This is a genomic window from Nonomuraea sp. NPDC048901, assembly GCF_040649695.1.
Lineage (GTDB): Bacteria > Actinomycetota > Actinomycetes > Streptosporangiales > Streptosporangiaceae > Nonomuraea.
In genome coordinates this window covers 113,057-785,672 of sequence record NZ_JBEZFW010000005.1, presented here as the reverse complement: position 1 = coordinate 785,672, position 672,616 = coordinate 113,057, and the positions used below count along the sequence as shown (strand labels likewise).

Genomic DNA, 672,616 nt, shown 5'->3' with positions numbered 1-672,616 from the left:
CGCGCCTGCGTAAAGTGGGGTTTCCACACAGGTAGGTGGTCCCTAAGTGCAGGTTAAGCCGGTGATCAGAACTGTATGAGAGGGTTGACGGCAGCCTTATCACAGCTGGTCACGGCCCGGTTATCCGTATGAACCTGGTCGGAAATTTACCTTGGGCGGCAACCACACAGGTCAGGGACGGTTTAATCGGCCCTCGTCCGCTTGAGCGGGTCGGCTCCTCGCGCGAGTACCAGGTCGGGGAGCTGGGCGAGGATCGGGTCAGGGCCCAGTGTACGGATGGGGATGTGGTGGGCGGTGGCGGCCAGGGCGCGCAGGTGCGGCGGGGTGAGCGGCCGGACCGCCCAGCACACCAGTTGCGCCGCGCGTTCTTCGGTGCTGGGGGTGCGGGCGGGCTGCTCATCGGTCGCCGGGGCCGGTGGATCCACGGCCAGGAAGGCGACCGGTGCCATCCGGGGATCTTCGCCGAGCGGACGCACCCGCGCCCACGCCTGACCGTCGCGCATGCCGAGCCGGACGTACGGTTGCGGGCACAGCTGCCAGCCACTGCGGCGCAGCCGGGAGGACTTCCTGGCCATCGGCGACAGCCAGTGATTGGGGATGAGCACGGCCCCGTGGGCGGGATGCCACAGCACCCCGCAGTCGACGTCGGCCTCGTCCTCGGCGGCGCCGGCGTGGTCCGCGTAGCCGGCCAGCATGGTCTGCAGGCAGGCGATGGTGTCGGCCGGCGTTCTGTGCCGGGCGATCATCGCGCCGCCCCGATACACCAGGTACAGGTTTCTGGGCCGTTCGACGGTGAGGGTGGCCGGCGCGTACGCGGCGTCGGCGGTGTGCGCCGACAGCCAGCCGTCGAGTTCGCCGGTGACCGCACCCCGGGTGGCGATCCCCACGACGCGGTCGCCGGCGCGGACCGGCCGCACCGAGGTGCCCTCGCCGGAGGTGACGTTCACCGAGCAGGAACTGGGGGTTTCCATCACCACTCGGTCGGGTTCGTCCCCGAGCATCGACACGATCGCGGCGCTCACCTGGTGGTAGCCCTCCAGGATCCGCGGGGGCGCGCCTGGGCGGAGCAGCACGCCGCTGGGGGTGCCCAGGGGCGCGGCCGCTCGGGCCATCTCGGCCAGCTCGGGCAGATCGGCCAGCTCGGCCAGCTCGGCCAGGTCGGGCAAGTCGGGCAAGTCGGTCGACTCGCCCGTCTCGGGCAGGCTGGCCGGGTCGGGCAGGTCGGCCAGCCGATCGAGTCCGGTGCCGGAAAAGGCTCCGAACAGCCGAATCCGATCGTCGCCGGACACCACCACACCGCCGTCCCGCAAGGGCGCGTTGGCGGCCAGGTCGGTCAGGAGCTGGTCGCAGTAGGCGCAGTCACGGCCCACCCCGACCGCCAGGATCGGCGTGCCGACTCGCGGGAACAGGGCGGCCCGCTGAAGCAGGTCACGCCGCAGTGCCCGCCCGCGCTCCTCGTACTCCTCGATCTCGGGATCACCGACCAGAATCGCGGCCTGGTCGTCCAGCGTGATGAGGCCCGCGCTCGCCCACACCCGCAAGCAGCTCAGGGCCGCCTGCCCGGGCGATCCATCCAGCTCGATCGCGACGATCCACCGCAGCCAGCAAGCCGCCGGGGCGTTGAGATACGCGCCGATCGCGGTATCGGTGCGCACCAGCACCGCCCCACCGGACGCCAGCCCGGCCAGGACCGTCTGCGGCCCCCAGCCGATCTTCATCGACAGCGGCGCCTGCACACGGAGAGGTCGGGGGCAAGCGAGCAGCAGACCAGCCCCGGGCAGCATCGGCCGACCGGCCCAGCGATGCCGCTACACAGGTCGCCTTCGGGTATGCATGCTTGGCTGGCCGTGTAGACCTGGGTGAAGAATTCTGGCGAGTCCATGCGATGTGCTCCTTGACGTACTGGCGGCCATTGCGTTGTGCGAGGCCACAACCAGCGTCAATCACTGTAAGCATCCAGTCAATTGCATAAAGTGATGCAGGTCGGGCGTATCGGCCGACCCGCTACACACTTCTCCCCGAAAGGGTCAGGCCCCGGGAAGCTCCGGCCACTGAGCCTGCTGCGCATCTCGCCTCATAGAGTGCAGGGATGGGGACCAACGGTCGGCTCCGTAGCCTCGTCGTCGGTGATGCGACCTGGCTGTGGTCGGTACATCACAAACATGCCGAATGCCGCGAGATCCTCTCTCTTCACCGCGAGGGCGCCGGTGTGACCCTGCGCATCGTCTTTCGCGCGGGTCCCGGCCGCTACGTCGCCGAGGGGCACTGGTACGCGGGCTCGATCACCAATGGTCGCGGAGATCTGCTCAACCTCCACGAGCCGGGGGTCGTCCGGCGACTCCTCGACGAGACAGCGGCGCGCGATGCCCTGCCCACAATCCCTGGTGAGTCGGAACTGGACGGCTGGCCTCTCTTCGACGCACTCGTCAGCCGGGGCGACCGTCCTTGAACGTGGGCCGATACGAGCACGTTTGATCCCGCGCGCCGCTAGTCTGCCTCCGATGGCGATCAGATCCGCTGCACGCGAAGCCGGAGCCGCCGAAGAACCCGACCGATGGGGAGAACAGGGGATCCCGGTGCCGCCCACAAACGAGCGAGTGGTCAACCACGCATTTCTCAGAGGCATGTACGACGACAGGTATTTTCCCGATCACGTTGTCGACAAGGGGAAAGCGATCCTGCTGAGGCTGTGCGAGCGGATCGAGGCCGAGCGGCCTTCGGATCTGGCGGCGTTGTATCTGCTCACGGAGGTCGCGACGGAGGAGTTCAACGCGCTGGAGGCTGAGTTCGAGGCGGCCGACAGTGAGATCGAGACCGTCGCGCGAGAAGTGATCGCCGAGGACTTTTGGTTCGTGGCGTCGGCATACGGTTTCGCGGACGTGGATATGGAAGCTTTGATCGGCGCCCGCGAGTGGTGATGTTGTCGATACCACGATGAACTGAGGGGCCGACGCAGTGCTCGGGCTGGGTGCGCGACCCGCGTAAGGGCCTTTACAGCGCTTCGCCGCGTTGCCCTGCCCGACAAAACTCTCCTCACAGACTCGAACTTTCTGCGGGAACCCCAGAGAAGCCATTGCCCGTAGAACACTGTTACGGGCCCCTCCTCCGTCTCGCGATCCATCAATCTGGATCGTCGCTCGGGACGGGCAGGATTCATAAAAAGCTCCCTAAACCCGTATGCGCGGTGACCCGTCCCGAGCTCGTCGCGCGGAGAAAATGATCGCGGTCACGCCACGATCGTTCAGTCGGGGAAGGCGGCGCCGGAGCGCTGCCCACGTCCGCTGAAAGCCACGCTTAACCGCCGCCGCTCGCCCATGACCGGCAAATCGACCGGCTCGCCAGTGGGAAAGGGGTCGTGTTCGCGACCGCGAATTCAGGCCGCGCTGTTTGCACGGTCACCGCCAACAGAACCATGGGAGCTCGGTATGTCGAAGCCGGATGTCGTTCCGCTTCGACCGGATCTCTGACAGATCGCCTGCCGGCACGTCAACTGAAAGGCGGCAGAGCACACGCTGCTGGAGTCCCACTTCTGTATGGAACCCGTCCACCACTTCCTCTAAGGAGTCAAGGTGAAGATGCCTCTCGGCCGCCTCAGCGGCATCGTGGCCATCGCAACTCTCGCGCTCACCCTTCCCCTTACCGGCACGGGCCTCGCCCAAGCCGCCCAAACCATCCCAATGGCGTGCAACGCTGTCCAAAACAGCAGCGACCCCGCAATCAGCACTTTGTTGGGGCTCCTTGGGATCGTCGCCCCGCCGAATACTCCTGTGGGAGTCCAGTGCAGGCCGATGCCGAACGGTGACCCGAGCGTAAACTTCTGCGCCCAGAACAACTCGTTCAACGGCGTTGTCGCGTTCGGGCAGGTGCCCAAAAGCCACACCTGTCCGTGAACCGTGAGCTCGCCGTCCAGCGCCGCTCCCTTGTGCACAGCTGGTTCCGGGAGTGGCAGGCCGGGTCGCCGTTCGCCGGGCTCATGCAGGAGCGGATCGTCACGGCAGCTGGGAGCCGTTGAGCCTCACGAAGGGTACGCCGATCGCGGTGCCGGAAGGCGGCCAGCACGCGGGACTCGGCGTGACCCACCGGATGGCGGCGATCGGCATCCAGGTCGACACCTGGGACGAGGAAGTGTGGGCGCGGCCGGCCGCACGGGAGGAGGCGCGGACGCTCGGCATCAGCGCCGGCAGCATCGTGATGGTCGTCGAACGCAGCTACTTCGCGGGCGAGCTGGTGGTCGAAGTGGCCGACATCATCGTGCCCGCGGAGTCTACGAAGCTCGTCTACAACGGGCCGGTCGGCGACAGCTGAGGCGATCTACAACCGCGGCACCACGTGGGCGGCTATCGAGGGCGGGTCCCAAGCTGCTGAGAGACGCGCAGTAGATAGCCGTCCGGGTCCTGCACCGCGAACTGGCGCACGCCCACGGCATCGACGCTGCGGTCGTACCAGCGCTCTTCCAACGGCAGCCACATCTCGTAACCGCCGGCAAGCAGCGTGGTGTGAATCTGCTCCACGTCATCCACCTCAACCGTCAGGTTGATCCCACGCCCGTACGGGTGGTCCAGCTCCGCGCGTGGGTAGAGACGGTCCTGACTCCACGGCTGCTCCAACATCAAGTCCGCCGCCCCGTCACGTTCAAGGTAAGCGAATCGCTCCTGGGGGCGCTCGTAGCGAATCTCGAAGCCCAGCAGGCGATAGAAGGCCAGACTGGCCTGGATGTCGGAGCAGATCAGTTCAGGAACGAGTCGCGACATTTCGTCACTCTGGCAGTTCCCGAATGCTCCAGCAAATCTCACTATCGCCGTCCTCAGCGCCGGAGCCTGTAGCCGGTCAGCCTGGCCGCCTCATCACTTGCGGCGGTTGGCGACCATCACCACGAAAACGAACGTCGCGATGGCCAGGATCGCGGCTAACGCGATGATGAGCTCGATAACGCCGATGCCGAACATGGCCCTCCAAGCCGAGCGGGAGGTTACTCGTGGGGGCAGCGTACATCGACGCGCTCGGCTCGTACGGTCTCAAGTCAGCGCGGCTACTACGCCACGTAGCGACCCGGCGATCAACGGCTCGTCACCTCCCGTACTCGTCGCGCAGCTCACGGCGCAGCAGCTTGCCCGCCGCCGAGCGTGGGAAGTCGGAGCGGAACTCGTAACGGCGCGGACGCTTGTACGAGGCCAGCCCGTCCTTGCAGTACGCCGCTAGCTCGTCCGCGAGGTCCTCGCCGACCATGGCGGGGTCAGCGGGCTGGACCATGGCCAGTACGCTCTGCCCCCACTCGGGGTCCGGCACGCCGATCACGGCGACGTCGGACACCGACGGGTGCGTGATCAGGTGCTGCTCGATCTCCGCCGAGTAGATGTTCACGCCGCCGGACAGGATGAGGTCGGTGCGCCGGTCCAGCAGGTAGAGGTAGCCGTCCTCGTCGAAGCGGCCGATGTCCCCGACCGTGGGCAGGCCGTGGGCGCGGCCGGCGCGCGTCTTGTCGGGGTCGTTGTGGTACTCGAACGTGCCGGAGCCGCCGAAGTAGATCGTGCCCGCCTCCCCCACCGGCACCTCGGCGCCGGTGTCGTCGAGCAGCTTCACCACGAAGCCGGGGAAGGGCCGCCCCACCGTGCCGGGCCTGGCCAGCCATTCCGGCGAGCCGACCGTGCTGACCATCCCCTCGGTGGCGCCGAGGTACTCCCACAGGATCGGGCCGACCCATTCGATCATCTGACGCTTGACCTCAACCGGACAGGGTGCGCCCGCGTGCACCAGCGTGCGCAGGCTCGACAGGTCGTAGCGCTCCCGTACGGCCGCGGGCAGGCGCAGCATGCGGTGGAAGTGGGTCGGCACCATGTGGCTGGAGGTCACGCGGTAGCGCTCGATGTCGCGCAGCGTCGCCTCAGCGTCGAACCTCTCGTGGACGACCACGGTATGCCCGAGATGCAGGGCCGACATCGCGTACGAGCCGGGGGCGGCGTGGTACAGCGGCGACGTGACCAGGTGCGTCCCTTCCCCACTGACCAGGCCGGACATGCGGCTCAATCCGGTCGTCATCGCGGCCAGCCGCTCGGGGGTGAGGTCGGGCAAGGGACGCTTAACGCCTCGGGGCCGTCCGGTGGTGCCCGAGGTGTAGCCCATGATCACACCGGAGCTGCGGTCCGCGGGGTCCTCCGCCGAGCCCCCGAAGCCCTCGTACGAGGACCACCCCGGCGCCTCGCCGGCCACGGCGAAGCGGTGCTGGACGAGCGGGCCGAGCTCGGCGGCAAGGTCGGCGTGCGCGACGAGGACCTTGGCGTCGCTGTCGCGGACGATGTACGCCGCCTCCGCCGGCGCGAGGTGGGTGTTGATCGGCACCAGGTAAAGGCCGATCTGGCCGGTGGCCAGGACGAGCTCGAAGTACGTCGAGTCGTTCCTGACCATCGCGGCCACCACGTCACCGCGGACGAGGCCCAGGTCACGGAGCCCGTTGGAGACCTGATTGGCTCTCGCGCGGAGCTCACCGAAGGTGACCCGCCGCCGTTCTCCGAAGCCCAGCTCTCCAGGGCCGATCAGGGCCGGGCGGTCGGGATGGGCGAGGACCGCGGTGAAGAATCCGTCGGCGGCGACTTCGGTCGATGTCACGTGTCCTGGGTCCTTTCGCGAACACTGGCCCAACTGTGGTGACGCCCAACGGTGGTCAAGGTGCCCAACAGTGGTGAAGCTGCCCAACTGTGGTGAAGGTCAACCGGCGACCGGTCGGCCGCTCATGTCGACGTTTGGCGCGGCCTTGGCGACCAGGTCCGGGATCACGCTGCCGAGGTCCGCGGCGTCCCAAAGATCCTGCTTGGTCACTTCCGGGCCGAGCCGCCACGCCTCGGCGACACCGATCCGCCCGCCGCCGACGTCGAACACCCGCCCGGTGACAGCGTCGCTCTCCGTACTGGCCAGCCAGGCCACCAGCGGCGAGACCTGCTCGGGCCCGAGACCGGCGGCGTAATCGACCGGCATGACGGCCTCGGTGAGCCGGGTGAACGCGGCGGGCGCGACGGCGTTCGCGGTCACACCGTAGCGGCCGAGTTCCGTGGCCGCGATGAGGGTGAACGCGGCGATGCCGGCCTTGGCCGCACCATAGTTGGATTGGCCGAAGTTGCCGTAGATGCCCGAGGCCGAAGTGGTGTTGATGAGCCTTGCGCGCAGTGGCTGCCCGCTCTCCTTGGCCCGCGCGCGCCAGTATCCCGCGGCGAAATGGGTCGGCCCTGCGGTGCCACGCAGGTGGACCCGGATCACCGCGTCCCAGTTCTCCTGCGTCATGGACGCGATGGTCTGGTCGCGCAGGATGCCGGCGTTGTTCACCAGGACGTCCAGGCCGCCGAACTCGCCGATCGCCTGGTCGATGAGCCGCTTCGCGCCCTGCCAGTCGGCGACGTCGTCGGTGTTGGCGACGGCATTGCCGCCCGCCGCCACGATCTCGTCCACCACCAGTTGCGCCGCGCCGGCGTCGGACCCGGTGCCGTCCGTGGCGCCGCCGAGGTCGTTGACCACCACGTGGGCCCCCTGCCGCGCCAGTTCCAGCGCGTGCGTACGGCCGAGACCGCGGCCCGCGCCGGTCACGATCGCCACCCGGCCTTCACAGATACCGCTCATATGGGCTTTTACCTCCTAATGTCGTGTAGTTCCGGGTCAGGGTCTGCGGTTGGACAGCACCAGGCTCCCCGAGGCCGCGAAGAACATCCCCACGCCCTGCACGAACCCGATCTCCACATCCGGCACCTGCGCGTCCGCCTCGCCCCTGAGCTGGCGGACGGACTCCTGGATGGCGAACATCCCGTACATCCCGGTGTGGGTGTAACTGAGCCCGCCGCCGTTGGTGTTCATGGGCAGCGAGCCGCCCGGCCGGGTGTGGCCGTCGGCGATGAAGGCGCCCGACTCGCCGCGGCCGACGAAGCCGAGGTCCTCGAGCATGTACAGCGGTACGTGGGCGAAGGCGTCGTAGCACATCAGGTGGTCGATGTCCCCGTGGCTCACCCCGGCCGTGGCGAACGCCTCCGCGCTGGAGCGCCGGAAGGCCAGGCTGGAGCCTGGATCCTCCATCTGGGAGACCAGCGCGCCTTCGGCCGACTCGCCCGAGCCCAGTAGGTACACCGGGCGCCCGGGCAGATCGGCCGCCCGCTCGGCGCTGGTCAGCACCAGGGCGCCGCCGCCGTCGGTGACCACGCAGCACATGTCCTTGGTGAACGGGTAGGCGATCACCGGCCCGGCCAGCACCTCGTCCACGGTCACGATGTCGCGACGCATGGCGCGCGGGTTCTTGGCCGCCCACTCCCGCTGGGCCACCACCACCTGGGCCAGGTCCTCACGGCCCATGTCGCGCTCGTGCAGGAAGCGCAGGGCGGGCAGGGTGAAGGTGGCGTACGGCAGCACCGCCCCGTACGGCATCTCGAACTGGCCTCCGGCGGAGGCCGCGTTCATGCCGTACTGCGGCACGCCTACGCGTGATCTGCCCGACTCGCCGTGCGTGATGAGCACCACGTCGGCGGCCCCGGCCGCGATCGCGGCGGCGGCGTGCCGGACGTGCAGCATGAAGCTGCAGCCGCCGACCATGGTGCCGTCCAGCCAGCGGGGCGTGATGCCCAGGTGGTGGGAGACCTCCATGGCCAGCGGGCCGGCGGTGGCGATGCCGTCCACGTCCGCCGGCGTCAGGCCGGCGTCCTTGAGGGCGCGGCGCGCCGCCCGCGCGTGCAGCTCGATCATGGAGACGTCGGGCAGTACGCCGACCTGCTCGGTCTCCGCCGCTCCGACGATCGCGACATCGCCTCCGTGCATGCTCATGCCGTCACTCCCTCCGGCTGGAAGACCGGCACGTCATCCTGAAAGCAGACCTGTAGCCGCAGGTCCAGCGGCAGGTTCTCCGGTGTGGGCTCGACGCCCACGATGTTGGTCATGAGGCGTGGTCCTTCGTCCAGTTCGACCAGCGCGATCACCGGCGACAGTCCCTCCAGGCCCTTCATCGGCCGCTGGTTGATGACGTAGGACACGAGGCGCGCCCGGCCGGACACGGTCACCCAATGCACCTCCTGCGAGAAGCAGTAGCGGCAGGAGGGGCGCGGGTAGAAGTAGTGACGGTCGCAGGCGCCGCAGCGCTGCACCCGCAGCTCGCCTTGGCGGGCGCCTTCCCAGTAAGGCGCCGTCTCCGGCGTGGGCTGCGGCTTCACCGCGACGCCCCGGTGAACACGCCGCGGTCGAGCACCACGGTGTCTCCCACCTTGGTGATGAACCGGCCGTCGTCCCAGATGTGCACGGCGAGCTCCTGTCCGGGCACCACCGGAGCGGCGAAGCGGGCCGACATCCCGCCGAACGCCGCCGGGTCCGAGCCGCACAGCGTGTGCAGCAGGGCCCGGCCGGTGAACCCGTACGTGCACAGCCCGTGCAGGATGGGGCGTTCGAAGCCGGCGCGGGCGGCCAGCCACGGGTCGGAGTGCAAGGGGTTGCGGTCCCCGCTCAGCCGGTACAGAAGCGCCTGATCGATGCGGGTCGGGTAGACGACGACGTGGTCGGCCGGGCGGTCGGGCCGCTCCCACGGGGCCGACTCCCCCCGCTCTCCGCCGAAACCGCCCTCGCCACGGACGAAGATCCCGGTTCTGACCTCCACGACCGGCGCGCCCGTGTCGGCGTCGACGATCGTGGACTCCATGATGGCCAGCGCGCCGCTGCCCTTGTCGTAGATGCCCGCCACGTGGGAGGTCGAGCGCACCCGGCCGTCCACGGGCAGCGGACCGGCCAGCCGGATCGACTGCTCGGCGTGCAGGATCTGCGCGAAGTCGAAGTCACCCAGCTTGGGGCCGCCTCCGCCGCCGCCGAGCATCACGGCGAAGGTGGGCAGCACCTGCTGGGCGATCCCGTGTGAGTTCTCGGTGGTGAAGGGCAACTCGGCCAGTGGATCCTGCGCTCCGGCGCCGACCCCCAGGGCGTACAGGATGGCGTCCTTCGAGGTCCACGTGTGCTCGCCCGACTCCCAGGTCTGTCCGACGGCATCGAGGTTCATCGACATGTTCACTCCTTTCGCCCCCGAAATGTATATAGACGAAAGCCGTCTGTAAAGACGTTCCAGATCTTTATTCGAGACGGGGCTGGGCTGAGTCAGTCGACCAGGCCGGCGCGGTAGGCGGCGATGGCCACCTGTACGCGGTTCGTGACGGCGAGCTTGTCGAACAGATGGGAGATGTGGCTCTTGACCGTGGCCTCGCTCATGTTCAGGCGGGCCGCGATCTCGGTGTTGGAGCGGCCGAACCCGACCTCGGTGAGCACCTCGCGCTCGCGGGCGGTCAGGGCCTCCAGCCGGGCGAGCGCGTCACGGCGGCGCCGAATGGGCTGGTCAGTGGTGAGCCGGTGGATCAGCCGCCGGGTGACCCGCGGGGACAGCATCGAGTCGCCGCCGTGCGCGAGGCGGATCGCCCGGATCAGGTCGTGCGGCGAGGTGTCCTTGAGCAGGAACCCGCAGGCCCCGGCCTCCAGGGCGGCGAAGACGTGCTCGTCGCTGTCGAACGTGGTCAGGATGATCACCGCGGGTGCCCGGTCGAGCCGGCGGATGGCCCCGGTGGCGGCCAGGCCGTCGTACCGGGGCATCCTGATGTCCATCAGGACGACGTCGGGCCCGAGGCGGCGGACCGCCTCGACGGCCTGGTTGCCGTCCTCGGCCTCGCCCACGATCTCCACGTCGGGTGCGGACTCGATGATGAACCGCAGCCCCGCGCGGATCAGCGACTCGTCGTCAACCAGCAGCGTCCTGATCATGTGATTCCCCCGGCGATGTGTCCGCGGCGTGCCACGGCAGCCGGCCCTCAAGACGCCAGCCTCCCGCATCGTCGGGCCCGCCGCGCACCCTTCCGCCGATCAGCCGGAAACGCTCCGCCAGGCCCACCAGACCGACCCCGGCGCCGGTCTCCAGACTTGGCTGAAGCGATCGTCCGTTGACCACCGCGATCGTGACACCGTCTTCCCTGCTCCCGGTCGCCGTGACCGTGATCGGGGCTCCGTGGGCGTGCTTGTGCGCGTTGGTCAGGCCCTCCTGGACGAGGCGATGGGCGGCCCTGGCCGTCTCCGGCGGCCACGTGCCGATATCGCCGTGCAGGGTGACGGTGCCGCCGATCGATACCCAGGAGTCGACCAGCCGCCGCAGGTCGGGGAAGCCGTCGTCGTCATCGTCGGGCCCGGCGCGCAGCACGCCGAGGATCTTGCGCAGCTCTTCGAGCGCCTCCTGCGCGCTGACCCGGATCAGCGCCGCCTCCCGCTCGACGCGCTCCGGCCCGGCGCTCGCGTTCACCTCCAGGCCGCCGGCGTGCAGCGAGATGAGCGTGACCTTGTGCGCGAGCACGTCGTGCATCTCCCGGGCGATCCGGCCGCGCTCGGCGGACCTCGCCTGCTCGTTGCGCAGCCGCTGCTCGGTCTCGGCGCGTTCGGCGCGCTCGCGCAGTGATCGGGTCAGCTCGCGGCGGGTGGCGGCGTACGCCCCTGCCGCCAGCGTGACCCCGGTGGCGGTCACCGCCGAGATCAGCGCGTCCGTGCCCAACCGGCCGCCGTCCACCCACTGCTGGGCCAGGAACCCCGCCATGCCGATCGCCGCCAGCGCCAGGAAACGCGTGCCCGCGCCGGAGAACAGGCTGATCAGCAGCGGCCCCGGGTTGCCCGACAGCACGTACGCGCCCGCCCCGACGACGGCCACCGCGACCGGCCACCGGCCCCGGAACCACACCGCACCCGTGCCTGCCAGCCCGGCGGCGGCGATGACCGGTCGCGGCAGCGGCGCCCACGGCGTCTTGACCGCCAGGACGGTGAGGAACAGGCAGAGCGCCACGGAGGCCGCGCTGATCGCGTGTGGCCCGAGCGCGGCCGACCGCCGCGACGCCGCGCGGTACAACAGCATCGGTCCAGCGTAGCCAGGGCGGCGGCGCGCCACCTCATACCAGCGTCGGTGCCGGACGCCGGGCCGTCTCCCACTTTCGTCGGAGACGGCTATGGCCGCGATGGCGATGCGGCCGCCCCCTCGCCGGCCGCACCGTGGATGGCCTCGACAGGGTGAGGAGTCGTCCCGTGTATGTCTTCCGTTCGATGCTCGTCGCGGTGTGCGCGGCGCTGACGATCCTCGTGCCGCGTCCCGCCGCGGCAGCTACCGATATTCCGGACGAACGTGCTCTGGCAGCCTTCTTCGACGCCGCGGTGGCGGACGTGCTGGCGGCCAACCACGTGCCGGGCGCGGTCGTCTCGGTCGTGGGCGGCGGGAAGATCCTCTTCAGCAAGGGGTACGGACTGGCCGACGTCGAGAACCGCAGGCCCTTCGACCCCGGCACCTCAATGGTCCGGATCGCCTCGATCACCAAGCTGTTCACCTGGACCGCGGTGATGCAGCAGGTCCAGCGCGGCAGGCTGGACCTGAAGGCGGACGTGAACCGCTACCTCACCGCGTTCCGGATCCCCGCGACCTACCCCCGGCCGATCACACTGCAGGACCTGATGGACCACACGGCCGGATTCGAGGACCGCACGATCGGCGTGGGGGCGCGGAGCAAGGACGACGTGCCACCCTTGGGGGACTATCTCGCCGACAACATGCCCGCGCGGGTGCGCCCGCCCGGCGAGGTGTCGGCGTACTCGAACTATGGGGCGGCGCTGGCCGGATACATCGTGTCGCGGGTGAGCGGGCAGCCGTACGACGAGTACATACGCGACCACATCCTCGACCCGCTCGCGATGCGGCACAGCACGGCCGCCGAGCCCGTCCCCGCCCCCTTGGCCGCGGATCTGGCGCGCAGCTACGACTACGAGGGCGGGGCGTACCGGCGCAAGCCGTTCGTCTTCGACAACCTCGCCCCCGACGGGTCGATCAGCGCCACCGCGAACGACATGGCCCACTTCATGATCGCCCACCTGCGGGACGGACGCTTCGGCGACCAGCGCATCCTCGACGAGCCCACGGGCCGGCTCATGCACCGGCGGACGTTCGCGGCCGATCCGCGCATCGACGGGTACGCCCACGGGTTCAAGGAGCAGACGCTCGACGGGCATCGCGTGATCATGCACGACGGCGGCTGGGAGCGCTTCGAGAGCGCGTTGCTGCTGGTGCCCGACGCCGACCTCGGCCTGTTCATCTCCACCAACAGTCCGGGCGGGACCGACGCCGCCACCAAGATCATTCCTGCCTTCTTCGACCGCTTCCTGCCCGGAAAGCGCGCCGTGCCCGACGGCGGCGCTCCCGTCATGCCTGTCGAAGGCTTCTACAAGCCCACCCGGTCCGCCGAGTCCAGCATCGAGAAGGTGGTCGCCCTGACCAGTTCCACCCGGCTGCGGGTGGAGGGCGGGAAGCTCGTCTTCGGGGGCTCGACGTGGAGCCCGCTGGGGCCCGGGCTTTATCAGCAGGACGGCGGCACGCGGCGGCTGGCGCTGGTGACCGGTGGAAGCGGTGTCGCGTACGTGGCCACGGACGGCCCCGCCTACCAACGCGTCCCCTGGTGGGACACCCCGCCGGTCAACGTCGTCATCGTCCTGTTGTTCGCCGTCACCGCCCTGACCGCCGTGCTCGGCCTGCCGGTGGCCGCTGTGGTCCGCCTGGTCAAGAAGCGTCCCGTTCCGCGTGCCTGGCGCACCGGGCGTGTCCTGGCCGGGCTCGCCGCCGCCGTCGGGCTGGTGTTCGTGGTGCTGTTCACGCTGGTCCTGACCGGCGACACGAGCATCCTGTACGGCGTGCCGGCCACCGTCCAGGTCCTCCTGGTGCTGCCGCTGCTGGTCCTCGCACTCACCGTCGCCGGGGTCGCCACCACCGTGAGGGCCTGGCGGCGCGCGGGCGTCCTGGCCCGCGGCCACCAGGTGGTCGTGCTGGCGGGACTGCTCGCCCTCCTCTGGTTCTGCCAGCACTGGAACCTGCTCGGCTGGCACCTGTGATCACTCGACCGCCTGGCTCAGCGGCTGCTGGACCGCCGTCAGGACCGCCGCTAGCGCGCGAGCCGGGCCGCCTCCACCTTGGCCGCGTCGCGCTCGGGGTTCACCACCAGGGCGAACAGCAGCCCGCCCACGATGGCGATGCCGCCCATCAGCGCGAAGACCGTGGTGTAGCCCTCGGCGAGCGCACCCGTCGCCCGCGCGCTGTCCAGCACGCGGCCCGTGAGCAACGGCCCGCCGGCCGCCACGATGCCGGTCACGGCCAGTCCGATCGACAGGATGCTCCTCTGCTGGCCCACCGGCGCTATCTGCACGAGAGCCGGGTTGGTCATGGCGTTGACGGTCATGGCCAGCCCGTAGCCCAGCATCAGCAGGCCCATCGGGAACGCCACTCCGGAGGCGAGGGGCAGAGCCGCGAGGAAGACCCCGCCCAGCCCCAGCACCGCGCCGCCCATCAACCCTCGGGCGCGACGGGCCGTCGTCCCCCGCTTGAGCAGCCGGTCGCTCCAGGCGCCGCACCCGTACAGGAACACCATGGCGGCGATGCTCGGCACGCCGAACAGCGAGCCCGCCGTCACCGCGGAGAACCCCAGGCCCAGCTGGAAGTAGGAGGGCAGCCAGGTGAGGACCACGATCGCGATCATCGCGGCGGCGCTGTTGGCGATCACGAACCCGGCGAAGGTGCCGGTCAGCAGGATGGCGCGGACGGGCGCGCGCGGTCCGGACGCCGCCGGAGCCTCCGGCCGCGCTTTGGTGGTGACCGCCTGGCTGTAGGGCCCTTCCCGCCCGATGAACAGCCAGCCCACGGCCCAGAGCAGGCCGAGGATCGCGACGGCGAGGAACCCCGCCTCCCAGCTGAAGGCGGCGATGATGAGCGCCAGCGGCGGGGCGAAGAGCAGCTTGCCGAACGAGGCCCCGGTCGTCAGCAGCGCCGTGGGCAGGCCACGCCGTTCGTTCGGCCACCAGCTGTACGCGGTCGCGTACGCCGTCGGCGTCGCGGGCCCCTCGGCCAGGCCGAGCAGGAACCGCGTCGCCAGGAGCAGTCCTCCTGACGCGGCGAAGAAGACGGGCAGCTGGAGCAGGCACCAGATGAGGACGACGGTGAAGAGGGTCGTCTTGACGGGCAGCCTGTCGGCCACCAGCGCGTACAGGAACACCGAGAGCGGGCCGAGCAGGCCCGCGGCGCTGCTGATGGCCCCGAACTCGGCCGCCGTGAGCCCCAGGTCGGCCATGGCCGGCTGGGCGACGAGCCCGAGGATCGCCTTGTCGAGGTAGGCGATCAGCATGACGCCGACCAGCATCACCGTCATGCCCCAGGCCACGACTGGACGGGTTTTGCCCGCCGTGGCCGGTGCGGTGATCGGTTCGGGCTGCAAGGGGACGCTCTCGCTCACCATGATGGGTTCCTTCCGGGGGCGAAGGAGAAATGGGGGAAGTGAACCGGGCCATCCGCTCTCGAGAATGCGGAAGTCCGATGTGGCGACTTGGTACGTGAGGGGGGGTCGGGCTGCTTCGGCAGCCGAGCTGCGGCTTCGGGGGAGCTCCGCGATGGGGCTGCTCTCGGAAGCGGCGTGGGGAGAGATAGGTGGAGCCGCGGTTAATTTAGACGAAACACGTCTGCAATAAGCAAGCTAGGTCGTCTCCCCAGCGGTGTCAATGGCGCGGCAGCGCCCGTTCGGCGGCGGGCGCGCGGTCGATCTTTAGCCGGACCTTGACAGAAAGTGGCCGGTCAGAGGTCAACTACGCGCGCTCGGCGCGGGCGCGGGGCCTACGCGCCGGTGGGCCAGTACTCGTCCTTCAGCAACCGCTTGTAGAGCTTGCCCGTGGGGTGGCGCGGAAGCTCCACGCGGAAGTCCACCGACTTGGGACACTTGTAGTGGGCCAGTCGCGCCCGGCAATACTCGATCAGCTCCGCCTCCAGCTCCGGCCCCGCCTCGGCCATCGACGCCGGCTGCACCACGGCCTTGACCTGCTCGCCCATCTCCTCGTCCGGCACTCCGAAGACGGCCACGTCGGCGACCTTCGGGTGCAGGCACAGGATGTTCTCCGCCTCCTGCGGGTAGATGTTCACGCCGCCCGAGATGATCATGTACGAGCGGCGGTCCGTGAGGTAGAGGAAGCCGTCGGCGTCCAGGTAGCCGATGTCGCCGAGCGTGGTCCAGCCCCTCCCCTGCGGGTCCTGGACGGAGCGGGTCTTGTCCGGGTCGCCGTGGTATTCGAAGCGGGTGGAGCTGTCGAAGTAGATCGTGCCGTGCTCGCCGGCCGGCAGTTCATTGCCGTCCTCATCGCAGACGCGCACGGTGCCGAGCAGCGAGCGGCCGACGGTGCCCCGGTGCTCCAGCCAGTCCTGCGAGCCGGTGTAGAGGAAGCCGTTGCCCTCGGTACCCGCGTAGTACTCGTGGATGATCGGGCCCCACCAGGCGATCATCTGCTCCTTGACGGGGATGGGGCAGGGGGCGGCCGCGTGGATGGCGCACTGCAGGGACGACAGGTCGTACTTTTTCCGGATCTCGGCGGGCAGTTTGAGCATCTTGATGAACATGGTCGGGACGAGCTGCGAATGCGTCACCCCGTACTTCTCGACCAGCTCCAGATAGCGTTCGGGATCGAAGCGCTCCATCACCACGATCGTCGCGCCGAGCCGCTGGAAGCTCAGGCAGTAGCGCAGCGGCGCGGCGTGGTAGAGCGGCGCGGGCGACAGATAGACGCTGTCGGCCGTCGGCGCGAACAGGCCCTGGATGAGCTGGAGCAGCATGTTCGGCTCCGTCAGCGGTGTACGCGGCAGAGGGGGCTTGACGCCCTTGGGCCTGCCGGTGGTGCCGGAGGAGTAGAGCATGTCGGAGCCCTGGCACTCGTCGGCGATCGGCGTGGCCGGCTGACCCGCCACCGCCTGCTCGTAGGAGTCGTAGCCCTCGGCGGCGCCGTCCAGCATGAGGCGCAGCTCGACACCGGGCGTCACGGCGGTGATCGAAGTGGCGACCTCCGCCAGGCTGGCGTCCGAGATGAACACCCGGGCGCCGCAGTTGTTCACGATGTACGCGAGCTCGTCGGTGCCCAGCCGGGAGCTGATCGCCGTGTAGTACAGGCCCGACCGCTGCGCCGCCCAGGCGATGGCCAGGAAGAGGGGATGGTTGGGGAGCATGAAGGCGACGTGGTCACCCGGCCGTAGCCCGGCGGCGCGGAACAGGTGGGCCAGCCGGTTCGACTCCTCGTCCAGCTGCCGGTAGGTGACGACCTGGCCGGAGCCGGCCATGATCACAGCGGGCTTGTCGGGGGTGACGGCCGCGATGGCTCCCGGGTACATGACCGAACACTATTCGGGAACGTGCGCGCAATGCCAGCGATCCCGGAAGGCCCGGTGAATACGGCGAAGCCGCGATCTCAGCGTCGAGATCGCGGCTCCGCGTTCTGCTCAGGCGGCGTGATACACGTCCTGCCACCCGGAGTGGAACCCTGTCGGTCCGTGCCGGTTGCCCCTGCTCACGTCCACAAAGATATGGGCGGCGTCCTTACCCGAGAAGGAGAACTCCTCGGGGTGCCTGCCGCACGTGGAGAAGGACTTGAACGACGCGTGACCGTCGCTGCCGACGACCTTGAAGGTCTCCCACGCGCACTTGTTGTGGCCCCACCACTTGTAGTTGGTGAGAGTGCTGTCGACGGTGAAGAAGTAGCTGAACCGCCACTCCCACACGCGCTTCTTGATCTTCTTGACGACGAACTCGCAGTGCTTCTTGTGCGTCTTCTTGTCGAAGGTGCACACCTTCGACTTGACGAAGAACGTCTTCCAGTGCCAGAACTTGAACCGCTTCTTGTCCACGCTCACGTGGCCTTCCGCCTTGGCCTTGTGATCGCTGGAGAAGTAGGGTCCCCAGCTCGCGTCGTAGAAGCTCGACGAGGTCGTGGCTGGAGTGGCGGTGGTGACGGTGGTGGCAGTGGCCGCTGCCGGTGCGCCGATGGCCACCACGGTGGTGGCTGCGACGCCGATCAGGATTCGCGAAACGAATCGCACGAGGGCCTCCTCGGGAGAGGTATTGCTGACCCAGCCTTCGTACGCCTGACCGATTGCCACGCACTTTCAACCGACTTAACACCAAAGGTGGCTGGATAAGAGGATTTTCCCGATCTTCCGGATTTATCGGCTATTATCCGGCAGCGATCACGGAACCGGCGTACTTCTGCTTGATGAATTCCTTGACCTTCGGGTCCTGAAGGAGCTTGCCCAAGGTCACGATATTCGCGTCCTTTTCATGCCCAGCGGCCACAACCAGCCCATTGACGTACGGGTTCCCCTCGGCCTTCTCCAGCACCAGGGCTTGCGAAGCGGGCTTGAGTCCGGCCTCGATGGCGTAGTTGCCGTTGATGACCGCGGCGTCGACGTCGTCGAGCGAGCGGGGCAGCTGCGCGGCCTCCAGCGGCTTGAACACCAGCTTCTTCGGGTTGTCGGTCACGTCACGCTCGGTCGCCGCGGTGCCGGCGCCGTCCTTGAGCTTGACCACGCCGTTGTCGGCGAGCAGCTTGAGCGCGCGGCCCAGGTTCGTGGCGTCGTTGGGCACGGCCACGGTGGCGCCCTGCGGCAGGGCGGCCAAGGCGGTCACCTTCTTGGAGTACAGCCCCAGCGGCTCAAGGTGCACCGGCGCCACGAAGCTCAGCTTGGTGCCCTTGGAGGCGTTGAAGTCGTCCAGGTAGGGCTTGTGCTGGAAGAAGTTCGCGTCCAGCTGGCCCTCACTGAGCTGTACGTTCGGCTGCACGTAGTCCGTGAACTCCACGATGTCCAGCTTCAGCCCGGCCGCCGGAGCCAGGTTCTGCTTGACGAAGTTCAGGATCTCGGCGTGCGGGACCGGGCTGGCGCCCACCTTCAGCACTGTGTCGGCCGACTCGGCGGTCTTGCTGGTCGCTCCCTGCGACGTTCCGCATGCGGCGAGCAACAGGGCAAGGGCAATAGCGCCCACAATGGTCCGAAATTTCATTGTTTTTCCTTACTTATGCGATAGCCGGCGGGCGACCAGGTCGCCCAGGCTCTGGATCAGCTGCACCAGCACGACGAGCAGCACGACAGTGACGATCATGAGCAGGGTCTCGAACCGCTGGTACCCGTACCTGACGGCGAGGTCCCCCAGCCCGCCCCCGCCGATGGTCCCGGCCATGGCGGAGTAGCCGATGAGCGCGACGACGGTGACGGTCACCGCGGCGACGAGGCCGGGCAGCGCCTCGGGCAGCAGCACCTTGCGCACGATCGTCGTACGACCGGCGCCCATCGCTTGAGCCGCCTGCACCACGTCGGCGCCCACCTCGCGCAGCGCCGTCTCCACCAGCCTGGCGAAGAACGGCACCGCCCCCACGGTGAGCGGCACGACCACGGCCGCGGTGCCGATGGTGGTGCCCACGACGAGCCGGGTGAAGGGAATGATGGCGATCATCAGCACGATGAACGGCAGCGACCGCCCCACATTCACCACGACGCCCAGCACCGACTTCAACGCCGGCACCGGCCGCAGCCCCCCGCGATCGAACACCACGAGCGCCACGCCCAGCGGCAGCCCGAACAGCACCGTGAAGAGGGCCGACCAGCCGACCATCTGCGCGGTCTGCCCGGCCGCCTCCCAGAGCAACGGCCCCATCTCATCCCAGGTCATGCCGACTCCTCCCCCGAAAACTCACGGACCGGGTCCTCCCCCGAAGACCCACGGGTCGGGTCCTCCCCCGAAGACCCACGAACCGGGTCCTCCTCCGAAAGCCAGGGATCGGGGCCTTTCCCGGAAAACCACGGACCGGGGCCAAGAAGGCGCACGTCACGGCGCTCAGCCACCTCCGCCGGAGGAGCGTGTCCCTGGACAGACGCCCGCCCCGGACGGCGGGTGGGGCCCACCGTGCTGTGCCGTACAAGAAGAATGTTGGTTTTCATCACGACACCAGCACCCCCCGCGAGCGCAGGAAGTCCAGCGCGCCGGCCTCCTCGCCCCCCGAGAAGGACACCCGCAGGCGGCCGACGGCGCCACCCGCGAGGTCCTCGATCGAGCCGCCCAGGATGTTCACGTCCACGTCGAACTTGCGCACCACCTCCGACACCACCGCCTGTCGCGGGTCGCCGGTGAAGGTGAGCGTGACCGAGCCCGCGGGCGCCGGTTCGGGCAGCGGGAAGATCTCGCGCGTCAGTCGCGATCCCGGCGTCCTGATCAGGTCGGCGATCGTGCCCGATTCCTCGACGCGGCCGTCCGACATGATGGCGACCGAGTCGCAGATGCTCTTGACGACGTTCATCTCGTGGGTGATCAGCAGGATCGTCAGGCCCAGCTCGGTGTTGAGCCGCTTGAGCAGGGCCAGGATCGACTGCGTGGTGGCCGGGTCGAGCGCCGACGTGGCCTCGTCCGACAGCAGGACCGACGGGTTGCCCGCGAGTGCCCTGGCGATGCCGACGCGCTGCTTCTGCCCGCCTGAGAGCTGGTTCGGGCGGTCGCCGCCCCGCCCGCCGAGGCCGACCAGGTCGAGGAGTTCGGCGACGCGGCGTTCCCGCTCGGCCCTGGGCACGCCCATGACCTCCAGCGGGAAGGCGACGTTTCCGGCGACCGTGCGCGAGGAGAGCAGCGCGAAGTGCTGGTGGATCATGCCGATGCGCTGCCTGGCGCGGTTGAGCTCGCCGCTGCGCAGCGCGGTCAGGTCCTGTCCGGCGACGGTGACGGTGCCCGCGGTGGGGCGTTCGAGCAGGTTGACGCAGCGCAGGAGGGTGCTCTTGCCCGCACCGCTCTGACCGAGCACGCCGTAGATCTCACCTTCGCGTACGTGTATGTCGACGCCGTCGAGAGCGACGGTGTTCCCGTACACCTTGCGCAGGCCGGACGCCTGAATCACGAAAAATCCCCACCACTAAGAGCGGCAGCACGCCGCTGAAATCGACATCAACATCGTTGGAGGGCCCGCGGGCGGGCGGTCTAACGGGTGCCGGGGTGGAAGGGCAGGTGGCTCAACCTGCGCAGCACGAAACTGGGAGTAAGCATGGGTGACCTTCGAGGAGGGACGGCTGGTTAGCGGACCTGGCAGCCCATAGCGGACATTCGCCCCATACAGCAACATCCGGCGCCGCTGCGGGCGCTCTGGTCTGTCACGTATGCCTCGTTCACGCCATTGTTAACGGCCTGACTGCTTCCCGCTATTCCCTACTTCCTCGGTGACCTGCGTCACGACACTCCAGCTGTGCGCCGGGACGACGGCCGGATCGATCACGCCGTGCCGCGGCTCGGCCGGGTCGGCCCGGCCGATCGGGAAGTGGTGCGGCTGGTCGCCGAGGTTCAGCAGCGTGACGATCTCCGTCCCGTCGCCGCCGCCGTCGCGCGGGCGGGAGCGAAGGGCCACGGCCGTGTTGGTCAGGTGCTCGGCGGTGGTACGGGCTCTGACCAGCCACGGGTGGCGCCTGCGCAGGCCGATGAGCCGCTGGTGCAACCGGTAGACCTCGATCCCGTCCGGGGCGAGGCCGCCGGGCTCCGCCGGGAACTCCGGCCTGATCGCGTCGTCACCACCCGCCCGCTCCTCCTTCAGTCCCTGGAACGCCTGCTCGTCGCCGTAGTAGACGCTCGGCAGGCCGCCGACGGTGAAGAGCACGGCCAGGGCGTGGCCGAGGTGGAGGGGATTCTCGAGGCGGGTGGCGAGCCTGGTGACGTCGTGGTTCCCGACGAAGGTGAGGGGGACGAAGCTGTCCAGCAATCCGTCGTGGCGGTCGAGGGCCCAGGCCAGCTCGAAGAGGTTCCGGTCGTTCAGGGAGCTCCAGATGGCCTTCCACAGCTCGTACTGGGTGACGGAGTCGAGCCCCGACTCGGCGACATATCCGGCATAGTCGCCGTGGATCACCTCGCCGCCGAACCACGCCTCCGGGTGCCGCGCCCGCACCTCGGGCAGCACCTCCCGCCAGAACGACGCCGGCACGGCATAGGCCGCGTCGAGCCGCCAGCCCGCCGCGCCGCGGTCGAGCCAGTGGTTCAGTACGGCGGCGACGTGGTCTCGCACGGCCGGTTCGGCGTGGTCGAGCGCGATAAGCCCCGGATGCCCTTCGAACACCTCGTAGCCGTCGGGCCCCCTCCTGAACCATCGCTCGTCCGCCTGGAACGACCGGCCGACGTGGTTGAACACGCCGTCGAGGATGATCCGGAGCCCGCGCCGCCGCGCCTCGGCGACGAGGGAGTCGAAGTCGGCGTCGTCACCGAGGCGCGGGTCGATCCTGAAGTGATCGACGGTGTCGTAGCCGTGGGTCTCGGCGGCGAAGATCGGCCCGAGCTGCAGCCCCGAGCAGCCGAGCTCCACGACATAGTCCAGCCACGCCTCCAGGTGGCGCAGCCGGTGCCGCACACCCTCCTGGGCGGTGGCCGGCGCTCCGGTGAAGCCGAGCGGGTAGACCTGCCACCAGATCGCATGGTCAGTCCACGATGGCACGTACGCTCCTCTCCCGGCGTACTGTCCAGGGTAGATAGCCGATCCCCAGAGCCAGCACGCAGCCTATGGCCGTGTCCGCCAGCCGGTACCCGATCGTGGCGGGGGCCACTCTTCCGCCGCCCTCCATGAGCAGCAGGACGAGCGGCGTCATGACGGTCGCGTACAGGGTGTACTGGCGATCCTTGAGCACCGGGCGGACCGCGGCCAGTACTGAGACGAGCAGCACGAACAGCCACGACGGCGGCACCCACAGCAGCACGGCGGACCCGGCCAGCACTCCGGCGGCGGTGCCCGCGGCCCGCTCGATCGCCCGCCGCAGCGCGCCGTCCAGCTGTCGCCTGACCACGATCACGACGGTGACGGCGATCCAGGAGGCGTTCGGCTGCGGCCACACCAGGCCGATGACCTCCGCGGCGGCCAGGCAGGTGGTCAGGCGGATGGCGTACTGCCAGCCGCGCACGGTCCCGAGCGTCCGCCACCAGCGCTTCAGAAGCGCTCTGCTCGAGGATGTGCGTTCCCTTTGGGGTGGTCGTCGCGTTCGGGCGCCCACCGCGGTGGGCGGTGTGGTGGGCGGTGCAGCGGGAGGTGCAGTGGCTGGCGCGGTGGGCAGTGCCGTGGGCAGTGCCGTGACGAGGGCCGTGACCAGTAGGCCCCAGATCGCCCCTTCGGCGAGCAGTACGGCGGCGGCGACGGGAGCGGCGCCCTGGGCGCCCAGGCCGGTCGTGATGACCATGAAGACGATGAAGCGCGTGGTGTGCTCGGCCATGGGGCGGCTCATCCCGCCCACCACCGCCACCACAGCAGCGACGAGCACGACGGTCACCGCCGTGATCCAGCCGTGCCCGCCAGCGATGACACCGACGAGCCCCGCCCCGGTCGTGGCCACCAGTGCGTAACCTCCGCGCACCAGCCCCTCAGCCAAAGAGGCGCCCCTGGTGGGTGCGGCGACGCCGTCGGCGCGTGTCATGCCCGCCAAGCCTCCGCCCACGGAGACTCCGCTCACCACCGCCCGGCCTCCGCTCAGGGAAACTCCGCTCACGGCGAGGGCGCCGATGGCGGCCAGCGCGCCCAGGTCGGGATGTCCGGCGGCGACACCCCACGCGACCGGCCCGCCGAGCCCCAGCGCGGCGGCGATCATACGTCGCGTCTCGATCCCCACGTCGACACCTCCCGACGCGGGAGCCTAGCACCATCTATACGCATTGCGTAGTAAATATCACGTGAACACCAAGTGCAGACGGACATTTAGTAAGTGCTACCGTAATAATCATGGACGATGCGGAACTACGAGCCACGGCCGTGTCACTCCGCCGCGCAGCCGTCGGCCTGGCGCGGCGCCTGCGCGAGGAGCGCCCCGCACACGGCCTCGGCGCCCTGGCCCTCTCGCTGCTCGGCCACCTGCACCGGCGCGGCGCCATGACCGCCGGAGAGCTGGCATCGGCCGAACATCTGCAACCCCAGTCCGTCACCCGCGTCCTGGCCGCGCTGGACGAACAGGGCCTGATCCGCCGCTCCCGCGACGAGGACGACCGCCGCCGGCACCAGATCGTCCTCACCGAACGCGGCACCGCGATCCTCACCGAGCAGGCCGGCACCACGGACGTGTGGCTGGCCGAGGCGATGGCCCAGCGGCTCACCCCGGCGGAGTGCCGCATCCTGGCCGTCGCCGCCGAACTACTCGACCAGCTGCACGCCTCTACCTCCCGATAAGACCAGCCGCCCGCCTCCACCTCCCGATAAGACCAGCCGCCCGCCTCCACCGCCCGCTCAGACCAACCGCCCGACTAGACCAACCGCGCGCCACTACCTCCCGGTCAGGGGAGAGGACTCTTGGCGGACGTGAGGATCAGGTGTATAGCCTCTGAGCCGGGCGTAGGCCGCGGGTGGCATGCCGACCGCGGCGGTGAAGTCTCGGGTCAGGTGCGCCTGGTCGGTGTAGCCGAGTTCGGTGGCCAGTGTGGCGAGATCGAGGCCCTGGTAGACGCGTTCCGCGGCCTCGTGCAGCCGGAAACGGCGGATCACCCACTTGGGGCCGATACCGACATAGTCCCGGAACAACCGCTGCAGCGAGCGCACCGACCGCCCCGAGTTGGCGGCCAGCTCGTCGACCCTGGTCATGGACACGTCGTCCTCCACCATCGCCACCAGCGCCGCGACCTCCTCGGCCAGCGGATCCGGTTCCGGCTCCTTACTCAGCAGGAACGTCTCGATTAGCGCTATAGCGGCCCGGGGGTCGGGTTCTGCCAGGACCCGCTCGACCAAGGTCGTGCCCGCCGCACCGAACATCTCGCCGATCTCCACGAAGCGGCTGGTCAGCTCGGAGACCGGGCCGCCGAGGAACGGCCGGAAGCCGCCGGGGCGGAAGCGCGTGCCGATCACTCGGCCGCTGCCCCGCATCGTGTACGAGAACCCGCCCCTGATCACTCCCGCGATCCGGTGGAAGTCCTGGGTGATGGTCATGTTCACGGTGGGATGGGAGACGATGCGCTGTTCGTACGGCTCGGGGAGGTCGGTCCAGGTGACGACCCAGAAGTGCTCCACATACGCCGAAATTTCGGGCAATGGCGCCTGGCGGGAGAAATTGAAGGCGTTGAGTCCCGCGTACGGGTCGACCCAGCCGCGCTGTCGCGTTTCTACAAGCCGCGCCTGCGGTGGGCGGGGCACCATGGCTGCCATGGACGACATGATGCCGCTGATGACGCGTGCCACCGAACGTGCCTCGGGATTGGTGGCCGCGGTGCGAGAGGAACAGTTCGGGTCACCGACGCCATGCGCGAAGTTCGACGTCAAAGAGTTGATCAACCACCTGGAGTGGGTGGCGGAGATGTTCGAGTCGCTGGCGGGCAAGGGGCCGCGCCTGGAGCAGGGGCCCTACGCGGGCGACTTCCCCGAGCGAGCGGAACGCACGCTCGCCGCCTGGTCACGGCGCGAGGCGTGGGAGGGGACCAGCCCCGACATGGGTATGCCGATGACCGCGCTGGCCCACATGTATCTCATCGACCTGGTCGTGCACGGCTGGGACCTGGCCAAGGCCACCGGTCAGGAGTACGAGCCGGAGCCCGAGGCCGTCACGCGGGCGCTGGACTTCACCGACCGGATGGTGGAGATGGGCAGGCAGCGCGGCGTCTTCGGGCCGCCGGCGGCGGTACCGGACGACGCCCCGGCGTTCGACCGCCTGCTGGGCCTCATCGGCCGGGATCCGGCCTGGACACCGTGATCTTCGGTTAGCCGGGGGTCTGCGGTCGGTCGGGGGTCTGCGGTCGGTCGGGGGCCCGCGATTGGTCGGCGGTCTGCGGGTGATGGGTCGGCCACGCTACGCGTTCGCGTCAGTCATCCGGCGGTAGGGGTCGCGCAGCGGGGTGACGCGTTCGGCGAAGTCGGCCTTGATCCTGGCCATCCGCGGACCGGGGGCGTAGAAGCGGCCCTTGGTCTCGCCGTACGGCTGGAGCCAGCCCTTGGCGGCAAGGTCGCGCAGGTCGCGGGCGGCCTGGCCCTGACTGAGCCCTTCGTCGGCCTGGTAGCGACTCCGGCGCAGACGCCTGTTGACGAACACCTCGTAGAGGGCGGAGACGCTCCGGCTGTTGAGACCGTCGGCGTCGACCTGCTCCTCCAGCAGCATCCAGATCTCCCCGGCCTCGCCGAGACGCTGGAGGACCCGCTGGGCCTGCATGTGATGCGCCTTTAGGCAGAAGCGCACCCACGGCAACGTGCTCCCGTGAGGGCTCCATCGCCGCCCGCCGACCTGGCCGAGCACGTCGTAGTAGTCGATGGTGGTGCGCTGCTGGCCGAGCCACTCCTCGATGGAGGAGAACTCCGGCAGCGTGATCTGGTCCCGGCCCAGGACGAGCGTCTGCAGCGCGCGGGACATCCGGCCGTTGCCGTCACGCCAGGGGTGGATCTTGACCAGGTTGAAGTGGGCCATGGCCGCCCGGACATAACTAGGGCAGTCCTGGTCACCGTCATTGAGCCACGCGACCAAGTCGTCCATCGCCCCCGGGACAAGGTCGGCGTCGGGGCCTTCGTAGACCACCTCGCCCGACTCGGAATCCCGGATGTAGATCCCACCCGGTCGGATCACGCCTGGTGTCTTGTTGCGATGGTGGCCGATCATCATGAAGTTGAGCGCGTTGAGCACGCCCACGTCGAATCGGAAGACCGGCGCCCGCGACAACGCCTGGATATAGGTCAGCGCCTGCTGGTAACCCGCGATCTCCCGTGTCACCGACGCCGACGTCTCCAGCGGCTCCTCCCCCGCCATGATCGACTCGATGTCCTCGACGCTGGCCCGGTAGCCCTCGATCGAGTTGGACCCTTGAATCGCCCGCGCCTGCAGTTGCCGGCGGAGCTGTCCGTCCCAACGGTGCGTCTCGGCCAGGCGATATTTCAAGTCTCGCCGCATATCTTCGATCTCCGCGAGCACGCCCTTGTCGGCGGCCTCCAATGCGGGTGTGCCGTACAGCATGAAGCCAGGAAAGCATGCACGAATCATTCAGTCAAACGAACGGATAATTCGTCCAAAAAGCCATCTGCCCCGCCGTACCGAAGTACGACGGGGCAGATGGGTGACAGGTCAGGCCGCGACCGTGGAGGCGACCTGAGCCGGCGTCAGGGCGATGTCGAGGACCTCGCGCACGTCGCTGACCGGGTGGATCGTCAGCTCGTTACGCACCTCCTCGGGCACGTCGTCCAGGTCCGGCTCGTTGCGGGCCGGGATGAGGACCGTGGTGATGCCCGCCCGGTGCGCCGCCAGCAGCTTCTGCTTGACGCCGCCGATCGGCAGCACCCGGCCGGTGAGGGAGATCTCACCGGTCATGGCCACGTCACTGCGTACCGTACGACCGGACAGTAGCGAGGCCAGCGCGGTCGTCAGCGTCACGCCCGCCGAAGGGCCGTCCTTGGGCACGGCGCCCGCGGGGAAGTGGACGTGGACCGAGCGGTCCTTGAACGCGGTGACCGGCAGCTCCAGCTCCGCGCCGTGCGAGCGCAGGTAGGAGAGCGCGATCCGGGCCGACTCCTTCATCACGTCGCCGAGCTGGCCGGTGAGCGTGAGCCCGGTCTCGCCGGTCTCCGGCTCGGCCAGCGACGCCTCGACGTAGAGGACGTCGCCGCCCGCTCCGGTGACCGCCAGGCCGGTCGCCACGCCGGGCACCGAGGTGCGCTGGGTGGCCTCCGGCAGCGACGACTCCGGCACGAACCTGGGGCGGCCGATGTAGCCGACCAGGTCGTCCTCGCCGACCGTGACGGGCAGCTCGTTCTTGGCCGCGACCTTGCGCAGGATGCGGGCGACCGAGCGCTCCAGGGACCGTACGCCGGCCTCCCGGGTGTATTCGGCGGCCAGCCTGCGCAGTGCCGCGTCCTCGACGCCCACCTCGTCGGCGGTCAGGCCGGCGAGGTCGAGCTGGCGGGGCAGCAGGTGGTCACGGGCGATCGCCACCTTCTCGTCCTCGGTATAGCCGTCGAGCGTGACGACCTCCATGCGGTCGAGCAGCGGCCCGGGGATGGCCTCCAGGACGTTGGCCGTCGCCAGGAACAGCACGTCGGACAGGTCCAGCTCGACCTCGAGGTAGTGGTCGCGGAACGTGTGGTTCTGCGCCGGGTCGAGCACTTCGAGCAGGGCCGCCGTCGGGTCGCCACGGTAGTCGGAGCCGACCTTGTCGACCTCGTCGAGCAGGACGACCGGGTTCATCGAACCGGCCTCGCGGATGGCGCGGACGATGCGGCCGGGCAGCGCGCCGACGTAGGTGCGCCGGTGACCGCGGATCTCCGCCTCGTCACGGACGCCGCCGAGCGCGACTCGGACGAACTTGCGGCCCATCGCCCGCGCGACGGACTCGCCCAGCGAGGTCTTGCCCACTCCGGGAGGCCCGGCGAGCGCGAGTACGGCGCCGCTGCGACGGCCGCCCACCACGCCGAAGCCCTTGTCCTGGCGGCGCTTGCGCACGGCCAGGTGCTCGATGACGCGGTCCTTCACGTCGGCGAGGCCGGTGTGGTCGGCGTCCAGCACCGCACGGGCGCCGGTGATGTCGTAGTTGTCCTCGGTCCGCTCGTTCCAGGGCAGGTCGAGAACGGTGTCGAGCCAGGTACGGATCCAGCCGGTCTCGGGAGACTGGTCGGACGTACGCTCCAGCTTGTCGACCTCCTTGAGCGCGGCCTCGCGCACCTTCTCCGGCAGGTCGGCGGCCTCGACGCGGGCCCGGTAGTCCTCTTCCTCGGTCTCGGTGGAGTCGCCGTTGAGCTCCTTGAGCTCCTTGCGGACCGCGGCGAGCTGCTGGCGCAGCAGGAACTCACGCTGCTGCTTGTCCATGCCCTCCTGGACGTCCTTGCGGATCGTCTCGGCGACATCGAGCTCGGCCAGGTGCTCGCGCGACCATTCGACCAGCCGGGCCAGCCGCTCGGCCGGGTCGGCGGCCTCAAGCAGCTCGACCTTCTGAGCCGTCGTCAGCCAAGGCGTGTAGCCGGAGCTGTCGGCCAGCACCGACGGGTCGTCGATCTGGTTGACCTGGTCGACCACCTGCCAGGCGCCGCGCTTCTGCAGGATCGTGGTGGCCAGGGCCTTGTACTCCTTGGCCAGCTCCTGGGCGCGCTCACCGGCGGCGACGGTGTCGATCGTGATGGCCTCCACCCAAAGGGCGGCGCCGGGGCCGGTCGTGCCGGTGCCGACGCGCACGCGGTCGACGCCGCGCACCACGGCGGCGGGCTCGCCACCGGGCAGCCTCCCGACCTGCTCGACAACAGCCTGCACGCCGACCGCGCCATAACGGCCATCGATCCGGGGAACGAGGAGGACCCGCGGCTTGTTGCCACCAGATGCCTGGGCCGCGTCTATGGCAGCCCGCACCTCGGAGTCGGACAGGTCCAGCGGAACCACCATGCCCGGCAGGACGACCTCGTCGTCCAGCGGCAGGACCGGGAGGATCAAGCTCTCACTCATACGAACTCCAAAGGGTTGAGTTATACCGACTCAAGTCATTAGAGCCTCTGATTGTTCCCAGGGTTGCCGATGTTCGCTCACGGCGATCGTAATCATGTAAGCCAGTCATACCTGAGGATGACGACCCAGGGTTGATGCCCGCCCGGCCACGCCCCCGTAGGGTGATCGCGTGTTCTCGGCAGTGGTGCGGCCCTTCGCGCTGGCGCTGTTCCAGGGCGACGCGGACCCGCCGCCGCCCCGATCGCGCTGGCTGCGTTTCCGGCTGCCCCGCTGGCAGCCACTGGCCGGCCACGTCGACCTGGTCCAGGTGGCGGACATCCTGGTGGCCTATATCCTGTTCGCCACCACGTTCTCCCAGCTCGTCAACTGGAACGACGGCGCCAAGCCGCCAGTCGACGACTCGCTACTCTCTCTCGCCTCCGCTGCTCTCTCCCTGCCCGTGGCGCTGCGCGATCGGTGGCCGCTGGGCGCCTGGCGGGTGGCCATGGTCCAGCTGCCGTTCGCGTTCTGGGTGACGCAGACAGTCGGCACCAGCTATCCGCCCTACACGGTCGGGCTGGCGGTGATGTACCTGTTGGTAACCTACTCGGTTGCCGTGCGCGGCGACCGTCGGATCACCGTCGCCGTGTGGGTGATCAGCGTCTTGACCGCGTGGATCGTCCATCCCGACTCGATGGTCCTCGTCACGATCATGGTGACGGTCTCCCTGCTGTTCGGCTACAACGTGCGCGTACGCCGTAACGCCACGACCAGGCTCGCGGAGGAGGAGCGGCGCTCGCGGCTGGCCGAGGGCGCGCAGGCCGTGCTCGAAGAGCGCGCCAGGATCGCGCGGGAGCTGCACGACGTGGTCGCCCACCACATGTCGGTGATCGCCATCCAGGCCGAGGCGGTGCCGCTCAAGGCCGCCGGTGATCCCGCGCGGCTGGAGGCGGGCCTGGCCGAGATCCGCAGCCTGTCCCTGGAGGCCATCGCCGAGCTGCGCCAAGTGCTCGGTGTGCTGCGCGACCAGGACGGCCGCACCGACACCGCGCCGCAGCCCGGCCTCGACCGGCTGGACGAGCTCGTGTCCAACGCCCGCGCCGCCGGGCTCACCGTGGGGGTCGAGCTGCCGAAGCAGCCGCTCGGGGCGCTGCCGCCCGCCGTCGGGCTTTCCGCGTACCGGATCGTGCAGGAGTCCCTGAGCAACGCGATGCGCCACGCGCCCGGCGCCACGGTCGCGGTCGTCGTCGCATGCGACGACGACGCCTTACGGCTCCACGTCACCAACGGCGCCGGCGCCACGGCGGGCGGCCCGGAAGGGACTGGACAGGGGCTGGTGGGCATGCGGGAAAGGGCGGCGCTGCTCGGCGGCACGTTACAGGCGGGACCCATCGAAGGGGGCGGTTTCCAGGTGACCGCGACGTTACCGATCGCCGGGGCGGAGGAGACGGCGTGATCCGGGTGCTGATCGCGGACGACCAGGGAATGGTGCGCACCGGGTTCACGGTGTTCCTGAGCGCGCAGTCCGACATCGAGGTGGTGGGCGAGGCCGCCAACGGCGAGGAGGCGGTGCGACGGGCGGCCGAGCTGCGGCCCGATGTGGTGCTCATGGACGTACGCATGCCGGTCATGGACGGGCTGACGGCGACCAGGCGGCTCCTGTCGTCGGGCGACGGCCCGAAGGTCCTCATCCTGACCACCTTCGACCTCGACGACTACGTCTATGAGGCGCTGCGGGCGGGAGCGAGCGGGTTCCTGCTCAAGGACGCCTCGGCCGTCCAGCTGGCCGAGGCGGTGCGGGTCGTCGCGGCGGGCGACGCCCTCATCGCCCCGGCGGTCACCAAGCGGCTGATCCACGAGTTCGCCCGGCTGGGCGCGCCCCGAGCGCCGACGGTCCGGCGGCTGGCGGAGCTGACGGAGCGCGAGACGGAGGTGCTCGCGCTGGTCGCGCAGGCGATGTCCAACCAGGAGATCGCGGAGAAGCTGGTGGTGGCGGAGCAGACCGTCAAGACGCATGTGGGACGGGTGCTGATGAAACTGGGGCTGCGCGACAGGGCGCAGGCGATCGTGTACGCGTACGAGACGGGACTGGTACGACCAGGCGATTGACCGCGTACGCGACGAACGAAGTGACCCGTGAGCTCTGCGGGACTGGGTACGGAGCAACGCGGGGTTCCCTGAGGAAGGTGACGCGCTCTGGCGGCTTTTGTGGCATTCCCACATCGGGCATGCGCCGATCCGGAAACCAGAGCCTAAACCCGCGTTAACTCACACGCATATCAAAGAAATGCGTTTCACCTGTTAGAAGTTCCAACACCGACCCGCCTCCGAAGAGTTGTTTGTCCAGCACGCCGTACGCGCGCTGGACAATTTCGGGACGGCTAGACCAGGGGATACGGCTTACCGAGTCACCCGACGAAGGGAATCGACATGGAACGACAGTCGCGCAGGAAGCTCGCGAGCGGTCTGGGCCTTGTGACGGCAGCCATGTTCGCCACCGCTGTCATCGCCTCCGTACCCGGCCTGTCGTACGCTTCGACCGCGAGCACCTCGTCGAGCAGCGAGGCCTCCACGCTCCTCGCCCCAAACCGCTGCCACCTCAGGACAGAGGCCAATCCGAACAGCGTGTGGGTGCCCCCGAACTACGAAAGCTGCTACGACTGCTTGAGCAGAGCGTCCTACCTGCACTCGCAAACCGGCATCGACTACTACTGCACCTACAACCCAAGCAATGGCAAGACCGACCTGCACTACGACCTGTAAGGCCGGATCCAGCCCAGCCCTAGGCTGTCGCCGGCATTACCGGGCGTAAGTCGCGTTGGAGCCGCCCGTCTTCCACGGGGGCGGGACGGGCGGTTCATCGCGTAATCAACTCCCGATGGCTATAGTCGATTCCGGTTGTCAAGCGCCGAACTTCGCAGTTCGACAACCGGCGATCGTACGGCCATGGGGGCGGGTTCATGGGACGACCGGAACGACCGCTCGACCCTGACGCAGGCCCGTTACAGCGGTTCGCGCACGAGCTGAGGCAGTTACGCGCCGGGGCCCCTCGGTCCAGCTACCGCGAATTGTCCAGGCGCGCGCACTACTCGGTGACCGCACTGTCCGAGGCAGCAGGTGGGGGGATCTTTCCCACGCTGGCGGTCACCTTGGCCTATGTCGAGGCCTGCGGCGGCGACACCAAGACCTGGGAGAAACTCTGGCGAGAGGTCGCCGCGGAGCTGGCCGTCGCCGACGCCGGTGCGGAGGACCAGATGGACCAGGACGCGCCGTACCTCGGCCTGGTCACCTTCGATCCTGACGACGCGGACCGGTTCTTCGGCCGGCGCGAGCTGGTGAACGAACTCTCCGCGCGATTACGCGACACATCCCTGCTCGCGGTGTTCGGCGCCTCAGGAAGCGGCAAGTCCTCCCTGCTTCGAGCCGGCCTGCTTCCGGCGTTGCGGAACAGCGCCGCCTCGGAAGGCCTCCACCGGCCGACGCTCCTTCTCACGCCAGGCGCGCACCCCTTGGACGAACTCGCGGTGGGCCTGGCCAACCTCAGCGGAACCACCGCTCCCTCCCTGTACGCCGACCTGGTGGCCGCCCCTTCGAACGTCCGGCTGGCGATCGGACAGATACTGGCGGGCAGGCCGAAGAGCGTGCGCATCGTGATCGTCGTCGACCAGTTCGAGGAGGTCTTCAGCCTCTGCGACGACCAGAAGGAGAGATCCCTCTTTTTGGACTCGCTGCTCGCCGCGGCGGAGGAGACCAACGATCGAGCCCGCGTCGTCCTGGGAATCCGCGCGGACTTCTACGCCCGGTGCGCTGAACACCCGCCGCTGGTGGCCATGCTGCGCGACCGGCACCTGCTGATCGGTCCCATGGAGGACGACGACCTCCGACAGGTGATCATCGGCCCGGCGCTCCGGGCAGAGCTCAAGGTCGAGCGGGCGCTCGTCGAGACCATCCTCAGCGACGCGAGAGGCGAGCCCGGCGCGCTGCCACTGATCTCCCACGCCCTGCTGGAGACGTGGAAGCGCCGCAAAGGCGGCACGTTGACGCTCGCGGGGTACCGGGAAGCAGGAGGCATCCAGGGCGCCATCGCGCAGACCGCCGAGCAGATCTACGACGGGCTCGACGTCGGTGAGCGAAATCTGGCCAGGAACGCGTTCCTCCGCCTGACGGCGCTGGGGCAGGGAACCGAGGACACGCGCAGGCGCGTCCCGCCGGCGGAGCTGCTGGCGGGGCCGGACGGGGCGGCGATGGCGGCCGTACTGTCCCGGCTGACGGCGGCGCGGCTGATCACCGTCGACGAGGACAGCGTCCAGGTGGCTCACGAGGCGGTGATCCGTTCCTGGCCGAGGCTGCGGGGCTGGCTCGCCGAAGACCGGGAACTCGTCCGGCTCCAGCGGCGGCTCACCGACGCCGCCGCCGAGTGGGAGCAGCACGGGCGCGAGAACGAGTTGCTGTACCGGGGAACGCGACTGGCGGCCTGGGAGGACCGCGCGCTCGACCGGCTCAACGACCTGGAACACGCGTTCCTGGCGGCCAGCAGGGCACGCGCGCGCCGGGAGCGGGCGGCGGCGGGCCGTCGTGTGCGCGCGGCTCTGATCAGCCTGGTGGTGGTGGCGACCGTGGTCGGAGCGCTGGCCGTGATAGCGCTGGGGAACGCGAGCCGGGCGGAGGAGGAGCGAGATCTCGCGTACTCTCGCCAGTTGGCGGCGGACGCGCGTGGCCAGCTCCAGCTGGACCCGCAGCTCGGGCTGCTGCTGGCCCGGCGGGCATACGCGGTCAGCCCGACGGAGGAGGCCACGGCGGTACTCCGGCAGGCCACCGTCGACTCGCGGATCCGGCTCATCGTGCCCATCGCCGCGGGCAAGGTCTGCGGCGTCGCATTCAGCCCGGACGGGCGGCATCTGGCCGCCGGCAGCGGAGACGGCACCGTACGGGTCTGGCAGGTGTCCGTACGAGGGCTGCCCACGGGAGATCCGGTGGTGCTGCACAGCCATGCCGGTGAGGCGTGGAACCCCGTGTTCAGCCCGGACGGACGCTACCTGGCGACAGGCGGCATCGACGGAACGGTCAGCGTGTCTGACTGGGCCGGCGGTGGCGATCCGCTGGTGCTGCGCGGCCATCGTGGTCCGGTGTGGGGCGTCTCGTTCAACCCCGACGGGCAACGCCTGGCAAGTGCCGGGGACGACGGCACGGTGCGGATCTGGAAAGCACCGGATGGCGGCAGGTGGACCGGCAGTTCATCTGCGGGAAGCGGTGCTCCCAAGGTGCTGCGCGGCCACGATGGGCGGGCTCTGCAGGTCGTGTTCAGCCCGGACGGGCGGAGACTGGCCAGCAGCGGCGGCGACGGCACCGTCCGGATCTGGGACCCGGCCGGTAAGGCGAAAACGGTCGTGCTGCGCGGCCACGAGAATTCTGTGGAAGGACTGCAGTACAGCCCGGACGGGCGGAACCTGGTCAGCGCCAGTACCGATGGCACGGTGCGGGTGTGGGACGTGACCGGACAGAATGCACCAGCGGTGCTGCGCGGGCACGACGGCACGGTGGAGGGTGCGGCGGTCAGCCGCGACAGCCGGAGGATCGCCAGCGTGGGCAACGACGGCACGGTCCGGATTTGGAACATGGCCAGCAACATCGACCCGCTCATTCTGCGCGGCCATCGTGGTACGACGTGGAACGCGTCGTTCAGCCCAGACGGGCGTACGCTCGCGAGCGCGAGCGATGACGGGACGATGCGACTGTGGGACGTGGCGTACACCGGTGACGCGATGATCCTGCGAGGTCATACCGGGGCCGTGTACGACGCCGTGTTCAGCCCGGACGGGCGACGCGTCGCCAGTGCCGGTATCGACGGCACGATCCGCGTCCAGAACATCGACGGCAGCGGTGACGCGCTGGTGCTGCGCGGCCACAAGGCGGACGTCCTCGGGGTCGCCTTCAGCCCGGACGGGCGGCGACTGGCGAGCACAGGTGCTGACAGCACGGTACGGATATGGCACGCCGACGGGACCGGCCAGGCTGTCGTGCTGCGCGGCCACAGTGGAAACGTGTGGAACGCCGCCTTCAGCCCGGACGGCACGCGGGTGGTCAGCGGAGGTGACGACGGCACTGTACGCGTCTGGCACACTGACGGGACCGGAGCGCCGGTCATCATGAAAAGCCCTCAGAGCCAGGTCCGGTATGTCGTGTTCAGCCCCGACGGGCGGCGGGTGGCGAGCGCAGGCGTGGACGGCACGATCCTGATCCAGAACGCCGACGGGACCGGTCAACCTGTCATGCTGCGCGGCCACCAAGGCCTGGTGTGGTGCCTCGCCCTCAGCTCGGACGGGCGGCGGCTGGTCAGCGGGGGCAACGACGGCACGATCCGCATCTGGAACACCGGCGGGACCGGAGACCCGATCGTCCTGCGCGGCCATCAGGGCGTGGTGTGGAGCGTCGGCTTCAGCCCGGACGGGCAGCAGGTCATCAGCAGTGGCAATGACAACACCGTGCGGATCTGGATGCCGGCCGAGGGGCGCGAGCCAGTGGTCTTCAGCGGCTCCGGCACTACGGTCAACTCCGTGAAGTTCAGTCCGGACGGGTTGCGGCTACTGTCGACCTACGACGACGCCACGGTACGGATCTGGCGTTGCGCGGTATGCGGTCCCATGCACCAGGTCCAGGCACTCGCCGCCAAGCGCACCATCCGCGAACTGACCCCCGAAGAACGCAAGATCTACCTCGAACCATCCCCTTGACCTCGGCTGTTCAGCGATGAAGGTGCCTGGAGATCGGCCGAGCGAAGCGCTCCCTGGAGGCAGGCGGGATGACCGCGTGCGTCAACGGCAAACAGGATCTACCGTCTGAGAAATGGACCCGCTTGCGCTATTCCATCAGGTGTCCGCGTCGGTGCCCGCATATAGGGAGTTCCTCGCCGAGCAGGGTGTCAGTCCGGACCAGGTGTCGAGCATGGCCGACTTCGCGCGGTTGCCGCTGCTCACCAAGGACGGCTACCTCAACCGCCACCCACTCCCCCGGCTCTGCCGCGACGGCGTGATCGGCGACATGATCGCGGTCTCGTCCGGTTCGACGGGTACGCCGTCGTTCTGGCCGCGTTCCGTGTCCGACGAGCGGGTGATCGCCGCGCGGTTCGAGGAGGTGTTCCGGGACTCCTTCGAGGCCCGGGAGCGCAGAACGCTGGCCGTCGTCTGCTTCGCGCTCGGCACCTGGGTGGGCGGGCTGTTCACCGTGGCCTGCTGCCGCCACCTGGCAGAGCGCGGCTACCCGATCACTGTGGTCGCCCCCGGGAGCGACAAGCGGGAGATCCTTCGCGTACTCCCGCAACTGGCCCCGTACTTCGACCAGGTCGTACTCCTCGGCTATCCGCCCTTCCTCAAGGACGTCATCGACGCGGGACTGCCCTGGTCCAGGTGGAACGTCAAGCTCGTCACGGCCGGGGAGGTGTTCAGCGAGGAGTGGCGCACGCTCGTGGCGGACAGGGCGGGCATCGCGGACCCGGTGCGCGGTATCGCCTCCCTGTACGGCACGGCCGACGCGGGCGTACTGGGCAACGAGACGCCTCTCTCTGTGGAGATCCGCCGGTTCCTGGCCGGCCGTCCCGGGGCCGCGAGGGAGCTGTTCGGGGAGTCGCGGCTGCCGACGCTCGTCCAGTACGACCCCGAGGTCCGCTTCTTCGAGGAGCACGAGGGCACGCTGGTGTTCTCGGGCGACAATGGCATCCCCCTGATCCGCTATCACATCGCTGACGAGGGCGGAATCGTGCCGTTCGAACGGATGTCACGTTTCGTACGGCACCTCGGCTTCGAGCCTTCGGCGACCGGCCCGTCCCGGCCCTTCGTCTACGTGTTCGGGCGCAGCCACTTCACCGTCTCCTACTACGGCGCGAACGTGTACCCGGAGAACATCTCCGTAGGGCTGCAGCAGCCGGCGGTCAGCTCGCTGGTGACCGGAAAGTTCGTCCTGGAGGCGGTCGAGGACGACCGGCGTGACCGGCACCTGACGGTGACAGTAGAGCTCATGCCCGGCGAGAAGCCATCGGAGGAGACGGCGAGGCTGGTGGGCGAGTCGATCCTCGAACAGCTGCTCCGGCTCAACAGCGAGTTCGCGGCCTATGTACCGATGGCCCAGCAGGCGCCGTTCATCCGGCTACGTGAGCTGGGCGACCCCGAGTACTTCCCGCCCGGCACCAAACACCGCTACACCCGAGCGTGACGACCGTCCCGGCAGGCTGATCCCAGACCGGTCGATCATGTCCACCGGAACACCGGTGACAAGATCCGCTGGAAGCTCCAATGGCAGTTGGGTCCGCTCAGGTGAGGAGTTTCGCGAGCTGGGCTATCTCGATGGGTGGGTCGATGACCGGCTGGATGAGCAGTTCGTCGACGCCGGCCTGTTCCAGGGTGGCGATGCGGGCGCGGAGGTCGTCGCGGGTGCCGACCAGGGCCAGGGTGTTCATCAGTGAGGGCAGGATCAGGTCCCGGTCCTCCGGTGCGATGCGTCCGAGGTAGTTGGGGTAGAGCTTGGTGTGCCGGTCGGGTGCGGTGGCGGTGGTACCGCGCCGGTCGAGGAGGCGCCACACCGCCTCGCGTTCCTCGGGGCCGAGTTGCTCGGCGAAAGCGCGTGCGTCGGCGGCGGTGTCGGCGGCGAAGGCCAGCAGCGACAGGACGATGTGGCCGGTTGCGTCCCGGACCGTGTCGCCGCTGGGGTCCTCGTCCTCCTCGAGGATGTGCAGCGCGGTGACCAGGTAGGAGTCCACGCGGGAGTCGGGGCCGTGTGGTGTGTCGTGAGCGGCGTGGCGGCGGGTGTCATGCAGTGCTTGCCAGGCGGTGGGGTCCGGCAGGCCGAAGGAGATCAGGCCGGTGCCGCGGCGGCCGGCGACGGCGGCGGCCTTCGGTCCTAGCGCGGCCACGACGAACTCGATCGGGTCGGCCGTGTTCGCGTGCGCCCCGGTGTGCAGGAACCGGACGTTGCGGACTCGGTCACCTTCGCGGTACTCGATGGTGCCTCCGGCGCACAGGTCCTGCAGTGCGGCGGTGAAGTTCTCCATCATGGCTGTAGTGGTCGGCCGCATGCCCAGTGTGCGCCGGGCGGTGTTTCCGGTGCCGATCCCGCAGATGATCCGGCCTGGCGCCAGGGCGTTGAGGCTGGCGAACGCGCTCGCGGCGGCCGGGGCCGAGCGCAGCGCCGGTGAGGTCACGCCGATGCCGAGCCTGATGCGGCTGGTGGCCTTCGCACACAGTCCCAGGGCGACGAAGGGGTCGCCGTGGACCATCGGGGTGTCGTTGAGCCAGAAACTGTGCAGGCCCAACTCCTCGGCCTGTACGGCGAGCTCCTCCACACCGGGGTGTGCGGTGACCACGACGCCTGCACGCATCAAAACCTCCAAGGCGCGGAAAATCGAGCGCACTCAGCCTGACACCAGACGGCGGATCGAGCACGTCGAGGTCGATGGGACAGTCGGCGCCGAGCGGTTGCGGATGTCGTACGGCGACATCGAAGGCGGAACCCGACAACTCACCCTGAACACCGACAGGTTCCACCGCAACCGTCACTCCGCCTCACCGCGACCGACGCCGACAAACGGCCGCGCGACATGCTCGGCGACACCCGGTGCCGACCTCAACCCCGAGGTAGGCAGCCACCCCTCGTCACGAACGCCCATTCGTCCTTGGCGATCCGGTAACTCCACCCGGAGTCTTCGATCACCCGGGGTTGTCGCCGTTCACACCCGTGAGCCGGGCACACAAGATGGGTCTGGCTGCCGTACGGTGTCGCGGCATCAACGCATCTTGTAGCCCGAGAACACGTTCGCGAGGGCGACGGCGTTGACGGTGATCCCGCGCGCGCGGGCGGGCTGGGCCAGGGAGCGGCTGAGCACCTCGATGGCGGCCTTCGTCAACCTCATCGCACACGACCACTCTGTGGATGTCTCGGCTCGGCTAGATCGGGAAGTGGCCGCGGCGGATGCGCCAGTGGCGGCCGGCCTTCAGGTGGTCGACGATCGCGCGCTGGAGCACGGTGCGGCGCGGTAGCCGGTCGAGCGGCGTGGTCAGGGTGCGGAACACGAACCGCAGCACCTCGACGTCGGCGTCCTGCCCCTCCGGCTCCTCGTAGGGTTCCAGCTCGAACCTTCGCTGAAACCGGACGATGTTGGAGTCCTCAGGCAGGTACTCCAGTAGCTGCGGGTCGAGCAGCCACGAGCCGCAGGAGAACGTCGTGTAGCGCTCGTCGGGAAAGTGGCGTGGGAAGAACGCGCGGGCCTCGTCGAGCGACGCCGCGACCGCCTCCGGGGTCATCGATCCCGACTCGGGGATGTGCAGGCCGATGGTGGTGCCGCCGCGTTGGTGCTGCAGCCGGCCCAGCTCGTAGATGCCGCCGCGCGCGTGCAGCGTCAGCCAGCTCTGCATGACCGGCCAGCCCTCACGCCGCATTCGCCGGTCGATCGCGAGGTTGCGGCCCAGATCCGCGAGGGTCGCCCACGAGACGGCATCGGCGATGCCGTGGTCGCGGTGGTACGCCGTGACGACGTCGACCAGGGCCAGGTACGCGTACACGTAGAGATGCCGCCAGGCGGGGCCCCGTTCGCGCGGCAGCTCCGGACCGGGCGGCAGCCAGCCGTGGCCCCCGAGATCGGCGCGGACCAGGGCGATCGAGCGGTCGAGCAGCCAGCGCAGCTCCGCAGTCCACAAGGGAGAGTCGGGGTCGGGCCAGCCCGCCATGATCTCGGCGGCGTCGTCCGGCCGCACCGCGAGCCGGTCGAGGATCGCGGGCGCGTCGGCCTTGGCGGGCAGCGGAGCCGACGGCCGGTCGCCGGCGAGCCGGTGTACGCGGTCGACGTCCTCGACGGGTACCCCGAGCCGGGCGGCGACGTCGTCCAGATCCACGCGGACGATCCTACGATCACCGGCAACGCTACGGAGGAAAGTCAAGGGATCTACCTCTTGTCCTGTTTTGCTGATCTCCTTCTCTCCTCGACGCGAGAGGACTGCGAGCAGGGTCACCAACTGCCTTCAGCCGGTAGACAGGGCGACGAACGTGTCCTCAGGAGAGGGCAGCTGTCCCGACACCGCCGTTCGAGCCGAGCAACCTCTGGCCCGAAAGCTGTACGGCCGGCGCCGGCCGTACAGCTCACGCACTCACAACCAGGAACCGGGAGGTGCCCCTATTGAGCACCAGCCACCAGCCGGGGGCGTACATCGAGCCGAGAAGGACGACGCGGCTCAGACCTGGAAGGCTCAAACCGCGGCCTGCTGGTCGGTCTTGCCCTGCGCCTCCAACGAAAGGTCTTGCCAGTCGGCCCACATCTTGAGCCGGTCGGCGTAGGCCTGCTGGATCATCGGGTGGAAGCCCTGGCCGAAGAGAATCCGCAGCGGTGGGTTGTCGGAGTCCACCAGCTTGAGCAGCGTCTGGGCCGCCGCGGCCGGGTCGCCGGCGGGCTGCTTGCCGGCGATCGCGCCGAGGCGCCGGCGGAGGCCGGCGTAGGCCGGGTCGGGCTCGGCCATGTGGCCGTTGTCGAGCGGGTCGGGGTTCTTGCCGGAACGGGTGGCGAAGCCGCCGGGCTCGATGATGGTCACCTTGACACCGAAGTCGGCGACCTCACCGGCGAGAGCCTCGTTCAAGCCCTCCAGGGCCCACTTGGAGGCGTGGTAGGCGCCGCCGAGCGGCATGGCGATGAGGCCGGCGGCCGAGGACAGCTGGATGATGCGTCCCGAGCGCTGCTCGCGCAGGTAGGGCAGCGCGGCCTGGACCACCCACACCGCGCCGAACAGGTTGGTCTCCAGCTGGTCGCGCAGCTCCCGCTCGGTCAGCTCCTCGACCGCGCCGACCTGGGCGTAGCCGGCGTTGTTCACGATGACGTCCAGGCGGCCGAAGTGCTCGGCGGCCCGCGTCACGTTCTCGAAGACAGCGACCTTGTCGGTCACGTCCATCGCAAGCGGGAGCACCGCGTCGCCGTAGGCGGCGACCAGGTCGTCAAGGCTCTCCGTCTTGCGGGCGGTCGCGGCCACCTTGTCGCCACGAGACAGCGCCGCCTCGACAAAGCTGCGGCCCAGGCCGCGGGACGAACCAGTGACGAACCAGACCTTGCTCATGATGACCTTCCATTCTTCCGTTGCTTGCTGCCGGACACGAGACGCCGACGACCTGATCCCTGTGACAGGTGCGGCTATGTGATCTGCGCCATAGAATCCGCCAGGTCCCGCCCTACCCCAGCACCCCGGCCAGCCCGCCGACCCGTCCTCGTGGCTCCCGCCTGATGACCTATCGCGAGGACAAGCCATGACGCGCCAGCCCTCCCCGGCAGCCCCGGCCGTCGGACGATCAGCCCGCCGCGGCGTCGCCTTCATCGCTACCAAGCAGCACCGCCGCTTCCGTTCGTACAACGGGAGGACACGACCCAGATCGCCCACCATGTGCTTGCCGACGGCCTTGTCACCCCCAGGTACTACAAGAGAGTTCAGCCCCAGCGGTGACGCGGTCGACGGCCTCTCTTTCGTAGCTTTCCGAGCATGCTCAGAATCCTCACGCTCGCCGGAAGTCTCGCGTTCGGCGCGGTCCTGGCGCTGCCCGGCCAGCACAGTGGCCGGCTTGTGAAGGTCTACGGCGACCTGGCCACCGCCGATCGGGTCGCCATCGTGGTGCCGGGGGCCGACACCACGGTTGCCACCTTCGAAGCGAGTACGAAGCGGCCCGGAGGCGCGGCGCGGGCGCTGCTGGCCGAGGCCGCCAAGGTGGGCCACGGCGAGCGGCTGGCTGTGATCGCCTGGCTCGGTTATGACGCGCCGCCTACGTGGAGCCTGGGCGCCATCACCGACACGGCGGCCGTCGAGGGGGCTAAGGCGCTGCGCCGTACCGTCATGGAGCTGCACGCGCGGACGTCCGCGCCGATCGCGTTACTGTGCCACAGCTACGGCTCGGTGGTGTGCGCCAAGGCCGGGACGGACCTGCCCGTCGCGGATGTGGCGCTGTTCGGAAGCCCCGGCATCGGGGCACCGTCCGATGGAGCACCGTCCGACCACCATTTGTCCGACGCGTCGTATCGCCCGCCGTCCAACCACGGGGTGTCCGGCCCGGCGCCGTCTGTCACCAGAGTGTGGGCGGGTGTGGGTGGTAGTGATTGGATCAGGTTCGTGCCGAAGGTGAAGCTCGGGCCGCTTGGTTTCGGGGCCGACGCGCTGAGTCCCGGGTACGGGGCGCGGGTGTTTGAGGTGGGTCCCGGCGGGCACAGTGACTACTTCACACCAGGCACGCCGTCGTTGCGCAATCTCACACTGATCGCCCTCGGCCGCCCCGGCGATGTGACGGCTGCGGCGCCAGCATGACAGGGTCGGGTTTAATGACAGAGTGTCGTCATCAACTTGACGGGCCCGTCCAGGGTTTGTGACACTTTGTCATGAAAGACCTGGCAACACATTGGGGTGAAGCGTGACGTCGTTCTCCGAGACCTTGAAGAACGCCACTTGGAGCGACCACGAGTCGGCCGAGGATGAGAGCTACCTCAAAGAGCTGATGGGCGGCCGACTGAGCGAGCACGACTACGGCGAGCTGGTCGCCCAGCACTACTTCGCCTATCTCGCCCTCGACGGCGCCGCCAAGGCCCTGGCCGATCACCCGGTTGCCGGCCGGTTCGTCTTCCCGGAGCTCTATCGGGAGCAGGCGCTGGAGCGTGACCTGCAGACCGTCTACGGTGCCGGCTGGCGCGACCGGATCGTACCCTCGAAGGCGACCCGGACCCTGGTGGCGCGGATCGAGCAGGTGGCCGACTGGCCGGGCGGCTATATCGCCCACCACTACACCCGCTACATGGGCGACCTGTCGGGCGGGCAGTTCATCCGGATGGAGCTGCAGAAGATCTACGGCTACCAGAAGGGCGGCGGGGTCGACTTCTACCTGTTCGACGAGGTCGGCAGCCTGCCCCGATTCAAGAGCGAATATCGCGCCCGCCTCGACGCGCTGCCCTTCGGCGAGCGGGAGCAGCATCGCGTGATCCGTGAGGTCAAGCTGGCCTACCAGCTCAACACCGAGGTACTCGGCGAGCTGCTCCACGTGGTCAAGGCCGCCGCGTAGGGCACACCACCGCACCTCTCGCTCCCCGCGTAGCAAGGCACACGGACACCACCTGCAGCAAGGACACCATGGGTGGCAGGGCACAACCCCTACCACATCGACCCGTATCACCCAGATCCGTACCACCGGCACCACCCGTACCGGGTACCACCGGCACCACGCGTACCACCGGTACCAACGCATGCGGCACACCACCGCATTCGCCACACTGCACAACTGCCGGTGAAATGCCAGTGACAATGCGAGGGGGCGCGGGGCGAAGAATGCGAGAGGACGCGGGGTGCCGAGCGGGTCTCAGCGTCCGCCGCTGGCGGGGCTGACCTCGCTGCCTTCGAGGGGCCGGTCCGCCGCCCACGGTATGTGACCGCGCCGCCTTCCAGAGGCTGGTCCATCCCCCGCCTCTCGTGCGCGAAGTCCGGCCTATAGAAGTCGGCTTATAGCTGGATGGGCACCGGCCTACCATGGACGCATGCCCCGCATCTCCGCAGCCACCATCGGTGAGCACCGAGCCCAGACGCGTGATCGCATCCTCGAGGCCGTCGCCCGCCTGTCGAGGGTGCAGGGGATCGACGCCATCTCCATGACGGACGTGGCGAACGAGGCCGGGATCACCCGGACCGTCCTCTACAACTACTACCCGGACAAGGCCGCCCTGCTGCTGGCCTTCACCGAGCGGGTCACCAGCTACTTCATCGAAAGCTACGAGCAGGAACTGCCGGCCGTCGCCTCCCCCGCCGACCGGCTACGGGTGTTCGTCCGGCTGCAGCTGACCGGCCTGCTGGCGCACCCGCACCCGGGAGCGGCGGATCTCAGCGCCGCCCTCGGCCCTGACGCCTACCAGCAGCTCGCCGAGCACGTGGCGCCCATGCAGCGCATCCTGGTGGGGATCTTGGAGAGCGGGATCGAGTCGGCCGATTTCCAGGTGGTCGACGTCGAGGCGACGGCCCGGATGATCATCGCGGTGATCGGCGCCGAGCGGGTGCCCCTGATCAGCGGCGCGGTCACCGTCGAGGCGGCGGAGGCATTGGTGACGGGCTTCGTGCTGAGGGCCCTGGGCAGCACCTCTCCGTGAAGGGGCTGGGGCTCTCCCTCGCCCTCGGCGGACGACCGCTGAGGGTTCCGGGCAACGCTGAGGGTCCCGGGTCGCGCCTCTCCGGGGAGGGGCTGACCGCTATGCACCGAAAGAGGTGACAGGATTGCCCTCATGCAGGACGACCACGTAGCGCTCAAATCCGCCCGAGGGCGCTGGATCCTGGCGGCCACCGTGCTGGGCTCCGGGATGGCCATGCTCGACAGCACCGTGGTGAACGTCGCGCTGCCCTTCCTCGGCGACGACCTCGACGCGGACATGGCCGGCCTGCAGTGGACGATCAACGCCTACACGCTCACCCTGGCCGGGCTGATCCTGCTGGGCGGCTCGCTCGGTGACCGCTACGGCAGGCGCAAGGTGTTCCTGATCGGCACGGTCTGGTTCGCGCTGGCCTCGGCGCTGTGCGGGCTCTCGCCGAACGTCGAGTTCCTGGTGGCCGCCCGCGCGCTGCAAGGCGTCGGCGGCGCGCTGCTCACCCCGGGGTCGCTGGCGATCATCCAGGCGTCGTTCGTCAGGGACGACCGGCCGCGCGCGGTCGGCGCCTGGTCAGGGCTGGGTGGGGTGGCCGCCGCGATCGGTCCGCTGCTGGGCGGGGTGCTGGTGCAGACGGCGGGCTGGCGGTGGGCGTTCCTGCTCAACCTGCCCGTCGCGGCGCTGGTCGTGCTGGTCACGGTGCGGCACGTGCCCGAGAGCAGGGACGAGCAGGCCGCGGGCCGGTTCGACGTGCTGGGGGCGGTGCTGGCGGCGCTGGCCCTGGCATTCCTCACCTACGGCCTGATCGAGAAGGGGGCGACGATCCCGCTGATCGCGGGGGTGGCGCTGGGCGTGGCGTTCGTGGTGCTGGAGAAGCGCAGGTCCCCCGACGCGCTGGTGCCGGTGAGCATCTTCCGGGACCGGGTGTTCACGGCCGTGAACGTGGTGACGCTGATCATGTACGCGGCCATGGGCGTGGTGTTCTTCCTGCTCGTCGTGCAGTTGCAGGTGGTGTCCGGGTTCGCGGCGACCCCGGCCGGGCTGTCGCTGCTGCCGACGACCATCCTGATGCTGCTGCTGTCGGCGCGCGCCGGTGAGGTGGCCAAGCGCTACGGCCCGCGCTGGCCCATGACGATCGGCATCCTGGTGGCCGGGCTCGGTTTCCTCCTGATGAGCACGATCGGTTTCGGCGCCTCGTACGTTCTTCAGGTCATCCCCGCGGTCACGGTGTTCGGGCTCGGTCTGTCGGCGGCGGTGGCGCCGCTGACCGCGACCGTGCTGGCCACCGTCGAAGAGCGCCACGCCGGTACGGCCAGCGGCGTCAACAACGCGGTGGCCCGTACCGGCAGCCTGCTCGCGGTGGCCGCCGTGCCGCCCCTGGTCGGCCTGGTCGGCGACGCCTTCAAGAACCCGCCCGTCTTCAACGCGGGCTTCCACACCGCGATGCTGATCAGCGCCGCGATGATGGTCGTCGCGGCACTGATCACCTTCCTGACGATCAGAAGGAACGTCCTGGCCCCGGAAGAGCAGCTCAGAACGTGAACCCCTGACTGCGGACGCTGTTGTCGAAGTTGGACAGCAGCAGCTCCGGCTCGCCGACCGCGCGGATCTCCGGCAACCTGGTCAGCAGCACGCGGAACATCGTCCGCATCTCCTGCCTGGCCAGGTTGGCGCCCAGGCAGAAGTGCGGGCCCGGCCCGCCGAAGCCGACGTGCGGCTTGGTCTCGCGGGTGATGTCGAAACTGTCGGGATCGGGGAAGACCGTCTCATCACGGTTGGCCGAGCCGTAGAAGAGGACCACCTTGTCGCCCTTCTTCAGCTCCAGGCCGCGCAGGGAGTAGTCCTGGGTCAGCGTGCGCCGGAACTGCATGATCGGCGACACATAGCGGACCATCTCCTCGATCGCGTTGCCGATGCGGCCGTCGAAGTCCTCCATCAGCAGGTCGCGCTGCGCGGGGTTGTCGGTGAGCAGCTTGATGCCGTGGGCCATCGTGTTGCGCGCGGTCTCGTTGCCCGCCACCAGGAGCAGGGCGAAGAAGGAGCCGAGCTCGCGGTCGGTGAGCTTCTCGCCGTCGGGGTTGGCGGTGACCAGCAGGGACACCAGGTCGCCTTGTGGATCGGCGGCCCGCTCGTGCCCCAGCTTGATCACCATGCGCTGGAGGGCGAGCAGGGCCAGCATGTTCTGGCCGGCCAGCTGAACGCTGCGGGCCAGGCTGGGGCGTACGCCGGTGTAGGCGGTGGAGACGTCGACGTGTTCGTGGACCTTCGCCCGCAGGTCGTCGGGGATGCCCATCATGTCGCAGATGACGTGAATGGGGAGCCGGGCCGCGACCTGGCCGACGAAGTCGCGCGGGCCCTGCTCGATGACGTCGTCGACGATCCGCTCGCACGCGGCCTCGATGTCGTCCTGCAGACCGGAGAGCATGCGCGGGCTGAACGAGCGGGTGACGATGCGCCGCAACCGGGCGTGGCGCGGGTCGTCCATGTTGACCATCGACTCGCCGAACACCTGCTTGACCCAGCCGGGCGGCTCCGGGTTGGTGACGGCGGGCTCGCTGGAGAAGACCTTGGCGTCGCGGCTGGCCTCGACCACGTCCGCATGCCTGACCAGGGCGTAGAAGCCGCTGCCTGACCGGAGGAAGGGCACCTTCTTCTCTGGGAAGAACACGGGGTGCTCTAACTGCCGGAGTCTGGCGAACGCCTCATGCCGGGCCTTGGGGGACTGGCGCCAGAAACCCAGATCCGCGAGGTCGATGTCCACCCGCCTATCCTGGCACGTTCCCGTAGCGTTAAGACCTGGTTCGGTCGGGGCGGAAATACCTACCTGTATGAACGCACTGCTAGCCGCCTGCCTGGTTCTTCCCCTCGTTTCGGGTACGAGTCACGCCGCGGCTCCGTCGTGTGGCGGATCCCCTTCCGACTTCGACGGCGACGGCCGTCCCGATCTGGCGGTGGCCGCCCCCTACGACAACCGGCGGGCCGGCTCCGTGACGGTCGTCTACGGCAGCGGGCGCAAGGAGAAGCTGACCCAGGAGGGCGCCGAGCCGGGTGACTCGTTCGGCTCGGCTCTGGCGGTGGGCGACTTCAACGCGGACGGATGCGCCGACCTGGCGGTGGGCGTGTCAGAGGAGTTCGTGGGCGAGCGCGTGCCGGGGGCCGACGGCAACGGCGTCGTCGAGCTGTTCCACGGCTCGCCCACGGGCCTGCGGCCGGGCAAGGAGCTGGCGCCGGCGAAGCCGTCGAGCGACCGGTTCGGGGCATCGCTGGCCGCCGGTGACTTCGACGGTGACGGACGCGACGAGCTCGCGGTGGGCGCCCCTGGCCACCGTACGGGAGGGGGCGTCACGATCTACTGGATGAAGGACCGCAAGCCGTACCAGATCACTCAGAAGACCCCCTGGGTACGGCAGGCGGCAAGCGTGACGGACCAGTGGGGCGCGGCCCTCGCGACCGGCGACTTCAACGGCGACGGGCGGGCCGAGCTGGCCGTGGGCGCGCCCGCCGACAGCGTCACCCAGGACGGCCAGGGCTCCGTCACCGTCATCGACGTGCGGGGCCGGCGGGCCGGGCTCCTCACCCAGAGCAGCCCCGGGATCAAGGGCTCGGCGGAGAAGTGGGACGCCTTCGGGGCGGCGCTGACGACCGGCGACTTCGACGCCGACGGGCACGACGACCTGGCCGTCGGCGTACCCGGTGAAGGGTTGAGCGCCAACCAGCGGGCGATGGACTACGGCGACGGGGCCGTGCACGTCCTGTACGGGAGCGGGAGCGCGCTGCTGCGCGGCGCCCGGTCGGAGATGTGGACGCAACGGCTGCTCAAGGGCACGCCCCGCTACTACGACCGGTTCGGCGCCGCGCTGGCGGCCGGGGACTTCAACGGCGACGGCGACGACGAGCTGGCCGTCGGCGTACCCGGAGAGAAGGGGGTCCAAGTGCTGGCCGGGGCCAGGAAGGGCGGGCTGACGAAGGACGGCAACCTGCTCATCAAGGGCAAGGGGCGCGATTTCGGCGCGTCCCTGGCCGCGCTGCCCGCGCTCGGCGGGCGCTACCGGCAGCTCACCAAGGAACGTCCGCTGTACGGGCTGGTGGTGGCGGCGCCGGACCAGGGCAAGGTGCTGTACGTGCCCGGCTCGCGTCAGACGGGCCTGCGTCCCGGACTGCTCCCGAGAAAGGTCCGCGAGCTGAGCAGCGGCCCCGGCCTGTACGGCTACGCGTTCGGCTGATCCCAGTCTGAGAGGCGAGGCGATACACACTTGTCGCCGATGGGAAGACCCGCGGGACTCCCCACGGGCCAGTCGCCGCCGGCGGGTTGGACGTGGGCGGTCACGGTCGCTACTCCCGGTTGAGGTCGGCCGCCGACACACCGGACAGTGCCTTGCCCAGAGTCGGAACGGCGGCGATGAGCCTGCGTGTGTAGGAATGTTGCGGTTCCTCGTACACCTGCTCCGTGGACCCGATCTCCACGATCTCCCCGGCATGCATGACCGCGACCCGGTCGCACACATGACGTACCACGGACAGGTCGTGGGAGACGAAGACCAGCGTGAGGGACAACTCGTCGACGAGGTCGGCGATGAGGTTGAGCACTTGGGCCCGGACGGACACGTCCAGGGCGCTCACCGGCTCGTCCGCCACGATGATCTTCGGGCGGGGGGCGAGAGCGCGCGCGATCGAGATGCGCTGCCGCTGGCCGCCGGAGAACTGGTGTGGATACCGGTCCGCCGCGTCGGCTCGCAGGCCGACGGCCTCGAGCAACTCGGCCACCCGCTCCTTGCGGTTCCGGTGCCCCTGCGCGACGAGCGGCTCGGCCACGATGTCGCCAACGCGCATGCGCGGGTCCAGCGAACTCATCGGGTCCTGGAACACGAGTTGGAGCCGCTCGCGGACGAACCGGAGCCGGCTCTCCCGGAGCCCGGTGATGTCCCGGCCGTCGATCGCGACGCTGCCGCGGGTGGGGCGGTCGAGCCCGGCCAGAATGCGCAGCAGGGTCGACTTGCCGCACCCCGACTCGCCCACGATGCCGAACCGCTGCCCCTGGGGGACGGCGAAGCTGACGCCGCGCAGGGCGTGCACCGGCGGGCTGGGGTGGCGCAGCGAGGTACGAGGCCGTCGGTAGTCGCGCGTGACGTCACGGACGCTGATGGCGTCCGCGGGGCCGGTCTGCGACCCGGGTGCGAGGGGGGCGCTGGTCGGCTGCTCAGCCACGGCCGGCCTCCTGGTTCATGGGTGTGCCGGTCCCGCGTGCGCCGCTCTCGGATACCGGGTGGAAGCAGGCGTAGCCGGAGTCCGGCCCGGTAGGGACCCATTCCGGCCTGGTGGCGCAGACGTCGGTCGCCTGAGCGCACCTGTTTCTGAAGACGCATCCGGCGGGGAAGCGGCCCGCCGGCGGAACCGACCCGCCGATCGTGGCCAGCCGACCGCGGTCGTCGACCACGGTCAGGTCCGACGCGCCGATCAGGCCCTGGGTGTAGCGGTGCCGGGGGCGCGTGAACACCTCCCGGACCGGGCCGGACTCGATCAACCGCCCGCCGTACATGACCATGACCCGCTCGCAGACGGTGGCCACCACGGCCAGGTCGTGGGTGATGAAGAGCATGGCCGACCTGCGTTCCTGGACACCCCGCACGATCAGGTCGAGCACCCGCGCCTGCACCGTGACGTCGAGCGCGGTGGTGGGTTCGTCGCAGACCAGGAGCGCGGGGTCGTTCGCGAGCGCGATGGCCAGCACCACCCGCTGCCGCTGGCCTCCGGAGAACTGGTGCGGGTAGGCGGTCGCGGCGGCCGCGGGATCGGGCAGCCCCACCTGGGCGAGCAGTTCCACGGCGGCGGCTTGGGCGGACGCGCGGTCGGGCCTGGTCCGGTGGATCAGCAGCACCTCGGCGATCTGCCGCCCGACCCTCATGGTGGGGTTCAGAGCGGTCATGGGCTCCTGGAAGACCATGGCGATCTCCTTGCCCCGCACCCGGGACATCCGCGCCTCGTCGGCACCCACCAGATCGTGGTCGACTCCGGCGAGCCGCACCGAACCCGTGGCCCGGAGTCCCTCAGGCAGCAGCCCCATGACGCTCAGTGCGGTCAGCGACTTGCCCGACCCCGATTCACCGATCAGACCGACCCGCTCGCCGGCCCGGATGGTGAAGTCGACATCTTCGAGGAGCTTGAGGTCGCCCACCGCGACGTCGAGATTCCGCACGGCCAGGACGTCGTCCGGCCCGGCGGCCGGCGTCGTGTCAGGTGCCGGGGTCATCGGCGGTCCTCCAGCTTGGGGTCGAAACGGTCGCGCAGGCCGTCACCGAGCAGGTTGAAGCCGAGCACCGCCACCGCGATCGCGATGCCCGGGAACACGGCGAGCCGGGGAGCGGACCACAGCATCTCCTGGCTCTCCTGCAGCATCCGGCCCCAGGACGGTACCGGGGGCGGGGTGCCGAAGCCCAGGAAGGACAGCGCGGCTTCGGCGAGTACGGCGATGGCGAACCCGACCGACGACTGGACGATGACGAGACTGCTGACGTTGGGCAGGACATGCCGCAGGCCGATCGAGAACGGCCTGCGGCCCGCCGCGCGCGCCGCGATGACGTACTCGGTCTTCATGACCTGCAGCGTGCCGCTGCGGGTCAGCCGGGCGAAATGGGGGATGGACGCGATGCCGATGGCGACCATCGCGACCAGCGTGCTGGCGCCGTACACGGCGGCGAACATGATGGTCAGCAGGAGCGCCGGGAAGGCGAGAAGCAGGTCGTTACCGCGCATCAGGAGCTCGCCGAACCAGCGGGGCGCCATCCCGGCGACGATGCCAAGGGGCACTCCGACCAGGGCGGCGACTCCCACCGCCACGAAGCCGACGAACAGCGTGGTGCGCGAGCCCACCAGGATCTGGCTGAACACGTCGCGGCCGAACTTGTCCGTGCCGAACCAGTACTCCAGCGACGGCTTCCGCAGCCGCGCCATGGCGTTCACCAGGGTCGGGTCGTGCGGGGTCCACACGAAGGACAGCAGCGCCATGCCGAGCACGACCGAGACGATGAGACCGCCCACCAGAAGGCTGCCTGTTATCGGGCGGCGCCGCCGACGGCCGTCGGGCACCGTGGACGCGGCAGCGGCTTCCGTGTCCAGAGCACTCATGACGCACCCGCCCTGAGCCGTGGGTCGATCATCAGGTAGATCACGTCCACCAGGAAGTTCACCAGCAGCACCGCCATTGCGATGATCATGACCACGTCCTGCACCATGATGAGGTCCCGGTTGGAGACGCTGTCCAGCAGCAGGCTGCCGAGCCCGGGGATGACGAAGACCCGTTCGATGACGACCGCGCCCACCAGCAGCGTGGCGAGCTGCAACGCCATGACGGTGACCACGGGCACCGCCGCGTTCCGCAGGCCGTGCCGCAGCAGTGCCCGCGTCGGGCGAAGTCCTTTGGCCCGAGCGGTGCGCAGATAGTCCTCCCGGAGGACGTCGAGCACGGCGCTGCGGACGTAGCGGGTGAGCACCGCCCCCTGCACCAGGCCGAGGGACAGCGCGGGCAGCACCAGCTGCTTGAGGAACAGGACCGGATCCTGCGCCGGGGGTGTCCAGCCGTTCGCCGGCAGCCACCCGAGCCCCACCGCGAACACGGTGATCAGGAGGATGCCCGCGAGGAAGGCCGGGACGGCCACGCCGACTTGGGACAGGGCCGAGAGAATGAGCCCGGACGGCCTGCGGTGCCGCATGGCCATGAGCGTGGCCATGGGGACCGCCAGGACACAGGCGAGCACCATCGCGGTGCCGACGAGCCACAGGGTGACCAGAAGGCGGTCGGCGATCTGCGGGCCGATCGGCGTGTGTGAGATGTAGGAGTTCCCCGGGTCGAAGGTCACCAGTCCGTGTACCCAGCTGAGGTACTGGGCCGCGAGCGGCCGGTTGAGCCCGAACTCCTCGCGCAGCTGCGCCACCGCCGTGTCCGACGCGTTGACGCCGAGGGCGACACGGGCCGGATCCCCTGGCAGCACCGCCATGAACGCGAACACCATCACGGAGCTCACGACAAGGCTGGCCAGGAGGATCGCGACCCGCTGCACCAGACGGACGATCATCGGTTGACGCCGCCTTTCACGAGCGGCCCAGACCGGTGAGATCCAGTGACTCGGAGACGGAGTTCACGGGCAGGCCGGTGATGTCCTTGTCCGCCACCATCAGGTTCGGCAGCAGGAACAGCCAGTCGGCCGCGGCGTCCTTGGACAGCAGCCGGGCGGCCTCCCGCATATGGGCGATCTCCTGCTCCTGAGTGCCCTCGTCCGCCTTCTTCAGCAACGCGCGGAATTCAGGGTTGTCGTAGCGGGTGTAGTAGGTCTTGTTCCCGAACACCGTATAGATGTCGCGGGGCTCCACATGGGAGATGATGGACATGTCATAGTCGGCGTTCTTGAACACGGTGGTCAGCCAGGCGGCGGGAAACTCCAGCTGGTCGAGCTCGACCTTGAACCCGGCCTGTTCGAGCTGGCTCTTGACCACGGTGCCGCACGCGGTGGCGTAAGGCAGCGTCGGAAGCCGCAGCCGCAGCGTGGTGCCGGCTTCGCCGGACTCCTCGAGGAGCTTCTTGGCCTTGCCGATGTCGTACGGATACTCGTTCGCGAGGTCCTCGTACCACGGGTCGGTCGGCGGGACCATGCTGCCGATGAGCTTGCCGCGGCCTGCCCAGCAGGTGTCCACCAGGGCTTTGTGGTCGATGGCGTAGCGGACTGCCTGGCGGGCCTTCAGATTCTTCAGCGGGCCCGAGCCGTTGTTGAAGGAGAGGACCACCTCGCCGTTGGTCGAGCCTTCGATGATCTGGTACTTCGGGTTGTTCTGGAACCGGTCCAGAGCATCCGGGGGCTGCATCGTGCCGATCACGTTGATGGTGCCCGTGAGCAGCGCGTTGTGCATGGCCGTCGGGTCCTTGAAGTACTTGAGGGTGACCGACGCGAAGTGCGGTTTGGGCCCCCAGTAGCCATCATTGCGGGCCAGCGTGATCGAGTCGCCGCGGGTCCACGACTTCAGCGCGTATGGGCCGGTGCCCACCGGCTCGGTGGCCAGCTTGCTCACGCCGGTCCGGCTGAACATCGCGCCTACGCGGGTGGTCATCCAGTACAGCCAGTTGTTGCTCGGCTCTTTCAGGGTGACCTTCAGTTCGGTGGGCGACACCGCCTGCACCGTGTCGACGACGTCCATCCGGGACTTCAGCGCTATCGTCCAGCCGGACGTGACGCGTTCGATGGAGAACTTGGCGTCCTCGGCCGTGAACGGCGCGCCATTGCTGAACTTGGCGTCCTTCACCAACTGGAACGTGTATGTCTTGCGGTCCTTGGACAGGGTCCACGACGTGGCCAGATCGGGCTCTATCTTCCCGGACTGGTCCGCCTTCACCAGGTTCTCGTAGACGTTGTACAGCAGTGCCTGCGGAATGGCCGCACCTTCGGTTTTGGTGAAGTCGAGGTTGGCCGGCTCGGCGACGAGGCCGATCTTCAGGGTGTCGCCCGCAGGGCCGCCGGTGCTGTTTCCCGCTGTCGTGGACCCGGCCGAGCAGGCTGTCAGCAGCAGCGATGCGAGCGCGGCCGCGACCGTCCCGAGGTGCCGCGTCCGCTGCTTGTTGGGTTTCATAGGTTCCACCCCTGGCTTTCCATCGTGTTCAGGAGGTCGAACGAGGTCACGTCGAGCCGGTGGCCGTCAACCTCCAGCGCGCTCTGGAGCGCGGGCACGGTCGCCGCGACGACCTCAGGGCCGATTCCGTCGCCCGGTATGAGGGCGAGCCGCACGACCTTGGTGTCCCTCGTCATAGACGCCACCTTCCGCATGACTGGCCTGACCAGTAAGCTCACTTGCAGGTACCGTGGCGACTGAAGCTGCACTTGTCAAGGGTTCCAATGCCCCACGCATCGCGACCGAAGGAGAGCGGGTGCTCACGGAACACGGTCTGGCCGCCATGTCGGCCGTCGAGATGGTGGCCGGATTCGCTGACCGCACCTTGTCGCCGGTCGAAGTCCACGACGCCGTCCAGTCGGTGATCGAGGCGCGTGAGAGCGTGCTCAACGCGTTCTGGGTGCGGGATCCAGCCGAGTCCCGCAAGGCGGCCCTGGCCAGCCAGGCCCGATGGGCGGCGGGGGAACCGCTCGGGCCGATCGACGGCGTGCCTGTGACGCTGAAGGAGAACATCGCCCGCAGGGGCGTCCCCATGCCCTCGGGCAACGCGGGGGTCGAGCCGGTCAACCCCGAGGTGGACGCGCCCATCACCGCGCGGGTCGTCGAATCCGGTGGGGTGATACTCGGGTCGACCGTGATGCCGGACTGGGGCATGCTCTCCTCGGGGGTCTCCAGCCGGCACGGCATTGCGCGCAGCCCCTGGAACGCCGCCTGGACCACGGGCGGTTCCAGTTCCGGCGCGGGGGCCGCGGCCGCCGGAGGATACGGCCCGCTCCACGTCGGCACCGACATCGGGGGATCGATCCGGCTGCCGGGCACCTGGCTGGGCCTCGCCACGCTCAAGCCCAGCTACGGGAGGATCCCGCTGGACACCCCGTACCTGGGGCGCACCGCCGGCCCCATGACGCGCACCGTGGCGGACGCGGCCCTGTTCATGCGTGTCCTGAGCAGACCGGATCCCCGGGACTGGTCAAGCCTGCCACCGCAGGACATCGACTGGTCGGCGCTGGACGGCGATGTACGCGGGCTGCGGGTGGGCGTGCACCTGGACGCCGGTTGCGGGGAGCCATGCGACGCCGAGATCCTCGCCGCGGTGAACCGCGCCGCCGCGGTCTTCGAGGCGGCGGGAGCCGTCGTGGAGCCGGTCGAGCCGTTCATGAGCCAAGATCTCCTCGACGACCTGGATCTGTTCTGGCGGGTGCGGTCCTGGAACGACTTCCGCGAACTGGCGCCCGAGGCCGGGCTGCGCGTCCACCCCTACGTCATCCAATGGTGCCAGAGGGGTGCGGACATATCGGGCACAAGGCTACTCCAGTGCTACCAGCAGATCATGCGCATCCAGGCGCGGACCGTGGCGGCGACGCTTCCCTACGACCTCGTGCTCTCACCGGTCGCTCCGGTGGCGGCGTTTCCCGCTGAGCAGCCAATGCCGTTCATGGGGGACGGGAAGACCATGTCCCACATCGGCTTCACCGCGCCGTACAACATGTCGGGGCAACCCGCGGCGACCGTCAACTGCGGCTTTACGGCGGACCGCCGGCCCATCGGGGTGCAGATCGCGGGCCGTCGCTTCGACGATCTCGGCGTCTTGAGGGCGGCGGCGTGGTACGAACGGAACCGACCTGCCGATGCGGTCCCGCGCTGGCCGGACAGCGTCCCCGGGGCGCCCACCGGGGAGAAGACGACATGGACCACGCTCGAGGGGAAGAAGCCATGAGTGACGGGGCACAGTTCCGGCAGGTTTCGCCGGTACGGCTCTACCAGCGCATCGTCGAGCAGATCGAGCAAGCGATCGTTCGAGGTGACCTGAAGCCCGGTCAACGGCTGCCGAGCGAGCGAGAGCTGGTGACGCAGTTCGGGGCGAGCCGGCCCACAGTGCGAGAGGCCTTGCGCGTGCTGGAGAGCAACGGGCTCGTCCGCTCGCGTCCGGGTGACCCGAACGGCCCAGAGATCCTGCCGTTCTCGTCGGCCGGTCTGACCAAGGAGATGACCCGGCTCGTCCAGTTCGACAACATGTCGATGGCCGAGTTGATCTCGTTCCGCATGATCCTCGACGGGTCGGCGAGCTTGCTGGCGGCTCGGCTGCGGTCCGAGGAGGAGCTGTCCTCCATGGAACGGACGATTGCCGTCATGTCGGACGCGATCGAGGCAGGGTACGAGGAGTTCAGCAAGGCGGACGTCGCATTCCATGAGGCGGTGGCCCGGGCCGGCCGCAACTCCCTCATCGAGGTCTGCAACCAGGTGGTCCGGGACGCTGTCCTCTCGCTGATCTCGGACAAGGTCGCCCACGCGCTCAACAGCACGGCGCTCATGCGGGAGTCGCTCCACCACCACCAGGAGGTGCTGGAGGCGATCAGGGAACGGGACGGCTTGGCGGCGGCACGCATCTCGCGGCGCAATCTCTACGACTACTACGCCGGCTACGTCACCGAGAACGAGCAAGGGCTGCTGCTCGCGCTCGTGGACGAAGAGCCCTGAACCTTCCTCGGAACCTCCAGGGGCTGCCGACCGCGCCAAGCCTTCGAATCCCACCTGTCCGATCGCCGCGCCGCTCAGCAGATGTGATGAGTGCGGACCCCGCTGCGGTCACATGTTCACGCAAAGGAGCGTCCTGGATGACCAACGCCTCTCCGCATCCGCCGGCCGCGAGCGGTACCTTCCACGGCAAGATCGGCATGACCTACGAGGAGTCGACTCCGTGGTGGCCCGAACCGCAGGCACTTCCCGAGGACACACCCAATGTCGTGATAATCGTGCTCGACGACGTCGGCTTCTCCGACCTCGGGTGCTTCGGCTCTGACATCGACACCCCGGCCATGGACGCCCTGGCCGCCGGCGGCCTTCGCTACACGAACTTCCACACCACCACGCTGTGTTCGCCGACCCGGGCCGCCCTGCTGACCGGCCGGAACCACCACTCCGTCGGTATGCGCATGCTGTCCAACTTCGACACCGGCTTCCCCAGCGGTCGCGGACGGATCACCAGGGCCGCCGCGACGCTGTCCGAGGTGCTGCGCGACAGCGGCTTCAACACCATGGCCGTGGGCAAGTGGCACCTGGCGCCGATGGAACAGACCACCGCGTCCGGGCCGTACACCCAGTGGCCGCTGTCTCGCGGGTTCGAGCGCTACTACGGATTTCTGGAAGCGGAGACGGACAGCTTCTATCCGGAACTGTTCTACGACAACCACGCCGTGGCTCCGCCGAAGAGCCCGGAAGAGGGCTACCACCTCAGTGAGGACCTGGTCGACCGGGCCATCGAATTCATCACCGACCAGACTTCGGTCACTCCGGACAAGCCCTTCTTCCTCTACCTGGGTTTCGGCGCGGCGCACGCCCCGCACCAGGCTCCCCGGGAATACCTGGAGAAGTACCGGGGCCGGTTCGACCACGGCTGGGACGCCGAGCGCGCCACCCGGCACGCCCGCCAGATCGAACGGGGCATCCTGCCGCCCGGCACCGAATTGGCGCCGCGCAACCCCGGGGTCGTTCCCTTCGACGAACTGTCGGACGACGAGAAGAAGCTGTCCGTACGCCTTCAGGAGGCCTACGCGGCGATGGTCGACCATACCGACCACCACATCGGCCGGCTGATGGAGTTCCTGGAGCGGATGGGCCGGATGGAGAACACCATCACCATCCTGCTCTCGGACAACGGGGCCAGCCAGGAAGGCGGTCAGAAGGGTTCGCTCAACCCCACGGCATTTCAGAACGGCGTCCCCGAGGACCTCGAGGAGATGGTCGCGCGGATCGATGAGATCGGCACCACACGAGCTCACTCCAACTACCCCTGGGGCTGGGCGCAGGCGGGCAACACGCCGTTCAAGCGCTACAAGCAGAACACCCACGAAGGTGGCGTCCGCTGCCCGCTCATCGTGCGGTGGCCCCGGGGGCTGCCGCGCACCGACGAGATCAGGCAGCAGTTCCACCATGTCACCGACATCGTCCCGACCCTCTTCGAACTGCTCGGTCTGCGGGCTCCCGCGGTCTACAACGGCATCCCGCAACTGCCTATACACGGTGTCAGCATGGCCTATACCTTCGACTCGCCGACCGAGCCGACGCGCAAGGAAGCCCAGTACTTCGAAATGTTCGGGCATCGCGCGGTCTGGCACGACGGCTGGAAAGCCGTCGCCTTCCACCAACGCGGAACGCCCTTCGACGCGGACCGATGGGAGCTCTACCACCACGACACCGACTTCTCGGAATGCAACGACCTGGCGCAGGCGCGGCCCGAGCAACTGGAGAAGATGGTCTCCCGCTTCTGGGCGGAAGCCGGGAAATACGATGTGCTGCCGCTGGACGATCAGGGATTCGCCTACCGGGCGAAGATTCCGCGTCCCGGCTCTCCACGCATGCGCACCACCTTCACCTACTACCCCGGCATGGCTCATCTGCCCGGCGCCGCAGTGCCGCCAGTGATGAACCGCGGGCACCGCATCACCGCGTTCGTCGACCGGACCACCGCGGCAGACGAGGGTGTCCTGGTGTCCCTGGGCAACATCAGCAGCGGATACGTCCTGTATGTCAAGGACAACCGGCTGGTCTACGAGTACAACTTCCTCGGCACCCGGTACGCGGTGACCTCGGCGGAAGACCTCCCGATCGGCCCGGCGGAGCTGACCTTCGAATTCGTCAAGACCGGTGACATGCGGGGCGTCGGACATCTGTACGTGTCAGGAAAGCCGGTCGGCACCGAGGCCATTGCGCGGGTCCTCCCGCACTTCCTGGGATGGCAGGGCCTCGACATCGGCCGGGACACCCTGTCGCCCTCCTCACCCAACTATGACGGCGAATTCGCGTTCACCGGAAAGTTGGAGAAGGTCGTCTTCACGGTCGCGCCGGACGAAGAAAGCAAGGAACCCTTCGAGCGAATCGACTGAAAAGTGGGCTAAAGACCGTGCGGTTGAGACGTGGCCTGCCCGCTCGGCTGACGCTGAGGGCGGGTGGCCTGGGACGACGGGGCGAGCGGAAGCGTGACGCGGAAGGTGGCGCCCTTGCCCGGCTCGCTCGACGCGGACACGCTGCCCCCGTGCGCCTCCACGAGCGTGGCCGCGATCGACAGCCCCAGCCCGGCACCGCCGGAGCTGCGCGCCGGATCGGCCCGGTAGAACCGCTCGAACACCCGCTCGGCCACCTCCGGTGAGAACCCGGACCCCTCGTCGGCCACCTCGACGACGGCCTGCCCGTCACGCGCGCCGACCCCGACGGTGAAGGCCGTGCCCGGCGGCGTGTGGCTGAGCGCGTTGCCCACCAGGTTGCCCAGCACCTGCCCCAGCCGCGGCTCGTCACCGGTCACGAACACCGGCCCCTCGCTCCCGTACAGCATGACCAGCTCGATCTTCCGGTCCGGCGCGAGCGTCTGGGCGTCGATCACCGCGGTGGCGGCGAGGCTGAGCACGTCGACGGGCTGTTCGCCGAGCTCGCGGCGCTGGTCGAGCCTGGCCAGCAGCAGCATGTCCTCGACCAGCAGGCCCATCCGCGCGGCCTGCCCCTCGATCCGGCTCAGCAGCCGGGTCGCCTCCGCCAGGTCCTTGTCCGCGCCGAGCCGGAACAGCTCGGCGAATCCTCTGATCGAGGTGAGCGGGGTACGCAGCTCGTGCGAGGCGTCGGCCATGAACCTGCGGGTCAGCTCCTCCGAGCGCTGGGCCGACCGGGCCGACTCGCGGGCCGACTCGGCCGCCGCCTCGCGCTCGCGCACGGCCACCTCGATGCGGGCGAGCATGCCGTTCAGGGCCCGGCCCAGCTTGCCGACCTCGGTGGTGGCCGACCAGAGCGGCACGCGGCGGGACAGGTCGCCGTCCGCGATGTGGCGGGCGGTCCGCTCGATCTCCCCCAAAGGGCGCAGGCTCCGCCGTACGAGCCAGTAACAGGCGAAACCGAGCACCACGAGGGTCCCGCCACCGCCGACCGCCACGATGAGCAGCAGCTGGGAGACCGTGTCGTCCAGGTCGCCCAGGCTGATCGCGATGATCCTGCTGTCGCCGTCGCGGCCCGGCATGGCCACGGCCCGCCAGGAGGGTCCCTGCGGGTCCTGCGACTCGACGGTGAACGGCTGCCCGGCCATGAGCGCGACGTCGGTGCTGGTGAGCCTGGGCAGCTTGGGGATGTGCGTCTCGGTCGACTCGGTCATGGTCCGGATCTTGACGCCGGTGGAGTCCACGAGCACCGAGTGGAACAGGCCGAAGAAGCGCTGCGGGCGTGGGCCCGGCTGCGGCTCAGGAGGCGGCGGCGCGCCCCGCCACGGCACGCTGGCGGCACGCAACTGCTGGTCGACGCGCTCGACGAGATAGCCGCGCAGCAGCCGTACGGCGAACAGCCCGGTCAGCGTGATGGCCAGCGTGACCATCAGCAAGGTCGCCGAGACGAGCCGCAGCCACAGCGGCGTCCGCGCGAGATACCTCCTCAGTCCTGCCATTCGGGGCCGGGGTCAATCCTTGGGCGGGCGCAGGATGTAGCCGACGCCACGCAGGGTGTGCAGGTATCTCCGCTCGCCGGTGTCGATCTTGCGGCGCAGATAGGAGACGTACGACTCGACGAGCCCCACGTCGGTGCGCCAGTCGCCGTTCCAGACGTGGTCGAGGATCTGCGTCTTGGACAGCACCCGGCCCGCGTTGAGCATGAAGTAGAGCAGCAGCCGGTATTCGGTGGGCGACAGCCGCACCTGGACGCCGTCGCGCCACACCTCGTGCGTCTCCTCGTCCAGCTCCAGGTCGGCGATGCGCAGCCGGTTCGGCGGCGGCGCGCCCCGCCGGGTCCGGCGCAGCACCGCGCGGATGCGGGCGATGACCTCCTCCAGGCTGAACGGCTTGGTCACGTAGTCCTCGCCGAGCCCCAGCCCGGCGAGCCGGTCCTCCGGCGTGTCCTTGGCCGTCACGAACAGCACCGGGACCCGGCGGCCGCGGGACCGCAGCCTGCCCGCGACCGCCAGGCCGTCCAGGTCGGGCAGCATGACGTCCAGCATGACCAGGTCGGGCGTGCTCTGCTCGGCCACCCGCAGGGCCTCCTTGCCGTCGGCCGCCGTCAGCACCTCGAACCCGGCCATCCGCAGGCTGGCGGAGAACAGCTCCCTGATGTTGGGCTCGTCGTCCACCACCAGCAGCCTGGCCTCCGGCTCGGTCATCTGCCGACTCCCCCCTGGCTGATCGAGGTGGCGGCCACCGAGCCGTCCCCGCCCTTCTCGCCGCGGACCACGACGTTGGTGCCGGTCCGCAGGTCGGCCAGCTTGCCCGGCTTGGTCACCTGGACCGTGGTCGCGTCGGTGGTGGTGACCGTGACCGTGGAGCCGTCCATGGTCTTGACGTAGATCTTGCCGCCTTCGACCTTCTCGACCGTGCCCACGGTGCCGCCGCCCGCGCCGCCCATCCTCTGACCGTACCCGCCCGGCTGCCTGCCCTGCTGGCCGTACCCGCCGGGCTGTCTGCCCTGCTGGCCGTACCCGCCGGGCAGCTGCCGGCCGCCCGGCTGCATGGCGGCGGTCGTGTCGGGGGCGCCCAGCGCCTTCTGCGCCTGGATGCCGATCACCACCCCGGCCACCAGCACCACGCCCGCGATCAGTCCGAGCGTCACCTTCGACATCGGCTTGCGCGACTGGACGGCCAGCTCGCTGTCCAGATCGTCCGGATACGGCGAGCCGTCGAGTTTGGCCATTTCTGTCTCCTTCGGGGGTCCGTCACTCATGGCGCAGGGCCTGGATCGGCCTCAACTTGGCCGCCCTGTTGGCGGGATAGCTGCCGAAGAACAATCCGATGCCGACGGAGACGCCCAGCGCGAGCGCGACCGACGACGGTACGAGCACCGGCTGGATGCCCGCGACGGTGAAGCGGGTGCCCAGGAAGGCCACCAGCACCCCGGAGAGCCCGCCGACCAGACTGAGCAGCGTGGCCTCCATCAGGAACTGGCCCAGGATCGCGCTCCTGGGCGCGCCGATGGCTTTGCGGATGCCGATCTCCCTGGTCCGCTCCGTGACGGTCACCAGCATGATGTTGGTGATGCCGATGCCGCCGACCAGCAGCGAGATCGCCGCGACCGCGCCGAGCAGCACGGTGAACGTGCCGGTCGCCGCGCTGACGGTCTCCTGCAGGGTGGCCTGGTTGAGGATCCGGAAGTCGGCCGAGGCGGTGCCGGTGATGCCGTGCCGCTGGTTGAGGATGGCCGTGACCTCCGACTGCGCCGACTCCGTCGCCGTCGAGCCGCCGGCCTGCACGACGATCGAGTTGAGCGAGCCGAACCCGGTCAGGCTCTGCTGTACGGCCGGCAGCGGCGCGATGGCCACGTCGTCGGCGTCCTGACCGCCCGTCGACCCGGTCTCCTTCAGCACGCCGACCACCGTGAACGGCACCCCGGAGACCGTCACCTGCTTGCCGATCGGGTCGAGCGTGCCGAACAGCTCCTCGACCACGGTCTGCCCGAGCACAACGACCTTCCTGGCGGCCAGGACGTCGTCGTTGAAGAAGTACGTGCCCTTGGTCACCGGCTTGTTCGTGGCCTCGAAGTAGCTCGGGTAGGTGCCGACGAGCTGGGCGATCGAGTGGCTGGCCGCCCCGTAGGTGGTGACGGCCGAGGAGGCGGTCACGACCGGCGAGACCGACTTGACCGACGGGGCCACCGTCTTGTCGGTCAGGGCCTTGGCGTCGGCGAGGGTGAGCGGCCTGGCCTGGGTACGCGGGCCGGTGTTCTGCTGCCCGCCGCCGGGTCCGCCACCGCCGGCCCGCCCGAAACCGCCGCCACCACCGCCACCGCCCGCGAAGGACTGGGAGATCGTCAGCGTGTTGGCGCCGAGCCGCTGAATGTTCTTCTGGATGCTCTGCGAGGAGCCCTCGCCGACGGCGACCAGCATGATGACCGCGGCGACGCCGATGAGGATGCCGAGCGTGGTCAGCGAGCTGCGCATCTTGTTGGCCAGCAGCCCGCGCAGGGCGAAGCGCAGGACCTCGAACTGGTTCATCGAGCGACCTCCGCCATCCGCGGCGGTGGCCCGTCGATGGGGCCCTGCCGGACGTCTTCCACGATCTCGCCGTCCACCAGCCTGATCACCCGCTTGGCGTGCGCGGCCACGTCGTTCTCGTGCGTGATGAGCACGATGGTGCGGCCCGAGTCGCTGAGCCTGTCCATGATCTCCAGTACGTCCTGCGTGGACGCGGTGTCGAGGTTGCCGGTGGGCTCGTCGGCCAGCAGCAGGGCGGGAGCGGTGATGAGCGCCCTGGCCACGGCCACGCGTTGCTGCTGACCGCCGGACAGCTGGTTGGGCTCGTGGTGGACGCGGTCCGACAGGCCGACCTGCTCCAGCGCGGCCAGCGCGCGCCTGCGCCGCTCGGCCTGGCCGATGCCGCCGTAGACCAGCGGCAGCTCGACGTTGGCCAGCGCGCTCATGCGCGGGATCAGGTTGAAGGACTGGAAGACGAAGCCGACCCGGCGGTTGCGCAGCTTGGCCAGCTGGTGTTCGTCGAGCTGCCCGACGTCGGCGCCGTCGATCAGATAGCGGCCGGTGGTGGGCACGTCCAGGCAGCCGAGGATGTTCATCAGCGTCGACTTGCCGGAGCCGGAGGCGCCCATGATGGCGACGTAGTCTCCCTGCTCGACGTCGAGGTTCACCCCGCGCAGCGCCCGTACCCTGGCGTCGCCCTCGCCGTACTCCTTGACCAGGTTCTGCACGCGCAGGACGGGAGCGGTCATCGCCCGCCTCCCGGCACGCCGCCGCCACCGGGGAAGCCGCCGCCGAAGCCGCCCTGCCGCTGGTTGTTGCCGGTGCCCGTGGTCGTGGTGGCCGGCGGGACGATCTGGTCGCCTTCGGAGACGCCGGACTTGATCTCGGTCAGCGAGGCGCCCTGTACGCCCACCTCTACCGGGGTTCTGATCTGCTGGCCGTTCTTGAGCAGGGTGACCGTGTTCTGTCCGCCGCTGGTGGAGATCGCGGTGGAAGGTACGGAGATGACGTTCTCCGCCTCGCCGGTCACCACCTCCACGGTGGTGGTCTGCCCGAGTCGCACCTGTTTGGGAACCTTGGTGAAGGAGATCGTCACCGGATACTGCACGACGTTGTTGCTGGTGGCGGCGACCGGCTCGATCTGGGTGACCTTGCCGGTGGCCGTGACGCCCGGCAGCGCGTCGAACGTGACGGTGGCCGCCTGGCCGACCTTGAGCTTGCTGACGTCCGACTCGGTGAAGGTACCGACCAGCTGGAGTTTTCCGGTGTCGGCCAGATCGATGAACCCGGATCCCGATCCGCTGCCCGACTGGCTGCCGCCCTGCCCGCTCTGGCCGGTGCTTTGACCGGTGCTTTGGCCGGTGCTCTGAGTGGTGGACGTGCCGGACCCGTTGGAGGAACCGCCGACGGTGCCGTTGACGGCCGTGACCGTGCCGCCGAACGGCGCTCGCAGCACCGTCGCCACGGCCGTCCGCTGAGCCTCGCGGTAGGCGTTGCGCGCCTTGATGTAGGCGGCGTAGAGCTGGGCGGTCGAGGTCCCGTCGTCGACGGCGCTGTTGTATGTGGCGCGGGCGGCCGACAGGCTCTCCTGCGCCGCCGCGTCGTCGAGCCTGGCCAGGATGTCGTCCTTGCGAACCTTGTCACCGGCCTTGACGTAGATGCGCTCGACCGTGCCGCTCGTGCCGAACGCGAGCGCTCTGCTCTTGGAGCTCTCCACCGCCCCCGAGGCGGACACCGAGGCGGTCACGGTGCCGCGCCCGGCGGTCACCGTGCGAGTGACCGTCTCACTCGCCACCTCGCCCGTGCCGAGCTGGGCGTACGCGAACGCGACCCCGCCCAGCAGGAGCACGCTCAGGGCTCCGTTGGTCATCAGCGCTCTGCGCCTTGTCGACACCTTCACAGGCGGTGACCCTTGCACACCAGTCTGCGCTGGAGCCGGGAGCTAGCTGAAGGTTCGCTGACAAAACCGGAGCATACGGAGACACACAGACAACTCTGAGCCCGCTCGCAGCCTCGTACCCACCTGTTCACGCCATGATGGGCCTTCATGAGATCGACTATCCCGCCGAAGGCGCTCAAACTCGGCGGGCTCGCCCTGGCCGTCCTGGTGGCCGGCTCCGGCCTGGTGCTGGCGCTCCGTGACGATTCGGAGCCCGCCGCCCAGGTACGGCTGGCGGCGGCCAAGCGGGGCGTCGTCACCGCCTCGGTCACGGCCGCGGGCAACACCGTGGACGGCTCGCGGCGTGACCTGGGCTTCGGCGGCTCCGGAACGGTGACCAAGGTCTACGTCAAGGTCGGCGCCAAGGTCAAGAAGGGGCAGGTGCTGGCCCGGGTGGACAGCCGGGCGGCCCGCGAGGGCTACACGGCCGCCACCGCCGACCTGGCCGCCGCCGAGGAAGCCCTCGACACCGCCTCGGCCGCCGCCACCAGCACGGCCTCGTGCGCGCCGAGCAGCGGCGGCACGTCCGCCTCCGTCGCCGGGGCGGTCGCCGCCAAGGGCGCCTTCGGACCTTCTACGGGCACCGGCGGGGGTGCCTTCGGGCCTTCGACAGGCACCGGCGGGGGTGCCTTCGGGCCTTCGACAGGCACCGGGAGGGGCGCCTTCGGGCCTTCCGCGGTTCCTGTCGTGGACGCCGGCCCCACCACCACGCTCACTCCGGGCACGACGCCGACCCCGCGGCCCACATGGACGCCGACGCCGGAGCCCACGCCGAGCGGCCCCGAGCCGCAGCCCACCGTCACGGTGACCGTCACGGCCACGGCGACCGTCACCGCGACCGTCACGGCCACGCCGGAGGGCGGCCGGCCGTCAGCCTCGCCGACCGGCACCTCCACCGGCAAGCCGTCCGCCAAACCCACGGGGAAACCCACGGGCAAGGCCACCGGCAAGCCCACAGGTAAGGCCACCGGGAGGCCCACGGGAAAGCCGTCGACCGGCGCCTCGGGCCGGCCGACCGGGAAGGCCACGCCCGGAACCCGCCAGTCCCAGGGCGGCAGCCCCTGCGCCAGCACGAACGGCAAGGGCGGCATCAGCGAAGACCAGGCCAGCGCGAACGTCGACCGCGCCCAGGCCGCCCTTGAACAGGCCGCCGACGCGGTGCGCGGCACCCGGATCGTGGCCCCCGCGTCCGGCACGGTTCTGTCGGTGGCGGGATCGGTCGGCGACACGGCGGGCACCAGTACGTTCATCAGCCTCGGCGACCTGAACGAGCTCCAGGTCGACGCGCTGGTCACCGAGTCCGACGTGAACAAGCTCAAGCTCGGCCAGCAGGCGAGCATCACCCTGGCCACGCGGGGCGCGCAGAAGTACCCGGGCACGGTCACCCGCATCGCGCCGACCGCGACCGTGAGCGACCAGCTCGTCCGCTACTCGGTGACGCTCGCCTTCGACCAGCCGCCGCGCGGGCTGATGCTCGGGCAGACCGCCTCGGTGTCGGTGACGACGGGCACGGCCAATGACGGGATCTACGTACCCGCCGAGGCGGTGAAGAGCCGGGCCGACGGTACGAGCGTGGTCACCGTACGCTCGGGCGGACGCGACGCGGTACGGGCGGTGCGCACCGGGGTGCGCGGGGACCAATATGTGGAGATCACCTCGGGCCTGAGCGAGAGCGACCAGGTGGTCATGGCGGACAGCAGCACGGGCGAGTTCCCGGACGACAGCTGGCCGGAGAGCTGACCACCCACCGGCCGGGCCACATGGGGTGGCTCGGCCGCGTTTCCGTTGAGCGAACCCTCAGCCGTTTGACAGCGAACGTTCAGGTACGAACGCGCGGACGGGCTCAGGCTCGGGCTCGGGTGGTGGCCGGGATGGTGAGGCTGTGGGCGGTCTTGGCCGGGGCGCCCTTGCGCGAGATGTAATCCAACGTCCGGAAATCTACCGAAATATCGTCACGAGTGACCTTGGCCATCAGGTAGCCCCGCCGCTGGTCGATGTAGGAGATGTGCGGGTTCTCCTGCAGCGACTCGGCGATCCACGTCCGGTCCCGGTACCCGTCCCCGTCGCTGGCGATCGACGACGTCACCAGCTCCTTGGCCACCCCGGGCGAGTCGGGGTCGTCGAAGTCGGTCTTGAGGTCGGCCAGGTGGTGCATGTGGGCGTCGCCGGTCAGCACGACCGGGTTCGAGGTGCCGGACAGCGAGCCCAGCAGCCGGGTCCGCTCGGCGGCGTACCCGTCCCACGCGTCGAGGTTCACCTCGCGGCCCGGCCCGACCTTGTAGTCGCGCTGCGCCATCAGGATCTGCTGCCCGAGGAGGTTCCACCGGGTGCCGGAGCCGCGCAGGCCGTCCTCCAGCCAGCGCCACTGGTCGGCGCCCAGCAGCGTACGCCCGGCCGACAGCCGCTCGTCGCACCCCGCGCGTACCCCGTCCAGGCACGCCTGGTCGTCACGGAACTGCCGTGTGTCGAGCAGGTGGAAGCGGGCCAGCGACCCCCAGGAGACGCGCCGGTTCACCCGCAGCACCGCGCCCTGCAGGCTCGCCCGGCGCAGCGGCATGTTCTCGTAGTACGCCCGGAAGGCGTCCGCCCGGCGCCGGGTGAAGTGGGGAGCGTCGGTGCTGGAGACGGACCCGGCCCAGTTGTTCTCCACCTCGTGGTCGTCGAAGGCCACCAGCCACGGCGCCACCGCGTGCGCCCGCTGGAGGTCGTGGTCGCTCTTGTACTGGGCGTGCCGCAGCCGGTAGTCGGCCAGCGTCTCGCACTTGCCCGGCGTGTGCGTACGCACCCGGCCGGCCAGCGCGGTGTAGCCGCTGGGGCCGTACTCGTACATGTAGTCCCCGAGGAAGACCACCAGCTCGGGCTCCTGCTCGGCCAGCCGCCGGTAGGCGGTGTAGTAGCCGTGCTCGTAGTGTGCGCACGCGGCGACCGCGAACGTGAGCGGCACCTCTCCCGTGGGCGTGGTCCTGGTCCGGCCGGCGGGCGAGAGCCTGCCCTCGCTCTTGAACCGGTAGAAGTAGTCGCGCCCCGGCTCCAGGCCGGCGACCTCGACGTGGACGCTGTGAGCGGCGCCCGGCCGGGCCTCGGCCGTACCGGACTTGACGATCTTCGAGAAGCGCTCGTCGGTGGAGACCTGCCAGTCGACGTCCACATCACGGGAGGGCATGCCGCCGCGACCGTCTCCGGCGAGGGGGTTCGGGGCGAGGCGGGTCCAGAGGACGAAGCCGTCGGTGGACGGATCTCCGGAGGCGACGCCTAGGTTGAACGGGTCGGATTTGAGGGTTCTGGTCTGCTGGAAAGAGGCTGCTGCTGCCTGCTGGGATGGCGCGAGGAACGTCACTGCCGCCGCGGCGAGGAAGGATCTGCGGTCCACGGTCCAGGTATGTCCACCTCGACTGACAGGGTTGTGACAATGGAGTCAAGGCTGGATGAACAGCGTCAGTCCTCCTGCTCCGTCTCTTGTCGCAGTCCTTCCAGAAGTTCGCGGGCTCGCATGGCGCCGATCTGATCGTCGAGGGCCAGATAGGCGTCGAGGGCTTCCTGGCAGCGTTCGGCCGCGGCCTCGTGGCACTTGGCCCACTCGAGGGCGACGGCCTCGTCGTAGCCGAGCCCGGCGAGCTCCCAGACCGCCTCCCGCCGTCGCCCTGCGTCCGACTGCCCCGTGTCCGACTGCCCCGTGTCCGACGGTCCTGTGCCCGGCTCCCCCGCGTCCCGCTCCCCCGCCTCCGACGCCGCGGTCAGGGCGGCTCTGGCTTGGGCGTACGCCTCGCTGATCTCGGCGAAGTCGTCGCTGGCGAAGTAGACGCACTTCGCGCGCTGCCTCATGGCGCAGCCTGCGGCGAGGAGCTCGCCGGCGTTCCGGTAGAGGTCCGCCGCCGCCGCGTACGCCTGTGCCGCCTCCACGTCCAGATCGAGGTCGGCCAGCTCCTTGGCCGTCTCCATGGCCGCGGCCGGGTCGCCCGCCGCGCGCAGGGCGGCCAGCCCGGCGTCGTGTTCGCCCAGCTCGAACAGCTCGCGGATCGCCGTACGGCTGTCGGTGTCCGCCGGGTTGATCCGTCCGGCCGACTCGCCGCGGCGGGCGGGCGAGACGAGCGGGAGGTGGGCGACCAGCGGCTCGGCCGCCAGGGTGGCCGCCACGCGACGCGTGTGGACGTCGTCGCCGTTTCGGACGTCGAAGCGGGCGGCGATCTCCCGCGCCCCGGCCGCCAGCTCCGCGTGCAGCTCCGGCACCGGCACGTCACGGCCGGCCCGCCGTACGGTGAGACCGTCGTGGCCCGTCTCCATCAGGCGGCGCAGCACCAGCGCGGCGCCCGTCATGAACGAGCGGGCCTGCGCCGGCGACGGCGGCCGCTCCAGCAGCGGCAGCTCCCGCTCCAGGATCTCCAGCCCGCGCGTCTCGTTTCCGGTCAGCGCGCAGAATTCCAGGTGGTCGCCGATGTCGTCCAGATATCCGAGCTGTCCCTGCACGATGCGGTACGCCCGGCGGTGCGCCTCCGCGGCCTCGTCCAGATGCCCGGTCTTGAGGTACGGCGTGAGCAGGGTGCACAGGATGCTCTGCGGCTGCACTCCGCAGGAGAACTCGCCCGCGACGACGGGCCCGCCGACGGCCACGGCCTCCTCGTACCGGCCCAGCGACGCCAGCACGTACGCCCGGCCGCCCAGGTCGCAGGCGCGGCAGTCGGACAGGTCGTCGCGCGGCGCGGTCTCCCAGCGGTGCAGCCACTCCTCGACACCCGGCTCGTCGCCGAGGTGGAGCGCGACGCGGCAGCGCTGCGCGTACACGGCCTGGGGCGCCCCGGCCTCGCGGTAGCGCCGCTCCATGTCGTCCAGCGCGTCCAGCGCCCGCCGCAGCGGGATCTCCGGGAACCTGCGCATGTCGCTCATGATCCACTTGAACTGCCAGAGCACCCTGCGCGCCTGCCACTCGGTGAACCGGCCGGGCTCGGCGTCGTAGGCGGCCACGGTCCGGGAGAAGGTGGCGAACGACTTCGCGGGCTCGCCGCCGTACTGGTAGGCCTGGGTGAGCGCGAGCCGCGCCGCGATCGCCGGCTCCGGCTCGCGCAGCGCCTCGGCCTCGCGCAGCGCCCGCTCGGCCAGCACGGTCCTGGCCTCCCCGTACGGCAGGCGCGCCGCCTCCGCCAGCAGCGTCTCGACCTGGTCAGCCATGCGTGCCCCCTTGCACGGCCCAGTCGAGCAGGCCGAGGAACGAACGGTTGAGCGCCGCGGTGTCGGCGGGCCGCAGCGGGTGATGCCCGTGGAGCAGCGCCATGCCGTACAGCGCCTCGACGGCGGTGGCGGCCAGCGTCAGGTCCGGCAGCCCGGTGACGCGGCGGACCAGCGGGTTGCGGTGATTGAGCACCAGCCTCGGCCGGTCCACCGCCAGCGTGCGCTCCATCGCGCCGAGCACGTCGGCCCAGAGCTCGTCCCCCAGGTCGCGGGCCTCGCGCAGCTCCGCGTGGTGCTGGGCCGCGCGGCTGGTCAGGTAGAGGGCGGGCAGCGAGGCCGGGTCGAAGTCGCGCAGCACCACCTCGCAGCCGAGCGGGTCGAGCACCCGCGCGGCGGCGCCGAGGAAGGGGCGGGCGCGTAGTTCCGCCTCGAGGTCCGCCGGGCCCAGGTGCGTGACCAGCTCGCCGGGGTCGAGGCGGGCCAGCCGGGCGTCCGGGTCGATGCGGGTGAGGCGGGGCAGGATCTCGCTGTCGTAGACGTAGCCGCCGTTGACCAGGCCGACGCCCTGCGCGCCGGAAACGGCCGCGAGCTGGCGGAACTCGTCGACGCTGGTGGTGTAGCGGCCGTTCGGGTGCCTCGACCTGAACTGGGCGAGCGTCATCCGCCCGGCGCTGGTCTCATACTCCAGCCATTGATCGACCAGCCTGAGCATCTCGTCGTCGTGCAGGGCCAGGGCCTTGACGCCCAGGTGGTGCAGGCCCAGGAAGGCGCGCAGGCCGTCGGGGTCGGTCTCGGCCAGCCGGACCAGCCAGGCACGCAGCTGGCGGCCGAGCTCCAGGCGGGTGTGTTCGAGGAGGTCGTCCTCGTAGAGCGCCTCGCGGCTGGCGGTGGGCCGCAGCTCGGCCGCGTCGACGACGCCGCGGGCGAAGAACGCCCAGTCGGGCAGCAGGCCGTCGGCGCTCTCGGTGAGGAGCATGCGCTTGAGGTAGACGCGGTGGCCACCGCGGATGGCCGGGTTCGCCGGAGTGGGCAGGATGTAGGCCACGCCGGTGAGCCCGGCTTCGGGGACGTGGAGGTCGACGACGTCGAGCGGCGTGAACCCGAACAGCTCCGCGCAATGCTTTTGCAGGAAATTCCGTCTTATCGCGGGAGAAGCGTGCTTTGTCTGCCAGGGCGGGGCACCGACGGTGGTGCGGCGGCCGTTCACGGTGACGTCGATCGGCAGGAGCGAGCCGTACAGCTCCGCCAGTTCGGTGATCGTCCGCTCCGTCACCCACTCGGCGGCGTCCGGCCGCGCCGCGAGGGTGACCGTGGTGCCCGGCTCGTCCCGCTCCTCCCCCGCCGGCGCCACTTCGTAGCGGCCGTCGGAGCGTCCGGTCCAGAGCACGGTCGGGCCGCCCGTCGCCGACCTGGTCCGCACGCTGATCTCATCGGCCACCAGGAAGCCGGACAGCAGGCCGATGCCGAACTGGCCGAGGAACTCGTGCCGGGCGAAACCGAGCTCGTCGCGCTTGGAAGAGCGGCCGATGGTGGCCAGGAGCACGTGGACCTCGTCCTCGGTGAGGCCGATGCCGGTGTCGTGTACGCTGAGCCGCCCATCGGCCACCTCGATGGTCACCGTGGCGGGCGCCTCCGGGTCGGCCGCCCGGCGTGCGGTGATCGCGTCGGCCGCGTTCTGGAGGAGCTCGCGTACGTACACGCGGGGGCTCGAGTACAGGTGGCGGCTGAGCAGGTCGACCACGCCGCGCAGATCGACATTAAACGCGCTCTCCATTTGAAACACCATAAATCACACAAGACATGATCCGCCGCTCGATTAACGCTCCTCACACCTTGAGCGCCTTGAACGCCTCACGCCTTGAGCGCCTTGAGCGCCTCACGCCTTGAGCGCCTCCCGCAGCGCCTCGGCGGAGGTGAAGTGGACGCCCGTCATGCCCGCGCGCTCGGCCCCGGCCACGTTCTCCGCCCGGTCGTCGATGAACACGATCTCGGCCGGGTCGGCGTCGAGGTCGGCCGCCATCCGGTCGAAGATCTCCCGGTCCGGCTTCACCAGGCCCATCCGGCCGCTGTAGAAGCGGTGCTTGATGTTCGCGATCCACGGCAGCCCGTCCAGGCCGTCGGCCAGGCAGGCGGGCGCGTTGGACAGCAGGGCCACGTTGCCGCCGTCGTCCAGGAGATCGTTCAGGATGGCGACCGTCCCCTCGTCCGGGTAGGCCCAGCTGGCCACGTCCATCGCGACCAGCCGGGCGATCTCGGCGATGGAGGCGGGCCGGCCGAGCACCGCCGACCAGTAGGCGGCCGGAGACAGCGCCGCCCGGTCGAACTCCAGGCGGTGCTCCCAGTAGGCCCGCTTGAACGCCTCGGGATCGGCGTTCACCGCCTGGGCCATCTCGTCGGCGTCGGACTCGGACTGGGGCAGGGACAGCACGTTGCCGTAGTCGAAGACAATCCACGTCATGGCAGGAATGGTCGCAGATGCGGGTCGAGTGCCGGGCAACCCAGGTATTTCTCGGCGGTGTGGAAGTCGATCCAGTCGAGATTGACGAGCTCTTCGACGTCCACTCCGGTGAAGCTGCCACACAGATCGGGTGGGATGGCCGCGATGTCGTCTTTGTCGGCGATGTTCACCCAGCGCTTGACGCCGGCGGGCCGGGAGCCGAGGCCGTTGATCGGGGCGGGCAGGAGGCGCTCGAAGACCACGTTGCGCATGCCCAGCGGGCTGCCGAGAGTGATGAGCAGGTCGACCTCGAGGTCGGGGTTGGCCCAGAGCGTCTCGTAGGCCACGACGCTGCCCAGCGAATGGGCGATCACCACCCGGGGGCTGTGCTTCCTGATCGTGTCGCGGACGGCCTCCTGGCACCTCTCACGCCGGGCCGGGTCGGTCAGGTAGGCCGCCACCTCCGGCGCGAACAGCGACGCGAACGCCGCCGACCTGCTGTCGAGCCGGGCCAGCAGCCACCCGGTGAACAACTTGAGCGCTCCGGTGAAGCGCTCCCCCAGGCCCATGTTCCTGGCCCAGTCGACGAGCACCTGGTGGGCGGAGCCCTGCATGGCCGCGAACGCCTGCGGGCCCTCCTTGGGCCGGCCGTCGTGCAGCAGGTGGGAGAAGTAGGCCACCTCGCTGAAGTACGCCCGGTGCTCTCCCCCGAGCGCCGCCTGTAGGTAGCGGTCCCATTTGCGGCGCATCGCCTCGGCCGCCCCGGTCGCGGAGTTGCCCGCCGCTACGTAGTAGTTGTACTTGCCGATCCCGTGCACGCCGACGATGCCCGCCACAGCGCCCTCCCTGTTTCCCCGTGATTCCCGGAGATGGTGACACACCTCACTTGCAGATCGTTTGCCGGTTTAGTCTTGCCTAAAGGTTTAGGTAGAGCTAAAGTTGAGTCACCAGGAACCGACCGCTGAGAGCGAGACCGAGATGGCCTTTCGCCGGAGCATGCCTGACGAGGTGAGCCCGGGCGGTCTCGCCCAGGACGCCGTCGACGAGATCACGTGGTATATGCGTGAACACAAGGTCTCGCGGGCCGATCTGGCCGCCTCGATGGGCGTGTCGCCGGGCCGGGTGAGCCAGATCCTGTCGGGGGACGAGAACCTCACGCTCCGCACTCTCGGCGCCGTGGTCAAGGCGCTCGGCGCCCGCATCGAGTTCACGCTGAGCGAGGCCGAGGAGGAGTCCATCCTGCTCGTCGAGGAGACTCGCGGCTCTCGTGGGTGAAGCCTGAGCGGCCTGAGCGGCGCGTCTCATGGGTGAGGCGTGAGCGGCCCGTCTCATAGGGGCGGCGTGAGCAGCGCGTCTCATGGGTGCGGTCTGAGCGGCGTGGCGATTCGCGACCGCGTCGGCGGTACGAACCTGGGCAGCGACCGATACCCGCTCCGATAGGCCGAGGCCAGCAGCCGCAGCACGTCGTTCTCGGCGTCATGCCGAAGGATGCCGTGTAACCGGGTCAGATCATTGATGTAGCGCTCATACCTGGCCAGCCGCGTGTGCCGGGAGCCGCGCAGCGCGGTGATCACCTTGGACCGCGACGCCCCGTCCTCGACCAGCGCGGCCACGTCCAGCCGCCGCTCGATCGCGTCGAGCCTGGCGTGCACCCGCTCCTTCCTGCGCTCCTCCACCGAGAGCCGCTCGCCGATGCGCTCGTGGTAGCGGTTGGCGGCCAGGCTCAGCTCGTAGACGCTCCACGAGTCGTCGACCCGCTTCTCGCACCAGACCCGCTGGTCCTCTGCCATCGCCTGGTCGAGCTTGGCCAGCAACGACACCAGCCAGAACGTCGCCGCCTCCTTGGCCAGCGAGCGCCGGTCGTCCTCGCGGGAGCGCACCTGACTCAGCCACAGGCCGCCCGGCGCGACCGCGCCCAGCACCGTGGACAGGTAGTTGTTCAGCAGCTCGCCGCCCACCAGCGCCACGGCCGAGGAGACCAGCCCGGTAAGCAGGATGATGACGATCGCCAGCCACCAGCCGCCGGGCCCGAACGGCCGGCCCTTGCCCTGGCAGCGGAGTAAGAGGAATCCGGTGGCGGAGGCGATGGCCAAGGGCACTGTCAAGGCTATCTGCGTCGCCGTCACGTGCACCAGGGCCAGCTGCACCGCCGTCACGTGCACCACGGAATCGGCCTCCCCCACAGATCGTTCATTCCATAGTCGCAGCGGCGTCTGTGATTGGAAATCCCATTGCTTTGGGCATATGTCGCTCAGGTACGGTGACATTCCACTTCGGAGAACAGGAGCACCCCGCCATGCCCGGCCCGCTGGTCGTCAACGACTCGGTCGTCATCCCCGACGCCGAGCTCGTCTGGCGTTTCTCCCGCTCTTCAGGCCCGGGCGGCCAAGGTGTCAACACCACGGACAGCCGGGTGGAGCTCGTCTTCGACGTGTCGGCCACCACGGCGTTGCCGCCGGAGCTCAAGGCCCGCGCCCTCGACCGGCTCGGCTCCCCCACGATCACCATCGCCGCCTCTGAATACCGCTCCCAGCTGCGCAACCGCGAGGCCGCCGAACAGCGCCTGGCCCAGCGCATCCGCGAGGCCATCGCGCCCCCGCCCAAGCGCCGCCGCGCCACCAAGCCCAGTCGGGGCTCGGTCGAGCGCCGCATCGCCACCAAGAAGCTCCGCTCCGACGTGAAACGCCTGCGCCGCAGCCCCTGACCCGTAGCCGGGACTATGCCGAAGGGCCCGCCAGGACGAGCCGGGGCGTGAACACGGGCCGCGTCCTGTGCGGAACGGGGCAGAGCTGGCCGACCAGTTCCCGTACCTGGTCGCGCAGGTAGAGTGCCGTCAGACGGCCCTGGTCGTCGAAGTGCGGGCAGGTGGGCGAGAGCACCAGCTCCGTGCCCATCACGACCGCGCCGGCGCCGGTGAGCTCCTTGAACAGCTCGGCCTGCGCCCACATGGCGCCGCAGGCGCGCACGCTGGCGCTCATCACGGCGACATGCTTGCCCGCCAGGCGCCCGCCGGTCGACATCCAGCGCAGCGCGTGGCCCAGCTCAGCCGGGAGCAGGCTGTGCTCGGGCGCGGTGATCAGCACCGCGTCGGACTCGTCCAGCTTGCGCAGCAGGCCCGCGACCTGCTCCGGTACGGGACCGAGGGAGTGGGGCGGGACCGTGCCGAGCCCCCGCCAGCACTCCAGGCGCGCCCCCCGGGGCAGCTCACCCTCCATTGCCTCCAGCAACCTGGTGATGAACGATCCCGCCTGGAGGCTCGCGGCGATCCCGAAGATTCTCACCCTTCACTCCCAGGGATGTTGATGTGTGGCCCGTAGTCCTGAACCTTCCCGATGTCGCGGATGTCCAAGACCATCTCCGGGTCAAGAGGGGGCACGGGCTTACCCGATGATGGGCCGATGGAATACGTACGCGTGGGAACGTCGGGCCTGAAGGTGTCGCGGATCGGCCTGGGCATGATGAGCTACGGCGACCCGGCGGACTCGCCCTGGTTCCTGCCCGAGGCGGCCGCCGAGCCGATCGTGCGCCGGGCGGTGGAGGGCGGGGTGACCTTCTTCGACACCGCCGACATGTACTCCGGCGGCGTCAGCGAGGAGATCACCGGCAGCCTGCTGCGCCGGCTCTTCGACCGCCGCGAGGACTACGTACTGGCGACCAAGGTCGGTTACCCCATGGGCAAGGGGGTCAACGATCGCGGGTTGTCGCGCAAGCACATCCTGGACTCGATCGACGCGTCACTGCGGCGGCTCGGCACCGATCACGTGGATCTTTACCAGATCCACCGCTGGGACGACGAGACACCCGTCGAGGAGACCATGCGGGCGCTGGATGACGTGGTCAGGGCGGGCAAGGCCCGCTACATCGGGGCTTCACTCATGTACGGCTGGCAGCTGGCCAAGGCGCAGCACGTGGCGAAGGCGGCGGGGCTGACCAGGTTCGTGGCGATGCAGACCCGCTACAACCTCGCCTACCGGGAGGAGGAGCGCGAGGTGCTTCCCTACTGTGCCGACCAGGGGCTGGGCGTGCTGCCGTACAGTCCGCTCGCCCGCGGCCTGCTGGCCGGCGGGGAAGGGCGGGCCACCACCAGGGCGGCCCACGAGGACCGTGCGCCCGAGAACGACGGCGTCGTGGCGGCGCTGCGGGCCGTCGCCGGGGAGCGCGGCGTGCCGCCCGCGCGGGTGGCCCTGGCCTGGCTGCTCGGCAAGAAGCCCGGCAACGGCACGGCGGTCGGGCACGCGGCGAGCGCCGTCGCCGCGCCGATCGTGGGGGCGACGCGCCCCGGCCACCTCGACGACGCGCTCGCCGCCGTGGACCTCGTCCTCACCCCTGACGAGGTCGCCCGCCTGGAGGCCCCTTACCGGCCGCGCGAACCCTTCGGATACGGCTGGTGATCGGCAAAGGGCCCGGACTCTCGATCAGCGCTGGGCGGCGCGAGCCTTGCGTTCGGCCCGGCGCTCGACGAACCTGGCCGCCGTCGCCTCGGTCTTGGCCAGGAACTCGGCCAGCTCCTCCCGGGCCTGCTCCCCGCCCGCGTCGAGGCCGGTCTTGTCGAACACCGACCACTGCTTCAGCACCGGCATGAGCACGTCGTCGAGGTGCAGGCGCAGGTCGTAGATGCCCTCGTGGGCGATGATCATCGCCTTGCGGGTGAAGCCCTCGATGCTGGAGCCGGGCATCTGGAAGGTCTTCACGACGTCGGTCACGGCGCGCATGGTCTGGTTGGGGTCCAGCTCGAAGGCGGCCTTGAGCAGGTTGCGGTAGAAGAGCATGTGCAGGTTCTCGTCGGCGGCGATCCTGGCCAGCAGCCGCTCGCAGCCTTCGTCGCCGGAGGCCCGGCCGGTGTTGCGGTGGGCGATGCGGGTGGCCAGCTCCTGGAAGGAGACGTAGGCCAGCTGCTCCAGCATGGTGCCGTACTCGGTGGCGAAGCCCGCCTCCATGTGCGTCATGCGGGCGCGCTCCAGCGCGACCGGGTCGACCGCGCGCGTCACCGTGAGGTAGTCGCGGATCGCGACGCCGTGCCGGCCCTCCTCGGCGGTCCAGCGCTGCACCCAGGTGCCCCACGCGCCGTCACGGCCGAACGTCGTGGCGATCTCGTGGTGGTAGCTGGGCAGGTTGTCCTCGGTGAGGAGGTTGACGATGAGCGAGACCCGGGCGGCCTCGGGAAGTTTCGAGTCGCTGTCCTGCCAGGCCTCGCCGCCGTAGACGCCGTCGAAATCGCGGCCTTCGCTCCACGGAATGTACTCGTGCGGGAACCACTCTTTCGCCATCGCGTTATGGCGGTCGAGCTCCCCGGCGACCACGGGCTCCAGCTCGTGCAGAAGTTGCGTCTGCGTCATCGCCTTCAAGATCGTCTCCCTGTAGGTTACGGTACCGTAAGTTAGGCTACCCGAAGGTCATACCGGCCAAATAGGGTGGTCGTATGCGACCGAGTGTCCGTGGCGTCCTCCTTGACCATGACGAGCAATTAGTGATCTTCCGCCGGACGGTCCCGGGCCGCCAGGTCTACTGGTCCGTGCCCGGCGGCCATGTCGAGCCCGAGGACGCGACCCTGGAGCACACGCTGCACCGGGAGCTGCTGGAGGAGCTGGGCGCGACGGTCTCGGGCGTGACCCCGCTGACCACGGTCACCTATCCGTGGCAGGGCGAGGTCAAGACTCAGCACGTATATGGCTGCCGCCTGGTCGACATGGACCCGGCCCTGCGGCACGGGCCCGAGTTCGAGGACCCGTCGCGCGGCGTCTACGAGGTCGTACGGCTGCCGCTGCGGGAGGCGGAGATCACCTCCCGGCACGTCGTCCCCGAGGCCGTGGCCGCCTACCTGTCGCGCAACATCAGCGCGCTGCCGCGTCTCATCGGCGGTCCTCGATCTCCCACAGATGGTCGATGACGTGCCAGGCGGTCCGCCGCACGGCGTAGGCGGGCGGCCAGCCGGTGGTCTGCGGCGGCTGCCAGGGGCGTGACAGCACCTCGGCCAGTTCCTCGCGCATGGCGTCGCGGTCCGCCGGGCTCTTGTAGGGCTTGTGCCGTACGTCCACCTTCCGGGCGTAGGCACGCTCCGCCTCCGCGACGTGCGCCATGACCTTCGACAGGTCGCGCCCGCCGCCCCGCGGCCCCTTGCGCAGCTCCTCCGGCGACTCGGCGGCGACCTCGTCGAACAGCTCCCAGGCGGCGCGCAGCAGCGCCACCCGGCGGCCCGCGGTCTCGGCGTCGATCGGCTCCTGGTCGAGCTCGGGGATCGCGAACGGCGCGCCGAAGTCGGTCATCTCGCTGCCCGGCTCGCGGGCGACCACCACGGGATCGCCCGGCTCGAACGGCAGCCCGGCCCGCTCGGCGATCACCCGGTAACGCGGCGCGTAGTCCACGAGCAGGTCGATGGCCGCCTCCTCGCCCTTGGCCACGCGGCACCAGCCGGGCCACTCCAGCGAGCAGGCGAAGACCTTCTTGGGGCCGACATCCAGGTAGATATGCGTCATACGGGGCACCTTGCCAGGCTTACCTGCCAACCAGTGTCAGGTTCAGATCAGGTCGATGAGATCCGCCACCGAGTCGACGACCAGCGACGGCCGGAAGGGGAAGCGGTCGATCTGCTCGCGCTGGGTGACGCCGGTGAGCACCAGGATCGTGTAGAGCCCGGCCTCCATCCCGCACACGATGTCGGTGTCCATCCGGTCGCCGATCATCGCGGTGGTCTCGCTGTGCGCCTCGATCTCGTTGAGCGCGCTGCGCATCATCCGCGGGTTGGGCTTGCCGACGAAGTAGGGCTCGACGTCGGTGGCCTTGGTGATCATGGCGGCGACCGCGCCGCAGGCGGGCAGCGAGCCCTCGGTGGACGGGCCGACCGGGTCCGGGTTCGTGGCGATGAAGCGGGCGCCGCCCTCGATGAGGCGGATCGCCCGGGTGATCTGCGTGAAGCTGTACGTACGCGTCTCGCCGAGCACCACGTAATCGGGGTCGAGGTCGGTCAGCACGTAGCCGACCTCATGCAGCGCGGTGGTCAGCCCGGCCTCGCCGATCACGTAGGCGGAGCCGCCCGGCCGCTGGTCGTCGAGGAACTGGGCGGTGGCCAGCGCCGAGGTCCAGATCGACTCGGCGGGCACCTCCAGACCGGCATTCGCCAGGCGTACCGAAAGATCCCGCTGGGTGTAGATGGAGTTGTTCGTCAGCACCCGGAATTTCTTGCCGGACTCGCTGAGCCGCTTGATGAACACATCCGCACCCGGGACGGGCCGGCCCTCGTGTACGAGAACGCCGTCCATGTCGGAAAGCCAGGAGTTGATCCGCTTACGCTGAGTCACGCGGCCCATCGTACAGAGTGTCCCTTATCGACTTCCCGACCAGCACATGAAGAATGTTGTTCATGTCGTTCATTGAATCCGCGCGGGACCTGCGGGACGAGCTCGTCCGGCTGCGTCAGTCACTGCACACCACTCCCGAGATCGGCCTCGCGCTGCCGCGTACCCAGGAGAAAGTCCTGACGGCGCTCGACGGGCTGCCCCTGGAGATCACCACCGGGAAGGCGCTCAGCTCGATCACCGCCGTGCTCAGGGGCGGCCGGCCGGGTCCGGCGGTGCTGCTGCGCGGCGACATGGACGCGCTGCCGGTCACCGAGCGCAATGATCTGCCCTACCGGTCGCAGATCGACGGGCAGATGCACGCGTGCGGCCACGACCTGCACACCGCCATGCTCGCCGGCGCCGCGCACCTGCTCAGCGCGCGGCGGGCGGAGCTGGCCGGGGACGTCATCTTCATGTTCCAGCCGGGCGAGGAGGGTCATGAGGGCGCCAAGCACATGATCGAGGAGGGCGTGCTGGACGCGGCGGGCGCGCGGCCCGTCGCCGCGTACGGGATGCACGTCGTCTCCTCGATGCTGCCCCCGGGCCTGTTCGCCTCCCGGCCCGGGCCGCTCATGGCCGCGGCCGACGTGTTCGAGGTGACGGTGAAGGGGCGCGGCGGGCACGGCTCCAGCCCGCACCGCGCGCTCGACCCCATCCAGGCGGGCTGCGAGATGGTGACGTCGCTGCAGGCGATGGTGACCAGGACGTTCGACGTGTTCGACCCGGTCGTGGTCACGGTCGGGTCCTTCCACGGGGGCACGGCCGACAACGTGATCCCGGACGAGGCGCGCTTCGAGGCGACGGTGCGCACGTTCTCGCCGGGCAACCGGGAGCTGGTGAAGCGGCGGCTGGTGGAGGTGGTCGAGGGCGTCGCGGCCGCGCACGGGCTGTCGGTCGAGGCGTCGTTCGGGATGGGCTACCCGGTCACCGTGAACGATCCCACCGAGGCGGACTTCGTCTCCAGGACGGCCGAGGAGCTGTTCGGGCCCGGGCGCTACTTCGTCTCGCCGCAGCCGGTCATGGGCTCGGAGGACTTCTCGTACGTGCTGCAGGCCATCCCCGGGGCATTCGTCTTCCTGGGGGCGTGCCCGCCCGACCGCGATCCGGCCACGGCGCCGTACAACCACTCCCCCGAGGCGCAATTCGACGACTCCGTGCTGCCGGACGGCGCCGCCCTGTACGCCTCCCTGGCGCTGTCCCGGCTGGCGTCCTGAGCTGAAGGGGGCCCGATGAAGGCATGGATTCCGGATCCGGACCGACTGCTGGTCATGGTGGACAAGCCCATGCCGGAGCCGGGCGTCGGGGAGGTGCTGGTCCAGGTCGAGGCCTGCGGCGTGTGCCGGACCGACCTGCACCTGGTCGAAGGGGACCTGCCGCCCCGTCACCCCGCGATCTCGCCCGGCCACCAGGTCGTCGGGCACGTGATCGGCGGGGACGGGGACGTCGGGCAGCGGGTCGGGGTCGCCTGGCTCCGATGGACCTGCGGGGCCTGTCGCTACTGCCTGGACGGTAAAGAAAATCTTTGCCTTTCGTCCGCTTATACCGGGTGGGATGCCGACGGCGGTTACGCGGAGTATCTGACGGTGCCCGCCGCCTACGTCTACGCCCTGCCCGAGGGGGCACCCGCCGAGAAGCTGGCGCCCCTGCTGTGCGCCGGGATCGTGGGCTATCGGGCGCTGCTCCGAGCCGACCTGCCGGAAGGCGGCCGGCTCGGGGTCTACGGGTTCGGCGCGTCCGCCCACCTGACCGCGCAGGCGGCCATCGCCCATGGGGCCGTCGTCCACGTGGTCACCAGGTCAAGCGCCGCCAGGGAGCTGGCCCTGGAGCTGGGCGCCGCCTCCGCCGGAGACCGGCCGCCCGAGCCGCTGGACGCGGCCATCCTGTTCGCGCCCGTGGGCGATCTGGTGCCCGTGGCGCTGGCGGCGCTCGACCGGGGCGGCACGCTCGCCGTGGCCGGGATCCACCTCACCGACATCCCCACGCTGAACTACGAGCGCCACCTCTTCCAGGAACGGACGCTACGGAGCGTGACCGCCAACACCAGGGCCGACGGACGGGCCTATCTCGACCTGTCACTCGGGCGTCCGCCGCACGTGACGACGACGCCCTATCCCTTCGACAGGGCCGCCTCCGCGCTCCGCGATCTGGCAGACGGGCAGGTCAACGGGGCTGCGGTGCTTATGCTGGGCTAATGGCGCCGAGCGCCATCGACATGGGGCATGAAGGAAAGTTACATTAGCCTCACAACACCTGGAGATTATTGACGTGACCTGTGCGTGACCGTAGGGTCCGGCTAATCCCACGCGATCCTCAAGCAGGTCCGACACTCCCCGGAGCGGTACATGAAGCGACTAGCAGCGGTAGTAGCGTTGCTGGGCCTGGCCACTGCCACAGCGTGCAGCAGTGGCTCCACCAACAAGTCCAGCTCGGGCGGTGGTGGCGGGCTCTTCACCACGATCGACGTCAACCGGCCCGGCCTCGACGCCTCGGCGCCGGCCAACCCGTACAACCCCAAGGGCAACTCCTTCTCGGGCTTCAACGCGATGCGGATCGCGTGGGTCAAGAACCACCTGACGGACCCGAACCAGGCTCTGCCCGGCATCGCGGCGAGCTGGGAGATCGCGCCGGACAACTCCGCGATCACGCTGAAGCTCCAGCCGAACGCCAAGTGGTCCGACGGCAAGCCGGTCACCGCCGAGGACGTCAAGATGTCCATCGGCATCGCCTACACGCAGGGGAGCACCGCCTTCTCGGTCACCCCGGGCGCGGCGGGCACCGCCGCGGAGGTCACGGTCGTCGACCCCCAGACCTTGAAGATCACGCAGGACATGGCGAACCCCAGTCCGAAGTTCGCTCGCGGCGTGCTCGACACGGCCGTCCTGCCCGCCCACGTGTGGAGCAGCGTTCTTCCCGCGGACTTCTGGGACAAGCTCAAGGCCGCCCGGGGTGACGGCGCGGCGGCGGAGGCGGCTCGCACGGAGATCACCGCCATCGGCCAGAAGGTGATCGCCTTCGCCCCGCCCAAGGACGTCTCCGCCGGTCCGTTCGTGCTGGAGCGGGTCAACCCCGGAGAAGCCCTGCTGGTCAAGAACAAGAACTTCTACAACGCCGCCAACGTGGCTCCGGCGCAGGTGAAGTTCCTCAACTACACCGGCAACGAGCAGATCTGGAACTACCTCACCGCCGGCAAGCTCGACCAGTCCGGGTTCGTCGCCGCTCCCACGGACGTGATGAACCGGATCAAGCAGGGCCCGGGCAACGAGGTCATCAAGGGCTACTCGCCGGTGGCCGTGAGCATGGCCTTCAACCAGTCCAAGAAGCCCTATGACAACGTGCACGTGCGCAGGGGCCTCGCCTACCTCATCGACCGCGACCAGGTCACCAAGGTCGCCTCGCCCGAGGGCGGCACGCCGGCCGTCACGACCAGCGGCATCCACCAGAAGGCCGCGCAGGCCTGGATCCCCGACACGCTGCCGAAGCTCGACCCGTACAAGCCCGACGCGGCGAAGGCCGAGGCGGAGTTCAAGTCGGCCGGGCTGACGAAGAAGGACGGCAAGTGGACGCTGGCCGACGGCAAGCCGTGGAAGGTGTCCATGCACGCGCCGGCCGGCTTCTCCGACTGGCTGTCGGCGCAGGAGAACATCAAGAGCCAGCTGATCAAGGCCGGCATCGACGCGGAGATCCAGACCACCCCCGACTACCCCGTCTACCTTGAGGAGCTGTCGGCCGGCAAGTACGACGTGGGCTTCTGGCTCATGGCGCTCGGCCCGGCGCCGTACGACATCTTCCAGCGCCTCTACGGTGCCTCCAACGGCTGGACCAACGTCGCGGGCAAGATCGAGCACTCCCCGGCGGGCAAGAACGGCAACTGGATGGGCGGCCCCGAGCAGATCGACGTCAACGGCACCAAGATCGACCCGGGTGAGCTGACCGGCAAGCTGAACTCGGCCAACGAGGAGGCGGCCAAGCCGATCATGGCGCAGCTGGCGACGGCGGCCAACCAGGACCTGCCGGTCATCCAGCTGTGGGACTACGTCAACAACCAGTTCGTCAACAACAGCCGATTCACCGGCTGGCCCCACGACGACGAGATCCTTCGTCTCGGCACCGGCGTGCTCGCCTCCGGTGTGTGGATCCAGCTCGGCATGGTCAAGTCGAAGCAGTAACTTATGACGCTTATCGCACGGCGACTCGCGGGCCACCTGGCCCGCGGTTTCGTCATGATCATCGTGGTAGCCACGATCAGCTTCTTCATCATCAACAACATCCCGGGCGACCCCATGGCGGCCCAGTACGACAAGCTGCTTCAGAGCGGCATGTCTCCGGAGGCGGCCACGCAGGCCGTCAAGGTGCTGTACGGGTTCCAGCCGACGGGCTCGCTGTGGCAGCAGTACACCGACTACATCGGCGGGCTGCTCCACTTCGATCTCGGCACCTCGGTCAGCCGTCCGGGCCAGCCCGTGCTCGGCGTGCTCGGCGAGGCGGCCAAGTGGACCATCCTGCCGGTGCTGGGGGGCACGCTGCTCAGCTTCCTCGTCGGCGTCATCCTCGGCGTCTACGCGGCCATCAAGCGCAAGAGCAAGCTGGGCGACGCCCTGGCCATCTCCGGCTCGCTGCTGCACGGCATCCCGCAGTATGTGCTGGCGATGCTGCTCGTGGTCATCTTCGCCACGCTCATCCCCATCCTGCCCGCCGACGGGCCGGTGGACATCATGTTCGAGCCGGGCTTCAACGCCGGCTACCTCGGCTCGCTGGCCGAGCACGCGGTGCTGCCGATCGCCACCTACGCGCTGTCGGCCTACGGCGGCTGGGTGCTGGCGATGAAGTCGAGCGTGGTCACCGTGCTCGGCGACGACTTCATCCTGGCCGCCGAGCTGCGCGGCATGAAGCGCTCGATCATCTTCCGCTACATCGCGCGTAACGCGATCCTGCCGCTGTTCACGATCCTCGCCCTGTCTCTCGGGCTGCTCCTCGGCGGCGCGGTCTTCATCGAGAAGATCTTCAACTATCCGGGACTCGGGTGGCTGCTCATCGAGAGCATCAACACCCGCGACTACGCGCTGATGGGCGGGGCGTTCCTGCTGATCACCGCCGCCGTCATCGTGGCGAACATCGTGGCCGACCTGTTCTACACAGTGATCGACCCGCGGGTGCGCAGCGGAGAGGACTCGACATGAGCACCGTGCTGATCCCTGAGACGGCGTCCGCCGCCGCGACCATGCGCCGTAACTTCTGGCTCGGCGTCTGGCGCGTGATGAAGCGCAAGCCCAGCCGGCTGGCCGGGGTGATCATCATCGCCGGCTTCGCGTTCATGGGCGCCTTCGGGCCGATGTTCTATCCGGACCAGCTGCCGGGCGACACCAACGCCATCACCCAGGCGCCGAGCTGGGCGCACTGGTTCGGCACCGATCCCCAGGGCAGGGACGTGCTCGCGCTGGTCATCACCGGCTCCCGCTACGTCCTGCTCAGCGCCGCGGTGACCGCGGTCATCACAGTGGTCTTCGGCACCACGCTCGGCCTGTTCTCCGGGTTCAAGCGGGGCCGCTGGGACAGCGTGCTCATGCGGATCACCGACATGAAGCTCACCATCCCCGGCCTGCCGCTGCTGCTGGTCCTGGCGATGGTCTGGAAGTTCGGCAGCCCGATCCAGATGGGCCTGGTGCTCGGCCTGCTCGGCTGGGGCGGGGTGGCGCGGGCCGTCCGCGCCCAGACGCTCTCCCTGCGCGAACGCGGCTTCATCGAGGCCGCGCGCGGGCTGGGCCTGTCCACGAGGCACATCATCAGCAAGGAACTGCTGCCCAGCATGGCTCCGTACATCGCGATGAACATGCTCATCGCGGTCACCGGCGCCGTCTACGCGCAGGTGGGCCTGTTCTTCCTGGGCGTGCTGCCGTACGAGGCGAACAACTGGGGCGTGATGCTCAACCTGGCCGTGTTCCAGGCGGGCGCCATGATCACGCCCAACGCGCTCGGTTACCTGCTGGGGCCGCTGCTGGCGATCCTGCTGCTCACCCTTGGCATCGTGCTCGTGGTCGACGCCATGGACGAGATCTTCAACCCCCGGCTGCGTGAGGAGTAGCAGTGGCGGACCAAGCGCCGGGAGTGCGCATCGACGGCCTCACGGTCGTCTACAAGACGCCGGCGGGCGAGTTGCCCGCCGTACGCGGCATCAGCCTGACCCTGGAGCCCGGCACGATCACCGGCATCGTCGGCGAGTCAGGGTCCGGCAAGTCGACGCTGGCCCTGTCGCTGCTCAACGCGGTGCAGCCGCCGGGCAGGATCGCGGCGGGCAGCGTGGAGATCGACGGGCTCGGCGACGTGGTCGGGCTCGCGGGCGAGGAGCTGCGCAAGGCCAGGGGCGCCCACATCGGGTACGTCTTCCAGGCCGCCCAGAACTCCCTCAACCCGCTCAAGACGGTCGGCAAGCAGCTCCTCGACCTGGGCCGCTCGCACGGCGTCCAGGATCTGCCCGGCCTGGTCCGCGAGGCCAGGGAACTGCTGGGCCGGATGGGCCTCGACGGGGCCAGGGTGCTAGACTCGCACCAGCACGAGCTGTCCGGCGGCATGCGGCAGCGGGTCGGCATCATGCTGGCGCTGGTGCTCAACGCGCACCTGGTGGTGCTGGACGAGCCGACGACCGCGCTGGACATGATCACCCAGGCGAACATCCTGAAGATCGTCCGCGAGGTGCACGCCGAGCGCGGCCTGACCACCCTGGTGATCACGCACGACATCGGCGTGGTGGCCGAGGTGGCCGACCGGCTCGCGGTCATGTACGGCGGACGCCTGGTGGAGCAGGGGCCCACCAGGGAGGTGCTGGGCGCGCCCCGCCATCCCTACACCAGGGGCCTGATCAACGCGATCCCCCGGCTGGTCGGCGACATCGACGAGGCCCGCGCACTGCCGGGACGGCCGCCGACGCTGGCGACGGTGCCCAAGGAGGGCTGCGTGTTCAGGGAGCGCTGCGCGCTGCGGATGGACGTGTGCGACACCGTCGATCCCTCGGTGGTGGCGGACGGGGCGAGGTTCGTGGCCTGCCACGCGGTGACGGTGAAGGAGCACGCTTCGTGATTACCGGGACGGGCATCACCAAGACGTTCAAGCAGCGCGGCAACATGCTCGGCAAGCGGGAGGTCCCGGCGCTGCGCGGCGTGGACTTCGCGATCGCCAAGGGCGGGTCCGCCTCGTTCATCGGCGAGTCGGGCTGCGGCAAGACCACGCTCGGGCGCATCATCGCCGGGCTGGAGTCCTACGACGCGGGCGAGATCGCGATCGACGGGACGCCCATGTCGCCGCTGAAGGTCAAGCAGCGGCAGCCGCACTTCCGCAAGATCCAGATGATCCACCAGGACCCCTACTCGGCGCTGAACCCGACCCGGACGATCTACCAGACCCTCCAGGCGCCGCTGGCGCTGCGGGCCGGGCAGACCGGCCGGCCCAAGGGCTGGATCGACGAGCGGGCCGCCGAGGTGCTGTCGCTGGTCGGCCTCGACCCCGGAACGGTCCTGTCGCGCTACCCGCACCAGCTCTCGGGCGGCATGCGGCAGCGCGTGGTGATCGCCCGCGCGCTGACCGTCGACCCCGAGATGCTCGTCGCCGACGAGGCGGTCTCGATGATCGACGTGTCGCTGCGGCTCGGCATCCTGGCGCTGCTGAAGGACCTGCGCGAGCGGCTGGGCGTCAGCGTGCTGTTCATCACGCACGACGTGGCCACCGCGCGCTACATCGGCGGCGACGGCGAGCTGTACGTGATCTACCGCGGCCAGGTCGTGGAGCGCGGGCCGGTGGACACGATCATCGCCGACCCGGTGCATCCGTACACGCAGTCGCTGCTGTCGGCCATCCCCGTCCTGCACGGGCTGGAGCGGCCCGGTGAGGAGCCGGTGGTGCCGCTGGAGCCGCTCGCCGCCGACCAGTCCGACAGCGGGTGCCTGTTCGCGCCCCGCTGCCCGTTCCGGGGCGACGGGTGCACGAGCGAGCGGCCGCTGCTCCAGGTGACGGACGGTGTACCTCAGGAGCACGCCTGCTACTACCCGCGGCGGCGCAGCGTCATCGCGCGCCCGATGAGCGAGGTGTGACCCGGTGACCGGGCAGGCCGACTCCGCCGACCTCGCGGGCGCCGCGGAGGTGATCCGGCACGCCGACGCAGCCGACCTCGCGGTCGCCGCGCAGGTGGCGCGGGCGGCGCTCACGCTGGACGGCGGCGAAGGGGCGGCCCTGGTCGAGCGGCTGGCCCGTCCTCCCGCCGATCGGCGCTGGACCGCCCTGGTGATGGACGGCGGGGTCGTCATGGCCTCGGTGTCCGCCAAGGATCCGGCCGTCGGGCACCTCGATCTGCTGGCCGTACACCCTGACGCGCGGGGCCGGGGGCACGGCCGGGCGCTGGTCGGCGCGGCCGAGGAGTGGCTGCGGTCGGAGGGGGCGACGCAGGCGCGCTTCGCCGGGAACCCGCCCTGCTACGCCTGGCCGGGCATCGACGTGCGCTACACCGCCGCCGCGTGCCTGGCGGAGCGCCTCGGCTACGAGCGCTATCACGTGGCCTGGAACATGACCGCCGACCTCGGCGCGGACCTGTCCGTCGAAGAGGAGCCGGCACGGCTGGCCGAGGCCGGAGTGAGCGTGCACGCGGCCGTGACGGATCGGGAGCGCGTCGCCGCCTTTGTGCGTGAGCACTGGAACGAGAACTGGGCCTGGGAGGCCGCCAACGCCGCCGGGCTGCACTACGCCGAGCGCGATGGGCGGATCCTGGGGTTCGCCGCCTGGGGGGCGCGGCCCGCGTGGTTCGGGCCGATGGGGACGGCGCCCGAGGCGCGCGGGCTCGGCGTGGGCGGCGTGCTGCTGCGCCGCTGCCTGGCCGAGATGCGCGCCGCCGGACTGTCCAGCGCGCAGATCGGCTGGGTCGGGCCGCTGCGGTTCTACTCGCACGCCGTGGGCGCGCGGGCCGAACGCGTCTTCTGGCTCTACCGACGCGATCTGGCGTGATGTCACACGCCGGTACGGTTTCCGCCACCTTCGGTGCGCCGCTTCACGCGGCCACCGTAGGTGCGCACTCCGCAACCTGCGGTGCGCCGCTAGTAGAGGAGCCGTCCTTCGGGGTGGACGGGGTCTGGGCAGAGGGCGCGTGGGTCCTCCCCGGCGTCCAGGCACCTCGTGAGCGTGTCGGAGCCCCACAGGTGGTCCATGAACAGCTCGGGCCCCCACCAGGCCAGCTCGCCCGGGTAGAGCGTGCGGGCCACGTGCAGCATCGACAGACCGGTCAGCACCGGCCGGTACGCCTCCCGGTCGTGCACGTGCAGCTGGACTCCGTGCACGGTCGTGCCCGCGTGCTTGTGGAACGTCGGCGTGAACCAGGTCTCCCTGAAGCGCACCCCCGGCAGGCCGAGCGCGTTGAGCGCGGGCGCGAACCGGTCGTCGACGTACGGGGCGCCGACCAGCTCGAACGGCCGGGTGGTGCCACGTCCCTCGGAGAAGTTCGTGCCCTCGAACAGCCCGGTGGCCGGGTAGGCGTACGCGGTCTCGACGGTTGGCATGTTGACCGACGGCATCACCCAGGGCAGCCCGGTCTCGGCGAAGCTCATGCCGCGCCGCCACCCGTCCATGGTGACCACGCGCAGGTCCAGGTCGAAGCCGAACAGCGTGGCCAGCTCCCCGGCGGTCCTGCCGTGGCGTACCGGCAGCGGGAATCTGCCGACGAAGCTGGCGAACTCCGGGTCGAGCAGCGGTCCCTCCTCAAGGGTCCCGCCGAGCGGGTTGGGCCGGTCCAGCACCACGAACCGCAGGCCCAGCCTGCTCGCCGCGGCCATCAGGTCGTACATGGTCCAGATGTAGGTGTAGAAGCGCGTGCCGACGTCGGCGATGTCGAACACCAGCGTGTCGACCCCGGAGCCGGCCACCACCTCGTCCAGCGCCGCGCCGGAGACCTTGTGCGTGTCGAAGACGGGCAGGCCGGTTCTGGGGTCGATCGTGTCGGACTCGCTGCCGTTCGCCTGAGCGGTGCCCCGCATGCCGTGCTCCGGACCGAACAGCGCCGTCAGCGGCACCCCGGCCGCGATGAGGGCGTCCGTCGTGGGGGTCAGATCAGGCAGGACTCCTGTGGGGTTGGTGATCAGGCCGAGCCGGTCGCCGCCCGCCAGGGTGGGATCCGTGGCCAGCCGTTCAGCGCCAGTGCGTACGTACGTCATGAACCCATTGTCTGAAAGATATTTACAAGAGAGAAGTAGAGGGTGGAAATTAGCGTCATGATTGATCCGCTCCCCGAGCTGCCCACCGAACAGAGCGATCCCCGCTACAGCCAGATCGACCGGCTGCCGACAGAGCAGGTCGCCCGGCTGATGAACCAGGCCGACGCCGCCGTGCCCGCCGCGGTCGCCGTCGCGATCCCGGTCATCTCCGCCGCCATCGACGCGATCGCCGCGCGCATGGCGGAGGGCGGGCGGCTGCTGTACGTCGGCGCCGGTACGTCGGGGCGGCTGGCCGTGCTCGACGCCTCCGAGTGCCCGCCGACGTTCGGCACCGATCCGTCGCTCGTCCAGGGCATCATCGCGGGCGGTCCGGACGCGCTCACCCGCTCGGTCGAGGGTGCGGAGGACGACGCCGAAGCGGGCGCCGCCTCGCTCGCGGAGCTGGAGGTGGGCCCGCTCGACTCGGTGGTGGGCGTGTCGGCCAGCGGACGGGCGCCTTTCGTGCTCGGCGCACTGGCGGAGGCGTCCCGGCGGGACGCGCTGACCGTCAGCCTTTCGTGCAACGACGGCGCGCCCCTGTCGGCCGCCGCCGAGCACGCGATCGAGGTGGTGGTGGGTCCCGAGGTGGTGACCGGCTCCACCCGGCTCAAGGCGGGCACGGCTCAGAAGCTGGTGCTCAACATGATCTCCACCATCTCCATGGTCCGGCTCGGCCGTACGTACGGCAACAAGATGATCGAGATGTCGGCGATGAACAGCAAGCTGGCCGACCGGGCGCTCCGCATGGTGCGCGACATCACCGGCGCCGACAACGACACGGCGGGCAAGGCGCTGGACGCGGCGGGCGGACAGGCGAAGATAGCGGTGCTGATGATCCAGCACGGGCTCGACGCCGGAGGGGCCCGCGCCCTGCTGGAATCGCACGGCGAGCGGCTCAGCGACGCGCTGAGCAGCTGAGAGCGACGCGCTGAGCGACTGAGCGACGTGCTGAGCGACTGACGGGACGGGCTGTATCACGGGCCGGACTGCTTGACGGACCGGATTCCTGTACGGCCCGGAACTGCTCGTGGGCGCGGTGAACCCACGAGCCGGCGGACTTACGGGGAGGCTGAACGATGTCCGATCGGCTGGACGCGATCCTGGCGGACGGAGTGCCGCGCGTGTGCTCGGCGGCGGTGGCGGTGATCTCCGTGGACGGCTCGGTGGCGGCCTCGGCCGTCGCCGGGGAGCTCGTCCGCTATGCCGACCTCGAGGGCACCCTGATGGCCGACCGGCCGGCGGCGGCCCGCGACTCGCTCTTCGATCTGGCCTCGATCAGCAAGCTGTTCACCACGGCCGTGGTGCTGTCGCTGGCCGAGGAGGGCCGCCTGGACCTCGACGAGCCGGTGGCGGCCTGGCTGCCGGGCGCCGACCCCCGGGTCACCCTGCGACGCCTGCTCACGCACACGGCCGGCCTGCGGCCCACGCGCCGCATAGACCTCGAACTACCCGACGCCGATCCGGCCGCGCGCATGGCGGCGATGGTCGGCACCCCGGTCACCGGCCCGGTCGGCGGGCCGTACCTCTACAGCGACGTGGGCATGGTCATGGTGGGCCGCGTCGCCGAACTGGCGGGCGGCGCGCCACTGGACGCACTGGTCGGCGAACGGGTCACCGGCGTGCTCGGCCTGACCGACACCGGCTACCGCCCGGGCCCGGCGACGCTCCCGCGCATCGCCGCCACCGAGTGGAAGCCCGAGCGACAGGAACCCGGCTGCGTGCGCGGCGAGGTGCACGACGAGACCGCGTACGGCCTGGGCGGCGTGGCTGGACACGCGGGCGTGTTCGCGACGGCCGACGACCTGCTGACATTCGGCGAGACACTGCGGCTGGGCGGTGGCGCGCTGCTGCGCCCGGAGACCGTGGCCGAGATGGTCCGCGACCAGGGAGCGGAGGGCGCGGCGTTCCGCCACGGCCTCGGCGTACGGATCGGCGATCCGGCCATCGTGGGACCGCTGGACGCCGCCTTCGGCCATTCCGGGTTCACCGGCACCTCGCTGGTCGTCGACTCGGCCCGCCGGTTGACCGTGGTGCTGCTGACGAACGCCGTACACCCGGTGCGGGGCCGCGACGGCATCCGCGGCCTGCGTCACGCGGTCGCCGGAGAGGCGCTCCGGCTCGCGGCGTCCTGACACCGGACCCCATCGCTCCTGGTCAAAGCGCTGGTGTGGCATCATCCCGAGCGGTATACCGACTATGAAAGCAGAGGCGCCGAGATGCGTGATGAGCTGACTGTGCGGCCGATGGGGCGGAGCGGGTTGCCGGTCACGCCGGTGGGGATCGGGCTGGCCGCGCTGGGCCGACCGGCGTACATCACGCTCGGCCGGGAGGAGGATCTCGGCGATGATCGCAGCGTCGCCGCGATGCGGGCGCGGACCTGGGCGGTGCTGGATGCGGCGCTGGCGGCCGGCGTACGGTACTTCGACGTGGCCCGCTCCTACGGCAGAGCCGAGGAGTTCCTCGGCGGCTGGCTACATGAGCGCGCCATCGCGCCCGGGGCCGTGACCGTGGGGTCGAAATGGGGATACGCCTACGTCGGCGACTGGCGGATGGACGCCGACCGGCACGAGGTGAAGGAACTGTCCGCCGACCGGCTGCGCCACCAACTGGACCAGACCCGAGCGCTATTGGGCGAGCACCTTTCGCTCTACCAGATCCACTCGGCCACCGTCGAAAGCGGCGTGCTCGGCGACGAAGACATCCTGGCCGAACTGCGCGAGTTGCGCGCCGGGGGTGTCTCGGTCGGCCTGTCCACGACCGGCCCGCACCAGGCGGACACCATCGACCGGGCGATCGAGATCGGCCTGTTCGACACGATCCAGGCCACCTGGAACCTGCTGGAGCGATCCGCCGGCCCCGCCTTGGCCCGGGCGCACCGGTCCGGCCTGGGCGTGATCGTCAAGGAGGGCGTGGCGAACGGCCGCCTGACCTCCCACGCCGCCCCTCCGGCGCTGGCCGGCGCCGCCCGGGAACGCGGTGTCACACCGGACGCGCTGGCCTTGGCCGCCGTCCTCGCGCAACCGTGGACCGGCGTGGTGCTCAGCGGGGCCGCCTCGGTGGACCAGTTCCACAGCAATCTGACCGCGACCCGGGTCGGCTGGGATACGGAACTGGACGAGCGCCTGGCCATGCTGACCGAGGACCCCCAGACCTACTGGACGACCCGAAGCTCGCTGAAGTGGCAGTGATCGCTCGGGTCAGCCGCGAAGCAGATCAAGGATGTGCGGCCAGGCGGCCGCTCCAAGCTCGGCGTCGGCGGCGGCGTCACCCCCGTAAAGAAAGCGCGGCGATTCAGGGGCCGGGCCTTCACCTGGAAGACGCGGGCGATGACCGGCGTCGGCCCGGCTGATCAGACGAGCGGTGCCGCGACGGGCCAGGAGTCGCTCGGCGAACGGGAGGGACGGCCACATCGCATCGTCCCCTCCCGCCACCAGCAGCACGTCAGCCCTGCTCTCCTCGATGGGGATCTCGGCGGCGGGGAGCAGGCCGGCGAAGGTCCGCTCACTGCGCTCGTACCAGCCGCGAATGGCCACCGGACCGTCCGCCGGTTCAGGAGCAGTCCAGTTGTCGTCGTACGGGATGAAAGACAGCGGTTGCCCCTTCCACGTCCAGGACGACCGGTAAGGGCGGTCCCGTCCGTCTTGCCCTGAGCCGACATTGCCCCACACCACGGAGGTAGGCGACATCGCCACAACGCCGTCGACACGCGGGTCATGGACGGAGGTGAGCAGGGCGGCTTCCGCCCCTTTGGAGGAGCCCAGCAGGCAGATGCGGTGTACGCCGGTGGATTCGAGCAGGTCGATGGCGGACACGAAAGTCTCCAAGGGGATCTCGCAGATGCCCGGTGATTGTCCGGGACCGCCGAACCATCGGATCGACATCGCGGTCATGCCCTCCTGGGCGAGGATACGAGCCCGCTCCCGGTCGATGCGTCCGCTCGACCCCGCCAGAACAAGAACGCCCGTGTGGCCGATGACGTCAGGAGTGATCAGGACGCCTTCCCACGGCTCGGCCACTTCCCGCTCATCCATGATGATCCTTACCTCTCGGCACTCGGCGGCATCGCACTCTACTGAAGACGGCAATCCGATCCTGTCCGTTGCGGCAGGCTGGACCCATGACCGACCAGACCTGGAACACCCTGCTCCGAGATCAGACCCACTGGCACTGGACCCATCAGGTGCGCGAACGCCTCGACGGGCTCACCGACGACGAGTACTTCTGGGAGCCCGCGCCCGGCAGCTGGAGCGTGCGCCCGCGCGGCACCGGCGACGCGCCGGTGCGGGCCGGGTCCGGCGCGATGACCATCGACTTCGCGATGCCGATGCCCGATCCGCCACCGTTCACGACGATCGCCTGGCGGCTCGGGCACGTGATCGTCGGCGTGCTCGCGATGCGCAACGCCTCCCATTTCGGTCGCGCGCCCATCGACTACCAGTCGTTCGAGTACGCCGCGAGCGCGGACGCGGCGCTGGCCCAGCTCGACGCGGAGTACGCCACGTGGCTGGCCGGGGTCGAGTCCCTCGGTGAAGCCGGCCTCGCCCGCCCGTGTGGGAAGGCGGAGGGACCGTATGCCAAGTATCCGCTGTCCGCGCTGGTGCTGCACATCAACCGCGAGCTGATCCACCATCTGGCCGAGGTATGCCTGCTCCGCGACCTCCACCTGCACACCCGGCCGCGCGCCTAGGCGGAGGGTGCCAGGGCTTCCAGGGCCTCCTCCGCGCGGCGCATCGCCTCCTTGGCGTCGCAGGTGACGATCTCCGGATCGAAGTTCAGGTCGTGGAAGACCTCCGTCACGCCCTGCGCCGCCAGTTCGCCGACGTCCGCCCCGATCTGCTCGGCGCCGGCTTGGGATCGATGTGCGAGCGCGGCACCTGATAGAACTCCCCATGGTGCTCCACCACCTCGTCCTGCCACGCCTTGCGCAAGACCTGAACGAACTCCTCATCCCTGCGCCCCCGATGCTCGAAACCGACCCCCGCCGCCTCGAACTCCTCCCGCAGCCGCCCCAGCCCGAGCCCGGCCGTCAGCCTGCCCACGGAGACGCTCTGACCGCCGGGCGAAGCTCCTGAACAGGCAAATTATTCGCTCAGTACAGCATCTGGAATGCCGATCCTCTCATGGGGCGATGAACAGCCACGATGCGGTCCAGCCTCCCTGTCAGATGATTGAGCCGCTTAATCACAGCTGCTTTTCCCTTGGTGGCGCCGACCCCGGTGGAGAGTCATCATCACCCGCTTCTTTTCCTACCCCACGCGAACTGTCCCGGACACTTCTGAGAACATTTTGCCCCTGCTCATCCACCAGTCCTGTGATAATTTGCTGCGCGGCTCCGAAAACCGCCGCCCAGGCGATGATCTGCGCACTGGTGTCGAGATTGCTTAGTCCCGGGATAAAGCGTCCTTGAATCAGCATCAGACCGATGACCGCGGACACGGCTCCGGCCGGAAGCTTCAGGAGTGACAACACGATTGGAAGCATATAAGGCGCCGAAGTCCCGTAAATTCGACGAAGCCCGAAAGCGCCCACCAGCGATGCCGAGGCCAGCCCGATGAGCTCCACGACGGGCACGTCCCACTTGCTCGGATTGGGGCCGATCGGGCACGCGGGCCCGGTCGACGAATCATTGAAGCAGAGCTTTATCACCGCCGGATATATGAGACCCACTACGGCCAGGACCACGGCGATGACCGCCATGATGACGGTGGACGCCAATATCGTGTTACGAAAGCTGCGGAGCCGTGCCCTCTCCTGCTGGGCGGATATGTTGGCCGCCTGCATGGTGATCACCGCCAATGTTCGATCCTCCGGAGCCAGCTTTCCGTCCTGATGACGGAGAAGTTGTTCCAGCTTGGCCCTTCGCGGGTCCTGCTTCCCCAGGTGCTGCAGTGCGCGCGCGAGGACATCACTGCCCCACCACGGGAGTTCTTCAGGCGGCATCAGTCTCAAAAGAGCGACTTCAGCCTCGTTGATATTCGCCCAGGTGCGATCCACGGCGAATCCCGACCAGGCTCCAGCCAGACTCGGCTTGCGCGCCGCAGCCTCTTCAGCCGCTTTGAGGTGCCTTTGTGCACCAAGAGCGACCGGAGATTCTCCGTCCAGCCCGTCAAGCTGGCTCCGCAACTCGGTGATGTGCGCCAGGGCGCGCTGCCGCCATGAGCCCGCGTCCTCTCCCGGCATATCCATTATGGGTTTCATCGCTATGAAGCCTTCCAGGCCGCCCAGCAAAAACAGGCTTTAGATGCCCGGCTTACAATGGCGAAAAACATCGCGCGATTAAAGAGTGAATCGATTTTCCATCTCGATTAACAAGCTGGTGGCCGAACTGGCGATCGAAGATGTGACCGGCTATAACCTCAAGCCGGACCCGCAAGACCCCGACCTTCATCCGCATCGTGGGCGGGCTCATGGTCGGACTCACGGCCTGGGGCATCTGGGCTTCAGAGCCTGGGTCCGCGCGAACCCCGTCGATCGCAGGCGCTGCGCACCAGGGGACCGTACTACCAGTTCCGGCGCATCGATCTGCAGCAGCATCTCGCGGACTGGCGGCACACGGCGTCCAGAAAGGAGGAGCGGCCCGTTCATTGACCTCATTTCATCCTGGCTTGGGGGCGAGCCGAGACACGCATGGGCATCGTTCCGTGGGAGCCGGCCCATCCGGGGCGGTGGAGATCAGGAGTGCTGCCATGGGTGAGAGATACAGCGTGCTGCGAGATCTGAGCGGCGCGCGTACGGCGAGTCCGTTCGAGATGGCGCTGCCGGCGGAGCTCGGGGCGGCCCGAGGGTTCGCCGTCGGTGCGGAGCCGCACGTGGAGGCCGTCGAGCTCAGCAAACGCGAGGTACGCGACATGGTCCGCGATCCCGAGGTGCGGGGGGTGGCGCGCGTGATGCCGACGTCGCTCATCCGTCCGATCGAGGACGGCACCGGTGAGCAGGCGGAGGCTGAGGCGCGTGCGGCAGCGGCCACGTGGGGTGTCAAGGCGGTGGGGGCCGACGTCTCGACGCGTACGGGGGCGGACGTGATCGTGGCGGTGTTGGACACTGGCATTGACGCCACTCATCCCGCTTTCGCCGGGGTGACGCTCATTCAGGAGGACTTCAGCGGCTCGGGCCTCGGCGACAAGGCCGGCCACGGTACCCATTGCGCGGGCACGATCTTCGGCCGTCCGATCGACGGCACGCGGATCGGTGTCGCGCCTGGTGTGACGCGGGCCCTGATCGGCAAGGTCCTGGCCGACGACGGGAGCGGCGACACCGAAGGGCTGCTGCGAGGGCTTGAGTGGGCGCTGCAGCAGGGCGCCCAGGTGATCTCGATGTCCCTGGGGTTCGACTTCCCCGGCATGGTCCAGCGGCTGGTCGACCAGGGACGGCAGCCGAATTTCGCCACCTCGCTCGCCCTCGAGGCGTACCGGGCCAACCTGCGGCTCTTTGACGCTCTCATGCAGATGGTCGCCGCCCGCCAGGCCATCGGCACCGGCACGATCGTCGTCGCCGCCGCGGGGAACGAGAGCCAGCGCGAGACCGGCCCCGACTTCGAGATCGCCGTGTCGCTGCCCGGCGCCGCGCAGGGCGTCATCGCGGTCGGTGCGCTGGCTCAGTCGACTGTCACCGGCAACGGCCTGGTCATCGCGCCCTTCTCCAACACCTTCCCGCAGATCAGCGCTCCTGGTGTCGGCGTGGTCTCTGCCCGGGCCGGCGGCGGCCTCCGCACTCTGAGCGGCACCAGCATGGCCACGCCGCACGTCGCCGGTGTGGCGGCGCTGTGGTGGGAGGAGGTGCTGAAGTCGCCGCTGCCCGCGACGGCCTCCACCGTCACCGCACGCTTGCTCGCGGAGGCCGTCGTCAGCCCGCTGGCCGCGGGAGTGGACGTCGCCGACCGCGGCGTGGGCTTGGTACGCGCCCCGTAGCTCGCAGAGGCGCCGAGCCCGGAGGCGGTCAGGGCGGGCAGCAGTTCATCCAACGCACCCGAAACGGGCCGAACAAGCGGATCGTCGACGAAAGCGACCGATGGAATGGCGGGCAGGCGGATGCGCAGTGGACAGCCTTGCTGCTCGGTCTTGATCGCTGAGGAGACGGGGGGCGAATGTGTCGCCTCTCGTCTTCGAGGCACGTACCAGAAAGCTGCGTTCAGGCACGGCCTCGGTGTACATGTCGATACTCGCCACTCTGTCGGTGGCGCACGGCGGCCTCTCCGAGCAGGCCCACCTGATCGTCAAACACCGCGGGCCGACTTGGAGGAAGAGGGGGACGATGTCCGCGTCGTGTTCCATCTCCTTGGCGAACGGCTGCCCGTAGCGTGCCCCTGTTGGACGGCTCCCCGAACCTCATGTCGGGAGAACGGATGAAACGGGCCCACCAGACGCGGCCGAGCCGGGCGTGCTCGGCAAAGGTCAGCGGGGGCCGGTGAGGCGGACGTCGCCCTGCGCGGACAGGACGAAGACCTGCCAGTTGTAGTACGCGTAGAAGCTGCGCGAGTCGCGCTTGATCTGGCGTGCGTGCGCGAGGACGGCATCCACGTACCGGGCGTCGTGGTTGTAGGCGAACACCGCACGCCGGTAATCTCGCGGCGCCCCCGACGCCTTGAGGTAGTTGGCCGCGGCAAGCACCGCGTCATGCGCGTCCTGGACGTTCCCGCCCAGCCCGTACTGCCGCCACGTACCCGGCATGAACTGCATGGGCCCCTGCGCCCCGGTGGAGCTCGCCGACCTGACCCGTCCGAACTTCGTCTCGACGAGCATGATCGCCGCGAGAACCTCCCACTCGACGCCGAACCGCTTCTCGGCCCGCACCATGTAGCCACGCAAACGCTCGGCGGGCTGCGGCTCCACCAGACGCATCCGCTTGCGCTGCGCCGCGCTGATCGGACGGGCCAGGGACAGCAGCTTCCCGATGGCCGTGGCGTTGTCGCGCGCCTCAGCGGCCAGCCCCTTGGGCAGACGCCTGACGACCCCCTGGGTCAGCGTCGTACTGCGGGCCATCACCCGGTAGATGCGCTGCTGATGAAGAGAGAGCAACACGACGTCCTGCGGCGGCCGCTCCTGCGACCCCTTGGTCCAGCTGTCGATCGCCTCGTTCAGCGCGGCGGTCGTCTTCTTCAGAGCATCGGCCAGCTTGACGGCGTCGCTGGGAATGCGGACATCAGGCGCAGGCACCCCCATGGCTCCCGCCTCCGGAGAGGGCGTCTGGGTGGCACTCGGAGCGGTGGCCTGGGCGGGCCGATCCGGTGCCGCCGATCCGTCCGCCGCACCGCCACATCCCGCGAGGACGGCTACGAGGGACGCCGCGATCATGACGTGGACCGATCTCATGACGCCCTACCGTATCGCCCGGATCACCTGCCGGAGGTGCGGCATCGCCCACTTCCCGGCCGGCCCCGACTGTCATGACGGCTCTTCGAAGTCAAGCGGGGTCGAGGCAGCCGCGCTTGACGGCGAAGAGCCCATATCAGGTGCATATCTCTGTTACGAGGCGATGATTTCCGTGGATGGCTTGCGGCCCACCCACGAGGCGCCGAAGAGCCCGCACAAGGCGGGCTGTTCGGGGTGGGATATTTCCGAGTTAAGACATCGTTTCCAGTTCGGCACGCGTCAGCTTAAGGGTGTTGTCCGGCAGCGACTCGGGGTTGCTGGAGGTGTCCAGCGGATACTTGGCCTGGACGGGGTTGAGCAATGCGGCGGGCGAGTCAGGGTAGGTTTCCAGGAACAGGACGTAGCCGCTGTCCTGGTTCATCGGAGTGGTGTGCTCCTCCTCATAGGTCACCCCTTCGAAGTTTCCCCCGAGCTCCTTGACCTCGATGGACTGCCCCACCTGGGCCTGACCTTTGAAGACCTTTATCACCTGGGCGGTGTAGACGGTGATGACCGTCGGCGGGGCCTCGGGCTGAGCAGCCACCCCTGCCGGGGCTCCCGCGTTGGGATTCAGGTTCGGATCTGTCTCTGCGGGATCGGGCGCTTCCTCTTGTTCCTGGAGATAACGCGGCTCTCCGACGATGCGGGCTTCGACGACGAGGGTCGCCTTCTCGAAGAGCGCGTCGGCGCTTTGGTACTGGGGATAGTCGGCTCGATAGAGGACAGGTTCCTCATGCGCCGAGCATGCGGTCACGAACACCGCGGCGAAGACAAGTGCGCCAAGACGCCGTAGCACGGGCCGGCCTCCTTTAGTAGTAGGCATTGACGTCGGCGACATCGTGCGACTGGGGCTTGGTCATCGAGTTGCGGTTCCTGCTCGAATTCATGATCGAGGTGCCCGAGTTGTGCGCGAGGTTCAACGCGTGCCCGAGCTCGTGAACCAACGTGCTCGTGACGAAGTTCGAGAAGTTCGACGCGTCCCTGTTGATCGTCCGGGAGTTCAGCCGGACGTACATGCACATCCCGCCGCACCTCTGATAGTGCCCGTAATAGGTGTTGCTGTAGGACTTCACCGTGATCGTTGAACCTGAATTTGAGTTCTTGTAGAAATTGGCGGGGCTCGCGGTCGCGTTCCAATTGGACAGCGCCTTGTTCATCGGCGTCTGCCAGGTGCCGTTATAGCTGTAGGGGTAGATATGAATACTGGCGATGTCCTGACCGGTGCCGTTCCAGTGGGCGAATGCCGGCGAGACGCCCACCGTTCCCACCAGCATGACGGCGAGGACCATGAACAATCCTCGCCGTGCGTTACGTCCTAACGTTCCCGAATGCATTGTCGAGCCATCACTCCTTGCGTTCTGGGGGGGTGTTGTGCGTGCACACAAAAGGGAGCTGACCGCCGAGATGAAAGTCAAGGCCCGGCTATCGAATGGGAGGCGTCGAAAGCTGATCGAAGCGCTTTGAACGGAGTATGAACGCGAGGATGATCACGTGTCAAGGATTGGCTGAGCAGGGTGTCGACGACATGGTCACTCCTACCGAGCAAGGAGGGAGATACAGCGCGGACGCGGCCCCACCCGCCCGCTCCGCGGGGACCAGGGGCCAGAGTCCAGCGCTGGTCGTCGGCGAACCCGTGCGCCAACAACTCACGGGTCGGTTCGGCTTCCAGCCGCGGCCACTGTGCGGCGGTCGGCTTCTCCCGCGAGACGGGCCCCTGCGACCGCAGCGCCCCGCTGCCCAGCCGCATGCCAGTGACCGGCCGACCGACCGCTCACTGACCCGTTAGTCCCGCGAAACCAAACAGTCACGGCTGATGTCTCTACGAATTCGCCCCGCGCATGTCCGGGAAATCCCGGGCTGGAAATCGGGGTGGTCGCCCGCCGACGGCGTAGGGTTTGGCCCGTTGTGGTCCTTTGTCAGGCGGACGCCAGAGCCGCGTCACGAGCCCGTCACTGTGCTTCGAGCACGTGTCAGTGTTCCTCGGCCGCGGGCTCCAGAACGAAGACGGGGATCTCACGGTCCGTCTTCTTCTGGTAGTCGGCATAGTCCGGGTACGCCTCGACGGCTCGAGCCCACCACACGGCCTTCTCGTCCCTGGTCACCTCACGTGCCAGCATGTCCTGGCGCACCGGGCCGTCCTGAAGCTCCACCCGGGGTTCGGCCACCACGTTGTGGTACCAGACCGGGTGCTTGGGGGCTCCTCCCAAGGAGGCGACCACGGCGTAGGAGCCGTCGTGTTCCACCCGCATCAGCGGGGACTTGCGGATCTTGCCGCTCTTCACGCCCAGGGTGGTCAGGATGACGACAGGCAGGTCCCGCCGGTTCGCGTCTTCCGACCCGATCAGACTGCCCAGCGTGGTTCCTTCCGTACCGCCGGAGCTTTCGTACAGCTCCACATGGTCACGTACCAACTGCGTCGTGCTCGGCTCGTACTCGCCTTTGAGTGGCGTGTTGCGTATCTTCAAGCTGTCGAGAATGTCCGATCCGCGCAACGCGAAAGGCGGACGCGATCATTCCCGGTGCTGTTGACCGGCGGGCTCGCTTCGCCACGATCACACGACAGCCCGCGGCCGGGCGGTCTCACGGGCCGGCGCCCGGACCCCGTTCGCGGACGTGCCGGCTCCCCGCGAGTCCAGCTCGCTTTTCCGGTCGTGTGATTGCCGCGCACACCTGTACGGCAACGCGGCCGACCGGCCCGAGCGGGCGCGGGCCTGTCCCTCCGACATGACGGATGCGGAGTGGGTGGTGCGCGATCAGCTGCCCGTGCTGGCGTGGCTGGACGACACCGCCGTGGCCCAGCCGGTTCATTCGAGGCGGATCGCGGTAAAACGCTGCCCCACCTCGACGGCGATCGCCGCCGCGCCCGGCTCTAGTGCCTTCTCGACGGCTGATGGCGGCATGTAGACCCTGAGCGCCGAGTTGCGTTCACGTGCCGCCGAAAGCTGGTCGAGGTCCATATGGTCAGGGTGCTCGTGGGTCACCAGCACCTCGTCGGCCCCGTCGAGGGCCTCGCTCTTGGAGAACGTGCCCGGTCGATGACGAGCACCCGGCCATCGACCTCCAAACGCATACAGGCATGACCGTATTTGATCAAGCGCATGCGCCCACCATGCCAGGAACAGCCAAGCGCTAAGCCGAGGGTGCCAGGGCTTCCAGGGCCTCCTCCGCGCGGCGCATCGCCTCCTTGGCATCGCAGGTGACGATCTCCGGATCGAAGTTCAGGTCGTGGAAGACCTCCGTCACGCCCTGCGCCGCCAGTTTGCCGACGTCCGCCCTGATCTGCTCGTAGGTGCCCGTCAGTGGCTGCCGATCCGCAGCGCCTTCCGGGCGTACGCGGGTCACGCCACGGCAGACGAAGCGGAGCGCGTCGGCGTCGCGGCGGCCCGCCTCCGCGGCCGCCGACTTGATCAGCTCGATCCGCCCGGCGACCGCCGCCAGGTCCTCCCGGCTCGAACTGATCCAGCCGTCAGCGAGCCGCCCGGCCCGCCGTAGCGCGACGTCGGCGGTGCCGCCGAGCAGGATGGGCGGCACCGGCGACGGCTTGGGATCGATGTGGGAGCGCGGCACCTGGTAGAACTCCCCGTGGTGCTCGACCACCTCGTCCTGCCACGCCTTGCGCAGGACCTGGACGAACTCCTCGCCCCTGCGCCCCCGGCGCTCGAAGCCGACCCCCGCCGCCTCGAACTCCTCCCGCAGCCACCCCAGCCCGAGCCCGGCCGTCAGCCTGCCCATGGAGACGCTCTGCAGCGTCGCGAGCTGCTTGGCCAGCGGCACCGGCTGGACGAAGGCGTTGACGATCGCCACACCCAGCCGGATCGTGCTGGTCACCCCCGCCAGGTAGGCGAGCGTGACGAGCGGGTCGTGCACGCTGCGATATGTCGGTCCCATCGGATGCCCCACCGGATAGAGCACCCGCTGGAAGGTCCAGAGCTCGTGATATCCCAGCTCCTCGGCGCGGGCGGCGACGCGACGCATGTTGCCCGGCGTGGCCCACGGCCCGGATTGGGGCACGGCGAAACCTATTCTCATGACCTCTAGTCTGTACGAGTGGCTCTGGAGGAGGAGCTGGCGGGGATCGCCGGCGCTTATGGCGGCACGGGCGACATCGTGCGCCATCCGACACGTACGGACGTGGTGGTCCTGCGCCGGGGCGAGGTGGTGGTGAAGGCGCACTCGGCGCGCGACGAGGTGGAGTCGCTGCGGCCGAGGCTGCGCGCGGCCGCGTCGGCGGCGCTCAGCGGCCTGATGCTGGCGCCGCTGGATCCCGAGGTGCTTACGGTGGCGGGCCGGGCCGTCACGGTGTGGCCGGCGGGACGCCCGGTCTCCCAGGACGCCCCCGACGCCGCGCCCTGGGAGGAGGGGGCCAGGCTGCTCGCCCGGTTACACGCCGTACCCCTGACGCTGTTACCGCCGCTGCCCGCGGCCGGCGGACCGGCTCGGGCTGCCCGCGCGGTGCGGCGGATGCCCGGCGACGGTCCCGTCGAGCAGCTCGTACGCCGGGCGTTCAGCGAGCTCCCCGAGCCCGAGCCGGGCCCCGGGCTGCTCACCCACGGCGACTGGCACCTGGGCCAGCTCGTCTGCCGCGACCGCTGGCTGCTCATCGACGTCGACGACCTGGGCGTCGGCGACCCCGCCTGGGACCTGGCCAGACCGGCCGCCTGGTACGCCGCGGGGCTGCTCGACCCGGTCGTCTGGGACCGGTTCCTCGGCGCCTACCTCGCCTCCGGCGGGCCCGCGCTCGGCCGGGGCGACGACCCGTGGCAACAGCTGGACCTTCCCGCCCGGGCGCTGACCGTGCAACTGGCCGCCGTGGCGGTGCTCAACGCCTTCCGGGAGCGTCGGGAACTGGACGAGGTGGAGCATTCGTTGGTCGAGTCGTGCAACAGAATCGTCCGAGCGTGACGGTGTTTCGCGCGGTAGGTTCTTCCCTAAACTCCAAGCCGAGGAGAGCGTGAAATGCAGTGCCCGAAGTGCCGCGGCAATATGCGGACATATGAGCGTAATGGCGTCCACATCGAGCAGTGCGACAACTGCCGGGGGATCTTCCTCGACTATGGCGAGCTCGAGACGCTGACCCGGATGGAGTCGCAGTACCACGCCGCTCCGCCGCCCGCGCCGGGCCCGGCGTGGGGCGCCCCGCACCACGGTGGCGGCCACCACTACGGCCACCACCGTGGCCAGCGCAGCTGGGTGGGCATGCTGTTCTCGACCTGATCCAGTCTCGGCCCGATCAGGCCTGCTCCCCCGATCCAGCGGGCCGCGTACTCCAACTCCAAGTACGCGGCCCCGGCCCGTCAGTGCGGGAACTGCTCCGGATCCACGTCGGAGGTGCGGGCGTTGCCGCCGGAGATGGCGTGCAGCGTGACCCGCCAGTCGTGCCAGCGGATCTGCGTCGCGGTGAACGTGGTCTTGAACTTCACCGTCTTCTGGAACCGCTCGAAACTGCACTCACGGGTGAACGACTTGCTCTTGCCGTCCCAGTCCACCCCGTGCGTGAAGAAGATCTTGTAGCTGCCGTCGCGCACGCCCCTGACCTTGAACTTCGCCTTCTTGCGCACGTACACGCTGAACGCCGTGGACTTGCCCTTCAGGACGGTCACGACCGCGTCACGGGTGCCGCCGTTGTCGATCTGCAGCGAGCTGCGGCCCGACATGCTGGTCTTGCGGAGATAGTGGCCGTTGCCGAGCCGCCTCGACTGCTTGCCCTTGGCCTTCACGGTGACCACGTCGGCCGGATAGCCGCCGGCGCCCTGCAGCGCCTCGCCCGCCTGGTCGAGCGAGTCGAGCCGGTCGCCCAGGTCGGTCAGCACGGCCGACGAGGTGCACAGGTTGCCGCTGCGGACCTTGCCCGCCGTGGTGCCGAGCTGGGTGGCGAATTCGCGCAGGCTGGCCACGTACGCGTCGTGCTGGGCGCGCACCTCCTGCGGCGGCGCGATGGCGGTCAGCTCGTTGGCGGCGCCCAGCAGTTGCTCCTGGGCGCTCTGCACGCGCTGGTTGAGCGTCTTGACGGTACGGGCGCCGGCCATGGCGTTGATCGCGTCGAGCATGGCCTTGTGCTTGGTGCCCAGCTCGCTCTTGTACGCCTCGGCGGTCAGCGCGGCCGGGCCGGTCGGGCCGCTGCTCTGTGGGGTGGCCGGACCGGAGTTCGCGACGATCGAGCCGGTGCCGCCACCGACGCCGCTCACACTGGCCTCGCCGCCGCTCGGCCGCTGGGGCGTGGCGGAGCACGCGGCCAGTGTGAGGCTCGCGAGCGCGAGCGTGGAACAGATCAAGCGAGGGGGAGCCACGTGCCACACTATCGCCGGATTGATCCCCACCCGTCAATTACGATTCGGTCAGTCCCTCCTCGCGGTCCTGCCGCAGCCACCTGGTCAAACCGAGCATCTCCAGGAAGGGCAGATCGTGGCTGGCCACGATCAGCGCCCCCCGGTAGGCGGCGAGCGCCTGCGCCAGCTGGCGGACGCTGGGCATGTCGAGATTGTTGGTCGGCTCGTCGAGCAGGAGCAGTTGCGGCGGCGGCTCCGCCGACAGCAACGCCGCCAGGGTCGCGCGGAACCGCTCGCCGCCCGACAGTGTGCCCACCGGCCGCGCCACCCGATCGCCCCGGAACAGGAACCGCGCCAAGCGGGCGCGTACGTCGTTCACCGGCGCGGACGGCGCCAGCGCGCGGACGTTGTCGAGCACGCTCAGCGAGTCGTCGAGCAGGTCGAGCCGCTGGGCCAGGTAGCGGACCGGGACGTTCGCCCCGTGTTCGGTGATGCGCCGCAGCAGGGTGGTCTTGCCGGACCCGTTGGGGCCGAGCAGCGCGATCCGCTCGGGTCCGCGCACGACCAGCTGCTTCAGCGCCTGATCGGACTCACGCGCCGTACGGGACAGCGGGAATTCCAGGACCACGCGGCCGGCGGGCACCGCGGTGCCCGGTAGCTGGATGCGGATCTCCGCGTCGTCGCGGACCGCCTGCTCGGCCTCGGTCAGCCGGTCACGGGCCTCCTCCAGCTTCTCGGCGTGCATGTTGCGGTGCTTGCCCGCCGACACCTGGGCCTGGCGCTTGCGCGCCTGCATGATGATCTTCGGTTCGCGCTTGCTGGCGTACATCTTCGCGCCGTAGCGCTGGCGCCGGTCGAGCTTGGTGCCGGCCTCGACCAGCTCGCGCTGCTGCCGCTTCACGTCGGCCTCGGCGACCCGGACGCCGCGTTCCGCGGCCTCCTGCTCGGCGGCAAGGATCTCCTCGTACGCGCTCAGGTTGCCGCCGTAGCGGCGGACGGTGCCCTCGCGCAGGTCGGCGATGCGGTCGACGAGCTCGAGCAACGCCCGGTCGTGACTGACGACCACCATCACGCCCGGCCACGCGGCGACCGCGGCGTAGAGCCGCCGCCGCGCGTCGAGGTCGAGGTTGTTGGTGGGCTCGTCGAGCAGCAGGACATCGGGCTGCTTGAGGAACTGGGCGGCCAGCGCGACCATGACGGTCTCGCCGCCCGACAACGTGGCGACCGTACGGTCGAGCCCCACGTGGCCGAGGCCGAGCGGGTCCAGCTCGGCCCGCGCGCGCTCCTCCACGTCCCAGTCGTCGCCGACGGCCGTGAAGTGCTCCTCGGCGACGTCGCCGGCCTCGATGGCGTGCAGCGCCTTGCGGGCCGCGCTGATGCCGAGCAGGTCGGAGACGGTACGGGCGGCATGCAGGGGAAGGTTCTGCGGCAGGTAGCCCACCTCTCCCATGACCGAGACGGATCCGGTGGAGGGGACCAGCTCGCCGGCGATGATCCTGAGCAGGGTGGTCTTGCCGGAGCCGTTGGCCCCGATCAGGCCGGTGCGCCCGGCCGGGAAGGCGGCGTCGAGGCCGTCGAGCACAGGGGTGCCGTCGGACCAGGCGAAGGACACGCCGTCGACGACGATGGAGAATGACATGAGGTGGCTCCCGTCACAAAGATCGAAATTTCGTGACTTGGCGGGAAACACCGCTGAATACGACGCCTGATGACGACAGCTGGATGCGACAAAGGATCGTACGCCGAAGGAATCGGCCAGGTGCGGTGCCCGCGACCTCAGACCCTCACGTCAACTGCCCCCAGGGCTCGGCGATACGTCGCAGAGGACTGTACCCGGCCGGAAATCATCCGGCAAGCATTATCCGGCAAGGCCCCTGGCCCGATGGGCCGCCACGTTCACCCGGTTGGCGCAGGCCAGCGAGCAGAACCGGCGCCGACCGTTGCGCGAGGTGTCGACGTAGACCGTCTCGCACCCCGGCCGGTCGCACCGGCCGAGCCGGCGCCCGTCGGAGAACGAGATGGCCATGGCCAGCCCGCCCGCCGTGGTGTCCTTCGCCCTGCTGACGATGTCGGCGTCCACGGAGAAGAAGTGCAGGTGCGGCTCGCGGCCGTCGTGCGCGCTCACATAGGGCTTGGACGCGGTGATGTCGAGCAGGTCGTTGATCAGCTTGATCTGGGTGTCCTGGTCCTGCTCCCCGAAGAGCGGGGCGAGGCGGTGCCGCCACTCCGCCAGCTCGGCCGCCTGCTCGGGCGTGACCTGGGGACGGAGCATGGCGTGCTCCGCGAGCATCGCCTCGACCGCCTCCGGCCGGAAGTCGGTGCCGTTGACCAGGGCGGCCGCCAGAGCGGCGCCGTTGCCTCCGTAAGCATTGAAATGCATAAGACCATTACATCAGGCTGGAGTCATGCACTCCAGAGACCTCCACGATCCGCTGGCTCTCGCCGTCGTCTCCTCCCACATGACCTCCGAGGGCGTCGTGTCCTACCTGCGCTGCGCCTGCGGCGCGTGGGAGGTACGGACCGCGCGCCTGGTCGGCACCGCCCGCCCGCGCGGGGGCGTACGGCAGCACGTCTGACGCTCGGGCATCGACTGGCATGGGGGGCGGCACCTAGAGTCGGCAGCAACGTCCCCACCAGGAGGCCAGGCATGTCCAGCATCCCCGCCCTGCTGCGCGACCGGATCGCGGCCACCCCCGACGCGGCCGCCTATCTGGTGCCGTCGGACGACGGCTGGACCTCACTGTCCTGGCGGGAGGTCGGCGAACGCGTACGCGGGCTCACGCTCGGCCTGGCCGCCCTGGGCGCCGGTCCGGGCACCCGCGTGTCGATCCTCTGCTCCACCCGGCTCGAATGGGTGCTGACCGACCTGGCCGTGCTGTCCACCGGGGCCGCGACCACCACGATCTACCCGTCCAACACCGCCGCCGAGTCGGCCTTCGTCATCACCGACTCCGGCAGCACGATCGTCGTCGCCGAGAACGACGACCAGGTGGCCAAGCTGAGGTCCGTACAGAAGGAACTGCCGGACGTCACGCAGGTGGTCGTCATCGACGGCGCGCCCGCCGACGACGGCTGGGTGGTCACGCTCGACTCGCTGAGCACGCACGACGCCGCTCACCTTGACTATGACGCGATGGTCGACGCCATCGGCGAGCACGATCCGGCCACGCTCATCTACACCTCCGGCACGACCGGCCGCCCCAAGGGCGTGGAGCTGACCCACGACAACTGGCTGTACGCCGCCGACGCGGTCCGCAAGATCGAGCTGATCTCCGAAGACGACCTGCACTTCCTCTGGCTGCCGCTGTCGCACTCGTTCGGCAAGCTGCTGGAGGTGGTGATGATCGACATCGGCGTGGCCACCGCGATCGACGGCCGCCTCGACCGCATCGCCGACAATCTCGGCGCGCTCAAGCCGACCATCATGGCCGCCGCGCCGCGCATCTTCGAGAAGATCCACAACACCGTGGCGTCCACGGTGGCGCGCGAGGGCGGCGTCAAGGCGCGCATCTTCGCCTGGGCCAGGAAGACGGGCATCCGGGTCAGCAAGGCGCGCCGGCGCGGCGCCGCGATCCCGCTCAGCGTCCGCCTGGAGTACGGGCTGGCCGACCGGCTGGTGTTCGCCAAGCTGCGGGAGCGGTTCGGCGGCCGGATCCGCTACTTCATCTCCGGCTCGGCGCCGCTCAACCAGGACATCGCCGAGTTCTTCGACGCGGCCGGGCTGACGATCCTCGAAGGCTACGGGCTGACCGAGTCGTCGGCCGGCAGCTTCCTCAACCGGCCGGACTCGGTGAAGTACGGCACGGTCGGGCCGCCGCTCCCTGGCACCCGGGTGCGGATCGCCGAGGACGGGGAGATCCTGATCGGCGGGCGCGGCATCATGCGCGGCTATCACAACCTGCCGGAGGAGACGGCTGAGACGCTGTCGGACGGCTGGCTGCACACCGGCGACATCGGCGAGCTCGACCAGGCCGGGCGGCTGGTCATCACCGATCGCAAGAAGGAGCTGATCAAGACCTCGGGCGGCAAGTACGTGGCCCCCACCTACCTGGAGGGCCGCATCAAGGCCACCTGCCCGTACCTGTCGCACGTCTTCGTCCACGGCGACCGGCGCAACTACGTCACGGCGCTGGTGACGCTCGACATGGAGGTCGTCAAGCCCTGGGCCGAGGCCGAGGGACTGCCCCTCGACCCCGAGCGGCTGCGCGAGCATCCCCGCATGCGCGCGGAGGTCGAGAGCGCGGTCAAGCAGGTGAACGCCGACCAGGCCAGCTACGCGACGGTCAAGAAGTTCGCGATCCTGGCGGCGGACTTCACGGTGGAGACGGGCGAGCTCACGCCGAGCCTGAAGGTCAAGCGCAAGGCCGTCGAGGAGCGCTACGGCGACACCCTCGACTCCTTCTACGCGTGATCTTCAGACATCACAGCACCCGTTTGGCGCCCGGCAGCGATCGTACGAGGTAGGCCAGCCCCCAGCAGACCGGCAGCGCGATGACGGCCGCGACGGCGAACTTGACGATCGCGATCGCGTGCAGCCCGCTCAGCGCGTAGCCGATCGCGACCAGGACGAGCGGGTGGATGATGTACACGGTGAACGCCTGGGCCGACAGCCACTTGCCGCGCGGCCCCTGGTGGTTGAAGCGCTCCCTGAAGACCACGGTGAGCCCGATGATCACGCTGACCGCGAAGGCCGACTCCCAGGTGGCGGTCACGGCGGTCGACAGCGCACCCGTGGTGACCTGCGAGAGCGGCAGGAGCACGGCGCTCACCAGGGCCGCGATGCCGAACCCGAGCGGCCCCGCCTTGGTGGGCAGGGTCATGAACCAGCCGCGCCTGAAGGCGATGAGGCCGACCACGAACATGGCCGCGTACTGCGGCAGGAAGTACGGCGTCGGCAGCCCGAGCACCGGCACGTAGGAGCCGACGGGCACCGGGATGCGCCACAAGGTGGTGGCCACCGACAGGCCGACGGTGAACAGCACGATCCAGCGCGCCCGCAACACCGCGTGTGGCGCCCCGAACGGGGTCTCGACCGGCGCGCTGAAGCGCCGCCACAGCGCGTAGAGGGCGGCGAACACGATCAGCACCTCGACGAACCACATCGGTCCCGGATCCCACGACCCGATGTAGTACTGCCAGTACGGCAACGAGGCGTAGTCGGACCGGTAGGAGCCGATCGTCACCAGCGGACGCAGCACGAGCAGGAAGACCAGCAGCGGGACGCCCAGCCGGATCAGGCGGTCTCGCAGAAATGGCTGCCTGCCCTTGCGGTCGTAGGAGCCGGGCGTGAAGAAGCCGGAGATCAGGAAGAAGAAGCCCATGAAGAACGCCTGGTCGAACACCACGAGGATGTCCAGCGCGACCCCCGAAGGGTCCTGGGCGGGCTCGGTGTAGAACCAGAGCGGGATGTTTCCGTACGTGACCGCGACATGGTGGACGACGACCAGCGCGGTCAGGACGATGCGCAGGTTGTCGATGGCGAAGAGCCGCGTGGCAGTCCTCGGCTCGGTCTTCATTATTTGACAGCCCTCTCGAATAGGTCGGCCAGCTCTCTGGCGTGAGCGTCGAGGTCGTGGTCGGGATAGGTCACCCAGTAGCCGAACATGTTGTCGATGGCCGACGACATCGTGACGGCCATCACGCGTACGTCGAACGTCCTGAACTCCCCGGCGGCCTGGCCGGCGCGATAGATCCGCTCCAGCGCCGCGTAGGTCTCCTCGTTGGCCTTGAAGCCGTAGCGCGGCTGGCCGTCGGCGGTGCGCAGGTTGTAGAAGATCTGGCCGAGCGCCCTGAGTTGCGTCCGGTGCGCCCTCATGTGCTCGGCGACCGCCAGGATGTACGTCCTGAGCAGGCCCGTGGCCGATTCCTGCCCCTCCATCCGGGCCCGGACGTGCTCGTCGATCGCGCTGTAGACCTGGTTGACCACCTCCTCCATCAACTCGTCCTTGCCGGCGAAGTGATAGGAGATGACGCCCTTGCTGATGCCGGCGTGCTGGGCGATCCGGGCCAGCGACGCCCCGGCGAACCCGGACTCGGCGATCACCTCGATCGCGGACGCGACGATCTGGGCCCGCCGCGCCTCTTCGATGAACGAACGCGCCTTCTGGCCGCTCGGTTCATTTTCTGACCGCATGGCCAAAATTTAACACATGCGGTCATTATTCGCGCATCGCGCTGGTCAGAGCCTCAGCCAGCCCGCCTGGCCGTACCATCCGCCGCCCGCGGCGAGGTGGTCGGCGATGGCCCGCTCCAGCCGCGTACGGCGGGGCCACTCGGCGGGGGCCTCCGATCCGAAGACGAAGTCGAGCACGGCACTGGTGTCGCCCCGGTGCAGCAGGTGGAAGCGGCGCTGGAAGGCGACGATGTTGGAGCCCTCGGGCAGGTATCGGGCGAGCTGCTCGTCGAGCAGCCACGAGTGGCACGTCGCGACGAGGAACCGCTCCTCCGGGAAGCAGCGCGGGAAGAACTCCCTGGCCCGCTCGAACGACGCGTCGCAGGCGGCGGGCGTCATAGGGCCCTTGAAGTCGGGGATGTGCACGCCCAGCGCCAGATCCCCCGGCCCGGCGGGCAGCCCAGCCGCTCTGACGCCCTCGCCGGTCCTGGTTCCCATCCTGACCCGCTCGAACTGCAGCCTGCCCAGCTCGTACAGGATGCCGCGAGCGTGCCGCATGAACCACCTGGGGTACTGCAGGCCGGCGGTGCCGTGCCGCTTGCGGTGCACGGCCATGTTGCGGCCCAGGTCGGCGAGCGTGGCCCGGGAGACCGCGTCCGGGACGCCGTGTTCGCGGTGATACCGCCTGGTGTACGGCAGGGCGGCGACGAACACGTGCACGAAAAAGTACGGGCCCAGCTCGGGCAGGTCGGGAAAGGCAGGGGGCGGGTCGAGGCTGCCCATGGCCGTCACCAGCGAGCCGACACACCGTTCGGCCAGCCACCACAGCGGGCTGCCCGGCTCCGGCAGCGTGGCCAGGACGGCGCCGATGTCCTCGTGCGGCACGGCGAGCCTGACCAGCTCGTCCGCGAGGTCGTCGGGGAAGGCGATCTTGGCGGGACCGCCGGATTCGAGGTGGCCGAACCAGTCGGGGTGGCCGCGGAGCAGCGTCTCGATGTCCATCGCCTTCAGCGTAGACGCGACTGGTAAACCGCTCTGGCCTGTCGCAGCACGGCCAGGTGGTCGACGAGCTGGTCGCGGTCGGCCAGCCTGGCGTGCTGTTTGATGAGGTCCTCCAGCAGGTCGAGCCAGTCGAGGCACCACCGCACGTCGGCGGGCGTGGCCACCGGCCTGCCGTCGACGTCCACGTACACGGGGCTGGTCAGGGCGTAGCCGGTGTGGTTGAGCGTGCGCGGGTGCGGGTCGCACAGGGCCTCGGCGATCACGTACGTGGGGCGGTCGGTCTCCAGCTCGACCGTCACGCTCAGCACCTCCTCCTCGCCGCGCCAGTGGACCGCGGGCGGGCGCCCACCGGCCTCGGCCCACTCGCCGGGGCTGGTCGCGGGCTCCAGGCCGCGTACCTCGCCACCCCACCGCTCGCCGGCCGGCAGGCGCTCCGCCCCGGCGCGGACGCCCTCCGCCGTACGGACGCGGACCGCCGTGACCTCCGGGCCGATGGCGGTGGCGGTGACCGTCAGCCGGTCGCCGCGGCACGTGTCGATCGTGTCGCCCGGCCCGTACCCGTCGACCGAGAGCTCCAGCCAGGGTCCGGTGGTGGCGAACGTACGGCCGGCCCGTACCGCCTCGGCGAACGACGCGGCGGTCAGCGCGCCCTCCACCTGGGCGTAGACGCGGGCCCAGCCCGGCGGGTTCGACTGGTTGCCGGCCCGGGTGAAGGAGAACATCGAGTCGGTGCCCGCCGTGACGGCCAGCCGGTTGCCCGCCCCGATCAGCCGCCGGTACACGGCCGCGCTCGCCGTGATCGACGAGTGGGTCAGCACGTCGAGGCTGTCGACGAGCCCGAGCGCGGCGTCGGCGACCAGCTCCCTGGCGGCGCAGTTGCGCGGCGCTGGCCAGACGATGGACTTGGGCGAGTCGCAGTCGCCGATCGGCTGGTGGAACGGGTGGCTGTAGCCGACGAGCGCCCCCAGGCCACGCAGCTCGCGCAGGCCCTCGGCGTTGGGCGGCCAGTCGGCGTCCCCGTCGAACCCGGTGTGGAAGCGCTCCGGCGCCGCCCGCGGCGCGAAGGCGTAGACGTGGCCGAGCAGATCGTTGCGGTATTCGGTGCCCATCCTGGCCAGGTGGGTCGCGTCGGACCAGGGCAGGTCGGCGCCGCTCCAGTGGTCGAGCGCCGCCCGGTCGTAGACGCGGCTGCCCGAGACGTTGCCGGCCACCAGGTTGAGCACGTGCAGGTCCTCGCCGTGCTGCGCCGCCGCCGCGTCGGCCGGCAGGCCGACCACGTCACCGGCCCAGTTGAGGTGTACGTGCATGTCGCCGCCGTACCAGCCGAGGGCCGCGGCGTCGTAGATCCTGCGCGGGGCCAGCCGTACCAGGTGCTCCTCGCCCGGCTCCGGAGTGATCTCCGCGGTCGCCGCGCCGTACTCCATGCCCCTGGTCACCGTGACCGTCAGCGGTTCGGCCGGGACGCGCAGGACGAGGTCGTCGCCGTGGAAGTACGGGCGGCCGTGGAAGTCGTGGCGGTGCGGGGTCGCCTCGGGGAACCAGCCCTGTCCGTCGGCGCCGGCGACGCTCCACCGGCAGGGGAACCCGGCGCTCAGCCGTAACGTGGCCGCCGGGGCCGTCCTGGTCAGCCCGTCGATCGGCACGGGTGCTCCGTCGACGGTGACCGTGCTGTCGCCGTCGATCTCGACCAGCCAGGCGCCTCTCGGCGCGACGACCTGTTCGGCGCCGTCCACGACGACGGCACTGGCGACGTCGCGCCGCGAATCGACCAGCATCGCGAACCGCGGCGGTCCGGTGCGATCCGCACGGTCCGGCGGCCCGCCTGTCGCGGGGTCCGGCTGCGCACCAGCCGTGGGGTCCCGCTGCGTGCCCGTCGTGGGGTCCGGCACAGTGTGCGGTACGCGATCCAGCAGCGCGCGTGGCGTGCAGTCCAGTACGGCGCCGCCGGACGTCAGGCGCAGGACGGCCAGGTGGGCGGGCAGTTCGCCGTCGAGCGCGTCGCGCAGGAGCTCGTCGAAGTCCAGCTCCGCCAGGCGGGTGGCGAGCAGGTCCTGGGTCTCGCCGGGGTGACGGTCGGCGAGGCGGCCGTAGGCCAGCCGCCAGAACAGCTCCATCTGGGCGGGAAGCAGGACCCTGCGCCTGGCGAAGAGCTTGACGTAGTGGATCTCCGGCTCGCCCCAGGTGATGCCGTGCTCGCCGAGCAGCCGCCCGTACTCCGCCAATGCCCCTGTGACCGACTCCGGCAGCCCCGACTCCGCACCCATATGCCCCTCCAGGCGTTGATGGGGGCAATAGTGACATGAATCACGTCACTGAGTGATTACGGGGCGTAGAAGCGGATGGGATATACCACCCAGCGGAGGAGGAATCTCAACCCGAGACGCACTCACCTAGGCCGATCACCGGCGTGGGCGCTCGAAAGCGGACAGGAGACGGTCGGCGGCGAGGGCCGGGGTGAGGGTCCCCGCGAGGACGTCCCGCTCGACCTCCTCCGCGATCGCCGCCACCTCCGGCGCGTCCCGGAGCTCGGTCAGCAGCCGGTCGCGCACCAGCGTCCACGTCCACTGCACCTGCTGGCGGCGGCGCTTGGCGGCCAGGTCCAGCGACTTCTGGTGGGCCAGCACCTTGCGCCACAGCTCGTCGAGCCCCGCGCCCGTGAGGCCGCTGCAGGTGAGGACCGGCGGCGGCACGCTGTCGGAACGCAGCATGCGCAGCGCCCCCGCGAGCTCCCGCGCCGCCTTGCGCGCCGCGGGCTCGTGCTCGCCGTCCGCCTTGTTGACCGCGATGACGTCGGCCAGTTCGAGCACGCCCTTCTTGATGCCCTGCAGCTGGTCCCCGGTACGCGCCAGGCTGAGCAGCAGGAACGTGTCGACCATGTCGGCCACCGCCGTCTCCGACTGACCGACGCCCACGGTCTCGACGAGCACGACGTCGAACCCGCCCGCCTCCACCACGACCATGGCCTCCCTGGTCGCCTTGGCCACGCCGCCCAGGGTGCCCGAGGTGGGCGAGGGCCGGATGAAGGCGGCGGGGTCCATCGACAGGCGGGCCATGCGGGTCTTGTCGCCCAGGATGCTCCCGCCGGTCCTGGTGGAGGAGGGGTCCACGGCCAGTACGGCGACCTTGTGGCCCTGGCCGGTCAGCATGGTGCCGAGGGCGTCGATGAAGGTGGACTTGCCCACGCCGGGCACCCCTGAGACGCCCACCCGCGTGGCCCCGCCGGACAGCGGGGTGAGCTCGACCAGCAGCCGCTGGGCGAGCGCGATGTGGTCCGCCCTGGTCGACTCCACGAGCGTGATCGCCCGGGCGATCCAGGTACGCGAGCCTTCGCGCACCCCACGGGCATAGTCCTCCAGCGAGCGCACTCGCCCTCCTTTCTCAGGCTTGGTCAGCTTAACTTCCGACAGATCCTGACTTTTGGCGCTAAGGTGCTGGACGTCTATTCTCAGCTGTCACAGGAGTCACTCCCCTTATGCCCAATGTCGAACCCCTACGAGCGGGCGACCCGGCGGCGGTGGGGCGTTATCGGCTCGTCGGACGGCTGGGCGCGGGCGGCCAGGGCGTGGTCTACCTCGGCCAGGCGCGCAACGGGGCGCCGGTCGCGATCAAAGTGCTCCGCGAGGACATCGCGGGCGACGACCGCTTCGCCAAGGAGATCGCCGCCGCGCGGCGGGTGGAGCCGTTCTGCATCGCGCAGGTGCTCGACGCGTCGACCTCTGGCCGGCCGTACATCGTGACCGAGTACGTGGACGGCCCGTCCCTCCAGAACGCGGGCCGGCACAGCGGGGCGCGGCTGCAACGGCTCGCGGTCGCGACGGCGACCGCGCTGGCCGCCATCCACCAGGCGGGCGTCGTGCACCGCGACTTCACGCCGTCGAACGTCCTGCTCGGGCGGGACGGCCCGCGCGTCATCGACTTCGGCATCGCCCGCGCGCTGGTCTCCGGGGTGACCTCGACGAGCAGCATCGTCGGCACGCCCGCCTACATGGCTCCGGAGCAGCTGGCGGGGCAGGTGGTGGGGGCTCAGGCGGACGTGTTCGCGTGGGCGTCGGTGATCGTGTACGCGGCGTCGGGGGTGCCGCCGTTCGGCGACGATTCGCTGCCCGCGGTGATCAACCGCATCGTGCACAGCGAACCGCAGGTGGGTGAGCTGCCGGAGCCGCTGCGTTCGGTGGTGCTGAGCTGCCTGGCCAAGGATCCGGCCCGCCGCCCGTCCATGCAGGACGTGCTGCTGCACCTGCTCGGCGGACAGTCCCGGCCTCCGACGCCGCCGGAACAGCCTGGATACGGCGCGGACCAGTCCGGGTACGGCGACTCTGGGTACGGTGGCGCGCCCGAGCAGCCTGGCTACGGTGCGGACCGCTCTGGGTACAGTGGCGCGCCCGAGCAGCCTGGCTACGCTCCCGCGCCGGACCAGGCCGGGTATGACGCCGTGCCGGACCAGGGCGGATATGGTCGCGCGCCCGATCAGGACGCCACTCAGGTGAGCCCACAGGCGGCCGGGGGCGACGGCAAGGCGCGGCCCCGGCGGCGGCGTGTGAAGACCGTCGCCATCGCGGGCGCTTCCGGCATCTCGGTACTGGCGCTGGGCGCGGCGATCGTGTGGCTGACCCCTTCGACACCGCAACCGAAGACCAAGAACCTGTCCGGCGTCTCCACGCCGACCCCATCGGCCTCCCCCACGCGTACACCCCGTCCGAAGAAGACCCGCACGTCCCAGCCGACCCCGGACCCCGCGAGCCAGAACGGCACCCCCAGCACGGACCCGACGGCCACTTCGGTCGCGGGCGGGCAGCTCAAGGTCCGGTACGTCCGCGCCGGCGGCGCGCTCGACAACGGGTGCTACTCCGGTGGCCAGGTGACGCTCAGGGGGCTGGTCCAGCGCCAGGGTAATCCGCTGAACTTCAGCTTCGCCTGGGTCATCGACGGCAGGACGGTGTCGCGGTCGACGGCCACCATCCCGCAGGACGGCGAGCTGTACCTGACCTCGCCCCGCAACATCAAGGGCGCCGGAAGCACCCACCTCGCGACCCTGCGGATCACCTCGCCCGTGGCCAGGCAGCGGAGCGTCTCCGTCACGCTGTGCCCGGGTGAGACGAACTGACGATGGCCGCGGAACCGCTCCTGCCGGAGGACCCCGGCGCTGTCGGCCCGTACCGGCTGGTCGGCCGGCTGGGCGAGGGCGGCCAGGGCGTGGTCTACCTGGCGCAGGCGCCGAACGGTGGGCCGGTCGCGGTCAAGGTGCTGCTGGACGGGCTGGTCGGGGACGACCGCTTCGCCAAGGAGGTCGCGGCGGCGCGGCGGGTGGAGCCGTTCTGCATCGCGCAGGTGCTGGACGCCTCGCTGGGCGCCCGGCCGTACATCGTGACCGAGTACGTCGAAGGCCCCTCGCTCCAGCAGGCGGGCCGGCACAGCGGCGGCGACCTGCAGCGACTGGCCGTGGCGACCGCCACGGCGCTGGCGGCCATCCACGCGGCCGGCATCGTGCACCGCGACTTCAAACCGGCGAACGTGCTGCTCGGACGGGACGGCCCGCGCGTCATCGACTTCGGCATCGCCCGCGCGACGGACTCCGCGCTCACGGTCACCAGCGGCATTGTCGGCACGCCCGCCTACATGGCGCCGGAACAGCTGGCCGGGGCGCCCGCCGGGCCGGCGGCGGACGTGTTCGCGTGGGGGTCGGTGATCGTGTACGCGGCCGGCGGGGAGCCGCCGTTCGGGCAGGACTCGCTGCCCGCCGTCATCAGCCGCATCCTCAACAACGAACCCCAGCTGGGGGACCTGCCGCGGTCGCTGCAGGCGATCGTGTACGCGTGCCTGTCCAAGGACCCGGCCCGCCGCCCGACCATGCAGGACGTCCTGCTGCGGCTCCTCGGCGGCCAGTCGTCCGGTACGCCGGTCGCCGGGCCCGGCTTCCCAGCGATGGGGGCCCACGGGACCGTGCCCGGCGCGCACGGCTCGATGGGCGCCGGGCACGGCCCGCAGCCCACGGGACCGATCGGGCCCGGCCAAGGCATGGAGCAGGGGCAGGCGGCGGGGCGTGGGCGGGTGCTCATCCCGCTGTTAGCCGGGGGCGGGAGTGTGGCGATCATGGCGTCCATCGCCACCGCCGTGACGCTCGCGTTCCCGCCGGGCACGGAGACCCAGCCGCCCGCGGCCGCCTCCTCGCCCAAGACAGGCGTCCAAACCGCGGACACCACCCCGTCGAAGAGTCCCCGGCCGCGCAAGACCACCACCCGCAAGCCCACGCGAAAACCCAGCGTGGGCCCCACCGTGAAACCCACGACCAAGCTCACCACGGAGCCCACGACCAAGCCCGCGTCCTCCCCCGAGCGCTCGACGCCCGCCCCCACCCGCACCACGAAGAAGCCCGCCGTCACCAAGGGCAACCTCTCGATCCTCGCCATCCGCGCCATGGGCGCCCACCCCACGAACGGCTGCCTCATGCCGCCGGTCAACTTCGACACCAACGTGGAGACGGACAAGACCCCGCCGGGCGAGTACGACGTGCTGAAGTACAACTTCGCCTGGCTCATCGACGGCAAGACCGTCATGCGGCGCGGGGGCCTGATCGGCCATGGGGAGTACACCGGCTGGGAAGGGTCGCTGGGCTACATGGTGAAGGAAGGCACACACACGGTCACGTTCAAGTTGACCTCGCCGGTCGTCAAGAGCAGATCCACGACGTTCTCCGTCTGCTCCATCGAAGACTGATGACGGAGCGGGACCCTACCGAGATCGGCCCGTACCGGCTGACCAGGCGGCTGGGCGCGGGCGGTCAGGGCGTGGTCTACCTGGGGTACGCCCCGGACGGCACGCAGGTCGCCGTCAAGGTGCTGGACCGGCTGGACTGAGCCCGGGTCAGTGCCCCAGGCGGGACGCGAGCTCCTCCAGCAGGTCCAGGGCGGCGTCGGCGATCACCGTACCGGGCGGGAAGATCGCCGAGGCGCCGGCCGCGCGCAGTTCGTCGAAGTCGCCCGGCGGGACGACGCCGCCGACCACGATCATCACGTCGTCCGCGCCCAGCGCCGCCAGTGCCTGCCTGAGCGCGGGCACCAGGGTCAGGTGCCCGGCCGCCAGCGAGGACACGCCGACGATGTGCACGTCCGCCTCGACGGCCTGCCGCGCCACCTCCTCCGGCGTCTGGAACAGCGGGCCGACGTCCACGTCGAACCCCAGGTCGGCGAACGCGGTGGCGATCACCTTCTGGCCGCGGTCGTGGCCGTCCTGGCCCATCTTCGCCACCAGGATGCGCGGGCGACGGCCTTCGGCGCGCTCGAAGTCGGCGCTCGCCCGGCGTACCCGCTCGATGTTGGCGGCCGGGCCCGCCTCGTCGCGATACACGCCGGAGATGGTACGGACCTGCTCCGCGTGGCGCCCGAAGACCCGCTCCAGCGCGTCGGAGATCTCGCCCACGGTCGCCTTGGCGCGGGCGGCGTCGACCGCCAGTTTGAGCAGGTTGTGCTCGAGACCGGGAGTGGGCTCGCCGGCGGCCTTCGTCAAGGCGTCGAGCGCGCGGGCCACGGCGCCGCCGTCGCGTTCGGCCCGCAACCTGCGCAGCTTGTCGAGCTGCTGCGCCCGCACAGCGCTGTTGTCGACCTTGAGCACCTCGATCGGTTCGTCGGCGTCGGTGCGGTACTTGTTCACGCCGATCACGGGCTGGCGGCCCGAGTCGATGCGGGCCTGGGCGCGGGCCGCGGCCTCCTCGATGCGGAGCTTGGGCAGCCCGGCCTCGATGGCGCGGGCCATGCCACCGGCGGCCTCGACCTCCTGGATGTGGGCCCAGGCGCGTTCGGCGAGATCGTGGGTGAGGCGTTCGACGTAGTAGGAGCCGCCCCACGGGTCGATCACCTTGGTGGTGCCCGACTCCTGCTGGAGGAGGAGCTGGGTGTTGCGGGCGATGCGGGCGGAGAAGTCGGTGGGCAGCGCGAGCGCCTCGTCGAGGGCGTTGGTGTGCAGGGACTGGGTGTGGCCCTGGGTGGCGGCCATGGCCTCGACGCACGTACGGGCGACGTTGTTGAACGGGTCCTGCGCGGTGAGGGACCAGCCGGAGGTCTGGGAGTGGGTACGGAGGCTCAGCGATTTCGGATTTTTCGCATTAAATCCGGAAACGAGGTTCGCCCACAGGAGGCGGGCGGCCCGGAGTTTGGCGACCTCCATGAAGAAGTTCATGCCGATGCACCAGAAGAACGACAGCCTGGGCGCGAACCTGTCGACGTCCATCCCGGCGGCGACGCCTGCCCGCAGGTATTCGACCCCGTCGGCCAGCGTGTAGGCGAGTTCGAGGTCACAGGTGGCCCCGGCCTCCTGGATGTGATAGCCGGAGATACTGATGGAATTAAACTTCGGCATCTTTTCACTGGTAAACGCGAAAATATCCGAAATTATGCGCATCGATGGGCCTGGGGGATAAATGTAGGTGTTGCGGACCATGAACTCTTTGAGGATGTCGTTCTGGATGGTCCCGGCCAGCTGCTCGGGCGCCACCCCCTGCTCCTCGGCCGCCACGATGTAGAGCGCCAGTACGGGCAGGACCGCGCCGTTCATGGTCATCGACACCGACATCCGGTCGAGCGGGATCCCGTCGAACAACTGCCGCATGTCATAGATCGAGTCGATCGCCACCCCGGCCATGCCCACGTCACCGGCCACCCGCGGATGGTCGGAGTCGTAGCCCCGGTGCGTGGCCAGGTCGAACGCCACCGACAGACCTTTCTGCCCGGCGGCCAGGTTGCGGCGGTAGAAGGCGTTGGAGTCCTCGGCCGTGGAGAAGCCCGCGTACTGGCGGATCGTCCAGGGCTGGTTGACGTACATGGTCGGATAGGGGCCGCGCAGGTACGGCGCGGCACCCGGATAGGTCCGCAGGAAGTCGAGCCCGTCGAGGTCGTCGGCCGTGTAGACCGGCTTGACCCCGATCCCCTCGGGCGTCTCCCAGACCTCGGCGGCATCTACGGCGGGCTGAGCGGGCTCGGTGGGGGTCGGGTCGGTCAGTGGGATGGCCGAGAAGTCCGGGATCATCGCGTCACCTCCAGGTCGTCGAAGGTCGTGCGGAGCACGGCGAGCGCGTCGCACCCGGCGTAGAGGCGGCCGTCGACGCCTTCGTAGCTCCCCTTCCCCGCCAGCCAGATCTTTTTCGCGCCCGCCCGTCTCAGCGCGGCGGCGACCGCCTCGGCGTGCAGGCCGTACATCTTGTCGCTGGAGCACAGGCAGGCCACGTCGCTGCCGCTGACGGCGAAGGCGGTGGCGATCTGGTCGGGGTCGGTCCCCGGCCCGGCGGTCTGGGTGGCCAGGCCGCCCGCCTGGAACAGGTTCGCGGCGAACGCGGCGCGGGCCGTGTGGGCGGCGACGGGTCCGAAGGTGGCCAGGAACACCACGGGCCGCTCCGGCTGCGCGTCGGCGAGATCCCGCAGCTCCTCGAACTCCCGCGCGTACCGGATCCGCGGCAACCCCTCCCCCGCGAGTGCGCCCCCGTCACCGGGGCTCCGGCGGACCGGTTTCTCGTCGAGGTGGGGGAATTCGCTCACGCCGGTGATCGGGAAGCGCCGGTGGGCGATGTCGTCGGCACGGCGTTCCCTGGTCTCCGCGATCCGCTCGGCGACCAGGCCGGAGGCCGCCGTGATCCCCCCTGCGGCCTCGATCTCCTGGAACCAGGCCCAGGCGCGGTCGGCCAGGTCGGCGGTGCGGCGCTCGACGTACCAGGAGCCGGCCGCCGGGTCGGCCACCCGGCCCGCCCCGGCCTCCTCCAGCAGCAGCGCCTGCGTGTTGCGCGCCATCCGCCGGGCGAACGCGTCCGGCACCCCCAGGCACGCGTCGAACGGCTGCACGGTCACCGCGTCCGCGCCCCCCACTCCGGCGGCGAAGCAGGCGATGGTGGTGCGGAGCAGGTTCACCCAGGGGTCGCGGGCGGTCATCATGGCGGAACTCGTCACCGCGTGCTGCAGCTGCCCGCCGTCCGGCGCCCCGCACACCTCGGCCACCCGCGCCCAGAGCGTACGGGCGGCCCGTAGCTTGGCGACGGCGGCGAACTGGTCGTCGGTGACGGCGTAACGGAACTCCAGCTGCCCGAACGCCTGCTCGACCGTGAGCCCCGCACCGGTGAGCGCACGCAGGTGCTCGACGCCCAGCGCGATCGAGCAGCCGAGCTCGTCGGCGTCGCTCCCGCCCGCCTCGTGGTACGGCGTGGCGTCCAGCAGGACGGCCCGCATCCCCGGGAAGCCTTCCGCGCACCGCGCCGCCAGCTCGGCCGTCGTGTCCCGGCCGGCCGTACCGATCGAGGCGCCCAGGTTGCCCGTCGGCGAGACGCCGCGCTCCGCCGCCAGCCCGAACAGGGTCTCGGCGGCCTCCCGTACCTCGGGCCCGGCCTCCAGGACGATCGGCGCGAGGTCCAGAAGGACCTCCCGCAGCAGGTCGGCGAGCCGCTCGACCGGGATCGCGCCGGCACCCAGGACCAGCCAGAGCGAGGTGACACCGTGCTCCAGATCGGCCAGTACGGCCTCCGCGTCGGCCACGGCGTGCCGCTGCCGCACATCCCACCCGGCGCGCGCCCCAGGGGCGCCCTTCCTCAGGGTCTTGGGGAGATCGGCGGCGTCGTAGAGCGGCGCGAGCGTCACCCCGTCGTACGTGATGCTGGACAGCGCCTCTTCGGGCGACTCCGCTTCGACACCCGTCTTACGCAGGACCTCAAGCGCCAGCGCCCGCCAGTCATCCCGATTGGTGGGGGGAAAACCCGCTACCAGATGCATGTTCGGATAGTAGGCGTTGCCCTGTTAGGCGAGGAACCCCGGGTTCGCCCCTGACCGACCCCACTGTCAGGGCAGCGGTGCCTCCCAGCTCAGCCGCCAGGTGGTCGGACCGACGATGCCGTCGTCCTCGATGCTCACGCTGCGCTGGAAACGACGGCACACGTCGCGCGAGCCGCTGCCGTAGGCGCCGTCGACCTCGATCTCCCAGCCGCGTACCTTCATCTGCTGCTGCCACGTACGCACGTCCTCGCCCTGCATCACGGGCGGGTACTTGAGCAGCCGCCCGGGGAACGGCGGCGCCGTCGGCACCTCGGGCCCACCGCCGCCGCCACCCGGCCGGGGCGCGCCGCGCTTGACCCACGCGTAGAGGGGCTCGCCCGGGCAGTCGGTCGAGTAGCCGTCCCGGTGCCCCTTGATCTCCTTGCCCGCCTTGCCGCGTTCCCGGACGTACTCGACCGCGTCCAGGATGCCGTTGAGCAGTCCGTCGGGCGGCTCCACCAGCCCGGCGTTGCCGACCAGGCCGAGTATGGCGTAATGGCCCGAGTTGAGCCCGGCCCCGTTGGCCGCCGGTAAGTGGTGCAGCCCTCGCCCCTCGAACACCTTCCGATGCGGACAGGCGACGAACGAATAACCGATGTCGATCCAGCCGTTGCCGTCCATGTGGTAGCCCTGAACGGACTGCACCAGCGACACACAGCCCGCGTGGTCGGCGAGGATGCCCGGTTCGACCCGGCCGCCCGTGTAGTGGACCTTTACTCCTTTGGTGGAGTCGAGCTGTGTGTAGTCACCGTGCGGGGCACGGGCGTGCCAGTCACGCCGTAACACGAGGTCGATGGCCACCTTGTGTCTCCGGGGGTAGGGGAATGTGACCACTGAGCGTAGCCCGGAGTGCGCGGAAAGGTCGGTAGATCTGGATTTTTTATGGTTCTTACGGTCTGATCACCCTTTTGTCGGTGACGATCGCGGTGATGAGGTCGTGCGGGGTCACGTCGAACGCCGGGTTCAGCGCCCGCGTGCCCTCGGGCGCCACCCGCATGCCCCTGATGGAGACGATCTCGTCGGCGCCTCTGTCCTCGATCTCGATCTGCCGGCCCGAGGGGGTGGCCTGGTCGATGGTGGTCTCGGGCGCGACGACGATGAACGGCACCCCGGCCCGTTCCGCGCCGAGCGCCAGCGCGTACGAGCCGATCTTGTTGGCGGTGTCGCCGTTGGCGGCGATGCGGTCGGCGCCGATGAGCACCGCGTCGATGTCCCCCTTGGCCAGCAGGTACGGCCCGGCGGAGTCGGCGACGAGCCGGTGCGGCGCGCCCATCCTGCCGAGCTCCCACGTGGTGAGCCGGGCCCCCTGCAGCAGCGGACGGGTCTCCAGGGCGAGCACTTCGGCCAGCCGGCCGCGCTCGTGCAGCGTCTGGACGACGCCGAGCGCGGTGCCCCGTTCGACGGCCGCCAGACCGCCGGTGTTGCACACGGTCATGATGCGCAGCCGGTCGCCTTCGAGCAGGTCGGCACCGCGCCGGCCCATCGCCTCGCACGCGGCGATGTCGTCGTCGCGGATCCGCAGCGCGGCCTTGAGCACGGCCTGCGGCCCCTTGGGCAGGTGCGTGGCGACCTGGTCGACGCCCCAGGCGAGGTTCACGGCGGTGGGCCGGGCCGCGCGCAGCCTGGCTATGGCGTCCTGGTCGCCGGCCGCCAGCACGACGCCGAGCGCCCCGGCCACGCCGAGCGCGGGCGCCCCGCGTACGGCCAGCCGCCGGATGGCGTCGATCAGGTCCGCGACGGTCTCGATCCGCACCATGACGCACTCGTCCGGCAGGCGCGTCTGATCCACCAGCTCGACCGCGCCGTCTACCCAGTCAATCGTCCTCACGCCCAAACCGTAGCCTTCCGGGCAAGTCTGCGCCGTCACCCGGGTTCAGCGCTCGGCCAGGACGATCACCGCGTCCTGCCGGTTCAGCACGATGGGCTGGGACTTCGGTGGGTTGAGGACGATGCCGTAGTGCGGCGGGACGTTGAGCGCCGAGCTGTCGCGGTAGCCGATGGCCGTCTCGCCTCTGCGGCGCGCCGCCTCTATGACCGTCGAAAAGGTGAACTGCGTACCTGAGGCCACGTACGAGCCGGCGGGGCGCGGGTAGATCTCCGAACCGCGCGAGTCGAACAGGTAGCCGAACACGTCCGCCAGGTGGCGGTTCTCCGCCAGCTGGGCCAGCAGGAGGCCGATCACCGTGTCGCTGATCACGATGTCGTCGGCCTCGGTCACCTCCGCGAGCGCGCGGTTGTTCTCGTCGTGCATCTCGCTGACGATCGAGTAGTGCTCGCCCATCGCGCTCTGCATGTCGCGCAGCTGCAGCAGCGTCATGAGCGTGCGGGTGTCGGCGTGGTGCGGCTTGAAGCGGTCGTCCGACAGGACGATGACGTGCTGGAAGAGGCCGACGCCGAGGGATTCGAGCGCGTACCGGTCCGTGGTGTCGCATTCCTTGACGTTCACGGTGAGGTTGACCAGGTCCGCCAGGCCGGTCCCGGCCTTGGGGTGGTCGGCGGCGATCTCCAGGACGGAGCCGGGGGCGACGTAGGCGTCGAGGTAGTGGACGATCTGGTCGGCCCGGCCGTTCCAGTTGAGCAGGAGCGTGCGTTCGGGTTCGAGCGGGGAGCCGCCGGCGACGGCGATCGCGCTCTCCTCGAGGGCGGGCGCGCCGGTGGCGAGCCGGATCGCGGAGTCGTCGTGGGCGATGACGATGATCTGGTCGGCGGCCTCGATGACGGTGTCCATGGGCGGGTTCAGGATGACTCCGGCAGGTCGGCGCAGGCCGATGACCGTGGCCGTCTCGTAGGCGTGCAGCGCGTCGCCGTACGTGCTGCCCGCCAGCTCCGTCCCGGCGCGCAGGTAGATCTCGCCGCCGTCGAAGTTCAGCAGGTCCATGCAGACGACGGACATGCCCGACTGCCGCGAGGACTGGACGATGAGCCGGGCGGCGGTGTCGTCGGAGTCGACCAGGTGCACGTCCTTGCCGCCGGCCAGGCGGGCCGCGGCGATGTTGCGGCTGGCGGCGATGGCGGCGACCACCGGCGGGCGGGTGCCCTGGCGCTTGGCCAGGGCGAGCAGGATCTTGATGACATGCGCGTCGGGGTCCTCGCCGTCGGGTGAGAGCACGACGACGGACCGGGCGGCGGCCAGGTTCATCAGGTTGAGGTCACGCGACTCGGTGGGCCGTCCCGTACGGCAGACCAGGCGGGTCCTGCCCAGGTCGCCGATGTTCTCGCGGATGTCCTCCTCCATGGCCAGCTTGTCGCGTTCGGCCAGTACGGCGATGACCGAGCCCGGCTGGCTGGCATGCGCCTTGGCCAGCTCGGCGACGATCGTGAACACCTGGTCCGACCAGCCGAGCACCACCGTGTGCCCGGACTCGACGATGCGGGAGCGGCCCCTGCGCAGCCGGTCGACCTTCTGCTTGAGGCCGTTGGACAGCAGGCCGACGAGCATGCTGACGACGAAGATGCCGCCGAGCGACCCGGCGAACATCACCGCCATATAGGCGACCGACCCCTTGTCGCTGGCGACCTTGCTCGGGGTGAGCGCGTGCATGAGCGCGATCCACATCACGTGGCCGGCGCCGCCGACGCCCTCGGGCTCCTCTGGAGCCAGCCAGAGAGTGAGCCCGGCGACCACCACGATGAGCCCGACCGACACCACGGCCAGCCAGCCGATCAGTGAGGCCGTGCCCTTCGACATGGTGTTGTCGAACCAGTACCGCGCCCGCTCGCGGAACGTCACCCTCGCCACCCCAGAAACCCCCACGTACGCAGTGATTCGATCAAGGACACTTTCGATCGAGGACACAAGGTACCGGGCTATCTCTACGGATGCATGGCGAGCGGTAACGTATCCGCCATGGCGACCCCCCTGACCCCGGACGACCCGGCGTCGCTGGGCGCGTACCGGCTGGCCGGGCGGCTCGGCAAGGGCGGGCAGGGCGTCGTCTACCTGGCGCACTCCCGCGACGGCGAGGCGGTCGCGATCAAGCTGCTCAGCACCGGCGACGAGGAGACCCGCGCGCGGCTGGCGCGGGAACTCGACGCGCTGGAGAGCATCGCCTCCTTCTGCACGGCGCGCGTGCTGGACGCCTCGATCGACGGGCCGCGGCCCTACGTCGTGAGCGAATTCGTGGAGGGGTTGTCGCTGGCCGAGCGCGCCCGCGAACGCGGCCCGCTGCGCGGCGGCGAGCTGGAACGCCTGGTGGTCGGCACGGCCACGGCCCTGGCCGCCATCCACGCGGCGGGCATCGTGCACCGCGACTTCAAGCCGGCCAACGTCCTGCTCGGCCCGGACGGGCCCCGCGTGGTGGACTTCGGCATCGCCAGGGCGGAGGGCGCGGCGACGCTGACCTCGGGACTGATCGGGACGCCCGCCTACCTGTCGCCCGAGCAGATCGCCGGCTCGCCCGCCTCCCCGGCGTCGGACGTGTTCGCGTGGGCGGCGACGATGGTGTTCGCGGCGACCGGTCGCAGCCCGTTCGGCGCGGACACGGTGCCCGCGGTGCTGCACCGGGTCCTGCACGCCGACCCGGACCTGTCGGAGTTGCCGCCCCGGCTGCGCGGGCTGATGGCGTCGTGCCTGGCGAAGGACCCCGCGCACCGGCCCACGGCCCGCGACCTGATGGTCTCTCTGGTCAGCCCCGCATCGACCCCACTCGCCCCCGCGCCGGGCGTCCCCGATAGGTCGGGTGTCGCCGCCACGGGACGTCAGGGGCAGGCCACCGGGAGGCCGGGTGCCACCGGTTTTCCGGGTCAGGTCGCCGGGAGGCCGGGCGTCCCCGCCGGATCCCCCGATTCGGGCGCGGGGGAACGTACGGGACCGCGAGTTGCGGCGCTCACCACAGACGTCTCCAAGCGGAACCGCTCGCATGGCCTGCTGCTCGGCGTAGTGGCGGCCGTGCTCGCCCTGGGGGCGGCGGGCGGCACCCTGCTGTGGATCAACCACGCCCCGACCGGCACCACGACCCAGACGTCCTCGACCCCCGCACCGAGCCAGAGCACCACCGCCCAGGAACCCACGAGCACCGCTCAGGCGACCGCCACCGAGAAGCCGACTCAAAGCGGCTCGCCGAAGATCCCCGCCGCATTCGCCGGCAAGTGGTCCGGCCGCACCACCTCCACGAACCCGATCGACTCCGACGGCGCCACCGTCACGATCGACCTGAAGACCGGGCAGTCCACCGCCGGGTGGGCCGAGAAGGACAGCGCCACCAGCTGCACCGGCAAGATCACCCTGACGCAGACAGCCGGGACGAAGCTCACCTTCTCCCTCCAGCCCGACACCATCGACTGCATCGCCGGCACGGTCTGGCTCACGCTCGACGGCGGCAAGCTCACCTACATGTGGCGCGACGTACCGGGGCCCGGCATCGTCGAGGAGACCGGGGACCTGAGCAAGGGCTGACACCCGGAACGCCAGCAATACCTCTGGAATTGCGCAAATGCCGTCGACAGACCGGGCCGCGAACCTGGATCATTACTGTTATGTCTGTGATTAAGGAGGTGCCGTTCCCCAGCCCGGACTCCCCTGAGCTCCCGATGAACATCTGGATCGACGACGCCGACTCCGCCATCGACGTCATCGACGCTCTGGCCCTGTCGCCGTTCGCGACCGGCGTCCAGCCCTGGTCCCGCCTGGCCAACCTGGAGCGCGTACGCCCCGACGCCGCGCTCCGCCCCGAGCAGGGCAGGACCGTACGCACCGCGCAGGTACAGGACGGCTCCGTGTCGAGCCTGATCTGCGGCGACGGCTGGACCCTACGGGTCATCCGGCACCGCAACCGCACCGCGACCGTCAGCGTCACGGCGGTCAGCGATGAGCTGGCCCGCTCCGTGCTGAAGGAGTGCACCGAGGGCGCCGAGGAGCCGGAGCCCGACACCGACCACGTCGAGATGGGCTTCTGGTGGCGTGGCGCGCACGGCGGCACCCGCTCCGAGAAGCCGATCACCGCTTCGCCCTGGGACGAGATCAGCGGCAACTACTCCGCCCGCGTACGCGGCTCGCTCGACGGCCTGATGGCGGTCACCCCGGCCGACATCGGCGGCCGCCTCGTCCTGCTGCACGGGCCGCCGGGCACGGGCAAGACCACGCTGCTGCGCTCGCTGGCCAAGCAGTGGCAGGACTGGTGCCAGGTGGACTGCGTACTCGATCCGGAGCGCCTGTTCAACGAGCCGGGCTACCTGATGGAGGTGGCGGTCGGCTACGACACCGACGAGGAGGCGCAGCGGTGGCGGCTGCTCGTGCTGGAGGACTGCGACGAGCTGATCAGCTCCTCCGCCAAGGCCCAGACGGGCCAGGGGCTGTCGCGGCTGCTGAACCTCACCGACGGCCTGCTGGGACAGGGCCGTGACGTGCTGGTGGCGATCACCACGAACGAGGACCTGACCCGGCTGCACCCCGCCGTCGTACGTCCGGGCCGGTGCCTGGCCCAGATCGAGATCGGCCCGCTGACCAGGAACGAGGCGGTCGGCTGGCTCGGCTCGTCCGAGGGCGTCGGCCCGTCGGGCGCGACGCTGGCGGAGCTGTACGCGCTCCGCTCGGGCCGCGCGATCTCCCCACCCACCGAGGGCGAATCCACCGGTCTGTACCTCTGACCACCCACCCGCGCCACCGGCCGAGGCGACATGCCCCGGCCGGGCAGGCGGGCGGCCGGATCAGGCGAGCCCGACGTCGAGCCGATTCTGGCGAGCCGGTTCAGGTGAGCCGGTTCAGGTGAGCCGGGCGTGGAGGCGGCGTGCTTCGCGGACGAAGCCGCTGCTCCCCTTGCGTCGGGCGATCTCCGCGACACACGGCAGCTCACCCCGCGCCCCCGCCCACGACGCGGCCCGTACGGCGAAGCCGAGCGCCTGCGTGTGGGCGGTGCGCGCCCGCTCCCCGGGCCCGGGCAGATAGACCGTCAGAAACGCGGCCACCACCTCCCAGACCTCCCGATGCGCCCCATACCGAGCCGCGCTCTCCAGCGACTCGACCACCGCGCTCAGCTTGTACCAGGCCCTGCGCAACAGCAGCGCGAGCTGCCGCCCCACCTCGGCGGCGGGAAGATCCCCTCGTCCGGCCATCTCGACCAGCACCCGGACCCCCTCATTGGGCTGCTTCCCGCCCGCCCAGGAGTCCCGTTCGACCAGGAAGTACGCCAGGAGCAGCGCGACCCCCTCACCCGCCGGCCCACCAGCTCGGGCCAGCGCCCACAGCATGTCGGGCTCCACCCCGGGCGCGTTCCAGTGGTAGAGCAGGAACGGCAGGCAGTGCACCGCCACCGCCTCCCGGTCCGACGGCAGAACGGCGGGCCACCACGACAGGTAGACGCCGTGACCGTCCCGGCGCGACGCGTCCGGATCGTCGAACAGATCACGGAGCGGCCCGAACCCGCCGTACGAGGAAGGGAGCGGACCGGACTCGCCGTGCGCGAGATCGGGCAGACCCGACTCACCACGTGAGAGACCAAGCGGCCCCGACTCGCCGCACGGGAGGGCGATCCTGGGCACGAGGTCGGGATGCTTCCCGCCGGCGGGCTCGTGGTCGCCCGTGTAGGTGGTGGAGCCGCGGGTCCACTCGACGGCGGTCACCGGCACGGGCCGGCCGCCGCTCATCCAGCGTGCGGCCGTGACGCCCGCCGCGGACGTCAGCCCGCCCGCCCGCGCCGCCACCTCGGGCGGGACCGAGCGGGGCAGCCGCAGGAGCGCCTGCCACAGGTCGGCGTCCATGACCTTGGCACCAGTACGTTCGTAGCCTTCCAGCCGGTCGACCAGCACGCCGGGACCCAGGTGCCCGGTGCCGCTCGTGGGGGTCGCCAGCAGGTACGGCGGCAGCGTGCCCGCCCGCAGCGCGGCGTGGACCTCGGCCCAGCGCCGCAGCAGGAACAGGTGCGGCGGCGACACCCGTACGGGCGACGGCAGCAGCGACGACGACCGGCCGAGCCAGGTCTCGGGCGTGACGATCTGCCTGGCCATCGCCTCGGACCACTGGTCCAGGTAGCGCCACTCCGGCTGCACGTCCAGGCGCGTCGGCCAGCTCGTCCAGCGGGCCAGGACTGAGCGGAGCAGGTCACGGTCGTCAGTGCAGAACCGGACGAACCCCTCCAGCCACCGCTCGGCGCCCTGCCAGTCCTCGCGCTCGGGGAAGGCGCCCAGTTCCCGGATGTCACCGATCAGCGGGAAACCGGCGTCCTCCTGGGGAGACGCGGGCAGCGGCACGGGCATGAAGCAGGCGTCGTCCTCGTCGGCCGCCACCTCACCGCCGAACACCGTCACGAGTTGTTCGCCGAGGTCCGGCGGCAGCAGCCCAAGCGCGTCACGGATCACCTCGGCGCCCGCGGAGGTGAATCGGGCGGCGTGCTTGAGCGCCAGCCGTACGGCCCGCTCCTGGAGGTCGGGGGCGTCGCACGCGAAGGCGTACGCCAGGGCCGGCGCGTAGTCGTCGGCATCGTCAGCGGCGTCGCGGGCGGCCTGGTCGAGCCAGCTCAGCCCGATCGACACCAGCTTGCGCTCGGGCCTGAACAGCAGCGCCTGCAGGGCCTCGGCCACGTCGGCGGGGTCGAGCGTGTCGAGGCGGCGCAGGTGCCGCAGCGCCAGCTCCGCGACCACAGGTGGCGCGGCGGGCAGCAACCGCAGGTAGTCGTGGGCCCGCGCCGCGACCTCGGCGGGGGCGGGCTCGACGAGCTCGTGCAGCCGGGCGAAGAAGCGCAGGTCAGCGGCCTGGCCGCCACGCAGGAAGCGGCGGACGCAGCCGTCGAACAGCAGCTCCCGGTCGATCACGCCCGCGCGCACGGTCTCCGCGATCTCCGCGATCTTGACCGCGTCACGGGTGGCGATGGCCTCCTCGACGACCTCCCAACCGCTCACGCCCTGTCCTCGAACCTGAGCCGGCCGCTGAAGATTCCGGGATCGGTCCGGGAGCCGGATAACGCCGTCCCACCGGAGGTCGAGAGAGCGGGTCTGCCATCGGTGAGCAGGGAGGGTCCGGCGTAGGAATACGCCTGCACTGCTTGAGTCATGGCCGGAACATTAGAGATCACCACCGACAAGATCACCGCAGTACGTAAACCTTCCGATGCGCGACAACCGGTGCGAAACCACAATGGGTCCGGTGCTCACCGTGGACCCGGCCCGCGTCGCCTTCGCCCGCTTCGCCGTGCCCGCCACCTCGTTGACCTCGTGGACCAGCCCGGAACACCCGATCGGCTTCACCGCGACCCAGCTCGTCCCCTCGTGGACCGCGCGGACCCCGCCGGGCACGTGGATCGAGGTGGAGCTGCAGGTCAGGCTCGCGACGGGCGAGCAGTCGAAGTGGTACGTCATGGGCCACTGGGCCGAGCACGACGAGATCCGCACCTCCTTTCCCGGTCAGGGTGACGAGGACGGCGACGTGGCCGTCGACACGTTCGTGGCGCGCCGGCCGGTCACGGCCTACCGGGTGCGGGTCACGCCGCACGGCGCGGGCGCGCGTGTGGACTGCCTGGGCGTGATGGCCTCCGCGCTCCCCCAGGGTCCCCCTGTCCCGAGCCTTCCGGGTACGGCCGGAGCCGTCGAGCTGGTGGTGCCCCGGCACTCTCAGTACACGCACACCGGTCACCATCCGGAGCTGGACGGCGGCGGCGCCAACTGGTGCAGCCCCGCCTCGGTGGCGATGGTCCTCGGGTTCTGGGGTCGCGGTCCCGGTCCCGAGGAGCTGGCCTGGGTGGTGGCCGGCGACCCGAGTCCCGTGGTCGATCACGCGGCGCGCGGCACGTTCGACCACAGTTACCAGGGGACCGGCAACTGGCCGTTCAACGTGGCCTACGCGGGCCGTTTCGGGCTGGCCGGGTTCGTGACCCGTCTGCGGTCGGCCGCCGAGCTGGACCTGTTCGTGCGGGCGGGGATCCCGGTGATCGTGTCGCTGTCGTTCAAGGCGCACGAGCTGCCGGGGTCCGGATACTCCTCGGGCGGGCACATCATGGTCGTCACCGGTTTCACCGCCGAGGGCGACGTCGTCGTCAACGACCCGGCCGCGCCGAGCGACGCCGACGTGCGCCGGGTCTATCCGCGGGCCGCGTTCGAGAACGTCTGGCTCCGGAGCTCGGGCAGCGGCGGCATCGTGTACGTCCTCCACCCGCCCGAGCGTTCCTTGCCCCCTTCCGATGGCAATTGGTGAGATATGAGCAGCATTCGACCGATCGACGTGGCCCGTACCGATGGCGGCCCCCAGTGGGTGGAGGCCGTCGCCACGCCCGCCGGACTGGAGGTCTGGTGGGACGAGCCACGCCCGCACGAGGGCGGCCGGCGCTGCGTGGTGCGCCGCCTGCCGGACGGCTCCCTGGTCGACGCTCTGCCCGAGGGGTGGAACGCGCGCAACCGCGTGGTCGAGTACGGCGGGCGATCCTGGCGCCCGCTGCCCGGCGGCGGCCTGGTCTTCACCAACTGGTCCGACCAGTGCGTCTACCGCCTGGACGGCCCACCAACGACCGGCGAACCCGCGACCGGCGAACCCGCGGCCGGGGAGCCCGTAGTCGGGGAGCCCGTGGCGCTCACGCCTGAGGGGACGGCGCGCTACGCCGACCTCTACCTGCCGCCCGGCCGGGACGAGGTGTGGGCCGTACGCGAGCAGGACAATGTGCGCGACCTGGTCGCGGTGCCACTCGGCGGCGGCCCGCTCAGAGTGATCACTAAAGCACAACATTTCCTGATGAACCCCCGTATTTCCCCCGGCGGCGGATATGTCACCTGGATCGGCTGGGACCACCCGAACATGCCCTGGGACGGCACCGAGCTCTGCGTAGCCCCCCTCGACGAGGACGGAACCGCCGGGCCGTACCAGGTGATCGCGGGCGGCCCGGCGGAGTCCGTGATCCAGGCGGAGTGGCGCGACGAGCGCACCCTGTACGCGGTCGCCGACCCGACCGGCTGGTGGAACATCCACCTCGTCGCCCGCGACGGCTCCGGCGCCCGCAACCTCACCCCGATGGCCTCCGAGGTCGGCATCGCGCCCTGGAAGCCGGGCAGCACCTACTTCGCGATCGCCGGCAACTGCCTGGTGCTCGTGCACGGCACCCCCGACCGCCGCCTGCTGAGCGTCCTGGATCTGGAGAGCGGCGACCTGCGCGAGATCGGCGGCGCGGCGACGTACTGGGCGCCGACGATCTCGGCGGCAGAGGGCAAGGCGGTGGCGGTGTCCGCCACTCCGTACACGCCCACCCGCGTGACCGTGGTCGACCTCGACGGCGGCGCGCACGAGGCGGTGTCGGCGCCGAAGCCGCTGCCCGACCGGGCGCTGCTGCCGACGCCCGAGACGGTGACGATCGAGGGCGTGCACGCGCACCTCTACCACCCGACCGGGGTTCAGGGTCCCGCGCCGTACGTCGTCTTCGCGCACGGCGGGCCCACCGGCAACTTCACGATGACCCTCGACCTGGAGGTCTCCTACTTCACCAGCCGGGGCCTCGGCGTCGCCGAGGTGAACTACGGCGGCTCCACCGGCTACGGCCGGGCCTACCGCGAGCGGCTGCGGCACCAGTGGGGCGTGGTCGACGTGGCCGACTGCGCGAAGGTGGCGCGCGGGCTGGTCGAGCTGGGCCGGGCCGACGCCGCCAAGATCGCGATTCGCGGCGGCAGCGCCGGTGGCTGGACCACGGTCGCTGCACTGGTGCACAGTGACGTGTTCGCGGGCGGCGTCGCGCACTACGCGATCACCGACCCGGAGAGCTGGGCGGCCGAGACACACGACTTCGAGTCGCGCTATCTCGACGGCCTGATCGGGCCGCTGCCCGAGACCCGCCAGCGCTACACCGACCGCTCGCCGCTGCTGCATGCCGCGCGGGCGTCCGGACCGTGCCTGATGCTGCACGGCCTGGAGGACGCGATCGTGGACGTGGGCCAGGCCGAGCGGTTCGTCGCCGAGCTGGACCGGCATGGCAAACAGTGGGCCCTGCTCACCTTCGCCGGCGAGCAGCACGGCTGGCGCCGGGAGGAGACCATCGTCGCGGTGCTGGAGGCCGAACTGGCCTTCTATGGACTGATCTTCGGGTTCGAGACGCCCGAGGTGGCACCGCTCAAGCTGAAGGGACGGTCGTGAAGAGCGTCGGCGAGATCTGCTCGGACCTGATCAGGTTCGACACCTCCAACCCGGGGTCGGGCGAACGCCCGGCGGCCGAGTACGTGGCCACGCTGCTGGCCGACGCCGGGCTGGAGCCGGTGGTGTTCGAGTCGGCGCCGAAGCGGACGACCGTGGTCGCCAGGATCGACGGCGACTCTCGCGACGCGCTGCTCGTCCACGGCCACCTCGACGTGGTGCCCGCCGACCCGGCCGAGTGGCGGATGCACCCGTTCTCGGGCGAGATCGTCGACGGCTGCGTCTACGGCAGGGGCGCGGTCGACATGAAGGGGTCATGCGCGATGACGCTCTCGGCCGTGCTCGGTATGGCGGCGCGCGGCCTGCGTCCCAAGCGCGACCTGGTGCTGGCGTTCCTGGCCGACGAGGAGGCGACGGGCGACTACGGCTCGCGGCACGCCGTCACCGAGCACCGGGAGCTGTTCGACGGCGTGACGGAGGCGATCAGCGAGTCCGGCGGCTTCAGCGTCGCCGCCGGCGACCACCGCGTCTACCCGATCGCCGTAGGCGAGCGCGGCACCGCCTGGATGAAGCTCACCGCCCACGGCGTGGCCGGCCACGGCTCCCGGCCCGCGGTGGACAACCCGGTCGCGACGCTGGTGCACGCCCTGTCGCGGGTGGCCGCCCACCAGTGGCCGGTACGCCTGACGCCGTCGGTCTCGGCGCTGCTCCAGAGCCTGTCGGAGATCACCGGCCAGCCGATCGACCTCGACCGCCTCGACGAGGAGGCGACCCGGCTGGGCGCGCTCGGCCACCTGTTCAGGGCACAGATCCGCAACTCGGCCAACCCGACGATGCTCGACGCGGGCTACAAGGTGAACGTCGTGCCGTCCACGGCCCACGCGCACGTGGACGGCCGCTACCTGCCCGGCCTCCAGGAGGAGTTCCTGGCGACCATGGACGACCTGCTCGGGCCGAAGATCACCAGGGAGTTCGTCAATCTGGAGGACGCGCCGGACGCGCCGTACCCCTCGTCGTTCTTCGACTCGCTCGCGGGCTCGCTCGTGGCCGAGGACCCGCTCGCCCGGCCGGTGCCGTACGTGATGAGCGGCGGCACCGACGCCAAGTCGTTCGCCACGATCGGCATCAAGGGGTACGGTTTCGCGCCGCTCATGCTGCGGCCCGATCTGGACTACTTCGGGATGTTCCACGGGAAGGACGAGCGGGTGCCGGTGGAGGGGCTGGAGTTCGGCACCCGTGTGCTGACCCGGCTGCTGACCTAACCGACCCCGAACCAGGCGTCGAGGGCCTCGGCGAGACCGGCTTCGCCGGAACCGGCCCAGGCGACATAACCGTCAGGGCGTACCAGCACGGCGGCCGCGTCGGCTTGATCCACGGTTCCGCCCACCACGCGGACGCGGTCGTCGCGGCCTTTCGCGGCCGCGCGGGTCTCCGGTGCGCCCGCCAGGTCCAGCAGCAGGCCGCGGCCGTCCCCCAGCGACTCCCTGACCCACCCCACGCCCTCGATCTCCCAATCCGGTACGAACCGCCCGACCAGCGACCGCGACGCGTCCGGCGCGTAGTCGATGTCCGTACCGTTGGCCATGGCGATGAAGTGCCCCCTGGTCTCGGGGAGCTCCAGCGCCTCGGAGATCACCTCACGCAGCGCGTCGACCTGCGGTCCCGGCCGCATCAGCGCGACCTGGGCCCTGGTGTTGCGCAGGACGCGGGCCGCCACCGGGTGCCGCTCGGCGGTGTAGGTGTCCAGGAGCCGTTCGGGCGCCTGTCCGCGGACCACCAGGGCGAGCTTCCAGCCCAGGTTGGCCGCGTCCTGGAGGCCGAGGTTGAGCCCCTGGCCGCCGATCGGCGAGTGGACGTGCGCCGCGTCCCCGGCGAGCAGGATGCGCCCCTGGCGGTATGTCTCGGCGTGGCGGGTGTTGTCGCTGTAGCGGATGCCGGCCTCCAGGCTGAGGACGACCGCGTCGGTGCCGCTCGCCCGCCGGATGCTCGCCTGCATCTCCTCGGCGGTGACCGGCGCGTCCCGCTCGGTGGGACCGCCGTCGAACTCGATGGTGGCGACCTCCCCCGGCACCAGCGACAGGTTCACCAGGCCGCCGGGGGCGCGCAGGGACGAGGTGAGCGCGCCGGGGTCGGCCAGCTCGGCCACGGCGGTGCGCCCCGTCATGGTCGCGGACGTGCCGGTGAACGGGATGCCGGACTGCTTGCGCACGAGGCTCCGGCCGCCGTCACACCCCACCAGGTACCCGGCCCGTACGACCCGGCCGTCCGCGAGTGTGGCGACCACGCCGTCGCCCTCGTCGGCGATCTCGGTGACCCGGCACCCGGACCGGACCTCGACGCCGAGCCCGGCCGCGTGCTCGGCCAGAACCCGCTCCAACTGGTGCTGCTTGAGCATGAGCATCTCGGGAACCCGGTTACCGGCCTCGCCGATCAGCGGCAGGCCGCTGAAGTGGCCGCCGCTCATGCCCTCCCTGAGCATGTACACCAGCCCGTCGACGATGTCCCCCTCGGCGGGCTCGCGACCGGCTCTCAGTTCGTCGAACAGCGCCCACTGCGCCTCGGCCAGCGGCTCCACCAGCCCGCGCAGGCCCAGCGTGTGGAGGGTGCGCGCGTTGAGCGAGCGCATCCCGAGGCTGCGCGTGATCCGTTCCTGGCCGGTGGCCGCCTCCAGCACCAGCGGGTCCACCCCCGCCAGCTTCAGCTCGCAGGCCAGCAGCAGGCCGACCGGCCCGCCACCGACGATCAGTACGTCCGCGTTCACGGAATCTCCCTACTTACGGTGTATGCTTACGCCGTAAGTACATACATACACCGTAAGCTCTGTCAACCGGAGTTCTACGGCAGGAGGAGTGGCGAATGGCCCGGCGCGAGCCGCTGAACAGGGAGAAGGTTCTGGACGCGGCCCTGGAATTGGCCATGGAAGAGGGCCTCGAAGGGCTGTCCATGCGGCGGCTGGCGAAGTCGCTCGGCGTCGAGGCGATGTCGCTCTACAACCATGTCTCCAACAAGGCCGACATCCTGGACGGCCTGGCGGAGCGGGCCTTCGACCAGGTCGAGCTACCCGACCCGGCGCTGCCCTGGCCGCAACGGCTCCGGGCGGTGGCGCTGAGCATGTACGAGGTGTTCGCCCGCTCTCCGGTGGTGCCGATGGCATTGCTGACCGACCAGTCCAACCCGACCTCCGTGCGGGCGCTGGCTCCGATCGACAGCGTGGTCGGCGCCCTGTACGAGGCCGGCTTCGACGACGCGGCCGTGTGGCGCGCGCTCGGCGCGGTGAACAGCCTGATCTTCGGGTCACTGCTGCTGTCCACCGGAGGGTTCAACGTCGACACCGGCGAGCACGCGGGACGAAAGCAGGTCGGCGTCTACATCCAGGAGATGGACCCGGCCCAGCTCCCGCATTTCAGCAGGCTGCTACGGAACATCCCGCCGACCGACCCCGCCACCGACTTCGAGCGCGCGCTGGATATGCTCATCCTTGGACTGGAACAAAGCATTCCGTTCTGATAGTGTGGAGACACAGCGGAACGAACGGAAGGAACCCCCCATGAGCGACAACATGCCGACCGGCTGGGACGTACTCGACGACGCGCACCAGGCGCTCCGCCAGGCCGTGGCCGGCGTCCCCGCCGACGGCTGGAAATTCCCCACCCCCTGCGCGAAGTGGAACGTCACTCAGGTGCTCCAGCACGCCGCGGGCGACCAGGTGGGCTTCGCCGCCTTCCTGACCGGCGAGCCGGGTCCCGCCGAGAACCCGTTCGAGCCGACGGGCGAGCTGGCCGAGGACCCCCGGACGTACGCGGAGGCCGCGATGGAGCGCTCGGCCAGGGCCTGGGCCGGCGTCGACAAGAACGCCGAGCAGGTGCCCGTCCCGGTGCCGCCGAACACGATGGCACCGGCGCTCGGCGCGGGCGCCTGCGCGCTCGACGCGGCGGTGCACGCCTGGGACATCGCCGTGGCCACCGGACAGTCCTCGCCGCTGACCCCGGAGCTGGCCGGGGAGCTGCTGCCGGTGGCGAAGGCCATCGTCGAGCCGCTGCGCCAGTGGGGCGCCTACGCCGCGGTGGTGCCCGCCGAGCCGGGCGACGACCAGGTCGCGGATCTCCTCCGCTACCTGGGCCGCAACCCGGCCTGGACCGCCTGAGCGACCGGCCCGAAGTCCGGAGCGGGCTCAGCCGAAGTCGCGGTGGCGGAGGGCGAATAGGCCGCCACCGAGCAGCAGCGCCGACAGCGCGACCATGGTGAGGGCGGGCACCGGGTCGAAGGGGGCTCCGGCGACGGTGTTGGGGATGTAGTGGAACGGCTCGAAGGGGGTCCCGCCCCAGAGTCCGTACAGTGGGCCGGCGGCCCGTCCCATGACCGCCACCGCGACCCAGGTGATCCAGCCGATCGTCACGGAGGCTCTCGGGACCAGGCCGTAGGCGAGCATGCAGACCGCCCCGACCAGCCAGGCGCCGGGAATGGTGCCCAGGGTGCCGGTGAGGATGCGGACGATGTCCGAGGCGGGATCGCCGACGAGGAAGGCGTAGAACGTACCGAAGACGACTCCGGCGACGGCGAGCAGGGCCGCCGTGCCAAGACCGGCCACCACCAGTTGCCCGGCGGCCCAGCGCAGCCGGGTCATCGGGGTGGCCTGTACGGCTTCCGCGCGCCCGGTGGTCTCGTCGGCGCGCAGCCGCTGGACCATGAGGACCGGGTAGAGCGCGATGACGTGGGCGAAGATCAGGATGATGGCCCACAGCGCGAAGTCGACCGCCCCGCCCCCCGAACTGCCGCCGAAAGCCTTCAGCAGGTTGTCGACGGTGACGCCGGGCGCCTCGGTGAACTGGTACGCCAGGGTGCTGACGCCCCCGGCCGCCGCCGCGAAGGACGCGATTCCGGCGGCCCAGCTGATCAGCAGACCGCGGTGGAGCCGCCAGGACAGGCTGATCGGGCCACGCAGGCCGGGGGCGGTCACGGGCCCGCGACGCTCCTGGATCACTCCGGCGCCGAGGTCACGACGGCCGGCCAGACGGTAGGCGATGGCCGTCAGGGCCGCGGTCACCGCCGCCGGAATCGCCAGCAGCCACCACCGATTACTCCAGTACGGCTCGACCAGATGGCTCCAGCCGATCGGGGAGATGTACTTCATCCAGTACTGCCCGGAGGCGTCGCCGGCGTAGCGCAGGATGTAGGCGATGCCGAGCACCGACAGGGCGATGGCTCTGGCCATACGGGCGGTCTGCGCGAGCTGGGCGGCCACGGCGGCGATGGCGCCGAACACCCACCCGGCCATGGTGATGGCCGCGCCGTAGTCGATCGACCCGGCCGGATCCAGCCCGATCCCGATCAGCGCGATCGTGGTCACCGCGCCACCGGCGAAGCTGACCCCGCCCGCCACCAGCAGGGCCCCGGTCAGGGGAGCCTTGCGGCCGAGCACACCCGCGCGCAGCAGCTCGATCCGGCCGGCCTCCTCGTCGGCGCGGGTGTAGCGGACGACGGCCATCAGGGCGGCCAGCCCGTTCAGCACGTAGAGGAACCCGCCGCTGCGCCAGGCCTGCATATAGCCCAGGTCAGGCACGACGAAGCCGCCGCCGAGCGCCCGGAAGAAGCTGTTGCGGTTGATCATCGTGGTGTAGGTCGCCATCACCTCGGGGGTGGGCATGTTCCGGTTGATGTAGGAGACCAGTGCCAGGGCCAAGGCGACGAGCAGAATGATCCACCACGGCGCGATGCGTCTTTCGCGGCGCAGCGCCAGCCGTGCCGACCGAGCCGTCCCGGTGAGCGCGTTCATCGGCCCGCCTCCGCGCGCGTCCTGTCGTAGTACCGCAGGAACATCTGCTCGAGCGTGGGCGGTTGGCTGACGAGACCACGGACGCCGAGCGAGGCGAGGCACCGCAGCACCGGGCCGAGCTCGTCGGCCTCGACGTCGAAGCGCACCAGACCGTTCTCCGTCCGCAGGTCGTGCACTCCGGGCAGCTCGGCGAGCTCACCGGGAGAGGCGGAGAGCTCGGCCTGGATGGAGGTGCGGGTCAGGTGCCGCAGGTCGGGCAGGCTGCCGGTGTCGATCGTCCGGCCGTCGCGGATGATGGTGACCCGGTCACACAGCTCCTCGACCTCGGTGAGGATGTGGCTGGACAGCAGTACGGTACGGTCGCCGCGCCGCCGCGTCTCGCGAATGACGTCGCGGAACACCTCCTCCATCAACGGGTCCAGGCCCGCGGTGGGCTCGTCGAGGATCAGCAGTTCGGCGTCGGAGGCGAGCGCGGCGATCAGCGCCACCTTCTGCCGGTTGCCCTTGGAGTAGGCGCGGGCCTTGACCCCGGGGTCCAGGTCGAAGCGTTCGATCAGCTCTTGACGCCGGGCACGGTCGGCGCCGCCACGCGACTGCATGAGCAGGTCGATGACCTCGCCGCCGGACAGGCCAGGCCAGAGCGTGACGTCTCCGGGCACGTAGGCCAGCCGGGAATGCAGTCTGGTCGCGTCGTCCCACGGATCGCCGCCGAGCAGCCGGGCAGTGCCCGCGTCGGCGCGCAGTAAGCCGAGCAGGATCCGGATCGTGGTGCTCTTGCCGGCACCGTTCGGTCCGAGAAAACCGTGCACCTCGCCGGTGTTCACGGTCAGGTCGAGCCCGTCCAGCGCCCTGGTGCGGCCGAACGTCTTGACCAGACCGCTCATTGAGATGGGGGCAGTCATCATGAGCCTTTCTCGTGGGCGCCGACCCTTTGTTCGCGGCGCCGCGTCCCGGATCCGAGCGTCTGCGGCCCGATCAAGACCGAGCTCCGACGCCTATCCGCGCGTATATATGACTACGCGATGAGAAAGCCTACTACACGCACGTGTAGTCGCTCAGACAGCCCTCCTGGCAGGCTTGGTGACAAATGCCGATCCCCGGCGCGTCAGGCGAACTTGCTCTTCGGCCGCTCCTGGAGCTCGCCGTCGAGATAGATGTCGAGCTTCTCGTTGTAGAACGCGATCAGCCCCGCGACCCGCTGGCTCTCCGGCAGCGGCGTCCGGTACGACCAGGCGAGGTCCTTGACGCCGTTGACCGTCCAGTACTCCGCCGTCCCCTTGTACGGGCAGTTGGTAGCGGTGTCGGTGTGTTCGAGCAGGTCGAGCCGTACATCCGTCTTGGGCAGGTAGTAGCGGGCGGGCAGCCCCGTCTCGAACAGGATGCGGGGGCTGTGCGAGTCGGCCACCGTCACACCGTCGACCTCGACGCGTACGTGCCGCGAGCTCGGCAGGATGTCGACCCTGGTGTACGGATCGCGCGGGTGGAAGAAGACCTCCTCGTCCTCCTCGAACCAGGATTCCATGGCGTCCCACTCGAAGCGGATGTGCCCGCGGATGTCCGCCAGCGGCGACTCCGGGTAGGCCAGCCCCGCCTCCGGAGCCTCAGCACCTCCCGAGGTGACGGTGTAGACGACGCCGTCTCCCCTGCTGGGCGAGTGCTTCGTGGTGCCCGTCCGCTTGAGCGCCGACTCGTCGACGTCCGAGAGCGGGAAGTAGTACGTCGGGTAATAGGGGATCTCCCACACCAGGAGGGCCTGGGTGGTGTCGGCCACCGCCCGGCCGCCGAGGTAGGTCCTGACACGCTTGGCGGAGCGCTCGACACGCACCCGGCCGCGGTTCGTGGCTTCCATGGTCGCGGCAACCCCTACGAAGCCACCACTATTCCCCACTTTTCGGCAGTCCCCTCTTATCGGATGCCGAACGCCGCCAGGGTCACCCACGTCGACGCCACGCCCACCAGCGCCCCGGCCACCACCTGCGCCCACGTGTGGTGCGCCAGCCGTACCCGGGCCCAGCACACCAGCGCCACCACGGCCGCCCCCACCAGGCCGGTCGGCACGGCGGGCAGGACGTGGGCGAGCACCACCACGGTGCCCGCGCAGACGGCGGCGTGGAAGGAGATCTTCCAGCGCATCGTGACCGGCACGGTGACGGCCAGCGCGACGAGCATCGCGGTCACCGTGGCCACCAGCAGCGTCGGCGCGCCCAGCGCGACGAGCAGCACCAGGGCGACCAGCACGGCGGCGACGGCGGCCAGCAGGGGCCCGGTGCGGCGGGTCCGGTCGACGATGTGGTGGGAGTCCAGCCGCCCCGAGCGGACGCCCAGCGCGATCACCCCGGCGGGCACACCGCCGCACAGCGCCGAGGCCGCCAGGCCCCACGCGGCGCCGCTCCAGCCGTGGGCGATCAGCCCCACGGCCGGTGGCATGGTGATCACCAGCACCTGCGGGGCCAGCAGGTCCGTCACCCGCTTGGCTACCAGATCGACCGTCATGCCAGCAAAGCCTACGCGATCTTGAAAGGGCGGCCATCCATGACTACCCGATCTTGAAAAGACCGGCCCGCCAAAGGGGTCAGCCCTTGCCCGCCGCGTTGACGATCCTGGTGGTCGAGCGATTGGGGATGGCCTCCAGCTCCCAGCATTCGGCGCCCAGCAGCGCGGCCGCCGCGCATCGGCCGCCCGCGTGCGGGTCGCCCGCGGTGTGCGCCAGCGCGCCGGGCCGCATGGGGGCGAGCAGGTCGATGTAGTCCTCGGGGCCGTGCGCCGCCGAGGGCCCGGTCACGATGAACACGCCACTCACGAAGCGGAGCGCGGCCAGCACCTCGGCGCGCTCCGCCGCCGGGTTGAACGGGCGCGTCGGCCCCTTCCACGCGCGCACGCGCGGGTCGTCCTCCACGCCGACGACCAGCGGCAGCCCGCGCCCGGCGACGGCACCCAGGTAACGCACGTGTCCGACGTGCAGGATGTCGAAGACTCCGGTCACGAACACTGCCCCCGGGTGATCGTACGGCTGCACCCAGACGGCCTCCAGGCTGCTCACGCAGGCACCCCTCCTAGTCGACTCGTCGATCGCAGCGTACTCGGTCCGCCCGGACGATCGCGCGGGCGGCCATGGGAAAGGGCATTCCTACCTTTTAGCGATAATCTCCCGCACCCCTCTGACGCGTCTCATGACGTCGCCGTAATCGGGGAGGTCGCCGTGGCACCGCCGGACTTTCACCAGTTGGAGCAAGGGGGCGAGGAGCCCGGCAACGATGCTCTCGTCGTACGGTTCCCGGGGACTCCGTCCCAGGTGGCCAGGGCCAGGGGGCTGGTGACGGCGGCGCTCGGGCGTGATCATCCGCTGTACGACGACTGTGTACTGCTCACCAGTGAGCTGGCCACGAACGCGATCCTGCACTCCCGTTCGGGTGAGGGCGGCTCGTTCACGGTGTCGGTGCTCGCCGCGGGGTCCCTGGTGCGGGTGCTCGTCAGGGACGGGGGTTCGAGCGGGCCGCCGTGCGCGTGCCGTACCGAGACGCAGGCGACCAGCGGACGCGGCCTGCCGTTGATCGAGACGCTCAGCCACCGGTGGGGGTTCGTCCGCGAGAACGGCGCGACGTCCGTGTGGTTCGAGTTGCGGCAGGTGATGATCCCCGCGCAACGGTCGGCGGAGGCCGTCTGACCTGCGATCATTTGTCAGCCGATATAGATCCCTTCTCCATATCGATATTGGACACCATCTGATCCGATCTGCTGTGCTCCTCTCCTCTGACGGACGAGAGCAAGGACATGGCATGCGACACCCTCGCCGCCTCACGGCCGCACTGCAAGCGACCGCGCTGACGGTCTCCCTCCTGGCGGGCGGCGCCTATGGAGCGGGCACCGCCTCGGCCGCGACCGCACCGTCTCAGGTGGTGAGCGACGGTCAGGCAGCCGTGAAGAAGGAGTTGCGCGCGCTGGAGGCGTCCTACAAGGGCCGCATCGGCGCGTACGCCCTGGACACGGCCACGGGGAAGACGATCGCCTACCGGGCGGACGAGCGTTTCCCGCTGCTGTCCACCTTCAAGGCGATGGTCTCCGCCGCCGCGCTGCACAAGGCCCGCACCTCCGACCCGGGGCTGATGGAGCGGGTCGTCCACTGGACGGCCGACGACCTGAAGCCGAACTCGCCGGTCACCGAGAAGCATGTCAAGGACGGGCTGACCGTCGCCGAGCTGTGCAAGGCGGCGATCACCTACAGCGACAACACCGCCGGCAACATGGTGCTGAAGCAGATCGGCGGACCGGCGGGCCTGACCCGCTACTTCCGTACGCTGAAGGACCCGATCTCCCGCCTGGACCGCTGGGAGACCGAGCTCAACGACTGGACTCCCAAGGACAAGCGGGACACCACCACGCCCGCCTCAGTGGCCCGCGACCTCGGTAAGGTCACGACCGGCGACGCGCTCACCGCCAAGGACCGGGAGACGCTCAACGGCTGGCTGATCGCCAACACGACCGGTGACGCCCGCATCCGCGCCGGCCTGCCCAAGACCTGGACGGTCGGCGACAAGACCGGCACCGGCCCGTCGTACGGGACGGCCAATGACATCGCCATCGCCTGGCCCAAGAAGGGTGCCGCCCCCATCATCCTGGCGATCTACACCAACCGCCCGGCCGCCGATGCCGCCAACGACGAGAAGGTCATCGCCGATACCGCCACCGTCCTCGCCCGCGGTTTGGGCAAGATCTCCTAGCAGGCTAGACGTCGAGGCGGCATAGCCCCTCGGCGAGCGCCTTGGTGGTGAGGCGGGTGCGGCTGTCGCAGCCCAGCTTGGCGAAGATGTGCTCCAGGTGGGTCGTCACGGTGCGGACGCTGAGCACCAGGGCGGCGGCGATCTGCGGGTTGGAGTCGCCGGCGGCCACCCGGGTGAGCACGTCCACCTCCCTGCCGGTCAGCTCGTACGGCAGGGAGCACGGGCGTTCGGCCACCACCGCGCCCTGGAGCGAGCCCTGGAACCCGACGCCGGCCCGCAGCACCCGCACCTCGTGCCAGCGGCCGTCGCGGTCGAGCCACAGACCGCGGCGGCTCAGCTCGCGCGAGTCGATGAAGGCGCGGGCGAGCCCCGCGATGGCCGGTTCGTCCCACAAGGCCGCGGATCTGGCGACGCCGGGGACCTCACGGCGGACGCCCAGCCGGTCGAAGGCGGCCGCGAGAAACCCGGCCGGTAAGCCCACAGGGTCGATCACGCATCGGGTCAGGTCCGTGACATGCGCCAGCATGGGCGCCACGGCCGCGACCAGCGAGCCGGTGAGCTCGGGGAAGGCCTCTCTGGCCGCCAGGTGCAGCAGGCCCGTGTAGCGGCCCTCGGCCAGGAACAGCGGCGCGGTCAGCCCGGCGCGCCACCCGTAAGGGGCGAGATGGCGGCGGAAATAGCGCTCGGTGCCCGGCTCGGGCATCGGCACCGGCGCCCGCGTGGCCATCGCCGTGCGGTAGGCCTCCAGCCCGATGTATTCCTCTGCGGCGTCGCCGTCGATGCGCCGGTGGCCGTCGGAGACGACGCTGTGATGCCGCCCGCTGGCCGGGTCGAACGCGACGAACTCGTAGGCGTCGACCGGGACCACCCGGCGCAGCGCGGCCATCGCACCGCGCGCGCCACCACCCCCGCCGCCCGCCGCCTGGTAGCCGATTTCGGCGAACGCCTGCAGCTGGCGGACGTTCAGGGTGATCTCGGCCACGGTTCTTTATATCAGTGCGTGCGTGCACGCACCGAGGTCTCCGGCCGCAGTGTGTGCACGCACACACTGCGGTTTCCGGCTGCGGCCTGCCATTCCGGAACACCGGCCAAGCGTCGCGGCCGAATTGCCCGCCGATCGCCGCCGTCCAGATTCCTGTACCGAACTGGGCCTTCCTCATTGCGTAAAGGACTCGTAAAGTCCCTTCAAACGCCCTGTCAGGGAGGACACTTGACCGAGCTGAGCGACCGCGACGCGGAGCTGGTGTCGGCCCACGAGCAGGAGCGTCCGGCCCGGCGGTTGACCGGGACGCTGCGGCTCGGCGTGTGGATCGTCGGCGGGCTGCTGTCCGCGTACTCACTGGTGGTGGTGTTCAGGCCGGTCGAGGCGCTGGAGCATCGGCTGACGTTCCTGGCGGTGGCGCTGCCGCTGGTGTTCCTCTGCTATCGCTCGGGGATCTCGTCGGCGCTCCGGCGGGTACGCGGCGCGGCGCCCCCGTCGCAGGAGGAGGCGCGCCGTGACGTGGTCGATCGGCCCGGGGTGGGTGACTGGCTGCTGGCGGCGGCCGCGCTCGCTGTGCTCGTCTACCCGCTGCTCGACATCGACGCGTTCCGTGACCGGGGCTCGGGCGCGGCGCTGACCGGGCTCGACATCGCGGCCGGCCTGGTGCTGACCGCGCTGCTGCTGGAAGCGGTCCGCCGCACGGTCGGCTGGTCACTCACCATCATCTGCCTAATTTTCCTGGCTTATGCCTATTTCGGAGCATATTTGCCGATTGGGTGGACGATTGGCCATCGCGGCTTCGACCTCGCGCAGATCGTGTCGCAGCTCTACACGGGCACCGAGGGCTTCTTCGGCGTCCCCATGCAGGTCGCGGCCAGCTACATCATCCTTTTCACAATTTATGGCGCCGTGCTGGATTATTCGGGCGCGAGCAAGTTCTTCATCGACCTGAGCTTCGCCGCCTTCCGCAAATCCCGCGCCGCCCCCGGCCGTACGGTCACCACCGCCGGCTTCCTGCTCGGCACCGTCTCCGGCTCCGGCGTGGCCACCACGGTCAGCCTCGGCAGCGTGGCCTGGCCGGTGCTCCGGCGGGCCGGCTACCCCAAGGAGGCGGCGGGCGGCATCCTCGCCTCGGGCGGCATCGGGGCGATCCTCTCCCCGCCCACGCTTGGCGCGGCGGCGTTCATCATCGCCGAGTATCTCAAGGTCAGCTACCTCGAGGTGCTCGTCTACGCGACGATCCCCACGATCCTGTACTACCTGGGCATCTTCCTGGCCATCGAGATCGACTCGCGCCGCTTCGGCACCCACGCCGTCCCGGTGGACGCGCCGAAGGCGGGCCGGCTGCTGCTGCGCTTCGGCTACCACTTCAGCTCGCTGATCCTCATCATCGTGCTGATGGCGCTGGACCGGTCGGCGTTCCAGTCGGTCGTGATCGCCACCGCCATCGCGTTCGTGCTGTCCTTCCTCGATCCTGAGCACCGGATGGGCCCGAAGCGGACCGCGCAGGCGCTGGCCAAGGGCACGCTGGAGGTGCTGCCCGTGACGGCGGTGTGCGCGGCGGCGGGCATCATCGTCGGCGTCATCACCCAGACCGGGCTCGGGCTCAACCTCAGCGCGATCATCGTGGACGTCGCCGCGGGCAACCTCATCCTGACGACGTTCATGTCCGGGGTCGCGGTCATGCTGCTGGGCCTGGCCGTACCGGTGACCGCGAGCTTCATCATCGCGGCGGTGATCATCGCGCCGGCGCTCACCACGCTCGGCGTCACGTCCGCCGAGGCGTACATGTTCGTCTTCTACTACGCGGTGCTGTCCGAGGTGAGCCCGCCGACCGCGCTGTCGGCCGTCGCGGCGGCGGCGATCACCGGCGGCAACACCTACAAGACGATGATGATGACCTGGCGCTACACGCTGCCCGCGTTCCTGGTGCCGTTCGCGTTCGTGCTCACGCCGAACGGCCAGGCGCTGCTCGGGCAGGGACCGATCGGCACGGTGCTGCTGATGACCGCCGTCTCGGCCGTCGCTGTGGCGGCCCTGGCCATGGCGACCGGCGGGGTGACCGGGTGGCCCGAGCGGCTGCTGGCCACCGTGGCGGCCGTGTTGCTGCTGTTCCTCGAACCCGTCCCCATCGTCGCGGGCCTGGCCGTCCTGGCCGTCGCGGCGGCCGTGCACCTCATCAGGAGAAGGAGAGTCCCAGCGTGAAGCGGATCCTTGCGGTACTCGCCGCCACGGCACTGGCCGCCGGGGCGGCGGCCTGCGGCGACGTGAGCGGCTCGGGCCACCGGTTGTCGATCGCGACGGGCGGCACGACCGGCGTCTACTACGTGTACGGCGGGGGCCTGGCCAAGCAGCTGACCGACAACATCGCCAACACCCAGGCCACCGCGTCCGTCACCTCCGCCTCCGTCGAGAACATCAAGCTGCTGGCCACCGGCAAGGCCGACATCGCCTTCTCGCAGAGCGACACGGCCGCCGACGCCGTCAACGGGACCGGGTCCTTCACCGCCAAGCAGCCGATCAAGGCCATCGCCCGCATCTACGACAACTACGCCCACGTCGTCATCGCCCCCGGCCTCGCCGCGAGCAAGGTCGCCGACCTGAAGGGCAAGCGGGTCTCGATCGGCCCGCCCAACTCCGGCACCCAGGTGCTGGCCAGGCGCCTGCTGGAGGCGGCCGGCCTGAACCCCGACTCCGACATCTCCAAGCAGCAACTGTCCATCAACGAGTCGGTCCAGGCCGTCAAGGACGGCACGATCGACGCGTTCGTCTGGGTCGGCGGGCTGCCCACGGGCGGCATCGTGGACCTGGCCACCAGCAAGCCGGACATGAAGCTGCTCGACACCACCGACCTGCTCGCGCCGATGCAGGCCAAGTACGGCAAGGAGTACATCGGGCTCGACATCGACATGTCCCTCTACAAGCTGCCGGGCACCGTCAAGACGGTCGGGGTGGCCAATGTCCTGCTCGTGCCCGACAAGATGGACGAACAGCTCGCGTACGACATCACCAAGACGCTGTTCGAGAAGAAGGCCCAGCTCGCGGCCGTTCACCCCGAGGCGGCCAAGCTCGATGTCAAGATCGGCCAGCAGGTGGAGCCGGTCGCGCTGCACCCGGGCGCGGCCCGCTACTACAAGGAGAAGGGCTGATCCGCCTCGCCCTCGCGCTGGTGATTTTGCTGACGGCCGGTGCCTCCGGCGCGGGACGCCCGGCCGTGGACGGGCTGCTCCTGCCGCCGTCCGGCGTGTTCGCGATCGGCTACATCCATTCGATCTACCACGCCCCGTCGGCGGAGGTGTTCACCGTCCAAGGGCGCCGTTTCACCATGCGGGCCGTGGTCTCGACCAGCGGCGGCGTGCTCGACTACTACGCGCTGGAGGGCGAACGCGGCCACGCGGCGGGCCTCTGGACGCTCCGCCTGGCCGTCCCCGCGACCTACGACGAGCTGCCGCTGATCGCCACCCCGATCGGACGCAGGACGCTGATCGCGGGCGGCCGCTGCCTGCCCCTCTACCCCGCCTCGGGAGCCGCGCAGGTACGGCTGACGGTGCGGCTCGCGCTCGACGGCCGGGGCGGCCCCTGTCCCCGCGCCTACAGCCAGTCCTTCTTCTTGAAGATCGCGTACAGCGCCACCGAGGCTACGACCACCAGCGCCGACGCCACCCAGACGCCCCAGGGCTGACCCGAACCCGGGTAGGGCACGTTCATGCCGTAGAAGCCGGTGATCGCGGTCGGCACCGCGATGATCGCCGCCCAGCTGGTGACCCGCTTCATGATCTCGTTCAGCCGGAAACCCTGCTGGGCCAGGCGGGTCTCCCGCATGTTGGCCAGCAGATCGCGCAGCGACTCGGTCCACTCCGTGACACGCACCACGTGGTCGTAGACGTCCTCGTAGTAGGGGGCCATGACCGGGTCGGCGACCAGCTCCTGGTCGCGGCGGAGCAGGGTGCCGATGACCTCGCGCATCGGCATGGTGATCTTGCGGAAGCCGGCCATGTTCTTGCGCAGGTCGTACATGGTCCGCTGCAGCTGCCTGCCGTCGATCGGCGCCTCCTCGAACAGCAGCTCCTCCAGGTTCTCCACTCTGGAGTCGAATTCCTGGACGAGGTCGAACTGCCCGTCGACCACGTAGTCCAGCAGGCCGTGCAGCAGGAACGCCACCCCGTGGCCGGCCAGCCTCTTGTCGGCGTCCCAGCGCTTGACCACCTCGCCGATGTCGAAGTGGTCGCTCTCGCGGACCGTGACCAGCGCGTTCTTCGTCACGAAGGCGTTGACCTCGACCGGATCGAGCCGCCCATCGTCGAAGTGCACCCCGTAGACGGTGATGAACAGGTGGTTCTGGTAGATGTCCACCTTGGGGCGTTGGTGGTCGGACAGCACGTCCTCGACGGCGAGCTCGTGCAGGCCGAGCTCCTCGCCGACCACGGCGAGGTCCTCCGGCGTCGGCGCGCACAGGTCGAACCAGACGGTGTTGGCCTCGTCGCCCACATAGTCCGAGACTTCCTCGACCGGGAAGCCCTCTTTCTCCAGGACACCGTTTCGATAAAGGCGGGTATGCACTAGACGAGTTTGGCAAAGCGAATCGCGTTCCGCACGGCCGCTCCCCCCGGATCGTTGTTGAAGTAGACGTAGACGTCGGGCCAACCGGCTTCCTTGACCCGCCCGGCCCAGGTCTTCAGCGCCGTGTCCCCGTACGACGGCCAAGGGGTGGCCCGCCCTTCGTGCAGCCGCACGTATCCCCAGCCGGCGGTGCGCCACAACGGGCTCACCGGCCTGCCGAGCCGGTCGGCCCAGCACAGGGCGGCGTCACGGGCCGCCAGTATCTCGCGGACCTCGTCCGTCCACCACGACGGGTGCCTGGGCTCGACCGCGACGCGCACGTGCTTCGGGAAGCAGTCCAGGCAGCGGGCGAGCCGGTCAGGATCGGCCTTCAGGGTCGGCGGGAGCTGCAGGAGGATCGGGCCGAGCTTGTCCTTGAGCGCCGAGGCGGCGTTCATCAGCCGCTCCACCGGCTCCTCCGGATCGGCCAGCCGCTTGATGTGGGTGAGGAACCTGCTGGCCTTGACGGCCATCACGAACCCGTCGGGTGTGCGGTCCCGCCAGCCGGCGAAGGACTCGGGTGAGGGCAGGCGGTAGAAGGCGTTGTTGCTCTCGACGGTGGGGAACGTCTCGCCGTACGTCTCCAGCCAGAGGCGCTGCGGGACCTCCTGCGGATAGAGGATGCCGCGCCAGTCTTTGTACTGCCACCCGGACGTGCCCACCAGCGTCGCCATACCCCGGCGCCTACCCGGCGGAAGGCACCCTATCCACGGTCGATCGACTTCGGCGCCGGCCAGCGGAATGCGCACCGAATCCATGCTCAGTCGACCTCGGCGCTGCCGTCCACCCGCAGCTTGCGCCGGGCCCGCTCGTAGAACGTGGTCCCCATGCGCACCACGTTGGCCGCGGCCGGCATGGCGGCCACCGTGACACGGTCACCGGGGCACAGATGCCCCAGCACCGCCCCGTCCACCTCCACCGCCAGCCGCCCGCTCGTGGGCAGCAGCTCCAGCGTCACCTCCTCGTCGGCGGGCAGGACCAGCGCCCGGTTGAACGATGAGTGGGCGGCGGCGGGCACGACCAGCAGCGCCGCCACCCGCGGCGACACGATCGGGCCGCCCGCGGCGAAGCTGTAGGCGGTGGACCCGGTGGTCGTGGCCACGATCACGGCGTCGGCCGCGTAGCGCACGAACGGATCGTCACCCGGCATGACGGAGACGGCGGCCATGCCGTCGCCCGGGATGCGCACCAGAGCGATGTCGTTGAACGCGATCAGCTCCTCGGCCCCGTCGAGCTTGGTCCGCACGGCCATGCGCGGCTCGATCGTGTAGCGGTGCCCGTCGATGGCGGACAGCGTGGCGGGCAACTCCGCGATGTCGATCTCGGCCAGGAACCCCAGCCGTCCCAGGTTCACCCCCAGCACCGGCGTCTTCCGCCCGGCGATGAGCCGCATGGTGCGCAGCATCGTCCCGTCACCGCCGAGGCTCACCAGCAGGTCGGCCCGCTCGGTCAGCAGGTCGACGTCGACCGGCACGGCGCTGCAGTCGATGCGGCCGACCTCCTCCGGGAGCCCCATGACGGTGACACCCCTGGCGGCGGCCCAGCTCAAAATGGTGTCGATCGCCTCTTTGGAGTCGCGCCGTGGATGCAAGACCAGCCCGACCGTCCCGACCATACCCATGTGGCCAGCTTAGGGGCCCGGTCACAGGGCCCGACGTCCGCCGCCCGCCCGTCCGGTGTGCCGCCGTTCAGACGATGTTGAGCTCCGGTCTGGCCCCGGCCAGGGCGAAGCGACTCGCGTCGAAGCCGCTGACGTCCACGAACGGCGTCCGGTCCAGGTAGAGGTCGCGGACCACCTCGCCGACGGCCGGGCTCATCAGGAAGCCGTGGCCGGAGAAACCGGTGGCGTAGATGAACCTGTCGACGTCCGGGGCGGTCCCGATGAGCGCGTTGTGGTCCGGCGTCACCTCGTACAGGCCGGCCCATCCGGTGGCGATGCCGGTCTCCAGCAGGGCCGGGGCACGGCGGGCCATGGCCTCGCCCAGCCTCGGCAGCCAGGCGTCGGACCGGTCGAACTTGAACCCCGGCGTCTCGTCGGGATCGGACATGCCCAGCAGCAGGCCGGGACCTTCGCGGTGGAAGTAGAACGTGGTGCCGAAGTCGATGGTGAACGTCGTGGGCGGCAGAGCGGGGATCGGCTCGGTGATCAGGATCTGCCTGCGCAGCGGGCTCACCGGCAGGTCGACGCCCACCCAGTCGCCTATGGGACGTGACCAGGCGCCGGCCGCGCAGATCACGGTGTCGGTCTCGATGCGGCCGCCCTCGGTCTGGACGGCGACGATGCGGCCGTCCACCGTCTCGATGCCGGTCGCGGCGCAGTTGGGCAGCAGCCGCGCGCCGAGCCGGCGGGCCGCGCCCGCGTAGCCGAGCACCACGGACTCGGGCGTGCAGTGGCCGTCGGTGGGCGAGTAGGCGGCGGCGAGCAGGCCGTCGGTGTCGATCAGCGGCGACAGCTCCGCGGCCTCGCGCACCGAGATCATCCTGCTGGGCACGCCGAGGTCGTTCTGGATCGCGACGTTCTTCTCGAACTCCGCCACGGACTCGGGCGAGTCGAGCAGGAACAGGTAGCCCACCTTGTGCAGGTCGATCTCCTGCCCGAAGCGGGCGGCGAAGGTGTCGAAGGTCTCCAGGCTGCGTACGGCGAGCTGGACGTTGACCCGGTCGGAGAACTGCGCCCGCACTCCCCCGGCGGCCTTCGAGGTCGAACCCGAGCCCAGCGGCCCCTTGTCGATGAGGACCACGTCGCTGACCCCGGCCGCGGCCAGCGCGTAGGCCGAGCTGACGCCCATGGCGCCACCCCCGATGACGACCGCTGAGGCCCGCGCGGGCAGCCGGCGTCCGGTTTCGCTCACGGCCACCTCCTTCCCCACTCACTCATGTTTGCGCAGACATCATCGCTCACGCCTCTCGGCGGTCGCTGTCCACACGGGTCCAGGATCGCCGAATGTCCGGATCCGGAGGAAGCGGTCGAGCACGGCCATCTGTGGGCGTAGCCGAAGAGGTTCTTACGCATGTTGATTCGTGAGCGAGGCGGACAGGAAGTCCGCATGCTCGATTCGCGACTGCCGAAGATCGGATTCATTGGCGTGGGCCGGATGGGTCTGCCCATGTGCGCCAATCTGGCCCGCGCGGGACACCACAGACCCGCGAGGGCGGAAATATACGACCGGCAGACGTTATCCGTACCCGAGCGGGGGCATTCGGGGGCCATGCCCGAGCAACCAGACAGCACGCCACCTGCCCAGAACCAGCCCTATCCCGGACATACCGGGGAGACGGCCCCCGAGCCGCGCGATGAGATGCGCGACTACACCGGCACTGAGCTGCTGAAAGGCAAGCGCGCGCTGATCACCGGTGGCGACTCGGGCATCGGCCGCGCGGTGGCCGTCGCCTTCGCGAAGGAGGGGGCCGACGTCGCCATCGCCTACCTGAGTGAGCACGAGGACGCCGCCCACACCAGGAAGCTGGTGGAGGAGACGGGGCAGCGCTGCGTGCTGCTCCCCGGCAATCTGGCCGAGCGCGAACACTGCGCGTCCGTCGTCGCGCAGACGGTGACCGAGCTGGGCGGGCTGGACATCGTGGTCAACAACGTGGCCTACCAGGCGCCGGTCGACTCGCTGGAGGAGCTCACCGAGGAGCAGTGGGAGCACACCTTCGCGGTCAACATCCACAGCTACTACCACGTCACCAAGGCGGCGCTACCCCACCTCCGCAGCGGCTCCGCGATCATCAACACCTCGTCGATCAACGGTCTGCGCGGCAACAAGTCGCTCATCGACTACGCCACGACCAAGGGCGCGATCAACGCCTTCACCTACTCGATGGCGCAGAGCCTCGTCGATCGGGGCATCCGGATCAATGCCGTGGCGCCGGGCCCCGTCTGGACCCCGCTGATCCCCGCGACGATGCCGAAGGAGAAGGTCGAGCAGTTCGGCAAGCAGGTACCGATGAAGCGGGCCGCCGATCCGGACGAGATCGCGCCCTCGTACGTCTTCTTCGCGGCCGAACGGCTGTCGTCGTACTACACCGGCGAGATCCTGGCCCCGATCGGCGGCGAGACGCTCCCCGGTTGAGACACGTGGCCCCTGGTCAGATGGCCGCCGACGTAAGCCTCCCTGATGCCTCGGCCGCCGCGCCCCGGTCAGGCCCGGTCGAGCCGCTGGAACAGGCCGTACACGAACCGGGCCCGGTAGTCCGTGCCCTCATGGGCGAAGTCGACCACCCAATGCTGCGGCGCCGAGCCCTCGCCCTGGGCGGCCCCCGGAAAACTCGTCACGACGTCGCCGACGACGCACCCCCACGGGACCAGGTCCACGAAGGCCAGCGCCTTGTCGCCGTGGGGACGGACGAACCACTGGTTCCATATCGCGCCGTCAGGCCCGATCAGCGCCTCGAACTCCAGGTCCGGCCAGGACGGCAGCGCCCACCGAGCCACCCGGCAGGTCAGGCTCCCGACCGGGGTCGTGCCCTCGTACGACGGCGGACCGAGCATCGTCCGCAACGCGCCCAGGCCCTTCCTGCTACGGACGGAGTGGGCCATCCTCGTCCATTGCGTGTGCGCGGCGCGAAGCTCGGCCCGGGACGCGCCCATGTCCATGAGCGCGTCCTCCACCCGTTCGGCGTTGAGATCACGCATCCGATGCATCAAGGTCAGCTCGAACTGACGAACCCCGAATCCCATGGCCGCCAGCCTGCCAGGCTCGACGGCCGAGGGCGGGGCTCATTTCCCGATGTCCTCATTCCACAGCTCGGGGTTGGCGGCGATGAAGGCGGTCATGAGGTCGACGCATTCCTGGGAGTCGAGCACCACCACCTCCACGCCGTGCCGGGCGAGCCATTCGTGCTGGCCCATGAAGGTCCGGCACTCCCCCACGACGAGCCGCGGGATGCCGAACTGGCGGATCAGGCCACTGCAGTACCAGCAGGGCGACAGCGTGGTCACCATGGTCGTGCCCCGGTAGGTGGGCTGCCGCCCGGCGTCGCGGAACGCGGCGGTCTCGCCGTGCACCGACGGGTCGCCGTCCTGGACCCTGCGGTTGCGGCCCCGGCCGAGCAGCGTGCCGTCCGCCGCGAACAGCGCCGCCCCCACCGGTACGCCGCCCTCGGCGAATCCCTTCCTTGCCTCTTCGAGCGCTACTTCCAGCATGTTCTGCCTATCCCCACAGGCGGGTAATGGCCACCGTGATTTCCTGACGCAACCCTGACCCGGACGTCGACAGGCGCTGCCGAACGCCTTCCTAGGCTGTGGCGCATGCGACTGCCGAGGATGACGATCATGCTGGGAGCGGTCGCCGTCGCCGCCGCTTCCTGCGGTTCGCCCCCCGCTCCCATGGTTGCGGACCACGCCGCCGCGCCACTACCGAAGCAGCTGAAGCCGCTGAAGCCGCGACCGCACCGGCACGCGCCGGTAGCCGCACGCGTGACCGACGTCTACGCCCACGACCGGCCGGGGATGCTGAGCCCGCGGGTGGAGAAGATGACCCCTCGCGTGTACGTCCCCAACAGCGAGTCGGACACGGTGGACGTCATCGATCCGCGGACCTACCGGGTCGTGCGCCGCTTCCGGGTCGGCGCCCTGCCGCAGCACGTCGTGCCCTCCTGGGACCTGAAGACGCTGTGGATCAACGAGAATCAGGGCAACCGGCTCGTCCCCATCAACCCGGTCACGGGCCGCCCCGGCAAGCCGGTGCCCGTGGACGATCCGTACAACCTGTACTTCACCCCCGACGGCTCGTACGCGCTGGTCATGGCCGAACGCAACAACCGCCTCGACTTCCGCGACCCGCACACGATGCGCCTGATCCGTTCCCTCGACATGCCCTGCAGGGGCATCAACCACGGCGACTTCACCGCCGACGGATCGGCCTTCCTGGCCAGCTGCGAGTTCTCCGGCCAGATCGTCGCCATCGACTGGGAGCGCCCCCGTGTGAAGAAGGTGATCGGTGTGGGGTCGGCGAACATGCCGCAGGACGTCAAGCTGTCCTCCGACGGCCGGCTCTTCTACGTCGCCGACATGATGGCGGGCGGTGTGTGGATCATCAACGCCACCACGTTCCGGCGGGTGGGCTTCCTGCGCACCGGCGCGGGGGCGCACGGCCTGTACGTCAGCAGGGACTCGCGGCGGCTCTACGTCTCCAACAGGGGCGAGGGGACGGTCTCCGTCGTCTCGTTCGCCACCCGTGAGGTGGTCGAACGGTGGCGGATCCCAGGCGGCGGCTCGCCCGACATGGGCGGGGTGTCGGCGGACGGCAAGCAGCTCTGGCTGTCCGGAAGGTACGACGGCGTCGTCTACGTCCTGTCCACCAGGACCGGAAAGCTGCTCCACAAGATCAAGGTCGGCCGGGGCCCGCACGGGCTGTGCATCTACCCCCAGCCCGGACGCCACTCCCTCGGCCACACCGGCGTGTTCCGATGATCGGCCCCGGCGCAGGAAGATCTATAGGCGTTGCCGCGCGTCCGCACGGCCGCCCGCGCGATGATGCCGCATGACGAACAAGCAGGTCAGGACCCCTTTTCTGGTCGAAGTAGGGCGCAACGGGCGGCTCGTCATGGCCGCCCGAGCGCTGCGAACGTTCGGCTACGGATGTACCAGCGTGCTCCTGGCCGAACTGCTCGCCCAGGACGGCGCCGAACCCTGGCAGACCGGCCTGCTCCTGACCGTGGCCGCCGCCGGCTCGGTGCTGGCCAGCCTGGTGCTCGGCCTGTTCGCCGACCGCTGGGGACGCCGGCGCACGCTGATCGCCTGCGGCTGCCTGATGGCCGTCGCCGGTCTGGCGTTCGCGGTCAGTGAGTCCTATCCCGTCCTGCTCGCCGCCGCCTTCATCGGCACGATCTCGCCGTCCACCAACGACAACACCCCGTTCTCCGGGGTGGAGCAGTCCATCCTCGCCCAGACCTGCGCCCCGGTCCGGCACACCCTCGTCTTCACCTGCTACAACGTCACCGCCATGGCGGCCGGCGCCCTGGGCGGGCTGGCCGCCGCCGCGCTGTCGTTCCAGCCGTGGGTGTCGGCCGCCGACGCCGCCTTCGCGGTGTACGCGCTGCTCGCGGGCGGCACCGTACTGCTGTTCTGGCACCTCACACCGGACGCCGAGGCCGCGTCTATTGAGAAGTGCCAGACCGGGCCCCGGCTACGAGTGCCCGGACCGGTCCGCCGCCTGGCCGCGCTGTTCGCCCTCGACGCCTTCTCCGGCGGGATGGCCGTCCAGGCCGTCCTGGCCTGGTGGTTCGCCCACCGCTACGGGGCCACCACCGCGCAGCTCGGCCTGGTGTGCTTCGCCGCCAACCTGCTCCCGGCCCTCGCCCAGCTCACCGCGCCCCTGCTGGCCGCCCGGCGCGGGCTGCTGACCGCCATGCTGCTCCCCCACCTGGCCGCCAACCTGCTGCTGGCCGGCATCCCGTTCGCCCCGACCCTGGGTGGCGCGGTCGCGCTGCTGCTGCTCCGCCAGACGGTCTCCAAGATCGACGTACCGGCCAGGCAGGCCTTCACCGCCGCCGTCGTACCCCCTGCCTATCGGACGACCGCGGCCAGCATGACCAGCCTGGCGCGGAGCATCGCCGTGTCCGTCAGCCCGCTCGCCGCCACGGCCCTGCTCACGGGCACCCTGGTGGCGCTGGGCGCGCCCCTCATCGTCGGCGCCGTGCTGGGCATCGGCTATGACATCACGCTTTGGTGCGCGTACCGGACCGATCCCGCGGCGGAGGCCCTCTGAGCGCTCATCCGTCCTTCGTCGGCGTACGGGTGCCGCCCATCTCGGCCATCCCCCGGACGAGGAGCAGGCATGGCGGTATCACCAGCACCAACCCAGCAGCGCCCAAGAGGACGGCGTGGTCGCCCATGAGGTTCGTCAGCGGCCCGGTCAGCGCCTGGCCGAAGGGCATGAGGCCGAACGTGCTGAGCCACGCCAGCGAGGTGATCCGCCCGATCAGCTGGTCGGGCACCTCCCGGTACATCGCGACGTCCCAGGTGAGGGCGTACGTCTCGACACCGAAGCCGGCCACGAGGTAGCAGAAGAAGAGCACCCAGGCGGAGGGGGCGAAGAGGAGCGCCAGCGGGACCAGCGCGTACAGGGACATCGACCACATGGCCACGACGCCCGGCCGCCGCGGTTCCCAGGCCATCATCGTGACGCTGCTGATCAGACCGCCGGCACCGTAGAAGGCGAGCGCCGTGCCGTACGCCGCGTACGACCCGAAGGTCTCCCGGCTCATCAGCGGCAGGAGCACCTGGCTCGGGGCGATCACGAACATCAGGCTGACGGGCGAGAACAGGAGCAGGGCCGACAACCACGGCCGGCGCCCCGCCTCGGCGAACCCCAGCAGCGCCTCACCCAGCAGCGAGCGGCGTGGCACCGGCGTCCACGGTGGTTCCGGCACCCGGCGGAACACGGCCGCCCCGCCCGCGAAGACGACCCCGGCCAGCACGAACGGGAGCGCCTCGCCACCGCTCGCCAGTTGGGTGCCGACCACGGGCCCGGCGATGACGCCCAGGCGCGTACAGATGTTGACGAGGGCGCGGCCGGACACGCGCTGGTCTTCCGTCAGCGTGCCCGCCAGCATCGCGTTGAAGGCGGGCCGGATGAACGACTCCGCCGCGCCGACGGCGAAGAGAACGGCGGCCAGTAACCAGGCGGACAGACGCTGGCCGAGGACGAAGACCGGGACGAGCGCCGCGACGGCGTCCACGGCGAGCATGATCATCAGAATCCGCCGCCGGGGGAGGCGATCGGACCAGACGCCGCCCACCAGGAGCAGGCACAATGACGCGATGCCCTTGGCGGCGAGCACGGAGCCGACCGCGGACGCGTCACCCCCGGCATTGAGCACGGAGACGGTGACGGCGATCGCCAGAACCTGCTCGCCCAGCACGAAGCCGAGCTGCGCCGAGGCGAGCAGCCGGAAGGCGGGATTCCGCAGGACCGCGAGGTTGATGTTCGGCCGACGAGGGGCTTGCGCGGGTGTCATAGGCGGGCTTGACGAGGGTCTCGTGCGCGCGTCATCGGCGGGATCAGGCGAGGGTCTCGTGCGCGCGTCATAGGCGGGCTCAGGCGAGGGTCTCGTGCGGGCGTCATCGGCGGGCTTATCGCTTGCGCGCCACCCCGCACAACGCGTCCACCCGCTCCGTGGAGTCCTGGAACGGGTCGGGGTCGGGACGCCACTGCGGCAACGACACCACGCCGGGCGCCACGAGGTCCATGCCGTCGAAGAAGGCGGTGATCTGCCCTTCGTCGCGCAGGTTGTAGGGCACGCCGCCGCCCTCGTTGTAGTTCTCCTGGGCCTGGTCCAACGCCTGGCCGGTGACGAGGTTGACGCCGTCCCACAACGCCAGGTAGCTGCCGGGGGCCAGGCGCTCCATCAGCCTCGTCACGATCTCCGTCGGTCCCTCGTCGTCACGTACATAGCCCATGATGCCCATCAGCATGAGCGCGACCGGCCGGCTGAAGTCCAGGGTCCTGGAGGCACCAGCCAAGATCGCGTCCGGGTCGCGTAAGTCCGCTTCGATGTAGTCGGTGGCGCCTTCGCGAGTGCCCACGAGCAGGGCCTGGGCGTGCACCAGCACGAGCGGATCGTTGTCCACATAAACCACGCGGCTGGTCGGGTCGGCCTGCTGGGCGAGTTCGTGGGTGTTATCCACGGTGGGCAGCCCGGTGCCGATATCGAGAAACTGACGTATCCCCTGCTCCTGGACCAGATAGCGGACGATGCGGGCCAGCAGATGCCGAGACAGTTGAGCGATCCTCACGATTTCCGGGAACTCTTTGCTGAACGCATCACCGGCCTGGCGGTCGACCGGATAGTGGTCCTTGCCGCCGAGCCAATAGTTCCACATCCGCGCAGCGTGCGGGACAGATGTGTCGATATGCCGGTGAATCGGCGAGCCCCCTACAGGCGATTCGTCCGTCACGAAACCCTCCTCTAATGTCGCCTCCGTGGTTACTGAAACCTAGTGGCCGCGCTTTACCCGCGCTATACCGCGAAGGACGATAAAGTTGGATATTTCCGCATGAAGTGGCGGGGCAGTTCCCCAAGTCCGGGCGAGGTCGGCCACCCTCAGCGATGATGGAACCGAACAAGTGCACGGTGAAGAAGGAGCAGCCGGATGGGACCGACAGGAAATATGGTGTCTCAGCTGTCTCATGTGACAAGATGATGACGATCGCGGCGTGGCGATTTGCCGAATTGGGAGCATAAATGCCGACTCCTCGGGGCAGTGGCGACTCGACGGAAATCTCAGGCGACGCAGGGCAGCGTTCCGGGCCGACGGCCTTGCGGATGCTGGTCGGCGTACGTCTGCGGCGGCTGCGCGAGTCCCGCGGAATCACCCGCAGTGAGGCGGGGTCCGCCATCGGCTGCCCAGCGTCCAAGATCACCAACTTGGAAGGCGGACGGATCGGTCTCCCGCTCGGCGATGTGGCCGACCTGCTCAGCCTCTACGGCGTCGACGAGGACGAACGCCAGATCGTGCTGGCGCTGGCCGTACAGGCCAATGCTCCTGGCCGGTGGCAGGACTACCGAGACGTGATTCCCGACGAGTTCGAGGCGTTTCTCGGGCTGGAGCAGGACGCCACGATCATCCGCACCTACGAGGACCAGCACGTCCCGGCCCTGCTCCAGACCAAGGACTATGCCCGAGCCGTCATCGCGCAGAGCCACGAAGGCGGCGACGCCGAGCTGATCGAGCGCCGGGTCGCCCTGCGGATGCACCGCCAGCGACTTCTGCTGCCACCCACGCCCCGTACGTTATGGGTCGTCATGGATGAGTCGGTGCTGCGCCGTCAGGTCGGCGACAGCGTGACGATGCGCGCCCAGATGGAGCATCTCCACGAGATGGTCAAGCTGCCGCACGTCACCCTCCAGGTGCTGCCCTTCGTGCACGGCAAGGGGGTGGAACCCTTCACCGTCCTGCGCTTCGCCGAGGCGGACCTGCCTGACGTGGTCCATCTGGAACAGACCGCCGACACCCAGTACCTCACCAGGGACGCCGACGTCCGGCCGTACCGCCATCTGCTGAACCAGCTGAGCGTCTACGCGCAGCCGGCCGGAGCGACCCCGGAGATCCTCCAGCAGATCATCGGCACACTGTGGTCGGCGTCGTAGCCCCCGGAGAGCCTCAGCACGCTGTGGTCGGCGCCGTAACCGCGCGCGGCGGTCAGGGCTGACGCGGTCTACGCGCCTTGATACGGCGGGCCGGGGACGCAGCGTCAAGCCCGGCTTCGCGTGGTCGCCATTCCTTCTCCGGCCGGAGTACGGGGCGGGTGTGACACCATCGACCTTCGCGTGCGCGTTCGCCCGGCCGGAGTGCGCGGCGGGTGTGACACGATCGACCTGACACCGGGCAGGCCAGGGCGTCGTGGTGGAAGCTGAGTGAGGGACATGAACCGGGCACCAGGCATGGTGGATGTGGCACGCGAAGCCGGCGTGTCGCACGTCACCGTGTCCCGTGTCCTGAACGATCACCCGTCGGTCCGGCCGGAGACCCGGGCCCGGGTCGAGGCCGCCATCGAGAAGCTCGGCTATCGCCGTAACAGTGTGGCCCGCGCGCTCAAGAGCCGCCGGTCCTCGACGATCGGCGTGGTCCTCGCCGGGGCCGAGCTGTACGAGCTGCCCCGCGTCCTGCGTGGCGTACAGGCCGCGGCGCAGCGGGCCGGATACTGGCTCAACCTGGCCGCCTGGCAGGGCGGCACCACCAAGGACCTGACCGAGACGCTGCAGCGGCTCACCGACCAGGCGGTGGAGGCCATCGCGGTCATCGCCGACCGGCCCATGGTGATGGACGCCCTGGCCGACATCGTCACCGGCGTGCCCATGTCGGTGATCATGTCCGGCAACGTGCCCAACCCGGATGTCGGCTTCGTCGAGCTCGACCAGGAGCTCGGCGCGCGGCTCGCCGTACGCCACCTGCTGGAGCTCGGGCATCGCCGCATCGTTCATCTGACCGGCGCGCTGCGCACCTTCGACGCCCGCGAACGCGTCGAGGGCTGGCGGGCCGCGCTGGCCGAGACGCCGGACGCGCACGGCGAGCTGCTCGAGGGCGACTTCACCGGCAACAGCGGCTACCGGCTGGCCCACTACCTCGTCACCCGCAGTACGGGCGAGCTACCGACGGCGATCTTCGCCGGCAACGACCAGGTGGCCATGGGGGTGCTGGCCGCCTTCGCCGAACTCGGCGTCAAGGTGCCCGACGACATCTCGCTCGTCGGATTCGACGACATCGCCGGCGCGGCGTACCTGGTGCCCGCGCTCACCACGGTCCGCCAGGATTTCGTCGGTCTCGGCGAGCGGTCCATCCAGCAGGTGCTGCGCATGATGAAGGGCGAGCCGGCCTCCTCCGAGCGGATCGCCCCCGAGCTGGTGGTCCGGCGCAGCACAGCGCCGCCCCGGCCGCCGCGCTGACTAACCCGTCGTCCGGGGCACGCTGGTCTGCTCGGCGTGGGGCTGGTAGTCGAACCAGTGGGCGTACGCCCGTCCGCTGGCGGAGCGGCCGTTGCTGGTCGCGTACAGGCCGAGGTACACCCCGACGAACCCGCCCGCCCGCTCGGTGCTCAGGCAGGATCGCTCGACGTCGCCCAGGCTGATCCACTGCCCGGTGTCAGGTTCCCTGAGGCGAAAGGCGTAGCGGGCCTCGTCTCCCTCGACCGCCAGCACCACGTCGCCCGTCGCCACCGGTAGGGACGCCAGGCGGGTGCTCGTACCGGCCTGGCGTACGGTCAGCACCACCTGAGACCGCCCGCCATCGTCCACGGTGAGGGCGAGTGTGGCGTGGTGGTCCTGGTTCTGGAAGACGGCGAGTCCGGCCTCTTCCGCCGGATGCGCCGCGGAGAAGCTGATGTGTGTCCGCGCGTCGAAGCGGACATGCTGCTGGCGCCGCCCCAGGAAGGTGGGCACGCCGGTGGAGGCGAGCGACTCGGCGGCGAGGACGAGGCCGAGACCGCCCCCGTCGGCCGAGGGTCTGACGCGGTCGTCGACGGGTCCCCGGAGGCTGTTCCACTCCAAGCCCAGCACCGGCGCGTCGAAACGCACCCGGCCCGCCACCACAGCGGCACAATCGCCCAGCCCGGCAGAAGCGCCATCGCCCGATCCCGCAGAGGCACCATCGCCCAGCCCTGCGGTGGCGATCGACGGCAGCCGTTCCGACAGCCGCACGCCCCCCGCCTCCGGCGCGAAGACCGGCCCATGAGCACCCCAGGCGACGGGCACCAGGAACACCTCGCGGCCCAGCGTGTGCGTCCCCTCGATCGGCCGGACCCCGAGCGCCACGGCCCAGGTCTCGCCGTCGGGGGTGTCCACCAGGTCGACGTGGCCGACGTTCTGGACGGGCTCGGCCGAGCCGCGGTGCCGGTGGGTCAGCAACGGGCTGCGCGGATCGGTGACGTACGGGCCGGTGATGGCACTCGAGCGGGCCGCGGTGACGCTGTGGTTGCTCTCGGTCCCGCCTTCGGCGGCGATCAGGTAGTACACGCCGTCACGCTTGTACAGGTGGGGTGCCTCCACCCACGCCCCGCGTACCGCGCCGTGCCACAGCACGTGGGTCGGGCCGACGAGCTTGAGCCGGTCGAGGTCGAGCTCGCGCATCCACAGCTCGCCGGGGCCGCCGCCGGTCGGCTGGCGGGCGTCCCGGCAGGCGGTGAACCAGCACCGGCCGTCGTCGTCGAAGAACAGCGACGGATCGATGCCCTCGGCCTCCAGCGGCACCGGGTCCGACCACGGCCCGGCCGGGTCGTCGGCGGTGACGACGAAGGTGACGCTGCCCTGCCGGTTTCTGGCCATGGTGGAGACCACGTAGAAGGTGCCGTCGTGGTGGCGGATGGTCGGCGCCCAGATCCCGTCGGAGACGTCCAGGCCCTCCAGCGACAGCGGGCTCGGCCGGTCGAGCACGTGCGTGAGCTGCCGCCAGCTCACCAGGTCCCGGCTGTGGAACAGGGGAATGCCCGGGAAATAGGCGAATGATGAGGTGACCAGGTAGAAGTCCTCACCGGCCCGGCAGATCGACGGGTCCGGATAGCAGCCGGGCAGAACCGGGTTGCGGAAGGTGGGCACGGGGGTGGACTCCGAAGCTGTGTCGGCTCTGTTACGAGCAGGGGGGTTGACAGGATGACAACGTTAACATCAGGTTAGTTCCCAACGCACGACCCGGCATTCCGCCGTGGTGCACCACCCGTCCGAGGAGACCGTGATGACCCCACCGACCCCCCGACCGCGCCGTCGCTGGACGATGGCCGCCGCGCTCGCGGTCGCCCTGACGGCGACCGTGGCCGCCTGCTCGTCCGGCGACACGCCCTCCTCGGGCACCTCGGGCACCGAGGCCGCCAAGGGCCCGGTCACGCTCCAGGTCTGGACCTGGAACCTCAAGGGCAACGATCCGCGGGCCAAGGCGATCATCGACAAGTACCACCAGGAGAACCCGAACGTCACCGTCAAGCTGTCAGAGGTAGGCGGAACCGCCGACACCGCCTCCAAGCTGCTGGCCGCCGACCAGGCCGGCGACACCCCCGACGTGGTGCAGGTGGAGTACCGCGGCCTGCCCGCCCTGGTGGTGGCCGGGGCCGTCAAGGACGTCACCGCCGACGTGGCCGGCGTCAAGTCCGGCATCGAGCCCAACATCTGGGCCCTGACCACCTTCAACAACCAGGTCTACGGCGTGCCCCAGGACATCGGGCCGATGATGTTCACCTACCGCAAGGACCTGTTCGACAAGTACGGCGCCAAGGTCCCCACCACCTGGGCCGAGTACGCCAAGGCGGCCGAGCAGATCCACAAGAAGAACCCCGAGGCCTACATCGCCAGCTTCTCCGCCGCCCAGCTGGAGTTCTTCGCCGCGCAGGCCGCCCAGGCCAGCGCCCAATGGTGGAGCAACGACGGCAAGGCGTGGAAGGTCGGCATCGACAGCGAGCCGTCGCTGAAGACCGCCGACTTCTGGGAGGACCTCGTGAAGCGGGACCTGGTCAAGGTCGAGCCGCTGCTCACGCCGGAATGGAACGCTCAGGTCAACGACGGCAAGCTGCTGAGCTGGGCCGCCGCCGCCTGGGCCCCCAACGTGATCCACTCGGTGGCGCCCGACACCGCCGGCAAGTGGGAGTCCGCGCCGCTGCCGCAGTGGACGGCCGGCGACCCCGCCGTCCCGTTTCTGGGCGGCTCCGCCTTCCTGGTGCCGGCCAAGTCCAAGCACGCCAAGGAGGCCGCGGCCTTCGCCGCCTGGCTCGGCGCCTCCGACGAGGGCTCCAAGCTGCAGCTCTCCCTCGACATCTACCCCGGCGGCAACGCCGGCCGCCAGGCGACCCTGAGCCACGAGCCGCCCAAGCTGATGCCGCAGCAGAAGGACTTCTACCAGGTCGCCGACCAGGTGATCAAGAACACCACCATCCCGGTGACCTGGGGACCCAACGTGAACGTGTCGCAGACCGCGTTCGGAGACGCGCTCAACAAGGCCGCGCTCAACAAGAGCTCCTTCCGCGAGGTATACAAGGCCACGCAGCAGGCAGTCGTCGCCGACCTGGAGAAGTCCGGCTACACCGTCACCAAGTAAGACGCCGAGGGCCCGTCGGGGCCCTCGGTCCGACCCCATCCTGGATGTCTCATGCCCGCCAACCCCGCTGGCCGGCGCTCGCGCCTCCGCTTCCGCGGCGCCGCCACCCCGTGGCTGTTCGCCACGCCCGCGATCGTGTTGTTCACCCTGTTTCTGATCATCCCGATCGGTTACGCGATCTACCTGAGCTTCCGCGGCTTCCGCATCGACGGCGGCGGCGCGTTCGGGCGGCGGGTGCAGACTTTCGTCGGCTTCGACAACTATCTCGCCGCGCTCACCGATCCCGAATACGTCGCCGGGCTCGGCCGGGTGCTGCTCTACGGCCTCATCTCCATTCCCAGCGTGCTGGGCCTGGCGCTGCTGTTCGCGCTGCTGCTGGACACCCCCAGGGTGCGGGCGCGCGGCTTCACGCGTACCGCGATCTTCCTTCCGTACGCGGTGCCCGGCGTCATCGCCAGCCTCCTGTGGGGCTTCCTCTACCTGCCCAGCACCAGCCCGCTCAACTACCTCGCCAAGCAGTTGCACGCCGGGCCGCTGGACTTCTTCAGCTTTCCCACCTTGTACTTCTCCCTGGCCAACATCGCGCTGTGGTCCGGCGTCGGCTTCAACATGATCATCATCTTCACGTCGCTGCGCGCCATCCCCACCTCCATCTACGAGGCGGCCCGCATCGACGGGGCCGGCGAGCTGCAGATCGCCTGGCGCATCAAGATCCCCCTGGTGGCGCCCGCGCTCGTGCTCACCGGCCTGTTCTCCGTGATCGGCACCCTGCAGTTGTACAGCGAGCCGGCCACGCTGCGGCCGATGTCGACCACCATCAGCTCCACCTGGGTGCCGCTGATGAAGATCTATCAAGAGGCGTTCATGAACGACAATCTCGGCGGGGCCGCCGCCGCCTCCGTCGTCCTGGCCGTGGGCATCCTGGTCCTGTCCATGTTGCTGCTGCGCTTCTTCCAGCGCCGTACCTTCGGGGACAACGCATGAGCGCCGCCCTCCAGAGCCGCACCGGTGATCGCCAGTTCCGCAGGCGCCGCGCGGGTGCGGCGCGGCGGCCACGGCTGGCGCTGATCGTGCTGCTGCTCGGCGCGCTCTACTGTCTGGCCCCCGTGGTCTGGGTGGTCGCCGCCGCCTCGAAGACCTCGCGCGAGTTGTTCACCACCTTCTCCTTCGCCCCCGGCAGCGGGTTCTTCGACAACCTCGCCAACCTGAGCGCCTACGGGGGCGGCCAGTTCTGGCAGTGGGGGCTCAACTCCCTGCTGTACGCCGGGCTCGGCGCGGTCCTGTCCACGCTGGTGTCGGCCATGGCCGGTTATGCCCTGGCCAAGTTCCGCTTCCGGGGCAGCCAGGTCCTGTTCTCGGTGATCCTCGCCGGTGTGCTGGTGCCCGGCATCGTGCTGGCCGTTCCGCAGTATCTGCTCATGGCGGCCGTCGGCCTGGCCGGGACCTACTGGTCCGTACTCCTGCCAGTGATCATCAACCCGTTCGGCATCTTCCTGTGCCGGGTCTTCGCCAACGCGGCGGTCCCCCAGAGCACGCTGGAAGCGGCCCGTCTGGACGGCGCCGGCGAGTTCCGTATCTTCGGCGGCATCGTGCTGCCCATGATGACGCAGGGGCTGGTGACGGTGTTCCTGCTGCAGTTCGTCGGCATCTGGAACAACTTCCTGCTGCCCTTCATCATGCTCTCCGACCAGGACAAATACCCCATCACCCTCGGCCTGTACACGTTCATGGGCAAGGGCGCGGGCGACGGCGACCTGTACTCGCTGGTCATCATGGGCTCGGCCGTGTCCGTCATCCCGCTGATCATTCTGGTCCTGGTCCTGCAGCGCTTCTGGCGCGCCGACCTGCTGGCCGGCGGATTGAAGGGATGATCCACTAATGAAGTTCACCGACGGTCTCTGGCAGTTGCGTCCCGGCGTCACCGCGCTGTACGCCGCCGAGGCTCACGACATCTGGGCGGAGGACGGGACGGTCACGGTGACCGCGCCCACCACCGTCATCCACCGCAGGGGCGACACGCTCAACCGGCCGGTGCTCTCGCTGACCCTGTCGTCACCGCTGCCGGACGTGATCCGCGTACGCGTCGACCACCACGTGGGAGGCGGCGAGGAACGCGGCTTCGAGCTGCCCGGCGCCGAGGACGGCCACGGCGTCGTCAAAGCGGACGACACGAACGGGGCGACGCTCACCAGTGGGGCGCTGAGCGCGACCATCGCGCCCGGAGCCCCGTGGAACCTGTCCTTTCACGGTGACGGACGCCCGCTGACCGCCAGCGGCCACAAGTCCATCGGCTACTTCCGGCTCGCCGAGGACGCGCACGTCGATTCGGCGCCGGTCGGCGCCGCCCGCTCCTCCGTCCACCTCGCCCAGCAGCTCTCGCTCGGCGTGGGCGAGGTGGTGTACGGGCTGGGCGAACGCTTCGGGCCGCTGGTCAAGAACGGCCAGACCGTGGAGATCTGGAACGCCGACGGCGGGACCTCCTCCGAGCAGGCGTACAAGAATGTGCCGTTCTACCTGACCAACCGCGGATACGGCGTCTTCGTCAACCATCCCGGGCATGTCTCGTACGAGATCGGGTCGGAGGCGGTGCAGCGCGCGCAGTTCTCGGTCGCGGGAGAGAGCCTCGAGTATTTCGTGATCTACGGGCCGACGCCCAAGCGGATCCTCGAACGCTACACCGCGCTCACCGGCCGTCCGGCCCACCTGCCCGCGTGGTCCTACGGCCTGTGGCTGTCGACCTCGTTCACCACCGACTACGACGAGCGGACGGTGACGTCCTTCATCGACGGCATGGCCGAGCGCGACCTGCCGCTGTCGGTCTTCCACTTCGACTGCTTCTGGATGCGCGAGTTCAACTGGTGCGACTTCGCGTGGGATCCGCGCGTCTTCCCCGACCCCGAGGGCATGCTCGCCCGCCTGCGCGCGAAGGACCTGCGCGTCTGCGTGTGGATCAACCCCTACATCGCCCAGCGCTCGCCGCTGTTCGCCGAGGCCGCCGAGCGGGGCTTCCTGCTGAAGCGTCCCGACGGGTCGGTCTGGCAGTGGGACCTGTGGCAGCCCGGCATGGGGCTGGTCGACTTCACCAATCCCGACGCGACCCGGTGGTTCCAGTCCAAGCTGCGCGCACTTCAAAAGCAGGGAGTCGACGCTTTCAAAACCGACTTCGGAGAGCGCATCCCGCTCGACGTCGCCTATTTCGACGGGTCCACGCCCGAACGGATGCACAACCTCTACACCCACCTCTACAACACGGCCGTGTTCGAGGTGCTGGAGGAACAGCGCGGCCGGGGCGAGGCGGTGCTGTTCGCGCGATCGGCGACCGCCGGCGGCCAGCGGCTGCCGGTCCACTGGGGCGGCGACACGGGGTCGAGCTATGAGTCCATGGCGGAGACCCTGCGCGGCGGCCTGTCGCTCGCCTTCTCCGGCTTCTCCTTCTGGAGCCACGACATCGGCGGCTTCGAGGGCACCCCGGATCCCGGCGTCTTCAAGCGCTGGGTAGCCTTCGGGCTGATGTCCTCCCACTCGCGGCTCCACGGCTCCTCCTCCTACCGCGTGCCCTGGGCCTTCGACGAGGAGGCGGTCGAGGTGACCCGGCTGTTCACGAAACTCAAGCTCCGCCTGATGCCGTACCTGTTCCAGGTGGGCCTCCAGGCCCACGAGAGCGGGACGCCCGTCATGCGGCCGATGGCGATGGAGTTCCCCGAGGACCGCAACGTCACCCACCTCGACACCCAGTACATGCTGGGCCCCGACCTGCTCATCGCGCCGGTCTTCAGCCCAGACGGTACGGTCGAGGTCTACCTACCGGACGGCACGTGGACGAACCATCTGACGGGCGAGCGCGTCGAGGGCGGACGCTGGCGCACCGAGACGCACGGCTTCACCTCGATGCCGATCTACGTACGCGAAGGCGCCGTCCTGCCCATCGGGGCCAGGGACGACCGGCCGGACTACGACTACCTCGACGGCCTGACCCTCCGCGTGTACCCGGGACCGGACGGCGAGACCACCCTCACGGTCACCGACCAGGTGTTCACCATCACCCGCTCCGGTGGCCAGGTTTCCATCTCTTCTTCCCTCGCCTCCGGCTGGACCTACGAACTCGCCTGACAGCGCCACGAAACGAGGATTCTTCATGACGCCCAACCGCGACGACTACCGCGAATCCGGCCTGACCTTCCCCGCCGGCTTCCTCTTCGGCTCCGCCACCGCCGCGTACCAGATCGAAGGCGCGGCCGACGAGGACGGGCGCGGGCCGTCCATCTGGGACACCTTCTCCCGCACGCCCGGCAAGGTGTGGAACGGCGACACGGGAGACGTGGCCGACGACCACTACCACCGCCTCGAAGAGGATCTCGACCTCATGAGCGAGCTCGGGCTGGAGGCCTACCGCTTCTCGATCGCCTGGCCGCGCATCCAGCCCACCGGCCGCGGCCCGGCCAACCCGAAGGGGCTGGACTTCTACAGCCGCCTCGTCGACGGCCTCCTCGCCCGCGGGATCACCCCCGTCGCCACCCTCTACCACTGGGACCTGCCCCAGGCGCTCGAGGACGAGGGCGGCTGGACCGACCGCCGGACTGCGTACGCCTTCGCCGACTACGCCCGTATCGTCGGCGAGGCCCTGGGCGACCGCGTCGCCGTGTGGACGACCCTCAACGAGCCCTGGTGCTCGGCCTACCTCGGCTACGGCTCGGGCGCGCACGCCCCTGGCCGTACCGACGGCGCCGCGGCCCTCGCGGCGGTGCACCACCTCAACCTGGCGCACGGCCTGGCCGTCCAGGAGCTGCGGCAGGTGGTCACCAACGCGCCCCAATACGCGATCACCCTCAATTTCCACGTCCTGCGGGGCGAGGGTGACGACGGCGAGGAGGCCGTGCGCCGCATCGACGCCCTGGCCAACCGCGCCTTCACCGGGCCGCTGCTACGCGGTGAATACCCGGCCGACCTGCTCAAGGACACCGCCGGCGTCACCGACTGGTCGTTCGTCCACGAGGGTGACCTCGCGGTCATCCACCAGCCGCTCGACCTGCTCGGCGTCAACTACTACTCGACCACGACCGTACGTCTCTGGGACGGCGTCAGCCCGCGGCAGAGCAACGACGGCCACAAGGACATGGGCGGCTCGCCCTGGCCGGGGGCCGACCAGGTGGAGTTCGTCGCGCAGGCCGGACCGTACACCGACATGGGCTGGAACATCGATCCGGGCGGCCTGGAGGAGCTCCTTCTCCACCTGCACGCCGAATTCCCCGGCCAGGCCCTCATCATCACCGAGAACGGCGCGGCCTTCCCGGACGAGCTCACCGTCGAGGCCGACGGGACGCGGGCCGTGCACGACGCTCTGCGCACCGATTATCTCCGGCGCCACTTCGTGGCCGCCCACCGCGCCCTCCAGGGCGGCGTCGATCTGCGCGGGTATTTCGTGTGGTCCCTCATGGACAACTTCGAGTGGGGGTACGGCTACTCCAAGCGGTTCGGCATCGTGCACGTCGACTACGACACGCTCCGGCGTACCCCGAAGGACAGCGCGCACTGGTACCGCGACCTCATCACCGACCGCACCATCCCGGCGCTGCCGTGACTTCGCGGCCGTCCCCCGCGAGAGGGCATCGGCTCGACCGGTTCAATCGGTCGAGAGAGCTCGTGGGCGGGAATCCGTCTCCTGCGCGGCCGCCCAGGACGCGAGCAGGCGCAGCGCCAGCCTCCTGGCCGCGTCCGATGTGCTGGGCACCGGCTGGTTCGGCGCGATCGCCGCGCAGGCCGCCCCTGGCAAGACGGTCGTGGTCGTCGGCGACGGCGCGGTCGGACTGCTCGCGGTGCTGGCCGCCAAGCAGCTCGGCGCGGAGCGGATCATCGCGATGAGCCGCCACGAGTCCCGCCAGCGGCTCGCCCGCGACTTCGGCGCGACGGACATCGTCACCGAACGCGGCGACGAGGGCGTAGCGATGATCAAGGAACTCACCGGCGGCCTCGGCGCCCACTCGGTCATCGAGGCCGTCGGCACTCAGGAGTCGATGATGCAGGCCATCCGCTCCACCCGCCCCGGCGGCCACGTCGGCTACGTGGGCGTCGCCCACGACGTCGCGCTGCCCGGAGAGGAGCTGTTCTTCTCCCATGTGCACCTGCACGGCGGGCCGGCCCCGGTCCGTCAGTATCTGCCCGAGTTCGTCGACCTGATCTTGGACCGCCAGATCGACCCCGGCAAGGTCTTCGACCTCGAACTACCGCTCGAACAGGCCGCCGAGGCTTACCAGGCCATGGACGAACGCCGCGCCATCAAGGTCCTCCTGCACGCCCGGTAGACGTCGGCCACTCCGGGCGCTCCCGTGATCAGGACCATCACGGGGCCGCTGCCATGGGTCTCGTAGTAGAGGCGGCCCCCTGGGACTTCGAGAGTGCTCATGCGCTGTGGACTCCTCATCAGCTCTGCGCGTTTTGCGATACATAGTGCATATACCAGATTCACCTTGTCCACTTGGAGCGACAGAGCGGTCGCTCACCAGGATCCGATCTCGAAAGGCCGCTGGGCGGCAACCTCCGAGGGCAGTTCGGTCGCCGCCTCCAGCGCATACAGGCAGAACATGACCAGCTCGTCCGTCGGCACGTCGTCGCGAACCTGACCGGCCCGGCCGGCGGCGGCGAGCGCGTCGCGCAGCATGGCCTCGAGCCGCCACACGTCTGCGTGGTGACAATCCACGCAGCACATCACGTTGCCACGACGTCGCAACCGGCCGCTTCCATGGCGGCCCGCACCTCCAGCTCGTTCACGGGACCGTCGGTCAGGATGCTCACCCGAGATTGCGCCGGATCGACGTCCACCCCCACAACTCCCGGCACCTGGATGAGCTCCGCCTTGACGGCGCCAAGGCAGTGCGCGCACGTCTCCGGCGTCAGGCCGGCGACACGATAGGCGACAAGGCTGTACGCAACGGTGATCAATGGGATTCCTCCTCGTTCGCGGCGATGATGTTTCGCCTCACTCCCCGATCGTGCTGCAGGCCAGGGTGCTTGTGGAGGGTGCGAGAGATTCCGAAGTAGGACATGGCGGAAATAAGAAACTCTTTGCCGACAAAGGGGCTGATATGCCAATGTGCAGGATTGATCCAACACGGAGGGAGCCGGGTGGGCAGCGGGGCATTTTCCGGGGACGACGACGTTGCGCGCTCTCTGTACGCCCGCATGCGCCAGGGAGGCGAGTCGCTTTCCGAGGCCGCGGCGAAGCTGAGCCTGACAGCGGCGGACATCGATCGGGCCCGCGACGAGCTCACCCGGCTCCACCTGCTGAACCCGGAGACACAGGCCGCCGCCGACCTGACCGCCGCGCTCAATCGCAGCCTGCAAGGCAGCCATCGCATGCTCGACGACCTCGTCGAGCAGCACGTCAAGATCGCCAAACTGGCCAAGCACTACCTCGGCCTGCCCGAGCGGACGGACAACCACGCCAACATTGAGTATTTCCCATGGCCCGACCACCGCCGGCAACTGCACGACCGGCTCAGCGAGCTGTCCGAACTGGCCGAACACGAGGTGCTCGGCATGCATCCGATCGCTGTCTGGACGCGTGAATCTCTCGACGCGGGCCTGGCGCGCAGCGAGGCGAACATCCGCAACGGCGTACGGGTGCGGAGTCTGCACGCCCAGATCGCCATGTCGAACCCGCTGATCCGCGAGTACACGGTGCGGTGGCGGGAGTTGGGCATTGAGATACGGGTCACCCCGGTGATCCCCACACGCATGGTCATCTACGACCGTACGACCGCCGTCGTCCAGACCGACCCTGCAGACCTGAACGCCGGCACTGTCCTGATCCGAGGCGCCGGCGTGGTGAAATCCCTCGCGGCGATCTACGACTACTGCTGGACGACCGCCTCCGAGCCCGAGGACGTGCCCCGCTCCGCCGACGGCTCCTCACTCACCGAACAGCAGCAGGCGGTGCTGCGCATGCTGGCCGCCGGCGTGAAGGACTCCGCCATCGCCCGCAGCATGGGCGTCTCCACCCGTACCGTCACCCGCGTGGTGGGCGAGCTGACGGTGCTGCTGGGCGCGGGCAGCCGCTTCCAAGCAGGCGTCCGAGCGGCCCGGCTCGGCTGGCTCGACACCCACTGACCGCACGCCGACGACCTGCGGCCCCGTACGGGAGCGGCGAGGCACCGTCCGGGCCGATCGTCACTCCGTCAGTCGCCCAGAATCTGGGCCGTGGGCTGGGGCTGCTGCCACATGTCGCGGCCGTTGCTCCACAGCTCGGCGGCATGGTAGGCGAACCGGTCGAACAGGCCGTCGTCCTGGCACCGCCTCAGGTGCAGCATGGGCGAGTCATGCCCGACCAGCTTGGCCAGATGAGGCGTGACGAGCATGTCCGAGTCGAACCGGAACACACTCATGGCGATGTGCGCGTCCCCGTACCGCGCCTCGATCCCGGGAACGTCGCGCAGCTGCTTGATCTCCGACAGCGTGATCCGGATACGCGTGGAGACGGTCAATGGGACATTCTCCACTTCCTCACGGCTGCGCGTGACGTCACTCTCCGGGTCGCCGACGAGAAACCGGATCTTGCAACCCTGCTGAGCCTTCCGTTTGAGGACCTTTGCCAGGTTCGGGTGTTCCAGCCAGAGGAAGTAGTTCGTGTAACCGGCGAACACCATCTCATTTCGCGCAGAGTTGATGAGGTTGCGCCAAATTGATGTCGGGCATGCCGAACGATACGGATAAGTGGTCAAGACTTCCTTGTCCGGCCCCATTTTCACCGCATTGCGAATTGCGTCTGGCCATAGCACGGCTGTCTCAACTCCTAGTGCCTCTGCGGCGGCCCACTGGTGCCGCAGGTGCGGGACACGAGTCTCGTCCTGCAGCCAGCGTTCCACCGTCTTGACGTCCACGCCACACCGGTCGGCCAAATTCTGGTTCGTGACCTGGGCGTTCAGCATGGCGCTGTGTAGGGCGACGTTAGCCACGGGACACCTTGGGGTGGAGGACGCCAGGGACGTTTTGAGCGTAACGCCATAACGTCCTGGACGTCTAAATAACGCGGTTGGTTCGTCGCTCTTCAGTAAGCACGCTGACCACATGTTCACGCCGGTAATTCTCGAAGACCTCCAGGAGACTTTTCCTGGTTGGCGCATTTGGCGCAGTTCCGCAGGACGCCTCTGGGCAACTCGAAACGGCCGACACCTATCGCCGTACGAGGTGGATCACGGCCTCTACCAGACGGTCGATGCCGACGATATCGCCCAACTCGCCGAGCAGTTGAGGGAGCAGGACGCCGTAGACCGAGCACTGTGAACACTTTCTACGTCGAACACTCTCTACATCGAACACTCCCTACGTCGAACACTCCCTACGTCACGAGCACCTCAACGGCCCGGCCCAGCGGCGTCTGCGGTCGTACCCGCCAGGAATCGGACGAGCAGTCCGCGGGTCTCCTCGGGGCAGTCGTCGTGGAGTGAGTGTCCGCCGCCCGGCACGGTGCGGACTTCGGCCTGGGGCAGGCGTGTGACGAACCGCCTGGCAAGGCTCGCCGGGAAGTAGCGGTCCCGGTCGCCCCACAGCAGCAGGACGGGAGCTCGTACCAGGTGGAGGTCCCTTTCGGTGGCCGCCCAGGTCACCGAGCGTTCCACCCGCAGGACGTCGTCGAGCCGGGACGATCGCATCGTGCGTACGAGGTCGTCGATCCGGTCTTCGGGAACACGGTCTCGATAGGCGAAGGACTTGATCAGCATGTGCCGGACCGAGGGCCGCAGCAACCGGCGAAGGACCAGTTCGCCGACGACCGGAAGCCGGGCGAGGCGGAATTCCCACGCGTCCTTGACGTCCAGGCCGCCGGGAGCGATCAGGGCCAGGCGGGTCACGGTGTCCGGGTGGAGTTCGGCGAAGCGCAGGGCGAAGCCGCCGCCCCAGGAATGACCGACGATCGCCGTACGCCCGAGGCCGACAGCATCGAGAAAGTCCCCGATGAGACGCACCACTCCATCCACCCCCAGGGAGAGACCGCGGTCGAGGATCTCTGTGGCGCCCTGCCCGGGCGGGTCCAGGGCATAGACGGTGTGGCGCTGGGAGAGGACCGGGATCAGGTCCTGGAAGGTGAACCGCCAGCCGCCTGCTCCCGGCAGCAGGAGGACAGGCGGACCGCTTCCGGCTCGCGCGTAGTGAAAGCGGGCCAAGGCCGTCTCCACGACCACTCCGGCCGCATCGTCCGGCATGGATCGACCACTGCTTTCGGCAACGGACACGGCCCCTCCAGTAAGCCACTAACTCGAACATCGGTGTTCAAGTTAATCGCAGAACGGGCGGGACGTCGAGGCAGGTGGCGGGTTGGGCTTCTCGATCGACGCCAGGCCGACTATGCGCCCAGGGTCATGACCCTCAGCCCTCGGCCCCCTGCCGCACCTTGGCGTAGTGACGGGCGGCTCGCGCCCGGTTGCCACAACCGGGCGAGCACCACTCACGCCGTGCGGTGTCGCGGACGAAGTACAGCACGCAGCCCGGACCATGACAGGCGGACAACTGCTCACGCAGTGGCCCGGCGAACAGGTCGATGGCGTCTTCGGCCAGTGCGGCGAGGGCAGCCGCTACGGGACGGCCCGCGGCGCGCACCGTCGTGTGCGGCTCAGGGGTGGTGCGCAACTCGCGCCAGCGCGGGGTCAGCCCCGCGTGACGATTGAGGGTCGCGACGACGTCGGGCTCGGGCTCACGGTCGTTCACGGCCGCGGCGGCGAGGGCTCGGACAGCGTCTCGGAGCTCTCTGGCGAGGCGCAGATCACCGTCGGTCACACCCTGAATGTCGGCATCGGCGAGTGCGACCGCGAGGCGTGGGCGCATGTCGCGCAGCCAGGCCGCCAGATGCTCGACGCTCCGCAAGCCATCCTTGCGGCGGCCTCTCACCGCGTACGTGGTGTTGCCGAGTTCGATGGACGGCGGTCCACCGAGAAACGGAGCGCCGCCATCCGCGAGGTGTGCCACTTCCACTCTTCTAACGCTATCTCCGGCTTGACACCGTTACAAACCACGCGCCATATTCTAATGGTTCGCCGAGCGGTGAACCGTGAGAACGACACCTTCACACTGGAGATCCCGTATGAGCACACTGGCCCTGCAGACCGGGCACGTCGGCCTGAACGTGACCGACTTGCCGCGTTCCATCGCCTTCTACCGCCAGGTCTTCGACTTCGAGGTCATGAGCGAGCGGACCGACGGCGACCGCAGATTCGCCCTCCTCGGCCGCGACGGCACCCTGCTGGTCACGTTGTGGCAGCAGAGCGGCGGTACGTTCGCCACCGACCGGCCCGGCCTGCACCACCTGTCGTTCCAGGCGCCCGACATCGAGGCGGTTCGTCGCGCCGAGGCCACCTTGCGGGAGCTCGGCGTACAGCCGGCCTATGACGGGATCGTCCCGCACGGCGAGGGCTCGTCGTCCGGAGGTGTCTTCTTCGCCGACCCGGACGGCATCCGCCTGGAGATCTATGCGCTGAGCGGCGCCGACACCGCGCCCGCGCCCACGCCGGGCGCACCGACCTGCGGCTTCTTCTAGCAGAGGCGCCCGCGCCGGAAAGGGATCCCTCATGCTTCACCAAGGCGAACACGCAGTACAGCGCCGCGCCGGTCTGAGCACCGACGGCTTGGGATCAGCCGGCGTGCGGGCGACCATCCCGTCAGTGGCGGCGGAGTTCCTCAGCCGGCAGCGCCTGATGGTGCTCGCGGCCGCCGACGGCACCGGCGCGGCCTGGGCCGGCGTGCTCACCGGCCCGCCCGGCTTCGCCACCGCCCCCGACGACCGTACCGTCATCGCCGACCGGCTTCCCGGCACCGGCGATCCGCTTGCGGACCTCTTCGACACCGAGCGGCCGGTGGGCATGCTCATGATCGAGCCGGCCACCCGGAGACGGATGCGGGTCAACGGCCGCGCCCGCCGGCACGGAGATCAGCTCCTGGTACGCACCGAACAGGTGTACTCCAACTGCCCGAAATACCTTCAAACCCGCGCCTACATCGACGACTCACCCTCCGCACGCAGGACAGCATTCGTCACCGGCGAGCTCACCACCGGTCAACAGCAGTGGATCGCCGCGGCCGACACGTTCTTCATCGGCACTTATGCGGCGGGGCTCGGGGCCGACGCCTCACACCGCGGCGGCAACCCCGGCTTCGTCGCAGTGACCGGAAGCCGCCGGCTGACCTGGCCCGACTACGTCGGCAACTCGATGTACATGACGTTGGGCAACCTTGAGCTCGAGCCGCGCTGCGGGCTGCTGTTCCTGGACTGGGAGAACGGTCACACCCTGCACCTGACCGGCCGCGCCCGCGTCGACTGGGACCAGGAGCGGGCGGCCGCGGTGCCCGGCGCGCAACGGCTGATCGACTTCGACGTCGAAAGAGTCATCCAGATCGCCGGGGGCCTCCCCCAGCGATGGTCCTTCGACAAGTACTCCAGGTTCAATCCCGCCTGAACGTCCCGCATCTGAAAGAGACCCATGCGCGTCCGTGTCGACATGGCCCTGTGCCAGACCCACGCCCAGTGCGTGTTCGCCGCCCCGGAGGTCTTCGCCCTCAGCAACGATGACGAGCTGGTGTACGACGCCATGCCCGCCGACGCCCATGGGCCCGCCATCGAGGAGGCGGCCCGCGCCTGCCCCGTACAGGCGATCTACCTGGACGGGAACTGACTCGGGTAGCTGATCGGGGTAGGGCACTGGAACACCCACCTACCGTGACCTGCTGACCAAGGAGCACAAATGACCCGTCCACCCTTCCCGCCCTTCACCGCCGAGACCGCGCACGCCAAGGTGCAGGCCGCTGAGGACGCCTGGAACACCCGCGATCCGGAGCGCGTGGCACTCGCCTACACGCCGGACTCGACCTGGCGCAATCGCGACGAGTTCGTCACCGGCCGAGCGGAGATCATCGCGTTCCTGACCCGCAAGTGGGCCAAGGAACTCGACTACGCGCTCCGCAAGGACCTCTGGGCGTTCACCGGCGACCGGATCGCCGTCCGTTTCCAGTACGAGTGCCACGACGCCGACGGGCGATGGTGGCGCAGCTATGGCAACGAGCTCTGGGAGTTCGACGCCGATGGGCTGATGCGACGGCGCGAGGCGAGCATCAACGACCTCCGGATCACCGCCGAGGAGCGCCGCATCTTCGGCCCACGCCAGGCCGGTGATCAGGGGATGTCCATTCCGCTGGCATAGGCCCAGGACTGCCGCCTGCCTCACTGCACGCCGCCGCCAACGGGCGCCTTCTGCAGAACTACCAGCCGCGCCAGATCCGTACGGGAGCCGATGCCCAGCTTCGGATAGATCTTGTACAGGTGATACTCGACCGTGCGCGGGCTCAGGAAGAGCTGGGCGGCGATCTGCTTGCTCGACAACCCATCGGCGACCAGTCCCGCGATACGCAGCTCCTGCGGGGTCAGCGCGTCGAACACGGCCGCGGGCGGGGCCTGCCCGCTCTCCCCCGCCGCCCGCAACTCCTCCTGCGCGCGCCGCGCCCACGGCCGGGCGCCCGCCCGTTCGAAGGTCTCCCACGCCGTCCGCAGATGCGCCCGCGCCTCGCCCGGCCGCTGCGTCCGGCGCAGGCGCTCACCCAGCAGCAGAGCAGTCCTGGCCGCCTCGAACGAGTTGGTGTGCAGCCGCAGCGCCTCGCCGAAGGCGTCCTCGGACGACTCGACCAGGCCCCGGCAACGGGCCAGCAGGGCGTGCGACTCGGCCGTAGCGGCGTGCGTCGACCACTGCTCGTACGCGGTCAGCACCGCCCGGGCGCCCGCCTCGTCGCCCGCGCCCACGGCGGCCTCGACGCGGTCCGGGGCCGTCCGCCACACCACGGTCGGATGCCCGGCGCCCGGCCCTGCCGCGGTGATGGCCGCGAACCGGTCGTGCGCCGCCGCGAACCGGCCCAGGCACAGGTCGAGCAGCGCCAGCGCGTACGACGCGACGCCCGCGCGCAACCCGACCCGGTGCGGAACAGCGATGGCCAGCGCCTCGCGGGCCTGCCGCTCGCAGGGCTCCTCCTCGCCCCGCAGCGCCGCCACCACCGCCAGGTTGGCCAGGTGCGCGGCCACCGTGTTCTCGTACCCGGCCTCACGAGCCAGCTCCAGGCCCTCCTCGGAGACGGCCTGGCTGCGCGCCAGCCGCCCCGCGATCCGCTCGGCCGTCGCCACGAACTCCAGCACGACCGGCAGCTGGCCGCTCATCCCCGACACTCTGGCCACCCGCCCAGCCCGACCGGCCATCTCGGCGGCCAGGTCTCCCTCGCCCAGGTAGCTGGCCGCGGCCGCCGCCCACAGGTACTCCGCCGCGTCCTCCAGCTCACCGACCCGGGCCAGCGCCCGCCGCAGCAGGCCCGGCCCGGCGGCGTCGCCGTCCAGCGTCAGGCCGATCCCGGTCACCGTGTCCCGCAGGAAGCCCTCAGGATGCGCCGCGGCCCGCCGGCCGAGCTCGGCGATGGCCGCCGTGTCGCCGACGTACGAGGCCGCCTCCACGGCATCGGCCAGCATGTCCAGGCTCTCACCCGCCGCCAGGATCCGTACGGCTTCGGCGGCGTTGCCCGAGTTCAGCTCGAACCGGCCCCGGAGCTGGGCGATCTCCATGGCGAGCATGGCGTCCCCGTCGGCCCGTTCGCGCGCCTCGGCCAGCAGCGACTCCGCCTGTCCCGGGCGGCCGCCGAGCCAGGCCGCGACGGCGGCGTCCTTCAGGCGGACGGCACGGGCGCGCGGCTCGGGGGTCAACTCGGCGGCCCTGGCCAGGGCGGTGGCGGCGGCGCCGTACCCGCCACGGTCACGCGCCCGCTCCGCGGCGGCCACCAGCGCGGCGGCGACCTGCTCGTCCTGGCCCAGGGCCGCTTCGGCCAGGTGCCAGGCGCGGCGGTCATCCGAGGCCAGCTCCGCGAGAACGGCGTGCACGCGGCGGACGTCGGCGGGGGCGGCCGCCTCGTACACGGCGGATCGGATGAGCGGATGACGGAAACGCACGCTCGTGCCCGACACCCCGGCCAGTCCGGACTCCTCCAGCTCGGCCAACGCCACCCGCGTGCTCGTATCGGGCCGTATCGCCTGCTCGGCGAACAGCCGGTCGGTGGCGCGCAGGACGAGGTCGAGGCCGGCCTCGACGGCGGCGGCCAGGGCGACCAGCCGGGCGGGGGCGGACAGCGCGGCCACCTGATCACCGAAAAGGCGGGCACCACCGGGCAGCGGGTCGGGCAGCGGTTCGCGCCCGGCGAGCTGCGCGCGCGTCAGGCGAGCGGCGACCTCGCCCAGGGCGAGCGGGTTCGCGCGGGTCAACGTGACAAGCTCGCGTGCCACCTGGGCGGGCAGCACACCACAGCGGGACTCCAGCAACTCGGCCGCGGCGGACTCGGACAGGCCGCGCACGTCCATCGTCAGCGGCACACCCTTGACAGCGGCGTCCCCGCGCACGGCGAACAACATCGCGATCCGTTCCGTCCCCAACCGCCTGGCGGCGAACAGCAGCGCGTCGGCCGACGCCCGGTCCACCCACTGGAAGTCGTCGACCACGCAGATCAGCCCGTCCGGCGCGGCGGCCTCGGCCAGCAGCGAGAGCACGCCGGCCCCCACCAGGAACCGATCGCCGACACTGCCCGCGGCAAGCCCCAGAGCCGCGCTCACAGCCACGCGCTGCGGCTCGGGCAGCGCGTCCAGCGAGCCGGTCACCGGCCACAGAACCTGGTGCAGCGCCGCGAACGCGAGGTCGGACTCCGACTCAACGCCAGTGGTCCGCAACACCCGCATCCCGCCACCGCGCGCGGCCGCCGCGTCAAGCAGGGCGGTCTTGCCCGCCCCCGCCTTGCCGCGCAACACCACCGCACTCCCGACGCCATCACGGGCCCGCGCGATCACCTCGTCGAGTGCGCTGATCTCCACAGATCTTCCATAAAGCACAAATATCCACTGTAGGAGGCCGCCATGCCGCCCCGGTCCGCCAAGCGGCTGCGAGCCCGGCCTCGCCCGTCAGGCGAGCTACGCGATCTCTTCTGCCGGCTCCAAGCCCACCAGGAGGTTGAAAGCGCCGGTCAGGAGATTGAGGGCGACGACGCCCACGATCTCCGCCACGATCCGGTCACTCCAGCCATGCGCCCGCACCTCCGCGACGTCCTCATCCGTGATGGCCGACGGCTCGGCCAGCACGCGTACGGCCAGGGCGATGAGCGCCGCCTCCCTGGCGTCGGTGGACGTGCCCTGCCGGGCCAGCGCGATGTCGCTCTCGCTGAGCCCCGCCGCGCGCCCGCCCTCGGCATGGGCCTGAAGGCAGTGGCCGCAGCCGATCCATTCCTGTACGGCGAGCGAGATCTTCTCGCTGAGCGCGCGCGGCAGCTTGACGCGCTTCATGGCTCGCGAGAGGTCCAGGTATCCCTGCAGCAGCGCGGGTGAGTGGGCCATGGTGGCGACCATGTCGCCCACGCCGCCCCTCCTGGCGATGATGTCGTTCAGCAGCTCTCTGGATTTTTCCGGCGCCTCAGCGGGATCGAGGGGGGCCAACCGTCGCATATGTCCTCCTAAAGATTCTCGGATACCCTACCCCCCTAATGTATGAAGGGGAAGGCGATGGAACGACGGCTCATGGAGCACCTGTCCTGCTGGCTTGGCGGCCGGCCTGCCACGAGCGGGCTGGACATCATCGGCACGCCCAAGCGCACCAGCCCAGGATGGGACGGCAAGATCCACCCGGTCATGGGAGTCGCAAGCCCGGAGGGCGGCGTGTTGTCGGTCCCGGCCGAGCACGCCGCGACCGTGGCCGAGCAGTACGCCAAGGACGACAAGGACCTCACCGCATTGGGACCACGGATCCCCGGCCTGGTCGGCTTTCCCGAGCGCGGCTGGTTCACCGCCGTCTATCGGTGGACCACACACCCACCGCCTTTCCCTGACGCAGGCGTCTGGGTGCCCGCCGATTCCCCGGAGACCCCCGACTGGCTGCGGCCTTTCGGCGGGGACGTCCTGATCGCCACGGATCCGGCAACCGGAGAACACCTGGCGGGGGTGGGGATCAAACGACACGACGCCCACGGGCACGAACTCGCCGTCGTGACCGCCCCCCAAGCACGCGGCCGTGGCCTGGCGCGCAGGCTCGTCGCCCAGGCAGCCCGGCGGGTGCTGGACGAAGGCGCGGTCCCCACCTACATGCATGATCCCGCGAACCACGCCTCCGCCGCGGTCGCCGAGGCGGCGGGCTTCGGCGACCTGGGGTGGCTCGCCTTCGGCGCGACCGAGACTCGCTAGCGCCGGCGAGCGGTATGACTACGATCGCCGGTAGGATCAGTGCATGATACGAGGCCTGGGTGAGCTCGAATCCACGATCATGGATTGGTTGTGGGCGCGGCGCCGACCGGCTTCCGTACGCGACGTGCTGGAGGGTCTGCGTCAGGAGCGGGTGATCGCGTACACCACGGTGATGACCGTGATGGACAACCTGCACACCAAGGGCCTGCTCAAGCGCCGGCCCGTCGGCCGGGCCTACGTCTACGAGACGGTGGCGTCGAAGGAGGCCTATACCGCCGGCCTGATGCGCAGCGCGCTGGCGGGCAGCGGCAACCAGGCCGCCACGCTCGTGCACTTCCTGGAGCAGCTCACGCCAGAGGAGGCCGCGGCGCTGGAGGCGGCGTTGCAGGTGTTCCCGCCCCGCGGAAGGCCGGCATGATCGCCGCCATCGTCCTGGTGCTCTACACGATCGTCGCCGCCATCTGGCTGCCCGAGCTGGGGCGGCGGGCGGCGCGCTGGGCCGAGCGGGCGCCGCGGCTGGCGATCGTGTTGTGGCAGGCGGCCGGCGTGTCGGTGGTCGCCTCGGCGGTGCTGGCCGCGCTGGCCTTCGCCGTGCCCGCGGACGTCGTCGGGCACGGCTTGGCGGAGCTGTTCGCGATCTGCGCCGACATGCTGAGCGACGGTTCCGGCCTGACGTGGACGAGCGCCGTGGGGCTGTCGGCGGCCGCCCTGCTCCTGGCCAGGGCCGCCTACTGTGGCGCGGCGGTGCTGCTCAGAGCCCATGTCGAACGCCGTGAGCACGCGGCCATGCTCGACCTCCTGGGCCGGCATGACAATGACCTGGGCGCGGTGGTGATCGACTACGACGAGCGACTGGCGTACTGCGTGCCCGGCAGGCGCGCCAAGATGGTCATCACCACGGGTGCGCTGCACACCCTGGCGCCCGAGCAGGTCACCGCGGTCCTGGAGCACGAGCGTGCGCATCTCCGCGGCCGCCATCACCTCGTGCTGGCCGCCGCCGAAGCCCTGGCCAGGGCGTTTCCCGGCGTCCCGCTGTTCGAGCGGGCCAGGACGGAGATCACCCGGCTGATCGAGCTACTGGCCGACGACGTCGCCGCCCGCCGCCACCCCCGCGCGCAGATCGCCGCCGCGCTGGTCCGCCTGGCCACCGGCCGAGCGCCCGCCTTCACGCTGGGCGCGGGCGGCGAGACGGCACTCACCCGGGTACGCCGCATGCTCAACCCCGAGGCGCCGCTCCGCCGCCGAGAACGCCTGGCCGGGCTGGCGGCGGTCGCCGTACTGCTGGGCGGGCCCGCGATGGTGGCACTGGTGCCCGGCGTCAGCTCCTTCCTCGCCCATCACTGCCATTCGCTCTTCATTCTTTGATCTACGATCTCCCCTAGTAGACTCCGTGCCGTGCGAGGAATGCGCGTTGCCACTACGGAGGATCATCATGAGCCACAGCAGTCACCACCACGAGAGCCCCGAACAGACCCACACTGAGCACCAGCCGTCCACCCCGCCCGCCGCCACTTGGGGCATGGCCGCGCAGGCGACCCTGCACTGCCTGACGGGCTGCGCGATCGGCGAAGTGCTGGGCATGGTCATCGGCACCGCCGCCGGCCTGTCCAACCTCACCACAGTGGTGCTGTCCGTGGCGCTGGCGTTCGTGTTCGGCTACGCGCTGACCATGCGCGGCGTGCTGCGTGCCGGAGTCGACTTCCGAACGGCGCTGAAGGTCGCGCTGGCCGCCGACACCGTCTCCATCGCGGTGATGGAGGTCCTGGACAACGCGGTGATGCTGATCGTGCCCGGCGCCATGGACGCGGGCCTGGCCAATTGGCTGTTCTGGGTGGCGCTGGCCGGATCATTGCTGGTGGCCTTCCTGCTGACGACGCCGGTGAACAAGTGGCTGATCGGCCGGGGCAAGGGCCATGCGGTGATGCACCAGTACCACCACGGCCACTGAACGCTCGGCCCCTTTCATACCGCTGGATCCTTTCCGCCGTGGAAGAACGTGATCGCGAGGGCGGCACACAGCGCCATCAGGACAGCGGACATGACGAAGGCGAGGCCGTACCCGTCGGTGAGCGCCGTGCTCAGCGGCGTACCCGCCTCGAGCCGATCATCGGTACGGGCGGCGGCCGCGGTCGCCAGGACCGCCAGCCCGAGCGCGCCGCCGAGCTGAGCACTGACGTTGAGCACCGCGGCGGCCACACCGCTCGCGGACGACGGCACGCCGGACAGCGCGGCATCGGTGAGCGGCACGACCATGATCCCGTGTCCGGCGCCCACGACCACCATGGGCACGATCAGGCTCACGAGCAGCCCGGCATCCGGCGAGATCCAGGCCAGCGGCAGCAGGCCAGCGGCGACGACCAGCGCGCCGAACGCCAGGACCGGCCGCGCGCCCAGGCGACGGACCAGCAACGGGCCGAGCCACGAGGCACCGACCATGACGACGGTCAGCGGCACGTACGCCAGACCCGTCACCAGCGCCGAAAAGCCGAGCACCTCCTGCATGAACAAGGTGGCCAGGTAGAACAGGCCGAACAACGCACTGGCCCGTACCACTTGGATCAGGTTGGCCCCTGCCACGGAGCGGATACGGAACAACCCGAAATCGACGAGCGGCCGCCGCGCGACGGCGTTCTCGTGGACGGCGAAGTAGCCCAGCAGCGCCGCCCCGACGAGCAGGAGCCCCCATTCCGCGCGCAGCACCGCGTAGATCAGTAGCCCGACCCCCACGGTGACGGTCACCGCCCCCACGGCATCGAACCCCCGCCCCGGCTGCGGCTCGCGACGCGTGGGCAGAACACGGCCCGCCACCACCACCAGCAGCACGCCGATCGGCACGTTGATGAAGAAGATCCACCGCCAGCCCGGCCCGTCGGCGAGCAGCCCGCCCGCGACCAGCCCCAGCGCGCTGCTCACCGCCGTGGCCGTCCCCCACACCGCCAGGGCGCGGCTGCGCGGCCGCCCCTCGGGGAAGATCAAGGTGATCATGGCCAGGGTCATCGGCGCGACCAGCGCGGCCGCCAGCCCCTGAACGGCCCGGCCCCCGACCAGCACGCCGGCGCTCGGCGCCAGTCCGGCCACCAGCGACGCCCCGGTGAACAGCGTGATGCCGCCCACCAGGACCCGCCGGTGGCCGAGCAGATCGCCCAGCCTCCCGCCGAGCAACAGAAAACCTCCAAAAGGCACCATGTACGCGTTCACCACCCAGGACAGATCAGCCGCCGAGAAGGCCAGCTCATCCTTGATGGCGGGTAACGCCACGTTCACCACCGTGCTGTCGACGGCGTCCAGCACTTGTGCCAAGCACAACGCGACCAAGGCCACCACATGCCCCCGCGTCCACACGAACTCCCGCGTCTCCATATCCCTCCCCAGAATGAACACTCGCTCATACAGTATGAGCGAGCGTTCATTCTGGCAAGGCCGGTAAACTCCGGAGCCATGTCACCGCGCGGCGTCACCATCCCCGAAGTACGGCAGCAGCTCTTCGACGCCGCCGAGCAGGTCCTGCTGCGCGAGGGACCCTCCGGGATGACCAGCCGGGCGATCACCCTGGAGGCCGGGGTCGCCGCCGGACTGCTCCACAACCACTTCGGCGACCTGGACAGCTTCCTGGCCGCGCTCTTCGTCGACCGGGCGCAGGCGGCGAACGTACGCCTCCGAGAACTGGCCGCCCACGCCGGATCGGGGACCGTGGTGGACAATGTGATGGCGACCATCGAGCCGCTGCTCGCCGGCAACCTGCTCGCGCTGGGCGGGCTCGCCTTGGCCAGGCCGTCCATAGTGAGCAAGCTGGGCACGCACGGCGAGGGGGCGCTGGAGCTGGATGCGAACGAGCGCGTGATCGCCGACTACCTGGAGGCCGAGCAACGACTCGGCCGCATCCCCGCCGGCGCCGACACCGCCTCGATCGCGCTCGCCCTGGTCGGGGCGGCGCATCAACTCCTGCTGACGCGCGGCCCGGACGCGCCGGACCTGCGCGAGCGCATACGCCGCGTGGCGGACGCCCTCCTCACCCGCTGACGCCCACGCGTGACGGACGCGCCCCTCCCCGACAAAACCCACGCCTGACGGACGCGCTCCTCCCCCGACGAAGCCCCCGTCCCACTATCGGAGTCTCACGCTCCTCACCCTGCTGCAACCCAGTGGCCCGTCGCGCTATTGGAGCCGAGCGAGGATCTTCTGCATCTGTTCCACTTCGGCCTGCTGCCCGGTCTCGATCGTGTCGGCGAGTTGCTTCGCCTCCTGATTCTTCCCGCGCTCCCGCTCGGTGCGGGCCATGGTGATCGCACCCTTGTGGTGAGCGATCATCATCTGGAGGAATGCCTTGTCGAAGGCCGAGCCCTTGGCGTCTTCCAGCTTCTTCATGTCCGCCGCGGACATCATCCCGGGCATGTCATGCCCCATCCCCTGGTCCATGCCGCCGGACGGCAGCGGCTTGCCCCAGCCGGTGAGCCAGCCCTTCATGGTCTGGATCTCCGGATCCTGAGCCGCCTTGATCTTCGCCGCCAGCTCCTTGACCTCCTTGTCGGAGGCCCGCGTCTCGGCCAACTCGGCCATCTCCACCGCCTGCTGGTGGTGCGGGATCATCATCTGCGCGAACATCACGTCCGCGTCGTTGAATGCGGCTCCCGGCTGTGCGCTCGTCGTCGGCGTCGCGACCGCCAGCACGATGTTGGGAAGGGCGGACGTACTCCGGCCCGCCGTCATGCTGCCGCAGGCAGCGAGCAGTAGCGCTCCCGTCACCAAGGAAACGCCGGCTGGTTTGGTGATCATCACTGCTGAACCCCCCGATCGCAGGACATCAACCTGTGAGGAGGGCTCCTACCCTGCCCAGAAGGGCTCTCACCAGGGCGTTTCACCCCGGCGACAAGCCTGGCCGACTGCCCGGCGACCGGGCAGCCGGCACTCGCCGCTAGAGCCGGTCGAGGATCTTCTTCATCTGTTCGACTTCGGTCTGCTGGGCGTTCTCGATGGTCTTGGCCAGCTCCTTCGCCTCAGGGTTGGAACCCTGGGACTGCTCGGTGCGGGCCATGTCGATCGCGCCGTTGTGGTGGGCGATCATCAGCTCGGCGAACCCCTTGTCGAACGCGGTCCCCTTGGCGTCTTCCAGCTTCTTCATGTCCGCCGCGGACATCATCCCAGGCATGTCATGCCCCATCCCCTGGTCCATGCCGCCGGACGGCAGCGGCTTGCCCCAGCCGGTGAGCCAGCCCTTCATGGTCTGGATCTCCGGATCCTGAGCCGCCTTGATCTTCGCCGCCAGCTCCTTGACCTCCTTGTCGGAGGCCCGCGTCTCGGCCAACTCGGCCATCTCCACCGCCTGCTGGTGGTGCGGGATCATCATCTGCGCGAACATCACGTCCGCGTCGTTGAACGTCGCCGCCGCCTGAGAAGTCGCCTGAGCACTCGCCGACGTGGCGGCCGGAGCGCTGGACATGGTGGACATGTCCTTCCCGTCCATCGAGGCACTGTCCGTACCGCCGCACGCGGTCAGCAGGATCAGCGCGGCACCCGAGGTGGCGACGACGGCGGAGAATTTCCCGATATTCATGAACATGGTGGCCTCTCTGAAGATTGACGTGCATGGCTGACACCTCCCGGACGACCCTGAGGATCGTCCGCAGATGGATCGGCCTATGTACGCATCACTGAGAGCCCGGCCAGGGTAGGGGCCAAGCGGCGTGGCGGCGACCTGGCCACTCCGCCCACCCATGGCCTCCCGGCGGCCATCGCTCCTGGCCACGGCCGCATGCTGGCCCAGATCGCGGCGATCAGCAGCGCGGCGATCAAGGGCAGCACGGCCAGGCACACATCGGTCGGATCCAGCCAGACCGAGCTCCCGGAGCCCAGCAAGGGCCCGCTGAGCATACCGACGAGCTCGGTCCCGCCCTCCGGCATCGCCTTCTCAGAAGTCTCCGTGTGCGCCGGAGCGTACGAGCTGAGGGGCGTGGAGGCCGCACCGTGATGCGCGGCCAGATGCCCGAGCGTGTGCATGCCCCAGATGCCCAGTACAAGCATCACCGGCAACAGCCATCGCAGGCAGGGAAGGGACGACCAGCGGGCCGGTTCGCCCATGCGCCACTCCTCCCCCGCACGCTGCTCAGCACTTGAGACCCGAGCGTGCGCTCACGCGTCGGCTCGCTGCAACTATCACTCATAGTACTGCGCTTCCGGACAGCGGAAGGTCCATGCCTTGTACTCCCGTTCGAGCCGACAGCGCACCGCTCTTCACGCCGCCACCACGGCGATGCGGCTACGGCACCACACTTGACACATACCCCCAGGGGGTATAAATCTGCTGGCGACATACCCCACCCCGGTAGAGAATGTCTGGAGAGTGCACCATGTCCGCACCATCCCCCAGGCGCTGGACCGCCTTGGCCCTGATCGCCATGGCCCAGTTCATCGTCATCATGGACACGTCGATCATCGGCGTGGCCCTTCCCCGCATCCAGGAAAGCCTCGGCTTCTCCCAGGAGAGCCTGTCCTGGGTCTTCAACGCCTACGTCGTCGCCTTCGGCGGGCTGCTCCTGCTCGGCGGCCGACTGTCCGACCTGTTCGGCGCCCGCCGGCTCTTCGCCGCCGGCTGGCTGATCCTGCTCGCCGGCTCCCTGGTCGCCGGCATCGCCCCCGAGGTGTGGGTCGAGCTGACCGGCCGCGCCGTCCAGGGAATCGGCGCGGCATTGATCGCCCCCTCCGCGCTCACCCTGCTCATGATGCTCTTCGGCCGAGACCCCAAGGAGCTCACCAAGGCCCTGGCCCTGTACGGCGCCGCGGCCCCGGCGGGCGGCACCGCGGGAGTGTTCCTCGGCGGCCTCATCACCGAATACCTGAGCTGGCCCTGGGTCTTCTACATCAACATCCCCATCGCGATCGTCGCACTGCTGGCCACCGGCCCGCTGATGCCCGCCGCCCAGGCCCAGCGCGGCTCCATCGACGTGACCGGCGCGCTCACTGTCACCGCCGGTCTCGGCGCCGCGGTCTACGCCATCGTCCGGGCGCCCGAGATCGGCTGGGGTTCCGCGCAGACCTGGCTCGTGCTGGCCGGTGCGGTGGCTCTGCTGGCCGCGTTCGTCGTCATCCAGGCCCGCCGTCGCGAACCGCTCATGCGGCTGTCGATCTTCCGCACCCCGAACCTCGCCGCCGCCAACCTCACCCAACTGCTGCTCGGCGGGGCGTGGATCCCGATGTGGTTCTTCCTCAACCTCTATCTGCAGCAGGTCCTCGGCTACAGCGCCTTCCCCAGCGGCGCCGCCCTGCTCCCGATGACCGTACTCATCATGATCGGCATGATCGTGCTCGCACCGCGGATCATCAACCGGTTCGACCCCAAGGCCACGACCATCACCGGCCTTGCCCTGCTCACCGCCGGCATGGGCTGGCTGTCCCTGATCAGCCCGAACGGCACCTTCGCCGGAGACGTCCTGCCCGCCAGCCTCGTCGCCGCCCTCGGCATGTCCCTGGCCTTCATCCCCTCACTCGGCACCGCCATCTCCTCCGCCCGCCCCGAGGAAGGCGGCCTCGCCTCCGGCATCGTCAACACCAGCTACCAGGTCGGCTCCGCGCTCGGCCTGGCCGCCATGACCGCCGTCGCCGCCGCCAACGGCGCCGGACAACTCGGCAACCTGCCCGCCCTGACCAACGGCTTCTCCTCCGCCTTCATCGGCGCCGCCGGCATCGCCGCCGCGGGCACCCTGCTCGCCGCACTGACACTGCGCACCCGTACGGCCGTACACGCCGAGCCCGCCACCACCCGCCGGTGACCTACCGCGAACAAAGGAGAGTGACACCCAACACCGTGCCCGGCTCCCATGCTCTGGGAGCCGGGCGTCTTCTTGTCCCTGGACAGCACGCTTATCTCTTATGAGATGACATCCGCTAGGCCAGATAGTATGTTCCGCCAGCGAGAGCAATCACTGCGAACAGGCCAACCGGCCCTCCACCCTCTGTACTATTGCGCCCCAGGTTTGGAGTTTTACGAGGAGGCATCGTAGTGGCCGTGCCGACAAGGCTTGGGCAGACAGCTATGGCGGCGGCACTGGCCTCGGCCGTATTGCTCTCCAACCCCGGCGGTGCCGCCGCCGCGCCTCCGTCGCCCGCCAAGGCCAGGGCCAAGCTGGTGAAGCTGAACGAGCAGGCGGACGACCTGGTCGAGCGGCACAACCAGGCCACGGAGGCGTACAAGTCGGCCAAGAAGAAGTACGACGCCCTCAACACCGAAATCGGCCGCAAGGATGATCGAGTCGCCACACTGCGCAGAGACCTCGTCACGGCGGCCGTCGGCGACTACCAGACCGGCCCGTTGACCTGGCAACGATTCGCCTTCCAGAACAGCCCGGAAACGACTCTGAGCAGCATAGCCTCTCTGGACCAGATCGCGCAGGACAGGGCCGCGAAGGTCCTCGCCTTCGAGGCGACCACCAAGGACCTGCGCGACAGCCGCGCCGCGGCAAAACGCGTCCTGGCTGATGCCGACGCGGCGCGCGACAAGGTACGCGGCGAGAAGGAGAAGGTGGAAAAGCTCGTCAAGGAGCAGACCAAGCTGCTGCGCCGACTGGGCGCCTTCAAGACCGGCGACCCCAACAGCACAGGCATCCCGTACACCGGACCGGCCTCCGGCAACGCCCGCCTGGCGCTCCAGTTCGCCTTCGCCCAGATCGGCAAGCCCTACCAGTACGGCGCGGTAGGGCCGGGCTCCTACGACTGCTCCAGCCTCACCCAGGCCGCCTGGCGTAGCGCGGGAGTCGAGATCCCGCGCACCACGTACACCCAATGGAGCTGGGGCGCCAACCGCCACGTCCCCCTCGACGCGTTGCAGCCCGGCGACTTGCTCTTCAGCAAAGGGCTGGGGCACATGGGCATGTACGCGGGCGACGGGAAGATGGTCCACGCACCTCAGACGGGCGACGTCGTCAAGGTGGTCGATCTCGACGACTACTGGCGCAACCGCCTGCTCGGCGCCGTCCGTCCCTGACAGAGCCCAGCTCACGGGCATCGACTCCCACAAGACCCGGCACCTCCGTACGAGAAGGTCGGCAGGTAGACGTGGTGCTCCCACAGATCGCCTCTGATCGTGCTGTCACCGCGTCGCATAGTCGGCCAGGGAGACTTCCAGCAGGCCGAAGACCTGGTGGGCCGAGCGGGTCACGGTGGCGGCGATCTGGCGGTTGCTCTGCCCCTGTCTCGTGAGATCCATGATGTGCTCGAACAGGGTGCGGTGGGCGGCACCGAGCAGGGCAGCCGCCGCGCGGGCCGTGAGGTCGCCGGGGGCGGACGCGGTATCGGTGGCAATGACTTGGGCGAGAGCCTCTTCGCGCTGGTCGTGCAGGTCGCGCAGCCGGGCGGTAAGGGTGGGGCTGTCGCTGATCATGCGGGCGAAGCCCTGACTGGAGAAGCCGATGACGGCGTCGTGCCGCTCCACCCCGGCCAGGAACTCGCGACGCAGGGCGGCCAGCGCGGACTCGCCCGCCGACCGGTCGGCGACGGTGCGGGCCAGACTGGCGGCGAACGTCTCGTGATAGTCGAGGGCGAGGTCTTCCTTGCGGGGGAAGTAGTTGGTGACGGTCATCTTGGCCACCTGGGCGGCGGCCGCGATCTCGGTGATGGTCACCGCCTCGAAGCCGCGCTCGATGAACAGTCTCGTCGCGGCGTTGGAGATCGCCTGCCTCGTCTGCTGCTTCTTGAGCTCGCGAAGTCCCGTGGCCATGACACCACATCCTCTCATAGGCCGATCATAAATCGATGCTTGACACATTTTTATGTCCATCCTAAGTTTATGTCTCACCCAATTGACACGGGAGAGAACCCTTGAACATCCCCGCCGGTTCCGACGAGACCGCAGCGGTCATGGCGCAGATGCGTGCGCCGGCAGCAGGGACGCCGGAGCCGCCCGCGGACGCCGATTTCACGGCGGCGCTTCCCCGCATGGAGGGGGCCGCCGGGCAGTGGGTCAACACCTCTGGGCGTTCGGCGGCGGAGGCCGGTATCACGCTGTACATCCACGGCGGCGGCTTCGCGCACACCGAACCCCGGATGGAACGACTCATGGCCTGTCACCTGTCCAAGGCGACAGCTCGGCCGGTCTTCGCGGTGGACTACCGGCTCGCCCCTGCCCACCCCTACCCGGCGGCGCTCGATGACGTGACAGCCGTCTACAGCAGGCTGCTCGATCAGGGCGTACCGGAGTCCCGGATCGTCCTGTTCGGTGAGTCGGCAGGTGGCACCCTCGCCCTGTCGGCGCTGCTGGCACTCAAGGAGATCGCGGCCCCAATGCCGGCCGGGGTGATCGCGGTGTCCCCCTTGACCGATCTGACCCTGTCCAGCCCGTCGCTGGACATCAACGACGAACGAGACATGATCAATCGGGCGGTACTGAAGGGCGTCACCACCCAATACCTGGCAGGAGCGCGACCGGATCTGGCGCCTCAGTCCCCCCTGTACGGCGATCTTCGTGGTCTGCCGGCCCTTCTGCTGATAGCCGGTTCCGCGGAGGTGCTGCTCGACGATGCCCGGCGCTTCGCGGCAGCGGCCTCGGCAGCGGGAACGGAGGTCACCCTCGATGTCTACGAGGGCATGCCCCATGTCTTCCACCTGGCGATGTTGCCGGGCGTACCCCTCCCCACCACGACCACGTTCCTCCGCCGCCTGGCGGAGTGGACCGAAGAAAGGCAGCGATGAGTCCGCGGATCACCCCAGGAGAGCCCCTCCGCCTGATGAGCGTGCACGCCCACCCTGACGACGAGTCGAGCAAGGGCGCGGCGACACTCGCCAAGTACGCCGCGGAGGGGGTGGACGTCCTGGTGGTCACCTGTACGGGCGGGGAGCGCGGCGACGTGCTGAACCCCGCGATGGACCGGCCCGGCGTACGGGAGAACCTCACCGAGATCCGGCGGGCCGAGATGGCGGCGGCCAGGGAGATCCTGGGCGTCCGGCAGCACTTCCTGGGCTTCATCGATTCGGGCCTGCCCGCGGCCGGCGAGCCGCTGCCGGACGACTGCTTCGCGGTCCAGCCGCTGGAAGAGGCGGCCGGGCGCCTGGTGGCGTTGATCCGCGAATTCCGCCCGCATGTGATCGTGACCTACGACGAGACCGGCGGATACCCACACCCCGACCACATCAAGACGCACCAGGTGACCGTGGCGGCCTTCGACGCCACTCGTCATCCGGGAAACGGCGAACACTGGCAGCCGCTCAAGCTCTACTATCTGGGCACCCTGTCGCGAGCCTGGTTCCAAGCCATGCACGATGCCCTGACAGCGCGCGGGATCGACTCGGGAATGGAGGCCGTGCTGGCAGAGCTCCCGGACGACGCCCCCGCCCTGGAGATCACTACCCGCATTGCCTGCGCGGAGTACTTCGAGGTCCGGGACCGGGCATTGCTCGCCCACGCCACGCAGATCGACCCCACTACCGGGTTCATGCTCCACGATCGTGATGTGGAGCGGGAGGTATGGCCCGTCGAGGACTATTACCTCGCTCGGTCCCACGTCGACGGCACCGTTCCCGAAGACGACCTGTTCGCCGGCCTGCGCCCGGCCGCGAGTGACACCCCGCTCACCATCGCCGCGGCGAACGGCGCGCTGAAGGACCTCGAAGACCAAAGATTCTGGCCCGCGCCGACGAGGACGTGACCCGGCTGTCCCCGCCCACCGAGGAGCACCCGCCCTATGAACCCGCTTGAGCTGCAACGCGCAGGAACCGGACGCGCTCGCCACCGCGCGATTTGGGACCACCTCGTCTGATCGTCGTTCGACGCCCTCGCCTCGGTGTCATCGGACATCGACCCCGAGACGCTGACCTCAGCGATGTCGGATGCAGGGTTCGTAACCCTGGGTAGCTGCGAGTATCCCTTGCCGAACGGTAAACCCTGGCGCGACAGGACTTCCAGACCATCCCATTCCCATAAACAACCGGACCCTTATGCGGCTTGAACTGGTCTCTACGTCGGGGGGTGAATCGCCATTGGCTCGAGGTCGTGTCGCTCGATCTCGCAACAGCCGGCAGCAGGTTTCTGTCAGTCGTTGGAGCAACCGCAGGTTTCGCCACGCCACACCACACACGCGAGAGTTTCATGACGGCTCGCGTCTTCGTTACCCTCGAGGGCTTCGAGGAGGATCCGCACCGCGACCCGCCCGACGTCCTCCATTGGCTGTCGCACCGTCGTCAAGTGTGGGGTGATCAGCCGTCCCGCCAGTATTCCGTCGAAGCCGGTCACCGCCACCTGGGCCGGCACGTCCATGCCCTGTCCCCGAAGCGCGTCGATCGCGACGATGGCCTCCTGATCGGTCGCGCACACGAGAGCCTGCGGAAAGGAAGGCCGATCGAGAAGGCCGCGGACGGCGTCGATCGTCGACTGATCGTCGCCGGGATGGCTTCTCACCGGGGGCGGAGGGGCGATGCGCGCCTGCCGCAGGACTTCGGAGAAGCCCTCATAGCGCGCCACGAACTCCGGGGTGCCCAACTCGCCGAGGTAGGCGAAGTCGCGATAACCGTGATCGATCAGCAAGTGCTCGGTAAGACGGGCCATGGCGGCGCGGTTGTCGACGAAGACGGTGTGCATCCCCTCTCGCCGGATTTCCCCGCCGAGTTCGACGACGGGTATACGGACTGAGATCTGTTCCAAAAGAGCGCCCGATGCGGCACCGGCGAACGCTATGAGGCCGTCCACGCGCCCCGCGACATCGATCACGCTCGGCAAATGTCCAGGATTATGGCCGGAACCGAGCATCAGCGCGTAACCGTGCCGCCGGCACTCCAACTGGACGCCCCGCTGGACCTCGTCCGAATACAACGGGAAAAGCCGTCCGTCAGGAACGCGAGTCGAATCAAGCGGAGCGGAACCCGGGGAATCCGCGGCCGGCTCGAGTAGATAGTCGAACGCATACAGGCCCAGCGCTCCGGTCTTTCCTTTGGCAAGTCCACGGGCATTCGCACTGGGCACATAGCCGATGGAGTCGGCAGCGCGCAGAACCGCTTGCAAAGTGTCCGCCTTCACCCGCTCCGGCTTGGTGAACGCAAAGGAAACCGTTGCGATCGACACTCCGGCAAGTTGCGCGACATCATATACCGTCGGTCGCCTCGTCACGTCCGCCCCAATTCACGTCAGGAACCCATCAAGAGCACTCGTACAGTACCGGTTCGACGGCGCTCCAAGGCGCTCCCTTCGATTGTCGCCCGGTGACCGGAAAGGCTCAGCCTTGGCACGCGACCGCGCGGTGGACACGGTCAGCCGGGACGCTCATCACGATCATGTCCCGCACGAGGAGAGCCGCCCCTGGGAAACGCGGCCGCCGTACGGAAGCCGCGCGCCCGGGATGGCGAGCAGACCGCGTCGATCTTGAGATCCATCCCTTCTACCAGGACTTATCGCCGCATGGATCAAGAACGGCGATCCGCGTCGGGCGTGCGGCGCGCGCATCACCGTGCGAAGAGTTCAGCAGTGAGCATGGTTGCGCCACCCCATGTTATGCGCTTAGATGCCGGAACGGAGTCGATCCGGCACGACCTGTGCTCGCAGTGGAGCACCGTTCGCGCACCCCGCAACCCCCCATGCACGAAGGGGAACGATGATGATCCGACGGAATATGGCGGCGGCCACGGCCGTCACCGCGACGCTTGCACTCATGCTCAGCGGTTGTGGGCGTTCGAACGACCGCCCACAGAACGACGTGCCGGCAAGTCGCCTGACGAATGGCCCGGCCACTGGCACCGTCACTATCTGGGCGCAGGGCACAGAGGGTGAAGCGCTCGCCGATTTCCTCAAGCCCTTCAAAGAGAAGAACCCCGGCATCGAGGTCAAGGTGACCCCGATCCCGTGGGACTCGGCGCAGAACAAATATCAGACGGCGATCGCCGGCGGAACGACTCCAGACGTCGGCATGCTGGGGACCGACTGGATGCCGACATTCGCCTCGGCGCTCCGTCCGACGCCCGCCGAGATCGACACGAGCGACATTTTCCCGGTTTCGCGGCAGACGACGAACATCGGCGGCGCGCAGCTGGGTGTGCCGTGGTACGTCGAAACTCGAGTGATCTACTACCGTACCGACCTGATGAAGAAGGCGGGGTTCGACAGCTTCCCCAAAGACTGGGCGGGATTCAAGGCGCTCGCCACGGCGTACCAGGACAAGGCCGGCGCGAAATACGGCGTCGTGCTTCCGTCCGGCGGATGGAACGGTTTCTTGAACAGTCTGCCGTTCGCCTGGTCGAACGGAGCCGACGTCATGAACTCCGACCAGACGAAGTGGACGTTCGACACCCCGAAGATGGTCGAGTCCCTCGAATACGTCAACAGCTTCTTCAAAGAAGGCATCGCCAACAAGAATCCCGATTCCGAGTCGGCGTCCACGGCCTCGGCCTTCGTTGACGGTACCGTCCCGATGTTCATCAGCGGCCCGTGGGACATCCCGGGGCTGAAGACCGCGGGCGGCGCCGGTTTCGAGGAAAAGTTCGCGGTGGCGCCGATCCCGGCCCCGCCGGGCGGGACGTCCACCTCGTTCGCGGCCGGCGCCAACCTCGCCGTGTTCAAGAACTCCAAGAACCCGGACGCGGCATGGAAGCTGATCCAGTGGCTCACGCAGCCCGAGGTCCAGGTCGCGTGGTTCAAGGCGGTCAACGACCTTCCCTCGCGGCAGACAGCGTGGAAGGACACCGCGCTGACGAGCGACCCGAAGGTGTCGGTGTTCGGTGAGCAGCTCAAGAGCGTCAAGACGGCGCCCGCCCTCACCTCGTGGACGCAGGTGTCGGCGGCCGCCGACACGGAGATCGAGCGGATCGCCCGTGGCGGCAAGAGCCCGCAGGACGCGGTCAAGCAGCTGCAGTCGACCGCCGATTCGCTGGGAACCGGCGAATAGGCATGGCCGTGACCCGAGTCGCCGGCGCCGGAGCGTTGTCGCGCTCCGGCGGCGACGGCACCACCAGGGCGCGTCGTCGCCGGATGACGGTGGTGGCCTACCTCTTCGCTCTGCCGTTCATCCTGAGCTTCGCCGTCTTCATGGTGTTCCCGCTCGTCTCGTCGTTCCTGATGTCCTTCACCGACTTCAGGAACAGCGACATCGAGAGCCCGCTGGCCGTCAAGTTCGTGGCGCTGGACCAGTACCTCCGGCTGTTCGAGAACCAGCAGTTCGTGCGGTCGCTGCTGAACACCGTGTACTTCGTCGCGGTGGGCATCCCGCTCACGATGGTCGCGGCTCTCGCCCTCGCTGTGGCGCTCAACAACGGGATCACGCGATTTCGCACGGCATTTCGCGTCGGTTTCTATGCCCCCGTGATCACGAGCATCGTGGCGGTCGCGGTGGTGTGGCGGTTCATCCTCCAACCGGACGGCCTGCTGAACACCGCGCTCGACGCCGTCGGCATCCAGGGCCCGGACTGGCTCAATGACCCGCTCTGGTCGATGCCTGCCATGATCCTCATGGCCATCTGGCGCAACATGGGCACCCTCATGATCATCTTCCTTGCCGGGCTGCAGAACATCCCCGCGAGCGTGCTGGAAGCGGCCGCCGTCGACGGCGCCACCGCCTGGCAGCGATTCGTCCGGGTGACCCTTCCGATGCTCCGCCCCACGCTGCTCCTCGGCGCCGTGCTCCTCTCGGTCGGCTATCTGCAGTTCTTCGAGGAACCGTTCGTCATGACGAAGGGCGGCCCGCTGGACTCCACGCTCTCGATCAGCTATTTCACCTACAACCAGTTCGGTTTCGGCAACTACGGCACCGCGTCGGCGGCGAGCTACGTGCTCTTCATCGCCATCGCGCTGCTCAGCATCGTGCAGTTCCGAGCCTTCCGCCCCAAGGAAGCGCCATGAGGAAGCCCACCATCCCGGGCCGGGCCCTGGTGTACATCGTGCTCGTCATCGCCGTTGCGGCCACGCTCATCCCGTTCGTCTGGATGTACCTCGGTTCGGCGAAGACCCAGTCGGAACTGCTGAGGCGGCCGCCCACATGGTGGCCCGAGACCTTCACGTCCGAGAACTTCGCCACGTGGTTCGGCCGGCTGAATTTCCAGACGTTCTTTCTCAACAGCGTCATCGTGGCCGTCTTCACGGTCCTCGGAACGCTGTTGTTCTGCTCCATGGTCGGCTACGCGCTCGCGAAACTCGACTTCGCCGGCAAGCGGGCCCTCTTTCTGCTCGTGCTGGTCACGCTCATGGTTCCCGGCGTCGTCACGTTCATCCCGCTGTTCGTCGTGGTGAGCAAACTCGGGATGGTCAGCACCTACCCTGCGCTGATCATTCCGTTCCTCGCAGGGCCGATGGGCGTCTTCCTCATGCGCCAGTTCATCAGTGAGATCCCCGACGCGCTCATCGAAGCCGCCCGCATCGACGGCGCGGGCGAGGTGCGCATCTTCACGCGCATCATCCTGCCGCTCTGCGGGCCGGCATTGGCGACACTCGCCATCCTCACCTTCCTCGGATCGTGGAACAACTTCCTGTGGCCGCTCGTGGTCGCGCAGACCGAGGACATGTACACCCTCCCCGTCGCGCTCTCCCTGTACTCGGTGGGGCAGAACGCGACCAACTACGGAGTCCTGCTGGCCGGCTCCGTGCTGGTCATCACCCCCGTGCTGCTGCTCTTCGTGGCCCTGCAGCGCTACTTCATTCAAGGAATCACGGCGACCGGAATCAAATGACCTTCGAAACACGAAAAGGCAGGCGCCGCGAGGCGGCCGGCGTGCATCCCATCATCGGCGGCTTCTACCCCGACCCGAGCGTCTGCCGCGCCGGCGCCGACTACTACCTGGTCAACTCCTCCTTCGAATACTCCCCAGGCGTCCCGGTCTGGCACAGCACCGACCTCACCCATTGGACCCAGATCGGCAACGCCCTGACCGGCACCGATGGGTTCCAGGCGGGAGAAGCCGGCGCCAGCAAGGGAATCTACGCTCCGACACTCCGCCATCACGCGGGCCGCTTCTGGCTGATCACGACGAACGTCTCCACCAGCGGCGGCCAACTGCTGACGTCGACGACGGACCCGGCCGGCCCGTGGGCTCCGGCCGTGGTGATCGACGGCCTGGCGGGCATCGATCCCGACCTGGCCTGGGATGACGATGGCACCTGCTACGTCACGTACTGCTCGACACGCCCCGGCCTGGAGGGCATCGCCCAAGCCCGAGTCGATCTCGAAAAGGGGGTGGCGCTGGAGGAGCCAAGGCCCGTCTGGCAGGGGACCGGACTGGCCTTCCCCGAGGCTCCACATCTCTACCGCCGCGACGGGTGGTGGTACCTGATGATCGCCGAAGGCGGCACGGAACGCGGCCACGCCATCACCATCGCCCGATCCCGAAACCCCGACGGCCCCTTTGAGCCCGCCCCCGGCAATCCCGTCTTCTCGCATCGCAGCACCACGCATCCGGTGCAGAACACGGGGCACGCGGACCTCGTCGAAGCCCCCGACGGACGGTGGGCGGCCGTGTATCTCGGCGTCCGCCCGCGCGGGATGACCCCGATGTTCCACGTCAACGGCCGCGAGACATTCCTCGCCGGCATCGACTGGATCGACGGGTGGCCGCAGTTCGACGAGGGTCGCTTCGTGTACGAGATCCCCGACCGCTCCTTCCTGGATCGATTCGCCGACCCCTCACTCCATCCTCGCTGGGTCTCCCCCGGCGCTCCTCTCGGCGAATTCGTCTCACCCGCCGAACCCGGCATTGCGTTGATCCCGGCCGCCTCCGCCAGCGGGAACGTCAGCGCCCTCATGACCCGGGTGACCGACGAGCGCTGGCGCTTCGACGTCGCGCTACGGACGGCCGACGGCGCGGCGGGCGTCCTGCTCCGACTCGATGACCGCCACTGGTGCGAGTTGCGGGTGAACGACGGCTCCGCGCACGCGGTCCTGCGCGTCGGTCCGCTCGAATCCCCCATCGGCGAGGTCACGACCGGCCTCGGGCCGACGCCAACGGTGCGGATCGAGTCACTGCCCGCCACCCACGACGGCCCGGATGACATCGTATTGTCGGTGATCCGTGACGGCCACAGCGTGATGCTCGCGCGCTTCGACGGCCGATACCTCTCCACCGAGGTCGCCGGCGGATTCACCGGCCGGGTCGCCGGCGTCCGCGCCATCAGCGGCACGGTGGAAGTCGCCTCTGTGCGGTACGAGGCGGATGACGCCTACCTCGATCCCCGGCCATGACTCCATGACTCAAACCTTTCGCGAGGAGCTCCAGTGAGGTTTCCCCACGAGTTCGTCTTCGGGTCCGCGACAGCCGCGTACCAGATCGAAGGCGCCGCCACCGAGGACGGGCGCGGCCCGTCGATCTGGGACACATTCAGCCACACGCCCGGCCGGACGCTCAACGGCGACACCGGAGACGTCGCCGACGATCACTACCACCGTCTCGAGTCCGACCTCGACCTGATGGCCGAGCTCGGACTCGAGGCCTACCGGTTCTCCATCGCCTGGCCGCGGGTCATTCCCACCGGCGTGGGCCCGACCAACCACAAGGGCGTCGATTTCTATTCGCGCCTGGTCGACGGACTTCTCGAACGCGGCATCCGCCCGGTGGCGACGTTGTATCACTGGGACCTCCCCCAACCCCTGGAGGATGAGGGAGGGTGGACCAGCAGAGCCACCGCCGACACGTTCGCCGAGTATGCGCGGGTCATCAGCGCCGCGCTCGGGGACCGTGTCGACACCTGGACCACGCTCAACGAACCCTGGTGCTCGGCGTACCTCGGCTACGGCAGCGGCGTGCACGCGCCCGGACACACGAGCAGGCTGGAGCCGCTGCTGGCCGTGCACCATCTCAATCGCGCGCATGGCCTGGCCATCCAGGCGATGCGTTCGGAGGTCAAATCCGACGCGAAGTTCTCCGTCACGCTCAACCTGCACGTGTTCCGCCCGGACGGCCCGAGTGGCGAGACCGCGCGCTCAAAAGTGGAGGCGCTGTCGAACGACGCGTTCCTGGGGCCGATGCTGGAGGGTCGTTACACCGACCGTCTCCTGGAAACGACGGCCGGCATCACCGACTGGTCCTTCGTCCAGGATGGGGACCTGGAAACCATTCACCAGCCCATCGACGTCCTGGGCGTCAACTACTACAACACCAACCGGGTGCGGATGTCGGACGGGTCAGACGACCGGGAGCGGTCTGACGGACATGGCCGCTCGACCGCTTCTCCTTGGCCCGGCGCCGAAGACGTCGAGTTCCTCAACCAGCGGGGTCCGCTGACCGAGATGGGCTGGAACATCGATCCAGACGGCCTCCGTGACCTCCTCACCGACCTTCATGAGCGATATCCGAACCAACCCCTCATGATCACCGAGAACGGCGCCGCCTTCCCGGACACCGTCGACAACGGGATGATTCACGACGAGGATCGGATCGACTACGTCCGGCGGCACCTTCAGGCAGTATTCGACGTCATCGAGAAAGGCGTCGATGTGCGCGGCTACTTCTTGTGGTCGCTCATGGACAACTTCGAGTGGGCGTACGGATACTCGAAACGCTTCGGGATCATCCGCGTGGACTACGACACCCAGGCCCGCACGCTGAAGGACAGCGCCCGCTGGTACGCCAACGTCATCCGCTCACGCGAGCTCTCATGACCATGCTCAGCCGCATGGCCCTCCACTCCGGATAGACCGTTGAAGCTGCCGCCGGGCCAATCCCGCCGGACCATGCCGGGCCGAGATCGTGGACACGCTGCACAGTCCTGCTCGTACTCGGCCAGGAGGTCGATCGCGTCGGCGATCCGGACCGGGACATTCCGCCGTGGATCGCCGTGTGGCACTCCGCATGGGAAGGAGGCGACACCAAGACCGCAGGATCACGGGCTTGTCTTCGCCTCGCTCGTTGGCACACCGCTCGATGCCCACAACGTCAGACGAGCGTTCCGGAAGATCGTCAAGGACGCCGGGATGCCCGCCTACTACTGGACGCCCCGCGAGATGCGCCACAGCTTCGTCTCGCTGCTCACCGACTCCGGTGTCCCCTTGGAGGACCTCGCCTGGTCGGGACGACAGGATTTGAACCTGCGACCCCTTGACCCCCAGGCACATCACGAGGGGGCGAGATCACGGCCGATACCCGCCCCCACCTGAGGTTATAGTCCTTGCCGGTCCTTCAGCGTCCAAGGTCGTCCGGCGCGATTGTCACTCAGAATTCGTCGTACCCGGAGACCTGGCCGATGGAGAAGATGTGCCGGTTGGCGGCGCAGATCGTCTCCAAGACGTGGATGGGCGTGTCCTCAGTGGAGTAGCTCGCGCGGAGCACCTGGACGATCCACTCTCCGGGCTCGAGTTCCAGCGTCTCACGCTCGAAGGTGGTCGGCGGCCGAGCGGTCAGGTTCTCCTCCGCGTGACCGAACGAGTAGCCGAGCGCGGTCAACGCGGACTGAAGCGACGGCTTGACGAACTCCGGCTCGGCGATCCTGGTGTCGCCGAACAGGTCAGCGCGGAAGTAGCTCGTCGCGATGCGTACCGGCACGTCGTTCGCCGTCATCATCTTGCGCCGGGCCACGATGTCCGTACCGGGCTCGACACGCAGGCAGGCCGCAACGTGATCACTGGCGGGTTCCAGCCCGACATAGAGCATCCGGCGATCAGCTTTGAGCCCTTGCCGTTCCGCTTCCGCCAGGAACAGGGACTTGGACCCCCTGACGGCGGGCTCGGTCGGCAACGCCCGCTGCACCAGCACCCGAGGGGCCGACGTGGCAGGGCCTTCCGGCGCACGAGCGGTCGGCCCCTTTCTCATCTGCGAGATGCGTCCAGGGGAGACCCCCAGCCGCCCGGCGATCTCCTCCAGGCTCATCCCGGACTCCCGTGCCTCCGCGATGGCCTGCCGCCGCATCTTGGCCGCCTCGGTGACCAACCCCTGCTCCTCGGTCATGAGTCGGCTGAGCATGCGGGCTCGTTCCACGGGATCGTTGACCTGCGCGACTTCTCTCAGCGTCTTCAAGTCCATCCGGGCGTTGCCTCCTCAGCGACCGACATTCGGCGCACTTTATCCCCCCTATTGCGAGGGCATGGCCAGGGCTCTACTCTCAACTTTAGCCCCCCTAAAGCGGGGCCCTTGAATAGACCCCCGCCTGCGGGACGAACGGTGCTGCAACACCACCCGCAGACGGGGGTCCAAAGCATCGAGAGCTTGGGGCGTCAACGATGCAGGACCAGATTATCGCCGGGCCTGGGAACGGCAAGAAAACGCAAGCCATGCTGTCCGCAGATCTCCTGCGCCAGACCCTCCAGACCGAGCACGGCATACAAGCAGACATCCACGTGGGATACGACCTCGCCCTGGTGTCGGTCTGGGTGGGGCTGGTGGTGTGGTGCGACGGTCACCGGTTCTGGTGGCGCACCGGCTGGGATCCCGAACGCAAGCGCCCCGTCTACGCCTGGCACCCGGCCATCGAACCTGGACGAGCCGCCCGCCGCATCGCCTTCCGGTACGCCGATCTACGCGCCGACCACCCGCTCTCCCAGGCGATCGGCGACCTGGGACACGCCGCCAGCGCCACCCTGGAAGAGAACGCGCCATGACGACGGCTGGGAGCACCATCGGCAGCCGAGTCAAGATCGTGGACATGCTCCACAGCCCAGCCAGGACACGAGCGTTCGCATCATGGCTCCTTGGACATCGTGCCACGGTGGTGGGCATCCTACGTAATGGCACGCTGGCACTCGTGGAGCTCGACGGCGAGCCCGGCGGAGCACGACGCTGGCCCATCCACTGGGATGACCTGCTGGTTTACACCGTGGTCCGAGCCGGTGAACATCGAAGAGGGCTACCGGCTCGGGCTATCCGGCCTTGAACGAGGCGCCGTTCAGCATGCCGTACAAGGTGACAGCGGAAGGAGCCTCTGCGGTGAGCCAGCACATCCGCTGCCGATCTGCGGATGGTCGTTGCCATTCTCGCCAAGGGCAGCCCAAGCCTGCCCCGCCTGTGTCCGCTTGGCAGTGGAGGCGTCATAGGGCCGTCTCCACGATTTGAATTTGAGGGGATTGACAGATCGTCGCCGAACTCCGCCAGGATGCGGGTGGCCAGGATGGTGTCAAGCCCGGGTTGGCTGCGGTAGATGGGCGCGTCGGGATGATGGTCCAGAGCCTGTTCCATCTCGGCTTGCAGGCCGGCGATGGCGGTGGTCATGGCCGTGATGGTCTGTAGCAGCGCGGTGACGGCCAAGCCGAAGGGGTGGCGTGTTGCCGATGCGTAGCTTGGCGACCTTGGACCAGTCGATGCCGCAGAAGACCCCCCGTGGATCGCCATGTGGCGGTCCGTACGCGAAGGAGGCGACACCAAGACCAGGCGGCTCACGGAGATCACTAGCGCTGCCCAAGCACTGCGTGGAAGCGCTAAAGGCTCGCCGGGAGCAGCAGCGCAGGGACATGAGGGAGGCAGTCGAGAAGTAGAAGGATCATGGTCTCGTCTTCGCTGGCACATCCCTCGACGCCCACAACGTACGCAGAGCGTTCCGAAGATCGTCAAGGACGCCGGGATGCCCGCGTACTACTGGACGCGCCGTGAGATGCGCCACAGCCTCGTCTCACTGCTCTCCGACTCCGGTGTCCCCTGGACGACATCGCCCGCCTGGTCGGCCACAGCGGCACGGCTGTGACGGAAGCCGTCTACCGCAAGCAGATCCGCCCCGTACTCCTGCAAGGAGCTGCGGCGATGGACGATCTCTTCGCCCGTTGATCACTCAGTTGGTCACTCAACAATGCGAAAGGGTGCCACCCTAAAGAGTGACACCCTGCTCGACCAGTAGAAAACCTGGTCGGGACGACAGGATTTGAACCTGCGACCCCTTGACCCCCAGTCAAGTGCGCTACCAAGCTGCGCTACGTCCCGGTTGTGTCGATCACCCCCTGCGGGGCGAGACGTCATAACCTTAGCGCACATCAGAACCGCACGTGTACTCAGCAGGAGGGGCTCGTGGGGCGCAGGCCGACCGTCGATCGGAGTGAGCTGGCCAGGCTCGTCGCCGAGGGAATGAACGTGCAGGAGTTGGCCGCGCACTTCGGGGTCAGTGAGTCCGGGGTGCTGCAGGCCAAGCGGGCCGCGGGCCTGGCCAAGCCGATGCTCGATCACAGCCGGGCCGTACCGTGGAAGCTGGAGCGGAAGCACGCGCAGTCCGGGCCCGCCACGAACCTGCGGAACCTGTCCGCCGCCGCGCAGGGGAAGCCGCCGGCGGCCGAGCGGTTGAACACCGCCTTGCGGTGGGCGCAGCGGCTTGTCGATGCCGGGCTCGACGTCGGCTACGACAGCGTGAGCGGGTTCAGGGAGGTCCCCGCCGCCCCTGGTGACTCACACGTCGCGACAGTGCTGGAAGCGGCCAGGAAAGCTCTGGAAGGCCGCTGACACCGGCGTTTCGGGCGCTCCTACGGGGGCAGTCGCTGGTCTCGACGTTAGAGACCGGAGGCGAACATTATGTCCACCTTGATCTGGGTGGTCGTCGTCGTGGTCGCGGTGGTGGCCCTCGCCGCAGTCGGCTACGTGGTGTTGCAGCAGCAGCGCCGCAGCCGCCTCCGCGCACGTTTCGGCCCCGAGTACGAACGCCTGATGGCGGAGCACGACAGCAGACGCGACGCGGAGCAGGAGTTGCTCGCCCGTGAGCAGCGCCACTCCGAGCTGGACATCCGGCCCCTGCCGGAGGAGTCACGTGACAGCTACGCCACCCGGTGGAACGAGGTGCAGGAGCGCTTCGTCGACGCCCCGGGGTTCGCGGTATCCGAGGCCGACCAGCTGGTGGCGGCGGTCATGGCGGAGCGAGGCTACCCCACGGATGACTTCGAGCAGCGGGTGTCCGATCTGTCCGTCGGGCACGGTGCCACCCTGGACCACTACCGGGCGGCCCACGAGATCAGCGGGCGCGCCGCCAGGAAGGAGGCCTCTACCGAGGATCTCCGTCAGGCGATGGTGCACTACCGCGCGCTCTTCGAAGAGCTCCTACAAGAGACCACGCGAGGACGGTGACCGATATGACGAGCGACGAGCTGAAAGTGCCGTCGCAACGGGCGGACCAGACCGATGACGATGACGCCCCCAGGGACGACTTCCGCGCGAACGACACCCCCACTACCGACCTCAGCAAGGAAGACGGCGTCCGTGACGAGCGGTCGAGGGCGATCGTCAACGAAGAGAACGAAGAGAACGACGAGGGGAATGGGGCTCGCCATCACGAGCCGTACGCCCCGATGGGCGGCGACATGCTGGCCGAGCCCGAGCCGGGTCTGAGCCCGGACCCGGTGCGCGACGAGCCCGAGTACACCGACGACGTGCCCGGCGAGCCCATGGTGGTGGAGAGCGCGCCGGCCCACGCCGCCCCTCAGTCCGTCGTCCTGTTCGACCAGGACCCGGCCGAAGTGCAGGGTCGCTGGCGCGAGCTGCAGACCTCGTTCGTGGACGACCCCAGTGACGCCGTCCAGCGGGCCGAAGGACTGGTCGAAGAGGTCGTCGAGGCGATCACCAGCGGTCTTACGGCTCGTACGGGCGAGCTGCGCGACCGCTGGAAGGGCGCTGACGACACCGAGCAACTGCGGCTGGCCCTGCGCGACTACCGGGTCGTGCTGGAGCGGCTGCTCACCCTCTCAGGCCACGAAGCAAGCCACGAAGCAGGCCACGCGACCGGTCTCGCAACCGGCCATGAGACGAGCCACGCAACCGATACGGCCTACGGAACGAGGTAACGGGACATGCTGGCGATAGTCGCGGCGATCATTTTCGGCCTGGGCTTCCTGCTCGACCTGCTGAACGTGAGCATCGGGTCAGGGATCTCCGGCACGACGTTCATGCTGCTCGGCCTCACCCTGCTGGCGCTGCACCAGGCGGGCATCGGCACGGCCAGCGTCAAGAGCTACGGCGGCTGGCGAGGCCGTACCCGCCGATAACAAACGCCGACAGCGGACACAGCACGACAGCGCGCGGCGCACTCGATGATCACGAGATGATCACGAGGCGTCGCGCGCACATGTCGATTCATGTCTGGTGAAATCAGGTCTTGCTGGGGAAGCGCATGGTGACCGTGCTGCCCTCGCCGCCCACCCGCAGCGACAGGTCCGAGGAGAGCAGGCGGGCCACCCAGAGACCCATCCCGCCGACCGAGCCGGGCATCGGGCCGGGCTTCCAGGTGCCCTCGTCGTGTACCTCGACCACCAGTTCGCCGTCGTGGACCCAGGTGCGGAGCTGGGCGTCGACCGTGCCGTGGGTGACGGCGTTGGTGGCCACCTCGTTGACGGCGATGACGAAATCGCCCACCGCCTCCTCCGCCATGCCCACCTCGCGGGCCTCGGACGCGGCGAACTGGCGCACCCGCGGGAGGTCCGGCAACCGGAAGCTCAGCTTTTTCACCGGCGCGCCCGGTGGCGGGCTGATGGAGCCCGCCTGAGGATCGACATCCTCGTTCACCCGGTAACCGCCTTAATCAGCTGACTAGCTCACTACGTAGCTGGTCCAGCACTTTACGGAGGATTCGCGATACATGCATCTGCGAGATGCCGAACTCTGCCGCTATTTCGGCTTGAGTCATGTTCCCAAAGAAGCGAAGCAGCAGGATGTGCTTCTCACGCGACGGCAGTGCGTCGATCAGCGGCTTGACGGCCTGCCGGTCGACCATCTTGCCCAACGTATCGTCGTCCTCCGGGATGATGTCGCCGAGAGAGGCGGCGTCGTCCTCGGTTCCGAGCGGCGCGTCGAGCGACAGCGTGCTGTAGGCGGCCGAGGCGTCGAGCGTGAGCAGGACGTCCTCCTCGCTGATGTTCATCTTCGCGGCCAGTTCGGCCACGGTCGGGGAGCGTCCCAGGTCCTGGCTGAGGTCGGCGACGAGCCGGTTCAGCTCGGAGCGGCGTTCCTGGTAGAGCCGCGGCACCCGGATGGCCCAGGTACGGTCGCGGAAGTGGCGCTTGACCTCGCCGGTCATCGTGACGACGGCGTAGCCCCTGAAGGCATGGCCGAGAGTGGGGTCGAAGCCGTTGACGGCCTTCATGAGGCCGACGTACGCGGCCTGCAGAAGATCCTCCAGAGGCTCGCCGCGGTAGCGGTAGCGTCTGGCGATCTCCATGGCGAGCGAGCGGTGCATCTCGACGATGCGCTCCCTCAGGCGTTCGCGGTGACTGTCGGTAGTGGCTTCGCCGGCCATTTCGGCCAGCAACTCTTCGGCGGTCAACTCCTCGAGGACGAATTCCCGCACAGCCATGGCTGCTCCTCATATGGATCGCAGGGCCGCCTCCACCTGCGAAAAAAGCCCATGCAGAGGCATGCCTCGCTCTACATCCGAGACGGAAGCCCTCTGCTGGACTTCGGATCCAGTGTCCCCCCTCACCGCAGAAGTATTCCTCCTTCGTGCGGTGACAGTAGGGTTGCCCCGTGACAATGCCGGAGAACGGCGAAGGGGCGGTGACGGCCCTGAGCCTTACGTCGTCGACCGTGGACGAGATCACGGTGATCAAGGTCGATGGCGTGCTCGACGCCACGACGCGCGAGCAGTTCGCCGACTACCTCTCTCTGGCGGGTTCCGAGCTGATCCTGGACCTGGCCGGAGTGACGTTCATGGACTCGCGCGCGCTCGGCCTGATCGTCCACCATTGGCAGACCAGCTTGGCGTCGGGTGCCAGGTTTGCCCTGGTCGGCGTGGAATATTCAAAGTCAAAGGTCATGTGGATCACCGGGCTCGCGCAGCGGCTGCCGCTGTACGACACGCTCGACGACGCCTTGGCCGCCATTGGCTGAGCACATTCCCCTAGGGCCACTAGCGGCGGGACTTTTTCTGGTGCTCGTCGACCAGGAGCCTGGCCAGGTCCGCCACCTTGACCTGGTGGTGCTGTGAGATCCGGCGCAGTTCCTCGAAGGCCGCCTCGGACGAGCACCCGCTGGTCTTCATGATGATGCCCTTGGCCTGGTCGATCACCGAGCGGCCGGCCAGGGCCTCCTGGAGCTGGGCGGCGTCCGTACGTGCTTCCTCGAAGTCCCACAGGTTGGCCATGGCCACGCCCACCTGCTCGGTCAGCATGTCGGCCAGCGCCTGGGCGGCCTGCGGGGAGAAGGCGGCCGGCCGTACCGAATAGAGGCCGATGACCAGCAGGACAGGGTCGAGCCGGATGGGCACGGTGAGCACCGAGCGCACCCCCCAGCGGGCGGCGAGCGGGGCGTAGCGCGGCCAGCGCGAGTCGCTGAGCACGTCCGTCACGACCACCCGGCCGCCGGCCAGCCTGGCGTCGGTCGACGGGCCCTCGCCGATGTCGCGTTCGCCTTCGACCAGCATGATGAGCTCGCTGTGCGAGCCCGACACCAGCACCCGCTGGTCCCGCCAGTGCTCGGCGGAACCGCCCGAGCAACCGGGGACTCCGTCGGCCAGCGCGGTGGTCAGACCGCGCAGCACACTTTCCGTTGAGTTGTCTTCGCCCAGCCGCCCGAGAGTCGCCAGGTCACGGGCAAGTCCGGGGGTGATCATCGCCGTTGATTTCATAGCAAGCAAGCCCTACCCCTTATAGCTAGCATTATCCAGCGTGGCGTAGCGTCAGAGAATGACCATGCCCGGCCTCGAACACGCCCTGGACGCTCTGTCCGGACGTGTTTCCTCCCTGCGCGAGGCGCGGGCGGCCTACCCCTCCGACCTTGCGCCGACTCTAGACGCGGCACTCGCCGAGCTCGACACCGCCGCCGAGTTGCTGGCCGAGGCGCGTGAAGCGCTGCGCAACGCGCCCAAGCGGCAGGGCGGCAAGAAGGACGGGGGCCAGCGGGAGCTGAAGCTGCTGCGCCAGGTCTACCGGGCCTTCCCCGTGCCGGTGATCGTGCTGGACGGCGGCGGGGTGGTCCGGCGGATCAACCCCGAGACCTCGCGGATGCTGGGCAGCCCCGACGGCTATCTGGTCGGCCGGTCGTTCCCGCTGCTGGTGGACGTGTCGCGGCGGGCGGCGTTCCGTTCGCACCTGATGTCGGTGCTGCAGACCGGGCAGCCGGCCGCGTTCGAGTCGCGGCTGGCGCACCAGGGCCGGACCCATACCGTCCAGGTGGCTCTGACCAGGCTGACGATGCCCGGCGAGCCGCAGCAGATGGTGGCGGCCGTGGCGCTGCCGACCGAGGTACAGCTGCCCGAGCCGGGCGCGCGGCGGCCCGAGCAGTCCGACGGCGCGCTGCTGCTGGCGGCGGCCAAGCGCCAGGACCTGCTGGCCACGATGACCACGCTGCTGCTGGACGAGGAGGCGCTGCGGCAGCCTGTGGCGCTGCCCAGGGCGACGCGGCTGCTGGCGGCCGGCTGGGCCGACTGGGTGATCGCGGACGTGGTACGCGACGGTCTGGCCCGCCGCGCGGCCGTCGTGGCGCCCAAGGACCACCCGCTGGGCGACCTGGTACGCCAGATCGAGTCCGCCCCGCCGGCCGCGAGCCACGTGGTGACCCAGGTGCTGGAGCGCGGTTCCGGCGTGGTGCACGAGATGGTCGACGACGAGACCCTGCTGGGCTTCTGCTCCGACGGGCCGCTGCTGACGGCGATGGGCGCCGGCTCGATGCTGTGCGTGCCCATCGGCCCGGGCGACGGCGTGCTCACGCTGGTCAGGTCGCACGACCGGCCGCCGTTCACGCTGGCCGACCTGGGGGTCATGCAGGAGGTCGGGCTCCAGCTCGGGCTGGCGGTGCGCGCGCAGAGCAGCTTCCAGCGCCGTTCGCGGGCCGCCGACGCGCTGTCGGCCACCGTCGCGCCGCGCAACCTGCCGGACGTGCCCGGGTACGAGGCCGCCGCGATCTACAATCCCGGCGCGTCGGTCGGCGCCGAGTTCTACGACGTCTTCCCCGTCGCGGACGGCTGGGCGTTCGCCCTCGGCGGCGCCGCGGGCAAGGGCGAGGAGGCGGCGTCGGTCAGCGCGATGGTCAGGGGCGGGGTCCGGGTGCTCAGCGTCTGGGAGTCCGATCCCGACGTGGTGCTGCGCAAGGTGAACGAGGCCCTGGTGACGCAGGGGACCGGCATGTTCGTGATGGTCGTGGCCGGGTTCGTACGGGGCCGCAGGATCCGCCTGTCGTCCGCGGGGCATCATCCGGCCGCGCTGCTGCTGCCCGACGGGAGCGTCCGGTTCGCCTCGGGTGGCGGCGTGCCGCTGGGCATCTCGCCGGAGGCCGAGACCGAGTCCGAGGAGCTGACCGTCGCGGTGGGTGAGACGCTGCTGCTCTACTCCGAGGGGCTGATCTCCTCCAGGAACGAGGTCGGCGAGCCGTACGGCGAGGAGCGGCTGGCCGACGTGCTGGGCAGATGCGCCGGTCAGGCGCCTACGACCATCGTGAAGGCGGTCGAGGCGGACCGGCACGCGTTCTCCGGCGGACAGGTTTGGGACGAGATCGTGGTGCTGGCTCTGCGCGGCGTCTAAGTGGTGTCGGCTCTGCGGGGGTTTGCGGTTGAGCCATCTTTGGGTAAGGTCGGGGGAAGAACGACGTGCCTAAGACGCAGGCACACCTTGAAAGCTGTTTTCACGCTGAGGTGTGCCATGAATATCGCGATCGTCGCTTCCGCTACCGGTAACAAGCGTCACCACATTCTCTCCGTAGCGCGTGAACTGGGACGCGAGCACCACGTCACCATCTACTCCCGTCGTGACAGTGCCGAGGGCAAGGCCAGGACGCGGGTGGCCCCGGGTGTGATGATGGAGCACATCGAGGTGGGCCCGGCCCGCGATCTCGCCCCCGCCGACGTCATGCCGTACCTCAAGGACGTCGGCCAATATCTGAGCCGGCGCTGGAGCCAGGAACGCCCGGACGTGATCCACGCCCACTCCTGGACCGGCGGCCTCGCCGCCGTCACGGGCGCCAACGGCCTGGGGGTGCCGGTCACCCAGACCTTCCACACCGTCGACGCGGCCCACCTGAAGCTGGAGCGCGCGCTCGGCCGCAGCGCCAGAGCGGTCATCGCCGGCTCCGGTGACGAGGAGTCTGCGCTGATCCGGCTCGGCGTGCCGCGCCACAACATCGCCATCGTGCCGTACGGCGTCGACACCGAGCGCTTCCACCGCCAGGGCCCGGTCGCCACGCGCGGCAGCCGCAAGCGCCTGCTGCACCTCGGCCCGCTCACCCCCGAACGCGGCGCCCCCACGATCATCCGCGCGCTGCAGGGCCTCCAGGACGTCGAGCTGGTGCTCGCGGGCGGCCCCGAGCCGGACCTGCTCGACGGCGACCGGGAGGTACGCCGCCTGCGCGCCCTGGCCCAGCAGCTCGGCGTGGCCGACCGGGTGACCCTGCTCGGGCAGGTCAAGCGGACCGCGGTACCCAAGCTCATGCGCAGTGCCGACGCCGTGGTGTCGGTGCCACGCGAGGCCACGACGGGGATCGTCGCGCTGGAGGCCATGGCCTGCGGTGTACCCGTGATCGCCTCGGCCGTGGGCGCGCACCTCGACTCGATCATCGACGGCGTCACCGGCCTGCTGGTGCCGCCGGACCGCCCCGCGCGGACCGCGCGCCTGGCCCGCGAGCTGCTGACGGACCCGACGCTGCGCACCGCGCTCGGCTACGCGGGCGCCGACCGCGCCCGTTCGCGTTACTCGTGGGAGCGGGTCAGCCAGGAGCTGGTGCGGGTGTACGAACTCGCCTGCGCTTAAAGTTCCTTTTATGCTGATTCACCCTTGGGACGCGGGCACCGACGAGCAGTCCCTGGCGTACGTGAAGGACAACCAGTTCGGGCACCTGATAGCCGCGGGCCGCGGCCGTGAGGTGCCCGTCGTGGTGCCGACGCAGTTCCTGCTCGTGGACGAGCGGACGATCGTCCTCCACCTGGCCCGGCCGAATCCGATCTGGGCGGCGATCGACGAGAACCCCAAGGTGGTCATGTCGGTGGCGGGCCCCTGGGCCTACATCCCGGGCCGGTGGCGGGCCGAGCCCGGTGTCGAGCCGGAGCTGGGCGTGCCGACCACGTTCTACTCCTCCGTCCAGCTGATCTGCCGGGCCGAGATCGTCAAGGAGGCCGAGGGCAAGCTGGAGATCCTGCGCGAGCAGCTCGCCGACCTCGAACCCGGGCAGGGCGATCCGGCCCGGATGCCGCGGCTGCTGTCGGGCATCCAGGGGATCCGGCTAGCGATCGAGGAGATCCGCGGCAAGTTCAAGTACGACGGGCACAAGGACGACGCTCACCGGCAGCGGGTCGCCAAGGGGCTGACCGAACGCGGCGGGCCCGGCGACACCTCCGCCCTCAGCCACCTGTAAGACCCGCCGACTAAGGCGCCAGGAGGCGGGCCGCCTTGAGGCCCAGGTGGATGGTCAGCCGGTCGTCTCCCTCCGACAGGTCCCGGTGCAGCGTCCGCTCGGCCTTGCCCAGCCGGTAGTAGAGCGTCTGGCGGTGGATGCCCAGCTCGGCGGCCGTCTTCTGGGCGTGGCCGCCGTGGTCCAGGTAGACCTCCACGGTGTGCGCCAGCTCGGCGTCCAGCGCCGCCGTCTCGGCCGCCAGCTCGCGCAGGTCGCTCTGGCCGAGCCGGGCCAGCAGCCGGTGCACGCCCAGGTCCTCCCACCGGGCGACGGGCGCGAAGCGGGGGAAGTGCTCGGCGACGCGCAACGCCTGCCGCGCCTCACGCCAGCTCTGCCAGGCGTCCGCCGGGTCCGCCCGGGGGGCGCCGGTGCCGGCCGCCGTGCCGTACGCGTTCTGCAGGGTCTGGGCGACCTCGGCGGCCAGGTGCGCGGGGGCGAGCAGCGCGACGGGCGAGCCGGCGCGGGCCAGCACCCCGCGCGGCAGCGTCCAGAGGGCGGCGACACGCTCCTCCGACTCGCGCACGGCGATCGCGGTGACGGGCCCGAGTACCTCGATGGAGGCGCCGGCCCGCTCCTCAGGGTCGGCCGAGAGCAGCGCGCGCAGGCCGCGGCCGAGGTCGTGACGGCTCCTGGCCTCCTGGGCGAGCGCGGCGGCGGCCCTGGCCACGAGCGGGGCCGCCCGGCTCAGCGCCGCCTCGGTGAGGCTGCCGGAGTCGAGCAGCCACAGGTAGCCGTAGGTGACCTCGCCGTGGCGCAGCGGCCAGCAGACCCTGGCCAGGACCTTGAGGTCGGCGTCCGCGGGGATCCTGACCGGGCCGTGGGCGCGGGCGATGCCGTAGCGTTCGAAGTAGTCGCGGACCTCGCCGGTGGCGCGCCTGCGCAGGATCGATTCCTGGCGGACGGTGTCGATGTCGCCGTGCTGCGCACCATATGCCAGCAGGCGGAACGAGCGGTCCTCCAGCGTCGCGGACGCCCCCAGCAGGCGGGCGAGCTCGTCGACGGTCTCCTGTAGATCTGCCGAGTTGTGCATTTGTATGACAGCCTGCCACAAGTGGCGTTACGCGCGTCGATGGCCCGGTTGTGAGCTGCGGTTTTAGGCTGAGAACATGCTGGGTCAACTGCTACTCGCCACCTCCCGGAGCGCGCTGGTACGCCGCTCGGTATCCGGCTTCCCCCTCACCCGCAAGGTCGTCGACAGGTTCGTCGCCGGTGAGAGCGTTCAGGAGGCCCGGACCGCCATCGAACGGCTGCGCGACGCCAAACTCGCCGTCACCGTCGACCATCTCGGCGAGGAGACCCGCGACGCGAGCGCGGCGGCGGCCACCGCGAAGGCGTACATCACGCTGCTCGACGCGCTGCGCCCGCTCGATCTCGGCCCCCGGGGCGAGGTGTCGGTGAAGCTGTCGGCCGTCGGGCAGCGGCTCGACGACGCGATGGCGCTGGAGCACGCCCGCGAGATCTGCGCCGCGGCCGACGCCAACGGCTCGACCGTGACGCTCGACATGGAGGATCACACGACCGTCGACTCGACGCTCGCGATCCTGCGCAAGCTGCGCGCGGACTTCCCGTCGACCGGCGTGGCGATCCAGGCCTACCTGTTCCGCAGCGCGGACGACTGCCGCGCGCTGGCGGTCGAGGGTTCGCGGGTACGCCTGGTCAAGGGCGCCTACCGGGAGCCCGCCTCGGTCGCGTACCAGGGCAAAAGCGAGGTCGACAAGGCGTACGTGCGATGCCTGCGAACCCTCATGGCGGGGCAGGGGTACCCCATGGTGGCGACGCACGACGACCGGATCATTTCGATCACCGAGCTGCTCGCCGACCGCTTCGGCCGCCGGCTCGGGTCCTATGAGTATCAGATGCTGTACGGAATCCGCACCGACCGGCAGGAGGACCTCGCCGGGGCCGGTCACACCGTGCGCGTCTACGTTCCCTACGGCGACGACTGGTACGGCTACTTCATGCGCCGCCTGGCCGAGCGGCCCGCCAACATCGCCTTCTTCCTTCGTGCCCTTGGGGGTAAGTAAATGGACGCCATCAGCAACGTGCCCGTTCCCGCCAACGAGCGGGTGTACGGCTACGCGCCGGGCAGCCCGGAGCGTACGACGCTGGAGAACCGGATCAAGGAGCTGTCCGGGTCCTCGATCGACCTGACCATGACGATCGACGGCGAGCGGCGGCTGGGCGGCGGCGCGCCGATCGACGTGGTGCAGCCGCACAACAAGGCCTCCGTCCTCGGCCGCATTCAGGACGCCACGGCTCAGGACGTACAGGACGCCGTCGACAGCGCGCTGCGCGCGGCTCCGGCCTGGCGGGCGCTGTCGTTCGACGAGCGGGCGGCGGTCTTCCTCAAGGCGGCCGACCTGCTGGCCGGGCCGTGGCGGGCGACGCTGAACGCCGCGACCATGCTCGGGCAGTCGAAGTCGGCGCAGCAGGCGGAGATCGACTCGGCCTGTGAGCTGATCGACTTCCTCCGGTTCAACGTGGCCTACGCGCGGCAGCTGTACGCCGACCAGCCGGCGTCGTCGCCCGGGGTGTGGAACCGGATGGAGTACCGGGCGCTCGAGGGCTTCGTGCTGGCGATCACTCCCTTCAACTTCACCGCCATCGCCGGAAATTTGCCGACGTCGGCGGCTTTGATGGGAAATGTCGTCGTCTGGAAGCCTTCGCCCACGCAGCAGTTCGCGGCGCACTTCACGATGCGCCTACTGGAGGAGGCGGGCCTGCCGCCGGGCGTGATCAACATGGTCACCGGCAACGGCCAGGCGGTCTCCGAGGTGGCGCTCACGCACCCGCAGCTGGCGGGCATCCACTTCACCGGCTCGACGGCGACCTTCCAGCACCTGTGGGGCACCGTCGGCGCGAACATCGCCTCCTACCGCGGCTACCCGCGTCTCGTCGGCGAGACCGGCGGCAAGGACTTCGTCCTGGCCCACCCGTCGGCCGACCCGGCCGTGCTCGCCACCGCGCTGGTCAGGGGGGCCTTCGAGTACCAGGGCCAGAAGTGCTCGGCGGCGTCGCGGGCGTACGTGCCGCGCTCGGTCTGGTCGCGCATGCGTGACGACTTCGTCTCCGCGGCCGAGTCGCTGACCGTGGGCGACGTGGCGGGCGACCTGTCGACGTTCATGGGCGCGGTCATCGACGACCGGGCCTTCGCCAAGCACAAGGCGGCCATCGACCGGGCGCGCGGCGCCTCGAACATCGACCTGCTCACCGGCTCGTACGACGACTCCACCGGCTATTTCGTGAAGCCGACGATCCTGGAGTGCGCCGACCCCACGGACGAGATCTTCGTCAAGGAGTACTTCGGGCCGATCCTGGGCGTACACGTGTATGAGGACGGCGACTTCGACGCGGTGCTCGACCAGATGGAGAGCGTCTCGCCGTACGCGCTGACCGGGTCGATCATCGCCCAGGACCGCTACGCGATCGCCTCGGCCTCGGAGCGGCTGCGCTTCGCGGCGGGCAACTTCTACATCAACGACAAGCCGACGGGCGCGGTCGTGGGCCAGCAGCCGTTCGGCGGCGCCCGCGCCTCGGGCACCAACGACAAGGCGGGCTCGATCTTCAACCTGATCCGCTGGGTGAACGCCCGTACGATCAAGGAGACCTTCGTCCCGCCGGTCATCACGGGTCCTTACCGGGGTGACATTCCGCAGATGGCGTTCGAGCAGCCCGACCTGAAGCGGCTGGGTTACTGAGGTCCAGCGGCTGAACAGGTGAGGCACCCCGGACTCGGGGTGCCTCTCACCTATGGCCGCCCCGTCACCCGCCCGCACCTGGGACGTCCGGTCGCTTGGCCCCTTGAGCTGGAGTTTTGCACTCAGGCGGAAACCTCTGGATGGTGCCGACGTATTGCGGCAACCTGGCCAGGCACCGGGGACAGCGTTCGTCCTTCACGAACTCGACGACGGTGTGGGGCACGTTCCGCTCCGCAGGTGGAGATCGTCCTGGTGTCGGCGGGGGCCCGCATCGGGGAGGCGACGGGGGTCCATATGCGATTACAGGTGCTCGGGCCGATGCGGTTCTGGACCGGTTGCGACTGGGCGCCGATCCCCAGCCCGCGCCCCCGAACCCTGCTGGCCCTGCTGACGATCGGCGCGGGGCGGCCGATCACCACAGAACGCATGATCGCCGAGCTCTGGCCGGCCAAGCCGCCGCCGACGGCGGCCACTCTGCTCCGGGGCTACATCCTGCAACTGCGGCGCGCACTCGGCGACGACGGCGGCGAGACGATCATCACCCGGGCCTCCGGCTACGAGATCCGCCGCGCCGCCGACGAGACCGACGTCGCCCGCTTCGACGCCCTGACCGCGCAGGGGCGCACCGCGCTGGTCAAGGGCGCCGCCGGGGAGGCCCACCGGCTTCTCTCCCAGGCACTCGCCCTGTGGCGCGGCGAGCCGTACTCCGACACCCTGCCCACCTCGGCGGTGACCGCCGAGGTGAGCAGGCTGGGCGAACGCCGGCTCACCGCCGCCGAGGCCCGCATCGAGGCCGGCCTGCTGCAGGGCCGGGGGCCCGAGCTCATCCACGAGCTCCAGTGCTTGACGAGGGAGCATCCGCTGCGGGAGGGCCTGTGGGCACAGCTCGTGCGGGCTCTGTACGCGGCTGACCGGCGCGCCGACGCGCTGGACTCCTACCGCCGAGCACGCCAGACGCTCGTGACGGAACTCGGCCTGGAGCCCGGCCCTGAACTGCGTGAACTGCACCAAGCCATCCTTGAGGGCAGATCCTTACCCGGCGCGAGCGCCTCCGCCCGCCCCGCAGCCATTTCCAGCGCCACCCAGGACGGCCCAGCTTCGGCGTCACCGCCCCTGAAACCGCCCCTGGAACTGCCCCGGGACGTCCCGGCGTTCGCCGGACGGCAGCAGGACCTGGCGTCTTTGCAACGACTCATGACCGACCCCGGCGGGTCGAGTGCCGTCGTGATCACCGGGGGCGGCGGCATGGGCAAGTCGGCACTGGCGATTCATCTGGCCCATCGCTTACGCGACCACTTCCCCGGCGGACAACTCTACGTCGACCTGCAAGGATCCCGCGAAGAAGCGACGCCCCTCCAGCCCACCGAAGCCCTGGCCCGGATGTTGCGGGCCCTCGGCGTCGCGCCAGCGGATGTGCCGGCGGAACCGGCGGAGGCGGCGACCCGGTTCCGTTCGCTCACGTCGGGCCGCGACCTGCTGGTGCTTCTCGACAACGCGGTGGACACGGCCCAGGTCGAACCCCTGCTCCCCGGCGAGCGCTGCGGCGTCCTCATGACCGGCCGCCGCTCCCTGACGACCCTGGGCTGCGCCGTCCACCACCTGAACGCCCTGTCTGAGCAGGAGTCACTGGCCATGCTCGGCAGCCTCGCGGGCGAGGAACGCGTCAGAGCCGACACCGACGGGGCCCGGCGAATCGTCGGCTCCTGCCAAGGCCTCCCCCTCGCCGTGCGCATCGCCGCCGCCCGCCTGACGTCCCGCCCGCACTGGCCTCTGGGCTGGCTGGCGGACAAGCTGGAGAACGAACAGCACCGCCTGGACGAACTGCAAATAGACGACCTGTCCCTTCGCTCCGCCTTCGCCGTCAGCCTGCGCGACCTGGAGGGCGATCCCGGCGGGCAGGAACTGACCCGTCTGCTCCGCCGCCTCGCCCTTTGCCGTCCGCCCCAGGTGACGATCCCCCTCGCCGCCACGATCTCGGGCACAGCGCCCGACCAGGCCGAGAAGCTACTCGACAGGCTCCTCGACGCCCGCCTCCTGGAGTCCCCCGAACCGGGTCGCTACCAGATGCCCGATCTCCTGCGCCTGTTCGCCGAGGAGCAGGCTCTCCGCCACATCTCCCGGGTGAGCGGAATCTGACTCGCGACGCGCGGTCAGTTCGCCGCCGGTCGGCGGCATCGAACCCGCCCCCTGAACGGGTTTCCGCCCCTTCTCCGATCTGCCTGCTATCAGCCTGGTCAGGGCCGGTTTTTGCCTGCTAGCGGGGATGCTGTCGCTAGCAGGCAATGCTGCTAGAGGCGTTTGCCGGAGTAGAGGTTGATCATGGCGCCGTCTTTGTACCACCACTTCCCATCAACGGCGCCATTTTTCGTCGCGGGCGTCTCGGTAGCAGGGCCACTGAATGAGCTGCTGGCCGGCGTTGCGGCTCGAGGCCACACCGAGGCATTTACCGGAGTAGACGTTGACTATGGCGCCGTCTTTGTACCACCACTTCTCATCGACGGCGCCGTTGCAGGTGTACTGGATGGCGCCGGCACCGTCTTTGAGGCTGGACGCCACGCCTATGCATTTCTTCGAGTAGTTGTTCCGCAGGAAGAACGCCCGGCGTCCGTGGCTATCCGTGGTCGATACCCAGTCCCAGAGCTCATCCGACGCTTTGTTACAGCGCCACTGGATCACCGGAGTTGAATTCTTGGTCTTGCTGCCGACGCCGACGCACAGGGCGCTGAAGCGGTTTTTGATGGAGCTGCCGGAAGCACTGGCTGTTCCGGAGGACGACGCGCTGGCGGTTGCCGAGAACGACGTAAGGACCGCCACTAATATAGCGGCGACGCCGGTCAGCGCGACTCTTGCGGCGACGGCGCCCATCACCGAAGGTCGCACTCGCCGGACGTGTGTGCGATTCCTGCTCTTTTCTTGCTTCCTGGTAGTCATATCATGTTCGACCCTTGATCGAGGTGAAAGGTTCGCCGTACCTCGGGACATTTTCCGGCGTCGCCCCGGGAAGGAACAGGCCTTTATCCACATTGCCTCATACGAACGAGATCTTGCCCTTGAAAGCTCGAGCTAGCGCTCATCGCACCACCTACCACAGCCAGGAGATCAAGAGCGTGATCGCCTCTTCTACGCTGCTCGTGCCGGCTCGCCCGGAATCGGATTCCAGCAGGAACGGGGGATCGCCATTAGGCATTGAATCGAGCTGCAGTTCGATGGCCCCGGATCGTCGCCTGATGAACCACACGTTGTCGTCGTCGGCCGCATGGGTTTTCGATATCCGCTCAACCTCGATATCCGCGAACGCTTTCCTGAGGGCGGCGAAAATCTTGTCGACGGGACCGCCGACAAGATCATCCGCCCCCCAGGAAAGTCCTTCAGTCATGAGGGATACCGTTGCCGATCGCACCCGCGCCCTTCAGCAACGAGGCTTCCCAAGGGCCTCAGGAGCCAAGCGGCCCTTCTTGGGAACCGGATTTTGCTGCACATCGCCGAACGGATTTCCCTCACCGACCGTGACATTCACGTGATTGTAGTTCGTCGCACCGCTGGCGGTCGGCTCGGGAGCGTAGGTGACCGTACCTCCAGCGGCGCGGATGTCGCCGGCGGTGGTTGCCCTAAGGCTTCCATGAGGAACGCCGGCACCTGCTTCTTCGACCGACTGTCCCATCGAACCTGAGAACACTTCTCCCGTTCCTGGCATCGGGCTTTGTCCGCCACGAACGATGACGTAATCGTCTGGTACCTCCCAGCCGTTCGCATTGTGTACCAGTACCGGGGTGTTCCGAGCTACCACATGGTACGTGTGGGCGTCGTTGACGGTGAGGTTGTGAACGCGTTCGGTGGCGGTCCACTTCTGGACGGCGGTGATCTGGACGTGGGTGCCGGCACTGGTGCGGAGCCACATGCCCGGCCGCAGCTGGTCCGCGTCACGCCACTCGCGCAGGTCGTCCAGCCAGAACGGATGGCCTTCGGTCGCGGTGACGCTACCGGTGCGATCGCCTCGGTCGCCGTCGATGTCCACGGTGATCTTGACGAGGTGCTTGACGCCCTCACCGACGATCAAAGCGGTGACCTGTTTCGCTTGTGTACCGCCGGTGCCCGGGTCAGTGGCGAGGACCCAATCGCCGACCTCGACACGCTCGATCGGCTTGGCGGATCCGTCCGCCATCAATACCTTCGTGCCGGGGACGAAGCTGTTGCCTTTACAGCCTCGGCCGATCGCCCTGGCGGCGGCTTTTATGCCCGATCGGATCCTGCCCGCGCCGCGAGCGGCGGAGGTCGCCCCTTTCCGGAGGACCTCCCCGGCGATCTCGCGGCCCGCCATGCCCGCTGCCCTCGCCGCGGCGTATCTGGTCAGCCCGGCAAGCCCGAGCTTTATCGCGGATTTGGCCAGGCTTGCGACGCTGATCACGGCAAGGGCGATGTCTGGCGCAAGTTTGCCGGCCTTGTACCAGTTGGAGTGAGTGTCCGCTCCTACCCAGCCCGCGATTTTGTCTTCGGCTCCGGGCAGATTGAAGAGACCGGAAAGGGGGTTCATCACAGGGTTCTGCAAGCCCCACATCTCAGCGCCTACATAGCCGTTCCAGGCCGGCTTGAGGACGTACTTGACGAACCAGTTGCCACCACCGCCACCACCACCACCGCTATGGCCACCACCGCCACCACCGCTGGTGCCGCCAGAGGTGTTGTTGCCTCCTCCGGGGTTCGAGTGCGGGCATCCCTTGTTGGCGTAGTAGCAGTTCGGATTGCCGCGGAGCGGGCCGTCGAGGCCGTCGGGGTCGCTCTGCGTGACGGGGGTCTGGTTCGCGTAGGAGTAGCCGTCCCAGCTCTGCGGGTAGCCGAGGTTGAACAGCGGGTCGACGGAGATGAAGCGGCCGATGTCCGCGTCGTACTCACGAGCGCCGAGGTGGGTGAGGGATGTGCTGGAGTCGACGGTGCCACCGACGAAGCCCCTCTCCCCCGGCCAGACGCCGATCGCGGCGCCACGTGGCTGGCCGAAGGGGGTGTAACGGCGCTTGGTGACGGCGCCAGTCGTCGCGTCGATCGCCACTTCGCCGGTGCCCTGGTGGTCGGGCGACAGGAAGGTGACCCCCGCGGTGGTGCGCATGGCGATGGTCACGTCGTCGTGGCTGTAGTAGCGGATGGCCTGGGTGGTCGTGGCTCCCTTGTTGAGGTGCACCTCGAGCCCTGGGAGGTAGACCGTGGTCCCGGTCGGGTCGCGGCGGATCAGCCGGTCGCCGTCCGAGTCGTAGCCGAAGCTGGTCTCCCCGGTGCCCGCGTCGGCGACCTTGGTGAGATGGCCTTCGACGTCCCAGGAGAGCGTCTGGTCGCCGGCGGCTGTCGTCCGCCGGGTGGTGTTGCCGGTGGCGTCGTAGGCGTAGCTGTCGGTGCGCCCACCTGTCCCGGTCTGGGTGGTGACGGTGGCGAGTTGGTGCCCCTTGTACGAGGTACCGACGCCGGTGCCACCCGCGTAGGCATAGGTGCGCGTGGTGCCGAGCTTGTTGGAGGTGTCGTACTGCGTCTCGGTGGCGCGGTTGCCGGAGGCGTCGAAGGTGTACGCGGTCCGGTACGGCGCGGGGCCGCCCAGGCTCGCCGAGCCGGGATCGGTCGTGCAGCCGTCGGTCGCCTGGGTCCAGGCGTCGGTGAGCCGCCTCAGGTGGTCGTAGCGGAAGCACTGGTTGTCGGTGCCGTCGCGGGAGACGTCGGTGATCCGCGTGATGTCGCCCGCGTCGTCGTAGTCGTAGGTGGCGTCGCGGTCGACGCCCGGCATGCCGGCGTGGACCGTGGTGCTGGTCTTCAGCCGCTGGGTGCCGAACTCGTACCCGTAGGTCTGGTCGACCTGCTTGCCTCCGGTGGACAGCCGCCTGCCCAGCAGCTTGCTGGTCTTGCTGTAGTCGCTCCCGATGACGTACGCCGCCAGGTTGCTCGTCAGCTTCACCGCACGGCTGAGCTCGTCATACGTGGTGGCGACCACCTCGGCCGGCAGCCCGCCGACCGCCGGGCTGCTGACCGACTGCACGCTGCCGTCAAGGTTGTAGACGGTGTTGAACTGGTAGCCGGCCGACGGCGCGAGCGCTGACTCGGCCGCGGGGAGGCCGGACAGGGTCACGGTCGTGCGGGTCGGCCGGTTCTGGTTGTCGTAGAAGTTGACCGCCTCGGTGTAGACGGCGCCGTTCTCGTATCGGATGGAGGCGGTCGGCTGTCCCTTGCGTACCGTGTCGTAGGTCCACTCGGCGAGCTTGGTGCCGGGGCTGCCGCTCGTCGTGTCGTACCGGGCGGTCTGGCGGCCGATCGGGTCGTAGGTGGTGCCGATCTTCTTGCCGCGCGCGTCCTCGGCCTGGACGGCCTGGTCGAGGTCGTCGTAGGCGTACTTCGTGACACCCTTGTCGGGGTCGGACACCTGGATCTGGCGACCGCGCAGGTCGTAGTCGTAGGTCCAGGTGTGGCCGCCGTACCCCTTGATCGACGCCAGCTGTCCCCTCGGCGTGTAGCTGTAGGAGGTCGAGTCGTAGCCGCCCGGCTTGTGCTGGCGGACCTCGACCTTTCTGCCGAGGGCGTCGACCACCGTGGTCGTGGGGATACCGCCGGCGGGCGGGGTGACGGTCGTCCAGTCGCCGCCGTAGGCGTAGGTGGTGCGCCACTTCTCCCCGGCGTCGCTGTTGCCCGCGAGCAGCCGTTCGGCGACGACGCGGCCGAGCCCGTCGTAGGTGTAGGCGGTCTGGCTCTCCACCTGGCCCGGGGTGTCCACGCCGAACAGGGACGCGCCGGGGGCGTCGTCGGCGTAGTACGTGGCGTAGGTCCGGTCCACGCTGCCCTGGGCGTTGTAGAAGGTGTCGCTGATCAGGCGGCCGCCGTCCGGGCCGGGCTGCTGGGTCTGGCGGGACCGCAGCCAGCCGTCCATCAGCTCGTACGCGGTGTCCTGGCCGCCGTCGTTGTTGAGCTCCCTGGTGTAGATCGCGGTGATCTGGCCGGCCACCGTCTGGTAGCCGAACTGCCGGTTCGGGAGCTGGTCGGTATCGCGGCCCGGCGCCCACACCCTGCTCACCCGGCCGAGGGCGTCATAGGAGAAGACCGTCGTCTTGTCGCCCTCGTCGGTGGACTTGAGTGCACTCCCCCAGGCGGGATCGAGCTCGGTGATCGTGGTCATCGCCGAGCCGGCGTCCCCGCTCTTGACCGGCGGGCCCGTGACCGTCGCCCTGGTGGTCAGGCCGCCGCTCTCGGTGTAGACGGTGGTCGTCGTGCGCTCGACGGGGGTGGCCGTGGTGTTGTCGACCACTGTCACGGCCTTCGGCCTGCCGTAGGCGTCGTAGGCGGTCTTGGCGGCCGGCACATAGCGCACGACGGTGTTGGTGGTGCCGGTGGCCGCGACCTTGTCGGTCGCCGTGACCTGCCCCTTGGTCGGTGCCGCTCCGAAGGCCCCGCCGTCGTAGTAGGTGCGCCCGTCGGAGATGAGCTGCTTGCTGAGGTCCACGGACTGACCGCAGGACGCCGCCACCGTCCGCACCTGCGCCGGGAAGCCGACCAGCCAATCGGTGGTGTTCTGCGCCGCAAGCGTCGTGGTGGTGCATCGGTTGTCGGCGTCGGTGGTGACATCGCCGAAGTCGTCGACCTGCGTCGGCGCGCCCGTCGTGGTGTCGAAGGTGTTGGTGGTGGCCTTGGTCTCCCGCCAGCTCCCGTCGTCGAGCGCGGTCAGCTTCCGGGTGGTCTTGGTGCCGATCAGGTTGGCGGTGACGGTTCCCCACGAGCGGGTGCGGGAGGCGGTCTGGGCGTGCCACGGCGAAGAGACGCTCTTGGACACGACACTGCCGCCGGCCTTGTCGTAGGTCACGGTGCGGACCTCGAATCCCTGCAGGGACTCGTGGTCGGGATAGCTGCCTCCCTCGTCGTCGGAGACCTTGACGTCCTTCTCGCCGCCGGAGGTGTTCAGGCGGTCGCCGTCCATGCCCTGGAAGTACCAGTGGTCGACCTGGCCGGGCGCGCCGCTGGTGGCCGCGCTGATCACCCGTACCTTGTCGTAGCCATGCCACTGTGACCACGTCTTGTACTTCTCGGGCGTGAGGCCGTCGTCGTCGTCGAAGTGCCAGGCGGGGTGCCCGACGCCGTAGTCGTACCTGGTGACCATGTCCGGCGACCCGCCGGTCAGATCGGTCTGGACGGCCTCGGTCACCACGTACTTGTGGAACCAGTCGAGAGTCGGGTTCTCGCTCTCGCCGTCGGTCTTCGTCCAGTACGTGGGGAAGCAGCGACGGCGGTTGGTCTGCGGGGTCGGCAGGTCGCTCGTGGTGCAGTCCGCGTCGGAGTACTTGATGTCGAGGACCCCGCCGAACTCGTTGTACACCGTGCCGAGCCGGTCCTTCACGAACGGGCCGAGGTCGTCGCCGAGCTTGTCCACCCGGTTCGGCTTCTGCGTGTAGACGAACGACACGGGGGGCAGCTCGACCGGGTCCGGTCCGGCGAGACCGGTGTGGACGATAGACGTCAGCAGCAACTGCCGGTCGACGTCGGCCATCCCCCACGCGTGCTTCAGCTCCCAGTAGTCCACCGGGCGGTAGTCGCTGCCGTCCGCCTTGAGGACCTGGGTCTTGACCATGGTCAGTCGTTTACGGGTCCAGAACGTGGGCGAGAGGTTGCCGTGGTCCTCCTTGCACTCCTGTCCGGAGTCGCAGTGCAGGTCCCAGGGCACGTCCTCCCAGTACTCCGGGTGGTCCTTGATCTTGTCCACCGCGCAGTCGGCGTCCGCGGAGCGCAGGCACCGCTCGGAGGACTCGAAGCTGACCCGTGCCGGAGCCTTGCCCGGGAACAGGTTGTCGGAGCGCAGGCCGTAGTCGATGTGGTCGAGGTAGCCGCCGCGTACGTACGACGTCTCGTCCTCGGCCTTGAGGTCGCGGCCGTAGTGGTTCGTCTCCTGCTTGTAGAAGTAGGTGATGGCGTTGCCGTCTCGGTCGACGACCTTGTCGAGGTTCCACCGCCACGCCTGCCGGCACCAGGAGTCCTTGAACTCGGACTTGTGGCACGGCTCGCCGTCGTCGTCGCCGAACACCGGCACGGTCCAGGCCGACTGGGTCTGCGGGTTCTCCAGGGCCAGCGTGTTCAGGCCGAAGAAGTACTGGGTGCCGTCGGGGGTGGTGACCTTCCAGTACTCCCCGTCGTTGTCGCCGTTGTCGAGGGAGGCGCTGGTCAGCTTCTCGATGCGGGTGCCGTCGTCGTTCTTCATCCGCCACTTGTCGCCGCCCGCGGGGATGAGCTCGCCGCCCTTGCCGTTCAGCGTCATCGTGGCGTTGTCGTAACCCCAGCACAGATCGCCGGGGTAGAGGTCGAGCGTGGTGTTCTTCGGCACGCCGTCGTCCTTGCAGGACTTGTAGCGCCGCTCGATGTAACCGGGCCACAGGTCGAACCCGTCGCCTGCCCAGGACGGCTGGGTGTTGGTGTTGGAGGTCCGGCCGTCGATGGACGAGGAGGAGTACGACAGGCCGACCTCCGGGGCCAGCCCGCCCGGCACCGGCGGCACCCGCATCGGGTACGACCAGGTGAAGTCGCCGGACTGAGGGCCGACACCCCACGTCGCCGACGCCGACAGCGACGTCGCCTTGTAGTCGCCCTTGCCGCTGGAGGGCGCCGCCGCGGCGGCCAGCACCGTCGCCGCGCCGTCCGCCGACGCGGTGGTCACCTCCGCGCTCACGGTCTGGTGCTCGGTGTCGTTGGCCGAGGCCACCGGGGTCGCCGTACGGCAGCCGGCGGCGTCCGGGGTGGTGAGCGCGCAGGCAGGCAGCCGTACCAGCCGCAGGCGGGAGCCGTAGGAGGCGCCGTACGCGCGGGCGAACCCGGAGTAGTCCAGGCGCACGGCCATCTTCCCGGGGACCGGCGCGGCGCCGGCCTGCTCGACGGAGAACACCACCCCGTCGACGCCGGCCCGCCGCCCTGTCGCGCGGTCCAGCATCCGCACCCGCACCTTGCCCGGGGTGGCGGACAAGGCGGTGGCGGACGGGGCGGTGGCGGCACCGGCGGGTGAGACGGCACCGACCCAGACCGGGAGTGTGCCCGCCTTCGCGGCAGCCGTGGAGGCCGACGTACGGAGGCCGGGCGCGGCGGCGGACAGGGAGACCTCGGCGACCCCCGCCTTCGGCCACGTCACGGTGGCGGAGGGCGCCGGGTGGGCCACGGACGCGTCCAATTTGCGCGGTTTGACCTTCACCTCGTGCCCGGCCACCGTCTTGTCGGGGTCCGCCGGCTTGGGCAGCAGCCGTGCGGCGTCCGCCGCCACCGGCGGAGCCTCGACGGGCACCGCAGCCAGCAGCCCCGCACAAACGAGGAGCGCCGTCACGGTCGCGACCAGACGCGGAGAACGCCGCCGGCGCTTCATGCCATTGCCGCTACGCACAACTTCCTCCACGGCTAGAGCTCGTCGATCTCGGTCGGGTTGGCCAGGTAGGCGACCTCTTCCTCGGTGGCCGCGCCACGCAGCACCCAGACGTCGTCCAGCTGGCCGCGCCAGTTCTGGCCCGTTGGATAGGCGCCGCCGGTTCTGGCCCGCCCGAGTTGAACTGAGGTGATGGGCGCGAAGACCCGGGTGTTCTCGCGGTACGACACCGTCGGGGCCTCGGCGGCGTCCTCCCGCACGCCGTTGACGTACAGCGTGATCCGGCTGTTGAAGCCGTCGTAGACGACCGCCAGGTGGTCCCAGTCGCCGAAGCCGCCCTGGTGGAAGCTGGAGTGCTCCACCGTCGCGGTGGTCGCGCCCACCCCGTCCACGCTGGGTACGTCCAGGACGTAGCAGCCCTTGGCCGCGTCGTAGCGCACCGCCACGGCGCTGTTGGTGGCGCCGGCGAGGCCGAGCACGGTCATGGACCTGGTGGGAGTGCCCGCCGTCTGCACCCACGCCGACACCGTGAAGCTCTCGGCGCTGTCCACCACCGCCCCGTCGGCCGCGGCGTAGTCCCCGTCGCCGCCGGGAAGGTCGAGCGCTCCGGCCACCTGGCCGTCGGGCGGGGTCACGACGGCCAGGGCGGGATCGGTGGTGATCTTCGCGGCGCCGGCCAGCGTGACTGGGTGCTTGACGGCCACCGGCGCGGAGTCGGGGCTGGTCGCCGGGGTGCCGGTCGCGGTGTTGAGCCGCCAGCGGCCGAAGATGTCGGACTTGACGGCGAACAGGTCCTGCGCCTCCTCGACCGAGACGATCCGGTCGTAGACCCGCACGTCGTCGATCGCGCCCGTCACATAGTCGACCGCTGCCCCGTTCCACTTGGACCGGCCGATCTGCAGCCCGCCTCCGGCCTGCCACACCGGTGGAAGGTCGTTGGAGCCGCTCTCGACGCCGTTGACGTAGATCCGGAGTTTCCCGGCCACGACGTCCTGGATCCCGACCAGGTGAGTCCACTGGCCGAGTGTCGCCGTGGCGGCCGAATACGCGGTGAGCGTCGTCGGAGCCGTGACGTCGGCCGCCGTCCGCATGAACGCCCACTTCTTGTTGGCGGCCCGGTACTTGAGATAGAAGCCGCTCTGGTTGGCGCCGTCCTGGCTGACGATCGTCATGTCCGTGGCGGCGGTGGTCGGCAGCTTCACCCAGGCCGCGATGGCGAAGTTGCCGGTCGTGTTCAGCACCGGGCCCGCGGTGGAGGCGTACGCTCCGGGCCCGGTGAGCTGCATGGCCGTGCCGATCTGGCCGGGGACCGCGAGAGTGGCGCTGCCCCGCACAGTGGCGGAGAGGGGGCCGCCGCCCTCGCCGTAGACCCGCTCGTTGCCCGCCGGCTCCTCCAGCCGCCAGTGCGCCGCGAGCTTCCGGCCTTCCGGTGTGGAACCGGCGGCCAGGCTCGCCGCGTCGGCGTCGGACAGGGCCTCGGCGAACACCTCGACCTCGTCGACGTCGCCCGGCCAGTTGTTCGCGTACCCGCCGTCGTACAGGCTGCGCCCGATCTGGAACGCGCCCCTGGCATCGAGTACGGAGGTGACCGGGGTCTCGGCCGCCTTGGTGCCGTTGACGTACAGCCGGAGCATCTTGGCGGGCGCGTCGTACACGCCGGTCAGGTGGGTCCAGACGTTCAGCTCCGGCGGCGTGGGCGCGATCGCCCCCGTCCACGGACCGCTTGCGCCCTTCACGTCGTTCGCCGGGGTCTTGAACACCCATGAACTGGGGGCGGGATTCACGCCGAGCTGGAAACCGCTCTGAACGGACGCGTCCTGCGCCAGAACGTTGTAGAAGGCGTCGTTCTTGCGCAGCCGGACCCATGCCGAGACGGTGAAGCTCTGCGCGGTGTCGGCGACGGCGAGGTCGGTGGCGGCGTAGCCACCGGCGTAGCCGTCGAGGCTGAGTCCGTTGCCGGCCTTGCCCTCCCCGCCGAGGGTGGCCCCGGCGCCGGACCGGGCCGCGATCCCCGGGGTCTCACCTGTGAGCGTGGTGGAGCCGGCGGGTTCGTCCAGTTTCCATCGTGTCTTCTCCGGGGCGCCCTCGCTCACCCAGAACCGGTAGTCGCCGACCGAGAAGTTCCCCGCCGCGTCCCACACGGTGATGTACAGGGTGTTGACGCCGGGATGCGTCGGGACCACCCTGACCATCTGCGGGTTGGCGGCGCGGCTGACCGCCGAGGCGGGGGCGGGGGTGGTGTTGAGCGCGTAGGCGTACTTGGTCACCTCGGGGTCGAAGGTGATCGTGAACGACCCGTAGCGGCCGACGCCGTCGCGCGCGCTCACGTCCGGGTCGTCGGGGTTCAGCTCCGGGTACTCGGGCGAGACGACCACGGGGGTGCGGGGCGCCGTGGGGTCGTAGCGCAGGTAGCAGTTGGTGGCGGCGCCGCCCGAGCTCCACGGGCTCCACGCCACGCCGTCGTAGGCGCGCACCTGGTAGTTGAAGTCCGTGTTCACCGGGATCAGGCCCGAAGGCACCTGCGCCGAGAACGACGAACGGTGCGAGCCCTTGGCCGACTGCTTCTTGGGGGTGGTGGTGCGCCACTGGTGCTCGGTGCCGGCGGCGTCCTTCCACGACACCAGGAACTCGGCGTTGAGCTTCTCCCCCTCGGCGCCGCTGTTGTCGGGGTCGGTGAGGTTGTCGGCGTACAGCATCGGCAGCCGGTTCACCGGCGTGGTGTGGCCGTAGGCCGGGCAGGGTCCGCCGGGGCTGGAGTGCAGCTGCTTCATCTGCGGCTGCGGCGGGGTGCTGTTGTAGTACACGCGTAGAGTCGCGTCCCCGTCGAACCGCTTCCAGCCGTACTCGTCGTCCTCGTGCCCGGCCCGCAGGCCGAACGTCGTGCTCGACCAGCCCTTCTTGGCGGCCTCCTTGACGGCCGACTCCACGTTGAAGACCACATCGCCCGCCGGGCAGCTGCTCGAATGGCCCTTGGCGACGTCCCGGTAGGTGAGGTAGTCCGCCCAGTTGTCGGAGGTCGAATTCCAGGTCGAGTTCTTGCCGAACGCGGTGGTCCGGTAGATGTGCACCGATCGCCCGTCGCAGGACGGCGCCCAGGTCTCCTTGACCGAGAACTCCGCCGACAGGATCTGCTTGCCCGCCAAACGGCTGGTCGGCATCCGGTAGAACAGCCGCTTGACATGGGAACTGCCGCAGTAGGCGCCGGCCGGGGGCAGGCTGATGGGGCAGCGCCCCATGCCCTCTTCGGTGAAGGTGTAGTCCTCCCAGCCTCCGCTGGAGACCATCAGGTTGGCGGACTCGCCGGGCGCGTACCACATGGGGTCGATGTAGATCGGGAACTTCGCGTCCGGGGAGGTGAGCAGCCCCTGGTCCGGCTCGAGCGTCATGCGCCCGGCGTCGGCGCTCGTCTTCATCACCGCGACGCGTGAGGTGTCCCCCGGCGCCGCCGCCGACGGCCTGCGCAGCCCTCCGTTCCCGGGCGTCGCCGAGGCGGCCAATGCCCCGGCGGGCTCGCTCGAGTCCCACATCTTCGGCGGCGGCGCCCTGAACACCTCGGCGCCCGTCACCGGGTCGAGTGCCGATTGGTCGCCTCGCGTGTCCGCCGCCAGCCGCAGGTCCGGCGCCGACAACCCGAACTGGAGCTTGGCCAGCCGGGGATCGCGCGCCGCTTCCGGCGTCTTCACCACCAGCACATGGGACGCGCCGTCCGCGGTGGCCCGGACCCGCAGGTCGACGTCGGGCCCGAACACGCCCCGGTACACCGCGGTGTCACCGTCGAGTTCGGGTGCGGGCAGGCGGCCGGGCCACGACAGCGACATCCGGCGGCCCGCTCGGGTCATCGACAGCATGGGCGCGTCGCCGCCGCCCGATAGCCGCAGATCGACAGTGGTGGCCGCGGGCCGGATGGACCCGTCGGGATCCCTCCGCAGGGTGGTGTCGATGCCGACCCACGTGCCGTCCTTCAAGGTACGGACCGGTTTCAGGTGCTCGACCGCGACGAACCCGCCCTGTGGTTGCGCCCGCACCTCACGTCTCTCGCCGCGCAGGCCGAGGACCTCCACCGGCTGCCCCGACTTCCTGGCAGTCCGCGCCGCTTCGGCCTCGGTCACCTGGGGCTCAGGACCGGCGGCCCGCGCTCCCCGTCCGGGGGCCGCACCCCAGGACGGGACGGCGAGGCATGACAAGGTCATGGCCGCCATCGCTGACACCGCCGCAAGGGCCCAACGAGTTCTCAACACCGCGCTCCCACCGGCTCCCCGTTGACGTCGGCCGCCAGACTCTTCTGGCGGCCGAGATCAAGAGTGGCGGTGACCGGTAGTAAGCCCGTTCAGATCGTGTAGACACCGTGTAGATCCGGTGTTGTCGCTCTACCCGGTCAGGTCGGGTCGGTGACCATTGACCGGTTCAGCGGTCCACGAGCACCCGGCCGAACTCGACCTGCGAGGTAGCGCCGGCGAAGTTACGATCGACCTGGGCCCGTTCGGCCGCGCTCGGATTCGCGTTCGTGCAGCTCACCGGAGCGCTGGAGCCGGACATCAGGTCGGAGCAGAGGCCGGTGCGCCGGTCGGGCAGGCCTAAGATGTGGCCGATCTCGTGAGCCGCGATGCGCACGGGGTTGTAGCCCTGTGAGGTGGCCTCCCTGCCCATCCAGATGGTGCCCCGGCCCAGGCTCGTGGGCAGGGTGCGGGGCCAGCCGTTGTCGGCGACGACGACGAAGTCGGCGGGGGTGCCTGCGACGAGGCGGACGTTCGTGACACTGGAGTTCCAGATCTGCGCGGCCTGGTCGACCGCGCCGCGGAACTCGGCCGCGCGGCCGGCGTCGTACCGGAGGGTCCTGAGCAGGGGCGCGGCCTGTGCGGGCGAGGCGGCCAGTAAGAACGCGATGGTGAGGATGAGAGAGAGCGCGAGACGCAGGGGTTTGTGCATCGGGTCTCCTCGGACAGTGGGGGTGCTGTCACGGTAGGCGCGCCGACGCCGTCCGGGGATAAGCCAGTTTGCCCCTATTGCCGTGGTATGGCGGAGCCGATGTCGCCATACCAGCGGGTGATGGCCTGTGCCGAGGGCCCGGCGCTTGTCACGGGCTCAGGTACTGCTCGCGCAACGCCGTGATCAGCTCGTCGTCGGCGCCGAGCCGGTCGGCCGCGTAGTCCCGTACGGAGCCATGGCCGGCCGCCAGGTCCGCCAGGCAGAGCCGCATGATCTCGCCCGGCGCGCGGCCGTAGCCCGGCCACTTCAGCGTCCGGTCCGGATGGGCCGCCCGCCAGTCGGCGACCAGCCGTTCGGTGGCCAGTTCGGTGAGGGCGAAGTCCTCGACGATGGTCTCCTCGTCCACCCCCAGCAGGGACAGCACCAGCGCGGCCAGCAACCCGGTACGGTCCTTGCCCGAGGCGCAGTGCATGACGAGCGGAGCGCTCTCCTCGGCGGCGATCACCTTCAGTGCCTGCCCCAACTCCTCGACGCCGTCCAGCGCGACCTCGGCGTACCGGTCGGCGAGGAAGCGGGCGGTGTCGATGTCCGCGCCCAGCTCGGCCTGGTCGTAGGGCTGATGCTCGATGCTGAGGTTGTGGTAGGTCAGGCCGTCGCTGTCCGGTACGCGGCCCCTGGCGGCTATCTCCCACGGGTAGCGCAGGTCGATCACCGTACGCACGCCCAGGTCGAGAAAGCGCCGCCAGTCCTCGCCCTCGAGCTTGGCCAGGGAATCGGAACGGTACAGGCGCCTCCAGCGCACCGTACGACCGTCGCGGGTGCGGTAACCGCCCAGGTCCCGGAAGTTGTGCAGGCGCTCGAACGCGATATGCCTCATCGAGCACACCTTATGAGGTAGGCGGGACCTATGGACGTAGCCGGGAAACATGCCCAGATTGGTGGACATATCCAACTACGCCCGGAGGTACGCGTGAAGCGTGTCATCGTCCTGGCTGCCTGCACCCTCGTGGCGACCGCTATGGTCAGCCCCGCCCAGGCAGTCCGGACCGCAACCGCCTCAGCAACCGAATACATCGTCTTATACAAGGAAGGGGTGCGGCCGGACGTCGCCCGCAAGGCCGTCCAGGCGGCCGGCGGCACGGTGGTCAAGGAGAACACCGCGGTCGGCGTGGCCACCGTCTCCACCACCGACACGGGCTTCGCCGGCGCCGTCGCCGCGAACGCCTCGATCGAGGGCGTGGCGCACAACCGCTCCATCGGAACGGTCCCGTCCGCCGCCCGCTCCGCCGCCAAGGCGCGCAAGGCCGGCGACGCCGTGGAGAAAGCCGCTGACGGCGCCCCGGCCGCCACCACATTCGGCAAGCCGGGACCGACGGCCGAGCCGCTGTCGGAGCTGCAGTGGGACATGAAGCAGATCCACGCCACCGCCGACGGCTCCTACCGCTACGAGCAGGGCGACCCGGGAGTGCTGGTCGGCATCCTGGACACTGGCGTGGACGCCTCGCACCCGGATATAGCACCCAATTTCAATCGGGCTCTGAGCCGTAACTTCACGGTCGACATCCCGGTCGACGCCAACGGCGAGCCGGTCGACGGGCCCTGCGAGGACGAGCCGGACCACTCCTGCACCGACCCCGCGGACGTGGACGAGAACGAGCACGGCACGCACGTGGCCTCCTCCATCGCCTCGCCCATCAACCGGCTCGGCGTGTCCGGTGTGGCGCCCAAGGTGTCCATCGTCAACCTCCGGGTCGGCCAGGACTCCGGCTTCTTCTTCCTGCAGCCGAGTGTGGACGGGCTGACGTACGCGGGCGACCACGGCATCGACGTGGTCAACATGAGCTACTACATCGACCCGTGGCTGTTCAACTGCGTGGACAACCCGGCCGACTCCCCCGCCGACCGCGTGGAGCAGGCCACCATCATCAAGGCGACCCAGCGGGCGCTGAACTACGCCCACGACAGGGGCGTGACGCTGGTGTCCGCGGCGGGCAACGGCGGCACCGACTACACCAAGGAGCTCGTCGACGGCTCCAGCCCCGACTTCGCCAGCGTGCCCGGCGAGGCGCCGTACGACCGGACGATCCCGCCGAGCTGCGTGTCCATGCCCAGCGAGGGCAACCACGTGATCGCGGTCTCGTCCACCGGCATCAGCAAGCGCAAGGCGTACTACTCCGACTACGGCAACGGCTACGTGGACGTGGCCTCGCCCGGCGGCGACGCCTACGACAACCCGGCCAACACGCGTGACGTGACCAGGGCGACGCTGGCGGCCTATCCGAAGTCGCTGGCCGTGGAGAACGGGCAGCTCAACCCCGACGGCACGCCGAACACCCCGTCCGTGGTGCGCGACTGCCGCGGCTCGGTCTGCGGGTACTACACCTACCTGCAGGGCACCTCGATGGCCTCGCCGCGGGCCGCGGGCGTGGCGGCGCTGATCGTCAGCCGGTTCGGCCACCGCGACCGCGCTCACGGCGGCCTGACCATGAACCCGGACGCGGTGGAGGCGGCGCTGAAGACGACCGCCACCAAGACCCCGTGCCCGGAGCCGCGGGCATTCACCTACACCCGGATCCTGCCGGACGGTACGACGACGACGGCCACGCACACCTGCGAGGGCGGCAGGTCGCGTAACGGCTTCTACGGCTCGGGCATCGTCGACGCGTTGAACGCGGCCCGATAGCCCCACGGCATGACCGGTGCGCGTCCGCGAAAGCGGACGCGCACCGCGTCCGCGGAGTCGAACGCGCACCTGCACCCTAGGCGCGGCGGCCCCGGGCGAGGAGCCAGAGCAGGAGCGGCGCCCCGAGCACGCCGGTCACCACGCCGACGGGCAGCTCCACGTCCGGGATGAGGCGGCGGGCGATGAGATCGGCCGCCAGGACCACGAACGCCCCGGCCAGCGCCGAGGCGATCGGCGGTGGCCAGGCGGTGCGGGCCAGCCGCTGGGCGATCTGCGGCGCGGCCAGCGCGACGAACGCGATCGGCCCCGCGGCGGCCGTGCCGAAGGCGACCAGCGCGACGCCCACCAGCAGCAGCGTCAGCCGCGCCCGCTGCACCGGCGCGCCGAGCACCACCGCCACCTCGTCGCCGAGTTGCAGCGCCCGGCTCCAGCGGCCGAGCAGCAGCGCGACGGGCGTGAGCACGGCCAGGGCGAGCGCCAGCGGCACGGCCTGGCTCCAGGTACGGCCGTTGAGGTTGCCGAAGAGCCAGCCGAGCGCGGCCTGGGCCTGGAAGGTGTTGCTCGTGACCATGAGGTATTCGGTGGCGCTGGTGAAGATCCACGACAGGCCGATGCCGACCAGCACGATCCGATACCCGGTGGTGCCGCGCCGCCACGCGAACAGGTACGTGAGCAACGCGGCGAGCACGGCCCCCGAGAATCCGAGCGCCTGCACGCCGGGCCCCGATCCGATGCCGAGCACGATCCCGGCCACCACGGCGACGCCCGCCCCCTGGGTGACCCCGATCATGTCGGGGCTGGCCAGCGGGTTGCGGGTCATGGTCTGGAACAGGGCGCCGGACAGCCCGAACGCGGCACCGGTGAGCACCCCGGTCAGCGCCCTGGGCAGGCGCAGCTCCCGTACGACGAACAAGATGCCCTGGTCGCCGGTGCCGAGCAGCGATTGGACGACCTCGCCGAGCCCGAGCGGGAACTCGCCCAGCCCGATGCCGAGGCAGAAGGCCAGGAACGTCACGGCGGCCAGCGCCAGGCACAACACGACCACCCGAGGGCGCAGCACGCCCGACACGGGCGGCGTCGAGAGGCGGAAGGTGAGCTGGCTCATCACAGCTCCGCCAGCCGCTGGCGCCGAGCCAGCACGATGAAGAACGGCCCGCCGATGAACGCGACCAGCAGCCCGGCCTGCACCTCGATCGGCGGCACGACGAGGCGGCCCAGAATGTCGGCGGCCAGCAGCAGGCATGGCGCGAGCAGCGCCGACAGGGGCAGCAGCAGCCGGTGGTCGGTCTCGGCTCCAGCGCGTCTTGCGACGGCCCGCGCCAGATGCGGCACGACCAGGCCGACGAAGACGACGGGTCCGATGGCCGCGACCGCCGCGCCGGTGAGCAGCATCACGGCCGCCGCGCCCTGGAGACGCACGAGCCCCACCCGGCGGCCCAGCCCGCGCGCCACGTCGTCGCCGAGCGCGAGGCTGTTGAGCGCGGGCGCGCAGGTGATCGCCAGCACGGCCCCCGCCACGATGAACGGCAGCAGTTGCGGCAGCACGCCGGAGCCGTGCCCGGACAGCGACCCGGCGGACCAGAAGCGGTAGCGGTTCAGCGATTCGGGATCGACGAGCACGATGGCGCTGGTCACCGAGCTGAGCAGGAACGTGACGGCCACCCCGGCCAGCGCCAGCTTGACCGGTGCCATCCCGTCACGGCCCATGCCGGCCATCGCGTACACGACGAGGCTCGCCAGCAGCGCGCCCGCGAACGCGAACCACACGAACCCGGACAACGCGCTGATCCCGAACAGGCCCATGGAGATCACCACGCCGAACGCCGCGCCCGCGCTGACGCCGAGCACCCCGGGGTCCGCCAGGGGATTGCGGGTGAGCGCCTGCATGAGCGTGCCGGACAGGCCGAGTGCCGCCGCGGCGAGCACGCCGAGCAGCGTCCGCGGCACGCGTACGGACCAGATCACCTCCCGCGTCTCCTGGTCCGCGCCCAGGCCGCCCAGCGCCCTGACCACCTCGCCCAGGGGGATCTGGCGGGCGCCCAGGGCCAGCGACAGCAGGCAGATCAGGGCGAGGGCGCCGGCCGACGCCACCACCAGGACGGCCCGCCGGGTCACGAGGTGAGCCCGACCTCGGTCGCCGGGTTCCCGTCGACGGCGGCGGCGAGCCGCGGCACCAGCGTGTCGAGCACGTACGGCAGGCTCAGCACGGTCAGGAAGGACACCGAGTTGCCGAAGTCGGTGCCGTCCTGCACGAACACCTCGCGTCCCTCCTTGACCACCTTGAGCCCCTTGTAGACGGTGTCGGCGCGCAGGGTGGCCTTGTCCTTGTCGGGGTCCGTCACGCTCCAGAGGAGCGCTCCGGTGTCGAGCAGGTCGAGGCGTTCGCGGCTGATATTCGCGCCGAACTTGTCGCCGATGGCCTGGTCCAGGTCGGCGGGCAGCTTGAAGCCGAGCGAGGTGAGCAGGCGGGAGCGCGGATCCTGGCTGCCGAAGACGAAGTAGCCCTCGTAGACCGTGCCCATCAGCCCGGTCTGTCCGGCGAACTCCGGATGCTCCTTCCGTACGGCGGCGAACCGGTCCTCCACCTGCTTGACCAGCGCGTCCGCCTTGGCGGGCTCGCCCACGGCCACGCCGACCTGGTTGGTCACCTCCTGCCAGGAGATCCCGTAGTCGATGTGCTCCTTGGGCTGCGCGACGGTGGGTGCGATCTTGGACAGGGTGGTGTACTGCTCCTGGGTCAGCCCCGAGTACAGGGCCAGGATCAGGTCGGGGCGCAGGGCCGCGATCTTCTCCATCTGAGGGCCGCTGCCCGTGTCCTTCAGCACCTGCGGGACCGCGGCGGAGCCGAGCTTGGGCTTGGCCCAGGGCCCGATGGCGCCGGGATACCCGCCGAGCCACTCGGTGGTGGCGACCGGCACGATGCCGAGAGCCAGCAGGGCGTCCTGCTCGACGAGGCCGACGGTGACGATCCGCTTGGGCTTGGCGGTGATCGTGGTGCTGCCGTACTTGTGATTGAGGGTGGCGGAGAAGGCGGAGGCCGCCGCCACGGGGGCCTGGGGCATGGCGGAGCCGCATCCGGTGACCAGGGCGAGGGTCATGGCGGCGAGCGCGTACAGGACGCGGGTCATTACCGGGGACTCCCTTACTCGTTGTGCTCGGCGCGGCCCAGCCGCCAGTACCCCATGAAGGCCACGGCGCGCTTGTCCATCCCGCGCTCGGCGACCAGGTGCCGTCTGAGCGACTTGATCACCGCCGCCTCGCCGGCCAGCCAGGCGTACAGCGGGCCGTACGGCGCCTCCTCGGGCACTTCCCACAACTCCTCCACATCTACGTCGATGTCCTGGAAGGAGTCCGGAGTGGGGAGGGGCGGGAGCAGCCGGTCGGCGGCGGCTCTGACGGCGGGCACCAGCAGGGCGCCGCGCTCCTCGTCGGCGCGGGCCAGCCAGGTGACCTTGACGCCGCTCGCCGTCTCGACCGGCAGGAAGTCGTCCGCGCAGGGGACCTCCATGAGCGCCTCGCCCTCGTAGGCGGCCGGCAGCCGTTCGAGGATGGAGCAGATCGCGGGGACCGCGGTCTCGTCGCCGGCGATCAGCACCGCCCCGGTGTCGGCGGGCGGGTGGAACTCCAGGCCGCCGTGCGGCCCGTCGTGGCGGGCGTCGGGGCCGAGCAGCACCGCGACGGCCCCGGGCCGCACATCGGCCGCCCAGCGGGCCACCGGGCCGTCGCCGTGGTCGTGCATGACCACGTCCACGTCCACCTCGCGGGCCTCGGGGCGTACGAGGCGGGCGGTGTAGGTACGGAGCGGGTTGCGCAGCGCGTCGGGCAGGCCGCGCCAGCGCGGGAACCAGTCGGGACCGCTGGGCAGGTGCTCCAGCCCGTGCCCGTCGACCGGCAGGATGAGCTTGATCCGCTGGTCGAACCCGTTGTCCGCGAAGTGGTGCAGGTCCTCCCCCTCGAACGTCACGCGCAGGAACGTCGGGCTCAGGCGTGCTAACCGGTTCACGCGTACGTCGAACATGCGAAAGGGCTCGATCATCGTCAGCTCCACCTCGATCCTTTAAGGTGAGGCTAACCTAACTCATACTGATCGACCAGTCCCGTCCGGGCACGGCAAACGCCCCCGTCCCTCCAGCCCGGGACGGGGGCGCCTGCCATTCCGAGCCCTATGTCCGGCGGACTCGGAGGTCAGCGACATGACGAGGGCGGCGGCGCCGCCGAGCATCGCCCGCTCCGTCGGCGGCGCCGCGCCCGGCATGCGGACGGGGGGACGGAAGCTTGATGCAGGACATTAGGCGGCGAGGGGCGGCGTCGCGACAGGGCTCGGCCTAGGGATATCCCTAGGCGTCCTTGATCGCCTGTTTAACCCCCACCGGCAGCACGTCGAAGTGGACCACCACGCGGCCGGTCGCCGGATCCGGAGCACCCGGGGACTCGAGGTCCCTGCGGTCCGCCACGGCCCGGTACCTCTCCAGGACCTCGAACACCTCCTCACGCATCCGCGTCGTCTCGGCCACGGTGAGCCGCATCGACCGCCGGCCGAACCCGCTCGCCCGCACCCACTCCTCGGGAGTCGTCGCCTCCTCCTCCCGCCAGCGTGCCAGCTCGGCACCGCGCTGCCGGATGAGGTCGTCGATCAGCCGGGCGAACGCGTCGACCGTCTCGGCGTCGGCCGACGGGTCGGTCGAGGGATCGCCGTAGGAGAAGCCGCCCGGCACGATCCGCCAGTACTTCTCCTTGCCCTTGCCTAGCTCGGGGACCGTCTCGATCATGCCGTGCCGGGCCAGCTCACGCAGGTGGTAGCTGGTCGCCCCGGTGTTCTGGCCGAGCAGCCCGGCCAGCCGGGTGGCCGTCGAGGGGCCGTGCTCGTCGAGCAGTTCGTAGATGCGCAGTCGCAGCGGGTGCGCGAACGACTTCAGCGCGTTCGCGTCGAGCGCCCTGGCCGAATAGTGCTTGCTCTCCATGCCTGTGCACACCTATCTTTGCAAAGAAACCTGTGCATAGTTTTCCTTACACACTATCGGAGTAGGCCATGCCACGTCTCGGCCGATCGTTCGGCTTCCTCCTGTCGTCGACCGCCCTCTCCAACCTGGCCGACGGCGTGCTCAAAGTGGGCGCGCCCCTCCTGGCCGTGTCGCTGACCCGCTCCCCCACGCTGGTGTCGCTGACGGGAGCGGCCGCCACGCTGCCGTGGTTACTGTTCGCCCTGCACGCGGGCGCGATCGCCGACCGGCTCGACCGCAGGCGGATCATGGTGCTGGCCAACCTCGCCCGCTCCGCCGTGCTCGCGGCGACGGCCGCGCTCGGGCTGCTCGGGCTGGTGAACCTGTGGGTCATGCTGGCCGCCGTACTGATCGCGGGCGTGGCCGAGGTCTTCGCCGACACCTCGGCCCAGTCGGTGCTGCCGATGGCGGTGCCGCCGGAGCGCATCACGGCGGCGAACGGACGGGTGCAGAGCGCCCAGATGATCGGCAACGAGTTCGCCGGCGCGCCGATCGCGGGCCTCCTGGTCACGCTGCTGCCCGCCGCCGTCTTCGGCGCTCCAGCCCTCCTGTACGGCGCGGCGGGCCTGCTCCTGCTGGGCATGAGGGGCTCCTACGGAACGGCCGCCACAGCGGGCCCCAGGCGCTCGCTGCTGCGCGACATCGTGGCGGCGCAGCGCTATCTGTGGTCCCAGCGGTTCCTGCGGACGCTGGCCGTCTCGGCCGGCCTGTTGAACTTCGCCAGTGCCGCCTACTTCGGGGTGTTCGTGCTGTGGGCCGTCGGCGACGGGTCGCGGATCGGGCTGTCCCCCAGCGGGTACGGCCTGATGATGACCGCGATGGCCGTCGGCGCGGTGGCCGGATCGCTGGTCTCGGAGCGGGTCTCCGGGCTGCTCGGAGAGGGCCGGACGCTGGTCGGCGCCTGGCTGGTGAGCGCTCTGCTGTACCTCGTGCCGGTGCTGTGGCCCGTCGCCTGGCTGCTGTATCCGACCTCCGTGGTGTGGGGCGTCATCGGGGCCGCCGCGAACGTCCTGGTCATCTCCACACGGCAGCGGCTGATCCCGCCCGAACTGCTCGGCCGGGTCAACTCCGCCTACCGGCTGATCGGCATGGGCGGGATGCCGGTGGGGGCCGCCCTCGGCGGGGTGGTGGCCGAACTCGCCGGGCTGACCGCCGTGCTTCTCGGCGCCACGGGCGTCTGTTTGGTGGGCGTGGGGCTCGTGTGGCGCGCCTTACACGATCGAATTTCCCACCCTTTGACCAGCACACCTTCCGTTCCCGACACATTCAGATCACGTTAGTCACACTTTGGCCTACCTCGAGATGACATGATTACCCCGAGCAATGAGGGGATGGCATGCGGGAGATCGGCGGACGGTACCTCCTTAACGAGGAGGCCGGTCGTGGAGGTATGGGAGTCGTCTGGCGGGCTTTCGACCAGCTTCTCCACCGGGAGGTGGCGCTCAAGGAGCTGACCCTCAGCGGTGAGGCCGAGATGGTCCGCCGCCGGGTCCTCCGTGAAGCGCGGATGGCCGCTGGCCTCACCCACCCGAACATCGTCACGGTCCACGACCTCATCGAAGAGGGCGGCAAGCTCTGGATCGTGATGGAGTACCTCGACGGCCTCTCACTGCACCAGCTGCTCTCCCAGGTGGGGACGCTGCCCGCGCAGTCGGTGGCGGCGATCGGCCAGCACCTGCTGGCCGCGCTGCGTACCGCCCACCAGGCAGGGGTGCTGCACCGCGACGTGAAGCCGGCCAACGTGATGCTGACCGGCGACCGCGTGGTGCTGACCGACTTCGGCATCGCCACGGTCGAGGGCGACATCCGGATGACCACGTCCCGGCGGCTGCGCGGCACGCCCGCGTTCATGGCCCCCGAGCGGCTGCACGGCGGCCCGGCCAGCAAAGAGGCCGACATGTGGTCGTTCGGTGCCACGCTCTACAGCGCCATCGAGGGCCAGCCGCCCTACCCCGGGCAGGACGCGGCCACGGTGCTCGGCATGGCCAGGAGCGGCGGCTACCCGCCGCCGCGCCGGGCCGGGGTGATGCGGCCCCTCATCGAGGGCCTGCTCCACCACGACCCGGTACGCCGCTTCACGCCCGAGCAGACCGCCGGCTTATTGGCCGGCATGCGCGCCAGCAGCTACCCCGCGGCGATCTGACGGGGGTTCATTCCTCCTCGCCGCGCTTGGCGCGGGCCTCCGCCTCGGCGGCGTCCATGGCGGCGGCCTCCTCCGGCGTGGGAGCCGTGCCGCCGAGGTGCTGGGGCTGCCACCACACGCCCGGCGGGATCTCCGGGTAGGTGCGCTGGGCCCGGTCCACCAGCTCCGACATCCGCGCGTGCAGGTCGGCGACGTGCTGGTCGACGTTCTCGCCGCGCTTGGGGTGGATGGGCTCCCCGATCAGGATCGTGATGGGTACGTGCCGCAGAGTGAGCTGCTTGGACCGGCCCTTGGTCCAGATCCGCTGACTCCCCCACAGCGCCATCGGGATGACCGGGACCTTGGTCGCCTGAGCCATGCGGATGGCGCCGTTCTTGATCTCCTTGACCGTGAACGACCGGCTGATCGTCGCCTCGGCGAAGACGCCGACCACCTCTCCCGCCTTCAGCATGCGCAACGCCGTCGCGTATGACCCCGCGCCCGCGCCCCGGTCGACCGGGATGTGGTGCATGCCGCGCATCAGCGGCCCCGAGATGCGGTGGTCGAACACGTCCTGCTTGGCCATGAACCGCACCAGCCGCTTGGCGGGCACCGCCCCGAACCCGGCGAAGATGAAGTCGAGATAGCTGATGTGGTTGCTGACCAGCACCGCTCCGCCAGTGCGCGGAATATGCTCAGTCCCCTCCATGTGGAAGCGGTAGTCGAGCACGCGAAAGAGGGTCCGCGCGGCGGCGATCACCGGCGGGTACACGATCTCAGCCATGACCAGAAGGTAGCCTATTCACCCCGGTCGGACGGTAGTCGGCAGGTTGATCAGGCCCCGTACGCTGCCATGCGTGGTGCACGCCCATCACCTCCGAGATCACGTCGAGCGGCAGCTTGGCCGACAGATCCCGGGCGAAGTCGAACGTCCCCTGCCCCAGGCCCTGCTCGACATAGCCGCAGGCGCTGATCGACATAGCCGCAGGCGCTGATCGACCGCATGCGGGTGTGGTCGGGCGGATCCGCGGCCAGGAACGACAGCATCGTGCGCGCCTTCGGCCCCAGACCCCGTTGTCGAGCACCGGTGGGTACGGGTTTACGGCAGGGCCGTGGGGACTGTTGGCGAGTTCCACCCTGCCCACGCCAAGAGGCTTGTCTTTCCGGGGAGCGGGCAGAAGTTTCTCATCATCAACTACCACCGGTTGAAGCTGGTGGTTTGCTCTCACGGTCCCATCTGGCTGAAGGGAGGCCGGTAGCGTGTGGCTGGTTGATAACAGCCCAGCCCGCAACGCCGCGTGCGGCGATGTTGCGGGCCGCGATGTGGTCGGCGTGCCCAGCGAGGCCACACCTTTGGCAGACGAACCGGCCCCGCGCCGGCCGATTCGACCTGCTGATATGCCCGCAGTCCGGGCAGGCCTGCGAGGTGTAGGCGGGGTCGACCAGGACGAAGGCGATCCCGGCCCGCGCGGCCTTGTAGCGGGTGAACGCGGCCTGCTGGGCGAAGGCCCACCTGTGCAGGGTGCGCCGCTGGAACCGATGAGCCCTTACCCGGCCGCGGATACCCTGAAGATCCTCCAGGGCGACCCCGCGGCCGGTGCGTTCGGCTTCACGCACCACAAACGTCGAGATTTGGTGGTTGAGGTCGGTCATCATCCGGTGCTCACGCCCGGCAAGGCGGCGCAGCACCCGCCGCGCCGCAGACGTGCCCTTCGCCTGCAACCGGCGACGTTGCCGGTGCCGCCGCTCCCGCAGGGTGCGGACGTGGCCGTTGCCGCCGATCGGCCCGGCCAGGGCGGGGCCGGGCAGAACCGCACCATCGCCGGTGACCGCCAGGTTCGCCACCCCTTGATCCACCCCAAGAAAGCCGCCGACCGGCTCACGCACCACCGGTCGGGGCAGCGTGACGGCCACCTGAAGCAGCCACACACCGCGCCGGCAGATCAGGTCGGCTTCGCCTACCGGCAGCGCGTCCACGGCCTTGAGGTCTTCCGGCCGACCGGTATAGGAGACGGTGACGCGGCCGGTGGGGGTCCACAGCGACACGGTCCGGGCGTCCCGATTCCAGCTCATCAGACGGGCGTCATAGGGAACCGCGCCATGCGGGCGGAAGATGTGAGCGCGCTTCTTGGTGGCGCGCCGGTTGGCGTAGGCCGCGGCGACCCGGGCGATTGCCCGCACGGCCACTTGCGCGCCCAGCCCGGTCACCTGCGCACGCACCTCGTAGTAGGCCAGCCGATGCAGCTCCACCACGGCGAACGTGCGGTGCTGCCAGGCCAGGCGGGAGACGACGGTGGCCGCCTGATTGCACAACAGCACCGCCGCAGCCAGCGCCTCGGCCTGGGCCGCAGTGGGCGTGAGCCGCAACTGCACGATCGAGGGCAGGCCGTTGCGTTTGGTGGCAGAGCGGCGGATCGCCATCACGCACCTCCCGTCACAGCGGCCTCACCCACCGCACATATTACCGAACGCAACCGAGCCTTTCCATACTGTTTTCGAAAGGAGGGGCGGCGCTTCCTCCCAACCTTGAAGGACTGGGTCTCTGCGCCACCATTCAGATGAAGAAGATCATCAACTCGGCCGAATCCGCGGTTGACGACGCCTTGGCCGGGATGGCGGCCGCCCACCCGTCGCTGCGGATCCGCGACCGGGTGGTCTACCGCGCGTCGGGGCCTCGGACCGGCAAGGTCGGGCTGGTCTCCGGCGGTGGCTCGGGGCACGAGCCGCTGCACGCCGGCTTCGTCGGCTACGGCATGCTCGACGCGGCCTGCCCCGGAGAGGTCTTCACCTCGCCCGTGCCCGACCAGATCGTCGAGGCGACCACGGCCGTCGACGGCGGCGCGGGCGTACTGCACATCGTCAAGAACTACACCGGCGACGTGCTCAACTTCGAGATGGCCGCCGAGCTGTGCGAGGACGTCCAGGTCGCCGGCGTGCTCGTCGACGACGACGTGGCCGTCCAGGACTCCCTCTACACGGCGGGCCGCCGGGGCACCGGCGCGACGCTGTTCGTGGAGAAGATCGCCGGAGCGCTGGCCGAGGAGGGCGCGCCGCTGGCGCAGGTGGCCAGCGTGGCGGGCGAGGTGAACGCGCGCAGCCGCTCCTTCGGCATCGCGCTCACCTCGTGTACGACGCCCGCGGCGGGCAAGCCGACGTTCGACCTGCCCGACACGCAGGTGGAGCTGGGCATCGGCATCCACGGCGAGCCCGGCAGGATCCGGGCGCCGATGGCCTCGGCCCGCGAGCTGACCGAGATCGCCATGGACGCCATACACCGCGATCTGCCGCTGGAGGGCGACCTGCTCGTCCTGCTGAACGGCATGGGCGGCACACCCCTGATGGAGCTGTACGTGGCGTTCGCCGAGGTGGCGACCATCATCCGCGGCAAAGGGGCGCGGGTGGCGCGGTCACTGGTGGGCAACTACGTGACGAGTCTGGACATGCAGGGCTTCTCCGTGACGATCTGCCGGCTCGACGACACGTTGACGCGTCTTTGGGACGCGCCGGTCGAGACGCCGGGGCTGCGCTGGGGACGCTGATGGGCGCCCCCACGGACCCCGAGACGGGCGGCGGTTTCATGGACCCCGGCACGTTGACCACGGCCTTCTTCGTCGCCTGGATGGAGGAGGTGGCCGAGCAGGTCCGGGTGCATCGCGAGCGGCTGACGGCCCTGGACGCGGCGATCGGCGACGCCGACCACGGCGCGAACCTCGACCGCGGCTTCACCGAGGTACTCAAGGCGCTGGCCGACTCCCCGCCGACCGCGCCGGGCCAGGTGCTGGTGTCCGCGGGCACGACGCTGATCCGCCGTGTCGGGGGTGCTTCCGGGCCGCTGTACGGGTCGGCGTTCCGGGCCATGGGCAAGGCGATGGAGGCGCCGGTGACGCAGGCCGGGTTCGCGGCGGCGTTCGAGGCCGGGGTGGTCGCGGTCGAGCGGCTGGGCAAGGCGGCTCCGGGCGACAAGACCATGGTGGACGCGCTGGCCCCGGCGTCGCTGGCCCTGGCGCTGGCCGTACGGGATGGGGTGGCGGTTCGGGAGGCGTTCGAGCTGGCGGCGCGCGCGGCCGAGGAGGGGGCGCGGGCCACGATCCCGATGCAAGCCCGTAAGGGCAGGGCCAGTTACCTGGGCGAGCGCAGCGTCGGGCACGAGGATCCCGGAGCGGCGTCGTCGGCGCTTATCGTCGCCTGCCTGGTCACCGTGAGCTCGTGATGGTGGGCATCGTGCTGGTGGCCCACAGCGCCGGGCTGGCGGCGGAGGCGGCCGCGCTCGTCCGCGGCATCGCCGGTACGGGCGCGCTGGTGGCGGCGGCGGGCGGCACCGAGGACGGCGGGGTGGGCACGAGCCTCGACCTGATCGAGCGGGCGCTCACGGCGGTCGACCAGGGCGACGGCGTGGTGCTCGTACCCGACCTGGGCAGCTCGGTGCTGACGGCCCGGCTGCTGGCCGAACCCGGCCGGGTGGTGGTGGCCGACGTGCCGTTCGTGGAGGGGGCGATCGCGGCGGCCGTCACGGCGGGTGCGGGCGCGCCCCTGGCGGCCGTTCTCGCGGCCGCCGAGGAGGCCCGCACCATCCGCAAGCTCAGCGACTCCTGAGCCCGCTCAGCGGCTCCTGGGACTCGGCGTCTCCTGAGCCCGCTCGGCGGCTCCTGAACCGGCCAGTGGACTCCTGAACCCGGCTCCAGGGATTCCTGAGTCGGCTCAGTGGCCCTTGAACGCCTCTTCCAGCCACCACGAGCCGCGCTTCCCAGCGACCTTGGCGTGGACCAGAAGCGGCCGGTCTCTGGGGCCTTTCAGCCACTCGGCCGCCCCGGCCAGGTCGCCGGGCTCGGTGACCGTCACGGCCGCGAAGCCGTAGCCGGTGGCGATCGCGGCGAAGTCGACGGGCGGGAACCTGACGGTGCCGAGCGGGTGACCGTGCGGGCCGAAGTGATGTACCTCGGCGCCGTACGCCTCGTCGTCGTAGACCACGACCACCATCGGCAGCCCGAGCCGTACGACGGTGTCGAGTTCGGCGATGCCCATCAGCGCCCCGCCGTCGCCCAGCGCGGCCACCGGCAGCCGGTCGGGCCGGGCGAGCGCGGCGCCGATCGCGGTCGCCAGGCCGAGCCCGATCGACTGGAACGCCTGGGTGAAGCAGAACCCCCGCTCGTCTGGCACGTCGAGGAACATGGCCGGGTACCCCATGAAGTTGCCGGAGTCGACCGCCACGATCCGCTCCTTCGGCAGCAGGTCGTCGAGCCCGATCGTGAGCGTCCTGGGGTCGATCAGCCCGTCTCCGCCCTCGTCGTCGTAGGGCACTGCCTGCCACCGGCCCTCGGCCCGGATCCGCGCGGCGACCTCCGCCGACCGATACCCACGCCCGGCATCCCCCACCGAACCGCGAGCGTTCCCCACCGGACCGCGAGCGTCTCCGGTCGTAGCGGGAGCGTCCCTCGCCGCATCGCGAGCGTCCTCGGCCTGAGCGAGAGTTTCCCCGGTCGTAGCGGGAGCGTCCCTCGCCGCATCGCGAGCGTCCTCGGTCGAAGCGAGGGCGTGGAGGACCGTGCGCGCCGTGGCGGCCGTGTCGCCGACCAGGCCGAGGGTGACCGGGCGGTGGACGCCTAGGGCGCTCTCGTCGAGGTCCACCTGGACCAGCCTGGCGTGCTCGCCGATCAGCCGTCCGTGGCGGGTGGTCCACATGTTGAGGGCGCACCCCCAGGCCACGATGAGGTCGGCGTCGTGGATCAGCTCGGCGGCGAGCGGTGTGGCGAAGCCGCCGCTCACGTCCAGATCCCAGGGGTTGCCCCGGAACAGGCCCTTGGCGACGGCGGAGGTGGCGAGCAGCGCGCCCGTGGCGTCGGCCAGCTCCTCCAGCTCGGCCCTGGCGTGCCTGGCGCCGCGCCCGGCGACGAACACCGGCCGCCGCGACTCCGCCAGCAGCCGGACGAGCGTGCCGAGCTCCGCGGCCGACGGCGTCCCATGCGACTCCGCGGCCGACGGCGTCCCGAGCGACTCTGCGGCCGACGGCGTCCCGTGCGGCTCGCCGAGGAGGCCGGGCCACTCGATGAGCTCCTGCTGCACGTCGAGCGGCAGGTTGAGCACCACCGTGCGCCGGTCGCGGGTCGCCGTACGGTAGGCCGACAGCGTGTCCTCGACCGCCCGGCCGGCCTCCGTGACGCGGAGCGACACCGCGCCGACCGACGCCGCCAGCGCGTCCTGGTCGATGTGGAAGTTGGACCGTACGTCCGTCGCTTCGCCGGTGAGCATGATCAGCGGGGTACGGCTCTTGGCCGCCTCGGCGATGCCCGTCACGGCGTTGGTCAGGCCGGGCCCCTGGTGGACGGAGACGATCCCGACCTTGCCGCTCATCCTGGCGTACGCGTCGGCCATCGTGGTGGCGCCGCCCTCGTGGCGGGCGGCGACGAAGCGTACGCCGTGCGCCACGAGGGCGTTGGTGACGTGGAAGTTGCCGCTGCCCACCACGCCGAACGCGGTGTCGGCCCCGGCCTCGGCCAGCACCCGCCCGACGGCCTCGGCGACGATCATCTCTCGACCAGCGCCAATACCCGCACAGGACTCCCCGACCCGCCCACGATGGGCAGCGGCGGGGCCAGGACGACGGCGCCGGTCACCGGCAGGCGGTCGAGGTTGCGCAGCTGGGTCAGGCCGTACTTGCCCGCCCCCAGCAGGAACGAGTGGCACGGGAAAGGCGGGTCGAAGGAGTGGGCGGTGCCCGCGTCGGTGCCGACGGTCTCGACGCCGAGCCCGAGGATGGGTGTCTCGGCGGCCAGCCAGTTCGCGCATTCGACGGAGATGCCGGGGGTGTGCGGGCCGGTCTCGTCGGCGTTCAGGAAGGTGGCCTGGTCGGCGGACCTGGCGTCCCAGCCGGTGCGGTAGAGGAGCCAGCCGCCGTCGGGCAGCGGGCCGTTGGCGCGCTCCCACTCCTTGACGTGGTCGATCTGGAGCAGGAAGTCGGGGTCCTTCTCCGCCTCCGCCGCCAGGTCGAGCACGACGGCGGGCGCCAGCAGGCTGGACGGGGGCACCTGGGAGACGTCCTGGCCCTCGCGGCCGGTCACCCAGTGGATCGGCGCGTCGAAGTGGGTGCCGGTGTGCTCGCCGGTGTGGATGTCGTTCCAGTACCAGGCGGGGCCGCGGTCGTCGTAGCGGCTGATCTCCTCCAGCCGGAACGGGATCGTGTTGCCGAACGGCTCGGGCAGCTGGAGGATCGGCGTCTCCGCCGACAGGGGCGAGGTGAGATCGACCACCTCGATGGCGCCACTGCGCAGGCTCTCCACCAGGCTCCGCAAGATCGACATGTCATCCTCCTTGATGGGCTGGCTGCATCCTCCTATATCGGCCTACCCGGCTCCAAGCACGTCAGGACTTGGTCCATGGGGCGCAGCCGCCCGTTTGGAGCGCCTTGTCGGTGGCCAGGATCGTCACGGTGGCGGGACCCGTGGGCATGTCCGCCGCGATCACGTCGCTCATCTGGGCGGACGTGCTCTTCATGCGGGCCCAGTAGCACTTGTCCGTGGCGGTCGCGGGACCCGTCGTACGGTAGGTGCCGGGCTGGATGTCCACGCCCACGATGAGCGTCCGCATGGCGCCGACCGCGCCCGGCGGCCCGGCCGAGCCCACGGGAGCAGGTGTCCCCACCGGAGCAGGCGTCCCCACGGGAGCAGGCGTCCCCGCCGGAGCGGACGCGGCCGGGTCTGACGGGACCGTGCCCGCCGGGGCCGATGGATCCGACGTGGCGGCGCCCGCCGGAGCCGACGGGTCCGTCCCCTGGTCCGCGGGCGGCGTCGAGTCCCCGATCGTCATCGTCACCGGAGGCGTCTCCGCAGGCGCGGCCGTCGCCTCCCCCGAGTCGAGCCCGGTGAAGTACCCGAGCAGGAACCCGAGTAAGCAGGTCAGCCCGGAAACGAGCACGATGATGGTCGGACTGCTCGTCGCCCGGGGATATTCCGGAGACGGAGGGTATTCGGGAGGAGGCCCGTACATCACGGGGACAAGCGTCCCATCCGTGTCAACGGTGGAGGTAGTCGACCAGCGACGCCTTCTCCGTCTCCAGTTCCTCGATCGCGCTCTTGACCACGTCACCGATGCTCACGATGCCGACCAGCCGCCCGTCCTCGACGACGGGCATGTGCCGGAACCGGTGTGTGGTCATGGTCCTTCGCAGCTCGTCGACGTTGTCGTGCGGGCCGACCGTGCGTACTTCCGAAGTCATGATCGCGGAGACGGGCTGGTCGAGCACGGCCGCGCCGCGGTCGTGCAGGCGGCGGACCACGTCGCGCTCGGACACGATGCCCGTGATCGTCACGCCGTCGGCGGAGACCACGACGGCGCCGATGTTGTGCTCGGCGAGCTTGGTCAGGAGTTCGCGGACCGTGGCTTCCGGAGCCACGGTCATCACCGCGCTTCCCTTGCCGCGCAGGATTGTCCCGATGAGCATCTGAACCACCTCGGCTCTCAGTTACCCCGGGTGGCTCCGGCTAAGCGCTCCACCCGCGTAGCTTTCCAGGCAAGCAAGCAGGTAGGGGCACCGTCAAGCGTTCCCGTAGGCTGCATGCCGTACATGGAGCTTGTGAAACAGGATGCGTGATGACAGAGCCGCTCAATACCGGCAGCCATGATCTGCCCGTCACCGCGGCGCTGACCGCGTTCATGCGGACGGGCTGGGCCGACACCCGGCGCACCGACGTGGCGGCGCTGCCGATCGCGCCCTGGGCGGCCAGGCGCCGCGCCGCGCTCGCCGCCCGCTTCCCCGGTGAGCGGCTCGTCGTGCCGTCGGGGACGCTGAAGGTGCGCAGCAACGACAGTGACTACCGCTTCCGGCCGCACAGCGCGTTCTCCTATCTGACGGGCGCGGGCGAGCCGGGCGACGTGCTGGTCATCGAGCCGTCGGGCGAGGCCACGCTGTACCTCAGGCCGCGCTCGCCGCGCGAGGACGGCGAGGAGTTCTACCGCGACCGGCGTTATGGGGAGTTCTGGGTGGGGCGGCGGCCCGACCTGGAGGAGGCGGCCGAGCTCTACCAGATCGGCTGCGCCCACATCCGCGAGCTGTCGCTGTCCGGGCCCGCCAGGGTGCTGGGCGGCGTGGACGCGGCGGTCGACGCGCTGCTGCCGGGCGACGCGGAGTTCGAGAGCTTCCTGTCGGAGATGCGGCTGATCAAGGACGCGTGGGAGATCGGCGAGCTGCAGTCGGCGGTCGATGCCACCGCGCGCGGCTTCGAAGACGTCGTACGCGCGCTGCCCGCCGCGCTCGGGCACCCTCGGGGCGAGCGCTACCTGGAGGGCGTGTTCGGGCTCCGTTCGCGCCTGGAGGGCAACGCGGCCGGCTACGACAGCATCGTGGCCTCGGGCGCGCACGCGTGTGTGCTGCACTGGATCCGCAACGACGGCCGCCTCGACCCGAACGACCTCCTGCTGCTGGACGCGGGCGTCGAGTCCGACACCCTCTACACGGCCGACATCACCCGCACGCTGCCGCTGTCCGGCCGTTTCAGTCCCGTGCAGCGGCAGGCGTACGAGCTGGTGTACGAGGCGCAGACGGCCGGGATCGCCGCGCTCAAGCCCGGTGCCCGCTTCCGCGACTTCCACCTGGCGGCGATGCGCGTCATCAGCGAGGGCCTGCACGACTGGGGCCTGCTGCGCGACTCGCCGGACGCGCTGATGGAGTCGGGCCTGTACCGCCGCTACACACTCTGCAGCAGCGGCCACATGCTCGGCCTGGACGTGCACGACTGCGCCCGCGCGCGCTCGGAGGTCTACCTGGACGGGGTCCTGGAGGAGGGCCAGGTGCTGACCGTCGAGCCGGGCCTGTACCTGCAGCCCGACGATCTCACCCTGCCGGCGGAGTTCCGGGGGCTGGGCATCCGGATCGAGGACGATCTGGTGATCACCGCCGACGGCGCCCGCCTGATGTCGGCCGCCCTGCCGCGCCATCCCGCCGAGGTCGAGTCCTGGATGGCCGGGCTACTGAACAACTGAAACGGCTACGAAGCGATCACGTTTCGTAGCGGGCTGACAACCTCTGAGCTGAGCCTCATACCTTTTCCTCAAATTCCAGCGAAAGCATCGACTTACTAGACGGACCGTCAGTAGGGTTACTGCTTCCGTAGTCGGCTGGTTCCACGAGGTGGTCAGTTGTCCGGATACGTTGGCCGCAAGGCTGTGTCCGTGCTCGGCCAGGTGGGTGACCTCTTCGTCATCGTCCTGGAGGGATTGCGCCGCAGCTGGGACGTCCGGAGCTGGTGGTGGGAGTTCGTCGACCAGTGCTGGTTCCTGGCCCGCGTGACCAGCGTGCCGGTGCTGCTCGTCTCCTTACCTCTCGGCGCCACCGTGGCGTTGCAGGTGGGTGACCTGGCCTGGCAGCTCGGCGCGGCGTCCGCCACCGGCAGCGCCGTGTTCGTCGGGCTCATCCGGGAAGTCGCGCCGCTGGCCAGCGCCCTGCTGATCGCCGGGGCCGGCGGCAGCGCGATGACCTCCGACATCGGCGCCCGGCACATCCGCGACGAGCTGAGCGCCATGGAGGTGATGTCGGTCAACCCGATCCACCGCCTGGTCACGCCGCGCATGTGGGCGGCCAGCACGGTCGCGGTCTGCCTGTGCCCGCTGGTCATCCTGGCCGGGGCCAGCGGCGGCTACTTCTTCAACGTGATCGTCCAGGGAGTGACCTCCGGCGCCTACTTCGACGGCGCGCTGTCGCTCGTGGTGGGCTCCGACCTGTACGTGACGCTGTTCAAGGCGTGGATCTTCGGCTTCATCGCCGCGGCCGTCGCCTGCTACAAGGGCATGACCTGCGCCACCAGCCCTGTCGGCGTGGGCCGGGCGGTCAACCAGTCGACGGTGGTCACGTTCATGCTGGTGTTCGCGTTCAACTACGTGATCTCCGCCGTCTACTTCCTCGCCTACCCGCCGAAGGCGCTGTGATGGTCTCGCGTACGGCCGGCCTCAGGTTCGCCGTCACGGGGCGCGAATGGGCGGAGCGGTTCGCGACCCTGGCCAACTGGCCGCTGTTCGTGTGGAAGGTGCTGTTCTACTCCGTCCGCGACGTGATCCTCCGGCTGAAGTACTTCAAGGTCGTCATCCGCCAGGTCAGCGACGTGGTCGTGGGCGTCGGCGCGACCGTCATCGGCGGCGGCATGATCTTCGTGGTGTTCACCATGGCCTTCGTCGTGGGCGCGACCGTGGGCCTGCAGGGCTACCAGGGGCTGCAGGCGATCGGCGCCGAGTCGTTCATGGGCCTGGTCGGCAGCTTCGCCAACGTACGCGAGATCACCCCGATCATCGCCGCGACCGCGCTGGCCGCGCAGGTCGGCTCGTCGTTCACCGCCGAGCTGGGCGCGATGCGGATCTCCGAGGAGATCGACGCGCTGGAGGTGATGGGCATCAACGCCTTCACCTACCTGATCTGCACCCGGGTGGTGGCGGCGCTGCTGGCGCTGGTGCCGATCTATCTGATCGCGCTGTTCGCCAGTTTCTTCGCCACCCGGCTGATGAGCACGGTCCTGTTCGGGCTGGCGCCGGGCGTCTACGACTACTACTTCTACCTGTATCTGCCGGTCAGCGACATCGTGTTCAGCGTGACCAAGGTGGCCGTGTTCGCCTTCACCGTCGTCGTCATCCACTGCTACTACGGCTTCTACGCCACCGGCGGCCCGGTCGGCGTGGGGGTGGCGGCGGGCCGCGCGATCCGTCAGTCGATCGTCACGATCGTCCTGCTCAACCTGCTGCTGTCGTACCTGTTCTGGGGTAACGGCAGCAACCTGAAGCTGACGGGGTGAGCGATGGGACGCGACGAGTTCTCACTGCCCATCCGCGCGGGCATCGCGCTCGCGCTCATCGTGGTGCTCGCGGCGACGACGATCTTCATCGTACGGACCGCGTCGGAGATCAGCGGCACCAGGATCGACGCCGTCTTCGCCCGCGCCGGTCAGGGCCTGGACACCCAGTCCCCCGTCAAGATCCGCGGCATCACGGTCGGCGACGTGACGAAGGTGTCCCTCGACGCCAAGGGCAAGGCCGTGGTGAGCATGGCCATCGAGCCCGGCGTCCGGCTGCCCCGCACCACCGTCGCGGCCATCGAGCCGTCGTCGGTGTTCGGGCCGAAGTTCGTCGACCTCAGGCTCGGCGCGGGCGAGACCACCGGCCCCTACCTGGCCGGCGGCGCGGTCATCACCCAGACGCAGCAGCCGCTCGACCTGTCCGACACGCTCGGCGCCGCCTACCGGGGCCTGAACGCCGTGGACCCGCGTGAGGTCACCGTGATCGTGCACACGCTGGCCCAGGGGCTCGACGGCGAGGGGAAGCGGCTGCGCGAGCTCATCGACGACGCGGGCACGGTCGTCGATGTCGCGCACCGGCAGCGCGCGCGGGCCAGGCAGTTCCTGCATGACACGGCCGGGCTGTCCACCGCGCTGTCGGACAAGGGCGACGAGCTGGTGTCGATCTCCTCCGACGTCAACGTCATCACCCCCGACCTGCTGGAACGGGCCGACAAGGTGCGGGTCCTGCTCCAGGAGGTCACCTCTGTCTCCGACCTGGGCGCGCACGGCCTGCGCAAGCATCGGCAGGACCTGCGGGCGGCCGTCCACTCGGGCGAGCGGGTGGCCTCGCTCATCTACGCCCAGCTCGGCCTGGCAGGTGACGGCGTACGCGGCCTGAACCGGCTGGTGGACCTGCTCAACAAGCTGATCGAGGCGCCGGGCCCCGGCGGCGCCCGCCAACTGCAGGTGGAGGCGTTCGTCTCGACCGACATCTGCGAGCTCGTCGTCGGCTCCTGCGGACCCACCGACGGGAGGGACTGACGTGGCGCTGTCCAGGGAACGCGTGACCCGCCGGTGGACGCTGCTGCGCGTGGTGCTGTTCGTCGGCTTGACGGTGGCGCTGATCGTGGTGATCACGGTGCAGATCGCCCGGGTCAGCACCGGCGGCGGATACCAACTAGTCGCGACATTTGATGATGTGTCGGGGCTGCGGGAGGGCGACCAGGTGAAGATCGCCGGGGCGCCCGTGGGACAGGTCGACACGATCAAGGTGGTGAACGGCCGCGCCGAGATCACCATGGAGGTCCAGGACGCCATCAGGGTGCCGTCGGACACCGAGGCCGCGATCAGGTGGCGCAACGCGGTCGGCCAGCGGGTCGTCTACCTGCTCCCCGGCACCGCGCCGGGCCGGCTGGCCCCCGGCTCGCGGGTCGTCCGTACGTCGTCCGTGGTCGACATCGGCCAGCTGGTGAGCGACCTCGGCCCGCTGACCCGCAGCCTGGACCCGGACCAGATCAACCAGCTGCTCACCGCCGCCGCCAAATCCCTGAAGGGCAACGACAAGAACATCCCGCGGCTGCTCGACAACGTCAACGCCATCACCGGCACGATCAACGAGCGCAAGCAGACGATCCAGCGATTGCTCAAGGACTACGCCGCCGTCACCGGCGTGGTCGCCCAGCGCGACAAGCAGATCGAGCAGCTCGTCGACAACCTGGTCACCCTCTCCGAGGCGTTCGCCGGCAACCGCAAGCTGATCGACGACGCGATCGTGCAGCTGTCGACCACCGTCCATACCTCCGACCAGGTGCTCGGCAAGAACGCCGACGAGCTGGGCGCGCTGGTCGACCACCTCTCCGGGCTGACCGGCGGCATCAGGCGGCATGTGAACGAGATCGACAAGACGATCGGCACCTTCCAGCCGCTGCTGGCCCGCGCCTACTCCAGCGTCGATCGCGGCCACTACTTCATCACCGCGGTCCCGTGCCTGGCGCTGAGCGCCGCGCCCTGCCCGTACCCGATGAAGACGCCGCCCCCACTGCGCGGCAGCACGCGGATCCAGAGTTCCAAGGACCTGCAGAAGCTCATGGTCGGTGAGTGATGGCGCTCAAGTCCTTCCGCGACCGCAACAAGATCGTCGTCGGCCTGATCTCGCTAGCGGCGATCGGCACGATCCTGGTGGCCACCTTCCTCGTCGGCAGCCTCGGGCTGCTCGAAGGCGGCTACTACATGTCCGGCACGTTCGTGGACTCCGGCGGCCTGCGCACCGGCAACGACGTGCGGGTCGCGGGCGTGCGGGTCGGCAAGGTGACCGAGGTACGGCCCGACTACGGCCAGGGCAACGTGGTCGTCACCTGGAAGGTCGACACCGACGTACGGCTCGGCCGCGCCACCCGGGCCGACATCACGCTGTCCAACCTGCTCGGCGGCCGCTACGTCAAGCTGTCGGGCCCGGTCACCGCCCCGTACGTCGACCAGCTCCCCGAGGCGCAGCGGCGGATCCCGGTGACGCGCACGGGCGTCCCCACGCTGATCAACGACGCCATCAAGGACGCCACCCACCTGGTCCAGAAGCTCGACACCAAGGCCGTGGACGACCTGCTCACCCAGCTGGGCAAGGTCGACATCAGCAAGCGCGGCCGGATCACCAAGCTGCTGAAGAACATCGGCGACCTGTCGGACACCATCAGCCAGAGCGAACCGCAGCTGCAGAAGCTCCTCGACAACGGCACCAAGATCATGAACGTCCTGGAGCGCAAGGACAAGCAGCTCGGCCGGCTCATCGACGCCATCGAGGTCATGCTGAACGAGCTGCGCTCGCGCCGCAACGAGCTGCGCGCGCTGCTCGGCGACGGCAGCGACCTCGTCCAGAGCACCACCCGGTTGATCAACGAGCACGAGAAGACGCTGGTCCAGGTCCTCGACGACACCGGCGCGATCACCACCAAGCTCAACAGCGGCAACAAGGAGTTCAACGCGCTCCTGGCGTGGGCCGGCCCGACGTTCTCCGGGCTGTCCACGATGGGCGGCCAAGGCCCGTGGCTCGAGGCCATAGCCACGGGCCTGGGCCCCATCGACCCGGAGGTGCTCGGCGCCATCGCCAAGGACAGGAAGAACGACCGATGACCCGTTTACTGGCGGCCCTGCTGGCCGGCACGCTGCTGGCGGCCAGCGGCGGGTGCACGCTGCTCGGCCCCGAGCCGTACCGGCTGACCGCGATCTTCAGCAAGGCGCCCTCCCTGTACGAGCAGGCGCGGGTGAAGGTGATGGGGCTCGACGCCGGATACGTGACGAGCATCCGGATCGACGGCGACAAGGTACGTGTCGAGCTGTCGGTAGACCGGGAGGTGCCGCTGCCCGCGAACGTCAAGGCCGTGGTCGCGCCGCAGAACACCCTGGGCGAGCGCAACGTGGTGCTCTACCCGCCCTGGAAGCCCGGCGACCAGCGGATCGCCTCCGGCGCCACGATCCCGCTGGAGCGCACCGACCTGCCGGTGGAGATCGACGACGCGCTCGACGCGTTCACCAAGCTGACCGACGCGCTGGACTCCGACAAGCTGGGCGACGTCGCGGGCGACCTCGCCGACAGCGTCAGGGGCCGCGGCAAGACGGTCAACAACGCGCTCGCCGACACCGCGCGGCTCACCGACACGCTGGCCAAGCAGGACCAGCAGCTCATCGACCTGGCCAAGGGCCTGAACAAGCTGGCCACCAGCCTCAACAAGCGGCAGAGCCAGGTGACCGGCGCGATCGACTCCTTCGCCGAGGCCAGCGCCATCCTGGCCGAGGAGCGGCGGCGGCTGCGGACGTTCATCGCGGGCATGGCCGATTTCGTGCGCCGGGGCGACGTGATCATCGAAGCGTATTCCGAACGGCTCCCCCAGGCCGCCGGCACGCTGGCCGAGCTGGTGCTGACGGTCCGGGCGAACAGCGCGTCGATGGCCCAGGCGATCAAGGGCGCGGCCGACTTCTCCGACATCCTGATCGACTCCTGGGACAAGAAGCAGCACGTGCTGAAGATCCGCGTGGTGCTCAACGCGATGACCAGGGCCTGGCTGACCCCGCTGTTCGACGCCCTGAACCTCGGCAAGGTCCCGTGCCTGCCCGCCGGCCTCAGCAACTGCCCCTTCGAGCAGGGGAAGAAGAAGCGATGAAGGCACGCGTCCTGTCCGGGCTGCTCGCGCTGGGCATCACCGCGTCCTGCTCGCTCCAGACACTCGGCGCCACCGGCGGCGATTTAACCATCAACGCCACCTTCGACGACGTCCAGAGCCTGGTCGCCGGGCACAGCGTGCAGATCTCCGACGTACGGGTGGGCACCGTGACCGGCATCCGGCTGCAGGGCTACCAGGCCAGGGTGACCATGTCGATCACGCCGGAGCACCCGGTGCCCGAGGGCAGCACCGCGACGGTGGCCAAGACCTCGGTCCTGGGCGAGAACTACGTCCAGCTCACGCCGCCCGCCGGCAAGGACCTGTCGAAGGGCCCCTACCTCAAGAGCGGCGCCACGATCACCGACACCTCGGTCGAACCGGACATCGAGCAGGTCACCGCGAAGGCCGGGCCGCTCATCGAGGCGCTCGGCACGCAGGACGTCAACGCCATCCTCGACGCCGCCTCGACCGCGTTCGCCGGCAAGGGCGCCGACGTCAACAAGCTGATCAAGCAGACGGCCGAGGTGACCGACACCTACGCCGCCGCCCGCCAGGACATCGCCACCACCGTGGACGCCCTGGCCAAGCTGGGCGACCAGCTGGCCAAGGGCAGCAAGGAGCTGGACCGGCTGCCCGGCACGCTGGCGGCGGCCACGGCCCGCATCGCGCACGGCCGCAGGCACGTGAAGACGGCCATCATCGCACTGACCGACCTGGCCAAGGAGGCCAACCTCACGGTCTACCCGAGGCACGCCGCCCGGCTGCGCACGCTGCTGCGCGAGCTCGACGCGATCACCTCCTCGATGCTGCGCGGCAAGGAGGACCTGAAGGCGCTGGTGGCCAAGCTGCAGGCGTTCATCGACACGCCGCCGATCACGGTCAACGGCCAGGTGCTGATCTACGTGTGGCTGAAGGGCCTGTTGACGCCGCAGCACAAGGGACTCCTGCCGAACGGCAAGACGGGCTTGCTACCGAACGGCAAGACGGGCCTGCTGCCCAACCGGGTGGCGGACTTCCGCCTGCTCTGGGAGCCGCCGCGATGAGGAACCATCTGCTTTGGGGGCCGTCGCGATGAGGAACCGCCGCATCTATCTGAACCTTGGCTTCTTCGTCGTCCTGGGCATCGTGATGACGATCTGGGCGTTCAGCACGATCATCAAGCTCGACGCGATCACCCAGCCCTACCGGGTGTCGGCGGAGTTCGTCTCCTCCCCCGGTCTGGTCCGCGGCTTCGACGTCGCCTACCTGGGTGTGCGGGTGGGGAAGGTCGGGGACGTACGGCTGGCGCCCGGCAAGATCGTCGTGGGCCTGGACATCGACAAGGAGGTCCGGCTGCCGAAGGCCGCCACGGCCGAGGTACGGCGCAAGTCCGCGGTCGGCGAGCCGTACGTGGAGCTGTCGCCGCCCGCGACCGGCGTGAACGGCCCGACGCTCGCAGCCGGCGACGTGATCCCGCTGTCCAAGACCACGGTGCCGCTGGACTACCGCAAGCTGTTCGAGGGCGTCGGCAAGCTGCTGTCCGCCGTACCGCCCGAGGACGCCAAGACGATCACGCACGAGCTGGCGGTCGCGCTGGACGGCCGGTCGTCGTCGATCAGGGACATTATCGAGGACGCGCACGACCTGACCGGCACGCTGGCCGACAACTCCCAGGTGCTCGACGACCTGTCCGTGCAGCTCACCCAGCTCACCCACACGCTGGCGGGCAGGAAGGACAAGCTGGCTTCCGGCATCACGGACCTGAGCACGGTGACGGCCACGCTACGCGACTCGCGTACCGACCTCGACGCCTTCCTGGACCAGGGACCGGGCGTGTTCGGGCAGCTCGACCAGGCCATCAAGCGGGCCAGACCGGGCCTGTCGTGCCTGCTGACCGCGGCGGGCCTGCCGCACAAACCGGTGTTCTCCGCCGAGACCGAGCGGAACGTGCACCACCTGCTGAGCATCGTGCCGACCGCGCTGAGCCTGGCGGACGACATCAGCGTCAGGGAGGGGAACACGGTGTACGGCAAGGCGTCGTTCATCTTCAGCGTCCCGGGCGGGCCGCAACCGGCGGAGGAGTACGCGGGCCCGGTCGGCCCGCCCACCGTGCCCCGCCTGCGCGCCTGCCCCGACCGCGCCACGGACGAGCCGGTCCGTACGGAAGACGCCGCCGACCATCCCGGGAAAGACACCGAAGCAGAGCAGACCAGGCGGCCGGAAGCCCAGGCCAAGGCCACCGCACAGCCCGAGCGGACCCCGGAAGCGGCGGGCGCGAAGTCACCCGCCGCGGCTTCCGGGCCCGCGTCCCGTACCCCGGTGGACGCCGCTCCGCTGATTGCCGCGATCTTCCTCGCGGTGGCGGCGAGTGGTGGCATCTTGGGGTGGATCGCGGTGGGCCGGGCCGCCCGCCGCCGTGAGGAGAACTCATGACCACCAAGCAGGACCTCGCGGAGGACCAGCAGAGCGCTGCGGAGGAGGCCACAGCGACAGAAATACCGACCACCCCGGACACCGGCCTTTCGGAGGGCGTCTCCTCTGACAGCGCCTCTGACAGCGGCCCCTCGGACGGCGGCCCCTCGGACGGCGGCGCCTCGGACGGCGGGGTGGTCGCCGCTGGGCGGTCGGGGCTGGGGCGTGGCCGGATCCTGGTGGCGGTGGTGGCCCTGCTGGTGGCCGCGCTGGCCGCCACGGCGGCGCTGCAGTGGATCTCCGCGAGCCAGGCCCGCGACTCGCTGGCCCGGCTGGAGAGCGAGCGGGCCCTGCGACTGGAGGTCTCGGGCGCGGCCAGTTCGTTCGGCAAGGCGCTGCTCAGCTACGACTACCAGAACCTCCAGGCCACCCGCGCCACGCTGACGGCCCAGGCCACCGGCGACTTCCTGGCCACCTACGACGAGGCGTTCGGCGGCGCGATGGCCCAGGTCATCGTCAAGCTGAAGGCCGTCTCGCAGGCGAACGTCCGCGAGGTCTACCTCTCGGACGTCGACGAGGCCACCGCGCACGCCATCGTCGTGGTCGACCAGCAGGTGAACACCTCGGAGGCGATACGCTCGGTCAAGGACTCCCATCTGAAGATCAGCCTGGTCAAGGAGAAGGGTGTCTGGAAGGTCCACGACGTGACCGTGCTCGGCGCGGCCAAAGAGGACCAGTACAACCTGGACACTGGCACGAAGAAAAAGGACTGACCGTTGAAGCGCTCCCCACGGCTAAGGTCGGGGGATTCCAGCCAGCTCGGGCTCCGTCTGTGCGGTGGCCTGGGCTGCTGTTGCTTGGCGGTTGGCCTTCCGGCCCACGCGGTTGCGTGGTTTGCGCGCCCCAACCCGCACACCCGATCTGGGTGGTACGTGCTCCGCCCTCCCGGCGGTGAGGATGTTCTTGGCGGCGTTCACGTCGGCATGCTCGGTGTGTCCGCACGAGGTGCACCCAAAGACCGCTTGGCTCTCGCGGGACTTGCGATCCACCACAGTGCACACGTTGCACGTCTGACTCGTGTACGCCGGGTTGACGGTGATCACACTGGTGCCCGTGTACCGGGCCTTGCTACGGGTGGCCAGCTCGATCCGGTACCAGCCCTTGTCCAGGATGGAGCGGTTCAGCCCGGTCTTGCGCGCGGCCCCGTTCGGCAGGAACACGCCCGGCCGTTCAAGGTCTGGCCTGGGTGCGACACCGGCAGTCAAGTTCTTGATCGCCAGGGCCTCGAACACCACCAGCTCGAAGCTCGTGGCCAGGGCGCAGGCGGTCTTGGCAGCGAAGTCCTCGCGCCGTCTGCGGACCTTTCGCACCATGTCAGCGACCCGCGCAGCAGCTTTCGTGCGCCGACCCGATCCCTTCATGGTCCGGGAAAAGTCCCGCTGCAGCTTCTTGGCGTGCTCCGCTTCCCGCCCGCCGGCGAACACCTGGTGGTGAAACAAGCCATCCGAGCGGGTCACGACCTTAACCACACCCCGGTCGATCCCCACCGCCCTGCCGGGGCGCGCGTGCGTGGCCGGGGTGGTGAACCCGTCCTCGACGAGGAAACTGACGTACCAGTGTTTGCCGTCGCGGGAGACGGTGGCGTTCTTGATCTTTCCGCCGAGCGGGCGGGTAATGCGGAAGCGGACCCAGCCGAGTTTCGGCAGTTTCGCCCGCGCCCAGCGCCGGTTCAGCCGTTCGACGGCGATTTTCCCGCCCTCAGGAAACCGGAAGCTCGGAGCGTTCCGTTCGGCGAACGCGGCCTGCTCCTCGGTCAGGTCCAGGCGGTACCTACGTCCAGCCAGCATCCGCGATCACCGATTCTTCTGGTTCTCGACGTACCGCGTGGCGACGTCCAGGGGCGCCCTACCCACGGTGGCCACGAAGCGGGAGTTAGTCCGTCCGCCCAGCCCCCAGAGGCTCTTTCGCAAGGTCACAGCCGCATCGATCAGCATACGAAAGGCGCCCTACCTACCGCTCAAAGATTCGACAGAAGGGCTTACCCCCATGGCTGAAGCCAGGGGTCCGCGTAGATCTCTGATCGGCCCCGTGGCGATGGGTGGGCGCCCCGACGAGGTGCTCGCCCCAGAAGACTGGCTGACCGACGTCGAGCGGGCGCGCGCGGCCCGGTTCGCGTTCGAGCCCGACCGCCGCTCGTTCACGGCGGCCCACCTGCTCGTACGCCTCTGCGCCGCGGCGGTGCTCGACACCGACCCGGCCGGGCTGACCCTGTTACAGCACTGCGAGCTGCACGGCCCCGGCCACGGCCGCCCGTACATCGAGCAGGCCCCCTCCCTGGGTGTCAGCCTCAGCCACACGCGCGGCTACGTCTGCGCGGCGGCCGGTGCGGGCCGGGTGGGCATCGACGCCGAACGCGTGCCGCCGGGCCCGTTCGACCGGCTGCTCGCGGGCCGGGCGCTCACCGAGCGGGAGCTGGCGGCGGTCAGCACCAACGAAGAGCTGATCAGGCGCTGGACCCGCAAGGAGGCCCTGATCAAGCGCGGCGAGCTGACCATCGACGGGCTGCGGGCCACCGACGCCGACGTGACGGACCGCCACCTGCTCGAATGGACCGCCGAGGGCGACATCGTAGTGGCCGTCATCACAGACTCACCAGCCCGGCAATTGCCCCTGACCAGCTAGAATGGAGGCATGTTCTACAGCAAATCAGTCGAGGAGCGAATCGCCGACCGGATGGCCAAGCGCAAGCCGCTCGAAGAGGGCAAGACCTTCGAGCACGGGCCGGCCAAGTTCGTGTTCGTCTCGCTGATCGTCGCCGTCGTGCTCATGCACGTCGTCGGCCTTGCCGTGGTCATGGCCCTGGACTAACGGCGCCGGGTCGGAGTCGGATCCAGGAACACCTGGGAGATGCCGGGATAGCGCTCCCGCAGCCGGCGATCCAGCTCATCGCAGGCGATCTCCACCCCCGCGGCCGTCGCGTCGTCCCGGAAATCGATCTTCGCGGCCACCAGGAAGCGGCCCGGGCCCAGCATCATGGTGAGCAGCTCGACCACGCTCTCCACCTCGGGCTGCCCCGCCAGCACCGAGCGGATCTCCTCCTCGATCGGCCCCGGAGCGGACTGGCCGATCAGCAGCGACACGTTCGACCGGATCAGCGTGAGCGCGGCCACCAGCAGGAGCACGCCGATCGCGATCGACGCCGCGCCGTCCCACACGGGCGAGCCGGTCACCTGGTAGCCGAGCAGACCCAGCGCCGCGATCACCAGCCCGATCAGCGCGGCCGCGTCCTCGTACACGACGGCCTTCAGCGCGGTGTCCGAGGTGATCGAGACCAGCCGGAACGGGCTGACGTCATGCCTGCGGGCCTCCCTGCGCAGCTGCGCGAGCGCGTTGAGGAAGGACACGCCCTCGATCGCGAAGGAGAGGGCCAGCACGATGTACGACGGGATGAGGTTGCCGAGCCGCTCGCCGTGGCTGATCTCGTGCACGCCGTGGGTGATGGAGAAGCCCGCGCCACCGACCAGGGTCGCGACCGCCGCCATCATCGCCCAGAAGAAGCCCGCCTTGCCGTGCCCGAAGGGATGGCGCGAGTCGGCGGGCCGCTGGCCCCGGCGTACGGAGACCAGGAGCAGGAGCTCCGTCACCGTGTCCGCGGCCGAGTGGGCCGCCTCCGACAGCATCGCCGCCGAACCGCCGATCAGGCCCGCGATCAGCTTGGCCACCGCGATGGCCAGGTTCGCACCGCCCGCGACCAGGACGGTGCCCAGACTCTCACCCGAGTTGTCCGCCACGACGGATCACTCTATGACGGGCGTTACTCCCGGCGACGTGGTGGGCCACGTCCGGCGGCATAGTGGGCCACGTCCGGCGGTCCGCCATAGAGCTTGCGGTGTCCCACGGACTGCGAGGTCACACGGACTGCGAGGCCGGCGCCTATGTGCGCTAGATTGGAGATCTTGACCTCCTCCCTCGCCTGAAGACGGGGGTATCCACGCTCGAGGAGTCTCGATGAGCGCGCCTCGCTGGCTCTCCCCCGCCGAGCAGCGTGCCTGGCGTACCCACCTGGCGCTGCACAAGCTGCTCATGCACCGGCTCGACCGCGAGCTGCAGGAGCACGCCCTCTCGGTGAACGACTACGAGATCCTGGTCAATCTCTCGGAGAGCCCCGACCACCGGATGCGGATGAGCGACCTGGCCGACGCGACCATCCAGTCACGCAGCCGGCTGTCGCACCAGATCTCCCGCATGGAGGCCAAGGGACTCGTCGTCAGGGAGGACTGCCACGACGACCGGCGCGGCACGTTCGCGGTGCTGACGAGCGAGGGCTGGGCCACGATCGAGCGGGTCGCGCCTGATCACGTGACCAGTGTCCGGGAGCACTTCGTCGACCGGCTCACCGACGAACAGCTGGACGCGCTGGTGGCCGCCTACGAGCCGATCGTCGAGCACTTGAAGAAGCTACGCTGAACGGCCACGCCGACACCTAACCGATATGCCCGACGGCGCACGATCGTTCCGGGCGCTCGCTACGATCCGCTCATGCTTCGAAAGCTGCTGTTCGTCGTCGTCTTCGCGCTGGTGTCCGCCTGCTCATCGGGCGGCGGCGGAAGCGAGCTGCCCGCGGGGCCCGACCTGCTGAAGAAGTCCACCGAGGCCATGAAGGCGGTCAAGTCGGCCACCTTCTCCATCGCCACGGACGGCAAGCCCAAGGTGCCGGTGAAGAAGGCCGACGGCAGGCTGACGGCCGCCGGTGACGCCGACGGCACGATCACCATCGAGGTGCTGGGCAGCCTGCAGGAGATCACCTTCGCCCTGGTCGGCGACACCGTCCACTTCAAGGGCCCGACCGGCGGCTTCCAGAAGATGACCAGGAAGGACCTGGCGCAGCTCTACGACCCGTCGAAGATCCTCGACCCGTCCAAGGGCCTCGCGCAGCTGCTCGGCACGGCCACCGACCCGCGCGTGGAGGCCGAGGAGAGCGGTGCCTACCGGGTGGCCACCGGGTTCTCCGGTCAGGTCCTCGGCACCCTCATCCCCGGCGTCACGCAGGGCGTCAACGGCAAGCTCTGGGTGGACAAGGCCACCAGCCGGCTCACCAAGCTCGAACTGCCGCTGCAGGACGGCACGGTGACCGTGTCGCTGAGCGACTTCGACGCGCCGGTGACCATCACGCCACCCGCCGCCGGATGAGGCGCGCCCGCCGGGTCGCGCTCGGCGTCGGCGGCGCGGTGGTGCTGCTGGCCGCCCTCGACGCGTACGTGGTCGTGACCGTCCTGCTCGACATCGCCACCGACGTGGGCATCCCCACCAACCGCCTGGAGCGGGCGACACCGGTGGTCACCGGTTTCCTGCTCGGCTACATCGCCGCGATGCCGCTGCTCGGCCAGCTCTCCGACCGGTACGGCCGGCGCCCCCTCATCCACGCCTGCCTGGCAGCGTTCGCGCTCGGCTCGGTCTTGACCGCGCTGGCGTCCGGAGAGGTGATGGTGGTGGCGGGCCGGACGATCCAGGGGATCGCGGGAGGCGCGCTGCTGCCGATCACGATGGCGCTCATCGGCGACCTGTGGCACGAGCACGAGCGGCCGGTGGCACTCGGCGCGGTCGGCGCGGCACAGGAGCTGGGCAGCGCGCTCGGGCCGCTGTACGGCGGGGTGCTGGCCCTGCTCCCGAGCACCACGGTGTTCGGGATCGAGCTGGGCGGCTGGCACGCGATCTTCTGGATCAACCTGCCACTGGCGGCACTGGCCGCCGTAGCGGTCCACCTGACCGTCCCCCCGCCACAGGCGTCCTCCGAGCTTCCGGGTCAGGCGTCTTCCGGGCCTTCGGGACAGGCATCGGCCCGGCGTGTGGACGGGATCGGCGGCGCGTTGCTGGCTCTGAGCCTCGCCCTTCTGGTCGTGGGCCTGTACAACCCGGATCCCGCCACGACCGTGCTGCCGCCCTGGGGGCTGCCGGTGATCGCGGCCGGGGTCGTGGCCGGGGCGGCGTTCGTCTGGTGGGAGATCCGGTCGAAGGTCCGGCTGCTCGACCTGACGGGCACCCGCAAGGGACCGCTGCTGGCCACGCTGGGCGTGAGCTTCCTGACCGGGGCCGCGCTGCTGATCACCATGGTGTTCGTCCAGTTCACGGCGCAGACGCTGCTCGACATGGAGACGTTGGACGCGGCGCTCGTGCTGGCCAGGTTCCTGATCGCGCTCCCGGTGGGCGCGCTGCTGGGCGGCCTGCTGGCCCGCCGGCTCGGCGACCGCGTGGTGGCGGTGGCGGGCCTGATCGTGGCCACGGCCGGGTACGGCGTGATGAGCCGCTGGCCGCTCGACCTGGCGAACGCCGGCCTGATGGTGGACCTCTCCCTGGTCGTGGCCGGGCTGGGGCTGGGGCTGGTCATCGCCCCCGTGTCGGCGGCGGTCCTCCGGGTGACGCCCGCCACGCAGCACGGGGTGGCCTCGGCGGCGGTGGTGGTGGCCAGGATGATGGGCATGCTGATCGGCATCGCGGGGGTGTCGGCTTGGGGTTTCCACCGGTTCCAGTCGCTGACCGCGGGCCTGGACACGCCGCTGCCAGTGGGGGTGGAACCGGCCGTGTACGCGAAGCAGCTGAGCGAGTACCTCGCGAAGGTGGACGCGGCGCTACATCTGGAATACACGGAGATGTTCTTCGTCACGGCGCTGATCTGCCTTTTGGGCGCGGTGGTCGCCGCCTTCCTGCCCCGCACCCGGTGAGGTCGTTCCTGTCCCCGCGCCCGATGAAGCCCTTCCTGGCCTCACGTCAGCCCCGAGGACCCACTTGATCTTCGGGGCTGACCATGGAGTGGCTGTCCGACCACATGGACGCCGTGGCCGACCATACGGAAGCCATGGCCGACCATGCGCACGTCACGGCGCCCAGCCCCGCCCACCGGAGGAGCGTGCCCCTGGAGAGGGCCCGGACACGTATGGCGGGTGGGGCTCACCGGGCTTGCCGTAAATATGGCGCTTTTCTACGAAGAGAGATAAGTGCGCTCTACGGCGAGAGGCGATGCAGGTCGCGGGGGAACAACGTGGCTTGGCGGATGTTCGCGGCGCCGACCAGGCGCGCGGTCCAGCGCTCGAGCCCCAGCGCGAACCCCCCGTGCGGCGGCATGCCGTGCGCGAACGCCTGCACATACCCCTCATACGGCCCGACATCCTCACCACGCGCGGCGAGCGCGTCGAGGTAGTCCTGATGCCTGTGCAGCCGCTGCCCGCCCGTCACCAGCTCCAACCCCCGGAAAAGCAGGTCGAACCCGTTCGAGTACCCCTCACGCAGCGGGTCCGGATGGGTGTAGAACGGCCGCTTGGCCATCGGATACCCCGTGACGAACAGGAACTCCGACCCATGCTCCCGCACCGCCCACTCCGACAGCCACCGCTCCTGGTTCGGTGACAGGTCCGGCTCGAACTCCTCAGTGAGGCGCTGCGCCTCGGTGAAGTGGATCGCCGGGATCTCGGCGGGCACCTCCGGCAGCGTCACGTCGAGCAGGTCGACCGCCGGCTGCCCCCGTACCGCCTCCACCATGCCCGCCACCGCCTCGCGCAGCACCGCCATCACGTCGCGGTGGTCGCGCACGAAGCCCAGCTCGGCGTCCAGGCTGGTGTACTGGGCCAGGTGGCGGACCGTGTCGTGGGGCTCGGCCCGGAAGACCGGCCCCACCTCGTAGACCCGCTCGAACACACCGACCATCGCCTGCTTGTAGAACTGCGGCGACTGCGCCAGGTAGGCGGGGCGGCCGAAGTAGTCGATGCCGAAGACGTTCGCGCCCGATTCGGTGGCCGAGGCGACGATCTTGGGCGTGTGGATCTCGGTGAACCCTAGCCGGTCCAGCGTCCGGCGGAACCCGGCCACGCTCGCCGCCGAGATCTCCAGCGGCGCCCTGAGCCGCGGATGGCGCAGCGCGACCGGCGCGTGGTCGAGGATCGTGGGCAGCGCGGCGGGCACGACCGGCCGGTAGAGGTCGAACGGCGGCGCCTCGGTGGGCTCGGCCAGTACCTCGATCTCCGGCTCAGTGAGCTCGGCGCCGCCCGGCGCCTGCGGGTTCGCGGTCACGACGCCCGTCACCCGGACGACCGTCTCCTCCCCCGGCACCGCTCCGGGCTCCTCATCCGGGGCCACGCCGGGCGCCACCACCTGGGCGAGCCCGCTGCGGTCCCTGACGACCAGGAAGGACACGGATTTCAGCCGCCGGCGGCGATGTACCCAACCGGCGATCGTCACTCGTTGTCCGGCGTGCTCAGCGAGCTCCGCCGACAGGACACGAGAGATCATCACAGCTCCTCACGAGTTGCATGATCCCTTGGGAGTGCGGGGGAGAAGGGAACTCCCGGTGCCACCGCACTTTCGCCGCCCACGAAAGGGCGGCCTCCACGACCCGATGACGGGGGTCAGACCGGCGAGGCATTTCCTCCCCGCACTCGGGAGTGTCTTCACCGAAGGGGCGCGAGGCCGCCTTCACAGCTGCCGGCGGCTCTCTCAGCCCGCGCGGGCCTTCGGTTACTCGTCTCCGTCTACGTGTTGCCGGAGATCGTAGCCAGCGCCGGCGGACGTCGGCAACCTGATTAGGACCCGTCCACGCAGGCGCGCCTACATCCAGAACGCCCAATAGTGCTTGGTCGCGTCAAGCAGTACGGCGGCTGCGGCTCCGAGAATGACGCCGTACAGCATGTATCGACGTTGAGTGCCTTGACCTCGCTTCTCGACGCGTTGAGCCACGGCGTCGACCTGCCTGGCGAGGAGGACGTCGAAGGCATCGGCCTCTTCTTTACGTCGCGCCGCGATTTCACGGCTCGAATCGGCTTCACGCCTGTTGGTTTCCGCTTCGGCCGCAAGTCTTCGGGCAACGGCCGCACGGGCTTTCATCGCGGCCTCAAGCTCAGCCAGTTCGTCGAAGGTGCCTTCCAAGCGGCGGGCCAGATCCGCGAACTGGGTCTCGAGACTCTCGTCATCGGCATCGCCCAGGGCGCGACCCCGCGGGTTGGCTCGCGTGATGAGTCTCTCGAGGTCTGCGAACTGCTGCTCCGCACGAAACCGATCTCGCAGCAATGTGGTCCCGATGAGGGCAAGAAGGACAAGCGTGACATTCTGAATGAGCCCGTCCGTCGTCCCCGAAGGGAGCACCTCATCGGGGAGTACGCCAATAACTCCAACAACGATGGCGAGGCCCAGTGCGATCGCTCCATCCGCGTTGCGTGCCAGCCAGGCTACGAACCGACGTAGTGCGTAAGAGGCCATCCCCACTCCGCCATTCCCGAAGGGCCGATCAACCTCTGGGAGTATCCCAGGGCGGGACCTAGGGCAGAAAGAGGTAGTTCAGCGGGCTTCGGGAATGCAGCTTCAGGAACTAGCGCTGCTGTGATCAAGGATCGACCCCGAGCTTCCTTCATCCGCGATCGGCTGACGCATGACCACACCCACCCTCGACGACCTCCAGCCCGGCCGTCTCGTCTACATCCCCGCCGGCGCCTCCCCACAGCGCGCCCGCCCCCTAGCCATGTGCCTCCGCGATGCCGGCCCCAGCGACTACCCGCCTGGCGACATCTGGCTGGCCGGCCAGATCCTCCGCGCCGACGGCTCCAACCCTCCCCAGTACCGCACCACCGCGATCAACGCCACCCTGGCCAAGATCACCATCGCCTCGCCCGGCATCCGCCGCTGCGTCGCCACCGGCTGCCCCAACTCGTACGACACCATTGCGACGTACGAGACCGGAGAACTGGAGCCCGGCTGGAGCATGCTCCAGAGAGGGCACCTCAGCGGCGCCAACCTCTGCCCGCAGCACGCCCTCACCGTCATCCCAGACGGCACCACTTTCCTCCACGCACCCGATGCCATGGACCGCGAGACCGGCAACATCACCTGCACCTGTGGAACCCTCATCCGCCCCGCCACGGCGTCCAAGACCATCCACGTGGTCCAAGCAGCCTGCGTACTCGCCTACGGCGCCCACATCGCCACCATGACCCCACGAAGACTTTCATGACCCCCAGAACGAGAAACCCCTTTGCTCGGGCCAGGCAGCGGGCCGACACTCCCTTCTGGGGCCCCCTGACGGACATCCGCCGCCTGATCGACAAGCGCGACATCGTCAGCGGAACCAGCATGAACGCTCTGCTCTACGTCCTCGCAGAGGTGTAGCCCCGGTCCAGGTCACGGTCCGGTTCTCTTCAGGCCGGGCTTGGGCGTGGGTTCGGTCAGACCGGCTGAGGCTGGGATTCTTCCACGGGTGCCTTGGTGTGCCTGCGTACGGCACGGTAGGCAGCGATCACCGCCCAGAGCTGGCCCAGCCCCACGAGTGCGTGCAGACCGTACACGAACAGGCTGGCCAACGGCGTGTCGTCCGCGGTCGCGCCCGCGAGGCCGGCCAGCGGGAAGACGACCAGCATCTGGACCGCGGTGAGCACCAGGGGAGCGGCGCACAGCGCGACCAGCTTGCCGGGCACCTTCGCCAGCGCCGCGACGACGGTGGCCACCACGGAGACGGCCGGGATGACGAACAGGCCGTTCCCGGCGTGCAGGCCGATCGCCGCGGCCTCCGAGCCTGTGGGGCGCGGCATCTGGAACGCGCCGAACGTGGCCAGGTAGAACTGCAGGATCACCACGACGATCTGTGCGACGGCGCACCCGACCAGGGCTCTACGCATGTCGGCCTCCTCAGGGGGACAGGTTGCCCCGAGTGTGCTCGGCGAGCGTGCGCCGGATAACCCCTATCCGGCCCCTGTGATCGTCGGACGCGGGGGCGGCTCGTCTCCAGCCCATGCTCGTACGAGGGCCGCCCGTCGGTCAGGACGCTCTTGAAGTGCTGGACCACGGCCATGAGCCGCTACCTGAATCGTCGGCAGTGCTCCGGCTTCAGGTCGAGGATGAAGCCGACCAGCCCGCATAGCGGGGCGGGAACAGCCGATTCGCCGCCAGGCGAAACGGCGTCCACCCAGCTCAGATGGGCCGGTTTTGCTGCTCGATGTACTGGCGCAGGACACTGATCGGAGCGCCGCCCACCGATCCGGCGAAGTAGGAGCCCGACCACAGCTTGTTCGCCCGATAGTAATGGCGGGCCAGGTCGGGAAACTCCTGACGCATCCGGCGCGAGGACACGCCCTTGAGGCTGTTGACCAGCTTGGACAACGCCACCTTGGGAGGGAAGCCGACCAGCAGGTGGACGTGATTGTCCTCGCCGTTGAACTCGCGTAGCTCGGTTTCGAAGTCGACGCACACGGATCGCATGATCTCCTCCAGCCGGGTCAGGTGGGTCCCGGCGAACACCCGATGCCGGAACTTCGTGACGAAAACCAAGTGGGCATGGAGGACGAAAACGCAATGCCTGCCGGTCCTGATATCGCTGTTCTCGGCCATAACCCAACTGTAGGATGATCGCGTACAGTTGCGGTACTCCTTCCGGATCGACCCGACCCCGGGCCAGCGCATCGCGCTCGCACGGGCGTTCGGGTGCGCCCGGGTGGTTTTCAACGACGCGGTCGCACTGCGCAATCACACCCACGAGCAGGGGCTGCCGTTCATCACCGACGCGGAACTGTCCCGCCTGGTGATCACCGAGGCGAAGAAGCGGCCGGATCGGGCGTGGCTGGGCGAGGTGTCGGCGGTGGTGCTGCAGCAGGCACTGGCCGACGCCTGCGCGGCGTTCCGGAACTTCTTCGCCTGTCTGGCCGGGACCCGCAAGGGGCCCAAGCTGGGGCCGCCGCGTTTCCGGTCGCGCAAGGATGCCCGGCAGGCGATCCGGTTCACCCGCAACGCCCGTTTCGTCATCACCGCGGTCGGCAGGCTGCGACTGCCGAAGATCGGCGAGGTGACGGTGCGCTGGTCGCGGTGCTTGCCGTCCGAGCCCTCCTCGGTCACCGTGATCAAGGATGCCGCCGGAAGATATTTCGCCTCGTTCGTGGTCGATGCCGCCCAGACCCCGTTGCCCGCGACCGAGGCCGAGACCGGGATCGATGTGGGCTTGAAGCATTTCGCGGTGCTGTCGGGCGGACGGAAGATCGACAGCCCGCGGTTCCTGCGCCGGGCGGAGAAGAACCTCAAGCGGGCGCACAAAGCCCTGTCGGGTAAGGAGAAAGGCAGCGCCAACCGGGCCAAGGCCCGCAGGAAAGTCGCCCGGCAGCATGTCAAGGTCGCCGACGCGCGCCGCGAGTTCCACCACCAGCTCTCCACGAAGCTGATCCGCGAAAACCAAGCGATCTATGTGGAGGATCTGGCGGTCAAGGGACTGGCGCGCACCAAGCTGGCCAAGAGCGTGCACGACGCGGGCTGGGCGCAGTTCGTCGGAATGCTGGAGTACAAGGCGAAGCTGTATCACCGGACATTCGTGAAGATCGGCAGGTACTTCCCCTCCACCAAGCTGTGCTCGGCCTGCGGGGCGATAGCCGAGGCGATGCCGCTGACGGTGCGGGAGTGGACCTGCGCCTGCGGGGTCACCCATGACCGGGATGTCAACGCCGAGATCAACATCCGCGCCGAAGGGCGCCGGATCGTCGCCGCTGGACGGAAACCCGTGCCTGAGATGGGCGGGAAGCGGAGACGGAAAACGCCTGCGGAGACTGGTAAGACCCCTCCGCCCGCTTCTCGCGGCGAGCGGAGGGGCACGGTCGATGAAACAGGAAGCCACAGAAGTGCCGCGTGAGGTCACGCGGCGCAGGCTGAATCCCCGACGTTCAAGCCGGGGAGCGCGTCAATTCTTGGCGGGCTGGCCGCCGCTCTTCCGCTTCTCCCGGATCTTCATCGACACGTCGATCGGCGACCCGGCGAAGCCGAACTCCTCGCGGATCCGGCGCTCGATGAAGCGCCGGTAGGTGTCCTCCAGCCAGCCCGAGGTGAACAGCACGAACTTGGGCGGCTCCACAGACGCCTGCGTGGCGAAGAGGATCTTCGGCTGCTTGCCACCCCGCACCGGCGGCGGCGTCTGGTGCACCAGCTCGGTCAGGAACGCGTTGAGCCTGGCCGTCGGCACCCGCGTCGACCACGATCCGAGCGCCTTCTCCAGCGCCGGGACGAGCCGGTCCATGTGGCGTCCGGTCTTGGCGGAGATGTTGACCCGCAGCGCCCACGGTGTGCGGACGAGCTGCCGGTCGATCTCCCTCTCCAGGTAGTAGCGGCGGTCCTCGTCGACCAGGTCCCACTTGTTGAACGCGACGACCATCGCCCGGCCCGACTCGATCACCAGGCCGATGATCCGCAGGTCCTGCTCAGTGAGCACCTCACTGGCGTCGATGAGGACGATCGCCACCTCGGAGCGTTCGAGGGCGGCTCGGGTGCGCATGGCGGCGTAGAAGTCGGCGCCCTGCAGCTCGCGGTCGCGCCGCCTGATGCCGGCGGTGTCGACGAAGCGCCAGGTCTTGCCGCCCAGCTCGATCAGCTCGTCGACCGGGTCGCGGGTGGTGCCCGCCATCGGGTCGACCAGCACCCGCTCCTCCCCCGCCAGCTTGTTGAGCAGCGAGGACTTACCGACGTTGGGCTTGCCGAGCAGCGCCACCCGGTAGGGGCCGCGCTCGGCGTCGAACCGCAGCTCCGGCGTCTCCGGCAGCGCGTCGAGGATCACGTCGAGCAGGTCGCCGCTGGAGCGGCCGTGCAGGGCCGAGACCGGCTGCGGCTCGCCGAGGCCGAGCGCCCAGAGCGCGGCGGCCTCCAGCTCCACCTGCTGGTTGTCGACCTTGTTGGCGGCCAGGATGACCGGCTTGCCCGACTGGCGGAGCACCGAGCCGACCGTCTCGTCGGCGTCGGTCGCGCCCACGGTGGCGTCGACGACGAACACGATCACGTCGGCCAGCTCGACCGCTACCCGCGCCTGGTCGGCGATGCGCAGGTTCATCCCGGTGGCCTCGGGGTCCCAGCCGCCGGTGTCGACGACCGTGAAGCGGCGCCCGCGCCAGTTGGCGTCGTAGGTGACGCGGTCACGGGTGACGCCCGGCACGTCTTCGACGACCGCCTCGCGGCGGCCGATGATGCGGTTGACCAGCGTGGACTTGCCTACGTTCGGGCGACCGACGATGGCCACGACCGGCACCGGGCCGCTGTCGGCGACGTCGTCGGATACTGCGAGATCGTCGAGTTCAGCCTCGACCCAATCCCCCGTTGACACGATTTTTCATCCTTTGTGAGTACCGCACCCTTGTCAGGTGCGCTCCTTGATCAGACTCAGCACCTCGCCGATGACCTCTTCGAGGGTCAGCGGCGTGGTGTCGAGCTCGACGGCGCCATCCGCCATCGAGAGTGGATCCGTCTTGCGAGTGGAGTCGAGGGTGTCACGCTTGGCCATCGCGGCCTGCTGCGCCTCCACCGTGGTGCCGCTCAGCTCCGCCGTACGGCGCAGGGCACGGGCCTCGGCGCTGGCCGTCAGATAGACCTTGACGGTCGCGTCGGGGGCGACCACGCTGCCGATGTCGCGGCCCTCGACCACGATGTCGCCGACGCCGATGATCTCCCGCTGCAGGTGCACGAGACGCGCGCGCACCTCGGGCACCGCCGCCACGACGGAGACCGCCCCGGTGACCTCGGCCTCCCGGATCGGCCCGGCCACGTCGACACCGCCGACGTGGATGGACGGACCGTCGGGGTCGGTGCCGCAGACGATCTCGGGCTCGCCCGCGCGGGCCGCGACAGCGGCGGGATCGGCCAGGTCGACGCCCTGCTGGAGCATCCACCAGGTCATCGCCCGGTACATCGCCCCGGTGTCCAGGTAGCGCAGCCCGAGTGCGCGAGCGACTCCACGCGACACGCTCGACTTGCCCGACCCCGCGGGACCGTCCATGGCGACGACCAGACCGGTCACGGCCTCTCCCTCTTCACGTTTCCCCACCGCACGTTTTCTCCAACCTGAAGAGGCTACCGCCTCGCACGCATGCCCTACGCCCAGCTGGACAATCCGGCGTCCGCCGCGACCTCCTGCCCGACCACAGTCCCCATACCGCGCTCGACCATCCGCCGACCACGGTCCCCATACCGCGCACTTGGCCGGATACCGTTCCAACGCGGTCGATCAGGCGCTCGTCAAGCCCTGACACACGCCACCCGCCATCACTTGAGGCCGGCCGTCAGCCGGAACAGGCCGACCGGCACCAACCCGTGCTTGAGCAAGCGGTAGGTGGGCAACGGGCTGCCGCTCACCGTCTCCTTGTAGACGATGGCCCACCTCCCCTTCAGGTACGCCCTGCGCGGCGTGTCGTCGGGGTGGGTGAACTGGATGACGGCGTCCCGGCGCCCCAAGCTGAGGGGCTGATGAACGTACCCGAACCGGAACGCCTTCACCGGACGGCCGCGCAGCCCGTCGGCGAGCGCGTCGGCCGCGTGCAGGCCCGTCGGGATGCCGCCCTGGCAGGTCCCGTGCATGACGCCGTACGGCTGGCGCACCGCGGCGGCGTCGCCCACCGCGTAGACGTCCGGGTGCGACACCGAGCGGAGCGCGGCGTCGACCACGATCCTGCCCCGCCCGTCCACCGTCAGCCCCGCCTCGGCGGCCAGAGGCAGGCCCCTGGTGCCGGCGGTCCAGAGCGTCGCGTCGGAGTGGACCAGCTCGCCCCCGGCCAGCTCGACGGCGTCCGGCAGCACCTTGGTGGCCTCGGCACCGTCGCGTACCTGGATGCCGAGCCGGTCCATCGCCCGCTCGACGTAGGCGCGGGCCTTCTCACCCATCATCGAGCCAGGACGGCCCCGGCTGAGCAGGACGACGCGCAGGCTGGGGTGCGCTTCGGCGAGCTCGGTGGCCGACTCGACGCCGGTCAGACCGCCACCGGCCACGACGACCGTCCCCTGGTCGAGCTCACTGAGCCGTCGCGCGAGCTGTACGGCCTGGTCGTGGTCGTCATAGACGTAGGCGTGCTCGGCCACGCCGGGGGTCGAGGCGTCGGTGACGGTGCCGAGGGCGTAGATCAGCTTGTCGTACGCGATCACGCGCCGGGTGTCCGCGCCGTTGACGGTGACCTCGTGCCGTTCGGGGTCGAGGGCGCTCACACGACCCAGGACGAGGTCGATGCCCGTGCCGGCGATGATGTCGGCGACCGCGTGGTCCGGCAGCCGTTCGCCCGCGGCGGTCTGGTGCAGCCGCAGCCGCTCCGTGAACCGTGGTGAGGCGCTGACCAGCGTCACCTTGCCGCCGTGGCGGCGCGTCCGGGTGGCGGCCCTGATCGCGGCCGCGATGCCTGTGTAGCCGGCGCCCAGAATCAGAATGTTCGTCATGTCCCTGGCTCCTTGCGAACTCCGATGGGATTCCGCACTGAAGACGGAGCGAGCCGCCAGGGATGTGACACCGGCGCCGTTCTTCCACACCCCCAAAGGCGGTGTACCCCCAGGGATCTCCGCCCCGACGGACTGTCCGGTCCGCGCGAGTATCCCGGACGACTCGCTCAGGAGCGGGCCCGAGCGCTGTGTCCGATGCAACACGGGTGGCGCACGGGCCTACTGGTTCTCGTCGTCTTTGGTGGATGACCCGCCTGGGGATGCTGCGAAGTCAAGCCGTCCAGCCACGTAGCGCGGCGGGGATCGTCGAGCGGAACGTGGTCTCGGCCGTGGCGGTGTCGAGGGCCCCGGCCAATTCGAGAGTCACCAGCCCGTGCAGGGTCACCCAGAGTGAGAGCGCGATGGAGGTCGCGTCGCCCGAGAGCGCGGAGGCCGACAGGGCGCGATCTATCGCCTCGATGAGCGGCCTGACGGGATCGCCGACCCCCACGTCACCGGATGGGTCGAAGCTCTGCACACCGCCGAACAACACCGTGTAGAGATGGCGGTGCTCGAGTCCCCACCGCCGGTAGGCGACCGCGAGCGCGTAGAGGTCGGCGAGGGGGTCATCGGAGACCGCCACCGCCGACAGGTCCTGGGACAGCCCGGCGACCGCTCTGCCGCGCACTTCGGCGATCAGCCCGTCCTTGCCGTCGAACAGCGAGTAGACGGCGGCGGTCGCGGTCCCGGCGGCAGCGGCCAGGGCGCGGATGGTGATCGATTCCCGTGGACGGGTCGCGAACATCTGGGTCGCGGACTCGATGAGGCGCTCCTTCACGGTGTCGTCGTTGGTTCTCGGTCTTCCCACGACGACCAGCCTAGCCGAGCTGGTAGCGTTTCCAAACGCCGTTCCGGAACAACGTTTGGAAACCGTCGATGCCTCTAACCGTCCCCCTCCGCCTCATCGGCCGCCTGATCCTCGCCGTGCTCGCCGTCGTCGGGCTGGCCGGGCTGTTCCTCGCCCTCATCGTTCTGACGGATGGCGCCCGCGCGGGGCTCGCCGCCTGGCTGACCGCCTTTGGCGCCGGAGTCATCGCCGCACTGTGGCGAGGCCGCGGCCGTACCTGGCCGGGTCGGCTGCGGCCCTTCGCACCAGTGATCGTCGCCGCCGCCCTCACGGCGTCGGTCTGCATCCCCACCGCCCCCACGACCCGGCAGTACCCGCCCGACCTGTCATTCGTCGCGACGAGACACTGGAGCCTGAGCACGGGCAGCCGGGTCGCCGTCTACCACTATCCCCCCGTCGCCGACGTCCCCCGGCACCCCACGCCGCTCGTGTACCTCCACGGAGGGCCCGTCCGCAACATCTCCGTGCTCGACCACCGATTCCTTCGAAGCCTGGCCGGACAGGGCTACGACGTGTACGCCTACGAGCAGCCCGGCGGCGGACGGAGCGACCTGCTGCCCATGGAGCAGTACACGATCTCCAGGTCCGTACGTGACCTCGCCGCCTTCATCGATCGCCTGGACAAGGGCCCGGTCGACGTCCTCGGATTCTCCGCCGGCGCGGTCGTGCTCACCCGGGCCCTGGCCACCGCGGACGTCGCCGTCCACGTGCACCGGGCGATCATCGCCGAGCCCGGCCCCATGGACGGCCCCACCACGCTGATCAGCGGGCAACAGGGACGACCGTCCGCGCGCGGCCTCGCTCCGGCCACGGCCGGACCCCGGGCGACGCGCGTCCCCCGGTACGCCGTCGCGCTCGGCCTCATCCAACTCGGGCTCCTCCCGCCCGACACCGGCCTGATCACGCAGGCCGAAGGCGTCAACGCCTTCACGGCCGCCGATCTCGGCAGCGACACCGCCTCCGCCTACTGCGCGCAGGACGCCGGCCGCATCCCTGCCGAGGACACCGCGGAGAACTTCTCCTTCAGCGCCGCCGCGAGCCTCCGCATCATGCAGACGATCAAGGACTCACCCTCCATCGCCTCCGAGCTGAAACGCTCCCGCACCCCCGCGATGCTGATGATCGCCGAATGCTCGTCACAGGTACGCCAATGGGCTACCGCCATCCTTGCCGCCGACCCCGCCATCGAGCGAACCCAGTACATGCCCGGTGTCGGACACCACATGTGGAACGGCCTCAACGACAACAACGAACGCGCCGCCGCCGTCATCACGGCGTTCCTCCAGAGCCAGCCGCCGCCCCTGCGGAACCACCCGGCCCGCCCCGACATCTCCGCCTTCCTCCGCGACCACAAGTGAAGTCCGCACCCGCAGGGTGGCCTCACACTCGGTGATGCGGGTCCATGGCAGGCAGGCGGCCGGCCCGGCCCGCCTGTCGTCCGGTGGACGCAGGCTCAGACGCAGCCTCTCCGCTTCAAGGACCTCGACGTCGACGACATCCAGATGTCGGGCCCGCAAGCCGGCTGCGCCTGTACGGCAAGGGCAGACGGCTGAGCACCCGCGCCGCAGGCGGCATCATGGCCGAGATCACCCAGACAGCCGGGCTGGACGATCCCACCACGGCACACGTCCTGCGCCACACGCTTGCCACCACGCGGGTCCGCGGCAAGACCGACCGGTCTTGGTCGCCGAGATCCTTGGCCACGCCCGCCTGGAGACCACCCGCCGATACAGCTTGCCCTCCGACAAGGACAAGGAGGACGCCCTCAATCGGGTTCACATCGTTGGGGCGGTCGAAGCTGCTGCCGGACCCACCGCAGCCACCGCGCCGACGACGTCGCTGACGCTGTGCTGGAACTGCACGGAGGTGTGGGACTCGATCAGCCGGCCACAGGGAACGAGACGGTCGTGTGACGACCCACCCGGGGAACCCTTGTGATCACCGCTTTAGGGGACTTGCCAGCCCCGCTCGTGCAGCGCCTTGGTGAGGACGGCCGCCGCGTCCGGCTGCACGGAGACCTCGGCGATGCCCAGAGGCAGGCCGGGAGCGTGCTCCAGGCGTACGTCCTCGACGTTGACCCCGACCTCGTCGCAGATCTGGAAGAGCCTGGCCAGCTGACCGGGGCGGTCGCCGACGACGACCTGGACCACCACGTACGCCGGCGCGGGGCCCCCGTGCTTGCCCGGGATGCGGCCGTGACCGGCCACGCCGCGCTTGAGCAGCTGGGTGAGCTCCTGCGTGACCGTGCCGTCGCCGTCGGCCAGCGCGCGGAGCGCCGTAGCGGCCTCGGCCAGGTCGCGGGAGATGGCCTCCAGCACCTCGGCCACCGGCGTCGCGTTGCCCGACAGGATGCCGAGCCAGAGGCCCGGGTCGCTGCCCGCGATCCTGGTGACGTCGCGTACGCCCTGCCCGGCCAGGCCGAGCGCGATGTCGGACGCGTCCGCCAGCCGGGCCGCGACCGCCGACGCGGTGACGTGGGGCGCGTGGGAGACTACGGCCACGGCCTGGTCGTGCTCGGCGGCGTCCACTTCGACGGGGTTGCCGCCGCAGAGCTCCACCAGCCGCAGCACGGCCGCTCTGGCCTCCGGCGTGGCGTCGGAGGTGGGGCACAGCGCCCATGGGCGGCCCAGGAACAGCTCGGCCCTGGCGGCTCCGGGGCCCGACTTCTCGCGTCCGGCCAGGGGATGGGAGGCGACGTAGGTGGACATGTCGCAGCCCAGCTGGGCGGCCCGCTCGATGGGCTCCACCTTGACGCTGGCCACGTCGGTGTAGAACGTGGCCGTGCCATTGCGCTGCAGCGCCAGCAGCTCACCGGCGACGTGCGCGGGCGGCACCGCGAGCACCGCGAGATCGATCGTCTCCCCGGACCCACCCGAGCCGGACCCACCCGAGCCGGACTCACCCGAGGCCGAAGCGGCTTCCGGCTGCCACTCCTCGCCCGCACCGAGCTCCCGGGCCAGCCGTACCGCTCCCTGGTCGTGGTCGGCGAGCAGCACGCGTAGCCCGCGCTCGCGCAGCGCCAGCGCTATGGAGGTGCCGATGAGACCGGTGCCGACTACCAGCACGGTGCGGAGTTCGGAGGCCATGTAGATGTCCTGATTTATCTGGCGTCGGAGTTGCTCGGTCGGGTGACAGGAAGCGGATGAGCCGGTCGTTACTGGGCGATGTCCTGGCGGAGCGCGACGGCGCCGCGCAAATAGACGTGCTGGATGTCGGAGCGCGGCCGGTCCGTCTCCACGTGGGCCATCAGGCGTACGACCCTGGGCAGCGCGCCCGGCACGTCGATCTCGGTGCAGCAGATCAGCGGCACGTCGTGGAAGCCCAGCTTCCGCGCCGCCAGCGCCGGGAACTCCGCCGTCAGATCGGGAGACGCCGTGAACAGCACGCTGATCACATCGTCGGTGGTCAGCTTGTTGCGCCCCATCATCTCGCTGACCAGCTCGGTGGTCGCCTCGATGATCGCCCCACGGTCGTTGGCGTCCACCTGGATCGCCCCGCGGATCGCCCGCACCATGTGATTACACCCCTCTATAGCGGTGAAGCCCGTGCGGAGGTTCGCACGGGCTCCTGCGTTCCCGCCAGATTACAGCTTCGGCGTTACAGTTTCACAGCGGCGTAAAGCTCGCCGACCTCCTTCAGGGACAGCGCCCTGACGGTGCCCGCCTTGGTACGGCCCAGCTTGACCGGCCCGAACTCGATCCTGGCCAGGTCGATGACGCGATGACCCGCCTCTTCGAGCAGCCGCCGGACGATGTGATTGCGGCCTTCGTGCAGAACGACCTCGACCAGCGCCTGCTGGCCGTGCTCCTGCACGATCGAGAAGGAGTCGATCTTCGCGAGGCCGTCTTCCAGCTCGATGCCCTGCTTGAGCCGACGGCTCAGATCACGCGGGATCGGGCCCGGGACCTTCGCCCAGTACTTCTTCTGCACCCCATAGCTCGGGTGAGTCAGCCGGTTGGCCAACTCGCCGTCGTTGGTGAGCAGCAGCAGCCCCTCGGTCTCGGTGTCGAGCCTGCCCACGTGGAACAGCCTCGGCGCGAGCTCCTCCACATAGTCGGCCAGGCACGGCCGGCCCTGCGGGTCGTCCATGGTGGACACGACGCCGATGGGCTTGTTCAGGGCGTAGTAGACCAGGTCGGGGGCGGTCGGGATGCGCTTGCCGTCTACGTGGATGACCTGCGCCGCCGGGTCCACCTTGGCCCCGAACCTCCGTACGACCTGCCCGTTCACGGTGACGCGGCCGTCGCCGATCATCTCCTCGCAGGCGCGACGGCTGGCCACGCCCGCCTGGGCGAGCACCTTCTGCAGCCGTACGCCGCCGGGCACCTCGGTGGTGTCGCGCTCGTCGGTGTAGCCGTCGGGGAAGAAGTTGCGGTCCCGCATGGGCTGGCGAGCGGTCTTGAACCGGTCGCGCGGCGCACCGGTGGCCGCCCCGTCCCGTCCGCCGGACGTACGCCCGCCGCCGATGGTCTGAACATCGTCGCGCCTGGGGGTACGGGCCGGGCGGCCGGCGTCGCGGCGCGAGCCGGCGTCGTCACGCCGCCCGAAGCGGGCACGAGTGGACTCTCCACGGCCGCTGCCGGTCCGCGGGGACTCTCCGCGGCTGTAGCCGCTCCTCGGGGACTCGGTACGGGAACCGCCGTCCCTGCGGCCACCACGGTCGGCCCGGAAGCCGCCACGATCCTCCGTGCGCTCGGGACGCGATCCGCCCCGATCGTCACGACGGTCACCCTGGTAACCGCCCCGGTCGTCACGACGCTCGGAACGGAAACCGCCACGGTCGTCACGACGGTCGGAGCGGAAGCCACCCCGATCGTCACTACGGTCGGAACGGAAACCGCCGCGGTCATCGCGGCGCTGGGAACGGAAGCCACCGCGATCGTCGCGGCCCGCGCCCTGGAAGCCGCCACGGTCGTCTCGGCGCTGGGGACGGTAGCCGCCACCCTCCCGAGGGCCGGAGCCGCCGCGGTCGGAGCGGTATCCACCGCGCTCGCCACCGGAGGACGAGCCGTAGCCACCGCGCTCGCCACGGGACGACCCGCCGTAGCCACGGTCGCCGCGCGACTGCGCGCCATATCCACCGCGGTCGCCGCCGCGCGTTGACGAAGAGCCGCCGCGGGACTGCGAGTAGCCGCCCCGGTCGCCACGGGACTGCGAGTAGCCGCCGCGGTCGCTGCCGGTCGCCGGACGGTCGTCGTCGCGGGAGGGGGAGCGGTCGTCACGGTACGTACGCTCGCGGGATGAACGGTCGTCACGGGACGAGCGGTCGTAGCCGCCACGGTCGCCCGTTGAGCTGGAACGGTTGTAGCCGCCCCGGTCGCCCGCCGAGCCGGAGCGGTCGCGGGAGTCGCCGGAGGTGGGCCTGCCGTACCGGGCGCGGGAACCGCCACGGTCGGCGCGGAGCGAGTCGCGGCCGGAGCCCAGCTCGCTTCCGGAGTCGCGGCTGTAGCCGCGGTCACTGTCATCGCGGCGGGGTCCGCCGCGGGAATCGTCTCGGTGGGAACCGCCACGGAACCCCTCACGGCGGGAGCCGCCGCGCGAGTCGTCCGAACGGAAGGCGGGACGGCCGCCACGGCTCGCGCCGCCGGTGCGTCCACGACCGCGTCCATCACCGGACGGGGTGCTGCGCCTGTTGATCACTTTGTATTCTCCTCGAGGTTTTCCACGTCGTCGGGGAGGAAGGGCGCGAGCTCGGGGAGCTCGCCGATGTCCTTCAGTCCCAGGCGTTCAAGGAAGTATGAACTTGTCCGGTAGAGCACTGCCTGGCTCTCCGGGTCGGTGCCGGCCTCTTCGACCAGGCCCCTGGCGACGAGCGTCCGCATGACGCCGTCGCTGTTGACGCCGCGGACCGCGGCGACTCGTGCGCGGCTCACCGGTTGCCGGTAGGCGACGACCGCGAGGGTTTCCAGCGCGGCCTGGGTGAGCCGGGTCTGCTGGCCGTCGCGGACGAACCGCTCGACCAGCGCGGCGCAGTCGGCTCGCGTGTAGAACCGCCAACCGCCTGCCACTTCTCTCAGATCGAAACCCCGTCCGGCTTGGGTGTATTCCGCGGCCAAGGTCCGGAGTGCGGTGCTCACCTCGTGGGTGGGCCGTTCGAGCACCTGCGCCAGGGTCACTTCGGGGACGGGCTCGTCCACGACCATCAGGATGGCTTCAAGCGCCGCCCCGAGCGTCGGGCCGCCGCCCTGCGGGTCGCTCTCGGCGGGTTCATCGGGTATGTCGTCCATGCCGACCGGCTCGGATACCTCCGCACCGGTCGGTACGAGGGACGCGTCCCAGAGCTCATCGTCCACATCCGGCTCGACCACATCCGGCTCGGCGGACGGCCCCGCGAGCCGGTCGTCCAGCTGAGGCGACAGGAGCCGGTCGTCCGCATCAAGCTCAGGAGTCGTGTCCTGCGGCGCATCATCGGCCTCGTGAGACGACCCCTGGAGCCGGTCGTCCACCTCCGGCGCGGACGGCGCGACCTCCGCCTCGTCGACCGCAGGCGGAACACCCGGCCTGTCGTCCGTGCTCGCGGCGGCGAGCGACCCCGGGAGGGTCATCCAAGCGGGCAAAGGAGCGGGTTCGCGAGGCGGGGTGTCGTCCAAGCGGTCAGTCATCAGCCGTCTTCTCCGCGCTCTCCTCGTAGTCGTCCCCCACCGAGACGTCCCCCTCGTCCGTCCCGGTCCAGGTCACGTGCAGATCGCCCAGCGCTTCGACCTGTTCGAAAGTGACCGCGGACTCCCGGAAGAGCTCCAGCACCGCCAGGAAGCGGGCGATGACCTCGATGGTGCCGTCGCAGTCGGCCACCAGGGCCCGGAAGGTGGCCCGCCGCATGCGGCGCAGGTGAGCAACCAGAATAGCGGCTTGCTCCCGCACGCTGGCCAGCGGTTGATAGATGTGCCCGACACTCACGGTAGGCGGCAGCTTGGGGACGAAGGCGCGGGCGGCGATGCGGGCGAGGTCGTCCGGGCTGATGCCCAGGATGAGCTGCGGGAGGAGGTTGGCGAACTGCGGCTCCATGGGCGCGGTGCGGGGGAAGCGCAGCGCCTCTTCGGCCATGCGGCCGGAGAAGACCTTCGCCACCTCTTTGTACGCCTTGTACTGCAGGAGCCGGGCGAACAGCAGGTCGCGGGCCTCCAGCAGAGCCAGGTCCTCTTCGTCCTCGACCTCGCCCGAGGGCAGCAGCCGGGCCGCCTTGAGGTCGAGGAGCGTGGCCGCGACCAGCAGGAAGTGGCTGGTCACGTCGAGATCCCACTCGGGGCCACGAGCCCGGATGTAGGCGATGAACTCGTCGGTGACCTTGGAGAGCGAGATCTCGGTGATGTCGAGCTTGTGCTTGGAGATCAGGCCGAGGAGCAGGTCGAAGGGCCCCTCGAAGACGTCCAGGTGGACCCTGAACCCTTGTGGCTCTGTCTCCGTCACCTGGCCATTGTCGCAGGTGCCGGCCAGCGGGACAGCACCTCGCGGGCCAGCTCACGGTAAGCGTTGGCACCCAGGGACGACGGGTCGAAGGTGGTGATCGGCTCGCCGGCGACCGTGGCGTCGGGGAAGCGCACGGTGCGGTTGATCACGGTGTGGAAGACCTTGTCGCCGAACGCCTCGACGACGCGGGCGAGCACCTCGCGGCCGTGCAGGGTGCGCGCGTCGTACATGGTGGCGAGCAGGCCCTCGATCTCGAGGTCCTCGTTGAGCCGTTCCTGCACCTTGGTGATGGTGTCCATGAGCAGGGCCACGCCGCGCAGCGCGAAGAACTCGCACTCCAGCGGCACCATGACGCCCTGCGCGCAGGTCAGCGCGTTGATGGTGAGCAGGCCGAGCGACGGCTGGCAGTCGATGAGGCAGACGTCGTAGTGCGGCAGCAGCGGCTTGATCACGCGGCCGAGCACCTGCTCGCGGGCCACCTCGGTGACGAGCTGGACTTCGGCGGCCGACAGGTCGATGTTGCTGGGCAGCAGGTCGAGGCCCTCGACGCCGGTCTCCAGCAGCACATCCTCGGCCGTGACGTTGCGCTCCATCAGCAGGTTGTAGACCGTGAGGTCGAGCTGGAGCGGGTTGATGCCGAGGCCGACGGACAGGGCGCCCTGCGGGTCGAAGTCGACGAGCAGCACCTTGAGGCCGTATTCGACGAGGGCTGCGCCCAGGTTGATGGTGGTGGTGGTCTTGCCCACCCCACCCTTCTGGTTGACCATCGCGACCACCCGCGCGGGCCCGTGGATCTCGGGCGCGACAGGTTCGGGGAACACCGGGCGGGGACGCCGGGTGGGGCCCAGATTCACGCCTATGGAAGGCGTGTTGGTCTTCGTGTCTCCCCAGGGGTTGTCGGGGGTCCCCGGGGCCGAACCGTTGGTCTTCACAGTCACCAGCTCGAACCTCCCTGACGATCCCGAACCGGACCGTCCGGACGGACACTATGGCGTCACCACTTAACGCGGCAAGGCGGCACGCCGAAGTGCCGCACGTCGCAAATGACTATAGATCACTGCCGGGCACGGGGGTGCGCGGCGGCGTACACCTCGCGGAGTTTGTCGACGGTGACCAGGGTGTAGACCTGCGTGGTCGTCACCGAGGCGTGGCCGAGCAACTCCTGGACCACCCTAACGTCGGCTCCGCCGTCAAGGAGGTGGGTTGCGAAGGAATGACGGAGAACGTGCGGAGATATCCCGGCGAGTCCGGCCCGTTCGGCGGCGGCCTGGAGCACCTCCCAGGCGCCCTGCCGGGTGAGCCGGCCGCCCCTGGCGTTGAGGAAGGCGGCGGGCGTGCCCCGGCCGTGGGCCACGAGGCCGGGGCGGGCCCTGACGAGATAGGCGTCGAGCGCGGAGCGGGCGTAGCGGCCCAGGGGGACGACGCGGGTACGGCTGCCCTTGCCGCGCAGCCGTACCTGCTCGGCCTCCAGGTCGTCCACGGCCAGGCCGACGGCTTCGGAGATGCGGGCGCCCGTGCCGTACAGGACCTCCAGCAGGGCGCGGTTGCGGAGGGTCAGCGGCGCGCCGTCGGGGCCGGAGGCGGCGATGAGCCGCTCGACCTCGTCGACGGTGATCGCCTTGGGCAGCCTGCGGAGCTGCCGCGGCGGACGCACCTGGTGCGCCGGGTCGTGGGCCGTGACGCCCTCGCGCAGCGCGAAGCGGTGCAGGCCGCGGACGGCCGACACCGCCCGCGCGGCCGAGCTGGCCACGAGGGCGGGGTGGTCGCAGTCGCCTTCCCGCAGCGCGGCGAGGAAGTCGAGCACGTCGGCCTCGCCCACCTCGCCGAGCGACACGCGGCCGCGCGAGCGCAGGTGCTCGAAGTAACGGTCGAGGTCACGGCGGTAGGACGCCAGCGTGTTGGCAGCCAGGCCCCGCTCCACCGTGAGGTGGGCGAGGTAGCTGGAGAGCACTGCCTCCACGAACTGGTCCTTCCGTCACGCCTCCTTGGCGTCGGCGGGGCGCAACAGGGCGAATCCCTCGACCGAAGCCGCATATGCGGCGAGGATACCGGCCACGGTCGGGGAATTGTGGATCATTCCCATGAGCGCCCTTTCGACCGCGTCGGGTAGAGGCACCCATTCGACCGGCATGTCGATCTCTTCGTGCTCGTGGACGAAGCCGTTCTCGTCCGCGGGGATCTTCGACAGGCCGCGGGCCAGGAACACCCGGATCCGCTCGTTGGACATACCGGGCGAGGTGTAGAGGTCGACCAGGGTGTGCCAGGTCTCGGCGCGGTATCCGGCCTCCTCGGCCAGCTCCCGCGCGGCACCGGTGACCAGCGATTCTCCTTCCACGTCGCGCAATCCGGCGGGCAGCTCCCAGAGCAGCCGGCGCGTCGGGTGACGGTACTGCCGGATGAGCAGGACCCGGTCCTGCTCGTCGAGCGCGAGGACCGCGACGGACCCGGGGTGCACGGCGTAGTCGCGGTCGGCGACCGTGTCCCCCGGCATGCGGACCGTGTCGGTGACCACGTTGATCACCCGGCCCGCGAACCGGTCCTTGGATTCGACGACTTCCCACGCCTCGGGCGTGTCTTCCACCCTCACTTGGCCACCTTCGCGGTCACCCGGCTGTCGGCGTAGGCGAGCGCGGCGTTGATCAGCCCCTTGAACATCGGGTTGGCCCGCGTCGGCCGGGAGCGGAACTCGGGGTGGGCCTGGGTGCCGATGAAGAACGGGTGGGCCTCGACGGGCAGCTCGGTGTATTCGACCAGGCGGCCGTCGGGCGACAGCCCGGAGAACACCAGGCCGACCTTCTCCAGGCGTTCGCGGTAGGCGTTGGCGACCTCGTAGCGGTGCCGGTGGCGTTCGGCGACCTTGGCCTTGCCGCCGTACAGCTGCCTGGCCAGGGTGCCCTCGCCGAGCTTGGCGGTGTAGCTGCCCAGGCGCATGGTGCCGCCCATGTCGCGCTCGCCGGCTACGACGTCCTCCTGGTCGGCCATCGTGGAGACGACCGAGTGCTTGGCGTCTGGGTCGAACTCGCTGGAATTGGCGTCTTCGAGTCCCGCCAGGTTGCGCGCGGCCTCGATGACCATGCCCTGCATGCCGAGGCAGATGCCGAGCAGCGGGATCTTGCCCTCCCGGGCGTGGCGGATCGCGCCGATCTTGCCCTCGATGCCGCGCACGCCGAACCCGCCGGGGATCAGCACGCCGTCGACGCCGTCGAGCTCGCGCTCGGCGCCCTCGGGCGTCTCGCAGTCGTCGCTCTTGACCCAGCGGATGTTGACGCGGGCGTCGTTGGCGAACCCGCCCGCCCGCAGCGCCTCGGTGACGGACAGGTAGGCGTCGGGCAGGTCGATGTACTTGCCGACCAGGGCGATGGTGACCTCCTTGGCCGGGCGGTGCACCCGGCGCAGGAGCTCCTCCCACTCCTTCCAGTCCACGTCGCGGAAGGGCAGGCCGAGCCGCCGCACCACATAGGCGTCGAGCCCTTCGGAGTGGAGCACCTTGGGGATGTCGTAGATCGAGGCCGCGTCCACGGCCGAGACCACGGCGTCCTCGTCCACGTCGCACATCAGGCTGATCTTCCGCTTGATCGCCGTCTGCACGGGCCGGTCGGAGCGCAGCACGATCGCGTCGGGCTGGATGCCGATGCTGCGCAGCGCGGCCACGCTGTGCTGCGTCGGCTTGGTCTTCAGCTCGCCGGAGGGGCCGATGTACGGCAGCAGCGAGACGTGCAGGAAGAACACGTTGTCGCGCCCGACCTCATGCCTGATCTGGCGTACGGCCTCCAGGAACGGCAGCGACTCGATGTCGCCGACGGTGCCGCCCACCTCGGTGATGACCACGTCGACCTCAGGACCCGCCATGCCCCGGATGCGGTCCTTGATCTCGTTGGTGATGTGCGGGATGACCTGGACCGTGTCGCCCAGGTATTCGCCGCGCCGCTCCTTGGCGATGACGTTGGAGTAGACCTGGCCGGTGGTGACGTTCGCCGAACCGTGCAGATCGGTGTCGAGGAACCGCTCGTAGTGGCCGACGTCGAGGTCGGTCTCGGATCCGTCGTCAGTGACGAAGACCTCGCCGTGCTGGAACGGGTTCATCGTCCCGGGGTCCACATTGAGGTAGGGGTCGAGCTTCTGCATGGTGACCCGGAGACCGCGTCCCTTGAGCAGACGGCCCAGGCTGGAGGCGGTGAGCCCCTTCCCTAGGCTGGAGGCGACACCGCCGGTGACGAATAGATGCTTGGTTTGCGATGCGCTGCGCAAAGGGGCTCCCGTGGGTCGATGTGTGGTCGAAGCGTCCACGGGCTCTCAGGATATCAAACAACGCCCCCGACATGCCCGAACGGCATGACCTAGCGGTAACTTTGGGCCCTATGTCATTAGTACGGCGGGCAACGGGCGCGCTGATTCACCGTGCCTACAAGGCGATCCGCGCGGCCGGGGCGATCACCCCGGCCAGTCCGGGCGGCACCAGATTCCGGCATCTGGGCGACGGTGTCAGCATCGCCTTCCCGCCGGGCGCGATCTTCGGCGAGCAGTGGATCGAGATCGGCGACCACACGCTGATCGGCGAGCGCGTGTCGCTGTCCTGCGGCATGGGCCCGGGCGTCGACCTGGGCCCGGACTCGATCCTGCGGATCGGCGGCGGCTGCTCGATCGGCCGGGGCTCGCACATCGTGGCCCACCAGTCGATCGACATCGGCGAGCACGTCTTCACCGGCCCGTACGTCTACATCACCGATCAGAACCACGTCTACGACGACCCGGAGACACCGATCGGCCGGCAGTGGCCACGCAACAGTCCGGTCTCGATCGGCGCGGGCTCCTGGCTCGGGGCGGGCGCGATCATCCTGCCCGGCACCAGGATCGGCCGCCAGTGCGTGGTGGCGGGCGGCGCGGTCGTCCGCGGTGAGTTCCCCGACCACAGCGTGGTCGCGGGCGTGCCCGCCAAGCTGGTACGCAGCTACGATCCCACGCTGGGCTGGCACACTCCGGGCATCTCACTGGCCATGGACCGGCAAGCCACCGCCTCCTGAGCTCGGCCGCACAGACGCTCCAGACGGTGGATCCGCCCGCGCGAACGGTGGACCGAACAACCTTCTGGCGGCTAGCGTCGGACCATGCGGACCGCCATTTGCGAACGTCTCGGCGTCGAGTTCCCGTTGTTCGCCTTCAGCCACTGCCGCGACGTGGTGGCCGCGGTCACCAACGCGGGCGGCTTCGGCGTCCTGGGCGCGGTCGCCTACACCCCCGAGCAACTCGACACCGAGCTCACCTGGATCGACGAGCGGGTGGACGGCCGCCCGTACGGGGTCGACGTGCTCGTGCCCGGCAAGCTCGACGCCTCGGCGCTCGATCTCGACGCCCATTTGACCGACTTCATCCCCGAACGGCACCGCGACTTCGTCACGCACCTGCTGTCCAAGTACGGCGTGAACGCACCGCCGCAGCCGGTGGCCGCCTCGACGGACGAGTTCGGCAGGCGGGTGACCGCGGCGGGCGCGACCGGGCTGATCGACGTGGCGCTCAAGCACCCGATCGGCCTGATCGCCAGCGCGCTCGGACCGCCGCCGCCGGAGATGGTGGCCAAGGCCAGGGCGGCGGGCGTGCCGGTGGCCGCGCTGGTCGGCACCGTCGAGCACGCCCACAGGCAGGTGGCGGCCGGCGCGGACCTGATCGTGGCGCAGGGGACCGAGGCGGGCGGGCACACCGGCGAGATCGCCACGATGGTGCTGGTGCCGCAGGTCGTGGACGCGGTCGCCCCGGTGCCCGTGCTGGCGGCGGGCGGCATCGCCTCGGGGCGGCAGATGGCGGCGGCGATGGCGCTCGGCGCCGAAGGCGTGTGGTGCGGATCGGTCTGGCTGACCACCGAGGAGGCGGAGACGACGCCCTCGGTGAAGCGGAAGATGCTGGCCGCCTCCTCACTCGACACGGTCAGGTCCAGGTCGCGTACCGGCAAGCCGGCCAGGCAGCTCAAGTCGGCCTGGACCGAGGAGTGGGACTCCGGGCCGGAGAGCCCCGGACCGCTCGGGATGCCGCTGCAGATGCTCGTGGCCGAGGCCGCGATGGCCCGCATCGGCGCAGCAGCCGAGCGCGGCGAACCGGGGGCCGTGGAGCTGGCCAACTACTTCGTCGGGCAGGTCGTCGGCCAGCTCGACCAGGTCAAGCCCGCTCGCGAGGTGGTCTACGAGATGGTGAGCGAGTTCGCCGACGCGGTGGAGCGGCTGTCCGGATTGACCGCTCTGTCGACGTGACCGAGCTGTCGGCGTGACCGGCTACGATGCGCGTGTGGTCGGGACACCCGAGGTCGAGCGCGGCACCGGTGTCCCCGCGCACGTGCAGATCGAGCGGTGGCTGCTGGAGTCCATCGGCAGCGGCGAGATGGAGCCCGGCGACCGGCTCCCGGGCGAGCGGGAGCTGTCGGCGCGCCTGGGCGTGAGCCGGATGACGCTCAGGCAGGCGCTGGCGACGCTGGAGCATGACGGCGTCCTGGTCAGGACGCCGGGCAGGTCGGGCGGCGCGTTCGTCGCCGATCCGCGCGTCGAGTGCGATCTGACGGGGCTGGCGGGGTTCACCGAGCAGATGCGGCGCGCCCACCTCCAGGCCGAGGCCAGAGTGCTGGTCGCCACGACCGTCCCCGCGCCCCGCTCCGTCGCCGCCGCCCTGGAGCTCGCCGTGGGCGAGCCGGTGCACCACGTCGCCCGGGTACGCTCGGCCGGGCAGTCGCCGGTGGCCCTCGAACGCTCCTTCTTCCCCGCGCTGCCCGGCTTCCTGGAGCAGGATCTCGACGGGTCGCTCTACGCCCTGCTGGCCACCCGCTACGACCTGGAGCCGCGCACCGCCGTCGAGCACCTCGACCCGGTCATCGCCAGGTCCGACGAGGCCGCCGAGCTGGGCGTCGAGCCGGGCACGCCGCTCATGCTGATCGAGCGCACCGCCTACGCGGCGGCCGGGGAGCCGGTGGAGTTCGCCCGCGACCTGTTCCGCTCCGACCGGGTGCGCATCTCGGTCCGCAGCGGCCTCAGCGCACCCTCGGTCGGCAGCGGCGTCAGCGCACCCGCTCCCCCGCCGGGTCGAAGAGCGGGTCACTGACGACGGTCCCGGTCACCCAGGCGCCCTCCACCTCGACCTCGACCTTGACGCCCGGCCCCACCGGCAGATACGCGTAGGCGATCGGCGAGCCGACCGTGTAGCCGTGGCCGCCCGAGGTGATCCGGGCCACGACCTGGCCGTCCAGGCGCACCGGCTCGTTGCCGAGCGCGATCGCCCCCGGCTCCAGGGTCAGGCAGCGCAGCCGGCGCTCGGGGTGGGGGTCGAGCGCGTCCTTGCCGAGGAAGTCCTTGTCGAGCTTGACGCAGAAGCCCAGCCCCGCCTCGTACGGCGTGGTCTCGGGCCCGATGTCGGCGCCCCAGACGCGGTAGCCCTTCTCCAGGCGCAGGCTGTCGATGGCCCGGTAGCCGCCGGCCCGCAGCCCGTACGGCTGCCCGGCCGCCCACAGCGCCTGCCAGAGCGCCAGGCCGTACTCGCTGGAGCAGTACAGCTCCCAGCCCAGCTCCCCCACGAACGTCACCCGCAGCGCCAGCACCGGCACGTCGCCCACGGTCAGCTCCCGCGCCGACATGAACGGGAAGCCGAGCGGGTCGGGCGTGAGCGTCCCGAGGATGTCGCGGGCGCGCGGCCCCCACAGGGCGAAGCAGGCGTACTGGCCGGTCACGTCGGCGATCCGGACGTCGGCGCCCCTGAGCGCGGCCTGCTTGCGCAGCCAGCCCATGTCGTGCGAGCCGAACGCGGTGCCGGTCACGATGAGGAACTCGTCCTCGGCCCTCCTGGTGACGGTGAAGTCGCACTCGATGCCGCCGCGCCGGTTGAGCGCCTGCGTGTACGTCACCGCGCCCACCTGGCGGGCGACGCGGTTGTCGCAGACCCATTCGAGCAGGTCGGCGGCGTCCGGCCCGGCGACCTGGATCTTGGCGAAGGAGGTCTCGTCGAACAGCCCCGCCGTCTCCCGCACTGCCCGGTGTTCGACCCCGATCGCGGGCGACCACAGCCGCCCGGCCCACCCCTGGGGCCGCTCGTCGCCACTACTGTCCCGTTCGTTCGACCGGTAGTAGTTGACCCGCTCCCAGCCCGCCTTCTCGCCGAACTCGGCGCCATGCGCGGCGTGCCAGCCGTACGCCGGGGAGACCTTGAGCGGGCGGCCCGCCGAGCGCTCGTGGCCGGGGTAGCGGATGTCGTAGTAGGTCTCGTAGTTCTCGACCGCGCGGGCGAGGGTGTAGGACGGGGAGCGGTACTGGCGGCCGAAGCGGCGGATGTCCATGTGCCAGACGTCCATGGCGGGCTCGCCCTCGACGATCCACTCGGCCATCACCCTGCCGATGCCGCCGGCGCCCGCGATGCCGTGCGCGCAGAACCCGGCCGCCACGAAGAACCCGCCGACCTCTGTCTCGCCCAGGCAGAACTCGTTGTCGGGGGTGAACGCCTCCGGGCCGTTGATCATCTTTCGGATGCCGACGTCGGCCATGGCCGGGACCCGGATCCGCGAATTCTCCGAAATTTCGGTGAATCGGTCCCAATCTTCCGCCAGCAGGCGGCCGTTGAAGTCGGCCGGGATGGCGTCGTACGAGGTCTCGTCCGCCGTCCACGGCGCGCAGGTGCGCTCGTAGCCGCCCATGACCAGGCCCTGCACCTCCTGCCGGTAGTAGACGAGCAGGTCGGGGTCGCGCAGCGTCGGCAGGCCGGTGTGCTCGTGGAAGGCGTCGGTGACCACGTATTGGTGCGACATCGGCACGATCGGGATCCGCACCCCGGCCATCCGGCCGATCTCGGCGGCGAACATGCCGCCGCAGTTGACGACCACCTCGCAGTCGATGTCGCCCTGGTCGGTGCGTACGCGCGTGACCCGGCCGCGTTCGGTGTCGATGCCGAGCACACGGGTCCTGGTCCTGACGCGGGCGCCGCCCTCGCGGGCCTTCGTGGCCAGCGCGTAGCAGAGCGCGGAGGGGTCGATCTGCCCGTCGGTGGGCAGGTACGCCGCGCCGACGACGCCCGAGGGGTCCATCAGCGGGAACAGCTCGACCGCCTCGGCGACGGAGATCTCCTCCAGCGGCAGGCCGAACGTGCGCGCCCAGCCGATCTGGCGGCGGATCTCGGCCATCCGCTCCGGCGTACCGGCCAGCTTGATGCCGCCGCACTCCGTCCAGCCGGCGTCGAGCGTGCGGTAGAGCTCCACCGAGTACTGGTTCATCCTGGTCAGCGTGGGGTCGGCGCGCAACTGGCCGACGAGCCCCGCGGAGTGGAAGGTCGAGCCGCTGGTCAGCTCGTCGCGGTCCAGCAGGAGGACGTCGCGTTCGCCGAGCTGGGTCAGGTGGTAGGCGACGGAGGCGCCGCCCACGCCGCCGCCGATGATCACGATGCGGGCCGAGTCGCTCATGCGGGCGAGGCTACACTAAAAGGTCTAGACCGTTTAGGGGGTGACGGCGCTAGCATCGACCATGACCGAGATCCTCGACCGCATCCCCCTGCTGTCCGGCGTGCCGCGTTCCGTCGAGGAGCTGCCCGGCGGGCTGACCAACCACAATTACAAGGTGACCGTTCCTGGCGGGGCCTACGTGGCGCGGGTGTCGGCCAGCGAGGGCTCGCTGCTGGCGATCGACCGGGACGTCGAGCACTCCTGCTCGCTGGCCGCCGCGCGGATCGGGGTGGGGGCGCCGGTGCACGACTATCTGCCGGAGCTCGGGGTGCTGATCGTGGGTTTCCTGCCGGGCCGGACGTTCACGGAGGCCGATCTGCGCGATCCGGCGAACCTGCGGCGGGTGGCCGAGGTGTGCGGGCGGCTGCACGCGGGGCCTCGGTTCGAGCGGGACTTCGACATGTTCGAGATCCAGCGGGGGTATCTGGAGATCGTCCAGGGCCGCGGATATCGCCTTCCGGCGAAATATCTCGACTTCATGCCCGAGGTCGAGCGGATCCGGAAATGTCTGGATATTCGGGATGTGGGGCGGGTGCCGTGTCACAACGACCTGCTGCCCGGCAACATCATCGACGACGGCGAGCGGCTCTGGCTCATCGACTACGAGTACGCCGGCAACAACGACCCCTGCTTCGAGCTCGGCAACATCTGGAGCGAGTCGGACCTGTCCCTGGACCTGCTGGAAGAGCTCGTCACCGCCTACTACGGCCGCCGCCTGCGCCACAAGATCGCGCGGGCGCGGCTGCTCGGGCTCATGTCCAAGTACGGCTGGACGCTGTGGGCCTCGATCCAGGACGGCGCCAACCAGAGCATCGACTTCGACTTCTGGTCGTGGGGCATGGAGAAGTACGAGCGGGCGGTGGCCGAGTTCACCGGATCCGATCTGCCGCGCCTCATGGACGAGGCGGCCCGGGCAGACTAGAAACATGTTCGCCGCACTGACAGGGCTCGGACTGTCCACCGCCGCCGGCCTGAACGCCTACATCCCGCTCCTCGTGGTGGGCATCCTGGCCAACTTCACCGACCGGGTGAAGCTGCCCGACGGCTACTCGTGGCTGTCCAACTGGGGCGTGCTCGCCATCATCGCGGTGCTGCTGGTCGCGGAGATGGTGCTCGACAAGATCCCGGCCGTCGACAGCGTCAACGACACCATCCAGACCGCGGTACGACCGGCGGCCGGCGGTGTGGTCTTCAGCGCCACGAACGCGGCGTCGGAACTGGACCACTCGACCTGGATGACCGAGCACCCGTGGGCGGGCTGGCTGCTGGGCATCCTGCTGGCGCTGGCCGTACACGCGCTGAAGGCGACGGCCCGTCCGATGATCAACGTGGGGACGGGCGGCGTGGGCGCGCCCGTCGCCAGCACGGTGGAGGACGTCGGGTCGCTCGGTATGAGCCTGATCGCGGTGTTCCTGCCCCTGCTGGTCATCGTCGCGCTGCTGGCGCTGGCCCTGCTCGCCTGGTGGACGATCAGGAGGGTACGCCGCTACCGCGCCGCCCGCAGGGCCAGACGGACGTCAGGAAGCCCGTAGCGGTCAGAAGGCCCGTAATCAGTGGCACGGGACGGATCAGGAGGTCCGTAACCAGCGGCGCAGGACGAGGAGGAACTCGCCGGGGCGCTCCTCGTGCAGCCGGTGGCTGGAGCCCTCCCAGCACACCACCTTCGAGGCCGGATGCTTGCAGAGCCCCGACTCCCAGGCCGCGCGTTCCGGGTCGGACCAGATCGACAGCACCGGGCACTCCCTGCGGGCCAGGTAGTCGTCGCTCGCCGGCCGCATCCCGAGCGCGTCGGGCTCCGTGAACATGGCCTCGAACGCCTGGAGCAGCACGTGCGGCGCCATGCCGTACAGCCGGCGCTTGTGCCAGCGCCTGATGACGGCCGGGGTGGCGGCGTTGGTGCACCACTCGTCGAGCCGCTCGGCGGCGGCGTGCGCGTGCGGGCCGCGCAGCGCGGCGACCGTCTCCGGGAAGGTCCGCGCGACGTCCGCCGTGATGCCGTAGCCGGGATCGAGGGCGACCAGTTTGCACACCTTGTCCGGATGCTCGACGGCCAGGATGGAGACGACCTGCCCGCCCATGGAGTGGCCGATCGCGATCACCTCGGGGATGGCGAGCCGGTCCAGCAGCGCGGCGAGGTCGGCGGCCATCTGGCGCGGCGTGTTGCCCTCGTCGGGCACGGAGGAGTAGCCGTGCCCGCGCAGGTCCACCGCGATCACCCGGTGTTTGCCGGCGAGCGCGTCGATGTGCCAGGACCACTGGTGGGAGTCCGTACCCCAGCCGTGGACGAGCAGCAGCGGCGGTCCGTCTCCCTTGCCGTCGTCGGTGTAAAAAAGCCGAATATTCTGCCCTAAATCGGCATAAGGCATCTCTTATCCCACCCGCTCCTTGATCGTGGCGCAGACCCGCTCCTCGGCCTCCTTGGCGACGGGCAGCATGGCGCCCAGCCCGAAGGACCCGTGGAACATCCCGGCATAACGCACGCTCAGCGTGTCCACCCCGGCCGCGCGCAGCCGCTCCGCGTACGCCTCCCCCTCGTCCCGGAGCGGATCGTGCTCCGCCGTGATCACCAGCGCGGGCGGCAGCCCGCTCACGTCCGCGTTGATCGGCGAGCTGTACGGCTCGGCGCGCCTCGCGTGGTCGGGCTGGTAGCAGTCCCAGTACCACCGCATGTGCGCCGCGGTCAGGAAATATCCCTCCGCGTTCTCCGCGTGCGAGGGCGCGTCCTGGGCGGCGTCGGTGACGGGATAGACCAGCACCTGCAGCGCGATCGGCGGCCCGCCCTCGTCCCTGGCCTTAAGGCACGTCACGGTCGCCAGGTTCCCGCCCGCGCTGTCACCGGCGACCACCAGCCTGCCGGGATCCGCGCCCAGCTCGCGGGCGTGCTCGTACACCCAGCGGGTCGCGGCGTAGGCGTCCTCGACGGCGGCCGGATACGGATGCTCCGGCGCCAGCCGGTAGTCGACGGACACCACGATCACGTCGGCGTCCGTGCAGATCAGTCGGCAGACGGGGTCGTGGGTGTCCAGGGTGCAGAGCGTGAACCCGCCACCGTGGAAGTACACGACCACCGGCCGCGTCTCTCGCTCCGTCGGCGGCCAGTAGACGCGCACGGGCAGGTCGCCCGCCATGCGGTTCTCCACCCGGCCCACCTTGTACGGCTCCGCCTCCGGCTGGGGCATCTCGGCCAGGATCCGCCGGGCCTCGGCGGCGTCCGTCACCTCGGTGCCCACCTTGGGGAAGACGGCCGTCATCACGTCGATGACCGCCCTGGTGACCTCGTCGATCGCCATCGTTCACTCAACCTCCGTCCGCGGGGGGCATGGTGGTCTCGCCCGCCGTCCGCGGGAGCATGGCGGTCTCGCCCGCCGTCCAGCCGCCGTCCACCGCCAACTCGGCGCCCGTGACGTACGAGGCGGCGTCGGACAGCAGGAACGCGATGGCCTCCGCCACCTCCTCGGGCTCACCGCACCGCCCGGCCGCGGCCAGCGGGAACGCGCCCTCGCCCGAGACCGCGCCATGCCGGAGCGTCATGGGGGTGACGATCATTCCGGGATGTACGGAGTTGACCCTGATCCGGTGAGGGGCGTACTCGATCGCGGCGATCTTGGTGAGGCCGCGGACGCCCCATTTGGACGCACCGTAGCCGCCGGTGCCGGGAAGCGCCGTCAGCCCGGCCGCCGACGACAGGTTCACGATCGAGCCACCGCCTGACGCGCGCATCGGCGCGACCACGGACTTGAGCCCGAGGAAGACGCCGACGAGGTTCACCTTGAGCACGCGCTCGAAGTCGTCGAGCGTGTACTGCTCCAGGAGCGCCGAGCGGGCGATGCCCGCGTTGTTGACCAACCCGTCGATCCGGCCGTATTCGTCCAGGACCTCCTCGACCACATCGGCCCACTGATCCTGTTTCGTCACGTCGTGCGGGATGAATCGCGATTCGAGGTCTTTCGCGGTGGCGGTGCCGTCCTCCACCAGGACATCGGTGATCACGACGCTCGCCCCCGCCGCGACGCAGCGGCGGGCCGTCGCAGCCCCCATGCCCCTGGCGCCGCCGGTGATGAGCACTACCTTGCCGTCAAGCATGCGTGGCTCCTTCGCGGTAGGTGAACTGAATCACGCACCGGCGACAACAATCAAGAGCTTGCTTGGTAACGCAGAGGCCGCAGGGAGCGGTCGTTGGCGTGACCGAGGCGGACGATCGTGTTGATCGACCGTGGTGAAAGCCGACCTCCTGGGCGGCGGGCGCCGATCGAAGATGCCGCGAGGAACAGCGCCTGGCTGCGCTCGTCGATGTCGCCAGGCCGTTCGGCGTCGAGGCAGTCGGCGACAGCGTGGCGGGCGTCGCGGCCGAGGAACACCGTCCGGCTGGTGCGTCCTTTGCCGCGTACGCTGGTCAGCTTGGCTTTTTGGCTTGCCGTAGTTCGGCAGGGTCGGCGGAGTGAAGCTGATCCAGATCGAGGCCGACGACTTCGGCGCGGCGCAGCGCGGTCCCGAGGATGAGGTGCACAATTGCCCGGTCCCGCAGCGGCCGGGCATGCTGGTGCACGGCGGGTGTCTCGTCACCGCCACGGTGGCGGCGGCCGGTCGGTCGGGCCGCCGCCGCGGCGGCGGGGGCGTGCAGGGTGATCCAGGAGAACAGCGCCGACAAATGGGCGAGGTGACTGTTTCCTGAAATGATCTGAGCTTGTCGCAGGTGCAGGGTTGTTCTTCTGAAAGGTGGCGTATGAAGCCGCTGCGGGCGGGTGATCCACGCCAGATGGGGCCATACCAGCTGCAGGGGCGGCTGGGCGGCGGCGGCATGGGGCAGGTGTTCTTAGGCCGTTCCCGGGGCGGCCGGTCGGTCGCGGTGAAGGTCGTGCGGCCAGAGCTGGCCGACGATGCGGGGTTTCGGCGTCGGTTCGCGATCGAGGTGGAGGCTGCTCGGCGAGTCGGTGGGTTCTACACCGCGCAGGTGGTGGATGCCAACACCGACGCCGATCCGCCGTGGATGGCCACCGCCTATATTCCCGGCCCGTCTCTGCATGATGCCGTCACCACGCGCGGGCCGCTGCCGCCCACGGCGGTCGGTGTGCTCGGGGCTGGCCTGGCCGAGGGCCTGGCCGCGATCCAGGACTGCAAACTCGTGCACCGTGACCTGAAACCCGGCAACGTGATCCTGGCCGCCGACGGTCCCCGGGTCATCGACTTCGGGATCGCCCGTGCGTTGGATTCCACCTCCTACACCACCACAGGGGTCGTGATCGGCACGCCGGCGTTCATGTCCCCCGAACAGGTCCACGGCGACGAGGTCGGCCTTGCCAGCGATGTGTTCTCCTTGGGGGCGGTGCTGGTGTTCGCCGCCACCGGCCGGGGCCCGTTCGGCGATGGCCACCACCGTGCGATCATGAATCGCATCGTTCATGACGATGCGGATCTGACTGGGCTGCCGCCGCGCTTGGTCGACCTGGTGGGCGCCTGCCTGAGCAAGGCTCCCGAGAATCGGCCCGGTCTCACCGATCTGCTCGATCGGCTGGCCGCGTCGGCCCGGGACACCACGCGATGGCTCCCGCCCCAAGTCACCGAGATGATCACTCAGCTCGAAACGACGGCGCTCCAACGGCGGCCGGAAACCAACGGCGCCTTCGAGATGTCCTGGACCGGCGAGGAGCCGCCGTCCACCTACGCCGAAGCGGGCAGCGAACCGGCGGAGTACTCAATGGTCTTGCCGGTGATCTTGTTGCTGGTGGGGGCAGCGGGCGCCTTGATTTCCTGGTGGCTGGACCCCAGCGTGTTCAGAGTTGACGCCCATCCAGGTGTCAACGGCATCCCCGCCTTCCTCGGAGCCATCAGCGGCGGTCTCGGGCTCATCGGTGCCCTCGTGGTCATCAAAGGGAACGGAGACAGGCGCCGGGAGATGAGTGCCACGCGACCGTACCCGCATCGAACGAGCTGGTCCTTGCACGTCGGCCCGAACTACATTGTCACCACCGGAGCTACCGGACGTCGCGAGTTCACCTGGGACCAGATCCGTCGCGTCACCATCGAGCAGATCAAGGGTGCAGGACCGGACCGGTACACCGGTATCCACCTGTACATCAAGGGGGGTGCCAGACAACTGCCACCCCCGCTGCCGGCGGGATGGCCCTACCCGGCCCCAACCAGCATCAAGCCGTACTCGACACACCTCGTCGACGCCGTGGTCGCGTTGTGTATGCCGATCTGCGTGCTCGGGCCGATGACGCACGAACAGCGGACCGAACTGACGCAGGCTCTCGCGCAATTCGGCGGCCGACGCTGGCAACCACACGGAGGTGAGCGGTGGAGCGCGGAGAGCTGATCGCGGGCAGATACGAGTTGGTCAAGCGGCTCGGCCGTGGCGGCATGGGCGAGGTGTGGGCCGCGCGGGACCGTACCCTCCGCCGCGACCTCGGCGAACCAGGACCGGCTGGTCAGGATGCGCTGGTAGTACTCCACTGCTTTAGAGATCATCCGACCAGTATCGCGTCGACCGCGTCGTTCGTGAGGGGTTCCTCACCCGCGTTGGCTTCGTCCACCACCACAAGCCCATGTCTGCCGATGAACAGGCCTTCGTCCTAGCCAGATCCTGGCCCCACCTCAGCCTCGCCGACACCGACGATCACGCCACTACCGAAGCTCTCGCCGCCATCACCCGCATCACCAGCGGGAACTTCCGCCTCACCGTCCGCCTGGTCGGCCAGATCGAACGCGTCCTGAAAATCAACAGCATGTCCACCGTCACCAAAACAGCCTGCGTCGCTCCGTGGAGCCTGCTTGGGGAGCCTGCTTGGCCACGCACCCGCCCCGCGCTCGCACTATCCTCTAAGCAGCGACCGTTCAGCGGTCAGCAGCCAGCACTCGACAGTCAGCAGGAGGTGGGGACGATCGCCGAGGTCCTTCTCATCATCCTGGCGATCCTGTGCTTCCTCGGCCTGGTGGCCGGCGTCGGCATCTACTTCCTGGTCAAGCTGGGGCAGAAGGCGGCGATCAAGGCCAGGCAGGCGGCGACCCAGCTGACCACGCACGTCAACGCCATGGGCGCCGGCGACGCCGGGGAAGTCGAACGCCTCCGCCTCGACCTGCGCCGCGAGGTCTCGATCACCCGCCAGGCCGTCGAACAGGCCCAACGCCAGGGCTGGGGCCTCGGCGACCTCCCTCAGCTCCTGGCCGACCTGTCCGCGCAGGCCGACGTACACGACGGACAACTCGCCATGTACGCCCAGCAACGCCGCGCCTCGCCGTACGTTGACCACGCCACGCTCCACCGCCTGCGCGAGCACCAGGCCAAGCTGACCGCCATGTGCGCCCGCATCCGCGCCGACCTCCTCGGCGACCAGCTCCAGCACGCCTCGGCCGGAATCGACGACCTCCGCTCCCGCACGGACCTGGAGATCGAGGCCCGTCGCCGCCCCCCGGACCCGCTCGACGAGATCGACGAGCTCTATCGCAAGACCATGCGGGAGCGCCAAGACCCCTCCTGACGGTTACGTGGCGTGGCACGATGACACCACTCAGCGATCTGTCGCTAGGAGGCTGGCGCGATGACCACGGCACTTCCCGAGTGGTTCTACCCCGGCCCCTCCGGCGGGTGGACCGCCGACATGCTCGATCACCTGCCCCCTGATACGCCCAAGCATGTTGAGCTGATCGATGGGTCGCTCATCTTCAGGCCACCGCAGACGGGCTTCCACATGCTCGTCATAAGTTTGCTCACTGACCGCGCTCTGGGGATAAGCACCCCGCCCGATCTCATGGTCGCCCGTGAGATGACGGTGACGCTGGGCATGCGGCAGCGTCCCGAACCCGACATTCTCCTCGTCAAGCGGTCCGCGCTGACCACCCTCGCCGTTACGTCCTTCAGCCCGGAGGACGTCCATCTGGTCATCGAGGTCGTTTCTGACGAGTCGAGAGAACGCGACCGGACGACCAAGCCCCTCAAATACGCTGCTGCCGGCATCAGGCACTTCTGGCGCGTGGAAATGGAAGCAGACGGCAAGCCCATCGTCTACACCTTCGAGCTCGAGCCGGCGGTCCGGACCTATGTGGCCACCGGTATCCATCGCGGCCACCTGAAGGCCGACATCGGTTTCGCCGTGACATCGACCTCGATCTGAGCAAGTTCATCAGCTGACCCAGCGCCATCAGCTGCGAGGTGAGCTCCCAACGGGGGTGGGCGCCCTGCCGGGGTAGGCGCCCCGCTGACGTTCAGCCGCATCTCTGCCAAGCGGGCGGCGATTATTCGATTGCGCCCCCAGAGCGGGCTCGGCATACTCGATCAGGCTGATCGCAAGGCGTACGTGGAAGGAGGTCGAGACCGTGATGACGATGACTGTTCGCGTGCCGTTTTCCGCGTCCTCTGACCTCCCCACCGGGATCTCGCCAAGCTGATCGCTGCGCCGGTGGGCCTCATTTCTGGAGAAATCCCACCGTGCCCAAGCACTCCTCGCCCCGCCGCCGGGGCAAGTACGCCCTCGACGCCGACGATCTCGAATGGCTCGACAGCGCCTCCGTCGACGACGGACCACCCGTAGGCGACCGCTGGTCGACCTGGGACCAGAGCACGCCCACCGAGCGTGGCCCGAAGCCGCACCCGGACTGGCTCGTCACCGAGCTCGCCGCCGTGGACACCGAGCTGGGCATCCTCAAAACCGGCAAGGAAGCCGACGTCCACCTGCTCTCCCGCGGCGTGCCGGACACGGACCGGGTCTGTCTGTTGGCCGCCAAGCGCTACCGCTCAGCGGAACACCGCTTATTCCACCGGGACGCCGGTTACCTGGAAGGCCGCAGCACCCGCGAAAGCCGCATGAACCGGGCCATGGCCAACCGCACCGCCTTCGGCAAACAGCTCATCGCCGGGCAGTGGGCCGCGGCCGAGTTCGGCGCCCTGTGTCGCTTGACCGAGCTCGGCCTACCGGTGCCTTATCCGGTCCAGATCGTCGGCACCGAGATCCTTCAAGAGTTCGTCGGCACCCCGGACGGCTACGCGGCACCCCGGCTCGCCAACGTCTCGGACGATCTGGACGACCTATGGGCCCAACTGGTCGAGGCGCTGGTCGTCCTGGCCAGAGAGGGCCTGGCCCACGGCGACCTGTCGGCGTACAACCTGCTGGTTCACGAGGGCAGGCTGGTCATCATCGACCTCCCCCAGATCGTCGACGTGATCTCCCACCCCACGGGGCCCCACTTCCTCGACCGGGACGCCCGCAACGTGGCCACCTGGTTCGCCGCGAAGGGCGTCGCGTCAGCAGACCCCGACGCCCTCTCCGCACTGCTCCAATCGGAGGCCGGAATGCTCTGACACCCGCCAGAGGATAAGGGCCGGAGACGAAGGCGCAGCGATGCTAAAGCCCACTCTCCGGCCCTCTGTCACAGCGGCCGCAAAGCCCGCTCTCCGGCCGCTGTCACAGCGCTGCGGCAGTGGGCTTGGGCCGGGGCCTGGCGGCACGAGTCGGTGCCTGTCTCGATCATGTTGCCGCCAAGATCAGTCCGATCAGCCGACCCGGCGAAGCATGCTTGAGAAGGCGGTCCGAGCGCAGCGAGGCCCTTCAGGGGGCGGGCGTCAGCCCGCCTGGGAGGACGTCCGGAGCGAAGCGGAGGCCCATTGTGGACGGGCGGGCATCAGACGGCCAACCACCGAATCGGGTGACGGGCGGGGAGAAAGTACGTCCGGAGCGAAGCGGACGCCCTTTCTCCGATCGGCTACTGGACCCCCGCCTCCCGCATGTCGCGCAGCTCCCGCTTGAGCTCCTTGATCTCGTCGCGCAGCCGGGCGGCCACCTCGAACTGCAGGTCGGCCGCCGACTGGTGCATCTGCTCGGTCAGCGACTCGATCAACGACTCCATCTGTGCCCGGGGCATCTCCCCCGCGATGGTCTTGGCGTGCTGCCCGGCCTGGCGGGCGGCGAACCCGGGCACGGGCGCCTTGCCGCGCGACTGCTGGCGACCGCCGCCGAGGAGGCGGTCGGTGTCGGCGTCCTCGCGCTGCAACGAGTCGAGGATGTCGGCGATCTTCTTGCGGAGTGGCTGCGGGTCGATGCCGTTGGCCTGGTTGTAGGCGATCTGCTTGGCCCGCCGCCGGTTGGTCTCGTCGATGGCCCGCTCCATCGACGGGGTGACCTTGTCGGCGTACATGTGGACCTGTCCTGAGACGTTACGGGCGGCCCGGCCGATGGTCTGGATCAGGGAGGTCTCCGAGCGGAGGAAGCCTTCCTTGTCGGCGTCGAGGATGGCCACCAGCGACACCTCGGGCAGGTCGAGGCCCTCACGCAGGAGGTTGATGCCGACCAGCACGTCGTATTCGCCGGAGCGCAGCTCGCGCAGCAGCTCGATGCGGCGCAGCGTGTCGACCTCGCTGTGCAGGTAGCGGACCCGGATGCCCAGCTCGAGCAGGTAGTCGGTGAGGTCTTCCGACATCTTCTTGGTCAGCGTGGTGACCAGGACCCGCTCGTCGCGGTCGGCGCGCTCGCGGATCTCGTGGACCAGGTCGTCGATCTGCCCCTTGGTGGGCTTGACGATCACCTCGGGGTCGACCAGCCCGGTCGGCCGGATGACCTGCTCGACCACGTCGCCCTTGACCCGGCCCAGCTCGTAGGAGCCGGGCGTGGCCGACAGGTAGACGGTCTGGCCGATGCGCTCCAGGAACTCCTCCCACTTCAGCGGCCGGTTGTCGAGCGCCGACGGCAGGCGGAAGCCGTGGTCGACCAGGGTGCGCTTGCGGGAGGCGTCGCCCTCGTACATGGCGCCGATCTGCGGCACGGTCTGGTGGGACTCGTCGAGGACCAGCAGGAAGTCTTCCGGGAAGTAGTCGAGCAGCGTGTTGGGGGCGCTGCCCGCCTCGCGGCCGTCCATGTGGCGCGAGTAGTTTTCGATACCGGAGCAGGTGCCGATCTGGCGCATCATCTCGATGTCGTAGGTGGTGCGCATGCGCAGCCGCTGCGCCTCCAGCAGTTTGCCCTGCCGCTCCAGCTCCGACAGCCGCTCGGCCAGCTCCGCCTCGATGCCGTTGACGGCCATCGCCATCCGCGCCTCGCCGGCGACGTAGTGGGAGGCGGGGAAGATGTAGAGCTCCTCGTCCTCGGTGATGACCTCGCCGGTCAGCGGGTGCATGGTGGAGAGCTTCTCGATCTCGTCGCCGAACATCTCGATGCGTACGGCCAGCTCTTCGTACTTCGGGATGATCTCGATCGTGTCGCCGCGCACCCGGAAGGTGCCCCGCGTGAAGGCGAGGTCGTTGCGGGTGTACTGCATGTCGACCAGGCGGCGCAGCAGCTGGTCGCGGTCGACGTCCATGCCGACGCGGAGCCTGGCCATGCGGTCGACGTATTCCTGCGGCGTGCCCAGGCCGTAGATGCAGGACACGGAGGCCACCACGATCGTGTCGCGGCGGGTCAGCAGCGAGTTGGTCGCCGAGTGACGCAACCGCTCGACCTCGTCGTTGATCGAGGAGTCCTTCTCGATGTACGTGTCGCTCTGCGGGACGTACGCCTCAGGCTGGTAGTAATCGTAATAAGAGACGAAATATTCAACCGCGTTGTTGGGCAGCATCTCCCGCAGCTCGTTGGCGAACTGCGCGGCGAGCGTCTTGTTGGGCTGCATGACCAGCGCGGGCCGCTGCAGCCGCTCGATCAGCCAGGCGATCGAGGCCGTCTTGCCGGTGCCCGTGGCGCCCAGCAGGACGTTGTCCTTCTCCCCGGCCTTGACGCGGCGCTCCAGTTCGGCGATGGCCGTCGGCTGGTCGCCGGAGGGAGTCATCTCGGTGACGACCTCGAAGGGCGCCACCTTCCGCTGCAAATCAGTGACCGGTCGCATGATGCCACTGTAGGCGGCGCCACTGACAGAAACCGTCACCTGGTCAGGGGCACCCTTCAGAAGGCCTCCGTCAGGCGGACCGTTCGCCGATCCGTGGAAACGGGGTGGTGGAGAAATCGTCTGGTGGTGCACGCCCAGAGCGTCGGCGAGCTGCCTGCGGGTGACACCGCGTTCGGCGCGCGGCGACGCGATGCGGTTGTGGACGATCTCGCTCATCGCCGGCTGTCTTCTCAGCCGATGCGTTGCCGTGCTCGGTCACGGCGCAGGCGCGCTGTACGTGAAAACGCTTCCTCACTATGGTGATCTACTAATGAGGGGAATCATTGCGATATTTGCGGTCCTGCTGTTGACGGGGTGTTCGACGGAGGAGCCGAAGGACTGGCTGCTCAAGGATCCGAGCCGCTGGCCACTGGCGGCGTTGCCGGGTTCGGCGTCCAGGTCGGGGATGCCGGACGGGGCGGAGAAGGTGCTGGCACGGATCCAGGTCGCGAAGTACGACATGGTCCCCTGGATCCACAGCAAGGGCGTGTGCGGGCTCGCCGACCAGGGGTCCTCCAGCGTCACCTTCAACATGAGCCAAGATCTGACGAAGTCCGAGGGGAACGTCACCACAGCGGAGGCGGGTTTCGCGGGGCCCAAGGAACTCATGGCCGGAACCAGCTCGGAGAGCACGGTGACGCTGTGGTGCACCCCCACCCGGATGTTCGTCACCATCGACGCCAAGGACCTCGGAAAGGTGCGGATCTACGGGAACGCGGCGGCCAAGAAGACCAGCGGGAAGCTGACGGTCGTGGTCGGCACGCCGGAGGCGGTCAAGCAGTCACTCCCCGACGCGACCATGATCGGTCGCTAGCCCCGTTTCCGCATGTGAGCGCCGAGCACCTCACCCCCGCGCACGCCCTGGAGCGCACCTCCCCCTTGCAAGCGAATCGAAAGTGACACCCGATACGGTCGAATCCGCCCGTAGCGGAAGAGGAAGGTGCAATGTCACGACCCAGAGAGGCGTTGATCCAGGCAGGTCAGGGCATAGCCCAGGCGGTCGTTCAAGGCGGTGATGTCCGTCAAGCCGTCGGCCAGGCGGTGGACCAGGCGGGCCAGCTGGCCGGCCAGGTCCAGGTTCAGGGCTTCGCGCTCAACCCGTACGACTTCGCGGCGGCCCGTGACGGCGGCGTGTCGGTGGGCACGCTGATCGAGGCCCGGTCCGCGTCGCTGAACGAGGCCGGCGAGATCATCAACCGCAGCTTCGCCGAGAACGGCATGCACGTGATCTCGCCGGTGGTGATCCCCAAGGGGACCACCGCGAAGGTGGTCGTGCCGCTGGGCATCCTGGTGGTGCTCGGCCTGATCGGCGCGCTCGGCAACGTCATCCCCCGAACCGATGTGTTCTTCGGCCCGCACTACTGGGTGGTCCTGGTCCTGGCGGCCGCCTTCCTGTGGTGGCGGCGCAGCGTGGTGATGGTGCCCGAGGGCTGCAAGGCGCTGATCACCAAGTTCGGCAAGCTGGTGCAGATCGCCGACCCCGGCCGGGTGACGCTGTTCAACCCGTGGAAGCGGGTCAGCTACATCGTCAACACCACCCGTGAATACCCGTTCAACGCCCCCATCAGCGAGGCCCCCACGCAGCAGGGCGTCAAGGCGAGCGTCGACCTGTTCCTGCAGTTCAGGATCGAGAACCCGGCGGAGTTCATCTTCGTGCTCGGCTCGGTCAGCGGCTTCCAGTCCAAGCTGCAGAACGCCATCAGCGAGGTCACCCGCTCCCTCATCTACGCCCAGCGGGCCGAGGAGATCTACGACCTGGTGGGCGAGAGCACGCTGGGCATGCTGGACAACCTCAACCAGCAGTTCCTGCCCGCCGTACGCCTCACCGACGTCAACATCACGCACGCCGAGCCGTCCAGCCAGGAGTACCGGATGGACCTGGCCGCCCCCGAGATGGTGCGCGTCGCCAAGGAGGCCTACACCTACGAGTACGAGCTGCAGCTGCGCAAGGAGCAGAACGAGGGCGACCTGATCAAGGAGCTGGCCGGACTGCAGGAGACGCTGAGCGCGATCCAGGCGGAGATCGCCGGCTACCAGGCGCGCATGGACACGGCGCTGGAGCGGGCCTCCCACCAGGCCAAGGCGCAGGCCAGGCAGCGCCTGGTCGAGGCGGAGTCCTCCGCCAACGCCAACTCGGCGCTGCTGGAGGCGCAGGCGCTCGACATCAGGGCGCTCAGCGCGGCCGAGGCGCCGGAGATCCTCGACTACCGCTTCCAGCAGGACCTGCTGGACAAGCTGGAGTCGGTCGCGACCCGGCTGCCGCAGGTGGTGCAGGTGGGCGAGCACACCGACATCGACTTCCTGGCGCTGGCCCAGCAACTGGTCGGCGGCAAGGGGGCGGCGCTGTTCTCGGCCGAGGACATGGCCGCCATCCGGGGCCGGCTGGCCGAGATCGGCGAGCGCGTGGCGGGCAGGGAGGCGGAGATCACCGCACTGCTCAAGAAGGTCGCCGAAGAGGTGAGCGAGGCGCCCGAGCCCGCGCTCGCCGCCACGCTGCCGACCATCGAGGGTGAGGTCCGATGAGCCGCGAGTTCTCGAAGATCAAGGAGTCGCTGGCCTCCTGGTCCGACATCCGCCAGCTGCTGCGCGGCGGCGAGCAGGGCCAGCTCGTACCCGTCGTGATCCCCAAGGACAGGCGCGGCTTCGCCTGGATGGCCCTGGTCTTCATCGCCGTCTACTTCGCCGGGATGGCGGTGATGGGCAACCTCGTCGTGACGGCCTCGCTGGGCGCGCTGTTCTTCCTCGCCGTCGCGCTGGTGTGGATGTGGCGCCGGGCGATCATCGAGATCGAGGAGGGCACCACCGGCGTACGCAGCCGCTGGGGCGCCATCACCGGCACGCTCCCGCCGGGCCGCCACTACCTGTGGCTGCCGTGGGACCGGGTGGACGCGGTCGTCGACACCTCCACCGAGATCCCGTACTCGGCGCCGATCGTGGCCTGCCCGACGGCGGAGAACGTACCGCTGAAGTCGATCGAGTTCTTCCTCAAGTTCCGCATCGTGGACCCGGTCGCGTTCGTCCGCACGATCGGCGCGGGCAACTTCGACCTGGTGCTGTCGAGCGCCGTACAGGACGCGATCAGGCAGCGCAGCCGCAAGGTCAACACCGAGCGCGCGTACGACCTGCGCGGCTCCGACGTCGGCGACATGCAGGAGGCGCTCAACCGCCAGCTCGGCCGCTACGGGGTGCGCATCACCGGCGCCAACATCCCCGACGTGCAGCTGCCCGACCAGTACCAGCAGCACCTGGCCACCCGCGAGAAGGTGGCCAAGGAGTTGTCGGCCTACGAGCGCGAGTGGGAGCTGACCCGCAAGCGCCGCATCGATACCCTGCTCATGGAGATCGAGCGCTCCAAGAAGACCCGTGACGCCCGCGTGGTCGAGGTCAAGGCCGCGCACAACACCGCGCGCAAGGACGTGGCGCGCATGCTGGAAGAGCAGGAGACGGAGGCGCAGCGGGTGCGCTGGGAGATCGAGGCCCGCGGCCGCGCCGAGCTGACCGCGGCCGAGAACGAGGCCAAGGCCCTGCGCAGGCTGGCCGACTCCTACCGCGACAACCGGGCCGTGCTGCAGTACGAGCTGGCTCGCAGGCGCCTGGACGTGGGCGCCAAACTGGCGGAGAACGCCCCGCAGCCCCTGGTGGTCCGCACCCAGCAGGGATCCGGCGACTCCGCACTGTCGACCTTGCTCCTGGCCCAGTTGCTCCCCCGCTTCTCGGGCCATCACAACGGAGAGACCCCCGGGTCATAGGAGAACCCCATGGTGTTCCGCAAACTGATGGCCGCGTTCGGCGCGGGCGTCGAAGTAGACACGGTCCTGGCCGGCAGCGGTGTACGGCCCGGTGAGACGTTACGCGGAGTGGTGAACTTCCGCGGCGGCGGCGCCGACTACAAGGTCGAGGGCATCTACCTCGACCTGACCGCGGTGGTCGAGGTGGAGCGTGGCGACGAAGAGTACAAGACCACCTACGGCTTCCTGCGCCAGCAGGTAGCCGGGACCTTTCAGCTCACCGCCGGCGCGCAGCACAGCCAGCCGTTCGAGATCGTCATCCCCTGGGAGACGCCGATCAGCGCCATCGGCGGTCATCCGCTGCACGGCATGCGGCTGGGCGTGCAGACGGAGCTGGCGCTGGCCGGCGCGATGGACAAGGGCGACCTCGACCCGCTGTTCGTCAACCCGCTGCCCGCGCAGGAGCACGTCATCGCCGCGCTCGACCGTCTGGGCTTCGGCTTCAAGAAGGCCGACCTCGAACGCGGCACGCTGCGCGGCTCGACGATGCCGTTCTTCCAGGAGATCGAGTACTACGCGGGCGGGGAGTGGCGGCGGCACTTCAACGAGCTGGAGCTGACGTTCATCGCCGGGCCGCGGCAGATGGACGTCATCCTGGAGGCCGACAAGCGCGGCGGCTTCCTGACCTCCAGCCACGACGCCTACAACCGGTTCACGGTCCGCTACGACGACCCGGGCGGGGCCGACCAGGCGCTCCGGCACGCTCTGGAGCAGATGGCGCGCCGCCGCGGCTGGCTCTGAGCCCCAAGGGCGGCGTGGAGCGACAGCTCCACGCCGCCCTTGGCGTCAGTGGCGATGGCCTGTGACCTTGTACATCCGGTCGTACCAGGCCCGGTAGTGCCAGCCGGACCTGGCCCGGTAGTCGTAGCGCCGGTAAACGTGGAAGATCTCTCGCTTGAGCTCCCGCATCCGCTGCGGCACGTTGGGCGCCCAGGTCGTCATCGGGTAGCCGCGGTAGGCCACCAGGCGTACCCGCCGATCCGCGGCAGCGGCGGCGGCGAAGCGGGCCGAGGCCACGTGGTCGGGGTGGTCGCAGAGGCGGCAGCGCGGCGGCGGGTCGGGGTCCAGGGTGCGGATCACGTTCGCCTGGTATCTGGCGTAGATGGCACGCAGCATCGCCACCACGTTCTCCCGGCTCACGCACCGCCGCTCGGCGGGGTCGAAGACGCGTACACAGCCCCGGCCGGCCCACAGCCGGGTCAGCGCGTCACGACCACCGTCGGCGCGCGGGTCGCCGCCGTCCGGCAGCCCGGCATAGATCAGGACCACCTTTGGCCGCTCGACCAGGGAGTCCACCTTGACGGGCAGTCCCCCGGCGGTGATCACCGTGCTGTGCCAGGCATCGCGCACCCCGGCCAGATGGGCGTACGCGGCGCGCAGGCCCTCTACGCGGTCCCGTGCGTACACGTACGGATCGTGATGGTCGTCCAGCCCCGCGGTGCCCTCGCCCGCGGTGAGGTAGACGGTCACGCTCGGCCGCTCCCCCAGCACCCCGCCGTAGAGGTCGGGGCTCATGAACAGCAGATCGTCGTCCGGATGGGCGACGACATGCACGAACCGCTCCCCCAGGACCAGCTCGTCGGACACCGTGGCGGCGATGGCCGGCGGCACGGGACACACCGTGTAGACGACCAGCGCCATCGCCAGAGAACCCGAGCGCAAGCTCGGTATTAACCCCTTCATCCCCACCCCCGTCCAGTAAGCGTAAAGATCTCGCGATCTCCACGCCCTACCTTTAAGGGGGATATGTCAGGTCATACTCAGGGAGGAGGTCTGCTCTTTCCGCGCACTTGGCGGGGTCGTTACCATGATTTCGGGAACTGACTGATCGTCGGATGCGGGGCAATGCGATGGCACGGTTCACGGCGGCGCTGAAGCGGATCGCCCCATGGGCGGCGCAGAACGCCGACGGCGCGATCGCACTCGGTCTGGCCATTGTAGTCGGCGTGCTCGGGATCATGCCGGACGGCATCTTCGGCAAGGAAGGCGACAAGGTCCAGGATCAGCTGGTCAGCGCGGCGACCCTGGTGATCCTGGCGCTGGTGGCCACCGCGCTGCTGCGCGACCGGGTGCGTCAGGCGCCGTTGGAGGAGACCGTCACCTCCGGCGCGCTCGCCCAGCTGCCCGTGCGGCTGGCCCGGCTCGAGGCGATCGAGGACCTGGTCACCGGCACGCGGCGGGCTCTCGACTCGCTCCAGCTGGTCAGGGTGCTCGGCAGCAGGCAGGAGATCGCGCAAGCGCACGCCGACGCCCGCAAGGACACCACGCGGTGGAGCTTCAAGGGCGGCACCGGCACCTACCTGCGCGCGATCACGCTGCCCGAGTGCGTGGCGGCGGCCAGGAAGGTCAAGCGCCACCTCACGGTCAGGGTCGAGATCATCGACCCGGCCAACGTCGAGGTGTGCGAGACCTACGCCCACTACCGCCGCTCCCTGTCCGACGCGCCCGACGGCACCGGAGAGACCTGGACGGCCGACCGGGTCAGGAAGGAGTCGTACGCGACCATCCTGGCCGCCTTCTGGCACCGCCAGCGCTACGGGCTGCTCGACATCGGCATCGGCCTGTCCTCCACGATGACGACCTTCCGCTGGGACCTGTCGGCCACCCGCCTGATCATGACGGTCGAGGACCCCAACCGGGCGATGACCGCGCTGGCCGACACCTTCTACTACGAGAACTGCGACACCGAGCTGCGGCTCAGCTTCGAGCAGGCCCGGCTGGTGCCGCTGGAGATGTACAAGAAGGTGCCGTTGAGCGACGAGCCCACGGTCGAGGAGGTGCAGGAGCTGTTCACCCGGATCTCGATCCCCTTGCCCAGGTCCTACGACGACCGCGACGTCGTCGACATCGCCCGCAAGGCGCTGCGCGCCAGGAATCCGTACGACGCATGAGCCGTAACGGTGTCTACCAGCAGCTCGCCCGGGGACAGGCGCGGCCGTGGGCGCTGGCGGCGCTGTCGAGCACCGGCATCAGGGCCGTACGCCACCCGCTCGGCTTCGTCTGCCTGCCGCTGGAGCGTGACGGCGGCGAGGGGGTATGTCTTCATCTGTGGTCGGCCAGGTTCACGCACGCGCAGAGCACCACGTCGGGCATCCACTGCCACAGCTGGGACCTGCTCAGCCATGTGCTCTACGGGCAGGTGCGCAACGTGCACGCGGTGGTCACCGACGCGGTACGCGACCCGACCCACCGGGTGTTCGAGGTGGTCAGCGGCGCCGACGGCGACCGCATCACGCCCACCCGCCGGACCGTACGACAGGAGACGGGGCTGGTGGAGGAGTTCGGCCCCGGCGACACCTACACGCTGGCGGCCGGCCGCTTCCACAGCAGCGTCGTGCCGGCGGGCGGCGAGGCGGCCACGATCGCGCTCGGCCGCGGCCGGCCGGGCAGCCGCGACCTGTCGCTGGGCCCGCTCGGCACCGGCGACCACCACGTGTCCAGGCAACCGCTCGACGACGAGGAGACGGCGCTCGCCGTCCGCCTGATAGCCGCCCACCTGAGCTGAGGGGCCCCGAATGGATCTGGATCACGCTCGCGCGGTCGCCGTCACCGCCGCCGAGGCCGCGGGCGAACTACTCGTGTCCGGCACCCGCGGCGTGCTCGGCACCCGGCCCAAGGGCGGTTCGGGCGACGTCGTCACCGAGCTCGACCTGGCCTCGGAGAAGCTGCTGGTCGAACACATCCTCACCGCATTCCCGGCGCACTCCGTCATCGCCGAGGAGTCGGGCCTGCTCGGCGCCGCCGACGGCGAGTGGACGTGGCTGATCGACCCGCTCGACGGCACCAACAACGTGGTGATCGGCCTGCCCGCCTATGTCGTCGGCCTGGCCCTGTGCCGCTCGGGACGTCCCCTGCTGGGCGTGGTGCACGACCCGGTCTCGGCCCAGACCTGGTCGGCGATCCGCGGCCGCGGCGCGATCACGTCCTCCGGCGTACGGCTGGCGCCGCCGCACAACCCCTCACCGCACGGCCCGCTGCTGGCGTGGACCCAGGGCTACTCGGTGTCCAGGGGTGACGCGACCGTACGGGCCATCAAGTACGCCCTGGAGCTGAGTGCCCGTCGGATGCTGCAGCTGTGGGCCCCGCTGCTGGCGTGGGCGATGCTGGCCAGGGGCGACATCGACGGCATCGTCGGTTACCGGGCCGAGGCGGTGGACCTGCCCGCGGGCGCGCTCCTCGCGCAGGAGGCGGGCATCGAGATCCGGGCACTCGACGGCGGGCCGTTCGAGGAGGGGATCGACGGCACGCCCGACGACCGCAGCTTCGTCGCCACCCACCCGAGCGCCATGCCCGGCCTCCTCGAGGTGCTCCGCACCCGCGCCGCTACTTGACCTTGTACTTGCACAGGCCCGTACCGGAGGCGACCTTCTTCCCATCCACAATGATGCGGCAGGGAGCCGGCTTGAGCTGACCGCTCGCGTCCTTGACCGAGCCCGACACGACGGACACCAGGCGGCCCACGCGCTGCTCGGCGCCGGTGAGCTCGATCGTGGCGGTCCGCGACCAGGGCAGGGTGGCGTTGTTCTCCGTGCCGTCCTCGTCGGCCATGTACATGATCGGCTGCATGGTCTTGCCCTTGCCCAGCACCTCCAGCTTGATCGTGCGCGTCGCGGCGGCGGGCGGCGCGGCACCGGGCGACTCGGCGGGCGGCGCGACGGTGGCGGACGGGGGCGTCGAGGGCTGGGCCTGTGGGGACTCCTGGGCGCCGCAACCGGCGAGCACCGCAGCAAGACCGAAATATGCCAACAAACGGTAGATAGCCATGAACCGTATTGTCCCCGATCCTGACGAGCGGTCAGCCGAATGTGACAAGGGCCCACACGCTGGCGAGCAGGCCGACGATCGCCAGCCCCGTGCCGGTGGCCAGGAAGCGGCGCATCGGTACGGGCACGTCGTGACGGCGGCACGACTCGAACCAGAGCAGCGTCGCCAGTGACGCCCACGGCGTGACGACCGGCCCCACGTTGGTGCCGACCAGCAGGGCCAGCAACCGGTCCTGGTCGCTCGACGGGATGACCTCGGCGATGGCCTGGAAGGCGGGCAGGTTGTTGATCAGGTTGGACAGCCCGGCACCCACCGCCGCCGTCCGGTAGGGGTCGCCTTCGGCGCCGATCATCCAGCGCATCAGGTCGGCCAGGCCGTAGCGGCTGAGGGTGGGCACCACCAGGAACAGGCCCGTCACGAAGATGAGCAGCTGCCAGGGGATCAGGCTCCAGGTCAGCCGGGCGCGGTCGCGTACGACGAAGGCCACCACGACGACCAGCGCCGCCACCGAGGCGGCCACGCCGACCTGGACCTTGACCAGCAGCGCGCCGATGAACAGTAAGCAGCCCGCGGCCGCGGCGGCGAACAGCACGCGGTCGGCGACCGGCTCCAGCAAGGGCGGCGTGTAGCGCAGGTCGCGACGCTGGCCCCGGCGCCAGAAGAAGACCCACAGGAAGGCCATCGTCACGGCGATCGAGACGATCTGCGGTACCCACATCCGCCCGGCGAACTGCTGCGTGTCGAGCGCGATCTTGTTGATGCCGAGCAGGTTCGTCAGGTTGGAGACGGGAAGCAGGAGGCTGGCGGTATTGGCCAGCCAGATCGTGGTCATCGCCAGGGGCAGGGCGGCGATGCGCGCCCTGGGAGCCAGCGCCAGCATGACCGGCGTGAGCAGCACCGCCGTGGTATCGAGATTCAGAAATATCGTAATAAATGAGGCAAAGGCTGTGCACAGGAAGAAGAGCGCGACGTAGTTGCCCCGTCCCAAGACCGCCATCCGCGCCGCGATGGCGTCGAAGACCTGGGCCTCCTTGGTCAGCTCCGCCAGCACGATGATGCCCACCAGGAAGACGAGCAACGGCCCGATCTCATCCAGGCTGTCCACGGCTTCGCGCCACGGCAGCAGCCCGGTCGCCACGAAGACGAGGCCGAGCCCGAGCAACCCGACCCTGATCCAGTCGAGCACACCAAGACGTAGCCACACCCGTCGATGATCGCACAGCTGAAAATCGCCGGTCCCACAGGGGATACTGAGGGAATGGCACGTGACGGCAGGCCGACAGAGATCTTCGTCAGCTACTCCCCAGCCGACACGGCTTGGGCGACCTGGATCGCCTGGGAGTTGGAGGCGGCGGGCTACCGGACCATGATCCAGGCGTGGGATTTCGTGCCTGGCACGAACTTCATCGACTTCATGGACCGCGGCGTCAGCGAGGCGCAGGTGGTGGTGGCCGTGCTCTCGCGCAACTACCTGACCTCGCGCTACGGCCGCATGGAGTGGCAGGCCGCGCTCCGCGCCGACCCCGACAACCCGTCCAACAAGCTGATCACGATCCGGCTCGAGGACGTACGTCTCGATGGGCTGCTGTCCACGATCACCTGGGTGGACCTGCTCGGCGTCACCGATTCAGGACAGGCCAGGGCGCTGCTGCTGGGCCGGGTCAGGGAGGCCATGGCGGGCCGGGCCAAGCCGGAGGCGGCGCCCGTCTTCCCGACGGGCGCGGGTCTGCCGCTGCCCGCGCCGACCCTGCCGCCGCCGGGTGAGCGCTCGCGGGCCCGGCGCACCCCGGTGTCGGCGCCGAAGTTCCCGCCGTCGGCCACCGCCGACCACGGCCGCGAGTCGCTGACCGTGCTGCACATCGGCGGCCCCCGGTTCGGCCGGGCGTTGCCGGATCCGGGCGAGCCGTTCACGCCCGAGGACATGCAGGCGCGGATCTGGGCGGATCTCACCGAGATGTACGACAGGGGCATGCCGCGCCCCGATCTCATGGTGGTCACCGGCGACCTGACCGAGTCGGGCAGCCTTGGGCAGTTCGGCCAGGCGACCCGCTTCATCACCGACCTGCGGCTGCTGGTCGGCCTGGAGCCGCACCGGCTGGTGATCGTGCCGGGCCCGCGCGACGTCACCAAGGCCGCGGCCAGCGCCTACTTCCTCACCTGCGAGGCCGACGACGTCTCCCCGCAGCCGCCCTACTGGCCGAAGTGGCGGCATTTCGCGGGCCTGTTCGGCGAGGTGTACCAAGGGCTGGACGATCGGGTGTTCGACGGCGGCCAGCCGTGGACGCTGTTCGAGGTGCCCGACCTGAAGGTGGTCGTCGCCGGGCTCAACTCGACGATGGCCATGAGCCACCTCGAACGCGACGCCTATCCCCTGCTCGGCGAGGGGCAGGCCGCCTGGTTCGCCGAGCGGCTGCGCCCCTACGAGGAGAGCGCCTGGCTGCGGCTCGGCGCGATCGGGCACCCGCCGTCCACGCTGCGCGACGCGCCGACCTACGACCGGATCCTCGCCCGGCGGCTCAACCTGCTCTTCCAGGGCGCGGGAGAGGCCGGTGAGGCCGCCGTCGCCGCGCCGCGCTCCGGGCACCACCAGGTCGTCGAGATCACCGCCGGCGGCCTGCGTACCTGGCTGCCCGGCGCCGACCGTCCCGAGCGCGTCTCCCACAGCTGGCGGGCCGCCCAGGCCACCTTCACCGGGGAGGCGCCGGCCGCCCGCGCCCCCGAGCCCGCGCCGGTCGAGCGCGAGCCGGGCCCGGTGGACCTGCTGCTCGATCGGATCACCGAGGTCTGCGAGGCCCGGCACGAGCGGGCCAGGATCCGCCGGTTCACCGCCCACCTGGTCGTCACGCATCCCGAGGACGGGTTCGTCCGGCAGACGATGATCGGTGCGCACGTGGGCGAGCTGACCGCCGCCGAAGCCGATGATTTCGTCCGGCAGGCGCACGCCGCCGACCTCGCCGCCGAGCTCGTCTACCAGGGGCGGCCCCCGGCCAGGTCGCTGCGCGACGAGCTCATGCGCAGAGGCGTGCGGCTGCGCAGCTTCACCGAGTTCCAGGGCCTGCTGGACCTGTCGGGTTATGTCGCCGAGCAGACGGCCCGGCTCACCAACGACCGCCGCTACCCGCCCAGCCTGTACGTCCCCCAGCGCTACCGCGAGCTCGACCGTCCCGGACACCAGGTCAGGGAGGGCCTGACCGACGAGCTGATGCGGCTGCTGGCCGCCGACCACGGCCGGTTCCTGCTGCTGCTGGGCGACTTCGGCCATGGCAAGACGTTCGCGCTGCGCGAGCTGGCCAGGCGCATCCCGGCCGAGCTGCCGCACCTGACGCCGATCCTGATCGAGCTGCGGGCGCTGGACAAGGCGCACTCCGTGGACGCGCTGGTCGCCGCCCATCTGGCCGGCCACGGCGAGGAGTTCATCGACCTCAAGGCGTTCCGTTACCTGCTGCGGCAGGGGCGGATCGTGCTGCTGTTCGACGGGTTCGACGAGCTCGTCACCCGGCTCACCTATGACCGGGCGGCCGATCACCTGTCGACGTTACTCGCCGCGGCCGAGGACAAGGCGAAGATCGTGGTCGCCAGCCGTACCCAGCACTTCAAGTCGCACTCGCAGGTGCTCACCTCGCTCGGCGAGATGGTCGGCGTGCTGCCGCAGCGGCGGGTGCTCAGCGTCGAGGACTTCACGCACGACCAGATCCGCGCCTACCTGGCCAACCGCTTCGACGACGGCGACGCGGCGGCGGCGCGCATGTCGCTGATGGAGAGCATCACGGACCTGCTCGACCTGGCCCAGAACCCGCGGATGCTGAGCTTCATCGCCGACCTCGACGCCGACCGGCTGCGTACGGTGGCCGGCGCCCGCCACACGATCAGCCCGGCGCTGCTGTATGAGGAGATCCTCGGCTCGTGGCTGGCCTTCGAGGAGCGGCGGGCCAGGGTGCCGGGGTCGCCGACTCCCCTGACCACCGACGAGCTGTGGCAGGTCGTGACGGGGCTCGCGCTGCGGCTGTGGGACTCGGGCGAGTCGCTGCTGGGCGTCGACGAGCTGACCGAGTACGCCGAGACGCTGACCGGCCTGGCCGGCGGGCAGCTGTCCGCCGAGCACGCCGCCCACGCGGTGGGCTCGGGGAGCCTGCTGGTACGCACCGAGGAGGGCATGTTCGGGTTCATCCACTCCTCGGTCATGGAGTGGCTGATCGCCCGGCACATCGCCGCCACGATCGAGGCGCCGGTGTGGCTGTCGCGCCGGCCGCTGTCGGCGCTGACCGTCGAGTTCCTGTGCGACCTGGCCGACGTACGGGCGCTGCGGGCGTGGGTGGCCGACCCGCCCGCCGACGACGTGTCGCGGGCGAACGCGGTCAAGATCTCGGCACGGCTGCGCACCCCCGCCAAGGCCGACCTGCGGGGCGCGAACCTCAAGGGCGAGGACCTGTCGGCCAGGGACCTGCAGGAGGTCGACCTGACCGGGGCCGACCTGACCGACGCCACGCTCGTCGGCACGAACCTGTCCCGAGCCGTCCTGCGCGACGCCAAGCTGGCCGGGGCCCGGCTCGACGGCGCCAAGCTGGCGGGCGCCGACCTGACCGGGGCCGACCTGTCGGGCGCGCGACTGGCCCACACGGACCTGAGCGATATCTCCGCCGAGGGCGCCCGGTGGCACCGGGCCACGCTGATCAACGTGACGGGCACGCTGCCGGACCTGCCGGGCGCCTCCGTGGTGCCGGGCCAGCCGGTGGAGATCCAGCTCGCGCCCGCCGCGATCGGCGTGCCGTATGGCTATCACTTCCAGACCAGCCGGCTCCCGGAGCCCATCGCGTACTCCCCCGACGGGTCCACGCTCGCCGTCGGCCACGAGGACGGCGGCGTGCTGCTGTGCGTGGCCGGCGCGCCCGTGCGGACGCTGCAGGGGCACGCGGGTCGTGTGTACGCGGTCTCGTTCGCCGGGGGCCTGCTGGCCACCGGCGCGAGCGACGGCCTGGTCGTGCTCTGGGACGCCCTCACCGGCGCGCACCTGCGCGAGCTGCGCGGCCATGCCGACGGGGTCTGGCCCGTTCGCCTCAACCCGTCGGGCGAGCTCGTCGCGGCGGGCGGCGGCGACGGCGTCATCCGCGTCTGGGACACCGCCACCGGCCGCCTCGTCCACGAGCTCGCGGGCCACCAGGCACCCGTTTACACGGTGTCGTTCGGCGACTCGGTGCTGGTCAGCGGCGACTCGGCAGGCGTGGTACGCCTCTGGGACCTGGCGTCCGGACAGGTGACGGGCACGCTCGACGGCCACCGCGGCTCGGTCTACCGTGCGGTCCACAGCCCGGACGGGTCGCTGCTGGCCACGGGCGACGAGGCGGGGACGGTACGCCTGTGGGACGCGGCCTCATGGGCTCTGCGGCACGAGCTGAAGGGCCATTCCGGCAGCGTCTACTGCCTGACCTTCGCGTCCGACGGCTCCCTGCTGGCCAGCGGCGACACAGCCGGGGCCGTACGCCTGTGGGACCCGGCCGGTCAGGCCCACGGCGTCCACACCAGCCACACCGGGTCCGTCTACCAGGTGGTCTTCTCCCCCGACGGCCGCACGCTGGCCAGCGGCGACTCCAACGGCGTCGTCCGGCTGCAGGAGGTGGGCGGCGGCCGGCGGGTCGAGCTGACCGGGCATCGCAGCTCGGTCTGGCCGTTCGTGTTCCGGCCCGACGGCGAGCAGCTGGCCACCAGCAGCAACGACGGGACGGTACGCCTCTGGGATCCGGCCAGCGGCCAGTGCCAGCGGGTGCTGCGCGGCCACGGCAGGCGGATCTCCTCGGTCAGGTTCAGCGCCGACGGCTCGATGCTGGCCACCAGCGGCAACGACGGCGTCGTCCGCATCTGGGAGCCGCGCACGGGCCGCCGCCTGCGCGAGGTCGCCGGCACCGCCGACCGGCTCATCTCGGCCCTGTTCTCACCTGCCGGGCCGGTCCTGGCCACCTCCAGCAACGACGGCGGCGTACATTTCTGGAACGCCGTCACCGGCGACTACGAGCGCGAGCTCAACGCCGAGACCGACCATGTGTGGGCCGAGGCGTTCAGCCCCGACGGCACGCTGCTGGCCACGGCCAACGACGACGACAGCGTACGCATCTGGTATCGGCCGACCAGCCGCCTGGCGAGCAACCTGGCCGACCACCGGGGCCGCGTCCGCTCGATCGCCTTCAGCCCCGACGGCCGTTACGTGGCCACAGGCTGCGACGACCGGCTCGTACGCATCTGGCACGTCGAGTCCGGGGGCCGGATCGCTACGTTGGAAGGCCATACCGACCGGGTCTACTCGGTCGTGTTCTCGCCCTCGGGCAAGCACCTGGCCAGCGCCGGCAACGACGGCCTCGCCATGATCTGGGAGCTGCGGCCCGGCCAGCCCTGGCAGCCGCGCCTGCGGCACACGCTCGACCGGCACGCCGGGCGGCTGTGGAGCGTCGCGTTCGACGCCACGGGCGAGCGGCTGGCGACCGGCGGCGACGACCTCATGGTCCGTGTCTGGGATACGGCGACGGGGCGGCCGCTGCACACGCTGGCGGGACACGCGCGGCGGGTGTGGTCGGTGGCGTTCAGCCCTTCGGCGGACCTGCTGGCCAGTGCCGGGGACGACGGGGTGGTGATCCTCTGGGCGGGGACGGAGCGGCGGGCCACCCTGCTGGGCCTGCCGGAGGGGTGGGCGGCGCTGTCCCCCGACGGCCGGTACAAGATCCAGGGGGAGGTTTCCGGGCAATTCTGGCACGTCATCGGGATGTCGCGGTTCGAGCTGGGTGAGCTGGACCCGTATCTGCCCGGGGTCCGTCAGGTGCCGCTCGACTCCCCGTTCTGAGCGCTCCTCCTGACTCGCTGGAAACCCGACCGGCCGGTGTCCGGCCGAAGGCGGTCAGCAGGTCCGGCCGAAGGCCGACAGCCGGAAGCCGGTCAGCCGCGGCCGGCTCGGGCCAGCAGGTCGTCCCAGACCTGGGCGACCCTGGCCTCCAGGTCGTCCAGGTCGTCCTCGTTGTCGATCACGATGTCGGCGATCGCCAGCCGGTCCTGGCGGGTCGCCTGCGCCGCGATGCGGGCCTTGGCGTCGTGCTCCGGCATGCCGCGGTGCTCGGCCAGGCGGGCGATGCGCACCTCGTCGGCGGCGTCCACGACGATCACCACGTCGTACATCGGCGCCAGCCGGTTCTCCGCGAGCAGCGGCACGTCGTAGACCATGATCGCGTCGTCGGCCGTCTGCCTCTGCAGGTCGGCGACCCGCTCCCCCACCAGCGGATGCACGATGCCGTTGAGCGTCGCCAGCTTGTCGGGGTCGGCGAAGACGATGGCCCCCAGCTTCTCCCGGTTGAGTGAGCCGTCAGGGTGCAGCACCTCGTCGCCGAACACGGCCACCACGCGAGCCAGGCCCGGAGTGCCGGGCTCCACCACCTCGCGGGCGATCTTGTCGGCGTCGATCACGACGGCGCCCCGCGCCGCGAGGCGCTTGGAGACCTCGCTCTTGCCCGATCCGATGCCGCCGGTGAGGCCGATTTTCAGCACGCGGAAAGCCTAGCCGTGATCGGGAATCAGCGGCGCATGTGGACCAAGGTGAGATGGTCGTCCATGCGCTCCCTGTGGGTCTCGCGGTAGCCCAGGCTGCGGTAGAGGCGCAGGTTGCCGTCGGACAGGTGGCCGGTGAACAGGTCGAAGGCCGTCGCCTCCGGCATCCGCTCGTGCAGCGTCCGTATCAGCGCCCGGCCCAGGCCCTGACGCTGCCGGTCGGGGGCCACCACCAGGCGGCCGACCAGGCAGGTGGTGCCGGCCAGCTGGCCGCGTACGGCTCCCACGATCCGGCCGGCGTCGGTGGCCTTGAGCACGAGGCCGGTCTCGATGGCCTTGCGGACCTGCTCCACGGACTCCAGGAGCGGCGGCAGGAAGGGGTCGCCGTACAGCTGTGCCTCGGTGACGTACGCGGCCCGCTGCAGGGTGAGGATCTCACCGGCGTCCTCCGGCAGCGCACGCTCGATTTCCACGCGAGCACCTTACTGCAGCCTCACCCCAGCGGGACCTACCGCGCCCCATTCAGAGCTCCCTTCAGAAGCTCCTACCGAGCCCCTTCCAGAAGCCGCTACCGCGCCCCTTCCAGAGCTCCTTCCGGTGTCCCTCCCAGCCGCCCGTCCACTCGCCCTTCCAGGGTTTCGAAGAAGGTGCGGATGCTCCGTACCAGCGGCTCAGACGAGTTCATCGCCACCATGTGGCTGTCGCCGTGCTCGCCCGCCCAGTGGACCACCCGATTCCCGCGCTCGGCGATGCGCCGCAGCAGCGGAGAGCCGCCGTGCGACACCCCGCTCGGCACCACGGTCTGGTTGATCGGCATGCCCGCCGCCGCCTCGTAGTACGTCCACGAGGACGAGCCGCCGGTCGCGGTCAGCCAGTAGAGGCTCGCGTTCGTGAGCACCAGGTCACGGTCGATGGGCTCGGCGGCCTCCTCATCGGGCCAGCCGTCGAACTCCTTGAACCGCTCCACCAGGTAGGCCAGCTGCGCCACCGGCGAGTCGGTGAAGCCGAAGCTCAGCGTCTGCGGCCGGTTGGCGAGGTACGGGCCGTAGCCGCTGCCTCCGGCGAACCGCTGGGTCAGGTCCGCGAGCTCGGCCAGCTCCGCCTCGGTGGCGTCGGCGAGCTCGGCCGGGTCGCCAGTGGGGATGCCGAGTCCGGCGGTGATGTGCGAGCCGATCACGTGATCGCTGTCGATGGCCGCCAGTTGTGGGGTGACCAGGGCACCGGCGTCGTTGCCGTGGGCGCCGTACCGCTCGTACCCGAGCCGTTCCATCAGCTCGGCCCAGGTCCGCGCCACCCGTACGATGCTCCAGGGCCGCTCGTCGGCGGGCTCGGGGAATGGCGAGAAGCCGAAGCCGGGCAGCGAGGGGGCCACCACGTGGAAGGCCGTGGCCGGGTCGAGGCCGTGGGCGCGCGGGTCGGTGAGCGGGCCGATGACGTTCAGGAATTCGGCGACGGCGTTCGGCCAGCTGTGCGTGAGGATCAGCGGCAGCGCGCCGGGCTCCGGCGAGCGGACGTGCAGGAAGTGCACGCGCTGCCCGTCGATGTCCGTGGTGAACTGCGGGAAGGCGTTGAGCTTGGCCTCCTGCGCCCGCCAGTCGAACCCGTCGGCCCAGTACGCGGCCAGCTCACGCAGGTAGCCGACCGGGACGCCCCGGCTCCAGCCGCCGCCGGGCAGGGTCCGCGGCCAGCGGGTACGGATGAGCCGGTCCTTCAGGTCGTCAAGGTCGGCTTGCGGAATGGTGATGCGGAAGGGTTCGATCATGCGGCAACCCTAGGAAGCATCGCGGAAAGCGACGTTCCGCATTAACCCAAAAGAAAAACCCCGCACCGGATGGTGCGGGGTCTTTCTCTGTCAGCTAGTCAACCAGGTCAGCTCTGGCCGCCCGCGAGCTTCTCGCGCAGAGCCGCGAGAGCCTCGTCGGAGGCGAGGGCGCCGGCCGCCGGAGCGGACGAGCCCGAGCTGCTGGCCGGAGCCGCGGTCTCACCGGTGTAGGACGAGGGAGCGGCTTCGCCCGCCTCGGCCTCCGCCTTGCGAGCCTCTTCGATCTGCTTCTTGTGCGCCTCGAAGCGGGTCTGGGCCTCGGCGTACTGCCGCTCCCACTCCTCGCGCTGCTTGTCGAAGCCCTCGAGCCACTCACCGGTCTCCGAGTCGAAGCCCTCGGGGTAGATGTAGTTGCCCTGGTCGTCGTAGGTCGCCGCCATGCCGTAGAGCGTCGGGTCGAACTCGACCTCGGCGCCACTGACACCCTCGTTGGCCTGCTTCAGCGACAGGCTGATGCGACGCCGGTCGAGGTCGATGTCGATGATCTTGACGAAGATCTCGTCGCCGACCTGGACGACCTGCTCCGGGATCTCCACGTGGCGCTCGGCCAGCTCGGAGATGTGGACCAGGCCCTCGATGCCCTCCTCGACCCGGACGAACGCGCCGAACGGCACCAGCTTGGTGACGCGACCCGGCACGACCTGGCCGATCTGGTGGGTGCGGGCGAACTGCTGCCACGGGTCTTCCTGAGTGGCCTTGAGCGACAGGGAGACGCGCTCGCGCTCCATGTCGACATCGAGGACCTCGACCGTGACCTCCTGGCCGACCTCGACAACCTCGGAGGGGTGGTCGATGTGCTTCCAGGACAGCTCGGACACGTGGACCAGGCCGTCGACGCCGCCGAGATCCACGAACGCACCGAAGTTGACGATCGAGGAGACGACGCCCTTGCGGACCTGCCCCTTCTGGAGGGTGTTGAGGAACGTCTGGCGAACCTCGGACTGCGTCTGCTCGAGCCAGGCGCGGCGGGACAGGACCACGTTATTGCGGTTCTTGTCCAGCTCGATGATCTTCGCCTCGAGCTCGCGGCCGACGTACGGCTGCAGGTCGCGGACACGGCGCATCTCGACCAGGGACGCCGGCAGGAAGCCACGGAGGCCGATGTCGAGGATGAGTCCACCCTTGACGACCTCGATGACGGTGCCGGTGACGATGCCGTCCTCGTCCTTGATCTTTTCGATCGTGCCCCAGGCGCGCTCGTACTGAGCGCGCTTCTTGGACAGGATCAGGCGGCCCTCTTTGTCCTCCTTCTGGAGAACCAGGGCTTCGACGTGTTCGCCGACCTCCACGACGTCCGCTGGGTCGACATCGTGCTTGATCGAAAGCTCACGCGAGGGGATGACACCCTCGGTCTTGTAGCCGATATCGAGAAGGACCTCGTCTCGATCGACCTTGACGACGGTGCCCTCGACGATGTCGCCGTCGTTGAAGTACTTGATGGTCTCGTCGATCGCTGCGAGGAAGGCTTCCTCGGACCCGATGTCGTTGACCGCTACCTGCGGGGTGCTCGAGGTGGCCTCAGTGCTGGACGTCATGTGTGGAATTGCTCCGAACGCGGACAGGATGTCGATGTGGCGGACGCGCGGCAGGCCCTCTTCCGCATCAAGCCGAGGAAATAACGACATCGACGTGACCGAGCGCGAGCCCGCTCCGTCTGAGGCGCGCGCGAGCCCACAGCGCAGCGATCAGCATATGAGACGTTGAGCGTGGGGTCAATCCAACCGGCCCCGCACTGGTCAGTAAACGATCAGCTGATCTTTCCGCTTCGGGGTGATATTACCCTGAAGACGCTGCGGGATGGAGATCTTCGTGGGATCCCCGTCGGAGACGTAGCGGTCCCCAGGGTGCTTGTTCAGCCACTCCAGCCAGTACTGCGAGCACCATTTGCGGCATTCGCCCTTTTTGCCGTTGCTTTGGATGCGCTGGATGGCCACGGGGTCGAATTTTTTCGCAAAGGGCGAAAGCGACGGCTCGGCCCCGGCCAGGAAGACCCCGGCGAAGTCGTAGGACGTGCCGTCCCACTCACCGTGCCGGGCGATCTTCTTCGGGTGCGGCATCGCCCCGAACGGCAGGGCCATGGTGACGGCCGGCCCGGCGCCGAGCTTCTTCAGCAGCCGTTCGAGCCGGACGATCTGCTCCTTGACCTTCTTCTTCCGCATGGCGGCCAGATTGGGGTGGGACCAGGTGTGGTTGGCCACCTCGAACCCGTGCTCGACCAGCCACCGCACGGCCGCCGCCTGCTGGTCGGGCTGCCGCAGCCCGAACGGGTCGTGGTTGATCCACAGCGTGGCGACCGGCCGGAACTCGGGATAGCGCCGGGCCACGTCGAGGAGCACCCCGACCGCGGTGTCCGGCGCGGGGTTGCCGCTCGCGTCGAGCCTGAAGTGACTCTCGTGCCCGTCGTCGAAGGTCAGCACCACGGGGAACCGGCCGGCGGGCACCCGGATGTCACGGGTGGCGAACTCCTTGGCGGTGATCGGCGCGTAGCCCTGCTTGGCCAGCTTCTCCAGCTCTTTGCGCAGCTGGTCGGGCGTGCGGTCGATGGAGGCGATCCGCTTCTTGAGTATCCGGTGGTACATCAGCACCGGCACCAGCCCGAGCTCGTTGGCCTTGACCTGCTTGGCGAACTCCGGCGTGGACACCACCCCGGGCGGCTCGGCGAACGTCGGCACGGGCTCGGCGGGGGTGGGCTGCGCGGACTGCTCGATCTTGGCCACCGCCGGCGGCCCGGGCACGGACCGGCCGGAGGAGGACTGCAGCATCAGCCCGATGACCGCCACTGACACGACTATGACGTTCGCGAGGGCGATTAACCGGGGGAAGGACGCTGACGATCGCACAAGGCTCCCGTGCCACTCGGGGGAAATTACCCTCAGGGTAGTCCAGAACCCCGTACTGGCCGCTGTTCGCGACCCGCCGGATCACCCTGCTTCACGGCGTGGGACCGCCGCCGCTCAGCGCCGGACGGTCCCACCGGACAAAGATCGACTTGCCCCACCGTACGGGGATAAACGTCCGGTACGACGAGACCGTCCACGCGGCCCCTCACGCTCACCGTCACGAGCGCCAGGGGCCCGGTCAGCCGGATCGGCCTCGCGAGCCCCCACACTCGTCGTCACGAGCATCGGCGGCCGGTTCCCAGGATCGGCCGCGGGAGCCGTCACGAGCGTCGGCGGCCGGTCAGTGGCCCGCGTCCTCCCAGGTGCGGCCGACGCCCACGGAGACCTCCAGCGGGACCCGCAGGTGGTAGGCGGCGTTCATCTGGTCGCACACGAGGGCGCGGAGCCGGTCGAGCTCGCCGGGGGCCACCTCGAACACCAGCTCGTCGTGGACCTGCAGCAGCATCCGCGAGCCCAGCCCTTCCTCCCTCATCGCCTGGGAGACGTTGAGCATGGCCACCTTGATGATGTCGGCCGCCGAGCCCTGGATGGGCGCGTTGAGCGCCATGCGCTCGGCCATCTCGCGGCGCTGCCGGTTGTCGCTGGTCAGGTCGGGCAGGTAGCGGCGGCGGCCCATGATGGTCTCGGTGTAGCCGTCGGTGCGCGCCTGCTGGACGATGGCCTGCAGGAAGTCGCGGACGCCGCCGAACTCCTGGAAGTATTCCTCCTTGAGCGCCCGCGCCTCGGCCACCGGGATGTTGAGCTGCCCGGACAGCCCGAAGTCGGACAGGCCGTAGGCGAGGCCGTAGTTCATCGCCTTGATGCGTGCCCGCAGCTCGCCGTCGATCTGCTCGGGCGGCAGGTCGAAGACCCGGGCCGCGGTCGCCTGGTGGAAGTCGTGGCCGGACTCGAAGGAGGCGATCAGCGCCTCGTCACCCGACAGGTGGGCCATGATGCGCAGCTCGATCTGGCTGTAGTCGGCCGTGAGCAGCGTCTCGTAGCCCGCGCCGACCACGAAGCCCTGCCGGATGCGGCGGCCCTCGGAGGTGCGGATCGGGATGTTCTGGAGATTGGGCTTTTCGGATGACAGGCGGCCCGTGGCCGCGATGATCTGGTTGAACGTGGTGTGGATCCGCCCGTCGTCGGAGACCTCCTTGATCAGGCCCTCGACGGTGGTGCGCAGCTTGGTCTGGTCGCGGTGGCGCAACATGATGACCGGCAGCTCGTGCTCGGTCTGCGTGGCGAGCCAGGCCAGCTGGTCGGCGTCGGTGCTGTAGCCGGTCTTGATCTTCTTCGTCTTGGGCAGGTTGAGCTTGGTGAACAGGATCTCCTGCAGCTGCTTGGGCGAGCCCAGGTTGAACTGCTCGCCGACGGCCGCGTGCGCCTCCTCGACCGCGTGCTTGACCGCGGCGCCGAACTCGGCCTCCAGAGCGGCGAAGTATTCGCTGTCGACGGCGATGCCCGCGCGCTCGATCTCCGCCAGCACGGTCAGCAGCGGGAGCTCCACGTCGGTCAGCAGCTGGGTGCCGCCGCGGCCGGTCAGGAAGGTCTCCAGCGCCTCGGCCAGCTCACGCACGGCATGGGCGCGCAGCGCCAGGTCCTTGGCCGGGGCGTCCTCGTCGTCGCCGAACAGCGCGGCCTGCCCGCTGGACTCCTCCTCGGCGCGCAGGTCGCGGTTGAGGTAGCGCCGGGCCAGGTCTTCGAGGGCGAAGGTGCGCTGGCCGGGCATCGCCAGATAGGCCGCCAGGGCCGTGTCGCAGGTCAGGCCCTTGAGGCTCATGCCCTGCGACCAGAGCGCGAGGATCGGGCCCTTGGCGTCGTGGACGGCCTTGGGCCGGTCGGTGTCGGCCAGCCAGGCCCGCAGCGCGACCTCGTCGGACTCGGTGAGCTTGACCGGGTCGATGAAGGCGGCCGTGCCGTCGGGCGAGGCGATCGCGAGGGCGTCGATGCGCCCGGTGCCGCTGCCGTAGGCGCCCTTGAAGGCCAGGCCCGCCCGGCCGGCGGGCAGCGCGGACAGCCAGCCCGCGACCCGGTCGGGGCCGAGGATGATGGTCTCCACCTCGAAGCCCTGGTCGGGCTCCTGCTCGCCGGTGCCGAGCACCTTGAAGACGCGCTCGCGCAGCTCGCCGCGGATCTGCAGCGTGTCGAAGAGCTTGTTGACCTCTTCGCGCTCCCAGACGCCCTGCTTGAGCTCGCCCAGCTCGACCTCCATCGGGACGTCGCGGAGCAGCTCGGTGAGCCGGCGGTTCATCAGCACCTGGGCGACGTGCTCGCGCAGCTTGTCGCCGACCTTGCCCTTGACCTCGTCGACCCGGTCGACCAGCGCGGTCAGCGAGCCGAACTCGCGCACCCACTTGGCGGCGGTCTTCTCGCCGACGCTGGGGATGCTGAGCAGGTTGTCGCTGGGGTCGCCGCGCAGCGCCGCGAAGTCAGGGTATTGGACCGGGGTCAGGCCGTATTTCTCCTCGACGGCCTCGGGGGTGAACCTGGTCATGTCGCTGATGCCACGGCGGGTCATCAGGACCGTGACGTGCTCGTCGACCAGCTGGAGCGCGTCGCGGTCGCCGGTGACGATCAGCACGTTCATGCCCTCGGCGCTGGCCCGGGTGGCGAGCGTGGCGATGAGGTCGTCGGCCTCGAACCCGGCCTTGGACATGCGCGGGACGCGCAGCGTGTCGAGGAGCTCGTAGATGAGCTGCATCTGGCCCCGGAAGTCTTCGGGGGTCTCGCTCCTGTTGGCCTTGTAGTCGGCGTACTCCTCGTGCCGGAACGTCGGCTCCGACCGGTCGAACGCGACGGCCACGTGCGACGGCTGCTCGTCGCGCAGGATGTTGGTCAGCATCGAGGTGAACCCGTAGACCGCCTCGGTGTGCTGACCGTCGGTGGTCATGAGGTTGGCGTCCTTGAGCGCGTAGAACGCGCGATAGGCCAGGGAATGCCCGTCGAGCAGCAACAGGCACGGGCGGCTGGGGGTCACTTCACTCTTCGGCACACAAGCAGCCTAGTCTCCATCTCCGACAGAAAACCTGAGCTCGGAAGACTGGAGGACTCCCCTTGACGCGGATCGACCCGGTGGATTTCCAGACGTTGAACGCCGTCCACGAAGGCACGCTCCCCGACCGGATGGGCATCGAGTTCGTCGAGGCCAGCGCGGAGCGGGTCGTGGGCCGGATGCCGGTCGCGGGCAACACCCAGCCGTACGGCCTGCTGCACGGCGGCGCGTCCGTCGTGCTCGCCGAGACGCTGGGGTCGACCGGCGCGGCCATCCACGCGGGAGCGGACCGCATCGCCGTCGGCATCGAGATCAACGCCACCCACCACCGCTCGGCCACCTCCGGCTTCGTCACCGGCGTGGCGACCCGGCTGCACGGCGGCCGCTCGCTGGCCACGTACGAGATCGAGATCACCGACGAGCAGGGGCGGCGCGTGTGCACCTCCCGGCTGACCTGCATGTTGCGCGATCGCTGACCCGCGTGCCATGCGCGTGACACACGTGCTGTGCGATCGACGACGTACACGCGGCATGATCGGCGACCCCCGGGCTGCGTGATCACTGAACGCCACGCGACTTTCCGGCTCTCTTTGCACACGAGCCCCGTGGGTCGCTACGGTTGTCCGAGCGGAGCCCGCGGGGAGGCCGAGTAGATAACGTGTGAGGCCGGGGAAGCCCTACATGGTCCCAAAGGTCCTCTTCCGCGGGCTCGTTCACGTTCTGCAGCGATGGCTATGCATTAGCACCCCTGAAGCGCCAGGCGTCTAGCGGCATTTAGCCCCTGACCTGCCGTCTTGGTTCCTCACGCGAGCGACACGCACGTGTCACTAATTGGTGACGAACGATACTGAACCGGGCGCGACCAGAATAAGCTCCCGCCACAGCATCCAGTTTTGTTGTGCCTGCGATGCCCACGTGTCGAGATGGAGGGGCACAACCCCGCCTTGACCTATTTGAGGGAGCACCATTGCGCAGAGCCGTGATCGCGTTCACGGCCTTCCTGGGTGGACTCATCTTCCTGCTCGCGGTCCCCGCCCAGGCGGCGGCCCCCGATCAGGGTTTGAAGGGAACACTCAAACTCCAAGGCCAACCAGTGAACGGCGTGAAAATCGTCGTGACCACCGAAGGCGGACAACCCGTCAAGGAGGTCACAAGCAACGCCCAGGGCGCGTGGGAGGTCCCGGTCGACAAACCGGGCAAGTACAAGGTCACGCTGGATGTCAAGACGCTTCCTGCCAACGCGGCGATCCGGGGCGGCAACGCCGTCCGCACCCCGACCGTCTTTTCCGGCAACATGTCCACCGTCTTGTTCGCCTTGCAGCCCAAGGGTGCGGCGGGCCAACCGGCCCCGGACGAGGGCGCCGAGACCAGCCCCTTCTTGGACCAGGCGGCACAGCTCACCTTCGAGGGCCTGAACCTCGGCCTGATCATCGCGCTGGCCGCGCTCGGCCTCTCGCTGATCTACGGCACCACGGGCCTGACCAACTTCGCCCACGGTGAGCTCGTCACGATGGGCGCGCTGCTCGCCTACCTGTTCAACGTGGGCTTCGGCCTGCATCTGATCCCCGCGGCCGTGATCGCGGTGATCGCGGGAGGCGCGCTCGGCTACCTTCAGGACCGCTTCTTCTGGGGGCAGCTGCGCAGGCGCGGCACCGGCACCATCGCCATGATGATCATCTCGATCGGCGTGGCGCTCTTCCTGCGCTATGTCTTCCTGATCCTGTTCGGCGGGCAGAACGAGTCGTTCGCCCAATACACCGCGCAGCCGGGCATCGAGATCGGCCCGATCTCCGCGGCTCCGAAGAACTTCGTCGCGATGGGCATCGAGCTGGTCGTCCTCATCATCGTCGGCCTGGCGCTGCTGCGCACCCGCACCGGCAAGGCGGCCCGCGCGGTCGCCGACAACCCGGCGCTGGCCGCCTCCTCGGGCATCAACGTCGACCGGGTCATCCGCATCATCTGGACCACGGGCGGCGCCATCGCCGCGCTGGCCGGCATCATGCTCGGCCTGTCGCAAAACCTGAAATACACCATGGGCCAGGACATCCTGCTGCTCATCTTCGCCGGTGTGACGCTCGGCGGGCTCGGCACCGCGTTCGGCGCCCTGGTGGGCTCGCTCGTGGTCGGCCTGTTCATCCAGGTCTCCACGCTGTGGGTGCCGCCGGAGCTCAAGAGCGTCGGCGCGCTGGCCGTACTCATCATCGTGCTCCTCTTCCGGCCACAGGGCATCCTGGGCCGCCGAGAGCGGATCGGCTGACGGGGGGAGTCACATGGACTGGATCACGATCATCAGCACCACCGTCAAGTCCGCCATCGGCGTCGAGACGGTGCTCTACGCGCTCGCCGCGATCGGCATCAACATCCACTTCGGCTACACGGGCCTGCTCAACTTCGGGCAGGCGGCGTTCATGGGCGTCGCCGGTTACGGCCTGGCCGTCACGGTCACCGTCCTGGGTCTGCCCTTCTGGATCGGCATCGCGGTCGGCCTCATCGCCGCGGTGCTCCTGGCGCTGCTCCTGGGCGCGCCGACGCTGCGCCTGCGGGCCGACTACCTGGCCATCGTCACCATCGCGGCGGCCGAGATCGTCAGGCTCGTCTTCCGTTCGGTGGCGTTCAAGAGCGTGTTCGGCGGCTCCGACGGGCAGCGCGGCTTCTCCGACGGCTTCTACGCGCTCAACCCCTTCCCCGAGGGCGAGTACGGCATCGGCTGGTTCACCTTCAACCACCGGATCCTGTGGATCATGCTCGTCGGCTGGGTGCTGGTCGCCCTCTCCTGCGGCATCGTCTACCTGCTCATGCGCAGCCCGTGGGGCCGCGTGCTCAAGGCCATCCGCGAGGACGAGGACGCCGTACGCAGCCTCGGCAAGAACGTCTTCTCCTACAAGATGCAGTCGCTCATCCTCGGCGGCGTCATCGGCAGCCTGGGCGGCTTCGTGTACGGCCTGGCCTACGCCTCGGTGCAGCCCGACGTCTTCGGCACCGAGACCACCTTCTTCGCCTACACGATCGTGATCCTCGGTGGCGCGGCCCGCGTGCTCGGCCCCGTCGTCGGATCCATGATCTTCTGGGTGCTGCTGGTCCTGGTCAACGGTGTGCTCAGTGAAGCGGTTCAGGCGGGGTACATCCCCTTCATGACCTCGATCCAGGTCGGCCCGGTGCGCTACATCCTGGTTGGTCTCGGGTTGATCCTGTTGCTCATCTTCCGGCCACAGGGCATCTTCGGTGACAAGAGGGAGATAGCTTTCGATGTCCGCTAACCCGTCGTCCGCTGAAACAACCGCCGCAGGCACCATCTCCGAGCGCAAGGCCGCGGCTCTGGCCGCCTTCAAGGACCTGGCTCGCGATCCCGGCGTGCCCAAGCCCGACCCGATCCTCGTGGTCGACGGCGTCGTGCGCCGCTTCGGCGGTCTGACCGCCGTCGAGGTGGACCACGTCGAGATCCAGCGCGGCTCCATCACCGCCCTGATCGGCCCCAACGGCGCCGGCAAGACGACGTTCTTCAACCAGCTCACCGGCTTCGACGCCGCTGACGCCGGCAAGTGGACGTTCAACGGCAACAACATGAGCGGAGTGCCCGCCCACCGGGTGGCCCGCGCCGGCATGGTCCGTACCTTCCAGCTCACCAAGGCCCTGTCCAGGCTGACGGTGATGGAGAACATGCGGCTCGGCGCCCAGCAGCAGCGCGGCGAGAACTTCTGGCGGGCGCTGGTGCCCGGCTCCTGGCGGGCCCAGGAGGAGGCGATCACCGAGCAGGCCGAGGATCTGCTGACCAGGTTCAAGCTCGACGCCAAGCGCGAGGACTTCGCCGGATCGCTGTCCGGCGGCCAGCGCAAGTTGCTGGAGATGGCCCGCGCGCTCATGGTCAAGCCCGAGCTGGTCATGCTCGACGAGCCGATGGCGGGCGTCAACCCGGCGCTGACCCAGTCACTGCTCGGCCACGTCAAGGACCTGCGCGATCAGGGCATGACCGTGCTGTTCGTCGAACACGACATGGACATGGTCCGCGACATCAGCGACTGGGTGATCGTCATGGCCCAGGGCGCCATCATCGCCGAGGGGCCACCGGACACGATCATGTCCGACTCCCGCGTCATCGACGCCTACCTGGGCGCCCACCACGACGCGCCGCTGTCGGACAGCGAGCTCGAAGAGCAGCTGCACCAGGCGGAGGCGGCGCTGGAGGCCGAGATCGAAGAGGAGACGCAGAAGTGAACGCCGTCCCCGAGTCCGCACCGGGCTCCGAGCCCGAGTCGAAGGCGGCCGTCACCGACCGCGGCGCCCACCTGGCGGGTGCCGAGAACGCCGTGCTGCGGTGCGACGAGCTCATCGCCGGCTATCTGCCGGGCGTCAACATCCTCAACGGCTCCGACCTGTACGTCGGCGAGGGTGAGCTGATCGGCATCATCGGCCCCAACGGCGCCGGCAAGTCGACGCTGCTCAAGGCCATGTTCGGGCTCGTCAACATCCGCAGCGGCACGGTGGTGCTGAAGGGTGAGGACATCACGAACATGAAGGCGCACTCGCTGGTCTCCCGCGGGGTCGGCTACGTCCCGCAGACCAACAACGTCTTCCCCAGCCTCACCATCGAGGAGAACCTCGAGATGGGCGCCTTCCAGGTGCCCGGCAAGTTCAAGGAGCGCTTCGAGTTCGTCGCCGAGCTGTTTCCAGCGCTCAAGGAGCGGCGCAAGCAGCGGGCCGGCTCGCTGTCGGGCGGCGAGCGGCAGATGGTGGCGATGGCCAGGGCGCTCATGACCGAGCCGTCGGTGCTGCTGCTGGACGAGCCGTCGGCGGGCCTGTCGCCCATGCTGCAGGACCTGGTGTTCATCCAGGCCCAGCAGATCAACAAGGCGGGCGTGACGGTCATCATGGTCGAGCAGAACGCCCGGCGCTGCCTGCAGATCTGCCACCGCGGCTACGTGCTGGACCAGGGCCGCAACGCCTACACCGGCACCGGCCGCCAGCTGGCCAACGACCCCAAGGTGATCGAGCTGTACCTCGGCACCTTGGCCAAGGCCTAAAAGATCTCAAAACGGCGAAGGGGCTCCCCAGGGGCCCCTTCGCCGTTTTTAATGAGCGCTGTGAGACGAATTGCGACAATCGCGCTCCTGCTGCCCATCCTCGTCGCCTGTCAGAACGGCGCCGCCTCGGCCGGCAAGTACAGCACCGGCGGCGACCCCACCGACGACCCCTGCGCGCGCGTGGTCTCCGCGATCGGCTACGTCGGCCTCATGCTGAAGCCGAAGGGCCAGGAGAACACCCAGAACTTCGAGGACGCGCTGCTCGGCCGCCTCGCTGAGGCGCGCGGCATCACGCTGCAGTTCGGCCCGCGCCTGCCCGAGTCGCTGGGTACGGCCGTGCGCACGGTCGAGTCCACGACGGCGGGCCTGTCCAGGGCCGACGTTCCGCGTGAGCGGCAGGTGGCGCTGCTCGCCCAGTACCGGATCGCCGCCGACGAGATCGTGGCGGGCTGCGGCCAATAGGCCAATAGGCCGATAGCCGGGGAACGGCTCGCGGCGAACAGCCCTGGAACAGCCGAAAGGCCCGATCCAGCGGACCGGGCCTTTCAGGGTGTGCGGCGTACGGACTAGCCGGCGATGTTGCCGGTGCGGTACTCGAGCGCCTTGGTCGGGTACTTGTTGTCGGCGCCGTACTCGTAGATGCCGATCGTGGCGACCGCCGGGTCACCGGCCTCGTTGAACTCGACCGGACCGCTCACGCCGTCGTAGTCGATGTCCTTGCCGGCCTTGAGCAGGTCGACGCACGACTTGAAGTTGTTGCACTTCTCGCCGCCCTTGCTGACCTCGGCCAGCTTGGCGCCGATGTCGACACCCGCGTCGCTCTTGGCGGCCTCGGCGGCCAGCGCGATCAGGTTCATGGCGTCGTAGGACTCAGGCGCGTAGCTGAAGTCCTCCAGCTTGGGGTTGACCGCCATGAGCTTGGCCTTGAAGTCATCCGGAGCGGCGGCACCGGGGATCGTGCCCTTGACGCCCTTGAGCGTGTTCTTGGGCATCTTGGCGTAGTTGGTGTTGGAGGTGTTGCCGTCCACCATGTACCACTTGTGCTTGCTGGCCGGCAGACCCTGCTTGACCAGCTCCTGGATGACCTTGGCGGTCTCCTCGAAGCCGATCAGCACGATGGCCTTGGGGGCCTTCGCCTTGATCTTCGCGACGTCGGCGGAGAAGTCGGCGGCCTTCGGGTCGTAGTCCACGCGCTCGACGACCTCGGCGCCACCGTCGGTGACGGTCTTGGCCACCTGGTCGGCCAGGCCGGTGCCGTAGGAGTCCTGCATGGCCAGGATGCCGACCGTGTCGCTGCCGTCGGCGATGATCAGGTCGCCCAGCACGCGGCCCTGCAGCTTGTCCGGCGGAGCCGTACGGAAGTAGAGGCCGTTGTCCTTGATCGTGGTGAACTTGTCGGAGGTGTTGGCGGGCGAGAAGTGAACCACGCCGGCACCCGTGATCTTGTCGATCACCGACTCCGACACCGAGGAGGACGCGGCGCCGATGATGGCGTCGGCCTTCTGCGTGATCAGCTTGTCCACCGACTGCGAAGCGATGTTCGTGGTGGTGTCACCGGAGTCGGTGTCATATTTGGTCACCGGCTTGCCAAGCACGCCACCGGCTTCGTTGATCTCCTTGATCGCGGCGTCCACACCGGCGAACTCGGGCGGGCCGAGGAAGGCAAGCGAACCGGTCTGCGGCAGCAGCGTGCCAACAGTCAAGGTCCCGTCGCCCTTGGCAGCCGGGGCAGCCGCACTGGATGGCGCGGCCGAGGACGAGGCCGGCGCAGCGGTGTTACCGCCACCACCGCAGGCTGTCAGGGCCAGGCTCGTGGCAGCCACGACAGCCAGCGCCCGTCCCGCGGGAGCAATGCGGATCATGAAGTGTCTCCTTCATCTCCAGGCCGGGTGAGGTCAGCACCGCCGACGTTCCCGAATCGAATGACGGAAAGCTATAGAACGTAAGGCCAGTTCAACAGATGAAAGGGAGAACTGTCGGTACTTGGATGCGGAGTCGTAATCACTCCTCAACTTACGGGAGCCTGAGGATCACGCCTAATGTTCGACTGGTGAAGCGCACAGCGGCCTTCCTCGCCATGGCGATCCTGCCCATTGCTCTTCTGGCGGGCTGTGGTGCCCCTGAGGCGCCCGCCGCGCCCTCTGCCGACCCTCCCAAAGGGGTGTCGGTCTCGCTGGCCCAGTGGCGCTCTGACGAGCCTGTACACGCCATCGAAGTGGCCGTGACCAATGTGACGGACACACCGGTCTATTTCTCCGACGTTCAGCTTGTCACACCGTCGTTCAAGACACTGCCTCCCGAACGCGCCGACGCGCTCCTGAAGCGGACGCCTCGCACAGACCTGCGCATCCCGTACGGCGCGGCCAACTGCTCGCCCAAGGGGCTGCCGTCGCTGCAGCCGGCCACGGTCGTGGCCCACCTGCGCACCGGGTCCGAGCCGCTGCGCAGGGTGGTCTTCAAGGTGCCGCACCCGGACTCGCTGCTGACCCGGCTGCTGCGCGACGAGTGCTCCGCGTTCCTGATCACGGAGGCGGCCGACATCGAGTTCGGCGACGACTGGACGCAGGTCGGCAAGGTGATGCGCGGCAGTCTCGTCCTGACCCGCCGCAGCACCGGCGTGGTGGCCGTCCAGGACGTGGGCGGCACCACCCACTACATCGCCACCCCCGTCGAGAAGAGCAGGCCGCTGGCGACCCTGGACGCCGGGGCGCAGCGGGCGCGACTCGCCCTCGAGCTCACCCCCGGCCGCTGCGACCCGCACGCGTTCGCCGAGGGCAAGAAGGCGTTCCTGTTCCCCGTGCGGGCCACCATCGACGGCGGCGAGGAACGCGTGGTCATCGTCGTACCGCCCAAACCGCTCCAGGAACGGCTGACCGCCTACGCCCTCAAGACGTGCGGGCTGGGCGGCTGAGTCTCAGCCCGCGATCTTGCCGGTGCGGTATTCCAGCGCCTTCGTGGCGTCGTACTCGTTGTTCTCGCCGTACTGGTAGACGCCGATCGTCGCGACCGACGGGTCACCGGCGGCGTTGAACTCGACCGGGCCGCTCACGCCGTCGTAGTCGATGTCCTTGCCGGTCTTGAGCAGTTCGTCGCAGGACTTGAAGGTCTTGCACTTCTCGCCGCCCTCGCTCACCTCGGGCAGCTTGGCGGCGATCGACCGGCCGCTGTCGTCCTTGGCCGCCTCGGCGGCCAGCGCGATGAGGATCGTGGCGTCGTACGACTCCGCGGCGTAGGTGTAGCTGGTCAGCTTGGGATTGATCGCCAGCAGTTTCTTCCGGAAGTCGGTGGGCGCCGCGGCGCCGGGGATGGTGCCCTTGACGCCCGCCAGCGTGCCCTTGGGCATCTTCAGGTAGTTGCTGTTGGACATGTTGCCGTCGACCATGTACCACTTGACCTTGTCGGCCGTCAGACCCTGCTTGACGAGCTCCGCCACCACCTTGGCGCTCTCCTCGAAGCCGATCAGCACGACCGCCTTCGGGTTCGCCGCCTTGATCTTGGCCACGTCGGCGGAGAAGTCGGCGGCCTTCGGGTCGTAGTCCACCCGCTGCACCACCGAGGCCCCGGCGTCCTGCGCGGTCTTCGTGACCTGGTCGGCCAGGCCCGAGCCGTAGGAGTCCTGCATGGCCAGGATGCCGATCGTGTCGTTGCCGTCGGCCACGATCAGATCGCCCAGTACCCGGCCCTGCAGCTTGTCCGGCGGCGCCGTACGGAAGTACAGGCCGTTGTCCTTGATCGTGGTGAACTTGTCGGAGGTGTTGGCCGGCGAGAACTGGACCACCCCAGCACCCGTGATCTTGTCGATCACCGACTCCGACACCGAGCTCGACGCGGCGCCGATGATGGCGTCGGCCTTCTGCGCGAGCAGCTTGTCCACCGACTGCGAGGCGATGTTCGTCGTCGTGTCGCCCGAGTCCGTATCGATCTTGACAACCGGCTTGCCGAGCACCCCGCCCGCGTCGTTGATCTCCTTCACGGCGGCGTCGACCCCCGCGAACTCGGGCGGCCCGAGGAAGGCCAGCGACCCCGTCTGCGGCAGCAGGGTGCCGATCGTCAACGTGCCGTCGCCCTTGGCCTCGGCTGCGGCCGAGGTCGGAGCGGCCGACGTCGCGCCCTTGGCTCCCGTGTCACCGCCACCGCCACAGGCCGTCAATGCCAGGCTCGAGACCGCCGCGGCCGCCAGCAGGCGTTTGCGCATCATGTGACTCCCCCTCTGTGTCAGCGAAGGGAACGATCTACCTCGCCGCGTTTCCCAAGCTCAGCATGCACGCCTGGGGAGGAGGCGTGGAGTTCTGACAGCCTTTTTATACCCATTTGTAATGTCTTAGTCAGTGGAGATGGTCCGTGATCCTCGATTCGGGGCCGTCCGCTGCGGAGGGCGTTCGTAATGTCTCTGTCAGTCGCCGCGGGACCGTCGTTGCGGGAGGCGTTCGCGACGTCCCCGTCAGTCGCGGACGGCCCCGATCCGAGGATCGGGGCCGTCGTCGCTGCGGGAGGCGTCAGCCGGAGATGTCGCCCTTGCGATATTCGAGCGCCTTGGCGGCGTTGTACTTGTTGTCGGCGCCGTACTGATAGACCCCGATCGTCGCGACGGATGGATCGCCCGCGTCGTTGAAGTCGACCGGCCCGCTCACGCCGTCGTAGTCGATGTCCTTGCCCGCCTTGAGCAGCTCGTCGCAGGACTTGAAGTCCTTGCACTTCTCGCCGCCCTTGCTGACGTCCACGAGCTTGGCCGCGATGGCCGCGCCCGTGTCGTCCTTGGCCGCCTCGGCGGCCAGCGCGATGAGGTTCGCCGCGTCGTACGACTCCGCGGCGTAGGTGTAGTTGGTCAGCTTCGGATCGGTGGTCAGGAGCCGCTTCTGGAACGCCTCGGGCGCCGCCGCGCCGGGAATGGTGCCCTTGACGCCCGCCAGCGTGCCCTTTGGCATCTTCAGGTAGTTGGTGTTCGACATGTTGCCGTCGACCATGTACCACTTGTGCTTGTCGGCCGTGAGGCCCTGTTTGACCAGCTCCGCGACGACCTTGGCGCTCTCCTCGAAGCCGATGAGCACGATGCCCTTCGGGTTCGCCGCCTTGATCTTCGCCACGTCGGCGGAGAAGTCGGCGGCTTTCGGGTCGTAGTCCACCCGCTCGACCACCTTGGCGCCCCCCGCCTCGGCGATCTGCGCGACCTGGTCGGCCAGGCCGGTGCCGTAGGCGTCCTGCATGGCCAGGATGCCGACCGTGTCGTTTCCGTCGGACACGATCAGATCGCCCAGCACCCGGCCCTGCAGCTTGTCCGGCGGCGCCGTACGGAAGTAGAACCCGTTGTCCTTGATCGTGGTGAACTCGTCGGAGGTGTTGGCCGGCGAGAACTGCACCACGCCCGCCCGAGTGATCTTGTCGATGATCATCTTCGACACCCCACTCGCCGCGGCGCCGATGATGGCGTCCGCCTTCTGCGCGAGCAGTTTGTCCACCGCCTGCGAGGCGATGTTCGTGGTGGTGTCGCCCGAGTCCGTGTGGATCTTCTTCACCGGCTTGCCGAGCACCCCGCCGGCGTCGTTGATCTCCTTGACGGCCAGGTCGACGCCGGCGTACTCGGGCGGGCCGAGATAGGCCAGCGAACCCGTCTGCGGCAGCACCGAGCCGATGGTCAAGGTGCCGTCGCCCTTGGCCCCACTCCCTGTCGCCTGCGCGGTGGCCGTGCCCGAGGAGGTCGGCGCGGTGGTGGTGCCCCCAGTGGTGGTGCCCCCGGTGGAACAGGCCGCCAGTGCCATGGCCGCTGCGGTGGCGACGGCCATGGCCCGGGAAATGCGGATCATCGAAGCGTCTCCGTCCAGGTGAGCGGATCTTCTGTCCGCCCATCAGCATGCGACCGGGACGCCTCAGGCGAAGGAAACCGAGGCCGGTTGGATGCCCACTCGTAATCGCGCCACAACCCGAGGGGACAAATCCGGTGATATACGGCCCCTCAGGCGCGCTCCGCCGTGTCATCTATAACGATCTGGGCAACCTCGCGCATGCTCAGCCGGCGATCCATCGACGCCTTCTGGATCCACCGGAACGCCTGCGGCTCGCTCCAGCCGTGCGCGGACATCAGCTGCCCCTTCGCCCGCTCCACCAGCTTCCTGGTCTCCAGCCTGTCGGACAGGCTCGACACCTCGGCGGCCAGCGCCACCATCTCCTCGTGCCTGCTGACCGCCATCTCGATCGCGGGCACCAGATCGGCCTTGGTGAACGGCTTGACCAGATAGGCCATGGCCCCCGCGTCCCTGGCCCGCTCGACCAGGTCACGCTGGGAGAAGGCGGTCAAGATGAGGCACGGAGCGATCCGCTCCGCCACGATCCGCTCGGCCGCCGAGATGCCGTCGAGGACGGGCATCTTGACGTCGAGAATCACCAGGTCCGGCCTCAGCTCGGTGGCCAGCTGGATCGCCCGCTCGCCGTCACCGGCCTCGCCCGCGACGATGTAACCGTCTTCCTCGAGCATCTCCTTGAGATCGAGGCGGATCAGGGCCTCGTCTTCCGCGATCACCACTCGCCGCTGCGTACTCACGAGCAAGAGAGTACCGATGTCCGCTAGATTAGAGCGACGCCGGTGGTGGGTGGCTGCGAGTTTCGGCTACCCTTTCGCCGTGCGATAAGGACGGATCCGGATATTTCCGGATCCTCGCCTCGGTATCCCAATTGGCAGAGGAAGCGGATTCAAAACCCGCACAGTGTGGGTTCGAGTCCCACCCGGGGCACTTCGATCAGTCGCCCGGCCACTTCGGCCGGGCGCTGTTCCTTGTCTGGGCACCGTTTCCAGGACGGGTGCAATCTCCGGGACAGGTGCTGTCGCCGGAACAGGCGTCTGCTTTCGGAACGGGCACTGTCGCCGGGACAGGCGCTGTTTCGGGACGGGCCGTGGGGCCTCGTGTTCGAGTCCTCAGGACCGCGAGGACGTTGCCGCGAGGGCTGGGTCGGCCAGGGAGAGCCGAGCGACGAGCCGTTCCCCATGCCGGAGGCGTCCGCCGTGATGACCTTCGACGGGGCGCGGTCCTGACCTCGGCCGACATTTCAGACGCGCGGCCACCAACCCCGACGATGCGCTTTGGCGTGCCCACCAGGCTGGCGGCGCACTTTGGTGTGCCCACCAGGCTGGCGGTGCGCTTCAGCCCGCCGACCAGCCTGACGAGCCGTCTTGGCCACCGGCCAACTCGACGAGCCGATTCAGCTCGCCGACCAGCCCGGCGAGCGGCCGAGTAGCGCCACCACCCGGTCCAGAGCCGGGGCGTCGTCCGCCACCGGCACCCCCGCCACGAACGCCCTGCCCTGCCCACGCGTCTCCGGTGTGTCGGGCACCTTGGCCGCCACCGGCAGCGCGGCCTCGGCCAGATCCTCGTCCACGTTCGCGGGGACGCCCAGCGCCTTGGCGAAATCCCAGTCGTGGACCACGCAGTCGACGAAGTGAAACCCGATCGCCATGTGCGCGGGGAAGGGACCTCCGTCGCGGATCTCCGGCAGGTAGAACCCCCGATCAAGTACGCCGTCCGCGGCGAAGGCGTCCATCACCGCCCGCGCCGACGCCGCGTACTCCTCCACCGGGTCGTCACCCACCGTACTCGGCTCCCACCTCGCCAGATCGGACCGCGCACCGGAGGCGGCGAAGGCGAAGCCGTGGTTCTGCACGATCTGGTGGGCGAGCAGGTCGCGCACCGCCCAGCCGGCGCACGGGGTCGGCCGGTCCAGGTCGCCCGGCTTGATGGTCGCCACCAGGTCGACGGTCGCCTGCACAGACCGGCGGTTGAGCTCAATGATGTCTACCAAGGCACTGTCCCGTCATCGTCGAAGAATCCGCCCGTCGGCCCGTCGGGGCCGAGGGTGGCCAATCTGACGATAACGGCCGCTCCGTCGGCCGCTGTGCGGGTGATGGGCAGCCCGAGGTCCTTGGTGAAGTCCGTGGCACAGGCTCCGGGCGCTGCGGCGTTGACCAAGATGCCGTCTGCACGCAGCTCCTTGGCGTACTGGATCGTCAACGCGTTGAGCGCCGTCTTGGACGGCGGATACACCGCCGACGCCGGAATTCCCGACATGTAGTGATCCGAGGTCGTGTGATGGCTCAGGGAGCCCACGCCGCTGGAGACGTTCACGATGCGGGCGGCGGGCGCGCGCCTGAGCAGGGGCAGGAACACGTTCGTCACCATGAGCACGCCGACGACGTTCGTCTCGAACACCTGGCGCACCAGCTCGGGCCGGGTGGTGCTGGGTGCCTCGCCTGCGTGGTGGCCGGAGATGCCGGCGTTGTTCACGAGTACGTCCAGACGGCCATAGCGGTCGGCGACGTGGGCGGCGGCTGCCTGGATAGTGGCGGCGTCGGTGACGTCGAGCACGATCGGATGGATGTCGACGCCAACGGCCCTGTCCACTCCGCCGAACCCTGATCTGTCCGCTTCCCCGGATCCTGGCCCTTCCGCTCCCCCGGGGTCTAGCTGATCCATGGTGGCGGAGTCTGGCGTGTCCATGTCTGTGGCGGTCGCGCGTAGCCTGGCGGCTGCCGCCTCACCTCGGCGTGCGTCGCGGGCAGCCAGCAGCACCGTCATGCCCCTGGCGGCCAACTGGGCGGCGACCTCGAAACCTATGCCCTTGTTCGCCCCGGTCACCAGGGCGATCTTCGATGTGGTCATTCCCCGAGCACACCACCGTCGATCGTGGACCGGCCAACACCAGCTGGGTCAGGATCGATACCCTGCGGGTATGGAGACGCGTGAGCTGGCCTACTTCGCCGCCGTCGCCGATGAGCTGCACTTCGGCCGAGCGGCCGCGCGGCTGGGGATCGCGCAGCCGCCGCTGTCGAGGGCGATCCAGAAGCTCGAACGGCGGCTCGGGGTGACCCTCTTCGACCGCTCGGGCCGCAGGGTGGCGCTCACCCCGGCGGGCGAGGTACTGGCCAGGGAGGCCGCCAAGGCCCTGGACGCGGTGGCGGCGGCCGAACACCGTACTCGCAGGGCGGGGCGGACCGAGCCGCGGCTCGTGGTGGCCCTGAAGCCGGGCGGCGACGGCGCGCTGCTCCCGGACATCCTGGCCGCCTACCAGTCGTGCCCGGACGCCCTGCCGGTGGAGGTGGTGCTGTGCGGGGTGGCCGAGCGGGCCCGGCTGTTGCGTGACGGTACGGCGGACGTGGCGTTCCTGCACCACCCTTGGGAGGACATGACGGGGTTCGACACGGAGCCGCTGCTGGTGGAGGGCGGTGTGGCCGTCGTACCTGCCCGGCACCCGTTGGCCGGACGGCCGTTCGTCCACCTCGCCGACCTGGACGCCGACCCGACCCCGCGCTGGCCCGATCCCCGCACTCCCAATCCTGGCGCCTCCGGACGGCATGCCTCCGGGCCGCACGTCTCCGGGCCGCACGTCCCCGGGCCGCAGGTCTCTGGACGGCAGGTCGCGTCCAAGTCGCTGGGCGGGTCCGAGCCGCATGTCGCGGCCGGGCTGCGGGCGGGCGATGCCGCTCAGATCATGCAGTTGGTCGCCCTCGGCAGGCTGATCGCCGTCGTCCCCGAATCGGCCAAGGAGCAGGTACGGCGCGATCTGGTCTGCATACCGGTCGTGGACGCCGCCCCCACCACGGTCGTCCTGGCCTGGCCCGAGCAGACCCGCTCCCCCGCCCTGGCCGCCTTCGTCCGCACCGCCGCGGACATCGCGAACATCGGCGCGACTGCGGGTGTCGCAGCCGGGGACGTCGCCGGTATGGACGTGGCGGGTGCGGACGTGGCGGGTGTCGCAGGTGCAGGGGTTGCGGATACGGACGTCGCGACTGCCGCCGTCGCGGCCGGAGACATGGCACGCCGGCCCGCGACTGAGCCAGGTGACCGGGTGATCAACCATGGGCGCGCGTGACTCGTGGAATGCCGTCCGGTGGACCGCGAGGTGATGACACGGACGACTCCGGGCTCTGGGGTCGGACCGGATGACGATAGTTTGTGCCAGTGACAGCTATCGATCCCACCGTGACCGGCGCGTACGCCATCGGGCTCGCAACCATCGCCGCTGACGGCACCGTACTTGACACCTGGTTCCCCGCTCCTCAGCTGGGCGACCCGCCCGTTACGGGCACCGAGCGGCTCTCCGCCGAGGAGGCCGGCGAGCTGGCCTCGCTGGTGGGTCCCGACCCGGCCAGGGGCGTCGAGGTGGTGGCCGTGCGCACCGGCATCGCCAAGCTCTCCGAGCCGCCGGCGGACACCCACGACGCCTACCTCAGGCTCCACCTGCTCTCCAGCCGCCTGGTCCAGCCGCATGGGCTGAGTCTCGACAACCTGTTCTCCTTGCTGGCGAACGTCGTGTGGACCAACTTCGGGCCGTGTCCGGTGGAGGGGTTCGAGCAGACCCGGCTGCGGTTGCGGGCCCGGGGAGCGGTGTCGGTGTATGGGGTGGACAAGTTCCCGCGGATGGTCGACTACGTGCTGCCGGCGGGTGTCCGGATCGCCGACGCCGACCGAGTACGCCTCGGCGCGCACCTGGCCACCGGCACCACGGTGATGCACGAGGGCTTCGTGAACTTCAACGCGGGCACGCTGGGCGCCTCGATGGTCGAGGGCCGCATCTCGGCGGGCGTGATCGTCGGCGACGGCTCCGACGTGGGCGGCGGCTCCTCGATCATGGGTACGCTCTCGGGCGGCGGCAAGGAGGTCATCTCCATCGGCGAACGCTGCCTGCTGGGCGCGAACGCGGGCATCGGCATCTCGCTGGGCGACGACTGCGTGGTGGAGGCGGGCCTCTACGTCACGGCCGGCACCAAGGTCGCCCTCCCGGACGGCCGCGTCGTCAAGGCCAAGTCACTGTCCGGCACGAACGGCCTCCTGTTCCGCCGCAACTCCCAAACCGGCGCCGTGGAAGCCGCCCCTCGCGCCGGCGGTCCCGTCGAGCTCAACGCCTCGCTCCACGCCAACTGACTCTGCGAGATCCACAAGCTCAAGATCTGTTACGGCCGGCCAGCCCGGTGGGGCACCACAACCGCCACACGTGGCCGGCACCTGGCCTCGTGATTCCACAAGGGGCCCCCGCGAGAGGTTTCCGCGAGGGGCCTCCACGAGAGGTTTCCGCAGGGAGCTCCGCGAGGGATTTCCGTGAAGGGCCTCCGTGAGGGGTTGCCGTGAAGGGCACCCACGATGGGCCTCCGCGACGACGCCCGAGCCGCCCTCGTCGAGCTCACCGACCACACGCCCTTCCCGACTGCTCCCGCCATCGACATGCCCGGCTGGCTCGGCCGGCTCGGCTTCCGCGCCTGCCGCGCGCACAGCTGCTCCCCACGCGTCGCGGGCAGCCCGCATCTTGAACGAGGACTTGTGCCGGCGCGGGGCGACCTTCGCCACGTCTGTGACATGTACGGCCTGACCATAAATGGAGCGCTTCGTCACCCCACCACCCTCCGCCATCCAGCCGTGGGTCGGCAGGAGTCGTGCAATCGGGATGTAAGAAACCCTTCCATCGGACCACATGCTTCTGAACGACGTGCTCCCGACCGAAGGAACCGGCTTGCCCAACCCACACGAGCGCTTCACCGTGCTCTACAACACCTACCAAGCGCGGGTGTACGGCTATGCGGCCAGCCGAGCCGGACACCAGCTCGCCGAGGAAGTGGTCAGCGAGACCTTCCTGGTCGCCTGGCGGCGTCTCGACGACATCCCGGATCAAGCACAGCTGCAATGGCTCTTCCGCGTCGCCCGCAACATCCTGCGCGACAACTTCCGGCAGGCCGCTCGAAGGGAATCTCTGGAGGCCGAGCTGAGAACGTGGATCAAAGAGGCCGTCGCCGACGTGGGCGAACACGCCACCGAGCGGCTTGCCGTGCTCCGCGCGCTGGCCACCCTGTCCGACGACGACAAAGAGATCCTGACCCTGACCACCTGGCATGGGCTGACAACCAGCGAAGCGGCCGAGGTGCTGGGCTGTACCAAGGCGGCCTTCTTCGTCCGATTACATCGAGCGCGCCGGCGACTGCAATCGGCGATCGACGCCACAGACACCATCACCAACCAAAAGCCGGTGATCGTTCCAGGGGGAGAACTCCGATGAGCCGCAAGCCCGACGCGATGTATCTCCTCACCATGGCGCGCCCTGCTTCGCTGGACCGCGGATCGCGCATCTCCACCGATGACATCCTGATCAAGGCGGCCGCCGAGACACCGGGAGAGCCCAATCGCAGGCCGCCGCACCCGAGACGGCACCTCTTGACCGCCCTTCGACTCACCGCCGTCGCGACGGCCTTCGCGGTCGCAGCCGTCCTCCTTGTGCGAAGCGCGAATGTCGAGCGCGCCGTGCCTTCCCCAGAGCCCGCCCGTACCGTGCTGCTGGCCGCTGCGGAACGGGTCGAGGCCGAGAACCCGGCAACCGGCCGATACTGGCACACAACCGGCCAGAGCATGGCCGTTGGGGAAGGAGGCGAAGCGCCTGTCGGCATGGAACGCAAACTGGTCCGTTACCAAGTCACGTGCACCCATGAGGTCTGGATAGCGAAGTCAGATCGGGATCCCAGCTGGCTCGTGGTCACCGCCCAATCGGGCAAGCCGCTCACCAAGACTGACGAGGAGACCTGGCGCCAGCAGGGCGCGTACAGAATCGGCGGTTGCGAAGGGGTCGGCGTTCCGAGTGTGGGCGGCACACTGCCCGCACCGCCGTTCGCCATGCGACTCGACGACAAGCGCGCTCCTGAAGTTTCCTATCCCCAGGCGGGAGCCACACACGTCACCACCAAGGAGGTCATGAACCTACCCACCGATGTGATGAAGCTCAGGAAAGTGCTTCAGGAGTGGGCTCGGAGAGGTGGCTATCCAGCCGACGAGGAGTCCCTGTACGCGCAGACCACCAGCCTGCTCTCCCAGCTTCCGACCGCTCCCGCCCAACGGGCCGCGCTCTACCGCCTGCTGGCGGGCCTTTCGAGGGTGAAGAACATCGGGGCGACCACCGACCCGATCGGACGCGCCGGGACGGGGATCGAGCTGTCAGGCAGCGGACGACAGATCATCATCGACGAAACCTCCGGTCGGCTGCTGGCCGCGCAAGAACGATCCACCGACGGAGCGGGGGCACTGACCTCATGGACCGCACTGACCGCGTCCGGCTGGACAGAAGCAAGACCAGCACTTCCCAGCACGATCCTGTTCAACGGTCGATGAGGATGAAGCCGGCGACCGGCTGAGTGCCGTGATGTGCGCGCCGTCCGGTCGGCCATGGCTTTCGTGTGGCGTGGCGCGCCCACACTCGGCCTGCCCGTCCCCACCCACCAACCGTGCCCCACCCGCCAGCCGTGACCCACCATCCACCGGCACCGCACTGCCCACGGAGACGACCAAGAATGCGCACGTTACGGCGGCGAGCCGGGGAAGCGGAGGAGCGTTCCCCTGGAGGGCCGTCAGCCGACCATCCAGGGTGGGTCCTCCCGTGCTTGCCGTAAAAAATAGATCTGAAAGGTTTTGCCGGAACTTAGCTGTGGGAGACCGCCGAGCCGATGGTGTGGACGCGGAGGGCGTTGGTGGAGCCCGGCGTGCCGGGAGGGGAGCCGGCCACGATGACCACCTTGTCGCCCTTCTCCAGGCGGCCCAGCGTCAGCAGTGACGCCTCCACCTGACGCACCATGTCGTCCGTGTGGTGGACGAACGGCACATGGAACGTCTCCACGCCCCACGTCAGCGACAGCTGCCCCCGCACGTGCGGGGCCGAGGTGAAGGCCAGCAGCGGGATCGGCGAGCGGTAGCGGGCCAGGCGGCGGGCCGTCTCCCCCGACATCGTGAACGCGATCAGCGCCTTCGCGCCGACGATCGCGCCGACCTCGGCGGCGGCGCGGGCGATGGCGCCGCCCGTCGTCTCCGGCAGGCGCTCCAGGGAGTGGGTGGCGTGCAGCGAGTGCTCCTCCGCCGCCCGCGCGATGCGGTCCATGGTGGAGACCGACTCGATGGGATAGTTGCCCACCGAGGTCTCGCCCGAGAGCATGACCGCGTCGGCGCCGTCCATGACCGCGTAGGCGACGTCGGACGCCTCGGCGCGGGTGGGGCGGGGCGCGCTCATCATCGAGTCGAGCATCTGGGTGGCGACGATGACCGGGCGGGCCTTTTCACGGCAGAGCTCGATGATGCGCCGCTGGACGATCGGCACCTGCTCCAGGGGCAGCTCGACACCGAGGTCACCACGGGCGACCATGATGCCGTCGAACGCCTCGACGATCTCGGGCAGGCGGTCGACCGCCTGCGGCTTCTCGATCTTGGCGAGCAGCGGGAGGCGGACGGCCTCCTGCTCCATGATGTTGCGCACCACGTCGGCGTCGGACGGGCGGCGGACGAAGGACAGGGCGATCATGTCGAAGCCGGTGCGCAGCGCCCAGCGCAGGTCGGCCTCGTCCTTGTCGGTGAGCGCGGGCGCGCTGACGTTGATGCCCGGCAGGTTGAGGCCCTTGTTGTCGGAGATCATGCCGCCGATGACGACGCGCGTGATGACGCGGTCGCCATCGACGCTGGTGGCCTCCAGGACGAGGCGGCCGTCGTCGACCAGGATGGTGTCACCGGGGCGTACGTCGCCCGGCAGGCCCTTGTAGGTCGTGGAGACCTGCTCGCGGTCTCCCGGCACGTCTTCGGTGGTGATCGTGAAGACGTCGCCGAAGCCGAGCCGGACCGGGCCTTCCTCGAACCTGCCGACACGGATCTTGGGGCCCTGCAGGTCGGCGAGCACGCCTACACCGCGGCCGAGGTCGGCCGCCACCTCTCTGACCCGGTCGTAGACCTCACGGTGCATGTCATGGTCGCCATGACTGAGGTTGAACCGGGCCACGTCCATGCCGGCGGCGATCAGCTCGCGCAGGCGTTCAGGAGAGGACGTGGCGGGACCTAGAGTGCAGACTATTTTCGCGCGACGAGTCACGAGTCCTACCTTAATTGGTACAGACCACTTGGCTGTCATTGACGACGCAGAACGTACCCGGCGTAGGAGAACAACACGAGAATGGCGACCCCCAGACGGGCCAAGTTCGCGTATTCCTCGGGGTAGATCACGCCTTCGATGTAGTGGTCGATGAAGCCGGTGGGCGGGAGGCCCTGGAGTCCGGCGTTGCGGCGCCCCCAATCCTCCACCACCGTGAGCGGGCATTCGACGCCGGTGGCCAGCGAGATCAGGCCCCAAGTCGTGACCGCGAGATGGACCCAGATCGTGCGCCGCCAGCGCCATGCGACATACCCGCCCACGGCCATGTAGGCCAGGAAGGCGAAGTGCACCACCATCGCGGTGTCCGCGATGAGGCGATACATCATGCTCTGACGGTAGCGCCATTCCAGGACATCATGGTGGCGTGGCGGTTGCGGCCTTCCGGGGAGATCATCGTGCGACGGTCGCGGCCTTCCAGGCGTCGACGATGCCGCGGCCGTAGAAGCCGTTCTTGGATTTGCCGCCCTCGCAGGTCTGCTTGTCGCTCTCGCCGGCGCTCTCGTAGGTGTACGTACGCGGCGACGGGCACGCCTTGCGATCGGCGGTCTTGTACAGGAGCTTCTCAACGGTGGCTGGAGAGAGCGCCAGACCACCCTTGCCGGGCTTGCCGAAGCGGCTGATCAGGATCGCGGCGACGCCGGTCGCGTGCGGGGCCGCCATCGAGGTGCCGTCCAGATACTGGTAGTAGGAGCAAGGGCTGCTGCTGCAGTCACGGACGACCGCGGAGGTCTTCGGCTTGCCCGACTTGTCCAGCAGGCCGGTACGACGCAGCACAGCCTCGGGGGCGGCCGCCAGGATCGACCTGGTGGTCGAGGCGCCCTTGCCCTCCGTCACGTCGCCGCCGGGCGCGGACAGGTCTGCCTGCTCGATCCCGTAGTCGCTGTAGCTGGCCTTGCGGCCGGAGGGGCCCACCGCGGCGACCGAGATGACGCCCTTGGACTCGGCCGGCACGTTGATGCAGGAGTTGTCGACCTTGCGGGTCTTCTCGCTGCCGCGCGGGTAGCCGGGACTGGACGTGTCGACCTTGGGCCTGCCGAGGTCGGTGGAGCCGTTGCCGAGCGCGGAGATGAGCGTGACGCCCTTCTTACGCGCGTAGTCGAGTGCCCGCTGCATGCCGGTGATGATCGCGCGCTGCTGCAGCTGCTGCTTCTTGCTGTCGGCCTTGTTGTGGGCGCAGTTGAACAGCCACGGGTCGACGTAGTAGCTCATGTTCACCACGTCCACGCCGATGTCGGCGGCGTAGGTGAGCGCGTCGAGGCTGGGCTTGAGGAAGAAGAACCCGGAGTCCTGCCCCGCCCTGATGTTGACGAGCTGCACGCCCGGCGCCACGCCCGCGATGCCGATGTGGTTCAGCGGCGAGCCGATCGTGCTGGCCACGTGGGTGCCGTGGCCCTCGTCGTCCTGGTCGACCGGGTCCTTGCAGCTCGACACCTCGCAGGGGCCGTCGAGCGTGTCGCCGTTCTCGTCGTTCGGCTTGTCGGTGACGAAGTTGCGGCTGAGGGCGCGGTTGAAGTTCGGGGCGATGTCGGGGTGCTTGCCGTCGATGCCGGTGTCGATGACGCCGACGAGCACCTTCTTGCTGCCGGGCACCTTCTTGTTGGCGCGGTCGGCGCCGATCATCCTCATGTCCCACTGACGGGGCGCGAGGGGCTCGCCCGCCCTGGTCGTGAGGGCCGACGCGTCGGGGAACGCCCGCGGCTCCAGCGCACCCCGAGCACCGGATGCGAGCGTGCCCCCAGCCGTCGTGCTCAGGGCACCGGACGCGAGCGCGGCCGTCGAGCCTTGGGCGCGAGGGGTGAGCCCTGGCGCGAAGCCGATCTCGCGGTCGGTCGTGACGCCGACGACGGCCTGGTCCGCGCCGAGGGCGTCGACGAACGCGTCGCCGCCGCCCTTGGCCACGACGTAGCCGAGCTTGGTGTCGGTGCTGACGAGGCGGCCACCGGCGCGCTCGACGGCGGAGAGCGCCGCTCCCGCCCGGCCGTCGGCATAGAAGACGAGGTACTCCTGGTCCGGCCCCGCTTTGGGCGCCGCAGGGGTCGCGCAGGCCGCCAGCGAACCGGCCACAGCCAAGGCCATCAGGCCGGCGGCGAATCGCCTCATACTTCCCCCATCCACGGCGTCACACAGAAACTGCATCTTCCCGACCCCAGTCCCGCGATGCAACTTTGTCGTAAAATTTCGGACTTTAGAGGGCAAAACGGGATCAGGTTGTCCAGCCCTGGTCATGCAAAAGGGCGGCCCTGGTCAAGAGTACGCACGTCACGGCGGCCAGCCCGGGAACCGGAGGAGCGTTCCCCTGGATGGAGCCCAGCCCCGTGCAGAGGGTGGGGCTGGCCACTGCCGGCCGTAAAGAAAAACAAAGCGCCCGCCCGGGGGGACCGGGCGGGCGCCTCGAAACAGCAAGGCCGTCAGACGAGTGGACCGTCAGACGAGCAGACGGTCAGCGCGTCAAACCAGATCGCGGCCGTCGGACCAGCAGACACGTCACGGGCATCAAACCAGCGGACGAGCGGTGGGCAGGATCGGGTACGGCAGCGAGGTGTCGCCGGACAGGAACCGGTCCACGCCCGAGGCGGCCGCGCGGCCCTCGGCGATCGCCCAGACGATGAGCGACTGCCCGCGACCCATGTCGCCCGCCACGAAGACCCCGTCCACCTTGGACATGTACGACTTGTCGCGGGAGACGTTCCCACGCGCGTCGTAGAACCCGTCCCCACCGACGTCAGCGAGGTCCTGGAGCAGGGCACCCTTCTCCGGGCCGAGGAAGCCCATCGAGAGCGTGACCAGCTCGGCCGGGATCTCCCGCTCGGTGCCGGGGATCGGCTTGAAGCCGTTCTGCGGGCCCTCGACCTCGACCAGCCGCAACGCGCGGATGTTTCCGGCGTCGTCGCCGACGAACTCCGTCGTCGAGACCGCGTACACCCGCGCGCCCCCGCCCTCCGCGAGCTCCTCGTGCGCGCTCTCCATCTTGAACAGGATGGGGAACGTCGGCCACGGCTGGCTGCCGGGCCGCGCGGCGGGTGGCTGCGGCATGATCTCCAGCTGGGTGACCGACTTGGCCCCCTGCCTGATCGCCGTGCCGATGCAGTCGGCTCCGGTGTCGCCGCCGCCGATGACCACGACGTGCTTGTCCTTGGCCGAGATGGGGGGCTCGCTGAGGTCGCCCTCCTGCACCTTGTTCGACAGGGGCAGGTATTCCATCGCCTGGTGGACGCCACCGAGCTCGCGCCCGGTCACCGGCAGGTCGCGCCACAGGGTGGCACCGCCCGCCAGCACCACCGCGTCGAACTCCGCGCGCAGCTGGGCCGCCGTGACGTCGACGCCGACGTTCACGCCGGTGCGGAACTCGGTGCCCTCGGCCCGCATCTGGTCCAGACGCCGCTCGATGTGGCGCTTCTCCATCTTGAACTCGGGGATGCCGTACCGCAGCAGGCCGCCGATACGGTCCGCGCGCTCGAACACCACCACGTCGTGGCCCGCCCGGGTGAGCTGCTGGGCTGCGGCCAGCCCGGCGGGACCCGAGCCGACGACCGCGACCTTCTTGCCCGTCTTCACCGGCGGGGGCTGCGGGGTCACCCAGCCCTCGGCGAACGCGCGGTCGATGATCTCGACCTCGACCCGCTTGATCGCCACCGGGTCGGAGTTGATGCCGAGCACGCACGCCGCCTCGCACGGAGCCGGGCAGAGCCTGCCGGTGAACTCCGGGAAGTTGTTCGTGGCGTGCAGCCGCTCGATCGCCTCCCGCCAGTCGGTGCGGTGGACCAGGTCGTTCCACTCGGGGATGAGGTTCCCGAGCGGGCAGCCGTTGTGGCAGAACGGGATGCCGCAGTCCATGCAACGTGATGCCTGCTTGATCAGCTTGTCCTGGGAGAAGTCCTGATAGACCTCCCGCCAGTCGCCGATGCGGACGTCGATGGGGCGGCGCGCGGGCAGCTCCCGGTCGTGCGTGAGAAAACCCTTGGGGTCAGCCATCGGTTACGCCTCCCTTAACCCTTGACCGCGGCGGCCATGACCGCCTCGTCGATGTCCCTGCCTTCGATGCGAGCCGCCTCGGCCGCCTCCATGACCCGCTTGTAGTCGGTCGGCATGATCTTGCCGAACCGGGCGAGCGCCGCGTGCCAGTCGGCCAGCAGTTCCTTGGCGACCGGGGAGCCGGTCTCCGCGAAGTGCTTCTCGACCGTCTCGCGCAGGAACTCGCCGTCCTCCTCGGTGAGCTCCTCGATGGCGACCATCTCGCGGTTGACCCGCCCGAGGTTGAGGTCGAGCAGGTAGGCGACGCCGCCGGACATGCCGGCCGCGAAGTTGCGCCCGGTCGGGCCGAGGACGACCGCCTTGCCGCCGGTCATGTACTCGCAGCCGTGGTCGCCGACGCCTTCGACGACCGCGGTGGCGCCGGAGTTGCGGACGCAGAAGCGCTCGCCGACGACGCCGCGGATGAACGCCTCCCCGGACGTGGCGCCGTAGAGGGCGACGTTGCCGGAGATGATGTGACCGTCGAGCGGGGCCTCCTCGTGCGGCCGCAGGGTGATGCGCCCGCCCGACAGGCCCTTGCCCAGGTAGTCGTTGGCGTCACCGGTCAGCCGCAGCGTGATGCCGCGCGGCAGGAACGCGCCGAACGAGTTGCCCGCCGAGCCGGTGAAACCGATGTCGATCGTGTTCTCCGGCAGGCCGGCGCCACCGTAACGCTTGGTGACCTGGTAGCCGAGCATGGTGCCGACGGTCCTGTTCACGTTGCGGATCGGCAGCTCCAGCGTGACCGGGGTGCCGTTGTTCAGGGCGCCCTCGGCCAGCTGGATCAGCGTGTTGTCGAGCGCGTGCTGCAGCCCGTGGTCCTGCTCGACCGTGCGGCGCAGCGGGGTCCCCGCGGGCAACTCCGGCTGGTGCAGGATCGGCGACAGGTCGAGGCCGTTGGCCTTCCAGTGGTCCTCGGCGGCCGTCATGTCGAGCAGCTCGACGTGCCCGATCGCCTCGTCGAGCGAGCGGAAGCCCAGCTCGGCGAGGTATTCGCGGATCTCCTCGGCGATGAACTCGAAGAAGTTCACCACGAACTCGGGCTTGCCGGTGAAGCGCTTGCGCAGCTCGGGGTTCTGCGTGGCCACGCCCACCGGGCAGGTGTCGAGGTGGCAGACCCGCATCATCACGCAGCCGGACACGACCAGCGGAGCGGTGGCGAAGCCGTACTCCTCCGCGCCGAGCAGCGCGGCGATGACCACGTCGCGGCCGGTCTTGAGCTGGCCGTCCACCTGCACCACGATGCGGTCGCGCAGCCCGTTGAGCAGCAGTGTCTGCTGCGTCTCGGCCAGGCCGAGCTCCCACGGCGCGCCCGCGTGCTTGAGCGAGGTGAGCGGCGAGGCGCCGGTGCCGCCGTCGTGCCCGGAGATGAGCACCACGTCGGCGTGCGCCTTGGACACGCCCGCCGCGACCGTGCCGACCCCGACCTCGGCCACGAGCTTGACGTGCACGCGCGACTCGGGGTTGGAGTTCTTCAGGTCGTGGATGAGCTGGGCGAGGTCCTCGATCGAGTAGATGTCGTGGTGCGGCGGCGGCGAGATGAGGCCGACGCCGGGCGTGGAGTGCCGGGTCTTGGCGATCCACGGGTAGACCTTGTGGCCGGGCAGCTGGCCGCCCTCACCGGGCTTGGCGCCCTGGGCCATCTTGATCTGCAGGTCCGCCGCGTTGACCAGGTATTCGCTCGTCACGCCGAACCGGCCCGACGCCACCTGCTTGATGGCGCTGCGCCGCGTCGCGTCGTACAGGCGCTCCGGGTCCTCGCCGCCCTCGCCGGTGTTGGACTTGCCGCCCAGCTGGTTCATCGCGATGGCGAGCGTCTCGTGCGCCTCCATCGAGATCGAGCCGTACGACATGGCGCCGGTGGAGAACCGCTTGACGATCTCGGAGACCGGCTCGACCTCGTCGATCGGGATCGGGGTCCGGCCCGCCTTCAGCTTGAACAGCCCGCGCAGCGTCATGAGCCGCTCGGCCTGGGAGTCCACCATGCCGGTGTACTCCTTGAAGATCTCGTAGCGGCGCGTGCGGGTGGCATGCTGCAGCTTGAAGACCGTCTCGGGGTTGAACAGGTGCGGCTCGCCCTCGCGCCGCCACTGGTACTCGCCGCCGATCTGGAGCCCGCGGTGCGCGTTCGCCACCCTCGGGTAGGCGTGCGCGTGCCTGCGGGCGGCCTCTTCGGCCAGCACGTCGAAGCCGACGCCGCCGAGCCGCGAGGTGGTGCCGGTGAAGCAGGCGTCGATGACCTCCTGGCTCAGGCCGAGCGCCTCGAAGATCTGCGCGCCGGTGTAGGAGGCCACGGTGGAGACGCCCATCTTCGACATCACCTTGATGACGCCCTTGCCGTAGGCCTTGATCAGGTTCCGTACGGCCTTGTGCTTGTCGATCTGGAGCGCACCGGTGTCGACCAGGTCCTCGACGGTCTCGATGGCCAGGTACGGGTTGACCGCGCCCGCGCCGTAGCCGATGAGCAGCGCCATGTGGTGGCACTCCCGCGCCTCACCGGTCTCGACGACGAGACCGATCTTGGTGCGGGTCTTCTCCTGGATCAGGTGGTGGTGGACCGCCCCGGTCAGCAGCAGCGCCGGGATCGGCGCCAGCGTGTCGGACGAGCCGCGGTCCGACAGCACGATGATGCGCGCGCCGTTGGCGATCGCCTGCGACGCCTCGGCGCGGATCTCCTCCAGGCGGTGCAGCAGCGCCGCGCCACCGCCCGACACCTCATAGAGGCCGGAGATCACGTGCGGGTGGAAGCCTGGCAGGTCGTGCTCGTCGTTGATATGGATGATCTTGGCGATCTCATCGTTGTCGATCACCGGGTACGGCAGGACCAGCTGACGGCAGGAGGAGGGCCCGGGGTCGAGCAGGTTGCCCTCCGGCCCGAGCACGCTGGCCAGCGAGGTCACCAGCTCCTCGCGGATGGCGTCCAGCGGCGGGTTCGTGACCTGCGCGAACAGCTGGGTGAAGTAGTCGAACAGCAGCCTGGGCTTCTCGCTGAGCACCGCGACAGGCGTGTCGGTGCCCATGGAGCCGATCGGCTCGGCGCCGGTCCTGGCCATCGGCGACAGGATGATCCGCAGCTCTTCCCCGGTGTAACCGAAGGTCTGCTGCCGCTTGACGAGCGCCTCGTGCGTGGGGATCTCCCGCTGCCGGGCCGGCAGCTCCTCGAAGCGGACCAGGCCGGCGTGCAGCCAGTCCTCGTACGGCAGCGCGGCCGCGAGCTCGGCCTTGATCTCGTCGTCCTCGATGATCTTGCCACGGGCGGTGTCGATGAGGAACATCCGGCCGGGCTGCAGGCGGCCCTTGCGCACCACGTCTTCGGGCTTGAAGTCGAGCACGCCCGCCTCGGATGCCAGCACGACCAGCCCGTCGGCGGTCACCCAGAATCGGCCCGGGCGCAGGCCGTTGCGGTCGAGCACGGCTCCGGCCAGCGTGCCGTCGGTGAAGGTGATCGACGCGGGGCCGTCCCACGCCTCCATCATCGAGGAGTGGAACTCGTAGAAGGCCCGCCGCGCGGGGTCCATCTCGGTGTGGTTCTCCCACGCCTCGGGGATCATCATCAGGACGGCGTGGGGCAGGCTCCGGCCGCCGATGTGGAGCAGCTCCAGAGCCTCGTCGAAGGATGCGGTGTCGCTGCCGTCTGGATCGCAGATCGGGAAAAGTCGCGACATGTCGCCCGGTATCTGGGCGGATTCGAGCATCGCCTCGCGGGCCCGCATCCAGTTGCGGTTGCCCTTGACCGTGTTGATCTCGCCGTTGTGGGCGATGTAACGGTAGGGGTGGGCCAGCGGCCAGCTCGGGAAGGTGTTGGTGGAGAAGCGCGAGTGCACCAGCGCGATCGCGGTCTCGTAGCGCTCGTCCGACAGGTCGGGGAAGAACGGCTCGACCTGGTCGGGGGTGAGCATGCCCTTGTACACGATCGTACGGGCGCTCAGCGAGGGGAAGTAGACGTCCACCTCGTGCTCGGCCCGCTTGCGCAGGCAGAACGCCAGCCGGTCCAGCGCCAGCCCCGACTCTCCGTTGGGGCTCGCCACGAACAGCTGCGTGAAGTGCGGCATGACGGCTCTGGCGCTCGGTCCGGGCAGCGCCCGGTCGACCGGCACCTCGCGCCAGCCCAGGACGTTCAGGCCTTCCTCGGCGGCGATCTCCTCGATCATGCGGAAGGCGATGTCGCGCGCCTCACCGTCGAACGGCAGGAAGGCCATGCCGACGGCGTAGTGGCCGGGCTCGGGCAGCGCGAAACTCACGTTCGTACGGAAGAAAGTGTCCGGGATCTGGGTGAGGATCCCGGCTCCGTCGCCTGTGTCAGGCTCGCTACCCTTGGCCCCCCGGTGATCGAGATTGCACAGCGCCGTCAGCGCCTTCACCACGATCCCGTGCCCGCGGCGCCCGGCGACGTCGGCCACCATGGCGACTCCGCAGGCATCATGCTCGTTGGCGGGGTGGTAGAGGCCCTGGGGCTCGGGGAACCCGAGGTGGGCAGCAGGCATTGAATCCCTCCCGTCGTCATCGTCTGTCAAGAACTGCTCTACAGGCGGGGACGACGTTGGCCCTGCTGCGTGTGCGTAGAGGTTACAACACCCTGCCGGAATAGTTCCCGCCTGGTCCACATCGCGAACATTGGCGACAATCCCGACATACGAGCTGCTATGTCCCAAACACCGGACTGGAGGCCCGGAATTCCCTCGATAGGGTTGGACCATGGACCGTGACGGGGTGGAACGCCTGCTCGACGAGGCCGGAGTCGACGGCAGACGGCTCAGGCACGCCCTGACCCTCCTCTGCGACGGCCAGTGGTGGACCCTGTCCGACCTGGTCAGGGAGTCGGCAACGGCCCGGCGGACGATCGAGGCACTGCTGCGCGAGGTCCCGCTGGAGCACTCCGGCGACAGGTTCCGGGTGCCGCTCACGCATTCGCCGGATTTCCAGGACCTGCTGGCCGTGGCCCCGCCCCCGGCCGACCCGGTCGCCTATCTGCTCCCCCACTACACGCACGTGCTCGACCGGCTGCGCCGCCTCATCGACGAGGCGCCGCGCTCCCGCCACGCGCTGGACCACGTGGCCGCCACCCCCGACACCGTGCTGCGCAGGGCGCTGCTGCTCGGCGCCCGCTTCTGGCTGCGGGGCGCGAAGCTGCTGTTCGTGGGCGACCACGACCTCACCTCGCTGGCCGTCAAACTGGTCCACCCCGAGGCCGAGGTCACCGTGGTCGACATAGACGAGCGCATCCTGGCCTATCTGGACGCCCAGGATCTCGGCGTACGGACCCGGTGGGCCGATCTGCGGCTGTCGCTGCCGCCGTCGGCCCGCGACCACGACCTGGCCGTCACCGACCCGCCGTACACACCGGAGGGCGTCGGGCTGTTCGTGGCGCGCGCGATCGAGGGGCTCAAGGACGATGGGCGGGTGCTGCTGGCGTACGGGGCGAGCGAGCGCACTCCGATGCTCGCCCTGAAGGTGCAGAACTCCCTCTCCGCCCTCAACCTCGCATATGACGCTATTTACCCAGATTTCAACAGATATTTCGGGGCGGAAGCCATCGGCTCCGCCGCCGACCTCTATGTCCTGCGTCCCACCACCAAGACCCGTCCCGCCGTCACCGCCCGCCTCGACCGCCTGACCACCGCCATCTACACCCAGGGCCCCCAGTCGATCGAGTCCACCGGCTCCTCGGCGGCCGACAGCTCCTCGGCGGCCGACGCCGACCTGCTGGTGGGTGACTGGCCGAAGGAGCTGCCGCAGCCCCGGGTGAAGCTGTCCACGTGGCTGGCCAAGCCCTACGCCGCCGCCGTGGAGCGGGTGGCGATCGCGCTGCCCGCCGGCCTGGAGGCCGCGCTCCCGCGCCTCCTGCTGGCCACGCGAGCCGCCCATGTGCGGGTCCTGCTGTCCGCGCCGGCCCCTCTCCCGGATGTCCTGGGGTCCGTCTACGAGCTGACGTCCGACGGCGGCGTCCTGGAGGCCGTACGACTCCCGCAGCCGATCGGTGACGAGGCCGGGGTGCTGCGGCGGATCCTCGACAACGGGCACGGCAAACTGGCCAACACCTGGCGCGAGGGGCTCATCGCGGTGGCCCGCTCACAGGGCACCACCCTCACCAAGAACGACGCCCGCGCCCTCATCCGGCAGGCGGCGCCCTGGGCCGAGGCCGTCACGCCGCTGGAGACGCCCCTCCACCGCCTCGCCGACCTCCCCACCACGGTCTCCGCCACGGTCACGGCCCTGTCCAAGACCACCTGACCGGCCGGAACGGTGGGCGCGTCAGGTCGCGTCGACCACGCGCTTCTGGATGATGTGCCCGAGCCCGTCGAGGGCGACCAGCTGCGACACCAGGTCCCCCGTTTCCCCTGGCCGCACCGGCCCCACCCACGCGACGGTGACGTAATGGCCGAGCGCCCTGGCCTGCGCGCGGCTGCGTACGGCGTCGAAGGGGACCGCCTGCCGGACGAACCCGTCCTTGGACAGCGCCTTCACCAGCGCGTCGGCGGCCCGCCCGTCGGTGAGGTTGAAGATGACGAACTGCCCCGCTCCCGAGTCGCCCGTGTACGTGGCCCGCAGCGCCTGCGTGCAGCCCGCCGCCGAGGCGCCCCAGAGGGCGTCGTCGCAGTCCGCGAGCTGCTCGGCCGAGACGCGGCGCAATCCGCCGAGCGTCGCCGTGTCGGGGGTGAACACCTCGTCCACGGTCAGCGGAGCCGCGTCGCGCTGCCGGGAGTCGATGAGGGAGTAGAGCGCCGAGGTCGGCTCGCCCCGGAAGGTGGACGGCCGGGCCTCGGGCCGCAGGAACAACAGCCAGCCCGCGACGGCGAGCACCGCCACCAGGGCCACGCCCAGCGGGATCATGACGCGGGCGCGCATCATGACGTCGGCCCGGTGACCGAGACGACCCGGCGGTAGACGGCCTTCTCGGCCCCCCGGAGCGTCAGCGAGAGCGAGACGAAGTCGTCCTTGGGCGTCGGGGCGGCGCCGTCGGCCCGGCCGATCCAGACCAGCCCGACGTAGTGGCCCAAGGCGTAGCCCCCTCCCTCGGTGTGAGCTCCCGGCGGGAAGGCGGTCTTGCCGGAGCCGACCGGGCTCGTCCAGCCGCCCCGGTAGAGCGTCTTGAGCGATTCGACCAGCTCACTGGCGGCCTTGCCGTCGCGCAGGTTGAGCAGGGTGTACTGGCCCACGTAGCGGCCGTCCGGGGTGGTGTAGACACCGCGGGCCGCCTGGCTGCACTCGGCGCCGGCGACCACGTCGAGGAGTTCGGGGCCCCAGACGGCGGCCGAGCAGTCGGCGTCGAGCTTGCTGCCGGCCAGCTTGAGAGTGAGTTTCTTCTCACCGGTGAGCGTCTTCTGCCCGAAGACCTCCTTCTCGGTGAGCGGCGTGCGGTCCTTGGCCCGGTCGGCGATCGGATCGAACAGCTTGGGCGAGGCCCAGCTGTGATAGGTCTCCGGCAGCGCCGCGTCGGCCTGCACGATGGCGGCGCCGCGGCGTTGTTCGGGGGTGTACTGGCCCAGCGAGTTGACGAAGGCGACCAGGGCGAACGCCGCGGCCAGCACCCCCACCGCCGACACGATGATCACCAGGAGCTTCTGCTTCTTGGGATCCATCCCCAGGTCGGTGAGCAGGGGGAACTGCCAGTCGGAGCGGGCGGGGCGCCGGCGCTTGCGGGTCGCCGTTCTGGAGGCCATCACAGCCCACCCGCCCCGATCAGGTTGCCCAGCCCGAACGTGAGCCCGGCCGCCACCACGCCGACGATCAGCTGCCGCAGCCCGGAGTACAGCCAGGAACGCGCGGTCACCGTGGAGACCAGCGCCCCCGCCCCGAACAGCGCCAGGCACGAGATGACCGCCGACACCCACAGGCTCGTCACGCCGATCAGGTACGGCACGAGCGGCAGGAGCGCGCCCACGCTGAAGGACAGGAACGACGAGCCCGCGGCCACCTTGGGCGAGGGCAGGTCGTGCAGGTCGACGCCGAGCTCGCTCTGGGCGTGGACCTCCAGGGCCTCGGCGGGGTTCTCGGAGATCTGCCTGGCCACCTCGGCGGCCAGGTCCGGCGCCACGCCTCTGGCGATGAATACCTGGGCGAGCTCTTCCTGCTCGGCCTCGGGGTGGCGTTCGAGCTCGCGGCGCTCGACGGCGATCTCGGCCAGGGCCAGCTCGCGCTGGCTGGCCACCGAGACGTATTCGCCACCGGCCATCGAGAAGGCACCCGCCGCCAGGCCCGCGATGCCCGCCAGGGCGATGACCTTGGTGTCACCGGTGCCGCCCGCGACACCGGCGATGAGCGCGAAGTTGGACACCAGGCCGTCCATCGCGCCGAACACCGACGGCCGCAGCCAGCCGCCGGTGACGTCACGGTGCTGGTGGTGCTGCTCCGCGCCCCCGCTCATCTGGAGTTCTTCTCCTGCTGAACGACCTCGGGGGTCTCCCCCTGCTTCGCGGTCGCGTCACCCTCGCGGGCGTCGTCCTCGCGGGCGTCGTCCTCGCGGGCGTCGTCCTCGCTGGCGGACTCCTCAGGTACGGACTCCTCGCGTACGGACTCCTCCTTCGGCGCGACGTCCTCAGCGACCACCGCGGGGTCCGGAGCATCCGCACGTACGACCTCAGGATCCGGGGCGTCTTCCGGCGCCTTGTCCGCTTGCCCGGCCTCCGCAGCGGCGTCTGAATCAGCAGCGGTGTCGCCCGCCGAGTCGGCCTGGTCGACCCCGTGGGCCGGATCCGGGCCGCTCGCAGCGGCCTCCCGCACCTCGGCCGGGAGGATGAACTCCTCGCTGTCCTTGTTGCGGGTCAGCCAGAAGTAGGCCAGCGCCCCGATGAACACCACGATCGACGTCCACTGGTTCAGCCGAAGTCCCAGGAGTGTCACCGCGTGGTCCACCCCACCGACGGGGTCGATTCGCAGCCCCTCGATCCAGAACCGTCCCAGTGTGTAGCCGGCGACATAGAGGGCGAACAGCCGCCCATGATGCAGCGCGAACCGCTTGCCCGCCCAGAGCAGGACGAAGCCCAGCAGGACATCCCAGATCGACTCGTACAGGAACGTCGGGTGGTAGAGCACCCCCGGCTCGCCCCCGTGCAACTGGTCGATCTCGAGCCCCCACGGCAGCGTCGTCGGCCCGCCGTACAGCTCCTGGTTGAACCAGTTGCCCCAGCGGCCGATCGCCTGCGCGAAGATGATGCCGGGCGCCACCGTGTCGGCCACCGCGCTGAGGGACAGGCCGCGCCTCCGGCAGGCCAGCCAGACGCCGACGCCGCCGAGCGCGACCGCGCCCCAGATGCCCAGCCCGCCTTCCCAGATGAACAGGGCCTGGTAGGGCTTCTTGATCGCGCGGTCGCCGAAGTAGGTCTGCCAGTCGGTGATGACGTGGTAGAGGCGTCCGCCGATGAGGCCGAAGATCACCGCGGGCACGGAGATATCGATGATCGTGCCCGCCTGGCCGCCGCGAGCGCGCCAGCGGCGCTCGCTCAGCCAGACGGCGAAGATGACGCCGAGCACGATGCACAGGGCATAGGCCCGGATCGGCACGAATCCGAGATACCAGACCCCTTGAGAAGGGCTGGGAATCGAGGCAAGGGGCATGTCAGGTGAGGGTAGCGGAAGCGGGACTACTTGGCCGCCTTCGTGACCGCATCGCGAAGATCCTTTGGTGCGAAGACGACCTTGTTGTCCAGGGCCGTACCGTTGAGCTTGACGGTCGGCGTGCCGCTCAGCTTCTGCTCCTTCATGACCTTGGCGCTGTAGTCGAGCTGGGCCTGCACGTTCTTCTGGCCGGTGATGCAGGTGTCGATGCCCGCCCCCGTGGCCCCGGCCTGCTTGGCCCAGTCCACCATCTGGTCGGTCTTGAAGCCCTCGACCGTCTCACTGGGCTGGTTCTTGTAGAGCAGGTCGTGGAAGGCGATCCATTGCTTGCCGTCGGACAGGCAGCGGGCGGCGGCGCCGGCCCGCAGGGAGTTGGATTTCGTCGGATCGGTACTGAAGATCGTGATGGGGTGGTAGACGACCTTGGCCTTGCCCTCGGCCGCGAGGTTCCTGAACGTGCTGCCGCTCACCTCCTCCATCTGCTTGCAGGCGGGACACTGGAAGTCTTCGAAGATGTCGACGACGGGCTTGGTGACGCCGCTCTGGGCCATGGTGACCGAGCCGTCGGGGTTCACCGTGGTCGGCGGAAGCTGGCCGCCGGCCTGCTCCGCCTGCGACGTGCTGGCGGCGTACCAGACGCCGAGCCCGACCGCCGCCACCGCGACCGCGCTCACGGTCGCGTAGGTGACGGCTTTTCTGCGCCGCTCCCGCACGCGGTCGGCGGCCTGCTGCGCCTTGATCTTCTCCCGCGCGGACTTCGCACGGTCCCCCTTGCTCATTGGTCGATCCCCTCTTGTTCATCATGTCCGCGCTCGCCGCCCGCCAACCCGAGCGCCGAGTCGAGCGCGAAACGTCCCGGTGGGAAGCGCACGATCCAGGCGCCGAGCACCACGAGACCGAAGTCGCGCAGAATGTCGAGCAGGTAGGCCGGCTGCTCCCCCGCCCCGAGCTGTCCGCCTCCCCCGAAGCAGCCGCAGTCGATCCGCAGGCCGTGCGCCCACGCCCAGGCGATGCCGAAGACGAAGGCGAACATGAGCAGCCCACCGATCACCCCGGCCACCCTGGTCAGCAGCCCGACGACCAGCAGCACACCGATCACGATCTCCAGGATCGGCAGGCCGTAGCCCACGGTCGTGGCGAGCGAGTCGGGCAGCAGCTCGTAAGCCTTGACCGCCACGACGGAGTCGGACGGATTGCCGATCTTCAGCCACCCGGCCACGATCAGCACCCCGCCCAGGACAAGCCGGGCAACGGTCGTCACCCAGAGTACCGCCGTCCGAGCGTTAAGTGACTGTTTCGACGCGACCACGGCTAGGGCTCCTCTTTCTCTGCGCTGGAAAGCGCACAGTATCGGGAACCCATCTGACCACGCCCGGGATAAGACTCGGTTAAGAGGGTTTTCCCGCGCAGGGGCCATACGCGCTGCTCACGGCGTCGCGGCGAGCAGCCGCGACGCACCGAGCGCCCATGGCGAACGAACCCGACCGACCGCTAACGGCAAAAGCGGCAGAGACCGCAGAGACCGCAGAGGCCGCAGAGGCCGCAGACGAGCCTGACCGACCGCTAACCGCAGAGACCGGCGACTAACCCGTGAGACCGCTAGCCGCAGGCGAACTTGGCGGCGCCCCAGTCCGCGTGGTCGTTGCCGTTGCCGTCGCCGCCGTCGCCCGCCACGAGGTCCACGTATCGGGCACCGGTGAGGTCGGCGGTCAGCTCGTAGGCCGGATCGGCGGCTCGCAGCACCGGGCTGTGTGCCTTGACCACCCCGTCGGCGACCACGCTGTACTCCACAGACCCCCTGGTGGCCTGGACGTCGTCCACGCCGACGGAGGCTGTGAAGGCCGTACACCGGCCGCCGAGGTAGAAACGGACGTCGGCGGGCGCGTGCGTGCCCAGCCCCTTGGCGAACGTCTGGCCGCCGATCACGATCGGCGTGCCGTCGGCCGCGCCGAGGTCGCCGTTGGACCGGTCGCGCTCGACCGGCCCCCAGCCGTTGACCGCGCTGACCCACTCCAGGTCGCTCGCCCAGGCCTCCGCGGTGGGTGGCGGCGGCAGCGTCCGTACGGTCGTCACCGCGCCGATCGACTTGGCGGCTCCCGCCGCCGTGTAGGCGGCGTCGGCCTTCAGCTCGTAGGTGTCATAGGGCGCGTTCGCGGGCGGCGTCACCTTCCAGATGGTCACCAGCTTGCCGCCAGGCTCTACGGTGCCGGTCCCGTTCCCGGTGACGGTCCAGCCCTCGGGTACGGTCAGCGTCACCTTGACGTCCTGGGCCGCCACGTCCTCCAGGTTGACGAACGTGGTGGTGACCTCGGAGGCCGCGCCCTGCTCGAACGCGGGCGCAGCGGGCACCACGTCCAGCGACGCGCACGCCTGGGCCTCGGGGTCCTTCCCCAGGTCCTTGACGGCGAAGTCGTCGAGGACGAAATCGGCCCCGGCCTGCTCGGGCAGCAGCGAGCGGAGCCCGACCCAGACGTCGCCGCAGCCCGCGACCACCCGCTCGGCGAACCTGCCGGTGGTCCGCCGCTCCGGCACCGGCGTCCGCCGGGTCTCCACGCTGGAGGTGCCCTTGTCGTAGCCGGTCACCCAGGCGTAGGCGTCCGCCAGGGCACTCTGGTAGCCGAACGACACCTCGTAAGCGTGTCCCGGCTCGAACCGTACGGTCTGCGGCACGGTCCGGTAGACCAGTCCCTGCCGCTCCTCGTGCGCCTTGAGCGACCAGTCGCCGTTGATCACGTCGTCTACGGTCTTGCCGTTCCACCCGGCCTGTGTGTACGGCTCGTGCCGCTCCGACAGATGCGTACGCGCGTCGAACGCGCCACCGGCGTCACCCTTGACGAACGGGCCCCATCCCGGCTCGGCGGACTCGAACGTCTCGGTCCCACCCGCCGGATCGCTCCTGATGAGCCGTACGTCGTCCACCCGCACCTTCGCCGCACCGGCGGCGGCCGTGATCCGCAGCGTGACGGAGTCGCGCGGCGCGGTGAAGGCGACCTTGACGCGCTGGAAGTAGGTGTCGTGCTTCTCGTCGGAGGCGATGTAGTTCTTGGCGGTCGAGCGCTGGATCGTCGCCTTCCGGCCACCGGCCTCCAGCGTGGTCTGTCTTGCCTGCCCGGGTTCGACCTCGACGAACGCCGAGGCGGTGTAGGTGCGGCCGGGCTGGAGGCCGGTCAGCCGCTGTTCCAGCCGGGCCTGCGGACCGCCGCCGAGCAGCGCCATGCGCTGGCCGCGCTCGTTCTTCTGGACGCTCACCGGGCCGGTGACCTGCCAGTCGCGCAGTCCGTCGCCGTTGAAGCCGGGATCGCGGACGCCGCTCCCCTCGCCCCAGCGGGGGTCGGCCTGGGCGGGCGCCTTGCCGGGGTAGAGCACGTACGGCACGCCCGCCTCGGCCCGCAGGGTGATCTTGCCGTCGGCCGGAGTGGCGACGCCCACCCGGACCCGGCCCTGGTCGGTGAGCTTGTAGACGGTCATCGGCCGGGCGGCGTCCCAGGTGGTGGTGCCGCCGGCCGGGTTGTAGTGGTAGTACTTGCCCGCCCACGGCAGCAGGTACGTGGTGCCGTCGAGCACCTTGTGACCGCCCGCGAACAGCTGGCGCCGGCCGTCTGCCACCTTGCCGCGCACGCCTCCGGTGAAGACGATCTCGTCGGGGTTCCAGTCGGTGATCTGGTAGTGCTGCAGGAACTTGGCCGGCAGGTTGTGTTCCCAGATGTTGCGGTAGAAGGCGGTGAAGTCGTTCTGCGCGGTCCAGCCCTCGAACTCGACGATGCGGGCGTTGCCCAGGATGGGGTGGGCGTTCCAGACGTCCTTCTCGCCGTTGCGGATGAACCGGATGATCTGCGAGTTCAGTCCCTTGTTGGTGGCTCCGCCGTAGTTGAGGTCGTTGGCCCAGTGCGACCACAGCGACGAGCGCTCCAGCTTGTCGGCCCATTCGGTGGCCACCTGCCAGCCCTGTCCGCGCAGCTCGGTGAGCAGGCGGTCGGCCACCCAGCCGTGCGGGCGGTACACGTCCACGTACAGGAGGGCCAGGTTCCTGTCGGTCTCGGCGCGCAGCCGCTGCAGCCGTTTGGCGAGGGTTCCTCTGGTCAGGTCGCCGCGCTGGTCGATCAGGTACGACTGGTCGAGCCAGTTCCAGCCCTTGGTGTCCTTGTTGACGAGCTGCTCGCTGAAGCTCTTCGCCTCGGGGTAGGACTCGGTGGCGTTGACGTGCACGCCGAACGTCGCGTTCCAGTCCTTGCCGGTCTTGAGCAGCGTGTTGAGGTCGGCCAGGCCGCCGGCGCGCTTGTTGTAGTTGCCGCCGTAGTCGGGGTGGGCCGAGTCGTGGCCCTCCGACTGGTACCCCTTGAGCAGGGCCAGCTGGCCCAGGCCGTCGGTGGCCAGCGAGATCCGCTTGACGTCGTCGAGGGTGCGCAGGAACGGGTGGGTGGCCTGGCTGGAGAAGTTGAACGGGATGTGCGCGATCACCCGGTCCTTGGTCTCGTCCGCGCCGGGTGCCTTGACGCCGATGCTCCTGAACGCGACGGCGCCGTCCTGCCAGTCGAGGCCGCCGTCGCCGTTGGCGTCGGGGGTGACCACGACCTTGGCCCACGGCAGGTCCTCGGTGAAGGGCGCGCCGGTGCCCCGGTAGGTCCACTGACCGCTCCACACGCCTACCCTGATCCGGCCGCCGTCCTCCTGCCTGGCCTGGTGCCAGAAGCGGGCCGCGTCCTTGTCGGTGACGCCTGAGGGGCGGTCGTAGGTGGAGTTCGACTCGACCGCGGCGGCCAGGGCGCCGGTGTTGACGATGGCGTACGAGGCGCCGATCGGGGCGGCGTCGGGCGCCGTCCCCGGGGTGACGGCGGCGAAGACGTCGGCCGTACGGGTGGAGTTGGGGTCGAGCCTGGTGAACGCGGTCGCGGCGCCCGGCTGGTCGCTGCTCACCGACACCAGATCGTGTCCTGGCAGGTCGATGGTGTTGACCCGGAACGCCTCGGTGTCGGAGACCGCGTCGATCGCGAAGGTCGTCACCCGGTCCTTGACGCGGATGCTGGCGTCCAGCGTGACGCCCGCCTCGAAGGTCAGCCGGTAGCGGGCGGACGCGCCGTCGGTGCCGCGCAGCGCGACCGTGGCCTCGTACGGCGTGCCGTTCAGCACCACGCCGGGCACGGCGGTGCTGCCGTCGAGTACGGCGCCGCTCGCCTTGTCGGTGTAGCGCAGGATCCTCGGGAAGGCCGGGTCGAGGTCGACGGCCAGTTGCCCGGAGGAGATCCTGACGGGCTCGGCCACGGTGGTGGGCTCGGGGGCCAGGTTCTGCTGCGTGGGAGGCGGGGGCGTGGGACCGGTGGTCGGCTGGTCGGGCGAGGACAGTTCGTAGGTGGGCGTCGGCTCCGGGGTGGGCCCCGCGCCTGGCACGGACGTCGCCGGCACTCGCGTGGCTTGTGCGGGGGCGGCCAGGGCGACGGCCGATAAGGCGAGGACGGCGGCGGCTACGAAGGTACCGGGACTCCGACGCATATATGTCCTTTCACAGGTATGCGTCGTACTGCGTGGGGCCCCGATACCACCAACCCGCCACCGCAACACGCGCTATGGACCGACGCCAGAAATACTGACACTTGTCCAGTTGCGAGTCGCGGGATTTGACAGAAAGGGTTAGGCGCGGGAGCGGACGCCCGCCGCCATCTCCCGGGCCAGCACGCCGATCGACTCACGGCCGGCCGCCTCGTCGGGCGCGTCGAGCATCCGGCGGATGAACGCCGAGCCCACGATGACGCCGTCGGCGTAGCCGGCCACCTCGGCCGCCTGCTTGCCGGTGCCGACGCCCAGTCCCACGCACACGGGCAGCGCGGTGTGCGCGCGGGTGCGCTTGACCAGGTCCTCGGCCGCCACGTTGACGGTCTCCCTGGCGCCCGTGACGCCCATCAGCGAGGCCGCGTAGACGAACCCGGTGCAGCAGTCGACGACGGCCTTGATGCGCGCCTCGGTGGAACTGGGCGCCACCAGGAACACGGTGTCGATGCCCGCCGCGGCCGAGGCCGCCCGCCACGGCTCCGACTCCTCCGGTGTCAGGTCGGGCGTGATCGTGCCGACGCCGCCCGCGGCGGCCAGGTCACGTGCGAACCGTTCGGCGCCGTAGCGGTCGATCGGGTTCCAGTACGTCATGACCAGCGTGGCCGCGCCGGTGGCGGCGACTCCCTCGACCGTGCGCAGGACGTCGGCGATCCGGGTGCCGTTGACCAGCGACCGGTGCACGGCGTCCTGGATGGTCGGCCCGTCCATCAGCGGGTCGGAGTAGGGCAGCCCGATCTCGATCACGTCGCAGCCGGCCTCGACCAGGGCGGCGGCCGCGGTGATGGCGCCTTCCTTGGACGGGAAGCCCGCGGGCAGGTAGCCGACCAGCGCGGCCCGGTTCTCCGCCTTCGCCGTGGCGAAAACCGTCTGAAGAGTAGTCATGATCGTCCGTTCTCAGTGGTCAGGGGCCGCATCGCCGCCGTCCTTGCCATGGTGCCATCGGCCGCCGTGCTCGGGCATCCTCCAGAGCCGGTGCGGCGCGAACCCCGGGCCGTCAGAGGTTGAAGTACTTCATCGCCGTGCCCATGTCCTTGTCGCCGCGCCCCGAGAGGTTGACCAGGATGGTCGCCTCGGGACCCAGCTCACGACCGAGCTCAAGCGCGCCCGCCAGGGCGTGTGACGACTCGATGGCCGGGATGATGCCCTCGGTCCTGGCCAGCAGCGAGAACGCGGCCATCGCCGCGTCGTCGGTCACACCGTGGTAGACCGCCCGCCCGCTGTCCTTGAGCCAGGCGTGCTCGGGCCCGACGCCCGGGTAGTCGAGACCGGCCGAGATCGAGTGCGACTCGATCGTCTGGCCCTCCTCGTCCTGAAGCACGTAGGTCCGTGAGCCGTGCAGCACGCCGACCGAGCCGGCGGTGAGCGTGAGCGCGTGCTCGCCGCTCTCCAAGCCGTGGCCGGCGGCCTCGTAGCCGTGCAGCTGGACGCCCTCGTCGCCGATGAAGGCGTGGAAGATGCCGATCGCGTTGCTGCCGCCACCGACGCAGGCGGCGACCGCGTCGGGCAGCCGGCCGGTCAGTTCCAGCATCTGGCGGCGGGCCTCGACGCCGATGATGCGCGCGAAGTCGCGCACGATCTCGGGGAACGGGTGCGGGCCGGCGATGGTGCCGAACAGGTAGTGGGTCGTGTCGACGTTGGTGACCCAGTCGCGGAACGCCTCGTTGATGGCGTCCTTCAGCGTCTGGGAGCCGTTGGTCACCGGCACCACCGTGGCGCCGAGCAGCTTCATCCTGGCCACGTTGAGCGCCTGGCGCTCACAGTCGACCTGGCCCATGTAGATGACGCACTCCAGGCCGAGCAGGGCCGCCGCGGTGGCGGTGGCCACGCCGTGCTGGCCCGCGCCGGTCTCGGCGATCACTCGCTTCTTGCCGAGCCGCTTGGTCAGCAGCGCCTGGCCGAGCACGTTGTTGATCTTGTGGGCGCCGGTGTGCGTGAGGTCCTCGCGCTTGAGGATGATCCGCGCGCCGCCGGCGTGCTCGGCGAAGCGCGGCACCTCGGTCAGCGTGGTCGGCCTGCCCGCGTACGTACGCAGCAGGTGATCGAACTCGCGCAGGAACTCGGCGTCGTTCTTGGCCTTCTCGTAGACCGCGGCGACCTCGTCGAGGGCCGGGATGAGCGCCTCGGGAACGTAGCGCCCGCCGAAGATGCCGAACTTGCCGTGCACGTCGGGGTCGTTGCCGTAGGCGCCGTTACCTGCCAGGTCGGCGGCGGTGAGAATGGTGCCGTCGTTTGCCACTGCTATCCCTCTGCTCCGTGGTCGGGGCGCGTCGCGGGGTGGGCGCCGGCGGTCACCAGCGCCTCCACGGCCTTGCGTGGATCCTTGCCGGTGACCAGGCTCTCGCCCACCAGGACGGCGTCGGCGCCGACCCGTGCGTAGGCGAGCAGGTCATGCGGACCCCGCACGCCCGACTCCGCGATCTTGATCACATTATCGGGGACCTTCGGCGCCAGCTTGGCGAACACGTCGCGGTCGACCTCGAGTGTCTTCAGATTACGGGCGTTGATCCCGATGATCCGGGCGCCCGCCGCGACCGCCCGCTCCAGCTCCTCCTCGGTGTGCACCTCGACCAACGGGGTGAGCCCGATGGACTCGGCCCGCTCGATCAGCGACACCAGGGCCTCCTGCTCCAGGCAGACCACCATCAGCAGCGCCAGGTCGGCGCCGTGGGCCCTGGCCTCCCACAGCTGGTAGGAGGTGAGGATGAAGTCCTTGCGCAGGATCGGGATGTCGACGCGGGCGCGGACCGCGGCCAGGTCTTCGAGGCTGCCGCCGAACTTGCGCCGTTCGGTCAGCACGCTGATGACGTGGGCGCCGCCCGCCTCGTAGTCGGCGGCCAGCGCGGCCGGGTCGGCGATGGCGGCCAGCGCGCCCTTGGACGGGCTGGATCGCTTGACCTCGGCGATCACCGAGATCCGGTCGCCGCCGAGCGCGGCGAGCGCGTCTTTGGGCCCCGAAGCCCGCTCGGCCCGCTGCTTGAGCTCGTCAAGCGACACGGCCTGCTGACGGGTGGCGAGGTCGGCGCGCACCCCGTCGAGGATGTCGTCGAGGACGCTCGGCCCTTCGGTCCGCTCACTCACGCGCTTGGGGTCCCTCCGGTCGGCAGTTGGGGGCGGCAGAGAGTTCGCATCGCGTCCGCTCCCGGCCTGTCTTGCGATGGTATCGGCCCCGACGTGGTCACCTCACCACAGGCCCCCGACTACGGCGCGAGAAACGCCCCGAATGGCAGGTTTCGGACCACCCAGTACACCAGCACTATGCCGAGAAACGCCCAAAGCCAAGCTGGATGCGCGAGTGTCGTCCGCCGGGGCTTGCCCTGCCAGGCGCGGACCAGCCAGCGACCCCACCAGAACAGCAGAAACGGGATCATCGCCATGGCGAGCGGGTTGAGGCCGAGCGCGGTCACCGGGTCGAGGTGGGCCAGCGCGTGGATGGTGCGCAACGTACCGCAGCCCGGACAGTAGAGGCCGGTGGCCCACAGGAACGGGCAGGTCGGATAGTGGCCCGGCTGGTTGGGGTCGATCGTGCCGACGACCGCGAACACCGCCCCCGCCGCGGCGGCGACGCCGAGCGGCGCGAGCACGGACCGGAGCCGGTCGGTGCCGCGCCGCTCGAAGTTCGCGATGTCCATCAGTATCCGGAGGTCGACGTGTTCGCGGCGACGATCACGAAGAGCAGGATGTAGCCGATGACGATGAGGATGTTGATGATCGCGCCGAAGATCAGCGCGCGCTTCCACCACGTCTTGGCTTCTTCCGAGGACTGCATCGCGCCCTGGTAGTCACCGGCCTGCCACTTCGAGTTCACCTGCGACGACTTGACAATCGACACGATACCGAAGGGAAGGCAGCAGAACAGCGTCGTGAGGATGGCCGCGACCAGGTGGTTGTCCGGCGGGCTCTGCGGCGCGCCGTAGCCGCCGGGCTGACCGTAACCGCCACCGGGGGGCGGGCCGTAACCGGGAGGCTGGGCGCCGTAGCCGCCACCGCTCGGGGGCTGCTGGCCATAGCCACCGCCACTGGGCGGCTGCTGACCGTAACCGCCACCGCCACTCGGGGGCTGCTGACCGTAACCACCGCCACCGCTGGGCGGCTGCTGGCCATAGCCACCGCCACTGGGCGGCTGCTGACCGTAACCGCCACCACCGCTCGGGGGCTGCTGACCGTAACCGCCGCCGGGTGGCTGGGCGCCGTAACCGCCGTCGCCCTGGTTTCCGTAGCTCATGCTGATGACTCCTCAATCTGTGGCGCGTTGCGCGCGGCAGCCTAGCGACAAACCACTATCGACGTGGAATAACGTCCACGTTGCGGACAATTTGTAACCGACTGGATGCCCTGCGGGTCAGTAGTTTCCGGTCGTGGTGGCGGTCGCGAGCCCCACGAAGGTCAGCCAAATACCGCCGAACACGAGCCAGAGAATCGCCCAGAGCACAATCGTGATGTACGAGGTGATCAGGCCGCCCATGGCCATGCCCTGGCCCTCTTCGCCGGTGCGCTTGATGCGGTTGAGGGCGATGTGACCCACGACGGCACCGGGGATGCTGGTCAGGCCGCAGAACAGCAACCCGACGATGCCCAGGACGAGCGAGGCGACGGCCAGGCCGCTGGTGTTCCTCTGCGGGGCCCCGTACGCGCCGTAGCCGGGTGGCCCGTAGGCGCCCGGCGGCTGCTGGCCGTACCCATATTCGCCGGACGGCTGCTGACCGTAGCCGTAGTCGCCGGACGGCTGCTGGCCGTAATAACCACTCGGGGGCTGCTGGCCGTAACCCGGAGACTGGCCATAGCCGGGAGACTGGCCGTAGGCCGGAGGTTGGCTCTGGCCCGGAGGCTGTCCGTAGCCGCCGCCGGGCGGCTGCGCGCCGTAACCCCCGCTGTTGCCCTGATCCCCGTAGCTCATGCCACTGGCACCTCATCCCCTCTTGGCCCGTTGCAGAGGCAGCTTATTGACGAAACGCGCGCCGGTCTGGCAACGGTTCAGACCGTGGACTTTTTGTGATGAGCCCGCGACGGGGAGGGGTCGCGCGCGGCTAGGTCGGGTCGTCGCCGCGGTCCAGGGCGTCCCACATGGAGCGGTCGCCGGTGGTCTCGGGACGCTCGCGGGTGTACTTGGCGGACATTCCGCCCCAAGCGCCACCTCGTACGACGGCCGCAACGCCGCCCGCGACCATCAACACCGCCCCGAGGCCGCACACCACGGGCCAGAGCGGCACCACGTCCCACTGGATCACGCCGGTCGCGCGCATGACGTTCCGCTCGCGCAGCCAGCTCAGCACGCCGCTCCCGCCGGCCGCCTGCCACGCGCCGAGCCCGGCGCCCACACCGCACAGGGCCAGCAGCACTCCGATCACCCGGCGACCGGCTCCCTTGGTGGCCAGCACGGCCACCACCCCGGCCAGCCCGGCCAGCGCCAGGGGCGTCAGAACCGGACTGAGGTCACCACCGCTCGGCACGGCCAAAGCCCCTATGCCGGCGCCGCGCACGTTCGTCACCCACGCCCGACCCGCGGCGACCAGCACCAGCACACAGCCGACCGCCGTCACCACCAGCCAAGCGGTCAACTCCCGCCGCCCCCGCCGAGCCGCGACCTCAGCCGGAGACCCGCCCTGCTCCCCGGCCCTGCTCTGCTCCCCGGCTTCGGACACGTCACCCGTCTGAGACCCCGCCGCCGCCCCGCCTGTCCCAGACGCGACCTCCGACCGAGTCTCGGGCTCCCGGCCGCTCAACTCGGGCATGGCCTCCGGCTGGGACGCGGGCTCCCGGCCATCCGACCGGGACATGGCGCCCGACCGAGACCCGGATTCCGGACCGCCTGATCGAGGCGCGGCGTCTGACTCGGGCCGGGCGTCCGACTCGGGGCGAGTGACCGGCCCGGGTCCAACGCCCAGTTCAGGTCCGGTGACCGACCCGGATCCGGTTACCGACTCGGATCCAGTGTCCGGGTCAGGTCCGGTGGCCGTCATGGTGTGATCGTCACCTCGAGCGTGTCGGCGTCGAAGCAGGTGTGGTCGCCCGTGTGGCAGGCCGCTCCCACCTGGTTCACCTTGAGCAGCACCGTGTCACCGTCGCAGTCGAGCGACACCGCCTTGACGTGCTGCACGTGCCCCGACGTATCCCCCTTCACCCAGTAGGCCCCCCGGCTGCGCGACCAGTAGGTGGCCCGGCCGGTGGTGAGGGTGCGATGCAGCGCCTCGTCGTCCATCCAGGCGAGCATCAGCACTTCGCCCGAGTCGTACTGCTGGACGATCGCGGGCACCAGCCCGTCGCCGTTGCGCGTGAGTCGCGCGGCGATCTTGGGGTCAAGGGACATGTCGTCATTCAACCAGCCGGAGCGGCCGCTCCCCGAATCGACGGTGGCACAGCCGCAGTTCCGGCACTCTGGCCAGGCCGCCGATCACTGGTGCGGCGACCCGGGCGGTTCGTCACACGACCGCCCTGAAATCCCTGTGACGGTCCGGGGCACCGCCCCCGAGGATCTAGTCGAGTGCCTGTGACAGCGTCTCGTAGATCGGGAACAATGGTGCGATGTTGGTCCGGCGCAGGCGCCTCAGGACCTGGCCGTCCGTGGCGATCAGCGCCATGGTGCCGTCGCGATCCCGCAGAGCGGCAAGCTGGCGAACCAGCACCCCCAAGCCCGATGTGTCGATGAAGGTCAGGTTGCTCAGGTCGACGACCAGGCGCGGCCCGTGTGTCGCGACCGCCTCGTCGAAACATTTGCGGACCTTTGACACGTTGTCCGCGTCGACCTCGCCCGCGAGGCTGACGACCACGAGCTCGCCATGTCGGCGCCGCGTCATCTCCAGCACATCCACGCCCATGCTCCTCATGACTCCGCCACTAGCGGCCCCCGCGGAAAAGGTACACCGGGACGCGCCACGTTACCGAGGGTTTTGCGAAGAACGCATTACGTAATGATGCGCGGCGGAGTATTTTCTGTGCGACGCACGGCAGACGCACGGCAGGGGGAGGGACGCTCGTGGTGGACGTCGCGGGTTCCGTCCTCGATCCCGACCTGGGCGATCACGTCTGCCTGCCGTTCCAGGGTGATCGGGAGCGGATGGCCGTGACCAGGGCGTTCACGGCGAACGGGCTGCGCCGCCGGACCAAAGTGGTGATCATCACCCACACTGACACGCCGGAGCGGACGCGGGAGTGGCTGGCGCCGCTCGTGCCGGGGCTGGCCGCGGCGGAGGCGGCGGGGCGGGTCGAGATCACGGCGTGCGCGGGCGCGGACGGGCCCGCGTGGCTGCTGGGCGTGCTGGTCGCGGCCGGCGAGCAGGCCAGGGAGCAGGGGCATCGCGGTGTCTACGCGCTGGTCGACGCGGCGTGGGGGGTGCGGGACGCGGCGGGGCGGGAGGGGTTCGAGGCGGCGGTCAACGCGCTGTTCGGTGAGCGGTGGCTGGCGGCCGTGTGCCAGTACGATCGCGGACTCTACTCGGCCGCGGCCGTCAACCGGGCGGCGGCAATCCATCCGATCGCGCCGGGGCAGGCGCTGCTGCGGTTCGTCAACATGCGCCCGCAGCCGGGGCTGCTGCTGTCGGGTGACATCGACATCACCAACCGGCTGGCGTTCGCCTCGGTACTGACCCAGTTGGAGGCGGTGGCGGCCGAGGTGGTCATCGACGCGACGGGGCTCGACTTCATCGACGCCGGGTCGGCCCAGTTGCTCGCGCTGACAGCGCTGGCACGCGCCGCCGCCCACCACCATCGCACAGTGGTGGTGTGCCGCGGGACGGTCGCGCGCGTGCTGCGGCTGATCAGGGCCGACGAGGTCATCGCCGTCCGCCGGGCCGTCGATGGGTAGACAGGTCCTCTGTACGGGGTTCGCGCAAGGGCGGATCACTGCCCTGCGCAGATTGGTCACCGAGCGCGCGGCCGGGGAGGGTCTGGCGGGCAAGCGGCTGGAGGACTTCGTGCTGGCGGTCAACGAGATCACCACGAACGCCGTGCTGCACGGCGGCGGCAGCGGGCGGCTACGGCTGTGGTGGCACGACGACCGGCTCTGGTGCGAGGTGACCGATGAGGGGCCGGGCCTGCCGCCCGGCTGGACGGGCGCCTCTCACACTCCGCCGGGGTACGAGCCGCGCGGGCGCGGGTTGTGGCTGACCAGGCTGCTGTGCGACCAGGTCACGGTCGTCTCCGGCCCGGGCGGCACCAGCGTACGCTTCGCCGCCGCCCGGGAATGAGCCCGATCGCACCAAAAGAATCGCACCAAAAGAGCAACACGCTACGAGTGGGCGGCCGACACCCAGGAGGCGTGCAGGTCGGCGTAGACGCCCGGCTCGGTCACCAGCTCGGCGTGCGGCCCCCGCTGCACCAGCCGCCCCGCGTCGAAGACGAGCACCTCGTTCGCGTTCTCGGCCGTCGACAGCCGGTGCGCGATCGAGATGGCCGTCCGCCCCCTGGTGACGCCTTCGAGCGCCCGCGCCAGTCGTACCTCCGTCGCCGGGTCGACCGCCGAAGTGGCCTCGTCGAGCAGCAGCAGGTCGGGGTCGGCCAGGTAGGCGCGGGCGAGCGCGACGAGCTGGCGTTCGCCCGCCGAGAGCGACTCGCCGCGCTGGCCCACCGGGGTGTCGAGGCCGGCGGGCAGGCCCTCCAGCCAGTCGGCCAGGCCGAGCTCGGTCAAGGCCAGCAGGATCTCCTCGCGCGTGGCGGCGGGCTTGCCGTAGCGGACGTTCTGCTCCAGGGTGCCGTCGAACAGGAAGCCGTCCTGCGGCACCATCACGATGCGCTCGCGCAGCGAGGAGAAGCGCACGTCGCGCAGGTCGTGGCCGTCGACGGTGACGCGGCCCGCGACCGGGTCCATGAGCCGGGTGAGCAGTTTGGCGAACGTGGTCTTGCCGGAGCCGGTCTCGCCCACGATCGCGATGCGCGAGCGCGGCGGGATGGACAGCGTGACCTCGCGCAGTACGGGGACGCCGCCGGGGTAGTTGAAGTGCACGTCCTCGAAGGCGACGGAGATCGGGCCGCGCGGCAGGTCCACGCCGGAGTCGCCGGGGTCGGCCACGTCCGGCGGGGTGTCGAGGACGCCGAGGATGCGCCGCCAGCCGGCGACCGCGTTCTGGGCCTCGTTCAGCACCTCGGTGGCGGTCTGCAGGGGCGAGACGAACAACGTGACCAGGAACAGGAACGCCACCAGCCGCCCGGCCGTGATCTCGCCCGACAGCCCGAGCCGCACCCCGAGCAGGACGATCCCGGAGATGGCCACCGCGGCCACGATCTCGGTCAGCGGGAAGACGAACCCGACGATCGTCTGCGCCTTGATCTGCGCGGACCTGTTGGCGTCGACGGCGGTGTCGATGCGGTCGGCGGTGCGCCGCTCGGAGGCGTACGCCCTGATGACCGCGGCGCCGACGACGGACTCGCTGACGGCGGCGAGCATGTCGCCGGTCCGCTCGCGGACGGTGGTGTAGGCGCCGGACAGCCAGCGCTGGAAGCGCGGCAGCGCGATCACCAGCGGGATGAAGCAGGCCCAGACCAGCAGTGTGAGCTGCCAGGAGTAGATGAACATCAGCACGCTGGCCACGAGCACCTGGCCGAACGCCACGATGATCATCAGCCCGCCCCACTGCATGAACGTGCTGATCTGGTCGATGTCGTTGGTGACGCGGGAGACGAGGGCGCCGCGGCGCTCGGTGTTCTGGGTGAGGACGGACAGGTCGTGCACGTGGCGGAAGCCGCGGACCCGCAGGGTGGCCAGTGAGGACTCGGTCGCCTTGTAGAGGCGAACGTTCATGACATATCCGGCGAGGGCGGTCAGGATCACGGCGGCGGCGCACAGGGCGACGGCCCGCCAGATGTACGGCAGGTCGGGGGTGCCGCCCTTGAGGCCGGTGTCGATGGTCTGCTGCACCGCGATCGGCACGATGATCTTGCCGCCGGTGGCGATGACGGCCAGCGCCAGCGTCCCGGCCAGGCCGCTGCGGAACTCCGGCGTGAGCGAGAACCCCTGGCGGATCGTGGCCAGCGCCGACCGCTCGGCGTTGCCGCGGATGCCCTGTTCCACGCTCATGCGCTGACTTCCCGCCCGGTGTTGCCGGGGATCCCCTGCCCGACGCTCATGCGCTGACCTCTTCTTCCTCGATGGGCTCAATCTCGATGGCCGCCCGTTCGGCCTCCTCCCGCTCGTAGGCGGTCACCAGGTTCCGGTAGCCCTCGCAGCGCTCCAGCAGCTCCTCGTGACCGCCCCGGTCGACGACCCGCCCCCGGTCCAGGTAGACGATCTCGTCGGCCAGCGCGATCGTGGCCATCCGGTAGGCCACGACCACGACGCTCGACGCCGCGTCGCGCAGGCCGTACAGGATCTTGGCCTCGACCTGCGGATCGACGCTGGAGGTGGCGTCGTCGAGGATGAGCAGGCGCGGGCGGCGGACGACCGCGCGGGCCAGCGCGAGGCGCTGGCGCTGGCCGCCGGACAGCGACGTGCCGCGTTCGCCGACGCGGGTGTCGAGTCCCGAAGCGAGCTTGGCGACGAACCCGTCGGCCTGGGCCACGCGCAGCGCCGCCCACACGTCCGCGTCGTCGGTGTCCAGCCCGAGCGCGATGTTGCCGCGCACGGTGTCGTCGAACAGGAACGTCTGCTGCGGCACCAGCGCGACGGATTCGGCCAGCCCGCCGTAGGCGAGCCGGCGCACGTCGACGCCGTCGAGCAGCACCTGTCCGGAAGCCGGGTCGACCAGCCGTACGAGCAGTTGCACCAGCGTCGACTTGCCGGACCCGGTCGGCCCCACCAGCGCGACGGTGCCGCCGGCCGGCACGTCGAAGGTGACGTCGTGCAGCACCTCGTCGGCGCCGTAGGCGTAGGAGACGTCCGAGACCTCCAGCTTGGCGGGCCGGGCCTCGCTGAGCGCGACCTCGCCGTACTCCATGGACCCCTCGGCCTCCAGTACGGCCTGCACCCTCTCCCAGCCGACGACGCTGCGCGGCAGCTCGGCCAGCACCCAGCCGAGCGCCCGGATGGGGAAGGACAGCAGCGTGAACAGGTAGGCGACCTGCACCAGTTCGCCGGAGTCGATCGAGTTGGTGGACAGCCGCAGCGCGCCGACGCCGAGCACCGCGAGCACGCCGAGCGTGGGCAGGGCCTCCAGCAGGGGGTCGAACAGGCCGCGCACCCGCCCGACGGCGATGTTCGCGTCACGCAGCTCGTGCGCGCGCCGCCGGAAGCGCTCGGTCTCCATCGCCTCCCTGCCGAGCGTCTTGACGACCAGCGCGCCGTCGAAGCTCTCGTGCGCGATCTCGCTGACCTCCGCGCGCAGCTGCTGCGCGCGGGTGGCCAGCGGACTCAGGCGGCGCTGGTAGATCAGGTTCAGTACGGCGATGGCCGGGAAGATCAGGAAGCCCACCAGCGCGAGCACGGGGTCGGTGAGCAGCATCCCGATCGCCGCGGTGAACAGCATGACGATCACGCCGACGGCCATGGGCAGCGGCGCGAGCGGCGCCCAGGCCGCCTCGGCGTCGGCGCTGGCGTTGGACAGCAGCTGCCCGGTCGGGTGCTGGTGGTGCCACGACAGGGGCAGCCGCAGGTACTGCCTGGTGACCGCGCGCCGCGAACGGGCCTGCATGCGGTACTGCATCAGCCCGGCCAGGATGCGGCGGCCCGCGACGCCGATGGATTTGAGCAGCGCCGCGCCCATGATGAGCAGCACACCGATCCAGAGCGCGCCCGCGGCGGTGTCGCCCTTGTCGAAGGCGGGGAGTACGACGTTCTGGGTGGCCCAGCCGAGCGCCCAGGCGGACGCCACGGTCATGCCACCGTAGAGCGCGCTGGCCAGGACGGCCGCGGCGAACACCGCCTTCTCCGTACGGACGGCCACCCCAAGGACGCGCAGCCCTTGACGCATGACAGCCGAGGTGACCTTGGTCGCCACTCGCAAATTTTCCTTTCCCCGCCCATTTCTACATATGTCACTATCACTGGCGATCAACACGTTATTCCCGCGGGTAGGGTTGGCCGGGTGACTCACGCTCGTAGCGAACGCGCCGCGCTGTGCGACCTGCTCGACCGGCTCGGCCCGGACGCGCCGACGCTCTGCACGGGCTGGAACACCTATGACATGGCCGCCCACCTGGTCCTGCGCGAGCGCCGGCCCGACGCCATGGGCGGCATCGCCCTCAAACCGCTGGCCGGCTACACGGCCTCGGTGCAGGAGGGGCTGAAGGCCAAGCACTCCTACCCCGAGCTGGTCGACCTGGTCCGCAAGCCGGGCGGCGTGTACGGCGTGCTCCCCTTCCTCGACAACGCCGTCAACACCCTGGAGTTCTTCGTCCACCACGAGGACGTGCGCCGCGCGCAGCCGGAGTGGGAGCCGCGCGAGCTGCCCGCCGATCTGGAACAGATCATGTGGAAGCGGGTGGCCGGCGGCGGACGGCTGATGCTGCGCCGATCACCCGTGGGCGTGGTGCTGCACCGCCTGGGCGGCGGCGTGACGCTGGGCGGCGCGCAGCAGGGCCCGAAGGTGGAGGTGACGGGCCGGGCGGGCGAGCTGCTGCTGTTCTGCTTCGGGCGTCAGGAGCACGCCAGGGTCGAACTGGCGGGCGATGCCGACGCCGTCGCCCGGCTCAAGAACGCCAAGCTGGGCATGTGATGGCGCACCAACTTCCGGGGTTCCGTAGGGGCCTCGGCGATACCTCTTGGCCTTACCATGGCGTGAGAAACAAGCCCCCCGGTTAGGATCAAGGAACGTCTTCACAGAAGATGCCAAGGATCGCCCAGATCCGGGTATATACGGCTGGGAATGGACTGCAGGAGGCCCCCATGCAGGTCAAGAAGGTGGTCACGTACGTTCTAGTGGCGTTCGTGATTTTCTACCTGTTCACCCGGCCGGCCCAGGCCGCATCCGCGGTTAACGGCGTGTTCGACGGGATCGTTCATGGCGCCAACCAGTTGGCTGTCTTCTTTACCAATGTGCTGACCTGAGGTGTGGTTCTGTCTGCGCTAGACGCTTCCCCACGATGCCAGATCGTGTTACGCAGGCAGAATGAGAGATCGTCCGAGCGTCACCAAACTCAATCAGCCTGATCCCCACGCCCGGCGCGTCCTCGAACGCGCCGAGATCGAGGGGATCGAGCTGGTCCGCTTCCTGTACGCCGACCACGGAGGCGTCATCCGTGGGAAGGCGGCATCCCGGTCGCGACTCGCCGAGCGGCTCAACACCGGGATCGGGCACACGGTGGCGATGATGGCGATGAACATGCTCGACCAGTTGCAGGAGGTCGAGCACCTGGGTCCGGTGGGCGAGGTGCGCATCGTCCCCGATCCCTCTACCTTCGTCTCGCTCCCCCACGCCCCCGGCGCCGCGGCGATGCTCTCAGATCTCCGCGAGCCGGACGGCTCACCCTGGGCGGCCTGCGCACGCACCTTCCTCAAGGACGCGGTCGGCGCGCTGGCGGACGAGGGCTACACCCTGCTGGCCGCCTTCGAGCCGGAGTTCACGCTCGGCCGGCGGTTGCCCGACCCTACGGGCGGCTTCGACCGGCTGGTGCCTCTCGACGACACGCTGTGCTACGCCGCCACCGGCTTCGACACCGCTCACGACTACACGATCAAGCTGATCCGCGCCCTGGAGACGCAGGGCCTGCACGTCGAGCACTACCACCCCGAGCTCGGGCCGGGCCAGCAGGAGCTGTCCGTACGCCACGCGCCCGCCCTGCGGGCCGCCGACAACCACGTCCTCTACCGCGAGACCGTGCGCGGGGTCGCGATGCGCATGTCGATGTGGGCGTCACTGGCCCCCAAGCCGCTGGCCGACCAGGCGGGCAACGGGGCCCACCTGCACCTGTCCCTGTGGAACGACACCCAGAACGTCTTCGCCGACGACGGCGAGCTGCGGGCGGGCTTCATCGGCGGCCTGATCGCCCACCTGCCCGCCCTGACCGCGCTGACCTGCGGCAGCGTCAACGGCTTCCGGCGGCTGGCGCCGCGCACGTGGGCCAGCGCCTACGCCGTCTACGGCCCCGACAACCGGGAGGCCGCGATCCGGGTCTGCTCGCCGCTCGGCGAGAGCGGCGAGCCGAACCTGGAGCTCAAGCCGTCCGACTCCTCGGCCAACCCGTACCTGTCGCTCGGCGCGGTCATCCACGCCGGGCTCGACGGGATCCGGCGCAAGCTGGACCCCGGCGAGGCGGTCGACGTCGACCCCGACACGCGGCCCGGCCGCTACCCGCGCCTGCCCGCCTCACTGGAGGAGGCGCTCGACGCCCTGGAGGCGGACGAGGTGCTCATGGAGGCGCTCGGCCCGCTACGGCGTAGCGCGTATCTGGCCGTGAAGCGGTCCGAGGCCGCCGCGTTCGCGGCCAAGGACGCCTCCTATGAGCTGTTCCACCACATGCGGGTGTTCTAGCCGACCGTCCGCAGGTTCTAGCGGACCGGGTGGCCGGCCATCCGGAGCGTGTCCTTGACCTCGGAGATCTTCAACGTCCCGAAGTGGAACACGCTCGCCGCCAGCACCGCGTCGGCGCCGGCCGCGACCGCCGGAGGGAAGTCCTCCAGCCGCCCGGCGCCGCCGCTGGCGATCACCGGCACCCGGACCGCGGCCCTGACCGCGTGCAGCAGCTCGAGGTCGTAACCGTCGAGCGTGCCGTCGCCGTCCATCGAGTTGAGCAGGATCTCGCCGACGCCGAGCTCTTCACCGCGCGCGGCCCACTCGACCGCGTCGATGCCGGTGCCGCGGCGCCCGCCGTGCGTGGTCACCTCGAAGCCGCTCTCGGTGCCCGGCGCCCGCCGCGCGTCGACCGACAGCACCACACACTGCGCGCCGAAGCGCCGCGACGCCTCGGTGAGCAGCTCGGGCCGGGCGATGGCGGCGGTGTTGAAGGACACCTTGTCGGCTCCCGCGCGCAGCAGCGTGTTGACGTCGTCGACCGAGCGGATGCCACCGCCCACGGTCAGCGGGATGAACACCTGCTCGGCGGTCCTGCGCACCACGTCGAGCATGGTGTCGCGCTCGCCCGACGAGGCGGTGATGTCGAGGAAGGTCAGCTCGTCGGCCCCCTCGGCGTCGTAGCGCCTGGCCAGTTCGACCGGGTCGCCCGCGTCGCGCAGGTTGGCGAAGTTGACGCCCTTGACCACGCGCCCCGCGTCCACGTCCAGGCACGGGATCACCCGTACGGCTACCGTCATGCCCGAAGCGCCTCTATCTCGATCTCGACCAGCATGTGGGGATCGACCAGCCCGGCGACGCGGACGCCGGTGCAGGCGGGACGCACCCGCCCGAACACCTCGCCGATCGCCCGCCCGACCTGGTCGAAGTGGCCGTGCTCGACCACATAGTAGCGGACCATGACGACGTCCTCCCTGCTCAGGCCGCCCATCGCGACCGCTTCGAGGGCGATGTCCATGGCCGTTCTGCTCTGCAGGTAGGCGTCACCGTGGTGACGTACCTCGCCGTCGACGGTGGCGGTGCACCCGGACACGATCACCCGGTCACCGACGACCACCGCCCTCGCGTAGCCGTATCTCTCTTCCCAGATGCCTCCGGAGAACACCCTTGGTCCGGTGCTTTCCATACTCATGCTGCCCATCACGCCCCCTCCCGAGGAACTAAGCGCGTACCGCGATCAGCGCGCTCTCCAGCGTGAAAGCTTGAGCGTAAAGGGCCTTGCCCACGATGGCACCCTCCACGCCGTCGGGCACCAGCGAAGCCAGCGCGACCAGGTCGTCAAGAGAGGAGACGCCGCCGCTGGCCACCACCGGCTTGTCGGTGCGCTCGCAGACCGCGCGAAGCAGGTCCAGGTTGGGTCCCCGCAGGGTGCCGTCCTTGGTGACGTCGGTGACCACGTAGCGGGGGCAGCCGTCCGCCTCCAGGCGTTCGAGCACCTCCCACAGGTCCCCGGCCTCCTCGGTCCAGCCGCGGGCGGCCAGCGTCGTGCCGCGTACGTCCAGCCCGACGGCGATCTTGTCACCGTGCTCGGCGATGACCCGGCGGCACCATTCGGGGTTCTCCAGCGCGGCCGTGCCGATGTTGACCCGGCGGCAGCCGGTGGCCAGCGCCGCGGCCAGCGAGGCGTCGTCGCGAATGCCGCCCGACAGCTCCACGTTCACGTCCAGCCGGCCGATCAGGTCGGTGAGCAGCTCCCGGTTGGAACCCCGGCCGAAGGCGGCATCGAGGTCGACCAGGTGGATCCACTCCGCGCCCGCCTCCTGCCAGGCCAGCGCCGCGGCGAGCGGCTCGCCGTAGCCGGTCTCGGTCCCGGCCGCACCCTGGACGAGGCGTACGGCCTGACCGTCCGCGACGTCCACGGCAGGGAGCAATACGAGCGACATCAGGTCCTCCGGTCGAAAGCGAGAGTCATGACAACAGGTGCCAGCAGCAGGGAAAACACCAACACGGCCAGGCTCAGGAGCGGCGCGCCCCACACCAGCCACGCCACCACCTGGACCAGCACGAACAGCAGGGCCACCACGGCGTTCTGGCCTCGGCGGCGGCGGGCGAGCAGGCCGCCCTGGCGGGCGATCCGGACCGGGCGCGGGACCAGCCGGCCGAGTAAGGCGCGGCGGCGCGCGGACCGCGCCTGCCGTGCCTCGTTGAGCCGGATCGCGCGCGCCCGCTCCGCCTCACGCTCGGCCCGGCGGCGCGCCCGCTCCTTACTCAAGGGTGCCGAGCCAGTTGGACAGCAGCGCGGCTCCGGCGTCGCCGGACTTCTCCGGGTGGAACTGGGTGGCCATCAGCGGGCCGTTCTCCACGGCCGCCACGAACGGCACGCCGTGCTCCGCCCAGGTGACCAGCGGCTCGGCGAAGCCGTCACCCGGGTGCAGCTCCCACTCGCGCACGCCGTAGGAGTGCACGAAGTAGAAGCGCGTCGCCTCGTCGATCCCGTCGAACAGCACACTGCCCGCGGGCGCCTTGACGGTGTTCCAGCCCATGTGCGGCAGGACGGGAGCGTCGAGCCGCTCGACCGTGCCCGGCCACTCGCCGCAGCCCTCGGTCTCGACCCCGTGCTCCACGCCCCTGGCGAACAGGATCTGCATGCCGACGCAGATGCCGAGCACCGGGCGGCCACCGGCCAGGCGCCGGCCGATGATCCGCTCGCCGTACACACTCTTGAGGCCGGTCATGCACGCCTCGAACGCGCCGACGCCCGGCACGACCAGGCCGTCGCACTCGAGCGCGGCGGTGAAGTCGGAGGTGACGGTCACGTTGGCGCCCACCCGGGCCAGGGCCCGCTCGGCCGAACGCAGGTTGCCCGACCCGTAGTCGAGCACGACGATGTTCTTCACCACCACATCACCCCCGCGGTGATCGCCAGCGCGGCGCCGACCGCGCAGGCGGCGGCGCCGAGCTTGAGTCCCTGCCTGAACAGCGAGAACACGCCGCCGATGAGGAACAGCCCGATGAACACCATGACGATGGCGATCGTGTTGTCGGTCACAGCACGCCCTTGGTGCTCGGCACGCCCGTAGCGCGCGGGTCGAACTCCGACGCCTCGCGCAGCGCCCTGGCCAGCGCCTTGAACTGGGCCTCGACGATGTGATGCGCGTTGCGGCCATAGGGCACGCGTACGTGCAGGCAGATCGCCGCCTGGGCGACGAACGACTCCAGGACGTGGCGCGTCATCGTCGTGTCGTACTCGGGCCCGATCATCGGCGCCATGCCCTCGGGCTCGGTGTGCACCAGGTAGGGCCGGCCCGACAGGTCGACGGTCACCTCGGCGAGCGACTCGTCCAGCGGGCACGACGCATTACCGAACCGCCTGATGCCCGACTTGTCGCCCAGTGCCTCGCGGAACGCGGAGCCCAGCGCGAGCGCCGTGTCCTCGATCGTGTGGTGCGAGTCGATGTGCAGGTCGCCCTCGGTCTTGACGGTCAGGTCGAACAGCCCGTGCTTGCCGAGCTGCGCCAGCATGTGGTCGAAGAAGCCGACCCCGGTCGAGACGTCGACCCGGCCCGTGCCGTCGAGACCCACCTCGACCAGGACCGAGGTCTCCTTCGTCGCGCGCTCGACGCGACCGACCCGGCCCACCGGCCCACCTTCGTCGGGGCTGTGAGCCGCAGAAGCGCCGTTTCCGTTGGTTGGCTCGCTCACAGCAGGACTCCCTCCAGGGCGGCGCGGAACGCCGCCATCTCCTCATCGGTGCCGATCGACACCCGCAGCCATTCTGGCGGCCCCACCTCGCGGATGAGCACACCGCTCGCCAGCAGGGCCTCCCACACCTTCCGCCGATCGGCGAAACGCCCGAACAGCACGAAGTTGGCGTCGGAATCGGCGACGGTCAACCCCTTACCGCGCAGCCAGGCCACGATGTCGTCGCGCTCCTGCCTGAGCGCGTCGACCGTGGCGAGCAACTCGGCGCGGTGCCGCAGCGCCACGCGGGCCGCCGTCTGCGTGAGCGTCGACAGGTGGTAGGGCAGCCGCACCAGCAGCAGCGCGTTGATCACGGCAGGGTGGGCGGCCAGATAGCCCAGACGGGTGCCCGCCATGGCGAACGCCTTGGACATGGTCCGCGTCACGATCAGCCTCGGGTGCGCGGGCAGCAGGGTGAGCGCCGAGGGCGTGCCTTCCCGGGCGAACTCCGCGTAGGCCTCGTCGACCACGACCATGCCCTTGGCCGCGTCGAGCACCCGGCTGATCGTCTCCATCGGCAGCGCGGTGCCGGTCGGGTTATTGGGCGAGGTCAGGAACACGATGTCGGGCCGGTGCTCCTCGACCGCGGCGACCGCCTTGTCCGGATCGAGCGAGAAGTCGGCCTCACGGGCCCCGGAGATCCACTCCGTGCTGGTGCCGGTGGTGATGATCGGGTGCATCGAGTAGGACGGCTCGAAGCCCAGCGCGGTGCGCCCGTAGGAGCCGAACGCCTGCAGGATCTGCTGGAGGATCTCGTTGGAGCCGTTGGCCGCCCAGACCTGGTCCTTGGTCAGCCCGTGACCCAGGTAGCCGGCCAGGTCGGTGCGGAGCGCCTCGGCGTCCCTGTCGGGGTAGCGGTTGAGCTCGGCCGCGCTGGCGCGCACCTCCTCCGCCAGGTCGGCGACCAGGGCCGGGGAGGGCGGGTAGGGGTTTTCGTTGGTGTTGAGCCTGACGGGCACGTCGATCTGCGGAGCGCCGTAGGGCGTGCGGCCCCGCAGGTCGTCGCGGATCGGCAGGTCGTCGAGCGTCACGTCAAGATTCACGCGGGGATTCACTGAGCCTCGTTTCGCGATGGGACCTGCCAGTCGAAGCGGGCGCGGATGGCGGCGCCGTGCGCCGGGAGGTCCTCGGCGTCGGCCAGCACCGTCACGTGCCCGGCCGCCTCGGCCAGCGCCTCGCGCGTGTAGTCGACGAGGTGGATGCCGCGCAGGAACGACTGCACCGACAGGCCGCTGGAGTGGCAGGCGCAGCCGCCCGTGGGCAGCACGTGGTTGGAGCCGGCCAGGTAGTCGCCGAGCGACACCGGGGCGTAGGGGCCCACGAAGATCGCGCCCGCGTTGCGGACCCGCGCCGCGACGGCCGCCGCGTCGGCGGTCTGGATCTCCAGGTGCTCGGCGGCGTAGGCGTCGACGACCTTGAGGCCGTCGTCGATGCTGTCGACCAGCACGATGCCGGACTGCCGGCCGCCGAGCGCCTCGGTGATGCGCTGGGCGTGCTTGGTGACGCCGACCTGGCCCGGCAGCTCCTTCTCCACGGCCTCGGCCAGCCGGACGCTGTCGGTGACCAGCACGGCCGCGGCGATCACGTCGTGCTCGGCCTGGCTGATCAGGTCGGACGCCACGTGCACCGGGTCGGCCGTCTCGTCGGCCAGGATCGCGATCTCCGTCGGTCCCGCCTCGGAGTCGATGCCGATGCGGCCCTTGAGCAGGCGCTTGGCGGCGGCCACCCAGATGTTGCCGGGCCCGGTCACCATGCTCGCGGCCGGGCACTCCTCGGTGCCGTAGGCGAACATCGCCACCGCCTGGGCGCCGCCCACGGCGTAGACCTCGTCCACGCCCAGCAGCGCGCAGGCCGCCAGGATCGTGGGGTGCGGCAGCCCGCCGTGGTCGCGCTGGGCCGGGCTCGTCACGGCGAGCGACTCCACGCCCGCCTCCTGGGCCGGGACCACGTTCATGACCACGCTCGACGGGTAGACGGCGCGCCCGCCGGGGACGTAGAGGCCCACGCGGTCGACCGGCACCCACCGCTCGGTCACGGTGCCGCCCGGCACGACGCGGGTCGTGACGTCGGCGCGGCGCTGGTCGCGGTGGACCAGCCTGGTGCGCCGGATCGCCTCCTCCAGCGCGGCCACGACCTCGGGCCGCAGCTCCCGCAGCGCCGCCTGGATCGTCTCCTGGGGAACTCGGGCCTGCTGGATCTCGACACCGTCGAATTTGGCGGTCAGCTCCCGTACGGCTGCCGCCCCGCGATGGCGGACCTCGTCGCAGATGGGCCGCACCTTTTCCAGGGCGGCCTCGACGTCGAGCTCGGCGCGGGGCAGCACGTCGCGCAGGTTCGCCGGGAGGGAACCGCGCATGTCAATACGGGAAATCACCCACCCAGTTTACGGAGTCCCCTCCCTGAATCCGGTTCTGTCCAGCATCCGGGACGGGGGCGGGTCGTCCCGAATGCCCCACTCTGGGAGTTCCCGAGCGCCACACCATGCTCGGCTTTAGGTGCATTTGTCCTGATATTACGAATCTAGTACGCCAGCGGCATAAGGCCCGGACAGCCGTCTCCCGGCTTGACCATCTGCAGACCCCCGCCCCCAGGTGCCGATCTTGCCGCAGGGGTATGCCAGGGGTCATGGCGCGGCTGCCCGTCTATGCGCCGATGCTGGCTCAGCTCGGCTCCCTGCCGTCGGTACGCGGGGACAAGTGGGCCGTCGAGATGAAATGGGACGGCGTACGCGCCCTCGTCTACCTGGAGGACGGCGGCGTCCGCCTGCTGTCGCGCAACGGCAAGGACGTCACCGCGGCCTACCCCGAGCTGCAGCTGATGGCGGGCGCCACCGGCGGGCGGCCGGCGGTCGTCGACGGGGAGATCGTGGCCTTCGACGACGCGGGACGGCCCAGCTTCGGCGCGCTGCAACCCCGCATGCACCAGCGCCACCCGGCCAAGGTCGCCGAGCTGGCCAGGGCGGTACCGGTGACGTTCATGGCCTTCGACCTGCTGCACCTCGGCTCCGGCAGCACCATCGGCCGGCCCTACACCGAACGCCGTGAGCTCCTGGAGCACGTCCTGACGCCCGGCTTCCGCTGGCAGGTGCCGGTGTGGTTCCACGACCACGCGGACGGCGCGCTCGAGTCCTCTCGCCGGCTCGGCCTGGAGGGCGTGGTGTGCAAGCGCCTGTCGTCGCCCTACCGGCCGGGCCGGCGCAGTTCCGAGTGGACGAAGGTCAAAAACCTCACGGCCGTCGAGGTGATCATCGGCGGCTGGAAGGCCGGCGCGGGCCGGCGCGCGGGCACGATCGGCTCCCTGCTGCTCGGCGCGCACGACCGGGACGGGCGGCTGCGGTTCGTCGGCCACGTGGGCACCGGCTTCACCCAGGCGATGCTGGACGACCTGTACGAGCGCCTCACCCCATTGGAGCGGCCCGAGTCACCGTTCGCCGCACCGGTCCCCCGCGAGCCCGCCCGCGACGCGCACTGGGTCGAACCGCGCCTGGTGGGCGAGGTCCGGTACGCCGAGCTGACCGGCGACGGCCGCCTGCGCCACCCCTCGTGGCGCGGCCTGCGCCCCGACCGCGAGCCGGACGAGATACGCCTGGACACCGGCGACTGGGCCGCCGGCTGAGCCGATCGCTACGCGCCGGCAGCGGGCAGCGGCTCCCGTACGGCGGGAGCGGGGTCCTTGAGCGTACGGGCCAGCAGCCAGGCCAGGGCCGGAAAGACGATCAGGCCGGCGAGCGCGACCCGGAGGGAGGTCGCCTCCGCCACCGCCCCGACGAGCGGGCTGGTCAGGCCACCGGCGCTCACCGCCAGGCCGAGCGTGACGCCGCTGGCCGTGCCCAGACGATTGGGCAGGAAGTCCTGGCCCAGCGTCACATGCAGCGAGAACGGCGCGTACAGGGTGATCGACGAGGCCGCGATGAACACGTACGCGAAAGGACCCGGCGCCAGCACCACCCCGGCGATGGCGGGCACGGCGGCCGCGTACGCCAGGCACATGGTGCGCACCCGGCCCCAGCGCCCCGCCAGCCGGCCGCCGAGCAGCGTCCCCACCGCACCCCCGGCGAACAGCACGAACAACGCCACCGCCCCCGCCGCGCCCCCACCCATGTACAGGGCGACGAACGCGCTCAACCCCACGTACGCGATCGACCGGAAGACGATCACCAGGGTGAGCCGGACGAACGACGGCCAGTCGTCCCGCCCGGCGGAACGGGCGCTCGCCCGAGCCGCCTCACCGTGACGGGAGAGCGAGCGGATCACGGTGAGCGTGAGCAGCGCGCCCACCACGGCGGGGATGACCAGCAACGGCGAGGCGCCGAGCCCCCACAGCGACAGCAGCGGCGTGACGACGATCGGCGCGGTGGCGAAGCCGAGCGTGCCGCCCAGCGAGAACCAGCTCATCCGCACGTGACTGCCCTCGCTGGCGATCCTGGCCAGGCGGGCCGACTCCGGATGGTAGGCCGCCACGCCGAGACCCGACAGCGCCACCGCCAGCCAGGTGAGGGCGTACACGTCGGTGACACCGCTGAGCGCCACCCCGAGCCCGGCCGTGAGCATGCTGACCGGGATCAGCCACGGCATCCGCCGGCGGTCGGTGAGCGCGCCGAAGACCGGCTGGACGATCGAGGACAGCAGCGTCGCGGCGAGCACGATGCCCGACGCGGCGACGTACCCGTAGCCGCGCTGCGCCACCAGGAAGGGCACCAACGCCGGCACCGCCCCCTGGTACACGTCCACACCGGCATGGCCGACGGCCAGCATCACGACCTTGTTCGCCTTCACCCTCTGATCGTCGCCCCGGGATGACCTGGCCCGCTTCCGATAAAATGCCAACCCATGATGGAAATCCGCCATCTTCCGGAGGCACCCACCGGGATCCGGCCGCTCGCGCCCGGCACCGGGATCGACGCGCACCGCCACGACACCCACCAGATCACCTACGCCTGCCGGGGCGTCCTGTCGGTGACGACGAGCGCGGGCACCTGGGTGGCTCCGGCCAACCGGGCGATCTGGGTGCCGGCCGGTACCGTCCACGAGCACCGCGCGCACGGCGACACCGACCTGCGGCTCGTCGGCCTGCCCATCACCGACAACCCGCTGCGCCTCGACCGGCCCGCCGTGCTCGCCGTCGGCCCGCTGCTGCGCGAGCTGATCATCGCCTACACCGCGGACCCCGGCGACGGCCGAATCGCCTATACCGCCGACCCCAGCGACGGCGGCGCTGAGCGGCAGCGGCTGCGGGCCGTCCTGCTGGACCAGCTCCGCCGCTCCCCCGAGCAGCCGTTCCACCTGCCCACGGCCCGCGATCCCCGGCTGGCCGCCGTCTGCGCGCTCCTGCACGACGACCCGGCCGACCACCGCACGCTCGCGCAGTTCGGGCGGCTGGCCGGCACCAGCGACCGGACGCTGGCCCGGCTCTGCAGGAGCGAGCTGGGGATGACGTTCCCGCAATGGCGTACGCAGCTGCGCCTGCACCACGCGTTGCTGCTGCTGGCCGACGGGATCGCGGTCACCACGGTCGCGCACCGGTGCGGCTGGGCCACCGCCAGCGCTTTCATCGTCGCCTTCCGGGAAGCTCTCGGGTACACCCCGGGCCGCGCCTTTACAATGTAGATTCGCTACACTGGCGTCCTGTGAGCAGAGCGAAAGCCCAAGGGGGCACTCCGGCCACGGTGGCGCTGACGAAGGCCAAGGCCGAGTTCACCCTTCATCCCTACGAGCACGACACCAACGCGCAGGCCTATGGCGAGGAGGCCGCCGACGCGCTCGGCGTGCCGCACGAGCGGATCTTCAAGACGCTGGTGGCCGAGGTGGAGGGCGCGCTCGCGGTGGCGGTCGTGCCGGTCTCGGGCAAGCTCGACCTCAAGGCGCTGGCGGCGGCGCTCGGCGGCAAGAAGGCGGCCATGGCCGACGCGGCGAAGGTCGAACGCGTCACGGGCTACGTGGTCGGCGGCATCAGCCCGCTCGGCCAGCGCAAGAGGCTGCCGACCGTGGTCGACGCGTCGGCGCTGGAGTTCGGGACGATCTACTTCTCCGCCGGCAAGCGGGGGCTGCAGATCGAGACCGCCCCCGCCAACCTGATCTCGCTGACGGGGGCCGTCACCGCCGCTATCGGAAGTGCCGGTTGATCCTGTCGCGGCGATGACGCGGCTCCAAGAGATCACGGGGACGCCGCGGTCCCATGACGTCGTCGGGACGCCGAGGTTCCATGACGTCCTCGGGACGCCGGGGGTCTCGGGCGCCCTCGGGACGCCGGGGTTCCAGGGCGGCACCGGGACGCCTTTCCAGGGCGTCACGGCGATGCCGTGGCTCCCGGAAGTCCCGGCGGTTCCATCGCTCCATGAACGTGAAGCGTCCGCGGTGGGTGATCTTCCGGCGCCTGTCGCGGGCGAACCGCTCGTGCTCGTGACGGGCCTTCGCCTCCGCCTCCAGCGCCTCCTTCAAGCCCGGGGTGAAACCGCCGCCGAAGCGGGACATGTCGGGACGGGGAAAGCCCGACGGGGCGGTGTCGCTCAGCGCCTCCTGCATCGAGTCGACCCAGATCGGGCCCGGTAGCGAGGCGCCCTGCACGGAGCCGTAGTACTCATCGCCGATCTGGACGTTCTGCAGGGGGTAGCGGTAAGCGCCCCTGATGTCCCCGACGCTGACCGCCGCCGCCAGGTCCGGGGTGTAACCGGCGAACCACGCCGAGGTGTAGCCGTTGTTCGTGCCCGTCTTGCCCGCCGCGGGACGGCCGATGCTCTGGCCGCGCATGGTGCCCTCGGTGAAGACACCGCTCAGCACCCAGTTGACCGCGTCGGCCACCGGCCGGTCGAGGGCCTCCTCGCAGGCGGGCGGCACCTGGGTGCGTTCGCCGGCCCGGCCGGTGATCTCCACGATCGCCAGCGGCCGACAGTACCTCCCCCTGGCCGCGAACGTCGCGAACGCCGCCGCCACCGTCACCGGGTCCATCTCGTTGGCCCCGAGCGTGAACGTGGGCACCTCGCGCAGCGGCGTCCCGTCGGCGCGGGAGATGCCCAGCGCCTTGGCGGTCGTGACCACGTTGCAGAGGCCGACCTTGCGCTCCAGCATCATGTAGAAGATGTTGACCGACTTCCAGGTGCCGGTCTCCAGGCTGTGCGGGCCGCCGGCGCCCTCGCCGGAGGCGTTGTAGATGGTCGTCTTCGGGTCGTTGACGCGCCGGCCCCGGCAGTCGCGATAGCCCTGATCGGGCGTCAGCTCGCCGGGGGTCTGAAACCCGTCCCCGAACCGCCAGCCCTGCTTCAGCGCCGTGGCCAGCGTGAACACCTTGAACGTGGAACCGGCCTGGAACCCCATCCCGCCGCCGTGCGTCATGTCGGCCGGCAGGTTGAAGGTGGTCCTGGCGCCGTTCTTCTTGTTGCCCGGGTTGCGGCCGAAACGCTTGCTCGCCGCCATCGCCATGATCCGCCCGGTGCCCGGCTCGACCATGGCCTCGGCGGCCACCTGGGTGTCGTCGGGGTGCACCCGCTGCCGGATGGCGTGCTCGGCGGCCCGCTGGGCCACCGGGTCGAGACTCGTACGGATCACCAGCCCGCCCGTGCTCATCCTGGCCTGCCGTTTGGCGGCGGTGTTGCCGAAGGCGGGATTGGTCAGGAGCTCCCGCTGAACGTAATAGCAATAGAACGGGTAGCTGCTCTGGGCACAGCCGCCGGGCTCCGGATGGAGCTTGAGACCGAGGCCGGTCCGCTTGGCCGCGGCCGCCTCCTGCTGCGAGATCGCGCCCACCCCGGCCATCCGGTCCAGCACGATGTCGCGCCGCTGCCGCAGCCGGTCCAGGTGCCGGTCACCCAGCGAGGGGTCGGTCGAGTACGGCACGCGCACGGCCCCGGCGAGCGTGGCCGCCTGGGTCAGGGTGAGGCGGGCGGCCGTGGTCGAGAAGAACCGCCTGGCCGCCGCCTCGACGCCATGAGCGCCCGCGCCGAAGTACGCGATGTTCAGATATTTCTCAAGAATCTCGTCCTTGCGGTACTTCTCCTCCATCGCCAGCGCGTACCGCAGCTCGGTGATCTTCCTGGCCAGGTTGGGCGCGCGGGCCCGGTCGCGCTCGGCGTCAGTTCGGGCGCCTTCCACCAGGATGTTCTTCACCAGTTGCTGGGTGAGGGACGAGCCGCCCTGCTTGATCCCGCCCGCCTGCGTGTTGGTGAGCAGTGCCCGGATCGTGCCCTTGACGTCCAGACCGCCGTGTTCGTAGAACCGGGCGTCCTCGATGGCCACGATCGCCTTGCGCATCACCTGCGCCACCTGATCGAGCCGGACCGTCGTCCGGTTGGCCTCGTAGAACTGGGCGAACTGCTTGCCGTTCCGGTCGAGGAGGCGGGTCACCTGGGACAGCGGCTCCTCACGAGGGGCGGGCGGCAGGTCGACGAACGTCATGGCGACGTTCTTGGCGGACAGGCCCGCCCCGGTCACGACCGGGGCTGCCAGCGCCGCCGCCAGGACCCCGCCGATCGCCCCGGCCACGGCGAGCACGCCGACGGATCTGAGCACAGTCACTCAGTTGATCTGCGGCCGGGAAGCCATCGGCAAACACCGGCCTCGCGCGTCTTTACTGTTGTCTGCGGATATTCAGACCAAGTGACGCGAACTGCTCGAACGGCTGGTGATAGCCGCGCTCGATGTGGTTGACGCCGCGCAGCGTCGAGGTCCCGTCCGCCACCGCGGCGGCCAGCACGGCCGAGAACCCGGCCCGGATGTCGGGCAGCGTCACGTCCGCGCCCTTGAGCTGTGACACGCCCCGTACGACGGCCGAGTGCCTGGCGTTCGTGTCGTGGTAGCGGCAGGCCGGGCCGCCCAGGCACTGGTCGAACACCTCGATTTCGCAGCCCATCTTCTGCAGCGCCGGAACGTACACCAGGCGGTTCTCGAAGACGGTCTCATGCAGCACCGACATGCCCTGGCTCTGCGTGAACAGCACCATGAGCGGCGTCTGCCAGTCGGTCATGAACCCGGGATGCGTGTCGGTCTGCACGGCCGCCGCGCGCAGCCCCTCGGGCGGCGCGGTGGCGCACAGGTATTCGTCGTTGATGTCGAACTGGGCGCCCATCCTGGCCAGCGTGGTGATCGCGGTGACCAGCCGGTCCTGCGGGCAGCCGTGCACCCGCACCTCGCCGCCGGTGATCAGGCCCGCCGCGAGATAGGAGAACGCCTCGATGCGGTCGCCCGCGAGCCAGATGGAGGCGCCGTGCAGCCGCTCCACGCCCTCGATGACGATTCTGCGATCGGGCGAGAGCTCGATCCTGGCACCCATCCGCTGCAGGAACAGCGCCAGCTCCACGACCTCGGGCTCCATCGCCGCGTTCTTCACCACGGTCTTGCCCTCGGCCAGCACCGCGGACATGAGGATCGTCTCGGTCGCACCGACACTCGGATACGGCAGCTCCAGCCGGGTTCCGTTCAGCCGCTTGGCCTTGGCGAAGATCCCGGTGTCGCCCACCTCGACCTCGGCGCCCATCGCGCGCAGCGCCTCGACGTGGAAGTTCACCGGCCGCCGGCCGATGGGGTCGCCGCCGACCAGTGGCACGAACGCCTCCCCCGCCAGGTGCAGCAGCGGGCCCAGCATGAGGATCGGGATGCGGTTGAGCCCGGTGAACGCGTCGGGCACCCGCGGCCTGATCTCCGGACCCTGACCGATGCGGATCTCCGTCCGAGTGATCTCCACGTTGATGCCCAGCGCGTCGAGCATCGCCGCCGTGATGCCGACCTCGCCGACCTCGGGGACGTTGTGGATGGTGCTCTCCCCGGTGCCCAGCATGGCGGCGACCATGTGCTTGGACACCGCGTTCTTGGAGCCGCGTACTTCGACGTCACCCCTGAGGGGACCGGAAGGTTCGATCAGCCAGACCTTGTCTTCAATCACGAAGCGAGCCTAGCCGGGAGATACGATCGAGCTGATTAAGACGTAAATGTGAGGGGGAGCGGCGTGGCGAGGCATGTTCGCGCATTTGCGGTTACTGTCCTCATCCTCGCCGCTCTGGCAGTGCTGGCCGGGCTGCTGTGGTCCCACCTGTCCCCCCGCGCGCCGTACCAGGTCACGGCGCAGGGGCCGGTGTTGGCGGACCCCACCACGCAGGCGCTGATCGCCGCCGACGGATGGTACGCGGTGATCACCGGCGGGCTCGGGCTGGCCTGCGGAGCGCTCGCGTGGTTCCTCGGCCGGCGGCACCAGCTCGCCGTGCTGCTGGGGCTCGGCGTCGGCGGGGTGCTGGCAGCGTTCCTCACGCTCTGGGTGGGTTCGACGTTCACGTTCGGCGTGGTGGCCGTGGAGGCCGCGGCCGAGCCCGGGGTGAAGGTCGTCCCCGGGTCGCTGGCACTGACCGCCACGGGCGTGATCGTGTCCTGGCCGCTGGTCGCGGTGGGCTTCTTCGGGCTGCTGGAGGGCATGCACGGGTATCGCGAGTCGCCGCTGCGCAAGCCGTACGGGATCGGCTGACGGCGCCCCTCAAGGGGCCGCTGGTCAGAGGGGCCAGGTCGGCGGACGGACAGGTCCTCGGACGAGCCGGCCGTCGGAAGGGCCGGCCGTCGAAAGGGCTGGTCAGAGGGGCGGGCGGCGCAGGCCGTGCTCGGTGGCCCGCTCGAAGGCGCAGGCCACGCGCAGCACCGTGGCGTCGGCGAACGGCCGGCCGATGATCTGCACGCCGACCGGCAGCCCTGACGGCGTGAATCCGGCCGGGACCGACGCGGCGGGCGCGTGCAGGACGCTGATCCAGTACGCGGAGCGCATCCACGCCAGGTAGTCGGGCAGCTTGACCCCGTTGATCTCGCTCACGTAGGGGTGCTCGACGGGGAACGGCGGCACCTGGCTGACCGGGGCGATCAGCACGTCATAGGTGTCGAAGAAGGCCGCCATGCGGTGGTAGAGGCCGCTGCGCAGGCGTTCGGCCCTGGCCAGGTCGGCGCCGGTGAGCTTGCGGCCCTGCTCGACATTCCAGGCGGTGTTGGCGCCCAGCCCGTCGAGCTCACCGAAGGCGAGCGTGTAGTACCACGCCCGGTAGATGCGAAAGGCGTCGTCGGCGTCCGACAGGTCCAGCTCGACCTGCTCGACGCGCGCGCCCAGTCGCTCGAACACATCGGGCGCCGTCGCGGTGACCGCCGCCGTCTCGGGGTCCACCGGCAGCCCGCCCAGATCGGGGCTCCAGGCCACGCGCAGCCCGGCGACGTCGCGCTCGTCGGGGGTGAAGCCCTCGGTGATCGAGTACGGAGAACGAGCATCGAATCCCGAAATAACCGACATCATCAGGGTCAGGTCGTCGACCGTCCTGGCCATCGGCCCCTGAACGGAGAGCGTGTACCAGGCGGCCTGGTCCGACAGGGCGGGCACCCGGCCCGGCGTCGGCCGTAGCCCCACCACGTTGCAGAACGAGGCCGGATTGCGCAGCGACCCGCCCATGTCGGAACCGTCGGCGAGCGGCACCATCCCGGACGCCAGCGCCGCCGCCGCCCCGCCGCTGCTGCCCCCGGCGGACCTGGACAGGTCGTAGGGGTTGCGGGTGGCCCCGAACACCTCGTTGACCGTGTGGGAGCCGGTGCCGAACTCCGGTGTGTTGGTCTTGCCCACGAGGATCGCCCCGGCCGACCTGAGCCGCTCCACGATCACGTCGTCCTTGTCGGGGACATGATCGGCGTAGATCGGCGACCCGTAGGTGGTGCGGATGCCCTTGGTGTCGACGAGGTCCTTGTGCGCCACCGGCACCCCGTGCAACGGCCCGGTCGCCTCACCGGCGTCGGCGGCCTTGGCCGCGTCGAGCGCCTGCTCGGCGACCAGCGTCACGATGGCGTTGACCTGGGGGTTGACCTGCTCGATGCGGTCGAGGTGGGCCTGGAGCAGCTCGACGGCGCTCACCTGGCGGGTCCTGACCAGGTGGGCCATCTCGGTCGCGGTCAGGTAGTGCGGTGCGGTCACGATCCGATTGTCGCTCACACCCCCCGGCGGTCACGATCCGGTCGTCGATCCCGCGCCCAGGCGGTCACCGTTCCGGTCGTCGCTCACGCGCCCAGGCAGGCGGGACCGAGGAGCTGTTTGAGGTCGCCCATCAGTGCCGCCGACGGCGCCACCCGGAACCCGTCGCCGACCCGCATGACCGTCGCCCTGGACCCGTCGTACACCCGCAGATGCACCTCCGACGTGCCGGGATGCGCGGCCAGGATCTCCTTCAGTCGCCCCACCACCGACGGCGTGCAGCGGGTCAGCGGCAGGCTCACCAGCAGCGGCCCGCGCGGCTCCCGCGATAAGTCGGGCACGGTGACCTCCATCGCGATGATCTTGGCCACGTCCTCCCGCTTGTCGAGACGCCCCTTGACGAAGACGAGCGCGTCCTCGGCCAGGATCGTCGAGCTCAGCTGGTAGGCCGACGGGAAGATCAGCACCTCGATCGCGCCTTCGAGATCCTCGAGCTGGGTGAGCACCCAGGTGTCGCCCTTCTTGGTGCGCTTGCGCTGCAGGCCGCTCAGGATGCCGCCGACCGTGACGATCTGTCCGTCGGCGCGGCTGTCGTCCTGGAGCGCGGCAATGGAGCAGTCGGCACCCGAGGCGAGGATGTGCTCCAGGCCGAACAGCGGGTGGTCGGAGACGTACAGGCCGAGCATCTCCCGCTCGAACTGCAGCAGCGTGCGCTTGTCCCACTCCCCCACCGGGATCCGCACCTCGAACGTCTGGTCCTCGACGGCGCCGAACAGGGAGTCCTGGCCGATGGCCTCGTGCTTCTTGATGTCGACGATCGCCTCGACGGCCTGCTCATGCACCAGGACCAGCCCCTTGCGCTCATGGCCGAGCGAGTCGAAGGCCCCGGCCTTGATCAGCGACTCGATCACGCGCTTGTTGCAGACGGGCGTCGGGACCTTGCGCAGGAAGTCCGTGAAGTCGGTGAAGCGGCCTTTCTGCCTGCGCGCGGCGATGATGCCGTCGACGACGTTGCCGCCCACGTTGCGGATCGCCGACAGGCCGAAGCGGATGTCGGCGCCGCGCGGGGTGAAGTCGAAGTCGGAGTCGTTGACGTCGGGCGGGAGCACCTTGATGCCCATCCGGCGGCACTCGTGGAGGTAGAGGGCTGACTTGTCCTTGTCGTCCTTGACGCTCGACAGCAGCGCGGCCATGTAGGCGGCCGGGTGGTTGGCCTTGAGGTAGGCGGTCCAATAGGCGATGAGGCCGTAAGCGGCGGAGTGGGCCTTGTTGAAGGCGTAGTCGGAGAAGGGCAGCAGGATGTCCCACAGCGTCGTGATCGCCGCAGTGGAGTAGCCGTTGGCCCGCATGCCGCTCTCGAAGGAGGCGAACTGCTCGGCCAGCTCGGACTTCTTCTTCTTGCTCATCGCCCGCCGCAGCAGGTCGGCCTTGCCGAGCGAGAACCCGGCGACCCGCTGCGCGATGGCCATGACCTGCTCCTGATAGATGATCAGGCCGTAGGTCGTGTCGAGGATGTCGGCCAGCGACTCCTCGAACTCGGCGTGGATCGGCGCGATCTCCTGCTGGCCGGTCTTGCGCAGCGCGTAGTTGGTGTGCGAGTTGGCGCCCATCGGGCCGGGCCGGTAGAGCGCGATGAGCGCGGAGCAGTCGTCGAAACTGTCGGGCTTCATCAGCCGCAGCAGCGAGCGCATGCCGCCGCCGTCGAGCTGGAACACGCCCAGCGTGTCGCCCCGGCCGAGCAGGTCGTAGGTCTTGCGGTCGTCGAGCGGCAGCGTCAGCGGGTCGATCCGCTCACCGGACGTCGCCTCGATCATCTTGAGGCAGTCGTCCATGATCGTGAGGTTGCGCAAGCCCAGGAAGTCCATCTTCAGCAGGCCGAGCGCCTCGCAGGCCGGGTAGTCGAACTGCGTGATGATCGCGCCGTCGGACTCGCGGCGCATGACCGGGAGGTAGTCGGTGATCACCTCGGCCGACATGATCACGCCCGCTGCGTGCACGCCGGTCTGCCTGATCAGGCCCTCCAGGCCCCTGCCGAGGTCCATCGCCGCCTTGACGTCGGCCTCTTCGGCGTAGAGCCGGCGCAGCTCGCCCGCCTCGGCGAAGCGGGGGTGACCCTCGTCGAAGATGCCCGCCAGCGGGATGTCCTTGCCCATCACCGCGGGCGGGAACGCCTTGGACACCCGGTCGCCGAGCGCGTAGGGGAAGCCGAGCACGCGGCCGGCGTCCTTGATGGCGGCCTTGGCCTTGATGGTGCCGAACGTGACGATCATGGCGACCTTGTCGGCGCCCCACTTCTCCGTCACGTAACGGATCACCTCGGCCCGCCTCCGCTCGTCGAAGTCGATGTCGACGTCGGGCATGGAGACCCGGTCGGGGTTGAGGAATCGCTCGAAGATCAGGCCGTGCGGCAGCGGGTCGAGGTCGGTGATGCCCATCGCGTAGGCCACCAGCGAGCCCGCCGCCGACCCTCGCCCCGGACCGACCCGGATGCCGTTCTCCTTGGCCCACATGATGAAGTCGGCGACCACGAGGAAGTAGCTCGGGAAGCCCATCTGCTCGATGACGCCCATCTCGTACGCGGCCCGACGGCGATGCTCGTCGTCGAAGCCTTCCGGCCAGCGCCGGTCCATGCCCTCCCAGACCGTCTTACGGAAGAACTCCCGCTCGGTCATCCCCTCGGGGACCGGGTAGACCGGCATCAGATTCTTGAACGCGAAGAACCCGGTCGGATCGACCCTCTCGGCCACCAGCAGCGTGTTGCGGCAGCCCTCGGCCCACAGGTCGGAGGAGTCGACCGCGCGCATCTCGGCGGCGCTCTTGAGGTAATAGCCGCTGCCGTCGAAGCGCAGCCGGTCGGGATCGGACAGCTGCCTGCCGGTCTGGACGCACAGCAGGGCGTCGTGGGAGGCGGCGTCGGAGGCGTAGGTGTAGTGCGAGTCGTTGGTGACCAGCGGCGGCAGGCCGAGGTCGCGACCGATCGCGCTCAGCCCATCGCGGACCCGGCGCTCGATGTCGAGGCCGTGGTCCATGATCTCCAGGAAGAAGTTGTCCCTGCCGAAGATCTCCTGATATTTCGCGGCGGCGGCGCGCGCCTCGTCGTACTGGCCGAGCCGCAGCCTGGTCTGGACCTCGCCCGACGGGCAGCCGGTGGTGGCCATCAGCCCATCGGCGTGCTCGGCGAGGATCTCGGCGTCCATCCTTGGCCATTTGCGGACGAAACCCTCGGTGTAGGCGCGCGAGGACAGCCGCATCAGGTTGTGCAGGCCGACCTTGTCGCGCGCCCAGATCGTCAGGTGGGTGTAGTGGCCACCGGCGGAGACGTCGTCGCGCCGCTGGTGCGGCTCGCCCCACAGCACCGGCTGCTTGGTGTGGCGCGACTCCGGCGCCAGGTATGCCTCGGTCCCGATCACCGGCTTGACGCCCGCCGCGGTGGCCCGCCGGTAGAAGTCGTAGGCGCCGTGCAGGTTGCCGTGATCGGTGATCGCGATCGCCGGCATCCCCAGGTCGCCGGCCCGGCCGACCAACTGCTCCAGGCGCGCGGCCCCGTCGAGCATCGAGTATTCGGTATGGACATGCAGATGCACGAACGAGTCGCTGGCCGACATGGAGCGGCGCCTCCCCTCTGCATCGTGGCGTGCGCTCCGACTTTAGTAGCCGCCACCGACAGTCCTGGAGTCGTACAGAACGGGCGTCCTCACCGTGAAGGCAGGTCGCGGCGATCACCGGTCGATTAGGGTACGAACTGTTGCCGGCGTTCGCCATGCGAGGCGGTTAGAACTGTTGTTGGATTTCTTCGACTCGCTTGGTTGCGACGGATGGTAATCGTGGGGCAATTTTCTGTCACAGCCGGGCGCCTGACTGGCGCTCGGTCCCCGCCCCTGTTGGTGTCCGTATCAACGGGACAGCGTCCGGCGGGGCGGTGGCCCAAGAGGCGCACTTCCTCCAGCAGTGCGCAGTCAGGCCCTGACAACGCGGTTCTCACCCACGGTCCGCCCGGCTTGCCGGACGGACGCGGCTTCGGCTTCCACCGGATCACTGCCCGGCCTCGGCTGAGTGCGACGAGACTACGCCGACGTCCGTTTTACTGAGGTAAACACAGGGAACCGAAGACGCTTCCTGGCGGAGTTGTCACCACTTGGGGGAGGCCACGCTGAACGGGACGAAAGGGAAGATCGTCCAGATCGCCGCGGCCGCTCTGCTCGGCGCCACGCTCGCTCTCGCAGGCGCTCCCCTGGGTCTGTACACCTCGCTCGCCTGCGCCACCATCGGCGCGGGCTGCCCCGCCGGAGGGCCGTCGCCCGGCCGGCTCCCGGTCCTGACCCGCCTGTCTCCGGTGCAGGCCGCGCAGAGCGGCACGTACGTGGCGCTCGGCGACTCTTACTCCTCCGGCGAGGGCGTCTACGATCGCGCCGCGCGGCCGATCAACAGCGGCGCCGACCGCTGCCACCGCTCGCCGGGCTCCTACGTCCCGCTCGTCGCGGGCGCCCACCGCTTCGGCGGCGGCAGCGCCTTCTGGGCCTGCAGCGGCGCCACCACCCGCCAGCTCTTCTCCGGCCAGTACGGCCAGCAGCCGCAGATCGAGCGCGTGGGCGCGGCCGCCAGTCTGGTGACGCTCAGCATCGGCGGCAACGACGCCGGGTTCACCAGCGTGCTCACCGGCTGCATCGTCAAGCTGCCCTGGTCCTCGGCGTGCGTCGACCAGCAGTCGGAGGTGGCCAAGCGGATCGCGGGGCTGCGGCCCAGCATGACGAAGGTGCTGCGGGAGCTCAGGAGCCGGGCGCCGAACGCGCGCATCATCGTGCTCGGCTATCCCCGGCCGTTTCCCGCCGCGCCCCCGGACGGGGTCGACAACCTGACCGTGGAGGACCAGCGGTGGCTCAACGGCATGACGCGGCAGCTGAACGACGTCGTGGCGCGGGTGGCCGGGGAGTTCGACCGGGAGATCGTGGCGTTCGGGGGGACGGGGAGCATCGAGTACGTGGACGCCTATGACGCGTTCGCCGGGCACGAGGTCGGGCAGCCCGACCCGTACGTGAACGGGCTGGCGCTGAACCTGGACGAGTTCGTCGTCAACAGCCGCAGCTTCCATCCGACGGGCGCGGGCTACCGGCGGTTCGCCGAACTGATCAACGCCCGGATCGCCGCCGGGCCTGGGCGCCCGATGAACAACTTCCGCCTCACGACCCCGAGCACCGGCGACGGCCGCTTCTAGCCTCGCAGAGGGAATCCCCCAAAAGGACACCAGCCACAACGGACCGCCTTCTCCCCTCCCCCGCAGGGGGCATCCCTCAAGGGACATCAGCCGCGACGGATCGGCACAGGGATCGAGGCGGTCATGTGACGAAACACCCGGGGCCCCTTCGGACGGCCCTCCAGGAGGGCGCAAGCAACGTGGCAGAGGCCCCTTCGGGGGTGTATGAACACCCAGCGAGCCTTCGTCGCCCCTACGCCGTCGTTTCCGGCCGGTGGCTCCGGCCGTTGGCCGATCGTTCCTCGGCCAGGCTCAGGCCCGCCTCTATGACGGCGTTCATGATGGGGACCAGCCGGGCCTCGCCCAACTCGGGGGCGTGCTCGGCCATCCGGGCGACGAGCGCCCGCTCGCGCGCCATGTCGCGGCCCGCGAAGCCGCCCACCGGCTTGAGGGTCTGTACGATCCCGGCGAGCGCGGCGCGGCGCTCCAGGAGCGTGGCCAGCGCCGCGTCCACCCGGTCGATCGCCTGCCTGCACTCGGGCAGCGTGGCGGGCGCCTCGGGACGGACCAGCGCTCCGACGAGCGCCACCGCTTCCTCGGCCAGCCGTACATCGGCCTCCCCGTGCTCTTCCGTCCGGCGGGCGTCACCCGTACCCCCGACGGGGCCGCCCACGATCAGGCCGTCCGCGCCCGCCGCCACCGCCGCCGCCGACAGCCCGAGGTCCGCGCTCACGTCGGCGAGCACCGGCCGCCCCGACGCCGCCCGCGCGGCCCGCAGCAGCCCCAGGTCCAGCCGTCCCGTCTCGCACAGGATCACCCGGTCGTCGCACTCCAGGGCGCAGTAGTCGGCCAGCCCCAGCCACTCCTCCAGCGTCGCCGACGCCCGGCGTTCGACCACCACCGGCAGGCCCAGCCCGGCCACGGCCCGCACCAGCGGGATGTCGCGCGTCCACGCCGCCCCGATGACCACGCCGTCGGCCGCCCCGGCGATCGCCGACAGGTCGGCCGCCGAGCCCGGCTCGACCAGCGTCACCCCGTCACGCCGGGCTTCCACCCGGTCCCACCCGGTCGCCCCGCCCGGCCCGGTCGCCCCGCCCGGCCCGACCGGCCCGGTCGCGCCGCCCAGCCCGGTCGCGCCGTTGCCCGGCCCGCGCAGGCTGATCCGGCGGTCGATCACCACCGCCGGGCCGTCGCCCACCCGCAGGCCGCCCACGGTCACCACGTGCCGTTCCAAGGTCGATGACATCTCGGCTCCCCACATCGGCCGGCTCCCCTGGAACCGGCAGGAAATCAAAAAAGGCAGAGACGATGGCGTCTCTGCCTGTTGCCGACTCCGGGTGGTCGCTAGCCGACGACCGGCCCTCCCGGAGCCGGCTCGGTAAACGCGTAGCGACAAGTCATGTCTAGACTTTACACCGGCCCTCCACCTGCTGGACTCCCCCTCTCACATAGCGGACTAGCCTCCAGGCGAGTCGCCGTTGATCCCTCGCTATGGGAGTATTTCCTGGCCTAGAGGAGGGTACGAGGCCGTTGATGTCGGATCGCAAGCGGGACGGACGCCGCATCGCCGGTCGTTACCAGCTGCAGGAACCCATCGGCAGAGGTGGCATGGGCATCGTCTGGCGAGCCCATGACGAGCTTCTCGACCGCACGGTCGCGGTCAAGGAGGTCAGGTACGCCGCCGCGCTGGGTGACGAGGTGCAGCTGCTGAACCGGCGCACGATGCGTGAGGCGAGGGCAGCGGCCAGGTTCGAGCACCCGAACGTGATCGTCGTACACGACGTGATCGAGGAGGACGGCCGGCCCTGGATCGTCATGCAGCTCGTCCAGTCACGCTCCCTGGGAGCAGTGATCAAGCAGGATGGGCCATTGCCGCCCAAGCGGGTGGCCGAGATCGGCCTGGCCGTGCTCGACGCGCTGCATCGCGCGCACGAGTCCGGCGTCCTGCACCGGGATGTCAAGCCGGAGAACGTACTGCTCGCCGATGACGGCCGGGTGGTGCTCACCGACTTCGGCATCGCGACGCTGGAGACGGAGACGCAGCTCACGGTGACGGGGCTGGCGGGCACTCCGGCGTTCATCGCGCCCGAGCGGCTCAAGGGGCTGCCCGCGCGGCGCGAGTCGGACCTGTGGTCGCTCGGCGCGACCCTTTACACGGCGGTGGAAGGCCGCTCGCCACACGAGCGCGGCATGGCGCTCGCGACCATGCACGCCGTATTAACCGACGAACCGGACCCGGCTCCCCACGCCGGGCCGCTCAGCGGCGTGATCAGCGGCCTGCTGACCAAGGAGCCGGTGCAGCGCCTCGGCTACGAGGAGACCGGGGAGTTGCTGCGGGCCGTCATCACGCAGCAACGGTCACGGAAGTCCTCGGCGTCCGCGCCCGCGCCGACCGCGGTGATCCCGCCGGCCGTGGACGAGACCCCGACCGACCCCAACCTGCTGGCGGCGGCCGCCGACGCCCCGCCCGAGACCGGTGCGCGGCTCACCCCGGCGACCGGCGCGCATTCCGAGGAGCCTCCCCAGTCCACCCAGAACGCCGTCCGGCCCGACGGCCGACGGTGGGGCCCGATCGTCGGCGTGATCGTCGCGGTCGTGCTCGTGGCGGGCCTGGGCGGCTATCTCGGCCTGCGCTCGGCCAAGGACAGCCCGGAGGACGGGACGAAGTCCGCGTCCGTCACGCCTCCTGTCAAGGACTCGGCCAAGCCGACCGCGGCGACCGCCGACCCGCCGAAGACCACGCCGAGCAGCGCGGCTCCATCCGCCACGCCGACCGTCAGCCCGTCCGCCGCGCCGACGCCAACGCCAACGCCGAAGCCCACCGAGACGGCCGCCGCGGTGCCCGACGGCTGGAGGATGTACACGAACAAGAAGCTGAAGTTCTCCGTCGCGCTGCCGAAGGGCTGGACGAGGTACCGGCACAACAGCAACCAGATCGCCTTCCATGGCAAGGGGGCGGGCAGCAACGCGTACATCATGTTCGAGATGACGACGAACCCCGGCAAGGACCCGCTCAAGGACTGGAAGAGGCAGGAGAAGACCGCCAAATACGGGTTCGGCGGCTACGACAAGATCAGCATCAAGGCGGTCGACTTCCGCGGCTGGCCGGCCGCCGACTGGGACTTCACCTGGAACACGAACACCGGCCCGACCAAGGTGCGCAACCGCGGCTTCGTCGCCAACGGCCGCGGCTACGCGATCTACTGGCACAACCTCGAGAGCCGGTGGAAGAAGGACAAACACTTCTTCGACACCTTCGCCGCGACCTTCACCCCGGCCAAGTAGGCTTCCCTGCGTGGAAAGGCAGGTCAGCAACCGATATAGGCTCATCGAACCGCTTGGCGAGGGCGGGATGGGCGTGGTATGGCGTGCCTACGACGAGCTGCTCGACCGTACGGTAGCGATCAAGGAGGTCCGCTACACCGGCGTCGGTGAGGACAAGCGGGCCGAGCTCAACCGCAGGACCATCAGGGAGGCCAGGGCGGCGGGCCGCCTCGACCACCCCTCGGTGATCGTCATCCACGACGTCGTCGAGGAGGACGGCCGCCCGTGGATCGTCATGCAGCTGATCCGCTCGCGGTCGCTGGCCGAGGTGATCCGCGAGCACGGCCCGCTGCCGGTCGCGCAGGCCGCGGCGATCGGCGGCAGGGTGCTCGACGCGCTGCGGGCCGCGCACGCGACCGGGGTGCTGCACCGCGATGTGAAGCCCGAGAACGTGCTGCTCGCCGATGACGGCCGGGTGGTGCTCACCGACTTCGGTATCGCCTCGCTGGAGGCCGAGGCCGGTCTGACCGCCACCGGTGGCCTGGTGGGCACGCCCGCCTACATGCCGCCCGAACGCCTCAACGGCGAGCCCGCCCGGCCCGAGTCCGATCTGTGGTCGCTGGGCGCGACGCTGTACGCGGCCGTCGAGGGCGCGCCGCCGTTCAAGCGCGACTCGTGGGCGGCGACGGTCGCGGCGGTGCTGCGCGACCTGCCCGGGCAGCCGGTCAGGGCAGGCGTGCTCGGCCCGGTGATCATGGGCCTGCTGCAGCGGGACCCGGCCGCGAGGATGCCCGCCGACGAGGCCGCCCACCTGCTCCGGACCGCCGCCGCCGAACCCATGGTGTACGGATATGCCGGACCTCAGACCCCGCAACCCGGCGGCCCGGTAGCCGGGGGGTTCGGGCCCGCGGGAGCCCAGGTACCCGGCGGATTCGGGCCTGCGGGAACCCAGGTACCCGGCGGGTTCGCGTCCGCGGGAACCCAGGTACCCGGCGGATTCGGGCCCGCGGGGACCATGCCCGTACGGACCCGTCGGCGCGGGTGGCTCATGGCCGTCCCCGCGGTCGTGATCGCCGTCGCGGCGCTGGGCACGGGCGGCTGGTACGTCGTCACCTCCCAGCAGTCCCCCACCGGCATGCCCACCCCCACCCCCAGCGCCACTCCGACCCCCACCTCCAGCGGGACGACGACGCCATCCCCCACCCGCACCGCCGAGCCGACCGCGACGCCCAGCCCGCCGCGGCTGCCCGCCGGTTGGCGCCGGCTCGTCAACTCCGCCGGGGACTTCTCGATCGGCCTCCCCAAGGACTGGCAGGCCAAGAAGAACCCCGACAGGGACAGCATCACCATCACCGGCCCCGGCACACCGGGCCAGATGATCGTCGAGTGGACCGTCCCCGAGAAGCCTTCGGCCGACCCCGAGCGCCGCTGGGTGGAGCTGGAGAAGGAGATCCAGGCCAAGGGGGAGTTCGACGGCTACAAGCGGATCGGCATCCGGGCCACGTCCTACCTCGGCCGGCCGGCCGCCGACTGGGAGTTCACCAGGAAGCGCGGCAGCATGCTGATCCACGTGATCAACCGCGGCTTCCGCACCGCCGACGGCCGCCACTTCGCCCTCTACTGGGACACGGCCGACTCATGGTGGGACCAGGACCGGCACTACTTCGACGAGTTCGTCAAGACATTCAGGCCCCAGTGAATGACCCAGTGAACGACCCGGTGAACGAGGCGGCGAAGGAGCGGGCGCGCTTCTGGCGCCACCCGGCGCTGCCCCAGCTGGACCTGCTCAAGGCCCACTACGTCACCCACCGCTTCACCCGGCACGTGCACGACGGCTACGCGATCGGACTCATCCTCGACGGCGTGGAGGAGTTCGAGTATCGCGGCGACCTGCACCGGGCGGGCGCGGGCGAGGTGGTGCTGGTCAACCCGGAGGCGGTGCACACCGGCCAGGCGGGCACGGCGGACGGCTGGTCGTACCGGATGCTCTACCCATCGGTGGAGGCGCTCTCGGGGCTCGCGGCCGAGCTCGGCCTGCCGTACACGACGCCGTACTTCCCCGAGCAGGTGGTGCGGGACCAAGCGGTCGCGGCGCTGCTCGGCCGGGCGCACCTGGCCGCCGAGCGGGGCGACGCGCTGGCCGCCTCGTCGCTGATGCGCGGCTTCTTCTCCCGCCTGCTGATCCGGCACGCCACGCCGCGCCCGTCCGCCGTCCTGCCCGCCGAAGGCGGACGAGCGGTCGCCGAGGCGCTGGAGGTCCTGCACGAGAGCCTGGTGGACCCGCCGTCCCTGGACGATCTCGCGCAGGCCGTCGGGGCGCGGCCGTTCCCGCTGCTGCGCGCGTTCAAGGCCGCGACCGGCCTGCCGCCCCACGCCTACCTGATCTCCATGCGGATCCAGCGGGCCCGCCGGCTCCTGGACTCGGGCGTAAGGCCGGCGCAGGTGGCCGCCGAACTGGGCTTCACCGACCAAGCCCACCTGAACCGGCACTTCAAACGCATCGTGGGCGTGCCACCCGCGGCCTACCAACGGTCAGCAGGAACGTACAAGACCGGCGATTTCCTCTTCACCTAGCCTCACATCTCATGGGACAGACAACACACCGTTCCGCCGCGATACGGGACGGTCTTGGCGTGGGCCTGGCCGTAGGGCTGTCCGGGCTCGCCTTCGGCGCCGCGGCGATCACCGCGGGCCTCAGCGTGGCGCAGGCGTGCGTACTGAGCCTGCTGGCCTTCACCGGCGCCTCGCAGTTCGCGCTGGCCGGAGCGGTGGGCGCGGGCGGCGACCTGGTGGCGGCCGCCGCGGGCGCGCTGCTGCTGGGCGGCCGCAACACCCTGTACGGGCTGCGCCTGGCCGACCTGCTCCGGGTACGCGGCCCGCGCCGGCTGCTCGCCGCGCAGGGCGTGATCGACGAGACCACCGCCGTCACGCTCGCCCAGCCCTCGCCCGAGGCGGCACGCACCGCGTTCGCGACCACCTTCGCCAGCCTGTACGTCACCTGGAACCTCACCACGCTGGCCGGGGCGCTCGGCACGTCGTTCCTGGGCGATCCGGGCGCGCTGGGGCTGGACGCGGTCGGCCCGGCGACCTTCCTGGCCATCCTGTGGCCGCGCCTGACGGGCAGCGCCCAGATCAGGTGGCTGGCGGTGGCCGGCGCGGCGGTCGCGCTCTGCGCGACGCCGTTCTTCCCGCCGGGCGTGCCCGTGCTGCTGTCGGCGGTCGTCGTTCTGGCGGTGCTGCTCCGATGACGCTGTGGTGGGCGATCGCGGCGGTGTGCGCCGGGTGTTACGCCCTCAAGCTGGCCGGGCTGGCGGCACCGCGCCGGGTGCTCGACCATCCCCGGGTCCGCCGCTTCGCCGAACTCGTGCCCGTGGCGCTGCTGGCCGCCCTGATCGCGGTGCAGATGTTCACCGAGCACGGCGAGCTCCACTTCGACGCCGCCCGCACGGCCGGGCTGGGCGCGGCCGTCGTCGCGCTCCTGCTGCGCGCCCCATTCCTGGTGATTCTGGCGACAGCAGCAATAGTGACCGCGCTTGTCCGGGTTTTTATCGGGTAGACGGCGGAGCATGTCCGATTCTGCGCTGCTGGTCGGCGGACGTTACCGACTGATCAGAACCATCGGCCAGGGTGGGATGGGAACCGTCTGGCAGGCCCACGACGAAGTACTCGGCCGAGACGTGGCGGTCAAAGAGATCCATCCCCCTCCTGACCTGACCGACCCCGAGCGAGACGTCTTCTCGGTGCGTACCTTCCGCGAGGCCAGAGCCGCGGGACGGGTGGCGCACCCCGGCGTCGCCACCGTCTACGACGTGCTCGAAGAGCACGGCCACCCGTGGATCGTCATGCAGCTCGTCCACTCGCGCACCCTCGGCGATCTGGTGCGCGAGGACGGCCCGATGGCACCGGCCGAGGCCGCCGACATCGGGCTGCAGTTACTGGAGGCGCTGCGGGCCGCGCACGCCGCCGGGGTCCTGCACCGCGACGTCAAACCGGACAACGTGCTGCTCACCCCGGACGGCCGGGCCGTTCTCACCGACTTCGGCATCGCCACCACCGAGGGCGAGGCGCCTGTCACGAGGACCGGGGTGCTGGTCGGCACGCCCGCGTTCATGGCGCCGGAGCGGGCGGCCGGCGGTGGGGCCCAGATCGCCTCGGACCTGTGGGCGCTGGGCGCGACGTTGTACTACGCCGTCGAGGGCGAGTCGCCATTCCAACGCCCTCACGCGCTGGCCACGCTGGGCGCGGTGCTGCACTCCGAGCCCGCCCCGATGGCCCGCGCGGGCATGCTGGCCCCGGTCATCCTCGGGCTGCTGCGCAAGGACCCGGCCGAGCGGATGACGCTGGACGAGGCCGAGCAGCGGATCCACCGGCTGCTGATCGGCAGCTCACCGGAGGAGACCGCGCCGGTGAACGTCCCGGCGCCGCCCACGGTGCCCAAACGGGACCCGATGCCGCAAACAGGAGCCATAGCCGCGCCCGTCGCGGCAGCCGGATCCGACGCGGGCCCGGCGCCATCCGGGTGGCGTCGCAGACCGCCGCTCACCGCGGTCGCGGCCGGCACGCTCGCCCTCGTCGTCCTGACCGCGGGCGCGGCGTGGTGGACGAACCGGCAGTCCCAGGCCCGCCAGCCGGTGACGACGGTCCCGGCCGTGGTGCGTACGACCAGCGTCCAGCCTTCGGGCCCGACCCCCTCGGCGACGCCCACGCAGACCGAGACGCACGAGCCGACCACCGACCAGAACCAGGTACGGCAGAGCGCCCCGCCCTCCAGCGACCGGACCGGCGAGCCCACCCCGGCCCCGACCGGAACGCCGACGAAGAAGGAGCCCACGAAGGAGCCAACGAAAAAGAAGGAGCCGACGAAGAAGCCCTCGGCCACGCCCGCCAAGAGCAAGACCCCCAAGAAGAGCACCAAGACCTCGGCGAAGGCCAGCGAAGAGCCCGACGAGCCCGTCGACGTCCCTCCGGCCGACAACGCCGACTAGGGCGCCGTCCCACACCGGGGAAGGGCGCCGGTCAGGACTCGTCGCGTACGGCGTCCAGGGCCCGCTGGAGGTCGGCGGGGTAGTCGGTGGTGAACGTCAGCCACTCGCCCGAGCCAGGGTGCTCGAACCCGAGCGACACCGCGTGCAGCCACTGCCGGGTGATGCCCAGCCGGGCGGCGAGCGTCGGGTCGGCGCCGTACATCAGGTCGCCCACGCACGGGTGACGCAGCGCGGACATGTGCACCCGGATCTGGTGCGTACGGCCGGTCTCCAGCTTGATGTCCAGCAACGAGGCCGCCCGGAACGCCTCGATGGTGTCGTAATGGGTGACCGACGGCTTGCCCCCGGCGACCACGGCGAACCGGCCGTCGCCCGACGGGTGCCGGTCGATGGGCGCGTCGACAGTGCCCCTGAACGGGTCGGGATGTCCCTGTACGAGCGCGTGGTAGCGCTTGTCGACCGTGCGTTCCTTGAAGGCGCGCTTGAGGTGGGAGTAGGCGTGCTCGCTCTTGGCCACGACCATGGCGCCGGTCGTGTTGGCGTCGAGGCGGTGCACGATGCCCTGACGTTCGGCCGCGCCGCTGGTGGCGATCGTGTGGCCGGCGCCGAGCAGGCCGCCGATCACGGTCGGGCCGGTCCAGCCGACGGTCGGGTGGGCGGCCACCCCGATCGGCTTGTTGACCACGACGATGTCGTCGTCCTCGTACACGATCGACATGCCGGGCACCGGCTCGGCGACCGGCATGGGCGTACTGACCGGCGGAGGGAGGGTCACGTCGAGCCAGGCGCCCGCGTGCACCCGGTCGGACTTGGCGGGCGCGTGCCCGTCCACGAGCACCTCGCCCGCGACGATCAGCTCGGCGGCGCGGGTGCGGGAGAAGCCGAACAGGCGGGAGATCGCGGCGTCCAGCCGCTCGCCCTCCAGCCCGTCGGGCACCGGGAGGCTACGCTGGTCAGCCACGCTTGCCGCCCTCCCTGGTGCCGTCGATCTGGTAGCCCCGCCAGGCCAGGATCACCGCGAGGATCCCGCCGCAGACGATCGCCGAGTCGGCCACGTTGAACACCGGGAAGTAGTCGATCACCGGGAAGTGTCCGGGCAGCACCTCGATCCAGTCGACCACGTGCCCCTGGAACTGCACGGACCTGCCGATCCCGGACGGGTAGCGCAGCAGCCGGTCGGTCAGGTTGCCCAGCGCCCCGCCGAGCAGCAGCCCCAGCGTGATCGCCCACGGCAGGCTGCGCATCTTGCGGGCCGTGCGGAGGATGGCCACCACCACACCCGCCGCGATGAACGTGAAGATGATCGTCATTCCGGTGCCGATACTGAAGGCGGCACCGGAATTGAAGATCACCCGGAACTGCAGGACGTCCTGGATGACCACCATGGGCGCCTTGCCCTCAAGCGTCCGCAGGACAAGCGTCTTGGTGATCAGATCGGTCGCGTAGATCACGACCGCCAGCACGACGAGGACCGCGAAGAGGCGGCCGCGTCGCCCCCCTACCGGCGCTCCTCCTTCTGCTTGCAGGCCACGCACAGCGTCGCCCTCGGGAACGCCTGCAGACGTTCCTTGCCGATCGGCTTGTGGCACGATTCGCACACTCCATAGGTCCCTGCGTCGATCCGGGCGATCGCACGTTCGTTCTGCGCGACGAGGTCGCGCGCATTCAGGGTAAGGGCGATCTCGCGTTCGCGCTCATACGTCTTGGCACCCGCGTCGGCCTGGTCGTCACCGGCCCCCTGGGTGACGTCACCCGAGGCGATCTCGGACTCATGGCGAAGAATGTCGGTGTTGAGCTCGTCGATCTCGCTCTGCAGCCGGCCGCGGACGTCGGCGAGCTCCTCCTCAGACCACATCGACGGTGTAGCGGTCTGCGTGACTGGCGCCATGGCTACCTCCCCATGCTGGAACAAGGCCGTAAATGGTGCGGGCAGCTTAGGTCCCCCATAACAGAACAGCAAACGACCCGCCGGACGATTTACCTCTCCCGTAATATCCCGCCCCGCTCGTTCAACTCCTCCTCAGAGGCGCCCATTCCCACAACTTTGTCGGGGTTTACGAGTTCACTACCTGCCGACCGCGAACCCGGAAGCTTTGCGGTCCACTCTGCGTTATGGTGTGAAGCTGCAAGGCGTTGATGGGGCCCGTCTGTGACGGACATCACCCCGGAGCCGCCGGAAGAACGGCTCTCGCGAGCTCACTAGACCCGGCCGCAGACCAAACGAAGAGGGCCTCACCTGAGGTCAAGAAGGGTGGTACCGCGGGGCCGCACGGCTTCGTCCCTTCACGCTCACCTGTCAGCCAGTGATCGCGTGGAGGCCCGCCCGAGATGTCTTCCCCTTCTTTCCGCCCTCTTCCCGCGCAGGTCGACCTGCCCGCGCTCGAGCGCGAGGTCCTCGACCGCTGGCGGGACGGGAAGATCTTCGAGCGCTCCGTCGAGCAGAACGACGGCAACCCCTCCTGGACCTTCTACGAGGGCCCGCCCACCGCCAACGGCCTGCCCGGCGTCCACCACGTCGAGGCCCGGGTGTTCAAGGACCTGTTCCCCCGCTACAAGTCGATGCGGGGCTTCAGCGTGCCGCGCAAGGCGGGCTGGGACTGCCACGGCCTGCCGGTCGAGGTCGGCATCGAGCGGGAGCTCGGCCTGAGCGGCAAGAAGGACATCGAGGCGTACGGCATCGCGGAATTCAACGCCAAATGCCGCGAGTCGGTGCTGCGCCACGTCGACGCCTTCGAGCAGATGACCGAGCGGATGGGTTATTGGATCGACCTGTCCACCGCCTACCGGACCATGGACCCGTCCTATATCGAGTCGGTCTGGTGGTCGCTCAAGGTCATCTTCGACAAGGGCCTGCTGTTCCGCGACTTCCGCATCACCCCTTACTGCCCGCGCTGCGGCACCGGCCTGTCCGACCATGAGCTGGGCCAGCCCGGCGGCTACGAGACCGTCTCCAGCCCGTCGGTCTACGTGCGCATGCCCGTCACCTCCGGCCCGCTGAGCGAGCTCGGCGCCGCCCTGCTGGTGTGGACGACGACGCCGTGGACGCTGGTCTCCAACACCGCCGTGGCCGTACACCCCGAGGTCACCTACGTCGCGGCCCGTACGACGGACGGCGAGGTGCTGGTCGTCGCCGAGCCGCTGCTGTCAGTGCTCGGCGAGGGCGCCACCGAGGTCGCCCGCTTCACCGGCCGCGACCTGGAGCACACCTCCTACACGCGGCCGTTCGAGCTGGTCGACATCCCCGGCGCCCACTACGTGGTGCTCGGCGACTATGTGACGGTCGAGGACGGCACCGGGCTGGTCCACCAGGCTCCGGCGTTCGGCGCCGACGACCTTGCGGTGACCAAGCGCTACGACATGCCGGTCGTCAACCCGATCGGCCCCGACGGCCGCTTCCTCGACGACGTGCCGATGGTCGGCGGCCAGTTCTTCAAGGACGCCGACGAGGGCCTCACCGAGGACCTGCGGGCCCGCGGCCTGCTGTTCCGCGGCACTCACTTCGAGCACAGCTACCCGCACTGCTGGCGCTGCCACACGGCGCTGCTCTACTACGCGCTCCCCTCCTGGTACATCCGGACCACCTCGGTCAAGGACCAGATGCTGGCCGAGAACGCCAAGACCAACTGGTACCCCGACACCATCAAGTGGGGCCGGTTCGGCGAGTGGCTGCGCAACAACGTCGACTGGTCGCTGTCGCGCTCGCGCTACTGGGGGACCCCGCTGCCGCTGTGGGTCTGCTCCGCCGACGAGTCCCACGTGACGTGTGTCGGGTCGATGGAGGAGCTGGGCACGCTGGCCGGCCGCGACGTGTCCGCGCTCGACCCGCACCGCCCGTACGTCGACGACGTCACCTTCCCCTGCCCGACCTGCTCGGCCGAGGCCCGCCGCGTGCCCGACGTCATCGACGCCTGGTACGACTCCGGGTCCATGCCGTTCGCCCAGTGGGGCGAGCGGGGCAAGCCGGAGGGCCTCTACCCGGCGCAGTTCATCTGCGAGGCCACCGACCAGACGCGTGGCTGGTTCTACTCGCTGATGGCCGTGGGCACGCTGGTGTTCGGCCAGTCGTCCTACGAGAACGTGCTCTGCCTCGGGCTCATCCTGGCCGAGGACGGCCGCAAGATGAGCAAGCACCTGGGCAACATCCTGGAGCCCATGCCGCTGATGGACGAGCACGGCGCCGACGCGCTGCGCTGGTTCATGGCCTGCTCCGGCTCGCCGTGGGCGGCCCGCCGCGTGGGGCACAACGCCCTTGAGGAGATCGTCCGCAAGGTCCTGCTGACGTACTGGAACACGGCCTCGTTCTTCACCCTCTACGCCAACGCCGAGTCGTGGACGCCCGAGCGGCTGGCGCAGGCGACCCCCGCGGCCGAGCGGCCGCTGCTCGACCGCTGGGCGCTGGCCGAGCTGCACCGCACGGTGGCCGAGGTCACGGGCGCGCTGGACGAGTACGACACCCAGCGGGCCGGGCGCCGGCTGGCCGAGTTCCTGGACGACCTGTCCAACTGGTACGTGCGCCGCTCGCGCCGCCGCTTTTGGCAGGGGTCGGCGGACGCGTTCGCGACGCTGTACGAGTGCCTGGAGACGGTCACGCGGCTGATGGCGCCCATCGCGCCGTTCGTCACCGACTACCTGTGGGACGTGCTGCGCGGCGAGGGCGCGCCCTCCTCCGTACACCTGACCTCCTGGCCCGCCGTACGCGAGGACCTGCTCGACCCCACGCTGTCGGAGCGGATGGCGCTGGTACGACGGCTGGTCGAGCTGGGCCGCTCGGCCCGTGCCTCCTCCGGCGTCAAGACCCGGCAGCCGCTCGGCCGGGCCCTGGTCGGAGCGCACGGCTGGCCCTCGCTCCCGTCCGAACTGCGGGATCTGATCGCCGACGAGCTGAACGTCCAGGCTCTCGAGGACATGTCCGGCTTCAGCGCCGATCTCGTGTCCTACACCGTCAAGCCCAACTTCCGGGCCCTCGGTAAGCGGTTCGGCTCGCAGACCAAGCTGGTGGCGGCGGCCGTCGGCGCGGCGGAGGCCGCCTCCCTGGCGCCCACCCTCCGCTCCGGCGCCTCTGTCACGGTGGACGTACCGGAGCTCGGCGCGGTGTCGCTCGGCCCCGATGACGTGATCGTCACCGAGCAGCCGCGCTCGGGCTGGGCCGTCGAGACCGGCGCCGTCGACACGGGCACCGGCGAGACGGTGGCGCTCGACCTGGAGCTGACGGACGAGCTGCGCCGGGCCGGTCTGCTGCGCGAGGTCATCCGGCTGGTCCAGGAGGCCCGCAAGTCGACGGGCCTGACCATCACGGACCGGATCTCCCTGTGGTGGTCGGCCGCCGACCCGGACCTGGCGCAGGCGCTGCGGTCGGGGTGGCAGGCGGTGGCGGAGGAAGTACTCGCCACGACCGTCACGGAGGGGACCGAGGATGGGCTGCCGTCGCACTCGGAGACGGACCTGGGGCTGACGTTCCAGCTGCGCCGCGCCTGACGAGCCGTATGGGGTGGGACGTGTCTCTTGGACGCGTCCCACTCGGCTGACGGGCTACCCGCCTGGCCGCGTCCCACTCGGCTTCGCGCCTGGTGGCCCCTCTGGGCCGATCGACCATCGGGCTCACCCGAGGCCGAAGCTCGGATCGAGGCCGGTCAGGTCGGCGCTGGCGGTCCACACGCGCGCCGCGAGATCGGCGTCGGCCAGGTGGCCTCGCAGGGGTTCGAGGGTGGGCAAGCCGCGGATCCCGAACACCCGCGGCCCCCACAGCTGGCCGCCGCGCACGGACGGGTCGAGGACGGCCCGGACGGCGGGCCAGGCGGCGGCCTCCTTGCCCTGGAGGAGGAGGCCGGCCGGCAGACCACGCAGCCGTTCACCGGTGGTCCTCAGGTGCACCGGCGGGCGTGATGGGGTGAGGGAGTCGAGCGCGCCGCCAGGGTGGGTGAGCACGCTCAGCATCGTACTGCCGGCGGCGCGCAGGCGGCGGTCGAGTTCGAGCCCGAAGAGCATCTGCGCGAGTTTCGATCGCGCGTACGTTCGTTTCGGCCGATAATCGCGCGTGCTCTGGAGATCGTCGAGATCCAGGCTCTCGGACTTGGCCGTGAAGCTGCCGGTGGTGACCACCCGGCTCGCGGACGCGGCCGTCAGCAGGGGCGCCAGCCACCAGGTCAGGGCGAAGTGCCCCAGGTGATTGGTGGCGAACATCAACTCGTTGCCGTCCTTGGTCTCGCGCCGCGGCGGCTGATCGAGCAGCACTCCGGCGTTGCAGACGACCGCGTCGAGTCTCTCCAGCTCCAGCGCGTCCACGGAGGCTTTGAGCGAGGAGAGATCGGCGAGGTCCAGCGGGATGTGACGGACGCGCGCGCCGGGGACGCGGGCACGGATCGAGACCTGAGCCGCTTCGGCCTTGGCGGTGTCCCGGCTGCCGAGGATGACGGTGGCACCGGTGCCGGCGAGTTGTTCCGCGACGAAGTATCCGATGCCCGCGTTGCCACCGGTGACCAGGAAGTTCTTACCGTCGGCGCGCGGCAGGCGGCGCACGTCCCAGGGGTCTGGGCTGTGGGGGTTGGTCATGTCCGGCTCCTTACATGGGGAGGTCGTCGTGTCGGCTGGCACGGCCAGGCGCGTACCGACCCTGGCACGGCCAGGCGCGTACCGACCAAGAAACTATAATCACTATAGTTTCAGATTCATTCTAGTTTTGGGATACAGTGGAGGCATGGCGACGACGATGGGGCGCCGCGAGCGCAAGAAGGCACAGACCCGCCGGGCGTTGTCGGACGCGGCGTTGCGGCTGTTCTCCGAGCATGGCTACGACGGCGTCACCGTCGCTCAGATCGCCGACGAGGCGGACGTCTCGATCGCCACGCTGTTCGCGCACGTACCGGACGGCAAGGAAGCGCTGATCTTCGACGACGGCGCCGAACGACACGTGTGGCTGGTCGCCGCGATCCACGACCGTCCCGCCGGTCAGTCGGTGCTGGAAGCCCTGCGCCGCTGCCTGGCCGGCCGGGGACCCTTCACCGAAGACCTCCCGCCCGACCTTCGGCGCAAACGCGACCTGATCGTGAGCACGCCCGCCCTGCGGGAATACTCACGCAAGCTCTGGATAGCGAGCGAGGGCGCCCTGGCCGAGGCGATCGCCACGGAGAGCGGCCGCGACCCCGCCGACATGACGGTCCGCGCGCTCGCCCGCTACGTCCTGGAGATCCCGGAGCTCGCAGGCACGGAAGCAGACCCCTTGGCCGCGATGCACGCCATCTTCGACCTCCTCCAATCCGGCTGGCCCGAATCACCCACGGACACCTGACCGGACCCCGCCCGACCGGGCCTCACCTGACCGGGCCTCACCCGGTCCGCTCGCACCGCACCCCGCCTAACCGGGCCTCACCCGGTCCGCTCGCACCGCAACTCGACCCGGTCCGTTCGCTCTGCCGCTGAACCCGGCCGCTCGCTCCCCCGCTCGGCCTGGGCCGTGCGATCCTCAAGGGCTGCCGGGATGATCTCCCAGGCGAAGGGCCTCGGTGGCCAGCCCGGCCCGCCGACGCTCTCGCTGGCCAGCCCGCCTGCGATCTACTTGCCCGCCGGTCCGGCCTCCACGACCGGCGGCCCGACAAACCGCAGTGCCCAGCACCCGGACAACCTCTGCGTTGGCCGCTGAACCAACGTCGAGGCTTACGCCCGGCCTCACCTAGCTGACGGACTCGCGATCGTTCTGGCAGACCGAGCAGCTCGTCAGACCGGCCGACTCGGCCTGCGAAATCGTCATGGTCTCCACACCCGTTTCACCCGCGCCCCGGATGAGGGGGCAGGCGGTGCTGTGGTAGCGGCGGGTGCCGACGATGACCTTCACCGTGGCCGACCGCCCGCTCTTCCCCGCGCCTTCACTGTCGGGTTTGCCGCCCTTGGCTGTCGCTTCTTTGGCGGGGTCGGCGTCTCCCCCGCCAGAGGACCCCTTGGCAGACGCGGCGCTGTCCGACTTAGTGGACGAGGCGCTATCCGGCTTGGCGGATGCGGGCTCGGACGCTTTGGCCACTGTCTTGGCGCTCTCGGCCGCCTTGGCGCTCTCCGCAGGTCTGCTCGTCGCAGGCGTCGTACCGGCAGCGGGTCTCCCACTGGCCGGGCGCGACCCACTCGCCGGCCCAGCGCTCTCTGCCTTGGACGCAGCCTCGGAAGCGGCTCCGGACTGCACCGGCATGATCACGGTCCCGCCCACCGACTCGGACCGCTCTCCCTTGGCCCCGGACGTCTCTCCCTTGGCCCCGAACGTCTCTCCCTTGGCCCCGGACCGCTCTCCCTCCGAGCCGGACGTCTCCCCTCCGGATCCGGGCCGCCCCGGCTTACCGGACGCGGCCGGCCCCGTCGGCAGGGGGCCCTTGGGCTTGGCCGCGGACTCGGCCGACGAGGCGGGACGCTCGGGCGCCACGGCCGGGCGCTCAGGCCGGTCCGACGAGGGACTCCAGCCGGCCTTGCCGGGGCCGGGACGCTGCGGCGCGGGATCTCCCGCCTGTACGGCACGCTGAGGCGCCGTCGCGGGCCCAGAGTCGTCGAGGTCCGGCGCGGCACCACGGCCCTGAGCATCACGGCCCTGAGCACCACCGCTCTGAGCATCACGGCCCTGACCGCCACGCTCCTGACCGCCAAGGCCTTGACCGCCACGCTCGGAGGCCCCTTGGGCCTGACCACTACGCTCGGCGGTCCCCCGGGGTTGGCCACCACGCTCGGTGGCCCCTTGGGCCGGTCCGCCGCGCTCGGGCGCACCTCGGTCCGGTCCGCCACGGCTCTGACCGGCGGCCTCTGCCGCGACGGACGAGGGGCGCTCTCCGGGCCGACCTGCTCCCGACTTTCCGGGCGTCTCTGGCTTGTCGGTCCCCCCAGGCTGGCGACTTCCGGGCTTGCCGGTCTCGGTACGGCCGATTCCGGACGGGCCGGACGACGGCTGACCGGACCCAGGCTTGCCGGACGCTGACTGACCGGATCCAGGCTTGCCCGACGCTGACTGGCTGCTCCCAGGCTTGCCCGACGACGGCTGCCCGCTCCTGGTCTGCCCGGACAACGGCTGCCCGGACGACGGCTGGCCCGACGACGGCATGGTGGTGATGTACGGGGCCAGCCTCGGGCCGGCGGAAGGGTCGGGCGACGGGGGTTCCGTGCGGTCCTTGCCGGGCCCTGAGGCGGCCGGCTTGGTCGTGGCGCTGGACGACGGCGCGGGCTCCGCGGGGCGGGCGAACCAGCCGGTCGGCTCGGCCGGGGCATCGGCGGGGTCCGGGGCGGGGGTGGCGGCCTTCGAGTCGGGCTTCGGCTTCGCCGGGCCGCCGGACACCGGGGGGCGCAGGTCGCGCGTGGCGCCGGGCGCCTCGGCCCGGAGGTCCGCGGGGACCTTGGGAGTCTGCGAAGGCTCGGGGCCACGCTTGGGAGCCGATGAAGGGCCGGAACCAGGCTTGGGGGCCGATGAAGGCGCGGATCCGGGCTTGGGACCGCCGACCGGCGCGGGGCCCATGGGGGACACGGAGCCGGTAACGGGGCCGGAAGCGGACGCGGCGCCGGTAGCAGAACCGGGGCCAGAAGCGCCGGCCAAGGGGGTGACGGCGGGCTCAACGCCGCCGGGCTTGGAGGCGGCAGCGGGCTCGGGGCCGGCGGCAGGCGGCAGCTGCCGTCCGCCGAGCGCTGCATCCGGCAGGCACGCCGTACAGGGCGTGAAGCCCTCCTCGCGCGCCTCCTCGTACGTGAGCTCCTCTTGATCCCGTCCGATCAGCTGGCGGCAACCCGGGACGTGATAGCGCTTGCGTCCGGGGATCACCAGGACGAGCGCGTCCGGGGAGATCCCGCGCACCGCGGGACGGCGTTGCGTCGGCGCGGTGGCCGTCTGCTGGAGCGTCTGTGGACGCGGCGACGGCGGCGCTCCCATCGGGGCCCCCAGGGGACCCGGCTGGGTCTGGCCATGCGGCAGGCCGGCCGGCGCGTGCCCCACCGGCGGGGTGGCCGGCGCAGCGGCCCGCCCACCACCGGGAAACAGCTCGTGACGCCGCAGCAGCGCCCCGATCACCAGGAACAGCGCGGACAGCACGCTGACCACGATGGACCACATGATCAGGAACGGCTTTGCCAGAACGAAGCCCGCGATCAGCAAGACAACCGCCGCGAGCACCAAACCAGCACTGATTAGGATCACAAAGGGCTCTTTCGAGTGACGGGTCCTTGATGACCCGCTACTTTACCGGCGGTCGTTGTGCGGACCGTCACCGCCGGGGAAAGCGCCCTGCGGGGAGTCACCGCCGAACGGGTTGGGACCACCGGGGAGAGGCTGCTGACCACCCTGAGGCACCGCGTGCGACATGGCCGGAGCCGCCGCCGAGGGACCGCCGCCGGTCATGACCGGGAAGCCACCGCTGCCTTCCGCGGAGACGTTCAGCTCGGCGAGCTGGTTCTCCAGGTAGAGCTTGAGACGGCTGCGGTATTCGCGTTCGAAGCTGCGCAGCTCCTCGACCTTGCGCTCCAGCTCGTCACGGGTCTGGACGAGGGAACCCATGGCCTGACGGTGACGCTCCTGCGCGTCGCGCTCGAGCGTCTCGGCGCGGGCACGGGCGTCGCCGATGACCTGCTCGGCCTGGCGGCGAGCCTTGGTGAGGATCTCGTCGGCCTCGCGGCGGGCGCGGGTGACCGTCTCGTCCGCCTCGCGGCGGGCGTCGGAGATCGCCTGGTCGGCGGTCTGCTGGGCCAGCGCGAGCACGCGGGCCGCGGTGTCCATGTTGTCCTCGGCCGGAGGCATGTTCATGACGGGGACCGGCTGAGGCTGCTGCTGCGGCTCGGGAACCTTCATCGGCTCCGGCTGCGGCGGCATCATCATCTCGGGCTTCGGCTGCTCCTGCACCGGAGCGGAGGCCATGGGCATGCTCATGCCCCCGGGCACCTTACCGCGCAGGCACTCGGCCAGCTTGGCGCGGAGCTCCTCGTTCTCTTGGATCAGGCGGTCGAGCTCAGCCTCGACTTCGTCGAGGAAGGCGTCGACCTCTTCCTCGTCGTAGCCCGGCCGTAGCCGAGTGGTACTGAACTGCTTGTTCCGCACATCAGCGGGCGTCAGCGGCATCTTTTGGTCTCCTTGGCGCGCTTGGAGTCTGTCCGGAGGGACGGTTAACCCGAATCACTTCAGCGCGGACACGAGTTGGATCACGACCGGTGCACCACGGCCTCCATCACCGCGGGCCCAGTGATCCGGCGATCTGGATCAAGAGCAGAACGATGATGAAGAGGACTGTGAAGCTTAGGTCAAAGGCCACCGTACCCAACCGGAGCGGGGGAATGAAACGGCGGAGGAACTTGAGAGGTGGGTCGGTTGCGGTGTAGGTGGCCTCGGCGAGCACGAGCACGACGCCCGAAGGGCGCCACTGACGGGCGAACGCCTGGACCGTCTCAAAGATCATCCTGCCGATGAGCAGCACCAAATAGAGAGACAGGACTACGACCAAGATCTGGCTTACGATCCCCACGGTCTGGCCGCGCCTCCACTTCTGATGTGCCCGCCGGGCCTCGGTGAGGCCTGGTTGGGTGCGATAGACATACAGAGACTCTAACTCTGGTTGAAGAACCCGCGTTCCGCGATTCGAGCCTTGTCCTCGGCGGTCACCTCGACATTGGCTGGGGACAACAGGAACACCTTGTTGGTAACACGTTCAATGCTGCCATGTAGGCCAAAGACCAGACCTGCCGCGAAATCGACCAGGCGTTTTGCGTCGCTGTCAACCATCTCGGTCAGGTTCATGATGACCGGGGTGCCGTCGCGGAAGTGCTCGCCGATCGTCCGGGCCTCGTTGTAGGTCCGGGGGTGGAGGGTGGTGATGCGCGCCAGATCGGTCGTACGGCGCTCCAGGACGGTCGTGGATGGCCTCGGCGCGGGGACCCCGGAGTCTGCCTCGTCGTCGCGTTCCTGGACCGCTACGGCCCGCTCCTCGCCGGTCCGCGGGGGCTCGTCCTCGTAGGCGTACTCGTCCGGGTAGGTCTCATACCTCTCGTAGCGGTCGTCCTCCACGAGACCGAGGTAGACCGCCATCTTGCGCATCGCGCCGGCCATCGCTACGTCGTCCTCCTGCTCATGGTCGCACTCGCTCGGGCCTGTCGCCGGGTCCGAGGCGGCAGCCGTACCCCCTTGGAGCTCACCGCTGATCGACCTCTACTGGTGGTGTGAGCCTGTAAGACCCACTTGACGGGACATTACCTGACGAAGGGCTTGCGACGACCGAGCAACGCCGTACCGACCCGAACGTGTGTCGCGCCGTGCGCGACGGCCGCGCCGAGGTCATCGCTCATGCCCGCCGACAGCATCGTGGCACGGGGGTGGCGCTCGCGTACGGCGGCGGCCAACTCTCGCAGCCGGGCGAACGCCTTGCCCGGGTCCTCCCCCAGCGGCGCCACGGCCATCACCCCGCCCAGCCACAGGTGCGCGGCCGCGGCGATCAGGTCGGCGATCTCCGGCACGTCGGCGGGCCTGGCGCCGCCCCTGGCCGGGTCGTCGTCGAGCGCCACCTGTACGAGGCAGCCGACCTGGCGCCCCTGCTTCCCGGCCTCCCGGCTGATCACCTCGACCAGCCTGGGCCGGTCGACGGAGTGGATCACATCGGCGTAGGAGACCACTGAACGGACCTTGTTGGTCTGCAACTGGCCGACGAAGTGCCAGGTCAGGGGGAGATCCCGGCATTCGCGCGCCTTGGGGGCGGCCTCCTGGTCGCGGTTCTCGCCGACCTCGCGGACACCGAGCTCGCACAGCAGGCGGACGTCGGAGGCGGGATAGGTCTTGGTCACGGCGATCAGGGTCACCTCACTCCGATCACGCCCGGCCGCCCGGCACGCCTCGGAGATCCGCCGCTCCACCTCCGCCAGCCCCGCCGCGATCTCATCCCGCCGCGCCCGATCGGTCTCGTCTCGCCGCGCCGGGTCACTCTCGTCTCGCCGTGTCCGATCACTCTCGTCTCGCCGTGTCCGGTCGGCCTCGTCACGGCGCGCTCTGTCCGTCTCGTCACGGCGCGTCCCATCACTTGCGGCTTGCCGCGTCCGGCCGGTCTCGTCCGTACTCACGCTCACGTCCACCTCTTCGCTCCGCTCGGGTATCTCTCTGCCGCAGGGCGCGCCTCCCATGTGGTGCGGCACTGTTTTTCTGGTACGGCAAGCCCGGTGGGCCCCACCCGCCGCACGGGGCCGGGGCCTCCAGGAAGACGGCCGCTGATCCCGCACGGGGCCGGCCGCCGTGACGAGGCACGTGAGTCCGGTCACCCCAGCTCTACACGACTCCCGGCCACCACTGCCACCTGAGTCCGACCACCCCGGCTCCATGCGAGTCCAACCACCCCGGCTACGGAAGGGCCCGGCCCCCGGCCGCGCGACTCCTACCACCCCGGCCGCGTGAGTCCGATCACTTCCGCTACGTGAGTCCGGCCACCCCCGACCGGATGAGTCCGGCCGCCCCCGCCACGTGGGTCCGGCCACCCTCGCCACGCGAGTCCAGCCACCCCCGCTACGTGGGTCCAGCCGCCCCGGCCGCATGTGTCTCGGCCACCCCCGCCACGTGGGTTCGGCCATCCCGGTTACGTGAGTGAGATCACCCCGGCCCGGCGAGCCAGATCACCCGGCTGGAGGAACCGGCCCCGAACGCGGCTGCGCCGCTCCATTCCCCCGGTGAAGGGCCGTCGAGGCCCGGTGAGGAAGGAGCGGCGGAGAGTCGGGCTACTTGAGGAAGTCGGGGACGTCGAGTTCCTCCTCCTGCTCCTCGAAAACCACCGGACGGCGTTTGGCGGGCTCCGACATGCGGGAGGTGATGGGCGTGGGCGGATTGGCGGGCTCGGGCGTGGGCCGCGGGATCGAGACGGGGCCTGAGGGCTCGTCGGCGATCGGCTCGTGGGCCGCCGGCTCGGGCGCGCTCTCCACCGGACGCACCGGCTCGGGCCGATGGTCGGAGCGGAAGTCGGACCGCTGGTCCGGGCGCGGCGGTTCGGGACGGAGGTCGGCGCGCGGCTCGGGCAGGGGCTCAGGGCGAGGCTCGGGCCTGAAGTCGGAGCGCGGCTCAGGGCGAGGCTCCGGCCTGAAGTCGGAGCGCGGCTCGGGACGCAGTTCGGGCCGGGGCTCGGGGCGCTGGTCGAAACGCTGCGGCGCGGGCTCGGCCTTCACGCTGGGCGCCGAGACGCTGGGGCGTACCGGCGACGACGCGGGCGGAGCCGTGGACGCGGCGGCGGGACGGCTCTGCGGGCGCGGGAGCGGCTTCTCCGCCGGCGGCGGCACGTCGTCGAACCCGGCGGCGATCACGGTGACGCGGACCTCGTCGCCGAGCGCGTCGTCGATGACCGTACCGAAGATGATGTTGGCGTCCAGCGCGGCCGCCATCGATACGAGCTGGGCGGCCTCGTTGATCTCGAACAGGCCGAGGTCGGAGCCGCCGGCGATCGACAGCAGCACGCCGTGGGCGCCGTCGATGCTGGCCTCCAGCAGCGGGCTGGAGACCGCCATCTCGGCCGCGGCGACCGAGCGGTCGTCACCGCGCGCGTGGCCGATGCCCATCAGCGCCGAACCGGCGCCCGACATGACCGACTTGACGTCGGCGAAGTCGAGGTTGATCAGGCCGGGCGTGGTGATCAGGTCGGTGATGCCCTGCACACCCGACAGCAGCACCTGGTCGGCCGCCTTGAACGCGTCGAGCACGCTCACCTGCCGGTCGGAGATCGACAGCAGCCGGTCGTTGGGGATCACGATCAGCGTGTCGACCTCGTCGCGCAGGGTCTCGATGCCGGCCTCGGCCTGCGAGGCCCTGCGACGGCCCTCGAAGCTGAACGGCCGGGTCACGACACCGATCGTGAGCGCGCCGAGCGATCGGGCGATGTTCGCCACGACGGGCGCGCCGCCGGTGCCGGTGCCGCCTCCCTCGCCCGCGGTCACGAAGACCATGTCGGCCCCCTTGAGGACCTCCTCGATCTCCTCACGATGGTCTTCGGCCGCCTTGCGCCCCACATCGGGGTTGGCGCCGGCTCCCAGCCCGCGGGTGAGCTCGCGGCCCACGTCGAGTTTGACGTCGGCGTCACTCATCAGCAGCGCCTGGGCGTCGGTGTTTATCGCGATGAACTCGACGCCCTTGAGTCCCTCCTCGATCATCCGGTTGACGGCGTTCACTCCGCCGCCGCCAATGCCGACGACCTTGATGACCGCGAGGTAGTTCTGCGGTGCTGCCACGACGAGGGGCCTTTCCGCTCGTTGACTTGCCATTTCGGTGCGGATCGTCTCCGCGTTCTCTGCTTCGTTAACTCTCAACCTCAAGTTGAGATTCAGATTTATGTCAACCTGAGGATTGATACGGACAGTAGGAGTTACGCTCCGGGCGGGTCAACTAACCGCGCCGCAAGCACGTCCGGCGTGTCGCGGGCTGTCCGTTTCGCTCCGTCGTCCCGCCAGGTCGGAACCCTCCTCTGCCACGCGCCGTGTTACAGGCTCTCACGCCGGAAGCCCCATCCCGGACAGACTCGGCCATCGGCGGGCGGCGTGATCGGCGCGCTCTGACGGGTGCGCCGCCCTTTATGCGACGCGTATCCCATAGGACGCGCCAGCCCCACCCCCGGATCACGCCATACGACGGCTCTGTTGGCGGCACGGTGGAATCCGGGCGCTTGACCGTCACCACGTCGGTGGGGTCCAGCTCCGGCACTTGGCGGCCACCACCTCGGTGGGGTCCAGCTCCAACGCTTGAGCGTCACCACGTCGGTGGGTGCGGGACTCGAGCGTCACCACATAGGGAATCCGGCTCACTTGAGCGTCACCACGTCGGGTGAGCTCACGTCGTAGACGCTGGCCTTGCGGCGCAGGAGGGTCTTCAGGATGCGAGCCTTGTCCGCGCCCCGGTCGGCCCCGCCCCAGACGACGCTGCGGCCGTCGGAGAGCTCCAGCGACACGCCCTCGGGCGAGGAGGCCCGGACCCCCCGTACCTTGGCCGCGAGATCGTCGGGCAGCGACTGGATCACCCGCAGCGCGGCCATGGTCGTGGGGTCGCCGGCGGCCGGGCGGTCCACCTTGAGCGTGGGCAGGCCGGGCGGGACCGTGTCCTGGATCTCGATGACGACGCCCCCCTTGTCGATCAGCGCCGCCTTGCCCCCGGCCGTGATCGCGGCGATCGGCTCGCGCTCGACCACCTCGATCTTCAGCGTGCCCGGCCAGACCCGGTCGACCTTGGCCGAGGCGAGCTGCCTGATCTGCATCACCCGGGCCTCGACGCCGGCCAGATCGACGGTGGCCAGTGGGTGCAACTCGGGCACTCCGGCCTGTTGCTCGATGCGCTCAGCAGGCACTGTGACATTTCCCACGATGTCGATCGATCGTACGCCGAGCACGGGCGAGAAGAAGATCAGCCAGACGGCGCAGCCCACCACTCCGGCGGTCAGCAGTACCAGAAAAGCGTTGCGCGCCTTCATCGCCCTCCCAGGGTCGCCCACCTTGCGCAACCGGCACGCCGTGCGCCATCGAACCAACGCCGCAAGAGTCACCGCCACACACGCCGCGCGCCACTGAACCTACGCCGCGTCCGGCCACCGCCCACGGCGCCACGCCAGAGTCCCACCGCCAGAACCCCCGCCGCCCGGCCGCCTGTGGCCGCCGGGCGTGAGGGACTGCGGGGTCATACGGCGAAGAACCACGCCACGCGTAGCGGACCACGGCGTCGTCCCGCGCGAAGCCACGCCACGCAGAACCGACCGAAGAGCCGTCCCGCGCGAAGCAACACCAGGCGCAGCGGACCGCGGAGTCGACCCGCAAAGAGCCGCGCCACACATAGCCGACCGCAGAACCATCCCGCACCGAGCCACACCCGATGTGGCCGGCCGCCGAATCAGCCCGCGGAGAGCTGCTCAAGGATCTGCGGTCCGAGCTCCGTCACGTCGCCCGCGCCCATCGTCAGCACGATGTCGCCGCCACGGGCCCGAGCCGCCACCAGGGCCGGCACCGAGGCCCGGTCCGGGGCGTAGACCACCTGCTCGGCGGGCAGTCGCACGCGGCCCGCCACCATGGCCCCCGACACGCCGGGCTCGGGGTCCTCGCGGGCGCCGTAGACGTCGAGCACGATCGCCTCGTCGGCCAGCCCGAGCGCCGTCCCGAACTCCTCGGCGAAGAACCTGGTGCGCGAGTAGAGGTGCGGCTGGAAGATCGCGATGACCCGCCCGTCGCCCGAGTAGGAGGCCACCACGTCACGCGCGGCCCTCAGGTCGGCGGCCAGCTCGGTCGGATGGTGGGCGTAGCTGTCGAACACCGCGACCCCGCCCGCCTCGCCCTTGGCCTCGAAGCGCCGCTTGGCCCCGGTGAAGGTCGCCAGCCCGTCTCTGATCTCCTCGAACGGCAGCCCCAGCGCCACGGCCACGGCGACCACGGCGGTGGCGTTGAGTGCGTTGTGCGCCCCGGGGACGGCCAGCCGGACCTCACCCATGCCTTCGATGCCCGGGCCCTCGACGGTGAACGTGGTGCCGAACCCATCGGGCCTGACATCGCGCACGCGGTAGTCGCCTGTCTCCCCGTACGTGATGACCTTGATGCCGCGCGCCCGCGCCACCTCGGCCAGCTCCGCCGCTCCGGGGTCGTCGGCGCAGGCGATCAGCAGCGACCCGACGCGGTCGGCGAAGCGGGCGAAGCTGTCGTGCACGGCCCGCGGATCGCCGTAGTTGTCGAGATGGTCGGCCTCGACGTTCGTCACCACGGCGATGTCGGGGGCGAGCATGAGGAAGGACCCGTCGCTCTCGTCGGCCTCGGCGACGAACACCTCCCCCGACCCCTCGTCGGCCCCCAGCCCGGTGGTGACGAGCTGGCCGCCCACGCAGTAGGACGGGTCGGCCCCGCACTTCTGCAGCGCGACGGTCATCATCGAGGCGGTGGTGGTCTTGCCGTGGGTGCCCGCGACGGCGACGCCGTTGCGCCCGGCCATCACGGAGGCGAGCGCGGCGGCCCGCGGGATGACCCGCAGCCCCTGCTTGAGCGCCTCGCCCAGCTCGGGGTTGGAGTCGCGGATCGCGGTGGACACCACCACGGTGTCGACGTCCCTGATGTGGGAGGCGGCGTGGCCGATGTGCACGATCGCGCCGAGCTCGCGCAGCTCGTTGACCTGATCGGTGCTGCGCGCGTCGCTGCCGGACACCCGCACGCCGCGCTTGAGCAGGATGCGCGCGATCCCGGACATCCCCGCGCCGCCGATGCCGATGAAGTGCACGCGCCCCAGCTCTTCTGCGGCGACGGGATCGACCAGCTTGACGAGACTCATCGGGCTATCTCCAACACTTTCCTGGCCAGAATGATATCGGCGTCCTTCCGTCCCAGTCTGGAGGCGGCCTCCGACAGGGCCACGACCCGCTCGGGACTGTGGAGCACGGGAAGGACGTTTTTGACGATCCAATCAGATGACAGGTCGGCGTCGCCGACCACGAACCCGCCACCGCCCGCCGCGATGCGCTCGGCGTTGATCCGCTGCTCGCCGTTGCCGTGCGGCAGCGGCACGTAGGCGGCGGGCAGCCCGACCGCGGTGAGCTCGGCGCAGGTCAGCGCGCCGCTGCGGCACAGCGCGAAGTCGGCGGCGGCGTACGCGAGATCCATGCGGTCGACGTAGGGCAGCAGGACGTATTGGGGGTCGCCGGGCGGCGGCTCGCGCTCGACGGTGTTCTTGGGGCCGAGCACGTGCAGCACCTGCACGCCGGCCGAGCGCAGGACCGGCGCGGCGGCCAGCGCGGCCTCGTTGAGCGACCTGGCCCCCTGCGAGCCGCCGAACACCAGCAGCGTGGGCCGGTCGGTCTGCAGCCCGAACCAGGAACGGGCCTTGTCGCCCATCGACAGCCGGTCCAGCGAGACGATCTCCCGGCGCAGCGGGGTGCCGATGTATTCGGCCTTGCCCAGCACGTGGTCGGGGAAGCCGGTGAAGACGTGCTCGGTGAGCCGGGCGCCCAGCCGGTTGGCCAGGCCAGGCCGCGGGTTGGCCTCGTGCACCACGATCGGCAGGCCGCGCCGCTTGGCCGCCAGGTAGGCCGGCGTCGCCACGTAGCCGCCGAAGCCCACCAGGACGTCGGCCTGGACGCGGTCGAGTATCGCCGCCACCGCGTTGACCGCCCCGGCCAGCCGTCCGGGCACGGTCAGCAGCCGGGGCGTGATCGCCCTCGGCAGCGGCACCGCCGGCACCAGCTCCAGCTCGTATCCCCTGGCCGGGACCAGGCGGGTTTCGAGGCCGCGTTCGGTGCCCACGCAGGTTATGCCGATGCGCTGGTCATAATGGCGCAGCGCGTCCGCAAGGGCGAGAGCCGGCTCGATGTGCCCGGCCGTCCCGCCGCCGGCGAGGACCACCCTCATCTAGGTCACTCCCTAACGTCTCACTCGGCCTTTGGTCGTTCCCCCCAGGCCAAGCCAGCTTAGGGCCCGTACGGCCGGTCCGGGGCCACGAGCGGCCAGAGCCTCGCGCGCGCCCGGCTCACGTTTCGCGAACGACAACAGCATCCCCAGGGCGGCGAGGGTCGGCAGGAGGGCCGAGCCCCCGTAGGAGACCAGGGGCAGCGGGATGCCGGTGATGGGCACCACGCCGAGCACCGCGCCCATGTTGATGATGGCCTGGCCGACGATCCAGGCCACGATGGCCGCGGCGGCCAGCCGTACGAAGGAGTCCTTGACCCGGGCGGCGACCCGCAGGCCCGCGTAGCCGAGCAGCCCGAAGAGCACCACCACGGTCAGGGTCCCCATCAGCCCGAGCTCCTCGCCCAGGATGGCGAAGATGAAGTCGCTCTCGCCGTGGGGCAGCCAGCTCCACTTGGCCCGGCTGCTGCCCAGGCCGAGCCCGAACCAGCTGCCGGAGCCCATCGCGATCTGCCCTTGTACGGCCTGGTAGCCGTCGCCCTGGGCGTCGGCCCACGGGTTGAGGAAGGCGCCGATGCGCGCCATGCGGTACGGCTCCACCTTGATCATGATCAGCGTGGCCAGCACGGCGAGCGCCAGGATGCCGCCGAACAGCTTCACCGGCGCGCCCACCACCCACAGCAGCGACAGGAAGACCATGAACAGCACCAACGTGGTGCCCAGGTCCCGGCCGAACATGACCATGACGGCCAGGAGCGCGGTGCCCGGCATGAGCGGGATGAGCAGCTGCCGCCACTCGATGCGGCCCTGCCGCGCCCTGCGGGCCAGCAGGTCGGCCCCCCAAAGCGCCAGAGCCAGCTTGGCGGGCTCCGACGGCTGGATGCTGTAGGAGCCGACGTCGATCCACCGCTGCGCGCCCAGCTGGGACGAGCCGATGAACAGCACCATGACCAGGCCGATGAACGACAGCGCCATCAGCGGGTAGCCCGCCCAGCGGAAGAACTTGTGCGGCAACCGGGAGCAGACCCACATGAGCGTCAGGCCCAGACCGGCCGACAGCGACTGCTTGATGAACCAGGTGAACGGGTTGTCGAACTTCTGCAGCGCCTCGATGCTGGAGGCCGACAGCACCATCATCAGCCCGAGCGCGAGCAGCAGCCCGCTGCAGCCGATGATGAGGTAGTAGGTCGCCAGCGGCTTGTCCAGCAGCTCCTTGAGCACGGCGAGCTGGTCGCGGATCCAGCCGGTCGGCCCTTCGACCGCGCTCTGCCGTGAGCGCTCCGGAGCCTGTGGAGAGGTGGTCGTGCTCACGTGGCCGCCTCCAGGCCGCGTACGGCTCGCGCGAAGGCCTCCCCTCGGGCCGGGTAGTTGGCGAACATGTCCAGCGACGCGCCGGCCGGCGACAGCAACACGGTGTCTCCGGGGGAGGCGAGCCTGGCGGCTTCGGTGACGACACGATCCATCGCACCAGTGTCTTGGCCGGAGATGTCCACGACGGGGACATTCGGCGCGTGTCGCGCCAGAGCTTCGGCGATCCGGGCGCGGTCCACGCCGAGCAGCACCGCGCCGCGCAGCCTGGGCGCTGCCTGGCGTACCAGGTCGTCCACGTCGGCGCCCTTGAGCTGGCCGCCCGCGATCCACACGATCGACGGGTAGGACGACAGCGCCGCGGCGGCGGCGTGCGGGTTGGTGGCCTTGGAGTCGTCGACGTAGTCGACCTCGCCGACCCGCTCGACGTGCGCCATGCGGTGCGGGTCGGGCACGAAGTCGCGCAGGCCCTGGCGTACGGCGTCGGGGGTGACGCCGAGCGTGCGGGCCAGCGCGGCGGCGGCGAGCGCGTTGGCCACGTTGTGCGGCGCCAGGGGGCGCACATCGGCGAGGGTCGCGAGCTCCTCGGCGGCCTCGGCGGGGTCGGCCACGAACGCCCGGTCCACCAGCAGGTCCTCCACCACGCCCAGCTGGCCGGGCCGGGGCACGCGCAGCGTGAAGCCGACCTTGTCCGGGTAAGGGGCGGCGAGCCGCGACGCCTCGGGGTCGTCGGCGTTGTAGACCACGGTGCCCGCGCGCTCGAAGATGCGGCCCTTGGCCTCGGCGTACGCCTCCATCGAGCCGTGCCAGTCGAGGTGGTCGGGCGCCACGTTGAGTATCGCGGCGGCGTGCGGGGCGAGCGTGCTCGACCAGTGCAGCTGGAAGCTCGACAGCTCGACGGCCAGGGCGTCGTACGGCTCTCCCACCGCCTCGACCACGGGCAGGCCCACGTTGCCCACGGCCAGCGCCTTGCGCCCGGCGGCCAGCAGGATGGAGGTGAGCATGCGGACCACGGTCGTCTTGCCGTTGGTGCCGGTCAGCGCGAGCCAGGGGGCCGCCTGGGCGGGGCGCAGCCGCCAGGCCAGCTCCACCTCCCCGACCACCTCCACGCCCGCCTCCAGGGCCGCGGCTATCAGCGGGTGGTGCGGCGCCCAGCCGGTGGTGACGAGCCGGGTGACGCCCGCCGGCAGCTCCATCGGGCCGAAGCGCACCTCGACGCCGAGCCCGGCGAGCTCGGCCGCCACGGCGCGCCGGCGGTCGTCCTCGGCGGCCTCGACCACGACGACGGGCTCACCCCGCGCGGCCAGCACCCGCGCCACGGCGGTGCCGGAGACGCCGAGCCCGGCCACGCAGGTGAGGGCCATTACTTGGGCATCCATTCGACGTAGAACAGCCCCAGCCCGAGTGCCGCGCAGAGACCGGCGATGAGCCAGAAGCGGACCACGATCGTGGTCTCAGCCCAGCCCTTGAGCTCGAAGTGGTGCTGCAGCGGCGCCATCCTGAACACCCGTTTACCGGTCATCTTGAAGAAGCCGACCTGGATGATCACCGACATCGTGATGATCACGCACAGCCCGGCCAGGATGATGAGCAGCAGCTGGGTGCGGGTGGCGATGGCCAGCCCGGCCAGCACGCCGCCCAGGGCCAGCGAGCCGGTGTCGCCCATGAAGATCTTCGCGGGCGGGGCGTTCCACCACAGGAACCCGATCAGCGCCCCGAGCACGGCCGCGGCCACCACCGCCAGGTCGAGCGGGTCCCGCACCCAGTAGCAGTTGGGACCGAGCTGGTCGATGCAGTTGTTGCGCAGCTGCCAGTTGCCGATCAGCACGTACGCCCCGAGCACCACCCCGGTCGCGCCACTGGCCAGGCCGTCGAGGCCGTCGGTGAGGTTCACCGCGTTGGAGAACCCGACGATCATGATGAGGACCCAGATGGTGAAGCCCACGATGCCGAGCGAGGGCCCGAAGTCGCGCAGGAACGACAGCCTGGGCTCGGCGGGGGTGATGCCGTAGACGTTGGCCTGCTGGGTCACCAGCACCGCGAAGACCGCGCCGATGACGAGCTGGCCGAGCGCCTTGGCGCCGCTGCGCAGGCCGAGGCTGCGCTGCTTGTAGATCTTGATGAAGTCGTCGAGGAAACCGACCGCGCCGAGTCCGGTCATCAGGAACAGCACCAGCATCCCCGAGACGGTCGGCGCCGACAGCGTCGCCAGGCGGGAGGCGCCGTAGGCGAGCAGCGAGGCCAGCACGATCACGGTGCCGCCCATGGTGGGCGTGCCCCGCTTGCCGTGGTGTCCGGACGGGCCCTCCTCGCGGATCTCTTGGCCGTAACCGCGCCTGGAGAACAGCCGGATGGCCAGGGGCGTCCCGAGCATCGACAGGATCAGCCCCACCGCACCGGCGATGATGATGTCGGTCACTGCGTGGCCCCCCCGAGCAACTGCTCGGCCGTGCGCTCCAGACCCATCGCCCGGGGCCCCTTGACCAGCACCGCGTCACCCGGCCGCAGCCAACCGGCCAGCTCGGCGGCCGCGGCGGCGGCGTCGGGCACGTGCAGGATGAGCATCTGGGGCGGCTGCGCGGGTGCTCCCGCCATCGGCGGGCCTCCCGCGAGCGCGAGCGGCGGACCCGCGGCGGAGGCCGCCTGAGCGGCCGCGTAGGCGCCCTGAAGCACCGGCTGGGCGTCGGGGCCGGCGACGATGAGGCCCGCCAGTCCGGAACCGCCCGCCAGGCGGCCCAGCTCCTCGTTGAGCGCTGCGCTGTCCTCGCCCAGCTCGCGCAGGGCGGCGATCACGGCGAAGCGGCGGCGGCCCTTGCCGAGCACGCCGAACGCCTCGAACGCGGCCCGCATCGAGTCTGGGTTGGCGTTGTAGGCGTCGTTGACGATCGTGACCCCGTCGGGGCGGTCGGTGACCTCCATCCGCCACCGGCTGCGCGGCGTGGCCTCCGACAGCTCCGCGGCGATGGTGGCGACGGGCAGCCCGAGCTCGTAACCGGCCGCGGCGGCGGCCAGGGCGTTCTCCACGGCGTGCGCGCCGTACAGCTTGAGGCGGACCTGACCGGAGCCCGAGGGGGTGCTCAGCGTGAACGAGGCGCGCCCGCGCTCGTCGACGACGACGTCCTCGGCGCGGATGGCGGCGGCCTCGGAGCGGCCGAACAGCGTGACCCTGGCGTCGGTGCGCGAGGCCATCTCGAGGACCAGCGGGTCGTCGGCGTTGAGCACGGCCACGCCGGTGCGCGGCAGCGCCTCGACGAGCTCGCCCTTGGCCTTGGCGATGGCCTCCTTGCCGCCGAACACGCCGATGTGGGCGGTGCCGACGTTCAGCACCACACCGATCCGCGGCGGCGCAATGCGGGCCAGGGCCTGGATGTGGCCGATGTTGCGGGCGCTGAGCTCCAGCACCAGGTAGCGGGTGTCGGCGTCGGCCCTGAGCACGGTCAGCGGGTGGCCGAGCTCGTTGTTGAACGAGCCGACGGGCGCGATGGTCGGCCCGATCCGTCCGGTCAGCCGGGCCAGGAGGTCCTTGGTGGAGGTCTTTCCGGCCGAGCCGGTCACGCCGATCACGGTGGCCTGGGGCAGCGCGGCGGCGTGGGCCGTGGCCAGGTCGGCCAGCGCGGCGGCGGCGTCGGGGACGATCACCGTGGGGGCCTCGACCGGCCTGGTGGCCAGCACGGCGACGGCGCCGGCCCGGATGGCCTGGGCGGCGTAGTCGTGGCCGTCGACCCGCGCGCCCTTCAGGGCGACGAACAGGGATCCCGGTTCTACGCCCCGTGAGTCGATCACGACGGGACCGCGCACCACGGCGCGAGGGTCGGCCATGCCCGACAGGGCGCCCGAGGTTATCTCGGCGATCCTGGCCAGAGGCAACGGGATCATGCGTGCTTCCTGCTTTCCTTGCGTGCGTCGATCGCTCCGGCGACCACTTCGCGATCGTCGAAGGGGATCACCTCACCTGAAACGTACTGGCCCTGCTCGTGACCCTTGCCTGCCACGACGATCACGTCGCCACGTCCGGCCCGGCCGATCGCCAGGTCGATCGCGGACGCGCGGTCGGGCTCAATGATCACATGAGCGCGGTCGTGCTGCGGAACGCGCAGCGCTCCTTCCATCATCGCGGCCAGAATGTCCAGAGGATCCTCGGAACGAGGATTGTCGCTCGTGAATATGGCCACATCGGCCAACCTCGCCGCGGACTCGCCCATGACGGGCCGCTTGCCCGCGTCGCGCTCGCCGCCGCAGCCGAGCACGACGACCAGCCGGCCCGCGGTGACCTCGCGCAGCGAGCGCAGCACCGACTCGACCGCGGCGGGTTTGTGCGAGTAGTCGACGATCGCCTGGAACTCGTCGCCCGCCTGCGTGATGCGCTGCATGCGGCCGGGGACGCCGACGAGCGTGCCGACGCCGTGGACGGCGGTCTGCAGCGGCACCCCGGCCTCGACCAGCGTGACGATCGCGCCGAGCGCGTTGGCGACGTTGAACGGGCCGGGCAGCGAGATCTGCGCGTCGGCCTCGACGCCACCGGGACCGGTCACCCGGAACGTGCTGCCGTCGGCGCCCAGCCGCACGTCGAGCGCCCGCCAGAGGGCCTCGGGCGCGCCCAGCGCGGAGAACGTGGTCATCGGCACCTTCGCCACCGACAGCAGCTCGCGGCCATAGGGGTCGTCGATGTTCGTCACGCCCACGCGGGCCAGCTCGGGCTGGAAGAGCCGGGTCTTGGCGGCGAAGTAGTCGTCGAAGTCCTTGTGGAAGTCGAGGTGGTCCTGCGACAGGTTGGTGAACAGGGCCACGTCGTAGTGGAGGCCGTCGACCCGGCCGAGCGCCAGGGCGTGGCTGGAGACCTCCATGGCCGCCGCGGTGACCCCCGCCTCGCGCATGAGCGCGAACAGGCCGTGCAGCTCGGTCGCCTCGGGAGTGGTCAGCCTGGGCTCGAAGCGCAGGTCGCCGGCGCGGATCTCGACGCCGCCCACCAGCCCGGTGGTGTGGCCCGCGGCCCGCAGGCCGGCTTCGAGCAGGAACGAGGTGGTGGACTTGCCGCTGGTGCCGGTGACGCCGAGCAACTGGATGTCGTCGGCCGGCCGGCCGTAGACCCAGGAGGCGACCTGCCCGAGCACGGCTCGGACGTCGGGCACGACGAGGACGGGCAGGCCCGTGGCGGCGGCGGCCGCGCGGCCGCCGGGATCGGTGAGGACGGCCACGGCGCCTAGCGCCATGGCCTCGGCGGCGAAATCGGCGCCGTGGGACCGGTTGCCCGGCAAGGCCACGTAAAGATCTCCGCGCCGCACGTGGCGGGAGTCGATCGTGACACCGGTGAGCGGGGCGTACGGCGACCGCGACGTGCCGGAATCGGCGTCGAGCATGGTCGCCAGCCCGGTCAGCGGGCGGGGCGGACTGGTCGTTGGACGCATAGACGACGGGGGACGCACGGCCGCAGCGTACCTTCCCTGGTCACTGTCCCGCGCGCGTCGGCACCGTGGGCGCGGCCGAGCCGGAGGGCGGAATCTTCTTGCTCTTGATGGCGAACGTCATCACGTCCTTGAAAACAGGGGCCGCCACCTGGCCCCCGAAGTGGTCCTTCGTGGGATTCTGCAGCACGGACAGCACGACCAGCCGCGGCGCGTCGGCGGGGGCGAATCCGGCGAACGACGCCGTGTAGCCGTCATAGCGGCCCAGCTGCGCGTCGTAGCGGTTGGCGGTGCCGGTCTTGCCCGCCACCCGGTATCCCGGGATGGCGGCCAGCTCGCCGGTGCCCTCGGCGCTCACCGCGGTCTCCAGCATGGTGGTGATCTCCTTGGCGGTCTTGTCGCTGACCACCCTGGTCTCCTTACCAGGAGCGGACGGTACGAACCTGCCCGACTCATCCGTCGTGCCCGCGACGATCTGCGGCTCGATCTTGACGCCGCCGTTGGCGATGGTCTGGTAGACGCTGGCCATCTGCAGCGCGGTCACGGACACGCCCTGCCCGTAGGCGATCGTGCAGCTCTGGCTGCCCGACCAGTTCTTGTAGTCGGGCAGCAGGCCGGCCTCCGCGTTGGGCACGCCGCCGCCCGGCCGCGCGCCGAAGCCGAAGCTCTTCAGCATCTCGTAGAGGCGCTGGCTGCCGACCTTGCGCGCGGCCATGATGGTGGCCACGTTGCTGGACTCGGCCACGGCCTGGCGGTAGGTCATCGGCTCCGGCTTGTGCGGGTGCGCGTCGTGCAGCACCCGGTCCGCGCACCTGATGTTGTCCTTGACCTGGAAGACCGTGTCGGGCGAGACCACGCCGGCCTCCAGGGTGGCGGCGGCGGTGATCACCTTGTTGGTGCTGCCTGGCTCGAAGACCTCGGAGGCGGCCCGGTTGACGTAGAGGGACGCGGGGCCCTTGCGCCAGTTGTTCAGGTCGAGCTCGGGGGCGTTGGCCATGGCGATGATCTGCCCGTTGCGCACGTCCATGACGATGACCGTGCCGCTGCTCGCGCCGGAGTCGCTCACCTGCTTGGCCACCGCCTGCTGGGCGGCCCACTGGATGTCGCGGTCGATGGTCAGCCGCACGTCGCGGCCGTCGACCGGGACCGTGCGCTGGCTGCTGGTCATGGGGATGCGCTGGCCGTCGCGGCCGGTCTCGACGCGCTGCTGGCCGTCTCGCCCCTTCAGCAGGGTGTCCCGCGCCTGCTCCATGCCGCCCAGCCCGCTCTGCTCGTCGCCGACGAACCCGATCAGGCTGCCCGCCAGGTCACCGCCCGGGTAGACGCGGCGGTAGGTCTTCTTCGTGGTCATCGCGGGCACTTCCGCCTTGAGCAGGCGGCTGGCCACGAGCGGGTCGGCGTCCCTGGCCAGGAGCTGGTACTGGGTGTCCTTCTTGGCCAGCTTGGCGGCTATCTCCTCCTGGGGCCGGCCGAGCTGCGCGGCGAGCACGGCGGTGATCTTCGGCCGCACCTCATCCTTGATCTTGCTGGGGTCGATGGCGATCTCGCGGGCCTCGACGGTGACGGCCAGCGCGTGGCCGTTGACGTCGGTGATGGACCCGCGCTTGGCCGGGATCTCTTCAGTCTGCGTGCGCTGGCCCACGGCCCGCGCCTCGTAGACCTTGGAGTCGAGGCCCTGCATCTGGACGAGCCGCCCGCCGAAGATCGACAGGATGAACGTCATGCCGATCAGGCCGATGTTGATGCGCCGGCGCGGGTTGCCCAGGCGCAGCACAGGCGACGGCTTGGGCGGGCGCGGGGGGGCCGGGGGCCTGCGGGGCGGCCCCTCGCCGCTGCGCCGCCCGGGCTGCACGCGCGTGTGCTCGTCATCGCGGGTACGGCGAAGCCTGCCGCCGTCGCCGGGACCCTCGTCGCGGGCCCGGCGCACGTCACGGGGGACCTCTTCGCGGGTACGGCGGAGCGGCCCGTCGTCCTGGCGGGCCCGGGAGCGCTCGTCCCTGGCCGGGGGGATGCGATCCCTGGGGCGGCCGGCCTCCGGGCGCGGACGCACGGAACGCTGGCGGGCACGCTCCTTGGCGGCGTCGTCCCCGTCCTGCCGGGAACGCCCCCTCGGCCCGTCACCACCCTGCCGAGGCCGGGCACGCGGGCCGTCGCGGTCGTCCTCTCGGGATCTACCGCGCGGACCGTCACGCTCGTCCTCGCGAGAGCGGCCGCGGGGCCCGTCAGCCGGGTCCTGCGGGCGCCGGGCCCCGCGGTCGTCCCCGTCGTCGCGGCCTTCGTCCCTGACGAACGGCCCGAACGGGAGGTCGAGCGGGTCCGGCCGCTTTCTCGGCTCCTTGGGTGGATCGTCGGGCCGGCCCGCCCCCTCCGAGCGAGCCGACCCCGCTTGCCGCCCCTGCCGCCCCGGCCCGCCGGGGGTACGGCGAGAGGCGCCGGGCCCTCCCTGGGAACCGGCGCCGCCGCGGCCGGGACCCTGCCCCCTGCCGCCTGTGTCTCTCACCGTCCCTGGTCCACCTGGCTGGTGTCGGCGCCCGCCTCGGTCAGCACGTTGGGCTTGCCCCAGTCACGGTGCTGACCCTGCATCTCGGCCTGGTCGGCGACCGGGCCGGGACCCATGTTCGTCTCGTTGACGAGCTTGGCGTCCTCGTTGGCCTGCCGTGCCACCTCGATCTCTTTGCGCAGGTTGGCCGCGGTGTTGGAGTCCTGCGCCAGAACGACGTTGAGCAGCAGCAGGCTCATCAGGCCGCCGCACATCAGCCCGACGACCAGCAGCACGAACGGGGCCCGCTGGCGCCCCCGCGACGGACGTCGCTTGAGTGCCGGGCGCGCCCGCTCCTGGCTCGCCGAAGTCCCGCCGGGACCGGTCGTCTCGGGACCGTCGGGGCGCGAACGCGGGATGGGCTTGGACTGGTGAGGCACGCCGGGCCTGCGCGGGCCGGGCTTGGGCGCCGTCTTCTGCGGGACGCCGCGGACGGCCGCGCCCCGCCTGCTCTCCTGCTCAGTCCTGGTGGTCAACACGGATCCTCTCTGCCGCCCGTAGCCGGGCCGAGGTCGCCCGCGGGTTGCGGGCCAACTCTTCTTCACTTGGGAGCTCGGCTCCCCTCGTCAACAGGCGGAACCGCGGCTGATGAGCCGGCAGCGGGACGGGCAACCCAGGGGGGCCGGTGTCCTTGGTTCGCGCCGCGAGGACCTGCTTGGTGAGCCGGTCCTCCAGGGAGTGGTAGGAGAGCACGACGACTCGCCCACCGAGCACCAGCGCGTCGAGGGCCGCGGGCAGCGCCGCCTCCAGGGCGGCGAGCTCCGCGTTGACCTCGATGCGCAGCGCCTGGAAAGTTCTCTTGGCGGGGTTGCCCCCAGTGCGCCGAGTAGCGGCTGGAATCGCCTGACGAACGATCTCGGCCAACCGCTTAGTCGACGTTATGGGGTCCTTGGCCCTTTCCTGGATAATTAGGCGCGCGACACGCGGTGCGAACCGTTCCTCTCCGTAATCGCGGAGGATGCGGGTTAGCTCCGCGGCCGAGTAGGTATTGACCACCTTCTCCGCTGTGAGCTCTTGATCCGTATCCATCCGCATGTCGAGCGGAGCGTCATAGGAATAGGCGAACCCGCGTTCGGCCTCGTCCAGTTGCGGCGAGGACACCCCGAGGTCGAACAGCACCCCGTCGACGGTGGCGCGGCCCGTACGGGCGAGCACGTCGGCCAGTTCGTCGGACGAGGCGTGGACCAGCGTGGTCCGGTCGGCGTAGGGGGCGAGCCTGCGCGTGGAGAACTCGATCGCGAACGGGTCGCGGTCGATGCCGATCAGGTGCAGAGACGGATGAGCGGCGAGCAGGGCCTCCGAGTGGCCACCGAGGCCGAGGTTGGCGTCGACGACGACGGGCTCCTGGCCGGTCAGCGCCGGAGCCAAGAGCTCCAGAACGCGGTCGAGCATGACCGGAACGTGACCGCCCGTGCCTGCGTTGTCGTACATCTCCAACCCCCCTCTCGCGTCCTTGCTCGCGGATGACGCGTCCGGACGATCATCGGCCCACCTGGCCCCCACCCGGCGCCGTCCGGCCAGGTCCCCATCCGCACCCTCTTCGTGGACGCCCGCCATCTGACACCGGGGAAGGTGCATCAGCTGGCCGGCAGTGGTTGCGGGTGGAGACCTCGCCGAACGACATCTCCGACGGATCGACCGTGGCTCTACAGAATCCCTGGCAGCACCTCCTCCGACAGATCGGCGAATGCCTGCTCCTGCGCGTCGAGATAGGTGTCCCAGGCTTGGGCGTCCCAGATCTCCAACCGGGTGTTGGCCCCGATGACCGCGCAGTCACGCACGAGGCCCGCGTATTGGCGCAGGCTCTGCGGGATCGTGATGCGCCCCTGCTTGTCAGGCGTCTCGTCGGACGCGCTGGCGAAGAAGACGCGGCTGTAGTCGCGCACCGCCTTGGCGGTGACCGGGGCGGTGCTGAGAGCCTCGGTAATGCGCTGGAACTCCTCTACGGGAAAGACGTAGAGGCATCGCTCCTGGCCTTTGGTGATCACAAGACCCTCCGCCAGCTCCTCACGGTACTTAGCCGGCAGGAACAGCCGTCCCTTGTCGTCCAGACGCGGCTGATGGGTGCCGAGGAACATCGGCCCCACCTCCCGTGCCTAGCGAAGCGCTCAGCGCTGGCGCACCGGGCCCTCCACTGCGCACCACCATACTCCACTTCTCCCCACCGTCAACTGATTCCCAGCCGCTTCGTCACTAGATCGCCGCGCGTTAGTGCAGGTCAGAGCCATGCCGCCGGGTGGGGGGCGGTGGGGCGCGGTCCAACCCTCATGGGCGTGTCGAGGGTTGGAATGACCATGGAATTAGCGGATCAAGCGCTTCACGAAGCGCCGCGTGGTGGAAAGTGGAGCGCATCGCGGTGGCCACTGTCACGGGATTCGCACCCGTATGGCACAAGAACCGCAACTGGGGGCAGGTTCTCTGGAATATCGGTAAAAGTCGCCCAAGAACCCCCAGCGTCGTAGGGTCGTACACACAATGGAAAAGGAATGGCATGGCTCCCGCAATCACGCCCTGGCACGCGGGACTGCCGTAGCACTTCTCATGGAGGCCTGGTGGCAGTAACCCATGACGTCCCTAGCCGGCTCGACGAGCTGGTCTCCACCGCGCACCGGATTCGGCAGGCGATCGAGTCGGTGATCGAGGGCAAAGGGGACGCCGTCCGCCTCACCCTGACTGTCCTGCTGGCCGAGGGCCATCTGCTGATCGAGGACGTGCCGGGAGTCGGAAAAACCATGCTGGCCAAGGCACTGGCCAGGTCCATCGACTGCCCGGTCCGGCGCATCCAGTTCACGCCGGACCTGCTGCCCAGCGACATCACCGGTGTGAGCGCCTACAACCAGCAGACCCGGGAGTTCGAGTTCAAGCCGGGGCCGGTGTTCGCCAACATCGTGGTGGGCGACGAGATCAACCGGGCCTCGCCCAAGACGCAGTCGGCGCTGCTGGAGTGCATGGAGGAGCGCCAGGTCACGGTCGACGGAGTGACCTACCCGCTCGACGCGCCCTTCATGGTGATCGCCACGCAGAACCCGATCGAGATGGAGGGCACCTATCCCCTCCCAGAGGCGCAGCGCGACCGTTTCACCGCCCGGGTCGCGATGGGCTACCCGGAGCCCTCGGCCGAGCTGGAGATGCTCGACGTGCACGGCGGCACCCCGCCGCTGGACAAGCTGCAGCCGGTCGCCACGACCGCCGAGGTGCGCGCGCTGATCGAGGCGGTCCGCGGCGTGTACGTCTCGCAGCCGGTCAAGAAGTACGCCATCGACCTCGCCGTCGCCACCCGCCACTCCCCCGACCTGCGGCTGGGCGCCTCGCCGCGCTCGACGCTGCAGCTGGTCAGGGCGGCCAGGGCCAACGCGGCGCTGTCCGGGCGCGACTACGTCATCCCCGACGACCTGCAGGAACTGGCCGTGCCGGTGCTCGCGCACCGGCTGCTGCCCAGCGTCGAGGCCCAGGGACAGCGCCGCCTGCCCGAGCAGGTGGTGACCGAGCTGGTCAGGCGCGTGCCCGTGCCGGAGACGCGAGCGTCGTGAGAGACGGGCTGCGGGCGCTGACTTCCCGGGGACGCTCGTTCCTGGCCTCCGGGGTGGCCGCCATGTTGATGGCCTTCCTCCTGGGTGAGAACGACCTGTTCAGGATCGGGGTCCTGGTGACGGCGCTGCCGCTGCTCGCCGCGATGGTGGTGGCGCGCACCCGCTACCGGCTGAGCTGCGCGCGGCGCCTCGACCCGGCCAGGGCGGAGGTGGGCGGCGAGGCGACCGTGACGCTGCGCCTGGAGAACGTCACCCGGCTGCCCACCGGGCTGCTGCTCATCGAGGACACCGTTCCGTACGCGCTGGGCGTGCGGCCCCGGTTCGTGCTGGACCGGGTGGAGTCGCGCGGGATCCGGGAGATCGACTACCGGGTCCGCTCCGACCTGCGCGGCCGCTACACGATCGGCCCGCTGTCCGTGCGCATCACCGACCCGTTCGGACTGGTGGAGCTCACCCGGGGGTTCACCATCAGCGACACGCTGGTGGTGACGCCGCAGGTGGTGGCGCTGCCCCACGTACGGCTGTCGGGTGAGTGGACCGGGGGCGGCGACAGCCGCACCAGGAGTGTGGCGGCGGCCGGCGACGACGACGTGGCGCCGCGCGAGTACCGGCAGGGCGACGACCTGCGGCGGGTGCACTGGCGCTCCACCGCCCGCCACGGCGAGCTGATGGTGCGGCGCGAGGAGCAGCAGTGGCAGAGCCGCGGCGCGCTGCTGCTCGACACGCGCCGCTACGCCCACCGCGGCGAGGGCCCGCGCTCCTCCTTCGAGGTGGCGGTCTCGGCCGCGGCCTCGATCGGCGTGCATCTCGCCCACGAGGGCCTCGGCCTGCGCCTGGTGACCGATCAGGGCGCCGAACATCTGACCGACACCGGGTTGAGCTGGTCGCTGCTCGACACCCTCGCGGTGGTACGGAACAGCCCCGCCCGCTCGCTGGAGCTGGGCGTGTCCGCGCTGCGTCAGGGCGGCGGCGACGGGCTGATCGTGGCCGTGCTCGGCTCGCTGGACCCGGAGGAGGCCAGGGAGCTGGCCAGGCTCAGGCACAGCGGCATCACCGGCGTGGCCGTACTCCTCGACGTGGGCACGTGGGACGGCGGCGAGCCGGGCTCCACGGAGAACTACCAGGCGGTGCAGGCGGTCCTCGCCGGTTACGGGTGGCGCATCGTGCGGCTGCCCGCCGGCGTCCCGATCGCCTCGGTCTGGCAGGACGCCGCCAACCGCGGCAGGTACGCGCTCAACTCGGCGGGAGGTGCGGCATGAGGTTGTCGATCGCCTCCGCGGTGGCCACGTTCTGCGCGGCCGTCCTGCTCTATCCGCTCTTCCAGGGCGGCTCCTGGTTCTGGGGGTCGCTGGGCGCGGTGCTCGCGGTGATGTGCGGTGGCCTGGTGAGCGGGCGGCTGTCGCTGCCCGCGTGGGCGGCGGCCCTGGTGAACGTGGCCGCGCTGTGGATCTATCTGACCATGGCCTTCGCCTCGGACAAGGCGTGGGCCTGGGTGGTGCCGACCAAGGGGTCGGTGGTGGAGCTGGCCAAGCTGCTGGGCACCGGCTGGGCCGACATCCAGCGCTTCGCCGCGCCGGTGCCCGCCACCGAGGGCATCGCGCTGCTGACGACCGGCGGCGTGGGGCTCATCGCGCTCGTGGTGGACCTGTTCGCCGCGCGGTTGCGGCGGGCGGCGCTGGCGGGGCTGCCGATGCTGGCGCTGGCCACGGTGCCGGCCACGATCCTGGCGGATCCGATCAGCTGGCCCGCGTTCATCATCGCCGCCCTCGGCTTCACCGGTCTGCTGATCGCCGACGGCCGTGAACGCGTCGGCCACTGGGGACGCGCGGTGCTGGTCAGGCGGACCCGCGTCGCCACCTCACCGGTGCCGGGCGCCGAGCGCGAGACGGCCGACACCCGGGGGCTGCGCCTGTCGGGCAAGCGCATCGGGTTCGCCGCGATCGCGCTGGCGGTCCTGGTGCCCGCGGCGCTGCCGGCGATGGAGCCGGTGTCGTTCTTCACCTTCGGGGTGGGCGGCAACGGGTCGGGCAGGGGCAATTCGATCAGCATCCCGAACCCCATCGCCGGCCTGAAGGGCCAGCTGGAGCTGCCGGAGCGGCGCGTCGTCCTGTCCTACACCAACACCGACGACAAGCCCCGCTACCTGCGGATCTACTCACTCGACACCTTCGACGGCGAGCAGTTCGGCATGACCGAGCCCAAAGGCTCGCCGGACAACAGGACGGAGAACGGCCCGCTGCCCACTCCGCCCGGCCTGTCACCGGCGACCAAGGTCTCGAACGTGACGACCAAGATCCAGCTCAGTGACGAGATCGAGCGGCTGTCGTTCCTGCCCCTGCCGTACCCGCCGCGGCAGATCAACATCGACGGCGACTGGCGCGCGGACACCACCACCCTGATGGTCTTCTCCACCAGGGACGAGGCCGCCGGACTCGGCTACGAGGTCTTCACCACCGAGCCCGCGGTGACCAGCGACCTGCTCGAGGCGCTGCCGCAGGCCAGGGCCTCGGCGAGCGACCCGCGTTACCTCAAGCTGCCCGACAACCTGCCCCCGGAGATCAGGGACCTGGCGGCCAAGGTGACGGCGAACGCCCGGACGAGCTACGAGGCCGCGGTGAAGATCCAGGAGTTCTTCACCAAGACCGGTGACTTCACCTACAGCCTCAAGACGCAGGGCTCCGGCAACTCCGCGCTGAAGGACTTCCTGCTGCGCAGCAGGGCCGGTTACTGCGAGCAGTTCGCCGCGTCGATGGCGGTGCTGGCCAGGCTGAGGGGCATCCCCGCCAGGGTGGCGATCGGCTACACGGGCGGCACGAAGGAGGGCGACAGGTGGACGGTCGGCACGAACGACTCCCACTCGTGGCCGGAGCTGTACTTCGACGGCGTGGGCTGGCTGCCGTTCGAGCCCACTCCGACGGGCTCGCTCGGCCAGGGCAGCGCCCGGGTGCCCGCCTACACGCAGCCGCTCCCCCGTTCCACGAGTGACGGCTCGACGCCGACGCCCGGGGCGACCAGCACGACCGACGACTCGCCGCTCGGCCCGCAGAACCGGGACAACCCCCGCGCGCTCGACCGCGAGGCCACCATCGCCGACAGCGGGCTGCCGGTGGACGACTCGATGCCGCTGATCGGCAAGATCGGCATCGGCGTGGGGGTGCTCCTGCTCATCCTGCTGATCCCGGCGGGGATCCGGCTGATCACCAGGAGCAGGCGGGTCCGCGCGCTGGGCTGGAAGGTGTCCGAGCCGTCGGACGATATGACGGCCAGGGTCGTGGCGGGCAGCCACCCGGCCGTGGCGGCCGCCTGGGCGGAGCTGGACGACGTGCTGTTCGACTACGGAATGGCCCGCGAGCCCAGCGAGACGCCCCGGGCGCTGGCGCGGCGGCTGACCGAGCGCTATGAGTTCGGGGCCGAGCCGGCCGCGTCCATCGCGACGATCGCCTCGGCGGTCGAGCGGGCGTTGTTCGCGCGGGACGCCGGAGAGATCGCGCCGATGAGGAAGGACCTTCGCAAGGTACGGCAGGCGCTGGCGGCCACGGTGTCGCGCTGGAGGCGGGTGCGGGCCCTGCTGCTGCCCCCGTCGACGCTACGGCGGCTGCGTCGGATGGGCGAGGGAGTGCTCGACGGCTTCGACCGGCTGGAGAACATCAGGTGGCGGCGGACGGCGGCCCACAAGGGCTCGTGAACGTCCGAATCGACCGTGCGGTCGTCCCCTTTCCGGGGGCGGCCGCACGGTCGTCTGGAGGTCGTCCGGCGCTCAGCGCTCGTCGTGACGACGGCGCCAGCGCTCCTCCATGCGCTCCATGAAGCTGCCTCGGTTGCCCCGGCGGGCCGGCTTGCCCGAGACGGAGGCACCAGAGGCGGGCGCGGCGTCGCCGAACCCGTTCATGCGTTTCCAGCTGGACAGACCCCACAGACACGCGGCGAGCATGACCACGAAACCGCCGACGCCGAGGGGAATCAAATTGATCACTACGCCGACCATCAGCAGAACGACGCCGAGCGCAAAGCCAATGGAGGCCTTGATGAGGCGACGTTTGTAATGGCTGCGCGGATCACTGATCCTTACGGTGTTGGCCCACTTCGGGTCCTCGGCGTAGAGGGCCTGCTCGATCTGGTCGAGCAAGCGCTGCTCGTGGTCAGAGAGCGGCACGGCGCCTCCCAAGGACGGCCCCAGGACGGGGAAGACGGCAACGGACGACACGGGGTGTCCGAACCTCGCGGTCGGTTATCCCCAGAATACGAGGCCGGAGACGTAGGCGAAAGCGAACGCCCAACGCAGACCAAACCGGAGGTGACGTCATGACTCCATTGTGGGTCATCCAGCGCCCCTCCTCAGAAATCGTGACATCGACGTCATGCCTCCATTTCATCAAGTCTGCCGCGTACAAGCGACGCCGGGAGCACCGCATCGGGACCAAATCTCCGGATTGCTCGATCCATCGCCTGTTCGGCCTCTCGCCAGCCGGTCTCCCGCTCGCCCAGACCGAGCTGGCGGGAGGATGAATCGGCGGGGCGCAGGTTTTCCATCCTGACCCCGACCAGGCGCAGCCGCACCCGCTCGAGCCCGGCGGCCTCGAAGAGCTCGCAGGCGGTCGCGTAGATCTCCTGGGCCACGTCGGTCGGCTCTCTGAGGGTCTTGGACCGGTTGATCGTGGAGAAGTCGGCTCGGCGCAGCTTCACGCTCACTGTCCTGCCCACGTGACCGGCCTTACGCATCCGGGCGGCCACTCGCTCGGACAGGCGCAGCAATTCGCGTTTGATCACTTCGGGATCGTCGATGTCGGCCGCGAAGGTCTCCTCGTTGCCGATGCTCTTGTCGGGCACGTGCGCGGTCACCGGGCGCTCGTCGCGCCCCCATGCCAGCGCCGCCAGATGACCTCCCACGGCCTGGCCCAGCTCGCGCCGCAGGGTGTTGACGGGGACCTTGGCCAGATCGCCGACCGTGCGGATGCCGAGGCGCGTCAGGGACTGCTCCGTGCGCTCGCCAACGCCCCACAGGGCCGAGACGGGCAGCGGGTGGAGGAAATCCACCACCTCGCCCTCGGGGACCACCAGGAGGCCGTCTGGCTTGCACTGCTTCGAGGCGAGCTTGGCCACGAACTTGCTGCTCGCCACCCCCACCGAACACGTGATGCCGTAGCGCTCCAGCACCTGGGCCCTGATCATCGCGGCGATCACGGCGGGCGGGCCCAGCCGGCGCCGCGCGCCGCCGACGTCGAGGAACGCCTCGTCGGAGGCGATCGGCTCGACCATCGGGGTGATCGCGTGGAAGATCTCCATGACGCCCTTGGAGACCTCGGAGTATTTGCCGTGGCTGGGCGGGATGATGGTGGCCTGAGGACATATCCGGCGGGCCCTGCTCATGGGCATCGCCGAGTGCACGCCGTGAGCCCTGGCCTCGTAGGTGGCGCTGAGCACCACGCCGCGCCCGGCCGGCGAGCCGACGATCACCGGGCGCCCTCGCAGCTCCGGGCGGTCGAGCAGCTCGACGCTGGCGAAGAAGGCGTCCATGTCGACGTGCAGGATCGGGCAGCCGCCGTCATCGGCCCCGGTCTGAGGAGCGGGGCCGATGCCCGTGATCTGCTTGCGAGACACGCCACCATTCTATCCGAACACGTGTTCCATGGTAGGGGCAGGTCAGCCGCGATGGCCCAGGACATGGAGCTGCGTGGCGATGTCACGCAGCACGGGATGGACGGCGGCGGCCTGTTCGAGCGCCACGAGGGCCTCGGCGGCGCCCGGCTCGCCGTCGACCAGCCTGCTGGGCACCAGGTCGGCGAACACCCGCACGCCGTGCACCTCGCCGACCGTGAACCCGGTCGCGGCCAGCAGCTGGGCGAGCGTCTCCGCGGTGTAGCGGCGCGGGGTGGGGTCACGGTCGCCCCAGCTGCCCCTCGGGTCGCTCAGCACGGCCCTGGCCTCGTCGAACTGGCCCGCGAGCGCCCGGTGGATGGCGCTGGAGACCGGGTTGGCGGCCAGCACGCTGACCGCGCCGCCCGCGCGCAGCACTCCGGCGACGGCCGTGAGGGCGCTGATCGGGTCTTCGACGTATTCGAGCACGCTGTGGCAGATGACCAGGTCGGCGCTGTCGTGGTCGAGCAGGTCGCCCAAGTCGGCGGCGTCGCCCTGCAGGGCGCGCACGCCCACGCCCTTCTCCTTGGCCCGGCGCTCCAGCGCGGCCAGCGAGTCGGGACTCGGGTCGACCACGGTGACCGTGTGGCCAAGCTCGGCCAGCGGCACCGCGAACCCGCCGGTCCCGCCGCCGGCGTCGACGATGTCGAGAGCGTCGCGCCCCGTGGCGGCCGCCCGCTCGGACAGCACCGCCCGCAGCGCCGCCCAGACCACGGCGGTCCGCACCGCCGGAGTCCTCGTCACGCCCGCGGTACGCCCTTCAGAACGCAACCTCGGCTCGCCTCCCTCTGCTCCACGAACCCATGTCGCCCGACCATGCCCCTAAAGCTCCGTCCCCTAAAGCTCCCGCCCCAGCCTACGCGGTGTGGGAGATCGCCCGCTCCGCCTCCTCGCTTCCAGGATCGTCGAAGCGCGCCCACGGGTGCCACCTGCTGCGATGGACTTGCCGCCGACGATCTATACACAGAGGGACGTATGAGGATTTTTCGGTATATTGCGCTGGCAGTGGTGGCCCTGGGGCTCCTGCCGTCCGTACCGGCTCAGGCGGAGACGGCGGGCGAGGTCTACGGGGCGTACTCGCGCATGATGTCCCGCAGCGCCGGCCAGTTCTGGGCCGACGGCAAGGCCGCCGGGCAGTGGGCCTGGAAGCCGCTGTCGGACACCACGTCGGAGATCAGCTGGGGCGATCCCGCCAAGTGGCCGCCGAACTACGCGGAGAAGTTCGTCCACGACGGCGACTGGGTCATGCTCGACGGCTGGCGCGACAACGGCACCTACTACCGCGTGCGGGTCACCAAGGAGCAGATCGGCGACGCCAAGTGCGACGACCTGCGCACGCTGGCCACCAGCGGCCGGCAGCACTACGTGAAGTGGGACATCCCCGGCCAGGCGTACTGCCTCAAGGCCTGGGGCACCATCACCGAGGAGTCCTCGGGCAAGGTGGTCGACTTCGGCCACACGCAGATCTGGTCGCCGCCCGCGCCCTGCTCCAACGCGAAGTACGGCCGGAAGACCTGCGTCAAGCAGTGGGAGTCCTGGTGGGACAACCAGGGCGCGCCCGGCAAGCCGATCACCAGGAAGCTGGAGCGCGACCAGTTCATCGCCCGGGGCATCGGCATGGCCTTCGCCATCCAGCAGTATTTCCCCAAGACGTGGCGGGCCGAGGCGCACTCCGACTGGACCTGGTAGGACACTGGTGCCCCGCCGGCTGGGATGGTCCGGCGGGGCCTTTTGTGGGGCGTCGGCGCCCATGGCCGGCGCTGTCTTCCTGGCTCGGGACGGGACCGGGGCGGGTGGGCTCCTGGCCGAGCCGCACGGTCAACCATGCGCCCGGCGGGCGTCGAACGGTTGACCGTGCGGCATACACGTCCCTCGCCTAGCGCAAGCCGTGCAGGCCGCGTATGTGGAACGTACCTCGCGAATATGGACGGACTTCGGATCAGAAGTAGGAACTTCTTCTACTCGGTGGGGCCGGTATCCGCCGGAGGTAGAACCCGATGCATCCGAAGAGGCTGTCTAAAGAGTGATACTTGGCTTCAGCTGCTTGAAGCGGGCCAGCAGCCCGTTCACGAACTGGGGCGACTCATCCGTCGACAGCTCGCCCGCCAGGTGCACCCACTCGCTGATGACCACGCCCTCGGGGACGCCGGGCATCCACAGGAGCTCATAGGTGCCGCCCCGCAGCAGGTTGCGATCGACGGCGGGCATGCGGTCGAGGGTCCAGCCCTCGGAGTAGGTGGTGATCAGCTCGTCGATGCGGGCCTGGTGACGGGCCACGCCCTCGACGATGGTCGAGGTGTATTCGTTGACCGGGGGCTCCTGCCGTTCGACCCGCTCGGCGAGGATCCGCAGTGGATCCTCGCCGCGCAGTTCGGACTCGAAGAGGATGTCGAGCGCACGCCTGCGTGCTTTGCCTCGCGCCGACACCTCAGGCCCGGCCGAGGTATTCGCCGCTGCGGGTGTCGACCTTGATCTTCTCGCCGGTGGTGATGAAGAGCGGAACCTTGACCTCGGCGCCGGTCTCCAGGGTGGCGGGCTTGGTGCCGCCGGTGGAGCGGTCGCCCTGCAGGCCGGGCTCGGTGTTGGAGATGATCAGCTCGACCGCCGCGGGCAGGTCGATGTAGAGCGCGGAGCCCTCGTTGAAGGCGATCGTGGCCAGGGTGTTCTCGAGCATGTAGTTGGCGGCGGTGCCGACCGTCCCGGAGGGCACGTTGACCATGTCGTAGGTCTCGGTGTCCATGAAGACGAAGTCGTCGCCGTCCTTGTAGGAATATTGCATCTCGCGCTTGTCGACGTTGGCCACGTCGACCTTCACGCCGGCGTTGAAGGTCTTGTCGACGACCTTGCCCGAGAGCACGTTCTTGAGTTTGGTGCGGACGAACGCGCCGCCCTTGCCCGGCTTGACGTGCTGGAACTCCACAACGGCCCACAGCTCACCGCCGTCGAGCTTCAACACCATGCCGTTCTTGAGGTCGTTGGTCGTCGCCACTCGTATTCTCCCGCGTGTGGCCGCTCAAAGGACGAGCAGCTCCTTGGTCGTCTTCGTGAGGAGTTCCGGCCCGCCCGTGCGTGTCACAAGGGTGTCCTCGATGCGAACACCGCCCCGGCCCGGGAGATAGATCCCCGGCTCGACGGTGACAGGAACTCGATCCTCAAGTCTACCGGTCCTCAACGGGCCCAGGAACGGGTCCTCGTGGATCTCCAGCCCGACGCCGTGACCGAGGCCGTGTCTGAAGTGGCCGCCGTGACCCGCCGCCTCGATGACCGAGCGGGCGGCCGCGTCCACTTCCTTGGCCGTCGCGCCCGGCGCCAGCGCCCGGCTGCCCGCGCGCTGCGCCTCGGCGACCAGGTCGTAGATCTCCCGCTGCCAGGCGGCCGGGCCGCCCAGGGCGACCGTACGCGTCATGTCGGCGTGGTAGCCCTGGTAGCAGGCGCCGAAGTCGACGGTGACCAGGTCGCCCGTGCGCAGCTCCCTGCCGGTGGGCGCGTGGTGCGGGATGGCGCCGTTCTCGCCCGCCGCGACGATGGTGGCGAAGGCCGGACCGTCGGCGCCCAGTTCGATCATCCGGGCCTCGAGCAGCCGGGCGACGTCGCGCTCGGTGACGCCGGGGCCGATGTTGCCCATCACGTCGGCGAGTGCCTGGTCGCTGATCGCGCAGGCCGTACGGAGGAGTTCGAGCTCGTCGTCGTCCTTGACCGCCCGCAGCACCTCCACGAGCGGCTCCAGCGGCACGGGCCCGCTCTCCAGCAGGCTGCTCAGCCGGTTGAACGTCGCCACGCTCATGCTGGCCGCCTCGATCCCGATGCCGGGCGCGGCCAGCCGGGCCGCCACGTCGGACGCCTCGACGGCCGCCACGTCCAGCCCGCGCGTCTTCTCGATGTAGCGGTTGTCGGTCACCAGCAGCGCGGAGCCGTCGGCCTTGACGAGCACCGCGGCGTTCGAGCTCTCCAGCCCGGTGAGGTAGCGCACGTTGACGCCCGAGGTGACGAGGATCGCGTCGACCTCGCGCGCGGGCAGCATTTCCGCGACCCGCGCCCGGCGTTCCGGATAATTGACGGTCATTTCGTCAATGTACGTGTATTAACCCTCGCGCCACTATTGACCTCCCCTGTCACACGCGAATACCGTGCCGAACGCTGTTCTCATAATTCCATGGAGCGCCCCATGATGCGGTACGCCTTAGCTGTCGCCTTGACCGTTCTGACCATGGGGAGTGTCCCGGCCGCCGCCGCGCCGCCGCCACCCGGTCACATCCGGGTCGATCAAGTGGGCTTCGCCCCCGCGGAGTCCAAGCACGCCTTCCTGATGACCCGCGCGCGGTCCGCGGGCGCCCGCTTCAGCGTCGTCCGCGACGACGGGCGCGAGGTGCTCAAGGGTACGGCGGGCCGCGACCTGGGCTCCTGGAACGGCACGTACGGGCACGTGTACGGCCTGGACCTCACGTCGCTGAAGGACCCGGGCCGCTACCGGATCAAGTCCGGCACGATCACCTCCCCCGCCTTCCGGATCGCCCCGGCCTCGCCCACCTCGAAGATCCTCACCTTCTTCGAGGGGCAGCGCGACGGCGGCCGCAGGCATGCCAACGACAAAGCCGCCTCGGTCTACGACTGGCCCGTGTTCACCGGGCCGGACACCGACGAGATCAAGGGCGGGCTGCGGAAAATCGGCGGGCCGGTGAACGTCGAGGGTGGCTGGTTCGACGCGGGCGACTATCTCAAGTTCACCCACATCCTGGCTTATGTCGACACACTGCTCTGGGCCTCGGTCCGGGACGGCGGACCCGACCAGAGTCTCAATCGCGAAGCCACCCATGGCCTGAAATATCTGGACAAAATGTGGGACGGCGCTTCCAAGACCCTCTACATCCAGGTCGGCATCGGCGCGGGCGACAAGGCGGCCACCTACGTCGGAGACCACGACGTCTGGCGGCTGCCCGAGTCCGACGACACCTCCAAGCACCGCTACCTGCGCCACCGGCCGGTCTTCCGCGCGGCCGCCCCCGGCAAGCCGATCAGCCCGAACCTGGCCGGCCGTACCGCGGCGGCCTTCGCGCTGGCCGCGCAGCTGGAACCCTCCCGGGAGCGGGCGACGGCACTGCTGGGCAAGGCGGCGGCGGTCTACGCGATGGCCAAGACGGAGAAGGTGGGGCAGCTCGTCACGTCGCTGCCGCACGCCTTCTACCCGGAGAGCGCCTGGCGCGACGACATGGAGCTGGGCGGCGCCGAGCTGGCGCTGGCGGCGCTGCGGCTCGGCGACGACCGGGCCGTGGGCTGGCTGGAGCAGGCCACGCGCTGGGCCGGCCAGTACCTGGAGCACGAGACCGGGGACGACACCCTCAACCTGTACGACGTGAGCGCGCTCGCCCACACCGACCTGGTCAAGGCGATCCGGCAGGCGGACGCGTCCAGCCCGGTGCAGGCCGACCAGGTGATGGGCCCGGACGGGCAGCCGGCGCTGGTCGGCTCGGGGGGTCAGCAGAAGATCTCCGACGGGCTGGCGGTCTCCGAGCAGCAGCTGGTTGACGATCTGCGGGCCCAGCTGGAGATCGGTTCCGCGCGGGCGGCCAAGGATCCGTTCCGGGCGGGGGCCGCGTACGCCGAGTTCGACGCGGTGCCGCACGCGTTCGGGCTGGCGGCGACGTCGCGACTGTACGCGTCGGTGAGCGGGGACCGGGCCTACGACGCCTTCGGGACGCGGCAGCGCGGCTGGGTGTTCGGCGCCAACGCCTGGGGCGTGTCGTTCGTCGCCGGGGCGGGCGAGAACGCGATCCGGTGCCCGCACTACCAGATCTCCGACATCACCCGGAAGCCCGCCACGGGGGCCGTGGTGAACGGGCCGAACGACGCGTCACTGTTCCACGACGGGCTGGGTGGCCACCTGGAAGGGATGGTGCCCTGCCCGTCGGACGGCGTGGACCGCTACGCGCCGTTCACCGGGCGGGGCAGCCGGTTCGTGGACGACGTGCGGTCCTGGCAGGCGTCGGAACCGGCGGACGACTTCGCGGCCATCGGCGTCTACGCGCTCTCGCTGATGTCGCGCTGAGGGCGGTGGTTCGTCACACGACCGCCTGTCTTCTTCCGCCCCCGAAGGGGGGATCCTCCCAAAGGCCTCAGCCACCACGGGCCGTCACGGATCCACGGTCCGTCACGGCAGGCGTCCCTTCGGAGAGACGTCCCCTTCAGGGAAGCTACCGAGCATTCGGGCGATCCCGGGGCGCCCGGTCCGAGGGATCCTCGGACCGGGCGTCGGGGTCAGGGCTTCCAGTTGTCGAGGAAGTCGTTGAGGGGTCCGGAGGTGGGTACGTCGCCCTTCTCCTGGCCCTTGCGCAGGTCGCGCATGATGCCCGTGACCTGGTCGAGTGCCGAGTCGTCGTGGTTCTCCAGGAACTTCCGGCCGGCCTTCCTGATCTTCTCGTGGGCCTTCCTGGCGGCGCGGGGCTCGATGTCGCCGATGGTCTCCTGAGCCGTCAAGGACGCGTCGAATTCACCCAGCCACTTCACCCACCCTCCGGGCGGAACGCTGTTGGCCAGCGTGCCCTTGGGTTTCGGGGTAGGGCCCGCATCGGTCGGGAGGGGCGCGATGGACGTGGACGGCTCGGGGGTCTCCGTCGGCGTCGGCTCCGGGGCCGGCGTGGTGACGATGGGCGTCGCCGAGGGCGTCGGCCCGGCCTCGGGTCTGCCGCGCGAGCCCGCCCACAGGACCAGGCCCACGGTGACGACCGCGATCACGGCCAAGGCCGCGCCCAGCTGCACGAACAGGCGGCGGTTGGACGACGGCGGAGGTGGCGGCGCGTCATAGATCGCCGTATCCCCCTTACGCGGGCCACCGCCGTCGTGAAACACCCCGGCGGGCATGGCGCGAGTGTCACCGGCACCCGCCCGGGCCGCATCCACCCCACGCCCCGCAGACCCACCCGCGCCCGGCTGGGCGAAGATCTGGCCGGTCTGCGGAACGCCGCCCGGGTGGGATGTGGCCTGACCGGGCTGAGGCGCACCGCCCTGGTTCGGGCCCGCCTGAGCACCCTGGGATGCTCCGCCCTGGGGCGCCATGGGGGACGTGGCTTGACCGGGGTGGGGTCCCGTGGCCGGGGCGGGCTGGCTGCGGGGTGGGCGGGCGATGGCGGCCAGCGCTCGGCGTACCGTCTCACCGCCGGCCGGGCGTGCGGCGGGATCCTTGGCGAGCATGGCCAGCACCAGCCGGTCCAGCTCGCCCGGCACCTCCGCCCGGTGGCGGCTCGGCGGCTCGGGCTCGGCGTGCAGGTGCCGCTCGCCGACCTCGTCCGGCGAGCCTTCGAACGGCGGGCGGCCGCACAGCGCCTCATAACAGACGCACCCGAGCGCGTACAGGTCCGCGGCGGCCTCCCCGCCGCGTCCGTCGATCATCTCGGGCGCCCGATACAGTACGCCGTCGTCCGAGGACACCTGGTCGGCCAGCCCGAACCCCACGACCTTGAGCACCCCGCTCCCGGCCCGCCGGAAGCTGTCGGGTCCGATCTGGCCGTGCACCACCCCGGCCCGGTGCGCCGCCTCCAGTCCCGCGGCCGCCTGCCCGATGAGGTCGCAGACCTCGGTGATGGGCAGTGGTCCCTGCCCGGCCACCTCCTCGCCGATGCTCTCCCCGGTGAGGAACTCCATCACCAGGAACGGCGCCCCCTCGTGGTCACCCACGTCGAGCACCATGGCCACGTTCGGATGGATCACCCGGGCCACGGCCTGGGCATGCTGCCGGAGCACCTCGGGCGTGGCCGCCCCGGCGTCCAGCATCTTCACGGCCACGGTCCAGTCGGCGCGCTGGTCGTAGCCGCGCCACACCTCGCCCGTCGGCCCGCTGCCGATGAGCTCATCAAGCCGATACCGGCCGGCGACCAAAGACGGCGTCGCGTCGGACATTATTTCCGCCAATAACTACAGAAACGGCAATTTCGACCCACCCTAGGCCCCCACGGGCCTCTGCCGCCCCACAAGGAGCGATCAGGGCAGGACGCCGCCACTGTCAACCCGCTGGGGTACCCAGACGTCTAATGACGGACGAGCGCGTCACGCCCGGGGCGCATCGTCCTCGGGCCAGTCCTCGGCGTAGATCAGCGCGAGTTCTTGCCACACCTCGTCCACGGGTCGTCCCTGCACCCGCGCGAGGTGCCGTACGAGCAGGAGGATGAGATGCAGGGAGGCCATCGCGGCGACCTCCCGCGGAACCTCGTTGATGACCCGGCCGATCACCTGCAGGCCGATGGGGTCGCTGGTGTCGCCGCTCTCCCGTGCTTCCAGAGCGACGGTGACCATCGCCAGCACGGCGTTCATGTGCTCTTTGAGGAAAGCGCCCCGCTGAGGGCTGCCTGTCATGACTAGTGCACCTTCCGGCATGGAGGGATTGGCGCCCTGGGGCACCCGAACCAGCATGCCGTCTCAGCCGGTGCGATGCGCATCGATTCGCCCAGGAGACCGCTTACCGTCCTGGGCAGTCTTTCGCAACCCGCACTCACCACGCGAACTTCTGTATGCCCGGATTCGGTGACGCGCCGACGACCAACGCATCCGAAGCCAGCCCGACATGAAGAACGTCCGCCCTCCTGGAGAAGAGCTGGACGCATTGAGGCCCGGGCCGAACACGAACCTCGACTTCTGGGTAAGCGCACCAGGCGAAGCCCTTTGCGCGCCGGCACGGCGCCCCCAGAAGCACAGCCCGAGCGAAGCGAGGCATTGTGGCTGGACGCGCGAAAAGGCCCTCCAGGATTATCCTGAAGGGCCTTTTACCTTGGTAGCGGGGGCAGGATTTGAACCTACGACCTCTGGGTTATGAGCCCAGCGAGCTACCGAACTGCTCCACCCCGCGTCGCAAGAGAAAGACTATCGGATCCGGGGAGTGCTTCGGTCGCCCGGCGGAAATCAGGAGGCGATTTCCTTGATCCGCTCGATCAGCTTCACCCGCTCCTCGTGCGTCGCCCCGAACGGCGCGATGTTGAGCGTCGTCACCCCGGACTCCTTCATCGCCGCCACCCGGTCCCGGACGAACCCGTCGCTCCCGATGAGCGACATGCTCTCCAGCAACTCATGCGGCACCAGCGCCGCCGCCTCCTCCTTCTTCCCGTCGAGGTACAGCTCCTGGATCGCCTCGGCCTCCTTCTCGTAGCCGTAGCGCCGCGCGAGGTCGTTGTAGAAGTTGCGGCCCTTGGCGCCCATGCCGCCGATGTACAGCGCCGCCATCGGCCGCCCGAACTCCAGCAGCCCCGCCACGTCGTCGCCGATCGCCAGCGACGCCTGCGCGATCACGTCCAGCTCGCCCAGCTCGTCCTGCCGCTTGGCCCGCCCGGCGGCCAGCGACGGGCCCCACACGTCGGCGGCCTTCTCGGGTACGTAGAAGATCGGCTCCCAGCCCTCGGCGAGCTCGGCGGCCAGCTCGACGTTCTTGGGGCCGATGGCCGCGATCACGATGGGGATGCGGGGGCGTACCGGATGGTTGATGATCTTCAGCGGCTTGCCGAGCCCGGTCCCCTGGCCGGGCGGCAGCGGCAGCGTGTAGTGCTTGCCCTCGTACTCCAGGCGCTCGCGCCGCCACACCTGGCGGCAGATCTCGATGATCTCCCTCGTACGGGCCAGCGGCGCGGTGTACGGCACGCCGTGGAAGCCCTCGATCACCTGCGGCCCCGAGGCGCCGAGACCCAGCGTGAAGCGCCCGTCGGAGACGTAGTCCAGGCCCGCGGCGGTCATCGCCAGCAGCGCCGGGGTGCGCGAGTAGATCGGCAGGATCCCGGAGGCGATCTCCAGCCGCTCGGTCTTGGCCGCGATGTAGCCCATCTGGCTGACGGCGTCGAAGCTGTAGGCCTCGGCGACGAAGACGATGTCGAGACCCGCCTTCTCGTAGTCGGCCAACTCGGCGACCGACTCCTTGAAGCCGCCCGAGTAGTTCAGTGCCATACCGATGCGCATGCCGGGCTCCCGATGAACCGAATGTTGTTCCGTTGCGACGGCAACAGGTTAGCGCGCCGCGTCACCGGCAGCGAGCGGCTAGCCTGGGTCGAATGCTGAAGCGCGTCGTCATCGCCGTGTCCGCCGTGCTCGCCGTGGGACTGGCGGGGCATCAGCTGATCCCGGTGCTCGGCGGGTTCACCCCGGTGATGGAGAGCCTGCTGCCCTGGTTCGGACTGATCGTGCCGATGCTGCTCGTGGCGGCCGTCGTGGCACGCTCCAAGCTGGCCACGGCCGCGGCGCTCGTGCCCGGCGTGGTGTGGGCGTCCATGTTCGGCTCCACGCTGATGCGCACCCCGCCCGGTGGCCAGAGCGACCTGGCGGTCGGCACGGTCAACGTGGGCGTCACCAACAGCGCCTCGGGCGAGGCGGTGCGTCGCATCGCCGAAGACCTCGACCTGCTGGCGGCCCAGGAGCTGACCAGCGGCGGCCCGGCCGCCAAGCAGCTCAACAAGATGTTCAAGTACCACTATCCGGTGAGCACGGTCGGCCTGTGGAGCCGCTACCCGATCACCGAGACCAAGCCGCTCGACGTCGGCATGGGCTGGCCGCGCGCGCTGCGGGCCGTGGTGGCCACGCCCAAGGGCAAGGTCACCGTGTACGTCATGCACCTGGCCTCCGCCCGCCCCGGCCACACCGCCTCGCGCGATGAGTCCCTGGCCCACGCCCGCAAGCTCATCGACGCCGACCCGAGCAAGCGGATCCTGCTGCTCGGCGACCTCAACACCGCCACCACCGACCGGGGCATGCAGGGACTCACTCCGCCGCTGACGGACGCGCAGCTCACGGCGGGCGACGGCTTCGGGTTCACCTGGCCGTCGGAGTTCCCGATCACCAGGCCGGACCACATCCTGTTCAAGGGGATGACGGCGACCAAGGCGGGGGTGGCCCCGGCGACGGGCAGCGACCACCGCGCCGCGATCGCGTCACTGCGCCTCTAGCGCGCAAGTGCGGTGACCGTCCCCGGGTGGTCCGTCCACACGACCGTCTCGATCCCTGTGACGGTCCCGTCGTGGCTGGGGTCCTTTTAGCGGGGTACCCCCTTCGGGGGAGAGGAAGAACGGATGCCCGGCGAACGTTCGCGGTCAGGTCTCCAGCAGCGACAGGTCCTCAGGGGTGTCGATGTCGGCCGGGTCGCCCAGCCCGTCGCACGGCACCTCCGTGACCAGCTCGGGATGCGCCTTCAGAAACGGTCTCGCCCCCACATCCCCCACGGCCAGTGCGGCGACGGCGGCGAAGTGGCGGCGGGCGATCAGCACGGGGTTGCGGCGCCGGCCGCCATAGGTCGCCACGGCCACCTCGGCACCGGCGTCCACCAGGGCGCGTACCGCCGCGGGCCCGATGAACGGCTGATCCACCAGCGCGATGACCACCGACTCGGCCTCCTCGGGCAGCGCGGCCAGCCCCACCCTCAGGGACGAGCCCATGCCCGTCGCCCAGTCCGGGTTGCGGACGGTCACCGCCCGGCGCACCTGTACGGTCGCCGCCCCGAGCACGACCACCACCGGATGGCAGCCGCCGTCCTCCAGCAGCCGCACGCCCCGGTCCACGAGCCGTTCGCCCTCGTACTCGACCAGCGCCTTCGGTGTGCCCAACCGGGCGCCCTGCCCGGCGGCGAGCAGCAGCCCGGCCACCCGGGAGCCTTTCATGGCGTCTCCTGGTGGATGCGCCCCTCGGTGTGGGTCAGCGGCCGCCCCGAACCGCCCCAGCGCAGCTGGATCAGCTCGGCGGCGATCGACACCGCCGTCTCCTCGGGGGTCCGGGCGCCCAGGTCGAGGCCGATGGGCGACCTCAGCCGGGCCAGCTCGTCCTCGGTCAGGCCCGCCTCGCGCAGCCGGGCCAGCCGGTCGTCGTGGGTGCGGCGCGAGCCCATGGCGCCGACGTAGCCCGCGCCGGTACGCAGCGCCACCTCCAGCAGCGGCACGTCGAACTTGGGGTCATGGGTGAGCACGCAGATGACCGTGCGCTCGTCCACCTGTACCGAGGCCAGGTAGTCGTGCGGCCACTTGACCACCACCTCGTCCGCGTCCGGGAAGCGCTTGGGGGTGGCGAAGACGGGCCGCGCGTCGCAGACGGTCACGTGATAGCCCAGGAACTTGCCCACCCGCGCCACCGCCGCGGCGAAGTCGATCGCCCCGAACACCAGCATCCGCGGCGGCGGCGCGAACGACTGCACGAACACCGCCAGGTCGTCCAGCCGCCGCTCGCCCTGCCCGCCGTAGTGCCTGATGCCCGTCGCGCCCTGGGCCAGCATGCCGCGGGCGTCATCGTCGACGGCCTCGTCGAGCCGGTCCAGGCCGAGCGTGCCCGAGGAGCGGTCCGGCCAGATGACGCGCCGGGCGCCCATCCGCCCGGGTCCGGAGACGATCGTGGCGACCGCCACGGGCTCGTGCGCGTTCACGGACGCCGCGATGTCGCCCAGCTGGGGAAAGGTCTCGGCCGAGATGGGTTCGACGAGGATGTCGATGATGCCGCCGCAGGTCAGCCCGACGGCGAACGCGTCGTCGTCGCTCACGCCGTACCTCTGGAGGATGGGTGTGTCGATCTCGGTGGCCAGCTCGAACACCGCGCCCTCGACGCACCCGCCGGACACGCTGCCGACCACTTCGTCGCCGCGCACCGCCATGGCCGCGCCCGGCGCGCGGGGCGCGCTGCTGAACGTGCTCACCACTGTGGCGAGCCCGAACTTGTGCCCCGATCTCCACCAGCGCATGATCTCCGGCAGCACGTCACGCATGGGCGAGCCTCTCACTGAGTTCTTCGAAGGCGGCCAGGCTGTGCCCGGCCACCAGATCGTCCAGGTACGGCAGAGCGGCCCGCATGCCGCCGGTCAGCGGCTGGTAGTCCGCGTACCCCTTGTGCGGGTTGACCCAGATGACCCGGTGCGCCTGCCTGGCCAGGCGGGCCATCTGTGTGCCGAGGAGTTCCGGGTCGCCCCGTTCCCAGCCGTCCGAGGCGATCACCGCGATCGCCCCTCTCGCGCTGGCGCGGGTGAGGTATTCCCTCAGCTCCTCGCCCAGCCTGGTCCCGCCACTCCAGTCGGGCACGGCCTTGGACACCTCGTTCAGCGCCGTGCCGGGGTCGCGGTGGCGCAGCTCGGCGGTGATCGGGGTGAGCCTGGTGCCGATGGAGTAGACCCTGGTGGCCCGCGGCTCGCTCCTGACCAGGGCGTGCGCGAAGCGCAGCAGCGTCTCGGCGTAGGGAGCCATGGAGCCGCTGACGTCCACGAGCAGCACGACGCGGCGCGGCCTGGTGGTGTGCCGCCGGCGGCGCAACCGCGCGACCTCGCCCTTCGTGAGCGCGTCCCGGATCGTCCGCCGCTGGTCCAGAACGCCCCGGTGCGCGGCCTCGAACCGCCGCGAGCGCCGCTGCGCGCGCCGGCCGCGCAGCATGGACAGCATCCGGTGCACCTCCGCCCGTTCGGCCTCGGTCAGCCGGGCCACGTCCCGGTTGCGCAGGATCTCGGTACGGCTGGCGGTGCCGGGCACGGCCTCGGCCTCGCCCTCCTGCTCCTCCTGCTCGGTGGCGGCGGTGTGGCGGGTGACGGTCGTGGTGCTGGTACGGCTGACCTTGGCGGTCCTGCCGCCGAAGTAGGCGGCGAAGCAGCGGTCGTACCTGGGCAGGTCGTCGGGTGTGGCGCAGAGGGTGAAGCGGCCGGCCCAGTAGACGTCGGCCGGAGCGGCCACGTCGAGGTGGTCGAGGGCCAGCAGCAGGTTGCGGGTGCGCTCGTGGTCGGCGGCGACGCCCGCGGCGCGCAGTGTCCTGGCGAAGCCCGTCATGGTGGCGGCCAGCTCACGCATGGAGGAGCCCGTTGCCCAGGACGTTCTCGACGTCCTCGCGGTATTTCAGCGCGGCGCCCAGCGTGGCCGCCGCGCGGCCGGGGTCGAGCTCCTTGGCGCCCAGCGTGAGCAGCGCCTCGGTCCAGTCGAGCGTCTCGGCGACGCCGGGCGGCTTGACCAGCCCGGCCTGCCGCAGCCGCGCCGCCGCCTGAGCAACCTGGGCGGCCAGCGTCTCGGTGCACTCGGGCAGGCGGCGCAGCAGGATCGCCACTTCCCTGTCGAAGTCCGGGTGCTCCAGCCAGTGGTAGAGGCAGCGGCGCTTGAGCGCGTCGTGCACCTCACGGGTCCGGTTGGAGGTGACGACCACGACCGGCGGCGTCTTGGCGCTGACCGTGCCCAGCTCGGGGATGGAGATCGTGAAGTCCGACAGCACTTCCAGCAGGAACGCCTCGAACTCGTCGTCGGCCCGGTCGATCTCGTCCACGAGCAGCACGCTGGGCTGCGTCTCGACGGCCTTGAGCAGCGGCCTGGCGATCAGGAACCGGCGATCGTAGATCTCGCCTTCGAGGCGGCCCACGTCGGTGATCCCGGCGGCCTCGGCGGCTTTGAGGTGGAGCAGCTGGCGGGCGAAGTCCCAGTCGTACAGCGCCTGAGCGGCGTCGAGCCCCTCGTAGCACTGCAGCCGGATCAGCGGCGCCTCCAGCAGCGCGGCCAGGGTCTTGGCCAGCTCGGTCTTGCCCACCCCCGCCTCCCCTTCGAGGAAGAGCGGCCGGCCCATCCTGAGCGCCAGGAACGCGGCCGTGGCCAGGCCCTCGTCGGCCAGGTAGGCGTGCCGGTCGAGCAGCTCGATGAGGTTGTCCGGAGACTGGATGTCCATTGCCGTGATTGTCCGCCGCAGCACGCCTTCAGGCTACGCGCCACTTGGTCCACGCGAGAATCCCGCGCTCAGCGCTCCTCCGCGTCCTCTCCGCCCTTCGCCTCTCCGCGCTCGTGGATCAGGGCGGCCAGCTCGGCCGTGGCGCGGTGGGCGCGGGCCTTCTCCGAGCCCTGGATGCCCATCGCGCCGATGGTGCGGCCGTCGGAGAAGTCCAGCTTGGGCCAGGGCTCGCCGACCAGCAGGGTCACGTCCAGGACCTCCGGCCAGCTGTAGCGGTGGGTACGGATGGCGTTGACGATCGTCAGGCCCGTCTCGTCGGCCTCGACCCGCACCCGGCCCAGCAGGTGCAGGACGAAGGCCACCAGGCAGCCGAACAGCACGAGCCCGATCCGGTCCACCAGCTGGAACGGCTCGGCGATGAGGACGGCCATCACCACCGAGCCGAGGACGATCACCGTCGCGGAGCCGTACGCGACGAATCTCCCCCGGCGGGGACGCCAGGTGATGGGCAGCGGCGGGGGAGTCATCGGCTCGGACACGAACGGAAACCTATCGCAGGTCAGTGGAGGGTCTTCAGGAGGAGGGCGGTCTCCAGCGCGGCGATGGCCGACTCATAGCCCTTGTCCTCCTTGCTGCCCGGCAGGCCCGAGCGGTCGAGTGCCTGGTCGAGCGTCTCGCAGGTGAGCACGCCGTTGCCGACCGGGGTCTCCTCGTCGAGTGAGATCCGGGTCAGGCCGGCGGTCACCGAGTCGCAGACGTACGCGAAATGCGCGGTCTCGCCCTTGATGACCGCGCCCAGCGCCACCACCGCGTCGCAGCGGCGGGCCAGCGCCTGGGCGATGACCGGGATCTCCAGCGAGCCGGGCACCCGTACGACGGTGGCCGTGGCGCCGCTGTCCTCGCACGCCTGGAGGGCGCGGGCGAGGAGCTGGTCGGTGATCTTGGCGTGCCAGCCGGCGGCGACCACGCCCACCGTCAGTCCCGCGGCGTCCGGTGCCGCGGCTGCCGCTGGACGTCCTTCCCCGCTCATGAAGCCTCCGAGATGTCGTGGCCGAGGCGGTCGCGCTTGGCCTTGAGGTAGCGCTCGTTGTAGGGGTTCATCGCCACCGGCATGGGCTCGCGGCCGAGCACCTTGATGCCGTAGCCGTCCATGCCCTTGAGCTTGGCCGGGTTGTTGGTGAGCAGGCGTACGGACTTGACGCCGAGGTCGGCCAGGATCTGCGCGGCGTTGGAGAACTCGCGGGCGTCGACCGGCAGGCCCAGCTCGATGTTCGCGTCGACGGTGTCGCTGCCGGCGTCCTGGAGGCTGTACGCCCTGAGCTTGGCCAGCAGGCCGATGCCCCGGCCCTCGTGACCGCGCAGGTAGACCACGACGCCGCGGCCCTCCTGCGCGATGGCGGACATGGCGTGGTCGAGCTGCACGCCGCAGTCGCAGCGCAGCGAGCCGAACACGTCGCCGGTCAGGCATTCGGAGTGGGCGCGGACCAGGATGTTCTCGCCGGCCGAGTCGCCGGACAGGTCGCCGTAGACGAGCGCGATGTGCTCGCCGCCGTCGAGCGCGCTGGCGTAGCCGTAGGCCCGCCACATCCCGTACGCGTTGGGCACGTTCGTCTCGGCGACCCTGGTGACCATGCTCTCGGTCCTGCGCCGGTAGTCGACCAGCTGCTCGATGGAGATGAGCGCCAGATCGTGCTCGTCGGCGAAGGTCCGCAGCTCGGGCAGCCGGGCCATGGTGCCGTCGTCGTTGACGATCTCGGCCAGGACGCCCGCGGGGCTGAGCCCGGCGAGCCTGGCCAGGTCGACGGCCGCCTCGGTGTGGCCGCGCCGGCTCAGCACGCCGCCCTCGTGGTAGCGCAGCGGGAAGATGTGGCCCGGCCGGACCAGCTCGTAGGGCTCGGTGGCGGAGTCGGCGAGTGTACGGATCGTCCTGGCGCGGTCGGCGGCGGAGATGCCGGTGGTCACGCCGTCGCGGGCGTCGACGCTGATCGTGTACGCGGTGCGCAGCCGCTCCCGGTTCTGGAACACCATGAGGGGCAGGCCCAGCCGGTCCAGCTCCTTGCCCTCCATGGGCACGCAGATGACGCCGCTGGTGTGCCGGATGGTGAACGTGAGCAGCTCGGGAGTGGCCTTGGAGGCGGCGAAGATGATGTCGCCCTCGTTCTCCCGGTTCTCGTCGTCGACGACCAGGACGGGCTTGCCGTTACGGATGTCGTCGATCGCCCGTTCGACCGGGTCGAGGATGGTCTCGGTCATGATGCCACCGCCAGTTCCGCGGGAGCGCTCTGGTACTCCCTGAGCCATTTCACGAAGCCGTACAGCACGAGCACGAAGAAGACCCCGTAGACGGCGCCGGAGACGACCAGGCCCGAGCTGAACGCCAGCGGCACGCCGACCAGGTCGACGGCCACCCAGATGATCCAGAAGTCGACCAGCGCCCGGCCCTGCGCCCAGGTGGCGACCGCGCTGCCGACGAAAATGTAGGCGTCGGCGGCCACCAGGAACGCGCCCTTCGGCAGCGGCACGCTGGCCCCCCACGACAGGTGGGTGAAGAAGAACAACACGCCGACGAGGACGGTGCCCAGCGCCATCACGCCGATGTAGGCGGTCCGCTCGCGCGCCGTGGCCGGGCGTACGGTCAGCTGCTTGCCGCCTTCCGTGCCGCGCCGCCACGCCCACCAGCCGTAGACGGCCAGCGCCCCGAACATCGCCTGCTTGAGCGCGTTGCCGGTGATGCCCGCGTTGATCGAGGCGATGAACAGCAGCACCGAGCCGGTGAGCTGCACCGGCCACGTCCACACCGACTTGCGTATCGCCAGCAGGACGGTGCTCAGCGCGGCGATGTTGCCGACCAGGTCCGTCCAGAGGACATGCGTACCGAATACCTCGAATCCGGCGTTGGCCCAGTTCACTGCTTGCCCACCAGCCTTTCCACGTACTTCGCGATCACGTCGACCTCGATGTTCACCATGTCGCCCACTTCGCGCTCGCCCATCGTGGTCAGCTTCAGCGTGGTGGGGATGAGACTCACGCCGAAGCCGTCGTCGTCAACCGTGGTGACCGTCAAGCTGATTCCGTCGATGGCGATCGAACCCTTCTCCGCCACGTAACGGGCGAGGGATTCGGGGAGGGAGAAGCGGAGGTTGTCCCAGTTCGCCCCGGGTTCCCGGGATCGCAGAACGGCCGTGCCGTCGACATGGCCCTGCACGATGTGGCCGCCGAGACGCTGGTCGGCCCGTACGGCCCGCTCCAGGTTCACCGCGGACCCCACGTCCAGGGCGCCGAGCGAACTGCGGTCGAGCGACTCCTTGATCACGTCCACGGTGAACACGTCGTCCTGGACGTCCACGACCGTCAGGCAGACGCCGTTGACGGCGATCGAGTCACCGTGGCGCGCGTCGGAGGTGACGATCGGGCCGCGGACGGACAGCCGCGCCGAGTCGCCCACCGCCTCGACGGCCACGACGTCACCTTTTTCCTCGATGATTCCGGTGAACATCAACTCTCCTTGCGTGGTGGTGCGAGCACCGGCCGCGCGGTCAGCCGCAGGTCCGGTCCAATGGGGGAAACGTCGTCGAAGGCCAGCCGGTGGGTGGCGGCGATGGTCGCCACGCCCGCCTCGCCGAGCGCGGCCGGTCCGGCGCCCAGGAGGGCCGGGGCGAGGTAGGCGATGACGCGGTCGATCAGGCCCTGGCGCAGGAACGCGCCCGCGAGCGTCGGGCCGCCTTCCAGGAACACGCTGACGACCTCGCGCGCGGCCAGTTCGCGGAGGAGGGCGTGCAGGTCGAGGCCGCCGTCCTGGCGCGGCAGCCGGATCAGGTCGGCCTTGAGGCGGGTCTCGACGTCGTCGGCGACCGCGACGAGCGTGGGCGCCGCGCCGTCCAGCACCCTGGCGCCGGAGGGGGTACGCGCCTCGGAGTCGACCACGACGCGCAGCGGCACGCGTACGGCGGGCCGGGCTTCGCCGTCCGGGCTCGTCGGACGGCTCGCGTCGGCCGGGCTGGTCGGATCGCTCGCGTCGGCCGGGTGGCTCGGGCGGGCGGTGAGGTGGGGGTCGTCGGCGAGGACCGTGCCGATGCCGGCGATGATCGCATCGGACTCGGCGCGCAGCCGGTGGACGTCGGCTCGGGCCTCGGGGGAAGTGATCCACTGGCTGGTGCCGTCGGGGGCGGCCGACCGGCCGTCGAGGGTGGCGGCGAACTTCCAGGTCACGTACGGCCTGCCGAGCCGGGCGTACGTGAGCCACTCGGCGTTGACCCGCTCAGCCTCCTCGGCGAGCAGCCCGGACTCCACGGCTACCCCGTGCGCGCGCAGCCGCGCGGCGCCTCCGGCGGCCTTGGGCGTGGGATCGGCGACCGCCACCACCACCCGCGCGACGCCCGCGTCGAGCAGCGCCAGGCTGCACGGCCCGGTCCTGCCGGTGTGGTCGCAGGGTTCGAGCGTCACGTACGCGGTGCCGCCGCGGGCCCGCTCCCCCGCCGCGCGCAGCGCGACGACCTCGGCGTGCGGGCCACCGGCGTAGGCGTGGAAGCCCTCGCCGGCGACGTTCCCCGAGGCGTCGAGGACGACGCAGCCGACGACGGGGTTCGGGCTGGTGGCGCCCCGCCCGCACGCGGCCAGCTCGACGGCCCGCGCCATGTGCGCGGTGTCTTCAGCGGGTGTCTCCACCCCGGGCCTCCTACTCGCCAGTAGCTCCAAGCCACGGCGGGCCCCGGGGGGTATGGCGGTGCGCGTACGCACCGCAGTGGCGCCCGGCTCAAGGCCGGACACCCGCGCGCTTCCTCCCATCCGGACTTTAACCGTCGGTCCCGGAATTTCACCGAGTCAACCGGCCGATGGCATCGGCCGGGTCGCGGACTGTAACCGCCGGTTCGGAATTTCACCGACCCCGGAGCACGCTAGCTCTCTTCTCACACCAGTCTGCCATGCCGACAAAAGCGGATGCGACCGCCCCCTACTATGCCAAACAAGCGCTCGCTTGGTCAACGCGCGCCGCGGGACGACTGACAGTGGGTAATGGAAGGGCAGAAGGTCAGGCAGTGGGACAGCCGAAGGTCAGACGGTGGAACGGCGGGAGACCAGGTGCCAAGACAGCCGCAGGTCAGGCGGCCATGAGACGGCGGGCGAGACGGGCGGCCGGGCTGTAACGGACCTGCGCCGGGATCAGCCCCAGCCCGGTGTGCAGCGCCTTCAGCGTGGTCGTCGCCCACAGGTCACCGACCGGGGTGGCGGGCAGGCCGTACAGCCGCCTGGCCCAGCGCGGGAGCGTCGCGAACGCCAGCAGCGTCACCCCCGGCAGGACCGGCTTGAGCGGGGTGAGCAGCAGCGGGAGCGGCGCGGTGAGCGACAGGCGGAGCGGGTGCGCCGCCTCGGGGACGAATCGCAGACCGGGACGTTCCCCCTCGATGTAGTCCCGCAACTCGCCCACGGTGCCGGGGACGGAGGCCGGGTCGAGACCGACGACCTCGGCGGCCCGTCGCCATTCGGCCACGAAGGTGTCCGCCTCGGCGTCCGTCAGCTTGACGCCGCCCCGGCGCGCCACTGACAGGTAGGAGTCGACCTCCCCCACGTGCACCCAGCGCAGCGCATTCGGATCGTCGAGGTGGAAGCGCTCGCCCGTGTCCGGATCCCACGCGGTCAGCTTGGCGTGGATCCTGCGGACCCGGCGGCCGGCCCGCTCTACCTCCTCGTGCGTCCCGTACGTACGGACCCGGACGAATTCCGTCGTCCGCGTGAAACGCGACCACGCCTCGTTCGGGTCCATCAGAGAGGAGTTCTGCAGCACGCCGCGCATCGCCTTGGGGTGCAGCCCCTGCATCAGCAGCGCCCGCAATCCGCCGACCAGCAGGATCGGCTCGCCCATCACCCGCCAGGTCACCGAATCGGGCCCGAAGAGCCCATGGTCCTCCATAAGCGGACAGTTACCCAGGTAACGCCTGCTTCATGTCACAGCATCATCTTGTTTATGCATTGATTCCGTGATTAAGAAAACATCACCTCAGCAGATCATGACATCGCATACATGACCAGGTCAACGGCATAGAAGGCACGACCGCATCGATATTTCACAACAAAACAATCAAACCCTGGCGAAGCATTGCCTCCAGCTGATCAGGCCTGCAAATCTGCCATATGGCCTGAAACTTCCCGTTCTGGCATGTTCCTTGGGAGTCCTGTTAGATGACCACACCGACGTCCACCGCACCAGAGATCGACGCGACGTCCGTGACCGAAGCACCGGATGCGGTGGGCCGATCGCCCGGCCAGCTCATGTGGCTGCGCTTCCGGCGGGACCGCACCGGGGTCATCTCCGCCGCGATCGTGATCTTCTTCTTCCTGGTCGCCATCCTCGCGCCGGTCATCTCCTTGGTGTACGGCAAGGACCCGTACACCCTGTACGGCCAGGACCGGCCCGGACTGCTCAACGACTTCGGCTACGCGATGGCGCCCAACGGCGGGATCAGCTCGGAGTTCTGGTTCGGCATCGAGCCCAACCTGGGCCGTGACGTGTTCACGCAGCTCATCTACGGGATCAGGACCTCGCTGCTGATCGCGGTGGTGGCGACCATCCTCACCACCCTGATCGGCATCGTGGTCGGCATCATCGCCGGGTACGCCGGCGGCAAGACCGACTTCTTCATCGGCCGGATCATCGACCTGATGCTGTCGTTCCCGCAGGTGCTGTTCATCATCGCGTTCACGCCGGTGGTGGACCAGCTGCTGGTGCCCTCCAACGAGGAGACCCCGGTGTGGCTGCGGGCGGTCACGCTGACCATCCTGCTCACCGTCTTCGGCTGGGCCGGGCTGGCCAGGCTGCTGCGCGGCCAGGTGCTGTCGATGCGCGAGCGCGAGTTCGTGGAGGCCGCCAAGGTCACCGGCGCCTCCCCCGCCAGGATCGTGTTCAAGGAGCTGCTGCCCAACCTCTGGACCCCGATCCTCATCCAGTCGACGCTGCTGCTGCCCGCCCTGGTCACGGCCGAGGCGGCGCTGTCCTTCCTGGGGGTCGGGATGGGCGAGCAGGTCCCCGACTGGGGCCGGATGTTCCTGCGGGCCACGCAGGTCTACCAGAACGACATCACCTATCTCATCTTCCCCGGCGTCGCACTGCTGATCTTCGTCATCGCCTTCAACCTGCTCGGTGACTCGGTCCGCGACGCCTTCGACCCCAAGATCAAGCGCTAGAGGAGAGAAATGAATCACCGCAAACGGTCGGCTCTCGCGGTTGTCGCGGCGGCCTCGCTGGCGTTGGTCGGCGCCTGCGCGCCGGGCAACGCGGGCGCTCCGTCGAGCGCCCCCGCGAGCGCGGGCGCCTCGTCTGCGCCGGCGGCGGCCTACAAGCCCCCGACGATCACCCTGGGCACCGCGGAGGACTCCAAAGGCCCCGCCATCCCGCCGGAGGGCGTCGTCAAGGGCGGCACCGTCACCATGATCGACCGGGACGACTTCGCCCACTTCGACCCGGCCCAGATCTACGTGAACACCGACGCGAACTTCGGCCTGCTCATCAGCCGCGGCCTGACCGGTTACAAGCGGATCGCCAAGGGCGAGTACAAGCTGGTCGGCGACCTGGCCGTTGACGCGGGCACGCCGTCCGACGGCGGCAAGACCTGGACGTTCACCCTGAAGGACGGGGTGAAGTGGCAAGACGGCAGCCCGATCACCTCAGCCGACGTGAAGTGGTCCGTCGAGCGGATGTTCGCCCCCTTCGTCACGTTCGGGCCGAACTACATTCAGACGTGGCTCACCTCCGAGGACTACAAGAAGGCCTACCCCGGCCCGTACGGCGGCAAGGAACTCGACAACATCGAGACCCCTGACGACAAGACGGTCGTCTTCAAGTTCAAGTCGCCGCACGCCGACGCCAACTACGCCTTCGCCATGGCGGGCTACAACATCGTGCCCAAGGCCAAGGACACCAAGGAGAAGTACGACAAGGAGCCCGTCTCCTCCGGTCCGTACATCATCAAGTCGCACGTCGTCGACAAGTCCCTCGAGCTGGCCCGCAACCCCAACTGGGACGCCGCCACCGACCCGATCCGCGGCGCGTACCCGGACGTGTGGAAGATGGAGTTCGGCCAGGAGGCCACTCAGGTGACCGACCGGTTCGTGGCCGACTCAGGACCCGACCAGACGGCGTTCACGTTCTACTCCAACACCCCGGCGGAGCGGCTGCAGCAGGTGCTGGGCGACGCCAGCCTGGCCGACCGCCGCATGATCAGCCCGTCGCCGTACGGCAACTACTACTACTTCAACCTCGACCGGGTGAAGGACCAGAAGATCCGTCAGGCGATCAACTACGCCTGGCCGGCCAAGCAGATCCAGCAGGCCCTGGGCGGCCCGCAGGCCGTGGCGCTGCCGACGACGATCCTCAACGAGAACACCACGGTCGGCTACAAGCCGTACGACCTGTTCGGGAAGCTGGCCAAGCCCGAGGGCGACATCGAGAAGGCCAAGCAGCTGCTGGCCGAGTCGAGCAACCCGCACCCGACCATCGTCTACGCCTACAACAACCTGCCCACCCAGGAGCCGGTCACCCTGGTGATCAAGAACGCCCTGGAGAAGGCCGGGATCAAGGTCGTGGCCAAGTCGCTGGACCGTAAGACGTACTACGACTCGATCAGCCAGACGAAGAACGAGTTCGACCTGTACTGGGGCGGCTGGGGCGCCGACTGGCCGTCCGGCTCCACCGTGATGCCGATCATCTTCGGCCCGGTCTCCGACGGCGGGCAGAACATGAGCCACCTCAACGACCCGACGGTCAAGGCCGAGATGAAGAAGATCTCGGAGAACCCGGACATCAACGCGGCCAACGAGGCCTGGATGAACCTCGACAAGCAGATCCAGGAGACCATCACCCCGCTGGTCGTGGCCGAGAACCGGATCGGCACCTTCCTGCACGGCTCCAAGGTGGGCGGCGCCGAGATCGATCCGCAGCAGTGGATCGTCTCGCCGAACACCATCTTCGTGAAGCAGTAGCACCGCCGCTCCGGGCGCCGTCGCGGCGCCCGGAGCGCCCTTTTGGAGATCTCGTGCTTCGATTCCTGACCCGCCGCGTCATCGGCGCCGCGGTCATCCTCGTGATCATCTCGGGGGTGACCTTCTTCCTGTTCTTCGTGATCCCCGCCGACCCGGCTCGGCTGGCGTGCGGCAAGGTCTGCCCGCCGGAGACGCTGGCGCAGGCCAGGCACAACCTGGGCCTCGACCAGCCGGTCGTGGTGCAGTTCGTGTCGTGGCTCGGGGGGATCTTCTTCGGCCGGAACTTCGAGGGCCTCGGCAACTGCCCCGCGCCCTGTCTCGGCTACTCCTTCGTCAACCGCGCCCCGGTCTTCGAGACCATCATCGACCGGCTGCCCGTCACCATCGCGCTGACGATCGGCGCCTCGGTGATCTTCCTGACGTTCGGCGTGGCGACCGGCATCCTCGCCGCGCTGCGCCAGGGCAAGCCGCTCGACAAGATCGCCAGCATCTCGTCGCTGGTCGGCGCCTCGATGCAGATCTACTTCGTCGGCACGCTGGCCATGTACTTCTTCGTCTACCAGGCGCACATCTTCCCGCAACCCAAGTACATCCCGATCACCGAGGATCCGCTCGGCTGGTTCGGAGGGCTGCTGCTGCCCTGGATCGTGCTGGCGATCATCTTCACCGCCAACTACACCAGGATGACCCGCTCCACGATGGTGGAGAACCTGGCCGAGGACTACGTACGAACCGCCAGGGCCAAGGGCATGTCCGGCAGGAGCGTGGTGCTGCGCTTCGCCCTGCGCGGCACGCTGACCCCGATCATCACCATCTTCGGCGTGGACCTGGGCATGCTCATCGGCGGCGCGATCATCACCGAGACCACGTTCGGGCTGCAGGGGATCGGCCGCCTGTCGGTCCGCGCGGTCGACAACTCCGACCTGCCCACACTGATGGCCACCGTCCTGGTGGCAGCGGGCGCGATCGTGGTGATGAACATCGTCGTCGACGCCCTGTACGCCGTCATCGATCCCCGCGTGAGGCTGAGCTGATGTTCCTTGAGGTCAACGAGCTCACCGTCGACTTCCACACCGAGGACGGCGTGGTCCACGCGGTGGACCGGCTCTCCTTCCAGGTGGAGCAGGGGACCACGCTCGGCATCGTGGGAGAGTCGGGCTCGGGCAAGTCGGTGACGAACCTGGCCGTGCTCGGCCTGCACAACCCGGAGACGGCGAAGATCTCCGGCAGCATCACCTTCGACGGCCAGGAGCTGATCGGCGCGTCCAGGTCCACGATGGAGAAGCTGCGCGGCGACCGGATCGCGATGATCTTCCAGGACCCGCTGACGTCGCTGTCGCCGTTCCACACGATCGGCGCGCAGATCGCCGAGGTGTACCGCAAGCACAAGGGCGTCTCGCGGTCGTCCGCTCGGGACCGGGCGATCGAGATGCTGGACCGGGTCGGCATCCCGCAGCCGAAGGTCCGCGTCGACGACTACCCGCACCAGTTCTCCGGGGGCATGCGCCAGCGCGCGATGATCGCCATGGCGCTGGTCTGCGACCCCGGTCTGCTGATCGCCGACGAGCCGACGACCGCGCTCGACGTCACCGTACAGGCGCAGATCCTCGACCTGCTGAGCGAGCTGCAGGAGCAGTCGGGCACGGCGATCGTGCTGATCACCCACGACCTGGGCGTGGTGGCCAACACCGCGCACAACGTGCTGGTCATGTACGCCGGGCGGGCCGTGGAGCGGGGCACGATGCACGAGGTGCTGCGCGAGCCGCGCCATCCGTACACCTGGGGGCTGCTGGGCTCGATGCCCAGCCTGCGCCGCCCGGTGGACCTGCCGCTGGAGCCGGTGCGCGGCACCCCGCCCAGCCTGATCAACCTGCCGTCCGGCTGCGCGTTCCACCCGCGCTGCGACTACATGAAGCTGCTGGGCAAGGAGGTGTGCGCCGGTGACCGGCCCGAGCTGTCGCCCGAACACGGCCACGGCGACGCCTGCTTCCTGACGCTCAAACAGAAGGCGGAGCAGCTCAGGCGACCAGTTGAGGAGACGAAGTGACGGAGAAGCTGCTGGAGCTGTCCGGGGTGGTGAAGCACTTCCCCGTCAGAGGCGGCTTCCTGGTCAAGCACCAGGTCGGCGTGGTGCACGCGGTGGACGGCATCGACCTGACCGTGCACGCGGGCGAGACGCTCGGCCTGGTCGGCGAGTCGGGCTGCGGCAAGTCGACGACCGGACGGCTGGCGGCCCGGCTGCTGGAGCCGACCGGCGGCCGCATCACCTATGACGGCCGCGACATCACCCACGCGGGCCGCCGCGAGCTCAAGCCGATCAGGCCCGAGATCCAGATGGTCTTCCAGGACCCGTACTCCTCGCTGAACCCACGGCACACGGTCGGCTCGATCATCCGCGGCCCGATGGACATCAACGACATCAACCCGCCCGGCGGCCGGGAGGCCCGCGCCAGGGAGCTGCTGGAGATCGTCGGCCTGAACCCCGAGCACTACAACCGCTTCCCGCACGAGTTCTCCGGCGGCCAGCGGCAGCGCATCGGCGTCGCCAGGGCCCTGGCCCTGGAGCCCCGGCTGATCGTGGCCGACGAGCCGGTGTCCGCGCTGGACGTGTCGATCCAGGCCCAGGTGATCAACCTGCTGCAGCAGTTGCAGCGGGACATGGGGATCGCGTTCCTGTTCATCGCGCACGACCTGGCGGTGGTCCGGCACTTCTCGCAGCGGGTCGCGGTGATGTACCTGGGGAAGATCGTCGAGATCGCGGACCGGGAGTCGCTCTATGAGCGGCCGCGCCATCCGTACACGCACGCGCTCTTGTCGGCGGTGCCGGACGCGGACGTGGAGGGGCCGGCGCGGCAGCGGATCCGGTTGGCGGGGGACGTCCCGTCGCCGCTCAATCCGCCGTCGGGGTGCCGCTTCCGTACGCGGTGCTGGAAGGCGCAGGAGAAGTGCGCGGTGGAGGAGCCGCCGCTGACGCGACTGTCGGGCAACCACGAGGGCCACCTGACCGCCTGCCACTTCCCCGAGGCCCCCACCACGCAGGGCGAGGACGTGGTGCTGGACCCGGCGCTGGCGTGATCACGCCGTTCTGATCGACCGTCCGGCCCGCCGTGCTTCTCGCGGCGGGCCGGACGTCTTTCACAACCGTTTTTCTGGTACGGCCTGAGCTTGTTCGGCCTGGAATCGGAGGGCGTCGACCGCCGCCGCCGGGTCCGAGGCGCCATAGACGGCGCTGCCCGCCACGAAGACGTCCGCGCCGGCCACCACGCAGCGCTCGATGGTGTCCGCGTCCACGCCCCCGTCCACCTGGAGCCAGATCTGCCCGCCGTGCCGCTCGATCAGGGCGCGGGCCCGGCGGATCTTGGGCAGCACCATGTCGAGGAACTTCTGCCCCCCGAACCCCGGCTCGACCGTCATCAGCAGGAGCATGTCGACCTCACCCAGCAGATCCTCGTAGGGTTCGATCGCCGTGGCCGGGTTGAACGCGATGGCCGCCCGCGCGCCCAGCGACCGGATCTCGCGCAGCGTGCGCACCGGCGACTTCGCCGCCTCCACGTGGATCGTGACGCTGCCCGCGCCCGCCTCGGCGTAGGGCGGGGCCCAGCGGTCGGGGTCCTCGATCATGAGGTGACAGTCGAGCGGCATCGAGGTCGCCTTGCGCAGCGCCTCGACCACGGGCAGCCCGAGGGTCAGGTTGGGCACGAAGTGGTTGTCCATGACATCCACGTGCAGCCAGTCGGCATTGGTGACGGCCGCGGCCTCGTCGGCGAGCCTGGCGAAGTCGGCGGACAGGATGCTGGGCGAGATCTGTAGGGCCATGATGGTCAGAGTCTATTGAACGGCGCTCACACCCGCAGCGGTGCGGGGCCTTCACCGGTTCCCGCGCCGCCTTCATGGGGCGTTCGCCGCTTCACGGACGGTTTCACAGGTGGGTTTCACTGACGGTCCCGCAGCCAGCGCAGCGAGGCCAGCCCCAGCGCGACCATCATGTCCACCAAGTGGCGATCGGCCCCCGCTCCCGCCGAGGCGGCGATCCGGAGCAGAAACCCGGAGTGCATCGCCAGCACCGCATCGATCTGAGCCGGATCGAGGTCGCGGGTCAGCGGATGCTCCTCGGCGAGCGACTGCGGATCCATCCCGCTGAGCGACACGCTTGCCAGCAGCGTCACCACGTCGCAGTGACCGGCCCCGACCCATGCGTGCGGCCAGTCGACGACGAAGACGCGCTCCGCGCTCAGCATGATGTTGAACGGATACAGGTCCCCATGCAGCAGCGTCTGACCAGCCAGAGCAGGTGCGGCGCCCTCCTCCATCGCGGCGAGTTCGTCGAGATGGCCGGCCGCCCACGGCGAAAGCGCACCGATCCTCCGCACGACGGCGCTCTCGACGCCGGCGGCGCCCTTCGCCAGTGCCACCCAGCCACCCAGCCGCGGCCCACCCAGGAACGCCCCGTCCACCGGTGACGGAGTCAAGGCCCGCACCAGATCGGTGACAGCCGCCAGAACCCGCTCGAGTTCCGCACGCCGCCACGGCTGGGCGGGCAGCCGTCCCGGAATCTCCTCGAATATCAGCGCGACCCAGTCACCGTCGTCATAGGCGTCCAGCAACCGTGGCACCGGCACCGTCCGGGGAAGCCGCCGCGAGATCGCGATCTCCCTACGGTGGAAGGCCGCCACCGAGGGCGCCGTCAACGTACTCGCCGCCTTCACGAACGCGCCCCCGCCACCCGCCAGACGCACACGCGCGGCCAAGCCCTCGGAGAACCCGCCCGGCTGACTGACCGCGCCGACCACCCCGTCACCGAGCAGCCGCTCGATCCCCGCCGCCACCTCCTCGGGCACGGCCGCCCAGGCGATCCTCCTGCCGCCCGTAGCCCGCGGGAGCACACCCCACTCGCGCGCCATCGTGCTCCTTCCCGCTCTGGCCACCAGGGATCAGCGGTCGAGCAGCAGCCTCACAGCGGGCCGCTGTCGGGCGACTCGGCCGCGGCGAGGCGCAGGATCGGGTCGAGCAGGCCCGGGAAGCGGTCGCGTAGATCGTCGGAGCGCAGCCGGATCCGCCGGTGCCGGCCGTCGACGGTCATGCTGATCAGACCGGCCTCGCGCAGGATCCGCCAGTGGTTGGACAGCGTCGATATCGGCACATCCAACCCGTCGGCCAGAACGGCACAGGTCGACTCGGGATTGCCCCTGGCCCGCCGTACCAACTCCAGGCGTACCGGATCGCTGAGCGCGTGCAGCACCGGCGCGAGCGTCAGCGCCTCGCGCGCGGGCTGGGGTAGCGGTCGCATGCCTCGACGATACCCGACCGTTCGATAGTTCGGAATTATGGAACTATGGTGTGCGGGAGCATCCACCTCACGAGAGGAAACAGCGTTGACCGCACACGAAGACGCGACGACGGCTGGATCGAGCCGAGCGGCCTTGCTCACGGTGACCTGCCTGGGCCAGTTCATGGTGCTGCTCGACAGCACGATCGTCGGTGCGGCACTGCCCGACATGCAGCACCGGTTACACATCCAGTTGAGCGGCCTGCAATGGATCGTCGACGCCTACGTCCTGCTGGTCGCCATGCTGTTGCTGTCCGGCGGCGTCTTCGCCGACCGCTTCGGCCGCAAGCGGGTGTTCTTGGCCGGCGTCGCGGTGTTCACCGTCGCGTCCTTGCTGTGCGCCGTCGCGCCCTCGATCGGCTGGCTGATCACCGGCCGGGTGGTGCAGGGCATCGGGGCCGCGGCGCTGAGCCCCGCCTCGCTGGCCCTGCTCGCCGCCGCGTACCCCGTTCCGCAGGAACGCGTCAAAGCGATCGGGCTGTGGGCCGGATACAGCGGAATCGGCCTGGCCGCCGGTCCGCTGGCCGGTGGCATTCTGGTGGACTCCTTCGGCTGGCCCGCCATATTCCTCGTCAATCTGCCCATCGGCGCGGTCCTGCTGCTGGCCGGTCTGCGCATCCTGGGCGAGTCCCGCAATCCCGGCGCGCCGGCGATCGACATCCCGGGGACGGTCCTGTCCGTCCTGGGCGTGGGGGCGCTGACCTATGGGCTGATCGAGGGCGGTTCGCGTGGCTGGACCTCGCCGGTGATCCTGGGGAGCTTCGCCGCCGCGATGGTGCTGCTCGCCGTCTTCGTCGTCGTCGAAGGACGTGGTTCGACGCCGATGCTGCCGCTGCGGCTGTTCCGGCAGCGGCTGTTCACGGTGTCCAACACGGCGATGGTCGTGGTGGGGTTCGCGCTCATGGGTTCGGCCTTCTTCTTCTCCCAGTTCTTCGTGTACGTCCAGGGCAGTTCGATTCTGCGTGCCGGCCTGCAGACCCTGCCCGCCTCCCTGGCCATGGTGATCGTCAGCCCGTACGCGGGCCGGCTCGCCGCCAGATACGGCTTCCGGATCGTGGTCACCAGCGGCCTGGCCCTGGCCGGGCTGGGACTGCTGGCGCTGGGCCTCGTACACGCGGACACCGGCTACGGGAACGTGTGGTGGCGGCTGGCGATCGTCGGCATCGGTTTCGCTCTGACCATGTCCCCGCTGACCGGCGCCGCCATCCAGGCGGTCAGCCCGCAGGAGGGCGGCCTCGCCTCGGGCATCAGCAGCACCACCCGGCAGATCGGCGCGGTACTCGGCGTGGCGGTGCTCGGAGCCATCGTCCGTACCCGGGAATCCGGTGGCGCCTCCTTCGAGGCCGGCCTCAACAGCGCCTTCATCGCGGCCGGCGCCGTCACCTTGGCCGGCGCCGTGTTCACGGGCCTGTGGCTGGCGAGGTCCAAGCCCGCGGAAGTCTCGGCGCCGCGGGCACAACCCACCGACTCACCCACGGCCACGACACCCTCCTGACCCGCCATCTCGATCGCGCCTGTGTCCACGCCCGGATGGCGGCGGTATGCCTGACGTGCGGCAATCAGTTGAGCATGCAGTTCCCCGAAGCCCTGCGGCACAGGATGAGTCGCGGGCTACGCTCACCGCATGACCGCTCTCCAGCACCGCGCGCAACTTGCCGACCGCGTCCAACGGCTCGAAGCGGCCGCTTTCACGCTCGGTTTCGACCTGGGGGACATCAAGGACGCGGTGGACCAACTCCCGCACACGATCCGCCAGGAGATCCTCGGATACATCGAGCCGGTCTTCGAGAAAATCATGGCGGGCAACGCTTCGCCGGCCGCGAAGGAGCAGTTGGACCAGCTTGAGCGGCGCCTGAAAGACCTGATCGAAGCGCGCTTCGGTCAGGTTGACGCCAAACTGGACCAACTCCTGATGGCTCTACCGCAAACGCCTCCGCGCTAAGCCCAGGCTGGTGGGATGCGGGTCAGCTGTAGCGTTCGCGGCGAATCCGGGCATGAACTTCTGCATCGCACGATCTCAGCTTTTGGCCGGGTTACCGGGGCGGAAGAGAGCGGCCACCAGCGCCGCTACCGCGAGGCTGGTCACGGCGCCTACGAGCACCGCCAGATGCATGCCGTTCAGGACGCCGTCGACGTTCGCCTCGACGCCGGTGACCGTGCCGGCGCCGTAGAGCGCGACGGCGGCCAGCGCGGGAGTGCCGAGGGTCAGGGCGATCTGCTGGCTCATGGTGCTCAAACCGGTGGCCAGGCCCTGCTCCTCGTCAGGCAGGCCGGAGGTGGCGATGACCGTGTAGGAGACCAGGCCCATGGCATGGCCGAAGAACGCGACCGCGACGGCGGCGAGGACGATGTAGATGCCCGCGGCGCCTTCGCCCACGGTCAGCAGCCCCAGGAGGCCCAGCCCCTGGACCGCCAGGGCGATGACGAGGGTCCGCTTGCCGCCGATGGCGCCGATCACCCGGGGGGCGAGGAGCCCGCCCGCGATGGCCGCGATGCTGGACCCGCCGAACGCCAGGCCGGAGGCGAGCGGCTGGTAGTCGAGGACGTCCTGCAGATAGAGCGTCATCTGGAAGACGACCGCGCTGGGCATGCTGATGACGATGATCCCGGCGAAGTTGCCCCAGCGGACAGTGGGCCTCTTGAGCACACTGACCGGTGCCAGCGGGTGCGGGCTGCGTAGTTCGATGAACCAGAACGCGACCAGCAGGAGCGCGGCGAGGATCAGGCAGCCGATGACGACGGGATCGCCCCAGCCGTTCCGCTCGGTCGCGGAGATGCCGTAGACCAGGCTCACCAGGCCGCCGGTGACCGCGACCGCGCCGGGAATGTCGAGGCGGCGGCGAATCCGCTCGCCGGTGTCGCTCAGCACGCGCGGGGCGATGAGCACGATGAGCGCGACGACCGGCAGGTTGATCAGGAAGGCCCAGCGCCAGCTCAGCAGCTCGGTCAGCACGCCGCCGAGCACCGACCCGAGCGCGAAGCCGCCGGTCAGCAGGGTGCCGTTGAGCCCGAGGGCGCGCCGGCGGAGCGGGCCTTCCGGGAAGGACGTGGTGAGCAGCGACATCGCGGCGGGTGTCGCCATCGCGGTGGCCAGCCCCTGCCCGATACGCCCGGCCAGGAGCATGCCCGGCGACTGCGCCAGGCCGCCGACCAGCGATGCCACGCCGAGGAGCAGCATTCCCGCCAGGAAGAGGTTGCGCCGGCCGAACAGGTCGGCGACGCGGCCGAACAGCAGGGTGCAGCCCGCGGCGGGCAGCATGAACCCCGTGACGATCCATTGCAGGTTGCTCAGCTCGAAGCCCAGCTCGGAGCCGATCGTCGGCACGGCGATGTTGAGTACCGAGAAGTCGACCGCGAGCATGAACTGGGCGCCGAGCAGGAGAACCAGGATCAACTTGTGCCGGGACGTCATCTGGTTCTCGATGGGTTCGTCCCGCGCCTGCTTGCCCGGATCGAGCGTGGAGTCGAGCTCCGTCATGCTGTTCCTCTCGCCTGATGCTCTCGTACGTCGGAGTGCTCGATCACGGGTTCGCGAGGGTCGATCGCGGCCCGTGAGCGAGCCAACAGCAAGAGGAACACCGGCGAGCCGCAGCGGGTTGCAGGAATCAGCCGAGCGGGACGTCTGACGAGCGGGAGGGGATGGCGTCGAGTGTGCCGAGCATGTCGCGGTCGAAGGTGATCGTACCGGCGGCGATGTTCTCGTCGAGGTGCTCGATGCTGGCGGTACCGGGGATGAGCAGGACGTGGGGCGCGTGGTGCAGCAGCCAGGCGAGGCCGACCTGTACGGGCGTGCGGCCGAGGGACGTCGCGGCAGCGTGGACGGCCGCTTCGTCGGTCACCTTCGGCATCTGGGGGAAGGCGCCGCCGAGGGGGAAGAACGGCACCCAGGCGATGCCCTCGGTCCGGCACAGTTCGAGCACGGCTTCGTCGTCGCGGGTGACGAGGCTGTAGGCGTTCTGCACACAGGCGATGCCGGCGGGGATCGCTCGGCGCAGCCCGTCGAGGGTGACACTGCCCAGCCCGATCGCGCCGATCTTGCCCTCGTCGCGCATCGCCGTCATCACGGCGAGCTGGTCGTCGATGTCGACCACCTGATCGCCCGTGGCCCGCACTCCGGGACCGGAGTCGGGACGGCGCAGGTTCACGACCGGGATCTGCTCCAGGCCGAGGCTGATGAGGTTGTCCTCGACGCTGGCGCGGAGTTCTTCGGGCCGCTGTGCGAGCCGCAGCGGGATCGGACCGTCGGGGTCGGGGGTGGCGCCGACCTTGCTGACGACCATGACGTCGTCCTCCGGCCGGATCGCCTCGCGGAGGAGCCCGTTGACGAAGCCGTTGCCGTAGAACTGGGCGGTGTCGATGTGGTCGACGCCGGAGTCGATCGCCCGGCGCAGGACCGCCAGGGCCGCGTCACGGTCGTCGTGCAGGCGGCTGAGCTGCATGGCGCCATATCCGATGCGGGACACGGTACGCCCGGCGAACTGAGCGGTGCCGCCGGGCCGAGGAACATTGACCGGCTCATCGGAAAGGGTGTTGCTGGAGGTCATGATAATCCCATCCAGGTAAGATGCCAGAGATAACGGAGGAACCTCCGCTATCTCTGACCGACTATAGAGCAATATCGGAGGTACCTCCACTTTGACTTCGCCCGAACCGGCGTCCGCCGAAACCGCCGCAGGACAGCCGGCCACGACACAGCGCCCGCTCCGCGCCCACGCCCAGCGCAACCGGGACAACCTCATCGCCGTCGCCCGGACCGCCTTCGCGGCCGCCGACGACACCGTCCCGCTCGAAAGCATCGCCCGTGAGGCGGGCGTCGGGATCGGCACCCTCTATCGCCATTTCCCCACCCGCGAAGCACTCGTGGAGGCGGTCTACGCCGCCGAACTCGACAACATCACGACGAGCGCCCCGGCGCTGCTCGAACAACTCCCGCCGCAGCTCGCGCTGCGCGCCTGGCTGGAGCGCTACGCGGCGTTCGCCGCGATGAAACGCGGCATGGCCGACGCACTGCGCGCCGGGCAGGCCTCAGGCCGCATCCCGACAGCCACCACCAGGGAACGCATCACCGCCGCGATCACGGCGATCCTCGCCAAGGGAGCCGACACGGGCTCACTCCGTGCGGACGTCGACCCCGACGACGTCGCCACGATGCTCTTGGGCATCTTTCTCGCCACAGCGGCCCGCGATACCCCCGAGCAGACCGGCCGACTCCTCGACCTGCTCGTTGACGCCCTACTCCCCAATCCAGGCCGCTAGCGGGGGTGCGGGGCAGCCCGAAGGATCATTTCGTGTCCCAGACGCACCAACGCATGACAACTCTCGTCTCCGAAGCCGGCTACCGCAGCGACGAACCGATCGTGGTCGGGATGCGGCAAGGCGGCGCGCCACCCGTACTCCTCGCCCAAGGGCTGTCAGTGACCGCCGCGACGCTCGCCTACGCGGCGTCACTGTCGAAGCAGATGACCGCGGCCTGCGTGGCGCTGCTGGCCCAAGATGGCGTACTGGACATGGAATCGACTCTGTCACGGTGGCTGCCCCAGCTACCGGCGTGGGCCGGCACCATCCGGCTCCGGCACCTCGTCCATCACACAGCCGCCCTTCCCCCCGACTCCGAGATCGATGCCATCATCTCCGGCGACGCCGACCGGACCTCCCCGGGCATCATCCAAGCGCTCGCCCAGTTCCCCGACCTGGACCACCGGCCGGGCACCGAACACCGCTATTCCAACGCCGGATACGTCTGCCTGGCCGCGGTGGTGGAACGAGCGGCGGACACGCCGCTGCCCGACTTCGCCGAGCGCCACCTCTTCGTCCCGCTGGCGATGGCGGGCACCCGGTACTGGCCCGGGCCCGACCCGACACCCCCGGGCGCCGCGCCGCTTGCCCGCCTTCATCCCGCCCCACTGTCCCTGGGTGACGGCGGGGTATGGACGACTCTCAGCGATCTGCTGCGCTGGGGCCATGCGCTCAACGCCGATGAACTCGGCATCTCGGAGCTCATGCAGACTCCTGGACGCCTCGACGACGGAACGCCGATCGACTACGCCTGGGGCATCGGCGTCCGATCCCACGCCGGGCACCGCGTCTATCGGCACGGAGGAGGCTGGACAGGCCTGCGTGCCCTACACGCCCGAGTACCCGACCTGGACCTGAGCCTGGCTCTCCTTGCGCTCAACGACCACACCGAACGCCGAGTCCCGCTCCTCAACGGCCTTCTCGATGCGGTGACCAATCCCAGCTCCCGGTCGAAGGACGAGCAGAGCTGATTCCCGGCGCCCATCACGCCGGGAACGCGAACATGATCCGCTCAGAGCGGGCGCTTGCGGAGGAGGGCGAGGAACATCGCGTCGGTGCCGTGGCGGTGCGGCCAGAACTGCGCGTGCGGGCCGTCGCCCAGCCCGTCGATCTCCGGCAGGTAGTCGCGCGCGTCGAGCTGCTCCACGTCGCCGCGCCGACCGGCGACGTCACCGACGACGACCCGGGTCTCGGCCAGGTGCGGCGAACAGGTGACGTAGGCGACCACCCCGCCGGGCCGTACGGCCTCGAGTGCGGCGTCGAGCAGGCGCCGCTGCAACCGGCCCAGCTCGGCGATGTCCGCGGGATCCCGCCGCCACCTCGCCTCGGGGCGACGGCGCAGCGCTCCGAGCCCGGTGCAGGGCGCGTCCAGCATGATCCGGTCGAACGCACCCGGCCGCCAGGCCGGCTCGGTCCCATCGGCGGTGACCACGGCGGCGTCCCGAGTGGTCTGCCAGACCAGCCGCGCCCGGTGATACTGCACGTCGGCGGCCAGCAGCCGGGCCCCACCCGGATGGGCCACCGCCCGAACCCCGGACCCCACACGATCGGGCCGACCCGACCGGTCATCCCGACCGCCCCAGTCATTCCGGTCCCGGTCTTCCCGGTAGCGGTCGTCGGAGGCCGCGAGGTCGCCGTAGGTGGCGATGGCGTCGAGGAGGCCCGCCTTGCCGCCCGGCCCTGCGCAAATGTCGAGCCACAGCTCGTCGCGCCCGTCGAGCGGCACGCGGGTCAGAGCGAGCGCCACGAGCTGGCTGGCCTCGTCCTGGACTGCCGCGCGGGTCTCGGCGACTGCCGGGATCCTGCCCGGGTCGCCCTCCGGCAGATAGGCGGCGTACGGCGAGTAGCGGCCCGGATCGGCGCCGCTGTCGGTCAGCTCCTCGACCGAGCTGCGGCCGGGCCGGGCGACCAGCGTCACCAGCGGCCGCGCGTTGTCGGCGGCCAGCAGATCGGCGACCTCGTCGGCCCGGCCGCCCAGAGCGTCGCGGAACGCGCTCACGATCCACCGCGGATGGCTGTAGGCCACCGACAGATGCCCGGCCGGGTCGTGGGCCTCGTCGGGGGCCACGATCGGGACCCACTCCTCGATGGTCCGTGACCCGATCTTGCGCAGCACGGCGTTGACGAACTTGGCGGCGCCCGCCCCGATGCGCAGCCGTACGAGATCGACGGTCGTGCCGACGGCGGCGTGCGGGGGAACGCGCATCTTGAGCAGCTGGTGGGCGCCGAGCCGCAGGGCGTCGCGCACGTCGGAGTCGGGCGCCCGGTCGACGCACATCTCGATGATCGCGTCGTACGTCCCGAGCCCGCGCAGCGTCCCGTAGGCCAGCTCGGTCGCCAGCGCCGCGTCACGCCCCTTCACCCCGCGCTCGCGCAGCAGGCGCGGCATCAGCAGGTTGGCGTACGCGTCACGCTCGTCGACGGCCCGCATGACGTCGAAGGCGGCATTGCGCGCTTGGTCACGCGCGGGACCCCGCGACCGGCCCCGGCCACCGCCACGACCCCCGCCCTGACCGCCCCGGCCACTACCTTGACCGGCCTGCCCGCCGCCCTCACCCGCACGACCGTCACCACGCCCGGCCTGACCGCCCCGGCCACCACCACGCCCGGCCTGGCCACCGGTTCGGCTGCCGCCTTGACCGGCCCGGCCGCTGGCCTGACCGCCTTGGCCGCCTTGACCGGCCCGGCCGCCGCTGCCATGTCCGGTCCCGGTCGGCCGTCCGTCGTTCTGGCGGCGCGGGCCCTGTCCCATATCGTTTCTCACTCGAACCTGTCGTCGCTCTCAGGACGCACACCGCGCGCCCACTCCCCCGCGCTCATCAGCCGCTTGCCCTGCGGCTGGAGCTCGCCCAGCTCGACCGGGTGGGTCGCGGTGCCGACCAGCACGGTGTTCTTGTTGGCGGCGATGGCGCCGGGCGGCAGCGGCTCGGCCGTGGGGGCGAGCCGGACCGGGCCGAGCTTCAGCCGGTGGCCGCGGAACTCGCTCCAGGCGCCCGGGTTGGGGGTGCAGGCCCGGATCAGGCGGTCGACGCGCATGGCGGGTGCGGACCAGTCGACCCGGGCGTCGGTCACGTTGATCTTGGGCGCGATGCTGATCCCGTCGGCCGGCTGGGGAACCGCCTGCAGCTTGCCGTCGGCCACCCCGTCGAGCGTGGCCGACAGCAGCTCGGCGCCCGAGACCGACAGGCGTTCGAGCAGGGCGCCGCTGGTGTCGTCGGGGCGGATCTCCTCGGTGACGACGCCGAAGACCGCCCCGGCGTCGAGCTCCTTGACGATCTGGAACGTCGAAGCGCCGGTGATCTCGTCACCGTGCAGGATCGCGCGCTGGACGGGCGCGGCGCCCCGCCAGGCGGGCAGGATCGAGAAGTGCAGGTTGATCCAGCCGAGCGGCGGCACGTCGAGCGCGGACTGCGGCAGCAGCGCCCCGTAAGCGACCACGGGGCAGCAGTCGGGCTCCAGCCCGCGCAGCCGGTCGAGGAACTCCGGGTCGCCGGCCTTGACCGGGCGCAGCACCTCGATGCCCGCCTCCTCGGCCAGCTCGGCCACCGGCGACGGGTGCACCTTGCGACCGCGCCCCGACTGGGCGTCGGGCCGGGTGACGACCGCGACGACTTCGTGCCGCGGCGAGTCGATCAGTGCGCGTAGTGACGGCAGTGCCGTCTCGGGCGTGCCCGCGAAGACCAGGCGCATCGTCAGAGTGCCTTCCCGCCCGTGGTGTGCGGGGAGAACTTGACCATGGGGACGGACAGCCCGCTCCACTCCGCCTCGCGGACGGCCTTCATCGCGAGCTTGCGCTGCTTGGGGTCCATCCGGTCGATGAACAGGATGCCGTCGAGGTGGTCGGTCTCGTGCTGGAAGCAGCGGGCCATCAGGTCGGTGCCCTCCAGCGTGACCGGCTCGCCGTACATGTCGAAACCCTTGGCGACGGCGCGGATGGCCCGCGGCGTCGGGAACGACAGGCCGGGGAAGGACAGGCAGCCCTCCTCGCCCTCCTCGTCGATGTCGGCGGACAGGTCGAGATCGGGGTTGATCAGATGGCCGAGCTGCTCGTCGACGTAGTAGGTGAACACCCGCAACCCGACGCCGATCTGCGGGGCCGCGAGCCCGGCGCCGGGGGCGTCCATCATCGTGTCGGTGAGGTCTTTGACCAGCTTGCGGAGCTCCTTGTCGAAGTCGACGACCGGTGCCGCCGCGGTGGTCAGCACCGGGTCTCCGAACAGGCGGATCGACTGGATCGCCAAAGGGTCACTCCGTTTCGTCAGTGGGTCAGCCCAGTTTAGTGTGCGCCAGCGATCGGGCCTTCATCGCGGCTTTGCGGGCTGCCTTGACCACGGCCTTGTCGTCGTGCGCGGCGGCGAGCATGTCGAGCACCGCGATCGTGTCCGGGTGGCCTACGGCGGGCATCTGGCCGACGAGCCGGATCAGGTCCTCGCCCGGTTCGGGGTCCAGCCGGCCCGCGGCGGGGCCGGACAGGTGCATGAGGGCGGCCAGCGAGTCGACCGCGATCCAGGTGTGGTCGTCGGGGCTGAGCGTGGGGGCGTCGAGGTCCCGGATGTGCAGCCAGGACGCGGCGTAGCGGCGCATCAGCGGCAGCTCGAGCGCCTCGCGGACGGGGGCCTCGGCCTCGGGCCCGAGCTCCTCCAGGATGGCGCCCACGGCGCCGCGCTGCCCCGCGGTGCCCTCCGCCGCGATCTCGATGAGATCGTGCGCGGCCTGCGCGGGCGGGCGGCGCTCCAGCCAGCCGGCCACCGCGCTCTGTGTGGCGGCACCCTTGACCAGGGCCTCGACCAGCTCGGCGGCGGACAGGTCGGCGAACACCTCGACCTCGGCCGTCGTCGGCGCGTCATGCCCCTCGCGCAGCAGGTCCCTGCGTACGGCCCAGACACCGAGCGGGGTGAGCGCGGTGCGGCCGGCCGCGGTCTGCTCGACCAGGCCGCAGTAGGCCAGCAGCGCCAGCGCGTCGAGCAGCTCGGCGGGCAGCGAGGCGGCCAGTCTGCGCATCTCGATGGCGCCGGGCTCGCAGGCGACCTCGTGCGACTGCAGGATGCCCCGGGCGAGGTTGGCGATCGCGACGCCGGAACGTACGGAGTAGACCGTGGCCAGCATCTCCGCCAGGTGCTCGTCGACGACGGCCGAGCCGGTCAGGCCCTCGTCGGCGCGGTCGAGCACGTCCATGACCACGCCGTCCCAGAACTCCAGCGTCGCCTCGACCGAAAGCCGCTCGGGCAGCGGCCCTCGCGAAGCGCGCCCGCCGGCGATCTGGAGCAGCCCGGTGTTGACGGCGACGATCCAGACGAGGCGGAGCCGGGCGGCGTCGAGGCCCAGCTCGGCGGCGGCGGCGTGGGCGTCGGCCGCGACCGGCAGCCCTTCCGGGGTGACCTCGCGGGTGCCGGTCCACTTCATGAGCCGGATGGCGTCGGCGACGAGTGGCACCGTGGGCACGATTCCGGCCAGCTCGGCGTCGGGCGCCAGCAGCACAGGTGGGAACGTCAACGCCTCTTGCTCCGCCACGGGAGTCTCCTCGGGTGGCCGTGGGGGCACGGCGGACTGCTCATCGATCAGCTTACGCAGCTCGGCGAGGTCGAAGACGTTGTTTGCCACCCCACGAAACTTACTGCACACGAGTCACATGAGCGTACTCAACGGATGGCTCGGGAGCGCGCTTTGAAGGCGGCCTTGCGGGCCGCCTTGGCCACCGTACCGTCGGGCAGCGAGCGTCCGAGCAGCTCCAGCACCTCTACGACGTCGGGGTGGTCCACGCGCCACATCTCTTCGATGAGGTGGGCGGGCGGGCCGGAGGCGGCCATGTTCTCGGCGAAGATCTCGGGGGCCTCTTCGGCGGCGGGCAGCGCCAGGGCGAGCATGTCGATGCTGACCCACAGCAGCTCCTCCTGGCTGAGCTGCGGGGCGGCCAGCCCTCGGGCGGTCAGCCAGTGGATGGCGTGCGGGCGCAGCTCCTGGTCCTCCAGGCAGGCGCGTACCTCGGGCTCCGCCTCGGCGCCCAGCCGGTCGACGATGGTCACCGCGATGCCGCGCGCCACGGCGGGGGCGCCGGAGGCGGCGGCGAGCAGCTCGGCCGCCGCCGTGACCGGGCTGCGGCCGGCCAGCCACCGGCTGATGTCCTCTTCGGCCAGCTCGGTGGGCATGCCGTCGAGCAGGCCCTCGATCAGCCCGGTCGCGTCGGCCTCGGCCAGGTCACCGGCCTGCGGGGCGTCGAGGCCGAGCGCCAGGTAGTGCTCGCGCAGCCCCCACACGGCCAGCGGGGTGAGCCCGGCGGCCTCGCCCTCGACCGCGACCATGCCGCACCAGGCCAGCCGGTCGAGCACCGTGCCCAGCTCGGCGCCGCCCGCGTCCGCGACCTCCTCCAGGTAGTCGCCGATCACAGTGATGGGCACGGGCGCCCGCAGCCGGTAGAGCATGTCGAACAGGTCGTAGAGCTCCTCGTCGAGCTCGGCCGAGCCGGTGACCGTGCCGCGGGTGTCGCGTTCGACGATGTGGGCGACGATCTCGGCCCACGCCTGGAGCGGGTCGTCGCCGACGTCGCGCCGCAGCTCCTCTTCCAGATCTTGGTACGGTCCGGCGTTCCCCGCCAGGAGCGGCACGTTCGCCAGCTCGGCCACGAGCGCGTCGGGCTCCGCCAGTCGTACGGCCGGCAGCGGCGCGCACCCCGGGCAGTCGCAGGGCGCCTCCCCCAGGTCGGGCAGCTCGCCCGAGGGGATCGCGACCGACTGCTCCAGCGACTCGGGACCGATGGAGCTGAACAGGCTCTTGGCCATGCCGAAGTTGGCCGTGTCGGCGAGCGCCACGGGCATCTTCGGCTCGATGCCGGCCAGCTCCTCGCGCATCGCCGCCGCGGTCTCCTCGCCGACCGCGCCGGCCTGCTGCAGGAAATCGACGAGGGTACGGGCGGCGGCCACGGTCTCCGGCGCGCTCTCCGGCGGTGCGATGACCTTGCGAGGGTAGATGGACAGCAGCAGCTCGTCGAAGGTCGCGGGAGTGAAGTCGCCCAGCTCGTTGACGTTGAGATAGTCGCTGGCGTAGTCGCAGAGCAAGCGGATTTCGTCCGCGTCCACCACGACGCCCCGCGCGCGCCCCCAGGCACGGAGGTCGTCGATGGCCTGGTTCACCCATTCGATCGACACAGGGGCACGCTAACGGCTGGCTTACAGATGAGCGAATCGGGGAAACCGCTTAAATCAGGTCGAGCGGGTCGACACTCACCCGTACGACATCAGGTGCCTTACGGGCCGCACGTACCCCACTGGCCCCTTTGAGCGCGGCGGCCAGCGCGGCGCCGCCGCCGCGCGGGACGCGGATCATGGCGCGTTCCCTGCCCGCCTCGTCCACCGGCACGGGGCCGAGCACCTGGGCGCCGTCGGGCAGGCGCGTCTCGTCGAGCATCTGCCGGACCGCGGCGGCGCTGCCCGTGAGCGTCGCCATCCGTACGGCGGGCGGGAAGCCCAGCTCGGCGCGTTCGGCCAGCTCACGCTCGGCGTGGGTGATCGGGTCCCAGCGCAGCAGCGCCTGTACGACCGGCAGCGCGGCGTCGCCGAGCACCACCACCTCGGCGCCGGGCCGGAGCAGGGCGGCGGCGTTCGTCCAGCGGCGCAGCGCCTCCTCGGCGGCCCGCAGGTCCGGCCGGCCGAGCAGCGCCCACGCGTCCAGCAGCACGGCCGCCGCGTAGCCGCCCTCCGCCACCGGCTCGGCGCCGGGTGTGGCGACGACCAGGGCCCGGGTGGCGGGCACGGTGGCCAGCACGCCGTCGCGTCCGGAGGTGCGTACCGGGACCGAGGGGAAGGCCCGGCCCAGCTCCTCGGCGGTACGGCGGGCGCCCACGACGACCGCCCGCAGCCGGTGGCCACCGCAGTTCGGGCAGCGCCAGCCGGCGTCCACCCGACCGCACCAGCGGCAGTAGGGGGCGGAGTGACCGCCTCGCAGGCCGAGCGGGCCATGACACGACGAGGGCCCCGCGGAACTGGGCTCACTTTCGAGTCTCAGCCCGCTCTGCTTCGTCCCGCGGCCGGCCGTCGCCGCCATGGCCAGGCCGGGTATGTCGGCATACGGCTCGCTCGCCTCGGCTCCTGGAGCCGCGCTGAGGCGGGTGGGCGGGAGCGCGCAACGGGCGGGGGCGCGGCAGTTCTGGCAGGCCAGTGCGGGCAGGTAGCCGCGCCGGGGCACCTGGACCAGCACCGGACCGGACTCCAGCCCTTGGCGCAGCGCGCGCCAGGCCAGGCTGGGCAGCCGGGCCTGGCGCGCGGCCTGGTCCTTGGCGAGTTCGGCGTCCTCTCCGGCGGGATGTACGCGGGGGGCGAGGCTTCTGATCGTGGCGCGGGCGGCGACGATCGGCCTGGCCCAGCGGCTGGCGATGAGCTGCGTGGCCTCGGCAGTACGCGTGTAACCACCGATCAGCATGGCCGCGCCCGTGCGATGGGCTCGTAGCGCGAGGACTTCGCGGGCGTGCGGGTAGGGGGCCAGCCGTTCGGCGTGAAGGTCGTCACCGTCGTCCCAGATGGCCACCAGACCGAGCGCGGCCACGGGGGCGAACACGGCGGCCCGGGTGCCCACGACCGCCCGTACCTGCCCTCTCAGGACGCGCAGCCAGCGCCGGTAGCGTTCGGCCGGGCCCAGGTCGGCGGTGAGCGCCACGTGCCGCCCGTCACCGAGCACCCGGGTGAGCTCGGCGTCGGCCAGCGCCACGTCCTTGCCGTCGGGCACCACGACGACCGCGCCCCGCCCGCCGTCGAGCGTCGCGCGGACCGCCTCGGCCACCGCCCCGGCCCAGCCCTTGGCCCCCGGCAGGGCCGACCACACGGCCCGGGGCGCCCGGCCGTTGCGCAGCGCGTCGAGGAACGACGGCCCCATCGGGTAGTCGTCCCAGGCCGCGTCACCAGGCGTACCGGGAACCGGTTCGGGCGGCGCGGCGGTCGTTTCGGCGGGACTCGGGGGGGTCGCTTCCGCCCTGGCGTGGCGGGGCGGGATGGCCAGGCGCAGGACGTCGGCGAGCGTGCCCGCGTAGCGGTCGGCGACCGCCCTGGCCAGGCCCGCGATCTCCCCGGTCAGCACCCGCTCGCCCGACACGACCCGTTCGAGGGCGGTGAGCTTGCCCGCGTGCTCGCTCTCCTCGACCCGTTCGAGCACGAACCCGTCCACCAGCTGACCGGCGAACCGCACCCGCACCCGCACCCCCGGCTCGGCCGTCTCGTGCATCGTCGCCGGCACCAGGTAGTCGAACGGCCGGTCGAGGTGCGGCAGCGGATTGTCGACCGCCACCCGGGCCACCGGCCGCGAAGGAGCGGGAACCGGCGCCCCCTTACCGGGCTTGGACGGCTCCACCCTCCGCACGGCGTCGAGCGGCAGGAGGGCGTTGGAGTCGGTCACGCATTACGTCTACCAGACCCGGACCACCCGTAACGCCCGCACGCTTGTCGGACCCCAGCCCCACGCCTGCCCGCCCCCAAGCCTCACGCCTGCCTGGTCCCCAGCCTCACGCCTGCCCGGTCCCCAGCCCCACTGCTGCTCGGTCCCCAAGCCGCGGACGGGGCTCAGCCTTGCTCGCGCTGCCGCCGCCCGATCACCCATGCGGCGACCTGACTCCGCCCGGAGAATCCGAGTTTGGCGAGGATGTTCTCCATGTGAGAGTCCACCGTGCGCCGGGCGACGACCAGCCGCTGCGCGATCAGCCGGTTGGTCAGCCCGGCGGCGACCAGCTCGGCGACGTCCGCCTCGCGCGGGGTGAGCGGCGCCCAGAACGGTACGGCCGGGGCAGGAGGCGTGACGCTCGGGGCGAGCGCGTCGGAGATCACCTCTTCCTCCGACATGGCCCGGCCCTCGGCGACGGCCTTGCCGTGCTGCCGGCCGAGGGTCTCACGTAGTTCCCTGAGGTGGCTGTCGCGCTCGGCGGCGAGGATCGGCGCGCCGAGTAGGGGGCTCACCTCGTACCCCCACAACCGTTGCGCCGCGCTCAGTAACCGGGCGGCGCGGGCGGGCCGGCCCTGGTCGGCGGCGAGCCGGCCGAGGAGCTCGACGCAGAGCGCCCGCCCGAACGTCATGTGCAGCGACACCTGCGTCCGCAGTGCCGTCCTGGCCAGGGTGTCCGCCTCCGCGTACTGTCCGGCCGTCCGCCGCGCCAGGGCGAGCGCGAGCTCCGTCCAGGCGGCGGTGGCGGCGTGGCCCGCTTCCCGGCCGAGCGTGCCGGCCTTGGCGAGAACCTCCTCCGCCTCGCCGGTACGGCCGGCGAGCAGCAGGGTGAGGCCCAGTTCGACGGTGGCATCGAGCGGATGGACGCCACCGTCGGGCGGCAGGCCGTCGACGCACCGGGTCAGGTGGCGTTCGGCCGCGGTCAGGTCGCCCGCGCAGAGGCTCACCGTGCCGCGCGCCTTGGCGAGGTGGAGGGCGCCGCGCGGGCCCAGCTGGGCCGCGGGTGCCTCGGCCTCCTCCAGCGCCTTACGGGCCGCGCCCAGGTCTCCGCTGCCGGCCGCCAGGTGCGCGAGCAGGAGCAGGGCGTCGAGCCGTACCGGATCGGGGCAGGAGGTGATGGGCAGCAGGCGTTCCAGGTAGCGGCGCCCGTACCCGGCCATGCCCCCGAACGTCCACAGCCGGCCCAGCCGCAGACCCATCCGCAGCCCGCGCTCGCGGGCGGCCGGGTCGGCGGCGAAGGACTCGAGCGCGGCCCGCAGATCGGCCCACTCATCCCTGACCCGGACAATCGCCTCACCCCGGTCACGGCCCACCGCTTCGGCGAGCGTGTAGTAGTGCTCGCGGTGGCGTGCCCGCAGGCGTTCCCGCTCGCCGCTGCCCGCCAGGCGAGCCGCGGCGAACTCGCGCACGCTGTCGGGCATGCGGTACGCCGCCCGCCCCTCGTCCTGCTCCCTGGTCACGATCGCCTTCTCGACCAGCACCGCCAGCATGGCGCGGAGCCGCGCGGCGGGCAGCGGACCGCCGGCGCAGACCTTCTCGGCCGCCGCCCGCTCGAACGTCCCCGCGAACACGCTCAGCCGCTCCCACAGCAGGCGCTCCTCGGGCGAGCAGAGCCCGTGGCTCCACGCGATCACGGCCCGCGTGGTCACGTCTCCGCCCCGGTGCGTACCCGCGTCCGGCGAACGTCTCCCCCAAGGGCCGCCCGTCTCCGCTGGATGGCTCCCCTGCGGCCCGCGCACGTCCGCTGAGTCGCTCCCCCGAAACCCCCGGGCGTCCGCTGAGGGCCTGAGCCGTCTGCCCGCATCTGCCACGTTCCTGGCCCGCTGCCCACCCACGTCCACGGGATATGTGGCCCGCCGCCCGTTGTCGTCCGACGCCACCGGCTGCCCGTCCGAGTCCGGGCGGCCGAGCGAGTCCGAGCGGCCGCTCGGGTCAGGGTGCCGGTCCAGGTCCGGGCGGCCGAGCGGGTCCGGGCGGCCGAGCGGGTCGCCGTACGCGTCCATCCGCGCGAGCAGCTCGTCCACGGGCGACCGGCGGACGTGGGCGGCGGCCAGCTCGATCGCCAGCGGAATGCCCTCCAGGCGGCGGCAGAGTTCGGCGACGGAGGCCGCGTTCCGCTCGGTGAGCTCGAAGCCGGGATCAACGCCGGGGTCGACGGCCGCGACCCGGTCGAGGAGGAGCGACACCGACTCGACGCGCGCCACGTCGGCGGGCGCCGACTCGCCACCTGGTACGGCCAGCGGCCGGACGATGACCGCGTGCCCGCCGGGGACGCGCAGCGCCTGCCGGCTCGTGGCCAGCACGTGCAGGCCGGGGGCGGCGCGCAGCAGCGACTGTACGAGGGCGGAGCAGGCGGCGGTCAGGTGTTCGCAGGTGTCGAGCACCAGGAGCAGGCGGCGGCGCGACAGCTGCGCGGTCAGGTCACCGGTGACGTCGAGGCTCTGGGCGATGACCTCCTCGAGGGACTCGGGGTCGGTGTGCCCGGCCAGCTCGACGAACCGGCTGCCGTCGGTGAAGGCCCGCCGCATGAACTGCGCAGCCCGTACGGCCACGCGGGTCTTGCCCACCCCGGCGATGCCGGTGACGGTGACGAGGCGGCTGCGCTGGAGCATCCGCCGGACGTCAGCGACCTCCTGACGGCGACCCACGAAGCTGGTCGCCGTGGCACGCCATGGCATGATCCATTCCCCAGTTTCCGGAAGATCCAAGGAGACCACGGTACGTCTCCACGGCCTCCCTCAGAGAACGGGCCCCCGCCCGACCGGCCGTGAACACGCAGATGCCGCACCCCGAAGCCGGGGTGCGGCATCTGACGGGAACGGTCACAGACCGGCGGCGGACCTCAGGGTCTCGGCGCGGTCGGTCGACTCCCAGGAGAAGCCCTCACGGCCGAAGTGGCCGTAAGCGGCGGTCTCCGAGTAGATCGGGCGCAGCAGGTCGAGGTCGCGGATGATCGCGGCCGGGCGCAGGTCGAACACCTGGAGCACGGCGGCCTGGATCTTCTCGACCGGCAGCTTCTCGGTGCCGAAGCACTCGACGAACAGGCCGACCGGCTGGGCCTTGCCGATGGCGTAGGCGACCTGGACCTCGCAGCGGTCGGCGAGCCCGGCGGCCACGACGTTCTTGGCGACCCAGCGCATCGCGTAGGCGGCCGAGCGGTCGACCTTGGACGGGTCCTTGCCGGAGAAGGCGCCGCCACCGTGGCGGGCCATGCCGCCGTAGGTGTCGATGATGATCTTGCGACCGGTGAGGCCGGCGTCGCCCATCGGGCCGCCGATCTCGAAGCGGCCGGTCGGGTTGACCAGCAGGCGGTAGCCCTCGATGTCGATGTCGAGGCCCGCGAGCACGGGGTCGACCACGTGCTCCTTGATGTCGGGCGTCAGCATCTCCTTGAGGTCGATCTCGGCAGCGTGCTGCGTGGAGACGACCACGGTGTCGAGACGGACCGGCTGGTCGCCGTCGTACTCGATGGTGACCTGGGTCTTGCCGTCGGGCCGCAGGTAGGGGACGGTGCCGGACTTGCGCACCTCGGACAGGCGCTGGGCCAGCCGGTGCGCGAGCGTGATCGGCAGCGGCATCAGCTCGGGCGTCTCGCGGCACGCGTAGCCGAACATCAGGCCCTGGTCGCCCGCGCCCTGGCGGTCGAGCTCGTCGATGTCGCCGTCGACCCGGTGCTCGTAGGCGTCGTCGACGCCCTGGGCGATGTCGGGCGACTGCGCCCCGATGGACACCGACACGCCACAGGAGGCGCCGTCGAAGCCCTTGTGGGAGGCGTCGTAGCCGATTTCCAGGATCTTCTCCCGGATGACGCCGGGAATGTCGACGTAGGTCTCGGTCGTGACCTCGCCTGCGACATGGACCTGGCCGGTAGTGATCATCGTCTCGACGGCGACCCGGCTCTTGGGGTCGTCCTTGAGCATGGTGTCGAGAATCGCGTCACTGATCTGGTCGGCGATCTTGTCCGGGTGGCCTTCGGTGACCGACTCGGAGGTGAACAGGCGACGTGACAACTCAGTGGCTCCTCATGCAGCGGCTGCTGACGGACGTGCGGGCTCCGGCGACTGTACACCCCGGCCAGTGCCTCGCCGAAGTCTAGCCCTACCCACGGGCATGTCGCGAAACGGGTCGTTCACAGGTCGGGCAGGGGGTCGGGGGGCAGCGTCTCCGGCGCGAAGATCTCCGCGTCGGCGGCGGCGACCACGGCGGCGTACTCCTCCTCGAACTCGAACGCCATCACGCCCAGCTCGATCACCGGCCCGGAAGCCTGCATGATCGGCCCGAGCCTGGTGTGGCGGGGGAACGTCGCGTGGACGGAGACCGGGCGGTCGCTCCGGAGCATCCGGGTGGCGAGGACGGAGATGGCCGTGTCGGTGACCACGATCAGGAAGTTGCCCGTACCCGACGGGCCCAGGGACAGCGCGGGGAATACGTAGCGGATCTCCCCCTGATCGCCGAGCAACGTTCTGCATCGATCTCTGACAGTGGAACTCACCGGCATTCCCCGCCCCCTTTTGCCCCCTTTGTCTTAAGTATCGGCAGGCGTTCGGGGATGCCGCAACAGCTTGGCGACCTGATCCCAGACGGCGTCGGCGACGTCGTCCTTGGGACCGCGGGGGATCTCCACCGGCTCGCCGCCCGCGACCAGCACGGTCGCCGCGTTGTCGGGCGTGCCGAAGGCCAGGTCGGGGCCGACCTGGTTGACGACGAGCAGGTCGCAGCCCTTACGGGCGAGCTTGGCCTGCCCGTTGGCGAGCACGTCGTCGGTCTCGGCCGCGAACCCGACGATCACCTCGGGATGACGAGCGGCGACCACCTCGGACTCCGGCCCGACGGCCGCAACCGAATCCGACCCGGCCGCCACCTCGGAGGGTGGCACTGCGGCCACCTCGGGAGGCGATCCTGCGGCGCGTCGGCGTTCGCCCAGTTCGGCCAGGATGTCGGGATTTTTCACCAGATAGAGGGGCTCGGGGTCGCCCTCGGTCTTCTTGATCTTGGAGTCCTGCCGCGCGGCGGGCCGGAAGTCGGCCACGGCCGCCGCCATCACCACCACGTCGGCGGCGGCCGAGGCGGTCAGCACCGCCTCGCGCAGTTCGGCCGCCGACTCCACCCGCACCACGGCGGCTCCGGCCGGATCGGGCAGGGACACGTTGGCGGCCACCAGCGTCACCTGGGCCCCGCGGGCGACGGCCGTGCGGGCCAGGGCGTACCCCTGCAGCCCGGAGGACCGGTTGCCCAGGTAGCGGACCGGATCGATGGCTTCACGCGTACCGCCGGCCGAGACGACGACCCGCCGCCCGGTCAGGTCGCGCGGGCGGCCGGCCAGTACGCGCAGGCAGATCTGGAAGATCTCGGCGGGATCGGGCAGCCGCCCGGGCCCGGTGTCGGCGCCGGTGAGGCGCCCGACCGCGGGATCGATCACCACGGAGCCCCGCTCGCGCAGCGTCGAGACGTTGGCCCGGGTGGCGGGGTGCTGCCACATCTCGGTGTGCATCGCGGGCGCGAACACCACCGGGCAGCGCGCGGTCAGCAGCGTGTTGGTGAGCAGGTCGCCGGCCAGGCCGTGAGCGGCCTTGGCGAGCACGTCGGCGGTCGCGGGCGCCACCACGACGAGGTCGGCCCGCTGGCCGATCCGTACGTGGGGCACCTCGTGAACGTCTTCCCACACATCGGTCGTCACCGGGTTGCCGGACAGCGCCGCCCAGGTGGGCTCGCCCACGAACCGCAGGGCGTCGCGGGTCGGAACCACCCGCACCTCGTGCCCGGACTCGGTGAACAGGCGCAACAGCTCACACGCCTTGTACGCGGCGATGCCCCCGCTGACGCCCAGGACGACCCTCTTCATTTAGCGGGTCAGACCGCGCCTTCGATGGGCTCGGCGTTGAGCAGGCCCTCGGCCACCTCGCGCAGCGCGATGGACAGCGGCTTCTCCTGCGCGTGCGTCTCGACCAGCGGCCCGACGTATTCGAGCAGGCCCTCGCCGAGCTGGGAGTAGTAGGCGTTGATCTGGCGGGCGCGCTTGGCACCCATGATCACCAGGGAATACTTGCTGTCGACGATGTCGAGCAGCGCGTCGATCGGCGGGTTGGTGATGCCCTCTGCGACCGGGGCAATTCCTGCCACGATTGTCAGACCTCTCGGTTGGTGGTTTTGATGACCCCCTGAGGGTCAGTCATCAAGGCTATCAGCCGGCGGCACACCTCTTTGACACTTGTGTTCACCAGCGTGAGGTCGAATTCCTTCTCGGCCGCCATCTCGACGTGGCCGGCCTCAAGGCGGCGGGCGATGACGTCCTCCGGCTCGGTGCCGCGGCCGCGCAGCCGCTTCTCCAGCTCCTCCCAGGAGGGCGGGGCCAGGAACACCAGCAGGGCCTCCGGCATGCTCTGCCGCACCTGCCTGGCGCCTTCGAGGTCGATCTCGAGCAGCGTGGGCATGCCCGCGGCGAGCCGGTCGAGCACCGGGGCGCGCGGCGTGCCGTACCTGTTGCCCGCGAACTCCGCCCACTCGAGCAGCTCACCCGACTCCACGAGCCGGTCGAACTCCTCGTCGTCGGCGAAGAAGTAGTGGAGCCCGTGCACCTCACCGGGCCGGGGCTTCCTGGTTGTCACCGAGACCGACAGCCACACCTCGGGGTGTGCCCGCCGAATCTCGGCGACGACCGTTGACTTACCGACGCCCGACGGTCCGGACAGGACCGTCAGGCGCCGCTCGCTCGAGGGGAGGAAGTCGCCGACCCTCGTTCCAGATCCGACTGCCTCATGGGCCCAAACACTGCCGGACCTGGACCTGTCGGTCACTTCCTACCCCCCGTTGAACCTGCGCTTTCGTGTGGAACCGAGATTAGCTCTCGTTGCCACCGAACTCGCGCTCGAGGGATGCCCTCTGGTTCGCACCGAGACCCCGCACGCGGCGGGACTCGGCGATGGCAAGCCGCTCCATGAGCTGCTTGGCGCGGACTTTGCCCACGCCTGGGAGCGATTCCAACAAGGCCGACACCTTCATCTTGCCGATGACGTCGTCGGTCTGCCCATCCTTGAGCACCTCAGCCAGAGAAACCGCGCCATGCTTGAGCCGGTTCTTGACCTCGGCACGCTCTTTACGGGCCTTGGCAGCCTTTTGCAGGGCTGCGGCGCGCTGCTCAGGGGTCAGGGGAGGAAGAGCCACGCCGGGTCACCTCGAATTTCTGTCGATGTACTCGGACGGGAAGGGAAACTAGCTGGTCATCGCCCCCTAAGCAACGTCAATGGCGGTTTCTCTCCTCACAAAATCCACTTCATCACTCTCCGTGTATGTAAAACTACAGAGTGCTGATCAAATCGCCCCCACTTCCCGCTTCTTCCTTACACACAGGAAGCGCCGTGGGGGTACGATGATGATCACCCACCCGTCAGGGAGCGGTGTCCGAAACGTGCGCGGGTTTACGTCCGAAACCCCGCCCGAGGTGGGCATCCGTATGCCCTGCGGGGGTGTCCTCACGATCGTGTACGGTCGCCGTGGGACGCCGTTCTGGGGTCGGCGTCCCTCCGGGGAGGCGCTCACCGTGCGTACACGGCCACCCGCCGTACGTGTGCCCATGGGAGCGGTCCCACCACGGCCGGGTGACGACGGCTGTTCTCCCGGCACATCCGCCCGCCACACAGGGGCCCGACCGACCGGTCCGCCGTACGGTGGGCCGAGCCGTGCCTGGCTTTACCGCTGCACACCGATGCCACGTCACGATGGGCCACGCACGAAGGCCCATCAGGAACACGGAACGACCCTTGGGAGCGCGAACCCCCTCAGAAGGGGGTCGTGCGCCGCAAAGAGGATGCGATGGCGGCGGCCGTGGCGCCCGGGTCCGGGGAGGCGGTGATCGGGCGGCCGATGACCAGGAGATCGGCGCCGTCCGCCAATGCCTGCTCCGGCGTCGCCACCCGCGCCTGGTCCTGGCTGTCCGCCCCGGCCGGGCGTACGCCGGGTGTGATGAGGGTGATCTCCGGCCCGACCTCCGAGCGCAGGTCGACGACCTCGTGCGGCGAGCACACCAGGGCCGTGGCGCCCGACTCGACCGACAGGACGGCCAGGCGGCGGACCGCGTCCGAGGCGGGGCCGGCGAGCCCGATGCGGCTCAGGTCGGCCTCCGAGAGCGACGTCAGCACCGTGACCGCCGCGATCTGGGTGTCCGGGGCCGCCTCGACGGCCGCGCGGATCATCGCGGGGCCGCCGGCCGCGTGGACCGTGAGGATGGCCGGGCGCAGCCGGGCGACCGCCCTGGCCGCCGCCGCGACCGTGTTCGGGATGTCGTGCAGCTTGAGGTCCAGGAAGACCTGTACGCCGCTCGCGCCCCGGATCGAGGCGATCACGTCGGGGCCGTAGCGCAGATAGAGCTCCAGCCCGATCTTCACCGTGGTGACGTGCGGGGTCACCAGGGCGGCCCACCTGGCGGCGGTCTCCAGGTCGGGGGCGTCGAGGGCGACGGCGATGGGTGCGGGCGTCAAAGGGAGCTCTCCTCGGAGTCGACGAGCAGGTGCCGGGGGGCGCTCCCCGGCGGACGGTGGGCCAGGCCGACCGCGTCGGCCAGCCGCTGGAAGCCGCGTGCCCGCAGCAGGTCCTCAAGCTCTCGCTCGATGCGCAGGCACGCGTAGGGGTCGTGGAACAGCGCCGTCCCCACCCCGACCGCGCAGGCGCCCGCCAGGATGAGCTGGAAGGCGTCCCTGCCGGTCGTCACGCCGCCGACGCCGATCAGCGGCACCCCGGGCAGGGCGGCGTGCACCTGCCACACGCACCGTACGGCAAGAGGCAGGATGGCCGGTCCCGACAGCCCGCCGGTCACGGCCGCGAGCGAGGGCCGCAGCGCCTCGGTGTCGATGGCCATCCCGAGCGGGTTGTTGATCATGGACAGCGCGTCGGCTCCGGCGTCCACGCAGGCGCGGGCGACCGCCACGATGTCGGCCACGTCGGGCGCCAGCTTGGCGACCACCGGGACGTCGTACCGCATGATGGAGCGCACCGACGCGATCACCTCGGCGGCGGCGCTGCCCTCGCGGGCGAAGACCCGGCCGCGGTCCTCGATGTTCGGGCAGGACAGGTTCACCTCCAGGGCGGTGACGCCGGGCGCGTCGGCCAGTCTGCGGGCCAGCGCCGAGTACTCGGCCACGGTGCCGCCGCCGATCGAGACGATGGTCCTGATGCCGCGCTGGGCCAGCCAGGGCAGCTCGCGTTCGAGGAAGGCGTCGATGCCGGGGCCCTGGAGGCCGACGGCGTTGAGCATGCCCGAGGGGGTCTCGGCCATCCGGGGGGTGGGGCGGCCGGCGCGGGGGGCCATGGTGATCGAGCTGGTGGTCAGGGCGCCCAGGCGGTGGAGGTCGAAGAACTGGGCCAGCTCGCGGCCCGAGGCGGCGCAGCCGGCGGCGGTGGTGATGGGGTTGGCGAGCTCCACATGCGCCAGAAATGTCCGCATATCTACCGACACGTCAGCCCACCCGCCGCAGAGAAACCGCAGACAACGCAGAGAAACAGCCACCAGATCGCGCGGGACGCAGACGCCGTGGAGAAGCGGAACGCAGGCGCCGCAGAGGAGCGGGACCCGGGCGCCGCAGAGAGACAGCCGCCAGATCGCGCAGGACGCGGCAGAAAAAGCGCGGGCAGTCAGTGTCAGCCCGCATGGCGCGCACCGCCCTGGCCCCCGGGCGCCCCCAGCGCGTCGAACGGGATCGTCCCCACATCCTCGAACCGCACCCGCTCCCCCCGGAACACCGGCCCCTCGGCGCAGGCCCGCACCATCCGGGTCACGCCGTCGTCGCCGATGACCGGCAGCACGCACGTCATGCAGACCCCGATCCCGCAGGCCATCGCCTCTTCCACCGCCACCTGCACCGGGATGTCGAACTCCATCGCCACCGCCGTGACCGCCCGCAGTGTCTCCATGGGCGCGCACGCGTAGACCACGTCGGCCCGCGTGTCGGCGATCACCGCGGGCAGCGCGTCGGTCACCCGGCCGCGCAGCCCGAGCGAGCCGTCCTCGGTGGTGAGTGTGGTGGTCTGGGCCATCCGCCTGGCCCGCATGGCGCCGAACACCCGGTCCGCGCTGGCGCCGCCCAGCACGAAGTCGACGCGGCAGCCGCGTTCGATGAGCTGGTCGGCCACCGGGAACAGCACCGCGGAGCCGTACTCGGAACCGACCAGCACGCAGTGGACCGGGTCGCGCGGCAGCGGGAAGGGCCGTCCTAGCGGCCCGACGAGGTCGATCGTGTCACGCGCCCTGCGCTCGGCCAGCCACGCGGTGCCGGGGCCACGCACGGTGAAGACGAGCTCCACCGTGCCGCCGTAGTCGGGCTTGACGTCGTGGATGGAGAAGGCCCGCCGCGTCACCATGGACGTGTGGGCCCCGCCGACGGCGACGGACACGAAGTGGCCGGGCCGGTAGCGCTCGGCGATGCCGGGCGCCACCACGGTGAGGGCATGGTAGGCGTCGACCCGGCGCGTCGTCAGCACCGTGCCCGTCACCTGCACCGGAGTGCCGGCCAGTCCTCTTCACCTCCCGCGGGAGCCTGCCGTCGATCGAGCCCTACGCCCCTGCCGCCCGCAGCGCCCGCCCGTGCTCTTGGAGGGACCGTACGCCGACGTCGCCCCGCACGATGGCCTGGATGCCCGCGGCCGCGGCGGCGAGGCCGGCGACCGTGGTGATGCACGGGATGCCGCGCAGCACGGCGGCGGTGCGGATGTCGTAGCCGTCGAGCCGCGGGCCCGACTGGCCCGGACTGCCGAACGGCGTGTTGACGATCAGGTCGATCTCGCCGTCGAGGATGTACTGGACACTCGTGGGCTCACCTCCGGCTCCGGGCCCCTCGCTCTGCTTTCGCACGATCTTGGCATGGACACCGTTGCGGCGCAGCACCTCAGCGGTCCCCTCGGTGGCCAGGATCTCGAACCCGAGGTCGGCGAGAGCCCGTACCGGGAAGATCATCGCACGCTTGTCCCGGTTGGCCACGGACACGAAGGCCCGGCCCTTGATGGGCAGTTCCCCGTAGGCGGCCGCCTGCGACTTGGCGAAGGCGACGCCGAAGGACTCGTCGATGCCCATGACCTCGCCCGTGGAGCGCATCTCGGGCCCGAGCACGATGTCGACGCCGCGGAAGCGGTTGAACGGCAGCACCGCCTCCTTCACCGCGATCGGCGCCTCCAGCGGCAGAGTGCCGCCGTCTCCCGTGGCGGGCAGCATGCCCTCCTCGCGCAGCGAGGCGATCGAGGCGCCCAGCATCACGCGGGCCGCCGCCTTGGCCAGCGGCACCGCCGTGGCCTTGGAGACGAACGGCACGGTACGGCTGGCGCGCGGGTTGGCCTCCAGGACGTACAGGACGCCGGCCGACATGGCGTACTGGACGTTCAGCAGTCCGCGGACCCCGACGCCGCGGGCGATGCCCTCGGTGGCGGCGCGGATGCGCTTGATGTCGTTGCTGCCGAGCGTGATCGGCGGCAGCGCGCACGCCGAGTCGCCGGAGTGGATCCCGGCCTCCTCGATGTGCTCCATGACGCCGCCCAGGTAGAGCTCCTCGCCGTCGAACAGGGCGTCCACGTCGATCTCGATGGCCTCGTCGAGGAACTTGTCGACCAGCACCGGATGGCCGCCCTCCTGGGCCGCCATGTAGGTGGTCAGCGTCGCGTCGTCGTAGACGATGGCCATGCCGGCCCCGCCGAGCACGTACGAGGGCCGGACGAGCACGGGGTAGCCGATCTCCTCGGCCACGGTCAGCGCCTCGGCGACGGTCGTCGCGGTGCCGTGCTTGGGCGCGGGCAGCTGCGCCTCGGCGAGCACCCGGCCGAACGCGCCGCGCTCCTCGGCCAGGTGGATCGACTCGGGCGAGGTGCCGACCACGGGCACGCCCGCGTCCTTGAGCGCCTGCGCCAGGCCGAGCGGCGTCTGCCCGCCGAGCTGCACGATCACGCCCGCGACCGGGCCCGTCTGCTGCTCGGCGTGTACGACCTCCAGCACGTCCTCCAGCGTGAGCGGCTCGAAGTAGAGCCGGTCGGAGGTGTCGTAGTCGGTCGAGACCGTCTCCGGGTTGCAGTTGACCATGACGGTTTCGAACCCGGCCCGCGACAGCTCGAAGGAGGCGTGCACGCAGGCGTAGTCGAACTCGATGCCCTGCCCGATGCGGTTGGGCCCGGAGCCGAGGATGATGACCTTCTCCCGCTCGCCGTACGGGACCTCGCTCTCCTCGTCGTAGGCCGAGTAGAGGTAGGGGGTCTTGGCGGCGAACTCGGCGGCGCAGGTGTCGACCGTGTTGTAGACCGGCCGCAGGCCGAGCGCGTGGCGCAGGTCGCGTACGCGGGCCTCGTCGATGCCGCGGATCTCGCCGATCTGCGCGTCGCTGAAGCCGTGGCGCTTGGCCCGCTCCAGCACCTCGGCGGTCAGCTCGGTGGCCTCGCCGAGGGTCCGCGCCTCCTCGTCCAGCAGGAAAAGCTGGTCGAGGAACCAGGGGTCGATGTGGGTGGCCTCGAAGAGCTCCTCGGCGGTGGCGCCGGCCCGGATGGCCTGCTGCACGGTGCGCAGCCGGCCGTCGTGCGGGACGCGGGACTCGTCGATGAGCTCGGCCTTCGGCCGCTGGGGGCCGGCCCAGGTGAAGGAGGAGTCCTTCTTCTCCAGCGAGCGCAGCGCCTTCTGCAGCGCCTCGGGGAAGGAGCGGCCGATGGCCATGGCCTCGCCCACCGACTTCATGTGGGTGGTGAGTGTCTGGTCGGCGCCCCTGAACTTCTCGAAGGCGAACCGCGGCACCTTGACCACGATGTAGTCGAGCGTGGGCTCGAAGGAGGCCGGGGTCTCCTTGGTGATGTCGTTGGGGATCTCGTCGAGGGTGTAGCCGATGGCCAGCTTGGCGGCGATCTTGGCGATCGGGAAGCCGGTGGCCTTCGAGGCCAGTGCGCTCGATCGGGACACGCGCGGGTTCATCTCGATGACGATCATGCGGCCGGTCGCCGGGTTGACCGCGAACTGGATGTTGCAGCCGCCGGTGTCGACGCCGACCTCGCGGATGACCGCGATCGCGACGTCGCGCATGTTCTGGTATTCGCGGTCGGTCAGCGTCAGCGCGGGCGCGACGGTGACGCTGTCGCCGGTGTGGACGCCCATCGGGTCGATGTTCTCGATGGAGCAGACGATGACCACGTTGTCATGCTTGTCGCGCATGACCTCGAGCTCGTACTCCTTCCAGCCGAGGATCGACTCCTCCAGGAGCACCTCGGTGGTCGGCGAGGCGTCCAGCCCGGCGCCGGCGATGCGCCGCAGGTCCGACTCGTCGTAGGCGAACCCGGACCCGACGCCGCCCATCGTGAAGGAGGGCCGCACGACCAGCGGATAGCCGAGCTCGGTGGCGGCGGCCAGGCACTCGTCCATCGTGTGACAGACGACCGAGTTGGCCGACTCCGCGTTCAGGCCGTGCTCGCGGGCGACCTTGGCGACGATCTCCTTGAACCGCTCGCGGTTCTCCCCCGCCTGGATCGCGTCGAAGTCGGCGCCGATCAGCTCGACGTCGTAGCGCTCCAGCGCGCCCGACTCGTGCAGCGCGACGGCGGTGTTGAGGGCGGTCTGGCCGCCCAGGGTCGGCAGGAGCGCGTCGGGGCGCTCCTTGGCGATGATCTTCTCGACGTACTCGGGGGTGATCGGCTCGACGTAGGTGGCGTCGGCGAACTCGGGGTCGGTCATGATCGTCGCCGGGTTGCTGTTGACGAGGATCACGCGGAACCCCTCGTCGCGCAGCACGCGGCAGGCCTGGGTGCCGGAGTAGTCGAACTCGCACGCCTGCCCGATCACGATCGGCCCCGAGCCGATCACCAGGACGGACCTGATGTCATCACGCTTGGGCACGGTTCATGACCTCACAGAACTCGTCGAAAAGGTAGGCGGCGTCGTGGGGGCCGGCGGCGGCCTCCGGGTGGTACTGCACGCTGAAGGCACGCCCGTCGAGCAGGCGCAGCCCTTCCACGCAGCGGTCGTTGAGGTTGACGTGGCTGACCTCGGCCCGGCCGTAGGGGGTGTCGAACGGCTCGCCGAGCGGCGCCTCGACCGCGAAGCCGTGGTTGTGGGCGGAGATCTCTACCTTGCCGGTCCGTACGTCCTGGACCGGCTGGTTCACCCCCCGGTGGCCGTAGCGCAGCTTGTACGTGGACAGGCCCAGGGCCCGGCCGAACAGCTGGTTGCCGAAGCAGATCCCGAAGAACGGCACCTTCGCCTCCAGCACCCCGCGCAGCGCGGAGACGTCCGCGGTGGCCGGGTCGCCGGGGCCGTTGGAGAAGAACACCCCGTCCGGGCCCACCGCCATGATCTGCTCGAAGGTGGCGGTGGCCGGCAGCACGTGCACCTCGCAGCCGCGCTCGGCCATCCGGTGCGGGGTCATGCCCTTGATGCCCAGGTCCACGGCCGCGACCGTGAACCGCTTCTGGCCGATGGCCGGCACGACGTACGGCTCGGCCGTGGCCACCTCGGCGGCCAGGTTCGCGCCTTCCATGACCGGCACCCGCCGTACGCGCTTGACGAGCTCATCGACCGGCGCGGTCGGATCGGTGAAGATCCCGGCGCGCATGGCGCCGCGCTCGCGCAGGTGGCGGGTGAGCGCGCGGGTGCCCGGCATGGCGATGCCGACGACGCCCTGTTCCTTGAGGTAGTCCTCCAGCGAGCGGTTGGCCCGCCAGTTGGAGACCACGCGGGACGGCTCGCGTACGACGTAGCCGGCGACCCAGACGCGGCCCGACTCGGGGTCCTCGTCGTTGACGCCGGTGTTGCCGATGTGGGGGGCCGTCATCGCGACGATCTGCCGGTGGTAGGACGGGTCGGTGAGGGTCTCCTGGTAGCCGGTCATGCCGGTGTTGAAGACCATCTCGCCGAACGTCTCGCCCGCGGCGCCATACGGGGTTCCGTGGAAGACGCGACCGTCTTCCAGAACGAGCAGCGCAGAAGTCACACCAGCTTCCCTTCAAGTACTGTCGGCTTGCCGCGCAGGAAGGTCGCCACGACCCGGCCGGGGAGCGTCATGCCCTCGTACGGCGTGTTGCGGCTCTTCGACGCGAAGGCGGACGGATCCACCTCTGTACGGACGGACGGGTCGTACAACGTGAGGTTGGCCGGTACGCCCACCTCGATCGGTTGCCCGTGCCCCGAAAGGCGGCCGATACGCGCGGGCACGATCGACATGCGCTCGGCGACGCCGGCCCAGTCGAGCAGCCCGGTGTCGACCATGGCCTCCTGCACCACGCTGAGCGCGGTCTCCAGGCCGACCATGCCCATGGCCGCGGCCGACCACTCGGTCTCTTTGTCCTCGACCGGGTGGGGCGCGTGGTCGGTGGCGACGATGTCGATCGTGCCGTCGGCCAGCGCGGCGCGCAGCGCCTCGACGTCGGCGCGGGTGCGCAGCGGCGGGTTGACCTTGTAGATGGGGTTGTAGGCGCCGGCCGGCGAGTCCTCGACGAGGTCGTCGGTGAGCAGCAGGTGGTGCGGGGTGACCTCGGCGGTGATGTTCCAGCCCTTGGACTTGGCCCAGCGCAGGATCTCCACCGAGCCGGCCGTGGAGACGTGGCAGACGTGCAGCCGGGAGCCGACGTGTGCGGCCAGCAGGCAGTCGCGGGCGATGATCGCCTCCTCGGCGACCGCCGGCCAGCCGGTCAGGCCGAGCCGGCCGGAGACGACGCCCTCGTTCATCTGGGCGCCGCCGGTCAGCCTGGGCTCCTGGGCGTGCTGGGCGATCACGCCGTCGAACGCCTTGACGTACTCCAGGGCGCGGCGCATCAGCACGGCGTCGTCGACGCACCTGCCGTCGTCGGAGAAGACGCGGACCCGGGCCGCGGAGTCGGCCATCGCGCCGAGCTCGGCCAGCTGCCTGCCCTCCAGGCCGACGGTGACCGCGCCGACCGGCTGGACGTCGCAGTGGGCGAACTCCCGGCCCAGCCGCCAGACCTGCTCGACCACGCCGGCGGTGTCGGCGACGGGCGAGGTGTTGGCCATGGCGTGCACGGCGGTGTAGCCGCCGCGGGCGGCCGACTGGGTGCCGGTCTGCACGGTCTCGGCGTCCTCGCGGCCGGGCTCGCGCAGGTGGGTGTGCAGGTCGACGAGGCCGGGCAGCACGATCGCGCCGCCGCCGTCGATCGCCGCCTCCCCGTCGATCCGCGGGGCGATCTCGGCGATCACCCCGTCCTCGACGCGGATGTCGACGGGCTCGCCACCGACGATCCGTACGTTGCGAATGATCACGAAGTCTCTCCCCCGAGCAGCAGGTAAAGGACGGCCATGCGGATGGTCACACCGTTGGCGACCTGCTCGACGATGGTCGAGCGCGGCGAGTCGGCCACCTCGGCGGCGATCTCCATGCCCCGGTTCATCGGCCCGGGGTGCATCACGATGGCCTCGTCGGGCATCTTGGCGAAGCGGTCGCGGTCGAGGCCGTAGCGGCGGGAGTATTCGCGCTCGCTCGGGAAGTAGGCGGCGTTCATCCGCTCCTTCTGCACCCGCAGCATCATCACCACGTCGGACTTGGGCAGCACCGCGTCGAGGTCGTAGGAGACCGCGCACGGCCAGGTGTCGACCGAGACCGGCAGCAGCGTGGGCGGCGCCACCAGTGTGACGTCGGCGCCGAGCGTGGCCAGGAGCAGCACGTTGGAGCGGGCGACCCGGCTGTGCAGGACGTCGCCGACGATCGTGACCTTGCGGCCGTCCAGACCGCCCAGACGGCGGCGCATGGAGAAGGCGTCGAGCAGCGCCTGCGTGGGGTGCTCGTGCGTGCCGTCGCCGGCGTTGACGACGCTGCCGTGCACCCAGTTGGCCAGGCGGTGCGGCGCGCCGGAGGCGCCGTGGCGGATGACGACCGCGTCGGCGCCCATCGCCTCCAGCGTCAGCGCCGTGTCCTTCAGCGACTCGCCCTTGGAGACGCTGGAGCCCTTGGCGGAGAAGTTGATGACGTCGGCGGACAGCCGCTTGGCGGCCGCCTCGAAGGAGATGCGGGTCCGGGTGGAGTCCTCGAAGAACAGGTTGACCACCGTACGGCCGCGCAAGGTCGGCAGCTTCTTGATGGAACGTTCCGAGACCCTCGCCAGCTCCTCGGCCGTGTCGAGGATGAGCAGGGCGTCGTCCTTGCCGAGGTCGCCCGCGGAGATGAGATGGCGGTTCACTTGGCCTCCTCCTTCATCAGCAGCACGGCGTCGCGCCCGTCGGTCTCCTGCAGGTAGACCTTCACCTTCTCGCTCTTGGCGGTCGGCAGGTTCTTGCCGACGTAGTCGGCGCGGATGGGCAGCTCGCGATGGCCGCGGTCGACCAGCGTGGCCAGCTGTACGGCGGTCGGGCGGCCGAGGTCGTTGAGCGCGTCGAGCGCCGCGCGGACGGTGCGGCCGGAGTACAGGACGTCGTCCACCAGCACCACGATCCTGCCGTCGATGCCGTCGGGCGGCAGCTCGGTGTGGCCGAGCGGCCGGGCGGGCCGGAGCCGGAGATCGTCGCGGTACATCGTGATGTCGACCGAGCCGACGGGGATCTTGACGCCTTCGAAGCGCTCGATGCGGTCACCGAGCCGGCGGGCCAGAGTGACGCCGCGGGTCGGGATGCCGAGGAGGACGACACCGTCGGCGCCCTTGGTTCGTTCGAGGATCTCGTGCGCGATACGAGTCAGCGCCCGGTGGATGTCCGGGCCCTCCAGAACAGCCCTCGACAAGGGTGTCAGGTCGGACGTTGGGGATTCGGACACGGCAGAGCTCACCACCTTTCCCGCCTCACGGGACGGGTCTTAAAAGGGTGTTGGTCGTGACACACAGTACCAGGGGCTACCAGCCAGAACTCTTGCCACCTACTCCCCATGGCCGCCCACGGTTGGGTAATTTCCCCGCCCTTTCCGTGTCGGAACCGTCCACGCGGGGCACGTGACGGGCATCGCGGGCGGTGCCAGCGCGTTGACGTCCGCCTGCTTCGAGGGGATACAGGGACAATGACCTTCCATGTCGACTCCGAGGTGGGCAAGCTCTACCAGGTGCTGCTGCACAAGCCTGACCTGGCGCTCAAGCGGCTCACCCCGACCAACAAGGACGCGTTCCTCTTCGACGACGTGCTGTGGGTGCAGCGCGCGATGGAGGAGCACGAGGAGTTCCAGCAGGTGCTGCGGGAGCGCGGCGTCAAGGTCCACATGCTGGCGGACCTGCTCAGAGAGACGATCGAGATCCCCGAAGCGCGTAAGCACATCCTCGACGGGATCCTCGACGAGCGCTTCATGGGCCCCCTGGCCGTCGACGACATCCGCAACACCCTTGACTCCATGGACTCCAAGACCCTGCAGATGTACCTGACGGGGGGCATCACCAAACGCGAGATGGTCGAGGCGGGCTGTGACCCCAAGTCGATGTCCTACCACGCGGCCGGTGACGACGACTTCATCCTGCCGCCGCTGCCGAACCACCTGTTCACCCGCGACACCTCCTGCTGGGTGTACGACGGCGTCTCGATCAACGCGATGAAGAAGAAGGCGCGCATGCGCGAGACGGTGAACATGGAGGCCGTCTACGAGTTCCACCCGACCTTCGCCGACGGGTTCGGCCGGCCGCAGAAGGGCGGTTACAACGTGTGGCTGCCCGGCCAGTCGGTCGCCCCGGCCACGCTGGAGGGCGGCGACGTGCTGGTCCTCGGGCGCGGCGTGGTGCTGATCGGGATGAGCGAGCGCACCCAGCCGCAGGCCATCGAGATGCTCGCGCAGCGGCTGTTCCAGGCCGGCTCCGCGCGGAAGATCATCGCGCTGAACATGCCGAAGGCCCGCGCGTTCATGCACCTCGACACCGTGATGACGATGGTGGACGTGGGCGTGTTCACCAAGTACGCGGGGCTGGGCATGCTGCCCTCGTACACGATCGAGCCGGGCGACACCGAAAAAGAGCTCAAGGTCACCGACCACCCGCCGGAGGACATGCACCGCGCCATGGCGCGGGCCCTGGACCTGGACGACATCAAGGTCCTCATCCCGACGCAGGACGTCTACGCCGCCGAGCGGGAGCAGTGGGACGACGGCTGCAACGCGCTGGCCATCGAACCGGGCGTGGTCGTCGCCTACGAACGCAACACCACGACGAACAACTTCCTGCGCGGCCACGGCATCGAGGTCATCACCATCCGGGGCAGCGAGCTCGGCAGGGGGCGCGGCGGGCCGCGCTGCATGAGCTGCCCGCTCGAGCGGGACGGCTTCTGAGCGATGAGGGTCATCGTCGCCCTGGGGGGCAACGCGGTGCTCCGGCGCAGCCAGCAGGCGGACGTGGAGCCGCAGATCGCCAACGTCGCCAACGCGGCCAAGACGCTGGCCAAGCTCGCGGAGAAGCACGAGCTGATCATCACCCACGGGAACGGGCCGCAGGTGGGCCTGCTGGCGCTGGAGAGCGCCAACGACCCCCGCCTGACCAAGCCCTACCCGTTCGACACGCTCGGCGCCGAGACGCAGGGCATGATCGGCTACTGGATGCTGCAGGCCTTGCAGAACGCGCTGCCCGGCCGGCAGGTCCTGGCCATGGTGACGCAGACGCTCGTGTCGGCGGTCGATCCGGCCTTCGACAACCCGACCAAGTTCGTCGGCCCGGTCTACGACCAGGAGGAGGCCACGAAGCTGGCCAAGGAGTACGGCTGGACGGTCGCCGCCGACGGCCACGACTGGCGGCGCGTCGTCCCCTCCCCCACCCCGCAGCGCGTGGTGGAGACGCGGCTGATCAGCAAGATGGTCCGCGAGAGGGTCGTGGTGATCTGCGCGGGCGGCGGCGGCATCCCGGTCATCCGCGACGAGCACGGCCGCCTGTCCGGCGTCGAGGCGGTCATCGACAAGGACTCCACGGCGTCGATGCTGGCCGAGGCGCTCGAATGCGACGCCTTCCTCATCCTGACCGACGTGCCGCGCGTACTGAAGGACTTCGGCACGCCGCACCAGAGCGAACTCGCGAACACCACCCCGCACGAACTACGCGCCCTCGACTTCCCAGCGGGCTCCATGGGGCCGAAAGTGGAAGCGGTCTGCCGTTTCGTGGAGACCACCGGCGACATGGCGGCCATCGGCGAGCTCGGGCAGGCGGAGCAGATCCTGGAAGGCACCGCCGGCACGATCGTCACGCCGAACGCCCGCTGGCCGCTGACCAGCACGCTTTAGGGCTCGAGGAGGTTTCGATGGCACTCGCCCAACGGCTCTTCCGCATCAAGCCCACCGACCAGATCGTGGCCGAAGGCGGCCACGGCGAGGGCGGTGAGCTGCGCCGCACGATGTCGCTGTGGCAGCTCACGCTGTTCAGCGTCGGCGCCACACTCGGCACCGGCATCTTCGTCATCCTCGGGCAGGCCGTGCCGAAGGCGGGTCCCGCCGTCGTGCTGGCCTTCGTGCTGGCCGCGATCACGGCGCTGTTCTCCGCGCTGTCGTACGCGGAGCTGGCCGGCACGATCCCGGTGTCCGGCTCGTCCTACTCCTACGCGTACGCGACGCTGGGCGAGATCGTCGCCTGGATCTGCGGCTGGTGCCTCATGCTGGAGTACGCGGTGTCGGTCGCGGCGGTGTCCGTCGGCTGGGGCGAATACCTCAACTCCTTCCTGAAGGGCCTGTTCGGCTGGGAGCTGCCCGCATCGATCACCCACTCCCCCGGCCAGGACGGCGGTGTGGTCAACGTCACCGCGATCCTCATCGTGCTGCTGGCCACCTGGCTGCTGCTGCGCGGGGCGTCGGAGAGCGCCACGGCCAACGCCGTGTTCGTGCTCATCAAGGTCGCCGTGCTGATCTTCTTCTGCGTGGTGGCCTTCACCGCGTTCAGGGCCGGGCACTTCTCGCCGTTCGCGCCCATGGGCGTCGCGGGCGTCACGGCCGCCGCCTCGCAGGTGTTCTTCTCCTACATCGGCTTCGACGCCGCCTCCACCGCCGGTGAGGAGGCCAAGAACCCCAAGCGCGACCTGCCCCTGGCGATCATCCTGTCGCTCGCCATCGTCACGATCATCTACGTCGTGGTGGCCGTGGCCGCGATCGGCGCCATGCCGTGGACCGACTTCGACCCCGAACGCACCGAAGCCAGCCTCTCCTACATCGTCGACCTCGCCACCGGCGCCACCTGGCCGGGCCTGATCGTCTCCTTCGGCGCGGTCGTGGCCATCGCCAGCGTCGTCCTGACCGTCATCTACGGCCAGACCCGCATCCTGTTCGCCATGTCCCGCGACGGGCTCATCCCGCACATCTTCCAGAAGGTGAACCCGCGCCGCCAGGTGCCCGTCGCCAACACGCTCATCGTGGCGGCGTTCATCTCCGTACTGGCCGGACTGGTGCCGCTGGGCCAGCTCGCCGAGGCCACGAGCATCGGGACGCTGTTCGCCTTCGCCATCGTCAACATCGGCGTGCTCGTGCTCCGCTACCGCAGCCCCGAGCTGCCGCGCAGCTTCCGCACGCCGCTCTTCCCCGCCACGCCGATCCTCGGCACGATCTTCTGCGTCATCGTGATGGCCGGTCTGGCCGGCGTCACCTGGCAGGCGTTCGGCCTCTGGATGCTGGTGGGCCTGATCTGTTATTTCCTGTACGGCTATCGCCACTCGCGGTTGAACACCGAGGTGCCTCGATGAAGCTCGAAAGCGTACTGGCCGGATTCATCCCCGAGCCGAGAGGACGTGACGCGCTGGCGCTGGCCATGCTCCTGGCCGGACAGGTCAAGGGGCAGCTGACGGTGGCGTACGTGCAGCCGCCCGCGTGGACCACGCCGGGGCCCGCGCGCGCCGACCTGACGGAGTGGCGCAAGTATCTGCAGGAACAGGCGGAGGCCACGCTCGGGCAGGCCCGGGCGCTCACCGGCGACAAGGCCGACTACATCGTCCACACCAACAAAGGCAGTGGGCGCGGGCTGGTGGACCTGGCCCGCAAACGCGCGGCCGACGTCGTCGTGATCGGCTCCGCGCCGGGCGGCGGCAGGGGCCGCATCTCCGTCGGCAGCACCGCCGACCAGCTGCTGCACTCCTCGACGGTGCCGGTCATGCTGGCCCCGCGCGGCTACGCGGACGCACTGCCCCCGGCCGTCGAGCGGATCACCGTCGCCTACCGCCGCGGCCCGTGCGCCGACGCCGCGGTGCGCGACGCCGCCCAGGCCGCGGTCATCCTCGACGTGCCGCTGCGGCTGGTCACCCTGCTGATCCGCGGCGCCCGCCGCGCCAAGATCGAAGAGGACATGCTCACGCGGCTGCGCGACCAGGTGGCGGACGACCTGCAGGCGGCGGCCACCGGGCAGCGGCGGCACATCCGGGCGGAGTTCGAGATCCTGGAGGGCCGCGACGTGGCACAGGCCATGGGCCAGACGTCGTGGTCGCCGGGCGAACTGCTCATCTGCGCCTCCAGCAACGCGGGGCCGTTGCGGCGGGTGTTCCTCGGTGACACGTCGCTCAAAATCGTCCGTGCGGCCACGTGTCCGGTCATGATCCTAACCCGTCAAGACTGATCCCGACGCCACACCACCCGCCCCATCGCCGGGTCCACCGCCCTTCGCGGCGCTCTTGGATGGCCCCGGCCAGCCCTTCTCAGTGCCTCTCACCTCGGTCTCCACGCGATCACTGACATGGTTTAGAGGTGATTTCCACCATGCATGTCACCGGACAAACAGTGACGAAGTATTGTTACTCAGGGGACAAGAGGGGCTATTAAGTCGTTCCATCCCGGATCGGATTCGGCATCTTTTTTCCAATCAGCTTGACCTTCGGCGTCCGCCCCTTTACCGTCACTGTGCGTAACCACACTGCGCGGCGTTATGGGGTAAACCCAGAGCCATGGCTACCGATGGTGCCTAACAAGGCACACACCCCCCGGTGGCCGGGGCATTCGCCGCAAGGGAGCACAATCTACTGAGAGCGCTACATACGAGAGCCGGGGGGCCACACGATGCCGTCTGAGTACGCAAAGTCGCTGGGTGCACGACTCCGCGCCATCCGCACCCAGCAGGGCCTGTCCCTGCACGGAGTCGAAGAGAAGTCGCGTGGCAGGTGGAAAGCCGTGGTCGTGGGCTCGTACGAGCGTGGCGACCGTGCTGTAACGGTTCAGAAACTTGCCGAGCTTGCCGACTTCTACGGGGTGCCCGTCTCCGAGCTGCTGCCCGGCGGTGCCGCGCCGAGCCCGCTCGGCCCGACACCGAAGCTTGTCATCGACCTGGAACGTCTTGCGACGCTGCCGAAGGAGAAGGCCGGGGCACTCGCCCGGTACGCGGCCACCATCCAGAGCCAGCGTGGCGACTACAACGGGAAGGTCCTGTCGATCCGCCAGGAGGACCTGCGTTCCCTGGCCGTGATCTACGACAAGTCGCCGAGCGAGCTGACGGAGGAGCTCATCAGCTGGGGCGTCCTCGACGCGGAGGCCCGCCGCGCCGTCGAGTCCTTCTGACCGCTCCTGTTTTTCGGGGCGCGCCATGTGACGGGCGCGTCCCGCTTTTTCGTCTTGGTGCTCGCGTACGGCGGCACGGTGAACCTCCGTACGGGAGCACGACGAACCTTCGTGCGGGAGCACGAGGACGGGCTTTGTCCGGGCACGCACGGGAACCCACCACCCGCCGACCAGGCCGAAGACCCCAGTAGGGCGGCCCTTTCCGCACGCCTCCAGGCCCGTGGTCCTGCCGTACAGGTCTCTCACGCGGACCCCGCCGCACACCTCCGGCACTCGTAGGCCCTGCGCGATCCCATAGGCCCTTCGCGACGCGCGCTGCCAAGAGCCGCGCCTGCCTTCTCTTCGCAGCCCCGAAGGCCCTTCGCGATCCCGTAGACCCTTTGCGCGAGTTCACCGCCGCGGGCCCAGCGGCACGTCCCCGCACAAGCCCGCCGAACACCCCTCCGCACCCCATGCCCATCCGGGCGCGTTAACAGCGCAGGCCCAGCCGCACCCCCGCCGTGCCCGCACGCCCACACACGTACACGCAGGCCCGGCCACGCAGGTCCAGCGGAGTCTGGCCGTCCAGATGCCCATCGCGTTCGCCCAGATGGGGCCCGGGAAACGGCGTGTCGTCTAGCGATATCGAACTCCAGTTCGTATAATGGATCAATGCATCTCGACATGAAAGGCCTACCAGGGTTGTGGCGGCCACCGATCGTCGAACATGCCGCGACGACGTTCTCGACCACCGACCGCGGCGGCGAGGCGCGTTATCTGCTGGCTTGGGGCGATACGGAGGGAGAGCGGTGGGGATTCCTGCTATGGCCCCCGCAGACGCTGAACACCGACGACGGCACCGAGCACATGGGCCAGGCCCGGTGGGTGCGCTGGCAGGACATCCGACCGGTGAACGGCGAGGATTACAGCACCGTACCGCTGTGCGATCCGATGTGAACCACCTCCTGACGCGCCACTGAGGACGGGCGGGCAGCCCGGCCGGGACTCGTGCGCCGAGCGGGCCGGGCCTCGCAGAGCGAGCATGTTGAGGCGCGTGGAGCGGATCTGAGCGCTCGGGGCGAGCAGATCGCGCGAGGATCGTTCATGCCGTGGTGGGCACGGCGATGTTCTGCTCGTAAGCGGTGCCGCCGGGAAGGCGGAAGGCTTCATCGGGGCCGGGACTTTGCGCGTTCTCGCGGCGGGCCATCTCGGCGGAGTCAGCCGTGAAGGTCTGCCAGCGCCTGGCCTGGCTGTTGAGGAGAGCGACCAGAGACAGCAGCGGAGTGGCGTCCGATTCAGGGATGCCCAGGTGGTCGGAGAGCTCGCTGCCGAAGGCACGCCGCAGCAGGCCGTGGAGGAGATCGCGGAGTCGGTCCTCGGCCATCAGGGGGGTGGGCGCACAGGCCATGGCGCTGGCCGTGGCTCTGACCATGGCCGCGGTCAGCGCACGTGAGTTGTCGTCCGGCTCAGCGTTCGTCATGTCCAGCAGGTTCTGGAGACGACGAGCGCTGGCGTGGTCCGTGACGCCTTGGTAGAAGCGTTCATCGATCCCGAGCAGATAGGCGATGTAGGACCAGTACTGGTACAGGCTCTTCTGTTCTTCGGCGCTCAAATCGATACCGACTGCCGCGAGGGCTGTGAAAGGAGTGAGTGTGAAGTCCAGCCACGTGCGGGCCATGTCGGTCTGCCCGATGGGAAGGCCCCAGACGGCCGTGTCCCAGCCGTGCTGGACAGCGGTGGCTCGTATCCGCGCATGCAGCAGTCGGACCTGCGCGGTGCTGATGTAGCCGGGAGCTCCTCGGTGAAGACCTCCGGGCAGCGTGCTCTGACGCCCCCACATCCCGGTCTCGACGAGTCGGCGGGAAGCCATCTTCGTCAGCTGTCCCGTCTGCGCCAGCAGCCGGGCGATGGCGGGCGAGGCATAGGTGTGCACCAGGGCGCTGCTGATCGCGCAGATTTCGAACCACGGCTGGGGCACCGACAGCAGGGCGACCTCACCACGGTCGATCTGCGCGGGATCGACCCAGGAAGGCACCGTCTCCAGTTGCCGCAGGAGCGCCTCGATGGCGCTGGGCGGCTGTTCGCCCAGGCTGGCAAGACCGTCGGCGAGTCCCCTGTTGAGGATGTGGCGGCCTTCCTTGCCCAGCTGGTCGAGTTCGGCGATCACGGCGTCGGCCAGCGGGTCTCCGGCCATGACCAGCTGGGCCGCGTGGTCGGCCATCGCACCGTGCCGTTGTCGGGCCTCGTCCAGGTTCACGACTCGCTCGGGGATGACAGCGTTGCGGTAGGTGTGGGACATGCGTCTGCTCTTACTTTCTCTAGGGGGAGCGGCCGGTGGGAGGGGGAAGACTCTCCTCGCCCCTTCGGTAGGTGGCACTTGCCTGGGCTCCCATAAAAGCGCTGGTCAGTGGGGTTTTTGTGAGCCGGGGTCGGTGTGCTCGTGCTGGTCGTCCGGCTGATCGTGCTGGGGGGATCGTCTGCCGCGTCGAGGCAGGGTCAGCGGGAGGTGAGGGGGGTTTCCGACTCGACGCAGGTGAGTTTTTCGGGGTTGCGGACGTAGTAGAGGCCCGTGACGCGGGCGTTGTCCACGCGGAAGGCCAGCACGCCGTCGATCACGTCGTCCAGGCGCAGGATGAGTCCGGGGTTGCCGTTGACCGTCGTGGGCTCACTGGTGAAGGTGCCGCCGGCCTTGCCGAGACTGCCGGCCATGTAACTGAGCACCTTGTCGGCGCCGACGACCGGCCGCAGGGCCGCCAGCTTGAGGCCGCCGCCGTCGCTGACGAAAACAACATCCGGGGCGAGTACGTCGAGCAGCCCCTGCAGGTCCCCGGTCACGAGCGCGGACTGGAACGAATTCAACGCCGCCCGGGTTTCTTCCTGGGAAACCGGTGTGGACGGTCGGCGGGCGTCGACGTGCCGGCGTGCGCGGTAGGCGATCTGGCGTGCGGCGGCGGGACTCTTGCCGATCGCGGCCGCGATGTCGTCGTAGCCGATGTCGAAGACCTCGCGCAGCACGAAGACGGCGCGTTCGGTCGGTGAGAGGGTTTCGAGGATGAACATGAGTGCCATCGACAGGTTCTCGGACAGTTCGACGTCCTCGGCCACGTCCGGCGCGGTGAGCAGGGGCTCGGGCAGCCAGGGGCCGACGTAGGCCTCCTTGCGCCGTTGGAGAGTCCGTAGCCGGTTGAGTGCTTGCCGGGTCGTGATCCGTACCAGGTATGCGCGCTGGTCCCGCACCTGCCCCAGGTCGACCTTCGCCCACCGCAGCCAGGCCTCCTGGAGGACGTCCTCGGCGTCTGCCGCCGATCCGAGCATCTCGTAGGCGACGGTGAACAGCAGGTCTCGGTGGGCGACGAAGGCCTCGGTCGCGGGGTCGGTGACGTGGTCGTTCATGTCGTGCGCTTCACTCTCTCGTGGTCGGCCTCACAAGCCGGAAGCAGACCGTGGATATGTACCCAGTCCAAAGACGGGGTCGTCGGCAGCGGCCTCCCCACTGATCAGGTCAGGTGGGATGCGCCGGAGGTGGCCTTGCGTGCCCCGGACACCAACTGATTGAGGGTGAACCGGCAGGCGATCTCCTTGACGGGGGCACCAAGCCGCCCGCTGATGTGGAGCGCGTTCACCTTGTCGTTCAGGTAGGAGAACTGGGTGACGCCCTCGTTGCGGCCGAGGCTGAGACATTGCCCGGCGAACAGCAACCGGACGGGAGCGGGTGTTTTCCCCGCGATCCGCCGCAGAATCGTGGTGGCGGCCCCCGGGCCCAGCTGCACGGCGGCCTGGCAGCTCATCCGGAATGGCCGGTCCGTCATCGCCGCCGCGTCCCCAGCGGCGACGATGCGCACGTCGTCCACACTGGTCAGCGTCGTGTCGGTGATCAGGCGGCCTTCGGTGTCGGTGCGCAGCCCGCTGCGGGCAGCCAGGTCCGGGACACGGAATCCCGCGGTCCAGATCGTCACCGCGCTGGGCAGCTGACGGCCGTCGTCGAGCCGTATCGCCTCGCGTGTCACTTCCGCCACCCGCGCGCGGGGACCTTCGAGGATGGTCACACCCAGCTCGGCGAGCCGGCGAGCGACCAGGCGGCGGACCCGGGCATGCAGGTAGGGACCCAGCACATTGCCGCAGACCAGGGTGACCTTGCGGCCCAGTTCCGCCAGCTCGGCGGCGGTCTCCAGGCCGGTCGGGCCGGCCCCGACCACGGTCACCGGAGCCGTCGCGGGCGTCGCGGCCAGGGCCGACCGCAGTCGTCGCGCTCCCTCGAGGGTCGACACCGAATGAGCGAACTCCGCCGCTCCGGGCACGCCGGGATCGGCAGCGCCACTGCCCACCGCGTAGACGAGGTAGTCGTAGGAGAGCGTGCCACCGCCCGCCAGCGACACTCGTCGCTCGGCGGCGTCGATCCGGGTCGCGGTGTCGACCACCAGCCGGACGTTCCCACCCAGAACCTCACCGAAGTCCTCGACCGCGTCATCGGAGCCGGTCACGAGCTGGTGCAGACGGATCCGCGAGACGAAGTCGGGACGCGGATTGACCAGGGTCACCGACACGCCATCGCGCCGAGCCAGGCGATTGGCCGCCGTCACGCCCCCGTACCCGCCACCGACCACGACCACCGCGACGTTCCCGTTCATCATGTCTCCCTCGTGTTGTGAACTCGACATGGAGACACCAGCCGCGCATCCGGTGTAACAACCCGCGGATGAGACTTAACGCACAACGGAGGAGACGCAGGCGGAAACGCCGCCCCCTTCCGCCGCGAGTGGCGTAACACGGCCCTGACGAGGTCGGGCAAGGGACGAGGACCCTCGCGGTAGCGGGCGAGCGGGGCCCAGCCCGCTGTATTCGGCCTGGCACGGCCCCCGGCGGTGGCCGCGCGGGGTCCTCCCGGCGGTGGCCGCGCGAGGTCCTTGGCCGCCAGACCAGCCCCGGCTACCTGGCCGACCCCCAGGCCGCCAAGACACTGTTGCCCTCAACGGCCGGCTGCGTACCGGAGACCTGGTCCAGATCGACACGCAGGGGTACCGCCGCATCACCGGCCGCCTCAAGGAACTCATAGGAGTCCTGCTCACGTCAGAGTCGGTCCGGTAGCCGGGTGACGCCAGAGACATCCTCGAGTTCGGCCGCGCGGCCATGGAGGAACGGATGGGTCACAGGTTCCGCAAGACCCTGTCCATGACGCAGATCATCGAGCTGGCCCAGGCCGGCAGCAGCGCGATCGCCGTTGAGAACTGGACGGCCTGACGTTCCCCCTGCCGCCCTGCCGATGGACCACGAGGCCCCTTGGCCTACCGTTCAATTCTGCGGAGATCCTCCTTGGCCCCCTGGCCGCCCTGGTTCGGGGCGTTCGATCGCCTGCATGCGGCGTCTTTGCGCATGCTTCAGGCGTCGCGCTCTGCTTCCACCGGTTGGGCGGGGTCGTCCTTGGTCGGGATGGTCTGCTGGCCCTCGCCTGGGTCGGTGTGTTCGCTCGTGTTCGAGTTGTCCGGCTGCCCACTCGCCGTCGAGGTCGGCGGCGCGAGCGGTGTGGTCAGCCGGCCAGGGGGACCTCGACCGGGAGTGGGGGTTGAGCGGGGACGCCCAGGATGTCCTGGACTACGGCGACGAAGGTGTCGGCTTCAGCCAAAAGCTCGTCCGCGTCGGCCGCGCTGACGCCACGGACCATGCCGGCCTCGGCGGCGGCGCGCTTAGCGGCGCTCACCGAGAAGTAGGCGGCCCATTCCGCGAGCTTGGGCTCCGCCTCCGGGAGCAGCTCCCAGGCGCTGCGCAGGCGGCGCCTGCGGCCTTCCATGGGGCGTGGGCGGGCGGCCAGGATCGCCGCCGCCGCTCGTAGCGCTGCCAGGTGCGCTGCCACGTATCGGGATGCCGGGGTGCGAGCGGCTGTCGCCTCCGCCAGGCAGGAATGTGAATCCGTCAGGTGCGCCCTAACTGCGGGCGACAGCCGGGGCCCCTGCGTATCGCTGAGCCTTGGTGCCATCTTGCGCGCCTCCTTGGAGTCATGGCGGCTCCCGGCGTCTCCGCCGGTGAAGCCAAGGTTCGCAGACTCCACCGACAATTCCGCCGGGCTGGCCGGACGAGGAGCTTCCCCGCACCCCGTCCGGCCAGGACGCGCCCACTCGTCTCCGCCGACGACGAGGACACGCCCTTCGCCCTGGAGCCTGATCGCGGGTCTCGCTTGGGGGAAGCGAACGGCCCGCGACCAGGTCCTACGACGTGAGCCGCGAGCCTCACGTCACTAGGTCGAACATAATTTCGATCACGCTCGGTGTCAACCTATTCTACGAACACAGATTCGATCAGCGTGGGGGAGGGTGGACTACATGCCCATTGACGTGCGGCGGGACGAGGTTGGTGGCCAAGGTTGTTGAGGGACCGAGGTTGAGGGACGGGCAAAGGCGTGTAGAGGCCATGCGAGAGGCACGCGAACACGTAGAGGCCGACCCCTTGGCGAGGGTCCGCCTCAGCGGAGATCCGGCGCCCAGGCCGCCCCGGCGGAGTCTCCAGAGGGCTGTGAAGGTCCAGAAAGGGGATTGAGGTCCAGGGGGGCGGGGGTCCCCAGGGAGGTGGAAGTCCAGGGAGGTGGGGGTCCAGGCTCCAGGGGGCGAACAGCTGCAGTGAGATGACGGTCCGCAGGAGGACGCGGAGGTCCGCGGAACGGGCAGCGCGCTCAAGGACCATCCGGAGGTCTGGGATCAGCGGTCCGCACCCAACTGGTCGGCGCCTCAGCAGGTCCGCGAACCTGGCGCATCCGCGCTGGCTGCCTGCAACCGAGGGGCGATGGGCCGGTGCCCCATGAGCCAGTGCGCGGTGCGCAGTGGGCCAGTGCAGGGTGGGGCCGGTGGGCGATCCGGCCGGTAAGCGATCGGGCCCGTGGGGGCATCCGGGCACACGGTCAGCCCGATAGGCGGTCGGCCCAGTAAGGGTCAGCCCCGATGGACGAGCGCCCCAGAAGACGGTCGCGGCGACGGCGGGGAAGGTTCGGGCTGGGCGAGCCGTAAGTTGGCCGGCCAGACCGGTACGACAGAAGGCACCCGCCGTCGACACGAAGGACCCAGCAAATCGAAATCAGACCACCGAGATGGCGCCTGACGGGCACAGCGTCACGGCGCGGCGGACGGCTTCTTCCAGTTCGGCCGGTGGGGTGGAGTCAAGGACCACCACGGTCCCCTCCTCCTCGCTCTGGTCGAATATCGCCGGCACCGTCAGCGCGCACATGCCCGCACCGATGCACACCGTCGTGTCTGCCTTGATCTCCATCATTGACCTACCAGGTGACAGGGAGGCGGTGCACACCATAGATGCTCATGTCCGAGCGCATCGGCACCTCCTCCGGTGATATGGCCAAGCGTAGGCCGGGGAAGCGCCGCAGGAGCGCCGGGTAGGCGATGCGCATCTCGGCCCGGGCCAGTTGCTGGCCGAGGCACTGGTGGATGCCGTGGCCGAACGTGAGGTGGCCCGTGGCGGGCCGGGCCAGGTCGAGGGTGTCGCCGTCCGGGAAGCGGGAGGGGTCGCGGTTGGCCACCGGGAGGTGGATCGCGACCGATTCGCCGGCCTTGATGAGCTGGCCCTCGATCTCGACGTCGACCAGGGCGCTCCTGACCGGGCCGAGGTGGATGATCGTGAGGTAGCGCAGAAGCTCCTCGACGCCGTTCTCGACCGCCGACGGGTCGTCACGCATGAGGGCGAGCTGGGCGGGGTTGGTGAGCAGCGCGTACGTGCCGAGGCCGAGCATGTTCGCGGTCGTCTCGTGGCCGGCCACCAGCAGCAGGAACGCGACGCCGGTGAGCTCCTCGTCGTTCAGCTCGCCGCCCTCGATCAGCCCGCTGAGCAGGTCGTCCTCCGGCTTCGCCCGCTTGCGCTGGATCAGCCCGTACAGGTACGCGGAGATGCGCGTCATCGCGCCCATGGCGTCCTCGGCCTTGATCTCCAGGTTGACGAGCACCTTGGTGTCTTCCTGGAACTGCGCCCGGTCCTCGTACGGCACCCCCAGCAGCTCGCAGATCACCAGCGACGGGATGGGCAGCGCGAACTCCTGCACCAGGTCGACCGGCTTGGCCGCGGCCTCCATGGCGTCCAGGCAGGCGTCGGTGATCTCGGCGATCCTCGGCTCCAGCTCCTTCATCCTGCGCACGGTGAACTGACCGGTGAGGAGCTTGCGGTAGCGGGTGTGCTCGGGGGCGTCCATGCGCAGGAAGAACCCGGGCGGCACCCGGAAACCCTGCTCCTTCGCGAGCTGCAGCCGGGCCGGGATCGGCGGGTGGATGAGCTCGGGGCGGTTGCTGAAGCGCGCGTCGGCGAGCACGGCGCGGGCGGCGGAGTAGCCGGTCACGATCCAGCCGAGGTGCCCGTCGGCGTAGGTCATGCGGTGGATCGGCGTTTGTTCTCGCAGCTCGGCGATTTCGTCAGGTGGATCGAAGGGGCGCTGGCGGGTGGTGGTGAGGGTCAGATCCGACATGGTGTGGCTCCTTTTCGCTTGGTCAACTCCACCAGAAAACCTCATTCGCTGCAAAACTTCAATGGATGAAAATCCCTAAGTTTGGCGGTACAGTTCCCGGCATGGTGGGACTACGGGAGCGCAAGAAGCAGCGCACACGCCGGGCGCTGATCGAGGCCGCGCTCCGGCTGTTCGACGAGAAGGGTTTCGAGGAGACCACGCTGGCCGAGATCGCGGCCGAGGCGGAGGTGTCGACGCGGACGTTCTTCAGCTACTTCGCCAGTAAGGAGGACGTGCTGTTCTTCGACAGCGCGTCCCGCATCGCGCGGGCGATCGAGATGATCTCGTCCAGGATGCCCGGCGAACGCGTGGCGGACCTGCTGCTGCGGCTCGTACGGACGAGCCTGCGGTGGGCGAGCGACGACGACTTCCGAGTGTTGGACGCGCCCCTGCGGATGCGGCTCATCATGACCGTCCCCTCCTTGCAGGCACGGGCGCTGCATCTGCTGTTCGACAGCCAGCTCCAGCTGGCGCGGGCACTGGAGGACGCCTTTCCCGACGAGCTCGACCACGTGGACGCGGCGGCGGCCGTGGGCGCGCTGATCGGCGCCACCAAGCTCGCGGTCATCTCCACCATCAACCGGGGCGGGTCGCTGGAGCAGGCGGAGGAGTCGGCCGTGCGCGCCGCCCAGCTCGCCCTGCGCGGCCTTTCATCAATCGGATAAGACCGACTCGACTACACCGAGCGCAGGCGGATCAGTGCGCTGGTGTAGTCGCCCGGAGGCAGGTCCGGCCGCAGGCCCGCCGACATCAGCAGGGCTCCGTGATGCAGCTGCCCGGTGTCCTCGTCGCGGTAGCGGCCCAGCGGGTCGAGCCCGGCCAGGCGGAGCGGCACGAGCGGTGTCCCGTGCGCGACGGGCCCCCGCCAGGCGAGTACGACGGTCCGGTCGCCGTAGGTGTACTGCACGCCGTACTCGAGCCTGTCCTGCCGCCCGAGCTGGACGACGGGCCTGATGTCCTTGTAGACGGCGACCAGCTCGGCGGCCTCGGCCAGCTCCGCCGAGCTCCACTTCAGCAGGTCGCCGCCGAGGCCGAGCGCGCCGGCCATGGCGACGTGGAAGCGGAAGCTGAGCGGGGTGAGGCGGCGGGTGAGCGGGTTCGGGCTGTCGGTCACCCAGGCGGCCATCACGCGGGCCGGGTAGATCTGGCTGAAGCCGTGCTGGATGGCGACGCGGTCGTGGGCGTCGGTGTTGTCGGAGGTCCACACCTGATCGGTACGGGCCAGCATGCCCAGGTCGGTACGGCCGCCGCCGCCCGCGCACGCCTCGATGCGCAGGTGCGGATGGTCGGCGCGGAGCCGGTCCATGATCGAGTAGACGGCTCGCACGTGGTCGATCCAGAGCCGGTCCTGGTCGGCGGCGCCGGGCCAGCCCGCCTCGGTGAAGGCCCGGTTGAAGTCCCACTTCAGGAAGTCCACGCCGTGCTCGCCGACCAGCCGGTGCAGCCACTTGTGCGCCCAGTCCGCGACGTCGGGCCGGGCGAAGTTGAGGACGAGCTGGTTGCGCAGCAACGTACGCGGGCGGCCGGGCATGTGCAGCACCCAGTCGGGGTGGGCGCGGTAGAGGTCGCTGTCGGGGTTGACCATCTCGGGCTCGACCCAGAGGCCGAACCGCATGCCCAGCCCGTGGACCTCGTCGATGAGCGGGGCCAGGCCGGAGGGGAAGCGGTCCGGGTTCGGCCACCAGTCGCCGAGCCCGGCGCTGTCGCCGGTGCGCCCGCCGAACCAGGCGTCGTCCATGACGAACAGCTCCACCCCCGCGCGGGCGGCGAGCGCGGCCAGCTCCTTCTGGTTCGACTCGGCCACGTCGAAGCCGACGGCCTCCCAGGCGTTGTAGACCACCGGGCGCAGCTCGTCCGGCTGGGGCAGCACGTACCCGGCGATGTGCTCGTGCCAGCGGCGGCTGGCCCCGCCGAACCCGTCGGGAGCATAGACCCCGGCGAACACCGGCGTCACCCACTCCTCCCCCGGCTCCAACCGCCAGGTGAGGCCCTCGTGGCCGAACCCGCCCGTCCACCCCGCGCTCCCCGACGGGTCGCGGGTGACCGTGATGCGCCAGCTGCCGCTCCAGGCGAGCGCGCAGCTCCACACCTCGCCGTGGCGCTCGCCCGCGTCGCCTCCGTCGACGGTGAGCCACGGGTTGGCGTGGTGACTGCTCAGCCCTCGCCTGCTGGTCAGCGTCGTCTCGCCCACGGTGAGGTCGGTACGGCGCAGCCCGTGCTCGGCGCTCCACCCACCGACGGCGTGGCTGAGCCGGTACCCGGACAGCGGCGGAACGCTCCACGCGGCCGAGTCGCACCGCAGGATCGTCACGGGCACCTCCGAGCGCAGCGCGGTCCACCGCTCCACGACGTCGCCGCGCACCCGGTAGTGCAGGTCCACCTCGAACGGCTGGACGGCGTCCCGGAAGTGGACCGTCAGGTGTCCCCCGTCGATCGTGTGACCGAGATGGCGCCAGTCGACGCCCCGGGCTCCGTCCGGGAAGGCGATCTGCAGCGACGGAGTGCCGAAGCGCGCGCCCGCCTCGGTGCCGAGCTCCTCGGCCGGTCCCGCGCCGTCGAAACTGCTCGCGGGGGGTGCCGCCGGGCGGGGCAGCGACGCCGCCTGCTCCTGGGTCAGAAGGGGTCCCCAGTGCAGGTGGACGGGGGTATCGTCGGCGTCGAGCCCGAGGACGTAGCTGGCGGTTGAGGTGGGCAGCAGATACGTACGGCTGGCCGCGTCGAAGGTCACCGAAGGCATGTCCCGGAGCCTAGATCGATGGGCCCTTCGAATCAATTCTTAACGAAGTTAATTAGTGTTACGATGCCCATCATGCCTGCACCGCTCACCACTCCCGCGGCGGCCACCGTGTTCACCATGGTCCTGACGCAGGGGCCGGTCTCCCGGGTGGAGATCGCCAGGCGGACGGGGCTGTCGTCCGCCGCCGTCACCAAGGCGGCGCGCCCGTTCATCGAGGCGGGCTATCTGGAAGAGCTGGAGGCCACGGACCGGCCGGGCCCCGGCGCGGGCCGACCGGCCAGCCCGCTGGCCATCAAGCCGGACCGGGAGTTCTTCACCGGCGTGAAGATCACCGACGACGAGCTCATCGGCGTCGTCACCGACCTGCGCGCCCAGGTGCTCGTCGGCGCGCACCGCCCTCTGACGGCGTCCTCGCCCGAGGACGTGGTGGCGACGCTGGCCGACCTCGTGGCCGAGCTGCTCGCCGCCGACCCGGCCTACCGGCAGCGCTGCCACGCGCTGGGCCTGGCCGTGTCGGGCGACGTGGACAAGGCGCACGGCATGGTGCGCTACTCCCCCTTCCTCAACTGGCGGCAGGTGCCGCTGGCCCGGCTGGCCGCCGAGGCGACGGGCCTGCGGGTCACCGTCGAGAACGACGTCAAGTCCCTCACCGTGGCCGAGCAGTGGTTCGGCGAGGGCATCGGCGCGTCGTCGTTCGCGGTGGTCACGGTGGGGGTGGGCATCGGCTGCGGGCTGGTGGTGAACGACCGGATCGTGGCCGGATCGCACGGCGTCGCCGGGGAGATCGGGCACGTCCCAGTCGGCGGCGAGGAGCCCGCGTGCCACTGCGGGGGACGCGGCTGCGTCGAGGCGATCGCCGGGACCGCGCCCATCGTGGCCGCGGTCCGCGAGGCCACCGGCGACGCGTCGCTGACCATCGACGCGGCCATCGACGCCGCCCACGCGGGCGACGTGGCGGCGCGCGAGGTGTTCGCCAGGGCGGGGCACGCGATCGGGCTGGCCATGGCGGCCATGGCGAACCTCATCGGGCCCGAGCGCATCATCGTGACCGGCGACGTGCAGGGGCTGGCGGCCTACGACCTGTTCGAGGAGCAGATCAGCCGGTCGTTCGCGAGCCAGGCGTTCGGGGCGGCGGCCGACTGCCGGATCTTCCTGCGCCCCCGGCCCTTCGAGCAGTGGGCGCGCGGCGCGGCCTCGGTCGCCATCCAGACCTTCTTCACTCTCCAGGAGCGACAGTGACTCAGGAGTGGCAGTGACCGCGACGACCGGGATCTGGCAGCCGCACGACCGCGCTCCGGGCGAGACCCGCGAGGTACGCGTCCACGCGGGCGCGACGGAACTGACCGCGACGGCGGCGGCCGAGCTGACGTGGACCGTCACCGAGGACGCCGAGGGCGTCCACGAGGTGCGGATCACCCCGGACCGGCCGGCGGTCGTCCGCGTGGCGTGGCGGGTGCCGTGCGTGGCCGCCACGGCCTTCTGGGCGCCCGACGGCGGCGAGCACAGAGGGCTGCCGCCGTTCTGGCGCAAGCCCCGGGTGGCCGCCCTGGAGAAGAACGCCCCCGTGGGCTGCCTGGTGGGCGCCGGTGACGTGTCGCTGTGCACGTACGCCGTCGGCGAGGTGGTCCGGCCGGTGCGCATCCGCACCGGGGTGGTGGAGGAGACCGGGGACTTCGGCTTCTGGGCCGAGCACGACGCCGAGCCCGGCACCGGCCTGGTGCTACGGCTCGACCTCACCGGACGGCCGTTCGCCCGCACACTCGCGGACGTGGCAGAGTGGTGGCGCGCCGACGTCCGCGAGCGCGCGGACGTGGCCGAGGGGTGGCGCGGCCCGGCGGGAGAGGTGCCCGAGGTGGCGCGGATGCCCGCGTACTCGACCTGGTACGCCATGCAGCAGCACGTCGACGCCGTGAGCGTGGAGCGGCAGGCGGGCCCGGCGGCCGAGCTGGGCTGCGAGGCGATCATCGTGGACGACGGCTGGCACAGCGACGACCGCGGGCGTGGTTACGGGCACGTCGGCGAGTGGGAGCCCTCCGCCACGTCTTTTCCCGATATTTCCGGACACGTGGCGGCGGTGAAGCAGGCGGGGCTCGCCTACCTGCTCTGGTACGCCCTGCCGTTCGTCGGCCGCCACACCGCGCTCTGGGACCGCGTACAGCCCTACTCGCTGGCCTACAAGGAGCACATGAACGCGGTCATCGTCGACCCGCGCTACCCCTACATCCGCGAGCTCCTCGCCGGCCACCTGACCCGCGCGGTCCAGGAGTGGGGCATGGACGGCCTGAAGATCGACTTCATCGACCAGTTCGCCGTGGAGGACCCGCCCGAGCCGGGGCCCGACGCCGACTGCGCGACGGTCAACGAGGGCGTGCGCAGACTCCTGGCCATGCTGCCCCGCGACTGCCTGGTGGAGCTGCGCCAGCCGTACGTGAGCCCGGGGCTGTGGCCGTACGCGACGATGGTCCGCGCCTCGGACTGCCCGCTCAGCCCCGCGCACAACCGCCAGCGCACGGTGGACCTGCGCCTGATCGCCGGGCCGCTGGCCGTGCACGCCGACATGCTGATGTGGCACCCGGACGAGACCCCTGAGCGGGTCGCGGCGCAGCTGGTCAACGTGCTGTTCGCGGTCCCGCAGATCTCGGTGGACCTCACCACGCAGACGCCCGGACAGCTGGAGGTGCTGCGGTTCTGGCTGGGCTTCGTCAAGGAGCACGCCGATGTGCTGCAGCACGGCGCGTTCGAGCCGGCCCGTCCCGATCTGGTCTATCCGCAGGTCACGGCCCGCTCGGCGGATACGATGATCACCGCCCGCTACGCGCCGCTGCCGGTGGCGGTCCCGGAGGCGGGCACGTTCTGGCTGGCCAACGCCGACGACTCGGCCGACGTGCTGCTCCAGGTCGGCCACTCCGGTACGGCCCGCGCCAGGGTCCAGACCTGCCGGGGCCGTACGGTGAGCGACACGACGCTGGAGCTGTCCCCCGGCACGCACACGATCACAGTGCCCACCGGCGGGCTGCTCCGGCTGGACCTGGGCTCAGAAGCCGCCTCGTAGCCGGTCGAGGAACTGCGCCTCGTACAGCGAGGGCGGCAGGAGACCCGCCTGGCCGGTGCCCTCGATGTACCCGGCGGGCTGCTGGAAGGGGCCGTCCCCGGTGACCGTCCCCAGGCAGCCGATCGCGTAGTTCTGGGCCGTCGGCGGCTTCTGGACGATGAGCCTGCTGGTCGACACGTCGCACCGCCACGCCACCGAGTGCGCCGCCGACCAGCCGTGCGAGGTGCCGTAGCGGCCCCGGTTGTACAGGCCCAGCGTGTAGTCGTAGTGCGGGTCGATGTCGCGGTGCCCGTCGTACAGCAGGCCCTGGGACCAGCGGCGGTGGCCCTCGCTGGAGTTCAGCGCGTACTCGGCCGTGCCGCGCACGAACACCACGCCCGACACCGTGCTGTGCCCGTTGGAGACGAAGGCGTGCCGCGACTTGTAGGCGTAGCAGTCACGGAAGAGCACCTGCTGCGAGTAGACATAAGTGTTGAAGTTGTACCGCCTGCTCCCCGTGACGATGCTGACGGGGTCGACGGCCCGGCAGTTCTCGACCGTGGCGCGGGTCGTCTCCTGGGTGGCCACCCCGGCCTGGGTGAAGTGCAGCATCGTGCAGTCGCGCACCCACGAGTCCTCGGTGCGCAGCAGCACGATCGCGTTGTAGGCGTGATCCTCGTCCTGCTCGGGGTCGCCGTGATACTCGATGTCCACGCGCAGCCGCTCGACGCCCACCTGGGTGACGAGCCCGGCCCGGTCCCACTTGTAGACCGACGACTGGGACAGCGCCCGGTTCAGGTGGTTGAACACGGGCACGTCGATCTTCAGCCTGTTGCCGGAGATCTCCCGGATGTAGCGGTTGTAGATGATCGGGTGCTCGCCCACCTGCCAGGCCGGGCCCACGTCGTGGCCGCCGTAGTCGATGGCCTTGAGCCACCCCTCCGAGCACGGGTGGTAGATCACGATGTTGTCGCCGGGCCGCAGCGACCCGGCGTTCGCCACCTCGAACTCGCGCGCGCCCACCTGCACGAAGTCCGTGGTGATGTCGGTACGGGTACCCGGCACCTCCCCCGCCCAGCCGCCCGCCGACGTGCCGCCGGCCACGATCACGTCGCGGTCCTTGGGGCTGTTGCCGGTGGCCTTGATGATCGTGTTGCCCGCCGGGTCCTCGCCGTCGCCGCTGCCGCGCAGCACCATGCCGTCGGCGCGTACGTACAGGGTTCCGGCGACCGGGTAGAGGCCGGGCAGCAGGAGCAGCGCGCCGCGCCGCTCGCGGGGCAGCGCCGCGATCTCGTCGAGGGCCGCCTGGATATGGGCGGTGTTGTCGCCCTCGACCGGCCGGATGGCCTTGACCACCCGCGCCCACGGGATCGGCCGCTCGCCGTTGCGGTATCCGGCGTGACTGAAGTCCGGCAACCGGTTGCCCTCGGCGTCCTGCGCGTAGGTCAGGCGCCCGCGCCGGTCGTAGGAGAGCAGCTTGGACTGCCAGAACGTGCCCGCGGCAGCGGGCTGGATGCCGGTCGCCGCCGCGAGGGCCAGCGCGCCGCCCGCCACGAGTAAACCGCGTCTGCTGAGGTCGTGTGCCATGTGGCCTGACTCCATCCTTGGGGTGGTGCTACGGCCCACGCCCAAGCAGGACGTGGGCCGTACGGGCTCAGCTGATGACGATCTTGTCCAGCTCGGGACCCCTGGCCGTCAGGCTGAAGAACCGGATCGTGTTGACCCCGGCCACCAGGTCCACCGGCACGGTCGTGGTCGTCACGGTGTCCTTGGTCCCGGTCATCGGCACCTGGATGGAGTCGGCCCCGTTGACGCTGACCGCGAACGTCTGCGCGCCGTCCACCAGCGCGTGCACGGTCATCCGCCGGGTGCCGGTGGTCTCCGACAATACGCCCTTGACCACGGCGTAGTCGTAGACGTTGCCGCCGATGAGGATCACCTTCCTGCCGCCCGAGCAGACCGCGCAGTAGGCGGGCTCGGCCGCGCCCTCCCACACGTTGCCCACCCGCTCGGCCTCATAGGCGCCCGGGCTCCGGTCCGGCGCCGGCAGCTTGACCGGCGGCGTCGCCGGGCCGAGCTGCCACGCCTTGAGGTCCTTGACCAGCAGGTACGTCTCCTGCAGCCCGGCGCTCTTGATGCTGCGGTAGATGCCCCACTTGGGCCGGTTGTACTGCTCCTGGGTCCACCACAGGTCGATGTGCTCGATCTTCTGGTCGGCGATCGTCCGGCGGCCGTCCGACAGAGTCCAGCGCATGTAGCCGTCGTCGCTCGACTTGAACTCCAGCGTGGTGGTGACCCACTTGTTCTGGATCGGTTCCAGGTCGGCGGTGGCGAAGTCGTGCGAGGTGTTGTCAGGGAGCGTCCAGTACCGGGCGGCGATCTTCTGCACGCCCCCAATGACCGGCAGCGAGATCTGCGCGATCGGGGTGCCGACGTCGGAGTTCTTGAGCTGCCAGATGTGGGTGAAGGAGGTGGTCGCGTCGAGGGTGTCCGGGATGTACATGCGGTAGCTGATCCGCCAGGTCTCGTCCTTGCGGATCTCCAGCGGGGCGCCCTTGCCGTCGCGCATGCCGCGTACCTCGTTGCGCATGCGGTCGGCGCCGTCGCGGTCCTCCAGGTGGGCGGTGAAGCGCCAGGCGTCCTTGTCGGTGGAGACGTGCGGCAGGCCCTCGGGATGGGAGCCGCGCCGGTCGTCCTCCAGCGCCTCGAACGCCTGGACACCGTCCTTCTTGACGCTCGGGTCCCAGCGCAGCTCCCAGCGCGGCGGCCGGGCCGTCTGGGTCTGCGACGGCCCCTCCGACGGGGTGGGAGTGCGGGCCGCCACCGCGGGGGTGGCGGTCGCGATCAGGGCGAGCGTGGCGAGCGCACCCGCGAGGCGGGCGCCGTACTTCTTCACGGGTTGGCTACCTCGTCGGTGTCGGCCGCGCTGGCGGTCTGCTGTTCGGCGCGCAGGTTTCTGATTAGCAGGTACGTGTTCTGCAGGCCGGAGCTCTTGATGCTGCGGTAGATGCCCCACTTGGGGCGGAGGTAGTCGGTGTCGGCGCGCCAGAGGTCGGTGTTGTCCAGGCGCTTGTCGACCAGCGTCGTCGAGCCGTCCTTGAGCGTCCAGCGCAGGTAGCCGTTGTCGGCGGCCTTGAACTCGAAGGTGGTGTCGAGCCACTTGCCCTGGATCGGGTTCAGGTTGGTGTTGCCGACCTCGTGCGTCTGCTCGTCCTCGTCCCAGTAGCGGACGTTGATCTTCGGGGTGCCGCCCGAGATGGGCAGCGACATCGTGTAGAGGGGCGCGCCGGAGCCGGGCACCTTCATCTGCGCGATGTGGGTGAAGGAGCTGGTGGCGTCGAGCGAGGTCGGGATGTACAGCTGGTAGGAGATGCGCCAGACCTGGTTCTTGAGGATCTTGAGGTACGAGCTGCTGCTCGTCCGCATGCCCTTGACCTCGTTGCGCTGCCGGTCGTCGCCGTCGCGGTCCTGGGTGTGCATGTCGAAGCGGTAGGCGTCGCCGGAGACGTAGATGTGGGTGACGCCGGGGTGGGAGTCGGAGCGGTCGTCCTCGATGCCCTCGAAGGCCTGGGCGACCGTCTGATTGGCCGGGTTCGGGTTCCAGCGCTGCGTCCAGACGGCCGCGGCGGTGGAGGCGGAGGCGGGTATCGCCGATAAAGAGACGAGGGTGACGGCGGCGAGGGTGCCGCTCAGGCGCTTGATCATGAGGTTTCTCTCCTCAGATGGAGGGTGAACCCGCCGTTGGGGGATACGGCGAGGTCGAGCTTGCCCCCGGCCGACACCGTCGCCGTCTCGGCGAGGATGCCGTCGTCGGGGGCGTCCCGGTAGATCTCGGCCGTCCACTCCCCTTCGTCCAGGAAGTCGAGCGGCACGGTGAGCGTGCGGGCCTCGCCCGACACGCCCGCGCCGACGTACCATTCGCCGCCGCTCCTCCTGGCCAGCAGGATGTGGTCGGCGGGGTCGCCGGACAGCAGCCGCGTGTCGTCCCATGCGGTGGGGACGCCGGACAGCAGCCGCAGCGCCTCGGGCCTGGCCTCGTATGCCTCGATGCCGTCGGCGAAGTGCTGGACGCCCGATTCGAAGATCACGGATAGCGCGAGCTCGAATCCGGCGGAGATGGTGCGGACCGCGGTGAAGGTGCACGGGGTGAAGTCCATCGGGCCCTGCACGTTGCGGGTGAACGCGAGCGACAGGTAGTGCGCGGGCGGGTAGAGCGGCAGCTTGCCGGGCTTCGGCTTGATCCACTCGGCGCCCTTGACCGCCTCCGCGGTCATGAACTGCGGCCAGGTGCGCTCGGTGCCGCGCGGGATCGTGCCGCCGTGGAAGACGACCATGAGCTTCAGCCGGGCGGTGGCGGCCAGAATGGCGTCGAACCAGCGCATCCGGTCCTGGCCGTCGGACTCGGTGAAGTCGATCTTGACGCCGACGGCGCCCCACTCCTTCCAGAGCGCGAGCTTCTCGCGGTGCTCCAGCTCGGTGTCGACGTGCTGCCAGTGTGACCAGAGCCAGACGCCGACGTTCCTGGCCGCGGCGTAGGCGATCAACTCGGGCATCCACTGCTTGTTCCAGCCGGCGTCGGCCAGCACGTACGGCCAGCCGTGCGCGGCGGCGAAGTCGACCCAGCGCTTCTGCTCGTCCAGGTCACGGGTGGAGGGGCCGTCCGACCACCACGACCAGGCCGCCGCGCCGGGCCGGATCCACGAGGTGTCGTCCACCGCCGAGGGCGCGGCCAGGCTGGTCACCAGGTCGCTGGCGACGATCGTGGCCAGCTCGCCGATGATCATCGTGCGCCACGGTGTGACGAGCGGACTGGCCGCCGTCACGTACGGGTCGGGCAGGTCGAGGCGGAAGGCGTGGCCGTCGAAGCGCAGCCGGGTGCCCGCGTAGCCGCTGTCCAGGTTCGACTCGGTGACGAACAGCCAGGTGTCGCCGATCTGGAAAAGCGACGGGTAGCCGTACAGGATGGGCTCGGCGTCGGCGACCGGGCCGTGCCGGTGGATCTCCTCGTAGTCGCAGCGCCCGTTCTCGTACGGCAGGAGCACCGCACGGGCCTCCCTCGGCACCACATACTCCGAAATTTCGTCAATTACCGTCACCGGTCCGGTCCATGGCACCACGTACCGGTACGCCACGCCGTGGCCGCCGAGCCGCACCTCCAGGTGGAGCCGGTGCGCGCCCTTGGTGAACGACAGCGTCCACTCCTTGGCCGTGTACAGGTGCTCGCGCCGCTTGCCGGTCACCGTCTCATAGGACTCCGTCACCTGCCTGGACGACATCCCGTCGAAGGCCAGGCCGGTGCTCAGGTCCTCGTGCGCGGCCCGCAGGCCCAGCCTGGACGGCCGCACCACCACCCGGCCGTCGCGCCGCACCTCCAGGGTCGGCTCGCCATCGGCCGAGAGCGCGATCGCGACTTCCAGGTCTTCGTCAGTGAGCGTCCATTGCGACACAGGGCCTCCAAGCAGAGATAGGAGGAGTGAGCCGGACTCATCGGTAACCCGCTCGGGACCGCCGGCTCGGGCAGGGCGGCCGACGCCAACCCCGCTGAACTCCTCACAACGTGCCTGAGCCTAGGTTGCAAGCGCTTGCAATTCAATTCTTGACGAAGTTAATTACCAGGTCTACGGTACGGCCATGCCTCGCGCATCGGACGATGACGGATCCACACATCGGATCTCTCCCGCTCGGCTGGCCGAATTCCAGCGCCCGGACAAGGCGATAGCAGTGATCGAGCTCTTTCTCTGAAAGGCCCACCCCCCATGGAGATGAACCGGCGCCAGATGCTGGCCCTCGCGGTGGCCGCGGCGACCGTGCCCATGCTGTCCGCCTGCGCGGGCGACACCCGTCAGCAGCGGCAGGCCGCGGCGCCCACGAAGTCCGGCGTGCCGACGCTGGATCCGAACCGGCCCGGCAACGACACCTGGCCGTTCGAGGAGGCCGAGCAGCTCAACAACGCGCTGAAATGGCCGACGACCCAGGTGGCCGACCCGGTGTCGAAGGTGACGCTGACCGTGGCGATCACCGCGGACGTGATCGCCGAGGTACGCAACGCGCAGTTCGACTTCTTCTTCCACAAGCGCCACCCGAACATCGAGATCAAGCGCGAGACCTCGCAGTTCGACTCCTACCTCACCAAGTACATGGCCCAGGCGGCGGGCGGCTCCATGCCCGACGTGATGTACACGCACTACAGCTGGGCCCAGAACTTCATCGCCAACGACATCTTCCAGCCGCTGGACGAGTTCATCGCCAAGACACCCGAGTTCGACAAGCAGGACCTGCCGGTGAACGCGCTCGGCTACTACGAGCGTGACGGCAAGCTGTTCGGCCTACCCACCGACATGGCGCCCAAGCTGCTCTTCTACAACAAGGACGTCTTCGACAAGGCCGGCGAGAAGTACCCCGACGAGTCGTGGACCGTCGAGAAGATGATGGAGGTCGCCAGGAAGCTCACCAGCGGCTCGGGCGCCGAGAAGGTCTACGGCTTCACCCCGATGCTGCTGCCCGAGCCCGACATCACGCCCCGCGCCCTGGCGCAGTACGGCGGGCGCTACCTGAACGCCGACGAGTCGGTCTCCATGATCTCCGAGCCGGAGGCGCAGAAGGTCTTCGGCATGTGGCTCGACCTGCTGAACAAGGACAAGGCGGTGCCGAGTCTGGCCGAGCTCAACCAGGTGCTGGAGAAGGTGGAGCCGTTCAAGGTCGGGCACGCGGCGATGTCGATCAACGGCGCGTGGATCCTGACCGAGCTGGCCAAGCAGACGGCGTTCAAGTGGGGCGTCGCGCCCACGCCGAAGGGCCCGAAGGGCCGCTTCACGCCGGTCATCGGCAGCGCCCTGGCCATGTACGCCAAGTCGCCGCAGAAGGACGCGGCCTGGATCTACCTCAACGAGTACCTCTCCTCGACCGGGCAGCAGTTCCGCCGCATCAGCGCCCCGGCCCGGCAGTCGGCCTGGGAGCCGAACGCCGAGGCGCTCGGCATCCCCAAGGACGTCGTCGAGACCGTCAAGAGCGCCATGAAGGAGTACGGCACCGGCGACGGCGTGCTCAAGCTGCCCGCCAACAAGAAGGTCGTCGAGACGGCCAAGCCCATCTGGGAGCGGGTCATGATCGGCAAGACCGATCTGGCGAGCGGCCTGAAGGAGATCACCGACAAGATCACCCCGCTGCTGGCCGAGAACAAGATCGCATGAGCGCTGTCGCCGCCGTCTTCTCGCGGCGCGGCCAGAGCACACTGGCCCGCCGCGAGGCCCGGCGCTTCCACCTGTTCGTCTCGCCGTGGGTGATCGGGTTCGTCTTCTTCAGCGGCGGGCCGATCCTCGCCTCGATCGCGATCAGCTTCACCGACTGGAACCTGCTGCGCAGCCCCACCTGGGCGGGCCTGGCCAACTACCAGAAGATGGTCAACGACCCGGAGTTCTGGGACTCGATCGTCAACACGTTCTACTACGGCCTGGGCGCGGTGGTGCTGGGCGTCGTCTTCACCTTCGCGCTGGCGCTGCTGCTCAACCAGCCGCTGCGCTTCCAGGGGTTGTTCCGCACGGTGATGTACCTGCCGTCGGTGGTGTCGGGCGTGGCGACCGCGCTGCTGTGGCTGAACATCCTGCATCCCGACTTCGGCCTGATCAACAAGCTGCTGGCCATGGTCGGCATCTCGGGCCCGCCGTGGCTGGGCTCGACGGAGTGGGCGATGCCGGCCCTCATCCTGATGAGCGTCTGGGGCGCGGGCAACACCATCGTCATCTACCTGGCCGGACTGCAGGGCATCCCGGCCACGCTGTACGAGGCCGCCGAGATCGACGGCGCCGGCTGGTGGCGCCGGTTCTGGAGCGTCACCGTGCCGATGATGTCGCCGGTGATCTTCTTCAACGTGGTGACGGGCTTCATCGCGAGCATCCAGGCGTACACGCTCATCCTCATCATGACCGAGGGCGGCCCGGCCAACTCCACCATGGTGCTCGGGCTCTACATCTACCGGCAGGCGTTCGTGTTCTTCGACATGGGCTACGCCGCCGCGCTGTCCTGGGCCATGTTCCTGATCGTCATCATCGTCACCCTGATCCAGTTCGGCCTGGCCAGGCGCTGGGTCCACTACGAGTTCAACTGATCTTTCGAGAGGAGGGCCGGGATGCTGGTCGAGACGAAGGCCGCCCCCGACATCCGGCGGCCGGGGCGCGCCGCCATGACCGCCGGTCAGGCCGAGCGCATCAGACGGGCCCAGCGGGCGGGCGCGTACGTGCTGCTCATCGCGGCCACCGGCGTGTTCCTGCTGCCGTTCCTCTGGATGGTGACGACGTCGCTGAAGTCGGACGCGGAGAACCTGGCCTTCCCGCCCCAGTTCCTGCCCGACGCCTTCCACTTCGAGAACTACACCCGAGGCTGGAGCGGGAACCTGCCCTTCACCCGGTTCCTGCTCAACACCGTCCTGATCACGGCCCTGTCGATGGCCGGCAACCTGATCTCGTGCGTCCTGCCCGCCTACGCCTTCGCCAGGATGCGGGCCCGGCTGGGCGCCGTCCTGTTCGCGCTCATGCTGGGCACGATGATGATCCCGCGCGAGATCACACTGGTGCCGAAGTACATCCTGTTCGCCAAGCTGGGCTGGGTGGACACCTACCTGCCGCTGATCGTGCCGGAGTTCTTCGGGGTGGCGCTGTACATCTTCCTGCTGCGCCAGTTCTTCACCACGATCCCGCAGGAGCTCATCGACGCGGCCCGAATCGACGGCGCGTCGGAGTGGCGGATCCTGTGGAAGATCATGCTTCCGCTGTCGAAGCCGGCGCTGGCCGCGATCATGCTGTTCTCGTTCGTCGGCAACTGGAACCAGTATCTGGAGTCGGTGATCTACCTGCGGACCACCGAGAAGTTCACCATCCCCCTGGGCCTCGGGATGTTCTCCGGCCAGTACGCCACCCAGTACAACCAGATGATGGCCGTCTCGATCATCGCGATGATGCCGATTGTCGTACTGTTCTTCATTGCCCAGAAAACGTTCATCCGGGGCGTGACGCTGACCGGAATAGCGGGAAGGTGAGCTGTTGAACTACGAACGCCAGCCGTACAGGAGATGTGGCCGCAGCGGTCTGCGACTGCCCGCGGTCTCGCTGGGCCTGTGGCACAACTTCGGCGGCGGCAAGCCGCTGGACAGCCAGCGGGCGATCCTGCACAAGGCGCTCGACCTTGGCATCACCCATTTCGACATCGCCGACAGGTACGGTCCGCCGCTCGGCGCCGCCGAGTCGACGTTCGGCACGATCTTCCGCCAGGACCTGCGCGGCCACCGCGACGAGATCGTGGTCACCACCAAGGGCAGCAACCCCATGTGGGACGGCCCCTACGGCAAGGGCAACTCGCGCAAGCACCTGCTGGCCACGCTCGATCGCTCGCTGGACCGGCTCGGCCTGGACTTCGTGGACATCTTCTACCTGCACCGCGACGACGAGGAGACGCCGCTGGAAGAGCAGGTGAGCACGCTCGACCACATGGTGCGCACCGGCCGCGTCCTCTACGCCGGGGTCTCCAACTTCTCCCCCGAGCGTACGGCGGCGGCCGCCCGGCTGCTGCGCGAGCTCGGCACCCCGCTGATCGTGCACCAGCCCTCGTATTCCCTCCTCAACCGGCGCATCGAGGAGTCACTGCTGGGCGTGCTGGAGCAGGAGGGCGTCGGCTGCGTCGTCTACTCACCGCTGGCGCAGGGCCTGCTGACCGACCGCTACCTGGACGGCATCCCGGCGGACTCGCGGGCGGCCGAGGGGCGCTTCCTGACCACTGACCGGGTCACGCCCGAAGTGCTGGCCTTCGTCCGCGCCCTGGGCGAGCTCGCCTCGGCCCGCGGGCAGTCGGTGGCCCAGCTGGCGCTGGCCTGGGCGCTGCGCGACCCGCGCATCACGTCGGTCCTGGTGGGCGCGTCGAGCCCCGAGCAACTGGAGGCGAACGTCGCGGCCGTCGACCGGCTCGACTTCACCGACGACGAACTGGCCCAGATCGACCGAGCCGCCAAGGAAGCGGGTGTCGATGCGTAGCAGGCTTCATCTGGCGTCGGCGTGATAGCCCTCCCCAGGGTGGGCCTGGGCGGCGGACCCCTCGGGAACTACCTCCATCCCATCTCCGACGCCCAGGCCCAGGCCGTCATCGACACGGCCTGGGCGGCCGGGGTCCGCTACTTCGACACGGCCCCGTTCTACGGCTTCGGGCTGGCCGAGCAGCGCCTGGGCAAGGCGCTGCGCGGCCGCCCCCGGTCGGAGTACCTCCTGTCGACCAAGGTCGGCCGCCTGGTCCGGCCCGGCGCCAACGGGTCGCCCGGAGCGGGCATCTTCGCGGTGCCCGACGATCGGCACGTCGAGTGGGACTTCACCCGCGACGGCGTCCTGCGCAGCGTCTCGGACTCCCTGGAGCGCCTCGGCCTGGACCGGATCGACATTCTGCTCATCCACGACCCCGACCACCACTGGCCGCAGGCCCTGGACGAGGCGTACCCCGCCCTGGCCGACCTGCGCGCCCAGGGTGTGGTGCGGGCGATCGGCGTCGGCATGAACCAGTCGCGGATGCTCGTCGACTTCGTCAAGCGCGCCGACCCGGACCTCCTGCTCGCCGCCAACCAGTGCACGCTGCTGCGCCGGTCGGCGTTCGAGGAGCTGTTGCCCCTGTGCCAGGAGCGCGACATCCCCGTCGTCGCGGCCAGCCTGTTGCACCGTGGCGAGCTGGCCGGGCCGCCGGCCGACGCCTCCGAGGAGGTGCGGCGGATCGCGGCGGCGTGTCAGGAGCACGAGGTGCCGATCACGGCCGCGGCCCTGCAGTTCCCGTTCCGGCATCCCGCGGTGCACTCGATCCTGGTCGGCGCCCACGAACCAGGCCAGATCACCGCCAACCTGGCCGCCTTGCGCCATTCCGTACCTGACGCCCTGTGGCAGGACCTGGGACCTAGCTGATCGGCTCTTTGTAGACGAGCAGGTAGCGCCAGAACAGCAGGCGGCGGATCGAGGCTCCGGGCAGCAGCGTCGCCGCCTCGGCGGTGATCTCCGGCAGCGTCATCATGGCTTTGGCGACCACCATCTCGGTGGGAGCCTCCGCCTCCTGCGGCCGGGCCGCTGAAAGGAGGCGCGCGACCGCGTTCACCGGCGCCGCGCACAGACTGACCGCGTAGTCCGCGGGTGTGCTCTCCCGATAGCAGCCGAGGATCGCGAGCACCCCGCCGGGCGCGAGCGATCGGCGTAACAGGCTGACCGTCTCGAAGGGCACATGGTGGATGCTGGCCAGGCACGAGACGAAGTCGTACTTGCCGCGCGGCAGCTCGGCCACCGCGATGTCGGCCCGCTCGTACCGTACGGGACCCGGGATCGAGCGGGCCGCCTCGACGGCCTCGGCGGAGGAGTCGATCGCGTCGACCACCAGCCCCTTCGCGGCCAGCCGCCGCGCGAACAGCCCGGTCCCGCAGCCCACGTCCAGGGCGGTCCCGGCGCCCTCGGGGATCTGCTTGAGCAGAAGCGGATGATAGTGGTCATTGTGACTGAACGACATGGCACGCAAAGCTACCGCTGCGGAAGCAGCTTGATCGTGCTTTCGGCGTGCCGTTCCACCTGGGCGCGGCTGTACAGCAGCGGGAAGTAGTCGCTCGTCCGCCAGCGCTCCGCCAGATCCCGGTAGTGCGGGCTGCGCGGATCGCCGGACTGGCCGGGGGCGTTGACCGCGCGGGAGTCGTCCCACTTGCCGACGTCGAGCACCATCTTGAACGACGCTCCGGACGACTGCTGGTAGGTGGCGGCGTTGTAGGAGGAGGCGTCCACCGTGTACGCCGAGCCGCCCCGGGGGAAGGGACCCACGTTCGCGCCGACAGGGCTGGTGAACTCCGTGTACTGCAGCGCGCCCCATTTCCACAGCCGCGGGTCGGCACCGAGCCGCCCGGCGACCTCGCGGTAGGCGGCGGCCAGTGTCGTGGCCAGCAGGTCGTCCCGCGCGGCCTTACCTCCGGTCCCGAACCAGCGTTCCGGGTTCTCCAGCGCGTCGATCAGCACGCGGACGTCGAGCACGGGGATGGCGTCCGCCACCGCCGGCGGCAGCACCGCGCGGCGGACGGCGGGCACGAGGTGACGCGAGAACCACGGCTCGAACAGGGCCGCCTCCGGCGAATCCGCGTCCGTCGCCCCGTCCCAGGGCCGGAGCAGCGTCAGCGCCCGCTGGGTGTCCGGATCCGCGCTCGTCAGGCCGGCGAGCAGGCGCACGATCCGCTGGGCGGGCTTGGACACCTTGTCGGCCTGCAGGCGGATCGAGTCATCGACCGAACTCCTCGGCCTCGCCGCGAGCACCTCGTCGATCCGCTGCTTGCGGTAGGGAGGATCCCACTCGAACCCCACCTGGACCGGGTGGTTCGCGGGCAGGTCGAACTCGTTCGCCGAAGAGATCAGCCCTCGCGGCGGATTGTAGGAGCGGGGCAGGCGGGCGCCGTCGTAGAAGCCCTTCCATTCGTAGCGGCCGTCGCCCGGCACGGGCAGCAGGCCGTCATAGCCGGTGCGCCGGGGGGTGAGGCCGCCGGGCACCCAGCCGATGTTGCCGGAGGTGTCGGCGTACACCTGGTTCTCGGGCGGGCCGCCCCAGGTGCTCATCGCCGCGGCGAACTGCTTGAAGTCGCGGGCGCCCATGTACGTCAGGCTGCCGAAGTAGGGCGACGTGCCGGGCTCCAGCCAGGTGGTGCGCAGGGCGTACGCGAGGTTGCGCTGCTTGTCGATCTTGAGCACAGGGCCGTGCCTGGTGAAGGGCAACTCCACGTCGACCGGCGAGCCGCCCGCGACCGGCACCTTCTCGGTGATGGTCGTGAAGCGCTCCCAGCCGTCGCCGTACCGGTACCTGCCCGGGTCGGCGGGGTCGAGCTGGTAGACGTAGAGGTCTTCCTGGTCGGTGCCGAAGATGGTCAGGCCGAACGCGACCGTGCCGTTGTGCCCGATCGAGATCCCCGGAAGCGCGGGTTCACCGGCCCCGATGACGTCGCTCCCGGGCGCCGACAGATGGGCCATGTAGCGCAGGGAGGGCGCCGTCAACGACCGGTGCGGGTCGCCGGCCAGGATGGGACGGCCTGTCGCGGAGCGGCCCGGCGAGACCGCCCAGCTGTTGCTGCCCTCACTGGCCGCGGGGTCGGCAGGGACCAGGCGTAGCGCGCCGTTCTGGAAGACCACGCCCCGCGTGGCCAGATCGTAGGTCCGCAGCACGTCCACGGGCACGGAGCAGGGATCGAGCCCTTTGGGCAGGGTCGTGGTGTGTTCGGGTTCCAGCTGCCACAGGGCTCCGGCGGCCTCGATTCCGCCCGCGCAGGCGATGAGCGAGCGGAGCACCTCGCTGAAGACGTTCTTGGAGATGCCGTGGCTTCTGATCCGCACCACGTCCTCCGGCCGCCAGAGCGCGGGCGGGTATCCCAGCTGCCGGAACTCGGGCGGCATGCGGTCCGGATTCCGTTCGAGCCACCGTACGTAGGCGTTGACGCCCTCGGTGAAGCGGGTCGCCGCCTGCCTGGCTCCGGGGCCGTAGCTCGCCCATTCCCGGTCCATGTTCCCGCGATACAGGAACATCCTCGTCGCCTTGTCCTGCTCCACGTACGCGGAGCCGAACACCGCGGAGAGCTCTCCCAGGCCGCGGCGGCGCCAGAGGTCGATCTGGAACAGCCGGTCCCTGGCGGCGTTGAACCCCTGGGCGAGGAAGAGGTCGTCGGTGTTTCGGGCGTAGATGTGCGGCACACCCCACTCGTCCACCACCAGCTCGACCGGCTGCCTGAGCCCCGGGACGACCTGCTCCGTGGCCTGCCGTGACTGCGCCGCGACCGGCGGCGCGGTCAGGCTCAGCACAAGGACGGCGGCCAGCGCCGCTCCGGCGCGCAGGCGTCTCCGCATGGCACAGCACCTCTCGGTGGGGTGTGGGACTCCATGACAGGACGCTTGCGGTGATTTCGGCCAGCGAATTCCGGATATTTAGGGGGCACAGCGGAGGAAATGTCCGATGAACCCCCTCCGCACCTCATCTGTAGGGGTCGGGTAGGGGTGGCTAGGCGCACGCCTTCTGCTCGACCTCACACAGCTTGACTTCGGGGAAACGGGGTGACCGCTCGTCGAACAGCGGCTGCGGCTTCGTGCGCAGGTGCAGGTCGAAGAACGCCGCCACGTACGTGCGGGTGATCCCCATAGAGCGGGCAGGAGGCAGGTCGGTGTTCCGGTAGATGCCGATCTGTTCGCCCAGCACGGCGATGTCGGTGAACGAGACGTGCTCCGCCCCCGCCACCACGAGCCAGCGCTTCCATCCCGTCAGGTTCTGCCAGACGCCGTCCCATGAGACGTCCTTTCCGCCCGGGCTGTGTTTCGCCTGCGTGCCCAGGAAGAGGAACGGCCGCGACAACCCGCTCTTCGGAACCGGGACGAACGCGGTGCCGTCGATGTCGATCCCGGCGCGTACCCTCGGGTCCTTGAGCATGGCGCCCACGGCGCTCGCGCCGCCCGCCGAGTGACCGGCCATCGCGATTCTGGACGGGTCGATCAGCGCGGCGCTCTTCCATTGGGGGGGTGCGCGCGTCAGCGCGTCCAGCACGAAGGACACGTCGGCCGCCCGGGTCGCGCCAACCTTGTCCCAGAATGTCTGGTCCTTCTCCTTGACCTCGCAGGCCACGCAGGTGGTGATCCGGCCGCCGGGAAAACTCGTCGCGGTCTCGTACGTGTGGCCGATGGAGACCACCGCGTACCCTCTGCTCGCCAGGTCCTCGGCCAGTGCGGTGAGCGAGCTCCGTGGCTCGGTGAAGCCAGTGGAGAGCACCACCAGCGGCAGCCCGCGCCGACGACCCGCGGGTTCGGCGTCGGTGGTCGCGTTCGTCCGTGTCTTGCTCAGCAGGTCGAGCGGCAGATCGGTTATCTCCCCCTCTTTCATGAGAAGTTCTGATTCCTTGGGCGTCATGTACGGAGCCGGCTTCCGGCCGCGGGACTTCGCCGGGTACCACAGGGAGACCATGAGCTCCCTCGCCTTCACGCTGGGCACCCAGGGGTCGGCGCGGGAGGTGTCCTTGAGGTACAAGGACGTGGTGCCGACCGGCTGGGATCCGGTCGGCTTGGGGAGGTACGGCGTGCCGCTCCGGAGAGACGCCTGACCGGCGGAGGCGGGCCTGGCGGGGTTCGGCGACGTCGTACGCGCGGAGCCGTCGGCCCGGGCCGGTCCGGCCGCGGAGGCGGGGGCGCAGGAGGTGACGGCCGCGAAGGCGAGCAGAGCCGCGACGGCGATGACGCCTCGGCGCGGCGTCGGATTCATCACATGACCCATGAACTGCTGTCCTTCCGGATGAGAGCGGCCGCCTCGATGGAGTCTCCACGGGCGGCCGATGGCAGCAAGCAAGCTATGCGCGGAGCAGATCCGCCCGCGTCGTCTGTCATGCCGATATCGGCCCCTTCATCGGGACGACTCCCAGCCGTGTCATCCCTGCGATGTACTCCTGGAGGACGTCGGGCCCGGTCACAGAGGCTGACGCGGACGTACCGCGCAGTCGGGACAATGCATCAGTGACAGTGAGCGAACGACGTGGATGGTGGCAGCTCGGGCTGGATGTGCTGCGCCCCGAGCAGAAACCCGCCCGGCCCTCGCGCCGGTTACTCCTCGCCGACCTACTGCTCGCGATCCTCCTGACCGTTGTCGCGGTGGCCGCGACAGCGAGCACGACCGACGGTGATCTCCGCCGCGTCGACGTGCGACAGCACTCCCTGATGGAGCCCTTGCGACTGCGGCCCGCTCCTCAGCCACGAAGCGGCGATGTCCGGCCCGACCGTTTGGTACGGCCCGCCGACGACCCGTCGGGCCCGCTTCCCCTCCTGGTGGTTCTGACGGCGTTGCCGCTGGCGGTACGGCGGCTGTATCCGCTGACCACCTTCGGGGTGGTGCTGGTCGCGGCATTGGCCACGGCCGACGACGCGACCTGGATCACCGTGCTGACGTTCGCCATCGCCGCCTATGGCGCCGTGGCCCACAGTCGTTACCGGGCGCTGGCGATGGGCGGCATCGTCCTCGCGACCGTCCTGGCCGGCGCGGCCTTCAAGGACTCCGTACCGCCGTTGCCGAGCTGGCTCGGCCCGTTCGTGGTACTGCTCAGCGCTGGAGTCGCCGCGAGTTTCGGCCGGTTCTGGAGGCGACAGCTCGACGCCCTGCGGCAGGCTCAGGAGGAGGACATGCGCCGGGCCGTCGAGGTGGAGCGCTCCCGGATCGCCGGCGAACTCCACGACGTCGTCACCCACAATGTGAACGTGATGGTCATCCAGGCCGGAGCGGCGCGCAAGGTCATGGACGCGGCGCCGGATCGGTCGAAGCAGGCCATGCTGGCGGTCGAGGCCAGCGGCCGGGCCGCCATGGCCGAACTCCGCCACGTCATGGGCCTGCTGGCCGGTCCGGAAAGCGCGCGGGCGGTGGGCAGCGCCGACGGGCTCGAACCACAACCGGGACTCGACCAGCTGGACTCCTTGATCAAACGGGTCCGCGAAGCCGGAATACCGGTCAGCGTCGAGGTCTCTCCACCGCCCGGCCCGCTGCCGCCGGGGGTGGACCTGGCCGCGTACCGCGTCGTACAGGAGGCCCTGACCAACACCATCAAGCACGCGGCCGGCGCCGCGGCGGCCGTAACGATCGGCCACAGCGGCGACTGGCTGGAGATCGAGGTCACCGACACCGGCGGCAGGCGGGCGACGCACGCCGGAGACGGCCAGGGCCGGGGCCTGGTCGGGCTACGCGAACGGCTCGCGCTCTACGACGGCACCCTGGAGGCGGGACCAAGGAGCGGCGGCGGCTACCAGATCAAGGCGAGGCTTCCATGGACGATCACATGAACCGGCCGCTGCGCGTGGTCATCGCCGACGACCAGGCGCTGGTACGCAGCGGGTTCGGGATGATCCTCGCCGCCGACGGCATCGAGGTGGCGGCCGAGGCGGCCAACGGCGCCGAAGCCGTCGCCGCGGTCCGGCGCACCCGGCCCGACGTCGTGCTGATGGACATCCGGATGCCGGAGATGGACGGCCTCGAAGCCACCCGGCAGATCATGGCAGGCGCCGCGGACGAGACCCGCGTCCTCATCCTGACCACCTACGACCTCGATCACTATGTCTATGCGGCGCTCACCATGGGGGCCAGCGCGTTCCTGCTCAAGGACGTCACCCCCGAGCACCTGGTGGCCGCGGTGCGCCTGGTCCGCGCGGGTGACGCCCTGCTCGCCCCGTCGATCACCCGCCGCCTGGTCGAACGCTTCGCCCGCCGCGACGAGGCCAGGGCGGCCGTCCACCGCGACCTGTCGGAGCTGACGCCCCGGGAGTTGGAGGTGCTGCGCCTGCTCGCCACCGGGCTGAGCAACGCCGAACTCGCCGACCGGCTGAGCCTCAGCCCGACGACGGTGAAGACCCACGTCGCGCGCATCCTGTCCAAGCTCGGCCTCAGGGACCGGGTTCAGGCGGTCGTACTGGCGTACGAGACGGGGTTGATCACCCCCGGCTCCCCCGCCGACGGGCCGCCAGGGAGCCCGCGGGGGCCGTCGTAAGCGCCGGACCCTCTCACGACGAGACCGTCCTGCAACGATCATCCGCAGGGCCCGGGATGCCGAAAGGTCCGCGAACCTCGGGCGAGAACTTCCCGAAGCTCACGGACCTGTCACCGGCGAGGCTAGCGTCGCACGTGCACCGGCACGCCCTTGCCCAGCAGCCCGGGCAGCTCGACCGCCACGTTCATCGGCATTCGCACGCACCCGTGCGACGCCGGGTACAGCGGCACCGACAGCGCGCCGTGGAAGGCGATGCCGCCGTTGAAGAAGATCGGGTTGTACAGCTGCCCCAGGTACGACCTGTGCCAGCCCTTGGCCCGCCACGTCGTCTTGTAGTCGCCCGTGGGCGTCCTGGCCGAGCCGCAGAAGCGCTGGCTCTTGCCCTGCCACTTCGCCGTCTCGCAGTACGGGACGCCGCTGCCGGACGAGATGTGGGTGATCAGCTTCACCTGGCCGTCGACGTACAGGACCATGATCTGCTTGGTCAGGTTGACCTCGGCGCGGGTCGGCTTGCCGTTCTTGACCAGGACCTTGGGGGTCCTGGGGTTCTCCAGCGCGGTCCACGTGCGCTTGGCGATCGTGCTGGTGGGCCGGATGCCGTTCACCTTCTGGAAGGCCCACACGGCGGTCATCGTGGACCCGCCGTAGCTGCCGTCGGCCCGGCCCGGACGGTAGCCGAGCTCCTTGAGGCGCGTCTGCAGCCAGGTGACCGCTTTGCCCTTGGCGCCCAGCTTGAGGGTCTTCTTGGGCGCGGCGACGGTCGTGGTGGGCCCGGCCTCGGAGGCCGCCACAGTCGGCGGCGCCGCGGTGGGTGTCGTTGTGATGGGTGTCGTTGTGATGGAAACGATCGCGGGCGCGGCCGCCGACCGCGCATGGGTGACGGTCGTACCGCACCCCGTCAGGACTAGGGCGCCAGCCGTCAAGAGAGCAGCCACGCCGGGCAGCCGTCGGTCCCCCACCCGTACCACCTCTCAAACCATGAACATTCTTATCAAAGGACCATGTCAGGTTAATGCAATGGTCAACCTGTTTAGAGTGTGCCCATGCCTGAGAAGTTGCCTGCCAACGCCGTTCTGGTGGAAACCGCCCTCCGCGCGCTAGGTGCTGAGGGAGAAATCATCGTATTGCCGGAAAAAGCCCCCACTGCGGCCACCGCCGCCGCGCAGGTCGGCTGTGAGGTCGGCGCCATCGCCAACAGCCTCATCTTCGACGCGGACGGCACGCCGCTCCTCGTCATGACCAGCGGCGCGCACCGCGTCGACGTCGAGCTGATCGCCCGCACGGCGGGGGTCCAGAAGGTACGGCGGGCGACACCGGAGTTCGTCAGGGCGGCGACGGGCCAGCCGATCGGCGGCGTCGCGCCCGTCGGGCATCCGGCCCCGGTGCGGACCCTGGTGGACAACTGGCTGAGCAAGCACGAGGTCGTATGGGCCGCCGGCGGGCATCCGCTCACGGTCTTTCCCACCACATTCGATGAGCTGGTGCGGATCACCGGTGGTACCCCCGTCGACGTCGAGTAGTGTGCGACGCGTGATCGAGTTTCGTGGGGCGGGACAGGCGGAGTTCACCGAACACCTGGACACGGTGATCGGCATCTACGCCGCCGCCATGCGCCCGCCCGCGGACCAGATCACCGGCCGCAAGGCCATCATGCGGAATCACGGGACATACCCATATTTCCAGTGCTATTTCGCTGAATTGCGTGGGGAGTCGGAGGCGTACCCCCCGAAGATCGTCGGCTTCGCCTACGGCTTCCGGGGCGCGCCGGGCCAGTGGTGGCACGACGTCGTGTTCCGCGCGCTGGAGAACCAGGCGGGCAGGGAGGTCGCCGACGCCTGGCTGGGCAACGCGTTCGAACTGGCCGAGATCCACCTGCACCCCGACCACCAGGGCAAGGGCATCGGCCGGGCCATGATCGCCACGCTGTGCGCGGGCCGCCGCGAGCGTTCGGCGGTCCTGTCCACCCACGACCGCCCCACCACGGCCCGCCACCTGTACGCCAGCATGGGCTTCACCGACCTGCTGAGCCCGTTCCTCTTCCCGGGCGGCTACGAGCAGTACGCGATCGTGGGCAGACCCCTCCCCCTGTGACCACGACGGCTTTTGACCACGGCGGCTTGACCCCAGCGCGGCCCTGACCCGGTTCGTTCCAGGTTCGTACCAGCGCGGCTCCGCTCTGTTCGCCACGCCACCGACATAATAAAGACGATCAACCTGACGCCCCCATCCGCGTCAATCCCGGGCACCTCCCCCTGCACCGACGCCCACGTCACACCACCCGGACGTCCGGCAGGAGGAACCTATGCGTCTCGTCACACGAATCGGAGTGGCCGCCACTCTCCTGGTGAGCCAGGGCACTCCACCCGAGCCGACCGCCACCCCCGCACCTACACCCACACCCACACCCACATCGACCGCGAACACCAACAAGAAGAGCTCCAAGACCGCCATCCCCCCGGAGCTGAAGAACGTCCCGTCGCTCCGCGTCCTCCCCTGGGATCCCCGCCAGGCCAGCCACGTCCGGATCTTCGTGCACTGCCCGCCGAAGGCGAATCACGCGCTCATCGGCTCCACCGCGTTCGCCCTGAAGGGTTCGAGGCGCCTCTACCGGGAGGTGGGGCTGGGACTCTCCGACCGGGGTCTGGCGCACCGCGCCGTGTCCATCTCCTACTCCGCCCTGCCTGGGTTCCATGGCGCGCACCTGAAGTGCGTGAAGGTCAAGATGAACCAGAAGACACGCATCAGGCGCATCCGAGTGCTCGGCCGGGATGCCACGCCTCTCTACGTGCGCAGGTTCAGCATCTGGCAGTTCTTCGACTAGAGCGGAGAACGAACCGGCGTGTCATTGGCCGTCTCGTGACTTGTGGTTTGCCGCCCGTCACTCTGGGCAATCTTCACTACGTAGGGCAACCGGCCATCCGCCCGATCCCCCTGCGGGCGGAGCACCGGCGCGAGATCCCCTCGCCGGATACCCGCTCCATGGGACAGATGATCTTCTTCCACCCCCCGTAGGGGGTCTCCCTCAAAGAGGCCACAGACCGCGACAGTCGTGTGACGAACCACCCGGGAACCTGTGGTCACACCAAAGGACCTAGATGGCCAAGGGACGAGTCGTGACGGCGGCAAGCCGGGGAACCTCGTAAGCGTAACCCTGGACAGACCTCAGCCCCAGTCGGCGGTTGGCGGCCCACCGGGCTTGCCGTACAAAAAACCGCTTGTCCCCCGCACGAACGGCCAGATCAACACAAACGCCTGGGTTACGCGGTCAGCGCCTCGACCGGAGCAAGCCGCTCGAACACCTCTCGCGTCGCGCTGGAGCGGTTGAACGTGATGAAGTGGATGCCCGGGGCGCCCTCATCGAGCAGCCGCTGGCAGAGCTCCACCCCGTGGTCGATGCCCAGCCGCCGCACGGCCGCCGGGTCGTCGGCCACCGCCTCGAAGCGGGCCGCCAGGTCCGCCGGGAACGGCGCCCCCGACAGCTGCTCCGACCTGGCGATCGTGCTCATCTGCGTGACCGGCATGATGCACGGGATGATCGGCGTGTCACACCCCTGCTCCGCCACCCGGTCGCGCAGCCGCAGGTAGTCGTCGGCCTGGAAGAACATCTGGGTGATCGCGTAGTCGGCGCCGGCCCGGCACTTCTGTACGAAGAAGTCGGTGTCGGACTCGATCGACGGCGAACGCGGGTGTTTGTACGGGAACGCCGCCACGCCCACGCAGAAGTCGCCCACCTGCCGGATCAGCCGCACGAGCTCCTCGGCGTACAGGACGCCTTCGGGGTGCTGAACCCACTCGCCCGTCGGGTCACCGGGAGGGTCGCCCCGCACGGCGAGGATGTTGCGCACCCCCGCGTCCGCGAAGCGGCCGATCAGGTGGCGCAGCTCGCGCATCGAGTGGTTGACCGCGGTGAAATGCGCCACAGGGGTGAGCGTGGTGTCGTGGGCCAGCCGTTCGACGATGTCGACGGTGCGGTCACGGCTGGAGCCGCCCGCGCCGTAGGTCACGGACACGAACGTCGGCCGCAGCGACTCGAGCTCTCTGATCGCCCGCCACAGCTGCCGTTCCCCCTCGTCCGTCTTCGGCGGGAAGAATTCGAAGGAGAACGACCGGCCACCGGACGCGAGAAGCTCACGGACGGTGGGAACACGATCGGGCCGGATGGAGGGTCGACCAAGCGCCATGTGACCCAGGCTACCGCCACAAGCCCCGTCCCTGGAGATCCGGCTCGGCCGCCCGGCCACTAGTCTCAGATGCATGACCACTGACGCCGCGAGCCTGGACGCCCTGCGTGCCAAGGTGGACGCCGCGCTGCGGACGTTCGTCCGACGGCAGTTGCCCACCCCCGGCGACACCGAGCTCGAGCCGCTCCGCTCGGCCGCCGAAGACCTGCTGTCCGGCGGCAAGCGGCTGCGCCCGGCCTTCTGCTACTGGGGCTGGCGGGGCGCGGGCGGCACCGACGTGCCCGGGATCTTCACCGCCGCCGCCTCGCTGGAGCTGCTCCAGGCCAGCGCGCTGGTGCACGACGACGTGATGGACAAGAGCGACCTGCGCAGGGGCATGCCGTCCGCGCACCGCCGCTTCGAGGCCATCCATGAGAAGTCGGGCTGGCACGGCTCGGCGGAGCAGTTCGGCGAGGGCGCGGCGATCCTGCTGGGCAACCTGCTGCTGATCTGGTCCGGCGAGATGTGGCGCAGCAGCGGCCTGCCGCCCGAGTCCCTGTCGGCGGCCCAGCCGGTGCACGACCACATGCGCACCGAGCTGATGTGTGGCCAATATCTCGACCTGCTGGAGCAGGCGCACGGCGAGAACACCTTCGAGTCCGCCCTGCGCGTCGCCCTCTACAAGAGCGGCAAATACTCCGTCGAACAACCGCTCCGCCTCGGCCTGGCGCTCGCCGCCGGCCGCCTGGAGCCGTGGATGGACGAGCTCTGCATGGAGTACGGCCGACGGGTCGGCATCGCCTTCCAGCTGCGCGACGACATCCTGGGCGTGTTCGGCGACCCGGCGCAGACCGGCAAACCGGCGGGCGACGACCTGCGCGAGGGCAAGCGGACGATGCTCGTCGCCCGGACGCTGGCCGCGGCCGCACCCGGCGACGCCGAGACCGTGCGCGCCCTGCTCGGTGACCCCGGGCTCGACGAGGACGGGGTGGCCGCGCTGCGGCGCATCATCGAGGGCACCGGGGCGCTGCGCCAGTGCGAGGACATGATCGGCGACTACCTCGGCGAGGCGCTGACGTTCCTCGGCAAGGCGCCGATCACACCGGAGGCCCGCGCGGCCCTGTCGGACCTGGCGGTGGCCGCCACCTCACGCACCACCTGAGCCATCACACGCACTACCTGTCACTCTCAGGCACGCCTGAACGGCCGCACGTACAACCCGCCGCCCCACACACCACCTGAGTACGGCGCGGCGGGCGCCGGAGGGCGCCCGCGCGCGTCTGTCAGCCGGCCAGGCGCTTGGCGAACTCCGCTGCCGCGGCGCCCGGATCCTCGGCCTCCGTGATGGCGCGTACCACCACAACCCGTTCGACCCCGTACGACCTGACCTGGTCGAGATTGCCCAGGTCGATGCCGCCGATGCCGAACCACGGCCGCCCGGTGCCGAGCGACGCCGCGTGCCGCAGCAGCGACGGCCCCGGCGCGTGGCGGCCCGGCTTGGTCGGCGTCGGCCAGACGGGACCGCAGCAGAAGTAGTCGACGCCCTCCTCCACGGCCGCGGCGGACGCCTCGGCGACGGAGTGGGTGGACCGTCCGATGAAGACGTCGTCGCCGAGTATCTCTCGCGCGACCTTCACCGGAAGATCGTCCTGCCCCAGGTGGAGCACGTCGGGCCGGGCGGCGTAGGCGATGTCGGCCCGGTCGTTGACCGCCAGCAGCCGGCCGTGCCGGTCGCAGGCGTCGCGGAAGACCTCGAGGAGCGCGAGCTCTTCGCGCGCCTCCAGCCCCTTCTCCCGCAACTGGACGATGTCCACGCCCGCGGCCAGCACCGCGTCGAGGAATTCGGCCAGGTCACCGCGTTCGCGACGGCCGTCCGTGCAGAGGTAGAGGCGGGCGTCAGAAAGCGAGGGCTTGGGCACGCCGCTTGACCTCGGTATGGCGACCGGCCCTGATGGCGTCGACCGGCGAGCCGGGCAGGGAGTCGTCGGGAGTGAAGAGCCAGCGCAGCGACTCGATGTCGTCGTAACCGGAGTCGCGCAGCACGGAGAGTGTGCCGGGCAGACCCTTCATCACGTCCTTTCCGTCAAGGAACACCGCGGGCACTTGTGGCCCACCACCACCCCGGCGCACACCGAGCAGTTTCCGGTCCTTGAGGAGTTGCTTGGCCCGCCCTATCGAAAGGTCGAGGCGCGCGGCCACTTCGGGGAGAGTGAGCCACTCGGCGACGAGCTGGTCGGTCTCCCGGTCGATCTGCGCAACAGAAAGCGTCACGAAACCACAACTACCACATGGCGTGCTTGCTCAAACAACACAGTCCCGTAGGGAGAGGTCGGGATCTACCAGGCGTTCGGCGTCTACGCGGTGTCCGGCTTCGATGATTCTGCGGCCCTGGACGAGGTCTCGGGGCCGGTCCACGGCGAGTACCGCGGCCAGGGTGTCGTCCGAGGTGAGCCAGCAGGCCGACCATTTTCCGCCGAGTTCGCCTCGGTAGAGGAGGCGGTCTCCGGCCGGGTGGTGGCCCGCGTACTGGACCATGTGACCGAACTGCTCAGACCAGAAATAGGGCACCGGGTCATAGGCGGCCTCGACACCCAGCAGCGTGGCGGCGGCCACCTCGGGTGAGTTGAGCGCGGCGTCCCAATGCTCGACCCTCAGCCTGGTCTCGAACCGGCGCGACCACCAGGCGGCGCAGTCGCCCACGGCCACGACGTTCGGCAGGGAGGTGCGCAGGTGTTCGTCGGTGACGACGCCGTTGTCCAGGTCGATGCCGGAGCCCGCGAGCCAGCCGACGGTCGGGCGTACTCCGACACCGGTGACGACCACGTGCGCCTCGATGAGGCTTCCGTCCGCGAGCGTGACGCCGCCGTCGTCCACTGAGCCGACCAGGGTGTTGAGCCGCAGGTCGATGCCCTCGTACCAGCCCTGGGTGCGGGCGCCGATCTCAGGGCCGACCGCCTGGGCGAGCGGGGTGGGGCCGGCCTCGATCACGGTCACCTCGCAGCCGGCCCGGCGGGCGGCGGTGGCCACCTCGGCGCCGATCCAGCCGGCGCCGATGATCACCACGTGGGCGCCCTTGACGAGCCGGGCGCGCAGCTCCAGCGCGTCGTCGAGGGTACGCAGCACGTGCTGGCGGCCGTCGCCGGGCAGCGTGATCGGCTCGGCGCCGGTGGCGATCACCAGGCCGTCATAGCCGAGCTCGCCCTCGGTTGTCTCGACGACGCCGGGACGCAGCGCCTTGGCCGAGACGCCCGGCCAGAAGTCCACCTCCAGCACGGCGAGGTCGGCGTCGACGAAGCTGGAGTCACTGCTGCCGGACAGGACCGCCTTCGACAAGGGTGGCCGATCGTACGGCCGGTGCCGCTCTTGCCCGATCAGCGTGATCCTGCCGTCGAACCCTTTCGCGCGCAGCGCCTCGACACTCCGTACACCGGCCAGACCGGCGCCTGCCACCACCACATGATTCACGTTCAAGACCATAACGGGGCCCGTGCCGGGACGTCGCGCCGAGGCCGTAGGGTGGAGACGTAAGACGCGCGGGAGTCCGGCCGTTTACCGGGCTGAGAGGAAGGCTGCACCGGGCCTTCGACCGCAAGACACCTGATCCGGATCATGCCGGCGAAGGGAGCGGACGTGGACATCGTCGTAGGCGGCGGGATCATCGGGCTGTCCATCGCCTGGCGCCTGTCCCGCTCGGGTCGGCCGGTCACCGTGGTCGACCCGGCTCCGGCCACCGGGGCCTCGCACGCGGCGGCGGGCATGCTGGCACCGGTGAGCGAGGTCACGTACACGGAGGAGCCGCTGCTCCGGCTGGGCCTCGCCGCACTGCGCCGCTGGCCGTCCTTCGCCTCCGAACTCGCCACCGACGCCGACCTCGACGCCGGTACGGGATCCGCCGCCAACCGCTCTCACCGCGATGCTGGTACGGGATTCGCCGCCTCCGACGTCGGCCTCCATGCTGCTGCGGGTCCCGCCACCAACCGCCTTGACGAAGCGGGGGCAGCTGAAGCGGTCGTGAGCGGGCTCAGTGAGGCCGCGCGGGCCGGGCTGGACTTCCGGGTCGACGGGACGCTGGCCGTGGCGTTCGGGGCCGACGATCTGGCGGCGCTCGGTGAGCTGGCCGCGTTCATGGAGAAGCTGGGGCTACCGGTCGAGCGGCTGACCGGGCGCGAGTGCCGCCGGCTGGAGCCCATGCTGGCGCCCTCCGTACGCGGTGGGCTACTGGCCCGTGGAGACGCCTGGGTGGACCCGCGCCGTGTCACCGCCGCGCTCCTGGCCGCACTCGACCGCCTGGGCGTCCCCCTCGTCCGGGCTCGCGTCAGCGAACTGCTCCGGGACGGCGACAAGGTGGTGGGCGTACGCCTCACACCCCCAGACGGGACGGCCACCCTGGACAAGGGCCGCCCGCAGGTGGACATCCCCCATGAGATCCGGGGCGAGCGGGTCGTACTGGCGGCCGGGGCGTGGAGCGCCGGGCTGGTCGATGTCCCGGTGCGACCGGTCAAGGGGCAGATCATGCGGCTGCGCTCCCCTCAGCCCCTGCTCGGCAGGTGCGTACGCGGGACGGTCCACGGGAAATCCGTGTACCTGGTGCCAAGGGGTGACGGTGAGCTGGTGGTCGGGGCGACCCAGGAGGAGCTGGGGTTCGACACGAGGGTGACGGCGGGCGGACTGTACGAGCTGCTGCGGGACGCCCACGAGCTGGTGCCGGGCGTCACCGAGCTGGAGATCGCCGACGTGGTGGCGGGGCTGCGGCCGGGCACACCGGACAACGTTCCGCTCATCGGGCCCAGCGGGACGCCGGGGCTGGTGCTGGCCACTGGGCATCACCGGGGCGGGGTGCTGCTGGCTCCGCTCACGGCGGCCATTCTGCTGGGCGAGGAGAGCGAGCTCGCGGAGCTGTGCTCGCCGCTGAGGTATCGGGATATTTCATGAATGTGATCATCAATGGGGCCCCGCACGAGGTGCCCGACGGCACCACCGTGGCGCAGGCCGTACTCACGCTCACCACGGCGACGACCGGCGTGGCCGTGGCCGTGAACGACGAGGTGGTGACGCGGAGCGCCTGGGAGACGACGGCGCTCGGCGACAGCGACCGGATGGAAGTGCTGACGGCGGTGCAAGGTGGATGATCTGCTCATAGCCGGAGAGAAGTTCTCCTCCCGGCTCATCATGGGCACCGGCGGTGCCCCGTCGCTGGAGGTGCTCGACCAGGCGCTGGTCGCGTCCGGCACCGAGCTGACGACCGTCGCCATGCGGCGGCTCGACCCCAGTGCGCCCGGCTCGGTGCTCGACGTACTGCGCGAACGCGGCATCAAGGTCCTGCCCAACACCGCCGGCTGCTTCACCGCGGGCGACGCCGTGCTGACCGCCCGGCTGGCCAGGGAGGCGCTCGGCACGAACTGGGTCAAGCTCGAGGTCATCGCCGACGAGCGGACGCTGCTGCCGGACCCGATCGAGACGTTCGACGCGGCCGAACGGCTGGTGGCCGACGGGTTCGTGGTGCTGCCGTACATCGGGGACGACCCGGCGCTGGCGCGTCGCCTGGAGCTGGCCGGATGTGCCGCGGTGATGCCGCTCGGCGCGCCGATCGGCTCCGGCCTCGGCATCCGCAACCCGCACAACATCGAGCTCATCGTGGAGGCGGCCTCGGTGCCGGTGATCCTCGACGCGGGCATCGGTACGGCCAGCGACGCCGCCCTGGCGATGGAGCTGGGCTGCGATGCCGTACTCCTGGCCACGGCCGTCACCAGGGCGCAGCGGCCGGAGCTGATGGCGACGGCCATGAGAGCGGCCGTCCAGGCGGGCCGGCTCGCCCACCAGGCGGGCCGCATCCCCCGCCGCCGCTACGCGGAGGCCTCCTCCCCAACGGGCCCATAGCTACGCGAAGGCCCTCAACGGGCCCGTAGCCACGCGAAGGCCCCTGACTTGCCCGTAGCCACGCGAAGGCCCCTGACTTGCCCGTAGCCACGCGAATGCTGCGGACGGGCCCGTAGCCACTCGGAGGCCGCCGGACGGGCCCGTAGCCACTCGACGCCACGCGGAACCGGCGAGACAGGATATGTCCGGTTATGTTCCAGATAGGCGCGTTCCAACGAGCACGGCTCGGCATCGGTTTCGGATGGTCAGGCCTTGCCAGTGGCAAAACGCCCGTAAACTCAGCGGGGTGGACACGACGACAGCGGACCCTCTCGTCGGACGGCTGCTCGATGGGCGTTACCGCATCGAGTCCCGGATCGCGCGAGGCGGTATGGCGACCGTCTACCTGGCGCTCGACGTCCGGCTTGACCGCACGGTCGCGCTGAAGGTCATGCATCGCTCGCTCGCCGAGGACCCGGCGTTCGTGCGGCGGTTCATCGGCGAGGCCAAGTCCGTGGCCAGCCTCTCGCACCCCAACGTGGTGCACGTCTTCGACCAAGGCACCGACGGTGACGTGGTCTATCTGTCGATGGAGTACGTCCCCGGCAAGACGCTCCGCGACACCCTGCGCGACCGGGGCAGGCTGCCCGCCCGCGAGGCGCTGGAGATCATGATACCGGTGCTCGCGGCCTTGGGCGCGGCCCATCAGGCCGGCATGGTGCACCGCGACGTCAAACCCGAGAACGTCCTGCTCACCGACGACGGCCGGGTCAAGGTGGTGGACTTCGGCCTGGCCCGGGCGATCGAGGCGACCAACCAGACCCGCACCGGCGTGATGATCGGCACGATCGGCTACATGTCGCCCGAGCAGGTCATGACCGGCGGTGCCGACGTGCGCAGCGACGTCTACGCGGCGGGCATCATGCTGTTCGAGCTGGTGACCGGCGAGCAGCCCTACGACGGCGAGACGCCGATGTCGGTGGCCTACCGGCACGTCCACGACACCGTGCCACCGCCGTCCTCCGTGGTGCCGGAGGTGCCGCCGCTGATCGACACGCTGGTGACGCACGCCACGGCCCGTTCCCCCGACGACCGTCCCGCCGACGCGACCGCGATGCTGGTGGCGGCCGTGGACGCGCACCGCATGCTGCCCCGTACGACGACGCCACCCATGCACGCGGGGGCGTCCGGCGTGCGCTCCATGCCCTACTCGATGCCGAGTGCCGGCCCCGCCACCGCGCCGCACGCGATGACGCAGGTGGTGCCGAACCACACGATGATCCAGCCGCGCGAGGAGCTGCCCGCGCGGCGCGCCGGTTTCAAGCCCAACTGGTTCCTGGTCGCGCTCGCCGCGGTCATGGTGGTGGCGGTCGCGCTGACGGGCTGGTATTTCTCGCAGACCACGTACGTGCCGGTGCCCGACCTGGTCGGCAAGGACCTGGCGGTCGCCCAGAGAGCCGCCGCCGGCCAGGGCTTCCAGGTGAAGACGGCCCCCGGCCAGCACGACGAGAAGGTCGCCGAGGGCCTCGTGCTGCGAACCGACCCGGGGCGCAACGTCGAGGTCGAGCGGGGCGCGGCCCTCACGCTGGTCCCCTCGCTGGGCCCGAAGCGGGTGCTGGTGCCCAACGTCGAGGGCATGACCGAGCCCGAGGCCCGCACCGCGATCGGCAAGGCCGGGCTCGACGTCAACCGCGTCAGCCGGCAGGCCAACCAGGAGATCGCCCGCGGCAAGGTGATCCGCACCTCGCCCGACGTGGGCGAGAAGGTCAGGGAGAACTCGAAGGTCAACCTCTACGTCAGCGCGGGGCTCGTAATGCCCGACGTCAGCGGCATGCCCAAGGACGAGGCGGCCAACTACCTCGGCACCCAGGGCTTCCAGGTGCAGGTCAACGAGGTCGACGACAGGGCCGAGCCGTGCACGGTGATCGCGCAGGCGCCCAAGGCCAAGGCCGAGGTCGACAAGGGCGCGCAGGCCATGATCACGGTGTCCCGGTGCCAGACCGACTTCTGGGACTGGTTCGGCGGTGACAATGAGGACAACGAGGCGCGTGACGACCAGGAGTTCCAGCTCGTTCCGTCGGTGGTGGGCAAGAACGTCAGCGACGCCAGGAACGAGTTAGTGGGTCTCGGCTTCAAGGTGCAGATCCGCAAGCTCTCCAACGATGGAGTCGTACGATTCCAGCGCCCGGCGGGCAACAGCGAGCGGCCACCCGCCTCGACGGTGGTCCTCTGGCAGTAACCCGGCAGTCGTCGTCTGGCAGTGACCCGGCGGCCGGGCGGCGGCCAGGCGAGGGCCGTCAGGCGAGGTTGCCGTACAGCCGGACCCTTGCCAGCCCCCCATCGGGATAGATGTCGACGCGCACCCGCGTGACCGGCTCGGCGTGCTCCAGGCGGAACCGGTGCGGGGTGTCGGGCTGCAGCCGCGTCCTGGCCAGCAACTCGACCTCACGGTCACCGTCGTAACCGGTCAGCGACACCCAGCCGGGGGCGTTGAACAGCAGGTTCGTGGTGTCGATCTCGGCCAGCCGGATGACGCCGCGCGCGGCGAGCCTGATGACCAGCCACTCGTTTCCGGCCTCGCGCCGCCGCGCGGTCTCCCAGCCCTCCGCCTGGTGGCGGGCCAGCCCGGGGGCCAGGACGTTGTCTGGCGCCGAGTAGAACTCGTTGGAGCAGGCGATGACCCGCCCCCCGTTCGCCAGGGCGGCCAGGTCGAGGCTGAGCCCGTCGTAGAGGGACAGATCCGGCTGTACCTCACCGTGGACGCGCAGCCGGGCGATTCCGCCGTCGGGATACATGTTCAGCCGGACGTGCGTGTAACGGGAGTCGTCGGTCACCTCGAAAGCGTGCTCGGCGTCGCCCTTGAGATCGCTCCTGGGCACGATCTCCACCCAGTCAGCGTCGGCGAGCTCGGCGGGCGACGGGTAGCCGTCCACGGCCGCGGCCTGGACCGAGGCGTGGGGCGGGTAGTTGCCCTTGAACCAGGCCGTGTCGATCACCACGCCGCGGACGACCCCCGGCAGGCCGAGCCGGACGATCGCCCAGTCGTGGCCGGGCTCGCGCCGGCGCCGGGTCTCCCAGCCGTCGTAGACCTGACCCTTGTTGCCGAACGTCTCCGCCTGGAAGCCGGGGCGTCCCGGCCGGATCAGGCTCTCCTTCTCGGCGAAGGACTCGTCGCTGGCGGCGACCACCGAGCCGCCGAGGGTCCGCAGCGCGAGGTCGGGCAGGTCGGTGAAGCCGGGCATCTACTGCTCTCCCAACAGGAAGGCTCCGTGCGGTACGCCGTCAGTGGGCCGGCCACGGAGCCAGGTGGTAAGGACGGCGCCCTTGAGGAGGTGGCCGTGGTAGGGGGTCACCGGGTTCTTGTGGTGGAGCCGGGCCGCGTCGACCGGGTTGACGGCTGTGGCATCGAAAGCCACCAGATCAGCGTCGTTGCCAACCTTTATCGCGCCTTTTCCGGAAATATGGGCCATTGCTGCTGGTTGGGTGGACATCCAGCGCACCACGTCGGCCAGCCCGTGACCGCGGCGCGACGCCTCGGTCCATACGGCCGGCAGGCCGAGCTGGAGCGAGGCGATGCCGCCCCAGGCCGCCGCGAACGAGGGCACCTTGAGGTCGGCCGGTGCGGGCGAGTGGTCGGAGACGACGCAGCTCAGCACGCCGCCGGCCAGCCCGTCCCAGAGCCGGTCGCGGTTGGCGGCGGAGCGGATCGGCGGGCAGCACTTGTAGGCGGTCTCGCCCTCGGGCACCTGTTCGGCGGCCAGGGTCAGGTAGTGGGGACAGGTCTCGGCGGTGACGCGTACTCCCTCGGCCTGGGCGGCGGCCAGCGGCTCCAGGCAGTCGGCGCTGGAGACGTGCAGGATGTGCACCCGGGCGCCGGTCTCCCTGGCCAGCCGGATCACCTGCTCGACCGCGCTGCGCTCGGCCGCGCCCGGCCGGGAGTCCACGAACTCGCGGTACGTCGGACCCGCCGGCTCGGCCAGCAGCGCCGGGTCCTCGGCGTGTACGACCATGAGGCCGTCGAACCCGGCGAGCTCCGTGAGCGCCGCGCGTACCTCTGAAGGGCTGAGCGGCGGGAACTCCTCCACACCCGACGGCGACAGGAAGCACTTGAAACCGTAGACACCACGGTCGTGCAGCGGGCGTAGGTCCTTGACGTTGCCGGGGATCGCGCCGCCCCAGAAGCCGACGTCCACGTGGCACTGCCCGTCGGCGGCGCGCAGCTTGGCGTCGAGGGCGTCCACGGTGACGGTGGGCGGGAGCGAGTTGAGCGGCATGTCCACGATCGTGGTGACCCCGCCGGCGGCGGCCGCCCTGGTGGCCGAGGCGAACCCCTCCCAGTGCGTACGGCCCGGCTCGTTGACGTGCACGTGGGTGTCGACCAGGCCGGGCAGCAGCGCGAGGTCACGCAGGTCGATGTCCTCGGCCGCCTCGATGGCGTCACCGTACGCGCCGATGGCGGCGATCAGGCCGTCGCGGACGGCCACCGAGACGGCCCGCTCGCCGTCGGGCGTGACGGTCCTGCGCGATCGAATCACGAGGTCATAGCCGCTCATATCAACTCCGGTCAGAGGCGGTCGGCGGCGAGCTTGGCGGCCAGGCGTTCGAGGAGCGCGGCGGCGTCGGCCATGCAGCGGGCCGGGTCGGGCTCCAGGTCGGTGAGGGCGTAGGCGGCCTCGATACCGGCTGCCCGGAGCTCGGCGTCGGACAGGGTACGGCGACCGCACACGGCGACCACCGGAACGCCCGCCCGGGCAGCCGCCTGGGCGACGCCGACAGGGGCCTTGCCGCGCAGCGACTGCTCGTCCAGCGAGCCCTCACCGGTGATCACCAGCCGGGCCCCCTTGACGTGCTCACCGAACCCGAGCAGGTCGAGCAGGTAGTCGATGCCCGGCTGAACCTCGGCGTGCAGGAACGCCAGCGCGGCGAACCCCACGCCACCGGCGGCCCCCGCGCCCGGAGCCCCGGCGACGCCCATCGGGCGGGGTACGTCGTCGTGCTCGACGGCGCCCGCGAGACCATGCGTGCGCGTGGCGACGGCGGCGAGGCGGCCGAGCGCCCGGTCCAGGACCGGCACGTCCTCCGGGGTCGCGCCCTTCTGCGGACCGTAGACCGCCGCGGCGCCGTGCGGGCCGAGGAGCGGGTTGTCGACGTCGCTGGCCACCACCACCTCGATGCCCGACATATCCGTGAAACCGGAGATGTCGATGCGGTCGAGCCCGCCCAGGGCGGCTCCGCCGTACTCGAGCTCGTCGCCCTGAGCGTCGAGGAAGCGGGCGCCGAGCGCCTGCGCCATGCCCGCGCCCCCGTCGGTGCAGGCGCTGCCGCCCAGGCCCAGCACGATGCGCTTGGCGCCCTGGCGGATCGCGTCGGCGACGAGCTCGCCGGTGCCGTAGCTGGTGGCGGTGAGCGGCTCGAGCCCGCCGGGGAGACGGCGCAAGCCGGACGCCTCGGCCAGCTCGACGACGGCCGTGTCCCCACGCCGCGCGTACGAAGCCTTGACGGGCTCGCCCGTGGGCCCGGTGACCTGGCGGGAGACGCGCGTGAAGCCGCAGGCCACGACCGCGTCCACGGTGCCGTCTCCCCCGTCGGCCACAGGCAGCTCTATCGCCGGGACGCCCAGCCCCGCCGACACATGGGCCGCCACCTCGGCGGCGGTCAGCGACCCCTTGAACTTGTCGGGGGCAACGAGCACATGCTCAACCACTACGAACTCCCACACGGTGACGAACGGCGAACGGCCCCGCCTCCGGGGAGACGCGACGATTCATCATCACATCCCGGCGGACGGCGCCTCGAACTGGCGTCCGGTGCGTGATTCACGACAGACGGGCGTGGTTACCGGTGGATCTCCTTGGCGGCGGTGATGCCATGCTTCTCGGCCAGCCGGCTCAGGCGGCGGTGGGCCTCAACGCCCGCGCGGCCGACGGCGTCATGGGCGACGGTCCTGAGCTCGTCGTCCTCGACGACCGTCTCGCCGCCGACCAGCAGCCGGGCCAGCGGCGGCTGGCGGGTGGCGAAGACCAGGCGGCAGACCGGGTCGGTCACCGCCGAGGCGAACGGCCCGTCCACCCGCCACAGCGCGATGTCCGCGAGCTTGCCCGCCTCCAGCGTGCCCAGTTCGCCCTCACGGCCGAGGTTGCGGGCCCCGCCGAGCGTGGCGAGTTCGAGTGCCTGCCGGGCGGTCAGCGCGCCGGGACCGTACACGGCCCGCTGGAACAGCAGTGCCTGCCGCATCTCGCCGGACAGCGTGGTCAGCTCCGAGGAGGCGCTGCCGTCCACGCCGAGACCGACGTTCGCGCCGCGGCGCAGCATCTCCGACACCCTGGCGATCCCGGCGCCGAGCCGGCCGTTCGACGAGGGACAGTGCGCGGAGCCGGTGCCGGTGGCGGCGAGCTTGCCGATGTCGGAGTCGCTGAGGTGCACCGCGTGCGCGAACCAGACGTCGGGACCGAGCCAGCCGAGCTTGTCCATGTACTCGACGGGCCGCATGCCGAACTGCGCGCGGCAGTGCTCCTCCTCGTCCAGCGTCTCGGCCAGGTGGGTGTGCAGGCGGACTCCCCGGTCCCTGGCGAGGGCGGCGGCCTCGGTCATCAGCTCACTGCTTACCGAGAACGGCGAGCAGGGCGCCACCGCGATCCGCAGCTTCGAGGAGAACGACGGGTCGTGGTAGACGTCGACGGCCTCGGCGGTGGCGGCGAGGATCTCGTCGAGCCGCTCGACGACGACGTCCGGGGGCAGGCCGCCCTGCGATTCGCCCCTGTCCATGGAGCCGCGCGCCGGGTGGAAGCGGATGCCCAGCTCGCGTGCCGCCTCGATCTCGGCGGCGAGCAGGTCGCCGCGGCCCTTGGGGAAGACGTAGTGGTGGTCGCTGGAGGTGGTGCAGCCGGACAGGGCCAGGTGGCCGAGTCCCGCGCCGGCCGCGCCCCTGACGACCTCGGCGTCCATGGCGGCCCACACGGGGTAGAGGGCCACCAGCCACTCGAACAGGGTCGCGTCCTGGGCCAGGCCCTGCGAGGCCCACTGGTAGAGGTGGTGGTGGGTGTTGACCAGGCCGGGCGTGGCCAGGCAGCCGGTGCCGTCGATCCGGGTGGCCGGCGGGGTGGCGGGCGCCTCGGTCATGGGGCCGAGGCCGGTGATTAGATCCCCCTCGATACGGATATATCCGGACTCGACCTCCGGCCCGGCAACAGGCGCGATGTAGACGTTGTCGATCTGCACAGAGCCGGGCGTCATCTGGTCGCCGCCTTTCGCTCGGCCGCCAGCCGTACCGCGTCCAGGATCTTCTCGTAGCCGGTGCAGCGGCACAGGTTCCCCGCGAGGGCCTCGCGGATCTCCGCGTCGGACGGACGGTCGACGCGTTCGAGCAGGTCGTGCGTCTGCACGATCAGACCGGGCGTGCAGAAGCCGCACTGCACCGCGCCGCTCTCGACGAACGCTTCCTGCACGGGGTCGAGCCGGTCGCCGTCGGCCAGGCCCTCGACGGTACGCACGTGGCGGCCCTCGGCCTGCCCGGCGGCGACCAGGCAGGCGCAGACCGGCGTACCGTCGAGGTAGACCGTGCACGACCCGCATTCGCCCTGCTCGCAGGCGTTCTTGGAGCCGGGCAGGCCGACCCGTTCGCGCAGCACGTACAGGAGGCTCTCGCCTTCCCACACGTCGTCGGCGCACTCCTCGCGGCCGTTGACGGTGAAGGTGACGCGCATCAGGCGGCCCTCCTTCCTCGGTAGTCGTTCCAGGCCCAGGTCAGCGTGCGGCGGGCCATCACGCCGATGGCGTGCCTGCGGTAGTCGGCGGTGCCGCGCACGTCGTCGATCGGCGAGGCGGCCCGGGCGCACAGCTCGCCGAACCGCTTCAGCACGGCGGGGTCGAGCCGGGCGTTCCAGTCGAGTTCGCGGCGCAGGAACTCCTCGGCCTCCAGCGCCCTGCGCGGCGTGGGCGCGGCCGATCCGAGGCCGGTGCCGACCCGCCTCTCCCCCGGATGCAGCGCGACCGCGAACGAGCACACCGCGATGACCATGGCGTTGCGGGTGCCGACCTTGGAGAAGTATTGGGGGCCGGTGGCGGGTTCGAGGTGGACGGCCCTGATCAGCTCGTCCGGCCGCAGCGCGGACCGCTTGACGCCCAGGTAGAACTCGTGCGCGGGGATCATCCTGACGCCGCCGTCGCGCGACTCCACCTCGATCACCGCTCCGGCGGCGAGCAGCGGCGGGTGGCTGTCCCCGGCGGGCGAGGCCGCGCCGAGGTTCCCGCCGACCGAGCCGCGGTTGCGGATCTGCGGCGAGCCGACCGTCCGGGACGCCTGCGCGAGTCCCGGCAGCGGGCCGCCGAGCTCCTCGATGATCGTGGTGTACGGCACGGCGGCCCCTACCCGGTAGCGGCCGTCCTCCAGGGACCAGGTACGCAGTTCGGGCACGCGGGTGAGGTCCAGCAGCGCCTCCGGCCGTCGCACGTCGAAGTTGATCTCGACCATCACGTCGGTGCCGCCTTGGATGGGCACGGCCCCGGGCCGGTCCGCCTTGGCGGTCAGCGCCTCGTCCCATGTCGTGGGGCGCAGGAATTCCATCGTTCTACTCCCAGGCGAATGCGGCGTCAGGGGCGTCCTCGCGCAGTACGCCGCCCTCGATCAGGCCATAGGGGCGGTCGGCCGCGAAGTAGACCTCGTTGTCGTTGTCCAGGCCGAACGGCGAGAGGTCCACCAGGAAGTGGTGCTTGTTCGGCATCGCGAACCTGATCTCGCAGACCTCGCCTCGGGTGTCCAGTACCCGTTTTCCCATCGCGTACAGCGTCTGCTGCAGGGACAGGCTGTGCGTGTCGGCGAACGCCTCGAGCAGGCAGCGCCGTACCTCCTCGTACGACTTGCCGTACGCGGACCCTTCTGAAGCGTGGCGCCACCGGGCGGCGACGGCGGTGGCGAGGACCCGGTCGGTGGTCGGCGGCAGCGTGGTGTACTCGTCCTGGATGTAGCCGTGGAACTCCGAGCCCGTCGAGTTGAGCACGACCAGGTCCTTCAGCCCGGAGACCACGGTGGTGCGGCCGTCCCGGTCATGGTGGACGACGCAGGTGCGCACCTCGCCACCCTTGCGCGCGAACGAGTGCGGCCGGTCGCCGCCGATCCGCTCCCAGGCGTACTCCTCGATCTCCACCCTGGCGTGGTGGATCGACGGCTGTGCCGCGACGTAGTGCCTGGCCAGCAGCAGCGCGAACTCCTCGATCTGGTCGACGCCGTGCTTCTTGGCGAAGGCGTAGACGGTGTTCTTCTGCGAGTCGGTCGGCAGCACGGTGGCGTTGTCGCCGGTCAGGTGGACGGCCTCCATGTCGCCGGAGAGCGAGGAGCTGACGCTCAGGTCCTTGAGGTGGTGGACGTCGCCCTCCCGGACGACGCGGACGAGCCTGGTCTCCGCCTTGCCGTAGCGGTTGGGGCCCAGGATGACGTCGGGCACGTTCTAGCTCCCTCGGTAGGTGGAGTAGGCGAACGGGCTGAGCAGCAGCGGCACGTGATAGTGCGCGGCCGGGTCCGTCACGGTGAAGGTGATGACGACCTCGGGGTAGAACGTGTCGGCCAGGTACGCGCCGGTGTCGAAGACCACCCGGTGGACGCCGGCGCCGGGGTTCCAGCCCTTGATCCGGCCGTCGGCGTCGGTGCGGCCGTCGGCCACGACCTCGCCCTCGTACTCCAGCCGTACGGCCACTCCGGCGGCGGGGCGGCCGGTGACGGCGTTCAGGACGTGCGTGGAGAAGCTCATCAGGACCCCTCCAGCAGCTTGACCAGCCGCAGCCTGGTGATCTTGGCCAGCTCGTCGCGAACGGTGGCGCGTTCGGTCTCCTCGTCGTGGAGCAGGCGTTCGCGCAGCCTGGCCAGCATCTCCGCGCCTGTCAGGCCGGTGGCGCAGATCAGGTAGACGTGGCCGAAACGGTCCTCGTACGCCCGGTTGCCCTCGGCCAGCTCGGCGCGCGTGTCGTCCGCCACGCCCGACTGCTCCTGCCTGGACCAGGCGCTCTGGGCGCGCTCCCCGATCCTGGGGTGGGCGCTGAGCGCTTCGAGTACGTCGGGCCAGGCCAGGCCGCGCACGGCCGCGTCCGCGGCGTCGGCGAGCCGGTCCGGGTCACTGTAGGGGCGCCGGGCCGCGACGGACCTGGCGAAGGCGCGGGAGGCGCAGCAGGCGAGCAGCTCCGCCTCGATGTCCTCCCGGGCGTTGAACCCGGCCAGACCGGTGAGCGTGTTGGGCATAGCAGCAGTACACACACCCGCCTGGTGCCCGGTCCATCCGCAAGAACTCTCAAGTGGCCCAGCGGTTGGCTAGGACTTTTCGTGTCATGCTCCAAGCTCGCCGCATATCCCACTCGGCCGGCCCGCTCCGCCACCCGCCTAAACTGGTAGCCATCATGACCCCAACCTCTCTCATCGGCGGGCACGTCTCCGTCGCGGGCGGCCTGGCGACGGGCGGTCTCGCGTACATGGCCGAGATCGGCGCCGAGATGATCCAGGTGTTCGTCACCAACCCGCGCGCCTGGGCGCTCACGCCGGGCAAGCCCGAACAGGACGCCGCGCTGGCCGCGTCGGGTGTCGATACCTTCGTGCATGTGCCCTACCTGGCCAACTTCGGCTCGCCCAACCCCGAGACGGTGGCCGGCACCATCGCGCTCGTCCGCTACACGCTGCGCCGCGGCGCCGAGGTCGGCGCCAAGGGAGTCGTGGTGCACACGGGCTCGGCGGTGACGCAGCCACGCGACGACGCGATGCGCCAGCTGCGCGAGCACCTGTTGCCGCTGCTCGACGAGATCCCCGAGGGCGGCCCCGACCTGCTGCTGGAGCCGATGGCGGGCCAGGGGGCGATGCTCTGCGCCACGGTGCAGGATCTGGAGCCCTACCTGGCGGCGCTCGACTGGCACCCGCGGGCCAACATCTGCCTCGACACCTGCCACGCGTTCTCGGCCGGGCACGACCTGGTCGCGGCGAGCGGGGTCAAGGAGACGTTCGACGCGCTGCACGCGATCGCGCCGGGGCGGCTGAAGCTGATCCACGCCAACGACTCCAAGGACGTGTGCGGCTCGAAGAAGGACCGCCACGAGAACATCGGCGCGGGGCACATCGGCGCCCAGCCGTTCGCCGACCTGATGCGGCACCCGGCCGTGGCGGGCGTCCCGATCTGCATCGAGACGCCGGGGAAGGCCGACAAGCACCGCGAGGACATCGCCACCCTCAAGAAGCTCCGCGACGAGCCGTGATCTCCGGCCTGCTCGGTTGAGTCGGGCCTTGACGCACGTGTCGGGACGCCCGCTCTCGCGATCCGGCCACCCCCGTAAGCCGGATCGCGGTCCTTTCCGCGGCCACAGCGGGCGTCCCACACGTGCTCGGCAGGCGGGCCCTGCCCCCCGGTAGAGGGCCCGACAGCCGTGGTGACCTGCGCGGTCACCGGAGGATCCGACGCATCAGACTAATCAGCGAGCCATTCGGCTCGTCCCCCCCGATGCGCCGGGTGGCTTCCGATGCGCAAACACTACGGTCGCGATCTTGCGGGCGAACCCCCGTTTACGGACAGCTCGTCGAACGGTCTGTAGTCATCGCCATACGGAGCGTACGGGTACGACGAACGGCGGTTCCCGCACGACGAGCGGTCACTTCCGCGGCCCCGCGATCCCGGACACGACGGCCGTCCGGACGCCACAGAGCCACCCGACCCAGTGTGACCAGGGAACTCGCCACCATCACGGAGAAATCGCCCGGCGCGCCGAACCGCGCGGGCGGCCGTTCACACTCCCCGCGTTCACGCCCACCCCACCCGGGAAACGGGCGGCACAACGGGTCGGCGACGGGTCAGGAAATGGCGCCGCGATGCTGGCGGACCAGCTGCTCGCGCACCTGGCGGCTGTGCCGCCTGCTCACCTGGAGCGTCTGGGTGCCGACGGTCAGCATCACCCTGCCGCCCTCGAACCTGAGCTCGCTCACGTGCCTGGCGGAGACGAGAGTGCTGCGGTGCACCCGGATGAACCCGGCGTCGGCCCAGCGCCGCTCCAGCGCCGCCAGGGACATGCGTACGAGGTAGCTGCCGTCGACCGTGTGCAGGCGTACGTAGTCGCCCTTCGCCTCGGCGTACCAGACCGCCTGCTGCGGGACGAACCTGGTGATCCCGCTCAGCTCAACCGGGATCACGTCGTCGAGGGCCGGCTCGGCGGGCGGCGCCACGGCCACCTCCAGCCTGCGCACCGCCTCGGCCAGCCGCTCGGCCCGGACCGGTTTCAGCAGGTAGTCGACGGCCTCCAGCTCGAACGCCCGCACCGCGCAGTCCTCGTGCGCCGTGACGAACACCAGCCTGGGCGGGCTGGGGAATCCGCCGACGAGCTTGGCCAGGTCGAGCCCGTCGATGCCGGGCATCCGGATGTCGAGGAACACCCCGTCGAGCCGCTCGCCGGTCCCGATCATCTGGACCATCTCCTGCAGGGCCGCGACGCCGTCGCTCGCGGTCGTGACCCGTTCCACTCTGGCATCCTTGCGCAGCAAGTAGGCCAGTTCTTCCAAAGCGGGCACCTCATCGTCGACGGCCAGCACGCGCAGCATGACCACCACGCTGCCTTAATAACGCTGAGGTCACAACCCACTTGCGCACGCAGCGCGAATAATTGACTACAGAGAGCTGAGGCGCGTCTTGGGCACGCGCAGCCGCACGGTGGTGCCCGAACCCAGCGCCGTCTCCACCACCAGCCCGTAGCCGTCGCCGTAGATCTGGCGCATCCGCACGTCCACGTTGGCCAGGCCGATGCCGTTGCCCTCGCGCCTCGGGTCGTCGTCAAGCACCCGCCTGACGTGCTCCGGATCCATGCCGGTGCCGTCGTCCTCGACCGTGATGTGCGCCTCCGGCCCGGCGTCGCGGGCCACCACGCGGACCTGCCCGACGCCGCCGCGGCTGCCCATGCCGTGCTTGATCGCGTTCTCCACCAGCGGTTGCAGGCACAGGAACGGCACCGGCACCGGCAGCACCTCCGGCGCCACCTGCACGCTGAAGCGCAGCCTGTCGCCGAAGCGCGCCCGCTCCAGCAGCAGGTAGCGGTCGACGCAGGTCAGTTCGTCGGCCAGGGTGGTGAAGTCGTGCGCCCGGCGCAGCGCGTACCGGGCGAAGTCGGCGAAGTCCAGCAGCAGCTCCCGGGCCCGCGCCGGATCGGTGCGGACGAAGGAGGCGATCGTGGTCAGCGCGTTGTAGATGAAGTGCGGCGAGATCTGCGCCCGCAGGGCGCGCATCTCCGCCTCCAGCGCGCGCCGCCGCGAGGTGTCGAGCTCGGCCAGCTCCAGCTGGCCCGACACCCACCGGCCGACCTCGGTGACGGTACGCACCAGCGCCGCGCTCACCTCCTGGTCGAAGGCCGCCAGCGTGCCGACGAGCTTGCCGTCGACGAGCAGCGGCACCACGACCGCGCCGTACGGCTCCCCGGCGAACACCTGCGGCCGCCCGGACGCCAGCGCGGTGCGGGCGTAGGTGAGCACCTCGTCGGTGCACGGGCCGTCCCAGGCCAGCGCCGCCTCGGTCGAGGTGATCGCGACGGCGTAGGTGCCGAGCAGGGCGTGCAGATGGCGTACGGCCTTGCGGGCCGAGTCGCGGTTCAGCCCGGCGCGCAGCGAGGGGGCCGCCAGGGCCGCGATGTGCAGCGCCGTGTACGTCGCCTCGTCCCTCCAGTCGCCCGGGGGCGGCCCGGCCGGATCGGACGGCTCGCGCGGCTCCCGGCGTCCCCGCGGCACCAGGGCGACGACGTAGCCGAGGACGAAGGTCAGGCAGGACAGCACCACGTACGCGGTGGTCGACATGCGGGCAACCGTAGCCAACAACGGACCGTGTTCGGGCGGAAACCCTACGGAGGGCCCTCGCCGGGTTCTTCCTGGTAGGAGTAGCGTTGCTCGCGCCAGGGATCGGCCACGTTGTGGTAGCCGCGTTCCTCCCAGAAGCCTCGGCGATCTTCGAGGAGATACTCGATGGCCCGCACCCATTTGACGCTTTTCCAGGCGTACAGATGGGGCACGACGGCGCGTACGGGGAAGCCCCGCTCGGCGCTGATCGGCTTGTCGTCCAGCTCCATGGCGAACAGCGTGTCCGAGGCGGTGAAGTCGGACATCCGGAGATTGGCGCTGTAGCCGTACTCGGCCCAGATCATCACGTGCCGCACGCCCGGGTCGGGCGGGGCCGCCGCGACGATCGTCGCCGGGCTGACGCCCCGCCACTCGTTGCCCATGATCGAGAACTTGGTGACGCAGTGGAAATCCGCGATGACGCCGGTGCGGGGCAGGCTCTCGAACTCCGGCCAGGTGAAGCGGTGTTCCTCGCCCGAGGCGGTGGCTCCGAAGACGCGGAAGTCCCAGCTCTCGGGCCGGAACTGCGGCACCCTGCCGTAGTGGATCACCGGCCGGCCGCGCGGGACGTACTGGCCCGGAGGCAGCCGCGATTCCTCCACGTACACTCCCCTCGCCGGTTTCCGTGGTCTTGGGCCATCCTGCCATCGGCCTGTGTCTGCCTCGCGCCCGGGTGCGGTGCGCTACGATGGCGACTATGCGTAAAGCGTTCGTGTTTTGGTATGGCGACGGACCCGTGTCCGTTCGCCACCTGACGCTGCGCTAGCAGACAGGCGAACGAAAGGCCCCGGGTCCACATGGACCCGGGGCCTTTCGGCGTTTCCAGGGCTTTTTCCGTGCTTGATCAAAGGAGCAGCAGATGGTGATCGTGATGGGCCAGGAGGCAACCGGGGATGACATCGCGTCGATCGTCGCGGTCGTCCAGGCGGCCGGGGTAGAGGCGTTCGTGAGCAGGGGTGTACGGCGCACGATCGTCGGGCTGGTGGGCGATGTGACCCAGCTCGACGAGGCGAGCCTGCGGGGCATGCCGGGGGTGCGTGACGTGATGCGGGTGAGCACCCCGTACAAGCTGGTGAGCAGGGAGAACCATCCCGAACGCTCCACGGTCCATGTGGGCGGCGTGCCGATCGGCCCCGGCACCGTGACGCTGATCGCGGGGCCGTGCGCGGTGGAGACGCCCCAGCAGACGCTGGAGGCGGCCAGGATGGCCATGGCGGCGGGCGCGACCCTGCTGCGCGGCGGCGCCTTCAAGCCCCGCACCTCGCCGTACGCCTTCCAGGGGCTGGGCGAGCAGGGCCTGCGCATCCTCGCCGACGTGCGCGAGGAGACGGGGTTGCCGATCGTCACCGAGGTGGTCGACGCGCAGGACGTCGCCCTGGTCGCCTCGTACGCGGACATGCTGCAGGTCGGCACCCGCAACGCGCAGAACTTCGCGCTGCTGCAGGCGGTCGGCGCGGCGGGCCGGCCGGTCATGCTCAAGCGCGGCATGAGCTCGACGATCGAGGAGTGGCTGATGGCCGCCGAGTACATCGCCCAGCGCGGCAACCTCGACATCGTGCTGTGTGAGCGCGGTATCCGGACGTTCGAGACCGCCACGCGCAACACCCTCGACGTCTCGGCCGTGCCGGTGGCGCAGCGGCTGTCGCACCTGCCGGTGATCGTCGACCCGTCGCACTCGGGCGGCCAGCGTGGCCTGGTGCTGCCGCTGACGCGCGCGGCGATCGCCGTGGGCGCCGACGGCGTCATCATCGACGTGCACCCGCATCCCGAGCAGGCGATCGTCGACGGGCCGCAGGCGCTGGTCGACACCGATCTGGGCGAGCTGGCCCAGGTCATGCGGGACTTCCCGCCGCTGCTCGGCAAGACCGCCGCCGCCGCGCTGACGGTCTGATCCGCCTGGGATGAGTACGGCCGGCACCACGCGCCCGGTCGGCCGTACTCATGAGTAACTTGAGTACGTAACCCCATGTGCCGACATGTCGCCCAGCCTGATGATGGTCGGCATGACGAAGCCCATCCAACCCACCCAGACCACCGCCTACTACGTCCAGGCCATCCTGTCGTTCGGGGTCTCCGTGTCGTCCGTGGTGCTCGCCCTGGTCTACCTCCCGGCCTCCGGGTGGATCAGGGCCTTCCTCGCCCTGGGCGTCCTGTACGTCATCACCTCGACCATTACGCTCAGCAAGGTCGTACGCGACCGTCAGGAGCTGTCGGGGGTCAGCACCCGCGTCGACCAGGCCCGCCTGGACAAGCTGCTCGCCGAGCACGACCCGTTCAGGGTGGACGCGTCCTGACCGTGCTTATTTGCCGCACTCCGTGCGGCGGGCTCGGTCGCCCAATGCCGCCGTCTTCCCCCGTCGCTCTGGTCGCTACGCTCCCGGCGCTCCTCCTCCAGACGACGGCGCTCCCTCGCCGGGCTGGGTGGCCCTCTCAAGCCTGAGGCCGGGCCGCCCAGCGGAATGGTCCCCCACGAGCGGCCCGGCCTCAGGCCGAGCTCAGAGCTTGTATTCCTGGATCGAGTCGGCGAGCTGGACGGCCAGCTCCTCGGCGTCCAGCCGCTTCTCGATCTGCTTGAGGTCCTCGATCTTCGCGCGCGTCTCGGCCCGCTTGGGGGCCAGCAGCGTGCAGCAGTCCTCGTCGGGCAGCTCGGAGATCTCCAGCGTGCCGATGCGCCGGGCCTCGGCCATGATCTCCGTCTTGTCCCAGCCCACCAGGGGGCGCAGGATCGGCAGCTCGACCGCGTGGTCCTGGGCCGTGATGTTGGTCAGCGTCTGGGAGGAGACCTGGCCGAGGGCGTCACCGGTGATCAGCGCGGCGGCGCGGATGCGATGCGCGACCTCCTCGGCCGTCTTGAGCATGAGCCGGCGCTGGGCGATCACCGCGAGCCGGTCCTGGCCGGAGGTGCGGATCGACTGCTGGGCCTTGCCGAACGGCACCACCCACAGCCGCGACCGGCCCTGGAACCGGTCGAGCTTCCTGACCAGCGCGTACGCCTTGTAGATCGACTCGGACGTGGTGAACGGGATGCCGGAGAAGTGCAGGAAGTCGACATGCAGGCCGCGGCGCATCATCCGGTAGGCGGCCACCGGCGAGTCGATGCCGCCCGACATGAGCACCAGCGCCCGGCCGCTGCTGCCGACCGGCAGGCCGCCCTGGCCGGGGATGCCGCCGGTGAAGACGAACACCTCGTCCTTGTCGACCTCGATGGAGACGGTCAGCTCCGGGTTCTTCAGGTTGACGGGCAGGCCGTACTCGTCGTTGATGGCGCCGCCGACCAGCCGGTCGAGCTCGTTGGAGCGCAGCGGGAAACGCTTGTCGCGGCGGCGGGAGCGCACCGCGAACGAGGCGCCGCGCTTGACCTCCTCGCGCTCGGACACCAGCTCCAGGCTCGCCTTGAGCACGGCGTCGGGGTCCTTGGCGACCCGCCAGGCCGAGTGGATCCAGACCAGGCCGGGCACGTCGGCGACCCGCTTGGCCACGGTCTCGGACTGTTCGGCCGTGGCGCCGTCGGGCAGGAAGATCGCGATGACGCCGTGCCGCTTGCGCACGTCGAGCTTGAGGCCGAGCTCCTTGACGGCTTCGCGGATGTTGTCGACCAGGCGGCGTTCGAAAATGTCGCGGTTCTTACCTTTGAGGACGATCTCGCCCAGCTTGAGCAGAACGCACGGCTCGCCCAGGGCGGACATCGACATGGCAGAACCTCCGGGAGTGATGGGGACGTGCCGAGGCCAACGCCTCGACCCACCGAGTTTAGTCCGCGTCGAGCCCCCGCTCGATCGCATATCGCACCAGTTCTACCCGGTTGTGGAGCTGGAGCTTCTGAAGCGTGTTCTGGACGTGGTTCTGTACGGTCCGGTGCGAGAGCACGAGCCGGTCGGCGATCTGCCGGTAGGACAGGCCCTTGGCGACCAGCCGCAGCACCTCGGTCTCCCGCTCGGTCAGCCGGGGCCCCTCGGCCGGCGCGGACTGGGCGGCGAGCCGCCGGTACTCCCCCAGCACGAGCCCGGCCAGACCCGGCGTGAACACGGCGTCGCCGTCCGCGGTCCGCCGTACGGCGTCGAGGAACTCCTCCCGGCTCGCCGACTTCACCAGATACCCAGAAGCGCCCGCCTTGACCGCGTCCAGCACGTCGTCCTGCTCGGCACTGGCCGACAACACCAGCACCCGCGGCGGCACCGGCATCCCGGCCAGCCCTTCGGCCACCTCCGCCCCCGACATGTCGGGCAACCGCAGATCGAGCACCACCACCTCGGGCAGCACCGCCCCGGCCACACGAAGCGCCTGACGCCCCTCACCCACGGCGGCGACCACCTCGTAGCCCGCCTCGGCCAGATCCCTGGCAACCCCGTCGCGCCACATCGGATGGTCATCCACCACCATCACCCGCACCATGGCCGCCACTCTAGGGTCGCGACGCCGACCCGTCTCCTTCCACTCCCGAAGGGACATCCCCACAGAGCCCCCAGCCACCCTCTTTGGCCCCCCGGCGCCCACCCTTGGGACCCCAGCCACGACGGCCGCCCTCTTCCGCTCCCCCGAAGGGCGTACCCCACCCAAAGGACCCCCGCCACCCACAGACCGTCACAGGGACCGAGACAGCCGCGTGACGAACCACCCCGGGAAAACCCTCCCCTAGGCCGGGACCGTCAGCTCGATCTCCGTGCCCTCCCCCGGAACGCTGGTGATCGAGACCTTCCCGCCAAGACCCTCGATGCGCCCACGGATGGACTGGGAGACACCCAGGCGACCGGCCGCCGCGGCCTCCTCCAACCGGCCGGCCGGAATCCCCGGCCCCTCGTCGCGGACGCTGACCGTCACCGTGCCGTCCCCCGACTCGGCGAACACCCACGCCCGCGCCGAGGCCCCGCAGTGCGCACGGACGTTGGCCAGCGCCGCCCCGACGGCCGCCGCCGTCTGCTCCGCCACCGGCCCCGGCAGCGCCAGGGGCGTCGCCGGGGTCGAGACCGTCACGTACGCCGAGCCGTACCGCATGAGCAACGCCCGCAGATCCGCCACCCCAGCAGGCGGGGAGGCGGGCCGGATGAACAGCGAGCGCAGGGCCGATTCCTGCTCCCCGGCGAGCCGGCCCAGCTCCGCCGCCTCGCCGCCCAGCTCCTGGCCGCGGCGCCGGACCAGCGCCAGTACCTGCAGGACCGAGTCGTGCACGTCCCGCGCCAGCCGATCGCGTTCGCGCTGCGCCGCCTCCATCTCGACGGCCCGTTGCATGCGTTCCTCCGCCCGCTTGGCCAGCCGCGCCACGTGCCCGACCACCACGCCCGTCATGAACAGCAGCACCGCGCCGTTGATCAGGACGGGCGCGTCGGGCCCGTGGATCCGCAGCCACAGGTCCGCCGCCGCCACGACGGCCGCGGCCACCGTGCCGAGCCGCCGTCCCCCGTGCACCGCCCAGGCCAGCACCGGGCCCGCGATCCAGGTGGCCGGAACCGGCATGGTGCCCTCACCGGGCTGCTGGGCGCCCTGCACGTACGGCGAAGCCAGCAGGCAGGCCACGGCCACCAGCAGATCGAGCACGAGCAGCGGCCATCGGCGCAGCGCCTCGACGGAGTACGCGAAGATCGCCGCCGCCGTCCACAGCCCCATGACGCCGATCACCAGCCACCCCGTGAGCGGCTCCGCGTAGCCGCGGTGCTGCGCCATCAACACCGCCGCGTAGAGCAGCGAGGCGACGCGGAAGACCGCGATCGCGCGCCAGAACGGCCTCTCGATACCCATGAGCCCTTCTCACGTTCCGACATTACAGGTTGACAGATAGTCGAGATATCTATGTGAATCGGACAGGCCAGCTGGCACAATCCGGTGACCCCTAATGCAAGGAAACTGACTGAATGTCCGCTGTTAACCATTTCACCCACGGCCCGCTCACGCCGCTCCTCGCGTACGTGATGTCGTGCATAGGGTCGATGCTCGGACTGCGGCTGACCGCCCAGGCGCACGCCTCGCGAGGCGCCTCGCGGATCCGGTGGCTCATCGGGGCGGCCATCTCCATCGGCGGCACCGGCATCTGGGTCATGCACTTCATCGGCATGATGGGCTTCGAGGTCGAAGGCACCCAGATCAAGTACGACGTGCCGTTGACGGTCGCCTCCGCCGTGGTGGCCATCGTGGTCGTCGGCACCGGCCTGTTCCTGGTCTCGTACGGCGGCGGCCGGCTGCTCGCCCTGCTCGGCGGCGGCCTGCTGACCGGCCTGGGCGTGGCAAGCATGCACTACCTCGGCATGTACGCGATGAACATGTCCGCGCACGTCTCCTATGACCGAAAAGTGGTGGCCGCCTCCGTCGCGATCGCCGTGATCGCCGCGACCGTGGCCCTGTGGTTCACGATGCGGGTCAAGCGCCCCGTCTGGATCGCCGGCGCGGCGCTGGTCATGGGCGTGGCCGTCTCGGGCATGCACTACACCGGCATGTACGCGATGCTCGTCACGGTCGACCCCGAGCCCAGCGCCGTGCCGGGCGCCGACGCCCTCGACTTCCTCGTACCGCTCATGACCGTGATCAGCCTGATCACGCTGACCATGCTGCTCATGGTCATCCTGTCGCCGTCGGAGGAGGAGCTGCACGAGGACGCCGAGCTGGTCGCCCGGCTGGAGCTGCGCCGGCGTGCCAGCCAGCAGCCGCAGCCCTACCCCGCGCCCATTCCCCTTCACCCGCGGCCCGCCCAGCAGCAGTCCGCCCAGCGGCAACCCGTCCAACAGCAGCCCGCCCAGCAACGGCCCGTTCAGCCGCGGCCCGCTCGGCCGCAACCCGTCTTCGGCGCCCCCGTCCCCGAGCCGCAACCGATCTTGGGCGCGCCTACATCCCCGCAGCAGCAGGGGTTCCCGGAAGATTCGCCACGTTCCAAAATTAGACGGAGGTAGTTGCAAAATCACCTGAGCCCTGCTCATACTCCCTTATTCACCTCTAAGGGACGTGTGCGCCTATGTCGCCGATTGATCACTTCTCCTATGGGCCTCTGACCCTTCTTGTCGCCTACGGCATGTCCAGCATCGGGTCCATGCTCGGCCTGCTGCTGACCTCGCGGGCCCGGCTGGTCAGCGCCAGGGAGGCCCGATACTGGCTGGCGGGCGCGGCGGTGGCCATCGGCGGCACCGGCATCTGGACGATGCACTTCATCGCCATGCTGGGCTTCTCGGTGCAGGGCACGGTGATCCGCTACGACATGCCGCTCACCGCGGCCTCGGCGCTGCTCGCGGTCGTGGTGGTCGGCGCCGGGCTGTTCGTGGTCTGGCGCGGCGGTGAGCGCGCCTCGTACCTGCTCGGCGGCGGTGTCCTGACGGGCATCGGCGTGGCCGGCATGCACTACCTGGGCATGTACGCGATGAACATGGCGGGGGACGTCACCTACGACCCGCTGTTCGTGGCGCTGTCGGTGGTCATCGCGATCGTCGCGGCCACCGTCGCGCTCTGGTTCACCCTGCGGGTCCGCGGCGCGCTGAAGATCGGCGGCGCGGCGCTGGTCATGGGCGTCGCGGTGACCGGCATGCACTACACGGGGATGTACGGGATGTCGGTGCACGCGCACAGCCCGGCGGGGCCGGTCACCGGCGCGAAGGCCATCGACTTCCTGCTGCCGCTGATCGTGGGGCTCAGCGTGATCACCATGGGGCTGCTGCTCACCGTCATGCTCTCGCCCTCGGAGAAGGAACTGCACCGGGAGGCGGAGTTTCGTGCCCGGCTGGAGGGACGCACCCCGCCGCAGCCACAGGGCGGTGCCCGGGTGGCACAAAACGGGGGCGCGCCGGATGTGGATCTCTTCGGCACGCCCCGTTCTTGAGCTATGTCATAGGTACGGCTTGCGGCGCGTGGTGGGCCGCCGACTCGCCGCGGCGCAAGCCGTACCCTGAGGGGGTTGTAGCGGTAACCCCGCCGATACAGAAGCTACGGCCACCCGCTTGCAACCCGCTTTCAATCAGCCGAAGAACACCTCGGCCTCCGCGTAGCGCGACACCGGCACCGTCTTGAGCTCGGCCGTCGCCACGTCGAGCCCGACCCGGACTATGTCGGTGCCGCGCAGCGCCACCATGATCCCGTAGTCGCCCTCGTGCACCGCGTCGATCGCCTGCAGCCCGAACCTGGTGGCCAGGACCCGGTCGTAGGCCGTCGGGGTGCCGCCGCGCTGGATGTGGCCGAGCACGGTGGTGCGGGCCTCCTTGCCGGTGCGCTTCTCGATCTCCTTGGCCAGCACCTCGCCGATGCCGCCGAGCCGTACGTGGCCGAACGCGTCGAGCTCGCCGGCCTGCAGCGCGATCTGACCCTCGATCGGGTGCGCGCCCTCGGCGACCACGAGGATCGGCGAGTAGCGGGTACGGAAGCGCGACTCGACGTACTCGCAGACGCGGTCGATGTCGAACGGCCGCTCGGGGATCAGGATGACGTTGGCGCCGCCCGCCATGCCCGCGTGCAGCGCGATCCAGCCCGCGTGCCGGCCCATGACCTCGCAGATGAGCGCCCGGTGGTGGGACTCGGCGGTGGTGTGCAGGCGGTCGATGGCCTCCGTCGCGATGTTGACGGCGGTGTCGAAGCCGAAGGTGTAGTCGGTGCCCGACAGGTCGTTGTCGATCGTCTTGGGCACGCCGACGACCTTGACGTCGCGCTCGAAGAGTTGCCTGGCGACGCCGAGGGTGTCCTCGCCGCCGATGGCGATCAGCGCGTCGACGCCGGTGGCCGCCAGGTTCTCCTTGATGCGGTCGACGCCCCCCTCGATCTTGATGGGGTTGGTACGCGAGGAGCCGAGAATCGTGCCACCCCGCGGAAGGATGCCCCGTACGGCCTGGATGTCCAACGGCATCGTGTCGCCTTCGAGCGGGCCGCGCCAGCCGTCACGGAACCCGACGAACTCGTGACCGTAGACGCTCACCCCCTTCCGCACTACCGCCCTGATCACCGCGTTGAGTCCGGGACAGTCGCCGCCTCCGGTGAGCACTCCGATTCGCATGACGGGTTCCTCCTATGGGTTTCTTGCCGTTAGTGAAAACATCAGCTCTTCTCAGTCTTCGTCTGAGATTGTCGATATGTGAAGCTCTCGGAGTGGGCGCGGCGGAACGGCGTGCATTACCAGACCGCCTGGCAGTGGGCGCGAGACGGGAAGATGCCCGTCCCGGTGGTCAAGACCGCCACCGGTAGGTACATGGTCCTCGATCGGACGGCCGAGGTCACGGGCCGGACGGTCGCGTACTGCAGGGTGTCCGGCACCGACCAGCTGGCCGAGCTCGATCGGCAGGCGGTCCGCGTGGTCCGCGCGGCCACCGCGATGGGCCTGACGGTCACCGAGGTCGTCGGCGAGGTCGGCTCGGGCATGGACGGCGACCGGCCGAAGCTGGCCCGTCTGCTGCGCGACGCGTCCGTGGGCGTGATCGTGGTCGAGCGCCGTGACCGGCTCGCCCGGTTCGGGCTGGAGCAGCTGTCGGCCGCGCTGGAGGCCACCGGCCGCCGGATCGTGGTCACCGACGAAACGGAGGCCGGCGAGTCGGGCGCCGTCCCGGGCGCCCGGGTCGACGACGAGCTGTTGCGTGACATGGCGGAGGTCCTCACCTCGCTCTGCGCCCGGTTGTACGGCCGGCGCTCGGCCGCCCGCAGGGCCAGGGCCGCGCTCCGGGCCGCCTTCGAGGCAGCGTGAGGCGGCGCATGTCCCCGGCGAGCGAGGCGCATGCCGATGGAGCCGGCACGAGGATCACTAAGATTCTCCGAACGGTTTCACGACCTGGACCGTAATTCTGCCCGTCCACGCGGGCAGTGGTCTAGACCAAACGCGAGCGTAGCGAGCGAAACCCCTCTCCGGGAGGCGATTTCGTGAGTGTGTCGGCCATGGGCAGGCTCCCGGCGGCGGGGAGATCTCAGCCGAACAGGCGTTGGAGCCATCCGGCCAGCACCGAACCGATGGCGTCGGCCGCACCGCACACCACGCCATGCATGAATTGACGACCCCAGATCGTCAACCATAGGTTGACGGTTAGGCATCGTCAACCTATGGTTGACCCATGGACCAGACCGTGCGTCTCGACGACCTCATCAACGCGATCAAGAGCCGTCACCCCGACGGCGACCCCCTGGGCCAGCTCTCCGACGCCGTGACGTTGGGCGAGCACCTGGGCGAGGTGGCCGACCACCTCATCGGCCACTTCGTCGACCGGGCCCGGCACTCCGGCGCCTCCTGGACCGAGATCGGCCGCAGCATGGGCGTGACCAAGCAGGCCGCCCAGAAGCGGTTCGTCCCCAAGGAGGGAGGGCTGGCCGAAGAGCTCCGCGCCTACGCCCGCTACACCAACCGGGCGCGCTCGGTCATTGTGCAGTCCGAGCAGGCGGCCATCAGGGCGGGCAGCGAGTACATCGAGCCCGAGCACCTCGTGCTCGGGCTGCTGAGCGAGCCGGAAGCGCTCGCGGCCAAGGCCATGGTGACGCTCGGCGCGCCGCTGGAGCGGGTCGAGGAGGTCATGACGGCCATGCTCGCCCCGCCGAGTGAGAACGCGCCCGACAAGCCGCCCTACGCCCCGCAGAGCAAGAAGGCCCTGGAGCTGACGCTGCGCGAGGCTCTGCGGCTCGGCCACAACTTCATCGGCACCGAGCACATCCTGCTCGGCGTGCTGTCGCTCGGCGAGGGGACGGCCGTGGCCGCGCTCGACGGGCTCGGCGTGACCAAGGAGGGTGCCGAGCCCGAGATCCAGCGGATGCTCGCCGAGATCCTGCGCGGGCGCGAGGGGAAGGCTTAGGGCGCCCCGGCCGGACCCTGGGCGAACCTGGTCAGGATGTTGCGCGTCGCGCGGCGGGTGAAGGGGGCGGCTGCCTTGGTGACCCCGTGGCCGCACCGCCTTCCCCGCATCCCGCACACCCAGCGCATCGTGCCGGAGGCGAACACCCCGGCCCCTCCCGGGGCGGTGTAGTAGGTGCTGTCGGAGGACGTCGCCCGGCCGCCGCAGTCGACCGGCGAATGGGCCAGCACCTTGATGTTCTCGGGCGAGCCGTCGGACACCTTGTCGGTCTCGACGCCGGCCAGGCCGGGGAAGCGCCTGCCCCGGGTGCCCTCGAAGATCCAGTGGCCGGGTCTGCGCAGCACGTAGGCGGCCTCGGCGGGGAAGCAGTCGTACTCCTGCCCGACCAGCGCGCTCTCCGGCGCGGACGCGCGCCAGAGCGGGCACTGGCTCTCCTTGTCGCACATGATCATCCGGCCGTACAGCCCGATGCGCCAGTAGACGGCGTTGGCGCCGAGGAAGGCCAGGTTCGTGCCGGCGTCGCGGGCTTTGGTGACGGCGGCGCGCATGCCGGGCGACCAGTACTCGTCATGCCCCAGGGACACCACGGCCCTGGCTCCATCGAGGACGCCGGGGCGCAGGTCCAGGCTGGTCAGGTAGGCCAGCGGCACGCCGCTGCGCTCGGCCAGTTCGATCGCGGACAGCTCGAAGTCGAGGAAGAGCCGCGCGCCCGAGGTGTCGTAGGGCCGGTCGAAGGTCACCTTGCGCGAGCGGTCGTCGAACCCGCCCGGACCCTGGTAGAGGCTGCGGCCGCCCCACAGGTTGTACGCCTGCCAGGTGGTCACCGCGTTGACCAGCACCACCCGCCCCTGCGTCGAGGCCGAACGTACGGTGATCGGCACGTAGCGCTGGCCGCCGCTGGAGGCGTCCAGGCGTACCAGGTAGGCGCCCTCCCGCCAGCCGGTCGTGTCGACGGTGAGCGAGGGCTTCCAGTGGGCGGCCGTGACCATGCCCTCCACCGTCTGGGGCGGCGCCTGACGTACCCCGGGAAGCGGGCCGGAGTGCCACACCTCCGCCGGGTGGGCGCCCACGCGGAAGGCGTGCGCGGTGAAGCGCGGCGCGGTCGTGGAGACGCGCATCCGGAACCGCTCGCCGGGCAGCACGCTGACGCGGTCGGCGTATCCCTCGATCTCGTGCTCCGCCCCGCGCTCGGTGATGCGCCAGCGCACCGGCCGAGCGGCCGGGACCTCAGCGGGGGCGGGCGCGGCGGCTTCGGGCGCCGAAGCGGGCGGGGCGGGCGGGTGGGCCGGGGCGGCGGGGGTGGTGCTGGCACACGCGGACACCAGCAGGATCAGGACGATCAAGGACTTGCGCACAGCGCACCATGGTCACGCTCGCCCGCCCACCGGACCGGCGACTTGGGGAAGTCCTTACGCCCGCAGCACGCAAGCAGGCCCCGGACGCGCAAGGACCTTTACGTCGGCGGCACCCAAGAAGCTCCTTACGCCGGCAGCACGCAAGAGGGGCTGTCGACCTCCAGCACCTGACCCGTCGGCTCGGGTACGCCGTCCTTCAGCGCGAACTCGGTGACCACTCCCGAGTGCTGGTTGGCCACGTACAGGCGGTCGCCGGCGATGGCGAAGTGCCGGGGCCATTCGCCACCCGACGGCACCTCGGCCACCGGCGTCAGGTCCTCGGCCCGCAGCACGGTGATCGTGTTGGGGCCGCGGTTGGCCACGTACAGGAAGTCCCCGTCCAGGTCGAGGTGCGAGGGCTGGTTGACGCCCTCGGCGCGTGAGGCGAGGGCGCCCGCCGACTTCTCGCCGTCGATGAGGGTGACGATGCCGTCGAGCTCGCCCACGATGTACAGGCGCGAGCCGGAGAAGACCATGTGGCGCGGCCCGGTGCCCGGGGTCAGGCGCAGCGGCTCCAGCGCCTCGCCCTCGGGGGTGTAGCGGCGGATCTGGTCGGTGCCCAGGTCGGAGACGTACAGCAGGCCGTCGTGGAAGACCGTCTGGTGGGCGTGCGGGCCCTGCTGGCGCTCGGGGTGCGGTCCGGAGCCCTCATGGCGCAGCACGATCGGGCGGCCCTCGAACGCGCCGCGGGAGTCGAGGTGATGCAGGCTGACCGTGCCGTCGCCGTAGTTGGCGACGGCGAGCAGGCCACCCTCCGGATCGACCGCCACGTGGCAGGGGCTGTCACCCATGCTGGGCCGCTCGTCCAGCGGGGCCAGCGCGGCCGCCTCCGTGCTGAACGCGCTCAGCCAGCCCTGGGCCAGCTCGCCCACCGCGTACAGCACCGGCAGCTTCGGATGCGCGGCCAGGAACGAGGACGAGGTGAGGCGGGTCAACTCTCCGCCGGGGGTGACGATGCCGGGCCCATATCCGCCTATATACAGGTGCTTCACAGAAGGCATCCTCTCATGCTTGACTGAAGCAATGAGTTCGTTGACAAAGGCAAGAGTCGCCGAGATCAGGGCCTTCAACCGGTTCTATACGAAGGTCATCGGCGTCCTTCAGGCCGGAATGCTCGACTCGCCCTATTCGCTGGCCGAGTGCAGGGTGCTGTTCGAGCTCGGGCACGCGGGCCGGCTGGAGACGGGCGAGCTGCGCGCCCTCATCGGTCTCGACGCGGGCTACCTGAGCAGGATCCTGACCCGCCTCGAGGGCGACGGACTGATCTCGAAGGAGCGCGCGGCCACCGACGCCCGCAAGCAGGTCGTCCGGCTCACCGCGGCGGGCGTCGAGTCGTACGGGCTGCTGGACGCGCGGTCGGACGAGGAGGCCGAGCGACTGCTGACCACGCTGCCCGAGCCGGGGCAGGAACGCCTGGTCGCGAGCATGGCCACGATCAGGACACTGCTGGAGGGCGCCGGCGAGCGCGAGCCGTACGTGATCCGCCCCCTGCGCACGGGCGACCTGAGCTGGGTCGTCTACCGGCACGGCGTCCTTTACAGCCGGGAGTACGGCTGGGGCATGGACTTCGAGCGGCTGGTGGCCAGGATCATCGGCGCCTACGACCCGTCGCGCGACATGGGGTGGATCGCCGAGGTCGGCGGGGAGCCCGCCGGGTGCGTGTTCTGCGTACGGGAGGACGACACCACCGCGCGGCTCCGGCTCCTGCTGGTCGAGCCGTCGGCCCGCGGGCTGGGCCTGGGCGGACGGCTCGTGAGCGAGTGCCTGCGCCACGCCAAGGCCGAGGGCTACAAGCGGATCACGCTGATGACCCGCGACTGCCTGGACAGCGCGCGGCGCATCTACCAGGCCGCCGGGTTCGAGCTGGAAGCGGAGCACAAGGAGACGGAGAACGGGATCGAGGTCACCGAGCAGGAGTGGAGCCGCGACCTCTAGTTCACCGCCCGCTCAGAGCCTTCGCCTCCACGGTCGGCATCCTGGGCGCGCTGGTGCCGCTCGCCGTACCCTTCCTCGCGCAGGGCACGCTGGGACCGATCGCGATGACCGCGGCGCTGTCGGTGTCGTCGGCCATCGTGGACGTCAGCCCGTTCTCGACCACGGGCGCCCTGCTCGTGGCCAACGTCAGAGGCATGGACCCGGACGTCTTCTACCGCCGGCTCCTGACCTACGGCGCGGTGATCGTCGTGGCGGGCCCGCTCGTCGCCTGGGCGGTCCTGGTCGTCCCCGGCTGGCCCGGCTAGGCCCGTACTTCCGTTTTCCCCGCGATCGGCTTCCCCGCGATCGGCGGAGGTGGCGTGCGCGAACCGGGCTAGGCGCGGAAGGGGCCGGCCACCTCGAAGGTGCGGCCGTCGTCGCGGCCCCGTCCGGCCGAGAAGTAGAGCCGCCCGCCGTCGGGCGCGAACGCCAGCCCCGTGAGCTCGGCCCCGCTGAGGCCACCGAGCTTGAGGAACGGCGTGACCGCCCGATCGGGGGTGATGACGTCGATCTCCGTCGACTGCCTGGCCACGTAGAGGTCGCCCGAGGGGGCGGCGGTGATCGCGCGTACGCCGTCGCAGATCCGGTCGAGCGTGGAGGTCTCGGCGTCGTAGGCCCACAGGCCGCTGTCGCCCTCGGTGGTGAAGTAGCAGACCCCGCCCGCGTAGTGGCAGCCCTCGCCGCCGTCGAAGTGGCGGGCGTCGTCTATCTGGTGGCGCGTGGCCTTGAGCACCGCGGCGGGCGACGGCACCGGCTTCCAGTCACCGGCGAGGCAGAGCACCTCCAGGGTGCCCTCGGTGAGATCGCCCCAGTCGCCGGGCCTGAACCGGTAGAAGCACCCGTCGGGCTCCCCCTCCGTCAGGTAGACGACCTGCCGGTCGGGGTCGCAGGCGGCGGCCTCGTGCTTGAACCGGCCCATGGCCAGGCGGGGGCGCCCGGCTCGCATGCCGTACGGATCGCACTCGAACACCCGGCCGCGGTCACCGAGCTCGCAGGAGAGCCAGCTGTGCCACGGCGTCGCGCCGCCCGCCCGGTTGCGGTCGGTCCCGGACAGGATGCGGTACGCGTCGGCGATCGAACCGTCGGCGCGGAACCGGAGCGCGGACGCGCCGCCGAGCAGCGGCAGCTCGGAGTTGGACACGTAGATCCAGCCGGTGCCGTCAGGGAAGCACGCGCCGCCGTCGGGCGCCGCGTGCCACGTCAGCCCGGCCACCTTCTGGCCCGAGCGGGCCACGACCCGGCCGCTGAACCCCCCGGGCAGCGCCAGATCGTCGCCGCCTGGCGGCTCCAGCGGGCCGTAAGGGCTCATCCCGCCCTGCCAGAGCGGGCCCGTGCGGAGGAGAGTCTTGCTGGACATCGTGAGGCCTCCCTCTAGGTGCCACGCTAGTCGACCCCGCCGACATGAATGACAGGGAGGCGCGAGATCAAATTCTGCGCGAAATCTCTGGCCGGCGGATGAGCGCGGCGGTGCGCCGCCAGGGACCCGGAGCGCGGGCCCCGGGCTGTGGCGGCGTCAGCGCTGGGCCTGGAACATCCAGTGCTGCTTGTCGATGTCCTGAGCCACCGCGATGAGCAGGTCCTGGCTGACCGGGTCGGGCTCGTCGGTCGCGGCGACGCGCTCGCGCATTCGCTTGCCGACGGCCTCCAGGATGTCGGTCATCGTCGCCACGACCTTGCCGTCCTCGATCCAGCCGTTCTCCGGCTGCGAGAGCTTGGTGGACTTGGCGATGGTGGCCGCGCGGCCGTCCGGGTTGATGCTCAGGGCGACGGCGCGCTCGGCGATGGTGTCCGCGTGCTCACGGGCCAGGGCGGTGACCTCGTCGAGCTGGAGGTGGATCTGCCGGAAGTGCGGGCCGGTCAGGTTCCAGTGCATCTGCTTGGCGAGCAGCGAGAGATCGAGGAGATCGACCAGGGCTCCTTGCAGGGCCGTCGCGACCGTCTTCTTCGCGTCGCCCGAGAGCGGACCGGTGATCGTAGCCATGATGTGTTCCTCCCCGTGGTTCGACATCAGGGTCTCTATGCGACCCAGTCCCCTTTGCCCGCTTTCTCTTGGTTGACACTGCAATAGTGACAGTGTAATTGTGAAGGTATGAGCGAGACCTGGACCATCCGTGAGCTGGCGGAGCGCGCCGCCGACGCGTTGCGCGCGCACGCCCAGCCGCACGCGCAGCCGCTCAACGGCCGGGTCCGCGACGTGCCCGGCGAGCGGTTGATCAGGTGGTACACCACGATCGGCCTCGTCGACCCACCGCTGACCAGGCGTGGACGCATCGCCCAGTACGGCCGGCGGCATCTGCTGCAACTCGTGGCCATCAAGCGGCTGCAGGCGGCCGGGCGGTCGATCGCGGAGATCCAGACCGCCCTGACCGGCGCCACGGACACGACCTTGGAGCGGACGGCCCACCCCGGCTGGTCGACTCTGGACGAGGACGTCGCGGCGACGGGGGCCGTTCTGGACGCCACGACGACTGGGACGACGGCGCCCCAGGGCGAGGCGGCTCAGGATGCGGCGGATCTTACGGAGGGCGAGACGGGCCTTACGGAGGGCGAGACGCCTGAGGCGGCGGCCCTCCCCGACGGCTCGGCGACTCGATCCGGGAGCCCGCGCGGCCGGTTCTGGGCCGCGCACCCCGCCGATGCGACCGGCCCCGCCCTTCCGCATCCCCCGCCCACCGACGCTCCCCCGTCCACCGGCATCGCCGACGTGCCCCTGCCCGCCGACGTTCTCCGACCGGCCGATACTCCTCCGACCGACGGCGCGGGCCGACCCGCACACCTCCCCCGGCCCAGGGGGCACGGGGCGCTGGTGCGTGGGATCAGGCTGACCGACGGAGTGACCCTCGTGCTCGACGGCGCCGGCCGTACCCCGGCTGAAGACGACATCCAGGCGGTACTCACCGCGGCGGCACCGCTGCTGGCGCTGCTCGAAGAGAGGAAGCTAGCATGAAGATCACTTCGCTCGAGCCCACCCGGTGCCTGCCGGTGCCGGACGCCGGGTTCGGCGCGCTGCGGACGGCGCGCGGGAACCTGCCCCTGGAGAGCGTCGACGTGTCCGCCGACATCTCCGGCCTGATGGCCGAGGTCGAGGTGACGCAGGGCTTCCGCAATCCGTACGACGTCACGCTGGAGGCCACCTACGTCTTCCCGCTGCCCGACAGGGCGGCGGTGACGGGGTTCAGGATGGAGGCCGACGACCGGGTGATCGACGGCGTGCTCAAGGAGCGCGGCCAGGCCAGGGCCGACTACGACCGGGCGCTGCGCGAGGGCAAGCGGGCCGCGATCGCCGAGGAGGACCGGCCCGACGTGTTCACGATCACGGTGGGCAACCTGCTGCCGGGCGAGCGGGTGACGGTCCGGCTCACGCTGAGCCAGCCGCTGCCGTACGAGGACGGCGCGGCCACGTTCCGCTTCCCGCTGGTCGTCGCCCCCCGCTACATTCCGGGCACGCCGCTCGACGGCCCCGGCGCCGGCGACGGCACCGCGCCCGACACCGACGCGGTCCCCGACGCCTCGCGCATCACCCCGCCGGTGCTCCTGCCCGGCTTCCCCGATCCGGTACGCCTGTCGCTGACGGCGACGATCGACCCCGCCGGGCTGGACCTGCGGGAGCTGGCTTCCAGCCTGCACGTGGTCGAGGAAGAGGGTCATACGGTACGACTGCGGCCGGGCGAGCGGCTGGACCGCGACTTCATCCTGCGGCTGTCGTTCGAGGCCTCGACCGCGCTGCAGCTCGACGGCCGGGGCGCGTTCTCGCTGACCGTGCTGCCCCCGGCGCTGGAGTCGCCGCGCACGCCGCGTGACCTCGTACTGCTGCTGGACAGGTCGGGCAGCATGGGCGGCTGGAAGATGGTCGCCGCCCGCCGGGCCGCGGCGCGGATCGTCGACACGCTGACGGAGCAGGACCGGTTCGCGGTGCTGACGTTCGACTCGGTGGTGGAGGAGGCGTTCGAGGGGCTCGTGACGGCCTCGGACCGCAACCGCTACCGCGCGGTCGAACATCTCGCGCGCGTGGACGCCCGCGGCGGCACCGAGCTGCTTGAGCCGCTGCGCCGGGCGATCTCCCTGCTCCACGACCAGGACGGGCGCGAACGCGTCCTGGTGCTGGTCACCGACGGGCAAGTGGGCCACGAGGACCAGATCCTGGAGCAGACCGGCGGCGCGCTGTCGGCCATGCGGGTGCACACCGTCGGCATCGACCGGGCGGTGAACGCCGGGTTCCTGGGCCGGCTGGCCGGTCTGGGCGCGGGCCGCTGCGAGCTGGTCGAGTCGGAGGACCGCCTGGACGCCGCCATGGAGCAGATCCACCGCCGCATCGGCGCGCCTCTCGTGACCGACCTGTCCCTCAAGGGCCTCGACGTTGAGCCGGGCACGGTCACCCACCTGGGCTCGATCTTCCCGGGCGTCCCGCTGCGCGTGCACGGCCGCTACCGGGACGGCTCGTCGGTGACCGTACGCGGGCTGGCGTCGGGCGCCCCGTGGGAGCAGCAGGTGACGGGCACCGTGGTGGACAACCCGGCGATCCGCGCCGTCTGGGCCCGCGCGCACCTGCGCGAGCTGGAGGACCGGTACGCCATGGGCGAGCACGAGCTGGAGGCGGAGATCGTCCGGGTCTCGCTGGAGAACGGCGTCCTGTGCCGCTTCACCGCCTACGTGGCGATCGACACCAGAAAGGTGGCGGAAGGCGAGCCGGAGCACCGCGTCATCCAGCCCGTGGAGCCGCCGAGCGGCTGGGAGCTGCCGCAGAACCCGCCGATGATGCCCTTCATGGCCCAGGCCGCGGTGATGGCCGCGCCCTCCCGCCCCATGTCGATCCCCGACCCGGGCTTCGCCCCAGGCCAGAGTCACGGCCTCATGGGCACCCAGGAGACCGGCGCCTCAGACGCTACCCGCCGCTCCAGGGGGGTCGACTGGGAGGCGGAAGCGGGTCCCGGCGGCGCGCCCCGCAGCCCCGGCGGAGGCTCAGCCGGTGGTTTCGGCGGCAGCTCGGCCGGCGGGCGGATGAGCCCGTCGCCGCGGTTCGCGCCGCCCGCCGCTCCCCGTCCGGGCGGGCCCGGCCTGGAGTCCGTCAGGACGCAGCTGGTCGTCGAGCTCGACCGGCTCCGGGCGCTGCTCGGCGCTCCCGACCCGCTCTACCTGGCGGATCTGGGCTCCCGGCTCGCGGCGCTGGCCGCCTTCCTGGGCGGGCATCCGGAGCTGGCCGCCCTGGGCCGCGAGCTGCAGACGGCGGAGCAACCGGGCATCGACGCCGAAGCGCTGCGGGCGCACGCCATCGAGGTGCTCACCGCACTCACGAGCGGATCCCCCTCGGCCCCGACCGGATCGCCCGCGCCGGGTACGCCCCGCCGCCCGTTCTGGAAGCGCACCTGACGGCACCGCCGTCGAACGCCAGCTGCACCACAAATCTCGCCATACCCGCACGCTAGGCCCGCGAGCTGGACGGTCGCCGCATCACCGGGCACGGCCGTGGTGTATCACCTGATACATGACGCACACGCTGGCCGCCCTCCCGATGTTCCGTGAGCTGGGCAAAGAAGGGCTGCGCAGGCTGGAGTCCGTCGCGCGGCAGCGGCGCTACCCGGCGGGGCAGGTGCTCTGCACCGAGGGCGACCCGGCCGACCAGCTGATCGTGCTGCTCGACGGCCGGGTCAAGGCCGGGCGGGTGAGCGTCGACGGCCGCGAGGTGGTGCTGTCGGTGGACGCCGCGCCCGTGGCGTTCGACAAGACGACGCTCCTGGTGGAGGGCACGCACCGGGCCACGCTGACGGCCCTCACGCCGGTGGAGGTGGCCTACCTGCCAAGCGTGGCGGTGCTCGAGGTGATCGCCACCGAGCCGTCGGTGGCGGCCCGGCTCATGCGTACACTCGCCCAGACCGTGCGCGACCTCGACGAGCGGCTCACGGACGCGGTCGTGCTCGACGTCTCCGCGCGGGTGGCCAAGTGGCTGGTACGACGCAGCGAAGGCGGCCGGGTCCAGCTGCGCGCCGGGCAGGCGGGCCTGGGGGCCGAGATCGGCGCGACCAGGGTGAGCGTCAACCGGGCCCTGCGGTCCTTCGAACGCCGCGAGCTCGTCGAGATCGGCGAAGGCGAGGTGACGGTGAAGGACGCCGAAGCGCTCGCCCGCATCGCGAAGACCACTCCGGCCGGCGACGGAACGAACTCCGGCCAGGTTCACCGGAAAAAGGTTCATCGGAGCTACGAATAGGCGTCTATCGGAGTCCGGCGGGCTGTTCTATCGTCACCGTACATGGCGACCTCTCGCGCACCGCTGCGCTTCGCCGAGGCGGTCTCCGCCACCGTTTCCGCGGCCCGGGAATCGGGTTTCTTCTTCGATTTCGACGGCACTGTCGCACCCATCATGAATGATCCCGACGCGGTGCTCCCCGTCCCCGGAGCGGTGGAGCGGCTGGGCGCGCTGGCGGAGCTGTTCGCCCGCGTCGCCGTCGTCTCCGCGCGCCCCGCCGCGTTCCTGCGCGACCGCTTCTCCGGCGCCCCCGGTGTGCGGCTCTTCGGCCTGTACGGCCTGCAGACGGTGGTCGACGGCGAGATCATGAACGCCGGCGAGGCGGAGCCATGGGCGCCGGTCATCCGCCGCCTGGTCGCCGACGCCGCCCGCGATCTGCCGGGCAAGGTGCTGGTGGAGGACAAGGCGCTGATGGTGGCGCTGCACTACAGAGCGGATCCGGCGCTGCGCGGCGCGGTGGAGAGATGGTCGTCGGCCAAGGCCGCCGAGCTGGGCCTGGCCGAGCAGCTGGGCCGCATGGTGGTCGAGCTCAAACCACCGGTGCACGGCGACAAGGGCACCGTCGTCGAAACGGAGTGCGCCGCCCTGGCCAGGGCCTGGTACTTCGGCGACGACCTGTCCGACGCCCGCGCCTTCGAGGCCCTGCGTACGCGCGAGGAAGGCGACCCGGAGTTCGTCGGAGTCAGAGTGGCGGTGGCGAACAGCGAAACCGGCGACGAACTGGCCCGGCAGGCGGATTTCACCGTGGCCGGCCCGGCCGACGTCCCGGCCATGCTGGACGAGATAATCCGCGCTTTCCATGACAACCGGCAAACGCAATAGCCCGGCCGGAAATTCACCCCGGCTTATTAGGGTCGTTCACCCGAGCCGGAAAGTGCTGTCGAGTACGCGGGGCACCATATTCTGGACGGGTGAGCACCCTTGTCCTGGACGGCGGTCTGGCCACCCGCCTCGAAATGCTCGGCGCCGACCTGAGCGACGAGCTGTGGTCGGCGCGGCTGCTGGTGGAGGATCCGGCGCTGATCCGGCGCGTGCACGCCGACTACTTCGCCGCCGGCGCCGACGTGGCCACGACCGCGAGCTACCAGGCGTCGATCCCGGGGTTCGTCCGGCGCGGGCTCGACGAGGCGCAGGCCGAGCGGCTGATCAGGCTCTCGGTCGAGCTGGCCGGCCAGGCCCGTGACGAGGCCGGGGGCGGGCTGGTGGCCGCCTCGATCGGCCCCTACGGCGCCTACCTGGCCAACGGCGCCGAATACACCGGCGACTACGACCTCGACGAGCTGGGCCTGCTCTCGTGGCACCGGCCGCGCTGGGAGATCCTCGCCTCAAGTGGGCCCGACCTGCTCGCCTGCGAGACCATCCCGTCCTACCCGGAGGCGCGGGCGCTGGCCAGGCTGCTCGCCGAGACGCCATCGGTCAAGGCGTGGGTGAGCTTCTCCTGCCGCGACGCCGCGCACCTCAACGACGGCACCCCGATCGCCGAGGCCGCCGCGTTGTTCGCCGGCAGCTCGCAGGTGGTGGCCGTCGGTGTCAACTGCACCGCGCCGCGGCACATCCCCGGCCTCATCGCTACGCTGGCCGGCGGCCTGCCGGTGGTCGTCTACCCGAACTCCGGCGAATACTGGGACGCCGAGCAGGGCCGGTGGCGCGGCACCGCCGAGCCCGTGGAGTACGGCCAGGCGGCCGAGGAGTGGCAACGGGCCGGCGCCTCGCTCATCGGCGGCTGCTGCCGTACCACTCCCGAGCACATCAAGCAGATCCGCGCCCACCTGTCCTGAGCACCGCGCCGCAGAAGCCCAGAAACGGGAGCCCCAGCCACCACGGTCAGGGGCGACGGCGGTCAGGCCGCGACGTTCTCAGGGGTGCGGCGGCGGGAGGACAGCACGCGGTCGAGGGCGAGCGCGCCGCCCCCGCTGAAGCCGACGGCCAGCGCGCCCGCCGCCAGCGACAGGACGAACTCGAAGCCGCCCTTGTCCACCCCGAACCCGTTGGCCCCATGGACGAACAGGATCGCGCCCGCCATGTCGAGCGCCAGCAGCGTCCCCACGACGGGCAGCGCCACACCGAGGATCAGCGCCAGGCCGCCCGCGACCTCCAGCACCGCCACCGCCGGAGCGGCGGCCGCGGCCAGCGGGATCCCGGCCGACTCGAAGAACTTGGTGGTCCCGGCGATCCCCATCGTGGCGAACTTCTGGTAGCCGTGCACCAGGAAGATCGCGCCGACGGCCACTCGGGCGACCAGGATGGCTACGGAACGTGACTGGTCAAGCATGCGCTCTCCAAAAGGCAGTTGTTCAGATTTGAACCAGCACTCTACCCGGAAGTTCAAATCTGAACAACAAGTACACTGGACGCCGTGACGGACACCGCGTGGCTCGACGAGACGGAGATGGCCGCCTGGCGCGCCTTCCTGTCCACCTCCCACCTGCTGGAGCGGCGCATCGAAGAGCAGCTCAAGGCCGCGGCCGGGCTGACCCATCCGCAGTACGAGGTGCTGGCCCGCCTGGCCGACGCCCCCGGCCGCCAGATGCGCATGACGGAGCTGGCCAGGGGGGTCGTGGTGTCGAAGTCCGCGCTGACCTACCAGATCGGGCAGCTGGAGAAGGCGGGCCTGGTCGAGCGGACCACCTGCCCGTCCGACGAGCGCGGCGTGCTTGCCGTGCTGACCGAGGCGGGCGTCCACTGCCTGGAGCGGGTCGCCCCCGGCCACGTGGAGGTCGTCCGGGCCTACCTCATCGACCGGATGACCCGCGGCGAGCTGGAGACGATGACCACCGCCATGCGCAAGACCGAGCAGGCACTCCGGCAGTGACCGCCGCCATGCGCAAGACCGGACAGGCACTCCGGCAGTGACCGCCGCCGGGCGCGAGACCGGACAGGCACCACGGCAACCGCCGTGATGAACGGTGGTCAGCCCTTGGCGGCTCGGGCCGCGCGCTCCATCTCGACCTTGGCGCTGGCGGCGTACTTGTCGACGTACTCCTGCTCCGACAGCTCCATGAGCGCGTACATGATCTCGTCGGTCACGGCGCGCAGCACCAGCCGGTCCTCCTCCATCCCGTAATAGCGGGAGAAGTCGAGCGGCTTGCCGAAGCGGACCCCGGGCCGGATCCCGAGCTTGGGCAGCGGGTGGCCGGGGGGCATCATCTCGAAGGTGTGGACCATGGCCCACGGGATCACCGGCACCCGCGACATGAGGGCCAGGCGGGCGACGCCCGTCTTGCCCTTGTACAGGCGGCCGTCGGGTGAGCGGGTGCCCTCCGGGTAGATGCCCAGGACGTTGCCCTCGCGCAGCACCCGCATGCCGGTGCGCAGCGCGGCCTCGCTGGCCTTGCCGCCCGAGCGGTCGATCGGCACGGTGCCGACGCCGCTGAAGAACAGCCGGGTGAAGAAGCCCTTGACGCCCCGCCCGGTGAAGTAGTCGGACTTGCCGAGCGAGATGACCTTGCGGCGCAGATGCAGCGGCCCGAAGAAGTGGTCGGCGAACGACAGGTGGTTTCCGGCGAGAATGACCGGCCCCTGCCTGGGCACGTTCTCCACACCCTCCGCCCACGGCCGGAAGACGACGCGGAGGATCGGCCCCAAGATGGCCTTGACCACCCAGTAGAACACCCGGCCACCTCTTCCCCACAGCGCGATCTGTAAGCAAAGTCATCTTCGCATCTCAGAACCGATGCTCCTACCTCACCTCTCGCACAATCCACCTCGATCGTGCGACGATCGGGCAATTCCGGGATGAAATCCCACCGAGGAGCTGTTATGCCGCTCATGCCAGGCGCGGAGCCCTATCACCACGAAGCAGGCCAGGTCGGCGTACTGCTGTGCCATGGCTTCACCGGCACCCCGCAGTCGCTACGGCCTTGGGGCGAGTATCTCGCCGGGCAGGGGGTGAGCGTCTCCCTCCCCCGCCAGCCCGGACATGGCACCACCTGGCAGGAGATGAACCGCACCCGCTGGGACGACTGGTACGCCGAGGTGGAGAAGGCGTTCGAAAACCTCCAGGGCCGCTGCGCGAACGTGTTCGTGGCGGGGCTGTCGCTGGGCGGCTGCCTGGCGCTGCGGCTGGCCGAGGTGCACGGGGACGCGATCAGCGGCGTCATCGTGGTCAACCCGTCGATCGTGCGCGACGTGCCGCTGCTTATGCTGGCCCCGGTGCTCAAGTGGTTCCTGCCGTCGGTGCCGGGGGTGGCCAACGACGTCAAGAAGCCGGGCGTGACCGAACTGGCCTACGCGCGCACGCCGGTGAAGGCGGCCGCCTCGCTGCCCGGCCTGTGGTCACTGGTCCAGGCCGACCTGACGAAGGTGACGCAGCCGCTGCTGGTCTTCCACAGCACCGAGGACCATGTGGTGAAACCGAGGAGCGTGGAGATCATTCGCCAGAACGTACCGCAGGCCACGATCGAGGAGCTTACCGATAGCTACCATGTTGCGACGCTGGACAACGATGCCGACAAGATCTTTGCCGGTAGCCTCGACTTCATCCGGACACATGCCTCGGTACCCTTGCAGAGGGACTGATCGCACCCAGGGGGAAGTCGCGATCGCTGCGGAGAGGCCGATCTAGGTGACGCCCCAGAGTGACGAGGACGAGGTCTGGCGGCAGATCGTCGCGTCCTTCAACGACACAGCCGAGCGCGACTCGGCCGACCAGCCATGGCCGGACAGCGAGAACGTACCGGTCGAACCCATCGCGAGGGTGGTCAAACCCGCGGTCGACGAGGACGCCGACATGGAGGCGGAGCAGGGCGACGAGGACCTCGACGAGGATGAGGACGGCGAGGAGCGCTTCGTGCCCCCGCCGCCGCCCCCGCTGCCCAAGCTCGACCTGCCGACCAAGCTCGCCTGGGTGGCGTTGTTCGGCGGCCCCGCCTACCTGTTGATCGCCGCGATGGCCAACTGGCAGATGGAGGGCTGGGCGCTCTTCACCGCCGTGGCCGCGTTCATCGGCGGCTTCGTGGCGCTGGTGGTGCGGATGGGCGACGGCCCGCCCAACGACGGCTGGGACGACGGCGCCGTGCTCTGAGACCGGCTGGGACTCCTTCAGCGACCGGCTAGGAGTCCTTCAGCGAAGGCTCTCTGAGCCCGAACAGCTCCACCACGTCCGTGTACTGCTCGCGGGCGTCCACGGCGTGACCGACCGCCCAGACGTCGCCCTTGCCCGCGAGGTAGGTGACCGCCTGCAACCGCACGCTGTCCTTGCCCTTCGCGGCGCCGCCCCGGATGATCTCGCAGTCGCTCTTCTCGCAGCGCATCATGAACGGCTCGGTGGCCCGCGACGGGTCGAAGCCGGAGATCCAGAAGCGGCCCTTGCCGTCGCCGGTGACCCCGTAGAGCCGCGACTCGGTCTCGGGCAGCCGCTCGCGCTTCCAGCGCTTGCCGTTCCACGACAGGACGAGCGGGTCGACCTCGCCGTCACTGCCGTAGACCCCGCCCACGGCCAGCGCCCGTTTGGGGCCGTCGACCTGGATGTCGCGCAGGTAGCCGCCGGGAATGTCGGGCACGCGCATGGGCTTCCAGGTGGCGCCCGACAGGTGCATGATCAGCGGTGCCCGGCCGGTGTCGCCGACGGCGAACCCGTTGGACACACCATAGAGCGCGCCCGGCTCCAGGACCTTTCCGTCGTCGTCCCTGGGTGACTCCTGGGTGGTCCACTCGCCGCCCTGGCCGGTGAGGATGAGCCAGGAGTTGTCGCGGCTGCCGACGGCCACGACGCGCCCCGGACGGGCGTCGATGCCGCCGAGCCAGTCGCCCCCGCGCATCCCCTGCGCCCTGACCCGGTCGAAGCCGCCGGCGTCTCCGTGGGCGAGGTAGGGCAGGCCGTCGTGGCCGTCGCCCACGGCCCACACGTCGGACGGTGAGGCGGCGGCCACACCGCGCAGGTTGCCGGCCCCGGTGGCGTCGCGCAGGGTCACCTCGGACCAACTGGAGCCGTTCCAGTGGCGGACCGTGCCGCGGTTCTTCCAGACGTCCCAGATCTCCTGCTGGCCGACGGCCCAGACATCGCCTGACGAGAGCGCGGTAACGTCGGAAAGCGAGCCGTCGGCGTCCAGGCGGACGCTCGTCGACTGCTGCCACGCCTCGATGGTGGCGGGGCGGGGATCGGCATGCGCGGCGGGCGTGACCTGCGACAAGGCCACGGACGTCGCCAAGATCAGGGTGAGCGCACGCCGCTGATAGCGACGGGTCATGAGCAAATGCTACGGGTTCGCGGACCTCCCCGCCCCGTTAGGGCCTGACTAGCAGCTCGGCGAGTACCGGCAGGTGGTCGGTCGCGGCCGCCAGATCGGCCGCGGCGGCGTCCGCGCCGCCGCAGGAGACGACCGTCAGCTCGGGCGCCGCGAACACCGCGTCGATGCGCTCACGCGGTTGCCGGGCGGGGAAGGTCAGCCCGTCGCCCCGGGGCGCGGCCGGCCGGCAGTCGGTGAGCCGCCCGGCCAGATAGCGCCAGGTGGGCTCGGTCTCCTGCTCGTTGAGGTCGCCGCCGATCACGATGGCGGCGCCGTACGCGGCCGCCGTACGCTCCATCAGCGTCATGGCCTCGTACGCGTGCCGCAGCCGGGCCGCGCCGTGGAGATCGAGATGGATCGAGCCGACGGCCAGCGGCACCCCCTCGACGCGCAGGACCGCGACGGCCAGCCCCCGGACCTCCAGGCCGACGAACACCTTCAGCCGGTGGTGCTCGGCCGCCAGCACCTCGATCCCGGGGCGGGCGAACACCGCCACGCCGCCGAGCCGGCCCCCGGCCACCATCCGCAGGCCGCACGCCTCGGCCAGCTCGCGCCGCCGGCCGCGCCAGTTGAGGAAGCGCGGGACCTCCTGGAGGCACAGGATGTCGGCCCGCATCGACTCGATCACCCGGACCAGCGCGGGCACGCTGTCACGCAGCCCGCGGACGTTGTACGTGGCCACGCGCGCCATCGCGGGCGAACCCGGTCAGCGCATCCTGGCGAGGTCGGCCGCGCCGACGACCCCGGCGGCGGCGCCCAGCTCGGCCAGCCGGATCTCGGCCAGCGGCCGGTGTCCCTTGCCGGTGAGCTGCCGGGCGAAGGTCTCGCGGGCCCGGTCGAGGAAGAGATCGGCCGCGCGGGAGACGCCGCCGCCCACGATGAAGCAGCCCGGGTCGAGGATCGCGGCCAGGTCGGCCATGCCCTGGCCGAGCCAGTCGGCGAGGCTGGCGAAGGCGGCGAGGGATGCCTCGTCGCCCAGCTTGGCCGCCTCGGTGACCTCCTCGCCCTCGATCTTGCCACCGGCCAGGCCGAGCAGGATCTGGGCCCGCTCCGGCTGGGCGGTGGAGATCTGCCTGGCCTCGATGACCAGGGCGTTGCCGCTGGCGTACTGCTCCCAGCAGCCGAGCTGGCCGCACCCGCACAGCCGGCCCTCGGGCACCACCTGCATGTGGCCGAGCTCGGCCCCCATGCCCCAGTGGCCCCTGAACAGCTTGCCGTCGAAGACCAGGCCGCCGCCGATGCCGGTACCGAGCGTGATGCAGACGACGTGCGACTGACCGCGCCCAGCCCCGAACTTGGTCTCGCCCCAGGCCATGGCGTTGGCGTCGTTCTCGATGACGACCGGCAGCCCGATCAGCCCACTGATCTTCTTCTGCAGGGGCTCCTCGCGCCAGGCCAGGTTGGGCGCGAACCGCACGACCGACCGGGTCTCGTCGACGAACCCGGCCGCGCCGACGCCGACGGCCTCGATCTCCCTGCCTTGGGCGAGCTCGCGCACGACCTCGGCCACCGTCGCGGCGACCTGCTCGGGCTGGTCGGCCGGGGTGGGCTTGAGCGTGTGGGCGATGATCTCGCCGTCGTCGTCGACCACGCCCGCGGCGACCTTGGTGCCACCGATGTCCACACCGATCGTGAGCATGCCCCTGTGTCTCCTCTATCCAAAATCCGGTCTATCCCAAATCTGGTCTATCCCAGATCAATATGTTCCACATTGTCGCGACCGCGATCGCCACTCTGATCGTCGCGTGGCCTGCGAGGGGCCGGCCTGCTCAGCGCGTCGATCGTCTGGCGGAACGCGGCGAACAGCTCGCCGCCGGCCGCCACCAGGTGCCCGGCCACATCGTTGCCGGACTCCCGCTGTGCCGCGATGGCCCGGCAGACCGGGCAGGCGCGGCAGATGTACTCATCGTGGGGCTCGGACACCGCCTCGCTCCACACGTCTCTGTCCCTCTGCCCGCCGCCGCCCCCGGTGAACGAGTTGAGCACGGTCCTGCCGACCTGGCGGGTGGCCCGCCCCTGGATGGTGTCGAAGAGCTTGCGCGCCTCGTCCGTGACGGTGCCGATCGGGTCTCTGTTGCTCTCAGTCATCTGGCCCTCCTGCTGTGAACCGTACCCGGAGCAGGCCGTCGCGGAGCGCCGCGCCGCTGATCCGTCTGCGGGCCAGCGCCGCCGGCAGTGCCAGGATCCTCCGGTAGGGGCCGGCGGTGATGATCAGCTCGTCGCCCTTGCGGGCCAGGTCCACCTCGGCCCGGTCGGCGCCAGGCAGGGCCAGGGTCAGTTCGTCGGCGGACAGCCGCAGCGGCGGCTCCACCTCCGGGGCGGCGAACGGGTCCACCTCGCCGTAGATCGCCCCGCCCACCTGGGCCAGCGCGTCCTTGCCGACCGGCTCGGCCGGAAGGTAGGGCACGACGTGGATGGGCAGCGGCGCGAACGACTCCTCGGCCTCGGCCAGGAGCCTCGACTGGGCCGCCACCCACTGGGCGCGCCACTCGTCGGCGCCCTCGGCGGGGAAGACCCGGTTGGCGATCACCGCGTCGACGCGGTAGCCGTACAGGTTGAGCGAGGTGAGGGTGCGCCTGGCCTCGGCGAGCACCACGGCCTCCGGCGTGAACACCAGGCGCACGGAGGCGTTGTCGCCGGTGAGCAGCTCGCGCACCTCCAGCAGGCCCCGGTGGAAGCGCTCCCCCGCGCTCATGACCTCCTCGCCGGGCGCGCTGACGTGGGCCACGCTGCGCACGAACGGCGAGACGATCTTCATGATCTTGCGGCCGACCGGCATCAGCCTGGTCATGTGCCAGTCGAGCGCCTCGGGCAGGGCCAGCAGGCGCAGGGTCTCGGCGGTGGGGGCGCAGTCGACGACGATGACGTCCCAGCGGCCCTCGCGGGCGTGCTCGCGCAGCTCCAGGAGGGCGATGACCTCCTCTGCGCCGGGCAGGATGGTGATCTCCTCGGAGGTGATCTCATCCAGGCCCAGCTCGGTGAGCAGCCCTCTTGCGTAGTCCTGCAGCTCGCCCCAGTGGCGCTCCAGCGTCTTCTGGGTGTCGACCTGGTGCAGGTGCAACCCCGGCGCGACCTCGCCCGGCTCGACGCCGAGCGCGTCGGCCAGCGAGTGGGCGGTGTCGGTGGAGACGATCAGCGTCTTCAGGCCGCGCTTGGCGGCGAGCGTGGCGGTCGCCGCGGCGGCGGTGGTCTTGCCCACACCGCCCTTGCCGGTGAAGAGCAGAACTCGCGGGCTCACCTCAGTGCCCTTCGACGCGCTTCTTGAGGCCCTTGAGCGCGGTGTCCACGATGACCTTCTCCGCCTTGCGCTTGATCATGCCGATCATGGGGACCTTGAGGTCGGCCGAGAGCTCGTATGTCACCTCGGTGCCGGTGCCCGTCTCGGCCAGCTGGTAACTCCCCGCGAGCTCGGCGAGCATCTTGCCCGGCTCGACGACCTGCCAGCGGACGCTCTCGTCGTCCTGCCAGGTGTAGCCGAGGGTGTAGGCGTCGCTGATCACTCCGGCGTCCAGGACGAAGCGCACCGTCTCCGGCCTGCCGTCGGCCCCGGTGCTGAGGACCTCCGCCTCCTTCACCTGACCCGCCCATTCGGGGTAGGCCGCGAAGTCGGCGATGACGGCCATCACGGCGGCCCGGTCGGCGCCGACGGTGATGCTCGAAGTGGTGCGATCAGCCATGCGACCACCGTACCGGTCGGGTCACCATTCGAGGATGAACGGAACCCCCTTTCCCCGGAAATGACCCACGTTCACGCACTCGGTGCGCCCGATACGGGTGCGCCGGTGCAGTGGCTGGTGCACATGCCCGAACAGGGCGTAGCGCGGCTGCGTCCGCCTGATCGCCGCCAGCGTCGCCTCGCTGCCGCGCTCGAAGCGCCTGGCCACCACGTCGTACAGCAGCTCGGGCACCGCGGGCGGGATGTGACAGCACAGCACGTCGACCTCGCCGACCGCCTCGACCTTGGCGGCGAACTCCTCGTCACTGATCTCGTACGGGGTGCGGTAGGTGGTCTTGAGCCCGCCGCCGACGAAGCCGAACCGCCAGCCGCCGATCTCCACGCTCTGGCCGTCGAGCACCTGGTGACCGTCCTGGAGGTAGTCGGACCACAGGCGCGGGATGTCGACGTTGCCGTAGGTGAGGTAGGCCGGCGCGGGCATGGCCGCGAAGAGCTCTTTGTACTGGGCGCGTACGTTGCGCTCGATGTGCTCGCGCGGATCGCCGTCGAGGGTGGACCACAGCCGCGCCGACATGGCTCTGGCCTCGTCGAAGCGCTTGGCCGTGCGCAGCGCGATGAACTCCGCGGCCCGCTCGGCGCCGAACAGGTCCGGGAAGATGCCCTGCGCGTGGTCGTCGTAGTCGATGAAGAGGATCAGGTCACCGAGACAGATCAGCGCGTCGGCCCCCGCCCCGGCGCCGGCCAGCGCGTCCGCTCTGCCGTGTACGTCGCTGATGACATGGACCCTCATGCGGGAAATCCTATGAGAGCGGCTGCTAGCGTGAGAATGACCCCTACCCGTGGGTAATTCAACGCGATAGCGTCCAGGCGGTCCCCCCGAACAGGAGTTGATTCCGTGCGCGAGTACAGCGTCCCGGTGCTGGTCGACGTACCTGCCTCCGCGAGCCTGCCCGACACGGTCTTCAGGCGGGCCGAGCAGGAGCCCGGCGCGGTCGTCATGCGGCGCAAGCAGGACGGCGGCTGGCCCGCCGTCACCGCCTCCGAGTTCCGCGACCAGGTGGTCGAGCTGGCCAAGGCGCTGATCGCGGCGGGCATCGAGCACGGCGACCGGGTCGCGCTCATGTCGCGCACCCGCTACGAGTGGACGCTGATCGACTACGCGATCTGGTCGATCGGCGCGGTCACCGTGCCGATCTACGAGACGTCGGCGGTCGAGCAGGTCAAGTGGATCCTGTCCGACAGTGAGGCCAAGGCGGTGTTCGTCGAGCTCGACGGGCACGAGGAGACCGTGCGCGAGGCCGCGCCCGGCCTGAAGCCGATCTGGCGCGTCGACGAGACCCTCGACGGCTCCGAGGTGACCGACGCCGCCTTCGAAGAGCGGCGCGCCGGGGTCGGCTCGGCCGACCTGGCCACGGTCGTCTACACCTCCGGCACCACCGGCCGGCCCAAGGGCTGCCGGATCACGCACGACAACCTGCTGTTCACCGCCCGCAACGTGGTGGCGGGCCCCCTGGAGGCGCTCTTCGCCGGCAAGTCGCCGGCGGCGCTGCTGTTCCTGCCGCTCGCGCACATCTTCGCCCGCATGATCCAGGTCGCCATCATCGAGGCGGGCGCGATCCTGGCCCACACCCCGAACATGAAGAACGTGGCCCCGGACCTGGCCGAGTTCCAGCCGACGTTCCTGCTCGGCGTGCCCCGCGTGTTCGAGAAGGTCTACAACGGCGCCGAGCAGCGGGCCATCGCCGGCGGCAAGGGCGCGATCTTCGCCCGCGCCGCCGACACCGCCGTCGCGTGGAGCAAGGCCGAGAGCTCCGGCGGCGCGGGCCTGGGCCTGCGCCTGCGGCACGCCCTGTTCGACCGGCTGGTGTACGGCAAGCTCCGCACGGCCACGGGCGGCCGGCTGACGGCGGCGGTGTGCGGCGGCTCGGCCCTCGGCGACCGGCTCGGCCACTTCTTCAGGGGCGTCGGCATCGAGGTGTTCGAGGGCTACGGCCTGACCGAGACCTCGGCGCCCTGCTCGGTCAACATGCCGGGCGCCAACAAGATCGGCACGGTCGGCAAGCCGCTGCCCGGCGTGTCGATCCGCATCGCCGACGACGGCGAGATCCTGGCCAAGGGCCGCCACGTCTTCCACGGTTACTGGCACAACGACCAGGCGACGGCCGAGGCGATCGACGCCGACGGCTGGTACCACACGGGCGACGTGGGCGAACTCGACGCCGACGGCTACCTGCGCATCACGGGACGCAAGAAGGAGATCCTGGTGACGGCGGCGGGCAAGAACGTCGCCCCCGGCCCGCTGGAGGACGCGCTGAGGGCGCACCCGCTGATCTCCCAGGCCATGATCGTCGGCGACGGGCGGCCCTTCGTGGCGACGCTGATCACCCTGGACCCGGAGGCGCTGGACCACTGGAAGTCGGTCAACGACCTGCCGACGGCTACGCTGAGTGAGCTTTGCACGGATCCGCGGGTGCTGGCGGAGGTGCAGAAGGCCGTGGACACGGCGAATCTGATGGTGTCGAAGGCGGAGCAGATCAAGAAGTTCGCCATCCTGGATGTGGACATCACCGAGGACAGCGGGCACCTGACGCCGACCCTGAAGATCAAGCGCAACGTGGTGATGCGGGACTTCGCCAAGGATGTGGACGCACTGTACAAATGATTACGCTGGGTATAGAAATCGCTACCCGTTGTCCCGGATTCTCTGGACGCTCTTGACGCCACTTCGCTAGCCTGAGAAGGCAATCGGGACCGGAGATCTGATACATCCCCGGTCCCTACCTTCAAAGGTAGGGGAGATAACGGTGAGCATCAAGGAAGCGGGTATGCAGTTCATCGGCAGCATCGAGAACGAATTCGTCCGGATAGGGGCCGACCAGATGGAGATGGGTCAGCAGCTCACTGAGCGCATCAACGGCGTCGCGGACCGGGTCAAGACACTGGACGGCAAGGTCACCGTTCTGGACGCCAAGGTCACGTCCATGCAGGCGTCGATAGACGACCTCCAGGCCCGACAGGCAACGATGCAGACGTCGATAGACGGGCTCCAGGCCGGACAGGCAACGATGCAGCAGACCCAGACGGAGATGATGCACATCCTCGTCGCCATCCAGCGCAAGCTCGACCTCAACTAAGCAGCAGCCACGCGAACGGCCCCCGGCACCACGCGCCGGGGGCCGTTCGCGTGTCAGCCCTTCGTCGCCCCGCCCGTGAGCCCCTTGACGAACTGCTTCTGCAGCAACAGGTAGAACACCAGGATCGGCAGCGTGGCCAGGAACATGAGCGCGAACATCCCGCCGAAGTCCGCCGCGTACTGCCCGAGCGACTTGTAGATGCCCGTCATGATCGTCGTACCCTCGCGCGGCCCATAGATGATCAGCGGGTTGAGGAAGTCGTTCCAGATCCACACCCCGAGGAAGATCAGCACGCTGGCCGTCGCCGGACGCAGCAGCGGGAAGACGATCTTCCAGAACGTCTGCCACCGCGTGGCCCCGTCGATGGCCGCGGCCTCCTCCAGCTCCCGCGGCACGCCCTTCATGAAGCCGGAGAAGACGAAGACCCCGAACGGCACGTAGTAGCCGACGTTGAAGAGCACGAGGCCCTGCAGCGTCGACATCAGCCCGAGCGCCTTGAGCACCTGAGTGATCGGGATCAGGATCACCTGCGGCGGGATCATCAGCCCGCACAGCAGCAGGACCATGATCACTCGGGACCACCAGGTGTTCTGCCGGGCCAGGTAGTGGCCGAGCATGGCCGACAGCACCGTCAGGATGATGATCGACAGGGAGGTGACCAGGACGCTGGTCCGCAGCGACGACCAGAAGAGGCTGTCCGGGCTGGTCAGCACCCTGATCAGGTTGTCGAAGGTGGGCGGGATCGGCAGCGACATGGCGCCACTGGCGACCTGCCGGCTCTCCTTGAAAACGTTGATCAGCGCGATGTACAGAGGGATGAAGAACACCCCGCCGACGACCAGCGCGACCAGCGGGCGCAGCCACGGCACGGTGGAGCGCATCAGAGCTGCACCTCCCTTCGCCCCAGCACGCGCAGCGTGATCACCGACAGCAGCGCGATGACGATCAGCATGACGACGGCCTCCGCCGAGGCGTAGCCGGTGCGGTTCTCCACGAACCCCTCCTGCAGGATGACGAGCGCCACGCTCGCGGTCGTCCCCGTACCGGGTCCGCCGTTGGTGATCACCTTCACGTGGTCGAAGATCTTGAACGCGGAGATCAGCAGGACGACCGTGTTGATGGTGAGCGCGGGCGCCAGCAGCGGCCAGGTGACGCTCCAGAACCTGCGCACCGGACCCGCGCCGTCGATCGCCGCCGCCTCGGCCAGCTCCTGGGGTACGCCCTGCAGCCCGGCGAGATAGACGACCACGCAGAATCCGAGCATCTGCCAGCAGACGATCGACGACAGCGAGTAGAGCGCGATGTCCGGGTCGGACAGCCAGCCCGGCGGCTCACTGACGCCCAGCGCCCTGAGCGTCTGGTTGATCGGCCCGTCGTCAGCGAGAATGCGCGTCCAGATGACGCTGATGACCACGGAGCTGATCACCATCGGGGTGAAGAAGACGCTGCGCAGCGCGTTGTACAACCAGCCGCGGCGGTCGAGGAGCACCGCGATGGCGACGCCCAGGACGTTCGGCACGATGACGACGATCAGCGTGAGGATCGTGGTCACCCGCAGCGACTGCAGGAACGTCTCGTCCTGCAGGAGCAACTGGTAGTTGCGCAGCCCGACGAAGTGCGTCTTGGGCCGCAGCAGTGCCTGGTCGGTCAGGCTGTAGCCGAAACTGAGCGTGATCGGCAGCACGACGAGGCAGAAGTAGATGAGCGTGCCGGGCGCGGCGAACGACAGGAAATGCCACAGCCCGGCCCCTTTGCCGCCCGGCCGTCGCCGGCGTACTCGGGCCTGCGCGTGGCCGGGCTTGTGATGGTGGATGGTGGTGCCAGCGGCCATCAGGCCAGACCCCTCCTGGTCGGAATCGGATCCCGGTCAGACCGAGGGGCGGGCGCTCGGCGGCCCGCCCCGCCGGATCAGCCGGATTTCTCCCACTCGGTGTCGAGGAAGGCCAGTGCCTGGTCGACCGTCTTCTTGCCGCTGACCAGGTCCTGCGCCGTGGACCAGAACTTGCCCTGCATGCCCGGCAGCATCGCCGTGTCCCCGGCCTCCCAGCTGAACGCGGGGACGGTCGCCTTCTCGTTCAGCGCCTTCTGCCACAGGTCGTAGACGGCCTTGAACACCGGGCCCGTGTCCGACGGCGGCGTGTAGCCCTTGATCGCCGGGAAGAGCGCGTCGGCCTTGACCGAGGCGTCCAGGTTCTCCTTGGTGAGCTGGAAGGCCAGCGCGAACTTCTTGGCCGCGGCCATGTTCTTGGCCGTCGCGCTGACGGACAGCCCGCCGCCGGTGAAGGTCGGCATGTGCAGGGCGCCGTCGTCGCCGGGCCAGGCGAAGACCCCGATGTCGTCCTTCATGGGCGAGGCGTCGGCCGCGGCGGCGAACCAGCTGCCCATCGGGTACATCGCGCCCTTGCCGCCGAGGAAGGCCTCCTGTGTCTTGGGATAGTCCTGCCCGATCTGCCGCTTGTCGAGGTAGCCCTTGGTGGCCAGGTCGGTGAACTTCTGCGTGGCGGCCTTCATGGCCGGGTCGGTGGCGAACTTCACCTCGCCGTTGCGCCGCTTGGTCATCCAGTCGGGCGTCTTGGCGTACAGGTCCGTGGCCAGGATGGCGGTCCACGGCTGGGAGGTGACGAACACGCCGCCCGACACGAACGGGGTGATGCCCTTGGCCTTCAGCTTCTCGGCGTCGGCCAGCAGGTCGGCGTAGGTCTTCGGCGGCTCGGCGATGCCGGCCTTCTGGAACAGCTTCTTGCTGTAGTAGACGTTCGGGATCGTCTGCGTGTTGGTCGGCAACTGGAGGATCTTCCCGTTGACCGCGCCGCAGGTCGGACAGAGGAAGTCCTTGAGCTCCTCCGGCGTCCACGTGGCCAGGCTCGGCTCCAGGGCGATCAGGTCCTGCATGCCGATCTGTACGTCAGGCAGCTGCCCGGAAGCGGCCAGTTGCTTGGCGTAGTCGTTGCGCTCGGACTCCGAAGGCGCGGCGACCAGCTCGACCTCCAGGTCGGGGTTGGCCTTGGTCACCAGATCGACCTGGGCCTTCCAGTACGACTCCGGCAGGTTCGGCGAGGGGAACACCAGGAAGGAGACCTTCTGTTTGCCCCCGGAGGCCGGCGCCGAGGACTGGCTTCCGCTGGGCGAATTGCTTGAGCAGGCACTAAGCGCGAGCGCGACGGCGAGTGTCATCGCCCCAGCCGCGAACAGCTTGTTCACTGTGCCACCCTTCTCACTCATCCGATCATTCGGTGGGGGCGCGAAATGATGCGTGTGAATAGGTAGGACCACTACTAGGGGTAACAGCTAAGCACTGACAACATAAGGGTTGATCCCACAGAAAGGTAGGATCACTCCGGCTCAGCGCATGCCATGTGATCGGATTGGTATGCGGGGACCGTCAGAGCCTGGCCCCGTCAAGATCAAACGATGACCAGCTCGCCCGCCTGCTCGGACAGCGCGGTCCTGGCCGTCTCGGGCAGCCCGCCGTCGGAGATCACCACGTCGGCCTCGCTGAGCCGGGCGATCGTGCTGATGCCCACGGTCCCCCACTTGGTGTGATCGGCCAGCACGACCAGGCTGCTCGCGGCCTCGACCAGGGCGCGGTCGGTCTCGGCCTCCATCATGTTCGGCGTGGTGAACCCGGCCCGCGTGGTCATCCCGTGCACGCCCAGGAACAGCATGTCCACGTTGAGCAGCCGGATCGCGGCGACCGCCACCGGGCCGACAAGGGCGTCCGATGGGGTACGCACGCCGCCCGTCAGCACCACCGTCTGGTCCGGCCGCCCGCCGTGCTGGAAGACGTCGGCGATGCGCACCGAGTTGGTCACCACGGTCAGGCCGGGCGTGTTCACCAGCTGGTGGGCGAGCGTCCAGGTCGTGGTCCCGGCCGAGAGCGCCACGGCGGTGCCCGGGAACACCAGCTCGGCGGCGCGGCGGGCGATGACCAGCTTCTCGTCCTCCTGCTGGACCGACTTGACGGCGAAGCCGGGCTCGTCGGTCGAGCCGGCGCCGATGACGGTCGCGCCGCCGTGCACCTTGGCCAGCAGCCCCCGCTCGGCCAGCAGCTCGAGGTCGCGGCGGATCGTGATGTCCGAGACGCCGAACTCGCGCACCAGGTCGACCACCTTGACGGCGCCGTTCAGCCGTACGAGCTCCAGAATCGTCTGCTGTCGCTGGACGGCGAGCATCGCATCACCCAGTTCCCAACAGTTTCTCGACATTTCCCGACATGCCATTCGGACGCATCATGACACGCCACCTGCGGATTTCAAGGCCCGTGCTCGGTTGTGATGGTTCTTGGCCGGCGTTCGACATCAAATCGTGCGTTGACAGCTGGTTGTGTGTGCTCTTCTCTGAAGGAAATCGAGCGAATTCGGGGGAATTTGAGGGTCCTGGCAAGGAGGAACCACCATGGTCCAACGTCTGCCGATCTCCCGTCGTAACCTGCTGCTCGGCGCGGCCGCCACCTTCGGCGTCCCGGCCGTCCTGGCCGGCTGCGGGTCCAGTCAGCCCGCCGCGCCGCCGGGTGGTAAGTCATCCGGAAACCTGGGCACGGTCACGTTCGGCTCCAACGCCTCGGACGAAATCCCCAAGAAGTCCCTCGAAACCGTGTTAAAGGGCTTCACCCAGGCCCAAGTGAAGATCAATACCGTGGACCACAACACGTTCCAGGAGAACATCAACCGCTACCTCAAAGGCACGCCGGACGATGTCTTCACCTGGTTCGCCGGATATCGCATGCAGTTCTTCGCCGAGCAGGGGCTCGCGACCGACATCTCGGACGTGTGGCGGGAGATCGGGAGCGACTACACACCCGCCTTCAAGGCCGCCTCGACGGGCACCGACGGTAAGCAGTACTTCGTGCCGTTCACGTACTATCCGTGGGCCGTCTTCTATCGCAAGAGCGTGTGGCAGGAGAAGGGCTACGAGCCGCCCAAGACGCTGGACGAGTTCACCGCGCTGGCCAAGAAGATGAAGGCCGACGGGCTGATCCCGATCGGGTTCGCCGACAAGGACGGCTGGCCCGCGATGGGCACGTTCGACATCATCAACATGCGGACGAACGGCTACGACTTCCACATCTCGCTCATGGGCGGCAAGGAGTCGTGGACCGACCCCAGGGTCAAGCAGGTCTTCGACACCTGGCGCGGGCTGATGGAGTATCACCAGCCCGCCGCGCTGGGCCGTACCTGGCAGGAGGCCGGGCAGGCGCTGCAGCAGAAGAAGACCGGCATGTACCTGCTCGGCATGTTCGTCGCCCAGCAGTTCCCGGAGAACGAGCGCGACGACATCGACTTCTTCACCTTCCCCGAGATCAATCCGACCTACGGCACCGACTCCATCGACGCGCCGATCGACGGCTACATGATCTCGGGCAAGGCCAAGAACGTCGACGGCGCCAAGGCCGTGCTCAAGCACCTGGCCCAGGGCAGCTCGCAGAACATCGCCACCAAGCTGGACCCGGGCACCCTGGCCGCCAGCTCCAAAGCCGACACCAGCGGTTACAGCACGCTGCAGAAGCGCGGCGCCGAGCTGGTGTCCAAGGCGACGCACCTGGCCCAGTTCCTCGATCGTGACACCCGGCCCGACTTCGCCTCAACGGTGATGATCCCGTCGCTGCAGTCGTTCGTCGGCAAGCCGAACGAGATCGACTCCTTGCTGGCGAGCATCGAGAAGCAGAAGACCAACATCTTCCGCTGATGGCCGCCAAGACCCGTCGCTACTCCGCCCGCGACGTGACCATCCTGGTCATCGGGCTGGGGGTGGCCATCATCGTCAACGTGGGCCTCATCTGGGGGCCCACGCTGGCCTCCATCGGATTGTCGGGCACCGACTGGAACGGCATCAAGCCGATGGAGTGGGTGGGCGGCCGGAACTACACCGACCTGGTCAACGACTATCCGCCGTTCTGGTCGGCCATCCGCAACAACGTGCTCTGGCTGGGCTTCCTCGGTCTGGTCGCGACGCCGTTCGGGCTGTTCTGCGCGGTGCTGCTGGACCGGCGGCTGCGGCTGTCGCGCGTGTACCAGAGCGCGCTGTACACGCCGGTCGTGCTGTCGCTGGCCGTCGTGGGGTTCATCGCGCAGCTCGTCTACTCCTCCGACTACGGCGTGCTGAACGCGGTGACCGGGCTGACCGTGGACTGGCTGGGCGACCGGTCGATCAACATCTGGGTGGTCATGGTGGCGGCCGGCTGGCGGCACGTCGGGTACGTGATGATCATCTATCTGGCCGGGCTGAAGGCGGTCGATCCCGCGCTCAAGGAGGCGGCCGCGATCGACGGGGCCAACGAGGCGCAGGCGTTCTTCCGGGTGGTGTTCCCGACGCTGCGCCCGGTCAACGTGATCGTGCTGGTGATCACGGTCATCGAGGCGCTGCGCGCCTTCGACATCGTCTACGCCATCAACAAGGGCAGGAACGGGCTGGAGCTGCTGTCGGTGCTGGTCACCGAGAACATCGTGGGCGAGGCGAGCCGCATCGGGTTCGGCTCGGCCATCGCGGTGATCCTGCTGGTGATCACGCTCGGGTTCATCGTCACCTACCTGTCGCAGCTGTTCAGGGAGGAACGATGACGCTCACCGCGCCCATCACCACGCCCCCGGTCCAGGATCGCCGGGAGCCGGTGCGCCGCCGGGCGCGTCCGCTGCGGATCCTGCTGCACGTCTTCCTCGGCCTCGTGGCGCTGGGCTGGGTCCTGCCGCTCGCGCTGGCGCTCTACGCCTCGCTGCGCCCGTACGACGAGACCGCGCGGCTGGGGTACTTCTCGCTGCCCGAGCACCTGACGCTGGACTACTACGGGCAGGCGTGGAGCCAGGCCGACCTGCCCCGCTACTACCTCAACACGCTGATCATCGTGATCCCGGGCGTACTGATCACGCTGTTCATGGCCTCGTTCACCGCGTTCGCGATCGCGCGGCTGCGCATTCCGGGGCGCAAGGCGCTGCTGATCACGTTCACGGCGGGCAACCTGCTGCCGCCGCAGGTGCTCATCACCCCGCTCTACACCCTCTACACGCTCGTGCCGCTGCCGGCGTGGCTGTCGGACTCGCAGTCGCTGTACGACTCCTACCTCGGGCTGATCCTGGTGCACGTGGCATTCCAGTTCGGCTTCTGCGTGTTCGTCATGTCGAACTTCATGCGCACGATCCCGGAGGAGATCACCGAGGCGGCGCTGGTCGACGGAGCGAGCGTGTGGCGCCGCTACTGGCAGCTCACGCTGCCGCTGTGCCGCCCGGTGCTGGCGGCGCTGGCCACGCTGGAGTTCACCTTCATGTACAACGACTTCCTGTGGGCGCTGGTGCTGATGTCGTCGGGCGACAAACTGCCCGTCACCTCGGCCCTGAACAACCTGCGCGGCCAGTTCTTCACCGACTACAACCTGCTGGCGGCCGGGTCGATGCTGGTCGCGCTGCCGACGCTGATCGTCTTCCAGATGCTGCACAAGCAGTTCGTCGCCGGACTCACCCTGGGGGCCACCAAGGGCTAAAGGAGCGCGTGGAAGCGGGCGGCGACCAGGTCCCAGGTCCACTCGCCGGCGATCCAGTCGCGGCCCCGGGCGCCCATCTTCCGGGCCCGTTCGGGGTCGCCGAGCAGCTCGATCAGGGCCGCGGCGACCTCCGCCACGTCGGTGCCGTCGACGACGAGGCCGGTCTCGCCGTGCCGTACCGCGTCCGGGGCGCCGCCGGACGCGCCCGCGACGACCGGCAGGCCGGTCGCCGATGCCTCCAGGAACACGATCCCCAGCCCCTCGACGTCGACGCCGCCCAGCCGGGTACGGCACGGCATCGCGAACACGTCGGCGGCGGCGTAATAACCGGCCAGGCTGCCCGCCGGGACCGTACCGGTGAAGCGGACGGACTCGTGCCCCCGCGCCAGCTTCTCCAGCCGCTTGCGGTACGGCCCGCCGCCCACGAACAGCAGCACCGACTCCGGCACCGCGCGCAGCACCCGGGGCCAGGCCCTGATGAGCTGGTCCTGGCCCTTGCGCGGCACCAGCCTCGACACGCAGATCACCACCGGCCGCCCGGCCAGCCCGAGCTCGGCCTTGGGCGCGTCCGGGTGGAACTGGCCGGTGTCCACGCCCGGCGCCAGACGTACCAGCTTGGCCGGCGAGATCGCCGCAGCCAGCCGGGCGCGCGTGTACTCGCCGAGGTAGGTCACCACGTCGGCGTGCGCGCCGATCCTGCGCAGCGCCCCACGGAACAGCGGCGCGCTCGCCCACGACGCCTCGTGGCCGTGGGTGAGCATCACCACGCGCCGCGCGCCGGCCGCCCGTAACCCCGGCGCGAGCAGGCCCAGCGGGGCCGCCGAGCCGAACACCACGGTGTCCGCCCGCTGCTCGGCCAGCAGGTGGGCGGCCCGGCGGGCGACCGCCGGGGTGGGCAGCATGAGCGAGGTGGGGTGCCGGACGATCCGGTACGGCTGGCGGCTGTCGAACTCCGCGCACCCCTGCCAGGCCGGAGCGTAGACGGCCACGCCAGGGGTGCGCAGGGCCAGCCCGTGCACGAACGACTGGATGCCGCCCGGCCGGGGCGGGAAGTCGTTCGTGACGATGAGCACGCCGGTCACGGCTGCTGCTGGCCGTTCAGCGCGGCCCACTCCCGGGCCATGGCGATGCGTTGGGGGCCGGTGGGGTGTGACGCATAGAGGGCATATTCCACCGGATCCGGCGACAAGTCGGAAATATTGGTAATTGCCAGGCGTTTCTGCATGGAGATGAAGGTGGCCGGGTCCTTCGTGAGGTTCAGGGCGTGGAGGTCGGCGCGGGCCTCGATGTGGCGGCTGACCACGTTCTGGGCCGGTCCTGAGATGACCGTGGCCAGGCTCATCAAGCCCATGATCACTCCTACCGCCCGTGGATCGGCCGCCGAGGCGATGCCCGTGCGCCGCCGCAGCATGCCCAGCAGCAGGAACAGCAGGATCGCGCCGAACGCGGCGCCCAGCCCGCCCACCAGCGTGCCGACCAGCACGTCCCCGTACTTGGCGTGGCCCAGCTCGTGCGCCACGACCAGCTCGACCTCGGACTGCGGGGCCCGCAGCAGCGTGTCGTACACGACGATCCGGCGCGTGGCGCCGAAGCCGGAGACGTAGGCGTTGAGCGCGTTCGTCCGGCGGGAGGCGTCGGCGATCAGCACGTCCTCGACCGGGACATGGGCGCGCTCGGCCAGCATCATCAGGTTCGCCCTGAGCGCGCCGCCCGGCATCGGGCGGAAGTCGTTGAACAGCGGCTCGAACACGACCGGATACACGAACGAGGCCACCAAGGTGAACGCGAACGCGCCCGCGGCGGCCGGGATCCACCAGCGCCGCAGCCACCTGGCCAGCGCCACCACGACCAGCACCATGATGGACTGCAGCACCACGTTCACGGCCAGGCTCTTGAGCCGGTCGCCGGTCCAGCCGGCCCAGTCCTGCGTGGACAGGCCGTAGTCGCGCAGCTGCACCTCGTACCAGATGCCCAGGGGCCACCTGATCGCCTCGACGATCGCGGTCAGCACCACCACCCCCAGCACGACCCGCACCCACCACGGCCCGCGCAGCTTACTCAGCACCTTGGCACCGAACGGCGTGAGCACGAGCAACCCCGCGAACAGCACGGTCAGCCCGAGGGAGAGGTAACCGGGCAGGCTCGTGGCCGCATCGAAGGCGGCGGCCCTGGCGATCTCGGCGGCACTGAAGTCGCGCGCCGGATCCGGCGTCACCGTGGGGGTGCCCGAGGGCATCACCCGCCAGGGCGTCGTGAACGCCACCACGGCCAGGATCACCACACCGAGCACGACCAGCGCCCAACCGGCACCGGCCCGGCCGAACGCGACGTCCCCACCGTCCGCGACCCAGCCACCTGACACGGCACGGTCGCTCGGCGCGGCACGGTCGTCTGGCGCGGCACGGTCACTCGCTGTGGCACGGTCGTCTGGCACGGCGCGGTCCCTTGGTGCGGCACGGTCGTGTGGCGCGGCGCTACCGCCTGACGTGGCGGGGTCGCTTGATGCGGCGTCCTCGCCGGGCTGTGGTGCCGGGTTCCGATCGGGGCCCGCGTCGTCGTCAGGCGGCGGCATGCTGTCGTCGGTGCCCTGCAGATCGTCCATCCGCGTTCCCCTTACGCAAGCTGGTCCCGCACGTAGTCGCGCCACCGTGCCGTCAGCGTCCCTGCCGAGAGCCCGAGCCTGGTGAGCCCCCGGTCGATGCCACCCGTCTGGGCATCACGGTAGAGCCTCACCAGAGTCCCCTCACCGAACCGCTCGGCGATGAAGCGACACGCCAGCCACGCCTCCTGGTACGCCCGTGCCAGACGTGCAGGCTCCCGGCTGGACGGTGCGAATGCCGCAGGCCCTGGCAATTCGCCCGGCAAGTGCCCGGCCCGCACCTCGGCGGCCAACTCGGTGGCGGCCACCCGGACCGGCAACCCCGCGTCCCGGTAGCCCACGTAGTCGGCGAACCCCTCATAGAGCCACACCGGCAACCGCTTCGTCCCGGCCGCGACGTGAGTGAGCTCGTGCGTGAGCACGATGTCCCGCCCGGTGGGGGTCAGCCGGGCGAAGTTCTCGGGCACCACGACCACTCTCCCGCCATCGGCCACCGCCGCCAGCCCGTCGACACTCCCCACCCCGGCCACCCGAGCAGCCTCGGCCGCCGAGCCGGGCACGAGCACCACGGGCCGTACGGGGCGGCCGAGCACGGCGGAGACCCGCGACCCGGCGGCATCGGCCCGGCGCGCCAGATCACGAAGCGACTCGGGCGCCGCATGCTGGCTGACAACAACCGAACGCACACCTCGTACGACCTCGGAGCCGTCCCCCCAGAGTCCCCGCGCCTCCGCCGGAAGCTCACGATCACCGGCCGCCGGGTTGTGGCCGGTCGCGGACTGATCGGGCCCACCGGACGGCAGGTCACGAACCGCTGCCGAGAGGCCATCCGTCCCCGGAGACCGGTGCGGGGCGGCGCTGGCCGAGGCGAGGGCCAGGAGCAGCACCCCCACCCCCAAGACTCGGCGGCTCACCTGCACGGACACGTTCCCCGATCGTAGTCGTCCCGCGCCGCGAACCGGCCGTCGCGGAGAGACCCGGCTCCTCGTCGCGCAAAGGCCCGGCACGTCGTCGCGCAAAGGCCCGGCACGTCGTCGCGCAAAGCGTCGGCTCGTCGTCGCGGAAGGGCCCGGAACACGCGAAGGTCCCGTCCCAGCTGGGACGGGACCTTCGTGACGGTCTTGCAGGCCGGATCAGGCCGGACTTACAGGCCGGGACGCACCGCGCCCACGAACGACGCCTTGCGCCATCCGCTGAGCTTCTCGACGCGCACCGTCGAACCCGTCCTCGGCGAATGGACCATCTTGCCGTTGCCGACATACATGCCCACATGGCCGAGCCCATAGAAGAACATCAGGTCACCTGGCTTCAGATTCTTCCAGGAGACCTTCTTCTTGATGCGGGCGAACTGGCTGTTCGTCACGCGCGGGATCTTGACGCCGGCCTTCTTCCAGGCGTACTGGACGAGACCGGAGCAGTCGAAGGAACCAGGTCCTGTGGCCCCGTAACTGTACGGGTCACCGATCTGGTCCTTGGCCACGGCGACGGCCGTACGGGCCTTCACCTTTTGCCGAGCGACCGCTGTTTGTTGCGCGACCTTCTTCACGGACCTGACGGCTTTCGCCGCTGTATTGGTCCCGGAAACTTCGGCCGCATCACGCGTTGTCGCCGCCTGCGCCGTCGGGGCAGGGAGGACCAAACCTCCGGCCGTCACGGTCATCGTGAGCGCTGCGCCACTCAGGGCAATGCGGGACAGACGGGGGTTACTGGGGGAGGTAGACAGGATTTCTCCTTGGGACTTCCACGAACGCCTACCGGGTTAGCTGACGGATTCGGGCCTGGAAGTCGCCCTACGGCGCAATACGCGCCGATTCACCCCTGATCCCGGGAGCGGGATCGCTGGGTCCCCGGCTCCGTGCCTCCTGGCTGCACGGACTCGGCAGGCCACCGCCACGTAATGACATGTAGAAGGGCGGCGACCTAACGGATTTCTTTTCTGTCCACATCGGGGACCCGATGGAGAGTCGCGACGCCATGGCTTGTTCGCCGCGACGCCAGAAGCTACGCCCTTGAGTAACGAGCTGGCAAAGCCGTCATGGGGTTGTCAGGATCACTCAGAGGTGTCAGTAAAGTCCCCAACCCCAGCTGGAGCGCCGGGTTATGTTATTCAAATGTGACCCTTCTCACACTTGACGACACAGTGATCTGTCAGGTCCCTTTTGTCACTCTTGTCACACTGGTCCCGCTAGCAACACGCCCAGAGGGCGCGTGATCGTGTCGCGACTGCGCGGATGTGGCCGTCGCCAGGGTCGCCGACGGGCCGGGATCAGTGATCGTCGTCACCCGCTGAAGGCGTTCCAGCAGCGTTCAGCGACCCGGCCAGCGGCATCGGCCTGCGCGCCGAGGTCCGGCGACCAGCAAATCGGGATCAGTTGAACAGCCGGTCGGGTGCAGTTGAATAAGCGGCCAGAGCCCGTTGAACAGCCGGTCGGAGCCCGCTGACCACCGGGCCGAGTTCGTTGACCATTAGGCCGGGTCGTTGACCAGCAAACCGGGGTCCATTGACCACCCGGCCAAGGTCCGTTGGCCAGCAAGCCGGTAAGCCCACGTGGACCGCCAAGCGTTAATCGGCGGACCATCCGGTCCATGGCCACCGGAAACCACGGACCGGGTCAAGAGGACGCACGTCACGGCGCCCAGCGCGCTCCACCGGAGGAGCGTGTCCCTGGACAGAGCCCAGCCACGGACGGCGGGTGGGGCTCACCGTGCTTGCCGTACAGAAAATCAGTGGTTCTTCACCCAGAACAACCTACGGACGGATAGCTCCCACCAGGGTGCCGCCATAGGAGGACAGAGTGACGACCTTGACCACGTCGCCGGTCTGGGGGGCGTGCACGATCTGCCCGTTGCCCGCATAAATGCTGACATGTCCAAGCCCTGAGCTGAAGATCAGGTCGCCGGGCTGCAGGTCCTTCAGATCCACCTTGCGGGACGACCCCCAGGCCCACTGCTGCCACGTGGTCCGGGGCAGCGACACGCCCCCAGCGCGCCACGACGCCTGCGTGAGGCCCGAGCAGTCCCAGCCGCTCGGTCCCGTGCCGCCGAACACGTACGGCTTGCCCACCTGCGCGTAAGCGAACCTGAGCACCGCCGCCGCGTTGCCGGAGGCCGAGCCCGTGTACTTGATGCCGGTGCTGTTGGGGTCACCGGTCTTGTAGGCGCCGAGCTTGTCCAGCAGCTTCTTCTGCTTCGCGATCAGCTTGCGGACCTCCGAGCGCTCCTTCTCGACCCCGTCGCGCTCCTTGTCGGCCGCCTGCAGCGCCGCCTCGGCCTTGTCGCGTTCGTCCTTGAGCCCGCGGTTCTCGCGATCGAAGGCCGCCAGCCGCGCCACCTTCTCCTCCGACAGCTGCCCCGCGAGCGCCATGCCGCCCAGCAGGCCCGTGGGATCCGGCTGACCGATCATCGTGGGCCAGGAAGTGGCGTCGGGGCCGCGCGTGTAGGTGTCGACGGCCATGTCGATGACCTGGGCGCGCAGGGTGGCGACCGTCTCAAGCTTGCGTTTGTAGCTGGCGTTCAGCTTGCCGTATTCGCCTTGGGCCGCCTTGTACTTCTCGGTCGCCGTGTTGTAGCGGTCGACGACCTTGTCGGCCTGATCGTTCAGCTTCTTGAGCTTGGCTTTCGCCTGTTTGATCGTGGGCTTCGGCGCGGCCAGTGCCTCGCTTGTGGGGAAAAGCAGCAGCCCGATCGCGAGTCCCGCGGCCAGTGGCGCCCGGCCAAACCTCACAGTGTCGCCTCCAGGGGAATATATCTGGGGCGAAATGGTACAGAAGTGGCGGGTGTGCTTTCACCCTAACAACCGATTCGTAATCTACGCGCGGCCCAGCCTGCGCAGCAGCAGAGCCGACGGAACCGGTCTGGCTCCCATACGCCGGACGGACTCGGCCACCTCACGGTCAGAGGAGACCACCGCCATGGCCCGGCCCGGCGGCTCGGCGCGGACGAGCTGGCGGATCAGGTCGTCGGCGATCTCGCCGGGTGCGCTGAAGAGCACCCGCACCCCGCGCGGCGCCACCACCTGGACGGGCGCGTTGAGCTCGGCGCCGTCGAAGACCACGGTCACCTCGACCCTGGTCTGCGCGACCAGCCCGCCGAGGCCGGTCATCAGCCGGTTGCGCTGATCGGCCAGGGTCAGCGTGCCGTAGCCGGTCTTGGTCACGTTGTAGCCGTCGATGATCAGGTGCACCTGCGGCAGCGCGAGCAGCTGGTCGAGCAGCTGCGGGTCGTCGTCGGCCAGCGCGCGGGCGGGCACGCCCCTGACGCCGGGGCGCTCGCCCGTGAGCGCGGCCACCGAGTCGGCGGGCCTGCTGATCATGGTGGGCAGGGCCAGCTCCCTGCGCAGCCCGGCGGAGGCGTCCTGGAGCGCGTCGAGCAGCACCCTGACGCGGGCGTCCTCGATGCTCCTGCCCTCACGCGCGGCCCGGCGCGAGGCTTCGAGCTGCTTCTCCACGTCGGCCAGCCGCTCGCGGAGCCGGCGCAGCTCGGACTCGCCCGCGCTGCCCGCGGCCGTGGCGGCGGACCTGGCGTCGTCGGCCGCGTGCTCCATCTCCTCGGCGCGGCGCACCGCCGCCTTGCTCCGCTCGCGGGCCTCGTGGAGCTTGCGGCGCAGGTCGGAGTTCTCGGCGCGGGCCGCCCTGAGCTGCTCGCGCAGCCGGTCGGACTCGTCCTTGGCGGCGCTCTTCTGGGCGGCGAGCTGCTCGCGCAGCCGGGTCACCACCTCCTCGCGCTCGGTCCCCTCGGCCGCGACCGCCGACTGCTCGAGATCGGCCCGGGCGGCCTCGACCATCTCCGCCCAGCCGACCGGCCGCGTCAGATAGGCTGCGGCGGCCACCAGCACGGGGTCGGCGGCGGGTGGCACGTTGCCCTCGATCAGCGAGGCGACGAGTTCGGGCCATCCGGCGGCCACCGACTCGGCGACCACCTCGCGGAACTCTTTGTCGTTCTCCAGCTGGGCGGCGATGGGCGCGCTGCCCAGTTTGGCGCGCTTGCGCGGGTCGAACTTGGCGATGCCGCGCAGCGGCGGCGGAATCGTGGCAGCGGGCATGGACCCGAGGACCTGCGCCGCCAGATCGACGACGTTGAGTCTCACCTGCTCGGGAAGCGGGCGAGACAGACCTTCACCCGCTGAACTCATCCCACGGTCCCTTCGTGACATGCCCTTTCAGACAAGGGTACGGCTGTCGTGTACCTGTCCGTAACGGCAGGTCGGATATGGACAAGCGCTTGCTAGGGGTATACGACTGGGCCGGGACCCGCGTTCACCCGGTGTTCATCCAGGAGGCCCACCGTGACGGACGAGATGCGCACCTCCACCCGTGACCTGGAGGAACTGCACGATCGGCTGGGAATCTGGCTCAGCGGGCGAGTTGACCGGCCGGTGACGGTGTCCGAGCTGTCGAGGCCGATGGAAAACGGCATGTCCAGCGAAACGCTCTTCTTCACCGCGTCCTGGCCCGGAGAGCGCGTCCGGTGCGTGGCCAGGATGGCGCCCGCCCAGGAAGCGGTGCCCGTCTTCCCTTCCTACGATCTGCGGGCCCAGTTCGAGATCATGCGCTCGGCCAGGGAGAAAGCTGGAATTCCAGCACCCAGGGCCCTCTGGTTCGAGCCCGACCCCGGCCCGCTGGGCACTCCCTTTTTCATCATGGAACGGGAGGATGGTGACGTACCGCCCGACGTCCTGCCGTACACGTTCGAGGGCTGGATGCTCGACGCGGCGCCGCATGATCGGCGCCGGCTGCAGGATGCGACAGTGGCGATCGTGGCCGCGCTGCACGACGCGCCGTTCACCGAGGGGGACCTGGCCGTACTCCCGGAGGGCGGGCTGCGCCGCCACGTGGACGGGCAGCGCGCCTATTACGAGTGGGCGCACGGCGGGATGCGGATCCCGCTGCTGGAGCGGGGCTTCGACTGGCTGGAGGCGCACTGGCCGCGCGACCCTGGACCCGACGTGCTCTGCTGGGGCGACGCCCGCATCGGGAACGTGATGTATCGGGACTTCAGGCCGGTGGCGGTGTTCGACTGGGAGATGGCCGCGGTGGGGCCGCGCGAGCTCGATCTGGCGTGGATGATCTTCCTGCACCGTTTCTTCCAGGACATTACCGAGGCCATCGGCATGCCCGGAATTCCCGACTTCATGCGACGCGAAGACGTTTGCGGGAAATATCGGGAGCTGACGGGTTATCAGGTGCGGGACATGGAGTTCTACGAGATGTACGCGGCGCTGCGGCACGGGGCCATCATGGCCAGGGTGTGGCAGCGCCGGATCCACTTCGGCGAGCAGCCCATGCCGGACGACCCCGACGACCTGGTGCTGCACCGGGCCACGATCGAGCGGATGCTCAAAGGCTGGCGTCGTACACCGTGAGCGCGATCTGCACCCGGTTGTTGAGGTCCAGCTTGGTGAGGATCCGCGAGACGTGCGCCTTGACCGTGGCCACGCTCATGTAGAGCTCGCGGCCGATGGCGGCGTTCGACTTCCCCTGGCCGACGGCCAGCGCCACGTCGCGCTCGCGCTCGCTGAGCTTGGCCAGCAGGTCACGGGCCCTGTCCGTACGCCGGCCCGCGTAGCCGCCGTCCTCGGAGACGTGCGTGATGAGCTGGCGGGTCACGGCGGGCGACAGGATCGGGTCGCCGGCCGCCACCTTCCGGATCGCCTCGACCAGCTCGCGCGGCGGGATGTCTTTGAGCAGGAACCCCGCCGCCCCCGCGCGCAGCGCCCGCACCACCTGGGCGTCGGCATGGAAGGTGGTCAGCACCACCACCTCGGGCGGGGACTCGGCCGCGCGTAGCGCCTCCGTCGCGGTGAGCCCGTCGACGTCGGGCATCCGGATGTCCATCAGCACCACGTCGGGCCGGTGCGCGGCGATCAGCGGCGGCACCTCCGAGCCGTCGCCCGCCTCGGCCACGATCTCGATGTCGCCCGTCCCGCCGAGGATCATCGACAGTCCGGCTCGCACCAGGGCGTCGTCGTCGACGATCAGCACGCGGATCGGCGCGGTCATGCGTCCTCCCGGGAAGTCTCCACCGGCCAAGGTAACCAGGCCCGCACCAGGAAGTCGCCTTCGCGGGTCGCGCCGTGCTCGAGTCGCCCGCCCGCGAGCTGGGCCCGCTCGGTCAGGCCGATGAGCCCGGCACCGGCTCCGGGGATGCGCGTGCTCTGGCGTACCCGAAGCGGGTTACGGACCTCGGCCGTCAGGCCCGCCCCCGGACCGCCGGCGACCGTGACCGTCACGGGAGCACCGCTCGCGTGCTTGCGCGCGTTCGTGAGCGCCTCCTGGACGATGCGGTAGACATTGCGGCCCAGCCCCTCCGGCGCGTCACCGGCGTCGAGCGCGAAGTCCACCTCCATGCCCGCCTCATGGCACTCCTCGATCAGCGGGGACAGGTCGGCCAGCGTGGGCTGCGGGCGGTCGGGGACGGGGTCACCGGCCGCGGGTGCCGAGTGGCGCAGCACGCCGATCACCTCGCGCAGGTCCTGCAGCGCGTGGTGGGCGCTGTTCCTGATCGCCCCGGCGGCCCTGGCGATCTCCTCGGCGGGCGCGTCCGGCCGGAACTCCAGCGCGCCCGCGTGCAGGCTGAGCATGGAGATGCGGTGCGCGAGCACGTCGTGCATCTCCCTGGCGATCCGCTCGCGCTCGAGCCGCTTGGCCTCCTCCGCCGCGCTGTCGGCGCGCTGCCTGAGCGACCAGACGAGCTGCCGCCTGGCTCGGACCACGATGCCCCAGGCGAACACGGTCAGCACGATGGCCGCCCCGAAGACGTTCTGCCCCAGCAGGCCCAGCTCCTTGTCGGGCCTGAGCATGGAGAACGGGATCAGCGTCAGGATGCCGAGCAGCGCGACCGGCCCGGAGATCTTGAACGGCCGGTGCACCGCCACGGTGAACAGGGCGACGACCGCGGGCCCGCCCACCAGCGTCAGATAGATCGACAGCACCGTGGTCACCAGCGCCAGCCCGACCGGCCACCTGCGGCGCAACCACACCGCCGCGCAGGCCAGCGCGCCGACCACCTGCTCGATCGCCACCACGGGCGTCGGCTGCCCCTCCAGGTCCGGCATGCTCAACAGAGCCAGCCCGCAAGCGGCCAGGAACATCAGGACGTCGACGATCCAGTCGCGGGTCGAGCGCCGCACCGGACGCCGCTCGTCGCCGTCCCCCAGCAGGACCGAGGGCAGCAGCCACCGGTATTCCGTCACGTTCCACGAGGTTAGAGGCTGCCCGGGCCCAAGGACAGCGACCAAAGTCGATGGTCGCCGAGACCTACGGCCGACGCGGCGGGCATCGCGGGCGCGGAACGCTGGATGGCGTGAAAGTGATTCTGTACCTGTTGGGCTGGCTGCTGGTGGCGCAGGGCGTCGGCGGCGTGGTCAACACCCTGCTGGGCTGGTGGCGGTGGGCCCGCGACCTGCTGCTGGTCAACATCCTGCCGTTCCTCCACGGCCGCGAGATCTTCGCCGCCATCGTGATCGGCGTGCTCGGGCTGGTGCTGCTCTCGGCCTCGGCGTCAATGGGCAAGACGGAGAGCCAGACGTGAGCCACGACAACGCCGCGCCGGCCGCGCGACCAGGCAGACGTGAGCACGACTACGCCGCGCGATCAGGTGAGCCGGACGTGAGTACGACGACACTGCGTCCGCCGCGCAACCAGGCCGACAGGCGGGCTATCTCCTGGTGGACGGTCCAGGCGATGATCCTGGCCGTGCCGGTGGCCGCCGCCGCGGTGGCGGCCTACTGGCTGTTCACCGACCGGTCCGCCTGGCTGGGGATCGTGACGGCCGTCTTCGCGGCGGGCTGCCTGCTGCTGGCGGTGGCCGCGCCACGCGCGTACTACCGGGTGGAGCGCTGGGAGGTCACCGGCGAGGCCGTCTACACGCGCAAGGGCTGGCTGACCCACACCTGGCGGGTCGCGCCGATGTCGCGCATCCAAACGGTCGACACCGCGCGGGGGCCGGTGCAGCGGCTGTTCGGGCTGGCGGACGTCACGGTGACCACGGGCTCGGCGGCGGGCGCGATCAAGATCGAGGCGCTGGACCACGAGCTGGCGGCCGAGCTGGCACAGCGGCTCACCGCGATCACCCAGGCGACACCGGGGGACGCGACGTGAGCTGGCGGAAACTCTCCTCACGGAGCCTGGGCGCATCGGCGGTGCTGTCGCTGGCGATCGTGGTGCCCGCGGTGACCGTCCTGGTGCGCACGCTGATCGGGCTCGACTGGTCGCTGGGCGCCACGGTCGCGGCGGGCGCGGGCGCGGCGGCGCTGATCGTGGCCGCGGTCCTGGCGTACGACGGGGCCCGGCTCCGCTCCACCCAGTGGCGGCTCACCACGGAGCGCCTGGAACTGCGCTCGGGCATCGCCGTACGGCAGCACCGCTCGATCCCGCGCGACCGCGTGCGCAGCGTCGACCTCACGGCGGATCCGGTACGGCGGGTGTTCGGGCTGACCGTCGTCAAGGTCGGCACCGGAGAGCATCCGGGCGAGGGGACCGAGCTCACCCTTGACCCGCTGGCCAGGTGGGAGGCCGAGGAGCTGCGCCGTACCCTGCTGCGGACCGGCGAGGTCCCGCTCGGGGACGACCGCGCGCTGGCGGAGCTACGGTGGGCCTGGATCAGGTACGCGCCGCTGTCGGTGTGGTCGTTCGCGGGCGGCGCGCTGGTGCTGGGGGCGCTCTACAAGCTGCTGGACGCGTTCGGCGTGAACCTGTTCACCACTGGGACGGCAGAGGGTGCCTGGGGCTGGGTCACGGGGCAGCCGTGGCTGGCGGTGCCGCTGCTCGTGGCGGCCAACGTGGTGATCGGGGTGGCGGGCGCGCTGCTGCTGTTCGCCGAGTCGTGGGGGCGCTACCGGCTGGAGCGCGAACCGGGGCGGCTACGGCTGCGACGTGGGCTGCTGACCAGCCGGTCGCTGACGCTGGAGGAGCGGCGGCTGCGCGGCGTGGAGATCAGCGAGCCACTGCTGCTGCGGCTGGGCGGCGGCGCGCGGGTCAAGGCCGTCGCCACCGGGCTGCGCAAGGCGGCCGAGAACGAAACGGAGGACGTGGCCGCGCTCACCCCACCACTCCCCCGCCCGGTGGCCGAACAGATCGCCGAACGCGTCATGGGTCTGGGACGGCCCGGAGCGGTGGCCTCGCGGGCGGAGCCGGGGCAGGCCGCGACGTCGCCCGCAGTGGGACCGTGGCGGGCCGGGCTGGTGGCGCATCCTGCGGCGGCCCGGCGCAGGCGCCTCGTCCGCGCGGTCGTCGCCGTCGTGGTGCTGGCCGCGTTGGCCGGGGTGCCGCCGCTCCTCTGGACGTGGCAGGCGGGCTGGATCTGGCCTGCGGCCGTGCTGGTCATCGGGCTCCCGACCGGCCTGTGGCTGGCCGCCGACGCCTACCGGGGGCTCGGCCACGCGCTCGGTCCGCACCACCTGATCACCAGGAAGGGCTCGGCCGCACGGCGTACGGTCGCGCTCGACCGGAGCGGCATCGTCGGCTGGACGATCGAGCAGTCGTTCTTCCAGCGCCGCGCCGGTCTGCTCACGCTCTCGGCGACGACGGCGGCGGGAGACGGGCACTACGACGTGGTCGACGTCGGCACGGGCGAGGGGCTCGACCTGGCGGCACGCGCCGTACCCGGCCTGCTGGAGCCCTTCCTCGCCGGGAAAAGCAGCGAGCCGCGGATCTCCCCCGGCTTGCCCACGCCCCTGTATTGGACAAGCTAGATCACGCGGCTCATTTGCTTTGCGGGGCCCACGCTATTTGCCGCACTTGCAACGCACTTGCAGAGCTGTAACCGTCGCCGTCAAGCTCAGGCCGGGTGGACGATCCACGACGGGAGGATTCGCGGCGGCTCGAAGGGCGGGCTCACCTGCCGAGCCCGCGCCACGCGAGCCGCCAGCGGGCGGCCGGGTGCCTCTGCGGGGAGCTGAGCGGCCCCCAGAGGTCCGGCGCGACGCCGGTCATGCCGGTGACCGTGAGCGAGCTCGCGATGCGCGACAGCGGCCACTGGACGGCCTGAAGCGCCCAGCCAGGCCGGACGCCCACCATCCGGTCGGGCCGGTCGGGCCCGCTGCCCGGTCAGCTGCCGATCGGCTTCTTGGCCAGCTCGGCCAGGTACGTCTTGGCCAGGGACAGCGCCCCGTCACGCGCTTCCTTGTCGGACATCAGCTTGACCTTGGGCGAGTTGACGGGCTCGTCCTTGGGCCGCTCGGCGCCCGAGTAGTCCACCACGATCACCATCGCCCCCTGCCGCAGCAGCACCGTGCCCGTGGAGGCGAACGTCTCGCCGTGCGTGATCCGCACGTACTGGCTGAAGGCCGCCTCTCCCAGGCCCTTGACCTCGGACAGCCCGCTCCACGAGATGCCGCCGATGGTGGAGCCCGCGTTGGCGCCGCGGCTGCCGCGCTGCCCCGTGTAGTAGGCGCGCGCGGCCGGCGCGTCCTCGACGCCGGCCCGGTTGGTGAAGCGGTGCGTGGTGATCAGCGCGCTGCGGATCCGCTTGACGTCGGCGCCCACGGGGATGTCCAGGTTCAGCCACCGGCACTCGGTCTGCGCGTCGTTGCCCACCTCGGTGCCGCGGGCGCGCGGCGTGGGAGTGGGGACCAGCCGGCTGACCGGGTCTTTCATGGCCTGGCAGGCGGCCGGGAAGATGGCGAGGTTCGTGGGCGAGGGCGTCCCCTCGGGCTTGGGCGTGCTGGTGACGGCGGCCTTGTCCGGCTGGGCCAGCACGTTGGGGTGCTGCGCCTTCCAGGCCGCTACGCCCTTGGCGATGTGCCCGAGTACGGTGCTGGCCTCGCGGATCCCGTTGGCCTCGGTGACCGACTGGGTGGTCGCGTTACTGAGGATCTGCGCGTCCTTGCGCTGCTGGTCGGCTTGGTACTTGACCTTGATCGTCATGTCGTCGACGCGGGCGTGGGCCTCGCCGAAGGAGTACCACAGCAGCTTGCCGGAACGGCGCCAGGTGTATTGGGCGAACGCGGCGTCACCGATGCCGGGCACGTCCTTGACCGGGGAGACGTACTCCTTCTCCCCCTTCTTCGGCGTGGGCTTGGCCGTCTCGGCGTACTTGCCGCCGCCGTAGTCGATGTCGTAGGAGTTCTGGGCCATGGTCCGGCCGGTCTTGGCGCCGTCGCCGCGGTGCTGCTCGACGCGGACGTCGATCTCCCGGCTGCGCCAGTATTCGCCGAACGAGATGCGGCGGTTGACCCAGTTGCAGGTGAAGCTGAGCGTGTAGTCGGAGTCGTTGGAGCCCTTGGCCACCGTCGCCTGAGGCACGAGGCGTTCGGCCTCGCTCTTGGGCAGCATCGAGCACACGTCGAGCGCCGGCGCCGCCGCCGAGACGGGCGACTTGACCGGCTTGGCGCCGGTCGAAGGTGTGGAGCGGGCGACCTTCCCGTACACGATGTACGCACCCGCGCCGCCCCCGATCAGCACGACCACCGCGACGGCCACCACGGGCAGGATCCACGACCGCCTGCGCGGCGGAGGCGGAGGCGGGGGCGGCCCCCAGGGCGATCCGGGCGGTCCGGGTGGCATGGTCGGCTGCTCGAACTGCCTGCCCTGGATCGGATAGGGGTTGGTCGGCGGCTCGAACGCGCTACCGGGATTCACGAGGGACTCCTGAGGTTGCCCTGACTTGCGGGGAAACATGCTAGTCACACCACTTGCAAGATGCTTGCGAAGGGCTTCAGTCGCGCAGCGCCGCGGAGACCACGCGGGCGGACTCGATCGCCGTCTCCCTGTCGGCCGGGGAACTCGGCGGAACGTCCTCGCGGCGCAGGATGACCTCGCCCACGAGATTACTCGTACGGAAGAGCAGCGTGGTGTCCGATCGGCCGGATTTGGTGCTGCTCATGTAGAGCTCGTAGGTGTCCTGCACGAACGCCGCCTCGCCCACGCCCGGCACGTCGGCCAGGGGACCGACGGTCTTGCGGAAGACCGTGCCCTTCGCCGCCGCGCGGCTGCCGCGCTCGCTGTCGAACCGCAGCCGGGCCACGGCGGGACCGCTGTAGTCGCCGTCGGGCTGCTCGGCCCTGGTCCGCACGGTGATCGAGCGGACGATCCGGGAGCCGTCGCGCACCTGCCACACGCACTCGCCCGGCCTGGTGCGTTGCCGCTGCACCGCGCCCGTAGACGCCTGCCCGGGATCCTTCAGCAGTTGCCCGGCCTTTGCGTCACCGATCAGCCCGCACGGGTCGGGCGCCGCCGCGTAGCTGCCCGTCTCCTTCGGCCCGTTCAGTACGCTCACGCCGTACCAGCCGCCCACCCCCACCACGGCGACGGCGGCCAGCACGGCGGGCACGAGCCACCATCGGCGAGCACCGGAAGCGGGCACGAGGCGAGCGCCGGAAGCGGGCACGCCGCTCAACCGCTCGCCGACCTGCTCGGCCGACGGCCGGGCCGCGGGGTCCTTGGCCAACATGGCCATCAGCAGCCCGCCGAGCTCGCGCCCCGCCCTGGCCGGGAACGGCGGGTCGTGCAGCAGCACCGCGGCGGCCACCGCGGCCGGCAGGGCGCGCTCGAACGGCGGTCGGCCCTCCACCGCGGTGTAGAGGCTCGCGCCGAGCGACCACAGGTCGGAGGCGGGGCCGGCGGCATGCTCGTTCAGCCGCTCGGGTGCCATGTAGCCGGGCGAGCCCGCCGTGCCCCGCCGATCGCCCCGGCCGCCCATCGGAGTCGCGATGCCGAAGTCGGTGAGCATGGCCGAGCCGTCGGCGTCGAGCATGATGTTGCCCGGCTTGACGTCCTGATGGAGGATGCCGTGCGCGTGCGCCACCCGCAGCGCCGACAGCACCTGCGCCCCGATGCGGGCCACGGCCTGCGGCGGCAGCGGGCCGCGCTCCTCGATGACCTTGTCCAGCGAGCGCCCGGCGACCAGGTCCATGACGATCCACGGCTGGTCGCCGTCGAGCACCACGTCGTGGACGAGCACGATGGCGGGATCGCGCAGCCGCCCCGCGGACCTGGCCTCATGGATCGCCCGATCGGCGAACTCGGCCCGCTGGCGCGGCGTCAGCCCGGCCGGCACCCGCATCTGCTTGACCGCGACCTGCCGGTCGAGCGTCTGGTCGAGCGCCCGCCACACGGTGCCCGCGCCGCCCTCGCCGAGCCGCTCCACCAGGCGGTAACGGCCGGCCAGGAGGTAGAAGTCAGCCTGCACTGCGCAACGCCCGCTCGCTGGCCCGTGCAGCCTTCAGCGCCGACTGCCTGATGTCCTCGTCGGTGGGCTTGGTGGCGAGCGTGGTGTACTCGACGCTCACCACCAGGTTGGCCAGCCGGTAGTAGACGTGGGCGGAGTGCACCCGCCCCGACGGCCCGGCGAGCTCGAAGGCGAAGCCCTCCTCCCCGACGCCGGTGAGGGCGTGGACCGGAGTGCGCTTGGCCTTGAGTGAGTTCTTCACCCCGATCTCCGGCCAGGTCCAGTCGACCTGGTCGTACTTGGCCCAGTAGCGCTGCTGGTTGCCCAGCAGCGTGTGGGCCGTCACCGGAGTCATCGACCAGGGGTCGGCGGTGTCGGAGTCCTTCTGGAGCTGCAGCCCCACGCCGCTGCCCTGAACCGGCCAGCCGCACTTGGGGCCCACCTCGTCGGAGCCGGGCTGTGGCTTGGGCGGCTGCCGGGTGTTCAGCAGCTCGCCGATCTCGGCCTGGGCGAGGAGCGAGCACACGTTCATGGGGACGCTGAAGGCTTCTGGCACCTTGTCCTGATTTTTCGTCACAAAGTAGGTGACGCCGACGGCGATCAGCAGCACCGCCACGGCGGCGGCGATCCAGACGATCGCCTTACCGCGGCGCTTCACCCGGCCGGGCGCGGTGAGATCGTGCTGCGTCGCGAGCCGGACCGTCCGCCCCGCCGCGACCTCTCCGAGCGCGTGCATGGCGGCCCGCGCGTCGAGGCGGGCGGCGGGATGGCGCGCCATCATGGCGGCGAGGACCGGCCCGATCGGGCCGGGCACGACCGGCGGCGGCAGCGTCAGCGTCGCCCTGATCCGCTCGGCCGACGAGCCGCCGTAGGCCGGCCCACCCGCGGCGGCGGTGAACAGCGTGGCGCCCAGCGACCAGATGTCGCTGGCCGAGCCGCCCGGCTCACCCTCCAGCCGCTCGGGCGCGATGAAGCCGGGCGAGCCGATCATCAGCCCCTGCTCCGTCAGCGTCGCCTGCCCCTCCTGCCGGGCGATGCCGAAGTCGGTGAGCACCACCCGGCCGCCGTCGGTGAGGAAGACGTTGCCCGGCTTGACGTCGCGATGCTGCAACCCCTGCGCGTGCGCGGCGGACAGCGCGTCCAGGACGCGCGCCCCGATGTCGGCGACCTGCTCCTGCGGCATCGCCCCGCGCTCCCGGACCGCGTCCGCGAGCGTTCGGCCCCGCAGCAGCTCCATGACCAGCCACGGCCGCTCGTGCTCGACGATGACGTCGTGCAGTGCCACGATGCCCGGATGCCGCAGCCGCGCGGTCGCCTGCGCCTCGCGTACGGCCCGAGTCACGAGGTCGCCGCGCTCCTTGGCGGACAGGCCCTCGGGCAGCGTGAGCTCCTTGACCGCCACCTCACGGTCCAGCATCTCGTCCCTGGCCAGCCATACCCTGCCCATGCCGCCGCTACCGAGCGGCCGCAGCAGTGAGTAGCGGCTGGCGAGTCTTCCCCCGGACATAAACGGAAGGGTAACTAAGGATCAAGCCAGACAGTTATTCGTTCGAAACTGATAACTGTCGGTCTACCTCTCTATGGTCTTGGTTCGTGGATCCGGTTCAAGGCACTCTCGACGAGCTCGGCACTCCGCTGAGCGACGTCACGTTCGTCGTGTTCGACCTCGAGACGACCGGGGGTTCCCCGGCCGATCACATGATCACCGAGATCGGCGCGGTCAAGGTGCGGGCGGGCGAGGTGCTCGGGGAGTTCTCCACGCTGGTCGATCCCGGCGGGCCGATCCCGCCGTTCATCTCCGTGCTGACCGGCATCACCGACGCCATGGTGGTGGCCGCGCCGCGCATCGAGTCGGTGCTGCCGGCATTCCTCGAGTTCATCCGCGGCACGACCCTGGTCGCCCACAACGCGAGCTTCGACACCCGTTTCGTCAAGGCGGCCTGCGCGGCCCACGGCTATCCCCCACCGGCCAACCCGGTCGTCGACACCGTCGACCTGGCCCGCCGCGTGCTGACTCGTGACGAGACGCCCAACGCCAAGCTCGCCACGCTGGCCAGGTTCTTCCGCAGCCCGACCGACCCCTGCCACCGCGCCCTGCAGGACGCCAAGGCCACCGTCCACGTGCTCCACGGGCTGATCGAGCGGGCCGGCTCCTTCCAGGTCCACACGCTCGAAGAGCTCAAGTCCTTCGTCCGCGCCCCCACTCCCGAGCAGCAGCGCAAGCGCCACCTGGCCGAGTCGGTGCCCCACTCCCCCGGCGTCTACCTCTTCGAGGACGAACGCGGCGAGGTCCTCTACATCGGCAAGAGCACCAACCTGCGCAACCGCGTCCGCTCCTACTTCACCGCCAGCGAGACCCGCCCGCGCATCCGCGAGATGATCGGCATCGCCGAGCGGGTCCGCCACATCGTCTGCACCACCGCCCTCGAAGCCGAAGTACGCGAGCTGCGCCTGATCGGCGGCGCCAAACCCCGCTACAACCGCAGGTCGCGCTTCCCGGAGAAGGTCGTCTGGCTCAAGCTGACCGACGAGCCGTTCCCCCGCCTGTCGATCGTGCGCGAGCTCAAGGACGACGGCGCCGCCTACCTCGGTCCCTTCTCCAGCAGCCGCTCGGCCGACGACGCCCGCATCGCCCTGCACGAGGCGGTGCCGCTGCGCCAATGCACGCAGCCGATCAGCCTGCGCACCCACCGAGCGGCCTGCGTCCTCTACGAGATGGGCCGCTGCGGAGCGCCGTGCGAGGGCAGGGAGAGTCAGACCGACTACGCGGTGCACGCCCAGGCCGCCCGCCGGGCCATGACCCTCGACGCCTCGTCCGTCTTCTCCGCGGTGTCGGCCCGTATGGAGCGCCTCTCGGTCGAGCAGCGCTACGAGGAGGCCTCCGTCGACCGTGACCGTCTCGCGGCCTTCGTCCGCACCGCGGCCCGCATGCAGCGCCTCACGGCCATCACCCGCATCCCCCAGCTGGTCGCCGCCAGCCCGGCCTTCGACGGCGGCTGGGACATCCACGTCATCCGCTACGGCCGGCTCAGCGCGGCCGGCGTCATGCCCCGCGGCGCCCACCCCGTCCCCTATGTCGAGTCCCTCGTGGCCATGGCCGAGAGCGTCATCCCCGGCCCCGGGCCCGTCCACGCGGCCAGCGCCGAGGAGACCGAGTGCATCCTGCGCTGGCTGGAGTCACCGGGGGTGCGCCTGGTGGAGGTCGACGGCGAGTGGAGCCTGCCCGCCCACGGCGCCGCCCGCCACAAGGCCCGCATCGACCTCGCCTACCGCGGCCTCGATCAGGGCCGCTAGAGTTGGCCCATGGTCACGGCTATCGTCCACATCAACGCCGAGGTAGACCGGATCCCGGAGGTCGCCCAGACGATCGCCGAGATCGAGGGGGTCAGCGAGGTCTACTCCATCACCGGCGAATACGACCTGCTGGCGATGGTCCGGGTGGCCGCCTACGAGCAGATCGCCGAGGTGATCCCGGGGCGCCTCAACAAGGTGGCCGGTGTGCTCCACACCGAGACCCACATCGCCTTCCGCACCTACTCCAAGCACGATCTCGACGCGGCGTTCTCGATCGGCTTCGGCGAAAGCGACTAGCTCCACTCCTCCGGCCTCGGGCTGAGCGCCGCCGCCTATAGAGGCGCGATCAGTTTTTACGGCAGGCACGGTGAGCCCCAATGCGCGTGCGGGGCTGGGCCCTGTCCAGGGATACGGTCCTGAGGTGTGCGGGGCTGGGCGCCGTGACGAGACGGTGAGACCGTGGCTTCCCACGACCCCTCACCGCATCCGCCACGCACCGCTCACTACGCCCGCCGTGTGCGGCTCGATTACTCGCCGTGCGGCAGCCGCTTGATCACGCCGGACTCGACGCCGTGCGAGAAGTCACCCGCGCGAGAGAACACCGGCCCTGAAGACACCTGACGCCAAAAGAACGGGCCCGGGCGGATGATCCGCCCGGGCCCGAACCGAAGAGAAACTACCGCGTCACGGAGTGGTCGTCGCCGGCTCCGATCGCCGCGTGCTCCTCCTCATGCTCATGCCCATGCCCGTCGCCGAGAGGAATCTTCTCCCCTCCGTACGCCTTGGACATCCGGGCGCGCAGCTTGCCGAGCGGGCCGCGCATCCCCTTCGGCGGGATGCCCGCGCTGTCGGGCGCGGCCGGCAGCATCAGCACCGGCTCCTTGCCCTGGACGTGCGCGGCGATGTCGTCGTCCGCCGGCGTGTGCAGCTCGATGTACTCGCCGTGCGGCAGCCGCTTGATCACACCCGACTCGACGCCGTGCGAGACGACACCCGCGTCGTAGCGCTGCAGGCCGAGGCAGATGCGATACGTGATCAGGTACGCCAGTGCGGGCGCCACGAAGATCAGCACCCGCCCCGCGTACGTGGTCACGTTCAGGCTGATGTGGAAGTTGGCCGAGATCTCGTCGTTGGCGCCGAGCAACCAGAGCACACCGTAGAACGTGATGGCCGTCATGCCGATCGCGGTGCGGTGCGGGTTGTTGCGCGGACGCTCGGCGATGTGGTGCTCGCGCTTGTCGCCCGTGACCCAGCGTTCCAGGAACGGATAGAGCGCCAGGCCCGTCATGATGATGCCCATGGGCACCAGCGCCGGGATGATGACGCTGAGCGGCAGTGTCCCGGCATGGGACGTGCCGAACAGGTTGATCTCCCACGGCACCATGATGCGCAGCGCGCCTTCGAGGAAGCCCATGTAGAAGTCGGGCTGCGAACCGGCCGAAATGTCGGCGGGCGTGTAGGGCCCGAACAGCCAGATCGGGTTGATCTGGGCGAAGGTCGCCAACCCCGCCACCACCGCGAACGTGAACAGGAAGTACGCGCCCGCCTTGGCCATGAAGGCCGGGTAGAACGGCGCTCCCACCACGTTGTGGTTGTTGCGGTTCTTGCCGGGCATCTGGGTGTGCTTCTGCGTCCACATGAGCACCATGTGGGCGGAGACGAGCGCCAGGATGATGCCCGGGATGAGCAGAATGTGCAGTGAGTAGAACCGGGAGATGACATCCTCACCCGGATATTCCCCGCCGAACAGGAAGAACGTGACGTACGTGCCGACCAGCGGCAGCGAGATCGCCACACCCTCGGTGATCCGCAGACCGGCGCCGGACAGCAGGTCGTCAGGCAGGGAGTAGCCGGTCAGGCCCTCGGCGAGCGCCAGCGTCAGCAGCCCGACGCCGATCAGCCAGTTGAGCTCGCGCGGCTTGCGGTAGGCGCCGGTGAAGAACACCCGCAGCGCGTGCACCATCATGCCGGCCACGAACATCAGGGCCGCCCAGTGGTGCATCTGCCGCATGAGCAGACCACCCCGGACGTCGAAGCTGAGCTCCAGCGACGACGCGTAGGCCTGGGACATCATGACGCCCTTGAGCGGGGCGTACGACCCGTCGTAGGCGATCTCCGCCATGCTCGGCTTGAACCAGAACGTCAGGAACGTACCGGTCAGCAGCAGGATGACGAAGGAGTAGAGCGCGATCTCGCCCAGCAGGAACGACCAGTGGTCGGGGAAGACCTTGCGAAAGTTGCGCTTGAGGAAGTTGCCCGCGCCGAGGCGCTCGTCGAGGAAGTTCGACGGGCCGGCGATGGCCTTGGGTACGGTGGTCAGCTCGCTCATGCCTGGCCTCCCTTGGACCTGGCCTCGGCTTCGGCGTCGCCGCGCTCCCAATAGCTGGGACCGGGCGGCACGTTGAAGTCCCCCTCGGCGACGAGGAAACCCTCACCGTCGACCGTGATCGGCAGCTGCGGCAGCGGCCGGGCCGCCGGGCCGAAGATGACCTTCGCTCCGTCGGCGGCGTCGAAGGTCGACTGGTGGCAGGGGCAGAGGATGTGGTGGGTGGTCTGCTCGTAGAGGGCCGCGGGGCAGCCCACGTGCGTGCAGATCTTGGAGTAGGCGACGATCCCGTCGTGGGTCCAGTTCTGGTTGGTCCCGGACTTGATCTCTTCGGGGCGGAACTTGATCAGGATCAGCGTCGCCTTGGCCAGGGCGTTCAGGTCGTGCTGGTAGCCATCGGGCACCACCGACAGGATGCCGCCCGGCGAGTTGAAGTCGGCCGCGCGGATCGGCTGGCCGGTGCCCTCGACGACGAGCCTGCGCGGCTTGCCGTCCTTGGTCTTCTCACCCCAGACCGTGTGCCGCAGCGTCTTGTTGAAGGCGGCGCCGGGCATCTTGGAGTTGTCGAGGTCGCGCAGCAGCACCACCGGGAGCAGGCCCAGCGGCGCGGCCGCGAGCAGCAGCGTGCGGCGCAGCAGCTTGCGCTTGACGAAACCGCTCTCGTTGGCACCCTGAATGAAGGTCTCGGCGACGACCCCCCGCTCCTCCTCGCCGGAGACCATGGGGTGGCGCTCCTGGACCAGGGAGTATTTCGGCATGATCATGCGGACCCAGATCACGATGCCGGAGGCCAGCCCCAGCAGCGCGATCGTCAGCGTGCCGCCGAGCGCCAGGTTGGACACGCCGGTGCTCTCCGGGCTGCCGACCTGGAAGTAGACGTACGAGATGATGAACGCGATGGCCGCGAGGAACGTGATCGTGAAGCAGAGCGCCACGATCTTCTCGGCCTTGCGCGCCTTCTGCTCGTCCTGCAGCGTGACGCCCGGGATCTCTACCTCGACGTCCTCGCGTTCGGGGGCGCCGAGCATCGAGGTGCCCGGCGCGGGGGTGCCGATGACGCGCCGTGGGACGCGCTCGTCCGGCTGCTCGATCTCATGCTCGTTGTCTGTCATGACTTCTGTCGCTTCTTCGCGGTGATCCAGATGGCGGCGAGGGCGAGGGCGCTGAGGCCCGCTATCCAAGCTACGAGACCTTCGGTGACCGGGCCAATACGCCCGAGGCCAAAACCTCCCGGGTCCTTCTGCTCGCGAACATTGGTGATGTAGGCGATCATGCTGCGCTTCTCTTCAGGCGTGATCGTCGAGTCGTTGAAGACCGGCATCGCCTGCGGGCCGGTGATCATGGCCTCGTAGATCTGCGTGGGAGACGCCTGGTTCAGGTTGGGGGCGTATTTGCCCTGCGTCAGCGCGCCGCCCGCGCCGGCCCAGTTGTGGCACTGGATGCAGTTGGCGCGGAACAGCTCACCGCCCTTGCCCGCGTCGCCGAGCTTGGCGTCGACCTGCTCCTTGCCGGGCACCTGCGGGCCGCCGCCGAGCGACTGCACGTAGGCGCCGAGCTTGCGGATCGAGTCCGGGTTGACCCACTTGCTCTCCGGCTTGCGCGGCGCCTGGGCGCCGGAGTCGGCCGCGGGCATGCGGCCGGTGCTCACCTGGAAGTCGACGGCCGCGGCCCCGACGCCGATGAGCGTGGGAGCCTTCCCGCTGATGCCCTGCGCGTTGAGCCCGTGGCAGCTGGAGCAGTGCAGCTCGAACAGGGCCTTGCCCTCGGCCACGTCGTCGACCCTGCCTGACGCGAGGGCCGCGTCAGCAGGCTTACCCACCTGAACAAAGGCGGTGTATGCCATCCCGACCAGCGCCAACGCGAAAATCAGGACGGCGTATCTCGCGAGGGGATGCCGCCGCCAAGCGGTGATCCTAGTCACAGAGATCCCGTTCCTTAACGAATAATGTAGATGGTCGCGAAAAGACCGATCCAGACGACGTCGACGAAGTGCCAGTAGTAGGACACGACGATGGCGCTGGTGGCCTGCTCATGCGTGAAGCGCTTCGCGGCGTACGTCCGTCCCAGCATGAAGAGGAACGCGATCAGGCCACCCGTTACGTGCAGGCCGTGGAAGCCCGTCGTCAGGTAGAACACCGAGGTGAAGGCGTTCGCGGACAGGGTCGCGCCCTCCTTCGCCAGCTCGCCGTACTCGTACAGCTGACCGGCGACGAAGACCGCGCCCATCAGGAAGCTCACGAGATACCAGAAGCGGAGCTTGCCGACCTGCCCCTTCTCCGCGGCCCATACGCCCAGCTGGCACGTCACACTCGACAGGACCAGGATGATCGTGTTGACCGTCGCGAACGGGATGTTCAGGTGAGCGCCTTCGGCTTCCACGCCCTTCTGCAGGAGCGCGGGGCCCCACTCGAGGCCGTTGCCCTCGCTCACCGACCGGATGGTGAAGTACATCGCGAACAGCGCCGCGAAGAACATGAGCTCAGAGGACAGCCAGACGATCGTACCGACGCTGACCAGATTGGGTCTGCGGTACGGCTGTGCTGTCGTCGTCGAAGTTATTGCGGATGCTGTCGCCACGGGCAGCATTATTGCGGCTTCTGTGGGCGGTCCCGCGCACGACCCCCCCGTAAGCAGGAACAAACATGCCCGTAACCTCAAAAAATGGGGACAAAACGCCCGCCAGAGACGGCGGCCTGGGATTGCGGGCCGGGGCACCGGTACGATCCCAGGTGACCATACAGCTACGACCGATAGTGAGCGCGACCGTGAGCACCGACGACACGATGAGGGTCCTCGTCTACAGCGACGACGCCGCCACCCGTGAAGAGGTTCGGCTGGCGATCGGCCGGCGACCCGCCGCCGATGTCCCCCTCGTGGAGATCGTGGAGTGCGCCACCGAGCCCAAGGTTCACCAGTGGCTGGGCTCCGGCGAGATCGACGTGGCCATCCTCGACGGCGAGACCCAGCCCGCCGGCGGCATGGGCGTCTCGCGCCAGGCCAAGGACGAGGTCTACGACTGCCCGCCCGTCTGCCTGATCATCGCCCGGCGCGACGACCGCTGGCTGGCCGACTGGTCCAAGGCCGACGCCGTGGTCCCGCAGCCGCTGGAGCCCATGGTCCTGGCCGACACCGTCGCCGACCTGATGCGCCGCCGCGCCTCGACCCGACTCAACGCGAAGTAGGTGCCCGCCGTGGATGCCCGGACGACCTGGCCCGCCCTGCTCTCGGCTCTCCTGTCGGGTGAGCATCTGACCGCCGATGAGACCTCCTGGGCGATGCGGGAGATCATGTCCGGCTCCGCGACGTCGGCCCAGATCGCCGGGTTCGCGGTCGCGCTGCGGGCCAAGGGCGAGACGGTGGCCGAGGTCGTGGGCCTGGCCCGCACCATGCTGGAGCTGGCCACCCCGCTCGACGTCGAGGGCCCGGTCGTCGACGTCGTCGGCACCGGCGGCGACCGCGCCCACACGGTCAACGTCTCGACGATGGCCGCCATCGTGGCCGCCGGCGCGGGCGCCCGCGTGGTCAAGCACGGCAACCGCGCCGCCTCCTCCTCGTGCGGCGCCGCCGACGTGCTGGAGCACCTGGGCATCCGCCTCGACCTGACGCCCGAGCAGACGGCCCTCGTCGCCCGCGAGGCGGGCATCGCCTTCTGCTTCGCCCCGGTCTACCACCCCGCGCTGCGCTTCGCCGGGCCGCCGCGCAAGGAGATCGGCGTCCCGACGGTCTTCAACTTCCTCGGCCCGCTCACCAACCCGGCCCGCCCCGCCGCCCAGGCCATCGGTGTCTTCGACAAGAACATGCTGCCGGTCCTCGCGGGCGTCTTCGCCGAGCGCGGCGTCTCCGCCCTGGTCTTCCGCGGCGACGACGGCCTCGACGAGCTCACGATCGCCACGACCTCCACGGTCTGGATCGTCAAGGAAGGCGCCGCCACCCAGACCGTCTTCGACCCCTCCGTTCTCGGCATCCCCCGGGCCGACGCGGGCGCCCTCAAGGGCGGCGACGTCGACTTCAACGCTCAGGCGGTCCATGACCTCCTGCGCGGCAAGACGGGCCCGGTGCGCGACGCCGTGCTGCTCAACGCGGCAGCGGCCCTGGTGGCGCTGGACGGACCCGGCGACGACCTCGACGCGGCGATGATCGACGGCTACGCGCGCGCCGTCCAGGCCGTCGACTCCGGCCGCGCCGCCGCCGCCCTGGACCGCTGGATAGAGACCAGCCGCTCCCTCAGCCCGGCTTGACCCCATCGGGACCTGGCGACCGCAGGACGCTCAAGAGGGCTCCCACGAGGACCCCAGGGACGGACAGAGGGCCTCAGCCGTAGCGCCTTGCACGGGCCTTCCGCGATAAGAGCTCTCAGCGGTTAAGGAGTGTTCAGCGGTTGAGGAGCATGGTGGGGGCGGCCTTGAGTGAGCTCCACTTGAGCCACTCCCGCCAGCTCTCCTGCCAGTGCCCCCACCCGTTGGTCGGCTCCAGCACCCGGGGCGAGCCCGTGATGATGATCGGGTCCCCGATCAGTGTGTTCTTGAGGAACCAGGCCGCGTTCTCCGGGCTGACGTTCACGCACCCGTGGCTCACGTTGGCGTAGCCCTGCGAGCCGACCGACCACGGCGCGCTGTGGATGTACTCGCCGCTGTTGGAGATGCGCACGGTGTCGTAGACGGTCAGCTGGTAGTAGCCCGCCGAGCCGGGCCCGATGCCGGGTGAGGTCATGACGGTCACCGGCTCCCTGGACATGGCCAGGTGGATGCCGGAGGTCGTGTAGTACTTCCAGTCGCCGCCCTGGCCGGCGCTCATCGGCATGGTGCGGATCGTCTTGCCGTCGCGGCGGACCGTCAGCACGTGGACGTCGGTGCTGCCCTTGGTGATCTGTGAGCGGCCGATCTTGAAGTCGAAGGCGAAGTCGCGCTTGCCGTACACGCCCTCGGCCCCGCGTACGCCGGCCAGGTGGGCCTCCATGCGGACGTTGGTGTGGGCCGGCCAGTAGTGCAGCGGCCGGAAGTCCACGTGCCGGTCGTCGAACCAGTGCCAGGCTCCCTCGACCGGCTTCGAGCTGTGGATGACGAGATTGCGCTCGACCGCCACCCGGTCGGTGATCGGCTGGTCGAACGTGACCATGACCGGCATGCCGACGCCGACCGTCAGACCGGTGTCGTAGCGGTTCGGCGTCACCGTCTCGATGTCGAAGGTCTTGGTCGCCTTGACCGTCGAGAACGTGCTGGTGCTCTCGATCGGCTTGCCGTCGGCTCCGGCGGCGAGCGTGGTGATCGTGTACGTGGTGCCCGGCCTGGCGGTACGGGTGCTGCGCCAGGCAGTGCCGTCGGCGCTGAGCACGCCCGGCAGTTCGCCCGCCTTGCCGCCGCCCTGGATCCGGACGCTCTTGAGGGTGCCGGACTGCGCGGTGACGACCACGGTCTGGTCCGTCGGGATATTTCCGGCTTTGTTGAGTGGATTCACCACCACGGTGGCCGCCACAGGCGGCTTCGCGACCCCGTCACCGACCGCGGCGGTCTGACCGGCCGCGGCCCCGGCAGCCGGACCCCCGGTGGCGGCACCGGTCGCCCCGGCGCTTCCGGAAGGGTCGGTCTGGGTCCCAGAACACGATGTCAGCAGGGCCAGGGCCAGCAGCCCGGCGGATCCATGAGCCAAGCGCCCCACGTGCACTCCCCCGTCCGAGATCGATCCATTCCCCTCACTTGTTACCCTGAGTGCTTGATTCGTCACATCCGTGTACCGGCAAAGAACAACAAAAAGCGGGCGTCCTCTCCCAGAAGAGGACACCCGCCGAAAGTCTCGCGGTCAGTGCGAGAAGTTACCCCGGTAGTACTGGAACACGAATCCGATCATGGCCATGATGATCAGGAACACGCCGATCAGGAACATCCAGAACCCGATCACGAACCCGGCGAACGCGAACGCCGCCGCCAGGCAGAGGAACAGCGGCCACCAGCTGCTCGGGCTGAAGAACCCGATCTCACCGGCGCCGTCGCTGATCTCGGCCTGCTTGTTGTCCTCGGGCTGGTCGCCGATGCGCCGCGCCGTGAACATCAGGTAGTAGCCGATCATGAACGCGAAGCCGACCGAGATGGCCATGGCCGTGGTGCCGACCGGCTCCCCGTGCCCGGTGTCCGCCTTGGTCCAGAACCAGTAAGCGACGTCCACGCCGGCGAAGAACAGGCCGCACAGCAGGAACAGCCAACCCTGTACCTTCATCAGGCCTCGACCTCCTGGGGCGTCTTGGCGGACACGTGCGGGTAGTGCAGGTCGAACGCGGGACGCTCGGACCGGATCCGCGGCAGCATGGTGAAGTTGTGCCGCGGCGGCGGGCAGGAGGTCGCCCATTCGAGCGAGTTGCCGTAGCCCCACGGGTCGTCGACCGTGACCTTGGGCGCGCTGCGCGCGGTCTTCCAGACGTTGTAGAAGAACGGCAGCACCGACAGGCCGAGCACGAAGGCGCCGACCGACGAGATGAGGTTCAGGTCGGTGAAGCCGTCGGCCGGGCTGTAGTCGGCGTAGCGGCGCGGGAAGCCGACGACGCCGAGCCAGTGCTGGATCAGGAACGTCGCGTGGAAGCCGATGAACAGCAGCCAGAACTGCAGCTTGCCGAGCTTGTCGTCGAGCATCTTGCCGGTGAACTTGGGCCACCAGAAGTAGAAGCCGGCGAACATCGCGAACACCACCGTGCCGAACACCACGTAGTGGAAGTGGGCCACGACGAAGTAGGTGTCGCTGATCTGGAAGTCGAGCGGCGGCGAGGCCAGGATGACGCCGGTCAGGCCGCCCAGCAGGAAGGTGATCAGGAAGCCGATCGAGAACAGCATCGGCGACTCGAACGTGAGGTGCCCACGCCACATCGTGCCGATCCAGTTGAAGAACTTCACGCCCGTCGGCACCGCGATGAGGAACGTCATGAACGAGAAGAACGGCAGCAACACCTGCCCGGTCGGGAACATGTGGTGCGCCCAGACCGTGATCGACAGGCCGGCGATCGAGATCGTCGCGGCCACGAGGCTGATGTAGCCGAAGATCGGCTTGCGGCTGAACACCGGGAAGATCTCACTCACGATGCCGAAGAACGGCAGCGCGATGATGTAGACCTCCGGATGGCCGAAGAACCAGAACAGGTGCTGCCACAGCAGCGCCCCTCCGTTCTCCGGCGTGAAGATGTGGGTGCCGAGCTTGCGGTCGGCCTCCAGGGCCAGCAGCGCGGCGGCCAGCACCGGGAAGGCCATCAGCACGAGCATGCTGGTCAGCAGGATGTTCCAGGTGAAGATCGGCATGCGGAACATCGTCATGCCCGGCGCGCGCATGCAGATGATCGTGGTGATGAAGTTGACCGAGCCGAGGATCGTCCCCAGGCCCGACAGCGCCAGACCCATGATCCACAGGTCACCGCCCATGCCCGGCGAGCTGATCGCGGTCGACAGCGGCGTGTAGGCGAACCACCCGAAGGAGGCGGCGCCGTTGGGCGTGAAGAAGCCCGACACCGCGATGATGCTGCCGAACAGGTAGAGCCAGTAGCTCACCATGTTCAGCCGGGGGAAGGCCACGTCCGGCGCGCCGATCTGCAGCGGCATCAGCTCGTTGGCGAACCCGGCGAACAGCGGCGTCGCGAACATCAGCAGCATGATCGTGCCGTGCATGGTGAACAGCTGGTTGAACTGCTCGTTGCTGGTGAACTGCAGCCCCGGCTGCGCCAGCTCGGCCCGCATGATCAGCGCCATGACGCCGCCGATCAGGAAGAAGGCGAACGACGTGATCAGATAGAGGTGACCGATGATCTTGTGGTCGGTGCTGGACAGCCACTTCACGACCACCGCGCCCTTGGAGGCGCGCCTCGGGGTCGTCGAGATTGGCTCTTGGATGGCGGTCACTGAGCGCTCCCAGCCTGAGTCGCGATGTACTGGTCGTACTCAGCCTGCTTGACGAGCTTCACCGAGAAGAGCATGCGGCTGTGGTCGACGCCGCACAGCTCGGCGCAACGGCCCGCGTAGACGCCGGGCTTGTCGAGCGTGGTGATCTCGAAGAAGCGGCCCTTGTTGTCCTTGGGCAGCCCCGGGATGACGTCACGCTTGAACAGGAACGCCGGCACCCAGAAGGAGTGGATGACGTCGGGCGACTCCAGCTCGAACTCCACCTTCTTGCCCACGGGCAGCACGAGCTGCGGGCCCGACTTGTAGTCGCTCACAGGCTGGCCCACGACCGGCTTCAACGTCTTGCCGTTGATCGTCGTGGTGAACCGCCAGCTCCACTGGAACGCCTCCACCTTGACCTTGACGTCAGGGTGGCCGGAGAGCACCTGCAGATCCCGGCTGTCGCGCGCGGTGAAGAAGAAGAACACCGACACCATCACCAGCGGGATCAAGGTGTAGAGCATCTCGATCGGCAGGTTGTAACGGACCTGCGGCGGGAGCTCGGCCTTGGCCTTGCGCTTCACATGGAACACACACGCCCAGATGATCAGGACGATGACCACGGCGCCCGTGGCGAGTGCGGCGACCCAGGCCCCGTTCCAAAGATTCTGGACGATGTCGCCCTGGCTGGTGATGTGCTCAGGAAGCAGACCCTTGGACCAATCGGCCTTGGGAACGTCATTAGCACATGCCGTAGCGGAGGCCAGCAGCAACGCCAAAGCGGCGGCTCGCGGCACTCTGCGCCGGGCCAACGAACGCCGTGTCGAACGGCGAGTCGGACTCACGGATCGCCTACCCCACAGATGAAGCCCAGGAGTCCTCCTGGGCGCTCGTATGTCTAAAAGCACAGCTGATTGCAGACACATTAGCGTGCAAGAGCCCCGCCCTCCCGCGCGCCCCCTCGATGGCGTACGGCAAGTGGGACGATGGGTCTCGTGGCGTACTTTGACGCGGCCTCGACCGAGCCGCTCCATCCCCAGGCCCGCGAGGCGCTCCTGGCGGCGATCGATGTCGGCTGGGCCGACCCCGCGAGGTTGTACGGCCAGGCCCGCCGTGCGCACCTGCTGCTGGAGCAGGCCCGTACGGAAGTGGCCGAGGCGCTCGGCGCGCGCCCGGACGAGGTGTCGTTCACCTCTTCGGGCACACAGGCCGTGCATCTCGGCGTGCTCGGCACCCTACACGGCAGGCGGAGGGCCGGGCGGCATCTGGTGACCAGCGCGGTCGAGCACTCCAGCGTGCTGCACGCCGCCAGCCTGCACGAACGCGGCGGCGGTACGGTGGAGATCGTGGGGGTGGATCTGCGCGGACGCGTCGACCCGGCCGCCTTCAAGGCCGCCGTCGCCAGGCCCGACACGGGCCTGGCCTGCCTGCAGACGGCCAACCACGAGGTCGGCACGCTCCAGCCGGTGGCGGAGGTGGCCGCGGCCTGCCGGGAGCACGGCGTCCCGCTGCTGGTCGACGCCGCGCAGACGGCCGGTCGGCTGCCGATTCCGGAGGGCTGGTCGGTGCTGACGGCCAGCGCCCACAAGTGGGGCGGTCCCGCCGGGGTGGGCGTGCTGGTGGTGCGCAAGGGCACGCGGTTCAGGTCGTTCCTGCCGGAGGACGAGCGCGAGCGGCGCCGGGTCCCCGGGTTCGAGAACGTACCGGGCATCGTCGCCGCCGCGGCCGCGCTGCGCGCGATGAGCGCCGAGGCGGCGCGCGAACGTTCCCGGCTCTCCGCGCTCGTCGACAAGATCAGGCGGACCGTGCCGGAGATCGTGCCCGACGTGGAGGTGATCGGCGATCCGGTCGAGCGGGCGCCCCACATCGTGACCTTCTCCTGCCTCTATGTCGACGGGGAGGTCCTGCTCACCGAGCTGGACAAGGCCGGATTCGCAGTATCGTCCGGGAGTTCGTGCACCGCTAGTACGCTTCGTCCATCGCACGTTCTGGAAGCCATGGGCGTGCTCACGCATGGGAATGTCCGGGTGTCATTGCCCAGGGGCGCTTCCGCGGCCGAGGTCGACAGGTTCCTCGCCGTGCTGCCCGATGTGGTGCACCGAATCCGGCAGGACGCAGGAGTCGCATGACCGAGGTTATTCAGCCGGCGTTGACGATCGACGCGCTCGGGAAGAAGTGCCCGATCCCGATCATCATGCTCGCCGAGCAGATCAACTACGTCCCGCTCAACGCCGTGATAGCCGTCCTTGCCGACGATCCGGCCGCGTTCACGGACGTCCCCGCGTGGTGCCGCCTGAAGTCCCACCGCCACGTGGGCTCCTACGAGCTGCCGCAGGGCGGCTGGTCCATCCACGTACGCCGCAATTACTGATATTTCGTACGTACGGCGCAGAGCACCCCAAAGTGGGTAGGAAGCCCCTCGGGTCAGACCATCGACTTCTGGGGGAAGACATGACGGATGGACATTCACATCGGACCGCGCGCGACCTGATGAGCCAAGGCGCGGAGTGCATCCCCGCCCACGAGACGCTCGATCGGGCCGCGCAAATGATGCGTGACAGCCATGTCGGGGCACTGCCGGTCTGCGTGGACGACCGCGTGACCGGGATCATCACCGACCGCGACATCGTGATCAAGTGCGTGGCCGAGGGCCGTGCCCCGTCGGCCATGCGGGCGGGCGACCTGGTGGTCGGGCTGGTCTCGGTGCCGGCCGACGCCACGGTCGAGGAGGCCCTCCAGCTCATGGAGGAGCACCAGATCAAGCGGCTGCCGGTGATGGCGGACATGCGGATCGTCGGCATGATCACCGAGGCCGACCTGGCCAGGCACCTGCCCGACGACCAGCTGGTCGAGTTCGTCCACCGGGTGTACATGGACGCCTGACCACCTGCCGCATCGCGGGCCGCGCACGCCCTGCGATGTCGCGGGCCGCGTACAGGGCGCGTCTTCGCGGGGGAACGCACCACCCCGCCGCACTGACCGTGCGGCGGGGCGCTCCGCGTGGGGAGGCGGTGGCGGGTCAGGCGTGGTGGCAGCGGACGAGGTCCGCGATCTCCTCGGCGGCCCCGGCCCCGTAGGCGGCGCCGAAGCGCTCCAGGAAGGCCTTCTGCCCGAGCTCGTACTCCTGGCCGCCGACCCGCTCCAGCACGTGCGTGGCGGTCAGGTTGCCGAGCTGGCCGCAGCGCTCCAGCGGCAGGCCCCAGGCCAGACCGGACAGGAAGCCGGCGCGGAAGGCGTCGCCGACGCCGGTCGGGTCGGCCTTGCCCTGCTCCGGCGCGGGAGCGACCTGGATGGACGGCTCGCCCGCGCGGTCGATGACGGCGCCCTTGGGGCCGAGCGTGGTGACGCGGACGCCCACCCGGTCGAGGATCTCGGCGTCGGACCAGCCGGTCTTCTGCTCGATGAGCCCCTTCTCGTAGTCGTTGGAGAACAGGTAGGCGGCGCCGTCGACGAGGTCACGGATCTGCTCGTCGCCCATGCGCGCGAGCTGCTGCGAGGGGTCGGCGGCGAACGGGATGCCACGCTGGCGGCACTCGTCGGTGTGGCGCAGCATGGCGTCGGGGTCGTTGGGGCTGATGAGCACCAGGTCGAGCCCGCCCACGCGGTCGGAGACGGGCCGCAGCTCGATGAGCCGCGCCTCGGCCATCGCGCCGGTGTAGAACGAGGCGATCTGGTTGTGATGCTCGTCCGTGGTGCACAGGAAGCGGGCCGTGTGATGGTTCTCGGAGACGTGCACGGAATCGCAGTCCACGCCGTGGCGCTCCAGCCAGGAGCGGTAGTCGGCGAAGTCCGAGCCGACCGCGCCCACGAGAATCGGCTTGAGCCCCAGGCAGCCCATGCCGAAGGCGATGTTCGCCGCGCACCCGCCGCGACGTATCTGCAGGTCGTCCACCAAGAAGGAGAGCGACACCCGATCGAGCTGCTCGGCGATGAGCTGATCGCCGAAGCTTCCTGGGAAGGTCATCAGGTGGTCGGTCGCGATGGAGCCGGTGACGGCGATGCGCACGGGATTCTTCTTCCTCGTTGTCGGCAAGCCAATGAACCAAACGAGGATACGCGAGTAAGGATACGCGAAGGTCCCGCGTCGCACGGATGCGAGCGGGACCTTGGACGCATCGACTAGTTGAACGAGTCGCCACAGGCACAGGAGCCGGTGGCGTTGGGGTTGTCGATGGTGAAGCCCTGCTTCTCGATCGTGTCGACGAAGTCGATGGAGGCGCCCAGCAGGTAAGGGGCGCTCATCCTGTCGGTGACCACGCTCACGCCGCCGAAGTCGGACACGACATCGCCGTCCATCGAACGGTCGTCGAAGAAGAGCTGGTAGCGCAGACCGGAGCAGCCACCCGGCTGCACGGCCACGCGCAGCTGCAGGCCCTCTTCGCCCTGCTGCTCAAGCAGGGCCTTGACCTTGGCGGCGGCCGCGTCAGTCAGGATCAGGCCCTGCGTCGTGGTCTCGCTGCTCTCAACCGTCATCTGCTGACTCCCTAACCCGGCTGTCTGTTTACGACGTCCTACTTAGACGCTACCAACACATCCCCTGTGCTACACATTCCCAGCCCTCCGGACCCCCGGAATAAGCGCTACGGGCGATATGTCATGATGAGTATCGTCAGTTCGACGATAAGGGGGTATGGCCATGGCCACCCAGACTGGGCTGCCGCTCTTCGTACTCGGCCGGGACGCCGATCCGCACAGCGAGAAGGGGGTCGACTGTCCTGGTGAGCTGCCACCGGCCTCCGATCCGGACCTGGTGGAGCGGGCGCGCAAGGCCAAGGAGGCGCTCGGTGACCGTTTGTTCGTGCTGGGTCACCACTATCAGCGTGACGAGGTCATCCAGTTCGCCGACGTCACCGGCGACTCCTTCAAACTCGCGCAGCAGGCCGCGGCCAGGCCGGAGGCGGAGTTCATCGTCTTCTGCGGCGTGCACTTCATGGCCGAGTCCGCCGACATCCTGACCGGCCAGGAGCAGAAGGTGATCCTGCCCGACCTGGCGGCGGGCTGCTCGATGGCGGACATGGCCACCTTCGACCAGGTCGAGGAGTGCTGGGAGTCGCTGGAGGACGCCGGTCTCGCCGATCAGGTGATTCCCGTCACGTACATGAACTCCAGCGCCGACATCAAGGCCTTCTGCGGCCGCAACGGCGGCGCGGTCTGCACCTCCTCCAATGCCAAGAGGGCCCTTGATTGGGCCTTTGAGCAGGGAGAGAAGGTGCTGTTCCTGCCCGACCAGCATCTGGGCCGCAACACCGCGGTGCTGGAGATGGGCATGTCGCTGGACGACTGCGTCGTCTGGAACCCCCACCGCCCGAACGGCGGCCTCACCCGCGAGCAGCTCGACCGCGCCAAGATGATCCTGTGGAAGGGCCACTGCTCGGTGCACGGCCGTTTCACGGCCGAGTCGGTCGATGACGTACGGCGGCGCATCCCGGGCGTCAACGTGCTCGTGCACCCGGAGTGCAAGCACGAGGTGGTGCTCAAGGCCGACCACGTCGGCTCGACCGAGCACATCATCAAGACGCTGGAGGCGGCTCCGGCGGGTTCGAGCTGGGCGATCGGCACCGAGCTGAACCTGGTCAAGCGGCTCGCCACGCAGTTCCCCGACAAGAACGTCTCGTTCCTGGACAGGACGGTCTGCTACTGCTCGACGATGAACCGGATCGACCTGCCGCACCTGGTGTGGGCGCTGGAGTCACTGGCGCTCGGGGAGGTCGTCAACCAGATCACGGTCGACGCCGACACCACCCACTGGGCCAAGGTCGCCCTGGACCGCATGCTGGCCCTCCCCTAACGCCGGGGCTCCCCTGCCACGACGGACCGCCCTTATCCGCTCCCCCGCAGGGGGTAATCCCTCAAAGGACCCCAGCCCACAACGGACCGCTTCTTTCCCACCCCGGCAGGGGAACCCCCCGAAGGGACCCCAGCCACAACGGACCGTCGCAGGGATCGAGACGGTCGCGCGACGAACCCCACTAATCACCGAAGGCGTACACAACCCGGACGCCAACCGACAAGGTCTGGCGTCCGGGGCTGATCGACGCCTTCTCCTCCGCCGCCAGCGCGGCGAACGCCATCGGCTGCGGCCCGCCCACCGACTCCTCGGTCACCGAGACGACCCCGCCCAGCGGGCGCCCGGCGAGTTCGGCGTACTGGGCGGCCTTGGCGGCGGCGTCACGGAACGCCCGTGTCCTCGCCTGCGCCAGGGCCCCGCTGGGGTCGGACAGCTCGAACGAGACGCCGTTCAGCCGCGCCTCCTCCCCCACCGCCGCCACGGTGTCGATCACCCGGTCGGCCCGCGACAGGTCGCGGACCAGCGCCTCGACGCCCTGCGCGGCTCTGTATGCGGCCACCTTGGGATAGACCTCGTACTCGGGACCAAGGGACAACTCGCTGGTACGCAGGTCCTCCGGGGCGATGCCGGCCCCCGTCAGCGCCTCTGTGAGCCGGACGGCGGCGGCCCTGACGGCGGCGAAGGCTTCGGCGGCCGCGGTCCTGCGCACCTCCACGCCCGCGTTCAGGCGCATGACGTCAGGCGCGGCCGAGACCGCCCCCTCGCCGGCGACGGCGATCTGCTCGTGCTCCGTTTCCACGCGCACCCCCTCGGGTCCGTAGGATCGGCGGGTTCGTCAGGGCGTACCGCGGCTGAAGCGCATGCCCATCTTGTCGAACTCGGCCCGCTTGGCCGCGGTGGCCAGCACTCTGATGACTTGCCCCTTCAGATCGATCACAACCGCCTCGTATCCGGCGCCCTTGACCCGCCACACGGCCAGGTGCTGGTCATCCCACCAGCCGATGAGCCGGTTGGTGGCGAACGGGATGGTCACGGGCGTGCCGCCGCCGCCCGTCGTGGACCTGGCGCAGACCGCGCCGCCCGCCGCGGTGCAGTGGGACAGGAACAGCCCGCCCGACGGGGAGACGTCGTCGCCCTCCACCCAGACGGGCGAGCCCGCGCTGGTCAGCGTGCGCAGCGCGTTGCCGTCCAGGTCGTAGAACTTCATCCGGCCGCCCACCCACGTACCGACGGCCTGCCCGCCGGCGTCCCAGAAGAAGCGCCACTCGCCCGCGCCCTTCTCCTTGACCTGGTAGACCTTGCCCGTGCCCCGCGCGATATCGATGACGCCATAGCCGTACTCGACGCTTTCCCCGCTCTCATCCTTGAAGAGCGTGACCAGGCCGAGCTTGCCGTCCGGCGACCAGCGTGGCGTCGTCGGGAACACCGGCCTGGTGCTGAGCTTCACCGTGCGCTTGGCGCCGGTCCGGTGGTCGATGATCGACACGAGGGAGTAGCCGTCGCCGCTGTAGTCGACGTCGGTGGCGAGCGCGCGGGCTCCGTCGGCGTCCAGGGCGTACTCGAAGTAGTGGTTGTCGAGCGTGAAGTCGTCGGAGGCGGCCCGCCGGATGTAGACGCCCTTGCCGCCGTTCAGGCTGTAGGAGGCCAGCTTGATCGGGTCGGAGCCGTTCTCCCTGATCTCGACGGAGGTGCCGGGCAGCGCGATCGTCCGGGTGCTCTGGTCCGGGCTCGGGGTCGGCGTCGGGGTGGGGGTGGGGGTCGGGGTGTACGAGGCGTCCGGGCTGTTCGTGTTCTCCGGTGTCGGCGAGGAGGTGCCGATCGGGCCGGGCAGGGACGCGAGCCGTACCGCGACGATGCCGCCGACGGTGGCCAGCGCCAGCGTGCACGCGACCGCCGTGGCGACGATCCACCCGATGCCCCGCCTGCCGCCCGTCCGGGCCGGCGGCTGGGTCAGCGGGAGCTGCTGTTGGTATAACGGCCGCGCGTACGGGGGCGGCGGAGGCTGCTGGTACGGCATGTGCGCCGACGGCACCGGCCCCGAGCCACCCGGCGCCCGAGGTGTGGAGCCCATCGCAGGGATGGGACCCGAGGTGACCGGCGGGATGGGGCCCGAGGCGGCCACGGCGGTCCCCTGGTGCAGGAGGCTGGGCGGGGCGCCGCCGGACTGGTGTTGGAGGCCGGGTGCGGCGCCGCCGGGCCCGTGGCCGAGCAGCCGCATCAGTGCCTCGCCCGCCGTCGGCCGCCGACCGGGATCCTTGGCCAGGCAGTCCGTCACCAGCGAGCGCAGCGCCGGATCCTGAATCGGCGTGACGTCGGCGTCGGTATGGATGATCCGGTTCACCACCGCCGGCAGGCTGTCCTGCCCGAACGGCGGCTGCCCGGAAGCGGCGAACATCAGCGTGCACGCCCACGCGAACATGTCCGCCTGAGGCCCGGGAGCCGCCTCCGTGAGCTGTTCGGGCGCCATGAACGACGGCGTGCCGATGGCGCTGGCCGTCAGCGACGAGGTCAGGTCGAGCGCCCTGGCGATGCCGAAGTCGATCACCCGGGGGCCGTCGGAGGCCAGCACGACGTTCGACGGCTTGAAGTCGCGGTGCACGATGCCCGCCTGGTGGATGGCGACGAGCGCGGTCACCGTACCGATCGCCAGGCGGTGCAGGGACGTCCCCGAGCGCGGACCGTCCGTACGCACCACGTCGTCGAGCGTCGGCCCGTCGATGTACTCGCTGACGATGTACGGCAGACCGCCGAACAGCCCCGTCTCGATGACCTGAGCGGTGCAGAAAGGGGCGACCCGCCGGGCCATCGCCACCTCGCGGACGAACCGTTCGGACGCCTCGTGGTCTCCGGCCAGGTCCGCGCGGAGCAGCTTCACCGCGACCCGCGCGCCGTTGGCGGCGGTCGCGAGGTAGACGGTCCCCTGCCCGCCCTCGCCCAGCCGCCCCGACAGGGTGTACGCCCCGACCGACGCGGGATCCCCTGGCCTGAGGGCCACGAGGTCCGGCATTGCAACCCCCATATATGGCGTCTTTTCCGCCATTCTGGTGGGTTCCGCGGCTCCGCGTCAGCCCATCGACCCACACACCAGCCAGAACACGCCGGTCGCGTCGTCCCGCGGTCCGCCGCCGAGGCCGGGCGCGCCGTCGCGTCACGGCCCCGGACGGTGTCACGCCACAGGCCGCGGGCGCGTCGCGTCACAGGCCGCGAACGGCGTCGATGATCGCGCCAGCGGCGGTGAGGTGGATGCGGCGGGTCGAGGAGGTCAGGCGGACGTGGTCGGCGTTCAGGTCGCCCGCCAGCCGCTCCTGACGTCGTGCCCTCCCGCCCGCGCTGATCACGGCCACCGGGCTGATCACCGTCACCGGTACGTCAGGAAAGGCGTGCCGCGCCCGGACAAGGCGCAGGTCGGCCGCCATGTCCCGCCGGGCCAGAAACTCCCCAACGGCCGCGGCGAGCACCCGGCCGGTACGGTACCCGCGCCCCCGGTCCGGCAGTCCACTGACCAGCCGATGGACGACCGGCCCCGCCAGGAAGGCGAGCGCGGCGGCGCCCCAGGCACCGCCCAGCGCAGGCAGCCATCGGCCGACGGACCGGCCGAGCGACGAGGCGCGCCGGTCACGGTCGGCGCGGCTCGGGTCGACGAGCACCAGCCGGGACACGCACATCGGATGCAGCCTGACGAACGCCTCCGCGTGCCAGGCGGCCACCGAGTGGGCCACCACGGTGACCTGTTCGGGATGGGCGGGGGCCAGGGCGGCCAGGCGGGCCGCCTCCCCGTACAGAGTGGGTGGAGCCGGCGAGGCGGGACTGCGGCCGAGACCGGGCCGGTCGAAGCGGATCACCCGGTGGCTCCGGGCCAGTTCGGCGGCCACCCCGTCCCAGTGGGACGACGCACCGCCCAGCCCCGCGCTGATGAGCACGACCGGCCCCACGCCCTGAACGACCACATGCGGCCCCTGACCAAGCGACAGCGGAGGGTCGTCGGCCTCCAGCAGTCGCAGCGCGACGTACACCAGCCAAATCGCCACAAGCGTCGCCTGCCCGCGCTGCGCCAGCCCGGCCGGATATCCGCCCGCGATGGCCGCCAGCGTCAGTGCGGTGACGCCCAGGGCCGCGCCGGTGATCAGCCAGGCGAGGCAGGTGTCCCAGTATCGGCTCAGCAGGGCCATCGCGGCCAGCACGGCGGCCGTGGCCAGCACGCCGGTCACGACGTGGACGTGGTGCGAGAGCGACAGCGGGCCGAGCTCGCAGACGGGATCGCCCAGCGCGGCGCAGTCGAGCGGGAACAGCCCACCGGCGAGCACGAGAACGCCGAAGGCCGCCAGCCCGAGCCAGGCGAACCGCTCCCGCCGCACCCTGGGAGTCAGCGCCACCCCGAGCACGATCGCCAGGCCCGCCAGCACGTCGGCGGTCCTGAACAGGCGCGTCGCGGGCTGGTCGCGCGCCGCCAGCTCGCCGACCAGGCCGTCGCTCCGGTCGACCAGCGGGCTGGTGAACTGGCCGGGCATCCAGGCGCTGTACAGCACGGCCGCCACCACGAAGGCGGTGGCCGCGAGCACCAGCAGTCGTCGCTCCACGTGATCATTAGATCACCCAGTGCGATCAGAGGCCTGGGGCGCCCCATACCGGGAACCAGCGGCCGAGGTCCTGTTCCAGCGGTAGCTCGCCCTCCAGCGCGCCTCTGGCCTGGAGTTCGAGCGCGTTGTCGCGGTGCTGGCCGGACAGGGGCGCGAAGGGGTAGAACGTGCCGCGCTTGTACAGGTAGACGACCGCCAACCGCCGGCCGTTGGGATCGGTGAACGACACCAGCGAGCAGAGCAGCGAGGGACCGAATCCGGCGCCCTCCAGCGAGGCGTTGACCGCGTGCAGCTCGGTGACCAGGTCGCTGATGTCGTCGGGCGATCGGCGCACCAGGAGCCAGGTGTAGCCGTAACCGTCGGAGGACTTGTCGACGCGGTCGCCGAGCAGCGCCTGCACGTCGCTTTCGAGGGTGGCGAACGCGCCGCCCTCCGCCGCGCGGAAGGACACCGAGCCGAGACCGGTGGGAACGAGACCGGTGGCGGCCTGCAGTGTCACCGCCGCGGACGGCAGCGCGAACAGTGCGTCGAGGTTGGGTGGTGCGGGCTTCGACCGGCCTAGCAGGGTGTCGAGCCAGCCCATACGGTCAGCCCCTTCCGAGTTGGGCGGAGATCCTGGCCAGCTGCTCCAGGCGGCGCTCCAGCGGTGGGTGAGTGGAGAACAGGGTGGCGATGGAGGCGCCCTTGGCCAGCGCCGGGGCGAAGTAGAAGGCGTTGAACGGCGCCGCCTCACGCAGGTCTTGGCTCGGGATCCTGGCCATGTCGCCGGTGACCTTGGTCAGCGCGCTGGCCAGGGCCGACGGCCGCTGGGTGAGCAGCGCGCCCGCCCGGTCCGCGGCCAGTTCGCGGTAGCGCGACAGGGCTCGGGTGAGCAGGAAGCTGATCGCGTACACGACGATCGAGACCAGCATGATGATCAGCCCGATCGGCACGCCGCCGTTGTTGTCGCGGCTGCGCCCCAGCCCTGTGTACAGGGCGAACCTGGTCATCAGACCGGCCACGATGCCGAGGAACGAGGCGATCGTCATGACCGCGACGTCACGGTGGGCGACATGCGACAGCTCGTGTGCCAGCACGCCCTCCAACTCCTGGGGCTCCAGGCGGCGCAGGATGCCGGTCGTCACGCAGAGGACGGAATTGTTCTGGCTGCGGCCGGTGGCGAAGGCGTTGGGGACGTCGGAATCCGCTATCGCCACCCGCGGCTTGGGCATGTCGGCCATCGCGCACAGGCGGTCGACCATGCCATGGAGCTCGGGAGCCTCTTGCGGCGAGACCTCCCGGCCGTGCATCGCGAACAACGCGATGCGATCGGACAGGAAGTACTGCGCGAGCAGCAGGCCCCCGGCGAGTACCAGCACGACCAGTCCTTGAACGCCCACAGCGATGAGGACGCCCATGAAGGCCACGTAGAGCAGCCCCAGCAGGAACATCGTCACGACCATGCGGGTGGTCAGACCGCGGTCGGGTGCGAACCGCGTGTTCACGGCTAGCCCGGGATGAGGCCCTGGTCGCCCAGCATCTCCCGGACCTCCTCGATCGAGGCGTCCGCGGGGGGAAGGATCAGCTCTGACGGCTCAAGGCTGTCGTCGGGAAGCGACTTGCCCACGAGGCGGACCTTGTCGAGCAGGGCGTGCAACTTGACCCGGAAGCTCGCCTCGTCGTCGGACTCGATGGCCGACTCGAGCTCGCTGTCGAGCTGGTTGAGCACGGAGATGTCGTCGGCCGAGATCTCGACCTGCCCCTCGCCCATGATTCTGACGATCATGCGCCCTCCCCAGGCTGGCGCAGCTGCTGCGTGTTCTGAGGCTGAGCCTGCTGGGGCGCGGCCTGCTGGCCGCCCTGGCCCGGCTCGATGGCGCTCTTGGGCGCCGGACCCTGGCCGAGCTCGGCCTTCATCCTGGCCAGCTCCAGCTCCACGTCCATGCCGCCGCCCATACGGTCGAGCTCGGCCTGGATGTCGTCGCCGCGCGTGCCGCTGTAGTCATCGAGCGCGCCGCTGGCGAGCAGCTCGTCGATGGCACCGGCGCGGGCCTGCATCTGCGCGGTCTTGTCCTCGGCGCGCTGGATCGCGAGACCGACGTCGCCCATCTCCTCGGAGATGCCGGAGAAGGCCTCGTTGATGCGCGTCTGCGCCTCGGCCGCGGTGTAGGTGGCCTTGATCGTCTCCTTCTTCGTACGGAAGGAGTCGACCTTCGCCTGCAGCCGCTGGGAAGCCGTGGTCAGCTTCTCCTCCTCGGCCTGCAGGTTCTCATGCTGGATCTTCAGGTCGGCCATCTGCGACTGCAGATTGGACCGGCGCTGGAGGGCCTCGCGGGCCAGGTCCTCGCGCCCGACGGACAGCGCCTTGCGGCCCTGCTCCTCATAGCGCCTGGCCTGCTGTTCGAGGCCGTTGACCTGCAATTCCACCCGCTTGCGCGAGGTGGCGACGTCCGCCACGCCCCGGCGTACCTTTTGCAGCAACTCCAGTTGCCGCTGGTAGGAATAGTCGAGGGTCTCGCGCGGATCCTCCATTTTGTCCAGGGCCTTGTTGGCCTTGGACTTGAAGATCATCGAAAGTCTCTTCATCACGCTCATGCGCGTCGGCCGTCCCCTTCTTAGGTCGTGCTGGTGTTCACCCAGTGCAGCGCAGCCGCCTTGGGATTACCCTACGCATAACGCACGGGGGCGTCACTAAGTTGCCATCCAGGTAGGGTTGACGTCGTGTTGCGACGCCGTTCCCAAACCTCCGTGGACGACACCCCCGTCCCCATTGACGATCCTAAGCCCCAGGGCAAGGGTCGTCCCACACCCAAGCGCCGGGACGCGGAAGGCAGACGGCGCCAGCCGGTCACCGCGCCCAAGGACCGCAAAGAGGCCTATCGACAGGCCCGCGCCAAGCAGACTGTCGAGCGCGAGCGGGCCCGCAAGGGCATGCTCGCGGGCGACGAACGCTATTTCCCGGCCCGCGACAAGGGCCCGGCGCGCAAGTTCGCGCGCGACTGGGTCGACTCGCGGCGGCTGCCGAGCCAATACTTCCTGCCGTTCTCGCTGGTGATCCTGCTGGCGACGTGGATCCCGTGGCCCGCCGACATCCGTCCGCTGGTGCTCGGCTACGTGATCACGATCGGCTGGCCGATCATGATGATCGGTGTGCTCTTCACCTCGATCTTCGTGGCCTGGCGGATCAAGAAGCTGGTGGCGGAGAAGTATCCCAAGGAGAACCTGCGCGGCGTCGGCTTCTACGCCGCGATGCGGGCCCTGCAGATCCGCAAGCTGCGCTTCCCGCCGCCCGCGGTCCTGCCGGGCGGCAAGCCGGTGCCGCCCAAGAAGTAACGCGGTTCACTCCGACTTCTCCCAGCGCAGCATCCCTCGCGTGACCGTGGGCCGCCAGCCGTCGAACTCCGTACGGTTCTCCAGGCTGTCGGCGACGGTCCGCATCAGCGCGTAGTAGGAGGGCAGGCGCGGGCTCATGCCGGAGACCATGTCGTCCCAGCCGACCTTGCCGCCGATGGAGTCGACCACGGCGTATTCGAGGTCCGCTCCCTCACGCTGACCGAAGGAGAGGACGGGGATCGTCCGGCCGTGCCACCACCCGATCGCCGGGTCGGTGCCGTTGTTGGCGCAGAGAGCCCGCCAGGTGTCCCTGATGTCGCGGATGCCGAGGTTGACGGTGCCGTCGAACCAGGCGCCGAAGCCGAAGGCGCCGGCCCCTCTGGAGCCGTTGTGGCGCAGCAGCGAGGCGCGCAGGCTGTCGGGGAAGTCCACGCCCATCTGCGACTCGGCCACAGCGATCGTCTTGGCGCGGCCCGGACGGCCCAGCGTCGCGTACGTCTTGGGCGCGTTGGCCTTCAGCCACCGTTCGACGCGCCGCCACTGGCGGTCGACCGCGCGTTTCACCTTGGGGTCCAGCGGCCGGACGGTGACCGGCCGCGGCTCGGGGTGGCAGAACGGATCGGGTACGGCGGGCGAAGGCGTCGAGGCCGCTTGGTCGGGAGCGAACTCGTCGGGAGTGGGCCCGGCGGAAACGGACTCGGCGGGAATGGGCTCGTCGGTGGCGGGCTGGGCGGGAGCGGGGTCGGCGGTGGCGGCCATGGCCGAGCGCCTCGCGGCGTCGCGGAACATCTCGCCGACAGGGTCTTCCTCCCGGTCGTGGATCGGCATGCCCATGAGGGCGAACACCCCGAAGACCACCGCGGTCAGCGCGGCCACGCCGAGCAGCGCCATCACCGACCGGGCCTTGCCGCGCACCCGGTAACGCGCCAGATCAGCCCCGCTGGGGCGGCCCAGGATCGGCTCGGGGCCGCTCGGCTCAGTCCCTTGCTCAGGCCCTTGCTTCAGGCTGCGGGCCCGGCGGCGCAGCCGTACCGCTATCGCGGTCAGGATGGCCGCAGTCAGCGCCAGCCGTACGAGCTTCAGCACGTCGCGCACCCTATCCCGATTTAGATCACTTCATGAGACGGGCCTAAGGTCGGATCTATGGAATTCCGTACCCTCGGTCGCAGCGGTCTCAAGGTCAGCGAGATCAGCTACGGCAACTGGCTCACCCATGGCTCCCAGGTCGAGGAGGACGCCGCCAAGCAGTGCGTGCAGGCGGCGCTCGACGAGGGCATCACGACGTTCGACACCGCCGATGTCTATGCCGGCACCAAGGCCGAGTCGGTGCTCGGCCGGGCCCTGAAGGGCGTACGCAGGGAATCGCTGGAGATCTTCACCAAGGTCTACTGGCCGACGGGCCCCGGTCCGAACGACCGCGGCCTGTCCCGTAAGCACATCACCGAGTCCATCCACGGCTCGCTGCGACGCTTGCAGACCGACTACGTCGACCTGTACCAGGCGCACCGCTTCGACTTCGAGACGCCGCTGGAGGAGACGCTCAAGACCTTCGACGATCTCGTACGGCAGGGCAAGGTCCTCTACATCGGCGTCAGCGAGTGGACGGCCGACCAGATCGCCCAGGCGCTGAAGATCGCCGACGACATGGGCTTCGACCGGATCGTGTCCAGCCAGCCTCAGTACTCGATGCTCTGGCGGGTCATCGAGCCGGAGGTCGTGCCGCTCAGCGAGCGTGAGGGCATCGGCCAGATCGTCTGGTCGCCCATCGCGCAGGGCGTACTGACCGGCAAGTACCTGCCCGGCCAGGCCCCGCCGGCAGGCTCCAGGGCGACCGACACGGCCGGCGGCGCCGACATGATCGCCCGCTTCATGAACGACGACGTCCTCACCCGCGTACAGGAGCTCCAGCCGATCGCCGCCGACCTGGGCCTCACCATGGCGCAGCTCGCAGTCGCCTGGGTCCTGCAGAACCCGAACGTCTCCAGCGCCATCGTCGGCGCCTCCCGCCCCGAGCAGGTGCGCGACAACGTCAAGGCGGTCGGGGTCAAGCTCGACTCCGACGTACTGGAGCGGATCGACTCCGTGCTCGGCCCGGTGGTCGAGCGCGATCCCGCCAAGACGGCCAGCCCGCCGAAGCGCCCATAACATCCCCGGCAGCAAAAACCCCTTGAGCAACAATGACGCTCAAGGGGTTTTTCATTTCTCTTGCTTCACTCCGGACGCAATGACAATCCCGTGTATTCGACCCGGTCCTCGTCGAGCAGCGCCACCTGCTCGACCCCGGATTCCAGCAGCTCACCCCAGTTCTCGCCGAGCCAGGACTCCGCGTCCGCCTGGCTCGGAAAAACTTCTCGCGGCAAAGGGCGATCCGTTACCTCACCACCATTTGCATTTTCATAACGCCACCGCCATGTCATGCCATACGCTCCTTTTCCGCAGGTTCGCCGGCGCACCCTCCGACGGCACTGGAACCTTACTCCCGAGCTTGGCGGTCAATCGATGCCGCGCGCGTATCGTGTGCCGGCGGGAGTCGCCTTCGGAGCGGCTCGTGTGGCGGCCTGCCGTCGTTCCAGACGGTGTGCGGCAAGGACCCCGCGGCCTCCGACAGGAAGGCGTCGGACTCGGGGTCGCCGAAGTCCACCCTGACCACGACCCGCTTGCTGGCCGGGTAGGCGTTGATCGTCACCACGTCCCCCTGAGCGTTGACACGGGCCTTGGCAGCCGAGACCAGTAGTTGGGCCATAGAGGCGGTCTCCGCGCCCGTCACGCACTTCGTCAGCCCCTCCGCGGGCGGTTGCTCGTCGGAGGGCCAGCACCGGCACCGACCTCGGCACCCCCGCCTTACCCGCCCCCGCCTCACCCGCCGACGCCTCGCTGGACGGCGCCTCGTCGAGGGGCCGCCACTCACCACCAGCAGTTCCACCGCAGGCCACCCCCAACCCCAAGACCCTCAGCCCGCCAAAAGCGGCATCTCCGCCGCAGGCCGGGATGCCGGGCTCTATGTACGCTCGGCCTGGTGAAACTCCTTCTCGCCGGTACCGCAAGTCCCACGGGCTGGCCGGAACCGGGTTGCCCGTGCGCCTCATGTGCTGGGCTCCCCTCCGGCTACCGACGACCCTTCGAGCTCGTCGTCGACGGTGTGGCGCGCTTCCCGTTCGACGACGAGCCGCCCGGTTACCGGACCTTGGCCGACAGTCACGGCCTGGAGGGCCCCGATGGCACCCGCCTGCTGTACGCGCTCCCGGCCGCGACAGTAACCCCGAACGCAGCAACGCTCTCGGCCGCGACGGCGACCCCGGATGCCACGGCGGTCCCGGACGTGACAGCGACCCCGGAGGCGGCGGCGTCCCCGGCTGGCCCGTATGACATCGTGCTGATCGATCCGCTCGACCGGCCCGAGCGGATCGGGCTCCTGCGCCGGGCGGGCCTGGTGGCCGACGGCACCCAGGTGGTGGCCGTCGGCCTGGACCACCGGGTCAGGTCCGAGGAGGAGTTGTCACGGCGGCTCGCCCTGTGGGGCGTACGAGCCGTGCCGGACGGGACGACGCTCGACACCACACTCGCCGTCCCACCGGCTTCACAGGCTCCAGCACAGCCGAGGAGAACTCTGCTGCTGGGCGGTTCCCGTTCGGGCAAGTCGGCGGAGGCTGAGCTACGACTGGCCGCCGACCCGTACGTCACCTATGTCGCCACCGGCTCGCGCGGCGAAGGCGACGGTGAGTGGGCGGCGCGGGTACGGGCCCACCGCGAGCGCAGGCCCGCGCACTGGGCGACGGTGGAGACCACCGACCTGGCGGGGACGATCCGCGCGGCGACGACGCCGCTGCTGGTCGACGGACTGGGCACGTGGCTGGCGGCGGTGTTCGACGAGTGTGGTGCCTGGGACGGCGATCGGGCGCCGGTCGCCGCGCGGTGCGATGAGCTGGTGGCGGCGTGGCGGGGTACGACCCAGCGGATCGTGGCCGTGTCGGACGAGGTGGGCATGGGCGTGGTGCCCGCCACGGCCAGCGGGCGGGCGTTCAGGGACGAGCTGGGGCGGCTCAACGAGCGCCTCGCCGACGAGTCCGAATATGTCGCCCTGGTGATCGCCGGCCGCCCAGTGCGTCTGTGACACCGGAGATACGCGACGCCCGCGTGCGGTCCGGATCGGCCCGGCGACGGACCGCTCCGGCGTATGGCCAGGGCGGGCGGCGGACCGCTCCGGCGTACGGTCTGGCACGGCCGCGGACGACTCTGGCGTATGACCGGGCTAGTGGCGAATCGCTCTGGCGTACCAGCGACCCTCCATGCGATCCACGTGCAGGGAACGGCCGAAACAGTCGGACAGGTTCGCGGGCGTGAGGACGTCCGCGACCGGCCCCGACGCCAGGACGCGCGCGTCGCGCATGAGCATGGCGTGCGTCGTCGTGGCGGGTACCTCCTCCAGGCGGTGGGTCACCGTCACCGTGGTGAGCACCGGCCTGGTCGTCGCCAGGTCCTCCACCGCTTCGATGAGGTCTTCGCGGGCCGGCAGGTCGAGGCCGGCGAACGGCTCGTCGAGCAGCAGCACCGCCGGGTCCGCCATGAGCGATCTGGCCACCCTGATCCTGGCCCGCTCACCCTGGGAGCACACCCGGAACAGGCGCTCGGACAGGTCCTTGCAGCCCACGTCCCCCAGCAGGCGCAGTGCGCGGTCCCGCTCGGCGTCGCCGTACTTGTCCCAGAGTGGGGCGCTCGTGCCCGTGTGGCCGGTGAGCACCACGGTGAGGGCGGTGGCGCCTTCCTCCTCCAGGAGTTCCTCGTCGATCAGCCGCTGGCTGGAGGCCACCAGGCCGATGTGGCGCCGCAGCGAGCGTACGTCGGCCCGGCCGAGCCGGTGGCCGAGGACGCTGACCGTGCCCTCCGTCGGGTGCCGTACGGCCGCGGCCAGCGAGAGCAGCGTCGTCTTGCCGGCACCGTTGGGCCCGAGCACGGCCCAGTGCTCGCCGTACTCCACTCGCCAGTCGACCGCACTCAGCAGCGACTTGCCGGCGACCCGGACTCCTACGCCTTCGAGTTCAACAACGTGCATCCGGCCACCCTAGTGGCCGCCCCCGGACTCCCTCAGCGTCCGATGGGTGGGTGTTATTGCTATTTTTACGGCCGGCCCGGTGAGCCCCACCCGCCATCTGCGGCTGAGGTCTGTCCAGGGGCACGCTCCTCCGGTTCACCGGGCTGGGCGCCGTGACGTGCGCTACTTGACCCCGGTCCGTGGACACGCCGACACCATAGGGAGAGCGCGCGCGTCTTGGGCCTGGTCCGTGCACGCGTCGGCGACCGTAGGGAGAGTGTGATGGACGGGGTGCGGTTCGCTATCGGGACGTTGAGCGTGTTCCCGGTCCGGGTGACACGGGTCGATCGCCAAGTGGCGGGGCGGGCGATGGTGCTGGCCCCGGCCATCGGGCTGGTGCTGGGCGCGGTGGCCTGTCTGCCGTTGCTGCTCCCGGGGCCGCCGTTGCTGGGTGCGGCGCTCGCGGTCGGGCTGCTGGCCGTACTGACGCGGGGGCTGCATCTGGACGGCCTGGCCGATCTCGCGGACGGGCTGGGCAGCGGGAAGCCCGCCCCTCAGGCGCTCGACATCATGAAAAAGTCGGATATTGGGCCGTTCGGGGTGATCACCCTGGTGCTGACGCTGCTCATCCAGGTGACCGCCCTTTCCGGGCTCGCGCCGACAACCCAGACAACCGCGCTGTCCGGGCTCGGGTCGGCATCCCTGGCGACCACGCTTTCCGGGCTCGAACCGCCCGCTCTGACCGGGCTCGGGCCGCCCGCCCTGGTGATCGCCTGCGTCACCGGCCGGTTGGCGCTCACCTGGGCCTGCCGGTCGGCCGTTCCCGCCGCCCGCCCCGACGGGCTCGGCGCGCTGGTCGCGGGCACGGTACGGCCGGGCGCCGCCTGGGCGGTCACCGCCCTGACCCTGGCGGCGGCAGCGGGCCTCGGCCTGGTGGCGGGACAAGGGATGGTGTACGTCCTTCCCCTCGGCGTGGCAGCCGGGCTCGCGGCGGCCTTGCTCCTGCTCCGCCATGCCAGGCGGCGCCTGGGCGGGGTCACGGGCGACGTGCTGGGGGCCCTCGTCGAGACGGCCACGGCCACTACGCTCACGGTCTGCGCCGTGTTCGGCTGACCGACGCCACCCCTTCATGGCCACCACGCTCACGATCTGCGCCGTGCTCCGCTGATGGACGCGGCCGTTCGTACCCCTTGGGAGAGCGTCACGCCTGTACGGCCGGCCGCTCCGCGATCAAGGCGTTGATCAGGGCCGCGCCGCGCTCGGCGTCGTCGATGCTCACGGCCAGTTGCCCGCCGGAGCGGTAGCGGATGATCAGGCATTCGCCGCCCCGCAGCATGATGGTGGCGCTGCCCGGCAGCCCGCGCAGGCCCCAGCCCCCGACCTGGCTCGGATACCGCGGCTCGGACCACGCCTTGTCGATCTTCGACAGCCGGATCCGCCGCACCGGCCAGCCCAGCGGCCCGAACCCGATCGCCAGCCCGTCCCGGGTGACCCGGGCGGTGAGCGACGAGGTGAGCAGTCCGGCGAACAGGACGATGCCCAGCCCGGGCACCGTACCCCCGGCTGGCAGACCAGCCAGGACTCCAGTGATCGCCAGCACGCCGGCCACGGCCAGGGCGACGGCCGCGGCCATGCTCATGGCGGTCAGCCAGGAGTTGGTGATGCGGCTGACCCATACCGAGCGCTGTCCCGGCTGGAGCCGCAGCCGCGGCGGCTCCTCGCCCGCGGGCGGGCGCTGGTCGAGCCCGCCACGGCCGAGGTAGCCGGCCAGGAGCGCGGCGGCGAGCGCGACGCCGACGACGGCCGGCATGGTGCGGCCTTCCAGGTCCGCCTCCCGCCAGGTGGGCGCGTCGAGGTTGGCGAGCAGCGTCGCGCCGCTCATGCCGAGCGCGAACACGCTCATCCCGGCCAGGGACCCCCACCAGTACATCCGGCTCAGCCTGCGCTCCATCGCCTTCCCGTTCACCGCGACCCCGAACAGCACCGCCCAGGCCACACCCCAGGTCACGACGCTCACCATCAGGAAGGCGGTGAACGACTGCTCGCCATCGGGCACGAGACCCGCTCTCCAGTGCGCGGCCAGCGGGTCGGGCAGCCGACCGCGCATCGCGAGTGGCGCCGCGACCAGCGCGGCGGCGACGATCAGCCCCCAAGCGGCGGCGGCGAATCGGGAGTTCATGGCAGCTCCTCCAGCATCGTGATGAGGTCTTCGCGGCGGTAGCCGAGCCTCGTGGCCTCTTCCAGCAGTTCGCGGGCCCGCTGCAGGAGCAGCGCCCGCCCGTCGGCGCGGCCCGCGACGCTCACGCCGCGCCCCCGCCTGAACTCCAGCAGCCCCTCGTCACGCAGGTCACGCAGGGCGCGCAGCACCGTGTTGGGGTTGATGCCGAGCGCCTCGGCCAGGTCGCGGGCGGGTGGCAGCCGGTCGCCCGGCGCGTACGAGCCCTCGCCGATGGCACGGCGGATCGCGCCGGCCACCTGCTCGTGCAGGGGTCGCGCGTCGTTGAGGTCCAGAGTCAGCAACATGGTGCTAATGACACTAGCACCAAGTCGCCCTGGGCGCGCGTCGGCGAATGGTAGGATGAACCCCTGTTTGTGAGTACCTCTAAACCCTGGATAGCATCGGTTTACGTGACCACTGTGCGGCTGAACTCAGCAGATCCAGTCTCTTTCGACACCGACGCGCTGATCGTCGGGTTCCGGTCCGGCCCCGAAGGCCCTCGCCCCGCTACGGGCGCCGAGTCCCTCGACGCGGCCTTCGGCGGCAGACTCGCCGCCACGCTCACCGCCGTCGGCTTCTCCGGCAAGCCCGGAGAGCTCGCCAAGGTGCCCGTGTTCGGCGCCATCACCGCTCCGCTGCTGGTCGCGGTCGGTCTCGGCGACTCCGCCGACGCCGAGACGCTACGCCGCGCCGCGGGCGCCGCCGTACGGTCCCTCGCCGGCACCGCCCGCGCCGCGCTCCTCCTGCCCGCCGAATCGGCCGACCAGGCCGAGGCCGTGGCGCTGGGCGCGCTGCTGGGCGCCTACGGGTTCTCCCGCTACCGCACCAACGGCGAGGTGAAGGCGCCCGTGGGCGACCTCACCGTACTGTCGGCGAACGAAGCGGATGGATCCGACGGGATCGCCGGCCGCGCCTCCGTGCTCGCCGAGTCGGTCACGCTCGTCCGCGACCTGGTCAACACGCCGCCCTCCGACCTGTGGCCGGCCAAGTTCGCCGAGATCGCCGAGCAGCGCGGCGGCGAGGCCGGGCTGAGCGTCGAGGTGCTCGACGAGAAGCAGCTCAAGGACGGCGGCTACGGCGGCCTCATCGGCGTCGGCCAGGGCTCGGCCAACCCGCCCCGCCTGGTCCGCCTCTCCTACACCCACCCCGAGGCCACCAAGACGCTGGCGTACGTGGGCAAGGGCATCACGTTCGACTCCGGCGGCCTGTCGCTCAAGCCGTCCGCCTCCATGGACTGGATGAAATCCGACATGGGCGGCGCGGGCGCGGTCCTGGGCGCCCTGATCGGTGTCGCCCGTCTGGCCCCGAAGGTCAACGTCGTCGGCTACCTCTGCCTGGCCGAGAACCTGCCCAGCGGCACCGCGCAGCGCCCCTCCGACGTCATCCACAGCTACAGCGGCAAGACCGTCGAGGTGCTCGACACCGACGCCGAAGGCCGCCTGGTCCTCATGGACGGCATCGCCCGCGCCGCCGAGGACTCCCCCGACCTGATCGTCGACGTGGCCACCCTCACCGGCGCGCAGATCGTCGCACTCGGCTGGCGCACGGCCGGCGTCATGGCCAACGACGACGCCGTGCGCGAGCTGGTCGTCGAGGTGGCCGGCGCCGCGGGCGAGGGCGCCTGGGGCATGCCGCTGCCGGAGGAGCTGCGCAAGGGTCTCGACTCCCCGATCGCCGACATCGCCAACCTCCAGCCCGAACGCTGGGGCAGCATGCTGGCCGCGGGCATCTTCCTGAAGGAGTTCGTGCCCGACGGGGTGCGCTGGGCGCACATCGACATGGCCGGACCCGCGTTCAACAAGGGCGAGCCGCACGGCTACACGCCGAAGGGCGGCACCGGGGCCATCACCCGCACGCTCATCGGACTGGCCGAGCGGCACGCGAGCATCTGAAACAAATGAAAAGATGACGGCATCACGAACACCCCGACAAGGAGCCTGACTGTGGCCTACGACATCGTCGTCCTGGGAGGCGGCAGCGGCGGATACGCCTGCGCGCTACGGGCGGCTGAGCTGGGCAAGACGGTCGCCCTGATCGAGAAGGACAAGATCGGCGGCACCTGCCTGCACAGGGGATGCATCCCCACCAAGGCCCTGCTGCACTCGGCCGAGGTCGCCGACGAGACCCGCGAGAGCGAGACGTTCGGCGTCAAGGCCCGGTTCGACGGCATCGACGTGCCGGCCGTCCACGCGTTCAAGGACAAGATCGTCACCCGCGCCTGGAAGGGCGTGCAGGGCCTGCTCAAGGGCGCCGGCGTGACGATCGTCGAAGGCGAGGGCCGCCTGGTCGGATCGCACCGGATCCAGGTGGGCTCCGAGGTCTACGAGGGCCGCCACATCGTCCTGGCCACCGGCTCCGCGCCCAAGTCGCTGCCCGGCCTGGACATCGACGGCGAGCGCGTCATCACCAGCGAGCACACGCTGAGGATGGACCGCGTGCCCTCCTCGGTGATCGTGCTGGGCGGCGGCGTCATCGGCGTCGAGCTGGCCAGCGTCTACCGCTCCTTCGGCGCCGAGGTGACGATCGTCGAGGCGCTGCCCCACCTGCTGCCGACCGAGGAGGAGTCGAGCTCCAAGCTGCTCGAGCGCGCCTTCCGCCGCCGCGGCATCAAGTACGAGCTGGGCGTCTTCTTCGAGGGCGTCAAGACCACCGACACCGGTGTGGTCGTCACGCTCGCCAACGGCAAGACCCTCGACGCCGAGCTGCTGCTGGTCGCGGTCGGCCGCGGCGCCGTCTCGGCCGGGATGGGCTTCGAGGAGCAGGGCATCGCGATCGAGCGCGGCGCGGTCGTGGTCGACGAGCACTGCCAGACCTCGGTCCCCGGCGTCTACGCCATCGGCGACCTGATCCCGACCCTCCAGCTGGCCCACGCCGGGTTCGCCGAGGGCATCATGGTGGCCGAGCACATCGCCGGGCTCAACCCGCCCGCCATCGACTACGCGGGCGTGCCCCGCATCACCTACTCCGACCCCGAGGTCGCCTCGGTGGGCATCACGTCCGCTCAGGCCGCCGAGCGCGGCATCGAGATCGTCGAACAGGTCTACGACCTCGCGGGCAACCCCAAGAGCCAGATCCTCGGCACCGCGGGTGCCGTCAAGGTCATCGCCCAGAAGGACGGCCCCGTCGTGGGCGTCCACATGGTGGGCCGTCGCATCGGCGAGCTCGTGACCGAGGGTCAGCTGATCTACAACTGGGAGGCGCTGCCCGCAGAGGTCGCCCAGCTCATCCACGCCCACCCGACCCAGTCCGAGGCCGTCGGTGAGGCGATGCTGGCCCTGGCCGGCAAGCCGTTGCACGTACACAACTAATTCAAGCCCTCGAAATCAGAACGCGAGAGAAGATAACGATGCCGGTCTCTGTACAGATGCCCCAGCTCGGCGAGAGCGTCACCGAGGGCACGGTGACCCGTTGGCTGAAGAAGGAGGGCGAGCGCGTCGAGGCCGACGAGCCGCTCCTCGAGGTGTCGACCGACAAGGTCGACACCGAGATCCCGTCGCCGTCCGCCGGCGTCCTCACCAAGATCGTCGTCGCTGAGGACGAGACCGTCGAGGTCGGCGCCGAGCTCGCCGTCATCGACGAGAACGGCCAGGCCGGCGGCGCCGCCACGCAGGAGGCCGCGCCGGCGCCCGCCGCGCAGCCCGAGCCGCAGCCGGAGCCCGAGCCGGCCCCGGCTCCCGCGCCGGTCTCCTCGATCCCGCAGCCCGCTCCTGCCCAGGCCCCGCCGCCCGCTCCGGCTCCGGCTCCCGCGCCGGTGCAGCAGGCTCCGGCCGCTCCGGCGCCCGCCCAGCAGGCTCCGGCCGCCGCCGAGCCGACCCCGCTGCCGTCCTCGGGTGACAGCCCGTACGTGACGCCGCTGGTGCGTAAGCTCGCCAACGAGCACGGTGTCGACCTCGAGTCGATCACCGGCACCGGCGTGGGCGGTCGCATCCGCAAGCAGGACGTCCTGGAGGCCGCCAAGTCGCAGCGCGAGCAGGCCGCCGCGCCGGCTCCCGCCGCCGCCCAGGCCGCTCCGGCTCCCGCCGCCGCGCCCGCTCAGGCCGCGCCGGCTCCGGTCGCCGCCGCTCCCGAGCCCGTCGAGGTCGACACCACGCTGCGCGGCCGTACGGAGAAGATGTCGCGGCTGCGGCAGACCATGTCCAAGCGCCTGGTCGAGTCGCTGCAGACCGCGGCCCAGCTCACCACGGTCGTCGAGGTCGACGTCACCAAGATCGCCCGGCTCCGCGACCAGGCGAAGGCCGACTTCCTGCGCCGCGAGGGCGTCAAGCTGTCGTTCATGCCGTTCTTCGAGATGGCGGCCATCGAGGCGCTCAAGCAGCACCCGAAGCTCAACGCCACGATCAACAACGAGACCATGGAGGTCACCTACTTCGACGTCGAGCACCTGGGCCTCGCGGTCGACACCGAGCGCGGCCTGATCGCGGCGGTCATCAAGAACGCCGGCGACCTCAACCTGGCCGGCCTCGCCCGCAAGACCGCCGACCTGGCCGAGCGCACCCGCGCCAACAAGGTGACGCCCGACGAGATCACCGGCGGCACGTTCACGCTGACCAACACGGGCAGCCGCGGCGCCCTGTTCGACACGCCGATCCTGAACCAGCCGCAGGTCGGCATGCTCGGCACCGGCGCCGTCGTGAAGCGTCCCGTCGTGATCGACACCGCTGAGGGCGAGGTCATCGCCGTTCGGTCGATGGTGTACTTGGCGCTGACGTACGACCACCGCCTCGTGGACGGCGCCGACGCGGCCCGCTTCCTGACCACCGTGAAGCGGCGCCTCGAAGAGGGTCGTTTCGAGGCTCAGCTGGGCCTCGCGTAGTTCACGCGCGCCAGGGCCGGGGATTGATCGCCTTCCTCGGCCCTGGCCCACCCACCTCGGACATCGGTGACGGCGATTCTGCGGGATCGCACCCACCGCCCTCGACTCGGTCAGCTGGTGGTGGTGACGAGGTAGACATCGCTGCCGACGACGTGGCCGAGCAGTTCCTCGACGCGGTCGGCGGAGAGCGCGATCACCAGGCCCGTTCGTGGCTCGCCGCCGGACAGGTCGAGGACGGTGACGCCGGAGAAGGTGAGGGATTCCGCCTTCTCGGCCGATGTGGCGGGCGGGAGCACGAGACGCAGCATGGCCGTCGTGCCCCGGGCGGCCGCGTCGGCGTACAGATGGCCGGGGCCCGGGCGCAGGGTGATGACGGTCTTGCCGTCGACGGCGCCGCGTGGCAGACGAGGGCCCAGGGCTTCCGGGGGTACCTGCTTGCCCTCCTCGATCTGGCGCAGCACGTACCGGCCTACCGCGCCGACCGCGGACGGGCCCTTCACGTCGGTGGCGGCGAGAACCTGGTACGGGTGCAGCGTGCGGGCGGCCACCCAGCCGCCCGGCGATCGGACGGCCAGGTTGCCCGCGACGACGAGGATCCCCATGACGGTCGCCACGGCCACCAGCCACGGGCCCAACCGCAGCGGTCGTGCCTTCCGCCCGCCCCCCGAGGCACTCACCGAAGCCCCGGCGGGGTCCGGAACGGGCTCGGTGGACTTCGGGGCGGGCTCAACGGACTTCGGGGCGGATCCGGAGGGGTCCAAAAGGGGCTGCATGGGCTCGGTGGCCGGGTAGCCGAGGCTGGTGGCGTGTTCGCTGTCGGCCGCCCCGATCACCCAGAGCTTGTCCAGCTGCCGCCACTGCTCCGGCTCGCCACGGTACTCGGACGGCCGCCGCAGCCCCATTGTGTCCAGCAACGTCCACCGATACACGTCGAACGCC

The 672,616-nt window shown here is 70.0% G+C and carries 612 protein-coding genes, 3 tRNA genes, 2 pseudogenes and 3 riboswitches (1 of these 620 only partly in view); of the genes and pseudogenes, 258 read left to right on the top strand and 359 right to left on the bottom strand.

The annotated features are described in order from the left end of the window. Window positions 1-182: 182 nt before the first annotated feature. A complete protein-coding gene (locus AB0C30_RS21230) occupies window positions 183-1,736 on the bottom strand; it encodes a hypothetical protein (RefSeq protein WP_357946328.1) in 1,554 nt (517 codons plus the stop codon). Window positions 1,737-2,089: 353 nt separating this feature from the next. On the opposite strand from AB0C30_RS21230, the gene AB0C30_RS21225 reads away from it, so the two are divergent. The 5 genes from AB0C30_RS21225 (at window position 2,090) to AB0C30_RS21205 (ending at window position 4,305) form a co-directional block, all read left to right on the top strand. Next, window positions 2,090-2,449 (top strand): hypothetical protein, encoded by a 360-nt coding sequence (locus AB0C30_RS21225; protein ID WP_357946325.1) that lies wholly within the window; start codon window positions 2,090-2,092, stop codon window positions 2,447-2,449. 52 nt (window positions 2,450-2,501) lie between these two features. After that, the gene (locus tag AB0C30_RS21220) at window positions 2,502-2,918 is read left to right on the top strand and encodes a DUF5713 family protein (RefSeq protein WP_357946323.1); all 417 of its coding nucleotides are present in this window, start codon (window positions 2,502-2,504) and stop codon (window positions 2,916-2,918) included. A 651-nt stretch (window positions 2,919-3,569) separates the two neighbouring features. After that, window positions 3,570-3,890, top strand: a complete 321-nt coding sequence (locus AB0C30_RS21215; RefSeq protein WP_357946320.1) for a hydrophobin family protein — start codon at window positions 3,570-3,572, stop codon at window positions 3,888-3,890. Next, entirely contained in the window at window positions 3,887-4,012 is a 126-nt protein-coding gene (locus AB0C30_RS21210; RefSeq protein ID WP_357946318.1) for a hypothetical protein, read from the top strand. Before AB0C30_RS21215 ends, AB0C30_RS21210 begins: the two co-directional genes overlap by 4 nt. After that, on the top strand, window positions 4,009-4,305 hold the full coding sequence (locus tag AB0C30_RS21205; RefSeq protein WP_357946315.1) for a UTRA domain-containing protein: 297 nt from the start codon (window positions 4,009-4,011) through the stop codon (window positions 4,303-4,305). Before AB0C30_RS21210 ends, AB0C30_RS21205 begins: the two co-directional genes overlap by 4 nt. 32 nt (window positions 4,306-4,337) lie before the next feature. Here AB0C30_RS21205 and AB0C30_RS21200 read toward each other — a convergent pair whose 3' ends face one another. The 8 genes from AB0C30_RS21200 to AB0C30_RS21165 form a co-directional block, all read right to left on the bottom strand. Next, entirely contained in the window at window positions 4,338-4,751 is a 414-nt protein-coding gene (locus AB0C30_RS21200; RefSeq protein WP_357946312.1) for a VOC family protein, read from the bottom strand. 316 nt (window positions 4,752-5,067) lie between these two features. Continuing rightward, the gene (locus AB0C30_RS21195) at window positions 5,068-6,603 is read right to left on the bottom strand and encodes an AMP-binding protein (RefSeq protein ID WP_357946310.1); all 1,536 of its coding nucleotides are present in this window, start codon (window positions 6,601-6,603) and stop codon (window positions 5,068-5,070) included. Between the two features lie 99 nt (window positions 6,604-6,702). Beyond that, window positions 6,703-7,605 (bottom strand): SDR family oxidoreductase, encoded by a 903-nt coding sequence (locus AB0C30_RS21190; protein WP_357946307.1) that lies wholly within the window; start codon window positions 7,603-7,605, stop codon window positions 6,703-6,705. Window positions 7,606-7,641: 36 nt separating this feature from the next. Further along, complete coding sequence (locus AB0C30_RS21185; protein ID WP_357946305.1) at window positions 7,642-8,790, bottom strand: thiolase; 1,149 nt, start codon at window positions 8,788-8,790, stop codon at window positions 7,642-7,644. Next, window positions 8,787-9,173 (bottom strand): OB-fold domain-containing protein, encoded by a 387-nt coding sequence (locus AB0C30_RS21180; RefSeq protein ID WP_357946302.1) that lies wholly within the window; start codon window positions 9,171-9,173, stop codon window positions 8,787-8,789. The genes AB0C30_RS21185 and AB0C30_RS21180 overlap by 4 nt, the downstream gene beginning before the upstream one ends. Next, a complete protein-coding gene (locus AB0C30_RS21175) occupies window positions 9,170-10,009 on the bottom strand; it encodes a MaoC/PaaZ C-terminal domain-containing protein (RefSeq protein ID WP_357946299.1) in 840 nt (279 codons plus the stop codon). Before AB0C30_RS21175 ends, AB0C30_RS21180 begins: the two co-directional genes overlap by 4 nt. Before the next feature lie 89 nt (window positions 10,010-10,098). Then, window positions 10,099-10,752, bottom strand: a complete 654-nt coding sequence (locus AB0C30_RS21170) for a response regulator transcription factor (protein ID WP_357946296.1) — start codon at window positions 10,750-10,752, stop codon at window positions 10,099-10,101. Then, window positions 10,730-11,881: a histidine kinase gene (locus AB0C30_RS21165; protein ID WP_357946293.1), complete on the bottom strand. Its 1,152-nt coding sequence runs from the start codon at window positions 11,879-11,881 to the stop codon at window positions 10,730-10,732. Before AB0C30_RS21165 ends, AB0C30_RS21170 begins: the two co-directional genes overlap by 23 nt. Window positions 11,882-12,048: 167 nt before the next feature. Here AB0C30_RS21165 and AB0C30_RS21160 point away from each other — a divergent pair, with 167 nt between their 5' ends. After that, window positions 12,049-13,893 carry a serine hydrolase domain-containing protein gene (locus AB0C30_RS21160; RefSeq protein ID WP_357946291.1) on the top strand — a complete coding sequence of 615 codons (1,845 nt, stop codon included), beginning with the start codon at window positions 12,049-12,051 and terminating at the stop codon, window positions 13,891-13,893. 50 nt (window positions 13,894-13,943) lie between these two features. Here AB0C30_RS21160 and AB0C30_RS21155 read toward each other — a convergent pair whose 3' ends face one another. The 8 genes from AB0C30_RS21155 to AB0C30_RS21120 form a co-directional block, all read right to left on the bottom strand. Then, window positions 13,944-15,287 (bottom strand): MFS transporter, encoded by a 1,344-nt coding sequence (locus AB0C30_RS21155; RefSeq protein WP_357946288.1) that lies wholly within the window; start codon window positions 15,285-15,287, stop codon window positions 13,944-13,946. A 371-nt stretch (window positions 15,288-15,658) separates the two neighbouring features. Further along, window positions 15,659-17,194, bottom strand: coding sequence for an AMP-binding protein (locus AB0C30_RS21150; protein WP_357946286.1), 1,536 nt, complete (start codon window positions 17,192-17,194; stop codon window positions 15,659-15,661). Between the two features lie 108 nt (window positions 17,195-17,302). Continuing rightward, window positions 17,303-17,899 (bottom strand): hypothetical protein, encoded by a 597-nt coding sequence (locus tag AB0C30_RS21145; RefSeq protein ID WP_357946284.1) that lies wholly within the window; start codon window positions 17,897-17,899, stop codon window positions 17,303-17,305. A gap of 133 nt (window positions 17,900-18,032) precedes the next feature. Beyond that, window positions 18,033-18,857, bottom strand: a complete 825-nt coding sequence (locus tag AB0C30_RS21140) for a MetQ/NlpA family ABC transporter substrate-binding protein (RefSeq protein ID WP_357946281.1) — start codon at window positions 18,855-18,857, stop codon at window positions 18,033-18,035. 9 nt (window positions 18,858-18,866) lie between these two features. Further along, window positions 18,867-19,523 (bottom strand): methionine ABC transporter permease, encoded by a 657-nt coding sequence (locus AB0C30_RS21135; RefSeq protein ID WP_357946278.1) that lies wholly within the window; start codon window positions 19,521-19,523, stop codon window positions 18,867-18,869. Window positions 19,524-19,791: 268 nt separating this feature from the next. After that, window positions 19,792-20,736, bottom strand: coding sequence for an ATP-binding cassette domain-containing protein (locus AB0C30_RS21130; protein WP_357946275.1), 945 nt, complete (start codon window positions 20,734-20,736; stop codon window positions 19,792-19,794). Window positions 20,737-21,012: 276 nt separating this feature from the next. Next, entirely contained in the window at window positions 21,013-22,308 is a 1,296-nt protein-coding gene (locus tag AB0C30_RS21125) for an alpha-amylase family glycosyl hydrolase (protein WP_357946272.1), read from the bottom strand. Beyond that, the gene (locus AB0C30_RS21120) at window positions 22,292-23,467 is read right to left on the bottom strand and encodes an FUSC family protein (RefSeq protein WP_357946269.1); all 1,176 of its coding nucleotides are present in this window, start codon (window positions 23,465-23,467) and stop codon (window positions 22,292-22,294) included. Before AB0C30_RS21120 ends, AB0C30_RS21125 begins: the two co-directional genes overlap by 17 nt. A gap of 110 nt (window positions 23,468-23,577) precedes the next feature. Between AB0C30_RS21120 and AB0C30_RS21115 the strand changes: the two genes are divergently transcribed. Further along, window positions 23,578-24,018 carry a MarR family transcriptional regulator gene (locus tag AB0C30_RS21115; protein ID WP_357946266.1) on the top strand — a complete coding sequence of 147 codons (441 nt, stop codon included), beginning with the start codon at window positions 23,578-23,580 and terminating at the stop codon, window positions 24,016-24,018. Between the two features lie 93 nt (window positions 24,019-24,111). On the opposite strand, the gene AB0C30_RS21110 is transcribed toward AB0C30_RS21115, so the two are convergent. Continuing rightward, the gene (locus tag AB0C30_RS21110) at window positions 24,112-24,984 is read right to left on the bottom strand and encodes a helix-turn-helix domain-containing protein (protein WP_357946263.1); all 873 of its coding nucleotides are present in this window, start codon (window positions 24,982-24,984) and stop codon (window positions 24,112-24,114) included. Here AB0C30_RS21110 and AB0C30_RS21105 point away from each other — a divergent pair. Beyond that, window positions 24,983-25,525 carry a TIGR03086 family metal-binding protein gene (locus AB0C30_RS21105; RefSeq protein ID WP_357946261.1) on the top strand — a complete coding sequence of 181 codons (543 nt, stop codon included), beginning with the start codon at window positions 24,983-24,985 and terminating at the stop codon, window positions 25,523-25,525. The genes AB0C30_RS21110 and AB0C30_RS21105 overlap by 2 nt on opposite strands. A gap of 96 nt (window positions 25,526-25,621) precedes the next feature. Here the strand turns inward: AB0C30_RS21105 and AB0C30_RS21100 are convergent, their stop codons facing one another. Further along, the gene (locus AB0C30_RS21100; RefSeq protein ID WP_357946259.1) at window positions 25,622-26,770 is read right to left on the bottom strand and encodes a Fic family protein; all 1,149 of its coding nucleotides are present in this window, start codon (window positions 26,768-26,770) and stop codon (window positions 25,622-25,624) included. A gap of 108 nt (window positions 26,771-26,878) precedes the next feature. Continuing rightward, entirely contained in the window at window positions 26,879-29,239 is a 2,361-nt protein-coding gene (gene lon / locus AB0C30_RS21095) for an endopeptidase La (RefSeq protein WP_357946256.1), read from the bottom strand. Window positions 29,240-29,408: 169 nt separating this feature from the next. Here lon and AB0C30_RS21090 point away from each other — a divergent pair, with 169 nt between their 5' ends. The 5 genes from AB0C30_RS21090 to AB0C30_RS21070 all read left to right on the top strand — a co-directional run bounded on the left by AB0C30_RS21090 (window position 29,409) and on the right by AB0C30_RS21070 (window position 37,423). Further along, on the top strand, window positions 29,409-30,674 hold the full coding sequence (locus tag AB0C30_RS21090) for a sensor histidine kinase (protein WP_357946253.1): 1,266 nt from the start codon (window positions 29,409-29,411) through the stop codon (window positions 30,672-30,674). Beyond that, window positions 30,671-31,327 carry a response regulator transcription factor gene (locus AB0C30_RS21085; RefSeq protein ID WP_357946251.1) on the top strand — a complete coding sequence of 219 codons (657 nt, stop codon included), beginning with the start codon at window positions 30,671-30,673 and terminating at the stop codon, window positions 31,325-31,327. The genes AB0C30_RS21090 and AB0C30_RS21085 overlap by 4 nt, the downstream gene beginning before the upstream one ends. 321 nt (window positions 31,328-31,648) lie before the next feature. Continuing rightward, window positions 31,649-31,981, top strand: a complete 333-nt coding sequence (locus AB0C30_RS21080; RefSeq protein WP_357946249.1) for a hypothetical protein — start codon at window positions 31,649-31,651, stop codon at window positions 31,979-31,981. A gap of 197 nt (window positions 31,982-32,178) precedes the next feature. Next, window positions 32,179-35,949 carry a hypothetical protein gene (locus AB0C30_RS21075; RefSeq protein ID WP_357946247.1) on the top strand — a complete coding sequence of 1,257 codons (3,771 nt, stop codon included), beginning with the start codon at window positions 32,179-32,181 and terminating at the stop codon, window positions 35,947-35,949. A 151-nt stretch (window positions 35,950-36,100) separates the two neighbouring features. Continuing rightward, on the top strand, window positions 36,101-37,423 hold the full coding sequence (locus AB0C30_RS21070) for a phenylacetate--CoA ligase family protein (RefSeq protein ID WP_357946245.1): 1,323 nt from the start codon (window positions 36,101-36,103) through the stop codon (window positions 37,421-37,423). 97 nt (window positions 37,424-37,520) lie between these two features. On the opposite strand, the gene AB0C30_RS21065 is transcribed toward AB0C30_RS21070, so the two are convergent. The 4 genes from AB0C30_RS21065 to AB0C30_RS21050 form a co-directional block, all read right to left on the bottom strand. Then, window positions 37,521-38,585 carry an LLM class flavin-dependent oxidoreductase gene (locus tag AB0C30_RS21065; protein WP_357946242.1) on the bottom strand — a complete coding sequence of 355 codons (1,065 nt, stop codon included), beginning with the start codon at window positions 38,583-38,585 and terminating at the stop codon, window positions 37,521-37,523. A 405-nt stretch (window positions 38,586-38,990) separates the two neighbouring features. Then, window positions 38,991-39,116 (bottom strand): hypothetical protein, encoded by a 126-nt coding sequence (locus AB0C30_RS21060; protein WP_357946240.1) that lies wholly within the window; start codon window positions 39,114-39,116, stop codon window positions 38,991-38,993. A 34-nt stretch (window positions 39,117-39,150) separates the two neighbouring features. Next, window positions 39,151-40,095 (bottom strand): acyltransferase domain-containing protein, encoded by a 945-nt coding sequence (locus AB0C30_RS21055; protein ID WP_357946237.1) that lies wholly within the window; start codon window positions 40,093-40,095, stop codon window positions 39,151-39,153. Window positions 40,096-40,446: 351 nt separating this feature from the next. Then, window positions 40,447-41,301, bottom strand: coding sequence for an SDR family NAD(P)-dependent oxidoreductase (locus AB0C30_RS21050; protein WP_357946234.1), 855 nt, complete (start codon window positions 41,299-41,301; stop codon window positions 40,447-40,449). A gap of 417 nt (window positions 41,302-41,718) precedes the next feature. Between AB0C30_RS21050 and AB0C30_RS21045 the strand changes: the two genes are divergently transcribed. The 4 genes from AB0C30_RS21045 (at window position 41,719) to AB0C30_RS21030 (ending at window position 45,881) form a co-directional block, all read left to right on the top strand. Further along, entirely contained in the window at window positions 41,719-42,531 is an 813-nt protein-coding gene (locus AB0C30_RS21045) for an alpha/beta hydrolase (RefSeq protein ID WP_357946231.1), read from the top strand. A 103-nt stretch (window positions 42,532-42,634) separates the two neighbouring features. After that, the gene (locus tag AB0C30_RS21040; RefSeq protein ID WP_357946229.1) at window positions 42,635-43,276 is read left to right on the top strand and encodes a biliverdin-producing heme oxygenase; all 642 of its coding nucleotides are present in this window, start codon (window positions 42,635-42,637) and stop codon (window positions 43,274-43,276) included. Between the two features lie 469 nt (window positions 43,277-43,745). After that, window positions 43,746-44,348: a TetR/AcrR family transcriptional regulator gene (locus tag AB0C30_RS21035; protein WP_357946227.1), complete on the top strand. Its 603-nt coding sequence runs from the start codon at window positions 43,746-43,748 to the stop codon at window positions 44,346-44,348. A 132-nt stretch (window positions 44,349-44,480) separates the two neighbouring features. Beyond that, window positions 44,481-45,881 (top strand): MFS transporter, encoded by a 1,401-nt coding sequence (locus tag AB0C30_RS21030; protein WP_357946225.1) that lies wholly within the window; start codon window positions 44,481-44,483, stop codon window positions 45,879-45,881. Here AB0C30_RS21030 and AB0C30_RS21025 read toward each other — a convergent pair. Further along, a complete protein-coding gene (locus AB0C30_RS21025; protein ID WP_357946223.1) occupies window positions 45,871-47,100 on the bottom strand; it encodes a cytochrome P450 in 1,230 nt (409 codons plus the stop codon). The two genes, AB0C30_RS21030 and AB0C30_RS21025, sit on opposite strands and share 11 nt — an antisense overlap. Before the next feature lie 67 nt (window positions 47,101-47,167). On the opposite strand from AB0C30_RS21025, the gene AB0C30_RS21020 reads away from it, so the two are divergent. Next, window positions 47,168-48,562, top strand: a complete 1,395-nt coding sequence (locus AB0C30_RS21020; protein WP_357946220.1) for an FG-GAP and VCBS repeat-containing protein — start codon at window positions 47,168-47,170, stop codon at window positions 48,560-48,562. Window positions 48,563-48,671: 109 nt separating this feature from the next. On the opposite strand, the gene AB0C30_RS21015 is transcribed toward AB0C30_RS21020, so the two are convergent. Genes AB0C30_RS21015 through AB0C30_RS20990 form a run of 6 tightly spaced genes read right to left on the bottom strand, consistent with a single transcriptional unit; the run spans window position 48,672 to window position 54,127 of the window. Further along, window positions 48,672-49,544: an ATP-binding cassette domain-containing protein gene (locus tag AB0C30_RS21015; protein WP_357946218.1), complete on the bottom strand. Its 873-nt coding sequence runs from the start codon at window positions 49,542-49,544 to the stop codon at window positions 48,672-48,674. Then, the gene (locus AB0C30_RS21010) at window positions 49,537-50,586 is read right to left on the bottom strand and encodes an ABC transporter ATP-binding protein (RefSeq protein ID WP_357946215.1); all 1,050 of its coding nucleotides are present in this window, start codon (window positions 50,584-50,586) and stop codon (window positions 49,537-49,539) included. Before AB0C30_RS21010 ends, AB0C30_RS21015 begins: the two co-directional genes overlap by 8 nt. Beyond that, window positions 50,583-51,461 (bottom strand): ABC transporter permease, encoded by an 879-nt coding sequence (locus tag AB0C30_RS21005; protein WP_357946212.1) that lies wholly within the window; start codon window positions 51,459-51,461, stop codon window positions 50,583-50,585. The genes AB0C30_RS21010 and AB0C30_RS21005 overlap by 4 nt, the downstream gene beginning before the upstream one ends. Beyond that, entirely contained in the window at window positions 51,458-52,408 is a 951-nt protein-coding gene (locus tag AB0C30_RS21000; RefSeq protein ID WP_357946210.1) for an ABC transporter permease, read from the bottom strand. Before AB0C30_RS21000 ends, AB0C30_RS21005 begins: the two co-directional genes overlap by 4 nt. 16 nt (window positions 52,409-52,424) lie before the next feature. Beyond that, window positions 52,425-53,951 carry an ABC transporter substrate-binding protein gene (locus AB0C30_RS20995; protein ID WP_357946207.1) on the bottom strand — a complete coding sequence of 509 codons (1,527 nt, stop codon included), beginning with the start codon at window positions 53,949-53,951 and terminating at the stop codon, window positions 52,425-52,427. Then, window positions 53,948-54,127, bottom strand: coding sequence for a hypothetical protein (locus AB0C30_RS20990; protein ID WP_357946204.1), 180 nt, complete (start codon window positions 54,125-54,127; stop codon window positions 53,948-53,950). Before AB0C30_RS20990 ends, AB0C30_RS20995 begins: the two co-directional genes overlap by 4 nt. 119 nt (window positions 54,128-54,246) lie before the next feature. Between AB0C30_RS20990 and AB0C30_RS20985 the strand changes: the two genes are divergently transcribed. The 3 genes from AB0C30_RS20985 to AB0C30_RS20975 all read left to right on the top strand — a co-directional run bounded on the left by AB0C30_RS20985 (window position 54,247) and on the right by AB0C30_RS20975 (window position 58,873). Then, window positions 54,247-55,707 carry an amidase gene (locus tag AB0C30_RS20985; protein ID WP_357946201.1) on the top strand — a complete coding sequence of 487 codons (1,461 nt, stop codon included), beginning with the start codon at window positions 54,247-54,249 and terminating at the stop codon, window positions 55,705-55,707. Next, a complete protein-coding gene (locus AB0C30_RS20980) occupies window positions 55,704-56,468 on the top strand; it encodes a FadR/GntR family transcriptional regulator (RefSeq protein ID WP_357946198.1) in 765 nt (254 codons plus the stop codon). The genes AB0C30_RS20985 and AB0C30_RS20980 overlap by 4 nt, the downstream gene beginning before the upstream one ends. A 137-nt stretch (window positions 56,469-56,605) precedes the next feature. Further along, the gene (locus AB0C30_RS20975; protein ID WP_357946195.1) at window positions 56,606-58,873 is read left to right on the top strand and encodes an arylsulfatase; all 2,268 of its coding nucleotides are present in this window, start codon (window positions 56,606-56,608) and stop codon (window positions 58,871-58,873) included. 8 nt (window positions 58,874-58,881) lie between these two features. Here AB0C30_RS20975 and AB0C30_RS20970 read toward each other — a convergent pair whose 3' ends face one another. From AB0C30_RS20970 to AB0C30_RS20945, 6 genes are read right to left on the bottom strand one after another with little or no spacing between them, the layout of a single operon-like run. Then, window positions 58,882-60,408 carry a HAMP domain-containing sensor histidine kinase gene (locus AB0C30_RS20970; RefSeq protein ID WP_357946193.1) on the bottom strand — a complete coding sequence of 509 codons (1,527 nt, stop codon included), beginning with the start codon at window positions 60,406-60,408 and terminating at the stop codon, window positions 58,882-58,884. Between the two features lie 12 nt (window positions 60,409-60,420). After that, window positions 60,421-61,113: a response regulator transcription factor gene (locus AB0C30_RS20965; RefSeq protein ID WP_225291483.1), complete on the bottom strand. Its 693-nt coding sequence runs from the start codon at window positions 61,111-61,113 to the stop codon at window positions 60,421-60,423. Then, window positions 61,110-61,640 carry a hypothetical protein gene (locus tag AB0C30_RS20960; protein WP_357946190.1) on the bottom strand — a complete coding sequence of 177 codons (531 nt, stop codon included), beginning with the start codon at window positions 61,638-61,640 and terminating at the stop codon, window positions 61,110-61,112. The genes AB0C30_RS20965 and AB0C30_RS20960 overlap by 4 nt, the downstream gene beginning before the upstream one ends. 22 nt (window positions 61,641-61,662) lie before the next feature. Next, window positions 61,663-62,937 carry an ABC transporter permease gene (locus AB0C30_RS20955; protein ID WP_357946187.1) on the bottom strand — a complete coding sequence of 425 codons (1,275 nt, stop codon included), beginning with the start codon at window positions 62,935-62,937 and terminating at the stop codon, window positions 61,663-61,665. After that, on the bottom strand, window positions 62,934-63,665 hold the full coding sequence (locus AB0C30_RS20950; RefSeq protein WP_357946184.1) for an ABC transporter ATP-binding protein: 732 nt from the start codon (window positions 63,663-63,665) through the stop codon (window positions 62,934-62,936). Before AB0C30_RS20950 ends, AB0C30_RS20955 begins: the two co-directional genes overlap by 4 nt. Next, a complete protein-coding gene (locus tag AB0C30_RS20945) occupies window positions 63,662-64,786 on the bottom strand; it encodes a biotin/lipoyl-binding protein (RefSeq protein ID WP_357946181.1) in 1,125 nt (374 codons plus the stop codon). The genes AB0C30_RS20950 and AB0C30_RS20945 overlap by 4 nt, the downstream gene beginning before the upstream one ends. A gap of 177 nt (window positions 64,787-64,963) precedes the next feature. Here AB0C30_RS20945 and AB0C30_RS20940 point away from each other — a divergent pair, with 177 nt between their 5' ends. After that, the gene (locus AB0C30_RS20940) at window positions 64,964-66,595 is read left to right on the top strand and encodes an efflux RND transporter periplasmic adaptor subunit (RefSeq protein WP_357946178.1); all 1,632 of its coding nucleotides are present in this window, start codon (window positions 64,964-64,966) and stop codon (window positions 66,593-66,595) included. A gap of 103 nt (window positions 66,596-66,698) precedes the next feature. Here AB0C30_RS20940 and AB0C30_RS20935 read toward each other — a convergent pair whose 3' ends face one another. The 5 genes from AB0C30_RS20935 to AB0C30_RS20915 form a co-directional block, all read right to left on the bottom strand. Beyond that, complete coding sequence (locus AB0C30_RS20935) at window positions 66,699-68,225, bottom strand: alkaline phosphatase D family protein (RefSeq protein WP_357946175.1); 1,527 nt, start codon at window positions 68,223-68,225, stop codon at window positions 66,699-66,701. Between the two features lie 65 nt (window positions 68,226-68,290). Further along, window positions 68,291-70,018, bottom strand: coding sequence for a hypothetical protein (locus tag AB0C30_RS20930; RefSeq protein ID WP_357946172.1), 1,728 nt, complete (start codon window positions 70,016-70,018; stop codon window positions 68,291-68,293). Further along, window positions 70,011-71,792: an HSP90 family protein gene (locus tag AB0C30_RS20925; RefSeq protein ID WP_357946169.1), complete on the bottom strand. Its 1,782-nt coding sequence runs from the start codon at window positions 71,790-71,792 to the stop codon at window positions 70,011-70,013. Before AB0C30_RS20925 ends, AB0C30_RS20930 begins: the two co-directional genes overlap by 8 nt. A 102-nt stretch (window positions 71,793-71,894) precedes the next feature. Beyond that, complete coding sequence (locus AB0C30_RS20920) at window positions 71,895-72,476, bottom strand: HAD family phosphatase (protein WP_357946166.1); 582 nt, start codon at window positions 72,474-72,476, stop codon at window positions 71,895-71,897. Beyond that, the gene (locus AB0C30_RS20915; RefSeq protein WP_357946163.1) at window positions 72,473-73,291 is read right to left on the bottom strand and encodes a hypothetical protein; all 819 of its coding nucleotides are present in this window, start codon (window positions 73,289-73,291) and stop codon (window positions 72,473-72,475) included. Before AB0C30_RS20915 ends, AB0C30_RS20920 begins: the two co-directional genes overlap by 4 nt. 160 nt (window positions 73,292-73,451) lie before the next feature. Between AB0C30_RS20915 and AB0C30_RS20910 the strand changes: the two genes are divergently transcribed. After that, window positions 73,452-73,730, top strand: coding sequence for a helix-turn-helix transcriptional regulator (locus AB0C30_RS20910; protein WP_357946160.1), 279 nt, complete (start codon window positions 73,452-73,454; stop codon window positions 73,728-73,730). Between the two features lie 80 nt (window positions 73,731-73,810). Here AB0C30_RS20910 and AB0C30_RS20905 read toward each other — a convergent pair whose 3' ends face one another. Continuing rightward, entirely contained in the window at window positions 73,811-74,638 is an 828-nt protein-coding gene (locus AB0C30_RS20905) for a hypothetical protein (RefSeq protein ID WP_357946157.1), read from the bottom strand. Between the two features lie 113 nt (window positions 74,639-74,751). On the opposite strand from AB0C30_RS20905, the gene arfB reads away from it, so the two are divergent. Next, the gene (arfB, locus tag AB0C30_RS20900; RefSeq protein ID WP_225291497.1) at window positions 74,752-75,159 is read left to right on the top strand and encodes an alternative ribosome rescue aminoacyl-tRNA hydrolase ArfB; all 408 of its coding nucleotides are present in this window, start codon (window positions 74,752-74,754) and stop codon (window positions 75,157-75,159) included. 13 nt (window positions 75,160-75,172) lie between these two features. On the opposite strand, the gene AB0C30_RS20895 is transcribed toward arfB, so the two are convergent. After that, window positions 75,173-75,736 carry an NAD(P)H-dependent oxidoreductase gene (locus tag AB0C30_RS20895; protein WP_357946154.1) on the bottom strand — a complete coding sequence of 188 codons (564 nt, stop codon included), beginning with the start codon at window positions 75,734-75,736 and terminating at the stop codon, window positions 75,173-75,175. A gap of 117 nt (window positions 75,737-75,853) precedes the next feature. Between AB0C30_RS20895 and AB0C30_RS20890 the strand changes: the two genes are divergently transcribed. Further along, window positions 75,854-76,846, top strand: coding sequence for an aldo/keto reductase (locus AB0C30_RS20890; protein WP_357946152.1), 993 nt, complete (start codon window positions 75,854-75,856; stop codon window positions 76,844-76,846). A 24-nt stretch (window positions 76,847-76,870) separates the two neighbouring features. Here the strand turns inward: AB0C30_RS20890 and AB0C30_RS20885 are convergent, their stop codons facing one another. Beyond that, a complete protein-coding gene (locus tag AB0C30_RS20885) occupies window positions 76,871-77,791 on the bottom strand; it encodes an acyl-ACP desaturase (RefSeq protein ID WP_357946373.1) in 921 nt (306 codons plus the stop codon). A gap of 83 nt (window positions 77,792-77,874) precedes the next feature. On the opposite strand from AB0C30_RS20885, the gene AB0C30_RS20880 reads away from it, so the two are divergent. Further along, window positions 77,875-78,342 carry an NUDIX hydrolase gene (locus tag AB0C30_RS20880; protein WP_357946149.1) on the top strand — a complete coding sequence of 156 codons (468 nt, stop codon included), beginning with the start codon at window positions 77,875-77,877 and terminating at the stop codon, window positions 78,340-78,342. Here AB0C30_RS20880 and AB0C30_RS20875 read toward each other — a convergent pair. Both AB0C30_RS20875 and AB0C30_RS20870 read right to left on the bottom strand, forming a co-directional pair. Then, window positions 78,305-78,928, bottom strand: a complete 624-nt coding sequence (locus AB0C30_RS20875) for a hypothetical protein (RefSeq protein ID WP_357946146.1) — start codon at window positions 78,926-78,928, stop codon at window positions 78,305-78,307. The genes AB0C30_RS20880 and AB0C30_RS20875 overlap by 38 nt on opposite strands. A gap of 42 nt (window positions 78,929-78,970) precedes the next feature. Beyond that, window positions 78,971-79,759: an HAD-IIA family hydrolase gene (locus tag AB0C30_RS20870; protein ID WP_225291503.1), complete on the bottom strand. Its 789-nt coding sequence runs from the start codon at window positions 79,757-79,759 to the stop codon at window positions 78,971-78,973. Between the two features lie 53 nt (window positions 79,760-79,812). Here AB0C30_RS20870 and AB0C30_RS20865 point away from each other — a divergent pair, with 53 nt between their 5' ends. The 8 genes from AB0C30_RS20865 (at window position 79,813) to AB0C30_RS20830 (ending at window position 88,771) form a co-directional block, all read left to right on the top strand. Beyond that, the gene (locus AB0C30_RS20865; RefSeq protein ID WP_357946144.1) at window positions 79,813-81,003 is read left to right on the top strand and encodes a M20 family metallopeptidase; all 1,191 of its coding nucleotides are present in this window, start codon (window positions 79,813-79,815) and stop codon (window positions 81,001-81,003) included. A 15-nt stretch (window positions 81,004-81,018) separates the two neighbouring features. Further along, window positions 81,019-81,981 carry a zinc-dependent alcohol dehydrogenase family protein gene (locus AB0C30_RS20860; protein WP_357946141.1) on the top strand — a complete coding sequence of 321 codons (963 nt, stop codon included), beginning with the start codon at window positions 81,019-81,021 and terminating at the stop codon, window positions 81,979-81,981. Window positions 81,982-82,131: 150 nt separating this feature from the next. Next, window positions 82,132-83,955, top strand: a complete 1,824-nt coding sequence (locus tag AB0C30_RS20855; RefSeq protein ID WP_357946139.1) for an ABC transporter substrate-binding protein — start codon at window positions 82,132-82,134, stop codon at window positions 83,953-83,955. Between the two features lie 3 nt (window positions 83,956-83,958). Continuing rightward, window positions 83,959-84,966 (top strand): ABC transporter permease, encoded by a 1,008-nt coding sequence (locus AB0C30_RS20850; protein WP_357946137.1) that lies wholly within the window; start codon window positions 83,959-83,961, stop codon window positions 84,964-84,966. Next, window positions 84,963-85,868, top strand: a complete 906-nt coding sequence (locus AB0C30_RS20845) for an ABC transporter permease (RefSeq protein ID WP_357946135.1) — start codon at window positions 84,963-84,965, stop codon at window positions 85,866-85,868. Before AB0C30_RS20850 ends, AB0C30_RS20845 begins: the two co-directional genes overlap by 4 nt. 2 nt (window positions 85,869-85,870) lie before the next feature. Next, window positions 85,871-86,860 (top strand): ABC transporter ATP-binding protein, encoded by a 990-nt coding sequence (locus AB0C30_RS20840; protein WP_357946133.1) that lies wholly within the window; start codon window positions 85,871-85,873, stop codon window positions 86,858-86,860. Continuing rightward, the gene (locus AB0C30_RS20835; RefSeq protein ID WP_357946131.1) at window positions 86,857-87,867 is read left to right on the top strand and encodes an ABC transporter ATP-binding protein; all 1,011 of its coding nucleotides are present in this window, start codon (window positions 86,857-86,859) and stop codon (window positions 87,865-87,867) included. Before AB0C30_RS20840 ends, AB0C30_RS20835 begins: the two co-directional genes overlap by 4 nt. Window positions 87,868-87,871: 4 nt before the next feature. Next, a complete protein-coding gene (locus AB0C30_RS20830) occupies window positions 87,872-88,771 on the top strand; it encodes a GNAT family N-acetyltransferase (protein ID WP_357946129.1) in 900 nt (299 codons plus the stop codon). A gap of 89 nt (window positions 88,772-88,860) precedes the next feature. Here AB0C30_RS20830 and AB0C30_RS20825 read toward each other — a convergent pair whose 3' ends face one another. Further along, window positions 88,861-89,970 (bottom strand): DUF1343 domain-containing protein, encoded by a 1,110-nt coding sequence (locus AB0C30_RS20825; protein WP_357946127.1) that lies wholly within the window; start codon window positions 89,968-89,970, stop codon window positions 88,861-88,863. 57 nt (window positions 89,971-90,027) lie between these two features. Between AB0C30_RS20825 and murQ the strand changes: the two genes are divergently transcribed. The 3 genes from murQ to AB0C30_RS20810 all read left to right on the top strand — a co-directional run bounded on the left by murQ (window position 90,028) and on the right by AB0C30_RS20810 (window position 93,197). Continuing rightward, entirely contained in the window at window positions 90,028-90,927 is a 900-nt protein-coding gene (gene murQ / locus AB0C30_RS20820; protein ID WP_357946124.1) for an N-acetylmuramic acid 6-phosphate etherase, read from the top strand. Between the two features lie 158 nt (window positions 90,928-91,085). Beyond that, window positions 91,086-92,141, top strand: coding sequence for a serine hydrolase domain-containing protein (locus tag AB0C30_RS20815; RefSeq protein WP_357946122.1), 1,056 nt, complete (start codon window positions 91,086-91,088; stop codon window positions 92,139-92,141). 84 nt (window positions 92,142-92,225) lie between these two features. Beyond that, window positions 92,226-93,197, top strand: coding sequence for an aldo/keto reductase (locus tag AB0C30_RS20810; RefSeq protein WP_357946120.1), 972 nt, complete (start codon window positions 92,226-92,228; stop codon window positions 93,195-93,197). 9 nt (window positions 93,198-93,206) lie between these two features. Here the strand turns inward: AB0C30_RS20810 and AB0C30_RS20805 are convergent, their stop codons facing one another. Then, complete coding sequence (locus AB0C30_RS20805; RefSeq protein WP_357946118.1) at window positions 93,207-94,040, bottom strand: acyl-CoA thioester hydrolase/BAAT C-terminal domain-containing protein; 834 nt, start codon at window positions 94,038-94,040, stop codon at window positions 93,207-93,209. 86 nt (window positions 94,041-94,126) lie between these two features. On the opposite strand from AB0C30_RS20805, the gene AB0C30_RS20800 reads away from it, so the two are divergent. Further along, a complete protein-coding gene (locus tag AB0C30_RS20800; protein ID WP_357946115.1) occupies window positions 94,127-94,696 on the top strand; it encodes a DinB family protein in 570 nt (189 codons plus the stop codon). A gap of 106 nt (window positions 94,697-94,802) precedes the next feature. On the opposite strand, the gene AB0C30_RS20795 is transcribed toward AB0C30_RS20800, so the two are convergent. Further along, complete coding sequence (locus AB0C30_RS20795) at window positions 94,803-95,048, bottom strand: LLM class flavin-dependent oxidoreductase (protein WP_357946113.1); 246 nt, start codon at window positions 95,046-95,048, stop codon at window positions 94,803-94,805. A gap of 142 nt (window positions 95,049-95,190) precedes the next feature. Continuing rightward, window positions 95,191-96,237, bottom strand: coding sequence for a hypothetical protein (locus tag AB0C30_RS20790; RefSeq protein ID WP_357946111.1), 1,047 nt, complete (start codon window positions 96,235-96,237; stop codon window positions 95,191-95,193). Between the two features lie 458 nt (window positions 96,238-96,695). Between AB0C30_RS20790 and AB0C30_RS20785 the strand changes: the two genes are divergently transcribed. Then, complete coding sequence (locus tag AB0C30_RS20785; RefSeq protein ID WP_357946109.1) at window positions 96,696-97,916, top strand: S8 family serine peptidase; 1,221 nt, start codon at window positions 96,696-96,698, stop codon at window positions 97,914-97,916. Window positions 97,917-98,399: 483 nt separating this feature from the next. Here AB0C30_RS20785 and AB0C30_RS20780 read toward each other — a convergent pair whose 3' ends face one another. The 6 genes from AB0C30_RS20780 to AB0C30_RS20755 all read right to left on the bottom strand — a co-directional run bounded on the left by AB0C30_RS20780 (window position 98,400) and on the right by AB0C30_RS20755 (window position 103,385). Continuing rightward, complete coding sequence (locus AB0C30_RS20780) at window positions 98,400-99,317, bottom strand: lytic transglycosylase domain-containing protein (protein ID WP_357946107.1); 918 nt, start codon at window positions 99,315-99,317, stop codon at window positions 98,400-98,402. A gap of 250 nt (window positions 99,318-99,567) precedes the next feature. Next, entirely contained in the window at window positions 99,568-100,152 is a 585-nt protein-coding gene (locus AB0C30_RS20775; protein ID WP_357946104.1) for a hypothetical protein, read from the bottom strand. 13 nt (window positions 100,153-100,165) lie between these two features. After that, window positions 100,166-100,645 (bottom strand): hypothetical protein, encoded by a 480-nt coding sequence (locus tag AB0C30_RS20770; RefSeq protein ID WP_357946102.1) that lies wholly within the window; start codon window positions 100,643-100,645, stop codon window positions 100,166-100,168. A gap of 681 nt (window positions 100,646-101,326) precedes the next feature. Continuing rightward, window positions 101,327-101,821 carry a nitroreductase family deazaflavin-dependent oxidoreductase gene (locus AB0C30_RS20765; protein WP_357946099.1) on the bottom strand — a complete coding sequence of 165 codons (495 nt, stop codon included), beginning with the start codon at window positions 101,819-101,821 and terminating at the stop codon, window positions 101,327-101,329. Window positions 101,822-102,160: 339 nt separating this feature from the next. Then, window positions 102,161-102,547 (bottom strand): MBL fold metallo-hydrolase, encoded by a 387-nt coding sequence (locus AB0C30_RS20760; protein WP_357946097.1) that lies wholly within the window; start codon window positions 102,545-102,547, stop codon window positions 102,161-102,163. Then, a complete protein-coding gene (locus AB0C30_RS20755; RefSeq protein ID WP_357946094.1) occupies window positions 102,486-103,385 on the bottom strand; it encodes a TIGR03619 family F420-dependent LLM class oxidoreductase in 900 nt (299 codons plus the stop codon). The genes AB0C30_RS20760 and AB0C30_RS20755 overlap by 62 nt, the downstream gene beginning before the upstream one ends. A gap of 18 nt (window positions 103,386-103,403) precedes the next feature. On the opposite strand from AB0C30_RS20755, the gene AB0C30_RS20750 reads away from it, so the two are divergent. Together AB0C30_RS20750 and AB0C30_RS20745 are read left to right on the top strand one after the other, a co-directional pair. Then, on the top strand, window positions 103,404-104,258 hold the full coding sequence (locus tag AB0C30_RS20750; protein WP_357946091.1) for a phosphotransferase: 855 nt from the start codon (window positions 103,404-103,406) through the stop codon (window positions 104,256-104,258). A 54-nt stretch (window positions 104,259-104,312) separates the two neighbouring features. Further along, window positions 104,313-104,570, top strand: coding sequence for a zf-TFIIB domain-containing protein (locus AB0C30_RS20745; RefSeq protein WP_357946089.1), 258 nt, complete (start codon window positions 104,313-104,315; stop codon window positions 104,568-104,570). Window positions 104,571-104,650: 80 nt separating this feature from the next. Here the strand turns inward: AB0C30_RS20745 and AB0C30_RS20740 are convergent, their stop codons facing one another. The 3 genes from AB0C30_RS20740 to AB0C30_RS20730 form a co-directional block, all read right to left on the bottom strand. Further along, window positions 104,651-105,643 (bottom strand): hypothetical protein, encoded by a 993-nt coding sequence (locus AB0C30_RS20740; protein ID WP_357946087.1) that lies wholly within the window; start codon window positions 105,641-105,643, stop codon window positions 104,651-104,653. 37 nt (window positions 105,644-105,680) lie between these two features. After that, window positions 105,681-107,261 carry an ABC-F family ATP-binding cassette domain-containing protein gene (locus AB0C30_RS20735; RefSeq protein WP_357946084.1) on the bottom strand — a complete coding sequence of 527 codons (1,581 nt, stop codon included), beginning with the start codon at window positions 107,259-107,261 and terminating at the stop codon, window positions 105,681-105,683. Between the two features lie 219 nt (window positions 107,262-107,480). Beyond that, window positions 107,481-108,002, bottom strand: a complete 522-nt coding sequence (locus AB0C30_RS20730) for a CGNR zinc finger domain-containing protein (protein WP_357946081.1) — start codon at window positions 108,000-108,002, stop codon at window positions 107,481-107,483. A 25-nt stretch (window positions 108,003-108,027) separates the two neighbouring features. Here AB0C30_RS20730 and AB0C30_RS20725 point away from each other — a divergent pair, with 25 nt between their 5' ends. Both AB0C30_RS20725 and AB0C30_RS20720 read left to right on the top strand, forming a co-directional pair. Continuing rightward, entirely contained in the window at window positions 108,028-108,198 is a 171-nt protein-coding gene (locus AB0C30_RS20725; protein WP_357946078.1) for a hypothetical protein, read from the top strand. Window positions 108,199-108,269: 71 nt separating this feature from the next. Next, the gene (locus AB0C30_RS20720; RefSeq protein ID WP_357946076.1) at window positions 108,270-110,033 is read left to right on the top strand and encodes a long-chain fatty acid--CoA ligase; all 1,764 of its coding nucleotides are present in this window, start codon (window positions 108,270-108,272) and stop codon (window positions 110,031-110,033) included. Between the two features lie 10 nt (window positions 110,034-110,043). Here the strand turns inward: AB0C30_RS20720 and AB0C30_RS20715 are convergent, their stop codons facing one another. The 5 genes from AB0C30_RS20715 to meaB form a co-directional block, all read right to left on the bottom strand. Then, entirely contained in the window at window positions 110,044-111,138 is a 1,095-nt protein-coding gene (locus tag AB0C30_RS20715) for an acyltransferase family protein (RefSeq protein ID WP_357946073.1), read from the bottom strand. After that, window positions 111,138-111,755, bottom strand: a complete 618-nt coding sequence (locus AB0C30_RS20710; RefSeq protein ID WP_357946071.1) for a TetR family transcriptional regulator — start codon at window positions 111,753-111,755, stop codon at window positions 111,138-111,140. Before AB0C30_RS20710 ends, AB0C30_RS20715 begins: the two co-directional genes overlap by 1 nt. Before the next feature lie 45 nt (window positions 111,756-111,800). Further along, a complete protein-coding gene (locus tag AB0C30_RS20705; protein ID WP_357946069.1) occupies window positions 111,801-112,736 on the bottom strand; it encodes an acyltransferase domain-containing protein in 936 nt (311 codons plus the stop codon). 5 nt (window positions 112,737-112,741) lie between these two features. Beyond that, entirely contained in the window at window positions 112,742-115,000 is a 2,259-nt protein-coding gene (locus tag AB0C30_RS20700) for a CehA/McbA family metallohydrolase (protein ID WP_357946066.1), read from the bottom strand. Between the two features lie 135 nt (window positions 115,001-115,135). Next, window positions 115,136-116,101: a methylmalonyl Co-A mutase-associated GTPase MeaB gene (gene meaB / locus AB0C30_RS20695; protein WP_357946064.1), complete on the bottom strand. Its 966-nt coding sequence runs from the start codon at window positions 116,099-116,101 to the stop codon at window positions 115,136-115,138. Between the two features lie 107 nt (window positions 116,102-116,208). On the opposite strand from meaB, the gene AB0C30_RS20690 reads away from it, so the two are divergent. From AB0C30_RS20690 to AB0C30_RS20680, 3 genes are read left to right on the top strand one after another with little or no spacing between them, the layout of a single operon-like run. Then, window positions 116,209-117,840, top strand: a complete 1,632-nt coding sequence (locus AB0C30_RS20690; protein WP_357946062.1) for a protein kinase — start codon at window positions 116,209-116,211, stop codon at window positions 117,838-117,840. Between the two features lie 2 nt (window positions 117,841-117,842). Next, window positions 117,843-119,450 (top strand): protein kinase, encoded by a 1,608-nt coding sequence (locus AB0C30_RS20685; protein ID WP_357946060.1) that lies wholly within the window; start codon window positions 117,843-117,845, stop codon window positions 119,448-119,450. Continuing rightward, window positions 119,450-119,590 carry a hypothetical protein gene (locus tag AB0C30_RS20680; protein WP_357946057.1) on the top strand — a complete coding sequence of 47 codons (141 nt, stop codon included), beginning with the start codon at window positions 119,450-119,452 and terminating at the stop codon, window positions 119,588-119,590. The genes AB0C30_RS20685 and AB0C30_RS20680 overlap by 1 nt, the downstream gene beginning before the upstream one ends. 7 nt (window positions 119,591-119,597) lie before the next feature. Here the strand turns inward: AB0C30_RS20680 and scpA are convergent, their stop codons facing one another. The 5 genes from scpA to AB0C30_RS20655 form a co-directional block, all read right to left on the bottom strand. Next, window positions 119,598-121,754 carry a methylmalonyl-CoA mutase gene (gene scpA / locus AB0C30_RS20675; protein ID WP_357946054.1) on the bottom strand — a complete coding sequence of 719 codons (2,157 nt, stop codon included), beginning with the start codon at window positions 121,752-121,754 and terminating at the stop codon, window positions 119,598-119,600. Continuing rightward, window positions 121,751-123,478, bottom strand: coding sequence for a methylmalonyl-CoA mutase subunit beta (locus AB0C30_RS20670; protein WP_357946051.1), 1,728 nt, complete (start codon window positions 123,476-123,478; stop codon window positions 121,751-121,753). The genes scpA and AB0C30_RS20670 overlap by 4 nt, the downstream gene beginning before the upstream one ends. A 66-nt stretch (window positions 123,479-123,544) precedes the next feature. After that, window positions 123,545-124,318: an N-acetylmuramoyl-L-alanine amidase gene (locus AB0C30_RS20665; RefSeq protein WP_357946048.1), complete on the bottom strand. Its 774-nt coding sequence runs from the start codon at window positions 124,316-124,318 to the stop codon at window positions 123,545-123,547. Between the two features lie 88 nt (window positions 124,319-124,406). After that, window positions 124,407-125,345: an S-methyl-5-thioribose-1-phosphate isomerase gene (gene mtnA, locus AB0C30_RS20660; protein ID WP_357946045.1), complete on the bottom strand. Its 939-nt coding sequence runs from the start codon at window positions 125,343-125,345 to the stop codon at window positions 124,407-124,409. Between the two features lie 45 nt (window positions 125,346-125,390). Then, window positions 125,391-127,256: a potassium transporter TrkA gene (locus tag AB0C30_RS20655; protein WP_357946042.1), complete on the bottom strand. Its 1,866-nt coding sequence runs from the start codon at window positions 127,254-127,256 to the stop codon at window positions 125,391-125,393. Window positions 127,257-127,364: 108 nt separating this feature from the next. On the opposite strand from AB0C30_RS20655, the gene AB0C30_RS20650 reads away from it, so the two are divergent. Then, entirely contained in the window at window positions 127,365-128,912 is a 1,548-nt protein-coding gene (locus tag AB0C30_RS20650; protein ID WP_357946039.1) for a serine/threonine-protein kinase, read from the top strand. Window positions 128,913-128,992: 80 nt separating this feature from the next. Then, complete coding sequence (locus AB0C30_RS20645; RefSeq protein ID WP_357946036.1) at window positions 128,993-130,102, top strand: DUF5925 domain-containing protein; 1,110 nt, start codon at window positions 128,993-128,995, stop codon at window positions 130,100-130,102. Between the two features lie 114 nt (window positions 130,103-130,216). Here the strand turns inward: AB0C30_RS20645 and AB0C30_RS20640 are convergent, their stop codons facing one another. After that, window positions 130,217-132,349 carry a DUF6493 family protein gene (locus AB0C30_RS20640; protein ID WP_357946033.1) on the bottom strand — a complete coding sequence of 711 codons (2,133 nt, stop codon included), beginning with the start codon at window positions 132,347-132,349 and terminating at the stop codon, window positions 130,217-130,219. 235 nt (window positions 132,350-132,584) lie between these two features. Between AB0C30_RS20640 and AB0C30_RS20635 the strand changes: the two genes are divergently transcribed. Genes AB0C30_RS20635 through AB0C30_RS20625 form a run of 3 tightly spaced genes read left to right on the top strand, consistent with a single transcriptional unit; the run spans window position 132,585 to window position 136,813 of the window. Further along, entirely contained in the window at window positions 132,585-133,637 is a 1,053-nt protein-coding gene (locus AB0C30_RS20635; RefSeq protein WP_357946371.1) for a C39 family peptidase, read from the top strand. Between the two features lie 3 nt (window positions 133,638-133,640). Continuing rightward, window positions 133,641-135,554: a prolyl oligopeptidase family serine peptidase gene (locus tag AB0C30_RS20630; RefSeq protein WP_357946030.1), complete on the top strand. Its 1,914-nt coding sequence runs from the start codon at window positions 133,641-133,643 to the stop codon at window positions 135,552-135,554. Further along, complete coding sequence (locus AB0C30_RS20625) at window positions 135,551-136,813, top strand: M20/M25/M40 family metallo-hydrolase (protein ID WP_357946028.1); 1,263 nt, start codon at window positions 135,551-135,553, stop codon at window positions 136,811-136,813. Before AB0C30_RS20630 ends, AB0C30_RS20625 begins: the two co-directional genes overlap by 4 nt. Here AB0C30_RS20625 and AB0C30_RS20620 read toward each other — a convergent pair. Beyond that, window positions 136,810-138,312: an FAD-dependent monooxygenase gene (locus AB0C30_RS20620; RefSeq protein ID WP_357946025.1), complete on the bottom strand. Its 1,503-nt coding sequence runs from the start codon at window positions 138,310-138,312 to the stop codon at window positions 136,810-136,812. The two genes, AB0C30_RS20625 and AB0C30_RS20620, sit on opposite strands and share 4 nt — an antisense overlap. A 95-nt stretch (window positions 138,313-138,407) precedes the next feature. Here AB0C30_RS20620 and AB0C30_RS20615 point away from each other — a divergent pair, with 95 nt between their 5' ends. Beyond that, on the top strand, window positions 138,408-139,058 hold the full coding sequence (locus tag AB0C30_RS20615) for a TetR/AcrR family transcriptional regulator C-terminal domain-containing protein (protein WP_357946022.1): 651 nt from the start codon (window positions 138,408-138,410) through the stop codon (window positions 139,056-139,058). A 40-nt stretch (window positions 139,059-139,098) separates the two neighbouring features. Beyond that, on the top strand, window positions 139,099-139,695 hold the full coding sequence (locus AB0C30_RS20610; protein ID WP_357946020.1) for a TIGR03086 family metal-binding protein: 597 nt from the start codon (window positions 139,099-139,101) through the stop codon (window positions 139,693-139,695). Window positions 139,696-139,722: 27 nt separating this feature from the next. On the opposite strand, the gene AB0C30_RS20605 is transcribed toward AB0C30_RS20610, so the two are convergent. The 5 genes from AB0C30_RS20605 to AB0C30_RS20585 all read right to left on the bottom strand — a co-directional run bounded on the left by AB0C30_RS20605 (window position 139,723) and on the right by AB0C30_RS20585 (window position 144,364). Continuing rightward, on the bottom strand, window positions 139,723-141,324 hold the full coding sequence (locus AB0C30_RS20605) for a polyketide antibiotic transporter (RefSeq protein ID WP_357946018.1): 1,602 nt from the start codon (window positions 141,322-141,324) through the stop codon (window positions 139,723-139,725). Next, a complete protein-coding gene (locus AB0C30_RS20600) occupies window positions 141,321-142,226 on the bottom strand; it encodes an ABC transporter ATP-binding protein (protein ID WP_357946369.1) in 906 nt (301 codons plus the stop codon). Before AB0C30_RS20600 ends, AB0C30_RS20605 begins: the two co-directional genes overlap by 4 nt. Before the next feature lie 203 nt (window positions 142,227-142,429). After that, entirely contained in the window at window positions 142,430-143,173 is a 744-nt protein-coding gene (locus tag AB0C30_RS20595; RefSeq protein WP_357946015.1) for a DUF427 domain-containing protein, read from the bottom strand. 56 nt (window positions 143,174-143,229) lie between these two features. Beyond that, window positions 143,230-143,817 (bottom strand): hypothetical protein, encoded by a 588-nt coding sequence (locus tag AB0C30_RS20590; protein WP_357946013.1) that lies wholly within the window; start codon window positions 143,815-143,817, stop codon window positions 143,230-143,232. A gap of 79 nt (window positions 143,818-143,896) precedes the next feature. Beyond that, complete coding sequence (locus AB0C30_RS20585) at window positions 143,897-144,364, bottom strand: adenylyltransferase/cytidyltransferase family protein (protein ID WP_357946010.1); 468 nt, start codon at window positions 144,362-144,364, stop codon at window positions 143,897-143,899. 159 nt (window positions 144,365-144,523) lie between these two features. On the opposite strand from AB0C30_RS20585, the gene AB0C30_RS20580 reads away from it, so the two are divergent. After that, the gene (locus AB0C30_RS20580; RefSeq protein WP_357946008.1) at window positions 144,524-144,988 is read left to right on the top strand and encodes an ATP-binding protein; all 465 of its coding nucleotides are present in this window, start codon (window positions 144,524-144,526) and stop codon (window positions 144,986-144,988) included. A 112-nt stretch (window positions 144,989-145,100) separates the two neighbouring features. Next, window positions 145,101-146,042, top strand: a complete 942-nt coding sequence (gene bla, locus AB0C30_RS20575) for a class A beta-lactamase (RefSeq protein ID WP_357946006.1) — start codon at window positions 145,101-145,103, stop codon at window positions 146,040-146,042. A 4-nt stretch (window positions 146,043-146,046) separates the two neighbouring features. On the opposite strand, the gene AB0C30_RS20570 is transcribed toward bla, so the two are convergent. Further along, window positions 146,047-147,024 carry a LuxR C-terminal-related transcriptional regulator gene (locus AB0C30_RS20570; protein WP_357946004.1) on the bottom strand — a complete coding sequence of 326 codons (978 nt, stop codon included), beginning with the start codon at window positions 147,022-147,024 and terminating at the stop codon, window positions 146,047-146,049. A 228-nt stretch (window positions 147,025-147,252) separates the two neighbouring features. On the opposite strand from AB0C30_RS20570, the gene AB0C30_RS20565 reads away from it, so the two are divergent. Genes AB0C30_RS20565 through AB0C30_RS20555 form a run of 3 tightly spaced genes read left to right on the top strand, consistent with a single transcriptional unit; the run spans window position 147,253 to window position 150,706 of the window. Next, window positions 147,253-149,229 carry a TRAP transporter fused permease subunit gene (locus AB0C30_RS20565; RefSeq protein WP_357946001.1) on the top strand — a complete coding sequence of 659 codons (1,977 nt, stop codon included), beginning with the start codon at window positions 147,253-147,255 and terminating at the stop codon, window positions 149,227-149,229. Then, window positions 149,226-150,173: a TAXI family TRAP transporter solute-binding subunit gene (locus AB0C30_RS20560; RefSeq protein ID WP_357945999.1), complete on the top strand. Its 948-nt coding sequence runs from the start codon at window positions 149,226-149,228 to the stop codon at window positions 150,171-150,173. The genes AB0C30_RS20565 and AB0C30_RS20560 overlap by 4 nt, the downstream gene beginning before the upstream one ends. A 20-nt stretch (window positions 150,174-150,193) precedes the next feature. Next, complete coding sequence (locus AB0C30_RS20555) at window positions 150,194-150,706, top strand: DUF1850 domain-containing protein (protein WP_357945997.1); 513 nt, start codon at window positions 150,194-150,196, stop codon at window positions 150,704-150,706. On the opposite strand, the gene AB0C30_RS20550 is transcribed toward AB0C30_RS20555, so the two are convergent. The 4 genes from AB0C30_RS20550 to AB0C30_RS20535 form a co-directional block, all read right to left on the bottom strand. Next, the gene (locus tag AB0C30_RS20550) at window positions 150,616-151,584 is read right to left on the bottom strand and encodes a magnesium transporter CorA family protein (protein WP_357945994.1); all 969 of its coding nucleotides are present in this window, start codon (window positions 151,582-151,584) and stop codon (window positions 150,616-150,618) included. The genes AB0C30_RS20555 and AB0C30_RS20550 overlap by 91 nt on opposite strands. Next, window positions 151,584-152,297 carry a DUF72 domain-containing protein gene (locus AB0C30_RS20545; RefSeq protein ID WP_357945991.1) on the bottom strand — a complete coding sequence of 238 codons (714 nt, stop codon included), beginning with the start codon at window positions 152,295-152,297 and terminating at the stop codon, window positions 151,584-151,586. The genes AB0C30_RS20550 and AB0C30_RS20545 overlap by 1 nt, the downstream gene beginning before the upstream one ends. 86 nt (window positions 152,298-152,383) lie before the next feature. Next, a complete protein-coding gene (locus AB0C30_RS20540; protein ID WP_357945988.1) occupies window positions 152,384-153,244 on the bottom strand; it encodes an NAD(+)/NADH kinase in 861 nt (286 codons plus the stop codon). 67 nt (window positions 153,245-153,311) lie between these two features. After that, window positions 153,312-154,475, bottom strand: coding sequence for an FAD-binding oxidoreductase (locus AB0C30_RS20535; RefSeq protein ID WP_357945986.1), 1,164 nt, complete (start codon window positions 154,473-154,475; stop codon window positions 153,312-153,314). 195 nt (window positions 154,476-154,670) lie between these two features. Here AB0C30_RS20535 and AB0C30_RS20530 point away from each other — a divergent pair, with 195 nt between their 5' ends. Then, entirely contained in the window at window positions 154,671-155,696 is a 1,026-nt protein-coding gene (locus tag AB0C30_RS20530; protein WP_357945983.1) for an SDR family oxidoreductase, read from the top strand. A gap of 68 nt (window positions 155,697-155,764) precedes the next feature. Here AB0C30_RS20530 and AB0C30_RS20525 read toward each other — a convergent pair whose 3' ends face one another. Together AB0C30_RS20525 and AB0C30_RS20520 are read right to left on the bottom strand one after the other, a co-directional pair. Next, window positions 155,765-156,304: a hypothetical protein gene (locus AB0C30_RS20525; protein ID WP_357945980.1), complete on the bottom strand. Its 540-nt coding sequence runs from the start codon at window positions 156,302-156,304 to the stop codon at window positions 155,765-155,767. A 39-nt stretch (window positions 156,305-156,343) separates the two neighbouring features. After that, a complete protein-coding gene (locus tag AB0C30_RS20520) occupies window positions 156,344-156,769 on the bottom strand; it encodes a nucleoside deaminase (protein ID WP_357945977.1) in 426 nt (141 codons plus the stop codon). A gap of 105 nt (window positions 156,770-156,874) precedes the next feature. Between AB0C30_RS20520 and AB0C30_RS20515 the strand changes: the two genes are divergently transcribed. Both AB0C30_RS20515 and AB0C30_RS20510 read left to right on the top strand, forming a co-directional pair. After that, complete coding sequence (locus AB0C30_RS20515) at window positions 156,875-158,038, top strand: YncE family protein (protein ID WP_357945974.1); 1,164 nt, start codon at window positions 156,875-156,877, stop codon at window positions 158,036-158,038. Between the two features lie 70 nt (window positions 158,039-158,108). After that, on the top strand, window positions 158,109-159,335 hold the full coding sequence (locus tag AB0C30_RS20510) for an MFS transporter (protein ID WP_357945971.1): 1,227 nt from the start codon (window positions 158,109-158,111) through the stop codon (window positions 159,333-159,335). Between the two features lie 4 nt (window positions 159,336-159,339). On the opposite strand, the gene AB0C30_RS20505 is transcribed toward AB0C30_RS20510, so the two are convergent. Together AB0C30_RS20505 and AB0C30_RS20500 are read right to left on the bottom strand one after the other, a co-directional pair. Further along, window positions 159,340-160,587, bottom strand: coding sequence for an MFS transporter (locus tag AB0C30_RS20505; protein ID WP_357945968.1), 1,248 nt, complete (start codon window positions 160,585-160,587; stop codon window positions 159,340-159,342). Window positions 160,588-160,702: 115 nt separating this feature from the next. Next, window positions 160,703-161,527 carry an SAM-dependent methyltransferase gene (locus AB0C30_RS20500; protein ID WP_357945965.1) on the bottom strand — a complete coding sequence of 275 codons (825 nt, stop codon included), beginning with the start codon at window positions 161,525-161,527 and terminating at the stop codon, window positions 160,703-160,705. Between the two features lie 287 nt (window positions 161,528-161,814). Here AB0C30_RS20500 and AB0C30_RS20495 point away from each other — a divergent pair, with 287 nt between their 5' ends. Then, on the top strand, window positions 161,815-162,720 hold the full coding sequence (locus AB0C30_RS20495; RefSeq protein ID WP_357945962.1) for a helix-turn-helix transcriptional regulator: 906 nt from the start codon (window positions 161,815-161,817) through the stop codon (window positions 162,718-162,720). Window positions 162,721-162,996: 276 nt separating this feature from the next. Then, a complete protein-coding gene (locus AB0C30_RS20490) occupies window positions 162,997-164,016 on the top strand; it encodes a LacI family DNA-binding transcriptional regulator (protein WP_357945959.1) in 1,020 nt (339 codons plus the stop codon). Here AB0C30_RS20490 and AB0C30_RS20485 read toward each other — a convergent pair whose 3' ends face one another. Then, window positions 164,017-165,660, bottom strand: coding sequence for a glycoside hydrolase family 43 protein (locus AB0C30_RS20485; protein ID WP_357945957.1), 1,644 nt, complete (start codon window positions 165,658-165,660; stop codon window positions 164,017-164,019). Between the two features lie 136 nt (window positions 165,661-165,796). On the opposite strand from AB0C30_RS20485, the gene AB0C30_RS20480 reads away from it, so the two are divergent. The 6 genes and pseudogenes from AB0C30_RS20480 to AB0C30_RS20455 form a co-directional block, all read left to right on the top strand. Continuing rightward, the gene (locus tag AB0C30_RS20480) at window positions 165,797-167,146 is read left to right on the top strand and encodes an extracellular solute-binding protein (RefSeq protein WP_357945955.1); all 1,350 of its coding nucleotides are present in this window, start codon (window positions 165,797-165,799) and stop codon (window positions 167,144-167,146) included. A 51-nt stretch (window positions 167,147-167,197) separates the two neighbouring features. Beyond that, window positions 167,198-168,130: a sugar ABC transporter permease gene (locus AB0C30_RS20475; protein ID WP_357945952.1), complete on the top strand. Its 933-nt coding sequence runs from the start codon at window positions 167,198-167,200 to the stop codon at window positions 168,128-168,130. Next, window positions 168,127-169,017 carry a carbohydrate ABC transporter permease gene (locus AB0C30_RS20470; RefSeq protein ID WP_357945949.1) on the top strand — a complete coding sequence of 297 codons (891 nt, stop codon included), beginning with the start codon at window positions 168,127-168,129 and terminating at the stop codon, window positions 169,015-169,017. Before AB0C30_RS20475 ends, AB0C30_RS20470 begins: the two co-directional genes overlap by 4 nt. Before the next feature lie 7 nt (window positions 169,018-169,024). Then, window positions 169,025-171,256: an alpha-xylosidase gene (gene yicI / locus AB0C30_RS20465; protein ID WP_357945946.1), complete on the top strand. Its 2,232-nt coding sequence runs from the start codon at window positions 169,025-169,027 to the stop codon at window positions 171,254-171,256. 25 nt (window positions 171,257-171,281) lie between these two features. After that, a complete protein-coding gene (locus AB0C30_RS20460; protein ID WP_357945944.1) occupies window positions 171,282-172,724 on the top strand; it encodes a GH1 family beta-glucosidase in 1,443 nt (480 codons plus the stop codon). Between the two features lie 106 nt (window positions 172,725-172,830). Continuing rightward, window positions 172,831-173,445 (top strand): annotated as a pseudogene (locus AB0C30_RS20455) (zinc-binding dehydrogenase); the annotation flags it as partial. Here the strand turns inward: AB0C30_RS20455 and AB0C30_RS20450 are convergent. The 3 genes from AB0C30_RS20450 to AB0C30_RS20440 form a co-directional block, all read right to left on the bottom strand. Next, a complete protein-coding gene (locus tag AB0C30_RS20450) occupies window positions 173,391-173,546 on the bottom strand; it encodes a hypothetical protein (RefSeq protein WP_357945941.1) in 156 nt (51 codons plus the stop codon). The pseudogene AB0C30_RS20455 and the gene AB0C30_RS20450 overlap by 55 nt on opposite strands. A 93-nt stretch (window positions 173,547-173,639) precedes the next feature. Beyond that, window positions 173,640-173,819, bottom strand: coding sequence for a hypothetical protein (locus tag AB0C30_RS20445; RefSeq protein WP_357945939.1), 180 nt, complete (start codon window positions 173,817-173,819; stop codon window positions 173,640-173,642). A 29-nt stretch (window positions 173,820-173,848) separates the two neighbouring features. Further along, window positions 173,849-174,082 (bottom strand): cation transporter, encoded by a 234-nt coding sequence (locus AB0C30_RS20440; RefSeq protein ID WP_357945936.1) that lies wholly within the window; start codon window positions 174,080-174,082, stop codon window positions 173,849-173,851. A gap of 240 nt (window positions 174,083-174,322) precedes the next feature. Between AB0C30_RS20440 and AB0C30_RS20435 the strand changes: the two genes are divergently transcribed. Beyond that, complete coding sequence (locus AB0C30_RS20435) at window positions 174,323-175,249, top strand: helix-turn-helix transcriptional regulator (RefSeq protein WP_357945933.1); 927 nt, start codon at window positions 174,323-174,325, stop codon at window positions 175,247-175,249. Between the two features lie 68 nt (window positions 175,250-175,317). Here the strand turns inward: AB0C30_RS20435 and AB0C30_RS20430 are convergent, their stop codons facing one another. After that, a complete protein-coding gene (locus AB0C30_RS20430; RefSeq protein WP_357945930.1) occupies window positions 175,318-176,094 on the bottom strand; it encodes a hypothetical protein in 777 nt (258 codons plus the stop codon). A gap of 112 nt (window positions 176,095-176,206) precedes the next feature. Here AB0C30_RS20430 and AB0C30_RS20425 point away from each other — a divergent pair, with 112 nt between their 5' ends. Beyond that, a complete protein-coding gene (locus AB0C30_RS20425) occupies window positions 176,207-176,422 on the top strand; it encodes a hypothetical protein (protein ID WP_357945927.1) in 216 nt (71 codons plus the stop codon). A 71-nt stretch (window positions 176,423-176,493) separates the two neighbouring features. On the opposite strand, the gene AB0C30_RS20420 is transcribed toward AB0C30_RS20425, so the two are convergent. Then, window positions 176,494-177,339 carry an alpha/beta hydrolase gene (locus AB0C30_RS20420; RefSeq protein WP_357945924.1) on the bottom strand — a complete coding sequence of 282 codons (846 nt, stop codon included), beginning with the start codon at window positions 177,337-177,339 and terminating at the stop codon, window positions 176,494-176,496. A gap of 163 nt (window positions 177,340-177,502) precedes the next feature. Beyond that, the gene (locus AB0C30_RS20415) at window positions 177,503-178,105 is read right to left on the bottom strand and encodes a CGNR zinc finger domain-containing protein (protein WP_357945921.1); all 603 of its coding nucleotides are present in this window, start codon (window positions 178,103-178,105) and stop codon (window positions 177,503-177,505) included. A 109-nt stretch (window positions 178,106-178,214) separates the two neighbouring features. On the opposite strand from AB0C30_RS20415, the gene AB0C30_RS20410 reads away from it, so the two are divergent. From AB0C30_RS20410 to AB0C30_RS20395, 4 genes are all read left to right on the top strand, one after another. Further along, the gene (locus tag AB0C30_RS20410; RefSeq protein WP_357945918.1) at window positions 178,215-178,667 is read left to right on the top strand and encodes a VOC family protein; all 453 of its coding nucleotides are present in this window, start codon (window positions 178,215-178,217) and stop codon (window positions 178,665-178,667) included. 31 nt (window positions 178,668-178,698) lie between these two features. After that, window positions 178,699-179,583, top strand: coding sequence for a pyridoxamine 5'-phosphate oxidase family protein (locus AB0C30_RS20405; protein ID WP_357945915.1), 885 nt, complete (start codon window positions 178,699-178,701; stop codon window positions 179,581-179,583). Window positions 179,584-179,607: 24 nt separating this feature from the next. Next, window positions 179,608-179,799 (top strand): ferredoxin, encoded by a 192-nt coding sequence (locus tag AB0C30_RS20400; protein ID WP_357945912.1) that lies wholly within the window; start codon window positions 179,608-179,610, stop codon window positions 179,797-179,799. Window positions 179,800-179,868: 69 nt separating this feature from the next. Beyond that, window positions 179,869-180,324, top strand: a complete 456-nt coding sequence (locus AB0C30_RS20395) for a nuclear transport factor 2 family protein (protein WP_357945909.1) — start codon at window positions 179,869-179,871, stop codon at window positions 180,322-180,324. 20 nt (window positions 180,325-180,344) lie between these two features. Here AB0C30_RS20395 and AB0C30_RS20390 read toward each other — a convergent pair whose 3' ends face one another. Next, window positions 180,345-183,029: a LuxR C-terminal-related transcriptional regulator gene (locus tag AB0C30_RS20390; RefSeq protein WP_357945906.1), complete on the bottom strand. Its 2,685-nt coding sequence runs from the start codon at window positions 183,027-183,029 to the stop codon at window positions 180,345-180,347. A 78-nt stretch (window positions 183,030-183,107) separates the two neighbouring features. Then, window positions 183,108-183,635 carry a carboxymuconolactone decarboxylase family protein gene (locus AB0C30_RS20385; RefSeq protein ID WP_357945903.1) on the bottom strand — a complete coding sequence of 176 codons (528 nt, stop codon included), beginning with the start codon at window positions 183,633-183,635 and terminating at the stop codon, window positions 183,108-183,110. 57 nt (window positions 183,636-183,692) lie between these two features. On the opposite strand from AB0C30_RS20385, the gene AB0C30_RS20380 reads away from it, so the two are divergent. The 4 genes from AB0C30_RS20380 to AB0C30_RS20365 all read left to right on the top strand — a co-directional run bounded on the left by AB0C30_RS20380 (window position 183,693) and on the right by AB0C30_RS20365 (window position 186,315). Next, window positions 183,693-184,367: a GNAT family N-acetyltransferase gene (locus AB0C30_RS20380; protein ID WP_357945901.1), complete on the top strand. Its 675-nt coding sequence runs from the start codon at window positions 183,693-183,695 to the stop codon at window positions 184,365-184,367. 43 nt (window positions 184,368-184,410) lie between these two features. Then, a complete protein-coding gene (locus AB0C30_RS20375) occupies window positions 184,411-184,785 on the top strand; it encodes a BlaI/MecI/CopY family transcriptional regulator (protein WP_357945898.1) in 375 nt (124 codons plus the stop codon). Further along, entirely contained in the window at window positions 184,782-185,732 is a 951-nt protein-coding gene (locus AB0C30_RS20370; RefSeq protein ID WP_357945895.1) for a M56 family metallopeptidase, read from the top strand. Before AB0C30_RS20375 ends, AB0C30_RS20370 begins: the two co-directional genes overlap by 4 nt. 67 nt (window positions 185,733-185,799) lie before the next feature. Further along, window positions 185,800-186,315, top strand: a complete 516-nt coding sequence (locus AB0C30_RS20365; protein WP_357945892.1) for a DUF4396 domain-containing protein — start codon at window positions 185,800-185,802, stop codon at window positions 186,313-186,315. Between the two features lie 14 nt (window positions 186,316-186,329). Here AB0C30_RS20365 and AB0C30_RS20360 read toward each other — a convergent pair whose 3' ends face one another. After that, window positions 186,330-187,727: an MFS transporter gene (locus AB0C30_RS20360; protein ID WP_357945889.1), complete on the bottom strand. Its 1,398-nt coding sequence runs from the start codon at window positions 187,725-187,727 to the stop codon at window positions 186,330-186,332. 78 nt (window positions 187,728-187,805) lie between these two features. Here AB0C30_RS20360 and AB0C30_RS20355 point away from each other — a divergent pair, with 78 nt between their 5' ends. Continuing rightward, window positions 187,806-188,387 (top strand): TetR family transcriptional regulator, encoded by a 582-nt coding sequence (locus AB0C30_RS20355; protein WP_357945886.1) that lies wholly within the window; start codon window positions 187,806-187,808, stop codon window positions 188,385-188,387. A 135-nt stretch (window positions 188,388-188,522) separates the two neighbouring features. On the opposite strand, the gene AB0C30_RS20350 is transcribed toward AB0C30_RS20355, so the two are convergent. The 3 genes from AB0C30_RS20350 to AB0C30_RS20340 form a co-directional block, all read right to left on the bottom strand. Next, entirely contained in the window at window positions 188,523-189,110 is a 588-nt protein-coding gene (locus AB0C30_RS20350) for a DUF305 domain-containing protein (RefSeq protein ID WP_357945883.1), read from the bottom strand. Between the two features lie 169 nt (window positions 189,111-189,279). Beyond that, complete coding sequence (locus tag AB0C30_RS20345; protein ID WP_357945880.1) at window positions 189,280-189,918, bottom strand: DUF305 domain-containing protein; 639 nt, start codon at window positions 189,916-189,918, stop codon at window positions 189,280-189,282. Window positions 189,919-190,001: 83 nt separating this feature from the next. Next, window positions 190,002-190,442, bottom strand: a complete 441-nt coding sequence (locus tag AB0C30_RS20340; protein WP_357945877.1) for a hypothetical protein — start codon at window positions 190,440-190,442, stop codon at window positions 190,002-190,004. Between the two features lie 269 nt (window positions 190,443-190,711). Between AB0C30_RS20340 and AB0C30_RS20335 the strand changes: the two genes are divergently transcribed. Together AB0C30_RS20335 and AB0C30_RS20330 are read left to right on the top strand one after the other, a co-directional pair. Continuing rightward, entirely contained in the window at window positions 190,712-192,130 is a 1,419-nt protein-coding gene (locus AB0C30_RS20335; RefSeq protein WP_357945875.1) for an MFS transporter, read from the top strand. 236 nt (window positions 192,131-192,366) lie between these two features. After that, entirely contained in the window at window positions 192,367-193,341 is a 975-nt protein-coding gene (locus AB0C30_RS20330) for an NlpC/P60 family protein (RefSeq protein ID WP_357945872.1), read from the top strand. A 105-nt stretch (window positions 193,342-193,446) separates the two neighbouring features. Here AB0C30_RS20330 and AB0C30_RS20325 read toward each other — a convergent pair whose 3' ends face one another. Next, window positions 193,447-194,073, bottom strand: a complete 627-nt coding sequence (locus AB0C30_RS20325; protein ID WP_357945869.1) for a TetR family transcriptional regulator — start codon at window positions 194,071-194,073, stop codon at window positions 193,447-193,449. A gap of 101 nt (window positions 194,074-194,174) precedes the next feature. Here AB0C30_RS20325 and AB0C30_RS20320 point away from each other — a divergent pair, with 101 nt between their 5' ends. Both AB0C30_RS20320 and mca read left to right on the top strand, forming a co-directional pair. Then, on the top strand, window positions 194,175-195,044 hold the full coding sequence (locus AB0C30_RS20320; RefSeq protein WP_357945867.1) for an alpha/beta fold hydrolase: 870 nt from the start codon (window positions 194,175-194,177) through the stop codon (window positions 195,042-195,044). Continuing rightward, a complete protein-coding gene (mca, locus tag AB0C30_RS20315; RefSeq protein ID WP_357945865.1) occupies window positions 195,041-195,997 on the top strand; it encodes a mycothiol conjugate amidase Mca in 957 nt (318 codons plus the stop codon). Before AB0C30_RS20320 ends, mca begins: the two co-directional genes overlap by 4 nt. Window positions 195,998-196,380: 383 nt before the next feature. On the opposite strand, the gene AB0C30_RS20310 is transcribed toward mca, so the two are convergent. Next, window positions 196,381-197,451 (bottom strand): LacI family DNA-binding transcriptional regulator, encoded by a 1,071-nt coding sequence (locus AB0C30_RS20310; protein WP_357945863.1) that lies wholly within the window; start codon window positions 197,449-197,451, stop codon window positions 196,381-196,383. Between the two features lie 499 nt (window positions 197,452-197,950). Here AB0C30_RS20310 and AB0C30_RS20305 point away from each other — a divergent pair, with 499 nt between their 5' ends. From AB0C30_RS20305 to AB0C30_RS20280, 6 genes are all read left to right on the top strand, one after another. Beyond that, entirely contained in the window at window positions 197,951-199,219 is a 1,269-nt protein-coding gene (locus AB0C30_RS20305; protein WP_357945860.1) for a sugar ABC transporter substrate-binding protein, read from the top strand. Window positions 199,220-199,227: 8 nt separating this feature from the next. After that, window positions 199,228-200,169 carry a sugar ABC transporter permease gene (locus AB0C30_RS20300; protein ID WP_357945858.1) on the top strand — a complete coding sequence of 314 codons (942 nt, stop codon included), beginning with the start codon at window positions 199,228-199,230 and terminating at the stop codon, window positions 200,167-200,169. After that, on the top strand, window positions 200,166-200,993 hold the full coding sequence (locus AB0C30_RS20295) for a carbohydrate ABC transporter permease (protein ID WP_357945856.1): 828 nt from the start codon (window positions 200,166-200,168) through the stop codon (window positions 200,991-200,993). The genes AB0C30_RS20300 and AB0C30_RS20295 overlap by 4 nt, the downstream gene beginning before the upstream one ends. A gap of 41 nt (window positions 200,994-201,034) precedes the next feature. Then, complete coding sequence (locus tag AB0C30_RS20290; protein WP_357945853.1) at window positions 201,035-202,498, top strand: family 43 glycosylhydrolase; 1,464 nt, start codon at window positions 201,035-201,037, stop codon at window positions 202,496-202,498. Window positions 202,499-202,531: 33 nt separating this feature from the next. Next, window positions 202,532-203,914 carry a GH1 family beta-glucosidase gene (locus AB0C30_RS20285; RefSeq protein WP_357945851.1) on the top strand — a complete coding sequence of 461 codons (1,383 nt, stop codon included), beginning with the start codon at window positions 202,532-202,534 and terminating at the stop codon, window positions 203,912-203,914. 72 nt (window positions 203,915-203,986) lie between these two features. Continuing rightward, window positions 203,987-204,409, top strand: a complete 423-nt coding sequence (locus AB0C30_RS20280; protein WP_357945849.1) for a tyrosine-type recombinase/integrase — start codon at window positions 203,987-203,989, stop codon at window positions 204,407-204,409. Between the two features lie 55 nt (window positions 204,410-204,464). Here AB0C30_RS20280 and AB0C30_RS20275 read toward each other — a convergent pair whose 3' ends face one another. Next, window positions 204,465-205,271 carry a UTRA domain-containing protein gene (locus AB0C30_RS20275; RefSeq protein ID WP_357945846.1) on the bottom strand — a complete coding sequence of 269 codons (807 nt, stop codon included), beginning with the start codon at window positions 205,269-205,271 and terminating at the stop codon, window positions 204,465-204,467. 248 nt (window positions 205,272-205,519) lie between these two features. Here AB0C30_RS20275 and AB0C30_RS20270 point away from each other — a divergent pair, with 248 nt between their 5' ends. Then, complete coding sequence (locus AB0C30_RS20270) at window positions 205,520-205,846, top strand: hypothetical protein (protein ID WP_357945844.1); 327 nt, start codon at window positions 205,520-205,522, stop codon at window positions 205,844-205,846. Between the two features lie 1,232 nt (window positions 205,847-207,078). Here the strand turns inward: AB0C30_RS20270 and AB0C30_RS20265 are convergent. Beyond that, window positions 207,079-207,155: transfer RNA gene (locus tag AB0C30_RS20265), tRNA-Pro, on the bottom strand. A gap of 84 nt (window positions 207,156-207,239) precedes the next feature. Here AB0C30_RS20265 and AB0C30_RS20260 point away from each other — a divergent pair. From AB0C30_RS20260 to AB0C30_RS20245, 4 genes are all read left to right on the top strand, one after another. Further along, entirely contained in the window at window positions 207,240-207,665 is a 426-nt protein-coding gene (locus AB0C30_RS20260) for a hypothetical protein (RefSeq protein WP_357945841.1), read from the top strand. 69 nt (window positions 207,666-207,734) lie between these two features. Then, on the top strand, window positions 207,735-208,280 hold the full coding sequence (locus AB0C30_RS20255) for a hypothetical protein (protein ID WP_357945838.1): 546 nt from the start codon (window positions 207,735-207,737) through the stop codon (window positions 208,278-208,280). Window positions 208,281-208,285: 5 nt separating this feature from the next. Continuing rightward, a complete protein-coding gene (locus AB0C30_RS20250; protein ID WP_357945836.1) occupies window positions 208,286-208,993 on the top strand; it encodes a hypothetical protein in 708 nt (235 codons plus the stop codon). Between the two features lie 6 nt (window positions 208,994-208,999). Beyond that, window positions 209,000-209,194: a hypothetical protein gene (locus AB0C30_RS20245; RefSeq protein WP_219538302.1), complete on the top strand. Its 195-nt coding sequence runs from the start codon at window positions 209,000-209,002 to the stop codon at window positions 209,192-209,194. Window positions 209,195-209,297: 103 nt separating this feature from the next. On the opposite strand, the gene AB0C30_RS20240 is transcribed toward AB0C30_RS20245, so the two are convergent. Further along, on the bottom strand, window positions 209,298-209,711 hold the full coding sequence (locus AB0C30_RS20240; protein ID WP_357945833.1) for an ATP-binding protein: 414 nt from the start codon (window positions 209,709-209,711) through the stop codon (window positions 209,298-209,300). Window positions 209,712-209,727: 16 nt separating this feature from the next. Continuing rightward, on the bottom strand, window positions 209,728-210,468 hold the full coding sequence (locus tag AB0C30_RS20235) for a SigB/SigF/SigG family RNA polymerase sigma factor (RefSeq protein WP_357945830.1): 741 nt from the start codon (window positions 210,466-210,468) through the stop codon (window positions 209,728-209,730). 206 nt (window positions 210,469-210,674) lie between these two features. Here AB0C30_RS20235 and AB0C30_RS20230 point away from each other — a divergent pair, with 206 nt between their 5' ends. Beyond that, on the top strand, window positions 210,675-211,031 hold the full coding sequence (locus tag AB0C30_RS20230) for an STAS domain-containing protein (RefSeq protein ID WP_357946367.1): 357 nt from the start codon (window positions 210,675-210,677) through the stop codon (window positions 211,029-211,031). Window positions 211,032-211,050: 19 nt separating this feature from the next. Here the strand turns inward: AB0C30_RS20230 and AB0C30_RS20225 are convergent, their stop codons facing one another. Beyond that, window positions 211,051-211,752 carry a GAF and ANTAR domain-containing protein gene (locus AB0C30_RS20225; protein ID WP_357945827.1) on the bottom strand — a complete coding sequence of 234 codons (702 nt, stop codon included), beginning with the start codon at window positions 211,750-211,752 and terminating at the stop codon, window positions 211,051-211,053. A 73-nt stretch (window positions 211,753-211,825) separates the two neighbouring features. On the opposite strand from AB0C30_RS20225, the gene AB0C30_RS20220 reads away from it, so the two are divergent. From AB0C30_RS20220 to AB0C30_RS20210, 3 genes are all read left to right on the top strand, one after another. Next, window positions 211,826-213,658 carry a SpoIIE family protein phosphatase gene (locus tag AB0C30_RS20220; protein WP_357945825.1) on the top strand — a complete coding sequence of 611 codons (1,833 nt, stop codon included), beginning with the start codon at window positions 211,826-211,828 and terminating at the stop codon, window positions 213,656-213,658. A gap of 117 nt (window positions 213,659-213,775) precedes the next feature. Continuing rightward, window positions 213,776-214,879: a glycosyltransferase gene (locus tag AB0C30_RS20215; RefSeq protein WP_357945823.1), complete on the top strand. Its 1,104-nt coding sequence runs from the start codon at window positions 213,776-213,778 to the stop codon at window positions 214,877-214,879. A gap of 10 nt (window positions 214,880-214,889) precedes the next feature. After that, the gene (locus AB0C30_RS20210; protein ID WP_357945820.1) at window positions 214,890-215,480 is read left to right on the top strand and encodes an FMN-binding negative transcriptional regulator; all 591 of its coding nucleotides are present in this window, start codon (window positions 214,890-214,892) and stop codon (window positions 215,478-215,480) included. 10 nt (window positions 215,481-215,490) lie between these two features. Here the strand turns inward: AB0C30_RS20210 and AB0C30_RS20205 are convergent, their stop codons facing one another. Then, window positions 215,491-216,549, bottom strand: a complete 1,059-nt coding sequence (locus AB0C30_RS20205; protein ID WP_357945817.1) for a helix-turn-helix domain-containing protein — start codon at window positions 216,547-216,549, stop codon at window positions 215,491-215,493. 76 nt (window positions 216,550-216,625) lie between these two features. Between AB0C30_RS20205 and AB0C30_RS20200 the strand changes: the two genes are divergently transcribed. The 3 genes from AB0C30_RS20200 to AB0C30_RS20190 all read left to right on the top strand — a co-directional run bounded on the left by AB0C30_RS20200 (window position 216,626) and on the right by AB0C30_RS20190 (window position 221,353). Continuing rightward, window positions 216,626-217,543, top strand: coding sequence for a proline dehydrogenase family protein (locus tag AB0C30_RS20200; RefSeq protein ID WP_357945815.1), 918 nt, complete (start codon window positions 216,626-216,628; stop codon window positions 217,541-217,543). Continuing rightward, window positions 217,544-219,217: an L-glutamate gamma-semialdehyde dehydrogenase gene (gene pruA, locus AB0C30_RS20195; RefSeq protein ID WP_357945813.1), complete on the top strand. Its 1,674-nt coding sequence runs from the start codon at window positions 217,544-217,546 to the stop codon at window positions 219,215-219,217. Window positions 219,218-219,454: 237 nt separating this feature from the next. Then, window positions 219,455-221,353, top strand: coding sequence for a BTAD domain-containing putative transcriptional regulator (locus AB0C30_RS20190; protein WP_357945810.1), 1,899 nt, complete (start codon window positions 219,455-219,457; stop codon window positions 221,351-221,353). A gap of 213 nt (window positions 221,354-221,566) precedes the next feature. Here the strand turns inward: AB0C30_RS20190 and AB0C30_RS20185 are convergent, their stop codons facing one another. The 6 genes from AB0C30_RS20185 to AB0C30_RS20160 all read right to left on the bottom strand — a co-directional run bounded on the left by AB0C30_RS20185 (window position 221,567) and on the right by AB0C30_RS20160 (window position 235,371). Further along, window positions 221,567-222,082: an RICIN domain-containing protein gene (locus tag AB0C30_RS20185; protein ID WP_357945807.1), complete on the bottom strand. Its 516-nt coding sequence runs from the start codon at window positions 222,080-222,082 to the stop codon at window positions 221,567-221,569. A 217-nt stretch (window positions 222,083-222,299) separates the two neighbouring features. Beyond that, on the bottom strand, window positions 222,300-222,593 hold the full coding sequence (locus tag AB0C30_RS20180; RefSeq protein WP_357945804.1) for a hypothetical protein: 294 nt from the start codon (window positions 222,591-222,593) through the stop codon (window positions 222,300-222,302). A 33-nt stretch (window positions 222,594-222,626) separates the two neighbouring features. Further along, window positions 222,627-229,589, bottom strand: coding sequence for a polymorphic toxin-type HINT domain-containing protein (locus AB0C30_RS20175; protein WP_357945802.1), 6,963 nt, complete (start codon window positions 229,587-229,589; stop codon window positions 222,627-222,629). A 14-nt stretch (window positions 229,590-229,603) separates the two neighbouring features. Beyond that, the gene (locus AB0C30_RS20170; RefSeq protein ID WP_357945800.1) at window positions 229,604-233,767 is read right to left on the bottom strand and encodes a LamG-like jellyroll fold domain-containing protein; all 4,164 of its coding nucleotides are present in this window, start codon (window positions 233,765-233,767) and stop codon (window positions 229,604-229,606) included. 205 nt (window positions 233,768-233,972) lie between these two features. Then, the gene (locus AB0C30_RS20165) at window positions 233,973-234,494 is read right to left on the bottom strand and encodes a snapalysin family zinc-dependent metalloprotease (RefSeq protein ID WP_357945797.1); all 522 of its coding nucleotides are present in this window, start codon (window positions 234,492-234,494) and stop codon (window positions 233,973-233,975) included. Window positions 234,495-234,642: 148 nt separating this feature from the next. Continuing rightward, on the bottom strand, window positions 234,643-235,371 hold the full coding sequence (locus tag AB0C30_RS20160; RefSeq protein WP_357945794.1) for a tyrosine-protein phosphatase: 729 nt from the start codon (window positions 235,369-235,371) through the stop codon (window positions 234,643-234,645). Window positions 235,372-235,464: 93 nt separating this feature from the next. Between AB0C30_RS20160 and AB0C30_RS20155 the strand changes: the two genes are divergently transcribed. Then, window positions 235,465-237,177, top strand: a complete 1,713-nt coding sequence (locus tag AB0C30_RS20155) for a S8 family serine peptidase (RefSeq protein ID WP_357945792.1) — start codon at window positions 235,465-235,467, stop codon at window positions 237,175-237,177. A 76-nt stretch (window positions 237,178-237,253) separates the two neighbouring features. Here AB0C30_RS20155 and AB0C30_RS20150 read toward each other — a convergent pair whose 3' ends face one another. From AB0C30_RS20150 to AB0C30_RS20130, 5 genes are all read right to left on the bottom strand, one after another. Continuing rightward, on the bottom strand, window positions 237,254-238,282 hold the full coding sequence (locus AB0C30_RS20150) for an iron chelate uptake ABC transporter family permease subunit (protein WP_357945790.1): 1,029 nt from the start codon (window positions 238,280-238,282) through the stop codon (window positions 237,254-237,256). Continuing rightward, window positions 238,282-239,292, bottom strand: a complete 1,011-nt coding sequence (locus AB0C30_RS20145) for an iron ABC transporter permease (protein ID WP_357945788.1) — start codon at window positions 239,290-239,292, stop codon at window positions 238,282-238,284. Before AB0C30_RS20145 ends, AB0C30_RS20150 begins: the two co-directional genes overlap by 1 nt. Next, window positions 239,289-240,305 (bottom strand): iron-siderophore ABC transporter substrate-binding protein, encoded by a 1,017-nt coding sequence (locus AB0C30_RS20140; RefSeq protein ID WP_357945785.1) that lies wholly within the window; start codon window positions 240,303-240,305, stop codon window positions 239,289-239,291. The genes AB0C30_RS20145 and AB0C30_RS20140 overlap by 4 nt, the downstream gene beginning before the upstream one ends. A gap of 14 nt (window positions 240,306-240,319) precedes the next feature. Next, window positions 240,320-241,213, bottom strand: a complete 894-nt coding sequence (locus AB0C30_RS20135) for a siderophore-interacting protein (RefSeq protein ID WP_357945783.1) — start codon at window positions 241,211-241,213, stop codon at window positions 240,320-240,322. Window positions 241,214-241,514: 301 nt separating this feature from the next. Further along, a complete protein-coding gene (locus AB0C30_RS20130; protein WP_357945780.1) occupies window positions 241,515-242,138 on the bottom strand; it encodes a helix-turn-helix domain-containing protein in 624 nt (207 codons plus the stop codon). A 68-nt stretch (window positions 242,139-242,206) separates the two neighbouring features. On the opposite strand from AB0C30_RS20130, the gene AB0C30_RS20125 reads away from it, so the two are divergent. After that, window positions 242,207-243,457 carry an MFS transporter gene (locus tag AB0C30_RS20125; protein WP_357945777.1) on the top strand — a complete coding sequence of 417 codons (1,251 nt, stop codon included), beginning with the start codon at window positions 242,207-242,209 and terminating at the stop codon, window positions 243,455-243,457. A gap of 56 nt (window positions 243,458-243,513) precedes the next feature. Continuing rightward, complete coding sequence (locus tag AB0C30_RS20120) at window positions 243,514-244,320, top strand: serine/threonine-protein kinase (RefSeq protein ID WP_357945775.1); 807 nt, start codon at window positions 243,514-243,516, stop codon at window positions 244,318-244,320. A gap of 7 nt (window positions 244,321-244,327) precedes the next feature. Here the strand turns inward: AB0C30_RS20120 and AB0C30_RS20115 are convergent, their stop codons facing one another. The 3 genes from AB0C30_RS20115 to AB0C30_RS20105 form a co-directional block, all read right to left on the bottom strand. Continuing rightward, a complete protein-coding gene (locus AB0C30_RS20115) occupies window positions 244,328-245,083 on the bottom strand; it encodes a lysophospholipid acyltransferase family protein (RefSeq protein WP_357945772.1) in 756 nt (251 codons plus the stop codon). Beyond that, a complete protein-coding gene (locus AB0C30_RS20110; protein ID WP_357945769.1) occupies window positions 245,076-245,279 on the bottom strand; it encodes a hypothetical protein in 204 nt (67 codons plus the stop codon). Before AB0C30_RS20110 ends, AB0C30_RS20115 begins: the two co-directional genes overlap by 8 nt. A 211-nt stretch (window positions 245,280-245,490) precedes the next feature. After that, window positions 245,491-246,720 (bottom strand): transposase, encoded by a 1,230-nt coding sequence (locus AB0C30_RS20105; protein ID WP_357945766.1) that lies wholly within the window; start codon window positions 246,718-246,720, stop codon window positions 245,491-245,493. A gap of 137 nt (window positions 246,721-246,857) precedes the next feature. Here AB0C30_RS20105 and dhaK point away from each other — a divergent pair, with 137 nt between their 5' ends. Genes dhaK through AB0C30_RS20090 form a run of 3 tightly spaced genes read left to right on the top strand, consistent with a single transcriptional unit; the run spans window position 246,858 to window position 248,892 of the window. Continuing rightward, complete coding sequence (gene dhaK / locus AB0C30_RS20100) at window positions 246,858-247,838, top strand: dihydroxyacetone kinase subunit DhaK (RefSeq protein ID WP_357945764.1); 981 nt, start codon at window positions 246,858-246,860, stop codon at window positions 247,836-247,838. Next, window positions 247,838-248,509, top strand: coding sequence for a dihydroxyacetone kinase subunit DhaL (gene dhaL, locus AB0C30_RS20095; RefSeq protein WP_357945762.1), 672 nt, complete (start codon window positions 247,838-247,840; stop codon window positions 248,507-248,509). Before dhaK ends, dhaL begins: the two co-directional genes overlap by 1 nt. Further along, entirely contained in the window at window positions 248,509-248,892 is a 384-nt protein-coding gene (locus tag AB0C30_RS20090) for a phosphoenolpyruvate--protein phosphotransferase (RefSeq protein WP_357946364.1), read from the top strand. Before dhaL ends, AB0C30_RS20090 begins: the two co-directional genes overlap by 1 nt. A gap of 105 nt (window positions 248,893-248,997) precedes the next feature. Here AB0C30_RS20090 and AB0C30_RS20085 read toward each other — a convergent pair whose 3' ends face one another. From AB0C30_RS20085 to AB0C30_RS20070, 4 genes are all read right to left on the bottom strand, one after another. Continuing rightward, window positions 248,998-250,824, bottom strand: a complete 1,827-nt coding sequence (locus AB0C30_RS20085; protein ID WP_357945760.1) for a thiamine pyrophosphate-binding protein — start codon at window positions 250,822-250,824, stop codon at window positions 248,998-249,000. Beyond that, the gene (locus AB0C30_RS20080) at window positions 250,821-251,594 is read right to left on the bottom strand and encodes a cyclase family protein (RefSeq protein WP_357945758.1); all 774 of its coding nucleotides are present in this window, start codon (window positions 251,592-251,594) and stop codon (window positions 250,821-250,823) included. The genes AB0C30_RS20085 and AB0C30_RS20080 overlap by 4 nt, the downstream gene beginning before the upstream one ends. 61 nt (window positions 251,595-251,655) lie before the next feature. After that, window positions 251,656-252,207, bottom strand: a complete 552-nt coding sequence (locus AB0C30_RS20075) for a hypothetical protein (RefSeq protein WP_357945755.1) — start codon at window positions 252,205-252,207, stop codon at window positions 251,656-251,658. 97 nt (window positions 252,208-252,304) lie between these two features. Next, window positions 252,305-252,733, bottom strand: a complete 429-nt coding sequence (locus AB0C30_RS20070) for a CBS domain-containing protein (RefSeq protein ID WP_357639239.1) — start codon at window positions 252,731-252,733, stop codon at window positions 252,305-252,307. A gap of 149 nt (window positions 252,734-252,882) precedes the next feature. Here AB0C30_RS20070 and AB0C30_RS20065 point away from each other — a divergent pair, with 149 nt between their 5' ends. The 10 genes from AB0C30_RS20065 to AB0C30_RS20020 all read left to right on the top strand — a co-directional run bounded on the left by AB0C30_RS20065 (window position 252,883) and on the right by AB0C30_RS20020 (window position 263,367). Beyond that, window positions 252,883-254,271, top strand: a complete 1,389-nt coding sequence (locus tag AB0C30_RS20065) for an aminopeptidase P family protein (RefSeq protein ID WP_357945752.1) — start codon at window positions 252,883-252,885, stop codon at window positions 254,269-254,271. Between the two features lie 189 nt (window positions 254,272-254,460). After that, window positions 254,461-255,213 carry an ABC transporter permease gene (locus AB0C30_RS20060; protein ID WP_357946362.1) on the top strand — a complete coding sequence of 251 codons (753 nt, stop codon included), beginning with the start codon at window positions 254,461-254,463 and terminating at the stop codon, window positions 255,211-255,213. After that, complete coding sequence (locus AB0C30_RS20055) at window positions 255,213-256,067, top strand: ABC transporter permease (protein WP_357945750.1); 855 nt, start codon at window positions 255,213-255,215, stop codon at window positions 256,065-256,067. Before AB0C30_RS20060 ends, AB0C30_RS20055 begins: the two co-directional genes overlap by 1 nt. A gap of 3 nt (window positions 256,068-256,070) precedes the next feature. Continuing rightward, the gene (locus tag AB0C30_RS20050; protein ID WP_357945748.1) at window positions 256,071-257,090 is read left to right on the top strand and encodes an MlaD family protein; all 1,020 of its coding nucleotides are present in this window, start codon (window positions 256,071-256,073) and stop codon (window positions 257,088-257,090) included. Between the two features lies 1 nt (window position 257,091). Next, window positions 257,092-258,150, top strand: a complete 1,059-nt coding sequence (locus tag AB0C30_RS20045) for an MlaD family protein (protein ID WP_357945745.1) — start codon at window positions 257,092-257,094, stop codon at window positions 258,148-258,150. Then, a complete protein-coding gene (locus AB0C30_RS20040) occupies window positions 258,150-259,175 on the top strand; it encodes an MlaD family protein (RefSeq protein ID WP_357946360.1) in 1,026 nt (341 codons plus the stop codon). Before AB0C30_RS20045 ends, AB0C30_RS20040 begins: the two co-directional genes overlap by 1 nt. After that, the gene (locus tag AB0C30_RS20035; RefSeq protein WP_357945742.1) at window positions 259,172-260,203 is read left to right on the top strand and encodes an MCE family protein; all 1,032 of its coding nucleotides are present in this window, start codon (window positions 259,172-259,174) and stop codon (window positions 260,201-260,203) included. The genes AB0C30_RS20040 and AB0C30_RS20035 overlap by 4 nt, the downstream gene beginning before the upstream one ends. Continuing rightward, complete coding sequence (locus tag AB0C30_RS20030) at window positions 260,200-261,246, top strand: MlaD family protein (RefSeq protein ID WP_357945739.1); 1,047 nt, start codon at window positions 260,200-260,202, stop codon at window positions 261,244-261,246. Before AB0C30_RS20035 ends, AB0C30_RS20030 begins: the two co-directional genes overlap by 4 nt. 28 nt (window positions 261,247-261,274) lie before the next feature. Next, window positions 261,275-262,615, top strand: a complete 1,341-nt coding sequence (locus tag AB0C30_RS20025; protein WP_357945736.1) for an MCE family protein — start codon at window positions 261,275-261,277, stop codon at window positions 262,613-262,615. Continuing rightward, on the top strand, window positions 262,612-263,367 hold the full coding sequence (locus AB0C30_RS20020) for a hypothetical protein (RefSeq protein WP_357945734.1): 756 nt from the start codon (window positions 262,612-262,614) through the stop codon (window positions 263,365-263,367). Before AB0C30_RS20025 ends, AB0C30_RS20020 begins: the two co-directional genes overlap by 4 nt. A 21-nt stretch (window positions 263,368-263,388) precedes the next feature. Here AB0C30_RS20020 and AB0C30_RS20015 read toward each other — a convergent pair whose 3' ends face one another. Then, entirely contained in the window at window positions 263,389-264,441 is a 1,053-nt protein-coding gene (locus AB0C30_RS20015) for a transposase (protein WP_357945731.1), read from the bottom strand. Between the two features lie 247 nt (window positions 264,442-264,688). On the opposite strand from AB0C30_RS20015, the gene AB0C30_RS20010 reads away from it, so the two are divergent. Then, the gene (locus tag AB0C30_RS20010; protein WP_357946358.1) at window positions 264,689-265,276 is read left to right on the top strand and encodes a 4'-phosphopantetheinyl transferase superfamily protein; all 588 of its coding nucleotides are present in this window, start codon (window positions 264,689-264,691) and stop codon (window positions 265,274-265,276) included. Window positions 265,277-265,285: 9 nt separating this feature from the next. Further along, window positions 265,286-265,462, top strand: coding sequence for a hypothetical protein (locus AB0C30_RS20005; protein ID WP_225291654.1), 177 nt, complete (start codon window positions 265,286-265,288; stop codon window positions 265,460-265,462). On the opposite strand, the gene AB0C30_RS20000 is transcribed toward AB0C30_RS20005, so the two are convergent. Beyond that, entirely contained in the window at window positions 265,459-266,385 is a 927-nt protein-coding gene (locus AB0C30_RS20000) for a cation diffusion facilitator family transporter (RefSeq protein ID WP_357945729.1), read from the bottom strand. The genes AB0C30_RS20005 and AB0C30_RS20000 overlap by 4 nt on opposite strands. A gap of 217 nt (window positions 266,386-266,602) precedes the next feature. Here AB0C30_RS20000 and AB0C30_RS19995 point away from each other — a divergent pair, with 217 nt between their 5' ends. The 3 genes from AB0C30_RS19995 (at window position 266,603) to AB0C30_RS19985 (ending at window position 269,313) form a co-directional block, all read left to right on the top strand. Continuing rightward, on the top strand, window positions 266,603-267,061 hold the full coding sequence (locus AB0C30_RS19995; RefSeq protein ID WP_357945726.1) for a MarR family transcriptional regulator: 459 nt from the start codon (window positions 266,603-266,605) through the stop codon (window positions 267,059-267,061). 72 nt (window positions 267,062-267,133) lie between these two features. After that, window positions 267,134-267,784, top strand: coding sequence for an LppX_LprAFG lipoprotein (locus AB0C30_RS19990; protein WP_357945723.1), 651 nt, complete (start codon window positions 267,134-267,136; stop codon window positions 267,782-267,784). After that, on the top strand, window positions 267,781-269,313 hold the full coding sequence (locus tag AB0C30_RS19985) for an MFS transporter (RefSeq protein WP_357945720.1): 1,533 nt from the start codon (window positions 267,781-267,783) through the stop codon (window positions 269,311-269,313). Before AB0C30_RS19990 ends, AB0C30_RS19985 begins: the two co-directional genes overlap by 4 nt. Before the next feature lie 280 nt (window positions 269,314-269,593). On the opposite strand, the gene aspS is transcribed toward AB0C30_RS19985, so the two are convergent. Beyond that, complete coding sequence (aspS, locus tag AB0C30_RS19980) at window positions 269,594-270,874, bottom strand: aspartate--tRNA(Asn) ligase (RefSeq protein WP_357945717.1); 1,281 nt, start codon at window positions 270,872-270,874, stop codon at window positions 269,594-269,596. 336 nt (window positions 270,875-271,210) lie between these two features. Between aspS and AB0C30_RS19975 the strand changes: the two genes are divergently transcribed. From AB0C30_RS19975 to AB0C30_RS19965, 3 genes are all read left to right on the top strand, one after another. Beyond that, complete coding sequence (locus AB0C30_RS19975) at window positions 271,211-271,822, top strand: hypothetical protein (RefSeq protein WP_357945715.1); 612 nt, start codon at window positions 271,211-271,213, stop codon at window positions 271,820-271,822. Window positions 271,823-272,006: 184 nt separating this feature from the next. Then, window positions 272,007-272,585, top strand: coding sequence for a hypothetical protein (locus tag AB0C30_RS19970; RefSeq protein WP_357945713.1), 579 nt, complete (start codon window positions 272,007-272,009; stop codon window positions 272,583-272,585). Further along, window positions 272,582-272,740 carry a hypothetical protein gene (locus AB0C30_RS19965; protein WP_357945712.1) on the top strand — a complete coding sequence of 53 codons (159 nt, stop codon included), beginning with the start codon at window positions 272,582-272,584 and terminating at the stop codon, window positions 272,738-272,740. Before AB0C30_RS19970 ends, AB0C30_RS19965 begins: the two co-directional genes overlap by 4 nt. A gap of 56 nt (window positions 272,741-272,796) precedes the next feature. Here the strand turns inward: AB0C30_RS19965 and AB0C30_RS19960 are convergent, their stop codons facing one another. Further along, window positions 272,797-273,246: a hypothetical protein gene (locus AB0C30_RS19960; protein WP_357945710.1), complete on the bottom strand. Its 450-nt coding sequence runs from the start codon at window positions 273,244-273,246 to the stop codon at window positions 272,797-272,799. 292 nt (window positions 273,247-273,538) lie between these two features. Beyond that, a complete protein-coding gene (gene tnpA, locus AB0C30_RS19955; RefSeq protein WP_357945707.1) occupies window positions 273,539-273,955 on the bottom strand; it encodes an IS200/IS605 family transposase in 417 nt (138 codons plus the stop codon). Between the two features lie 28 nt (window positions 273,956-273,983). Here tnpA and AB0C30_RS19950 point away from each other — a divergent pair, with 28 nt between their 5' ends. Then, window positions 273,984-275,237, top strand: a complete 1,254-nt coding sequence (locus AB0C30_RS19950) for a transposase (RefSeq protein WP_357945704.1) — start codon at window positions 273,984-273,986, stop codon at window positions 275,235-275,237. A 48-nt stretch (window positions 275,238-275,285) separates the two neighbouring features. Here AB0C30_RS19950 and der read toward each other — a convergent pair whose 3' ends face one another. The 4 genes from der to AB0C30_RS19930 form a co-directional block, all read right to left on the bottom strand. After that, window positions 275,286-276,692 carry a ribosome biogenesis GTPase Der gene (der, locus tag AB0C30_RS19945; RefSeq protein ID WP_357945701.1) on the bottom strand — a complete coding sequence of 469 codons (1,407 nt, stop codon included), beginning with the start codon at window positions 276,690-276,692 and terminating at the stop codon, window positions 275,286-275,288. A gap of 33 nt (window positions 276,693-276,725) precedes the next feature. Beyond that, window positions 276,726-277,382: a (d)CMP kinase gene (gene cmk / locus AB0C30_RS19940; RefSeq protein ID WP_357945698.1), complete on the bottom strand. Its 657-nt coding sequence runs from the start codon at window positions 277,380-277,382 to the stop codon at window positions 276,726-276,728. 245 nt (window positions 277,383-277,627) lie between these two features. Further along, entirely contained in the window at window positions 277,628-278,785 is a 1,158-nt protein-coding gene (locus tag AB0C30_RS19935; RefSeq protein ID WP_357945695.1) for an FAD-dependent oxidoreductase, read from the bottom strand. 271 nt (window positions 278,786-279,056) lie between these two features. Beyond that, window positions 279,057-279,632: a WHG domain-containing protein gene (locus tag AB0C30_RS19930; protein ID WP_357945693.1), complete on the bottom strand. Its 576-nt coding sequence runs from the start codon at window positions 279,630-279,632 to the stop codon at window positions 279,057-279,059. Between the two features lie 68 nt (window positions 279,633-279,700). Between AB0C30_RS19930 and AB0C30_RS19925 the strand changes: the two genes are divergently transcribed. Then, complete coding sequence (locus AB0C30_RS19925) at window positions 279,701-281,029, top strand: alpha/beta fold hydrolase (protein WP_357945690.1); 1,329 nt, start codon at window positions 279,701-279,703, stop codon at window positions 281,027-281,029. Between the two features lie 588 nt (window positions 281,030-281,617). Here AB0C30_RS19925 and AB0C30_RS19920 read toward each other — a convergent pair. The 9 genes from AB0C30_RS19920 to AB0C30_RS19880 form a co-directional block, all read right to left on the bottom strand. Continuing rightward, window positions 281,618-282,757 (bottom strand): prephenate dehydrogenase, encoded by a 1,140-nt coding sequence (locus AB0C30_RS19920; protein WP_357945687.1) that lies wholly within the window; start codon window positions 282,755-282,757, stop codon window positions 281,618-281,620. A 68-nt stretch (window positions 282,758-282,825) separates the two neighbouring features. Continuing rightward, complete coding sequence (gene aroH / locus AB0C30_RS19915; RefSeq protein ID WP_357639298.1) at window positions 282,826-283,185, bottom strand: chorismate mutase; 360 nt, start codon at window positions 283,183-283,185, stop codon at window positions 282,826-282,828. Window positions 283,186-283,268: 83 nt separating this feature from the next. Further along, window positions 283,269-285,311: a pseudouridine synthase gene (locus AB0C30_RS19910; RefSeq protein ID WP_357945684.1), complete on the bottom strand. Its 2,043-nt coding sequence runs from the start codon at window positions 285,309-285,311 to the stop codon at window positions 283,269-283,271. Beyond that, window positions 285,308-285,898, bottom strand: a complete 591-nt coding sequence (gene scpB, locus AB0C30_RS19905) for an SMC-Scp complex subunit ScpB (protein ID WP_263655092.1) — start codon at window positions 285,896-285,898, stop codon at window positions 285,308-285,310. The genes AB0C30_RS19910 and scpB overlap by 4 nt, the downstream gene beginning before the upstream one ends. Before the next feature lie 367 nt (window positions 285,899-286,265). Further along, the gene (locus tag AB0C30_RS19900) at window positions 286,266-287,078 is read right to left on the bottom strand and encodes a segregation/condensation protein A (RefSeq protein ID WP_357945681.1); all 813 of its coding nucleotides are present in this window, start codon (window positions 287,076-287,078) and stop codon (window positions 286,266-286,268) included. Next, complete coding sequence (locus AB0C30_RS19895) at window positions 287,075-288,016, bottom strand: ParA family protein (protein ID WP_357945679.1); 942 nt, start codon at window positions 288,014-288,016, stop codon at window positions 287,075-287,077. The genes AB0C30_RS19900 and AB0C30_RS19895 overlap by 4 nt, the downstream gene beginning before the upstream one ends. 116 nt (window positions 288,017-288,132) lie before the next feature. Continuing rightward, the gene (locus AB0C30_RS19890) at window positions 288,133-289,038 is read right to left on the bottom strand and encodes a site-specific tyrosine recombinase XerD (protein WP_357945676.1); all 906 of its coding nucleotides are present in this window, start codon (window positions 289,036-289,038) and stop codon (window positions 288,133-288,135) included. A 15-nt stretch (window positions 289,039-289,053) separates the two neighbouring features. Next, a complete protein-coding gene (locus AB0C30_RS19885; protein ID WP_357945674.1) occupies window positions 289,054-289,665 on the bottom strand; it encodes an NUDIX hydrolase in 612 nt (203 codons plus the stop codon). Beyond that, window positions 289,662-291,326: a CTP synthase gene (locus AB0C30_RS19880; RefSeq protein WP_357945671.1), complete on the bottom strand. Its 1,665-nt coding sequence runs from the start codon at window positions 291,324-291,326 to the stop codon at window positions 289,662-289,664. Before AB0C30_RS19880 ends, AB0C30_RS19885 begins: the two co-directional genes overlap by 4 nt. 110 nt (window positions 291,327-291,436) lie before the next feature. Here AB0C30_RS19880 and AB0C30_RS19875 point away from each other — a divergent pair, with 110 nt between their 5' ends. The 3 genes from AB0C30_RS19875 to AB0C30_RS19865 all read left to right on the top strand — a co-directional run bounded on the left by AB0C30_RS19875 (window position 291,437) and on the right by AB0C30_RS19865 (window position 294,155). After that, the gene (locus AB0C30_RS19875) at window positions 291,437-292,099 is read left to right on the top strand and encodes an acyltransferase (protein WP_357945669.1); all 663 of its coding nucleotides are present in this window, start codon (window positions 291,437-291,439) and stop codon (window positions 292,097-292,099) included. A gap of 84 nt (window positions 292,100-292,183) precedes the next feature. Further along, entirely contained in the window at window positions 292,184-293,317 is a 1,134-nt protein-coding gene (locus tag AB0C30_RS19870) for a nitronate monooxygenase family protein (protein ID WP_357945666.1), read from the top strand. A 34-nt stretch (window positions 293,318-293,351) separates the two neighbouring features. After that, window positions 293,352-294,155 carry a GntR family transcriptional regulator gene (locus AB0C30_RS19865; RefSeq protein ID WP_357945664.1) on the top strand — a complete coding sequence of 268 codons (804 nt, stop codon included), beginning with the start codon at window positions 293,352-293,354 and terminating at the stop codon, window positions 294,153-294,155. Here AB0C30_RS19865 and AB0C30_RS19860 read toward each other — a convergent pair. Beyond that, window positions 294,112-296,493 (bottom strand): FAD-dependent oxidoreductase, encoded by a 2,382-nt coding sequence (locus tag AB0C30_RS19860; protein WP_357945662.1) that lies wholly within the window; start codon window positions 296,491-296,493, stop codon window positions 294,112-294,114. The genes AB0C30_RS19865 and AB0C30_RS19860 overlap by 44 nt on opposite strands. A 40-nt stretch (window positions 296,494-296,533) precedes the next feature. On the opposite strand from AB0C30_RS19860, the gene AB0C30_RS19855 reads away from it, so the two are divergent. Together AB0C30_RS19855 and AB0C30_RS19850 are read left to right on the top strand one after the other, a co-directional pair. After that, window positions 296,534-297,454: a choline kinase family protein gene (locus tag AB0C30_RS19855; RefSeq protein ID WP_357945659.1), complete on the top strand. Its 921-nt coding sequence runs from the start codon at window positions 296,534-296,536 to the stop codon at window positions 297,452-297,454. A gap of 4 nt (window positions 297,455-297,458) precedes the next feature. Then, entirely contained in the window at window positions 297,459-298,064 is a 606-nt protein-coding gene (locus AB0C30_RS19850) for a DUF4126 domain-containing protein (RefSeq protein ID WP_357945657.1), read from the top strand. 36 nt (window positions 298,065-298,100) lie between these two features. On the opposite strand, the gene AB0C30_RS19845 is transcribed toward AB0C30_RS19850, so the two are convergent. Genes AB0C30_RS19845 through AB0C30_RS19835 form a run of 3 tightly spaced genes read right to left on the bottom strand, consistent with a single transcriptional unit; the run spans window position 298,101 to window position 300,615 of the window. After that, on the bottom strand, window positions 298,101-298,898 hold the full coding sequence (locus AB0C30_RS19845) for an alpha/beta hydrolase (protein WP_357945653.1): 798 nt from the start codon (window positions 298,896-298,898) through the stop codon (window positions 298,101-298,103). Window positions 298,899-298,901: 3 nt separating this feature from the next. After that, window positions 298,902-299,822: an alpha/beta hydrolase gene (locus AB0C30_RS19840; protein ID WP_357945651.1), complete on the bottom strand. Its 921-nt coding sequence runs from the start codon at window positions 299,820-299,822 to the stop codon at window positions 298,902-298,904. 7 nt (window positions 299,823-299,829) lie between these two features. After that, window positions 299,830-300,615, bottom strand: a complete 786-nt coding sequence (locus AB0C30_RS19835) for a glucose 1-dehydrogenase (protein WP_357945648.1) — start codon at window positions 300,613-300,615, stop codon at window positions 299,830-299,832. A 355-nt stretch (window positions 300,616-300,970) separates the two neighbouring features. Between AB0C30_RS19835 and AB0C30_RS19830 the strand changes: the two genes are divergently transcribed. From AB0C30_RS19830 to AB0C30_RS19810, 5 genes are all read left to right on the top strand, one after another. Beyond that, a complete protein-coding gene (locus AB0C30_RS19830) occupies window positions 300,971-301,204 on the top strand; it encodes a hypothetical protein (RefSeq protein WP_357945645.1) in 234 nt (77 codons plus the stop codon). A gap of 51 nt (window positions 301,205-301,255) precedes the next feature. Continuing rightward, the gene (locus AB0C30_RS19825) at window positions 301,256-302,848 is read left to right on the top strand and encodes a serine/threonine-protein kinase (RefSeq protein ID WP_357945642.1); all 1,593 of its coding nucleotides are present in this window, start codon (window positions 301,256-301,258) and stop codon (window positions 302,846-302,848) included. A gap of 229 nt (window positions 302,849-303,077) precedes the next feature. After that, window positions 303,078-304,010 (top strand): hypothetical protein, encoded by a 933-nt coding sequence (locus AB0C30_RS19820; RefSeq protein ID WP_357945639.1) that lies wholly within the window; start codon window positions 303,078-303,080, stop codon window positions 304,008-304,010. Window positions 304,011-304,070: 60 nt separating this feature from the next. Then, on the top strand, window positions 304,071-304,643 hold the full coding sequence (locus AB0C30_RS19815; protein WP_357945636.1) for a Uma2 family endonuclease: 573 nt from the start codon (window positions 304,071-304,073) through the stop codon (window positions 304,641-304,643). Between the two features lie 314 nt (window positions 304,644-304,957). After that, a complete protein-coding gene (locus AB0C30_RS19810) occupies window positions 304,958-305,827 on the top strand; it encodes an RIO1 family regulatory kinase/ATPase (RefSeq protein ID WP_357945634.1) in 870 nt (289 codons plus the stop codon). Window positions 305,828-306,228: 401 nt separating this feature from the next. Here the strand turns inward: AB0C30_RS19810 and uvrB are convergent, their stop codons facing one another. Then, window positions 306,229-308,337: an excinuclease ABC subunit UvrB gene (uvrB, locus tag AB0C30_RS19805; RefSeq protein WP_357946355.1), complete on the bottom strand. Its 2,109-nt coding sequence runs from the start codon at window positions 308,335-308,337 to the stop codon at window positions 306,229-306,231. Window positions 308,338-308,454: 117 nt separating this feature from the next. Beyond that, window positions 308,455-308,553, bottom strand: a pseudogene (locus AB0C30_RS19800) (transcriptional regulator); the annotation flags it as partial. A gap of 94 nt (window positions 308,554-308,647) precedes the next feature. On the opposite strand from AB0C30_RS19800, the gene AB0C30_RS19795 reads away from it, so the two are divergent. From AB0C30_RS19795 to AB0C30_RS19780, 4 genes are all read left to right on the top strand, one after another. Next, window positions 308,648-309,190, top strand: a complete 543-nt coding sequence (locus tag AB0C30_RS19795) for a hypothetical protein (RefSeq protein WP_357945631.1) — start codon at window positions 308,648-308,650, stop codon at window positions 309,188-309,190. A gap of 131 nt (window positions 309,191-309,321) precedes the next feature. After that, entirely contained in the window at window positions 309,322-310,899 is a 1,578-nt protein-coding gene (locus AB0C30_RS19790; RefSeq protein ID WP_357945629.1) for an SPFH domain-containing protein, read from the top strand. Beyond that, window positions 310,896-312,125: an SPFH domain-containing protein gene (locus tag AB0C30_RS19785; RefSeq protein ID WP_357945627.1), complete on the top strand. Its 1,230-nt coding sequence runs from the start codon at window positions 310,896-310,898 to the stop codon at window positions 312,123-312,125. Before AB0C30_RS19790 ends, AB0C30_RS19785 begins: the two co-directional genes overlap by 4 nt. 9 nt (window positions 312,126-312,134) lie before the next feature. After that, window positions 312,135-312,905 (top strand): sporulation protein, encoded by a 771-nt coding sequence (locus AB0C30_RS19780; protein WP_357945624.1) that lies wholly within the window; start codon window positions 312,135-312,137, stop codon window positions 312,903-312,905. A 45-nt stretch (window positions 312,906-312,950) separates the two neighbouring features. On the opposite strand, the gene AB0C30_RS19775 is transcribed toward AB0C30_RS19780, so the two are convergent. Then, on the bottom strand, window positions 312,951-313,826 hold the full coding sequence (locus AB0C30_RS19775; RefSeq protein WP_357945622.1) for a PIG-L family deacetylase: 876 nt from the start codon (window positions 313,824-313,826) through the stop codon (window positions 312,951-312,953). A gap of 188 nt (window positions 313,827-314,014) precedes the next feature. Between AB0C30_RS19775 and AB0C30_RS19770 the strand changes: the two genes are divergently transcribed. The 3 genes from AB0C30_RS19770 to AB0C30_RS19760 are packed head-to-tail and all read left to right on the top strand — an operon-like array spanning window position 314,015 to window position 316,495. Continuing rightward, on the top strand, window positions 314,015-315,055 hold the full coding sequence (locus AB0C30_RS19770; protein ID WP_357945619.1) for a hypothetical protein: 1,041 nt from the start codon (window positions 314,015-314,017) through the stop codon (window positions 315,053-315,055). Beyond that, a complete protein-coding gene (locus AB0C30_RS19765; protein ID WP_357945617.1) occupies window positions 315,052-315,669 on the top strand; it encodes a hypothetical protein in 618 nt (205 codons plus the stop codon). Before AB0C30_RS19770 ends, AB0C30_RS19765 begins: the two co-directional genes overlap by 4 nt. A 10-nt stretch (window positions 315,670-315,679) precedes the next feature. Further along, on the top strand, window positions 315,680-316,495 hold the full coding sequence (locus AB0C30_RS19760) for an inositol monophosphatase family protein (protein ID WP_357945615.1): 816 nt from the start codon (window positions 315,680-315,682) through the stop codon (window positions 316,493-316,495). Here the strand turns inward: AB0C30_RS19760 and AB0C30_RS19755 are convergent. Both AB0C30_RS19755 and AB0C30_RS19750 read right to left on the bottom strand, forming a co-directional pair. Further along, window positions 316,488-316,928, bottom strand: coding sequence for a hypothetical protein (locus AB0C30_RS19755; protein WP_357945613.1), 441 nt, complete (start codon window positions 316,926-316,928; stop codon window positions 316,488-316,490). The two genes, AB0C30_RS19760 and AB0C30_RS19755, sit on opposite strands and share 8 nt — an antisense overlap. A gap of 31 nt (window positions 316,929-316,959) precedes the next feature. Next, window positions 316,960-318,132 carry an SLC13 family permease gene (locus AB0C30_RS19750; RefSeq protein WP_357945610.1) on the bottom strand — a complete coding sequence of 391 codons (1,173 nt, stop codon included), beginning with the start codon at window positions 318,130-318,132 and terminating at the stop codon, window positions 316,960-316,962. Between the two features lie 54 nt (window positions 318,133-318,186). Here AB0C30_RS19750 and AB0C30_RS19745 point away from each other — a divergent pair, with 54 nt between their 5' ends. After that, window positions 318,187-323,754, top strand: coding sequence for a TIR domain-containing protein (locus tag AB0C30_RS19745; protein WP_357945607.1), 5,568 nt, complete (start codon window positions 318,187-318,189; stop codon window positions 323,752-323,754). A 92-nt stretch (window positions 323,755-323,846) separates the two neighbouring features. Here AB0C30_RS19745 and coaE read toward each other — a convergent pair whose 3' ends face one another. From coaE to polA, 6 genes are all read right to left on the bottom strand, one after another. Continuing rightward, window positions 323,847-324,449, bottom strand: coding sequence for a dephospho-CoA kinase (gene coaE / locus AB0C30_RS19740; protein WP_357945604.1), 603 nt, complete (start codon window positions 324,447-324,449; stop codon window positions 323,847-323,849). A gap of 26 nt (window positions 324,450-324,475) precedes the next feature. Further along, window positions 324,476-324,922: a GNAT family N-acetyltransferase gene (locus AB0C30_RS19735; protein ID WP_357945601.1), complete on the bottom strand. Its 447-nt coding sequence runs from the start codon at window positions 324,920-324,922 to the stop codon at window positions 324,476-324,478. Between the two features lie 95 nt (window positions 324,923-325,017). Further along, window positions 325,018-326,211, bottom strand: coding sequence for an epoxide hydrolase (locus AB0C30_RS19730; protein WP_357945598.1), 1,194 nt, complete (start codon window positions 326,209-326,211; stop codon window positions 325,018-325,020). Window positions 326,212-326,318: 107 nt separating this feature from the next. Continuing rightward, window positions 326,319-327,806, bottom strand: a complete 1,488-nt coding sequence (gene rpsA, locus AB0C30_RS19725; RefSeq protein WP_225291707.1) for a 30S ribosomal protein S1 — start codon at window positions 327,804-327,806, stop codon at window positions 326,319-326,321. A 201-nt stretch (window positions 327,807-328,007) separates the two neighbouring features. Then, on the bottom strand, window positions 328,008-329,057 hold the full coding sequence (locus AB0C30_RS19720) for a polysaccharide deacetylase family protein (RefSeq protein ID WP_357945595.1): 1,050 nt from the start codon (window positions 329,055-329,057) through the stop codon (window positions 328,008-328,010). Window positions 329,058-329,451: 394 nt separating this feature from the next. Further along, the gene (gene polA / locus AB0C30_RS19715; RefSeq protein WP_357945592.1) at window positions 329,452-332,142 is read right to left on the bottom strand and encodes a DNA polymerase I; all 2,691 of its coding nucleotides are present in this window, start codon (window positions 332,140-332,142) and stop codon (window positions 329,452-329,454) included. A gap of 131 nt (window positions 332,143-332,273) precedes the next feature. Between polA and AB0C30_RS19710 the strand changes: the two genes are divergently transcribed. The 6 genes from AB0C30_RS19710 to AB0C30_RS19685 all read left to right on the top strand — a co-directional run bounded on the left by AB0C30_RS19710 (window position 332,274) and on the right by AB0C30_RS19685 (window position 337,622). Beyond that, window positions 332,274-332,618 (top strand): hotdog fold thioesterase, encoded by a 345-nt coding sequence (locus AB0C30_RS19710; RefSeq protein ID WP_225291836.1) that lies wholly within the window; start codon window positions 332,274-332,276, stop codon window positions 332,616-332,618. A gap of 491 nt (window positions 332,619-333,109) precedes the next feature. Continuing rightward, window positions 333,110-334,399, top strand: coding sequence for a branched-chain amino acid ABC transporter permease (locus tag AB0C30_RS19705; protein ID WP_357945590.1), 1,290 nt, complete (start codon window positions 333,110-333,112; stop codon window positions 334,397-334,399). Between the two features lie 13 nt (window positions 334,400-334,412). Next, entirely contained in the window at window positions 334,413-335,399 is a 987-nt protein-coding gene (locus tag AB0C30_RS19700) for a branched-chain amino acid ABC transporter permease (RefSeq protein ID WP_357945587.1), read from the top strand. After that, a complete protein-coding gene (locus AB0C30_RS19695; RefSeq protein WP_357945584.1) occupies window positions 335,389-336,354 on the top strand; it encodes an ABC transporter ATP-binding protein in 966 nt (321 codons plus the stop codon). Before AB0C30_RS19700 ends, AB0C30_RS19695 begins: the two co-directional genes overlap by 11 nt. After that, window positions 336,351-337,160, top strand: coding sequence for an ABC transporter ATP-binding protein (locus AB0C30_RS19690; protein WP_357945581.1), 810 nt, complete (start codon window positions 336,351-336,353; stop codon window positions 337,158-337,160). The genes AB0C30_RS19695 and AB0C30_RS19690 overlap by 4 nt, the downstream gene beginning before the upstream one ends. 60 nt (window positions 337,161-337,220) lie before the next feature. Then, a complete protein-coding gene (locus AB0C30_RS19685; protein WP_357945579.1) occupies window positions 337,221-337,622 on the top strand; it encodes a hypothetical protein in 402 nt (133 codons plus the stop codon). Between the two features lie 104 nt (window positions 337,623-337,726). Here AB0C30_RS19685 and AB0C30_RS19680 read toward each other — a convergent pair whose 3' ends face one another. Next, on the bottom strand, window positions 337,727-339,022 hold the full coding sequence (locus AB0C30_RS19680) for an ABC transporter substrate-binding protein (protein ID WP_357945577.1): 1,296 nt from the start codon (window positions 339,020-339,022) through the stop codon (window positions 337,727-337,729). A 188-nt stretch (window positions 339,023-339,210) separates the two neighbouring features. Between AB0C30_RS19680 and AB0C30_RS19675 the strand changes: the two genes are divergently transcribed. Then, a complete protein-coding gene (locus tag AB0C30_RS19675; RefSeq protein ID WP_357945574.1) occupies window positions 339,211-340,071 on the top strand; it encodes a hypothetical protein in 861 nt (286 codons plus the stop codon). A 3-nt stretch (window positions 340,072-340,074) separates the two neighbouring features. On the opposite strand, the gene AB0C30_RS19670 is transcribed toward AB0C30_RS19675, so the two are convergent. The 3 genes from AB0C30_RS19670 to AB0C30_RS19660 all read right to left on the bottom strand — a co-directional run bounded on the left by AB0C30_RS19670 (window position 340,075) and on the right by AB0C30_RS19660 (window position 343,695). Beyond that, window positions 340,075-341,358: an ABC transporter substrate-binding protein gene (locus tag AB0C30_RS19670; protein ID WP_357945572.1), complete on the bottom strand. Its 1,284-nt coding sequence runs from the start codon at window positions 341,356-341,358 to the stop codon at window positions 340,075-340,077. Between the two features lie 298 nt (window positions 341,359-341,656). Next, on the bottom strand, window positions 341,657-342,961 hold the full coding sequence (locus AB0C30_RS19665) for an ABC transporter substrate-binding protein (protein WP_357945569.1): 1,305 nt from the start codon (window positions 342,959-342,961) through the stop codon (window positions 341,657-341,659). 149 nt (window positions 342,962-343,110) lie between these two features. After that, window positions 343,111-343,695 (bottom strand): response regulator, encoded by a 585-nt coding sequence (locus AB0C30_RS19660; protein ID WP_357945566.1) that lies wholly within the window; start codon window positions 343,693-343,695, stop codon window positions 343,111-343,113. Between the two features lie 116 nt (window positions 343,696-343,811). Here AB0C30_RS19660 and AB0C30_RS19655 point away from each other — a divergent pair. Next, window positions 343,812-343,885: transfer RNA gene (locus AB0C30_RS19655), tRNA-Leu, on the top strand. Window positions 343,886-344,351: 466 nt separating this feature from the next. Here the strand turns inward: AB0C30_RS19655 and AB0C30_RS19650 are convergent. Then, the gene (locus AB0C30_RS19650; protein ID WP_357945563.1) at window positions 344,352-344,948 is read right to left on the bottom strand and encodes a TIGR03086 family metal-binding protein; all 597 of its coding nucleotides are present in this window, start codon (window positions 344,946-344,948) and stop codon (window positions 344,352-344,354) included. Continuing rightward, window positions 344,942-345,805: an SDR family NAD(P)-dependent oxidoreductase gene (locus AB0C30_RS19645; RefSeq protein ID WP_357945560.1), complete on the bottom strand. Its 864-nt coding sequence runs from the start codon at window positions 345,803-345,805 to the stop codon at window positions 344,942-344,944. Before AB0C30_RS19645 ends, AB0C30_RS19650 begins: the two co-directional genes overlap by 7 nt. Before the next feature lie 70 nt (window positions 345,806-345,875). Between AB0C30_RS19645 and AB0C30_RS19640 the strand changes: the two genes are divergently transcribed. The 4 genes from AB0C30_RS19640 (at window position 345,876) to AB0C30_RS19625 (ending at window position 350,290) form a co-directional block, all read left to right on the top strand. Continuing rightward, complete coding sequence (locus AB0C30_RS19640; RefSeq protein ID WP_357945558.1) at window positions 345,876-347,015, top strand: LysR family transcriptional regulator; 1,140 nt, start codon at window positions 345,876-345,878, stop codon at window positions 347,013-347,015. Window positions 347,016-347,104: 89 nt separating this feature from the next. Beyond that, window positions 347,105-348,067: a 2,3,4,5-tetrahydropyridine-2,6-dicarboxylate N-succinyltransferase gene (dapD, locus tag AB0C30_RS19635; protein WP_357945556.1), complete on the top strand. Its 963-nt coding sequence runs from the start codon at window positions 347,105-347,107 to the stop codon at window positions 348,065-348,067. Window positions 348,068-348,611: 544 nt separating this feature from the next. Further along, complete coding sequence (locus tag AB0C30_RS19630; protein WP_357945553.1) at window positions 348,612-349,190, top strand: sigma-70 family RNA polymerase sigma factor; 579 nt, start codon at window positions 348,612-348,614, stop codon at window positions 349,188-349,190. Then, window positions 349,187-350,290, top strand: coding sequence for a CU044_5270 family protein (locus tag AB0C30_RS19625; RefSeq protein WP_357945550.1), 1,104 nt, complete (start codon window positions 349,187-349,189; stop codon window positions 350,288-350,290). Before AB0C30_RS19630 ends, AB0C30_RS19625 begins: the two co-directional genes overlap by 4 nt. 307 nt (window positions 350,291-350,597) lie before the next feature. On the opposite strand, the gene pyk is transcribed toward AB0C30_RS19625, so the two are convergent. From pyk to gltB, 5 genes are all read right to left on the bottom strand, one after another. Then, window positions 350,598-352,025, bottom strand: coding sequence for a pyruvate kinase (gene pyk / locus AB0C30_RS19620; RefSeq protein ID WP_357945547.1), 1,428 nt, complete (start codon window positions 352,023-352,025; stop codon window positions 350,598-350,600). A gap of 35 nt (window positions 352,026-352,060) precedes the next feature. Continuing rightward, window positions 352,061-352,411, bottom strand: coding sequence for a DUF2784 domain-containing protein (locus AB0C30_RS19615; protein WP_357945545.1), 351 nt, complete (start codon window positions 352,409-352,411; stop codon window positions 352,061-352,063). 64 nt (window positions 352,412-352,475) lie between these two features. Then, window positions 352,476-354,185, bottom strand: a complete 1,710-nt coding sequence (locus AB0C30_RS19610) for a S8 family serine peptidase (RefSeq protein ID WP_357945543.1) — start codon at window positions 354,183-354,185, stop codon at window positions 352,476-352,478. A gap of 393 nt (window positions 354,186-354,578) precedes the next feature. Beyond that, window positions 354,579-356,057 (bottom strand): glutamate synthase subunit beta, encoded by a 1,479-nt coding sequence (locus tag AB0C30_RS19605; RefSeq protein WP_357945540.1) that lies wholly within the window; start codon window positions 356,055-356,057, stop codon window positions 354,579-354,581. Window positions 356,058-356,071: 14 nt separating this feature from the next. Then, window positions 356,072-360,580: a glutamate synthase large subunit gene (gene gltB, locus AB0C30_RS19600; RefSeq protein WP_357945538.1), complete on the bottom strand. Its 4,509-nt coding sequence runs from the start codon at window positions 360,578-360,580 to the stop codon at window positions 356,072-356,074. A gap of 211 nt (window positions 360,581-360,791) precedes the next feature. On the opposite strand from gltB, the gene AB0C30_RS19595 reads away from it, so the two are divergent. Next, window positions 360,792-362,327, top strand: a complete 1,536-nt coding sequence (locus tag AB0C30_RS19595) for a bis-aminopropyl spermidine synthase family protein (protein WP_357945536.1) — start codon at window positions 360,792-360,794, stop codon at window positions 362,325-362,327. Between the two features lie 21 nt (window positions 362,328-362,348). On the opposite strand, the gene AB0C30_RS19590 is transcribed toward AB0C30_RS19595, so the two are convergent. The 16 genes from AB0C30_RS19590 to AB0C30_RS19515 all read right to left on the bottom strand — a co-directional run bounded on the left by AB0C30_RS19590 (window position 362,349) and on the right by AB0C30_RS19515 (window position 378,001). Continuing rightward, window positions 362,349-362,945, bottom strand: a complete 597-nt coding sequence (locus AB0C30_RS19590) for a hypothetical protein (RefSeq protein WP_357945533.1) — start codon at window positions 362,943-362,945, stop codon at window positions 362,349-362,351. Then, a complete protein-coding gene (locus AB0C30_RS19585; RefSeq protein WP_357945531.1) occupies window positions 362,942-363,757 on the bottom strand; it encodes a hypothetical protein in 816 nt (271 codons plus the stop codon). Before AB0C30_RS19585 ends, AB0C30_RS19590 begins: the two co-directional genes overlap by 4 nt. After that, on the bottom strand, window positions 363,757-364,461 hold the full coding sequence (locus tag AB0C30_RS19580; protein WP_357945529.1) for a VIT1/CCC1 transporter family protein: 705 nt from the start codon (window positions 364,459-364,461) through the stop codon (window positions 363,757-363,759). Before AB0C30_RS19580 ends, AB0C30_RS19585 begins: the two co-directional genes overlap by 1 nt. Next, window positions 364,458-365,651, bottom strand: a complete 1,194-nt coding sequence (gene lgt / locus AB0C30_RS19575; protein ID WP_357945527.1) for a prolipoprotein diacylglyceryl transferase — start codon at window positions 365,649-365,651, stop codon at window positions 364,458-364,460. Before lgt ends, AB0C30_RS19580 begins: the two co-directional genes overlap by 4 nt. A 26-nt stretch (window positions 365,652-365,677) precedes the next feature. Further along, entirely contained in the window at window positions 365,678-366,430 is a 753-nt protein-coding gene (locus AB0C30_RS19570; protein ID WP_357945525.1) for a thioredoxin domain-containing protein, read from the bottom strand. Beyond that, a complete protein-coding gene (locus AB0C30_RS19565) occupies window positions 366,427-366,912 on the bottom strand; it encodes a DoxX family protein (protein ID WP_357945522.1) in 486 nt (161 codons plus the stop codon). Before AB0C30_RS19565 ends, AB0C30_RS19570 begins: the two co-directional genes overlap by 4 nt. A 338-nt stretch (window positions 366,913-367,250) precedes the next feature. Continuing rightward, window positions 367,251-371,138: an endo-alpha-N-acetylgalactosaminidase family protein gene (locus tag AB0C30_RS19560; protein ID WP_357945520.1), complete on the bottom strand. Its 3,888-nt coding sequence runs from the start codon at window positions 371,136-371,138 to the stop codon at window positions 367,251-367,253. A 138-nt stretch (window positions 371,139-371,276) separates the two neighbouring features. Beyond that, window positions 371,277-372,077, bottom strand: coding sequence for a tryptophan synthase subunit alpha (trpA, locus tag AB0C30_RS19555; RefSeq protein WP_357945518.1), 801 nt, complete (start codon window positions 372,075-372,077; stop codon window positions 371,277-371,279). Between the two features lie 112 nt (window positions 372,078-372,189). Further along, window positions 372,190-373,395, bottom strand: coding sequence for a tryptophan synthase subunit beta (trpB, locus tag AB0C30_RS19550; RefSeq protein WP_357946351.1), 1,206 nt, complete (start codon window positions 373,393-373,395; stop codon window positions 372,190-372,192). A 38-nt stretch (window positions 373,396-373,433) separates the two neighbouring features. Continuing rightward, entirely contained in the window at window positions 373,434-374,273 is an 840-nt protein-coding gene (gene trpC, locus AB0C30_RS19545) for an indole-3-glycerol phosphate synthase TrpC (RefSeq protein ID WP_225291735.1), read from the bottom strand. Between the two features lie 119 nt (window positions 374,274-374,392). After that, window positions 374,393-374,824, bottom strand: coding sequence for a DUF2752 domain-containing protein (locus AB0C30_RS19540; RefSeq protein ID WP_357945515.1), 432 nt, complete (start codon window positions 374,822-374,824; stop codon window positions 374,393-374,395). Continuing rightward, a complete protein-coding gene (locus tag AB0C30_RS19535) occupies window positions 374,824-375,417 on the bottom strand; it encodes a CD225/dispanin family protein (protein ID WP_357945512.1) in 594 nt (197 codons plus the stop codon). Before AB0C30_RS19535 ends, AB0C30_RS19540 begins: the two co-directional genes overlap by 1 nt. A 117-nt stretch (window positions 375,418-375,534) precedes the next feature. Next, complete coding sequence (locus AB0C30_RS19530) at window positions 375,535-376,089, bottom strand: DUF4190 domain-containing protein (protein WP_357945509.1); 555 nt, start codon at window positions 376,087-376,089, stop codon at window positions 375,535-375,537. A 130-nt stretch (window positions 376,090-376,219) separates the two neighbouring features. Beyond that, entirely contained in the window at window positions 376,220-376,834 is a 615-nt protein-coding gene (locus tag AB0C30_RS19525) for a Trp biosynthesis-associated membrane protein (protein ID WP_357945506.1), read from the bottom strand. A 314-nt stretch (window positions 376,835-377,148) separates the two neighbouring features. Then, a complete protein-coding gene (hisI, locus tag AB0C30_RS19520; protein ID WP_357945503.1) occupies window positions 377,149-377,499 on the bottom strand; it encodes a phosphoribosyl-AMP cyclohydrolase in 351 nt (116 codons plus the stop codon). Window positions 377,500-377,665: 166 nt separating this feature from the next. Beyond that, on the bottom strand, window positions 377,666-378,001 hold the full coding sequence (locus AB0C30_RS19515; RefSeq protein ID WP_225291741.1) for an STAS domain-containing protein: 336 nt from the start codon (window positions 377,999-378,001) through the stop codon (window positions 377,666-377,668). 164 nt (window positions 378,002-378,165) lie between these two features. On the opposite strand from AB0C30_RS19515, the gene AB0C30_RS19510 reads away from it, so the two are divergent. Further along, a complete protein-coding gene (locus AB0C30_RS19510) occupies window positions 378,166-378,993 on the top strand; it encodes an MEDS domain-containing protein (RefSeq protein WP_357945500.1) in 828 nt (275 codons plus the stop codon). Beyond that, window positions 378,986-379,375, top strand: a complete 390-nt coding sequence (locus tag AB0C30_RS19505) for an ATP-binding protein (RefSeq protein WP_357945497.1) — start codon at window positions 378,986-378,988, stop codon at window positions 379,373-379,375. Before AB0C30_RS19510 ends, AB0C30_RS19505 begins: the two co-directional genes overlap by 8 nt. 41 nt (window positions 379,376-379,416) lie before the next feature. Here AB0C30_RS19505 and AB0C30_RS19500 read toward each other — a convergent pair whose 3' ends face one another. Both AB0C30_RS19500 and AB0C30_RS19495 read right to left on the bottom strand, forming a co-directional pair. Further along, the gene (locus AB0C30_RS19500) at window positions 379,417-381,201 is read right to left on the bottom strand and encodes an ABC transporter ATP-binding protein (protein ID WP_357945494.1); all 1,785 of its coding nucleotides are present in this window, start codon (window positions 381,199-381,201) and stop codon (window positions 379,417-379,419) included. A gap of 46 nt (window positions 381,202-381,247) precedes the next feature. After that, a complete protein-coding gene (locus AB0C30_RS19495) occupies window positions 381,248-383,029 on the bottom strand; it encodes an ABC transporter ATP-binding protein (RefSeq protein WP_357946349.1) in 1,782 nt (593 codons plus the stop codon). 114 nt (window positions 383,030-383,143) lie between these two features. Here AB0C30_RS19495 and AB0C30_RS19490 point away from each other — a divergent pair, with 114 nt between their 5' ends. From AB0C30_RS19490 to AB0C30_RS19480, 3 genes are all read left to right on the top strand, one after another. After that, the gene (locus AB0C30_RS19490) at window positions 383,144-383,773 is read left to right on the top strand and encodes a TIGR03085 family metal-binding protein (protein WP_357945491.1); all 630 of its coding nucleotides are present in this window, start codon (window positions 383,144-383,146) and stop codon (window positions 383,771-383,773) included. Window positions 383,774-383,943: 170 nt separating this feature from the next. Next, complete coding sequence (locus AB0C30_RS19485; RefSeq protein WP_214637633.1) at window positions 383,944-384,105, top strand: hypothetical protein; 162 nt, start codon at window positions 383,944-383,946, stop codon at window positions 384,103-384,105. Between the two features lie 61 nt (window positions 384,106-384,166). Further along, window positions 384,167-385,528 (top strand): glutamine synthetase family protein, encoded by a 1,362-nt coding sequence (locus AB0C30_RS19480; RefSeq protein ID WP_357945488.1) that lies wholly within the window; start codon window positions 384,167-384,169, stop codon window positions 385,526-385,528. A 17-nt stretch (window positions 385,529-385,545) separates the two neighbouring features. Here AB0C30_RS19480 and hisF read toward each other — a convergent pair whose 3' ends face one another. Genes hisF through hisD form a run of 9 tightly spaced genes read right to left on the bottom strand, consistent with a single transcriptional unit; the run spans window position 385,546 to window position 391,622 of the window. Further along, window positions 385,546-386,307, bottom strand: a complete 762-nt coding sequence (gene hisF, locus AB0C30_RS19475) for an imidazole glycerol phosphate synthase subunit HisF (protein ID WP_357945485.1) — start codon at window positions 386,305-386,307, stop codon at window positions 385,546-385,548. After that, window positions 386,304-386,699, bottom strand: coding sequence for a Rid family hydrolase (locus AB0C30_RS19470; protein WP_357639495.1), 396 nt, complete (start codon window positions 386,697-386,699; stop codon window positions 386,304-386,306). Before AB0C30_RS19470 ends, hisF begins: the two co-directional genes overlap by 4 nt. 28 nt (window positions 386,700-386,727) lie before the next feature. After that, the gene (gene priA / locus AB0C30_RS19465; protein WP_357945483.1) at window positions 386,728-387,450 is read right to left on the bottom strand and encodes a bifunctional 1-(5-phosphoribosyl)-5-((5-phosphoribosylamino)methylideneamino)imidazole-4-carboxamide isomerase/phosphoribosylanthranilate isomerase PriA; all 723 of its coding nucleotides are present in this window, start codon (window positions 387,448-387,450) and stop codon (window positions 386,728-386,730) included. Continuing rightward, window positions 387,450-387,779 (bottom strand): hypothetical protein, encoded by a 330-nt coding sequence (locus AB0C30_RS19460; RefSeq protein WP_357945481.1) that lies wholly within the window; start codon window positions 387,777-387,779, stop codon window positions 387,450-387,452. The genes priA and AB0C30_RS19460 overlap by 1 nt, the downstream gene beginning before the upstream one ends. After that, window positions 387,772-388,407 (bottom strand): imidazole glycerol phosphate synthase subunit HisH, encoded by a 636-nt coding sequence (gene hisH, locus AB0C30_RS19455; protein ID WP_357945479.1) that lies wholly within the window; start codon window positions 388,405-388,407, stop codon window positions 387,772-387,774. Before hisH ends, AB0C30_RS19460 begins: the two co-directional genes overlap by 8 nt. Beyond that, complete coding sequence (locus AB0C30_RS19450; RefSeq protein ID WP_357945477.1) at window positions 388,401-388,556, bottom strand: hypothetical protein; 156 nt, start codon at window positions 388,554-388,556, stop codon at window positions 388,401-388,403. The genes hisH and AB0C30_RS19450 overlap by 7 nt, the downstream gene beginning before the upstream one ends. Further along, window positions 388,553-389,146 (bottom strand): imidazoleglycerol-phosphate dehydratase HisB, encoded by a 594-nt coding sequence (gene hisB, locus AB0C30_RS19445; RefSeq protein WP_357945474.1) that lies wholly within the window; start codon window positions 389,144-389,146, stop codon window positions 388,553-388,555. Before hisB ends, AB0C30_RS19450 begins: the two co-directional genes overlap by 4 nt. Before the next feature lie 59 nt (window positions 389,147-389,205). Beyond that, on the bottom strand, window positions 389,206-390,291 hold the full coding sequence (locus AB0C30_RS19440) for a histidinol-phosphate transaminase (protein ID WP_357945472.1): 1,086 nt from the start codon (window positions 390,289-390,291) through the stop codon (window positions 389,206-389,208). An 8-nt stretch (window positions 390,292-390,299) separates the two neighbouring features. Then, the gene (gene hisD, locus AB0C30_RS19435) at window positions 390,300-391,622 is read right to left on the bottom strand and encodes a histidinol dehydrogenase (protein ID WP_357945470.1); all 1,323 of its coding nucleotides are present in this window, start codon (window positions 391,620-391,622) and stop codon (window positions 390,300-390,302) included. 251 nt (window positions 391,623-391,873) lie between these two features. Between hisD and ligD the strand changes: the two genes are divergently transcribed. Further along, a complete protein-coding gene (gene ligD / locus AB0C30_RS19430) occupies window positions 391,874-392,863 on the top strand; it encodes a non-homologous end-joining DNA ligase (protein WP_357945467.1) in 990 nt (329 codons plus the stop codon). An 8-nt stretch (window positions 392,864-392,871) separates the two neighbouring features. Here ligD and AB0C30_RS19425 read toward each other — a convergent pair whose 3' ends face one another. Beyond that, window positions 392,872-394,023 (bottom strand): MFS transporter, encoded by a 1,152-nt coding sequence (locus tag AB0C30_RS19425; protein WP_357945465.1) that lies wholly within the window; start codon window positions 394,021-394,023, stop codon window positions 392,872-392,874. Window positions 394,024-394,077: 54 nt separating this feature from the next. Here AB0C30_RS19425 and AB0C30_RS19420 point away from each other — a divergent pair, with 54 nt between their 5' ends. Together AB0C30_RS19420 and ybaK are read left to right on the top strand one after the other, a co-directional pair. Then, window positions 394,078-394,854: a helix-turn-helix transcriptional regulator gene (locus tag AB0C30_RS19420; protein ID WP_357945463.1), complete on the top strand. Its 777-nt coding sequence runs from the start codon at window positions 394,078-394,080 to the stop codon at window positions 394,852-394,854. Between the two features lie 20 nt (window positions 394,855-394,874). Continuing rightward, entirely contained in the window at window positions 394,875-395,369 is a 495-nt protein-coding gene (gene ybaK, locus AB0C30_RS19415) for a Cys-tRNA(Pro) deacylase (protein WP_357945461.1), read from the top strand. On the opposite strand, the gene AB0C30_RS19410 is transcribed toward ybaK, so the two are convergent. Beyond that, window positions 395,350-397,749, bottom strand: coding sequence for a transglycosylase domain-containing protein (locus AB0C30_RS19410; protein WP_357945459.1), 2,400 nt, complete (start codon window positions 397,747-397,749; stop codon window positions 395,350-395,352). The genes ybaK and AB0C30_RS19410 overlap by 20 nt on opposite strands. Before the next feature lie 58 nt (window positions 397,750-397,807). Further along, window positions 397,808-399,118, bottom strand: a complete 1,311-nt coding sequence (gene murA / locus AB0C30_RS19405) for a UDP-N-acetylglucosamine 1-carboxyvinyltransferase (RefSeq protein ID WP_357945456.1) — start codon at window positions 399,116-399,118, stop codon at window positions 397,808-397,810. A 63-nt stretch (window positions 399,119-399,181) separates the two neighbouring features. Between murA and AB0C30_RS19400 the strand changes: the two genes are divergently transcribed. Beyond that, window positions 399,182-399,691, top strand: a complete 510-nt coding sequence (locus tag AB0C30_RS19400) for a hypothetical protein (protein ID WP_357945454.1) — start codon at window positions 399,182-399,184, stop codon at window positions 399,689-399,691. Window positions 399,692-399,793: 102 nt separating this feature from the next. On the opposite strand, the gene AB0C30_RS19395 is transcribed toward AB0C30_RS19400, so the two are convergent. Both AB0C30_RS19395 and dnaE read right to left on the bottom strand, forming a co-directional pair. Continuing rightward, entirely contained in the window at window positions 399,794-401,161 is a 1,368-nt protein-coding gene (locus tag AB0C30_RS19395) for an amidase (RefSeq protein ID WP_357945452.1), read from the bottom strand. 83 nt (window positions 401,162-401,244) lie between these two features. Continuing rightward, window positions 401,245-404,763, bottom strand: coding sequence for a DNA polymerase III subunit alpha (gene dnaE / locus AB0C30_RS19390; RefSeq protein ID WP_357945449.1), 3,519 nt, complete (start codon window positions 404,761-404,763; stop codon window positions 401,245-401,247). A 530-nt stretch (window positions 404,764-405,293) separates the two neighbouring features. Here dnaE and AB0C30_RS19385 point away from each other — a divergent pair. Continuing rightward, the gene (locus tag AB0C30_RS19385; protein WP_357945446.1) at window positions 405,294-406,370 is read left to right on the top strand and encodes an SGNH/GDSL hydrolase family protein; all 1,077 of its coding nucleotides are present in this window, start codon (window positions 405,294-405,296) and stop codon (window positions 406,368-406,370) included. A gap of 232 nt (window positions 406,371-406,602) precedes the next feature. On the opposite strand, the gene AB0C30_RS19380 is transcribed toward AB0C30_RS19385, so the two are convergent. Further along, on the bottom strand, window positions 406,603-407,595 hold the full coding sequence (locus AB0C30_RS19380; protein WP_357945444.1) for a chorismate mutase: 993 nt from the start codon (window positions 407,593-407,595) through the stop codon (window positions 406,603-406,605). A gap of 287 nt (window positions 407,596-407,882) precedes the next feature. Here AB0C30_RS19380 and AB0C30_RS19375 point away from each other — a divergent pair, with 287 nt between their 5' ends. The 6 genes from AB0C30_RS19375 to AB0C30_RS19350 are packed head-to-tail and all read left to right on the top strand — an operon-like array spanning window position 407,883 to window position 414,598. Next, a complete protein-coding gene (locus AB0C30_RS19375; RefSeq protein ID WP_357945441.1) occupies window positions 407,883-409,634 on the top strand; it encodes a protein kinase in 1,752 nt (583 codons plus the stop codon). Window positions 409,635-409,644: 10 nt separating this feature from the next. Next, a complete protein-coding gene (locus tag AB0C30_RS19370) occupies window positions 409,645-411,312 on the top strand; it encodes a serine/threonine-protein kinase (protein ID WP_357945439.1) in 1,668 nt (555 codons plus the stop codon). Beyond that, complete coding sequence (locus AB0C30_RS19365; protein WP_357945437.1) at window positions 411,309-412,187, top strand: AraC family transcriptional regulator; 879 nt, start codon at window positions 411,309-411,311, stop codon at window positions 412,185-412,187. The genes AB0C30_RS19370 and AB0C30_RS19365 overlap by 4 nt, the downstream gene beginning before the upstream one ends. 11 nt (window positions 412,188-412,198) lie before the next feature. Next, window positions 412,199-412,861, top strand: a complete 663-nt coding sequence (locus AB0C30_RS19360; RefSeq protein WP_357945435.1) for an AzlC family ABC transporter permease — start codon at window positions 412,199-412,201, stop codon at window positions 412,859-412,861. Continuing rightward, window positions 412,858-413,169, top strand: a complete 312-nt coding sequence (locus AB0C30_RS19355) for an AzlD domain-containing protein (RefSeq protein ID WP_357641961.1) — start codon at window positions 412,858-412,860, stop codon at window positions 413,167-413,169. The genes AB0C30_RS19360 and AB0C30_RS19355 overlap by 4 nt, the downstream gene beginning before the upstream one ends. A 10-nt stretch (window positions 413,170-413,179) precedes the next feature. Next, window positions 413,180-414,598, top strand: coding sequence for a protein kinase (locus AB0C30_RS19350; RefSeq protein ID WP_357945433.1), 1,419 nt, complete (start codon window positions 413,180-413,182; stop codon window positions 414,596-414,598). Window positions 414,599-414,629: 31 nt separating this feature from the next. Here the strand turns inward: AB0C30_RS19350 and AB0C30_RS19345 are convergent, their stop codons facing one another. Genes AB0C30_RS19345 through AB0C30_RS19335 form a run of 3 tightly spaced genes read right to left on the bottom strand, consistent with a single transcriptional unit; the run spans window position 414,630 to window position 416,486 of the window. Next, a complete protein-coding gene (locus tag AB0C30_RS19345; protein WP_357945431.1) occupies window positions 414,630-415,559 on the bottom strand; it encodes an RluA family pseudouridine synthase in 930 nt (309 codons plus the stop codon). Beyond that, complete coding sequence (gene lspA / locus AB0C30_RS19340) at window positions 415,552-416,124, bottom strand: signal peptidase II (protein ID WP_357946346.1); 573 nt, start codon at window positions 416,122-416,124, stop codon at window positions 415,552-415,554. Before lspA ends, AB0C30_RS19345 begins: the two co-directional genes overlap by 8 nt. Then, window positions 416,097-416,486 (bottom strand): TraR/DksA C4-type zinc finger protein, encoded by a 390-nt coding sequence (locus tag AB0C30_RS19335; RefSeq protein ID WP_357945428.1) that lies wholly within the window; start codon window positions 416,484-416,486, stop codon window positions 416,097-416,099. Before AB0C30_RS19335 ends, lspA begins: the two co-directional genes overlap by 28 nt. Window positions 416,487-416,926: 440 nt before the next feature. On the opposite strand from AB0C30_RS19335, the gene ileS reads away from it, so the two are divergent. Beyond that, window positions 416,927-420,073 (top strand): isoleucine--tRNA ligase, encoded by a 3,147-nt coding sequence (gene ileS, locus AB0C30_RS19330; RefSeq protein ID WP_357945425.1) that lies wholly within the window; start codon window positions 416,927-416,929, stop codon window positions 420,071-420,073. Window positions 420,074-420,196: 123 nt separating this feature from the next. Here the strand turns inward: ileS and AB0C30_RS19325 are convergent, their stop codons facing one another. Beyond that, window positions 420,197-421,147 carry an SDR family NAD(P)-dependent oxidoreductase gene (locus tag AB0C30_RS19325; RefSeq protein ID WP_357945422.1) on the bottom strand — a complete coding sequence of 317 codons (951 nt, stop codon included), beginning with the start codon at window positions 421,145-421,147 and terminating at the stop codon, window positions 420,197-420,199. 145 nt (window positions 421,148-421,292) lie between these two features. Between AB0C30_RS19325 and AB0C30_RS19320 the strand changes: the two genes are divergently transcribed. Then, a complete protein-coding gene (locus tag AB0C30_RS19320; protein WP_357945420.1) occupies window positions 421,293-421,883 on the top strand; it encodes a TetR family transcriptional regulator in 591 nt (196 codons plus the stop codon). Window positions 421,884-422,264: 381 nt separating this feature from the next. On the opposite strand, the gene AB0C30_RS19315 is transcribed toward AB0C30_RS19320, so the two are convergent. From AB0C30_RS19315 to mraZ, 18 genes are all read right to left on the bottom strand, one after another. Beyond that, window positions 422,265-424,745 (bottom strand): hypothetical protein, encoded by a 2,481-nt coding sequence (locus AB0C30_RS19315; protein WP_357945418.1) that lies wholly within the window; start codon window positions 424,743-424,745, stop codon window positions 422,265-422,267. A 42-nt stretch (window positions 424,746-424,787) separates the two neighbouring features. Continuing rightward, window positions 424,788-425,660 (bottom strand): DivIVA domain-containing protein, encoded by an 873-nt coding sequence (locus AB0C30_RS19310; protein ID WP_357945415.1) that lies wholly within the window; start codon window positions 425,658-425,660, stop codon window positions 424,788-424,790. A 106-nt stretch (window positions 425,661-425,766) separates the two neighbouring features. Beyond that, window positions 425,767-426,060: a YggT family protein gene (locus AB0C30_RS19305; RefSeq protein WP_357945412.1), complete on the bottom strand. Its 294-nt coding sequence runs from the start codon at window positions 426,058-426,060 to the stop codon at window positions 425,767-425,769. Between the two features lie 80 nt (window positions 426,061-426,140). Continuing rightward, entirely contained in the window at window positions 426,141-426,641 is a 501-nt protein-coding gene (gene sepF, locus AB0C30_RS19300) for a cell division protein SepF (RefSeq protein ID WP_225291780.1), read from the bottom strand. Window positions 426,642-426,781: 140 nt separating this feature from the next. After that, window positions 426,782-427,459, bottom strand: a complete 678-nt coding sequence (locus AB0C30_RS19295; RefSeq protein ID WP_357946344.1) for a YggS family pyridoxal phosphate-dependent enzyme — start codon at window positions 427,457-427,459, stop codon at window positions 426,782-426,784. A gap of 828 nt (window positions 427,460-428,287) precedes the next feature. Next, complete coding sequence (ftsZ, locus tag AB0C30_RS19290) at window positions 428,288-429,781, bottom strand: cell division protein FtsZ (protein ID WP_357945409.1); 1,494 nt, start codon at window positions 429,779-429,781, stop codon at window positions 428,288-428,290. A 566-nt stretch (window positions 429,782-430,347) separates the two neighbouring features. Next, the gene (locus AB0C30_RS19285) at window positions 430,348-431,010 is read right to left on the bottom strand and encodes an FtsQ-type POTRA domain-containing protein (RefSeq protein ID WP_357945407.1); all 663 of its coding nucleotides are present in this window, start codon (window positions 431,008-431,010) and stop codon (window positions 430,348-430,350) included. A gap of 413 nt (window positions 431,011-431,423) precedes the next feature. Beyond that, the gene (murC, locus tag AB0C30_RS19280) at window positions 431,424-432,839 is read right to left on the bottom strand and encodes a UDP-N-acetylmuramate--L-alanine ligase (RefSeq protein WP_357945405.1); all 1,416 of its coding nucleotides are present in this window, start codon (window positions 432,837-432,839) and stop codon (window positions 431,424-431,426) included. After that, window positions 432,836-433,912, bottom strand: a complete 1,077-nt coding sequence (murG, locus tag AB0C30_RS19275; RefSeq protein WP_357945402.1) for an undecaprenyldiphospho-muramoylpentapeptide beta-N-acetylglucosaminyltransferase — start codon at window positions 433,910-433,912, stop codon at window positions 432,836-432,838. The genes murC and murG overlap by 4 nt, the downstream gene beginning before the upstream one ends. Before the next feature lie 12 nt (window positions 433,913-433,924). Then, complete coding sequence (gene ftsW / locus AB0C30_RS19270; protein WP_357945399.1) at window positions 433,925-435,220, bottom strand: putative lipid II flippase FtsW; 1,296 nt, start codon at window positions 435,218-435,220, stop codon at window positions 433,925-433,927. Beyond that, window positions 435,217-436,596 (bottom strand): UDP-N-acetylmuramoyl-L-alanine--D-glutamate ligase, encoded by a 1,380-nt coding sequence (gene murD, locus AB0C30_RS19265; RefSeq protein WP_357945397.1) that lies wholly within the window; start codon window positions 436,594-436,596, stop codon window positions 435,217-435,219. The genes ftsW and murD overlap by 4 nt, the downstream gene beginning before the upstream one ends. Continuing rightward, window positions 436,581-437,636, bottom strand: a complete 1,056-nt coding sequence (mraY, locus tag AB0C30_RS19260; protein ID WP_357945394.1) for a phospho-N-acetylmuramoyl-pentapeptide-transferase — start codon at window positions 437,634-437,636, stop codon at window positions 436,581-436,583. The genes murD and mraY overlap by 16 nt, the downstream gene beginning before the upstream one ends. Beyond that, the gene (gene murF, locus AB0C30_RS19255; RefSeq protein WP_357945391.1) at window positions 437,633-439,093 is read right to left on the bottom strand and encodes a UDP-N-acetylmuramoyl-tripeptide--D-alanyl-D-alanine ligase; all 1,461 of its coding nucleotides are present in this window, start codon (window positions 439,091-439,093) and stop codon (window positions 437,633-437,635) included. The genes mraY and murF overlap by 4 nt, the downstream gene beginning before the upstream one ends. After that, entirely contained in the window at window positions 439,090-440,622 is a 1,533-nt protein-coding gene (locus AB0C30_RS19250; RefSeq protein ID WP_357945388.1) for a UDP-N-acetylmuramoyl-L-alanyl-D-glutamate--2,6-diaminopimelate ligase, read from the bottom strand. The genes murF and AB0C30_RS19250 overlap by 4 nt, the downstream gene beginning before the upstream one ends. A 40-nt stretch (window positions 440,623-440,662) precedes the next feature. Next, a complete protein-coding gene (locus AB0C30_RS19245) occupies window positions 440,663-443,119 on the bottom strand; it encodes a penicillin-binding transpeptidase domain-containing protein (protein WP_357945386.1) in 2,457 nt (818 codons plus the stop codon). Next, the gene (locus AB0C30_RS19240; protein ID WP_357945384.1) at window positions 443,116-443,634 is read right to left on the bottom strand and encodes a hypothetical protein; all 519 of its coding nucleotides are present in this window, start codon (window positions 443,632-443,634) and stop codon (window positions 443,116-443,118) included. The genes AB0C30_RS19245 and AB0C30_RS19240 overlap by 4 nt, the downstream gene beginning before the upstream one ends. Continuing rightward, window positions 443,618-444,589, bottom strand: coding sequence for a 16S rRNA (cytosine(1402)-N(4))-methyltransferase RsmH (gene rsmH / locus AB0C30_RS19235; protein WP_357945382.1), 972 nt, complete (start codon window positions 444,587-444,589; stop codon window positions 443,618-443,620). The genes AB0C30_RS19240 and rsmH overlap by 17 nt, the downstream gene beginning before the upstream one ends. A gap of 215 nt (window positions 444,590-444,804) precedes the next feature. After that, window positions 444,805-445,236 (bottom strand): division/cell wall cluster transcriptional repressor MraZ, encoded by a 432-nt coding sequence (mraZ, locus tag AB0C30_RS19230; protein ID WP_214637671.1) that lies wholly within the window; start codon window positions 445,234-445,236, stop codon window positions 444,805-444,807. A 474-nt stretch (window positions 445,237-445,710) separates the two neighbouring features. Here mraZ and AB0C30_RS19225 point away from each other — a divergent pair, with 474 nt between their 5' ends. From AB0C30_RS19225 to AB0C30_RS19215, 3 genes are read left to right on the top strand one after another with little or no spacing between them, the layout of a single operon-like run. Further along, window positions 445,711-446,688: a MoxR family ATPase gene (locus AB0C30_RS19225; protein WP_357639605.1), complete on the top strand. Its 978-nt coding sequence runs from the start codon at window positions 445,711-445,713 to the stop codon at window positions 446,686-446,688. Next, the gene (locus AB0C30_RS19220) at window positions 446,685-447,947 is read left to right on the top strand and encodes a DUF58 domain-containing protein (protein WP_357945380.1); all 1,263 of its coding nucleotides are present in this window, start codon (window positions 446,685-446,687) and stop codon (window positions 447,945-447,947) included. Before AB0C30_RS19225 ends, AB0C30_RS19220 begins: the two co-directional genes overlap by 4 nt. Further along, window positions 447,944-450,373, top strand: coding sequence for a DUF3488 and transglutaminase-like domain-containing protein (locus AB0C30_RS19215; RefSeq protein ID WP_357945379.1), 2,430 nt, complete (start codon window positions 447,944-447,946; stop codon window positions 450,371-450,373). The genes AB0C30_RS19220 and AB0C30_RS19215 overlap by 4 nt, the downstream gene beginning before the upstream one ends. A 72-nt stretch (window positions 450,374-450,445) precedes the next feature. Here AB0C30_RS19215 and AB0C30_RS19210 read toward each other — a convergent pair whose 3' ends face one another. The 3 genes from AB0C30_RS19210 to AB0C30_RS19200 form a co-directional block, all read right to left on the bottom strand. Beyond that, window positions 450,446-450,841, bottom strand: a complete 396-nt coding sequence (locus AB0C30_RS19210) for a DUF3040 domain-containing protein (RefSeq protein WP_357945377.1) — start codon at window positions 450,839-450,841, stop codon at window positions 450,446-450,448. 203 nt (window positions 450,842-451,044) lie between these two features. Then, window positions 451,045-452,286: a DNA polymerase IV gene (dinB, locus tag AB0C30_RS19205; protein WP_357945375.1), complete on the bottom strand. Its 1,242-nt coding sequence runs from the start codon at window positions 452,284-452,286 to the stop codon at window positions 451,045-451,047. A 42-nt stretch (window positions 452,287-452,328) separates the two neighbouring features. Continuing rightward, window positions 452,329-453,048, bottom strand: coding sequence for a methyltransferase domain-containing protein (locus AB0C30_RS19200; protein WP_357945372.1), 720 nt, complete (start codon window positions 453,046-453,048; stop codon window positions 452,329-452,331). Between the two features lie 282 nt (window positions 453,049-453,330). Here AB0C30_RS19200 and AB0C30_RS19195 point away from each other — a divergent pair, with 282 nt between their 5' ends. Further along, on the top strand, window positions 453,331-454,011 hold the full coding sequence (locus tag AB0C30_RS19195; protein WP_357945369.1) for a hypothetical protein: 681 nt from the start codon (window positions 453,331-453,333) through the stop codon (window positions 454,009-454,011). A 327-nt stretch (window positions 454,012-454,338) separates the two neighbouring features. Here the strand turns inward: AB0C30_RS19195 and nusB are convergent, their stop codons facing one another. The 3 genes from nusB to AB0C30_RS19180 are packed head-to-tail and all read right to left on the bottom strand — an operon-like array spanning window position 454,339 to window position 456,385. After that, window positions 454,339-454,749, bottom strand: a complete 411-nt coding sequence (gene nusB, locus AB0C30_RS19190) for a transcription antitermination factor NusB (protein ID WP_225291799.1) — start codon at window positions 454,747-454,749, stop codon at window positions 454,339-454,341. Between the two features lies 1 nt (window position 454,750). Next, the gene (gene efp, locus AB0C30_RS19185) at window positions 454,751-455,311 is read right to left on the bottom strand and encodes an elongation factor P (protein ID WP_357639628.1); all 561 of its coding nucleotides are present in this window, start codon (window positions 455,309-455,311) and stop codon (window positions 454,751-454,753) included. A gap of 24 nt (window positions 455,312-455,335) precedes the next feature. Next, window positions 455,336-456,385, bottom strand: a complete 1,050-nt coding sequence (locus tag AB0C30_RS19180) for a Xaa-Pro peptidase family protein (RefSeq protein WP_357945367.1) — start codon at window positions 456,383-456,385, stop codon at window positions 455,336-455,338. Window positions 456,386-456,529: 144 nt separating this feature from the next. Between AB0C30_RS19180 and AB0C30_RS19175 the strand changes: the two genes are divergently transcribed. Further along, window positions 456,530-458,365, top strand: coding sequence for a glycoside hydrolase family 9 protein (locus tag AB0C30_RS19175; protein ID WP_357945365.1), 1,836 nt, complete (start codon window positions 456,530-456,532; stop codon window positions 458,363-458,365). Between the two features lie 209 nt (window positions 458,366-458,574). On the opposite strand, the gene AB0C30_RS19170 is transcribed toward AB0C30_RS19175, so the two are convergent. The 4 genes from AB0C30_RS19170 to AB0C30_RS19155 all read right to left on the bottom strand — a co-directional run bounded on the left by AB0C30_RS19170 (window position 458,575) and on the right by AB0C30_RS19155 (window position 462,249). Then, entirely contained in the window at window positions 458,575-460,212 is a 1,638-nt protein-coding gene (locus AB0C30_RS19170) for a protein kinase (RefSeq protein WP_357945362.1), read from the bottom strand. 147 nt (window positions 460,213-460,359) lie between these two features. Further along, complete coding sequence (locus tag AB0C30_RS19165) at window positions 460,360-460,665, bottom strand: hypothetical protein (RefSeq protein WP_225291804.1); 306 nt, start codon at window positions 460,663-460,665, stop codon at window positions 460,360-460,362. A gap of 413 nt (window positions 460,666-461,078) precedes the next feature. Further along, window positions 461,079-461,155, bottom strand: a tRNA-Met gene (locus AB0C30_RS19160). A gap of 53 nt (window positions 461,156-461,208) precedes the next feature. After that, complete coding sequence (locus tag AB0C30_RS19155; protein WP_357945359.1) at window positions 461,209-462,249, bottom strand: LLM class F420-dependent oxidoreductase; 1,041 nt, start codon at window positions 462,247-462,249, stop codon at window positions 461,209-461,211. Between the two features lie 92 nt (window positions 462,250-462,341). Between AB0C30_RS19155 and AB0C30_RS19150 the strand changes: the two genes are divergently transcribed. Next, complete coding sequence (locus tag AB0C30_RS19150) at window positions 462,342-463,229, top strand: endonuclease/exonuclease/phosphatase family protein (protein WP_357945356.1); 888 nt, start codon at window positions 462,342-462,344, stop codon at window positions 463,227-463,229. 144 nt (window positions 463,230-463,373) lie between these two features. Here the strand turns inward: AB0C30_RS19150 and AB0C30_RS19145 are convergent, their stop codons facing one another. The 11 genes from AB0C30_RS19145 to AB0C30_RS19095 all read right to left on the bottom strand — a co-directional run bounded on the left by AB0C30_RS19145 (window position 463,374) and on the right by AB0C30_RS19095 (window position 472,852). Continuing rightward, window positions 463,374-463,937: a nucleotidyltransferase family protein gene (locus AB0C30_RS19145; protein ID WP_357945353.1), complete on the bottom strand. Its 564-nt coding sequence runs from the start codon at window positions 463,935-463,937 to the stop codon at window positions 463,374-463,376. Further along, window positions 463,934-465,025, bottom strand: coding sequence for an XdhC/CoxI family protein (locus AB0C30_RS19140; protein WP_357945351.1), 1,092 nt, complete (start codon window positions 465,023-465,025; stop codon window positions 463,934-463,936). The genes AB0C30_RS19145 and AB0C30_RS19140 overlap by 4 nt, the downstream gene beginning before the upstream one ends. Continuing rightward, on the bottom strand, window positions 465,018-466,088 hold the full coding sequence (locus AB0C30_RS19135; protein WP_357945348.1) for a VWA domain-containing protein: 1,071 nt from the start codon (window positions 466,086-466,088) through the stop codon (window positions 465,018-465,020). The genes AB0C30_RS19140 and AB0C30_RS19135 overlap by 8 nt, the downstream gene beginning before the upstream one ends. After that, window positions 466,081-466,944 (bottom strand): MoxR family ATPase, encoded by an 864-nt coding sequence (locus AB0C30_RS19130; protein ID WP_357945345.1) that lies wholly within the window; start codon window positions 466,942-466,944, stop codon window positions 466,081-466,083. The genes AB0C30_RS19135 and AB0C30_RS19130 overlap by 8 nt, the downstream gene beginning before the upstream one ends. A gap of 68 nt (window positions 466,945-467,012) precedes the next feature. Next, window positions 467,013-467,483: a PH domain-containing protein gene (locus tag AB0C30_RS19125; RefSeq protein ID WP_357945343.1), complete on the bottom strand. Its 471-nt coding sequence runs from the start codon at window positions 467,481-467,483 to the stop codon at window positions 467,013-467,015. A gap of 20 nt (window positions 467,484-467,503) precedes the next feature. Next, window positions 467,504-467,974 carry a 6,7-dimethyl-8-ribityllumazine synthase gene (ribH, locus tag AB0C30_RS19120; protein WP_357945340.1) on the bottom strand — a complete coding sequence of 157 codons (471 nt, stop codon included), beginning with the start codon at window positions 467,972-467,974 and terminating at the stop codon, window positions 467,504-467,506. Further along, window positions 467,971-469,197 carry a bifunctional 3,4-dihydroxy-2-butanone-4-phosphate synthase/GTP cyclohydrolase II gene (locus tag AB0C30_RS19115; RefSeq protein WP_357945337.1) on the bottom strand — a complete coding sequence of 409 codons (1,227 nt, stop codon included), beginning with the start codon at window positions 469,195-469,197 and terminating at the stop codon, window positions 467,971-467,973. Before AB0C30_RS19115 ends, ribH begins: the two co-directional genes overlap by 4 nt. After that, a complete protein-coding gene (locus AB0C30_RS19110; protein WP_357945335.1) occupies window positions 469,194-469,853 on the bottom strand; it encodes a nicotinamide mononucleotide transporter family protein in 660 nt (219 codons plus the stop codon). The genes AB0C30_RS19115 and AB0C30_RS19110 overlap by 4 nt, the downstream gene beginning before the upstream one ends. Next, complete coding sequence (locus AB0C30_RS19105; RefSeq protein WP_357945333.1) at window positions 469,850-470,440, bottom strand: riboflavin synthase; 591 nt, start codon at window positions 470,438-470,440, stop codon at window positions 469,850-469,852. The genes AB0C30_RS19110 and AB0C30_RS19105 overlap by 4 nt, the downstream gene beginning before the upstream one ends. After that, a complete protein-coding gene (ribD, locus tag AB0C30_RS19100; RefSeq protein ID WP_357945331.1) occupies window positions 470,440-471,609 on the bottom strand; it encodes a bifunctional diaminohydroxyphosphoribosylaminopyrimidine deaminase/5-amino-6-(5-phosphoribosylamino)uracil reductase RibD in 1,170 nt (389 codons plus the stop codon). Before ribD ends, AB0C30_RS19105 begins: the two co-directional genes overlap by 1 nt. Before the next feature lie 102 nt (window positions 471,610-471,711). Next, window positions 471,712-471,842: riboswitch (FMN riboswitch) on the bottom strand. Window positions 471,843-472,042: 200 nt separating this feature from the next. Then, on the bottom strand, window positions 472,043-472,852 hold the full coding sequence (locus AB0C30_RS19095; RefSeq protein ID WP_357945328.1) for an oxygenase MpaB family protein: 810 nt from the start codon (window positions 472,850-472,852) through the stop codon (window positions 472,043-472,045). A gap of 269 nt (window positions 472,853-473,121) precedes the next feature. On the opposite strand from AB0C30_RS19095, the gene AB0C30_RS19090 reads away from it, so the two are divergent. The 5 genes from AB0C30_RS19090 to AB0C30_RS19070 are packed head-to-tail and all read left to right on the top strand — an operon-like array spanning window position 473,122 to window position 478,992. Beyond that, window positions 473,122-474,123 (top strand): ABC transporter permease, encoded by a 1,002-nt coding sequence (locus AB0C30_RS19090; protein WP_357945326.1) that lies wholly within the window; start codon window positions 473,122-473,124, stop codon window positions 474,121-474,123. Between the two features lie 9 nt (window positions 474,124-474,132). Next, entirely contained in the window at window positions 474,133-475,917 is a 1,785-nt protein-coding gene (locus AB0C30_RS19085; protein ID WP_357945324.1) for an ABC transporter substrate-binding protein, read from the top strand. A 53-nt stretch (window positions 475,918-475,970) separates the two neighbouring features. Further along, on the top strand, window positions 475,971-476,951 hold the full coding sequence (locus AB0C30_RS19080) for an ABC transporter permease (RefSeq protein WP_357945321.1): 981 nt from the start codon (window positions 475,971-475,973) through the stop codon (window positions 476,949-476,951). After that, entirely contained in the window at window positions 476,951-477,964 is a 1,014-nt protein-coding gene (locus AB0C30_RS19075; RefSeq protein ID WP_357945318.1) for an ABC transporter ATP-binding protein, read from the top strand. Before AB0C30_RS19080 ends, AB0C30_RS19075 begins: the two co-directional genes overlap by 1 nt. Beyond that, window positions 477,961-478,992 (top strand): dipeptide ABC transporter ATP-binding protein, encoded by a 1,032-nt coding sequence (locus AB0C30_RS19070; protein WP_357945315.1) that lies wholly within the window; start codon window positions 477,961-477,963, stop codon window positions 478,990-478,992. Before AB0C30_RS19075 ends, AB0C30_RS19070 begins: the two co-directional genes overlap by 4 nt. A 60-nt stretch (window positions 478,993-479,052) precedes the next feature. Here AB0C30_RS19070 and rpe read toward each other — a convergent pair whose 3' ends face one another. The 3 genes from rpe to AB0C30_RS19055 form a co-directional block, all read right to left on the bottom strand. Beyond that, on the bottom strand, window positions 479,053-479,733 hold the full coding sequence (gene rpe / locus AB0C30_RS19065) for a ribulose-phosphate 3-epimerase (protein WP_357945312.1): 681 nt from the start codon (window positions 479,731-479,733) through the stop codon (window positions 479,053-479,055). Window positions 479,734-479,849: 116 nt separating this feature from the next. Next, the gene (locus tag AB0C30_RS19060) at window positions 479,850-480,818 is read right to left on the bottom strand and encodes an aminoglycoside phosphotransferase family protein (protein WP_357945310.1); all 969 of its coding nucleotides are present in this window, start codon (window positions 480,816-480,818) and stop codon (window positions 479,850-479,852) included. Between the two features lie 50 nt (window positions 480,819-480,868). Continuing rightward, on the bottom strand, window positions 480,869-481,204 hold the full coding sequence (locus AB0C30_RS19055; protein WP_357945307.1) for a helix-turn-helix domain-containing protein: 336 nt from the start codon (window positions 481,202-481,204) through the stop codon (window positions 480,869-480,871). An 85-nt stretch (window positions 481,205-481,289) separates the two neighbouring features. On the opposite strand from AB0C30_RS19055, the gene AB0C30_RS19050 reads away from it, so the two are divergent. Together AB0C30_RS19050 and AB0C30_RS19045 are read left to right on the top strand one after the other, a co-directional pair. Further along, window positions 481,290-482,738, top strand: a complete 1,449-nt coding sequence (locus tag AB0C30_RS19050) for an MFS transporter (protein ID WP_357945304.1) — start codon at window positions 481,290-481,292, stop codon at window positions 482,736-482,738. Window positions 482,739-482,867: 129 nt separating this feature from the next. Continuing rightward, complete coding sequence (locus tag AB0C30_RS19045) at window positions 482,868-483,185, top strand: hypothetical protein (RefSeq protein WP_357945301.1); 318 nt, start codon at window positions 482,868-482,870, stop codon at window positions 483,183-483,185. A 75-nt stretch (window positions 483,186-483,260) separates the two neighbouring features. Here AB0C30_RS19045 and AB0C30_RS19040 read toward each other — a convergent pair whose 3' ends face one another. Together AB0C30_RS19040 and AB0C30_RS19035 are read right to left on the bottom strand one after the other, a co-directional pair. Then, window positions 483,261-484,721 carry an MFS transporter gene (locus AB0C30_RS19040; protein WP_357945298.1) on the bottom strand — a complete coding sequence of 487 codons (1,461 nt, stop codon included), beginning with the start codon at window positions 484,719-484,721 and terminating at the stop codon, window positions 483,261-483,263. A 127-nt stretch (window positions 484,722-484,848) separates the two neighbouring features. Then, a complete protein-coding gene (locus AB0C30_RS19035) occupies window positions 484,849-485,787 on the bottom strand; it encodes an aldo/keto reductase (protein ID WP_357945295.1) in 939 nt (312 codons plus the stop codon). Between the two features lie 91 nt (window positions 485,788-485,878). Here AB0C30_RS19035 and AB0C30_RS19030 point away from each other — a divergent pair, with 91 nt between their 5' ends. Beyond that, complete coding sequence (locus AB0C30_RS19030; RefSeq protein ID WP_357945292.1) at window positions 485,879-486,499, top strand: TetR/AcrR family transcriptional regulator; 621 nt, start codon at window positions 485,879-485,881, stop codon at window positions 486,497-486,499. A gap of 32 nt (window positions 486,500-486,531) precedes the next feature. Beyond that, window positions 486,532-487,509 (top strand): serine hydrolase domain-containing protein, encoded by a 978-nt coding sequence (locus AB0C30_RS19025; protein ID WP_357945290.1) that lies wholly within the window; start codon window positions 486,532-486,534, stop codon window positions 487,507-487,509. Between the two features lie 41 nt (window positions 487,510-487,550). Here the strand turns inward: AB0C30_RS19025 and AB0C30_RS19020 are convergent, their stop codons facing one another. From AB0C30_RS19020 to pyrR, 22 genes are all read right to left on the bottom strand, one after another. Further along, a complete protein-coding gene (locus AB0C30_RS19020; RefSeq protein WP_357945287.1) occupies window positions 487,551-488,969 on the bottom strand; it encodes a transcription antitermination factor NusB in 1,419 nt (472 codons plus the stop codon). Further along, window positions 488,927-489,238 carry a hypothetical protein gene (locus AB0C30_RS19015; RefSeq protein WP_357945285.1) on the bottom strand — a complete coding sequence of 104 codons (312 nt, stop codon included), beginning with the start codon at window positions 489,236-489,238 and terminating at the stop codon, window positions 488,927-488,929. Before AB0C30_RS19015 ends, AB0C30_RS19020 begins: the two co-directional genes overlap by 43 nt. A 60-nt stretch (window positions 489,239-489,298) precedes the next feature. Continuing rightward, entirely contained in the window at window positions 489,299-490,228 is a 930-nt protein-coding gene (gene fmt, locus AB0C30_RS19010; protein ID WP_357945282.1) for a methionyl-tRNA formyltransferase, read from the bottom strand. 2 nt (window positions 490,229-490,230) lie between these two features. Beyond that, complete coding sequence (gene def, locus AB0C30_RS19005) at window positions 490,231-490,779, bottom strand: peptide deformylase (protein ID WP_357945280.1); 549 nt, start codon at window positions 490,777-490,779, stop codon at window positions 490,231-490,233. 25 nt (window positions 490,780-490,804) lie between these two features. Beyond that, window positions 490,805-492,139, bottom strand: coding sequence for a hypothetical protein (locus tag AB0C30_RS19000; RefSeq protein ID WP_357945277.1), 1,335 nt, complete (start codon window positions 492,137-492,139; stop codon window positions 490,805-490,807). Window positions 492,140-492,177: 38 nt separating this feature from the next. Next, on the bottom strand, window positions 492,178-493,680 hold the full coding sequence (locus AB0C30_RS18995) for a hypothetical protein (RefSeq protein ID WP_357945274.1): 1,503 nt from the start codon (window positions 493,678-493,680) through the stop codon (window positions 492,178-492,180). 49 nt (window positions 493,681-493,729) lie between these two features. Further along, window positions 493,730-495,916 carry a primosomal protein N' gene (locus AB0C30_RS18990; RefSeq protein WP_357945272.1) on the bottom strand — a complete coding sequence of 729 codons (2,187 nt, stop codon included), beginning with the start codon at window positions 495,914-495,916 and terminating at the stop codon, window positions 493,730-493,732. A 164-nt stretch (window positions 495,917-496,080) separates the two neighbouring features. Beyond that, window positions 496,081-498,633, bottom strand: a complete 2,553-nt coding sequence (locus tag AB0C30_RS18985) for a LuxR C-terminal-related transcriptional regulator (protein WP_357945269.1) — start codon at window positions 498,631-498,633, stop codon at window positions 496,081-496,083. A gap of 144 nt (window positions 498,634-498,777) precedes the next feature. Continuing rightward, window positions 498,778-499,965, bottom strand: a complete 1,188-nt coding sequence (gene metK, locus AB0C30_RS18980; RefSeq protein WP_219532887.1) for a methionine adenosyltransferase — start codon at window positions 499,963-499,965, stop codon at window positions 498,778-498,780. 119 nt (window positions 499,966-500,084) lie between these two features. Next, the gene (locus AB0C30_RS18975) at window positions 500,085-500,414 is read right to left on the bottom strand and encodes a hypothetical protein (protein WP_357945266.1); all 330 of its coding nucleotides are present in this window, start codon (window positions 500,412-500,414) and stop codon (window positions 500,085-500,087) included. A 66-nt stretch (window positions 500,415-500,480) separates the two neighbouring features. Continuing rightward, entirely contained in the window at window positions 500,481-501,797 is a 1,317-nt protein-coding gene (gene coaBC / locus AB0C30_RS18970) for a bifunctional phosphopantothenoylcysteine decarboxylase/phosphopantothenate--cysteine ligase CoaBC (RefSeq protein ID WP_357945263.1), read from the bottom strand. Window positions 501,798-501,805: 8 nt separating this feature from the next. After that, window positions 501,806-502,075 carry a DNA-directed RNA polymerase subunit omega gene (gene rpoZ / locus AB0C30_RS18965; RefSeq protein WP_214637710.1) on the bottom strand — a complete coding sequence of 90 codons (270 nt, stop codon included), beginning with the start codon at window positions 502,073-502,075 and terminating at the stop codon, window positions 501,806-501,808. Window positions 502,076-502,080: 5 nt separating this feature from the next. Next, entirely contained in the window at window positions 502,081-502,653 is a 573-nt protein-coding gene (gene gmk, locus AB0C30_RS18960; protein WP_357946341.1) for a guanylate kinase, read from the bottom strand. 139 nt (window positions 502,654-502,792) lie between these two features. After that, window positions 502,793-503,116: an integration host factor, actinobacterial type gene (gene mihF, locus AB0C30_RS18955; RefSeq protein WP_214637712.1), complete on the bottom strand. Its 324-nt coding sequence runs from the start codon at window positions 503,114-503,116 to the stop codon at window positions 502,793-502,795. A 614-nt stretch (window positions 503,117-503,730) separates the two neighbouring features. Continuing rightward, the gene (gene pyrF, locus AB0C30_RS18950) at window positions 503,731-504,429 is read right to left on the bottom strand and encodes an orotidine-5'-phosphate decarboxylase (RefSeq protein ID WP_357945259.1); all 699 of its coding nucleotides are present in this window, start codon (window positions 504,427-504,429) and stop codon (window positions 503,731-503,733) included. Beyond that, window positions 504,426-505,391, bottom strand: coding sequence for a dihydroorotate dehydrogenase (locus AB0C30_RS18945; RefSeq protein ID WP_357639719.1), 966 nt, complete (start codon window positions 505,389-505,391; stop codon window positions 504,426-504,428). Before AB0C30_RS18945 ends, pyrF begins: the two co-directional genes overlap by 4 nt. Before the next feature lie 194 nt (window positions 505,392-505,585). After that, on the bottom strand, window positions 505,586-506,443 hold the full coding sequence (locus AB0C30_RS18940; RefSeq protein WP_225298671.1) for a dihydroorotate dehydrogenase electron transfer subunit: 858 nt from the start codon (window positions 506,441-506,443) through the stop codon (window positions 505,586-505,588). A 55-nt stretch (window positions 506,444-506,498) separates the two neighbouring features. Then, window positions 506,499-509,795, bottom strand: a complete 3,297-nt coding sequence (gene carB, locus AB0C30_RS18935) for a carbamoyl-phosphate synthase large subunit (protein WP_357945256.1) — start codon at window positions 509,793-509,795, stop codon at window positions 506,499-506,501. Next, window positions 509,782-510,888 carry a glutamine-hydrolyzing carbamoyl-phosphate synthase small subunit gene (gene carA, locus AB0C30_RS18930; protein ID WP_357945253.1) on the bottom strand — a complete coding sequence of 369 codons (1,107 nt, stop codon included), beginning with the start codon at window positions 510,886-510,888 and terminating at the stop codon, window positions 509,782-509,784. Before carA ends, carB begins: the two co-directional genes overlap by 14 nt. After that, window positions 510,885-512,171: a dihydroorotase gene (locus tag AB0C30_RS18925; protein ID WP_357945251.1), complete on the bottom strand. Its 1,287-nt coding sequence runs from the start codon at window positions 512,169-512,171 to the stop codon at window positions 510,885-510,887. The genes carA and AB0C30_RS18925 overlap by 4 nt, the downstream gene beginning before the upstream one ends. Next, window positions 512,168-513,085 (bottom strand): aspartate carbamoyltransferase catalytic subunit, encoded by a 918-nt coding sequence (locus AB0C30_RS18920; RefSeq protein WP_357945248.1) that lies wholly within the window; start codon window positions 513,083-513,085, stop codon window positions 512,168-512,170. Before AB0C30_RS18920 ends, AB0C30_RS18925 begins: the two co-directional genes overlap by 4 nt. Then, complete coding sequence (gene pyrR / locus AB0C30_RS18915; protein ID WP_357945245.1) at window positions 513,082-513,654, bottom strand: bifunctional pyr operon transcriptional regulator/uracil phosphoribosyltransferase PyrR; 573 nt, start codon at window positions 513,652-513,654, stop codon at window positions 513,082-513,084. Before pyrR ends, AB0C30_RS18920 begins: the two co-directional genes overlap by 4 nt. A 237-nt stretch (window positions 513,655-513,891) precedes the next feature. Between pyrR and AB0C30_RS18910 the strand changes: the two genes are divergently transcribed. The 6 genes from AB0C30_RS18910 (at window position 513,892) to AB0C30_RS18885 (ending at window position 520,248) form a co-directional block, all read left to right on the top strand. After that, window positions 513,892-515,136 (top strand): arginine deiminase, encoded by a 1,245-nt coding sequence (locus tag AB0C30_RS18910; RefSeq protein WP_357945243.1) that lies wholly within the window; start codon window positions 513,892-513,894, stop codon window positions 515,134-515,136. Between the two features lie 3 nt (window positions 515,137-515,139). After that, on the top strand, window positions 515,140-516,075 hold the full coding sequence (gene arcC, locus AB0C30_RS18905; RefSeq protein ID WP_357945241.1) for a carbamate kinase: 936 nt from the start codon (window positions 515,140-515,142) through the stop codon (window positions 516,073-516,075). A gap of 17 nt (window positions 516,076-516,092) precedes the next feature. Next, the gene (locus tag AB0C30_RS18900; protein ID WP_357945239.1) at window positions 516,093-517,517 is read left to right on the top strand and encodes an amino acid permease; all 1,425 of its coding nucleotides are present in this window, start codon (window positions 516,093-516,095) and stop codon (window positions 517,515-517,517) included. After that, a complete protein-coding gene (locus AB0C30_RS18895; protein ID WP_357945237.1) occupies window positions 517,514-518,380 on the top strand; it encodes a universal stress protein in 867 nt (288 codons plus the stop codon). The genes AB0C30_RS18900 and AB0C30_RS18895 overlap by 4 nt, the downstream gene beginning before the upstream one ends. A 437-nt stretch (window positions 518,381-518,817) precedes the next feature. Then, entirely contained in the window at window positions 518,818-519,312 is a 495-nt protein-coding gene (locus AB0C30_RS18890; RefSeq protein ID WP_026214021.1) for a transcriptional regulator, read from the top strand. A gap of 651 nt (window positions 519,313-519,963) precedes the next feature. Then, complete coding sequence (locus tag AB0C30_RS18885; RefSeq protein ID WP_357945234.1) at window positions 519,964-520,248, top strand: hypothetical protein; 285 nt, start codon at window positions 519,964-519,966, stop codon at window positions 520,246-520,248. 145 nt (window positions 520,249-520,393) lie between these two features. Here AB0C30_RS18885 and AB0C30_RS18880 read toward each other — a convergent pair whose 3' ends face one another. From AB0C30_RS18880 to AB0C30_RS18855, 6 genes are all read right to left on the bottom strand, one after another. After that, a complete protein-coding gene (locus tag AB0C30_RS18880; RefSeq protein WP_357945232.1) occupies window positions 520,394-521,590 on the bottom strand; it encodes an oxygenase MpaB family protein in 1,197 nt (398 codons plus the stop codon). A 197-nt stretch (window positions 521,591-521,787) separates the two neighbouring features. Continuing rightward, the gene (locus AB0C30_RS18875) at window positions 521,788-522,684 is read right to left on the bottom strand and encodes an RNA polymerase sigma-70 factor (RefSeq protein WP_357945229.1); all 897 of its coding nucleotides are present in this window, start codon (window positions 522,682-522,684) and stop codon (window positions 521,788-521,790) included. A gap of 104 nt (window positions 522,685-522,788) precedes the next feature. After that, the gene (locus AB0C30_RS18870; protein WP_357945226.1) at window positions 522,789-523,922 is read right to left on the bottom strand and encodes an FAD-dependent oxidoreductase; all 1,134 of its coding nucleotides are present in this window, start codon (window positions 523,920-523,922) and stop codon (window positions 522,789-522,791) included. 893 nt (window positions 523,923-524,815) lie between these two features. Next, window positions 524,816-525,262, bottom strand: coding sequence for an SAV_6107 family HEPN domain-containing protein (locus AB0C30_RS18865; RefSeq protein ID WP_357945223.1), 447 nt, complete (start codon window positions 525,260-525,262; stop codon window positions 524,816-524,818). Window positions 525,263-526,350: 1,088 nt separating this feature from the next. Then, on the bottom strand, window positions 526,351-526,542 hold the full coding sequence (locus AB0C30_RS18860) for a ferredoxin (protein WP_357946339.1): 192 nt from the start codon (window positions 526,540-526,542) through the stop codon (window positions 526,351-526,353). Window positions 526,543-526,549: 7 nt separating this feature from the next. Beyond that, window positions 526,550-527,740, bottom strand: a complete 1,191-nt coding sequence (locus tag AB0C30_RS18855) for a cytochrome P450 (RefSeq protein ID WP_357945220.1) — start codon at window positions 527,738-527,740, stop codon at window positions 526,550-526,552. A gap of 101 nt (window positions 527,741-527,841) precedes the next feature. Between AB0C30_RS18855 and AB0C30_RS18850 the strand changes: the two genes are divergently transcribed. Then, window positions 527,842-528,444, top strand: coding sequence for a helix-turn-helix domain-containing protein (locus AB0C30_RS18850; RefSeq protein WP_357945218.1), 603 nt, complete (start codon window positions 527,842-527,844; stop codon window positions 528,442-528,444). A gap of 11 nt (window positions 528,445-528,455) precedes the next feature. Here the strand turns inward: AB0C30_RS18850 and AB0C30_RS18845 are convergent, their stop codons facing one another. Beyond that, the gene (locus tag AB0C30_RS18845; protein ID WP_357945215.1) at window positions 528,456-530,516 is read right to left on the bottom strand and encodes an alpha-galactosidase; all 2,061 of its coding nucleotides are present in this window, start codon (window positions 530,514-530,516) and stop codon (window positions 528,456-528,458) included. 72 nt (window positions 530,517-530,588) lie between these two features. Between AB0C30_RS18845 and AB0C30_RS18840 the strand changes: the two genes are divergently transcribed. After that, complete coding sequence (locus AB0C30_RS18840; protein ID WP_357945213.1) at window positions 530,589-531,755, top strand: ROK family transcriptional regulator; 1,167 nt, start codon at window positions 530,589-530,591, stop codon at window positions 531,753-531,755. A 13-nt stretch (window positions 531,756-531,768) separates the two neighbouring features. Beyond that, a complete protein-coding gene (locus AB0C30_RS18835) occupies window positions 531,769-533,568 on the top strand; it encodes a glycoside hydrolase family 36 protein (protein WP_357945211.1) in 1,800 nt (599 codons plus the stop codon). On the opposite strand, the gene AB0C30_RS18830 is transcribed toward AB0C30_RS18835, so the two are convergent. The 4 genes from AB0C30_RS18830 to AB0C30_RS18815 all read right to left on the bottom strand — a co-directional run bounded on the left by AB0C30_RS18830 (window position 533,551) and on the right by AB0C30_RS18815 (window position 538,994). Then, a complete protein-coding gene (locus AB0C30_RS18830; protein WP_357945208.1) occupies window positions 533,551-535,134 on the bottom strand; it encodes a hypothetical protein in 1,584 nt (527 codons plus the stop codon). The genes AB0C30_RS18835 and AB0C30_RS18830 overlap by 18 nt on opposite strands. A 67-nt stretch (window positions 535,135-535,201) precedes the next feature. Beyond that, the gene (locus AB0C30_RS18825) at window positions 535,202-536,443 is read right to left on the bottom strand and encodes a hypothetical protein (RefSeq protein WP_357945206.1); all 1,242 of its coding nucleotides are present in this window, start codon (window positions 536,441-536,443) and stop codon (window positions 535,202-535,204) included. Continuing rightward, window positions 536,440-537,252: a hypothetical protein gene (locus AB0C30_RS18820; RefSeq protein WP_357945203.1), complete on the bottom strand. Its 813-nt coding sequence runs from the start codon at window positions 537,250-537,252 to the stop codon at window positions 536,440-536,442. Before AB0C30_RS18820 ends, AB0C30_RS18825 begins: the two co-directional genes overlap by 4 nt. Continuing rightward, window positions 537,249-538,994, bottom strand: a complete 1,746-nt coding sequence (locus AB0C30_RS18815; RefSeq protein WP_357945200.1) for a glycoside hydrolase family 97 catalytic domain-containing protein — start codon at window positions 538,992-538,994, stop codon at window positions 537,249-537,251. Before AB0C30_RS18815 ends, AB0C30_RS18820 begins: the two co-directional genes overlap by 4 nt. Before the next feature lie 315 nt (window positions 538,995-539,309). Here AB0C30_RS18815 and AB0C30_RS18810 point away from each other — a divergent pair, with 315 nt between their 5' ends. Genes AB0C30_RS18810 through AB0C30_RS18790 form a run of 5 tightly spaced genes read left to right on the top strand, consistent with a single transcriptional unit; the run spans window position 539,310 to window position 544,472 of the window. Continuing rightward, window positions 539,310-540,737 carry a sugar ABC transporter substrate-binding protein gene (locus AB0C30_RS18810; RefSeq protein WP_357945198.1) on the top strand — a complete coding sequence of 476 codons (1,428 nt, stop codon included), beginning with the start codon at window positions 539,310-539,312 and terminating at the stop codon, window positions 540,735-540,737. Continuing rightward, complete coding sequence (locus tag AB0C30_RS18805; RefSeq protein WP_357945196.1) at window positions 540,734-541,651, top strand: sugar ABC transporter permease; 918 nt, start codon at window positions 540,734-540,736, stop codon at window positions 541,649-541,651. The genes AB0C30_RS18810 and AB0C30_RS18805 overlap by 4 nt, the downstream gene beginning before the upstream one ends. Window positions 541,652-541,672: 21 nt before the next feature. After that, window positions 541,673-542,578 carry a carbohydrate ABC transporter permease gene (locus tag AB0C30_RS18800; RefSeq protein WP_357945193.1) on the top strand — a complete coding sequence of 302 codons (906 nt, stop codon included), beginning with the start codon at window positions 541,673-541,675 and terminating at the stop codon, window positions 542,576-542,578. Window positions 542,579-542,582: 4 nt separating this feature from the next. Next, entirely contained in the window at window positions 542,583-543,566 is a 984-nt protein-coding gene (locus AB0C30_RS18795; RefSeq protein WP_357945190.1) for an aldo/keto reductase, read from the top strand. 21 nt (window positions 543,567-543,587) lie between these two features. After that, window positions 543,588-544,472 (top strand): aldo/keto reductase, encoded by an 885-nt coding sequence (locus AB0C30_RS18790; RefSeq protein ID WP_357945187.1) that lies wholly within the window; start codon window positions 543,588-543,590, stop codon window positions 544,470-544,472. On the opposite strand, the gene AB0C30_RS18785 is transcribed toward AB0C30_RS18790, so the two are convergent. The 3 genes from AB0C30_RS18785 to AB0C30_RS18775 form a co-directional block, all read right to left on the bottom strand. Beyond that, a complete protein-coding gene (locus AB0C30_RS18785) occupies window positions 544,465-545,061 on the bottom strand; it encodes a class I SAM-dependent methyltransferase (protein ID WP_357945185.1) in 597 nt (198 codons plus the stop codon). The two genes, AB0C30_RS18790 and AB0C30_RS18785, sit on opposite strands and share 8 nt — an antisense overlap. An 11-nt stretch (window positions 545,062-545,072) precedes the next feature. Beyond that, window positions 545,073-547,418 carry a penicillin acylase family protein gene (locus AB0C30_RS18780; protein ID WP_357945183.1) on the bottom strand — a complete coding sequence of 782 codons (2,346 nt, stop codon included), beginning with the start codon at window positions 547,416-547,418 and terminating at the stop codon, window positions 545,073-545,075. Window positions 547,419-547,569: 151 nt separating this feature from the next. Beyond that, on the bottom strand, window positions 547,570-548,826 hold the full coding sequence (locus AB0C30_RS18775; RefSeq protein ID WP_357945180.1) for an alpha/beta hydrolase: 1,257 nt from the start codon (window positions 548,824-548,826) through the stop codon (window positions 547,570-547,572). Between the two features lie 242 nt (window positions 548,827-549,068). On the opposite strand from AB0C30_RS18775, the gene AB0C30_RS18770 reads away from it, so the two are divergent. Together AB0C30_RS18770 and AB0C30_RS18765 are read left to right on the top strand one after the other, a co-directional pair. Beyond that, on the top strand, window positions 549,069-550,373 hold the full coding sequence (locus AB0C30_RS18770; protein ID WP_357945178.1) for a histidine kinase: 1,305 nt from the start codon (window positions 549,069-549,071) through the stop codon (window positions 550,371-550,373). Further along, window positions 550,358-551,074 (top strand): response regulator transcription factor, encoded by a 717-nt coding sequence (locus AB0C30_RS18765; protein WP_357945176.1) that lies wholly within the window; start codon window positions 550,358-550,360, stop codon window positions 551,072-551,074. Before AB0C30_RS18770 ends, AB0C30_RS18765 begins: the two co-directional genes overlap by 16 nt. A 122-nt stretch (window positions 551,075-551,196) precedes the next feature. On the opposite strand, the gene AB0C30_RS18760 is transcribed toward AB0C30_RS18765, so the two are convergent. Further along, window positions 551,197-551,865 (bottom strand): L,D-transpeptidase family protein, encoded by a 669-nt coding sequence (locus AB0C30_RS18760; protein ID WP_357639797.1) that lies wholly within the window; start codon window positions 551,863-551,865, stop codon window positions 551,197-551,199. A 252-nt stretch (window positions 551,866-552,117) separates the two neighbouring features. Here AB0C30_RS18760 and AB0C30_RS18755 point away from each other — a divergent pair, with 252 nt between their 5' ends. The 3 genes from AB0C30_RS18755 (at window position 552,118) to AB0C30_RS18745 (ending at window position 553,895) form a co-directional block, all read left to right on the top strand. Further along, window positions 552,118-552,594: a YbaK/EbsC family protein gene (locus tag AB0C30_RS18755; RefSeq protein ID WP_357945173.1), complete on the top strand. Its 477-nt coding sequence runs from the start codon at window positions 552,118-552,120 to the stop codon at window positions 552,592-552,594. Window positions 552,595-552,604: 10 nt separating this feature from the next. Then, a complete protein-coding gene (locus AB0C30_RS18750) occupies window positions 552,605-553,165 on the top strand; it encodes a GNAT family N-acetyltransferase (RefSeq protein WP_357945171.1) in 561 nt (186 codons plus the stop codon). A 211-nt stretch (window positions 553,166-553,376) separates the two neighbouring features. Beyond that, entirely contained in the window at window positions 553,377-553,895 is a 519-nt protein-coding gene (locus AB0C30_RS18745; protein WP_357945169.1) for a hypothetical protein, read from the top strand. A 436-nt stretch (window positions 553,896-554,331) separates the two neighbouring features. Here AB0C30_RS18745 and metF read toward each other — a convergent pair whose 3' ends face one another. Continuing rightward, window positions 554,332-555,255, bottom strand: coding sequence for a methylenetetrahydrofolate reductase [NAD(P)H] (gene metF, locus AB0C30_RS18740; protein ID WP_357945167.1), 924 nt, complete (start codon window positions 555,253-555,255; stop codon window positions 554,332-554,334). 73 nt (window positions 555,256-555,328) lie between these two features. Here metF and AB0C30_RS18735 point away from each other — a divergent pair, with 73 nt between their 5' ends. Further along, window positions 555,329-556,396, top strand: a complete 1,068-nt coding sequence (locus AB0C30_RS18735; RefSeq protein WP_357945164.1) for a polyprenyl synthetase family protein — start codon at window positions 555,329-555,331, stop codon at window positions 556,394-556,396. Between the two features lie 121 nt (window positions 556,397-556,517). On the opposite strand, the gene thiE is transcribed toward AB0C30_RS18735, so the two are convergent. From thiE to AB0C30_RS18720, 3 genes are read right to left on the bottom strand one after another with little or no spacing between them, the layout of a single operon-like run. After that, window positions 556,518-557,153 carry a thiamine phosphate synthase gene (gene thiE / locus AB0C30_RS18730; RefSeq protein ID WP_357945162.1) on the bottom strand — a complete coding sequence of 212 codons (636 nt, stop codon included), beginning with the start codon at window positions 557,151-557,153 and terminating at the stop codon, window positions 556,518-556,520. Then, window positions 557,131-557,505, bottom strand: coding sequence for an Rv2175c family DNA-binding protein (locus AB0C30_RS18725; RefSeq protein WP_225298599.1), 375 nt, complete (start codon window positions 557,503-557,505; stop codon window positions 557,131-557,133). The genes thiE and AB0C30_RS18725 overlap by 23 nt, the downstream gene beginning before the upstream one ends. A gap of 30 nt (window positions 557,506-557,535) precedes the next feature. Continuing rightward, complete coding sequence (locus AB0C30_RS18720; RefSeq protein WP_357945160.1) at window positions 557,536-558,699, bottom strand: FAD-dependent oxidoreductase; 1,164 nt, start codon at window positions 558,697-558,699, stop codon at window positions 557,536-557,538. Window positions 558,700-558,757: 58 nt separating this feature from the next. After that, window positions 558,758-558,875: riboswitch (TPP riboswitch) on the top strand. Between AB0C30_RS18720 and AB0C30_RS18715 the strand changes: the two genes are divergently transcribed. The 4 genes from AB0C30_RS18715 to pknB all read left to right on the top strand — a co-directional run bounded on the left by AB0C30_RS18715 (window position 558,865) and on the right by pknB (window position 563,329). Further along, window positions 558,865-560,166, top strand: a complete 1,302-nt coding sequence (locus AB0C30_RS18715) for an FAD-dependent oxidoreductase (RefSeq protein ID WP_357945158.1) — start codon at window positions 558,865-558,867, stop codon at window positions 560,164-560,166. Its footprint overlaps the riboswitch before it by 11 nt. Then, window positions 560,163-560,363, top strand: a complete 201-nt coding sequence (thiS, locus tag AB0C30_RS18710) for a sulfur carrier protein ThiS (protein ID WP_357945155.1) — start codon at window positions 560,163-560,165, stop codon at window positions 560,361-560,363. The genes AB0C30_RS18715 and thiS overlap by 4 nt, the downstream gene beginning before the upstream one ends. Then, a complete protein-coding gene (locus AB0C30_RS18705) occupies window positions 560,356-561,111 on the top strand; it encodes a thiazole synthase (RefSeq protein WP_357945153.1) in 756 nt (251 codons plus the stop codon). Before thiS ends, AB0C30_RS18705 begins: the two co-directional genes overlap by 8 nt. A gap of 286 nt (window positions 561,112-561,397) precedes the next feature. After that, window positions 561,398-563,329 carry a Stk1 family PASTA domain-containing Ser/Thr kinase gene (pknB, locus tag AB0C30_RS18700; protein ID WP_357945150.1) on the top strand — a complete coding sequence of 644 codons (1,932 nt, stop codon included), beginning with the start codon at window positions 561,398-561,400 and terminating at the stop codon, window positions 563,327-563,329. A gap of 58 nt (window positions 563,330-563,387) precedes the next feature. On the opposite strand, the gene alc is transcribed toward pknB, so the two are convergent. The 9 genes from alc to uraD all read right to left on the bottom strand — a co-directional run bounded on the left by alc (window position 563,388) and on the right by uraD (window position 571,318). After that, window positions 563,388-564,332, bottom strand: coding sequence for an allantoicase (gene alc, locus AB0C30_RS18695; protein ID WP_357945147.1), 945 nt, complete (start codon window positions 564,330-564,332; stop codon window positions 563,388-563,390). After that, a complete protein-coding gene (gene allB, locus AB0C30_RS18690) occupies window positions 564,333-565,643 on the bottom strand; it encodes an allantoinase AllB (RefSeq protein WP_357945145.1) in 1,311 nt (436 codons plus the stop codon). Window positions 565,644-565,654: 11 nt separating this feature from the next. Continuing rightward, on the bottom strand, window positions 565,655-566,794 hold the full coding sequence (locus tag AB0C30_RS18685) for a glycerate kinase (protein ID WP_357945143.1): 1,140 nt from the start codon (window positions 566,792-566,794) through the stop codon (window positions 565,655-565,657). 131 nt (window positions 566,795-566,925) lie between these two features. After that, complete coding sequence (locus tag AB0C30_RS18680; protein WP_357945140.1) at window positions 566,926-568,323, bottom strand: 8-oxoguanine deaminase; 1,398 nt, start codon at window positions 568,321-568,323, stop codon at window positions 566,926-566,928. Continuing rightward, window positions 568,320-568,793, bottom strand: coding sequence for a (2Fe-2S)-binding protein (locus AB0C30_RS18675; protein ID WP_357945137.1), 474 nt, complete (start codon window positions 568,791-568,793; stop codon window positions 568,320-568,322). The genes AB0C30_RS18680 and AB0C30_RS18675 overlap by 4 nt, the downstream gene beginning before the upstream one ends. Next, window positions 568,793-569,653 carry a xanthine dehydrogenase family protein subunit M gene (locus AB0C30_RS18670; protein WP_357945134.1) on the bottom strand — a complete coding sequence of 287 codons (861 nt, stop codon included), beginning with the start codon at window positions 569,651-569,653 and terminating at the stop codon, window positions 568,793-568,795. Before AB0C30_RS18670 ends, AB0C30_RS18675 begins: the two co-directional genes overlap by 1 nt. A 4-nt stretch (window positions 569,654-569,657) precedes the next feature. After that, the gene (gene pucL, locus AB0C30_RS18665) at window positions 569,658-570,530 is read right to left on the bottom strand and encodes a factor-independent urate hydroxylase (protein ID WP_357945131.1); all 873 of its coding nucleotides are present in this window, start codon (window positions 570,528-570,530) and stop codon (window positions 569,658-569,660) included. Window positions 570,531-570,533: 3 nt separating this feature from the next. Beyond that, on the bottom strand, window positions 570,534-570,836 hold the full coding sequence (gene uraH / locus AB0C30_RS18660) for a hydroxyisourate hydrolase (protein ID WP_357641973.1): 303 nt from the start codon (window positions 570,834-570,836) through the stop codon (window positions 570,534-570,536). Further along, complete coding sequence (gene uraD, locus AB0C30_RS18655; RefSeq protein WP_357945128.1) at window positions 570,833-571,318, bottom strand: 2-oxo-4-hydroxy-4-carboxy-5-ureidoimidazoline decarboxylase; 486 nt, start codon at window positions 571,316-571,318, stop codon at window positions 570,833-570,835. The genes uraH and uraD overlap by 4 nt, the downstream gene beginning before the upstream one ends. Window positions 571,319-571,473: 155 nt before the next feature. On the opposite strand from uraD, the gene AB0C30_RS18650 reads away from it, so the two are divergent. Continuing rightward, window positions 571,474-572,316 (top strand): deoxyribonuclease IV, encoded by an 843-nt coding sequence (locus tag AB0C30_RS18650; protein WP_357945126.1) that lies wholly within the window; start codon window positions 571,474-571,476, stop codon window positions 572,314-572,316. Between the two features lie 589 nt (window positions 572,317-572,905). Here AB0C30_RS18650 and AB0C30_RS18645 read toward each other — a convergent pair. The 3 genes from AB0C30_RS18645 to AB0C30_RS18635 all read right to left on the bottom strand — a co-directional run bounded on the left by AB0C30_RS18645 (window position 572,906) and on the right by AB0C30_RS18635 (window position 575,526). Next, window positions 572,906-573,646: a LytTR family DNA-binding domain-containing protein gene (locus tag AB0C30_RS18645; protein WP_357946337.1), complete on the bottom strand. Its 741-nt coding sequence runs from the start codon at window positions 573,644-573,646 to the stop codon at window positions 572,906-572,908. Between the two features lie 66 nt (window positions 573,647-573,712). Next, the gene (locus tag AB0C30_RS18640; protein ID WP_357945123.1) at window positions 573,713-574,885 is read right to left on the bottom strand and encodes a histidine kinase; all 1,173 of its coding nucleotides are present in this window, start codon (window positions 574,883-574,885) and stop codon (window positions 573,713-573,715) included. 44 nt (window positions 574,886-574,929) lie between these two features. After that, the gene (locus AB0C30_RS18635; RefSeq protein WP_357945120.1) at window positions 574,930-575,526 is read right to left on the bottom strand and encodes a sulfite oxidase-like oxidoreductase; all 597 of its coding nucleotides are present in this window, start codon (window positions 575,524-575,526) and stop codon (window positions 574,930-574,932) included. A gap of 257 nt (window positions 575,527-575,783) precedes the next feature. On the opposite strand from AB0C30_RS18635, the gene aroF reads away from it, so the two are divergent. Continuing rightward, a complete protein-coding gene (gene aroF / locus AB0C30_RS18630; RefSeq protein WP_357945117.1) occupies window positions 575,784-576,815 on the top strand; it encodes a 3-deoxy-7-phosphoheptulonate synthase in 1,032 nt (343 codons plus the stop codon). Window positions 576,816-576,927: 112 nt separating this feature from the next. Then, window positions 576,928-577,218 carry a YiaA/YiaB family inner membrane protein gene (locus AB0C30_RS18625; protein ID WP_357945114.1) on the top strand — a complete coding sequence of 97 codons (291 nt, stop codon included), beginning with the start codon at window positions 576,928-576,930 and terminating at the stop codon, window positions 577,216-577,218. Between the two features lie 201 nt (window positions 577,219-577,419). Here AB0C30_RS18625 and thiI read toward each other — a convergent pair whose 3' ends face one another. The 3 genes from thiI to AB0C30_RS18610 all read right to left on the bottom strand — a co-directional run bounded on the left by thiI (window position 577,420) and on the right by AB0C30_RS18610 (window position 580,657). After that, window positions 577,420-578,616 (bottom strand): tRNA uracil 4-sulfurtransferase ThiI, encoded by a 1,197-nt coding sequence (gene thiI / locus AB0C30_RS18620; protein WP_357945112.1) that lies wholly within the window; start codon window positions 578,614-578,616, stop codon window positions 577,420-577,422. 58 nt (window positions 578,617-578,674) lie between these two features. Beyond that, window positions 578,675-579,316: a response regulator transcription factor gene (locus tag AB0C30_RS18615; RefSeq protein ID WP_357945109.1), complete on the bottom strand. Its 642-nt coding sequence runs from the start codon at window positions 579,314-579,316 to the stop codon at window positions 578,675-578,677. Window positions 579,317-579,556: 240 nt separating this feature from the next. Then, the gene (locus AB0C30_RS18610) at window positions 579,557-580,657 is read right to left on the bottom strand and encodes a DUF5931 domain-containing protein (protein ID WP_357945106.1); all 1,101 of its coding nucleotides are present in this window, start codon (window positions 580,655-580,657) and stop codon (window positions 579,557-579,559) included. A gap of 113 nt (window positions 580,658-580,770) precedes the next feature. Here AB0C30_RS18610 and AB0C30_RS18605 point away from each other — a divergent pair, with 113 nt between their 5' ends. After that, window positions 580,771-581,799, top strand: a complete 1,029-nt coding sequence (locus tag AB0C30_RS18605) for an MHYT domain-containing protein (RefSeq protein ID WP_357945103.1) — start codon at window positions 580,771-580,773, stop codon at window positions 581,797-581,799. Between the two features lie 62 nt (window positions 581,800-581,861). Next, entirely contained in the window at window positions 581,862-582,716 is an 855-nt protein-coding gene (locus AB0C30_RS18600) for an MHYT domain-containing protein (protein ID WP_357945100.1), read from the top strand. 135 nt (window positions 582,717-582,851) lie between these two features. On the opposite strand, the gene AB0C30_RS18595 is transcribed toward AB0C30_RS18600, so the two are convergent. Continuing rightward, complete coding sequence (locus AB0C30_RS18595; protein WP_357945098.1) at window positions 582,852-583,877, bottom strand: 6-phosphofructokinase; 1,026 nt, start codon at window positions 583,875-583,877, stop codon at window positions 582,852-582,854. 78 nt (window positions 583,878-583,955) lie between these two features. On the opposite strand from AB0C30_RS18595, the gene AB0C30_RS18590 reads away from it, so the two are divergent. Both AB0C30_RS18590 and AB0C30_RS18585 read left to right on the top strand, forming a co-directional pair. Continuing rightward, the gene (locus AB0C30_RS18590) at window positions 583,956-584,558 is read left to right on the top strand and encodes an IS607 family transposase (RefSeq protein WP_357945096.1); all 603 of its coding nucleotides are present in this window, start codon (window positions 583,956-583,958) and stop codon (window positions 584,556-584,558) included. Window positions 584,559-584,919: 361 nt separating this feature from the next. Then, entirely contained in the window at window positions 584,920-585,648 is a 729-nt protein-coding gene (locus AB0C30_RS18585; RefSeq protein ID WP_357945093.1) for a Clp protease N-terminal domain-containing protein, read from the top strand. On the opposite strand, the gene AB0C30_RS18580 is transcribed toward AB0C30_RS18585, so the two are convergent. Beyond that, window positions 585,645-587,003: a N,N-dimethylformamidase beta subunit family domain-containing protein gene (locus AB0C30_RS18580; RefSeq protein ID WP_357945091.1), complete on the bottom strand. Its 1,359-nt coding sequence runs from the start codon at window positions 587,001-587,003 to the stop codon at window positions 585,645-585,647. The two genes, AB0C30_RS18585 and AB0C30_RS18580, sit on opposite strands and share 4 nt — an antisense overlap. Window positions 587,004-587,128: 125 nt before the next feature. Continuing rightward, window positions 587,129-588,043 (bottom strand): lactonase family protein, encoded by a 915-nt coding sequence (locus AB0C30_RS18575; RefSeq protein WP_357945088.1) that lies wholly within the window; start codon window positions 588,041-588,043, stop codon window positions 587,129-587,131. 31 nt (window positions 588,044-588,074) lie between these two features. Between AB0C30_RS18575 and AB0C30_RS18570 the strand changes: the two genes are divergently transcribed. Together AB0C30_RS18570 and AB0C30_RS18565 are read left to right on the top strand one after the other, a co-directional pair. After that, entirely contained in the window at window positions 588,075-588,977 is a 903-nt protein-coding gene (locus AB0C30_RS18570) for a helix-turn-helix domain-containing GNAT family N-acetyltransferase (RefSeq protein WP_357945085.1), read from the top strand. Beyond that, window positions 588,959-589,282 carry a hypothetical protein gene (locus tag AB0C30_RS18565; RefSeq protein WP_357945083.1) on the top strand — a complete coding sequence of 108 codons (324 nt, stop codon included), beginning with the start codon at window positions 588,959-588,961 and terminating at the stop codon, window positions 589,280-589,282. The genes AB0C30_RS18570 and AB0C30_RS18565 overlap by 19 nt, the downstream gene beginning before the upstream one ends. A gap of 68 nt (window positions 589,283-589,350) precedes the next feature. Here AB0C30_RS18565 and AB0C30_RS18560 read toward each other — a convergent pair whose 3' ends face one another. Then, window positions 589,351-590,373: an alkaline phosphatase PhoX gene (locus AB0C30_RS18560; protein WP_357945080.1), complete on the bottom strand. Its 1,023-nt coding sequence runs from the start codon at window positions 590,371-590,373 to the stop codon at window positions 589,351-589,353. Between the two features lie 156 nt (window positions 590,374-590,529). Beyond that, window positions 590,530-590,997 (bottom strand): DNA starvation/stationary phase protection protein, encoded by a 468-nt coding sequence (locus AB0C30_RS18555; RefSeq protein WP_357945077.1) that lies wholly within the window; start codon window positions 590,995-590,997, stop codon window positions 590,530-590,532. A gap of 108 nt (window positions 590,998-591,105) precedes the next feature. On the opposite strand from AB0C30_RS18555, the gene AB0C30_RS18550 reads away from it, so the two are divergent. The 5 genes from AB0C30_RS18550 (at window position 591,106) to mmuM (ending at window position 597,035) form a co-directional block, all read left to right on the top strand. Continuing rightward, window positions 591,106-591,963 carry a helix-turn-helix domain-containing protein gene (locus tag AB0C30_RS18550; protein ID WP_357945074.1) on the top strand — a complete coding sequence of 286 codons (858 nt, stop codon included), beginning with the start codon at window positions 591,106-591,108 and terminating at the stop codon, window positions 591,961-591,963. Further along, window positions 591,960-594,383, top strand: a complete 2,424-nt coding sequence (locus AB0C30_RS18545) for a VIT domain-containing protein (RefSeq protein WP_357945071.1) — start codon at window positions 591,960-591,962, stop codon at window positions 594,381-594,383. Before AB0C30_RS18550 ends, AB0C30_RS18545 begins: the two co-directional genes overlap by 4 nt. Window positions 594,384-594,498: 115 nt before the next feature. Continuing rightward, window positions 594,499-595,218: a Crp/Fnr family transcriptional regulator gene (locus AB0C30_RS18540; RefSeq protein ID WP_357945068.1), complete on the top strand. Its 720-nt coding sequence runs from the start codon at window positions 594,499-594,501 to the stop codon at window positions 595,216-595,218. Between the two features lie 42 nt (window positions 595,219-595,260). Further along, on the top strand, window positions 595,261-596,079 hold the full coding sequence (gene otsB / locus AB0C30_RS18535; protein ID WP_357945065.1) for a trehalose-phosphatase: 819 nt from the start codon (window positions 595,261-595,263) through the stop codon (window positions 596,077-596,079). 89 nt (window positions 596,080-596,168) lie between these two features. After that, on the top strand, window positions 596,169-597,035 hold the full coding sequence (gene mmuM, locus AB0C30_RS18530) for a homocysteine S-methyltransferase (RefSeq protein ID WP_357945062.1): 867 nt from the start codon (window positions 596,169-596,171) through the stop codon (window positions 597,033-597,035). Between the two features lie 62 nt (window positions 597,036-597,097). Here mmuM and AB0C30_RS18525 read toward each other — a convergent pair whose 3' ends face one another. Continuing rightward, window positions 597,098-597,529 (bottom strand): DoxX family protein, encoded by a 432-nt coding sequence (locus tag AB0C30_RS18525; protein ID WP_357945059.1) that lies wholly within the window; start codon window positions 597,527-597,529, stop codon window positions 597,098-597,100. Between the two features lie 84 nt (window positions 597,530-597,613). On the opposite strand from AB0C30_RS18525, the gene AB0C30_RS18520 reads away from it, so the two are divergent. Next, complete coding sequence (locus tag AB0C30_RS18520; protein WP_357945057.1) at window positions 597,614-598,069, top strand: MarR family transcriptional regulator; 456 nt, start codon at window positions 597,614-597,616, stop codon at window positions 598,067-598,069. A 98-nt stretch (window positions 598,070-598,167) separates the two neighbouring features. Here AB0C30_RS18520 and AB0C30_RS18515 read toward each other — a convergent pair whose 3' ends face one another. Continuing rightward, window positions 598,168-598,869: a lysophospholipid acyltransferase family protein gene (locus AB0C30_RS18515; RefSeq protein ID WP_225298509.1), complete on the bottom strand. Its 702-nt coding sequence runs from the start codon at window positions 598,867-598,869 to the stop codon at window positions 598,168-598,170. 147 nt (window positions 598,870-599,016) lie between these two features. Between AB0C30_RS18515 and AB0C30_RS18510 the strand changes: the two genes are divergently transcribed. Then, a complete protein-coding gene (locus AB0C30_RS18510) occupies window positions 599,017-599,775 on the top strand; it encodes an alpha/beta fold hydrolase (protein ID WP_357945054.1) in 759 nt (252 codons plus the stop codon). Window positions 599,776-599,821: 46 nt separating this feature from the next. After that, entirely contained in the window at window positions 599,822-600,280 is a 459-nt protein-coding gene (locus AB0C30_RS18505; RefSeq protein WP_357945051.1) for a hypothetical protein, read from the top strand. A 28-nt stretch (window positions 600,281-600,308) separates the two neighbouring features. Here AB0C30_RS18505 and AB0C30_RS18500 read toward each other — a convergent pair whose 3' ends face one another. Genes AB0C30_RS18500 through AB0C30_RS18470 form a run of 7 tightly spaced genes read right to left on the bottom strand, consistent with a single transcriptional unit; the run spans window position 600,309 to window position 605,950 of the window. Continuing rightward, a complete protein-coding gene (locus AB0C30_RS18500) occupies window positions 600,309-601,445 on the bottom strand; it encodes a hypothetical protein (RefSeq protein WP_357945049.1) in 1,137 nt (378 codons plus the stop codon). A 37-nt stretch (window positions 601,446-601,482) separates the two neighbouring features. Next, complete coding sequence (locus AB0C30_RS18495; RefSeq protein WP_357945046.1) at window positions 601,483-602,175, bottom strand: endonuclease/exonuclease/phosphatase family protein; 693 nt, start codon at window positions 602,173-602,175, stop codon at window positions 601,483-601,485. 15 nt (window positions 602,176-602,190) lie between these two features. Then, on the bottom strand, window positions 602,191-603,123 hold the full coding sequence (locus AB0C30_RS18490; RefSeq protein ID WP_357945043.1) for an ROK family glucokinase: 933 nt from the start codon (window positions 603,121-603,123) through the stop codon (window positions 602,191-602,193). Window positions 603,124-603,170: 47 nt separating this feature from the next. Next, window positions 603,171-603,572, bottom strand: coding sequence for a hypothetical protein (locus AB0C30_RS18485; protein WP_357945041.1), 402 nt, complete (start codon window positions 603,570-603,572; stop codon window positions 603,171-603,173). Beyond that, window positions 603,565-604,722, bottom strand: a complete 1,158-nt coding sequence (locus AB0C30_RS18480; RefSeq protein ID WP_357945040.1) for an ArsA family ATPase — start codon at window positions 604,720-604,722, stop codon at window positions 603,565-603,567. Before AB0C30_RS18480 ends, AB0C30_RS18485 begins: the two co-directional genes overlap by 8 nt. A 1-nt stretch (window position 604,723) precedes the next feature. Beyond that, window positions 604,724-605,161, bottom strand: coding sequence for an SRPBCC family protein (locus AB0C30_RS18475; RefSeq protein ID WP_357945038.1), 438 nt, complete (start codon window positions 605,159-605,161; stop codon window positions 604,724-604,726). Between the two features lie 21 nt (window positions 605,162-605,182). Then, the gene (locus AB0C30_RS18470; protein ID WP_357945035.1) at window positions 605,183-605,950 is read right to left on the bottom strand and encodes a metallophosphoesterase; all 768 of its coding nucleotides are present in this window, start codon (window positions 605,948-605,950) and stop codon (window positions 605,183-605,185) included. Between the two features lie 105 nt (window positions 605,951-606,055). Between AB0C30_RS18470 and AB0C30_RS18465 the strand changes: the two genes are divergently transcribed. Both AB0C30_RS18465 and AB0C30_RS18460 read left to right on the top strand, forming a co-directional pair. Next, window positions 606,056-607,822: an AMP-dependent synthetase/ligase gene (locus AB0C30_RS18465; RefSeq protein WP_357945032.1), complete on the top strand. Its 1,767-nt coding sequence runs from the start codon at window positions 606,056-606,058 to the stop codon at window positions 607,820-607,822. A gap of 142 nt (window positions 607,823-607,964) precedes the next feature. Beyond that, on the top strand, window positions 607,965-608,294 hold the full coding sequence (locus AB0C30_RS18460) for a hypothetical protein (protein ID WP_357945029.1): 330 nt from the start codon (window positions 607,965-607,967) through the stop codon (window positions 608,292-608,294). A 53-nt stretch (window positions 608,295-608,347) separates the two neighbouring features. Here AB0C30_RS18460 and AB0C30_RS18455 read toward each other — a convergent pair whose 3' ends face one another. The 4 genes from AB0C30_RS18455 to AB0C30_RS18440 all read right to left on the bottom strand — a co-directional run bounded on the left by AB0C30_RS18455 (window position 608,348) and on the right by AB0C30_RS18440 (window position 612,466). Then, complete coding sequence (locus AB0C30_RS18455; protein WP_357945026.1) at window positions 608,348-609,175, bottom strand: carbohydrate ABC transporter permease; 828 nt, start codon at window positions 609,173-609,175, stop codon at window positions 608,348-608,350. Then, entirely contained in the window at window positions 609,175-610,125 is a 951-nt protein-coding gene (locus AB0C30_RS18450) for a sugar ABC transporter permease (protein WP_357945024.1), read from the bottom strand. Before AB0C30_RS18450 ends, AB0C30_RS18455 begins: the two co-directional genes overlap by 1 nt. Before the next feature lie 77 nt (window positions 610,126-610,202). After that, entirely contained in the window at window positions 610,203-611,495 is a 1,293-nt protein-coding gene (locus tag AB0C30_RS18445) for an extracellular solute-binding protein (protein WP_357945021.1), read from the bottom strand. 203 nt (window positions 611,496-611,698) lie between these two features. After that, the gene (locus AB0C30_RS18440; protein WP_357945019.1) at window positions 611,699-612,466 is read right to left on the bottom strand and encodes a DeoR/GlpR family DNA-binding transcription regulator; all 768 of its coding nucleotides are present in this window, start codon (window positions 612,464-612,466) and stop codon (window positions 611,699-611,701) included. A gap of 223 nt (window positions 612,467-612,689) precedes the next feature. On the opposite strand from AB0C30_RS18440, the gene AB0C30_RS18435 reads away from it, so the two are divergent. From AB0C30_RS18435 to AB0C30_RS18425, 3 genes are read left to right on the top strand one after another with little or no spacing between them, the layout of a single operon-like run. Beyond that, a complete protein-coding gene (locus tag AB0C30_RS18435; RefSeq protein ID WP_357945017.1) occupies window positions 612,690-613,979 on the top strand; it encodes an ABC transporter substrate-binding protein in 1,290 nt (429 codons plus the stop codon). Further along, window positions 613,979-614,851 carry a sugar ABC transporter permease gene (locus AB0C30_RS18430; RefSeq protein WP_357945015.1) on the top strand — a complete coding sequence of 291 codons (873 nt, stop codon included), beginning with the start codon at window positions 613,979-613,981 and terminating at the stop codon, window positions 614,849-614,851. Before AB0C30_RS18435 ends, AB0C30_RS18430 begins: the two co-directional genes overlap by 1 nt. Beyond that, the gene (locus AB0C30_RS18425) at window positions 614,848-615,765 is read left to right on the top strand and encodes a carbohydrate ABC transporter permease (protein ID WP_357945012.1); all 918 of its coding nucleotides are present in this window, start codon (window positions 614,848-614,850) and stop codon (window positions 615,763-615,765) included. Before AB0C30_RS18430 ends, AB0C30_RS18425 begins: the two co-directional genes overlap by 4 nt. Here the strand turns inward: AB0C30_RS18425 and AB0C30_RS18420 are convergent. The 6 genes from AB0C30_RS18420 to AB0C30_RS18395 form a co-directional block, all read right to left on the bottom strand. Next, window positions 615,762-616,847: a glycosyltransferase family 4 protein gene (locus AB0C30_RS18420; RefSeq protein WP_357945009.1), complete on the bottom strand. Its 1,086-nt coding sequence runs from the start codon at window positions 616,845-616,847 to the stop codon at window positions 615,762-615,764. The two genes, AB0C30_RS18425 and AB0C30_RS18420, sit on opposite strands and share 4 nt — an antisense overlap. Further along, window positions 616,844-618,367 carry a M48 family metallopeptidase gene (locus AB0C30_RS18415; RefSeq protein ID WP_357945007.1) on the bottom strand — a complete coding sequence of 508 codons (1,524 nt, stop codon included), beginning with the start codon at window positions 618,365-618,367 and terminating at the stop codon, window positions 616,844-616,846. Before AB0C30_RS18415 ends, AB0C30_RS18420 begins: the two co-directional genes overlap by 4 nt. A gap of 11 nt (window positions 618,368-618,378) precedes the next feature. Then, complete coding sequence (locus AB0C30_RS18410; protein ID WP_357945004.1) at window positions 618,379-619,290, bottom strand: hypothetical protein; 912 nt, start codon at window positions 619,288-619,290, stop codon at window positions 618,379-618,381. A 218-nt stretch (window positions 619,291-619,508) separates the two neighbouring features. Next, entirely contained in the window at window positions 619,509-620,024 is a 516-nt protein-coding gene (locus AB0C30_RS18405) for a C40 family peptidase (RefSeq protein WP_357945002.1), read from the bottom strand. 73 nt (window positions 620,025-620,097) lie between these two features. Beyond that, window positions 620,098-620,256, bottom strand: a riboswitch (cyclic di-AMP (ydaO/yuaA leader). A gap of 857 nt (window positions 620,257-621,113) precedes the next feature. After that, entirely contained in the window at window positions 621,114-622,088 is a 975-nt protein-coding gene (locus AB0C30_RS18400; protein WP_357945000.1) for a C40 family peptidase, read from the bottom strand. 84 nt (window positions 622,089-622,172) lie between these two features. Further along, on the bottom strand, window positions 622,173-623,495 hold the full coding sequence (locus tag AB0C30_RS18395) for an NYN domain-containing protein (protein WP_357944997.1): 1,323 nt from the start codon (window positions 623,493-623,495) through the stop codon (window positions 622,173-622,175). A gap of 153 nt (window positions 623,496-623,648) precedes the next feature. Here AB0C30_RS18395 and AB0C30_RS18390 point away from each other — a divergent pair, with 153 nt between their 5' ends. Continuing rightward, window positions 623,649-624,725: a phosphotransferase family protein gene (locus AB0C30_RS18390; RefSeq protein WP_357944994.1), complete on the top strand. Its 1,077-nt coding sequence runs from the start codon at window positions 623,649-623,651 to the stop codon at window positions 624,723-624,725. Here AB0C30_RS18390 and AB0C30_RS18385 read toward each other — a convergent pair. Together AB0C30_RS18385 and AB0C30_RS18380 are read right to left on the bottom strand one after the other, a co-directional pair. Beyond that, window positions 624,700-625,362, bottom strand: a complete 663-nt coding sequence (locus tag AB0C30_RS18385; protein ID WP_357944992.1) for a response regulator transcription factor — start codon at window positions 625,360-625,362, stop codon at window positions 624,700-624,702. The two genes, AB0C30_RS18390 and AB0C30_RS18385, sit on opposite strands and share 26 nt — an antisense overlap. Further along, window positions 625,359-626,555: a histidine kinase gene (locus tag AB0C30_RS18380; RefSeq protein ID WP_357944989.1), complete on the bottom strand. Its 1,197-nt coding sequence runs from the start codon at window positions 626,553-626,555 to the stop codon at window positions 625,359-625,361. The genes AB0C30_RS18385 and AB0C30_RS18380 overlap by 4 nt, the downstream gene beginning before the upstream one ends. A 110-nt stretch (window positions 626,556-626,665) precedes the next feature. Between AB0C30_RS18380 and AB0C30_RS18375 the strand changes: the two genes are divergently transcribed. The 4 genes from AB0C30_RS18375 (at window position 626,666) to AB0C30_RS18360 (ending at window position 629,350) form a co-directional block, all read left to right on the top strand. Continuing rightward, window positions 626,666-626,893 carry a hypothetical protein gene (locus AB0C30_RS18375; protein ID WP_357944986.1) on the top strand — a complete coding sequence of 76 codons (228 nt, stop codon included), beginning with the start codon at window positions 626,666-626,668 and terminating at the stop codon, window positions 626,891-626,893. A 77-nt stretch (window positions 626,894-626,970) separates the two neighbouring features. Continuing rightward, the gene (locus AB0C30_RS18370) at window positions 626,971-627,462 is read left to right on the top strand and encodes a PH domain-containing protein (RefSeq protein WP_357946335.1); all 492 of its coding nucleotides are present in this window, start codon (window positions 626,971-626,973) and stop codon (window positions 627,460-627,462) included. After that, the gene (locus AB0C30_RS18365; RefSeq protein WP_357944984.1) at window positions 627,459-629,054 is read left to right on the top strand and encodes a PH domain-containing protein; all 1,596 of its coding nucleotides are present in this window, start codon (window positions 627,459-627,461) and stop codon (window positions 629,052-629,054) included. Before AB0C30_RS18370 ends, AB0C30_RS18365 begins: the two co-directional genes overlap by 4 nt. A gap of 95 nt (window positions 629,055-629,149) precedes the next feature. Continuing rightward, on the top strand, window positions 629,150-629,350 hold the full coding sequence (locus AB0C30_RS18360) for a hypothetical protein (RefSeq protein ID WP_357944981.1): 201 nt from the start codon (window positions 629,150-629,152) through the stop codon (window positions 629,348-629,350). Window positions 629,351-629,409: 59 nt separating this feature from the next. Here AB0C30_RS18360 and AB0C30_RS18355 read toward each other — a convergent pair whose 3' ends face one another. The 3 genes from AB0C30_RS18355 to AB0C30_RS18345 form a co-directional block, all read right to left on the bottom strand. Further along, a complete protein-coding gene (locus tag AB0C30_RS18355; RefSeq protein ID WP_357944978.1) occupies window positions 629,410-630,942 on the bottom strand; it encodes a hypothetical protein in 1,533 nt (510 codons plus the stop codon). Between the two features lie 76 nt (window positions 630,943-631,018). Next, entirely contained in the window at window positions 631,019-632,491 is a 1,473-nt protein-coding gene (locus AB0C30_RS18350; RefSeq protein WP_357944976.1) for a serine/threonine-protein kinase, read from the bottom strand. After that, window positions 632,481-633,977: a serine/threonine-protein kinase gene (locus AB0C30_RS18345; RefSeq protein WP_357944973.1), complete on the bottom strand. Its 1,497-nt coding sequence runs from the start codon at window positions 633,975-633,977 to the stop codon at window positions 632,481-632,483. The genes AB0C30_RS18350 and AB0C30_RS18345 overlap by 11 nt, the downstream gene beginning before the upstream one ends. Before the next feature lie 86 nt (window positions 633,978-634,063). On the opposite strand from AB0C30_RS18345, the gene AB0C30_RS18340 reads away from it, so the two are divergent. Further along, window positions 634,064-635,764 carry a DEDD exonuclease domain-containing protein gene (locus AB0C30_RS18340; protein WP_357944970.1) on the top strand — a complete coding sequence of 567 codons (1,701 nt, stop codon included), beginning with the start codon at window positions 634,064-634,066 and terminating at the stop codon, window positions 635,762-635,764. Window positions 635,765-635,773: 9 nt separating this feature from the next. Then, a complete protein-coding gene (locus AB0C30_RS18335) occupies window positions 635,774-636,061 on the top strand; it encodes an Lrp/AsnC ligand binding domain-containing protein (protein ID WP_225298448.1) in 288 nt (95 codons plus the stop codon). A 379-nt stretch (window positions 636,062-636,440) separates the two neighbouring features. Here AB0C30_RS18335 and AB0C30_RS18330 read toward each other — a convergent pair whose 3' ends face one another. Genes AB0C30_RS18330 through AB0C30_RS18315 form a run of 4 tightly spaced genes read right to left on the bottom strand, consistent with a single transcriptional unit; the run spans window position 636,441 to window position 640,676 of the window. After that, window positions 636,441-638,093, bottom strand: coding sequence for a ubiquinol-cytochrome c reductase cytochrome b subunit (locus tag AB0C30_RS18330; protein ID WP_357944967.1), 1,653 nt, complete (start codon window positions 638,091-638,093; stop codon window positions 636,441-636,443). Then, entirely contained in the window at window positions 638,090-639,202 is a 1,113-nt protein-coding gene (locus AB0C30_RS18325) for a Rieske 2Fe-2S domain-containing protein (RefSeq protein ID WP_357944964.1), read from the bottom strand. The genes AB0C30_RS18330 and AB0C30_RS18325 overlap by 4 nt, the downstream gene beginning before the upstream one ends. Beyond that, window positions 639,199-640,011 carry a c-type cytochrome gene (locus AB0C30_RS18320; protein ID WP_357944962.1) on the bottom strand — a complete coding sequence of 271 codons (813 nt, stop codon included), beginning with the start codon at window positions 640,009-640,011 and terminating at the stop codon, window positions 639,199-639,201. Before AB0C30_RS18320 ends, AB0C30_RS18325 begins: the two co-directional genes overlap by 4 nt. A 14-nt stretch (window positions 640,012-640,025) precedes the next feature. Beyond that, entirely contained in the window at window positions 640,026-640,676 is a 651-nt protein-coding gene (locus AB0C30_RS18315) for a heme-copper oxidase subunit III (RefSeq protein WP_225298440.1), read from the bottom strand. A 197-nt stretch (window positions 640,677-640,873) separates the two neighbouring features. Between AB0C30_RS18315 and AB0C30_RS18310 the strand changes: the two genes are divergently transcribed. Together AB0C30_RS18310 and trpD are read left to right on the top strand one after the other, a co-directional pair. Further along, window positions 640,874-641,272, top strand: coding sequence for a hypothetical protein (locus AB0C30_RS18310; protein ID WP_357641975.1), 399 nt, complete (start codon window positions 640,874-640,876; stop codon window positions 641,270-641,272). Window positions 641,273-641,281: 9 nt separating this feature from the next. Continuing rightward, entirely contained in the window at window positions 641,282-642,328 is a 1,047-nt protein-coding gene (trpD, locus tag AB0C30_RS18305; protein ID WP_357944960.1) for an anthranilate phosphoribosyltransferase, read from the top strand. A gap of 133 nt (window positions 642,329-642,461) precedes the next feature. Here the strand turns inward: trpD and AB0C30_RS18300 are convergent, their stop codons facing one another. From AB0C30_RS18300 to AB0C30_RS18285, 4 genes are all read right to left on the bottom strand, one after another. After that, window positions 642,462-643,745, bottom strand: a complete 1,284-nt coding sequence (locus AB0C30_RS18300) for an Ig-like domain-containing protein (RefSeq protein ID WP_357944957.1) — start codon at window positions 643,743-643,745, stop codon at window positions 642,462-642,464. 141 nt (window positions 643,746-643,886) lie between these two features. Beyond that, window positions 643,887-644,300: a cytochrome c oxidase subunit 4 gene (locus AB0C30_RS18295; RefSeq protein ID WP_225298434.1), complete on the bottom strand. Its 414-nt coding sequence runs from the start codon at window positions 644,298-644,300 to the stop codon at window positions 643,887-643,889. Next, a complete protein-coding gene (gene ctaD, locus AB0C30_RS18290) occupies window positions 644,300-645,961 on the bottom strand; it encodes a cytochrome c oxidase subunit I (protein ID WP_357944954.1) in 1,662 nt (553 codons plus the stop codon). Before ctaD ends, AB0C30_RS18295 begins: the two co-directional genes overlap by 1 nt. Next, window positions 645,958-646,752, bottom strand: coding sequence for a cytochrome c oxidase subunit II (locus AB0C30_RS18285; protein WP_357944951.1), 795 nt, complete (start codon window positions 646,750-646,752; stop codon window positions 645,958-645,960). Before AB0C30_RS18285 ends, ctaD begins: the two co-directional genes overlap by 4 nt. Window positions 646,753-646,926: 174 nt before the next feature. Between AB0C30_RS18285 and AB0C30_RS18280 the strand changes: the two genes are divergently transcribed. The 3 genes from AB0C30_RS18280 (at window position 646,927) to AB0C30_RS18270 (ending at window position 648,823) form a co-directional block, all read left to right on the top strand. Further along, window positions 646,927-648,069 (top strand): cysteine desulfurase family protein, encoded by a 1,143-nt coding sequence (locus AB0C30_RS18280; RefSeq protein WP_357944949.1) that lies wholly within the window; start codon window positions 646,927-646,929, stop codon window positions 648,067-648,069. Then, window positions 648,066-648,311 carry a sulfurtransferase TusA family protein gene (locus AB0C30_RS18275; RefSeq protein WP_225298426.1) on the top strand — a complete coding sequence of 82 codons (246 nt, stop codon included), beginning with the start codon at window positions 648,066-648,068 and terminating at the stop codon, window positions 648,309-648,311. Before AB0C30_RS18280 ends, AB0C30_RS18275 begins: the two co-directional genes overlap by 4 nt. A gap of 80 nt (window positions 648,312-648,391) precedes the next feature. Continuing rightward, complete coding sequence (locus AB0C30_RS18270) at window positions 648,392-648,823, top strand: CBS domain-containing protein (RefSeq protein ID WP_357944947.1); 432 nt, start codon at window positions 648,392-648,394, stop codon at window positions 648,821-648,823. Between the two features lie 136 nt (window positions 648,824-648,959). Here AB0C30_RS18270 and AB0C30_RS18265 read toward each other — a convergent pair whose 3' ends face one another. Both AB0C30_RS18265 and AB0C30_RS18260 read right to left on the bottom strand, forming a co-directional pair. After that, window positions 648,960-649,946 (bottom strand): carbohydrate kinase family protein, encoded by a 987-nt coding sequence (locus tag AB0C30_RS18265; protein WP_357944945.1) that lies wholly within the window; start codon window positions 649,944-649,946, stop codon window positions 648,960-648,962. Window positions 649,947-650,059: 113 nt separating this feature from the next. Beyond that, a complete protein-coding gene (locus tag AB0C30_RS18260; RefSeq protein ID WP_357944942.1) occupies window positions 650,060-650,413 on the bottom strand; it encodes an iron-sulfur cluster assembly accessory protein in 354 nt (117 codons plus the stop codon). Window positions 650,414-650,570: 157 nt separating this feature from the next. On the opposite strand from AB0C30_RS18260, the gene nadA reads away from it, so the two are divergent. After that, window positions 650,571-651,728 (top strand): quinolinate synthase NadA, encoded by a 1,158-nt coding sequence (gene nadA / locus AB0C30_RS18255; protein ID WP_357944940.1) that lies wholly within the window; start codon window positions 650,571-650,573, stop codon window positions 651,726-651,728. A 181-nt stretch (window positions 651,729-651,909) separates the two neighbouring features. Here nadA and AB0C30_RS18250 read toward each other — a convergent pair whose 3' ends face one another. The 7 genes from AB0C30_RS18250 to AB0C30_RS18220 form a co-directional block, all read right to left on the bottom strand. Beyond that, entirely contained in the window at window positions 651,910-652,527 is a 618-nt protein-coding gene (locus AB0C30_RS18250; RefSeq protein WP_357944938.1) for an SIMPL domain-containing protein, read from the bottom strand. A 36-nt stretch (window positions 652,528-652,563) separates the two neighbouring features. Beyond that, window positions 652,564-654,735: a serine/threonine-protein kinase gene (locus AB0C30_RS18245; RefSeq protein WP_357944935.1), complete on the bottom strand. Its 2,172-nt coding sequence runs from the start codon at window positions 654,733-654,735 to the stop codon at window positions 652,564-652,566. Window positions 654,736-654,922: 187 nt separating this feature from the next. Further along, window positions 654,923-656,305 carry an alpha/beta fold hydrolase gene (locus tag AB0C30_RS18240; protein WP_357944933.1) on the bottom strand — a complete coding sequence of 461 codons (1,383 nt, stop codon included), beginning with the start codon at window positions 656,303-656,305 and terminating at the stop codon, window positions 654,923-654,925. A gap of 25 nt (window positions 656,306-656,330) precedes the next feature. After that, window positions 656,331-656,888 (bottom strand): hypothetical protein, encoded by a 558-nt coding sequence (locus AB0C30_RS18235; RefSeq protein ID WP_357944931.1) that lies wholly within the window; start codon window positions 656,886-656,888, stop codon window positions 656,331-656,333. A 4-nt stretch (window positions 656,889-656,892) separates the two neighbouring features. Continuing rightward, a complete protein-coding gene (htpX, locus tag AB0C30_RS18230) occupies window positions 656,893-657,789 on the bottom strand; it encodes a zinc metalloprotease HtpX (protein ID WP_357944928.1) in 897 nt (298 codons plus the stop codon). Between the two features lie 2 nt (window positions 657,790-657,791). Then, a complete protein-coding gene (locus AB0C30_RS18225; RefSeq protein ID WP_357944926.1) occupies window positions 657,792-658,070 on the bottom strand; it encodes a hypothetical protein in 279 nt (92 codons plus the stop codon). After that, complete coding sequence (locus AB0C30_RS18220; RefSeq protein ID WP_357944923.1) at window positions 658,067-658,879, bottom strand: PspA/IM30 family protein; 813 nt, start codon at window positions 658,877-658,879, stop codon at window positions 658,067-658,069. The genes AB0C30_RS18225 and AB0C30_RS18220 overlap by 4 nt, the downstream gene beginning before the upstream one ends. 153 nt (window positions 658,880-659,032) lie before the next feature. On the opposite strand from AB0C30_RS18220, the gene AB0C30_RS18215 reads away from it, so the two are divergent. Beyond that, a complete protein-coding gene (locus tag AB0C30_RS18215) occupies window positions 659,033-659,617 on the top strand; it encodes a DUF3043 domain-containing protein (protein WP_225298405.1) in 585 nt (194 codons plus the stop codon). Window positions 659,618-659,623: 6 nt separating this feature from the next. Here the strand turns inward: AB0C30_RS18215 and AB0C30_RS18210 are convergent, their stop codons facing one another. Continuing rightward, on the bottom strand, window positions 659,624-660,703 hold the full coding sequence (locus AB0C30_RS18210; protein ID WP_357944921.1) for an SMI1/KNR4 family protein: 1,080 nt from the start codon (window positions 660,701-660,703) through the stop codon (window positions 659,624-659,626). Window positions 660,704-660,760: 57 nt separating this feature from the next. On the opposite strand from AB0C30_RS18210, the gene AB0C30_RS18205 reads away from it, so the two are divergent. Then, window positions 660,761-661,762, top strand: coding sequence for an aldo/keto reductase family protein (locus AB0C30_RS18205; RefSeq protein WP_357944918.1), 1,002 nt, complete (start codon window positions 660,761-660,763; stop codon window positions 661,760-661,762). A gap of 65 nt (window positions 661,763-661,827) precedes the next feature. Here the strand turns inward: AB0C30_RS18205 and AB0C30_RS18200 are convergent, their stop codons facing one another. Next, the gene (locus AB0C30_RS18200) at window positions 661,828-662,034 is read right to left on the bottom strand and encodes a hypothetical protein (protein ID WP_214637851.1); all 207 of its coding nucleotides are present in this window, start codon (window positions 662,032-662,034) and stop codon (window positions 661,828-661,830) included. A 56-nt stretch (window positions 662,035-662,090) separates the two neighbouring features. Further along, complete coding sequence (locus AB0C30_RS18195) at window positions 662,091-662,360, bottom strand: hypothetical protein (protein WP_357944915.1); 270 nt, start codon at window positions 662,358-662,360, stop codon at window positions 662,091-662,093. Window positions 662,361-662,633: 273 nt separating this feature from the next. On the opposite strand from AB0C30_RS18195, the gene AB0C30_RS18190 reads away from it, so the two are divergent. Then, window positions 662,634-663,728, top strand: coding sequence for a bifunctional adenosylcobinamide kinase/adenosylcobinamide-phosphate guanylyltransferase (locus AB0C30_RS18190; RefSeq protein ID WP_357944912.1), 1,095 nt, complete (start codon window positions 662,634-662,636; stop codon window positions 663,726-663,728). Window positions 663,729-663,866: 138 nt separating this feature from the next. Here the strand turns inward: AB0C30_RS18190 and AB0C30_RS18185 are convergent, their stop codons facing one another. Then, window positions 663,867-664,667: an ATP-binding cassette domain-containing protein gene (locus AB0C30_RS18185; RefSeq protein ID WP_357944910.1), complete on the bottom strand. Its 801-nt coding sequence runs from the start codon at window positions 664,665-664,667 to the stop codon at window positions 663,867-663,869. Window positions 664,668-664,928: 261 nt separating this feature from the next. Here AB0C30_RS18185 and AB0C30_RS18180 point away from each other — a divergent pair, with 261 nt between their 5' ends. Next, a complete protein-coding gene (locus AB0C30_RS18180; RefSeq protein WP_357944907.1) occupies window positions 664,929-665,759 on the top strand; it encodes an adenosylcobinamide-GDP ribazoletransferase in 831 nt (276 codons plus the stop codon). Between the two features lie 88 nt (window positions 665,760-665,847). On the opposite strand, the gene AB0C30_RS18175 is transcribed toward AB0C30_RS18180, so the two are convergent. Next, window positions 665,848-666,825, bottom strand: a complete 978-nt coding sequence (locus AB0C30_RS18175) for a hypothetical protein (protein ID WP_357944904.1) — start codon at window positions 666,823-666,825, stop codon at window positions 665,848-665,850. Continuing rightward, complete coding sequence (locus tag AB0C30_RS18170; protein WP_357944901.1) at window positions 666,822-667,169, bottom strand: GntR family transcriptional regulator; 348 nt, start codon at window positions 667,167-667,169, stop codon at window positions 666,822-666,824. Before AB0C30_RS18170 ends, AB0C30_RS18175 begins: the two co-directional genes overlap by 4 nt. Window positions 667,170-667,274: 105 nt before the next feature. Between AB0C30_RS18170 and AB0C30_RS18165 the strand changes: the two genes are divergently transcribed. The 3 genes from AB0C30_RS18165 to sucB are packed head-to-tail and all read left to right on the top strand — an operon-like array spanning window position 667,275 to window position 671,677. Beyond that, the gene (locus AB0C30_RS18165; protein ID WP_357944898.1) at window positions 667,275-668,756 is read left to right on the top strand and encodes a leucyl aminopeptidase; all 1,482 of its coding nucleotides are present in this window, start codon (window positions 667,275-667,277) and stop codon (window positions 668,754-668,756) included. Window positions 668,757-668,807: 51 nt separating this feature from the next. Further along, window positions 668,808-670,172 carry a dihydrolipoyl dehydrogenase gene (lpdA, locus tag AB0C30_RS18160; RefSeq protein ID WP_357944895.1) on the top strand — a complete coding sequence of 455 codons (1,365 nt, stop codon included), beginning with the start codon at window positions 668,808-668,810 and terminating at the stop codon, window positions 670,170-670,172. Window positions 670,173-670,210: 38 nt separating this feature from the next. Further along, window positions 670,211-671,677, top strand: coding sequence for a 2-oxoglutarate dehydrogenase, E2 component, dihydrolipoamide succinyltransferase (gene sucB / locus AB0C30_RS18155; RefSeq protein ID WP_357944892.1), 1,467 nt, complete (start codon window positions 670,211-670,213; stop codon window positions 671,675-671,677). 110 nt (window positions 671,678-671,787) lie between these two features. Here sucB and AB0C30_RS18150 read toward each other — a convergent pair whose 3' ends face one another. After that, window positions 671,788-672,616, bottom strand: the 3' portion of a protein-coding gene (locus tag AB0C30_RS18150) for a hypothetical protein (RefSeq protein ID WP_357944890.1). 704 nt of this gene lie beyond the right edge of the window; 829 of the gene's 1,533 nt are visible here — the last part of the coding sequence; its start codon lies off the right edge, out of view — the gene reads right to left on this strand; it ends in the stop codon at window positions 671,788-671,790.

Coding starts and splice junctions, on each gene's coding strand:
- AB0C30_RS20495 (WP_357945962.1), top strand. CDS start 161,815: ATGCCGACTCCTCGGGGCAGTGGCGACTCGACGGAAATCTCAGGCGAC.
- AB0C30_RS20365 (WP_357945892.1), top strand. CDS start 185,800: ATGAGCCACAGCAGTCACCACCACGAGAGCCCCGAACAGACCCACACT.
- AB0C30_RS19835 (WP_357945648.1), bottom strand. CDS start 300,615: ATGCTTGACGGCAAGGTAGTGCTCATCACCGGCGGCGCCAGGGGCATG.
- AB0C30_RS19055 (WP_357945307.1), bottom strand. CDS start 481,204: ATGCGACCGCTACCCCAGCCCGCGCGCGAGGCGCTGACGCTCGCGCCG.
- AB0C30_RS18680 (WP_357945140.1), bottom strand. CDS start 568,323: ATGACGCCCGGCTCTGTGCAGATCGACAACGTCTACATCGCGCCTGTT.
- AB0C30_RS19850 (WP_357945657.1), top strand. CDS start 297,459: ATGTTCGCCGCACTGACAGGGCTCGGACTGTCCACCGCCGCCGGCCTG.
- AB0C30_RS20450 (WP_357945941.1), bottom strand. CDS start 173,546: ATGAGCACTCTCGAAGTCCCAGGGGGCCGCCTCTACTACGAGACCCAT.
- AB0C30_RS19505 (WP_357945497.1), top strand. CDS start 378,986: ATGGGTAGACAGGTCCTCTGTACGGGGTTCGCGCAAGGGCGGATCACT.
- AB0C30_RS18485 (WP_357945041.1), bottom strand. CDS start 603,572: ATGACTGAGAGCAACAGAGACCCGATCGGCACCGTCACGGACGAGGCG.
- AB0C30_RS18200 (WP_214637851.1), bottom strand. CDS start 662,034: ATGACATGGCGGTGGCGTTATGAAAATGCAAATGGTGGTGAGGTAACG.
- AB0C30_RS20410 (WP_357945918.1), top strand. CDS start 178,215: ATGAGCACACTGGCCCTGCAGACCGGGCACGTCGGCCTGAACGTGACC.
- AB0C30_RS20305 (WP_357945860.1), top strand. CDS start 197,951: ATGGCGGCGGCCACGGCCGTCACCGCGACGCTTGCACTCATGCTCAGC.
- AB0C30_RS19535 (WP_357945512.1), bottom strand. CDS start 375,417: ATGAGCTACGGAAACCAGGGCGACGGCGGTTACGGCGCCCAGCCACCC.
- AB0C30_RS21220 (WP_357946323.1), top strand. CDS start 2,502: ATGGCGATCAGATCCGCTGCACGCGAAGCCGGAGCCGCCGAAGAACCC.
- AB0C30_RS20645 (WP_357946036.1), top strand. CDS start 128,993: ATGTCTGTGATTAAGGAGGTGCCGTTCCCCAGCCCGGACTCCCCTGAG.
- AB0C30_RS18840 (WP_357945213.1), top strand. CDS start 530,589: ATGCCTGCACCGCTCACCACTCCCGCGGCGGCCACCGTGTTCACCATG.
- AB0C30_RS19870 (WP_357945666.1), top strand. CDS start 292,184: ATGCGGACCGCCATTTGCGAACGTCTCGGCGTCGAGTTCCCGTTGTTC.
- yicI (WP_357945946.1), top strand. CDS start 169,025: ATGAAGTTCACCGACGGTCTCTGGCAGTTGCGTCCCGGCGTCACCGCG.
- AB0C30_RS20170 (WP_357945800.1), bottom strand. CDS start 233,767: ATGGCGGCCATGACCTTGTCATGCCTCGCCGTCCCGTCCTGGGGTGCG.
- otsB (WP_357945065.1), top strand. CDS start 595,261: ATGGCGACCTCTCGCGCACCGCTGCGCTTCGCCGAGGCGGTCTCCGCC.
- AB0C30_RS20920 (WP_357946166.1), bottom strand. CDS start 72,476: ATGACGTGGATTGTCTTCGACTACGGCAACGTGCTGTCCCTGCCCCAG.
- AB0C30_RS20955 (WP_357946187.1), bottom strand. CDS start 62,937: ATGAACCAGTTCGAGGTCCTGCGCTTCGCCCTGCGCGGGCTGCTGGCC.
- AB0C30_RS19105 (WP_357945333.1), bottom strand. CDS start 470,440: ATGTTCACCGGAATCATCGAGGAAAAAGGTGACGTCGTGGCCGTCGAG.
- AB0C30_RS19960 (WP_357945710.1), bottom strand. CDS start 273,246: ATGCGTAGAGCCCTGGTCGGGTGCGCCGTCGCACAGATCGTCGTGGTG.
- AB0C30_RS19150 (WP_357945356.1), top strand. CDS start 462,342: ATGCTGAAGCGCGTCGTCATCGCCGTGTCCGCCGTGCTCGCCGTGGGA.
- AB0C30_RS20035 (WP_357945742.1), top strand. CDS start 259,172: ATGACCCGTTTACTGGCGGCCCTGCTGGCCGGCACGCTGCTGGCGGCC.
- AB0C30_RS20770 (WP_357946102.1), bottom strand. CDS start 100,645: ATGGTCCTCGCCGTCATGCTGGTGGGAACGGTGGGCGTCTCGCCGGCA.
- AB0C30_RS20880 (WP_357946149.1), top strand. CDS start 77,875: ATGCGACCGAGTGTCCGTGGCGTCCTCCTTGACCATGACGAGCAATTA.
- AB0C30_RS18610 (WP_357945106.1), bottom strand. CDS start 580,657: ATGGGTATCGAGAGGCCGTTCTGGCGCGCGATCGCGGTCTTCCGCGTC.
- AB0C30_RS20030 (WP_357945739.1), top strand. CDS start 260,200: ATGAAGGCACGCGTCCTGTCCGGGCTGCTCGCGCTGGGCATCACCGCG.
- AB0C30_RS19680 (WP_357945577.1), bottom strand. CDS start 339,022: ATGATCCGCATTGCTCCCGCGGGACGGGCGCTGGCTGTCGTGGCTGCC.
- AB0C30_RS18545 (WP_357945071.1), top strand. CDS start 591,960: ATGAAGATCACTTCGCTCGAGCCCACCCGGTGCCTGCCGGTGCCGGAC.
- AB0C30_RS20185 (WP_357945807.1), bottom strand. CDS start 222,082: ATGGGCGCCGTCGCCGCAAGAGTCGCGCTGACCGGCGTCGCCGCTATA.
- AB0C30_RS20215 (WP_357945823.1), top strand. CDS start 213,776: ATGAATATCGCGATCGTCGCTTCCGCTACCGGTAACAAGCGTCACCAC.
- AB0C30_RS19820 (WP_357945639.1), top strand. CDS start 303,078: ATGTCTGCCGATGAACAGGCCTTCGTCCTAGCCAGATCCTGGCCCCAC.
- AB0C30_RS20010 (WP_357946358.1), top strand. CDS start 264,689: ATGGGTGGGCGCCCCGACGAGGTGCTCGCCCCAGAAGACTGGCTGACC.
- AB0C30_RS20510 (WP_357945971.1), top strand. CDS start 158,109: ATGACGAACAAGCAGGTCAGGACCCCTTTTCTGGTCGAAGTAGGGCGC.
- AB0C30_RS18315 (WP_225298440.1), bottom strand. CDS start 640,676: ATGCTGCCCGTGGCGACAGCATCCGCAATAACTTCGACGACGACAGCA.
- AB0C30_RS18170 (WP_357944901.1), bottom strand. CDS start 667,169: ATGTTGCTGACTCTGGACCTCAACGACGCGCGACCCCTGCACGAGCAG.
- AB0C30_RS18205 (WP_357944918.1), top strand. CDS start 660,761: ATGGAATTCCGTACCCTCGGTCGCAGCGGTCTCAAGGTCAGCGAGATC.
- AB0C30_RS20405 (WP_357945915.1), top strand. CDS start 178,699: ATGCTTCACCAAGGCGAACACGCAGTACAGCGCCGCGCCGGTCTGAGC.
- priA (WP_357945483.1), bottom strand. CDS start 387,450: ATGTCGCTCGTATTGCTCCCTGCCGTGGACGTCGCGGACGGTCAGGCC.
- dhaK (WP_357945764.1), top strand. CDS start 246,858: ATGAAGAAGATCATCAACTCGGCCGAATCCGCGGTTGACGACGCCTTG.
- AB0C30_RS18330 (WP_357944967.1), bottom strand. CDS start 638,093: ATGAGCGAGCTGACCACCGTACCCAAGGCCATCGCCGGCCCGTCGAAC.
- AB0C30_RS18575 (WP_357945088.1), bottom strand. CDS start 588,043: ATGCCTTCTGTGAAGCACCTGTATATAGGCGGATATGGGCCCGGCATC.
- AB0C30_RS20960 (WP_357946190.1), bottom strand. CDS start 61,640: ATGGCCAAACTCGACGGCTCGCCGTATCCGGACGATCTGGACAGCGAG.
- dnaE (WP_357945449.1), bottom strand. CDS start 404,763: ATGTCGGCCAGCGACTCGTTCGTGCATCTGCATGTCCATACCGAATAC.
- AB0C30_RS19590 (WP_357945533.1), bottom strand. CDS start 362,945: ATGATGCGCGCCCGCGTCATGATCCCGCTGGGCGTGGCCCTGGTGGCG.
- AB0C30_RS19580 (WP_357945529.1), bottom strand. CDS start 364,461: ATGAGCGGGGGCGCGGAGCAGCACCACCAGCACCGTGACGTCACCGGC.
- AB0C30_RS19780 (WP_357945624.1), top strand. CDS start 312,135: ATGGTGTTCCGCAAACTGATGGCCGCGTTCGGCGCGGGCGTCGAAGTA.
- AB0C30_RS19595 (WP_357945536.1), top strand. CDS start 360,792: ATGGACCGTGACGGGGTGGAACGCCTGCTCGACGAGGCCGGAGTCGAC.
- AB0C30_RS20610 (WP_357946020.1), top strand. CDS start 139,099: ATGAGCGACAACATGCCGACCGGCTGGGACGTACTCGACGACGCGCAC.
- AB0C30_RS18670 (WP_357945134.1), bottom strand. CDS start 569,653: ATGGAATTCCTGCGCCCCACGACATGGGACGAGGCGCTGACCGCCAAG.
- AB0C30_RS20005 (WP_225291654.1), top strand. CDS start 265,286: ATGTTCTACAGCAAATCAGTCGAGGAGCGAATCGCCGACCGGATGGCC.
- AB0C30_RS20205 (WP_357945817.1), bottom strand. CDS start 216,549: ATGCACAACTCGGCAGATCTACAGGAGACCGTCGACGAGCTCGCCCGC.
- AB0C30_RS20470 (WP_357945949.1), top strand. CDS start 168,127: ATGAGCGCCGCCCTCCAGAGCCGCACCGGTGATCGCCAGTTCCGCAGG.
- AB0C30_RS19765 (WP_357945617.1), top strand. CDS start 315,052: ATGAGCCGTAACGGTGTCTACCAGCAGCTCGCCCGGGGACAGGCGCGG.
- AB0C30_RS18455 (WP_357945026.1), bottom strand. CDS start 609,175: ATGCGCTCCACCGTGCCGTGGCTGCGCCCGCTGGTCGCGCTGGTCGTC.
- AB0C30_RS18525 (WP_357945059.1), bottom strand. CDS start 597,529: ATGCTTGACCAGTCACGTTCCGTAGCCATCCTGGTCGCCCGAGTGGCC.
- AB0C30_RS20590 (WP_357946013.1), bottom strand. CDS start 143,817: ATGACGGTCGATCTGGTAGCCAAGCGGGTGACGGACCTGCTGGCCCCG.
- hisF (WP_357945485.1), bottom strand. CDS start 386,307: ATGACGGTAGCCGTACGGGTGATCCCGTGCCTGGACGTGGACGCGGGG.
- AB0C30_RS19710 (WP_225291836.1), top strand. CDS start 332,274: ATGGGCATCGAGTTCGTCGAGGCCAGCGCGGAGCGGGTCGTGGGCCGG.
- AB0C30_RS19075 (WP_357945318.1), top strand. CDS start 476,951: ATGTTCCTTGAGGTCAACGAGCTCACCGTCGACTTCCACACCGAGGAC.
- AB0C30_RS20755 (WP_357946094.1), bottom strand. CDS start 103,385: ATGAGAATAGGTTTCGCCGTGCCCCAATCCGGGCCGTGGGCCACGCCG.
- AB0C30_RS21170 (WP_357946296.1), bottom strand. CDS start 10,752: ATGATCAGGACGCTGCTGGTTGACGACGAGTCGCTGATCCGCGCGGGG.
- AB0C30_RS18830 (WP_357945208.1), bottom strand. CDS start 535,134: ATGGCACACGACCTCAGCAGACGCGGTTTACTCGTGGCGGGCGGCGCG.
- AB0C30_RS20910 (WP_357946160.1), top strand. CDS start 73,452: ATGCCTGACGAGGTGAGCCCGGGCGGTCTCGCCCAGGACGCCGTCGAC.
- AB0C30_RS20355 (WP_357945886.1), top strand. CDS start 187,806: ATGTCACCGCGCGGCGTCACCATCCCCGAAGTACGGCAGCAGCTCTTC.
- AB0C30_RS18735 (WP_357945164.1), top strand. CDS start 555,329: ATGACCACTGACGCCGCGAGCCTGGACGCCCTGCGTGCCAAGGTGGAC.
- AB0C30_RS18985 (WP_357945269.1), bottom strand. CDS start 498,633: ATGCCATGGCGTGCCACGGCGACCAGCTTCGTGGGTCGCCGTCAGGAG.
- AB0C30_RS18540 (WP_357945068.1), top strand. CDS start 594,499: ATGACGCACACGCTGGCCGCCCTCCCGATGTTCCGTGAGCTGGGCAAA.
- AB0C30_RS19285 (WP_357945407.1), bottom strand. CDS start 431,010: ATGAAGGCGCGCAACGCTTTTCTGGTACTGCTGACCGCCGGAGTGGTG.
- AB0C30_RS19610 (WP_357945543.1), bottom strand. CDS start 354,185: ATGAGGCGATTCGCCGCCGGCCTGATGGCCTTGGCTGTGGCCGGTTCG.
- AB0C30_RS20040 (WP_357946360.1), top strand. CDS start 258,150: ATGGCGCTCAAGTCCTTCCGCGACCGCAACAAGATCGTCGTCGGCCTG.
- hisI (WP_357945503.1), bottom strand. CDS start 377,499: ATGTCCCTTGACCCCAAGATCGCCGCGCGACTCACGCGCAACGGCGAC.
- AB0C30_RS20025 (WP_357945736.1), top strand. CDS start 261,275: ATGAGGAACCGCCGCATCTATCTGAACCTTGGCTTCTTCGTCGTCCTG.
- AB0C30_RS19570 (WP_357945525.1), bottom strand. CDS start 366,430: ATGAGCAAGGGGGACCGTGCGAAGTCCGCGCGGGAGAAGATCAAGGCG.
- AB0C30_RS18430 (WP_357945015.1), top strand. CDS start 613,979: ATGGCCGCCAAGACCCGTCGCTACTCCGCCCGCGACGTGACCATCCTG.
- AB0C30_RS21150 (WP_357946286.1), bottom strand. CDS start 17,194: ATGTACCCGGGAGCCATCGCGGCCGTCACCCCCGACAAGCCCGCTGTG.
- AB0C30_RS21185 (WP_357946305.1), bottom strand. CDS start 8,790: ATGAGCATGCACGGAGGCGATGTCGCGATCGTCGGAGCGGCGGAGACC.
- AB0C30_RS18675 (WP_357945137.1), bottom strand. CDS start 568,793: ATGCGCGTCACCTTCACCGTCAACGGCCGCGAGGAGTGCGCCGACGAC.
- AB0C30_RS19115 (WP_357945337.1), bottom strand. CDS start 469,197: ATGACCGAGACCATCCTCGACCCGGTCGAACGGGCGATCGACGACATC.
- AB0C30_RS20860 (WP_357946141.1), top strand. CDS start 81,019: ATGAAGGCATGGATTCCGGATCCGGACCGACTGCTGGTCATGGTGGAC.
- sepF (WP_225291780.1), bottom strand. CDS start 426,641: ATGGCCGGCGCGATGCGCAAGATGGCGGTCTACCTCGGTCTCGTGGAG.
- scpA (WP_357946054.1), bottom strand. CDS start 121,754: ATGATCCCGGACTTCTCGGCCATCCCACTGACCGACCCGACCCCCACC.
- AB0C30_RS20345 (WP_357945880.1), bottom strand. CDS start 189,918: ATGAATATCGGGAAATTCTCCGCCGTCGTCGCCACCTCGGGTGCCGCG.
- AB0C30_RS20230 (WP_357946367.1), top strand. CDS start 210,675: ATGCCGGAGAACGGCGAAGGGGCGGTGACGGCCCTGAGCCTTACGTCG.
- AB0C30_RS20805 (WP_357946118.1), bottom strand. CDS start 94,040: ATGGATGAGCGGGAAGTGGCCGAGCCGTGGGAAGGCGTCCTGATCACT.
- AB0C30_RS18295 (WP_225298434.1), bottom strand. CDS start 644,300: ATGAAGGTACAGGGTTGGCTGTTCCTGCTGTGCGGCCTGTTCTTCGCC.
- AB0C30_RS19095 (WP_357945328.1), bottom strand. CDS start 472,852: ATGGAGGACCATGGGCTCTTCGGGCCCGATTCGGTGACCTGGCGGGTG.
- AB0C30_RS20395 (WP_357945909.1), top strand. CDS start 179,869: ATGACCCGTCCACCCTTCCCGCCCTTCACCGCCGAGACCGCGCACGCC.
- mraZ (WP_214637671.1), bottom strand. CDS start 445,236: ATGTTCCTCGGCACCCATCAGCCGCGTCTGGACGACAAGGGACGGCTG.
- AB0C30_RS20135 (WP_357945783.1), bottom strand. CDS start 241,213: ATGATCGAGCCCTTTCGCATGTTCGACGTACGCGTGAACCGGTTAGCA.
- murQ (WP_357946124.1), top strand. CDS start 90,028: ATGATTGATCCGCTCCCCGAGCTGCCCACCGAACAGAGCGATCCCCGC.
- AB0C30_RS20520 (WP_357945977.1), bottom strand. CDS start 156,769: ATGCTGGAAGTAGCGCTCGAAGAGGCAAGGAAGGGATTCGCCGAGGGC.
- AB0C30_RS21075 (WP_357946247.1), top strand. CDS start 32,179: ATGGGACGACCGGAACGACCGCTCGACCCTGACGCAGGCCCGTTACAG.
- AB0C30_RS19140 (WP_357945351.1), bottom strand. CDS start 465,025: ATGCGTGACGTGCTGCCGGAGATCATGCGCTGGTGGAGATCGGGGCAC.
- AB0C30_RS20420 (WP_357945924.1), bottom strand. CDS start 177,339: ATGCCGGACGATGCGGCCGGAGTGGTCGTGGAGACGGCCTTGGCCCGC.
- AB0C30_RS18280 (WP_357944949.1), top strand. CDS start 646,927: ATGGGTCTCGTGGCGTACTTTGACGCGGCCTCGACCGAGCCGCTCCAT.
- arcC (WP_357945241.1), top strand. CDS start 515,140: ATGAGGGTCATCGTCGCCCTGGGGGGCAACGCGGTGCTCCGGCGCAGC.
- AB0C30_RS19215 (WP_357945379.1), top strand. CDS start 447,944: ATGAGGTTGTCGATCGCCTCCGCGGTGGCCACGTTCTGCGCGGCCGTC.
- AB0C30_RS20210 (WP_357945820.1), top strand. CDS start 214,890: ATGCTGATTCACCCTTGGGACGCGGGCACCGACGAGCAGTCCCTGGCG.
- AB0C30_RS19375 (WP_357945441.1), top strand. CDS start 407,883: ATGTCGGATCGCAAGCGGGACGGACGCCGCATCGCCGGTCGTTACCAG.
- AB0C30_RS18765 (WP_357945176.1), top strand. CDS start 550,358: ATGGACGATCACATGAACCGGCCGCTGCGCGTGGTCATCGCCGACGAC.
- AB0C30_RS20785 (WP_357946109.1), top strand. CDS start 96,696: ATGGGTGAGAGATACAGCGTGCTGCGAGATCTGAGCGGCGCGCGTACG.
- AB0C30_RS20400 (WP_357945912.1), top strand. CDS start 179,608: ATGCGCGTCCGTGTCGACATGGCCCTGTGCCAGACCCACGCCCAGTGC.
- AB0C30_RS19045 (WP_357945301.1), top strand. CDS start 482,868: ATGACCGCTCTCCAGCACCGCGCGCAACTTGCCGACCGCGTCCAACGG.
- AB0C30_RS20425 (WP_357945927.1), top strand. CDS start 176,207: ATGTTCACGCCGGTAATTCTCGAAGACCTCCAGGAGACTTTTCCTGGT.
- ileS (WP_357945425.1), top strand. CDS start 416,927: ATGTCTTCCCCTTCTTTCCGCCCTCTTCCCGCGCAGGTCGACCTGCCC.
- AB0C30_RS20875 (WP_357946146.1), bottom strand. CDS start 78,928: ATGACGCATATCTACCTGGATGTCGGCCCCAAGAAGGTCTTCGCCTGC.
- AB0C30_RS19585 (WP_357945531.1), bottom strand. CDS start 363,757: ATGGCCTCCAGAACGGCGACCCGCAAGCGCCGGCGCCCCGCCCGCTCC.
- AB0C30_RS18245 (WP_357944935.1), bottom strand. CDS start 654,735: ATGCCGGACCTCGTGGCCCTCAGGCCAGGGGATCCCGCGTCGGTCGGG.
- AB0C30_RS19630 (WP_357945553.1), top strand. CDS start 348,612: ATGCTTCTGAACGACGTGCTCCCGACCGAAGGAACCGGCTTGCCCAAC.
- AB0C30_RS19990 (WP_357945723.1), top strand. CDS start 267,134: ATGCTTCGAAAGCTGCTGTTCGTCGTCGTCTTCGCGCTGGTGTCCGCC.
- AB0C30_RS19090 (WP_357945326.1), top strand. CDS start 473,122: ATGACCACACCGACGTCCACCGCACCAGAGATCGACGCGACGTCCGTG.
- aroF (WP_357945117.1), top strand. CDS start 575,784: ATGGTGATCGTGATGGGCCAGGAGGCAACCGGGGATGACATCGCGTCG.
- AB0C30_RS19645 (WP_357945560.1), bottom strand. CDS start 345,805: ATGACCACATCGAAGATCGCCCTGGTGACCGGGGCGAACAAGGGCATA.
- coaBC (WP_357945263.1), bottom strand. CDS start 501,797: ATGAAGAGGGTCGTCCTGGGCGTCAGCGGGGGCATCGCCGCGTACAAG.
- AB0C30_RS19470 (WP_357639495.1), bottom strand. CDS start 386,699: ATGAGTATGGAAAGCACCGGACCAAGGGTGTTCTCCGGAGGCATCTGG.
- AB0C30_RS20110 (WP_357945769.1), bottom strand. CDS start 245,279: ATGTCGATCAGCGCCTGCGGCTATGTCGAGCAGGGCCTGGGGCAGGGG.
- rpe (WP_357945312.1), bottom strand. CDS start 479,733: ATGGCCCTACAGATCTCGCCCAGCATCCTGTCCGCCGACTTCGCCAGG.
- AB0C30_RS18885 (WP_357945234.1), top strand. CDS start 519,964: ATGCATCTCGACATGAAAGGCCTACCAGGGTTGTGGCGGCCACCGATC.
- AB0C30_RS19130 (WP_357945345.1), bottom strand. CDS start 466,944: ATGGACATCCAGTCTCCGGACAACCTCATCGAGCTGCTCGACCGGCAC.
- AB0C30_RS18180 (WP_357944907.1), top strand. CDS start 664,929: ATGGACGGGGTGCGGTTCGCTATCGGGACGTTGAGCGTGTTCCCGGTC.
- AB0C30_RS20810 (WP_357946120.1), top strand. CDS start 92,226: ATGCGTGATGAGCTGACTGTGCGGCCGATGGGGCGGAGCGGGTTGCCG.
- AB0C30_RS18850 (WP_357945218.1), top strand. CDS start 527,842: ATGGTGGGACTACGGGAGCGCAAGAAGCAGCGCACACGCCGGGCGCTG.
- AB0C30_RS19035 (WP_357945295.1), bottom strand. CDS start 485,787: ATGACCTCCAGCAACACCCTTTCCGATGAGCCGGTCAATGTTCCTCGG.
- AB0C30_RS20735 (WP_357946084.1), bottom strand. CDS start 107,261: ATGTCATTCTCCATCGTCGTCGACGGCGTGTCCTTCGCCTGGTCCGAC.
- AB0C30_RS20540 (WP_357945988.1), bottom strand. CDS start 153,244: ATGGGTATGGTCGGGACGGTCGGGCTGGTCTTGCATCCACGGCGCGAC.
- AB0C30_RS20800 (WP_357946115.1), top strand. CDS start 94,127: ATGACCGACCAGACCTGGAACACCCTGCTCCGAGATCAGACCCACTGG.
- AB0C30_RS18585 (WP_357945093.1), top strand. CDS start 584,920: ATGGACCAGACCGTGCGTCTCGACGACCTCATCAACGCGATCAAGAGC.
- AB0C30_RS20855 (WP_357946139.1), top strand. CDS start 82,132: ATGAAGCGACTAGCAGCGGTAGTAGCGTTGCTGGGCCTGGCCACTGCC.
- AB0C30_RS18395 (WP_357944997.1), bottom strand. CDS start 623,495: ATGAGTTCAGCGGGTGAAGGTCTGTCTCGCCCGCTTCCCGAGCAGGTG.
- murD (WP_357945397.1), bottom strand. CDS start 436,596: ATGGATGCCCAAGTAATGGCCCTCACCTGCGTGGCCGGGCTCGGCGTC.
- aroH (WP_357639298.1), bottom strand. CDS start 283,185: ATGGTGCGGGCGATCCGCGGGGCGATCCAGGTGGACGCCAACGACCGT.
- AB0C30_RS20630 (WP_357946030.1), top strand. CDS start 133,641: ATGAGCAGCATTCGACCGATCGACGTGGCCCGTACCGATGGCGGCCCC.
- AB0C30_RS21225 (WP_357946325.1), top strand. CDS start 2,090: ATGGGGACCAACGGTCGGCTCCGTAGCCTCGTCGTCGGTGATGCGACC.
- AB0C30_RS18945 (WP_357639719.1), bottom strand. CDS start 505,391: ATGCGGACATTTCTGGCGCATGTGGAGCTCGCCAACCCCATCACCACC.
- AB0C30_RS18220 (WP_357944923.1), bottom strand. CDS start 658,879: ATGAGCGTGATGAAGAGACTTTCGATGATCTTCAAGTCCAAGGCCAAC.
- AB0C30_RS18600 (WP_357945100.1), top strand. CDS start 581,862: ATGTCGCCGATTGATCACTTCTCCTATGGGCCTCTGACCCTTCTTGTC.
- AB0C30_RS19310 (WP_357945415.1), bottom strand. CDS start 425,660: ATGCCGCTGACGCCCGCTGATGTGCGGAACAAGCAGTTCAGTACCACT.
- AB0C30_RS20340 (WP_357945877.1), bottom strand. CDS start 190,442: ATGGGCGAACCGGCCCGCTGGTCGTCCCTTCCCTGCCTGCGATGGCTG.
- AB0C30_RS19040 (WP_357945298.1), bottom strand. CDS start 484,721: ATGACGGAGCTCGACTCCACGCTCGATCCGGGCAAGCAGGCGCGGGAC.
- AB0C30_RS18650 (WP_357945126.1), top strand. CDS start 571,474: ATGACCCCAACCTCTCTCATCGGCGGGCACGTCTCCGTCGCGGGCGGC.
- AB0C30_RS18345 (WP_357944973.1), bottom strand. CDS start 633,977: ATGTCCGGGGGAAGACTCGCCAGCCGCTACTCACTGCTGCGGCCGCTC.
- AB0C30_RS18895 (WP_357945237.1), top strand. CDS start 517,514: ATGAAGCTCGAAAGCGTACTGGCCGGATTCATCCCCGAGCCGAGAGGA.
- mca (WP_357945865.1), top strand. CDS start 195,041: ATGAGTCCGCGGATCACCCCAGGAGAGCCCCTCCGCCTGATGAGCGTG.
- AB0C30_RS20845 (WP_357946135.1), top strand. CDS start 84,963: ATGAGCACCGTGCTGATCCCTGAGACGGCGTCCGCCGCCGCGACCATG.
- AB0C30_RS20065 (WP_357945752.1), top strand. CDS start 252,883: ATGACAGAGCCGCTCAATACCGGCAGCCATGATCTGCCCGTCACCGCG.
- AB0C30_RS20885 (WP_357946373.1), bottom strand. CDS start 77,791: ATGACGCAGACGCAACTTCTGCACGAGCTGGAGCCCGTGGTCGCCGGG.
- AB0C30_RS19165 (WP_225291804.1), bottom strand. CDS start 460,665: ATGACAGGCAGCCCTCAGCGGGGCGCTTTCCTCAAAGAGCACATGAAC.
- AB0C30_RS18555 (WP_357945077.1), bottom strand. CDS start 590,997: ATGGCTACGATCACCGGTCCGCTCTCGGGCGACGCGAAGAAGACGGTC.
- AB0C30_RS20225 (WP_357945827.1), bottom strand. CDS start 211,752: ATGATCACCCCCGGACTTGCCCGTGACCTGGCGACTCTCGGGCGGCTG.
- AB0C30_RS20020 (WP_357945734.1), top strand. CDS start 262,612: ATGACCACCAAGCAGGACCTCGCGGAGGACCAGCAGAGCGCTGCGGAG.
- AB0C30_RS18475 (WP_357945038.1), bottom strand. CDS start 605,161: ATGGCTGATCGCACCACTTCGAGCATCACCGTCGGCGCCGACCGGGCC.
- murF (WP_357945391.1), bottom strand. CDS start 439,093: ATGATCCCGTTGCCTCTGGCCAGGATCGCCGAGATAACCTCGGGCGCC.
- AB0C30_RS20270 (WP_357945844.1), top strand. CDS start 205,520: ATGCTGTCCGCAGATCTCCTGCGCCAGACCCTCCAGACCGAGCACGGC.
- AB0C30_RS20070 (WP_357639239.1), bottom strand. CDS start 252,733: ATGCTCATCGGGACAATCCTGCGCGGCAAGGGAAGCGCGGTGATGACC.
- AB0C30_RS21010 (WP_357946215.1), bottom strand. CDS start 50,586: ATGACCCCGGCACCTGACACGACGCCGGCCGCCGGGCCGGACGACGTC.
- AB0C30_RS20685 (WP_357946060.1), top strand. CDS start 117,843: ATGGCCGCGGAACCGCTCCTGCCGGAGGACCCCGGCGCTGTCGGCCCG.
- AB0C30_RS18435 (WP_357945017.1), top strand. CDS start 612,690: ATGGTCCAACGTCTGCCGATCTCCCGTCGTAACCTGCTGCTCGGCGCG.
- AB0C30_RS18780 (WP_357945183.1), bottom strand. CDS start 547,418: ATGCGGAGACGCCTGCGCGCCGGAGCGGCGCTGGCCGCCGTCCTTGTG.
- AB0C30_RS18185 (WP_357944910.1), bottom strand. CDS start 664,667: ATGCACGTTGTTGAACTCGAAGGCGTAGGAGTCCGGGTCGCCGGCAAG.
- AB0C30_RS21100 (WP_357946259.1), bottom strand. CDS start 26,770: ATGCTGTACGGCACACCCGCATTGGAGGCCGCCGACAAGGGCGTGCTC.
- AB0C30_RS20250 (WP_357945836.1), top strand. CDS start 208,286: ATGACGAGCGACGAGCTGAAAGTGCCGTCGCAACGGGCGGACCAGACC.
- AB0C30_RS19825 (WP_357945642.1), top strand. CDS start 301,256: ATGAAGCCGCTGCGGGCGGGTGATCCACGCCAGATGGGGCCATACCAG.
- AB0C30_RS20680 (WP_357946057.1), top strand. CDS start 119,450: ATGACGGAGCGGGACCCTACCGAGATCGGCCCGTACCGGCTGACCAGG.
- ligD (WP_357945467.1), top strand. CDS start 391,874: ATGGCGCGGCTGCCCGTCTATGCGCCGATGCTGGCTCAGCTCGGCTCC.
- AB0C30_RS20160 (WP_357945794.1), bottom strand. CDS start 235,371: ATGAGGCATATCGCGTTCGAGCGCCTGCACAACTTCCGGGACCTGGGC.
- AB0C30_RS20150 (WP_357945790.1), bottom strand. CDS start 238,282: ATGAGCCAGCTCACCTTCCGCCTCTCGACGCCGCCCGTGTCGGGCGTG.
- AB0C30_RS21110 (WP_357946263.1), bottom strand. CDS start 24,984: ATGGCAGCCATGGTGCCCCGCCCACCGCAGGCGCGGCTTGTAGAAACG.
- AB0C30_RS19250 (WP_357945388.1), bottom strand. CDS start 440,622: ATGCGTCCAACGACCAGTCCGCCCCGCCCGCTGACCGGGCTGGCGACC.
- AB0C30_RS19755 (WP_357945613.1), bottom strand. CDS start 316,928: ATGGCTATCTACCGTTTGTTGGCATATTTCGGTCTTGCTGCGGTGCTC.
- AB0C30_RS19530 (WP_357945509.1), bottom strand. CDS start 376,089: ATGAGCTACGGGGATCAGGGCAACAGCGGGGGTTACGGCGCGCAGCCG.
- AB0C30_RS19730 (WP_357945598.1), bottom strand. CDS start 326,211: ATGATCGAACCCTTCCGCATCACCATTCCGCAAGCCGACCTTGACGAC.
- AB0C30_RS18605 (WP_357945103.1), top strand. CDS start 580,771: ATGTCCGCTGTTAACCATTTCACCCACGGCCCGCTCACGCCGCTCCTC.
- AB0C30_RS21175 (WP_357946299.1), bottom strand. CDS start 10,009: ATGTCGATGAACCTCGATGCCGTCGGACAGACCTGGGAGTCGGGCGAG.
- lon (WP_357946256.1), bottom strand. CDS start 29,239: ATGAGTGAGAGCTTGATCCTCCCGGTCCTGCCGCTGGACGACGAGGTC.
- AB0C30_RS18615 (WP_357945109.1), bottom strand. CDS start 579,316: ATGGTGCGGGTGATGGTGGTGGATGACCATCCGATGTGGCGCGACGGG.
- AB0C30_RS20325 (WP_357945869.1), bottom strand. CDS start 194,073: ATGGCCACGGGACTTCGCGAGCTCAAGAAGCAGCAGACGAGGCAGGCG.
- AB0C30_RS18745 (WP_357945169.1), top strand. CDS start 553,377: ATGCGTCTCGTCACACGAATCGGAGTGGCCGCCACTCTCCTGGTGAGC.
- AB0C30_RS18870 (WP_357945226.1), bottom strand. CDS start 523,922: ATGATGAACGGGAACGTCGCGGTGGTCGTGGTCGGTGGCGGGTACGGG.
- AB0C30_RS19320 (WP_357945420.1), top strand. CDS start 421,293: ATGGCGACGACGATGGGGCGCCGCGAGCGCAAGAAGGCACAGACCCGC.
- AB0C30_RS19605 (WP_357945540.1), bottom strand. CDS start 356,057: ATGGCTGACCCCAAGGGTTTTCTCACGCACGACCGGGAGCTGCCCGCG.
- AB0C30_RS19860 (WP_357945662.1), bottom strand. CDS start 296,493: ATGAGCGACTCGGCCCGCATCGTGATCATCGGCGGCGGCGTGGGCGGC.
- uvrB (WP_357946355.1), bottom strand. CDS start 308,337: ATGCGACCGGTCACTGATTTGCAGCGGAAGGTGGCGCCCTTCGAGGTC.
- AB0C30_RS19155 (WP_357945359.1), bottom strand. CDS start 462,249: ATGCGCATCGGTATGGCACTGAACTACTCGGGCGGCTTCAAGGAGTCG.
- AB0C30_RS20220 (WP_357945825.1), top strand. CDS start 211,826: ATGACCATGCCCGGCCTCGAACACGCCCTGGACGCTCTGTCCGGACGT.
- AB0C30_RS20980 (WP_357946198.1), top strand. CDS start 55,704: ATGAGTGACGGGGCACAGTTCCGGCAGGTTTCGCCGGTACGGCTCTAC.
- AB0C30_RS20995 (WP_357946207.1), bottom strand. CDS start 53,951: ATGAAACCCAACAAGCAGCGGACGCGGCACCTCGGGACGGTCGCGGCC.
- AB0C30_RS19965 (WP_357945712.1), top strand. CDS start 272,582: ATGACCCCCAGAACGAGAAACCCCTTTGCTCGGGCCAGGCAGCGGGCC.
- AB0C30_RS19935 (WP_357945695.1), bottom strand. CDS start 278,785: ATGACGAACATTCTGATTCTGGGCGCCGGCTACACAGGCATCGCGGCC.
- AB0C30_RS20670 (WP_357946051.1), bottom strand. CDS start 123,478: ATGCATCTGGTAGCGGGTTTTCCCCCCACCAATCGGGATGACTGGCGG.
- AB0C30_RS18785 (WP_357945185.1), bottom strand. CDS start 545,061: ATGTCGTTCAGTCACAATGACCACTATCATCCGCTTCTGCTCAAGCAG.
- AB0C30_RS21190 (WP_357946307.1), bottom strand. CDS start 7,605: ATGAGCGGTATCTGTGAAGGCCGGGTGGCGATCGTGACCGGCGCGGGC.
- AB0C30_RS19085 (WP_357945324.1), top strand. CDS start 474,133: ATGAATCACCGCAAACGGTCGGCTCTCGCGGTTGTCGCGGCGGCCTCG.
- AB0C30_RS21135 (WP_357946278.1), bottom strand. CDS start 19,523: ATGACCTGGGATGAGATGGGGCCGTTGCTCTGGGAGGCGGCCGGGCAG.
- AB0C30_RS18550 (WP_357945074.1), top strand. CDS start 591,106: ATGAGCGAGACCTGGACCATCCGTGAGCTGGCGGAGCGCGCCGCCGAC.
- AB0C30_RS19325 (WP_357945422.1), bottom strand. CDS start 421,147: ATGACCAACCCCCACAGCCCAGACCCCTGGGACGTGCGCCGCCTGCCG.
- ribH (WP_357945340.1), bottom strand. CDS start 467,974: ATGAGCGGGGAAGGACGTCCAGCGGCAGCCGCGGCACCGGACGCCGCG.
- AB0C30_RS18805 (WP_357945196.1), top strand. CDS start 540,734: ATGAGCGCTGTCGCCGCCGTCTTCTCGCGGCGCGGCCAGAGCACACTG.
- fmt (WP_357945282.1), bottom strand. CDS start 490,228: ATGCGCCTGGTCTTCGCGGGCACGCCCGAGACGGCACTGCCGTCACTA.
- AB0C30_RS18625 (WP_357945114.1), top strand. CDS start 576,928: ATGACGAAGCCCATCCAACCCACCCAGACCACCGCCTACTACGTCCAG.
- AB0C30_RS18890 (WP_026214021.1), top strand. CDS start 518,818: ATGCCGTCTGAGTACGCAAAGTCGCTGGGTGCACGACTCCGCGCCATC.
- AB0C30_RS19665 (WP_357945569.1), bottom strand. CDS start 342,961: ATGATCCGCATTTCCCGGGCCATGGCCGTCGCCACCGCAGCGGCCATG.
- AB0C30_RS20105 (WP_357945766.1), bottom strand. CDS start 246,720: ATGGCGATCCGCCGCTCTGCCACCAAACGCAACGGCCTGCCCTCGATC.
- AB0C30_RS18880 (WP_357945232.1), bottom strand. CDS start 521,590: ATGTCCCACACCTACCGCAACGCTGTCATCCCCGAGCGAGTCGTGAAC.
- AB0C30_RS19355 (WP_357641961.1), top strand. CDS start 412,858: ATGACGCTGTGGTGGGCGATCGCGGCGGTGTGCGCCGGGTGTTACGCC.
- AB0C30_RS20125 (WP_357945777.1), top strand. CDS start 242,207: ATGCCACGTCTCGGCCGATCGTTCGGCTTCCTCCTGTCGTCGACCGCC.
- AB0C30_RS20925 (WP_357946169.1), bottom strand. CDS start 71,792: ATGGAGAGCGCGTTTAATGTCGATCTGCGCGGCGTGGTCGACCTGCTC.
- AB0C30_RS18260 (WP_357944942.1), bottom strand. CDS start 650,413: ATGACGGTTGAGAGCAGCGAGACCACGACGCAGGGCCTGATCCTGACT.
- aspS (WP_357945717.1), bottom strand. CDS start 270,874: ATGATCTCTCGTGTCCTGTCGGCGGAGCTCGCTGAGCACGCCGGACAA.
- AB0C30_RS19380 (WP_357945444.1), bottom strand. CDS start 407,595: ATGTCATCGACCTTGGAACGGCACGTGGTGACCGTGGGCGGCCTGCGG.
- AB0C30_RS19840 (WP_357945651.1), bottom strand. CDS start 299,822: ATGGCGATCGACGAGGTCACCAGGGCGGTCATCGACGTGATGACGGCC.
- AB0C30_RS19770 (WP_357945619.1), top strand. CDS start 314,015: ATGGCACGGTTCACGGCGGCGCTGAAGCGGATCGCCCCATGGGCGGCG.
- murC (WP_357945405.1), bottom strand. CDS start 432,839: ATGAGTCTCGTCAAGCTGGTCGATCCCGTCGCCGCAGAAGAGCTGGGG.
- AB0C30_RS21000 (WP_357946210.1), bottom strand. CDS start 52,408: ATGATCGTCCGTCTGGTGCAGCGGGTCGCGATCCTCCTGGCCAGCCTT.
- AB0C30_RS19970 (WP_357945713.1), top strand. CDS start 272,007: ATGACCACACCCACCCTCGACGACCTCCAGCCCGGCCGTCTCGTCTAC.
- AB0C30_RS18645 (WP_357946337.1), bottom strand. CDS start 573,646: ATGCTGCGCGTGCTGGCCGTCGACGATGAGGTGCCCGCTTTGGAAGAA.
- AB0C30_RS19745 (WP_357945607.1), top strand. CDS start 318,187: ATGGCACGTGACGGCAGGCCGACAGAGATCTTCGTCAGCTACTCCCCA.
- AB0C30_RS20480 (WP_357945955.1), top strand. CDS start 165,797: ATGACCCCACCGACCCCCCGACCGCGCCGTCGCTGGACGATGGCCGCC.
- pruA (WP_357945813.1), top strand. CDS start 217,544: ATGGACGCCATCAGCAACGTGCCCGTTCCCGCCAACGAGCGGGTGTAC.
- AB0C30_RS19480 (WP_357945488.1), top strand. CDS start 384,167: ATGAGAGATCGTCCGAGCGTCACCAAACTCAATCAGCCTGATCCCCAC.
- AB0C30_RS20295 (WP_357945856.1), top strand. CDS start 200,166: ATGAGGAAGCCCACCATCCCGGGCCGGGCCCTGGTGTACATCGTGCTC.
- AB0C30_RS21045 (WP_357946231.1), top strand. CDS start 41,719: ATGCTCAGAATCCTCACGCTCGCCGGAAGTCTCGCGTTCGGCGCGGTC.
- AB0C30_RS19925 (WP_357945690.1), top strand. CDS start 279,701: ATGCCTCTAACCGTCCCCCTCCGCCTCATCGGCCGCCTGATCCTCGCC.
- AB0C30_RS18335 (WP_225298448.1), top strand. CDS start 635,774: ATGGTCACGGCTATCGTCCACATCAACGCCGAGGTAGACCGGATCCCG.
- AB0C30_RS20815 (WP_357946122.1), top strand. CDS start 91,086: ATGTCCGATCGGCTGGACGCGATCCTGGCGGACGGAGTGCCGCGCGTG.
- AB0C30_RS19495 (WP_357946349.1), bottom strand. CDS start 383,029: ATGCGTCAAGGGCTGCGCGTCCTTGGGGTGGCCGTCCGTACGGAGAAG.
- AB0C30_RS18175 (WP_357944904.1), bottom strand. CDS start 666,825: ATGAACTCCCGATTCGCCGCCGCCGCTTGGGGGCTGATCGTCGCCGCC.
- AB0C30_RS18595 (WP_357945098.1), bottom strand. CDS start 583,877: ATGCGAATCGGAGTGCTCACCGGAGGCGGCGACTGTCCCGGACTCAAC.
- AB0C30_RS19560 (WP_357945520.1), bottom strand. CDS start 371,138: ATGCGTCGGAGTCCCGGTACCTTCGTAGCCGCCGCCGTCCTCGCCTTA.
- AB0C30_RS18810 (WP_357945198.1), top strand. CDS start 539,310: ATGAACCGGCGCCAGATGCTGGCCCTCGCGGTGGCCGCGGCGACCGTG.
- AB0C30_RS20850 (WP_357946137.1), top strand. CDS start 83,959: ATGACGCTTATCGCACGGCGACTCGCGGGCCACCTGGCCCGCGGTTTC.
- AB0C30_RS19170 (WP_357945362.1), bottom strand. CDS start 460,212: ATGTCCGACGCGACGCCGTCTTTGGTCGCCGGCCGGTATCGGCTTGAT.
- AB0C30_RS19670 (WP_357945572.1), bottom strand. CDS start 341,358: ATGATGCGCAAACGCCTGCTGGCGGCCGCGGCGGTCTCGAGCCTGGCA.
- AB0C30_RS20890 (WP_357946152.1), top strand. CDS start 75,854: ATGGAATACGTACGCGTGGGAACGTCGGGCCTGAAGGTGTCGCGGATC.
- AB0C30_RS20705 (WP_357946069.1), bottom strand. CDS start 112,736: ATGGACATCGAGACGCTGCTCCGCGGCCACCCCGACTGGTTCGGCCAC.
- gltB (WP_357945538.1), bottom strand. CDS start 360,580: ATGCCTGCTGCCCACCTCGGGTTCCCCGAGCCCCAGGGCCTCTACCAC.
- AB0C30_RS18310 (WP_357641975.1), top strand. CDS start 640,874: ATGAGGGTCCTCGTCTACAGCGACGACGCCGCCACCCGTGAAGAGGTT.
- thiI (WP_357945112.1), bottom strand. CDS start 578,616: ATGTCGATGTCCGCCCTGGGCGAGCCGTGCGTTCTGCTCAAGCTGGGC.
- AB0C30_RS20080 (WP_357945758.1), bottom strand. CDS start 251,594: ATGTCGATCTTGCGGAGCCTGGTGGAGAGCCTGCGCAGTGGCGCCATC.
- AB0C30_RS19760 (WP_357945615.1), top strand. CDS start 315,680: ATGGATCTGGATCACGCTCGCGCGGTCGCCGTCACCGCCGCCGAGGCC.
- AB0C30_RS18235 (WP_357944931.1), bottom strand. CDS start 656,888: ATGGGCTGGCTCGACACCCTGCTAGGCCGGTCGAAGCCCGCACCACCC.
- AB0C30_RS20870 (WP_225291503.1), bottom strand. CDS start 79,759: ATGGGCCGCGTGACTCAGCGTAAGCGGATCAACTCCTGGCTTTCCGAC.
- AB0C30_RS20140 (WP_357945785.1), bottom strand. CDS start 240,305: ATGACCCGCGTCCTGTACGCGCTCGCCGCCATGACCCTCGCCCTGGTC.
- AB0C30_RS18800 (WP_357945193.1), top strand. CDS start 541,673: ATGCTGGTCGAGACGAAGGCCGCCCCCGACATCCGGCGGCCGGGGCGC.
- AB0C30_RS20965 (WP_225291483.1), bottom strand. CDS start 61,113: ATGACCGAGCCGGAGGCCAGGCTGCTGGTGGTGGACGACGAGCCCAAC.
- AB0C30_RS19640 (WP_357945558.1), top strand. CDS start 345,876: ATGGAGACGCGTGAGCTGGCCTACTTCGCCGCCGTCGCCGATGAGCTG.
- AB0C30_RS19180 (WP_357945367.1), bottom strand. CDS start 456,385: ATGACCGTCAATTATCCGGAACGCCGGGCGCGGGTCGCGGAAATGCTG.
- AB0C30_RS19615 (WP_357945545.1), bottom strand. CDS start 352,411: ATGATGTATCGCCTCATCGCGGACACCGCGATGGTGGTGCACTTCGCC.
- AB0C30_RS19795 (WP_357945631.1), top strand. CDS start 308,648: ATGAGGGGAATCATTGCGATATTTGCGGTCCTGCTGTTGACGGGGTGT.
- AB0C30_RS20710 (WP_357946071.1), bottom strand. CDS start 111,755: ATGCGGTCAGAAAATGAACCGAGCGGCCAGAAGGCGCGTTCGTTCATC.
- AB0C30_RS20385 (WP_357945903.1), bottom strand. CDS start 183,635: ATGCGACGGTTGGCCCCCCTCGATCCCGCTGAGGCGCCGGAAAAATCC.
- metF (WP_357945167.1), bottom strand. CDS start 555,255: ATGGCGCTTGGTCGACCCTCCATCCGGCCCGATCGTGTTCCCACCGTC.
- thiS (WP_357945155.1), top strand. CDS start 560,163: ATGAATGTGATCATCAATGGGGCCCCGCACGAGGTGCCCGACGGCACC.
- AB0C30_RS18450 (WP_357945024.1), bottom strand. CDS start 610,125: ATGGCCGCTGGCACCACCATCCACCATCACAAGCCCGGCCACGCGCAG.
- AB0C30_RS19815 (WP_357945636.1), top strand. CDS start 304,071: ATGACCACGGCACTTCCCGAGTGGTTCTACCCCGGCCCCTCCGGCGGG.
- AB0C30_RS18510 (WP_357945054.1), top strand. CDS start 599,017: ATGCCGCTCATGCCAGGCGCGGAGCCCTATCACCACGAAGCAGGCCAG.
- AB0C30_RS18855 (WP_357945220.1), bottom strand. CDS start 527,740: ATGTCGGATCTGACCCTCACCACCACCCGCCAGCGCCCCTTCGATCCA.
- AB0C30_RS20115 (WP_357945772.1), bottom strand. CDS start 245,083: ATGGCTGAGATCGTGTACCCGCCGGTGATCGCCGCCGCGCGGACCCTC.
- murG (WP_357945402.1), bottom strand. CDS start 433,912: ATGAGGGTGGTCCTCGCCGGCGGCGGGACGGCCGGGCACATCGAGCCG.
- AB0C30_RS20635 (WP_357946371.1), top strand. CDS start 132,585: ATGGGTCCGGTGCTCACCGTGGACCCGGCCCGCGTCGCCTTCGCCCGC.
- AB0C30_RS21020 (WP_357946220.1), top strand. CDS start 47,168: ATGAACGCACTGCTAGCCGCCTGCCTGGTTCTTCCCCTCGTTTCGGGT.
- scpB (WP_263655092.1), bottom strand. CDS start 285,898: ATGGACGACATACCCGATGAACCCGCCGAGAGCGACCCGCAGGGCGGC.
- rpsA (WP_225291707.1), bottom strand. CDS start 327,806: ATGACGTCCAGCACTGAGGCCACCTCGAGCACCCCGCAGGTAGCGGTC.
- allB (WP_357945145.1), bottom strand. CDS start 565,643: ATGAGCGGCTATGACCTCGTGATTCGATCGCGCAGGACCGTCACGCCC.
- AB0C30_RS18495 (WP_357945046.1), bottom strand. CDS start 602,175: ATGGCGCGCGTGGCCACGTACAACGTCCGCGGGCTGCGTGACAGCGTG.
- AB0C30_RS19695 (WP_357945584.1), top strand. CDS start 335,389: ATGTCCGCTAACCCGTCGTCCGCTGAAACAACCGCCGCAGGCACCATC.
- AB0C30_RS20490 (WP_357945959.1), top strand. CDS start 162,997: ATGAACCGGGCACCAGGCATGGTGGATGTGGCACGCGAAGCCGGCGTG.
- AB0C30_RS20475 (WP_357945952.1), top strand. CDS start 167,198: ATGCCCGCCAACCCCGCTGGCCGGCGCTCGCGCCTCCGCTTCCGCGGC.
- AB0C30_RS20370 (WP_357945895.1), top strand. CDS start 184,782: ATGATCGCCGCCATCGTCCTGGTGCTCTACACGATCGTCGCCGCCATC.
- AB0C30_RS20085 (WP_357945760.1), bottom strand. CDS start 250,824: ATGATCGTCGCCGAGGCCGTCGGGCGGGTGCTGGCCGAGGCCGGGGCC.
- AB0C30_RS20600 (WP_357946369.1), bottom strand. CDS start 142,226: ATGACTGCCCCCATCTCAATGAGCGGTCTGGTCAAGACGTTCGGCCGC.
- AB0C30_RS18910 (WP_357945243.1), top strand. CDS start 513,892: ATGACCTTCCATGTCGACTCCGAGGTGGGCAAGCTCTACCAGGTGCTG.
- AB0C30_RS19335 (WP_357945428.1), bottom strand. CDS start 416,486: ATGGCGCCAGTCACGCAGACCGCTACACCGTCGATGTGGTCTGAGGAG.
- AB0C30_RS19540 (WP_357945515.1), bottom strand. CDS start 374,824: ATGGACATCGCGAACTTCGAGCGGCGCGGCACCGACCGGCTCCGGTCC.
- AB0C30_RS21155 (WP_357946288.1), bottom strand. CDS start 15,287: ATGGTGAGCGAGAGCGTCCCCTTGCAGCCCGAACCGATCACCGCACCG.
- AB0C30_RS19360 (WP_357945435.1), top strand. CDS start 412,199: ATGGGACAGACAACACACCGTTCCGCCGCGATACGGGACGGTCTTGGC.
- AB0C30_RS20745 (WP_357946089.1), top strand. CDS start 104,313: ATGCAGTGCCCGAAGTGCCGCGGCAATATGCGGACATATGAGCGTAAT.
- AB0C30_RS21005 (WP_357946212.1), bottom strand. CDS start 51,461: ATGAGTGCTCTGGACACGGAAGCCGCTGCCGCGTCCACGGTGCCCGAC.
- AB0C30_RS20380 (WP_357945901.1), top strand. CDS start 183,693: ATGGAACGACGGCTCATGGAGCACCTGTCCTGCTGGCTTGGCGGCCGG.
- sucB (WP_357944892.1), top strand. CDS start 670,211: ATGCCGGTCTCTGTACAGATGCCCCAGCTCGGCGAGAGCGTCACCGAG.
- AB0C30_RS20120 (WP_357945775.1), top strand. CDS start 243,514: ATGCGGGAGATCGGCGGACGGTACCTCCTTAACGAGGAGGCCGGTCGT.
- AB0C30_RS19485 (WP_214637633.1), top strand. CDS start 383,944: ATGCAGGTCAAGAAGGTGGTCACGTACGTTCTAGTGGCGTTCGTGATT.
- AB0C30_RS20130 (WP_357945780.1), bottom strand. CDS start 242,138: ATGGAGAGCAAGCACTATTCGGCCAGGGCGCTCGACGCGAACGCGCTG.
- AB0C30_RS20975 (WP_357946195.1), top strand. CDS start 56,606: ATGACCAACGCCTCTCCGCATCCGCCGGCCGCGAGCGGTACCTTCCAC.
- AB0C30_RS20055 (WP_357945750.1), top strand. CDS start 255,213: ATGGTCTCGCGTACGGCCGGCCTCAGGTTCGCCGTCACGGGGCGCGAA.
- AB0C30_RS18560 (WP_357945080.1), bottom strand. CDS start 590,373: ATGTCCAGCAAGACTCTCCTCCGCACGGGCCCGCTCTGGCAGGGCGGG.
- AB0C30_RS21035 (WP_357946227.1), top strand. CDS start 43,746: ATGCCCCGCATCTCCGCAGCCACCATCGGTGAGCACCGAGCCCAGACG.
- AB0C30_RS20615 (WP_357946022.1), top strand. CDS start 138,408: ATGGCCCGGCGCGAGCCGCTGAACAGGGAGAAGGTTCTGGACGCGGCC.
- AB0C30_RS20090 (WP_357946364.1), top strand. CDS start 248,509: ATGGTGGGCATCGTGCTGGTGGCCCACAGCGCCGGGCTGGCGGCGGAG.
- uraD (WP_357945128.1), bottom strand. CDS start 571,318: ATGCCCAACACGCTCACCGGTCTGGCCGGGTTCAACGCCCGGGAGGAC.
- AB0C30_RS20930 (WP_357946172.1), bottom strand. CDS start 70,018: ATGGCTGACCAGGTCGAGACGCTGCTGGCGGAGGCGGCGCGCCTGCCG.
- AB0C30_RS21030 (WP_357946225.1), top strand. CDS start 44,481: ATGCAGGACGACCACGTAGCGCTCAAATCCGCCCGAGGGCGCTGGATC.
- AB0C30_RS20720 (WP_357946076.1), top strand. CDS start 108,270: ATGTCCAGCATCCCCGCCCTGCTGCGCGACCGGATCGCGGCCACCCCC.
- arfB (WP_225291497.1), top strand. CDS start 74,752: ATGCCCGGCCCGCTGGTCGTCAACGACTCGGTCGTCATCCCCGACGCC.
- AB0C30_RS18755 (WP_357945173.1), top strand. CDS start 552,118: ATGCCTGAGAAGTTGCCTGCCAACGCCGTTCTGGTGGAAACCGCCCTC.
- AB0C30_RS18270 (WP_357944947.1), top strand. CDS start 648,392: ATGACGGATGGACATTCACATCGGACCGCGCGCGACCTGATGAGCCAA.
- AB0C30_RS21105 (WP_357946261.1), top strand. CDS start 24,983: ATGGACGACATGATGCCGCTGATGACGCGTGCCACCGAACGTGCCTCG.
- AB0C30_RS20050 (WP_357945748.1), top strand. CDS start 256,071: ATGGGACGCGACGAGTTCTCACTGCCCATCCGCGCGGGCATCGCGCTC.
- nadA (WP_357944940.1), top strand. CDS start 650,571: ATGGCCATGGCCACCCAGACTGGGCTGCCGCTCTTCGTACTCGGCCGG.
- AB0C30_RS18820 (WP_357945203.1), bottom strand. CDS start 537,252: ATGATCAAGCGCCTGAGCGGCACCCTCGCCGCCGTCACCCTCGTCTCT.
- AB0C30_RS19920 (WP_357945687.1), bottom strand. CDS start 282,757: ATGGCCTCCGAACTCCGCACCGTGCTGGTAGTCGGCACCGGTCTCATC.
- AB0C30_RS18500 (WP_357945049.1), bottom strand. CDS start 601,445: ATGACCCGTCGCTATCAGCGGCGTGCGCTCACCCTGATCTTGGCGACG.
- AB0C30_RS20525 (WP_357945980.1), bottom strand. CDS start 156,304: ATGGGATTCGGGGTTCGTCAGTTCGAGCTGACCTTGATGCATCGGATG.
- AB0C30_RS19845 (WP_357945653.1), bottom strand. CDS start 298,898: ATGCCTTATGCCGATTTAGGGCAGAATATTCGGCTTTTTTACACCGAC.
- AB0C30_RS21060 (WP_357946240.1), bottom strand. CDS start 39,116: ATGAGGTTGACGAAGGCCGCCATCGAGGTGCTCAGCCGCTCCCTGGCC.
- AB0C30_RS19875 (WP_357945669.1), top strand. CDS start 291,437: ATGTCATTAGTACGGCGGGCAACGGGCGCGCTGATTCACCGTGCCTAC.
- AB0C30_RS20165 (WP_357945797.1), bottom strand. CDS start 234,494: ATGCACAAACCCCTGCGTCTCGCGCTCTCTCTCATCCTCACCATCGCG.
- AB0C30_RS20505 (WP_357945968.1), bottom strand. CDS start 160,587: ATGACACCCGCGCAAGCCCCTCGTCGGCCGAACATCAACCTCGCGGTC.
- AB0C30_RS20375 (WP_357945898.1), top strand. CDS start 184,411: ATGATACGAGGCCTGGGTGAGCTCGAATCCACGATCATGGATTGGTTG.
- AB0C30_RS20595 (WP_357946015.1), bottom strand. CDS start 143,173: ATGGAAGCCACGAACCGCGGCCGGGTGCGTGTCGAGCGCTCCGCCAAG.
- AB0C30_RS19350 (WP_357945433.1), top strand. CDS start 413,180: ATGTCCGATTCTGCGCTGCTGGTCGGCGGACGTTACCGACTGATCAGA.
- AB0C30_RS18225 (WP_357944926.1), bottom strand. CDS start 658,070: ATGATCGTCAGAATCATGGGCGAGGGGCAGGTCGAGATCTCGGCCGAC.
- AB0C30_RS18470 (WP_357945035.1), bottom strand. CDS start 605,950: ATGAGGGTCCATGTCATCAGCGACGTACACGGCAGAGCGGACGCGCTG.
- AB0C30_RS19500 (WP_357945494.1), bottom strand. CDS start 381,201: ATGAGCGTGGAACAGGGCATCCGCGGCAACGCCGAGCGGTCGGCGCTG.
- AB0C30_RS21140 (WP_357946281.1), bottom strand. CDS start 18,857: ATGAAATTTCGGACCATTGTGGGCGCTATTGCCCTTGCCCTGTTGCTC.
- AB0C30_RS18195 (WP_357944915.1), bottom strand. CDS start 662,360: ATGGCCCAACTACTGGTCTCGGCTGCCAAGGCCCGTGTCAACGCTCAG.
- trpA (WP_357945518.1), bottom strand. CDS start 372,077: ATGACTACTCTTCAGACGGTTTTCGCCACGGCGAAGGCGGAGAACCGG.
- AB0C30_RS20945 (WP_357946181.1), bottom strand. CDS start 64,786: ATGACCAACGGAGCCCTGAGCGTGCTCCTGCTGGGCGGGGTCGCGTTC.
- AB0C30_RS19420 (WP_357945463.1), top strand. CDS start 394,078: ATGATGGAAATCCGCCATCTTCCGGAGGCACCCACCGGGATCCGGCCG.
- AB0C30_RS20700 (WP_357946066.1), bottom strand. CDS start 115,000: ATGGGTGCGGAGTCGGGGCTGCCGGAGTCGGTCACAGGGGCATTGGCG.
- AB0C30_RS18385 (WP_357944992.1), bottom strand. CDS start 625,362: ATGACCGCGCCGATCCGCGTGCTGATCGTCGACGACGACGCCCTGGTG.
- AB0C30_RS20275 (WP_357945846.1), bottom strand. CDS start 205,271: ATGGACTTGAAGACGCTGAGAGAAGTCGCGCAGGTCAACGATCCCGTG.
- AB0C30_RS20990 (WP_357946204.1), bottom strand. CDS start 54,127: ATGACGAGGGACACCAAGGTCGTGCGGCTCGCCCTCATACCGGGCGAC.
- AB0C30_RS20460 (WP_357945944.1), top strand. CDS start 171,282: ATGACGCCCAACCGCGACGACTACCGCGAATCCGGCCTGACCTTCCCC.
- AB0C30_RS19175 (WP_357945365.1), top strand. CDS start 456,530: ATGGGGAGTGTCCCGGCCGCCGCCGCGCCGCCGCCACCCGGTCACATC.
- AB0C30_RS21165 (WP_357946293.1), bottom strand. CDS start 11,881: ATGCTGTTGTACCGCGCGGCGTCGCGGCGGTCGGCCGCGCTCGGGCCA.
- AB0C30_RS20245 (WP_219538302.1), top strand. CDS start 209,000: ATGCTGGCGATAGTCGCGGCGATCATTTTCGGCCTGGGCTTCCTGCTC.
- AB0C30_RS21115 (WP_357946266.1), top strand. CDS start 23,578: ATGGACGATGCGGAACTACGAGCCACGGCCGTGTCACTCCGCCGCGCA.
- AB0C30_RS20255 (WP_357945838.1), top strand. CDS start 207,735: ATGTCCACCTTGATCTGGGTGGTCGTCGTCGTGGTCGCGGTGGTGGCC.
- AB0C30_RS18275 (WP_225298426.1), top strand. CDS start 648,066: ATGACCGAGGTTATTCAGCCGGCGTTGACGATCGACGCGCTCGGGAAG.
- AB0C30_RS20435 (WP_357945933.1), top strand. CDS start 174,323: ATGCGCCAGGGAGGCGAGTCGCTTTCCGAGGCCGCGGCGAAGCTGAGC.
- alc (WP_357945147.1), bottom strand. CDS start 564,332: ATGCCCGGCTTCACCGACCTGCCCGACCTCGCGCTGCGGACCCTCGGC.
- AB0C30_RS20360 (WP_357945889.1), bottom strand. CDS start 187,727: ATGGAGACGCGGGAGTTCGTGTGGACGCGGGGGCATGTGGTGGCCTTG.
- tnpA (WP_357945707.1), bottom strand. CDS start 273,955: ATGGCCGAGAACAGCGATATCAGGACCGGCAGGCATTGCGTTTTCGTC.
- AB0C30_RS20760 (WP_357946097.1), bottom strand. CDS start 102,547: ATGCCAAGGAGGCGATGCGCCGCGCGGAGGAGGCCCTGGAAGCCCTGG.
- AB0C30_RS18640 (WP_357945123.1), bottom strand. CDS start 574,885: ATGTCGACCACCGCGTACGTGGTGCTGTCCTGCCTGACCTTCGTCCTC.
- AB0C30_RS19060 (WP_357945310.1), bottom strand. CDS start 480,818: ATGGCGCGCGAGTGGGGTGTGCTCCCGCGGGCTACGGGCGGCAGGAGG.
- AB0C30_RS20335 (WP_357945875.1), top strand. CDS start 190,712: ATGTCCGCACCATCCCCCAGGCGCTGGACCGCCTTGGCCCTGATCGCC.
- AB0C30_RS20015 (WP_357945731.1), bottom strand. CDS start 264,441: ATGCTGGCTGGACGTAGGTACCGCCTGGACCTGACCGAGGAGCAGGCC.
- AB0C30_RS18900 (WP_357945239.1), top strand. CDS start 516,093: ATGGCACTCGCCCAACGGCTCTTCCGCATCAAGCCCACCGACCAGATC.
- AB0C30_RS20650 (WP_357946039.1), top strand. CDS start 127,365: ATGGCGACCCCCCTGACCCCGGACGACCCGGCGTCGCTGGGCGCGTAC.
- AB0C30_RS19995 (WP_357945726.1), top strand. CDS start 266,603: ATGAGCGCGCCTCGCTGGCTCTCCCCCGCCGAGCAGCGTGCCTGGCGT.
- AB0C30_RS19790 (WP_357945629.1), top strand. CDS start 309,322: ATGTCACGACCCAGAGAGGCGTTGATCCAGGCAGGTCAGGGCATAGCC.
- AB0C30_RS20725 (WP_357946078.1), top strand. CDS start 108,028: ATGCACTCCAGAGACCTCCACGATCCGCTGGCTCTCGCCGTCGTCTCC.
- AB0C30_RS20865 (WP_357946144.1), top strand. CDS start 79,813: ATGTCGTTCATTGAATCCGCGCGGGACCTGCGGGACGAGCTCGTCCGG.
- bla (WP_357946006.1), top strand. CDS start 145,101: ATGCGACACCCTCGCCGCCTCACGGCCGCACTGCAAGCGACCGCGCTG.
- AB0C30_RS20545 (WP_357945991.1), bottom strand. CDS start 152,297: ATGGCGACGCTGGTGGGCACGTCCGGGTGGCAGTACAAAGACTGGCGC.
- AB0C30_RS19135 (WP_357945348.1), bottom strand. CDS start 466,088: ATGCGTGAGCTGGCCGCCACCATGACGGGCTTCGCCAGGACACTGCGC.
- AB0C30_RS21065 (WP_357946242.1), bottom strand. CDS start 38,585: ATGCGTGCAGGCGTCGTGGTCACCGCACACCCCGGTGTGGAGGAGCTC.
- AB0C30_RS18440 (WP_357945019.1), bottom strand. CDS start 612,466: ATGCTCGCCGTCCAGCGACAGCAGACGATTCTGGAGCTCGTACGGCTG.
- AB0C30_RS19020 (WP_357945287.1), bottom strand. CDS start 488,969: ATGCGGGCCGTCGACGAGCGTGACGCGTACGCCAACCTGCTGATGCCG.
- AB0C30_RS20970 (WP_357946193.1), bottom strand. CDS start 60,408: ATGGCAGGACTGAGGAGGTATCTCGCGCGGACGCCGCTGTGGCTGCGG.
- AB0C30_RS19785 (WP_357945627.1), top strand. CDS start 310,896: ATGAGCCGCGAGTTCTCGAAGATCAAGGAGTCGCTGGCCTCCTGGTCC.
- AB0C30_RS20280 (WP_357945849.1), top strand. CDS start 203,987: ATGCCGGGCCGAGATCGTGGACACGCTGCACAGTCCTGCTCGTACTCG.
- AB0C30_RS20730 (WP_357946081.1), bottom strand. CDS start 108,002: ATGCATTTCAATGCTTACGGAGGCAACGGCGCCGCTCTGGCGGCCGCC.
- AB0C30_RS20200 (WP_357945815.1), top strand. CDS start 216,626: ATGCTGGGTCAACTGCTACTCGCCACCTCCCGGAGCGCGCTGGTACGC.
- AB0C30_RS19985 (WP_357945720.1), top strand. CDS start 267,781: ATGAGGCGCGCCCGCCGGGTCGCGCTCGGCGTCGGCGGCGCGGTGGTG.
- AB0C30_RS20940 (WP_357946178.1), top strand. CDS start 64,964: ATGAGATCGACTATCCCGCCGAAGGCGCTCAAACTCGGCGGGCTCGCC.
- AB0C30_RS20825 (WP_357946127.1), bottom strand. CDS start 89,970: ATGACGTACGTACGCACTGGCGCTGAACGGCTGGCCACGGATCCCACC.
- AB0C30_RS18425 (WP_357945012.1), top strand. CDS start 614,848: ATGACGCTCACCGCGCCCATCACCACGCCCCCGGTCCAGGATCGCCGG.
- AB0C30_RS19145 (WP_357945353.1), bottom strand. CDS start 463,937: ATGAAAGGCTCCCGGGTGGCCGGGCTGCTGCTCGCCGCCGGGCAGGGC.
- AB0C30_RS20950 (WP_357946184.1), bottom strand. CDS start 63,665: ATGACCGCTCCCGTCCTGCGCGTGCAGAACCTGGTCAAGGAGTACGGC.
- AB0C30_RS20180 (WP_357945804.1), bottom strand. CDS start 222,593: ATGACTGAAGGACTTTCCTGGGGGGCGGATGATCTTGTCGGCGGTCCC.
- AB0C30_RS18490 (WP_357945043.1), bottom strand. CDS start 603,123: ATGCTCACGATCGGTGTGGACATCGGTGGCACCAAGGTCGCCGCGGGC.
- AB0C30_RS18860 (WP_357946339.1), bottom strand. CDS start 526,542: ATGGAGATCAAGGCAGACACGACGGTGTGCATCGGTGCGGGCATGTGC.
- lgt (WP_357945527.1), bottom strand. CDS start 365,651: ATGCCCCTTGCCTCGATTCCCAGCCCTTCTCAAGGGGTCTGGTATCTC.
- dhaL (WP_357945762.1), top strand. CDS start 247,838: ATGGGCGCCCCCACGGACCCCGAGACGGGCGGCGGTTTCATGGACCCC.
- AB0C30_RS20690 (WP_357946062.1), top strand. CDS start 116,209: ATGCCCAATGTCGAACCCCTACGAGCGGGCGACCCGGCGGCGGTGGGG.
- AB0C30_RS18325 (WP_357944964.1), bottom strand. CDS start 639,202: ATGACAGACAACGAGCATGAGATCGAGCAGCCGGACGAGCGCGTCCCA.
- AB0C30_RS21080 (WP_357946249.1), top strand. CDS start 31,649: ATGGAACGACAGTCGCGCAGGAAGCTCGCGAGCGGTCTGGGCCTTGTG.
- AB0C30_RS20605 (WP_357946018.1), bottom strand. CDS start 141,324: ATGAACGCGCTCACCGGGACGGCTCGGTCGGCACGGCTGGCGCTGCGC.
- AB0C30_RS20715 (WP_357946073.1), bottom strand. CDS start 111,138: ATGAAGACCGAGCCGAGGACTGCCACGCGGCTCTTCGCCATCGACAAC.
- AB0C30_RS20530 (WP_357945983.1), top strand. CDS start 154,671: ATGCTCGATTCGCGACTGCCGAAGATCGGATTCATTGGCGTGGGCCGG.
- AB0C30_RS21050 (WP_357946234.1), bottom strand. CDS start 41,301: ATGAGCAAGGTCTGGTTCGTCACTGGTTCGTCCCGCGGCCTGGGCCGC.
- AB0C30_RS19700 (WP_357945587.1), top strand. CDS start 334,413: ATGGACTGGATCACGATCATCAGCACCACCGTCAAGTCCGCCATCGGC.
- AB0C30_RS18865 (WP_357945223.1), bottom strand. CDS start 525,262: ATGGCACCAAGGCTCAGCGATACGCAGGGGCCCCGGCTGTCGCCCGCA.
- AB0C30_RS18775 (WP_357945180.1), bottom strand. CDS start 548,826: ATGGGTCATGTGATGAATCCGACGCCGCGCCGAGGCGTCATCGCCGTC.
- AB0C30_RS20515 (WP_357945974.1), top strand. CDS start 156,875: ATGCGACTGCCGAGGATGACGATCATGCTGGGAGCGGTCGCCGTCGCC.
- AB0C30_RS20780 (WP_357946107.1), bottom strand. CDS start 99,317: ATGAGATCGGTCCACGTCATGATCGCGGCGTCCCTCGTAGCCGTCCTC.
- rsmH (WP_357945382.1), bottom strand. CDS start 444,589: ATGTACGACAACGCAGGCACGGGCGGTCACGTTCCGGTCATGCTCGAC.
- AB0C30_RS18845 (WP_357945215.1), bottom strand. CDS start 530,516: ATGCCTTCGGTGACCTTCGACGCGGCCAGCCGTACGTATCTGCTGCCC.
- AB0C30_RS21200 (WP_357946312.1), bottom strand. CDS start 4,751: ATGTCGCGACTCGTTCCTGAACTGATCTGCTCCGACATCCAGGCCAGT.
- AB0C30_RS18405 (WP_357945002.1), bottom strand. CDS start 620,024: ATGACCGTGACGGCCGGAGGTTTGGTCCTCCCTGCCCCGACGGCGCAG.
- AB0C30_RS19015 (WP_357945285.1), bottom strand. CDS start 489,238: ATGGCAGCGGCGGCCGGGCCGGTCAAGGCGGCCAAGGCGGTCAGGCCA.
- AB0C30_RS18875 (WP_357945229.1), bottom strand. CDS start 522,684: ATGAACGACCACGTCACCGACCCCGCGACCGAGGCCTTCGTCGCCCAC.
- AB0C30_RS18415 (WP_357945007.1), bottom strand. CDS start 618,367: ATGGACGATCTGCAGGGCACCGACGACAGCATGCCGCCGCCTGACGAC.
- AB0C30_RS19625 (WP_357945550.1), top strand. CDS start 349,187: ATGAGCCGCAAGCCCGACGCGATGTATCTCCTCACCATGGCGCGCCCT.